This window comes from Streptococcus toyakuensis (assembly GCF_024346585.1).
Classification (GTDB): Bacteria; Bacillota; Bacilli; order Lactobacillales; family Streptococcaceae; genus Streptococcus; species Streptococcus toyakuensis.
The window spans coordinates 1,116,111-2,038,856 of the sequence record NZ_AP024523.1; the positions used below are offsets into that span (position 1 = coordinate 1,116,111).

General features: G+C 40.4%; 873 protein-coding genes, 4 tRNA genes, 2 other RNA genes, 23 pseudogenes and 6 riboswitches (2 of these 908 running past the window's edge). Of the genes and pseudogenes, 192 read left to right on the plus strand and 710 right to left on the minus strand.

All coding sequences use genetic code 11. The features are described 5' to 3' along the window. From STYK_RS05635 to STYK_RS05855, 44 genes are all read right to left on the minus strand, one after another. Positions 1 to 217, minus strand: the beginning of a protein-coding gene (locus STYK_RS05635; protein ID WP_261804654.1) for an APC family permease. It extends 1,175 nt beyond the left edge of the window; the window shows 217 of its 1,392 coding nt (coding positions 1-217); it begins with the start codon at positions 215 to 217; the stop codon falls past the left edge of the window. 121 nt (positions 218 to 338) lie between these two features. Continuing rightward, positions 339 to 905, minus strand: coding sequence for a thiol-disulfide oxidoreductase-associated lipoprotein SdbB (gene sdbB / locus STYK_RS05640; protein WP_060628266.1), 567 nt, complete (start codon positions 903 to 905; stop codon positions 339 to 341). Between the two features lie 11 nt (positions 906 to 916). Beyond that, positions 917 to 1,624 carry a thiol-disulfide oxidoreductase-associated membrane protein CcdA2 gene (gene ccdA2 / locus STYK_RS05645; RefSeq protein WP_060628265.1) on the minus strand — a complete coding sequence of 236 codons (708 nt, stop codon included), beginning with the start codon at positions 1,622 to 1,624 and terminating at the stop codon, positions 917 to 919. A 644-nt stretch (positions 1,625 to 2,268) separates the two neighbouring features. Continuing rightward, a complete protein-coding gene (locus STYK_RS10260; RefSeq protein ID WP_315972260.1) occupies positions 2,269 to 3,135 on the minus strand; it encodes an N-acetylmuramoyl-L-alanine amidase family protein in 867 nt (288 codons plus the stop codon). A gap of 2 nt (positions 3,136 to 3,137) precedes the next feature. Continuing rightward, entirely contained in the window at positions 3,138 to 3,467 is a 330-nt protein-coding gene (locus STYK_RS05660) for a phage holin (RefSeq protein WP_261804655.1), read from the minus strand. 15 nt (positions 3,468 to 3,482) lie between these two features. Further along, a complete protein-coding gene (locus STYK_RS05665; RefSeq protein ID WP_261804656.1) occupies positions 3,483 to 3,839 on the minus strand; it encodes a hypothetical protein in 357 nt (118 codons plus the stop codon). An 8-nt stretch (positions 3,840 to 3,847) separates the two neighbouring features. Beyond that, positions 3,848 to 4,630 (minus strand): phage upper tail fiber protein, encoded by a 783-nt coding sequence (locus tag STYK_RS05670; protein ID WP_261804657.1) that lies wholly within the window; start codon positions 4,628 to 4,630, stop codon positions 3,848 to 3,850. A gap of 5 nt (positions 4,631 to 4,635) precedes the next feature. After that, on the minus strand, positions 4,636 to 4,968 hold the full coding sequence (locus tag STYK_RS05675; protein WP_261804658.1) for a hypothetical protein: 333 nt from the start codon (positions 4,966 to 4,968) through the stop codon (positions 4,636 to 4,638). 5 nt (positions 4,969 to 4,973) lie between these two features. After that, positions 4,974 to 5,459, minus strand: a complete 486-nt coding sequence (locus STYK_RS05680) for a hypothetical protein (protein ID WP_173278034.1) — start codon at positions 5,457 to 5,459, stop codon at positions 4,974 to 4,976. A gap of 13 nt (positions 5,460 to 5,472) precedes the next feature. Then, positions 5,473 to 5,910 (minus strand): coiled-coil domain-containing protein, encoded by a 438-nt coding sequence (locus STYK_RS05685; RefSeq protein WP_261804659.1) that lies wholly within the window; start codon positions 5,908 to 5,910, stop codon positions 5,473 to 5,475. A 10-nt stretch (positions 5,911 to 5,920) separates the two neighbouring features. After that, a complete protein-coding gene (locus tag STYK_RS05690) occupies positions 5,921 to 6,073 on the minus strand; it encodes a hypothetical protein (RefSeq protein WP_173278030.1) in 153 nt (50 codons plus the stop codon). Next, on the minus strand, positions 6,066 to 6,641 hold the full coding sequence (locus STYK_RS05695) for a hypothetical protein (protein ID WP_261804660.1): 576 nt from the start codon (positions 6,639 to 6,641) through the stop codon (positions 6,066 to 6,068). Before STYK_RS05695 ends, STYK_RS05690 begins: the two co-directional genes overlap by 8 nt. Before the next feature lie 12 nt (positions 6,642 to 6,653). Then, positions 6,654 to 7,055, minus strand: a complete 402-nt coding sequence (locus STYK_RS05700; RefSeq protein WP_261804661.1) for a potassium-transporting ATPase subunit C — start codon at positions 7,053 to 7,055, stop codon at positions 6,654 to 6,656. Between the two features lie 8 nt (positions 7,056 to 7,063). After that, positions 7,064 to 7,552 (minus strand): phage upper tail fiber protein, encoded by a 489-nt coding sequence (locus STYK_RS05705; protein ID WP_261804662.1) that lies wholly within the window; start codon positions 7,550 to 7,552, stop codon positions 7,064 to 7,066. Positions 7,553 to 7,556: 4 nt separating this feature from the next. Beyond that, positions 7,557 to 8,108 (minus strand): hypothetical protein, encoded by a 552-nt coding sequence (locus STYK_RS05710; RefSeq protein ID WP_261804663.1) that lies wholly within the window; start codon positions 8,106 to 8,108, stop codon positions 7,557 to 7,559. Next, the gene (locus tag STYK_RS05715) at positions 8,101 to 8,376 is read right to left on the minus strand and encodes a hypothetical protein (RefSeq protein ID WP_261804664.1); all 276 of its coding nucleotides are present in this window, start codon (positions 8,374 to 8,376) and stop codon (positions 8,101 to 8,103) included. Before STYK_RS05715 ends, STYK_RS05710 begins: the two co-directional genes overlap by 8 nt. Then, a complete protein-coding gene (locus STYK_RS05720; RefSeq protein ID WP_261804665.1) occupies positions 8,369 to 8,962 on the minus strand; it encodes a YmfQ family protein in 594 nt (197 codons plus the stop codon). The genes STYK_RS05715 and STYK_RS05720 overlap by 8 nt, the downstream gene beginning before the upstream one ends. Beyond that, entirely contained in the window at positions 8,962 to 10,089 is a 1,128-nt protein-coding gene (locus STYK_RS05725) for a baseplate J/gp47 family protein (protein WP_261013859.1), read from the minus strand. Before STYK_RS05725 ends, STYK_RS05720 begins: the two co-directional genes overlap by 1 nt. Next, positions 10,079 to 10,471: a DUF2634 domain-containing protein gene (locus tag STYK_RS05730; RefSeq protein ID WP_023948079.1), complete on the minus strand. Its 393-nt coding sequence runs from the start codon at positions 10,469 to 10,471 to the stop codon at positions 10,079 to 10,081. Before STYK_RS05730 ends, STYK_RS05725 begins: the two co-directional genes overlap by 11 nt. Before the next feature lie 2 nt (positions 10,472 to 10,473). Further along, positions 10,474 to 10,776 carry a DUF2577 domain-containing protein gene (locus STYK_RS05735; protein ID WP_015973671.1) on the minus strand — a complete coding sequence of 101 codons (303 nt, stop codon included), beginning with the start codon at positions 10,774 to 10,776 and terminating at the stop codon, positions 10,474 to 10,476. Then, complete coding sequence (locus tag STYK_RS05740) at positions 10,776 to 11,741, minus strand: XkdQ/YqbQ family protein (protein ID WP_261804666.1); 966 nt, start codon at positions 11,739 to 11,741, stop codon at positions 10,776 to 10,778. The genes STYK_RS05735 and STYK_RS05740 overlap by 1 nt, the downstream gene beginning before the upstream one ends. Further along, complete coding sequence (locus STYK_RS05745; protein ID WP_061759919.1) at positions 11,741 to 12,433, minus strand: phage baseplate protein; 693 nt, start codon at positions 12,431 to 12,433, stop codon at positions 11,741 to 11,743. The genes STYK_RS05740 and STYK_RS05745 overlap by 1 nt, the downstream gene beginning before the upstream one ends. Positions 12,434 to 12,446: 13 nt before the next feature. Beyond that, a complete protein-coding gene (locus STYK_RS05750; protein WP_261804667.1) occupies positions 12,447 to 14,693 on the minus strand; it encodes a tape measure protein in 2,247 nt (748 codons plus the stop codon). A gap of 3 nt (positions 14,694 to 14,696) precedes the next feature. Next, the gene (locus STYK_RS05755; RefSeq protein WP_261070891.1) at positions 14,697 to 14,870 is read right to left on the minus strand and encodes a hypothetical protein; all 174 of its coding nucleotides are present in this window, start codon (positions 14,868 to 14,870) and stop codon (positions 14,697 to 14,699) included. A gap of 17 nt (positions 14,871 to 14,887) precedes the next feature. Continuing rightward, positions 14,888 to 15,292, minus strand: a complete 405-nt coding sequence (locus STYK_RS05760) for a phage tail assembly chaperone (RefSeq protein ID WP_261804668.1) — start codon at positions 15,290 to 15,292, stop codon at positions 14,888 to 14,890. A 15-nt stretch (positions 15,293 to 15,307) separates the two neighbouring features. Beyond that, complete coding sequence (locus STYK_RS05765; protein ID WP_173229699.1) at positions 15,308 to 15,772, minus strand: phage tail tube protein; 465 nt, start codon at positions 15,770 to 15,772, stop codon at positions 15,308 to 15,310. Between the two features lie 13 nt (positions 15,773 to 15,785). Continuing rightward, positions 15,786 to 17,099: a phage tail sheath family protein gene (locus STYK_RS05770; protein WP_033675937.1), complete on the minus strand. Its 1,314-nt coding sequence runs from the start codon at positions 17,097 to 17,099 to the stop codon at positions 15,786 to 15,788. Continuing rightward, positions 17,099 to 17,269 (minus strand): hypothetical protein, encoded by a 171-nt coding sequence (locus tag STYK_RS05775; protein ID WP_023948067.1) that lies wholly within the window; start codon positions 17,267 to 17,269, stop codon positions 17,099 to 17,101. The genes STYK_RS05770 and STYK_RS05775 overlap by 1 nt, the downstream gene beginning before the upstream one ends. Beyond that, positions 17,262 to 17,678 (minus strand): phage tail terminator family protein, encoded by a 417-nt coding sequence (locus STYK_RS05780; protein ID WP_261804669.1) that lies wholly within the window; start codon positions 17,676 to 17,678, stop codon positions 17,262 to 17,264. The genes STYK_RS05775 and STYK_RS05780 overlap by 8 nt, the downstream gene beginning before the upstream one ends. After that, positions 17,668 to 18,159, minus strand: coding sequence for an HK97 gp10 family phage protein (locus STYK_RS05785; protein WP_261804670.1), 492 nt, complete (start codon positions 18,157 to 18,159; stop codon positions 17,668 to 17,670). The genes STYK_RS05780 and STYK_RS05785 overlap by 11 nt, the downstream gene beginning before the upstream one ends. After that, on the minus strand, positions 18,156 to 18,512 hold the full coding sequence (locus tag STYK_RS05790; protein WP_061759930.1) for a hypothetical protein: 357 nt from the start codon (positions 18,510 to 18,512) through the stop codon (positions 18,156 to 18,158). Before STYK_RS05790 ends, STYK_RS05785 begins: the two co-directional genes overlap by 4 nt. Further along, positions 18,509 to 18,904 (minus strand): hypothetical protein, encoded by a 396-nt coding sequence (locus tag STYK_RS05795; RefSeq protein ID WP_261804671.1) that lies wholly within the window; start codon positions 18,902 to 18,904, stop codon positions 18,509 to 18,511. The genes STYK_RS05790 and STYK_RS05795 overlap by 4 nt, the downstream gene beginning before the upstream one ends. 15 nt (positions 18,905 to 18,919) lie before the next feature. After that, positions 18,920 to 19,912, minus strand: coding sequence for a major capsid protein (locus STYK_RS05800; RefSeq protein ID WP_261804672.1), 993 nt, complete (start codon positions 19,910 to 19,912; stop codon positions 18,920 to 18,922). Then, complete coding sequence (locus tag STYK_RS05805; RefSeq protein ID WP_261804673.1) at positions 19,912 to 20,493, minus strand: phage scaffolding protein; 582 nt, start codon at positions 20,491 to 20,493, stop codon at positions 19,912 to 19,914. The genes STYK_RS05800 and STYK_RS05805 overlap by 1 nt, the downstream gene beginning before the upstream one ends. 159 nt (positions 20,494 to 20,652) lie before the next feature. Continuing rightward, positions 20,653 to 21,411 (minus strand): phage antirepressor KilAC domain-containing protein, encoded by a 759-nt coding sequence (locus tag STYK_RS05810; RefSeq protein ID WP_261804674.1) that lies wholly within the window; start codon positions 21,409 to 21,411, stop codon positions 20,653 to 20,655. Positions 21,412 to 21,413: 2 nt separating this feature from the next. Beyond that, on the minus strand, positions 21,414 to 21,662 hold the full coding sequence (locus tag STYK_RS05815) for a hypothetical protein (RefSeq protein WP_261804675.1): 249 nt from the start codon (positions 21,660 to 21,662) through the stop codon (positions 21,414 to 21,416). Between the two features lie 120 nt (positions 21,663 to 21,782). Then, a complete protein-coding gene (locus STYK_RS05820) occupies positions 21,783 to 21,959 on the minus strand; it encodes a hypothetical protein (protein WP_261804676.1) in 177 nt (58 codons plus the stop codon). A gap of 118 nt (positions 21,960 to 22,077) precedes the next feature. Further along, positions 22,078 to 22,257 (minus strand): CPCC family cysteine-rich protein, encoded by a 180-nt coding sequence (locus tag STYK_RS05825; RefSeq protein ID WP_223335869.1) that lies wholly within the window; start codon positions 22,255 to 22,257, stop codon positions 22,078 to 22,080. Next, on the minus strand, positions 22,250 to 23,803 hold the full coding sequence (locus tag STYK_RS05830; RefSeq protein ID WP_261804677.1) for a minor capsid protein: 1,554 nt from the start codon (positions 23,801 to 23,803) through the stop codon (positions 22,250 to 22,252). Before STYK_RS05830 ends, STYK_RS05825 begins: the two co-directional genes overlap by 8 nt. Then, positions 23,784 to 25,199, minus strand: a complete 1,416-nt coding sequence (locus tag STYK_RS05835) for a phage portal protein (RefSeq protein WP_261804678.1) — start codon at positions 25,197 to 25,199, stop codon at positions 23,784 to 23,786. Before STYK_RS05835 ends, STYK_RS05830 begins: the two co-directional genes overlap by 20 nt. Beyond that, a complete protein-coding gene (locus tag STYK_RS05840) occupies positions 25,190 to 26,455 on the minus strand; it encodes a PBSX family phage terminase large subunit (RefSeq protein WP_261805383.1) in 1,266 nt (421 codons plus the stop codon). The genes STYK_RS05835 and STYK_RS05840 overlap by 10 nt, the downstream gene beginning before the upstream one ends. After that, positions 26,452 to 27,135: a phage terminase small subunit gene (terS, locus tag STYK_RS05845; RefSeq protein ID WP_261804679.1), complete on the minus strand. Its 684-nt coding sequence runs from the start codon at positions 27,133 to 27,135 to the stop codon at positions 26,452 to 26,454. The genes STYK_RS05840 and terS overlap by 4 nt, the downstream gene beginning before the upstream one ends. A gap of 90 nt (positions 27,136 to 27,225) precedes the next feature. After that, a tRNA-OTHER gene (locus tag STYK_RS05850) sits at positions 27,226 to 27,304 on the minus strand. 479 nt (positions 27,305 to 27,783) lie between these two features. Then, the gene (locus STYK_RS05855) at positions 27,784 to 28,212 is read right to left on the minus strand and encodes an ArpU family phage packaging/lysis transcriptional regulator (protein WP_001165369.1); all 429 of its coding nucleotides are present in this window, start codon (positions 28,210 to 28,212) and stop codon (positions 27,784 to 27,786) included. A gap of 130 nt (positions 28,213 to 28,342) precedes the next feature. On the opposite strand from STYK_RS05855, the gene mazE reads away from it, so the two are divergent. Next, positions 28,343 to 28,558, plus strand: a complete 216-nt coding sequence (gene mazE, locus STYK_RS05860; RefSeq protein WP_261804680.1) for a type II toxin-antitoxin system PemI/MazE family antitoxin — start codon at positions 28,343 to 28,345, stop codon at positions 28,556 to 28,558. Continuing rightward, positions 28,542 to 28,895, plus strand: a complete 354-nt coding sequence (locus STYK_RS05865; protein ID WP_261804681.1) for a type II toxin-antitoxin system PemK/MazF family toxin — start codon at positions 28,542 to 28,544, stop codon at positions 28,893 to 28,895. The genes mazE and STYK_RS05865 overlap by 17 nt, the downstream gene beginning before the upstream one ends. A 20-nt stretch (positions 28,896 to 28,915) precedes the next feature. On the opposite strand, the gene STYK_RS05870 is transcribed toward STYK_RS05865, so the two are convergent. The 24 genes from STYK_RS05870 to STYK_RS05985 form a co-directional block, all read right to left on the minus strand. Beyond that, positions 28,916 to 29,149, minus strand: coding sequence for a DUF3310 domain-containing protein (locus tag STYK_RS05870; protein ID WP_261804682.1), 234 nt, complete (start codon positions 29,147 to 29,149; stop codon positions 28,916 to 28,918). Continuing rightward, on the minus strand, positions 29,134 to 29,490 hold the full coding sequence (locus STYK_RS05875; RefSeq protein WP_261804683.1) for a hypothetical protein: 357 nt from the start codon (positions 29,488 to 29,490) through the stop codon (positions 29,134 to 29,136). The genes STYK_RS05870 and STYK_RS05875 overlap by 16 nt, the downstream gene beginning before the upstream one ends. After that, positions 29,487 to 29,882: a YopX family protein gene (locus STYK_RS05880; RefSeq protein WP_261804684.1), complete on the minus strand. Its 396-nt coding sequence runs from the start codon at positions 29,880 to 29,882 to the stop codon at positions 29,487 to 29,489. The genes STYK_RS05875 and STYK_RS05880 overlap by 4 nt, the downstream gene beginning before the upstream one ends. Beyond that, positions 29,879 to 30,370, minus strand: a complete 492-nt coding sequence (locus STYK_RS05885; protein ID WP_261804685.1) for a MazG-like family protein — start codon at positions 30,368 to 30,370, stop codon at positions 29,879 to 29,881. The genes STYK_RS05880 and STYK_RS05885 overlap by 4 nt, the downstream gene beginning before the upstream one ends. Continuing rightward, positions 30,367 to 30,627 carry a DUF1372 family protein gene (locus STYK_RS05890; RefSeq protein ID WP_261804686.1) on the minus strand — a complete coding sequence of 87 codons (261 nt, stop codon included), beginning with the start codon at positions 30,625 to 30,627 and terminating at the stop codon, positions 30,367 to 30,369. Before STYK_RS05890 ends, STYK_RS05885 begins: the two co-directional genes overlap by 4 nt. Further along, positions 30,624 to 30,812, minus strand: coding sequence for a hypothetical protein (locus tag STYK_RS05895; RefSeq protein WP_261804687.1), 189 nt, complete (start codon positions 30,810 to 30,812; stop codon positions 30,624 to 30,626). The genes STYK_RS05890 and STYK_RS05895 overlap by 4 nt, the downstream gene beginning before the upstream one ends. Next, positions 30,809 to 31,333 (minus strand): DUF1642 domain-containing protein, encoded by a 525-nt coding sequence (locus STYK_RS05900; RefSeq protein ID WP_261804688.1) that lies wholly within the window; start codon positions 31,331 to 31,333, stop codon positions 30,809 to 30,811. The genes STYK_RS05895 and STYK_RS05900 overlap by 4 nt, the downstream gene beginning before the upstream one ends. A gap of 11 nt (positions 31,334 to 31,344) precedes the next feature. Continuing rightward, complete coding sequence (locus STYK_RS05905; protein WP_261804689.1) at positions 31,345 to 31,860, minus strand: RuvC family protein; 516 nt, start codon at positions 31,858 to 31,860, stop codon at positions 31,345 to 31,347. Next, positions 31,857 to 32,189, minus strand: coding sequence for a hypothetical protein (locus STYK_RS05910; RefSeq protein WP_261804690.1), 333 nt, complete (start codon positions 32,187 to 32,189; stop codon positions 31,857 to 31,859). The genes STYK_RS05905 and STYK_RS05910 overlap by 4 nt, the downstream gene beginning before the upstream one ends. Before the next feature lie 13 nt (positions 32,190 to 32,202). Continuing rightward, on the minus strand, positions 32,203 to 32,412 hold the full coding sequence (locus tag STYK_RS05915) for a hypothetical protein (RefSeq protein WP_261127995.1): 210 nt from the start codon (positions 32,410 to 32,412) through the stop codon (positions 32,203 to 32,205). Positions 32,413 to 32,781: 369 nt separating this feature from the next. Next, positions 32,782 to 33,207 (minus strand): hypothetical protein, encoded by a 426-nt coding sequence (locus tag STYK_RS05920; RefSeq protein ID WP_261804691.1) that lies wholly within the window; start codon positions 33,205 to 33,207, stop codon positions 32,782 to 32,784. 111 nt (positions 33,208 to 33,318) lie between these two features. Next, a complete protein-coding gene (locus STYK_RS05925; protein WP_261804692.1) occupies positions 33,319 to 34,155 on the minus strand; it encodes a PD-(D/E)XK nuclease-like domain-containing protein in 837 nt (278 codons plus the stop codon). Positions 34,156 to 34,158: 3 nt separating this feature from the next. Then, positions 34,159 to 35,130: a recombinase RecT gene (locus STYK_RS05930; protein ID WP_261804693.1), complete on the minus strand. Its 972-nt coding sequence runs from the start codon at positions 35,128 to 35,130 to the stop codon at positions 34,159 to 34,161. A gap of 13 nt (positions 35,131 to 35,143) precedes the next feature. Then, the gene (locus STYK_RS05935; RefSeq protein ID WP_261804694.1) at positions 35,144 to 35,281 is read right to left on the minus strand and encodes a hypothetical protein; all 138 of its coding nucleotides are present in this window, start codon (positions 35,279 to 35,281) and stop codon (positions 35,144 to 35,146) included. Continuing rightward, complete coding sequence (locus tag STYK_RS05940) at positions 35,278 to 35,457, minus strand: hypothetical protein (RefSeq protein ID WP_261804695.1); 180 nt, start codon at positions 35,455 to 35,457, stop codon at positions 35,278 to 35,280. Before STYK_RS05940 ends, STYK_RS05935 begins: the two co-directional genes overlap by 4 nt. Before the next feature lie 105 nt (positions 35,458 to 35,562). After that, a complete protein-coding gene (locus STYK_RS05945; protein WP_173212775.1) occupies positions 35,563 to 35,706 on the minus strand; it encodes a hypothetical protein in 144 nt (47 codons plus the stop codon). A gap of 16 nt (positions 35,707 to 35,722) precedes the next feature. Beyond that, positions 35,723 to 36,070, minus strand: coding sequence for a hypothetical protein (locus STYK_RS05950; RefSeq protein ID WP_261804696.1), 348 nt, complete (start codon positions 36,068 to 36,070; stop codon positions 35,723 to 35,725). A gap of 2 nt (positions 36,071 to 36,072) precedes the next feature. After that, complete coding sequence (locus STYK_RS05955) at positions 36,073 to 36,384, minus strand: excisionase (protein WP_261804697.1); 312 nt, start codon at positions 36,382 to 36,384, stop codon at positions 36,073 to 36,075. 79 nt (positions 36,385 to 36,463) lie between these two features. Then, entirely contained in the window at positions 36,464 to 36,631 is a 168-nt protein-coding gene (locus tag STYK_RS05960) for a hypothetical protein (RefSeq protein WP_261804698.1), read from the minus strand. Then, a complete protein-coding gene (locus tag STYK_RS05965) occupies positions 36,631 to 37,443 on the minus strand; it encodes an ATP-binding protein (protein WP_261804699.1) in 813 nt (270 codons plus the stop codon). Before STYK_RS05965 ends, STYK_RS05960 begins: the two co-directional genes overlap by 1 nt. Positions 37,444 to 37,454: 11 nt before the next feature. Next, positions 37,455 to 38,303 carry a DnaD domain protein gene (locus tag STYK_RS05970; RefSeq protein ID WP_261804700.1) on the minus strand — a complete coding sequence of 283 codons (849 nt, stop codon included), beginning with the start codon at positions 38,301 to 38,303 and terminating at the stop codon, positions 37,455 to 37,457. After that, positions 38,300 to 38,527, minus strand: coding sequence for a helix-turn-helix domain-containing protein (locus STYK_RS05975; RefSeq protein WP_261804701.1), 228 nt, complete (start codon positions 38,525 to 38,527; stop codon positions 38,300 to 38,302). The genes STYK_RS05970 and STYK_RS05975 overlap by 4 nt, the downstream gene beginning before the upstream one ends. 12 nt (positions 38,528 to 38,539) lie before the next feature. Beyond that, a complete protein-coding gene (locus STYK_RS05980) occupies positions 38,540 to 38,725 on the minus strand; it encodes a helix-turn-helix domain-containing protein (protein ID WP_173212781.1) in 186 nt (61 codons plus the stop codon). Positions 38,726 to 39,080: 355 nt separating this feature from the next. After that, complete coding sequence (locus STYK_RS05985) at positions 39,081 to 39,335, minus strand: hypothetical protein (RefSeq protein WP_173212783.1); 255 nt, start codon at positions 39,333 to 39,335, stop codon at positions 39,081 to 39,083. A gap of 206 nt (positions 39,336 to 39,541) precedes the next feature. Here STYK_RS05985 and STYK_RS05990 point away from each other — a divergent pair, with 206 nt between their 5' ends. Continuing rightward, complete coding sequence (locus tag STYK_RS05990) at positions 39,542 to 40,237, plus strand: hypothetical protein (protein ID WP_173278584.1); 696 nt, start codon at positions 39,542 to 39,544, stop codon at positions 40,235 to 40,237. A gap of 282 nt (positions 40,238 to 40,519) precedes the next feature. On the opposite strand, the gene STYK_RS05995 is transcribed toward STYK_RS05990, so the two are convergent. Together STYK_RS05995 and STYK_RS06000 are read right to left on the minus strand one after the other, a co-directional pair. After that, positions 40,520 to 40,657: a hypothetical protein gene (locus tag STYK_RS05995; RefSeq protein WP_153192915.1), complete on the minus strand. Its 138-nt coding sequence runs from the start codon at positions 40,655 to 40,657 to the stop codon at positions 40,520 to 40,522. A 72-nt stretch (positions 40,658 to 40,729) separates the two neighbouring features. After that, positions 40,730 to 41,005: a hypothetical protein gene (locus tag STYK_RS06000; RefSeq protein WP_001094379.1), complete on the minus strand. Its 276-nt coding sequence runs from the start codon at positions 41,003 to 41,005 to the stop codon at positions 40,730 to 40,732. A gap of 174 nt (positions 41,006 to 41,179) precedes the next feature. On the opposite strand from STYK_RS06000, the gene STYK_RS06005 reads away from it, so the two are divergent. From STYK_RS06005 to STYK_RS06020, 4 genes are all read left to right on the plus strand, one after another. Next, positions 41,180 to 41,995: a S24 family peptidase gene (locus STYK_RS06005; RefSeq protein WP_390625123.1), complete on the plus strand. Its 816-nt coding sequence runs from the start codon at positions 41,180 to 41,182 to the stop codon at positions 41,993 to 41,995. A 185-nt stretch (positions 41,996 to 42,180) separates the two neighbouring features. Next, the gene (locus STYK_RS06010) at positions 42,181 to 42,615 is read left to right on the plus strand and encodes a type II toxin-antitoxin system PemK/MazF family toxin (protein ID WP_173229719.1); all 435 of its coding nucleotides are present in this window, start codon (positions 42,181 to 42,183) and stop codon (positions 42,613 to 42,615) included. A gap of 228 nt (positions 42,616 to 42,843) precedes the next feature. Continuing rightward, entirely contained in the window at positions 42,844 to 43,440 is a 597-nt protein-coding gene (locus tag STYK_RS06015; RefSeq protein WP_173229721.1) for a CD20-like domain-containing protein, read from the plus strand. Positions 43,441 to 43,671: 231 nt separating this feature from the next. After that, positions 43,672 to 44,814 carry a tyrosine-type recombinase/integrase gene (locus STYK_RS06020; protein WP_261804702.1) on the plus strand — a complete coding sequence of 381 codons (1,143 nt, stop codon included), beginning with the start codon at positions 43,672 to 43,674 and terminating at the stop codon, positions 44,812 to 44,814. Positions 44,815 to 44,901: 87 nt separating this feature from the next. Here the strand turns inward: STYK_RS06020 and STYK_RS06025 are convergent, their stop codons facing one another. After that, positions 44,902 to 45,177, minus strand: a complete 276-nt coding sequence (locus tag STYK_RS06025) for an HU family DNA-binding protein (RefSeq protein ID WP_001284642.1) — start codon at positions 45,175 to 45,177, stop codon at positions 44,902 to 44,904. Between the two features lie 107 nt (positions 45,178 to 45,284). Further along, complete coding sequence (locus STYK_RS06030) at positions 45,285 to 46,124, minus strand: DegV family protein (protein ID WP_060628263.1); 840 nt, start codon at positions 46,122 to 46,124, stop codon at positions 45,285 to 45,287. Between the two features lie 140 nt (positions 46,125 to 46,264). Between STYK_RS06030 and STYK_RS06035 the strand changes: the two genes are divergently transcribed. After that, the gene (locus STYK_RS06035; RefSeq protein ID WP_261049670.1) at positions 46,265 to 47,113 is read left to right on the plus strand and encodes a YitT family protein; all 849 of its coding nucleotides are present in this window, start codon (positions 46,265 to 46,267) and stop codon (positions 47,111 to 47,113) included. A gap of 87 nt (positions 47,114 to 47,200) precedes the next feature. On the opposite strand, the pseudogene STYK_RS06040 reads toward STYK_RS06035, so the two are convergent. The 6 genes and pseudogenes from STYK_RS06040 to eno form a co-directional block, all read right to left on the minus strand. Continuing rightward, positions 47,201 to 47,482: pseudogene (locus STYK_RS06040) on the minus strand (nucleotidyl transferase family protein); the annotation flags it as partial. A 257-nt stretch (positions 47,483 to 47,739) separates the two neighbouring features. Further along, positions 47,740 to 48,600 carry a methionyl aminopeptidase gene (locus tag STYK_RS06045; RefSeq protein WP_261804703.1) on the minus strand — a complete coding sequence of 287 codons (861 nt, stop codon included), beginning with the start codon at positions 48,598 to 48,600 and terminating at the stop codon, positions 47,740 to 47,742. 15 nt (positions 48,601 to 48,615) lie between these two features. Next, positions 48,616 to 49,893 carry a CBS-HotDog domain-containing transcription factor SpxR gene (gene spxR / locus STYK_RS06050; protein ID WP_261804704.1) on the minus strand — a complete coding sequence of 426 codons (1,278 nt, stop codon included), beginning with the start codon at positions 49,891 to 49,893 and terminating at the stop codon, positions 48,616 to 48,618. Beyond that, complete coding sequence (locus STYK_RS06055) at positions 49,886 to 50,437, minus strand: GNAT family N-acetyltransferase (protein WP_261804705.1); 552 nt, start codon at positions 50,435 to 50,437, stop codon at positions 49,886 to 49,888. Before STYK_RS06055 ends, spxR begins: the two co-directional genes overlap by 8 nt. 15 nt (positions 50,438 to 50,452) lie before the next feature. After that, positions 50,453 to 51,712, minus strand: coding sequence for a UDP-N-acetylglucosamine 1-carboxyvinyltransferase (locus STYK_RS06060; protein WP_261804706.1), 1,260 nt, complete (start codon positions 51,710 to 51,712; stop codon positions 50,453 to 50,455). A 269-nt stretch (positions 51,713 to 51,981) separates the two neighbouring features. Continuing rightward, positions 51,982 to 53,286, minus strand: a complete 1,305-nt coding sequence (gene eno / locus STYK_RS06065) for a surface-displayed alpha-enolase (protein ID WP_000022813.1) — start codon at positions 53,284 to 53,286, stop codon at positions 51,982 to 51,984. Between the two features lie 163 nt (positions 53,287 to 53,449). On the opposite strand from eno, the gene STYK_RS06070 reads away from it, so the two are divergent. Further along, positions 53,450 to 53,896 (plus strand): YueI family protein, encoded by a 447-nt coding sequence (locus STYK_RS06070; protein ID WP_033681759.1) that lies wholly within the window; start codon positions 53,450 to 53,452, stop codon positions 53,894 to 53,896. On the opposite strand, the gene STYK_RS06075 is transcribed toward STYK_RS06070, so the two are convergent. From STYK_RS06075 to STYK_RS06130, 12 genes are all read right to left on the minus strand, one after another. Then, positions 53,893 to 55,008, minus strand: a complete 1,116-nt coding sequence (locus tag STYK_RS06075; protein ID WP_153199068.1) for a glycerate kinase — start codon at positions 55,006 to 55,008, stop codon at positions 53,893 to 53,895. The genes STYK_RS06070 and STYK_RS06075 overlap by 4 nt on opposite strands. Next, complete coding sequence (gene serB / locus STYK_RS06080; protein ID WP_153199067.1) at positions 55,005 to 55,661, minus strand: phosphoserine phosphatase SerB; 657 nt, start codon at positions 55,659 to 55,661, stop codon at positions 55,005 to 55,007. Before serB ends, STYK_RS06075 begins: the two co-directional genes overlap by 4 nt. A 58-nt stretch (positions 55,662 to 55,719) precedes the next feature. Beyond that, the gene (gene glgA, locus STYK_RS06085) at positions 55,720 to 57,153 is read right to left on the minus strand and encodes a glycogen synthase GlgA (RefSeq protein WP_261804707.1); all 1,434 of its coding nucleotides are present in this window, start codon (positions 57,151 to 57,153) and stop codon (positions 55,720 to 55,722) included. Beyond that, positions 57,150 to 58,289: a glucose-1-phosphate adenylyltransferase subunit GlgD gene (gene glgD / locus STYK_RS06090; protein ID WP_049491441.1), complete on the minus strand. Its 1,140-nt coding sequence runs from the start codon at positions 58,287 to 58,289 to the stop codon at positions 57,150 to 57,152. Before glgD ends, glgA begins: the two co-directional genes overlap by 4 nt. Continuing rightward, a complete protein-coding gene (locus tag STYK_RS06095; RefSeq protein ID WP_049491443.1) occupies positions 58,279 to 59,421 on the minus strand; it encodes a glucose-1-phosphate adenylyltransferase in 1,143 nt (380 codons plus the stop codon). The genes glgD and STYK_RS06095 overlap by 11 nt, the downstream gene beginning before the upstream one ends. After that, the gene (gene glgB, locus STYK_RS06100; protein WP_261804708.1) at positions 59,411 to 61,339 is read right to left on the minus strand and encodes a 1,4-alpha-glucan branching protein GlgB; all 1,929 of its coding nucleotides are present in this window, start codon (positions 61,337 to 61,339) and stop codon (positions 59,411 to 59,413) included. The genes STYK_RS06095 and glgB overlap by 11 nt, the downstream gene beginning before the upstream one ends. A gap of 265 nt (positions 61,340 to 61,604) precedes the next feature. Next, positions 61,605 to 63,029: an NADP-dependent glyceraldehyde-3-phosphate dehydrogenase gene (locus tag STYK_RS06105; protein ID WP_261804709.1), complete on the minus strand. Its 1,425-nt coding sequence runs from the start codon at positions 63,027 to 63,029 to the stop codon at positions 61,605 to 61,607. 195 nt (positions 63,030 to 63,224) lie between these two features. Continuing rightward, positions 63,225 to 65,510 carry a type I pullulanase gene (gene pulA, locus STYK_RS06110; protein ID WP_000935956.1) on the minus strand — a complete coding sequence of 762 codons (2,286 nt, stop codon included), beginning with the start codon at positions 65,508 to 65,510 and terminating at the stop codon, positions 63,225 to 63,227. A 153-nt stretch (positions 65,511 to 65,663) separates the two neighbouring features. Continuing rightward, entirely contained in the window at positions 65,664 to 67,622 is a 1,959-nt protein-coding gene (ligA, locus tag STYK_RS06115; protein ID WP_001042564.1) for an NAD-dependent DNA ligase LigA, read from the minus strand. A 92-nt stretch (positions 67,623 to 67,714) separates the two neighbouring features. Further along, positions 67,715 to 68,893 (minus strand): MFS transporter, encoded by a 1,179-nt coding sequence (locus STYK_RS06120; RefSeq protein WP_261804710.1) that lies wholly within the window; start codon positions 68,891 to 68,893, stop codon positions 67,715 to 67,717. Between the two features lie 79 nt (positions 68,894 to 68,972). Then, positions 68,973 to 69,836, minus strand: a complete 864-nt coding sequence (locus STYK_RS06125; protein ID WP_261805385.1) for an Rgg family transcriptional regulator — start codon at positions 69,834 to 69,836, stop codon at positions 68,973 to 68,975. A gap of 2 nt (positions 69,837 to 69,838) precedes the next feature. Next, a complete protein-coding gene (locus tag STYK_RS06130) occupies positions 69,839 to 71,740 on the minus strand; it encodes an ABC transporter ATP-binding protein (RefSeq protein WP_261804711.1) in 1,902 nt (633 codons plus the stop codon). Positions 71,741 to 71,893: 153 nt separating this feature from the next. On the opposite strand from STYK_RS06130, the gene STYK_RS06135 reads away from it, so the two are divergent. Together STYK_RS06135 and STYK_RS06140 are read left to right on the plus strand one after the other, a co-directional pair. Continuing rightward, positions 71,894 to 73,612 carry a phospho-sugar mutase gene (locus STYK_RS06135; RefSeq protein WP_261804712.1) on the plus strand — a complete coding sequence of 573 codons (1,719 nt, stop codon included), beginning with the start codon at positions 71,894 to 71,896 and terminating at the stop codon, positions 73,610 to 73,612. A gap of 111 nt (positions 73,613 to 73,723) precedes the next feature. Beyond that, a complete protein-coding gene (locus STYK_RS06140; protein ID WP_023944304.1) occupies positions 73,724 to 74,071 on the plus strand; it encodes a thioredoxin in 348 nt (115 codons plus the stop codon). Between the two features lie 37 nt (positions 74,072 to 74,108). On the opposite strand, the gene STYK_RS06145 is transcribed toward STYK_RS06140, so the two are convergent. The 11 genes from STYK_RS06145 to yjbM all read right to left on the minus strand — a co-directional run bounded on the left by STYK_RS06145 (position 74,109) and on the right by yjbM (position 83,180). Further along, a complete protein-coding gene (locus STYK_RS06145) occupies positions 74,109 to 74,882 on the minus strand; it encodes a potassium channel family protein (RefSeq protein ID WP_261804713.1) in 774 nt (257 codons plus the stop codon). A gap of 45 nt (positions 74,883 to 74,927) precedes the next feature. Beyond that, the gene (locus tag STYK_RS06150) at positions 74,928 to 75,182 is read right to left on the minus strand and encodes a type II toxin-antitoxin system RelE family toxin (protein WP_191962389.1); all 255 of its coding nucleotides are present in this window, start codon (positions 75,180 to 75,182) and stop codon (positions 74,928 to 74,930) included. A 1-nt stretch (position 75,183) separates the two neighbouring features. Beyond that, a complete protein-coding gene (gene relB, locus STYK_RS06155) occupies positions 75,184 to 75,426 on the minus strand; it encodes a type II toxin-antitoxin system RelB family antitoxin (RefSeq protein ID WP_000208079.1) in 243 nt (80 codons plus the stop codon). 90 nt (positions 75,427 to 75,516) lie between these two features. After that, a complete protein-coding gene (locus STYK_RS06160; protein ID WP_004254224.1) occupies positions 75,517 to 76,326 on the minus strand; it encodes an MBL fold metallo-hydrolase in 810 nt (269 codons plus the stop codon). Continuing rightward, on the minus strand, positions 76,319 to 77,677 hold the full coding sequence (gene vicK, locus STYK_RS06165) for a cell wall metabolism sensor histidine kinase VicK (RefSeq protein WP_261804714.1): 1,359 nt from the start codon (positions 77,675 to 77,677) through the stop codon (positions 76,319 to 76,321). Before vicK ends, STYK_RS06160 begins: the two co-directional genes overlap by 8 nt. Continuing rightward, positions 77,670 to 78,377 (minus strand): response regulator YycF, encoded by a 708-nt coding sequence (gene yycF, locus STYK_RS06170; RefSeq protein WP_000722071.1) that lies wholly within the window; start codon positions 78,375 to 78,377, stop codon positions 77,670 to 77,672. Before yycF ends, vicK begins: the two co-directional genes overlap by 8 nt. Positions 78,378 to 78,431: 54 nt before the next feature. Beyond that, positions 78,432 to 79,607, minus strand: a complete 1,176-nt coding sequence (mutY, locus tag STYK_RS06175) for an A/G-specific adenine glycosylase (protein WP_261804715.1) — start codon at positions 79,605 to 79,607, stop codon at positions 78,432 to 78,434. 188 nt (positions 79,608 to 79,795) lie between these two features. Next, entirely contained in the window at positions 79,796 to 80,770 is a 975-nt protein-coding gene (pta, locus tag STYK_RS06180) for a phosphate acetyltransferase (RefSeq protein WP_000451571.1), read from the minus strand. A gap of 43 nt (positions 80,771 to 80,813) precedes the next feature. Continuing rightward, on the minus strand, positions 80,814 to 81,710 hold the full coding sequence (locus tag STYK_RS06185; RefSeq protein WP_261086611.1) for an RluA family pseudouridine synthase: 897 nt from the start codon (positions 81,708 to 81,710) through the stop codon (positions 80,814 to 80,816). Beyond that, positions 81,707 to 82,525 (minus strand): NAD kinase, encoded by an 819-nt coding sequence (locus STYK_RS06190; protein ID WP_033681742.1) that lies wholly within the window; start codon positions 82,523 to 82,525, stop codon positions 81,707 to 81,709. Before STYK_RS06190 ends, STYK_RS06185 begins: the two co-directional genes overlap by 4 nt. Continuing rightward, positions 82,509 to 83,180 (minus strand): GTP diphosphokinase, encoded by a 672-nt coding sequence (yjbM, locus tag STYK_RS06195; RefSeq protein ID WP_033687049.1) that lies wholly within the window; start codon positions 83,178 to 83,180, stop codon positions 82,509 to 82,511. The genes STYK_RS06190 and yjbM overlap by 17 nt, the downstream gene beginning before the upstream one ends. Positions 83,181 to 83,308: 128 nt before the next feature. Between yjbM and STYK_RS06200 the strand changes: the two genes are divergently transcribed. From STYK_RS06200 to STYK_RS06230, 7 genes are all read left to right on the plus strand, one after another. After that, positions 83,309 to 83,878 (plus strand): CYTH domain-containing protein, encoded by a 570-nt coding sequence (locus STYK_RS06200; protein ID WP_261086609.1) that lies wholly within the window; start codon positions 83,309 to 83,311, stop codon positions 83,876 to 83,878. Between the two features lie 111 nt (positions 83,879 to 83,989). Continuing rightward, positions 83,990 to 84,949, plus strand: coding sequence for a ribose-phosphate diphosphokinase (locus tag STYK_RS06205; RefSeq protein ID WP_261804716.1), 960 nt, complete (start codon positions 83,990 to 83,992; stop codon positions 84,947 to 84,949). Positions 84,950 to 84,958: 9 nt separating this feature from the next. Beyond that, on the plus strand, positions 84,959 to 86,074 hold the full coding sequence (locus STYK_RS06210; RefSeq protein ID WP_261804717.1) for a cysteine desulfurase family protein: 1,116 nt from the start codon (positions 84,959 to 84,961) through the stop codon (positions 86,072 to 86,074). A 4-nt stretch (positions 86,075 to 86,078) separates the two neighbouring features. Beyond that, positions 86,079 to 86,426, plus strand: coding sequence for a DUF1831 domain-containing protein (locus tag STYK_RS06215; protein ID WP_000863540.1), 348 nt, complete (start codon positions 86,079 to 86,081; stop codon positions 86,424 to 86,426). Between the two features lie 7 nt (positions 86,427 to 86,433). Next, positions 86,434 to 86,649 (plus strand): DUF4649 family protein, encoded by a 216-nt coding sequence (locus tag STYK_RS06220; protein WP_000462493.1) that lies wholly within the window; start codon positions 86,434 to 86,436, stop codon positions 86,647 to 86,649. An 82-nt stretch (positions 86,650 to 86,731) separates the two neighbouring features. Further along, a complete protein-coding gene (locus STYK_RS06225) occupies positions 86,732 to 87,373 on the plus strand; it encodes a redox-sensing transcriptional repressor Rex (protein ID WP_000653403.1) in 642 nt (213 codons plus the stop codon). 17 nt (positions 87,374 to 87,390) lie between these two features. Continuing rightward, a complete protein-coding gene (locus STYK_RS06230; RefSeq protein WP_138703516.1) occupies positions 87,391 to 88,080 on the plus strand; it encodes a gamma-glutamyl-gamma-aminobutyrate hydrolase family protein in 690 nt (229 codons plus the stop codon). Here the strand turns inward: STYK_RS06230 and radC are convergent. The 3 genes from radC to STYK_RS06245 form a co-directional block, all read right to left on the minus strand. After that, positions 88,077 to 88,757: a RadC family protein gene (gene radC, locus STYK_RS06235; protein ID WP_261804718.1), complete on the minus strand. Its 681-nt coding sequence runs from the start codon at positions 88,755 to 88,757 to the stop codon at positions 88,077 to 88,079. The two genes, STYK_RS06230 and radC, sit on opposite strands and share 4 nt — an antisense overlap. Positions 88,758 to 88,799: 42 nt before the next feature. Continuing rightward, positions 88,800 to 91,091, minus strand: a complete 2,292-nt coding sequence (gene pcrA / locus STYK_RS06240; protein ID WP_261804719.1) for a DNA helicase PcrA — start codon at positions 91,089 to 91,091, stop codon at positions 88,800 to 88,802. A 266-nt stretch (positions 91,092 to 91,357) separates the two neighbouring features. Further along, entirely contained in the window at positions 91,358 to 93,028 is a 1,671-nt protein-coding gene (locus STYK_RS06245; protein ID WP_261804720.1) for a formate--tetrahydrofolate ligase, read from the minus strand. A gap of 225 nt (positions 93,029 to 93,253) precedes the next feature. Between STYK_RS06245 and coaB the strand changes: the two genes are divergently transcribed. From coaB to STYK_RS06270, 5 genes are all read left to right on the plus strand, one after another. After that, positions 93,254 to 93,943: a phosphopantothenate--cysteine ligase gene (gene coaB, locus STYK_RS06250; RefSeq protein WP_261804721.1), complete on the plus strand. Its 690-nt coding sequence runs from the start codon at positions 93,254 to 93,256 to the stop codon at positions 93,941 to 93,943. An 11-nt stretch (positions 93,944 to 93,954) separates the two neighbouring features. After that, positions 93,955 to 94,506 carry a phosphopantothenoylcysteine decarboxylase gene (gene coaC, locus STYK_RS06255; protein WP_261804722.1) on the plus strand — a complete coding sequence of 184 codons (552 nt, stop codon included), beginning with the start codon at positions 93,955 to 93,957 and terminating at the stop codon, positions 94,504 to 94,506. Next, positions 94,490 to 95,053, plus strand: coding sequence for an ECF transporter S component (locus STYK_RS06260; protein ID WP_061424598.1), 564 nt, complete (start codon positions 94,490 to 94,492; stop codon positions 95,051 to 95,053). Before coaC ends, STYK_RS06260 begins: the two co-directional genes overlap by 17 nt. A gap of 290 nt (positions 95,054 to 95,343) precedes the next feature. Then, positions 95,344 to 95,871, plus strand: coding sequence for an ECF transporter S component (locus STYK_RS06265; protein WP_001097396.1), 528 nt, complete (start codon positions 95,344 to 95,346; stop codon positions 95,869 to 95,871). Positions 95,872 to 95,882: 11 nt separating this feature from the next. Beyond that, positions 95,883 to 96,398 carry a transcription repressor NadR gene (locus STYK_RS06270; protein ID WP_261804723.1) on the plus strand — a complete coding sequence of 172 codons (516 nt, stop codon included), beginning with the start codon at positions 95,883 to 95,885 and terminating at the stop codon, positions 96,396 to 96,398. Here STYK_RS06270 and STYK_RS06275 read toward each other — a convergent pair. From STYK_RS06275 to STYK_RS06305, 7 genes and pseudogenes are all read right to left on the minus strand, one after another. Further along, positions 96,395 to 96,541, minus strand: a pseudogene (locus STYK_RS06275) (DNA mismatch repair protein MutT); the annotation flags it as partial. The gene STYK_RS06270 and the pseudogene STYK_RS06275 sit on opposite strands and share 4 nt — an antisense overlap. Before the next feature lie 71 nt (positions 96,542 to 96,612). Beyond that, on the minus strand, positions 96,613 to 97,572 hold the full coding sequence (locus STYK_RS06280; protein WP_261805386.1) for a substrate-binding domain-containing protein: 960 nt from the start codon (positions 97,570 to 97,572) through the stop codon (positions 96,613 to 96,615). Between the two features lie 104 nt (positions 97,573 to 97,676). Further along, on the minus strand, positions 97,677 to 98,621 hold the full coding sequence (locus STYK_RS06285; protein ID WP_261804724.1) for an ABC transporter permease subunit: 945 nt from the start codon (positions 98,619 to 98,621) through the stop codon (positions 97,677 to 97,679). 1 nt (position 98,622) lies between these two features. Next, positions 98,623 to 100,101 carry a sugar ABC transporter ATP-binding protein gene (locus tag STYK_RS06290; protein ID WP_261804725.1) on the minus strand — a complete coding sequence of 493 codons (1,479 nt, stop codon included), beginning with the start codon at positions 100,099 to 100,101 and terminating at the stop codon, positions 98,623 to 98,625. A gap of 13 nt (positions 100,102 to 100,114) precedes the next feature. After that, positions 100,115 to 100,513, minus strand: a complete 399-nt coding sequence (gene rbsD, locus STYK_RS06295; RefSeq protein ID WP_000759835.1) for a D-ribose pyranase — start codon at positions 100,511 to 100,513, stop codon at positions 100,115 to 100,117. Next, positions 100,488 to 101,399: a ribokinase gene (rbsK, locus tag STYK_RS06300; RefSeq protein ID WP_261804726.1), complete on the minus strand. Its 912-nt coding sequence runs from the start codon at positions 101,397 to 101,399 to the stop codon at positions 100,488 to 100,490. The genes rbsD and rbsK overlap by 26 nt, the downstream gene beginning before the upstream one ends. Continuing rightward, positions 101,399 to 102,373 (minus strand): LacI family DNA-binding transcriptional regulator, encoded by a 975-nt coding sequence (locus STYK_RS06305; RefSeq protein ID WP_261804727.1) that lies wholly within the window; start codon positions 102,371 to 102,373, stop codon positions 101,399 to 101,401. Before STYK_RS06305 ends, rbsK begins: the two co-directional genes overlap by 1 nt. 144 nt (positions 102,374 to 102,517) lie before the next feature. Between STYK_RS06305 and STYK_RS06310 the strand changes: the two are divergent. Beyond that, positions 102,518 to 102,586 (plus strand): annotated as a pseudogene (locus STYK_RS06310) (DNA-binding transcriptional regulator); the annotation flags it as partial. Here STYK_RS06310 and STYK_RS06315 read toward each other — a convergent pair. The 5 genes from STYK_RS06315 to STYK_RS06335 form a co-directional block, all read right to left on the minus strand. Then, positions 102,583 to 103,050 carry an 8-oxo-dGTP diphosphatase gene (locus tag STYK_RS06315; RefSeq protein ID WP_261804728.1) on the minus strand — a complete coding sequence of 156 codons (468 nt, stop codon included), beginning with the start codon at positions 103,048 to 103,050 and terminating at the stop codon, positions 102,583 to 102,585. The pseudogene STYK_RS06310 and the gene STYK_RS06315 overlap by 4 nt on opposite strands. A gap of 72 nt (positions 103,051 to 103,122) precedes the next feature. Then, entirely contained in the window at positions 103,123 to 103,611 is a 489-nt protein-coding gene (locus STYK_RS06320) for a GNAT family N-acetyltransferase (RefSeq protein ID WP_261804729.1), read from the minus strand. A 14-nt stretch (positions 103,612 to 103,625) separates the two neighbouring features. Then, positions 103,626 to 104,252 carry an NAD(P)H-dependent oxidoreductase gene (locus STYK_RS06325; protein WP_261804730.1) on the minus strand — a complete coding sequence of 209 codons (627 nt, stop codon included), beginning with the start codon at positions 104,250 to 104,252 and terminating at the stop codon, positions 103,626 to 103,628. A gap of 9 nt (positions 104,253 to 104,261) precedes the next feature. Further along, positions 104,262 to 106,250, minus strand: coding sequence for an excinuclease ABC subunit UvrB (gene uvrB / locus STYK_RS06330; protein ID WP_261804731.1), 1,989 nt, complete (start codon positions 106,248 to 106,250; stop codon positions 104,262 to 104,264). Between the two features lie 76 nt (positions 106,251 to 106,326). Beyond that, the gene (locus tag STYK_RS06335) at positions 106,327 to 107,280 is read right to left on the minus strand and encodes a CPBP family intramembrane glutamic endopeptidase (RefSeq protein WP_261804732.1); all 954 of its coding nucleotides are present in this window, start codon (positions 107,278 to 107,280) and stop codon (positions 106,327 to 106,329) included. 172 nt (positions 107,281 to 107,452) lie between these two features. On the opposite strand from STYK_RS06335, the gene STYK_RS06340 reads away from it, so the two are divergent. The 3 genes from STYK_RS06340 (at position 107,453) to zwf (ending at position 111,996) form a co-directional block, all read left to right on the plus strand. Next, complete coding sequence (locus tag STYK_RS06340) at positions 107,453 to 109,618, plus strand: ABC transporter substrate-binding protein/permease (protein ID WP_261804733.1); 2,166 nt, start codon at positions 107,453 to 107,455, stop codon at positions 109,616 to 109,618. Next, complete coding sequence (locus STYK_RS06345; RefSeq protein WP_001096337.1) at positions 109,618 to 110,358, plus strand: amino acid ABC transporter ATP-binding protein; 741 nt, start codon at positions 109,618 to 109,620, stop codon at positions 110,356 to 110,358. The genes STYK_RS06340 and STYK_RS06345 overlap by 1 nt, the downstream gene beginning before the upstream one ends. A 150-nt stretch (positions 110,359 to 110,508) precedes the next feature. Next, positions 110,509 to 111,996 carry a glucose-6-phosphate dehydrogenase gene (gene zwf, locus STYK_RS06350; protein ID WP_084930122.1) on the plus strand — a complete coding sequence of 496 codons (1,488 nt, stop codon included), beginning with the start codon at positions 110,509 to 110,511 and terminating at the stop codon, positions 111,994 to 111,996. Positions 111,997 to 112,041: 45 nt separating this feature from the next. Here the strand turns inward: zwf and ftsY are convergent, their stop codons facing one another. From ftsY to STYK_RS06365, 3 genes are read right to left on the minus strand one after another with little or no spacing between them, the layout of a single operon-like run. After that, positions 112,042 to 113,316, minus strand: a complete 1,275-nt coding sequence (gene ftsY / locus STYK_RS06355) for a signal recognition particle-docking protein FtsY (RefSeq protein ID WP_084924296.1) — start codon at positions 113,314 to 113,316, stop codon at positions 112,042 to 112,044. A 3-nt stretch (positions 113,317 to 113,319) separates the two neighbouring features. Continuing rightward, positions 113,320 to 114,138 (minus strand): Cof-type HAD-IIB family hydrolase, encoded by an 819-nt coding sequence (locus tag STYK_RS06360; RefSeq protein ID WP_084924294.1) that lies wholly within the window; start codon positions 114,136 to 114,138, stop codon positions 113,320 to 113,322. Continuing rightward, positions 114,138 to 114,929 carry a Cof-type HAD-IIB family hydrolase gene (locus tag STYK_RS06365; RefSeq protein WP_084924293.1) on the minus strand — a complete coding sequence of 264 codons (792 nt, stop codon included), beginning with the start codon at positions 114,927 to 114,929 and terminating at the stop codon, positions 114,138 to 114,140. Before STYK_RS06365 ends, STYK_RS06360 begins: the two co-directional genes overlap by 1 nt. A gap of 228 nt (positions 114,930 to 115,157) precedes the next feature. Here STYK_RS06365 and STYK_RS06370 point away from each other — a divergent pair, with 228 nt between their 5' ends. Next, complete coding sequence (locus STYK_RS06370) at positions 115,158 to 115,853, plus strand: VIT1/CCC1 transporter family protein (RefSeq protein WP_261804734.1); 696 nt, start codon at positions 115,158 to 115,160, stop codon at positions 115,851 to 115,853. Here the strand turns inward: STYK_RS06370 and STYK_RS06375 are convergent. The 8 genes from STYK_RS06375 to STYK_RS06410 form a co-directional block, all read right to left on the minus strand. Then, positions 115,850 to 115,996, minus strand: coding sequence for a hypothetical protein (locus STYK_RS06375; RefSeq protein ID WP_084924289.1), 147 nt, complete (start codon positions 115,994 to 115,996; stop codon positions 115,850 to 115,852). The genes STYK_RS06370 and STYK_RS06375 overlap by 4 nt on opposite strands. A gap of 50 nt (positions 115,997 to 116,046) precedes the next feature. Further along, positions 116,047 to 118,035, minus strand: a complete 1,989-nt coding sequence (locus tag STYK_RS06380; RefSeq protein ID WP_084924288.1) for an ABC transporter permease — start codon at positions 118,033 to 118,035, stop codon at positions 116,047 to 116,049. 1 nt (position 118,036) lies between these two features. After that, positions 118,037 to 118,795, minus strand: a complete 759-nt coding sequence (locus STYK_RS06385) for an ABC transporter ATP-binding protein (protein ID WP_000173372.1) — start codon at positions 118,793 to 118,795, stop codon at positions 118,037 to 118,039. A 545-nt stretch (positions 118,796 to 119,340) separates the two neighbouring features. Next, complete coding sequence (locus tag STYK_RS06390) at positions 119,341 to 120,885, minus strand: hypothetical protein (RefSeq protein WP_261804735.1); 1,545 nt, start codon at positions 120,883 to 120,885, stop codon at positions 119,341 to 119,343. Positions 120,886 to 120,888: 3 nt separating this feature from the next. Then, positions 120,889 to 121,560, minus strand: a complete 672-nt coding sequence (locus STYK_RS06395) for a hypothetical protein (protein WP_084924284.1) — start codon at positions 121,558 to 121,560, stop codon at positions 120,889 to 120,891. A 196-nt stretch (positions 121,561 to 121,756) separates the two neighbouring features. Then, the gene (locus STYK_RS06400; protein ID WP_084924283.1) at positions 121,757 to 122,029 is read right to left on the minus strand and encodes a PspC domain-containing protein; all 273 of its coding nucleotides are present in this window, start codon (positions 122,027 to 122,029) and stop codon (positions 121,757 to 121,759) included. 58 nt (positions 122,030 to 122,087) lie between these two features. Next, complete coding sequence (locus STYK_RS06405; RefSeq protein ID WP_084924281.1) at positions 122,088 to 122,537, minus strand: SprT family protein; 450 nt, start codon at positions 122,535 to 122,537, stop codon at positions 122,088 to 122,090. Then, positions 122,524 to 124,653, minus strand: coding sequence for a Tex family protein (locus STYK_RS06410; RefSeq protein WP_084924280.1), 2,130 nt, complete (start codon positions 124,651 to 124,653; stop codon positions 122,524 to 122,526). The genes STYK_RS06405 and STYK_RS06410 overlap by 14 nt, the downstream gene beginning before the upstream one ends. 631 nt (positions 124,654 to 125,284) lie before the next feature. Here STYK_RS06410 and STYK_RS06415 point away from each other — a divergent pair. The 3 genes from STYK_RS06415 to STYK_RS06425 are packed head-to-tail and all read left to right on the plus strand — an operon-like array spanning position 125,285 to position 127,134. Then, positions 125,285 to 125,416, plus strand: a complete 132-nt coding sequence (locus STYK_RS06415; RefSeq protein ID WP_000268685.1) for an SPJ_0845 family protein — start codon at positions 125,285 to 125,287, stop codon at positions 125,414 to 125,416. After that, positions 125,417 to 126,322 carry a permease gene (locus STYK_RS06420; RefSeq protein ID WP_060628173.1) on the plus strand — a complete coding sequence of 302 codons (906 nt, stop codon included), beginning with the start codon at positions 125,417 to 125,419 and terminating at the stop codon, positions 126,320 to 126,322. Further along, positions 126,319 to 127,134 carry a TIGR03943 family putative permease subunit gene (locus STYK_RS06425; protein WP_261804736.1) on the plus strand — a complete coding sequence of 272 codons (816 nt, stop codon included), beginning with the start codon at positions 126,319 to 126,321 and terminating at the stop codon, positions 127,132 to 127,134. Before STYK_RS06420 ends, STYK_RS06425 begins: the two co-directional genes overlap by 4 nt. An 83-nt stretch (positions 127,135 to 127,217) precedes the next feature. Here the strand turns inward: STYK_RS06425 and STYK_RS06430 are convergent, their stop codons facing one another. The 16 genes from STYK_RS06430 to topA form a co-directional block, all read right to left on the minus strand. Continuing rightward, on the minus strand, positions 127,218 to 128,144 hold the full coding sequence (locus STYK_RS06430; protein ID WP_060628170.1) for a bifunctional riboflavin kinase/FAD synthetase: 927 nt from the start codon (positions 128,142 to 128,144) through the stop codon (positions 127,218 to 127,220). Between the two features lie 282 nt (positions 128,145 to 128,426). Beyond that, on the minus strand, positions 128,427 to 131,966 hold the full coding sequence (smc, locus tag STYK_RS06435) for a chromosome segregation protein SMC (protein WP_261804737.1): 3,540 nt from the start codon (positions 131,964 to 131,966) through the stop codon (positions 128,427 to 128,429). Continuing rightward, on the minus strand, positions 131,957 to 132,655 hold the full coding sequence (rnc, locus tag STYK_RS06440; RefSeq protein WP_000661488.1) for a ribonuclease III: 699 nt from the start codon (positions 132,653 to 132,655) through the stop codon (positions 131,957 to 131,959). Before rnc ends, smc begins: the two co-directional genes overlap by 10 nt. 182 nt (positions 132,656 to 132,837) lie before the next feature. Continuing rightward, positions 132,838 to 132,909, minus strand: a tRNA-Arg gene (locus tag STYK_RS06445). 66 nt (positions 132,910 to 132,975) lie between these two features. Next, complete coding sequence (locus STYK_RS06450; RefSeq protein ID WP_000931177.1) at positions 132,976 to 133,962, minus strand: GMP reductase; 987 nt, start codon at positions 133,960 to 133,962, stop codon at positions 132,976 to 132,978. A gap of 198 nt (positions 133,963 to 134,160) precedes the next feature. Further along, positions 134,161 to 134,940 carry an L-threonylcarbamoyladenylate synthase gene (locus tag STYK_RS06455; protein ID WP_261804738.1) on the minus strand — a complete coding sequence of 260 codons (780 nt, stop codon included), beginning with the start codon at positions 134,938 to 134,940 and terminating at the stop codon, positions 134,161 to 134,163. Between the two features lie 27 nt (positions 134,941 to 134,967). Beyond that, positions 134,968 to 135,561, minus strand: a complete 594-nt coding sequence (leuD, locus tag STYK_RS06460; protein WP_000410618.1) for a 3-isopropylmalate dehydratase small subunit — start codon at positions 135,559 to 135,561, stop codon at positions 134,968 to 134,970. A gap of 9 nt (positions 135,562 to 135,570) precedes the next feature. After that, a complete protein-coding gene (gene leuC / locus STYK_RS06465; RefSeq protein ID WP_261804739.1) occupies positions 135,571 to 136,953 on the minus strand; it encodes a 3-isopropylmalate dehydratase large subunit in 1,383 nt (460 codons plus the stop codon). 3 nt (positions 136,954 to 136,956) lie between these two features. Next, positions 136,957 to 137,226, minus strand: coding sequence for a DUF1294 domain-containing protein (locus STYK_RS06470; RefSeq protein WP_000762433.1), 270 nt, complete (start codon positions 137,224 to 137,226; stop codon positions 136,957 to 136,959). Beyond that, the gene (gene leuB, locus STYK_RS06475) at positions 137,223 to 138,260 is read right to left on the minus strand and encodes a 3-isopropylmalate dehydrogenase (RefSeq protein ID WP_000162564.1); all 1,038 of its coding nucleotides are present in this window, start codon (positions 138,258 to 138,260) and stop codon (positions 137,223 to 137,225) included. Before leuB ends, STYK_RS06470 begins: the two co-directional genes overlap by 4 nt. An 11-nt stretch (positions 138,261 to 138,271) precedes the next feature. Next, complete coding sequence (locus STYK_RS06480; protein WP_070527764.1) at positions 138,272 to 139,834, minus strand: 2-isopropylmalate synthase; 1,563 nt, start codon at positions 139,832 to 139,834, stop codon at positions 138,272 to 138,274. A 313-nt stretch (positions 139,835 to 140,147) separates the two neighbouring features. After that, a complete protein-coding gene (locus STYK_RS06485; protein ID WP_070527767.1) occupies positions 140,148 to 140,804 on the minus strand; it encodes an MmcQ/YjbR family DNA-binding protein in 657 nt (218 codons plus the stop codon). A gap of 43 nt (positions 140,805 to 140,847) precedes the next feature. Continuing rightward, on the minus strand, positions 140,848 to 141,480 hold the full coding sequence (locus STYK_RS06490) for a copper homeostasis protein CutC (RefSeq protein WP_020902796.1): 633 nt from the start codon (positions 141,478 to 141,480) through the stop codon (positions 140,848 to 140,850). 92 nt (positions 141,481 to 141,572) lie between these two features. Then, on the minus strand, positions 141,573 to 141,932 hold the full coding sequence (locus tag STYK_RS06495; protein ID WP_004258004.1) for a YbaN family protein: 360 nt from the start codon (positions 141,930 to 141,932) through the stop codon (positions 141,573 to 141,575). A gap of 34 nt (positions 141,933 to 141,966) precedes the next feature. Beyond that, positions 141,967 to 142,092, minus strand: coding sequence for a hypothetical protein (locus STYK_RS06500; RefSeq protein WP_004258001.1), 126 nt, complete (start codon positions 142,090 to 142,092; stop codon positions 141,967 to 141,969). Between the two features lie 98 nt (positions 142,093 to 142,190). Beyond that, positions 142,191 to 144,278, minus strand: a complete 2,088-nt coding sequence (gene topA, locus STYK_RS06505; RefSeq protein WP_261804740.1) for a type I DNA topoisomerase — start codon at positions 144,276 to 144,278, stop codon at positions 142,191 to 142,193. 125 nt (positions 144,279 to 144,403) lie between these two features. On the opposite strand from topA, the gene STYK_RS06510 reads away from it, so the two are divergent. Further along, positions 144,404 to 144,550 (plus strand): hypothetical protein, encoded by a 147-nt coding sequence (locus STYK_RS06510; RefSeq protein WP_000693517.1) that lies wholly within the window; start codon positions 144,404 to 144,406, stop codon positions 144,548 to 144,550. On the opposite strand, the gene dprA is transcribed toward STYK_RS06510, so the two are convergent. From dprA to STYK_RS06540, 6 genes are all read right to left on the minus strand, one after another. Continuing rightward, complete coding sequence (dprA, locus tag STYK_RS06515; RefSeq protein WP_000705318.1) at positions 144,547 to 145,395, minus strand: DNA-processing protein DprA; 849 nt, start codon at positions 145,393 to 145,395, stop codon at positions 144,547 to 144,549. The genes STYK_RS06510 and dprA overlap by 4 nt on opposite strands. A gap of 87 nt (positions 145,396 to 145,482) precedes the next feature. Next, a complete protein-coding gene (locus tag STYK_RS06520; protein ID WP_000643976.1) occupies positions 145,483 to 146,172 on the minus strand; it encodes a sugar phosphate nucleotidyltransferase in 690 nt (229 codons plus the stop codon). A gap of 11 nt (positions 146,173 to 146,183) precedes the next feature. Further along, positions 146,184 to 147,062 carry a DMT family transporter gene (locus STYK_RS06525; protein ID WP_000791849.1) on the minus strand — a complete coding sequence of 293 codons (879 nt, stop codon included), beginning with the start codon at positions 147,060 to 147,062 and terminating at the stop codon, positions 146,184 to 146,186. Further along, entirely contained in the window at positions 147,052 to 147,921 is an 870-nt protein-coding gene (gene licA / locus STYK_RS06530; RefSeq protein WP_261804741.1) for a choline kinase LicA, read from the minus strand. The genes STYK_RS06525 and licA overlap by 11 nt, the downstream gene beginning before the upstream one ends. A gap of 16 nt (positions 147,922 to 147,937) precedes the next feature. Then, on the minus strand, positions 147,938 to 148,960 hold the full coding sequence (locus STYK_RS06535) for a ribitol-5-phosphate dehydrogenase (protein WP_237446814.1): 1,023 nt from the start codon (positions 148,958 to 148,960) through the stop codon (positions 147,938 to 147,940). A gap of 4 nt (positions 148,961 to 148,964) precedes the next feature. Beyond that, a complete protein-coding gene (locus STYK_RS06540; RefSeq protein WP_000638495.1) occupies positions 148,965 to 149,672 on the minus strand; it encodes an IspD/TarI family cytidylyltransferase in 708 nt (235 codons plus the stop codon). A gap of 439 nt (positions 149,673 to 150,111) precedes the next feature. Here STYK_RS06540 and tacF point away from each other — a divergent pair, with 439 nt between their 5' ends. Genes tacF through STYK_RS06555 form a run of 3 tightly spaced genes read left to right on the plus strand, consistent with a single transcriptional unit; the run spans position 150,112 to position 153,223 of the window. After that, entirely contained in the window at positions 150,112 to 151,599 is a 1,488-nt protein-coding gene (gene tacF, locus STYK_RS06545) for a type IV teichoic acid flippase TacF (RefSeq protein WP_261020570.1), read from the plus strand. A 9-nt stretch (positions 151,600 to 151,608) separates the two neighbouring features. After that, entirely contained in the window at positions 151,609 to 152,412 is an 804-nt protein-coding gene (locus tag STYK_RS06550) for a LicD family protein (RefSeq protein WP_000811888.1), read from the plus strand. 1 nt (position 152,413) lies between these two features. Further along, positions 152,414 to 153,223: a LicD family protein gene (locus STYK_RS06555; RefSeq protein ID WP_020902789.1), complete on the plus strand. Its 810-nt coding sequence runs from the start codon at positions 152,414 to 152,416 to the stop codon at positions 153,221 to 153,223. Between the two features lie 69 nt (positions 153,224 to 153,292). Here the strand turns inward: STYK_RS06555 and carB are convergent, their stop codons facing one another. From carB to STYK_RS06585, 6 genes are all read right to left on the minus strand, one after another. Then, a complete protein-coding gene (carB, locus tag STYK_RS06560) occupies positions 153,293 to 156,469 on the minus strand; it encodes a carbamoyl-phosphate synthase large subunit (RefSeq protein ID WP_084929977.1) in 3,177 nt (1,058 codons plus the stop codon). A gap of 200 nt (positions 156,470 to 156,669) precedes the next feature. After that, on the minus strand, positions 156,670 to 157,749 hold the full coding sequence (locus STYK_RS06565) for a carbamoyl phosphate synthase small subunit (protein ID WP_000166853.1): 1,080 nt from the start codon (positions 157,747 to 157,749) through the stop codon (positions 156,670 to 156,672). Between the two features lie 49 nt (positions 157,750 to 157,798). After that, positions 157,799 to 158,722, minus strand: coding sequence for an aspartate carbamoyltransferase catalytic subunit (locus STYK_RS06570; RefSeq protein ID WP_000115770.1), 924 nt, complete (start codon positions 158,720 to 158,722; stop codon positions 157,799 to 157,801). Positions 158,723 to 158,740: 18 nt separating this feature from the next. Continuing rightward, the gene (gene pyrR / locus STYK_RS06575; RefSeq protein ID WP_000644747.1) at positions 158,741 to 159,262 is read right to left on the minus strand and encodes a bifunctional pyr operon transcriptional regulator/uracil phosphoribosyltransferase PyrR; all 522 of its coding nucleotides are present in this window, start codon (positions 159,260 to 159,262) and stop codon (positions 158,741 to 158,743) included. 221 nt (positions 159,263 to 159,483) lie between these two features. Beyond that, a complete protein-coding gene (nth, locus tag STYK_RS06580) occupies positions 159,484 to 160,113 on the minus strand; it encodes an endonuclease III (protein ID WP_000244443.1) in 630 nt (209 codons plus the stop codon). Beyond that, positions 160,113 to 160,655: a YceD family protein gene (locus STYK_RS06585; RefSeq protein ID WP_000773212.1), complete on the minus strand. Its 543-nt coding sequence runs from the start codon at positions 160,653 to 160,655 to the stop codon at positions 160,113 to 160,115. The genes nth and STYK_RS06585 overlap by 1 nt, the downstream gene beginning before the upstream one ends. A gap of 162 nt (positions 160,656 to 160,817) precedes the next feature. Between STYK_RS06585 and STYK_RS06590 the strand changes: the two genes are divergently transcribed. Beyond that, a complete protein-coding gene (locus STYK_RS06590; RefSeq protein WP_000653208.1) occupies positions 160,818 to 161,147 on the plus strand; it encodes a hypothetical protein in 330 nt (109 codons plus the stop codon). A 337-nt stretch (positions 161,148 to 161,484) separates the two neighbouring features. Continuing rightward, complete coding sequence (locus tag STYK_RS06595) at positions 161,485 to 163,044, plus strand: ATP-binding cassette domain-containing protein (RefSeq protein WP_261804742.1); 1,560 nt, start codon at positions 161,485 to 161,487, stop codon at positions 163,042 to 163,044. A gap of 151 nt (positions 163,045 to 163,195) precedes the next feature. On the opposite strand, the gene htpX is transcribed toward STYK_RS06595, so the two are convergent. Together htpX and STYK_RS06605 are read right to left on the minus strand one after the other, a co-directional pair. Beyond that, positions 163,196 to 164,095, minus strand: a complete 900-nt coding sequence (htpX, locus tag STYK_RS06600; protein ID WP_000895766.1) for a zinc metalloprotease HtpX — start codon at positions 164,093 to 164,095, stop codon at positions 163,196 to 163,198. Between the two features lies 1 nt (position 164,096). Continuing rightward, positions 164,097 to 164,657, minus strand: a complete 561-nt coding sequence (locus STYK_RS06605; RefSeq protein WP_000219833.1) for a LemA family protein — start codon at positions 164,655 to 164,657, stop codon at positions 164,097 to 164,099. 93 nt (positions 164,658 to 164,750) lie between these two features. On the opposite strand from STYK_RS06605, the gene rsmG reads away from it, so the two are divergent. Together rsmG and STYK_RS06615 are read left to right on the plus strand one after the other, a co-directional pair. Then, entirely contained in the window at positions 164,751 to 165,464 is a 714-nt protein-coding gene (rsmG, locus tag STYK_RS06610; RefSeq protein ID WP_000801943.1) for a 16S rRNA (guanine(527)-N(7))-methyltransferase RsmG, read from the plus strand. Between the two features lie 302 nt (positions 165,465 to 165,766). Beyond that, positions 165,767 to 167,050 carry a uracil-xanthine permease family protein gene (locus STYK_RS06615; protein WP_004241778.1) on the plus strand — a complete coding sequence of 428 codons (1,284 nt, stop codon included), beginning with the start codon at positions 165,767 to 165,769 and terminating at the stop codon, positions 167,048 to 167,050. A gap of 95 nt (positions 167,051 to 167,145) precedes the next feature. Here the strand turns inward: STYK_RS06615 and ffh are convergent, their stop codons facing one another. The 3 genes from ffh to STYK_RS06630 form a co-directional block, all read right to left on the minus strand. Beyond that, a complete protein-coding gene (gene ffh / locus STYK_RS06620; RefSeq protein WP_261804743.1) occupies positions 167,146 to 168,717 on the minus strand; it encodes a signal recognition particle protein in 1,572 nt (523 codons plus the stop codon). Between the two features lie 11 nt (positions 168,718 to 168,728). Beyond that, on the minus strand, positions 168,729 to 169,061 hold the full coding sequence (locus STYK_RS06625; RefSeq protein WP_000402062.1) for a putative DNA-binding protein: 333 nt from the start codon (positions 169,059 to 169,061) through the stop codon (positions 168,729 to 168,731). Between the two features lie 90 nt (positions 169,062 to 169,151). Then, entirely contained in the window at positions 169,152 to 169,529 is a 378-nt protein-coding gene (locus tag STYK_RS06630) for a YwiB family protein (protein ID WP_261011622.1), read from the minus strand. A 71-nt stretch (positions 169,530 to 169,600) separates the two neighbouring features. Here STYK_RS06630 and STYK_RS06635 point away from each other — a divergent pair, with 71 nt between their 5' ends. Both STYK_RS06635 and yidA read left to right on the plus strand, forming a co-directional pair. Continuing rightward, entirely contained in the window at positions 169,601 to 170,905 is a 1,305-nt protein-coding gene (locus STYK_RS06635) for an HD domain-containing protein (RefSeq protein ID WP_001003487.1), read from the plus strand. A 12-nt stretch (positions 170,906 to 170,917) separates the two neighbouring features. After that, positions 170,918 to 171,724, plus strand: coding sequence for a sugar-phosphatase (yidA, locus tag STYK_RS06640; RefSeq protein ID WP_000023504.1), 807 nt, complete (start codon positions 170,918 to 170,920; stop codon positions 171,722 to 171,724). A gap of 235 nt (positions 171,725 to 171,959) precedes the next feature. Here the strand turns inward: yidA and STYK_RS06645 are convergent, their stop codons facing one another. Then, positions 171,960 to 173,174 carry an MFS transporter gene (locus tag STYK_RS06645; protein WP_261804744.1) on the minus strand — a complete coding sequence of 405 codons (1,215 nt, stop codon included), beginning with the start codon at positions 173,172 to 173,174 and terminating at the stop codon, positions 171,960 to 171,962. Further along, positions 173,164 to 173,463: a hypothetical protein gene (locus STYK_RS06650; protein WP_261804745.1), complete on the minus strand. Its 300-nt coding sequence runs from the start codon at positions 173,461 to 173,463 to the stop codon at positions 173,164 to 173,166. Before STYK_RS06650 ends, STYK_RS06645 begins: the two co-directional genes overlap by 11 nt. A gap of 77 nt (positions 173,464 to 173,540) precedes the next feature. Here STYK_RS06650 and STYK_RS06655 point away from each other — a divergent pair, with 77 nt between their 5' ends. Further along, a complete protein-coding gene (locus tag STYK_RS06655; protein ID WP_261804746.1) occupies positions 173,541 to 174,389 on the plus strand; it encodes a helix-turn-helix domain-containing protein in 849 nt (282 codons plus the stop codon). A 32-nt stretch (positions 174,390 to 174,421) separates the two neighbouring features. Here STYK_RS06655 and STYK_RS06660 read toward each other — a convergent pair. The 9 genes and pseudogenes from STYK_RS06660 to STYK_RS06700 all read right to left on the minus strand — a co-directional run. Further along, positions 174,422 to 175,039: pseudogene (locus tag STYK_RS06660) on the minus strand (helical hairpin domain-containing protein); the annotation flags it as partial. A 253-nt stretch (positions 175,040 to 175,292) separates the two neighbouring features. Further along, on the minus strand, positions 175,293 to 175,850 hold the full coding sequence (locus STYK_RS06665; protein WP_261804747.1) for a CYTH domain-containing protein: 558 nt from the start codon (positions 175,848 to 175,850) through the stop codon (positions 175,293 to 175,295). A gap of 229 nt (positions 175,851 to 176,079) precedes the next feature. Then, positions 176,080 to 176,946 carry a helix-turn-helix domain-containing protein gene (locus tag STYK_RS06670; protein ID WP_125393585.1) on the minus strand — a complete coding sequence of 289 codons (867 nt, stop codon included), beginning with the start codon at positions 176,944 to 176,946 and terminating at the stop codon, positions 176,080 to 176,082. 693 nt (positions 176,947 to 177,639) lie between these two features. Next, positions 177,640 to 177,711 (minus strand) — tRNA-Arg (locus tag STYK_RS06675). 42 nt (positions 177,712 to 177,753) lie between these two features. After that, positions 177,754 to 178,101: a 50S ribosomal protein L19 gene (gene rplS / locus STYK_RS06680; protein WP_001068669.1), complete on the minus strand. Its 348-nt coding sequence runs from the start codon at positions 178,099 to 178,101 to the stop codon at positions 177,754 to 177,756. A gap of 118 nt (positions 178,102 to 178,219) precedes the next feature. Further along, on the minus strand, positions 178,220 to 178,549 hold the full coding sequence (gene crcB, locus STYK_RS06685; RefSeq protein WP_261220752.1) for a fluoride efflux transporter CrcB: 330 nt from the start codon (positions 178,547 to 178,549) through the stop codon (positions 178,220 to 178,222). Further along, positions 178,543 to 178,917 (minus strand): fluoride efflux transporter CrcB, encoded by a 375-nt coding sequence (gene crcB / locus STYK_RS06690; RefSeq protein WP_261220755.1) that lies wholly within the window; start codon positions 178,915 to 178,917, stop codon positions 178,543 to 178,545. Before crcB (STYK_RS06690) ends, crcB (STYK_RS06685) begins: the two co-directional genes overlap by 7 nt. After that, the gene (locus tag STYK_RS06695; protein WP_000362435.1) at positions 178,914 to 179,180 is read right to left on the minus strand and encodes a chorismate mutase; all 267 of its coding nucleotides are present in this window, start codon (positions 179,178 to 179,180) and stop codon (positions 178,914 to 178,916) included. The genes crcB (STYK_RS06690) and STYK_RS06695 overlap by 4 nt, the downstream gene beginning before the upstream one ends. Positions 179,181 to 179,295: 115 nt before the next feature. Next, the gene (locus tag STYK_RS06700; RefSeq protein ID WP_001162128.1) at positions 179,296 to 179,739 is read right to left on the minus strand and encodes a flavodoxin; all 444 of its coding nucleotides are present in this window, start codon (positions 179,737 to 179,739) and stop codon (positions 179,296 to 179,298) included. 103 nt (positions 179,740 to 179,842) lie between these two features. Between STYK_RS06700 and STYK_RS06705 the strand changes: the two genes are divergently transcribed. Both STYK_RS06705 and STYK_RS06710 read left to right on the plus strand, forming a co-directional pair. After that, on the plus strand, positions 179,843 to 180,778 hold the full coding sequence (locus STYK_RS06705; RefSeq protein WP_261065263.1) for a DHH family phosphoesterase: 936 nt from the start codon (positions 179,843 to 179,845) through the stop codon (positions 180,776 to 180,778). Between the two features lie 95 nt (positions 180,779 to 180,873). Beyond that, positions 180,874 to 181,116 carry a type B 50S ribosomal protein L31 gene (locus STYK_RS06710; RefSeq protein WP_000710764.1) on the plus strand — a complete coding sequence of 81 codons (243 nt, stop codon included), beginning with the start codon at positions 180,874 to 180,876 and terminating at the stop codon, positions 181,114 to 181,116. A 57-nt stretch (positions 181,117 to 181,173) separates the two neighbouring features. Here STYK_RS06710 and STYK_RS10310 read toward each other — a convergent pair whose 3' ends face one another. Further along, complete coding sequence (locus STYK_RS10310; RefSeq protein WP_420012818.1) at positions 181,174 to 181,704, minus strand: helix-turn-helix domain-containing protein; 531 nt, start codon at positions 181,702 to 181,704, stop codon at positions 181,174 to 181,176. 448 nt (positions 181,705 to 182,152) lie between these two features. On the opposite strand from STYK_RS10310, the gene STYK_RS06725 reads away from it, so the two are divergent. The 5 genes from STYK_RS06725 to STYK_RS06745 all read left to right on the plus strand — a co-directional run bounded on the left by STYK_RS06725 (position 182,153) and on the right by STYK_RS06745 (position 185,995). Then, a complete protein-coding gene (locus tag STYK_RS06725) occupies positions 182,153 to 182,740 on the plus strand; it encodes a recombinase family protein (RefSeq protein ID WP_261065267.1) in 588 nt (195 codons plus the stop codon). A gap of 201 nt (positions 182,741 to 182,941) precedes the next feature. Then, positions 182,942 to 183,925 (plus strand): N-acetylmuramoyl-L-alanine amidase family protein, encoded by a 984-nt coding sequence (locus STYK_RS06730; RefSeq protein WP_261065268.1) that lies wholly within the window; start codon positions 182,942 to 182,944, stop codon positions 183,923 to 183,925. A gap of 33 nt (positions 183,926 to 183,958) precedes the next feature. After that, positions 183,959 to 184,423 carry a hypothetical protein gene (locus STYK_RS06735; RefSeq protein WP_261056890.1) on the plus strand — a complete coding sequence of 155 codons (465 nt, stop codon included), beginning with the start codon at positions 183,959 to 183,961 and terminating at the stop codon, positions 184,421 to 184,423. 4 nt (positions 184,424 to 184,427) lie between these two features. Further along, positions 184,428 to 185,474 (plus strand): DUF6287 domain-containing protein, encoded by a 1,047-nt coding sequence (locus tag STYK_RS06740; RefSeq protein WP_261065270.1) that lies wholly within the window; start codon positions 184,428 to 184,430, stop codon positions 185,472 to 185,474. Positions 185,475 to 185,695: 221 nt separating this feature from the next. Continuing rightward, positions 185,696 to 185,995 (plus strand): YbaB/EbfC family nucleoid-associated protein, encoded by a 300-nt coding sequence (locus STYK_RS06745; protein WP_042900806.1) that lies wholly within the window; start codon positions 185,696 to 185,698, stop codon positions 185,993 to 185,995. A 69-nt stretch (positions 185,996 to 186,064) separates the two neighbouring features. On the opposite strand, the gene STYK_RS06750 is transcribed toward STYK_RS06745, so the two are convergent. The 7 genes from STYK_RS06750 to glmU all read right to left on the minus strand — a co-directional run bounded on the left by STYK_RS06750 (position 186,065) and on the right by glmU (position 192,060). Then, positions 186,065 to 187,828 carry a glycerophosphodiester phosphodiesterase gene (locus STYK_RS06750; RefSeq protein ID WP_261065271.1) on the minus strand — a complete coding sequence of 588 codons (1,764 nt, stop codon included), beginning with the start codon at positions 187,826 to 187,828 and terminating at the stop codon, positions 186,065 to 186,067. Between the two features lie 8 nt (positions 187,829 to 187,836). Beyond that, positions 187,837 to 188,427, minus strand: a complete 591-nt coding sequence (locus tag STYK_RS06755; protein ID WP_261065272.1) for a 3'-5' exonuclease — start codon at positions 188,425 to 188,427, stop codon at positions 187,837 to 187,839. 98 nt (positions 188,428 to 188,525) lie between these two features. Further along, positions 188,526 to 189,017, minus strand: coding sequence for a chromosome segregation protein RocS (rocS, locus tag STYK_RS06760; RefSeq protein WP_000021242.1), 492 nt, complete (start codon positions 189,015 to 189,017; stop codon positions 188,526 to 188,528). 76 nt (positions 189,018 to 189,093) lie between these two features. Beyond that, complete coding sequence (locus tag STYK_RS06765) at positions 189,094 to 189,786, minus strand: 5'-methylthioadenosine/adenosylhomocysteine nucleosidase (protein ID WP_049544051.1); 693 nt, start codon at positions 189,784 to 189,786, stop codon at positions 189,094 to 189,096. Between the two features lie 16 nt (positions 189,787 to 189,802). Then, on the minus strand, positions 189,803 to 190,114 hold the full coding sequence (gene macP / locus STYK_RS06770; protein WP_049544049.1) for a cell wall synthase accessory phosphoprotein MacP: 312 nt from the start codon (positions 190,112 to 190,114) through the stop codon (positions 189,803 to 189,805). 11 nt (positions 190,115 to 190,125) lie between these two features. Beyond that, entirely contained in the window at positions 190,126 to 190,671 is a 546-nt protein-coding gene (locus STYK_RS06775) for an NUDIX hydrolase (RefSeq protein ID WP_033688949.1), read from the minus strand. A 9-nt stretch (positions 190,672 to 190,680) separates the two neighbouring features. Then, entirely contained in the window at positions 190,681 to 192,060 is a 1,380-nt protein-coding gene (glmU, locus tag STYK_RS06780; RefSeq protein ID WP_261804748.1) for a bifunctional UDP-N-acetylglucosamine diphosphorylase/glucosamine-1-phosphate N-acetyltransferase GlmU, read from the minus strand. 145 nt (positions 192,061 to 192,205) lie between these two features. Here glmU and STYK_RS06785 point away from each other — a divergent pair, with 145 nt between their 5' ends. The 5 genes from STYK_RS06785 to lysS all read left to right on the plus strand — a co-directional run bounded on the left by STYK_RS06785 (position 192,206) and on the right by lysS (position 196,670). Continuing rightward, a complete protein-coding gene (locus STYK_RS06785) occupies positions 192,206 to 193,006 on the plus strand; it encodes a glycoside hydrolase family 25 protein (protein ID WP_261804749.1) in 801 nt (266 codons plus the stop codon). Positions 193,007 to 193,100: 94 nt separating this feature from the next. Then, complete coding sequence (locus tag STYK_RS06790) at positions 193,101 to 193,943, plus strand: DUF368 domain-containing protein (protein WP_112443626.1); 843 nt, start codon at positions 193,101 to 193,103, stop codon at positions 193,941 to 193,943. Then, on the plus strand, positions 193,943 to 194,425 hold the full coding sequence (locus tag STYK_RS06795) for an aminoacyl-tRNA deacylase (protein ID WP_050278930.1): 483 nt from the start codon (positions 193,943 to 193,945) through the stop codon (positions 194,423 to 194,425). The genes STYK_RS06790 and STYK_RS06795 overlap by 1 nt, the downstream gene beginning before the upstream one ends. Next, a complete protein-coding gene (locus STYK_RS06800; protein WP_261804750.1) occupies positions 194,425 to 195,042 on the plus strand; it encodes a histidine phosphatase family protein in 618 nt (205 codons plus the stop codon). The genes STYK_RS06795 and STYK_RS06800 overlap by 1 nt, the downstream gene beginning before the upstream one ends. 137 nt (positions 195,043 to 195,179) lie before the next feature. Beyond that, entirely contained in the window at positions 195,180 to 196,670 is a 1,491-nt protein-coding gene (gene lysS, locus STYK_RS06805; protein ID WP_000102448.1) for a lysine--tRNA ligase, read from the plus strand. Positions 196,671 to 196,780: 110 nt separating this feature from the next. Here lysS and STYK_RS06810 read toward each other — a convergent pair whose 3' ends face one another. The 9 genes from STYK_RS06810 to STYK_RS06850 all read right to left on the minus strand — a co-directional run bounded on the left by STYK_RS06810 (position 196,781) and on the right by STYK_RS06850 (position 212,980). Continuing rightward, positions 196,781 to 202,291 (minus strand): Rib/alpha-like domain-containing protein, encoded by a 5,511-nt coding sequence (locus STYK_RS06810; protein ID WP_261804751.1) that lies wholly within the window; start codon positions 202,289 to 202,291, stop codon positions 196,781 to 196,783. A gap of 177 nt (positions 202,292 to 202,468) precedes the next feature. Then, positions 202,469 to 204,973 carry a mucin-binding protein gene (locus tag STYK_RS06815; RefSeq protein WP_261804752.1) on the minus strand — a complete coding sequence of 835 codons (2,505 nt, stop codon included), beginning with the start codon at positions 204,971 to 204,973 and terminating at the stop codon, positions 202,469 to 202,471. Next, positions 204,954 to 205,766, minus strand: coding sequence for a YSIRK-type signal peptide-containing protein (locus STYK_RS06820; RefSeq protein ID WP_261804753.1), 813 nt, complete (start codon positions 205,764 to 205,766; stop codon positions 204,954 to 204,956). Before STYK_RS06820 ends, STYK_RS06815 begins: the two co-directional genes overlap by 20 nt. 458 nt (positions 205,767 to 206,224) lie before the next feature. Next, complete coding sequence (locus tag STYK_RS06825; RefSeq protein ID WP_261804754.1) at positions 206,225 to 207,064, minus strand: amino acid ABC transporter substrate-binding protein; 840 nt, start codon at positions 207,062 to 207,064, stop codon at positions 206,225 to 206,227. 9 nt (positions 207,065 to 207,073) lie between these two features. Next, a complete protein-coding gene (locus tag STYK_RS06830) occupies positions 207,074 to 207,703 on the minus strand; it encodes an amino acid ABC transporter ATP-binding protein (protein WP_261804755.1) in 630 nt (209 codons plus the stop codon). 9 nt (positions 207,704 to 207,712) lie between these two features. After that, the gene (locus tag STYK_RS06835; protein WP_261804756.1) at positions 207,713 to 208,354 is read right to left on the minus strand and encodes an amino acid ABC transporter permease; all 642 of its coding nucleotides are present in this window, start codon (positions 208,352 to 208,354) and stop codon (positions 207,713 to 207,715) included. A gap of 140 nt (positions 208,355 to 208,494) precedes the next feature. Further along, positions 208,495 to 209,724 (minus strand): tetratricopeptide repeat protein, encoded by a 1,230-nt coding sequence (locus STYK_RS06840; protein ID WP_261804757.1) that lies wholly within the window; start codon positions 209,722 to 209,724, stop codon positions 208,495 to 208,497. Next, on the minus strand, positions 209,714 to 210,880 hold the full coding sequence (locus STYK_RS06845; protein ID WP_261804758.1) for an AI-2E family transporter: 1,167 nt from the start codon (positions 210,878 to 210,880) through the stop codon (positions 209,714 to 209,716). Before STYK_RS06845 ends, STYK_RS06840 begins: the two co-directional genes overlap by 11 nt. 117 nt (positions 210,881 to 210,997) lie before the next feature. Further along, positions 210,998 to 212,980, minus strand: coding sequence for a peptide ABC transporter substrate-binding protein (locus STYK_RS06850; protein WP_261804759.1), 1,983 nt, complete (start codon positions 212,978 to 212,980; stop codon positions 210,998 to 211,000). Positions 212,981 to 213,151: 171 nt separating this feature from the next. On the opposite strand from STYK_RS06850, the gene STYK_RS06855 reads away from it, so the two are divergent. Beyond that, entirely contained in the window at positions 213,152 to 214,165 is a 1,014-nt protein-coding gene (locus STYK_RS06855; protein ID WP_261804760.1) for a lactonase family protein, read from the plus strand. Between the two features lie 46 nt (positions 214,166 to 214,211). Here the strand turns inward: STYK_RS06855 and STYK_RS06860 are convergent, their stop codons facing one another. The 12 genes from STYK_RS06860 to guaA form a co-directional block, all read right to left on the minus strand. Continuing rightward, positions 214,212 to 214,631 carry a F0F1 ATP synthase subunit epsilon gene (locus tag STYK_RS06860; RefSeq protein WP_000068041.1) on the minus strand — a complete coding sequence of 140 codons (420 nt, stop codon included), beginning with the start codon at positions 214,629 to 214,631 and terminating at the stop codon, positions 214,212 to 214,214. 10 nt (positions 214,632 to 214,641) lie between these two features. Then, entirely contained in the window at positions 214,642 to 216,048 is a 1,407-nt protein-coding gene (gene atpD / locus STYK_RS06865) for a F0F1 ATP synthase subunit beta (RefSeq protein WP_164226735.1), read from the minus strand. 85 nt (positions 216,049 to 216,133) lie between these two features. Continuing rightward, positions 216,134 to 217,012, minus strand: a complete 879-nt coding sequence (locus STYK_RS06870; protein ID WP_261804761.1) for a F0F1 ATP synthase subunit gamma — start codon at positions 217,010 to 217,012, stop codon at positions 216,134 to 216,136. A 15-nt stretch (positions 217,013 to 217,027) separates the two neighbouring features. Beyond that, positions 217,028 to 218,533: a F0F1 ATP synthase subunit alpha gene (gene atpA / locus STYK_RS06875; RefSeq protein WP_023942963.1), complete on the minus strand. Its 1,506-nt coding sequence runs from the start codon at positions 218,531 to 218,533 to the stop codon at positions 217,028 to 217,030. Between the two features lie 14 nt (positions 218,534 to 218,547). After that, a complete protein-coding gene (locus STYK_RS06880; RefSeq protein ID WP_261804762.1) occupies positions 218,548 to 219,084 on the minus strand; it encodes a F0F1 ATP synthase subunit delta in 537 nt (178 codons plus the stop codon). Then, positions 219,084 to 219,578, minus strand: a complete 495-nt coding sequence (gene atpF, locus STYK_RS06885) for a F0F1 ATP synthase subunit B (protein ID WP_214614710.1) — start codon at positions 219,576 to 219,578, stop codon at positions 219,084 to 219,086. Before atpF ends, STYK_RS06880 begins: the two co-directional genes overlap by 1 nt. Before the next feature lie 13 nt (positions 219,579 to 219,591). Next, entirely contained in the window at positions 219,592 to 220,302 is a 711-nt protein-coding gene (gene atpB, locus STYK_RS06890) for a F0F1 ATP synthase subunit A (protein ID WP_125416525.1), read from the minus strand. A 33-nt stretch (positions 220,303 to 220,335) separates the two neighbouring features. Continuing rightward, positions 220,336 to 220,536 (minus strand): F0F1 ATP synthase subunit C, encoded by a 201-nt coding sequence (locus STYK_RS06895; RefSeq protein ID WP_001054560.1) that lies wholly within the window; start codon positions 220,534 to 220,536, stop codon positions 220,336 to 220,338. Between the two features lie 314 nt (positions 220,537 to 220,850). Continuing rightward, positions 220,851 to 222,137 carry a peptidase U32 family protein gene (locus STYK_RS06900; protein WP_049535202.1) on the minus strand — a complete coding sequence of 429 codons (1,287 nt, stop codon included), beginning with the start codon at positions 222,135 to 222,137 and terminating at the stop codon, positions 220,851 to 220,853. Between the two features lie 187 nt (positions 222,138 to 222,324). Then, positions 222,325 to 223,431, minus strand: coding sequence for a G5 domain-containing protein (locus tag STYK_RS06905; protein WP_261804763.1), 1,107 nt, complete (start codon positions 223,429 to 223,431; stop codon positions 222,325 to 222,327). A gap of 282 nt (positions 223,432 to 223,713) precedes the next feature. Further along, positions 223,714 to 224,730: a hypothetical protein gene (locus STYK_RS06910; protein WP_261804764.1), complete on the minus strand. Its 1,017-nt coding sequence runs from the start codon at positions 224,728 to 224,730 to the stop codon at positions 223,714 to 223,716. Between the two features lie 530 nt (positions 224,731 to 225,260). Beyond that, complete coding sequence (guaA, locus tag STYK_RS06915; protein WP_023946981.1) at positions 225,261 to 226,823, minus strand: glutamine-hydrolyzing GMP synthase; 1,563 nt, start codon at positions 226,821 to 226,823, stop codon at positions 225,261 to 225,263. Positions 226,824 to 226,965: 142 nt separating this feature from the next. On the opposite strand from guaA, the gene STYK_RS06920 reads away from it, so the two are divergent. Then, positions 226,966 to 227,664 (plus strand): GntR family transcriptional regulator, encoded by a 699-nt coding sequence (locus STYK_RS06920; RefSeq protein ID WP_000936192.1) that lies wholly within the window; start codon positions 226,966 to 226,968, stop codon positions 227,662 to 227,664. A 44-nt stretch (positions 227,665 to 227,708) separates the two neighbouring features. Here STYK_RS06920 and STYK_RS06925 read toward each other — a convergent pair whose 3' ends face one another. From STYK_RS06925 to STYK_RS06965, 9 genes are all read right to left on the minus strand, one after another. Further along, positions 227,709 to 228,605: a DMT family transporter gene (locus STYK_RS06925; protein ID WP_049499452.1), complete on the minus strand. Its 897-nt coding sequence runs from the start codon at positions 228,603 to 228,605 to the stop codon at positions 227,709 to 227,711. Positions 228,606 to 228,613: 8 nt separating this feature from the next. Then, on the minus strand, positions 228,614 to 229,549 hold the full coding sequence (locus STYK_RS06930) for a serine hydrolase domain-containing protein (RefSeq protein ID WP_261099685.1): 936 nt from the start codon (positions 229,547 to 229,549) through the stop codon (positions 228,614 to 228,616). Continuing rightward, positions 229,546 to 230,271, minus strand: a complete 726-nt coding sequence (locus STYK_RS06935) for a CppA family protein (protein WP_261056338.1) — start codon at positions 230,269 to 230,271, stop codon at positions 229,546 to 229,548. Before STYK_RS06935 ends, STYK_RS06930 begins: the two co-directional genes overlap by 4 nt. A 124-nt stretch (positions 230,272 to 230,395) precedes the next feature. Next, positions 230,396 to 231,301 (minus strand): aquaglyceroporin Gla, encoded by a 906-nt coding sequence (gene gla / locus STYK_RS06940; RefSeq protein ID WP_049499457.1) that lies wholly within the window; start codon positions 231,299 to 231,301, stop codon positions 230,396 to 230,398. 159 nt (positions 231,302 to 231,460) lie between these two features. Next, complete coding sequence (locus STYK_RS06945; protein WP_261804765.1) at positions 231,461 to 232,627, minus strand: ATP-grasp domain-containing protein; 1,167 nt, start codon at positions 232,625 to 232,627, stop codon at positions 231,461 to 231,463. 12 nt (positions 232,628 to 232,639) lie between these two features. Further along, positions 232,640 to 233,380: an esterase family protein gene (locus STYK_RS06950; protein ID WP_033687156.1), complete on the minus strand. Its 741-nt coding sequence runs from the start codon at positions 233,378 to 233,380 to the stop codon at positions 232,640 to 232,642. A 20-nt stretch (positions 233,381 to 233,400) separates the two neighbouring features. Further along, positions 233,401 to 234,225 (minus strand): alpha/beta hydrolase, encoded by an 825-nt coding sequence (locus STYK_RS06955; RefSeq protein ID WP_261804766.1) that lies wholly within the window; start codon positions 234,223 to 234,225, stop codon positions 233,401 to 233,403. A 136-nt stretch (positions 234,226 to 234,361) separates the two neighbouring features. After that, on the minus strand, positions 234,362 to 235,576 hold the full coding sequence (gene thiI, locus STYK_RS06960; protein ID WP_261018000.1) for a tRNA uracil 4-sulfurtransferase ThiI: 1,215 nt from the start codon (positions 235,574 to 235,576) through the stop codon (positions 234,362 to 234,364). 8 nt (positions 235,577 to 235,584) lie between these two features. Next, complete coding sequence (locus STYK_RS06965) at positions 235,585 to 236,727, minus strand: cysteine desulfurase family protein (RefSeq protein ID WP_261804767.1); 1,143 nt, start codon at positions 236,725 to 236,727, stop codon at positions 235,585 to 235,587. A gap of 138 nt (positions 236,728 to 236,865) precedes the next feature. On the opposite strand from STYK_RS06965, the gene STYK_RS06970 reads away from it, so the two are divergent. After that, a complete protein-coding gene (locus tag STYK_RS06970) occupies positions 236,866 to 237,297 on the plus strand; it encodes a DUF6556 family protein (protein WP_033685211.1) in 432 nt (143 codons plus the stop codon). A gap of 44 nt (positions 237,298 to 237,341) precedes the next feature. Here STYK_RS06970 and STYK_RS06975 read toward each other — a convergent pair whose 3' ends face one another. The 4 genes from STYK_RS06975 to STYK_RS06990 all read right to left on the minus strand — a co-directional run bounded on the left by STYK_RS06975 (position 237,342) and on the right by STYK_RS06990 (position 243,325). Further along, a complete protein-coding gene (locus STYK_RS06975) occupies positions 237,342 to 239,642 on the minus strand; it encodes a DNA translocase FtsK (RefSeq protein WP_315972263.1) in 2,301 nt (766 codons plus the stop codon). A gap of 85 nt (positions 239,643 to 239,727) precedes the next feature. Beyond that, positions 239,728 to 241,680 (minus strand): fructose-specific PTS transporter subunit EIIC, encoded by a 1,953-nt coding sequence (locus STYK_RS06980; RefSeq protein ID WP_261804768.1) that lies wholly within the window; start codon positions 241,678 to 241,680, stop codon positions 239,728 to 239,730. Beyond that, positions 241,677 to 242,588 (minus strand): 1-phosphofructokinase, encoded by a 912-nt coding sequence (gene pfkB, locus STYK_RS06985; protein WP_261804769.1) that lies wholly within the window; start codon positions 242,586 to 242,588, stop codon positions 241,677 to 241,679. Before pfkB ends, STYK_RS06980 begins: the two co-directional genes overlap by 4 nt. Continuing rightward, positions 242,585 to 243,325, minus strand: coding sequence for a DeoR/GlpR family DNA-binding transcription regulator (locus STYK_RS06990; RefSeq protein ID WP_261804770.1), 741 nt, complete (start codon positions 243,323 to 243,325; stop codon positions 242,585 to 242,587). The genes pfkB and STYK_RS06990 overlap by 4 nt, the downstream gene beginning before the upstream one ends. A gap of 161 nt (positions 243,326 to 243,486) precedes the next feature. Here STYK_RS06990 and STYK_RS06995 point away from each other — a divergent pair. Further along, positions 243,487 to 243,574 (plus strand) — tRNA-Ser (locus STYK_RS06995). Positions 243,575 to 243,760: 186 nt separating this feature from the next. Here STYK_RS06995 and ssrA read toward each other — a convergent pair. From ssrA to STYK_RS07015, 4 genes are all read right to left on the minus strand, one after another. Beyond that, positions 243,761 to 244,108: a transfer-messenger RNA gene (ssrA, locus tag STYK_RS07000) on the minus strand. A 60-nt stretch (positions 244,109 to 244,168) separates the two neighbouring features. After that, entirely contained in the window at positions 244,169 to 244,804 is a 636-nt protein-coding gene (locus tag STYK_RS07005) for an SGNH/GDSL hydrolase family protein (RefSeq protein WP_261804771.1), read from the minus strand. A gap of 1 nt (position 244,805) precedes the next feature. Further along, positions 244,806 to 245,633 (minus strand): HAD family hydrolase, encoded by an 828-nt coding sequence (locus STYK_RS07010; protein ID WP_261804772.1) that lies wholly within the window; start codon positions 245,631 to 245,633, stop codon positions 244,806 to 244,808. Positions 245,634 to 245,654: 21 nt separating this feature from the next. Then, the gene (locus STYK_RS07015) at positions 245,655 to 246,974 is read right to left on the minus strand and encodes a CapA family protein (RefSeq protein WP_315972264.1); all 1,320 of its coding nucleotides are present in this window, start codon (positions 246,972 to 246,974) and stop codon (positions 245,655 to 245,657) included. A 174-nt stretch (positions 246,975 to 247,148) separates the two neighbouring features. Here STYK_RS07015 and def point away from each other — a divergent pair, with 174 nt between their 5' ends. The 3 genes from def to STYK_RS07030 are packed head-to-tail and all read left to right on the plus strand — an operon-like array spanning position 247,149 to position 248,728. After that, entirely contained in the window at positions 247,149 to 247,760 is a 612-nt protein-coding gene (gene def / locus STYK_RS07020) for a peptide deformylase (protein WP_261804773.1), read from the plus strand. Between the two features lie 44 nt (positions 247,761 to 247,804). Further along, positions 247,805 to 248,533, plus strand: a complete 729-nt coding sequence (gene rlmB / locus STYK_RS07025) for a 23S rRNA (guanosine(2251)-2'-O)-methyltransferase RlmB (protein WP_061759749.1) — start codon at positions 247,805 to 247,807, stop codon at positions 248,531 to 248,533. A gap of 48 nt (positions 248,534 to 248,581) precedes the next feature. Continuing rightward, a complete protein-coding gene (locus STYK_RS07030) occupies positions 248,582 to 248,728 on the plus strand; it encodes a hypothetical protein (RefSeq protein ID WP_261804774.1) in 147 nt (48 codons plus the stop codon). A gap of 51 nt (positions 248,729 to 248,779) precedes the next feature. Here the strand turns inward: STYK_RS07030 and trxB are convergent, their stop codons facing one another. The 7 genes from trxB to STYK_RS07065 form a co-directional block, all read right to left on the minus strand. After that, positions 248,780 to 249,691, minus strand: a complete 912-nt coding sequence (trxB, locus tag STYK_RS07035) for a thioredoxin-disulfide reductase (RefSeq protein WP_261804775.1) — start codon at positions 249,689 to 249,691, stop codon at positions 248,780 to 248,782. Between the two features lie 65 nt (positions 249,692 to 249,756). Continuing rightward, positions 249,757 to 249,981: a DUF4059 family protein gene (locus STYK_RS07040; protein ID WP_000926599.1), complete on the minus strand. Its 225-nt coding sequence runs from the start codon at positions 249,979 to 249,981 to the stop codon at positions 249,757 to 249,759. Positions 249,982 to 250,058: 77 nt separating this feature from the next. Continuing rightward, on the minus strand, positions 250,059 to 250,802 hold the full coding sequence (locus tag STYK_RS07045) for an amino acid ABC transporter ATP-binding protein (protein ID WP_261804776.1): 744 nt from the start codon (positions 250,800 to 250,802) through the stop codon (positions 250,059 to 250,061). After that, complete coding sequence (locus STYK_RS07050) at positions 250,802 to 251,602, minus strand: amino acid ABC transporter permease (RefSeq protein WP_049532415.1); 801 nt, start codon at positions 251,600 to 251,602, stop codon at positions 250,802 to 250,804. The genes STYK_RS07045 and STYK_RS07050 overlap by 1 nt, the downstream gene beginning before the upstream one ends. Positions 251,603 to 251,759: 157 nt before the next feature. After that, on the minus strand, positions 251,760 to 252,116 hold the full coding sequence (locus STYK_RS07055; protein ID WP_000889091.1) for an arsenate reductase family protein: 357 nt from the start codon (positions 252,114 to 252,116) through the stop codon (positions 251,760 to 251,762). A gap of 5 nt (positions 252,117 to 252,121) precedes the next feature. Beyond that, the gene (locus tag STYK_RS07060; protein ID WP_050971675.1) at positions 252,122 to 252,640 is read right to left on the minus strand and encodes a methylated-DNA--[protein]-cysteine S-methyltransferase; all 519 of its coding nucleotides are present in this window, start codon (positions 252,638 to 252,640) and stop codon (positions 252,122 to 252,124) included. Then, the gene (locus STYK_RS07065; protein WP_112444182.1) at positions 252,640 to 253,134 is read right to left on the minus strand and encodes a GNAT family N-acetyltransferase; all 495 of its coding nucleotides are present in this window, start codon (positions 253,132 to 253,134) and stop codon (positions 252,640 to 252,642) included. The genes STYK_RS07060 and STYK_RS07065 overlap by 1 nt, the downstream gene beginning before the upstream one ends. Before the next feature lie 134 nt (positions 253,135 to 253,268). Here STYK_RS07065 and STYK_RS07070 point away from each other — a divergent pair, with 134 nt between their 5' ends. Next, complete coding sequence (locus STYK_RS07070; RefSeq protein WP_112444184.1) at positions 253,269 to 253,715, plus strand: DUF1836 domain-containing protein; 447 nt, start codon at positions 253,269 to 253,271, stop codon at positions 253,713 to 253,715. Further along, a complete protein-coding gene (gene trhA / locus STYK_RS07075) occupies positions 253,712 to 254,359 on the plus strand; it encodes a PAQR family membrane homeostasis protein TrhA (RefSeq protein WP_049509562.1) in 648 nt (215 codons plus the stop codon). The genes STYK_RS07070 and trhA overlap by 4 nt, the downstream gene beginning before the upstream one ends. Before the next feature lie 20 nt (positions 254,360 to 254,379). On the opposite strand, the gene pdxT is transcribed toward trhA, so the two are convergent. The 3 genes from pdxT to nox all read right to left on the minus strand — a co-directional run bounded on the left by pdxT (position 254,380) and on the right by nox (position 257,520). Beyond that, complete coding sequence (gene pdxT / locus STYK_RS07080; RefSeq protein ID WP_261804777.1) at positions 254,380 to 254,961, minus strand: pyridoxal 5'-phosphate synthase glutaminase subunit PdxT; 582 nt, start codon at positions 254,959 to 254,961, stop codon at positions 254,380 to 254,382. Further along, positions 254,962 to 255,837 (minus strand): pyridoxal 5'-phosphate synthase lyase subunit PdxS, encoded by an 876-nt coding sequence (gene pdxS, locus STYK_RS07085; protein ID WP_000138517.1) that lies wholly within the window; start codon positions 255,835 to 255,837, stop codon positions 254,962 to 254,964. Positions 255,838 to 256,140: 303 nt separating this feature from the next. Further along, positions 256,141 to 257,520, minus strand: coding sequence for a H2O-forming NADH oxidase (gene nox, locus STYK_RS07090; protein ID WP_261804778.1), 1,380 nt, complete (start codon positions 257,518 to 257,520; stop codon positions 256,141 to 256,143). Positions 257,521 to 257,828: 308 nt separating this feature from the next. Here nox and STYK_RS07095 point away from each other — a divergent pair, with 308 nt between their 5' ends. From STYK_RS07095 to STYK_RS07105, 3 genes are read left to right on the plus strand one after another with little or no spacing between them, the layout of a single operon-like run. Continuing rightward, the gene (locus STYK_RS07095) at positions 257,829 to 258,752 is read left to right on the plus strand and encodes an FAD:protein FMN transferase (protein WP_004256850.1); all 924 of its coding nucleotides are present in this window, start codon (positions 257,829 to 257,831) and stop codon (positions 258,750 to 258,752) included. 59 nt (positions 258,753 to 258,811) lie between these two features. After that, positions 258,812 to 259,417 (plus strand): NADPH-dependent FMN reductase, encoded by a 606-nt coding sequence (locus STYK_RS07100; RefSeq protein ID WP_000915951.1) that lies wholly within the window; start codon positions 258,812 to 258,814, stop codon positions 259,415 to 259,417. Positions 259,418 to 259,435: 18 nt separating this feature from the next. Beyond that, a complete protein-coding gene (locus STYK_RS07105; protein WP_261804779.1) occupies positions 259,436 to 260,680 on the plus strand; it encodes an NAD(P)H-dependent oxidoreductase in 1,245 nt (414 codons plus the stop codon). A gap of 221 nt (positions 260,681 to 260,901) precedes the next feature. On the opposite strand, the gene STYK_RS07110 is transcribed toward STYK_RS07105, so the two are convergent. From STYK_RS07110 to STYK_RS07225, 24 genes are all read right to left on the minus strand, one after another. Further along, the gene (locus STYK_RS07110; RefSeq protein ID WP_000371299.1) at positions 260,902 to 261,159 is read right to left on the minus strand and encodes a DUF896 family protein; all 258 of its coding nucleotides are present in this window, start codon (positions 261,157 to 261,159) and stop codon (positions 260,902 to 260,904) included. Between the two features lie 42 nt (positions 261,160 to 261,201). Further along, the gene (gene glyS / locus STYK_RS07115) at positions 261,202 to 263,238 is read right to left on the minus strand and encodes a glycine--tRNA ligase subunit beta (RefSeq protein ID WP_261804780.1); all 2,037 of its coding nucleotides are present in this window, start codon (positions 263,236 to 263,238) and stop codon (positions 261,202 to 261,204) included. A gap of 211 nt (positions 263,239 to 263,449) precedes the next feature. Beyond that, positions 263,450 to 264,367, minus strand: a complete 918-nt coding sequence (gene glyQ / locus STYK_RS07120) for a glycine--tRNA ligase subunit alpha (RefSeq protein ID WP_000038733.1) — start codon at positions 264,365 to 264,367, stop codon at positions 263,450 to 263,452. A 192-nt stretch (positions 264,368 to 264,559) separates the two neighbouring features. Continuing rightward, entirely contained in the window at positions 264,560 to 265,321 is a 762-nt protein-coding gene (locus STYK_RS07125) for an elongation factor Tu (RefSeq protein ID WP_045611929.1), read from the minus strand. Positions 265,322 to 265,593: 272 nt separating this feature from the next. Beyond that, positions 265,594 to 266,436 carry an aldo/keto reductase gene (locus STYK_RS07130; protein WP_084923418.1) on the minus strand — a complete coding sequence of 281 codons (843 nt, stop codon included), beginning with the start codon at positions 266,434 to 266,436 and terminating at the stop codon, positions 265,594 to 265,596. 76 nt (positions 266,437 to 266,512) lie between these two features. Then, the gene (gene pgdA / locus STYK_RS07135) at positions 266,513 to 267,904 is read right to left on the minus strand and encodes a peptidoglycan-N-acetylglucosamine deacetylase PgdA (RefSeq protein ID WP_261804781.1); all 1,392 of its coding nucleotides are present in this window, start codon (positions 267,902 to 267,904) and stop codon (positions 266,513 to 266,515) included. A gap of 90 nt (positions 267,905 to 267,994) precedes the next feature. Continuing rightward, positions 267,995 to 269,185, minus strand: a complete 1,191-nt coding sequence (gene metK, locus STYK_RS07140) for a methionine adenosyltransferase (protein ID WP_084923416.1) — start codon at positions 269,183 to 269,185, stop codon at positions 267,995 to 267,997. Positions 269,186 to 269,552: 367 nt separating this feature from the next. Further along, on the minus strand, positions 269,553 to 270,896 hold the full coding sequence (locus STYK_RS07145; protein ID WP_084923415.1) for a DEAD/DEAH box helicase: 1,344 nt from the start codon (positions 270,894 to 270,896) through the stop codon (positions 269,553 to 269,555). Between the two features lie 141 nt (positions 270,897 to 271,037). Continuing rightward, a complete protein-coding gene (locus STYK_RS07150) occupies positions 271,038 to 271,853 on the minus strand; it encodes an endonuclease/exonuclease/phosphatase family protein (protein WP_261804782.1) in 816 nt (271 codons plus the stop codon). A gap of 51 nt (positions 271,854 to 271,904) precedes the next feature. Beyond that, on the minus strand, positions 271,905 to 274,085 hold the full coding sequence (locus tag STYK_RS07155) for a PTS transporter subunit IIBC (protein WP_261804783.1): 2,181 nt from the start codon (positions 274,083 to 274,085) through the stop codon (positions 271,905 to 271,907). Between the two features lie 179 nt (positions 274,086 to 274,264). Beyond that, positions 274,265 to 275,191 (minus strand): permease-like cell division protein FtsX, encoded by a 927-nt coding sequence (gene ftsX / locus STYK_RS07160; RefSeq protein ID WP_000625545.1) that lies wholly within the window; start codon positions 275,189 to 275,191, stop codon positions 274,265 to 274,267. Continuing rightward, positions 275,184 to 275,876 carry a cell division ATP-binding protein FtsE gene (ftsE, locus tag STYK_RS07165; RefSeq protein WP_000022260.1) on the minus strand — a complete coding sequence of 231 codons (693 nt, stop codon included), beginning with the start codon at positions 275,874 to 275,876 and terminating at the stop codon, positions 275,184 to 275,186. Before ftsE ends, ftsX begins: the two co-directional genes overlap by 8 nt. A 17-nt stretch (positions 275,877 to 275,893) precedes the next feature. Next, a protein-coding gene (gene prfB / locus STYK_RS07170; RefSeq protein ID WP_261011042.1) for a peptide chain release factor 2 occupies positions 275,894 to 276,989 on the minus strand; the annotation gives its coding sequence in 2 pieces (ribosomal slippage) (positions 275,894 to 276,916 and positions 276,918 to 276,989; 1,095 coding nt in all). Positions 276,990 to 277,096: 107 nt separating this feature from the next. Continuing rightward, positions 277,097 to 277,753, minus strand: a complete 657-nt coding sequence (locus tag STYK_RS07175) for a CBS domain-containing protein (protein WP_004256822.1) — start codon at positions 277,751 to 277,753, stop codon at positions 277,097 to 277,099. A 360-nt stretch (positions 277,754 to 278,113) separates the two neighbouring features. After that, entirely contained in the window at positions 278,114 to 278,824 is a 711-nt protein-coding gene (locus STYK_RS07180) for an ABC transporter ATP-binding protein (RefSeq protein WP_000062200.1), read from the minus strand. Next, positions 278,824 to 279,588, minus strand: coding sequence for an ABC transporter ATP-binding protein (locus STYK_RS07185; protein ID WP_001185997.1), 765 nt, complete (start codon positions 279,586 to 279,588; stop codon positions 278,824 to 278,826). The genes STYK_RS07180 and STYK_RS07185 overlap by 1 nt, the downstream gene beginning before the upstream one ends. Further along, on the minus strand, positions 279,588 to 280,544 hold the full coding sequence (locus STYK_RS07190; protein WP_000662286.1) for a branched-chain amino acid ABC transporter permease: 957 nt from the start codon (positions 280,542 to 280,544) through the stop codon (positions 279,588 to 279,590). The genes STYK_RS07185 and STYK_RS07190 overlap by 1 nt, the downstream gene beginning before the upstream one ends. 3 nt (positions 280,545 to 280,547) lie before the next feature. Next, positions 280,548 to 281,417 carry a branched-chain amino acid ABC transporter permease gene (locus STYK_RS07195; protein WP_000941427.1) on the minus strand — a complete coding sequence of 290 codons (870 nt, stop codon included), beginning with the start codon at positions 281,415 to 281,417 and terminating at the stop codon, positions 280,548 to 280,550. Between the two features lie 267 nt (positions 281,418 to 281,684). Next, on the minus strand, positions 281,685 to 282,845 hold the full coding sequence (locus tag STYK_RS07200; protein ID WP_002206202.1) for an ABC transporter substrate-binding protein: 1,161 nt from the start codon (positions 282,843 to 282,845) through the stop codon (positions 281,685 to 281,687). Between the two features lie 101 nt (positions 282,846 to 282,946). Next, on the minus strand, positions 282,947 to 283,195 hold the full coding sequence (locus STYK_RS07205; RefSeq protein WP_000462126.1) for a YlbG family protein: 249 nt from the start codon (positions 283,193 to 283,195) through the stop codon (positions 282,947 to 282,949). Positions 283,196 to 283,273: 78 nt separating this feature from the next. Continuing rightward, the gene (gene clpP, locus STYK_RS07210) at positions 283,274 to 283,864 is read right to left on the minus strand and encodes an ATP-dependent Clp protease proteolytic subunit ClpP (RefSeq protein WP_000613477.1); all 591 of its coding nucleotides are present in this window, start codon (positions 283,862 to 283,864) and stop codon (positions 283,274 to 283,276) included. Positions 283,865 to 284,037: 173 nt separating this feature from the next. Continuing rightward, a complete protein-coding gene (gene upp / locus STYK_RS07215) occupies positions 284,038 to 284,667 on the minus strand; it encodes a uracil phosphoribosyltransferase (protein WP_000515974.1) in 630 nt (209 codons plus the stop codon). A gap of 88 nt (positions 284,668 to 284,755) precedes the next feature. Continuing rightward, entirely contained in the window at positions 284,756 to 285,223 is a 468-nt protein-coding gene (locus STYK_RS07220; RefSeq protein WP_000136973.1) for a deoxycytidylate deaminase, read from the minus strand. A gap of 18 nt (positions 285,224 to 285,241) precedes the next feature. Next, positions 285,242 to 285,799 carry a TetR/AcrR family transcriptional regulator gene (locus STYK_RS07225; protein ID WP_261804784.1) on the minus strand — a complete coding sequence of 186 codons (558 nt, stop codon included), beginning with the start codon at positions 285,797 to 285,799 and terminating at the stop codon, positions 285,242 to 285,244. Between the two features lie 124 nt (positions 285,800 to 285,923). Here STYK_RS07225 and STYK_RS07230 point away from each other — a divergent pair, with 124 nt between their 5' ends. Genes STYK_RS07230 through STYK_RS07240 form a run of 3 tightly spaced genes read left to right on the plus strand, consistent with a single transcriptional unit; the run spans position 285,924 to position 288,569 of the window. Further along, positions 285,924 to 286,769 (plus strand): DegV family protein, encoded by an 846-nt coding sequence (locus STYK_RS07230; RefSeq protein ID WP_049516556.1) that lies wholly within the window; start codon positions 285,924 to 285,926, stop codon positions 286,767 to 286,769. Positions 286,770 to 286,826: 57 nt separating this feature from the next. After that, positions 286,827 to 287,999: an aminoacetone oxidase gene (gene aao / locus STYK_RS07235; protein WP_261804785.1), complete on the plus strand. Its 1,173-nt coding sequence runs from the start codon at positions 286,827 to 286,829 to the stop codon at positions 287,997 to 287,999. A gap of 48 nt (positions 288,000 to 288,047) precedes the next feature. Further along, positions 288,048 to 288,569 (plus strand): DUF1697 domain-containing protein, encoded by a 522-nt coding sequence (locus tag STYK_RS07240; RefSeq protein ID WP_261043702.1) that lies wholly within the window; start codon positions 288,048 to 288,050, stop codon positions 288,567 to 288,569. A gap of 41 nt (positions 288,570 to 288,610) precedes the next feature. Here STYK_RS07240 and STYK_RS07245 read toward each other — a convergent pair whose 3' ends face one another. After that, positions 288,611 to 289,351, minus strand: a complete 741-nt coding sequence (locus tag STYK_RS07245; protein ID WP_261804786.1) for a MerR family transcriptional regulator — start codon at positions 289,349 to 289,351, stop codon at positions 288,611 to 288,613. Positions 289,352 to 289,692: 341 nt separating this feature from the next. Between STYK_RS07245 and STYK_RS07250 the strand changes: the two genes are divergently transcribed. Further along, positions 289,693 to 291,033: a sodium-dependent transporter gene (locus STYK_RS07250; protein ID WP_023947248.1), complete on the plus strand. Its 1,341-nt coding sequence runs from the start codon at positions 289,693 to 289,695 to the stop codon at positions 291,031 to 291,033. Positions 291,034 to 291,073: 40 nt separating this feature from the next. Here STYK_RS07250 and manA read toward each other — a convergent pair whose 3' ends face one another. From manA to STYK_RS07265, 3 genes are all read right to left on the minus strand, one after another. Continuing rightward, entirely contained in the window at positions 291,074 to 292,018 is a 945-nt protein-coding gene (gene manA / locus STYK_RS07255; RefSeq protein ID WP_261804787.1) for a mannose-6-phosphate isomerase, class I, read from the minus strand. A gap of 120 nt (positions 292,019 to 292,138) precedes the next feature. Continuing rightward, complete coding sequence (locus tag STYK_RS07260; protein ID WP_000136868.1) at positions 292,139 to 293,578, minus strand: 6-phospho-beta-glucosidase; 1,440 nt, start codon at positions 293,576 to 293,578, stop codon at positions 292,139 to 292,141. A 208-nt stretch (positions 293,579 to 293,786) separates the two neighbouring features. Beyond that, positions 293,787 to 294,047 carry a SemiSWEET family transporter gene (locus STYK_RS07265; RefSeq protein ID WP_001291472.1) on the minus strand — a complete coding sequence of 87 codons (261 nt, stop codon included), beginning with the start codon at positions 294,045 to 294,047 and terminating at the stop codon, positions 293,787 to 293,789. Positions 294,048 to 294,373: 326 nt separating this feature from the next. Between STYK_RS07265 and STYK_RS07270 the strand changes: the two genes are divergently transcribed. Then, positions 294,374 to 294,718, plus strand: coding sequence for a lipopolysaccharide assembly protein LapA domain-containing protein (locus tag STYK_RS07270; protein ID WP_000913393.1), 345 nt, complete (start codon positions 294,374 to 294,376; stop codon positions 294,716 to 294,718). A 165-nt stretch (positions 294,719 to 294,883) separates the two neighbouring features. Here STYK_RS07270 and STYK_RS07275 read toward each other — a convergent pair whose 3' ends face one another. From STYK_RS07275 to STYK_RS07295, 5 genes are all read right to left on the minus strand, one after another. Further along, positions 294,884 to 295,231 carry a VOC family protein gene (locus tag STYK_RS07275; protein WP_001052644.1) on the minus strand — a complete coding sequence of 116 codons (348 nt, stop codon included), beginning with the start codon at positions 295,229 to 295,231 and terminating at the stop codon, positions 294,884 to 294,886. A gap of 154 nt (positions 295,232 to 295,385) precedes the next feature. Beyond that, the gene (spxB, locus tag STYK_RS07280) at positions 295,386 to 297,161 is read right to left on the minus strand and encodes a pyruvate oxidase (protein ID WP_261804788.1); all 1,776 of its coding nucleotides are present in this window, start codon (positions 297,159 to 297,161) and stop codon (positions 295,386 to 295,388) included. A gap of 322 nt (positions 297,162 to 297,483) precedes the next feature. Continuing rightward, positions 297,484 to 299,727 carry a heavy metal translocating P-type ATPase gene (locus tag STYK_RS07285; RefSeq protein ID WP_000136345.1) on the minus strand — a complete coding sequence of 748 codons (2,244 nt, stop codon included), beginning with the start codon at positions 299,725 to 299,727 and terminating at the stop codon, positions 297,484 to 297,486. Between the two features lie 9 nt (positions 299,728 to 299,736). After that, positions 299,737 to 300,108 carry a cupredoxin domain-containing protein gene (locus STYK_RS07290; protein WP_000932059.1) on the minus strand — a complete coding sequence of 124 codons (372 nt, stop codon included), beginning with the start codon at positions 300,106 to 300,108 and terminating at the stop codon, positions 299,737 to 299,739. 10 nt (positions 300,109 to 300,118) lie between these two features. Further along, positions 300,119 to 300,514: a CopY/TcrY family copper transport repressor gene (locus STYK_RS07295; protein ID WP_001167204.1), complete on the minus strand. Its 396-nt coding sequence runs from the start codon at positions 300,512 to 300,514 to the stop codon at positions 300,119 to 300,121. Between the two features lie 183 nt (positions 300,515 to 300,697). Then, positions 300,698 to 300,795, plus strand: a riboswitch (TPP riboswitch). 83 nt (positions 300,796 to 300,878) lie between these two features. On the opposite strand from STYK_RS07295, the gene thiD reads away from it, so the two are divergent. Further along, a complete protein-coding gene (thiD, locus tag STYK_RS07300) occupies positions 300,879 to 301,670 on the plus strand; it encodes a bifunctional hydroxymethylpyrimidine kinase/phosphomethylpyrimidine kinase (RefSeq protein WP_261043712.1) in 792 nt (263 codons plus the stop codon). A 159-nt stretch (positions 301,671 to 301,829) separates the two neighbouring features. On the opposite strand, the gene thiE (STYK_RS07305) is transcribed toward thiD, so the two are convergent. The 11 genes and pseudogenes from thiE (STYK_RS07305) to lctO all read right to left on the minus strand — a co-directional run bounded on the left by thiE (STYK_RS07305) (position 301,830) and on the right by lctO (position 311,261). Then, positions 301,830 to 302,462 carry a thiamine phosphate synthase gene (gene thiE, locus STYK_RS07305; RefSeq protein ID WP_261043713.1) on the minus strand — a complete coding sequence of 211 codons (633 nt, stop codon included), beginning with the start codon at positions 302,460 to 302,462 and terminating at the stop codon, positions 301,830 to 301,832. After that, positions 302,455 to 303,258, minus strand: coding sequence for a hydroxyethylthiazole kinase (thiM, locus tag STYK_RS07310; protein WP_261043717.1), 804 nt, complete (start codon positions 303,256 to 303,258; stop codon positions 302,455 to 302,457). Before thiM (STYK_RS07310) ends, thiE (STYK_RS07305) begins: the two co-directional genes overlap by 8 nt. Continuing rightward, positions 303,258 to 303,782: an energy coupling factor transporter S component ThiW gene (thiW, locus tag STYK_RS07315; protein ID WP_001225552.1), complete on the minus strand. Its 525-nt coding sequence runs from the start codon at positions 303,780 to 303,782 to the stop codon at positions 303,258 to 303,260. The genes thiM (STYK_RS07310) and thiW overlap by 1 nt, the downstream gene beginning before the upstream one ends. A 4-nt stretch (positions 303,783 to 303,786) precedes the next feature. Continuing rightward, complete coding sequence (gene tenA / locus STYK_RS07320) at positions 303,787 to 304,479, minus strand: thiaminase II (protein WP_261043724.1); 693 nt, start codon at positions 304,477 to 304,479, stop codon at positions 303,787 to 303,789. Between the two features lie 10 nt (positions 304,480 to 304,489). After that, the gene (locus STYK_RS07325) at positions 304,490 to 305,140 is read right to left on the minus strand and encodes an energy-coupling factor transporter transmembrane component T (protein ID WP_261043726.1); all 651 of its coding nucleotides are present in this window, start codon (positions 305,138 to 305,140) and stop codon (positions 304,490 to 304,492) included. A gap of 1 nt (position 305,141) precedes the next feature. Further along, positions 305,142 to 306,527: an ATP-binding cassette domain-containing protein gene (locus STYK_RS07330; protein ID WP_261043727.1), complete on the minus strand. Its 1,386-nt coding sequence runs from the start codon at positions 306,525 to 306,527 to the stop codon at positions 305,142 to 305,144. Continuing rightward, positions 306,528 to 307,088 (minus strand): ECF transporter S component, encoded by a 561-nt coding sequence (locus STYK_RS07335; RefSeq protein WP_261804789.1) that lies wholly within the window; start codon positions 307,086 to 307,088, stop codon positions 306,528 to 306,530. A 156-nt stretch (positions 307,089 to 307,244) separates the two neighbouring features. Beyond that, a riboswitch (TPP riboswitch) is annotated at positions 307,245 to 307,333 on the minus strand. A 115-nt stretch (positions 307,334 to 307,448) separates the two neighbouring features. Further along, a pseudogene (gene thiE, locus STYK_RS07340) lies at positions 307,449 to 308,077 on the minus strand (thiamine phosphate synthase). Position 308,078: 1 nt separating this feature from the next. Then, complete coding sequence (thiM, locus tag STYK_RS07345; RefSeq protein ID WP_045611972.1) at positions 308,079 to 308,861, minus strand: hydroxyethylthiazole kinase; 783 nt, start codon at positions 308,859 to 308,861, stop codon at positions 308,079 to 308,081. A 128-nt stretch (positions 308,862 to 308,989) separates the two neighbouring features. Then, complete coding sequence (locus tag STYK_RS07350; RefSeq protein WP_045611973.1) at positions 308,990 to 309,658, minus strand: TenA family protein; 669 nt, start codon at positions 309,656 to 309,658, stop codon at positions 308,990 to 308,992. Positions 309,659 to 309,875: 217 nt separating this feature from the next. Then, positions 309,876 to 309,964, minus strand: a riboswitch (TPP riboswitch). A gap of 161 nt (positions 309,965 to 310,125) precedes the next feature. Continuing rightward, positions 310,126 to 311,261, minus strand: a pseudogene (gene lctO, locus STYK_RS07355) (L-lactate oxidase). 215 nt (positions 311,262 to 311,476) lie between these two features. Between lctO and STYK_RS07360 the strand changes: the two are divergent. The 4 genes from STYK_RS07360 to STYK_RS07375 are packed head-to-tail and all read left to right on the plus strand — an operon-like array spanning position 311,477 to position 314,431. Beyond that, complete coding sequence (locus STYK_RS07360) at positions 311,477 to 312,157, plus strand: amino acid ABC transporter permease (RefSeq protein WP_045611974.1); 681 nt, start codon at positions 311,477 to 311,479, stop codon at positions 312,155 to 312,157. Next, complete coding sequence (locus STYK_RS07365) at positions 312,117 to 312,794, plus strand: amino acid ABC transporter permease (protein ID WP_045611976.1); 678 nt, start codon at positions 312,117 to 312,119, stop codon at positions 312,792 to 312,794. The genes STYK_RS07360 and STYK_RS07365 overlap by 41 nt, the downstream gene beginning before the upstream one ends. Continuing rightward, positions 312,795 to 313,553, plus strand: a complete 759-nt coding sequence (locus STYK_RS07370) for an amino acid ABC transporter ATP-binding protein (RefSeq protein WP_125448134.1) — start codon at positions 312,795 to 312,797, stop codon at positions 313,551 to 313,553. It begins immediately after the preceding gene. 11 nt (positions 313,554 to 313,564) lie between these two features. Continuing rightward, positions 313,565 to 314,431, plus strand: a complete 867-nt coding sequence (locus STYK_RS07375) for a cysteine ABC transporter substrate-binding protein (protein ID WP_060806258.1) — start codon at positions 313,565 to 313,567, stop codon at positions 314,429 to 314,431. A gap of 61 nt (positions 314,432 to 314,492) precedes the next feature. Here the strand turns inward: STYK_RS07375 and pyrE are convergent, their stop codons facing one another. From pyrE to typA, 7 genes are all read right to left on the minus strand, one after another. Beyond that, positions 314,493 to 315,125, minus strand: coding sequence for an orotate phosphoribosyltransferase (pyrE, locus tag STYK_RS07380; RefSeq protein WP_261102090.1), 633 nt, complete (start codon positions 315,123 to 315,125; stop codon positions 314,493 to 314,495). A 33-nt stretch (positions 315,126 to 315,158) separates the two neighbouring features. After that, entirely contained in the window at positions 315,159 to 315,860 is a 702-nt protein-coding gene (gene pyrF / locus STYK_RS07385) for an orotidine-5'-phosphate decarboxylase (RefSeq protein WP_119919979.1), read from the minus strand. A gap of 232 nt (positions 315,861 to 316,092) precedes the next feature. Then, the gene (locus STYK_RS07390) at positions 316,093 to 317,283 is read right to left on the minus strand and encodes a cell division protein FtsQ/DivIB (protein WP_261804790.1); all 1,191 of its coding nucleotides are present in this window, start codon (positions 317,281 to 317,283) and stop codon (positions 316,093 to 316,095) included. A gap of 9 nt (positions 317,284 to 317,292) precedes the next feature. Next, entirely contained in the window at positions 317,293 to 318,351 is a 1,059-nt protein-coding gene (locus tag STYK_RS07395; RefSeq protein ID WP_261804791.1) for a UDP-N-acetylglucosamine--N-acetylmuramyl-(pentapeptide) pyrophosphoryl-undecaprenol N-acetylglucosamine transferase, read from the minus strand. Between the two features lies 1 nt (position 318,352). Next, positions 318,353 to 319,705, minus strand: coding sequence for a UDP-N-acetylmuramoyl-L-alanine--D-glutamate ligase (murD, locus tag STYK_RS07400; protein ID WP_173275663.1), 1,353 nt, complete (start codon positions 319,703 to 319,705; stop codon positions 318,353 to 318,355). Positions 319,706 to 319,819: 114 nt separating this feature from the next. Further along, positions 319,820 to 320,074: a DUF3165 family protein gene (locus STYK_RS07405; protein WP_261102085.1), complete on the minus strand. Its 255-nt coding sequence runs from the start codon at positions 320,072 to 320,074 to the stop codon at positions 319,820 to 319,822. Between the two features lie 19 nt (positions 320,075 to 320,093). Continuing rightward, positions 320,094 to 321,935: a translational GTPase TypA gene (gene typA / locus STYK_RS07410; protein WP_000164111.1), complete on the minus strand. Its 1,842-nt coding sequence runs from the start codon at positions 321,933 to 321,935 to the stop codon at positions 320,094 to 320,096. A gap of 160 nt (positions 321,936 to 322,095) precedes the next feature. Between typA and STYK_RS07415 the strand changes: the two genes are divergently transcribed. Then, positions 322,096 to 322,821: a 16S rRNA pseudouridine(516) synthase gene (locus tag STYK_RS07415; protein ID WP_261804792.1), complete on the plus strand. Its 726-nt coding sequence runs from the start codon at positions 322,096 to 322,098 to the stop codon at positions 322,819 to 322,821. Between the two features lie 33 nt (positions 322,822 to 322,854). On the opposite strand, the gene STYK_RS07420 is transcribed toward STYK_RS07415, so the two are convergent. Both STYK_RS07420 and STYK_RS07425 read right to left on the minus strand, forming a co-directional pair. Then, positions 322,855 to 323,238 (minus strand): rhodanese-like domain-containing protein, encoded by a 384-nt coding sequence (locus STYK_RS07420; RefSeq protein WP_000259257.1) that lies wholly within the window; start codon positions 323,236 to 323,238, stop codon positions 322,855 to 322,857. After that, on the minus strand, positions 323,238 to 323,468 hold the full coding sequence (locus STYK_RS07425; protein ID WP_001808324.1) for a YqgQ family protein: 231 nt from the start codon (positions 323,466 to 323,468) through the stop codon (positions 323,238 to 323,240). Before STYK_RS07425 ends, STYK_RS07420 begins: the two co-directional genes overlap by 1 nt. A 101-nt stretch (positions 323,469 to 323,569) precedes the next feature. On the opposite strand from STYK_RS07425, the gene STYK_RS07430 reads away from it, so the two are divergent. Further along, a complete protein-coding gene (locus tag STYK_RS07430; protein WP_049487917.1) occupies positions 323,570 to 324,478 on the plus strand; it encodes a LysR family transcriptional regulator in 909 nt (302 codons plus the stop codon). Positions 324,479 to 324,532: 54 nt separating this feature from the next. Here the strand turns inward: STYK_RS07430 and STYK_RS07435 are convergent, their stop codons facing one another. Genes STYK_RS07435 through miaA form a run of 5 tightly spaced genes read right to left on the minus strand, consistent with a single transcriptional unit; the run spans position 324,533 to position 328,984 of the window. After that, the gene (locus STYK_RS07435; protein WP_261102082.1) at positions 324,533 to 325,288 is read right to left on the minus strand and encodes an SDR family NAD(P)-dependent oxidoreductase; all 756 of its coding nucleotides are present in this window, start codon (positions 325,286 to 325,288) and stop codon (positions 324,533 to 324,535) included. A 20-nt stretch (positions 325,289 to 325,308) separates the two neighbouring features. After that, complete coding sequence (rnz, locus tag STYK_RS07440; RefSeq protein WP_261102080.1) at positions 325,309 to 326,238, minus strand: ribonuclease Z; 930 nt, start codon at positions 326,236 to 326,238, stop codon at positions 325,309 to 325,311. Positions 326,239 to 326,252: 14 nt separating this feature from the next. Further along, positions 326,253 to 326,876, minus strand: a complete 624-nt coding sequence (locus STYK_RS07445) for a cystathionine beta-lyase (protein WP_261804793.1) — start codon at positions 326,874 to 326,876, stop codon at positions 326,253 to 326,255. After that, complete coding sequence (hflX, locus tag STYK_RS07450) at positions 326,869 to 328,107, minus strand: GTPase HflX (protein ID WP_261228777.1); 1,239 nt, start codon at positions 328,105 to 328,107, stop codon at positions 326,869 to 326,871. Before hflX ends, STYK_RS07445 begins: the two co-directional genes overlap by 8 nt. Next, positions 328,100 to 328,984, minus strand: coding sequence for a tRNA (adenosine(37)-N6)-dimethylallyltransferase MiaA (gene miaA / locus STYK_RS07455; protein ID WP_261804794.1), 885 nt, complete (start codon positions 328,982 to 328,984; stop codon positions 328,100 to 328,102). The genes hflX and miaA overlap by 8 nt, the downstream gene beginning before the upstream one ends. Before the next feature lie 120 nt (positions 328,985 to 329,104). Between miaA and STYK_RS07460 the strand changes: the two genes are divergently transcribed. Further along, the gene (locus tag STYK_RS07460; RefSeq protein WP_001051780.1) at positions 329,105 to 329,275 is read left to right on the plus strand and encodes a DUF3042 family protein; all 171 of its coding nucleotides are present in this window, start codon (positions 329,105 to 329,107) and stop codon (positions 329,273 to 329,275) included. Between the two features lie 50 nt (positions 329,276 to 329,325). On the opposite strand, the gene STYK_RS07465 is transcribed toward STYK_RS07460, so the two are convergent. The 33 genes and pseudogenes from STYK_RS07465 to STYK_RS07625 all read right to left on the minus strand — a co-directional run bounded on the left by STYK_RS07465 (position 329,326) and on the right by STYK_RS07625 (position 369,942). Then, positions 329,326 to 330,165, minus strand: a complete 840-nt coding sequence (locus tag STYK_RS07465; RefSeq protein WP_261804795.1) for a thymidylate synthase — start codon at positions 330,163 to 330,165, stop codon at positions 329,326 to 329,328. 96 nt (positions 330,166 to 330,261) lie between these two features. Next, positions 330,262 to 331,221 (minus strand): ROK family glucokinase, encoded by a 960-nt coding sequence (locus STYK_RS07470; protein WP_261804796.1) that lies wholly within the window; start codon positions 331,219 to 331,221, stop codon positions 330,262 to 330,264. A 110-nt stretch (positions 331,222 to 331,331) separates the two neighbouring features. Further along, positions 331,332 to 332,024, minus strand: a complete 693-nt coding sequence (locus STYK_RS07475; protein ID WP_261804797.1) for an excalibur calcium-binding domain-containing protein — start codon at positions 332,022 to 332,024, stop codon at positions 331,332 to 331,334. Between the two features lie 49 nt (positions 332,025 to 332,073). Beyond that, positions 332,074 to 332,691, minus strand: a complete 618-nt coding sequence (locus tag STYK_RS07480) for an alpha/beta fold hydrolase (protein WP_261228773.1) — start codon at positions 332,689 to 332,691, stop codon at positions 332,074 to 332,076. Next, positions 332,692 to 334,413: an aminodeoxychorismate synthase component I gene (gene pabB, locus STYK_RS07485; protein WP_261804798.1), complete on the minus strand. Its 1,722-nt coding sequence runs from the start codon at positions 334,411 to 334,413 to the stop codon at positions 332,692 to 332,694. Between the two features lie 79 nt (positions 334,414 to 334,492). Continuing rightward, a pseudogene (locus STYK_RS07490) lies at positions 334,493 to 340,420 on the minus strand (ZmpA/ZmpB/ZmpC family metallo-endopeptidase). Positions 340,421 to 340,422: 2 nt separating this feature from the next. Beyond that, positions 340,423 to 340,986: a TIGR01440 family protein gene (locus STYK_RS07495; RefSeq protein ID WP_261804799.1), complete on the minus strand. Its 564-nt coding sequence runs from the start codon at positions 340,984 to 340,986 to the stop codon at positions 340,423 to 340,425. Between the two features lie 114 nt (positions 340,987 to 341,100). Next, positions 341,101 to 342,792 carry a cache domain-containing sensor histidine kinase gene (locus STYK_RS07500; protein ID WP_261804800.1) on the minus strand — a complete coding sequence of 564 codons (1,692 nt, stop codon included), beginning with the start codon at positions 342,790 to 342,792 and terminating at the stop codon, positions 341,101 to 341,103. Further along, on the minus strand, positions 342,789 to 343,526 hold the full coding sequence (locus STYK_RS07505) for a response regulator transcription factor (RefSeq protein ID WP_000222622.1): 738 nt from the start codon (positions 343,524 to 343,526) through the stop codon (positions 342,789 to 342,791). Before STYK_RS07505 ends, STYK_RS07500 begins: the two co-directional genes overlap by 4 nt. A 70-nt stretch (positions 343,527 to 343,596) precedes the next feature. Next, positions 343,597 to 344,709: a peptide-methionine (R)-S-oxide reductase MsrB gene (msrB, locus tag STYK_RS07510; protein WP_261804801.1), complete on the minus strand. Its 1,113-nt coding sequence runs from the start codon at positions 344,707 to 344,709 to the stop codon at positions 343,597 to 343,599. A 9-nt stretch (positions 344,710 to 344,718) separates the two neighbouring features. Further along, on the minus strand, positions 344,719 to 345,282 hold the full coding sequence (locus tag STYK_RS07515) for a redoxin family protein (RefSeq protein WP_261804802.1): 564 nt from the start codon (positions 345,280 to 345,282) through the stop codon (positions 344,719 to 344,721). A gap of 13 nt (positions 345,283 to 345,295) precedes the next feature. Continuing rightward, on the minus strand, positions 345,296 to 346,006 hold the full coding sequence (gene ccdA2 / locus STYK_RS07520; protein ID WP_261804803.1) for a thiol-disulfide oxidoreductase-associated membrane protein CcdA2: 711 nt from the start codon (positions 346,004 to 346,006) through the stop codon (positions 345,296 to 345,298). A 166-nt stretch (positions 346,007 to 346,172) separates the two neighbouring features. Next, complete coding sequence (locus tag STYK_RS07525; RefSeq protein ID WP_390625127.1) at positions 346,173 to 346,706, minus strand: GNAT family N-acetyltransferase; 534 nt, start codon at positions 346,704 to 346,706, stop codon at positions 346,173 to 346,175. A 393-nt stretch (positions 346,707 to 347,099) separates the two neighbouring features. After that, the gene (nadE, locus tag STYK_RS07530) at positions 347,100 to 347,924 is read right to left on the minus strand and encodes an ammonia-dependent NAD(+) synthetase (RefSeq protein WP_261804804.1); all 825 of its coding nucleotides are present in this window, start codon (positions 347,922 to 347,924) and stop codon (positions 347,100 to 347,102) included. Then, positions 347,921 to 349,381 carry a nicotinate phosphoribosyltransferase gene (locus STYK_RS07535; RefSeq protein ID WP_084886934.1) on the minus strand — a complete coding sequence of 487 codons (1,461 nt, stop codon included), beginning with the start codon at positions 349,379 to 349,381 and terminating at the stop codon, positions 347,921 to 347,923. The genes nadE and STYK_RS07535 overlap by 4 nt, the downstream gene beginning before the upstream one ends. Before the next feature lie 115 nt (positions 349,382 to 349,496). Continuing rightward, a complete protein-coding gene (locus STYK_RS07540) occupies positions 349,497 to 349,985 on the minus strand; it encodes a DUF6773 family protein (RefSeq protein ID WP_261088424.1) in 489 nt (162 codons plus the stop codon). Next, positions 349,975 to 350,184 carry a helix-turn-helix transcriptional regulator gene (locus STYK_RS07545; protein WP_001107500.1) on the minus strand — a complete coding sequence of 70 codons (210 nt, stop codon included), beginning with the start codon at positions 350,182 to 350,184 and terminating at the stop codon, positions 349,975 to 349,977. The genes STYK_RS07540 and STYK_RS07545 overlap by 11 nt, the downstream gene beginning before the upstream one ends. A 379-nt stretch (positions 350,185 to 350,563) precedes the next feature. Then, positions 350,564 to 351,292 (minus strand): ABC transporter permease, encoded by a 729-nt coding sequence (locus STYK_RS07550; RefSeq protein WP_000773485.1) that lies wholly within the window; start codon positions 351,290 to 351,292, stop codon positions 350,564 to 350,566. A gap of 15 nt (positions 351,293 to 351,307) precedes the next feature. After that, positions 351,308 to 352,153, minus strand: a complete 846-nt coding sequence (locus tag STYK_RS07555) for an ABC transporter ATP-binding protein (RefSeq protein WP_000452051.1) — start codon at positions 352,151 to 352,153, stop codon at positions 351,308 to 351,310. A 379-nt stretch (positions 352,154 to 352,532) separates the two neighbouring features. Next, entirely contained in the window at positions 352,533 to 352,943 is a 411-nt protein-coding gene (locus STYK_RS07560) for a GNAT family N-acetyltransferase (protein WP_000273893.1), read from the minus strand. A gap of 100 nt (positions 352,944 to 353,043) precedes the next feature. Beyond that, positions 353,044 to 354,405 carry an amino acid permease gene (locus STYK_RS07565; RefSeq protein ID WP_218764246.1) on the minus strand — a complete coding sequence of 454 codons (1,362 nt, stop codon included), beginning with the start codon at positions 354,403 to 354,405 and terminating at the stop codon, positions 353,044 to 353,046. A gap of 79 nt (positions 354,406 to 354,484) precedes the next feature. Continuing rightward, positions 354,485 to 354,967 (minus strand): transcription elongation factor GreA, encoded by a 483-nt coding sequence (greA, locus tag STYK_RS07570; RefSeq protein WP_000818760.1) that lies wholly within the window; start codon positions 354,965 to 354,967, stop codon positions 354,485 to 354,487. A gap of 61 nt (positions 354,968 to 355,028) precedes the next feature. After that, a pseudogene (gene mltG, locus STYK_RS07575) lies at positions 355,029 to 356,546 on the minus strand (endolytic transglycosylase MltG); the annotation flags it as partial. 247 nt (positions 356,547 to 356,793) lie between these two features. Beyond that, positions 356,794 to 357,288 carry a GNAT family N-acetyltransferase gene (locus STYK_RS07580; RefSeq protein WP_049543352.1) on the minus strand — a complete coding sequence of 165 codons (495 nt, stop codon included), beginning with the start codon at positions 357,286 to 357,288 and terminating at the stop codon, positions 356,794 to 356,796. An 8-nt stretch (positions 357,289 to 357,296) separates the two neighbouring features. Continuing rightward, positions 357,297 to 357,752 (minus strand): GNAT family N-acetyltransferase, encoded by a 456-nt coding sequence (locus STYK_RS07585; protein WP_084926697.1) that lies wholly within the window; start codon positions 357,750 to 357,752, stop codon positions 357,297 to 357,299. A gap of 9 nt (positions 357,753 to 357,761) precedes the next feature. Next, a complete protein-coding gene (gene murC, locus STYK_RS07590) occupies positions 357,762 to 359,096 on the minus strand; it encodes a UDP-N-acetylmuramate--L-alanine ligase (RefSeq protein WP_125393628.1) in 1,335 nt (444 codons plus the stop codon). Between the two features lie 10 nt (positions 359,097 to 359,106). Next, on the minus strand, positions 359,107 to 359,724 hold the full coding sequence (locus tag STYK_RS07595; protein WP_261804806.1) for a divisome accessory protein ZapJ: 618 nt from the start codon (positions 359,722 to 359,724) through the stop codon (positions 359,107 to 359,109). A 47-nt stretch (positions 359,725 to 359,771) separates the two neighbouring features. Further along, positions 359,772 to 362,870: a pilus expression-regulating Snf2 family helicase gene (locus tag STYK_RS07600; protein ID WP_261804807.1), complete on the minus strand. Its 3,099-nt coding sequence runs from the start codon at positions 362,868 to 362,870 to the stop codon at positions 359,772 to 359,774. A gap of 92 nt (positions 362,871 to 362,962) precedes the next feature. Then, positions 362,963 to 364,129 carry a MalY/PatB family protein gene (locus STYK_RS07605; protein ID WP_261804808.1) on the minus strand — a complete coding sequence of 389 codons (1,167 nt, stop codon included), beginning with the start codon at positions 364,127 to 364,129 and terminating at the stop codon, positions 362,963 to 362,965. Between the two features lie 7 nt (positions 364,130 to 364,136). Next, positions 364,137 to 365,231 carry a cystathionine gamma-synthase gene (locus STYK_RS07610; protein WP_261804809.1) on the minus strand — a complete coding sequence of 365 codons (1,095 nt, stop codon included), beginning with the start codon at positions 365,229 to 365,231 and terminating at the stop codon, positions 364,137 to 364,139. Between the two features lie 164 nt (positions 365,232 to 365,395). Then, complete coding sequence (locus STYK_RS07615; protein WP_261804810.1) at positions 365,396 to 365,851, minus strand: hypothetical protein; 456 nt, start codon at positions 365,849 to 365,851, stop codon at positions 365,396 to 365,398. Positions 365,852 to 366,165: 314 nt separating this feature from the next. Next, a pseudogene (locus STYK_RS07620) lies at positions 366,166 to 368,125 on the minus strand (peptide ABC transporter substrate-binding protein). Between the two features lie 191 nt (positions 368,126 to 368,316). Beyond that, the gene (locus tag STYK_RS07625) at positions 368,317 to 369,942 is read right to left on the minus strand and encodes a putative polysaccharide biosynthesis protein (RefSeq protein ID WP_261804811.1); all 1,626 of its coding nucleotides are present in this window, start codon (positions 369,940 to 369,942) and stop codon (positions 368,317 to 368,319) included. Positions 369,943 to 370,047: 105 nt separating this feature from the next. On the opposite strand from STYK_RS07625, the gene STYK_RS07630 reads away from it, so the two are divergent. Further along, positions 370,048 to 371,493, plus strand: coding sequence for a UDP-N-acetylmuramoyl-L-alanyl-D-glutamate--L-lysine ligase (locus STYK_RS07630; RefSeq protein ID WP_261804812.1), 1,446 nt, complete (start codon positions 370,048 to 370,050; stop codon positions 371,491 to 371,493). Positions 371,494 to 371,540: 47 nt separating this feature from the next. On the opposite strand, the gene STYK_RS07635 is transcribed toward STYK_RS07630, so the two are convergent. The 18 genes from STYK_RS07635 to STYK_RS07720 all read right to left on the minus strand — a co-directional run bounded on the left by STYK_RS07635 (position 371,541) and on the right by STYK_RS07720 (position 390,585). Then, entirely contained in the window at positions 371,541 to 371,732 is a 192-nt protein-coding gene (locus tag STYK_RS07635; RefSeq protein ID WP_000051182.1) for a CsbD family protein, read from the minus strand. 101 nt (positions 371,733 to 371,833) lie between these two features. Continuing rightward, entirely contained in the window at positions 371,834 to 372,484 is a 651-nt protein-coding gene (locus tag STYK_RS07640) for a DUF1803 domain-containing protein (protein WP_261804813.1), read from the minus strand. Further along, on the minus strand, positions 372,468 to 372,980 hold the full coding sequence (locus tag STYK_RS07645) for a YiiX/YebB-like N1pC/P60 family cysteine hydrolase (protein WP_261804814.1): 513 nt from the start codon (positions 372,978 to 372,980) through the stop codon (positions 372,468 to 372,470). Before STYK_RS07645 ends, STYK_RS07640 begins: the two co-directional genes overlap by 17 nt. Before the next feature lie 86 nt (positions 372,981 to 373,066). Next, complete coding sequence (locus tag STYK_RS07650) at positions 373,067 to 374,002, minus strand: manganese-dependent inorganic pyrophosphatase (protein ID WP_049534302.1); 936 nt, start codon at positions 374,000 to 374,002, stop codon at positions 373,067 to 373,069. Between the two features lie 178 nt (positions 374,003 to 374,180). After that, positions 374,181 to 374,477: a GIY-YIG nuclease family protein gene (locus STYK_RS07655; protein ID WP_247928026.1), complete on the minus strand. Its 297-nt coding sequence runs from the start codon at positions 374,475 to 374,477 to the stop codon at positions 374,181 to 374,183. Further along, positions 374,467 to 375,216 carry a tRNA1(Val) (adenine(37)-N6)-methyltransferase gene (locus tag STYK_RS07660; protein ID WP_261804815.1) on the minus strand — a complete coding sequence of 250 codons (750 nt, stop codon included), beginning with the start codon at positions 375,214 to 375,216 and terminating at the stop codon, positions 374,467 to 374,469. The genes STYK_RS07655 and STYK_RS07660 overlap by 11 nt, the downstream gene beginning before the upstream one ends. A gap of 52 nt (positions 375,217 to 375,268) precedes the next feature. Continuing rightward, complete coding sequence (locus STYK_RS07665) at positions 375,269 to 375,631, minus strand: S1 RNA-binding domain-containing protein (protein WP_000689605.1); 363 nt, start codon at positions 375,629 to 375,631, stop codon at positions 375,269 to 375,271. 1 nt (position 375,632) lies between these two features. Then, positions 375,633 to 377,033, minus strand: a complete 1,401-nt coding sequence (locus tag STYK_RS07670; RefSeq protein ID WP_045612058.1) for a bifunctional Cof-type HAD-IIB family hydrolase/peptidylprolyl isomerase — start codon at positions 377,031 to 377,033, stop codon at positions 375,633 to 375,635. A gap of 79 nt (positions 377,034 to 377,112) precedes the next feature. Beyond that, positions 377,113 to 377,616, minus strand: a complete 504-nt coding sequence (locus STYK_RS07675; RefSeq protein WP_045612060.1) for a GNAT family N-acetyltransferase — start codon at positions 377,614 to 377,616, stop codon at positions 377,113 to 377,115. A 250-nt stretch (positions 377,617 to 377,866) separates the two neighbouring features. Further along, positions 377,867 to 378,106 carry a 30S ribosomal protein S18 gene (gene rpsR / locus STYK_RS07680; protein ID WP_000068664.1) on the minus strand — a complete coding sequence of 80 codons (240 nt, stop codon included), beginning with the start codon at positions 378,104 to 378,106 and terminating at the stop codon, positions 377,867 to 377,869. A gap of 31 nt (positions 378,107 to 378,137) precedes the next feature. After that, positions 378,138 to 378,608, minus strand: coding sequence for a single-stranded DNA-binding protein SsbA (gene ssbA, locus STYK_RS07685; RefSeq protein WP_000609606.1), 471 nt, complete (start codon positions 378,606 to 378,608; stop codon positions 378,138 to 378,140). An 11-nt stretch (positions 378,609 to 378,619) separates the two neighbouring features. Further along, positions 378,620 to 378,910: a 30S ribosomal protein S6 gene (rpsF, locus tag STYK_RS07690; RefSeq protein ID WP_001151780.1), complete on the minus strand. Its 291-nt coding sequence runs from the start codon at positions 378,908 to 378,910 to the stop codon at positions 378,620 to 378,622. A gap of 162 nt (positions 378,911 to 379,072) precedes the next feature. Then, positions 379,073 to 385,444, minus strand: a complete 6,372-nt coding sequence (locus STYK_RS07695) for a Rib/alpha-like domain-containing protein (protein ID WP_261804816.1) — start codon at positions 385,442 to 385,444, stop codon at positions 379,073 to 379,075. Between the two features lie 260 nt (positions 385,445 to 385,704). Further along, positions 385,705 to 387,048: an asparagine--tRNA ligase gene (gene asnS / locus STYK_RS07700; protein WP_000167160.1), complete on the minus strand. Its 1,344-nt coding sequence runs from the start codon at positions 387,046 to 387,048 to the stop codon at positions 385,705 to 385,707. A gap of 18 nt (positions 387,049 to 387,066) precedes the next feature. Beyond that, the gene (locus STYK_RS07705) at positions 387,067 to 387,432 is read right to left on the minus strand and encodes a VOC family protein (protein ID WP_261804817.1); all 366 of its coding nucleotides are present in this window, start codon (positions 387,430 to 387,432) and stop codon (positions 387,067 to 387,069) included. Next, positions 387,425 to 388,612 carry a pyridoxal phosphate-dependent aminotransferase gene (locus tag STYK_RS07710; RefSeq protein WP_261804818.1) on the minus strand — a complete coding sequence of 396 codons (1,188 nt, stop codon included), beginning with the start codon at positions 388,610 to 388,612 and terminating at the stop codon, positions 387,425 to 387,427. The genes STYK_RS07705 and STYK_RS07710 overlap by 8 nt, the downstream gene beginning before the upstream one ends. Beyond that, positions 388,609 to 389,097 carry a cell wall elongation regulator TseB-like domain-containing protein gene (locus STYK_RS07715; RefSeq protein ID WP_042750837.1) on the minus strand — a complete coding sequence of 163 codons (489 nt, stop codon included), beginning with the start codon at positions 389,095 to 389,097 and terminating at the stop codon, positions 388,609 to 388,611. Before STYK_RS07715 ends, STYK_RS07710 begins: the two co-directional genes overlap by 4 nt. Positions 389,098 to 389,388: 291 nt before the next feature. Then, positions 389,389 to 390,585, minus strand: a complete 1,197-nt coding sequence (locus tag STYK_RS07720) for an MFS transporter (protein WP_261804819.1) — start codon at positions 390,583 to 390,585, stop codon at positions 389,389 to 389,391. A 418-nt stretch (positions 390,586 to 391,003) separates the two neighbouring features. Here STYK_RS07720 and STYK_RS07725 point away from each other — a divergent pair, with 418 nt between their 5' ends. After that, positions 391,004 to 391,552, plus strand: coding sequence for an NADPH-dependent FMN reductase (locus STYK_RS07725; protein WP_140224320.1), 549 nt, complete (start codon positions 391,004 to 391,006; stop codon positions 391,550 to 391,552). 235 nt (positions 391,553 to 391,787) lie between these two features. On the opposite strand, the gene pclA is transcribed toward STYK_RS07725, so the two are convergent. Continuing rightward, positions 391,788 to 398,042 (minus strand): pneumococcal collagen-like adhesin PclA, encoded by a 6,255-nt coding sequence (gene pclA, locus STYK_RS07730; RefSeq protein WP_261804820.1) that lies wholly within the window; start codon positions 398,040 to 398,042, stop codon positions 391,788 to 391,790. 218 nt (positions 398,043 to 398,260) lie between these two features. Here pclA and pclR point away from each other — a divergent pair, with 218 nt between their 5' ends. Continuing rightward, positions 398,261 to 399,745, plus strand: coding sequence for a virulence transcriptional activator PclR (gene pclR, locus STYK_RS07735; RefSeq protein ID WP_261804821.1), 1,485 nt, complete (start codon positions 398,261 to 398,263; stop codon positions 399,743 to 399,745). Positions 399,746 to 399,795: 50 nt separating this feature from the next. On the opposite strand, the gene yaaA (STYK_RS07740) is transcribed toward pclR, so the two are convergent. From yaaA (STYK_RS07740) to STYK_RS07760, 5 genes are all read right to left on the minus strand, one after another. Continuing rightward, positions 399,796 to 400,524, minus strand: a complete 729-nt coding sequence (yaaA, locus tag STYK_RS07740; protein WP_261804822.1) for a peroxide stress protein YaaA — start codon at positions 400,522 to 400,524, stop codon at positions 399,796 to 399,798. Positions 400,525 to 400,710: 186 nt separating this feature from the next. Then, positions 400,711 to 402,306 (minus strand): hypothetical protein, encoded by a 1,596-nt coding sequence (locus STYK_RS07745; protein WP_261804823.1) that lies wholly within the window; start codon positions 402,304 to 402,306, stop codon positions 400,711 to 400,713. Positions 402,307 to 402,317: 11 nt separating this feature from the next. Beyond that, entirely contained in the window at positions 402,318 to 402,728 is a 411-nt protein-coding gene (locus tag STYK_RS07750; RefSeq protein ID WP_261011697.1) for a peptide deformylase, read from the minus strand. A gap of 114 nt (positions 402,729 to 402,842) precedes the next feature. Beyond that, positions 402,843 to 403,634 carry a glutathione-dependent disulfide-bond oxidoreductase gene (gene yghU, locus STYK_RS07755; RefSeq protein ID WP_261804824.1) on the minus strand — a complete coding sequence of 264 codons (792 nt, stop codon included), beginning with the start codon at positions 403,632 to 403,634 and terminating at the stop codon, positions 402,843 to 402,845. Between the two features lie 12 nt (positions 403,635 to 403,646). After that, positions 403,647 to 406,343, minus strand: a complete 2,697-nt coding sequence (locus STYK_RS07760) for a cation-translocating P-type ATPase (protein ID WP_261804825.1) — start codon at positions 406,341 to 406,343, stop codon at positions 403,647 to 403,649. A 306-nt stretch (positions 406,344 to 406,649) separates the two neighbouring features. Here STYK_RS07760 and mntE point away from each other — a divergent pair, with 306 nt between their 5' ends. Beyond that, positions 406,650 to 407,834, plus strand: coding sequence for a CDF family manganese efflux transporter MntE (gene mntE / locus STYK_RS07765; RefSeq protein ID WP_261804826.1), 1,185 nt, complete (start codon positions 406,650 to 406,652; stop codon positions 407,832 to 407,834). A 36-nt stretch (positions 407,835 to 407,870) separates the two neighbouring features. Here mntE and STYK_RS07770 read toward each other — a convergent pair whose 3' ends face one another. From STYK_RS07770 to cdaA, 8 genes are all read right to left on the minus strand, one after another. Next, a complete protein-coding gene (locus STYK_RS07770; RefSeq protein ID WP_049551631.1) occupies positions 407,871 to 409,742 on the minus strand; it encodes an ABC-F family ATP-binding cassette domain-containing protein in 1,872 nt (623 codons plus the stop codon). Beyond that, a complete protein-coding gene (locus tag STYK_RS07775) occupies positions 409,739 to 410,938 on the minus strand; it encodes a CCA tRNA nucleotidyltransferase (protein ID WP_080713145.1) in 1,200 nt (399 codons plus the stop codon). The genes STYK_RS07770 and STYK_RS07775 overlap by 4 nt, the downstream gene beginning before the upstream one ends. Beyond that, positions 410,935 to 411,702, minus strand: coding sequence for a 4-hydroxy-tetrahydrodipicolinate reductase (gene dapB, locus STYK_RS07780; RefSeq protein WP_261804827.1), 768 nt, complete (start codon positions 411,700 to 411,702; stop codon positions 410,935 to 410,937). The genes STYK_RS07775 and dapB overlap by 4 nt, the downstream gene beginning before the upstream one ends. Positions 411,703 to 411,978: 276 nt before the next feature. Then, positions 411,979 to 412,827 (minus strand): DegV family protein, encoded by an 849-nt coding sequence (locus STYK_RS07785; RefSeq protein ID WP_261804828.1) that lies wholly within the window; start codon positions 412,825 to 412,827, stop codon positions 411,979 to 411,981. 1 nt (position 412,828) lies between these two features. After that, a complete protein-coding gene (locus STYK_RS07790; RefSeq protein WP_001050087.1) occupies positions 412,829 to 413,203 on the minus strand; it encodes a DUF1149 family protein in 375 nt (124 codons plus the stop codon). Positions 413,204 to 413,276: 73 nt separating this feature from the next. After that, positions 413,277 to 414,629: a phosphoglucosamine mutase gene (glmM, locus tag STYK_RS07795; protein ID WP_261804829.1), complete on the minus strand. Its 1,353-nt coding sequence runs from the start codon at positions 414,627 to 414,629 to the stop codon at positions 413,277 to 413,279. Between the two features lie 24 nt (positions 414,630 to 414,653). After that, positions 414,654 to 415,433, minus strand: coding sequence for a CdaR family protein (locus STYK_RS07800; protein WP_261804830.1), 780 nt, complete (start codon positions 415,431 to 415,433; stop codon positions 414,654 to 414,656). Continuing rightward, positions 415,420 to 416,277 carry a diadenylate cyclase CdaA gene (gene cdaA / locus STYK_RS07805; RefSeq protein WP_261804831.1) on the minus strand — a complete coding sequence of 286 codons (858 nt, stop codon included), beginning with the start codon at positions 416,275 to 416,277 and terminating at the stop codon, positions 415,420 to 415,422. The genes STYK_RS07800 and cdaA overlap by 14 nt, the downstream gene beginning before the upstream one ends. A 137-nt stretch (positions 416,278 to 416,414) precedes the next feature. Here cdaA and STYK_RS07810 point away from each other — a divergent pair, with 137 nt between their 5' ends. Next, a complete protein-coding gene (locus tag STYK_RS07810) occupies positions 416,415 to 417,383 on the plus strand; it encodes an NAD(P)/FAD-dependent oxidoreductase (protein ID WP_261804832.1) in 969 nt (322 codons plus the stop codon). 421 nt (positions 417,384 to 417,804) lie between these two features. On the opposite strand, the gene whiA is transcribed toward STYK_RS07810, so the two are convergent. The 31 genes and pseudogenes from whiA to STYK_RS07960 form a co-directional block, all read right to left on the minus strand. After that, complete coding sequence (whiA, locus tag STYK_RS07815) at positions 417,805 to 418,716, minus strand: DNA-binding protein WhiA (protein ID WP_000011282.1); 912 nt, start codon at positions 418,714 to 418,716, stop codon at positions 417,805 to 417,807. Next, on the minus strand, positions 418,713 to 419,690 hold the full coding sequence (locus tag STYK_RS07820) for a YvcK family protein (RefSeq protein WP_261804833.1): 978 nt from the start codon (positions 419,688 to 419,690) through the stop codon (positions 418,713 to 418,715). The genes whiA and STYK_RS07820 overlap by 4 nt, the downstream gene beginning before the upstream one ends. Then, positions 419,687 to 420,577, minus strand: coding sequence for an RNase adapter RapZ (gene rapZ, locus STYK_RS07825; RefSeq protein WP_000163061.1), 891 nt, complete (start codon positions 420,575 to 420,577; stop codon positions 419,687 to 419,689). The genes STYK_RS07820 and rapZ overlap by 4 nt, the downstream gene beginning before the upstream one ends. A gap of 51 nt (positions 420,578 to 420,628) precedes the next feature. Beyond that, positions 420,629 to 421,009 carry a RidA family protein gene (locus tag STYK_RS07830; protein WP_261804834.1) on the minus strand — a complete coding sequence of 127 codons (381 nt, stop codon included), beginning with the start codon at positions 421,007 to 421,009 and terminating at the stop codon, positions 420,629 to 420,631. A gap of 10 nt (positions 421,010 to 421,019) precedes the next feature. Beyond that, a complete protein-coding gene (gene yihA, locus STYK_RS07835) occupies positions 421,020 to 421,607 on the minus strand; it encodes a ribosome biogenesis GTP-binding protein YihA/YsxC (RefSeq protein WP_000422605.1) in 588 nt (195 codons plus the stop codon). Positions 421,608 to 421,615: 8 nt separating this feature from the next. Further along, positions 421,616 to 422,848, minus strand: a complete 1,233-nt coding sequence (gene clpX / locus STYK_RS07840) for an ATP-dependent Clp protease ATP-binding subunit ClpX (protein ID WP_261804835.1) — start codon at positions 422,846 to 422,848, stop codon at positions 421,616 to 421,618. 36 nt (positions 422,849 to 422,884) lie between these two features. Continuing rightward, positions 422,885 to 423,055, minus strand: coding sequence for a hypothetical protein (locus tag STYK_RS07845; RefSeq protein WP_000442260.1), 171 nt, complete (start codon positions 423,053 to 423,055; stop codon positions 422,885 to 422,887). Then, positions 423,055 to 423,561 (minus strand): dihydrofolate reductase, encoded by a 507-nt coding sequence (locus STYK_RS07850; RefSeq protein WP_000162453.1) that lies wholly within the window; start codon positions 423,559 to 423,561, stop codon positions 423,055 to 423,057. Before STYK_RS07850 ends, STYK_RS07845 begins: the two co-directional genes overlap by 1 nt. Positions 423,562 to 423,692: 131 nt before the next feature. Next, positions 423,693 to 424,211 carry a Dps family protein gene (locus tag STYK_RS07855; RefSeq protein ID WP_261804836.1) on the minus strand — a complete coding sequence of 173 codons (519 nt, stop codon included), beginning with the start codon at positions 424,209 to 424,211 and terminating at the stop codon, positions 423,693 to 423,695. Between the two features lie 233 nt (positions 424,212 to 424,444). Further along, positions 424,445 to 426,055 (minus strand): choline binding-anchored murein hydrolase LytC, encoded by a 1,611-nt coding sequence (gene lytC / locus STYK_RS07860; protein WP_261804837.1) that lies wholly within the window; start codon positions 426,053 to 426,055, stop codon positions 424,445 to 424,447. Positions 426,056 to 426,092: 37 nt separating this feature from the next. Continuing rightward, the gene (tpiA, locus tag STYK_RS07865; protein WP_004269852.1) at positions 426,093 to 426,851 is read right to left on the minus strand and encodes a triose-phosphate isomerase; all 759 of its coding nucleotides are present in this window, start codon (positions 426,849 to 426,851) and stop codon (positions 426,093 to 426,095) included. Positions 426,852 to 426,948: 97 nt separating this feature from the next. Further along, positions 426,949 to 427,626 carry a DnaD domain-containing protein gene (locus STYK_RS07870; protein WP_024056951.1) on the minus strand — a complete coding sequence of 226 codons (678 nt, stop codon included), beginning with the start codon at positions 427,624 to 427,626 and terminating at the stop codon, positions 426,949 to 426,951. Between the two features lie 8 nt (positions 427,627 to 427,634). After that, positions 427,635 to 428,579, minus strand: a complete 945-nt coding sequence (gene metA / locus STYK_RS07875; RefSeq protein ID WP_261804838.1) for a homoserine O-acetyltransferase MetA — start codon at positions 428,577 to 428,579, stop codon at positions 427,635 to 427,637. 65 nt (positions 428,580 to 428,644) lie between these two features. Next, positions 428,645 to 428,815 (minus strand): hypothetical protein, encoded by a 171-nt coding sequence (locus STYK_RS07880; RefSeq protein WP_261804839.1) that lies wholly within the window; start codon positions 428,813 to 428,815, stop codon positions 428,645 to 428,647. Between the two features lie 144 nt (positions 428,816 to 428,959). Further along, positions 428,960 to 429,472, minus strand: a complete 513-nt coding sequence (locus STYK_RS07885; protein ID WP_001049318.1) for an adenine phosphoribosyltransferase — start codon at positions 429,470 to 429,472, stop codon at positions 428,960 to 428,962. Positions 429,473 to 429,557: 85 nt separating this feature from the next. Beyond that, positions 429,558 to 430,316: a class I SAM-dependent methyltransferase gene (locus STYK_RS07890; protein ID WP_238096607.1), complete on the minus strand. Its 759-nt coding sequence runs from the start codon at positions 430,314 to 430,316 to the stop codon at positions 429,558 to 429,560. A gap of 349 nt (positions 430,317 to 430,665) precedes the next feature. After that, positions 430,666 to 431,913 (minus strand): annotated as a pseudogene (locus STYK_RS07895) (ISL3 family transposase); the annotation flags it as partial. Between the two features lie 965 nt (positions 431,914 to 432,878). Next, a pseudogene (locus tag STYK_RS07900) lies at positions 432,879 to 438,930 on the minus strand (LPXTG cell wall anchor domain-containing protein). 138 nt (positions 438,931 to 439,068) lie between these two features. Continuing rightward, on the minus strand, positions 439,069 to 440,127 hold the full coding sequence (locus tag STYK_RS10305) for a YSIRK-type signal peptide-containing protein (RefSeq protein WP_405053809.1): 1,059 nt from the start codon (positions 440,125 to 440,127) through the stop codon (positions 439,069 to 439,071). A gap of 540 nt (positions 440,128 to 440,667) precedes the next feature. Continuing rightward, positions 440,668 to 441,357 carry a 50S ribosomal protein L1 gene (gene rplA, locus STYK_RS07905; RefSeq protein ID WP_001085675.1) on the minus strand — a complete coding sequence of 230 codons (690 nt, stop codon included), beginning with the start codon at positions 441,355 to 441,357 and terminating at the stop codon, positions 440,668 to 440,670. Between the two features lie 207 nt (positions 441,358 to 441,564). Next, a complete protein-coding gene (gene rplK, locus STYK_RS07910; RefSeq protein WP_001085809.1) occupies positions 441,565 to 441,990 on the minus strand; it encodes a 50S ribosomal protein L11 in 426 nt (141 codons plus the stop codon). Between the two features lie 123 nt (positions 441,991 to 442,113). Then, the gene (gene ldcB / locus STYK_RS07915) at positions 442,114 to 442,830 is read right to left on the minus strand and encodes an LD-carboxypeptidase LdcB/DacB (protein ID WP_261804840.1); all 717 of its coding nucleotides are present in this window, start codon (positions 442,828 to 442,830) and stop codon (positions 442,114 to 442,116) included. Between the two features lie 17 nt (positions 442,831 to 442,847). After that, positions 442,848 to 443,309 (minus strand): HIT family protein, encoded by a 462-nt coding sequence (locus tag STYK_RS07920; protein WP_045612117.1) that lies wholly within the window; start codon positions 443,307 to 443,309, stop codon positions 442,848 to 442,850. A 1-nt stretch (position 443,310) separates the two neighbouring features. Further along, a complete protein-coding gene (locus STYK_RS07925) occupies positions 443,311 to 444,348 on the minus strand; it encodes a M42 family metallopeptidase (RefSeq protein ID WP_261804841.1) in 1,038 nt (345 codons plus the stop codon). Between the two features lie 96 nt (positions 444,349 to 444,444). Further along, entirely contained in the window at positions 444,445 to 445,770 is a 1,326-nt protein-coding gene (brnQ, locus tag STYK_RS07930; protein ID WP_164227035.1) for a branched-chain amino acid transport system II carrier protein, read from the minus strand. Positions 445,771 to 445,941: 171 nt separating this feature from the next. Further along, positions 445,942 to 446,229 (minus strand): rhodanese-like domain-containing protein, encoded by a 288-nt coding sequence (locus STYK_RS07935; protein ID WP_173249919.1) that lies wholly within the window; start codon positions 446,227 to 446,229, stop codon positions 445,942 to 445,944. Between the two features lie 10 nt (positions 446,230 to 446,239). Next, positions 446,240 to 446,431 carry a hypothetical protein gene (locus tag STYK_RS07940; RefSeq protein WP_240148995.1) on the minus strand — a complete coding sequence of 64 codons (192 nt, stop codon included), beginning with the start codon at positions 446,429 to 446,431 and terminating at the stop codon, positions 446,240 to 446,242. Between the two features lie 3 nt (positions 446,432 to 446,434). Continuing rightward, positions 446,435 to 447,013, minus strand: coding sequence for a uracil-DNA glycosylase family protein (locus STYK_RS07945; protein WP_173234577.1), 579 nt, complete (start codon positions 447,011 to 447,013; stop codon positions 446,435 to 446,437). Positions 447,014 to 447,066: 53 nt separating this feature from the next. Then, positions 447,067 to 448,467, minus strand: coding sequence for a dipeptidase PepV (gene pepV, locus STYK_RS07950; RefSeq protein WP_261804842.1), 1,401 nt, complete (start codon positions 448,465 to 448,467; stop codon positions 447,067 to 447,069). A 13-nt stretch (positions 448,468 to 448,480) separates the two neighbouring features. Beyond that, positions 448,481 to 449,086: a nitroreductase family protein gene (locus STYK_RS07955; RefSeq protein ID WP_000670166.1), complete on the minus strand. Its 606-nt coding sequence runs from the start codon at positions 449,084 to 449,086 to the stop codon at positions 448,481 to 448,483. Beyond that, positions 449,073 to 449,204 carry a hypothetical protein gene (locus tag STYK_RS07960; RefSeq protein ID WP_261805392.1) on the minus strand — a complete coding sequence of 44 codons (132 nt, stop codon included), beginning with the start codon at positions 449,202 to 449,204 and terminating at the stop codon, positions 449,073 to 449,075. The genes STYK_RS07955 and STYK_RS07960 overlap by 14 nt, the downstream gene beginning before the upstream one ends. Positions 449,205 to 449,256: 52 nt before the next feature. Between STYK_RS07960 and STYK_RS07965 the strand changes: the two genes are divergently transcribed. Further along, positions 449,257 to 450,057: an amino acid ABC transporter substrate-binding protein gene (locus STYK_RS07965; RefSeq protein ID WP_261804843.1), complete on the plus strand. Its 801-nt coding sequence runs from the start codon at positions 449,257 to 449,259 to the stop codon at positions 450,055 to 450,057. Positions 450,058 to 450,122: 65 nt separating this feature from the next. Here STYK_RS07965 and STYK_RS07970 read toward each other — a convergent pair whose 3' ends face one another. The 8 genes from STYK_RS07970 to recJ all read right to left on the minus strand — a co-directional run bounded on the left by STYK_RS07970 (position 450,123) and on the right by recJ (position 461,084). Then, positions 450,123 to 450,956 carry a metallophosphoesterase family protein gene (locus STYK_RS07970; RefSeq protein WP_261804844.1) on the minus strand — a complete coding sequence of 278 codons (834 nt, stop codon included), beginning with the start codon at positions 450,954 to 450,956 and terminating at the stop codon, positions 450,123 to 450,125. After that, on the minus strand, positions 450,946 to 452,793 hold the full coding sequence (gene uvrC, locus STYK_RS07975; RefSeq protein WP_261804845.1) for an excinuclease ABC subunit UvrC: 1,848 nt from the start codon (positions 452,791 to 452,793) through the stop codon (positions 450,946 to 450,948). Before uvrC ends, STYK_RS07970 begins: the two co-directional genes overlap by 11 nt. 38 nt (positions 452,794 to 452,831) lie before the next feature. Then, positions 452,832 to 453,533: a M57 family metalloprotease gene (locus STYK_RS07980; protein ID WP_261804846.1), complete on the minus strand. Its 702-nt coding sequence runs from the start codon at positions 453,531 to 453,533 to the stop codon at positions 452,832 to 452,834. Between the two features lie 78 nt (positions 453,534 to 453,611). Further along, the gene (gene murN / locus STYK_RS07985) at positions 453,612 to 454,844 is read right to left on the minus strand and encodes a peptidoglycan bridge formation alanyltransferase MurN (RefSeq protein WP_261804847.1); all 1,233 of its coding nucleotides are present in this window, start codon (positions 454,842 to 454,844) and stop codon (positions 453,612 to 453,614) included. A 4-nt stretch (positions 454,845 to 454,848) separates the two neighbouring features. Beyond that, a complete protein-coding gene (locus STYK_RS07990; RefSeq protein WP_173229251.1) occupies positions 454,849 to 456,069 on the minus strand; it encodes a peptidoglycan bridge formation alanyltransferase MurM in 1,221 nt (406 codons plus the stop codon). Positions 456,070 to 456,180: 111 nt separating this feature from the next. Then, the gene (locus STYK_RS07995; RefSeq protein ID WP_050083937.1) at positions 456,181 to 456,960 is read right to left on the minus strand and encodes an alpha/beta hydrolase; all 780 of its coding nucleotides are present in this window, start codon (positions 456,958 to 456,960) and stop codon (positions 456,181 to 456,183) included. 66 nt (positions 456,961 to 457,026) lie between these two features. Then, entirely contained in the window at positions 457,027 to 458,688 is a 1,662-nt protein-coding gene (locus tag STYK_RS08000) for a ribonuclease J (protein ID WP_000065626.1), read from the minus strand. A 173-nt stretch (positions 458,689 to 458,861) separates the two neighbouring features. Then, positions 458,862 to 461,084 carry a single-stranded-DNA-specific exonuclease RecJ gene (gene recJ / locus STYK_RS08005; RefSeq protein ID WP_261804848.1) on the minus strand — a complete coding sequence of 741 codons (2,223 nt, stop codon included), beginning with the start codon at positions 461,082 to 461,084 and terminating at the stop codon, positions 458,862 to 458,864. A 176-nt stretch (positions 461,085 to 461,260) separates the two neighbouring features. Here recJ and STYK_RS08010 point away from each other — a divergent pair, with 176 nt between their 5' ends. The 5 genes and pseudogenes from STYK_RS08010 (at position 461,261) to STYK_RS08030 (ending at position 465,518) form a co-directional block, all read left to right on the plus strand. After that, the gene (locus tag STYK_RS08010) at positions 461,261 to 462,019 is read left to right on the plus strand and encodes an amino acid ABC transporter ATP-binding protein (protein WP_001229569.1); all 759 of its coding nucleotides are present in this window, start codon (positions 461,261 to 461,263) and stop codon (positions 462,017 to 462,019) included. A gap of 10 nt (positions 462,020 to 462,029) precedes the next feature. Further along, complete coding sequence (locus STYK_RS08015) at positions 462,030 to 462,824, plus strand: transporter substrate-binding domain-containing protein (RefSeq protein ID WP_079247635.1); 795 nt, start codon at positions 462,030 to 462,032, stop codon at positions 462,822 to 462,824. Between the two features lie 12 nt (positions 462,825 to 462,836). Beyond that, positions 462,837 to 463,514 (plus strand): amino acid ABC transporter permease, encoded by a 678-nt coding sequence (locus tag STYK_RS08020; RefSeq protein ID WP_000131137.1) that lies wholly within the window; start codon positions 462,837 to 462,839, stop codon positions 463,512 to 463,514. 9 nt (positions 463,515 to 463,523) lie between these two features. After that, a complete protein-coding gene (locus STYK_RS08025) occupies positions 463,524 to 464,183 on the plus strand; it encodes an amino acid ABC transporter permease (protein WP_000443851.1) in 660 nt (219 codons plus the stop codon). A 144-nt stretch (positions 464,184 to 464,327) separates the two neighbouring features. After that, positions 464,328 to 465,518: pseudogene (locus tag STYK_RS08030) on the plus strand (ferredoxin reductase family protein). 94 nt (positions 465,519 to 465,612) lie between these two features. Here STYK_RS08030 and STYK_RS08035 read toward each other — a convergent pair. From STYK_RS08035 to STYK_RS08125, 19 genes are all read right to left on the minus strand, one after another. Continuing rightward, entirely contained in the window at positions 465,613 to 466,743 is a 1,131-nt protein-coding gene (locus STYK_RS08035) for an ABC transporter ATP-binding protein (RefSeq protein ID WP_000229945.1), read from the minus strand. Between the two features lie 112 nt (positions 466,744 to 466,855). Beyond that, positions 466,856 to 467,725, minus strand: coding sequence for a PucR family transcriptional regulator (locus STYK_RS08040; protein ID WP_261020382.1), 870 nt, complete (start codon positions 467,723 to 467,725; stop codon positions 466,856 to 466,858). A gap of 3 nt (positions 467,726 to 467,728) precedes the next feature. Next, positions 467,729 to 468,115, minus strand: a complete 387-nt coding sequence (locus STYK_RS08045) for a Mini-ribonuclease 3 (protein WP_000567927.1) — start codon at positions 468,113 to 468,115, stop codon at positions 467,729 to 467,731. Continuing rightward, on the minus strand, positions 468,108 to 469,451 hold the full coding sequence (gene cysS, locus STYK_RS08050; RefSeq protein ID WP_261804849.1) for a cysteine--tRNA ligase: 1,344 nt from the start codon (positions 469,449 to 469,451) through the stop codon (positions 468,108 to 468,110). Before cysS ends, STYK_RS08045 begins: the two co-directional genes overlap by 8 nt. An 81-nt stretch (positions 469,452 to 469,532) precedes the next feature. Then, complete coding sequence (locus STYK_RS08055; protein ID WP_084929826.1) at positions 469,533 to 470,417, minus strand: GNAT family N-acetyltransferase; 885 nt, start codon at positions 470,415 to 470,417, stop codon at positions 469,533 to 469,535. An 11-nt stretch (positions 470,418 to 470,428) separates the two neighbouring features. Next, on the minus strand, positions 470,429 to 471,046 hold the full coding sequence (cysE, locus tag STYK_RS08060) for a serine O-acetyltransferase (protein WP_000539984.1): 618 nt from the start codon (positions 471,044 to 471,046) through the stop codon (positions 470,429 to 470,431). A 15-nt stretch (positions 471,047 to 471,061) separates the two neighbouring features. Then, entirely contained in the window at positions 471,062 to 473,275 is a 2,214-nt protein-coding gene (gene pnp / locus STYK_RS08065) for a polyribonucleotide nucleotidyltransferase (RefSeq protein ID WP_261804850.1), read from the minus strand. 493 nt (positions 473,276 to 473,768) lie between these two features. Beyond that, positions 473,769 to 474,635, minus strand: coding sequence for a methylenetetrahydrofolate reductase [NAD(P)H] (metF, locus tag STYK_RS08070; protein ID WP_045612155.1), 867 nt, complete (start codon positions 474,633 to 474,635; stop codon positions 473,769 to 473,771). A 101-nt stretch (positions 474,636 to 474,736) separates the two neighbouring features. Continuing rightward, positions 474,737 to 476,986, minus strand: coding sequence for a 5-methyltetrahydropteroyltriglutamate--homocysteine S-methyltransferase (gene metE, locus STYK_RS08075; protein WP_261804851.1), 2,250 nt, complete (start codon positions 476,984 to 476,986; stop codon positions 474,737 to 474,739). A 524-nt stretch (positions 476,987 to 477,510) separates the two neighbouring features. Further along, positions 477,511 to 477,804: a helix-turn-helix domain-containing protein gene (locus STYK_RS08080; protein WP_033686503.1), complete on the minus strand. Its 294-nt coding sequence runs from the start codon at positions 477,802 to 477,804 to the stop codon at positions 477,511 to 477,513. A 186-nt stretch (positions 477,805 to 477,990) separates the two neighbouring features. Next, complete coding sequence (locus tag STYK_RS08085; protein ID WP_060627704.1) at positions 477,991 to 478,356, minus strand: TIGR02328 family protein; 366 nt, start codon at positions 478,354 to 478,356, stop codon at positions 477,991 to 477,993. Next, complete coding sequence (locus STYK_RS08090; protein WP_261804852.1) at positions 478,340 to 478,744, minus strand: YbgA family protein; 405 nt, start codon at positions 478,742 to 478,744, stop codon at positions 478,340 to 478,342. Before STYK_RS08090 ends, STYK_RS08085 begins: the two co-directional genes overlap by 17 nt. Positions 478,745 to 478,847: 103 nt before the next feature. Further along, a complete protein-coding gene (locus tag STYK_RS08095) occupies positions 478,848 to 480,449 on the minus strand; it encodes a type I restriction-modification system subunit M (RefSeq protein ID WP_261804853.1) in 1,602 nt (533 codons plus the stop codon). A gap of 24 nt (positions 480,450 to 480,473) precedes the next feature. Further along, positions 480,474 to 482,351 (minus strand): AAA family ATPase, encoded by a 1,878-nt coding sequence (locus tag STYK_RS08100; RefSeq protein ID WP_261087864.1) that lies wholly within the window; start codon positions 482,349 to 482,351, stop codon positions 480,474 to 480,476. A 9-nt stretch (positions 482,352 to 482,360) separates the two neighbouring features. After that, the gene (locus STYK_RS08105) at positions 482,361 to 483,605 is read right to left on the minus strand and encodes a restriction endonuclease subunit S (protein WP_261087869.1); all 1,245 of its coding nucleotides are present in this window, start codon (positions 483,603 to 483,605) and stop codon (positions 482,361 to 482,363) included. Continuing rightward, entirely contained in the window at positions 483,589 to 484,224 is a 636-nt protein-coding gene (locus STYK_RS08110) for an HNH endonuclease family protein (protein ID WP_261087870.1), read from the minus strand. The genes STYK_RS08105 and STYK_RS08110 overlap by 17 nt, the downstream gene beginning before the upstream one ends. A 161-nt stretch (positions 484,225 to 484,385) precedes the next feature. Further along, a complete protein-coding gene (locus tag STYK_RS08115) occupies positions 484,386 to 485,147 on the minus strand; it encodes a DUF6261 family protein (protein WP_261804854.1) in 762 nt (253 codons plus the stop codon). 25 nt (positions 485,148 to 485,172) lie between these two features. Continuing rightward, positions 485,173 to 485,388 carry a hypothetical protein gene (locus STYK_RS08120; RefSeq protein ID WP_049516278.1) on the minus strand — a complete coding sequence of 72 codons (216 nt, stop codon included), beginning with the start codon at positions 485,386 to 485,388 and terminating at the stop codon, positions 485,173 to 485,175. 386 nt (positions 485,389 to 485,774) lie between these two features. Beyond that, positions 485,775 to 488,765: a type I restriction endonuclease subunit R gene (locus tag STYK_RS08125; protein WP_261804855.1), complete on the minus strand. Its 2,991-nt coding sequence runs from the start codon at positions 488,763 to 488,765 to the stop codon at positions 485,775 to 485,777. Between the two features lie 145 nt (positions 488,766 to 488,910). Between STYK_RS08125 and STYK_RS08130 the strand changes: the two genes are divergently transcribed. Next, positions 488,911 to 489,528, plus strand: a complete 618-nt coding sequence (locus STYK_RS08130) for a TVP38/TMEM64 family protein (RefSeq protein ID WP_261804856.1) — start codon at positions 488,911 to 488,913, stop codon at positions 489,526 to 489,528. A 42-nt stretch (positions 489,529 to 489,570) separates the two neighbouring features. Here the strand turns inward: STYK_RS08130 and scrK are convergent, their stop codons facing one another. Both scrK and STYK_RS08140 read right to left on the minus strand, forming a co-directional pair. After that, entirely contained in the window at positions 489,571 to 490,458 is an 888-nt protein-coding gene (gene scrK / locus STYK_RS08135) for a fructokinase ScrK (RefSeq protein ID WP_000164310.1), read from the minus strand. A gap of 149 nt (positions 490,459 to 490,607) precedes the next feature. Continuing rightward, positions 490,608 to 492,494, minus strand: coding sequence for a sucrose-specific PTS transporter subunit IIBC (locus tag STYK_RS08140; RefSeq protein ID WP_261804857.1), 1,887 nt, complete (start codon positions 492,492 to 492,494; stop codon positions 490,608 to 490,610). 379 nt (positions 492,495 to 492,873) lie between these two features. Between STYK_RS08140 and STYK_RS08145 the strand changes: the two genes are divergently transcribed. Both STYK_RS08145 and STYK_RS08150 read left to right on the plus strand, forming a co-directional pair. Beyond that, the gene (locus tag STYK_RS08145; RefSeq protein ID WP_261804858.1) at positions 492,874 to 494,328 is read left to right on the plus strand and encodes a glycoside hydrolase family 32 protein; all 1,455 of its coding nucleotides are present in this window, start codon (positions 492,874 to 492,876) and stop codon (positions 494,326 to 494,328) included. Continuing rightward, entirely contained in the window at positions 494,309 to 495,274 is a 966-nt protein-coding gene (locus tag STYK_RS08150; RefSeq protein WP_261804859.1) for a LacI family DNA-binding transcriptional regulator, read from the plus strand. Before STYK_RS08145 ends, STYK_RS08150 begins: the two co-directional genes overlap by 20 nt. 36 nt (positions 495,275 to 495,310) lie before the next feature. Here STYK_RS08150 and STYK_RS08155 read toward each other — a convergent pair whose 3' ends face one another. The 11 genes from STYK_RS08155 to gmk all read right to left on the minus strand — a co-directional run bounded on the left by STYK_RS08155 (position 495,311) and on the right by gmk (position 507,504). Then, on the minus strand, positions 495,311 to 496,585 hold the full coding sequence (locus STYK_RS08155; RefSeq protein ID WP_261804860.1) for a hydroxymethylglutaryl-CoA reductase, degradative: 1,275 nt from the start codon (positions 496,583 to 496,585) through the stop codon (positions 495,311 to 495,313). Continuing rightward, a complete protein-coding gene (locus STYK_RS08160; protein ID WP_045612596.1) occupies positions 496,585 to 497,757 on the minus strand; it encodes a hydroxymethylglutaryl-CoA synthase in 1,173 nt (390 codons plus the stop codon). The genes STYK_RS08155 and STYK_RS08160 overlap by 1 nt, the downstream gene beginning before the upstream one ends. Positions 497,758 to 497,870: 113 nt before the next feature. Beyond that, entirely contained in the window at positions 497,871 to 498,320 is a 450-nt protein-coding gene (locus tag STYK_RS08165) for a threonine/serine exporter family protein (RefSeq protein ID WP_033686494.1), read from the minus strand. A gap of 1 nt (position 498,321) precedes the next feature. Next, complete coding sequence (locus STYK_RS08170) at positions 498,322 to 499,080, minus strand: threonine/serine exporter family protein (protein WP_045612174.1); 759 nt, start codon at positions 499,078 to 499,080, stop codon at positions 498,322 to 498,324. An 88-nt stretch (positions 499,081 to 499,168) separates the two neighbouring features. Continuing rightward, the gene (gene pknB / locus STYK_RS08175) at positions 499,169 to 501,070 is read right to left on the minus strand and encodes a Stk1 family PASTA domain-containing Ser/Thr kinase (protein ID WP_261804861.1); all 1,902 of its coding nucleotides are present in this window, start codon (positions 501,068 to 501,070) and stop codon (positions 499,169 to 499,171) included. Next, positions 501,067 to 501,807, minus strand: a complete 741-nt coding sequence (locus STYK_RS08180; RefSeq protein WP_261804862.1) for a Stp1/IreP family PP2C-type Ser/Thr phosphatase — start codon at positions 501,805 to 501,807, stop codon at positions 501,067 to 501,069. Before STYK_RS08180 ends, pknB begins: the two co-directional genes overlap by 4 nt. A 14-nt stretch (positions 501,808 to 501,821) precedes the next feature. After that, on the minus strand, positions 501,822 to 503,135 hold the full coding sequence (rsmB, locus tag STYK_RS08185; RefSeq protein WP_261804863.1) for a 16S rRNA (cytosine(967)-C(5))-methyltransferase RsmB: 1,314 nt from the start codon (positions 503,133 to 503,135) through the stop codon (positions 501,822 to 501,824). Continuing rightward, entirely contained in the window at positions 503,128 to 504,063 is a 936-nt protein-coding gene (fmt, locus tag STYK_RS08190; protein WP_261804864.1) for a methionyl-tRNA formyltransferase, read from the minus strand. The genes rsmB and fmt overlap by 8 nt, the downstream gene beginning before the upstream one ends. A gap of 12 nt (positions 504,064 to 504,075) precedes the next feature. Beyond that, positions 504,076 to 506,472, minus strand: a complete 2,397-nt coding sequence (locus tag STYK_RS08195; RefSeq protein ID WP_261804865.1) for a primosomal protein N' — start codon at positions 506,470 to 506,472, stop codon at positions 504,076 to 504,078. 66 nt (positions 506,473 to 506,538) lie between these two features. After that, entirely contained in the window at positions 506,539 to 506,853 is a 315-nt protein-coding gene (gene rpoZ, locus STYK_RS08200) for a DNA-directed RNA polymerase subunit omega (protein WP_084923705.1), read from the minus strand. A gap of 24 nt (positions 506,854 to 506,877) precedes the next feature. Next, positions 506,878 to 507,504, minus strand: coding sequence for a guanylate kinase (gene gmk / locus STYK_RS08205; protein WP_000775041.1), 627 nt, complete (start codon positions 507,502 to 507,504; stop codon positions 506,878 to 506,880). A gap of 224 nt (positions 507,505 to 507,728) precedes the next feature. Here gmk and STYK_RS08210 point away from each other — a divergent pair, with 224 nt between their 5' ends. After that, entirely contained in the window at positions 507,729 to 508,556 is an 828-nt protein-coding gene (locus tag STYK_RS08210) for a DUF4839 domain-containing protein (protein ID WP_261034991.1), read from the plus strand. Between the two features lie 71 nt (positions 508,557 to 508,627). On the opposite strand, the gene STYK_RS08215 is transcribed toward STYK_RS08210, so the two are convergent. The 12 genes from STYK_RS08215 to STYK_RS08270 form a co-directional block, all read right to left on the minus strand. After that, a complete protein-coding gene (locus STYK_RS08215; protein ID WP_261804866.1) occupies positions 508,628 to 510,241 on the minus strand; it encodes a ribonuclease Y in 1,614 nt (537 codons plus the stop codon). A 211-nt stretch (positions 510,242 to 510,452) separates the two neighbouring features. Next, on the minus strand, positions 510,453 to 511,550 hold the full coding sequence (locus STYK_RS08220; protein WP_084923701.1) for a nucleotidyltransferase: 1,098 nt from the start codon (positions 511,548 to 511,550) through the stop codon (positions 510,453 to 510,455). A 9-nt stretch (positions 511,551 to 511,559) separates the two neighbouring features. Next, on the minus strand, positions 511,560 to 512,300 hold the full coding sequence (locus STYK_RS08225; protein WP_315972291.1) for a class I SAM-dependent DNA methyltransferase: 741 nt from the start codon (positions 512,298 to 512,300) through the stop codon (positions 511,560 to 511,562). A gap of 110 nt (positions 512,301 to 512,410) precedes the next feature. After that, positions 512,411 to 512,764, minus strand: coding sequence for a ribosome silencing factor (rsfS, locus tag STYK_RS08230; protein WP_084923699.1), 354 nt, complete (start codon positions 512,762 to 512,764; stop codon positions 512,411 to 512,413). 12 nt (positions 512,765 to 512,776) lie between these two features. After that, positions 512,777 to 513,277 carry a cysteine hydrolase family protein gene (locus tag STYK_RS08235; protein WP_084923697.1) on the minus strand — a complete coding sequence of 167 codons (501 nt, stop codon included), beginning with the start codon at positions 513,275 to 513,277 and terminating at the stop codon, positions 512,777 to 512,779. Next, positions 513,278 to 513,871, minus strand: coding sequence for a bis(5'-nucleosyl)-tetraphosphatase (symmetrical) YqeK (gene yqeK / locus STYK_RS08240; RefSeq protein ID WP_084923696.1), 594 nt, complete (start codon positions 513,869 to 513,871; stop codon positions 513,278 to 513,280). Then, positions 513,871 to 514,500, minus strand: a complete 630-nt coding sequence (locus STYK_RS08245; protein WP_084886755.1) for a nicotinate-nucleotide adenylyltransferase — start codon at positions 514,498 to 514,500, stop codon at positions 513,871 to 513,873. The genes yqeK and STYK_RS08245 overlap by 1 nt, the downstream gene beginning before the upstream one ends. A 51-nt stretch (positions 514,501 to 514,551) precedes the next feature. Then, positions 514,552 to 514,863 (minus strand): ribosome assembly RNA-binding protein YhbY, encoded by a 312-nt coding sequence (yhbY, locus tag STYK_RS08250; RefSeq protein ID WP_084886757.1) that lies wholly within the window; start codon positions 514,861 to 514,863, stop codon positions 514,552 to 514,554. A 211-nt stretch (positions 514,864 to 515,074) separates the two neighbouring features. Further along, positions 515,075 to 516,181, minus strand: coding sequence for a ribosome biogenesis GTPase YqeH (gene yqeH, locus STYK_RS08255; RefSeq protein WP_020901601.1), 1,107 nt, complete (start codon positions 516,179 to 516,181; stop codon positions 515,075 to 515,077). Positions 516,182 to 516,183: 2 nt separating this feature from the next. Then, complete coding sequence (locus STYK_RS08260; RefSeq protein ID WP_049500248.1) at positions 516,184 to 516,711, minus strand: YqeG family HAD IIIA-type phosphatase; 528 nt, start codon at positions 516,709 to 516,711, stop codon at positions 516,184 to 516,186. 16 nt (positions 516,712 to 516,727) lie between these two features. Continuing rightward, the gene (locus tag STYK_RS08265; protein ID WP_000242267.1) at positions 516,728 to 517,633 is read right to left on the minus strand and encodes a magnesium transporter CorA family protein; all 906 of its coding nucleotides are present in this window, start codon (positions 517,631 to 517,633) and stop codon (positions 516,728 to 516,730) included. Positions 517,634 to 517,684: 51 nt separating this feature from the next. After that, the gene (locus STYK_RS08270; RefSeq protein WP_045612191.1) at positions 517,685 to 518,251 is read right to left on the minus strand and encodes a mechanosensitive ion channel family protein; all 567 of its coding nucleotides are present in this window, start codon (positions 518,249 to 518,251) and stop codon (positions 517,685 to 517,687) included. Positions 518,252 to 518,402: 151 nt separating this feature from the next. On the opposite strand from STYK_RS08270, the gene sstT reads away from it, so the two are divergent. Next, the gene (gene sstT / locus STYK_RS08275; protein WP_261804867.1) at positions 518,403 to 519,608 is read left to right on the plus strand and encodes a serine/threonine transporter SstT; all 1,206 of its coding nucleotides are present in this window, start codon (positions 518,403 to 518,405) and stop codon (positions 519,606 to 519,608) included. Positions 519,609 to 519,675: 67 nt separating this feature from the next. Next, positions 519,676 to 520,629 (plus strand): aromatic acid exporter family protein, encoded by a 954-nt coding sequence (locus tag STYK_RS08280; protein ID WP_261804868.1) that lies wholly within the window; start codon positions 519,676 to 519,678, stop codon positions 520,627 to 520,629. Between the two features lie 461 nt (positions 520,630 to 521,090). On the opposite strand, the gene STYK_RS08285 is transcribed toward STYK_RS08280, so the two are convergent. Beyond that, on the minus strand, positions 521,091 to 522,635 hold the full coding sequence (locus STYK_RS08285; protein ID WP_001025437.1) for a peptide chain release factor 3: 1,545 nt from the start codon (positions 522,633 to 522,635) through the stop codon (positions 521,091 to 521,093). 298 nt (positions 522,636 to 522,933) lie between these two features. Further along, complete coding sequence (locus STYK_RS08290; protein ID WP_232610068.1) at positions 522,934 to 523,008, minus strand: hypothetical protein; 75 nt, start codon at positions 523,006 to 523,008, stop codon at positions 522,934 to 522,936. Between the two features lie 293 nt (positions 523,009 to 523,301). Between STYK_RS08290 and gatC the strand changes: the two genes are divergently transcribed. The 7 genes from gatC (at position 523,302) to nusB (ending at position 529,411) form a co-directional block, all read left to right on the plus strand. Then, a complete protein-coding gene (gene gatC, locus STYK_RS08295) occupies positions 523,302 to 523,604 on the plus strand; it encodes an Asp-tRNA(Asn)/Glu-tRNA(Gln) amidotransferase subunit GatC (protein WP_261804869.1) in 303 nt (100 codons plus the stop codon). Further along, positions 523,604 to 525,070, plus strand: coding sequence for an Asp-tRNA(Asn)/Glu-tRNA(Gln) amidotransferase subunit GatA (gatA, locus tag STYK_RS08300; RefSeq protein ID WP_261804870.1), 1,467 nt, complete (start codon positions 523,604 to 523,606; stop codon positions 525,068 to 525,070). Before gatC ends, gatA begins: the two co-directional genes overlap by 1 nt. Then, positions 525,070 to 526,512 carry an Asp-tRNA(Asn)/Glu-tRNA(Gln) amidotransferase subunit GatB gene (gatB, locus tag STYK_RS08305; protein WP_261804871.1) on the plus strand — a complete coding sequence of 481 codons (1,443 nt, stop codon included), beginning with the start codon at positions 525,070 to 525,072 and terminating at the stop codon, positions 526,510 to 526,512. The genes gatA and gatB overlap by 1 nt, the downstream gene beginning before the upstream one ends. Before the next feature lie 126 nt (positions 526,513 to 526,638). Continuing rightward, entirely contained in the window at positions 526,639 to 527,682 is a 1,044-nt protein-coding gene (locus tag STYK_RS08310) for a 2,3-butanediol dehydrogenase (RefSeq protein WP_261027997.1), read from the plus strand. 339 nt (positions 527,683 to 528,021) lie between these two features. Then, on the plus strand, positions 528,022 to 528,582 hold the full coding sequence (efp, locus tag STYK_RS08315; RefSeq protein WP_000568643.1) for an elongation factor P: 561 nt from the start codon (positions 528,022 to 528,024) through the stop codon (positions 528,580 to 528,582). Between the two features lie 21 nt (positions 528,583 to 528,603). After that, entirely contained in the window at positions 528,604 to 528,993 is a 390-nt protein-coding gene (locus STYK_RS08320) for an Asp23/Gls24 family envelope stress response protein (RefSeq protein WP_224218945.1), read from the plus strand. Next, positions 528,986 to 529,411, plus strand: a complete 426-nt coding sequence (gene nusB / locus STYK_RS08325; protein ID WP_261017313.1) for a transcription antitermination factor NusB — start codon at positions 528,986 to 528,988, stop codon at positions 529,409 to 529,411. The genes STYK_RS08320 and nusB overlap by 8 nt, the downstream gene beginning before the upstream one ends. Positions 529,412 to 529,664: 253 nt before the next feature. Here nusB and STYK_RS08330 read toward each other — a convergent pair whose 3' ends face one another. From STYK_RS08330 to STYK_RS08390, 13 genes are all read right to left on the minus strand, one after another. Then, complete coding sequence (locus tag STYK_RS08330; protein ID WP_261804872.1) at positions 529,665 to 530,432, minus strand: acetyl-CoA carboxylase carboxyl transferase subunit alpha; 768 nt, start codon at positions 530,430 to 530,432, stop codon at positions 529,665 to 529,667. Then, positions 530,429 to 531,295, minus strand: coding sequence for an acetyl-CoA carboxylase, carboxyltransferase subunit beta (gene accD, locus STYK_RS08335; protein WP_084923686.1), 867 nt, complete (start codon positions 531,293 to 531,295; stop codon positions 530,429 to 530,431). Before accD ends, STYK_RS08330 begins: the two co-directional genes overlap by 4 nt. Positions 531,296 to 531,331: 36 nt before the next feature. Further along, positions 531,332 to 532,699 carry an acetyl-CoA carboxylase biotin carboxylase subunit gene (gene accC / locus STYK_RS08340; protein ID WP_261804873.1) on the minus strand — a complete coding sequence of 456 codons (1,368 nt, stop codon included), beginning with the start codon at positions 532,697 to 532,699 and terminating at the stop codon, positions 531,332 to 531,334. A gap of 11 nt (positions 532,700 to 532,710) precedes the next feature. Next, a complete protein-coding gene (gene fabZ / locus STYK_RS08345) occupies positions 532,711 to 533,133 on the minus strand; it encodes a 3-hydroxyacyl-ACP dehydratase FabZ (RefSeq protein ID WP_000565515.1) in 423 nt (140 codons plus the stop codon). Next, positions 533,130 to 533,615 carry an acetyl-CoA carboxylase biotin carboxyl carrier protein gene (gene accB / locus STYK_RS08350; protein ID WP_261028002.1) on the minus strand — a complete coding sequence of 162 codons (486 nt, stop codon included), beginning with the start codon at positions 533,613 to 533,615 and terminating at the stop codon, positions 533,130 to 533,132. Before accB ends, fabZ begins: the two co-directional genes overlap by 4 nt. Positions 533,616 to 533,617: 2 nt before the next feature. Then, positions 533,618 to 534,853: a beta-ketoacyl-ACP synthase II gene (gene fabF / locus STYK_RS08355; RefSeq protein WP_049544789.1), complete on the minus strand. Its 1,236-nt coding sequence runs from the start codon at positions 534,851 to 534,853 to the stop codon at positions 533,618 to 533,620. Between the two features lie 21 nt (positions 534,854 to 534,874). Further along, positions 534,875 to 535,606 carry a 3-oxoacyl-[acyl-carrier-protein] reductase gene (gene fabG / locus STYK_RS08360; protein WP_001176197.1) on the minus strand — a complete coding sequence of 244 codons (732 nt, stop codon included), beginning with the start codon at positions 535,604 to 535,606 and terminating at the stop codon, positions 534,875 to 534,877. A gap of 40 nt (positions 535,607 to 535,646) precedes the next feature. After that, positions 535,647 to 536,570, minus strand: a complete 924-nt coding sequence (gene fabD, locus STYK_RS08365; protein WP_084923682.1) for an ACP S-malonyltransferase — start codon at positions 536,568 to 536,570, stop codon at positions 535,647 to 535,649. Beyond that, positions 536,563 to 537,537 carry an enoyl-[acyl-carrier-protein] reductase FabK gene (gene fabK, locus STYK_RS08370; protein ID WP_261804874.1) on the minus strand — a complete coding sequence of 325 codons (975 nt, stop codon included), beginning with the start codon at positions 537,535 to 537,537 and terminating at the stop codon, positions 536,563 to 536,565. The genes fabD and fabK overlap by 8 nt, the downstream gene beginning before the upstream one ends. Positions 537,538 to 537,759: 222 nt before the next feature. Continuing rightward, positions 537,760 to 537,984, minus strand: coding sequence for an acyl carrier protein (locus STYK_RS08375; protein WP_000257838.1), 225 nt, complete (start codon positions 537,982 to 537,984; stop codon positions 537,760 to 537,762). A 58-nt stretch (positions 537,985 to 538,042) separates the two neighbouring features. Then, the gene (locus STYK_RS08380; protein ID WP_084886600.1) at positions 538,043 to 539,017 is read right to left on the minus strand and encodes a beta-ketoacyl-ACP synthase III; all 975 of its coding nucleotides are present in this window, start codon (positions 539,015 to 539,017) and stop codon (positions 538,043 to 538,045) included. After that, a complete protein-coding gene (gene fabT / locus STYK_RS08385) occupies positions 539,017 to 539,451 on the minus strand; it encodes a fatty acid biosynthesis transcriptional regulator FabT (protein ID WP_061424384.1) in 435 nt (144 codons plus the stop codon). Before fabT ends, STYK_RS08380 begins: the two co-directional genes overlap by 1 nt. A gap of 94 nt (positions 539,452 to 539,545) precedes the next feature. Beyond that, on the minus strand, positions 539,546 to 540,331 hold the full coding sequence (locus tag STYK_RS08390; protein WP_078352531.1) for an enoyl-CoA hydratase: 786 nt from the start codon (positions 540,329 to 540,331) through the stop codon (positions 539,546 to 539,548). A 209-nt stretch (positions 540,332 to 540,540) separates the two neighbouring features. Here STYK_RS08390 and STYK_RS08395 point away from each other — a divergent pair, with 209 nt between their 5' ends. The 3 genes from STYK_RS08395 to serS all read left to right on the plus strand — a co-directional run bounded on the left by STYK_RS08395 (position 540,541) and on the right by serS (position 543,767). Beyond that, the gene (locus STYK_RS08395; protein ID WP_261804875.1) at positions 540,541 to 541,905 is read left to right on the plus strand and encodes an aspartate kinase; all 1,365 of its coding nucleotides are present in this window, start codon (positions 540,541 to 540,543) and stop codon (positions 541,903 to 541,905) included. A gap of 2 nt (positions 541,906 to 541,907) precedes the next feature. Further along, a complete protein-coding gene (locus STYK_RS08400) occupies positions 541,908 to 542,279 on the plus strand; it encodes a DUF956 family protein (RefSeq protein ID WP_000079363.1) in 372 nt (123 codons plus the stop codon). Between the two features lie 213 nt (positions 542,280 to 542,492). Next, complete coding sequence (gene serS, locus STYK_RS08405) at positions 542,493 to 543,767, plus strand: serine--tRNA ligase (protein WP_261804876.1); 1,275 nt, start codon at positions 542,493 to 542,495, stop codon at positions 543,765 to 543,767. Between the two features lie 24 nt (positions 543,768 to 543,791). On the opposite strand, the gene STYK_RS08410 is transcribed toward serS, so the two are convergent. The 8 genes from STYK_RS08410 to zapA form a co-directional block, all read right to left on the minus strand. After that, complete coding sequence (locus STYK_RS08410) at positions 543,792 to 544,691, minus strand: TDT family transporter (RefSeq protein ID WP_261804877.1); 900 nt, start codon at positions 544,689 to 544,691, stop codon at positions 543,792 to 543,794. Positions 544,692 to 544,799: 108 nt separating this feature from the next. Next, positions 544,800 to 545,348, minus strand: a complete 549-nt coding sequence (locus tag STYK_RS08415; protein WP_261804878.1) for a carboxymuconolactone decarboxylase family protein — start codon at positions 545,346 to 545,348, stop codon at positions 544,800 to 544,802. A 323-nt stretch (positions 545,349 to 545,671) separates the two neighbouring features. Beyond that, on the minus strand, positions 545,672 to 546,994 hold the full coding sequence (locus tag STYK_RS08420; protein ID WP_261804879.1) for an alanine/glycine:cation symporter family protein: 1,323 nt from the start codon (positions 546,992 to 546,994) through the stop codon (positions 545,672 to 545,674). A 90-nt stretch (positions 546,995 to 547,084) separates the two neighbouring features. Then, positions 547,085 to 547,173, minus strand: a riboswitch (glycine riboswitch). A 185-nt stretch (positions 547,174 to 547,358) separates the two neighbouring features. Beyond that, complete coding sequence (locus STYK_RS08425; protein WP_261804880.1) at positions 547,359 to 550,001, minus strand: DEAD/DEAH box helicase family protein; 2,643 nt, start codon at positions 549,999 to 550,001, stop codon at positions 547,359 to 547,361. A 3-nt stretch (positions 550,002 to 550,004) separates the two neighbouring features. Then, positions 550,005 to 551,909, minus strand: a complete 1,905-nt coding sequence (locus STYK_RS08430) for a DNA methyltransferase (RefSeq protein WP_261804881.1) — start codon at positions 551,907 to 551,909, stop codon at positions 550,005 to 550,007. 184 nt (positions 551,910 to 552,093) lie between these two features. After that, positions 552,094 to 554,430 carry an endonuclease MutS2 gene (locus STYK_RS08435; RefSeq protein WP_261804882.1) on the minus strand — a complete coding sequence of 779 codons (2,337 nt, stop codon included), beginning with the start codon at positions 554,428 to 554,430 and terminating at the stop codon, positions 552,094 to 552,096. Positions 554,431 to 554,628: 198 nt separating this feature from the next. Further along, complete coding sequence (locus STYK_RS08440) at positions 554,629 to 555,177, minus strand: CvpA family protein (RefSeq protein WP_261804883.1); 549 nt, start codon at positions 555,175 to 555,177, stop codon at positions 554,629 to 554,631. After that, a complete protein-coding gene (gene zapA / locus STYK_RS08445; protein WP_000002019.1) occupies positions 555,174 to 555,476 on the minus strand; it encodes a cell division protein ZapA in 303 nt (100 codons plus the stop codon). The genes STYK_RS08440 and zapA overlap by 4 nt, the downstream gene beginning before the upstream one ends. A gap of 86 nt (positions 555,477 to 555,562) precedes the next feature. Between zapA and rnhC the strand changes: the two genes are divergently transcribed. From rnhC to recD2, 3 genes are all read left to right on the plus strand, one after another. Continuing rightward, positions 555,563 to 556,444 (plus strand): ribonuclease HIII, encoded by an 882-nt coding sequence (rnhC, locus tag STYK_RS08450; protein WP_261804884.1) that lies wholly within the window; start codon positions 555,563 to 555,565, stop codon positions 556,442 to 556,444. A 3-nt stretch (positions 556,445 to 556,447) separates the two neighbouring features. Next, on the plus strand, positions 556,448 to 557,062 hold the full coding sequence (gene lepB, locus STYK_RS08455; protein WP_004245100.1) for a signal peptidase I: 615 nt from the start codon (positions 556,448 to 556,450) through the stop codon (positions 557,060 to 557,062). A gap of 233 nt (positions 557,063 to 557,295) precedes the next feature. Then, positions 557,296 to 559,662: an SF1B family DNA helicase RecD2 gene (gene recD2, locus STYK_RS08460; RefSeq protein WP_261804885.1), complete on the plus strand. Its 2,367-nt coding sequence runs from the start codon at positions 557,296 to 557,298 to the stop codon at positions 559,660 to 559,662. Between the two features lie 47 nt (positions 559,663 to 559,709). Here recD2 and tig read toward each other — a convergent pair whose 3' ends face one another. The 10 genes from tig to cbpF all read right to left on the minus strand — a co-directional run bounded on the left by tig (position 559,710) and on the right by cbpF (position 572,570). Continuing rightward, entirely contained in the window at positions 559,710 to 560,993 is a 1,284-nt protein-coding gene (gene tig, locus STYK_RS08465; RefSeq protein WP_261084707.1) for a trigger factor, read from the minus strand. A gap of 137 nt (positions 560,994 to 561,130) precedes the next feature. Then, positions 561,131 to 561,763 carry a response regulator transcription factor gene (locus STYK_RS08470; protein WP_049486946.1) on the minus strand — a complete coding sequence of 211 codons (633 nt, stop codon included), beginning with the start codon at positions 561,761 to 561,763 and terminating at the stop codon, positions 561,131 to 561,133. Between the two features lie 10 nt (positions 561,764 to 561,773). After that, on the minus strand, positions 561,774 to 562,772 hold the full coding sequence (locus STYK_RS08475) for an envelope stress sensor histidine kinase LiaS (RefSeq protein WP_261804886.1): 999 nt from the start codon (positions 562,770 to 562,772) through the stop codon (positions 561,774 to 561,776). Continuing rightward, positions 562,769 to 563,467, minus strand: coding sequence for a cell wall-active antibiotics response protein LiaF (gene liaF, locus STYK_RS08480; protein WP_261804887.1), 699 nt, complete (start codon positions 563,465 to 563,467; stop codon positions 562,769 to 562,771). The genes STYK_RS08475 and liaF overlap by 4 nt, the downstream gene beginning before the upstream one ends. Before the next feature lie 76 nt (positions 563,468 to 563,543). Next, a complete protein-coding gene (gene fni, locus STYK_RS08485) occupies positions 563,544 to 564,554 on the minus strand; it encodes a type 2 isopentenyl-diphosphate Delta-isomerase (protein WP_261804888.1) in 1,011 nt (336 codons plus the stop codon). Next, complete coding sequence (locus tag STYK_RS08490) at positions 564,532 to 565,545, minus strand: phosphomevalonate kinase (protein WP_261804889.1); 1,014 nt, start codon at positions 565,543 to 565,545, stop codon at positions 564,532 to 564,534. The genes fni and STYK_RS08490 overlap by 23 nt, the downstream gene beginning before the upstream one ends. Continuing rightward, positions 565,532 to 566,485, minus strand: coding sequence for a diphosphomevalonate decarboxylase (mvaD, locus tag STYK_RS08495; RefSeq protein ID WP_261804890.1), 954 nt, complete (start codon positions 566,483 to 566,485; stop codon positions 565,532 to 565,534). Before mvaD ends, STYK_RS08490 begins: the two co-directional genes overlap by 14 nt. Further along, the gene (gene mvk / locus STYK_RS08500; RefSeq protein WP_261804891.1) at positions 566,467 to 567,345 is read right to left on the minus strand and encodes a mevalonate kinase; all 879 of its coding nucleotides are present in this window, start codon (positions 567,343 to 567,345) and stop codon (positions 566,467 to 566,469) included. The genes mvaD and mvk overlap by 19 nt, the downstream gene beginning before the upstream one ends. A 175-nt stretch (positions 567,346 to 567,520) precedes the next feature. After that, positions 567,521 to 571,195, minus strand: coding sequence for an SHIRT domain-containing protein (locus STYK_RS08505; protein WP_261804892.1), 3,675 nt, complete (start codon positions 571,193 to 571,195; stop codon positions 567,521 to 567,523). Positions 571,196 to 571,574: 379 nt separating this feature from the next. Continuing rightward, positions 571,575 to 572,570, minus strand: a complete 996-nt coding sequence (cbpF, locus tag STYK_RS08510) for a choline-binding protein CbpF (RefSeq protein ID WP_261804893.1) — start codon at positions 572,568 to 572,570, stop codon at positions 571,575 to 571,577. Positions 572,571 to 572,714: 144 nt separating this feature from the next. On the opposite strand from cbpF, the gene STYK_RS08515 reads away from it, so the two are divergent. Beyond that, a protein-coding gene (locus STYK_RS08515; RefSeq protein WP_261804648.1) for an IS3 family transposase occupies positions 572,715 to 574,063 on the plus strand; the annotation gives its coding sequence in 2 pieces (ribosomal slippage) (positions 572,715 to 573,156 and positions 573,156 to 574,063; 1,350 coding nt in all). A gap of 45 nt (positions 574,064 to 574,108) precedes the next feature. Here the strand turns inward: STYK_RS08515 and STYK_RS08520 are convergent. The 7 genes from STYK_RS08520 to STYK_RS08550 all read right to left on the minus strand — a co-directional run bounded on the left by STYK_RS08520 (position 574,109) and on the right by STYK_RS08550 (position 580,301). Further along, entirely contained in the window at positions 574,109 to 574,798 is a 690-nt protein-coding gene (locus STYK_RS08520) for a response regulator transcription factor (protein WP_173274385.1), read from the minus strand. Positions 574,799 to 574,809: 11 nt separating this feature from the next. Further along, positions 574,810 to 576,234 (minus strand): NADP-dependent phosphogluconate dehydrogenase, encoded by a 1,425-nt coding sequence (gndA, locus tag STYK_RS08525; RefSeq protein WP_050219820.1) that lies wholly within the window; start codon positions 576,232 to 576,234, stop codon positions 574,810 to 574,812. A 75-nt stretch (positions 576,235 to 576,309) separates the two neighbouring features. Then, complete coding sequence (mapZ, locus tag STYK_RS08530; protein ID WP_084923660.1) at positions 576,310 to 577,716, minus strand: cell division site-positioning protein MapZ; 1,407 nt, start codon at positions 577,714 to 577,716, stop codon at positions 576,310 to 576,312. 12 nt (positions 577,717 to 577,728) lie between these two features. Continuing rightward, entirely contained in the window at positions 577,729 to 578,886 is a 1,158-nt protein-coding gene (locus STYK_RS08535) for a THUMP domain-containing class I SAM-dependent RNA methyltransferase (RefSeq protein ID WP_084923658.1), read from the minus strand. 83 nt (positions 578,887 to 578,969) lie between these two features. Continuing rightward, positions 578,970 to 579,351, minus strand: an RNA gene (gene rnpB / locus STYK_RS08540) — RNase P RNA component class B. Positions 579,352 to 579,371: 20 nt separating this feature from the next. Then, positions 579,372 to 579,701, minus strand: a complete 330-nt coding sequence (gene gpsB / locus STYK_RS08545) for a cell division regulator GpsB (RefSeq protein WP_192855371.1) — start codon at positions 579,699 to 579,701, stop codon at positions 579,372 to 579,374. Positions 579,702 to 579,773: 72 nt separating this feature from the next. Then, on the minus strand, positions 579,774 to 580,301 hold the full coding sequence (locus STYK_RS08550; protein WP_084925906.1) for an SLOG family protein: 528 nt from the start codon (positions 580,299 to 580,301) through the stop codon (positions 579,774 to 579,776). Positions 580,302 to 580,367: 66 nt separating this feature from the next. Here STYK_RS08550 and recU point away from each other — a divergent pair, with 66 nt between their 5' ends. Continuing rightward, entirely contained in the window at positions 580,368 to 580,964 is a 597-nt protein-coding gene (recU, locus tag STYK_RS08555; RefSeq protein ID WP_033685492.1) for a Holliday junction resolvase RecU, read from the plus strand. Further along, positions 580,961 to 583,114, plus strand: coding sequence for a penicillin-binding protein PBP1A (gene pbp1a / locus STYK_RS08560; RefSeq protein ID WP_261804894.1), 2,154 nt, complete (start codon positions 580,961 to 580,963; stop codon positions 583,112 to 583,114). Before recU ends, pbp1a begins: the two co-directional genes overlap by 4 nt. A 141-nt stretch (positions 583,115 to 583,255) precedes the next feature. Here the strand turns inward: pbp1a and STYK_RS08565 are convergent, their stop codons facing one another. The 6 genes from STYK_RS08565 to STYK_RS08595 form a co-directional block, all read right to left on the minus strand. Beyond that, positions 583,256 to 585,235 carry a peptide ABC transporter substrate-binding protein gene (locus STYK_RS08565; protein ID WP_261804895.1) on the minus strand — a complete coding sequence of 660 codons (1,980 nt, stop codon included), beginning with the start codon at positions 585,233 to 585,235 and terminating at the stop codon, positions 583,256 to 583,258. Positions 585,236 to 585,434: 199 nt separating this feature from the next. Next, the gene (gene glf / locus STYK_RS08570; protein WP_261020303.1) at positions 585,435 to 586,538 is read right to left on the minus strand and encodes a UDP-galactopyranose mutase; all 1,104 of its coding nucleotides are present in this window, start codon (positions 586,536 to 586,538) and stop codon (positions 585,435 to 585,437) included. Positions 586,539 to 586,744: 206 nt separating this feature from the next. Further along, on the minus strand, positions 586,745 to 588,190 hold the full coding sequence (cpsA, locus tag STYK_RS08580; protein WP_261804896.1) for an LCP family glycopolymer transferase CpsA: 1,446 nt from the start codon (positions 588,188 to 588,190) through the stop codon (positions 586,745 to 586,747). A gap of 189 nt (positions 588,191 to 588,379) precedes the next feature. Beyond that, the gene (locus tag STYK_RS08585; RefSeq protein ID WP_261804897.1) at positions 588,380 to 590,338 is read right to left on the minus strand and encodes a peptide ABC transporter substrate-binding protein; all 1,959 of its coding nucleotides are present in this window, start codon (positions 590,336 to 590,338) and stop codon (positions 588,380 to 588,382) included. Between the two features lie 226 nt (positions 590,339 to 590,564). Continuing rightward, positions 590,565 to 592,532: a peptide ABC transporter substrate-binding protein gene (locus tag STYK_RS08590; protein WP_261804898.1), complete on the minus strand. Its 1,968-nt coding sequence runs from the start codon at positions 592,530 to 592,532 to the stop codon at positions 590,565 to 590,567. 167 nt (positions 592,533 to 592,699) lie between these two features. Continuing rightward, the gene (locus STYK_RS08595; protein WP_261804899.1) at positions 592,700 to 594,310 is read right to left on the minus strand and encodes a glycoside hydrolase family 13 protein; all 1,611 of its coding nucleotides are present in this window, start codon (positions 594,308 to 594,310) and stop codon (positions 592,700 to 592,702) included. Between the two features lie 152 nt (positions 594,311 to 594,462). Between STYK_RS08595 and STYK_RS08600 the strand changes: the two genes are divergently transcribed. Together STYK_RS08600 and STYK_RS08605 are read left to right on the plus strand one after the other, a co-directional pair. Then, entirely contained in the window at positions 594,463 to 595,947 is a 1,485-nt protein-coding gene (locus tag STYK_RS08600) for a DUF1846 domain-containing protein (RefSeq protein WP_070528737.1), read from the plus strand. Between the two features lie 94 nt (positions 595,948 to 596,041). After that, positions 596,042 to 596,524, plus strand: a complete 483-nt coding sequence (locus tag STYK_RS08605; RefSeq protein WP_000032547.1) for an S-ribosylhomocysteine lyase — start codon at positions 596,042 to 596,044, stop codon at positions 596,522 to 596,524. 58 nt (positions 596,525 to 596,582) lie between these two features. On the opposite strand, the gene STYK_RS08610 is transcribed toward STYK_RS08605, so the two are convergent. The 5 genes from STYK_RS08610 to rsmH all read right to left on the minus strand — a co-directional run bounded on the left by STYK_RS08610 (position 596,583) and on the right by rsmH (position 603,655). After that, a complete protein-coding gene (locus STYK_RS08610) occupies positions 596,583 to 598,688 on the minus strand; it encodes an ATP-dependent Clp protease ATP-binding subunit (RefSeq protein ID WP_261804900.1) in 2,106 nt (701 codons plus the stop codon). Positions 598,689 to 599,135: 447 nt separating this feature from the next. Next, positions 599,136 to 600,116 carry a phospho-N-acetylmuramoyl-pentapeptide-transferase gene (gene mraY, locus STYK_RS08615; RefSeq protein ID WP_261804901.1) on the minus strand — a complete coding sequence of 327 codons (981 nt, stop codon included), beginning with the start codon at positions 600,114 to 600,116 and terminating at the stop codon, positions 599,136 to 599,138. A gap of 1 nt (position 600,117) precedes the next feature. Further along, on the minus strand, positions 600,118 to 602,373 hold the full coding sequence (pbp2x, locus tag STYK_RS08620; protein ID WP_261804902.1) for a penicillin-binding protein PBP2X: 2,256 nt from the start codon (positions 602,371 to 602,373) through the stop codon (positions 600,118 to 600,120). Positions 602,374 to 602,376: 3 nt separating this feature from the next. Beyond that, the gene (gene ftsL, locus STYK_RS08625) at positions 602,377 to 602,694 is read right to left on the minus strand and encodes a cell division protein FtsL (protein WP_000840795.1); all 318 of its coding nucleotides are present in this window, start codon (positions 602,692 to 602,694) and stop codon (positions 602,377 to 602,379) included. Between the two features lie 10 nt (positions 602,695 to 602,704). Next, entirely contained in the window at positions 602,705 to 603,655 is a 951-nt protein-coding gene (gene rsmH / locus STYK_RS08630; RefSeq protein WP_000159402.1) for a 16S rRNA (cytosine(1402)-N(4))-methyltransferase RsmH, read from the minus strand. A gap of 165 nt (positions 603,656 to 603,820) precedes the next feature. On the opposite strand from rsmH, the gene STYK_RS08635 reads away from it, so the two are divergent. The 5 genes and pseudogenes from STYK_RS08635 (at position 603,821) to STYK_RS08655 (ending at position 605,997) form a co-directional block, all read left to right on the plus strand. Further along, the gene (locus tag STYK_RS08635; RefSeq protein WP_001082471.1) at positions 603,821 to 604,015 is read left to right on the plus strand and encodes a helix-turn-helix transcriptional regulator; all 195 of its coding nucleotides are present in this window, start codon (positions 603,821 to 603,823) and stop codon (positions 604,013 to 604,015) included. A 15-nt stretch (positions 604,016 to 604,030) separates the two neighbouring features. Continuing rightward, positions 604,031 to 604,573: a DUF3278 domain-containing protein gene (locus tag STYK_RS08640; RefSeq protein WP_004256387.1), complete on the plus strand. Its 543-nt coding sequence runs from the start codon at positions 604,031 to 604,033 to the stop codon at positions 604,571 to 604,573. 10 nt (positions 604,574 to 604,583) lie between these two features. Next, a complete protein-coding gene (locus tag STYK_RS08645) occupies positions 604,584 to 604,919 on the plus strand; it encodes a hypothetical protein (protein ID WP_033685526.1) in 336 nt (111 codons plus the stop codon). A 26-nt stretch (positions 604,920 to 604,945) separates the two neighbouring features. Then, positions 604,946 to 605,524 (plus strand): DUF3278 domain-containing protein, encoded by a 579-nt coding sequence (locus STYK_RS08650; protein ID WP_261445780.1) that lies wholly within the window; start codon positions 604,946 to 604,948, stop codon positions 605,522 to 605,524. Beyond that, a pseudogene (locus tag STYK_RS08655) lies at positions 605,521 to 605,997 on the plus strand (glutathione peroxidase). Before STYK_RS08650 ends, STYK_RS08655 begins: the two are co-directional and overlap by 4 nt. A 142-nt stretch (positions 605,998 to 606,139) precedes the next feature. Here the strand turns inward: STYK_RS08655 and STYK_RS08660 are convergent. The 10 genes and pseudogenes from STYK_RS08660 to STYK_RS08705 form a co-directional block, all read right to left on the minus strand. Continuing rightward, the gene (locus tag STYK_RS08660) at positions 606,140 to 606,433 is read right to left on the minus strand and encodes a DUF5960 family protein (RefSeq protein ID WP_023946659.1); all 294 of its coding nucleotides are present in this window, start codon (positions 606,431 to 606,433) and stop codon (positions 606,140 to 606,142) included. Beyond that, the gene (locus STYK_RS08665) at positions 606,426 to 606,788 is read right to left on the minus strand and encodes a hypothetical protein (protein ID WP_023946661.1); all 363 of its coding nucleotides are present in this window, start codon (positions 606,786 to 606,788) and stop codon (positions 606,426 to 606,428) included. Before STYK_RS08665 ends, STYK_RS08660 begins: the two co-directional genes overlap by 8 nt. Beyond that, positions 606,785 to 608,200: a Y-family DNA polymerase gene (locus STYK_RS08670; protein ID WP_023946663.1), complete on the minus strand. Its 1,416-nt coding sequence runs from the start codon at positions 608,198 to 608,200 to the stop codon at positions 606,785 to 606,787. Before STYK_RS08670 ends, STYK_RS08665 begins: the two co-directional genes overlap by 4 nt. A gap of 3 nt (positions 608,201 to 608,203) precedes the next feature. Further along, a complete protein-coding gene (locus tag STYK_RS08675; RefSeq protein ID WP_023946665.1) occupies positions 608,204 to 608,890 on the minus strand; it encodes an XRE family transcriptional regulator in 687 nt (228 codons plus the stop codon). A gap of 417 nt (positions 608,891 to 609,307) precedes the next feature. Next, positions 609,308 to 609,775: pseudogene (locus STYK_RS08680) on the minus strand (POT-type proton-dependent oligopeptide transporter); the annotation flags it as partial. A 208-nt stretch (positions 609,776 to 609,983) separates the two neighbouring features. Then, entirely contained in the window at positions 609,984 to 612,197 is a 2,214-nt protein-coding gene (locus STYK_RS08685; RefSeq protein ID WP_261804903.1) for a glycoside hydrolase family 31 protein, read from the minus strand. Further along, complete coding sequence (locus STYK_RS08690; protein WP_261804904.1) at positions 612,194 to 612,838, minus strand: YesL family protein; 645 nt, start codon at positions 612,836 to 612,838, stop codon at positions 612,194 to 612,196. Before STYK_RS08690 ends, STYK_RS08685 begins: the two co-directional genes overlap by 4 nt. A gap of 204 nt (positions 612,839 to 613,042) precedes the next feature. Continuing rightward, positions 613,043 to 614,608 (minus strand): type 2 periplasmic-binding domain-containing protein, encoded by a 1,566-nt coding sequence (locus tag STYK_RS08695; RefSeq protein WP_261804905.1) that lies wholly within the window; start codon positions 614,606 to 614,608, stop codon positions 613,043 to 613,045. A gap of 9 nt (positions 614,609 to 614,617) precedes the next feature. Then, positions 614,618 to 615,514: a carbohydrate ABC transporter permease gene (locus tag STYK_RS08700; RefSeq protein WP_261804906.1), complete on the minus strand. Its 897-nt coding sequence runs from the start codon at positions 615,512 to 615,514 to the stop codon at positions 614,618 to 614,620. A 17-nt stretch (positions 615,515 to 615,531) separates the two neighbouring features. Beyond that, entirely contained in the window at positions 615,532 to 616,449 is a 918-nt protein-coding gene (locus STYK_RS08705; protein WP_033685537.1) for an ABC transporter permease, read from the minus strand. Positions 616,450 to 616,651: 202 nt separating this feature from the next. Between STYK_RS08705 and STYK_RS08710 the strand changes: the two genes are divergently transcribed. From STYK_RS08710 to STYK_RS08720, 3 genes are all read left to right on the plus strand, one after another. Continuing rightward, positions 616,652 to 618,322 (plus strand): sensor histidine kinase, encoded by a 1,671-nt coding sequence (locus STYK_RS08710; RefSeq protein WP_033685538.1) that lies wholly within the window; start codon positions 616,652 to 616,654, stop codon positions 618,320 to 618,322. After that, complete coding sequence (locus tag STYK_RS08715; RefSeq protein ID WP_261804907.1) at positions 618,303 to 619,841, plus strand: response regulator transcription factor; 1,539 nt, start codon at positions 618,303 to 618,305, stop codon at positions 619,839 to 619,841. The genes STYK_RS08710 and STYK_RS08715 overlap by 20 nt, the downstream gene beginning before the upstream one ends. Positions 619,842 to 620,236: 395 nt before the next feature. After that, the gene (locus STYK_RS08720) at positions 620,237 to 621,445 is read left to right on the plus strand and encodes an ATP-binding protein (RefSeq protein ID WP_001106639.1); all 1,209 of its coding nucleotides are present in this window, start codon (positions 620,237 to 620,239) and stop codon (positions 621,443 to 621,445) included. 349 nt (positions 621,446 to 621,794) lie between these two features. Here the strand turns inward: STYK_RS08720 and STYK_RS08725 are convergent, their stop codons facing one another. Together STYK_RS08725 and STYK_RS08730 are read right to left on the minus strand one after the other, a co-directional pair. After that, complete coding sequence (locus tag STYK_RS08725; RefSeq protein WP_261020277.1) at positions 621,795 to 623,237, minus strand: HEPN domain-containing protein; 1,443 nt, start codon at positions 623,235 to 623,237, stop codon at positions 621,795 to 621,797. Between the two features lie 82 nt (positions 623,238 to 623,319). Then, positions 623,320 to 624,435 carry a hypothetical protein gene (locus STYK_RS08730; protein ID WP_261020276.1) on the minus strand — a complete coding sequence of 372 codons (1,116 nt, stop codon included), beginning with the start codon at positions 624,433 to 624,435 and terminating at the stop codon, positions 623,320 to 623,322. Between the two features lie 221 nt (positions 624,436 to 624,656). Here STYK_RS08730 and STYK_RS08735 point away from each other — a divergent pair. Continuing rightward, positions 624,657 to 624,929, plus strand: a pseudogene (locus STYK_RS08735) (tyrosine-type recombinase/integrase); the annotation flags it as partial. 106 nt (positions 624,930 to 625,035) lie between these two features. On the opposite strand, the gene rpsI reads toward STYK_RS08735, so the two are convergent. The 15 genes from rpsI to STYK_RS08810 form a co-directional block, all read right to left on the minus strand. Further along, entirely contained in the window at positions 625,036 to 625,428 is a 393-nt protein-coding gene (gene rpsI / locus STYK_RS08740; protein WP_000075964.1) for a 30S ribosomal protein S9, read from the minus strand. An 18-nt stretch (positions 625,429 to 625,446) separates the two neighbouring features. Continuing rightward, positions 625,447 to 625,893 carry a 50S ribosomal protein L13 gene (gene rplM, locus STYK_RS08745; RefSeq protein ID WP_001044624.1) on the minus strand — a complete coding sequence of 149 codons (447 nt, stop codon included), beginning with the start codon at positions 625,891 to 625,893 and terminating at the stop codon, positions 625,447 to 625,449. A 215-nt stretch (positions 625,894 to 626,108) separates the two neighbouring features. Continuing rightward, positions 626,109 to 627,308: an ABC transporter permease gene (locus tag STYK_RS08750; protein ID WP_261804908.1), complete on the minus strand. Its 1,200-nt coding sequence runs from the start codon at positions 627,306 to 627,308 to the stop codon at positions 626,109 to 626,111. Continuing rightward, on the minus strand, positions 627,305 to 628,198 hold the full coding sequence (locus STYK_RS08755) for an ABC transporter ATP-binding protein (protein ID WP_261804909.1): 894 nt from the start codon (positions 628,196 to 628,198) through the stop codon (positions 627,305 to 627,307). Before STYK_RS08755 ends, STYK_RS08750 begins: the two co-directional genes overlap by 4 nt. A gap of 234 nt (positions 628,199 to 628,432) precedes the next feature. Beyond that, positions 628,433 to 630,838: a phenylalanine--tRNA ligase subunit beta gene (gene pheT / locus STYK_RS08760; RefSeq protein ID WP_261804910.1), complete on the minus strand. Its 2,406-nt coding sequence runs from the start codon at positions 630,836 to 630,838 to the stop codon at positions 628,433 to 628,435. Positions 630,839 to 630,958: 120 nt separating this feature from the next. Then, entirely contained in the window at positions 630,959 to 632,005 is a 1,047-nt protein-coding gene (gene pheS, locus STYK_RS08765) for a phenylalanine--tRNA ligase subunit alpha (RefSeq protein ID WP_031237702.1), read from the minus strand. A 270-nt stretch (positions 632,006 to 632,275) separates the two neighbouring features. Beyond that, complete coding sequence (locus STYK_RS08770; protein WP_025171450.1) at positions 632,276 to 632,725, minus strand: GNAT family N-acetyltransferase; 450 nt, start codon at positions 632,723 to 632,725, stop codon at positions 632,276 to 632,278. 4 nt (positions 632,726 to 632,729) lie between these two features. Beyond that, entirely contained in the window at positions 632,730 to 633,149 is a 420-nt protein-coding gene (locus STYK_RS08775; protein WP_000867300.1) for a chromosome partitioning protein ParB, read from the minus strand. A 27-nt stretch (positions 633,150 to 633,176) separates the two neighbouring features. Further along, positions 633,177 to 633,827: a phosphatase PAP2 family protein gene (locus STYK_RS08780; protein WP_261804911.1), complete on the minus strand. Its 651-nt coding sequence runs from the start codon at positions 633,825 to 633,827 to the stop codon at positions 633,177 to 633,179. Next, positions 633,817 to 634,380: an ECF transporter S component gene (locus STYK_RS08785; protein ID WP_000185834.1), complete on the minus strand. Its 564-nt coding sequence runs from the start codon at positions 634,378 to 634,380 to the stop codon at positions 633,817 to 633,819. Before STYK_RS08785 ends, STYK_RS08780 begins: the two co-directional genes overlap by 11 nt. A gap of 163 nt (positions 634,381 to 634,543) precedes the next feature. After that, a riboswitch (FMN riboswitch) is annotated at positions 634,544 to 634,762 on the minus strand. Between the two features lie 59 nt (positions 634,763 to 634,821). Further along, positions 634,822 to 635,325 (minus strand): tRNA (cytidine(34)-2'-O)-methyltransferase, encoded by a 504-nt coding sequence (locus STYK_RS08790; protein ID WP_261804912.1) that lies wholly within the window; start codon positions 635,323 to 635,325, stop codon positions 634,822 to 634,824. 192 nt (positions 635,326 to 635,517) lie between these two features. Next, positions 635,518 to 636,348, minus strand: a complete 831-nt coding sequence (locus tag STYK_RS08795) for an energy-coupling factor transporter transmembrane component T family protein (protein ID WP_261084061.1) — start codon at positions 636,346 to 636,348, stop codon at positions 635,518 to 635,520. Further along, the gene (locus STYK_RS08800) at positions 636,333 to 638,015 is read right to left on the minus strand and encodes an ABC transporter ATP-binding protein (RefSeq protein WP_261804913.1); all 1,683 of its coding nucleotides are present in this window, start codon (positions 638,013 to 638,015) and stop codon (positions 636,333 to 636,335) included. The genes STYK_RS08795 and STYK_RS08800 overlap by 16 nt, the downstream gene beginning before the upstream one ends. A 168-nt stretch (positions 638,016 to 638,183) precedes the next feature. Continuing rightward, positions 638,184 to 638,729 (minus strand): ECF-type riboflavin transporter substrate-binding protein, encoded by a 546-nt coding sequence (locus STYK_RS08805; protein WP_033689391.1) that lies wholly within the window; start codon positions 638,727 to 638,729, stop codon positions 638,184 to 638,186. Positions 638,730 to 638,744: 15 nt separating this feature from the next. Then, positions 638,745 to 639,593, minus strand: a complete 849-nt coding sequence (locus tag STYK_RS08810; RefSeq protein WP_001063590.1) for an SAM hydrolase/SAM-dependent halogenase family protein — start codon at positions 639,591 to 639,593, stop codon at positions 638,745 to 638,747. 188 nt (positions 639,594 to 639,781) lie between these two features. Here STYK_RS08810 and trkA point away from each other — a divergent pair, with 188 nt between their 5' ends. Beyond that, positions 639,782 to 641,131 (plus strand): Trk system potassium transporter TrkA, encoded by a 1,350-nt coding sequence (gene trkA, locus STYK_RS08815; protein ID WP_084950052.1) that lies wholly within the window; start codon positions 639,782 to 639,784, stop codon positions 641,129 to 641,131. Positions 641,132 to 641,134: 3 nt separating this feature from the next. Further along, positions 641,135 to 642,574, plus strand: coding sequence for a TrkH family potassium uptake protein (locus tag STYK_RS08820; RefSeq protein ID WP_261804914.1), 1,440 nt, complete (start codon positions 641,135 to 641,137; stop codon positions 642,572 to 642,574). Positions 642,575 to 642,601: 27 nt separating this feature from the next. Here the strand turns inward: STYK_RS08820 and STYK_RS08825 are convergent. Together STYK_RS08825 and STYK_RS08830 are read right to left on the minus strand one after the other, a co-directional pair. Next, positions 642,602 to 643,714, minus strand: a pseudogene (locus STYK_RS08825) (AAA family ATPase); the annotation flags it as partial. Positions 643,715 to 644,165: 451 nt separating this feature from the next. Beyond that, positions 644,166 to 647,379, minus strand: a pseudogene (locus STYK_RS08830) (Spy0128 family protein). Positions 647,380 to 647,790: 411 nt separating this feature from the next. On the opposite strand from STYK_RS08830, the gene STYK_RS08835 reads away from it, so the two are divergent. Beyond that, positions 647,791 to 652,176 carry a G5 domain-containing protein gene (locus tag STYK_RS08835; protein ID WP_261804915.1) on the plus strand — a complete coding sequence of 1,462 codons (4,386 nt, stop codon included), beginning with the start codon at positions 647,791 to 647,793 and terminating at the stop codon, positions 652,174 to 652,176. Positions 652,177 to 652,427: 251 nt separating this feature from the next. Here the strand turns inward: STYK_RS08835 and pflB are convergent, their stop codons facing one another. Further along, entirely contained in the window at positions 652,428 to 654,743 is a 2,316-nt protein-coding gene (gene pflB / locus STYK_RS08840; protein WP_096408339.1) for a formate C-acetyltransferase, read from the minus strand. A 237-nt stretch (positions 654,744 to 654,980) separates the two neighbouring features. On the opposite strand from pflB, the gene dinB reads away from it, so the two are divergent. After that, positions 654,981 to 656,042 carry a DNA polymerase IV gene (gene dinB / locus STYK_RS08845; protein ID WP_261804916.1) on the plus strand — a complete coding sequence of 354 codons (1,062 nt, stop codon included), beginning with the start codon at positions 654,981 to 654,983 and terminating at the stop codon, positions 656,040 to 656,042. Between the two features lie 34 nt (positions 656,043 to 656,076). Here dinB and STYK_RS08850 read toward each other — a convergent pair whose 3' ends face one another. Beyond that, positions 656,077 to 656,922, minus strand: coding sequence for an undecaprenyl-diphosphate phosphatase (locus tag STYK_RS08850; RefSeq protein WP_000280785.1), 846 nt, complete (start codon positions 656,920 to 656,922; stop codon positions 656,077 to 656,079). Between the two features lie 60 nt (positions 656,923 to 656,982). After that, on the minus strand, positions 656,983 to 658,872 hold the full coding sequence (locus tag STYK_RS08855) for a DUF2207 domain-containing protein (RefSeq protein WP_084947877.1): 1,890 nt from the start codon (positions 658,870 to 658,872) through the stop codon (positions 656,983 to 656,985). Positions 658,873 to 659,011: 139 nt separating this feature from the next. On the opposite strand from STYK_RS08855, the gene STYK_RS08860 reads away from it, so the two are divergent. Next, on the plus strand, positions 659,012 to 660,577 hold the full coding sequence (locus tag STYK_RS08860; RefSeq protein ID WP_261804917.1) for an ABC transporter substrate-binding protein/permease: 1,566 nt from the start codon (positions 659,012 to 659,014) through the stop codon (positions 660,575 to 660,577). Next, positions 660,577 to 661,317: an amino acid ABC transporter ATP-binding protein gene (locus tag STYK_RS08865; RefSeq protein WP_000189477.1), complete on the plus strand. Its 741-nt coding sequence runs from the start codon at positions 660,577 to 660,579 to the stop codon at positions 661,315 to 661,317. Before STYK_RS08860 ends, STYK_RS08865 begins: the two co-directional genes overlap by 1 nt. Before the next feature lie 90 nt (positions 661,318 to 661,407). On the opposite strand, the gene STYK_RS08870 is transcribed toward STYK_RS08865, so the two are convergent. The 14 genes from STYK_RS08870 to STYK_RS08935 form a co-directional block, all read right to left on the minus strand. Beyond that, positions 661,408 to 661,623, minus strand: coding sequence for a capsule biosynthesis transcriptional regulator (locus STYK_RS08870; protein ID WP_261804918.1), 216 nt, complete (start codon positions 661,621 to 661,623; stop codon positions 661,408 to 661,410). Positions 661,624 to 662,459: 836 nt separating this feature from the next. Continuing rightward, positions 662,460 to 663,710: a threonine ammonia-lyase IlvA gene (gene ilvA / locus STYK_RS08875; RefSeq protein WP_033685561.1), complete on the minus strand. Its 1,251-nt coding sequence runs from the start codon at positions 663,708 to 663,710 to the stop codon at positions 662,460 to 662,462. Positions 663,711 to 663,822: 112 nt separating this feature from the next. Then, complete coding sequence (gene ilvC, locus STYK_RS08880) at positions 663,823 to 664,845, minus strand: ketol-acid reductoisomerase (RefSeq protein ID WP_000290683.1); 1,023 nt, start codon at positions 664,843 to 664,845, stop codon at positions 663,823 to 663,825. A 168-nt stretch (positions 664,846 to 665,013) separates the two neighbouring features. After that, positions 665,014 to 665,490, minus strand: coding sequence for an acetolactate synthase small subunit (gene ilvN / locus STYK_RS08885; protein ID WP_020902727.1), 477 nt, complete (start codon positions 665,488 to 665,490; stop codon positions 665,014 to 665,016). Then, positions 665,483 to 667,183 carry an acetolactate synthase large subunit gene (locus STYK_RS08890; protein ID WP_000411747.1) on the minus strand — a complete coding sequence of 567 codons (1,701 nt, stop codon included), beginning with the start codon at positions 667,181 to 667,183 and terminating at the stop codon, positions 665,483 to 665,485. The genes ilvN and STYK_RS08890 overlap by 8 nt, the downstream gene beginning before the upstream one ends. A gap of 199 nt (positions 667,184 to 667,382) precedes the next feature. Beyond that, the gene (locus STYK_RS08895) at positions 667,383 to 669,050 is read right to left on the minus strand and encodes a DAK2 domain-containing protein (protein ID WP_020902726.1); all 1,668 of its coding nucleotides are present in this window, start codon (positions 669,048 to 669,050) and stop codon (positions 667,383 to 667,385) included. Between the two features lie 2 nt (positions 669,051 to 669,052). Beyond that, the gene (locus tag STYK_RS08900) at positions 669,053 to 669,418 is read right to left on the minus strand and encodes an Asp23/Gls24 family envelope stress response protein (RefSeq protein WP_000216437.1); all 366 of its coding nucleotides are present in this window, start codon (positions 669,416 to 669,418) and stop codon (positions 669,053 to 669,055) included. A gap of 155 nt (positions 669,419 to 669,573) precedes the next feature. Continuing rightward, positions 669,574 to 669,762 (minus strand): 50S ribosomal protein L28, encoded by a 189-nt coding sequence (gene rpmB, locus STYK_RS08905; RefSeq protein ID WP_001140948.1) that lies wholly within the window; start codon positions 669,760 to 669,762, stop codon positions 669,574 to 669,576. Between the two features lie 106 nt (positions 669,763 to 669,868). After that, positions 669,869 to 670,543, minus strand: coding sequence for a LiaF transmembrane domain-containing protein (locus STYK_RS08910; RefSeq protein ID WP_261089778.1), 675 nt, complete (start codon positions 670,541 to 670,543; stop codon positions 669,869 to 669,871). 4 nt (positions 670,544 to 670,547) lie between these two features. Next, a complete protein-coding gene (locus STYK_RS08915; RefSeq protein WP_070528641.1) occupies positions 670,548 to 670,994 on the minus strand; it encodes a LytTR family DNA-binding domain-containing protein in 447 nt (148 codons plus the stop codon). Positions 670,995 to 671,107: 113 nt separating this feature from the next. Further along, positions 671,108 to 671,611: a phosphatase PAP2 family protein gene (locus tag STYK_RS08920; protein WP_261804919.1), complete on the minus strand. Its 504-nt coding sequence runs from the start codon at positions 671,609 to 671,611 to the stop codon at positions 671,108 to 671,110. A gap of 95 nt (positions 671,612 to 671,706) precedes the next feature. After that, complete coding sequence (locus STYK_RS08925; RefSeq protein WP_261804920.1) at positions 671,707 to 673,467, minus strand: ABC transporter ATP-binding protein; 1,761 nt, start codon at positions 673,465 to 673,467, stop codon at positions 671,707 to 671,709. After that, positions 673,457 to 675,226: an ABC transporter ATP-binding protein gene (locus tag STYK_RS08930; RefSeq protein ID WP_261804921.1), complete on the minus strand. Its 1,770-nt coding sequence runs from the start codon at positions 675,224 to 675,226 to the stop codon at positions 673,457 to 673,459. Before STYK_RS08930 ends, STYK_RS08925 begins: the two co-directional genes overlap by 11 nt. Beyond that, on the minus strand, positions 675,201 to 675,671 hold the full coding sequence (locus tag STYK_RS08935; RefSeq protein WP_261804922.1) for a MarR family winged helix-turn-helix transcriptional regulator: 471 nt from the start codon (positions 675,669 to 675,671) through the stop codon (positions 675,201 to 675,203). The genes STYK_RS08930 and STYK_RS08935 overlap by 26 nt, the downstream gene beginning before the upstream one ends. A 213-nt stretch (positions 675,672 to 675,884) precedes the next feature. On the opposite strand from STYK_RS08935, the pseudogene STYK_RS08940 reads away from it, so the two are divergent. Further along, positions 675,885 to 676,530 (plus strand): annotated as a pseudogene (locus STYK_RS08940) (DUF4190 domain-containing protein). 49 nt (positions 676,531 to 676,579) lie between these two features. Here the strand turns inward: STYK_RS08940 and STYK_RS08945 are convergent. The 11 genes from STYK_RS08945 to rpoB form a co-directional block, all read right to left on the minus strand. Beyond that, positions 676,580 to 677,296, minus strand: coding sequence for a YebC/PmpR family DNA-binding transcriptional regulator (locus tag STYK_RS08945; protein WP_000532882.1), 717 nt, complete (start codon positions 677,294 to 677,296; stop codon positions 676,580 to 676,582). A gap of 96 nt (positions 677,297 to 677,392) precedes the next feature. Next, positions 677,393 to 678,763: an MATE family efflux transporter gene (locus tag STYK_RS08950; RefSeq protein ID WP_261804923.1), complete on the minus strand. Its 1,371-nt coding sequence runs from the start codon at positions 678,761 to 678,763 to the stop codon at positions 677,393 to 677,395. 101 nt (positions 678,764 to 678,864) lie between these two features. Then, positions 678,865 to 680,031, minus strand: a complete 1,167-nt coding sequence (gene recA, locus STYK_RS08955) for a recombinase RecA (protein ID WP_238095613.1) — start codon at positions 680,029 to 680,031, stop codon at positions 678,865 to 678,867. A gap of 54 nt (positions 680,032 to 680,085) precedes the next feature. Further along, positions 680,086 to 681,342 (minus strand): competence/damage-inducible protein A, encoded by a 1,257-nt coding sequence (locus STYK_RS08960; RefSeq protein WP_223340070.1) that lies wholly within the window; start codon positions 681,340 to 681,342, stop codon positions 680,086 to 680,088. 77 nt (positions 681,343 to 681,419) lie between these two features. Then, a complete protein-coding gene (gene lytR, locus STYK_RS08965) occupies positions 681,420 to 682,475 on the minus strand; it encodes a glycopolymer--peptidoglycan transferase LytR (RefSeq protein ID WP_004256717.1) in 1,056 nt (351 codons plus the stop codon). Positions 682,476 to 682,482: 7 nt separating this feature from the next. Continuing rightward, positions 682,483 to 683,001, minus strand: a complete 519-nt coding sequence (locus STYK_RS08970; RefSeq protein WP_000455549.1) for a GNAT family N-acetyltransferase — start codon at positions 682,999 to 683,001, stop codon at positions 682,483 to 682,485. Then, positions 682,991 to 683,434: a tRNA (adenosine(37)-N6)-threonylcarbamoyltransferase complex ATPase subunit type 1 TsaE gene (gene tsaE / locus STYK_RS08975; protein WP_000288249.1), complete on the minus strand. Its 444-nt coding sequence runs from the start codon at positions 683,432 to 683,434 to the stop codon at positions 682,991 to 682,993. Before tsaE ends, STYK_RS08970 begins: the two co-directional genes overlap by 11 nt. A 95-nt stretch (positions 683,435 to 683,529) precedes the next feature. Beyond that, positions 683,530 to 684,159, minus strand: coding sequence for a hypothetical protein (locus STYK_RS08980; protein ID WP_004239116.1), 630 nt, complete (start codon positions 684,157 to 684,159; stop codon positions 683,530 to 683,532). 132 nt (positions 684,160 to 684,291) lie between these two features. Continuing rightward, positions 684,292 to 684,714: a nucleoside-diphosphate kinase gene (gene ndk, locus STYK_RS08985; RefSeq protein WP_004239114.1), complete on the minus strand. Its 423-nt coding sequence runs from the start codon at positions 684,712 to 684,714 to the stop codon at positions 684,292 to 684,294. Between the two features lie 305 nt (positions 684,715 to 685,019). Further along, positions 685,020 to 688,697: a DNA-directed RNA polymerase subunit beta' gene (gene rpoC / locus STYK_RS08990; RefSeq protein ID WP_261804924.1), complete on the minus strand. Its 3,678-nt coding sequence runs from the start codon at positions 688,695 to 688,697 to the stop codon at positions 685,020 to 685,022. Positions 688,698 to 688,735: 38 nt separating this feature from the next. Next, complete coding sequence (rpoB, locus tag STYK_RS08995; RefSeq protein ID WP_120769758.1) at positions 688,736 to 692,341, minus strand: DNA-directed RNA polymerase subunit beta; 3,606 nt, start codon at positions 692,339 to 692,341, stop codon at positions 688,736 to 688,738. Positions 692,342 to 693,233: 892 nt separating this feature from the next. Between rpoB and STYK_RS09000 the strand changes: the two genes are divergently transcribed. From STYK_RS09000 to STYK_RS09080, 16 genes and pseudogenes are all read left to right on the plus strand, one after another. Next, on the plus strand, positions 693,234 to 696,278 hold the full coding sequence (locus STYK_RS09000) for an SrtB-anchored collagen-binding adhesin (RefSeq protein WP_261019936.1): 3,045 nt from the start codon (positions 693,234 to 693,236) through the stop codon (positions 696,276 to 696,278). A gap of 235 nt (positions 696,279 to 696,513) precedes the next feature. Next, positions 696,514 to 696,840, plus strand: a complete 327-nt coding sequence (locus STYK_RS09005) for a YdcP family protein (protein WP_080821326.1) — start codon at positions 696,514 to 696,516, stop codon at positions 696,838 to 696,840. Positions 696,841 to 696,855: 15 nt separating this feature from the next. Beyond that, entirely contained in the window at positions 696,856 to 697,239 is a 384-nt protein-coding gene (locus STYK_RS09010) for a YdcP family protein (protein ID WP_144209880.1), read from the plus strand. 96 nt (positions 697,240 to 697,335) lie between these two features. Further along, positions 697,336 to 697,794, plus strand: a complete 459-nt coding sequence (locus tag STYK_RS09015; protein ID WP_095905707.1) for a VOC family protein — start codon at positions 697,336 to 697,338, stop codon at positions 697,792 to 697,794. A 99-nt stretch (positions 697,795 to 697,893) separates the two neighbouring features. Further along, positions 697,894 to 699,279: an FtsK/SpoIIIE domain-containing protein gene (locus STYK_RS09020; RefSeq protein ID WP_447466035.1), complete on the plus strand. Its 1,386-nt coding sequence runs from the start codon at positions 697,894 to 697,896 to the stop codon at positions 699,277 to 699,279. 177 nt (positions 699,280 to 699,456) lie between these two features. Further along, positions 699,457 to 700,662: a MobT family relaxase gene (gene mobT / locus STYK_RS09030; RefSeq protein ID WP_000398284.1), complete on the plus strand. Its 1,206-nt coding sequence runs from the start codon at positions 699,457 to 699,459 to the stop codon at positions 700,660 to 700,662. A 42-nt stretch (positions 700,663 to 700,704) separates the two neighbouring features. Next, on the plus strand, positions 700,705 to 700,926 hold the full coding sequence (locus STYK_RS09035; protein WP_001009056.1) for a hypothetical protein: 222 nt from the start codon (positions 700,705 to 700,707) through the stop codon (positions 700,924 to 700,926). 116 nt (positions 700,927 to 701,042) lie between these two features. Beyond that, positions 701,043 to 701,540, plus strand: coding sequence for an antirestriction protein ArdA (locus STYK_RS09040; protein WP_000342539.1), 498 nt, complete (start codon positions 701,043 to 701,045; stop codon positions 701,538 to 701,540). Between the two features lie 88 nt (positions 701,541 to 701,628). Further along, the gene (locus tag STYK_RS09045) at positions 701,629 to 701,949 is read left to right on the plus strand and encodes a conjugal transfer protein (RefSeq protein WP_447466036.1); all 321 of its coding nucleotides are present in this window, start codon (positions 701,629 to 701,631) and stop codon (positions 701,947 to 701,949) included. A 54-nt stretch (positions 701,950 to 702,003) separates the two neighbouring features. Beyond that, positions 702,004 to 704,451, plus strand: a complete 2,448-nt coding sequence (gene tcpF, locus STYK_RS09050; RefSeq protein WP_000331160.1) for a conjugal transfer ATPase TcpF — start codon at positions 702,004 to 702,006, stop codon at positions 704,449 to 704,451. A gap of 2 nt (positions 704,452 to 704,453) precedes the next feature. Then, positions 704,454 to 706,631 (plus strand): CD3337/EF1877 family mobilome membrane protein, encoded by a 2,178-nt coding sequence (locus STYK_RS09055; RefSeq protein ID WP_000804748.1) that lies wholly within the window; start codon positions 704,454 to 704,456, stop codon positions 706,629 to 706,631. Further along, positions 706,628 to 707,629 carry a bifunctional lytic transglycosylase/C40 family peptidase gene (locus tag STYK_RS09060; RefSeq protein ID WP_261804925.1) on the plus strand — a complete coding sequence of 334 codons (1,002 nt, stop codon included), beginning with the start codon at positions 706,628 to 706,630 and terminating at the stop codon, positions 707,627 to 707,629. The genes STYK_RS09055 and STYK_RS09060 overlap by 4 nt, the downstream gene beginning before the upstream one ends. Next, a complete protein-coding gene (locus STYK_RS09065) occupies positions 707,626 to 708,558 on the plus strand; it encodes a conjugal transfer protein (RefSeq protein WP_001224318.1) in 933 nt (310 codons plus the stop codon). The genes STYK_RS09060 and STYK_RS09065 overlap by 4 nt, the downstream gene beginning before the upstream one ends. Before the next feature lie 313 nt (positions 708,559 to 708,871). Continuing rightward, positions 708,872 to 708,919: pseudogene (locus STYK_RS10285) on the plus strand (hypothetical protein); the annotation flags it as partial. Between the two features lie 15 nt (positions 708,920 to 708,934). Then, the gene (gene tet(M) / locus STYK_RS09075) at positions 708,935 to 710,854 is read left to right on the plus strand and encodes a tetracycline resistance ribosomal protection protein Tet(M) (protein ID WP_261804926.1); all 1,920 of its coding nucleotides are present in this window, start codon (positions 708,935 to 708,937) and stop codon (positions 710,852 to 710,854) included. 118 nt (positions 710,855 to 710,972) lie between these two features. After that, complete coding sequence (locus STYK_RS09080; protein ID WP_000336323.1) at positions 710,973 to 711,140, plus strand: cysteine-rich KTR domain-containing protein; 168 nt, start codon at positions 710,973 to 710,975, stop codon at positions 711,138 to 711,140. Between the two features lie 59 nt (positions 711,141 to 711,199). Here the strand turns inward: STYK_RS09080 and STYK_RS09085 are convergent. Then, a pseudogene (locus STYK_RS09085) lies at positions 711,200 to 711,337 on the minus strand (XRE family transcriptional regulator); the annotation flags it as partial. A 233-nt stretch (positions 711,338 to 711,570) separates the two neighbouring features. Here STYK_RS09085 and STYK_RS09090 point away from each other — a divergent pair. The 4 genes from STYK_RS09090 to STYK_RS09105 all read left to right on the plus strand — a co-directional run bounded on the left by STYK_RS09090 (position 711,571) and on the right by STYK_RS09105 (position 716,347). After that, on the plus strand, positions 711,571 to 711,654 hold the full coding sequence (locus tag STYK_RS09090) for a 23S rRNA methyltransferase attenuation leader peptide (RefSeq protein ID WP_001865637.1): 84 nt from the start codon (positions 711,571 to 711,573) through the stop codon (positions 711,652 to 711,654). Between the two features lie 124 nt (positions 711,655 to 711,778). Beyond that, positions 711,779 to 712,516, plus strand: coding sequence for a 23S rRNA (adenine(2058)-N(6))-methyltransferase Erm(B) (gene erm(B) / locus STYK_RS09095; RefSeq protein WP_001038790.1), 738 nt, complete (start codon positions 711,779 to 711,781; stop codon positions 712,514 to 712,516). Between the two features lie 354 nt (positions 712,517 to 712,870). Then, the gene (locus STYK_RS09100; protein WP_000576156.1) at positions 712,871 to 713,425 is read left to right on the plus strand and encodes a recombinase family protein; all 555 of its coding nucleotides are present in this window, start codon (positions 712,871 to 712,873) and stop codon (positions 713,423 to 713,425) included. Between the two features lie 3 nt (positions 713,426 to 713,428). Next, a complete protein-coding gene (locus STYK_RS09105) occupies positions 713,429 to 716,347 on the plus strand; it encodes a Tn3 family transposase (RefSeq protein WP_001240982.1) in 2,919 nt (972 codons plus the stop codon). Between the two features lie 73 nt (positions 716,348 to 716,420). Here the strand turns inward: STYK_RS09105 and STYK_RS09110 are convergent. Further along, positions 716,421 to 716,642: pseudogene (locus STYK_RS09110) on the minus strand (helix-turn-helix domain-containing protein); the annotation flags it as partial. Positions 716,643 to 717,146: 504 nt separating this feature from the next. On the opposite strand from STYK_RS09110, the gene STYK_RS09115 reads away from it, so the two are divergent. The 6 genes from STYK_RS09115 (at position 717,147) to STYK_RS09145 (ending at position 725,311) form a co-directional block, all read left to right on the plus strand. Then, positions 717,147 to 717,569 (plus strand): sigma-70 family RNA polymerase sigma factor, encoded by a 423-nt coding sequence (locus tag STYK_RS09115; protein ID WP_000804885.1) that lies wholly within the window; start codon positions 717,147 to 717,149, stop codon positions 717,567 to 717,569. Further along, positions 717,566 to 717,796 (plus strand): helix-turn-helix domain-containing protein, encoded by a 231-nt coding sequence (locus tag STYK_RS09120; RefSeq protein WP_000857133.1) that lies wholly within the window; start codon positions 717,566 to 717,568, stop codon positions 717,794 to 717,796. Before STYK_RS09115 ends, STYK_RS09120 begins: the two co-directional genes overlap by 4 nt. 460 nt (positions 717,797 to 718,256) lie before the next feature. Then, complete coding sequence (locus STYK_RS09130; RefSeq protein WP_061825251.1) at positions 718,257 to 718,460, plus strand: excisionase; 204 nt, start codon at positions 718,257 to 718,259, stop codon at positions 718,458 to 718,460. Between the two features lie 81 nt (positions 718,461 to 718,541). Beyond that, the gene (locus tag STYK_RS09135) at positions 718,542 to 719,759 is read left to right on the plus strand and encodes a tyrosine-type recombinase/integrase (RefSeq protein WP_001291561.1); all 1,218 of its coding nucleotides are present in this window, start codon (positions 718,542 to 718,544) and stop codon (positions 719,757 to 719,759) included. Positions 719,760 to 720,019: 260 nt separating this feature from the next. Beyond that, complete coding sequence (locus STYK_RS09140; protein WP_261019961.1) at positions 720,020 to 721,300, plus strand: AcpB/EbpR/MafR family transcriptional regulator; 1,281 nt, start codon at positions 720,020 to 720,022, stop codon at positions 721,298 to 721,300. Between the two features lie 114 nt (positions 721,301 to 721,414). Next, complete coding sequence (locus STYK_RS09145) at positions 721,415 to 725,311, plus strand: pullulanase (protein WP_261804927.1); 3,897 nt, start codon at positions 721,415 to 721,417, stop codon at positions 725,309 to 725,311. Between the two features lie 75 nt (positions 725,312 to 725,386). Here the strand turns inward: STYK_RS09145 and STYK_RS09150 are convergent, their stop codons facing one another. The 8 genes from STYK_RS09150 to STYK_RS09185 form a co-directional block, all read right to left on the minus strand. Then, a complete protein-coding gene (locus STYK_RS09150) occupies positions 725,387 to 726,151 on the minus strand; it encodes an amino acid ABC transporter ATP-binding protein (RefSeq protein WP_261804928.1) in 765 nt (254 codons plus the stop codon). Between the two features lie 9 nt (positions 726,152 to 726,160). Beyond that, the gene (locus STYK_RS09155) at positions 726,161 to 726,883 is read right to left on the minus strand and encodes an amino acid ABC transporter permease (protein ID WP_261804929.1); all 723 of its coding nucleotides are present in this window, start codon (positions 726,881 to 726,883) and stop codon (positions 726,161 to 726,163) included. 3 nt (positions 726,884 to 726,886) lie between these two features. After that, complete coding sequence (locus tag STYK_RS09160; protein ID WP_261804930.1) at positions 726,887 to 727,579, minus strand: amino acid ABC transporter permease; 693 nt, start codon at positions 727,577 to 727,579, stop codon at positions 726,887 to 726,889. Between the two features lie 33 nt (positions 727,580 to 727,612). Next, on the minus strand, positions 727,613 to 728,491 hold the full coding sequence (locus STYK_RS09165; protein WP_084947837.1) for a transporter substrate-binding domain-containing protein: 879 nt from the start codon (positions 728,489 to 728,491) through the stop codon (positions 727,613 to 727,615). Between the two features lie 11 nt (positions 728,492 to 728,502). After that, positions 728,503 to 729,501 carry a uroporphyrinogen decarboxylase family protein gene (locus tag STYK_RS09170; RefSeq protein WP_261804931.1) on the minus strand — a complete coding sequence of 333 codons (999 nt, stop codon included), beginning with the start codon at positions 729,499 to 729,501 and terminating at the stop codon, positions 728,503 to 728,505. A gap of 2 nt (positions 729,502 to 729,503) precedes the next feature. Beyond that, positions 729,504 to 729,707, minus strand: a complete 204-nt coding sequence (locus STYK_RS09175; RefSeq protein WP_049501818.1) for a hypothetical protein — start codon at positions 729,705 to 729,707, stop codon at positions 729,504 to 729,506. 9 nt (positions 729,708 to 729,716) lie between these two features. Further along, entirely contained in the window at positions 729,717 to 730,724 is a 1,008-nt protein-coding gene (locus tag STYK_RS09180; protein ID WP_080976372.1) for a uroporphyrinogen decarboxylase family protein, read from the minus strand. Between the two features lie 219 nt (positions 730,725 to 730,943). Beyond that, complete coding sequence (locus STYK_RS09185; RefSeq protein ID WP_261804932.1) at positions 730,944 to 731,993, minus strand: LLM class flavin-dependent oxidoreductase; 1,050 nt, start codon at positions 731,991 to 731,993, stop codon at positions 730,944 to 730,946. Between the two features lie 56 nt (positions 731,994 to 732,049). Between STYK_RS09185 and STYK_RS09190 the strand changes: the two genes are divergently transcribed. Then, a complete protein-coding gene (locus STYK_RS09190; RefSeq protein WP_153300023.1) occupies positions 732,050 to 732,172 on the plus strand; it encodes a chlorohydrolase in 123 nt (40 codons plus the stop codon). 28 nt (positions 732,173 to 732,200) lie between these two features. Here STYK_RS09190 and STYK_RS09195 read toward each other — a convergent pair whose 3' ends face one another. From STYK_RS09195 to ruvB, 12 genes are all read right to left on the minus strand, one after another. Beyond that, positions 732,201 to 733,337 carry a mannitol-1-phosphate 5-dehydrogenase gene (locus tag STYK_RS09195; RefSeq protein WP_000682963.1) on the minus strand — a complete coding sequence of 379 codons (1,137 nt, stop codon included), beginning with the start codon at positions 733,335 to 733,337 and terminating at the stop codon, positions 732,201 to 732,203. A 61-nt stretch (positions 733,338 to 733,398) separates the two neighbouring features. After that, positions 733,399 to 733,836: a PTS mannitol transporter subunit IIA gene (locus STYK_RS09200; protein WP_000764147.1), complete on the minus strand. Its 438-nt coding sequence runs from the start codon at positions 733,834 to 733,836 to the stop codon at positions 733,399 to 733,401. Position 733,837: 1 nt separating this feature from the next. Further along, positions 733,838 to 735,793, minus strand: a complete 1,956-nt coding sequence (locus STYK_RS09205; protein WP_014017193.1) for a BglG family transcription antiterminator — start codon at positions 735,791 to 735,793, stop codon at positions 733,838 to 733,840. 23 nt (positions 735,794 to 735,816) lie between these two features. Next, on the minus strand, positions 735,817 to 737,586 hold the full coding sequence (locus STYK_RS09210) for a PTS mannitol transporter subunit IIBC (protein WP_023939117.1): 1,770 nt from the start codon (positions 737,584 to 737,586) through the stop codon (positions 735,817 to 735,819). Between the two features lie 444 nt (positions 737,587 to 738,030). Further along, positions 738,031 to 739,839 carry a glutamine--fructose-6-phosphate transaminase (isomerizing) gene (gene glmS, locus STYK_RS09215; RefSeq protein WP_000334290.1) on the minus strand — a complete coding sequence of 603 codons (1,809 nt, stop codon included), beginning with the start codon at positions 739,837 to 739,839 and terminating at the stop codon, positions 738,031 to 738,033. Positions 739,840 to 740,030: 191 nt separating this feature from the next. Continuing rightward, on the minus strand, positions 740,031 to 741,410 hold the full coding sequence (gene bglA / locus STYK_RS09220) for a 6-phospho-beta-glucosidase (protein WP_261804933.1): 1,380 nt from the start codon (positions 741,408 to 741,410) through the stop codon (positions 740,031 to 740,033). 98 nt (positions 741,411 to 741,508) lie between these two features. Further along, positions 741,509 to 743,362, minus strand: coding sequence for a proline--tRNA ligase (locus tag STYK_RS09225; protein WP_261804934.1), 1,854 nt, complete (start codon positions 743,360 to 743,362; stop codon positions 741,509 to 741,511). A 12-nt stretch (positions 743,363 to 743,374) separates the two neighbouring features. Further along, entirely contained in the window at positions 743,375 to 744,634 is a 1,260-nt protein-coding gene (rseP, locus tag STYK_RS09230; protein ID WP_261804935.1) for an RIP metalloprotease RseP, read from the minus strand. Between the two features lie 21 nt (positions 744,635 to 744,655). Next, positions 744,656 to 745,459: a phosphatidate cytidylyltransferase gene (locus STYK_RS09235; RefSeq protein WP_000189868.1), complete on the minus strand. Its 804-nt coding sequence runs from the start codon at positions 745,457 to 745,459 to the stop codon at positions 744,656 to 744,658. A gap of 8 nt (positions 745,460 to 745,467) precedes the next feature. Continuing rightward, positions 745,468 to 746,226, minus strand: coding sequence for an isoprenyl transferase (locus tag STYK_RS09240; RefSeq protein ID WP_000467312.1), 759 nt, complete (start codon positions 746,224 to 746,226; stop codon positions 745,468 to 745,470). Positions 746,227 to 746,571: 345 nt separating this feature from the next. Beyond that, a complete protein-coding gene (locus tag STYK_RS09245; RefSeq protein ID WP_261804936.1) occupies positions 746,572 to 747,144 on the minus strand; it encodes a nucleotidyltransferase family protein in 573 nt (190 codons plus the stop codon). Further along, the gene (ruvB, locus tag STYK_RS09250; RefSeq protein WP_315972275.1) at positions 747,125 to 748,123 is read right to left on the minus strand and encodes a Holliday junction branch migration DNA helicase RuvB; all 999 of its coding nucleotides are present in this window, start codon (positions 748,121 to 748,123) and stop codon (positions 747,125 to 747,127) included. Before ruvB ends, STYK_RS09245 begins: the two co-directional genes overlap by 20 nt. 133 nt (positions 748,124 to 748,256) lie before the next feature. Between ruvB and STYK_RS09255 the strand changes: the two genes are divergently transcribed. Next, a complete protein-coding gene (locus tag STYK_RS09255; RefSeq protein WP_000970294.1) occupies positions 748,257 to 748,349 on the plus strand; it encodes a type I toxin-antitoxin system Fst family toxin in 93 nt (30 codons plus the stop codon). A gap of 835 nt (positions 748,350 to 749,184) precedes the next feature. On the opposite strand, the gene STYK_RS09260 is transcribed toward STYK_RS09255, so the two are convergent. The 9 genes from STYK_RS09260 to leuS all read right to left on the minus strand — a co-directional run bounded on the left by STYK_RS09260 (position 749,185) and on the right by leuS (position 758,109). Continuing rightward, positions 749,185 to 749,601 carry a GNAT family N-acetyltransferase gene (locus STYK_RS09260; RefSeq protein ID WP_049499492.1) on the minus strand — a complete coding sequence of 139 codons (417 nt, stop codon included), beginning with the start codon at positions 749,599 to 749,601 and terminating at the stop codon, positions 749,185 to 749,187. An 11-nt stretch (positions 749,602 to 749,612) separates the two neighbouring features. After that, positions 749,613 to 750,308, minus strand: coding sequence for a GNAT family N-acetyltransferase (locus STYK_RS09265; RefSeq protein ID WP_049499490.1), 696 nt, complete (start codon positions 750,306 to 750,308; stop codon positions 749,613 to 749,615). 94 nt (positions 750,309 to 750,402) lie between these two features. Further along, positions 750,403 to 750,822 carry a DUF3021 domain-containing protein gene (locus tag STYK_RS09270; RefSeq protein WP_020902698.1) on the minus strand — a complete coding sequence of 140 codons (420 nt, stop codon included), beginning with the start codon at positions 750,820 to 750,822 and terminating at the stop codon, positions 750,403 to 750,405. A 9-nt stretch (positions 750,823 to 750,831) separates the two neighbouring features. Next, the gene (locus STYK_RS09275) at positions 750,832 to 751,287 is read right to left on the minus strand and encodes a LytTR family DNA-binding domain-containing protein (protein ID WP_000701930.1); all 456 of its coding nucleotides are present in this window, start codon (positions 751,285 to 751,287) and stop codon (positions 750,832 to 750,834) included. A gap of 18 nt (positions 751,288 to 751,305) precedes the next feature. Next, positions 751,306 to 752,148 (minus strand): ABC transporter permease, encoded by an 843-nt coding sequence (locus tag STYK_RS09280; protein WP_261804937.1) that lies wholly within the window; start codon positions 752,146 to 752,148, stop codon positions 751,306 to 751,308. Continuing rightward, on the minus strand, positions 752,148 to 753,014 hold the full coding sequence (locus tag STYK_RS09285) for an ABC transporter ATP-binding protein (protein ID WP_247939711.1): 867 nt from the start codon (positions 753,012 to 753,014) through the stop codon (positions 752,148 to 752,150). The genes STYK_RS09280 and STYK_RS09285 overlap by 1 nt, the downstream gene beginning before the upstream one ends. Positions 753,015 to 753,684: 670 nt before the next feature. Further along, positions 753,685 to 754,917 carry an acyl-CoA thioesterase/BAAT N-terminal domain-containing protein gene (locus STYK_RS09290; RefSeq protein WP_261804938.1) on the minus strand — a complete coding sequence of 411 codons (1,233 nt, stop codon included), beginning with the start codon at positions 754,915 to 754,917 and terminating at the stop codon, positions 753,685 to 753,687. A gap of 56 nt (positions 754,918 to 754,973) precedes the next feature. Continuing rightward, complete coding sequence (locus STYK_RS09295; RefSeq protein WP_261804939.1) at positions 754,974 to 755,429, minus strand: MarR family winged helix-turn-helix transcriptional regulator; 456 nt, start codon at positions 755,427 to 755,429, stop codon at positions 754,974 to 754,976. A gap of 178 nt (positions 755,430 to 755,607) precedes the next feature. After that, complete coding sequence (gene leuS / locus STYK_RS09300) at positions 755,608 to 758,109, minus strand: leucine--tRNA ligase (protein WP_261804940.1); 2,502 nt, start codon at positions 758,107 to 758,109, stop codon at positions 755,608 to 755,610. A gap of 148 nt (positions 758,110 to 758,257) precedes the next feature. On the opposite strand from leuS, the gene STYK_RS09305 reads away from it, so the two are divergent. The 6 genes from STYK_RS09305 to STYK_RS09330 all read left to right on the plus strand — a co-directional run bounded on the left by STYK_RS09305 (position 758,258) and on the right by STYK_RS09330 (position 765,888). Continuing rightward, a complete protein-coding gene (locus tag STYK_RS09305) occupies positions 758,258 to 759,907 on the plus strand; it encodes a sensor histidine kinase (RefSeq protein ID WP_261804941.1) in 1,650 nt (549 codons plus the stop codon). Then, positions 759,900 to 760,670, plus strand: coding sequence for a response regulator transcription factor (locus STYK_RS09310; RefSeq protein WP_218764697.1), 771 nt, complete (start codon positions 759,900 to 759,902; stop codon positions 760,668 to 760,670). Before STYK_RS09305 ends, STYK_RS09310 begins: the two co-directional genes overlap by 8 nt. Before the next feature lie 216 nt (positions 760,671 to 760,886). Next, entirely contained in the window at positions 760,887 to 761,927 is a 1,041-nt protein-coding gene (locus STYK_RS09315) for an ABC transporter substrate-binding protein (protein ID WP_153198994.1), read from the plus strand. Positions 761,928 to 762,089: 162 nt separating this feature from the next. Beyond that, positions 762,090 to 763,136, plus strand: a complete 1,047-nt coding sequence (locus STYK_RS09320; protein ID WP_049531814.1) for an ABC transporter substrate-binding protein — start codon at positions 762,090 to 762,092, stop codon at positions 763,134 to 763,136. Positions 763,137 to 763,148: 12 nt separating this feature from the next. Further along, positions 763,149 to 764,240, plus strand: coding sequence for an ABC transporter ATP-binding protein (locus tag STYK_RS09325; RefSeq protein WP_001289693.1), 1,092 nt, complete (start codon positions 763,149 to 763,151; stop codon positions 764,238 to 764,240). Next, positions 764,230 to 765,888, plus strand: coding sequence for an ABC transporter permease (locus STYK_RS09330; protein WP_000440018.1), 1,659 nt, complete (start codon positions 764,230 to 764,232; stop codon positions 765,886 to 765,888). Before STYK_RS09325 ends, STYK_RS09330 begins: the two co-directional genes overlap by 11 nt. A gap of 102 nt (positions 765,889 to 765,990) precedes the next feature. Here the strand turns inward: STYK_RS09330 and STYK_RS09335 are convergent, their stop codons facing one another. From STYK_RS09335 to uvrA, 48 genes are all read right to left on the minus strand, one after another. Then, complete coding sequence (locus tag STYK_RS09335; protein ID WP_000241548.1) at positions 765,991 to 766,683, minus strand: histidine phosphatase family protein; 693 nt, start codon at positions 766,681 to 766,683, stop codon at positions 765,991 to 765,993. Between the two features lie 244 nt (positions 766,684 to 766,927). Then, on the minus strand, positions 766,928 to 768,265 hold the full coding sequence (locus STYK_RS09340) for a PFL family protein (protein ID WP_261009593.1): 1,338 nt from the start codon (positions 768,263 to 768,265) through the stop codon (positions 766,928 to 766,930). A gap of 9 nt (positions 768,266 to 768,274) precedes the next feature. Beyond that, positions 768,275 to 768,541: an ACT domain-containing protein gene (locus STYK_RS09345; RefSeq protein ID WP_000644124.1), complete on the minus strand. Its 267-nt coding sequence runs from the start codon at positions 768,539 to 768,541 to the stop codon at positions 768,275 to 768,277. A 264-nt stretch (positions 768,542 to 768,805) separates the two neighbouring features. Further along, entirely contained in the window at positions 768,806 to 769,192 is a 387-nt protein-coding gene (gene rplQ, locus STYK_RS09350; RefSeq protein ID WP_000331493.1) for a 50S ribosomal protein L17, read from the minus strand. 11 nt (positions 769,193 to 769,203) lie between these two features. Beyond that, positions 769,204 to 770,139, minus strand: a complete 936-nt coding sequence (locus STYK_RS09355; protein ID WP_132972743.1) for a DNA-directed RNA polymerase subunit alpha — start codon at positions 770,137 to 770,139, stop codon at positions 769,204 to 769,206. A 42-nt stretch (positions 770,140 to 770,181) separates the two neighbouring features. Next, positions 770,182 to 770,565, minus strand: coding sequence for a 30S ribosomal protein S11 (rpsK, locus tag STYK_RS09360; RefSeq protein WP_001118385.1), 384 nt, complete (start codon positions 770,563 to 770,565; stop codon positions 770,182 to 770,184). Between the two features lie 17 nt (positions 770,566 to 770,582). After that, complete coding sequence (rpsM, locus tag STYK_RS09365; protein ID WP_000090781.1) at positions 770,583 to 770,948, minus strand: 30S ribosomal protein S13; 366 nt, start codon at positions 770,946 to 770,948, stop codon at positions 770,583 to 770,585. Between the two features lie 17 nt (positions 770,949 to 770,965). Continuing rightward, the gene (rpmJ, locus tag STYK_RS09370; RefSeq protein ID WP_001808836.1) at positions 770,966 to 771,082 is read right to left on the minus strand and encodes a 50S ribosomal protein L36; all 117 of its coding nucleotides are present in this window, start codon (positions 771,080 to 771,082) and stop codon (positions 770,966 to 770,968) included. Positions 771,083 to 771,106: 24 nt separating this feature from the next. Then, the gene (gene infA / locus STYK_RS09375) at positions 771,107 to 771,325 is read right to left on the minus strand and encodes a translation initiation factor IF-1 (protein ID WP_001029883.1); all 219 of its coding nucleotides are present in this window, start codon (positions 771,323 to 771,325) and stop codon (positions 771,107 to 771,109) included. Positions 771,326 to 771,441: 116 nt separating this feature from the next. Then, positions 771,442 to 772,080, minus strand: coding sequence for an adenylate kinase (locus STYK_RS09380; protein ID WP_001050433.1), 639 nt, complete (start codon positions 772,078 to 772,080; stop codon positions 771,442 to 771,444). A gap of 145 nt (positions 772,081 to 772,225) precedes the next feature. Beyond that, a complete protein-coding gene (secY, locus tag STYK_RS09385; RefSeq protein ID WP_000465385.1) occupies positions 772,226 to 773,536 on the minus strand; it encodes a preprotein translocase subunit SecY in 1,311 nt (436 codons plus the stop codon). A gap of 12 nt (positions 773,537 to 773,548) precedes the next feature. After that, positions 773,549 to 773,989, minus strand: coding sequence for a 50S ribosomal protein L15 (rplO, locus tag STYK_RS09390; protein ID WP_000766089.1), 441 nt, complete (start codon positions 773,987 to 773,989; stop codon positions 773,549 to 773,551). A 144-nt stretch (positions 773,990 to 774,133) separates the two neighbouring features. Further along, positions 774,134 to 774,316, minus strand: a complete 183-nt coding sequence (rpmD, locus tag STYK_RS09395) for a 50S ribosomal protein L30 (protein WP_000057241.1) — start codon at positions 774,314 to 774,316, stop codon at positions 774,134 to 774,136. 13 nt (positions 774,317 to 774,329) lie between these two features. After that, the gene (gene rpsE / locus STYK_RS09400; protein ID WP_000874202.1) at positions 774,330 to 774,824 is read right to left on the minus strand and encodes a 30S ribosomal protein S5; all 495 of its coding nucleotides are present in this window, start codon (positions 774,822 to 774,824) and stop codon (positions 774,330 to 774,332) included. A gap of 17 nt (positions 774,825 to 774,841) precedes the next feature. Continuing rightward, positions 774,842 to 775,198 (minus strand): 50S ribosomal protein L18, encoded by a 357-nt coding sequence (rplR, locus tag STYK_RS09405; RefSeq protein WP_000624044.1) that lies wholly within the window; start codon positions 775,196 to 775,198, stop codon positions 774,842 to 774,844. 83 nt (positions 775,199 to 775,281) lie between these two features. Beyond that, positions 775,282 to 775,818: a 50S ribosomal protein L6 gene (gene rplF, locus STYK_RS09410; protein WP_000086626.1), complete on the minus strand. Its 537-nt coding sequence runs from the start codon at positions 775,816 to 775,818 to the stop codon at positions 775,282 to 775,284. Between the two features lie 191 nt (positions 775,819 to 776,009). Next, positions 776,010 to 776,408: a 30S ribosomal protein S8 gene (rpsH, locus tag STYK_RS09415; RefSeq protein ID WP_000245504.1), complete on the minus strand. Its 399-nt coding sequence runs from the start codon at positions 776,406 to 776,408 to the stop codon at positions 776,010 to 776,012. Between the two features lie 213 nt (positions 776,409 to 776,621). Continuing rightward, positions 776,622 to 776,807 (minus strand): type Z 30S ribosomal protein S14, encoded by a 186-nt coding sequence (locus tag STYK_RS09420; protein ID WP_001085697.1) that lies wholly within the window; start codon positions 776,805 to 776,807, stop codon positions 776,622 to 776,624. A gap of 17 nt (positions 776,808 to 776,824) precedes the next feature. Continuing rightward, positions 776,825 to 777,367 (minus strand): 50S ribosomal protein L5, encoded by a 543-nt coding sequence (gene rplE, locus STYK_RS09425; protein ID WP_000013542.1) that lies wholly within the window; start codon positions 777,365 to 777,367, stop codon positions 776,825 to 776,827. A gap of 23 nt (positions 777,368 to 777,390) precedes the next feature. Beyond that, on the minus strand, positions 777,391 to 777,696 hold the full coding sequence (gene rplX / locus STYK_RS09430) for a 50S ribosomal protein L24 (RefSeq protein WP_000497691.1): 306 nt from the start codon (positions 777,694 to 777,696) through the stop codon (positions 777,391 to 777,393). Between the two features lie 78 nt (positions 777,697 to 777,774). Beyond that, entirely contained in the window at positions 777,775 to 778,143 is a 369-nt protein-coding gene (gene rplN / locus STYK_RS09435; protein ID WP_000616545.1) for a 50S ribosomal protein L14, read from the minus strand. A gap of 25 nt (positions 778,144 to 778,168) precedes the next feature. Next, a complete protein-coding gene (rpsQ, locus tag STYK_RS09440; RefSeq protein WP_000440801.1) occupies positions 778,169 to 778,429 on the minus strand; it encodes a 30S ribosomal protein S17 in 261 nt (86 codons plus the stop codon). Between the two features lie 24 nt (positions 778,430 to 778,453). Continuing rightward, on the minus strand, positions 778,454 to 778,660 hold the full coding sequence (gene rpmC / locus STYK_RS09445) for a 50S ribosomal protein L29 (RefSeq protein ID WP_000772918.1): 207 nt from the start codon (positions 778,658 to 778,660) through the stop codon (positions 778,454 to 778,456). Between the two features lie 9 nt (positions 778,661 to 778,669). Beyond that, complete coding sequence (gene rplP / locus STYK_RS09450; protein WP_000960946.1) at positions 778,670 to 779,083, minus strand: 50S ribosomal protein L16; 414 nt, start codon at positions 779,081 to 779,083, stop codon at positions 778,670 to 778,672. 3 nt (positions 779,084 to 779,086) lie between these two features. Continuing rightward, the gene (gene rpsC / locus STYK_RS09455) at positions 779,087 to 779,740 is read right to left on the minus strand and encodes a 30S ribosomal protein S3 (RefSeq protein ID WP_000529936.1); all 654 of its coding nucleotides are present in this window, start codon (positions 779,738 to 779,740) and stop codon (positions 779,087 to 779,089) included. 12 nt (positions 779,741 to 779,752) lie between these two features. Beyond that, positions 779,753 to 780,097, minus strand: a complete 345-nt coding sequence (rplV, locus tag STYK_RS09460) for a 50S ribosomal protein L22 (RefSeq protein ID WP_000818137.1) — start codon at positions 780,095 to 780,097, stop codon at positions 779,753 to 779,755. Positions 780,098 to 780,108: 11 nt separating this feature from the next. Further along, on the minus strand, positions 780,109 to 780,390 hold the full coding sequence (gene rpsS / locus STYK_RS09465; protein WP_000533766.1) for a 30S ribosomal protein S19: 282 nt from the start codon (positions 780,388 to 780,390) through the stop codon (positions 780,109 to 780,111). A gap of 103 nt (positions 780,391 to 780,493) precedes the next feature. After that, a complete protein-coding gene (rplB, locus tag STYK_RS09470) occupies positions 780,494 to 781,327 on the minus strand; it encodes a 50S ribosomal protein L2 (protein ID WP_261804942.1) in 834 nt (277 codons plus the stop codon). A gap of 17 nt (positions 781,328 to 781,344) precedes the next feature. Further along, positions 781,345 to 781,641 (minus strand): 50S ribosomal protein L23, encoded by a 297-nt coding sequence (locus STYK_RS09475; RefSeq protein WP_001055347.1) that lies wholly within the window; start codon positions 781,639 to 781,641, stop codon positions 781,345 to 781,347. Beyond that, positions 781,641 to 782,264, minus strand: a complete 624-nt coding sequence (gene rplD, locus STYK_RS09480) for a 50S ribosomal protein L4 (RefSeq protein ID WP_000024537.1) — start codon at positions 782,262 to 782,264, stop codon at positions 781,641 to 781,643. Before rplD ends, STYK_RS09475 begins: the two co-directional genes overlap by 1 nt. A 24-nt stretch (positions 782,265 to 782,288) precedes the next feature. Then, the gene (gene rplC / locus STYK_RS09485; RefSeq protein WP_000160197.1) at positions 782,289 to 782,915 is read right to left on the minus strand and encodes a 50S ribosomal protein L3; all 627 of its coding nucleotides are present in this window, start codon (positions 782,913 to 782,915) and stop codon (positions 782,289 to 782,291) included. 216 nt (positions 782,916 to 783,131) lie between these two features. Continuing rightward, a complete protein-coding gene (rpsJ, locus tag STYK_RS09490; protein WP_001284513.1) occupies positions 783,132 to 783,440 on the minus strand; it encodes a 30S ribosomal protein S10 in 309 nt (102 codons plus the stop codon). A 254-nt stretch (positions 783,441 to 783,694) separates the two neighbouring features. Further along, positions 783,695 to 784,285 carry an anaerobic ribonucleoside-triphosphate reductase activating protein gene (nrdG, locus tag STYK_RS09495; protein WP_045612364.1) on the minus strand — a complete coding sequence of 197 codons (591 nt, stop codon included), beginning with the start codon at positions 784,283 to 784,285 and terminating at the stop codon, positions 783,695 to 783,697. Further along, positions 784,278 to 784,784: a GNAT family N-acetyltransferase gene (locus STYK_RS09500; protein ID WP_084923788.1), complete on the minus strand. Its 507-nt coding sequence runs from the start codon at positions 784,782 to 784,784 to the stop codon at positions 784,278 to 784,280. Before STYK_RS09500 ends, nrdG begins: the two co-directional genes overlap by 8 nt. Positions 784,785 to 784,827: 43 nt before the next feature. Continuing rightward, complete coding sequence (locus tag STYK_RS09505) at positions 784,828 to 784,968, minus strand: hypothetical protein (protein WP_000521618.1); 141 nt, start codon at positions 784,966 to 784,968, stop codon at positions 784,828 to 784,830. Between the two features lie 11 nt (positions 784,969 to 784,979). Further along, the gene (gene nrdD, locus STYK_RS09510; protein ID WP_185761571.1) at positions 784,980 to 787,187 is read right to left on the minus strand and encodes an anaerobic ribonucleoside-triphosphate reductase; all 2,208 of its coding nucleotides are present in this window, start codon (positions 787,185 to 787,187) and stop codon (positions 784,980 to 784,982) included. 120 nt (positions 787,188 to 787,307) lie between these two features. Further along, positions 787,308 to 788,861, minus strand: a complete 1,554-nt coding sequence (locus STYK_RS09515; RefSeq protein ID WP_049510973.1) for a hypothetical protein — start codon at positions 788,859 to 788,861, stop codon at positions 787,308 to 787,310. 255 nt (positions 788,862 to 789,116) lie between these two features. Next, a complete protein-coding gene (gene cls / locus STYK_RS09520) occupies positions 789,117 to 790,649 on the minus strand; it encodes a cardiolipin synthase (RefSeq protein WP_227325500.1) in 1,533 nt (510 codons plus the stop codon). Positions 790,650 to 790,903: 254 nt separating this feature from the next. Then, positions 790,904 to 791,356, minus strand: a complete 453-nt coding sequence (locus tag STYK_RS09525; protein ID WP_153208748.1) for an SP_0198 family lipoprotein — start codon at positions 791,354 to 791,356, stop codon at positions 790,904 to 790,906. A gap of 84 nt (positions 791,357 to 791,440) precedes the next feature. Next, positions 791,441 to 792,691 (minus strand): bifunctional folylpolyglutamate synthase/dihydrofolate synthase, encoded by a 1,251-nt coding sequence (locus STYK_RS09530; RefSeq protein ID WP_084923791.1) that lies wholly within the window; start codon positions 792,689 to 792,691, stop codon positions 791,441 to 791,443. Positions 792,692 to 793,043: 352 nt separating this feature from the next. Next, the gene (locus STYK_RS09535) at positions 793,044 to 793,349 is read right to left on the minus strand and encodes a DUF1292 domain-containing protein (RefSeq protein ID WP_000017620.1); all 306 of its coding nucleotides are present in this window, start codon (positions 793,347 to 793,349) and stop codon (positions 793,044 to 793,046) included. Positions 793,350 to 793,364: 15 nt separating this feature from the next. Beyond that, positions 793,365 to 793,784: a Holliday junction resolvase RuvX gene (gene ruvX, locus STYK_RS09540; protein ID WP_033628869.1), complete on the minus strand. Its 420-nt coding sequence runs from the start codon at positions 793,782 to 793,784 to the stop codon at positions 793,365 to 793,367. 3 nt (positions 793,785 to 793,787) lie between these two features. Continuing rightward, positions 793,788 to 794,054, minus strand: coding sequence for an IreB family regulatory phosphoprotein (locus tag STYK_RS09545; RefSeq protein ID WP_000507059.1), 267 nt, complete (start codon positions 794,052 to 794,054; stop codon positions 793,788 to 793,790). Between the two features lie 86 nt (positions 794,055 to 794,140). Further along, the gene (locus tag STYK_RS09550) at positions 794,141 to 794,710 is read right to left on the minus strand and encodes an SP0191 family lipoprotein (protein ID WP_084888291.1); all 570 of its coding nucleotides are present in this window, start codon (positions 794,708 to 794,710) and stop codon (positions 794,141 to 794,143) included. A 60-nt stretch (positions 794,711 to 794,770) separates the two neighbouring features. Then, on the minus strand, positions 794,771 to 795,169 hold the full coding sequence (spx, locus tag STYK_RS09555; protein WP_000591165.1) for a transcriptional regulator Spx: 399 nt from the start codon (positions 795,167 to 795,169) through the stop codon (positions 794,771 to 794,773). Between the two features lie 135 nt (positions 795,170 to 795,304). After that, on the minus strand, positions 795,305 to 797,965 hold the full coding sequence (mgtA, locus tag STYK_RS09560) for a magnesium-translocating P-type ATPase (protein ID WP_261804943.1): 2,661 nt from the start codon (positions 797,963 to 797,965) through the stop codon (positions 795,305 to 795,307). A 193-nt stretch (positions 797,966 to 798,158) separates the two neighbouring features. Next, positions 798,159 to 798,311: riboswitch (M-box (ykoK) riboswitch) on the minus strand. Positions 798,312 to 798,367: 56 nt separating this feature from the next. Beyond that, on the minus strand, positions 798,368 to 799,429 hold the full coding sequence (locus STYK_RS09565; protein WP_261804944.1) for a M24 family metallopeptidase: 1,062 nt from the start codon (positions 799,427 to 799,429) through the stop codon (positions 798,368 to 798,370). After that, positions 799,422 to 802,253, minus strand: coding sequence for an excinuclease ABC subunit UvrA (gene uvrA, locus STYK_RS09570; protein WP_227325494.1), 2,832 nt, complete (start codon positions 802,251 to 802,253; stop codon positions 799,422 to 799,424). Before uvrA ends, STYK_RS09565 begins: the two co-directional genes overlap by 8 nt. Positions 802,254 to 802,384: 131 nt before the next feature. On the opposite strand from uvrA, the gene STYK_RS09575 reads away from it, so the two are divergent. The 5 genes from STYK_RS09575 (at position 802,385) to STYK_RS09595 (ending at position 805,940) form a co-directional block, all read left to right on the plus strand. Then, positions 802,385 to 803,329: a magnesium transporter CorA family protein gene (locus STYK_RS09575; RefSeq protein ID WP_000815623.1), complete on the plus strand. Its 945-nt coding sequence runs from the start codon at positions 802,385 to 802,387 to the stop codon at positions 803,327 to 803,329. 11 nt (positions 803,330 to 803,340) lie between these two features. Next, positions 803,341 to 804,018 (plus strand): DUF1129 domain-containing protein, encoded by a 678-nt coding sequence (locus STYK_RS09580; protein ID WP_261804945.1) that lies wholly within the window; start codon positions 803,341 to 803,343, stop codon positions 804,016 to 804,018. 15 nt (positions 804,019 to 804,033) lie between these two features. Then, entirely contained in the window at positions 804,034 to 804,381 is a 348-nt protein-coding gene (locus STYK_RS09585) for a TfoX/Sxy family protein (protein ID WP_261141523.1), read from the plus strand. 155 nt (positions 804,382 to 804,536) lie between these two features. Then, on the plus strand, positions 804,537 to 805,571 hold the full coding sequence (locus STYK_RS09590) for a S66 family peptidase (protein WP_084926315.1): 1,035 nt from the start codon (positions 804,537 to 804,539) through the stop codon (positions 805,569 to 805,571). A gap of 105 nt (positions 805,572 to 805,676) precedes the next feature. Beyond that, positions 805,677 to 805,940, plus strand: a complete 264-nt coding sequence (locus tag STYK_RS09595; protein WP_000166114.1) for a SemiSWEET family transporter — start codon at positions 805,677 to 805,679, stop codon at positions 805,938 to 805,940. A gap of 84 nt (positions 805,941 to 806,024) precedes the next feature. Here STYK_RS09595 and STYK_RS09600 read toward each other — a convergent pair whose 3' ends face one another. From STYK_RS09600 to mutL, 3 genes are read right to left on the minus strand one after another with little or no spacing between them, the layout of a single operon-like run. Continuing rightward, entirely contained in the window at positions 806,025 to 806,588 is a 564-nt protein-coding gene (locus STYK_RS09600; protein ID WP_261804946.1) for a DNA-3-methyladenine glycosylase I, read from the minus strand. Between the two features lie 9 nt (positions 806,589 to 806,597). After that, positions 806,598 to 807,191: a Holliday junction branch migration protein RuvA gene (gene ruvA, locus STYK_RS09605; RefSeq protein ID WP_023946825.1), complete on the minus strand. Its 594-nt coding sequence runs from the start codon at positions 807,189 to 807,191 to the stop codon at positions 806,598 to 806,600. Positions 807,192 to 807,206: 15 nt separating this feature from the next. Next, positions 807,207 to 809,156, minus strand: a complete 1,950-nt coding sequence (mutL, locus tag STYK_RS09610; protein ID WP_261804947.1) for a DNA mismatch repair endonuclease MutL — start codon at positions 809,154 to 809,156, stop codon at positions 807,207 to 807,209. A gap of 205 nt (positions 809,157 to 809,361) precedes the next feature. Between mutL and STYK_RS09615 the strand changes: the two genes are divergently transcribed. Continuing rightward, positions 809,362 to 809,802, plus strand: coding sequence for a LytTR family DNA-binding domain-containing protein (locus STYK_RS09615; protein WP_261804948.1), 441 nt, complete (start codon positions 809,362 to 809,364; stop codon positions 809,800 to 809,802). Continuing rightward, positions 809,799 to 810,257 (plus strand): DUF3021 domain-containing protein, encoded by a 459-nt coding sequence (locus STYK_RS09620; protein ID WP_261804949.1) that lies wholly within the window; start codon positions 809,799 to 809,801, stop codon positions 810,255 to 810,257. Before STYK_RS09615 ends, STYK_RS09620 begins: the two co-directional genes overlap by 4 nt. 47 nt (positions 810,258 to 810,304) lie before the next feature. On the opposite strand, the gene nrdI is transcribed toward STYK_RS09620, so the two are convergent. From nrdI to STYK_RS09645, 5 genes and pseudogenes are all read right to left on the minus strand, one after another. Then, the gene (gene nrdI, locus STYK_RS09625) at positions 810,305 to 810,769 is read right to left on the minus strand and encodes a class Ib ribonucleoside-diphosphate reductase assembly flavoprotein NrdI (protein ID WP_261804950.1); all 465 of its coding nucleotides are present in this window, start codon (positions 810,767 to 810,769) and stop codon (positions 810,305 to 810,307) included. Between the two features lie 77 nt (positions 810,770 to 810,846). After that, a complete protein-coding gene (locus STYK_RS09630) occupies positions 810,847 to 811,380 on the minus strand; it encodes an ABC transporter permease (RefSeq protein WP_049531958.1) in 534 nt (177 codons plus the stop codon). A gap of 65 nt (positions 811,381 to 811,445) precedes the next feature. Beyond that, entirely contained in the window at positions 811,446 to 812,732 is a 1,287-nt protein-coding gene (locus STYK_RS09635) for a response regulator transcription factor (RefSeq protein WP_261804951.1), read from the minus strand. Positions 812,733 to 812,743: 11 nt separating this feature from the next. Then, positions 812,744 to 814,414: pseudogene (locus tag STYK_RS09640) on the minus strand (sensor histidine kinase). Next, on the minus strand, positions 814,392 to 815,006 hold the full coding sequence (locus STYK_RS09645) for a YesL family protein (protein ID WP_261804952.1): 615 nt from the start codon (positions 815,004 to 815,006) through the stop codon (positions 814,392 to 814,394). Before STYK_RS09645 ends, STYK_RS09640 begins: the two are co-directional and overlap by 23 nt. A 134-nt stretch (positions 815,007 to 815,140) precedes the next feature. On the opposite strand from STYK_RS09645, the gene STYK_RS09650 reads away from it, so the two are divergent. Then, positions 815,141 to 815,710, plus strand: coding sequence for an MptD family putative ECF transporter S component (locus STYK_RS09650; RefSeq protein ID WP_261804953.1), 570 nt, complete (start codon positions 815,141 to 815,143; stop codon positions 815,708 to 815,710). Between the two features lie 29 nt (positions 815,711 to 815,739). On the opposite strand, the gene STYK_RS09655 is transcribed toward STYK_RS09650, so the two are convergent. The 11 genes from STYK_RS09655 to STYK_RS09705 form a co-directional block, all read right to left on the minus strand. Further along, on the minus strand, positions 815,740 to 816,432 hold the full coding sequence (locus tag STYK_RS09655; RefSeq protein WP_125386326.1) for a methionine ABC transporter permease: 693 nt from the start codon (positions 816,430 to 816,432) through the stop codon (positions 815,740 to 815,742). 1 nt (position 816,433) lies between these two features. Next, positions 816,434 to 817,495 (minus strand): methionine ABC transporter ATP-binding protein, encoded by a 1,062-nt coding sequence (locus STYK_RS09660; RefSeq protein WP_261022562.1) that lies wholly within the window; start codon positions 817,493 to 817,495, stop codon positions 816,434 to 816,436. Further along, positions 817,488 to 818,861, minus strand: coding sequence for a M20 family metallopeptidase (locus STYK_RS09665; RefSeq protein ID WP_261022565.1), 1,374 nt, complete (start codon positions 818,859 to 818,861; stop codon positions 817,488 to 817,490). Before STYK_RS09665 ends, STYK_RS09660 begins: the two co-directional genes overlap by 8 nt. Before the next feature lie 96 nt (positions 818,862 to 818,957). Beyond that, a complete protein-coding gene (locus STYK_RS09670; RefSeq protein WP_261804954.1) occupies positions 818,958 to 819,812 on the minus strand; it encodes a MetQ/NlpA family ABC transporter substrate-binding protein in 855 nt (284 codons plus the stop codon). 153 nt (positions 819,813 to 819,965) lie between these two features. After that, positions 819,966 to 820,796: an amino acid ABC transporter substrate-binding protein gene (locus STYK_RS09675; protein ID WP_261804955.1), complete on the minus strand. Its 831-nt coding sequence runs from the start codon at positions 820,794 to 820,796 to the stop codon at positions 819,966 to 819,968. A gap of 103 nt (positions 820,797 to 820,899) precedes the next feature. Further along, entirely contained in the window at positions 820,900 to 821,223 is a 324-nt protein-coding gene (locus tag STYK_RS09680; protein WP_261804956.1) for an AzlD domain-containing protein, read from the minus strand. After that, positions 821,213 to 821,908 (minus strand): AzlC family ABC transporter permease, encoded by a 696-nt coding sequence (locus STYK_RS09685; protein WP_084887774.1) that lies wholly within the window; start codon positions 821,906 to 821,908, stop codon positions 821,213 to 821,215. The genes STYK_RS09680 and STYK_RS09685 overlap by 11 nt, the downstream gene beginning before the upstream one ends. A 119-nt stretch (positions 821,909 to 822,027) precedes the next feature. Next, on the minus strand, positions 822,028 to 823,038 hold the full coding sequence (tsaD, locus tag STYK_RS09690) for a tRNA (adenosine(37)-N6)-threonylcarbamoyltransferase complex transferase subunit TsaD (protein WP_261804957.1): 1,011 nt from the start codon (positions 823,036 to 823,038) through the stop codon (positions 822,028 to 822,030). Further along, the gene (gene rimI / locus STYK_RS09695; protein WP_261804958.1) at positions 823,028 to 823,465 is read right to left on the minus strand and encodes a ribosomal protein S18-alanine N-acetyltransferase; all 438 of its coding nucleotides are present in this window, start codon (positions 823,463 to 823,465) and stop codon (positions 823,028 to 823,030) included. The genes tsaD and rimI overlap by 11 nt, the downstream gene beginning before the upstream one ends. Beyond that, on the minus strand, positions 823,462 to 824,145 hold the full coding sequence (gene tsaB, locus STYK_RS09700; RefSeq protein ID WP_261804959.1) for a tRNA (adenosine(37)-N6)-threonylcarbamoyltransferase complex dimerization subunit type 1 TsaB: 684 nt from the start codon (positions 824,143 to 824,145) through the stop codon (positions 823,462 to 823,464). Before tsaB ends, rimI begins: the two co-directional genes overlap by 4 nt. Before the next feature lie 104 nt (positions 824,146 to 824,249). Then, positions 824,250 to 824,465, minus strand: coding sequence for a hypothetical protein (locus STYK_RS09705; RefSeq protein WP_000282478.1), 216 nt, complete (start codon positions 824,463 to 824,465; stop codon positions 824,250 to 824,252). A 280-nt stretch (positions 824,466 to 824,745) separates the two neighbouring features. Between STYK_RS09705 and STYK_RS09710 the strand changes: the two genes are divergently transcribed. Both STYK_RS09710 and rnjA read left to right on the plus strand, forming a co-directional pair. Beyond that, entirely contained in the window at positions 824,746 to 824,979 is a 234-nt protein-coding gene (locus tag STYK_RS09710; protein ID WP_000639571.1) for a DNA-dependent RNA polymerase subunit epsilon, read from the plus strand. 1 nt (position 824,980) lies between these two features. Next, positions 824,981 to 826,660 carry a ribonuclease J1 gene (gene rnjA, locus STYK_RS09715; RefSeq protein ID WP_050205233.1) on the plus strand — a complete coding sequence of 560 codons (1,680 nt, stop codon included), beginning with the start codon at positions 824,981 to 824,983 and terminating at the stop codon, positions 826,658 to 826,660. A 188-nt stretch (positions 826,661 to 826,848) separates the two neighbouring features. On the opposite strand, the gene mnmG is transcribed toward rnjA, so the two are convergent. The 9 genes from mnmG to STYK_RS09760 all read right to left on the minus strand — a co-directional run bounded on the left by mnmG (position 826,849) and on the right by STYK_RS09760 (position 836,934). Beyond that, on the minus strand, positions 826,849 to 828,762 hold the full coding sequence (gene mnmG / locus STYK_RS09720) for a tRNA uridine-5-carboxymethylaminomethyl(34) synthesis enzyme MnmG (RefSeq protein WP_000221903.1): 1,914 nt from the start codon (positions 828,760 to 828,762) through the stop codon (positions 826,849 to 826,851). After that, positions 828,752 to 829,180 carry an NUDIX hydrolase gene (locus STYK_RS09725; protein WP_261804960.1) on the minus strand — a complete coding sequence of 143 codons (429 nt, stop codon included), beginning with the start codon at positions 829,178 to 829,180 and terminating at the stop codon, positions 828,752 to 828,754. Before STYK_RS09725 ends, mnmG begins: the two co-directional genes overlap by 11 nt. Positions 829,181 to 829,191: 11 nt before the next feature. Further along, complete coding sequence (locus STYK_RS09730; RefSeq protein ID WP_261804961.1) at positions 829,192 to 829,647, minus strand: NUDIX hydrolase; 456 nt, start codon at positions 829,645 to 829,647, stop codon at positions 829,192 to 829,194. A 140-nt stretch (positions 829,648 to 829,787) separates the two neighbouring features. Next, on the minus strand, positions 829,788 to 830,909 hold the full coding sequence (gene mnmA / locus STYK_RS09735; protein ID WP_261804962.1) for a tRNA 2-thiouridine(34) synthase MnmA: 1,122 nt from the start codon (positions 830,907 to 830,909) through the stop codon (positions 829,788 to 829,790). Between the two features lie 749 nt (positions 830,910 to 831,658). Next, complete coding sequence (locus STYK_RS09740) at positions 831,659 to 832,288, minus strand: ABC transporter ATP-binding protein (protein ID WP_261804963.1); 630 nt, start codon at positions 832,286 to 832,288, stop codon at positions 831,659 to 831,661. After that, positions 832,285 to 834,393: a bacteriocin-associated integral membrane family protein gene (locus STYK_RS09745; protein WP_261804964.1), complete on the minus strand. Its 2,109-nt coding sequence runs from the start codon at positions 834,391 to 834,393 to the stop codon at positions 832,285 to 832,287. Before STYK_RS09745 ends, STYK_RS09740 begins: the two co-directional genes overlap by 4 nt. Positions 834,394 to 834,447: 54 nt before the next feature. Further along, positions 834,448 to 834,732, minus strand: a complete 285-nt coding sequence (locus tag STYK_RS09750) for a lactococcin 972 family bacteriocin (RefSeq protein ID WP_049500737.1) — start codon at positions 834,730 to 834,732, stop codon at positions 834,448 to 834,450. Between the two features lie 507 nt (positions 834,733 to 835,239). Further along, complete coding sequence (locus tag STYK_RS09755) at positions 835,240 to 836,112, minus strand: helix-turn-helix domain-containing protein (RefSeq protein ID WP_261804965.1); 873 nt, start codon at positions 836,110 to 836,112, stop codon at positions 835,240 to 835,242. Between the two features lie 234 nt (positions 836,113 to 836,346). Further along, complete coding sequence (locus STYK_RS09760) at positions 836,347 to 836,934, minus strand: hypothetical protein (protein ID WP_261804966.1); 588 nt, start codon at positions 836,932 to 836,934, stop codon at positions 836,347 to 836,349. 333 nt (positions 836,935 to 837,267) lie between these two features. Between STYK_RS09760 and STYK_RS09765 the strand changes: the two genes are divergently transcribed. Continuing rightward, entirely contained in the window at positions 837,268 to 838,131 is an 864-nt protein-coding gene (locus STYK_RS09765; RefSeq protein WP_261804967.1) for a helix-turn-helix domain-containing protein, read from the plus strand. Positions 838,132 to 838,182: 51 nt separating this feature from the next. On the opposite strand, the gene apf is transcribed toward STYK_RS09765, so the two are convergent. Continuing rightward, on the minus strand, positions 838,183 to 838,833 hold the full coding sequence (apf, locus tag STYK_RS09770) for an aggregation-promoting factor (protein ID WP_261804968.1): 651 nt from the start codon (positions 838,831 to 838,833) through the stop codon (positions 838,183 to 838,185). A 239-nt stretch (positions 838,834 to 839,072) separates the two neighbouring features. Here apf and sdaAB point away from each other — a divergent pair, with 239 nt between their 5' ends. From sdaAB to STYK_RS09785, 3 genes are read left to right on the plus strand one after another with little or no spacing between them, the layout of a single operon-like run. After that, positions 839,073 to 839,744: an L-serine ammonia-lyase, iron-sulfur-dependent subunit beta gene (gene sdaAB / locus STYK_RS09775; protein WP_000838909.1), complete on the plus strand. Its 672-nt coding sequence runs from the start codon at positions 839,073 to 839,075 to the stop codon at positions 839,742 to 839,744. An 8-nt stretch (positions 839,745 to 839,752) separates the two neighbouring features. Then, the gene (gene sdaAA / locus STYK_RS09780) at positions 839,753 to 840,625 is read left to right on the plus strand and encodes an L-serine ammonia-lyase, iron-sulfur-dependent, subunit alpha (RefSeq protein ID WP_000500050.1); all 873 of its coding nucleotides are present in this window, start codon (positions 839,753 to 839,755) and stop codon (positions 840,623 to 840,625) included. Positions 840,626 to 840,646: 21 nt separating this feature from the next. Next, positions 840,647 to 841,279 carry an HAD family hydrolase gene (locus STYK_RS09785; RefSeq protein ID WP_261804969.1) on the plus strand — a complete coding sequence of 211 codons (633 nt, stop codon included), beginning with the start codon at positions 840,647 to 840,649 and terminating at the stop codon, positions 841,277 to 841,279. A gap of 109 nt (positions 841,280 to 841,388) precedes the next feature. Here the strand turns inward: STYK_RS09785 and STYK_RS09790 are convergent, their stop codons facing one another. Next, on the minus strand, positions 841,389 to 843,239 hold the full coding sequence (locus STYK_RS09790; RefSeq protein ID WP_001035713.1) for a polysaccharide biosynthesis protein: 1,851 nt from the start codon (positions 843,237 to 843,239) through the stop codon (positions 841,389 to 841,391). Positions 843,240 to 843,324: 85 nt separating this feature from the next. Then, the gene (locus tag STYK_RS09795; RefSeq protein ID WP_261804970.1) at positions 843,325 to 844,155 is read right to left on the minus strand and encodes a glycosyltransferase; all 831 of its coding nucleotides are present in this window, start codon (positions 844,153 to 844,155) and stop codon (positions 843,325 to 843,327) included. A gap of 154 nt (positions 844,156 to 844,309) precedes the next feature. On the opposite strand from STYK_RS09795, the gene STYK_RS09800 reads away from it, so the two are divergent. The 5 genes from STYK_RS09800 (at position 844,310) to STYK_RS09820 (ending at position 848,555) form a co-directional block, all read left to right on the plus strand. Then, the gene (locus STYK_RS09800) at positions 844,310 to 845,476 is read left to right on the plus strand and encodes a CynX/NimT family MFS transporter (protein WP_261024626.1); all 1,167 of its coding nucleotides are present in this window, start codon (positions 844,310 to 844,312) and stop codon (positions 845,474 to 845,476) included. A 138-nt stretch (positions 845,477 to 845,614) separates the two neighbouring features. After that, entirely contained in the window at positions 845,615 to 845,941 is a 327-nt protein-coding gene (locus STYK_RS09805) for a PadR family transcriptional regulator (protein WP_100104776.1), read from the plus strand. After that, positions 845,928 to 846,521, plus strand: a complete 594-nt coding sequence (locus STYK_RS09810; protein ID WP_000198700.1) for a DUF1700 domain-containing protein — start codon at positions 845,928 to 845,930, stop codon at positions 846,519 to 846,521. The genes STYK_RS09805 and STYK_RS09810 overlap by 14 nt, the downstream gene beginning before the upstream one ends. After that, positions 846,514 to 847,428, plus strand: a complete 915-nt coding sequence (locus STYK_RS09815; protein ID WP_261804971.1) for a DUF4097 domain-containing protein — start codon at positions 846,514 to 846,516, stop codon at positions 847,426 to 847,428. The genes STYK_RS09810 and STYK_RS09815 overlap by 8 nt, the downstream gene beginning before the upstream one ends. A gap of 62 nt (positions 847,429 to 847,490) precedes the next feature. Then, entirely contained in the window at positions 847,491 to 848,555 is a 1,065-nt protein-coding gene (locus STYK_RS09820) for a DUF6574 domain-containing protein (protein ID WP_261804972.1), read from the plus strand. Here the strand turns inward: STYK_RS09820 and STYK_RS09825 are convergent. The 12 genes from STYK_RS09825 to STYK_RS09880 form a co-directional block, all read right to left on the minus strand. Next, positions 848,552 to 848,704, minus strand: coding sequence for a hypothetical protein (locus tag STYK_RS09825; RefSeq protein ID WP_000692984.1), 153 nt, complete (start codon positions 848,702 to 848,704; stop codon positions 848,552 to 848,554). The two genes, STYK_RS09820 and STYK_RS09825, sit on opposite strands and share 4 nt — an antisense overlap. Positions 848,705 to 848,778: 74 nt before the next feature. Continuing rightward, complete coding sequence (locus STYK_RS09830) at positions 848,779 to 849,639, minus strand: DUF4299 domain-containing protein (protein WP_261804973.1); 861 nt, start codon at positions 849,637 to 849,639, stop codon at positions 848,779 to 848,781. A 226-nt stretch (positions 849,640 to 849,865) separates the two neighbouring features. After that, positions 849,866 to 850,852 (minus strand): oxygen-dependent tRNA uridine(34) hydroxylase TrhO, encoded by a 987-nt coding sequence (gene trhO / locus STYK_RS09835; RefSeq protein ID WP_001030020.1) that lies wholly within the window; start codon positions 850,850 to 850,852, stop codon positions 849,866 to 849,868. Between the two features lie 131 nt (positions 850,853 to 850,983). Continuing rightward, complete coding sequence (locus tag STYK_RS09840) at positions 850,984 to 851,280, minus strand: bacteriocin immunity protein (RefSeq protein WP_261033919.1); 297 nt, start codon at positions 851,278 to 851,280, stop codon at positions 850,984 to 850,986. A 59-nt stretch (positions 851,281 to 851,339) separates the two neighbouring features. Continuing rightward, on the minus strand, positions 851,340 to 852,029 hold the full coding sequence (locus STYK_RS09845) for a CPBP family intramembrane glutamic endopeptidase (RefSeq protein WP_049543195.1): 690 nt from the start codon (positions 852,027 to 852,029) through the stop codon (positions 851,340 to 851,342). A gap of 235 nt (positions 852,030 to 852,264) precedes the next feature. After that, complete coding sequence (locus STYK_RS09850; protein WP_261804974.1) at positions 852,265 to 853,746, minus strand: ABC transporter substrate-binding protein; 1,482 nt, start codon at positions 853,744 to 853,746, stop codon at positions 852,265 to 852,267. Between the two features lie 103 nt (positions 853,747 to 853,849). Beyond that, positions 853,850 to 854,773 (minus strand): carbohydrate ABC transporter permease, encoded by a 924-nt coding sequence (locus STYK_RS09855; protein WP_000818353.1) that lies wholly within the window; start codon positions 854,771 to 854,773, stop codon positions 853,850 to 853,852. A gap of 13 nt (positions 854,774 to 854,786) precedes the next feature. Further along, a complete protein-coding gene (locus tag STYK_RS09860; RefSeq protein WP_049515574.1) occupies positions 854,787 to 855,716 on the minus strand; it encodes an ABC transporter permease in 930 nt (309 codons plus the stop codon). Positions 855,717 to 855,925: 209 nt separating this feature from the next. After that, positions 855,926 to 857,806 carry a beta-N-acetylhexosaminidase gene (locus STYK_RS09865; RefSeq protein WP_261804975.1) on the minus strand — a complete coding sequence of 627 codons (1,881 nt, stop codon included), beginning with the start codon at positions 857,804 to 857,806 and terminating at the stop codon, positions 855,926 to 855,928. Continuing rightward, positions 857,800 to 858,669 carry an ROK family protein gene (locus STYK_RS09870; RefSeq protein ID WP_049501978.1) on the minus strand — a complete coding sequence of 290 codons (870 nt, stop codon included), beginning with the start codon at positions 858,667 to 858,669 and terminating at the stop codon, positions 857,800 to 857,802. Before STYK_RS09870 ends, STYK_RS09865 begins: the two co-directional genes overlap by 7 nt. 83 nt (positions 858,670 to 858,752) lie before the next feature. Next, positions 858,753 to 861,398, minus strand: a complete 2,646-nt coding sequence (locus STYK_RS09875; protein ID WP_261804976.1) for an alpha-mannosidase — start codon at positions 861,396 to 861,398, stop codon at positions 858,753 to 858,755. Positions 861,399 to 861,497: 99 nt separating this feature from the next. Beyond that, on the minus strand, positions 861,498 to 862,778 hold the full coding sequence (locus STYK_RS09880; protein WP_261804977.1) for a glycoside hydrolase family 125 protein: 1,281 nt from the start codon (positions 862,776 to 862,778) through the stop codon (positions 861,498 to 861,500). A 170-nt stretch (positions 862,779 to 862,948) separates the two neighbouring features. Here STYK_RS09880 and STYK_RS09885 point away from each other — a divergent pair, with 170 nt between their 5' ends. Beyond that, a complete protein-coding gene (locus tag STYK_RS09885) occupies positions 862,949 to 865,033 on the plus strand; it encodes a GH92 family glycosyl hydrolase (RefSeq protein ID WP_153210234.1) in 2,085 nt (694 codons plus the stop codon). Positions 865,034 to 865,078: 45 nt separating this feature from the next. Here the strand turns inward: STYK_RS09885 and STYK_RS09890 are convergent, their stop codons facing one another. The 17 genes from STYK_RS09890 to STYK_RS09970 form a co-directional block, all read right to left on the minus strand. Beyond that, on the minus strand, positions 865,079 to 866,761 hold the full coding sequence (locus STYK_RS09890; RefSeq protein WP_261804978.1) for an alpha-L-fucosidase: 1,683 nt from the start codon (positions 866,759 to 866,761) through the stop codon (positions 865,079 to 865,081). A gap of 1 nt (position 866,762) precedes the next feature. After that, complete coding sequence (locus STYK_RS09895; RefSeq protein WP_261804979.1) at positions 866,763 to 870,551, minus strand: glycoside hydrolase family 2 TIM barrel-domain containing protein; 3,789 nt, start codon at positions 870,549 to 870,551, stop codon at positions 866,763 to 866,765. A 183-nt stretch (positions 870,552 to 870,734) separates the two neighbouring features. Then, positions 870,735 to 871,619, minus strand: a complete 885-nt coding sequence (locus STYK_RS09900) for an SPFH domain-containing protein (RefSeq protein ID WP_004235732.1) — start codon at positions 871,617 to 871,619, stop codon at positions 870,735 to 870,737. A 764-nt stretch (positions 871,620 to 872,383) separates the two neighbouring features. Continuing rightward, entirely contained in the window at positions 872,384 to 873,889 is a 1,506-nt protein-coding gene (gene adcA, locus STYK_RS09905) for a zinc ABC transporter substrate-binding lipoprotein AdcA (RefSeq protein ID WP_261804980.1), read from the minus strand. Positions 873,890 to 873,898: 9 nt separating this feature from the next. After that, positions 873,899 to 874,705 carry a metal ABC transporter permease gene (locus tag STYK_RS09910; protein ID WP_033685627.1) on the minus strand — a complete coding sequence of 269 codons (807 nt, stop codon included), beginning with the start codon at positions 874,703 to 874,705 and terminating at the stop codon, positions 873,899 to 873,901. After that, positions 874,698 to 875,402 (minus strand): metal ABC transporter ATP-binding protein, encoded by a 705-nt coding sequence (locus tag STYK_RS09915; RefSeq protein ID WP_261804981.1) that lies wholly within the window; start codon positions 875,400 to 875,402, stop codon positions 874,698 to 874,700. Before STYK_RS09915 ends, STYK_RS09910 begins: the two co-directional genes overlap by 8 nt. Further along, on the minus strand, positions 875,402 to 875,842 hold the full coding sequence (gene adcR / locus STYK_RS09920) for a zinc-dependent transcriptional regulator AdcR (protein WP_261804982.1): 441 nt from the start codon (positions 875,840 to 875,842) through the stop codon (positions 875,402 to 875,404). Before adcR ends, STYK_RS09915 begins: the two co-directional genes overlap by 1 nt. Before the next feature lie 154 nt (positions 875,843 to 875,996). Beyond that, positions 875,997 to 877,265: a D-alanyl-lipoteichoic acid biosynthesis protein DltD gene (dltD, locus tag STYK_RS09925; RefSeq protein ID WP_261804983.1), complete on the minus strand. Its 1,269-nt coding sequence runs from the start codon at positions 877,263 to 877,265 to the stop codon at positions 875,997 to 875,999. Next, positions 877,258 to 877,497, minus strand: coding sequence for a D-alanine--poly(phosphoribitol) ligase subunit DltC (gene dltC, locus STYK_RS09930; RefSeq protein ID WP_261804984.1), 240 nt, complete (start codon positions 877,495 to 877,497; stop codon positions 877,258 to 877,260). The genes dltD and dltC overlap by 8 nt, the downstream gene beginning before the upstream one ends. A 12-nt stretch (positions 877,498 to 877,509) precedes the next feature. Further along, entirely contained in the window at positions 877,510 to 878,754 is a 1,245-nt protein-coding gene (gene dltB / locus STYK_RS09935; RefSeq protein ID WP_261804985.1) for a D-alanyl-lipoteichoic acid biosynthesis protein DltB, read from the minus strand. Then, positions 878,751 to 880,301, minus strand: a complete 1,551-nt coding sequence (gene dltA / locus STYK_RS09940) for a D-alanine--poly(phosphoribitol) ligase subunit DltA (RefSeq protein ID WP_261804986.1) — start codon at positions 880,299 to 880,301, stop codon at positions 878,751 to 878,753. The genes dltB and dltA overlap by 4 nt, the downstream gene beginning before the upstream one ends. Positions 880,302 to 880,321: 20 nt before the next feature. Next, positions 880,322 to 880,453, minus strand: a complete 132-nt coding sequence (locus STYK_RS09945) for a teichoic acid D-Ala incorporation-associated protein DltX (protein WP_000813667.1) — start codon at positions 880,451 to 880,453, stop codon at positions 880,322 to 880,324. Between the two features lie 310 nt (positions 880,454 to 880,763). Continuing rightward, on the minus strand, positions 880,764 to 881,942 hold the full coding sequence (locus STYK_RS09950) for a ryptide export MFS transporter (RefSeq protein WP_070528375.1): 1,179 nt from the start codon (positions 881,940 to 881,942) through the stop codon (positions 880,764 to 880,766). Positions 881,943 to 882,169: 227 nt separating this feature from the next. After that, complete coding sequence (locus STYK_RS09955; RefSeq protein WP_000980817.1) at positions 882,170 to 882,874, minus strand: MIP/aquaporin family protein; 705 nt, start codon at positions 882,872 to 882,874, stop codon at positions 882,170 to 882,172. A 69-nt stretch (positions 882,875 to 882,943) separates the two neighbouring features. Beyond that, a complete protein-coding gene (gene glpO, locus STYK_RS09960) occupies positions 882,944 to 884,770 on the minus strand; it encodes a type 1 glycerol-3-phosphate oxidase (RefSeq protein WP_049546889.1) in 1,827 nt (608 codons plus the stop codon). Between the two features lie 41 nt (positions 884,771 to 884,811). Beyond that, entirely contained in the window at positions 884,812 to 886,320 is a 1,509-nt protein-coding gene (gene glpK, locus STYK_RS09965; protein ID WP_000076786.1) for a glycerol kinase GlpK, read from the minus strand. A gap of 159 nt (positions 886,321 to 886,479) precedes the next feature. Then, positions 886,480 to 887,907, minus strand: coding sequence for a helix-turn-helix domain-containing protein (locus tag STYK_RS09970; protein ID WP_261804987.1), 1,428 nt, complete (start codon positions 887,905 to 887,907; stop codon positions 886,480 to 886,482). Between the two features lie 164 nt (positions 887,908 to 888,071). Between STYK_RS09970 and hslO the strand changes: the two genes are divergently transcribed. Together hslO and dusB are read left to right on the plus strand one after the other, a co-directional pair. Continuing rightward, on the plus strand, positions 888,072 to 888,944 hold the full coding sequence (gene hslO, locus STYK_RS09975; RefSeq protein ID WP_223340174.1) for an Hsp33 family molecular chaperone HslO: 873 nt from the start codon (positions 888,072 to 888,074) through the stop codon (positions 888,942 to 888,944). Next, complete coding sequence (gene dusB / locus STYK_RS09980; RefSeq protein WP_192855501.1) at positions 888,931 to 889,911, plus strand: tRNA dihydrouridine synthase DusB; 981 nt, start codon at positions 888,931 to 888,933, stop codon at positions 889,909 to 889,911. The genes hslO and dusB overlap by 14 nt, the downstream gene beginning before the upstream one ends. Before the next feature lie 70 nt (positions 889,912 to 889,981). On the opposite strand, the gene STYK_RS09985 is transcribed toward dusB, so the two are convergent. Beyond that, positions 889,982 to 890,680 (minus strand): hypothetical protein, encoded by a 699-nt coding sequence (locus STYK_RS09985; protein ID WP_261804988.1) that lies wholly within the window; start codon positions 890,678 to 890,680, stop codon positions 889,982 to 889,984. Positions 890,681 to 890,958: 278 nt separating this feature from the next. Here STYK_RS09985 and STYK_RS09990 point away from each other — a divergent pair, with 278 nt between their 5' ends. Continuing rightward, positions 890,959 to 891,189, plus strand: a complete 231-nt coding sequence (locus STYK_RS09990; RefSeq protein ID WP_004255357.1) for a hypothetical protein — start codon at positions 890,959 to 890,961, stop codon at positions 891,187 to 891,189. A 72-nt stretch (positions 891,190 to 891,261) separates the two neighbouring features. On the opposite strand, the gene STYK_RS09995 is transcribed toward STYK_RS09990, so the two are convergent. The 17 genes from STYK_RS09995 to STYK_RS10075 all read right to left on the minus strand — a co-directional run bounded on the left by STYK_RS09995 (position 891,262) and on the right by STYK_RS10075 (position 908,095). Continuing rightward, positions 891,262 to 892,035, minus strand: coding sequence for an NUDIX hydrolase (locus STYK_RS09995; RefSeq protein WP_261804989.1), 774 nt, complete (start codon positions 892,033 to 892,035; stop codon positions 891,262 to 891,264). 1 nt (position 892,036) lies between these two features. After that, positions 892,037 to 892,816 (minus strand): nicotinamide riboside transporter PnuC, encoded by a 780-nt coding sequence (gene pnuC, locus STYK_RS10000; RefSeq protein ID WP_000736875.1) that lies wholly within the window; start codon positions 892,814 to 892,816, stop codon positions 892,037 to 892,039. A gap of 9 nt (positions 892,817 to 892,825) precedes the next feature. Then, positions 892,826 to 893,884: an AAA family ATPase gene (locus STYK_RS10005; RefSeq protein ID WP_261804990.1), complete on the minus strand. Its 1,059-nt coding sequence runs from the start codon at positions 893,882 to 893,884 to the stop codon at positions 892,826 to 892,828. 147 nt (positions 893,885 to 894,031) lie between these two features. Further along, positions 894,032 to 896,464 (minus strand): ATP-dependent Clp protease ATP-binding subunit, encoded by a 2,433-nt coding sequence (locus STYK_RS10010; protein WP_261804991.1) that lies wholly within the window; start codon positions 896,462 to 896,464, stop codon positions 894,032 to 894,034. 1 nt (position 896,465) lies between these two features. Then, complete coding sequence (locus STYK_RS10015) at positions 896,466 to 896,924, minus strand: CtsR family transcriptional regulator (protein ID WP_024057371.1); 459 nt, start codon at positions 896,922 to 896,924, stop codon at positions 896,466 to 896,468. A 118-nt stretch (positions 896,925 to 897,042) separates the two neighbouring features. After that, complete coding sequence (locus tag STYK_RS10020) at positions 897,043 to 897,771, minus strand: ABC transporter ATP-binding protein (RefSeq protein ID WP_261043618.1); 729 nt, start codon at positions 897,769 to 897,771, stop codon at positions 897,043 to 897,045. Continuing rightward, positions 897,771 to 898,778 (minus strand): ABC transporter substrate-binding protein, encoded by a 1,008-nt coding sequence (locus tag STYK_RS10025; protein WP_261043617.1) that lies wholly within the window; start codon positions 898,776 to 898,778, stop codon positions 897,771 to 897,773. Before STYK_RS10025 ends, STYK_RS10020 begins: the two co-directional genes overlap by 1 nt. A 37-nt stretch (positions 898,779 to 898,815) precedes the next feature. After that, positions 898,816 to 899,574 carry an ABC transporter permease gene (locus STYK_RS10030; RefSeq protein ID WP_186822058.1) on the minus strand — a complete coding sequence of 253 codons (759 nt, stop codon included), beginning with the start codon at positions 899,572 to 899,574 and terminating at the stop codon, positions 898,816 to 898,818. Then, positions 899,537 to 899,827: a thiamine-binding protein gene (locus tag STYK_RS10035; protein WP_045605281.1), complete on the minus strand. Its 291-nt coding sequence runs from the start codon at positions 899,825 to 899,827 to the stop codon at positions 899,537 to 899,539. Before STYK_RS10035 ends, STYK_RS10030 begins: the two co-directional genes overlap by 38 nt. Positions 899,828 to 900,080: 253 nt before the next feature. After that, a complete protein-coding gene (gene cbpD / locus STYK_RS10040; RefSeq protein WP_045605283.1) occupies positions 900,081 to 901,199 on the minus strand; it encodes a choline binding-anchored murein hydrolase CbpD in 1,119 nt (372 codons plus the stop codon). An 88-nt stretch (positions 901,200 to 901,287) separates the two neighbouring features. Then, positions 901,288 to 901,554, minus strand: coding sequence for a Veg family protein (locus STYK_RS10045; protein WP_001278169.1), 267 nt, complete (start codon positions 901,552 to 901,554; stop codon positions 901,288 to 901,290). A 1-nt stretch (position 901,555) separates the two neighbouring features. Continuing rightward, entirely contained in the window at positions 901,556 to 902,908 is a 1,353-nt protein-coding gene (dnaB, locus tag STYK_RS10050; protein ID WP_004255325.1) for a replicative DNA helicase, read from the minus strand. Positions 902,909 to 902,951: 43 nt separating this feature from the next. Continuing rightward, complete coding sequence (gene rplI / locus STYK_RS10055) at positions 902,952 to 903,404, minus strand: 50S ribosomal protein L9 (RefSeq protein WP_004255324.1); 453 nt, start codon at positions 903,402 to 903,404, stop codon at positions 902,952 to 902,954. Further along, positions 903,401 to 905,374, minus strand: a complete 1,974-nt coding sequence (locus tag STYK_RS10060) for a DHH family phosphoesterase (protein ID WP_261804992.1) — start codon at positions 905,372 to 905,374, stop codon at positions 903,401 to 903,403. Before STYK_RS10060 ends, rplI begins: the two co-directional genes overlap by 4 nt. Before the next feature lie 135 nt (positions 905,375 to 905,509). Further along, complete coding sequence (gene hpf, locus STYK_RS10065; RefSeq protein ID WP_000599100.1) at positions 905,510 to 906,058, minus strand: ribosome hibernation-promoting factor, HPF/YfiA family; 549 nt, start codon at positions 906,056 to 906,058, stop codon at positions 905,510 to 905,512. 79 nt (positions 906,059 to 906,137) lie between these two features. After that, complete coding sequence (locus STYK_RS10070; protein ID WP_261804993.1) at positions 906,138 to 906,800, minus strand: ComF family protein; 663 nt, start codon at positions 906,798 to 906,800, stop codon at positions 906,138 to 906,140. After that, positions 906,797 to 908,095 carry an ATP-dependent helicase ComFA gene (locus STYK_RS10075; protein WP_261804994.1) on the minus strand — a complete coding sequence of 433 codons (1,299 nt, stop codon included), beginning with the start codon at positions 908,093 to 908,095 and terminating at the stop codon, positions 906,797 to 906,799. Before STYK_RS10075 ends, STYK_RS10070 begins: the two co-directional genes overlap by 4 nt. A 56-nt stretch (positions 908,096 to 908,151) precedes the next feature. Between STYK_RS10075 and STYK_RS10080 the strand changes: the two genes are divergently transcribed. The 3 genes and pseudogenes from STYK_RS10080 to cysK all read left to right on the plus strand — a co-directional run bounded on the left by STYK_RS10080 (position 908,152) and on the right by cysK (position 909,999). Beyond that, positions 908,152 to 908,787, plus strand: a complete 636-nt coding sequence (locus STYK_RS10080) for a YigZ family protein (RefSeq protein WP_261804995.1) — start codon at positions 908,152 to 908,154, stop codon at positions 908,785 to 908,787. A gap of 93 nt (positions 908,788 to 908,880) precedes the next feature. Further along, a pseudogene (locus STYK_RS10290) lies at positions 908,881 to 908,976 on the plus strand (PH domain-containing protein); the annotation flags it as partial. A gap of 96 nt (positions 908,977 to 909,072) precedes the next feature. After that, entirely contained in the window at positions 909,073 to 909,999 is a 927-nt protein-coding gene (gene cysK, locus STYK_RS10085; protein WP_261804996.1) for a cysteine synthase A, read from the plus strand. 122 nt (positions 910,000 to 910,121) lie between these two features. Here the strand turns inward: cysK and tsf are convergent, their stop codons facing one another. From tsf to yfmF, 12 genes are all read right to left on the minus strand, one after another. After that, positions 910,122 to 911,162, minus strand: a complete 1,041-nt coding sequence (gene tsf / locus STYK_RS10090; RefSeq protein ID WP_084887694.1) for a translation elongation factor Ts — start codon at positions 911,160 to 911,162, stop codon at positions 910,122 to 910,124. A gap of 78 nt (positions 911,163 to 911,240) precedes the next feature. After that, positions 911,241 to 912,020, minus strand: coding sequence for a 30S ribosomal protein S2 (gene rpsB / locus STYK_RS10095; RefSeq protein WP_007556349.1), 780 nt, complete (start codon positions 912,018 to 912,020; stop codon positions 911,241 to 911,243). Between the two features lie 225 nt (positions 912,021 to 912,245). Continuing rightward, a complete protein-coding gene (pcsB, locus tag STYK_RS10100; RefSeq protein WP_084887692.1) occupies positions 912,246 to 913,439 on the minus strand; it encodes a peptidoglycan hydrolase PcsB in 1,194 nt (397 codons plus the stop codon). Between the two features lie 93 nt (positions 913,440 to 913,532). Beyond that, a complete protein-coding gene (mreD, locus tag STYK_RS10105) occupies positions 913,533 to 914,027 on the minus strand; it encodes a rod shape-determining protein MreD (RefSeq protein ID WP_084887690.1) in 495 nt (164 codons plus the stop codon). Continuing rightward, a complete protein-coding gene (gene mreC, locus STYK_RS10110) occupies positions 914,027 to 914,845 on the minus strand; it encodes a rod shape-determining protein MreC (protein ID WP_084887688.1) in 819 nt (272 codons plus the stop codon). Before mreC ends, mreD begins: the two co-directional genes overlap by 1 nt. A 59-nt stretch (positions 914,846 to 914,904) precedes the next feature. Continuing rightward, a complete protein-coding gene (locus STYK_RS10115) occupies positions 914,905 to 915,699 on the minus strand; it encodes an energy-coupling factor transporter transmembrane component T family protein (RefSeq protein WP_261804997.1) in 795 nt (264 codons plus the stop codon). Next, entirely contained in the window at positions 915,692 to 916,531 is an 840-nt protein-coding gene (locus STYK_RS10120; RefSeq protein WP_261804998.1) for an energy-coupling factor transporter ATPase, read from the minus strand. The genes STYK_RS10115 and STYK_RS10120 overlap by 8 nt, the downstream gene beginning before the upstream one ends. After that, entirely contained in the window at positions 916,516 to 917,343 is an 828-nt protein-coding gene (locus STYK_RS10125) for an energy-coupling factor ABC transporter ATP-binding protein (RefSeq protein ID WP_261804999.1), read from the minus strand. The genes STYK_RS10120 and STYK_RS10125 overlap by 16 nt, the downstream gene beginning before the upstream one ends. Then, the gene (pgsA, locus tag STYK_RS10130) at positions 917,340 to 917,885 is read right to left on the minus strand and encodes a CDP-diacylglycerol--glycerol-3-phosphate 3-phosphatidyltransferase (RefSeq protein WP_000712127.1); all 546 of its coding nucleotides are present in this window, start codon (positions 917,883 to 917,885) and stop codon (positions 917,340 to 917,342) included. The genes STYK_RS10125 and pgsA overlap by 4 nt, the downstream gene beginning before the upstream one ends. A gap of 10 nt (positions 917,886 to 917,895) precedes the next feature. Further along, on the minus strand, positions 917,896 to 918,723 hold the full coding sequence (gene rodZ, locus STYK_RS10135) for a cytoskeleton protein RodZ (RefSeq protein ID WP_261805000.1): 828 nt from the start codon (positions 918,721 to 918,723) through the stop codon (positions 917,896 to 917,898). Between the two features lie 41 nt (positions 918,724 to 918,764). Continuing rightward, positions 918,765 to 920,048: an EF-P 5-aminopentanol modification-associated protein YfmH gene (yfmH, locus tag STYK_RS10140; protein ID WP_261805001.1), complete on the minus strand. Its 1,284-nt coding sequence runs from the start codon at positions 920,046 to 920,048 to the stop codon at positions 918,765 to 918,767. Beyond that, the gene (yfmF, locus tag STYK_RS10145) at positions 920,045 to 921,295 is read right to left on the minus strand and encodes an EF-P 5-aminopentanol modification-associated protein YfmF (protein ID WP_261805002.1); all 1,251 of its coding nucleotides are present in this window, start codon (positions 921,293 to 921,295) and stop codon (positions 920,045 to 920,047) included. Before yfmF ends, yfmH begins: the two co-directional genes overlap by 4 nt. Positions 921,296 to 921,453: 158 nt before the next feature. On the opposite strand from yfmF, the gene yaaA (STYK_RS10150) reads away from it, so the two are divergent. Then, positions 921,454 to 921,822 (plus strand): S4 domain-containing protein YaaA, encoded by a 369-nt coding sequence (gene yaaA / locus STYK_RS10150; RefSeq protein ID WP_000455894.1) that lies wholly within the window; start codon positions 921,454 to 921,456, stop codon positions 921,820 to 921,822. 2 nt (positions 921,823 to 921,824) lie between these two features. Next, a protein-coding gene (gene recF / locus STYK_RS10155) for a DNA replication/repair protein RecF (protein ID WP_000266678.1) crosses the window boundary here: on the plus strand, positions 921,825 to 922,746 show its 5' portion. Its footprint extends 176 nt past the window's final position; only the first 922 of its 1,098 coding nucleotides appear in the window; it begins with the start codon at positions 921,825 to 921,827; the stop codon falls past the right edge of the window.

Consider the following 922,746-nt stretch of genomic DNA (forward strand, 5'->3'; position numbering starts at 1 on the left):
CAAAAAAGAGGGCTGATAATCCCACACACAAGGCAGAAATGACGATTGAAATCACTAGGGCTGGACCCGCTAGAGTTGCTGCTGCAGTACCTGTGATTGTAAAAACACCAGTTCCTACCATGGCTCCGATACCTAACAAAATCAAATCCCATAATTTCAAATGCCTGTGCATCTCCGTTTTATCCAAACTGACATTCTTTGTTCTAAATATATTCATCTTTGACTCCAAAATAAAATGATGATTCTATTTTACCATAAATATAGGGTATTTGTGAATATTTATAAAATGTTTTTCTAAAAAATCTGACTACTCTCTTGTAATCAGATTTTTATCTATTCTAGTTCATTTCTTTAAAGGCTGCTTCTGCATCCGCATTACTGATAGCACCCAATTGTATCTTTCCAATCTTACCTTGACTATCAATTAGATATTCTGTAGGAATGCTTCTAATTTGATAAGCTTGGAAGGTGGTTGCTTTGGTGTCATAAAGAACTGGGATATCCTTATAACCTTGATCTTGGAACCATTGTGGGAATTGCTCAACAGTTTTTTCACCTTGAATTCCTGGTGCAATAACAGTAAGAATTTCAAAATCACGATCTGGTTTCGCCGCTAATTCCATCAACTCAGGCATACTTTTTTTACATGGACCACACCATGAAGCCCAAAACTTCAAATAAACCTTTTTACCCTTATAATCAGATAACTTTACTTCTTTGCCATCCATTGATTGCAAGGTAAAATCTGGCGCCTCTTTCCCAACAGCAATTTGTTGTACAGTCGTTTGTTGCTGTTGTTTTGGGGATTGTTCTGGTGCTTTAGTCTTTTTAGTCTCTTCCTCACCACAAGCTATCAATACAACTAATGACAAGAGGCTTAAGCCAGCAAACATTACTTTTTTCATCTTTTTCTCCTTTATTCAAAAATTCCAGCTAGAACATTTACTTGTCCTAATAGTAATAAAATTCCCATTAAAATAATAAGGAAACCACCAATTTTCTTCAGTAGCATCATATGACGTTTAATTTTACTAAAATATGGCATAACTACGCCTGAAGCTAGTGCCAAAACCAAGAAAGGAATTGCCATCCCCAGAGTGTAAATCAAGGTATAGATTGCACCTTGCCAAGCACCATTACCTCCAGAAGCGGCAAGCGCTAAAACAGAACTTAAAACTGGACCAATACAAGGCGTCCAACCAAAGCTAAAAGTAATACCGAGTAAAAAGGCTGACCAATAACGATTGGCTTCTGATTTCTTAAAAGTAAAGCTTTTTTGAACCTCTAATTTCTTAAAATGAAAAATTTCCATCTGGTGAAGGCCTAAAATGATGATAATCGTTCCCATGGTATAGCGAAACCAATTGGCATAGAGAATATTACCAAGGTAACCAGCACCAAATCCTAAGATAAAGAAAATGAGAGAGATACCTGCAATAAAGCAAAGCGTTCGAATCAAACCTGACCAAGCGACTTTCCTTCCAAACAGAGAGAAGCTTTTTGCACTTTCCTGATCATCCAATAAAATTCCAGCATAGACTGGTAGAAGAGGAAAAATACAAGGAGAAAAAAAGGATAAAACACCCGCTAGAAAAACAGAGATTGAAAATACTATCGTTTCCAATAAAGAACCAACTTTCTTAATAATTCATATCCTATTTTACTATAATCAATTTCATTTGTATGATTTCTGCTACGCAATTTGAATTAGCCAATATTTGAAATATTTGTTCCGGTACTAGTTCATTCAGATTCTGGCCCCTTTTTTGCCCTCTATACACAAAAAAGCCTACTGACCAAGCTAGAAAGCTTGATACAATAGGCTTTTTAAAGGCTGATTATTTAACAGCGTCTTTTTGTAAAGGATATACTTCATAGCTATATATTGGAAGAAAGTTTCGAAAAATAAGTATAAATACGTTTAAAAATAAATTTAGTTCTAGGGGAGAAGATATATAAGTTTTAAACTTATGCCCTAAAAATGCCCCAAATCTAATTTTTAAATTTTTGGGGCATATCAAATCCCCCCTATTCTTCATGTAAACGCTTTTTTGAAGAATAGGATTGTGATTTTGGTTTCTAATCGTTCAAAATGCGTGTTTTTGCAAAATAGAAATACAAACTCTAATTTTGTTAACGTCAACAAAATTGGCAACCAAGCGCTTTATAAAGCTATTTGTTGATGTCAACAAGTCAATTTCAGACAAACAAAAAAACCGCAAGCCTGAGCCTGCGGTGAAAGAACAATTTAGAAAGTTTCCTTTCTATTTATTTAACTGTAATCAAGCCATCTGGCTCTACTGTGAATTCTGGCTTGTCTGCCATTGTTCCGTCTGGTTTAATGTAATACCAGCCTGTTCCGTCTGCGGACTGGATAAAGGCATTTGATACCATGTTTCCGTTCTTACGGTCAAGATAGTACCAAGTCAACTTGTGCTTAATCCAACCAGTGACCATCTTGCCGTCTTCATCGAAGTAATACCAAGCGTTGTTGATACGAGCCCAGCCAGTTGCCATAGATCCTGAATCCGTGAACCAGTACCAAGCGTCCTTGTAGTTCAACCAGGTACTACGTTTCATGAATCCTTTTTCGTCGAAATAGTACCAAACATCATTGATTTTCTCCCACTTGTCAGTTGGATAAGAGCCGTCTTCACGAACCCACCACCAGCCGTACTGGTTTTGTTGCCAGCCGATTTCGACTTCTTCAGGCGGCACGATATACCCAACGATTTCATCGACAGAACGCTCATTGTAGCGACAAGGGCCACCTACTTCGAGGTAGTCCCAGTTTCCATCTATGTTCTGCTCAATCGTCTTGATGGTATATCCGTCTGAGTCCTCATAGACAAGCCCTGTATGGCCGTAATTGACACCGTCGCTAGCTACGTACGATTTTACGAAAAACCAACCTGCCTTTGGATAGTCAGCGTCATACACTACTTTTAGGCCTTGTGAACGTGCTGACTCAAGTAAGTCATAAGCGTTACCCCAAAGAGTCACACCATACCAATTACGCAACCCATAACAAGGCACATCGGCACACTGGAAGCCATAAGCTCCATCATTATCTACTCCATCGCCTGCGTTAGCCTTGTCGATGAAGAATTGAATCATTTCCTGTTTTTTAGACATATTTACTCCCTCCAAGCGTCATTCATCTGCTTCACTGCTGACTCTACAAAGGTATCCAAGTCTTTGTTCGTCATGCTGATGTTATATTTGGTCAGCTCTGCACTAATTTTAGCGCGAGCCTGTGCCAGCTTTTCATCTCCCTTGTAGCCAGTTTCAGTAGCTACCTGCTCCACGGCATGAACTGCGTTCTTGGCTAGGATTTCAGCGATAATAACCGCTTTTTCTCCACCTTTTCGCAAAAGATAGTCTTTCACTGCTTTCACGATACCGCCTACTGCTACTGCTAAAAATCCTGTCGCAAAAGCGATGATAAATTCGTTAAATTGTGTCATGTGTTGTTTCCTTTCTTATTCATAATAGAATGTGATATCAAGGCTAATATACCCCGTTGTGACTCCTACGCGTTTGAAGTTTTCAATTGTTTCGCTACTCAAATGAAAAGTGTATGAATTATCAGAGATACCCACCGATTTTGTCGTGATCAACGGGAATTCGCTAGCGCCTATTCTTACTTTTGTTATTTTCTTATCTCCAAGAGTTGTTTTTATAGTCTTTTTATATACAAAAAGACTATAATTTTTAAAAAAAGAGAGAGTCACATCTTTTATGGTAACACTTTTCAAACCCTCCCACACCAACCTATCACCAATATAACGCTTGACAATCTCTCTACTTCCTAACATGATTCTTACTCTATCTTTCATAGCTTCACCTACTTAAAAATATCGTAAATCGTGTTAGGGTCTTTGGTTGGAAGAGCATCGTACTGCTCTTGCGTACCTGCCCAATAGTTGAGTGCCTGCGAGCCGTTCTGATTGACAATGTTCTGACCAGGTGCCCCCGTTGCGCCTCGTTCGCCATCGTTGATATTATCCAAATGAGTGAAAGCAGAGGCTTTTAAACCTCTATAATTCACTTCAATACGGACTTCGAACCAACCACCAGAGCGCCGGGTAGCACTCCAGGTTCCAAATTTCCCAGCTGGATCAGGAGTCTGATTTCTCAACACCCCCCAGTTGTTATTTCCAAAGCCACGGTAGTAGTAATCAAGAGTATAACCACTCGTGACTGCTTCGCCATCGTAGAATACATCCGCAAACAGATTCAATTGGCTAGTAGAGCCATTCTTATAAGAACCCTCAATACGAACGCTGGCATTCAAACTATGCCCATTTTCCCCTTTTAAGCTTTCTCTCTGGCTGGAGGTCAGATTGTCAAATGATGGACGATTTTCCAAGGCGGAAATCCTAGCCTTGATGGGGATATCATTGTACAACTCCCATTTTTGGGCATAAGTAGACAAGTCTTGGTGGGAGGTCAAGTAGCCTTTCTCTTCCAGCTCCGCTTTTGTAACGAGGGTTTCTGGATTGACTCTCGGTCTACTCTCAAGGGAGCCCAGTCTTTCCTGGACTTCCCTATCCTTTAACTCTGAATCTTCTTTGATCGCCTTGATATCCTTACCAATTGCTTTTGCTAGATTTTCAAGGTTATTCATAGGCTTCACGCTTTCGCTTGATTGTAAGTCTCAACTAAATCAAGATTAGCAATCTGGTCTACACGTCCGCTAACCTCTGTCACTTTTCCCAAAAGTGCGCCATTTTCATCTTGTCCCATACTTGTGATTTTTTCTGCGATTTCTTTGAGCGTATCCAAATTCTCAGGGGTACCTTCACCCAAGATTTCAGCCTTAACCTCGGATTTAGCTTGAGTGACTGCCTGAGAGATAGCTTGCGTCATTGCTGAAGTTTCTACTTTAGTGCTGACGCTTTGCTTCACTTCCTTGATATCTGCTCCGACTGCTTGTGCGAATGCCGTTAATTTTGTTGTGTCCATTTTTTCTATACCTTTCCTAAGTTGTAAAAAAAGAGTAGGTCTGGAAATTCCGGACATACTCCACCATCTGTTACTGTTTTTTCTGCAAGCTGTTTTTTTACTTCTTTTTCGATGTCTAACTCCTTCAAAGTGTAGACATCTTCCGTAACCAATTCTTTATCTGAGTCTTCGATTTCAATATAAGTATCTCTGTCGCTTGGGAAGATATACCCTCCGACCGAGATTTCCACTCGATATTTTCCACTTGGTAGAATACTATCTAAATTAAAATTGACAGAATGGCTAGTGACGGGAGCGGTTGTCTTCCACCTACGTGGTCCCTTTGTTAGAGTAACAACCGCATCTTGACCCTCAAACAAGGTCATAACACGGTAATTCTCGTCTAACAATTCAAACCCAAAAGTAGAAGACAAATCCCCTTGTTTAATAAGGTCACCTCCATCAATTCGAGCCAAATTGGTTGTATTAACTTTGTGGTTGTTACAACCCATTCTGCGCCCCTTTCTAATCATCTATTAAGATGCCTTCTTTGATATCCAATTTTTCAAAATCGCTGAATAAACGGTCTATGTAGCCATTGCCTCCTAGAGTTTTATAGCTTTTGTGCATACTTTCTACTAGGGAAAATTCTTCTCGGGAGGTATATCCTCTGTTAATAGCCTGTCGCATATCACGGTCAAGGCGCAACTTCATGGTATTTAGATGCGCCTCATCGTGTATTTTCAACTTCTCTTGAACTTCATCAATTTTTGAATTGCTATCTTTAGCGGTACTCTGGACATCTTCAATCTGTTTCTTGACATTGGTTAGTTCCGAGACGATTCTCTCCGTCTCTTCTTTGGCTTTTTTCGGCAATTTGTAGCTAAGCCAAGCGATGATAATCGGTGAAGCCGATGGTAGCACATTCATAAAGAAATGTTCTGTTTGTTGTAAGACATCCATAAGCACCTCGCTAGTTTGCCAGATGGCTCAAACCACGACGCTTCAATTCCTTGCGCACACGGTCTTTCCAGCGTTTATGTACCCATGAAAAGTCAACTGTTCCACGTTCCAGTAGATTGATGTACATGTCAATTTTTGCTTGGTCTAGTGTAATCTTACTCATCGCTGCTACCTCCATCGTCTTCACTAGGGCTCTCTTGGTTTGTCGTTTCAGAAATGTCATCTTCTTTCTCGCTTTCTTTTGTATCTTCTACCGCTGGGGTTGGTTGTGTAGACGCTTCTGCTACCGGTTGTTCAGTAGTTGGTTGAACTGGTGCTGGTTCATCAGCTTGGTTTTCTGTGTCTGTAGCCTGAGAGTCGTTCTCTCCTGCCTCCTCTTTCTCCCCCTGGTCAGGCTCTCCTTGAGCTTCCAGCTCTTCCAATCGCGCTAAGATATCCTCAATATCCTGAGCATTCTGGAGATTGACCTTCTGCATGCCATCCATAAGCTGATTGGCTTTCTCCAGCGCTTCCGTCGTTTTAGCCCATTGTTCTTGGTTTTTGACAATGGCGCTAGTCGGGTCAAGTTCGGTGCGTAGAATCTCTTTGATTGCTTCAATGAGCGTTTCATCCGTATCACCAAGGCGGTCACCCTCTAACTCACGGGTGAAAAAAGTTAACGGCTTGTCACATTGAATAGAGACTTCCGTCTTGCCAACTCTAAAAAATTTATTTACTAATACAAATTCCATGTTAATTTTCTCCTATCTAATATAAATATCTATTGTTCCAGAATGATAGCGTTGTTTGAAATCCGAAGCTTCTTGGTTGCTGTCGAACTCGATATGTAATTGTTTATCTGCAATGTAATTGTTTTCACCTGAGTATCTTGTGTATACATAAACTCGATTCGCATAGAAGACCTCTGTGTCATAATTACTATAATTAATAAGTTTAAGTTTTCTGTTTTCACTATCGAAACTACTTGCTAAACTTATGAAATTTCCATCTACAGCAACCGTATTAGATGAATGTGGATAAATAAATGCGCTTTTTAAATTATTAAAACGTTTTAAAAACCGCCATTTTTGCCACACTAACTTACTTCCAACATACCGTTCTATAATCTCATGTCCTCCGACATAGATTCCTTCTCTTGTAGCCATAATACCACCTACTCATACACATCATAGATTGTATTGGGATCTTTAGTTCTGACTGCTTCATATTGGGCTTTTGAGCCATACCAATACTTCATTTGCTGGTTTCCGTTTTGGTTTACAAATTTATTCGCGATCACTTCGGACGGTGTACTTGGAATTCCAAGCGCCGACCTGTTTACTCGCAAGACACCCGAACTATCGACTGTGATCGTCGAGTTATCAGGTCGCACCACACCAGTCTGCCCACTAGTTGCAGTCTTAGCTTTCAACACACCATTTGACACCTCTGTCGTCTGATTATCCGGTCTGACGATACCGTTTGAGTTTGATGTAGCAACTGATATAGCCGATTGCGGTGTTGTAAATGTTCGTTTTAAAGTGGATACAGGTACTTTTTTCAATCCTGCCCCACTATGAACTAGCACCACATCTCCGTCTGATACGTTGGATAACGTTGGCAAATCAGTAGCTTTTCTAACTTGGTTACTCATAATTACCATTCATCTATTCCTCCCTTTCTACTATTTGGTATTTCCAATCAGCTACTACTAAATTGTTGTTTTCGTCACCTAGCAATACATTAGCATTATCTTCAGCCTTGATTGGTATATAGAACGCATTCTGTAATACCATTTCTTCTAGCAATGACAATCGTTGTTCTTGCTCATTAACTTCTCTTTTAGTCGCTTCATGGTCTGTATAACTGGCTTGTCTTACGTTGTCTACGTTACCCAGACCAACTTGGGATTTCGTCACTCCATGCGGATTGTTGCGATTAGTTGTGTGATTGTTAAAATCAACTTTACTTGCTTGTTCGACGTTTGCGACATTCCCTAGTCCTACTTGTTGTTTTGTAACATTGTGTGGGTTGTTGCGGTTGTTGATGTGACCAGTAAGGTCAACCTTCTCAGCCTTGCTTCTAGTGAACTCGTCAATTTTTTCAGGCAGACCGTCTATATCTGCAACCTTGTGCCTGTGGCTTGAATCGGCTTTGTTTTCCCATCGTTGCGCATCCTCAGCGCCGATAATATCTCTTGACCTCCAGATTTTAGCCATCTGTTAGCACCTCCAGTCTATATTTGAATCGTGTCGTTGTTTCAATCGGAACGTATACATCAATGACAGACTGAGGGACATTTGAAGCGTCTAACAACTCAATCTTGTTGATTTCTCTGATTGAGTCTGGTACCAAGAAATCAATCAGGACAAAATGTTGCTCTCGTTGCTTCTGTATCGTCACAATCTGATTGTCATTCAATCTTGCTTTGTTAATTTTAGCTAGTACGGTTTCTGTAACTGTGTTTAGTAACGCTTCTTTAATCATTGAATAAAACCTCCTCTTGTGGCCCTTCATACTCAAAAGGTGTCACGCCTACAACTGCATAACCTGCTCTGGCAAAGTCTACTGACGTCTTGAATAACCGTTCTTTCAGCTTGAATTGTTCTGTTACTGTCGGGATATGTGTATACCCCATATTTGCTGGTTTGATTGCATTTACGAAAATAACCGACTCCCTGAAAAGTCCACTCGTTTCTGCTCCAGACTCAATCAGTAAGACCTGATTAGCGAAATCTACTGAAGCCTTGTACTTTCCTTTTCCGAAAAGGTCGTCTAATTTGCGAATTAAAAACCACCATGAAAATGGTGGCCTCATATTGATCCGCAACAAAACACGCTCTCTTCTCCAGTCCAACGTATCGTCGGCATGAGCAACAATACCGTAGACTTCTTCAAATTTCGTTAAGGTAGGGACATCGCAGAGCATAATAAACTGATTCTTGATGAACTGCTCTAACGATATAGTTCCGTCTTTAAACAGAGCATTTTCAACCCGAACCAGTTCTTTCATATCTTTGACGCCCTCGTAGTAATCTGGAACGTATTCAGATAAGTTTACTTCTTTTACCATTAAACCGTCCTCACTGTTCCTTTATACGGCAATTGTTGTAATTGTCCTGTAAAAACAAGTGCTAAATCAGCTTCACGGTTGTTTAATTTCATCTTATCAACGTTTGCGATACCTGTAATGGTCAGTAACTTGGCCATTAACTGCGAGCGATAGATTTTCATGCTGTAGGTGTTGACATCTGAGTATTGCGCCCAGTTCTTTCTTAAGTCTAAGAAATACTGGTCTAGAGCCTTGTCTACCAGTTCTTTTACTTGATTTAGCTGATATCCTGTCATCAACTCAAGTTTAAACTCAATATCAATCGGGAAGCGTGTCGCGGTCGTAACCGTCACACGATGATTGATAGGAGCAAGTCCAACGCCTTTTCCAGTATATTCTAGTGGATCCAGAACATTTTGCACCTTCTTGATTGTCTCGGTAGATGCCAAGTTTAAGTCGTTGTCTAAAACAACTACTTTAACCGTCCCTGAGCCATTCCAAACTGGATAAACCTGAACTGCGCCAACACCGTCAATTTCACGGACACGCTGAACGTACTCGATGAAGTTACCGCCAAACGGCTTCTCATTGACGTAAATCAAGAAACGCTTCCTCAATTCATCGTCAGTTTCTTCATCTTGGCCAGATGTAACGATTTCCCCTAAGACAGCAGTAGCTAGGTTTCTGTAGTTCTCCAAGGGCAAGATATTGCCATAGTAGCGATTTCCGACAACGCCAGTCGTCTCACACTCTACTTCATACTTGCCTACTACATCTGTTGCACGAACTACCTTGTAGATGAGTGCAGCATCGTCAATTGTCGCAAAACGAGAACCTAGAGCGATTTGTACGCCTTCTTTTCTCTCATTTTTAAACTCCGCAAAGCGTACCGCTTTTTTTGACGGATAACGATGTAGACCGAACTCTTCAACCTTGTAGTCTAGGTATTGGCCAATAGCAGTCTGTGGAAATGTATCTAGCAGTAGGTTTTTCAACTGCAAATAAAAACCAGCTAACTCGTAACAAGCAGGCGCCAATGCGTCATAGATGATAGAACCTTCCCGTGTATCAATATTTTCATTGACACGAGAAAGAGCGTCATTCATCAGATAATCAAACGTATATTTTTCTAAGAAATCACCTATCATTAATCAGCGTCACCTCCTTTTCGACTTTAAATAAACCGGATATAGTATGGACTTCAAAGACACAAAGCAAGCTGTCCTTGGTTTGCTGCTCGATGAAGAAATTTTGGACACTTTTAATTCTTGTATCAACTAACAAGGCTTGAGAAATTGTTCTCTCAAGGTCAGCTTTTACAAAATCATAAGGCTTTCCTATCAAACGCTCCAATTCTACTCCGTAGTTCGAAGAGTAAATAACCCACTCAAACCGTTCTGTAAGCAAAATCTTTTCAACTGCTTGCCTCATGGCTTCTAATCCGTCAATATATCCGTGTATTCTGCCATTTTTCACTTGATAAGTGTAGGATGGCAAAACAACTTCTTCAATGTTTCGTATATCTACCATCTTCACTCCATCCTTTGTAAAACGTAGTACAATTGCCCGTTCTGGGCTTTAATCATTAAGACTTTGTCTCCTGCTTCAAGATCACGAAAAACAATCCATCTCTTGTTGTCCCCTTCAGTATCTCCAGTGCGTAGTTCTTTAACCATCGGACTTAGAACTAAAAAAGACTCAGGGATTTCAAGTTTATTATTAACCTTGATTGTTAAAGGAGAAACAGATGTGACAGAGCCAAAAACAATGTCTGTTCTATCTGTCCCATCATCTACTCCTTGCGCCAAAAGTCGTGCTAATAACTCTCCTGCCATTATTCCAGCGTCCTCAATTCTAAATCCATTGTATGCACCTTGTCCCACTTATGGGTACATTTAGAGATAATACCAAGGCTGTTCTTCTTAATCCCTTCAGACTCTAAATCAGCAAAATCCAGTACAACACTGTTGCCTGCACTAATGCCAAGATGTCCTAAGCAAGGAACTTTAAAAGTCTTTTTAGGATGATTTTTAGCTTTCAATAAGAGTTCAGCCTTCTGTTGAATCTGACTCTCATTCATCTTTTCATCCACTTTTTCGTGGTACTGCAACTTGCCCCAAAGAGCGACATTTTTAGAGTCTTTCACGACGTACACTTCACGCTTCTTACTCTCCTTGTTGTCTTTAGTCAGTTTCACATAGTTGAAACTATCATCGATAGAGCCTTCATAGTCAAAATCTGTAGCCACGCTATCATCGCCAATCACTAAGTCAGTAATCAGCGAATTTAAGGCTATATGCTCGACTGTACCAAAGTTATCTCTAATGATGTACCACATACCACCATGAATCAACGTTAAGTCCAAAGCGTTCTGGATCATCGCAAAATAAGTTTTCTTATCTTCGATTTTCTCCGGGCACGTCCAGTTACCTTCATCAACAACTTTGTACTCAAGTTCTGATATTTCGCAAATCTTACTAAAGATTTCATGACTCTTAGAGGCTTCAAACACGATTGTGTCTGTGTTTTTCAGATACCTCATTCTGTCATAAGCAGTAACCGACCATTTCTTGGCTGATTTCCGCTTTTTCTTGAAAACTTTGCCGTAAAAAATACCCTTATCATCCACCTTGAAGCGAATGACATCCCCAAAGTTACAAGCAACCTGTGAGTCTATAATCATATCAAACTCAAGTTTTCCCGGCTGAAAATCAATACTGGTTTCCCATTTGACACCTCCGACCAACTCAGTGATATCAAAGACTTTACCGTCATTCACATCTTGAATCAGAAATTCCATCATAGGACTTGCACCGAATCAGCAGTAACCCAACCACGCCAACCGCCATCAAGCATAGTAACGTGATAAGGATGCGACCCTTTCATATTGATATAATTGACAAGTCTAGTTGCGTTTGACTCGGTTTGACCAGGCCCTTCTCCGTAGCTATCTCTATGCAACTGCCCATTGACGAGCACCTTTGCACCGATAGTCACTTCTTTCTTAGTCGAAGGGGCTTGCTCTTTCTGAGGCTGACTAGCTTTCTTCTCTTCTGATACCTTCTTTTCGATTTTTACAAACCGAGCCTTGGCCATCTTGTACTCTTTGAAAGTGATATCATAGTAAACATCCTCATGAATACCAGCTTTTCTTTGTTGCTCAAAACTCTCAACTGTCGCAAGCATATTGATACCCACGCCAGAGATAATTAAGCGACAAGGTTCTTTCCCGTCCATGATTTTCTTTAAGAGTCGGACATAGGTTTCAGGCGTTCCTGATTTATTCAGGACATAAGAGCGGAAAGTGTCTCTAGGGAAGAATGAAGTGAAAGTAACCTCAGAGAGTTTAGGAAAACTCATCTGGGTTATTTCTCCTAGCGCAATACTCGTTGTGGACTCGTTATTTGCGCTATTCTTCGTTTTCAGTTCCTCTGGATTGACAGGAAGTTGTGTGACTTGACCTTTGTACTCTACGAAAATACCAATCGCCATTTCTTTCTACCTCCTACGCAATTCCTAGGTCGCTATCGACCAAACCGACAATCTTATCTTCAATCTTACCAACTAAATCATCGATATCCTGCTCAGTAGCACTATTTTTAGACTCGTAATTTACGCTAACTTGAGGTGTTAGAACTTGGTAATCAATGATATACTTACGTTCTGCGACATCACGCATCATCTTGATATCTTCGTCTTTCAGCTTGACTTCATCTTCAATCTTACCGACGTTACCAATGTTCTTGCCTTTGCCTAGCTTGTCGCCAAGACCACCAGCACCACCAGAAGGAGCACCTGCTCCTGCTGGTGTTTGGTTCATTTGGTCAAACTTAGAAGCAAGTTCGTCTTGACCTTTCATCTTATCAGCGAAGTCTTGCATGGCATCACCAACACCTTGACCAAAAGCCTTGGTACCACTAAAAGCATTGCCAGCAGTTGAGAAAGGATTTGTCATCCCATCCCACAAACCGCCTGGAGTCATCATGTTAGCACGCATGCCATCAAAAGATTCATAATCATCAGGAGCCTCTCCCGGATTAAACATCTCTCCCATCGCACGAATACCATTGGCAAAACTACCGTCATTAGACATATAGCCCATTTCGCCAACTTTTCCTAGATTCACTCCTGGTATTTTATTTAAAGCGTCAATAATCCAGTTAATAGCCTTAATAGCCATGTTTGCACCAGCTATAAAAGCATTACCGATAGATTGTGCTACATTTACTACCCCATCAACAAACGAAGCAAAATAATCTAATACAGTTCGAACAAGATTATAAAATAACTTTCTGATGGAATATATCGGGTGCTTAAAAACATTTCTCAAAAACTCTGCAATTGCTACACCAATGTTGTAAATACCTATGAAGATGTTTACAATCGGTGCAATCATATACATAACAAGATTAATAACGAACATAATAATGTCATAAACTACCGTTCCGACAAAGACAAAGGCTGCAACAATAGCAGCTGCAACGTCTAAGAATGAAATCCCCATAGCGTTTAGAGCTGTACCGATTAATAGCGCGATTCCAATTACACCTATCAGTATCAGCATCAGCCAAGCCCAAGGTGCTCCTGCCATCAAACCCGCTACAAACATTGCAACACCTGCTATAAGAGCAACTGCCGCAAGAAGTGTTAATGCAGTCATGACTATATTGATGTTCTCAGTAACCCAGTTCCAGCCTGCAACGAAGAGATTAAAGAGCCACAGAGCTATCTGGCCAATCGCAAACATAGCGGTCTCTAAACCTGCCATGAAGTTTTGTCCAGCGGTACTATTAATAAACTCTTGCCATGCTTGAATCAAAGGCTGAAATGCGTATGAGGCAACGTTACCAACCTGAGTCATCATGTCGGCAAAGGTCATCGGCATTTTCGCAAATTCAGCGTTTGTTTCAACTGCTGAACCAAGCAAAGCGTTCTTAAGAGTATCTCCGGTTAATTGGCCATCTTTAGCCATTGCCCGTAGTTGCCCGACGCTGACACCAAGGTGTCTAGCTAGTTTTTGGGCAACAAGCGGAGCGTTCTCCATCATAGAGTTAAACTCATCACCACGAAGAACCCCTGAAGCAAGTGCCTGTGTGATTTGAAGCGTCCCTGCTTTTTGTTGCTCTAAACTAGCACCACCGATTTTATAAAGTTTATTCAACTGTTCAGCGAATGCAATAGCTTCATCATTGCTCTTAAAAGCTTCTCCAGCTTGTGAACGTAGTTTAGCCACTGAGTCTGCCATGATACCGAAGCCAGTCCTTGAGCGTTGTGCTGCTGCCATGATACTATCTTGAAGTTCTTGGCCTGTCTTAGATCCATCTTCTATCGTCTTAAGCCTTGCCATGGTCTGAATATAATCATCGCCTGACTTAATCAGACCACTCATTAAATTGGCCATTTGCCTCAAAGCTTGAATAGCAACCATGAAATTCAAAGCGCGAGAAATAGAAGTCATTCGACCAAGCATGGATGTAGCAACGCCTAAGCCACCAACAAGAGGCCCAGTTGGAGGAAGTTTAGGAGCGATAGGTGGTGCCATTTTAGGCGCTACAGGGCTAGTAGCTTTAGGTGCAGTTAAATTCTTAGGCATATCTGCTTTAACTTTAATCGTTGCAGTCTGTGTCATTTTCTTAACACGTCTGTCCAAATCTCCGAACTTAGCAATAGTCCTGTTAATCGTACTGTTAATTCGATTTAAAGGGCTTGAGAAATTATCTCTAAGCGCTAGTGTTTGCATTAATGTAGTCATCTTCTACCGTCTCCTCCTTCCTCTACTTTTTCTTTCCATTTCTTTCTGTTCCTTTTGCTCTGCTTCTACTCGGATATCGATAAAGGCAAAAATCAAGGCTTTTTCACGCTTGGATAAGCTATCCAAAAAGGACGGAGTCCAGTTGAATTGATGCAAACAGTAGTAAGCATAACTCAACTCTGCGTCCCCGTCCTCTAGTCGTTTTTTGCTTCTTCAACAAGATCATTGATGTCTTCATCAAAGCCGTTAAGTGACTGAATTTCTTGCATAAGTCGATTATATTCCCCGATCTTCAACATAGTTTTCAAAGTTGCTGCTTCATCTCCAACTGTGTGATAAGACTCTTGCAGTTGAGCATCTTTTAAGTCTGGGGTAACAACGCAGGCTACCATCAATGAGTCAATGTATCTCTCATTGTTAAACTCAGGAATAGTCACGCCTTGACGATTTTTCTTCTTGATTGTTGCACGTTTCTTCAACGTATCGTTTAAGCTTTCGTCAATACTACGAATGACAAAAGGAGATTTGAAACGTTCTAGTGTCACTTCTTTAGTTGCATCTCGTTGAACGTTTTCTAGTAAAAAGTCTGAAATTGCCATTTATCTGTCCTCTTTCTAACCTAATTTAGGCGCATTAAATTTTTCTAAGATATCCACATCTTCAAAAGTAAAGTTGACTTCTTCTTCCAAGAAATCTTCCTCAACTTTTAGTTGACCCATCACAACTTCATCAAGGTTACATTCACGCAAGATAGTTGTTTGACGACCGATTGAACTTGTCGCATCGTCATTGGTCACTTGGATATCAAAGAATGTATCCCGACCATTCTTCATGTAGTCCAACATCATTTCCTTGAATGTTGAAGTTACACCGTAGATAGTCATCTTACCTTCTCCCTTGAAACCAGTCGCTTTTACTTGCGTACCACGTTTGTTAAGGGTGCGGACTTCTTCTTTGTTTTTCTTAACTGTCGCTTCAAGTTCCTTGATATAGAACATGAACTCGTTTCTTCCGTCGATGTGAATAAAAGCGGTACCTTCCTGACCGCTGATTACGTCACGACCTTTTAAAAAAGCCATACTATCTCCTTTCCTACTCTACTGTAACTGTCATGTACAGTTTTTCCATGCTGTCCACTGGTTTCACTTTTACGTTAACCACTACAGACTCTTTCAACTCACCACGTAGCACCTCGATGTCTTCTACTTTGAAGTCTTCAATAGCACCACGAGCTTCAAGGTCTTTGAAGTAGCGAATACGGTTCGCTTTAAACGCTTGACGTCCATCTTCGTTGTTGCTTACCTTTCCAAGGAAATACTCAGAGAAAGCGTAACGAGTATCGTTCACGATATCGTCCAAGGTGCGCAAGATACGGTTCTTACGGAAGTCTTGGTTCTTTTCAATCGTGAAGCTGACGTGTGAGTTGATATCTTGTTCAACTACTGCACGGCCACGACGAGCAGTAAAGACGAATTGCCCTTTCAAAAGCGCATCTTCTGTCTCTGTATGACTCAAACGACCCACAACATCAACAGAGTCTTCGTACTTCTCATAAGTCAATGATTTCTCAACGCCAGCATTTGCGCTGGCTGCTGCAACCCATACAGTCGCTTTCGTCTTATCAATAACCGTCTTATCAGACAAGATAACGCCGTTTTTAACATTGATTACCGCTTCACTGTCTGCGTCTGAGTCAGCCACAACCAATTGAGCGCCTAGCCCTTCATCCTCACGCATACGTTTGATGAAGTTGATAGCTGCCTTTTTGATAGAAGCGTCTTCTACTGGCAAGGCCATATAGTTAAATTCAACTGTTTCAAGCGCCTTGAAGTATTCTGAATAGTCTTGAGTTGAGACTGTTCCGTCAGTACCGCCAGTCAATTTAGCACCAGCTACTGCTTGCAGTTCGCCAGTTCCTGAAAATTCAACTAGATCATTGTTTTTCAGATCAGCCAAGACTTTTACAGTTTGCGAGTCCATAACAACAGTATCAAGGAATGTGACAACATCAAATGAACTTGGGTCGTCTACGTTTGTTTTGACTGTTACTGTGATGTCATTCCCACGGACACCGCTATATTTAGCTTGAGCCGTTACGTTGTCTGAAAGGCTTACGTTTGCCTTTTCGCCCGTATTTAGACGATAAAGCAAGACTTCACTAACACGTTTGAATGCTTCATTCAGCAACAAGAGTTGTGGGCTTTCTTGCTCATAACCTAGCTTCTTAAATAGATCTTCACCACGTCGGATTTTCATCAATTTCTTTGATTGACCGAAGCTAAGTGCTAGCGGTACTGTTACGACACCGTCACCACCAAGGCGAGTCATTGCAATGTCTTTTGATTTGACGTTGATGTAAGCACCTGGTCTTACTTTATTTTGGCGTTTCCAAATTCCACCTGCCATTAGTTAATCTTCCTTCCTAGTTCGTATTCTAGTTTTGCTCGTGCTTCTTCCAAACTATAAGACTCTTCTGGATCTAGAATAGCCCCTAAGATGTCTTTTTCTCCGTTGGTAAAAGCGCTACTTTCCAAAATGTCCGCAGTAGGGAACACAATTCCGTCTACATTATCCATCTTTTACCTCTTCTTTCACTTTCAATTCACGTTGTTTGATATCTTCCTCTTCTAACTTCAAGCGTGTGCTTGCGTTAAAAATACAATGCAGAACGTTGTCAACCACTTCATACTGACGGTCAAATAAATGAATCGTCGGCAAGTGTAAGAGTTTATAACTCAATTCTTCCTGCATTGCTAAACACTCGCTACGCTTTTTCTTAGGAGGAAAATAAGACAAATCCACTTTAGAACGCACTTTCACATACTTATTGGCCTCTGGAGTGTACTTAGTATCAACCACATGGATAAAAAAACAAGGTTCTTTAAAACCTTGCTCTATTTCATCCAGATAAATCCTGATGTCAGGATATAACCCCTTGATATGACTAACTAACTCCTCGACTAACCGAAATCCTTTATTTGCCATTTCCTAACACTACCTTTCTCATAAAGCCATCATACTTATCACGGACACGCTTTTCCATATCGCTTTTAGTATCTTCAACCGTTTTATGAAGGAAAAATTGCCCTGGAACAAAGCCACCATTGACTGTCTTATGCCCGTACTCAACGTGTGGGCCATAGTAGACCTTGTTATAAACTTTCTGCTTATAAGTCCGTCCAAATACTTCAATATGGCTTTTAGACCAGCCTTTTTGCAAGGTTCCGCCTTGTTTTCCATGAGCACTTGCCCAAAATTTGACGTGTTTGCCATCTTTGGTAGTGAATTCCACCCAATGATCCGTATAAACACCGACGGGTGTTCTCTCTTTCACTTTGGAATTTAGTTCGGTACCTTCATAATTCAAAGTCTGTCTCATAAATCGGTCTACTTTCGCATGATTCGCATTCCTGTTGAAGTTGTTAGCAAACTTAGCGAAACTACGATAATCAAAACTGCCACTCATGACTTGCCCTCTAGCTTTATAGCAATTTCTTGATGTGACCAATACTGACCAATAGGCACATTAGACCGTGTAAACACTTTAACGTGCCCATTTCTATCAGTCACCTCAATCTTGCAACCTGCAGGAATATCATAGACAACGGAGCAAAAGAGTTTCATATCATAGCCGTTAGCTTGATAGTCGCTCCCGTTCGTTGAACTATTGCTCATTTGTGAAATCCTGCAAGGAATGTCCTCTAATAGCACGCTTTCTGACATACTGGTCAAACCGTCTATCTCTTGCTCTGTATAACCTTTAACCGTCATTTTACAGTCATACAAGCAATCAAAGACTGTCTTAGCATATTCGGTCATAGTAGCTTCCTAAAACGATTCAACTGACGCTTGTAGCGCTCAAGTGATGACGGCACTTGTTTCATTCGTTGAATCATTTCATAAGGACTAACCTTCTCGATTGTCGTATCACCCATTTTGATACTCTTAACCGAAAAGTCGTCTGCGTCAGCTTTTTCAGCAAGAACGCTTTGCTCCTTGACTTTGTCCAGTAAGTCGTTGGTCATGTCTATCCATACGCTCTCTAAACGTCCAGGCACACTGTCTTGGTGAATATAATTCAAAATCTCGTTTTCTGCTTGGGTCAAAGCGTAGTGAAGAACTTCCATATCTTTGAAATAATTATCCTGACGCATTTTCCGAACGCATGAGATCAAGTACATTGTGTTGTCTTGTTTCAATTCTTGAATCATATTCTGTTACCCAATCTATTTGCCAATTTTGTGTTTCAGAGCGATAATACCGATGTTCTTAGGCTCATAAACACGTTGCCAGTTTTTGAATTTAGCCAAGTCAGTGTTTGATGGAGTGATGTTTCCTTCAGTCACTTCTGCACCAGTCCATTTCACTCCGTACGGGTGCATCACAAGGGCACGACGAGTGTAAATCATGTCGTTACCTTTAGCAGCTTCACGAGAAGTTTCAAACGTAGTCAATCCTGATGGATTTCCTGTATTGAGACCGATTGAACCAGTACGGAAAAGGTATGATGTATAAACATCTCCTGTTGGCGCAATACCATCATCGATAATGACACGGTAACCAAGGTAGGTTGGAATGTTGATAGTCGCAGTTGTTGGCTGGATGTATTGAATCAAGTTGTCTTTTTGTAGTTTTGTATAAACCGCTGAGTGCATAGCAATCGCAGTAACTTGATCAGCAGAATCCCCAAGCAATTGTTTAGCGTCCAGTACCATAGCTGCACTAATTCCTTCAGCTACTTTCGTTTGGTCTGATACGTGAGTTTCTTCCAGCGCACCTTTCTCTCCACCGGTACCAGTAGCAAAGATACCATTCAAGATAGCAATCAAGGCTTTTTGGTCTTCACGCAACCAGTAAGCACCGATACGGTTCAAGATAGCACGGACTGGGTCAGAACCGGCTACAATACCAGTCAATTCGTTAGCAGCCCAACCACGTCCACGGTAAAGAACGCAGGCGATGTCTGCTCCAGCAGTAATTTTTCCAGTTTCTAGGGCTTTGTCGCCATTTCCGAGAACCTCAGAATCACCAGTAAGGTCATTCCAGAAAGGCATGTTGACCAAAAGTCCACCAGATGTAATGTTTTCAGAGACACGCTCGTCTGATACTGCGATACCGCTTTGGACGAAAGCAGATTTAGCAGCAGTGTACTGTTGCATGTATTCGTTGTACTGTTGCGGTGTAATCGCATTTAGAATTTTTGTAATTTCATTAGCCATTAGTTATTTTCTCCTTGTTGTTCTAAAAATTGAGTTAGGTTAAAGTTAGGATTGCTCATAGCAGTTTCCCAATTCCCTAAATTAGCACCTTGCCAATCGCCTTGATTTGGCGTGTATTGGGCTTGTTTCTCCCCGTTAAAAAGATATGGACTCTTAGCACGCTGAGCTTCGATTTGCTCAGTTAAGCCAATCAATTTGCCATCTTTTACAGAGATTTCGTCTTTGTTTAAGATTTTCTCAAAAATTTCTGAGTCTCGAACGCCAGCTTTTGTCAATTCAGCATCGATTAAGCGAGATTTATTCTCGTTTGCTAGTTTCATCTCAAGCGCTTCTGTATCTTGCTTGTACTTAGCTTGTAAGTCCTCTAGCTTTTGCTGAATATCTTCAACATCTGCGCCTTTTTTCTTCAAATCATTCAAGTCTTGGTCACGTTGTGTCAGCTGTCCACGCACGCTCTCCAATTCGCTTTCTTTACTTGCCACATCATCCTTAAATTTTTGGACAGAAGCACCATACAAAGCGAAGACTTGAGAAATTTGGTCTTCAGTTAAGCCGATGTTTGCCAGTTGTTCTTTTTTCATTTTGAAAATCCTTTCCTCTACGCTAGGCTTTTTAGGTGTTCTCCATCACCAGTCGCTCCGCTTTTGTTAGGACTACGGACTTGTCCAATAGTTGAACCTTTTAACGCCATGTTCAGGGCATAAGAAAACCGTACGGGATTCCATACGGTTAGAGCATAATTAGATAAATAGTAGTCTAAAGGTTTCACGTCCTTTAGGTGTAATGAGTGTCTGTGTTCCAGACCATTGTGTTTTTTCGTTGAGTGTTTCCTTGACCTCAAACAAGCCATCATTTTTATTGGCTGTTGGTTGGAGCTTACCTTTCTTATCTCGGTAGATGTATTTTTTCTCTATCAAGAAGTCAATAAACTTGCGTTCTTTGATTTTTAATTGTTTTGCCGTTTCTCTGAAGCTGGTCAGTAAGTTTCTATCTACTAGTTCATCGAAATAGTCTGCTTTCGGCTTCATTATGGTATTTTCAACGGAAAGTACAGCTTTTTCAGCTTCCAAGTTTTTAATGACTGCTTCTTTTTCTTTCAGTTGATTACCAGCCATAAGGAGCAAGTCTGCTAAGGCTTGTTTGTTGTGTGTGATATTATAGGCCACTTGGTCGGTCATATAAGCACCATGTTTACGAATAGAGGGCAGAACCTCGCTAGTGACCCAATCAGCAAATTTCTCTGCTTCTGGTTTGCGAGATTGAAAAACAAGCTTATAGAAATTCGCTTCGTTAATGAAGTTGGCTTGTTGAGTTCGTCCTAGACTGTCGATGATGTCACTAGTAGTGACGCCATCTTTATTTAATCTTTCAATCGTTTTACGAGGGTTGCTTAAATCCAGAATTTGGCAACAATCATTAAGATTAAAATAAATCTGATTATTGATAGTTGCCGTCCGCACTTCTCCGAATTGTTCATTTTTAAAAATTTGTAGTTCCATTTTTAGACCCCTTTAATATAATTATCAATAATGGTACGATGCTCATCTTTAAGACTATCCAGCCTGTACATGATAAGATTCAATACAGCGAATTGTGAGCTATGTTGAGCAATAAATTCATATAATTCACACTGACTATCCCAATCTGGCTCTTTTGCTAGCCAATTGTGAATCAAATCCATACTCTCACGGATTTCTTCAACATAGTTTAGTAAATCTTCGTAACTGTCTAAAAGTTCAATTTTTGCCATAATAAAAACACTCCTTCGTGTATCTTGAAAAGAGCGTCCCAGCATGATATAATATTTCATGCAGAAACACTTCTGTGGTGATAGCTTAGAACCATCTGATTGGCGTTAGTGGGTTCTAGGCTATTTTTTTATTTCGTTGTAGACCTTTTCTAGTCCTAGCATTAAAATTTCCGTCTTCGTCTTTCCTGTTTGTTCAGCACAATACTCTAACATTTCTACTTCTTCATCAGTCATACGAAGTCTTGTATTATTTCTGCGAGGATTTTCACTTTTCGGTCTTCCGAGTTTTGCTACCATGTTATCACCTCTTTTCTTGGTAACACAATTATTATATAACTGTGTTACCATAAAGTCAAGAGGTTTTTTGAAAAAAATTAAAAATAAGAAAAGCACTTAGATTTCTCTAGGTGCTTGTTTATCTAATCGGTAAACCTTTTGCGTAAGCTTCTTTAGCCTCCGCAAGTGTCATTTTATTAGGACCGCCATCAATATTAAATGCTCCCGTATTTTGCCAATGACAAACATCACAAATATCATAAGTTTCTACTAAATTTCCACATACGGGGCAATGCACATGTTCCCATCCGTCAATCATTATTATATTCTTTTTTATAGTCGTCATGGTAATATTCCTCTCCATCATCTGGCTTAAACATAGTTGTTATTCTCGCTTTTCCTGAGGCATTTCTTTTCCCAATCGCAATTGTCCCCGTTTCTCGATTAAATCGAACTCTTCTTTCTCCAGTATCATAACCTATAATATTTTTAGAGACAACAGAAGATAATAAATTTCTAGCCAATTGTTGATATTCTTCAGGGCTTTCCGCTCCGAACTCTTTCCCATGATTTTTGAAATGTCCATTTAAAGATTTCTCGGTAGGAAACTTGGATTTTGTCCATCTGATGCGGTCTTTTAGTTCCTTGTATCCCTCAACATCATTATACTTCAAATCATAGAAGCCTGCAAATGTTTTGGGCATATTTTGAGAGCCTAAAACCTGCCTATAAGCTATGAACTGCTCCTTGGTTCTGCGGACTCTGTCCTTTTCCAATCGTTCAGCTTGTAGCTTGTCCTTGATAGCAGTCTGGCCATACTTATCAAGTTGTTGCTTTCGCCAATCCTTGAAGGTCTGACCACTATCTACCTCGTAGCCTTTTCCTGTTTCAATATCTCTTGCATAGCGTTTCCCACCTTTTTCTAAGGCAGGAACTGTTGTACATCGACAGCGAGGGTGCATGGTCGGGTAATTTACACCTTTCTCTGCATCCTTAACAAGAAATACCTTACCATCCAACTCACCACAAATAGGGCATGTGTGAACCTCTAAGGTCGCTAGATACCTGTACTTCTTGATATTGTCGTCCTGATATTCATCCAGCGTTGCTTGAGCCTGAATGCCGTTCGTTTCCGTCTGCAAAACAGTAACCGCACGATTACGAGCACGTTCGAACTCAATTGCTAGAAGTTTACTGGACTGGTCTACGGGATAACCTCGGTTTAAATCATTGGTTACAAGCGATTCTACTCTACTAACCAATTCATCCATATTGCTACCCCAAACACGCTCGGAAAACCTCTTGCCTTTGAAGTTTTCGTTGATTGCCTTTTGAAGATACTCTTCTTCTAGACGCTCAGGCTTGAAATTCGGTTCTCTTTTGGTCTGTTTATGGTAGTTGTAAGCACGATTTAAGTAGGTTTCTTGGTAGGTTTGTTTGAGATGTGTTTCTATTCGCTTGTTGATTTTGCCAGTCATTTCAGCGATATCCATCTCAACACCAGCAAACAAGGCATCTGCATTTGTTTTGACCTTTATTGACTTTGACCACTCTGTTAAATCAGTATGTTTCTTAACAAAGCTGGCAATCTCTTGCTTGGTTTTCAATTGGTCAGTCTTAGTCAGGGATAACAGATAAAATGGTAATGAGTCACTACGATTTTTAGATACCCTCTCAAACGCCTCTAAACGCCCTGTAATGCGTTTTAGTGTTCTGTGGTATAAATTATCGATGTAGTCTATTATCTCGCCGAGGTCGTCAATCTGAGCCAGCTCATATAGCAATCTGTCTTTCTCTTCTCGGTTGAGGTCATCGAGAGATTCGATGAAAGCAATCTTCTCTTCTTTATTCAGTTTCCGACTCATGCTCTACCTCTTCCATGTCGTAGAGTTTTTCAGATTGTCCCTCTTGGTCAGCTTTCTGCAAGCGTAGTTCATCCTGCCAATCTTCTACAATTGGATTCGATTTAGCTACATTCTCTCTTGATGTGATAGTTGCAAGAGTAGAAACCACTTGAGCCATTTCTGTATCGTTATTGATTGAGTTCCGTGTCCATGTTTGCTTGATTTTGAGTTTGTCGGATAACCCTAGATGTTTCAAAATCATCTTAACAAGTGTGGCATATCCGCTTCTAAACTGAGTTTCCATGTTGCCAGCTTTTAACTCTAAAAGAGAGTAAAGGAACTTCAAAGCAACGCCTGAACTGTTCCCTAGTTTATCTGTTTCAGGGTTAACCCCTTGGCCGCTGATAAAGATTTGTTTCTTAGTCCGCTCTAAAATCATATTTCTTGCTTCGGTTGGAATGTCAATCGCAATGGTTGTAACTCCTGACTGGTCCCCCATACCGTCGTTGTCCATCTTAATCATCTTGTAGCGTTTCAAATCTTCAAGAAACTCTTGCTTGTCCTGTCCACCGTAATTTGTAAGAACAAAGATAACCTCTTGAACATCGTCTGTATCATTGACAAATCCACTAAAGACCTTGTCGTAAACATCAACTAGGTCTTTGATTGGCTTCAAGTCATTGGTCTCAATTTCGTTATTCTTGAACGGAATAAAAGGAACAAGGCCGAAATCATGCTTGAAGCTATTGTCACTTGAGCGGTCGCCATTCATGGTATCAACCAAAGAGATTGCTTGGAATGTCTCTAATTCTTCCAGTGGTTTATTTTCTTCGTGACGATAGAAAGAACACTTTTTATCATTCCAATATTCGTAAACAGTGTAATTCTTGCCATCTGTTTCATCAATGCTAGAGTATACTCGCAGTACCCCAATCAACTTCTTATCCAAAGACTTTGAGTAGATTGGTATTACTTCTTTTGAGTCCACGCAAGCATATCTAAACGAGTTATCACTAGCGTCCTTCCAAACGTGAAGCCAAGCGATGCCAGCGTTCCCAGCATTCACACAAAGCTGCTTACTGATACGTTCATAATCATCTCCTAAGACATCCACGATCATATCATTTACCTTTTTATCGTCCACATCGAATGTAGGTGGATAGGTCAACGCATAAGCCTTTTTCTGGTCAAGCAATAACTGGTGCCAATTGTGACTAATACGGTTGTCAGCATTACGAAAGGCATTATCTTCTGCTTTTGCTTCGTTCTCTGCGCCTTTCTTATCGGCAGGCTTACGCTTTCGTTTAATATCATTCTCGTTACGATAGTATTTCTCGGCTTCAGCTGCTTGTGAGACAAACTTTCCATGTTTGACCATCTGCGACGAGATTATCTTTTTAATTACTTCTATTTCCAAACAGTCATACCTCCTGACTTGAATAATACTGTATAGCAAAAATAACGTAGGGCGTCCATTGCGTGGTCGAACTGTTTGATAGGCTTGTCCTCGCCATTCGCAGAGGCTTTCTCGTCCCAGACATAAGCGTGGAACTCTTTCAGCGTATTCACACAATTCTCATGTACTGCTATTTTCTCTTGGCCTAGCATAGACCCAACAAAACGAATGCCTTCAAGGACATTATTTCTAGCTTTTTTGATTTTATATCCTCGCTTCTTCAATTCAGCAATGAATGAAGCAGCAGACGGGTCAATAATAATACGTTCGATGTTCGTATCTCCTAACCAAGCAGTTAGATCATCAGCGTACTCAGCATTGGTTTTTTGTACGTTCTCATCACGACCTGAGTAATAGTATTCCCTTGTCAAGTAATACTTGCCATTGATGTCTTTTTCCCATAAAAGAAAAACGGTCGCATTTTGCGTACCGTAGTCGACTGAAACATATTTGCCCAGCTTGCTCATTTCTGGCAAAGTTGATACAACATGCTTATCCTTACTGAACATATCGTAGACAATACCTTCTGCAACCGTCCAAAGACCTTGGATGTAGCGCTGATAGAAAACACCTTGATATTGACTTCTATAACGTTTCTTGATGTTCTCTGAAAGAGAAAGGTTATCGTCCATATCAAAATGCAGATAAAGCATATTCTTAGTTTCCGCTTTGTCTATCCAGTTGACTTTAAACCAATGATAAGGTCCGTCTGGGTTGCAGTTGAACCACCACTTGGAACCTGTAACAGAGCACCGCCCTGTGCCTTGGTTAACAAACGACTCAGGCATAAGCGCTACTTCATCGAAGAAAATACCTGCCAATGTCAAACCTTGAATAAGATCCTGTGAACTCTCGTCCTTACCACCAAAGATATAAAAATCATTCGACACATCGCCTTTTGAGATTTCTATCAGGTTATCCGTCCGATGATAGACGTAGCTAAAACCTCTTGACTGTATCATAACCAACAACAGTTTCAGAACGTTACGATTGAAAGAGCCAATTGTCTTACCACACATCGCAAAGTTCTGATGGTTGAATGATGTCATCGCCCAGATGACAAACGCTAGGCTCATAGAGACAGTCTTACCAGAACGGATAGCGCCATCTGCGATAATACCCTCCGACTTATGAACTGGAGAATTCCAAAGCCACCAACTTAGCACCTTATTCTGTTTTCTGCTAAAAGGTTGGAATTCGAATGTACTGGTCTTTATTTTTCTTCTCGCCACGTTTCTTCGACTATCCCTTCTAATGCTTTGATAAAACCATCATCATGAACGTTCTCAGGTTCATTGTCAGGCAGTTTAGATTTCAGAATCTCAATTCTCAATCTCTGCTCCTCTGTAGCAAGGTTTGAGCGAGTCAATTCATCATATGTTTTAATCATATTTCTAAGTTCTGACTGTATTCTTGCAATTGCAGCTAAAGCCTTACCCTGCTTATCCCAAGCAGTGTGAACTTCATAGCTTTCTCCGCCTTTTGCTGTGCTTGCAATAAGCATAGTGGTTGTATCATCAACGTCCTGAACGTACAGAATGCGCTGGGCATGTAAAAGATTAGCATAGGTTAGCTGAATGTTCTCCCAAAGAATATCAATTGGTTGCTTATCTGCCAGTTGCTCATATATCTCATGCACTCCTTGCGGTAGATACTTAGCAAACAGACCGTGTTTAAGGGCATTTTGCGAGCCTTTAGGCGCTCCATGACCAACTGCGTTCTTATTCCCTTTGGGTGCACCTCTTGGATTTTTGGGTGCACCCTTTTTTATACGAGTCCAATTATGCCTACGTTGCCATGATTTGACTGTGTTGATTGAGACATCATGTTTAGTAGCAATGTCTTTGTACTTCATTCCTGCCTCATAGTCTTTGCGTGCTAGTTCGCTTTTTTCCATGCCCTCCTCCCTGATTTGTTTATTTTGTAAATCAAAAAAGCCACACGATGTGCGACCTTCTTAAGACCTCTCTGCGAATTAAAATCGCAATTGGAACGACAGGACTCGAACCTGCCTACGTTTCAGACCCTTTATAGTCATATCGCTCCACCAACTGAGCTACGTTCCAACTGCAAGGCGACTACTACCTTGCGTGTTAATTAGAAATCAATTTTCTGATTTATTTTTTTGTAGTCATTTACAACCTCTGAGGGGATCAAACCCTCTAGCTTATAACTTACCTAGGATATAAGTAGCTACGCAACCATGCGAGGTTCGGTCGCTTCTGCAACCATTTTTAAGTTAATGAGTGATATATGAATGCTAAGCCTACTGCCTACCCCATTCTGGGACACAAACACTCAAATGACAGTAGCTGGAATTGAACCAGCTGGTCTAGCAGTAAAACGCACGCTTGGTAAAAATTTTAAAGGAGACCCAAACAACCTGCTAACCTGTCCTTACTGTCTAAGAGGCCGAAACCTCTATATTTTTAGGAGTCCACATGACTGTTCGTTGCCCAATCATTGGATAATACTATTTTAGCACCTTTTTCCGTTCCAATTCTCCCAAGATTTTCCCAGATTTTTCCCAAGATTTTCCCAGAAATCACTTGTAAACCAGAAGGTTGCTTGCTTGATAGGACTCCGCGAACTCTAATAGAGCTTTGTTCAATATCCGATAATACTCACTAGATGAGTAGCCTAGTTCTGAATAAATACTGTAGTCTTCCCTCCTTTTCTTCCTACAATATCGTTCGATTAGGATACGTGTGTATTCCATATCGGAAAGATTGTTGATTGCTTTAGCGATTAGTTCTAAATCCTGCTGAGCTGACACTCTACGCACGACCATGCTTTCTACCTGCTTGCTTGTCTGACCACTTGATGACCTTGGCTCCAGCGAGTAGGATATTGTTATTTTCGGAGCGTATTCTTCTCCAGCTATCCGTCTCAGACGACTGTATTTTTTTAGTACTTTGATAGCTTCCTTTCTGGTTTTCTTTTCATCGATGATATCCAATAACTCTATTTGCACACGAACTCCTCCTCATGATATAATAGTTATGCGAAACTATACTATGAGGGTCAGCCGGGTGCTGGCTTTTTTCTTGCCTTACTCCGTTTTTAGGTGTATACTGTATGTATACAAAGCAAAGGAGAAACAAATGAATACTGTTAAAACTCGTAAGGTTGGGAACTCTGTCACTGTGACCATTCCGAAAACACTCAATGTTCCAGAAGGTCAGGAAATGTTTGTCTACAAGGGTGTAGATAATGTCATTGTCCTAGCTCCAAAAATTCCAGACCCATTTAGTCGTGATGCGGATCTACGCATGGAAGATGACTTCGAGGGGGTGAAATTCCTTGACAGCGAAATATGATTACATCCCAGAAAAACAGGACATCATCTGGATTGACTTTGACCCGTCTGTTGGACGTGAGATTCAGAAACGCCGTCCTGCTATTGTCGTCTCGCGTAGAGAATATTCGGAGCGGACTGGATTTGTAGCTGTATGTCCTATTACACACGGTCAAAGCAGACTAGAAGAACAAGACCTGCTCGTTCCTGTGCGTTCCAATAAGGTAGACGGCTCTGTCAATCCACTTCAACTCTATACTTTTGACTTTAGAGAGCGCAGGGCTCAAAAAATCACAACCATGGATACAACCAGTTTTCAGAAGGTTGTCCAACTCTACAACTTCATCTTTGAAGCCTAGTCCTTATGAATTGGGCTTTTTTAGTTCTTCTCTAATTCCTCAATCAGCCAGTCAAGGTTCTTACGTGCTTTCTTCAGATCTTCAAGACCGTTCTTCTTTTGGTGTCGTAGTATATACTTCAAGCTGTTGCCTAGATAAAAGCCTTTCAGCTGTTCTGGTGTCATGAAGTTTCTTAAAACATCGATAGATTCCATACCATACCGACCTTGGTAGTGGCTTGGTTTGTTTATATTATCAATTATTTCTGGGTCCATTTGATAGCCTCCAAAAGTTCTAAGATTATTCGGTTCCATTCTTCAATTGTTGATTCTCTAAAATCAAACTGAGACATCATTTCAGCTCTTTTGAATAATGCCCTCTTAAAGAATGAAGTTTTTTTAGAAAAAACCACATCATCTGTTTTGAATTCGGTTATGATTTTCTTCCCATATCCCTCTATCTCAACATGGACTCTTGTTTTTCTATAGAGAGGTAGAGGCTCCGCCCAAACACTTCCTTTCAAGTCTGATTCATCGACTTTTTTAAGCATTAACGATATTTTCTTAGTTTCACTCTCTTTTTTAGCGCCACTGAAAGGGTATCTTTTTGGTCTCATTCCTTATCCTCCATAAGTTCAGGGTTCTCGTAGATGTTGCCTTGAAGGTATACATTGCAGTTTTCAATACAGTCAAATAGATTATCCCAGACCTCTTTTTCTGTGCGTATATCTAACAACTTAAACATACCTTTATCAAAGACAATCTTTGCGCTACCACTATCTTCAAATTCGTCCCAATAGGTCCAGAGGATAATATCTCCTTCAAAAAGTTCTTTGCCAAGCTCATCACTAAGTCCTGTTGATTGCATGAGCACTAAATCTTCCGCTGAAACCATGTAAGTAATTCCATCTCCAATACAATATAGCTCATCTTCAAGCCAACTGATGTGGTCAATTTCATTATCCATTTCTTGCCTTTTCTTTATCCACGCTCTATATCTTGGTATCATCCTAAATCCTCCTCTTTGACAAACGTACCGTCAATCCATTTACCCTTACGGTCTTTGATTTCTTGGTAAGCCAGTTCAAAACATTCCTCGAAGCTATAACCAAGTGCATTGCTGATTGATTTTAGATGACCAATCAATAGAGTCAATGATTTTATACGTAAGGTCATAAGTTTCAGATGTTGTTCTGTTTGAATGTTGCTAATACATGTATTTGCGTACGCGAATGATGTCATAATATCGTTCTTTCTAACATTCTTCGACTCTTCAAAAATACTATCCACATCCACTTTGCTCAGCAAGGCCAGACCGACAATCACGACTGTACAGTCTCCGATACTATCCTTGGTCAGTTGCTCATTCTTCTTGAGATAGCCAGCGCATAGTTCGCCGAACTCCTCACTAAGCTTAAGTGACTGCTTGTCTAGTCGTCCACCGTTTTCAAGGTCACGGTCAATAAACCATTGTTTTACGTTTTCTAGTGTGTTCATAGTAATATCTCATCCCCTACTCTAATCTTCTCAAACTGCTCTCTAGTAACTACGAAAATCCCATAATCTCTGATAGTCACTGTATACAACTTGCCATGTCGTCCTTTTTCAACGACTTTACCGAAAATCTCAGCGCCTGCGTTATCAGCCTTGTAGATAACCATCGGCTTCTTTTCTTCCAAATCTCGAATCCTGTCCATCTGCCAGATGTTTAGTCCAGCAGATAGCAAAATCCAGATTGCGATAAATCGTTTCATTCTGTGACCTCCTTGCTATCTAATTTTCGTTTTTCAGCTTCCTTCAATCGGTCAATTTTGGTGCTGACATAAGCCACAGCATGTGATAAAAGAGGGTTAGGGTATAACGGTAGCATTTTGAGTATTCGTTCGTAATACTCAAGTTCTGTCTCTTCTTTAGGAGTAGTTGTTCTGATTTTAGTCATTCCTCCACCTCCTCAATCTCAATCCCTGGGCAATCGAATACCCAGCCGAAATCCGCATCTTCTAGTTGTTTGCGAGTGTGTGCTGAACGAAATTTTTTATCTAGTTTTATATCCGCTAACGTCCAAGCGTCAAAGCGTTTAATAAAGGTTAAGTAACTATATGATGATTCAATCCATTTAAACCTTACATAGTACCGTTTCTCTTTCTCGACCTCGTATCCATCCAGCCATGCACGGGCGAAGAGATCTCTGTTGGATTTCTTTTGATACCATTCTGTAAATTCATGGCTTCCATCGCTACAAGCATAATGCAACGCATCCTCTAGTTCTGGGCTTTGTTCTCTTGCTCCTTCAATCACATCCGCCACAAACTGCGAAACTTTGACTGGTCGAGGTTCGTCTAGTTGTTTGATTAGATCAATTGCAGTTTCGGTCGGAATGCCTTTGACTACAGTTCCAAACATATTCAAACCATGAATCCCGGTTTCTTCAAATTCTTTAATCAATTCCTGCTTATTCATCTTCTAACTCCTCAACTAACCTTGTGGCTTTCCAGATTTCCAAATTCTTGGCCATGATTTACAAAATACGAACCAATCAGAATCGCATCGGCCTCGTCGTCTTTGACGTTCAGGTCGAATTCATCAGACACCTTAGCAACTGCCTGCAGCTTCATCGATTTTTTGCTACGGTCTTTGTAACTAAACTGCCAATACTTGCGCCAGGTCGAAACATTCACGAAAAATACATTGTCAGCAATCAGTCGGCCAAGGATAATGCCTGTCACAATTCCAATACTGATCATGGACTGCTGATTTGGCCCCATGACTGAGTTCTTCTCGACCACAATCGATTCAAAATAGCAGTCGTACTTATGGAGCGCTCTCGATTGAATCGCTCGCAATTCACTAGCCATGAACCGGCCACGTTCAAAGAACGACTTACTTTTATGTTTTAAGACACCACTCTGGACAAGGTCAGAGCCGTGAAATACGGCCCAGCCTGTCGCAGTAGTTGAAATGTCTAACGATAATGTCAGAGATTTCATTGTAGTTCTCCCTTGAATCCACAGAGATCAAATAGGTTTCGTTTATTACTCTCAACAAACTCAAAGAACTTCTGAAGTTCGGCTAAGTGGCGCTTTTCTCTCTTGATTCCAAGGCTCGTATGATACTCTGTCGGCATTTTCGGTGTCGCCTTAATATCTAACCAGTAGAGAGGCTCAAACACGTCGCCACTTGTATCAAGAGAAGCATCTGCATCTGTATTTCTAAAATGCATCTGCATATCATATTCAATTTTATTGGTGATCGTGATGGTCTTGTCCACGATTTCAAGTGTGATAGCTGTTCCTGGTATATCGATTTTGTTTAGCATTTATTTTCTCCTTTTAAAAAAGTGTTGTTTGCAAAGGGTACACATCTTCAAATGACACTCCGACTCTTAGACAGTCTCGTTTGATGTCCAGTGTAGAGATGACGTACTTGACACCATTATTTTTCTTGTCATAGTGTGGATAAGTGTAGCCATCATTTTCTATTTTTTCGATGATTTCAGACTTTGTTTCAGGACAGATTTCTGTCCAGTTGATCCATTCCATTTTTATCCTCCCACGATACCGTGCCAGATATTAGACACTCTTTATCCAACCTGCTAGCAAGTGTGGTTCGATTGTAAATACCGTGGCTGGTTTCGATACAGTCACTGTAAATATTTTTAATTTGTACAATTTTAAAAAATTCTCCATTTTTAAAAACTTTCACGTAATCGCCTTTTTCAAGTTTCATATTTCTGACCAAACCCCCACGCCTGCCAAATTGTGAGCAAGGCAAGCGTGAGTGAAATTCTTTGCGTCATTCGTCCAAAGTCACATAAGTGTCACTGACGCATTTTCTAGTTCGCAGTTTTACAAGAATGCCCGGCTTGTTGGTTTTTGAGTTGTTTCCAAAATGGAAATAATTGGTTTTGGTTATTTTGATTCTCTAACAGCAAACATGTCCTCGAATTCATCTGTCTGCTCCTTAAATTTCATCGGGATGTCCCCTCTGAAATAAAATCCATTTTCATCCAATTCCCCTTTAACTCCTGTCGCCCAAGATAAGAAAATTGAGCCTTGGCAGTCAGGACAATTCATGAATTTAAAGTAAGACGGGACTTTCCACCGCTTCGTGCATCCGCAAAATGGGCATTGTAAATCAACATCTACCTTCTCGCTTGGTTTCTGCGAAACCGCTGGACTTCCGCTAAATTTTGCTGACAATCTATCTGTGGCTTCTTTGATATTGACAGAATCTATTTCAGCTATTTTTTCAGCATCAATTTTAAAAACTGTCTTTGTATCCCCGGGCTCTTTCTGACTTAAATCCTCAAGAATTTCATCAGACCCTGTAACCATTTGATAGGCTTTGAATAAGGTTTAATAGTCAAGTTCCTGCGCTCTCTCAAAACTCAATTTTACGTCATCTTGTTCAATATAGATTTTCATTCTTTCCTCACTTTTCCAAACTTAATAATCACTTTCAATCAAGTCATTCAAGCTAACTACTGCATTCAGTTTTTTCAGACTCCTGCAATAATCGCAATGACCACATTTTTTAGGTTCTTTCTGACCTTGGATAACATCCCAAACTTCGACAATTTCAGACTTGATTTTGTCTAAACCTTCTTCAAGCCATTCATCATCGATTTTCAAAATGTCACGATCTGGAACGTTTTCCTTGCTGACCGCTACAATGTATGGTCTAAAATCATTCCCAGTCATTTGTTTCAGCAATTCACGATATAGACCAAGTTGTCCATGATATCCAAAGTTCAGAATATTGTTAACTGCTGCAGGAACTTTCTTTTTAAGTTCTACGCTCCGTTCTTCAGCGTAGATGGACTTCATGGTTTTCAAATCCACGAAATAGCCACGACTTAGATTCACGCTATCCAGCTTTCCTTTTACTGGTACGCCCTCGATTTCTCCATAGACAATCAACTCTTTTTGAACCTCATCTGACGGATAACCGTGATACAAATGATTAAATCCATCATCGTCCTTTAGGCTTGCAATCATCTTATCACCAATCACAAAGTCAGATTTTAGATTTCCCTTGTTCTTGCCTGTCTTAGCAAGTAGTTTGTCACCATTTTCATCCATGAACTGCTGATGTGCTTCTTCGCTTTCAAAGTAACTATGAACGTAGTTTCCGAGTAGGAGAGGGGTCTCGTCCCTCTCTTCTACCCATTGCCCACTGTCCAAAGCAAAAGCCTTAGCCTGGCATTGCTGATACCGTTTAAAGCGTGAGTTGGTCAAGTAGCTTGTATCCTGGTAGTAGTTCTCTTGTGTTAGTTCTTCCATAGCCTACTCCTTAATGTTGGTCGTGTTTCCCTCAAAGAAACTAATCTCTTCCAAAACTTCGCCTGTTTCTTCGTCAAAATCTGGAATTTCATCTGCTGGGTATTCGGTAGAAGCTAACTCTTCAGGATCTGCCGTTTTTTCAGCCGTTTTTGGGGGTGTTTTGGTGTCTGCGGTAAATTCTCCATCTAACACGTTGTCGACCTCTGTGGGCGTGCTAGGAGCTTTTAAAATATCATCTAATGTTTCAACTTCTTCTCTCACTGGTTCAGCTTCTTTCACTTGGCGCTCGTTATCATACTCATTTTCTGTAGTACGGTTCACAGCATCAATAAATAAGTCATTGTCATCACTGGTATTAAAGAACTGTTTCGCCGCACGATTGATAACTGTGCGCTTAGCCATTTCTTGAGGAAAATTATTCTGAACATTCTTTGTTTTTGCTTGTGCCCAAGACTTGTCAATTTCTTTTTTGGTCATAACGGTCAGGATTTTCTCCCCATCCTCTTTTTCGATAATGCAATAAGCTCCTGCGATTGGATTGTCTGCATTAACCCAATCCGTTTCATGGCTAACAAAAACTTTCCGACCGTTTTCGTTCTTAATTTGGAATTTGTCACCCTCATAGATAACTTCTGCATAAATATCTTTCACTTCTGGTAATTGCTTAACAACTTTCATAGTGCCAAAATATGATCTAGTCAACTTAACAGTATTTCCGTAAGGGATAAAATAGCACTGAGTCTTTGCAGGGCTAAGCCCTTGAGTTACCATGTCAAGGAGTGCATTGTAGATACTATCTTGAGTGCACATCTGGAGCAAATTCCCACTGCTGGAATTTTTTAGAGCATAATATGCTGAACTGAGTGCATTGCTAACGCTATAATTCTGTGCAATCATTAGCCCCTCGTTTTGCATTTCTCCAATGCGTGCTGCAACTGGTGATGTAATTTGTTTTTGTGTTAGTTCGTTTGTCATCTTGTTTTTCTCCTTATACTGTGTAAAGCTCTTCGCCTGTTTCATCGTCACAAATTCCTAGACCACCTAACGCTCTATAATTTTGTGCAACTTGATTCCAATAGCTCATATTTTGATAGTATGTTGATTCTGATATTTGTTCGTAACTCATTTTCTTCTTCCTTTCGTCTTCTTCAAATTCCAATTTTCACGTTTTATACGTCTATTTTCGTTTTGTAATTTCAAAATAATATTTTGTTGGTTGTTGATAATTTCTCCGAGCTCAATTCCAAGATGCATATATTCAGCTCGCCAGTTGTCGATTTCTTCGTGTAGCTCCTGGATCATATTTCATCACCCACGTATCGATACTGCCCACATCCAACATAGATGTACTGGCTTGGGTCAAGCTCTTCATGTTCTTCAGGCGGTTGAATCATATCTCTGTCATAATCAAACATGAGCATACACCTTTCCAAGTTCCAGAACTCGTTTCACATATCCGGCCTTGGACGTTAGCCCAAGATCCAGTAATTCGTTTTTTTCTTCATGATTGGCCAAAAGCCACACACGGTTTTCAAGTTCAATTCTAGTCATTAGCGTCTCCTTTGCTCTATCCCAAATACTTTGCATGGCGTGCTCTTCGTGGTTCTGGCAAGGCTAGTGGCTCAGGACGCAATCCTACAGGCGGTTCATTGTCGTATGTGAAGCCCTTGAACTCCCGACGGACATTCTTGCGGATTTCTTGACGCTGTGCCTCTCTACCACGTTCGTATGCTTGGTTGTACCCTTGGATAATCATAGACGCAAATTCTTGCTCTTCTCGTCTCTCTTCTTCCTTCTGGCGGATTTTCTCCTCTTCCTGCTTATCCAACTGATGAGCTATAAACCCTGCGATGATAAATCCTAAAATCACTGCGCCAGTTCCTAAAAGCTGGCTAACTAATGGTGGTTCAAACATTTTTATACTCCTAACATTTTTTCTTTTTTCATATTCTCAAGCATTTCAGCTAAAGTTTCTTTCTTCGTACGATAGCGATTACGACTTTTCCATTTGACGAACATGCGAAATCCTTCGTAATCGATAAATACAATCTTATGCGTCGGGTTATCGATGAACTGCTTAAAGTCAGGATGCTCACGCATTTCACCTGCCCATACTTTTGCAGTCCCCGGAGTCAACCCTTCCCACCTCTGACAAAGATGTTTGTAATCACCATGCGTGGCTTTTTCGTCCACATCAACTGGCTTATAAGTAATTTCTGTTTTAGGCATGGCAATTTCCTCTCTTTCGTGTTATAATTTAGTTAGTTTTTTTAGTATGCGCCTGATTGCCGTCAGGTGCTTTTTTGTTTCAACTCGTATAAATCCCGCCATTTCTGGCAAAGGTTCGTAGTTCATTCATCTTTCTTGTAAACTGGTAGTCGCTTGTAATCAGCAATCGCTCTTTCAGCAAGCTAGACAATCCGTAATGTTTTTCTTCAAAATCCTCTATTTGTTCTTGTCTTGTTTGTTGTTTCATCAAAATGGTAATGTCCTCCTATCTTCTGCACTGTCAGGATATTTGAAAGTCATTTCTTTCGCACCTTTGGCTACTCGACTAACTAGACTTGCATCAAATATCTTAACCATGTCCTTGCCAATTAAATTAGTTGTGACAATCGTCTTATCCCTTGAATCAAGCAAGTTATAGAGAAAGTCCTGCTTCCACTGTGACTGATCACCTTTCCCAAAGTCGTCTAGTATCAAGTAGTCGACTTTTTTTAGTAGGTCAAGCCATTCATCAGTTGTCCGAGCGTCCTTTTTATTAAATCCACTCTGGATTTTTTGAAACATAGAAGGGACATTCATAAACAGTACACTCTTGGGATTATTGTTAGCCTTGAAGTCTATATTCAACTTCTTAGCAATCGCAATAGCTAAATGAGTCTTACCTCTGCCAGCTTGTCCAACAATCACTGCATTCCCTCGCCCATCTTTGAAGTAATGCCTTGCTACTCTTAGAGCAAAGTTTTTAGCATGTTCGTCTGTCTCATTCGATACAGTGAACGTGCTGAAACTAGCGTCCTTCATATCGCTTGGCATTAAGCTATTTCTAGCTAATACTTCAAACGTGTTACTCAAGATAGACGAGATATAAGCCTGTCCGACCATTTGCAGTTGTTCTCGTTCCATATCTTCACGCTTGCACTCAGGGCAAAATGTAGGCTGATACGGTTCTTTTCGATTAGTAGCCCGAACTGGTTCTTTAAACGTCCACATGAAGCAGGAATGCTTTTGGCAAATCTCTTTCTCATTCACATAATGGAGCGGTTCAAATCCTAATCTCTGCATCTTATCCCCTCCTAGAATGGCAACTCGCCATGATATTCCTGACGCACTGCCCTAGCGCCACCAGAATAAGTAGGTTGTTTCTTAGGCTTCTGCCTATTCTCGACTAACTCAACAGTCACTAGACCTTTCTGCTTCCAATCTCTCAAGATGCTTTCAAGATATTTGAAGTAAGGTTTCCCATTGCCCACACATTCCTTGATTGCTAACTTGATAACCTCTTTACTATGGTCTTGTAAGAAGTAATTCAAATCTTCAATCTCAAACGGTGTTGGGTATCTTCCAAACTCTGAAAAAATCCAGTTATAGACAATTCCCAAATCATTTTCTGCTGGGGCGTCCTCCATACTATATAGATTATTACCACCAGCATCCTCTGGTTCAGTAAGGTTGGTTATATCAGGTTGGATATTATTAGGTTGGTTAGACTTAACATTTTTAAGTTCTTGAACTAAAGTTTCTTTAGTTATCCCCTTAACATTTTTAAGTTCTTGAACTAAAGTTTCTTTAGCCCTTAATTTCTGAGGATACAGTAAATTTGCTAGCCTAACACCTTGCCTTCTCTCTTTCAACAAACCATGTTCTATCAGTTCTCTTTTTAATTTAATTACTACTGGTTCGCTTTTTTTAATCCAATTACATATTTCAGCATTGGTAGCTATAACATACAAATGTCCATCTTTGTCAGTAAAGTGTTGTTTGTTTTTTTGAGATAATGAAACACGATCGATTAAAATACCATAAATCATAACAGCTAGCGGATCTAATCCTGAGAAATAATCATCTTCTATTAGCCGATACGGAATTTTAAAATATCTCTCGTGATTATCCATGTCTATCTCTGTAAAGTATTGGTCATTCATATCTCTCCTAAACTATGATTTAATTCGTATTTTTTACCTAAAAAAATAAAATCTTTTTTAACGTTGTATAAACGAGCTAGCTTGTCTAATAAATCAACTGGAATTTTAGAACTGTCATGCTCATATTTCAACAATGTTTGTTGATGGATTTGTAGCTTATCAGCAACCTCTTTTGCAGATAAATTGTAATTTGTTCTTATTGCTCGTAGCGTCATTTCCTGCACGCACTCACCCCCTTATCTAAATTCATCCAAGCTGACTTCCAGTGCATCAGCAATTTTGCACATATTCGTCCATGACATCTCTTTCATCCTTCCAGCCTTTAGGTTAGAAAAATTAGATGGATGGACATTTGATTCTTTGGCCAATCTGTACATCGACCAGCCTTTTATTTTTAATTGTTTTTCAATTTTATTCCACATCAGAAATACCATATGTTGTGTTTTTCAATCACATCAGATCCTTTCTTATACAATATGTTGACAATCAAATATGTTTGGTTTATAATATATCTTGACTAAGACCTCTCACGTTTTAGTCAAAATTCCAATAGAAAGGAGGTAATGTTATGACTCATTATTGGTATAACGATCGCGTTGATACTAACAATAATCACGAAGTACATAAACTTTCTTGTAAGTATCTACCTGATACAATTCATTCCACGTATCTAGGAAAATTCGACTACAATTTTCAAGCCATGGAATATGCTAGGCAAACCGAACCCTACAAGCAGTTTGACGGTTGCTACTTTTGCATGCCAACCGAACATAACGGCTAATTTGACTGAGTTGCTTCCTGCAACTCTTTTTTATGCTCTCGATTGCTAGCAATTGTTGAACGATACTCTTGAATAAAATGGTACTTCATTGTCTCAATAAAGAACTTCCGTTCATCAATCAACATTTTCCTCAAAAATTCGCATTCTTTTCTTAGTGCAATCAATTCTTGTATTCCTTCTGCTGCTGTTTGAGTTACTTCTGCTAATTTTTCCATACCAGAAATATCAACATTAACATGTGGCTGTTCCATTATCGTTCCCCCTTATTTTACTTTCCAGCGCCCTGAGTTCAATCTCATGGCTGACTTGTCTAAATAGCTTCTCACACGCTATTTTTGCTTCTCTGTACGTTGTGTTCTCGCTGATGAAGTAATCAGCAAGTTCAATGATCTTATCTTCCAATTCTAACTCGCTTTCAAATGTGGTATAATCAAAATAAAACGATTGGAGAAATCTCATGTCTAAAAAAACTTGTTTTGTAGTTTCCGCTATTGGTCAAGAAAAATCAGAAATCAGGAATCATTCAGATAGTGTTTTAAAACACATTATTAAACCAGCATTATCTGATAAGTATGATGTGACAAGAGCTGATGAATTATATCATTCTGATAAAATAGATGAAAAAATATTTAAGGCTTTATCAGATTCAGACCTAGCTATTGTTGATATAACAGGAAATAATCCAAATGTCTTTTTGGAACTTGGCTATCGTAAAGCCTTAGATTTACCAACTATATTTTTAAGACAACAAACCGATGAAGATATTCCATTTGATATTCGGACAATCAATATCATTCAGTATGATTTAAAAAATGCCAGCGGTACAAATATGCTTGATTCTGTTCAAAAAACTATTGAACGAATTCAAAAAACCGAGGAAACTTTAGATTTTTCAACATTGAAAAATAAAAATAATGATGAAAAAGACTACGTTACAACTCAAGAATTCTCGCAATTAACATCTACAATTAACAATATTTATGACGCTGTCGAAAAATTGTCACATGAAGTGAAAAATATTTCAAAGACTAATCATTCTACAACTCAAGAAGATATTATCATGATGGCCTTCCAAAATCCTGAAAAACTAGAGAAATTCTTTGAGTTGCAGAATAAATACCCTAACGTATTTTCTCCTAATAATACTAATTAGCTTGCTCTAGACGAACTAACCTTTCTTCTAATCCCTTAATGTAGCCTTTGAGGTAATTTACCATGGCTACATTTTTTTCTATCTCTTCCTTTAGAGTTTCTAATTCGTTCATTTTTCTACTCCTTATCTTTTTTATCACATCGGTACTTCACTATCTGACGGATAGTGAAAGATACAATCACAAATCCTGCTAGGATTATCAAACCAACATTTTCATCCATTGCTTTTCACGGCAAATGATGGTACACTATCAAGTAGAGGTTGGGGCTTCTGCCCCTTTCTCTACTTTTTGTTTTGAAGCTTACGTTTGTGTTCTAAGATTTGTTTGTGCCACAAACGTGCTTCTCTGACTAAGCCTAGTGCCAAGATGACGGTTGCAGTGTCCTTGGTTGCTAGGCTTTTTATGATGTGTTCCATCATTTGCCTTACCTCCTGTTTTATTTTGCTCTTAGAGCAACAACCTGCCAAGGATTCGAACCTTGGTGATACCAATCAGGCTACATTCATTTTATCAAGCATTCCTGCAAATGCTGCATCAAAACGAATGTCATCGATTTCCTCTTGAGTGAAACCAGCATCAAGAAGGTAACGCTCTTGGCGTTCAATCTCCTCTGCTAACTCTGTCCATCCAAAAGCGAATTGACGGCAGTTAGTACAGAATGTTTCAAGTTGGCTGTAGAGGAAGTTTTCCTCGTAAGTACCTTGGATTAAAGTTTCCTTAGCTACTGCTTTAAAGATGTTGATTGCTTTCTCGTTTAATGTGTTCATGGTGTTTCCCTCCGGTTTGTTTTTGTTATTTCCTTAAGCTTGATTATATTATACTACGAATTAAATCGTACGTCAATACTTTTTTAGAATTTTTTCGTATTTTTTTCGAATTTTTTATTTACAAATACGAAAATAAACGTTATTATATAGTAAAAGACAAAAGGAGAAAAAAGAATGGCCAGAGGACGAGGAAAGTTAACTCCTCAAGATAAAGAGGATATGAAAGTCTTTTCCGCAAACCTTAATGCGATTTTGTCGGATAGAAATTGTAAGCAAGTTGAATTGTCCAGAGCGACAGGTATACCTGCTAGTACTTTAACAGGCTATGTAAAAGGAACTTCTTTGCCTATACCTGGAAATGTACAAAAGATAGCTGATTATTTTGGAGTATTGAAATCGACTTTAGACCCGAGGTTTGCAAGTGAAGATCCATCTATTGAAATTACTCCTACCACTTCCCCAATCCAATCCATCTACGACCAACTAGCACCGCCTAGACAAGGCAAAGTCCTGACTTTTGCCGAAAGGCAACTAGATGAGCAAAAAAACGAAGATAAAACGAAGGTAAACGAAGTATCGGAGAAAGTTATCGACTTGTACCAAGTTGAGGTTGTATCTGAGACGGCAGCAGCTTGTGGATTCAACTATGGATTCGGATACGACGATACAGACAGAGAGACTATAGAGGTTGACGAGCGACCACCACGCTACGATATTGCGACTAAAGTTAGCGGAGACTCCATGCAACCTGACTACCAAGACGGAGACATTCTCTATTTAGTAGACAAAGGACTGACTACCTATAGTGGAGACCTAGCAGTTATCGCATACGGAGACCGTTCTTACTTTAAGAAGATATATACCGAAAACGGACGCTTACGCCTCGTATCGCTCAATGACAAGTACGAGGACATCATCCTAGACTTCCCACCAGCCGAAGACACACACATCAAGATCTATGCAGTTGTCGGGGTGTATAGAGGGGAATAGAACCAGCTGTTTTCCATTTTGGAAACAACCACTTGACAAAATTTTAAAAAAGAAGTACACTAATAATGTCAAAAGCCTTGTTCGTCAAGGATACGATACTTACTTATAAAGCCTTGTTCGTCAAGGACAAAACTGTCTGGTGTACTTCTAAGAGGTACACCTTATTTTATTATCTGGAGCATTATATGAAATTTCAACAAGGCGAAGTTTATCTAATCAACTTCCCACAAAAAGGTGGGAATGAATTTTACGGAAAACACTACGCTATCATCTTAACAACTCCTGACAAAGCCGATGGAACACTACTAGTAGCGCCTTTAACTGGTAAAAAATCAGGAAAGAAATATCGTGGTGGTATCACGATTGAAAATAATAAATATCAAAACACTCCTTCCAAGCCAAAAGCCTATGCTTATGTCCGAAAAATCCAAGAAATAGACAAACGGAAAATCGTCTATAAAACAAAGAAAAAGATTGATAGCGATGGACAAGTGATGCTAGATGCAACAGGAAAAGAGTTATATGATAAAGTCTATAAACCAGCTTACAAACTAGATACAAACGACCATAAAAAACTACTAGACAAGATAAAAGAAGTTCTTGGGCTAGATTTATATTAAATAAAAAATTGACTTTTCTTAAAATTAGGGTTAGAATAGAATCATAAGGTCGCTTGACGACAAAATAGATGATACTGTCCCAAGAGGACAATTCTAGCCCTGCTCTTATGAGTTGGGCTTTTAATTTTTTATTTAACATCTATTCCTATTTTGGAAATAGTTACGTAAAACGGAAATAAAAAAATGTGCAATAACTGATCCACATTAAAAGCTGAGAGAGGTTTCATTATGAATGAAGAACGCAAAGTTTTAGGTATTTTGGCTATTATTTTTGGAGCGATTGCTCTATTTGGGTCTTGGATGCCTATTATTAACAATCTATCTTTTGTTATTGCTATCTTAGCGCTTATATTGGGCTTGATAGGTCTAGCTATCAACAGAAAAAGGCCAAAAATGTTGGCTATCATCGGTACAGTCTTAGCAGTCGTATCAATGGTTATTGTTATCGCTACGCAATTGATGTATGCCCGTGCTTTGAATAACGCTGCTAAAAACGTTGAAGAAACTGTTAGCTCAGTAAGTTCTTCTATCGAATCATCACAAAAAGAAGAGGATGCTAAATTTAACTGGACAAAAGAACAGTTTGACGCTCTTCAGATGGGCGACATCATGAATTATGGAGCTGGTGGAACTAACTACGACGATATTGTTAGCGTTCATGGAGAACCAAATAATATAAACACTACTACTGTCAATGATCATGAAAGTAGAACAGTTTCATATTCTTCAGCAGGAACAAAAATCCGAAGCGTTACTTTGACATTTAGCAAACAAGAAAGTGGTGCTTATTTATTGACTGCTAAAGTCGGCATCGGATTGGAATAAATTTATTTTCATGATATAATTAAGTTACTTAGAGGCAAGCCCTCATAATTTTAGACTTTGAGCCTTTGCGCTCCAGGGGAAGTAACTTAACTGTTACTTCCCTTTTTAAAAACTAAAAATCCCCACGCTCTCCGACGGCCATCTTTGAGTGTGAGGATATCCTGTATAGTAAACGGCATTAAAAAGCCTGCTTTACTATACCTATTTTATCAAGAAATGAGGTGAAAATCAATGTGGGTAGAACAACATAAAAGCGGAAAAGTAAATTTTTTTGAGAGATATAAAAATCCTTACACCGAAAAATGGTCTAGAGTTTCAGTTCTCATGGAAAAAGATACTCCTCGCATCAGAAAAGAAGCTCAGAAACAACTTGAAATAAAGATAGCAAATATTCTGAGTGAACTAGAAAGCTCAGAAATGCTTTTTACGGAACTTTTCGACCAGTGGTGGTCATTCTATAAACAAGAGATTAAACGTTCTTCTATCGCTTCATTAAGCGGAAATATCAAAGAGATAAAAGATGACTTCGGAATTGGTATCAAAGTTTCTAAAATTGATCCAAAATATGTTCAATCATACCTAGATAAACTCGATTGCTCAAGGAATAAAAAAGAGCGAAATAAGTCCATGCTAAATCTTGCTTTTGATTATGCAATAGACCTTGGCATTATTAAGGATAATCCAGCTAGGAGAGCTAAGCTTCCAAGAGTTCAAAAGACATTAGAAGATTGGAAAAAGGTAGGACAGAAATATCTTGAAGAAGATGAAATCAAACTACTGCTTAAAGAGTTGTATCGTAGGCCAAGCACCTATCGAATCGGACTACTCTCTGAATTCATGAGCCTGAATGGTTGTCGTATTGGAGAAGCTGTGGGGATAGAGCCTCATAATGTTGATTATGAATCTAACACCCTGCAGCTTCACGGAACCTACGACCACACGAATGGATATCAAAAAGGTGAAAAAACTTCACCAAAAACACTAGCATCCTATCGTGAAACCGTCATGACCACCCGTGAAAAAGAGATATTAGAAGAGATGGAGTTCATGAATGAACTGGAGAAGAATACCAATCCTCGCTATAAAGATATGGGCTTCATTTTCACCACAAAAAATGGAGTTCCTTTGCAAACAAACTCTTTTAATCTAGCTCTAAAGAAAGCTAATGAAAGACTTGAAACACCAATCCAGAAAAACCTTACTAGCCACATATTCCGTCACACGCTGGTAAGTCGACTTGCTGAAAACAATGTACCTCTTAAAGCTATTATGGATCGTGTGGGGCACTCCGATGCAAAAACAACCACTCAAATATATACTCACATCACAAAACAAATGAAATCAACGGTAGCAGATGTCATGGAAAAGTATTAGTCTATGCCCCAAAAATGCCCCAAAAGCAAAAGAAAAGCCTGTCACACAAGCTCAAGTGCTTGATATGACAGGCTTTTTGAACGCCAATTATTTAACAGCGTCTTTAAGAGCTTTACCAGCTTTGAATGCTGGTACTTTAGAAGCAGCAATTGTGATTTCTTTACCAGTTTGTGGGTTGCGACCTTTACGTGCAGCACGCTCACGAACTTCAAAGTTACCAAAACCGATCAATTGAACTTTTTCACCAGCTGCAAGGTAGTCAGCTACTGCTGAGAATACAGCTTCAACTGCTGCTGCTGAGTCTTTCTTAGTCAATTCTGTAGCTTCTGCTACTTTAGCGATCAAATCTTGTTTGTTTGCCATGTTAATGATTCCTCCAATTTAATTTCTAATTAACAATTATAATCATATCCTAAAATCCCTTTTAGGTCAAGTTAAAAACGCTATTTCTTCCCATTTTATTTATTTTTTTAAGAGTAGTAACGTACTAAAATAGCCCAAGCGTTCTCACCCGTGTGAGTTTGAATAATAGAGCCCGTTTCCAAAACTGAAATTGGCTTTTCAACATAAGCTTGTAAGCTTTCTTTCATCTCTTTGGCCCAATCAGCACTGCCAGAATATGAAATTCCAATCTCTGCTACAGAACGTTCAGAGAGCGACGTTATCAACTCATCTAACCATTTTTTAAAAGTTTTAGCTCCACGACCTTTAACGATTGGCTGCAATTCATGGTCTTTCATCTGCATGACAACACGTATATTGAGAAGGGAGCTCAACAATCCAGTTACACGGCCAATTCGTCCACCTTTGACAAGATTTTCCAAAGTAGAAACACCAATATAGAGTTCTGTGTGGTTTTTTACCTCTTCTATGCGAGTTAAAATTTCCTCCATATCTTTGCCTTCTTGTGCTAACTTCGCAGCCTCAACAACTTGGAATTTCAGGGCTTGGTCAGTGAAGGAACTATCAATAACTGTCACATCGGCAGTAGATAAGCTAGCACCTTGACGTGCCGCTTCTACAGTACCAGAAAGGGCATGAGACATATGAATAGCAAGAATCTGGCTACCATCCTTGCATAGTTCTTCAAAAACTTCAGCAAAGACACCTACAGGTGGCTGACTTGTTTTCGGAAGATTCTTACTTTCTTGCATCAACTGAAGAAATTTACCTTCTTCTTTCAAATCCGCATCAGAATAAACAACATTATCAATCATTACAGATAACGGAACAACAGTGATATCTAATTGTTTTACTAGTTCAGGTTCAATAGTAACAGATGAATCGGTTACAATTTTAATTTTTGTCATAGTATCAATCTTTCTATTTTAGGATTCAGATTGGTTTTCTTACTTTTAATTATATCAAAAAAAGATTAAAAATCCTAATGGAGTCAATCAAATTTTCCTTAAAAATTTGATATAATCTACTTATAAGAAAAGAGGTCCCTATGATTAAAAAAATTTATCCCATTTTAACCATCTTACTAGGTGCTGCTATTTATGCTTTTGGGCTAACTTATTTTGTAGTTCCCCATCATCTCTTTGAAGGAGGGGCGACGGGTATTACCCTCATCACCTTTTATCTTTTTAAAATCCCTGTTTCTCTCATGAACCTGCTGATTAATATTCCCCTTTTCCTCCTAGCTTGGAAGATTTTTGGAGCAAAATCTCTCTATTCTAGTTTACTAGGAACCTTAGCTTTGTCCGCCTGGTTAGCCTTTTTTGAACGTATTCCCCTTCATATTGATCTTCAAGGTGATTTACTGATCACAGCCCTTATAGCTGGGATTCTATTGGGAATCGGTCTTGGAATTATCTTTAATGCTGGAGGTACAACTGGCGGAACTGATATTCTAGCTCGTATTCTCAACAAATACACTCATATATCTATGGGGAAACTGCTCTTTATCTTAGATTTTTGTATTCTCATGCTCATTCTCCTAATCTTCAAGGACTTGAGATTGGTTTCCTACACGCTCTTATTTGATTTTATCGTTTCTCGTGTCATTGATTTGATTGGCGAAGGTGGCTATGCAGGTAAAGGATTTATGATTATCACAAAACGTCCTGACCAACTTGCTAAGGCGATTAATGATGACCTAGGAAGAGGCGTTACTTTCATCTCAGGTCAAGGTTATTATAGTCGAGAAGATTTAAAAATCATTTACTGTATTGTCGGAAGAAATGAAATTGTGAAAATGAAGGAAATGATTCATCGAATCGATCCTCAAGCCTTTATAACCATTACAGAAGCCCATGAAATCCTTGGAGAAGGATTCACCTTTGAAAAAGAATAAAAAGAGGTAATGTACTGAATTGATTTCTTTTAGAATCTACAATAATAACGTGAAACAATGATAATTTCTCCATCAAAGTAATCCTTTAAAATCTTCTGTCGTGATAGTATCGAATTGACTACTAAAATCAAGAAGATATAATTCCTCTACACCCTCTCGTTTTAACTTTCTTTCACGTTCAGCAGAGTTCAAAATATGCAAAAACAATTCCGAATGATAAGGCTCTAAAGCAATCTTTAAAGATTCATTAAACATCATAACCACGATAGGCAACAAATCCTTCCTCGTAGCCTTGTTGGTAACACGAAATAATTCTTTATCAGATAGTTTGCCAATATCTTTGTGGTTTTTATAGAAATAGTAGTAAATATAAAATAATTATTTCATAATGATATCTATTTCTGTAACAGAAAATCTGAAACATAATTTTTACCTGAAGTTTAACATTGTAGAAAGTTCATTTTTTTGAAATGATGATAAAGTACAATATATTGAGGTAAGAATTTTAAAGCCAGAAAAACGCATTATATCAGGCACTTAAAAACTTGATACAATGCGTTTATTTAATATGAAAAGATCTACTGAATTCTTTAGAAATGAACTTCCAGCAGTCTTTTCACTTTTTATTAATAAGTTCCTTCTTCACCTTGACTAGTCAAGATAACAGGTCCATCTTTTGTAATGACAAATTGGTGTTCATATTGACAAGATAGACCACCGTCAATGGTCTTATGCGCCCAACCAGTTTTCATATCTGTATCAATTTCCCAGTCACCTGTATTGATCATTGGTTCAATAGTCAAGACCATTCCTTCACGAAGACGGAGTCCTCGACCTGCAATACCATAGTTAGGAACCATTGGATCTTCGTGCATGGTTGGGCCAACACCATGACCAACCAAATCACGCACTACACCGTATCCACGACTTTCAGCGTATTCTTGAATCGCTGCTCCAATATCACCGATACGGTTTCCAACAACAGCCTGCTCAATCCCCTTGTACATGGCTTCTTTAGTTACATCCATCAAGTTTTTCACTTCTTCGGACGGTGTACCGACAGCATAAGCCCAACAAGAGTCTGCTAGACCACCAGAATAGCTCTGAGTGTATTTCTTCATTTGATCCACATTGTTGAAGTTTAATTTTGAGACATTCAGGTCAGATTTAGCAATTGGGCCTCCCAAAACCATATCAACCTTGAGCAAATCACCATCTTTCAAAATATAGTGACGAGGGAAAGCGTGAGCTACTTCATCGTTTAAAGAGCAGCAGGTAGCATAAGGATAGTCCATCATAGCACCGTCAACTCCAATCTGAAGCGGAAGGAAATTTTCTTCTTTACAACGACGGCGAACGTATTCTTCAACTTCCCACATATCTACGCCTGGCTTAATCAAATCACGCAAGCCGATATGAATACTTGCTAGAAAATCACCGGCCTTATCCATAGCTTCGATTTCACGAGCTGATTTTAATGTTATCATTTTTTCTCCTAGTTTCTAATTAATTTTAACAGTCACATTTGCCTTTGAAACAATCTGATGACCATGATAAATATCGTAGTCAATAATAGCTGACCGTCTCGTATGATGGATAATGCGTGCTTGAATGCGCAATCTATCATCTATCTGAACCGCTTGCAAAAAATAGATTAGCATCTGCTCAATAATGAGATTTCGACCACTATTCACAACAAAATCTTGAGTCATGTGGGTCAGAATTTCTGCCAATACACCATTAGCCAAAACACCGTTCTTCTCTAGCATAAAGGGTTCCACTGTAATCACTACTTCATCATGGTGATAAGAAAGTTTTTGACCAATCTGCTCAGAAAAAGTAGGTAGAGCAGAAACTTGGGAACGACTCATCTTCTCCATGACATCTCGTCTGGTTACAACCCCAAGCAATGTTTGATTATTTCGAACAACCGGTACCATTTCAAAGTCTTCAGCAATCATCCGTTGACTCACATTGGCAATATTTGTCGATAATCCAACTAAAAATAGACTACGAGACATGACCTTGTCAATTGTGGTACTTGGTGACTTATCACCTGCGTCTCTCATGGTTACAACACCAACAACAACCTGATGTTGATTGATAACTGGAAAACGACTGCTACGATTCTTACGAACCAAATCCAAATAATCTTTGACTGTGTCGGTTTCTCTCAGAAAACCATACTCATGACTTGGGCGATAAAGTTTCTCAACTGTCAAAATATCTGTTTTGATTTGTACATTTGACAGGGCTTTATTGATCATGGTCGCGACAGTGAAAGTGTCATGTTTGCTTCTTAAAACAGGAATTCCTTTTTGATTGGCCAGTTTAAGCACATCATCATGAACCTGAAATCCACCTGTAACCAGGACTGCATTTTCATTTTCCAAGGCTAGCAACTGAATACGGGTTCGGTCTCCGACAATCAAGAGCCCCCCATCGTGAAGGTAAGACAAGATATTTTGTTCAGTCATGGCACCAATTGAAAACTTACTGAATTCTCTCTCTAAACCTTCTTGCCCAGCCAGAACCTCAGAAGAAGTCACTTCTGCAATTTCAGCAAAAGTTAATCTCTCTATAGCAACTTTCTGAGATTTAACACGGATAGTACCACTTCTTGGGCGAGTCTCTACAATTCCACGATTTTCAGCTTCTTTAATAGCCCGATAAGCCGTTCCATCACTGACTCCCAGATGATTGGAAATGCTACGAACACTGACCCTTTTACCGACAGGTAATTCCTCCAAATAGCTTAGAATTTCCTGATGCTTACTCATTGAATTCTCCTTTTACATACCGAAATTCAAAATAATCCCGCATTTTTCTTGTGTAGCGATCACTTCCTTTAAACTGACGAATCAATCGAAATCCAGACTTAAGGGCAATCCGTTGACTAGCTTCATTTTCAAGGTGGGTAATGATGGATAATTGTTTTAAGCCAAATTCTTCAAAAGAAAGTTGACAAATTTTTCTAACAACCTCTGTCATAAATCCTTGCGACCAAGCATCTTTTCTCAAAAAATAGCCAAGTTCTGCTTCTTTTTTAATTTCATCTAACTTTTCAAACTTAACAGAACCAATCATTTTTTCAGTTTTCTTGTCACAAATAGCCCATACTCCTAATGGAGATTTCATAAAATAATTGGCCAGTGCATATTGACTCTCTTCCAGACTAGCTTGACTTGGAAAAATAAATTGAAGATTTTCTGGATTCGAAGCTATCTCATAAAAATCCTGGCTATCACTAAAAAAGAAAGGACGCAAATACAAGCGATCCGTTTCAAAAAAAGAAAACATTGCTAATTTGGTCCAAATATTCATAAACACCTCTACGGTTTAATCCTCAACAAGTGTAATATCCGCTCCTAGATTACGTAATTTTTCAATAATATCAGAATAACCACGTAAGATAAACTCTATATTTGTAATTTCAGTTTTACCTTGAGCCATGAGCCCAGCAATGACTAGTGCAGCACCAGCTCGTAGGTCAGTCGCTTTAACACTGGCCCCACGCAAATTACGTCCACCCGTGTACAAAATATGACCATTTGTTGTTGATATATCTGCGTCCATTTTAGCTAATTCAAAAACATGATTTACACGTTTTTCGTAAATCGTATCAACAATTGTACCACGACCATTCGCTCTTAGTAAAAGTGGGGTAAGCGGTTGTTGCAAATCAGTTGCAAAGCCTGGGTAAGGAGCTGTCTTAATATTGATTGCTTTCAAATTAGACTGTTCCTCGACAAAAATGCTGTCTTCAGATACAGTCATTCTCACTCCCATTTCTTCCAACTTAGCAATAAATCCTTCCAGGTGTTCGTAAAGAACATTATTGATACGAATTCCTTTACCAACTGCAGCAGCTAAAGATATATATGTTCCAGCTTCAATGCGGTCTGGAATCACCTGATGACGCGTTCCATGTAATCTTTCAACACCATCAATAATGATGATATTAGTTCCTGCCCCACGGATGTGGGCACCCATATTATTCAATAGAGTAGCAACGTCAATAATCTCAGGTTCACGGGCTGCATTTTCAATAATAGTACGACCATTTGCTTTAACCGCAGCAATCATCGTATTAATCGTCGCACCCACACTAACCGTATCCATGTAGATACTTGCGCCGTGAAGTCCTGTATCTTTGGCAGATAACTTCATGTTATCTCCCTCGTAGCTAACAGTTGCTCCCATAGCTTCAAAAGCCTTAAGGTGTAAGTCAATAGGGCGAGGTCCCAAATCACATCCACCAGGTAAACCAACAGTGGCTTCACCAAAGCGACCTAAAAGACTTCCATAAAAATAATAAGATGCACGAAGACTGTTGATTTTCCCATAAGGCATTGGAATATTTTGAACACCTCGTGGATCAATCTCTAACACATCGTCATAACGCTTAACGGTAGCACCCATTAACTCCATGATTTCGACAAGACTAGCAACATCGGAAATATCTGGAACACAATCCAAAGTCACCACATCATCAGCCAAAATAATAGCTGGAATTAAGGCCACAACGCTATTTTTAGCACCGCTAATAGTGATTTCACCTTGCAAGGGTAATCCACCATTGATAACAATTTTTCTCATTCTAAATTTTTTGTGCTCCTTCAAAATTTCTAAAAAGGTCCTACATTAAAGTATATCATAAATTCACCCTTTTTTCCATCATTTTCAATTATATTAGCTGAATCGTATTTATTGGTAAATGAGATGTCTTGAAATGTTTTGCCCCTTTTTTGCCCCCTAAATACAAAAATAGCCCTTCGGATAAAATCCGAGGGGCTAGAAACGTTGTTAAATCAACGGCCGAACTTTTGAATTTCAAGGTTCGGGATAAAATAGTTCACTGAACTATTTTATTTTTTAAGGTTGTAGAATGATTTCAATCCACGGTATTCAGCTACTTCACCAAGTTGGTCTTCGATGCGAAGCAATTGGTTGTATTTAGCGATACGGTCTGTACGTGAAAGTGAACCAGTCTTGATTTGTCCTGCGTTAGTTGCAACTGCGATGTCAGCGATTGTTGAATCTTCAGTTTCACCTGAACGGTGTGATACAACGGCAGTGTAACCAGCTTCTTTAGCCATTTCGATAGCTTCAAAAGTTTCAGTAAGAGTACCGATTTGGTTAACTTTGATAAGGATTGAGTTAGCAGCACCTTCTTGGATACCACGTGCAAGGTAGTCAGTGTTTGTTACGAAGAAGTCGTCACCAACAAGTTGTACTTTCTTACCAAGACGTTCAGTAAGAGCTTTCCAACCATCCCAGTCGTTTTCATCCATACCATCTTCGATAGTGATGATTGGGTATTTGTTAACCAATTCTTCAAGGTAATCGATTTGTTCTGCAGATGTACGAACAGCAGCGCCTTCACCTTCAAATTTAGTGTAGTCGTAAACTTTACGTTCTTTATCGTAGAATTCTGATGAAGCACAGTCAAATCCGATAAATACGTCTTTACCAGGAACATATCCAGCAGCTTCGATCGCAGCAAGGATAGTTTCAACACCGTCTTCAGTTCCTTCGAAACGAGGAGCGAATCCACCTTCGTCACCTACGGCAGTTTCCAAACCACGTGATTTAAGGATTTTCTTAAGAGCGTGGAAGATTTCAGCACCGTAACGAAGAGCTTCTTTAAATGTTGGCGCACCAACTGGCAAGATCATGAACTCTTGGAAAGCGATTGGAGCGTCAGAGTGAGAACCACCGTTGATGATGTTCATCATTGGAGTTGGAAGAACTTTAGTGTTGAATCCACCAAGGTAGCTGTAAAGTGGGATTTCAAGATAGTCAGCAGCAGCACGAGCTACAGCGATAGACACACCAAGGATTGCGTTTGCACCCAATTTACCTTTGTTAGGAGTACCGTCAAGAGCGATCATAGCACGGTCGATAGCTTGTTGATCACGTACATCGTAGCCAATGATAGCTTCAGCAATGATGTTGTTTACGTTGTCAACAGCTTTTTGTGTACCAAGACCACCGTAACGAGATTTGTCACCGTCGCGAAGTTCAACTGCTTCGTGTTCACCAGTAGAAGCTCCTGATGGAACCATACCACGTCCGAAAGCACCTGATTCAGTGTAAACTTCTACTTCAAGTGTTGGGTTACCGCGTGAGTCTAGGACTTCGCGAGCGTAAACATCAGTAATAATTGACATTTTTTACTCTCCTTATGAGTTAAATTTTTTACACCTCTATAATACCTTAAAACCCCTCCTTTTTCAAGAAAAAACGTTATCTTTGTGCAAATTTTCCTTAACTTTATAAAGTAATCGCTTTCTTTTGTCTGTTTTATTCTAACTTTTATGATATACTGTTTTCATGACAGATTTATCAAAACAATTACTTGAAAAAGCTCACGGTGGGCCAAAAATTAATCCGGATGAGCAAAGACGCTATCTTGGCACTTTTGAGGAAAGAGTTCTTGGATATGCAGATATTGACACAGCAAATAGTCCTCAGTTAGAAAAAGGCTTTTTATCCATTTTAGAAAACCTTCAGGAAAAAGCCGAGCCACTATTTGTGAAGATTTCACCAACTATCGAATTTGACAAACAAGTTTTCTACTTAAAAGAAGCAAAAGAAACTGATAGTCAAGCTACCATTGTATCTGAAGAGCATACTTCTTCTCCTTTTGGCCTGATTATCCATAGCAATGCACCAGTACAAGTAGAAGAAAAGGATCTTCGACTTGCTTTTCCAAAACTTTGGGAAGTTAAAAAGGAAGAACCAGCCAAAACATCCTTATGGAAGAAATGGTTTGGCTAAATCTTGCGCATATTTAATAAATTCCCTATATTGGCAGCCGTGTGCTCCAAATAGAGACTGGCATTTTTCAAACTATCTTCTAGAGGTTCACTTTTCTCCAAAATAGAAAAGGCAGCTTGGATATTCTCAAATGGTAGGGAAGGTAAATCCTCAGCAATACTACCACAAATAGCAATGACAGGAACTCCGACAGGGGTTCTTTTTGCTACGCCTATCGGCGCTTTACCTGCTAAACTTTGACGATCTAGCCTTCCTTCTCCTACAACTACCAAGTCAGCATCTGCAACTTTCTTATCAAAGTTGATTAGATCCAAGCAGGTATCTATTCCAGATACGATTCTTGCCTGAGCAAAGGCACACAAACCGGCAGCAATGCCCCCACCAGCTCCTGTTCCTTTAATTTCTAATGTTGCAGGTGAAACTTTTTCATAAAAATCTTGGATCGCCTGATCTACGGCCTCAAACATAGTAGGATCTAGGCCTTTTTGTTTGCCAAAAATATAGGTCGCACCTTGAGGACCACATAAGGGACTCACGACATCTGCTAAAATACGAATTTGCACATCTTCAGGAATTTCATAGCGATTTTCTGTTGACATAGAAGCTAAGTTCAATAAGGATTGACCACAAGAGGGCAAGACATTTCCATTCTTATCATAAAATTGATAACCTAAACCAGCAGCAATCCCCAGTCCTCCATCATTACTGGCCGTGCCACCAACACCGATATAGATATCTTTAATCCCTTTAGCAATGAGATGGCGAATCAACTCTCCGATACCACGAGTTTGGATTTGCAGTGGATTTCGTTTCTCTATCGGAATCTTTCCAAGACCAACCAAGTCAGCTACTTCAAATAGTGCCAGTTCCCCTTTTTGAAAATAGCGCATGGCTTCTTTTGGTCCAAAAGGTCCTGTAACTTGGATCCATTTTTCTTCAAAGTCAATAGAATGTCTAATAGCATCAACGGTACCTTCTCCCCCATCACCAATAGGGCAGAGAAGACAGTCTACATCTGCTATTGATTGTTGGAAGCCTCTTTTAATAGCTTCAGCCACCTCTTCAGCGGTCAAGCTTTCCTTAAATGAATCTGGTGCAATTACAATCTTCATATTTTACCCCATTCTAACCAGTCAATCAAAGGAAGAACTTCTAAAAAATCTCTCTTATCAACATAATTCGGTATTTCTTTTTTGAGCACTTCTTTGGCACAAAAGGCGATTCCTAGTCCTGCTGACTTCAACATTAATAAGTCATTAGCCCCGTCACCGATTGCAATCGTTCTTTCTTTAGGAAGTTTTAGTTTATCTCTCCATTTTTCCAGAGTCTCTTTTTTGACCTCAGGACTTATAATTTGTCCAATCAATTTTCCAGTTAAAAGACCATCTTTGACTTCGAGTTGGTTGGCAGAGAAATGGGCAATGCCAAGTGATTTTGCTAATCGATCAACTATTGGTGTAAATCCACCGGACACCAGACCAACTAGGATGTCGTTCTTTTGGAGAATAGAGATAAATTTCTGGGCATTTGGCGTTAGATGAATAGTGTTGAAGACTTTATCAAAAACCGAAATAGGAAGACCTTCCAAGAAGGAAACTCTTTTTCTTAAACTACTTTCAAAGTTCAACTCTCCTCTCATTGCCCGACTTGTAATCTGCGAAATTTCTTCCTCACGACCTACCTCTCTTCCCAAAAAATCAATCACTTCTTCTAGGATTAAGGTTCCATCAACATCCATAACACACAATCCTCTTACTTGAGACATCAGTTCTCCTCTCTAAATAGCCCAAAAATCGTATGAAGTCATCATACGATTTTATCTATTAATTAACTAAACTATGGTACAAGTCAAGGTATGACCTGCAGGCTGTATCCCATGAGAAATCACACTCCATGGCTTGTTTTTGTAGATTTCTCCAAACATCAGGATGGTTTCTATACAAGTCCAAAGCTGTTTGGAAAGTCCAATTTAACCAATAAGGAGATAGATTGTCAAAGCTAAAACCAGTACCACTTCCTTCGATTGGATTAAAGGCTTTAACGGTATCTCGCAAGCCACCAACTTCATGGACTAATGGCAAGGTTCCGTACCGCATCGCCATCATTTGAGACAAGCCACACGGTTCAAAACGACTTGGCATGAGGAAGAGGTCACAAGCAGCATAGATTTCTTGAGCAAGTTTGACGTCAAAAGTAATATTTGCTGATAGCTTGTCTGGATAGATTTGAGCAAACCATGAGAAAGCTCCTTCAAAGGCTGGATCACCAGTTCCTAAAAGAACAATCTGAACATCTTCTTGCAAGATATGGTGCAAACTTTCCACCACCACATCAAAACCTTTTTGACGTGTCAAACGAGAAACAATTCCCACCAGTAGAACATCAGTCCTAACGGGTAAGCCAACTCTTTCTTGCAATTTTGCCTTATTCTGGGCCTTCCCAGACAAATCTTCCTGATTAAAATGATAGTCTAAAAGGGCATCCGTCTGAGGATTATAAAGGTCAGCATCAATCCCATTTACGATACCAGAGACCTTACCAGACTCCATTCGAAGAATCTGATCCAAGTTACATCCAAACTGACTAGTCATAATTTCATGAGCATAGCTAGGCGAAACGGTTGAAACACGATCCGCATAGAGAATACCAGCCTTCATCCAGTTCAGACAGTTATTCCAGCGAAGGGTACCATCAGCATAACGCTCAAAGCCAACTCCAAACAAATCCCATAACATTCCTTCTGAAAATTGTCCTTGGAATTCCAAATTATGAATGGTTAAAACAGTTTTAATGCCCTCATAGGCTTGAATCCAACGGTATTTTTCCTTCAACAAGAAAGGAATCATAGCTGTATGGTAGTCATGAACATGGAGAAGATCAGGAATAAAGTCAATCCTTTCCATAGCCTCAATGGCAGCCAGTTGGAAAAAAGCAAAGCGTTCTCCGTCATCAAAATCACCGTAAACATGACCTCGGAAGAAATAATATTGGTTGTCAATGAAGTAGAAGGTCACACCATTTAAGACTGTTTTCTTAATCCCACAGTACTGTCTGCGCCAACCAACACTAACCTCAAAATGAAGCACATCTTCAATCTGATTTCCAAATTTAGCCTCTACCATGTCATAGTAGGGTAAAATTACTGCAACTTCATGTCCCGCTTTTACCAGTGATTTAGGAAGAGCGCCAATGACGTCTCCCAAACCACCTGTTTTTGAAAAGGGTACACCCTCAGCTGCTACAAATAAAATTTTCATGAATGAATATCCTCTGTTACTTTAGCACCTTTCTTAACGACGACTGGATGTTCTGCAGTTCCACGGATCACTACTCCATCCGCAACTTCAACACCCTTGTCCAATATAGCGTATTCTACCTGAGCACCTTCTCCAATAACAACACGAGGGAATAAGATGCTATCTTTAACCAAGCTATCCTTATGGACATGAATATTACGTGATAAAACAGAATTAGCCACTTGACCTTCAACAATACTACCAGAAGCAAACTGAGAAGTACTTACCTTAGATGTATTGGCATAGTAAGTTGGCTCTTCGTTTTTGACCTTTGTATAAATCTTTTGGTTTGGTGAGAAGAGAGAATAGAACTTTTGCGATTCAAGCATATCGATATTCGCTTTATAATAAGACTCTACAGAATGAATGTTGGCTAGGTAGCCTGTGTACTCGTAGGCAAAAGCCCCTTCTTTTGCAGCCAAATCCCGTAAAACATAGCGCAACTTCTCTGGATGTTCTTTCTTAGCCTCTTCTTCTAAGCGTTCAATCAACCAAGGGGTATCAACGACAAAGATATCTGTCGACATATTGTAAACTTCATCTGATGATTTACTATCAAAGAGTTTATGAGAACGAACATGGTCTGTTTCATCCACTTCCAAGATTGCGTTTACTTCTGAAATGTCTTTCTTAGCTAGTTTTTTATAAACTACAGTGATAGGCCCTTTTGTTGTACTATGTAGATGGAAAACTTGGTTCAAATCAATATTAATCAAAACATCACAGTTGAGTGAAACTGTTTGGTTTGAGCCAGAACGTTTCAAGTAAGTAAGAAGTTGTTGGTAGTATTCTTTTCCAACTGTACTACTTTCCACACGAGTATTGTAAATACCTAGATAATAGTGGCTAAGAAGAGTTGACAAGCCCCACTCACGTCCTGAACGGATATGGTCAAAGACTGAGCTGATATTGTCTTGTTGGAAAATACCAAAAATACTACGGACACCAGCATTAGCAAGACTTGAAAGCGGGAAGTCAATCAAGCGATATTTACCACCAAATGGCAAACTAGCTACTGGACGGTGGTCTGTCAGTGTTGACATATCATGAAAACCAACTGTGTTTCCTAAAATGGCAGAATATTTATCAATCTTCATCTGTTGCTACCCCCACTACTTCATCATATCCTACAACTTGTACTTCTTCTGTTCCATCAATTTCGACACCATCAGAAATAACTGCACCTTCACCAATAATGGCACGTTTGATTTTAGCTCCCTGACCGACAATTGCACCACTCATGATAACTGAATCTACTACTTCTGCCCCTTCGCGAACTTGCGCACCTGTTGAGAGGATAGAATGTTTAACAGTTCCATCTACGAAACAGCCATCGACAACCAAGGAATCTTCCACATGAGCATTTGCCCCAAGGAAGTTTGGTGGTGAAATTAAGTTTCTTGAGTAAATCTTCCATTGACGGTTACGGCTATCCAAGGCATTTTCTGGTGAAATATATTCCATGTTAGCTTCCCAAAGTGACTCAATAGTACCAACATCTTTCCAGTAGCCATTAAACTCATATGCATAGACACTTTCACCTGACTCAAGGTAATTTGGAATGACATTCTTACCGAAGTCTGACATATCGACATTGCTCTTTTCAGCAGTAACAAGCATATTGCGCAGACGTTGCCAATCAAAAATGTAAATTCCCATAGAAGCTTTTGTAGATTTAGGTTGAGCTGGTTTTTCTTCAAATTCAACAATGCGGTTATTGGCATCTGTGTTCATAATACCAAAACGACTAGCTTCTTTAAGAGGGACGTCTAAAACCGCTACTGTCAAGCTGGCATTATTATCTTTGTGAGACTGGAGCATATCATCATAATCCATTTTGTAGATATGGTCCCCAGATAGAATCAAGACATACTCAGGATTGACACTGTCGATATAATCAATATTTTGGTAAATAGCGTGGCTAGTCCCCTCAAACCAACGATTTCCTTCACTTGCAGAATAAGGTTGAAGAATAGAGACACCAGAATTGATACCGTCTAGTCCCCAGCTTGAACCATTACCAATATGGTTGTTGAGAGCAAGTGGTTGGTACTGTGTAATGACTCCAACATTGTTGATGCCTGAGTTGGCACAGTTTGAAAGAGCAAAGTCAATGATACGGTAGCGCCCACCAAATTGCACAGCTGGTTTTGCAATGCTTTGAGTGAGTTTACCGAGACGAGTTCCTTGCCCACCAGCAAGAATCAAAGCTAACATTTCATTCTTCATTTTCTACTCCTTTTTGGTTTTTACTTGTGACGGTTTTAGTAGGTTTCAATCGACGTTTGATTTTCCAAACACTTGCTCCCATAGCCGGTAGGGTAAAGGTCAAGGTCTGCTCATAATCTTTCCATAGTCCTTCTTGCGTTTGAACAGTTTGATTATGTTCTTTCCAAACGCCTCCCCACTCTTCTAACTCAGTATTCCAGACTTCTTCGTAAATCCCTGCAACAGGAAGTCCGATTGTAAAATCTTTTCGTTCAACAGGTGCCATATTAAAGATACAGACTAACATATCATCCTTCTTACCCTTACGGATGAAGGAAAGAACACTCTGGTCTCTATTATCCGCATCGATGATTTCAATACCATCATAGCTGGTATCAATTTCCCACAGACAGCGGTGGTCTTTGTAAAACTGGTTTAGCTGAGAAGTGAAATACTTCATCTTAGCATTCATTGGATCTTCTAGGTTAGACCATTCCAACTGTTCTTCAGATTTCCATTCTAGGAATTGCCCATATTCACTACCCATGAAGAGCAATTTCTTACCAGGGTGACAAATTTGGTAGGTGTAGAGATTGCGCAAGCCTGCGAATTGATTATAGCGATCTCCCCACATCTTGTGCATCATACTCTTCTTGCCATGAACCACTTCATCGTGTGAGAATGGTAGGAGATAATTCTCTTTGAAGACATACATAAAGCTGAAAGTCACCAGGTTAAAGTCATATTTACGGTAAATAGGGTCTTCTTCGTAGAATCGGAGGATATCATTCATCCAGCCCATATTCCACTTGTAGTCAAATCCTAAACCACCAAGCTCTTTCATTCCCGTAATCTTGGTTGCTGACGAACTTTCTTCTGCGATCATCATCACATCTGGATGAACTAGTTTAATCACATCATTTAAGCGTTGAAGGAAATAATATCCCTCATAGTTGAGATTGCCACCATCTTTATTAGGTGTCCATGGAGCATCATCGTAGTCTAAATAGAGTATATTGCTGACAGCATCCACGCGAATACCATCTAAATGATAAAAATCAATCCAAAACTTAATACTAGAAATCAAGAAAGACTGGACTTCATTCTTTCCAAGGTCAAAATTGAGTGCTCCCCAACCGTAGTTATGAGCCTTATTATGGTCTTGGTACTCAAAAGTCGGTGTCCCGTCATAATAAGCTAAGGCATCATCATTAATGGTGAAATGACCAGGTACCCAGTCTACAATAATCCCAATATTGTTTAAGTGACATTCCTCAACAAAATCTTGAAACTCTTCAGGGCGACCATAGGCATGCTCTAGAGCAAAGTAACCCATAAGCTGATAGCCCCAACTCAAACCTAGTGGGTGAGACATCAAAGGCATAAACTCAATATGAGTATAGTTCATCTCAACCAAGTAAGGAATGAGTTCATCTTTCAATTGAGCAAAACTATAGGGGCTGCCATCAGGATTTCTCTTCCAAGAGCCAGCATGAGCCTCGTAAATATTAACAGGACGCTCTTCAAAGCTCAAGCGTTTTCTACGGGCTAGCCAGAGGCCATCCTTCCATTTCTTTTCTGGAATATCTGTTAAAATAGCCCCAGTACCAGGTCGTGCCTCATATCGAACAGCCAAAGGGTCAATCTTCATCAGTTGATGACCATTTGCACGCGTGATATGGTACTTATAAATTTGGCCTTCTTGAGCAAGACTGGTAAAGACTTCCCAGACTCCAAATTCATTCCGTTCCATCGGAATTTGATTTTCAACCCAATTGGTGAAATCCCCTACCAAGTGAACAGCCTGAGCATTAGGCGCCCACACACGAAAAGTATAGCCATACTCTCCATTTTTTTCTTCCCTATGAGCTCCCAGATAGTGCTGGAGGTGAAAATTTTCACCTGTCATAAAGGTTTCTAAAGCATTATTCTTATCCATACACCCTCCTATTTCTGTAAGCGTTTTCCATAGATTTATTATACTACCTTTTTAGGGAAGATTCAAGTAAATTACGGAATTTGCAAAAAAATCTTTTGAAAGTCTTCAACAAATTCACTGATGTGTTCACTTGTAAATCAAGAATTTTTCAGAAACACTTTGAAAACGAATTGTTTTTTTATAATACTATCATAAAGTTCGTTATTTAGCTAACAAAAATATAATTTTAAGTAAAAAAATAAATCAGGAAACGAATCTCCTGATTTTATCTCACATCAAAAACAATGGATTTAACATTTGTCATCGCTTCAATGCTATATTTAATTCCTTGAACACCAGCACCAGAACCTTTGACACCAAGGAAGGGGAAATTATCTGGACCACGTTGGGTTTTATTATTAATATGAACTGTGCCCACTTCAAGTTTTTCAGCAATTTCAAAGGCCTTTTTGAAATCATTTGTAAAGACTGAGGATTGAAGGCCGAATTCAGATTCGTTGGCAAAGACAATTGCTTCTTCTACATTAGCCACACTAATAATTGGTAAAACAGGGCCAAATGGCTCTTCCCATGCTACTTTCATATCTTTTGTAACTTGGTCAAAAAGCACTGGCCAGAGAAGATTGCCCTCACGTTTGATTTGTGTAAGAGCCTGAGCCCCTTTTTCTTGTGCATCCTCAATCAAGCCCCAGATGAAGTCGGCTGAAGCATTGTCAATAACAGGTGTAATATCAGCATTGTCAAATGGATCACCAACTGTTAATTTAGCAACCTCTGCTTGAAGCAAAGTAGCTAATGTATCTGCAACACTTTCGAGAACAATGACACGTTTAATGGCCGTGCAACGTTGACCTGAATAGCTAAAGGCACCCGCAACAATTTGCTTGGCAGCATGTTCCAAATCTGCATCTTCTAGTACTAGGGCTGCATCTTTCCCACCAAGCTCCAACATGATAGGACGCATACCAGCTAAACGACCAATACGTTCTCCGATAGGAGTTGAGCCTGTAAAGTTGATGAAGTTGACTTCTTTGTGCTCAATGATATAATCCCCAATTTCTGAACCACGACCCGTAATGGTGTTGAAAACACCTGCTGGAATTCCTGCTTCTTCAAATGCTTTAGCCAGCAAGAGACCAGAAATAGAACCTTGAGTTGGTGGCTTAAACATGACCACATTCCCTGCAATCAAGGCAGGTGCAATTTTAGATCCAGAAAGGTTAACTGGATAGTTAAATGGTGCGATTGCTAAAACAACCCCAACTGGCTCGCGACGAACAACAGCCAGTTTATTTTTACTCACTGCCTCAAAGCCGCCACCTTCCATTGCTTGGCCAGTGATACGAAGACCTTCCTCAGCAGCATATCGAATCAAGTCTGCGGTACGCACCGCTTCTCCAATAGCTGCTTTAATCCCTTTTGCTACCTCTTTAGCAAGGATAGTACCGATTTCTTCCTTATCACGTTCTAAAATAGCTGCTGTTTTGTGCAAATAAGCCGCACGTTCAACTGCTGATAAATCACGCCATGCAGGGAGGGCTTCTCGCGCAGCTTTCATAGCCTCATCTACTTCTGCTTGGCTCATAGCGGGTACTGTTCCTAATTCTTCTTGATTGATTGGTGAATAAATCGTAATTTCTTTTTCAGATGATTTCCATTCTCCATTTACTAAATTCTGATATCTTGTCAAATTCTCGTCCTCCTGAAAATGATTAAAATATATTTTACCAAATTTTCAGAAAATTACAACCATTTTTGCAATTTTTTTGAGATTATTTTCACAAGCTTGGTTTTTCAAACTATTTGAAACTTGATTCTAATCTTCATTGAAAACTTATAAATGATAAAAAGGATTAGACAATCTAACCCTTTTTAGTTTATGCATTTAAGAGAGTACTTTTAGCACTGCGACACTAGTATCATCAATGACATTTTCTTGTTTCGAACGACTATTGGTCACAAGCATTTCTAGATTTCCTGCATTTTCAAAGTATAAGGAAGTTCCCTTGGCATTGAATACTACCAATAGATGTTCTGGCCCCCCGTGAATCTCGTAAACAATCCATCCGCTATTTTCTGCAGCTGTGTGAACAAAGACATGACGGTAAACTTCTTCGTATGTAGGATAAGAAAAGGCGCTAGTCTGTGTTTTCAGTCGAATAATTTGACGGACAAAGTCAATGCTTTCTTGTCTTTCATTGATTAAATCCCAGTTTATTTGGTTAACACTGTCAGGAGCGTTGTAACTATTCATAGCACGTTCTCGGTCTGCCGAAGTGAGTTGTCCATGTTCACCCGTCGGAATTAATTTGGTTCGACCAAATTCTTGGCCAATTTCCATAAAGGACATTCCTTGCATGAGAAGGTTCATTACTGTCGCCGTCTCAACCTTGCGCATAATCTGGTCTGAACTTTGATCAGGATGAAGAGTCGCCAACAAATCATGAAGATTGTAATTGTCATGGGCTTCAACATAGTTGAGAACCTGGTTTGGACTGAGATAAGAACCCAATTCTCGGCTACCAAGAATGGCCTTGGCAATGATTGGTTCAGTGGCTGCACCACTTACAAATCCTGACTTGATTGCACCATAAACTTCTCCTCCTTTGACCGCATCACGCTGATTATCATTGAAGAATCCGATATTTGGCATTTGGTAGGCATTATCCTTCTTGGCCTTATCATAAGTTGCAAGACCTGTTCCCATATCCCAGCCTTCTCCATAAGTGATAATACGGGGATCAACCTCATCTAGCGCCCAACGAATCGCTTGCATGGTTTTGACATTATGAATACCCATCAAGTCAAAACGGAAGCCGTCAATATTGTATTCCTGTACCCAGTATAGAAGAGAATCAATCATGTACTTGCGGAACATTTCGTGTTCACTGGCTGTTTCATTTCCAACACCTGTTCCATTCTGGAAGGTACCGTCTGGATTCATACGATAGTAGTAATCAGGGACAGTTGTTTGGAAAGGTGCATCAACCGTTGAAAAGGTGTGATTATAAACCACGTCCATAATGACACCAATCCCCGCATCGTGATAGGCTTGAACCATGGTCTTCAAATCACGAATGACCTGCCCTGGATCATCTGGATTACTAGAAAAACTTGGTTCTGGTGCATTGTAGTTTTGAGGGTCATAACCCCAGTTATAGGTTACATTTCCATCCTCATCGTATTCCTTATGGCGATCAAAGATAGGCTGGAGTTGAACATAGTTGCAGCCAAGTTCTTTGATATAGTCAAAGGCGGTTGCTTGTCCGAATTGGTTTACAGTTCCAGTCTGGGCAGCACCAAGGAAGGTTCCACGGAGATGCTCTGCAACTCCAGAGGTCGGAGATTTGGTTAAATCTCGGATATGCATTTCACAGATAACTGCTTTACATGGATTTTCCAAACGCCAAGGCGCTTCTGTTCCATGTTTGACCACAAATCCTTCTACTTGTCTGTCTTGATGAGAAAGAATTACGGAACGTTTGCCGTCAGGACTTGTGGCAATCGTGTAAGGATCTCTCGTCACAGTCTGGTGGTGAGGAAAGTCAATCTGATACTGATAAGCCTTGCCAGCAAGATTTTCATCTAAGTCTAGACTCCAAACACCAATGGTATTGTACTTATGACTGTATGAATAGCTATTACCACGCTCTAGATTAAAGGTTTTCCAAATCGGAGCGTCGTTGCTGGTATTTTCGTAGACAACCACCTGTACAGCAGTAGCCGTAGGAGCCCAAAGTTTAAAGCTAGTCTGATAATCTGAAAGACTGTAACCTAGTTCTCCTTGGTAGCCCCAGTGGTGATCAAAACTAGCGCTATGTATTGCTCTATCAAAAGCAAATGGATTTTGATCTTTGTAGTAAGGACTAGCAATGGCTGGGTTTTCAGAATAATAAACAGTCTCGTCGCCCTCTAAAATCCAAACTTCTGTCAGAAGCGGATAGTAGTTATAACGCACGGAATATTCCTTAACTGTCCCATCAATCTCGACAGAAAACTTCAGGTTTTCTAACTTTTCTTGACTTGTAACTGTGAAGGAGAACTTTGCTCCAAAAAAGTTATTTTCATAATACAATTTTTCAACATTGTCCGCCTGTTTTCTACTAAATGAACAGGCTGCATAATCCCCGTTTTTTCGATGAAAATGGATGACTACAGGGTAATTTAACATTTCTTTTCCTAATTTCTAATTTTAATTTAATTTTTTATGTGGTGCTGATAGATTCAGCAATTTAATTTCTGACTCAAGATAGACTCAATTCATGTCAAAACACTTCAGGATAGACAGTTTCAGACTATCTAACATCTAGCCTTCTACTATTCTTTACAAACTTTCGAGCCAAGCTTCATCTCGAACTTCAATACCAAGTTCTTGTGCTTTTTGAAGTTTACTTCCAGCATCTGCACCTGCCACGACGAGGTCGGTCTTTTTAGAAACACTACCTGTCACTTTGGCACCCAGACTTTCGAGTTTACTTTTAGCTTCTGAGCGCTTGAGACGTTCCAATTTTCCAGTCAATACAACGGTCAAGCCTGACAAAGCTGCACCCGCTACTACTGTCTGACCTTTATAATCCAGATTGACCCCAGCTTCTTTCAATTCTCTTAGGAGAATTTCAGAGCCTTCTGTCGCAAAATAAGTCTGAAGACTTTTGGCAATCACACCACCCAGACTTTCAATACTAGCCACTTCCTCTGGATCTGCCTGAGCCAGATTTTCAATTGAATGAAAATGTTGAAGTAAGAGCTGACTGGCCTTGCTTCCGACATGACGAATTCCCAAACCAAACAAGAGCTTCTCGGCAGAATTTTCCTTAGATGCTTGAATGGCTTGATACAGTTTAGAAGCAGACTTTTCCTTAACCCCCTCTAAAAGGAGGAAATCTTCTTCTTGTAATCGGTAAATATCCGCCACATCCTTAACCAAATTGGCTGCGAAAAGCTTCTCAACAATAGATGGACCAAGGCCTGTAATATTCATAGCATCACGAGAAGCAAAGTGAATCAAACCTTCCATGATTTGGGCAGGGCAACGCGGATTGATACAACGAAGGGCCACTTCATCTTCAAAGTGCAACAAGTCAGAACCACAACTTGGGCAGTTTGTAGGGATATCTAGTTTCTCTTCAGAAACCCGTTTGGACTCTACCACACGTAAAACGGCAGGGATGATGTCCCCAGCCTTATAAACGATAACCGTATCGTCTTTTCGGATATCTTTTTCAGCAATATAGTCCACATTGTGTAGGGTCGCACGGCTAACAGTTGTACCAGCAAGCTGAACAGGAGTCAGGTTGGCAGTTGGGGTCACAACACCAGTACGCCCCACAGTCCAGTCAACTGATAGAAGCTGAGCTTCTTTTTCCTCAGCAGGAAACTTGTAGGCTACAGCCCACTTTGGAGCCTTAACGGTAAAGCCAAGTTCTTCTTGACCTGCTAGGTCATTGACCTTAATCACCACCCCATCGATATCATAAGGCAGATTGTCCCGTTCCTGTCCTACTTCTTGGATAAAATCCCAAATCTCATCCATGCTTTCAGCCAGAATTCGCTTAGGATTAACCACAAAACCTAGTTGTTCTAGGTGCTTCAAAACCTTTTCTTGGCTATCACGAGTTGACGGACTGGCTTCTTGATAGAGGAAAGTGGCAAGGTTACGCTTGGCTACTACTGCTGTATCCAGCTGACGCAGAGTTCCTGCTGCCGCATTACGAGGATTGGCAAATTCAGACTCTCCATTTTCTTGGCGAGCTTGGTTAACCTGGTCAAAAGAAGCGCGTGGCATGTAACATTCCCCACGAACTGTGATATCTAGTTCTTCTGGCAAGGTCAAAGGAATGTCCTTAACACGCTTGAGGTTTTCTGTGATGTTCTCCCCAACAGAACCATCTCCACGCGTTGCCCCAACAACGAAAATCCCCTTTTCATAAGTCAGCGAGATAGATAAGCCATCGATTTTCAGCTCACAAATATAGGTCGGATGAGCCACTTCCTTACGAACACGCGCATCAAAAGCTTCAAGCTCCTCACGTGAAAAAGCATCCTGCAAACTATAAAGAGGATACTGATGACTGTATTTTTCAAAACCATCTAAAACCTTGCCACCAACACGATGGGTCGGACTGTCTGCTAATACTTGATCTGGATAGGCAGCCTCCAACTCGACCAACTCACGGTAAAGGCGGTCATACTCACTATCTGAAACCGACGGATTGTCGCTGCTATAATACTCAGTCGCATAGCGATTGAGTAAGGCGACTAACTCATTCATTCTTTTATTCATAAAACCATTTTACCATAAACTAAGCCCTCCTCACAAACGAGAAGGGCGGAAAAAACACTCAGATTGGAATTATTTTTAAAACTCAAACAGTCTTATGTCTCTTTTTCAAAACGGGTTCGAACATAGCCTAGAGCTAAGAAAGATAAAACGACAACTCCAAGTCCTATAATCAAGAAAGAATAAAGATGGACACTTGGAAGAAAGGTCATTAAACCTGTTACTATAGGCATAAATAGTATAGCTAAGGTATAAATCGAACTGAGAACTCTTCCCAGATATTCACCTTCAACCTTGGTTTGTACTTGAGTAAAAAAGTGAATATTGAAAATCGTCATAAAGAGTTCACAAATGAAATTCCCTGAAAAAGTAAGATAAGATGGGAGGGTAAATCCCATTATCATTACCCCAAGTCCAGTTAGAGCCAATAAAAACAGAAGCATTCCCATACTGGCTTTAATCTTACTAGCTAGCAGCGCCCCAACAATAGACCCAATAGCACCCATTGTTAAAATAGTAGCATAGGCACCTTGTACTCCATAGAGTTGATTTGAAAAGGGAAGGAGGTAATTAAAAGCTGCAAAGAAAAAATTGACACTTGAAGCCATGACTAGTAAAAAGAAGATTTCCCTTTGCTTCACAATATAGTGAACTCCCTCCTTGATATCAGCAAAAATATCTTTACCAGTAAAAAGTTTCTTATCTTGAACCATTGGTTCTTCTTTTGGAAGTAAGGCCACTAGAACAAATGCTATAAAAAAAGTCAAAGCATCTAGTAAGAGCGTCAGATGGAGACTTGAGAATTGTAAAACAAGAAAAGAAAGTACAGGAGAACTCACGCTGACAACCTGCAAGACCAACTCCAAACGAGAATTGTAGAGGACCAGTTCATCCTTCTCTACCAATTCGGTGATAATGGCCTTATTTGCTGGTCTAGAAAAGGCAAAAGCAATAGCCTGAACAATATTGGCAAAAATCAAAGCTCCAATCATCCAGCTGTCATTCCTTATAAAAGAAATAGCCAGACAAAGAATCCCACAAACAAGGTCTGCCGCCATTAAAATCTTACGACGAGAAAAACGGTCTGAAATGACTCCGCCAAAGGGATTTACGAGAATAGATGTGACGAGTTCAGAAATCTGATAAATCCCTAGAACTGTCTGTCCTATCGTTCCCATTGATGCCAACCAAACACTGTTTCCATAATCATAGAGCATATTCCCTATCTTGTTAACAGCTCCACGGCTAATCAACTGTACGGCATAGCGATTCATATAAAAACTCCTCTCAAATTTTGAAACTATTGTATCAAAACCGAAAGGAGCTTTTTCATTTTTCCCTTATTTGGGAAAATTAATTTTTGATAAATTTTTCGTAGTGTTCCTGATAGTAGGCTACTTGCTCTGGAAGACCTAGCACGTCAAAAATATGCATGGCCTCTTGCATTTGCTTACAACCTACTTTACACTGTCCCTTTTGATACAAGGCAAAACCTTTTAAATAATGGAAAACATTACGCTCATAAAGCTTAATACCTTTACCAATAATCTTCTCTGTATAAGCTTCAAAATAGCTTGCATTGTTAAAAGAAAGATGCTCTAAACAATGCTGATAACAATTGAGGGCCAAAATCAAAACCAATCTCTTATGGCGACCAATCTCTTGGTAAAATTCCTCCCTCTCCATAACTTCTCTACCAATCCGTGTGACATAGTCTACATCGTAGAAACTATAGAGGTTACCAAACAGAATCAACTCATACATGGTCCATTCTTCTGTTTTGAAGAGATAATCTGCTACCTTATCCAAATCATCCTGCTTTATATGATAACTCGAATCTCTTTGACAAATCAGACCTTGTAGCAAAATCCAGTTCAGCTCAAAATAGAGTGGATTTGTCGAACTCTTAGCCTTTTCAAGTTGTTCTTCTTGAAGCTTTTGAAAACCTGCAATATCATTTGAGTAGTAAAGCGGAATAATTTGTCCCATCATAGCAACATGTTCATGATTATGGAAATCCCTAGCCTTATCCATGAAATTTTCGATTGTGACATGAATATTATCCAAAATCTCAAAAAAACGTGAGACTGCTAGGTCAGACTCCCCAAGCTCAAAGCGAGATAACTGAGAAGTTGAACAGGACTCCCCTGCCGCCTCCTTTAAAGAATAATTTCCACTTGTTCGAAATTCACGAAATACTTTTCCAAGATGTTCCATCTTTACACCTGCTCTGACAATTTTTCCCATTCAAGCATAGCTTCTTCCTGACGATGGCTGATTTTATCCAGTTCAGCCTGTAATTCCATCAGTTTGTCAGCATCGTTTGTTTCCAACATCTGTTCAGAAATGGCTTGACTTTGACTTTCTAACTCTTCAATTTCAGCTTCTAGACTTTCGATTTGTCGCATGAGTTTACGAACTTCTTTTTGACTTTCTTTCTGGGCCTGATAGTCATTAACTGGACTTGCTTCTTTTGCTTGATTGTTAGTTGAAACTTCCTCAGCCTGAATCATTTCTACTTCTGCTTTCTTCTCAACATAGTAATCGTAATCTCCAAGGTAGAGAGTCGAACCCTTCTCAGACAATTCCAAAACATGAGTTGCAACACGATTGATAAAGTAACGGTCGTGGCTGACGAATAGAAGAGTTCCATCAAAGTCAATCAAAGCATTTTCTAGCACTTCCTTGCTATCAATATCCAAGTGGTTGGTTGGTTCGTCCAAAATCAAGAAGTTGTTGTTCTCCATAGACAATTTAGCCAAAAGCAAACGAGCTTTTTCGCCACCAGACAGCATGCCGACTGATTTTTTAACATCATCTCCTGAGAAAAGGAAGGCACCTAGACGGTTACGAATTTCAACTTCCGGTGTCAGTTTAAAATCATTCCAGAGTTCATCCAGAACCGTATTACTTGGTGTCAGCTTGCTTTGGGTTTGGTCATAGTAACCAACTTCAACATTGGCGCCAAAGCGCTTTTCACCTTTGATAAAAGGAATCTGATCCACGATTGATTTGATAAAGGTTGACTTGCCAATACCATTGGGACCAACAATCGCAACAGCATTCATCTTACGAAGGTCTAGGTTAATCGGTTGTGACAGAACTTCCCCATCATAGCCTATAGCTGCATTTTCAACAGTCAAAACAACATTGCCCGACGTTTTCTCAGACTGGAAGGTCATGTTGGCTGCTTTCTTGCCAGCTTCAGGCTTGTCTAAACGCTCCATTTTTTCCAGTTGTTTACGACGAGATTGGGCACGTTTGGTCGTTGAAGCTCGGACTAGATTGCGATTGACAAAGTCTTCTAGAACAGCAATTTCCTTCTGTTGCTTTTCATAGTTTTTTGCCTCAGTAGCAAGTTTTTGCTCCTTCAACTCGACAAAGCGAGAGTAATTACCCACATAGCGATCCAAGGAATGCTTAGTCAAATCCAGAGTAATCGTCGCAACCTTGTCCAAGAAATAACGGTCGTGGCTGACAATAATAAGGGCACCGCTATAATTTACTAAGTAATTCTCTAGCCAGGCTATAGTTTCAATATCTAAGTGGTTGGTTGGCTCGTCCAAGACCAAGAGATTGGGCTTTTCAAGGAGCATTTTAGCAAGTGCCAAACGAGTATTTTGACCACCCGAAAGCTCAGCAATTTTCATCTGCCACATAGACTCGTCAAACTTGAATCCATTCAAAATCGCTCGAATATCAGCTTCATAAGTAAAGCCACCTGCTTGGCGAAAATTTTCAGATAAACGATCATAATCTGACATCAGTTTATTCAAATCCTCACCAGACTTTTCACCCATCTCTAACTCCATCTGACGAAGTTGTTTCTCCGTCCGACGTAAGTCATCAAAGACATGAAGCATTTCATCGTAGATGGTATTTTCAGACTCAAAACGGCTATCTTGGGCTAGGTAAGACAGAGAAATATCTTTTTTCTTATTGATTTCTCCGCTAGTTGGCTCCTCTTCTCCAACTAAAATCTTCAAAAGAGTAGACTTACCTGCACCATTTTTCCCAACAAGAGCAATTCGATCTCGTTCATCAACCTGCAGGGTGATATTATCAAAAAGAACTTCTCCTGCAAAAGAACGTTCAATTTTATTAGCTTGTAAAATAATCATACAAGTAGTATAGCATGTTTCCCTAAGGCATTCAAGACTTGATAAACCGGCACATGTCACCACTTTTATGTAAGTTATGCTAAGGTTTTACTAAAATGCTAAAAAATGCTATAATGTGAACGGTTAAAACAATTTACAAAAAGGAGAATTTTAATGTCTTACCAAGAAAATTACCAGAAATGGGTTGATTTTGCGGAGCTTCCTGACTACCTTCGTCAAGATTTGGAAAATATGGACGAAAAAACAAAGGAAGATGCCTTCTATACTAATCTTGAATTTGGTACTGCAGGTATGCGTGGCTTGATTGGCGCTGGTACAAACCGCATCAACATCTATGTTGTTCGTCAAGCTACTGAAGGATTGGCTCGTTTGATTGAGTCAAAAGGTGGAAACGAAAAAGAACGCGGTGTGGCAATCGCCTACGATAGCCGTCACTTCTCACCTGAGTTTGCCTTTGAGTCTGCAGCAGTTCTTGCTAAACACGGCATCAAATCTTACGTATTTGAAAGCCTTCGTCCAACTCCAGAACTATCATTTGCAGTTCGTCACCTCAACTGTTTCGCAGGTATCATGGTCACAGCTAGCCATAACCCTGCTCCATTTAACGGTTACAAGGTTTACGGTGAAGATGGTGGACAAATGCCTCCACACGACGCGGACGCTTTGACTACTTATATCCGTGCAATCGAAAATCCATTTGCAGTTGAAGTTGCTGATGTAGAAGCTGAAAAAGCTTCTGGCTTGATTGAAGTCATCGGCGAAGCTGTCGATGTAGAATACCTCAAAGAAGTTAAGGACGTTAACATCAACCCAGCCTTGATTGAAGAATTTGGTAAAGACATGAAGATTGTCTACACACCACTTCATGGTACTGGTGAAATGTTGGCTCGTCGTGCTCTTGCCCAAGCAGGATTTGACTCTGTTCAAGTCGTAGAAGCTCAAGCAACTGCCGACCCAGACTTCTCAACTGTAAAATCTCCAAACCCTGAAAGCCAAGCAGCCTTTGCACTTGCAGAAGAACTTGGTCGCCAAGTTGGTGCAGATGTGCTTGTTGCAACTGACCCAGACGCTGACCGTGTTGGTGTTGAAGTTCTACAAAAAGATGGTAGCTACCTCAACCTTTCAGGTAACCAAATCGGTGCTATCATGGCTAAATACATCTTGGAAGCCCACAAAAATGCTGGAACTCTTCCTGAAAATGCGGCTCTCTGCAAATCTATCGTATCAACTGACTTGGTAACAAAGATTGCTGAAAGCTACGGCGCAACCATGTTCAACGTTTTGACAGGTTTCAAATTTATCGCTGAAAAAATCCAAGAATTCGAAGAAAAACACAACCACACTTACATGATGGGATTTGAAGAAAGCTTCGGTTACTTGATTAAACCATTCGTACGTGATAAAGACGCTATCCAGGCCGTTCTTGTCGTTGCTGAACTTGCTGCCTACTACCGTTCACGTGGTTTGACTCTTGCTGACGGTATCGAAGAAATCTACAAAGAGTATGGCTACTATGCAGAAAAAACAATCTCTGTTACTCTTTCAGGTGTCGATGGTGCTGAGCAAATCAAAGCAATTATGGCTAAATTCCGCAACAATGCTCCAAAAGAATGGAATGCAACAGCTATCACTGTCGTAAAAGACTTCAAAGCCCAAACAGCTACTGCTGCTGACGGCACTGTTACAAACTTGACAACTCCTCCAAGTGATGTGTTGAAATACACACTTGCTGACGGTTCATGGATTGCCGTTCGCCCTTCAGGGACAGAACCAAAAATCAAGTTCTACATTGCAGTTGTAGGGGAAACAAACGAAGAATCACAAGCTAAGATTGCTAACATCGAAGCAGAAATCAATGCTTTTGTAAAATAAAATCCTATAAAAGATGAGACAAACCAATCTCATCTTTTTTTCGTATCAAATCTAAGCAATTTTAGAAACTTTATGGCATACTAGACTTATCAATGAAAGCGAGGTAATCTCATGGAACAATTTTTAGATAATATCAAAGACCTTGAAGTCACTACAGTTGCGCGTGCGCAAGAAGCTCTTGATAAAAAAGAAACTGCAACTTTCTTTATCGGTCGCAAAACTTGCCCTTACTGCCGTAAATTCGCAGGTACATTGGCAGGTGTCGTAGCTGAAACTAAAGCCCACATCTACTTCATCAATAGTGAAGAACCAAGCCAACTTAATGAATTGCAAGCATTCCGCTCACGCTACGGAATCCCAACTGTACCAGGCTTTGTTCACATTGCGGATGGACAAATCAATGTCCGTTGCGACTCTTCAATGTCAGCACAAGAAATCAAAGAATTTGCAGGATTGTAAAAAAGCCACTCATCGAGTGGTTTTTAAATGGTCAAAATTACCTTTTTTCAAGCAAATCTTGTATCATTCTATGTAGTTCTTCTATCTTCTCGGATTGTCTCTCTAGTAACATTCTCTGACTGGACAATTCATCTTGGAGTTTATCAAGTTTTATCTGTTCATCTGAATTATCTTTTACAAAAAAGTTCGTCAAGGCACTCGTTAACATTCCTATTGTTCCAATACCGACAAGCATCAGTAAAACTGCTAGCCATTTCCCAAAAAGTGAAATTGGAACAATATCACCATAACCAACAGTAGTTACTGTCACAAGAGCCCACCAAAGACTATCTGAGAAGGATTTCTCTTCAACTACAGATAAAATTGAACTTCCTACTAGCACAATAAAGATATTAACATACAAGATATAAATCAGGCCATTTGTCCGTAAGAGTTTGCTTACCTTCTTTTCCAGCTTGCCAGTTAATCCAACGATTCTTAAAAGACGAGTCAGTTTCAGTAATTTTGTCAGCCTTGCTAGGCGAAAGATACGTCCTAATCGAAACACTGTAAAAATAGCATTTAAAGGCAGGATAGCTAGCAGATCAAAGATATTTTCAATTATGAATCGCCATTTCTCTTTACTTAAAAAGAACCGCCAGCCATAATCTACCACAAAAACACCCCAAAGTTGTAAGTCAATAATACTGTATGGAGGACTGTCTAAATCAATCATCTCAGCAAATCCAAGTAATACCAGAATAACAGAGATTAAAGCAAGTAAAATAATTGTTGTATCATAATAATCTGCAAAAAACCATTTTTTCTTCAAATTTTACTCTCCTCACTTTCTATACTGTTATTACTCAACTTTAATTCAATAAATATCTCTCCGATGACCAACTTCTAAAGTAGCAATGACTACTTCATCATCTACAATTTGTACGATAACTCGATAATTACCAATTCTATAGCGCCATTGACCAACGCGATTACCAACCAAAGCCTTTCCGTGTCGTCTCGGGTCTTCCAAAACATTGGTTTGTAAATAGTTTGTAATTAGCTTCTGCGTATAACGATCCAATTTTTTCAATTGCTTGATGAAACGTCTTGTTGGAACTAATTTATACAAATTATTCATCCTCCAAGCCTAAATCATGCATCATTTCTTCCCAAGTAATGGGTTCAACTCCTTTTTCCAAGTCTTCTAAATACTCTTGATAGGCTAAATCTGCCACACGAGCATCGTATTCATCTTCTAGAGCTTCAAGAGTTTTGGTGCGGATAAGTTCCGACAGGGAAACTCCTTCAAACTTAGCCATTGCTTTCATAAATGTTTTATCAGCTTCAGAAACTTTTAATGTAATAGTAGTCATCTTTTGCACTCCCTTTTTTAATAGTAACACCATTGTATTACTTTTTAGGTGTTCAGTCAATATAAAAAGAACACCTTCTTAGCGTTCTCTCTATATATCTGTCAATGGTGTTGCTGTATCTGGTGAAGTATCATATACTTTAAAGTCTATTCCAACTCCCAAATCAGCTTGCGCCAGCTGATTGACCATGGTCATGTGAGCCAGTTCCTTGATATTGTTTTCCTTAGACAAGTGACCAAGATAGATTTTCTTAGTGCGATTTCCTAGCGTCCGAATCATAGCTTCAGCACCGTCCTCGTTAGAAAGGTGACCCAGATCCGATAGGATTCGTTGTTTGAGTCGCCAAGCGTAAGAACCTGCTCGCAAAATCTCTACATCATGGTTGGACTCGATAAGATAGCCATCTGCATTCTCGACAATTCCTGCCATACGGTCACTAACATAACCTGTATCTGTCAAAAGGACAAAACTCTTGTCATCCTTCATAAAGCGATAGAACTGCGGTGCGACCGCATCATGGCTAACACCAAAACTCTCAATATCAATATCTCCAAATGTTTTGGTTTTGCCCATTTCAAAAATATGCTTTTGCGAGGCATCCACCTTGCCAAGATACTTGCTATTTTCCATAGCCTGCCAGGTCTTTTCATTGGCGTACAAATCCATACCATACTTGCGAGCCAAAACACCCACTCCATGAATATGGTCAGAATGCTCATGCGTAATCAAGATGGCATCCAAGTCCTCTGGTTTGCGATTTATTTCAGCAAGTAAGCTGGTAATTTTCTTGCCCGACAAGCCTGCATCCACTAAAAGTTTCTTTTTTGGGGTTTCCAGATAAAAGGAATTTCCACTGGAACCCGACGCTAAAATACTGTATTTAAAGCCTGTTTCACTCATTCTGGTCTTCTATTTCGTCCTCCCATACTTCTTCCTTCACTGCATCCTTATCATAAGGGAGCACAATTGTGAAAGTTGATCCCTTACCGTATTCACTCTTGGCCCAAATAAAGCCATTATGCTGTTTGATAATTTCCTTAGCAATAGACAGTCCCAGACCTGTTCCACCTTGGGCACGACTTCTAGCACGATCCACACGATAAAAACGGTCAAAGATACGTGGTAAATCCTGCTTAGGAATACCCAAGCCTTGGTCTGAGATAGATAAAATCATCTGATCATCAGTTGTCTTCATTGTCACTTTAATTTTACCACCATCTGGTGAATACTTGATGGCATTGTTGAGAATATTATCAATCACCTGCGTCATCTTGTCTGTATCAATTTCAATCCAGACAGAGGTAATCGGATAATCTCTAACCAATTCATATTTCTTCTCTTCGTCTGGTCCCCTCATCTTATCAAAACGGTTAAGAATAAAGGTAATAAAGGCAGTGAAGTTAATCAGTTCCACATCCAGATGACTGGTCGCATTGTCAATTCGAGAGAGATGGAGGAGGTCAGTTACCATGCGCATCATACGATTGGTTTCGTCTAGAGATACCTTAATAAAGTCTGGTGCAACAGGTTCTGACAAGGCTCCCTCATCCAAAGCTTCAAGATAGGATTTTACACTAGTCAGTGGAGTCCGTAACTCATGACTAACGTTAGAAACAAAGAGTCTCCGTTCGCGCTCTTCCTTCTCTTGCTCCGTTGTATCATGCAGAACGGCAACCAGACCTGAGATAAAGCCAGATTCTCGACGGACCAAGGCAAAGCGTACACGAAGGCTCAGATATTCACCATTGTCATCCTGAGAATCAATCATGAGTTCAGGAATCTGCGTAATCAAATCACGAAGTTCATACTCATCTTCAATCTTAAGCAATTCTAGAATACTTTTATTGAGAACCTCTTCTTTCTGAACACCTAGCTGTTTCTTAGCCATGTCATTAATCATAGTAATCTTGCCACGACGATTGGTCGCAAGGACTCCATCCGTCATGTAAGACAGGATACTATGTAATCGTTTACTCTCTTGTTCCAGATTTTCTTGAGTCAAACGGATTACTTCTGATAAATCATTGAGATTATTGGTAATATTAGTGATTTCAGAGCTTCCCTGCATATCCAATACCTGAGAATAATCTCCTGCAATCAAATCTTTGACTTTTTGATTAATTTGCTTCAACCGAATATTATCTCGCCGATTTTCTAGCAAAAGCAAGGTAACAATCAAGATAAAACCCAATAAAATTAAAATGAAGATAAAATCACTAGTAAGAATATTTTTTCTAATCAATTCAATCATTATTTCTCATATAATAACCAACACCACGACGTGTTAGGATATACTCTGGACGACTAGGTGTATCTTCAATCTTCTCGCGCAAACGTCTGATAGTTACGTCAACTGTTCGAACATCTCCGAAATAATCATAACCCCAGACCGTTTCAAGCAAGTGTTCACGCGTAATTACTTGACCGATATGAGAAGCCAAGTGATACAAAAGCTCAAATTCACGGTGAGTTAAGTCTAGTTCTTCACCGTATTTCTTAGCAACATAGGCATCTGGAACAATCTCTAAGTCCCCAATTTGCAAGGGTTGAGTTTTATTTTCATCTGATTCTTGATTATCTACAGAAGCCAAGTCCGTGCGACGAAGGAGAGCTTTAACACGCGCCTGCAACTCACGATTTGAGAAGGGTTTTGTCACATAGTCATCCGCCCCAAGCTCTAAACCGATAACCTTATCAAATTCGCTATCCTTAGCTGACAGCATGATAATAGGCACACTACTAGTCTTCCGAATAGTCTTCGCAACTTCTAAGCCATCAATTTCTGGAAGCATCAAGTCCAAAATAATAATATCTGGTTGCTCTGCTTCAAATTGTTCTAGCGCTTCACGACCGTTAAAAGCAGTTACAACCTCGTAACCTTCCTTGGTCATATTAAACTTGATAATATCCGAGATTGGTTTTTCATCATCTACAATTAATATTTTTTTCATTTGTTCACCTTTTTCTCTACTATTATATCAAAAAATAGCAAGAAGACACAATAGCTAGTCTTTGCTACTGTCTAAGTTGGCTTGTGCATAAGACTGCCAGATTTTTTGTTGGGGTTTAGCAAGTGGAACATCCTTAAACTCTTCTGGTGAAAGCCAGCGAACTTCCCTATCTGAAAAGTCATAGTAGTCACTTACCTGGCCTGCTACAATTTGAACATGCCACTTGCGATGACTAAAGACATGCTTGACAGTCTCAAAACAAACATCAAGCCAATCAACATCTAAGTCATAGTCCTGCTGAAAACTCTCCTCTGGACTGGGGCCAAAATTCACACTTTCTTCTGCAACCTGATGAAAGAGGTCAAACTGCTCTTCTTGCGAAAAGTTATCAACTTCTATCAAGGGGAAATGCCAAAAACCTGCCAATAGCTTTTCACTTTCATTTTTTTCAAGTAAAAACTGTCCTTGAGTATTTTTGACCACCAAGGCTTTAAGATAAATTGGAACAGGCTTTTTCTTGGGAGTCTTGATTGGATAACGGTCCATTGTACCATTCTGATATGCCGCACTAAAGTCCTTAACTGGGCTTTCTTCTGGTCTGGGATTTACTGGCGCCTCAATATCTGAGCCTAAGTCCATCAAAGCTTGATTAAAGTCACCAGGTCTTTCTGGGTCAATCAGGATTTCCATCATTGCCTGAAAAATTTTTCGATTACTTGAAATCCCAATATCGTGGTTGACTTCAAATAGACGCGCCAAAACACGCATGACATTACCATCTACAGCTGGCTCAGGCAAGTTAAAAGCAATACTGGAAATGGCTCCTGCTGTATAAGGACCAATCCCTTTCAAGCTGGAAATTCCTTCATAGGTATTTGGAAATTGACCACCAACGTCAGTCATAATCTGCTGGGCTGCAGCCTGCATATTACGAACTCGAGAATAATAACCCAAACCTTCCCAAGCCTTTAACAAACGCTCTTCAGGGGCAGTTGCCAAACTTTCCACTGTTGGAAACCAGTCCAAGAATCGTTCATAATAAGGAATAACCGTATCCACCCTGGTTTGCTGGAGCATAATTTCAGACACCCAGATATGATAAGGATTTTTACTTCTCCTCCAAGGTAAATCTCTTTTGTTTTCATCATACCAGGCAAGAAGTTTCTCACGGAAAGAAATGATCTTCTCCTCCGGCCACATGACGATACCGTATTCTTTCAAATCTAACATATCTCTAGTATAACACAGAAGATTCTAACTGTCCTTTTCCTAGTATTAGTACTCTTCGAAAATCAAATTCAAACCACGTCAACGTCGCCTTGCCGTACTCAAGTACAGCCTGCGGCTAGTTTCCTAGTTTGCTCTTTGATTTTCATTGAGTATAAAAAGCCTCTTCCCAAAGGAAAGAGGACTAAATCTTATTGATGAACAGCTTGGGCTGCTGTGATAAGGGTCAACTTGTAAACATCATCTGCATTACATCCACGAGAAAGGTCGTTAACTGGCTTGTTCAAACCTTGCAAAACAGGTCCTACAGCCGCAAAGCCACCAAGGCGTTCTGCCATCTTGTAACCGATATTTCCTGCCTCGATACCTGGGAAGATGAAGACATTTGCTTGACCAGCTACTGTACTTCCAGGAGCTTTCAGAGCTGCAGTTTCTGGAACGAAGGCTGCATCAAATTGCAATTCCCCATCGATTTCAAGGTCAGGACGCAAGTCGTGAGCAATTTTAGTTGCCTCAACAACCTTATCAACGCTTTCTCCAAATCCTGAACCTTTAGTAGAATAGCTTAGCATAGCAATTTTAGGCTCGATTCCAAACATCTTAGCTGTAATTGCTGAGTTGATGGCAATTTCAGCCAAAGCTTCCGCGTCTGGATTGATATTGATGGCACAGTCCCCAAAGAGGTAACGCTCCGTACCACGAACCATGAGGAAGGCACCTGAAGTACGAGTTACATTTGGACGAGTTTTAATGATTTGCAGGGCTGGACGTACTGTTGAAGCTGTTGAGTGAATAGCTCCAGACACCATTCCATCAACCAAGCCCAAGTAAACCAACATAACACCAAAATAGTTGACATCTTCAACCAAAACCTTGCGTGCATCTTCTTCAGACATTTTGCCCTTGCGACGTTCTACCAAGGCAGCAACCATTTCTTCAAATTTATCGTAGTGTTGAGGATCAATGACTTCATAACCGTCCTCAATCCCTTCAATTTCAAGATAAATTTTAATTTTTTCAGGATTTCCAAGCAAAACAGGAATCACTTCTGTTTCTTTTACCAGGCGTTTAGTCGCTTGAAGAATACGAGGTTCTTCCCCTTCAGGGAGAACGATACGAGCATTTTTACCAACTAAGTTGGCTTTGAGACTTTCAAAAACTTCCATGAGTTTTCTCCTTTAAGATAATAATTATACTCTGAAACAATTTTTATAGAGTATTAGTTGATAACTGGGTAATAAGGTTACTGAAATCATCCGGCAAGGGACTTTCTAACTGCAAGTCTTGCTCTAGAAAAGGATGATAAAAGGATAGGTAATGGCAATGTAGGGCTTGGCGCTGAATTCCATCATCTAGACTACCACCGTACAAGTCATCTCCCAACAAAGGAAAACCAATATGAGAAAAGTGGACTCGGATTTGGTGGGTTCGCCCAGTGTGCAGGCGAATATCGACTAAGTGAATATTTCCATAAGAAGCTACAATCTTGTAAGAAGTATGAGCATACTTTCCACCTTTAGCTACACGTCTGGTAATAATGGAGTCTTCATCACGCGCAATCGGGGCAATAATTTCCCCCTCTGACTCCAAGTATCCTTCACCTTTAACCAAAGCAAAGTAGCGTTTCTCGATAGATTTTTTCTGCAACTGCTTGTCTAGTCGTGCATGGGCATAGCCGTGCTTGGCAAAGAGCATCAAGCCAGAAGTGTCCCTATCGAGCCTAGTCACAATGTGAACCTGCTGATTTTCATAGTTTTGCTTGACATAGTAACCCTTAATAAAATTGGCAATGGTATTGGAGTGATTGACACTAGGAATAGAAGCAACTCCATAGGGTTTATTCAAGACTAGAAAATGATCATCCTCAAAGAGAATATCCAGTGGGCGCTCGATAGCTTCTAGAGTTTCAAAGCCTTCCTCAGCGGGAATATCAATGATAACGCGGTCTCCAATATCCAATAGATAAGTTGCATTTTGTGGTTGATCATTAACCAGAATAGCTCCGCCTCGAAACTTAATCTTAGCTAGCAGCCCCTTAGAAACCTCGTGCTTTTTTAAAAAGGTCTTAACCTTGACATGTTCATCTGCGATAAATTCAAACCTCATTCATCCACCTCGCCGATAAATGCATCCTTAACACGATTCCAGAAACTGGTGTGGCTCGGTGACGCGACAAAGTGAATCTTATGATGGTCAATTTGATACTCAATACGCTCAATATTGCGGAAGGAATAAACGCTATTGTCAACCGAAATGGTATGGTAATCGTTTCGCGTTGGAATGAGTTCAATCTTATCCTTCTTTGGAACAATAATGGACGAACCCAGCGTTCGATAGACACGATTATTAAGGCTGGCAATTTCCGTTAATTGCAAAGCTTCAATGGTTGGGTGTAAAACAGCTCCACCAAGCGACTTGTTATAGGCTGTACTACCAGTCGGTGTCGAAACTGTTAGCCCATCTCCACGAAAACGTTCAAAGTGGACACCGTTAATCACAACGTCCGCCACCATGGTTCGATCAGACCTGCGGATACTGGCTTCATTTAGTGCTCTAAAAATCTTCACTTCACCATTTTCAAGAAAGACCTTCACATTTAGAACAGGGTATGATACCTTTGCACCAGTATCTAGCTGCAAATTAGTCACTAGCTTATCCAACTCAAAATCACGGTAGTCCGTATAGAAGCCCAAATGTCCAGTGTGAACACCAATGAAGCGGACCTTGTCAAGCTGGTTTTCGTACTTATGAAAGGCCGACAAGAGCATACCATCCCCACCAATGGAGATGACAATGTCCGGATTGGTATCATTGAGTATAAACTGGTTTCTCTTCAAACGATCTCGCAATTCATACAAAACCCTTTGACTTTGCGGTTTTCTATTAGCTATCAGGTCAATTCGTTTACCTGTATTCTTCATCTGTATCGTCACTGTTTCCTACACCGTCATTTAATTTTCTACTCAAAGGATCAAAAAGAGCCTGGGCTTCCTGGATATCATCTCGAATTTTACCCATTTCTTCATCCAACTGATGGGCAATTTTGGCAGTAATTTCCAGTCTCTTTTTAATTTCCTCTGGGAAATCCCCTTGGTACTTGTAGTTGAGAGAATGTTCTATCGTTGCCCAGAAATTCATGGCCAAAGTACGAATTTGAATTTCCGCCAAAATGGTCTTGGCTCCATTGATGGTGTCAACCATATATTCTACTACCACATGATAGGAACGGTAGCCTGAAGCCTTTCGATGAGTAATGTAATCTCGCTCTTGTACAATCCGCATATCCTGACGCTTGCGCAAAATAGCCACAACTTCTTGGACGTCATCTACAAACTGGACCATCACACGCAAACCAGCAATATCCTGTAAATCGTGTTCCAAGGTCGCATAAGTAATACCACGTCGAGCCATTTTTTCCTTGATACTTTCAATTGGCTTGACTCGACCAGTCACAAACTCAATCGGAGAATGCTTATTTTGCTTACGATATTGCTTACGAATACCACGTAGTTTAATCTTTAACTCACCAACAGCTTGAATGTAAGGATCTAGAAATTCTTCCCATTCTAAGGTCATATATTCTCCCTTGTTCCCATATTATCCTTCAAAAATATCTTTGATTTTTTCTCCAGATTCATATACAATAAATACAAAGCTATTATATCATATAATCCGCTTTCAACGATAAAGAAAAGGTAAGAAAATTGAAACATTTAGAAATTGAATTGAAAACACTCTTGAAAAAAGATGAATATGATCGTCTAAAAGACCAGTTCACAGGTGTCACTCCTGTTCTTCAAAAAAATTACTACATAGACACACCTGATTTTGAACTGCGAGAAAAGAAAGTTGCTATGCGCATTCGAACCTTTGAAGACTGGGCAGAATTGACACTCAAAGTCCCGCAAAGTGTTGGAAACATGGAATACAATCAAAAATTGCAACTAAAAGATGCTGAAAACTACCTGAGCAAGGAAGAACTTCCTCAAGGACTAGTACTGGATGAATTGGCGAAACATGGTATTAAAACTAGTGAATGGCAGATTCTTGGTTGTCTAACGACACTTCGCTATGAAATGCAATCAGCTATTGGTCTCATGGCGCTGGATGAAAGTCAGTACTTTGATATTACAGATTACGAATTAGAGCTTGAAGTTGAAAATCACGAGCAAGGGAAACAGGATTTCCAACAATTTTTAGAGGAAAATCAGATTGATTATCAAAAAGCTCCCTCAAAATTGGTCCGATTTGTCAAAAGCATGAAAAATAGCTGAAATAATCTCTATTTTTTGGTAGAATAGAAAAGATAAAATACAAAAATCCCAGTTCATATAGGCTAGGCAGATATTACTAGGATTTAAAAAGTTTACAGAGGACGGTCTATAATGTCAGATAGAAAAAACATGAAACTTTTCGCACTCAACTCTAACCAAGAGATTGCACAGAAAATTGCTCAAGCTGTTGGTGTCCCACTTGGAAAACTATCATCACGTCAATTTTCAGACGGAGAAATCCAAGTAAATATCGAAGAAAGTGTCCGTGGTTATGATGTGTACATCATCCAATCAACAAGTTTCCCTGTTAACAACCACCTAATGGAATTGTTAATCATGGTTGATGCTTGTGTGCGCGCAAGTGCCCACAGTATCAACGTTGTCCTTCCATATTTTGGCTATGCACGTCAAGACCGCATCGCTTCACCTCGTGAGCCACTTACAGCGAAACTTGTTGCTAATATGCTGGTTAAAGCTGGTGTTGATCGCATCCTTACACTTGATTTACATGCCGTTCAGGTTCAAGGCTTCTTTGATATTCCTGTTGACAACCTCTTCACAGTTCCCCTATTTGCAAAACATTATTGCGATAAGGGCTTACTTGGCTCAGATGTTGTTGTTGTTAGCCCTAAAAATTCAGGGGTAAAACGTGCCCGTAGCTTGGCTGAATATCTTGATGCTCCTATCGCCATTATCGACTACCCTCAAGACGATGCAACTCGCAACGAAGGCTATATCATCGGTGATGTTGAAGGTAAAAAAGCCATCTTGATTGATGATATTTTAAATACAGGACGTACCTTCTCTGAAGCTGCTAAAATCGTTGAACGTGAAGGGGCTACAGAAATTTATGCTGTTTCTAGCCACGGCCTCTTCGTCGAAGGAGCTGCTGAACTTCTTGACAATACTAATATTAAGGAAATTCTTGTGACTGATTCAGTAGCAACAAAAGAAAAAACTCCTAAAAACGTATGCTACATCACTGCTAGTAAGTTAATTGGTGATGCTATCGTCCGTATCCACGAAAGAAAACCAGTCAGCCCACTCTTTGCCTACAACAAAAAGAAATAAGGTGATTCTTTGATTTATTTGGACAATGCTGCAACGACTCCCATGTCAGCAGTTGCTATTTCAGCGATGACCAAGGTTATGCAAGAAACCCACGGAAACCCTTCTAGTATTCATGGGCATGGTCGTCAAGCTGGCAAACTCTTGCGAGAAGCCCGCCAGGAACTAGCTCAGTTACTGGGGACAAAACCTCAACATATCTTTTTCACTTCTGGTGGAACCGAAGGCAACAATACTGCTATCATTGGTTACTGCCTTCGTCACCAAGAACAAGGAAAACATATTATCACAACTGCTATTGAGCACCATGCTGTCCTTGAAACCATTGATTACTTGGTTCAACACTTTGGGTTTGAAGCAACCATTATCCAGCCAGAAAATCAAGAAATCACCGCCCAGCAAATTCAAGAGGCCTTACGTGACGATACGATTTTGGTTTCTACCATGTTTGCCAATAATGAGACTGGAAACCTACTGCCCATTGCTGAAATTGGCCAAATACTCAAGCAACACCCAGCCGCCTATCATGTCGATGCAGTTCAGGCTATTGGTAAAATCCCTATACACCCAGAAGAATTGGGCATTGATTTTCTCACTGCTTCTGCCCACAAGTTCCATGGTCCTAAGGGAATCGGTTTTCTCTACGCATCTAGCATGGATTTTGATTCCTATCTTCATGGCGGAGACCAAGAACAGAAAAAACGAGCCGGAACTGAAAATCTAGCTGCCATCGTGGGTATGGTTGCAGCCCTAAAAGAAGACCTAGAAAAACAGGAAGAACATTTCCAACATGTACAAAATCTAGAAACTGCCTTTCTTGCAGAGCTAGAAGGAATTCAGTATTACGTGAATAGAGGACAACATCATCTCCCTTATGTTCTCAATATTGGATTTCCTGATCAGAAAAATGACCTTTTACTCCTTCGGCTAGATTTGGCTGGAATTTCTATCTCTACTGGCTCAGCCTGTACGGCAGGCATTGTCCAATCCAGCCATGTTCTTGAAGCCATGTACAGGGCAAATTCAGAACGCTTGAAGGAATCCGTTCGTATCAGTTTGTCGCCACAAAATACTGTTGAAGACCTACAAACCCTCGCAAAAACCTTAAAAGAAATTATCGGAGGTTAGCCATATGGCATTTGAAAAAACCATTCAGTTAAAAAATTGTCGTTACGACTACACTCTTAGCCCTTCTGTTAAAAAATTCACCCTCAAAGATAACACCTTTTTTGAGACTAAGGTTGGTAACTATGAATTGACTCGCCTTTTGGAAAAAGTGCCAAACAGCGGTGAAGGCTTCCAACTCAAAATCATCATTAACAAGGAACTTACAGGGGCTAAAATCAATATCACTGACAAGTTTGGTCTTCGTCTAGTTGATATTTTCAAATCAGAAGACCACCACATTCATCAGGAAAAATTCTACTTCCTCATGGATAGCTTGGTAGAACGTGGTGTCTTTACAAAATCAGAAAGATAGGTCCCATATGTTTGAATTGACCTATAAGGACAGCTATCATGTAGAGCGTACACTCAAGTATGAGGATTATGAAGCTCTCATGCTGGCTTTGTCAGGATGTGTGACCCTGCCAGATACACTTTATGTAACTTCTCTGACTTTTAATAGCCAGAAAATTTATCAGGGTCTGGTCGGAGACCTCTACCGTTTTCTATCACATACAGACTTTTTACATCAAAACTAAGATTTTTCTTAGTTTTTTCTTGTTTTTGTTGATTTTTTCACAATGTTTCTATAAAATAGAAGAATAGAAAGGTTGTGATTTTGTGAAAGATAAACAGTTTGCTATTCCAAAAGCTACAGCGAAAAGACTCTCTCTCTACTATCGAATTTTTAAGAGATTTCATGCAGAAAAGATTGAACGTGCCAACTCTAAGCAAATTGCAGAGGCTATCGGTATTGATTCAGCGACCGTACGTCGTGATTTTTCCTATTTTGGTGAACTAGGTCGTCGTGGTTTTGGCTATGATGTCAAAAAACTCATGACGTTTTTTGCCGATTTACTCAATGATAACTCTATCACCAATGTCATGCTGGTTGGTATTGGAAATATGGGCCATGCCCTTCTCCACTATCGCTTCCACGAACGTAACAAGATGAAGATTATCATGGCCTTTGACCTAGATGACCATCCTGAAGTCGGTACCCAAACTCCTGACGGGATTCCCATTTACGGAATTTCTCAAATCAAGGATAAAATCAAGGATGCCGATGTCAAGACTGCTATCCTGACCGTTCCCAGTGTTAAGTCACAAGAGGTTGCTAATCTCTTGGTAGATGCTGGTGTGAAAGGAATTCTTAGTTTTTCACCAGTCCATCTGCATTTACCAAAAGATGTGGTCGTTCAGTATGTCGATTTGACAAGTGAACTCCAAACCCTCCTCTACTTCATGCGAAAAGAGGATTAGAAAGCGAAAATCATTTTATGAAAAAACCAGTTATTGGGATAACAGGAAACGAAAAAACTCATCCAGATGATGACATCATGATGAGCTACGCAGCAAAAGGCTTTGTGGAAGGCGTTAAAGACGCTGGAGGGATTCCCATCATCCTACCGATTGGTGATCAAGAAATGGCCTGCCACTATATCAGTATGATTGACAAGCTCATCTTGACAGGTGGGCAAAATGTTGATCCAAAATTCTATGGTGAACCAAAAACAATTGATAGCGATGACTACCACCTTCAAAGAGATATCTTCGAACTGGCCCTCATCAAGGAAGCTATTAAACAGAAAAAGCCAATTTTTTCTGTCTGCCGTGGTACCCAACTCTTTAACGTTGCCATGGGTGGAACTTTGTACCAAGATATAGAAGACCATTGGCAGGATTGTTCTGCCGAATACACAACTCAACGCTTGGTGACAGAACCTGATACTGTTCTCCGAGAAATCTATGGAGAAATTTCCCATATCAACTCCTTCCACCATCAGAGCATCAAGGATTTAGCACCAAATTTAAAGATTGCGGCTCATGATCCTAAAGATGGTATCATTGAAGCTGTCATGAGTACGGATGATGTTGCCTTTCTCGGTGTCCAATGGCACCCAGAGTTTCTTTTTGAAAATCGTCCCAAAGATAAAAACCTCTTTGACTATATCGTTAATGAACTTTAGATTAAATCTGTCTTTTCACGATAGCTAAAATAACTGGAGTGAGAGACAATCAAATGGTCCAAGAGGACAATTCCCATCAGATCGCAGGCTTCTTTAACAAGTTTAGTGACATGATCATCATTTCGGCTAGGGGCTACCGCTCCTGAGGGATGATTGTGGACCAAAATGAGTGAAGTCGCCATATGCTTAATAGCATAATGAAGAATCTCCCTAGGTTCAGCTATACTGCGAGTTGCAGAACCGATAAAAATGGTCTGTTGATGAATGATTTGATTTTGAGTATTGAGATAGAGCGCCACCAGGTGCTCTTGTTTTTTGTCCCCCAATTCCTGCTGCATCTTCTTGGCCAACTTTTGGCTACTGAGAATACTTTCCATCTCAAGGGTCTCATGTTTATGAATACGATGGCCCAGTTCAATCATAGCTTGTAATTCTATGGCCTTAACACGGCCGATACCAGACAGACTCTGCAATTCCTGCAGGGTCATTTTTTTCAAATCCGTTAGGTTTGAAAGATTGTTCAAGGCTTTCTGGGCAATTTCAAAAACACTAGCTTGACGTGTTCCTGTCCTGAGTAAAATAGCTAGTAACTCTTGATTACTGAGCGCTTCAACTCCTTCCTTGGCCAGTCTTTCTCTTGGTAATAGTGAATCTTCTTGGAATGAAATACTGTACATAAAAATCCTCCTCACTTTATTATTCGTGAGAAGGATGGAAAATTAGATTTTTTTCTCAATTGGGGCCACACTAGCCAAAAGTTTTTTCAAACCTACTTCTGGGAAATTGATTTTCAATTCCTGCCTAGCACCGCTACCTGAAACTTCCAGAACGGTTCCCTCTCCCCACTTCTTGTGGAGGGCAATGTCACCAATGGACCAATTTGCCTCGCTAGAAGCTGATTTTGCTCCAGCTGTAAATTGACCAAATGGAAGACCGCTTGATTGGATAGTTCTTGGGGCAGCACTGCGTTTACGGTCTTGAAGGGCCTGGGCTAAGCTCATGCCTTGACCAAAGGCAAGGCCGCCACTGCTATAAGATGCCTTAAAGCTTGTATTTGCTGGACGAGCCAGACCTTGATACTCAAGTAAGTCCGAGCTGATTTCGTTAATAAAACGAGTGGGACGGTTGTAGTTGGTACGACCAAAAAGCAGGCGCGAGTTGGCATTTGTTAGATAGAGGATTTTCTCTGCACGCGTGATACCTACATAGGCTAGACGGCGCTCTTCTTCCAATTCATCTGAATCCTCAGCTGCACGACTAAGTGGAAAGACATTTTCTTCCATCCCAATCAAAAAGACAACTGGAAACTCGAGACCTTTGGCAGCATGCAGGGTCATCAAGGTCACTTCTGATGTCTCCTGACTACCTGAATCTGTGTCCGCAATCAAGGCCAAGTCATTTAAAAAACGACTCAGTTTATCCAGACCAGTTTCTTCTTCTGGCCCATCAGAGGTGTCATCAAAGTTTTTCGTCACAGAGAGGAACTCCTCGATGTTTTCTACACGAGCCTTGCTTTCTAAGGTCGCTTGGGCGTTAAGAATATCGACGTAACCTGTTTTTTCTAGGACGGCCTCAACCAACTCAGTAATGCTTAACTGGTCCAGTTGCTCCCGCAAATCCAGAATCATATTGGCAAAATCCCAGATAGATTGGGCTGCTTTCCCCTTGATACCAGACAACATAATATTGGCTGAAGCATCTAGCATAGACATGTCTTGCATATTCGCAAAGTCACGAATTTTCTCGACTGTACCTGGCCCAATTCCACGCTTAGGCTCGTTGATAATACGCTCAAAACTGATATTGTCACTCAAATTGGCAATAAGATTGAGGTAAGCGATAATATCTCGGATTTCCTTACGGCTGTAGAACTTTGTTCCGCCAACCATGGTATAAGGAATATTTGACTTGAGCAAGGCTTCCTCAATAGTACGGGACTGCGCATTAGTACGATAAAGAACTGCAAAATCCTTGTGAAGGAAGTTTTTACTCCGACCAAGTTCATCGATAGTTCTGGCTACAAATACAGCCTCATCTAGCTCATCATTGGCACGATAGTAAACGATTTGTTCCCCATCAGCGTTTTGAGTCCAGAGATTCTTAGGACGGCGGTTTTTATTATTTTTAATAACCTCATTGGCCGCTTGGAGAATGGTTTTAGTTGAACGGTAATTCTCTTCCAACAAAACAACCTTGGCTTGGGGATAATCTTTCTCAAAATCCAAAATATTCTGCATATCCGCACCACGCCAACCGTAGATAGACTGGTCCGCATCCCCAACCACACAAATATTTTTAAAGCGTGAAGCCAAGAGTTTGACCAGTTGGTACTGGGCATGGTTAGTATCTTGGTACTCATCAACGTGGATGTACTGAAACTTCTGCTGATAGTAGGTCAAGACATCAGGATTTTGATCAAAGAGACGCAAGGTCAGCATAATCAAATCATCAAAGTCAACAGACTCAGACTGACGCAGTTCTTTCTGATAGGCTGTATAACACTGGGCTACGATTTGCGTATACATATCGCCAGCTTGGGCAGCATAGCCAACATCATCAATCAGATCATTCTTAGCATTGGAGATAGTCCCTAAGATGCTCCGTTCATTCCATTTTTTCGGATCCAAGTTCAACTGCTTTAGAATGCGTTTCATGAGCGTTCGCTGCTCTCCTGGATCGACAATTGTAAAATTACGATTGTAGCCAATATGGTCCGCATCGCGACGCAAAATACGAACACACATGGAGTGGAAGGTCGCAATCAGACAGTCCTGAGTCGCTGGATTGAGGCTATAGGCACGCTCCTTCATCTCACGCGCAGCCTTGTTGGTAAAGGTAATGGCCAAGATATTCCAAGGATTGACTAGCTTTTCATCAATCAGATAAGCAATACGGTGGGTTAAAACACGAGTCTTTCCAGAACCAGCCCCCGCCATGATCAACAAGGGGCCTTCTGTCGTTTGCACCGCCTCAGCCTGACGGTCATTCATTCCATTTAATAATGCGTTCATCTTCTCTTCCTTACTCTTGAAGTCAATATTTCTATTATATCAGAATTCAGGGAAAATATCTTTACCTAGACTGGTTACGTGTAGAAGGCAACTTCTTATATCTAGATAAAAAATGAGCTTGGATAGTATTTCCAAACTCATTTTTTACTCAATGAAAATCGAAGTGCAAACTAGGAAGCTAGCCGCAGGCTGTACTTGAGTACGGCAAGGTGAAGCTGACGTGGTTTGAAGAGATTTTCGAAGAGTATAAAGTCAATTACAATATACTAGAACAAACCTAGGACTGTTCCATCGCTTTCAACATCCATATTAAGAGCAGCGGGTCGTTTTGGAAGTCCAGGCATGGTCATGACATCACCAGTTAAGGCAACGATAAAGCCTGCACCTAATTTTGGTACCAATTCACGAATGGTAATTTCAAAGTTTTCAGGTGCTCCAAGTGCATTTGGATTGTCTGAGAAACTGTATTGAGTTTTAGCCATACAGATTGGCAATTTGTCCCAACCGTTTTGAACGATTTGAGCGATTTGTGTTTGAGCTTTCTTCTCAAAGTTCACTTTGCTACCACGGTAGATTTCAGTAACAATCTTTTCAATCTTTTCTTGGACAGAAAGGTCATTATCATACAAACGTTTGTAGTTAGCTGGGTTTTCAGCGATGGTCTTGACAACCGTTTCAGCAAGAGCTACTCCACCTTCTGCACCATCAGCCCAGACACTAGCCAATTCAACTGGCACATCAATTGAAGCACAAAGTTCTTTCAAGGCTGCGATTTCTGCTTCAGTATCAGAGACAAATTCATTAATAGCTACTACTGCAGGTACTCCAAATTTACGGATATTTTCAACGTGGCGTTTCAAGTTAGCAAAACCGGCACGAACTGCCTCCACATTTTCTTCTGTCAAAGCGTCTTTAGCCACACCACCATTCATCTTAAGGGCACGAAGGGTTGCGACAATGACAACTGCATCTGGAGATGTTGGCAAGTTTGGTGTCTTAATATCAAGGAATTTCTCGGCACCAAGGTCTGCACCAAAACCAGCTTCAGTAACTGTGTAATCAGCCAAGTGAAGGGCTGTTGTAGTTGCCAAGACAGAGTTACATCCGTGAGCAATATTGGCAAATGGACCACCGTGCACAAAGGCAGGTGTTCCGTAAATTGTCTGAACTAGGTTCGGCTTAATCGCATCCTTCAAAATCAAAGCTAAGGCACCTTCAACCTGCAAATCACCTACAGAAACAGGTGTACGATCATAGCGATAACCGATAACAATATTAGCCAAACGGCGTTTCAAGTCCTCGATATCCGTAGCCAAGCAAAGAATGGCCATTATCTCTGAAGCAACGGTAATATCAAAGCCATCCTCACGTGGAATTCCGTTTAGAGGACCACCAAGCCCAACTGTAACATGACGAAGTGCACGGTCGTTCAAGTCCACAACACGTTTCCAAAGGATACGACGTTGGTCAATTCCCAGCTCATTGCCTTGGTGCAAATGGTTGTCAATCAAGGCAGAAAGAGCATTGTTGGCAGTCGTAATGGCATGCATGTCCCCCGTAAAGTGGAGGTTGATGTCTTCCATTGGCAGCACTTGGGCGTAACCACCACCAGCAGCACCACCCTTAATCCCCATTACTGGACCAAGAGATGGTTCGCGGATAGCAATCATGGTTTTCTTGCCAATCTTGTTCAAGGCATCCGCAAGACCAATGGTAATGGTTGATTTTCCTTCACCTGCAGGTGTTGGGTTGATGGCAGTAACCAAGATCAATTTCCCAACTGGATTGCTCTCAACTGAACGAATTTTATCAAAGCTGAGTTTAGCCTTGTATTTTCCATACAACTCCAAATCGTCGTAAGAAATTCCAAGTTTCTCTACAACATCAACGATTGGCTTCAACTCAATACTCTGTGCGATTTCAATATCTGTTTTCATTCAAAACTCCTCTAACCTCTTATATGATAACTCATTATAACACAAAACAAGATTTTTAACATCCTAAAACTCTCTAAACGTTCGTAAATATCCCTGTTTTTAAGGTTTTTAGAGCCCTTTCTTAAATTTTATATGGCTTTATAGTTTGAAACTATATTCTTTCCTTTTACCAAATTTTTATTGCTTTCATTTTACTTACCGTTTATTTTTGTGTACAATAGTGCTATGAAAATTTTAGTTACATCGGGCGGTACCAGTGAAGCTATCGATAGCGTCCGTTCTATCACTAACCATTCTACAGGACGCTTGGGGAAAATCATCACAGAAACCTTGCTTGCTGCAGGGCATGAAGTTTGTTTGATAACAACAAAACGAGCTCTGAAGCCAGAAGCCCATCCCAACCTAAGCATTCGAGAAATTAACAATACCAAGGACCTTCTCCTTGAAATGCAAGAACGTGTCAAGGACTATCAGGTCTTGATTCACTCAATGGCTGTGTCCGATTACACTCCTGTTTATATGACAGGGTTTGAGGAAGTTCAATCTAGCTCCAATCTAGAAGAATTTTTAAGCAAGCAGAATCATCAAGCTAAGATTTCTTCAACTGACGAGGTTCAGGTTTTGTTCCTAAAAAAGACACCCAAAATCATCTCTCTAGTCAAGGAGTGGAATCCTGCTATTCATCTGATTGGTTTCAAACTGCTGGTTGATGTCTCTGAGGATTATCTCATCGAGATTGCCAGAAAAAGTCTTATCAAGAACCAAGCAGACTTGATTATCGCAAATGACCTGACTCAAATCTCAGCAAACCAGCATCGTGCAATCTTTGTTGAGAAAGATTATCTTCAAACGGTTAACACTAAAGAAGAAATTGCAAAACTCCTCCTTGAAAAAATTCAAGCCTATCATTCTTAGAAAGGAAAGCTATGGCAAACATTCTCTTGGCTGTAACGGGCTCAATTGCCTCTTACAAGTCGGCAGATTTAGTCAGTTCTCTAAAAAAACAAGGCCATCAAGTTACTGTTTTAATGACCCAGGCTGCTACAGAGTTTATTCAACCTTTGACACTACAGGTACTCTCTCAGAATCCTGTCCACTTAGATGTCATGAAGGAACCCTATCCTGATCAAGTCAATCATATCGAACTTGGAAAAAAAGAAGATTTATTTATCGTGGCCCCTGCAACAGCTAACACTATTGCAAAACTAGCCCACGGCTTTGCGGATAACATGGTGACCAGTACAGCTCTAGCTCTGCCAAGTCATATTCCCAAACTCATCGCACCAGCAATGAATACAAAAATGTATGACCAACCGGCAACTCAGGCTAATCTGAAAACATTAGAAAACTACGGCTATCAGCTGATTACTCCTAAGGAATCCCTACTAGCTTGCGGAGACCATGGACGAGGAGCTTTAGCCGACCTCACAATTATTTTAGAAAGAATAAAGGAAACTCTCGATGAAAAAACGCTCTAATATTGCACCCATTGCTATCTTTTTTGCTACCATGCTCGTGATACACTTTCTGAGCTCGCTTATCTTTAACCTTTTTCCATTTCCAATCAAACCGACCATCGTTCATATTCCTGTCATTATTGCCAGCATTATTTACGGTCCACGAGTTGGGGTTACACTTGGATTTTTGATGGGGCTTCTTAGCCTGACAGTTAATACGATTACAATTCTGCCGACAAGCTACCTCTTCTCGCCATTTGTACCAAACGGAAATATCTACTCAGCTATCATTGCCATTGTCCCACGTATTTTGATTGGTTTAACTCCTTATCTAGTCTATAAACTGATGAAAAACAAGACTGGACTAATCCTAGCTGGTGCCCTTGGTTCACTTACCAACACAGTCTTTGTCCTTGGAGGAATCTTCTTCCTATTTGGAAATGTTTATAATGGAAATATCCAACTTCTTCTGGCAACTGTTATCTCGACAAATTCGATTGCCGAATTAGTTATTTCTGCAGTTCTAACCCTAGCTATTGTCCCAAGACTGCAAACTTTGAAGAAATAAAAACAATCTCCACTTTCATACTTGAAGGTGGAGATTTTATTTGAAGTAGTTTCTTTTTAGTGAAATCTTTACCAATATTTATACTCAATGAAAATCAAAGAGTAAACTAGTAAGCTAGCTGCAGGTTCCTCAAAACACGGTTTTAAGGTTGCAAATGGAAGCTGACATTGTTTGAAGAGATTTTCGAAGAGTATTAACTTAAAAATGACCTATAAACCCAAGTAAATCCTTGCTTTATTGCCTTGTTTATTGTACTATACTAATGTATATACAGTAAAAAGGAGATTCTTATGAATACACGGAAAAAGACACAATTTATGACAATGACAGCCCTCTTAACGGCTATTGCGATTTTGATTCCAATTGTTATGCCTTTCAAGATTGTCATTCCACCTGCTTCTTACACTTTGGGGAGCCACATCGCTATTTTTATTGCCATGTTCTTGTCGCCCTTGATGGCAGTTTTTGTCATCCTAGCCTCTAGTTTTGGATTTTTGATGGCTGGCTATCCTATGGTTATCGTTTTTCGAGCTTTTTCCCATATCTTTTTTGGGACTTTGGGAGCTCTTTACCTGCAAAAATTTCCAGATACACTAGATAAACCAAAATCTTCTTGGATTTTTAACTTTGTTTTAGCGCTTATCCATGCCCTTGCTGAAGTATTGGCCTGTGTCGTTTTTTACGCAACTTCTGGTACCAATGTAGAAAATATGTTTTATGTTCTCTTTGTGCTAGTTGGATTTGGCACAATTATCCATAGTATGGTAGACTATACATTAGCACTGGCTGTCTATAAAGTGCTCCGAAAACGCCGTTAAAAGGAAAAACTATGACAAAAGATCGCAAACAAGCCCTGCTCAAACTCTTGAAAGAAGCTCCTAAAGCTCTCAATGGCCAAAGTTTGGCGGAACATTTTCATGTCACACGTCAGGTCATTGTCCAGGACATTGCAATTTTGAGAGCCGATGGCGCTCCTATCTTATCCACCAATCGTGGCTACGTCTATAAGCAAATTGATACTAATCCTTATGTTCACAAACTGTTCAAAGTGAAACATGAAGTTGAAGAAATCGGTCAAGAACTCCTTGCTATCGTCGATAATGGAGGACGTGTCCAGAATACTTTGATTGACCATCCCGTTTATGGAGAAATTGAAACCTTGCTGAAACTGTCTTGCCGCAGAGATGTGCAACATTTTCTAGAACAAGTCGAGCATTCTGATTTTAGACCTTTATCTGAATTGACAGATGGTATCCATTACCACCTAGTTGAAGCTGAAACACAACAAGACCTCCACTACATTGAGGAGGCCTTGGATCAACTTGGCTATTTAGTAAAAGACTAGAAGATTTTCTTCGCCCAGCCATCTTCTGTACGGTGGCTGTAGAAAAACTCTGACTTGTCAGGAGCTTCCATCATTTCCATCAAGGGTAACATATCATAGGCCAGATCCAAGTTTGGAATCTGGTCTTTTTGTATCCAAGAGATCAAATAGTAACAATGATATTTAAAAACTACATTGAATGAAGATGAATAAGTACCTACTTATTAAAAATATATTACCAATTATGTTGATCAACATTATCCTTAGTCACAAGATAAATTGGAGAAACTGTTTCTTTTTCTAGTTTTTTCCCTTGATAATGATCAATTGCTGATTGAATAGCGATTTCACCCATCTTAGCTGGTTGCTGAGCAATAGTGGCAGTAATATCACCTTTGGCAATAGCATCATGTGCATCTGGTTGACCATCAATACCAACAATTAATACATTGCTAAGACCAGCTGCTTTTACTGCTTGTGCAGCTCCCAATGCCATCTCATCATTCTGTGCAAAGATTGCTTGTACTTCTTTGTTTCCTTGAATCATATTTTGAGCTGTATTCAAAGCTTTTGCACGATCAAAATTAGCAGATTGACTAGAAAGAACATCTAAATTTGCCTTTGAAATTTGTTCAAATCCTTTACCTCTATCTACTGTTGCAGAAGCGCCCGGGACTCCTGATAATTCAAAAGTTTTTGCTTTTTCTCCCAATTGCTTGGTAATAAATTCAGCAGCCATTTTACCCGCTTCTACGTTATCAGAAGCAACAGTTGTCAAGACTTCACCGCCATTACTACCGCGGTCAATTAAGATTACTGGAATATTTGCATTATTAGCAGCTTTAATAGATGTAACAATTGCATCAGAATCAACTGGATTAATTAGTAAAGCATCTACATTTTGACTAATAAAATTTTGAATATCATCTGCTTGTCTAGCAGCATCATCTTGTGCATCTGCTATCTTCAAAGTTACTTCTTTTTCTCCTGCGGCTTTTTCAAGACCATCTTTCATAGCTACAAAATAGGGATTGTTAGTAGTCGAAATAGAAACTCCTAATTTTAATTCTTTTGCCGACTTTTGAGTCGTAGATTTATTATCATTTGATGAATTTCCTAAACCAGTTTTTCCACAAGCTACTAAAGCAAAAATAAATGTTACAAACAAAGCAAAAATGCTAATTTTTTTAATAATTTCATGTTATTACTCCTCTTAATATATATAGGGATAGTTTCCATCCCGACTATTGTTCGTCATCTAATAAATTGTTGCTATTTCCAAAAAAATTGAAAATGATTCTACTGTTTTACAACTTTAAAACGATCAATCAGAACAGCAATTAAAATTACAACTCCTTTTACTACTTGCTGCCAAAATGCTGAAACACCAATAATATTAAGTCCATTATTCAAAACTCCAATAATTAAAGCACCTATTAGAGTCCCCAGTATACGACCTTTACCTCCTGATAATGAGGTTCCCCCAAGAACAACAGCTGCAATAGCATCCATTTCATAACTAGCACCTGCTGTTGGTTGAGCAGAACTTAAGCGTGATGTTATAATCAATCCAGAAATTGAAGCCATCATACCTGAAATTGAATAAATGATAATTTTCACTTTATTTAGTTTCACACCTGATATATATGCTGCTTTTTCATTCCCCCCTATAGCATACACAGATTTACCAAATGCTGTTTTATGAAGTAAAACATATAAAACAATAAATACAATAAACATAATAATTACAGGAAATGGAATTCCGACTATGTAACCTTGCCCCAAAAATTGAAATAAGAATGTATCACTTAATCCTTTTGTAATAGGATTCCCATTTGTATAAACAAGTGTTGCGCCTCTAAAAATAGTCATAGTTGCTAAAGTAACGATAAATGGAGCTAATTTCCCGTAGGAAATCAATAAACCATTCATCATCCCCAGAATGCAACCCAAAATTAAAGAGATGAGAATTGCTAATGTAATAGGCATTCCAGATCCTAATAGGCCAGCTGTGAGCGCACTGGATAAGGCTAAAATTGATCCAACTGATAAATCAATTCCACCTGTTAGAATAACAAAGGTCATTCCAAAAGCGCTCAGTGCATTTGATGTTACTTGCAATAGTAAATTTAACAGATTATTTGCTGTTAAAAAATTTGAATTGATAATAGTGATGACAGCCATTAAAATTATCAATGCTATTACTGTTGTCAATTCTGACATATACTTCATAGTATTTTTCACACTATTGTCCTCCTGTAGCTAGTTGCATAACTTTTTCTTGTGTAGCTTCTCGACGTGTTAATTCCCCACTAATTCTACCTTCATGCATGACCATAATGCGATCACTGACTCCAATCACTTCTGGTAAATCTGAAGAGACCATAATAATCGGTACACCTCGTTCAGCCAATTCATTCATTAATTGGTAAATTTCACGCTTAGCACCAACATCTACCCCACGAGTTGGCTCATCTAAAATCAGTACTTTTGGTGCAATACCTATCCATTTTGCTAAAACTACTTTCTGTTGATTACCACCAGAAAGTGTTCCAACTTCCTTATCTGGATAACCTGATTTAATTCGTAGCCTATCAATTAAACGTTGTACAAATATATCACTTGTTTTATTATCAAAAATACCATTTTTAACAAAATCTCGAGTACTAGGTAAAGTTATATTATCTTTAATAGAAAAATCTAAAATCAATCCCTCATCTTTACGATCTTCTGTTAAGAAACCAATTCCATGCTTAATTGCTTCAAAAGGATTTTTAATTATCAGTTGTTCTTCGTTTATTATAATTTGACCAGATTTTAAAGAATCAATTCCAAAAATTGCTCGCATTATTTCAGTACGACCAGCACCCATCAAACCAGAAAAACCAAGAATTTCCCCTTGACGTACATAGAAAGAAATATCCGTAAAAGCATCACCAGAAAGATTCTTAGCTTGAAAAACAATATTCCCAATCTCAGCCTTTTTTTCTGGATAATAATCTTCTAATTCACGACCTACCATCTTCTGAACTAATTCATCCGCATTGGTTAACTTCGTTTTCTTGGTATCAATTACAAACCCATCCCTCATAACAGTTATAAGATCTGTAATCTTAAAGATTTCTTCCATCCGATGTGAAATATACACAATACCTACACCATCAGATTTTAATCCTTCTATCACTTTAAAAAGTGTTTCAGTTTCACGATCAGTTAAAGCTGCTGTGGGTTCATCCATAATCAACAAGGAAACTTCTGATAATAAACATTTTGCTATTTCTATCATTTGTTGTTGTCCGACTGATAATTGACCAATGATTGCATCGAGAGGAATAGATATATTAAGACGTTTAAATGCTTCTTTAGCTTTCCTTTCCATACTAGCCTTATCTAGAAATCCAATCGAATTTTTAATTTCTCTTCCTAAAAAAAGATTATCAAGTACAGTCATATCTGGCCAAGTATTCATTTCTTGATGAATAAAACTCAGTCCAAACCGTTCTGCCTCTTGAGGATTAGAAAATGTTTTTTCTTTTCCATCAATAAAAATAGTTCCTGAAGTAGCTGGAAAAAGTCCAGTTAAAATATTCATTAAGGTTGATTTGCCTGCACCATTCTCTCCCATTAAAGCATGAACTTCTCCTGAATTAAGAACCAAATCAATACTTTCTAAAACACGATTATTCCCAAAAGATTTTGAAATGTTCTTCATTTCAATTTTCATAGGCAACCCCCTTCTAAATAATAACTCCTGATTGCAAGATTATATTCGAATATGGTGTATCTTCCCCAGTGCGAATAACTGCCTTAACTTTAGTATTCATAGCTTTCAATTCTTCATGACTAATATATTCAATAATTATATTCGATCCTAAAAGATCTAGAACTGCTTGCCACTGTTCTTTGTTTTTTTCCTTAATTTCTTCTGCTAAGAAAATTTTTTCAATAAGTACATGATCTGAATATTCTTTTAAAACTTCTAAAAAACTTGGACTACCTTTTCTTAATGCTAAATCAATTTTATCAACACCTTTTGGAACTGGCAATCCTAAATCTCCGATACAAACCAAATCCATATGACCTAAATCATCAGCTAGTTTTGCTATATTACTATTTAAAATCCCATATTTCTTCATATCCTGAATGCTCCTTTATTTCTTTCAAACTCGGCATGCCTCCTTGCGCTCCAAATCTTTGAACAGAAAGATGTGAAGCAATTGTTGCAAAGGACAATGCAACATTCATCTCTTTTCCTTTTGAGATAGCATAAGCAAAAGCACCATTAAATGTATCTCCTGCTCCTGTAGTATCAACTACTTCTGCTTTTATAGCAGGAATCTTCTGAACTACTGCCCCATCATAATAAATGGAACCTTCAACTCCTAATGTCACAATCATTTTATTAGGATAAATTTTAATAATTTCTTCTAATTTCTTATCTGGAAAAAGCTCTGAACATTCATGCTCATTAGGAGTAATAAAATCACAAAAAGGAATCATCTCTATATCTGTTTCTCTAGCTGGTGCAGGATTGTAAAGCACCTTAACTTTATTTTCTTGGCAAAATTTAGCTATAGATAGATTGGCTTCATGTGGTATTTCATTCTGTAATACAACAATACTTGCATCACTAATCAATTCCCACTCATTTTTCCAATCATTTGTTTTAACTAAATTATTCGCTCCGGGATAATAAATAATCCTATTATCACCTCCATATAAAGTAATTTGTGCAACTCCCGTAAATTGTGGTACCGTTCCCACATGTTCTGTAGAAATATTATTATTTTGCAGATTACTTAGTAAATCTGCTGAAAAAATATCTTCTCCGACGTTTCCAAATATGTAAATATTATCTTCTACACCGGATAATCTACCAATAGCTACAGCTTGATTTGCACCTTTTCCACCTGGAACTATATTAAACGAATCCCCAAAAATCGTTTCACCTCCTTCTGGAATCCTTTTTGTTCTCATAACTAAGTCCATTGAAATACTTCCAACAACAACAATTTTACTCATTACTTTCTCCTTAATGTATTTCTTTCTACGTATCTAACAGGTAGTTTAATTTTAGCTTCATCTATAGAGAACTTATTTGCCATATTATAGATTAGCTTTGCAGCCTGTTCTCCCATTTTATATGATGATTGGTGAATAGTTGATAAAGAAGGGTAAATAAATTGACTAAGTACAATATCATCATAACCAATGATTTGAATATCATCTGGAATTTTTTTCCCAATTGCTAAAATTTCATGAATATAAGCTATTGCATGAATATCAGAAGGTGCTATAATACTATCAATATTTGGATTTCTTTTTAGATTCTCTTTAGCTTCTTTTTGATTTTTTTCAAAGTCAAACGTTTCACTTTCTTCAATACGAATCTCTAAAGATTTATTCCTCAAATAGTTTAAACTTGCTTCAAACCGTTCCGCGATATTCTCGGCTTTATCATCTAAAACTTTAATAATCAGAACTTGTTTAGCACCTGCATTACAGATTGCTTCAGCAGCCAAACGACCACCTGACTGATTATCAGAAAAAACACCGTAACCTGTATCTTTACTAATTCGGTCAACTACAACAACAGGTAATGATAAATCCGGATATTCTTTTGTGAAGTCATGTGTAGTAATAATGCCAGCAGCATTTGTTTTTAACAGTAAATTAACATATTCACTCAAAGATTCTTGGTCTGAAATCGTACCAACCATAATTCTATAACCTTTATCTTTCAAATATGATTCAGCGCCTCGAACCAATCTTGGGAAGAAGGGATTTGAAATATCTGGTAATAAGAGTCCTACCATTTGGTTTTTTTTAGTTTTCAAAGATTGTGCTAATACATTTGGTGTGTAATTTAATTTTTTAATCGCATTTTTTATTTTCTCTCTCGCATCATCTCCAACATAACCTTTTTTTGATATATATCTTGAAACCGTTGATTTTGATACTCCAGCTTCTTCAGCAACCTGTTTTATTGTAGTCATCATTCCTCCTTCTTACGTTGTGGAACCGTTCCCTTATTCTATAGTAAACGTTTTCTTTTGATTTGTCAATACTTTTCTAAAAATATTTTAAATTTATTTCAGAGTACATATATTTTTTCCAAATCTATTATTACTATTATACAGGAAACACAACAAGACCTCCACTATATAGAGGAGGCCTTGGATCAGCTCGGTTATTTGGTAAAGGATTAGAAAATTTTCTTTTCCCAATCGTCTTCTGTACGGCGAGGGTAGAAAAATTCAGATTTGTCCGGAGCTTCCATCATCTCCATCAAGGGTAACATATCATAGGCCAGATCCAAGTTTGGAATCTGGTCCTTTTGCACCCAAGAAACTTCTCCCTCTTCTGAAGAGCGAAGGGTACCAGAGAACTCAGTCGCCTTATAACAAACGACAATATAGCGCCCACCTGTATCTAGTGGCCAATTTTTAATGCCGACCAGTTGAGGATTTTGGATAGTCAACCCTGTTTCTTCATAGATTTCACGAATGACAGACTCCGCAAAAGCCTCACCATTTTCTACATGACCTCCAGGAAAGGCATAACCAGACCAGCGATTGGTTTCAGGAGAGCGATACTGCATAACCACGCGCTGAGTTTCAAGATCTTCAATCAGACAAATGTTTGTTAAAATCGTTAATTGGGAACGTGACATAAATTTACTCACTTTCTAATTTATTAAATTTTCAGACTTGGTACCAGAAATATTAGCTTTTACTTTTTAGAATTATTTAGAATAGAATACCATCCGTTTTTCCTTCATAGGCTTTCCAAGTTCAAGTATCTTTTCTTGTCCATCAAAAGTAAAACCCATTTTTTGATAGAAAGCAATGGCTCGTTTATTATCTTTCAATACCCATAAGAAAATTTCAGAAAAATGATCAAGAGCAGTCAAAGCTGCTCTCACTAACTTTTGTGCAATGCCTTTTCCGTAATAGTCTTTTAAAACATATAAAGCAATAATTTCACCAGCTTGAATAGTCTCATCACGAAAATTACCATAACTGATAAAACCAACCACCTTCACGCCATCCATCGCAATCAATGTATTTTCTGGATACTTTTGACTAAAGAATCGGCATCTTTCTAATGTCATTGTCTCCTGAAATTCTGCAGGCAAAAGGTTATCATAAGCCTCTCTCCACGTTTGCCAGTGAACGAGGGATTTATCTTCTATCTCTTCAGGAGTTTCCATTGATTTGATAATAACCGTCATTTGTTTTCTTCTCCTTAATCCAACATCCTAACTTCCTTTGCTACTTTTTGTAGAAATTTTTGTCTCGTTGAACTTGTATTTACTTCACGGCCTAACTCTCCCAAGATTGAAACCCTCTTTGTTTTTATGCCACAGTGATTCAATACAGCATTCTTTAATGCTGATATTCCATAACTGTCTGGAATGTTAACTGGACCTGAAAATACTTTGTACCACCAAGTTGGTGCCATAGAAGTTGCATAGATACTAGCTGTTTTTCCTTTTAATAACTTTTTGAACTGTTTACCTCTCAAGTAATTCAAAATAAAGCTTCCTCGATTATTTGCAGAGTATGCAATGCCTGGCGTAAAAACACGATCAATCCACCCCTTCAATAGACTAGGCATACTACTCCACCAAATAGGATAAACAAAAATGAAATGATCTGCCCACTGAATTAATTCTTGAGAGCGTAGAATAAACGGATTGTCCTCCATTCTTTGTCGATAACCATAACGTAAAACAGGATCAAACTCTTCCTCATTAAGATTAATCATTTCAAGTTCATGTCTCTTTGAGTCTATATTTTCTACAATCGTTTGAAAAATTGCTTGACAGTAACTTTCTTTATCAGGATGTCCATTGATAACTAAAATATTCATAAAATTCCCCTAATCCAAGGCCTTGACTTCCAGCATCATATCCCGAATCTGAGCTGCTAGTTCAAAGTCAAGCACTTCAACTGCTTCTTGCATTTGTTTTTCGAGTTTCTTAACAAGTTCTTTGCGCTCTTGTTTGTTTAGGCTATTGATATCGACTTCCTTGTCTTCTTCCTTAGCAACTGCCTTGGTCACGGCAATCAGGTCACGGATTTCTTTCTTGATTGTCTGAGGCACAATACCGTGTTCTTCATTATAAGCCATCTGGATTTTGCGACGGCGGGCAGTTTCATCGATAGCACGTTGCATAGACTGGGTAACCGTGTCCGCATACATGATAACATGACCTTCGCTATTACGTGCAGCACGTCCAATGGTCTGGATGAGTCCACGTTCGTTACGAAGAAAGCCTTCCTTGTCAGCATCGAGAATCGCTACAAGACTCACTTCAGGAACGTCAATTCCTTCACGAAGGAGGTTGATTCCGACCAAGACATCAAAGACACCCAAGCGCAGGTCACGGATAATCTCAGTCCGCTCCAATGTCTTGATATCCGAGTGCATGTACTTGACCTTGATACCCATTTCCTTGAAGTAGTCGGTCAAGTCCTCTGCCATCTTCTTGGTCAAGGTTGTGATAAAGGTACGCTCGTTCTTTTCAACACGGGCATTGATTTCACCCAAGAGGTCATCAATCTGCCCCATAGTTGGACGGACTTCCACCTCAGGATCCAAAAGCCCTGTCGGACGAATGATTTGCTCAATCACTGTCTCGGTCTGTTCATTTTCATAGTCACCAGGTGTCGCTGAAACGTAGACAATCTGATGTACATGACTTTCAAACTCTTCACGACGGAGAGGACGATTGTCCAGAGCAGACGGCAAACGGAAACCATAATTAACCAGCATTTCCTTACGCGAACGGTCTCCATTGTACATGCCTTTTATTTGTCCCATAGTCATGTGACTCTCGTCAATCATAATTAAAAAATCATCTGGGAAGAAGTCGAGAAGCGTATAAGGAGGCTCACCCTCACTCCGTCCATCCATGTGACGTGAATAGTTCTCAACCCCGTTGGTATAGCCCATCTCACGCAACATTTCGATATCATACTCTGTCCGCTGTTTCAAACGTTGAGCTTCTAGCAATTTGCCTTCCTTCTCAAAGACAGCTAGTTGCTCTTCTAATTCTGCTTGAATCTTTGCAATGGCAACTTCCATGTGGTCATCATTGGTCACAAAGTGAGTCGCAGGGAAAATCGCCAAATGATCCACTTCTCCCAATACCTGACCAGTCAAAGCTTCCACTTCACGAATACGGTCAATTTCGTCTCCAAAAAATTCTACTCGAAAAGCGTGTTCATCTCGGGAAGCTGGGAAAATCTCCACTACATCCCCACGCACACGAAATCTTCCCCGTTGGAAATCAATATCATTTCGCTCAAACTGGATGTCAACTAAGTCATTCAAGAGTTTATCACGAGAAATTTCAAGACCTGGACGGAGACTAACGACACTATCAGCGTATTCCTTGGGCGAACCCAAACCATAGATACAAGAGACTGAAGCCACGACAATAACATCATTGCGCTCCAAAAGGGCTGAAGTCGCTGAGTGTCGGAGCTTGTCAATCTCGTCATTGACAGAACTATCCTTCTCAATGTAGGTATCACTAGAAGGGACATAGGCCTCAGGTTGGTAATAATCATAGTAAGACACAAAGTACTCAACTGCATTTTCAGGGAAAAATTCCTTAAACTCCCCATAGAGCTGGCCTGCTAGAGTTTTATTGTGGGCAATAACCAGAGTTGGTTTATTGACTTTGGAAATGACCTGACTCATGGTATAGGTCTTCCCTGTTCCGGTCGCCCCCATCAGAATCTGAGCTTTTTCTCCCCCCTCGATATTATCAACCAACTGCTCGATAGCTTGGGGTTGATCTCCTGAAGGTTGATATTTTGATACTAGTTTAAATTGATTTTCTGTAATGCGGTTAATCATAAGAATCCTCTCTCCATGTGCTATTCCTATTTTAGCATACTTATAGCATTTTCACGAAGAAAAGGACGGACCGAAGTCACATCCTTTCATTTTCTTTCTTTAATTGATAAGCGAGATAAAGAATCAGCACAAACAAAATAATACTGGACACGATGGAACCCTCAATACCAAAAGACCCACCAGAAAGGCAGTCTTGATTGCCTTGTGGAGTAAATTTCATGATTGAGGTTCCTGAAGACTGACCACTAACTAATACTCCAAAGAGGTTTCCCTGTGCGAAATTCCAAGCTCCATGAATACCACCTATACCCCATATAGTATCTGTTTTAAGAAGATATAGGGACATGGCAACTCCGAATAAAAAGAGATCAATTGCAGATAAGAAAGTTATGCCTGGATTTCCTAAATGAAGTAAGGTAAAGAGACTACTAGATATGATAATAGCGACTTTAAGATTAGTTCTCTTAGCCAATTGTGGAATCAGCCAAGCACGAGTAACCAATTCTTCTGCCGTTCCTTGTAAAATCCAAAAAGGTATTGTAAATAAAGTAAAAGCTAGCGAATAAGTATCCAAGTGAATGGAGTCAAATTGATACTGCCCCAACACTACTAGTCCAGCCAAAGCAAGTATAAAGAGGGATAGACCAAGACCGTATCCTTTAAATAAGGCACTTAAAAAATTTTCTTTATAGAATCCCAAGGTTCGAATCGGTCTTTTCTCTACTTTTCTAGTCCATCTAAACACAGTTAAGATGATAAAACCAAAGGACAATAATTCAAATATTAAATGGATGTCACTTGTTTTATCAGATAAATTATGAAATAACACTTGAAGGAAATCTGCAATTCTTTGACCACCCATACCAAGATTGCCAAATAGCCCGATCAATGCTAAAAAACTAAGGCCAAAAAATAGAGAAGATATGAACTCAGATATATAGACGAAAAATAGAGCTAACAAGGGGCTTGTGTAAATGTTTAAACTCATTTTAGAAGTTTCAAAGTCTTTTAAGATTCTTTTGTCTTTCATAACTTTATCCTCTTTTACTATATGATATACCTTTATTATAGCACTTCTGTTGTGTGATTCAAGACAAAACAAGAATTATGGATGTTATATTTTCTAACACAGAAATATAAAAATTTGCCTTTTTTTACTTTTTCTGATATAATGGGAAAATATTCGGAAAAGGAGACTAAAAATGAAGAAAAAATTTCTAGCATTTTTGCTAATTTTATTCCCAATTTTCTCATTAGGTATTGCAAAAGCAGAGACGATTAAGATTGTGTCTGATACCGCCTATGCACCTTTTGAGTTTAAAGATTCAGATCAAACTTATAAAGGAATTGATGTTGACATTATTAACAAAGTCGCAGAGATTAAAGGATGGAATATTCAGATGTCCTATCCTGGATTTGATGCAGCGGTCAATGCGGTTCAAGCTGGTCAAGCTGACGCTATCATGGCAGGGATGACAAAGACGAAAGAACGTGAAAAAGTCTTCACCATGTCTGATACTTACTATGATACAAAAGTTGTCATTGCAACTACAAAGGCACACAAAATTAGCAAGTACGACCAATTAACTGGCAAAACTGTTGGTGTTAAAAACGGAACAGCCGCTCAACGTTTCCTAGAAACGATTAAAGATAAATACGGCTTTACTATTAAAACATTTGACACTAGTGATTTGATGAACAACAGCTTGAGTGCTGGTGCCATTGATGCTATGATGGATGACAAACCTGTTATCGAGTATGCTATTAACCAAGGTCAAGACCTTCATATTGAAATGGATGGGGAAGCTGTAGGAAGTTTTGCTTTCGGTGTGAAAAAAGGAAGCAAATACGAGCACCTGGTTACTGAATTTAACCAGGCATTGGCTGAAATGAAAAAAGATGGTAGTCTTGATAAAATCATCAAGAAATGGACTGCTTCATCATCTTCAGCAGTGCCAACCACAACTACTCTAGCAGGCTTAAAAGCTATTCCTGTTAAAGCTAAATATATCATTGCCAGCGATTCTTCTTTTGCACCTTTTGTTTTCCAAAATTCAAGCAACCAATACACTGGTATTGATATGGAATTGATTAAGGCAATCGCTAAAGACCAAGGTTTTGAAATTGAAATCATCAACCCTGGTTTTGATGCTGCTATCAGTGCTGTCCAAGCTGGTCAAGCAGATGGTATCATTGCTGGTATGTCTGTCACAGATGCTCGTAAGGCGACTTTTGATTTCTCAGAATCCTACTACACTGCCAATACTATCCTTGGTGTCAAAGAATCAAGTACCATTGCTTCTTATGAAGATTTGAAAGGAAAGACAGTTGGTGTTAAAAACGGAACCGCTTCTCAAACCTTCCTAACAGAAAATCAAAGCAAATACGGCTATAAAATCAAAACCTTCGCTGATGGTTCTTCAATGTATGACAGTTTAAATACTGGGGCCATTGATGCCGTTATGGATGATGAACCTGTTCTCAAATATTCTATCAGCCAGGGTCAAAAATTGAAAACTCCAATCGCTGGAACTCCAATCGGTGAAACAGCCTTTGCCGTTAAAAAAGGAGCAAATCCAGAATTGATTGAAATGTTCAACAACGGACTTGCAAACCTTAAAGCAAACGGTGAATTCCAAAAGATTCTTGACAAATACCTAGCTAGCGAATCTTCATCTGCTTCAACAAGCACTGTTGATGAGACAACTATCTGGGGCTTGCTTCAAAATAACTACAAACAACTCCTTAGCGGGCTTGGTATCACTCTTGCTCTAGCTCTTATCTCATTTGCTATTGCCATTGTCATTGGGATTATCTTCGGTATGTTTAGCGTTAGCCCCTACAAATCTCTTCGCGTAATCTCTGAGATTTTCGTAGACGTTATCCGTGGTATCCCATTGATGATTCTTGCAGCCTTCATCTTCTGGGGAATTCCAAACTTCATCGAGTCTATCACAGGCCAACAAAGCCCAATTAACGACTTTGTAGCTGGTACTATTGCCCTCTCACTCAATGCAGCTGCTTATATCGCTGAAATCGTTCGTGGTGGTATTCAGGCCGTTCCAGTTGGACAAATGGAAGCCAGCCGAAGCTTGGGTATCTCTTATGGAAAAACCATGCGTAAGATTATCTTGCCACAAGCAACTAAATTGATGTTGCCAAACTTTGTTAACCAATTCGTTATCGCTCTTAAAGATACAACTATCGTATCTGCTATCGGTTTGGTTGAACTCTTCCAAACTGGTAAGATTATCATCGCCCGTAACTACCAAAGTTTCAAGATGTATGCAATCCTTGCTATCTTCTATCTTGTAATTATCACGCTTTTGACTAGACTAGCGAAACGCTTAGAAAAGAGGATTCGTTAATGGCAAAACTAAAAATTGATGTAAATGATTTGCATAAGTATTATGGAAAAAACGAAGTTTTAAAAGGAATTACAACTAAATTCTATGAAGGAGATGTTGTCTGCATCATCGGTCCTTCTGGTTCTGGTAAATCCACTTTCCTCCGTAGCCTTAACCTTCTCGAGGAGGTAACGAGTGGCCACATCACAGTGAATGGTTATGATTTGACTGAAAAATCAACCAATGTCGACCATGTTCGCGAAAATGTAGGAATGGTCTTCCAACACTTCAACCTCTTCCCGCACATGTCCGTCCTAGAAAATATCACTTTTGCACCTATTGAACACAAACGGATGACCAAAGAAGAGGCTGAAAAATTGGGGATGGAGTTGCTTGAAAAGGTTGGACTAGCAGATAAAGCTAATGCCAACCCAGATAGCCTTTCAGGCGGTCAGAAACAGCGTGTAGCTATCGCTCGTGGACTTGCCATGAATCCTGATATCATGCTCTTTGATGAGCCAACTTCAGCCCTTGACCCTGAGATGGTCGGAGATGTACTGAATGTCATGAAGGAATTGGCGGAACAAGGTATGACCATGATTATCGTAACCCATGAGATGGGATTTGCTCGCCAGGTAGCCAACCGTGTTATCTTTACGGCTGATGGTGAATTCCTTGAAGACGGAACACCTGATCAAATCTTTGATAACCCTCAACACCCACGTCTGAAAGAGTTCTTAGACAAGGTCTTAAACGTCTAAACTTAAACTGTAAGGATTTCCTTGCAGTTTTTTTCTATCTCGTATTGGATTTTTTGATTTTTCGGAAAATTATGTTAGAATTAAGTTTATGAAATGAGATTTCCTCATACCTAGCAAGACTAGGAATAAAAATAGAAATTAGGTAGCTAGATGTCATCTAAGGTTATTGTTACAATTTTCGGTGCGAGTGGAGACCTGGCTAAACGCAAGCTCTACCCTTCCCTTTTTAGACTTTATAAATCCGGCAATCTTTCCAAGCACTTTGCAGTTATTGGAACTGCCCGTCGTCCTTGGAGCAAGGAATATTTTGAATCTGTTGTAGTCGAATCGATCCTTGATTTGGCAGATAGTACCGAACAGGCTCAAGAATTCGCTAGTCACTTCTACTATCAAAGTCATGATGTCAATGATACAGAACACTACATTGCTTTGCGTCAATTGCAGGCTGAACTAAATGACAAGTACCAAGCTGAACACAACAAGCTCTTCTTCTTGTCTATGGCACCTCAGTTCTTTGGAACTATCGCAAAACACCTCAAGTCTGAAAACATTGTGGATGGTAAAGGTTTTGAGCGCTTAATCGTTGAAAAACCATTTGGTACAGATTACGCAACTGCAAGCAAGTTGAATGACGAGCTCCTAGCAACATTTGACGAAGAACAAATTTTCCGTATTGATCATTATCTTGGTAAGGAAATGATCCAAAGTATCTTTGCAGTTCGCTTTGCCAACCTGATTTTCGAAAACGTTTGGAACAAGGAATTTATCGACAATGTTCAAATTACCTTTGCGGAGCGCTTGGGTGTAGAAGAACGTGGTGGCTACTATGACCAATCAGGTGCCCTCCGTGATATGGTACAGAACCATACACTCCAACTTCTTTCTCTCCTTGCTATGGACAAGCCAGCAAGCTTCACAAAAGACGAGATTCGTGCTGAGAAGATTAAAGTCTTTAAAAACCTCTATCATCCAACTGATGAAGAGCTTAAAGAACACTTTATCCGTGGTCAATACCGCTCTGGTAAGATTGATGGCATGAAATATATCTCTTATCGTAGCGAACCAAATGTAAATCCAGAATCAACAACTGAAACTTTTGCATCTGGTGCCTTCTTTGTAGACAGCGATCGATTCCGTGGTGTTCCTTTCTTCTTCCGTACTGGTAAACGTCTAACTGAAAAAGGAACTCATGTCAACATCGTCTTTAAACAAATGGATTCTATCTTTGGTGAGCCACTTGCTCCAAACATCTTGACCATCTATATCCAACCAACAGAAGGCTTCTCTCTTAGCCTAAATGGGAAGCAAGTAGGAGAAGAATTCAACTTGGCTCCCAACTCACTTGATTACCGTACAGATGCGACCGCAACTGGTGCTTCTCCAGAACCATACGAGAAATTGATTTATGATGTCTTAAATAACAACTCAACTAACTTTAGCCACTGGGATGAAGTTGGTGCGTCATGGAAATTGATTGACCGTATCGAAGAGCTCTGGGCTGAAAATGGTGCCCCACTTCATGACTATAAAGCTGGAAGCATGGGACCTCAAGCTAGCTTTGATCTACTTGAAAAATTCGGTGCCAAATGGACTTGGCAACCAGATATCGCCTATCGTCAAGATGGTCGTTTAGAATAACAAAAAATCCTGCAAGTTTGTACCTTGCAGGATTTTTACTTCTAATTAGATTAAGCCTTCCAAGAGACCCTTCATAAAGTTTTCTGAATTAAATTCTCCAATATCATCGATTTTTTCACCAAAACCAATCAATTTTACAGGAATATTGAGTTCTTCACGGATGGCTAGAACAACACCACCTCGAGCAGTTCCATCAATCTTAGTCAAGACAATTCCAGTTAATGGCGTGATTTTTGAAAATTCTTTGGCCTGTACCAGGGCATTTTGACCCGTTGATGCATCAAGAGCCAAGAAGGTTTCATGTGGTGCTTCTGGTACAACACGTTTGATGATACGACCAATCTTTTCCAGCTCAGCCATAAGGTTATCCTTATTTTGCAAACGACCAGCAGTATCAATCATAAGAATATCAATTCCTTCTGCTACAGCTCGTTCCATCCCATCAAAGACAACGCTAGCTGGATCAGCTTTTTCAGGCCCCGTCACAACAGGAACATCAACACGACGGCCCCATTCTGCTAGCTGGGCAACGGCTCCCGCACGGAAGGTATCTGCTGCTACTAGCATGACTTTTTTGCCAGCTTGCTTGTAACGATGAGCTAATTTCCCAATAGAAGTTGTCTTCCCAACACCGTTCACACCGACGAAGAGCATAACTGTCAAACCATCTTGGAAATGGATTTGTTCATCGTAGTTGCCATCCTTTTCGTAGAGTTCAACCAATTTCTCGATAATGACACGGCGAAGTGCATCAGGCTTCTTAGCGTTTTCGAGTTTAGCTTCATAGCGAAGCTCTTCTGTTAGGTTAGAAGCGACCTGCACACCGACGTCACTCATGATGAGCAATTCTTCCAATTCTTCGAAGAAGTCTTCATCGACAGAACGGAAGTTAGCAAAGAAGGCATTCAAGCGTGCTCCGAAGCCTGTACGAGTTTTCTTAAGACTGCGGTCATATTTTTCCTGAACAGTTTCTTCTACTTGAGACGTTTCTGGTTCAAGCACTTCAGAACTATTTTCTTCTACAGTCTCTAGGAGCTCAGTATTCTCTTCCTCTGTGACTTCTTCTGAGTTTAGCAATTCTTCGACTTTTTCTTGATGAACCTCTACATCTGGCTCTGAATCCAGACTTTCTTCAACTGTATCTTGATTTTCCTCTTCTTCGAGCAGACCTTCTTCAGAACTTTCAACTTCTGCCACTTCTTGAGAAACTTCCTCAGCTTCTGTATCTTCAGACAAATCAAGATTTTCCAGAGCTTCTTTTACAACTTCTTCGATTTTAGGTTCTTCTTTTTTTCCGAATAGACGGTCAAATAATCCCATATCTTAGTTCTCCTTTAGCACATATTCTTCGATAGCCCAGGCGACAGCCTCTTCATCATTGGTCATTGGCGTCACTACATTTGCGACTGCCTTGACTTCAGGAACAGCGTTTTGCATGGCAACACCGAGCCCTGCCCATTCAATCATAGAGAGGTCATTGGCCTCGTCACCACATGCCATGACTTGACTTTGGTTAATTCCAAGATGGCTGATCAGTTTTGCCAAACCTGTTGCTTTATGAACATTCTTTGGTGACCACTCTAGCAACATTTCACGTGACTTAAAGATTTCATATTGATCAAACAATTCTGGAGAAATCTCTTGAATGGCTGCATCCAAGGGTTCTTGAGCAAAGGCAGTCACGCATTTATTATAAGTCATTTGACTAGATAGGTCTTCAAAGTCAACTGGAACAAAAGTCAAAGCTGGATTGAATTTGGCATAAAGACTTTCTTGGTCAGATTGAATTTGATAAACAGTTCCTTCTGAGATGGCATCAAGAGGCAGTGATAATTTCTCTGTTTCCTCATACAAGCGTGCCACATCATCATATGAAAAGACTGTTTTATCAAGGATTTCACCTGTATTTTTCTGAACCAAACCACCATTAAAAGTAATCGTATACTCATCTTCCTGACCATCAGTCCCTAGCTCATGGAGAAAGAAATCCATAGCTTTTAAAGGGCGACCAGTTGTCAATACGACCTTAATACCACGATCACGCGCAGCTTTCAAGGTTGCCTTGGTGCGATCCATCAGCCTTTTATCAGTAGTCAGCAAGGTACCGTCCAAGTCCAATGCAATCAATTTTATATCTGCCATTATAAGCCCTCCATATAAGCTATAACCGACTGGTCCTTATGGTGACCAATCACTGTCTCTGCTAATTCTAAAATTTCAGGTCGTGCATTTTCAGGAGCTACAGGATGTCCCACAACCTGCATCATATGCAAGTCATTTAGATTGTCTCCAAAAGCCATAACCTGATCCATTGTGATACCAAGTTTTTTAGCTAATTCAACAATAGCCACACCCTTATCGACATAGTCCAGAACAATATCAATGGATTCAAAACCAGTTGTCATGGCCTTAACACCAGGAACGTTTTCATTGACCCAAGCTTCCCCAGCTTCTAGCGTTTCTTCTGTGAAGTTGGTTGTAAATTTGAAAATGTCATCTGTGATATCTTCCAAACTCGCTACTTTTTGGATATTTTCATTATAGTGCTGGCTCACTTTCAAATAGGTCTCATCAACCGTATCTAGAACATAAGCTCCCTTTTTTCCCGTCAAGAGCAGTTTATTGATATCTACATAAGGTGAAGTTTTCAGCATTTCAAAAGTTGATAGATAAAAGTCACGAGACATAGTCGCTTCATACAAGTCCTGACCTTGATATTCTACCAAACTGCCATTTTCCGCGATGAAAATAATGTCATCACGAACATCAGCAAATAATTTTTCTAGAGACAGAAATCCGCGCCCTGAAGCTACCGCAAAGTAAATCCCTTTTTCCTTGTAGGAAGCCAAAAGAGACTTGAGGCGGTTCATATCAAAGCGTCCATTCCCATCTAGGAAGGTTCCGTCCATATCCGTTGCTACTAGTTTAATCATAAAATCTTTCTTACTCCGATTAGTAAATCTACCTTCTATTATACCATAGATAGCTAGAAAAAGGACGAGTCTATCAGCTTTACCTATCTTTTATCCTTTCCTACTAGCTAGTACTGATTTCAACTTAAAAACTCTTAAAAAATTAAAATCGTGCAACTTTTTTCAGACAGTTTTAAAAGATTGATTTCCTTATATTTTTCCTTTATACTGGATAAAAAGGAGAATAATATGTCAGAAACAAATCACGAAATTGATTCAAATTTTGCAGGTCGTTTAAATATCCTGCGTGCGGGTGTGCTTGGTGCCAATGATGGGATTATTTCCATTGCTGGTGTGGTTATCGGGGTTGCTAGTGCCACGACCAATATCTGGATTATCTTTTTATCAGGCTTTGCAGCTATTTTGACAGGTGCCTTTTCAATGGCTGGTGGAGAATATGTATCCGTTTCAACTCAAAAAGATACCGAGGAAGCAGCCGTTGCGCGTGAGCAAGTCTTGCTAGACCAAGATATGGAACTAGCCAAAAAGTCCCTCTATGCTGCCTATATTCAAAATGGTGAGTGTGAAACATCAGCCCAACTTCTCACCAACAAAGCCTTTTTAAATAATCCGCTCAAGGCTTTGGTAGAGGAAAAATATGGGATTGAGTATGAAGTGTTTACCAATCCTTGGCATGCTGCTATCTCTAGCTTTATTTCTTTTTTCCTTGGTAGCTTACCACCAATGCTTTCAATTACCATTTTCCCAAGTGAATACCGCATCCCTGTTACTGTCCTTATCGTCGGTGTGGCCCTTCTTCTCACTGGTTACACTAGTGCCAAACTTGGAAAAGCCCCAACCAAAACAGCTATGATTCGAAACCTAGCTATTGGTCTCTTGACTATGGGAGTTACTTTCCTGCTCGGACAACTTTTCAGCATTTAATACTCTTCGAAAATCTCTTCAAACCACGTCAGCGTTGCCTTGCCGTAGATATGGTCGCTGACTTCGTCAGTCTTATCTACAACCTCAAAACTGTGTTTTGAGCAACCTGTGGCTAGCTTCCTAGTTTGCTCTTTGATTTTCATTGAGTATAAAATACAAGAAATACCTCGATTTTGAAGTCGAGGTATCTTTTTTACATTTGGACAATCTTGCGATAACTTCTTGAAGTAATCATGAAAATCAGCACATAGGCGATGAGGAAGATAGCGCAGATAGACAAGGTCACAGTCAACATCATATTCGTATCTATTACACCAATCACTTTTAAAATCAGACTAAGCATATGGTAGGCAAAGGCTAGATGTATGAAGGCAAAAAGCAAAGGAAGGAAGAAAACAGTTAAAACCTGTTTGTTAATAGTTTGCTTGATTTGCTTTTGATCTAAACCGACTTTCTGCAAGATAATAAAGCGCTCACGGTCTTCATAGCCTTCAGAAATTTGTTTGTAGTAGATGACCAGAACAGTTCCGACCATAAAGATAATGGATAGGAAAATACCGATAAAGAAGACACCACCAAAGAGGGCACTCATCTGAGAACTAGCATCTGCTAGATTGCTACCGTAAACATAGCTACCTTCCGTGTTTAATTGAGCATTAAACTGATTGAGGTATTTATCATATTCTTCAGCGACCTTGAGTTGTTCTTCTTCGTTGGCATTTACATTCATACCACCGTAAAACTGATTATAGATAGCCGAATCTGGGAATTGATCCAAAAAGGCTTGTAAATTAGGTACAACAAGGTAATTGTAATCAGCAGTCAAAATATTAAACTGATTTGGAACATGGTTTACAATGAAATCTTTAGTAAATTCTTCTTTGACAGAAAATTGATGATCATTTAGAGTTAGAGCTTTCTGTTCTTTAACTCCCTCATTCTTTGCAAAGAGTCCGACCTCATTTCCTGATAGAGACAATTTTTGGCCAGTCATATTTTCATAATCTTTTTGGTCAAATACCATGAAAACTGTTGTGGGTTGGACACGATTTTGTCCTTTTTCAAAAAGGGTTAACTTGCTACCTTCTTGGTTTGCAACACCAAAGTAAGCGTAACGAAGAACTTCTTTCTCTTTAATCTTATAACCTTTGTCACTTGCAAACTGGCTCAAGAGTTTGTCCAAGTCTTCTTTTTCAACATTTTGTCCTGAAACCCCAAAATCATGAGGATTTAGAACTTTTTTAAAGCTTTCTGAGGCATTGAAAATACTAGTCGCTGCTGACATGGTTACCAAAACCATTGTTGACAAAATAGCGATAGTTGCTAGTCCAACCGCATTTTTCTTCATACGGAAAATCAAGTTGGACACTGAGATAAGGTTATTGGGCTGGTAATAGTATTTCTTGTTTTTCTTTAAGATTTGAAGGAAAACTGTAATTCCTGCATTGAACAAAAGATAAGTACCAAAGATAACCAGCAAAACAGCTAAGAAGAAGATTGTTAGGGCTGTAAGAGGATCTTTTACAGTAAGCGCAAGATAATAACCAATACCTAAACTAATCGCACCAAGAATAGTTTGGAGAGGAAGGAAACGTCCTTTTTTCTCACCACTAGCTTTTTCACGAGAAAGCTGGAGGGCATTCATACGGGCGATTCGAAGGGCATTCAGGAACATGAGGCCTAGGAAAATCAATCCAAAGACAACAAGTACTGTAATGACAACTTTCATCTGGAAGGTGGCGACCAGTTCAACCTTCAATTTCATCAGTTTGAGCAAGAATGCAAAAATCAACTTGTCAAATAAGGCTCCAATACCGATACCTGCTCCAACAGTTAGAATTCCAAATAGCACTAACTCTTTAAAGGTCATACTGATTAGATGGCGCTTCTCCAAGCCCAACATGCCATAAATCCCTAGTTCCTTGGAACGGTTTTTCATAACAAAACTATTTGCATAAAGGACGATAATAGCTGACGCAAGGGTGACGACAAACATACCAAATCCAAGAGTAGCTTGAATGGTTGTCCCTCCACGGATTTCCGAAATCTTGGGATTGAAGGTTAGAGAGTAAAAGAGATAGGTGACGGTGACTGCCAAGAGAACAGCCAGCGCAAAAGGATAGTAGAGTTTGCGGTTTTTAATCAAGTTCGATACCGCTAACTTATTGGTTAATCGAAACATACTAATTCACCTCGCTTGCCATGACAGTCAAGGTATCAGAAATTTCTTGGAACATCTGACGTTCTGTCTTCTCTCCACGGTAGATTTGGTTGTAAAGAATGCCGTCTTTGATAAAGAGTACACGTTTAGCTCTGCTAGCTGCTGCTGTTGAGTGGGTTACCATGAGAATAGTTTGGCCACGCTCATTGATTTCATCAAAGACATCAAGTAAGGCTGCAGATGACTTGGAATCAAGGGCTCCTGTTGGCTCATCCGCAAGGAGAATTTCAGGTTCTGTGATGATGGCGCGGGCTACTGCTACACGCTGTTTCTGCCCACCTGAAATCTCGTAAGGATACTTCTCTTGCAATTGGTTGATACCAAGATTCTCAGCTGTCACCACCAATTTCTTCATCATCTCCGTAATGGGTCTTCTTGACAAGACAAGCGGAAGCAAGATATTATCCTTTACAGAGAGAGTATCTAGCAAGTTAAAGTCTTGGAAGACAAAGCCCAGCTTTTCACGACGGAAGCTAGAAGCCTGTGAATTTTTAATGGTTGCTGTATCAGTTCCATTCAGATAAACCTGACCACGAGTTGGTTTATCCAGCATAGCTAGGATATTGAGAAGAGTTGATTTACCAGAACCAGACTCACCCATGATGGCAACGTAGTCACCCTTTTCGACGGTAAAGTGAATATCCTTGAGAGCTTCTACTTGGTTGCCCTGAAAACGAGTTTTATAAATTTTTTGAACGTGTTTTACATCTAAAAGTGTCATGAGAATCTCCTTTCTTAATATCCCATCAAATGAAATGTTGCTTGCATCATAGCGCATCCCAGCTGAACGCGCTCGATATCTTTATGGCTTGGTTTTCTTGTTTTCTTCTGTAAAATTTGTTTCATGATGATACTCCTTTGTTCTTTATGAGTCTAGTTTACATCAAAAAAAGACCGCTTGCCATAACCTAACCTTACAAAAGAGACTTTAATCTTACATTTTTGTAAGATTGGAGGAAATGTAGATATTTTATTAAAAATATTTTACCATAAAAAGAAAGCAAGAAGAAAACCCTTGCGGATACAAGGGTTCAAAAATTTTAAAATAGATTAGTCGAATTCATAGACTAACAGTAAAATAACTGTTTCTACCTCACCAAAACCATCCATCATTTTCTTCAATAGCTTGGACTTCTTTGCGTTTCTTTTTCAGCATTTAATAGTTATTGACTGATTTAACTTAATAAAACTAATTTCAGATAGAAAAAAATTGTCTTTTATAATTATAAATATATTCGTACTTATAAAAGATATTCAATCCGACTATTATAAATATCCTACACAATTTACACCTATAACTCCTCTTCTTAGGAATATCGTATGAAGTTTCTCATGCTCAAATTGTTCATATTCAAATCGCTCGTATTCAAATTTCTCATATTCAAACGGTTCGTATTCAAACTTTTCATATTCAAAAACTTCAATTCCTATTTCTTTTAATACTTCTTCTGGCAACTCGTAATCTTGATCTACTAAACCAAATAGAGTAAATCCTGACTCAACACAAAATGATAGCACTGGATTGTATATTGAAGAGTAAATAACAGAGCCAGCTATTGATCCTACAAAACTACCTATCATGTATCCTAAAGGAACAACTTCATTAAGTTGAGAAAGAAATTTAGGTAACGGAATTTTGATATATGCTTTTCCTAATAATCCCATTGAAAATGCACAGGTTGTAATAAACATTTCTTTAATTAACTCGGTCACCATCTCACTTCTATTCATCTCGCCAGTAAATGCTTTATACGAGTTCTTCATCGAGTTCATTACTAGTACTGTCACTACACCTATTACTGATGGATTAGCTTTTTTAAGAGTCTTTCCAAATACCCCAGACAGACAACTTGCTGTAATTGCTGCTGAAACTGTACCTCTTACAAATCCTTCGCCTGCTCCTGTAAGTGCTGCAAAACCTATTTTTTTAAATTGTCTTTCACCGACATATCCATTCTTAATTAGATAAGCTATTGCATTCCATATTTCAGGTGCAACTTGCAAAACCATCGATATTGTTGCTGCAGTTAAGCCAGCCTTGTATGATTGTTTTAATATATGAGTGTATTTAATAAGCTCTTCAGTTGTTAAGTGTAAATCCTCAGAATTTACTCCACCCTCTTTAGCCAATTGCGCTAGATCGTGAGCTTCTTGTTTAGATAAAGGAATTGACTCATTTCCTTTATTATCTCTAACTCTATCACTCAGGTAATTTCGAGTATCCTCATACTTATTAAAACCTTTGGGGGAATTAATTGAATACTCTCGCCCTTTACTTTCTAATATTGCAATAATTTCCTCAAGTTGATCAGATGGAACAATTCTATGTTGTTCAAAATAGACTGTAGTATTCGGATCTATTTCTTTGTCCATACTTCTCTTTTCTAAATAGATGGGAAACTCATCTTTTATACCTTTAGGTTTATAATCATTATAGCAATCAATAATACTCTTTGACTGTTGTTTAGCAGTCGAAGTAGCATCTTTATAATATTTTAAACCAAACTTAGCATCGAAGTTTACTCCCGTAATATCAGCAGATCCAAAATCATGGCTACGATCAACTTGTACTCTGTTTTTTGAGGAATTAATAACTGCCTTAATATTAAAGGTTCCGCCGTGCCAAAATTCAGCAGCATCTCCCTTTAATGTTTCTACAAGTGAACCACTTGATTTAAGATTATTAATAGAGTTCATCAAATTATCTATCTCTGAATTTACAGTATCTATATACTGCTCTCCATCTACAATTCCTGCTAAATTACCAGCTCGCTTTTGAAAGAATTCATATCCCTCTCTAAAACCATCCATTCATCACCCCTCCAAGAACTCTGATAATCCATCCATGTATAATATTAAAGTCAAAGCTCGGAATTGTTGGTCAGTAATTTTTCTCTGATCATCTGTTGTTGTAATCCATTTTGTAGCTTCTGCAACCGCATTGACTGCATCCGCTGCAATAGCTGGCACAGGTCCCAAGAAAGATAATAATGTATTTCCAACATTCATCATAATATCAGGAATATCACCCATAACACCAACAGCTGCGTCTAGTGCTTGTTCATGAAGTGGTTTTTTAAACTCTATTAGTTCAAACTCAGTCTTGTAGTCACTACAGAGATTAATAAATTCATTGTAACTATCTGGGTTATCTATAGTACTTGAAACTAGCATCATACCACGCTTGCCTAACCATCCATATTTCATTCCAAGTTGGTCAAATTTTACAGTCATACTTGGTATTTCATCTTTACTAGCTTGATTTTCTCCTATAAACAAAACATGTTCATTAGACGATATTGTAGACATATTATCTAAATAATGCTTTTCTAACCAAACACTTACTTTAATTGCACCATCTTTAGTTCCTATAATTACGTCTTCTTCATCGTCATTAGCACTTACAAGTTGGCGTAAGTAATTAGCATATCCAACTGTACTCTCATCACATACAATAATTAACTTTGTTATATTTAGTTCGAACATAAAAAACTCCACATTTTATGAATATTATTTTTCGATTATGATTCCATTTAGTAACTCTCTTTATAGATTCTTGAAAAATTTTTCACTATAATAATCAAAATCGTTTTATACGCTTATTATACCATTTAGCCATAGATTCTGACAAGATGAAAAAAGCCTTGTATTATATAATACAAAGCTTATTTTCTTATTTACCTTACCAAAACCAGCCTTCAGTGTCATCAATAGCTTGGGCTTCTTTGCGTTTGCGTGGGCCTGTTCCGTACATTTCTGCTTCGATTTCTTCCTTGGTTGGCATGACAGAAGCTAGGATGATATAGATAATCACGCCAAGTCCAAAGTTTGCGACTGTAAAAATAGCAAATAGAAAACGAACAAGGGTAACATCAAAGTTCCACTTGTCTGACAGACCTGCCAGAACTCCTGAAATCATGCGATTTCGTCTCATTTTATAAAATTTACTGTTCATGATTTTTCCTCTTTCTGCTAGATTAGACATAGTATATCACGGGTAGGCTCGGCTTTCATCAGTCCTCAGGCTGATTTATTAGTAGCAATTTACCTCGACAAAGTCCACAGCGATAGCGTTTGGTATCAATCCTTCGCTTGCGCTGATACCTTTGCTGGCAGGATTGGCAACGATAAAGCTTGATTTGTTTGGTGTTACTATTGGGCAAGGATGGTACAAACCTTAATCCATCCACTGCTTTCAAAAGTTCCTTAAAATCCCTATCCTTGTGTTGATAGCCCTTCCCTTGAAAATAGAGGTGATAATGACAGAGTTCATGTCGGACAATTTTCCTAAAAACATCCAGACCGAGTTCCTGATAAACCTTGGGATTAAAATCCAAATGCCCATCTTTTGGGAAAAATCGTCCACCTGTCGAACGTAGACGACTATTCCACTGGGCATGATGGATAAAAGGTCTGCCGAAGTCTGCTAGTGAGACCTGCTTAACGTAATCAGTCAGTTTCATTTGGAGCTAGGAGCGACAGATTGACTTTTTCACGTTCAGTATCTATTTTCTTAACCCAAACTGTTACCAAATCTCCGACTGACACCACTTGGCTGGGATGTTTGATAAATTTGCGACTCATGTGGGAAATATGAATCAAACCGTCCTCGTGAATTCCAATGTCAACGAAGGCACCAAAGTCAACTACATTACGCACCACACCCTCTAGCTTCTGACCAACCACTAAATCCTTGATATCTAGGACATCTTGGCGAAGCACAGGTGCGTCAAAGGAATCACGGAAATCTCGACCTGGTTTGAGAAGATCTGCAATGATATCTTTAAGAGTTTCTGGACCAAGGTCTAGCTCTTGCGCCATTTCCTTGACTGAAAGCGACTTGAGTTTGCTTTGTGCTTCTTCATTCAAGTCCTTGATATCCAAGCGTTTGAAGAACTCCTTAACCGCAGAGTAGTTTTCTGGGTGAACTCCTGTATTATCAAGGATATTGCTACTTTCAGGGATACGTAGGAAACCAGCAGCCTGCTCAAAGGCCTTGGCTCCCAGACGAGGAACTTTCTTGATTTGAGATCGTGAAGTGATTTTTCCTTCCTCCTCACGGTATTTGACGATATTTTCAGAGATGGTTTTATTGAGTCCAGCTACGTGTGAAAGAAGAGCTGGGCTGGCCGTATTGACATTGACACCGACTTGGTTCACCACGGTATCCACGACAAAGTCCAGACTCTCAGACAGTTTCTTCTGACTGACATCATGCTGGTACTGACCAACGCCGATTGACTTAGGATCGATTTTAACCAACTCTGCAAGAGAATCTTGCAAACGACGGGCGATAGAAATGGCAGAGCGTTTTTCAACGGTCAAGTCTGGAAATTCTTGACGAGCAAGTTCGCTGGCAGAATAGACCGAAGCACCACTTTCATTGACGATAACATAGCTGACTTCTGGAAAATCTTTCAGAACTTCCGCTACAAAGGCTTCACTTTCACGACTAGCAGTACCATTTCCGATGGCAATAATTTCCACCCCGTACTGACCAATCAAGTCTGCCAAATCTTTCTTGGCTACTTCGATTTGACGAGCTGATGCTGGTTTAACGGGATAAATGACCTGAGTTGTCAGCATTTTTCCTGTAGCATCAACGACAGCTAGCTTGGCACCTGTACGAAAGGCAGGGTCAAATCCAAGAACCACGCGCCCTTTTAGAGGAGCAACCAAGAGGAGATTACGCAGGTTGTCCGAAAAGAGTTGGATAGCTCCTTCTTCCGCTTTCTCAGTCAATTCTGTCCGAATGCGACGCTCGATAGCAGGCAAGACTTTTTTCTTAACAGATTGCTGAACCACTTCATCAATATAGGCATTTTTCACCTTGAAACGAGCAGCAAAGAAGGCAAGAATACGGTCTGTCGCATGTTCAAAACCGACCTTCAAGACACCTAGCTTCTCCCCACGATTGAGAGCCAAGGTACGATAACCCTGCATATTTCCAACCGTCTCTGAAAAATCATAATAAATCTGAAAAACCTGCTTTTCATCGAGACTTTCATCCTTAACTTGAGAAGTGAGTTTAGAGTGTCTCAGCACTTCCTGATAAGTCATAGCACGTAAATTGACATCCTCCGATAAGGCTTCGACCAAGATATCAACTGCACCAGCTAAGGCTTCCTTGCCAGTCGCAAATCCTTCACAGACGAACTTTTCAGCTTCCTTCTCTAAGTCAGTTACATTCTGCAAAATCAAGCGAGCAAGAGGAAAGAGTCCAGCTTCACGGGCAATGGTTGCCTTAGTCCGACGTTTTTCTTTAAAAGGTAGATAGAGTTCTTCTACGTCTGCTAATTTTTCGGCAGCTAAGATTGCCTCTTCCAACTCCTTGGTCAACTTGCCTTGTTCTTGAATCTTAGCTAAAACAGCTTCCTTACGGTCGTTGAGATTTGTCAGACTTTTATCCAAGTCGATAATAGCCTTAATCGCCACCTCATCCAGACTACCAGTCATGTCCTTGCGATAACGCGCGATAAAGGGAATAGTTGCCCCTTCAGCTGTTAAAGACAAGACAGTATCAATTTGTTTTAAGGTCACACCCAAATCTTGGGAAATTTTTAAATATTTTTTATCCATAAACCTATTATACCATAAGCTAAACGTTTCAAATTACCTCTTACAATTTTAAAACATAAGTTGGGAAATAAATTTACTTCATTTCAATATTCTATTCATTGAGAAGGTTTCAATTTAGAATTCTACTAGATTACAAAAGGATTAGTGATTAAATTTTCACTGTTTTTATTTTTGACAATAATGCGCCACTATTCTCCCTCTCTATTCTTCAAGAAAACCCTTTTTTGAACAATAGGATTGTAATTTCTGTTTCTAATCGTCCAAAATGCGTGTTTTTGAGAAATAAAAAAATCGCAAGCCTGAGCCTGCGGAGGGGATAATCTTTTTTGAAATTTTTAAACAAAAAGGAGCATTTAAGCTCCCTCCTTTGAAATAACGGACACTTGGCTGGTCGGTGTACCCAGCATCTCAGATACCTTTTTCAAGGTGCGGCAGGAACCTTTCTGCCCTCAAATGTCTTTCGTTAATGTTATTCTAGCACTATCTACTTTTTTTGTCAAGTTTTCTCAATCTACCAGACTTAATCAGGATTTATAAAGCTCTATTATTCGTTAGATACTCAATTTTAACTTTTCCCTTTTCCTCAAAATAATAGTATAATAGAGGTAGAATTTAGAATCGAGGTACACCTATGGCTGTAAAATTTACAAAACGAGACGACTTGGACAAAATGTTTGAAGAGTTTGCTAAACTCCCAGATTTGAAGCAGGTCACTTTCCCTGATGACAAAGAGAAAAAGGCCAAAGCAGAAAAGAAAAACTAGATGACTGCTTTCCAACAACTCCCATCTAGTGTGCTTCAGACTGGAGCCATTTTTCTCTCCATTATCATTGAAGCCCTCCCTTTCGTGCTGATAGGAAGTATTGTCTCAGGGCTGATTGAAGTCTATATCACACCTGACAAGGTTTATCATCTTCTCCCTCGAAATCGTTGGGGGAGAATCTTTTTTGGGACCTTCGTTGGGATGCTTTTTCCTTCTTGTGAATGTGGAATCGTCCCCATTATCAATCGTTTTCTGGAAAAGAAAGTTCCCAGTTACACGGCTGTTCCCTTTCTTGTGACTGCACCAGTTATCAATCCCATTGTTCTATTTGCGACCTATTCTGCCTTTGGCAACTCCTTTCACGTTGCCTTGTTACGAGCTCTGGGGTCCATTCTTGTAGCTGTGATACTAGGAATTTTTCTGGGATTTTTCTGGCAAGAACCCATTCAAAAAGAAAATCGTTTTGCCTGTCATGAGCATGATTTTTCTCACTTGAGCCCTGCAAAGAAAGTTTTTCAAGTCTTTGTGCAGGCCATTGATGAATTTTTTGATACGGGGCGTTATTTGGTATTTGGCTGTCTCTTTGCCTCTATAATACAGGTCTACGTTCCGACACGCATTTTGACTTCTATCAGTGCGACCCCTCTTTTTGCCATCTTGCTGTTGATGCTTTTGGCCTTTCTTCTTTCACTTTGTAGTGAGGCAGATGCCTTTATCGGTGCTTCTCTTCTCTCGAGTTTCGGTTTGGCACCAGTTCTGGCCTTTCTCGTTATTGGCCCAATGCTAGATATCAAAAATATTCTCATGATGAAAAATTACTTGAAAGCACGATTTATCAGTCACTTCATAACGATTGTAACTCTGGTCGTTTTAGTCTATTCTCTCTTGATTGGAGTCATCCTATGATTCGATTTTTAGTTTTAGCTGGCTATTTTGAACTGACCATTTATCTCCATCTGTCGGGCAAATTAAACCAGTACATCAACATGCACTATTCCTATCTGGCCTATATTTCCATGGTGCTTTCTTTTATATTGGCTATTGTTCAATTGTATATCTGGATGAAGCAAGTCAAAACCCACAGTCATCTGAATAGCCGATTAGCGAAGGTAATAAGTATTGCTCTTCTGGCAATTCCAATTGTTGTTGGTTTAACTTTCCCAACTGTTAGCTTGGATTCTCAGACCGTATCTACCAAAGGCTATCATTTCCCCTTATCAGAAGGAACGGATCAAGCCATTCAGACCAGCGAAGGGACGACAAGCCAATATTTGAAACCAGATACCAGTTCTTATTTCTCAAAAACAGCCTATGAAAAGGAAATGAGAATGGCGGCGGATAAATACTTGTCCAAAGATAGCATTCAGGTCACCAACGAAAACTATATGGAAGTCATGGAAGCTATCTACGACTATCCAGATGAGTTTGAGGGTAAGACAGTCCAGTTCACAGGCTTTGTCTATAACGACCCCAGTCATGCCAATAGCCAATTTTTGTTCCGCTTCGGCATTATTCACTGTATCGCAGATTCGGGTGTGTATGGATTGCTGACCAAGGGAAATACCCGTCAGTATGAAAATAATACCTGGATTACAGCCAAAGGAAAACTAGTCAATCACTATCATAAAGAACTCAAACAAAACCTCCCAACCTTGGAAATCGATAGCTTTACCAAAGTCGATAAACCAGAAAATCCCTACGTGTATCGCGTGTTTTAAAAAAGTAGCCTGGAAAGGGCTACTTTTTCTATTTAGAAATAAGAATCTAAAGTATGGATAATTTTATATAAAACTCCGATTTCCTACTCAGCATCCTTCCAATTCCGAGCAATTCCTTCATCTTTCTGGAGTTGATCTACCAGTTCTTCAACAGAGTCAAATTTGACCATTTCACGGACACGGTCTAGCCAGTAGACAATGACTGTCTCACCGTAAATGTCATCTGAAAAATCAAAAATATTGACTTCAAAACGTGGTTCTTCTCCATCGAAAGTAACATTTTTCCCGACACTCGCCATTCCACGATATCTTTTACGCTGCACTTCAACATCGACTACGTAAACACCATCAGCTGGCATATAGGTTCGATCTCTTAAAACTAAGTTTGCTGTTGGGTAACCGATAGTCCGTCCACGTGCATTGCCATGAACAACCATTCCACGTGACGGTAGAGGAGTGCCAAGTAAATGACCAGCTTCTCTGACATCTCCATCAAGAATAGCTTGACGAATACGAGTAGAACTAATTTTCCCCTTTTCATCTTCAACAGGAGGAACAATGATGATTTCTCCATCAAAATAATCCTTCAAATCATCCGCAGTTTTCTTATCAGAACCAAAGGTGTAATCAAATCCTGCTACGATAATCGCTGGTTTTAATGCTCTAACATAGGTATCAAAGAACTCTTGACCCGTTAAACTAGCAAATTTACTACTAAAGTCAAGTAAGAAAAGAGCCTCTACTCCATGCCATTTCATCTTATGTTCTCGTTCTTCATGGCTGACAATATGAAGCATTAATTCTGGGTTGTAAGGTTGCAAAGCAAGCTTAGGGGACTCTGTAAAGGTCATCACGACAACTGGTATATAATCTTTCATAGAAGCCTTACTAGCTACTTCAAAAAGCTTCTGATGTCCCTTATGAATACCGTCAAAATAGCCTAATACAAGAACTGTCTTATCAGGTACTGCGATGTCTTTTGCGTTTTTTATAGGTACTGTTGTAATCATGAAACTATTATATCATAGAGAAAGCCTTTTCGCTAAAAGGAAATCCCAAATGTCATTTTTTACTCCTGAAATGACCTTAAAAACATTTCAGGATGTTAGTTTTAAGAAAATGAGTCTGGGACAAAAGTCTAGCCTTAAATATAAAAAGCGAACAAAACGAGTTATCTGAAACTCAGAATTCTGTCTTGTTCGCTTTTTTTGTCTAATCTATCGATTTTTAAAATTTATAATAAAGAATTCCTAAAATCAAAATCTTTTTGTCCCAGACTCATCGTTTGGTAACTAGTCTACTGTTTCTTCTAAATCTTTTAACTTAACCGAAACAATCTTTGAAACACCCGATTCCTGCATGGTCACTCCATAGATGGAATCAGCCGCTGCCATGGTCCCCTTACGGTGGGTTACGACAATAAATTGGCTGTCCTTGTCAAAGCGGTTAAGGTAATCCCCAAAGCGTTTGACATTGGCTTCGTCTAGCGCAGCCTCTACCTCATCCAAGATAACAAATGGAATAGTCTTGACACGGATAATGGAGAAGAGCAAAGCAAGAGCTGATAAGGCTTTTTCACCACCACTCATCAGATTAAGAGACTGAATTTTCTTACCTGGTGGTTGAACAGAAATCTCAACCCCAGCTGTCAGCAGGTCTCCTTCAGTTAAAATGAGGTCCGCCTGACCTCCACCAAACATCTGCTTGAAGGTCACTTTAAAGGACTCACGAATAGCCTCAAAGGTTGATTTAAAGCGTTCCTTGACCTCATCATTCATCTCTGTAATGGTCTCAAGGAGCAGGTTTTTCGCTGACAATATGTCATTTCGCTGGCTATTGAGGAAATCCAGACGGCTGTGAACTTCTTCGTACTGGTCAATAGCTTCTATATTGACAGGACCCAGTGAGCGAATAGCCTTCTCTAAGTCCTTCACCTCTTGCTCCGCCAGATTGAGATTTTCCAATTCATGCGCCTTTTCTAGTGCTTCAGTATAGCTAATCTGATACTGGTCTGTTAATTGACTTTGTAGATGGCGCAAGCGCTCGCTGACCTTTTCTTTCTTAGCTTCAGCACGTGTTTGCTTGCGAATCCATTCCTCATTCTGCTGGCGAGCCTGATCCAAATGACTAGCAATGTCATCCAGCTGACCCTCAATATCATCCAACTCAAACTGCTTGCGAATCAAACCTTGTTGGAGATTGGTTTTCTGATTTTTTGCTTCTTCGGCCTGCTGACTGAGCAAATCCGTATCAACTTTCTCAAGATTGTCAACCTTTTCTTGAAGAAGGCGCTGGATTTCCTCTTGCTCGATATCTAAATTGTCCAATTCCTTGCCTAAACGTTCAATATCTGCAACTTCATAACGTTTTTGTCCTTGCAGTTCTGTCTTAAGCAGGCGAACTTGCGCTACCTCTTCCTGTAAGTTTTGATAGCGTTCTTGGATTGCGTTTTTGTTAGACTTAATTTCTTCAATCTCAGCTTCCAGATTTTGCTTATCACTCGCGATAGTAGCAAGGCGATCTTGGCATTTTTCCTTATCTGCTTGCCAATCACCCTCAGTAAGACGATTTAATTCCTCTTCTTGAAGTTTCCAAAGAGTTTCTAGCTCTTCAACTTGCTGACTAGTTTGCTGATAAGCGAGAGACAAGCCTTGCTCCTGAATACGAGCCTGCTCTCCTTGAGATTTGATAGCTTCTAAACTTTCTGTCAATCCAGCCATCTCGTCTTGCAAGTTCTTCAAACTCGCTTCTTCTGAACGAAGACTTGCTTCTTCTTCAGCAATTTCTTTTTGTAATTGCTCCAGTTCTGGCTTGATAAAAATGCTGTTATTCTGGCGATTGGCACCACCTGCATAAGAACCACCTGTGCGCAACTCTGTCCCATCCAATGTCACCATACGAACCTGATAACGAACCTGGCGAGCAGCTGCACGCGCGTGTTCTACGGTATCAAAAATAGCCGTCGTAGCTAGCAAGTTCTTGAAAATAGCTTCCAACCTATTATCGAATGTCACCAACTCATCTGCCATGCCCAAAAATCCCGGACTTGCAGCGATAGCATCTTGATTCTGGCTAGAAATCGTACGAGCCTTGATCGTTGTCAAAGGAAGGAAAGTTGCACGACCTGCTCTGTTTCGTTTGAGGAAATCAATCGCCTTGGTTGCCGACTCTTCATCTTCTACGATGATATGCTGACTGCTGGCTCCAAGCGCAATCTCTAGAGCAGTTTGATAATGTACATCAAAGGTCAGGTGCTCACTAACAGCACCAATAATTCCACCAAGGCGGGCTTTTTCTTGGAGAACACTCTTAACACCTGCATAAAAGTTACTGTGATTTCTAAGGATATTTTCCAAACTTTGGGCTCTAGCCTGCTTGTTTTTGAGACTATCCAGACGGTCAAAGAGTTGACTTTGTTGAGCTTGATAGGAAGTTTTCTGTTCCTCTTGCTCCTTGGCACAGACTTGATAGTCAGCCAATAATTTCTGAACCTGCTCCTTGGCAGTTTCAAGCTCTTCTTTTTGCTGACTCGCCTTTTCTTTAGCTGTAGCCAATTGTTCTTTGAGTTTTTCTAGTTGATCTGCTTGTTTTTGAGAAAGCTGGCGACTATTTTCCAACTCATTCTCAATACGAGTCAGTTGGTTTGAGACATCCGCTTCTTCTTGTAAAAGAGCTACAAAGCGTTCACGTAGAAGCTCAATCATCTGATCAGGATCATCTGAAAAAGCTAGTAATTCAGCCTCTAATTGATTCAGTTTTTGATTATTTTGGACTAGATTTTCCTCTAACAGAGTTAAAGAGCTTTCTTTATCAGATTTTTCTTGGCTGAGTAAATTTCTCTTATCCTCCAAAGCAGCCAAACGAGCTTGTGCTTCCTGTTGATTCAGGGCTACTTGTTCAGATTCTAATTTCGATAGGGCTAATTTTCTCTCTAAATCACTAATCAGACTGGTCAAATCCATCAAACTGCCTTGGTCTTTGGCCATTTCAGCCTGTAAATCTTGGCGTTGCTTTTTAAGAGTATGATTTTCTTCCTCTAATTTTTCACGCTTTTGGTAATAACTAGTCAATAGTTCCTGAACCTGTGCCAACTCTTCTTCTGTCAAATCTAGTTCAGCCTTATTTTCCTTGATTTGAGCAGCTAAAACATCCAAGTAAATAGCTTTACGTTGGCCTTCCAAATCTAGAAACTTACGAGCATTTTCAGCTTGCTTCTCAAGAGGCTTGATTTGATTGTCCAACTCATAGATAATGTCTTCTAGACGATCCAGATTATCCTGGGTTTGCTGCAGTTTACTCTCAGTTTCTTTTCTGCGAGTCTTGTATTTTAAAACTCCAGCAGCTTCTTCAAAAATAGCTCGGCGTTCCTCAGGCTTAGAGTTGAAAATCTCCTCAACCTTCCCTTGGGAAATGATAGAGAAGGAATCTCGTCCCAATCCAGTATCCAAGAAAAGGTCATGAATATCACGCAGACGGACTTTCTTGCCGTCAATCTTGTATTCGCTATCTCCACTGCGATAGATATGACGTTCTACCCTGATTTCTTGACCTGCATCCTTGATAAATCCGTCATTATTATCCAAAGTCACAACTACAGAAGCATAATTGAGCGGTTTGCGACTTTCTGTTCCAGCAAAGATAACATCCGGCATCTTGCCACCACGGAGACTCTTGACACTAGACTCCCCCAAAGCCCAACGCAGACTTTCTGTAATATTCGACTTTCCAGATCCATTGGGCCCAACAACTGCCGTCACACCTTGGTCAAAGACTACCTTAGTCTTATCAGCAAAAGACTTGAATCCCTGAATTTCGATTTCCTTTAAATACATGAATCCAGCCCTTTCTCAACGGCATTTTTGGCAGCTTCCTGCTCTGCTAGTTTCTTAGAACGACCTTGACCTTGACCAATGCTCTTACCTTCAACAAGAACTTCTACTTCAAAAACCTTATCGTGGGCAGGACCCGTTTCAGAAATTACCTGATAACGAATAGCCACATCCCCATTGACCTGAAGCAACTCTTGGAGATGGGTTTTGTAGTCTGTAATCATCTCAAATTCGCCTGCTTCAACCTTAGGAATCATGACTTGATAGATAAATTCCTTGACTTTGGCCACATCCTTGTCCAAAAGGAGGGCACCAAGAAAGGCCTCAAAGGCATCACCAAGAATGGTATCACGATTGCGACCACCAGATTTTTCTTCCCCCTTACCCAGCTTGATAAACTGATCAAACTGACAATCACGCGCAAAACCAGCCAAACTCTCCTCACGGACAATCATAGCACGGAGTTTAGATAAGTCACCCTCAGGCTTTTTAGGATATTTTTTATACAGATATTCTGAAATCAATAGCTGTAGAACAGCGTCTCCTAAAAATTCCAAGCGTTCATTGTGTGAAATTTTTAAGAGGCGGTGCTCATTGGCATAACTCGTATGAGTAAAGGCAGTCTCCAGTAAATTTTTGTCTGCAAATTCGATTGCAAAATGGTTCTTTAGTACAGTTTGTAATTCTTTCATACCAACCTCTTTCTAACTGATAACAGTCCTTTTTATTATATCAAAAAAAGCCCCCTGAGTCACTTTAAAACGGGACTGGAGAGCATTTGGGAATTCTTTAAAAAGAGATTTTCAGTTTTAAGGGCCAATTTAGGGCTGTGTAAAGAAAAAAGCCCTATTAAAGGCTTTTTAGGATGTTTACATCCACCCTGAGGGAATCGAACCCCCATCTCAAGAACCGGAATCTTACGTGATATCCATTACACTAAGGGTGGAAACTTGTTTTATTATAACAGAAATTTGCTCTAATAACAAGTTTTTTTCTAGTGAGATAGCCCGTCTTAGTGGGAAGCATCCCCATTCCAGATGGAGTTTTTCACGATAACATAATCAACGTGTTTAAGGTCAGCAACCTGACGTCCACCTGCATAAGAAATAGCACTTTGAAGGTCTTGTTCCATCTCAGTTAAAGTGTCTTGCAGATGACCTTTAGCAGGAAGCAAGATACGTTTGCCTTCCACATTTTTGTAAGCACCTTTTTGATATTGTGAGGCTGAACCATAATATTCTTTGAACTGTTCACCATCGACTTCAATCGTTTTCCCTGGACTTTCAATATGTCCTGCAAAGAGGGAACCAATCATGACCATGCTAGCACCGAAGCGGATAGACTTGGCAATATCACCGTGAGTACGAATTCCTCCATCAGCAATAATCGGTTTACGTGCAGCCTTGGCACACCAACGAAGGGCAGCCAATTGCCAACCACCTGTACCAAAACCTGTCTTGACCTTGGTGATACAAACCTTACCTGGACCGATTCCGACCTTAGTAGCATCCGCACCAGCATTTTCCAATTCACGCACAGCTTCTGGTGTTCCCACATTTCCTGCAATGACAAAGGTATCTGGCAATTCTTTCTTGATGTGTTGAATCATAGAAATCACGCTATCCGCATGACCGTGGGCAATGTCAATCGTGATGTACTCAGGAGCATCAGATTTGAGCTGGCTAACGAAATCATACTCATAATCCTTAACACCGACAGAGATAGAAGCAATAAGCCCTTGCTCATGCATGCGCTTAATAAAAGGAATACGTCCTGCCTCATCAAAACGGTGCATAATGTAGAAGTAACCACCTTTAGCCAGTTGCTCTGCTACATTTTCATCCAAAATCGTTTGCATATTAGCTGGCACAACAGGTAGTTTAAAGGTGTGATTTCCTAAAGTGACACTTGTATCCGCTTCTGCACGGCTTTTAATGACACATTTATTTGGAATCAATTGAATATCTTCGTAATCAAAAATTGGAAATTCATTTAACATATCGATGTCTCGTTTCTTTTGTAATGACCTACCTATGCTTGCGCATCTCTACGCCTTTTCCGACGTTTCCTTAATTAATTATAAATCAAAGTACAGATTTTGTCAAATAATTTTATAAATTAAAATATAATGTTCGGATTTTTCTTGCGTAAATAGAAAAAAGAGGGGAAATTGTTTTCTCCCCACTCCTTCTCTATTCTAATAATACTCACCCTGGCGGTAGTCCCATGAGTTAAAGGTGTCTGAAAGGTGCATCATGATTTTATCAATGTCAAGTCCTTTACGAATCACAACTGGTGCTGGTGAAGTTGAGCGAGCTCCTCCTTGTTCTGGGATGAGTTTGCCGTCCTTATCGACCATAGACACCATCACACCTTGCTCATAGCGAGTTTCAATCGTTTTGTCAGGCTGGATAGAAGCAACGTAGTCATCTGCCTCGATAACAAGGTCCACTGCTCCTTCGATACGTTCTCCAATACCTTCTACTTTACCACGGTTTCCTTTTCCAGATGGGTTAGCTGATGAGGCATAAACCATCTTGCCTTCTTCCCAAAGTTTGGCAGCCAATTGTTCACCAGCTTTACCAAATTTGATAACAAAACAGCTCGTTCCATGCACGTCAGTCATCAGCTCTTCACGACCATCACCGTATGCTTTGAGTTTTTCAAAAGCTTCTGGTTTCCAAGGAAGGATACAACCAAGAAGAATATCTTCATCCCAATGTTTTTGGTAGAAGGCTTCAATTTCTGGGTTAAGTTGTGCTAAAGCACGAAGCTCATCCATGCTACCGCAGAGAACAACACCTGGTTTGTTACGGTTACGCTCTTTGGCTGCGAACTTACGCTCAAGTCCTGCCTTATCGCTGGTCATGATAATGTAACCAACTTTAGTAGGGCAAACGATACATCCGCCCTCACCTTTTAAAATGTCATAGCCTTCTTGTGAAAGTGTTCCGTTCCATTGAATGTGTTTTGTCATAGTTCTATTTCCTTTTCTAATTTTCTTCTAATCCTGCCAGTAGGCTGGTCGTTGTTTTTCATAGGCAGCAATCAAATCTTCATACTGCAAGGTAATTCCGATATCATCCAAACCATTTGAGAGCTTGTGTTTCCACTCGCTATCAATTTCAAAAGTGAACTCTCCAACCGGTGAGATGATTTTCTGTTGTTCCAAGTCCACAGTTACCTGGTCAGTCGGTTTGAGCTGGGCTAGCTTTTCTCTAACCTCTCTAGGCTGAACAATAGGCAACATGCCATTATTGAGTTCATTATTGTAATGAATATCCCCAAAAGATCCTGCAATCACGACCTTAAAACCATAGTCTGCTAAGGCCCAAGCTGCATGTTCCCTCGAAGAACCTGCCCCAAAGTTATCCCCTGAGATAAGAATACTGGCTTTACGATATTCAGGCTGATTAAAGACAAAGTCAGGATCCTCAGTATACTTGTCGTCCAGATAACGCCAAGCATACATGAGGTACTTACCAAAGCCTTTTTTATCAATCAACTTGAGAAACTGCTTGGGTAGGATTTGGTCGGTGTCGATGTTATCATTCATGAGAGGAACGGTCGTTCCTGTATAAACTGTAAATTTCTCCATATCCTCTCCTTACTGGGCTTCTGGCATTTGCCGAACATCTACGAAGCGCCCTGCGATAGCTGCTGCTGCTGCCATGGCTGGACTGCAGAGATGGGTCTTAGCACCAAAGCCTTGTCTGTCTTCAAAATTTCGATTGCTGGTTGAGGCGCAGTGAACACCATCTGGAACCTTGTCAGGATTCATCCCTAGGCACATAGAGCAACCTGGGTCTCTCCATTCAAAGCCAGCATCTAAGAAAACTTTATCCAAGCCTAATTTCTCCGCAGCTCGTTTGACAGGACGGGATCCTGGAACTACGATAGCCGTTAAGTTAGGAGCTATTTTCTTCCCTTTGACAAATCGCGCCGCCAGCTGCAAGTCACTGAGACGAGCATTAGTACATGAGCCAATAAAGATATAGCCCAGTTCAATATCCGCTGGCTTTTGACCTGGTTCCAAGTCCATGTAGTTGTAGGCTCGTTCATCATTCATATCCTTAATTTCTGGGAAACTACTGTCAAAGTCAACCCCCATAGCAGGGTTGGTTCCCCAGGTCACCATAGGAGCAAGGTCTGAGACATCCATCTGGATAACCTTATCGTAAACAGCATTATCATCACTGACAATTGTTTTCCAATCCGCCACAGCCTCTTCAAAGTCCTCTGGAACACATTCTCGTCCCTTGAGATAATCATAGGTGGTTTGATCCGGATTCATGATTCCCATCTTAGAACCAAACTCGATGGACATATTGCAGATGGTCATTCGCTCTTCCATGCTCAGTGCATCAATTGCTTGTCCACGATATTCCACCACATAGCCAACACCACAGGCAACGCCGTACTTGGCAATCAAGGCTAAAATGTAATCCTTGGAATAAACTCCTTTTTGAGGAACTCCAGTGAATTCTACCAGCATTTTCTTGGGTTTGACCTGCCAGAGGGTCTGGGTAGCGAAGACATGCTCAACCTCACTAGTCCCAATTCCAAAGGCGATCGCTCCGAAAGCTCCGTGAGTTGCCGTATGGCTGTCTCCACAGACAATGAATTTCCCCGGTTGGGTCCGTCCTGTTTCTGGACCAACCATGTGAACAATTCCTTGTTTTTCAGAACCATGGGCCGCATGTTCAATCCCAAACTCCTCAACATTTTCTGCAAGCTTATCAATTTGTACCTTAGAAATCACATCTCGAATATCGTAGATATTGACTGTCGGGACATTGTGGTCAAAGGTTCCAAATGTCAAGTCTGGTCGTCTCAATCTACGACCTGCGTCTCGTAATCCTTGAAATGCCTGAGGGCTGGTCACTTCATGAATATAGTGCTGGTCCACATACATGAGTTGGGGTTGCCCCTCTTCTCCTGTGATGACATGACGGTCCCACAATTTATCAAAAATCGATTTTCCTGCCATCCATTACCTCCAAATAAAATATAAGGCTACTAGTGTGGTCACCATCCCAAGAAACCAAACTGTTTTAAAGTACCATTTTCGAGTCTTGTGATGAAAGATGATTCCTGCTAACCAAGCACCAAAACCACCACAAGTAAAGGCTAAAATAAGTAAGATTTTCTCAGGGATGCGCCAAGCTCTTCTCCTCGCCTTGGATTTGTCAATGCCATAAATCAAGAAAATGATGACATTCCAAATCAAAAGGACTAGAGTAATTTTTTCGTCTAACTTCATAACCTTGCGATAATAGCTTCCGTCATTTCCTTGGTCGAAGCCTGTCCTCCTATATCTCTCGTTAATGTACCAGCTGCCAAACTTGCCTCAACAGCACGCTCGACACGCTCTGCATCCTCATAACGTCCAAAGCTGTCTCTCAGCATCATGGCCACTGATAAAATCATGGAAATAGGATTGGCAATTCCTTGACCTGCAATATCAGGTGCTGAACCGTGAATAGGTTCATAGAGACTTGGTCCATTTTCAGAATGACTGGCTGATGGCATAACCCCAAGTGTGCCAGATAGAACGCTTGATTCATCAGATAGAATATCTCCGAAAAGATTCTCCGTCACGATGACATCAAACTTAGCAGGATTAGTAATCATAAGCATGGAAGCTGAGTCGACTAGCTGGTGTTCCAAGGTCACATCTTGGAAATCCTTTGCGACCTTCTCAGCTACTTTCCGCCAGAGTTTTGATGTTGCCAACACGTTTTGCTTATCAATACTGGTAAGGATTTTTCTCCGACTTCTTGCGATTTCAAAGGCTTTGCGAATAATCCGCTCCACTTCCTCATAGCTATAGTCGTTGATATCACGCGCTTTTCTTTCTTCAAGAATATGATCCCCAAAATAAATCCCACCTGTCAACTCCCGTACCACAACAAAGTCTACACCAGCAATTCGTTCCGGTTTGAGTGGTGACAAATGCTTGAGACTGTCAAAGATTTTTACAGGGCGAATATTGGCATAGAGATTGAGTTCCTTACGGAGAGCTAGCAAGCCTTGTTCAGGGCGAACCGCTGCTCCATCATACTGAGGACTACCGATAGCCGCTAGGAGAATGGCATCTGTTTCTCTACATGCTTTGAGGGTTTCACTAGGTAAAGGATGGCCTGCTGCATCAATTCCTGCACCTCCAAAAGGTCGTTTGTCTATTTCATAGTCAAAGCCTGTTTTTTCAGCTAGAGCTTCCAAAACTTCTAAACCAGCCTCCATGATTTCTGGGCCGATTCCATCCCCTGCCAGAACTACTATTTTCTTTGTCATAGCTTTCTCCTTTACACACTAGGCATATCACGATAGGAAACACTGCGTCCCATCTCACCAGCATTCTCTTTTTGAACAAAGGTATTAGCATTGATGTAGGCAATAGCAGATGCTTTCAGTACATCGAAATCAAGCCCTGCTGCATTAAAGATGGTTTCTGTATCTCTGTTTTCAACAGTGACCAAAACCCGAGCTTGGGCATCAATTCCATCTGTCACAGCGTCAATAGTATAGGACACCAAGCGGACGGATTGGTTAAAGAACTTATCGATAGCGTTAAAGATTGCTTCAACAGAACCTTGCCCTGACGCATTGAAATCAACTTTCTCACCATCCATATTGGCTAGGCTAACGAGTGCTTCAATGTCATTATCTGCATGAGTTTGAAGTTGTAAATCATCAAAGTGGAAGCCTTCTGGATTTTCAACCATGGTTCCAGCTACCAGAGCACGAATATCTGCATCTGTGATTTCTTGTTTCTTGTCGGCCAATGCCTTGAACTTAGCAAAGAGTGGTTTGATATCCTCTTCTGTAAAGTCTAAGGCCAGTTCTCTTAGTTTTTCAACAAAGGCATGGCGACCTGACAATTTTCCAAGTGGGAGGCTGTTACTCTTGACACCGACCAATTCAGGGGTGATAATCTCATAAGTAAGAGGATTTTTAAGGACTCCGTCTTGGTGAATACCAGATTCATGAGAAAAGGCATTGCCACCAACAACGGCCTTGTTTTTAGGAACTGGGATACCTGAGAAGCGAGAAACCATTTCTGACGTATTGATGGTTTCATTTAAAACAATACTAGTTTCTGCTTGATAGTAATCTTGACGAATATTGAGGGCCACTGCAATTTCTTCCAAAGCAGCATTACCAGCTCGCTCCCCGATACCATTGATGGTTCCTTCGACTCGTCCTGCCCCATTCTTGACAGCAACAAGGCTATTAGCCACTGCCATTCCGAGGTCATCATGACAGTGAGGCGAATAGATAATCTGACGTTCCGTTTTGACATTCTCAATCAAGTATTTGAAGATAGCTCCATATTCCTCTGGTGTGGTAAATCCTACCGTATCAGGGATATTGATATAAGTCGCACCTGCATCAACCGCTGTTTGAACGACTTGTAAGAGGAAATCCAACTCTGTTCTGGTCGCATCCTCAGGAGAGAATTCGACAACCTCAAACTTGGAACGTGCATAAGAGACATGCTCCTTAATAGCTTCTAGAATCTCTTCCTTGCTCTTATTGAGCTTATACTTGCGGTGAATGGGACTAGTAGCGATAAAGACGTGAACCTGTGGATATTTGGCATCCTTGAGGGCTTCGTAACAAGCATCAATATCAGACTTGACAGAGCGGGCCAAACCAGTCACTGCCGTTTTCTTCAAGGTCTTAGCAATCTCCTGAACTGCCGTAAATGAGTCTGGACTAGCCGCTGGAAAACCAGCTTCGATGGCTGAAATGCCCCATTTCTCCAGCTGTCTTGCAATGGCAATTTTTTCCTTGATTGAAAAGTTAACACCCGGTGTCTGTTCTCCATCCCGAAGGCTGGTATCTAGAAATTCAACTGTTCTCATAAGATTTCCCCTTTTCCAAATGTGGTTTTAAAAAAACATCTCGCTCAGAAACCCAAGCGAGATGTTGATTCACTCCCGCTTGGTAAGCCAAACAGGACTAATGCTTTTTGCACTAGCCCGAGTACCTCAACAACAAAGCAAATTGATTAAACTTAGCTGTTTTCATGTTTGACTTTCTCCTTCGTTTGATATCTTGTTTAGTATTTTAGCATAGGCAAAAGTGCTTGTCAAGAAAAAATCCAATATTTTCTGAAAATTTCTTCAGTAGAGAATATTTTGCTAATTGAAAGTTCTTGAAAACCATTGAAATGTTTCATTTTTTAGTGGTTAAGTTCCAACTTTTTTCTATAAATTCCAATACTTCTTTATCTGATAAAGTATCATCAAGCGCCACACTAATCCAGTAACGTTTATTCATATGAAAAGCTGGATAAATGCCCTTTTTTGAAAGTAAATCGGCTACTTTGTCATGTTTGAGGTTGACTGCTTCCACTAGCTCTTCTCTGCCCTTTTCCAGCTTATCCCAAGAAATTTTCATCAAGACGGCATACCACTTTTTATTGCCTTCATGTCTTAACACTGCCGTATCAGGCGATTTCTCCCACAAATACTCCAACTGATTACCATACTTTTCCTGAACTTGAGTCATGATTCGCTTAGTCTGAGGGCAGATAAAATCCTGTACCTCAAAACAAGCCTTCCGAATCTGGTAGAGAATCTCCAGACAAGCCTCACGGACACTTGCAACAAAACTTCCTGTCATACTTTCCATATGAACTTGAGGATAGAGGTCACCAGTCTCCTGGTCAAAGACTTGAAAACTCACATTATCAGTAGTGATGGACACAGTCATGACAAAGTCATCCTGCAAAATTTGGCAACTATAGGTCCACACTCCACCATTTTCTACAAAACCATAATCATGAGCCTTTTCTTGATTAAACTGATAGGATTTAAAAATTTCAAACATAAGTGAAAACTGCTACCCAAAGCTAGCAGTTCCTTTCTATTTTTTAAAAGACAACCTTGGTTCCATGTAATTGTGTCACGCCTAGCTGATTGATAAAGGTTTGACGGTTGTCAAGGTCAATCCCCCCACCTGGTAGAATTTCAATTTTACCTTTAGCGTGCTCCAAAATTCTGTGATAGTGAGCAAAACGTTTTTCTAAGGAGTCGCCAGACACACCAGCGCGAGTTAGGATACGAGTGACTCCAGCTTGACTAAGCCAGTCAATAGCTTCCAGTTGATCTTCATCGCTCAATTCATCAAAGGCCATGTGGAAGACAATTTCCATTCCTTTTGATGCAGCAATTAACTTTTCAAGATTAGGCTTATCCAACTTCTTATCAGCTGTTAAAGTCCCAAATACAACCCCTTGACTTCCAGCATGAGCAGTCAAACGAATATCTTCCAGCATGATATCAATTTCTAGGTCATTATAGACAAAGTCGCCACCACGTGGACGAATCATAGTCATAATGATCGTATCGTAGTTAGATGCCAGTTCAACCGCTGCCTTGGTTACTCCATAGCTTGGTGTTGTTCCTCCCACTGCTAGATTATCACAGAGTTCGATTCGACGAGCTCCAGCCTGCATCGCTTTTTCAAGCAAGGTCACATTTTCAGCACAAAATTCGTAAATCATTTGATTCTCCTTGAGTATTACTTTAAATTTATTATATCATATTGTTGTGAATATACTTTCGTTTTTATCAAGGGAAATAACTACTATTTTAACTATTCTTTATCTGGAATGACCTTGAAGAGATAATAAGTGATAAAGATGGTCAAGGCTCCCAGACCGATTTTGACTGGTAAGAGAGGGGCAAAATAAATGGAAATTCCCATCAAGATGTAGATAGATACGATGATTTTTTTCTTACGTTCACGCGCAATGGACTTGGTCTCACGAAAATCAGCCACATATGCTTGATAGAGTTTGGTATGATAAAGCCAATCTTCGAAGCGCTTGGAACTTCTTGAGAAACAAGCAATAGACAACAAAAGAAAAGGCGTTGTCGGCAATAAGGGCAAAACAACCCCAATAATAGCCAAGGCCAGTGATAAGAAACCAATAATTAGATAGATAAGACGCATAACTTCTCCTAGTTAATACTCTTCGAAAATCTCTTCAAACCGCGTCAACGTCACCCTTACCGTAGGTATGGTTCCTGACTTCGTCAGTCTCTTCTGCAACCTCAAAGCAGTGCTTTGAGCAACCTGCGGTTAGTTTCCTAGTTTGCTCTTTGATTTTCATTGAGTATAAAATAATCTTCTTCTAGTTTCGCATACAATGGTGAATTTTGTCAAGTTCCAACCAAAAAGAGCCTGAAATTCACTTTCAGGACTCTCCTCTTATTTAATCTTTTCTTCTTCGTAGTCACCATTACTACATACAACCTGCTTGCCACCACCACGGACTTTTTTCTCCATGAGGAAATTGCCACATTTTGGACAGTCACGACCAACAGGCTTATCCCAAGAGGTAAATTCACATTCTGGATAGCGATTGCAACCATAGAAGAGACGGTTACGCTTGGTTTTACGCTCAATGATTTGTCCCTGATGACAACTTGGACACTCAACACCGATTTCTTTCACGATTGCTTGGGTATGACGGCAATCTGGGAAATTGCTACAAGCATAGAACTTACCAAAACGACCAAGTTTAATGACCATTGGACTGCCACACACTTCACAATCAAATCCAGCTGGTTCATCCTTAATCTGGATTTTCTCCATTTCTTCTTCAGTCTTGGCCACTTCTTTGGAGAATGGTTTGTAAAAGGCATCAATGACACGTTGCCACTGCTCTTTTCCGACTTCGACATCATCCAGTTTGCCTTCCATTTCAGCTGTAAAGGTCACGTTTACGATATCTGGGAAATATTCAACGATGAGCTTATTAACAATTTCTCCCAACTCTGTCGGTTCAAAGCGTTTGGCTGCAAGGCGAACATAATAACGTTTCTGAATGGTTTCAATTGTTGGTGCGTAGGTTGACGGACGGCCAACCCCATTTTCCTCCAAGGTCTTGATCAGTGTCGCTTCAGAATAGCGAGCAGGCGGTTGAGTGAAATGTTGCTCTGGTTTGCTATTTACCTGCTTGACTACATCTCCAACAGCCATGTCCGGTAACATCTTATTCTTGTCAGAATCATTATAAATGGCAAGATAACCATCAAACTTAACCTGACTACCATTGGCAGCAAATTGAACTCCATTTTGCGACAATTTAACAGCCATAGTATCAAAGACAGCAGCTGTCATTTGGCTAGCCACAAAACGATTCCAGATAAGGGTATAGAGCTTGAGCTGGTCCTTGTCCAGATACTTAGCAATACTTTCAGGTGTATTAAAAACGCTAGACGGGCGAATAGCCTCATGGGCATCCTGAGCACCTGAAGCATTTTTAACCTTGCTACCATGCTTAGAATACTTGCTACCAAAACGATCCGTAATGAAACTTGCAGCTTCATTTTGGGCTACAGGACTGATACGGGTCGAATCAGTACGCATATAAGTAATCAAACCTTGGACACCAGAACCAATATTAATCCCTTCATAGAGCTGTTGGGCAACCATCATGGTCTTTCGAGTACGGAAATTGATTTTATTGGCAGCATCCATCTGCATAGATGAAGTAGTATAAGGTAATGGAGCATTGCGTTTGCGCTCTTTCTTATCCACCTGATCCACTGAAAAGTCTTTACTAGTCAGACGAGACAAGACTTCCTTGACCTCATCATTGCTAGTCAGTTTCAGCTTTTTGCCATCTACTCCATAGAAGGATGCCTGAAATTGCTTGGTTCCCTTTTTAAAGACACCATCAATTGTCCAGTATTCTTCAGGCTGAAAGACATTAATTTCATTCTCACGGTCAATGATTAACTTAAGCGCAATAGATTGAACGCGCCCTGCTGATAAGCCCTTCTTGACCTTCTTCCACAAAATAGGCGAAATCGAATAGCCTACCAAACGGTCTAGGACACGACGAGCCTGTTGGGCATCGACCAAGTCCATATCAATCTTACGAGGTTCTTTAAAAGCATTTTTGACCGCATCCTTGGTGATTTCATTGAAGACCACACGGTTGGCATCATTTTCATCTAAGTTGAGAATATGGGCCAAATGCCAAGAAATCGCTTCTCCTTCACGGTCCGGGTCACTCGCCAGGAAGACTTTATTAGCTTTTTTGGCTTCTTTTTTTAAGTCATTGATGAGAGGGCCCTTTCCTCGAATATTGATATATTGCGGTTCATAATTATTTTCAATATCGACAGACATACTGGATTTCTTCAAATCACGGATATGCCCGACACTGGCTAAAACCTTGTAGTTTCTGCCTAGATATTTTTCAATCGTCTTGGCCTTAGCAGGCGACTCCACGATGACTAGATTTTTTTTAACTGTTGATTTTTTCTTTTTTGTTGCCGTAGCCACAGTATCACACCTTTTCAAAGTAATAAACTTTATAAAGTGTAAACCATTTTTTGAACCCTGTCAAGACTTAGCTACTATAATAGAAGAAAAGTTTATCTAGTAAGCGGACTTTCTTCTTATACTCAATGAAAATCAAAGAGCAAACTAGGAAACTAACCGCAGGTTGCTCAAAGCACTGCTTTGAGGTTGCAGATGAGACTGACGAAGTCAGTAACCATACCTACGGCAAGGTGATGCTGACGTGGTTTGAAGAGATTTTCGAAGAGTATTAAAATTCAAATTCCGCAAGAACATCCTGCCCGCTGGTGACCAATTTTGCCCCTTCTTGAATCAAATGATGGCAACCGTCTGATAGTCCATCTAAAATGCTACCAGGAATAGCAAAGACATCGCGCCCTTCTTCCATTGCTCTCTCACAGGTAATGAGACTACCTGAACGCATCTTAGCCTCTGCTACAATCACACCACGACAAAGTCCAGCAATGATACGATTACGGGCAGGAAAATGAAATTTCAGAGGTTGTTCACCAGGTCCGTATTCACTTAGAACCAGATGGTCATTGCCGATGTAGTCTTGCAAGCGTTTATTGGCTTTAGGATAAAACACATCCAGTCCTGTTCCAATCACTGCAATGGTTTTTCCGCCATTCTGAAGAGCTGCCATATGAGCTGCTGTGTCAATGCCCTTGGCTAAGCCACTGACGATAACCAGTTCATTTTCCAAGCCCTGAATGACTTTTTCAACTGACTTAGCTCCCTGTTTGCTACACGCACGACTGCCCACGACTGCTACCTTCGGGAATTTCAAGAGGTCAAGATTTCCCTTGTAAAATAAAAGTACAGGCGCATCATATATTTCACTCAAATCCCAAGGGTAACAGTCATCTAAAATAGAGAAAGATGGAAATTTTTGAAACTCCTTCTCCAAATGCGCATCGTCTATCTGAAAGTAACGTTCCATAAAAACAGCTGGATTTCTGCAACCTGATATTTCTGCAATATCACCCAACAAAAGTTCTTGATCGACATTTTCACCGTATTCTAGAACTGCCAAAACCTGTTGATTGGTCAAACCTGATTTTTTCAATTTATAGATTTCATAGTTTGTGATTTTCATAAATAACTCCATTTCTTTTTCTACTCATCTATTTATTCGTAAAAAAATCAAAAAACATCCGACTATTTCAGCCAGATGTTGGAATCTTTAATTTTCGTTTTTAAGAATTTCTTCTAATTTATGATAATCTTGGACACTATCGATTTCATAGATGCTATTGCCTTCTAATTCTTCAACATAGACATCCAGCTCTTTGATATTATCCTTAACCATATTATCCCAGTAGAGATCAACAAATTCACCACTTGCATAGGCCTTATCGATAAAGCTGACAATCTTTTCTGCAGTTGGAGCATCCCAGAAGGATACACCACTAAGGATGCGACCCGCCTTGCTATCAACAATAATGTCTTGAACCTTGTAGTCATCTCCATAGACCAAGAACCATTCGTTGGTACAATCTTCACGATAAACACTAAAATAAGTCGAACGTGTCAAATCATTGCGGAACATATTTTTAAAGAGATAATTATCGGCATCAATAACATAACTGTTAGCTAATTCTTCTTTTACAAGATAGAGAGAGTAAAAGTTATTGTAGTCAGCGTATTTATCATTGAAGACGAGGCGAACACCATATTTTTCTTTCAAGTAATCGAATTGTTCTTTAAGGTAACCAACAATGATGATGATTTCATTGATTCCTTTTTCTTTTAAAAACTCAATTTGGTATTCAATCAAGGGTTTTTGATTAACCTGAACCAAGGCTTTAGGGGTATTTTCAGTCATAGGACGCAAGCGAGTTCCCAATCCCGCTGCTAAGATAATGGCTTTCACACGAATCTCCTTTATTCTTTAATAATAATATAAACTCCAGCAATGACGACAAGTGACGTAATAATTGTCAGCATATCTAGCGGTGCACCCAAGAAAACAACTGCAAATAAGACTGTCCAAACTACATAACTCACGTTCAAGCCTGTAGCCTTGGCTGGTTGCAAGCGATTGATAGCGATATAATAAGCCAAATAGGAAATCATATCAAAGGCTGCAAAGACAATCATAAGACCTAGCAATTGTCCATTGGCCACTTCTGCAAATGACTGATGAGAGAAGAGCACAATCACAAGATAGGACAAGAATGAAGTTACTTGACGGATTAAGAGGGCTTCGATTTCACTCAATTCACTTTCCATAGCAAAAGAGCTTAGAACACTCTCACTTCCCCATGCAATGGCACAAACTAAAGCACAGAGAATCCCAATGTAGAAGGAATTGACCTGTTCAACCTTATAAGTTTGAGCAATAATCCCTGCAATAATCAAGACAATCCCAAATACAGTATTTTTTGAAATCTTGTGCTTCAAAAAGAAGAAAGCCAATAAAACCGAAATCGCAGGGTAAATAGCCGACACAGATGAAGCTAAGGAACTTCCGATATACTTAACCGCATAAAGATTGGCCTGCATACCGATAGGGCCTGCTAGCAAGGCCCCAATGATCACACTAACATTGCGAATATTTAAGAAAATTGAGAGACGAACTTTTCCTTCTTTTACCAAGAGAAAAGCTAGTAGAATAAAGATACTCAAGAAATCGTGAGCAGCAGCCACCACAAAGGGTGACAAATCTGTAAAAATCGAAAAGATGTAAGCGCTAATTGTTAGACCTAACCCCCAGAAAACACCTGAGAGTAGACCGAAGGAAACTCCATTTTTATTTTTCATATGAACCTCCATAATTAGCCAGACCTTTAACAGCTCTTTGGTAACGATTCACACCATAGTCACCAAAATCTGCCCCTTGCTCTTCTTTATAGACTGTCCATAGACTCCAAATAGTGTCTTGTAAAATTTTATAAATGGCAATCTTTTCACGAGTGACAGGTGTTTGGGCACTCTCGTAGTGAGATAAGAACTCTTCTTCCTCTTGGGGAGTGAATTCGGACTCTAAAAAGAGGGCAGCCAAATCCCACATTGGATCATTCATTGATGAATATTCCCAGTCAATCAGATAAAGTCTTCCTTGAGGTGATTCGATAAAGTTTTCAGGAACCAAATCGATATGACAAGATTTTCTGTCAACACCTAAGTCAGCAAGTCTTTTCTCTAAGGAGAAGACTTCTTCTCTAACTGCTTCATAGTTGGCATAGGGGATTTTTTCCTCAATCAAAGATTCGTATTTTTTGATTTCTTCAAAAGGAGCAAATTCTCCTCTTAATTCCTTGCCAGAAGCATGAATAGTTTGTAATATTGGAGCAATTTTATCAAATTTGGTCTTGATTGACGTTGAATCAAGCGTAATCGCAGATTCGATATACTCATTTACTTTGATACCAGCTTCAATATCAAAAAGATAATTTTTTACATCTAAGTCTAAATCCTTTAGTAGTTCAAGATTGTACTTTTCATCTTGACGATTGATCAGCTTTTCTGTTCCTTTACCAAAGAATTTAACAATGTATTGCTTATTTGTTGTTTTGGCCAAATAGTTTTGATTGGTCATTCCCCCCAGTTGTTCAACACTGAGGACTTCCTCTTCTTGACTAAGTAGGGATGACATTTTTTCTTTAATGATTTTCTCCACAATTAACCTCCAGCACTTATACTTCCCACTTAAACACTGTTTTAAAGGCTGTGTTTAAATCGGTCGCAAAGACACGGTGAATATCTTTAATTTCTCTTACAGGTTCTTCTAGATAAAGGATATTTTTAAGACGATTGGCAAATTTCTTGACTTCCATCATTTGGATTGCATTTTCAAAATCAATGCGACCAGAACGAGAGGACCCAACCAAGAGCAAGCCTTTTTCTAAGGCATCGCGTGTATTGAGATTGACTTTATACTCACTAACTCCCATCATAAGAATCGTTCCCTGAGGACGAATATAGCGAATCAAGTCATTAATAGCTGGTCCAGTACCATCACCACCACAACACTCAAAAGCATGGTCAAAGGCCAAATCTTCAGGAATATTATCAGTAATATAGCATTCTTTGGCAAAAGAGAAGAGTTCCAATTTTTCCCAATGACGACCAATAACCACAATCTCTGCTTCTGGCAAAGTATAGTTGATAATATTGGCAACCACAAAAGCTAAACTTCCATCTCCGATAACGGCGATTCGGTCCCGCTTGCTATGAGCAAGAGTCAATAGGCGATTCATAGCATGCATACCGACACTGACAAACTCTGTAATGGCCGCAACCGTATCTTCGATAGCATCATAAGCCACCACACGATCTTTAGGAAGAGAAACAAACTCTCTCATAAAGCCATCAAATCCACTAGACAAGAAATGAGCCCCTGTCATGTAGTTTTCATAGAATTCTTCATCACTCTGCATAGGAGGCTGATTAGGAATCATGACAACTTTTTGCCCAACCTCGTAGGTTCCTGTCGGGTCAGAAATAACGGTTCCACATGACTCGTGAATCATTGCCATTGGAAGCTTTTTGTTCAAAATCTTGGGATCACGTTTTCCTTGGTAGTAACGCTGATCCGCATGACAGACCGCCATATAATTAGGACGGATGAGGATATGATTCTCTTGGTCAATAGCCTCTTCCTGATATTTGACATTGATAAACTTAGGCTTAGTTAGTTGATAAATTTGATTAATCATTTTACTAGTCTTTCTCAATCATACTTTTTGCAATCTTCAAATCTGTTACGGTTGTAATCTTCAGATTTGAGTATTCACCTTTGGCTAAGGCCACATCTTTTCCTTTGATCACAAAGATTTTACATGCATCTGTCAAGATTTCCTTCTCTTCAGCAGAAAGAGAGCCATAAAGGTCCATGAAGTCCTTGCAACGGAATGTTTGAGGTGTTTGTCCTTGATAAAGGTGAGCACGATTTGGAATATCTGTAATGAATTGACCATTGGTACTTTCAACGATAGTATCAACCGCTTCTACCACTGTGTCCACTGCGTCATGATTTTGGGCAAGTTGGATATTGTCTTGAATCATGCGAAGTGTAATAAATGGACGAACAGAATCGTGGGTAACAACGATATCCTCTGGAGTAAGCGGACGATAAGCATCAATGGCTTCAATGATTTTCTCAATACTTGTATTGCGGTCAGCACCACCCTTTGTAATGATGATGCGTTCCTTATGAAGAGGAAGATATTTATCTACAAGATCTTCTGCATGAGAAACCCAGTCTCCATGAACCCCAACTACAATTTTTTCAATACTTGGTTCCAAGACAAATTTTTCAATTGTATGAATCAAGATAGGTCGATCACCTAGCTCTAAAAATTGTTTTGGCAAGTTACTGATTCCCATACGTGTGCCAGTTCCACCAGCAAGAATTCCTGCATAAATCATCTATTTTCTCCTTTGTCTTACTAAAAAAACTTATTCTCTCTATTATACCACAATCTAGTCCTATCATGAAAGAAATACCGGCCCTCCCGTTCTAGAATAGGAGGATTAAGCAGTTCCATTATTCAAAGAAACTAGTCCATTTCTAGTAGTGACTAGGAATTCTGTAGGCATTACTAGAAATGGCTGTGAAATTTTAGAGTTCTTCAGAATAATATAGTTTTCTTAAAGAAAACTTAAAATTAAGCTTTGAAACTTCAAAGTGATTACTTGACTTATACTCAATGAAAATCAAAAAGCAAACTAGGAAGCTAGCCGTAAGCTGTACTTGAGTACGGTAAGGCGACGCTGACGTGGTTTGAATTTGATTTTCGAAGAGTATTACTGCCCTTCATTTCTTATTAGCTGACTTTATGATATAATGAAAAACGAGGTAAATTGAATGAAAAGTATAAAATTAAATGCTCTATCTTACATGGGAATTCGTGTCTTGAATATTATTTTTCCCATCTTAACTGGTACCTACGTCGCGCGTGTCTTGGACCGAACTGACTATGGTTACTTCAACTCAGTCGACACAATTTTGTCATTTTTCTTACCCTTTGCAACTTATGGAGTCTATAACTACGGTTTACGGGCCATCAGTAATGTCAAGGATAACAAAAAAGATCTGAATAGAACCTTCTCTAGTCTTTTTTATTTGTGCATAGCTTGTACGATTTTGACCACCGCTGTCTATATCCTAGCCTATCCTCTCTTCTTTACAGATAATCCAATCGTCAAAAAGGTCTACCTTGTTATGGGGATTCAACTCATTGCCCAGATTTTTTCAATCGAGTGGGTCAATGAAGCTCTGGAAAATTACAGTTTTCTCTTTTACAAGACTGCCTTCATCCGTATCCTGATGCTGGTATCTATTTTCCTGTTTGTCAAAAATGAACACGATATTGTTGTCTATACACTTGTGATGAGTTTATCGACACTGATTAACTATCTGATTAGTTATTTTTGGATTAAAAGAGACATTAAGCTTGTTAAGATTCACATAAGTGATTTCAAACCGCTCTTTCTCCCTTTGACAGCCATGTTGGTCTTTGCCAATGCCAATATGCTCTTCACTTTTTTGGATCGTCTCTTCCTCGTTAAAACAGGGATTGATGTCAACGTTAGTTACTATACCATGGCTCAACGAATTGTGACCGTTATAGCTGGTGTTGTAACAGGAGCTATCGGAGTGAGTGTGCCTCGTCTCAGTTACTATCTAGGAAAAGGCGATAAGGAAGCCTATGTCGCACTTGTTAACAGAGGCAGTCGAATCTTTAACTTCTTTATCATTCCACTGAGTTTTGGACTCATGGTTTTAGGACCAAATGCCATCCTACTTTACGGTAGTGAAAAATATATCGGAGGTGGTATCTTAACCTCTCTCTTCGCTTTTCGTACGATTATCCTGGCCTTAGATACCATTCTTGGTTCCCAAATTCTCTTTACAAATGGCTATGAAAAACGAATCACAGTCTATACAGTCTTTGCAGGATTACTCAATTTGGGCTTAAATAGTCTCCTCTTTTTCAACCACTTCGTGGCTCCTGAATACTACTTACTGACAACTATGCTATCAGAGGCCTCTCTACTTGTTTTCTATATCATTTTCATCCATAGAAAACAACTCATCCACTTAGGACATATCTTTAGCTATACTGTTCGATACTCGCTCTTTTCACTTTCCTTTGTAGGAATTTATTTCCTGATTAATTTCTTGTATCCCGTGGATATGGTCATTAATTTGCCATTTTTGATTAATACTGGTTTGATTGTCTTGTTATCAGCCATCTCTTATATTGGTCTACTTGCCTTCACCAAAGATAGCATTTTCTATGAATTTTTAAACCATGTCCTAGCCTTAAAAAATAAATTCAAAAAATCTTAGGAGTATAGAATGAAACAACTAACCATTGAAGATGCCAAACAAATTGAATTAGAAATTTTGGATTATATTGATACTCTCTGTAAAAAGCACAATATCAACTATATTATTAACTACGGTACTCTGATTGGGGCGGTTCGACATCAGGGCTTTATTCCTTGGGACGACGATATTGATTTGTCCATGCCTCGAGAAGACTACCAACGATTTATAAACATTTTTCAAAAGGAAAAAAGCAAATATAAGCTCCTTTCCTTAGAAACTGATAAGAACTACTTTAACAACTTTGTCAAAATAACAGACAGTACGACTAAAATTATTGATACTCGGAATACAAAAACCTATGAGTCAGGTGTTTTTATCGATATTTTCCCTATGGATCGCTTTGATGACCCTAAGGTCATTGATATTTGTTATAAACTGGAAAGCTTCAAACTTCTGTCTTTCAGTAAATATAAAAATATTGTCTATAAGGATAGCCTTTTAAAAGATTGGATACGAACAGCCTTCTGGTTACTCCTTCGACCTGTTTCTCCTCGTTATTTCGCACATAAAATCGAGAAAGAAATTCAAAAATATAGTCGTAAGAATGGTCAGTATATGGCCTTTATCCCTTCTAAATTTAAGGAAAAAGAAGTCTTCCCAAGCGGTACCTTTGATAAAACAATTGATTTACCCTTTGAAAATTTAAGCCTTCCAGCACCTGAAAAATTTGATACTATTTTGACGCAATTTTATGGAGATTATATGACCCTACCACCAGAAGAAAAACGCTTCTACAGTCATGAATTTCACGCTTACAAATTGGAGGATTAGGATGCAGTATTTAGAAAAAGAAGAAATTAAAGAAATTCAACTAGCCCTGCTAGACTATATTGATGAGACTTGTAAGAAACATGATATTCCTTATTTTCTCAGTTATGGAACCATGCTTGGAGCTATCCGCCACAAAGGTATGATTCCCTGGGACGATGATATCGATATTTCCCTTTATCGTGAAGATTATGAGCGCTTATTGAAAATTATTAAGGAAGAAGACCATCCACGTTATAAGGTTCTATCCTACGACACTTCTTCTTGGTACTTCCATAATTTCGCATCGATTTTGGATACTTCTACTGTTATCGAAGACCATGTTAAGTACAAGCGTCATGACACCAGTCTCTTTATCGATGTCTTCCCAATTGATCGCTTTACAGATTTGAGCATTGTCGACAAGAGTTATAAGTATGTAGCTCTTCGTCAACTAGCTTATATCAAAAAATCACGCGCAGTTCACGGTGACAGCAAGTTAAAAGATTTTCTAAGATTATGTAGCTGGTACGCCCTCCGATTTGTCAATCCCCGTTACTTTTACAAGAAAATTGATCAGCTAGTCAAAAATGCTGCAACTAACACTCCTCAATATGAGGGAGGAATTGGTATTGGTAAAGAAGGAATGAAAGAAGTCTTCCCAGTTGATACCTTTAAAGAACTCATCTTAACTGAGTTTGAAGGCCGTATGTTGCCCGTCCCTAAAAAATATGATCAATTTTTAACCCAGATGTACGGGGATTATATGACACCACCATCAAAGGAAATGCAAGAATGGTATAGTCATAGCATTAAAGCTTATCGCAAAAGCTGATTAAGCAGTAGTTTACAAGAAAAAATATAACAAAAAAGAGAAGATCGTTATACCTTCTCTTTTTTCTATTTAAATCGCTTCTGTGACAAAACTACGGCTTTCCAATACTTTGAGCATGGCGTTAGCTGTATCTAGGGCTGTGAAGAGGGGCACCCCGTGTTCAATAGCTGAACGGCGAATCTGCTCTCCATCTTCGTCTGCAGTTCGTTTTGTTCCTACTGTGTTAATGATAGCTTGAATTCTTCCTTTACGAACAAAGCTTGGAATATCCTTATCGTCATCACCAATCTTACCAACAGGTTGGGCTTGCAATCCATGACTGGCAAAGAAGGCTGCTGTCCCTTCTGTCGCGAGGATTCCATAGCCAATATTTTGGAAACGACAAGCCAAGTCCAAGGCTTCTTCTTTGGCATCATCAGCGATGGTAAATACAACGTTACCAAAAGTTGGCAAGTGTAAGTAAGAAGCTTCAAAGGCCTTATAGAGAGCTTTTTCCAAAGTCGTATCAGAACCCATAACTTCCCCTGTTGACTTCATTTCAGGACCAAGTAAGCTGTCTACCTTAGCTAGTTTGGTAAAGGAGAAGACAGGTGCCTTGATATGAACGCGGGTACTTTCAGGGTAAAGTCCATCTTGGTAGCCAAGTTCTTCAAGTTTTTGACCAAGAATGAGCTTGGTTGCTACTTGAGCCATAGGGATATTGGTCACTTTAGAAAGGAATGGAACCGTACGGCTGGCACGTGGATTGACCTCAATAACGTAGACTTTTTCATCCTTGATAACAAACTGGATGTTCATCATTCCAAGGCAATTAAGGCCGATTGCTAGACGTTTCGTATAGTCTGCTATAGTTTCCTGAACCTTTTGCGACAAGGTTTGTGGTGGGTAAACGGCCATTGAGTCACCTGAGTGGACACCAGCACGTTCGATATGCTCCATGATACCAGGGATAAGGACATTTTCTCCGTCTGAAATGGCATCAACTTCACACTCTTGTCCAACGATATAAGAGTCTACAAGGACTGGATGGTCAGGACTAGCCTTAACCGCTGTGCGCATGTAAGAACGAAGGTCTTCTTCGTTTTCAACGATTTCCATAGCACGTCCACCAAGTACATAAGATGGACGGACAAGAACTGGGAAGCCAATCTTTCGAGCTGCAAGAACTGCTTCTTCTTCATTGGTAGCCGTTTGTCCTGGTGGCTGTGGAATATCCAAATCTTTAAGAGCTTGCTCAAAGAGGTCACGGTCCTCAGCTCGGTCTAGGTCAGCAACCTGTGTCCCAAGGATGGTCACACCTGCTTTCGCCAATGGCTCCGCAAGGTTGATGGCTGTTTGACCACCGAACTGAACGATAACACCCTTTGGTTGCTCCAAGTCGATGACGTTCATCACATCTTCAAAAGTCAATGGTTCAAAGTAGAGTTTATCAGATACCGAGAAGTCTGTAGATACGGTCTCTGGATTTGAGTTCATGATGATAGCTTCGTAGCCAGCAGCTTGGATAGCCTTAACAGAGTGAACCGTTGCATAGTCAAACTCGACCCCTTGACCGATACGGATTGGACCAGAACCTAGGACAAGTACAGATTCCTTATCAGACTTGATAGACTCGTTTTCCCAACCATAGGTTGAATAGAAGTATGGTGTTTCAGAGTCAAATTCTGCCGCACAAGTATCTACCATCTTATAAACTGGAACAATCTTGCTTTCCAAACGAAGCTGGCGAACTTGGTCAGCTGTCGTTTCCCATAGTTCAGCAATCTTACGGTCTGAGAAACCATTTAGTTTTGCTGTTTTCAAGACTTCTAGATCTTGTGGATGGGCACCTAATTCTTGCTCAATTTCAAAGATATGCAAGAGTTTATCCAGATAGAAGATATCAATCTTAGTCAATTCAGCAATTTCTTCTGGTGTGTAACCACGGCGAATAGCTTCTGACACATAGAAGAGACGGTCATCCTGGGCTTTGACAACTTTTTCAATCAAGGCATCATCCGAAACCGCTGCAAGTTCAGGCATTTCATTGTGGTGCACACCAATTTCAAGGGAGCGACAAGCTTTAAGGAGAGATTCCTCGATGTTACGACCAATCGCCATTACTTCCCCAGTCGCCTTCATCTGGGTACCAAGACGGCGCTCACCCTTTTCAAACTTGTCAAATGGGAAACGCGGAATCTTGGCAACCACATAGTCAAGGGCTGGCTCAAACATGGCATAGGTTGAACCTGTAACTGGGTTGATCACCTCATCTAAGGTCAAACCTACGGCAATCTTAGCAGCCAATTTGGCAATTGGGTAACCTGTCGCCTTTGAAGCAAGGGCTGAAGAACGCGATACACGAGGGTTTACTTCAATGACATAGTACTTGAAGCTGTGTGGGTCAAGGGCCAACTGAACGTTACATCCACCTTCAATCTTGAGGGCACGAATAATGCTCAAGCTAGCGTCACGAAGCATTTGGTTTTCATAGTCTGACATGGTTTGAGCAGGGGCAAATACAATGGAATCTCCTGTATGAATCCCAACTGGGTCAAAGTTTTCCATGTTACAAACAACCAAAGCATTGTCAGCTGAGTCACGCATAACTTCGTATTCGATTTCCTTGAAACCTGCAATCGAACGTTCAATCAAACATTGGGTCACAGGTGACAATTTCAATCCATTTTCAGCGATTTCACGCAATTCTTCCTCATTAGCACACATTCCACCACCAGTACCACCAAGTGTAAAGGCTGGACGAACGATGACTGGGTAGCCAATTGTTGCTGCAAAGGCAACAGCTTCTTCAACAGTGTTTACAATTTCAGATTCTGGAATGGGTTGTTCCAATTCTTCCATCAATTGTTTAAAGAGGTCACGATCCTCCGCTTGGTCAATAGCAGATAATTTAGTTCCCAGAAGTTCAACACCAAGCTCATCAAGGATACCATTTTTAGATAATTCCATGGCCATATTAAGACCAGTTTGCCCACCGAGTGTTGGTAGCAAGGCATCTGGACGTTCCTTGCGAAGAATTCGTGTCACAAACTCAAGTGTAATCGGTTCAATATAAACCTTATCAGCAATTTCCTTGTCCGTCATGATAGTTGCAGGATTTGAGTTAACCAAAACAACCTCATAACCTTCCTCTTTCAACGACAAGCAAGCCTGGGTCCCAGCGTAGTCAAACTCAGCAGCTTGACCAATAATAATCGGACCAGAACCAATCACCATAATTTTTTGAATATCAGTACGTTTAGGCATAGTTTATGATACAAAGCCCGTAAAGAACACAGCGAAAATAGGAAACTCGGTGCAGACGCCTTCAGCGTCAAGACGATGTTTATCTTTTTCACACAGTTCTTAGGGCGTGTTCACTTCCGCGAACAATGTATCTTCTCCTTTCTATTCGGCAACTCTCAGGTTGCCATTAAATAAATTCTCCGACGAGCTTTTACTCGTTCTTAGTTTGATTGTTTAAAAGCTTCCATCATCTCGATAAACTCATCAAATAGGTAGCTAGCGTCGTGTGGACCAGGGGCTGCGTCTGGATGGTATTGAACAGAGAAAGCAGGTTGGTATCTGTGACGCACACCTTCAACTGACTTGTCATTGATTTCTTCGTGGGTAATGATCAAATGCTCTGGCAAATCCTCACGGCTAACTGCATAACCATGGTTTTGACTTGTAAAATCCACACGTCCTGTAGCAATTTCACGTACCGCATGGTTAAATCCACGGTGACCAAACTTCATCTTGTAGGTCTTAGCACCATTTGCCATTGCAAAGAGTTGGTGCCCCATACAGATACCAAAGATTGGAATTTTTCCTTGCACACCACGAATCATATCCAGTGCCTGTGGAACATCTTCTGGGTTACCTGGACCGTTTGACAACATCACTCCGTCAGGATTGAGATGGAGAATTTCTTCAGCCGTTGTCGAATACGGAACAACCGTCACATTACAGTTGCGTTTAGAAAGTTCACGTAAAATTGAATGCTTGAGACCAAAGTCCACCAAGACAACACTCAAACCAACTCCTGGAGCTGGATAGGAAGTTTTAGTAGAAACCTGCTTGATATTGTCTGTCGGCAAGACTGTCGCTTGGAGCTGGTCCGTCACATGATCCATGCTGTCCCCAACATGGGTCAAGGTTGCACGCATAGTACCATGCTTACGGATAATCTTGGTGAGGGCACGCGTATCAATTCCTGAAATACCAGGAATTTTCTTGGCTTTCAAAAATTCATCCAAGGTCATTTGATTACGCCAGTTACTTGCTCTACGCGCTTCTTCAAAAACAACGACTCCCTTACAAGTTGGAATAATGGATTCGTAATCATCACGGTTGATTCCATAATTTCCTACCAAAGGATAAGTAAAGGTCAAGATTTGTCCATTATAAGACTGGTCTGTAATGGATTCTTGGTAGCCGGTCATGCCTGTATTAAAGACGATTTCGCCTGTAACATCAATATCTGCTCCGAAGGCTTTGCCTTCAAAAACTGTGCCATCTTCTAATACTAGAAGTCTTTTTGTCATATTTTCACCTCTCGTGGACGCTCACTGGCGTCTTTTAACGTCTTGTGTTTTAGTTGGCGTTTCTACTCGCCAGTACGGATTCTAAGATTGCCATTCGAACAAAGACACCATTGGTCATTTGTTGGACAATCCGTGATTTTGGTGCTTCAACCAAGTGGTCTGCGATTTCTACATCACGGTTGACTGGAGCTGGGTGCATGAGGATTGCTGTTTCTTTCAAACGGTCATAACGTTCTTGAGTCAAGCCATGTTGGGCATGGTAGTCTTCTTTTGAAAAGACAGCTCCACTATCATGGCGTTCATGTTGCACACGGAGAAACATCATGACATCCACCTGATCAATGATTTCATCAATGGTTACAAACTGTCCATAATCTGCAAACTCTTGACTTCTCCATTCCTCAGGTCCAGCAAAATAAAGTTCAGCTCCCAAGCGTTTCAAAATCTGCATATTGGATTTAGCAACGCGTGAGTGGTCCAAGTCACCTGCAATCGCAACCTTGAGACCCTCAAAGTGACCAAATTCCTCATAAATAGTCATCAAATCAAGCAAGCTCTGGCTAGGGTGTTGACCCGAACCATCTCCACCATTGATGATGGAAGTCGTAATCGTCGGACTTGCAATTAACTCTCTGTAGTAGTCAACCTCAGGGTGGCGAATCACACAGACATCCACTCCTAAAGCAGACAGAGTCAAAATGGTATCATAAAGTGTCTCACCCTTATTGACTGAACTAGTCTTCACATCAAAGTCAAGTCGCTCCAATCCCAGTTTAATCTCTGCCACTTCAAAGGACTTATGCGTTCGTGTAGAATCCTCAAAGAAAAGATTGGAAACAATCGGATGGTCCTCATAGGGAAGCTGAGCTCCATTTTTAAACTCAATTCCTCGCTTGATCAATTTCATCACTTGATCGACAGTGAGGTCTTCCATGGACACCACATGGTTTAATGCTTGTTGATTTACTGACATGGCTACTCCTTTAGCTTTCTAAGCTTCTTCAGTAATCAGAACTCTATCTTGGCCATCAAGTTCTGCCATCTCTACGATGATTTCTTCAGAACGACTGGTTGGGATGTTTTTTCCAACGTAATCTGGACGGATTGGCAATTCTCTATGTCCACGATCGACTAGAACTGCTAAACTCACGCGCGCAGGACGACCATGACCTACAATATTATCAATAGCAGCACGGATGGTACGACCTGTATAGAGCACATCATCCACCAAGATAACTTCGCGGTCTGTCACATCGACAGAAACCAAAGAAGTATCTTCTCCACTTTTAACATCATCACGGAAAGGTTTAGTATCCAATTCCACAACAGGAACTGAAAGATTTTCTAGCTGTTCCAAACGTTCTTGGATTCGGTGGGCGATAAAGACACCACGAGTTTTAATACCAGCCAAGACGATTTTATTCAAATCTTTGTTGCGTTCGATAATCTCATAAGTAATACGCGTAATCGCTCGTTTGACAGTCAATTCGTCTACAACTTCTTTTGCCTTCATGACAAACCTCCAAAAAGAAAAGTCTCCTTAAACAAGGAGACTTGAAATGTATAGCCAAGCGAGCCCTACTGCAAACAGTATAGACTTCACCCTACTACTTAATCGTTCTCCTTGCCTGCCTCACGGGACAGGTTTAAAGGAATATTTAGTTATCAAATACTATAGCACAAAGCATGCTTAAAATCAAGCAAAAACTTTTGAAACCCCATCTTATAAATTGCTTATAAATTGCTAAAGTCATATAACTGTGGGTACTGGTCACACTCTGGATTTTTAGGATGGCAAATGGCTCTTCCAAAATAAATCATGGCCTGATGGGCAGCTAACCACTGCTCCGGTGGCAAGATATCCATGACCCGCTTTTCCACCTCAAGCGGTGTCGCTGATTTTTTGACAATATCGTGGTGTTTGCAGATACGCTCCACATGAGTATCCACTGCAAAGGCTGGAATCCCAAAGCCCACACTCATGACAACATTGGCTGTCTTGCGACCAACTCCTGCAAGACTTTCCAATTCCTCACGTGTTTGAGGAACTTGGCCATCAAAATCATCTAGTAACTGTTGGGCACATTTTTTAAGGAATTTAGCCTTATTCCGATACAGTCCCAGGCGAGAAATGTGTGAAGCAATCTCACTCTCTGTCGCTACAGACATGGCTTGTGGCGTTGGAAAGGCAGCAAAGAGACCTGGTGTAGCCTTATTTACCGCTGCATCCGTTGTCTGAGCTGACAACATGACCGCAACTAGTAGTTCAAAATGATTGGTAAAATCAAGACTGGGCTTGGCATCTGGAAACAGAGCAATTATTTCTTCCAGCACTTTTCGTGCTCGTTTTTTTGACAAGACCATTATTCGTCTCCGTCAAATAGTCCTTGTAAGCCAGCAAAAGGACTGTTTTCTTCTTTCTTAACTGCCTGTTGAGCTTGGTATTCTTCTTCTGTCATGATTTGCCAGTCATTTCCTGAAACAAATCCTTGACCAGCCTCTTCTTCAGCCGTCAAGACCTTGATAGGAATGTTGAGAAGGATATTATCTGACACGCTCTCAGCAAGGTCAAGTTCTCCATTTTCGATAGGCAAGACCAAATCATCGTCTAAAACTTCCTGATCTAGTTGGTTAGTTGCACCTTCCATGAAAACTTCCGTTACTGGATAAGATTCAACTAACTCAACTGGTTCCATACTGCGACTTGAAGCAAGAACAATGGTATAAGATAGTTGATAATCTAAGAAATACATACGGTCTTCGTACTGTACTTTCCCAACTGCAAGGATATCTTTTACATCTAAAATTTCTTGATTGCGTGCACGCAGGTCTGCAGCTAGGTCTAACGTTTGTTCAAAATGCAAGCCTTCAGACTGCTTACGAATTTCTTGAATATTTAATTTCATACTTCCTCCATAAAGATTTACTCTCTTGATTATACCATGAAAAGCCTACAAATCAGCCCACCAAACTTTTTAATTAACATTCGATTTTTTAACATGTTTACTATGACATTTTTTAGTGCCATACTATAGGCAATAATACATCAGAGCAAGGAGGATGCTCACATGAAAGACAAAGAACTCATTACTAATGCAACCCAACTCCTATCCGAGTTAAATAAAAGTTTCCAAAGCTGCAAACAGGGTAGGGCAGATGATATTCGACTGCAAGAGCTGCTAAACACTACTCTGCAAGAGCTCAAAAAAGCGGAAAAGTTGGACAACAGTATTTTAATCGACCTTGAGAAATTTTACCAACGTACCAGTCTTCTGATTGGTCTTGGTAGCCTAAAACTGAATGATCAAGCACGCACTGCTTGGCGAAACTATGATAAATTCCATTACGAGCATATCAAACACGTACTGACTCTCTATGGACCTGTTTTCGGATTTTAGAGATTAGAATTGTCAGTTTTCTGTTGACAAAATTTCCTTAAAGGTATAGGATAAAGATACTAATACTCGGAGGTAAGGGAGACATGAACAACTAAGTCTATCAAATAAAGAAACTTTATTTAGTAGATCTTGTTTTTGTCTCTTTTTGTGTGCTCTTTTCATACTAGATTTTCTAGTATCTTATCCTCATTGAAAATCAAAAAACTAGAAGGCTAACCATCTGCTCCTCTTGAGTTGGATTAGGCAATCCTAAGCTAGTTTGACGAGCTTTTCAACGAGGATAATAGAGTTTTGACAGTGACTTTGGGCTCTACTAGATAAAGTAGAGCTTTTTGTTATGCACTATCGACATTCTAGAAAGGGCAATCATATGATAAAAATCAATCACCTGACCATCACACAAAACAAAGATTTACGAGACCTTGTCTCAGACTTAAACATGACCATCCAAGACGGGGAAAAGATAGCTATTATTGGAGAGGAAGGAAATGGCAAATCAACCTTGATTAAAACTTTAATGGGAGAAACTTTACCTGATTTCACTATCAGGGGAGACATTCAATCTGATTATCAATCAATAGCCTACATTCCTCAAAAACTCCCCGAAGAGCTGAAAAAGAAAAGTCTACACGACTACTTCTTTTTGGATTTTGCTGATTTAGACTACAGTATCCTCTATCGTTTGGCTGAGGAGTTACACTTTGATAGCAACCGTTTCGCTAGCGTTCAAGAGATTGGAAGCCTTTCGGGGGGCGAAGCTTTGAAAATTCAGCTCATCCATGAGTTAGCCAAACCCTTTGAGATTCTATTTTTAGATGAACCTTCAAATGACCTAGACCTTGAGACGGTTGATTGGCTAAAAAGTCAGATTCGAAAGATTCGGCAAACCGTTATTTTCATTTCCCATGATGAAGACTTTCTTTCTGAAACGGCTGATACTATTGTCCACTTGCGACTGGTCAAGCACCGTAAAGAAGCGGAAACGCTAGTAGAGCATTTAGACTATGATAGCTATAGCGACCAGAGAAAGGCTAATTTTATAAAACAAAGCCAACAAGCTGCTAACGACCAACGAGCCTACGATAAAACCATGGAAAAACATCGGCGAGTCAAGCAAAATGTAGAAACTGCGCTTCGAGCTACCAAAGACAGTACTGCTGGGCGCCTATTAGCTAAAAAGATGAAAAATGTTCTCTCTCAAGAAAAACGCATTGAAAAGACAGCTAAGTCCATGACCCAAAAACCACTTGAAGAAGAACACATTCAACTTTTCTTCTCAGATATACAGCCATTACCTGCTTCTAAAGTCTTAATCCAGCTGGAAAAAGAAAATTTATCCATTGACGACCGAGTTTTGGCTCGAGAACTACAACTAACTGTCCGTGGCCAAGAAAAAATCGGTATCATCGGCCAAAATGGTGTTGGTAAATCAACTCTGTTAGCCAAGTTACAGCAACTTCTTAATGATAAAAGAGAAATTTCGCTTGGTTATATGCCACAAGATTACCATAAGAAACTGCAATTAGATTTATCTCCAGTAGCCTATCTCAGCAAAGCTGGGGAAAAAGAGGAACTACAGAAAATCCAATCCTACTTAGCCAGCCTCAATTTCAGTTACCCAGAAATGCAGCATCAAATCCGCTCCTTATCTGGCGGACAACAGGGAAAACTCCTGCTTTTGGATTTAGTCTTACGCAAACCAAACTTTCTCCTACTGGATGAACCCACACGAAACTTTTCTCCAACTTCTCAACCCGAAATTAGAAAACTCTTTGCAACCTATCCAGGCGGTATCATCACTGTTTCGCATGACCGTCGTTTCTTAAAAGAGGTCTGTTCGACTATCTATCGCTTGACAGAACACGGTTTGGATGTAGTTAATTTAGACAATTTATAAATTTGCAACATAGCAGATAGGTGGGGCAAAAACACAATTTTAGGAGAAGAGAAAGTAAATCTTCCCACAATAAAACGCATAATATCAAGTTTTTTTCACACCTGATATTATGCGTTTTTCAGATTTTAAAGGCTTTTTCCCAGCCTTCATTTTACATATGTTTTAAACGTTCAATACGTTCTGAGATAGGTGGGTGGGTATAAAAGAGTTTTTGGAACCCTCCACCTTTCTTGGGATCATTGATATAAAGTGCACTGCTGGCGTCATCAACATGGTGATGCATCGGCTCGCTATTGTCCAACTTACGTAGAGCATTGATCATTCCTTGAGGATTGCGGGTCAACTCGACACTGGAAGCATCAGCTAGGAATTCCCTCTGGCGGGAAATAGCTAGTTGCACCAAGGTTGCAGCAAGAGGTGCCAGCACAATAGCTAGTAGAGAAACCACGAGCATAATGATTTCTAAGCCATTTCCGTCACGATCATCGTCATTTCGTCTGCGACCTGCCCCACCCCACCACATCATACGACCTGCCATACTAGAAAGCATGGTGATAGCACTGGCAAGGGCAACAGCAATTGTCGAAATGCGGATATCATAATTACGAATATGACTAACTTCATGCCCCATAACAGCTTCTAGTTCTTCACGATTCATGATAGCGAGGAGACCTGACGTCGCAGCAACCGCCGCATTTTGAGGATTAGAACCTGTCGCAAAGGCATTTAAAGAAGAATCCTCAATGATGAAAACACGGGGCATAGGAATCTGAGCCACCATAGCCATATCTTCCACTACATGGTAGAGGTCTGGTGCCGTTTGCTCATCAACTTCACGCGCGCCATTCATGGACATGACAATCTCTGTTGATTGAAAAATCATAGACATGGCATAGATAAATCCGATAATCAGTGCAATAACCAAACCGCCAAGCCCAGATCGCATGAAGAGGTAACCAACTGCATAGCCAACCAGAGCTAAGAGTAGGAAAAATACCAGCAACAAAATCCAGGTTCTTCGTTTATTGCTTGCAATTTGATCAAACAACATCTTAGTCACCTAAACCGCTAAAATCAACTTTAGGAACTGCCTTTTCCTCTTCTGGTGTTTGAAGGAAATCTGCTGCTTTAAATCCAAACATTCCAGCGATAATATTGCTTGGGAAAGTTTCTAATTTTACATTGTAGTTGCTGACAACACTGTTGTAGAGTTGACGAGAGTAAGAAATTTTATTTTCTGTGTTTGTCAACTCCTCTTGCAATTTAACAAAGTTTGCACTAGCTTTCAAATCTGGATAGCTTTCTGCAACTGCAAAAATACCTGAAACCTGACGAGTAAGGGCATCACTAGCTTTCATAGCTTCTGCTGGTGAAGTCGCTGCCGCCACTTGGTTACGTAGTTCTGCCACCTTTTCAAGGGTAGAACCTTCATATTTTGCATAACCTTTTACAGTTTCAATCAAGTTTGGCAAGAGGTCATTTCGACGTTTCAACTGAACATCAATCTGGCTCCAAGCCTCCTTGGTTTGCATACGATTCTTAACCAAACCGTTATAACTAACAATCACAAAAATAACAATAAGAGCTAAAACTCCAAGAATAATCCAAGTCATTATATAAGTCCTTTCTGCTTTTAGATTAGTACCAGTATATCAAATTTTTAATGATTGTGGTAAAATAAGATGATACTAAAGAAGGAAAAAACTATGAAACCAGAAACATTTTACAACTTGCTTGCCGAGCAAAATCTTTCACTTTCGGACCAGCAAAAAAAACAATTTGAACGCTATTTTGAACTCTTGGTCGAGTGGAATGAGAAGATTAATTTGACGGCTATTACAGATAAGGAAGAAGTCTATCTGAAACACTTTTACGATTCGATTGCACCCATTCTGCAAGGCTTAATTTCAAATGAAACTATCAAACTTCTTGATATTGGAGCCGGGGCAGGATTTCCTAGTCTACCTATGAAAATCCTCTATCCTCAGCTAAATGTAACTATCATTGATTCTCTCAACAAGCGCATCAACTTCCTCAAACTTTTGGCTCAGGAACTGGATTTAGACGATGTTCATTTCTACCATGGACGTGCCGAAGATTTTGCCCAAGACAAAAACTTCCGTGCTCAGTATGATTTTGTAACGGCTCGTGCGGTTGCCCGTATGCAAGTCCTATCTGAATTAACTATTCCCTACCTTAAAGTTGGCGGAAAACTATTGGCACTCAAGGCTAGCAATGCTCCTGAGGAATTATTAGAAGCTAAGAATGCCCTCAACCTCCTTTTTAGTAAAGTAGAAGACAATCTCAGCTACGCCCTACCAAATGGAGATCCACGTTACATCACAGTGGTAGAAAAGAAAAAAGAAACACCAAATAAATATCCAAGAAAGGCTGGCATGCCCAACAAACGCCCGCTTTAAATTTTTTAGTAAAAAAATATTTACAAAGTCAGCCTCGCTCTTTTATTTTCAGGCTCGGGAAAAAATGATTTACAAAATCAACCTCGCTCTTTTATTTCTAGGCTCGGGAAAAAATGATTTACAAAATCATTTTTTTCTGCTATACTATCCTAAGCAAAGGTTTTTAATGTCATCCCGTGAGGTGACGAAGACGCAGAAATACTTGAAACTCTTTAAAGTCTAAATTTTAAAGAAGTCTTACTCTGAGGGCCTATTGCTGTAAAATAATGGGCTCTTTTTTGATGCCCAAAAGTGAGGTTTATATGAAACAAGAATCAACTGTTGATTTGTTACTAGACGTTGACCAACGTCCTTCGGCTGGAAAAGGAATTCTCCTTAGTTTCCAACACGTTTTCGCCATGTTCGGTGCGACCATCTTGGTACCCTTGATTTTGGGAATGCCTGTATCTGTTGCCCTTTTTGCTTCAGGTGTCGGGACACTCATCTATATGATTTCAACTGGATTTAAAGTTCCAGTTTATCTAGGTTCTTCTTTTGCCTTTATCACAGCAATGTCACTGGCTATGAAAGAAATGGGGGGTGATGTATCTGCTGCTCAAACAGGAGTTATCTTGACTGGTTTGGTCTATGTCCTTGTGGCTGCAGGTGTTCGTTTTGCAGGTACAAAATGGATTGATAAACTCTTGCCACCAATCATCATCGGACCTATGATTATCGTTATCGGTCTGGGACTTGCAGGTTCAGCTGTTACCAATGCTGGTCTTGTAGCTGACGGGAATTGGAAAAATGCTCTTGTAGCAGTTGTTACTTTCTTGATTGCTGCCTTTATCAATACAAAAGGAAAAGGCTTCCTACGAATCATTCCATTCCTCTTTGCCATTATCGGTGGTTACCTCTTCGCACTAACACTTGGCTTGGTTGACTTTACACCAGTTCTTAAAGCCAACTGGTTCGAGATTCCTGGTTTCTACTTGCCATTTAATACAGGCGGTGCCTTTAAAGAATACAATCTTTACTTCGGTCCAGAAACCATCGCTATCTTGCCAATCGCTATCGTAACAATTTCTGAACATATCGGAGACCATACTGTTTTGGGTCAAATCTGTGGCCGTCAATTCTTGAAAGAACCAGGTCTTCACCGTACTCTTCTTGGTGACGGTATCGCAACTTCAGTTTCTGCCTTCCTTGGTGGACCAGCCAATACAACTTATGGAGAAAATACAGGGGTTATCGGTATGACTCGTATCGCTTCTGTCTCAGTTATCCGTAACGCTGCCTTCATCGCGATTGCCCTTAGCTTCCTTGGTAAATTCACTGCCTTGATTTCAACCATTCCAAATGCTGTACTTGGTGGTATGTCAATCCTTCTCTACGGAGTTATCGCAAGTAATGGTTTGAAAGTCTTGATCAAAGAACGTGTAGACTTCAGTCAAATGCGTAACCTAATCATCGCAAGTGCTATGTTGGTCCTTGGACTTGGAGGAGCTATCCTTAAACTTGGTCCAGTTACCCTTTCAGGTACTGCCCTATCAGCCATGACAGGAATCATCTTGAACTTGATCTTACCATACGAAAATAAAGATTAAGAGTCTAAACACATCAAAAAACGAGCATTTCCAATTACGGAAGTGCTCATTTTTCTTCTTTCTAAAAAAGGAAAGCCCTGCGGCCTTCCTTTGTCTTACTTACGTTTCTTCTTCGCTTTTTTCATTTTGTTAGCCATACGTTTCATTGACTGTTTCATGGCAAATTCACCGATTTTACCTTTTAGTCCGCCACCAAACATCTGGCTCATATCTGGCATTCCTGCTCCTCCGAGAGCTGACAGGTCAGGCATACCGCCTTGTCCCATCATTCCTTCAAGGGCAGACATATCTATTCCTCCCATATTTGGCATATTTTTAGGAAGGTTGTTTGGATTGATTCCCATTTGCTTCATCATTTTGTTCATATCTCCAGACATGACACCTTGCATGAGTTGTTTAGCCTGGTTAAAGTCTTTGATGAATTTATTGACTTCTACAAAAGTATTTCCAGAACCTGCAGCGATACGACGGCGACGGCTTGGATTTAACAAATCGGGATTTTCACGCTCCTCAGGAGTCATCGAAGACACAATGGCACGTTTACGAGCAATCTGGCGTTCATCTACCTTCATGTTTTGAAGGGCTGGGTTGTTGGCCATACCTGGAATCATCTTGAGCAAGTCTTCCATCGGCCCCATGTTTTGCACCTGATCCAACTGATCAATGAAATCATTGAAATCAAAGGTATTTTCACGCATCTTCTCAGCCATTTCAAGGGCTTTTTGCTCATCGTATTCTTGAGAAGCTTTCTCAATCAAAGTGAGCATATCCCCCATGCCAAGGATACGGCTAGACATGCGGTCTGGGTGGAAGGTTTCAATGTCCGTAATCTTTTCACCTGTACCAGTAAACTTGATTGGTTTTCCAGTAATGTGACGAACAGATAAAGCAGCACCACCACGAGTGTCCCCATCAATCTTGGTAAGGATGACCCCAGTCACTTCTAACTGAGCATTAAACTCACGCGCAACATTGGCCGCTTCTTGACCAATCATGGCATCAACCACGAGGAGAATTTCGTTTGGTTGAGCCAGTGCTTTCACGTCACGAAGCTCATTCATCAAAAGCTCATCAATCTGCAAACGACCTGCCGTATCAATCAAGACATAGTCATTATGATTAGCTTGGGCTTGCTCCAAACCTTGACGTACAATCTCAACAGCTGGTACTTCTGTTCCAAGTGCGAAGACAGGCACATCAATTTGTTGTCCAAGAGTTTTGAGCTGGTCAATGGCTGCTGGACGATAGATATCCGCCGCAATCATCAAAGGACGAGCATTTTCTTCCTTCTTGAGTTTGTTGGCCAATTTACCAGCAAAGGTTGTTTTACCAGCTCCTTGTAAACCAACCATCATGATGATTGTAGGAATCTTAGGTGACTTGATAATCTCAGCTGTATCAGAACCTAAAACGTCTGTCAGTTCCTCATCAACGATTTTAATAATCTGTTGCGCAGGATTAAGGGTATCAATGACCTCATGCCCGACTGCACGCTCACGAACTTTCTTGATAAAGTCCTTTACAACAGGCAAGGCAACGTCGGCCTCAAGCAAGGCCAAGCGAATTTCTTTGGTTGCCTCTTGGACATCAGATTCAGAGATTTTTCCTTTTTTACGTAGATTTTTAAAGACGTTCTGCAAACGTTCTGTTAAACTTTCAAATGCCATTTTTCTTCCTCTTATTCTCTATTATCAATACTGGTCAAAATCTCAATTTGCTCTTGCAGAAAAGCATCCTCTGGATAACGCTCTAAAATCTGGTCAAAAATTTGACTGCGAACAATGTAGTCCGAGTACATGTGCAATTTCATCTCATAATCTTCCAGAATCTTTTCTGTCCGCTTGATATTATCATAGACAGCCTGACGACTGACACCAAACTCCTCGGCAATCTCAGCAAGGCTGTAATCATCAGCGTAGTATAGCTCGATATAATTCATTTGCTTATCTGTCAAAAGCGCCGCATAAAATTCAAAGAGCGCATTCATACGATTGGTTTTTTCGATTTCCATAACTTTTATTATACCAAAAAATAGTCTAATCTACCACATTAGCAGGCTAATCCGAAAAGATAGCTAGCTAAATTTGAAAAAGACATGAGCCTAGCACCAAGTAATTTCCAATTGATAGCTGGCAAAGGGATGTCCCTCTTGATTTTGTAGTTGATAATCTAGTTCAATCTTTTGCCCATCAACTTGATAATGGCTCGTTTGGATGATAAACTCCTGCATGCCCATAGGTGTGGGAATATAGGCTAAACTATTGCTATCCTTTAGAAAGCGCATAATGGTCTTGGGATTGGAAAATCGGCTCATCACAAGTTCTTGACCATGAAATTTAATAACCACTTTTTCCTTTTCCTCATTATAGAAAAGCAGGTAGCTATAATCTCCTTTTTCATGCACTTCCACGTCATAAAGCTGGTCAATCACTTCCAACTGCTCATCAAACTGAATCGTATTTCGCATCCGAATCTTCACATCAAGTCCTCTTTCTTGTCTCTTGTCCTACTATTTTACCAAAAACTCTAGCTTTTTGCTATAATGGTCATATGAACGAAAAAGTATTCCGTGACCCAGTTCACAACTACATCCATGTCAATAATCAAATCATCTATGACTTGATTAATACAAAAGAATTTCAACGCTTGCGCCGGATCAAGCAACTGGGAACGTCCAGTTATACCTTCCACGGCGGAGAACACAGCCGCTTCTCTCACTGTCTAGGAGTCTATGAAATTGCACGACGTATCACAGAGATTTTTGAAGAAAAATATCCTGAAGAATGGAATCCTGCTGAGTCTCTCTTGACCATGACCGCTGCACTCCTTCATGACCTCGGACATGGTGCCTACTCCCATACTTTTGAACATCTCTTTGATACAGACCACGAAGCTATTACTCAGGAAATTATCCAAAGTCCTGAAACGGAGATTCACCAAGTCCTACTACAAGTAGCGCCAGATTTTCCAGAAAAGGTAGCCAGTGTCATAGACCATACCTACCCTAACAAGCAGGTCGTGCAACTCATTTCCAGTCAAATTGATGCAGACCGCATGGACTATCTCTTGCGTGACTCCTATTTTACAGGAGCATCTTATGGGGAATTTGACCTAACTCGGATCCTCCGAGTCATTCGTCCTGTCGCAAATGGTATCGCCTTTCAGCGCAATGGCATGCACGCCATCGAAGACTACGTCCTCAGTCGCTACCAGATGTACATGCAGGTTTATTTCCACCCAGCAACTCGGGCTATGGAAGTTCTCCTACAGAATCTTCTCAAGCGGGCTAAGGAACTTTATCCAGAAGACAAGGACTTCTTTGCCCGAACTTCTCCACATCTCCTGCCATTCTTTGAAAAAAATGTGACCTTGTCTGATTATCTGGCTCTGGATGATGGTGTGATGAATACCTACTTCCAACTCTGGATGACCAGTCCTGACAAGATTTTAGCAGACTTATCACAGCGCTTTGTCAACCGCAAGGTCTTTAAATCCATTACCTTTTCACAAGAGGATCAAGACCAACTCGCCAGCATGAGAAAATTAGTTGAGGATATCGGCTTTGATCCGGACTACTACACTGCTATTCATAAGAACTTCGACCTCCCTTATGATATCTATCGTCCCGAATCTGAAAATCCACGAACACAGATTGAGATTTTACAAAAAAATGGAGAACTAGCCGAACTCTCTAGCCTGTCTCCTATCGTCCAATCTCTTGCTGGCAGTCGACACGGAGATAATCGCTTTTATTTTCCAAAAGAAATGTTGGACCAAAACAGCATCTTCGCAAGCATTACCCAGCAATTTTTACACTTGATTGAGAACGATCATTTTACCCCAAATAAAAACTAGAAGAGGAATTTTATGAGTATTAAACTAATTGCCGTCGATATTGACGGAACCCTAGTCAACAGCCAAAAGGAAATCACTCCTGAAGTCTTTTCTGCCATCCAAGATGCCAAAGAAGCTGGTGTCAAAGTCGTGATTGCAACTGGCCGCCCTATCGCAGGTGTTGCCAAACTTCTCGACGACTTGCAGTTGAGAGACGAGGGTGACTATGTTGTGACTTTCAATGGTGCCCTTGTCCAAGAAACCGCTACAGGACATGAGATTATCAGCGAATCCTTGACTTATGAGGACTATCTGGATATGGAATTTCTCAGTCGTAAGCTTGGTGTTCACATGCACGCCATTACCAAGGACGGTATCTACACTGCCAATCGCAATATCGGAAAATACACAGTGCACGAATCAACCCTCGTCAGCATGCCTATCTTCTACCGCACCCCTGAAGAAATGGCCGATAAAGAAATCGTCAAGTGTATGTTCATCGATGAACCAGAAATCCTCGATACTGCTATCGAAAAGATACCAGCCGAATTTTACGAGCGCTACTCTATCAACAAATCTGCTCCTTTCTACCTCGAACTCCTTAAAAAGAATGTGGACAAAGGTTCAGCCATCACTCACCTAGCTGAAAAACTCGGATTGACCAAAGATGAAACCATGGCTATCGGTGACGAAGAAAACGACCGTGCCATGCTGGAAGTCGTTGGCAACCCTGTAGTCATGGAAAACGGAAATCCAGAAATCAAAAAAATCGCCAAATACATCACCAAAACAAATGACGAATCTGGCGTTGCCCATGCCATCCGTACATGGGTACTGTAAAATAATTTGAATATAGAAAAAGCACTCCAGAAGTTAGAGATAATGTACTGACCCCAAAAGTTAGACAGAAAAATCTTACTTTTGGGGTGCAGTTTAAGATTCAGTATTTTTGGTTTCTAGTTCTATCCCCTTAATAATTATTAAATCTGAAAAACATAGTACATTATGTAAAACCTTTTTCAATTTTTTATTTTACTACAAATTAATATTATTTTTTCTAATGATAATTGATCCACTAATCTTCCTTTATAAATATTGCAGTGCTTTTCTTAATTAGCTTTTTTTCATAACTCTTTATAAGAATAACCAATAAACTACTTAGTAATCCCAAAATAACTAGACTTAATCTCGGGTTTAAAAGCCAATTAAAATAAGCAGCCAGTATCCCTCCAAAAGGAGCAAAAATGGTAGCTATTACAAAAGAACTAGAAAGTATCTTTCCAATATTATACACAGTACTTTCTTGCTGCTGTATTGTTGTGATCGAAACAGAAGCTATTGTAATTAATCCGCTCAAAATTGAATAACAAATTCCAAAAAATATCCAATTTTCTACTATTCCGCTTGCCATAATGACAAGTGGGATAGTTGCCATTGATATATTCATTAAGATAAAGGTATTCTTCTTATTCAAAAAAGTAGAAAGAAGGGTTACTGCTATCAAACTACCAAATCCAGCAATGGAGTAAACAATCCCAACAAGACTATTTGATAATTTTAATTGATCCTGTAAATAATAAATAATCGTTGCATTGAAGCCTAGCATAGCGATATTCACAACAATAGTAAAGAGTAAAGAAATCCTCAACTTAATATTTGTAAAGTTCTCTTTAAAACCTACAAAAATTTCTTTTATATCATCATTACCATTCTCCTTGTGTTCTTGATCTGGAATATATGAAATTAGTATTGAAAGAAATAACAATAAGAAAGAAGCACTATTTATAAAAAAAATACTATTAATATTAAACTTTAACATTAATACCCCTGCTAGAGCTGGAGAAATTAATTTTGAAATAGTTCGTACACCTTGAAATTGAGAATTATATTTTTGTAATTCTTCCTTCTCAAATAAAGCAGGAGTAATGACTGAGAATCCTGTTTGAAAAAGTGTCGAAAATAAAGGTAGCAAAAATGCAATAACATAGTAAAAAAATATAGAAACTGAATATTTAGATAATATTGGTATTACACTACATAATAATGCAGGTATTAATGTAGACCATAATAGTATTTTTTTCTTATTGAAATTATCTAATAAGTAACCCATAACGAATCCCAACAAGAATTGAGGTAACAATTCAATAATCACCATTCCTCCCATTGCAAAAGACGAATGAAATTCTTGGTAAATTAAGATTGGAAAAGCAATTTTCTGAAATCTATCTCCAACATTTGATATAAACTCACCAAAAGTAATTGTATAAAACGTTTTCTTATTAATATCCAAAATGTCCCTTCTTTCTAGTTAAACCACGATGAATATCACTTTTTATGAAATCGGTAAGACTTATTCCAAACCTCTTTGCAAGAGTTGGTACCGCACTATTTTCACTTAAACCATACATAGTTACTAACTCAATGAAATATACATCCTCGCCAGATACTCTAAAATCAAGATAACAAGTACCATCTATTTCATAATAATCCAAAATAAAGGTAATATTCAACCTCCGACTATAATGATAATATCCACAATCAATAACAATATTCATGTAAATTTTAAAAGTTTTTTTCATACTGAACCTCCCTTTATTTTTTATTTATTGTATAATAAATAAAAAACCTTTGAAATTTTGTTGGGAAAATGGGAAATATGAAATCAAAACTTGGTATAACACTCAGAAAAATTCGAAAAGGAAAGAAAATAAGTTTATCTTCAATTGCTGATAGTAATTTATCTAAATCTCAAATCTCTAGATTTGAACGTGGAGAATCAGAAATCTCTTGTATTCGACTAATCAATATTTTAGATAAATTGCATATAACTTTGGATGAATTTATTATTCTTCATGAAAATAATTCTACTAAAACTGGATCATTCGCTAACTTGGTGCAATATATTCGAAAACACTACTCCATAAAAAATTTTGATATTATTATTAAATTACTATCAAACTCTTCAAGTTATAACTTGGGTCCTTATGAAAAGACAATGGTAAAATCGATTCTCTATACAACAAATAAAAATTTTCTCCCCTCGGACGAGGAGTTATTACAGCTAACAGACTATCTTTTTAAAGTTGAAAACTGGGGTTACTATGAAATTATACTATTAGGTAACTGTGTAAGAACAATTAAATATAACTCCTACTTCCTATTAACTATAGAAATGTTAAAAAATTATATCTATTCAACATTAAATAAGACAAATAAACGGCTTGTTACACAATTGGCAATCAATTGCCTAATTGTTAGTATTGATAAAGAAGAATTTCAAAATTGTAGTTTTCTAATCAAAGAAATTAAAAAATTACTAAATAATGAATTAAACTATTATGAACAAACCGTCTTCTTATATACATGTGGATACTTTGAATTTAAGTGCAATCCTGCGAACGGAATCGAAAAGATGAAACAAGCACTTCAGGTATTTGAAATTCTAGGAGAACATAATATAAAAGCACAGTACCAAGAGCACTATGACAAATATATTAATCAATAGCAAATCTTTAACCACCATAGGATTAGTTCTTGTTATTCCAATAGTATTTCTGTACTAAATTTTTTATCAAAATCCTTATCATTAAGTACTTTTAAAAACATTTCTAAATTTTTTATTATGCTCTTATACTCATAAAGATAATGATCTAGCTCCTCTTGAAACACTCTTATTTCTTCGCTTACTTGTTCTACTGTAATTGATTCTGGCAAATTTAATTTTGAAAAGTCATATCTTGCAAGCTTTCGACTGCTCACATACTCACTCTTCAAATTGATAAGCACTTCCGCCATCTTATTTAAGTTGGCGATTTTTTCATTAATTTGATTGAGTTTTATATCTATCTCTGCTATTTCTTTTACTAACTCGTCTTTAATGTCTTGGTATTTCTTATCTGCTTCAGTTAATTCAATGAAGAGGTTAATCTCAGTAATCTTTTCCTGTAGACTCTTAACTGTAGGTCTTCTGTATGGTATTACTCGACTATCATTGGTTAGCTGTCTTATCAATGTTCGTCCTTTGACATACTGATTCTTATCCGAATGTTCTTTGTTATATACAAAGTATGAAGTTGTCTCACGTATAAAGATTTTATATTTTGTTTGATTCTCTTCTTCCAGAATATCTAATTGATAATTGGGAATCATGACCACCCGTCAAACGGGTGGTTTGTCCCAGGGCTATAAGCCCAAACTACCAGCCAGCGCCTAAAGACGCTGGCTTTCACGTTGTTCAAGCCTTATTGCTCTTGACTCGTCACTTGCCTCTCAAAGAGGCTTTAGTATTACTTACCACTATCCCTAAAGGGATCCTTCTTATTCAAAAAAGTAGAAAGAAAGGTTACTGCTATCAAACTTCCAAATCCAGCAATTGAGTAAACAATCCCAACAAGACTATTTGATAATTTCAATTACGTCCATTTTTTTCTCTCATTAATTGGACATAGCCCTTTGTTTCTATTTTTGAATTTAAAAACGAGAACTCTCCGCACATTTTATCATAAAAATTATTATAATCTTCTTTTGAAAAATCTCCTAGAATCTCTATTTCAAGATAAAATCCAAGACCATCAATCTTATCTAGATTAATCGTTTTATTTTCTAATTCATCATGATAAGTCTTTCTATGTTTACTTATTGTGAAAATATTTGAAAAACCATCTTGCAAGATATTCCTTACAAATTCTAATTTTTCAGATTCTAACTCTATTTCACTTTCACTCCACATTCCTTGTTTTATCGTATCTTTTCTTGTGAAAACACATGCTTTATTATCAGCTTCTTGACGAATTCTGTAGATAAAGCTACATACCTCATCATTTTCAAATTCTCTTCCTTTTATTTTAAAATATTCATCAACTTGCTTATTTTCACTCTTAAATTTATAAGATTTTTCTAAATATGAAATAGCATTATTATAATCTTTCTCATCGTTGAGTTCAAATCTAACTTCTAATTCATTCATTAATTTTACCTCTCAATTCTTCAAAGGCTGAAGTCCCTTTACATTCACTCAGTCTATAGTAAGTTTCTGTAGATGTTTTATGGACAAAAGCCTAATATTTTCTTGCACTCATTTTAGCACTTCAATATAATACTGTCAAGAATTTTTATAATATTTTTTATTTATTTTCATTAAATACATATTTGTATCTTTTGGACTGAAAAAACGATGCTTATGAACATCGTCTTTACTATTCTGTTAGATCTGCAATGTAATGCTCAATTTTTAGAGCCATTGACATATTGCCCTCAAGCTTATATAGGAAATAAGCCGTTTCAAAGTAATCTTTTACTGCAACTTTAGAAGAAAAATTCTTACTGACATTTCCCATCAATACATACAAATCAGCCAAAAGATATGTTGTTCTATACATCTTACATTGCTTTATCGTATCTGTGATTTTAGTAATAGCCTCTTCAGTATTATTCTGCAACCATAGATAGCGACAAACATTATAATTAAATTTAATAGAAAGGTTTAATTCTTCGATTGTGTTTAACTTGAGTTGATTTACTTGACACTCTAACTTTTCTCGAATTTTATTAAAACTCTCTAAAACTTCAATATCATAATAAAAATTAAATAGAGTATTTGCAACTTGAAGGTAGATCAGGTCAGTTACATTTAACTGAGACAGTACCTTCTCCAATCTTGCCACAGCCTCTTCTTTTTGCCCATAGAAATAAAAATCTATAAGAGATTTTATCCACTCCATATAAAACTTATCTACTAGAGACAAGCGATGTACCTTTACACTCTCTAGTTCATATATATATTTCAAAGACTCATAATTTCGATTTGTGATAAAAGTCTGGGCTAACTTCTTAAACTCTAGTAGCTCATCAATCTCCTCTCCAATCTGCTCATTATAAAAATAATCTATACTAACTTTTAACTTCTTAGACAGAGCATATAAAAAGTCGGCTCCTGGAGTAAATTCTCCATTCTCTAATCGACTAATCTGTCCCTGTTTACATATCCCCTCAGCCAATTCTCGCTGAGACATTTTTAATTCTTTTCGTCTATTTTTTAATCTTGTTGCTAATAGTGTGCCCACATTTGCATTTTCCTTTTCTATTCGATTTCAATTTCAATTGTAACATGATTAAATTTTAAATACAAATTAATAAACCAAAAGATACAAATTATATATAAGCAATGACTAGATAGGTTATTTTTGAAAACCTATCCCTTCTTCTTTTGAGATTTTCTTACTCAAACGATTGATAAAACTATTAACGTTAAATGTACTAGATGTTAGACTATCACGTTTAGATTTTGCTATTGATAGATTTAACAGACCAGAAATAGTCTTTTACAACATATCAAATTCAGGAGAATAATAACGATTTTCCCCATTTTTTTACACTCTCTAGTTCATAACAATCAATTCATCTTGTCACATACCTTAGCCAGAAAAATCTACACCAAATCTTTTCGAAAGCTGTTTAAAGCTTTGTACTTGCTTTCTGAGTTCATAGTTCTGAACCTTTATCTCATTTGTCCAATTCCATAATAAAAATAAGGACATTCTAATAATGGAAGTCTTTATTTTTAAACTAATAGATATCAAAGTTACTTTGCTGATCCACTTTATTAGGCTCTATAATCATTGACCAAAATATAATTTTTGGTCATGATTTGGTCAAAAAGACAAAAAATACTAAATTATTTTTAAAAATGAACTTGTGATAATTGCCTTCAAATAAACATTTTGAATTTTCTTTGTCTTTCTTTACATTTCTAAAAATGCCCCCTGCCGGAATCGAACCAGCAACTACTCCTTAGGAGGGAGTTGTTATATCCATTGAACTAAGGGAGCTAGATAAAAACTCTGCTGAATGAGCAGAGTTTTTTAGTCGAATTAACGACGGATTTCTTTGATACGAGCTGCTTTACCTTGAAGAGCACGCAAGTAGTACAATTTCGCACGACGTACTTTACCGTAACGAACAACTTCGATCTTTTCAACACGTGGAGTGTGGATTGGGAAGATACGCTCAACACCTACACCGTTAGAGATTTTACGAACTGTGTAGTTTTCTGAGATGCCAGCACCTTTACGTGCGATAACAACACCTTCAAAAATCTGGATACGTTCACGGTTACCTTCGACAACTTTCGCGTGTACACGAACAGTGTCACCAGGACGGAATGATGGGATATCTGTACGAAGTTGACCTTCAGTCAAGCTTTGGATTAATGGATTCATTTTATTCTCCTATCTTTGTCAATCTTGAGGAATCTTCCTCAGCGGATAAACTGTATTTTTGTGCGTCCATTACACACAAGATACAGTTTACCAAATTTCCACAAAAAAGTAAAGAAATTTATAGCAGAATTCCTAAAAAAATCGCAACTAAACCACCTAAATAGGTCAAAGTCAGGTAAGAATAAAAGACCTTCTTATCACTCAACAGTCTTTGGAGTTCGTCATTCAAGGTCGAAAAAGTCGTCAAACCTCCACAAAATCCTGTTGCTAGAATAGCATAGACTTCCTTAGACTCCACATGATTGTAGAATAATCCAATCAAAAAACAACCCAAAAGATTGGCTACGAGCGTTCCAACTGGCAATTTAGAAGCTTGATTATAGAGGGAAAAGAAATACCGTACTAGGGCTCCGCAGCCACAAGCAATTGCAAGATAAATGATTACCATTTTTTCCTCCCTAGACAGTAAGCCAAAAGCAAACCTCCACCGATGCTCAAAAGCAAATACAGGACCAAACTAAGATAACGCCCTGTATCAAGCAGTTTCACAGCATCAAGCATTAGACTAGAAAAGGTTGTTAAACCTCCACAAAAACCTGTACCCAGTGCTAAAACCAAGCCCTTACTAGTCCCCTTATAGACCAGATAGCCCTTGACAAGATAGACCAAGCAGAAAATGCCCAAATAGTTGACAAAGAGAGTTCCCCAAGGAAAGTCTGGACTGGCTGGTAACCAGATGGAAACTAGATAGCGGACAAGTCCGCCCACCATGGCAGCTAAAAAAATTCCTAGCGGATAAAATTGTTCTTTTTTCATTTGATGTTTTGATCCTGATAATCACGCGAACGTTTGAGTATGTCAGAAAAAGTCGCGACGATAGTCTCCTGATATCGCTTGTCCTCTACACGACTTCTAACTTTTTCAAAAATAACTGCCTCTCTCTTGGTATCTAAAATCGGCTTACCTGATGCTTTCTTATAAGCAACTACACCCTCAACCAAATGCATTCGTTCTTCTAATAGTTTGACAATTTGGTCGTCGATTTGATCAATTTCTTGACGAATAATATCTAAATCCATACATTCTCCTCCTTTATTTGAATTATTGTATCAAAAAGCCAGCAAATAGGCTAGTAAAATCCCAACTCACGATAAGAAAAATGCACTGATTGATTGCATCAGCGCACTTTTATGCTTATCCTACTTTAGCAGCCAATTCTTCTGCGAATTGTTCCAAGCGTTCAATATCTTCTTCTTCGGCAGAAAGATCAACTTTAACACACTCTGAACCTTTTTCTGCTCCTGTTGACACAAAAACACGGTCAAAGTCATCAACAGCCTTACAGAATTCATCGTAGAAGGTATCACCTGAGCCGACAACTCCGTAGATTTTGCCATTCAAGTTGAGGTCTGCTAGGTCTTCGTAGAAGTCCATCATCTCATCTGGCAATTCTCCATCACCATAAGTATAGGTCGCAACGATAGCGATGTCTGCTTCCAAGAAGTCTGAAGCGTCAACAGTTGTACATTCATCAACATCAACATCCAAGCCCAAGTCACGTAATTTGTCTGCTACAATATCTGCAATTTCTTCGGTATTACCGGTCATACTGGCAAATACAATTTTTGCTAATGCCATATCGTCCTCCTCAATTTATCTTTCTCCATTATAACACATCTTTTTCATTTTAAAAATAAAAATTCTTGTGCTACAATGAAATGAGAAAGAATTGAGGTTATTTATGGACATTTGCCATCAAATTTTAGAAAAAATCAAAGAATACGACACGATTATCATTCACCGTCATATGAAACCAGACCCTGATGCCTTGGGAAGTCAGGTGGGATTGAAAGCCTTGCTGGAACATCATTTTCCAGAAAAAACCATCAAAGTCGTTGGTTTTAATGAACCAACTCTCACTTGGATGGCTGAAATGGATCTTGTTGAAGATAGCGCCTACCAAGGCGCTCTTGTCATCGTCTGTGATACAGCCAACACTGCTCGTATTGACGATAAGCGCTATAGTCTAGGTGATTTTCTCATTAAGATTGACCACCATCCAAATGATGATGTATATGGTGACCTATCTTGGGTGGATACTAATTCTAGCAGTGCTAGCGAGATGATTACCCTATTTGCCCAAACAACCCAACTGGCCTTGTCAGATCGTGCTGCGGAGTTGCTCTTTGCAGGAATTGTTGGTGATACAGGTCGTTTCCTCTACCCTTCTACCACTGCACGAACCCTCCGCATAGCTGCCTCTCTGAGAGAACAGAACTTTGACTTTGCGGCTCTCACTCGCAAAATGGACACTATGAGTTACAAAATTGCTAAACTTCAAGGCTACATCTACGACCATCTGGAAGTGGATGAAAACGGTGCAGCTCGCGTTATCCTGAGTCAGGAAATCTTGAAACAATTCAATGTTACCGATGCGGAAACTGCAGCCATTGTCGGTGTACCTGGGCGCATTGAAAGTGTTAGTCTTTGGGGAATTTTTGTAGAGCAGGCTGATGGCCACTACCGTGTCCGCTTACGCAGTAAAATCCATCCTATCAATGAAATTGCCAAGGAGCATGATGGTGGAGGCCACCCTCTAGCAAGCGGTGCTAATTCCTATAGCCTTGAGGAAAATGAAATCATCTACCAAAAGTTAAAAAACTTGCTTAAAAACTGATAAAATACTTGCCAAACTTTTCAGAATCTGATAGACTAGTATGGTAACAATCTATGGCTCGCAAAGAGACCATGGCAGAAAGGAAATATTGAAAAATGAAAAAAGATATCCATCCAGAATATCGCCCAGTTGTCTTCATGGACACAACTACTGGTTACCAATTCCTTAGCGGTTCAACAAAACGCTCTAACGAAACAGTTGAGTTCGAAGGCGAAACTTACCCATTGATCCGTGTGGAAATTTCATCAGACTCACACCCATTCTACACTGGACGTCAAAAGTTCACTCAAGCAGATGGACGCGTGGATCGTTTCAACAAAAAATACGGTCTCAAATAATGATAAAAAGAACAGTTTCGGCTGTTCTTTTTTGTTTCTTGAAATCAACTGCTGTTTTCATGTTCCAAACTCATACTCTTCGAAAATCAAATTCATTCGTAATCTAAAGCGTTTACGTTGATTTCGATAGGTTGTTGAAAACATTTTAAACGTTTTTACTTTGGCAAAAATATTCTCAACCTTGATTCTCTCTTTAGATAGCATATGATTATAGGATTTATCTTCAAGAGTTAGTGGCTTAAGTTTGCTTGATTTCCTCGGAGTTTGCGCTTGTGAATACATCTTCATGAGTCCTTGATAACCACTGTCAGCAAAGATTTTACCAGCTTGTCCGATATTTCTGCGACTCATTTTGAACAATTTCATATCGTAGCAATCATTACAGACAAAGGGAGCTTTATCGAGTAGAGGGCAAGGAAGATTGTTAGAAGTAGAGTCTCTAATTTGTTTATTTCGTTTGACTTCTTTAGAAACAGTAGTCGGGTCTTTTAGAATAAGTTGCCCGATAGCTTTGAAGGTTTCACCGCGCTCTAAACCTAATTGGATATCATTACGGTCTGAAAGGGTAAGGTGTTTATGTTTTGTCATAGTGGACCTCATTTCTAACTCAAATGTCTCATACTTAATTCCACCATAAAAATCCGTTTTAGACTAATTTCCACTTCGGCTAGCCAAGTGGAAGTTACTTTGAGAAGTTACCCCAAGCACAATTCTTAGATTCTCCCAGAAAAAGATTAGACTTTTGACATCAAAATTGATAAAATAGGAAAGAAAATAAGATAAAAGGAAACTGTAAATCACCATGATGAACATGCAAAAATTGAACATACTGTTTTTAATTTTTGTAAACATCAAAAAGGTTGGTTTAAAAGGATTTTAAGTCCTTAAAATTTTTTATCCAACACTACTATTCACGCATCCAAGACAAAATCTTGGCAAAAAATACAGTAGCAAAGAGTACACCAAACTACCACTCATTATGGGCGGTAGTTTTCTTTTCGTCTAAAATAGAGATAAAAAGATAGGTGGTAGCCTTATGCGTTACGGTTATGTTCGTGTATCTACAAGAGAACAAAATATCGATAGACAATTTTCAGCCTTGGTAGAAAACAAATTACCAAAAGAAAATATTTTTATTGATTATGTTTCAGGAAAGGATTTTGACAGAATAGAATATCAAAAATTATTAACTACCTTGAAGGAGAATGATGAATTAGTTATTAAATCAATTGATAGATTGGGAAGAAACTATGATGAAATTTTAGAACAGTGGCAATCAATTACTAAGAAAAAGAAAGTAAATATAACTGTTTTAGATTTCCCCTTATTAAACACAAAGAATAGCACTGATAATATCACAGGAAAGCTAATCTCCGATATCGTTTTGCAAGTTCTGTCTTATGTGGCACAGTTTGAAAGAGAACAAATCAAACAAAGACAAATGGAAGGAATACGGGAAGCAAAGAAAAAAGGGAAAAAATTCGGCAGACCAAAATTGATTGTCCCGAATAATCTCCCTGATGTGATAGCTAAATATAAGAAAAAAGAAATAACCTTACGTGAAGGTGCAGATATCTTAGGAGTATCAAAAAGTACTTTTCATAATTGGATAAAAAATTCATAGTTCCTGTCAAAAAACCTAGGATTTTTTGGACAGGAAATACACTTTATTTTAGCACCAATTTCGCTAGAAAAAAGGTTATAAAATCCCGTATTTTGACCGATTATTATTACACTACCATTCTATCAAGTTTGTCCAAAAAAGTCTAAGTTTTAGGACAAACTGATTACTTTACAACAAATAAAAATAGGGAGTATTAAATGAATGCACAAACAAACTAAAAAATTTACACTTGCAACTATATCCAGTCTAACACTCTTCGGAAGTAGCTTTATTATAATTAATCATGCTTCCACTAGTGAACACGCTCTTACAGACAGTGTTTCAAGTGAATCAGTCAACAATTCAACTACGGCGATCCATACACCTGAAAACTTTCAAAGTGAAAAACAAATAGAAGCAACAATTACAAAGGTTAAAATTCATCATTTTGGATTTAATTTTGAAGGTGTACTCTCAGAGCCACTACCTCACGGAGGAGATAATGCAGCTAGAGGAAATGTTACTCTAATTGATAAGGCTAGTGGAAAGATTGTGTACCAACATAATAATGATGTCATTTTTAGTGGCCTTACTAAAGATGTCAGTGATCAATTTTTAGAACCTTTATTTTATAGCAATCAATTTAAAGGTGATGTTTTCGATATCAGACAGTTTCCTGCTGGAATTTATATCTTGGAGATGTCTGGAGAGGCTGGTTCGCCTTACGGTGACTTAACTGATACAAGAAAACGTGTCTTTAAAGTTAGAAAAGAGGTGACTATCGGAAATCCTTCAACAAATTCAAATACGAATACAACAACTCAATCAGGTTCGAATTCTAATATCTCAGGTAGTTGGGTACAATCTGGTTCTCGTTGGTGGTATAAACACGCCGACGGTTCCTATACAACTAATGACTGGGAAAAAATCAATGGTGTTTGGTATCGTTTTGATAACTCTGGTTGGATGCAAACAGGCTGGGTAAAAGATGGTAGCTGGTACTATCTCGACGGATCAGGTGCAATGAAGACTGGCTGGCTAAAAGATAACGGTAACTGGTACTATCTTCAAAACTCAGGTGCAATGAAAACTGGTTGGATGAAGGTATCTGGTAAATGGTACTATGCTTATAGCTCTGGTGCACTAGCAATCAATACAACGACCCCTGATGGCTATCGTGTCAATTACAACGGTGAGTGGGTTTAACATACAATAGAAATAGATTAAGGAGACAATTAAATGAACAAAGTTATAAAAATTGAAGACGAAACAGTTTATGTTGGAAAAGGTGATAATGGTCAATTTACTGCAATTTCAAGAAAAAGTTTTGGTTTTGAACCACGAGTAGGTGATTATGTAGAATTTTATCAAAACGGTGACGAGTATATTGTTTCAAAAATAGATAACAGTTCTCCAGTTAACTCTACTCAACATTCAAATGGAGTGAGCGATAAATCTAAACTGGCTGCAGCCTTATTTGCACTATTTTTAGGAGAACTTGGGGGCTACGATTTTTACATTGGAAATGCTAAACAAGGATACAAGCGTATCGGCATAACTCTGTTAGCAATCATTCCTATTTTATTGCCATTTGTTTTACTGGCAAATGCTATTTGGAATATTATGATTACTATTCAAGTTTTAACGTCCAAAACTGGTAGCAAATGGCATCAAGATGCCCAAGGTTTAGAATTGCAAGATTAAATACATGAAAAAATTATTTCTATTCAGTATCAGTATTTTAGCTATCTCTATTTTAACGGCTTGCCAACATCAGAGTGAAAACACTCCCTCAGCAAGTTCTGAAGCGACTGCTTCCAGTACTAGTTCAACTACTTCCACATCGGAAGAGAAGAAAAATGATTACACCCTATATAATCCTGTCCTTAAAGAATATGCCAAAGTATTAGATGGTTCATCAGCTTCACCTAAAGAGCTCAATTCAAAAGCAAACTTAAAAAATACTTATCCTAAAGAATACTCTGGACTACAATACAGCTTGTATGATTTAGACCAAAATGGTACGGACGAACTTTTGGTTGCCCTTAAAACGGATTCTAACTATTACGATTTATTAGATATTCGAACTCTAAAAAATGGGGAAGTTATTCGACTGACCAATGCAGAAAATAATCTGGATTTTATTGGAGAGCGAGTACATTTTAATCCTTTAGAAAATGGCTATTTCCAATTATCTACCCGTGTATCTACTAATCAAATCCAAGTTAAACTATACAAGTTAAATCAGGATGGAACACGGTTAGAGTTAATTAGCGAATCAGATACAGAAGAGGGACTGGGGACAAAACCACCTTCCCTTGATATAAGATCTTTCTCTTGGAAGTCTGTCACAAGTCTCATAAATGGAGAAACTAGCCTTCCGTCAGAAAGCAAAGGGATGGATATTTCTGCAATTCAAAATGGGGATTTTTCTAGTGTCTCAGGAACTTGGAGGAATCGTTCAGGTATTGAATTTACTTTCGACAAAAATGGTTTAGTAAGTGATAAGTCTAAAATTTCAATTGAACATGCTAAAGAAATTGACCACTATCTTAAGGCAAATTCTGTTTCTAAAGATGGAGGTGCTGGTACAGCTATTGCCTTTTTACCAGCTGGAGTTTCTTTAACTATGTCTGTCACCTCTTCTACAGATAATGGCTATACCGACTCATCTGATATCACACAAGACCGCTTATGGTTTGGACACCAACTTATCAATGGTAGTACTGAGGGATTTTTCTATAAGGTAGAATAGTCTTGGTAGACTCTTAAACTAGTTCATAAAATATCTATTAACTTTTCATAAATACATATAGGATAAATATTCTTATTTTCTTAGAATATTTATCCTATATTTTTATTATCTTTACATCCCTATCAATACTTGATGAATTCACTCTGAAAAAGATTAGACTTTTAACATCAAAATTGATAAAATAAAAAGGAAAATAAGATAAAAGGAAACTATAAATCACCATGATGAATATGCAAAACATGATGCGCCAAGCACAAAAACTTCAAAAACAAATGGAACAAAGCCAAGCTGAACTTGCTGCTATGCAATTTGTTGGCAAATCTGCTCAAGACCTTGTTCAAGCGACCTTGACTGGAGATAAGAAAGTTATCAGCATTGACTTTAATCCAGCTGTTGTTGATCCAGAAGATCTTGAAACTCTTTCAGATATGACCGTTCAAGCCATCAACTCTGCTCTTGAACAAATCGATGAAACTACCAAGAAAAAACTGGGTGCTTTCGCTGGGAAATTACCATTCTAATTAAAAAAACAAGCATTCAAGAGAATACTTACCTATCGTGGGAGGAACAACTGTTCCTCTTTTTTGTTACTAAAAATTGAAGAATTCCATCGCCTGTTTAAACAGTAAATCCGTGTACTCTGGGTCTTCTTGGGCAATGGTAACTTGCTCTTGAACCATTTCCAAATCATCTGTTATCATGCCATCAGCTCCTAGCTGAACAGATTTATCAAAGGACTCTGAACTATTGATGGTCCACACGTACAATTTCTGATCCGTATTCCAAAGCTTGTTGACAAAATTTTCATCCAAGGTTGAATACTCCATAGTGTAACCTGTGGCTTTGGTTCTTGGAAAAATACTATTGTAAGGCAAAATGAAATAGACTGGAATTTGTGAATCGTAGGCCAACACCTGATCAATCACATGGTAGTCTAAGGACTGCATTTGGTGACCATTCTGCTTAATGATGGCTCCATATTTGTCCATAAAGCGTTTCATCATATCTGGACTATCTTTTCGACTTGTTTTAATTTCAATAAGAAGTTTTTGATGCAATTCATTGGCTTTGTTGAGATAAGCATCAAAACTAGACACCTTACTCTGATAGCCATTTTCAGAAATATTAAGTTTGGTTAATTCCTCCAAAGTTAAATCCTGAGGATTGGCATTAACTCCTGTCAAATGCTTGATATTAGCATCATGCATCATGACAAACTGGCCATCTTTTGTTTCCTGAACATCCGTCTCAACAAAGTCTGGTTCTAGTTGGGCTGTCTTTTCTAGCGATTGGACAGTATTTTGGACACCATTCTTATTAGATACTCCTCTGTGAGAAATAACTAAAGGTTTATGTGCAACTGGAGCTTCCAAATAAACATAACCCTCAAGAGCGAAAAAGATACCAGCACAGCCCATCACTCCCCATCTCATCCAGTGGTCTTTCTTTCTCCTTGGTGTGATTTCTAATTCTTCTCCTGTCAAGAATGAAACAAATTTAATGAGAAAGTAAGTCAAGGCCATATAGTGGAAATTCTTAATCAAGACAAAGTTGATAATTCCCAGCACAAGAGATTCCTTATGGGTCAAACCATCCATTAGTGCCTGACTTGCCAAGATTGGAATCAATAAAAGAATGAAAAATAGGTATGTTTTGACGATAATCCAAAGCAAGTTCCAAATATAAAACCAAGAGTGCTTTCTTGTCTTCTCTAGACTGTATCTGACTGCTTCTTTGACTGTTTTCTTCTCAAATAAAAGCTGAGGTAGAGCAAACATGAAACGCACTGAAATGTAAAATAGAAGTAAAGCCAAAATAGTAACCACTATACCTACTAGCCAATACTTGTCTTCCACATAATCAACGATAAAGTCTGGAATGACAATTTTATTTAGGTAGTAAATCTTTAAAATCTTTCGAATCAATGGAAAGAGCATCATGACATAAAAGAAGATAAAGGCTATCTTGGAAAGCGTCACTTGCTTCATAAACAAGAAACTTTGATGAAAGACCTTGCGACTGTACTCTAGCAAGGTTCTCTTTTCATGACATAATAAATGACGAGCACCAATAAAGAGAAGTCCTATCTGGTAATAGGCAATCAGTAAATTAACGATTACCAGAACAAATAAAGCAAGACTAACAAAGGGAGAACCCTTTATAATGGCAAAAATATTGTTGTAGGATAGAAAGAGATAACCTGTCTGACGGAGCAAAAGTCCAGCAATCCAAGAATTTGACGGTAACCATACAAACTCAATCATCATGAAAGTCAAGAAGAAAAGAAAGAGTATTTTATCTAGATTAAAGTATATCTGCTTAAAACCTAGATTTTTAGGTTTTTCAGGTTTCATAGGCACTCCTAGTCAAATAATTGAGACAAGTCCAAGCCTCCAAAAGGATTATTCGAGAGGCTACTTTCTGCCCCTAACAATTCTCTAGCTTGATCCGACTCTAGAAAGGACTCGTAAACACGCGCTGTCATACGAGCATCCTCCAAGCTATTATGGGACTGACCTTGAAATCCAAGAAACGAGGCAACGGTTTGCAATTTGAGATTGGCAATACCATGTAAATCCGAACTCCGACGTTCAAAGGCTTCATCATACAGATCCACCTTGTACTGCAGGCTGTAGTCTAAACCATGATCCGCTAAAATAGGCAAATCACTTTTAGCAGCATTGTATCCAACCATGGGTAAAGAACCCACAAACTCTTGGAAATCTTTTATGACTTCCTCCACTGGAGGAGCATCTTTTAAGGTCTCGGCTGTAATCCCAGTCAAACCATTGATAAAACTTTTTAGAGGCACACTGGTATGAACATAGGAATCATAGGCATCGATTTCCCGACCATCTCTAAAACGCACTGCCGATACTTGGATCAAGTGTGTTTGTCCTTCGTGCTGATTAAATTCTAAATCGAAAGCAATGTAATCTTCTAATCGTTCCATTTTCTACCTCTCCTATACTGTTATTTTACTTGAGCAACTATACTATTTAGAAACAAAAGAAGCCATCAGGTTAGCATTTGACCTAAACAGCTCCTTGATTATCCTCCAAATAAACGAGCAAAAAAGCCTTTCTTAGTTGATTGGACTTCTTCTTTTGCTTGGTCCAGCTCTAGCTTAAGATTTTCTTGATCCTTCATTGCTTGAAGAGTCAATTGTTGCTGCTGATCGAGTTGTTTGTCTTTCTCAGCAATCTGACGGTCTTTGATACGCATCTGCTCGTCTTTTTCTGATAACTGACGATCCTTGGCTTTTAATTGTTCATAGAGACGAAGAATTTCTGCATTCTTCTCATCAACCAGAATCTCCATCAGTTCACGTTGCTTGACATCTTCACTGACAGGCTCATCTTCAAAAATCGTTTTTTTATAGATTTCTTCTAGCTTAATCAAGCCACTTCTGGTAACGACTGTTACCCCTTTGTCATTTTTATCTGTATCTTCTTCTGGTAATTCTTTGACACGGTTATTGATTGCTTGGCGAGATAATCCTAAGACCTCTGCAATCTCACTGACGGTCATTTCAATACTCATAATATCCTCTGAAACGTTTTCTAGCTTTTCTTTACTTAAATCTTATCATAAGCTAGAAAAACTGTCAAATTTTCGCTTAATCTAAGGCCTTCAAAAAAGCTAATAAGACTTGGGCAGAGCGACGTCCAGCTTCGATAATAAACTCATCAAAAGAGATGTTTGCTTCATGGTTGGCATTATCACTCATAGCTCGGATGACTAAGACTGGAAGATTAAGGGCATGCGCTGCCTGAGCAATAGCCGCCCCCTCCATCTCAACAGCCAAAACATCTGGAAAATGGGACTTAATCGCTTCTATCTTATCATTTCCTGCGACAAAACTATCTCCTGTAGCAATCAATCCAAGATGCCAGTTCTGGTCCAATTGAGATAGACTCTCTTGAATTTTAGCAACAAAGGTTTTATCTGATTCAAAATAAAGCGGTTGTTGTGCCATTTGTCCATAAGCATAGCCAAATGCTGTGACATCCACATCATGATAGGCTAATTTGTCAGCAATCACAACATCCCCAACAGCAATACCTTCTGCTACTGCCCCAGCTGATCCCGTATTAATCACAGCATCCACTTGAAAATGATCAGCTAAAATAGCTACACTCATAGCAGACATCACCTTACCAATTCCACTTTCTACAAGAACGACTTCATGAGAAGCAATGGTTCCTGTGTGATAGGTATTGCCTAAAACAATTTGCTCCTGGGCATTGTCCAAATGCTGGACCAGATACGCCAGTTCTTCTGGCATAGCCGCAATAATTCCTATTTTCATTTCAATTCCTTTTCTATTACAAAAGTTTCATTGCTAAGACAAGCAAAATTAAGAGAAAGATGACTGCAAATAAAATCTTATTCAACTTAGAATTGAAGACATTTCTCTTGGTATTTTCAATGCGACGGCTTTTATGAATAGACGGTTCGACCTGAATCTTCAAGGTTTCCTGGCTAAAACCATGATCCTTAGGATTGGCATAACCAAAATGGGAAGAAGAGGTTGGTAAAATTTTTGTCTCCTCATCATCTAGCAAAGGAGGACCTGAAATCTTTTCGCCTCTATTAGCTCTTTCAATCATTTCATCCGTTAATAAAGGTTTACCCATACTGACCTCCTCTATTTTTTCTGCAATTCCCAATACTGAACAGCCATAATTGTCTTAGCATCACAGATATGACCTGATTGGATCAATTCCTTGGCTTCCTCTAAGCTCACTTCAAGTACCTCCAAGGTCTCATCCTCATCCTGCGGACGCGGATTTTCTACCTTTGTCAAATCGCTTGCTAGGTATAGTTTTAACTTTTCATTACAAAAGCCAATGGCTGAGTAAAAATCGTACAAGAGTTCTAATTTCCCTGTATAGGCTGTTTCTTCCTCCAGTTCACGAAGGGCTGCTGCCACAGGGTCTGTATTCTCTCCTACTTCCAACTTTCCTGCTGGAATTTCGTAAGAGACAGCCTCGATAGCTTTGCGGTACTGCTTGACCAAGATAAGTTTTTGTTCATCCGTTACTGCCAAAACGCAGACAGCTCCATTGTGGAAAATCAAATCGCGTTGGGCAGTTCCCTTGCCTTCTGGTAATTCAACCTGATCTTGAACCAGTTTAAAAATTGGTCCTTGATAGATTTCTTTTCGGCTAAGCGTTTTTTCTTCAAATTCCATGATAGGCTCCTACTGATTCTTAGGATGATGAGGAAGGCGAGTTGCATATTCATCTTTATTGACCTGACGACCACGACCAATCGCAATCGCATCTGCTGGAACATCTTTAGTAATAGTTGAACCAGCACCAACGAGGGAATTGTCACCAAGTTCTACTGGTGCAATAATGGTTGAATTTGAACCAACAAAGACATTGTTACCGATGACTGTCTTGTATTTGTTTTTACCATCATAGTTAACTGTAATAGTTCCTGCACCAAAATTAACCTTGCTACCCACTTCACAGTTGCCGATATAAGTCAAATGTCCAGCCTTGGTATTCTCTCCAATAGAAGAGCCTTTAACTTCAACAAAGTTTCCAATATGGACTTGGGAAGCTAGACTTGAACCTGGACGAATGTGGGCGTAAGGTCCGACAGTCACACCATCTGCAACACTGCTTTCCTCAATCATAGAGTTGGTAATAACAGCTCCTGCTCCGATAGTGCTATCCACTACATAAGTACCGTTTGTCAAAACAGTCTCAGCACCAATTTTCGTTTGCCCCTTCAAGGTAACATTGGCTTCGATTTGAACTTCAGGCGCAATCTCAACATCAATATCGATATAAGTTGCTTCTGGATTGACAAAGCTAACTCCATTGACCATATGCTGATGATTGATGCGACGACGCATAACCGACTCAGCAGTCGCAAGAGCCACACGGTCATTTACCCCAAGACTTTCATCAAAATCTTTCAAAGTATAAGCGCCAACTTTTTCACCAGCTTCACGGAAAATGCCAATGACATCTGTAATATAGTATTCTCCTTGAGCATTATTGGTATTGATATTTTTCAAAGCCTCAAATAAACGCTCGTTATCAAAAACGTAAGTTCCAGTGTTGATTTCCTTGATTTGTTTTTCAAAATCTGTAGCATCCTTCTGCTCAACAATGCGAAGAACTTCAGCATTGTCATTACGCACAATTCGTCCATAGCCAAAAGGATTATCTGTTTCAGCAGTCAAGATAGTAGCCACATTTTTATGATTGATGTGGAAATCAATCAAGTTTTTCAAGCTTTCACCTGTGATTAAAGGAGTATCTCCAGCAATGACCAAAGTGTGACCTGACAAATCTTCTAAGATTGGCTCCGTCATCATAACTGCATGGCCAGTACCCAACTGTTCAGATTGAGTCACAAATTCTGTCTGTCCAGCCAAGACCTCTTCAACCAATTCTGCCTTGTGTCCTACAACTGTGACTGTCTTTTCAGGTTGGATAGCTCCCACACTACGGAAAACATGTTCCAACATAGAAATACCCGCAACCTTGTGCAAAACTTTTGGCAAATCAGATTTCATGCGAGTCCCTTTACCCGCTGCTAAAATAATGGCATAATTTGACATAATCTTCTCTTTTCTCTAGAAATTCCCTTTTATTATACCATATTTCAAATCATTCCACGCCCTTGAATGAAAAAATGCTCCCAAGTCCTTTCCTTAACCCATTTTTTGAGTATTTTTTTTGATTTTTAGGGTAAAATTATGAGATATGAGAAAACAAATTCATCCACTTATTTTATTTGGTTTTTTTGGGATTATGATGTTCATTTTAATCATCAATCGCCCACTTAATGACAACCAATCTTTTAAAACAAAATCCAACATAGCGCAGATTGAAGCACAGGCTTTGAAACACTTAGACAAACCGATTATTGACCTCTCTGGCTGGCAGCGTCCTGAGGAAATCAACTACGATGCCCTCTCACAAAATATTTCAGGCGCTATTGTTCGTGTTCACAGTGGTGCTCAAACGACAAAAGAAAATGATGCTTCCTTTATCAATGGAATAGACAAGGCCTATAAGAGTCATATCACTGAACTTCAAAAGCGGAATGTCCCCGTTGGGGTCTACGCTTATGTAGCTGGAAAAAGTGTCCAAGAAATGGAAAAAGTCGCTGAAGTTTTCTACAATGCTGCCTCTCCTTACAGCCCTAGTTACTATTGGCTAGACGTAGAAGACAAAACCATGTCCAATATGAACGAGGGTGTTGAAGCCTTTCGAGCAAAACTAGCATCACTAGGTGCTAAAAACATCGGCATCTACGTTGGGGTCTACTTCATGGAAGAACATAGTATTGATACAGGCAAGTTTACCTCTGTTTGGATTCCGTCCTACGGCTCTAACTCAGGATTTTTGGAGAGCAGTCCTAAAACTGACTTAGATTATGATATTCACCAATACACATCTAAAGGAAAAATTGCCGGCTTTGACCACGATTTGGATATCAACGTCATCTCTCCCTTAAAAAACAAAGAAGAAACCTTTAGAAAACTCTTTTTAAAACCTTAAAAGCATTTGTTTATCATTTGCTTTTTCTTTTTGTGTTTGATTGTGATACAATATAGTAAGGATTTTTTGAAATAGAAATAGTTGGAGGAACTATATGCTCTCATGGTTAGCACGTATTATTAAAGGGATTGTGATTGCTCTTGGATTTATTCTACCGGGAATTTCCGGAGGGGTTCTAGCAGCAATCTTAGGCATTTACGAACGAATGATTGGCTTTCTGGCTCATCCTTTTAAAGACTTTAAAGAAAATGTTTTATACTTTATTCCAGTTGCCATCGGTATGCTTCTGGGAATTGGCCTATTTTCTTATCCGATTGAATACCTGCTTGAAAATTATCAGGTCTTTGTCTTATGGAGCTTTGCGGGGGCTATCATTGGTACTGTTCCTAGCCTACTCAAGGAATCAACTCGAGAATCTGACCGAGACAAGATTGATTTAGCTTGGTTCTGGATAACCTTTATCATTTCTGGTTTAGGACTCTATGCCTTAAATTTTGTCGTTGGAACCTTAAGTGCTAGCTTTCTTAATTTCGTCCTAGCAGGTGCACTGCTGGCTCTTGGCGTATTGGTTCCTGGCCTCAGTCCATCAAATCTACTTTTGATTTTGGGCCTCTATGCTCCTATGTTGACTGGTTTTAAAACCTTTGACCTCTTGGGAACCTTCTTTCCGATTGGAATTGGGGCAGGTGCAACTCTCATCGTTTTTTCAAAATTGATGGATTATGCCTTAAATAACCACCACTCACGAGTCTATCATTTCATCATCGGTATCGTCCTATCAAGCACCCTTTTGATCTTGATTCCAAATGTAGGAAACGCTGAGAGTATCCAATACACAGGACTTTCACTTGTCGGGTATGTCATCATCGCCTTCTTCTTTGCGTTGGGAATTTGGCTTGGTATTTGGATGAGCCAATTGGAGGATAAGTATAAATAATGGCAAAAAAAGTTAAAATCAAAAAAACATTGGTAGAACAAATCCTGTCTAAAGCAGGTATCCCACATCAGGGGATTCAAATCAATGCCCTAGAAGGAGAGCTTCCTCAAGGTTATGAACGAGATCAGATTTTCAAAACCTTGGCTCTTTTGGGAGATAAAACAGGACCGATTATCGGAATTGTGCCCATCACTCAACACTTGTCTGAAAAGAAATTAGCCAAAATTTCTGGCAATAAAAAAGTGAGCATGATTCCACAAAAGGACTTGGAAAAAACAACTGGTTACATTCATGGAGCCAATAATCCTGTCGGAATTCGTCAGAAACACAATTACCCCATTTTTATCGATAAGATCGCTCTAGACTTGGATCAAATGATTGTCTCTGCTGGAGAAGTTGGTCACAGCATTATCGTCGCACCACAAGACTTGGCTAGCTTTGTAAAAGCTGACTTTGCAGATATCTTGGAGGACAGTAAGTAATGAAACTCTACTTTGTCCGCCACGGTCGTACAGTCTGGAACCAAGAAGGACGCTTTCAAGGTGCTAGCGGAGATTCTCCCCTTCTTCCTGAATCTATTGACACCCTAAAACAACTAGGGCAGTATCTCAAGGATGTTCCTTTCGATCAGATTTATTCAAGTGATTTACCTCGAGCGGTCAAATCTGCTGAGATTATCCAAAGTCAACTCAAGACACCCTGTCCTTTAGAAAGTGTTTCTAATCTCCGTGAATGGCAGCTGGGGAAGTTAGAAGGTTTGAAAATTGCAACCTTGGAATCTATTTACCCGCAACAAATCAAAGCTTTCCGATCTAACCTTGCTCAATTTGACACTCAAATGTTTGGAGCAGAGTCCCTCTATAGCACCACGCAACGGACCATCCAATTTATCAAATCATTAAAAGATAGTCCAGCTGAGCGTATTCTAATTGTCGGACACGGCGCCAATCTTACTGCCAGTCTTCGTACTCTTCTAGGTTATAAAGAACCACTTCTTCGTAAAGATGGAGGTCTAGCAAATGCCAGCCTGACCATTCTAGAAACCCATGATTTTGAAACATTTACTCTCAATACTTGGAATGATACTTCCTATCAATAACAGAACTTGATTGTAGCGTCAAGTTCTTTTTAGTTTTGAAAGATTATTCGTGAATTTCTTGGTTATTTATGATAAAATGGGAGTATCGCAAAAAATGACTCATCGTATTCAATTTTGAGTAAAACTAGGAGGATCCCATGTCAACAGAACATATGGAAGAACTAAATGACCAGCAGATCGTTCGCCGTGAAAAAATGGCTGCGCTCCGTGAACAAGGAATCGATCCTTTCGGAAAACGTTTTGAACGTACTGCAAATTCACAAGAATTAAAAGATAAATATGCCGACCTCGATAAAGAACAATTACACGATAAAAACGAAACAGCTACTATCGCAGGACGCTTGGTAACCAAACGTGGTAAAGGTAAAGTAGGATTTGCCCACCTTCAAGACCGCGAAGGTCAAATCCAGATCTACGTTCGTAAGGATGCTGTCGGTGAAGAAAACTACGAAATCTTCAAAAAAGCAGACCTTGGTGACTTCCTTGGTGTCGAAGGTGAAGTCATGCGTACAGATATGGGAGAACTCTCTATCAAAGCAACTCACATCACACACTTATCCAAGGCTCTCCGTCCTCTACCAGAGAAATTCCACGGTTTGACAGACGTTGAAACAATTTACCGTAAACGTTACCTTGACTTGATTTCTAACCGGGAAAGCTTTGAGCGCTTTGTCACTCGTTCAAAAATCATTTCTGAAATCCGTCGTTACCTTGACCAAAAAGGTTTCCTTGAAGTGGAAACACCTGTTCTTCATAATGAAGCTGGTGGTGCTGCTGCCCGTCCATTTATCACCCACCACAATGCCCAAAACATTGACATGGTGCTTCGTATCGCGACTGAGCTTCACTTGAAACGCCTTATCGTTGGTGGTATGGAACGTGTCTATGAAATTGGTCGTATTTTCCGTAACGAAGGAATGGATGCTACTCATAACCCTGAGTTCACTTCTATCGAAGTTTACCAAGCTTATGCTGACTTCCAAGATATCATGGACTTGACGGAGGGCATTATCCAACACGCTGCTAAAGCTGTTAAAGGCGATGGCCCAGTTAACTATCAAGGTACTGAAATCAAAATCAATGAACCATTTAAACGTGTTCACATGGTGGATGCTATCAAAGAAATTACTGGTGTCGATTTCTGGCAAGACATGACTTTGGAAGAAGCTAAAGCTATCGCTGCTGAGAAGAAAGTTCCAGTTGAGAAACACTACACTGAGGTTGGTCACATCATCAATGCCTTCTTTGAAGAGTTTGTTGAAGAAACTTTAATCCAACCAACCTTTGTCTATGGACATCCAGTAGCTGTATCTCCACTCGCTAAGAAGAATCCTGAAGACCAACGCTTTACTGACCGTTTTGAACTCTTCATCATGACTAAGGAGTACGGTAATGCCTTTACTGAGTTGAACGATCCAATCGACCAGCTTAGTCGCTTTGAAGCCCAAGCTAAAGCCAAAGAACTTGGTGACGATGAAGCGACAGGTATCGACTACGACTACATCGAAGCCCTTGAATACGGTATGCCTCCAACAGGTGGTTTGGGAATCGGTATCGACCGTCTCTGCATGCTCCTCACCGACACAACTACTATACGTGATGTATTGCTCTTCCCAACAATGAAATAAGCTCTTATCCTCTGACTCTTGTCAGGGGATTTTTTCATAACCAAAAGAAATAGACTGAAGTTTTCACCTCAGTCTATTTTTCTATCGGATTTTAGAAAGACAGTTTCTTTTTAGTCTTCTTTTTTCTTACGGGCTACAAGTCCGAATGCACCCAACATTCCAAGAAATCCAAGACTAGCTAGACCAGCCTTATCTTCTGTACCAGTATTTGGTAATTCCTTCTTATCATTGGATACGGTTGTTTCAGCTACTTGTTTAGAATCTGTAGAACTTGTCTGAACTGGAGTAGCTACTGGTTTTTCTGGATTTGAAGGACGAACTGGCGAAACAGGTTGCTCAGAACGAGTTGGGATAGCTACTTTCTTATAGGTATGAATCACATTGCCATTTTTATCTGTCTTGGTGCCAGTATATTCATAACCTTCTACAGTCTTAGGTCCATGGCTACCATTCTCCTCTGGAGAAATTTCTTTACCATCACCATCTTGGTAACGTGTTACGATATGAGTAGTTGAACTACCATTGTTACCTTGATTATTACCTTGACCATCACCATGATTAGATTTAGGAGTAACTTTCACAGGAACTTCTACAGTCACTTTACGTCCGTCTGGTAACTCTAATTCTACTGTTACAGATGGTTTGTCACCAGGTGTATTTGTTTTTGGAATTTCGCCCACTTTCGTAATCTTCCATCCTTCAGGAAGGTCTACATGTTTTTTCACATCAACTTCAGTAATCGGTGTTCCAACTTCAACAACAATCGGTGTTGTTTTCGGAGTAACAATGACCGGAACTTTGACTGTAACACGTTTTCCTCCTGGTAATTCAATTACTACTGGAATACTTGGTCTTTCTCCTGGTACATCTGTAGATGGTTTATCCCCAATACTAATGATTTTTCCACCTTCTGGTATTTGAATATGTTTTTCAACATCCTCATTTGTAATTGGATCACCAAGTTTCTTAACAATATCTTTGATAGGCGTTACCTTGACAGGAACCTCTACTTCTATTTGTTTACCATTAGGAAGTTCAATTTTAACTTTGACTGTACCTTTATCTCCAGGAGTATTTACTTCTGGAATTTTGCCTACTTCAACAATTTTACCACCTTCTGGAACCTTCACATGTTTTTCAATATCTTCTTTTGTTAATGGAGTATCTGTGACAGGTGTTTCAATTCCTGTAGCTGGTGTTACATTTACAGGAACATCTACTGTTATTGTTTTTCCATTTGGTAATTCAACTGTTACCTTAACTGGATCTTTCTTACCTGGAGTTGTCAAATCTGGAATGTTTGTGACTCCCGTTACTTTTCCACCTTCTGGAATTTTAATTCCTTTGGTGTAGTCCTCTGGCATTAATGGAGTATTCGTAACTGGCGTTTCAATTTCCTTAACTGGAGTTACGTTAACTGGAACATCTACAGTTATTGTTTTTCCATTTGGTAATTCAACTGTTACCTTAACTGGATCTTTCTTACCTGGAGTTGTCAAGTCTGGAATGTTCTCAACATTTGTTACCTTGCCACCTTCTGGAATCGTGATTCCTTTTGTATAATCCTCTGGCGTTAACGGAGTATTCGTTACTGGCGTTTCAATTTCCTTAACTGGAGTTACATTAACTGGAACGTCAACAGTAATCACTTTTCCATTTGATAATTCAACCGTTACTTTAACTGGATCCTTCTTACCTGGAGTTGTCAAATCTGGAATGTTTTCAACATTTGTGACCTTGCCACCCTCTGGAATTTTAATTCCTTTGGTGTAATCCTCTGGCGTTAACGGAGTATTCGTTACTGGAGTTTCAATTTCCTTAACTGGCGTTACATTAACTGGAACGTCAACAGTAATCACTTTTCCATTTGGTAATTCAACTGTTACCTTAACTGGATCTTTCTTACCTGGAGTTGTCAAGTCTGGAATGTTCTCAACATTTGTTACCTTGCCACCTTCTGGAATCGTGATTCCTTTTGTATAATCCTCTGGCGTTAACGGAGTATTCGTAACTGGCGTTTCAATTTCCTTAACTGGAGTTACATTAACTGGAACGTCAACAGTAATCACTTTTCCATTTGGTAATTCTACAGTGACTTTAACTGGATCTTTCTCACCTGGAGTTGTCAAATCTGGAATATTTTCTACATTGGTTACTTTTCCACCTTCTGGTACTTTAACATATTTGGCAATATCCTCTTTTGTTAAAGGTGTATTTGTTACTGGTGTTTCGATTGGTTTCGGTTTAGCTTCCACCACTTTAATCGTTGCAGGAACTTCAACTAAAACTTTTCCATTCTTATCTTTTACAACTACCGTTACAGGTTTATCTCCAACAGTTGTTGCATCAAATGGTTCTTTTTGTCCTTCTGGAACTTTGTATTCAAATGTTGAATCTTCTGGATAATCACTTGGAGTAATGTTATCTCTTGCTTGTGGTTTTTCAGTTGGATTTACAGGAATTAATTGTTCTTTACCTTCCACTACTTTAACTTTAGCAGGAACTTCAACAAGTTTATCTTCCCCGTCTTTTGCTTCTACAATAACATCTTTTTCGCCTGGTGTTGTTGTATCTACTGGATTTTTATAGTTGAATTTTATTCCATCTGGATATTGTTCAGGATCAATACTCTTAGATGCATCTGGTTGTTTGTTATTTTTATCTACTGGTACGTATTGTGTTTTAGGTTCCACTACCATTACTTTTGCAGGTATTTTCGCAATGACTTTATCTCCAATTTTTGCTACTACAACAACATCTTTTTCGCCTGGTGTTGTTGTATCTACTGGAGTTTCATAAGAAAACTCTGTCTCTTTAGGGAATGCTTTAGGGTCAATACTTCCTTCAACAGCTGGTTGTTTGTTATCCTTATCTACTGGGACAAATTGTGGATAGCTTTCAACAACTCGTACAGTTGCAGGAACTTCTGCAATAGGATTACCTTCTTTATCTTTGACAATGACATTGACTGTGTAATCACCCGGTTTTGTAGTATCCACTGGAGATTTTGGATCATATTCAAATGTTGAACCTTCTGGGTATTCCGTTTTATCAATACTGTTTTCTGGATTTGGTTGTTTATTGTTTTCATCCACTGGAACAATTTGTGGAACTCCCTCTACAACAGTAACAGGAACTTTAACAATCGTTCTTTTTTCTTCTCCATCAACTGTATATTTCACAGTCACATTTACATCCGTATCATCTGACAAATCTGGACTTGCAACATTTTCATCAATACTTACATTGGTAACATTTTCAGGAAGTTTTCCTTTGAAAGTAGCATCTGCAATAGCTTCTTTCGCTTTGGCAAGAGCTTTTTCTTTTGCTTTTTCCTTATCGCTATCTTTAGCAACAATAATACCTTTCGGTGTTGGTTTTGGAAGAACTGTTACTTTAACTTTTACTGGCTCTGTTAAAGTTTCTCCATTTTGATCCGTATAAGTCACCGGCACAGTTACTTCTTTGACACCTGATTTAGCTGTAATATCTTTAGCTAAATCTTTAGGCTCACCTTTGGTTCCATTTTCCCCTGGAGTGACCGCATCTGTTATATCCTTAGCAGTCAATTCATCTCCCTCAAATACAACTTTAGATGTTGTAGTTGAACCAACTACATTTACTGGAACATCCACGTTAACTGAAATGTCATCAATAACTTTTCCAGTAGCCTTATCTCTGTATTTAACTGTAACAGTAACTGGAGTTTGTGGTCCATTTTTATCAGTTTTTGGAGTAACAATCGCATCATCTGTTACAAATGGAGTTACCCCTTCAGGAACATTTGTTAGTCCAGAAATTGCTTTATTAACATTTTCGCGAATCGCATCGATTAATTTCTCATTCGATGTACCGTTTAAGACTGTAACGCCTTTAGGAACTGGTTTTGGAAGAACTTTAACAGTCACTTCAACCGGTTCATCCCGTTTAAATTGATTTGCCCCATAAGTAACCGTTACTGGAACTTTAATTTCCTGACCTGCTTTACCATCAGTAGAAATGTTGCTAATATCAGGATTGGTGACTTTACCGTCCTTACCAGGTGTAACAGCTCCTACTACTTTTTCTGCAGATGGCTTATCCCCTTCAACTACATATACTGTTTTTGCAGTTGATACACGTGGTTGAACTTTAATTGTAAACTCTTGAGTGATGTTGTCATCATTATCTTTCTTAGTATCAAATACTGGGTCTCTATCAAATGGATTGTCGACAATATCATATCCCATAGATTTCAAAACATCGATATGAGTTTGTACATCACTTTCAGAAATGGTTTCGCCTGATTTTCCAGTTAGAGTTAAGGCATGGTCAGTCAACTCAGTTTCTGTTTGAGTTTTTGGATCTACAGAAACGAATTTAACTTTTGCTTTTTGATCGTCTTTATCATAGGTAATCTTGATATTTGCTTTTGGATCCGTAATTTTTGGTGGATGATATCCTTTATCTAAATGATCTGGATCAATTGGTGTTAACGGATTTCCGCTCCCATCTTTTGGAGTATAACCATCTTTATGAGGGATAATTTGTGTGATTTCCCCAGTTTTGGTTGGATCTTTTGGATCATTAGGGAATGGAATTGGAGCTTCTTCTAAACCTGTTGTCGGATTAATTGGAGTCCAACTTCCAATTTTCGTATAAGTCACTTTTTCAGCTTCATCAGGAATGACTTTTGTATCTTTTGTAGGGGTAGGAACTTCTTTTGCAGCAACTTCTTTCTTATCTGCAATATAGCCTGTTACTGTTTCAACTTCTACTTTATCCCATGTTTTATTTGGTGCTTCCCAATCTGTATATTCGACTGTTTTATCGACAAGATTTACTTTTGCTTTTCTTGTAAATGTAACTACTTGTTCAGTAGAATCCTTCGCTTTTTCTTCTGTAGCAGTGTCAGATTCTTTCTTCACATATGAAATTACACGTTTAGCTGTTGTTTTCAAATCAGTCTCTGTCAAGCCATCAGGCCATTTCAAATCTGGATTTTCTCCATTTGGATCTACAGGTGTATCTTTTTCATGAGGTGTTGTAACAGGTACTTCAATAATTCTAGGTTTTACAACTACTTTAAACGTTTGAGAAGGTGTCGAAGTTCCATCAGTTGGGTTCACATCTTCTTGGTCATCAAAAGTTGGATGATGATTGTCTGCTGTATGGTAGCCATCACTTTCAACTTCGTACCCTTTATTTTTCAATTCTTTAATTTTATTTTCAATGTCCGTATTGGTTGGTAATTCTTCACCAGATTTACCTGTTAATTCGTAACTTTGAACAACTTCATTTGTGCCACTATCAACCTTTTTCTCAATGACTACTGTTGCTTTCTGATTAGAAGGAGTATAAGTAATCTCTGAATTCCCAAAGTTATCTGCTGGATTAAATCCGTCTGGAACTTTGTATCCTTCCTTAGGATTATTTGGATTTTTCGGTGTTAATTCTACTCCATTATACACTGGTGTATAACCTGGTACATAAGGAATGGTAATTGTTCCAAAATCTCCTGGTTTGCTTGGATCTGTTGGATGATTTGGATAATGAATTTTTTCTGGCGCATCATTTGGTTTCTTACCATTTGGATAAGTTGGAACAAATGATCCAATTTCTTTATAAAGAACTTTCTTCACTTCTGGAGTGACAAGACCAGTTGAAGTTGGCGTAGGTGCTTCTTTTGCAGGAACGATTTTATCCTCATTATCTACTAATAAATAACTATTTACTACAGGAGAAGGGACTTCATTAAACTTACCTTTTGTGCCATCAACTGTTGCATCTGTTAATTTATCTGCACCTTCATAAACTGTTCAATCAGAATACGTTACTTCCTTCGTTTCTGGGTTAACCGTTGCAGTACGTTTATAAGTTACTTTTTGAATTTTATCGACCTTATCCGCTTCAATTGGTTGAGCATCTACTTTATCTTTATCCGCTTCTTTTAAATACTTAATTGTACGTGTTACTTCTTTTACTAAGTCTTCACGTGTTACACCAGAAGGATAAGTTCCTCGATTTGTATCTCCATCTTTAACAGGTGTTCCTTCAGTTTTTGGAGAAACTGGAGAAGTTGAACTAGGATCAGTCGGATCTGTAGTTACCGTAGGATCTACCGTAATTAAATCTAAAACATGAACATTCACAGTTGTTTCGGTAGATTTTTTACCTTCACTATCTGTTGATTGTACTTTTACTGGATACGTACCTACAACTGTTGTATTTAGGTTACCAGCATCACTGACGGCAATTCTTGGTTTAGTAGAGTCCACTCCATCACGATCATCTTCTAAGTCCGTTGCCGATGGAACAGCTTTTTCTAATACTTTTTCATTTGTCCACTTATCGGCTTCTTTTGTTTTATACACATATAAATCAGAATTCTGAACAGCAACTGTTGGAGCTTCATTTTTCACTTCTCCATATGCAGGTTCTGATTCATTTCCTGCTTTATCATAAACAGTTACTTTAATTCGTTTGTCTGGATTTGTACTATCGCTCGCTTCATCTAAGTTAACAGTTTCAGGTAATGGTAATACTAATTTTCCATCTACTTCATTTACCTTTTCAGAACCGTTATACCAACCATCTGCTTTTTTCGTTAGGGTAATCGGTGCAGTTCCATTTGGTAAAGTAACTTTTAATGATGTCACTCCTCCGATGGCATGATTAATTCTATCTACTTTCGTAGCAGCCTCTCCATCCGTCAAGGTATGCTTATTGTTGTTTTTGTCATTGGCAATTAAATCTTGTTTTTCACGAGCTTCATTTGTAACACCTGTTTCATCTTCTGGAACAGAAATCAGTAATTTTTTAGGTTGATTCGTATCCTTTCCTTCACCTTTTACACCATCTGTATGAACGGCTTCTATAGTAGGTGTAACTGGTTTTGTAGAGTCAATATAAATCGTTTTATTGTAGTAGTATTCTGGATTATCACTATTTCTAAGTCCATTAACTACTGGATGATATTTACCATCAGCATTTGAAACATCTCCAGTATTTAAAGCTTGGTTATCTTGTCCATCACTTAATCCATTTGGTAAAAATGTTCTTACTTTAAAAGTAGCCGTTCCTTTATAATTATCAGCTGTCTTAAATGGGATACTTAAATTACGAGTACCGTCATTATTACCTTTATTAGAACCAATTCCAATATACGGATTAACACCAGCATTATTCCCTGAAGTTTGATACTTAATTCTTAATTTTCTAGTGGATTCATCCCAAGAAATATTTTTTGATGCAACGGGAACTCCTCCAAACCAAACCCAGTCTGATGGTTTTTTAACAGTATCTGGTAATTCTACACCTTCTGGGATATCCACTTCTGTTTCAGCAAAACCATAGTGACGAACTCCACCAACACTTTTAACGGTAATATCTAGGGTCCCTTCTTGTTTTGCTTTATAAAGATTATCTTCCCCATATTTCCCAGATACTCGATTAGTTTTTACATCTGTCGTTAATTCAGCTCCTGATCCAACAGCTAAATTAACAGCCCCAACAAAATAACCATCTGTTACGGTACTATTTGTCTTTGTTAAATATGATTTATTAATCGCTGTACCGTCATCTAACGCTTCTATTTCAACCTTAATTTTCTTTACATCTTGAGGTATCTCGTAAATAGCACGGTATTCTGACCAACCATCTCCATTTCCTCCTGATCCAGTAGGAGTTGATATATGTTCACTTTCATATTTTGTTCCTATTCCTTGGTCATCTCTTATACTAGAAATTTTATTACCTTTTTCGTCATAAACTGTAATTTTTAATCTTTCACCGGTACCAGCAGTTCCAGCATTACCATAGGCTCCACCAGTAATGGCACTTAACATAACTCTAGAATTTCCATTTACAGAGTATTCTTTAAAAATTTTTGTCCCTTTTTTCCCGAGTTCTAGATAGTAGCCTTTAGGCAAACTGTGTGTACCTACCATACCAGAATGATTGACACCGTTAGCGTAGTTTTGATTTGTAGCATTCACTCCAAGTGGATGATCAGGTGCTGGAGTTTCATTTTCATTAGGGTGAACTTTCCCATTTAAATCATATACTTTAGAAGGTTTAGCAGCAAATTCTGCAGGTCGATTCGCTGGAGCATTTGTTGGCGCTTCAGGTTTAACTGCTACTACTTTTTCTCCACCTTCAATTTTCCAACCATTTAAGGCATTATTATTGTTTGCCTCAGTAGCAGTTATTTCCTTTTCTTTCCAATTATAAGTTACGCTTCCTAAGATTTTTGTATCTCCACCTTGAGATGCTGTGCTTCTAGACCATTGTTTATTAACTGTTTTATTTTTTTTCTGTTGCATTAGTGAAATCAATATCTCCAAATTGGTTTTTTGCACTCTCAAAAACACCATCCTTTGGATTATTTCCTGAACCTAGTTTATTATTATTCGTTGGGCCTTCTTTGGCCGGAATAATTGGATTTGTTGTAGAGGCAGCCTCTCTAAACCCACTTTCCCCTTTACCTGGGATAACTTGTCCATTCCTTGGATCTTGGTTCTTGTTTACTTTTTCTTCTTCAGTTACTTCTGATTTGATACTGTTTAAAATGACAAGGCTACTTGAAAGTTGTTTAGCAAGTGCAGCAACTTTTGCCTGTGTTTTTGTATCATCGTTCAAAAGTTCTTTTGCTTTATGAACCAAATTTTTAGCATCATCAATGACTGATTTTGTTTTCTTACCTTCAGTTAATTGACTTAATCGACTTTCAACTTTAGCCACTAAATCTTCTAACGATGTGGTATTAATATCAGCTTTTTCTGTCACTACAGTTGGAGTTTCAACTTCACTGGCTTGTTTGTCAGTAGCAGATTCTTTTACAGAAGTATTATTTTGTCCATCGGCCACTTCAGCAGTAGCAGATACTTGTTCAGCAACTTCCTTAGAGGGGTCTGGGGACTTACCATTTAGATTTTGAACTTCTGTAGACTCTGGATTAGTTACTGGTTCAGCTGCTTGGACACTTCCTCCACCAAGGAAAAACAAACCAGTAGCTACAGCCACACTAGCCGCACCAAAACTAACCTTACGGATACTGTAACGTGTGAATTTCTCCACTTGCGATTGGCGAACATGACGCACTTTGGGTTTAAACATTTTCTTACTCCTTTTTCCCGATAACTATCGGTTAATATACTTAAGGAAGCTAAATAAAAAGCCCCCCCTAAAATATTTTTGTATATTTTAAAAGATTATAACTTATTATACTCTTTTTAAAACAAGAAATCAAGCAATTTCAGGTATAGTCGCTACAGTAATTTCATAAGCTCTTATTTGTGGTAAGCCCTTACAAAAAATAAAATTTATATTACTTTAGAGATTTTCTATATTATTTGATTGTTTATATGATTTGATTATAAAAAGGAATTTTCTAATATTTTTTATTACGTCTTCATTGAGTTTTAGCTATAGATAAGGGATTACAGAATGAAGCTAGATGCACAAGATCTACCCAAAATAGCTAAAAAATTTAGAAGTTGCTATAGCTTTATAAAATAAAATCTATAAAAAAACAAAGCCCAGTTTTAAAAACAAAACTAGGATTGCTATTGATTTTATTTTCCTTCTTTTACTTCTTTTGTTGCCACATCTTCTCCAAACCATTTTTGGCTGATTTCTTGGAACTTGCCTTCTTGGTAAAGTTGAACAAAGGCTTGGTTTAAAGCTTGTAGTAATCTTTTGTCAGCAGGTCTAACTCCGACCGCAAAAGATTCACTTTCAAATCCTGCTGAAAAGACATTGTAGTCATTTAATATCCCCTCAGACTGGAGGTAGTAATTAGCATACACTCGGTCAATCAACAAGGCATCAATCCGATCATTTTTCAAGTCAATCAAGGCCTCATTAAAACTCTGGTACTGATTAGCCTTCTGATCTTTGACACGATTTTTCAGTAAATCTGGCTGGGCTTCAAAGTCTAAATAACCAGAGGAACCTGCTTGGGCTCCCAAGGTCTTATCCTTCATATCCTCTACTGAATGAATCTGCTGGCCTTTCTTCGTAACCAGAACTTGCTGATTTTCCATATAAGGAATGCTAAAGGAAACTTTCTCTCGGCGTTCATCAGTGGCAGAATAGCCATTCCAAATGGCATCTATGGTTCCATTTTGCAGTTCTGTCTCCTTCATATCCCAGTCGATTGGTTGAAATTGAACCTTAAAACCTAATTTTTCAGAGACAGCTTGTGCTAAATCAATATCAAAGCCTGTATATTGGCCATTCTTTTCTTCAAATCCCATGGGGACAAAAGTATTATCAAAACCAATAGTAATGGTATCCTGCTCTTGATACTTATCCCAGTTATCCTGCTTTGGATCACTAGCCTTCTGAGTACAAGCTGTTAAAAAGAGAGTCAGGAGCGCAACCAATACCAAAGAAATTTTCTTATTAGTCATCGGCACCTCCTACTTGGGCTCAACCTTGAGAATTTGATCCGCAATATTTTCAGCGAATTGTAAATCGTGGGTAACGACAATCTGCGTCATCCCAAGTTCCCTATTTTGCAAGATTAGTTTTTCCACTTCCAAGCGTAATTCTGGATCCAGGGCAGAAGTTGGTTCATCGTAGCCAATGATTTCTGGGTCAATCATCATAGCACGCGCCAAGGCCACCCGTTGCTTTTGCCCACCTGATAATGAGAATGGATAGGCGTCTGTGTGCCCTGCCAGTCCCAATTGCTCCAAGAGACCTCGCGCCTTCTGCTCAGCCTCTTCCTGCTTCATTCCCATGGTTTTTACGGGCGATAAGGTCAAATTGTCTAGAACTGATAAATGAGGAAACAGTTGAAAATCTTGAAATACAAATCCTAGTAGATTCCTCTTCTCCAGTTCATCCAATTCTAAAGGTTCTCCATTATAAAAGATTTGCCCTGAATCAATGGTTTCAAGACCTGCAAGCATACGCAAGAGAGTTGTCTTACCTCCACCAGAAGGTCCTACGATAGCCAGGATTTGCTTTTCAGGAATTTTTAGACTGAAATTGGACAAAATTTGCTTTTCACCAAATCCCTTATTGATATTTCGTAATTCTAACATGGTAACCTCCTATCTATAGTAACTGTACTTCTTCTCAACTTTTTTGGCAAGGATGGTCACAATACCAATCAAAATCAAGTAAATGGTTCCTGCTAAGAACATAGGAACCAGACTAGCATCACGGTTTGCAGCTGTACGACTAGCCAAGATAAGGTCTGAAATTCCTAGAGCGTAGACCAGAGAAGTATCTTTGACCAAACTCATGACTTCGTTAAATACGCTAGGAAGAACAATTTTAGTCACCTGAGGCAAAATAATATAGCGCACTGTGTCAAAATGACTGAACTTCAAGACCTTAGCAGCCTCATATTGACCTTTAGGAATGGTATCAATTCCCCCACGAAAGATTTCAGCAAAGTAAGCCGCATAATTGAGAACAAAGGCAATGATGGCCGCAGGAAGACGGTCCAAACGAATCCCAATACTTGGAAGCACATAATAAATAAAAATCAATTGCAAGAGCAAGGGTGTGCCTCGCATAATCCAGATATAAATATTAATCAGATGATGGAGGAGCTTCCAATGGACTTGCAAGGCAAAGGCAATCAAAACGCCCAAGGGAATAGAAAAAATCAAGACCAGTGCAAATACCTGCAAAGTCATGCTTGCACCGCTCAATAAACTCGGTAATATCTCAAACAAATAAGACATACTGCACCTCCTAAAAATAATTGTTCCTATTATAGCATAAATAAACAAAATAACCAAGAAATTTTGTAAAAAAATTCTCTTTAAAAAAGAAAAACTATATCTATCAAAAATGATTAGATACAGTTTTTAAAAATATATTCTTACAATCTCTCAAATAGTTCTTGCATTTGCACATCATCTGGAACCAGTTTTAAGTAAGCTTGAGCATTGACTTTTGCTTCCTCAAAGTAGCCCAATTCACGCAAGAGATAGATATAGTGTTCCAGAAATTCGGGATTGTCCTTCAAATCTCCTGCCAACTCTTGGTAAAGGTCGTAAGCAGTATCCAAATCGTCCATTTCTTGATAAGAACGAGCAATCATCCACTTGGTCAAAAGATTTTCTGGCTCCTCACTTTGTAAATCTAGAATGTCTTCATAACGCTCCTGCTCTAGATAGATAGTGGCTAGACGGAGTAAGATTTCTTCTGTATCCTCAGCGTCTTCTTTGGCAGTAAGGAGGTAGTTTTCTGCACCACTAGCATCATGTAATTCATAAGAAAATTGTGAAGCAGCCAGCAAGAGACGAGTTTCAAAGGGATTTTTCTCCAAGCCTTGCTTAGCGATACTCAGGGCTTCTTGAACTTGATGCTCCTTATGTAAGGCCTGACTATAGCCATACTCATAGCCTTCAAAGTCAGGAGAAATGGTATCAAGCTGCTTAAAGTAGAGGACGGCCTTTTGGTATTCTTCTCGGTCAAAGTAAAGACTAGCCAATTCAAAAGCTGTTAGGTCATCGTATTCTAACTCCAGGGCTTTTTCTAAAAACTCTGTAGCTGTTTCAAATTTCCCTAACTGGGCATAGGCAAAGCCAATCCGTTGATAGGTAGAAATACCCGTTTGCTCATAAATAGTACGATTATCTAACTGAGCATAGCCTTGAATAGCCTCTTGGTAATTTTCCAACTCACTATCCAACTCTGCCAAGCCCAATATCAAGAGAGGATCCTCTGAATAACTCAATGCCTCCAGCAATTTTTCACGCGCTACATCTGTCAAACCTTCCATCTGGTAAAGGTCTGCCTTAAGAGCCAAAGCTGAAACATACCAGTCACTGTCAGTTTGTATTTCCTCTAGATAGGCAAAGGCTTCTTCGATTTGACCATCTTCGCTAGCAATAGCTGCCAGATTAAGATTTACCTCTGGAAAGTCCTCTAAGATTTTCAGGTAAATGTCCTTAGCCTGAGGATAAAAACCAATCCCTTCAAGATAAGTTGCCAACTCATACAGAAGGTCACTTGGATCATTTTCTAAAGCTTTGACGAAATAATGTTCTGCCTTAACTAAATCTTGCTCTTCCAAAGCCTGTAACATCTGTTGACTATTGTTCACTCTTTACTTCCTCTCCTTCTAGTTCATATAAACCACTAACTACCTTATACCATTCGAAAATGGCTGAAATGACAACCTTAGCAGAAGCATAAACAGGAATACCGAGCAAGACTCCCCAGATACCAAACATGGATCCTGAAGTTAACAAAACAAAGAGAACATTAATAGGGTGGATGTTTAATTGACTTCCCAAAATCAATGGAGAGACAAACCGTCCTTCAATAGTTTGTTCTACGATAAAGACAATCACTACTTTCAAAAGCATGACTGGCCCAGCAATCAAGCCCAATACTAGGGCAGGAAGCATGGCTAGGAAGCTACCAAGATAAGGAACCAAATTTAAAATACCAGCAGTAACACCCAGCGTAACCGCATAACGTAGACCGATAATCTTGAAGAAGATAATAAACATTACTGCTACAATAATAGCTACTGTTACTTGCCCTCGAACATAGTTGGACAACTGTTGATTCACATCTGATAGAACTTGTCCAACAGGTTCTTTCAATTTCGTCGGCATAAATTGGGTCAAATAGTGACGCAATCCTTTCCCATCACGCAAGAGATAAAAGAGCATGAAAGGAACAATAATCAAAGCAACAATCACTTGAGATGCCCCGCTAATAAAGGCACTCACCCAGTTAACTGCCTGAGAAGAAACCTTACTTGCCCAAACTGTAGCCTGACTTGAGAAGTTTGTCAACACTTGCTCTAACTGAGGCCTGAAATCATCTGGCAAACGTTTGGTTACCAAATCATCAATAACGCGATCAGCATCTTCCAGGTAGACTGGAACATTCCTTGCAAAACTTAAAACCTGACGTTGCAGATTTGGAATAGCTACTGCCAATCCCCAAATGATAAAGAGAGCGATGATGACAAAGACAATACTGATTGCGATAACACGATTGATTTTGCGTTTTTCCATCCAATCAACAATAGGATTTAATAAATAATATAGCAAACCAGATAGAATGACTGGCAACATCACAACTGCCAAAAAGTCTAAAACAGGTGAAAATAGAAAACTAATCTTACTTAAAATAAAAAGATTCAGTCCCAATAATAAAGTTACCAAAAATACCGTAATGGCCTTGTTATCCAAAAACCACTTAAAAAACCAAGATAGGCTAAAATGTTTCTCTTTTTGCTCCATAAATACTTCCTTTCTATTGTTCTCCCATTATACCATTTTTGAAACAAAATAACTCTTTTTTAAAGTGCTTACATGAAGACCACTACATAAAAAATCTCCTCAAAAGAGGAGATTCGATTAGTCTTGAATATGACGGTCTAAGTTTTTCTGATAATCAGCATTGGATTTAGCTTTTTCATCAGCAAATTTCTTGCGGAACTCATCCATTTCTTTAGTAGTGACAATCTTATCTTGAATTTTCAGATATTTGTAGCTATTTTCACTAGTCTTGTCACCTACCCAGCCACCGGCACCACTGCCAGGAACCACTTTCGTCACTAGCATTTGAGCACCATCAGAGTATACTGGAGTAACAAGTGCACTATCTGACAACCAAGCTTGGGCCTTAGCATATTTGGTATAACGTTTTTGAAGGTCTGTTTTCTCACTATTTGCATCATCAATCAGTTCTTTGTATTTATCCAATCCAACTGTTTTAATAACTGGATTGTCTGTTCCTGGTGCCACACCAAGAGCACTTAGGAGACTTGGACCTGAAGTTGGATCAAATACATCTAGATAAGTCGATGGATCTGCAAAGTCTGGAGTCCAACCACTGACTGCATTAATATCCCAGTCAGTATTTGCATTGGAAGTAGCTAGAGTAGTCATACTTCCCAATTCGTCATTAGAAACTTGTTGAATATCAACAACTACATTTTCAGAGCCTAAGGCTTCCTCAATGGATTGTTTATAAGACTGAACCTGACGAATAAAATCTGGATTTGATGAAGAAATTGGCAAATCTAAATGAATTGGGAACTGTACTCCATCAGCTTGCAGAGTTTTCTTAGCAGATTCAAACTTAGCCTTAGCCTTGTCTACATTATGAAGTGAATCTTGGGCATCATCAAGACTAACATCTTTCCAGACGTTATCCAATTTATCCAATTCTGTCTTAGTAACTTGACCAAATGTTTGATCTCCTACTTGAACAAATGTTGGAGGAGTGAAACTTGTCCGTAACTTACGAGGTCCTACTTCATCACCAAATACTTGAGAGATCCCTGCTTTACGATCTACCGCAAAAGTCAAGGCTTGACGGAAATCTTTGTTTAACAAGGCTTTCTTAGTAGATGTTTTTTCTGCATCACTTGTTTTAGCAGTGTGATTGTAATTTACACGATCGATATTGGTTGAGATATAAAAAACTCCTCCACGCTGTTGACCATACACAATATTATCCTTGTATTTTTCTTTTAGACGTTCATAGTTAGCAGAGTTTTTAAAGAGTGGTGCAGCTGGATAGTGTCCCTCATCAAAACCGCGACCTAGAGAGTCTGCATCTTGACCATCAAAGAAGGATAACTTGATATCATCAATAAAGACATTTTGTTTATCCCAGTAGTTTTGATTTTTGGTCATTTCGATAGAAGACTTAGATGTAAGACCTTTGAGGAGATAAGGCCCATTGTATAGAATACTCGTTACATCAGTTGGTTTACCAAAGTCATCTCCTTTAGAAGCTAAAAAGTCTTCATTGACTGGTGCAAGGACTCCCATTGTTGTTTTTGAATTCCAGAAAGACTCTGGATGATTCAAAGTATAAACAACAGTATAATCGTCAGTTGCTTTTACACCAACAGTAGAAAAATCCGTTGTTTTCCCATTTACATAGTCATCCAATCCTTTGATAGAATCCTGTACGAGATAAAGAGCCTGTGATTTCTTATCTGCTGCGTGTTTCAGACCAGTTACAAAGTCTTGAGCCTTGACTTCACCATACTCTTCCCCCTCGTTGGTATACCATTTTACACCCTGACGGATTTTATAGGTATAGGTCAAACCATCTTTGGAAACAGTCCAATCTTCTGCAACTGATGGAACCAGATTTCCATATTGGTCATTTTCAAGTAAACCGTCAATAACGTTACCTGTGACCTGTTTAGTGCTGACATTTCCTGAAACTGTATAATCCAGAGTCGAAGGATCTGATGAAAATACATAGGCATAAGTAACTGGCTTATTTGCTTCTTTATTAGCATTACCAGATGAACACGCTGCTAGGACAGCAGCCGAAAGTACAGCAACTCCTGCTGCTAGGAAAACACGTTTTTTCATAAACAAACTCCTTTGCAATTTGTATAAGATTATTATAGCACTTTTCAAAAGGAAATCAATACAAAATCAAGTTTGATTTAATATTTTATTATATTTATATCTATGTTATAGAATTCCTTCAACTACATTTTTTGTGATATAATAGTCTTATCTTTATATAGAGGTAACGTTATGAAAGAAACTGTTTATTTTGGAACTTACACACGTCGTACTTCCCAAGGGATTTACAAGGCAGACTTTGATACAGAAACTGGTCAGCTTTCAAATCTAGAACTTTTTGCAGCTGAGCCAAGTCCAACCTACCTTGCCTTTGACCAGCACCAACATTTATACACCGTTGGTAGTCAAGACGATAAGGGGGGAATTGCAGCCTATCAAACTGACGGGACTTTGTTAAATCATGTTGTTGAGGAGGGAGCCCCCCACTGTTATGTTGCTGTTGATGAAAAGCGTGATTTGGTTTACGCAGCCAACTACCACAAAGGACAGGTCCTTGTTTATAAACGTCAGGAAGATGGTCGTCTTCTACTTAGTGATGTAGATCAACACAGGGGCCAAGGTCCACATGAAAATCAAGCATCTCCTCATGTTCACTATACAGATTTAACACCTGACCACTATCTAGTGACTTGTGACTTGGGAACTGACCAAGTCATCACCTATGACCTTGATCAAGAAGGGAAATTATCTAAACTCTATACCTACAATAGTATTCCTGGAGCTGGTTCTCGTCATATCGTTTTCCATAACCACTATAAAATCGCTTATCTCATTTGTGAACTCAATAGTACTATCGAGGTTTTAATCTACGATGGTGTTGGCGAATTTGAACGTATGCAAGTTATTTCAACTTTACCAGAAGCTTACAAAGGCTTTAATGGAACCGCTGCTATTCGTCTCTCTAAAGACGGTAAATACCTCTACGCTTCTAACCGTGGCCATGATTCTATCGCAGTATATACCATCCTTGCGGACGGTAGCTTAGAGTTGTTAGAAATCGTTCCGACACATGGTCAGACTCCACGAGATTTTGATTTGACACCCGACCAAAAATTTCTCATTGCTGTCCACCAAGACTCTGACAATGCAACTGTCTTTAAACGTAATTGTGACAATGGTCGTCTAGCAGAACTCTCCAACAACTTCCATGTTCCCGAAGCAGTCTGCATCCGTTTTGCCCCTTAATAAAACATATAAAAAATGAACTTGGAATTTTCAAGTTCATTTTTTCTTATAGTCTATTTCCGACATTAATACGGTTAATGGCACGTTGCAGTGCAATCTTCGCACGACGTTCTTGGTCAATCAAGTGTTTGTCTTGTGCTTCTTCAATTGCACGTTCTGCACGAAGTTTGGCACGTTCTGCACGACTGATATCGATATCACGAGCACGTTCTGCAGAGTCAGCGACGATTGTAATCATATCATTGGCAATTTCAATAACACCGCCGTTTACTGCAATCCAGTTCACGTGATCTTCGTCATCAATACGTTTCACCTTTACTTCATCAACTGCTAAAACCGCAATCATATTTTCATGTCGTGGCAAGATCCCCATCTCACCATCCAGAGTTCGAACCGATACATAGCTGGCATGGTGATCATAGACGAGGCCATCTGGTGTCACGATCTGGACAGTTAACTGAGCCATAGATCACCTCTTAAAATCCCATTTTTTCAGCTTTTGCAATCACATCTTCGATAGAACCTACACCACGGAAGGCATCTTCTGGCAAGTGGTCGTATTTACCATCAAGGATTTCCTTAAAGCCACGTACAGTTTCAGCAACTGGAACATAAGAACCTGGCTGACCAGTAAATTGTTCCGCAACGTTGAAGTTTTGTGACAAGAAGAACTGGATACGACGTGCACGAGCAACCAAGGTCTTTTCTTCATCAGAAAGCTCATCCATACCAAGGATAGCAATGATATCTTGCAATTCATGGTAACGTTGAAGGACACGTTTTACTTCTGCAGCAACTGCATAATGCTCTTCTCCAACAATTTCAGGTGCCAAGGCACGTGAGCTTGAAGCAAGTGGGTCAACGGCTGGGTAGATACCCAATTGTACCAACTTACGTTCCAAGTTTGTAGTAGAATCCAAGTGAGCGAAGGCTGTTGCTGGCGCTGGGTCAGTATAGTCATCCGCTGGCACATAGATAGCTTGGATAGAGGTTACAGAACCCTTCTTAGTTGATGTAATACGCTCTTGCAATTGACCCATTTCCGTAGCAAGGGTTGGTTGGTAACCAACGGCTGATGGCATACGACCCAAAAGGGCAGATACTTCTGAACCAGCCTGAGTGAAACGGAAGATATTATCGATAAAGAGAAGCACGTCTTGGCCTTCCACATCACGGAAGTATTCAGCGATTGTCAAACCAGTAAGGGCAACACGCATACGTGCTCCTGGTGGCTCATTCATCTGACCAAATACCATGGCTGTTTTCTCGATAACGCCTGATTCTTTCATTTCCCAGTAAAGGTCGTTCCCCTCACGAGTACGTTCCCCAACACCAGTAAATACTGAAATACCACCGTGTTCTTGGGCAATGTTGTGAATCAATTCTTGGATCAAGACGGTTTTACCAACTCCGGCACCACCGAAGAGTCCAACCTTACCACCTTTAAGGTAAGGGGCAAGAAGGTCGATAACCTTAATCCCTGTTTCAAGGATTTCAGAAGAGGTAGACAACTCATCAAAAGTTGGAGCTTTTTTATGAATTGGCTGACGCTCTGCGTCTTCTGTAAAAGGAGCTTCCAAGTCAATGGTATCTCCCAAAACATTGAAGACACGTCCCAAAGTTTCTTTACCTACTGGTACAGAGATTGGACGACCTGTGTCCAATACTTCCATTCCACGAGTCAACCCATCTGTTGATTCCATGGCGATAGTACGGATCATACCATCTCCCAACTCTAAGGCTACTTCAAGGACGATTTTTGTTTTTCTTTCGTCATTTTTGTAGACGACAAGTGCATTGTTAATCTCAGGAAGTTTTTCCCCTGCTGCAAACAAGACGTCTACAACGGGACCGATAACCTGAGCAATTTTACCTGAACTCATCTCCTTCTCCTATTCTATATAAGATACTGTCGGTTCCTAGCTCAACTAGGTCCTAAGTTCATTTTCATACGAGCTGGACTAGAGCCTATTCTAAGGCACTAGCTCCTGCTACGATTTCTGTAATTTCTTGTGTAATCGCCGCCTGTCTGGCACGGTTATACTGAATTGTCAAATCATTGATGACTTTCTTAGCATTATCTGTCGCTGTTTGCATGGCGGTCATACCTGCAGCATTTTCAGCTGTCTTGGCATCGATAATAGCCCCGTAAATCATACTTTCTGCAAACTGAGGCAACAACTGCTCCAAAATTTCTTCTCGGCTGGTTTCCAATTCAAAAGTCAAGCTGTAGTCTTCATCCGCTTCATTTGGATCCAAGTCAACAATCGGAAGCATTTGTTCCACACGCATTTGACTGGTTAGCGTATTGACATGGTGGTTATAGCAGACATAGAGTTCATCAAAAAGTTCATTTTGGTACATTTCAACAGTTTTTGAAATAATCTTACGAACTTGATCAAAGCTAGGTTGGTCTGCCAAGCCACGTAGTTCATAAAGTGGTTGAATACCACGAGCCTTAAAGAAATCAGCTCCCATTCCACCAATACAGATCATTTCAAAACCTTTACCGTCTGGATGGTATTCTTCCTTCAACTCCATAACGGCTTTTAGAATAGAGGAATTATACCCTCCAACCAAACCGCGATCTGAAGTGATGACGATATAGGCTGTCTTCTTCACGGGACGGCTAATCAACATGGGATTAGTTGAACCACCAGCTCCATTACCATGAAGAATATCTGTCAAAAGTTTGCGAACCTTCTGAGCGTAAACTTGAAAGTTGCGAGCTGCTTCTTCAGAGCGACCTAGCTTAGCAGCTGATACCATTTGCATGGCATTAGTGATTTGACTCGTATTTTTTGTTGAGGCGATTTTTGTTTTAATATCATTTAGAGATACTGCCATCTGACACCTCTATTCTTATTGGAAGCTAGATTGATTGAGAAACTCTGTAATCGCAGCATCCAAGACTGCTTCTTCTGGCAAGTCTTTTGTATCACGAATGGTTTCCAAAATCTCTGGATGTTGAGCATCAAAGAAGGCATGGAACTCTTCCTCGAAACGAACAATATCATCTACTGGAACAGTATCCAAGAAACCATGTGTCAAAGCATAAAGAATGGTTACTTGTTTCTCAACAGGTAATGGTTTGTGAACAGGTTGTTTCAAGACCTCAACGGTACGACGTCCACGGTTCAACTTAGCCTGTGTTGCTGCGTCCAAGTCAGAACCAAACTTAGTGAAGGCTTCCAACTCACGGTATGAAGCAAGGTCGATACGAAGTGTACCAGCAACCTTCTTCATAGCTTTGATTTGCGCAGAACCACCTACACGCGATACAGATGAACCCGCATCGATAGCTGGACGAATACCCGCATTGAAGAGACCATCGCCAAGGAAGATTTGTCCATCAGTGATAGAAATCACGTTGGTTGCGATATAGGCAGAGATATCTCCTGCTTGTGTCTCGATAAATGGTAGGGCTGTAATTGATCCACCACCAAGTTCATCAGAAACTTTAGCTGAGCGCTCAAGCAAACGGCTGTGAAGGTAGAAAACATCCCCTGGGAAGGCTTCACGACCTGGAGGACGACGAAGCAAGAGAGACAGTTCACGATAAGCTACCGCTTGTTTTGATAAATCATCATAAACGATCAAAACATGCTTGCCTTGGTACATAAATTCTTCCGCCATGGCAACCCCAGCATAAGGAGCTAGGAAGAGCAATGGTGATGGTTGTGAAGCAGAGGCTGTCACAACGATTGTGTAGTCCAAGGCACCGTACTGACGAAGTGTTTCTACTTGCGTACGAACTGTTGATTCTTTTTGTCCAATCGCAACATAGATACAGATCATATCTTGACCTTTTTGGTTCAAGATTGTATCAATCGCAATGGTTGTTTTCCCTGTCTGACGGTCCCCGATAATCAACTCACGTTGACCACGACCAATCGGTACAAGGGCGTCAATAGCTTTCAAACCAGTTTGCAATGGTTCTGATACAGACTTACGTTGCATAACACCAGGAGCTGGCGCTTCTACTGGACGAGTTTTATCAGTATGGATTTCTCCCAGACCGTCAACCGGACGACCAAGCGGATCCACAACACGACCAATCAGACTTTCACCTACTGGGACTTCCATGATTTTCCCTGTACGGCGGATTGTATCGCCTTCACGAATATCTGTAAAGTCACCTAGGATGATAATACCAACGTCTGTTGACTCCAAGTTTTGAGCCATACCATAAGAGCCGTTTTCAAAAATCAACAACTCTCCACTCATGGCATTTTCAAGGCCGTGAGCACGCGCGATACCGTCCCCGATATAGGTTACAACACCTGTTTCAGTCACATCAAAATTGGGTTTGAAATTTTCAATTTGTTGCTTAATTAAAGCGCTGATTTCTTGTGCGTTAATTGCCAAAAGAACACCACTTTCTATTTCAAATTTTCTTTAACAACTTTAAGTTGTTGTTTAATACTCACATCAATTGTCTTGTGATTGGCAAAAATGACAAAACCACCAATGAGACTTTCATCGATTTCTTCTTTTACACTCCTTACTTTCAGAGACATTTTTTTCTCAATCAAAGGGAGCAAGCGACTCTTTTGTTCATCTGTTAAAGGATGAGCAGCAGTAATCGTCACTTCAAATCGATTTGTTTCTTTTTCAAGTCGGTTCAAGCAATCTACAAGCACATCATAAAAAAGATTTGCTCTGTGATTATAGGCCAGAACCTGGATAAAGTTTTGTATTAAAGGTGACACAGAGTCTTGGAAAAAAGCAATTGTTTTTTCCTTATCCGACTCGTCTACTGCCACTTGTTTTAAAAAAGAAGGCAGACCTGTTTCTTCAACAACTTGCTTGATTTGAGTCAAGTCTGAAAAGATACGGTCTTCTTCTCCTTTTTCTATAACCAATTGGACAAAAGGCATGCTGTATTTTTCAATTACCTTTACTGTTTTCTTGTCCATTAAGCTTCTCCTAACTGATCGATATACTGATCAATGAGTTCTTTATGGGCATGACCGTCAAGGTTTTGTGAGATGATTTTACCAGCCAAGCTGATTGTCAAATCTGCTACCTCACCCTTAACGCTTTGTAAAGCTTCAGCTTTATTTTGAGCAATTTCTTGGTTCGCTTTTTCTTTCAAGCGTCCTGCTTCTAGCTTAGCATCTGCTAAAATATTAGCTTTACTTTTCTCAGCTGTTTCTTTCGCATTCTCAATGATTGTCTTAGCTTCTTTACGGCTACCAGCCAATTCATCTTCGCGTTTTTGAGCCAATACTTCTGCTTTTTGACGTGCTTGTTCAGCTCCGTCAATATCTGCTGCAATTTTTTCTGCTCTTTGTTCGAAAATGCTAGCCAAATTTGACCAAGCGTATTTCTTAACCAAGACTAGCAAGAGAATAAAGGAACCAGCGATTAGTATAAAATCACCAAGTAATTCACCTACTGTTACATTCATAAACTACTCCTTTCTATTCTTCATCATTAATTTTATTTCCTAGGTACATTGAAGATAACAATGTAAATACATATGCTTGTACACAAGAAATAAAAACAGAAAATGCAGTCCAGATTAGATTTGTTCCAAAAGCAATAGGATACCAATAGAAGGCCTGATGAGAAAGTAGGACTAACATACTTGCCATCACTTCTCCTGCAAAGATATTACCAAAGACCCGCAATGCAAGTGAAAGGAGATTGGTAACTTCTTCTAAGAGATTCATTGGTGTCATAAAACCTGGTGTTACAAATGCTTTTAAATACTTTTTGATTCCACGACGACGAATTCCTTCTACGTGGGTCATTAAGATAATTGTAAAAGACAAGACCAAGTCAAATGACAAATTTGCTGTTGGTGAGGTCCAAAGATTTACACCATCTGTAGTCTGAATTCTAGCCATTAAGCCAATATTATTTGCAATGGCCATAAATAGGAATAAACAGAAATAAAAGAGAGAATAATCCTTTATCATTGGACCAAGGTTTGATTTTGTAAATCCAACAACAAAATCAAATAAATACTCTAATACATTTTGTTTTCCTGTGGGTCTCAAAGTCATATTGCGACTCGCCCAATAAATAAAGCCAAAAATAAGTGCTACAGTCAACAAAGTCAAAACTACTATGGTTAAATTAAAGGTAACAGGACCAATATTGATGGTTGGATTAATACTTTCTTCCATCTAAAATCCTCCCTTTTTCAATTTATACTTCTTTTATTTGATGATAAATGAAAAGACAAGAGTAACGAAGAAAGTACCTTCAATAAAGGCAACCCCTAGGATCATCAAACTACGTAGTTCTGAGATGATATCTGGTTGGCGAGCAACTGATTTCAACAAACCGTTCATCAACATACCTTCACCAAGAGATACACCCATACAGGCAAGACATAGACCGAAAAATGTTAAATTCATGACGAATTCTCCTTTTAATTAAAATTTACTTACTTAGTTTAGTCCTAAAAATTGGATTTGTCAACTTTTTACTAACATTGAAAGCGTTTAATGAAAATTATTTACAATTTTACTATTTTTAAGTCTATTATATAGAAAATTTTGGAAAAAACTTGTAATAAATCCGTCTATTATCTAGGTCTTTCTGAAAAATAATGAAAAAATCCGAGATGAAATCTCGGATGGAAATTAATATATTTTTTTAACCTAATGTTCTTTTAGTAAATAGGATTAAAGGGAAAGCAACTAGAAAGCTTTCGTCCCCTACATATTTATTAAGCACGAACTGTGACGCTGGTTCCATCTTCCTTATAAAGATTGATGAGCCCTTCCTTGAGAGCTCGAACCATATCTCCAGCTTGAACAGGTTGTGGAACCTTGATAGTCAATAGTTCCATTGGATTTGGAGCGCGATCGATCTTATTTCCTTTAGCATCATGCAAATCTTCGATATAAGTCTCAAAATGACGGAAACCTGGGCCATAAAACTCAACTTGGTCCCCTTCGTTAATGACGTTCCGTTGGCGAATGGTTGCTGTTTGTGTCGCATCATCGTAAGAAACCACTTCAGCGACAAACTTATACTCAGGAATTTTACGACGAGCACCAAACAACTGCTCATTTTCAGATGGTGTACCATAGTAGAAACCTGTTGCTAATTCACGTTGGGCAACCTTCCACATCTCATCAATCAAGTCTTGCTTGATAGCTTCAAACTTCTCTGGACTCTCTAGATAAGCATCAACAGCCGCCTTGTAGCAGTTGGTTACAGTTGAAACATAGTGAATAGACTTCATACGTCCTTCGATTTTTAGACTGTCCACACCGTTTTCAATCATATCTGGGATATGGTCAATCATAGACATATCAACGGCAGACATCGAAAATTCTTCTGGAATTTCACCTTTAAGGCTCTTACGTTCTTGACCAAATGGCATGTCGTAAAGATCGTATTTCCAGCGACAAGACTGTGAACAACCACCACGGTTGGCATCACGCATACTCATATGGTTTGAAAGAGTACAACGACCAGAGTAAGAAATACACATGGCTCCGTGGACAAAGGCTTCAATCTCAACATCTGTACGTTTGCGAATTTCAGCTAATTCTTCCATCGAAACCTCACGCGCCAAAACGACACGAGTTAAGCCCAGTTCTTTCCAGAACTCAAGGGTTTCATAGTTAGTGGCACTTGCTTGGGTAGAGAGGTGGATTTCAAGACCTGGTGCTTCAGTCGCTGCAATCATAATCAAGGCTGGGTCAGACACGATAACTGCCGCGATTCCGATATCACGTAGTTTACGGAACCACTCACCAGCACCAGCCTCATTTCCTTCGTGCATAACCATATTGGCAGCCACATAAACCTTAGCACCATACTTGGCCGCAAACTGGACACCTTCTTCCATCTGTTCGAAAGTAAAGTTTCCGGCACGGCTACGAAGGCCATAGGCCTGACCACCGATAAAGACAGCATCTGCTCCATATTGAACAGCTACCTTTAGCTTCTCTAAAGTCCCTGCAGGTGATAAAACCTCTGGACGTTTTAATGTTTTTGTCATGTTTTCTCCTATTTGCAATATAAAAGTTTGACGTTTTTCCTTCTCATTTTATAGTAAATAAGCCATAAAATCAAGCCTAGACAGATTGTTTTGACAATTCTAATCTTTTAGATTATTAAAGCAAAAAGATTGTCAAAGAGAAAAAGCCCACAGATGTGAGCCCTTTTCTAATATAGGTTAGAAAAAACTATTTCTCCACTTCTTTTTTCTTGTGTGCAAGAAATCCAAATCCACTCAAAACTCCTAGAAGTCCTAAGACTACAAGATTAGCATGATCTTCTGTACCTGTATTAGGCAATTCCTCTCTCTTACTTGCTACAGAAGTCGGAATTTGTGAAGTTTCTTTTGTCGATTGTTCAGTTGGTGTCTTTGATTTTGGTACTTCTACCTTTGGTGTCTCAACCTTTGGTGTTTCAACTTTTGGCGTTTCAACCTTTGGTGTTTCAACCTTTGGTGTTTCAACCTTTGGTGTTTCAACCTTTGGTGTTTCAACCTTTGGTGTTTCAACTTTTGGCGTTTCAACCTTTGGTGCCTCAACCTTTGGTTTCGTACCGACTGTGATAACTTCTTCTACTGCTTCTTCAGTAATCGTGGTTGGTTCATTCGGTGTTACTGCTCCTGTATTAGGATCCAAGGTATAAGTTATTGTAGTAGTTGTTTTACCAGCTTTACCAGTTCTTGTTACTTCTCGATAGTCTTTATCTTTTGTATTATCTTCTACATAACGTGTTGTATATGGAGTAGTTGTTTCTACAACTTTAGGTTTAGTACCTACTTTAACCACTTTTGGTACCATAGGAGTTTCTTTTTCAGTCGGCTTACCGTCAGTTACAATACCATCAAGTTCATTCACAATTTTAGGTGTTGTAGTTACAATTTTACCTTCGCTACCGTTCGATTCAACAATTTCCGTACCATAGTCGATTTTTTTGTCTTCTACATAAGTTGTTGTAATTGGAATTTTTGTTTCTGTTTCTACAGGTGGTAAGTTATTCTCATACTTCTGTTTATACACATAGGTAATGACAGTTTCACCTTTCACAATCTCTGTAACATCTTGTTTGTCTTGTTCTTTAAAGGTATAACGCTTGTTCTCAAAGTCCAAATCGGTCGGATGAGTTAAAGATACCTCAGAACCTACTTCTTTAAGTTCAGATTTAACACTAGGTGCAATTTCAACACCTTGTTCGTTTACAAACTTCTGAGTCACTAAACCTTTGTTTTGAACTTCTGTATAAGTAACAGTATGGAAAGTGCGAGACACACCGTTGATTGCTTTTTCTGTATCTGTCAATTCAACTCTTTGGAGATTTGATGCATAAACAATGCGAGGTGTAAACTGATTACGTTTATTAGGAACTACTTTACTAGCAATGTACTCTTTTTGAGAAATTGTATTTTCTCCAAGTAAAGATGTTTCTTGTCTATAAGTGTAATCAGCACCAACTGAACGTAATTCAAACTCGGATAATTTAGATTTTGGAATATCAGAAGACGTTATAACCCCTTTCCCCTTAAAACCTTGGACATCTAAGAATTTCGCATATAAATCTTTAATTGGAATAATATTTCCTTGCTAATCCTTATAAGTATAAGTTCGAGTGTAACCAATGAAATCAGTATGATTTTCAGCACGTCGAGTTAAGTTTTTAATAATTACATGAGTCTCAACAGGTTTACTGCTAAATGTAGCGTAAAGTTTGGTTTCTTCAGGTAGCGTATACTCAAATTTAGCAGTTGTCTCAATACTACCGATACCGTAAATACTAGATAAAACACTATCTGAACGAGGTGTGATGGTGTAACTATACACAGTGTTTGGAGTTAGTTCCACAATACGAGCAGGATACCCGATATTCACACGATTTGTTTCATATTTATCTGTAATTCCAATTCGATCAGGTACCTTAATAAATGTTTCTGTAACTTCCTCAGTAGTTGGTTTCGATACTGCATTATACAAACCTTGAGAATCAGTTAAATCCAATTCATTCGCTTTCAAGTAATGAAGTTCCCCATTACTTGATGTAATTGGACTAACTGACGCTTCTTTCGAGACATCTTCATTAATATCTCGACTATTTACCTGAGAAACTAATCTAGCTTTTACTTTGATATAATTAGCATTAATAAAAGTATTTTTAAACTCATCAATCTTAACTCTATCCGCTTTCACTTGTTCTTGTTCAGCTTTTGCAGACTCTAAATCACGAATTTGAGCATCTACTTTTTCTTCAGCAGTTGCGCGTAAATGTGTAACCTCAGAAGAACTATTTGCAACACCTACATTTTCAGTGGGTGTTTCTGTAACCTTAACCCCTAAAGCTTTTACTTCTTCAACTTTAGCTTTTAACTCGGTTTCTTTTACCGTATGTGTTGTACTCGTTTCATACTCACTTTGAACCACAGTTTCGCTAGGAGGAGTCTGTGCTGCATTAAGAGGTGTACTTGAATTTGGTTGTTCGTCAGCGCTTACAATCCCATTTAAAAATAAACTCCCTAAAGCAGTCGTTAGGATAATGCCACTTAACAAACCTAACTTAGTTTTACGGAGATAGCCATGACCTTTTTCTTGTTTTACTGCTTTATGCAATAGAAACACCAACTTTCATTTATTTGTATTGTTAATATTATTACATAATTAACTAAAAAAGTAAAGGTATCAACTCAAGAATTAAATACAATAAATTTATAAAAACTTCCTAACTACTGTACTAGAATTTTCTAAAATTCAAAAAACAATATCAGAACGGATTGATACTGATACAAAACAAAAAAACAAAATGACTCTTTATACATCTATGGTAGGATTCAAGACAGATTATTTATTTCTTAATCGATATATAAAAGGAATCCTGATTAAACTGTCTTTAAAACTTAAGAAATCAAGGATATGATAAAAGGAATGGATATCAGTATATCTATTTTTACCATCTCAAAAGTAGATCCAGAGAATATAACTGTTCTCTTATGATGAGACTTTGGAGGCAACCATTCTGTCTTGTTTTATGAAAGAATAGCTTAACCTTTTACTTAAAATATTCAGCTAAAAAAAGAGAGAACGATTTTGTTCTCTCGAAATCCTTATTTTTCATTTACTATAAGAGTAAAGTATTTATAGATTTACTCCCACTCAACTGTTGCAGGTGGTTTACTTGTAATATCATAGACGATGCGGTTAACGTGGTCCACTTCGTTTACGATACGTACAGAAATCTTTTGAAGGACATCCCAAGGAATCTTTGCAAAGTCAGCTGTCATACCATCGATAGAGGTGATAGCACGGATTGCAATCGTGTAGTCATATGTACGACCGTCACCCATAACACCGACTGAACGAACGCCTGTGTTCACTGTGAAGTATTGCCAGATATCGCGGTCAAGACCTGCTTTAGCAATTTCCTCACGAAGGATAGCGTCTGATTCACGAACGGTTTCAAGTTTCTCTTCAGTGATTTCACCCATGACACGGATAGCAAGTCCTGGTCCTGGGAATGGTTGGCGCCATACGATATGGTCTGGCATACCAAGCTCTGTACCAAGGGCACGAACTTCGTCTTTATAGAGAGTGTTCAATGGTTCGATCAGTTCAAACTGCATGTCTTCTGGAAGACCACCCACGTTGTGGTGTGACTTGATTGTCTGAGCGGTATCCGTACCAGACTCGATAACGTCTGTATAAAGAGTTCCTTGAGCAAGGAATTTCACATCTTTGAGCTTGCTTGCTTCGTCATCGAATACATATACAAACTCATTACCGATGATTTTACGTTTTTGTTCAGGGTCAGAAACGCCAGCAAGTTTATCAAGGAAACGTTTAGCAGCGTCTGCTTTGACGATATTCAAACCAAACTTACCACCAAGCATTTCCATAACTTGATCCGCTTCTCCTTTACGAAGAAGACCGTGGTCTACGAAGATACAGATCAATTGATCGCCAATAGCCTTTTGGAGAAGAACTCCAACGACAGATGAGTCCACCCCACCTGATAGACCAAGAAGGACACGTTTATCACCGACGGTTTCACGGATTTTTTGGATTTGCATATCGATGAAGTTATCCATTGTCCAGTCGCCTTTAGCTTTACAGATGTTAAGAGCAAAGTTACGAAGGATATCATTTCCGTATACAGAATGACGAACTTCTGGGTGGAATTGGATACCGTAAATGTGTTTATCTGGGTTTTCAATGGCTGCATAAGGGCAGTCAGCTGATGTTCCAGTACGAACAAAGTCAGAAGGAATCTCAGTAACCGCATCACCATGGCTCATCAAAACAGTCTGCTCGTCTGGTGTTGATTCAAAAAGAGCTGATGGTGTGTGAGTAAGAGTTGATTGACCATATTCACGATTTCCAGCATCACCTGCAGGGACAACTTTTCCTCCAAGTTTATGGGTCAATAACTGCATACCATAACAGATTCCCAAAATTGGAATTCCGAGTTCGAAGATTTCTGGGTCAATATCAAATGAACCATCTTCGTATACAGAGTTTGGACCACCTGATAGGATAATTCCTACAGGATTGATTTCACGAACTTCAGCAGCTGAAATTTTATGGCTCTTTAGTTCTGAAAAAACACCAATCTCACGGATACGGCGTGAAATCAGCTGGTTGTATTGGCTACCATAGTCCAATACGATGATTTTTTCTACATCTTGCAAATCAGTTGAAATGTTGCTCATCTTTTTCCTTTCTCAAAAGAAATATCTTTTTTTCAATATTCTATCACAAATAAGGGCGAATTACCAACTAAACAAGGCGAAGTTTGACTTTTTCTAGTTTATTGGGGTACAATAGAGAAAAGATAGAAATGAAGTGAAAAATATGCTACCCGCTTATATGAAAATCCATGATCAGATTAAAAAGGATATTGACGAACATCGTTGGGCCATTGGTGAGAGACTTCCCAGTGAAAGAGATTTAGCAGAGCAGTTTGAGGTCAGTCGCATGACCCTCCGCCAAGCTATTTCCCTCTTGGTCGAAGAAGGAGTTTTAGAGCGCCGTGTAGGAAGTGGCACCTTTGTATCCAGTACACGTGTACAAGAAAAGATGCGAGGGACAACCAGTTTTACTGAAATTGTTAAGTCCCAAGGTAAAGTACCCTCTAGCCAACTCATTTCCTACAGAAAAACCATTCCCAATGAACAGGAAGTTGCCAAGCTAGGAATTTCTCCAACGGAGAATATTATCCGAATGGAACGGGTTCGCTATGCCGACCAAGTTCCTCTAGTTTATGAAGTTGCTTCTATTCCTGAAAAATTCATTAAGGACTTTAAAAAAGAAGAAATCACCAGTCATTTCTTTCAAACTCTGCAAAAACACGGCTACCGTATTGGTAAATCACAGCAGACTATTTATGCTCGTCTTGCTAAGGAAAAAATTGCCCACTATTTGGAAGTTGAAAAAGGACATGCTATTCTAGGTTTGACTCAGGTTTCCTACCTAGAAGATGGTACTGCATTTGAATACGTAAAAAGTCAGTATGTAGGCGAACGCTTTGAATTTTATCTTGAAAATAATTAGATTACCACGCAAAAACTCTCTGTCACGGACGACAAAGAGTCTTTTTATTTTTCTAAGACTAAATCTTTCAACGAAATCAGAGTTACAGCAAACAATATCATTGCCATGCCAAGAAAATCAATAGGATAAAATTGTTCATTCATAATTAGGAAGGCAAAGAAAACTGCCGAAATTGGCTCAATAGAAGCCAACAAGCTTGACTTGACCGGTCCAATCAGACTGGCTCCTTTTAAGAAGGCTGTATAGGCAAAGACAGTACCGATAAGGATAATGCCCTCAAATGCAAGGAGAAAATCAAGACTAGTTGGGATAGCAGTCTGTAGAACCCCTGTAAAAGGAAGGGCGACTAAACCTGCTATGACCATTCCCACACCAATGAGCAAACTGCTCCCCCACTTCTTAATCAAGGCTATGGGCAAAATGATATACAGTGCGTAAGTCAGAGCAGAAAAGAGACCCCAGAACAGGCCTGCAGGTGTCATGGATAACTGGTCCAACTGCCCATGAGTTGCAATCAGGAAGGTCCCTCCAATGGCTAATATGATGGAAACTATCTCTCCCAGTGTCGGTGCCACCTTATCCTTGATACAGCTATAAATCAAAATCCCGACAGGACAAACATACTGAAGCACCGTCGCGGTTCCTGCATTGGTCTCCTGAATAGCAGTTAGATAGGCAAATTGATTGAGGAAGAGACCAATTAGAGCAAAAATGAGAAGAGACAGTAAACTCTTTCTATCATTTAAAAAGGCCAGCATTCTATCCTTTGCAGTAGCATAAGTCAAGACCATGAGAATCCCACCAGCGATTAAAAGACGCAAGTTGGTCAAAACCAGAGCCGAAATTCCGTGTGCCATCAGGTATTGGCCACTCGTTCCTGACAAGCCCCAAGCAATCCCAGCCACAACTGTTAATAGAGTCCCTTTTAAACTGTTTGACATGTCTCTCCTTACTCTTCTTTGCGAATCAAGTCCATCACTTGATTGCGGTCTACAATCCATTGAGCCCTCTCATCCTTTTCATAGGTACGATTCGATAGGAAAATAGCCGCTTCTTGCTTCTGGCGATTCCACATGATAAAGGTACCTGTATAGCCCGTATGGTCTAGCCAATCTCCTTCCAAATTCCAGGCCAAAGAACGTTCCTTGTCATCCAAAGGAGAAAAATTTTGACTCAAATCTCTTGCAAAATCATCTGATAAATAGTGTTCTAAAAAGATTTGTAGATCCTTTACAGTCGAAAATAAACCAGCACTACCAGCATGTCTGCCCAGGAGACGAGCCTTGGGATCATGTACCACACCTGCCTCGACACCTCTAACTGTTGGAACAGCAAGCTCAACAGGCCCAAACTGGGTATCCGCCATTCCCCAAGGTTTCCAGACTTGTTCTTGTAAAATCACATCCAAGTCTTGATTAAAGATTCTTTCCAAGATAAAACCTAACAGCAAAAAATGGACATCCGAATAAAGAAAGGCTGGCTGACTTCGTCTCTTAAGATGAAACATCGCTTCCTTTAATTCAGGTGCTGTTAAAAGATCACGATTGGGAATAAAAGGATCAAGGTCTGTAGCGTGAGTCAAGAGCTGGCGAATAGTGATGTCTGGATAATCACTCTCTGGTAAAAAATCTGTTACCGGTCTGTCAATATCTAATTGACCTTTTTCCCACAAGAAGGTAAAAACAGTGCCAACTCCAACAACCTTGCTAACACTGGCTAGGTCGTAAACTAGTCCTGCCTCAGTATCCAAGCCATGTTCTGGGTCACTATGTCCTACATAGATCTCCGTCCATTGATTGTCCTTAAAATACGCAAAAGAGGCTCCGGGATAAATCCCTGCCTCGATTTGTTCTTCTATTTTTTTAATAATCTTGGTCCACTTCATACTTCTTCAAACCACAATTCAACATTATTTCTATCTTTACCAAGGAAGAATTTTTCAGACTTAGGAATAAAATATTCTGTAGACTCAAACTTCTGGCGAAGACTTGCTATATCTAGTTCATTGACCAAGAACTTGAGCATAGATAAGTCCCAAGTAGCCGTATTGTCCACAGTCAAATCTTGACCCTGAGCTGGGATAAAATCAAGTGACACCCCAATTTCAGATACTTCCAAGAAACTTTCGATATCAGTTGGAAAATGTAATTCCATAGAAATCTCAAATTTACTTAAAGAAATTGACTCCAGATCTGTTTGAAACTCAGGTTTTTCTCCTACTTCTACTAGATTTTCTCTGTCATCTTCCGCATGAATCAAAACCAAATCAGCTTCTGGAGAGTAAATTTCAAAAGCGTAGCCATTTTGACCTTTATATAATTGATGAATCGAATCCGTTTTAGATAAGAGTCCTTCAATTTCCAAGGGATTTTCCACCTTGATAATCAATCTAGCTAGCTTCTTTCTTCCCTCTACCTTACGGGTACGCATGCTGGGAGCTTCTTCTAAAACTAGCCTTTCAAGACCTGTTTGATCCCCTAGTGATAGAAAGGCTGACTCCTCTAACAAGGCCTTCATGCCAAGGGTTTCAATATAAAATGTTTCATTTAATTTTCTATTATTAACTTTTAAAGTAGGAATAATCCGTACAATTTGATTTACATTCATAAATTCCTCCATCACTTTTTATTTTATAGGATTTTAGAATTTTTTACAAGATATTATGCTCAAATTTACCGATTTTTCGTAAAATTGCATCTAAAAAACCGAGGATTTCCCCGGTTTCAATTTCTTATAGGTAAAGGAATTTGAAGATAGCTACTGCCGCAATTGCTGCTGCAATCGGTGCTACTACTGGTACCCAAGAATACCACCATTTTGAATCACCTTTGTGCTCACCAAGAACTGATTTTGGAAGGAAAGCATGAAGGAGACGTGGTCCCAAGTCACGGGCTGGGTTCAAGGCAGGCCCTGTAGGTCCACCAAGTGATGTTACCAAGGCCATAACAAGGAATCCAAGTGCCAAGTGAGCAATTCCAAGACCAGAAGTCATAAATGGCGCTACTTGTTCTTTAGCTTGGTCAAGTGCTGCTGTTACTTGTTCTTGAGGAATTGTTTGACCTTGAGTAGTTGCTTGTGCAACTTGAGCATTGATAGCAGCTTGTGCTTTTGATACTAGTTCAGCACCAAAGAAGTTTTTAGTCATACCAAGGGCTGCAAAGAAAAGAACAAATGAACCAACAAACTCATTTACAAAACCATTAATAGTTGACGCAAAATGTGATTCTTTTGTACCATTATCCAAACTTGAAATTGTTGAGAAAGTACCCAAGATGTTGTTTGGATTTTCAGTTTTCAAGTAGTATGGGCGGTGTGTTGCCACAACCAAGGCTTGACCAAAGATAGCACCCAAAACTTGTGCGATGATATAAGGCGCAACTTGTGCCCAAGGGAAGAGACCGCTGATCGCAAGTCCAAGAGTGAAGGCTGGGTTGATGTGGTTTCCAGATACGTTACCAAACATCAAGGCTGGGATCATAACCCCCATACCGTAACCAACAGCGATAACGATCCAGCCACTTTGGTGACCTTTCGTACCTTTAAGTTCAACGTTGGCAACTGCACCATTTCCAAGAATGACCAAAATAGCAGTTCCCAAAAATTCAGTGGCATATTTAATTGCCCATGTGAAATCCATTTGATAGATTCTCCTTAAAATTTTTTAGACAATCCTTATTCTATCAATTTTTATATCTTTTAGCAACAGGTTTTCTAAAAGAATATATAAGAAAGCGGTTTTATTTCTCTTGTTAAAACAAAAGGATTAAGGTGGTGCATTTCCTTAATCCGAGAGTTCTTATTCTTGACGTTGTCCGAAATCTGCAATCATCTGCTCCATTTCTTGTCGACTCAGAGTTGTCAGCATATAAAGGTAATCTCCTTGAAGTTCCGCGAAGGCTGCTGGCATGATTTTTTTAACCTTGAACTGCTGGCTATATTTGGCAAGCAAATCCTCTTCTGAATAGACATAATGAGCATTTGCACGGCGAGAAGTAGCCAAACAATACTGAGGGGCAAACTCTGATGCAGGAAACTCTTCTCCCGCAACAATAGCTGCATAACCACGATAGAGGTCCAAAGAGTGAGCAAAGTTATAAACATCAATTGTAAAACCACCTGCAGGACGGTTATTGTACTCAATGGCAATGTAATCGTCCCCTTCGCGGAAGAACTCGATATGGAAGAACCGTTCTTTCATACCAAATTCTTTGACGATAGCCTCACCATATTTACGTAATTTGGGATCCATATCCTTAAGAACATAGTAGGAATTGTCCATCTTATACATCATGAGATCAAGCGGTGTATAGGCGTAGTCAAAGGTTGTTGAAAAGACAATCTTACCATCCTTGTCCACAAGCCCATCAAAGGTACAGATTTCGCTGGAAGTGACAAATTTTTCAAAGAAATAAACAGTTGAATGATCCCATTCGGCCTTGAAGTGATTGATATCGTCTTCAGTCTCAAGTTTAAAGGTTGCGGCTGCCCCAACTCCATTATCAGGTTTGGCAATCATTGGAAGACCGATTTCTTTCACTGCTTGATCCACATCTGCTTCCGTCTTAATAACAGCTCCAGGGACTACAGGGACACCAGCTTTTTTGAAGAGTTTCTTCATTTCAGACTTATATTTTGTCTTTTTGAGATCCTCTGGTTTGGCACCAAAGACATTGAATTGTTCTCTGAGTGCTGCGTCCAGCTCAAGCCAGTATTCATTATGAGATTCGATGCGATCAATTGGGCCATGCTTATAAAAGAGAAAAGCAACTGCACGTTTGACTTCGTCTGTGTTCTCAAGATTATCAACACGGAAATATTCTGTCAGGCTATTACGTAAAGGTTCATCCAATTGCTCGTAAGGCTCTTGACCAATTCCCAAGACGGTAATACCTTTATTGGCTAGTTCGATGGTAAACTGTTGAAAGTTTTGTGGATAGTAGGGAGAAATAACAAGGTAATTCATAGGTCACTCCTTTTATAAATAGAGATTGCCGAGGAAATAAGGCATTTGTTTGCGCCACCATTCCCAGTCGTGGGCGACATCGTGTCCCCATTCAGCAAACCAGGCTGGAATTTGTTTCTGGTCAAAGGCTTCTTTAAGCTTGTAGAAAGATGGTAGACCGTCTTGTTCCCAGGCTCCAAGACCCGTACACAGCACAATCTCTGCCTGACGGTAACGGTCAATAAACCAGCCGTCATTCTGATTCCAGATATAATCTACTGGCGAGTTTTGATAAATAGCATCGTCATTGTAGTAATCGCCAACAAAGAAACGTGCGTCGTAAACACCACTAAGAGCAATCACCTTGGTAAAGACATCTGGATGTTGGAGAAAAAAGTTGACTGCATGGTAGGCGCCCATCGAGCAACCTGTCGTCATCATACCATCAAACCAACCTGTCTTATGCTTGATAAAAGGAATGGCCTCATCAATCACATAGCGCTCGTAGGCACGGTGCATCTCTGCTTGGTCGTGACCATTTTTCCAAGTGGCCAACCAGCTCTCACTGTCTACACTGGATAGGGTAAAAAACTGGACACGGCCTTCCTCGATAAAGGAAGCACAAGCATCAATCATGCCAAAATCATAGTATTCATTGTGACTACCACCTGATGAAGCAAAGACCACAACTGGAATCCCAGCATGTCCATAACGATTAAGATACATTTCACGGTTAAGATTGCCACTCCAGTGGCTAAGGTTTTCAATATGCATTTGATTTCTCCTTTTCTAACTTACCATTTCTCTGCAAAAAATCTCAGACAGTCTGGTAAATTCTCCGACCAAGGGATTTCACTATGGATGGCACCAGACTGAACTTTCAAGACAAGATTATCTAAGTGCACCCCACCTGATATCAAATCATGGTAATACCGAAGAGACGAATCGATATAGGCTTGTTTGATATTACCAGCCATCAGGGTCTTGTCCGTATCATCTGCTTCTTCAGTTCCAACATAGATAAAGATACGCTGGTCAGACGATAGTTTCTTGCGTTCAATATAGCGATTAAAGGCTTCTTGATGGAGCCAGTTGGCAGATGAAAAGGCCCCTAAACAGCCAATTTGGTCTTGGTATTCCAAACCGATAAACTGGGTAATATTGCCGCCTAGTGAGGAACCAATCATAGCCGTATGCTGGCGGTCAGATTTGGTACGGTAGGTCTCATCGATAAAAGGTTTGACCACCTCCATGACAAACTCGGCATACTCCACACCCTTACCACCAAACTGCTGCCCTGGGATAGGAGATTCTTGGAACTTCCAAGCCGCATACTCATTCATCCGCCCCATACCATCATTGTCAATGGCAACGACAATCATGCGACTGATGTCAGGATTACGCTTAATAGCTGGGATAATCTTCCATGAATGGCCAATGAAGGACTCTTTACTATAAAAAACATTTTGCCCGTCATGAAAGTAAACAACAGGATAGGAACGATCCGTGTCTTTCTCATAATCTTTAGGCAGAAGAACACGTACACGGCGTTCCTTACCTGTATAAGGAACCTTGAGTTTGTGTTCTTTCATTTTTAAATAAAAGTAGGATTGATTCATTGTCAGAAAACTCTCTATATTCAAAATTTTATTTTATTATATCACAATTATAGAAAAAAAGTTAGTTTTGCTTCCATTTTTGGAATTAAAAACTAACTTTTTCATTTATTTTTCTAAATTCTTCTGGATTTTCTGATTAGAGCAAATTATCAATCAAGTCATCCACTTCATCTTTTTCAGCCTGCGGTGTAATCTCAGTAATCATGATTCCAGCCACAGCTCGCTCTACTAATCCTTCAACATCCATACGCGCTTCGTACTGCTCCGCATTCTTAATCTTAGGATTTGTTTTCGGACGATCTGGCGCAAAAATGGTACAACAGTCTTCAAAAGGCTGGATAGAAATTTCAAAGGTGTCAATTTCCTGAGCAATGTCAATAATTTCCAACTTATCCATTGTCACAACTGGACGGATGATGGGAGTGTTGGTAACCGCATTGATAGCCTGCATGCTCTCCAAGGTTTGGCTGGCTACTTGACCTAGGCTTTCCCCATTTATGATAACTAAACCATTTCGTACCTCACGAATACGATCTGTAATCCGCATCATAAAGCGACGAGTTAGAGTCATTAAGTAAGCTTCGGGCGCTTTGGCCTTGATTTCCTCTTGAATCTCTGTAAAAGGAACTTCGATAAACTGGATATTTCCACCAAACTTGGTCAATTTACGGGTCAAATCTTGGGCTTTCTTGAGAGCGCCTGGACTAGTATAAGGTGGGCTGGCAAAGTGAACGGCCTCTATATCTACCCCTCGTTTAAGCGCTAGATAGCCAGCTACAGGGGAATCGATTCCTCCTGACAACATGAGCATGCCTTTACCTGAAGTTCCAACTGGCAAACCACCAGCCCCACGAATGGTTTCATAAGAAAGATAGGCTGCTTCTTCACGTATCTCCACCTGAAGATTGATGTCAGGACTTTTCATTTGAGCTTGCACATTTGGAATAGCTTCAAAAACAGCACCTCCAAGGGTTTGATTGAGTTCACGACTATCCAACTCAAAGTTGTGGTCGCTACGCTTGCTAGAAATTTTAAAGGTCATGCCATCCTTGTAGATGTCCTGCATAATCTCTTGGACAGAAGACTTCAGAACTTCTACAGATTTTTCAACCTTATAAACAGGGGAAAAGTTTTGAATTCCAAAAACTTGTTTAAGCGATTCTGCTACTGCTGTATAATCTGCTCCATTGAGGTAAGCGTGGGCACGGTCACGATCTGCCGTTACCTTAACTTGGGGATAGATAGACAAAACGTCTGAAATATTATTGCGAAGTTTATTGATGAAACGCATACGGTTTTTGCCCTTGGTTGACAGCTCACCGTAGCGAATCATAATTTCTGAATACTGCATGAATGCTCCTATCTTACTTTTCTAGTTTGATTGTAAATCAATTTTAACTTGGTCAAGAACTGCTCGACCTGACTCATATCATTTTCAAGGTCTAGGCTAAGACGCACAGCTGACTGAGCCTTATCTTTATCTACTCCCATGGCAATCAGGGTTCCGGCTGGTTTCCCTGCCTTGGACGAACAAGCAGAGGTCGTTGAGATAAAAATATCATAGTCTTCAAAGGCGTGAACGATGACTTCACCACGAACACCCTTGATTCCAAAAGTCAGAATATGAGGGGCAAAGTCTTCCTCATCTGAAAAGACAGAAATATCTGGATAGTCCAGAAGTGCTTGGCGAATCACTGCCTTCATCTGACCAGTCTTGCTAGTAAAGATATCTAGCTTTTCCATAGACAAGCGGAGAGCCTTGGCTGTCGCTGCAATTCCTGCCATATTTTCAGTTGTCGAACGGTAATCACGTTCCTGACCACCACCTGTTAAAAGAGGCGTAATCTTCTTGCCAGACTTGATATAGACAAATCCAACACCTCGAACTCCGTGAAACTTGTGACTAGAGAAAGTCGCAGAATCCACTCGTTCTGTCAGATACTTTTCAGTCGGAATCTTGGCAAGTGCCTGAACCGCATCAACGTGGAAGGAAATAGTTGGCTTGTCTGCCAATAGTTCTGAAATAGCTTGAATAGGTTGAATCGAGCCGATTTCATTGTTCACAGCCATGACGGAAACGAGAGTCGTATCAGGTCTTATCAAATCTGATAACGCTTCAACATCTACAAATCCTTTGTTATCAACTGGAGCAAAATCTACTTCAAATCCTTGACTTTTCAACCAAAGGGCTGACTCTTTGACTGCCGGATGTTCAATGGCTGATACAATGATGTGCTTTCCAAACTGAGCCTTTTCAAAGGCCACACCCTTGATAACCCAGTTATCTCCTTCTGTCCCACCAGAAGTAAAGAAGATTTCCTCACTTTTCTTACCGATTAAATCTGCAATTTGCTGACGAGAAGCATCTAAGATTCGTGTTGCCTGATCTCCCAAACGATGGAGACTAGATGGATTTCCTAAAATTTTTGAAGCGACCTGCATATAAGTTTCAAGGGCTTCAGGATAGGGCTTGGTCGTCGCCGAATTATCAAAGTAAATCATGTTTTCTCACGCTTTCTAAAATCACTCCTTCTATTGTATCATGAAACGGAGTCTGCGACAAGAAAGGGCAATTCCTCTTTTTTTAAGATTTTTTTAAAGAAATGCGGTATAATAAATTTTAATTAAAGGAGAGAATATATGTCTAATTATCGTAGAACTTCAAAACCAAAAACAGAACACATCAAAAAAGGCTTTACGGTCTTTCAAAAAACTGTTGCCACTATCGGTAGTATCCTTGGCTTAATTACTGCAAGTATCACTATCATGAACGCCTTGGATAATAATAAAAATACTAAAAAAGAACCTACGACAAGCCAGACGACAACAATTGTCAAAGAAATTCAAAAGGAATCCCCTCAGGAAAACACTAGTCCCAATAAGGAAAATAACACTTCTCAAGAAAAAACACAGCAAGAGGAAACACCAAAATCTAGCGTCAAGGAAGAGAAAAAAGAAGAGCAGAAAGCAGCAACTCAGGATTCTTCTACTCCTACTCCAAGTAAACCTGCCACTGATAATGAAAAACAGTCCAATAATACTCCAACTTCGGAAAATAAAACTAATCAATAATCACTAAAATAGCCTCCTTCCAAGCTTGGAAAGAAGCTATTTTTTTATTGTTGTAAAACTTTTCTTGGTTTGGTACCTTCAGCTGGGCCAATGACACCTGCCATCTCAAGTTCTTCCATAAGGCGGGTCGCACGGTTAAATCCAACTGATAAACGACGCTGAATCATAGATGCGCTGGCTTTCTGGGTCTCAATGACCAAAGCCTTGGCTTCTTCAAAGAGCGGGTCACCACCAGATTCACCATCTGAAAATTCACCTTCATTTTCAGAAACCTCACCTGGATCAAAACTCTCATCGTAGTCCGCATCAGCCTGAGCCTTGATGAAGTTTACGATACGTTCGACATCATCATCCGAGATAAAGGAGCCTTGGAGACGAACTGGATGATTTTCATCGATTGGTTTAAAGAGCATATCTCCACGTCCAAGCAGTTTCTCAGCTCCATTTTCATCTAAAATAGTACGGGAGTCTGTTCCTGATGAAACTGCGAAAGCGACACGAGATGGGACATTGGCCTTGATCAGACCAGAAATGACGTCAACGGATGGACGCTGGGTTGCAAGAATCATGTGGATACCTGCAGCACGCGCCTTCTGTCCGAGACGAATGATAGCATCTTCCACTTCCTTGCTGGCTACCATCATAAGGTCAGCCAACTCATCCACAATTACAACAATGAGTGGTAGCGGAACCTGCTTGTACTCAGACTGAGCATTAAACTCTTCTACCTTGGCATTAAAACCTGCAATATTCCGAACTCCCACCTTGGCAAAGAGTTCATAACGATTTTCCATTTCATCCACGACCTTTTGCAAAGCCTTGCTAGCCTTACGTGGATTGGTCACAACTGGAATCAAGAGGTGGGGAATATCATTGTAAACAGACAACTCAACCATCTTAGGGTCCACCATCATAAACTTGACCTGGTCGGGTCTTGCTTTCATCAGAATGCTAGCGATAATGCCGTTAACCGCTACTGACTTCCCTGAACCCGTTGAACCTGCAACTAGCAAGTGGGGCATCTTGGAAAGGTCAAAAGCTCTTGCGGTGCCATTAACTGCCTTTCCTAGAGGAATTTCTAAGAGATTTTCTGCTTTCGTTTGAGATTGTTCCCATAGTTCGCGGAAGGATACCGTCGCAATCTCAGAGTTAGGAACCTCAATCCCGACTAAGGATTTACCAGGTATTGGAGCCTCAATCCGGACATCCTTGGCTGCCAAGGCTAGAGCGAGGTCATCTGCTAGATTGGAAATGCGGTTAACCCGTACACCGACTGCTGGCTTGACTTCATACTTGGTCACTGACGGCCCAATTTCAGCCCGTTCAACCGTTACCTTAATACCAAAACTAGCAAAAGTTTCTTCTAGGATTTTGATGTTTTCACGAACGATTTTCTTCTCTTTCGACTGGTCTTTTGGTTTATCTGGGGCAAAGAGTTGTAAGCTTGGAAGTTTGTATTCAAGGGCTTCCTTTGCTGAAAAATCGACCTGAACATCTTCGACATCAGAGCCATCTCCCTGTTCAGTGAATTCAAGTTCAGCTTGAGGCAAGATGATCTCTGGTTCTACCCACTCTTCTTCTGGAACAGGTGGAACGTCAAGCACAACATCTTCTGTAAGAATTTCACCCGTTTCCATATCAACAGGAGGCATATCGAGTAAGGCTTTTTCAGCCTCTTCTTTTTCTAATCTAGCCTCTTCCTCAGCCTTTTGGCGAGCTTTTTCTTCTTGTTTGACAAAACGTTCCTCTTTTCGACGCTCATGCCCTTCCCGCCATTTGGCAAAGCCTTTACTGCAAAATTCAGCAATATCGTAAACAGACCAAGGACTGACTAGGAGGGCACCCACTAAAATCAAGATAGAACCAATAAAGTAAGTACCGATATTTGAGAAGAGAAAGGCTGTTGGCACATAGAGTCCAACACCAATCAAGCCTCCACCAGCAAAACTGGTCGTTCGAAAACCAGTCAGATCCGTCACAACCTGAGCCATAGTCCCTTTTAAAACCGACTTGTCCAAACCATATTTCCAAACTAAGTAGGCCTCAAAAATCAAGAGTAAGCCAGCAAATATGGTGAAAAAACCTGATAAGAGTCCTTCCTGTTTTCGTATCCACTTGAAGAAGAGGTAGAGCAGGATACCAAATATTGCCAGATAAGCTAGGCTACCCACCAGCAAGCGAATGAAATTGTAAAGGGTTATACCTGCAGCCCCTAATTTGAAGGCTGCGAAAATCAATAAAAGGGCGATTCCTAACGAAATCAACATTCGTTGAATCGCTTCTTTTCTTTCGAGTTCTGCTTTAGACGGTCTCCGTCTTGTTTTACTTGTATTCTTGTTTGCCATTCTTCTATTATACCATATTTCACAGGCATTTCGGAAAGAGAAAAAGACTGCACCAAACGGTCCAATCTTTTCATTTTTCTATTTTTTATGCTTGTGGTTTGCGTAGGTAACCATAGACCACACCACTTACGATTGCTCCTACCAAGACAGCAACGAGGTAAAGAAGAGCATTTGAAGTGAGGGCGATCACGAAGATTCCTCCGTGTGGCGCCATGAGTTTGATACCAGTAAGACCAACGAGGCCACCTGCTACTGCTGAACCAAGGATAAAGCTTGGGATAGCACGAGCTGGGTCAGCTGCACCAAACGGAATCGCTCCCTCAGTGATAAATGACAAGCCCATGATGATGTTTGTCAAACCAGAGTTGCGTTCTTCTTTAGTAAATTTATCTTTGAAAAGAAGCGTTGCGACAAAGATTGCAAGTGGTGGCACCATTCCTCCAGCCATAACTGCTGCCATGGCTACAGAACCACCTGAAGAAACAGTCGCTGCAAGCGTACCTGTACCGAAGACATAAGCCGCTTTATTAACTGGTCCACCCATGTCAACAGCCATCATTCCTCCAAGGACGATACCAAGAAGGACAGCTGAACCTCCTCCAAGACCGCCTAGGAAGTCATTCATAGCAGTGTTGATTGCTGCCATTGGGATGTTAACTGCTAACATGACAAATCCAGTCAAAATTGTCCCAAGAAGTGGCAAGAGAAGGATTGACTTAGCACCTTCAAGTGAACGAGGAACTTTAACGTATTTCTTGATAGCAAGAACCAAGGCACCTGCGATAAATCCACCAACAAGGGCACCTAGGAAACCAGATGAGACACCTGCAAGAGTTGAAGTTGCTTCACCACCTGCGGCATAAGGAATTTTACCAAAGGCAAAACCTTCTTTTGCTATAGCACCAGCCACGAAACCTGCTACCAAACCTGGTTTTTCAGCAATAGAGTAGGCAACATAACCTGCAAAGACTGGGAGCATCAAACCAAAGGCTGCACCACCAATTTTCATAAACATAGAAGCTAACTCATGGTAGGAACCAAGATTGCCAAGGTTTTCATTTGGAACACCCAAAGCACCATCAATCAAGAAGGCAAGGGCAATCATGATACCCCCACCGATAACGAATGGCAACATTTGAGATACACCACTCATCAAGTGTTTGTAGAAGGCACCACCAAGGCTTTGTTTTTCGTTAGAGGCTGTTGCAGCTTTGGCTCCATTAGCAGCACGGTAGACTTCAGCATCTCCTGAAAGAGCCAAGTTAATCAATTCTTCTGTTTTACGGATACCGTCAGCAACTGGACGATTAATCAATGGTTTGCCATCGAAACGATCCATTTCAACTGCCTTGTCTGCCGCGATGATAACAGCTTTAGCATTGCGGATGTCTTCAGCAGTTAGTTGGTTTCCAACACCGCTAGCACCGTTGGTTTCGACCTTGATGCCAACACCCATTTCAACAGCAACTTTTTGAAGGGCTTCTTGGGCCGTGTAAGTGTGAGCAATACCGGTCGTACAAGCTGTAACAGCTACGATAAAGTCACCAGAGTCATTGGCAGGTGCTTGAACAGGATCCTCAGCTTTTTCTGACGCTTGGTCAAAAAGTTCGATAACTTGGTCAGCTGATTGTGCTTGACGAAGTTTGTCAGCAAAACCGTCTTTCATCAAGTATTGAGACAATTCTGCCAAGGCTGCTAAGTGAGTGTCATTAGCACCTTCTGGAGCCGCAATCATAAAGAAGAGGTCAGTTGCTTGCCCATCCAAACTCTCATAATCAACACCCTTGTTTGACTTAGCAAAGAGAACAGTCGCTTCTTTGACAGCAGCATTTTTGCTATGAGGCATTGCGATTCCATCACCCAAACCTGTAGAAGTCAAAGCTTCACGCGCTAAAATTCCTTCTTTAAAGGTTTCAAAATCTGTCACATAACCGTGGTCTGTCAAACTTTTAATCATCTCTTCAATGACAGCTGTTTTTTCAGTCGCCTGTAAATCCAGCAACATGACATCTTTTCTCAATAGGTCTTGAATTTTCATCGTTTTTCTACCTCAACTTTTTCATATGTTTCTTTAATAAATTCTGCTGTTGCCAAGTCATCCGAGAAAGTAGTTGCTGTTCCACAAGCTACTCCCCATTTGAAGGCTTCTACTGCATCTTTTGATTTGACAAATTCACCAGTAAATCCAGCAACCATAGAATCACCAGCTCCAACTGAATTTTTGACTGTTCCCTTGATTGGTTTAGCAAAGTAAGCTCCCTCAGATGTTACCAGAAGGGCACCGTCGCCAGCCATAGAGATAATGACGTTTTGAGCACCTTTAGCCAGTAACTCACGAGCGTATTTCTCAATTTCATCTAAACTTTCGAGTTTAACCCCAAAAATCGCTCCAAGTTCATGATTGTTTGGTTTGACCAAAAGTGGCTGGTAGTCCAAACTATCAATCAAGGTCTGTCCTTCAAAATCGCAAACTACTTGCGCACCAGTCTGACGGGTCAAGGCAATCAAATCCTTATAGATAACATTGCCTAGATTTTTAGCACTTGAACCAGCAAACACGACCGTATCATCTGCAGTCAGATTCGATAAAATAGCTTTCAACTCTTCTAGCTGAGCTGGTTCAACAGATGGACCCGTTCCGTTGATTTCTGTTTCTTGGTCTGCTTTAATTTTAACATTGATACGAGTATCCTCTGCCACTTGGACAAAACGTGTCTCGATTTCTTCATCAGCCAAAGTATCTGTGATAAATTTACCAGTAAAGCCTCCGATAAATCCCGTCGCTGTATTTGGAATATCCAAACGTTTCAAGACACGACTGACATTGATTCCTTTCCCACCAGCAAACTTATCATCACTGTCCATACGATTGACACTACCGACTTGGACTTGGTCCAGACGGACAATATAGTCAATGGATGGATTGAGTGTGACTGTATAAATCATACTTCTATTACCTCCGTTTTCTCCTTAATAACCTGCAAGAGCTCATGCCCTTGACTTGTGATAACAATAGCGCGTTTGAGTGGTGCTACCTTAGCAAAGCAAGTTTGTCCAATTTTAGACGAATCCGCCAAGACATAGGTCTGTTTAGCATTCTCTAAAATAGCACGCTTAACAGCTCCCTCCTCCATATCGGGAGTCGTATAATAGCCATCGTCCACACCATTCATCCCGATAAAAGCACGGTCAAAGTGCAATTGGTTAATCTGGTTAAGAGCAACGCCCCCTATGCTTGCATCTGTCGCCATCTTAACACTACCTCCAACCATGACCGTTGGAATCTGCTTTTCAACCAACTGAGCGGCATGGTGAATCGAATTAGTCACAACAGTAATATTCTTATTAACCAATTCATGAATCAAAAAGGCAGTTGTTGTTCCAGCATCGATAAAGATGACATCTTGTTCCTTGATGAGAGAGGCAGCTTTCTGAGCAAGTAACTTCTTCTCTTGAAGGTTTTTGACAGATTTTTCTTGAATGGTTTCTTCTTCCTGCAAGGAGTGGGGTAATTCTGCTCCACCATGCACGCGACGAAGCTTGTTTTCCGCTTCTAACTCATCCAAATCTCTTCGAACCGTTGATTCTGATGTTTCTAGCAAACTAACTAATTTTTCTAAAGAAACTACATGATGTTGATTTAACTCCTCTAAAATCAGCTGTTTACGCTCTGTTTTTAACACTGAATCACCTCCTGTTATCGTTTACACTATTCATTCTATCACACTACATTTCAAAGTCAAGCATTTTTTGTCATTTTCTTTCAAAATCTATCATTTTTCTTATTTCCAGAATTTTTATTGCAAGATAAGAGCCTTTATGGTAGACTATTTGAGTAAGCATTGGAAGATTACTCAAGAGGCTTAAGAGGCCGTGTTGGAAACGCGGTAGGCGTGTAACAGCGTGCGTGGGTTCGAATCCCATGTCTTCCGTAGAAAAGAAAAATTATTTCTAGGATGCAACAAATGTTGTATCCTTTTTGTATCCCTTTTTTAATAATAGGGTCTGTTTTAGGGTCTGCCTTTTTCGCAAAAGAATACCAAGGAATACCAAAGACAAAAATAAAAAACGTTGATTTAACAACGTTTTACCAAGTTTTGCAAAAGAATGCAAAGGAATAATGGAGCCGGTGGGAGTCGAACCCACGTCCAAACATCTGCTAACATATTTGTCTACAACCATAGGTTATGTATTCGTTTAACAGTCCCTCGACACATAACTCAAGCCTAGAAACCGCGAGTCTATCAATCTCTTATCAAGCCGCTAGACAAGACTTGATCGTATCTCGCTAATCATAAGACCTGTCATTGAACACGAGCAATCCAAATCGGGTCACGCCTGCTGGTTTTTAGGCAGCTAGAGCGTAAGAAGTGTTATTTTTTGCAGTTATATTTAACTGAGCGTTTACGTCGCCACACGAGTCGCAAAATATGCCTCATAATGCCTGTCGAATCCGTAACGACCCCAAAAGACAATAGAACCATTATAACCTATCTTCATGAAAAATGCAAAATCAAGCCACCTCTTTAGAAAAGAACCCCTTTTAAGGCTTCCGATAAGACTTGATAACCGGCTACACTTAGATGGAGGCCATCTGTTGTATAGTCTTTTTTGAGTTGTCCTTCTGTATCTGTCAAACTATCATAAACAGGCACAAAATCTACTTGCATATAAGCGGATGCTAGAGCCTCATAGGCTTGATTCCATTCTCTAATCTTTTCATTGGTTCGGATATAAACGGTCTGCTTGTATTTCTCTCCCTCATTGACTGGCAAAATGGAAAGTAATTTAATCTCGGTCAGTGGATAATCACGAGCAATGGATTGTATGATAGCTTCGAGATTATTGAGAGCCTCATTCACAGGCACATCTTTTCCGATATCATTTGTCCCAATTAAAAGGACAATTTTATCTACTGCTCCACCGTACAGATGCGCATCAAGGTTCTCTAGTAACAGCCCTGTCTGATACCCTCGAATGCCTCGATTGACAATCGTCTTCGAAGTCCCAAATAGTTCCTGCAGAGGATAATATTCGACAATGGAATCCCCAATAAAAAGAATGTCTGGCTCTAGAACAGAAACCTGATTTAAGTGACGATACTTGGTTTGGATTTTTTCTTGTTCCTTTAGTAACCAATTTTCTAATAACTGTACTGCCACTTCATTCTCCTTTTTCTAACCAGTTTTCCAAGACTTGATAAACTCCTCCTTGGCTGTTAGCCGGTGCTAGAGCCGTCGCAACAGCTTTGGCTTTGTCATCAGCATTTTCCATCGCATAGGCAATTCCAGCTATTTCAAGCATTTCAACATCATTTTCACTATCACCAAAAGCCATAATTTGTTGGGGGTTCAAGTTCCAACGCTTGAGTAATTCTTCCAAGCCCCATGCTTTATGAATCCCAGCTTGAAGGATATCAATGCAACCATAGCCACTCGATACAGCTCGGACACGGCCATCAAAGAGAGCATTGATTTCTTCCAAAACCGAATTCAAACGTTCCTCACCAACAACCATACTCATCTTGAGCACACCACCAAAGAGGTCAGAGGTTAATTCATCCACAAACTGCATCCGTTGGTAGAATTTTTCAATCATTTCTGGAGTCATAAAACTTTCAAGGTCTGTAAAAATAGTACCTTCCTTGACGAAACCACCCTTCATCCCCGTTACAACAAACTGGTCCTGACACGCTCGACCCTTGAAATGAGCCAAAGCCTTGTCAACAATGGCATCATCCCAAGTCTGAGCCTGAATCAATTCATTGTTTTCAAAAATACGAGCACCGTTAGCAACAACCAGAACCACTCGATCGACCAAGTGCTCCAGTAGTTGCCTCATGCGGTGAATTTCATTGCCCGTCGCGATGACAAAACGAATCCCCCTTTGATCCAACTGATCTAAAATCTTTTCCAAGCGTGGAAGATCAAGCTGACCTCTAGCATCCAGCAAGGTCCCATCCATATCTGTCGCAATTACTTTAATCGTCATTTCATTTCCTCTGGATTCAAACTAATCCCACTTCAATCCCACATGTTCGTTCATTTCTTTGTAGGCTGTATCAATTCGTTCCTTAGTCGCTTCGTCTAACTGGTCACGATGACTACCACCCTCGATAAAATCTTCTAAGATATAGGTTTGGTAATGATATAAAGGATAGCCTTCTGGTGAAAAGGTTCCCTTTGGTGTTCGATTGACCCAAGTAGGATGAGCTTTAGCTGTTCCGATAGTTGTTTTTCCATCCTTCTTCTTAATGGTCACGTCCATAAGAACACCACGTTCAGTCCACTTAGCATTCTCTTCATCTCCCATAGATTCAATCCGTTGATTGGAAATGAAGTTCCCCATTGAATAGATAATGAGTTTCTTTTCTCCATCTTTTTCAACCGTTTCAGATGGTTCCACAACGTGAGGATGCCCTCCAAAGATAATATCCGCTCCCCAATCAATCATCTTGTGATAAAGAACTTTTTGTTCTTCAGTTGGTTCCAATCGATACTCAACACCCATCTGAGGCATGATAATGGTGATATCCGCTTCCTTTTCCGCTCGTTCAATTTCAGCCTTCATCTTATCTTCGTTTAAATCTGAAAGATAACGATTATAATCCTCTTGAGAAATATTTTGCTCAATTCCATTAAATCCATAAGAATAAGCCAAAAGTGCAACCTTGATACCATTCACTTCCTTAATGACCAGCGGAGCCTGATCACGTGGCTCGTGCGTATAAACTCCGATTGGAGTGATTCCAGCCTTCTCAATAATATCGGCCGTTGAAATAACCCCCTCAATTTGCGAATCCAAAATGTGATTATGAGCCAAATCTAGAACATGATAACCTGCATCCTTAATGGCATCCATAACTTCAGCAGGAGCATTAAAGAGAGGATAACCTGCTAAATAATGATCCTTATTAATGGTTCCTTCAAAGTCACCAATAGCTAAGTCTGCTTGCTTAAGCCAAGGAGTAACATACTCAAAATTCTCATGAAAATCATACGTTCCATCATCCTTTTTTGCTGAAAAGTAAAGAATATCATGATAAAGCAAATCACCATGAGCCATAATTCTAGCAGTTTTTTCGTCTTCCTGGTCCTGAGACTTTTTCTTAGTTCCTTCTTGAGAAATAGTATCTCGTTTTTGACTGGTCATAGGCATGCCTTGGAAGCTTTCAAACAACAAGACCAAACCCATTGATAAAGCAACAGCTAGCAAGAGTATCGCCACAAATCCCTTGTTGCTCCACTTACGATAACGTCTAAAAAAGTTGACTAAACCTTTCACAAAACGAAAAACTGGTCCACGTTTATGTCTATCTTGTCTTCTTTTCATCTTCATTCTCCCTACTTTCTAATGCAAGCCTTCTCTTTTTATTATATCACAGATAAGTAATTCTTTCACAATTGAATTGAACCTAGTAGGCATTTTCTATAAAAGCTCGATGCCGTAATGCTTTCAATCCTTGTCATTTTGTGATATAATGTAGAAGTAATGAAAGGAGAGAAAATGTCTGCTATAGAACGTATTACAAAAGCTGCTCACTTAATTGATATGAACGATATTATCCGCGAGGGGAATCCGACTCTTCGCGCAGTTGCTGAGGAAGTTACTTTCCCCTTGTCTGACCAGGAAATCATTCTTGGCGAAAAGATGATGCAATTCCTCAAACATTCCCAAGATCCTGTCATGGCTGAAAAGATGGGGCTCCGCGGTGGGGTTGGACTTGCTGCTCCTCAATTGGATATCTCAAAACGCATTATCGCTGTTTTGGTACCTAATATTGTTGAAGAAGGAGAAACTCCACAGGAAGCCTACGACTTACAAGCCATTATGTATAATCCAAAAATCGTCTCTCACTCTGTTCAAGACGCTGCTCTTGGCGAAGGAGAAGGTTGCCTATCTGTTGACCGTAATGTGCCTGGTTATGTAGTTCGCCATGCTCGCGTTACTGTTGACTACTTTGACAAGGATGGCGAAAAACACCGCATCAAACTTAAAGGCTATAACTCCATCGTTGTTCAGCATGAAATTGACCACATTAACGGAATCATGTTTTACGATCGTATCAATGAAAAAGTCCCATTTGCAGTTAAAGATGGTTTACTAATTCTAGAATAAAGAAAATCCCGTTGCAAGACGGGGTTTTGTGTTATAATAGAGGCATGAAAACAAATGATATTGTCTATGGCGTCCACGCCGTTACCGAAGCCCTACTTGCAAATACCGGCAACAAACTCTACCTCCAAGAAGATCTCCGAGGTAAGAATGTTGAGAAAGTCAAGGAGCTGGCTACAGAAAAGAAGGTATCCATTTCTTGGACCTCAAAAAAATCTCTCTCTGAGATGACCGAAGGTGCTGTTCACCAAGGTTTTGTTCTACGAGTGTCCGAATTTGCCTATACCGAGCTGGATCACATCCTTGCCAAAACACGCCAAGAAGAAAATCCACTTCTCTTGATTCTGGATGGGTTAACTGACCCTCATAATCTAGGTTCCATCTTGAGAACAGCTGATGCGACCAACGTTTCAGGTGTCATCATTCCCAAGCACCGTGCTGTCGGAGTTACTCCTGTCGTTGCCAAAACGGCCACAGGTGCTATTGAACACGTTCCAATTGCCCGAGTGACCAATTTAAGCCAAACTCTAGACAAACTCAAGGATGAAGGGTTCTGGACCTTTGGAACAGATATGAATGGTACTCCTTGCCACAAGTGGAATACAAAAGGGAAAATCGCCCTCATCATCGGAAATGAAGGAAAAGGTATCTCTAGCAACATCAAAAAACAGGTCGATGAGATGATTACCATTCCGATGAATGGACATGTTCAAAGTCTCAATGCCAGTGTTGCTGCAGCCATTCTCATGTACGAAGTTTTCCGAAATAGACTATAAAAAAAGTTTCCAGTCATCTGATTGGAAACTTTTTTATGATTATACTCAATGAAAATCAAAGAGCAAACTAGGAAGCTAGCCATAGACACCTCAAAGCACTGCTTTGAGGTTGTAGATAAGACTGATGAAGTCAGCTCAAAACACGGTTTTGAGGTTGTGGATAAGACTGACGAAGTCAGTTACCTATACCTATGATATATACGGCAAGGCGAAGCTGACGTGGTTTGAAGAGATTTTCGAAGTGTATTAACTATGTTCGGTGATAAACTTGTAGGCTTCTTGGCCAGCGATTGCTCCATCTCCAACTGCTGTTGTTACTTGGCGAAGGTCTTTCAAGCGAACATCTCCAACTGCAAAAATACCGTCAACTGCAGTTTTCATGTGGTTATCTGTCACAATCCAACCTGCCTGATCTTGGATATTTAATTCTTTAACAAAATCGCTAACAGGGTCCAAACCAACATAGATAAAGACACCACCAAAGGCTTGCTCTGTCACTTGACCTGTTTTCACATTTTCAAAGACGACCGATTCTACTCGGTTTTCACCCCTTATTTCCTTGACTACAGAATCCCAGATAAAGCTGATTTTCTCATTCGCAAAAGCGCGGTCTTGTAAAACCTTTTGGGCACGAAGTTGGTCACGACGGTGAACAATGGTAACAGTCTTTGCAAAGCGAGTCAAGAAGATAGCTTCTTCGACAGCCGAATCTCCACCACCAACTACCAACAAATCTTGGTCACGGAAGAAAGCACCATCACACACGGCACAGTAGGAAACACCACGACTGTTCAGTTCTTCTTCTCCAGGTACTCCCAAAGGACGGTGTTTAGAACCAGTTGCTACGATAACTGTACGTGTTTCATATGTTTGGTCATCAGTAATCACTTTCTTAAAATCACCATGGTCTTCTACATTTTCAACATAACCATAAATGTGCTCAACACCAAGATTTTCAAGTGGTTCAAACATCTTTTCAGCCAATTCTGGACCACTGATATTAGCGTACCCTGGGTAATTTTCGATATCGGAGGTATTATTCATCTGACCACCTGGTAGACCACCTTCAATCAAGCCTACTTTGAGATTGCTTCGAGCAGCATACAAGGCTGCAGTCATTCCTGCAGGACCAGCACCGATAATAATAGTATCGTACATATAGATTCCTTCTTTCTTGTTGTAACTATCTTTATTCTAACTCTTTCTTGTCAATCAAGCAAGGATTATGCCTTGAAAACAAGAATTAAACTCATAACCGCAAAGGATAATACTGGAACAACCAAGACTCCAATCATAATCATATCATAGAGATGGGCTTGGCGAGCCTTGGCTGTCTTATCAACTCCCGACATGGCTCTTAGTCCAATCCAAATCCCTAAAAAAATCAGGACGAGGATGGTGGTCAAGATCAAACTCTCGAAATATAAAGAAAATAGTTGCAGTAGCATGATTTCTCTCATTTCTATCTTTTTTAAAGAGTAAACTCAGCTAGTCCAGCTAACTGAGTTTTCCTTTATCTATTATATCAAATATAAGTCCGTTTGTAACTAGCAAAGAATTCTTTTGTCCGCTCTTCTTTAGGATGGTGGATAATCTCATCCGGTGTTCCAGACTCAATGATTTTCCCCTTATCTAAGAAGAGAATCTTATCAGCTACTTGGGCTACAAAGGACATGTCATGACTGACCAAAATCATGGTCTGACCTGACTTAGCAGCATCTGCAATAGACTTCTCTACTTCACCGACCAATTCTGGGTCAAGGGCTGAAGTTGGTTCATCTAAGAGCAAGACATCTGGTTTCATAGCAAGCGCACGCGCCAAGGCAACCCGTTGCTTCTGTCCACCTGATAAATGACGAGGATAATGGTTCTCTCGGTCAGAAAGTCCAACCTTAGCCAACTCTTCCTTGGCAATCTTGGTTGCTTCTTGGTCAGATAATTTCTTGACAACAACCAAACCTTCTTTCACATTATCAAGTGCCGTGCGGCGTTCAAACAAATTAAACTGTTGAAATACCATAGACAGCTTGCGGCGTAGGGCAAGGATTTCTTCTTGAGTGATTTTAGAAAAATCAACTGAAAAATCATCAATCTGAATAGAGCCACTGTCAGGTGTTTCAAGATAATTGAGATTGCGAAGGAAGGTTGATTTTCCAGCTCCTGAAGAACCAATCAAGGCTACGACTTCTCCTTTTTGGATATCCAAATTCAGATGATCCAAGACAGTCTGTCCTGAAAAGGATTTGCTTAAATTCGAAATCTTAATCATTAACGAAGGTCTCCTTTCACATCTGTTTGCACTGTATCCGGTGCAGAAATAGCCATTTTTCTCTCGATGAAACGACCGAGGCTTTCAATTCCGATATTGACTACCCAATAAACAAGAGCAACGGAGATGAAGCGTTCAAAATAGCGGTAGTCAGCTCCACCCAAAATCTGAGCTTGGGCAAAGACTTCCACAACACCCGCACTGAAGGCTAGAGAAGTCCCTTTGGTCAAGCCGATTAGGGAATTGATTAAAGTTGGAGTCGCCACAACAGCTGCATTTGGAATAATCACTCGACGATAAACTTGCGCTCGGGTCATCCCCAAACTACGTGCCGCCTCAATCTCACCAGGATTGACTGAGAGAATGGCTGCACGAATGGTTTCACTAGCATAAGCTGCCTCATTAAAGGCAAAGGCGACAATCGCAAAAACAGCCGCTGGAATGGCATTGATATTGAAACCAGTTCCCCATTGCTGATTGAGAGCTTTCAAAGCCAAAGGAATTCCGTAGTAGGTCAACATGAGTTGCACCAAAATCGGTGTCCCTTTTAAGAAACTAACGAAGAAGGCCTGCAAGGGATATAGAATCTTGACACGATTGATTTTCACAATGGCAAAAAGAAGCGCCAAAACCAAGCCAAAAAAGGCACCACCAATTGTCAACATAATCGTTGTTGGAAGTTGTTGGACAATTCTTGGAATCCCATCAAAGACCGAACGCAGGCTAAACAGCTTGCCATCCGGAATCAATTGCATCAAGTTTTGGTACCAATCTGATGCTAAAATCGTTGTAACATTCATAAAAACATCCTCTCCTGATAATGATTCATTCTACCATACTTCTGCCGTCAATGAAATTATTTGCTACGGTCAGATACAGACTTTGTCTACCTACTAGTTTATCATACTTTGAAACAGGGAGGTTATATATTTTATCTATCAAAGAGATAAGTAAAAACTATTTCAATCCCAATTCTTCATAAGCTTTTCGATAACCGATTTGCTTAACAGTCCCGTTTTCTACTAAAATGGGCCGTTTTAACAACATACCGTCGCTTGCTAGTAACTCAGCTGCTTCTTGGTTTGACAGGCTTCCTACCTTATCTTTCAGCCCTAATTCACGGTATTTGATCCCACTGGTGTTGAAAAATTGCTTCAACTCAAAACCTGAAGTCTCTAGCCAGTTTAAAATGACTTCTTGACTAGGTGTTTCTTCCACGATATGGACGGCTTTGTAGTCCACACCGAGTTGGTTTAATTCTTGTTTTGCTTTTTTACAAGTTGAACATTTTGGGTATTCGATAAATTCTAACATGTCTTTCACTTTCTATTATTTATATCTTTAAAATCTACGCCTTCATAATCCAAGAGCCAGGCTTTCTTTTCCACTCCTGCAGCATAACCTGTCAGACGCTTGCCTGCTCCCAGCACACGATGACAAGGTACTAGAACAGACCACGGATTGCGTCCCACCGCTCCGCCAATTGCTTGAGCAGAATCCACTTGTAGCTCTTGGGCTATTTGTCCATAGGTCACTGTATGACCATAAGGAATTTCCTGTAAATAGGACCAAACTCGCTTTTCAAAATCCGTTCCGATTGGAGCCAAGGGCAAGTCGGATAAATCCTGAGACTTGCCTTTAAAGTAAGCATCTAAGCAAGCAATAACTGGGTCTAAAATGGGATGACTAACAACTGCTTCTATCGTCTCATCTCCTAGTCCCCTCTCAAAATGCTTCTGCTCCTGCACCCAAACGCCATACAGATATTGCTCGTCGGCAACCAAAGACAAGGTTCCTATTGGCGAAAAGTAGAGCATTTTTGCGTACTTCTTTTTCATTATTTCTTCAATTTTTGATAGGCCAGGCGTTCGCCATCAACCGGCACCTTACCAACTTGTCTAAAACCAAGTTTTGCAAAAATATGTTGCATGACCTTGTTTGCAACATGCGTATCTGAGCGAAAATCTAGATAATCAAATCCTTCAATCAAGCCCTCTAAGAAGGTTTGAGCAACTCCTTGTCCCTGCACATCTGCTGCCACAGCAATACGGTGAAAGACTAGGTACTCTGACTCTCCAGCTTGCCATTTTCCTTCATAAATAGCTTCATAGGCTGCCTCTGGACTTTTGGTCACAGCTGCATAGGCTAGTAGTTCTCCCTCTTCCAAGGCTACGTAGGCTTGACCTGAGATAATATCATCGATAATAATGTCCGCATTTGGATAACCATTTTGCCACTGGTCACTACCAGCATCTGCTAAACATTTCTTGGCTTCCTCCATCACCTGCATGATGGTATCTACTTCATTTGGAAAAGCTAAACGAATCTCCATCTTTTCTCCTCATTTCTGACTAGTTTCTCCCATCATAGCATAATTCAAGCCTTTTCACAAGCAGTTAAAACTTGACTTTCTGTTTTTATTATTTTATAATCTAGTTATTAAAACTAGATTATAAGGAGTTTAAAATGAAAACTACCTTTTCCTACCCAAAATGGGCAGAAATTCCAAACATTGACCTCTATCTGGACCAGGTTTTGCTCTATGTCAATCAGGTCTGCGCTCCTGTCTCTCCAGATAAAGATAAGGGGCTAACAGCATCCATGGTCAATAACTATGTCAAACATGGTTATCTTACAAAGCCTGACAAGAAAAAATACCAACGCCAACAGATTGCCCGTCTGATTGCTATCACAACCCTCAAGTCTGTATTTTCTATTCAAGAAATAGCCCAGACACTGAATACTCTACAAAGTCAGGCTAGTTCAGAGCAACTCTACGACGCCTTTGTAGATTACATGAACCAAGAGATTGACCCAGCAAACCCTATTATCCAAAGTAGCTGCCAAACAGTTAAACTCTATCATCAAACTCTAGACTTAATCCATCATACTCAAGAGGAGGTAAGCCGATGAACACTAGTCTTAAACTCAGCAAACAACTCAGTTTTGGAGAGGAGATTGCTAATAGCGTGACCCATGCTGTGGGGGCAGTCATCATGCTCATCTTGCTCCCTATTTCATCCACCTATAGTTATGAAGCACACGGATTTTTATCCTCTATCGGCGTTTCCATTTTCGTCATCAGTCTCTTTCTCATGTTCCTATCATCCACCATTTACCACTCTATGGCCTACGGTTCAACCCACAAATACGTCTTGAGAATCATCGACCATTCGATGATTTATGTGGCTATCGCAGGCTCTTATACGCCAGTCGTCTTAACCTTGATGAATAACTGGTTTGGCTATCTAATTATTGCCATCCAATGGGGAACGACCATCTTTGGTATTCTCTATAAAATCTTTGCTAAAAAGGTCAATGAGAAATTCAGCCTTGCTCTTTACCTGATTATGGGCTGGTTGGTTCTGGCTATCATTCCTGCCATTATCAGTCAAACAACACCAATCTTTTGGAGCCTCATGGTAACTGGCGGACTTTCTTATACAGTTGGAGCTGGATTTTATGCCAAGAAAAAACCTTATTTCCACATGATTTGGCATCTCTTTATCCTAGCTGCGTCCGCACTCCAATACATCGCCATTGTTTATTACATGTAAAAAAGTTGAGAAATTCAATCTCAACTTTTTTCTTTACACATATTGATAAAGTACTGGTGCAAGCGCACATCATCAGTCAATTCTGGATGAAAAGAAGTTACAAACATATTTTTTTCTTGGGCTGCAACGATTTGATTATCAACTGTTGCTAGAATTTCTACACCCTCTCCAACACTAGTGATAATTGGACCACGAATAAAGGGCATTGGAATCTGACCGACTCCCTTACATTCTGCTTCCGTATAGAAACTTCCTAGTTGGCGTCCGTAGGCATTTCGCTCGACCACCATATCCATAGTTCCTAGATGACTCTCTTCCTGAGAAGTAATTTCTTTAGCCAGCAAAATCAAGCCTGCACAGGTTCCAAAGGCTGGTAAACCAGATAGAATGGCTTCTCGAATGGGAATCAGCATGTCCTGCTCACGTAAGAGCTTGCCCATGGTTGTAGATTCCCCACCAGGTAATATCAAACCCGACAAATCACTCTGATGTTTCTGAAAATCTTCTAAATTTCTGATTTCAACACTCTCGACACCTAATCGATCTAGCACTTTTGCATGTTCTGCAAAGGCCCCTTGCAAGGCCAATATTCCGATTTTCATCTATTTTCCTCGCTCTGCCATGAGAATTTGAATTTCATTTTCATTAATACCAACCATGGCTTCGCCTAGATCTTCAGAGATTTGAGCTAGGATTTGAGGATTACGGAAGTTAGTTACCGCTTTGACAATGGCACTCGCTCGTTTAACAGGATCTCCTGACTTAAAAATACCTGAACCGACAAAGACACCCTCTGCCCCTAATTGCATCATCAACGCAGCATCTGCTGGCGTTGCAACGCCTCCAGCCGCAAAGTTTACAACTGGCAATTTTCCATGTTCATGGACGTATTGAACCAATTCTACAGGTACCTGCAAGTCCTTAGCAGCAACATAAAGTTCGTCCTCTCGTAAGTTTTGAATACGGCGAATTTCCTGATTCATCATACGCATATGACGAACAGCTTGGACGATATCCCCCGTACCCGGTTCTCCTTTGGTACGAATCATAGAAGCACCTTCAGCGATACGACGCAAGGCTTCCCCCAAATCCTTAGCCCCACAGACAAAAGGAACTTGGAATTCTTTTTTGTCCACATGGAAACGGTCGTCTGCTGGAGATAAAACTTCACTCTCATCGATATAGTCAATCTCAATAGCCTCTAAAATCTGAGCTTCAACAAAATGCCCGATTCTGACCTTGGCCATTACTGGAATACTAACCGCTTCTTGGATTTCCTTAATCATCTTTGGATCACTCATACGGGAAACACCACCAGCTGCACGGATATCAGCTGGAATCCGCTCCAAGGCCATAACAGCAGCCGCACCAGCAGCTTCTGCAATGCGGGCCTGTTCAGGGTTTTGAACGTCCATGATAACCCCACCTTTGAGCATCTGTGCCAAGTTTTTATTTAGTTCATAACGATTTTCAGTCATTTCTTAATCCTCATCATTTGTATTGGTAGCTACCATTTCATTTTAAGCCAGATTAGAATGAAGTACAAGATAAAAAAAGGATAATTGTATGGGTACAGATTGATACTCAATGAAAATCAAAGAGCAAACTAGGAAGCTAGCCGCAGGTTGCTCAAAGCACTGCTTTGAGGTTGTAGATAGAACTGACGAAGTCAGTAACATATATACGGTAAGGCGAAGCTGACGTGGTTTGAATTTGATTTTCGAAGAGTATAACTAAAAAACTATCTGACCTTAACCTAAGGCCAGATAGCTCGTCAATTTTTATTTTTCAGCTGTAAGTGCAGCCATTGTAATGTAATTGTATGGTTTGTTAAAGTGTGGCAAGAAGAAGAGATCTGTCAAGGCCAATTTATCGATTGTTACATGCTCTTGGATAGCAAGTGAGAACATGTGGATTCCCATACTGATAGCTGCATCATGTGAAACCATTTGTGCACCAAGGATTTCGCGGCTGTCTTTATCAAAAACAATCTTGATGGCAACTTCGTGGTTGTCATGTTTGATAAATTCTGGTTTTTGAAGATCGTTAAAGCCAGTTTCAGTTGCATTATAGCCTGCAGCTTTGGCTTTTTCAAGAGTCAAACCAGTCGAAACCATGTGAAGACCGTAGATAGAAATACCGTTTGATCCTTGTACACCAATTCCTTCCAATTCATGTCCACAAGCATTGTAAGCACCAACGATACCAGTACGTACAGCGTTAGATGCAAGAGCGATGTAGCTAGTATCTTTACGAGCATTGTCATAAACAGTTGCACAGTCACCAACAGCGTATACACCTGGGATAGATGTTTCTTGTTTCTTATCTACAAGGAAGGCACCGTTACGGAAGAGTTCAATCTTTCCGTCAGCAAGAGCTGTGTTTGGACGGAAACCAACAGCAAGAACTACCATATCTACATCAAATGTTTCTTTGTCTGTTACCAAGCGTTCAACTTTTCCATCACCTTGGATGGCTTTAACTGTTTGACCAAGAGCCAAGCGGATGTTGTGGTCTTCCAAGTTCTTCGCCATCATTTGAGTAAAGTCTTTGTCATAGTAGCCGTTCAAGACAGTGTCTACAATATCTACAAGCACTACTTCTTTTCCAAGACGCTCGAAAGCTTCGGCAAGTTCTACACCGATGTAACCACCACCAACAACGGCAATGCGCTCAAGGTGCTTGCTCTTATCTTCAAGTTTTTCAATAACTTCTTCAGCGTTTTGGTACAATTTAACAAATTGTACATTTTCAAGAGTTGCTTTGAATTCGCGGTTGCCCTTAACGATTTCAACACCTTCGATTGGAGGCAAGATTGGAGTTGAACCAGTTGCAAAGATCAATTTATCATAAGACTCTTTGTGTTCTTTACCTTCAACTTCTGCTGTAACTACTTTGTTATCATAGTCGATTGAAAGAACTGGTGAATTCATGTAAACCTTAGCACCTTTAGCTTCCAATTTTTCTTTATCAGAATAGAACAAGCCTTCAGCACCGTCAATTTGTTCACCGATCCAAAGGGCCATTCCACAACCTAGGAAAGAGATGTTAGAGTTTTGGTCGAATACAACGATTTCGTTCTCATTACCAAAATTATCCAACATAGTATTAATACATGCTGTACCAGCGTGGTTAGCACCAACTACAACGATTTTACTCATAGAAAAATTCCTACCTTTAATTTAAAATTTACTCTTCTAGTATAACATTTACTGTTAGCGTTTACAAGAGTTTAGCTAATTTTCCCGTTTTTTTTGTAAAAAAATGTAAATAATCTGTATTTTATCAGTCTTTCTTACAATTACTCTTTATTTTCTGAGCATATTTCTTGACAAGTTTACAAATTTTATTTGTGAAAACGCTGACTTTATGGTATGCTAGTATCATGAAAAGAAAATGTAAGGGGTTAAATTTAATATAAATTTACTATATTTCAGTCTTCTTTTCATAAAAGAAAGGAGTTGGTAGCTTGCCTCTTAGTTCACATTCCGAACGGCTAATGGGGACTACTATCACTATTTCATTAGTAGATGAGCGAGCCGATAGCTTGATCCAGAAATCCTTTGATTTACTCAGAGAGCTCGAATACCGCTTCAATGCCAATAGCCAAGAATCTGAGTTGATGGAAATCAATCATCAAGCTGGAATAGCCCCCGTCAAGGTTCATCCAGACCTGTTCGAACTGATTTCACTTGGATTAGAGCATAGCCTAGCGCCATCTAGCCATCTCAATATCAGCATTGGTCCCTTGATTCAAACCTGGCGTATCGGTTTTTCAGATGCCAAAGTTGCCCAGCCTCAAGAAATCGAATCAATTCTCCCTTTAATCAATCCTCATTATATCGAGTTAGATTCTTCTACTTCTACTGTGTTTCTAAAACAGAAAGGAATGAAGATAGACCTAGGTTGTTTAGCCAAGGGTTATAGTGCGGATAAAGTTGCTCAATTTCTGAGAAAAGAGGGAGTGACATCTGCCTTGATCAATCTGGGAGGGAATATCCTGACTATTGGAAAAAATCAGGCAAGAGGGGATCAGCCTTGGCAAATTGGGATTCAAGACCCAGCCAATCCGAGGGGAAATCACTTAATGACCATCCCTGTTGTCAATAAATCTGTCGTGACTTCAGGCATTTATGAACGTCACCTGACTGTCGATGGAAAAGATTACCATCATATTTTTGACAGCCAAACAGGATATCCTGTTGAAACGGAACTAGCGAGTCTAACAATCATCTCTGATAAATCAGTTGATGGTGAAATCTGGACAACTCGTCTATTTGGAGAAAGACCTGCTTCTATCCTCTGGCAAGTCGAAAGTTTGGAGGGCATCGAAGCTATCCTCATCGATAAGGAAGGTCACCTAAGCTGTTCTTCAGGAATTCCTACTCTATAGAAACAAATGTTTCAATGGAGTTTTAAAATTGTATTATGTAAAAAGAGAAAGGAAATCTCATGTTAAAACTTATTGCTATTGTTGGAACAAATTCAAAACGTTCTACAAACCGCCAATTGCTTCAATACATGCAAAAACACTTTGCTGAAAAAGCTGAAATTGAACTTGTTGAAATTAAAGACATTCCTGTCTTCAACAAACCAGCTGACAAGCAAGTACCTGCTGAAATCCTAGAAATTGCTGCTAAAATTGAAGAGGCAGATGGCGTTATTATTGGTACTCCTGAGTATGACCACTCTATCCCAGCTGTTTTGATGAGCGCTCTTGCTTGGTTGTCTTATGGTATCTATCCACTTTTGAACAAACCAATCATGATTACAGGTGCCTCTTACGGTACACTTGGTTCATCACGTGCCCAATTACAACTTCGTCAAATCTTGAATGCTCCAGAAATTAAAGCAAGTGTCCTTCCAGATGAATTCTTGCTTTCACACTCTCTTCAAGCCTTCAACCCAAGTGGAGACCTAGTGGATCTTGATGTTATTAAAAAATTGGATGCCACTTTTGACGACTTCCGTATCTTTGTAAAAATCACAGAAAAATTGCGCAACGCACAAGCCCTACTTCGCAAAGATGCTGAAGACTTTGACTGGGAAAATTTGTAAGATAGGAGACCAAAAAGAATGAAATTTGTTGGACTTGTAGGATCAAACTACGATCAATCATATAACCGTAAACTCTTGGAATTCATCCGTCGTCACTTCAAACTCAAATTTGAATTAGAAGTTCTCGAAATTGATGAAGTTCCAATGTTTAACCAAGACGAAAAATGGGACGAAAGCTTCCAATTGCGTCTCTTGTATAACAGAATTACGCGTGCTGATGGTGTCATTATTGCTACTCCTGAGCACAACCACACAATCTCAGCTTCTCTTAAATCAGTTCTTGAATGGCTTTCATACGAGGTTCATCCATTTGAAAACAAACCAGTCATGATTGTGGGAGCTTCTTACTACGACCAAGGTACTTCTCGTGCCCAAGTTCACCTTCGTAAGATTCTTGATGCCCCAGGTGTCAATGCCTACACACTTCCAGGAAATGAATTCCTTCTCGGTAAAGCTAAAGAAGCCTTTGATATTAATGGGAATATCACAAATGAAGGAACTATTAATTTCCTTGAAACTTGCTTGGATAATTTTGTAAAATATGTAGGAGTTGTTTCAAAATTGAAAAAACCAAAACCAATTGAACCAGAAGATTTGGATTGTGGCAGACCAATTGCTACCACAATCACAGAAGTTGATCCCGATGATCCAGAATGGGTTGAAAAAGTTGCTGAAATTACTGGTGCGGTTTCAGGTGATACCTATGTCAAACTAGATCATGGTATCTTAACTGTTAACCAAATCGATATGTTCTTGAAAGCAATGCCATTTGAATTGACATTTGCAGATGATAACAACCAATTCTTATACTACAATAATGTTCACCAAGATCCAAACACCATGTTTGCTAAACGTGTACCATCTCAATCTGGTAACCGTCTCTCAACTGTCCATAACTCACTTCCCGGTGGACGTATGAAAAATGTTGAATGGGTTGTCGGTGTACTGCGTAATGGTGATCAAGAATATGTTCGTACAATCGTTCCTGGATCTCCTGCAGGGGTTATCAACACTCACAACTATCAAGCTATGTACTATCCTGATGGATCATACGCTGGTATCAATGAAATAGTCTTCAACTTCCAACCATGGCTTGATTGGTACCTCAATACAACTGGTCAACGTCTAGTTGGTGGAAATGCTGCAGCTCCTGCTGGCGGACATGGTCACGGTGATGCAGATGCTACATCTGGAGCTTCTGATGCAGGTGAGGCTGGAGGCCACGGTGGTGGTGCAGACGCTACATCTGGAGCAAGCAACTAATAGTAGTTTTAGGAACCAAATTGGTTCCTTTTTTAACCAAAAAAGACTAGCAGTTTGTATCTGCTAGTCTTTTGATTATTATTTCATCTATCTTTGTTAAAAGAAAGAATATTTATACTCAATGAAAATCAAAGAGCAAACTAGGAAGCTAGCCGCAGGCTGTACTTGAGTACGGCAAGGTGAAGCTGACGTGGTTTGAATTTGATTTTCGAAGAGTATTATTATGAATTTGGATCATCGAGACTACGGCCATGTAACCCTTTTTCACGTTGGACTTGACGTAGTTTCTCTGGTGTCACATCGTTGCCTTCTTCGTCCACAATTTTGATCCCTTCGATGTGGTGACGAACAGTGCGACGGTACCCTTCGATGTACTCCTCACGTAGTTTGGCTTGTTCAACTTTTTCTTCTGGTGTCAAGCCTTCTGTTTTTTTCTTTTTGGCAAGCTCGTTAATACGATCAATTTTTTTAGGATCCATGTTTCTCTCCTTTGTGATAAGATAAAGTCCGTTTATCAAATTTTATTTAGTGTTAATTTGGTTAAAACGAGCAAGCTTAGCTGCTTTTTGAGTTAAATGAGACAAGATTGCCAAACGATTTTGACGGACAGCCTGATCTTCGGCCATAACCATAGTATTTTCAAAGAAAGAATCAATAACTGGGCTAAGAGCAAAAAGTTGTTTCAATTGCTGACTGGCAGTACCTGATAAAACGAGTGATTCTACTGCTTCTGCCAATGCTTTCTCTTCTTCATTCTCAAAGAGAGCTGAATCAACTGTAGCAACTCCTTCTGCCTTCTCAGCCAAGTTAAAGGCACGAGAAAGTGATTCGACAGATGGTTTAAAGTCTTCTTCCTTGCTTGCTTCTACGAGAGCACTTGCTGCTTCCAACATATCCGCCACAACAAAGTTCGATCCTGCAAGAATGGCTTCCTTGATATCTTTTGGAGTAGAGCCCATGATCTTATCAACACGAGCCTTGATAAAGTCCATAACCTCTGCCTTATTTTCATAAGTCAAGCTGTCAAATGTTAATGCATAAAGGCTATCAATCAGCTCATCCATAGCAATGCGCCAACCAAAAGCATCCAAGATACGAACCACACCTTGGGTCGCACGACGAAGGGCATAAGGGTCATTAGAACCTGATGGAATCAAACCTACTGAGAAGAAACTCAAAATCGTATCCAATTTGTCTGCAATGGCTAGAATGGCTCCAACCTTGCTCTCTGGAAGTTCTCCTTCGGCTGATGTAGGCATGTAGTGTTCACGAATAGCAGCTGCAACTGCTGGAGTTTCACCAGAAAGAAGGGCATATTTCTCACCCATAATACCTTGGAGCTCGTCAAATTCGCCAACCATACCTGTCAACAAGTCAAACTTGTAAATGGCTGCTGCACGAGCAAGGTCAACTGTTTCATCCACTGACAAACCAGCTTTTTCTGCCAAAAGTACAGCGATTTGACCCGTACGAATCATGTGTTCACGAAGGGAACCAATTTTCTCATGGAAGGTTACATTGTTTAATTTTTCAACAAGGTCTGAAATAACCAATTTTTGGTCTTCACGCCAGAAGAATTCTCCGTCTTCCAAACGAGCTACCAAGACTTTTTCATTTCCTTTGATGACATTTTCCAAATGCTCTGCGTTTCCGTTACGGACAGAAATGAAGTTTGGCAAGAGGTTGCCATCTTGATCACGAACAACAAAGTAACGTTGGTGTCCCTTCATCGAAGTCACCAAAACTTCTTCTGGAACTTCAAGGTATTTGGCATCAAAACTTCCCATAAAGGCAGTTGGGTATTCAACCAAGTTCAAGACTTCATTAAGCAAATCAGCATCAATTTCGATGCGTACACCATGTTTCGCCTCAATTTCCTTGATTTGGTCAACAATCATTTGCTCACGTTCACGTGGATCTGCAATTACATACTGTGCACGAAGGTCTTCTTCATAGCTCAATGCTGACTGAATCTCAGTTTCTTGTCCCAAGAAACGATGACCACGGCTCACACGACCTCCCTTGATATCAAGGAAATCCAAGTCAAACTCTTCTTCATCTAAAAGAACAGTTAAAGTGTGAACAGGACGAATGTATTCAAAGCTATTTCCAGCCCAGTGCATGCTGACAGGGAAAGTCAATGACTTCAAAACATCGACAACACCAGGAACAATAGCTTCAACTGCTTGACCAACTTCTTCCTTAGTGACATAGACATATTCTTCACCCTTGATTTCACGGAATTCAATATCTTCAACCGTCAAACCTTTTCCACGGACAAATCCTTGAGCTGCTTTGGTGAAGTTTCCATCACTATCCAAGGCAATTTTCTTTGCTGGACCCTTGAAATCTTCTGTCAAATCAGATTGCTTGTCTGCAAGACCAGTCACACGAACAGCCAAACGACGTGGTGTTGAGAAGGTTTGAATGGCTTCAAAAGACAGGCGGTTTTCCTTGAGGAAGGCTGCCATTTTTTCGCCTAGTTGTTTTTCACTTGGTGTGACAACATAGGCTGGTAATTCTTCAAGACCGAGTTCTACTAATAAGTTTTTTGTCATGTTTTTTCTCCGAAAAGTATCTTTTTATTTTCCAGTTTGCCTTATGTGATTGGCACGCAAGCAACCAACTTCATTGTTTCATTGCTAAAATTGGAGCCAAAAGTCTCCAATTTTGCCTAGTATCCTTAGCTTCACTAAGGATACCTTCATCACTGCGGCACCTGGTTCAGGGCTCACACTGTTCGCCCATTTTCGTAATTTGTCACTCTCTTTATTCTGCGTCTTCTGCTAAGAGTTTAGCTCGTGTTGCTTCATCCAAAAGTGGGTAGCCTAGGCGTTTGCGCTCTGCCACAAAGGTTTTGGCTACAACACGGGCTAGGTTACGAATACGAGCGATATAGCCTGCGCGCTCTGTTACAGATACGGCACCACGCGCATCAAGAAGGTTAAAGGTATGTGAACATTTGAGAACATAGTCATAGGCAGGGTGCACCAATCCTTCTTCCAAGGCGCGTCCAGCTTCTTTTTCAAACTTATCAAAGTTTTCAAGCAACATTTCTTGATCCGAAATTTCAAATGAATATTTTGAGTGTTCGTACTCAGGCTGGATGAAGATTTCTCCGTATTTTACACCATCAGCCCATTCGATATCATAGACAGAATCCACTTCTTGAATATAAGAAGCCAAGCGTTCCAAACCATAAGTAACTTCTGCAGTCACAGGGCCAGTTGCCAATCCACCTACTTGTTGGAAGTAAGTGAACTGAGTGATTTCCATACCATCAAGCCAAACTTCCCAACCAAGACCAGCTGATCCAGTCGATGGATTTTCCCAGTTATCCTCAACGAAGCGAATATCGTGTTCCAAAGGATTGATTCCCAATTTTTCCAAAGATTCAAGGTAAAGTTCTTGGATATTTGATGGAGAAGGCTTCATAACCACTTGGAATTGATGGTGTTGGTAAAGACGGTTAGGGTTTTCCCCGTAACGACCGTCAGCAGGACGACGTGATGGCTCTACATACGCTGCATTCCATGGCTCAGGTCCGATAGCACGAAGGAAAGTGTAAGGACTCATTGTCCCCGCACCTTTTTCATTATCATAAGCCTGCATAAGCATACAACCTTGGTCATTCCAAAATTGTTGCAAAGTCAAAATAATTTCTTGAAATGTTAATTTCTTAGACATTGAATACTCCTTAATAAAAATGATTTCTTGCGACACGAGTCTGCCTCGTCGATTATACGAGGCAAGACGAGTTAGTACTGCGTCTAGCTCAGCACCCTAGTGCTGAGCGTGGGGCAGTCCGACTGTAAGGAGGTTTCTGCCACTGAGGCAGCGGAAAGTCAATTTTTTAGACATTGTTTACTCCTTTAGTTTTTATATTTCTTTTTCAATTAATTTCTGCTGAACAAACCAATTTAACAAGGGAAGAGTTTTATCTGTATTTGCCCATAAATGATAAGAATCGAAGACCGCTTGTACACTACCTAGATTTTCTACCAACTTATCTATTGTCAAAAAACTACGCCAGTATTCGTAAAAAATACTTGCATAGTTCTTATCATAAGTCGAAGAACCAAAATCATTCAATGAATGCCAACCATACTTCTTCTGAAAAAGTTCTACAAGAGATTGATTACAAATTTTTTCCGCTTGAAATTCCTCTTCTGTCAAGAAATACTTGCGACTAATATATTCAACCATCCCCTCTTCGAACCATATATAAGAGTCGTAACCATCAAAATCATCTAAAAAATACTCCGACCAATGAGCTAACTCATGTCCTACAATCTGTAAGAGGAAATTTTCAGATAAAGAATGATAGTGATTTTCTATTGCTTGAGTTTGCTGAGAACACTCGTAGTCCATCAACTGATACAAATACAACTCTTTCCAAACAGCTAAATCAGGCGTCATAACCATTCGTCTATTATTTGTATAGGCTGGAACAGCGCTTTCCCTAATAATCTGTGTAGCAGCATTAAAACTTGACCAAATAACAGCTTGCGGTAAATCACAGACTGCAAGTTCATTCTTTAAAAAAGATTGATAATCTTTCAACTTTTCAGTATTTCTTACTACAAAATTACGAAATGCAGCTAGTTGACTATCGTCTTTTACAAGATAAAGATTTTCCACGTCTCTCCTTTCTTTCACATAATAGACTGAATAAGCGAAAGAACCACGTCCGACAATCCTAGGTTGATTTAACCTAGGGGCGTCAGAAACGCGGTTCCACCCTAATTTATTACTTCATTGTTTTTGAAAATACTACAGAAAGCGCCAGTTCTTTATTTTGTTCTACTTGGCTCCCACTATCCCAAGCTCGCTTGAAGAACACCATAAGACTTTCTTTCCTGCTGACTATTATATCAAAAATTAGAACAATGTACAATTCTTTTTATGATTTTCTAGAAATCCATATCATCAACTCGTGGAGCACCAGACTGAACAGCAATTGTTTTTAAAGTTTCTCTCTCCTCATGACTCAGTTCAATTCCAAAGCAATCAAGATTAGCCTGAATACGAGACGCTGTGACAGATTTCGGAAGCGGTAAAAATCCTTCTGCCAAGCTCCATGCCAAGGCTATCTGAGCAACAGACTTTCCATGATTTGCTGCGATTTCTTGCACTTGCTTGCTATCAAACAGTTCTCCCTGACCAAAAGGGCCCCAAGCTTCCAATAAAATTCCTTTTTCTCTACAGTAAGCTACGACTTCCTCTTGATACACACCTGGCGCCAAACGAACTTGATTGACCGCTGGAAGAATTTTTGCTGTTTCAAGCAAGGCATCCAAATGATGGGGAAGGAAATTACTAACTCCAATAGCACGGATTTTTCCTTCTTGATAGAGGTCTTCCATCGCTCTCCAAACTTCTGAATTTCGGATTTTCCAGTGGTTATTTTCTCTGAGTGGTTTTGGATTTGGCCAATGAATCAAATACAAATCCAAATATTCCAAGCCCAGCTTCTCTAAAGACTCTTCAAAAGCCTGACGAGCTTGCTCATAGCTATGATTTGTATTCCAGAGTTTGCTGGTTACAAAAATTTCCTCACGCGGAACGCCACTATCTTGAATGGCACGACCAACGCTTTCTTCATTTTTATAAATAGCTGCCGTATCGATATGGCGATAGCCTGCCTTTAAAGCCTCTAGTACAGCTTGATAGGCAATCTCTCCATTTTCAGCTTTCCAGGTTCCAAATCCCAGTACTGGAATTGTAACACCATTGTTTAAAGTATAAGATTTCATTATTTTCCCTTTCTATGAGAAGAAAATCCAAAGAGCCAAATTTTCAAGGAAAACTTTTCTCTTTAGATTTTGTGTATTATTGATTGCGGTCGTAATAGAGCTGATGAGCTTTAAGACGAGAGTCTAACAAATCTGGAATTGTCACAAAGTCATAACCCTGACCTTTCAAATAGTCAATGACCTTTGGTAAAGCATTCACTGTTTCAGCATGGATATCATGCATGAGAATAATAGAACCATTCTTGACTTCACGCTGAATTTCTGTCAAAATAGATGCTTCATTTTTACTTTTCCAGTCCAGACTATCTACATCCCACATAATAAAGCTCAAATCGAGGCTATTGCGAATGTCGTCTGTAATGGCTCCATAAGGCGGACGCATAAGTTTAGAGCTAGAACCCAGCACCTTAGTTAGCGCATCCTCAGTATCAGTAATTTGTTTTTTAGCTTCATCAAGCGAAAGTTTTGAAAGAACTGGATGGCTCCAACTATGGTTTCCAATGACATGACCATCTGCTTTCATTCGTTTCAAAATCTCTTCATTGCCAGAAACATTCTTACCTAAAACAAAGAAAGTTGCCTTTATACCATACTTAGAAAGTGTATCTAATGCTTGATTTGTCGTTGTAGGATTTGGTCCATCATCAAAAGTCAAGGCTACTACTTTACGATTTTTCTTTTCATAATAAGCCTTATATAGTTCTGCGTCCTTATCTAATAAATAAGAGGACTGAATAACCTCAAAGAAACTTGATACCGGCAAGGCAATCTCATCTAGATTTTCAACTGACTGACTTGGATAAAGGATAATCTGACTATCCTTGTAATCAAAATTCCATGCAGACAAGTCTTGGTCAGAGAAGCCTTTAACAACTTGATCAATCTTTTCTTGCTCCAATTTCTTATCCTGTAAGAAATTGGTGATTTCTTTTAACAACTGCTCTTTGGCTTTACTAGGATCTGAAAATAATTGATCAAGTGTAAAAGGTTTACCATCTTCTGTCAAATGTACTTTTGCCAGACTAGTTTTTTCAGTCTCTTCAACTTTTGACGAAGTTAAATCATAGACTTGTTTCATCACACTTCGGTTGACAATCCCTTTTAAAGTCGAATCCTGTTTCTCCGTATAATAAAAAACCAGATTTTCCTTATCCTCTAGATTGTCTTTAATATCCTGTGTCATAATTCCCTTTATAGACGAAATCACTTGCTCCCCTTGGAGAGGATAATAGGCAATTACTTCGGCTTTTCCCTTACGAAAATGATCCTTCTGATTTCCCTCACTCAATTGATCATCTTTCTCTTTTTTGAGCGATTCAATCTTTTGTTCAAAACTTTGTTTTGTGTATATTTTGTATCCAATTATTGAACCAAGGACACAAATACTTACTGAGAAGATAGCTACTAGGGCTATTAGACTCATTCTTACCTTATCGTGATTCTCACGCTTTGCTCTACTTTTATCCATAGAACCATTATATCAAATTCAGGCTATAATTTCAATGATTTGGGAGGAAATAGTATATTAAAAAAGAGGGGAAGTCCCCCTCTCAAGATTTTATTTGACTGCTTCTTTCAAAGCGTCTACCTTGTCCAAACGTTCCCATGGAAGGTCAATATCTGTACGTCCCATGTGTCCATAAGCTGCTGTTTGACGGTAAATTGGACGTTTAAGATCCAACATTTGGATAATTCCTGCAGGACGAAGATCAAAGATTTGACGCGCTGCTTTTTCAAGCTTGCTTTCAGCTATTGTTCCTGTACCAAAGGTATCGATACGAACAGAAACAGGCTGCGCAACACCGATGGCATAGGCCAATTGCACTTCTGCTTTCTTAGCAAGACCTGCTGCAACGATGTTCTTGGCAATATAGCGAGCCGCATATGACGCAGAACGGTCCACCTTAGTCGCATCTTTACCAGAGAAGGCACCACCACCGTGACGAGAGTAGCCACCATAAGTATCTACGATAATCTTACGACCAGTCAAACCTGAGTCCCCTTGAGGTCCACCGATTACAAAACGACCAGTAGGATTGATGAAGAATTTTGTTTGCTCATCCAAGTAAGAGGCTGGAATAACCTCTTTGATAACCTTATTAATGACATCATTGTGAATTTGTTCGTTGCTAACTTCTGGATCGTGCTGAGTTGAAATAACAACTGTGTCCACACGTACTGGACGGTCATTTTCATCATACTCAACCGTAACTTGTGATTTAGCATCTGGGCGAAGATAGCTAATTTCCCCAGACTTACGAAGTTCTGCCAGACGACGAACCAATTTATGACTGAGTGAAATTGGCAAAGGCATGAGCTCTTCTGTTTCATCCACTGCAAAGCCAAACATGAGCCCTTGGTCTCCAGCACCAATTAAGTCCAGCGGATCTTGGTCTGCATTTCCACGAACCTCCAAGGCTTCGTTAACACCTTGGGCAATGTCAGGAGATTGTTCCACCAAAGATGGATGTACTCCTACAGTCTCAGCAGAAAAACCATATTCTGTATTAGTGTAGCCAATCTCTGCAATGGTATCACGAACCACACGGTTAATATCCACATAAGCATTTGTAGATATTTCACCAAAAACATGGACGGAACCAGTATATACAGCTGTCTCAGCAGCAACGTGCGCCTCTGGATCTTTAGCTAAAATAGCATCCAAAATCGCATCTGAAATTTGGTCTGCAATCTTATCGGGATGCCCCTCAGATACAGATTCAGACGTGAATAATTTACGTTCTGACATAAAAATGTCCCCCCTTAAAAATAGTGTTATAGAGTTACAAAGTACTGATAGGTATTTCTATAGTCTAAGAGTTACGACGCGAAAGAAATAAAAACGATAATTTTTTATTTCTGAAGCTAGTAAGGCGCATAGGGTGACCGCATTATAGCGGCAACCGTAGAATGACGAACGACTTTGGAGCCATCATTCTTTGCGAATTGCGACGCGAAAGAAAAAATAGAAATTTCTACCATCTTATCGGGACTATATAACTTTACCATTATACCATTTTTAAACGCAATTTGCAGTCTATAATGTAGTGTTTCTGTATAGATAGTTCGTTCTCATAAATAAAAAAAGTTGGAGCTCAGTACTCCAACTTTTTCTATTAAAATGTTTGGCGTTTTGCTTTACGCTCTGCACGACCGCGAGCACGATTTTCAGCGCGCTTGGTTTTGCGGCGCTTTTCATCAACCGCCCATTGAATTTTCTTCTTATAACCTGGTTTGACTTTTTTCTTTTTCTTTTTAACCAAACCAATCATTTCGATATCAAGCTTATCCTGCTTCTTTTCACGGTTTGCACGACGATCACGGTCATAGGTATCTTGGAATTCTCCATCTTTTACCATCTTCGGAGTAAATTTAATTCCTAATTTCTCCAACTCACGGATATCCGAGTCATCGCTTGGCTGATAAAGGGTAATAGCTGTACCTGGTAGGCCATTTCGTCCAGTACGACCAACACGGTGAACAAAGAAGGACAAATCTTGCGGAATAGCATCATTGATGACATGGCTGACACCTTCAATGTCAATTCCACGCGCTGCCAAATCTGTTGCGACAATATACTCAAAATCCAGATTTTTCACCTGGTTCATGATACGTTTGCGCTCACGAGGGGCAATACCCCCATGGATTTTTGCCACCTTCAAGCCTTGAGCAGTCAGATATGAATACAATTCATCAGCACGCGTTTTAGTGTTAACAAAAATCATTGCCAAATACGGTTGCATCAACTGAGTCAACTGGTAAATTTGAGCATTCTTATCTCGACCCTTGGTCGAAATCAACCAATTATCAATGGTATCAGAAATGACCGTTTTGGTCTTGATTTTCTCCATAACAGGATTAGATAAGTATTTTTTCAAGAATGGTTGCAGTTTTTGTGGAATAGTAGCTGAGAAGACCATGAATTGTAGGTCTTTTGGAAGGCTTCCAGCAATCTTATCAACAGTTGCCAAGAATCCCATATCCAAGGTCATGTCTGCTTCATCGACCACAAAGGTCTTAGCCTTGTGAATAGCTAGGTCACCAGACTTAACTAAGTCATAAATACGACCTGGCGTACCGATAACAATATGAGGCTGGTTACTTGCCAATTTGTCAATCTGGCGAGCCTTATCTGTCCCTCCCACATAATTAACCACACGAACTTCTACTTCTGAGTGAGTAGCAATCTGACGGGCTGCTTTGTAAATTTGAGTAGCTAATTCACGGCTCGGTGCAGTAATGACTGCTTGAACACTATCGCTGGCTTCATCTAATTGCTGGAAAATCGGCAATAGAAAAGTGTGAGTCTTACCCGAACCTGTTTTTGATTCACCGACTAGGTCACGACCTGCCAAAACAATAGGAATCAACTTGTCTTGCACCTCTGTTGGAGTTGTAAATTTCAACTCCTCCAAGGCTTCTCTAATATAGTTTTTAAATTGAAATTTCGTAAATGACATAATATCCTCGATTCTATCTATCTTACCAATTATACCATATTTTATTCCATTTCAGTAGTCTCACTCATAGAGCTTACTTTCAGTAGTTCATCTAATCAAAAAAAAGGCTGGAATTTGTGAATCCCAACCTCTTTTTAGTCCTTATTTCCAGTTTAAAATAGCATTCAAGCCATAGTGATCACTAACTTGCGGACTATTGTTGCCATCAAATACGACATGTAAATTTTCCACCTCTAACTCTTTGGTAGTAAAAACATAGTCGATTCGAAGGGGTTCTGTGTTCCCCTTCCAGCCATCAATTTCTGGTGGAACAGTATAGCTACCACTTTTCTCTTGAGCAACTTCAAATGCGTCTTGTAAGCCTAATGGACTAGCTAAAATAGCTTGGTAACCTTCCTGTCCAGCCGGATTGTTGAAATCTCCAGCTAGCAAAAGCGGCTTGTTCAATTCTTTCAAGACAGCCTCAAATCGTGTCCATTCTTCTTGGAAACCTTTATCCCACCAAGAAAGGTGGACACTTGCAACTGCAAGCTCCTTACCATCAACTACAGTTTCAGCCAAGGCAACACGACGAGTATGATAGTCTGTTGGATCATCCACATCTGAAACTAAAATTTCTCTGGCTTCAATAGGTGTTTTAGACAAGATAGCCACACCTTCGTGGTAGCGATCATAACCGATATGGTTATAGGCCCAAGTCCAGTAGTAATTTTTCCCTTGCTCAGATAACTTTTCAACCAAGAGTCTAACATAGTGATCTTGGTGAATAGGCTCAGCTGCTGGCAAAGCTTGATAAAGATCATTGACCTCTACCTCTGGAGATGTGATCTCCTGATTGATTTCTTGGAAACAAATCAAATCATAGTCTTTTTCAAGGATATCCTCAAGCAAAATCTGGAATTTTTCCTCAGCTTCTTTTTCCATCCAACTATGAGTATTGAGTGTTAAAAATTTCATTCTTTTCTCCCAAAATAAGAGGTTGGAATACAGCTTCCAACCTCAAGTATATTACAATTCTACTTTAGCAACTGCTGTTTTAGCTGCAAGAGAACCTGTTTTTTCTAATTTAACTGATTTAATTGCATCACCATTTGTGAAGACAACTACTGTTGAAGTTTCACGTCCTGCTGCACGGATAGCATCCAAGTCAGCTGTGACAAGGAGATCTCCTGCTGCAACTTTTTGTCCTTCAGCAACATGAACTGTAAATGGTTTACCTTCAAGACTTACTGTGTCCAAACCAATGTGAACCAATACTTCAAGACCTGCTTCAGTCACAAGACCCAGAGCATGTTTTGTAGGGAAGATGCTTGATACAGTACCTGAAACTGGAGATACAATGTTTCCATTTGCAGGTTCTACAGCAAATCCATCACCCATCATTTTTTGAGCAAATACTGGATCTTTCACTTGTTCCAAAGCAACAACTTGACCATCTGCTACTGAGTAAACTTCCTCAGTAAGACCTTTGAAGTGTACAGTGTTTTGTTGCGCTTCCGTCATTTGACTTGGAAGAGTTTCAGGAATGATTTCACCTGAATCAAGGATATCTTGGATATCAGATTTCAATACGTCTGCTTTTGGTCCGTAGATAGCTTGAACCCCTTGTCCTTTCATGACAAGACCCATAGCTCCTTCTGCTTTCCATTGTTCTGCATCACCAACTCTATCTGCATCCTTAACAGTAACACGAAGACGAGTCATACATGCATCAACATCAACGATGTTTGCACGTCCACCAAGAAGGTTGATAATATTTACAGCTTGAGAACCTGCTGCAACTTTGACTTCGCTGCTAGCTTCTTCTGAACCTTCAGCAGTTTCATAGTTACCGTTACGTCCTGGAGTTGCGTAGTTGAATTTTTGAATCATGAAGTTTGCGATAAAGTACATGATTACGGCAAAGAGAACAGTTACCCAGATAAAGTTAACAATATCCATACCGATACCAGCGCTAATCGCAATAGGTGTACGAGTCAAGAACTCGATTGAACCGAATGAGTGCATACGTAGATTTACGACGTCAGCCATAGCGAAGGCCGCACCTTGAACAAGTGAGTAAACAAGGTACATAGGTGTTGCTACAAACATGAACATGTATTCGATTGGTTCAGTAACCCCTGTCAAGAATGTTGCAAGAGCTGTTGCAATCATCATACCTTTGTATTTGTGTTTCTTGTCTGCATCAACATTACGGTAGATAGCCACAACTACACCCATCAAGATACCGAATGAACCAATCATTTGTCCAACTTTGAAACGAGCTGGGTGAACAGTATCTAACAAGTGTTGGTATTGAGTAGCATCAGTACCTTTAAGGTTTACAAGGTCTGTTACCCATGCAAGCCAAAGTGGATCTTGACCAAATACTTGGCTACCTTTTGCTGCACCAGTTAAGACCTCATAAGTACCACCAAGAGCTGTGTAGTTCATTGGGATAGTCAACATGTGGTGAAGACCAAATGGTAAGAGCAAACGTTCCAATGTACCATACAAGAATGGTGCAAGGATTGGAGCAGTTTCTTGTGAGTTAGCAATCCAGATACCAAAGCTATTGATACCTGTTTGAACTACTGGCCAGAAAGCAGCCAGTACAATTGCAGCAATTATTGAACGAAGAATAACTACAAACGGTACAAAACGTTTTCCGTTAAAGAATGAAAGCGCATCAGGAAGCTTACGGAAGTTGTAGTATTTGTTGTAAGCAGTTGCTCCAATAAAACCTGAGATAATCCCTACGAACACACCCATGTTAAGTGCTGGAGCTTCCATAACACTAATGAAGTAATCAGCAACTTTGATTGATCCACCAAAGAGAGTTGTTACCATAGCATCTGGATTTTTCAACATATCGCCTGATACGCCAAAGATTGTACCAGTGATACGGTTAATCAAGATGAAGGCAAGACCAGCGGCGAAAGCACCACCAGCACGTTCTTTAGCCCAGCTACCTCCAATGGCTAGGGCGAACAAGATATGAAGGTTAACGATAACCCCCCAACCGATTTGTTCTAGTACACCACCAGTAATAACAAGTGGTGCAAAGGTTGGGTTAATCATCACGATAGACTTACCGATTGAAATCATCAAACCAGCAGCCGGCATAACCGCGATAACCACCATCAAAGCCTTACCGAATTTTTGCCAAAATTCGAAAGACAAGACATTTTTGAATGTATCTTTCATCATTCAAATCTCCTTTATTTTTATTTAGGCAAACGTTTTACGAAAACGTTTGCACCTTCTATGATTCAATTATACCACTTTAATTTTTTTTGTAAAGGCTTTTATAAAAAAAAGTAGACTTTTTTCTAAAATTTTTGTAGTAAAAAAGGAGATATTAAAATCTCCTCAAATATACTTCTATTTTAGATTTTCAGGAATCGGCGCATTGAAATTCCTGATCCGATTGAACCGATAAAAATTCCAATCACAAATAATAAGGCAATCATCAGTGGACTGAATACCTCTGGTGAAATCATTGAAAGGTTTTGACCAACTAATGACTTATTAACCGATTGGTAAACCATTTTATAAACAATGAAGACTAGAACTGATGGAAGGGTTGCTCCAAGTAAACCAATAAAGGCACCTTCAAGCAAGAAAGGTCCGCGGATATAGCCATTCTTAGCACCTACTAAACGCATGATTTGAATTTCACGGCTACGTGAAATAATGGTAATACGTATAGTATTAGAAATCAAGAAGACCGCAATGAAAATCAAGAGACCAGCGATAACAAGCCCCCAGACACGAATAAATGAAGCTAATTTGAACAAACGTTCTGTATTGGCACCACCATCTTGAACTTCTGATACACCTTCAATTTTTTTAGCCTCTTCTGCTACCGTCTTTACATCACTTGGTGTATTGGTATCTACTATATAAGCATCATAGAGAGGGTTTGCATCACCTTCAAAGATTTTCCAGTTGTCGCCCATTGTTTCTGTCAACTTTTCATATTGTTCTTCTTTACTTGAAAACGTAACACTTTTAACAGTTGACATACCTTTCAAAGCATCATATACTTTATGGTAGTCGTTATTTGTAACAGTTTGACCTTCTTTTTCAATCGTCTCACTATTATCAGCTACGTCCTTACGAATGTATACCATTACTCGGACATTATTTTCAATATCTGTAGCTAGTTTAGCCGTATTAAAGATAACAGATGCAAATATTGCAACCAATGTCAAAGTAATCATAACTGAACTGACAGCAGCTACTGTCATCCAGCCATTTCGTTTCAAACTTTTTAATGATTCAAATAAATGGCGAAAAAATCTACTAATCATCGTATCCATATTCTCCTTTAGCTTCGTCACGAACGACACGGCCATTTTCAATGGCAATGACACGGTGGCGCAAGGTATTTACAATCTGACTGTTGTGGGTAGCCATCAAGACAGTTGTACCTTGGAGATTGATGCGTTCCAACAAATTCATGATTTCCCATGAATTATCTGGGTCCAAGTTTCCTGTTGGTTCGTCCGCAATCAATACTTTAGGATTATTTACAATAGCACGCGCAATCGCAATACGCTGTTGTTCTCCCCCTGAAAGTTCATTTGGGAAAGAACGAACCTTATGCTTCAATCCAACCAAGTCTAAAACTTCCATAACACGTTTTTTGATATTACGGCGACTTTCTCCAATTACCTCCATTGCATAAGCAATATTTTCATAAACGGTTTTCTTTGGTAACAGTTTATAATCTTGGAAGACAACCCCAACACTACGACGTAGGAGAGGGACATCTTTCTTTTTAATTTTAACCAGATTAAAACCAGCAACAGATAAGCTTCCTTTTTCGATTTTTACTTCGCGATACAAAGAACGAATAAAGGTTGATTTCCCAGCTCCTGACGGACCTACGATATAGGCAAATTCTCCTGGTTGAATGCTGACCGAAACACCACGTAGGGCAGTCGTTCCGTTGTCGTATTTTTTGACGACATCTCTCATTTCAATGATTGACATGTGAGTTCCTTTCTATCTTAGCTGATTCGCCACTTGAGGTAGGCATCGATAAAACCATCTAGGTCTCCATCCATAACCTTATCTACCTGCGCAACTTCAAAGCTAGTTCGGTGATCTTTTACCATAGTATATGGCGTGAAAACATAAGAACGGATTTGACTTCCCCATGTGATTTCCTTTTTCTCACCCTTGAGGGAATCGACTTCCGCAGCTTTCTTTTCTTGCGCCATTTGATAGAGCTTAGCCTGCAACATCTTCATGGCACGATCTCTATTTCCATACTGGGTACGATCCACTGTTGATTGGACAACAGTTCCCGTAGGAATGTGTGTCAAACGCACACCTGTTGAAACCTTGTTGACATTTTGTCCACCAGCACCACCTGAACGGAAGGTATCCATCTTGATATCATCTTCACGGATTTCCACTTCAATGGTATCATCCAATTCTGGCATCACTTCTACAGATGTGAAAGAGGTGTGGCGACGTTTAGCAGAGTCAAATGGTGAAATTCGCACCAAACGGTGTACACCCATTTCTGACTTGAGAAGGCCATAGGCATTAGGTCCTTCAAAAGATAAGGTTACTGACTTGATACCAGCTTCATCTCCTGCTTGGTAATCCAATACTTCTACTTTAAAGCCTTTAGCATTTCCATAGCGAGTGTACATACGAAGCAACATATCACCCCAGTCCTGAGCTTCAGTACCACCAGATCCTGGATGGATTTCCAAAATCGCATTATTATGGTCATAAGGTTCTGATAACAGAAGGGTCATCTCGTAACTAGTCATCATCTTATCAAGTTCGGATAACTGTGTTACCAATTCTTCATACACCGACTCATCTTCAACTAAAAAGTCTAATAAAATTTCAACTTCATCCTGCAACTCTTCCATTTTGTGGAAGGTATTGTAGGTGTTTTTTAATTCATTTAATTCTTGCGACGTTTTTTGGGCCGCGATATTATCGTTCCAAAAATCAGGTTCTGTCATCTTGTTTTCCAAGATGGCAATCTCTTCCTCTAAACCTTCGAGGTCAAAGAGACCCCCTGAAAGAAGCTAATTTTTCACGATTTGCGTCAATTTTTTGACGAATTTCTGAAATGTCCATAAATACTCCTTTTTTATATCGTTTTATTATACCATAATCTATCATTTCTTTCCATCTTTTGCTCTACTACCCTTTTCATGAAAAAAGAAGCCTTTCGGCTTCCCTTCTTACAAGACTTTTGCTGAAGTACGAGTGATTTCTTCTACTTGAATATTCTCTGATTCAAATTTTTCTTTCAAGGCTGGTAAATCAATTGATCCATCGATTTGAACTTCGATAATGACCTTACCATCCTTACGAGGGATATTTACTGTATGGGAGATATTCAAATTTTCTTCTACAATCAAAGAAACAATCTTTCCGAGTACACCAACTTCATTTTCCGTAACAAAGCGCACACGAATTCCTTCTTCACCATAACCAGCAATTTCAAGAAAGGCTTGGAAAACGTCACGATCCGTAATAACTCCGTATACTTGATGGTTATCAACGACGGGAAGAATACCAATCTTGTTTTTTAGCATTAAATAAGTAGCATCCTCTAGACTCGCATAGCCCGAAACAGTGACAACATCACGAATCATGACATCTTTTACTTTTGTCTTATTTAAAAGATAGTTCATCTCATAGATAGAAAGACTTGTTGCTTTTGATGGACTAGCTTGGGCAATCGTTCCCTCAGTCACCAAACCAACCAATTGATCATTTTCGATAACAGGCAAGCGATGTAATCCTTGCTCTCTCATCAAATCTGCTGCATGAGATACTGTTGTATCTGGACTAATATAAACTACCTTGCGGGTCATAAAATCTTTAACTGCCATGAGACTTCTCCTTTTCTATTCTCATCCCTATTATACAATCTTTTTGTAAATCTATCAAACGCTTACATTTCTTTTTCAAAATTCAGAAAAGTATGAATAAGCTAGCAAAAAGAGCTCTAAAATCGAGCTCTGTGAATGAAGGATAGACAGCTTCATTCTGTTTTGTTTCAATGATTAGAAGCTAACCTTCCAGTGCAGATGAGAATTGCTTCGCAATCTCTATCCACCGACTAAAAAGGTCCTCCGGACTATTAATGGTGATTACTTCGTAATCCTCATCTACCGACTAAAACAATCCAGTGGATTTGATAATTGCTTCGCAATCTTCATCCGCCGACTAAAAAGGTCCCCCGGACCTTTTTAGCCACCTAGATATGCTTTTCTGACTTCTTCTGATGAAGCGAGTTCTTTTCCTGTTCCTGATAGAACGATTTTCCCTGTTTCCAGTACATAACCTCGGTCAGAGATTGCGAGTGCCTTATTGGCATTTTGCTCAATCAAGAGGACGGTTGTTCCTTGCTTCTGGATATCTTGAATGATATCAAAGATCTCTTGAATAAAGATTGGGGCAAGTCCCATTGATGGTTCATCTAAAAGAAGAAGTTTTGGTGTTGACATAAGAGCACGTCCCATGGCAAGCATTTGTTGTTCCCCCCCTGAAAGAGTGGCTGCATCTTGGTTCTTCCGTTCTTCAAGACGAGGAAAGCGTGAGAAAACCTTCTTCAAGTTAGCTTGATTTTCTTCACGATTTTTCTTTAAGAAAGCTCCCATTTCAAGATTTTCCATCACAGTCAAGCCAGGAAAGACGTGGCGTCCTTCTGGTACTTGTGAAAGACCACCTGCCACGATTTTTTGAGCTGGCATTTTTTGGATTTCTTGACCTAAAAATTCAATCTTTCCAGAACTTGGTCTAACCAAACCAGACAAGGTACGGAGAATGGTTGTCTTACCTGCACCATTGGCACCGATAAGGGAAACAACTTCTCCTTCATTCACTTCAAAGCTTACATCACGGACTGCTTGGATCATGCCGTAATGCACAGAAAGATTATCAACTTTTAACATAGACATTAGGCTTCACCTCCTAGATAAGCTTCGATAACGCGTTTATTGGTCTTAATTTCGTCAGGAGTTCCTTGTGCAATCAAACGACCATATTCAAGTACGTAGATACGTTCTGTTACTTCCATAACCAAATTCATATCGTGTTCAATCAGCATGATCGTAATCTTAAATTCATCTTTGATACGACGAATTAACTCAGTCAATTCAGCTGTTTCCTGTGGGTTCATACCTGCTGCTGGTTCATCTAAGAAGAGAATTTTAGGTTCCGTAGCAAGGGCACGAACAATTTCTAAACGACGTTGTTGTCCGTAGGCAAGATTTTTAGCAAGAGTTTCTGCATCACCATCTAAATCAAAGATTTTCAGCAATTCCAAGGCTTTAGCCTTTAATTCTTTTTCACTCTTGTAAAAAGCTGGTAAACGTAAGAAACTAGCAAAAACATGTTGTTTGTGATGGTTGCCAAAAGCAATCAAAACATTATCCAAAACTGTTAAATCTTTAAAGAGACGGATATTTTGGAATGTACGTCCAAGTCCCAAAGAAGCAATCTTATAAGGTGACTTTCCATTCAAAAGGTGACCATCTAAGGTTACTGTTCCCTCACTTGGTTCATAAACACCGGTCAAAAGGTTGAAAAGAGTGGTTTTCCCAGCTCCATTTGGACCGATTAGTCCAACCAGTTCCCCTTCGTTCAATTCAAGAGTCACATCTCCAACAGCTGTTAGACCGCCAAAATGTTTGGTTAACTGTTTTACTTCAAGTAATGCCATTAGTTTTGTTCCTCCTTCTTAGATTTTTTAAAGAAACGTGATAGGCTCAATTCCCATGTTCCAAGGAGTCCACCTGGTCTGAAAATCATTACCAATACCAAGGCCAAAGCGTAAATAATCATACGCACACTAGCAACATCTTGGAGAAGCATATTCAAAATTCCCAAAACAATAGCTGAAACGATGGCACCTGTAATGGAACCAAGTCCACCAAATACAACAATAATCAAAACGTTGATTGAGTTGATGAAAGTATAATCTTTCGGTACAACAGACCCGATAAATCCTGCCTGAAGTGACCCTGCAATACTTGCAGTAATGGCACCAAAGACAAAAGCGATAATTTTAATTTTAGTCGTATTAACCCCAACTGACTCAGCAGCAATTTCATCCTCACGAACGGAGAGGGTTGAACGACCAATTGGACTACGCAAGAAGTTTAAGGTTGCAATGGTTGTGATCACGACAAAGAAGTAAACCATTTGCCAAGTTGTAAAGTTAGGAATTCCCAAGATACCTGCTGCACCATTTGTAAGGCTTCCACCATTGATGATAAAGATACGGATAATTTCAGAAACACCAAGAGTCGCTACCGCAAGATAGTCCCCCTTCAAGCGTAAGGTTGGAATTCCGACAAGCAAGGCAACTGCTCCTGAAAGCAAAGCACCTATCAGCATGGCTCCAAAGAAGGCACCGTAGGTTGGTGATTTAGAACCAATAATAGCTGCTGCATAGGCACCAATCGCCATGAAACCAGCATGCCCAAGTGAAAATTGTCCTGAAAAACCAACGATTAAGTTGAGACCAACAGCCAGAATAATATTAATTCCTATTTGTTGTAAAATCTGTACATAGAATAGATTGAGTACTCCGACTGAAACCAGTACACTAATCAAGCCATAGCCAGCTAACAAAAGGAGTAACCATAGAATATTAACTTTTAAATTTTCTTTCATCGTTTACACCTTCTCTTTCACATTTTTACCAAGGATACCAGCTGGGCGGACAATCAAGATCAACAACAAGATTCCATAAACAATGGCATCACGGAAGTCTGACATTCCAAAGGCTGTCGCAAAGGTTTCCAATAGACCAATCACAAAGCCACCAAGAGCCGCACCAGGAATAATCCCGATACCACCAAGTACTGCGGCAACGAAAGACTTAAGACCTGGAGTAACACCCATCAAAGGTTCAAGAGAGTTATAATAGAGGGCAATCAGAACACCAGCCGCACCCGCAAGAGCTGAACCCAAAGCGAAGGTAAAGCTGATAGTACGATTTACATTGATCCCCATCAATTGCGCTGCATCGCTATCTACAGATACAGCACGCATGGCTTTCCCCATCTTTGTTTTTTGGACAATGACTTGTAACAAAATCATCAAAATCAAGGAAATGGCCAAAATCATTAACTGCACATTTGTTAGGCTAACTGGTCCCAAATCATAGCGAACTGTTTGAATCGCTTGAGGGAAGGCACGGGTATTGGCACCAACCAGATAGACCATGCCATACTCCAATAGGAAAGAAACCCCAATAGCCGTAATCAAAACAGCAATACGAGTAGAGTGGCGCAAAGGTCGGTAAGCAAGAAACTCAATCACGACACCAAGAATAGCTGTCGCTAGCATAGCTACAATAAGCGCTACAAAGAAATTCATTTGGAAAGAATTGATCAAGAAATAACCGATAAAGGCTCCCATCATATAAATATCACCATGGGCGAAGTTGATGAGCTTGATAATTCCGTAAACCATGGTATATCCTAGGGCTAACAGCGCGTAAACACTACCTAGAATCAAACCATTTACGAGTTGTTGGAGCATAAGATTCACTCTTTCTATTTATAATTCCGAGGGTTTTCCCTCACTTTTTGATAGGTTCTTATACTCAATGAAAATCAAAGAGCAAACTAGGAAACTAGCCGCAGGTTGCTCAAAGCACTGCTTTGAGGTTGTAGATAAGACTGACGAAGTCAGTCACATATATAATCCAAGGCGACGTTGACGCAGTTTGAAGAGATTTTCGAAGAGTATTAAATATCGAAACAGGGAGTGAGTCAAAGGCTCATTCCCTATTTCAACATTTTTCTATTATGGTTTTACAACTTCTGCTGCTTCAACTTTACCATTGTTCATGGTCATCATGTAAGCAGTTTTGACTGTGTTGTGGTCTGCATCGAAGCTTGTTTGACCAGTTACACCTTCAAAATCTTTTGTTTTAGCAAGGTTGTCCTTGATTTCACCTGAATTTTTAGCACCTTTTGCTGCGTTTGCTACAAGGTGAACTGAATCATAAGCCAAGGCTGCAAATGTTGAAGGCTCTTCATTGTACTTAGCACGGTAAGCGTCAAGGAAGGCTTTAGCTTTAGCTGAAACTTCTACAGTAGTTGAGAAGCCTGAGATAAAGTAGATGTTTGATGCTTTTTCAGCAGTTGCTTGTTGTACAAACTCCTCACCGTTGAATCCATCACCACCAACGATTGGTTTGTCAATTCCCATGCCACGCGCTTGGTTTACAATCTTACCAGCCTCATTATAGTAACCAGGAACGATGATAGCATCAAAGTCTTTCCCTTTCATTTTTGTAAGGGCTGCTTGGAAGTCTGTGTCACCTGCTACGAAAGTTTCATCTGCAACGATTTCACCCTTGTATGACTCGCGGAAAGATTTGGCAATCCCTTTAGCATAGTCACTGGCATTGTCAGTGTAAAGAACAACTTTCTTAGCATTTAATTTTTCAGAAACATAGTTTGAGATAATTTTTCCTTGGAAGCTATCTTGGAAAGTTCCAATAAAGAGGTAATCTTGACCTTTAGTCAATCCATCTTGAGTCGCACTTGGTGAGATCAATGGAACACCTGCTTTTGTAGCGTTCGCTACCGCAGCTGCAGTCGCACCAGATGTCGCAGGTCCTACGACTGCTGATACTTTAGATTGGGTTACAAGGTTAGTTGTAACTGAAGCCGCCTCAGCTGTTTCAGACTTATTATCTTTATCGACTACTTCGATTTGTTTTCCATCGATACCACCTGCGGCATTGATTTCATCAACAGCCAATTGGGCACCTTTTTGTTCAGCTGTTCCGTATGCAGCTAAAGAACCTGATTCTTCAAAGTTAAACCCGATTTTAATTGTCTTTTCCTCTACTGAGTTACCAGCAGTGTTGACTGCTCCAGACTTCACTTCTCCACAGGCTGCAAGAAGTGCTACACTTGCAAGCGCCACAAACGATAGGGCAAATTTTTTCTTCATCTTTTTGTCTCCTTATTTCTTAAATAGTCTGTTAAGAATATACCGAATTATCAGAAAATTGTCAATGTTTTCCTTGAGCTTTTTTCGATGATAACGTTTTCCTATCGATAAAGATTGCCCACAAAGGGTGTTTCCAACTCTTGGATATGACAAACCCTAACTTTTTTAATAAATTTTTCCTTGCTCAAGCGTCCGACCAATTGCTCCACTTCTTGAGTTGGAACATAGAGTTGTAAGTAACGATGTTTCTTGGAATGATAGGTAATATCTCCATAATCCTGCAGTTTTTTGGCATCACGATTATAGTAAAGATAGATAATCAAGCCAGAGCGATTGACTTTTTCAAACATGATAAATCCTCTTTCTAAGAAATCTCTCCCTATTATACCAAAAAAAGCAAACCCAGTCGAGTTTGCCTTCTATCATCATTAGTTCAATGAATTGTTGGCCATAATTTCATCAATAAAGCCATATTCAAGTGTTTCCTGGGCGCTCATCCAGTTATCACGTTCTGCATCTGCATGGACTTTTTCCATTGACTGACCTGAATTTTCAGCCAAGATTTTTTCCAAGGTATTACGAGTTTTGAGCAAGTGTTCTGCAGCGATAGCCATATCAGTTTGTTGGGTACCACCACCTGTACCGCCCATTGGTTGGTGAATCATGTATTCAGCATTTGGAAGCATGAAACGTTTGCCTTTTGCTCCACTTGATGCGATGACAGTCCCCATAGATGCAGCCATTCCCATAACAATGGTTTGGACATCTGCCTTGATAAAGTTCATGGTATCTACGATTGCCAAACCAGCTGAAACAGAACCACCTGGTGTATTGACATAAAGGTAAATATCTTTTGTACTATCTTGGGCATCCAAGAAAAGCAATTGGGCAATAACAGAGTTAGCCATATTGTCTTCAACCGGACCTGTCAGCATAATGATGCGGTCTTTGAGAAGACGTGAGTAAATATCGTAGGAACGTTCTCCACGGCTTGTTTGTTCAATAACTACAGGAATCATTCATTTCTCCTTTTGAGTTTTAATTTTGTTGGTCAAATGACTGAAGATAAGACTATTATAATATCTTGGTCAAAAAAGGTCAAATTTTTGTTCTGCTTTCATTAGACAGAAACAAAAACCCAACCTCCTTTCGTGACTGGAAATACTTTTCCAAGTCATTCTTCTTTTCGATCTTATTTTGTACCGAACAAGCGGTCTCCAGCATCTCCAAGACCTGGAACGATATAACCGTGTTCGTTCAAACGTTCATCCAAGGCTGCTGTAAAGATTTCTACATCTGGATGAGCTTCTTGAAGGGCTTTTACACCCTCTGGAGCAGATACAAGGCAGACAAATTTGATATTTGATGCGCCACGTTTTTTAAGAGAATCAACAGCCAAGATTGCTGAGCCACCTGTTGCCAACATTGGGTCTACTACAAAAATTTGACGTTGGTCAATGTCCTCAGGCAATTTCACTAAGTACTCAACTGGTTGAAGTGTTTCTTCATCACGGTACATACCGATGTGGCCAACTTTAGCAGCTGGAACCAAGCTCAAGAGACCATCAACCATCCCGATACCTGCACGCAAGATTGGGACGATGGCCAATTTCTTACCTGCCAATTGTTTTTGAACTGTTTTTGTAATTGGTGTTTCGATTTCCACATCTTCTAGTGGAAGATCACGAAGTACTTCATACCCCATCAACATTGCAATCTCATCTACTAGCTCACGAAAAGCTTTTGTAGAAGTATCTGTACGACGCAAGATTGACAATTTGTGTTGAATCAGTGGGTGATTAATAACTTCAATTTTTCCCATTTTTGGAGTTCCTTCTTTCAATTTATTCTTCTTATTATACCAAAAAACGGTTTAAAAATCTTTCTAAACCATTTATTTTTGATAATTTTTACATTAGATCTGCCTCTTTAAGAGCTGCCTGTACTGTCTCAAGTGGTAGATGGGTCAATTCTGTCCCTTTTTCTTGATAAAGGTATTGGGCATAGTCGTCCATTCGATACTGGTTAATATAAACCACGCGCTTGCAACCGACCTGCAGCAATTGTTTTGTACAGTTCAGACAAGGAAAATGCGTTACATAGGCTGTAAAGCCTTTAGGAACACCACGTTCTGCACCTTGAAGGATAGCATTGACCTCAGCATGAAGGGTGCGAACACAGTGTCCTTCAATGACTAGACATTCGTGGTCAATACAATGCTCGGTTCCTGATACCGAACCATTGTAACCAGTGGAAATAACCTTATTATCTTTTACCAGAATCGCGCCCACTTTGGCACGTTTACAAGTGGAACGATTGGCAATTAGTAAGGCTTGGGCTGCAAAATACTCATCCCATGCTAGTCTTTTTTCAGTCATATCTCTTCTCCTTTTTCTCTATTTTTTAAAAAATGGTAAACCTAAATCTGCAATCTTTTCAGCTGGTACCTTCATGCCATCCTTGATCCATTTTAGAAGGACAGAAACGATGGCCGAGCTCCAAAAGGAATGAAGATAAGAGCTGACACCTTTTGATTTCCCATGGTATTTTTCTAAAAATTCCTGCATGGCTTGGACAAAGATTTTTTCCAGATGGTAATCCAAGGCCAATTGAATCACTCTGGCTTCCTTTCTGGCCTCCCGGAAAAGATGAACCCAGACCAGATAAAGATCTGTCTTTAAATCATAATGGTGCAGTTGTTCCATGATGTTGTGGACACTCCGTTTAAAGACACTCTCTAAAATTTCCTCTTTGGAATCATAATTACGGTAAAAGGCTGCACGAGAAACGCCTGCACGTTTGGCCAATTCAGAAATACTAATCTTGGTCAAGTCCTTTTTTTCCAAGAGTTGCAAGAGGGCTGTTTCGATGGCTTCTCTAGTTAATAAATTGGATTCTTGGTTTGATTTTCTGAGATTTTCAAGAGACTTTTCAGAGATTCTACGTTCAGACATAACATTTTCTTTCTACTTGTCACAACAGACGGATGAGGCTTTTGTTTCAAGGGCTTTCATGATATAATTGTAAAAAAAGACAGAACCTTTGTCAATGTATAACTGACAAAGATGGAGAATTTCTATGACTTGGAAGATTATTGCTGACTCTGGTTGTGATTATCGTCAGCTGGCAAGACCAGCTATTGACACGACCTTTGTAAGTGTCCCCTTAACCATTCAAGTAGCTGATCAGGTCTTTGTTGATGATGCCAGTCTTGACATTGACCAAATGATGGAAACCATGTATGCAACTGCAGAAGCTTCAAAATCAGCTTGTCCAAGCCCAGATGATTATTTGCGAGCATTTGAAGGAGCCAAAAACATTTTCCTAGTAACCATCACTGGTACTCTTTCTGGAAGCCACAATAGTGCTCAACTAGCAAAAAATATTTATCTGGAAGAACATCCTGATACTAAAATTCATATAATTGATAGTTTGTCTGCTGGTGGGGAAGTTGACTTGCTCGTAGAAAAATTGAATGACTTGATCGACCAGGGCTTATCTTTTGAAGAAGTGGTTGAATCTATCACTGCCTATCAAGAAAAAACCAAGTTACTTTTTGTCCTAGCTAAAGTCGATAACTTGGTAAAGAACGGCCGTTTGAGCAAGCTTATCGGTACGGTCGTTGGCCTTCTCAATATCCGTATGGTCGGAGAAGCTAGTGAAACTGGAACTCTCGAATTGCTACAAAAAGCACGAGGACCAAAGAAATCAGTTCAAGCTGCCTATGATGAAATCATTAAAGCTGGATATGCTGGTGGCCGTATTGTCATGGCCCAACGCAATAACGAGAAATGTTGCCAACAGCTCTCAGAGCGAATCCGCGAAAATTTCCCACAGGCGGATATTAAAATTCTCCCAACATCTGGTCTCTGCAGTTTTTATGCAGAAGATGGTGGTTTGCTGATGGGATATGAAATTGATTAATTGCATTCTTGACAAGAGGTGACTTCATCTCTTGTTTTTTTGTGGTACAATAGAGCTATGAAACATTTTGATACTATTGTCATCGGTGGAGGTCCTGCTGGTATGATGGCTACGATTTCCAGTAGCTTTTATGGACAGAAAACCCTCCTCATCGAAAAAAATCGGAAACTTGGAAAAAAATTAGCTGGTACTGGTGGGGGACGTTGCAATGTAACCAACAACGGAACTCTAGATGACCTACTAGCTGGCATCCCTGGAAATGGGCGCTTTCTCTACAGTGTCTTCTCCCAATTTGATAACCATGATATCATTAATTTTTTTACAGAAAATGGTGTTAAACTTAAGGTCGAAGACCACGGACGCGTCTTTCCTGCTAGTGACAAGTCTCGGACCATTATCGAGGCCTTGGAAAAGAAAATCACTGAACTCGGTGGTCGAGTTGCTACTAAAACGGAGATTGTTTCGGTTAAAAAGATAGACGACCAGTTTGTCCTTAAGTCCGCAGACCAAACCTTCACTTGTGAGAAACTCATTGTCACAACTGGTGGGAAATCCTATCCCTCTACTGGTTCGACTGGTTTTGGTCACGAGATTGCCCGTCATTTTAAGCATACCATTACCGATCTTGAAGCCACTGAAAGTCCTTTGTTGACAGATTTTCCACACAAGGCCTTGCAAGGAATTTCATTGGACGATGTGACCCTAAGCTATGGTAAGCATGTCATCACTCACGATTTGCTCTTTACCCACTTTGGTTTGTCAGGCCCTGCTGCTCTGCGTATGTCCAGCTTTGTCAAGGGCGGAGAGGTTCTCTCACTGGATGTTCTACCTCAACTTTCTGAGAAGGACTTGGCTGCATTTCTAGAAGAGAATCGGGAAAAATCCTTGAAAAATGCCTTAAAAACTTTGCTTCCAGAACGCTTGGCAGATTTTTTTGTGCAAGGCTATCCTGACAAAGTCAAACAGTTGAGTGAAAAGGAACAAGAACAACTTCTCCAGTCTATTAAGACCCTCAAAATCCCTGTGACTGGTAAAATGTCTCTCGCCAAATCCTTTGTTACCAAGGGTGGTGTCAGTCTTAAGGAAATCAACCCTAAAACCCTTGAAAGTAAGCTGGTACCTGGCCTTCACTTTGCTGGTGAGGTACTGGATATCAATGCCCATACGGGTGGCTTTAACATCACTTCTGCCCTCTGCACTGGTTGGGTGGCGGGATCAAATCCAATCTAAATCTAAATTATTCAATGGCTAAATCAGCCCCAAAAGAAAGGAACTACTTTGGAACATATTATCTTGTTAAGGGGAGTTACTCCTAATGGAAAAAATGCTATCCCTAAAATGTCTTATCTAGTAGATATCTTGACAGAAGCTGGTTTTCAACAAGTTCGAACCTATATTCAAAGTGGGAATATCATTCTTGAAAGCGACTTAGATTTAGAAAAAATACGAGAACATGTCCATACTCTAATAAATGAAAATATTGGTGCTGACTTAAAAATGGTAATCAAGAACAAAAGTGATTTTAAAAAAATTGTCCAAGAAAACCCGTTTGGAGAACACTATCTTTATGACCGTATACACGTGATTTTTTATCAAGAATCTATTCAAAGTCTCCCTTTAGAAAAATTGAAAATTGATTACGGTGAAGAAGAAATTTGTATCGGTGACCATTGTCTTTACCTCTACCTCCCTAGAACTGCAAAACAAAAGAAACTCCATACCAACTATCTTGAAAAGCTTTTCAATGTAGATTTGACCATGCGAAAACTAAATGTAGTAGAAAAATTATTAAGCAAGTAGTGCTTGAATTTAGTAAAAATCGGAAGAATACTCCTCCGATTTTATTTTGTCTGAGTTTGGACATAGTGAGCAATGACATCTGATGTGTACTGGGCTGTTCCAATTCCAAATTTGTCAATGTTTTCCTTAAATTCTGGGTTATAGACGTATCCTTTACCGATATGACCGAATACTTCAATAGTACAATCAAATCCATAAGTACGGATGGCTTGCAAGAGCTTGGCTGCTTGCTCTTGGTTTTCAGTTGCTGTTGCAGATAAACCAGCTTGAAGATTTTGTGACAAAGCTTGAAAAACTTGGTTGAAGGCAAGCGTAGCCTCATCTTCGTGACCTTTTTGACGATCGAGCGCTTGGTCCATGACTTCTTGTCCATATTTCTCTACCGCCTCTTGGTGGTATTTTTGATGATCTTGGTAGTTAAATCCTGCGAATTTCTCTTGAATGGTCATTTCTCTTTCTCCTTTATGTTCTTGAATGGTTTTCTGCAAGGTTGAAATCAAGGTATCCAGATGTTGTCTTTCTCGAGTCAAATAGTCCAACTGTCTGGTCAAGTGAGGCAACAAATCTGATCTATCTTCCTTTAACAGCTCTGCTATTTTTTCTAAAGAAAAGCCTAGATATTTGTAGTAAAGAATGACCTGAAGGCGTTCCAAATCCTCTTGACTGTAGGTTCGATAGCCGTTTTCCGACTTTAAGGGGACTAAGAGTCCTATCTTATCGTAGTGGTACAGGGTCTTGACAGAGACACCCGAAAGCTGCGCAGCTTCTTTTATATGGTACATGATTTCCTCCTTATACTCAATGAAAATCAAAGAGCAAACTAGGAAGCTAGCCGCAGGCTGTACTTGAGTACGGTAAGGCGACGCTGACGTGGTTTGAATTTGATTTTCGAAGAGTATTACATTGATAGTATAACCCCTCCCCCTAGGTCAGAGTCAAGCGTTTTTGCGAAATTTTTTTACTTTATCATAACATGAAAATGGTTTTCTTGACAGACCTTAGAAAACATGATAGGATAGTCAAGTCTATCAAGCAAAAGAAAAGCTCATCTTGAGTACTTATGAGGCTATTTGCCAAGGGCAGTAGCTTTTTCTTTTGGAACACTAATTTTAGGAGTTTAACTATGTCTGAAAAATCGCAATGGGGTTCTAAACTGGGCTTTATCCTAGCATCTGCTGGTTCAGCCATCGGACTTGGTGCCGTTTGGAAATTCCCCTACATGACTGCTGCTAATGGTGGAGGAGGCTTTTTACTTGTCTTTCTCATTTCCACTATTTTAATTGGTTTCCCCCTTTTGCTGGCTGAATTTGCTCTCGGCCGAAGTGCTGGTGTCTCAGCAATCAAAACCTTTGGAAAACTCGGCAAGAATAGCAAGTACAACTTTATCGGTTGGATTGGTGCCTTCGCCCTCTTTATCCTCTTATCTTTCTACAGTGTTATTGGAGGATGGATTTTAGTCTATCTAGGCATTGAGTTTGGAAAATTGTTCCAACTTAGCGGAACTGGTGATTATGCTCAATTATTTACTTCAATCATTTCAAATCCAGCCATTGCCCTAGGAGCTCAAGCGGCCTTTATCTTATTGAATATCTTTATTGTATCACGTGGGGTTCAAAAAGGGATTGAAAGAGCATCGAAAGTCATGATGCCCCTGCTCTTTATCATCTTTGTCGTCATCATCGGTCGTTCTCTCAGTTTGCCAAATGCCATGGAAGGGGTTCTTTACTTCCTCAAACCAGACTTTTCAAAACTGACCAGTGCTGGTCTCCTCTATGCTCTGGGACAATCTTTCTTTGCCCTTTCACTAGGGGTTACAGCCATGCTGACATATGCTTCTTATTTGGATCAGAAAACCAATCTAGTCCAGTCAGGAATTTCTATTGTAGCAATGAACATCTCGGTGTCCATCATGGCAGGTCTAGCCATTTTCCCTGCTATGTCAGCCTTCAATATCCAATCTGAAGGGGGACCGAGCTTGCTCTTTATCGTCTTGCCTCAACTCTTTGACAAGATGCCTTTTGGAACCATTTTCTACATCCTTTTCCTCTTGCTCTTCCTCTTTGCGACGGTCACTTCTTCTGTCGTCATGCTGGAAATCAATGTGGGAAATATCACCAATCAGAATAACAGCAAACGTGCCAAATGGAGTGCCATTTTAGGAATTTTGACCTTTGTCTTTGGAATTCCTTCAGCCCTATCTTACGGTGTCATGGCAGATGTTCACATCTTTGGGAAGACCTTCTTTGACGCTATGGACTTCTTGGTTTCCAATCTCCTTATGCCATTTGGAGCTCTCTGCCTTTCACTTTTTACAGGCTATATCTTTAAAAAGGTTCTTGCAATGGAGGAACTCCATCTCGATGAAATAGCATGGAAACAGGGACTGTTCCAAGTCTGGCTATTCCTTCTTCGTTTCATCATTCCAATCATCATCATCGTGGTCTTTATCGCCCAATTTATGTAATCAAAAAGGACTTGAGTAATGAACTCAGGCCCTTTCTTTTTTATGGATGGCTAACAATCAATTCCAAATCTTGTCCTTCCAAGGTCCAAGCTTCAACATCACTTGGTAGGATAAAGTGGAAACCTTTTTGGATTGGATAGTTTTTTCCGTCAACAGTCAGTTGACCTTGACCAGCTAAGACACTAAACAAGCTGTAGTCAGCTGTCTTTTCGAAGTCAACTTTTCCAGTAATTTCCCACTTGTAAACTGCAAAGAAATCATTGGATACAAGGAGAGTGGAACGCAAATCATCTGCTTTAACAGTTACAGGACGGCTATTTGCAGGCTCACCAATGTTCAAGACATCAATGGATTTTTCAAGGTGAAGTTCACGCAAGTTACCATTATCATCCTTACGGTCAAAGTCATAGACACGGTAGGTTGTGTCACTAGATTGTTGTGTTTCAAGGATTAAAATACCTGCACCAATAGCATGCATGGTGCCACTTGGCACATAGAAGAAATCTCCAGCTTTAACTGGTACTTTTGTCAACAAAGCATCCCAATTCTTGTCCTCGATTTGCTGGCGGAGTTCTTCTTTTGACTTGGCATTGTGACCGTAGATAATCTCTGAACCTTCGTCTGCAGCGATAATATACCAGCATTCTGTTTTTCCAAGCTCGCCTTCATGCTCTAGTCCATAGGCATCGTCTGGGTGAACTTGTACACTGAGCCAGTCGTTGGCATCCAGAATCTTGGTCAAGAGTGGAAATACAGGTTCTGGACGATTGCCAAACAATTCACGGTGTTCTGCATACAAAGTAGCTAGGTCTGTCCCCTCAAAACGACCATTGGAAACTTTAGAGACTCCATTTGGATGGGCTGAGATGGCCCAATATTCTCCGATTTTTTCACTTGGGATGTCGTAACCAAACTCATCACGTAGCTTGGTTCCACCCCAGATTTTTTCTTGCATAACTGATTGTAAAAATAATGGTTCTGACATGTCGATCTCCTGTCTGATTTTTCTCCCCTCATTATAGCAAAAAGCTCCATCTAATTGAACTCTTTTTCACATATTATAAAGTAGGGAGAAGATTTTATAAAAATAGTGAACAAATGTGCTCTACTCAATGCTTGCACCATTGCTGGCAATGACATCCTTGTACCAGTAGAAGGATTTCTTCTTGCTACGTTTGAGGCTTCCATGACCAGCATTATCTCGATCTACATAGATAAAGCCATAGCGCTTGTTCATTTCGCCTGTTCCAGCTGAAACCAGATCGATACAGCCCCAAGTCGTATAACCAAGCAAGTCAACGCCATCTTGGTAAATGGCATCTCGCATGGCCTTGATATGAGCCTCTAAGTAAGCAATCCGATAGTCATCTGCTACATGACCATTCTCATCCGGTGTATCCATAGCACCTAGACCGTTTTCCACGATGAACATTGGCTTTTGGTAACGATCCCAGATAGCATTGAGGGTGATACGAAGACCAAGTGGGTCAATCTGCCATCCCCATTCTGAGGATTCAAGATAAGGATTTTTGAGAGAGGCAAAGATATTTCCAGCAGTTAATTCTTTAACTTCTGGATCACCTGAGGCTACTAGACTTGCATAGTAAGAGAAGGAAACAAAGTCAACAGTATTGTCCTTCAACAACTCTAAATCTTCTGCAGTCATTTGAATCTCGATTCGCTCACGCTCCCACTGCTTCTTGGCATAGTTTGGGTATTCCCCACGCGCTTGAACATCAATGAAGAAGTAACTCTTGCGGTCTTCCTCCATGGCTGCCCAGTAGTCTCTTGGATGGGCTGTGTTAGGATAGTATTGCCCTGCAGCCAACATACATCCCACCTTATTTTCTGGGTCAATTTCGTGGGCAATCTTTGTCGCAAGAGCTGAAGCTACCAACTCATAGTGTGCAGCCTGATATTTAACCAGTTCTTGATTTTCTCCTTCTTCAAAACAGAGCCCAGCTCCCATAAAGGGGGCATGGAGAATCATGTTGATTTCGTTGAAGGTAAGCCAATATTTGACCAAACCCTTATAGCGGGTAAAGAGTGTGCGACAAAGTTTTTCATAGAAGTCTAACATCCGACGATTGCGCCAACCACCGTACTCTGTAATCAAGTGCATAGGACAGTCGAAATGAGTGATAGTCACCAGAGGTTGGATACCATACTTGTGGCACTCCTTAAATAAATCCTCATAAAAGGCTAGACCAGCTTCATTTGGCACTGTTTCGTCGCCCTTAGGAAAAATCCGAGTCCAAGCAATGGATAGACGATAAGTCTTAAAGCCCATTTCCGCAAAAAGGGCAATATCTTCCTTGTAATGATGGTACATATCAATAGCTTGCTTGGCTGGGTAAAAATAGCCCTCCTCAAACGAAAACATCTTTTTCTGACCTGTGATAATGGCTTCACGATCTGGACCGATGGGGACGACATCCACATTCGCCAATCCACGACCTTCTAAATTATAAGCACCCTCACACTGGTTGGCAGCTGTCGCTCCGCCCCACAAGAAACCATCCGGAAAAGTCAGTTTTTCGGTCATAACTCTACTCACTTTCTTATTTGCTTGTTCATTTACTTATATTATAACTTATTCTGTAAACCTTTTCTTATAAAATACTGTGACATACTGATACTATTCTACTATTTAAGTTTATCAGATTGTTTTTTAAAAAATTATCCTCTAGAAAAAGTAAATAGCCTCCCCTGAAACAAAAAAGAAGACTGAAAACTAGTCTCCTCTGTTCCTTTTAAATCAAAGCTGTAATAACCGTCACTAGGCCAAAAATAATACCTGGTGCATTAGCTGCTGCAAGGGGGATATCTCTTTCTTTTTTGAAAAGACCGTAGTAAACCCAGAGACTACAGTTGATGGCAGCAACCAAGGGCTGGATGAAATTTCCTTTTTGACCAGCCAGATTGTTCATGATTTGTGGGAAGTAAGACACATACATCATAACAGACATAAAGGTCGCTACCCAACCTAAAATTTTCATTTGTTTTTCAGACATTTTCAAAACCTCTTTCATTTTTACTGAATCTTATTTTAAAATATTCTTTCAAAACAATCAAGTCTTTAAAACTTTTGTTATAAAGATATAAACTATCACAATCTTGTTATAAGAAAGAGGGAACAGAAAAAAGACCGAATTGCTCCGTTCTGTTTACTCAATCAAATATTAGAAAATGAATACTCCTTTTCAATGAATCGATTGATTGATGGTAAATAAGCCGTTAGAAATTATTGACAGTATCGAAATTTTCTAGTAAAATGAATTTTGTTAATACCTAAATGGTGTGTAGTTTTCTATCAACATAGTCAGGAGAAAAGGAACTTATGCTAAAAAAATTTAATGAATTGTCACTGAAAGATAAGGCTTATCTAATTGGCGGTTTGAGCTTATTAGTCATTGTGATCTCATTTGGTCTACTCAATCGTCAAACAGTAACTGTCAGTCTTGTCTTTACACAACTATCTGCTCCCTTGATTTTGGTGATTTTTACTTGTCTAGTAATCGGGATCATTGCTGGTAGTGCTATTGGTATTAGCTATCACCATAACAAGACTCAAGATCTGAGAAGCCGCATTGCTGAAGCAGAAGCGACTATCAATATAAAAGACAGGGAGCTTGTCCAGTACGAGGAACAGGTGCAACAATTAAAACAGGAAGCCAAACAATAAGTGTAGAAATCATAACCACCCGTGAAAACGGGTGGTTTTTTGTCTCGCACCTAACGGAGCGAGACGGACTGAAAGTCGCATAAATACAAAAAAGATCGAATTGCTCCGATCTTTTTAAGTTTCACTCCAAGAATGTTTAGATAAAAAATTTGATAATAGAATTACCTACTTCATACGATAAAAATCAATCACTAGACCAGCAGGCCCTTTAACTAATAAGGACTCTGTTCCCCAATCGGTTACAGTTGGTCCGTTTAAAACCTGGATACCAAGTTCTTTCAACCGTTGGTAATTCTGGTCTACATCCTCAACCTCGATATGAAGAATGATTCCTGACTGAAAATCTTCCAAAGGAATCAAATGATTTTGGGACAACATCAGACAGTGACTGCCAATCGTAAACTGAGCAAAACTGTCATCAACATAATCGGATTTTTTATCCAAAATACGCTCCAAGTCAGCACAGACTTGTGGAACATCGGAAACGATAATATCTAATTGATTTAAATTCATTTACTATCCTCCATAAAAAGACCGGATTGCTCCGATCTTTTTAAGTTTCGCTCTAAGAAAATCAAAGAATAAACAAGGCATCGAACCGCAGGCAGTACTGAAGTACGGCAAGGTGAAGATAACACAGTTTAAATTTGATTTTCGACGAGAGGAATTATTTAATTGCGCGTGATTGCAAACCTTCTTCTTCCAAGAAGAGGCGGAATGGTATGAGTTCTTCTGCTTCGTATTTTTCCTTGAAGGCTTTGATTGCTTCTTCTGAGTGAAGTTTTGGATCCAATTCAAGTACTTCTACTGGAAGTGGACGGTGTTCAGTGATGCGAGCATCGATAACAACAGTTTTACCTTCTTTGCTCAATTTAACAGCTTCTGCAACAACTGCATCGATGTCTTCGATACGGTCAACTGTAAATCCAACAGCTCCTTGAGCTTCAGCGATTTTCGCATAGTCAGCATTAGGGAAGTCACAACCAAACAAGTGTTTGTTTGTGTCTTCGTATTTGTCCTTGATGAAGGCATATTTACCATTTGAGAAGACAAGGTTGATAACTGGAAGGTCATATTGAACGTTTGTGATAACGTCTGGGTAGCACATGTTGAATGCACCGTCACCCATGATGTTCCATACTTGGCGATCTGGATTGTCTTTCTTAGCAGCGATACCACCAGGAAGGGCAATACCCATTGTCGCAAAGAGTGGAGATGTACGCCACATGTTCTTAGGTGTCATGTGAAGGTGACGAGTAGATGTTTGAGTAGTGTCACCTACGTCGATTGAGTAGATAGCGTCTTGATCAGCATGTTTGTTGATTGCATTGTAAACTTGATACAATTGCAATTCACCCTCAGTTTTACCTTCGATTTTGTTCATGTAATCACGCCAGTTTTGGTTGTTCTTAACGTTTGCACGCCACCATGGAGTAGATTCAACTGGGTTCACTTTGTCAAGGATAGCTTTAGCTGCTTGACCTGCATCACCAAGGATTGAAGCGTCTAGGGCATGACGTTTACCAAGTTTGTAAGGGTCGATATCCACTTGGATGAATTTTTCAGTATTCTTGAATGCTTGGTAAACTTCAGCAAATGGGAAGTTTGAACCAAGGAAAAGAACTGTGTCTGCTTCAAAGACCACTTCGTTGGCTGGCTTCCAACCAACACGGTAAGCAGAACCTGTCAAACCTTCATAGTTCCATTCAAAGGCTTCAAAGTTTTTACCAGTTGTGATGATTGGTGCTTTGATTTTACGTGACAATTCAGTAATCACTTCACCAGCTTTAACACCACCGTAACCAGCATAGATAACTGGACGTTCAGCATTGTTCAAGATTTCAACAGCTTTGTCGATTTCAACTTCGTTCAAAGCAGGAGCGATGAATGAACGTTCGTATGAACCTGAACCGTAGTATGAATTTTCGTCGATTTCTTGGAAACCGAAGTTTACTGGGATTTCAACAACAGCTGGACCTTTTTTAGAAACTGCAGCACGGCAAGCTTCGTCGATTACTTTTGGCAATTGCTCAGCGTAAGCTACACGTTTGTTGTATACAGCGATACCGTTGTACATTGGGTTTTGGTTCAATTCTTGGAAAGCATCCATGTTGAGTTCGTTAACTGGACGTGATCCAAGGATTGCTAGGAATGGAGTGTTATCCATAGCTGCATCGTAAACACCGTTAATCAAGTGAGTCGCACCTGGACCACCTGAACCAACTGCAACCCCGATTGAGCCGCCGAATTTAGCTTGCATAACCGCTGCAAGAGCACCTGTTTCTTCGTGACGAACTTGCAAGAAGCGGATATCTTTGTCTTCAGCCAAAGCATCCATCAATGAGCTGAGTGTTCCTGATGGGATACCGTAGATTGTGTCTACGCCCCATGTTTTCAATACATTAAGCATTGCTGCAGATGCAGTAATTTTCCCTTGAGTCATAATGATAACTCTCCTTCAAATATTTTTAAATCTACTAAAAAAGGTTTCATATAGTTTTTGAAAACGTTTCAGTAAATTTTTACAATACTAATTTATCACATTTATTTTGACTTTACTAAGAATCTGCTCAGAAGTTTTTATTCTCTATTACAGTACAGTTTGAAAACGTTTTTAGCTTCTGTTTTATAATACTCAATGAAAATCACAGAGCAAACTAGGAAGCTCGCCACAGGTTGCTCAAAGCACAGCTTTGAGGTTGCAGACAAAGCTGACGTGGTTGGAAGAGATTTTTGAAGAGTATAAAAAGCGAGCAAGCCCGCTTTTAGTCTATTTTACTAAAGTTTAGTAAGAGTGAACTGGTCAGAACGGATACAGAACTAAAGGCCATGGCTAGTCCTGCCAGTTCTGGGTTGAGAGCCAGTCCAACACCTGAAAAGACTCCTGCTGCAATCGGAATTCCGGCGACATTGTAGATAAAGGCCCAGAAAAGATTGAGCAGAATTCGATTAAAGGTTTTCTTACTCATGTCAAAAGCACGAACCACTCCTAGGAGGTTATTAGTTGTCAACACCAAATCTGCTGACTCGATGGCAATATCTGTTCCAGCTCCCATAGCAATCCCCACATCTGCTACACTAAGGGCAGGAGCGTCATTGATACCATCCCCAACAAAGGCTACTTTGCCAGACGCTTGTAGTTTATGGATTTCATGAGCTTTTTCCTCTGGCAAGACACCTGCAATGACCTCTTCGATTCCGATCTGATCGGCAATGGCACGCGCCACACCAGCATTGTCTCCTGTCAGCATGACTGTTTTAAGACCTCGTTTTTTCAACTGACTGATGGCAAGCTTAGCATTTTCCTTAGGAATATCTTGCAGAGCAAGCAAGCCTTTGATTTCATTCTCAACAGCCAAGAACACAACTGTCTTAGCTTCTTTTTCCAGTTGTTCTAGTTTTTCCTGATAAGTGCTAGAAATATCCATGCCATCCAGCATTTTAGCATTTCCAAGCAAAACTTGTTTTCCATTGATTTGCCCTGAAACACCTTTTCCGTGCAAGGCTTGGAAATTTTCCACAGTGTGAAGCTCAAGTCCAGTTTCAGTCGCTCGCTTAACAATAGCCTCAGCCAATGGGTGTTGAGAAGCTTCTTCCAAGGAAGCTGCCAATCCAAGCACTTCTACTTCGTCGCCGATGATATCTGTGACCACAGGTTTCCCTTCCGTCAAAGTTCCTGTCTTATCAAAAACAATAGTTTGGACTTTCTGGATTTCCTGTAGAACCGTTCCATTTTTGAGGAGAACTCCCATCTTGGCACTGCGACCTGTCCCCACCATAAGGGCTGTCGGTGTTGCAAGTCCCAATGCACAAGGGCAGGCAATAATCAGAACTGCTACTCCATAGAGAAGCGAAGACACAAAGCTCGCTCCAAGCACAACTACACTATCCCTGAGCAAGACGAACCAAACCCAAAAGGTCACAATCCCTAAAATGACAACTGCTGGAACAAAAATCCCTGAAATTTTATCCGTCAAGTCCTGAATCGGCGCACGACTTGTCTGAGCTTTCTTCACAAAATCCACAATCTGAGCCAAAACAGTCTCTGAACCAACTTTTTCTGCTCTAAAAACAAGTGTTCCACTATTATTGATGGTTGAACCAATGACGGTATCTCCAACTGTCTTGTCCACAGGCAGACTCTCACCTGTCACCATAGACTCATCAATACTAGAGATACCTTCTACTACGACACCATCAACCGCAATCTTTTCACCGGGACGCACTCGAATCAGGTCACCTACCTTGACTTGCTCCAAAGGGACTTGAACATAGTTATCCTCACGCAATACTTCTGCTGTTTTAGCCTGCAAGTCAAGTAATTTCTCCACAGCTTGGGAAGTATTTTTCCGCATTTTCTCCTCAAAAACGGCTCCCATAAGAACGAAGAAGAAGATAAAGGCAGCACTTTCAAAGTAAACGGGGAGGCCAGCGAAGAGGGCAACTAAGCTATAGAAATAGGCCACTAGGGTTCCCAGAGCAACCAAGGTATCCATGTTGGCATTGTGCTTTTTAAAACTAGCCCAAGCACTTTGGATATAAGGACCACCTGCTACTAGCATAATCGGTGTTGTGGCTAAAAAGGTGCCCCAACGCATGACTTGGTGACTAATTCCTCCTGTCGACATCCCAATCATGAGGATTACAAGAGGCACAGTAAAGATACTAGTAATCCAAAAACGCTGTAAAAGTGATAGAGATTTTCGAGTCTTCTCAACAACTGTATAACTTCCCTTTTGCATCTTCATACCACAAGAAAATTCATGTTGACCTAATTCTTGAGGGGTAAAACGAATTGTCTTCTCTTCATCCACGCCGATTGGTTCCAAGAGGCCTTCTTCTTCAAACAGAATTTCCTTATAACAGTTTGAAGGTGTCAAACGGTGAAAGGTGATCTCAGCAGGAACTCCTTTTTGCAGTTGAATGTGGGCTGGATGGTAGCCTTTGTCTGCCGTGATACGGATTTTTTGAACACCATTTTCAAGACTTGCTTTTACAATTTCAGTCATATCATTCTCCTATTCTACAATCATCTTACCGTGCATCATATTCATGCCACAAGAGAAACCATACTCTCCAGCCTGCTCAGGCGTGATTTCCACTACATACTCTTCCCCCATTGGCAGATCCGCATGTACACCAAAGTCTGGAAATACGATCTGATCCAAACATGGTGAAGGATCTTTGCGGTCAAAGACAATGCGGGCTGGCACTGATTTCTTGAGGATAATCAACTCAGGCGTATAGCCCCCCATGACCTCCACTCGAATCTCTTGGTAGCCGTTTTTTTGCTGGGCCTTTTGTCCAGATTTTTCAGGCTTTTTGAAAAACCAAAACAAGATAAACGCGATAAGGGCAATACAAATAATGGTTACAATAATATTCAACATGACGTCTCCTTTACATACAATTACATTTTACTTCTGTTACAGCGCTTGATTTCTTCTCAGAAATCACAGCTTCCAAGTCTTCCAAGTCAGCCTGAGTAAAATCACATTCAGCAATCAAATCAGCCAACAAGTTCTTAATCCTACGGGAACAAACCTTGTCCTTTATATCTTGGACAAGTAAATCCCGACTTTGGTCCAAAGTTAAAAGGGCTGAATAAACAAAAGACTTGCCTTCTTTTTTCCGAGTCAAACACTCTTTCTCAACCAAACGAGCCAAAAGAGTTTGAATGGTCGACTTGGACCAGTCGAACCGCTCCGCCAGAACCCTGATCAAATCCGTACTAGTCTGCTCTCCTTGCATCCAAATAATCTTCATGACCTGCCATTCTGCATCTGAAATCTGCATAATCACACCTCCTAAATCTACATTTGTCGATTACATTTATTAGTATACTCTTAAAATCTACATTTGTCAACTATGAAATTAATTTTTTCTTTGAAAAATAGAATTTTAACCCTATGATAAAGGATTTTCAATCAAATCTTACTATATAAACTATAAAAATATGCTATACTAAAGAAAAAAGAAAACAACCACTAGGGGTGCGTAAAGCTGAGATTAACGACTGTTAGACCCTTTGACTCAATCTAGGTAATGCTAGCTGATGGAAGTGGAAATGATAATGGGGACTAGCAGTCTTCTATTGCCTTTCTAAAACAGACTAGCTTGTTCTTAAGAATACAAACTTCAGTTGGTTGGGAGGTTTTAGATGACTTATTTACCCGTTGCTTTGACCATTGCAGGGACTGACCCTAGTGGTGGTGCTGGCATTATGGCTGATTTAAAGTCGTTCCAAGCTAGAGATGTCTATGGAATGGCCGTTGTGACCAGTCTTGTCGCTCAAAATACCAGAGGTGTTCAGCTAATCGAACACGTTTCTCCTCAAATGTTGAAAACCCAATTGGAGAGTGTCTTTTCGGATATCAAGCCTCAGGCTGTAAAAACTGGGATGTTGGCAACTACCGAAATCATGGAAATCATCCAACCCTATCTTAAAATGCTGGATTGTCCATACGTCCTTGACCCTGTTATGGTCGCTACGAGCGGAGACACCCTGATTGATACCAGTGCCAGAAGCTACCTAAAAACAAATCTGCTTCCACTTGCAACCATCATCACACCCAATCTTCCTGAGGCAGAAGAGATTGTTGGTTTCTCAATCCATGATCCCGAGGACATGCAGCGTGCTGGTCTCCTGATTTTAAAAGAATTTGGTCCTCAGTCGGTGGTCATCAAAGGTGGCCATCTCGAAGGTGGTGCTAAGGATTTCCTTTTTACCAAGGATGAGCAATTTGTCTGGGAAAGTCCACGAATTCAAACCTGTCATACACATGGTACTGGATGTACCTTTGCTGCTGTGATTACGGCTGAACTAGCCAAGGGCAAAAGTCTTTATCAGGCAGTCGATAAGGCCAAGGCCTTTATCACAAAAGCCATCCAAGATGCTCCTCAACTCGGTCATGGTTCTGGCCCAGTCAACCATACAAGCTTTAAAGATTAAAAAAACTCTCTAGTTCCCACTTTAAGGGAATTAGAGAGTTTTTGTACTTCTTCAAACTAGGTCAGTTTTATCTGCAATCTCAAAGTTGTGTTTTGAGCAACCTGCAGCTAGCTTCCTAGTTTACTTTTTGATTTTCATTGAGTATTAATTGAGTATTAATTAGGAAATAATGTCATCTAGCTTTGTTAAAAAGGCTTGCGTTTTTTCCTCTATATCTTCTGCTTGCATCAGATCGCGTACGACTGCTACTCCAGCTATTCCAGTGCCAACAAGCTGGTCAATGTTCTCTGACGTCAAGCCTCCGATAGCAACTACTGGAATGACGACCCTTTGACAAATTGTTTTTAAGGTTGAAATCAGGGTGATAGGCGCATTTTCCTTGGTGGTTGTCGGGAAAATGGCTCCTGTCCCCAAGTAATTCGCCCCTCCTTCTTCTGCCTCGATGGCTCTTTTTACAGTTTTAGCTGTGACACCAAGTATTTTGTCAGGACCCAAGACTTGTCGGGCAACCGAAACTGGTAGCTCATCGTCTCCAATATGCAGACCAGCAGCATCAACCGCAAGACAGACATCCAAACGATCATCGATGATCAAGGGTACCTGATATGCATCTGTTATTTTCTTGACTTGTTTAGCCAGTTGATAGTATTGATTGGTGGTGAGATTTTTTTCTCGTAATTGGACTATGGTAACCCCTGAACGGCAGGCCGTCTCAACCTTTTCAAGAAAGCTTTCCAAGGAATCTTGGTAGCGATTGGTTACTAGATAGAGTCTAAGCGCCTCTCTATTCATAAACATCTCCTTTGATGGCATCTAGCCAATTTTCATCTCTTTTGAGGAGTGAAAGCTGATTGAGAACTTCGTATCGAAAATCTTCCAATCCCATTCCTTGAACAACTATTCTCTCAGCGGAGATATTGAGATAAGAAACCGCTAGGTAAGAAGCTTCAAATGCGGTCTTTCCTTGGCTGAGAAAAACAGCTGTCAAGGCTCCAACTAGGTCTCCTGTTCCTGTTATCCAGTCTAATTCTGCACAGCCATTTCCCAGTACAGCGACCTGATTCTTCGAAACGATGAGGTCCTTGGGGCCAGTGACTAAGAAGGACATATCAGGATAAAGCTGACACCAGTCTTTCAATACTTGAAGCAAATCCTCAGTTTCTTGATCTTTAGCACTCGCATCGACCCCAACGCCGTGGTGCTTTAAGCCAACAAGACTTCGAATTTCTGACATATTTCCTTTAAGGACTGTAGGTCTATAGTCTAAAAGGTCTTTAACTAAGCTCTTACGAATGGATGAAGCTGTTACGCCAACCGCATCTACTACCATTGGGAGAGAAACTTGAGCTGCATAAGAAGCTGCTATACGGATTGCTTTTTCCTTCTCAGCTGACAAATGCCCCAAATTGATGAAGAGTGCCTGGCTTTGCTTAGTAAAATCAAGAACCTCACGAGGGTCATCTGCCATGACAGGTTTGCATCCCAGAGCCAAAATCCCATTTGCTAGCATCTCACAAGAAATCTCATTGGTAATACAGTGAATGAGGGAAGTCGTTCCCAGAGGAAAAGGATTTGTCAATTCCTGCATCAGTCTATCCTTTCATCAAAGAAATATCCCTGCACTTTTTTAAAGAATTCCTGCTTGATTAAAAATCGAAAGGCAATAAAGGAAATCGCTGTACCAATCAAGGTTGCTCCGAAAAATCGAGGAGTGTAGATAAACCAGCTAAGCTTAGCGGCCGATCCTGTAAAAAGTACCATAACAGGATAGGAAACAATAGAACCAATAATACCTGTTCCCAAAATTTCTCCCAAGGCAGAAAAGTAAAATTTTCGACCATACTTATAAAAGAGACCTGCTAAAAGGGCTCCAAAAGTCGCTCCTGTGAGAGCTAAAGGCGGAATCCCTTGAGTCGTCATACGGATAAAGGCTGTCACTGTAGCCATAGCCAAAGCATAAACAGGTCCCATCATGATTCCTGCTAAAATATTGACTACACTGGACATCGGTGCCATTCCCTCAATCCGAAAGATAGGCGTAAGGACTACATCAAGGGCAATCATCATAGATAAAATGGTTAATTTGTGAACTTGTAATTGGTGCTTTCTCATGTTTCTATTCTTCTCCTGTTTCTAAAGACTGTAAATCGCTCTTCCATGTCTGGTGTTGGTAGGCCATTTCCCAAAACTTAGCTTCCATATGAACACTGATGTGGAAGGCATCTAGCATTTTTTTCTTGTCTGTCTCGTCACTTTCTCGATAGAGTTGATTGACCAGAGCCTCTTCCTCTCTGATCTGCTGCTCCAACTCATCCGTAATATAAGTTTCAATCCATTGTTGGTAGAGAGGATTTGGTGATGGTTTAAGATTAAGTGATTTGCCTATATCATGGTATAACCAAGGACAAGGCAGCAAACTTGCAAAGGCAATGGCTAGATTTTCTTCTTCAAATTGACGATAAATGTGAGAGATATAATGATAGCAGGTTGGAGCGATTGGATGTTGCTCCATTTCCTGGTCGCTGATTTCCAATTCCTTGAAAAATTGTTGGCGGATAAATAACTCACCCTCCACTAGACTCTGCGCATTTTGTTTCAAGAGTCTCTTCATCTCTTGGTTGGAAGTCTTTTCAGCCAAGAGGTGATAGGCTTCTGAGAAGGCCTTCAGATAGTAGGCATCCTGAATCAAGTAATAGCGAAAAATTGCAGGGTCTAAATTCCCCTCTTGCAACTGTAAAACAAAGGGGTGATGAAAGGAGGCCTGCCAAGCTTCCTTGGATAATTCCATCGCAATATCTGTAAATTCCATAATATCTCCTTTATAAAAATAGACTGGTTTGAAGCAATAAAAAGAACAGCAGGTAGATGAATATTGTCCTTTGAGGAATATAAAAAGTCCGATAGCTATTCTCCACCTGTGCATGTTCGTCATAACCATGCGCCGATAGAGCCCTCAGGTAAAGATGGTGCCATCTAAAGACTGTCATCAGAACCTTGCTGTAAATCAAGGGAGACCAAAAATGCAGTTCTTGACCGCGTAATAAGCAAGCTTCCTTGAGAGACTTGATTTCTTGCTGGATAAGAGGGAAGGAATTGAATACCACAATCAAGGCATAGGCCCAAGAACGTGATAACCCCTTTTGAGCCAAGTACAAAAGAAGCTCTTTTAGGGAAATAGAGGAAACAAAGATAAGACCAATACAAACGGTCACAAAGGCCCTCGTTCCAAGCATGACTGCCTGCGAAGCATCTCCATGTAACTGAACTGCCCAGTAGTTGGCAAAGGATGGCAAAATGGCGAGCAGAATCATCCAAGTCAATACTTTAAATCGACGGTAATAGAGCATAAAGAGAATGCAAAATGCGACTACCGAAAGATTCAGAGCAATCGAAGGAATGAAAGATGTTTCCAGCGATAAAATCAGCAAGAAGAGACTGATAATCGGTGTCTGTGTTGCTACTTTGACCATACTACTTCACCTCCCCTTGGGTATTGCTACTCTGAGATGTGAGTAGTTTGGTAATTGTCACTACTTTCACATGACTGAGACCCTGACTAGTCATCTCAATCCAATAATCAACCACAGGGATTAAGGGATCTAAACGATGTGTAATCATCAAAAAACTTCTTCCTTGATTTCTCTCCTCCAGAATCCACTGACAAAAATAATGGCAAGCTCTATCATCCAAACCTGCAAAAGGTTCATCCAGCAAGATCACAGAAGCCTTGCTAGTCAAGATAGTCAAGAGCTGAAGAATCTTTTGCTGACCACCACTTAATTGATAAGGACTCTTATCGAGTGCCTGCTCCAGATCAAAATACCGCAAAGCTTGAAGAATTCGCTGATTTCTTTCAGAATCAGCTCCATCTAATTGAAGTTCCTCTCGCAGACTGGCTCGGATAAACTGTTTTTCAGCTTCCTGAACAACACCCGTCAGGTCACGATACAAACTCTTTTTCTTTTTCAAGACTGTCCCCTTCCAGCTAATGCGCCCCTTATACTTTTGAAATTGAAGAATGGATCGAAAGAGGGTTGATTTCCCGACACCATTGTCACCCAAAATACAGGAAATCCCTTGGTAGAATGTGAAATCCGCAATTGAAAAGAGGGGGCGATTATCCAGGTCACAAGTCGTTCTATCCATATGGAATAGTTCTGGGCTAGAAGCAACTTTCTTTGAAGCAACCTGTGTCATCTCAGAGATAGGGATTTGAAACACTTCCTTTAGTCGTCCATCTCTTAGCTCCACCATATGGTCGATATAGGCTTCATAGTCCGTTAAATCATGGTCGCACAAAATAACTGTCTTCCCATCAGAGACCAACTCTTTTAGAATCTCCAATATCTCTATCCTACTCTTGCGGTCAATGGAAGCAAAAGGCTCATCCAAGAGATAGACCCTAGGATTCATAGAAAATAGAACAGCCAAGGCAGCCTTTTGCTTTTCTCCACCTGATAAGTGATGGATGGGACGGTGCAAGATCTTCTCACAGCGACATTGTCGAACCACCTCTGCTATTTTAGAATCAATTTCCTGAACGGGATGCCCAATATTTTCCAAGGTAAAAATCAGCTCCTCAAACAAGTTCTCCATGGTAAATTGATGATTGGGATTTTGAAAGAGAATACCAACCGTCTGGACACGTTCGATGATAGAAAGCTGACTAACCTCGATCCCATCTATCAGGACTTGACCACTATAGGGAAGAGAACTGACTTGGGTGATCATTTGAAAGAGGCTAGATTTTCCTGAACCACTGCTCCCAACTAACAAGGTAAAGGCTTGCGCATGAAAAGTAAAATCAAGCGGCTCAGAGAAGATTGGGGACTGAATCTCCCTTAATTCCAGGCCCATCTATGCCTTCCCTCCAGCTGCAAACTGATGATAAAGTTTGACAATGGCACGAACCAAAATGGTACAGAAGAAAAAGACAGAAATAAAACGTACTACAAACAAGGAAAGGACAAACGGAAGTGAAAAGGCGTAGTAACCTAACTTAATGTATTCATAGATAAAGCTAACAAACGTAATCCCAATACTATTAGCAGTTAGAGAGAGCCAACTTTCATAGCGATTCTTGGTTACGATAAAACCAAGTTCACTTCCCAAACCTTGAACCAAACCAGACAAAAGGGCACCTAGACCGAATTGGCTACCATAAAGGACTTCAGCAAGCGCAGCTAGCACTTCTCCAATCGTTGCACTTCCCACTCTTGGAACAAAGATGGCCGCAATGGGTGCAGCCATACACCAGAGACCAAAGAGGATTTCATTGGCAAAGGCCTGCAAACCAAGAGGGGCTAAAATCAGAGTGAGGATATCAAACAGATAGCCTGATCCCACAAAAACGCCACCAAAAAAGATAGACAAGAAAGCAAGTAAGATAACATCTTTTAACTGCCATTTTTTCAACATAAAAAAACTCCTTTTTTAAAGAAAAGTGGGGCATTCAAGGAGATTTACCTAAATGCTTTGTATCATCTTCATCCAGTTTCGTAAAAGAAAAAACTCTAATTACAGATAGAAATTAGAGTTCAGCTTACAAGATTAGATGGTTAGTTTCTATAAAAACAAAACCATTTCACATTTCCCTTCGCCAGTCTTAACTGTATCAGGTTCAATGGGTATCATCTCAGCCTAAAGCACCCCAAATGTCTTTATTATTTAATTATATAAATATTATAACAAACGATTTTTCCCATTTCAAGAAATTGAACTGGAAATACAACCTTGCACTCACAAATACAGCAGATCTTTCTTTGGTTAGATCGATACCTATTGTTCACTCATTTCTCGAACAGTTTTTTCTATATTTTTTGCATACGATATTGCTGAAATGATTGAAACACCGTCAACATTGGTCTTCATAATGTCTTTAATATGTTTCGTCTGTATCCCACCAATTGCAACTAAGGGCATTTGTGGCAATAGTGTCCGCATCAATTTAAGACCTTCATAACCTATAGCACCACCAGCATCATCCTTTGACTGGGTATCAAATACAGGACCAACACCGACATAATCTACATATTCAACTTTTGATTGTTGAAATTCTTCCTCGTTTTTATAGAAAGACCAATTATTTTATCTGGCATCAATTTTCTAATTTCATCAACTCCAAGGTCATCTTGTCCTACATGTACGCCATCAGCGTCAATTTCCATCGCCAAATCAATATCATCATTAACAACAAACGGAACATTGTATTTTTTACAAAGATCCTGTAGTTTAATTGCTAATTCGACTTTTTCTTTACCTTCCAGGGCCCCCTCACCTTTTTCACGGAATTGAAATAAGGTTATACCACCTTTTAAGGCTTCCTCAACGACTCTATATAGATCTTTTCCCTGGCAAGTAGTCGTTCCACAAATAAAATATAGTTTTAGTAATTCTTTTTGAAACATCTTACTTCACTCTTTTGAATTTCTTTACATCTTCATCTGTAATCTCGTATAAGGCATTTATAAATTCAACTTTAAATGTTCCAGGAAGATCTCCATTTGGACGTTTTTCTGCCATTTCTCCAGCGATATTGTAAACCAACATTGCTGTTTCTAATGATTTCAATTCTTGACCTTTTTCTAGTCCGATAAAGCTTGCTACCACTGCCCCTAATAAACATCCAGTTCCAATAACTTTTGGCATCATGGCACTACCATTATGAATCGTTACCACTTCTCCATTTACCGCAATAGCATCCACTTCACCTGTTACTACTATTGGAATATTGAACTTCTCATTTGCTGCTAGAGCAATTTCGTCAATATTATCTACGCCTGCACTATCTACTCCTTTAGATGCCACATTTATTCCTACTAAAGAGGCAATCTCGCCAGCATTTCCCCTAATCGCTGCCAGTTTGTAATTATTGATTAGATCATCTGCTACTTTTTTTCTATATTCTCCTGCTCCACAGGCTACAGGATCTAAAACTGCTGGGACATTATATTTCTCTGCAATTTTCAGAGCAGCTTGGTATAATTTCCAATTTTCATCTGTCAATGTTCCTATGTTTATTAATAAACCACCAGCATACTTTAACAAATCCTCTAAATCTGCTGGAAACTCACTCATGGCTGGTGATGCACCCAGTGCTACTAATCCATTTGCTGTGAAATTTTTTACTACATCGTTGGTTATGCAAATGATCAAAGGTGCTTTTTCTTTTAATAATTTTAAACTTGTCATATTGAAATCCTTCCTTTTCACTTTATACGATCTACTGATTTCGATTTATTTCTATCTTTCGTTAAGAAATTTTTTCATTTACATTGAATGATTTACCTCATCAAATTTGTAAATATCCTAAACCTTCACTAGGCGTCATAGCCAATATCAAAAAAGGCTAATTCTAAAGCGACTGCTTGGTTCCAGCGTTGCTGAAGTTCTGTCAAATCTTCTAGACCTTTCCCAACACGATTGAGTTCATCAACCAGAAATTGAACCCACTCTGCAAAGAAAGGACCTCTGTGGAGATTAATCCATTCCGAATGAATGTAGGCTTCAGGTAGAGCCAAATCTTTAGAACCCCAGTCTAAATAGAGACCTTCTGCAATGACCAGCATGACCAAAAGATGGGCATAGTTTGATGAATCCACTGCCGAATACATTAGATCCTGAAAGGCTTTTGTTACAGGATGCAAGGTCACTTCCAGATAATCATTCTCAGATACTTTTAACTCTTTGAAAGCCTTCTGGAAATAACCGTCTTCATCTGCTTCAAGAAAGCCTAGTTGCTTGGCAAAACGAAGCTTGGATTCAAGCTGGTCTGCGTGGGCTACGCAGGCACCCAGCATGGATAAGAAGGCATCAAAGAAGTGATAATCTTGAATTAGGTAGTCTTTTAAGACCTTATTCTCAATTGTCCCCGCAAAAAGTTCCTTAACAAAACGATGATTGATTGCAGCCTGCCAATCCTTCTGACTGCTTTTTAATAATTCTCCAACGGTCAAACCTGACTCAAATGCATAGTCTTGTGTTTCCATATTTATTTTTCCTTTCTTTACTCCTTAGTAATCAATAAAATATCAAGAGATACCAAGCAAAATCGTAATTCCACCTGATACTTTTAAAGAACATCGAGGGCATTTGCAGAGAGCTACCTAAACAAGCCTATCCAGTTTGTATAAACAAAAAAAACTCCAATTACAATCGAGAATTAGAGTTGACTTACAAGATTAGATCGTTCATTTCGCTATACGAAAAAAACTGTTCACATTTCCCTTCGCCAGTCTTAACTGTATCAGGTTCAATGGGTATCATCTCAGCTTAAAGCACCCCAAATGTCTTTATTATTTAATTACTGCACCAGTATAGCAAAAAATGAAAGCCCTAGCAAGATATTTGACTGAAAAATATATTTATATAGATTTTGATACGATTTCCCTTTATTAAAACAAAACGTTCAAAACACAAACAAAAACCTCCACATTCAGTGGAGGCAATCTTTTTATCAATACAATTTTAAGTCGCGTGGTCAACTGGGAAGGTTGGGTTGTATGGGTTGTGACGGAGTTTGAAGTGTTTGACATCTTCAATAGTCTGAGTTCCAGATAACTGCATAACTGTCTTCAATTCTGCATTCAAGTGTTCAAAGACTTGACGCACACCAACACTACCGCCGAGAGCCAAGCCATAGATAACCGGGCGGCCAATAGCTACCAAGTCTGCTCCTGAAGCCAAGGCTTTAAAGACGTGTTGGCCACGACGAATACCAGAGTCAAAGACAATTGGCACACGTTTATCAACTGCTTCAGCTACTTCTTGAAGTGAATCGAAGGCAGCTGGTCCACCGTCGATTTGACGGCCACCATGGTTGGTCACCCAGATACCAGAAGCACCTGCAGCAAGCGAACGTTCAACGTCCTCACGGCATTGTGGTCCCTTGACATAAACAGGAAGTCCTGAGTATTCAGCGATAAATTCTACATCACGTGGAGACAAGCGTTGTTTAGCTGATTTGTAAACAAAGTCCATTGATTTACCAGCACCTTCTGGCAGGTATTCTTCAACAATCGGCATGCCAACTGGGAAGACAAAACCATTACGTTTGTCCACCTCACGATTGCCCCCTACAGTCGCATCTGCCGTCAAGACAATCGCTTTATAACCTTCAGCCTTCACACGGTCCATGATGTGGCGGTTGATTCCATCATCTTTACTAAAGTAAAATTGGAACCAATGAGGTGTCCCTTGAAGGGCTTCCGTAATTTCTGGAAGATCTACAGTAGAGTAAGAGCTAGTTGTGTAAAGAGAACCAAACTCATGCACACCACGCGCAGTCGCCACTTCACCCTGTTCATTCGCTAATTTATGAGCCGCAACAGGCGCCATAATGATTGGTGAAGACAATTTTTCGCCTGCAAACTCAATCTCTGTACTTGGATTTTCTACATTGCAAAGTGTATGAGGAACGATGAGTTTGTGGTTAAAGGCGCGGATATTCTCTCTTAAAGTGAAAGTATCTTCCGCCCCACTAGCGATATAACCAAAGGCTGCTTTAGGGATCACTTGTTGCGCCATTGGTTCCAAATCATAGGTATTGATGAAATCTACATGACCTTCTGCATTGCTTGTTTTGTATGACATAAAATGTCCTCCTTGATAAGTAAGCGTTTACTTTGTATATTACAAAAATATCTTAACTCTTTTTTCAAAACTTTTCAAATATTTTGTTTGTAAATTTCAGAAATTTTATGTCTATGATAAAAAATCCTTATAACGGCAATAAAAAATAGATATTATCCAAAGAAGATTTTAAGTGCTACAATAACTGTATTATTTCTAGATGGGAGGTTCTATTTTTGGATTGGTCCATTGTTGAACAATATCTACCACTATATCAAAAGGCATTCTTTCTAACCTTGCATATTGCAGTTTGGGGAATTCTGGGATCCTTTCTGCTCGGTTTAATCGTTAGTATCATCCGACATTATCGAATCCCTGTTTTGGCGCAAGTAGCGACAGCCTATATTGAATTGTCACGTAATACGCCCCTTTTGATTCAACTCTTCTTTCTCTACTTCGGACTTCCCCAAATAGGGATTGTCCTATCTTCAGAAGTCTGTGCCGCTTTAGGACTGGTCTTTTTAGGAGGCTCCTATATGGCAGAATCTTTCCGAAGTGGGCTGGAAGCCGTCAGTCAAACCCAGCAGGAGATTGGATTAGCAATCGGTCTGACACCTGTGCAGGTCTTTCGCTATGTAGTTCTTCCGCAAGCAACAGCGGTGGCCCTACCGTCTTTTAGTGCCAATGTCATTTTCCTCATCAAGGAAACCTCTGTTTTCTCAGCAGTAGCTTTGGCCGACCTCATGTACGTCGCCAAGGACTTGATTGGACTCTATTATGAGACAGACATTGCGCTAACTATGTTGGTAGTTGCTTACCTTATCATGTTGCTCCCCATCTCACTGGTCTTTAGCTGGATAGAAAGGAGGCTCCGCCATGCAGGATTCGGGAATCCAAGTACTCTTTCAGGGAAATAATCTCCTGAGAATCTTACAGGGATTGAGCGTTACGATTGGGATATCCATCCTATCTGTCCTCTTATCCATGATATTCGGGACAGTCATGGGAATCATCATGACCTCCCATTCTAGAATCATACGATTTTTAACACGATTGTATCTGGAATTCATCCGTATCATGCCCCAACTGGTGCTACTCTTCATCGTTTACTTTGGCTTGGCTCGAAACTTTAATATCAATATCTCAGGTGAGACTTCTGCTATTATCGTTTTCACCCTCTGGGGAACAGCTGAAATGGGGGACTTGGTCCGTGGAGCCATCACTTCCCTCCCTAAGCATCAGTTTGAAAGTGGACAGGCACTAGGTTTGACAAACGTTCAGCTTTACTACCACATCATCATCCCACAGGTCTTGAGAAGATTGCTACCGCAGGCTATCAATCTGGTTACTCGGATGATTAAAACCACTTCCTTGGTTGTTTTGATAGGGGTTGTTGAGGTTACAAAGGTTGGACAACAAATCATCGATAGCAATCGCCTGACCATCCCAACTGCTTCCTTCTGGATTTATGGAACCATTCTAGTCTTGTATTTCGCAGTCTGTTTCCCTATTTCCAAACTATCCACTCACCTAGAAAAACATTGGAGGAACTAAATGTCTGAAACTATTTTAGAAATCAAGGAACTAAAAAAATCCTTCGGAGACAATCCTATCCTCCAAGGTCTATCTCTAGATATCAAAAAAGGGGAAGTTGTCGTCATCCTAGGGCCATCTGGTTGTGGGAAAAGTACCCTCCTTCGTTGCCTCAATGGCTTAGAAAGTATTCAAGGTGGAGATATTCTTCTGGATGGCCAGTCCATTATTGGCAATCAGAAAGACTTTCACTTAGTTCGCCAAAAGATTGGCATGGTCTTTCAAAGCTATGAACTCTTTCCCCATCTAGATGTCCTACAAAACCTCATCCTAGGTCCTATCAAGGCTCAGGGAAGAGACAAGAAGGAAGTAACGGAAGAAGCTTTGCAATTACTAGAGCGTGTTGGATTGCTTGATAAACAACATAGCTTTGCCCGTCAATTATCTGGCGGACAGAAGCAACGGGTTGCGATTGTCCGTGCCCTGCTCATGCATCCAGAAATCATCCTCTTTGATGAAGTGACCGCTTCACTGGATCCAGAAATGGTGCGTGAAGTTCTGGAACTCATCAATGATTTGGCCCAAGAAGGCCGTACCATGATTTTAGTAACTCACGAAATGCAGTTTGCCCAAGCAATTGCCGATCGGATTATCTTCCTCGACCAAGGGAAAATCGCTGAAGAAGGAACAGCTCAAGCCTTCTTTACCAATCCGCAAACCAAACGAGCCCAGGAATTTTTAAATGTCTTTGACTTTAGCCAATTTGGCTCATATCTATAAAGGAGATTTTTATGAAACTATTCAAACCACTCTTAACTGTTTTGGCACTTGCCTTTGCCCTTATCTTTGTCACAGCTTGTAGCTCAGGTGGAAATGCTGGTTCATCATCTGGCAAAACCACTGCCAAGGCTCGCACAATTGATGAAATCAAAAAAAGCGGTGAGCTACGAATCGCCGTATTTGGAGACAAAAAACCGTTTGGTTACGTTGACAATGACGGTTCTTACCAAGGTTACGATATTGAGCTTGGAAACCAACTGGCACAAGACCTTGGTGTCAAGGTTAAATACGTTTCAGTCGATGCTGCCAATCGTGCTGAATACTTGATTTCAAACAAGGTGGATATTACTCTTGCTAACTTTACAGTAACTGATGAACGTAAGAAACAAGTTGATTTTGCCCTTCCTTACATGAAAGTTTCACTTGGTGTCGTATCACCTAAGACTGGTCTCATTACAGATGTCAAACAATTGGAAGGTAAAACCTTGATTGTCACAAAAGGAACAACTGCTGAGACTTATTTTGAAAAAAATCATCCAGAAATCAAACTCCAAAAATATGACCAATACAGTGACTCTTACCAAGCACTTCTTGACGGACGCGGAGATGCCTTCTCTACTGACAATACGGAAGTCCTAGCTTGGGCGCTTGAAAATAAAGGATTTGAAGTTGGAATTACTTCCCTTGGTGACCCAGATACCATCGCAGCAGCAGTTCAAAAAGGTAACCAAGAATTGCTAGACTTCATCAATAAAGATATTGAAAAATTAGGCAAGGAAAACTTCTTCCACAAGGCCTATGAAAAAACACTTCACCCAACCTACGGTGACGCTGCTAAGGCAGATGACCTTGTTGTTGAAGGCGGAAAAGTCAACTAATACTCAATGAAATCACAAAAAGAAATCAGGTAATCCTAGTGACTACCTGATTTTCTATGTTTTAAGCATTTTGCCAATTTTCTTGGTCTTCTTTAAATCGTTTTAGAAGGTCGAGCCCTTCTGGTGTGATATAGCCTTCTTCTTGGGCTAGGTGGATGAGTTCACTGTAGTTAGAAAGCGTCACAAGTTTGACACCTGCATCTGAGAAGTTCTTATCTGCTTTTGGCAATTGGTAACTGAAAATTGCTACTACACCAAGCACATCTGCTCCTTCTCGCTTGGCTGCTGCTACTGCTTCAAGAACAGAACCACCTGTTGAAATAAGATCTTCAACCACTACCATTTTTTGACCCTGAGCTACGCGTCCTTCGATTTGGTTACCAGCTCCGTGGTCTTTTGGTTTGCTACGGATATAGGCAAATGGCAAATTCATCTTATCAGCAATAATAGCTCCGTGTGGAATCCCTGCTGTTGCAGTCCCTGCAATCACTTCTACATCTGGAAAGGCTTCTTTGATAGCTTCCACAAAGCCATTTTCAATTAAGGTACGAGTTTCTGGATAGGCTAGTGTCACACGATTATCCGTGTAAATCGGTGACTTGATACCAGATGCCCAAGTGAAAGGCTCCTCTGGTTTGAGGTAAATTGCTTGAATTTTCAAGAGGTGGCTAGCGATATCTTTAGCAAGTGTCATGGTATTCTCCTTTTATTTTTCTAATCTAATTCTTTAATTCCAGTCTTGGTTCCATTCATCTTTGATAGCATTATAAGCTGCAACAGGATCCTCAGCTTGGGTAATGGGACGTCCCACCACGATATAGTCACTACCTATTTGATAGGCATCCGCTGGCGTCATAACGCGTTTTTGGTCTCCAACTGCAGCTCCCGCTGGACGAATCCCTGGTGTCAAGCAGATAAAATCTTGATTGGTAGCCTGTTTGATGACTTGCACTTCCTGAGCCGAGCAAACGACACCATCCAAGCCCGCCTCAGCTGTCTTCTTGGCATAGTGGATCACAGACTCCTGCAGACTGGTTTGGATGTTTTGAAACTCCTGCATCTGAGCTTCTGATGTTGATGTCAGCTGAGTAACTGCAATCAACTTCGCTTGGTTTCCAAGACCTTCACGCGCCGCCTTCATCATCTCTACACCCCCAGCCGCATGAACATTAGTCATATCCACACCAAGCTGAGACAAAACCTTCATGGCTGACTTGACTGTATTGGGAATGTCATGAAGCTTGAGATCCAAAAAGACACTGTGCCCCAGATCTTTCAAGTAAGACACAGTCTCAGGCCCCGTTGCGTAATAGAGCTCCATCCCTACCTTTAGATAAAGGCTTTCTTCTGCTGGGAAAAGAGCTAAAAATTCCTTGACCGCCTCAAAACTAGGAAAATCAAGAGCAATAACTGGACGATGTTCTCGCATAGGTTTCTCCTTTTACCTTTGCTAGTGAGAGAGTCTGGCCACAAGAAGCCACGAAAAAAGGAACCAGCCAACAGCAAGGTTCCACGAAAAATGGGTAGTCTCCACCCTTTCACCGTCTAACCTTAGCTGCCTCTCTGGACTGCTTTAAAGGTTTTCTATTATTCTATTATTTCTACTAGCACTTGTCAAGTAAAAACATGGCAACTAAAGAGCTATAGGAGAAAAGCTAAAACTAGCGACGCGATGAGCGCTGATTTGTTTGATTTCGATTGCTCTCTTCCTCTTGTTTTTTCTGTTCTTCTTCCTGTTTTTTCTCTGCTTCCTTAGCCTCTTGTTTGGCTTTTTCCTCAGCTTCCATAATTAATTTATCCGCCACAGTGTAGCTGTAAATTCCAGCTTCCATATCGACCACACTTGGTTCTGACAATTGAGGTTTAATCTTGCTGTAATAAGGCAATTTCTTGCTCATTTCAGACAGGGGAACCAAGACTTCGTCCGAATCATTCATGGTCAATCGAATTAAATCGGAAGTCACCTTGCTTGGGGCTAGTTCCACCTTTTGGATAGCCGCCTTGAGTTCTGGGCTAATTTGAGCAAGTTCTGAGACAAAAGCCTTGATTTGTTCGCTGTCATTAAAGAGAACTGATATATAAGTTTCTGGCAAACTGACCAAGCTCACAGAACTAGTCTCAAGCTGACCGCTTGAAAGGATTGGATAATGATTTTCACCAGAAACATAGTAAGCAACAATATCGTATTCCTTGACCTTGATAGTGAACTTGGTTGGAAATTGATAAACAAGCTGAGCTGATTCAACCCAATAGTTAGACTTGATCTGCTCTTCATATTTTGCCTTGTCTAGCAGAAGATTAATCGTATAATCCGAATCCTGAATGCCCGAAGCCTGTCGAATATCATCAGCCGTAGTTTGCACCGTTCCCTCAACACGGATATCCTTCATGGTCGCATAAGGACTGAGTAAGTAGGCAGAGACAATCAATAAAAGCAAACTTGGAAATAAAATCGTGAAGGCTCGTAAGATATGGAGGCCAGGAATCTTTGCTTTGGCTGGTTTTTCCTTTTTAGCAAGATTTTTATCCTGTTCCTCCTTCTCTTTAGACCCTGATTCTTCTATCTCTTCTTCCTCTTTGTCAGCCTCTGAGGATTCTACTTTTTCCTCAGACTCTTCCTTAGCTGATTCTGGGGCCTTTGGGTCAGATTCACTCTCTTGGTCCTCAGTTGCATCTGACTTTTCAGATTTTGAAGCCATTCGAGCTTGTCTTTCCTTTTCCTTCTCCTCAGCTAGGGCTGCCTCTTCTTCAGCCTTCTTTTTTAGGTATTCTTGGTTTCGTTTCTGCCATTCTGATAACTCTTTAAATTCTTCGAGGATTTCTTTGCCCTCATTTTTCTTATCTTTTGACATTTACTTTCCTTATGATAAATCTTTTTTCAACAATTGATAAAAATCTGCTAGAGATTTCAATTCCTTGGAAGCCTTCATCTTAGCTTGGTAGTCTTCCTTGTGGCTTAGTAAGTGAGACAGCTTCTCTTCCAAACTATCCAAAGTCAAATCACTTTCTTGAAGCTCTTCTGCATAGCCTTTTTTTACAAAGTAGGCTGCGTTCTCAATCTGGTCACCACGACTAGCTTCACGACCAAGTGGCACAATAACATGTAATTTTGCCATGGCCAAGAGCTCAAAAATCGTATTGGCACCACCTCGTGTCACAACAATATCAGCCAATTCCATCAAGGGTTGATAGAGATTGGTCACATAGTCAACACGAAAAAGATTTTGGCTCAACTCGTTCAGGCTAGAATCTCCAGTTAGATTGATAATATTGTAGCGCTCGGTCAGCTCTTTCTTATGGTCTGTCACCAATTGGTTAAAGACACGAGCGCCTGCAGAACCACCGACAAACAATACAGTTGGCAATTGGGGATTAAAGTGGGTTTGAATATCCACCAATTCATCTGGTTCTGGAGTGTTTTTGTCCGAAACCTTGGTCACCGCTCCCACATGCTCGACCTTAGACAAACTTGAAGCTTGTTCAAAGGTTGAATACATCTTCGTCGCAAATTTATAGGCGATTTTATTGGCCAAGCCCATAGACAGGTCAGATTCGTGAATAAAGACTGGCACTCCTGAAACACGTGCTGCGATAACAGGTGGCACAGAGACAAAGCCTCCCTTTGAAAAAAGAGCCTGTGGACAAAGTCGCAACATGATAAAGAGCGATTGGACAATTCCCCATCCAACTTTAAAGACGTCCAGCATATTTTGCCAAGAGAAATAACGACGCAATTTTCCGGTCGCAATGGAATGGAAGGTGACATCTAGACCCGACTTGAGGATTTCTTGGTGTTCGATGCCACGTTTATCTCCGATATAGTGGACTTCCCAGCCATCTTCGATGAACTTGGGCATTAACAAAAGATTGAGGGTAACGTGTCCAACCGTCCCCCCACCTGTAAAGACAATTTTTTTCATATTATTCCTTTAACTCCGCTACTGTGTCGATAAAGAGGTCGCCACGTACTTCAAAGTTAGCATACATATCCCAGCTGGCATTGGCAGGACTGAGAAGAACCACATCTCCTTGAGTCGCAAGTTCATAGGCCTTGCGGGTCGCATCAGCAATATCAGTCGCATCCACATAAGACACACCAGCCTTGTCTGCTGCCCGTTTGACACGTTCGGCAGACTGACCGAGGATGACCATCTTCTTGAGTCCAGTAATGTCTGGAACCAATTCGTCAAACTCATTACCACGGTCCAAACCACCTGCAATCAAAATGACCTTGCTGTTGTCAAATCCTGACAAGGCTTTTTGAGTAGCCAAGATATTGGTTGACTTGCTATCATTATAGAATTTGACACCCTTGATTTCATCCACAAATTGGAGACGGTGTTTGACACCACCAAAGGCTGAAAGAGTTTCCTTGATGGTTTGGTTGTCTACACCACGGATCTTGGCTACAGCAATAGTCGCAAGGGCATTTTCCACATTGTGGCTACCTGGAACACCGATTTCACTAACTTCCATGACCACTTCTCCACGAAAGTAGAGCTGACCATCTTCCAGATAAGCTCCATCAACCTTTTCAAGTGTTGAGAATGGTACAACTGTAGCTTGTGTTTTAGTAGCTAATTCTTTTGCCAAGTCTTGGTTAAAGTTCAAGACAAGGAAATCAGCCACTGTCATCTTGTTCTGGATATTCCACTTGGCTGCTACATATTCCTCAAAAGAACCGTGGTAGTCGATATGAGTTGGCATGAGGTTGGTAATAACCGCAATCTCTGGATGGAATTCTTGAACTCCCATAAGTTGGAAAGAAGAAAGTTCCATAACAAGAGTGTCCTTGTCTGACGCAGTTTGAGCCACTTGACTAGCTGGATAGCCGATATTTCCTGATAAAAGACCATGTTGTCCAGCCGCAGTCAAAACTTCCCCAATCATAGTCGTTGTGGTTGTTTTACCGTTCGAACCTGTGATACCGATAATTGGCGCTTCTGAAATCAAGTAAGCCAATTCCACCTCAGTCAAGACTGGAATTCCCTTTGCCAAAGCCTTTTCAATCATAGGATTGCTATAGGGGATGCCTGGATTTTTCACCATAAGGGCAAACTCTTCATCCAAGAGTTCCAAAGGATGACCACCTGTGATAACCTTGATCCCTTCTTCCAGCAAACTTTGCGCAGCTGGATTGTCCTCGAAAGGTTTCCCATCATTTACTGTCACAATGGCACCTAGCTTGTCCAACAAACGAGCTGCAGATTCACCAGACTTGGCCAAACCTAAAACAAGGACTTTCTTATTTTTAAATTGATCTATTACTTTCATGTCTCGAACTCCATTTCTACTCTTACTATTTTACCATTTTTATGGAAATAATTCTAAACGAAAATGCTCAGATTCAGCATTCTAACAAGCAAAAAGAGAGCCAAAACTCTCTTTTTATCTTCTTTTACTTTTACTGACCGACATGAGGGTAATATCTCGCAAGCTAAAGTATGCTAGGAAGAGCATGGCAATTGCGATAAAGAATTCTGTCGGTAGCTGAAAGATTTGCAGAACTGACAACATGAGCAAAATCAAGAGTGCTACAAAAGCAAAGACGACAAGGACGATATTGACAGTCCCTTTAATGCTTTCTGGTGTCGCAAATACGTAGAGTAGTAATAAGAGGAGTCCTATGATTGAATAAACCATTTTTATCTCTTTCTAGCTCTTATTCAGCTGATTTTTTCTTCTTGTTAGCTTTCTCACGCTCTGCCTTGTTAAGGATTTGTTTACGCAAACGGATAGACTCAGGAGTTACTTCCATGTACTCATCGTCGTTCAAGAACTCAAGAGACTCTTCAAGTGTCAAGATACGAGGAGTCTTGATAACAGCCGTTTGATCCTTAGTAGCTGAACGGACGTTGGTCATTTGTTTAGCCTTAGTGATGTTAACTGTCAAGTCGTTTTCACGAGAGTTTTCACCGATAATCATTCCTTCGTAAACCTCAGTACCTGGGTTGACAAAGATCGTACCACGTTCTTCGATAGACATGATTGAGTAAGTTGTAGCCTTACCAGCATCGATAGAAACAAGGGCACCACGGTGACGACCACCAATTTCACCTGGAATCAATGGCAAGTATTGGTCGAAGGTATGGTTCATGATACCGTAACCACGAGTCATTGACAAGAACTCAGTTGAGTATCCAATCAAACCACGCGCTGGAACAAGGAAGACCAAACGAGTTTGACCATTACCAGTTGAAATCATATCCAACATTTCACCCTTACGTTCAGAAAGGCTTTGGATAACAGACCCTTGGTATTCTTCTGGAGTATCGATTTGAACACGTTCAAATGGCTCACATTTGACACCGTCGATTTCTTTTACGATAACTTCTGGACGAGATACTTGAAGTTCATATCCTTCACGACGCATAGTTTCGATAAGAATTGATAAGTGCAATTCTCCACGTCCTGAAACAGTCCATTTGTCTGGTGAATCAGTTGGGTCAACACGGAGGGAAACGTCTGTTTGCAATTCTGCCTGCAAGCGTTCTTCTACCTTACGAGAAGTTACCCATTTACCTTCTTTACCAGCAAATGGTGAGTTGTTGACCAAGAAAGTCATTTGAAGAGTTGGCTCATCGATGTGTAGGATTGGAAGAGCTTCTACTGCATCTGTCGGAGTAATGGTTTCACCGACAAAGATATCTTCCATACCTGAAACGGCAATCAAGTCACCTGCTTTAGCTTCTTGGATTTCACGACGTTCCAAACCAAAGAAACCGAAGAGTTTAGTAACACGGAAGTTTTTAGTTGTGCCATCAAGTTTAGAAAGGGTAACTTGGTCCCCAACCTTAACAGTACCACGGAAGACACGTCCAATACCGATACGTCCAACGAAGTCATTGTAGTCCAAAAGCGATACTTGGAATTGCAAAGGCTCATCTGAGTTATCTACTGGAGCTGGAATATGGTCGATAATCGTATCAAAGATTGGTGCCATAGTAGCTTCTTGGTCAGCTGGATCATCTGACAATGAAGAAGTTCCGTTAATAGCTGAAGCATACACCACTGGGAAGTCAAGTTGGTCATCATCTGCACCAAGCTCGATGAAAAGTTCCAATACTTCATCCACTACTTCTGCTGGGCGAGCTGATGGTTTGTCGATTTTGTTAACAACCACGATTGGGACAAGGTCTTGTTCCAAGGCTTTTTTCAATACGAAACGAGTTTGTGGCATGGTTCCTTCGTAGGCATCTACGACCAAGACAACACCGTCAACCATTTTCATGATACGCTCAACTTCTCCACCGAAGTCCGCGTGTCCTGGTGTATCCATGATGTTGATACGAGTTCCGTTGTAGGCAACGGCTGTATTTTTAGCAAGGATGGTAATTCCACGCTCTTTTTCAATATCGTTTGAGTCCATAGCACGCTCAGCCAATTCAGTACGTGCATCAAGCGTTTCTGATTGTTTCAATAATTCGTCAACGAGGGTTGTTTTACCGTGGTCAACGTGGGCGATAATCGCAATGTTACGGATATCTTCTCTTAATTTTGTCATGATTTCCTCTATAATATTCAAAATTTATTTTCTAACTGAACGATTATACCATAATTTCAGGTAAATAACATAACTCAAGCAAGTGTAAATGTTTTCACTCCGCTTTTCTTTTCACATCAAGCCTTTTCAAAGCAAGCGACTTATGATAAGATAGGCAGGTATGCGTTTAGATAATTTATTAGCCCAAGAAAAAATCAGCCGAAAGGCCATGAAACAAGCCTTACTTAAAGGAGAAATTCTAGTCGATGGTTGCCCAGCCCGCTCCCTAGCTCAGAATATCGATACAGGACTACAAGAACTTCTTTTTCAGGACCGTATCATTCACGGCTATGAGCATACCTACCTTATGCTTCATAAGCCTGCTGGTGTCGTTACAGCCAACAAAGACAAGGAACTTCCGACCGTCATGGACCTCCTTCCGCCTGACATCCAGTCTGACAAGCTCTATGCCGTCGGCCGACTGGACCGAGATACGACAGGACTCCTCCTCTTGACCGATAACGGTCCCTTGGGCTTTCAGCTCCTCCATCCCCAGTATCATGTCGATAAGACTTATCATGTTGAGGTTAATGGACTTCTAACACCTGACCATATCCAAGCCTTTCAAAAAGGAATTGTCTTTTTAGATGGTACTAACTGTAAACCTGCAAGCCTAGAAATTCTATCTGCAAGTCCTTCCCACAGTCAAACCTCTATTACCATTTCAGAGGGGAAATTTCATCAGGTAAAAAAAATGTTCCTCTCGGTTGGTGTCAAGGTGACTTCTCTCAAACGCACCTATTTTGGACCTTGGAGCTTGGATGATAATCTTCAAGAGGGAGACTACCGCCCCCTAAACTCAGAAGAGTTGGCAAGTATTCGTGACTTTCTCAGAAAAAGTGGTTAAAAAATGAGCTAGGAAATATCCAAGCTCGTTTTCTTATTTCTCAACTTTCACTTTCCCTTTCCAAGAATCCAAGCCATAAGAAAGGATATAAATCTCAGAAAAACCTTGTTTTTTCAAGTAAAGGGCTGCATTTGTGACACGTTGCGCACGTTGGTTTTCGTAGAGAAGAACAGGTTTATCCTTACGAAGGGCTGCAAGACTAGTCTTCAACTGACTTGAAGGAATATTGCGGGCTCCAAGGATATGTTTTCTGTGGAATTCTGCTGGGTCGCGCAAATCAATCAATTGACCCGTACGAATCAAGGCTTCAAACTCCTCATTGTCTACGATTTTAGCCGCACGGCGAATACGAAGATAGTTAAAGCCCATCCATGCTAACATTGCCAGTATAAGTGCCCACAAAATCCAAGTAACCATTAGTTCTTTTCTCCATTTTTCTCAATATAATCCAATTCTACCTTGTGCTCTCTGCGAAGAACCGCTTCTGCTTCTAGATAGTCTAGTTTATCCATCAACCCTGCATCGTAAATCCGAGAGAGTTCCAACTTCATCAGTTCAATATCATATAAGCGTTTTCCCATGTAAACAATAATACCAAATCGTTTGAGGAATTGCTGCACATCATAGAATGTTTTCATAAGACTCATTCTAGCAAAATTTTGTGTTTTTTTCAAGAAGAGACCACACAATACTCCTGATTTTCCTATCTTCCTTGGCGATTCTGTCGCAAGTATGGTACAATAAAAACATGAGAATTCAACAATTACATTATATTATCAAAATCGTCGAAACTGGCTCCATGAATGAGGCAGCCAAACAGCTCTTTATCACTCAGCCTAGTCTTTCCAACGCTGTGAGAGATTTGGAAAATGAGATGGGCATTGAAATCTTTATCCGCAATCCCAAGGGTATTACCTTAACTCGTGATGGCATGGAGTTTCTCTCCTATGCCCGTCAGGTTGTCGAGCAAACTCAGCTTCTGGAAGAACGCTATAAAAACCCTGTCGCCCACCGCGAACTTTTCAGCGTTTCCTCCCAGCACTATGCCTTTGTGGTCAATGCTTTCGTATCTCTGCTCAAGAAAAGCGATATGGAAAAATACGAGCTCTTCCTTCGTGAAACACGGACTTGGGAGATTATCGACGACGTCAAGAACTTCCGTAGTGAGGTCGGTGTCCTATTTTTGAACAGCTACAACCGTGATGTTTTAACCAAAATGCTGGATGACAACCACCTGCTGGCTCATCATCTCTTCACAGCCCAGCCCCATATCTTTGTCAGCAAGACCAATCCTCTGGCAAAGAAAGATAAAGTCAAACTAGAAGACTTGGAGAACTTTCCTTACCTCAGCTATGATCAAGGAACTCACAACTCCTTCTACTTTTCAGAAGAGATTCTCTCGCAAGAATACCACAAAAAATCTATCGTAGTCAGCGACCGTGCCACTCTCTTTAACCTCTTGATTGGTTTGGATGGATACACGATCGCAACAGGTATTTTAAACAGCAACCTCAACGGTGACAACATCGTTTCCATTCCACTGGACATTGACGATCCGATTGAACTAGTCTATATCCAGCATGAAAAAACCAGCCTATCTAAGATGGGCGAACGCTTTATCGACTATCTACTAGAAGAAGTCCAGTTTGATAGTTGACAAATGATAAGAACCAATATGTAGGCTAGCAACAACCTACGCATTGGTTCTTTTTTATTTATAATTAAAAGCCTCCCCTGCCAACTTATCAGCTAGCTTGGGAAAGAGGGTATAAAACTTATGAGCTAGGTTCAACAAGACTGGGAGATTCAGTTCCCGTTTATTTTTTCCTATAATCTTGACAATCTTTTTAGCTACTGCATCTGGTTCTAGCAGGAAGCGATCAACTGATTTAAGATAGGTGCCGTCTGGGTCGGCTTGGTCAAAAAATCCGGTGCGGATTGGTCCTGGATTGATCGTCGTTACATAAACACCGTAGGACATAAGTTCGAGGCGTAACGCATTTGAAAAACCAATGACCGCAAACTTGGTTGCTGAGTAAAGGCTGGACTTGCCAGTAGCGATCAAACCTGCCATGCTGACAATATTGATAATATGGCCTTTTCGGCTTTCCTTCATACGAGCAGCAAGGCGACGAGACAGATTCATCAGGGCAAAGGTATTGACCTCAAACATCTGGTGAATATCTTTATCAGAAATCTGGTCAAATTCCTCAAAAATCCCGTAACCAGCGTTGTTAATCAAGACATCAATCTTGCCATAACGGAAATAGAGATCAGCTACTAAAGTGTCTAGAGCCTGATCATCGGTAATGTCGATTTCAATCAATTCTGCATGGGGATGATTTCCGTAGAGTTGAGCTAATTTTTCCCTATCTCGACCAAGCAAGATGAGCTGGTCTTCTGGTAAAAGTTTGACCATTTCTTGAGCTAGACCACCGCTAGCTCCGGTAATGAGAATAGTAGGCATACTTATCCTTCCTCAATCTTTTAGATTTCCACTTCTTCCAAGTCTTTGACCACATGCACATTTTCAAAAATTGTGGCAGCGTCTTTCTTGAGCTTGCTGATATCTTTTGAGAGAAAACGGGCACTGATATGGTTGAGCAGGAGTCGTTTGGCACCTGCTTCTACTGCGACCTCTGCTGCCTGCATGTTGGTCGAGTGACCATGATTGCGAGCAATCTTTTCATCGCCCTTGCCATAAGTGGACTCGTGGACTAGGACATCAGCATTGACAGCCAGACGCACACTAGCACTAGTTTTACGAGTATCACCAAGAATAGTGATAATTTTACCTGGACGTGGCGCTGAGATATAGTCAGCTGCCTTGATTTCTCTACCATCTTCTAGAACAACATTCTGACCATTTTTGATTTTTCCAAAAAGTGGGCCAAATGGGACACCAGCTGCCTTGAGTTTTTCAGCATCCAAGGTACCTTCTAGGTCCTTTTGCATGACACGGTAACCAACACAGAAAATAGTGTGGTCCAACTCCTCTGTATACACAGTGAATTTATCGGTCTCAAGGATTTTCCCTAAAGACTCTTGGTCAAACTCATGAAAATGAATACGGTAGGGCAAACGAGAACCTGACACACGAAGGCTGGTTAAGACAAAGGACTTGATCCCTTGTGGCCCATAGATTTCCAAATCTGTCTGCTCTTCATTAGCCTGAAAGGCACGGCTAGAAAGGAATCCTGGCAGGCCAAAAATGTGGTCTCCGTGCAAGTGGGTGATAAAGATTTTGCTGACCTTACGTGGTCGAATTGTGGTTTCCAGAATGCGATTTTGCGTTCCTTCTCCACAGTCAAAGAGCCAAACTTCGTTAATCTCGTCCAAGAGTTTCAGGGCGAGACTTGAGACGTTGCGGGCTTTAGAGGGCTGACCAGCCCCCGTTCCTAAAAATTGAATATCCATTCGATACTTTCTAATTAATCAATATATAACATAGCTGTGCGGTTTTCCGATCGGAAATAGCGCTTGCCAGTAAAAGCAGTAGCTTCTTGCAGTAAATCCTCTTGGCTGTAGCCTTTGAGACGCTTACGACCATCAGCCAAACTTTCCAAATCCGTCAAAGCTGTAAGACTCTCTACGCTAACAACTTCCTCATCCCCGACAGGCTTCATGTAAATCTTTCCAGACTCCTCAAAGACTAGCTGATGGGGGAAAATTTGCGCAATTTCAAAGAGCAAGTCAGCTGTGATTGCTTCCTCAGCTTCTGAGAAAATCCGCCCCAGCCCCTCACTCTCATAGCAAAAACCAAAGGATTTACCAGACAGATTAAGACGAATAAAAGGCTTGTTTTCGAGGGTGAATCTTGGCTCAACATTGTAGAGATTCAGTTCCTGACTGACTTCTGCAAAATAATCCGTCGCAGCTTCAGGACTCTTTTTCTGGTAGAGTTCTGCAAAATAGGCATTGACCACACTTGGCGGAGGAGTAATCAGTGCCAACTGCTCCTGCTCTGTCTTGCCAGCTAGAAGCTGATCCAGATAGAGCTTATCCAGACTTGTATAACCCCCATACTTTAGAGCCAAGGTTTTAATATCAGTCATAAAATTCTTCTAACCTCCATTTATTTTTCTCGGAAATGTAGCCCGTAATGACTTCTCCGTCATCTTGATAGTCGCGCTCTTCCAGAATTGCAACACTTTCCAAATCATGAATCTTGTAAGACTTAGAAAAAGGCACGCGCAGGGTAAATCTCTCAAAAATATCCTTGATTTTCTCTAAAAACAAAGCCTGCAAGTTCTCACGACTATCCTCAGACTTGGCAGAAATGAGGGCATAAGGCGTTTGGGTCGGCGTGAAATCCTCCACTAAATCTGCCTTATTATAAAGGGTCAAGCGAGGAATATCTTCCATGTCCAAGTCTTTCATGATGGACAGAACTGTTTTTTCATGCTCCTCGTGGTAAGGATTGCTGGCATCGATAACATGAACCAGAAGGTCCACATGCTTGCTTTCTTCCAAGGTCGACTTGAAACTGGACACCAACTCTGTTGGCAAATCTTGGATAAAGCCAACCGTATCAGTTAAAGTCACTTGGAGATTGCCACCCAGATGGATACTCTTGGTTGTCGCATCTAGCGTCGCAAAGAGCTCATCCGCTTCATATTGGGTCTTACTGGTCAAGGTGTTCATAATGGTTGATTTCCCAGCATTAGTGTAACCAATCAAACCAATCTTAAAGGTGCTTGACTCCAGACGTTTTTCTCTGACTGTCGCCCGATTTTTCTCAACCACCTTGAGCTGGCGCTCGATGTCTGTAATTTGGTTGCGAACGCTACGACGGTTCAGCTCCAGCTGGCTTTCACCAGGTCCACGGGAACCAATTCCCCCTGCCTGACGGCTGAGCATAATCCCCTGACCAACCAAACGAGGCAAGAGATACTTGAGTTGAGCTAGGTGGACTTGGAGTTTGCCTTCATGACTTCGAGCTCTCATAGCAAAGATATCCAGAATCAACTGCATACGGTCAATGACCTTGACACCCAGAACTTCCTCTAGATTGACATTTTGTCGCGGAGTCAAGCGGTTGTTGACAATGACAGTGGTAATCTCTTCTGCATCCACCATGAGGGCAATTTCTTCCAACTTACCAGAGCCGACGAAGGTCTTGGAGTCATACTTTTCACGTTTTTGTCTGTAGCTATCGACAACGACTGCCCCAGCTGTCTTAGCTAGACTGGCCAATTCTTCCATAGAGAGGTCAAAATTGTCCATGCCCTGCAATTCCACACCGATAAGCAGGACGCGTTCCTCTTTTTTCTCCGTTTCAATCATCTAAAAACTCCTCTATCTGGCTAAAAATGCGGTCTTGTACACCAGATTCTCCAATCTGATAAAAGGTGACCTGCATGCGATTACGGAACCAAGTCAACTGACGCTTGGCAAAACGACGGGTAGCCTGTTTGAGACTCTCACTAGCTTCATCCAGAGTCTGCTCTCCACGGAAATAAGGAAAGAGTTCCTTATAGCCAATACCTTTAGCAGCCTGCACATCAGGGTAATGATCAAAAAGCCACTTGGCCTCATCCAAAAGCCCAGCCTCAAACATCAGATCCACTCGGTGGTTGATACGTTCATATAATTGACTGCGTTCATCATCCAAGCAGATAATCAATGGTTCATATAAGGTCTCTTGATTTTCCAAATCCTGACCAAAATGGGCGATTTCCAAGGCGCGCATAGCACGACGACGATTAAACTGAGGAATCTCAAGGCCTGCTTGCTCCACCAGATGGGCTAATTCCTCATCTGTATAAGGCTCCAAACTAGCCCGATAAGCTAAAATCTCCTCATGAGGGGTCTCTCCACCCAGATGGTAGCCTTCTAACAAGCTCTGGATATAAAGCCCAGTTCCACCAGCGATAATAGCTAGCTTGCCACGGCTGTGAATATCCTCAATCGCCATCTTAGCTTCTGAAACAAAATCAAAAGCCGAGTAAGACTCGGTTACCTCTCTAACATCGATTAAATGATGGGGAACAACTGCCTGTTCTTCTGGACTAGCCTTGGCCGTCCCAATATCTAAACCGCGGTAAACCTGCTGACTATCGCCACTCACAACTTCCCCACCAAAGCGCTTGGCGACTTCAATGGCAAGAGCCGTTTTTCCAACAGCAGTTGGCCCAACGATCACAATTATTTTTGTTTTCATCTTTTTTCCTTGAAAAATTCCCATTTTTTCGTTACTATTATTATAACACAAAAAGGTCAGTCAGAAAAATGTGACCTCTTGAGGAGGATGGCTGATTAAGAAGATAAAGGAGGAAGACTCATGGCTAAAGGATTCGCTAAAGGTCTTGTAACAGGTGTCGCAGGAACTGTCGCTGCAGTTGCAGGTGCAGTATACGCATTTAAAAAGAAAGTGATCGAACCAGAAGAACAAAAAGCAGCTTTCATCGAAGAAAATCGTAAAAAAGCAGCTCGTCGTCGCGTATCACGTTAAGAAACAAAAGAAGTTGGGATTCATTGTCTCAACTTCTTTTTTCTTTTCTTTTAAATAGCTAGGTCAAACTTCAACTGCGGCTTGACAGGGTCATAATCAACCAATTCAAAATCTTCTGCTTTGATATCAAAGAAATTAGTCCCATCAGGAACATTCAAAACCAAACGTGGTTGGCAGTCAGACGGTTCACGACGAAGCAATTCCTGAGCTTGTTCAAATTGATTGTCATAGATATGGAGATTGTTGATAAAGTAGAAGAATTTCCCAACCTTCCAGCCGAAATGCTTGGCAATCATCATCTGTAAAGCCACATACTGCATAGCATTGATGTGGTGGGCCACTAGCATATCGTTAGAACGCTGGGTCAAGGTCGCATCCAGATAGATTTCTCCATCTACTCGACGGACATCAAACATAGTTTGAAATGCACATGGAAGTAGTCCATCTGTTTCCTCAAAGGCCTGATAATCCCAAAGTGAGATGATATTTCGGCGGTTCCAAGGGTTGGCTTCTAACTGCTTGAGAAGTTTATTGATAATGTCGTGTTTCTTAACGACCGCCCCGTAACGCTCACCAATAGTTCCCGTATCTCCCACTTCCCAGTCATTCCAGTAGTGAACATTGTACTTGCTATTCAGAACCTCTAGGCTATTAGACTGGTCTTGGTAAATCCAGAGCACTTCCTTGATGGCGGATTTGATAGCAATAGGACGCAAGGTTGTGATGGGGAATTCCCCCTTAGCCAAGTCATACTCTGCAAAGGCACCCGTTACATACTTAGAGTTGGCAACTGTTCCATCCTTGTACTTAGGACGAGCCTGCTCTGAGAAAACACCTTCCTTTAGAATGCGTTCAATATTCTCTTTAAAAATCGTGTCTGCTTTTGTCATTTACTCTCACCTCATTTATTTCCTAACTAGTATAGCATAAAAAAGAAAAGAGGAACATTACTAACTCTAGGTTAGCATTTTTCCTCTTTTATTATTTTATTGCAATACAAGTGATGCTGCTCCGATAACCCCAGCGTCATTTCCTAGAGTTGCAAGAGCTAATTTAGTGGATGTGCGTACTTGTGGGAAGCTATTTTCGTCATAGACTTTTTGAACACCTTGTAGAAGGAATTCTCCTGCAGCTGATACACCACCACCGATAACGATTGTTGATGGGTTTAGGATTGATCCAATGTTAGAACAAGCGATTCCCAAGTAACGTGAGAAGTTACGGTAAACAATCAAAGCAAGGTCGTCTCCTTCTTTTGCAAGGTCAAAGACAGTCTTAGCGGTTACTTCTTCTCCATTATCAATCAAGCGTTTCAAGGCTGCATCGCCTTCGTATTCATCCGCATAACGACGAGTCAAGTTGACAATCCCTGTTGCTGAAGCAACTGTCTCAAGGCAACCTTTCTTACCGCAAGTACATGCGATTGGTTGGTCAAAGTCAACAGTGATGTGGCCAAGCTCCCCTGCTGCACCAGCAACACCGTGAAGCAATTTGCCATCTGCAACGATACCGCCACCAACACCAGTACCGAGTGTCATAAAGACAACGTCTGGTTGGTTATCACCAGCCCCCATCCAACGCTCACCAAGAGCTGCCACGTTGGCATCATTATCGATGAAGAATGGAATACCCAAGGCTTTTTCAATCTTCTCTTTGATTGGTTGAAGGGTTTTCCAGTTCAAGTTGTAGGCACCGATAACAGTCCCTTTTTCACGGTCAACCACACCTGGTGATCCCATTCCGATACCTTGGAAGTCTGCTGCTGCCAATCCAAGCAAGTCCAAACGATGTTGAATAGACTCAATCATATCATCAACGATATGACTTCCCTCATCCAAAATGTTAGTCTTGATAGACCATTTTTCTTGGATTTCTCCTGCTGTTGTCAAGATTGCAAATTTGATAGAAGTTCCACCAAGGTCAATCCCAATAATCTTTTGACTCATCATATTCTCCTTTTCCATTGTATAATAATTGAAAATGCTTACAGCACTAGTATAACAAAATTCATTTACTTATGCAAAGGTTTGCATTAACTTTCTAAATTTTATCTGATTTATGGTTTCCAGAGACCTGAAGCATCTACGTAGTAACGTCCATCATCAACTCGCTCATTCTTAGCCATTTTACCATCTGATTTCAGATAGTAATTTCCTTGCCATGTACTATAAGTATACGAACCATCTGATTTCAAGTAATACCAAGCTTGATAAGAATCATCATAAATCCATTCACCTTGTGCCATTTTACCGTTTGATTTCAAATAGTAATTTCCTTGCCATGTACTATAAGCATAAGAGCCATCTGATTTCAAATAATACCAAGCTTGATAGGAAGTATCATAAATCCATTCGCTCTGTGCCATCTTACCATCAGATTTCAGGTAATAGCTTCCCTGCCAAGCATTTTTCACTGGATTTCCATTTCCATCAAAGTAGTACCAAGAACCGTCCTGCTTAACCCATCCACTTGTTGTTGCTGAACTTGTGTTGCTTTGAGCCGTAGTTGCTTGTTTTGCTTTGAAAGCACCCTTAGGAGCATTCTTCAATTCGCAAGCCACACCATCATGATCTCGGTCTAACTTGGCAGAATAACCAGGTTCTCCCTCGTGAATATCCGAATAGCCATTCGCCCAAGCTTCCTGACAGCTAGAAAAATGAATGTCTTCTTCTGCTAACACAGGCTGTGAAAACAAGGCTAAAACTGGCAAGGTTGCCAGACTCATTTTAAAAAATAGACGTTTGTTCATTTCTTTCTCCTATAGGAATGTTATCGATTTCAATATTATTTTATCAAACTTATTTCAGCAATTCAAGGAAACTTCTGGTCTTTTCTACAAACTCCTTTGGTTTTTCCTTATTCAAGACATGAGGACCGTCAGGGATAATCTGAAATTGGGATTCTGATATTAGTTTATGAAGACTTCTCATAGAACTAAGATTCGGTTTATCTTTGCTACCACAAATTAGCAAGGTTGGATAGGGGCAAGTCTTTGCAATCTCCCTTAAATCAAGTGTTTTTAATTCTTCGGAAATACTAACCATAAGAGCCTTATCTGCCCCCTGTTTTTCAAATACCCTTTTGGGAAGCAATTTAAATATCAGCAACTGAATGTAAAAAGGGATATTGCCAGCTAGTTTCAATGGACAGCCTGACAAAACCAAGGCCTGAAGATTTGGCAAATCGTAACTTGACAGCTCTAATGCAAGTGCAGCTCCTAAGGACAAACCGATTAGGACAAAAGGTTCTGTCTCCTCTGACAAGTGCTGATAAATGCGCTCCTTAGCTTTTTGATAGCTACTAACTCCAGAAGGAAATAACTCGATAGCCTCAGAAGGATAATCTATCAGTAGATTCCGAACCTCTTTCCAACTATCTACTGACTGCCCTAAACCGTGTAAAAATACCAGTTTCATCTAGTTCTCCTCTAGGCTTAATTCATACAAGCCTCTCACTGCATTACAGCCGTAAGCAGCTTCTGCTTGGCCCAAGTCTTTTAAGGTCAAGACTTTCTCTTCTACTTGTCCTATTTCTAGTAAATGCTGACGATAAATTCCTGGTAAGATTCCCAGTCGGATAGGCGGTGTGTAGAGTTTCCCAGAAATTTTCAAGATCAAATTACCAATAGAGGTTTCAAGAAGTTCTCCAGACTTATTGTGGTAAATGATCTCTTGTTCCCCTAGGCTCAAATGTGGTCTATGAGTCGTTTTAAAATAGGTAAATACTTGCTGTAAATCCGCTTCTTGCAGACAAAGTTGAGCATGACAGAAGCTAGGACTAAGAGGTGTTAAGGTTTGGCGACTGAGTTCTATCTCTCCAGACTTGTCGAGACTGATTCGTAGACGATAATCTTGATTAGCTTCACAAGTCTGACACTCTCCCTCTATCTTTTGTTTCAAGTCTTCTGCATCAAAAGGATATGCAAAATATCGACTTGCCTTTCTCAGTCTTTCTATATGTTGCTCTTCAAACAGCAGTTGTTTTTGGCTGATTTTCCCAGTTGTAATCAGTTGGAAGCGAGCTTGTTTACGATAAAGGACTGCCGCCTTTTGATGAACCTCTCGATATTCAGATTCCCAAGTGCTATCCCAAGTAATGCCACCACCCACTCCATAGATGGCTTTCCTTTGATGCAGTTGAATGGTCCGAATGGCAACATTGAAAATCCGGCGCCCATTTGGAAGCAAGAGACCAATCGTTCCGCAGTATACTCCTCTTGGTTGTGGCTCCAAGTCCTTAATGATTTCCATAGTCGCAATTTTCGGTGCGCCCGTTATGGAACCACAAGGAAAGAGAGAACGAAAAATGGTAACCAAGTCCATATCTGGTCGCAACCGACTCTTGATAGTCGAAGTCATCTGCCAAACGGTTGAATACTGTTCTACCTGACACAGACGCTCAACATGCTCACTGCCCACTTCAGAAATACGGTTCATGTCATTGCGCAAGAGGTCCACAATCATCATATTTTCAGAGCGATTTTTAGAATCCTGCTCCAACCAACTGGCCTGTTCAAGATCTTCTTGGTCAGTTACCCCACGCTGAGTCGTTCCCTTCATTGGTCGCGTTGTCAACTCGCGGTCATTTTGCTCAAAAAAGAGCTCTGGGCTCATGGAAATCACTGCCATTTCATCATGTTCAACATAGGCATTGTAGCCCGCCTCCTGCTCTACTACCATACGATTGTAGATGGCAAAAGGATCGGCACTCAAGTTCTGTTTAAGTTGGACAGTGTAGTTGACCTGATAGATGTCACCCTGCCGCAAATGATGGTGAATCTGAGCAATCGCCTTTTCATAATCCTCTGCAGACGTCACTTCCTGCCAATTTGAAGGCAAATCAACCTCATCATAAGTCAGAGGAATAGGGGATGTTTCTACCCTATCATGAACTGTAAAATAAAGCAGGTACTCTCCCAGTAGAGGAGCCTTATGAACTGCTAATCTCTCCTCAAAAGCAGGTGCAGCCTCATAGCTGACATAGCCCACCACATAGTAGCCCTGCTCTTGGTAGCTTTCCACTTGTGCTAGCAAGTCCGCCACTTCTGCTAAATCTCTCGTTTTTAACTCTTTGATAGGCTGGGTAAAGATGTATCGCTCCCCCAAAGCCCTAAAATCAATCACTGTTTTTCTATGCATATCCTAAGTATAGCATAAAAAGGTAGATCCAATCAAGATCTACCTTTTTATCATTTTCTGGCTATTAAATTACTCTTGATTATGCTTTAGTGAATAAATCACCAGCAAATCCATCTGATTTCTGCAAGAGTTGTTTGTAAACTTTTTCTTTGAGTGCAACTGTTTGGTTTGAATTACCCGCTTTAAGGTCATTTTCAACAGCTTTGTTGAACAATTCTTGGAGTCCTGCATAAGTTGAAATTTTCTGTCCGTCGATTTCAATTTCGACAAATCCTTTTTCTCCTTTAGCTTTGACTTCCTTGAACCATTCTTTCTTCCACTCTTCTAGTGTGTGGAATTTACCACCAGACACTTTCTCAATGATAAAGTCATCACCAAGACCCGGTCTACCAGCTGCTTTAGATTCTTGTTTATACTTGTTAGAAGCATATCCGACAAATCCATTGACATATCCGAAGTAACCCCACATACGGAATGTATTATGTTTGAACGAGATAGAACCTACAGCACTTTGACTTGTATTACCACCGTAAATTCCAGCCATCATACTTACAGTTTGATATGCCGTATCAAAACCTTCAGCACGATAATGTTTATTACCAGGCATATTATGCTTAGTCACGTAATTACCATCTACAAGGTCATCAATACTTGTCAGTTTCTTCTTATTCTCATCCTCATTTAGATCACGAAGTAAATCCCATTGGTGTGGTTGTCCAACTAAACCGTTTCGATCAGCTTTTTCACGCCATTTCTTGTCCATCTTCTTGAACCACTTATTGTTATCTCCGTTATTCTTCGCAATAACCGCATCAGCTTCTAAATGGTCAAGCATCATTAAAGCTTCGTTATAGTTCTTCATGTAATGGTCAATTTTAGCTCGACTATCAAGCAAGTTCGGATTGTAGTTATACCATTGGTTTCCATCATTTTTACGCTCATACGCCATATTTAGACCCAATGCGCCATAATCACCATTAGAACTTGTTACCGCAGGCGATTGTAACATACCTTGAGCAAAGGCTTCAACGTCTGTACCTTCACGATGTCCCCAACCACCTAAATAAGCCATACGGTCATTGATATGCGTTGTTTCATGAGTAAAGGCTGATGTACCAAAATCACTAATCATACTTGACCAAATATAGTACACGGCTTCTGAGTTTTGAGGTCTATCAAAGATATATGCGTATGCACCCATGCCATTATCACCGTGCCACTTACCAGTTGGACCATAGAACTCACGAATTGGAGCATAATCACCATTCTTCGTGTGACCCATTCTATCAACCCATCCACCTGGCGCACCATGGTTATCCCAGATAGCCGATGGCACCATGTTTTCAGATTTCAACAACTGATTACGTACATTATCAGCCGCCAAGCGAGACCAGAAGTCTAAGTAGTTGATTTGTTCTTGTGCACGTAAGTCAATTTCTTTCTTGAATGCTTCACGTTCAGCTTCTGTATTCTTACCATATTTCTCAAACGCACTAAATGCTAGTGTATTGTATGTTGAAATCAAGAACATATGAGCTTTCTTTGTAGTCAGAAGTGGCAAGATATATTTGCTATGTTCGCCATTGTTTAAGTTTTCATATAAACGATATTTCTTGTCCGCAAACAATGGATTTGATGATTGTTTCTCAACGACATAGTTTGTATGTGAAACAGCTTTCTTATACCAGGTGTTAATATCAGTTTCGTTTGTGAATAAACGCATATTATAGTTTAATAAACCGTTCAACTCACCAATACCAATCGTTCCACCGATCGTTTCTCGATAAGCTTCTAATGTTCTGTTACCTTTAATGTTATTTTCTCTAGAACCGATCTTAATCAAGAAATCTAAGATATTTACATTCTTACCATAGAAGTCAGGTTTGAACATCATAAGATCTTTCATTGATTTTTCGTCGTATTTAAATCCATAGTAACGATTTAGATAAGTAAGACCCATCATAATTTTCGCTTTGTTTTCGTCTACTTTCTTAACAAGAGCTTTCATTGCAGCTTCGTCACCATTTAATTGGTGGTCTTCATTCTCAACTAAAGCTTTCACAAGTTTATCAAGGTTTCCTCGAACTTCTTCAAAGTTTTCTTCAAGGAACAAGTTACGAATGTAATTGTTCTTATGATTGTCACTATTCTCAGCTGGTTTGTTACGTTTGTCCATTAATGCACGCACTTCAGGTGAAATCAATTCGACACTTGCTAATTTTTCTTTCACATCAGCAATTAGTTTGTCACGATTCTTATCCACCATATTTGGTGTGTAAACAATGCCATCTAGACCTGTAATACTATATTCACGAACTTGTGCTACGTTTGAATCCTTAGAAGCAACCGTCATTTCTTCTTTAGTACCATCAGCGTAATGAATCATTATTTTATCAACACTTGATAAGTCAGTCACGAATTGACCATCTTTCATACCAGTTACAGATAATACTTCAGTCGTTAATAATTTAGAACCAGCAGGAATTTTATTTCCTTGATTGATAATCCATTCTTTGTTGTAGAACGGTTGAAGTTTTTCCACATTTCGGTAAGCAAGTTCACGTTCTGCATTATAATCTTGAATCTCTTTATACGTATCAGATTTTGGGAGATTATTATTTAACTTATCTACTAATAATGTTGGAGCTTCAAAATCTTTAGATGTAATATCGAAACTTTCTAATCTTTTATCAGCTTCTTCTTTAGAGATTTCTTTAAGTTTGTCCGCATTTTTTCTTGTCACATTACCAGTAGCTTCCCCAGCTACGCTGACAACTCTACTTAAATAAGGGAACCCAAAGTCATCATCTCCAATATCACCTGAACCATAAAGTTTTTCAGCGTTAGTTACTTTTACATAACTAATAACATCTTCTAAAAATCCGTATGGCCAGTTTTTAGTAATAACTCCACCTGTCTCTACATTGTTTTTCAAGTTAATTGACCCTTTTGCTACAGCTTTTTTAATATGTCCGTTAGCTCTTACATCCATTGGGTCCATACCCCTATCAAGTGTTGAAACTAAAGCTGAACCACGAGCTCTTTCACCAGTGATTTCTACATCTGTATAAACTCTTTCAATGTTTGCTTTTCTTTGATTGTTAACTAAACCAGAAATACTCCAACCTTTTTTACCTTCTGTGCGAAGTTTTCCGATAACAGAAACATTTTTCATTTTGCTTCCATTATTTAAATTATTAACAACTCCAGCTACATCATTACCACCAACAATACTACCCGTAATTTTAACATTTTCAATTGTCGTATTTGTAGCATCTTTTGCAAGTGTCGCTATTTGATCCGTACCTGGTTTATTTATATTCACGTTAGAGAAAATTAAATCTTTAATTGTAGAATTTTCAATAACATCAAATAATGGATTGCTTAAGTTATGAATAGCAAACCTATTCCCATCAGTACTAGTTAACGTACCTTTAAATTTCTTAGTAATATAAGATTTTCCATTTGGTTTAATATTAGTAGCATTTAAGCTTTGTCCAATTTTATATTCACCTTCTGGGTTATTTTGAATAGCTTCAACCAATTCAGCGAAATCATAGTAAACATTATCCACTTTTGGTTTTGGTTTAGCTATATAATAAACATACTCGTTAGCTAATTTCGAAGAATCTGTATGCTGAACTAAATCAGGCGCAGTTGCAGTAACTTTATATAAAGTTTCCCCATCTTTAACCACTTCTTCTATCTTATCAACAGCAAGTCTTGTCACTTTGTTGTCGTGAGTTGTTACACGTAAATATAATGGAGCAAGATCAGCTGGTTTCTCTGTCAGTAAACTAGTGTCTGTTTCGTTACCGTCAGCATCCACACTCATCAAGCTTGTTTCTTTGATGTTTTTGATTTCAACTTTTTTGAGGTCAATTCTTAGCGGTTCTTCTTTCAGAACTTCTTCCTCATCACCCTCACCACGGTCATAAACCATCTTAGTTTCAAGTTTATAATCCTTGTAGTACTGCAAATCTGTCAAGGTAGTTGTCAGGTCGTCTGGCGAAACATTCAAGGTTTTCACAATCTCATCACCCTTTTTCAGAGTTAGGGTGATAGATTTAATGGCTGCCTTACTTGGATTTTCTAGACTATACTTAACATCTGAAGTCCGTTTCAAATCCTTAGGTTCAACTGCAGTGATGGTCAATACTGGTTTTTCAAAGCTCTTGGTACCACGTTTCAAAATTTTGTCTTGAGGTGCCTCAAGGATTTCCTCTGTAACTTTTGGAGCGTCTTCTGTTTTAACTCCTTTGATGGTGTTAAATGTCTTGGTGATTTTTTTCTGACCTTCTTTTCCTTCTTGAGCTACAACTTCTAAGCCTTTTTTCAGTTGGTCATCTTCTTTAACAACTTCCTTAAATGGAATCTTTTCAAGACTTTCTTCTACCAGAGTTCCTTCAATTGGTTTTGTCCCACGACTTACCTGTTGGTTTACAGGCTCCTTGGTAACTTCTGTGCTAGTTGAAATAACTTGGTCAGTTTTAACACCTTCTACTGTTTTATAAGTTGTTTTAGTAACTTGACTACCTTTTTCTCCATTTCTTACGACAGTTTCTTCGTCCGTATACTTGGTTGGATCCTCAGTCGTTTCAGTTTTGTAGTCTAAATCTGTAGTCGATGTTTCAACAAGGGTTCCCTCAGTTACTTTGTACTCAGGTAACTGTTCTTGTACAAGGGCTTGACCTTCTTTGCCTTCCTCTTGGGTACCTTTTGCTTCAACTGGAGCCTCTGGAAGTTCCGGTTGTGTTAAGGCTTGACCTTCTTTGCCTTCCTCTTGGGTACCTTTTGCTTCAACTGGAGCCTCTGGCAATTCAGGTTGTGTTAAGGCTTGACCTTCTTTGCCTTCCTCTTGGGTACCTTTTGCTTCAACTGGAGCCTCTGGCAATTCAGGTTGTGTTAAGGCTTGACCTTCTTTGCCTTCCTCTTGCGTCCCTTTAGTTACTTGGTAAGTTGGTTCAGCTTGTGGGGTTGGAGTTGGGGCAGGTTGCACCTCTTTCTTCGTTCCGACTGCAATGACCTGTGAAACAGGATTTTAAACCACTTGGTCTTCAATGACTTCTCTAACTTCCTGACCATTAACGATTGATACTTTGGTTACAAGGCGACGCTGACCATTTACTCCGGCTGTGACGATACGAGTCTGTCCTTCTACTAGATTCGCATCTGGGCTTGTGACTGTTTCAAACGGAATCTCGACCAAGCTCTCTTCCTGTCTAACCTGAGGCTTCTCAGAAACTGGTTTTTCTTCAACAGCAGGAGCAACTGGATTCTCTACTACAGGTTTTTCGATGACAGTTTCTGGAGTGACAGCAGATCTTTCTTGAACTACTTCTGTTTTCTCGATTTCATTTGTATTTTGTTTTTCTACTGGCAACTGAGGCTTCTCAGCTGAAACTGGTCTTGATGGATGGAGTTCTGCTTCCTTAAAATATCCAATGTATTCATAGCCATCAATGTGGATAATCCCTTCAGCCAAGCCCTCATGTGTAGAGGCCGAAATAGTTTGATTATAAGAAAGCAATTCTTTATTTTCAAACGCAAATATTCCATAAGGTACAAAAGTGCTAGCTCCTAAAGAACCAATCAAGAGAACACCTAGGACCTCTTTGTGACCTTTTTTAGACACCAAAAAGACTGCTAGCGAAGCTGTTGCCAAACCAAGGCCTGCCAAGGCTAATTCTTTACTTCCTGTGTAAGGAAGTTGTTGACTGTTAGTTGCCTTCTTGCGATAAACTACATAAAGAATATCATCATCTTGAAATTCTGTTGGAACCTCATGGTGAATCAGGGCTTTTTCAGACTCGGTCAATTCCTGCTCCGCCAAATAACGGTAATGAACACTATGAGCACCTCCAACTTCATTGGCTTGAACCTTATCTACTGAAAGGGTAGCAGCACCAAAAAGGAAGGCCCCAATGGCTACAGGACCTACCCCAACAGTTAGCTTACGAATCGAATATTTGGTAATCTTTTCTAGTTGTTGTTTTGTTTTTCTCATTTTCACGACTTTCTAATAGAATCTTGTGGATAATGCGCACGCGCACCTCCGATTAATTTTGGACGACTTGCAAGAGCCGTTACATGGGCATGCCCAATCTCTCTCAAAAGAGGGCGAATCGGAACCTGAACATGCTTGACATGCATGCCAATTGCAGTGTCTCCGATATCCAATCCAGCATGAGCCTTGATAAATTCAACCTCAACTGGATCCTGCATAAACTTGAAGGCTGCTAATTGACCCGAACCTCCTGCATGAAGAGTAGGAAGGACACTAACTATTTCCAGACCAAACTGTTCTGCCACCTGACGTTCAACGACGAGGGCCCGATTGACATGTTCACAACCTTGAACGGCTAGATGAAGTCCATTTCCTTCTAGGATATCTAGGATGGTCTTCACAATGATTTCCCCAATTTCTTGGCTTGATTCCTTGCCAATCTGACCACCTATCACCTCACTAGAAGAAAGGCCCAAAACAAAAATGGATCCTTGCTTCAAATTGGCCTTTTCTAATACATCTTTTACAATCTGGCTTGTGTCTCTTTGAATGTCTTTTTCCTTCATACTTGATACCTCTTTTGTCATTATCTATCATATCGTTTTTTCTACGTTTTAGCAAGATAGACAACCTAGAAAGCTTGCCCAATTACGCATAAAACTCCCAGAATTGACTGGGAGTTAGCTAGTTTCTATTCTATTTATGTATATTTCAACCGTCGTTCCTTTGTCAGGTGCAGAATTGATCTTCATCTGGTAATCTTCTCCAAAATGAAGTTTGAGCCGTTGATCAACATTTTGAAGACCAACCCCCCCACGTTTGAGTTGACTTTGACTGCTATCGCTAGTAGCTTGGAAACCAACGCCATCATCCTCAATGCGGATGACAAGCCCTGTATCCTGTCTCTGAACAGAAACTTTAATATGGCCCTGACCTTCCTTCTCCTTAATACCATGGTAAAGGGCATTTTCCACAAGAGGTTGCAACACCAACTTGGGTAAGACTAGGTTACCAAAAGCAGGATCTTCAGCAATCTCATACTCCAGCTTATCTCCATAGCGTTGTTTCTGGATAAAGAGGTACTGGCGGACATGGTTGATTTCGTCAGACAGGCAAATCAAATCTTTACCCTGATTGAGCGCCAAGCGGAAGTAGGTAGCCAAGGACTTGGTCACCTGCACCACACGCTGACTATCCTGAAATTCAGCCATCCAGATGATGGTGTCCAAGGTATTATAAAGGAAATGCGGATTAATCTGGCTCGATAGGGCTTGAAGTTGGTACTGACGGGTCGTTTCTTCCTGCCTGCGAATAGCTGCCATCAGCTGATCAATCTGATCCAGCATGGCATTGAACTGACGAGACACTTCTCTCAGTTCATAGGCACCATCTTCCTTGGCACGCAGATTCTGATTACCAGAAGCAATCTCCAGCATGGTTTCTCTCAAGTCATTCAGAGGAGCAATCCAGCGTTTAAGACTAAGCCACACCAAGCAGAGACAGGCAAGAAGAGATGTGAAACTGGCTCCAAGCAAGGTCCACAAGAGTTGATTCCTAACCTTGTCTAACTTCTCCAACGAAGACACACCAAGCACCGTCCAATCAGTTCCAGCAATCCTTTCCTGACTGACGTAGGATTTGTGATCTGGAGTATAGCCCTGCCCTGTCTCAATGTAGGGTTTCATAGCCTCCATTTCGCTAGACGAACTATAAACTGTGTGTTGAGGATGATAAACAAATTCATGGTTTTCATTGATGATAAAGGCAAAGCCCTGCTGCCCCAACTGGAGTTGGTTAAGATAGGCTTCCAGAGTTTCATAGGAAATATCCAAACGAAGCACGCCCAGATTAGCTCCCTTTGCATCAACAAGTTCTTGAGTGACAGAAATGACCCACTGACTATCTAATTTACGAGCTGGTGTCAAAACTGGCTTAGCCCCCTGATGAATGGCCTTTTGATACCATTCTTCAGCCATCATATCTGAGGAGGTTTTCATTTGCACACTATCATCTGTAGAAATGAGCTGACCAGACTTGGTTACCAGCACAACAGCTTTCAAGTCCTGGTCTGACTTTAAGATGGTCAAAAACAGATCTCGAATTCCCTTGACCTTGTCTTGACTGGGATTCTCAGCATAGGATAAAACATCTGCCTGCTGGGTCAAACTAGTCGACGTGGTTTCTAATTTTTTGATATAAGACTGGATAAAGTGGCTAGTCTGACTGATAGTCGTCTGGCTATTGCCTTCAATGGTAGCCTCAATAGCTGAAGAACTAGATTGATAGTAGAAAGTCCCAACCAGAGCTAGGAGAATAAGAAAGACCAGAAAGATGGAAATAACCATTCTAACTAGGAGAGAAGAACGCTTCATCGACCTTCCCCCTTCTTAAACTGACGAGGTGTCACACCTGCAATCTGTTTAAAACGTTGGGTAAAATAGTTCATATCTTCAAAGCCAACCTTTTCGGCTATCTCGTAAATCTTCAGATCTGTAGTTAAAAGCAAGAGCTTGGCTTGTTTGACACGTTCTCTCACCAGATAATCCTGAAAAGGCAGGCCTAACTCTTTCTTAATCAAAGAACTCAGATAAGTCGGACTAAAGCCCAAGTCACTGGCCAAAGACTTTAAACTAAATTGGCTATCAGCCAGATGAGACTGGATTTTCTGGGCCATATTTCCCTCAAACTTATCGATCAATAAATCTTGTAATTGCTCTTCCTTTTCTTCCTTATCCAACTTTTGCTTGATTTTCCCCAACATTTCCTCGATATCCTGACGAGAAAAGGGCTTGAGCAGATAGTCATCCACACCTAGTTTAACAGCAGACAAAGCATAATCAAAATCATCGTAGCCTGTCAAAAAAACTAGATGCACCTGAGGATAGGTTTCTCTGACCAGACTGGCCAACTGGATGCCATTTAGCTGAGGCATATTGATATCGGTTAAAATGATATCTGGCACCTGCTTTTGTATCAATTCCCAAGCCTGTCTTCCATTTTCAGCTTGACCGATGATTTCCATATCGTAGGCTGCTACATTGACCAGTTTGGTCAAGCCTTGTCTTACCAGATATTCATCTTCTACGATTAAGATTGTATAGGTCATGCTTCTCTCCTTTGTCACTTACTAGTATCAGTATAGCAAAATTCTCCTCTAACTGCTTAGGAAAGCCCTCTTAATCAACATAATCTAGTAAATAAGCGTAGCCTTTTTCTTCCATTTGGTTTTTGGGAATAAATCGGATAGAGAGACTATTGATACAGTAGCGCAAGCCACCCTTGTCCTGTGGGCCGTCCGTAAAGACATGGCCAAGGTGAGAATCTCCAACTCGACTCCGCACTTCCATGCGCGTCATATTGTAGGATTTATCTTCCTTGTAGGTAGCAACATCTGGACTGATGGGTTGGGTAAAACTAGGCCAACCACAACCAGACTCAAACTTGTCCTTTGATGAAAAGAGGGGTTCGCCAGTTGCCACATCCACATAGATACCGGATTCAAATTTATCCCAGTAGCGGTTTGAGAAAGCTCGTTCTGTTTGATTTTTCTGGGTAACTGCATACTCCTCAGGTGACAAGGTCTTTTTCAATTCCTCATCACTTGGTTTGGGATATTTGCTGGCATCAATGACGGGATAGGCCGCCTGATTGACATTGATATGGCAGTAGCCATTTGGATTTTTCTTGAGATAGTCTTGGTGGTAATCTTCTGCCACTACAAAATTCTTCAAGGCCTCCTTTTCAACTGCCAAAGGTTGATCGTATTTCTTAGCCACCTCATCAAAGACTTGGTTAATCACCTCTAAATCCTTGTCATCTGTGTAATAAACACCAGTACGGTACTGTGTCCCCACATCATTTCCTTGTTTATTTTTGCTGGTTGGATTGATAATACGGAAATAATGAAGCAGGATTTCCTTGAGGGAAATTTGATTAGCATCATAGGTGACATGGACTGTTTCTGCATGCCCTGTTTGGTTGATCAATTCGTACTTGGTTGTTTCCCCTCTACCATTTGCATAGCCTGAAACGGCATCTGTCACTCCGGGAACGCGTGAGAAGTATTCCTCCACTCCCCAGAAACAACCTCCAGCCAGATAAATTTCGTGTAAGTCTGCATCTTTACTAACTTCTGTTTTTTTCACTGTTTTTCCTCCTTGGCTAAGTGCCGCTTTCTCAATTTGCGAGCTATCTGTCCGTCCTGCATTTCGCATCAATAGAAAATAGAAACCGGTTATGGCTAGGAAAAAAATCCCTGCCAAGACAAACAATTTTACTTTATCATTCATGACCTTTCTCTACCCCATTTCTTTCAATTCTTTTAGAATCATATCCTTGTCCATAAAACCTGGTTGCGTTTTTACTAGCTTACCTTCCTTGTCTATAAAGGCTTGAGTTGGATAAGAACGGACACCATAACTTTCCAAGAGTTTACCTGATGGATCAATTAAAACTGGAAAATTTTTATAATCTAAGCCCTTGTACCAGTTCTTAAATTCAGCTTCCGCTTGTTCTCCCTTGTGCCCAGGAGATACCACCGTCAAGACCACATAATCATCACCAGCTTCTTTAGCGATTTCGTCTGTATCTGGAAGACTGGCTAGACAGATGGAACACCAAGAAGCCCAGAATTTGAGATAGACTTTCTTGCCCTTGTAATCAGACAAGCGGTAAGTCTTGCCATCTACTCCTGTCAGTTCGAAATCAGCAACCGCCTGACCTTTAGTAGCAGTTTGTGAACTGACTTGTTCTGTTGTTGTTTGCTCCTTCATAGTAGCTTGGTCTGACATATTTTTAGCCGAACAGGCTGCCAAACAACAGATTGAGCCTACTCCAAGAAGACATGTTTGCCATTTTTTCATTTCTTTTTCCTCTCTATTCAAATAATGTAGTCAAAATGGAAGCATTTCCCAAAAGCACCAAGATTCCCATCACGATAATGAGGAAACCACCCACTTTTTTGAGGGTTCCGAGATAAGGATGGAGTTTTCGGAAATGTTTCAAAACATAGCTGGAGGCAAGAGCTAGAACCAAAAATGGTAGCGCCAAACCCAGCGTGTAAATCAACATGAGACCAGCTCCCTGCCAAGCACCTGAACCACCTGAAGCCGCCAAGGCCAAAACAGAGCCCAGAACCGGCCCCACACAAGGCGTCCAAGCAAAACTAAAGGTCAATCCCAGTAAAAATGCCTGACTATAGCCCTTACCCTTTTGCCCCTGTCCCTGTAATTGTAGCCTTCTTTCCTTGTAGAGTCCCTTCAAATGTAAGACTTCCATCTGGTGCAAGCCCAAGAGAATGATCACCGCACCCGTCACATACTGAAACCAAGAGGCATACAAAAGGTCTCCTAAAAAACCAGCACCATATCCCAGTAAGATAAAGATAAAGGAAATCCCCGCTATAAAGGCCAGAGTTCTCAATAGACTAACAAGTGAGATTGAAAATTTTTCGCTAGAAGCCTGGGTACCATCTTTGTCATCCAACAAGACCCCTGCATAGACCGGTAACAAGGGTAAAATACAAGGAGAAAAGAAGGAAAGAATTCCAGCAAGAAACACACTGATAAAAAAGATTATATTATCCATCGCCTTCCTCCATTCTTTGATTTGATAGGACTATTATAGCCCCAAAACTCAAGGAAAAACAGGGACAATGATAGGGAAAAATAGGAATTTAATCAGATTATGTAAAAAATGTTGCAAAAAAAGCCAGACAAAGCCTGACTTTGATGGAAACTGAAAGGAAAATTCACTAGTCTTCCCTACTTATCTGATAATAAATAAGGTCCGCAAGATAGCCTTTTCTCTCTACACCATTGCTAATAGTCTTTAGATAGGACATTCCAGCCTTCTCCATGACACGACCTGAAGCTGGATTGAGACTGGCATATCGAGCTCTAACTTTTTGAAAACCTGCTTGAGTAAAACAGAAGTCCAAGACAGCTTTCAATGCTTCTGTCATAAACCCATGTCCCCAGTAAACCTTGCCTAGCACATAGCCAATTTCACAAGAAGAATCATTCTCATCTATTGCAACGATGCTGATATCTCCTATTACCTGCTCCGGGTTTTCTTTGAGACAAATGGCCCATTTGTAATAGTTGGGATTAGCATAGGAAACAACCCAATTTCGGATCGAGTTTCGAGTCACCTCGACATCAGAATGAGGATCCCAGGTGACGTAGGTTAGATTCTCAGCGGATGAAGCCCAATTTTGAAACATGGCTTCCGCATCACTCTCCACAAATCTTCGCAAGATTAAACGATCTGTCTGTAATACTTGCATGATACTACCTCGCTTTCTGATAGATGATTCTCTGCCCAACCTCAATTTAAATTTACTTTGCTTTTGAATTTCAAGGCTCAATCTAAAAAGGTCCCCGGACCTCCTCGCTTATTTATTTCCGTGCTCGGGGTAAAAAAACTAAACTCAGTAACAGCTAGAAAACAAGTTTTTACTCTAGTTCCTTGATGCAGTCGCTGTCTGGTTTGAAATACGCTCTAGCAAGCTTTTTCAAACCTAGTCATCGTTGCGGGGGTGAGACGACGAAATCGAACTCTTCAAGTTACCGGACCTTCTCTCACTTTCTTATTTCAAGGTGAGAGACTGAAAACCTCCACTGGAGGTTCCTCGTTTTCCCGTTTCTAGACTCGGGCTAAAAAGGTCCCCCGGACCTTTTTACTCCCAAAAGTCATCAAAAATTGTGATTGGTAGGTGGCGTTTGTGTTGGCCTTTGTGCCACCAGTTTTCGATTCTTTCTTGGGCTTCTGAGCTGATTTTTTTGCCTTCTAGGTAGTCGTCAATCTCTTCATAAGTGACTCCGAGGGCCACTTCGTCAGCTAGACCTGGTTTATCTTCTTCTAGGTCTGCCGTTGGGATTTTTTCATAAAGGGCTGGGTCTGCACCAAGTTCCTGTAAGAGTTGTTTTCCTTGGCGTTTATTGAGGCGGTAAAGAGGGAGAATATCTGCACCCCCGTCACCAAACTTGGTAAAGAAACCTGTGATATTTTCCGCAGCATGGTCTGTTCCAATGACCGCTCCGCTATGGGAACCAGCAAGGGCATACTGAGCAATCATACGGCAACGTGCCTTGATATTCCCCTTGTTGAAGTCTGAAACAGGACTACCTGTCGCTTCAACTGCAGCTGTCATAGCATCAGCAGATTCCTTAATATTGACAACTAAACTGATATCAGGCTGGATAAAGGCTAGTGCTTTTTGAGCATCTGCTTCATCGGCTTGCACTCCATATGGCAGGCGGACAGCGATAAATTTGTAGCTGTCATCTCCCGTTTCAGCTCGCAGTTCTTCCATAGCCAGTTGAGCCAATCGTCCTGCTAAAGTTGAGTCTTGTCCTCCAGAAATTCCTAGTACAAAGGTTTTTAGGAAGGGATGTTTTTTCAGATATCTTTTTAAAAAATCAATGGAACGACGGATTTCTTCCTGGGCATCAATCACTGGTTTGACACCCAGCTCTTGGATAATCGTTTCTTGCAAACTCATTCTTCTTCTCCTTCACCAAGGGCTTCCTTGCGCATTTTGTCAATCAAGTCCATCTTGTCTTGCCATACATCACGCGCCAAATCCACTGGATAATGCTGAGGATTGAGCACGCGCTTGTACTCATCCCAAAGCTTGTCAAATTCCTTACGAGCATAATCCTGAATCTCAGTCAAGCTAGGCAAATTGTAAATCAATTTCCCATCTTTAAAAATATCCACCAAGAGAGGCACAGCGTCAAAATTACGAACGGTCTTCTTGATGTAAGTATAGGTTGGATGGAACATCTTGATTTCTGTCATGCTGGCAACATCTACGCCATCATAAGTGACATAGTCTCCTTCTGACTTGCCTTTTTCACGACTGGTAATGCGCCACACCTGCTTCTTACCTGGCGTAGACACTTTTTCAGCATTATTTGACAGCTTAATCGTATTGCGCATGTTCCCATTTTCATCTTCGATTGCAACAATCTTGTAAACTGCCCCAAGAGCTGGCTGGTCATAGGCTGTAATCAGCTTTGTACCCACTCCCCAGACATCAATCTTGGCCTTTTGCATCTTGAGGTTGAGGATGGTATTTTCATCTAGATCATTAGAAGCATAAATCTTAGCCTCGGTAAATCCAGCCTCGTCCAGTTGCTGACGAACTTTCTTGGAAATGTAAGCAATATCCCCAGAGTCAATCCGCACACCCATAAAGTTAATCTGGTCCCCCAACTCACGCGCCACCTGAATGGCAGCTGGTACACCGATGCGAAGGGTGTCATAGGTATCCACAAGAAAGACGCAATTTTTGTGGGTCGCAGCATAAGCCTTGAAAGCTTCATAATCATTGCCATAAACCTGTACCAAGGCGTGGGCATGGGTCCCCAAGACAGGAATGTCAAAGAGTTTACCAGCACGCACGTTGCTAGTTCCATTGGCACCACCAATCACCGCTGCTCGTGTTCCCCAGATAGCCGCATCCATTTCTTGCGCCCGACGTGTTCCAAACTCCATCAAAGGTTCATCTTCGATAACCGAACGAATACGAGCTGCCTTAGTAGCCACTAATGTCTGGTAGTTGACGATGTTCAAAAGGGCCGTTTCGACCAATTGACATTGGGCTAGAGGGCCTTCCACCTGTACAATCGGTTCATTAGCAAAGACCAAGTCCCCTTCTTGGGCAGAACGAACGGTCAACTCCAACTTGAAATTGCGGAGATAGTCCAAGAATGCCCCATGATAGCCTAGCGACTCCAAATAGGCAATATCACTATCTGAAAAACGCAGGTCTTCAAGATAACTCACAATCCTTTCCAAACCAGCAAAAACCGCATAGCCGTTCTTAAAAGGCTGTTGGCGGAAATACACCTCAAAGACCGCCTTCTTGTTGTGAATCCCTTGGTCAAAGTAAACCTGCATCATATTAATCTGGTACAAGTCCGTGTGCAATGTCAAACTATCATCTGGATACATACTTTTCCTACTTCCTTAGCTAGAAACACATGAAAATTTTCAAAAACTTTCATGTATTCCAATAAATTAATACTATTATATCACATTTTAGCTGGATTGAGAAAAGAGTAACAAGCTATTCTCCACTCTCCAGTTCATCCATATCTTGTTCAAACTTTTTCTGAGCCCATTCTCCATAGCTCTTAAGACCAAGATTGCCAATAAAGACCCAGGGAAGGTAAATAACATAAGTAATGACCCAAGCAGATAGGTATTTACCGTTCAAAGGATTGTGCTGATAAATTTCTATATTGAATTGATAATTCTGTAACATCAAAAGAGTCGTAATCGCCAAGGTTAGGAAAAAACAACCCAAAATCGTAAAATGAAAACGACTATAGTAGGTCACTCCCAGATAACGGGCACGATTGAAAAAGAAGAAAATTCCTACTATCAGAGTATACACTAGAAAATTCGGATTAAAAAGAGATGGAGCCAACACTGCCACCAAATAGCTTAGAAGTACAAGCCCAATAAAGAGTGAAAAAGACTCTGCCCCAGCTTTATTGATTAGTTGTTCTTCTCTTTCGTCAAGTAATTGATAATGAATGAATTTATTTACCATCTTCTTCCTCCCAAAATAATTGATCTAGGGTTTTCCCTAAACATCTGCAAATGGACTGGCAGAGCGATAGACTGGGATTGTATTTTCCCGCCTCTATCAAACCAATAGTCTGGCGCGTCACCCCAACAGCCTCTGCCAGTTGACCTTGTGTTAAATCAAGCTCAACACGAGCTAATTTTAATTTTAAATTTTTAGCCACCTGCGTCCTCCTTATAGTTTTAATACTCATCTACTCTTAAAAAATCCAAAACCAACACAAGCTGTCAGCTATTTATTATAACCTCATTAATTAGCACTCCAATATTATCTTCAGCCTAAAATCAGTATGTTGGATTGTTTGAAATAAACTTCCTAGTTTGCTATTTGATTTTTGTTTTAGTATTAGCTTTAGTAGGGTCTTTTAAACGAGTTTTGATTGCTTGTATTTCTTGTTTAGTTGATTTCATATCACTATTATATAATGCTTTTGGAAATGAGTCTAGCATAAGACAAAAACGTGTACACAACAAGAGCAGGAGCATACTAAGATGACTGATTTTTTACTGTATTTTAGGTATGCAAAATAATACTAAATGAAACTAAAATGAATACTTCTTGCTTTTATTGAGAGTGAAAAAGTACAATAAAATGATTGTAGTGATTACCACAAGATACTGACTAATAGACATCGTATTTGAATCCACAAATACAGGTAAAGAATAAAAAGGAAGAAGTTCAATTGCTTTGATAAACAAATCATTACTAGTATTCATCATAATCGTATTTAATATATTAGGGATAAAGAGTAGTAAAGCTACTAAAATACCAAATACCAAGCCACTTTTAAATTTGTATAAATAGAAAATGTAAGATAATAGAAAATAAAATAGGACTAACAAAATTGTATTGACTACAATGGCTACTATAAAATCTAATCCTAAATCACCTGGAACACCCAATTTACTTACGATGACTAGTAGCACAATGCCATTCAAAGCATAAATAATGGAAACTGAGATGGCATATAGAAAATTAGACAAGACGTAAATCATCCGATTCTTCTGTTGATTATAAAACAAACTTACCGTATTGTGGGAAAAATCTCTACTAATGACTCGGTTAGCATGTATAACAGCCATTAACATACCGAGCATAGCATAAAAGTTTGAAATATGCTTAATACCAAGCGATGTCCCTTGAGTCTTTAGAATAAAGAATGTAACCAATATCGGCGGTATAAACGAGATAATCAAACCAAGATATATTACGCCTGATGAATATAAATCCCTTATATTTTCCTTAAGAAAATTCAATTTATTTAATTTCATGATTATATCCTTCCTTTATTTTGAACGATTTAGATAAATATCTTTAAGCGTCTCTTTTTTAGTTTCAAAATCAACTACTTTAATAGAGTTTTCGTTAAAAAATTTAAAAAGCTCACTACTTTGAATATTCCCAGACATAGTAATTCTCAGTCCCTGTTCCTGAACAATATCCCCAAATTCTTGTTTGGTAATGAAAATGTCTCTATCTGTAGCTGATGAAAAAGCTATCTCAAACAAGCAATTATGACTATCTTTTCCTACTTTTTGAAATGTCAAAAGCCCGTTCTCCAAGAAAAGAACCCTCTCACAAATTTCTTCAATATCTTCTAATTTATGACTTGATATTAAAATTCCCACATTTTCATGTAAAGCTAAATTTTTTAGAACCGCTAAAACTATTTGTGATGATTCAATATCTAAACCATTAGTCGGTTCATCTAAAATTAATATATGAGGTTCCGTAACGAGAGTTAGAAGCAAAGCTAATTTTTGTTTTGTACCCAAAGAATAGGTCTTTACTTTTTTATTAATAGACTGAGTCAAATCTAACTCTTGGATCAAACTTCCAAATCTTTCTTGATTGTAGTCAACACCATATAAATTTGACAAATATTTTAAATTCTCTAAACCTGTTTTAGATAAAAATAATTTTGGTTCTTCGATTAAATACCCAACATTATCACTACTTATAATATTCCCTGAAGTCGGTTGATTATTCTGAACAAGAATTTTCATCAATGTACTCTTGCCAACTCCGTTTCTCCCTACTAGACCAACAATTTCACCCTTGTTAAGTGCAAAATTTATATCTTTGAGAATGATTGAATGACCATAATGCTTACTTACATTTATAACTTCCATTTTTTATTCCTCCATTAATATTCTTGGTTTTCTCTTTGATTCTCATTAATTTTAAAAAGTTGCGCCTCTTTTTAACAACATTATATCATATATCTAACTTAATGCAATATATAAATGTCATTTTGTAAAATTTTATTAACAAAAAACTCTCTACCATAAAAATAGAGAGTGTTAAGTTTAAATATAGGATTTCAAAATATCGACAACATCACTTCTTTTCTTAACCTTATAGACCTTGATTCACAATTCTCAGCTGCGATTGTATTGTCCTCACTATCACCTAAAAAGACACAATTTGTAGGATTTAACTGATATTTATCGAGAATCTCCTCCATACTTATGTCAAGCCCCCTCTTTGCTTTATGATTTCATATTCTCCTTACAAATCTTTTTGGTAATAATATCTTTGCCCAATGTAGGGATAGTCTTGTAACCTAAAGACTTCCTTGTAGCCATGCATTTTATAAAAATCTGGAGCTTGAAACTGGTAAGTATTGACAAAAGCAAAACGACAGTTTCGATTCTTAGCTTCAGTTTCTGCTTGCTGCAATAGTTTTGAACCGATTCCTTGTCCTCTCAGTTCCTCTTTCACAAATAAATACTCGATTTCTAGCCAATTTCCAAAAGTCTCTGCTATCAAACCTGCCAGGAGATTGCCCTTTTCATCTTCGACATAAAGATTAAGTGGCTCACTTTCAGCTTCTTCTCTTTTTGAACGGTTATAAGCACGAATCAGATTTCCTATTTCTTGTGATTTATGGGATTCCTTGTTTTCCAATCTAAAGTACATCTAAATCTCCTTAAATACTGTTACAGCTTGATTATAGTCTTATTTCCAAAGACTGTCAAACTAGCAAAAACCCACCAACCTGAGTTGATGAGTCCTTAATTTATTTTCTAAATTTCCACTGGCTATAAATCCCGAAACCGATAATCCAGATAGCTGAACCTATTGCTCCTACAAATGTAGACTCTTGTAAAAAGAGGGTTACAAAGACAAAGGCAAAGAAGAGCATGGTTAAAGGATTTAGGAAACGATAATGGGGCATGAGATAGCCATCCGCCATAAAGTCTGGTGACTTGCGGTATTTAAGGTGAGCCACCATGATCAAGATATAAATAGCGATATAGACACCAGATGACGAAGCCGTAATCAATGCAAAGGCATCCGAAACACCTGGCAAGACATTGATAAAGGCTGCTAGGGCAATCAAAACCGCTGAGGCAATGATGGCATTTTGTGGCACGTTATGACGAGAAAGAGTATCTGCCTTGATAGCCTTTAAGAATGGATTTGGCGAATCATGGGCAATCTGATACAAATGACGACCGGTTGAATAAAGGGTTGAGTTAAGAGCAGATGCTGCTGATGTCAAAACGACAAAGTTAATCAAGGCTGCCGCCCACTTGACACCGGCCAATTCAAATACCGTAACAAAGGGAGAATCAGCCGATGCAAGCTCACGCCATGGAATGATAGCCATGATGGCTAAGAGGGCACCACCGTAGAAAAAGGCGATACGCAAAGGAATTTCCTTAACGGCTTTTGGCAAGACCTGACGTGGATTTTTGGTTTCAGAAGTCGTCACCCCGATAAATTCAATCATGAGATAGGCAAAGAACACCATCTGAAAGGCCATGACAAAGTTCACTCCACCATTTGGAAAGAGAGAGAAATTGTCGGCAATATTGGCTAAACTTGCTACTCCATGGGGTGTCTTAAAGCCTGTCAAGACCATAAAGACTCCTGTTGCAATCATAGCTAAAATAGCCACAATCTTGACCATCGCAAACCAAAACTCAACTTCCCCAAAGAGCTTCACCGCAATCAGATTGACCAAGGCTAGAATGGTCAAAAATCCAATCTCAATCATCCAACTCGGCCAAGTTGGGAACCAAAATTGCACATAATGTGCGATAGCAGTGATTTCCGCCATACCGATAAAGACAACAGATAACCAGTAAGACCATACTGAGAAATAGCCCCAGCCCTTACCCAAATGGCGCGTGATAAAGTTGATAAAGGTATGTTGCTCAGGATCTTGGTAAAGCATTTCCCCAACCGCACGCATCATGAGGAACATGAAAGCCCCTGTAATCATATAAATCAGTACAATGGAAGGACCTGTTAGGCTAATTGAGCGACCCGCTCCCAAAAAGAGTCCTGTTCCGATTGTTCCCGCAATGGCCATAACCTGCACGTGACGATTGGTCAGACCACGCTCCATCTTATTTTTCTTCTTTGAACTCATATAGTCTCCAATTTCAATTCAATTTAAAATGGAAAAAGGAGTGAGTGAAGCGCACAGCCTCCCCACTCCTTTTTTGTTTTTAGGCTGTTTTTTCAACCTTTAAGATTTTTACATCATAGCTACCAACAGGTGTTTCAATGGTTGCTGTGTCACCTGTTTTCTTGCCAATCAAGGCTTGTCCAATTGGGCTTTCATTTGAAACCTTACCTGCAAAGGCATCCGCACCAGCTGAACCTACGATAATATAAACTTCTTCTTCGTCCTCACCAATTTCTTGGATGGTGACTGTTTTACCAATCGCTACTTCGTCCTGGGCAACTGCGTCGCTATTGACGATTTCAGCATAGCGGATTTTTGTTTCCAAGCTAGAGATTTGTCCTTCAACAAAGGCTTGTTCATCCTTAGCTGCTTCGTACTCACTGTTTTCTGAAAGGTCACCGTATGAACGGGCAATCTTAATGCGTTCTACCACTTCTGGTCGACGGACCAATTTCAATTCTTCTAATTCTTTTTCAAGTTTTTCCTTTTCCTCAAGGGTCATAGGATATGTTTTTTCTGCCATTTTTCTCAACTTTCTTCTGATGATATTTTCTAAAGAAAATTATGTGAAGCATCACATAATTTTAGTTTGTTTGGTTTAATTTGCTGTTGACATGTTCAGCAACATTGCGATCGTGGTCTTCTTGATTGTTAGCATAGTAGACCTTGCCATCTGTGACATCTGCTACAAAGTAGAGGTTATCGCTCTTAGTTTGATTGATGCTTGACTCAATCGCATCCAGACTTGGACTATCGACTGGACCAGGCATGAGACCTACATTTTTATAAACATTATAAGGTGAATCAATGTTGGTATCAATCGCAACATCCTCAGCTAGGCTGATATTTTGCCCCAGTTTTCCTTGGGCATACAAGATTGCAATATTACTTTGAAGTGGCATATCACGATTCAAACGATTGTAGAATACACCTGCAATCAACTTACGGTCTTCGGTCTTAGCTCCTTCTTTTTCGACCAAGGAAGCAATGGTCAACAACTCATTGACAGTCAAGTTTTTAGATTTGATCGTACTATAGTAAGGAGATAGGTTCTTATCCATAGCCGCCAACATCTCATCAATCAAGCTTTCAATAGTTGTGCTTTCCTTGATAGAGTAAGTAGCTGGGAAAAGGTATCCTTCCAAACGATAACGCGCACCGCTGTCTTTTGCAGGCAAACTTTCCAATAAAGTAGGATATTTGGCAACTTCTTGACTGATAAAGTTCTCATCTTGAACTTTTGCTAGGAAAGCCTCCGCTGTCAAAGGCTCTTTGAAGTCACCTTGCAATTGACCTACCGCTTGTGCAATTTGATCAATCGTATAACCTTCTGGAATTGTCAAAGTCGCAAGGACAGGTTCTTGTGGTTCATCTGTTCCACCTTTTTGCAACTCTTTGAGTAAGTCTTCTGTACTCATACTCTTTTGCAAATTGTAATATCCAGCCTTCAAATCTGAATAATTTTTATATTTAGCATAAAAAGCAAAAATCACTCCGTGTTTAATCACACCAGAATTTTCAAGTGCTGAGCCAATCTCTTGGACATTGGCTCCTTCTGGGATTTGAACGGTTACATACTTCTTAGAATTAGCGTCAACTGGTAATAAAGATGACTGGACATACTGATAACCGAAGTAACCACCTGCCGAAATCAAGGCAAGGAAAATCAGTAGAGAAATGAAGAAAGCCTTCAAATGTGATTTTTTCTTCTTGACAGGTTTAACAGTCTCACGACGACTACGACTCGGAGTTTCAGAAATGACTTCAACAGCTTCCGTTTCCATAACTGGTTCTGGTTTTGTTACTTCTTTCTGAGGCTCTTTTTTAGCTTCAGTCTTATAAGAAACAGCTACTCTTGTTGGAGTTACGTTGAAATCTTCTTCGACCTTTTGTGGACGATTAGTCTCTGGCCCTGGAACCGGTCTTGATGGACTTGCTTCAACTGGTGAAGCTGGAACATCTTGACTAGGGTGACGAGGAGTAATCGGAGCTTCTACTCTCGATTCATCTGCCGGTGATGCAGGCATATCCTCACTAGGATGTTTTGGAACACGTGGTGCATTCTCCATAATTTTTTCAACAGCTGATAGGGATGCAACCATAACATCTTCATCTGCGAGTTTTGTTTCAGGGACAAATAGAGCTTCTTTTTTCTCTGCAAGTTCAGTGGCCTCTTGGCGAGTCCCTTCATTACGTTTTACTTTTTCTAAATCGCGTAAAATCTGCTCTTTAAAGCTTAATTTTTCGTCTTCTCTTGGCTTTTCACTCAAAAGTTTATCCTCCTCGTTGACAATCCATAATATTATATCTTAAAAACGAAAGAAAAGCAACCTAGCATGCTTTTCTAGCTTATTTTTTAGCTTCCCAGACCATATCATACCAGGTTTCTCCTGCAAAGGTTGACTGGGACTGGCCTTCATTGACAAATCCATGTTTTTCGTAGTAAGTAATGAGATAGTCATGACAGGTTAGGTTAATGCCTTCTCTTTCGTGTTCAAGAGCTAGTTCTTTCAAAGCTGTTAGCAATTTCTGACCTAGTCCTAGTCCCTGTGCCTCCTTGGCAATAGAAAGACAGGTCACAGAGATATAGCCACCAGGCTCATGACTATAATCTTCTATCTCTTCTGTAAAGGATTGGTCTTGCAGATAGCGGTGGGGGCCAACCGGTCCCTCTATATAACCAATAATCTTACCCTCTTTTTCTGCAACCAGAAACGAGGTCTGAATTTCTCGCAAATGCGCCTCGAAAACAGAGCGAGGAATGGCTTCTTCAATCGAGAAATTTTCTAGTTCAATCTCAACAATCCGATCTAAATCTTCTAATCTTGCTTTCCTAATTTCCATTTTGCCTCCTAAAAAAAGAGATTAAACCAAATCATACTAAAACCTTGACTAGCTGCATAAAGCGAATCTGTCTCTTCTTCATCAATAAAACCGTTCATTTCAAAATAGGAAAGCAACTCATCCGGACTCTTCAAACGAATAGCTTTGTAATCCAGCTCAACTGCTACATCTTTCAAAGCCGCAAGAAGAAGCGTTCCCAAGCCCTGTCTCTGATGGTCAGCCTCGATGACTAAAGAATGTATTTCTAGACATTTCGGATTGTGTGGGTAAGGACCACCTAGAACATAGCCTAGAAGCTGATTTTCATCCCTAGCTAGAAGAAAGGTATCCGCAGACTTACGGATACTTTCTTCTAAAATATGGGAAGTAAGGTGCTTTTCAGCTGGAAAAGATGTGGCCTGAAGTGTCTCTATCTCAGCCAAATCAGACTTACTTGCCTGAATAATCTTAATTGGAATTTCCATGGGAAAATCCTATTGAACATTGCTTGTCAAGTTAGACAAGAGACGCTCAAATGAATATTCATAGGTTTGGATATCTCCTGCTCCCATAAAGACATAGACAGCATTGTCATGGTCAAGGAGTGGAGAAACATTTTCAACAGTGATCACTTGATGTTTTTTGTTGATTTTTTTGGCTAGGTCTTCTACCTTAACATCACCATGGTCTACTTCACGAGCAGATCCATAAATTTGCGCTAGGTAAACTGCATCCGCTTGGTTCAAAGCATGGGCAAATTCGTCCAACAAGGCAATGGTTCTTGTAAAGGTATGCGGTTGGAAGACTGCTACAATTTCCTTGCTTGGGTATTTCTGACGAGCCGCATCCAAGGTCGCAATAATTTCTGTTGGATGGTGGGCAAAGTCATCGATAATAACTGTATCATTAACAATTTTCTCAGTGAAACGACGCTTAACACCGGCAAATGTTTTCAAGTGTTCACGCACCAAGTTCAAATCAAATCCTGCTGTGTAAAGAAGACCAATAACGGCTGTCGCATTCATGATATTGTGACGACCAAAGGTTGGAATGTGGAATTGCCCCAAGTCTTGTCCACGGAAATGAACGGTGAAGGTTGAACCAGTTGTTGAACGAAGAAGATCACTAGCGACAAAGTCATTACCTTCTGCTTCAAAACCATAATAATAAATTAGTGCATCAGACGTAATCTTACGCAATTCAGCATCTTCTCCGTAGATAAACAAACCTTTGGTAATTTGTTTAGCATAATCGTTAAAGGCATTGAAAACATCCTCTAGACTTGTGAAATAGTCTGGATGGTCAAAGTCAATGTTGGTAATAATAGAGTATTCTGGGTGGTAAGGCATGAAGTGACGCTCATATTCGTCAGATTCAAAGACAAAATATTTGGCATTGGCTGAACCACGACCTGTCCCGTCTCCAATCAAGAAGCTAGTATCTGTGATATGAGACAAGACATGAGACAACATACCTGTCGTTGAAGTTTTTCCGTGCGCTCCAGCAACTCCCATGCTAACAAAGTCGCGCATAAAGCTACCTAGGAACTCATGGTAACGTTTGTAGCTAATGCCATTTTGGTCCGCATAGGCAATTTCGACATTGTTATCTGGACGAAAGGCATTTCCAGCGATAATTTCCATATCACCGTCTAGATTCTTTTCATCAAAAGGAAGAATGGTAATTCCTGCCTGCTCAAGACCACGTTGAGTAAAGTAGTATTTTTCAACATCTGATCCTTGAACCTTGTGCCCCATTTGGTGCAACATCAAGGCCAAGGCACTCATCCCTGATCCCTTAATTCCGATAAAATGATATGTCTTTGGCATGTTTTCTCCCCTATTCTGTAATTCTGGTCAGATTCAACTCTTGGGCAACCCGACGCTCTTGTTCTTTTTGTTGATTCTTTTTATTGTAGATTTGGCTCTTCTTCAGAAAATCATAGTTGTTTTTCTTTGGGCTTGAAGTTTCTTTTGGCTCAGCTTGAGTCGAAATATTGCTAACTTCTTCCGCCAAAATGTAATGAGACTGAGTCAATTTTTGACTATATTTAACAAATTCACCAGGATTTTCCTTTTGGAAAGGCGCGGTAGGTTGATTGCTCTGTCTATCCAAACGTTGCTGAGAAGGGCGTCTTGTAGGAGTAATATCCTTAGTCAGATAACTTGCTGAGCGTTTCTTTTTCAAGTCCGCACGCGCTTCTTCACGTGCAACCTCCGCATAGCTCTTTCCTTCTTTTTTTACTCCTAAGCCAACCTTCTTAGGTTTCTCTACTGGCTTTTCAAGCGGTTTGACTGGTTTTTCTTCAGTAATAGGGGCCCATTCCAGATAATTCTTATCACAGTATTCTCCCTTGATATTACTGATAAAGTCAGATTCATCGTAGAGGTCCATAACCGGCATCTCAGTCAGCATAACCTCATCATCTGACACCAATGGAAATCGTTCTTCTCTCATTTTCTATTTCCTTTCAACACTTCATTATAGCGTATTGTCTTGATTTTTCAAGTGCTGGCTTCAGAAATTCCCAAAATTTCTCTAATTTCTGCTAGGCTGAGACTGCCACGTGACTCTGTTCCATCCAATACTTGTGACACCAGATGTTTCTTTTGTTCTTGGAGTTCCTGAATTTTTTCTTCAATGGTTCCCCTGGTCACTAAGCGATAAACCTCAACCGTTTCTTCCTGCCCCATCCGATGGGCACGGCCAATGGCTTGCGCTTCCACCGCAGGATTCCACCAAAGGTCAACCAAAATAACCGTATCAGCACCTGTCAGATTCAGACCGACACCACCAGCCTTGAGGGAAATCAGAAAGGCATCTCTTTCCCCTTGGTTAAAGGCTTTGGTCATGTCTTGTCTTTCCTTGGCTGGGGTTGAACCCGTAATTTTAAAGGAAGTTAATCCCAAGTCTGGCAGTTCTTGTTCAATTTTCTCCAACATTCCCTTGAACTGCGAGAAAATCAAGACACGGTGTCCGCCGTCTGCCACCTGTAGTAGCAGATCTCGGAGACTATCCAGTTTGCCACTGGCTCCCTGATAATCTTCCATAAAGAGGGCAGGAGTGTCACAAATTTGACGCAAGCGCATCAGACCAGACAAGATTTCCACACGACTTCGCTGAAATTCCTGATCTGACACTTGAGCAAGACGGTCCCGTATCTGTTGCAACTGGGCTAGGTAAATAGCCTTTTGCTGGTCTTCCAGTTCATTCTTATAAACCACTTCAATCAAGTCTGGCAATTCAGTCAGCACTTCTTCTTTCTTACGTCGCATCACGAAAGGCTTGATAAACTGAGCCACACGTTCAGCTGGCAATTTCATAAATTCTTTCTTGCTTGGCAAAAGTCCTGGCATGACGATTTGGAAAATAGACCACAACTCACCCAGATGGTTTTCAATCGGAGTTCCTGACAAGGCAAAAACTGACGGCACCACAAATTGTCTCAAGGTCTGGGCAATCTTGGTCTGGGCGTTTTTCATGACCTGAGCTTCATCTAAGAAAAGGAAGTCAAAGGCCATCCCCTGATAAAGCTCACTGTCCTGACGGAAGGTAGCATAGCTCGTCACATAGATTTGATGGCTTTCAGCAAGAATCTCTTCACGACTAGCTTTCAAACCATGAACAACAGCCACATCCAACTGTGGGGCAAATTTCTGAAACTCATCTGCCCAGTTGTAAATCAAACCAGATGGAGCTAAAATCAAAACCCGACTTTCTTTTGTCACTTGACTGGTCAAAAAAGCAATGGTCTGCAGGGTTTTACCAAGTCCCATATCATCAGCTAAAATCCCACCAAAACCATAATAATGGAGCATTTGCAACCAACGAATTCCCTTTTCCTGATAATCTCGCAAGTCAGCCTGAACCTGAGTTGCTTGCAAAGGAAAGTCCTCTGGATGCGTCAAATCGTGGGCCAAATTCTGGAATTCTTGTGAAAAAGAAACACGGTCACGCCCTTCAAAGAGATGAGCTAAACTATAAGCCAAGGATTTTCGAGTCTGCAAGGCACCATCTTTTAATTCAAACTGCCCCAGTTCCTGTAGATTTTGGCGAATTTTCTTGGTTTCTTCATCGAAAAAGTAGACTTGATTAGACGAATCAATGTAAAAATCTTGATTGGCAACCAAGGCCTGCATGGCTTGGTCAATTTCCTCCTGGGCAATATCTTGAAAATCAAATTGGATTTCCAAGAGGCCTCCCTTGGAAGCAATCTGTACTTGAGGGCTTGCTAGATTATAGAGTTCTTCTAACTTGTCTGATAAATCAACATTTCCGAGTTTTTCAAAGACTGGAATGATTTCATGGAAGAAATGATAAACAGACTCTGCTTTTAAGGCCTGACGCCAAGATTGAAAATCTGCTTCAAAACCAGCTGCCAAACAGACTTGGAAAACTCTTTCTTCTAAGTCAGCATCACTCGAAAAAGGTAATTCTTCTAGCTCTTGTCGGCTAGATACCTGTCTATTTCCATAATCAAACTGAATCTCTAAACGAATCCGATTGTCCTCTTCCCTGTCAAAGTAAAAAGAGGGTGCAAAAGTTTTGACTTGTAGACGTTCTGGAGCTGAAACGGTGCCCATCTGACTAAAGAGAGTCAGACAGGAGGCCAACTTATCTCGGTCACTACTATCAAATTGCAGGTATTTCTTTCCTTGTTGATCCAAAGGCAGCGCTTTGATTTCCTTGAGAAGACGCATCTGCTGGTCTGTTAGAAAATAAACCTGACCTTTATGGAAAAGCACAGCTCCCTGATAAAAGACATTGACCCTTGGCTTCTCACTGATTTCCATTTCAAAATAATCCGAGTATTCTGTTACTGTAAAGGCAAAGAGATTGGCATCAGCATGCATATCCTGAAAAAGCAGAGCCTGGTAGCTATCCACTTGATGGTCAAATTGAAAATGGGGCAAGGCCATCAGTAAATTCACACCCTGCTCAAAAAAGGTCAGAGGAAAAAAGAGGTGCCGACCTTGGTTTTGGAAAAAAAGGTCTGGAGCCTGTCCTTCCTCCATCAGTCCGCGCAAGAAAGTCAGAAGTTCTTGGCTGGCTTCATCAAAGGCTTCCAAAGACATAGACTCCTCATAAGTTTTTCCAATCATATAAGGTTTTCTCTGCTCGACAACTCTTAAAAAGAGCGGAATATCCCGAATAACGTAGTATTTTTGGCTATTGATTTGCCCGATTCTCAAGGTCCACAAGATATGATTGGTTCCTGCTTCCACCTGACCCACTGCGGATAATTCATAAGCTCGGTCTGATTTTGGAGATAAGATTCGGTCCAAAAATTTACCACCCAAGGTCACCTTAGTTTCAACGGCCTCTTTTTCTTCATGACCTTCTTCCAGACTTTGCAAGATTTCCTGACCACGCTCATCATTTTTCAGAAAATGCTCCAGCGCTGCCAAATGCACACAGTAGCACCTCTTTTGGAAAAAATCGCAGGCACAAAAAACCAAATCATCCTCTAAACTATAGCGCAGTTCTTCTTCTGCAACGCGAGCGTAGAGCCGATTGTTCTTTTCCTTGATAATGTCAACCTTACCAGTTTCATAAAGGGCAACGCCTTCGATACGGACTTTCCCCGGAATCAATTTAGCCATATTTTTACCTTTACCTTATCTTTTTATTATACCATATTTTCGCCTATGAAAATAGCCTTCTAGGATGACTTTTCTCCTAGAAGGCTGGATTTTTAACGTTTGGCAAAAGTCGTCACAATCCGCTGACAAACTTCTTGCAGCAGGGATTTAGGCATGGCTACATTGAGGCGGGCATGAAGACTTCCTTCATCCCCATAATCCAAACCAGGATTGAGGATAACCTTGGCTTCATTTCTCAAAAGCTCTTGTAATGTTTCATCAGTCAGGTCATAGGCTGAAAAATCAAGCCAAATCAAGTAGGTTCCTTGCGGCTTCATGACCTTGATTTTAGTCTCTTTTCCAAATAAATCCACCACATAATTAATATGGTCTTCAAAGACTTGCTTGAGTTCCTCTAACCAATCCTTCCCATATCGATAGGCAGCTTCTGTCGCCAAATAACCCAAACCTGAAATTTCATGCTGGTTATTGGCCAACTGGCGTTTCTGGTAAGCCACTCGCAACTTAGGATTTTCAATAACTGCATAGGAATTTTTTGTCCCAGCGATGTTAAAGGTTTTAGTGGCACTACTCAAGACGATAGCAAATTCTTTAAAGTCAGGGTTGACAGTATTGAAAGACTGGTGTTTGTGACCAAAGAGGGCCAAATCTTGGTGAATCTCATCTGAAACCAAGAAAACACCGTGTTTTTGGCAGAGTTGGCCAATCTTCTCCAACACTTCCTTTTCCCAAACACGTCCACCAGGATTGTGAGGGTTACAAAGAATATAGAGTTTGACCTCCTCTTCCACCAAATCCTTTTCAAGTCGGTCAAAGTCAATCTCAAACAGACCATCCTTTTCCACCAAAGAATTGGTAATCAATCTACGATTGTTCAACTTGACACTGCGGGCAAAGGGGGGGTAGACAGGCGTGTTAATCAAAACTGCCTCGCCTTCTTTTGTAAAGGCTTGAATAGCTGTTGAGATGGCTGGTACCACACCCTCGATAAAGACAAGAGCCTCTTTGTCAAAGTGGTAACCGTGTTGTGTGGCTTCCCACTTTTGAACTTCCTTAATTAACTCTTCACTGGCATAGGTATAGCCATAAACCAGTTGATCAGCGTAAGTTTGCACGGCTTGGCGGATTTCAGGCAAGACTACAAAGTCCATATCCGCTATCCAAGCTGGTAGGACTTCACTATCCGTTTCTGCTTCTTTCCATTTATAGGTATGGTGCCCTAAACGATTGGGCAGGCTTGTAAAATCATATTTTCCCATCTTTGTCTTATCCTTCCAAGGCTTGGCGCAAATCTGCAATCAAATCTCTAGCATCCTCAATCCCAATAGACAAACGCAAAAGATCATCTGTCAAACCATAAGAATGGCGCACTTCTGCTGGAATATCAGCGTGAGTTTGTGTCGTTGGATAAGTAATGAGACTTTCTACCCCACCTAAACTTTCCGCAAAAGAGAAGACCTTGAGACTGTTCAAAACATGAGGAATGCGTGTTTCATCCGCTACTTTAAAGGAAATCATGCCTCCACGACCAGTGTAGAGAACTTCCTTAACTGCTGGAGAATCCTTCAAAAAGGCAACCACTTCTTGGGCGTTAGCTGTTGAGCGCTCCATACGAAGAGACAAGGTCTTGAGACCACGAATCAATTGATAACTGTCAAATGGTGACAAGACTGCCCCTGTCGTATTGAGATTGTAGAAAAGCTTCTCGTATAGTTCTAAACTATTGGTCACAACCACTCCAGCCAAGACATCATTGTGGCCTGCTAGAAACTTGGTTGCTGAATGGAGAACGATATCTGCTCCATCTTCAATCGGACGTTGGTAGATAGGGCTGTAGAAGGTATTGTCCACCACCACTTTGGCACCCTTAGCATGAGCTAATTTTGCTAGTTTTTCTATATCAAATTCCAACATCAAGGGATTGGTTGGTGTTTCGATATAGAGAACATCCACGTCCTTTTCTAACTCGGCAATCAACTCTTCTTCTGTATTGGCATAGGTAAAATGGAAACGGCCTTCCTGCTCCACTTGATTGAACCAGCGGAAAGAACCACCGTAAAGGTCACGGACAGCCAAGACCTTACTTCCTACTGGGAAGATACTAAAGGCCAGTACAATAGCTGACATCCCTGAGCTAGTCGCTAGGGCATAGTCTGCGGACTCAATAGCCGCCAAGACTTCTTCTGCCTTACTGCGAGTTGGGTTTTTTGTACGCGTATAGTCAAATCCAGTAGATTGACCAAACTCTGGATGCTGATAAGTCGTTGAAAAATGAAGCGGTGTCACCAATGCACCTGTCGCTTCATCTGACTTAATACCCGCCTGGGCCAAAATTGTGTTAATGTGTAATTCCTTGCTCATACAATTCCTCCAAATCTATAGTAACTATTGTACCACTTATTTTCATCAACTCATTTTCTTCTTTTCAAGAGCTAGCTATAGTTTCAAACTATAGACTTATCGAGTAAAGCTAAAAAGAATCCAGAAAAGCTTCCAGATTCTTTTGTGAAAATGATTGCTGGGGCTTACTTAGACTGAAAGAAATCCTGTTGGGATAAATAGTCATAATGGTCTTTGTTAAATTGATATTGGCCCACATGCTGACTAATCTGACCGACATCCACGGAAAAAATATAGGCTTCATTTTGATAGTTCCAGTTCAGCCTAACTGTATTCAAGACTGTCTTATAAGTAAAATCTTTGACTTGATTCCAGGGCATCTCTACGACGTGATTAGAACGATTTTCTGTTACATCACTGATGTCCATCAAGTAGATTCCCTTAGGTGTGAATGCCAGAGTCTTAGGCTTCACACTCGACTGAACATAGTAGGCTCCTCCTATAATGAAAAAATCAATAAAGGATTTCAGCCATGTCTTTTTCTTAAAAGCCATCAGAAAATTCCTTTGTCCTTCAATGTGGCAAGTTGAGAGAAATGATTCAATCTGTTTTTCTGTTGCAAACTCCATAATAGCGCCCATGATGTTACCTCCATAACGATTAGTAAACAGGCAGATAAGAACTCTTCACATAAAGAAGAACTTATCATTTGTTGCATTTTATCTTATTTTTTTAGTAGACAGCATCCCTCCTATAACATTACCCTAGCATGTGCATACTTCCATTAACGCTGGAAGAAACTTTCGAAAATAGTTTCTCACGTTTTTGTTATATTCATTATAACATAAATTTAATAAACCAATTAAAAAATGTAAGCACTTTTCTTCCAAATTCGCCATCATTCTATTAAAAAACGACAGTTTCCTTCGAAACCATCGTTTTTCTTGAAAAATCCTTATTTGACATGTTTTGCCAATTCTTCTTGAGCTTTTTTATTGGATTCTTCTTTTTCTTTCAGCCATTTTTCTTTAGCTTTTTCATATTCGTCTTTTGTGACTGTCTTATCTTGTACTTTGAGGTATTTATAGGATTCAACCCCTTTATTACCCGCCAATGAGAATGGGCTAGAGAAAGGAACTGTTTTTCTCAATGTTGGTGTTCCGCCTAGTGAAACATTTGGAATTGCTAGAGAGCTATCTACCAACCAAGCTTGGGCATCCGCATATTTTTCATAACGTTTAGCCGGATCTTGCTCCTTATTAGCTTCTTCCAACATTTGAGTGTAGACATCTAGTCCAACAGCCTTGGCTTTGTCATTGGCTTCACCCGGCTCTAAACCTAGATTTTGCAACACTCCACCGGAATTAATATTAAAAATATCAAGGTAGCTTGATGGATCTTGATAGTCTGGAGTCCAGCCACCGTTGTATAGATCGTAATCCTTCTGAGCTGCAGTCTGAGCCAAATAGCTTGTATTATCAAAATCTTCAGTAGAAAGTTGTTGAATATCAATTACAACATTTTCTGCACCTAAGGCTGCTTCAATAGATTGCTTCATAGAATTTGCCTCTTGGACACCCTTTTTAGCAGCTTGGTCAACTGTCATGTCCAAGTGGATAGGGAATTGGACTCCTTTAGCTTGGAGTTCTTTCTTAGCTTCAGCAAATTTAGCCTTGGCTTTTTCAGCATTGTAGTATGGATCCTGGGCATCCGCAAAGTTGATTCCTTGCCATTCCTTACCGTAGTTAACCATTTTAGACGCAACTACTTCACCAAAGTCTTTTCCATTGATACTTACGAAGTTTGGAGGAACGACCAGGTTACGTAAAATCTTAGTTGCACCATCCTCTCCTTGAGATTGAGCCCCGTACGCTGTACGGTCATAGGCAAAGTTAATGGCTTGACGGAAGTTTTTATTAAGAACCGCTTCCTGAGTCGATTTCTTTTCAGCATCACTTGTCTTGGAAGTGAATTTATAAGATTTTCTATCTAGGTTAAAGTTTAAGAAGTAAGAAGTAGCATCTTGTAAACTATAAATGATATTGTCCTTATTCTTTTCTTTAACCCCTTCAAAGCTTGCACTATTTGGATAAAGACGAGCATAACTATATGCTCCCTCAACAAAGTTACGAGCTAGTGCATCTTGGTCACTACCATCATAATAAGCCAATTTGACATCATCTACAAAGACATTTTTAGCATCCCAGTAGTTCGGATTTTTCTTGAATTCAATGACAGATTTTGAAACAAAGGATTTCATCAAGAAAGGTCCATTGTACAAAATACTAGATGGATCTACCTTGCCAAAATCATCCCCTTTTGATTTCAAGAAATCAGCGTTAACTGGGAAGAGAATGGTTGAAGTTGTTTTTTGAGTTCCAATAAGATTCTGGTCGTGTCAAGGTATATTGTACAGTTTGGTCATCAAGAGCCTTAACTCCGACAGTTGAAAAGTCGCTTGTTTTACCATTAATGTAATCATCCAAACCTGCAACGGATTCTTGAACTAAGTACAAGGCTTCTGATTTTTTATCAGCCGCATATTTCAAACCAGTTACAAAATCTTGGGCAGTTACAGGGGCATATTCTTCTCCATCTGCAGTATACCATTTAGCATCTTTACGCAATTTGTAGGTATAGGTCAAGCCGTCTTGTGAAACACTCCAATCCTCTGCCAAGGATGGGATATAGTTCCCATACTGGTCATTTTCCATAAGACCATCTACTAGATTGGTCACAATATCATTGGTTGTTGCACGGTTTTCTGCTAGATAATTCAAACTAGACGGATCACTAGTATAAACATAGTTGTATGTTTTTGACGCTGTACTAGAATTTCCACAGGCACTTAACAAAATACCTGCACTTAACACGACACCTGCAAGCGCCGCATACTTGGCCTTAGACTTTTTCATCTCCAGAACCTCCTGATTTAAATATTTGTCTTATTATACAATTCATGTTTTATTTAGTCAATAGATTTTTTAAAAAAATTAATAATTCCATCTACAAACTATAGAAATTATTCTACAAAATAATAAAAAAGAGAATAATTCAAGCATTTCATGATAGAAATGTTTAAATTATCCCTTTTATTTATAAAAAATTATTGAGAAATTCTTAATTTTGCTCGTAGGCGATCTGCTTGGGCTTTTCCAATCACCTTATCCAACAAACGGGTACGGAGACTCATAACTCCATAAACACCTCCACCCATGGCACCGACAAGGGCTACATAAAGGAAGCTCCACAAACGCCCACTTGGTTGGAATACAAATCCAAGTATCCACTGTATGGCACCTACGCCAATAAACATAACAAGCGTTAACAAACTGATTAAAATGGTTCGCTTCAAAATCACCTTGCGCTTGACACCAGTTACCTTGCAAATGTCCCGATACATCAAAACATTAGGAATAATGAGACCGATGGTTGTTGAAATCAAAGGCCCGTAACTGTGAAAGAGAGCAATGGTTGGAAGTTGCAAAACCAGCTTGGCAATGGAACCATAGATAAAATAGAGAACTGCCTTGCGGTTGCGGAACATGGCTTGAAGCATTGGAGACAAGACCATGTACAAGCCTAAAATAGTAGACTGTAAAACTGCAAAGACAAACAAGCCCATAGCCAAACTATCTGGCTTGCCATAGAAGACAGTATAGAGAGGTTCTCCTACCATGACCACTCCAACCGTTGCTGGTAGCAAGAATAAGAAAAGCATAGTGATGCTGTCCTGAACTAGACGAGAAGCCGCCTTCAAGTCCCCCTTAACATAGTTTTCAGTCAACAATGGCAATCCTACACTCCCAATCGAAACCCCAACAGAAATCAAAATCATAGTGATTTTATTAGGATTGGCAGAGAAATAAGAAAACATGACAACTAAGTCTTCTTTACTATAGTTGGTAAACCACTTCATGCTATTGATAAAGGTATTTTGGTCCAAAATCTGGAAAAGCTGGATAGCAGACCCTGTCAGGATAAAAGGAATGGCTTCCTTAATGGTGTCGACCAAAAGACGCTTGCTGTTTATCTTATCTCCTGTTTCAAGGACTCTTTTAAGTAATCCTTCTTTGGCAAGGAAATAGATCAAAACTGCAAAACTAGCTACCATGCCGACAAAGGCAGCAAAGGTGGATTGGGTAACCGCTGCTAGATAATCTCCTGAGCCCATTTTCATAATCATAAAGGTAGCTAAGAGCATCCAGATAACGCGAATGACCTGCTCAGCGATTTGGCTCATGGCATAAGGTTTCAGGTTATTCATCCCTTGGAAGAAGCCTCGGATAACACTCATAGATGGGAAAATCAAGACCGCCCAAGCCAAACTCTGCATGATTGGGATCAAGTCTTTCCCTACACCCGACAAGTCTGCTAGCCAAGGAGCAAAGACATACAAGACCAAAGCAAAGACCAGACCTAGTCCTGTCATAAAGCCTAAAAAGCTCCGAATCAAGGCAAAGCTATGCTCTTCTTCTCGCATGGTATTGTACTTGGCCACTTGCTTGGCAACCGCAACTGGAATACCCGCTGTTGAAATCAGCAAGAACCAGGCATAGATATTGTAGCCCATAGTAAAGAGACCATTTGCTGTAGCCGCATAAGAGCCCATCCAGATATACCAGGGGATAATATAAATAGCCCCGAGCAGGCGACTGATAAAGTTACTAGCCGTTAGCCAAGCAGTCCCCCGTAACATCTGGGCCTGCTGGTGATTGTTTTCGTTAGACATAGATTCCTCATTTAATTTTAATCACTAGGAAAAATTCCTCATCTTCCATTATAAACTTTTCCTTGTCACTTGTAAATTTACGACTTTCGGTTTACAATAGAAAGTATGATTAAGATTGAAACCGTATTAGATATTTTAAAGAAAGATGGTCTCTTCCGTGAGATTATCGACCAAGGACATTATCACTACAACTACAGCCATGTCGTATTTGACACCATCTGCTATGATAGTCGCAAGGCCAAAGAGAAGAGCCTCTTTTTCGTCAAGGGTGCTGCCTTTAAGAAGGAATTCCTGATTTCTGCCATCTCTCAAGGCCTCGGTTGGTATGTGGCTGAAAAAGATTATGAGGTTGGTATTCCTGCTATTATCGTCAGCGATATCAAGAAAGCCATGAGTTTGATTGCTATGGAATTTTATGGAAATCCACAGAACAAACTCAAACTCCTTGCCTTCACTGGAACCAAGGGTAAGACAACAGCAGCCTATTTTGCCTACAACATTTTATCTCAAGGACATCGACCGGCCATGCTCTCGACTATGAACACAACTCTAGATGGCAAGACTTTCTTCAAGTCTGCATTGACAACTCCTGAGAGTATTGACCTATTTGATATGATGAATCAAGCTGTGCAAAATGACCGTACCCACCTCATCATGGAAGTCTCCAGTCAGGCCTATCTGGTCAAACGTGTCTATGGTCTAACCTTTGATGTGGGAGTTTTCCTCAATATCAGCCCCGACCATATCGGCCCGATTGAACACCCTAGCTTTGAAGACTACTTCTACCACAAGCGTCTCTTGATGAAAAATAGCCGAGCAGTCATCATTAACAGTGACATGGACCACTTCTCTGTACTAAAAGAACAAGTCGCAGATCAAGACCATGATTTCTACGGTAGCCAGTCTGATAACCAAATCGAGAATTCCAAAGCCTTTAGCTTTTCAGCTAGAGGTAAACTCGCTGGAGATTATGATATTCAACTCATTGGACACTTCAACCAAGAAAATGCCGTTGCTGCTGGACTTGCTTGCCTCCGTCTCGGAGCTAGTCTTGAGGACATCAAAAAAGGAATCGCTGCAACCCGTGTTCCTGGTCGTATGGAAGTCCTCACTCAGAAAAATGGAGCAAAGGTTTTTATCGACTATGCACACAATGGTGACAGTCTCAAAAAACTAATCAATGTTGTAGAAACTCATCAAACTGGAAAGATTGCTCTGGTGTTAGGTTCGACAGGGAATAAGGGAGAAAGCCGTCGTAAGGACTTTGGCCTCCTCCTTAATCAACACCCTGAGATTCAAGTCTTTCTGACTGCTGATGACCCCAACTATGAAGACCCAATGGCCATTGCAGATGAAATTAGTAGCTATATCAATCATCCTGTTGAAAAAATTGCGGATCGCCAAGAAGCCATCAAGGCAGCTATGGCTATCACAAATCACGAATTAGATGCTGTCATTATCGCCGGTAAGGGAGCCGATTGCTACCAAATCGTCCAAGGCAAGAAAGAAGCCTATCCAGGAGATGCAGCCGTCGCAGAAAATTATTTATAAGATAGTAAAAAAATCAAGGGAAATGAAACCCTTGATTTTTTCTATTTTTATTTAAAAGCGTTTTTCAAACCTTCAACGGCACCTTCTACAGCACCTTTAGCATCTTCAACTACTTCTTTTGCCTTAGCAACTGTCTTTTCTACAGCGCCTTCTGCTTCAGTCTTGCCATCTCCAGTAACTTTACCAAATCCTTCTTTGATAGCGCCTGTTGCTTGTTCCAATTTGTTTTCAAGTGACATATGATTGTCTCCTTTAATTTTATTCCGATATGTGTTACCGGTTACATATAGTTTATACCGAATACTAAGGAAAGTCAAATAATGTGCTCAGAAACAAGAAATCAGTCCAAGTATAAAGTTAATCTTTCCTTATCCAAATCGATAGCCAACTCATACTTTCCATCTTCATTTTGGACAATATAACCTAGGACAACTAAACTGTCCACAAAGATATCACGGCGTTTCTGCATAAGCTGGTCTTTTTTGAGAAATTTCAACAAAAAAGTCGTCATATATTTGAGAGCATACTCAGGATTGACATCTCCCAAAATGTCATAGAGATCCTGCTGTTTTTCTGTCAAAGGATACTGATGTTTGACCTTGTAGAAATAATTGGAAAGGGTCATTTTTGTTCTCGCAAAGTCTGTCTTTTCAACTAAAATAGCAGCATTGGTTTGATTGCGCAATTCCGTCTCAAAACTCTGCTCTAACAAGGTTTGATAGACCGGACTATCTTCGCTGACAAAAATCTCTTGATCCAGTTCGAGACTATCGAGTGATTCAAGCATAGGAAGATTAAGGTAATAACGCTTATTTTCCCGACGAATCAAGCCAGCCTTTATATACTCTTCCATGAGTTTGTCAACTGCTACATCTGGAAACTTGGCCTTAATTTCCCGTAGAATCACATCATCATGCTGATCCAGATAGCGGATCAATTCTCTAAAAAATGGCTGTCTCGTCAAACGAGATGGATTAAAAATCTGAATCATGAAGATTCCTTTCTTTACTTTCTAACAGAGGCGATGCTGCCAATTGATTGGGATTGGTACCGGGCTGGTTCAGAGGAACGGGCAAACCTAGTTCTCTATAATACTCTCTCCAAAAATCACTAATCTCCTGCTCCCCATCTCCAAATTTCATAGGTATGGTCTCAAAAATCGGTAGGATTTCTGCCATGTACTGGGAACAGTAAAAACCTTCTCCATCTGGATAGAAAGAAGCATTATAAGGAGCTCCCAGATGTTTGCTAGCTTTTTCCTTCACAGACTGGATATCCATTTCTGGGTAAACATAGAGGTCGTAAAAATGATTGGACTCAAAGAAGTCTGCCGGTTCTTGACAGACAACACCAGCCTGTCCACTAGCGTGGTAAATCATCCCATCCAAATAAATCGCAACATGGTTATAGTTGCCTGTGGAAGTCTGGATGGCCTGTCCCATATCTGACTCATCTCTCACAAAAATCAAATCGCCATTTTCTAACATGCTTCACTCCTAGAAAAAAAGGAGCCGAAACTCCTTTCGATATAAGGCAAACTAGCCTGTTCTAATTTGAATTAACACTCAAAATCTTAAGCATTAAAGCTTTCAGTCAATTGAGGTACCACTTGTTTCTTACGTGAAACAGCACCAGCAAGGAAAGCATGGTTGTTTTCAAGTTTGAAGTTGAAAGCCGCTTCGACCTTATCCATATTGGCACCAAGAGCCAAGATTTCTGAGTTTGAGTTGACGATATCTGTAATCATCAAGACAAAGTCAGAGTAGCCGTTTGCTGTGTTGGCAGCTTGCATTGCCGCTTCAATTTCTGCTTGGCGTTCCAAAACTTCAGCGATATCAACTGTGTTTACTTGAGCAACACGGACATTATTTCCGTTCAATTCAAAAGTTTTAGCATCGATGTCAATCAATTCGTCAGCAGATTTGCTAGCCAAGTTTGTACCAGCTTTCAACATAGCTAAACCATATTCTTCCAAGTTAACACCAGCCAATTCAGCCAATTCAGGAGCAATGACTGTATCTGTTGGGTGTGTTGTTGGTGATTTCAAAAGAAGGGTATCTGAAATCAAACCTGAAAGCATCAAACCAGCAATCTCTTTAGGCACAGCCACACCATGTTCTTTGAACATACGATAAACGATTGAAGACGCTGAACCAACTGGCTCCAAACGCATGTAGAGTGGGCTTGCAGTTTCAAAGTTAGCCACACGGTGGTGGTCTACAACACCATAAACTTCTACTTCAGCGATATCTGATACAGATTGTTGGAATTCATTGTGGTCAGTCAGGATAACTTGCTCTGCGCCTTCAGCTTTAGCAGAAGTGATAACACGCGGTGCTTCCACACCAAAATAGTTCAAGACAAAGGCTGTTTCTTCATTTGGAGTTCCAAGGGCAACAGCTTCCGTATCCAAACCGTAAGCTTCTTTTGCAAGGTAGGCAAAGGCTACAGATGACCCGATGGCATCTGAGTCTGGATTTTGGTGACCAAATACTAGAATCTTAGACATGATAATACCTCATTTTGTTTATTCTCTTTATTGTAGCATTTTTTTCGATTTTTGACAAAAGTAAGAGGAGTCAAAGGGCTCCTCACGATTCTTCAAAATAACTGATACTCTTCGAAAATCTCTTCAAACCACGTCAGCTTCGCCTTGCCGTACTCAAGTACTGTCTACGGCTAGCTTCCTAGTTTGCTCCTTGATTTTCATTGAGTATGAGTAAATTTCTATCTTGATTTTCAGATAAAAATCTTTCCTTCTGTGGCCTCTTCTTACGCTTGAGAAGGGCTTCTGCCGACATGGCTTCTTCCTTACTGGAAAAACCTTGAGCATAGATGAGTTTGACTGGCAAGCGTGCTCGTGTGTATTTGGCTCCCTTCCCACTATTGTGGACAGCGAGGCGTCTTCTCACATCAGTCGTATAGCCTGTATAGTAAGATCCATCACGACACTCCAGCACGTACATATAAGCCTTATGATCCATAGTAAATCTCTTCAAGTTCAGGCGTATAAGAGCCATCATCATTGTGAACAATTAGAGGTGGTAAGACCTTAAAGCCGCTTGTTGAACCATCCTTGATAGCCTCAATCAAAAGCATATTGGCTTCCTTTTCTCTTTTTGGATAAACAAACTGCAGGCGCTTAGGAGCTAGATTATGCCGTTGTAAGCTGTCCAAGATATCTAAAAGTCGATCAGGACGATGAACCATGGCCAAGCGTCCATTAGATTTGAGAATACTCTGGGCACTACGACAGATTTCCTGCAAATTGGTCGTGATTTCGTGGCAAGCCAAGAGATAATGTTCACTCTCGTTCAGATTAGAATGAGGATCCACCTTGAAATAGGGTGGATTACACAAAATCATATCCACCTTACTTCCCTGAATGTAAACAGGCATATTTTTCAAGTCATCACAGATGACCTCCATCTGCTCTTCCAAACCATTCAAACGGACAGAGCGCTCAGCCATATCCGCCAAACGCTCCTGAATCTCAACAGCCAAAATCTGTGCTTGGGTACGAGTGCTGGCAAAAAGACCTACTGCTCCATTTCCAGCACAGAAATCCACTATCAAGCCCTTCTTAGGGAAACGTGGAAAACGTGACAAGAGAACACTATCCACTGAATAGCTGAAAACCTCTCTATTTTGAATGATTTTGATATCTGTCGAAAAGAGCTGGTTAATGCGCTCCCCTGATTTTAATAATTGTTCTTCTTCCATAGTCCTATTATAACAAATTTATATTAACATTACAAAAGATAGAAATTTCTAACTAGTGCTTCTGATTTTTCAAATGTTGAAGGGCTTCCTTGGTCCAAATTGGCATCATTCGTTTGAGAGGAGCAAAGCCGTAGTTAAAACGGTCGCTTGAAAAGCGTCTCCGTCTCGGAAACTGGTGCTTTTCTTCCTCCAAAGTGCGGATAGAAAGGCTGGCTTTCCCTGTAAATTCATCTAAATCCACTACTTGAACTTGAACCTCTTCATCAACTTTCAAGGCTTCTTGGATATTTTCAATAAAGCCTGTCCGAATCTCTGAAATGTGAATCAGCCCCGTATCACCCGTCTCTAGCTCAACAAAGGCACCGTAGGGCTGAATTCCTGTAATACGCCCCTTTAGCTTATCACCGATTTTCATCTTAGTCCTCGATTTCAATTGTTTCAATCACAACATCTTCAACTGGCTTGTCCATAGCTCCTGTCTCAACAGCAGCAATAGCATCCAAAACAGCGTAAGAAGCTTCATCAGCTAGCTGACCAAAAACAGTATGACGGCGGTCTAAGTGAGGGGTTCCACCTTGGTTGGCATAGATTTCCGCAATCGGTTCTGGCCAACCACCACGAGCAATTTCTTTCTTAGAATATGGCAGGTGTTGATTTTGGACGATAAAGAACTGGCTGCCGTTGGTATTTGGACCAGCATTGGCCATAGAAAGAGCACCACGAATATTGTAAAGTTCTTCTGAGAATTCATCCTCAAATGATTCGCCGTAGATTGACTCGCCACCCATACCAGTACCAGTTGGGTCTCCACCTTGAATCATAAAGTCCTTGATAATACGGTGGAAAATGACACCATCATAGTAGCCATCTTTTGAAAGAGCTACAAAGTTAGCTACTGTTTTAGGAGCATGTTCAGGGAAAAGCTTGATACGCAAGTCTCCGTGATTGGTCTTAATAGTCGCGATAGGACCTTCTACTGTTTCAATGTCTACTTGTGGGAAATACAATTCTTTTTCTACCATACCAAATCCTTCTAAGGCACCAAAAATGCCATCTTCTTCTAGTGTTTTTGTTATATAATCTGCTTTTTCTTTGATTTTTTCATGAGAAATTCCCATTGCAACGCTGATTCCAGCATAATCAAAGAGTTCCAAGTCATTGAGCCCATCTCCAAAGACCATGACGTTCTCTGGTTTCAAGCCAAGATGTTCCACAACCTTTTCCACACCCGTCGCTTTGGAGCCTGAAATCGGCACAATATCAGACGAATGTTGATGCCAACGAACCATTCGAAGTTTGTCTGAGAGACTATCAGGCAAGTGCAAGTCATCTCCCTTATCTTCAAAAGTCCACATTTGATAGATATCTTCTTTTTCATGAAAATCAGGATCTACATCTAAATCGGGGTAAATTGGATTGATAGCTTCACTAATCATATCGGTGCGAGTCGACAACTTGGCATCATGACTCCCAACCAAGCCATACTCAATTCCCTCTTGCTTAGCCCAAGAGATATACTCCTCAACATCTGACTTCTCAATCTGATGTTGATAAATAACCTGACCTTTTTTATCTTCAATATAGGCACCATTTAAGGTTACAAAAAAGTCAGGCTTGAGCTCACGAATCTCCGGAACGACACCAAAAATCCCTCGTCCAGAAGCAATACCTGTCAAAATTCCTTTCTCACGTAATTGCTTAAAAACAGTTGGGATTGAAGCTGGAATAAAACCTGTCTTTGAATTTCGCAATGTATCATCAATATCAAAAAAGACAATCTTGATTTTCTTTGCCTTGTATCTTAATTTGGCATCCATCTCACTACCTCTTTCAATCTAACTCTTTCCATTATACCATAAAGTAGCTAAATCCCCTATTTTCAAAAAGTTTCCCGTTTTATTGTAAGTCCTTGGATAAGTATAAAACTAAATCATTATCATTTTGACAACTTGCACCCATTTCTAGCGGTTTATTTCTATACCACACACCTGTCCCATCTGGAATGTAGCCCCGTCTGATATACAATCTCTGGGCAGGGCCATAGCCTAAGTGCAAACCTACACCAAGAGTGACCTTACTCGAAACAAACTTGACTCGTTTTTCTGCTTCTTCTAGCAGTTGATTCCCAATCCCTTGATTTCGAAAAGGCTCAAACACATTAAAATCTGATAATTCTGGATAGACTTCTGCAAAAGGACCATGTTTAGCAGAGGGCAAAATGGTAACGTAGCCCGCTACAGCACCATCAATCTCTGCAACTAAGACTTCTCTCTCCCCACTTTCCTGTTCCAGAAAATATCTAGCCAAAATTTCCTCTCTACCAGGCCAACCTTGATTCATAAATCCATGAGATAAGGATTCAATATCAGACTTAATCATATTTCTAATCGTACAATTCATCTTTGACTTACCCACCTTTACTCTTTCTATTACCACTATAGCACGCCAAAGTCAGAAAAAAACTATCTCGTGAAAAAAGACCCGTCGGGGTCTTAATTCGCTTTCTTGTTTTCAAGCTCATGAAAAAGAGGTCCACTGGACCCCAACTCGCTCTCTCATTTCAAGGCTCGTGAAAAAAAGACCCAATCGGGTCTTAATTCACTTTCTTGTTTTCAAGCTCATGAAAAAGAGGTCCACTGGACCTCTTTTTTTAATCTTCGTTTACGAAAGGCATCAAAGCCATTACGCGAGCGCGTTTGATAGCTGTTGTTACTTTACGTTGGTTTTTAGCTGAAGTTCCTGTTACACGACGAGGAAGGATTTTCCCACGTTCTGAAACGAAACGGCTAAGAAGCTCAGTATCTTTGTAATCAACATATTCAATTTTGTTTGCTGCGATGTAATCAACTTTTTTACGGCGTTTGAATCCGCCACGACGTTGTTGAGCCATGTTTTTTCTCCTTTATAATTTTAGTTGTCCATTAGAATGGTAAATCATCATCTGAAATATCCAATGGATTTGTTGCTCCAAATGGATTTTCATCACGTGAAAAGTCTGGTACTGAATTTGTAGGTGCTGAATAGTTTGCAGTTGGTGCAGAGTAAGCTCCACCTGTATGACCCTCACGCACACTACGGCTTTCCAACATTTGGAAATTCTCAGCCACGACCTCTGTCACGTAGACACGTTGTCCTTGCTGGTTATCGTAACTACGAGTCTGGATACGACCTGTCACCCCGATAAGTGAGCCTTTTTTAGCCCAATTAGCAAGGTTTTCAGCCTGTTGGCGCCACATAACGACATTGATAAAATCAGCCTCACGTTCGCCATTTTGACTCTTAAATGTACGGTTTACTGCAAGAGTAAAAGTCGCAACTGCTACATTTGATGGGGTATAACGCAACTCAGCGTCACGTGTCATACGCCCTACAAGTACAACATTGTTAATCATAGTTTACCTTCTTACGCGTCAGTTTTGACGATCATGTGACGAAGAATGTCAGCGTTGATTTTTGAAAGACGGTCAAACTCTTTAAGAGCTACGTCGTCGTTTGCTTCAACGTTAACGATGTGGTAAAGTCCTTCACGGAAATCTTTGATTTCGTATGCAAGACGGCGTTTTTCCCAAGATTTTGATTCAACAACAGTTGCACCGTTGTCAGTCAAAATAGAGTCAAAACGTGCTACCAAAGCGTTTTTAGCTTCTTCTTCAATGTTTGGACGAATGATATAAAGAATTTCGTATTTAGCCATTGATATGTTCCTCCTTTTGGTCTAATGACCCCAAGACTTTGCAAGGGGTAAGTGAGGTTCGCTCACAATAAACTATTATACTAGAAAACATTTTTTTACGCAAGTAAAAACACCGAAATAAAAAAGAAGATGACGAATCATCTTCTCAAAAACTATGAGTTTTTAGTCTTCTTTTTTCTTGCGAGCAAGAAGTCCAAATCCACCTAGGGCTCCAAGAAGTCCAAACGCTGCGAGGCTAGCATTAGCTTCTGTACCTGTGTTAGGTAATTCTTTTTGACCTTCAACATATTTAGGTGTTGCTGGTTTAGCAGTTGTATCAGTTGCTACTGTTGCATCTGCTTGAGCTGGTGCCACTGGTTGAGTTTGATTTGGTGTTGCTGGCTGTCCTGGTTCCGTAGGAGTTACAGGTTGATCAGGAGCAGTTGGTCTTGACGGAACATTTTGTGGAGTAGGAGTTGGTCTGTAGTTGTTACCACCATTTCCACCACCGTTATATCCATCTCCATTATATGGATTAGTTTCTGGAATGCGTTTAGGAATTACCGTTACTGGGACGTCTACTACTACAATTTCTCCTGTTGGTAGTTTCACCTTCACTTTAACACTTGGTTTCACTCCTGGTGTTTCAGTTGTAGGGATTTCCCCAACTTCGATAATTTCAGCATCTTTTGGTAATTTAACATGACCTTTCACATCTTCTTTAGTGATTGGCGTTCCTACTTCAACCACGATTGGTGTTGCTGTAACAGTTTCTTTTGGTGTTTGTGGCTCTTCTTTACGTTCTACCACATTTACAACTGCTGGAACTTCAACTAATAGATTACCATCTTTATCCTTAACAACTACAATTACATTCTTCTTACCTGGTGTTTTTGTATCAGGTTGTTCTTTGAATGTAAATGTTGCCCCTTCTGGGAAGTCTTTAGGATTAATATTATCTTTTGCTTCTGGAGCTTTATCTGGATTCACTGTAACTTCTTGCTCTTTACCTTGAACTACAATAACTTTCGCAGGTACTTCTACGATTGAATCTCCATCTTCATCTTTAACAACTACTGTTACATCTTTAATTCCTGGTGTTTTAGTGTCAACATCTTCTTTGTACCCAACTTTTGCTTTTGCTTCTTTAGGGAAAACAGATGGATCTACAGATTTATTCACATCTGGTTGAGTATTCTCAGGATTTGCTGCTACGTATTGAGTCTTAGGTCCTACTACAGTAACTTTCGCTGGGATTTCTGCAATTGGTTCACCATTTAGTTTTGCTACAACAACAACATCTTTATCTCCTGGTGTTGTTGTATCCACTGGAGTTTTATACTCAAATGTTGTTCCGTCTGGGAAGTCAGTTGGGACAATATTTTCTGCAGGAATTACTTTCTTAGGATCTGTATCTACTGGTACATATTGTCTATATGCATCAACTACACGTACTGTTGTTGGTACTGTTACAAGTTTATTACCATCTTTATCCTTAACGATCACGTTTACTGGGTAATCTCCAGCTTCTGAAATATTTACCGGATCTTTTCCGTCAACTTTTTCGTATTCGAAAGTTGCTCCCTCTGGATAATCACCTTTGTTAATGCTATTTTCTGCAAGTGGTTGACCTTGATCAACAGGAATAATTTGTGGATTTCCTTGTACCACTTTAACTTTCGCAGGTACTTCTACGATTGTATCTCCATCTTTATCTTTAACAACTACAGTTACATCTTTTTCACCTGGTGTTTTTGTATCTACTTTCTCTTTGTATTCGAAAGTAGCATTATCAGGGAAGCTATATTTCTCTTTATCTACAAGGCTGTCTGCTGGTTTTGGTTGAGTATTTTCAGGATTTGCTACTACATATTGAGTCTTAGGACCTACTACAGTAACTTTCGCTGGAATTTCTGCAATTGGTTCACCGTTAAGTTTTGCTACAACAACAACATCTTTATCTCCTGTTGTTTTTGTATCTACTGGTTTATTATCTTTATCCTTGTACTCAAATGTTGTTCCTTCTGGAAACTCTTCTGGATCAATATTATCTTTAGCCAAGACTGTCTCAGGTTTAGTATCAACAGGCACATACTGTCTATAAGCTCCAACTACACGTACTGTTGCTGGTACTTTTACTAATTCGTTACCATCTTTATCTGTTACGATAACCTTAACTTCTTTATCTCCAGTTGATGATGTATCAGGTTCTTTTTCATAAGTGAATTTCGCACCTTCTGGATAATCAGATGGGTCAATGCTATCTTCTGCTTTTGGAGCAGTTTTTGGATCTACTGGTACGATTTGTGGGTATCCTTGAACAACTTTCACTGGTACATTAACAGTTTCTTCACGTTTATTATCACCTGAACCGTATGTTACTGTTACTGGTGCAGTTAATGTATCATCTCCAACTTTTCCTTTTGTTTCAGGAATCTTAGTTTCATCTACAGTTTTGTCATTTCCTTCTGTAGTAACCGCATTTTTTAGTTTTTCTGCTGTTGGTTTATCACCTTCCACAACATAAACAGGAGTTGGTGTTGAAACTTTTGGAGTTAACTTAATTGTAAAGCTTTGATCTTTATCTGAATCAGAATCAAATGTTGGATCTTGATCGAATGGATTTTCTTTAACTGTGTAACCCATTGATTTTAACACATCAAGACGAGCTTGAATTTTATCTTCTGGAATTTGTGTTCCAGCTTTACCTGAAAGATCAGTAATATTAAACTTCTCATCTAATGGTGTTTCTTTACCAGCTGCATCTACAGAAACAAAGTTAACTGTAGCTTTTTGAATTCCAGGTGCATATTGAATTGGAGTCTTACCGAATTTATCAGTTGGGTCAAAGTTATCTGGAACTTTGTATCCTTTAGATGGATCTGCAGGATCAACTGGTGTTAATTCTACTCCATTATATTTTGGAACATATCCATCTACATAAGGAATAACTACCTTACTGAAATCACCAGGTTTTGTTGGGTCATTTGGATTGTTTGGATATTTAATTGTATCTGGTGCATCTTGTGGTTTCTTACCAGCTGGATACTCAGGTGTAAATGATCCAATTTCTTTATAAAGAACTTTCACTACTTCATTAGTAACTTCACCTGTTTCAGATGGTATTGGTGCTTCTTTTTCTTCGATAGTTTTATCAGCAGGCTCTACTTGTAAGTAGTTTTCAATTACTGGAGAAGTAACTTCATTAAATTTACCTTTTCCATCTTCTACTGAAGCATCTGATATTTCTGCTCCTTCATAAACAGTCCAATCAGAGTATTTTACTTCACCTGTTTCTGGGTTTACAGTTGCTGTACGTTTGTAAGTTACTTTTTGAACTCTATCTGGAGCCGTTTCTGGGTCGATAGGTTGAGCGTTTGGATTATCTTTATCATTAACATTGATAAATTTAACCGTACGTGTCACTTCTTTAACTAAGTCATCACGTGTTACACCAGCTGGGTATTTACCATAATTTTCATCTCCTGGTTTAACTGGTGTATCAGCTGTTTTTGGAGATACTGGAGCTGTTGTGCTTGGATTTGTTGGGTCAGCTGTTACTGTTGGATCTACTGTAATCAAGTCTAATACGTGAACTGTTGTAGTATCAATATTAGATTTTTTACCTTCACTATCGGTAGCCTGAACTCTTACTGTATAATCTCCTGGTTTTGTTGAATCTAACCCACCGTCATTACTTACAGCAATCGTTGGTTTAGTAGAATCAACACCATCACGATCATCTTCTAAGTCAGTTGCTGTTGCCTCTGATTTTTTAAGTACTTCATCAGCTGTTAACTTTTTATCTGCTGGAGTTTTATAAACATAGATATCTTTTTTCTTAGTTTCTACAGTTGGAGCATTATTGATAACATCTCCATAAGCTGGATCTGATTCGTTTCCTGCCTTGTCTAATACTGTAACTTTAATACGTTTATCTGGGTTAGTTGTATCACTTGCTTCTGTTAAATCAGTACCCGCAGGAACTTGTACAACTAATTTACCATCACGTACTTCTACTTTTGTTTCACCGTTATACCAACCGTCTTCTTTTTTCGTTAATGTAATCGGTGTTTTACTATTTGGTAAAGTAACTTTCATTGAAGTTAAGCCACCAATAGCTTTTTTAATATTGTCTACTTCCGTATCAGCATTACGAGCGGTTCCATTATTTTTATCGTTAGCTGCAATATCTTGTTTTTCTCTAGCTTCATCTGTTAAGTTAGGATCTTTTTCTGCAGGTACAGAAATTAATAATTCTGTTGGTTGTTTTTTATCAGTTTTTTCTCCAGTAACACTGTCTGTATGAACTGCTTCTACTGTTGGAGTTTGCGGCTTAACTGTATCAATATAAATAGTTTTATTGTAGTAGTAGTCTGGTTGATCAGTGTTTCTTACACCATTTACTACTGGATGATATTTACCATTAGCATTAGAAACATCACCAGTATTTAACAGATTATTATCTTCTGCATCTCGCAAACCATTTGGTAATGATGTTTTCACTTTAAATGTAGCTGTACCTTTATAGTTATCAGCGGTTGTAAATGGCAATCTGAATTTACGCACTCCATCATTCTTACCACCATTAGAACCTACACCGATATATGGAGCGTCGCCGTTATTAGATTTTGATGTATTATATTTTAATTTTAATTTTCTAGTTGCTGGATCCCATTGGATATTATTAGGAGCAACCGGAGTATCACCAAACCAAACCCATTCTGTTGGATTTGTAATATTATTTGGGAGCTCTACCCCTTTAGGAACTTCGATTTCTGTTTCTGCAGATCCGTATAGACGAGTTCCACCAACACTGTTTACTGTAAATTCGAATTCACCTTTTTGTTTTGATTTATACAGGTTATCTTCTCCGAACTTGTCTTCCTTCTCGTTACTTTTAACATTGGTAGTCATTTCTACACCAGTACCAACTGCCAAGTTAACAGCACCAACGAAGTAACCATCTGTAACCTTACTATTTATTCCTTTTAAATATGAATTGTTAATCGCTGTACCATCGTTTAAAGCTTCAATTTCAACTTTAATTTTTGTGACATCTTTTGGAATTTCATAGATAGCGCGATATTCAGCCCAGCCGTCACCATTTCCTCCATCTCCAGCAGGTTCAGAAACATGTGACTCTTCGAATTTTTCACCAATCGTACGGTCATCTCTAATGCTAGCAATTACATTTCCTTTGTCGTCTTTAACAGTAATTTTTACTTTTTCACCTGTACCGGCAGTTCCGGCATTACCATAAGCACCACCTGTGATAGCACTTAGCATCACTCTAGAATTTCCATTTACTGCGTACTCTTTCGAAATTTTTGTACCTTGTTTTTCTAATTCTAGATAATATCCTTTTGGTAAATTATGTGTTCCTACCATACCTGAGTAGTTCACACCATTTGCATAATTTTGGTTAGCAGCATTAACACCAAGTGGGTTTCCTGGAGCTGGATTCTCATTGTCTCTTTGAGTAACTTTTCCATCTAAATCATATACTTTCGATGGTTTAGGATCGAAACCTGCTGGACGATTAGCAGAAACATTAGTTGGTGCTTCAGGTTTAACTGCAGTTACTTTTTCTCCACTTTCAATTTTCCAACCATTCAAGGCATTATTATTGTTAGCTTCTGCTGCAGTAATTTCTTTTTCTTTCCAGTTATAAGTTAAACTACCTAAAATTTCAGTATTCCCACCTTGAGATGCAGTGGATCTTGACCATTGTTTTTTAACTTCTTTACTTTTTTCTGTAGCATTAGCAAAATCAATATCACCAAATTGATTTTTTGCACTTTCAAATACACCATCAGCTGGGTTGTTTCCTGAACCTAATTTATTGTTGTTTGTTGGTCCTTCAGTAGCAGGAATAATTGGATTAGCTGTTGCAGCTCCATCTCTAAATCCACTTTCACCTTGTCCAGGAATCGCTTGGCCGTTACGTGAATCTTGGTTTTTATTTTCTTTTTCTTCTTTCTTCTCTGCTTTTGCTTTCGGCATACTTTCTAATACGAATGCATTACCGTTTACTGCTGATGTAGCTTTTGCCACCTCTTCTTTTGTTGCAGCTTCATTTGCGGCTACAGCTTTTGCGCTTGCTAATTCTGCTTTTGCAGACTCAATTGCTGAAGCTGTTTTTTCAGTTGATGCTGCTTTTTCTAAAGCTGCTTCTAAACGAGCAATAGCTGCTTCCAACTTGCTTGTGTCAGCCTTTGAAGCTGGTGCTAGAGCTTCTTCGGCTTTTGGTGTTTCAGTCGGTGCTGTTGGTTGCGTTGCTGCAGGCGCTGGTGTTGATGGTTGCTCAGCTGTTGGTGTAGCAGTTTCAGTCGAAGCTAGAGGCATGGTTGAATCTGCTTGATTACTTGCATCTGGGACTGTTTGTGAATCAGATGCCGTCTTTGGTGTAACTTGAGCATCCGCCTGAACAGTTGCTGCTCCACCGAACATCATGTAAGCTGCTACAGCTACTGATGCTGCACCAAAACTATACTTACGGATTGAAAAGCGCTGCACTTTTTGTCCGTGATTTTTTTCCATTCTTGAATACATGGTTTCTCCTTTTTTATTTATATGTTATTAAACTGGAATAATGTTAAAACGTTTAATATTCACTTCCTTTCCTGCTTAAGAACGAAGTCTTAAACTAGTCTCAACACAATATTCGCTAGTCCGATTTTATCATATTTCCCAGAATATTGTCAATCAAAAAGAGCTTTATGCTCGTATTTTTATATATTATTTTTGTACCCAAAATTCAAAAAAAGAAGGAATCCTCCTTCTTTTTTTCATAATAACTTTTTATTTTATTTTTAAGGTTTAATACGATGCAACATACGTGGGAATGGAATAGCTTCACGGATGTGTTTTGTTCCTGCTGCGAAGGTTACCATACGCTCGATACCGATACCAAATCCTCCGTGTGGAACTGTACCGTATTTACGAAGGTCAAGGTAGAATTCATATTCTGTACGATCCATACCAAGTTCATCCATCTTAGCGACAAGGGCATCATAATCTTCCTCACGCATAGATCCACCGATGATTTCTCCATAGCCTTCTGGGGCAAGCAAGTCTGCACAAAGCACGCGCTCTGGATTTCCAGGAACTGGTTTCATGTAGAAGGCCTTGATTGCTGCTGGGTAGTTCATGACAAATGTCGGCACACCAAAGTGGTTTGAAATCCAAGTTTCGTGTGGTGAGCCAAAGTCATCACCATGCTCAAGATGCTCATAGTCGGCATCTTCATCATTTTCATGCTCTTGCAAGAGGTCAATGGCTTGATCGTAAGTGATGCGTTTGAATGGCTCTGCAATGTATCGTTTCAATAGTTCTGTATCACGTTCCAAGGTTTCCAAGGCTTGAGGCGCACGATCAAGAACACCTTGTAGAAGAGCTTTTACATAAGCTTCTTGCAAGTCAAGTGACTCATCGTGTGTCAAGTATGAGTACTCAGCATCCATCATCCAGAACTCAGTCAAGTGACGGCGCGTTTTTGATTTTTCAGCACGGAATACTGGACCAAAGTCAAAGACACGGCCAAGAGCCATAGCCCCTGCTTCTAGATAAAGCTGACCTGATTGGCTCAAGTAGGCTGGCGTTCCGAAGTAGTCAGTTTCAAAGAGTTCAGTTGAGTCTTCCGCTGCATTTCCTGAAAGAATTGGGCTATCAAACTTCATAAAGCCATTCTTATCGAAGAACTCATAAGTCGCATAGATAATAGCATTACGGATTTGCATCACGGCCACTTGCTTACGAGAACGAAGCCACAAGTGACGGTTATCCATCAAAAAGTCTGTTCCGTGTTCTTTTGGAGTGATTGGGTAGTCTTGAGATTCACCGATCACTTCGATGTCTGTAATGTCCAACTCATAACCAAACTTAGAACGTTCGTCTTCTTTGACAATCCCTGTCACATAAACAGACGTTTCTTGGCTCAAGCGTTTGATAACATCAAACTTCTCCAGTCCTACTTCTTCACCAAATTTTTCAACAAAGTTTGGTTTAAAGGCTACACCTTGAAAGAAGGCTGTTCCATCACGCAATTGCAAGAAGGCGATTTTCCCTTTTCCTGATTTGTTGGCAACCCAAGCGCCAATCGTCACTTCTTGACCAACATAGTCTTTTACATCAATAATCGTTACACGTTTTGTCATTATTTTTCCTTTTCTTTTTTATTCTTTATGGCAAACCACTTCTATATTGTTCCCATCTGGGTCAATCATAAAAGCAGCATAGTAAATCGGATGCTCACTGCGATAACTAGGAGCCCCATTGTCTAGCCCACCTGCCTCTAAACCAGCCTCATAACAAGCCTGAACCTCTTCCTTATTTTCTGCTAAGAAAGCAAAGTGAATAGGATCTCGTGTCCCCTGAGCCAGCCAAAAATCACCACCAGGATGAGGGCTGTTCGGGGCAAGAAAACTGATTAGAGAACTAGTCTTAAAAGCCAATTTATAGCCCAAAGGAGCGAGAAATTTCCTATAAAATCCTTCTGAAATTTGTAAATCCTTTACCTTAATTTCAAAATGATCAATCATTCTCACTACCCATAAATGCTTTCAAGCGTTTAACTGCTGCTTTAAGCGTGTCTAAGTCTGTCGCATAGCTGAGACGAACATTTTCTGGTGCTCCAAATCCTGCTCCTGTAATCAAGGCCAGACCAACTTCTTCAAGAATAGCCGTTGTAAATGCTGTTACATCGCTATAACCTTTCATCTCCATAGCTTTTTTGACATTTGGAAAGAGATAGAAAGCTCCTTGTGGCTTAACGACTTCAAAACCAGGGACTTCACACAAGAGTGGATAGATGGTATTGAGACGTTCTTCAAATGCTTGACGCATAACTTCCACAGAATCTTGCGGTCCAGTTAAGGCTTCGATAGTTGCATATTGTGAAACAGCAGTTAGGTTAGAAGTTGTTTGACCTGTCAATTTGCTCATAGCAGCAATGATTTCTGGATCACCCACTGCATAACCTACCCGCCAACCTGTCATGGCATAAGCTTTTGATACACCGTTAATGACAATGGTTTGCTTGCGAATGGCTTCTGATATACTAGAGATTGGTACGAACTCATTCCCGTTATAGACCAAACGACCATAGATATCATCTGCTAGGATGAGAATATCCTTTTCTACAGCCCAATTTCCGATAGCCAAGAGTTCCTCACGGGTGTAAATCATTCCTGTCGGATTGGATGGCGAATTCAACACCAAAACCTTAGTTTTATCTGTACGAGCTGCTTCTAACTGCTCTACGGTCACCTTAAAGTGATTGTCTTCCTTAGCAGGAACAAAGACTGGCACACCTTCTGCCATCTTGACCTGGTCTCCATAACTAACCCAGTATGGAGTTGGAATAATAACCTCATCTAAAGGATTGATTACAGCCATAAAGAAAGTATAGAGGGAGAACTTGGCACCTGTAGCAAAGGTAACCTCGTTACTTGCGACAGAATAGCCATAGTAGCGCTCGAAGTAGGTATTCACCGCAGCTTTTAATTCTGGTAGACCTGAAGCTACTGTATAGAAGGAAGCCTGTCCTTCTCGAATAGCTTTAACTGCTGCATCCTGAATATTTTCAGGAGTGTGAAAATCTGGTTGTCCCAAGGTCAAGAAAAGGACATCCTTACCTTGAGCTTTTAATTTTTTTGCTCTCGCATCACTAGCTAAAGTAACACTTTCTTCCATTTCTAAAACACGCTTGGATAGTTTCATAAGCCCTCCTTATTGACCAATGCTCCTGTTTCAAAATCTACTAGATAAAAATCAGATCCTGACTTAACTTCCCAGATTGGCTTGTCTTGATAACGGCCAAAGGTAATCTTGTCAATCTCGCCAGCTCCTTTTTCCTTAGAAACCGCTTCTGCTTTTTCTTGTGAAATACCCTGATTTAGCTGATAAACGTAAATCTTATGGTCATCTTTTCCGATCAGGACAGCAAGTGCTTCTTGCTGTTTATTACGACCAAGAACGCTGTAATAAGATTCCAAGCCATTGTATAAATCAACCTGATCAGCCTGCTCTAATCCTGCATACTGCTGAGCTAATTTTTCTCCTTCACTTTTAGCTGTTTGATAAGGTTTCATGCTAAGAGAAACCAGATACAGAAAGGAAGCACTGATAACCACAAACAAAATCGTCATCCCTAGACCATACTGCCACAGTAGATTATTTTTTGCTTTATTTTGTCTTGTTTTCACTCGTCTATTTTACCATCTATTGGGCTTTATTACAAGTGAATGCAAGAATACTCTTCGAAAATCAAATTCAAACCACGTCAGCTTCGCCTTGCAGTACCCAAGTACTGTCTGCGGCTAGCTTCCTAGTTTGCTCTTTGATTTTCATTGAGTATAAGAAACCAATTCTATTTCTTCCTTCAAAGTAAACCGATTTTTCTTGTTTAAAACCGAGAGAGAAAAGTATAGATACAAGCGAACTCACCGTATTAAAAAACCTGAGCTTGCACTCAAGTTTTCAGAAATTCTTTTAATCTATGGAATCATTTTATCATCTATTCTTTTAGCCATTTTTCCTAAAAAGATAGTCAGTAGAAGGCTAATCATGACTAAAAAGGATCCTAGATAAAGAAATGTTACTACAAAGCCTAAATTGTCAATCAACCAGCCTGTCAGTGGGAAGAACACAATCATACTTAGACTAAACATCATAGAGTAGACACTCAGCATGGTTGCCCTTACTTCACTTGGGAGTCGCTCTTGCAAATCATTATCAAAAATCGGCTGAAAAAGAGCATATAGAGCATTACTAATCAAATAAACCAAAATATAGATTAGAGGTGTTCCAAAGTAGGACAGCAGGTAGGTAACTCCAGTCAGCAGGACGAGAATAGGGAAAAGCTTCAAGGCGGCATATCTCTTTCCAATCTTACTCGCTAGATATACTGCGACGATATTCAAGAGACTTCCAAGTAGCATAACTGCTGAAATTTGCCAACTACTTAAATCTGGTAACTGATTTTGATAGTAAAAGTAAAACATGCACATGAGTACTCCGACAATCTGAGACAAAATCATCCAGTTGAACAGCATGGGATTTCGCTTCAACTCATCCTTAACGGTCCAAATAATCTGTTTCATGGTCACACTATCAGTTTTTTCTAGCTTGACACTGGGCTCTTTCAGCATCCAAATCAGGAAAAGAACTATGATAGAAGTGGCAATCATGATATAGTAGGTCAGGTGCAATTGACTATGGACAAAAAATCCCGCCAACACTGTCCCCAAAGAACGAGTTCCTTCTGCTACTCCTGACATGAAACTTGAAATGGATAGATAGCGCTCCTTTAGCCCAGCCTCTACAGCCGAGTCATAGACCATTGCTGCACTTGTTCCTGAATCAAAATTATAAGACAAAGCACTTATCGCCATAGCTAGCGCATAAATCCAAAAATTTCCCTGCCCAGCCAACATAAGAATAGAAGACACAATCCCTGCTATACGACTTAAATAAAGGTTGGTCTTATAGGAATAGCGGTCAGCTAACATACCAGATGGAATTTCACAGAGAAGACTGGTCGTATGAAAAATACTCTCCAGAAGTCCAATCTGCCAAAGAGACATTCCGTTTTGACTGAGAAAGAGAATCCAAAAACTGGTAATCCCTAGAAATGCAAAAAACTCAACTCCGGCCATCAGGCCAATATTTTTCCGATAATTTCTTATTAACATCTTTTCTCCTTAACAAGTGTATTATTATTTCTTTTGTCCGTCACTTGTTAATCTTTGCCTTACATGATCTCCACCCCTTTTAGAAGCATTCTTCAATGCCATTATTGTTCCTTTAATGATTTATGAAATGATACCGGAAAATAGCTGTTCTGCGGTTTCTATTGCTAGTTTTCTTGTTTATTTTAGCACTTATGTCATTATATTACAAGAGAATATTGGAATACTCCTATAAAATCAAAGAAAACTAAAATCCAAAAAACAGTTCTTACTTTTCCAGTGGCAACTGACTAGAGTTTCAGCAATTTTATAATTTTCAAATAAACTCTGAGCAAATTCCTTGCAAGTTGTCTTGTTTTGTTGTAATATATTTTATAACAACGAGAAAATTCTCGGAAATTTAAGAAAAAGGAGACACATCATGTCTAAAAAAGTATTATTTATCGTCGGTTCACTACGTCAAGGTTCTTTCAATCACCAAATGGCTCTCGAAGCTGAGAAAGCACTTGCTGGTAAAGCAGAAGTTAGCTATCTTGATTACTCAGCTGTACCTCTCTTCAGCCAAGATTTGGAAGTTCCAACTCATCCAGCTGTAGCTGCTGCTCGTGAAGCAGTTCTCGCTGCGGATGCTATCTGGATTTTCTCACCAGTTTATAATCACTCAATTCCTGGGCCAGTGAAAAACTTGCTTGACTGGCTATCTCGTGCTCTTGACTTGTCTGATACACGTGGCGCTTCTGCCCTTCAAGACAAGTTTGTTACCGTATCATCTGTAGCCAATGCAGGTCACGATCAACTCTTCGCTATTTACAAAGACCTCTTGCCATTCATCCGTACACAAGTCGTTGGTGACTTTACTGCTGCACGTGTTAACGACTCTGCCTGGGCAGATGGAAAATTAGTTCTAGAAGAAACAGTCCTAAATTCACTTGAAAAACAAGCTCAAGACTTGGTTGCAGCAGTTCAATAAAAAATAAAGAATTTTTAAAAGTCTAAATCAATTATCGCCACCTCATAGGGTGGCTTTTTTAGACTCTATCAAGATTCTCAGACAAACATCAGCCATCCAAAAAAACCTTGAGCGTTACCACTCAAGGTTTTTAGCAGTCTTTTCCATCATGGAAAATCGTTCTAAGAATATTCTTTCATTCGAGATCTATCACTTATCATCTTCTTTCGAGAAATTAGTGACTGCTTGTTGCTGATTAATCTTCTTTTCTTCGACCTACATATAGGCTCAATAGAATACCGCTACCTAAAAGAACAGAGATATAATCAGATTGGCTTCCAGTTTCTGGTAATTTGTCCCCATGTTTTTCTTTACCTGTAGTTGGTACTACTGGGTTAGAAGTTAATGGTGTTACCGGTTGAACTGGTACATTTGGATTTGGTTGTGTTGGAACTTCAGGAATGTTTGAAGTTGGTTTGTCATTGACTTCTGGCATACCAGGTACTCCGCCATTAAATTCTGGAATTTCATGAACTGGAGGTGTTGGCATTCCTGGAACTTCTGGATTAGGAAGTTCATTGACTTCTGGCATACCTGGTACTCCACCATTGAATTCTGGCAATTCATTAACCTCTGGCATTCCTGGAACACCACCGTTGAATTCTGGCAATTCATGAACTGGTGGTTCTGGCATTGCAAACGTTGGTCCTTCTGGCACATTACGTGTTGGAGGAACTGGTTTGTCATTTGATGGTGTTACTGGTTTGCCTTGGCAACCACATTTACCATCTTTTCCGTCCTTACCATCTTTGCCGTCGCGACCATCACGTCCATCTTTAACAACTGTTTTTGTCACAGTTCCATCAGAATTGATGATTGTGATTGTATGACTACCATCACCATTATCTTCAACAGAAACTTTTGGTGATTTACCATCTTTACCGTCTTTAATCACCATTTCTGTCTTACTTCCATCTGGATTAGTGATTGTAACAACGTGAGTTCCGTCGTTATTATTTTTAACAGTTACAGTTGGTGAAACGCCATCTTTACCGTCTTTACCATCTTTGATAATAGATTTGTATTGACGACCATCAGAATCTATGATTGTTAATGTGTGAGTTCCGTCTCCGTTATCAACGATGTTCGCTTTTGGTGATTTACCATCAAAGATTGTAGTTGTAGTTTCTTTACCATCAGCTCCTGTCACTTTAATAGTGTGTGAACCGTTGTTGTTATCAATCACTTCAAGTTTTGGTTCTTTACCATCACGAACTGTAGTTGTTGTAGTTGTACCGTCTGAGTTCACAACTGTGATAGTGTGAGTTCCATCTCCGTTATCCACAACCTTAGCAGTTGGTGATTTACCGTCACGAACTGTGGTTTCAGAAACAGTACCATTACCGTTTTCTACACGAATTGTGTAAGTACCATCATGGTTATCTCTAACTGTTGCTACTGGTGATTTACCATCTTTAATGATTGTTTCAGTAGTTGTTCCATCACCATTTAGAACTGAGATCTTATGTGTTCCATTCTGTTCGTCAGTTATTGTAACTTTTGGTGATTTACCATCACGAACTGTGGTTTCAGTTGTCACACCTTCTGGATTTGTAATAACGATTGTATGACTTCCGTCTCCATTATCACGAACAGATGCGGTTGGAGTACGTCCGTCAACACCGTCACGACCATTCTTAACAACAAACTCATTCTTCGTTCCGTCTGGGTTAGTGATTGTTACTCTGTGGCTTCCATCTGGATTTTCTGTTGTAGTTGCTGTTGCAGCTTTACCATCTTTACCATCTTTGATGATAGCATTCGTAACATTGCCATCTCCATCCGTAACTTTAACAGTGTGAGTTCCATCGTTGTTATCAGTCACTTCAACTTTTGGAGTCTTACCATCTTTACCATTCTTAACAACTGTTTCTTTAGTTGTTCCATCTGGATTTGTTATAGTAATTGTGTGGCTTCCATCTGGATTTTCTGTTGTAGTGATATTGGCAGTTTTACCGTCTTTACCATCTTTAACTTTAGTTGTTGATTCAGAACCATCAGGGTTTCTAACAGTAATAGAGTGTGTTCCATCTCCATTGTCCGTTACATTTACAACTGGTGATTTACCGTCTGCTCCATTAGCTCCGTTTTCACCTTTTTCACCTTTTTCGCCTTTGTCGCCTTTTTCACCGGCTACTCCTTGAGGTCCACGGATATTACCAATCTTGTTCCAAGAACCATTTTCTTTCTTGTAAACATCACCTGTATTGGCGTCGATATAAGTATCACCGTCTTTACCATCATTAGCAGTTGGGGCAGTAACTCCACTTAGTAATTCAGCACCGTTACGTCCATTTGTACCAGAAGCTCCATCTGTACCATTACGTCCATTTGTACCATTCAAGATATCACTTGTACCAATTAATTCATCCACACCTGGATCGTATTTACCGTTACCATTATTATCATAGTATGCTGTAATACGAGTACCATTTACTGGTTGTGAATCTGTTGCATCTGTAGTTGTTGGTTGTACTGTTTCTGATGACTCAGTTGCACTTCTATCTTCATCTGGTAATGCTCTTCTATTTCTTGCACTTCTTGATGTTCCAGAAGGTTGTGAATTAGAAGTTGATCCAGCACCTCTTCTAACTGCTTCCACCAATGCATTTAAGTCAATAGTTGGTGTACGGCCATCTCTACCATTCTTACCATCTTTTACAGTAAAGGTTACTGGATCTTTTCCTGGTGTTGTAATGGTTACAAGAGTGCTTTGACCATCTTGACCACGTTGAGTTGTGATTGTAGGAGTTTGACCATCTTGACCGGTTGCACCAGTTTCTCCCTTAGCACCATCTTTAACAAAGACTGTAGTTGGTTGTGAACCATCATGGTTATCCACCGTGATTTCTACACCTTTATGACCTTCTTCATCCTTACGAACAGCTGTTACTGTTGGAGAGACACCGTCCACTCCATCTTTAATAACTGCAAGAGGTTTTTCAGGGTTCAATGGTTGACCTGGATGTGCTGGATCTTCTTGGTAAACTTTAGTTTCTTTACCATCTTTGACAGTAAGCAATGATTTACCATCACGTCCGTCCGCACCTTTAGCACCATCTTTAATCATTTCAGAACCTAGAAGTTCATCAGTTCCTGGAGTGTACTTACCATCATTGTTTTCATCAGTATAGAATGTCACAATTGTATGAGATGGATTTCCGTTTTGTCCTTCGACACGAAGTAAATCAACTTTTGGAGTTTTACCGTTCAGACCATTTTCTCCGTTCTTAACATTTACTGTAACTGGATCTTTACCTGGAACAGTGAATGTAATGTCGGTACTATGACCATCTTTACCTGGAGTTACAGTTACTTCTGGAGTCTTACCATCTTCTCCACGTTCACCTTTGTCACCCTTAGGTCCCTTGATGTTGCCTTCTTTTTCCCAAGTTCCGTTTTCTTTCTTATAAACATCACCTGTAGTTGCATCGATATAAGTGTCGCCATCTTTACCATCATCTGCTGTTGGTGCTTTAGGTCCACTTAATAGTTCAGCACCATTACGTCCGGCTGCACCTGCTGCACCATTGGCACCGTCTGTACCATTATAAATTGGTTGTTTAGCAATTAATTCATCTATACCTTCATCGTATCGACCATTACCATTGTTATCAAAGTACGCTGTAATAAGAGTACCTTCTCTTGGTTTTTCTGCTGGTGCTGTAGATGGGGCGTCTGCTAAAGCTCTTCTTACTCTTCCGCTTCTTTGATTGTTTAATCTTGCTGCTGCTTCAGCTAAGGCATTTAAGTCGATGGTTGGTGTACGTCCATCTTTACCATCTTTAATGTTAGCTACAACAGGCTCTTCTCCAGGAATAGTAAATGTAATATCAGTACTACGGCCGTCTGCTCCACGAGCAGTTGTGATTTTTGGAGTTTTTCCGTCACGTCCCGCTGCTCCTGTTTCACCACGGTCACCACGGTCTCCTTTTTCACCTTGCGCTCCGGTTAGACCACGTTCGCCTTGGTCCCCTTTTTCACCTTTAGCTCCATCTGCAATGACAACTTCTTTTAGTTTTGTATCGCCTGCATCAAATTCGTTGTTATCATTTTGGTCATAATAGAAGATAACAGTCGTTGTTTTATCTGCGTCATTTCGTTGAGTCGCAACTAATGGACTTGCACCATCGAAACCATCTCTTACAACAGTACTTGTAACATTACCTCTACCGTCGTTAATCGTGATAGTATGAGTGCCGTCATCTTTATTATCTTTAACGGTTACGGTTGGAGTTACACCGTCACGACCTGCCTGACCTTGGTCTCCTTTTTCACCTTTAGCTCCAGTTAAACCGCGTTCACCTCGGTCTCCTTTTTCACCTTTAGCTCCAGTGAGACCGCGTTCACCTTGGTCTCCTTTTTCACCTTTAGCTCCAGTTAAACCGCGTTCACCTTGGTCTCCTTTTTCACCTTTAGCTCCAGTGAGACCGCGTTCACCTTGGTCTCCTTTTTCACCTTTAGCTCCTTGTGCTCCGGTTAGACCGCGTTCACCTTGGTCTCCTTTTTCACCTTTAGCTCCAGTTAGACCGCGTTCACCTTGGTCTCCTTTTTCACCTTTAGCACCTTGTGCTCCAGTCAGACCGCGTTCACCTTGGTCTCCTTTTTCACCTTTGGCACCTTGTGCTCCAGTCAGACCACGTTCACCTTGATCTCCTTTTTCACCTTTAGCACCATCTTTAATAGCAATTCTTTGAACAAGTTCGTCTACACCTTCAGTGTAAACACCGTTACCATCATTATCAAGATAGAAAGTGAGGTTATTGGTATCACCGATTTTATTTTGATCAACACGTGGTTTTACAGTTTCAATGAATTCTTTAGCAACACCGATTTGAACAATACGTGGTTTAGCTTCTTTAGTAACTCTATTACTAATTGGCAAGCCTAGGATTATTTCATTACCTAATCGATGAACTTTATAGGTAATTTGACGTTGTCCTTTTTCACCTTCTCTAACTAATCTAGTCTCACCTTCTGGCAATTTACTAGTTGGAAGATAGATAGTTTGGAATTCAAGTTCTTCTGTAACAGTCTTGTTACTAGTACCACCATTTGGATTTGCATCCAAGAGGAGTGGGTTTGCTCTATAATAATAGTTAGAGTTACTGTATGGGTCATTGCTAGTAGCGGCACCGCCACCACCTTGGTCCACGTTAAAAGTAACTGGTTTCAAACGAACAGACAAGTCACCATTTGGATTAATGATAGGCAAACTAAATCTGATTGTTTGTTCCATATTTGTTGAAGTAGCAGAGGTCATACTGTATCCTGAGTGAGATACGAAGTTGGCACCCTGGCTAATAGGTTTTGATTGCTCTCTTAATCTTGGAGTTGTGATGGTTGCATTTGAAGGATTTCCAAATCCATCCCCTTTGTCCAAGATAAAGTTATTATTAACAAATTCACCTGGACCAGAGTATCTAATTGTGAAATTCAATCTATTACCTTGACGTACTGTTGTTACATCGTAATGAATTGAATTACCACCACGTGAGTTTCCGTAGCCACGGAAACTATAACTACGACCACCTTGACTAATATCTGTAAATGCAACTGTATTTCCAGAACCTGAAACAATTGGGTTAGCTGGATTGCTAGCTGCTCTAAAGCCACTGTGCCCTTTATCCAAGTCTTCTTTACGGATAGCTGGATTTTGGCGAGCGTCAGAAAGGCTAAGAGCTGGTTTCAAAAGTTCATTTGTAGATGCAGGTCTTGACGTAGCTTCTACTTTAACAGGTGTGCTAGTTGGCAAAACAGTACTATTAACAGCTGAACGATCAGTTGTTGCAACTGGTTTAGCTTCTTCTTTGGCTTCTGCCGCGTCAGCTTTCTTCACTACAGGAGTTTCTGATACAGTTCCTTTATCAGAGTTAGAACGAAGTTCTAGACCAATAATAGACGATTGAATAGATGACTCTGCTGCTGATAATTCAACTTCAGTTGCATCTGCTTTCCCAAGCAAGCTTTGACCAGCTTGGATACTTGCTTGCAAGTTTGCAGCACTTGCTTCTGTATATAACTTACTCTCAAGTTTTTTAGCACGCGAAAGAGCCGTTAACAATTTTGACTTGTCAACAGCATCTTGATGCGTTACTTCTTCTTTTTTATCTTTTGCTTCTTCAACTTTTTCTGCTGGTCTAGTAGCTTCTTCAGTTTTAGCTGGAGTCGTTTCTACTGGGTTCGCAACAGTTGGAGCTGCATAAGTTGTTTCTTTTTTAGGTGTAGAAACTTCTGCTGGTTTAGTAGCTTCATCTACCTTATCAACAGAAACACTGTTAGTTGCTTCTGGATGTTGTTCCTCCGCTTGTACTGATTGCGCATTAGCGGCAGTTCCCAATACTAAAGCTGTACCGAGCAAGACACTAGCTGCACCAAAGTGATACTTACGAATAGAGTATCGTTGTTGCATGCTATACCAGTCAAATGATTTCTTATGTGAATGTTTCATTTTGAACTCCTAAGTAATATTTTATAATTCCCACTTTGCAACTATTTGATATATAAATCAATATTTTCTGAACAATTGATATATTCTATTTTTGCACCTAAGGGCCACTTATCTTATTCTAATTTTTCTGATTACTGACGACAATTTTCTTACTCTAAGTTTTTTGTACTTTTTAGACAAAAAATATGATATAATGAATTAAGGAGGAAATTACCTATATGCGCAACCTTTTATCCACAAAAGATCAAAGACAATTACGTTTAATGGAAACCTTAATTCAGAATCGTAATTGGATGAAATTGTATGAACTAGCCGAAAAATTAGGATGTACAGAACGAATCTTAAAAAGTGATTTAAATGAATTACGTGTTGCCTTTCCATCTATTGACATCCAATCTTCTGTTAACGGAATCATGATTGATTTAGAAGTTAACACTAGTGTAGAAGATATTTATCAATATTTTCTTGCTAATTCTCAATCTTTTCAATTACTAGAGTATCTGTTTTTTAATGAGGGGCTACCTATTTATCGAACAATAGAAAATCTTCACTCTAGTAATGCCAACCTCTATCGACTGGGCAGAAATATTACAAAAACTCTGTCAACTCAATTCCAAATTGAACTATCATTTACTCCATCCGAAATACGTGGGAATGAAATCGATATTCGCTATTTTTTTGCCCAATATTTTTCTGAGCGCTATTATTTCCTAGACTGGCCTTTTCCTGACCTTCCTGAAGAGGATTTAACAGAGTTTGCTGATTTCTTCTATAAAATCACGAATTACCCGATGCACTTTTCAATTTATAGAATGTATAAATTGATGCTGGCTATCAGTATCCACCGCATCAAAAATGGTCATTTTATCGACTTACCCAATCATTTCTATGATGAATACTATCCTATATTGGAAAGTATTCCAAACTTTGAGGAGTTACTTGCCCATTTTTCTGAAAAATTGGGACTGGAAATCACTCCAGATATCATCGCACAAATTTTTATATCCTTTATTCAAAACAATCTTTTCTTAGATCCTCAAGAATTCTTCAACTCTTTAGAAGATAACAGTGAAGCAAGATACTCTTACCAATTACTTAGTCAAATATTAGAACGCCTAGCAAAACAATATAAGATTACTTTTACTAACCACGATGAGCTTATTTGGCATTTACACAACACTGCTTTCTTTGAAAGACAGGAAATCTTTTCTACCCCAATCTTATTTGAACAAAAAGCATTGACGATTAAAAAATTTGAAGTTTACTTCCCAGACTTTATGGGAAGTGCACGTCAAGAACTGGCCCAATATCGTCAGGCAATTGGACAGCATGACCATCCTGAACAGTTGGAACACTTGATGTACACCATCTTAACCCATGCTGAAAACCTCTCTACTCAGTTGTTAGAAAATCGACCACCTATCAAGGTTTTGATTATCAGTAATTTTGACCATGCTATATCCCTTACCTTTGTTGATATGCTTTCCTACTACTGTAATAACCGCTTTACCTTCGATACTTGGGATGAATTGGAAACGAGTCCTGAGATTTTAAATCAGACAGGTTATGATATCATCGTGTCTAATTTCTATATTCCAGGAATTACCAAGAAGTTTATTTGTCAAAATCATCTGTCAATAATGGATTTGGTTAATCATCTTAATACTTTATCAAATGAGATTCATTTGTCCAATACTTTATAAGCTAGAAAAAAGTCAGCAGGGTCCTGCTGACTTTTTCTCTTACCTGATTTCTATACTTCCTTAACAAAAACCAATTCCTGTGGCTGTGACAAATCTTCTCTGTAGGTAAACCCTGCAAAGCTTAAGCGACGAGCTTCCTCCACCGTCTGTACTTGATTTTGTATCAGGGCTGTCAGGAAAGCACCACGCGCTTTCTTTGAAATAGTTGAATGAATCTTCAGCTGACCACCTCTATCCTCCATGAATTTGAAGGTCACCATCTTTTCTCTGATTTCCTTAGAAAATACTGTCTCAAACTCGGATGACAAGAGGGAGAAAATCACTTTTTCCTGCTTCACAGCCTCATCATAGACTTGCTTCCAATGGCTCTTCAAAGTCTTACCAGCGACCTTTAATTTCATCAAAAAGTCCAAACGGTGAGGGGCCATAGGTGACAAGGCTGGAACGACACCGTACAAAGCCGAAGTAATAAAGACATGATTTTCAAGATAGGCTTGTTCTGCCTCGTCCAGTTTGTCTCGCTTGATATTACGGTACATCAGCCCATCAAAAAGTTTCAAGGCTGGGTAGTGTTGAGCAGTTTGCCTTTTCAAAGCTTGGATATGTTGAAATTCTTCCGCCGCCTTCTCGGCTGATACCTTGTAAAAACTCTCCAATTGACTAGCAGAATAGCGGGCCAAGGCATCCAGCACGGCCTGGCTTTCTGGTTTTAAAGAAGTTGCTTCGATACTTGGCAAGTCTGTGTTCATTTCTTTTGCTGTAGGGATTAAAATTTTCATATTAATAGTGTAGCATATTTTTTAGCCGCTACCAAGAAATTCATCTGAAAAGAGACTGGGGAAAAAGGCATTAAAATTAAAAAATGCATAGTATCAGGAATTGAGAAATCTTGATACTATGCGTTTTATGATGGAAAGATTTACTTCATTTTTTCCTGAAATTGAGGTTTTGCCCAGCCTCTCCTCTTACTGAACTTTAAAGGTCTTGAGATAGTTGTCTTTTCCTACTTGACCTTCGAAGGTTTTACCATTTTCGAGGTAAGGCAGGTCATCTGATACAGAGGCCTTAACCTTGTAAATCTTGCCATCAACTTTAAAGAAGTAGACGGTGTCGCCCTTGATAACAGCTGATTTGAGGTCTGCTACCACACCCTTGATACTTTCTGTGGTTTCATTATCAATTTCAAGATCGTTTTTGTTGGCGTACTTGCTGAGCAGTTCTTCCACAGTGGTGGCTACGATAACATTTTGGTACTCGACTGCGTCTACCAAAGCGTACTCTTTGACCAAGCCAGCATTGTCCTTCAAGCCCATGATGTAGAGAGGCTTGTCATTGATGTTGATGAGGATTGGGAAGGTTGCCTTGTAGGATTTCTCCTGAACAGCACCTTCGGCTGATTCACGGGCTGATTCTTCGGTCGCAGAAGCCAAGCTATACTTAGTGATTTCTCCTGTTCGCATATTTTCAAGAATGAAACCAAGATTACTTTCATCTGCATTGGCCGATGTCACACCTGTGTAGAGGTAGATGTCATTACCGATAGACAAGTAATTATAGCCCTTGGTAGTTTGGGTCACGTTTTTCTTGGAAATCATGGCATTCCAGAAACCATCCTTGTACTTGCCGTTGTAGTTGATTTGCTCAATGGTTTCCTCAGCTGGATAGACCCTGTCCACCCATTCCGGAACATCTGCCAAGCTGTATTCCTTGGTTTCTCCATTTGTAGCATCCAAGATAATGACTGAAACAGGACGAGGAACCGCAAGCCCAAATTGCTTTTGGTAAACTGTAGCCACATAGAAAGGATTGCCCTCATCGTCCACCTCGAAAGATGGAGTTTTAAAGATCTTAGTTGGGTACTTCAAGCGCAGGTGACGTTTGACGTCGCGGTTAAAATACTCCGAGTCCGAATACTTGATTGGTGTCTTCAAGTCCACCAAGTCCGCATTCCCGGTTACCATGTCCACCTTGATATACTCGCCGATTCCCTTGGCCTGATTGTTAAACCATTTTATAGGATCTGCGTATTCTAGTGGTGTAACCCGATAAGGTTTCCCATCAATCGTCAATTGGGTATAGGTATCTGCCGCTACGTACTGCGATACCTTATCCGTTAGGGAACCCAAGTAGCGGTCACCAATTTTTTCAGCAGTACTTCTATCTAAGATAGGAACCTTACTGGTATCAGTCTTAGGAAAATCAGTAAAGTCTTTTTCCGTAACCGTGACTACATTGGCATAATTTTTAGCCTGAAAAATGCTGGAAGTCAGCAAGGAAACCAAGGCTGCTAAGAGAAGAATTCCTCCAATAGAAGCTAAAAGGATTTTCCCTAACCGATTGATTTTGAAACCCTCTAGATTTAAGGCAGCTTCTGCCTTGCCGTGGCGCACATGAACCGTTTTGACCAGATTGATTCCCTTGCCAAATCCAAATAAGACTGCTACAACCAGCAAATGCCCACAGAGGAAAAAGAGAAATTCCCAGCTGGTCAGGTTAAGAGGCGGTAAAAAGATATACCAGGTCGTTGCGATAAAAATAAGTTCAAAGATTATCCGCTTCATTTACTTTCCTCCTAAATGATTCGTCCTTCCAAGTGATCCAGTTCATGCTGACAAATCTGGGCTGGGAAACCGGTCAAGGTAATGGTCTGTTCTTGCCACTTGCTGTCACGATAGGCAACCCTTATGGTTTCATAACGCTTAGTAGGTCTCACGCCTGTCAAGGACAAACAACCTTCCTCTGTCTCATAAGGTCCTTCAAAGGACAGGAGCACTGGATTAAACATGACCATAGGAATCAAGCCAAGATTAAAGATAATCACGCGCTTCTGCACCCCAATCATATTGGCAGCCAGACCGATACAGGTCTCACGATTTGCTAAGAGCGTATCTTGTAAATCTCTGGCAAGATACAGATCTTCCTGACTTGCCGGCTGAGACACCTGTGATAAAAACAAAATGTCCTTTACAATTTTCTTCTCCACTTCCTCACACTCCTCTTGCTTTTTACTATATTATAGCAATTATAGCACAAAAGCTGATAACTGCAAGCCCTTTCCCTCAACTGTAGCAAAAAGCCATCCGAAGATGACTTTTTACTACTTAATTTCTTTATAAGTTACTTCCATCCCACGCTGAACAGCAGGACGATTGGCAATTTTTTCTGCCCAGTTTACTAGATTCTGATAACTTGAGGCATCCAAGAATTTTGCAGAACCTTGGTAAAGTTTTCCTTGAACTAACTGTCCATACCAAGACCAGATGGCAATATCTGCAATCGTATAGTCATTGCCTGCAATATAAGGTTTCTGAGCCAATTCCTTATCCAATAAATCCAACTGGCGTTTCACTTCCATCGTAAAACGGTTAATAGGATATTCCAATTTTTCAGGAGCATAATTGAAGAAATGTCCGAATCCCCCACCTAGAAAAGGTGCTGCACCTGCTTGCCAAAATAGCCAATTCAAAACTTCTACCTTTTCCACAGGATTGCTTGGTAAAAAGGCTCCAAATTTCTCAGCAAGGTATAAAAGAATATGAGCAGACTCAAAGACTCTTACATTTTCAGTCCCTGACTGGTCCAACAAGACTGGAATCTTTGAATTTGGATTGAGCTTTACAAAGTCTGAACCGAATTGATCCCCATCCATGATAGCAATCTTATACAAGTCGTAAGCCGCTTGCTCAAAACCAGCTTCTAGTAATTCTTCCAATAAGATAGTGACCTTCACACCATTTGGTGTTCCCAGTGAATAAAGCTGAAAAGCTTGTTCTCCTTTTGGCAAGTTTTGTTCGAAACGCGCACCTGCTGTTGGTCTATTTAATCCTGTAAAGGCTCCTTGATTACTAGCTTCATCCTGCCATACGGTCGGTAATTGATAAGCTGACATCCGAAACCTCCCTTAAATCGCATTCTTGTCAAAACCGAGTTTGCGTTGAATAAACTTAACAATTTCGACAATAATAATCATTGAGAAGCTTCCAGCCATAACAATTCCCCATTGAGACAAGTCTAGTTTGGTTACGTGGAAGATTCCTTCAAGCGGTTCTACGACAATTGTTGCCATAAGAAGGATGAAGGATACCAAGATGGACCAGTTAAATGTCTTAGACTTGAATGGACCAACTGTCAAGATGGATTGGTAAACAGACTTGACATTGTAGGCATGGAAGAGCTGAATCAAACCAAGGGTTGCAAAGGCCATAGTAAGGGCATCTGCATGAATGGCATGATTGTCACCCACATGAACTGGGTAAAGAAGGGCAAGGCCATAAACACTCATAACAAGGGCTGCTTGGAGTACACCTTGATAGATGATAGAACTGAAAACACCACCTGAGAAGAAGCTTGCCTTGCGTCCACGTGGTTTATGGTTCATGACACCAGGCTCAGCTGGCTCAACACCTAGTGCAATTGCCGGGAAGGTATCTGTTACCAAGTTGATCCACAAAAGATGAACTGGCTGCAAGACATCCCAACCAAACAAGGTTGATAGGAAGATAGTTAATACTTCAGCAGTATTGGCAGAAAGTAGGTACTGAATAGTCTTTTGAATGTTTGAGAAGACCTTACGTCCTTCTTCAACTGCAACGATGATAGTCGCAAAGTTATCATCTGCAAGAATCATATCAGAAGCCCCCTTAGAAACCTCTGTACCAGTGATTCCCATACCGATACCAATATCGGCTGTTTTCAGAGCTGGCGCGTCATTGACACCGTCACCTGTCATGGCAACGACTTTACCTTGTTTTTGCCAAGCCTTGACGATACGAACCTTGTGTTCTGGAGACACACGGGCATAAACAGAGTATTGACCAACAACTTTTTCAAATTCTTCATCTGACAGTTCATTGAGTTCAGCACCAGTTAAAACGTGACCTTCTGTATCGTTTGCGTCAATGATTCCCAAACGTTTGGCAATGGCTTCCGCTGTGTCTTGGTGGTCACCTGTAATCATAATTGGACGGATTCCCGCTTCCTTAGCCACACGAACAGCCTCAGCGGCTTCAGGACGTTCAGGGTCAATCATCCCAATCAAACCAGTAAAAATTAAATCATTTTCAAGCTCTTCAGAAGTGAGATTTTCTGGAATGCTGTCAATAATCTTATAAGCACCTGCAAGGACACGCAAGGCTTGATGAGCCATTTCAGAGTTGTTTGTATGAATGAGATTTGTAACCTTCTCATCAATCGGAGCAATATCCCCAGCCTTATCACGAAGAACACAACGTTTCAAGAGTTGGTCTGGCGCACCTTTAACAGCTACGAGGAAGCGTCCATCTGCAAGTGGATGAACTGTTGACATGAGCTTACGTTCAGAATCAAATGGCAACTCAGCCACACGTGGATATTTCTCTAAGAAACCTTTAACATCGTAGCCCTTGTCCAAGGCATACTGGATGAAGGCTGTTTCAGTAGGGTCACCAATCAGATTGCCTTCGACATCAATCTTAGTATCGTTAGCTAAGACTACTGAACGTAGAAGCGGCATTTCAAGACCCAGTTCAATGTCATCAGCTGAGTCATGTAGGACTGCATCATAGAAGACTTTTTCAACGGTCATCTTGTTCATGGTCAACGTACCAGTCTTATCAGAAGCGATGATTTCCGTTGAACCAAGTGTTTCTACTGCTGGCAACTTACGAACGATAGAGTTTCGTTTGGCCAAAACTTGAGTACCAAGGGCAAGAACGATGGTCACGATAGCTGGGAGCCCTTCTGGAATGGCTGCAACAGCAAGGGCAACAGAGGTCATCAACTCACCGAGTGGATTTTTCCCTTGAATGAAGACTCCAACTACAAAAGTAACAAGGGCAATGACCAAGATTGCATAGGTCAAGACCTTAGAAAGGTTGTTCAAGTTTTGTTTAAGTGGTGTGTCTGTCTCATCTGCATCTTGAAGCATACCAGCGATATGACCAACTTCAGTATACATACCAGTATTGACAACAACACCAAGACCACGACCATAAGTAACGTTAGAGTTTTGGAAGGCCATGTTGACACGATCACCGATACCAGCATCTGTAGCAAGTTCAACTGTCAAGTCTTTTTCGACTGGCACAGACTCACCTGTAAGAGCTGCTTCTTCGATTTTAAGAGAGTTGGCTTCAAGCAAACGTAGGTCTGCAGGTACTACATCACCTGCTTCAAGGGCAACGATATCTCCAGGTACCAATTCTTTAGAGTCAATCTCCGCCATATGCCCATCACGCAGAACGCGGGCAGCTGGACTAGACATGGATTTGAGGGCTTCGATAGCTTCTTCTGCTTTCCCTTCTTGGTAAACACCAAAGGCAGCATTGATGATTACCACGGCTAAGATGATAATGGCATCTGCGATATCTTCCCCACCAGAAGTCACGACTGACAAGATTGCTGCCGCAACTAGGATGATAATCATCAAATCCTTAAATTGCTCGATGAATTTGACCAGGATTGATCGTTTCTCGCCTTCTTCGAGTTCATTGTGGCCAAATTCTGCAAGGCGCTTTTCCGCCTCACTTGATGACAAACCTTGCTCGGTCGCATCCACAGCCTGCAAGACCTCTTCAGGACTCTGAGTGTAAAACGCTTGGCGTTTTTGTTCTTTTGACATGTGTCTCCTCCTTGACATTGTGTGCAAAACAGACTCTCTTTTCCCCATCGTATCTTTTCACGACAAACAAAAAGAGACCTGTTAATCATAACAAGTCTCGCTGTTTAAGATAGTGCCGGAAAGCATACTTTTCAGTATAAAATTCGGAATGACGACACTATCACAGGTTTCTGCCAGCTACTCCCTTGAGTAGTACTATTATACCAAATTTTGAAAAGTTTTCAAAGAGTAAAAACTGCCTTATTTGAATTTTCCCTTGAAAACCAGTATAATGGTAAAATGCTATGTGACTAGAAAGGAAGTTGAATGAAGCAATCTATCTCAAATCTCAAGTTAGCTGAGCGTGGGGCCATTATCAGCATTTCGACCTATTTGATCTTGTCTGCAGCGAAATTAGCAACTGGTCATCTTCTTCATTCATCCAGTTTGGTAGCCGATGGTTTCAACAACGTATCAGATATTATCGGAAATGTTGCCCTCTTGATTGGGATTCGAATGGCGCGCCAACCTGCAGACCGTGACCACCGTTTTGGCCACTGGAAGATTGAAGATTTGGCTAGCTTAATCACTTCCATCATCATGTTTTATGTCGGTTTCGATGTACTTCGGGATACCATTCAAAAAATTCTCAGTCATGAAGAAACGGTCATTGACCCTCTTGGTGCAACCCTAGGAATCATTTCTGCAGCGATTATGTTTGTAGTTTATCTCTACAATACTCGCCTCAGTAAGAAATCTAACTCTAAAGCACTTAAGGCCGCAGCAAAGGACAATCTTTCTGATGCTGTTACCTCACTTGGTACTACTATTGCCATCCTAGCTAGCAGTTTCAATTATCCCATTGTGGATAAACTGGTTGCCATTATCATCACTTTCTTTATCTTGAAGACTGCCTATGATATCTTTATCGAGTCTTCCTTTAGTCTTTCAGATGGCTTTGACGACCGTCTGCTTGAGGACTATCAAAAGGCCATTATGGAAATTCCCAAAATCAGCAAGGTCAAGTCGCAAAGAGGTCGCACTTACGGTAGCAATATTTACCTGGATATCACGCTGGAGATGAACCCTGACCTGTCTGTTTTTGAGAGTCACGAGATTGCGGATCAAGTCGAATCTATGCTGGAGGAACGTTTTGGCGTCTTTGATACCGATGTTCATATTGAGCCAGCACCTATCCCTGAGGATGAAATTTTAGACAATGTCTACAAAAAATTGCTTATGCGCGAACAATTGATTGATCAGAGAAATCAACTGGAAGAATTCTTGGCTGACGATTTTGTCTATATTCGTCAAGATGGAGAACAGATGGATAAAGAGACCTATAAAGCCGAAAAAGAGTTGAATTCTGCTATCAAGGACATCCAAATCACTTCTATCAGTCAGAAAACAAAACTCATCTGCTATGAGTTAGATGGTATCGTCCATACCAGTATCTGGCGTCGCCACGAAACTTGGCAAAATGTCTTTCATCAAGAAACCAAAAAAGAATAGAGAAATCCTGTCATGAGACGGGATTTTTCTATTCTTCTAGCTATCAAAGTCACTTAGATACTCATAGCGTTCGTATTTTTCAAGGAGTGCTTCGTTTTTCTCATCCAGTTCTTTTTGGAGAGTAGCCAGTTTGCCAAAGTCAGAGCCGTTGGCCTGCATCTCCTCTTCAATAGCAGCGATACGATTTTCCAAGGTTTCAATATCGCCTTCAATGCTTGCCCACTCCTGCTTTTCTTGGTAGGTCATGCGTTTCTTGTCTTCACGGACCTTGATCACTTTCTCCTTTTCGGCCTTTTGCACTTGATTGGCCATCTCTGTTTCAAAGGCTTTTTCATCAAGATAGTCGGTGTAATGACCAAAGAAAGGACGAATCTTGCGATCCTCAAAAGCCAGAATCTTGGTCGCTACCTTATCCAAGAAATAACGGTCGTGACTAACTGTCAAAACAGGTCCCGCAAATCCTTGCAAGAAATTCTCCAAAACTGTCAAGGTTGCAATATCTAAATCATTGGTTGGCTCGTCTAAAAGAAGAACATTTGGTTTTTCCAAGAGCAGTTTGAGGAGATAAAGGCGTTTTTTCTCTCCCCCAGACAATTTCTCAATCAAGGTTCCATGCGTCGAACGTGGGAAAAGGAACTGCTCCAGCAACTCTGCAATCGAAGTTGTAGAACCACCGCTGGTCTTGACCTCTTCTGCCACTTCCTGCAAGTAATTGATCACTCGCTTGCTTTCATCCAAACCCTCAATTTGCTGAGAGAAATAGGCGATGCGAACAGTTTCCCCAATCACAACTTGTCCTGCTGTCGGCTCAAGACTGCCTGCAATCAGATTAAGCAGGGTTGATTTTCCAACACCGTTGTCCCCAACGATTCCAATACGGTCTTTGGCCTGCACCAAGAGATTAAAATCTTGCAAAATAGGCTTGTTTTCATAGGCAAATGAAACATCCTGAAACTCGATGACTTTCTTCCCAATCCGACTGGTTTCAAAGTTCATAGTCAAGTCTGTCTCAGCAACGCCGCCTGAAACTTCCTTTTTCAGGTCGTGGAAACGATTGATACGAGCCTGTTGCTTGGTCGCACGCGCCTGCGGTTGTCTACGCATCCAGGCCAATTCTTGCTTATAGAGTTGTTCCTTTTTGTGGAGAAGAGCCGCATCGCGTTCATCCTGTTCCGCCTTAAGGCGAACATAGTCCTGATAATTCCCTTGATACTCTGTCAAGCCTGCGCGATCCAACTCGAAAATCCGTGTTGACAAAGCGTCTAAGAAATAACGATCGTGAGTGATAAAGAGAACTGTCTTCTTAGAATTTTTTAAAAAGAGGGTCAGCCACTCAATAGTCGCAATATCCAAATGGTTGGTCGGCTCATCCAGAAGCAAGAGGTCGTGATTGCCAAGTAAAACTTGCGCCAACTGGACTCGTCTTCTTAGGCCACCTGATAATTCCCCAACAGGAGTAGATAAGTCTTGAATACCCAGCTTGCTGAGAACGGTCTTGACCTGACTCTCAATTTCCCAAGCTTGAAGAGAATCCATCTCTGCCATAACCCGTTCCAAACGAGCCTGCTTATCCTCACTGTAGTTGAGCATGATCAACTCATACTCACGAATAAGCTGGATTTCCTTGAGGTCGCTGGATAGGACCGTATCCAAGACCGTCTTGCTATCATCAAAATCAGGATCTTGAGTCAAGTAACCAATCTGGTAATCATTTTTAGCTGAAAAAGGACTGACATCCCCATCAAAGCCAGAAACACCAGAAAGGACATCTAAAAGGGTGGTCTTGCCAGTCCCATTGACACCAATCAGACCGATTCTGTCTAGGTCATGGATGATAAAGGAAATATCCTTAAAAACGGTCTTATCACCGACGGATTTACTTAGTTTTTCAACGATAAAATCACTCATTTTTTCTCCCTCAAGTAAGCATGGATGGCTTGACGGTCATTTTCCAATTCTCCATCGACAATGGCATATTCAATCTCTGTTAAAATCTCTCCCAAGTCTGGGCCTGGTTGATAGCCATATTCCTTAATCAAAATGCCACCATTAATCTGAATTTCTTTCTTATCATGAATGGTCAAACTCTGGTAAGTTTCTGTAATTGCTTGTGGGTTGACTTCTTTTCCTTGGGCTTGACGAAGATTTTCAGCCTGTAAAAGCAAATCCAAGTCAAAGCGGTAACAATCGCGCTTGCTCAATTCTCCCTTTTCACGCAAGGTCAAAATAGTCAGTAAATCCTGAACTTGCTTAGCAAACTGACGTGAGGTCTTCCAAGCCTTCAAAAATGGCTGCGCATTTTCAATATCCAAAGCCCACAGTAGAGCAGCCCAGGCTTGCTCTGAAGATTCAAAGGTGAAATCAGTCTCCAAATCAAACAGTCTGTTAAGCTCGTCCTGGCTAGCTGCCATATCAGGGAGATAATCATAAGCTTGACTCTCAATCATGGAAGTCAAGCCCCTTCTCCAAAATGGAGCCAGCAAGAGTTTATCAAACTCAACGAAGGTACGCTCCACAGAAATTTTCTCCAAAAGTGGCGTCAAAGTCTTCATAGCTTTAAATGTTTCTGACTCAAGCTCAAAGCCAAGACTGGCCTGAAAACGGAAGCCACGCATAATCCGCAAAGCATCTTCGTTGAAACGCTCACTTGCCACTCCAACCGCCCGCAAAACTTGATTTTCTAAATCTTCTAAACCATGGAACAAGTCAATGATTTCTCCTGTATCGTCCAAGGCAAAGGCGTTGACTGTGAAATCACGGCGCTTGAGGTCTTCTTCTAGCGAGCGCACAAAGGAGACCGCACTGGGTCTGCGATAGTCCACATAGACATCCTCTGTCCGAAAAGTAGTCACCTCATACTCCTCGTCCCCATCTAAGACCAAGACAGTTCCATGCTCGATTCCGATATCGGCTGTTCGCGGAAAAATCTGCTTGGTTTCTTCTGGATAAGAAGACGTCGCAATATCCACATCATGGATAGGACGATTGAGGAGGGCATCTCGAACAGAACCTCCAACAAAATAGGCCTCAAAACCTGCTTCTTTAATTTTTTCTAATACTGGTAAAGCCTTCTGAAATTCAGAAGGCATTTGCGTTAATCTCATAATAAGTGTTCTAATCCATAGACAAGCTCATGACGCTTGACAACTTCTTTAATTCCCAAATTCACCCCTGTCATGAAGGAGCTGCGATCATAGGAGTCATGACGGAGGGTCAATCCTTCTCCCTGATTGCCAAAAATGACTTCCTGATGGGCTACCAAGCCTGGCAAACGAACTGAGTGGATGCGCATGCCATCAAAGTCAGCACCACGGGCACCTGCAATCAATTCTTCCTCATCTGCTGCACCCTGCTGGATAGACTCTCGAACTTCTGCCATTAACTCAGCTGTTTTAATAGCAGTTCCACTCGGAGCATCCTTTTTCTTGTCATGATGGAGCTCGATAATCTCCACATTTGGGAAATATTTAGCAGCCTGCCTTGCAAATTGCATGAGTAAAACAGCACCCAAGGCAAAGTTAGGAGCGATCAGGCCACCCAAATCTTGAGCACGAGAAAATTCTTTTAGCTCTGCAATTTCTTCACTCGTGAAACCAGTTGTTCCAACTACTGGAGCAAAGCCATTTTCAAGAGCAAAGCGTGTGTTTTCATAGGCAACGGCTGGTGTAGTAAAGTCTACCCAGACATCCGCTTCAAAGCCTGCTAAATCAGTCTTATCCTTGAAAACAGGAATACCCTGCCATTCTGACTCAGGCTCAAAAGGATCTAAAACTGCCACTAAGTCCAAGTCTGGATCAGCCAAGACCATCTGACAAGCAGCTTGCCCCATCTTTCCCTTAAAACCAGCAATAATTACTCGAATACTCATCTCTACTCCTGTCTAAGATACAAAGCCTGTAGGAACACAAAGTGAAAATAGGAGTTCTGATCAAGGAGTAGATACTCCTTGGAAGAACTATCTTTTTCACACAGGGTTCCAGGCGTGTTCAATTATCAAGATACAAAGGACCTTAGCTGCCCATGAAAAATAGGGAATGGCGCTGACTTTCCACGAAAGGAAAAACAGTCATCTTTTTTCAAGAGGCAGGTGGTCCGTGTTCAATCTCTAAGATACAAGATTTCTTAACTAGCTCAAAAGCGCCAACTAAATCACTGGAATATAACCTAAAGCAATGCTTCCTGCTCCTAGGTGTGTTCCAATGACACTACCAAATGTAGCAAGTGAAATATCTGTACCCACTCCAGATTCAAGTAAGTGCTGACGCAATTCTTCAGCCTTTTCAGGAGCATTTCCGTGAATGACAATGATACGGTATTTGCCTGAAGCTGTGGCTTCCTTGATAATCTCAATTAAACGCTTGGCTGCTTTCTTTTCCGTACGAACTTTTTCGTACACTTCAATCACACCTTGGTCGTTAAAATAGAGGATTGGCTTAATGCTTAGCAGATTGCCCAAAATCGCAGCTCCATTTGAAAGGCGTCCCCCTTTTACCAAATGATCCAAATCATCGACCATGATGAAAGCTGACGTACGGCTTATTTGAATGGCTAGCTTATCCTGAATGATGGCAAAATCATCTCCTTGATCTCGCCAGTTAAAAACGCTTTCAACCATGATGCCCAACGGAGCACTTGTAATCAAAGTGTCTGGAAAAGCAATGGTTAAGCCCTCATAGTCATCGACCATATACTGGATATTTTGGTAAAAACCTGAAATTCCAGAAGATAGAAAAATTCCTAAGGCATGGGTATAGCCTTGTTCTTTGAGCGAAGTTAAGATTTCATCTAACTTGGCAATGCTTGGTTGACTGGTCTTAGGCAATTCAGAAGCCTGAGCCATTTTTTGGTAAAATTCCTCAGCAGTCAGATTGACACCTTCAACATACTCCTCACCATCAATATTGACAGGAATATCCAAGACAAACAAATCTTCTCTTTGTAAGGTCTCTGCACTGAGATAAGCAGAAGAATCTGTGATAACAGCTAATTTCATATTAGAACTCCAAATTGATTCCTGGTAAGTCTAATGCAATTTCAGTTACTTCGTAAGTCAAACGATTGAGCATGTTCAAACATGGACGAGCCAAGGTTTCCACTTCTTCTTGACTCAATTCACTTGGTTCATTGACAATACGGCCATCGATATGGTTCACCTGTGAAATAGTGCCACTAATGACAAACTTATCAAATACAATCATAAAGGTCAAGATGACAATTAAAGAAGTCACTTGATTTTCTTGATCATGTTGGAGTAATTGGAAATTCACATCTACCTTGGTTTCAGGAGCTCCATTTTCATTTTCCCATTCAAAATTACGCGCATCAAAATGATACTGACTAACAAATTCTTGTTCACGTTTAAGATTCATGTCTCTCTCCCTCGGCTACAATGTTATAAGCTATTGTACCATAATTTTTTATTTTCATCTAGTTTTCTAGGATTTAGTCAATCCCGATTTCAGCTCGAACTACATCAGCGATGGTATCAACATAGTAGTCCACTTCTTCTGTTGTAGGTGCTTCTGCCATGACACGCAAAAGGGGTTCTGTCCCACTTGGGCGAACAAGGATACGGCCATTCCCTGCCATTTCAGCTTCCATCTTCTCGATAATTGCCTTGATAACTGGCACTTCCATAGCCTTTTCCTTCATGGCATTTTCCACTCGGATATTGACTAATTTTTGTGGATAGATGGTTACTTCTGCGGCCAACTCTGACAAGCTCTTACCAGTTTCCTTCATGATTTTCGTCAATTGGACTGCTGATAATTGACCATCACCAGTTGTATTGTAATCCATCAAGATGACGTGACCAGACTGTTCACCACCAAGGTTGTAGCCTGATTTTCTCATTTCTTCAACAACGTAGCGGTCGCCGACTGCAGTGACTGCCTTGTTAATACCTTCACGGTCCAAGGCCTTGTGGAAACCAAGATTAGACATAACAGTTGTCACAATTGTATTTTGGGCCAATTGTCCTTTTTCAGAAAGGTATTTCCCGATGATGTACATAATCTTATCACCATCGACGATGTCGCCATTCTCATCGACAGCAATCAAACGGTCACTGTCTCCGTCAAAGGCCAAACCGATAGCTGACCCGCTTTCTTTGACCACTTCTTGAAGGGCTTCTGGGTGTGTAGAACCAACATTGAGGTTGATGTTAAGACCGTCTGGAGTTTCCCCGATAACCATCAATTGAGCACCGAGATCAGCAAAGATTTGACGGGCACTTGTAGAAGCTGCTCCATTAGCTGTATCCAAGGCAACCTTCATTCCTTCAAGAGGAGTTCCTGTTGAAACCAGATAGCCTTCATACTTACGCAAGCCTTCTGGATAATCTACCAAAGTTCCCAAACCTTCTGCACTTGGACGAGGAAGAGTATCTTCCACAGCATCTAGCAAGGCTTCAATTTCTGCTTCTTTTTCGTCATCCAGTTTGAAACCATCACCACCAAAGAACTTGATTCCATTATCAAGGGCTGGATTGTGGCTGGCAGAAATCATGACACCGGCACTTGCACCTTCAGTTTTAACCAAGTAAGCTACTGCTGGTGTTGCCAGAACGCCTAGTTTGTATACGTGAATACCAACTGAAAGAAGACCTGCCACCAAGGCAGATTCTAGCATTTCCCCTGAAATACGTGTGTCACGTCCCACAAAGACTTTCTGTGCTTCCGTTTCATGTTGGCTGAGAACATAGCCTCCAAAACGTCCTAACTTAAAAGCCAATTCTGGTGTTAGTTCTACGTTAGCTTCCCCACGGACTCCATCAGTCCCAAAATATTTACCCATTTTTATAAAATCCTTTTTCTATTTTTAATTCGTTTTTGAACTAGTTGCTTTCGTTGACGAAGATGTCTCCGACGAACTGCTTGTAGTTGAATTTGATGCGCTTGAACTTGGTGCTACTGGTTTTGTAGTGACCTTCATTGTTGTATCAAACGGAGTGATCACTACTGGTAAGACTACCCCGTTGCGATCGATCGCCTGCAAAGGTACCGAACCACTGTAATTACCTGTAATGCGTTCGCTGGTTGGTAAAAGTGCAATAATCCGATCGATTTTAGCTAATGTTTCCTGGTCAGTTGTGACAGAAACCCGTTCATTTGACACGGTTACACTATCAAGTTGTAGCTTCGGATCAATCTGGCTTTGGTCAACTTGTGGCACAACAAGCATCCCATCTCGCTTAACCTTCTTCCCAACTTTCACTGTGATCTTTTGAGGTGTAGCCACAGCGGTCAATCCGCTAGGAAGATTTTCAATGGTCAAAGGAACTTCAATCGTTCCAACACTAGCATCTGTCAAATCCGCTGTGACCTTAAACTTACGAGTGCTTTCCTGCATTTCACTGGCCAAGGTCACACGATTGGCTCCGGTTAATATCACGGAAACCTCTGATGCAAATCCGCTAATGAAATACTGGTCATCATCATAATGAATATCGATAGGAACATTTGTTACCGTATTGGTATAAGTTTCTGATTTGACCTGCCTTACAGTATTGTTATTTTGAAAGTTGGTTGACGTTGCATAGATGAATAAGACACAAGCAAAAAAGAGAGATGAAATGATATATAGACTATTTTTTCTCATATTTCCAACCTCCTAGCAAACGGTCCTTGAAACTAGCTTTCTCTTCAACAGCTGGCAAAAGAATTGTTCTCAACTCTGCTTCAAATTCTTCAATCGTCAAATCATGCTTGAAAATCCCATTGTAGGTAATAGAAATGCCACCTGTTTCCTCTGAGACAATGAAGGTCAAGGCATCAGACACTTCTGATAAACCGATAGCCGCCCGGTGTCTGGTACCAAATTCCTTGGAAATCCCTGTACTTTCTGTCAAGGGAAGATAGGCAGAAGTCACTGCGATTCGATTTTCTCTAATAATCACAGCACCATCATGTAGGGGAGTATTGGGAATAAAAATATTGATGAGGAGTTCTGCTGAAATTTTGGCATCCAAGGGAATTCCTGTCGCAATGTATTCTTGTAAGGTCCGAACTCGTTGAATAGCAACCAGAGCACCAATCTTACGAGGACTCATATATTCAACTGACTTAACAAAGGCACGAATCATTTGCTCTTCTGCACTAATTTGAGCAGTAGAAAAGAAATCTGTCGCCCTTCCCAAGCGTTCCAAACCAGTCCGAATCTCTGGAGAGAAGATAACAACCGCAGCAATAACCCCATAGGTGATAATTTGATTAATCAACCAAGAAATCGTTGTTAAACCAAGGATATTAGCCACAACCTGGGCTAATACAAAGATCACGACCCCCCGCACCAAAATCATAATCTTGGTGCCAGCTATCGCTTTTGTAAAACGATATAAAATATAGGCCACAATCAAAATATCAAACACATTGATGGCAATACTCCAAGTACTAGAAAACAAGCTAGTCCAATATTGCAGATTGGATAATTGTTGAAAGTTCATCTGCTGTCTCCTCTCTGTCCAAACACGTTCCTTTCTATTATACCATTTTTCTGGCATTTTTTTCCCTATCCTACTTCATTTTAAATTAAGGAAAAATATGATAAAATAAATTGACTAGAAAAAACAAAGGAGAAACCATGTCTCAACTCTATGATATTACCATTGTAGGTGGTGGTCCTGTCGGGCTTTTTGCAGCCTTCTATGCCCACCTACGCCAAGCCAAGGTCCAAATCATCGACTCCCTTCCCCAACTAGGTGGCCAACCTGCTATTCTCTATCCTGAAAAGGAAATACTCGACGTCCCAGGTTTCCCAAATCTGACTGGAGAAGAGTTGACTAACCGTCTAATCGAGCAATTAAATGAATTTGATACCCCTATTCATCTCAATGAAACGGTTCTTGAGATTGAAAAACAAGAAGAAGGATTTGTCATCACAACTTCTAAAGGAAGTCACCTGACTAAAACAGTTATCATCGCTATGGGTGGCGGTGCCTTTAAACCACGTCCTCTAGGACTAGAAGGCGTTGAAGGCTATGAAAATATCCACTACCACGTTTCCAACATCCAGCAATACGCTGGTAAGAAAGTGACGATTCTTGGTGGAGGAGACTCGGCTGTGGATTGGGCTTTGGCTTTTGAAAAAATTGCACCAACTACCCTTGTTCACCGCAGAGATAATTTCCGCGCCTTGGAGCACAGTGTTCAAGCCTTACAAGAATCATCTGTATCCATCAAGACACCATTCGTTCCTAGCCAACTCCTTGGAGATGGAAAAACGCTTGACAAATTGGAAATCACAAAAGTTAAATCTGATGAAACAGAAACTATTGACATAGACCACCTCTTTGTCAACTATGGTTTCAAATCTTCTGTTGGTAATCTTAAAAACTGGGGTCTGGACCTCAACCGTCACAAGATTATCGTCAATAGCAAGCAAGAATCTAGCAAGGCAGGTATCTATGCTATCGGTGACTGCTGCTACTATGACGGAAAAATTGATCTGATTGCGACAGGCCTCGGAGAAGCACCAACCGCTGTTAACAACGCCATCAACTACATCGACCCTGAGCAAAAAGTGCAACCAAAACACTCAACCAGTTTATAAAAAATAACCACGAGTCAAATGCGATTCGTGGTTTTATAGTTCATCGGCTATCTTGTTAGCTCATATTTTCCCCGTCTTTAACAAAAATAAAAATGCCTATCAAACTGATAAAACATGTGATATAATAGGGACGGCACTAACAATACGCCTTGGAAAAGGAGGTATTACAGATGCTAGAACTTCTCAAAATAGTACTTATCGCAGTCATCGAGAGTATCATCTCATGGCTGGTGACTCGTTGGTTAGACGATCACTTCGACAAGTAACCTTCCTGGTTAGTGCTATCTAACCCAGAAAAAATCCCCTCGGTATTGCAGTACCGAGGGGATTTCTGTTAGCACTAAAATGCTAGAACTTCTCAATTCCCCTTTATTATCTCACATACTCTATTTAATTGTCAAGAAAGAGGTGTTTTATATCTTTATAACTCATCGGCTATCTTGTTAATTTTTCTGAGTCTGTGGTTAACACCACTTTTGGTCAGAGGGGTGCTGAGTCTATCTGCCAACTGTTGGATAGAGTAGTCTGGGTGCTGAATCCGCAACTGCGCTACCTCCTGCAAATCCACTGGCAGATTTTCTAAGCCCATGATATCTTTGATTTTGCTGATATTGTTGATAGTCTTCATGCTGGCAGAAACTGTCCGAGCGATATTAGCTGTCTCAGCATTATTTGCCCGATTGAGATCATTACGGGTTTCTCGTAAAATCTTAACTCGCTCAAAATCATCACGCGCCCGCATAGCACCAATGACAATCAAGAAGTCCATGATATCTTCGGCTCGCTGGAGGTAGGTCACAGCCCCCTTCTTGCGCTCAAGCACCTTGGCATCCAGTAAAAATTGCTGAAGAAGGGAGGCAATCCCTTGCGCATGGTCTAGATAAACAGAACTGATTTCCAACTGGTACTTACCCGATTCAGGGTCACGAATGCTGCCATTTGCCAAGAAAGCGCCACAAAGATAAGCACGACCTGCTTCCTCATCTGACAAAATCTCCTCATCAATACCTGTTTCCAGGCCAAAGAAGGAGTCTGCCAAGTGCAAATCACTCAACAAGTCCTGCACCTTTTCATCCGTAAAAACGGTATAGACTCGATTCTTGCGAAGATTGCTCCGTTGGTGGTGGCGAATTTCCGATTTGATTTCATAGAAATGGAGAAAGGACTCATAGAGGTGCCTAGCCAGCTTGGCATTTTCTGTCACGACGGACAAGGTTAGGCCCGAGGTCGAGAGACCGATACTACCAGACATCTTGATAATGGCTGATAATTCATGCCTGCTCAGATGGTGCTGACCCAGGATTTCTTCTTTTACTGCTACTGTGAAACTCATTTTCTCACCTGTATAATCCGCATCAACTCGTCCACAATCAAATCTCCATCGTGGAAGGCACCTCCATTTTCCAGACGAAGGAAATTAGATGAAATCACGCGCGGAACTTGCTTACAAAGACCAGCAAAATCGTGTTCCACCTGGACCAAGTATTCATCAAAACGGTTGGAATTCATGTATTCCTGAGGCACTTTTTCGATATTCACCAAGACAGTATCGATAAAAGGTCGGCCAAGGTGACCATGCAAGACCTCCACATGGTCACTATCTGTAAAGTACTCTGTCTCTCCACGTTGGGTCATGATATTGCAGACATAGGCGATTTCTGCCTTGGTTTCCAAAAGCGCCTGCCCGATTTCCTTAATCACAATATTTGGCAAAATCGAGGTAAAGAGGGAACCAGGTCCGAGGACAATCATGTCACTTTCAAGAATGGTCTGCACTACTCGACGGCTAGCCAGAGGCGTATCATCGTTGAGGGTATTGGTCACATAAACATGGTCAATCATGCCTGGATGGTCTGCAATATGGCTCTCTCCAGCTACCTCTGTCCCATCCTGAAAAACTGCGTGCAGGGTCAAAGGATGGTCACTGGAAGGATAAATCTTCCCAGTTGTATGGAAAAATTTGCTCAGTAACTGCATGGCATTATAGGTCGAGCCCTGCATTTCTGACAGGCCAGCGATAATGAGATTACCCAGTGGATGGCCCGCAAAGGCTCCAGCATCTTCAGAAAAACGGTACTGAAAGACCTTCTCATAAAACTTAGGCATATCAGACATGGCCACAAGAACATTGCGAAGATCACCTGGCGGTGTCAACTGCTGCATATTTTTTCGGAGTTCACCTGATGAACCACCATCATCCGCCACCGTTACGATAGCAACGATTTCCACATCTTTTTCACGCAGACTTTTAAGAATGACGGGGATCCCAGTCCCTCCACCAATCACCGTTATCTTTGGTTTTCTCATGAACGGTTTACCGTTTCCTTTCTCCGGTCTTTGTCGCGATGCCCTTCATTAACAGGCCAATTCTTGGATAAGTCCTGCGCCAAGCGTTTAGCAAAGGCCACACTACGGTGTTGTCCACCCGTACATCCCATGGCAATGGTCAAAACGGACTTACCTTCCTTTTGGTAACTTGGCAAAATCGGTTCAATCAAGGCCAACAAATGTTGATAAAAGTCTTCGGACTCTGGATGGTTCATGACATAGTGATACACTGGTTCATCTACACCCGTTTGGTTTCTCAGTTCTGGTAGGTAGTAGGGATTTGGCAAGAATCGGACATCAAATACCAAGTCCGCATCAATCGGGATACCATACTTAAAGCCAAAAGACATGACTTCGATACGGAAAGACTGGGCTTGTTCTTGGTCTGAAAACTGCTCTGCAATGGTTTTACGTAGCTCACGTGGAGTGAGTTCAGTCGTATCCACCACATTTTGGCTCATGTTTTTCAAAGGCGCCAAGAGCTCACGTTCCAGTTTGATACCATCTAAAATCCGACCATCTGCAGCTAGAGGGTGGCTTCGTCTGGTTTCCTTGTAACGAGCGACCAATTCCTTATCAGCTGCATCCAAAAAAAGAATTTTAAAGTCCAGTTCTTCCTTGTTTTCCAACTCATCCAAAACAGTTTGAATCTCTGAGAAGAAAGAACGGCTACGCATATCCACTACCAAGGCCAACTTATGGTCGTCTTCCTTTGTTTCCACCAACTGCAAAAACTTAGGCAAGAGAGCTGGCGGCATATTGTCAATGGTGAAATACCCCAAATCCTCGAAGGACTGAATGGCTACAGTTTTCCCAGCACCACTCATCCCTGTCACAATCACCAAGTGAAGTTGTTTCTTTGTCATCTGTTTCTCCTTATATCAAAAGAAGCTTGGCAACACCAAACTTCAACTAGCTTATCCAATCTCTGCGATGACTTCAATTTCGACTTTTACATCACGAGGAAGACGAGCTACCTCCACAGCTGAACGAGCTGGAAATTCCTCTTTAAAGGCCGTTTGGTAAACCTCGTTAAAAGGAACAAAGTCGTTCATATCGCTCAAGAAGCAAGTAGTTTTGACAACATAGGCAAAGTCAGTTCCTGCTTCTGCCAAAATAGCACCGATGTTTTTCAAGACTTGTTCTGTCTGTTCTTGGATAGTCTCTCCAACGATTTCCCCAGTTTCAGGAGAGAGAGGAACTTGACCACTAGCAAACAAAAGGTTGCCAACGATTTTTCCTTGAACATATGGTCCGATAGCCTTTGGAGCTTTGTCTGTATGAATTGTTTTTGCCATTTTCTTTTCCTCATAATTTTTCTAAAATTGCATCCCAAGCCTCATCCATCCCTGCCTTGCTGACAGATGAAAAGAGGATGAAGTCATCACTTGGGTCAAAGTTTAATTTCTTTTTGATTGCTGATTCATGCTTGTTCCACTTACCACGAGGAATCTTGTCTGCCTTAGTCGCAACGATGATGACCGGAATCTCATAGTATTTGAGAAATTCATACATCTGTACATCATCTGCTGACGGGTCGTGGCGGAGGTCCACCAAACTGACCACAGCACGGAGATTTTCCCGAGTCGTTAGGTACTCCTCAATCATGCGCCCCCACTTTTCACGTTCCTTTTTGGAAACACGGGCATAGCCATAACCAGGCACATCCACAAAGCGCATCTTGTCATCAATGTTAAAGAAGTTGAGAAGCTGGGTTTTTCCAGGTTTCCCTGACGTACGAGCCAGATTCTTACGGTTCAACATAGTGTTGATAAAGCTAGACTTGCCAACATTGGAACGCCCTGCTAGGGCAATCTCTGGTAGTTCATCCTGCGGATAGTGGGATTTATTAGCTGCACTGAGCAAGATTTCAGCATTGTGTGTATTAAGTTCCATAGTCACCTCTAGGCTGTTTCTAGGATTGGTTTATCCGTTCCATCGACAGCTTCTTTTGTGATGCGAACCAATTTCACATTTTCCTGACTCGGTACTTCAAACATGACATCTAGCATGGTTTCTTCAATAATCGAACGAAGACCACGCGCCCCTGTTTTGCGTTCGATGGCCTTATTGGCAATCTCTTGAAGAGCTTCGTCGTCAAATTCCAACTCAACATCATCATAAGACAGCAAGGTTTGGTATTGTTTGACCAAGGCATTTCTTGGCTCTTTCAAAATACGCACCAAATCATCTACTGTCAATTGTTCAAGAGCAGCAAAGACAGGCAAACGTCCAATCAACTCAGGGATAATACCAAATTTTTGAATATCTTCTGCGATGATTTCTTGCATGTAAGAGCTATTTTCATCAATCGCTTTATTGTTTTGACCAAATCCGATGACTTTTTCACCAAGACGTTGTTTGACGATTTCTTCAATGCCATCAAAGGCACCACCCACGATGAAGACGATATTTTTAGTATCCACTTGAATCATCTCTTGTCGTGGATGCTTGCGTCCACCTTGAGGCGGCACGCTAGCAACGGTTCCCTCGATAATCTTGAGGAGGGCTTGTTGCACCCCTTCACCAGAAACATCACGTGTGATCGATACATTCTCACTCTTCTTGGCAATCTTGTCAATTTCATCCACATAGATAATCCCACGCTCTGCACGTTCAATATTAAAGTCAGCAGCCTGCAGGAGTTTGAGGAGGATATTTTCCACGTCCTCACCAACATAACCAGCCTCAGTAAGAGCTGTCGCATCTGCGATCGCAAAAGGTACATTCAAGCTCTTAGCCAAGGTCTGAGCAAGGAAAGTTTTCCCTGAACCAGTTGGGCCAATCATCAAGATGTTTGACTTCTGCAAATCCACATCTTCTGACTCTTCACGCGTATCGTGGAAATTGATGCGTTTGTAGTGGTTGTATACTGCTACTGCTAAAGCACGTTTTGCACGATCTTGACCGATTACATAGTGGTTCAAGATATGGAGGAGTTCGATTGGTTTTGGAACTTCAGACAAGTCTGCCAAGACTTCTTCCGCCAACTCCTCTCGAATGATTTCCTGAGCCAACTCCACACATTCATTACAGATAAAGGCGTTGTTCCCAGCGATTATTTTTTGTACTTCTTCTTGGCTTTTGCCACAAAATGAGCAATAAACCATCATATCATTATTCCTAGTTGTAGGCATGATTTCCTTCCGTTCTATTCTATACTGTCATTCTATCTAAAATAAGGTCATGTAAAAAGCATGGATACTATTGACCAAATTGGTAAATGCATTTAACCAGAGCAGGACAGAAAGTCCATAGCGCTTTTTACGAAAAGCCTGTGCCCCTGCAAGCAAGCAGACCAAACACAGCATGGCTGTGAAAAAACCAAATATACTACGTTCCATTAGACTTCCTTTCTCTTGCGGTATTGGATGGTAAAATCATAAGGATTTTTCTCATCTTTGCTATAGAATTTGCTTGAAACTGTCTCAAAAAGAGACAAGTCAAATTCTTCAGGGAAATAGGTATCTCCTTCCACCCGAGCATGAATGTGAGTCACAATCACTTCGTCAAGGTAGGGTTCAAAAGCTTGAAAAATTTGCTTTCCACCTAAAATATAAAGATTCTTATCTTGAGCCTGATACCAGTCCAAGACAGACTGAACATCATAAAAAGTAGCAACCCCGTCTATCTTTTCTTCTGGGTTACGAGTCAAAATCAAGGTCTCCCGTTTGGGAAGCAAGCGACGCCCCATTCCATCAAAGGTCACACGCCCCATCAAGATAGCATGATTCAGAGTTGTTTCTTTGAAGTGTTGCAGTTCTGCTGGCAAATGCCAAGGCAGGCGATTGTCCTTACCAATCACACCCTCTTCATCCTGGGCCCAAATAGCTACGATTTTCTTAGTCATGCTTCCATCCTTTTCACTGATAGTACTATTTTATCAAAAAACTCAAAAAAAGACTGGTTTGGGATAGCTTACAAGATAGAAAAAAATCTGCAAGAAATTTCTTACAGATTTATATATGTTGCTATTGTTTCTTATAAACCAGGTGCTTGTCCCAATTCTGCTGCAAGCATCCAGATTGTTTTATCCGTTTCAGTCTTAGCATCTGAAAAGATACCGTTTGTCACATCATCACCCTCTTCATCAGTGACATCCAAACCTTTTTGGAAGAGTTCTGACAAGTAACGGTAGATAGCAAGGACACGTTCCAAGCTTTCTTCAACATTACGGTATTCACCAGCTTCTTCTTCGATTTCACTGTTTTGAAGGAATTCTGTCAATGTAGAGAATGGGCTTCCACCAAGTGTAATCAAGCGTTCGCTGATTTCATCTAATTGACCATCAAGAGCATCCATGTACTCATCCATTTTTGGATGCCATACAAGGAAACCACGACCACGCATATACCAGTGTACTTGGTGCAAAGCAACGTGAGCTACGTACAAATCAGCAACAGCTTGATTCAATACTTCCTTTGTTTTTGCCAATGCCACTGGCGCTGATTTTGTCAATGATGTTACGTCTTTTACTGCTTCTTTTTTCAATTCTACCATTTTATTTTACCTCATTCATTATTATTTGTAACCACTTCTCAATGTTTACTACCTTAGTATACTACTAAGGAAAACCAATAGCAAGCCAAATGACTCACATGAGAAAAGTTGCAATAGACTGATAATTTAAGAATTTTTTAGAATAAAACACAGTCCCTTTCAAACTCCCTTAACTGCGATAAAATAAAGAAAAAAGAGGATGCAAATGTACACTCTTTTCTCAGTTTTACATCTTAATACCAGACGCTAACATCCACACGTCCTCGAATCCCTTTAAGAGAGTCAGATGAAGTATATTGCCATCCTTTTTCTCCTGAATAATGAGGATTGTTCCAATCAAGCGCATCCGTATAGGCTGCTACCCAGTTAACATGTTGCAAAATATCAGGATGATTCAAACGAGTTTGCAAAAGTTGACGGTAGCTATAAACATTCACATTTTGATAACCTGCTTTTTTCATGGTTTCCATATACTTATTGATGATTTTAACCCAAGTGTCTGTATCTGATGGAGTTTTCTTAGATTTATTTTCATATTCCCAGTTTTCAACATCATAGTAAATTGGATAAGACAGGTTCATCTTGTATTTCTTCAAGAGTTCAATAGTCTGTTTAGCATCATTCTCAGCATCTGTTTCATTTTCTGCATAGGTATACAGATAGACACCATAAGGAATACCTAGTCGATTAAATTCTTGAATATTATAAGCCAATTCCTTGTCCTCAGTTCCACTATAGCCCAAACGAACAATAACACCATCTACTCCATTATCATCGATGACTTTTTTCCAGTCACTGATACGACCATTGTGCTCACTGACATCAATGACCTTTTTAACTTGATCAGTCCCAACTTGTTCTTCACGATGATTAAAGAAATAACGTTTGCCATTTCGGTGAACCCAGCCAACATTCAAGGCTTTCTTTTCTTTCAGTTCCCCTGAATCGGCAAAAGTATAACGAGTATCGTCCATAATTAACTCACCTGTTGCCATGACACCACTTTCAGTAAGATAGTAGTTTCCATGCCACTCATCTTGAGCCATGTAACCCCACTTCTTAAAATAATACCACTTTCCATCAATCTTTTGCCACTGTTCATTAGCATAAGAACCATCTGCCTTAAGATAGAACCAACTCTTATAATGATTATCATAAAGCCATTCGTTTTGCATCATGGCACCTTGACCATTCAAGAAATAATTTCCTTGCCACTGACTTTTAGCCATATAGCCCCACTTCTTGAAATAGTACCATTTGCCATTGATTTTCTGCCATTCTTGTTCTGCATAAGAACCATCTGCCTTGAGGTAGAACCAGCTCTTATAATTGTTATCGTAAACCCATTCATTTTTAGCCATGTAACCACCCGCTTTGAGGTAATAGTTTCCATGCCATTCTTTTTGAGCATAACGACCATCTGCTTTTATATAGAACCAACTATTGTAGCTAGTATCGAAAATCCATTCACTCTTAGCTTTTGAACCATCTGCTTTTACATAGAAGTCACCTTCCCAATGTGCTGATGTTGAATTTGGCTTACTTTCTTCTTTCTGACTACTAGCTCGCGTCTCTTTTACTTCTTCCTTTTTCTCTGGACGCTGACTAGAAGAAGTCTCAACCTTTTTCTCTTCTTCTTTTTGACTTGTAGTCGTTTCTGATTTCTTTTCTTCTACCTTACTAGAAGAAGCTTGAACACTGCTTTCTTCCGAAGATGCTTTCGCTTCAGCTTCATTTGCAGCCACCTGATTAACTATCAATCCAAGCAAAAAGGCACTTGCTAATCCAATTTTTCCAATCCTTGTTTTCAATCTTTCCTCCCTTATAAAAAATGGAACAGACATCTGAATGCTGTTCCACCTAGCTTTTGCTACTTACTAATTATTTTACGAAGTCAAGCAAAGCCAAGAAGCTTTCTGCTTCAAGTGACGCACCACCTACAAGGGCACCGTCAACGTCTGGGCAAGCCATGTATGAAGCAACGTTTTCAGGTTTAACAGAACCACCGTATTGAACACGAACTTTGTCCGCAACTTCTTGACCAAAGTCAGCAGCTACAACGTCACGAACAACTTTACACATTTTTTGTGCATCGTCTTGTGAAGCTGATTTACCAGTACCGATAGCCCAGATTGGCTCGTAAGCGATAACTGATACAGCAACTTGTTCAGCTGTCAAACCAGCCAATGCAGCAGATACTTGAGCACCTACAAATTCAGCAGCTTTACCAGCTTCGTAAGTTTCAAGTGACTCACCACAACAGATGATTGGAAGCATACCGTTTGCAAAGATTGCTTTTGCTTTTTTGTTGATATCTTCGTCAGTTTCATGGAAGTAGTCACGGCGTTCTGAGTGACCGATAACAACATAGTCAGTACCGATTTCTTTCAAAACTTGTGGGCTAGTTTCACCAGTGAAAGCACCTGCATTTTCAAAGTAGCAGTTTTGAGCAGCAACTTTAAGGTTTGAACCTTTTGCAGCAGCAAGAACAGTTGTCAAATCAAGAGCTGGAGCTGCGATACCTGCTTCAACAAGATCTGATGAAGGAAGTTTTGATGCAACTGCTTCAACGAATGCTTTAGCTTCTTCTGGATTTTTGTTCATTTTCCAGTTACCAGCGATAAATGGTTTACGTGACATTTCACATACCTCTTTTTTCAATTTATTTTCTATTTATTTTATCACAATTAGACACAGCTTGCAAATCTTACTCGGATTTCAAGCCTGCTTACATGGATTAATCCTTCCAGAGATCCATGGCATTTCTGAAATCTGCCGATACCTGTGTCAACTGAGAGTTGCTTGCTTCTCTCTCTGCCCGCTTGGCCTCTATTTGAGCCACACTTTTAATGCCTTCATGGCGCCAATTTCTCAAAATCGCCTGAATGTACTTCCAGTTTGATTTTCCATTCAAAACAGCTTCACGAAGAGCTTCCTTAATCAAGTCAGCACTGGTTCCATCTTCCTTAAGAGTCTTGGTCAAATCCTCAATCTCAAAAGGGGTCAATAAGCGCCCCAACTCCTGCTGAAAGGTTTCCACCAAATCCTTGAGCTGATTTTGAGGTGTCAACTGGTCTGAACTTGAATGAGCAACTCCAAGCAAGTCATCCAAACGTTCCAAAGCCAAACTAGCATCAAAAAGCAATTCAATTTCACCATTCAATTCGATGGTTCGATACTGAAGCAGTCCCCTTTCCGTCAGATTGGAAATGGCCTGATTGACATCCGAAATTTCCTTGCCAATCCTTTCAGCAATCTGGCTTGGCGACATTTCTTCTAAGCCTGTCGTATTTTGCAAATAGAAAAATTGCCAGACCAGAAAATCATCGCTAGACGGAAAGAGTTCCTTAAAATGCAAGAGCAGGGCACTCGGTAAAACCAAGTTCCCTGATTTAAAAGCGTCTAAATATGTCATAATTCCTCTTATAAATACCCAAATGCGGATGCATCATCTTCTATTTTTCTCCAGTCAAAAGGGGTTTCCTGATAGACCGCATAATTCACCCAGTTACTGAAAAAGAGGGCTGCTGATGAAGACCAACAAAGACAAGGTGTCTGGTTGACATCATCATCCTTAAAGTAATTTTCTGGAATATGAGGATCCAAACCTGCATCACGATCTCGGAAATATTCATTTGCCAAGGTATCACGGTCATATTCCAAATGCCCAAAACTATAAATTTCTCGTAAATCCCGACTGGCCAAAATCGAAACCCCAACCTGAGGACCCTCTGATAAAATCTCGAGATTAGTTTTGTTTAAGACCTCTTCCTTAGAAATCTCCGTGTGCCGTGAATGAGGGGAAACGTAGCTATCATCAAAGCCTCTAAAAAGAAGGTGACCCTCTTTTAGGGTGTCTTGAGGATAAATACCTGATAGCTTACTGTCCATCTGGTATTTTTCCACTCCATAGCGCAGATAAAGACCAGCCTGAGCACCCCAACAGATATGAAGGGTCGAATAGACATGGGTCTTGGACCACTCAAGCACCTGACTGAATTCCTCCCAATAGTCCACTTCCTCAAATGGTAAATGCTCAATCGGAGCCCCTGTGATAATCATCCCATCAAAATACTCGTCCTTGACTTCAGGAAAAGTTTTATAAAAGGTCTCCATGCGCTCTGCACGAGTCGTCTTGGAACGGTGGCTCTCCATATAGAGAAAGTCTATGTCCAATTGCAAAGGAGTATTTGCTAAATGCCGTAACAACTGGGTCTCTGTGACCACTTTTTTGGGCATTAGGTTTAAAATCAAAATCTTCAAGGGACGGATATCTTGGTGGGCTGCACGTTGATCATCCATGACAAAGATATTCTCTGTCCGTAAAATCTCAACAGCTGGTAATTTTTTATCAATTCGAATCGGCATAACCTTCTCCTAACTGTATTCTTTCAGGAATCATTGCATATGTTTGAAACTCTTCGAAAATCTCTTCAAACCGCGTTAACGTTGCCTTGCCGTATGTGTAGGATACTGACTTCGTCAGTTCTATCTGCAACCTCAAAGCTGTACTTTGAGCTGACTTCGTCAGTTCTATCTGCAACCTCAAAACAGTGTTTTGAGCAACCTGCGGCTAGTTTCCTAGTTTGCTCTTTGATTTTCATTGAGTATGAAACTAAATCTCAAACACCTAGTCCTTTTATTATACTGCAAGAAGATATAGTTTTCAATTATAGTTTTTCTCTAACTAGCTATAGTCTATTTTTATATCCTAATGTAGAGAAAACAGCCCTAGGGACTGTTTTTGATTAATAATGCATCAGAACTTTGTAATCGTAGTCACCGATTTTTTCACGGCCGTTCAATTCATCCAATTCAACAAGGAAGGCACAACCTGCTACAACACCACCAAGTTTTTCAATCATCTCGATGGTTGCCTTAACAGTTCCACCTGTTGCCAAGAGGTCATCTACGATAAGAACACGTTGACCTGGCTTAATGGCGTCAGCATGCATAGTCAAGGTATCAACTCCGTACTCTTTTTCATAGTCAGCAGAAATGACTTCACGTGGCAATTTCCCTGGCTTACGAACAGGCGCAAAACCAATTCCCAACTCAAAAGCAACTGGACAGCCCACGATAAAACCACGAGCTTCAGGCCCTACGATCATATCGATTTTCTTGTCAGTAGCATATTGAACGATTTCACGAACAGCGTAGCTATAAGCATTTCCATCAGCCATCAAAGGACTGATATCACGGAAGGTAATTCCTTCCTTTGGATAATTTTCAATTGTTGCAATGTAATCTTTTAAATTCATCTTTTTCTTTCTTTCAAAGTTTTTACTCTCTATTATAGCATATTTTTTAAGAAAGAAAAAAGGAAAAGTTAACTTCAATGATTATCTAACGATTTGACGATTTATAACTAGCCATAGCAATAAAGCCCAAGTTCTTTTTATTCTTAGCGAACATTTTATACATAGTTAAAAACTGCTTTCTATTCTCCTTTTTACAAGCATTTACACAAATTTTCAAAGTTCCTAGCCAACCTTCGTCATAAATCATACCTGATAATTTCATTAATGTCATTTCACCAGTCAATACTTTCACATCACGATAACCTGATTCTATCATCACATCTTCCCAACCATCTTGAGTTAAAGGACCTACATTTACATTAATTGCTTGTGACAATTCCTGTCTGACAGACTCTTTAGCTTCCTTAAGAAGTACATCATGTGTCAAAAGAAGACCTTCAGGTTTTAAAACCCTTAGATACTCCATTACACATTTTTTCTTAGCTTGATCGGCTTGCATAGTCAGCATAGCTTCATTTATAACAATATCAAAACTAGCATCTTCATAAGGAAGTTTCATTGCATTAGCTCTTTCAAAACTGATCAAATGACCAACACCTGCCGTTTCAGCAGATTTTTTAGCCACTTCTAAAGCTTGAGCATCCATATCAACAGCAGTTATCTTACAACCAAAACGCTGTGCCAACTCAATTGCTGTAGTTCCCCTATTACACGCAACTTCTAGTATTCTCTTTTCTTTTGAAAATCCTCCTTCTGCAATTAACCAATCTGTGGCACGTTTTCCACCTGGACGTAAGCGTTTTTTCCCCAATTTTGCTAAAAACTTATGACCTGCTTCTGACATTTGAACACCTCTGTTTTTTCTTCATTATAACATAAAATAATATTATCTAATAATTCTAATCTATTATTTGATGAACTAGAATCAAAAGCATACAAGCCACCATGACTATATCATAAATTTATTATTACCTCTCTAGTTCGAATTCATACTCAATAAAAATCAAAGAGCAAACTAGAAAGCTAGGCGCAGGCAGTACTTGAGTACGACAAGCCGACGATGACGTAGTTTGAATTTGATTTTTGAAGAGTATCAATTGCTCACGTAGTTTACTCATATAGGTTCACTAGTAGATGGTAACCACGGAGTACTTACATCTCAGATGAACGACATGGCTGTTATACTCAAAAAAAGAAAGGACAAAATTCGTCCTTTCTTTTTTGATATTGAGAGCGATAAAAATCCGTTTTTTGAAGTTTTCAAAGTTCCGAAAACCGAAGGCATTTCGTTTGATAAGTTTGATGAGATTATTAGTCGCTTCTAATTTGGCGTTGGAGTAGGGTAGTTGAAGGGCGTTGACAATCTTTTCTTTGTCCTTTAGGAAGGTTTTAAAGACAGTCTGAAAAAGAGGATGAACCTGCCTAAGATTGTCCTCAATAAGTCCGAAGAATCTGTCTGGCTCCTTGTTCTGAAAGTGAAAAAGTAAGAGTTGATAGAGATGATAGTGGTGTTTCAACTCTTCTGAATAGCTCAAAAGCTTGTCTAGAATCTCTTTATTCGTTAAGTGCATACGAAAAGTAGGGCGATAAAAACGTTTATCACTGAGTTTACGACTATCCTGCTGGATGAGCTTCCAGTAGCGCTTGATGTCCTTGTATTCATGGGATTTTCGCTCAAATTGATTCATGATTTGGACACGAACACGACTCATAGCACGGCTTAAGTGTTGTACAATGTGAAATCGATCTAGAACGATTTTAGCACATGGAAAAAGCTGTTTAGCCAAGGCATAATAAGGACTAAACATATCCATCGTAATGATTTTCACCTGACAACGAACAGCTCGCTCGTAGCGCAGAAAGTGATTTCGGATGATAGCTTGTGTTCTACCTTCAAGAACGGTGATAATGTTGAGATTATCAAAGTCTTGTGCAATGAAACTCATTTTTCCCTTTGTAAAGGCATACTCGTCCCAAGACATAATCTCTGGAAGACGAGAAAAATCATGCTTAAAACGGAAGTCATTAAGCTTGCGAATGACAGTTGAAGTTGAAATAGCCAGTTGATGAGCGATATCGGTCATAGAAGTTTTTTCAATCAATTTTTGCGCAATTTTTTGGTTGATAATACGAGGAATTTGGTGATTTTTCTCGACGAGAGAGGTCTGTGAGACCATCATTTTAGAGCAATGATAGCACTTGAAACGACGCTTTTTAAGGAGGATTCTGGTAGGCATACCAGTTGTTTCAAGGTAAGGAATTTTCGATGGTTTTTGGAAGTCATATTTCTTCATTTGACTTCCACATTCAGGACAAGATGGGGCCTCATAATCCAGTTTAGCGATGATTTCCTTGTGGGTATCTCTATTAACAACATCCATAATTTGGACATTAGGGTCTTTGATATCGAGCAGTTTTATGATAAAATGTAATGGTTCCATATGATTCTTTCTAATGAGTTGTTTCGTCGCTTTTCATTATAGGTCATATGGGACTTTTTTTCTACACAAAAATAGGCTCCATAATATTTATAGGGGATTTACCCACTACAAATATTATAGAGCCGAAAATTCGTACTTCAGATACAATTTAATGATATCACACTTCTATATTGTAAGCAAGTAATTCAATTAAAAATTTACACTATAATAAATAAATTTTAGTTTTCAAACTTATTTTTATTTTTTATAATAATAAATATATTTTATTTTTAAGTATTCGTCCTCTTTTTAGTAATATTAAAAGCAATTTTTACCATTTTTTGTCGAATATTAGCAAATCCATTTTCAGAAAAAATTGGAAATTTTTATCATTTTAGTTAGTCAATCAAAAAATAAAAATTCCTCCTTCAAAAACTCAAAAGAGGAATTTTTATTATCCACAATTAACATGCATAATTATAATATCATATTTTAAAACATTTTGCAAGTGCTTTTGTTTTGAAATATCAAACTTCTATAAAACTTTCGGTTTTTATTTTATATTTTTCAATCTTTACAATTGATTTTTACAAATTTTATACCGTTATTTAAATAAGATAATTCGTGTTTTAAAACCATGGTTTTTTGGATGTTATTTCCAAAAATAACCTATTTAAATTTTAATTAAAATTATCGTATTTTTATAATTTATATGAGTGGATAAACTGGTTTTATAGAGCTTGTTGCCACATTTATATTACCATTTTTAATCTTTCTATTTTGATCTACTAAAGATGCTGATTCATCCAAATATTTCATTATTCGGTTTTTAACTTATCAAAAAAATTTCAATAAAAAAATGCCTTAGCTTTCTCTGAAATTTTTCAGTTATTTTTCTAGTTAGCAAAAAAAACTGATGAATCATTCGATTCATCAGTTTTCCGGATAGTTTGTCCACTCTTAACAAATCATATCAATTTGAAAGCTTAGTCTTCCTTCTTCTTGCGAGCTACAAGACCAAATCCGCTCAATACTCCGAGAAGTCCAAGTGCCGCAAGGCTAGCATTGTCTTCTGTACCAGTATTTGGCAACTCTTTTTGACCTTCAACATATTTAGGTGTTGCTGGTTGTTTTGGTTGCTCAGGTACTGCTGGCATGTCTGGAGTTACTGGTTTCTCAGGGCTTGTTGGCTCTTGTGGAGAAACTGGCTGAACTGGTTGACTTGGTTCAACTGGAGTTGGCATCTCAACTTTCTTGAAGATATGTCTGATATTTCCATTTGGATCTGTCACAGTCTTCACATATTCGTAACCTGGAATTGTTCCTGGTTCTTTAGAACCTGGTTCCGTTGGTTTCAATGGATTTCCATTCTCATCAGTCCAAGTTGTTGTAATTTGTTTACCTGGATTTGGTTGAGGAATAAGTGGTGTTGAAACTTTCTCATAAACGTGTTCTATATCGCCGTTTGGAAGTTTCTTAGTTTCTACGAAGCGGTATCCTGGGATATCTTTCTTAGGTTGTTCACCATCTTCTGTTGGATAACCTGGAATTTCATTACCGTCTTTATCCTTAAATGAAGTCTTAACCTTTTCATAGATGTGTTCTGTGTCTCCGTTTGGAAGAGTCTTAGTTTCTACGAAGCGGTAACCTGGAATATCTTTCTTAGGAGTTGTACCTTCTTCAGTAGTTGTTCCTGGAATTACATTGCCATCTTTATCTTTATAAGTTGTTGTAACTTTTTCATAGATGTGTTTTGTATTTCCTTTTTCGTCTACTTCAGTTTTAACAACTTTGTATCCTGGAATTACTTCAGCTGGTTCCATCTTTAGATGGAACCAGCTCAACTTCTTTACCATCTTTTCCTACTACTACAAATTTAGTATCAGGACGAACTGTTGGTGTATATGTAGCAGTAACTGGTGTACCGTTCTTATCTACACGTTTAACTGTCACACCTTTAGCTTTTCCTACGAAGTCTTTTTCTGGAGTGAATGTTACTTTACCATCTTTGTCGATAGTGTAAGTTCCTTCTCCTGGTACAACTTTTGTAGTTGTTCCATCTTCGAATGTTGGTGGTACATCTTCATCGATTGGTACATTAGGGTTTCCTGGGGTGAAGACTGGTGTTCCAGTTTGTTGTTGGCCTTTAGGACCTTCAGATTCTGCAGGTGTTCCAACTGGTGTTACCGGAGTTACTGTTGGGGTGTATTTAGCCGTTACTGGGGTACCGTTCTTATCTACACGTTTAACTGTTACTCCTGTTCCTACTCCTGTGAATGTTTTCTCAGGTGTAAATGTTACTGTGCCATCTGGTGCCACTGTGTAAGTTCCTTCTCCTGGAATTGTCTTAGTTGTTGATCCATCTTCGAAGGTTGCTGGTACTTCATCATCCATTGGTACGTCTGGGTTACCTGGTGTAAATGTTGGTTTGCCGTTTTGTTCTTTACCTTGGATATCTGTTGTTTCAGCTGGGTCTGCAGTTGGGGTTACTGGAGTCACGTTTGGTGTATATTTAGCTGTTACTGGAGTACCATTCTTATCTACACGTTTAACTGTTACTCCTGTTCCTTTACCTGTGAATGTTTTCTCAGGTGTGAACGTTACTGTTCCATCTGGTGCTACTGTGTATGTACCTTCGCCTGGAATTGTCTTAGTTGTTGATCCATCTTCGAAGATTGCTGGTACTTCGTCATCCATTGGTACGTCTGGGTTACCTGGTGTAAATGTTGGTTTGCCGTTTTGTTCTTTACCTTGGATGTCTGTTGTTTCAGCTGGTGTTCCTTCTGGAGTTACTGGAGTTACTGTTGGGGTGTATTTAGCTGTTACTGGGGTACCATTCTTATCTACACGTTTAACTTTTACGCCTGTACCTACTCCCGTGAATGTCTTCTCAGGTGTGAACGTTACTGTGCCGTCTGGTGCTACTGTGTATGTTCCTTCGCCTGGAATTGTCTTAGTTGTTGATCCATCTTCGAAGGTTGCTGGTACTTCGTCATCCATTGGTACGTCTGGGTTACCTGGTGTAAATGTTGGTTTGCCGTTTTGTTCTTTACCTTGGATATCTGTTGTTTCAGCTGGGTCTGCAGTTGGGGTTACTGGAGTTACTGTTGGTGTATAAGTTGTTTCTACTTTTGTTCCGTTAGTATCTTTAGCAACAACTTTGGCTGGGTCTGGTGTTCCTACGAAGTCTTTGTTTGGTTGGAATGTAATCACTCCTGTTGCTGGATCAATTGTGTAGGTTCCAACTTCTTTACCATCTTTCATCGCTGGCATTGTGGTTACTTCGTTACCACTTGGGTCTACCAATTTAACAGTTGTCTTATCAATTGGTGCTACTTCATCACCTTGTTTGAACATTGACTCTGTTTCTTGAGTTTGTGGTTGACCTTGTTTTCCAGTTGTTTCTTTTGGTTCTGCTGTTGGTACTACTGGGGTTACTGTTGGGGTGTAAGTTGTTTCTACCTTAGTTCCGTTAGTATCCTTCGCTACAACCTTAGCTGGATCTGGTGTGCCTGTGAAGTCTTTGTTTGGTTGGAATGTGATTACTCCTGTTGTTGGATCAATTGTGTAGGTTCCAACTTCTTTACCATCTTTAAGAGCTGGCATTGTGGTTACTTCATTACCACTTGGGTCTACCAATTTAACAGTTGTCTTATCAATTGGTGCTACTTCGTCACCTTGTTTGAACATTGACTCTGTTTCTTGAGTTTGTGGTTGACCTTGTTTTCCAGTTGTTTCTTTTGGTTCTGCTGTTGGAACTACTGGAGTCACTGTTGGGGTGTAAGTTGCTGTTGCTGGTGTTCCATTCTTATCTTTAACTTCAACAGTTGCTGGATCTGGTGTTCCTATGAAGTCTTTATTTGGTTTAAATGTTACAACACCTGTTAATGGATCGATTACGTATTTACCAACTTCTTTTCCATCTTTTGTTGCTGAAATTTCTGTCGACTCTACTGGTTGTCCATTTACTACGAATTTAGCTGGTTGTTTTTCGTTGATTGTAATCGGTGCTGTTTCATCACCTTGTGTAAACTTAGGTGTTCCTGTTTGTTCTTGACCTTGTTTACCAGTTGAAGTTACGTCTTCTCCTGTTGGTGTAACTGGTGTTACCTCTGGAGTGTATTTCCCTTTTGATGTAACTGGAACTTGATTTCCTTCTGAGTCAGTTGCTGTTACTGATACTTGTACATTAACACCTTTAGCTTTTCCTTTAAATGTTAAAAGTGGTTCAAATGTTACTACACCTGTTGTTGGATTGATTGAATATGTTCCTTCTCCATCAACTACCACTTTACCTTCAGTATTAGCTCCTTCTAATGAATATACAGCTGTTGCCCAGTCAACATTTGTTCCATCTGGAGTATTTGTTGTTGTATTTAATCCAGAGAAACGATCTTTTCCTAATTTAAAGGTTTGATGTTGTCCTTGTTTTCCTGTAGTCTCATCTGAAGATGGTGCAATTCCGTATACAGTTGGTGTATATGCATTTTCTACCGCTACTGTTACTGGAGTTCCTGATTCATCGTTGAATGTTACATTCGCCGAAACTTTCATCGGTGTAGCTGTTCCAACAAATCCTTCAACTGGTGTAAATGATACTTCACCTGTCGTTGGATCTACAGTGTAAGTTCCTTGATCAGTTGTTACAGATTCAACTTTAGCTCCTGTGTTTGGATTTACTAGTTTGTAATCTGATACTGTAGTTCCTTCTTTTCCATCATTGAAATTATCTTCCATTGAGTCAGTTTGTTTTTGACCTTGAGCTCCTGATGATTTCTCTGGATCTGTTACTACGATGTAGTAAGTTGTTTCTGCTACTGCGTCTTCTGTTACTGCACCTGCATCTGTTCCATCTACTGTTGGAGTTGTTACAACACCGTTTGAATCTACTGCACTTACTGTTACTTTGTAGCGTCCTTTTTGAGATAATACATAAGCGTTAGCTTTAGCTAAGTTTGCTTCTGCAGCTGTTTTAAGGGCTGCACGTGCTATTTCTACTGTTTTTTCAGCTTCTAAAGCTGCAGTACGTGTTGACTCTACTTCAGTATTTTTTGCTGAAAGGTTTACTTTAGCTGTTTCTAATTGTGTTTCTACAGATGCTTTAAACTCTTTAGCATGCGCAAGTCTTCTCTCTGCTAATTCTTGAGCCGTCGGAGAAATAGAGCGTAGTTTTAAATTATCTAATGCTTTTTGAGCATCATCCGCTAATCTTGAAGCACGATCCAATAGTTCTTGAAGACGAGCTAATTCGTTTTGTGAATCTTGTTGTTCTTTGATAGCTGTTGCTGCTGCTTTTGTTTTTTCAGCAGCAGTACGTTGAGCCTGAATGTAAGCAGCTTCTTCAGTTTGCGCTGTATTAAATTCCTTTTCACTTCCATCTGGTGCAGTTACTGTTACTTTTGTTTTGATAGTATCAGAATCTGTTGCTGATGTTTTATCATCGATAGCATCAGTAAATGCTACGTTTGCTTTAGTAGATTTAATTAAGTCTACTGATGTACCTTTTGCTTCTGAATAACTTGCTGAAGTCCCTGTTGGTTTAGCATTTTGAATTGATGCTACATCTGTAGAAGTTGCTTCACGGTATGCAATATACCCTTTAAATCCAGAATCTGTAGAAATATTCCATCCTGCATTTGATTTTTCTGCAGTAACAGCCGAACCATCAGAAGCAGTCCATTTATCTGTTACTGAATCATAATTCACAGTTACAGTAACACCTGTTGTATCAGCTGTCTGAGCTTTTGGTGAAGTAGTAACTGTACGCTTTACATCACTGACCGCTTTTACTTCTCCGTTTTTGCGGATTTCTGCAACTTTTTCTATTAAAGTAGCTACATTTGAAGTTGTAGTCCATGTACGAGTAAATTCGTAAACGATGTAATCCACACTACCATCTGCTTTTGCATCTGTATAGACACGACGTTCTGTTAATGTTGTAGTTCCATCTACATTCTTTTTTAGTACATATGCATCTTCATTTGGAAGATCGTATTTACCTGTTGCACTATTGAAAGTAGCTGTATATTCTTTATCATCTTTATCTTTTACTTTAACAACTTCACGCTGTAAATTTGCACGTACTTTATCTGTAGTAGCTTTTGCTGCAATACTATCAACACCAACGTATTTTGTAGATTCTGGTGTTACAGTTAAGTTAAGAGTTGAATCTTCTGTTGTAGATGCTACTCCTAATATCGCACCTTCTTGTACAGCTGTATTAGTAGTACCTGCAGCTACTGTCCAGTTGCCATCTTTAACTACAAGTTTTGTAACTGTTCCATCTGGCATTGTAATTTCCGCTTTGTTAGCACCTTTTGAAATTGTCACAGGTACATTTGTAGCATAAGCTTCAACATTCTTAACAGTAATCTTAGGGGCTACTGCAATTGTAATATTTTCATGAGCTTCTTGACCATACATATTCCAATCCGTATTTGTTGCATTGGTTGTATTATTATAATCTTTGGCATAAGCAGTTGCTGTGAAAATACCAGCTTCATTTGCTGTTCCAGTAATATCTCCAGTTGTTGGATTATAATTTAATCCTGGTACAACATCATTTATCGAAGTTTCACTTCCTGTATAATTACCGTTTAAGCTTGTATGCGCTGTGATTGTACGCGGTGAGTTCTGAGTTCTTACTCTAGATCCATCAACTGCAGTAAAGGTTGCGCCTTTCTCTTGTTTAGGGGCAGTTTTTGAACCAGCAACAACTTTGTCTCCACCACTTGTGTATACATAACCAGCTCTTTCATCACGACTAATTCCATCATTATCTACATATTCAATGTTATGATTTACTTGATCACCTATTGTTACTAATTTTGATGTTCCTTGAATACGTGGTGCAGAGCTATCTTGCCATCCAATCCAACCAGCTTGTAGGTCACGGAAGTACACTTTTTGCTCAGTATCACCTTTTGCTACAGTTAATTCATAACGGAAGTCGTACACCCCATTCTGGATATTGGCTCCGATATAACCTTCTACAGTATCCGAATTTGCGTTATAGCCTAAACCTGGCGGCAAGTTCATTGGAGTGACTTTCTTGATAGTATAGCCTGCTGCTTTTGCCGCATCGTTTAACTCGAAACGTTTTGTTACATCTTTTAGATAAACATAGTGGTTACCTTGTTCATATGTGTATCCATAAATTTCTGTTGCTAGATATTCCTAAGCTCCACCTGATCCATATGGGTTAGTATTATTATTTTGACCACTTGCACGAAGCTTATTATTCCACATCGCTGCTTCACGTCCAAGTTTTTGTGCTTCTGTTTTTGATAACGGAAGGTCAGTACGTGCTCCAGTACCAGGTTGTGGGTTGTTTTTAGCAACTTCTTCTGTGTTTTCTGATTGGAATCCTTTTACATAAATTCTATATGCAGCATTGCTATCTAATTCTTTATACGTTTTACCAGTAGCTGTTGCAAACTCACCGTTTTCTTTTCTAAGTTCGGTAGATGCTAGTGTATACCCTTCATTAGCTGAACGTAGGTTTGAACCTTCTACTAGTTCTTTACCGTTACGCTCATCTTTTGAACCTGTGTTTTCGATAGCGTTTGATTCAGATTTTTTCTCTGTATTTTCCGCTTTCTTTCCGACAGTTTCTTTACCATTGGTAGTATCTACTGCTAGTGTTTCTTTCTTTTCTACTGGTTTATTTTTTAATTTTGAGTTAACAGTTGTAACAAGTTTGTTGTAGGCAGCCTTCAATTCATCTTGGCTTGTAGCATTTGAAAGAGCTGTTTTAGCTGCTTCCAAGTCAGCATTCAAAAGAGCCAAACTTTCGTCTGTCTTGTTTGCGTATTTACCAGCAGCAAGTTTCCCAGCTACTTCATTAACATAAGATTCAAGTTGAGACTTGTCTAGTTTAGGAGCAGCTTCTTCTTTTGTAACTTCTTCAGTTTTCTGCGCTTCTTCCTTTTTAGACTCTTCTACTTTAGGAGTCACTGCAGGAGTCGCTACTTCAGGTTTAGCTTCTTCTTTAACTTCCTTATTGTCTACTACAGGAGTTACAACTTTATCCTGATTATCTTCAGTATTAGCTGATACTACAGCTACATCAGAACCATTCCCATTAACTGCTGTTTCTGAGGCAGATACTGCTCCATTTCCAAGGAACATCAAACCAGCCGCAATCGCTACGGATGCTGCTCCAAAGCTATATTTACGAATCCCATAACGGATGTATTTTTCTACTCTAAAATCTTGTTGTTGCTTGCCTTTCATCGAGACTAACAACCTCCTTTTATTTTCATCATGTTAGTTAAAAATTTCCCAAAAAATCCCTCAACAACTTTTACATAATTGAGAGAAAATTTTATATAATTCACAATTAACATGTATATAAATAATATCACATCTTATCTCATTACACAAGATATTTGATTTATAAATTTAAAAAAAATAACAATTTTCCAAGTGAAATTTAAGTTAACATTTTACTTGATTTATCAGCATTCCATACAGTTAATAATTTTTAAAATTGTCACTTTTGTTTCTATTTTCTGAATATTCACCAATCTCTTTTTACAATTAAATTTCCTCCGTGTTTCATCAGCGTTTTTGTATATTTATTTATAAATACCCTTTTAAAACGATTTCTTTATCTCATTTTTATATATTTTCCTTTTATTGCTTAACTTTAAAAAGATGAATCCAAATCCTCCTACCATCTTTTAATATTTTCCAAGAAGGTTAGATAATGAAATAAAACGAAATACAAAAAAACGAGCACTTTCGTACTCGTTCTCTGATAGAAACTACTGATTAAAGTGAGTTTACGTCAACTTTGATACCAACACCTTGAGTAGTTGTGATAGTCAAGTTTGTTACGTAAGTTCCTTTAGCTGTAGCTGGTTTTGCTTTTTGGATTGTTTCGTTGAAAGCTTTGAAGTTTTCAACCAATTTTTCAGCTTCAAATGATACTTTACCGATGATAGCTTGAACGTTACCTGCACGGTCAGCACGGTAAGTGATTTTACCACCTTTAGACTCTTCAACTGCTTTAGCAACATCCATTGTTACAGTACCAGTTTTAGGGTTTGGCATCAAGTTACGTGGTCCAAGGACACGTCCAAGACGTCCAACAAGAGCCATCATGTCAGGTGTAGCGATAACTACGTCGAAGTCCAACCAACCGTCGTTGATTTTAGCAACAAGGTCATCTTCACCAACAAAGTCTGCACCAGCAGCTTTTGCTTCTTCAGCTTTTGCACCACGTGCGAAAACAAGAACGCGTGAAGTTTTACCAGTACCGTTTGGCAATACCATTGCTCCACGGATTTGTTGGTCAGCTTTTTTAACGTCGATGTTCAAGTTGTAAGCAACTTCTACAGTTGCGTCAAATTTTGCAAAGTTAGTTTCTTTTGCAAGTGCTACAGCTTCTTCTACGCTGTATGCTTTTGTGCTGTCGATTTTCTCAAGAGCAGCACGAAGTTGTTTGCTTTTTTTAGCCATTTTCTATTCTCCTTGTAAGTGGTTCAATCGATTTTCATCTCCCACGTCACTTCTCGAAATGATGAAGTCTTGCGGGTTTTCAGTCTATTATTTTTCTTTTCCTAGGGCCTTAAGTTCCCTTGCTGTACCCAAGTACAAGCATCAGTCACTTGCCTAGTATGAAAAGCAACTAATAGACTGCTGTGAGATTTTTTACTATGTTATTGATTAGTCAACAACAGTGAATCCCATAGAACGAGCAGTACCTTCGATCATACGCATTGCAGACTCTACGTTTGCTGCGTTCAAATCTGGCATCTTAGTTTCTGCAATTTCTTGTACTTGTGCACGAGTAACTGTAGCAACTTTAGTTTTGTTAGGTGTACCTGATCCTTTTTCAACACCTGCAGCTTTTTTCAAAAGAACAGCAGCTGGTGGTGTTTTCGTAACGAAAGTAAATGATTTATCTTCGTAAACTGAGATAACAACTGGAATGATCATGCCAGCTTGGTCAGCTGTACGAGCGTTGAACTCTTTTGTGAATCCCATAATGTTGATACCAGCTTGACCAAGAGCAGGTCCAACCGGTGGAGCTGGTGTAGCTTTACCAGCAGGGATTTGCAATTTTACAAGTTTTTCGACTTTTTTAGCCATTTTTAAATCCTCCTTTGTGGTTTTGGCGGTAATTAAAGATTTTTACCTCCCACAAGTATGCTTTACACATACCCATCTATTATACACTATTTATCTAGAATTGCAAGAGAAAATTTTATTTTTTTAATCGACGTAATCTCCGCCTTCAAAGCCGTAGTATTCTTCCAAACTGAGACCACTCTCTGCAATTTCTTTTGCTTCTTTTCCGACATAACGAAGGTGCCATTCTTCAGCCATATAACCGGTTTCTTTTTCCTTACCTTTGAGATAACGGACAACAAAGCCATAATCAGCCGCATGGTCCAAGAGCCATTGAGCCGCTTTTTCTTCTGTTACTAAATCACCATCAGTCCCAATAACATCAAAGGCCAAGCCAGTTTGGTGTTCACTGTAACCGGGACGAGCAGAGTAACGGTCAGCAGCTGCCTTCCCATCTTGGTTGACATAATCTTGGTAGAGCTTTGTCTGAGTTTCATAACTTCTAAAACCACTGTAATGGTCACTGATTGGGAAACCTGCCTCTTGCATAGCTTTGATGAGTTTGAGCAACTCTGCTTTGGCTGTTGGATTTTCCCCTGGATTGTAGTCTTTCGACAATGGATAGTGTTTATTTGCTACGATGATTTCATCGTATTTTCCTTGGATACTATAATAGTTTCCTTTATTGCTAACTTCTGCCTTTTTCTGACTAGAAGCTTGAGATTTGCTGCCTACAGTTCCTTCCGGTTGACTGCTTTGCTCCGTCTTTTGAGTATTTTCTTCAAGTTTCGTTTTTTCTTGCGAACAAGCTGCAAGAGTCAATGCTAGTAAACCAGATAAAATGACATATCTTTTTTTCATTTCTTTCTTCCTCTCTCTTAGGCCAAATGCTTCTCTAATTCATGAGATAAGATTTTAATCATCTCTTCCAGCTCTGGCGATTGTACTTGGCAATCTTCTGCTGCCATTTCTTCCCAGGGCACCCACCAGACTGGGCCACGGCCATTAAGTCCGTGCCCCTTCATATCACCTGCTCTTCGCGGAAAAAGATGCCAATGAGCGTGGGCATCGCCATTTCCTAGAAGTTCAATGTTCATCTTTTCAGCTTTAAACGTTTTGGCAACAGCTTCTTGGACTAAACTCATTTCCTCTAGAAAATGAAGTTTTACAGAAGTCTCCATATGGTGGAGTTCTGTGACATGCTCCTTTGCTAAAAATAAGGTATAGCCCTTGAAGTATTGGTGGTCTCCAATAACTACATATCCTGTTTCTAGTTCTTTGACAAAGTAGGGATTTTCTCCAGCTTTGATGAGTTCGATTCTCTGACAGATTAAGCACATTCTATGATACCTCCTCGCTCTTGAGATAGGCGTCAACCATACGCTCAGTCGCCACTACTGAATCAATGTGGGTGCGCTCATAAGAGTGACTGGACTCGATTCCCGCACCAAGGAGGGCATGCTTGACCTCTGCACCTGCTGACATGGCCGCTGAAGCGTCCGATCCATAAAATGGATAGATATCCAACTTAAATGGAATATCTTGCTCTTTCGCCAAAGCCACCAAATGTTGACGGAAGTCATAGTGATAAGGTCCAGAAGCATCCTTGACACAGATAGACACTGTATATTCGTCTGTTTGCTGGTCATCTCCCATTGCTCCCATATCCACAGCCAGATATTCGACTACCTGAGCAGGGATATTAGAGTTAGCTCCATGCCCAACTTCTTCAAAAACTGAAAAAGCAAAATGGGTTGTTACGGGCAATTCAATCTTCTCTTCCTTATAAACACGAAGCAAATTAAGCAAAATCGCTGCGCTGACCTTGTCATCCAAATGACGAGACTTGATAAAACCTGTCTCTGTCACGACAGTTCGTGGGTCAAAGCTAATAAAATCACCGACCTCAATCCCCAAGGCACGAGTTTCTTTTTCATTGGTCACTTTTGCGTCCAAACGCACTTCCATATTGTCCTGCGTGCGTTCTGCAGTTCCTGCATCCTTGTAGACATGGCAAGAAGTTTGGTGGATGAGGATGGTTCCTGATACTTTTTCACCTGTGCTAGCCACATGCACTGTACAGTTTTCACCTTCAATCATATTCCAAGGAAAACCACCGATACGATCCAGTTTGAGACGGCCATCTGGTTTGACAGCACGGACAATGGCCCCCAGCGTATCCACATGGGCAGTCACATAGCGATGCTCTCCATCATTTTGACCTTTAATGGTCACATTGACACCGCCCTTAGCTGTGCGAACCGGCTGGTAACCAAAACCTTCTAAAGTTTTGACTAAATAGTCCGCAATGTCCCGAGTGAAACCTGTTGGAGACGCAATAGCTGTCAGTTCTTTGATATATTCTACTGTTTGATTCATTTCTTCACCTCTTTTGCTACCTATTATAACACATTTATCATCGGATAAAAAAGAAAATCACCCCTGTAGACTTAGCTACAAAAGTGATTTTAATGATTATTCCATTTCAAAAACATCGCTTTCTTGCTTATTTGGTAGAACCAATGAGAGCAAGATTCCGACAACGGCTGGTACTAACCATGGGAGAGATGCCTTGGCAAAAGGAAGAGCCTTGACAAGATTTGCAAGAAACTCAACTTTAAATGAGCTTCCTAGTACGCTTGCAATGGCAATAGCTGTAACAACAGCAATTGTCAACTGCATACCTGGTTTTGAAAGAGCCACAAATTTGTTGACAATGACAATCATAACGATAGCAATCGTGATTGGGTACAAGATAACCAGTACTGGAATTGAGTACTTGATAATCGCATCAAGACCTAAATTAGCAATGGCAAATCCAATCAAGGTAAAGGCTGTCGCATAAACCTTGTAGCTGATTTGTGGGAAGCGCTCATTAAAGAACTCAGCTGTTGACACAATCAAACCAACTGTTGTTGTGAAGCAGGTTACGGTAACCATAGCTGCAAGGAAGAGTTGAGCTGTTGAGCCAAAGATTTCTTGAGTCGCTTGTGACAAGATGTAAACACCTGGTGTTCCACCCTTCATCGCCTCAGCTGGTACCGGGAAATGATTTCCAAGGAAACCTAAACCGATGTAAAGAGCGCTGAAGGCAAGGGCTACAACGATACCAACAACCCAAATAGTCGAAATGTATTCTTTCTTACTTGAAAATCCAAGTTGTTTTAAGGTTTGAACTGCGATTACACTAAAGGCAACTGAGGCAAGGGCATCCAAGGTATTGTAACCTTCTAGGAAACCTGTACCAAAGGCAGAAGCTTGATAAGCAGCTGACGCAGCTTGAGGACTTGTTCCACCATATTTGATAGCTCCTAGAACAACCAAGATAACAATCAAAATAGCAAAGACTGGTGTTAAAATACGGCCGATACGGTCTAAGATTTTTGATGGATTAAGCGAAATTAGATAGGCTGCTGCAAAGTAAAGAACCGTAAAGACAATCAAACCAAGACCTTTATTTGCATCCGACAAAAGGGGGCTAATCCCTACTTCGTAAGCTGTTGTAGCAGTACGTGGGATAGCAAAGAATGGACCGATTGACAAGTAAAGAACTGAGAGGTAAAGAGTCGCAAACCAAGGCGCTATCTTTGTTGAAATCTCGTAGATATATCCTTTAGGATTTAGCGTTCCAATAATAAGAGTCAATACGGCGATACCGACACCTGAAAAGACAAAACCTGCGATGGCAGGAAGAAAATGTTCTCCAGATAGAGCACCTAGAGAAGGCGGAAAAATCAAGTTCCCCGCACCAAAAAATATTCCAAACAGGAGTAAACCTGTTAGGGCACCTTTTTTAGCCATGAAAATCTCCTTCATATTTATAAAATACTGACCTAGTATATCATGAATAGGAGTATGAAAAAAGCTTCACGAAGTAAATATTGAATGTTTTCAAGATTCTTAAAAATGAGAATTGTCTAAAAATAAAATTCTCCTACCCAGTCCACACCAAGTAGGAGAAAATTGTACTGTTTACAGTTCTTCAAAGGCCATCATGCCACCTTGTACATTGATAACTTCATAACCTTGTTCTGATAGGAATTGGCAAGCACGCGCCGATCTCATTCCAGATTTACAAATAACATAATGTAACTGGTCCTTGTTCAACTGATCATAGGTATCAGCCAATTGACTAAGTGGCAGGTTGTGGGCGCCTTCTAAATGGAGTGCTTCAAACTCATCCACTTCTCTCACGTCCACTAGAGAAAGTTGATTGTTTTGATAAAGCTGGTAAAATGCGTCAAAGGTTATTTCTTTCATTCTTTTTCTCCTAATACTCTTCGAAAATCTCTTCAAACCACGTCAGCATCGCCTTACCGTAGGTATGGTTACTGACTTCGTCAGTTCTATCCACAACCTCAAAACAGTGTTTTGAGCTGACTTCGTCAGTTTTATCCACAACCTCAAAGCCGTACTTTGAGTAGCCTGCGGCTAGCTTCCTAGTTTGCTCTTTGATTTTCATTGACTATAAAATAGTTTTAATTCTTTTTTTCAAATCCGGCACCACTTCTGACTCAAACCAAGGATTTTTGGCCATCCAGATTTGATTTCGCGGTGAGGGGTGAACTAGTGGAAAATAGGTTGGCAAGTAGTTCTGGTAATGTTTTACCCGTTCTGTTACCTTGCCACTGATTTTCTCCTGCAAATAGTAGGCTTGGGCATATTGGCCAATCAAGAGGGTTAACTGAATATCTGGTAATTCTTGCAAGAGCTGAGGATGCCATTTTTCAGCAAAGCCAGTTCTCGGTGGCAGGTCACCCGACTTGCCATGCCCTGGAAAGTAGAAATCCATAGGCAAAACAGCAAAATAACCTGAATTGTAAAAGGTATCTTCATCCACACCTAGCCAGTCTCTCAGGCGGTCACCACTCTTATCTTTCCAGTAAAGGCCTGCCTCCTGCGTTTTAAGACCAGGCGCTTGACCGATGATATTGATGCGAGCAGTCTTTGGCGCTGCAAAGAGAGGTTCAATGCCACGCTCTGTATAGCTGACATTCTGCGGATCCGCCATAATAGCCTGCTTGATTCTTTCAATTTGAGACATCTACTTTCCCTCCAAAAAGAAGTCCAAGCATACAATCTCAGACTTCTATCGTTTTATTTGATCAATTCGTAAATTGCTTCGGCATAGATTGCTGCAGCTCGGAAGAGATCATCCAAGGCGATAAATTCATTGGCTTGGTGCATGGTGTCAATTGAGTCTGGGAACATGGCACCATAGGCAACACCTCGTTCTAGCAAGCGACCAAAGGTTCCACCACCGATAACTTGCTCGTGACCTTTAAGTCCAGTTTGTTTTTCATAGACATTCAACAAGGTTTGCACAAGTGGATCTTCCATTGGCACATAGTGAGGCGTGTGACCGTGCTCAGAAAGGCTAACAGAAGCAACTGGCAAGTTTTCAAGGATTGACTTGATTTGCTCTGGGTTGGTTCCTTTTGGATAGCGGATATTAAGGGCAATAGTATTGTCAGCACTTGTTTCATCGAAGCGGAAGACACCGGCATTCATAGAAAGGGCACCCATCTTTTCATCCACATGGGCAATCTTGAGATTTTCACCCTCATGGTCGTTCAAGAGAATTTTACCAGCGATGTCAAGGTAGTCTTTGGCTGGAGCAGCAAAGTCAAACTGGCTAAGGAAGAGGGCTAGGTAAGTCGCACCATTGACACCTGAAGCAGGCATAGCACCGTGGGCTGATTTACCAATGATCGTCACCTTGTATTGGCCAGCTTCTTCTTGGAGTTCTCCTCTAAGTTTGTGTTCTGCAACAAAGGCATCTAGTTTAGCTTGCAAGTCAGCCAAATCACCTGAAACAACCGCTGTTGCTGATTCTGGTACCATGTTTTCACGCAAACCACCTGTAAAGCTGTGAAGACGGGCAGCACCCGCATTTTCACCTGCAAAGTGGAGGTATTCCGTGATATTTCCTTTTTCACCATTGATGATAGGGAACTCAGCATCTGGGGAGAAACCAAAGTCTGGCTTGGCAAGTCCTACGTGCTCGAAGTAGTAGTCCATGTCTGCCCATCCTGATTCTTCATCTGTTCCAACGATGAAACGAACTTTCTTAGAAGTTGGAAGTCCCAATTCTTTGATGATTTTCAAACCATAGTAGCAAGCTGTTGTAGGTCCCTTGTCGTCCGAAGCTCCACGCGCATAAAGGCGACCGTCTTTGATAGTTGGTGTGTAAGGATCTGTATCCCAACCGCTACCAGCAGGCACCACATCCATATGGGCAAAGATTCCGAGAACTTCTTCTCCATCACCAAACTCAAAATGTCCTGCATAGTTATCAACATTTTTAGTTGGGTAGCCATCACGGTCTGCAATTTCAAGGAATTTCTCCAAAGCTTTTACCGGCCCAGGTCCAAATGGATGCTCAGCATCAACCTTGCTGTCATCACGTTCTGAGTTGATTTCCAAAAGGCTAAACAAGTCAGCCAAGAGGTCTTCTTTGCGTTTTTCTACTTCTGCTGTAAAATCAATTACTGTCATTTTTTTCTTCTTTCTATCTTTTCTCAATGATTTCATCTACTGGCAAGCGGTAGCTTGGTTCCAATTTTTCGTCTGTATAACCCACTGTAATCAAAAGTTCTGGGCGGAAACGGTCTTCGATTTCTAAAACCTCATTGACTTTTGATTTGTCAAATCCAAGAATCAGATTTGATCCGATTCCTTGGTCTGTAAGAGCCAGAACTAAGTTCATGGCAACCAAACCTGCATTGAGGGCTAGGTAGTCGCTGACCTGTTGTTCATTGTAGCGGGCGAATTCAGCTGGTAAATTTTTCATGAAGTATTGAAGTTGTTCTTCTGAGAAATTGTTAGCACCACCAACTCGGGCAATCTTACGAGCACGTTTAGCCAAATCTGTGTCTGTAAACAGGGCAATAGTTACAGGCGCTGATGATACCTGTTCAAAGTTCGAACCGTAAGCCAATTTTGCCAGTTCGGCATTTTTCTCACGTACTACCACAAATTTCCATGGCTGGCTGTTGTGGGCACTGGGTGCCAAGGTTGCAATTTCGATAGCCGTACGCACATCTTTTGGATCCACCGGCTTATCAGTGAAATGCTTAGTCGCATGACGTTTTTTATTTAATTCAAGAAATTTCATAATCGATTTCCTTTTCTAATTCTACTGCTTCCATTCTACCATAATTTGAAAGAGCTTGCAGGGATTTTTCATGATTAAGTTTTTTTATCACAACCATAAAAAATATATATTGGTTCATCAAGACAGTTTCTGATAAACTAGCAAGTACCTTACATTTGAATGGAGATATTATGAAAAAATTTAGCCTATTATTAGCCATCCTACCATTTTTGGTTGCCTGTGGAAATCAAGCCACACCTAAAGAGACCAGCTCTCAAAAGACAATCGTCGTTGCTACAGCTGGCGATGTGCCACCATTTGACTACGAAGACAAGGGAAATCTGACAGGCTTCGACATCGAAGTTCTAAAAGCAGTTGATGAAAAACTCAGCGACTACGAGATTCAATTCCAAAGAACTGCCTGGGAGAGTATCTTTCCAGGACTTGATTCTGGTCACTATCAGGCTGCAGCCAACAACCTGAGTTACACAAAAGAGCGTGCTGAAAAATACCTCTACTCACTTCCAATTTCGAACAACCCCCTCGTCCTCGTCAGCAACAAGAAAAATCCTTTGACTTCACTTGACCAAATTGCTGGTAAAACAACGCAAGAAGATACCGGAACTTCAAACGCTCAATTCATCAATAACTGGAATCAAAAACACACTGACAATCCCGCTACGATCGATTTTTCTGGCGAGGATATCGGTAAGCGAATCCTAGACCTTGCTAACGGAGAGTTTGATTTCCTCGTTTTTGACAAGGTATCCGTTCAAAAGATTATCAAGGACCGTGGCTTGGACCTTTCTGTGGTTGACTTGCCTTCTGCCGATAGCCCCAGCAACTATATCGTTTTCTCAAGCGACCAAAAAGAGTTTAAAGAGAAATTTGATAAAGCGCTCAAAGAACTCTATCAAGACGGAACACTCGAAAAACTCAGCAATACCTATCTAGGTGGCTCTTACCTCCCAGATCAATCTCAGTTACAATAAGATATATTAAAAACGATTGGACCAGCCAATCGTTTTTAGTTTGCATTGGTTATTTTAGGAAACTCTTACAAAAAATCAAAAAAATTCTTCACATCCTCTACATACCCATGCTTTTCTATTAAGCTGGCTAAGAGTTCCAGATTGTGCCCCTGATAGTTATCTTCTCTTCGTAGTTCTTCATACATTTCGATAAAGGGAAGACCCTGAGACTTAGCCAATTCCAACTCCGCTTCGTAGTCATAAGCAACTTTACGAAATAGGATATTTACCAATTCCCCATCTTCAACTTCTATCACGGCATACTGGGCACGGTGATTTTTTAACGCCTCCCAATTAAAATAGGGCATACCAATCGAACCTGGATTGATAATTTGTTGCCCTTGACTGCCATAACGAAGCAACTGCTTGTGAACATGACCATAGACTGCCACGTCCGTTTCCTCATCTAGTAGTTGGTCAAATTTCTCTGTATCATTCTCAACTAGCAAGTCACCACCATAGTTCTTATTTGGCAAATTATGAGAGATAGAAAAGCGCAAGCCGTCAATTTCTTTCTTTTCAAGCAAAGGCAAGTTTCGTAACCAGACAATCGTTGTAGAATCCATTCGCTCCATCAAAAACTGGGTCAATCGCATGAGCTGGACTTCCTGTGGGTCTTCTAAGCCATATTGCACATCTAAAGCCTCAAGGACACAATCATCCCAATTGCCTCGAACACTTGCCGTGATAGGAAGATCCTTTAGCAGGGTTACCAAGTCATTTGCACCGGGACCGGGAAGAAAAATATCTCCCAGAAGCCAGTATTCACTGACTCCTTGGTTTTTAGCATCTGCAATCACTGCTTCTAGGGCAGTTGTATTGCCATGAATATCTGATAAAATTGCGATTTTATGGTTCATGATGGTCTCCTTCTGTTTGATAATCTACTCTTTCTTCCGCCACTTGAGCCAATTCCTCTTCTTCCTGCGGGTTCAACTTGTTTTGCACAGCCTCTGCAACAGCTCTAGGCACACCGACTTCGACAATCTCATCCACACTTGCTTCCTTGATTTTAGTTAGAGACTTGAAATGCTTCATGAGATTTTGCTTGCGTTTAGATCCCAGGCCGTCAATGCCATCCAATTGTGATGAAAAGGAATTTTTGGAGCGCAGTTGGCGGTGGAAAGTAATGGCAAAGCGGTGGACCTCATCTTGAATACGTTGGAGCAGGAAAAATTCCTGAGAATTGCGAGACAACTCCACCACCTCAAGCGGATCTCCAAAGAGCAATTCATGGGTTTGGTGCTTATCATTCTTTTGCAAACCTGCAATGGGGATATCCAAGCCTAGCTCCTCTTGGATGACTTGCTTGGCGATATTGACTTGACCTTGTCCCCCATCAATCACAATCAAATCTGGCGGAGTCAAACCGTCACGCTGTACTCGACCATAGCGTCTGCGAATGACTTCTCTCATACTGGCATAGTCGTCTGGCCCAACGACAGTCTTGATTTTATACTTACGATAATCCTTCTTACTTGGTTTGCCGTTGACAAAGACCACCATGGCTGAAACAGGACTGGTCCCCATGATGTTGGAGTTATCGAAAGATTCGATACGAACTGGGGTTGGAATTTGAAGCAAGCGTCCTAGATTTTCAATAGCCCCTTGGGTCTTTTCGACAGATTTCTCTAGCAGATTGAACTTCTGCTCTAGACTGACTCGAGCATTCTTTATAGCCAAATTGACCAGTTGCTTTTTCTCTCCACGCTGAGGCTTAAGAATCTTGGTGTCTACCAAAGCCTTGACAGCTTCTTCGTCAATATCCTGCGGAATCAGCACCTCATTAGGAACTAGATGAGATTTTTCTTGATAAAATTGTCCTACATAGGTCAAGAAATCCTCATCCGGATCATTATAATAGGGAAAAAGATTGACATCGCGCTCAATGAGCTTGCCCTGACGGACAAAGAAAACCTGGACACACATCCATCCCTTGGCCACATAGTAGCCAAAGACATCACGGTTTTGGAGATCCTTGGCCATGACCCGTTGCTTGGTTCGAAGCGTTCCAATGGCCTGAATCAGGTCACGGTATTCCGCTGCACGTTCAAACTCCATACTTTGTGCTGCGGATGCCATCTTGCCCTTGAGGTCATCGATGATTTTGTCATCCTGTCCTTTTAAGAAGTCAGAAACCTCCTGAGCCATAGACTTGAAGTAGGCCTCATCCTTCTTACAGATAGTGTGGGCCATACATTGACCGATATGGTAGTAAAAACAAACCTTAGACGGTGGATTCGTACACTTTCTAAAAGGGAAAATTCGATCCAGCAGCCGCTTGATTTCATTGGCTGCCCCCACATCTGGGTAAGGTCCAAAGTAGAGACCGCCGTCCTTCTTGACCTGACGGGTGATAATTAAACGAGGATAGCGCTCATTGGTGATTTTGATGAAGGGATAGGACTTGTCATCCTTGAGCATGATATTGTATTTAGGCTTATTTTCCTTGATAAGATTGATTTCTAGGAGAAGTGCCTCAATATTGGACTCCGTAACGATAAATTCAAAATCTACAATTTCAGACACCAAGGCCTCTGTTTTGGTATCATGACTTCCACGGAAATAAGACCTCACGCGGTTACGCAGATTTTTAGCCTTTCCCACATAGATAATGGTGCCGTTTTTATCCTTGTGAATGTAGCAACCTGGGCTGGTCGGCAAGAGCTCTAGTTTTGATTTAATCAAGTTATTCATAGTTCCATTATAGCAAAAAAGTAGGGAAAGATTGTTCCCTACTCACTAGTCTCATATATTTTTCGAAGGTTTGCAACATCCACTTCCTGAATACCATAAAAGGAACCCGCAGGTTGCATGACAGACTTTTCATCTGTATGGTCCAAGCCAATCGCATGCCCCAACTCATGTTCTGCCGTATGGACAATGCGCTCATAGGAATAGCCATAGTCTGGATTGGACAGATAATAGTGATTCAACCGCACCGTGACAGACAAGAATTGCCCCGTCAAGAGATTGGTCTGACTTTCCGCTTCTCCTGCCACAGGAGTACCTCCGTCATTCATCTCCGTAGCCAAGATATCTGCCTTGCTGGACTCAGTCACAAGTTCAAAATGAAAGGCACCGGTTTGATTCCAGTTCTGAATTGCTTCTAAATATGCCTCTTGAAAGCGTGAATCCATCTGCGGATCCAAGTAAATACGAGCAGAAGCCTGTGGCCATCTTCCTTCAGAATGCTGGTGGTTATCTGTCTGGTTCAACTTAGGCAGTTGCCCTGTTCTTTCCCATTGGTCGATACTTTGTTGACCAATTTTTACTGACCGTTCTGCTTGCTTCAGCGCCCCTTGAAAATCCCCGTTCAGATACCAGAGAAATCCAAAAGCAAGAGTACATAAAAGCAAAACAATCCAAACCAGACGCCAAAACAAACGCCAAATAAAATAAAAGAAAGCCCCTATCAAACGAAAAAGCCAACGCATATCTCTCCACCTTTCTAGCAAATAAAGTCTATTTTACTAAAACAAGCTGAAAGAAAGCTAAATACTGGCTTTTTCATCTTAACGTCCTACTATTTTTTTGAATAACTGAATAGCTTTGTATTTTAAAGGCGATGGATGATAACGGAAAGTTCCTGCTTTACGTACAATATAGCCATTAAAATTTTGTTTAAAACGCAAAACACCATCACTACCATCAAAAATCCCTTGAATGCCTAGGAAGTTGTATTTAGGTATTCCACGTTTTATGCTTTCCAACATAACATATTTTTGAAGCAGTGCAGGGGCATAAAACTTATTAAACTCAGTGTAAGAACCACTAAAGAGATAAGTCGTTTCCTGAGGCATATAAACAAATAAACTCCCGGCTAAAACAATATCTTCTTCTCCATATTTTTCAATCAAGTCTCGCGCTTCTGCTTTTCGAACTTCAAACGTTTCAAATTGACTAGAATATTCTCTCAGTTGATTTTGTTTTTTCTCAGAATGAGGATTTTTACTCAAATCAAGTCGCAACTTGCCCAAGATTTCTTCTAGTTTACTTTGTTCACCTTGCAATTTGCTCATATAGTCCGAAAAATTTAAGCTTGCTATGAGAAACTCAGCTTGTTCTCCAAAAACATCATAAAAATGCTCATAATATTCTAAACTTTTATCACTATATTCTCTACGTTCAGAGGTTTCTTTTGTGATGTTCTTAAAAATCGATAGTTCTTCACGTTTTAACTTTTTCAACCGAATGCCAAAGGTTTCAGCCTTTTTCACCAAGGGTTTCCCTTTTTTGCTAAAACTTTTAAGCAAATTCTTTTCAGTTAATTCAGTCAAATCTTTATAGTATAACCAATCCGGCTCTCCACCTGGATAACCTGTCGTCAAGCCATCAAATTGATAACCTAAATCAGTTAAACCATGAATGATATTTTTTTTCTCAGCATCTATTGGATTACCTTGGCTATCAAAAGTTTGATAAGTTTCATAAGGTTTTACAAACAACTCTAATACACCATTTTGCTTGGCATATTCTTTTAACTCCGCATAAAAAACTGGAAGAGCATCTTGTTGGGTATAAATCGGCCCCGAATTGATCTCCATATGCAGACCACCCAGCATGGGCAAGCTATAAACCAGAGCTGCAACTTGAATCTCTCCTTCTTGTTTCAAAGCAAGATAAACAATTCGAGCCCCTCTTTTTTCTAGCAAATCCCCCATCTGGACAGATTGCATAAAGGAACGAGAAGAAACCTGATCAGAATAAGCCTGAAACTCTTCTTTCGTGAGTGTAATTAGTGCCATATACTTACTTTCTATGTTTTTTTCTTAATGTTTTACGGAAATCAAGAGCAAGTCTTAACAGAGGATAGAGAGGATGGGTAGGTATTGTAAATTCACCCAAGTATTCTTCAATCGTTGGATTAAATTTTTCCTTAAAATGATAAAGTCCACCATTGAGAGAGTTTTCAACACCACCTAAATTTTGCCAGACCATACCTCGCTCAAAGGCATAGCGAGCCGTTTCATACCAAGTTAAAATCGGAGCATTGTAACGTTTAAAAGCATCATCCATACCAGCATATAGATTGACAGAGGTAGTACCAAATTCCAAACTCAAAGTAGCCGCTAAGGGAACTCTCGCTTGACCTGCATCTATATATTCCTGCAGGAAAGTCAATTCCTCTAACAAACGTTCTTTTTCCTTCTTCTGCGCTTCTACTTTTGAAGTGCGAGTCGACTCAGTAAAGGTCTCTTCCAAGGCTCTATTTTTCGCCAACTGTTCTTCTAATTCTTGCGAACGTTTAGAGACATCCAAGGTTGCCAAGGTGATGTAGGCCTTGTCCTTAAAATTATCTAACAATTTTTTATAATAGGCTTCATTCCTCAAATGAATCTCTTTCCGCTTCTCGGTTTTTTTCATCAAAAAGGAAAAAGACTCCAATAATTCAGTTCCGCCAAATTGAATCTCTACCCCCTTATTCCGTGCTGTTCGAATAGCCTGTTTTGTTGATTTAGAAAGTTTATCTTCTTCAAAATTTTCTTTATATATTTTCGCCTGAATACGAGGCTGAATGGTGTCATCCATTTCGGTTGTCCGCCCAGACCACTTCACTCCTAATTGCCCTAAAATCTCAACAATAGAAAGTTTTTCAGGATATTCTGTTTTATCTTGATTAACCAAATGTTGAGATAGACAAATACTTGGATCGAAAGTCACAAAAACCGCTCTCTTACTGCGAGCATAAGACTTAATGGACTGAATGACAAAACTCAAAAGTTCCGTATCCCCATAATCCAATATAGGTCCTCTTGGGATGTAAAACATTTTATAGCCTAGCGGAAGAGTTCTAATCAAAATACTAGCTGTCGCCAGTAATTTTTCTTCCCTGTAAACACCAAACTTCTCATGTTCCCAGTCAGACTTCACTTCTTCCCAAGCACTACTTTGTAATACATTGCCTAATTCATGGTCTTTGACAAACTGATCATATTCTAATGCGGGAATGCCAATTTGATAACGGTACATTTCCTACTCTCTTTCCTCCAGTATCTTATTACTATTCTACTACTTTCGTTTGAAAAGTCTAGTGAAAACATATTTTATTTTAGTCCTACTCCCCCTATGCTGAAGTTCAAACTAAGTCAATCTCTCTTCTAATTTGAAATCAATCGGTAGGGTTGCTAAAAAACGTTCCAATTGTTTTTCCCAATAATACCACTCGTGAGTTCCAGCGCTATGGCTATAGGTCACATCAAAACCTAGTTTTTTGAGATTTTTCACTGCGAGATTATTGGCTTCATACAAGAAATCCTGCTCGCCACACCAAGCCCAGAGCTTGGTCTTTTTATCCGATTTTTTAGCCAGACTTTCAAGAGAATAGGGGCTAGCTGTCCAATCTTTAATCTCCCCAAACACACCTCTCCAATAAGCCGGTGTTCCCAAATCTTGGCTTTCAGGAGAAAAATCTTGAAAGCTAAGAGCACCTGAAAAACTAGCTGCATGAGAAAAACAATTTGTAGCAAGAGCCAATTTGAAACAGCCATAGCCTCCCATAGAGAGACCAGCGATAAAGGTCTTTTCACGCTTGCTAGTCATGTTAGGGAAGAAGCGTTTTAAAACCTCTGGCAATTCCTCTGCTAGAGCTGTGTAATAGTCAAAACCATATTGGGTATCGGTGTACCAACCGTTGCTGGTATTAGGCATGACAACGATGAGATTGGTTCCTCGAAGCAAGCGTTCTACATTGGTCCGCTTGAGCCAGCTATTATGGTTGCCAGACATCCCATGCAAGAGGTACAAGACGGGAATATCTTTACAATCTGGTTCTTCCACTCGATTGGCATCGGGGTAAAGAACATTCACTCCCCACTCCATATCCAAAACTTGTGAGTAATACTCGATTTTCATTACTGCCATAATTTTTCCTCTATTTTTCTATAAGAAAAAGCCGAAACTCGACTTTCTCCCTGTTTATTTCAACGATTATTTTGCTTCCATGACTACTGGTAAAATAGCTGGACGACGTTTGGTTTGGTCAAAGAGATACTTGGTAAGATTATCACGAACCTTCCCTTTAAGGTCTGCCCAGTCAAAGTCATCTCCTTGAAGATAGTCTTCTACCGTTTGATTAATCAATTCTGAACTTTCACGGAGAATATCGCGACTCTTCTTGAGATAAACAAATCCACGCGTGTGAACACGAGCCTTGGCCACAATTTTCTTCTCACGTCGGTTAACTGTAATTGCGACGATGAAAATGCCATCCTCTGACAAGACCTTACGATCACGAAGAACCACATTTCCAACATCACCGATAGCATTCCCGTCAATCAAGACATCCCCTGCTGAAACTGCGCCAGCCGGGACAAAGTCCCCATTCTCATAAGCCATGCTGGTTCCCTTTTTAGGGATGAAAATGCGTTCTGGCAACATACCTACTGCCATAGCAGCCTTAGCATGGGCATCCAACTCGCGGTATTCCCCTTGAATTGGGAAGAGATACTTAGGTTGCAAGAGATTGATCATCAACTGCAAATCACGCGCATTTCCGTGCCCTGATACATGTAAACTTTGGGTAATCAATTTGACAACCCCTCCTGCCTGATAAATCATATTTTCCACACGCGCAACGAAGGCTTCTTTAGCAATAGACGGAGCCGTAGCAATATAGACCAGGTCCCCATCCTTGATTTCTACATAACGATGGCGACCAATCGACATCTTACGAAGTCCATTGATAGGTTCACCCATACGACCTGTCTCAAGAATAATCAACTCATGGTCTTCAAAGCGAGACATATCTTTCGGCTTAATCAAGAGAATTTCGTTGGCTAAAGACAACTTCTTGAGACGAATCGCTGTGCGGACGATATTTTCAATATCAAATCCTGTCAAGACGATACGTCGACCTGTTTTATCCGCAGCGTCAAAAATCTGCTGGATACGAGAAAGGTTACTGGAAACAGCTGCAACGATGATACGACCTTCCCAGTCAGCAATGGTTTGGGTAATTTCATCTCTAACTTCACTTTCACTAGCCACCTGAATATTGCTGTCCGCATTGGCCGAATCACTGAGGAGAGCCAGGACGCCGTCACGACCGATTTCTGCCAAACGAGCGAAGTCTGTCGCATAGGATTCACTAGCTGTCTGGTCAAATTTGAAGTCACCTGTATAAACGATGCTACCTTCAGCTGTCTTCAAGACAATTCCCAGGCTCTCTGGAACGGAGTAAGTCGTAGGGAAGAAGGAAACCACTGTCCCACCAAAATCAATCTCCGTATCTTCATCAATAACATGAAAATCATTAAATTTCTTGACTGCGTCATTTCCTTTGACAAAGAGTTTGGCCAACTCAATGGTCAACTCAGAGCCAAATACAGGTACCTTGGCTTCAGCCAAGAGATAAGGCAGAGCACCAATAGCATCTGCATGTCCGTGAGTTAAAAATACCCCAGCAATTCGATCTTTATTTTCAAAAAGGTAGTCCATCTTTGGAATCACCACATCGACCCCTAATTGTTCATTTTCGGGATATTTTAACCCTGCATTCAAAACAAAAATGGACTCTCCAATTTCAGCAATGTACATATTTTTCCCATTTTCACGTACACCACCAAGTGTTGTTAAACTAATATTACTCATTTTTCCTCCAAAATCTTAGTTTATCTTGATTATAGGGTTGCTTACCCTCTTATTCTAAAAGCACTATTACTGTTAGCCGAATCTTTTCCTACCATTATACCATTTTTTTGATGATTTTCAAAATGAAGATTTGTTTTCAAAAAAGAGCTGGTTGCCCAACTCTTTCCTAACTTCTACTCTTTTTCCATCAAAAAATCATAAATTTCTTGCACGGTACCCAGGGCCATCATTTCTTGGTCTTTGACAGTTTGTTTGAGATTTTGATAAATCTGACTTTCTCCTATCTCTCGCTTTGGCGCTTCTTTATTGACTGTCATGACCCCATCTTTGATGGTCACAAAGCCTAGTTCTTCAAATACTTGAATCATCTTGACCAGCAAGATTTGTTGAATATTGAGATAAGTAGCCAAATCCTTCAGTTTATAGCGAATATCAAACTCTGGGAACTGGTAGATGGTTTTGTACAATTTTGCAAACTGCTCTCTAGTCCCATAGCCTGTTAGATAGTAGACCTTATCAATATCATTCTTGAAATAGACAGCAGAGAAATTCTGTTCCTGAAAAATGGTCTTCAGCTGAGTAATATCCTCAGGAATGGTTTTTACGACAATAGCTTCACTAGCCGCAAGATTTGGTAGTTCTACAGCAAAATCCAAGACTGGAACTCCTTCTGGCAAGACTGCATTCTTCCCACGGATGTTAAAGAGTTGAACACCCTCCACACGCGCATCCACCATCATCAACTGCAGGGCAGTTTGGCCATTCCATTGGTTGACAGACAATTTGACTGCCAGCTCTAGATTCTTGGTTTGAGAAAACTCTGTCGCCCATCTGCCTTGGCCGAAGGCCACCACTTCAAAACTCGCCTCACCTTTGGAAATTTTCAGCTTGAGATGGGCATTTCCTGCTCCCATAGTACGAGCACTTTCGACCTGAAAATCCTTGATATAAAAGATAGGTTTCTGATTGTCCATTCCAAAAGGTGCCAAGCGCTCAAAGTTCTTGACTGTTTCAAGACTCAAAGTCTCCAAATCCAACTCTTCATCTAGGTTTAACTTATTCTTGCCAGCAGCATCTGCACCTTTTTCACGGACATAGTCTTCCAAGACCTGAGATAAATCTGAGAGTTTCTCAACTTCCAGCGTCATACCCGCTGCACCAGCATGGCCACCAAAGGCGATGAAGAGGTCGCGATGGGGATCTAGGGCTTCAAAAATATCGACCGCTTCCACACTACGGGCACTACCCTTGGCACGACCGTCCTCTATATTGAGAACGATGACTGTCTGCCCTAGTTCTTCCAATAAACGACCAGCGACAATACCCAGAACCCCAGGATTCCAACCTTCCTTGGCCAAGACTTGGACCTTCTTCTCAGAATCCACCATAGTCTTAGCTTCTTCATAGATAGACTGAACGATTTCCTTGCGCTCTTCGTTTTTCTGATGAATCATGAGAGCAATCTCATGCGCTTCCTCATCATCAAACCCAGTCAACAAATCAATGGCAGGATTGGGATCATCCAAGCGACCCAAGGCATTCAAACGAGGGGCAATCTGGAAACCAACCGTTTCTTCTGTTACTTCGTCGGCGGCAATCCCAGCCATGTCTAGCATTTCTTGTAGACCAATGCGCTGAGTATGTCCCAACATTTCCAGACCATATTGAACTAGAATGCGGTTCTCATCTGTCAAACTCACCATATCAGCAATGGTACCAATAGCGACCAAATCAAGCAATTCCACTTGTACTTCTTCTAACAGGGCACAAGCCAGCTTGAAAGCCACTCCACAACCAGCCAAATATTTGAAAGGATAGTTCGCATCCGGATGTTCAGGATGGACAATGGCATAGGCATCAGGCAAGGTTTCAGGCATGGAATGGTGGTCAGTCACAATGACATCTACTCCCATAGACTGGGCCAATTCAATAGCCTCATGACCAGCAACCCCATTGTCCACCGTCACAATCAAAGAAATCCCTTCTTGCTCGATAAAGTATTTATAGACACTAGCATTTGGACCATAGCCATCAGTAAAACGATTGGGCAAGTAAACACGGCACTCAGCGCCAAGCTGTTCCAAACTTTCCTTCACAATAGAAGCCGAAGTCATTCCATCCGCATCGTAATCTCCATAAATGAGGATATTTTCCCCTTCTTCAATGGCCTGACGAATCCGTCCCACTGCCTTGTCCATATCATGGAGCAGATAAGGGTCGTGCAAGTCCTCCAAGGAAGGTTCTAAAAACTTCTTCAGACTTTCTTGGTCCTGAATCCCTCTCTCAAATAATAACCGAGCCACCTCAGGAGCCAGTCCAGCCTTCTTGGCTATCTTTGTAAAATTCGCATCTTCAACCTGCGGGGCAAACTGCCATTCATAAGTAGGTGTTATCAAAAAGACATCCACTCTTTCTAAGAATTCTATTGCTTCATTATAACATGATTTAGACGTTTTCTCTATCCAGATTGCTTTTTTATAAAATTTTAGTGAATTTTTTCAGATATGATTTGACAAGGCAATTCTTTTGGTGTAGAATCGTGTTATAAAATCTAACACAAAGGAGATTCTTTATGGCTTTAGTAGAATTTGAACACGTCGAAAAATATTACGGAGACTACCATGCACTCCGCGACATCAATCTCCGTTTTGAAAAAGGGCAAGTTGTTGTACTCCTAGGCCCTTCTGGTTCTGGGAAGTCCACTCTTATCCGCACCATCAATGGTTTGGAGGCTGTTGATAAAGGAAGCCTTCTAGTAAATGGTCACCAGGTTGCTGGTGCCAGCCAGAAAGATTTGGTACCGCTTCGCAAGGAAGTCGGCATGGTTTTTCAGCATTTTAATCTCTATCCCCACAAAACAGTGTTAGAAAACGTAACACTAGCACCCATAAAAGTTCTAGGAATTGATAAAAAAGAAGCTGAAAAAACAGCCCAAAAATATCTGGAATTTGTAAATATGTGGGACAAGAAAGATTCATATCCAGCCATGCTGTCTGGTGGACAAAAGCAACGGATTGCCATTGCACGCGGACTCGCTATGCATCCGGAACTCCTCCTCTTTGATGAGCCAACATCTGCCCTTGACCCTGAAACCATCGGCGATGTTCTGGCAGTTATGCAAAAATTAGCCCACGATGGTATGAATATGATTGTCGTTACCCATGAAATGGGCTTTGCCCGTGAAGTTGCGGATCGCATCATCTTTATGGCTGACGGAGAAGTTTTGGTGGATACGACCGATGTCGATGACTTTTTCGACAATCCAAGCGAACCTCGTGCCCAACAATTCCTCAGCAAGATCATCAACCACGAAAGTGACAAAGTCAAATAAGGAGGCACCTATGAAAAAGAAATTCTTTTTATCAGCATTACTGATTAGCCTTTTGGGCCTTGCTGCTACAAAACCAGTTCAGGCTGATACTAGTATCGCAGACATTCAAAAGAGAGGCGAGCTGGTTGTCGGTGTCAAACAAGACGTTCCCAATTTCGGCTACAAGGATCCCAAGACAGGGACCTATTCTGGTATCGAAACCGACTTGGCCAAGATGGTCGCTGATGAGCTCAAGGTCAAGGTTCGCTATGTGCCTGTTACCGCGCAAACTCGTGGCCCCCTTCTAGACAACGAACAGGTCGATATGGATATCGCGACCTTTACCATCACAGACGAACGCAAAAAACTCTATAACTTCACCAGCCCTTACTACACAGATGCTTCTGGCTTTTTGGTCAATAAGTCTGCCAAAATCAAAAAGATTGAGGACCTAAACGGCAAAACCATCGGAGTCGCCCAAGGTTCCATCACCCAACGCTTGATTACCGAACTAGGTAAAAAGAAAGGTCTGAAGTTTAAATTCGTCGAACTTGGTTCCTACCCAGAATTGATTACTTCCCTACACGCCCACCGTATTGATGCCTTTTCCGTTGACCGCTCGATTCTGTCTGGCTACATCAGCAAACGCACAGTACTACTAGATGATAGTTTCAAGCCATCTGACTACGGTATCGTTACCAAGAAATCAAATACCGAACTCAACGACTATCTCGATAACTTGGTTACTAAATGGAGCAAGGATGGCAGTTTGCAAAAACTTTATGACCGTTACAAGCTGAAACCATCCAGCCATACTGCAGATTAAGGAGGACACCCCATGACAGATTTATCATCTTGGACAGCCTATTTTCAGGATTTTGGACAATTTTTCAATGGTTTCCTCTTCACCCTTGCCCTAGCGATTGGATCCTTTATCCTCGCCATGGTTTTGGGCATCTTCTTTGGAGCCATGTCAACCAGCAAACGTCCAATTTTGCGCATTTTAGCTCGCATCTTTGTCGAGTTTTACCAAAACACTCCCCTCTTGGTGCAGTTTGTTATCGTTTTTTATGGTCTACCACTTATCAGTGACCATATCATCATGATTCCGATTTATTGGACGGCTGTTCTCTGCGTGGGACTCTATCACGGCGCCTATATCGCCGAGGTTATTCGCTCAGGCATTCAGTCTATTCCTAGCGGTCAAATGGAAGCCGCCTTGTCGCAAGGTTTTACTTATATCAGTGCTATGCGCTTGATTATCTTGCCTCAGGCCTTTCGTATCATTCTCCCTCCTTTGACCAACCAAATCGTCAACCTCATCAAAAACACCTCTACAGTCGCTATCATCTCTGGAGTGGACTTGATGTTTGTGACCAAGTCTTGGTCGGCACTTAACGGAAACTACATTCCAGCCTTTCTAGGTGCTGCCCTGCTCTACTTTTCTCTTTGCTTCCCTGTTGCCCAGTTTGGTCGCAAGATGGAGCAAGCCAACAAAAAAGCCTATTCACTTTAGGAGGTTACTATGGAATCCATTTTAGAAGTTTTGACCCCAGATAACCTAATCTTTATCTTTAAAGGATTTGGCTTGACCCTCTACATTTCTCTGATTGCCATCGTCCTCTCTACCCTTATCGGTACAGTTCTAGCGGTCATGAGAAATGGAAAAAATCCAATCTTACGCATTATTTCCAGTATTTACATCGAATTTGTACGTAATGTTCCCAACCTCCTCTGGATTTTCACTATCTTTTTGGTGTTTAAGATGAAGTCCACACCAGCTGGTATTACTGCCTTTACCCTTTTTACCTCAGCAGCCTTGGCTGAGATTATCCGAGGCGGTCTCAATGCCGTAGACAAGGGGCAGTACGAAGCAGGAATGTCGCAAGGATTTACCTCAGCCCAAATCCTCTACCACATCATTCTCCCGCAAGCCATTCGCAAAATGTTGCCAGCCATCATTTCTCAGTTTGTAACCGTAATTAAGGATACCAGTCTTCTCTACTCTGTTATCGCCCTACAAGAACTCTTTGGAGCAAGCCAAATTCTCATGGGCCGTTATTTCGAACCAGAGCAGGTCTTCAGTCTTTACATCCTGATTGCCCTCATCTACTTCAGCTTTAACCTAGCCATTTCTAGCCTGTCTCATATGCTAGCAAAACGCTGGCAACAAGCTGCAGAATAATAAATTAGCTCTCCAGTTCAATTGGAGAGTTTTTTGATGAGAGTAGATATTTATAGAACTCAATTTGACACCATACTTTTTCTATGATAAAATGTAACAATTTTATTTACAACAAATCAAAATCTAAATGAAATGGAATTTTCTATGAAATCAATCAAAGGAATACTCTTTATCATAGCTAGTTTTATCTTGACTCTTTTTGCTTGGATGAACACTTCTCCCCAATTCACTATTCCAGGACTAGCTTTAACAAGCCTATCTCTGACTTTTATCCTAGCCACTCGTCTCCCCCCTACTAGAAAGCTGGTTTCACGGTTTGGAGAAGCTCTACACTGTCCACAAATTCACAGCCTTTCTCTCCATCATCCTACTAATCTTTCATAACTTTAGTATGGGCGGTTTGTGGGGCTCTCGTTTAGCTGCTCAGTTTGGCAACCTTGCCATCTATATTTTGTCAGTATCATCCTTGTCGCCTATTTAGGCAAATACATCCAATACGAAGCTTGGAGATGGATTCACCGTCTGGTTTATCTAGCCTACATTTTCGGACTCTTTCACGTCTACATGATGATGGGCAATCGTCTCCTTACATTTAATCTTCTAAGTTTTCTTGTTGGTAACTATGCCCTTTTAGGTTTACTGGCTGGTTTTTATATCATCTTCCTTTATCAAAAGATTGGCTTCCCCTATCTAGGGAAAATTACCAATCTCAAACGATTAAATCACGATACTAGAGAAATTCAAATCCATCTCAGCAGACCTTTCGACTATCAATCAGGACAATTTGCCTTCCTAAAGATTTTCCAAGAAGGCTTTGAAAGTGCTCCGCATCCCTTTTCTATCTCAGGAGGTCATGGTCAAACCCTTTACTTTACCGTCAAAAATTCAGGTGACCCTACCAAGAATATCTATGACAATCTTCAAGTCGGTAGCAAAGTAACCGTTGACAGAGCTTACGGGCACATGATTATAGAAGAAGGACGAGAAAATCAGGTTTGGATTGCTGGAGGTATTGGGATTACCCCCTTCATCTCTTACATCCGTGAACATCCTATTTTAGATAAACGGGTTCACTTCTACTATAGCTTCCGTGGAGAGGAAAATGCAGTTTATATAGATTTGCTCCATGACTATGCTCAGAAAAATCCTAATTTTGAACTCCATCTAGTAGACAGTAGGAAAGACGCCTATCTTAATTTTGAACAAAAAGAAGTACCCGAACATGCGAGCGTCTATATGTGTGGTCCTCTTTCTATGATGAAGTCACTTGCCAAACAGATTAAGAAACAAAATCCAAAAACAGAGCTTATTTACGAAGGATTCAAGTTTAAATAACCACTCATACTCTCCTCGAATTTCCCAGGAGTTTTTCTACGCAATCTCAAAAAACACTGCCAGATTTCTAGCAGTGTTTTGAGTTTTATTTATCTTAGTAAACTGTTTTTTCAGTTTCTACATCGAAGAAGTGTGCTTTGTTCAAGTCAAATCCAAGTTCAACTGTTGCACCTGTTTGCAAGTAGTCACGAGCGTCAACTTTGGCAACAAATTCATCTTTACCAACTTGGCAGTAAAGGTGAGATTCTGAACCAAGCAATTCTGATACAGAGATAGTAGCTTTGACAACTGATTCTGGGAATGTTTCAAGGAAAGCAGGTTCTGCATTCACGTCTTCTGGACGGATACCGAAGATCAATTCTTTACCTTCGTAGCCTTTTTCACGAAGAACTTTCAATGCTCCTTCTGGAACTTTCAAACGGAAACCGTCAGAAACAATTTCGCTACCAACCAATTTCACGTTGATGAAGTTCATAGCTGGGCTTCCGATGAATCCTGCTACGAATTTGTTAACTGGGTTTTTGTATACTTCTTGAGGAGTACCGATTTGTTCTACACGTCCGATAGTACCTGTACCAGCAGGGTTCTTAGTTGCTGACATGATAACGATACGGTCTGCAAGTGTCATCGCTTCCGTTTGGTCGTGAGTTACGTAGATAGTTGTAGCTCCGATACGACGGTGGATTTTAGCGATTTCAGCACGCATTGATACACGAAGTTTGGCATCCAAGTTTGACAAAGGTTCGTCCATCAAGAATACTTTTGCATCACGGACGATAGCACGACCCATGGCAACACGTTGACGTTGACCACCTGAAAGGTCAGCTGGTTTACGATCCAAGAATTCTTTCAAACCAAGGATTGCTGCTGCTTCTTGCACACGTTTGTCGATGTCTTCTTTGCTGTATTTACGCAATTTCAAACCGAAAGCCATGTTGTCATAAACAGTCATGTGTGGGTAAAGAGCATAGTTTTGGAATACCATGGCGATGTCACGGTCTTTTGGAGCAACGTCGTTGACAACCACGCCATCGATAGATGCAGTACCTTCTGTGATGTCTTCAAGACCAGCAATCATACGAAGAGTTGTTGATTTACCACATCCTGAAGGACCTACGAAAACGATAAACTCTTTGTCTTTGATGTCCAAGTTGAAGTCTTCAACTGAATAGTGTTCGCTGTTTGGATATTTTTTGTAAATGTTTTTAAGATTCAATTCTACCATGAGGTGAACTCCTTTTGTCTTTTGATAGTTTTATTATAGATGAAAACGCTTTACATTTCTATGGCAAGATGACCAAAAAAATAAAAAAGTTCTGTGCAACTTGCACAAAACTTTAGAGAATATCTGGTAAAATCAACTGATAGCACAAGGTCAGGTCAGTCAATTCCTTCAATTGAAGCCCTGTCAACTCTTCCCATTTATCAATCTTGTATTGGAGAGAATTGCGGTGCAGATAGAGTTGCTGGGCTGTTTTTGTTAGGACAGCACTATTTTCCCAAAGGGAGAGAATGATTTCCTGAATCTGGTCTTGATCCAAGATCATCTGGTGCAAGCATTCCTTGATTGCCTTCAAGTCCACAAGTCTTTCTCCCATACTCCAAAGATAGAGCTGAGAAAAAGTATGAACACCTTGGTGACCCTGACGCCACCAAGTCTTGAACAACTCGCGCTCAGCTTTGATTAAGTCTGATAGGGCTTGATTTCTCGTCTGAGACCAAACCTGGCCCAACATGATAGACAGACGAAGTCCAAAGTCATACTCTACCGCTTCAATCGTATCACTTAAAATAGCTCGTACAGAGGTGTATTTATCTTGCTGAAGCACGAAAACATAATCCTGAGCTCCGACCTGAAGCACTGTCTGACAGTTAGGAAATAGAGTCCGCATCATATCCAGCCAAGAAGCTAGATTTTCCTGCTGAAAATAGGAAAGATGACAATAGGCCAACTGAATCTTTTTAAAAGTTTGTGGTGTCTGTCCCTTCCCCTCAATCAAAAAAGAATACCAAGGATTGAGCGAACGAGCCTGCTCCTGCTGGGTCAAAAGTGAAATCAACTGCTTTTCACGCTCGCTGAGCCCAGCTTCCTCCAGCAAAATCCACTGTTGAGAAGCTAAAGGAAGAGTGAGATAACCCTCTTTCTCTACTGGTTGGTCTGAAATCTGAGCTTCAGGAAACCATTCTTGTAATTCTTTTGCCATCATGTCCTAGCCCTCCACTTTTTGGATGCACCACGAAATCAAGCTCTCAAGACGTTCCAGATTTTCAGTCATATGGAGATAACCCATGACTGCTTCAAAACCTGTGGACATACGGTAGGTCACCACATCGGCATTTTTAGCCTTGGTGTGGCTATTGGTATTGCGACCACGTTTGTAGATTTCTTCTTCTTTTTCCGTCAGGACTTGCTCCTCTAACATAAGGGAAATCAGGCGAGCCTGAGCTTTGGCTGAGACATACTTGGTCGCTTCTTGATGGAGTTTATTGGGTTTGGTCATACCTTTTAAAATGAGGTGACGACGAATATACATAGAATACACCGCGTCCCCCTCAAAAGCTAACGCAATCCCATTAATGAGATTGACATCAATCACGTGTCCACCTCACTCCATCTTTGGTGTCAAGGAGCTTAATCCCTTGAGCAGCTAATTGGTCACGGATCTGGTCCGCTGTCGCAAAGTCACGATTAGCACGCGCTTCTTGGCGCTTTTGGATCAAGTCTTCAATCTCTGCATCCAAAACTTCCTCAATAAAGACAATTCCAAAGACCTCTAACATAGCCGCAAGAGCTTCCTTAACACTTTCATCATAGTTGCCAGAATTAATCCACTTGGCCATTTCAAAAACAACTGTGATACCGTTGGCAGCGTTAAAATCTTCATCCATAGCTGCTACAAACTTATCTTTAAAGGCTTGTAACTCTTGAGCATCTACAGTTCCAGTAAATGGTTGCTCATAAGTGTTCTTCATATACTTGAGATTGGTCTCCGCATCCCGCACTGCCTTTTCCGTAAAGTTGATAGGCTTGCGGTAGTGTTGAGTCGCAAAGAAGAAACGAAGCACTTGCCCATCGAGGTTTTTAAGGGCATCGTGCACTGTGATAAAGTTCCCCAAAGACTTAGACATCTTGACATTATCGATATTGACAAAGCCATTGTGCATCCAGTAGTTGGCAAAGGTCTTGCCTGTTTTGGCTTCTGACTGGGCAATTTCATTGGTATGGTGAGGAAACTCTAGGTCAGCTCCACCACCGTGAATATCAATGGTGTCGCCCAAAATCTCTGTCGACATGACTGAACACTCGATGTGCCAGCCCGGGCGACCAGGTCCCCAAGGACTGTCCCAAGAAATCTCGCCTGATTTGGCAGATTTCCAGAGGGCAAAGTCTACAGGATTTTCCTTACGAGCCGTTTCTTCATCGGTTCGACCTGAAGCACCTAGCTCCAAATCTTCCAAGGTTTTATTTGCTAATTTAGCATAGTTGTGGGATTTTTCCACACGGAAATAGACATCTCCTTGACTCTCGTAGGCAAAGCCTTTTTCAATCAAATCTTCCACAAAGCGGATGATGTCAGCCATAAACTCCACCACACGCGGATGGCGGGTCGCAGGTTTGACGCCCAAGGCCGTCACATCCTCACGAAAGGCAGCGATGTACTTGTCCGCAACCTCCTGAGGCGTAATACCTTCTTCCTTGGCACGGTTGATAATCTTATCATCCACATCCGTAAAATTGGAAATATAGGCAACCTCATACCCACGGTACTCAAAATAACGACGAATGGTATCAAAAGCCACCGTCGAACGGGCATTCCCCACGTGGATATAGTTATACACGGTTGGCCCACAAACATACATCTTGACTTTGCCGTCCTCAATCGGGACAAATTCTCGCAAATCACGAGACATAGTGTCATAGATTTTAATCATAAATCATAGTCAGGAAATCCAAAATCCAAGAACAATTAGTTTCATCACTAAGAGTTCAATTGAATTTCAGTCCGAATGTCTCTACACTTCGGAATCCCTTGCTCCTTTCGCATTCAGATAAACCACTTGGGTTTGTTTGACAAAGCCAATCTTTTCATATAAGCGCTTGGCACCTACATTGCTATCTTCCACTGCAATCTGAAATTCCTTATCATTTTGCTCAATTAGTTGGTTGACAAGGGATTTTGCTAAGTAGCTTCCATAGCCTTTCCCACGTTCAGGTTCAGATATTGCTAAACCGTAGAAGTAATTCGTATTAGTCGATAAATCTACCGTGCAAGTTCCAATAACCTGACCGTCTTTTAACAAAATATATAAGCGACTTTCTGGATCCTTCAGAGCTTCAGCGACATATCTATCAACAATCTCTCTAGACTCATGTTCCTCTGAGAATGCCTGAAATTTTAACTGACTAATTTGCTCCTGATACGAACTATCTGCTAACAAAACTTCAAGATTAGAAAAATTTGCTAACTGATAAGGTTTTCTATCCTTACCTAACCAAGTTTCTGTATCCTCGTCCTCGACCAATCCCCAGTTGCTGGCAAAATCAGGATGACGTTCTAGAAAAATACGTTCTGTCTGAAAAGTCACTGAACGAATAGAGAAAGAAGCCGTTTCTTTCTCAAAACTAGTAAACAATGCACGCGCAATTCCCTGATGGCGATGATCTGGATGAACCAGTATCGTCACTTCCACATCTTGGTCATCAGCATAGACAGTTAAGAGACCAACAAGTTCGCCTTTTTCATAATAAAGGAAAAAGGCGGGCATGTTTGGGTCAAAATTAAGCATGTTAGAAAGATAGGGATCACGATAGGTACCGTCATAGTTTTGGCAATAGTTAATTAGTTTTTTCGCCTCAGATAGCTCCTCTTGGCTTAACTTGTTTCTTGCTTGAATCATATAGGTACCCTCTACAAACCAGACGATCTGTGACTGGCATCTTTAGATTGCTCGAGTTTATTGACGTAGTACTCTCGTTTTTCTTCGACTTCGTGGATCGTCGGTTCATCCTTCTGTCCATGAACTCGGACAATCTTAGCCGGAATACCGACAACCGTCACATCACTAGGTACGTCTGCCACGACAACTGCTGCTGCACCGACCTTGGCATTTTCACCAATTTCCACTGGTCCAATGACTTGGGCATGAGCGGATATTAAAGCTCCTTTTCGCACGGTTGGATGGCGTTTGCCACAGTCTTTTCCTGTCCCACCAAGAGTTACTCCGTGGTAAAGCATAACACCTTTTTCAACAATCGCAGTCTCTCCGATAACCAGGCCTGAACCATGGTCAATAAAGACTCCAGAGTCGATTTGAGCACCTGGATGAATCTCAATCTGAGTCCAAAAGCGCCAAAACTGACTGTGCATACGAGCCAAGAGTTTGAAGCCATGCTTCCAGAGAAAATGCGAAAGACGGTGGGCCGCCAAGGCCTTGACACCTGGATAAGTCAGTAAAACCTCCAAAGTGGTGCGGGCCGCTGGATCATTTTCTTTTACGATATCAATGGTTTCGCGCCACCATCCCATACATTTCTCCTTTTCTTATTCTGAATCTTTTGGTGTTTCTGTAAATTCTTTCTTAGGTTTGTGGTCCTTGTGATGACGTGGGCGGTGAGGTCTCTCAGACTTTTCGCCTTTTTCATCACGTTCAGGTTTTGGAGGACGAGGAAGAAGGGCTTTCATAGAAGCATCCACACGTCCTTTTTCATCAATCTTGATAACCTTAACATCAACTTCATCCCCGATTGCTACCAAGTCTTCGACATTATTGGTACGCGTCCAAGCCATCTCAGAGATATGAACAAGGGCATCTGTCTTATCAAAGAGGTTAACAAAGGCACCAAATTTCTCGATACGAACGACTTTAGCACGGTAAACTTCATCCACTTTGGCTTCACGGACCAAACCAGCAATAATTTCTTTAGCACGATTGATGGCATCTTGGTCGCTAGAGTAGATAGATACATTTCCTTCTTCATCGATATCAATCTTAACGCCTGTTTCAGCGATAATCTTGTCGATGGTTTCTCCACCCTTACCGATGACAATCTTAATCTTGTCCACATCAATCTTGATGGTATCAATTTTCGGAGCAGTTGGAGCCAATTCTGGACGAACTTCTGGAATGGTTGCTTCAATCACATCAAGGATTTCAAAACGGGCTTTCTTGGCTTGAGCAAGAGCCTCAGTCAAGATTTCTGCAGTAATCCCTTGAATCTTGATATCCATTTGAAGGGCTGTAATCCCGTCACGAGTACCCGCAACCTTGAAGTCCATGTCTCCAAAGTGGTCTTCCAAACCTTGGATATCTGTCAAGACAGTGTAGTTGTTTCCATCTGAGATAAGTCCCATGGCAATACCAGCTACTGGCGCCTTGATTGGCACACCACCAGCCATAAGGGCAAGAGTTCCAGCACAGATAGAAGCCTGAGAAGAAGAACCGTTTGATTCCAAGACTTCTGCTACCAAACGGATAGCATATGGGAATTCTTCCAAACTTGGCAAGACTTGAGCAAGAGCACGCTCACCAAGAGCACCGTGACCGATTTCACGACGACCTGGTGCACCGTAACGACCAGTTTCCCCAACAGAGTATTGTGGGAAGTTATAGTGGTGCATAAAGCGTTTCTTGTACTCTGGATCCAAACCATCAATGATTTGAGTTTCACCCATCGGAGCCAAGGTCAAGACTGAAAGAGCCTGAGTTTGCCCACGAGTAAAGAGACCAGAGCCGTGCACACGAGGAAGGAAGTCAACAACCGCATCCAAAGGACGGATTTCATCGACCTTACGACCGTCAGGACGCACCTTGTCTTCTGTAATCAAACGGCGCACTTCAGCGTGTTCCATTTGTTCCAAGATTTCAGCCACATCACGCATGATGCGGTCAAATTCTTCGTGATCTGCATATTTTTCTTCATAAACAGCAGTGACTTGGTCTTTGACTGCTTGAGTTGCAGCTTCACGAGCCAATTTTTCTTCTACTTGAACTGCCTTTTGAAGGTCACTATTGTAGGCTGCGATGATTTCAGTCTGTAATTCAGCGTCTACATGAAGCAACTCTACTTCTGCTTTTTCCTTACCAACTGCGGCAACGATTTCTTCTTGGAAGGCAATCAATTCTTTAACAGCTTCATGCCCTTTAAGAAGGGCTTCCAGCATGATTTCTTCTGACAATTCTTTAGCACCAGACTCTACCATGTTGATGGCGTGCTTGGTACCAGCTACTGTCAATTCAAGGAGAGATTGTTCTGCTTGTTCTTGACTAGGGTTGATGATGATTTGGCCATCTACATAGCCCACCTGTACCCCAGCAATTGGGCCGTCAAATGGGATATCTGAAATAGAGAGTGCCAAGGATGAACCAAACATAGCAGCCATTGGTGCAGATGCATTTTCATCATAAGAAAGCACGGTGTTGATGACTTGTACTTCATTACGGAAACCTTCCGCAAACATTGGTCGGATTGGACGGTCAATCAAACGCGCTGTCAATGTCGCATCTGTTGAAGGACGTCCTTCACGTTTCATAAAGCCACCAGGAAACTTCCCAGCCGCATACATTTTTTCTTCATAGTTGACTTGAAGGGGGAAGAAATCCCCAGTTGCCATTTTCTTAGACATAACGGCAGCAGTCAAGACAGTTGACTCACCGTAACGCACGACAACAGAGCCATTTGCTTGCTTAGCAACCTGACCAGTCTCTACAATTAACTCACGACCCGCAAAAGTCGTTTGAAACACTTGTTTTGTCATTTTAATCCCCTTTGGATTGATGAAATTATACGCCTTGCCTACAAAAATCAAGATACTAAGCCGTCAAGCAACTCAAAGGAAAATAGGAAATCGAACGACGGAGCAACTGCTCCTAGGCAGATTTATCTTTTTCCATAGAGTTGTAGGCGTGTTCAATTCTCAAGATACAAATCATTAGAAAGGTTTGATGCTAAAGCATCTAATCCTTTCACGCTACTCGCTATCAGGCGATTAGCTAAATGCTTTACTAACTCTCTCGTCAAATAACATCGATTTGACTCGTTCGTGTCGCTCTTTCCTACCGTTAGTCATCAGAAAGTTTTGATGCTAAAACATCTAAGACTCTCAGTTTAAATGCATTATTTTTTTAATACCCTCATCTTTGTATCAAGTACGTACAGAGTCTATTTTATCATATTTTTCTTAAAAAGTGCGGCCTTTACCATTAAAAAGGAACCATTCCCCTCAACTGAGAAGAATGGTTTGCTTTTTATTATCCTAGAGACTGGTGATTAAACAAAGCATGAGTTGCTTGGTGGATGTATTTTGCTGTATCCGCATTGTTCATAGTGTAGAGATGCACACCGGCAACATCCTGAGTTACCAAGTCCACGATTTGGTCCACTGCATAGGCAAGTCCTGCTGCTCTGAGCGACTCAGGGTCATGCTCATACTTGTCTAAGATGGCTTTAAATTTGCGTGGAAGATGGATATTCTCACAAGTCTTCAAGAGGCGGAGAGCTTGATTTCGATTTAGAATTGGCATAATCCCTGCATGAATAGGAACATCAATCCCAGCCAAGATGCACTTGTCTTGGAAATCATAGAAGCGCTCATTGTCAAAGAAAAGCTGAGTTACAAGACTCGAACAGCCTGCATCTACTTTCTTCTTGAGATTTTGGATATCTGAAATCTGATTTGGTGAATCTGGATGCCCTTCTGGGTAGCAAGCTCCGACAATATCAAAGTGAGGGGCTTGTTCCTTGATGAACTTGATCAAGTCCGTTGCATATCGGAAATCCTTTTGTGGCTCCACATCTGGAATAATATCCCCACGAAGAGCCAAAATTTTCTGCACCCCAACCTTATCCAAGTCAGCAATGGTTTCAGCCACCTTGTCCTTGGTCAAATAGATGGCTGGCAAGTGAGCAATAGTCGGAATCGCCAAGTCATTTTGGATAAAGTCAGCCAAACGAACAGTTGTTTCCTTGATATTAAATTTATTATTGCTGGCAGTTACACTGATAAAGTGAGGGGCCAACTCCTGCATATTTTGAAGAGCTGCAATAATCTTATCGTTGCCTACTGCTGGGTTTGGAGGAAACACTTCAAATGAGAGTGACGGTGTTTGGCGTGACATAGTCCTTATCCTTTTCTAGTTGATTTTTTTCCTTAGCTGGACTCTTAGAACCCAAGTGAAACAGGCAGATTGCCAAACAGCGCTTCTTGGGAAATCCTATCTTACAATTTCTCACGCGCAGCTTTAGCTGCTTCAACAAGGCGAATCAAGCTTTCTTTTGTTTCTGGAATACCACGTGTTTTCAAACCACAGTCAGGGTTGATCCAAACTTTCTTGCTTGGCACTTTAGCAAGGATGGCTTCGATTGTGTGGTCGATTTCGCCTTCATTTGGCACACGAGGTGAGTGGATATCGTAAACCCCAGGTCCCACTTCTGTTTGGAAGTTTTTCGCTTTGAGTTCGTCCAAGATTTCAAGGTTTGAACGGCTAGCCTCAAATGAGATAACGTCTGCATCCATGTTGTCGATAGCTGGGATGATATCTGTAAATTCTGAGTAACACATGTGAGTGTGGATTTGAGTATCTGGCGCTACTGTTGAGTGTACCAAGCGGAAGGCAGGAATTGCCCAGTCAAGGTAGTCTTCGTACCAGTCGCTACGACGGAGCGGCAATTTTTCACGAAGAGCAGCCTCATCGATTTGGATGATTTTCACACCAGCAGCTTCAAGGTCAAGCACTTCATCCTTGATAGCAAGGGCGATTTGAAGAGTAGAATCCTTGATAGAGATGTCTTCACGTGGGAATGACCAGTTGAGGATGGTAACAGGTCCAGTCAACATACCTTTAACAGGTTTGTTTGTACGGCTTTGTGCATAGCTAGACCATTTAACAGTGATAGGGTTAAGACGAGTTACATCACCCCAGATGATTGGTGGTTTAACCCCACGCATACCGTATGACTGTACCCAACCATTTTTAGAGAAGAGGTAACCTGACAAGTTTTGACCGAAGTACTCAACCATGTCATTACGCTCAAATTCACCGTGAACAAGGACATCAAAGTCGATATCTTCTTGCCATTTGATCCATTCATCAATCGTTTCAGCAAGGAAAGCATCGTACTCTTCTTGAGACAATTCACCTTTACGGTAAGCCAAACGTTTAGCACGAACTTCTTTTGTTTGAGGGAATGAACCGATAGTTGTTGTTGGAAGAGCTGGAAGTTTGAAAGCTTCTTCTTGGATAGCTTCACGTTCTGCAAAGGCTGGCAAACGAGTGTAGTCTGCGTCCGTCAATCCAGCGATACGAGCACGAAGTTCCGCATTTTCACCCACACGCTCAGTCGCAAAGAGTTCTTTGTTAGCAGCAAGTGCTTCTGCACCTTGACCATTGCGGATAGCGTCCAAATCACGAATCTCATCCAATTTTTCAACTGCAAAGGCAAAGTGGTTCAAGATAGCTGGTTCAAATTCTTCATTAGCAGTTGTAAATGGCACATGAAGAAGTGAGCATGAGCTTGTCAAGACAATGTTTTCAGCTGGGATTTGCTCAAGAATGGCCAAGCTCTTTTCGTAGTTGTTACGCCAGATGTTTTTACCATTGACGATACCTGCGTAGAGAGTTTTGTCAGCTGGGAAGCCACCTTTAACGAGTTCAAGAGTTTTCTTACCTTCAACGAAATCAAGACCGATAGCATCTACTGGCAATTTCACAAGGTCAGCGTAGACGTCACGAACATCACCGAAGTAAGTTTGAAGCAAGACTTCAAGACCTTTTTTGTCAGCCAAGAGTTTGTTGTAAAGGTTCAAGAAGAGAGCTTTTTCTTCGGCTGTCAAGTCTTTGACAAGAGCCGCTTCATCCAATTGGATACGAGTCGCACCAAGTTCTGCCAATTTAGCAAAAACTTCTTGGTAAGCAGCCACTAAGCTGTCTACGAAGTCTTCTGCTTTCACGCCTTCTTCAAAGTCTGACAATTGAAGGAAAGTGAATGGACCTACAAGAACAGGACGAGTGTTGAGACCAAGTTCTTTTGCTTCTTGGAACTCATCAAAGATTTTGTGACCTGCAAGTTTGACTTGAGTGTCTTTTTCAAATTTAGGAACGATGTAGTGGTAGTTGGTATTGAACCATTTCTTCATTGGAAGGGCGCGAACGTCCCCTTTTTCTCCTTGGTAACCACGACCCAAAGCGAAGTAGCGCTCAAGGTCAGACAATTCCAAGTTTTGAACTGAAGCAGGTACCACGTTGAAAAGGAAAGCTGCATCTAGGAAGTTGTCATAGTGAGAAAAGTCATTTGATGGAATTTCAGTGATGCCTTTTTCTTTGACGATATTCCAGTGTTTAGCACGCAAGTCTTTTGCGGCTGCAAGGAGTTCTTCTTCTGAGATTTCTTTTCTAAAGTATTTTTCAGTTGTAAATTTTAATTCGCGGAATTCGCCCAAACGAGGGAAACCGATGATTGTAGTTGACATGATGTGTCCTCCAAAATTTGTTGTTGAAACTATCTTAACAGAAAAGAAATCATCTGTATAATTGTAAAAAATTAGGCTTTGATATAGTTTGAAACTATATCTCCATTTTAGACAAAAGAAAAAGACTTGAAACAAATGCCTCAAATCCTTTGTGTAGCTTGTTTCAAAGCCGTATTCCAGTTAGAATACTCAAACGCGTTATTAGTAATTCTTATAAGCGACTATGGCTTGTTATTAGAAAAGACTATAGGTTGATTTTTCTTTTGTAATTCTGATATTTCCCTGAAAAGTGCGGACGGGAGCAACTTACTTCGTAATTTCATCCCTAATTTTTGAGCCAGAATGTCTCAAAAATTCCGTTCTAGATAATAATAAATTATTATCTAGAATACCACTATAGCGGGAAATATCTGCTAAAAGCTCACTTCGTTCGCACTTGATATAAATAAAGCATAATTTTTCTATATTATACACTTGAGGCACTATAACTGTTAAATTTGTTAAAGTTTTCCAACCCCTTCCTATCAACTTTTCCCCTGTTCAAGTGGGACGACTGCTAGTGTCTTTCCTAAACTGGCTAGGACTTTTAAGACTGTGTCCAACTGAGGGCTAGTCTTACCTGTTTCCATCCTAGCTATAACCGGCTGGCTTACTCCACTGAGTTCTTCTAGCTTTTTCTGACTGATTCCTTGCTCATGTCTAGCCTCAATCAACTCACTCATGATAGCTACTCGCATATCACTTTCAAGTATTTCCTCCTTGGTAAAGAGTTCTGACCGGACATCCTTCCAGTTACTCCCAATAGCACTATTCTTCATCACTTAACCCTCTTTCTTTTAAGTCCTTTAGTTCACGCTTGGTTTTTTTAAAATTATAACTCAAAAGTTATTAAAAGTAAATCTGAACACTCATAAAAAGACGACCTTAGAAAAACTCTAAAGGTCTCATCTTTATTATTCGAAAAAATTACGAGAAGAGGTATAAAGTGCTGGTAATCCTTACGTTTACTCCAGCTCAATTCCCTTCTCTCGAAGATTAGCCAGACACTCCTCATAGTAGGCATCGTCATGTTCGCTGTATATAGGACTAGTCAATTTTTCCTCTGCTAAATCTTCATAAGGAGGGCAGGTCTTACCGCGGTAGTTCTTGTCCAGCCACTCTGGACTAACCTTGTAGCCACGACGAGCCATCTCCTTCATGATCAAATCATGGTAGGCAAATAGCTGGTAAGGCGAGTGAGTAAAGACATAGTCCACCGTCGCATGCTTTCTACCCCAGCCATTGCCACGTAGAGCGCAACACTCTCGATGCTGCCCCAAGAGTTGAGGACGGGGAAGTTGTGAAATCAAAGCCTCATGCCAAAGTCTCATGGGAGTCTCCTTTCAGTAAAGTCGAATGTTGCAAGTATGTATTTGGGTAACGTTCAAGTAAATCTCTCGTCTTAGCAATTAAGTCTTCTTTGGTGGCATGACCAGAGTGATAACGCTCCAGTAAAAACATATAATCCTTGCGTTCATTCTCCGTTGCTTTCTTCTTGAAATATCCCCAAATATGCTGAAAGGCATTGCAAACCTGACCCCTGTGTTCTGGGATTTGACAGGCATGGTCAATCATCTCTTGAACCTGACTCACTTCCACCACTTCTTGCTTGAGATATTGACGAATCTCATTGTAAATATTGCTAGAATGGCTCAAGACAAGGTATTTGTTTCTAGCCCAGAGTTGTTGGCAAAGGGCACGTTGGTTGTTGTTTCCCATATTTCTCCTAACTTTCTACTAGTTCCCAGGAAATATGGAAACAAAGTTGTATCTTAAAAACGAGCGAATTATGAGCGGAATATGAGCGAATCAATTACTCTCATCACCCTTTAAACTCTTTCAAAAACTCTTTAAGCTCAGCATCGGCTTCTGGTGTGGTTCCGTGTAGTTGACCGAGCATTTCGAGTAGGGAAGCGGTTTGGTTTTGGATTGCTTGATTGGTTGTGTTAATCTTTCCAACGATATCTGTCAGAGGCTCGACTTCTTCTTCCTCAAAGGTATCTACATAGCGAGGGATATTGAGGTTGTAGTCATTTTCAACGATTTCTTCATAACTTGCCAGATGGGCAAACTTGTCAATCTCCTCACGTGACTTGTAGGCTTCCAGAATCTTCTCGATATGCGCATCCGTCATGATATTCTGGTTTTTCCCCTTATCAAACTCCTTAGAAGCATCGATAAAGTAGACATCACGATTGGTACGGTTCTTTTTGAGAATGATGACCGTGGTCGGAATGCTGGTATTAAAGAAGATATTAGCAGGTAGACCGATAACCGTGTCAATGGCTCCTTCTTCTAACAAGGCCTTACGAATGGTTCCTTCCGCATTGCCACGGAAAAGAACCCCGTGAGGAAGGACGATAGCCATAACCCCATTATCCTGCTTGAGATGGTAGTAACCATGCAAAAGAAAGGCAAAGTCAGCCTTGGACTGGGGTGCCAGTTTCCCAAATGGAGAGAAACGAGGATCCGCCATAAAGCCAGAGCTTGCTGACCACTTGGCAGAGTAGGGCGGGTTCATGAGAACACCATCAAAGTTAGTCGGTTCTTGAGTCGGCCAGTCTTCATCTAGTGTATCGGCATTGTGGAGAAATTGATTTTCAACAGGAACACCGTGTAGAATCATGTTCATCCGAGCCAAATTATAGGTTGAGGTATTGAGCTCCTGACCAAAGTAGACCACCGTCTGCGGTTTATGAGAGTATTTCTTGGCATTGAGCAAGAGAGAGCCAGACCCCATAGTCGCATCATAGATGGTAAAGCCTAGCTGATCCTCACGACCCAAAAAGGCAATCTGAGTCATGAGTTTGGCAACAGGCTGAGGTGTATAGAACTCACCAGCCTTCTTACCCGAGTCAGTCGCAAACTGACCAATCAGATACTCATAAGCATCTCCCAGCATATCACCAGCATGACCAGCCACATCTAGCACAGCCAACTCTTTCATGACCGCCGCCACCGTTTGGTTTTGCTTTTGCGGAGTTGCCCCTAGCTTTTTGGAATAGAGATCAATATCTTCAAAGAGATTTTCATAGAGTTCATCACTCTGCTCAATATCTCGAAAACCCTGAGCCAAATCTTCCAACTGGAAAGTTCCCTCATTGACACGTGCTACAAGAGCCGTAAAGGTCAACTCAGGCTTGATACTATAGTTGAGTTCGTCCTTCATCACTGCAAGAAGATCCTCGTGGGTGTCCGCATCCTCATAGTAGTTGCGATAGACCTCAAGGGCAGTCTCTAGACTCTCACTCCCCTCCTCCATAGTCTCCGCCACGAAAAAGAGCATCTTATCTGACAGGTACTTATAAAAGACCATGCCCAAGAGATAGGACTTGTAGTCATTAGCATCCATCTTAGAGCGGAGAACATCCGCTGAGTTCCACAGGGCTTGGTAGAGCGACTGGGACGTTTGTGTTGTTTCCATAGTGTTTCTTTCTTTTTTATAAATTCAAAAATCTAACGATTTGTCCAATAGTTTCATTTCTAATTCTTCAAAATATTTATGACGTAATGTAATCTGTAAATCATTATTCATTGCAATACTATTTAAAGCTTTTTCTTTAAAGTTAGAAACTATTTCTTTAATTTCTTTGGAAGAAATTATTTCATTTTTCAAGTTACAAATCTTTAAAATTTTCGAAAAATCTGAAGAAGCTATGCTATCTTCCACCATTTTAGTTATATTTTCTAATGTTACAGTTATATCAAATTTTTCTGATAAATTTTCTAAAAATGTCCGTGCTTCATCCTCGGTTGGTTCTCTTGTTTCTATCAAATTCCCTTCCATAAATTCATCAAGTTTCTTTTTCAAGGCAATTCGTATTATCTTATCTTTATTTGTTGTACATAAACCAATAACAGTGTCTCGAAGCTTATTAATTTTTTGTTTTTTATCTTCCTCATCATCAGATAGAACAGAATTCACCATTTCTTCATCTACCAAAAGCATCTCTATCTCATTAAAAGGGAGCACAAAAATATTTTTCTTTTTATAGCTTTCAATTCTTGCCTCATCCATCCAGTCATAATCAATAATGCCGTATGCTTTATTACCATATGTTTCCTCTAATTTATTGTAAGCTTTTGTGTATTGAATAACTTGTTTATGCCCTTGAACTGGTTTGACAAAACAAAATTCACTGAATAATTTGGAATATATTTGATAGTCCAGACTATTTTTAGTTCCTTCGCAAAACAAAATTGGCTTTTTTGCACCAGATACTTCAGTTAATAATGGTAATGGTATTTCTTGTGATTCTTCCAACACCTGATAATCCAAATCATAAGGTGCTTCAAAATTCTTACACCATATATAGGTTGCATTTGTTCTAGATTGAACAAAGTCCATGTTATGTGAAGCAAAAATAAATTGACAATCAGGTCGCTCTGATATGAGCAAATCCCATAATTCATTATAGACGGCAGCATTTAGAAATGTTTCTGGTTCGTCAACGACAATATAGCTATTCTCTGGAGCTAGAAGAACACTGCCTATATAAAATAAAATACAACGTTCTCCATCACTAAGACCATTTATACTATATTTAGAGTGATTTTTTTCAACGTTTACAATTATCTTTATAGGATCAATTTCAAAACTAATTTCTGGTTTAATTTTATTCCATATTTTTTCTAATTTTTGCCACAAAGATAATGACGAATCGTTTTGTCCTCTGAATTTATAAGTAGCCACAACCATAACATCTTTTACTAATAGTGTTATTAAGTTAGTAAAAGTATTTGAAAAATTCTCTTCAATATTTGATGGATACAAATTAATGGTATCGTATTTAATATTTGTCTTTTTCAAATCGAGAATGTAATTCTCTTGTTCAATATTATTACGATTATGAATATTAGACACAAAATATAATAGTTTCTGAGCAGGTAAAACATACATCTCATCAATACTATTCTTCCTTAATTCATTAATAAGACTTGATTTTCCCGCTCCATTAGCTCCTATTATAACAGTTGTAGAATCAACTTTCGAAATAAATGAGAAAAGTTTAATTACTTTAAAATTCTCTAAAATTTGAGGTAAATTTGTTTCATACATATAAACATCACTACCATGACAACTAAATATATTTCCTAACCAATTCTCACGTAGTTTTTTATACTTTTCTGTCACATAACCAGATAAAAACTCATCATCTAGTTCGTTATTAACCAAATCAATAAGGGTAGAAAACCAATCATCTACTTGTTGGTAGCTAGTCTTATATGATTCTTGTTCATAATCAGCTAATTCACTAAAGATATCTTGAAGTCTTTTCTTTTCAAATTTTAAATTTTCAATTAAATCTTTAATAGAGCTATACATAATTCCTCCTTAAATAAACATATCCTGCAAGAGTTTCTTTTTCAGTGTTTCTAACTGAGAAATTTTTTCGTGGTGAGAATTGATAAGGTTATCGAGTGTGGAAAAATAGGCACCGATGGCTTGTTGTTCAGGGAGAGATGGGATAAGTACTTTTTTCGATAGTAATTCCACTTTAGTAATACCCTTTATTGATGTCCCTTGAAGTTGGTTAACTTCCTTTTGAAGTAATCTATATAGCAAATATGCTGTGAATTCTATATTGGATTTAAGATTTGAGAGTGATAAAAAATCCTGACTTGTTGCGTATTCATGACGCATCACCGCTAACTTCCCAACTCCAACTCTCGTAACAACCGCAATTGAATCTTTTGGTATTATTTTGGCTGATGAACTTTCCAAACCTTTCTCAGAAATACTTTTTTGAACTTTAATCTCAAATAGACAATTTATCCCTAAGTCAGATGACTGAATCCAAGGAATATCCCCATCCCAATATTCCTGAACATTTGTTTTTGGAGTGCCACCACTTTGAAAGTCATCAGCTAAATCATTAATTTCACAAAGCTCCCACTCACCTTCGAATCCATCCAAACGAATCTCAGGGACTGTCTGTCCAGCTTTTGGAAACATCTTGGAGAGCATGGTCGCTTTAAGAGATTGGTAGTTGGTAAGATTATCTTTGTAGCTAGACAGAAGGTCGTCGAGGGTACGGAAAAGGGTACCGATGGCGGATTGTTCAGAGTAAGATGCGATTCCAATCTTCCAATCTCCATATTCTTTCCCATTAACGCCAGGTTGACCTGACCGTTGTGAAGTGATATCAATAAATTGCTTATACTTATCAGTAAGAGTCTGCTGAAAAACAAAATTTCCATCATATGAATCATGTAATCTCGCTCTAATTAAGAATCCAGCATAATAAACTTCACCATCTGATTCTCTGTAAAGATAGGTTTTCCCAACACTCGCACCAGTACGTGCGAATAGGAGATCGTTCTTCTGCAATTTATAGTTTTCATAATTTTCTTCAGAAAAATCAACATCTGGAGAGCTAAGTTTCGCAGTTAAAAACAATCTAGAAGTATCGTCTATATCTGTGATTCTAAGATACTTATGAATACCATCAAAGTTCTTCGCAGGAGCATTTATACCATATTCGATAGCATTTGATATTTCATCAAGTGTTTTATAGTTCCACTTATCATTAAAATTAACAAATCTAATTTTTGGAATTCTTCTATTCTGATTTTTCATAATCACTTCTTTCTGACTGTTTTAACACGTTAGTTTCATTCTTTATTTTCAACACTTTTTCACAATAAGCATCAAAATGATTATTAATAATATCAACTAAATCATTTTTTAAATCACTTGATCTCTTATCAATATCAGATTTCTTAAAATTATTTCTTCTAAAAACTTCATTAATGTAAAACTTTGACTCATCTTCTTCATGTAAGACTTTCTTTTTTTCTTCAAAATTTTCGTTTGAAATTTCTACATTTGTATCTCTATGTAATAAAGTTAAATTCCCTAATTTATTCTTGTCAGAATCACCCAGTTCAAAATCACTTTGAGGTATAATATGTTCCAACTGCCAAATCAATTTACCTTTATGATCTAACTCTGTAAAATCGATTGTTCTATCATTATTTTTAAACTTCTCAATACTAACAAGCAGAAAACGAGTGAAGTGAACGTGAGTCCCACGATAGTAATTTTCTCGTCTCCTATTCTCGTCATTCATAAAACTCAAGATTACTTCTTGGTAGTTCCCTGTTTGCAGATACCTATGCTTTTTATCCTGTTTCTCAAAATAATCTAAAAATTTAGTTCCAAATACTTTTTTAAAACTACTTCGTAACTCCTGCATGTATTTCCTCTTTCTTAACTTCTGAATCAACCTATCATCGTGTCAAATGAAAATATAGTCTTTTGACATTTTTCTATGAGATACTCTTGTTAAACTATACTAAAATTATACCACGAAACCACAAAAATCCCCCTTAGAAATCCGCTTCTAAGGGGTTGTCTTTATCCTGCTGCTTGGGCTGGTTCTGCTGGTTTGGTCTTTTTATCTTTCTTGCTACTAGTGATGAGACGGCGTTTGCTATCTCGGATGCCATTAAGTTCCTTGAGGAGTTGAGTCAGGTGTTCCTTTTCAGGATAGGCTTCTGCACTGGCTGCGGTATAGCGCATAAAGAGGTCGTAGCTGGTTGAAAGTTCGATACGGAGTTGTCTGGTCTTGCCAACTTCCTTGGCAGACTTAGAAGCACGCGCCTTACTTTCCACTTGGTCATATTCCTCTTGAGCATTGACCACCGCCGTCAGCATAGGGGTCAGTCCTAGACTGGTAACTGCCTCATGATAGGGTGTTTCACTAAGCGTTTTGAGCAGGCTCTTGATTTCTGCCGTCTCTACATCATTGCTGTGCTTAGTGATGTCCTTGTACTTGGCAAAGACTGGTTTCAGAGTTTCATGAGCTTCTTTGAGCTTAACATCCTTAATCTTAGCAAATCCTCTATGAAGGGTAAAGAGACCGACCAAGGCACTATCACGATTGCGATCAACTTCTGTCAGATTACTAGACTCTTTCGTTTCCACCACTGCAAGTTGAGCTTGAAAATCATCCAGCTTGGTTTTGAAGGGTTCCAAATGTTTGGCATACATAGCTTCATCCTTGTTTGTCTTAGAGAAAGTGAGCAAAATTTGATGAGTATCCATCATCAGGCTTTCAAACTCACGGTTGGTAAAGTTGCTGTAACTAAGAGGGCGAATAGCGTATGTTTTTGTCATGATGATATCCTTTCTATTTAACGAATCATTTATTATCTTCTCTATCAAACCAAGACTGGATTAGTTCTGGAAGATAGACCTGTTTTTGATCTGTTTTTACAATGCTTCCTTGTCTAGGAGGTTGAACCAAAGGTCTATCCTTAAATACAAAGACTTGAAACAATGCACAGACCAAAAATAGAAGCCCCCATAAAGGAAGTGTCGATAGCATACTCTCCTCATCATCTTTAACTTTCTTCATCAATTTTTCTCCTTTAAGTTGATACATTCATTCTAACAGTTTCCAAAACATTTTAACCCCCATCCGCTCAACTGTCATTATTTCCATTCAAAATGTACTTTTCAGGACAAATCAGACAGTTCCAAATTAAAAAATCTCTATCTGACTAGACAAACATTCCGTCTGTTAGATAGAGACTCTTACTATTTTTGGAGTTTAACTTTTCTAGCTTTAGAATACATATAAACTTTAGGGAAGACGACTATTCGAAAGTTCGAAGACCTCAAAACTTTCGTAGATAAGCTATTCGAAACGAAGAATACTTTTAAATTTATGGAATAACAATTGTTCTAAACATAGAATACATTTAAACTTTAGGATAGAGACCTATTCTAAGTCTAGAAGGACTATCTCCCAACCCTCAACGGCTCAATGACTTCCTCTACTAGCTGGGTATAGGCTTCCTTGATTTGTTTTTTATAGAGGAGAGGATTGAGGGCATCTGCCACCTCTAGCTTATAGTCCTGATAGCGCTGGCTCTTAGTCAGTTGGCTTTCTCCTAGTTGTTTTTTAGCTCCCTTACGGTAATGTTCGGCATAGTAACGGAGTTCATCCTCGCCGACATACCAGCGCTTGCTAAAGACTTGGATATGTTGCTGGATGACAGCCTCTATCATCTGATCCAAGATATTGGCAATGGACTGACCACGATAGCTTTCTGGATGTTCTTGAACTTCTCTCCAAAGTTCAGTGATAATCTGAGCAAGATTGGGATTGGTCTTCTCAAGACTCTGAATATAGTTATCCACGGCTTCCTTATCTTGAGAGCTTAGGTGCTTTTCTTGACTTTGACCTTGTTCAATCAGGCTTTGGATCAAGGTTAGGATATAGGCATAGTTGATTTCGTCCACTTGGATAGACTCCAGTTCATAGTGGATATCAAGTGGCTCTCCATCGTCATCATCCTCTACTCGACTTTTTAATTCTGCAAGGACATTTCGATAAAGGCCCAGATACCTTTCCAACTTCTCTCCATCAAGTCCCGTCTGACTGTAAACTTCTTCCTCATCATACTCTTTATACACTCGGATAGAGGCTAGGTACTTATCAAGAGCTTGATAGGTTTTAGCTAGTTTCCTCAACTCAGGCGTAGAGACTTGCTCGAAATCTAGACCATTCACATAGTCATCAGTAGCAAGATTTTTGAAATCACTGCAACTCCGTAAAAAGTTCCTCTTTTCCTCTTCCCAGCTTGGAGCTAGAACCTCGTTTTCACCACCATTTGAGTAGAGCTTGAGGGCATTATCTACTGCTTCCTTAAAGGCTAGAGGCTTTTGGAAGGTGATGATATGACCGTAGGTCTTACTGCTGTCAAAAATACGGTTGGTTCGGCTAAAAGCCTGAATCAAGTCCTGCGGTTGCATGGGCTTGCGGTCGATAAAGAGAGTTGACAGACAAGGGGCATCAAACCCCGTTAGGAGACGATTGACTACGATGACTAAGTCCAACTGCTCATTGCGATAGAGGTATTTGTCCTGCTTTCGAGCTAGGCGGTTATTGACATCCGTATTAAAGCCACGCAGATCCGCCATGGTAAAATGGGTATCAAACTCTTGGTTATAGTCTTCTAAAACCTGCTTCATGTGGTCTTGATTGGCTCTTGAGTCTTCTTCATTTTCTGTGACCGAGTAAGTGATAGTCGCCTTTGGAAAGTCAGGAAGGACCTGCTTGACCCTCTCCGATACCTTGACTCTCGTCTCCCCAGCCTTGACTCGTTTGAGGAGATCATAGCAGGCTTGAGCTTGAGGGATTGACTTGACGGTCAGGATAGCATTATAGGTCTTACCCACTCCTTTTTGGAAGCCTAGCTGTTGACGAGATTTATTGATAATGGCATCCAAGACTTCCAGCATATGCTCCTCATCCTCGTAGACAGTATCTGGTATGTCATTTTCAGATTTATCCGTGATGAGGGTATTGCGATAATCTACCTTAAAGCCTAAAACTGCTCCATCATGGATGGCTTCCTTGACTGTATACTCATGGAGACGGTCTCCGTACTGTTGCTGGGTGGTTTGAGCTAGATCGCCGACTTGCTGGCGTTTATTTTCCTTAAAGATAGGTGTGCCTGTAAAGCCATACCAGAGAGACTGTGGGAAAAAGGTCTGAATGTCTTTTTGTGTTTGAGGTGTTACGGCACGGTGGCATTCATCCACGACAAAGGCCACTCGAAGGCCCCTGATTTTGTCCGCATCACGCTGGTAAAGTCCTTGCTCAAACTTACGCATCATGGTGGTGATTTTCTGGATAGTAGTTACCACCACACGCTTATCGTTACTTCCTAGTCGCTTGACCAAATCATGAGTATTATCCGTCTCATCGATATCAATGACATCATTGGTCGCATAGGAGAGAAATGACGAAGTGGTCTGTTGATCCAAGTCCCTTCGGTCAACGACAAAAATCGTCTTTTGGATGGAAGGAATATGGAGGAGATTCCGAGCTACCTTATAAGAAGTCAGGGTCTTACCTGAACCTGTCGTGTGCCAGACATATCCTGATGCTTGCTGGCGAGAGGCTTCTTGCACTGCTTCGATTGCATGGATCTGGTAGGGACGCAGGAGGATAAGAGCCTTCTTGCTATCATCAAGGACAGAATACTGCATAACCATCTGGTGGGCACGAGGGATGGAAAGGACTTCGTGGGCAAAACTGGTCAAGCTCGTTATGGGTTGGTTGTCTTTATCCACCCACTTAGTTAGAAATTGCTTGTTGAGTTTATTTTCCCTAGCCGCAGCGATATAGCGTGTGTCTACTTTATTGGTCACAACAAACATCTGTAAGCTAGAGTAGATGCCACGGAACTTTCCTTCTCTATCATACTTCTTAATTTGATGAAAGGCATCTAGAAAAGCAACCCGGGGACTTTTAAGCTCGATCTGAATCATTGGAAGGCCATTGATCAAGAGGGTCACATCTAGCCTGCGGTCTTGATCCTGAGGATTTATCTTATCTCTCTCGACTTGGTTGACAACCTCATAACTAGACTTACCAGCCGCGATATTATCTCGCCAAATGACAGATAAACGGATAGTCCCCAAACTAGCATCTTCTCTCTGGACCTCAACCTTGGCAATGCCATTTTCTCCGACCAACCACTTGGCCGCATCATAGTAGCTAACAAAGTTCAGTTGATTCTTTATCTGGCGTTTTTCCTGTTCTGTCAGGGGATGATCTGCCAATAGAGCCACATTGTTCTGGGCTAGCTTTTCAAAGAAATTTTCCCATAATTGCTCTTCTGTTTTGAGGTCTTCTCTGTAAGTCCATTGACTTTCCCCAGTCACCAGTTGGTTGATCAGTTGTTTTTCCATCTCCAGTTCTGGTTTTACCTGTATCATACTCTCTCCTTTGCTACTTGCCTGCTCCCTTTATTATAGCATGTTTAGCCTCAAAATCCATCACTCTTCCCATTGCAAAAGCAATCTTCCCCTTTCTCCTCCAAAATATGGTATAGTAGAACTATACTATCTATGAGGAGTTTACATGTCACAGGATAAACAAATGAAAGCTGTTTCTCCCCTTCTGCAGCAGGTTATCAATATCTCATCTATCGTCGGGGGAGTCGGCACCTTGATTTTCTGTATTTGGGCTTATCAGGCTGGGATTTTACAGTCTAAGGAAACTCTCTCTGCCTTTATCCAGCAGGCAGGTATCTGGGGGCCACCTCTCTTTATCTTTTTACAGATTTTACAGACGGTCGTCCCTATCATTCCTGGGGCTTTGACCTCGGTGGCTGGGGTCTTTATCTACGGTCACATCATCGGGACTATCTACAACTATATCGGCATCGTGATTGGCTGTGCCATTATCTTTTATCTGGTGCGCCTCTATGGGGCTGCCTTTGTCCAGTCCGTCGTCAGCAAGCGCACCTATGACAAGTATATCGGTTGGTTGGATAAGGGCAATCGTTTTGACCGTTTCTTTATTATTATGATGATTTGGCCCATTAGTCCAGCTGACTTTCTCTGTATGCTGGCTGCCCTGACCAAGATGAGCTTCAAGCGCTACATGATCATCATCATTCTGACCAAGCCCTTTACCCTCGTGGTTTATACCTACGGTCTGACCTATATTATCGACTTTTTCTGGCAAATGCTTTGACATGTAAAAAATCCGTTTGGTTTCCCAAGCGGATTTTATGCTTTATTTTGATACTTCTTTTGCAAGGACAAAGTTCCCAAGAGTGGCAGAACCATTTCCTGCGACTGCTGGCGTCACGATGTAATCACGCACATCTGGTACTGGTAGGTAACCATTGAGAAGAGATGTAAATTTCTCACGGACACGGTCCAACATGTGTTGTTGAGCCATGACCCCTCCACCAAAGACAATCACGTCTGGACGGAAAGTCACTGTCGCATTAACCGCAGCTTGAGCGATATAGTAGGCTTGGACATCCCAGACAGGGTTGTTAAGTTCAATGTTTTCCCCACGAACACCTGTACGAGCTTCCAAACTTGGACCAGCTGCATAGCCTTCCAGACATCCCTTATGGAAAGGACAAACACCCTTAAACTCTTTTTCAATATCCATTGGGTGTCTAGCCACATAATAATGGCCCATCTCAGGGTGACCCACACCGCCGATAAACTCTCCACGTTGGATGACACCTGCACCGATACCTGTACCGATTGTGTAGTAAACCAAGTTTTCGATACGACCACCAGCATTGTTACGGGCAACCACTTCACCATAAGCAGAGCTGTTTACGTCTGTCGTGAAGTACATTGGCACGTTGAGGGCACGACGAAGGGCACCAAGCAAGTCCACATTTGCCCAGTTTGGTTTTGGAGTCGTCGTGATAAAGCCATAAGTTTTTGAGTTTTTATCAATATCAATCGGACCAAATGAACCAACTGCAAGACCAGCAAGGTTGTCGAATTTTGAGAAGAACTCAATGGTTTTATCGATTGTTTCGATTGGAGTTGTTGTTGGAAATTGTGTTTTTTCTACAACGTTAAAGTTTTCATCACCGACAGCACAGACAAACTTTGTACCGCCCGCTTCCAAGCTTCCATATAATTTTGTCATGACAAACCTCTTGTTTTTATTTTCTTTATTATAGCATATTTCGAAAGTCTAAATTTCTCTATTTTTTAGATTTTCCTCTGTAAATCTTACCATTCAAGCAAAAACGAACAAACATGTCATTTGTTCGTTTTCACATTAGAGAGGATTGATTAGATTTTCACTTCGATCACAGCATCCCCCTTCGCAACTGAACCTGTTGCGACTGGAGCTACTGAAGCGTAGTCAGCTGTATTTGTAACGATAACCATTGTTGTATCATCAAGACCAGCTGCAGCGATTTTGTTTGAATCAAATGTTCCAAGAACATCGCCAGCTTTCACCTTGTCACCTTGAGCAACTTTTGCTTCAAAACCTTCACCGTTCATTGTTACAGTGTCGATACCAACGTGGATCAAAACTTCAGCACCATCAGTTGTTTTCAAGCCAAAAGCGTGTCCTGTTGCAAAGGCAATTGAAACTTCAGCATCAGCTGGTGCATATACCACACCTTGACTTGGTTTCACAGCGATACCTTGTCCCATAGCTCCACTTGAGAAGACTGGGTCATTAACATCAGCAAGAGCGACAACATCACCGACGATAGGAGTTACAAGTGTTTCATTTTGAAGAGTTGCTGGAATGTTACCAGTTGTTTCTTCTTGGACCAAACGTTCTGTCTCTACTTCAGTAGCAACTTCTTTTTCATCCTCGTAACCAAACATGTAAGTGAGGGCAAAACCAAGAACGAATGATACAGCTACCATAAGAAGGTATTGTGCAAGTTGTCCGTTACCGATGTAAAGCATTGTACCAGGGATGATGGTGATACCATTACCAGTACCTGCAAGTCCAAGGATAGAAGCCAATCCACCACCGATTGCACCAGCAATCAATGAAAGGAAGAATGGTTTACGGAAGCGCAAGTTAACCCCGAAAATAGCAGGCTCTGTAATACCTAGGAAGGCAGAAAGAGCAGCTGGGAAAGCAAGTGTTTTTAGTTTTGGATTTTTAGTTTTAACACCAACCGCAACAGTCGCAGCACCTTGAGCTGTCATAGCAGCTGTGATGATCGCGTTGAATGGGTTAGCATGGTCAGCAGCAAGCAATTGAACTTCAAGCAAGTTGAAGATGTGGTGCACACCTGACACGACGATCAATTGGTGAACCCCACCAATCAAGAAACCACCAAGACCAAATGGCAAGCCAAGAATTGCTTTTGTACCAATAAGGATGTAGTTTTCAACAACGTGGAAAACTGGTCCGATAACAAAGAGTCCAAGGATAGACATGATCAAAAGTGTCACGAATGGCGTTACCAAAAGATCAATGACATCTGGAACAACCTTGCGGACAGCTTTTTCAAATTTAGCTCCGACAACCCCAATGATGAAGGCTGGAAGAACGGAACCTTGCAACCCAACAACTGGGATGAAACCAAAGAAGTTCATAGCTGTTACTTCACCACCTGAAGCAACTGCCCAAGCGTTTGGAAGTGAGCCAGAAACAAGCATCATACCAAGAACGATACCAACGGCAGGATTTCCACCAAATACACGGAAGGTTGACCACACAACCAAACCTGGCAAGATGATGAAGGCTGTATCTGTCAAGATTTGAGTGTAAGTTGTCACGTCAGCTGGAAGTGTCATTCCAAGAGCAGTTAAGAGACCACGCACACCCATGAAGAGACCTGTCGCTACGATAACTGGGATGATTGGAACGAAAACATCACCGAAAGTACGGATAGCACGTTGGAACCAGTTCCCTTGTTTAGCAGCTTCTGCTTTCATGTCATCTTTAGATGATGTTGGCAAGCCAAGTGCAACAACTTCATCGTACATTTTGTTTACTGTACCAGTACCAAAGATGATTTGGTATTGACCTGAGTTAAAGAAAGCACCTTGAACTTTTTCCAAGTTCTCAATCACTTCTTTATTGATTTTTCCTTCATCTTTGACCATTACACGAAGACGAGTCGCACAGTGAGCTACACTGTTGACATTTTCACGTCCGCCCAAGGCATCGATGACTTTTTTTGCAATTTCCTGATTGTTCATTTGCAAAAATCTCCTTATATAAAATTTTGTTCTTGTTTGAAAGCGATTTTATTCGCCCTACGATTTTTATTTTATCATGTTTCAAAAATATGTCAAGCGTTTTGCAGAAAAAATCTTTGTTTCTTAGAGCAAGGTCTTTTGTTTTGATAGATTGTGAGAGTTTTATGAAAGTATTCTTTAAAAAAATAGTTTAAAATCTGAGTTAAAAAGGATTTTGTTTCACTTTCTTTCAATTTTCTGTAGATAGATGATTGATTTCCTGCTTTTATTTTATGATAAACGTTTGACAGTTTTTTCTCTTTTTTAACATAAAAAGCTTGCATTTTTTACCGAAAACGGTTACTATTAAAAGTGATAAGATTTTCGGAGGAATAAATGAATGGAATGGACAACTGAGCGTCGTTACAGACTTTATCAAGATTGGACGCAAGAAGAAATTCAACATATAAAAGAAAATATGGCACAATCTCCATGGCATACTCATTACCATGTTGAGCCAAAAACAGGACTTCTCAACGACCCAAATGGCTTTTCTTATTTTGATGGCAAGTGGATTGTTTTTTATCAAAACTTCCCTTTTGGTGCAGCCCACGGCTTAAAATCTTGGGTGCAGCTTGAAAGTGATGATTTGGTTCACTTTAGAGAAACTGGAGTCAAAGTTTTGCCTGATACTCCATTAGATAGCCACGGTGCCTACTCTGGTTCTGCCATGCAGTTTGGCGATAACTTGTTCCTATTTTATACAGGAAATGTCCGTGATGAAAACTGGATTCGTCACCCTTACCAGATTGGAGCTTTAATGGATAAAGATGGCAAGATTAGCAAGATTGACAAGATCTTGATTGACCAGCCAGCAGACTCTACTGATCACTTCCGCGATCCGCAAATTTTTAATTTCAAAGGTCAATACTATGCTATCGTAGGTGGACAGGACTTGGAGAAAAAAGGCTTCGTCCGTCTTTATAAGGCTGTAGACAACGACTACACAAACTGGCAAGAGGTTGGCGACCTTGACTTTGCTAACGACCGCACTGCCTACATGATGGAATGCCCAAATCTGGTCTTTGTCGGGGAGCAACCTGTTCTTCTCTACTGCCCACAAGGATTGGATAAGGATGTTCTAGACTACGATAATATCTATCCAAATATGTATAAGATTGGGGCTTCCTTTGACCCTGAAAATGCCAAAATGGTAGATATATCTCAACTTCAAAATATGGATTATGGTTTCGAAGCATATGCAACTCAAGCCTTCAACGCTCCTGATGGGCGTGCTCTAGCAGTTAGCTGGCTTGGTTTACCAGATGTTTCTTACCCATCTGACCGTTTTGACCATCAAGGAACCTTCTCTTTGGTCAAAGAACTCACTATCAAAGACAGCAAACTCTACCAGTACCCAGTTGCAGCTATCAAGAACCTTCGTGCTTCTGAAGAGGCCTTCTCAAATCGTGCTCAAACCAAGAACACGTACGAACTCGAACTCAACTTGGAAGCTAATAGCCAGAGCGAGATTGTCTTACTTGCTGATAAAGAAGGCAAGGGACTTTCCATCAACTTTGACCTTGTAAATGGTCAAGTGACAGTGGATCGTAGCCAAGCTGGTGAACAGTACGCCCAAGAATTTGGGACAACTCGCTCTTGCCCTATCGACAATCAAGCTACTACTGCTACGATTTTCATCGATAACTCTGTCTTTGAAATTTTCATCAATAAAGGAGAAAAAGTATTTTCTGGTCGTGTTTTCCCACATGCGGACCAAAATGGTATCCTGATTAAATCTGGAAACCCAACTGGAACTTACTATGAATTAGATTATGGTCGCAAAACTAACTGATGTCGCCAAACTTGCAGGCGTCAGCCCTACTACCGTTTCTCGGGTTATCAACAAAAAAGGTTATCTCTCTGAAAAAACCATTCAAAAGGTTAATGAAGCCATGCGGGAATTGGGCTATAAGCCCAACAACCTAGCTCGTAGTCTGCAAGGAAAATCAGCTAAGTTAATCGGCTTGATTTTCCCAAATATTTCCAACGTTTTCTATGCAGAATTGATTGATAAGCTAGAACACCAACTCTTCAAAAATGGTTATAAGACCATCATCTGCAACAGTGAGCACGATTCTGAAAAGGAACGTGAATACATCGAAATGTTAGAAGCCAATCAGGTGGACGGCATCATTTCGGGTAGTCACAACTTGGGAATAGAAGACTACAATCGTGTGACAGCACCGATTATTTCCTTTGACCGAAACCTGTCTCCAGATATTCCCGTCGTCTCCTCTGACAACTATGCTGGCGGGGTCCTTGCTGCCCAGACCTTGCTTAAGACAGGCGCCCAGTCTATCATCATGATTACTGGGAATGACAATTCTAACTCACCAACCGGACTACGCCACGCTGGTTTTGCATCTGTACTCCCAAAAGCTCCTATTATCAATGTTTCCAGTGACTTTTCTCCTGTCAGAAAAGAAATGGAAATCAAGAATATCTTGACCCATCAAAAACCAGATGCCATCTTTGCTTCGGATGATTTGACCGCTATTCTAGTCATTAAAATTGCTCAGGAACTGGGAATTTCTGTACCAGAAGAGCTTAAAATCATCGGCTATGATGGGACCTACTTTATCGAGAATTACTACCCTCAACTGGCTACTATTAAGCAACCCTTGGAAGAGATTGCCTGCCTCACTGTTGACCTCCTCTTACAAAAGATTGAAGGCAAGGAAGTCGCAACAACTGGTTACTTTTTACCAGTTACACTATTACCAGGAAAAAGTATTTAAGCACAAGAAAACTCAAACCGATTCGTCTGAGTTTTTTTATGATCTTAAGTTTTCTAGATAACGCTGGGCAGTCTCTAAGTTAAAGGTTTTATCTGCGATGAGGCGCTCGACTAGGGGAGCTACCTCGGATTCACTAGCACCTGCGAAAAGTGCCAAGGATTTGGCCTGCAATTTCATGTGGCCTTGCTGAATCCCTGTACTCACCAAGGCTTTGAGGGCCGCAAAGTTTTGGGCAAGTCCGATAGACACGATAAGCTGGGCTAATTCTTTGGCAGAAGGATTTCCCAGCAGCTCATGACTGAGGGCTACACGAGGGTTAAGGCCGATAGAGCCACCCTTGGTCGCTACAGGCATGGGCAGGGTCATCTCACCGACCAATTCTTCTCTTTCAAGGTCCAGCGTCCATTGACTAAGACCTTGGTAATGTCCATCTCGACTGGCAAAGGCATGGGCCCCGGCTTCGATGGCACGCCAGTCATTACCAGTGGCAATCAAAATTGCATCAATTCCATTAAAAATCCCTTTATTGTGGGTAGTGGCTCGATAAGGATCAGCTTGCGCAAATTGGCTAGCCAACGCAATTTTCTCCGCAATGTCTCGTCCTTGATCCTTTTGGCGGCTCAAGTAGCGAAAAGCGATGCGACAACTTGCCGTCACCAGAGAATCAGTTGCGTAGTTGGACAGAATACCCATGAGACTCTGTCCCTGACTGAGTTCTTCTAAGACTGGTTTCAAGGCTTCCAGCATGGTGTTGAGCATATTGGCTCCCATGGCTTCCTGGGTATCGACATGGAGATAAACAACGAGAAAGTCTGTTTCACCTTTGATCTGCTCTACATGCAAATCACGCGCCCCACCTCCACGTTTAACGATAGAAGGATAGGCTTGATTAGCAAGCTCCAAGAGTTCAGCCTTCTTGCTGGCAATCTTAGCTTGCGCTTGTTCAGGATCATCAACTTGATAAAGGGCTACCTGACCAATCATCCGGCGCTCATGAACCTGAGCAGCAAAGCCACCTGCACGCTTGATGATTTTACTGGCATAGCTGGCCGCAGCAACCACGGACGGTTCTTCTGTCACATAGGGAACTGTGTATTCCTGACCGTTAACGAGAACCTCTGGGACCAGCGAATAAGGCAGAGAAAAAGTTCCCACTACATTCTCACTCAGCTGGTCTGCCACAGTCACACTCATCTGTTCATCCTGCTCCAGACTCGCTTGTCTCTCAGGACTAAGGAGCGCCTGAGCTTTTAACAGCTCGAGGCGCTCTTGGTATGATTTTTTAGAAAATCCATTCCAACTTATCTTCATTATTTTTCAACCTTGCTATAACTGCGTTGGTGGTCAACAATTTCAACCAAGGCAAAATCTTGATTTTCATAGCCAGCAAACTGGGCAGAATTTGTTTCATCTAAGTCTACTTCCTCAAAGAAGACTTTTTCATAGTCTGCAACAGACAGGGCAGTTCGTTGGTTGAGCTTGTTCAAACGGTCTTTATCCAGATAAGCTTCATATCCTTCAACCAATTCACCACTGAAGAACTCAGCCACAGCACCACTTCCGTAACTATAAAGGGCAATTTTATCTCCAGCCTTCAGGCTATCTGTATTTTCTAAGAGAGACAAAAGTCCAAGGAAAAGTGAACCTGTATAGATATTCCCCACCTTTTGACTGTAGAGAATAGACTGGTCAAAATGCTTTTGCAAGAGGTCTTTTTTCTCTTGAGACAGGCTCTTATCCATGATTTTTTTCAAGCCTTTTAAGGCTAATTTAGGGTAAGGCAAATGGAAACAAACAGCTGCAAAATCATCCAAAGTAAGCTGGTAGCGTTTTTGATATTCGAGCCAAGTCGTTTTCAAACTATCTAGATATTGTTGGGTAGAATAAACACCATTTACATAAGGAGTTGTCGAGTAATTTGGACGCCAGAAATCCATGATGTCACGGGTCTGAGCTACATTGTCATTATTAAAGGCCATAATGCGTGGATTTTGTGTAATCAACATAGCTACACTTCCAGCACCCTGAGTTGGTTCTCCTGGAGTTTCAATACCATATTTGGCAATATCGCTTGCGATGACCAAGACCTTGGACTCTGGAGAATTTTCCACATGCAATTTGGCATAATGAAGGGCCGCTGTCGCTCCATAGCAGGCTTCTTTAATCTCGAAACTACGAGCAAAAGGCTGGATGCCCAGCAAACCATGCACAAAGACGGCCGCAGCTTTACTCTGGTCAATTCCTGACTCGGTAGCAACAATGACCATGTCAATTTCTTCTCTTTCTTGCTCAGTTAAAATAGAATCACTTGCACTGGCCGCCAAGGTCACGATATCCTCAGTTAGGGGCGCAATACTCAATTCCTTGAGTAAGAGTCCTTTGCTTAATTTTTCAGGGTCAATTCCCCTCGCTTCTGCTAAGTCTTGTAATTTCAAGACATATTGACTGGTCGCAAAACCAATCTTATCAATACCGATTGTCATATTTACCTCTGTTTTATCATTCATTGTAAAAAATCGTTCTATACTATTTTATCACAAATAGCAGTAAAAGAGAGAAAAAAGACTTGATTCACCAAATCAAGTCCCTTATTATTCTAACCATTATGCTGTTTTCTTAAGTAAGAATAAAGTCTAAGAATCACGGTTCCACTAGCCATTCCAATGGAAATCACCAAAGCCAGCATAACAACCAAGGTTGCACTAGCAATGGCATGACTGTAATCTCCCGTCACAAAAAAGGCAGTTGTCCGATAAGAAAGGTATCCCGGAACCAGTGGTGCCAAGATGGCCAAGATAAAGACCACAGCAGGAGTCTTATAAAGAATACTTAAAATCTGGCTGACACAAGAACCAATAATAGCCGCAATAAAGGTAGCCACAATAACATTGGTCGGTTCCTTGAGCAAGAGATAGATTAGCCAGACAGCCATGCCCAAAATCCCTCCTGGTAAGAGCATAGAACGTTGAACATTGAGTACGATTAAAAAAGTGATAATGGCAAGAAGACTTGCTACTGCTTGTAATAAAAAGGTTGTTAGTGTCATATTAATTCATCAATACCAAGGCGACAGAAGTTCCCGCCCCTAAAGCAAGGGTAATGAGCAGGGATTCAAACATCTTACTCATACCAGAGTTTATGTGGTTGGTCATAATATCACGAACCGCATTGGTCAAGGCAATCCCTGGTACAAACGGCATGACCGCACCAGCTATAATCAAATCTGCCGTTGAAGGAAAGCCTGTGTAGCGAGCCCAAAACTGGGCTATCATCCCAAAAACAAAGGCTCCAGCAAAGGATGTCACAAAGGGAATTCGGATAAACTTCTCTACATAGAGGGAAAAGGCAAAACCAAATAAGGTAGCCACTCCTGCCCCAAGTGCGTCGTAGATATTTCCACTAAACATAATCGAAAAGAAAGGAGCACTAAAGGTTGCAGCCAAAGTTACCTGCAACTTAGTATAAGGAAGGGGTTGGGCTTGCAAGGCCTTCAATTGCTTGAAGGCTGTCTTTAAATCAAGATTTCCTCCTACCAACTGACGAGAAATTTGGTTCACATCACAGACTTTTTCGATGTTATAAGAAGATGAGGTCACGCGTTTCATTCGCGAAATATTGGTATTTTCAATGGAGAAAAAGATGGCAGCAGGCATGGCAAGAACATTGCAATCCACAATCCCCTGCGAATGCGCAATCCGAATCATGGTATCTTCTACACGATGAATCTCTGAGCCACTTTTGAGAAGAATGGTTCCAGCTAACATAATCAGATCGATGACGGCATTTAATTCTCTTGATTCTTCCATACTTTCCTCCTTTTATCAACTTCCTCTATTCTATCACAAATCTGGAGTCAAAAAAAATCTTTGCCATGAAATCATGACAAAGATTCATTTAATTACGTGAATTTTCGTGGCTTCCCTCACTACTTGATTGATTAGTAGAATGAGTATCTCCTCGTTGATTTCCTTGCTGGTTCCCCTGACTTGGTGTTGTAGTAGAACCTTGGTTTCCACGTTGGGCTGGTGCTGATGATGATGTTGACGGCGGTGTTTTCGGTTTGTAAATTGAAATCTTGATGCGTGTCTTATTCAAATCTACCTTTTCACCCGCTCTTGGACTCTGTTCAACAACGGTACCTTCAGCAGTTCCGGAAGGAGCTGTGGTAACTTCTACAACTTCAATGTTGGCTTCTTTAATACCGACAATTTGAACGAGATTATTTTTAGTAAATTCAAGACTAGATCCTATATAACTTGGCATAGCAACGCTGGTTACTTTCTTAGCAATAGTTAAAGTGATTGTTGAGGCCTTACTCAAATCATAAGTTGTTCCAGCTGACGGGCTCTGTCTAAGAACTGTTCCTTCTTCACTCTCGCTTGATTCTTCTTCCTCTATCTTGATGAGATTTTCAGGTACCTTCTTCTGCTTGAGTTCTGCGATAACATCGGTCGATTTACGGCCGATATAATTGCTCAATTGGAAAGATTGCTTACCTGATGAGACAACCAAATTGATTTTCGTTCCTTCTTTTCGACCAGTTCCAGCGTCAGGATCTGTACGGATAATCCGCCCTTCTTCCACCTTTTCACTAGCCTCTGATTTCTCATCGCCAATCTCAAAATTGGCTTTCTTGAGGGTTTCCTTGGCTTCCGCCACTGTCTGACCTGCCACATTTGGAATGGCAATGGTTGCAGGAGTTCTGGATAGTATCCAAATAAGAGAAGCTGCCACCAATACAATGCTGGCCAACAAAATCATATAGCGAACTCTAAATTTCCGTTTCTTAACAGGCTTGGTTGCGTAATTGTCCTCTGAAGCCTGTTGACTCGGCTTCGCAGTCTGTGGCTTTGGACTTTGTGTTTGCACCTTAGGAATCGAAGTCAAGGTACTTTGTGGAACTTTAGGAAGAGTCTTGGTGTCAGCCTTAGTGGTATCATTAAACACCAATTTAGGCTCATTGCGACGATTATAAGACAAACTACTAGACAAGTCCACATACATCTCTGCAACTGACTGATAACGATCTGTCAATTTCTTGGCAGTTGCCTTGATGACAACATTCTCTAAAGCCTGAGGCACAGATGGATTCTCAGCTATAACCGATGGCAATGGTTTTTGGAAATGCTGGAGGGCGATGGTCACTGCACTATCCCCATCGTAAGGGATATGTCCTGTCAACATCTCATAAAAGATGATCCCCATGGCATAGATATCACTCTGTACAGTCGCTTTAGAACCACGCGCCTGCTCTGGTGACAAGTAATGAACCGAGCCCAGCATAGAGTTGGTCTGAGTCAGACTCGTCTCAGCAAAGGCTACCGCAATCCCAAAATCTGTGACTTTGGCAGTCCCATCTGGTGTCAAGAGGATATTTTGAGGTTTCAAATCGCGGTGAACAATGCCTCTAGTATGGGCTAAGCGCATAGCCAAGAGGATTTGTCCCATGATTCGGACCGCTTCTTCATTTGAAAGAGGATGGTGTTCCTTGATATAGCGTTTGAGGTCAAGTCCTGCTACGTACTCCATAGCTAAGTACTGTTGACCGTCTTCCTCACCAATATCTGTAATCCGAACGATATGAGGATGGTCCAGATCTGCCATGGCTCTCGCTTCACGCTGAAAACGAGCCACTGCAATGGGATCTGTTTGGTAGTTGGTCCTCAGGACCTTTACTGCCACTTCTTCCCCGTCTAGAATCAAATCCTTGGCCAAGTATACATCTGCCATGCCTCCTCGACCAATTTGTTTGATAATCCGATACCGCCCGGCAAAAATCTTGCCGATTTGGATCATTCTTCATCCTCCTCGTTCATAGAAACAAGGGCAACCGTAATATTGTCTAAACCTCCTGCATTGTTAGCAAAACGCACGAGCGTCGCTGTTTTATCTGCCAAAGGAATATCACTGGTTACAATATCACAAATCTCACTGCCTGAAATCATGTTGGTCAAACCATCACTATTGAGCAAGAGATAGTCACCTAGCTCAAGGGTAATCATTCCGAAATCAGGCTGAACTTCATCTTTTTGACCAATTGACTGGGTAATAATATTTTTCTGTGGGTGGCTAGCTGCTTCTTCAGGTGTCAATTGACCAGCCTTGAGCAATTCATTGACCAAAGAATGGTCGCTTGTTAACTGGTGGTATTCTTCTCCACGAATCAAACCGATACGAGAATCCCCAATGTGGGCATAGATAGCCTGATTGCCAATAATAGCAACAGCCTCGAGAGTTGTTCCCATTCCTTTATAGGCTTCATCTTGTCCCAATTGGTTAATCTTTTGATTTTCAATCTCAAGGTTGTTAGCAAACCATTCACGCACTTCATTAACCGTATCGATTTGAGTATCTACCCAAGCTACACCTAGGTCTGTTACCGCCATTTCACTAGCGATATTCCCCGCGCGATGACCTCCCATCCCATCAGCTAGGATAATCATTGGACGTCCTGCACGATTAATAAAATGGTTGACATAGTCTTGGTTATTTGTTCGTTTCTGACCAACATCTGTTAATAATGAAATTTCCATGTGTTAGTTCCTTCCTAATCCGATATCTTGCGAAATTGACTGATGAAGAATCCATCACTTCCATACAATTCAGGTGTAATGAGGATACAGCCATCTTTCATGATATCCTTACATTCATGTTCTAGTGTTACCTGCTCAAATTCAGGATGACTTTCTAAAAATGCCTGTACGACTTGAAAGTTCTCCTCTGAGACAATAGTACAGGTACTATAAGTTATTATACCACCTTTGCGTAGTGTTTGACAAACACTACCTAATATTTCTAGCTGAATTTCCTGCAAGGACGCGAAATCTGCCGTTTCTTTATTGTATTTGATGTCTGGTTTTCGGCGCAGAAGACCGATTCCTGAACAGGGAGCATCCACCAAAATCTTATCAAAAGAATCCTGACCAAAAAACTCATGTACCTTTCTGGCATCCAATTTTTGCCTTTGAATCCGATCTGCAACCCCTAGACGTTGGGCGTTTTCTTGAATTAAGTCCAACTTATGGTCGTACAAGTCCAGAGCAGTAACCTGACCTGTCGTGAGATAAGAGGCTATATGGGCTGTTTTCCCACCCGGAGCCGCACAGGCATCTAGAACCTGCTCATGCCCTTTTAAATCAAGCGTCGGAGCAACCAGCTGACTAGACTCGTCTTGGATAGTAATAGCCCCCTCTGAAAATAGGTCATGTCCCGCAAAGTGGCCTTGCTCCTTAACCAGACCAGAAACAGACAAAGGTGAAGCACTGGCCTCCAACAAGGCTTGGATTTCCTCTTTTCGTCCTAAGTCTGTTACACGAATGCTGGCTTTGTTACGCACCAAAAGACTTTCAAAAATAGCTTGCGCTCGCTCCTCTCCGTATTCTTCCTTGAGCTTGGCAACTAGCCAAACTGGGAGAGAATAGGCAATGGAATCACGCTTGTTTTTTCGTTTGATGCTAGCAATATCTGGCCAGCCTTCACGCAAGATACGGCGAAGGACGGCGTTGACTAATTTTTCACTGCCCTTTTTACGGACTTTGGCCAGTTCCACTGCTTCATTAACCACAGCATGGTCTGGAATCTTGTTCAAATAGCGGAGCTGGTAGGCACTCATGAGAAGAAGGACATAAAGCCAACTATCTAACTGGTCTCTGTCTTCGATAAAGTGGGATAGGTACCATTCCAGAGTCAGTTTACGGGCTACCGTTCCATAGACCAGCTCTGTCACCAAGCCCTTGTCTGCTGCCGAAAGTTGACTCCCTTTGAGATGCTTATTTAAGGCGATATTTGAGTATGCTTGATTGATAAAAACATCCACTAATACCGCTAGAGCTAAACTTCTAGCCGTTTCTACTTTAGTCACCAAATCGTTCTCCTACAGTCAATGTACGTCCAACTCCGTTGAGGAAGGAAGCGATGTCCATCTTAGGTTTACCAGCTGGCTGCACTTGTTGGAGGGATAGAGCCCCTTCTGCCGTTGCGACAATCAATTCTTTCTTACCGATAGAGAGAATCTCACCTGGATTTCCCTGACCTTCTACAGCTAGAGCTTTATAAATCTTAAAGCGGTCGCCCTTAAGGAAAGTATGGGCAACAGGCCAGGGGTTCATCCCACGGATCTGGTTAAAGAGTTGACGATTGCTTTTAGTCCAATCTAGTTTTTCTTCTTCTGGCTTGATATTTGGCGAGAAAGTAACCTGACTTGGATCCTGTGGCTCAGGTTTGATGTCACCAGCAATGTAGGCAGGCAAAGTATCCAAAAGCAAATCACGACCAACTAGCGCCAATTTCTCAAACAAGGTGCCGACATTGTCCTCATCTGTGATCGGAATACTGCGACGAGAAATCATATCTCCTGCATCCATTTCCTTCACCATTTCCATGATGGTCACACCAGCTTCCTCATCCCCTTGAATCAAGGCATAATGGATAGGCGCACCACCACGGTGTTTGGGAAGAAGGGAAGCGTGAACATTGACCGCAAAGTCCATGCTATCAAGGAGTTTACTTGGCAGAAACTGCCCAAAAGCAGCAGTCACAATTCCATCTGCTCCTAGCTTCATAATAGCTTCCATCTCAGGACTTCCAGATAATTTTTCAGGTTGATAAATAGGAAGCCCTGCTTCCTTGGCAGCCTGCTTGACTGGGGTTTCTTGAATCACTTTTTTTCGCCCAACAGCACGGTCCGGCTGGGTCACAACGGCTAGAATCTCATAGCGGTCATCTGTCAAAAGCCCTTTTAAGACTGTTGCTGAAAAGTCGGGTGTTCCCATAAAGATTAATTTTGTCATATCTTCTCCTTCTTATAAAAATTGCTGTGGCTCATGGTCAATGCTGAGACGGAGCTCACTATTTTCCCGTTCTTGTGTCAAGGCCAAGACCTGGTTAAGGGTTGGACCCAACTCATCTTCTAAACGGTATTTAATTAAAATCTGATAATGATAGAGGTTATGAGTCCGAGCGATAGGTTTTGGAGTCGGCCCAAGGATGTTACTGGTTTCAGACAAACCTGATCGCAAAATATTCATAACTTCATAGGCACGTTTGACCACCTCTTCTTCCTTCTTGTGAGAAAGGGTAATGCCAATAGTGAAATAGTAAGGTGGATAACCAAGTTGTCGTCTGATTCCCATTTCATAGGCATAAAAACCTTCGTAGTCCTGATCCTTGGCAAATCGAATAGCATAATGCTGCGGATTGTAGGACTGTATCAAGACCTGACCTGCTTTTTCAGCACGTCCTGCCCGACCTGCCACCTGAGTCAAAAGTTGGAAGGTTCTCTCAGAAGAACGGAAATCTGGTAGATTCAAGGCCGTATCCGCATTGAGAACTCCGACCAAAGTCACATTGGGAAAATCCAAACCCTTAGCAATCATCTGAGTACCCAGTAAAATATCTGCTTTTCCTCTTCCAAACTGGTCAAGTAAAGCTTGGTGACTGCCTTTCTTGCGGGTCGTATCCACATCCATCCGCAGAATACGTGCCTGAGGAAAGAGTTCTGCCAGCTCGTCATAAGCCTTCTGTGTCCCCGTCCCGTAGTAACGAATACTGCGACTCTTACAGTTGGGGCAAACATGAGGAATGTCCTTTGAAAAACCACAATAATGGCAATTCATGGTCTTGGTATCCATGTGCAGGGTCAAAGAAATATCACAGTTGGGACACGTATCCACCGTCCCACACTCCCGACACATGACAAAGCTAGAATAGCCACGGCGATTGAGCATGAGAACTACCTGCTCTTTTTTAGCAAGACGATCTTGGATAGCATCTAGCAAAGGAGGCGTAAAGTTTGACGTCTCATTTTGTCCGATATAGTCTCGAAAGTCTATCAATTGAACCTCGGGAATCGTAGCTAAAGGATTGGCACGTTGGGTCAGACGTAAGTGTTGATAGACGCCTTTTCCAGCTCGCGCACGGCTCTCTAAGCTCGGCGTTGCAGACCCAAGCACCAGAGCCGCTTGATTATACTGGGCCCGTAAAATGGCCACCTCTCTGGCATGGTAACGGGGATTGCTGTCCTGCTTATAAGTCGCTTCATGCTCTTCATCGATAATCATGACACCCAGATTTTTTAGCGGAGCAAAGATGGCCGATCTGGCGCCAACCACAACTTGGGCATCTCCACGCTCAACCTTGCGCCATTCATCATACTTTTCACCATTGGACAGGCCTGAGTGAAGAATGGCCACTTTCTCACCAAAACGAGCGATAAAACGCTCCGTCATCTGAGGAGTCAAGGAAATTTCAGGCACTAGCAAAATAGCTGTCTTGCCCTTGTCCAAAGCACCTTGTATAATCTGCAAGTAAACCTCGGTCTTCCCACTTCCTGTAATCCCTTGAAGGAGGAAGGGAGCCTGATGACTGCCAATCGCACTCACAACCGCATCACGCGCCTGTCTTTGCTCTGGATTCAATTCCAAAGGCTGACTTGCTTCAATCCCTTCAAAATAAGCAGCCGAGCGTTGCACTTCCTTTTGGACTATGGAAACAGCACCTTGTTCCACAAAGAAGTTGACTTGCTCCCGCGAATAGAACTCTAGCAAACTAGCCAAGGAAGCACTCTCAGGATGAGAAAGCAAATAGTCTCTCAGTTCTAACTTTTTCTTGGCGCGTGTAGAAATCTCTACATTTTCTAATTGAGCAAGGTCTACCTCATACCAAGACTGGGTCTTGACCTTCTTTTGATCGACTGCCTGATACTCCAGACCAAGCAGGCCTTTTCTAGTCAAACGCATCATTTCAGCTTGCTTAGCAAGGTCTAGAGAAGAAAAGGCAAGCGAATCCTCTGAACCAAACAAGCGCTCTCGATCTTCCTGACTCAGACCTGCCAGAGGATAGAGAATCTTGTCATAGCTGGAGTTCAGAAATCCTGGTAGCATAGCCTTGAGGATGGAAATTTTGTAGGAGAAGACGGACTTGCGTAACTCCTCAGCAAGCCAGAGTTGTTCTTGCGTAAGAACAGGAGAAAAATCCAACACCTCGACAATATCTTTTAAATCTTGCTCTATCTCTTCTTCAGCTGATTGAGAATCTAAATCAAGAACAATCCCTTGAATCAGACGATTACCCTTACCAAAGGGCACATGTACCCGCATTCCAACTTCCAACATTCCCTCAAATTCCTCAGGAATTCTGTAACTATAGGGCTGGTCCGTCTGCATCAAGGGCACATCTACGATAATCTTAGCTAGGGTCATCTTCTCACCTCCTCCTTGTCAGTACATTCTTTCAAATAGAAAAAATAAGATTGAGTCCCCCCAACCTTAAATTTTTTCACCATCTTCTTTTTCTTTAGCGATTTGCTCTTTGATTTTCTTTTCTTCTTCTTCTTTGCGGCGTTTTTCTTCTTCGATACGGAGACGCACTGCTTCACGTTTACCTTCTGGATCTGGGTGAATTGTAACGTTTCCTGATTCGATTTCTTCTAAAGCGCGAAGAGTTGATTTTTCAGATTTGAAACCTTGAGTTGCTGGCGCACCTGCTTCCAATTCGTGAGCACGTTTTGCTTCCAAGATTACGAGTGAATATTTTGAAGGAACCTTGTCGAGCAAGGTATCAATAGAGGGTTTTAACATCATTTGCTTGTACCTATTTTCTAAATTTTATCGGGTAGTTGGAGATTTCGGTAACATCTCCTGATAGTGACCAATGACACGATCCACACGGAAATGCTCTGCTTCGATCACACGTTTGACACGCTCAGCAGCTAGGGGCACCTGATCGTTGACAATCGCATAATCATACTCACGCATAAGCGCAATTTCTTCCTTGGCTTTTTCGATTCGTTGGGCAATCACTTCTGCACTATCTGTTCCACGACCTACCAAGCGGTCTTGTAATTCATCCAAATCTGGTGGTGTCAGGAAGATAAAGACAGCATCTGGAACCTTTTTCTTGACTTGAAGAGCTCCTTGAACTTCAATTTCAAGGAAAACATCGATCCCCTTGTCCAAGGTTTCATTGACATAGGTCAGAGGAGTGCCATAGTAGTTGCCGACATATTCTGCGTATTCCAACATCTGTCCTTGACGAATCAGCTCTTCAAACTCTTCGCGAGTACGGAAGAAATAGTCAACACCGTCCACTTCTCCAGGACGTTGTGCGCGTGTCGTCATCGATACAGAGTATTGAAATTGGTTTTCAGAACTCTCAAAAATCTCTCTTCTAACCGTTCCTTTGCCAACCCCTGAAGGACCAGAAAAAACGATTAGTAAGCCTCGGTCTGCCATTGTGTCTCCTTTAGTCAGTCTGTGAGATAACATTTCTCTAGAATAATGGCAAAAAGCCAGATTATCCTTTACAGTCTTTCTATCTAGTGTAACAAAAAAGCAGTAATTTTTCAACTGCTCTTTCTTATTTATTTAGATTTATACAAGGTATCCCCTTAAAATATACTTGCCTTTTTATTCTATTTAAGAGATAATAAAACTACTAATATAAAAAGGAGAAGTTTATGGGAAATTATAAAGGAAAAAATGTTGATGAAGCGATTGAAAATGGCTTATCTGAACTTAATCTCAAAAAAAGTGAAGTCAAAATCAATATTATTGATCATGGAAATGCTGGAATTTTTGGTTTTTTTGAAAAAGAAGCTGAGGTTGAAATCACACCATTAAGCCCACTGGAATTGAAGGTAAAAAAATTAATTCCATATTTAATCGGTGCTGTTGCAATATTTATGATTCTTATATCAGTTATAATTGGAGTATACTCAGATAAGTCAACTACTGTTTCTCACCCTTCATCTACAGAAACTAGTAGCGTTATTGAAAAATCTGTCGAGAAAACTAGTGAATCATCCTCTACATCATCAAGTTCGACGCCTGCTTCCTCTAGTTCAACTAACACCACATCAAGCTCGACCGAAACCTCGTCAACAAGTCCATCCCAATCAGCTGTCATCACAACTGAAAACAATGAGGAATTTAAAGCACTATTGCAAACTGATGACTCAAGCACCATAACAAATTTTATTCAAAAATATAAAGGTCAAGTCATCGAATTTGATGGACACATAGCAGATATTGCACACTATAAAAATTACAAAACAAAATTCGATATGCTTATTTATGGCGGAAATTACTTAGGAGCAGAACAAGCACCTTCGGGACCAAACTTTAAATTTGTAAATATAACAACAGTTTCTAACGCCGCTTTCAACTCTTTTAATGGCGAAAATATTTCTAAAGGCCAAAATGTACATATAAAGGCACAAATTGGAAACTATAACTCCACTCAAGATTTAGTCTACCTATCTCCAATTGAGGTTTCGCCTCGATAATATAACGAATTATTTCAAATAATTTATTCAAAAAACTGAAGTCAGATTCTCTTCTGACCTCAGTTTTTTTATTATTTAGCATAATCTACTGCTCGAAGCTCGCGAATCACGGTTACCTTGATATTTCCTGGGTAATCGAGATTATTTTCAATTTTCTCACGAACTTTGTGAGCCAAGATTGTGACTTTGTCGTCCTTGATTTGTCCTGGATTGACCATGATGCGGATTTCACGTCCTGCTTGAAGGGCAAAGCTATTTTGTACCCCTTCAAAGCCGTTCGCAATTTCTTCCAAATCATGAAGACGCTTGATATAGCTTTCAAGAGACTCACTACGAGCACCTGGACGGGCCGCACTCAAGGCATCTGCTGCAGCGACGATCACTGCAATGACGCTCTCAGCTTCGACATCGCCGTGGTGGCTAGCAATCGTATTGACCACAACTGGATGTTCCTTGTACTTACGAGCCAATTCCATACCGATTTCAACGTGACTACCTTCAACCTCGCGGTCAATAGCTTTCCCGATATCGTGAAGGAATCCAGCACGACGGGCAAGAGCCGCATTTTCACCAAGTTCGCTCGCCATGATACCAGCCAACTTAGCAACCTCAATCGAATGACGCAAGACATTTTGTCCATAAGAAGTACGGAACTGCAGACGTCCCATAATCTTCATCAAGTCTGGATGAAGGTTTGGCGCACCAATCTCATAGGCTGCTGCCTCACCGTATTCACGGATCTTATTATCAATCTCTTGACGGTTTTTCTCAACCAACTCTTCGATACGAGCTGGGTGGATGCGACCATCTTTGAGCAACATTTCCATAGTCATACGGGCAATCTCACGACGAACCGGGTCAAAACCTGACAAGGTCACCACTTCTGGCGTATCGTTGATAATCACATCAACACCTGTCAAACTTTCAAAGGTACGAATGTTACGACCTTCACGACCAATAATGCGTCCCTTCATAGTATCATCTGGCAGATGAACTGTTGAGTTTGTTGACTCCGCTACATATTCACCAGCGATACGTTGCATAGCTTGAACCAGGATGTCCTTGGCCATTTTATCAGAACGTTCCTTGACCTCTTGCTCAGCTTCACGAATGCGGCTAGCAATCTCCTTGGTCAAGTTTTCCTCTGTCTGAGCCAAGATAATATCTCGTGCTTCTGCCTGAGACAGGGCACCAATACGCTCTAGCTCTGCTTCTTTTTGTCTTTCGACTTCCTCTAATTGCTCTTCACGCGCATCAAGGTTTTTCGCTCTATCAGAAATACTTTGTTCTTTTTGTTCAAGTGTTTGTTCTTTACTCGTCAAATTGTCGTCTTTACGGTCAAGACTAGTAGCTCTCTCTGTCAAACGACTTTCGATTTGTTTGAGTTCTTGACGTTCTGATTTGAATTCAGCGTCCACTTCTTCACGGTATTTTCTGGCTTCTTCTTTGGCCTCCAATAGTGCTTCTTTTTTAAGAGACTTGCTTTCACGTTTAGCTTCATTAACAAGTAAATCCGCTTCACGCTCAGCTTGTCCACGTAAATTAGTTGCTTCTTGTTCAGCATTTAAAAGCATCAACTCCGCAGCTTCCTGAGATGATTTCATCTTAGCTGAGATGCTGACATATCCAATGACTAAACCAATGATGACGGCAAAAACAGCAATCGCAAGCGACATGATCTCCATGTTTTTACCTCATTTTATTGTTATTCCGAATGACATACATTCTTTTACATTCTACCATAAAAAAGTGATTTTCACAAACCTAAAATAGAATATGTTTTGGGGAATTTAGCGTCAATTTGGAGTTTAGCTCCCTGAATTTATCTGGATAACCTTTATTACTTAGAATCCGTAACATCAGCAAAAATTTAAAAAAGCCTACATTTCAGTAGACTTAGTTTCTTTCTATTCTAATCGGCACTCTTCCAAAATTCTGCTCAGCTATACTTGGATTCCCCAGTTGATAAATCTGGTCTGCCTTTTGAGTCATGGGATCCCAAGGTTCTTTGCCAATTCGGCTGACTAGATTGACCTGTCCCTTCAAGGACTTGAGGTGTTGCCTGCCTTTTTCAGTAAATCCAAGGACATGAATGGCTTCTGGCAAGTCACTTTCTCTAGCCTGCACCAAGATATAGGTCAAGAGGCGTCTGACACGCGCCTTGGTGTAACGCTTGGTCGCAACCACCTCGACCAAGTCTTCCACAGACTGGGCTGTCTTGATGGCTTCCTTGATGCGCACTGCCATTTCTTGATTGACCTGATAGATAGTGGTTAGGTCTGGATTGGACAAGATTTGATAGCGGAGCATAGGAAAATAGTCTTCCCAGCTCACCTTACTAGCCTGCTCAAAGAGAGCAATAGAAGGCATAAAGCGTTCTAAGAAATCTTTGTCCCTCTGGTGCTGACGGAGGGCTGTTGCCGAAGCAAAGTCCACATCCTTGTCCACAGAATGGTAGCCTGCCCCCTGACGCTGAATTGGCTCAAGTTTGATGTCTCGTCCTGCAAGTGCCTTGACATAGGCCAGAGCAAGGACATGATTGGGTGTATTACCTGAAAAATCAAGACCTGCAAATTCCTTCCACATGGCCTGGGTTTTCTGGGGATAGGAAAGGGAATCAGGCAGATTTTCCACAAATTGCTCCATCTCAGCACCCTGCTCTGTGTATAAGTCAGCGATTTTCTGGTAATCCAGAACTTCCTCCGTCCCAAAGGCTAAGTTATCAATCCCTAACTGAGCTAAGATATCCACAGACCCTTGGCCAAAGAAATCTGCTGCCTGAACACTGACCAAAAAGGGCAATTCTACTACCAGATCCGCGCCATTTTCCAGTGCCATCTGGGCCCGTGTCCACTTATCCACAATAGCAGGCTCGCCTCTCTGCATGAAATTCCCAGACATGGCAACAATTTTCAGCCCCTCTGCCTGATCCAGCAGGTATTTATGGCCATTATGAAAAGGATTGAACTCCGCGATAATACCTGTGATGGTCATGCTAATCTCCTACTTCTGCGCCACAAAAAACCAACGGGTACTGGTTTCTGTTGGCTCCTTGTCTTCAAAGTCTGCATAGAGTTTGAAAGATTTAAAACCAGCCAGTTCCAGCAAGATATCATAGGTCAGAACCTCATAAGTCCGCTCCTCATGCACTTCATCGTGGCGACTAAAGGAACCGTCCGCCTCCTTGATAAAAAAGGTCAACTCATGCACGATGGAGTGAGGAGCCGCGTCCTCGTAGGTATCCCATAGCATGGCAAAATCTTCCGCATTTTCATGGTAGGAATAGCCTGGAAAAACTTCATCTGTCTGGTAGGTCGAATGCACATCAAAGATGAAGATGCCATCTTCGTTGAGAGCATTATAGACTTCCTTAAAGACGTCCCCTACTTCCACCTCATCCTGCATATAGCAGATAGAGTCCGAATAACACGTGACAAAATCATATTGACCTACCTTGGACAAATCCAGCATATTGCCTTCAATAAATTCAATCTTTTGCTTGGCTGAAGCCGCTCTCTTTTCGGCAATCTTCAACATATCCGCACTCAAATCAAGACCAGTCACATCAAAACCAGCCTGAGAGAAGCGTACAGATTGAATTCCTGTCCCACAAGCCAGTTCCAAGAGTTTCTTTCTCTCCTTGGTCTTAGGCAAATGACGAAGCGAAAAATCCGTCCATCTATCGTATAAACTGTCGTCCATGACCGCATCGTAAACAGCCGCAAAAGTTTCATAAGTTGCCATAATCATGATACCAAGAGCGTCAATGGCAAACACCACTCGCCCTTTACCTTTCTATCAATTTTTCTAAAATAAGCAAATAAAACCCAGTTGACTACAACTGAGTTCATCTTCTAAGCAAGAGCTTCTGAAATATCTACTGAATTTGCCTCATGCCATAGCTTTTCTAGGTTATAGTGGGCACGCATTTCTTCTGAAAAGACATGCACAACGACAGCGCCGAGGTCTAGTAAGACCCAACCTCCAGCTGCATCGCCTTCGATATGGCTACCTTTAAAGCCTGCTTGGGCTACTTTTTCACGGATGTTATCAGCGATAGCGTCCAACTGACGGCTATTCATTGAACTAGTAATAACAAAGTAATCCGTCACGCTAGTCAAATCTTGTACGTCAAGTGCGAGGATATCCTCCGCACGTTTCTCATCAGCCGCTTTCACGACTAGTTCTAGTAATTCTTTTTCGTTCATTTAGTCCTCTTTCTAGAAAATATGTTTGTAATCTAGGACATCTGCAAAGCGCCCCTCCCAAATGCCCTCATAAAATTCATTAATCGTTTCTGCTGGAATGTCATCTCCATCAAAGGTTGTGACAGCACCTTCTGGAATAATCAGCTTATAGCCATATTCAAAGGCAACCTTGACAGAGGTATCCACACAATATTCTGTCTGCATACCACATAAAACTAATTTTTCAATCCCCTGTTTATCCAAGTATTCTTTTAAACCAGTTTCTTTGAAAATACTGTTATACTTCTTCTGAAAGACCTTTTCATTAGGTTTTCGATTTAAAAGTCCAGATATCTGCCAATCTTCTGATGTTTGAGCTTCAAAATCCTCAATATGTTGAACATAGATAATTTCGATATTCTTGCTTCTAGCCTGGTTTTGTAAATAAGAAATTTTTTCCAATAGACTATTTGTCTGAAAACCGGTTTCCACTAAAATATTCTGAACATCAATGATTATAAAAGCCGTCTTCATTTAGTCCTCTTTCAAATAGTGCACAAAGGCGTTATAGGTTTCAAGGGTTTGGGGATAGATAGGGAATCCCTGATGAGCTAGATGCTCCACGGTACGAGCTGTTTCGTAGGCCACCGCCTTATTAAGCGATAGACTCGCAATTTCACGCGCCACATCCACTCCTGGAAAGGCACGGTTATGCTCGATATAGTCTGCAACGTAGATGACTTTATCTAGATCTGTCATCTGACCAGCACCGACTGTATGAATTTCAATAGCTCGTAAGATTTCTAGATCATGCAAATCCAAATCTTCTTGAATCTTGTAGATGCCAACCATACCATGCCAGACATTATTGCCCCAGTTTTTGAGGTCAGGGTCTAGCTGGTAACGGTCAATCAAGTCTAGAAATTCCTGATCTGACAACTTCTTAGCATAGTCATGAAGAAGACCTGCTAGACCAGCTTTCTCAGCATCAACTCCGAATCGTTCTGCTAGCTCTATGGCTGCACGCTCCACACCCAAGCAATGGGTTAAGCGTTTTTCAGGTAGAAGCTCTGCCATTTTTTCCAACAAAGCCTCACGGGAACAGTTGATATAGTCTTGATAGGCCATCAGTAGAGCCCCTCCTTCTCGATGTAGTCTAGCACCGGCTGAGGTAGGAGAAAGTTGGGTTTTCGTCCTTGGGCAAGGAAGTCACGCACCATACTAGACGAGATATCCATGAGAGGCACATCCACCCAGATAACGGGATAGGAAGTCCCTGCCTTGTAGCGTGGGCGCTGAACCCCTACAAACTGAACCATGTCAACCAATTCATCAATTCGGTACCACTTGGGCAGATAGTCTACCATGTCGGCACCGATGATAAAGTAATAATCTGTATCTGGATTCTTCTCAGTTAGAAGCTTCATGGTGTCGTAGGTATAAGAAATGCCCTTGCGCTCTAGCTCGATTGTTTCAATGTCCAGACCTTCAATCCCCTCAATCGCCAATTCAAGCATCTTGAGACGATGGTGTTCAGGGATGGTTTCCTTTTTATCTACGTGAGGAGGTTGGTACTCAGGCATGAGCAAAACTTGATCCAGTCCTAACTGCTGGCGTACTTGGTCCGCAACGATGAGATGGGCATTGTGAACAGGGTTAAAATTCCCCCCTAAAATCCCGACTTGTTTGCGTTTTTTCTCCTTGATTTCTGGCTCCAACTCTACCTTGGTAAAGGGAGTCAATAGTTCGATTGCCATAGGCTAGTCTCCTTTATTTCTCTGTAAAAACAGTTGTTTGGAGTATGGGGGTCAAATTTCTTTGACTTTCTTAGAAATCTTGCAATTTTCTTTCTTGCTGGATTGTTTAAACAAGATTAAGATGCGTCCAATCTTTTGGACAGTATCCACACCGATTTCTTCTTCCAAGATTTCAGCTACTTCGTGGATATTTTCATCTGTGTTTTGCAAGAGCGTTACTTTAATCAATTCGCGGGCGTCAAGAGCCTGACGGACACTGGTTTTGATTTGGTCGTTAAGTCCATTTTTCCCGATTTGGATGATGGGTTTGAGGGTGTGTGCCTGACTGTTGAGGAAGGCACGTTGTTTTGATGTTAATGACATAATTTCTTCCTTATTTTTTGATAGTTATTTTAGGTAGTGAGGGACGGTCGGAACTAATTTTCCAAAGATCTCATCTTTGAAAAATGGATTTCCTGGCCTCACAATTGAGCCTTGGTCTCAATTGTGCCCCTTGCCAATCTAATGATTGGCAAGACACCACGGCAATAACTATCTCTTTATGAGCTCACTTTGTTCGCTCAGTGATTTCATTTTAAATAATTGCTTTTCGTGTGACAACTGCGACGCCTTCTGGTGCCCAGACGGCGACTTTGGCGGTGCCTGTTACGCGAATCCAGCCTAGGCCTGAGATAACTAGGTCTGTCTTGTCCTTGATGGTAAATACATGTTGGACTAGTTTTGGAAAATCTTCTTTTTCCTTGCTATTTGGTGGTGTCAGAAGGGTTCCTACATGCTTGTCATAGAAAGCACTAGCTCCTTCAAGCTTGGTTCGGTGGAGTTTGAGTTCATTATCAAAGAAGGCTGTGAATCCTTGCTTTTCACCCGCAATGAAGTCAAAGCGTCCGAGACCGCCTAGAAACAGTGTTTGTTCAGGATTGAGCTGATAGGTTTTGGGTTTAATTTCCTTTTTAGGGCTGACATACTTGAGGTTTTTAGCCGTCAAGTAGTGAGCCATCTGGTGGCGGTGGATAATTCCCGGCGTATCGTAGATATAAGAACCGTCGTCAAGCGGAATCTCAATTTTGTCCAAGGTTGTCCCTGGGAAGCGCGAAGTCGTGATGACATTCTGATCACCCGTGATTTCTTGAATGATGGCATTGATGAGGGTTGATTTTCCAACGTTTGTCACGCCAACAACATAGACATCACGGCCCTTACGGTAGTGTTCGATTTTGTCAATGACTTCCTTAATAGCATGTTTATTTTGTGCCGAAGTTAGGACGACATCGACTGGACGAAGACCTTCTTCGTGGGCACGTTCCATGAGCCACTGGCTAATCTTGCCTGGTTTAACTGACTTGGGCAGGATATCTTTTTTATTTCCCACCAAAAGGACATCATTGCCCGATACAAAGCGTGGCAAGCCTGGAATGACAGAGCCATTAAAATCAAAGATATCAATGACATTGACCACTAAGGCATCACTGTCTCCCACCTCGTGCAAGAGCTTGAGGAAATCATCGTCCGTCAACTGGACATCCGTGATTTCATTATAGTGGCGGAGACGGAAACAGCGTTGGCAATAGACTTCGCCAGTTTCCAAACCTTTTTCAAGTGCCGACTGGGGGGTAAAACCAAGACCAGCCTTATCTGTCGTCTGAATGGTTGCTCCACAACCAATACAGAGAATTTCTTCCATAGTTAAATTCCTTTTTTATATGTAATCGGTCCGTACGTTTCAGTGATTTTTCGCTTCACACGGCGCTCACGAGCTCGGTTGATCTGTGTTTTGATCGAGTCATGTTGGACCAAGGGTTTGACTAAAATCGAGCGAATGCCTGCACGGTGGGCTGCTCGTATATCTGTCATGAGCTGGTCGCCGACCATGACCACTTCGCTTTTCTCATAGTGGAATTCCTTCATGGCACGGTCAATCCCAAATGTGAAGGGCTTCAGAGCCCAATAAACGTAATCAATCCCAAACTTCTCAACTGCTCGTTGGACGCGTTTTTTAGTGTTATTTGATACCACAATAATGCGAATGCCCGCGTCCCGAAGATCATGTAGCCATTGCTTCATCTCTGGCGTCCCGTCAGGGTTGTTCCAAGCAATGAGGGTATTGTCCAAATCGACCAAAACAGCCTTGATTCCATGCGCCTGCAGGCTTGGGACTGTCAGATCATAGACTGCTTCCACAGCAAAGTCTGGCATGTAGTTTTCAATCACCATTTTGGCTCCTTTTCTTTTATTTTCTAGTAATTTTCTTCAGCCATTGAGATAAGGCCACCCATAAAATCAAGCTAGTCATTAAGATATAAATCCAAGCATTTGGCTCTTCTGTAAATGGTAGAGGAACATTCATTCCGAAGAAACCTGTAATAACCGCAAGTACTGCTAGTAAGACGGAGATAATAGTCAAAATTGACAAACTATCATTCAAGTTATTGTTTAGGATGTTGTTGTAAGAAGCTGAGAGTTGTTGCAAGACTTGAGAAATCAAGTCTGTCATAGACACCAACTGATGGGCTTCAATCATGGCATCATCAAACTGCTCTCGTTCGACATCATTAAATCTCCGATAAAGAGCATGGCCCTGGATATGTTCCAAGAGGAGTCGATTTTGTTTTGCTGCTGCTGTCAAGTAAACCATACCAGTCTCCAAGTCAGAGAGGGCGAAGAGATTTTTCTTTGTTGTAGTTTGACGTAGCAAGGCACTAATTTCGTCCTTACTTTTATCCATCTCTTCAATGACAGGATAATAAGCGTTACTGATAATCTCTAAACCAGCAAAGAGAAACTTGTAAATAGAAAGCGACTCATGGCTATCCAGATAAGCTGACATCTGATCAATGACATAAGCATTCTTATGGTTGCTGATGGTAATCATTCGTTGTCTTTCGACGATAAAGGTCATGGGAATCGCTTCATAATATTCTTTGTCTTTTTCTAAATCAAGAACATTATAAATAAAGGTTACCGTCTCCGTTTCACGGTTATAATCCATATGAGCTCGTTCATTTCTATCCAGAGCATACTCAATGGTTTCCTTGTCCAATCCATAGATGTCAGAAAGATCTTCCATATTTTTAATCTTATCCACATCAAGGTCTATCCAGGTACAACCATTGCCCAACTGCTTTTCTAAAACCATCTTTTCTCCTTTATTAAACTCTTTCTATTGTACCATAAATCTGCTAAAATTTCAGGCCTGGTCTGTACGAGAGAAATTGCTGACGACGGTGATATTCCGATTGGGAACGAAGTGCAGAACCTGGTCTTCTCCTCTGAGTTGCGTTGTTCGAATGCCGACACTGACAACCTTGCCCGAGACAGTAATAGGACCATTTGTCAAAACGACCTCATCTCCCACATCCAGTTGACGTTCAAAGAGGATGAAAAAACCATTGATGACATCAGACAGAAAACCTTGGGCTCCCATACCAATAGCCACCCCAGCTATCCCAGCACCTGCTAGTAAACTAGAAACTGGCAAACCCAAAATAGACAAGATACAGTAAAGCAAAAAGAAATAAAGGGTATAATTAAACACATTCTCTAATAAACGTGAAATGGTTTTCTGACGCCCGACATCATGACGAGACATTTTTAGAGAAGGTTTAACAATTCTCTGCACCATGGTATGGAGCAATTTCTTAGCTATATAAAAGAGTAAAAATAAGAATAACAGAGAAATTAACTTGGTTAAGATATTTTCAATAATCGTTGTTATATCAAGCTTATTGAGGTAGGTTTGAATAAATTCTTTCATAGAAAACTCCTTTCATTTATTATACCATACTTTTACAAGTGATGAATCTCCATAAATATTCAAAAATAACAGCCAAAATAGACAGAAAATTCTTGATTTTAGCTCATATTTATACTATAATCATAAACATTACACAACAAAGGAGATTGTTATGAAAAAAATCATTCATGCTTGGAATAAGGCAAGCCTGATCAAACGAATTTTGATTGGTATGCTTTGTGGAGGTATCCTAGGACTGACACTTCCTAACATTTCAGGAATTGGCCTGCTCGGAGATCTCTTTGTTGGTGGCCTCAAAGCCATCGCACCGATTCTGGTCTTTGCCCTCGTTGCCAATGCCCTTTCCCAACATAAAAAGGGGCAAGATAGCAATATGAAAACTGTTATCTTCCTTTATCTAGTGGGGACATTTGCAGCTGCTCTTGTAGCGGTTTTTGCTAGTTTCATCGTACCTGTTGAAATTACCCTAAATAGTGCCAATACAGAAATTGCACCACCAGATGGGATTGGCCAGGTCCTCAGCAACCTCTTGCTCAAATTGGTTGACAATCCAGTCAATGCCCTTGTCACAGCCAACTACATCGGTATCCTATCATGGGCAGTTGTTTTCGGGATTGCTATGAGAGAAGCCAGCAAAAATAGTAAAGAATTGTTGAATACTATTGCTGATGTGACTTCTAAAATTGTCGAGTGGATCATCAACCTAGCTCCATTTGGAATCCTTGGCCTTGTCTTCAAAACCATCTCCGATAAGGGAATCGGCAGTTTAGCTAACTATGGAATCTTGCTTGGCCTCTTGGTGACAACTATGTTCTTTGTTGCTCTAGTAGTCAATCCATTGATTGCATTTCTCTTTATGAAGAGGAATCCTTATCCCCTCGTTTTGAAATGTTTGCGTGTCAGTGGTGTGACAGCCTTCTTCACTCGTAGTTCTGCGGCCAACATCCCTGTCAATATGAAACTTTGCCACGACCTCGGACTAGATCCAGATACCTATTCAGTTTCTATCCCACTTGGTTCTACTATCAACATGGCCGGAGCAGCAATTACCATTAACGTTCTAACCCTTGCTGCAGTAAATACTCTTGGCATCCCTGTTGACTTTGCAACAGCCTTTGTCCTTAGTGTAGTAGCAGCCATCTCAGCCTGTGGAGCTTCTGGTATTGCCGGAGGATCCCTCCTTCTTATCCCAGTTGCTTGTAGCCTCTTCGGTATTTCTAACGATATTGCTATGCAAGTTGTTGGGGTTGGATTTGTGATTGGAGTTATCCAAGACTCATGTGAAACAGCCCTCAACTCTTCTACAGACGTCCTCTTTACCGCCGTTGCCGAATACGCAGCAGCCCGTAAAAAATAACTCATAAAGGCAAGCCTTCTCAGGTCTTGTCTTTTACGCTTTTATTCTAACTTATTAAGAAATTCTTATGTCTATTAGCCAACGTACGACCAAACTCATCTTAGCCACCTGTCTTGCCTGCTTTCTTGCTTATTTTCTCAATCTCTCCTCAGCTGTCTCGGCTGGAATTATTGCCCTCTTGAGCCTATCTGATACGCGTAGAAGTACCTTAAAACTGGCTCGCAATCGCCTCTTTTCCATGCTTCTAGCTCTGGCTATTGGTGTTTTAGCTTTTCACTTGAGTGGATTTCATATCTGGAGCCTTGGACTCTATCTTGCCCTATACGTTCCTCTGGCCTACAAGATGGGCTGGGAAATTGGCATCACTCCAAGCACTGTTTTGGTTAGCCATCTCTTGGTGCAAGAGTCAACTTCTCCAGACCTTCTACTCAATGAATTCCTTCTCTTTGTAATTGGTACAGGATTTGCCTTACTTGTAAATCTCTACATGCCTTCACGACAAGAGGAAATCCAGCACTACCACACGCTGGTGGAAGAAAAGTTAAAAGATATCCTCCATCGCTTCAAATACTACTTATCCAAAGGAGATGGACGCAATCGAGCACAGCTGGTAGAAGAATTAGACACCCTTTTGGAAGAAGCCCTCAGACTAGTCTATCTAGATCACTCAGACCACCTCTTTCACCAGACCGATTACCATATCCACTATTTTGAGATGAGACAGCGACAAAGTCGCATACTACGAAACATGGCCCAACAAATCAACACCTGTCACCTAGCTGCCAGTGAAAGCCTGATTTTGGCCCAACTCTTTTCAAAAATTGCTGGACAACTGAGCCAGACCAATCCTGCTTCTGATTTGCTAGATGAAATCGAACGCTATCTGGAAGTCTTCCGTAACCGCAGTCTGCCCAAGACAAGAGAAGAATTTGAAACCCGTGCCACGCTCCTCCAACTCCTACGCGAAGCCAAAACCTTCATCCAAGTAAAAGTTGACTTTTACAAAAAATATGGACAGTAAAAAAGAAAACTTCAGACCAATCACAAAAAGTGAAAATCTGGAGTTTTCTTTTATTTGTAAGTTATCACCATAAAGGTTAATAGTAAAACGAATAAGTTCTAATATTCAACATCTTTTTATAGAAAGCTAAGATAAAACCCTACATACTTTGCTGTCTTATTAGCCACGACACTGAGTTTTACAAATCGATTACATTTACAAAACATAGTTAGTAAGGCAGTTAGCTAGGCTACTTCCTACCAGTTACGACAGAAAAATCCACGAATCCATAATATTCGTGGATTTTTCCTAGTGAAGCGTTTAGGTAAGCCGCAATAGCGGTTACCTATTATTAGATTACGACACTGAGTTTTACAAATCGATTCCATTTGTAAAACTCAGTTAGTGAAGCAGTTAGGCAAGTCTAATAGGACTTGCCGTAGCCTACTTAGATTGCTTTGCAATCAAGTAGGCTTACTGAATCACATCTTCTCTTCCAACTCTACATCTGGATACTTGTCCGCAAACCAGCGGAGGGCAAAGTCATTTTCAAAGAGAAAGACTGGTTGGTCAAAACGGTCTTTAGCCAAGATATTTCGACTTGACGACATCCGTTCATCCAAGTCCTCAGGCTTAATCCAACGAACGGTCTTTTTACCCATCGGGCTCATAACCACTTCTGCATTGTACTCGCCTTCCATACGGTGTTTAAAGACTTCAAACTGGAGTTGACCAACAGCGCCTAGCATGTACTCGCCAGTTTGATAATTCTTATAAAGCTGAATGGCACCTTCTTGCACCAATTGCTCAATCCCCTTGTGGAAGGATTTTTGCTTCATAACGTTCTTGGCAGAAACTTTCATAAAAATTTCAGGTGTAAAGGTTGGCAGCGGTTCAAACTCAAACTTATTTTTTCCAACTGTCAAAGTGTCCCCAACCTGATAAGTACCTGTATCGTAAACCCCGATGATATCACCTGCCACGGCATTGGTTACATTCTCACGACTTTCCGCCATAAACTGGGTAACATTAGACAGCTTGGCGCCCTTACCAGTACGAGGTAGGTTGACACTCATACCACGCTCAAACTCACCTGATACGATACGGACAAAGGCGATACGGTCACGGTGACGAGGGTCCATGTTGGCTTGGATCTTAAAGACAAATCCTGAGAAATCCTTGTCATAAGGATCCACAATTTCACCGTCTGTTTTCTTGTGACCATGTGGTTCTGGAGCAAACTTAAGGAAGGTTTCAAGGAAGGTCTGCACACCAAAGTTTGTGAGGGCCGAACCGAAGAAGACAGGTGTCAATTCTCCAGCCAGAATAGCTTCCTCTGAAAACTCATTCCCAGCTTCATTTAAAAGTTCAATATCATCCTTGACTTGCTCGTAGAAAGGATTGCTGCCAAAAAGCTTGTCCCCATCTTCAAGACTAGCAAAACGCTCATCCCCTTTATAGAGCTCCAAGCGTTGGTTATAGAGGTCATATAAGCCCTCAAAGGCTTTCCCCATCCCGATTGGCCAGTTCATCGGATAACTTGCAATGCCCAAGACTTCTTCCAACTCTTGCAAGAGGTCTAGTGGCTCACGTCCGTCACGGTCCAGCTTGTTCATAAAGGTAAAGACGGGAATGCCACGGTGTTTCACAACTTCAAACAATTTCTTAGTTTGGGCCTCGATACCCTTGGCAGAGTCCACAACCATGACCGCAGCATCCACCGCCATCAAGGTACGATAGGTATCTTCTGAGAAATCCTCGTGTCCTGGTGTGTCTAGGATATTCACACGCTTGCCATCGTAGTCAAACTGCATCACAGATGAAGTAACCGAAATCCCACGTTGCTTCTCGATATCCATCCAGTCAGACTTGGCAAAAGTCCCTGTTTTCTTTCCTTTAACCGTACCAGCCTCACGAATCTCGCCCCCAAAGTAGAGCAACTGCTCAGTGATGGTTGTTTTCCCCGCGTCCGGGTGGGAGATGATGGCAAAGGTACGACGTTTCTTAATTTCTTCTTGAATATTCATAAGTTCTCTTTCTTTGATTCTCTATTTTTCTTGTTTCAATAATTCAGAATGATTTTTACATTGGATTTTACCATTCCTTTCAACACTCCATTATATCGGATTTTAGCATTTTTTTCAATTTCTATTTTATGTCAGACACTGCTAAAGTAGAACAATTCCACTTGCAATTTTTAAAATAAATGTTACAATGAATATAGAAAAAGGTGTTGCGTCAACAACACCCTACAGAGCCGTTTAAGACGGTGGCTGTAATTACATAACTAAAAAATAGCTCGTTAACTCGCCAAAGTTAGGACGGCTATTTTTTTGTCTCTTTTACCAATTCAAGGATGAACTTCAGGAGCGTGATAACAAAGTTACCAGCTACAAACATGAGTGTCAAAGCCTCAAAGGGTGACAAATCTGGTTACTCCTTTCTACTAAGATTTTACAGGTTCTGCACATAAGCATCACCATCCTTTCGATTTCGTAACCACCGTCTTCACTTCTCTGTTACACCATTGTACCATATAATTCCTCCGTTGAAATCCTCTTTTCAAATTAATAATCATTAAAACACATTCTCTAGCCTCCACCTGTCTTTTTTCAGCTTTACCTCCCTTATTTATAGGAAAATATGGTAAAATAGAACAGACTAAAAATCATCATTTCACGAAAGGATGCAAGATGAAAATTACGCAAGAAGAGGTAACACACGTTGCCAATCTTTCAAAATTAAGATTCTCTGAAGAAGAAACTGCTACCTTTGCGACGACTTTGTCTAAGATTGTTGACATGGTTGAATTGCTGGGCGAAGTCGACACAACCGGTGTCGCACCTACTACAACTATGGCTGACCGTAAGACCGTATTCCGCCCTGATGTGGCCGAAGAAGGAACAGACCGTGATCGCTTGTTTAAAAACGTACCTGAAAAAGACAACTACTATATCAAGGTACCAGCTATCCTAGACGATGGAGGAGATGCCTAATGACTTTTAATAACAAAACTATTGAAGACTTGCACAATCTCCTTGTGTCTAAGGAAATTTCTGCAACTGAATTGACCCAAGCAACGCTTGAAGATATCAAGTCTCGCGAGACATCTATCAACGCTTTTGTCACAATTGCTGAGGAGCAAGCCCTTGCGCAAGCTAAAGCTATTGATGAAGCTGGAATTGACGCTGATAATGTCCTTTCAGGAATTCCGCTCGCTGTTAAGGATAATATCTCTACTGACGGTATTCTCACAACCGCTGCCTCAAAAATGCTCTACAACTACGAGCCAATCTTTGATGCGACAGCCGTTTCCAATGCCAAAGCCAAAGGCATGATTGTCGTTGGGAAAACCAACATGGACGAATTTGCCATGGGTGGTTCAGGTGAGACTTCCCACTACGGTGCCACTAAAAACGCTTGGGACCACAGCAAGGTTCCTGGTGGATCATCAAGTGGTTCTGCCGCAGCGGTAGCTTCAGGACAAGTTCGCTTGTCACTTGGTTCTGATACTGGTGGTTCTATCCGCCAACCTGCTGCCTTCAACGGAATCGTTGGTCTCAAACCAACCTACGGAACTGTTTCACGTTTCGGTCTCATTGCCTTCGGTAGCTCATTAGACCAAATCGGACCTTTTGCACCAACTGTTAAGGAAAACGCCCTCTTACTCAACGCTATTGCTAGCGAAGATGCTAAAGACTCTACTTCTGCTCCTGTCCGCATTGCCGACTTTACTTCAAAAATCGGTCAAGACATCAAGGGCATGAAAATCGCTTTGCCTAAGGAATACCTTGGTGAAGGGATTGACCCAGAGGTTAAGGAAACTATTCTAAATGCTGCTAAGCACTTTGAAAAACTTGGCGCTATCGTCGAAGAAGTCAGCCTTCCTCACTCTAAATACGGTGTTGCGGTCTACTACATCATCGCTTCATCTGAAGCTTCATCAAACTTGCAACGCTTTGACGGTATTCGTTACGGCTACCGCGCAGAAGATGCGACTAATCTTGATGAAATCTATGTAAACAGCCGTAGCCAAGGTTTCGGTGAAGAGGTAAAACGTCGTATCATGCTAGGTACTTTCAGCCTTTCATCAGGTTACTATGATGCTTACTACAAAAAGGCTGGTCAAGTTCGTACACTCATCATTCAAGATTTCGAAAAAGTCTTTGCGGATTACGACTTGATTTTGGGCCCAACTGCACCAAGCGTTGCCTATGACTTGGATTCTCTCAACCACGACCCAGTTGCCATGTACTTGGCTGACCTTTTGACCATCCCAGTCAACTTAGCTGGTCTCCCAGGAATTTCGATTCCTGCTGGATTCTCTCAAGGTCTACCTGTCGGTCTGCAATTGATTGGTCCTAAATACTCAGAGGAAACCATTTACCAAGCTGCTGCTGCCTTTGAAGCAACAACAGACTACCACAAACAACAACCCGTGATTTTTGGAGGTGACAACTAATGAACTTTGAAACAGTCATTGGGCTTGAAGTCCACGTAGAGCTTAACACCAATTCAAAAATCTTCTCGCCTACTTCTGCCCACTTTGGAAATGACCAAAATGCCAACACCAACGTGATTGACTGGTCTTTCCCTGGTGTACTACCCGTTCTCAATAAAGGTGTTGTCGATGCCGGTATCAAGGCTGCTCTTGCCCTCAACATGGACATCCACAAAAAGATGCACTTTGACCGCAAGAACTACTTCTATCCTGATAATCCCAAAGCCTACCAAATTTCTCAGTTTGATGAGCCAATCGGCTACAACGGCTGGATTGAAGTCGAGCTAGAAGACGGTACAACTAAAAAAATCGGTATTGAACGTGCTCACCTAGAGGAAGACGCTGGTAAAAACACCCACGGTACAGATGGCTACTCTTATGTTGACCTCAACCGCCAAGGGGTGCCATTGATTGAGATTGTATCTGAAGCGGACATGCGCTCGCCAGAAGAAGCCTATGCTTATCTGACTGCTCTCAAGGAAGTCATCCAGTACGCTGGCATTTCTGACGTTAAGATGGAAGAAGGTTCGATGCGTGTGGATGCCAACATTTCTCTTCGCCCTTATGGTCAAGAAAAATTCGGTACCAAGACTGAATTGAAAAACCTTAACTCCTTCTCAAACGTTCGCAAGGGTCTTGAATACGAAGTCCAACGTCAAACTGAAATCCTTCGCTCAGGTGGTCAAATTCGTCAAGAAACACGCCGTTACGATGAAGCCAACAAAGCAACCATCCTCATGCGTGTTAAAGAAGGTGCCGCAGACTACCGCTACTTCCCAGAACCAGACCTACCCCTCTTTGAAATTTCCGACGAGTGGATTGAGGAAATGCGTACTGAATTGCCAGAGTTTCCAAAAGAACGCCGTGCGCGCTACGTATCTGACCTTGGCTTGTCAGACTACGATGCTAGTCAGTTGACTGCAAACAAGATCACTTCTGATTTCTTTGAAAAAGCTGTCGCCCTAGGTGGTGATGCCAAACAAGTCTCTAACTGGCTCCAAGGAGAAGTTGCTCAATTCTTGAACGCTGAAGGCAAAACACTAGAACAAATCGAATTGACACCAGAAAACTTGGTAGAAATGATTGCCATCATCGAAGACGGCACGATCTCGTCTAAGATTGCCAAGAAAGTCTTTGTCCACCTGGCTAAAAATGGCGGTGGTGCGCGTGAATACGTAGAAAAAGCAGGTATGGTTCAAATCTCAGATCCAGCTGTCTTGATTCCAATCATCCACCAAGTATTCGCCGATAACGAAGCTGCTGTTGCCGACTTCAAGTCAGGGAAACGTAACGCAGACAAGGCCTTCACAGGATTCCTTATGAAAGCAACCAAAGGCCAAGCCAACCCACAAGTTGCCCTTAAACTCCTTGCTCAGGAATTGGCGAAGTTGAAAGAAGATTAATATGTAAAGGAAACCAGCCCTGAGGTTGGTTTTTTTCTTGACAAATAAAAGGAAAGCGTTTACAATATTACATGTAAAGTTTCCTAAAAGGAAAACTAAAAATCGCAACAATAAGGAGTTATTTATATGGCTACAATGAAAGCAGCTCGCTGGCATGCAGCAAAAGATGTTCGTATTCAAGAAGTAAAAATCCCTGAGGTACTTCCGCACCAAGTAAAAGTTGCTGTTAAATTCACAGGAATTTGTGGTACTGACCTCCACGAATTTTTAGATGGCCCTATCTTCATCCCAACAGAAGAACATGTCTATTCTGGTCAAAAAGCACCAGTAACACTGGGACATGAATTTTCTGGTGAAATTGTAGAAGTCGGAAGCGATGTTACTCGTGTTAAAGTTGGTGATCGTGTTGCTGTAGAACCAATTCTAGCTAAGAATAACTTAGTTGGTAATTATAATTTGGATCCAAACCTTAATTTTGTCGGTTTAGCTGCAGACGGTGGATTTGCCAAATATTGTGTTTTAGACGGTGACTTAGTACATGTCATTCCAGATAGCTTAAGCTATGAGCAAGCTGCTCTCACTGAGCCAGCTGCTGTTGCAGTTTATGCAGTTCGTCAATCAGCACTAAAAGCTGGTGATACTGCTGCTGTCTTTGGCTTAGGTCCGATTGGTCTCTTAATTGTAGAAGCCCTTCGTGCAGCGGGTGCTTCTAAGATTTATGCTGTTGAACTATCACCTGAACGTCAAGCAAAAGCTGAAGAGTTAGGAGCTATCGTTGTCCGTCCGGAAGAAGGTGAAACAGCTGTTGAAGCTATTCATCGTTTAACAAACGGTGGTGTAGATGTTTCTTATGAAGTAACGGGTGTGCCAGTAGTTTTAGGACAAGCCTTAGCTGCCGTACATAAAGCAGGTGAGTGCATGGTGGTCTCTATCTGGGAACGAGAAGCAAATATTAATCCGAATGAATTTGCAATCCAAGAAAAGACACTAAAAGGAATCATTGCTTATCGTCATATCTTCCCTAAAGTATTAGAATTGATGGAACAAGGCTACTTCTCTGCTGAAAAATTAGTTACTAAGAAAATTAAATTGGAAAATATCGTCGAAGAAGGCTTTATCGAATTAACTCAAGATAAGTCACAAATTAAAATTTTGGTAGAACCAGAATAAAAATCAATCTTTTTAAGACAATACTAACAGGTCGGAGTAAGCTTACTTCGGCCTTTTGAAATATAATACTCTTCGAAAATCTCTTCAAACCACGTCAGCTTCCATCTGCAACCTCAAAACAGTGTTTTGAGCAACCTGCGACTTGCTTCCTAGTTTGCTCTTTGATTTCCATTGAGTATGAGAAAAAATATAGTGGATACTCTTTAACATTAACCACCCCACCTGACTAGGCAATATTCTTTTTCTCCCCTACCAAATCCCAATAACTATTTTGGCTTTATTTCCAGAAGATTTTATGGTAAAATGAAGAGTAATAATATTTATTAAAGAGGTAAAAACATGATTGAAGCAAGCAAATTGAAAGCTGGTATGACATTTGAAACTGCAGACGGAAAATTAATCCGCGTTTTGGAAGCTAGCCACCACAAACCAGGTAAAGGGAATACGATCATGCGTATGAAATTGCGTGATGTCCGTACTGGTTCTACTTTTGACACAAGCTACCGTCCAGAAGAAAAATTCGAACAAGCTATTATCGAAACTGTTCCAGCTCAATACTTGTACAAAATGGATGAAACTGCCTACTTCATGAACACTGAAACTTACGACCAATACGAAATTCCAGTCGTAAACGTTGAAAATGAATTGCTTTACATCCTTGAAAACTCTGATGTGAAAATCCAATTCTACGGAACTGAAGTAATCGGTGTAACTGTACCAACTACTGTTGAATTGACAGTTGCTGAAACACAACCATCTATCAAAGGTGCTACTGTTACAGGTTCTGGTAAACCAGCGACTATGGAAACTGGACTTGTTGTCAACGTTCCTGACTTCATCGAAGCTGGACAAAAATTGATCATCAACACTGCAGAAGGAACTTACGTTTCTCGTGCCTAATCTCTAGAAAGAGGTCATTCTATGGGAATTGAAGAACAATTTGGCGAAATCGTTATCGCTCCACGTGTACTTGAAAAAATCATTGCCATCGCAACTGCTAAAGTTGATGGTGTCCACTCATTTTCAAATAAATCCGTATCTGATACCCTATCAAAACTCTCTCTTGGTCGTGGCGTCTACTTAAAAGAAAGCAACGAAGAACTAACTGCTGACATCTACCTCTACCTTGAGTACGGTGTGAAAGTACCAAAAGTAGCTCTTGCGATTCAAAAAGCGGTCAAAGATGCTGTCCATGATATGGCTGATGTGGAACTTGCTGCTGTCAATATCCATGTTACAGGAATTGTTCCAGACAAAACACCTAAACCAGAGTTGAAAGATCTATTTAACGAGGACTTCCTCAATGACTAGTCCATTATTAGAATCTAGACGCGAACTTCGTAAGTGCGCTTTTCAAGCTCTTATGAGCCTTGAATTCGACACAGATATGGAAACAGCTTGTCGCTTTGCCTACACACATGACCGTGAAGATGAAGATGTGCAAATTCCAGCCTTTCTTCTAAACTTGGTTTCTGGTGTTCAAGCTCAAAAAGACGAGTTGGATACACAAATCAACCAGCACCTCAAGTCAGGCTGGACAGTTGAGCGCTTGACCTTGGTCGAAAAAAACTTACTACGCTTGGGAATCTTTGAAATCACATCATTTGATACACCTCAGCTGGTAGCAGTCAATGAAGCCATTGAACTCGCTAAGAATTTTTCAGATCAAAAATCAGCCCGCTTTATCAACGGACTGCTTAGTCAATTTGTAACTGAAGAAAATGAATAATCGAAAAGGTGTTTGGTCTCCCAAGCACTTTTTTACTTTCTCCTCTGCACAGAGTAATACTCTTCGAAAATCTCTTCAAACCGCGTCAACGTCGCCTTGCCGTATAGATGTTACTGACTTCGTCAGTTCTATCTGCAACCTCAAAACAGTGTTTTGAGCAGCCTGCGGCTAGTTTCCTAGTTTGTTCTTTGATTTTCATTGAGTATAAGAAGCACATAAAAACTAGAACTGACTGCCAGTTCTAGTTTTTGTATTAGTATTTTCTAAATCGTTGATAACGCTCTTCCAACAACTCTTCTAACGATTTTTGTGAAAGTCTAGCTAGCTCAGCTTGGAGTTCTTTTTTAACATTCTTAATCAGTTCTTTACTAGAAAGTCCTGCTTCAGAAATCACCTTGTCCACCACGTCCATTTCTAACAGTTCGTGTGAAGTGATTTTCATCAGTTCTGCTGCTTCCATGGCACGACTGCCATCTTTCCATAGAATGGAAGCAAAACCTTCTGGACTGAGAATGGCATAGATAGAATTTTCCAGCATCCAAACACGGTCTGCGACTGCTAGAGCCAGAGCCCCACCAGAACCACCTTCACCGATAATGATAGCAATAATAGGAACTTTCAAATCACTCATTTCCATGAGATTGCGAGCAATAGCTTCTCCCTGTCCACGTTCTTCCGCTCCCACACCAGGATAGGCACCTGCAGTATTGATAAAGGTCACAACTGGACGACCAAACTTTTCAGCCTGTTTCATCAAACGTAGGGCCTTGCGGTAGCCTTCTGGATGCGGTTGACCAAAATTCCGCTTGAGGTTATCTTGTAAACTCTTGCCTTTTTGGATACCAACCACTGTTACCGCTTGTTCCCCAAGCCAGCCAATACCACCAACAACTGCACCATCATCACGAAAAGAACGGTCACCGTGTAATTGGATAAATTCATCAAAAATGCCTGCAGCAAAGTCCAAAGTTGTCAAGCGACTCTGCTCACGCGCTTCTCTGACTATTTTTGCAATATTCATCTAGGACCCCCTCCGTGCAATCTGACTAGGCTAGCAATCGTATCTGGCAAATCTCTTCTTTTGACAATAGCATCCACAAAACCATGTTCCAATAGGAATTCTGCCTTTTGGAAATCCTCAGGCAAGCTTTCACGAACCGTATTTTCAATGACACGACGCCCAGCAAAACCAACTAAACTCTGTGGTTCAGCCAGAATGATATCGCCTTCCATAGCGAAAGAAGCTGTCACACCACCTGTCGTTGGATCTGTCAAAATGGTCAGGTAAAAGAGACCAGCATTTGAATGGCGTTTAACTGCTGCAGAAATCTTGGCCATCTGCATGAGACTCATGATTCCTTCCTGCATACGGGCTCCACCAGAGGCTGTGAAGAGAACAACTGGTAATTGTTCGACAGTCGCATACTCAAACAAGCGAGTAATTTTTTCCCCTACAACCGTACCCATAGATGCCATGATAAAGTTGGAATCCATAATCCCAAGAGCCACAGTCTGACCTTTTATAAGAGCTGTTCCTGTCACAACAGCTTCATCCAGACCTGTTTTTTCACGCATGGTTACTAGTTTCTTTTGATAACCAGGGAAATGCAAGGGGTCCTTGCTTTCAATCCCTGTAAACAATTCCTTGAAGGTTCCCATATCAATCGTCAAAGCCAAGCGTTCTTGGGCAGAAATACGAAAGGTATAGCTACAGTGTGGACAGATACGCTCACTTCCCAGATCCTTCTGATAGATGGTATGCTTACAGCCTGGACACTGGGAAAATAATTCATCTGGAACCTCTGGCTTGGCTTGAGGTTTTTCCCTAACCGAACGATTGGGATTGATTCGAATATACTTATCTTTTTTACTAAATAGAGCCATTGATTCCCCTTTTCGGTTTAAACTCTTGAAGTCATTTTATTCTTTTTCTTGATATTTGGGTAAGAAGGTTTCCATCAAGAAGGAAGTATCATAATCTCCAGCAATGACATTGCGATCTGAAATGAGGTCAAGCTGGAAATCTGCATTGGTCTGCACCCCTTCTATCTCTAATTCATAGAGGGCACGTTGCATTTTCATCAAGGCGTCAAAACGATTTTCGCCGTGTACGATGATTTTGGCAATCATACTATCATAATAAGGCGGAATGGTATAACCTGGATAAACTGCTGAATCCACGCGCAAGCCAACTCCACCACTTGGCAGATAGAGATTGGTAATCTTACCTGGACTTGGAGCAAAGTTAAAGGCTGGATTTTCTGCATTGATACGACACTCGATGGCATGACCGCGTAGAACAATATCTTCTTGCTTAACAGACAGAGGCTGACCTGCCGCAATGCGAATCTGTTCCTTAACGATATCCACACCTGAAACAAACTCTGTTACTGGATGCTCTACCTGAACACGTGTATTCATTTCCATGAAATAGAAGTTTCCACTGGCTTCATCAAGAAGAAACTCAATGGTCCCTGCATTCTCATAACCAACAGACTCTGCAGCTCGAACAGCAGCAGCACCAATTTCATTGCGTAGCGTTTTGCCAATTGCAATCGAAGGACTTTCTTCTAAAACCTTTTGGTTATTCCGTTGAAGAGAACAATCCCGTTCCCCCAAGTGAATCACATGTCCATGCTCATCTCCTAGGATTTGAACCTCAATGTGACGAGCGGGATAGATAACTCGTTCTATGTACATGGCACCATTGCCATAATTGGCCTTGGCTTCGCTAGAGGCAGTTTCAAAGGCGGAAACGAGGTCTTCTGGTTTTTCAACCTTACGAATCCCTTTACCACCTCCACCTGCTGAAGCCTTGAGCATAACAGGATAGCCAATTTTTTCAGCAACAATCAAAGCTTCCTCAGAGTTATGCACTTCTCCATCTGAACCTGGAATGACAGGCACGCCTGCTTTAATCATCTGAGCACGCGCATTGATTTTGTCTCCCATCATATCCATGACATGACCAGATGGGCCGATAAACTTAATCCCCACCTCTTCACACATAGTTGCAAATTTGGAATTTTCACTGAGAAATCCAAAACCTGGGTGAATGGCTTCTGCCTCAGTCAAGACTGCAGCTGATAGAACCGCATTGATATTGAGATAAGACTCAGTTGACTTACCAGGACCGATACAAACCGCTTCATCTGCCAAAAGCGTATGAAGGGCTTCCTTATCAGCAGTTGAATAAACCGCCACCGTTGCGATCCCCAGTTCACGCGCCGCACGGATAATACGGACCGCAATTTCACCACGATTGGCAATTAAAATTTTTCGAAACATGGAGAACCTCCTTAGTTCCCAATTGCAAAGGTAAGAGTACCACTAGCTGCAAGCTTGCCATCCACTTCAGCCTTTGCTTCAACCACGGCAATGGTGCCACGACGTTTTACAAACGTTGCCGTCATAACTAATTGGTCACCTGGTACAACTTGCTTCTTAAACTTGACCTTGTCCATACCAGCGTAAAAGACTAGTTTCCCTTTATTTTCAGGTTTTGATAACTCCAAGACACCAGCTGTTTGCGCCAAGGCTTCCATAATCAGAACACCTGGCATGACAGGGTATTGAGGAAAATGACCGTTAAAGAAGGGCTCATTGATAGTCACATTTTTGATGGCAACAATGGTGTCCTCGCTCACTTCCAAGACACGGTCCACTAGGAGCATAGGATAACGGTGAGGAAGGGCTTCTTTGATTCCTTGAATATCAATCATTTGATTCGTACCAATCCTTTACCAAATTCAACCATTTCTTCGTTAGAAACGAGAATTTCTGTTACCACACCATCCTTAGGAGCTGGGATTTCATTCATGACTTTCATGGCTTCAATAATTACCAATGTTTGGCCTTTTTTAACACTATCACCAACTGTTACAAAGGCAGGTTTATCTGGACCAGCAGCCAAGTAAGCCACCCCAACAAGTGGGCTCTCTACAACATCTCCCTCAGCAGCCACACTGACTTCAGCTGGAGCTGGAACTTCTTCTGCTACAGTTTCTGCTGAAGCAGATATAGGAGCTACTGGACTCGGTGTTGCTAGAACGGGTGCTGGAGCAACTTGAGGTGCAACTTCAGATACCAGTCTAGCTTCATTCTTGCTAAACTGTAACTCATCCGTCCCATTTTTATAAGAAAATTCTCTCAAACTTGACTGGTCAAATTGGGCCATCAAGTCTTTAATATCGTTTAAATTCATACTTATTTATTCTCCCAACGTTTGAAAGCAAGAACTGCATTGTGGCCACCAAAACCAAAAGTATTTGAAATAGCGTATGGAATTTCTTGCTCCAAGCCTTGTCCATAAACGACATTGGCTTCGATATAATCTGATACTTCGCTTGTCCCAGCTGTCATTGGTACAAAGTTATGACGCATAGCCTCGATTGTTACGATAGCTTCTACTGCACCTGCAGCACCCAGCAAATGGCCCGTGAATGATTTGGTTGATGACACAGGCACTTCCTTACCAAGAACAGCTACAATAGCTCCACTTTCTCCTTTTTCATTAGCAGGAGTTGACGTTCCGTGAGCATTGACATAGGCTACTTGCTCTGGAGAAATCTCAGCTTCTTCCAAGGCTAGTTTAATGGCCTTGATAGCTCCCTGACCTTCTGGATGAGGAGAAGTCATATGGTAGGCATCACAAGTATTTCCGTAACCAACTACTTCAGCAAGGATGGTTGCCCCACGTTTTTCAGCGTGTTCAAGACTTTCAAGAACCAACATCCCTGAACCTTCACCCATAACAAACCCATTGCGGTCCTTATCAAATGGAATAGAAGCACGAGTTGGATCCTCTGTAGTAGAGAGAGCTGTTAGGGCTTGGAAACCAGCAATAGCAAAAGGTGTGATAGAGGCTTCTGAACCACCTACCAACATAACGTCTTGGAAACCAAATTTAATTGAACGGAAGGCATCACCAATCGCGTCATTTGATGAAGCGCAGGCAGTATTGATAGATTTACAAACACCGTTTGCTCCAAAACGCATAGCAACATTTCCTGAAGCCATATTTGGCAAGGCTTTTGGAAGGGTCAATGGTTTCAAACGTTTTGGTCCTTTGTCATTTAGGCGAAGCACTTGATCTTCAATTTCCTTGATTCCACCAATACCAGAGGCCACAATAACACCAAAACGATCTTTATCAAGAGCCTCTACATCTAAATTGGCATGATTGACAGCTTCTTGAGCCGCATACAAGGCATATAAAGAATAGTTATCAAAACGATTGGTATCTTTCTTTACAAAGTATTTATCAAAAGGAAAATCTTGGATTTCTGCTGCATTATGAACATCAAAGTCGCTATGATCAAATTTCGTAATTTGACCAATTCCGATTTTTCCAGTTGTCAAACTATTCCAAAATTCTTCTGGTGTATTTCCGATTGGAGATGTTACTCCATAACCTGTTACTACTACGCGATTTAGTTTCATCTTTTTCACCTCTAGCTTCTGCTACATACTTAAGCCACCATCAATGGCAACCACTTGACCAGTTAGATAATCTTGGCCTGCTAAAAATACTGTCAAATCTGCAACCTGCTCCGCTTGTCCAAATTCTTTCATAGGAATTTGAGCCAGCATAGCATCTTTTACCTTGTCTGATAGAACAGCTGTCATATCGGACTCAATCATTCCAGGTGCAATAGCGTTAACCCTGATATTGCGATTGGCCACTTCACGAGCCACAGACTTGGTAAAACCAATCAAACCAGCCTTAGAAGCTGCATAGTTAGCTTGACCGATATTTCCCATCAAACCAACAACACTAGACATATTAATGATAGCACCTTCTCTGGCTTTCATCATCGGTTTCAAGACTGATTGTGTCATGTTAAAGGCACCAGTCAGGTTAACCTTGAGCACTTTTTCAAAATCCGCCTCTGTCATCTTGAGCATAAGGGTATCTTGGGTAATCCCTGCATTATTGACCAAAACATCTACTGAACCCAGCTCTGCAATAGCTTGATCAACCATACGCTTAGCGTCTGCAAAATCTGACACGTCTCCTGATATAGGAACCACCTTGACACCATAGTTTGAAAACTCAGCGAGCAATTCTTCTGAGATTGCCCCACGACTGTTTAAAACAATATTGGCTCCTGCTTGAGCAAACTTGTGGGCGATGGCAAGACCAATTCCACGACTCGAACCTGTAATAAAGATATTTTTATTTTTTAGTTGCATTCTTTTCTCCTGTTTCCTCTTGTATTTATGGGAGAAGGGATTACTTGTTTTCTAGCAAAGTTTCCAAACTAGCCTGATCTTCAACATTGGCTAGTTTAGCGGTCTTATCAATTTTTTTGACAAAGCCTGACAAGACTTTCCCCGGGCCAATCTCGATAAAGTTGGTTACGCCTGCTTCTTGCATAACCGCAATACTTTCATAGAAACGAACCGGTTCCTTGATCTGACGCGTCAAAAGTTGAGCAATGTCTTCTTTTTTCATGACCGTAGCTTCTGTATTGCCGACTAGGGGACAAGTAAAATCTGAAAAACTTACCTGAGCTAGAGTTTCAGCTAGTTTCTGGCTAGCAGGCTCAAGGAGAGCGGTATGAAAAGGTCCTGAAACCTTGAGAGGAATCAAGCGTTTAGCTCCTGCTTCCTGCAAGAGTTCAACAGCTCGGTCAACTGCAGTCACTTCTCCACCAATCACAATTTGTGCAGGTGTATTATAGTTGGCTGGGGTAACTACTCCAAGTTCAGAAGCTTTTCGACAGACTTCTTCAATAACCTCTACTGGCGTATTGAGAACTGCTACCATCTTGCCAGAACCAGCAGGGGCCGCTTCTTCCATATAGGCTCCACGCTTAGCTACCAAGGCTACCGCATCTTCAAAATCTAAGGCACCACTGGCCACCAAGGCAGAATATTCTCCAAGGGACAAACCAGCAACCATATCAGGCTGATAGCCCTTTTCTTGCAATAAACGGTAGATAGCAACTGAAGTTGCTAAAATAGCTGGTTGCGTATAGCGGGTCTGATTGAGTTTTTCTTCTTCTGTATCAATAAGATAACGCAAATCATAACCGAGTACCTGACTCGCTTGATCAATCGTTTCTTTGACAATCGGATACTGATTATAGAGTTCCCGTCCCATACCTAGATACTGGGCACCTTGACCAGCAAATAAAAAGGCTGTTTTAGTCATTTCTTACAACTCCTGCCCAACGAGAGGCTTCTTCTTGAATTTTCTTAGCTGCTCCGTAATACAAATCTTTTAGGATTTCTTCAACGGTTTCTTCTTTGGAAACAAGGCCTGCAATTTGACCTGCCATGACAGAGCCTCCATCCACATCTCCGTGAACAACAGCTTTGGCTAGAGCACCTGCTCCCATTTGTTCAAAGATTTCCAAATCTGGATTTTCTTGTTTAAAGGCATCTTTTTCAGCTTGTTCAAAATCACGAGTCAACTGATTTTTAATCGCACGAACAGCATGTCCAAAGTGTTGAACTGAAACCGTAGTATCAATATCTCGAGCTTTTAAAATTTTCGCCTTATAATTTGGATGGGCATTAGACTCTTTTGCAACGACAAAACGAGTTCCAACCTGAACAGCCTCTGCACCTAGCATAAAGCCAGCCGCAGCACCTTCACCATCCGCAATCCCTCCTGCAGCAATAACAGGAACAGATACAGCAGCAGCAACCTGACGCACCAAGGTCATAGTTGTTAATTTACCGATATGCCCCCCGGCCTCCATTCCTTCTGCAATAACAGCGTCCGCACCGATTTTTTCCATGCGTTTAGCTAAAGCAACACTAGGCACAACTGGAATAACCGTGATACCAGCAGCATGGAAGCGTTCCATGTACTTGCTTGGATTTCCTGCGCCTGTTGTAACAACCTTAACCCCTTCCTCGATAACGAGGTCTACAATATCTTCCACAAAGGGAGACAAGAGCATAATGTTGACACCAAAGGGTTTATCAGTCAATGATTTGATTTTATCAATATTTGCCTTGACAACTTCTTTAGGGGCATTCCCCCCACCGATAATCCCTAGTCCTCCAGCCTTGGAAACAGCTCCTGCCAAATCACCATCAGCAACCCAAGCCATTCCTCCTTGAAAGATAGGATAATCAATGTTCAATAATTCTGTAATACGCGTTTTCATAGTGCCTCCATCGTTTCTTGCTTACGTAATAGTTCGATATCGTCATAATTTGAAAATCAAACTATTGCCTAAACAAGAGGGAGCGGGTTTCCCTACTCCTTCTATCTATATTCTGCTTATACTCTTCGAAAATCAAATTCAAACCACGTCAGCGTCACCTTGCCGTACTCAAGTACAGCCTGCGGCTAGCTTCCTAGTTTGCTCTTTGATTTTCATTGAGTATTATTTTGTTTGCTCTTCAACGTAGGCAACCAAGTCACCAACTGTTTTCAAGTCATCTTCTGCTTCGATTTGGATATCAAAAGCATCTTCAATTTCTGAGATTACTTGGAACAAGTCCAATGAATCTGCGTCCAAGTCATCAAAAGTTGATTCAAGTGTTACTTCTGATGCGTCTTTTCCAAGTTCTTCAACGATAATTTCTTGTACTTTTTCAAATACTGCCATAATAGGACTCCTTTAAAATAAATAGTTTTTTATAACAATGTGTTCACCACATGATTACCTAAATTGTAAGAATGAGTGTGCCCCAGGTCAAGCCTCCACCGAAGCCTGATAGAAGAACAGTCTGGCTACCGTCTAAACGGATGAGGCCTTGTTCTACACACTCTGAAAGTAAAATCGGGATACTTGCTGCACTAGTATTGCCATATTCCATCATATTGGCTGGAAGTTTAGCTCGGTCGACACCGATTTTTCTAGCCATTTTATCCAAAATACGGTCATTAGCCTGATGAAGTAGCAGATAATCCAAGTTTGTCGCCTCTATAGGAGACTCATCAATAGTCTGTTTGATTGACTTGGCCACATCTCGAATGGCAAAATCAAAGACCGCGCGCCCATCCATCTTCAAAAATGAATCTGCATTTTCTTGATCTGAAAATGGAGAATGTAAGCCTGACTGTCCATAAGTTAGACACTCGCTGCGACTCCCATCACTATTGAGACTCTCAGCTAAGAAATGCTCTTGCTCGCTAGCTTCTAGCAAGACTCCACCAGCACCATCTCCAAACAACACAGCTGTTGATCGGTCCGACCAATCAACTGCCTTAGAGAGGGTTTCACTACCAATCACCAAGCCTTTTTGAAAGCGACCAGAAGCGATAAACTTTTCAGCAGTTGATAAGGCAAATACAAATCCACTGCAAGCTGCTGTTAGGTCAAAAGCAAAGGCCTTATTAGCACCAATATTGGCTTGGACACGAGCAGCTGTAGAGGGCATCATAGAATCTGGAGTAATAGTAGCTAGAATGATAAAATCCAGCTCTTCTCCTGTGATTTCAGCTTTTGCCATCAGTTTCTGAGCAACCTCTGTAGCCAAATCACTGGTAGATTCTGTTCTTGAAATATGCCTTTGTCGTATTCCCGTCCGACTTGAAATCCACTCATCATTGGTATCCATAATCTGAGCCAAATCATGATTTGTAACCACTTGCTCTGGTACATAATGAGCAACCTGGCTTATTTTTGCAAAAGCCATTATTTCAAATCCTCCAAAAATTGATAAAGATTGGTCAAACCTTTGCTCATAACATCAATTTCTTCCTTACTCATACCATCGATGATTTTTTCAACCATGGCCTTGTGGAAGCGTTTATGTAGCCTATGAACCAAGCGACCTTTCTTTGTCAAATGCAGATGCACCACACGTCTATCATGTTCTGAACGAATGCGTTCAATGTAACCCTTGCGTTCGAGATTATTCAAACTAGTCGTAACTGTCCCAAGAGTCACCATCAACTCTTTTGACACTTGACTTGGTGTCACATCTGGGAATTTCCCAATCACATCAATCGTATGCATTTCTTTGATGGAGATATCCTTGAAACGACTACCCCTCAAGCTAACTTCCTCAATAACGAGGACATTGTTAAATATAGACGTTAAATATTCATTAATTCGTTGGTAGTCCAATCTTTCCTTCCCTCCTTTTCAAAAAAAACTTTTAGAATCAAAACATTTGACAAAAGAATTATATCAAAGTTCAAAGAATGGTGCAAGTATTTTTTTATTTTCCTGTAAATTTAGGTCGTCTTCTTTCCGAATGAGCCCGAACTCCCTCTTTGAAATCCTCTGTTTTCGCTAGTGACTCCTGAAGGTTCAGTTCTAAAGTAGCGTAACTCTGCCAGTCTTTAAATTGGCTCTCCCAAACCAACTTCTTGATGGCTGTATAGGAATTAGCTGACCCGCGTCTCAATTTTTTAAGGAGCTGTTCTCTCGTCTTTTCAAGTTTATCAGCTTCACAGACACGGTAAACCAGGCCCCACTCTAGAGCTTTTTCTGCATTCAAAGCCTCACCTGTCATAGCTAATTGAGCAGCACGCGTCACACCAATACTTCGGCTCAAGAGATGAATCCCACCTGCATCTGGAGCTAGGCCAACTCCAACAAAAGCTTGGATAAATTTAGCCTTATCCGTTGCCAGACAGAAATCTGCAGCAACAGCCATATTCGCTGCGGCACCTGCAACAGCCCCATCAACCTCCATCAAGACAGGCTTTGCAATTTGCTTGATTTTATAAGAAATAGTATTGACTAATTCTGCGATTTTCGTCAATGATGGAATATCATCCTCATCTACTGCTCGCTTCATCTCTACTAAATCTCCCCCAACAGAGAAGACTTTGCCATTCGCGTTGATTAAGACAAAATGCACAGCCGGATCCTCTTCTGCCAAAGTCAGAGCTTCTAAAATCTCCTCGCACATAGGGATATGAAAACCATTTGCGACCTCAGGACGGTTCAAGGTAAGGATTGCCAAATCCTCTTCAAGCTGATAAATAATGTGTTCCATCCGGACTCCTTTTTATTTTATAAGCGATTTAAATTATTTCGTTTTCAAAGTATATCTTTTTTAGGAATAGAAAGCAAGAAAAAATCGACTGAAAGTGTCTCAGCCGATTGGCAAGAATCGCTTTATACTAGAAGTCATCTTATTTTCTTCATTGAAAAAAGCCTTTCTTTCTGCTATAATCGTATAAAATACTTACTTTAGGAGTTCTTATGAAGGTTGTTAAATTTGGAGGTAGTTCTCTTGCCTCTGCTAGTCAATTAGAAAAAGTTTTAAACATCGTAAAAAGCGATTCAGAGCGTCGTTTTGTAGTTGTTTCTGCACCAGGAAAACGCAATGCTGAAGATACTAAGGTTACGGATGCCTTGATTAAATACTACCGCGACTATGTTGCTGGTAACGATATTAGCAAGAGCCAAAGCTGGATTATTGACCGCTATGCTGCTATGGTGAGTGAATTGGGACTAAAACCTGCGGTTTTAGAAAAAATCTCTAAAAGCATTCGCGCCTTAGCCACTCTTCCTATTGATGAAAATGAATTTCTCTACGATACTTTCCTAGCAGCTGGTGAAAATAACAATGCTAAGTTAATCGCTGCCTACTTTAACCAAAACGGGATCGATGCACGCTATGTGCACCCTAGAGAAGCTGGTATTGTGGTCACAAGTGAGCCTGGTCACGCTCGCATCATTCCATCAAGTTATGATAAGATTGAAGAATTGACAAATACAAATGAAGTTCTTGTCATTCCTGGTTTCTTTGGAGTTACCAAGGAAAATCAAATCTGTACCTTCTCACGTGGAGGATCAGACATTACAGGTTCTATCATTGCGGCCGGTGTTAAGGCAGACCTCTATGAAAACTTTACAGACGTTGATGGTATCTTTGCAGCCCACCCAGGCATTATCCACCAACCACACTCAATCCCTGAGTTGACCTACCGTGAAATGCGTGAGTTGGCTTATGCAGGATTCTCAGTTCTTCATGACGAAGCTCTTCTTCCTGCCTACCGAGGAAAAATTCCTCTGGTTATCAAGAATACCAACAATCCTGACCATCCAGGTACTCGTATCGTTCTAAAACACAGTAGTGATGAATTCCCAGTTGTGGGAATTGCTGGTGACTCTGGCTTTGTCAGCATCAACATGTCTAAATACCTCATGAACCGTGAGGTTGGATTTGGACGCAAGGTTCTTCAAATCCTTGAAGACCTTAACATCGGTTGGGAACATATGCCAACAGGTATCGACGATCTTTCAATCATCCTCCGTTCTCGCGAACTAACTCCTATCAAGGAAGAAGAAATCCTGCGTCAGTTGGGTCAAAAGGCTGAAGTAGACCATGCAGAAATCGAACACGACCTTTCTATCATTATGATTGTTGGAGAAAAGATGAAGAGTCATATCGGAGTAACTGCTACTGCAACTCGCGCTCTATCTGAAAATAAGATCAATATCCAGATGATGTCTCAAGGTTCTAGTGAAGTTTCTATCATGTTTGTTGTCAATAAAGACCAAGAAAAAGCAGCAATCAAAGCCCTCTACAATGCCTTTTTTGGAGAAAGTAAGGAAGACTAAGCATGGCCCAATCACTTAATAAAACAGTGCTTCTCAGCACGACAGGCACTTCCTACCTCTCTATCGCTGGAAAAGTTGGGAAATTCCTTGTCGGAGATCAGGCCTTAGAATTTTACCCAGACGTCAATGTCGAGCAATTTATCCAGATTCCTTGGAGCCATATCAATCAGATTGGAGCCAATGTCACTGGACGAAAAATCAGTCGCCACTTCGAAGTCTTTACAGACAGAGGAAAATTCCTCTTTGCTTCAAAAGATTCAGGTGCCATTCTTAAAATTGCTCGCGAAAAACTGGGCAATGACAAGGTCGTCAAACTTCCTACCCTGATTCAGACAATTAGTCAAAAATTTAAAAATCTATTTGCAAAAAAGTAGAAACTTTAGTATAATCATAACAACGGATAAGTAGGTTATCTTCTTCTTTCAGAAAGTCTGCGGGTGCTGCGAGCAGATAGGAGGGATAGGTGAAATTCTACCGTTAGTAACAATTACATACACAATCAAGTGCACACCCGTGAAGTTGGATGGAACCGTGGCCCTGCCACTCCAACGCTTTGCTAGGTGTGCTTTTTTCATAAAGGAGTTCTTATGTTAGATATCAAACGTATTCGTACAGACTTTGATGCTGTCGCAGAAAAATTGGCTACACGTGGTGTAGATGCTGCTATCTTGAATGAAATGAAAGAAATCGACGCTAAACGTCGTGACATCTTGGTCAAGGTTGAAACTCTCAAAGCAGAACGTAACACAGTTTCTGCTGAGATTGCCCAAGCTAAGCGCAACAAGGAAAATGCAGATGATAAGATTGCTGCCATGCAAACTCTATCTGCTGAAGTCAAAGCCTTGGATGCTGAATTGGCAGAAATCGATGCTAAATTGACAGAATTTACCACTACTCTTCCAAATATTCCAGCTGACAGTGTTCCTGTTGGGGCTGATGAAGATGACAATGTGGAAGTTCGCCGTTGGGGTACTCCACGCGAGTTTGACTTCGAACCGAAAGCTCACTGGGATCTTGGTGAAGACCTTGGTATCCTTGACTGGGAACGCGGGGGTAAGGTAACGGGTGCTCGCTTCCTCTTCTATAAAGGTCTCGGTGCTCGTTTGGAACGTGCTATCTACAACTTTATGTTGGATGAGCATGGTAAAGAAGGCTATACTGAAGTCATCACGCCTTACATGGTTAACCACGACTCTATGTTCGGTACTGGTCAATATCCAAAATTCAAGGAAGATACTTTTGAACTCAGCGACAGCAATTACGTCCTTATTCCTACAGCTGAAGTTCCTCTAACAAACTACTACCGTGATGAAATCCTTGACGGTAAAGACCTCCCAATCTACTTCACTGCTATGAGTCCTTCATTCCGTTCTGAGGCTGGTTCTGCTGGTCGTGATACACGTGGCTTGATTCGTCTGCACCAATTCCACAAGGTTGAAATGGTTAAATTTGCCAAACCAGAGGAATCTTACGAAGAATTGGAAAAAATGACTGCCAACGCTGAAAACATCCTTCAAAAACTCAACCTTCCATACCGTGTCGTTGCCCTCTCTACTGGAGATATGGGATTCTCAGCTGCTAAAACTTACGACTTGGAAGTTTGGATTCCAGCGCAAAATACTTACCGCGAAATCTCAAGCTGTTCAAACACAGAAGATTTCCAAGCCCGTCGTGCCCAAATCCGTTATCGTGATGAAGCAGATGGCAAGGTGAAACTTCTTCACACCTTGAACGGTTCTGGACTTGCAGTTGGACGTACAGTGGCTGCTATTCTTGAAAACTACCAAAACGCAGATGGTTCTGTAACCATTCCTGAAGTTCTTCGTCCATACATGGGTGGCGCTGAAGTTATCAAACCATAAAAAATAAGGTTTAGCTATTTCTAGCTAGACCTTTTTTCGTAACCAATTCAGATATGCGCCTAATACAAAGAATAAAATAATTAAGCAAATAGCGGTTTCAGCCACAACCAAATAATCTAAAAATGGAAGTTTCAAGATTCCCTGAGCCATCTTGAGCGAAGTAGCTGTGATAATGGTTGGGAAGGTGAGGGCTGAGAAAGCTGGTTGAAAGCCTTGTTTTAAAATATTGGGCAGGCGAGTCAAAACAAAGAAAAAGAAGGATTGAGAAGCCAAAATCATGACGATTAAGACCCAAGTTGGCAGGCTGGCTCCTCCAACTCGAACCAGAGAAGCCAAGAGTAGAGAGAAAGGAGCACAGTAGATCCCTTCTTGTCCAAGCATGGCTAGTGGGAGTGGATGTTCCTTTAAATCGCTATAAATAAGCGGATAGAGATAGAAGGTTAGGAGAAAACCAAAACTCAAGGTCGCATAGGCAATTTCGATGATGCCTACAAGAGGATAGGTTAAGGCAGCCACTGCTATCCCCACATAGAGAACCGTCCAGCTAGGAGTCGCATGAACCCTCCGACCAGGACAGGCAAATTTGATGGTGAAACCAGCAATCAAGGCCAAATCCAAGAGAAATGAAAACCACCAGAGCCCTTGCGCTACCAAAGGAAGATGAGGAAAGACGCGAAAAACATAGGTCGATAAAATCATCCCAGCCATGGGAAAGGTGGCCATTCCTGACAAAAGAGGGGGGGTGGTCAATTCTTGCTTGGTTTCTTTCCAATTAAAGAGATGAAGAATCAGAAAGAATATCCACAAAATCAAACCTGTCAGACTCAACAGATGGGACAGAACCGGCAACGTATCTAAAATAAGATTTCCAGCTCCTGCCAAACCTAGCAAACAACCAGAAAATACTAAGGGGAGTTTTTTCATCCTAACCTCCAATAATCATGTTAGTTTCAGTATAGCATAAAAGCGCTTAAATGAGGACTTAAAAAATGAAGTCCGATTATTTCAGACTTCATTTTACTCAGATATGAATTAAGCATAAGGTTGCAATTCTGGGTTAATTGGTGTATTGGCTAGGTTGTTGGCATAGTTACAGAGGCTTGCTAGGCTGACACCAAGAACCACATCCAAGGCATTTTGTTGGGTGTAGCCAACTTCTAAAAACTCACCCAAGGCTTCATCTCCTACACGACCCTTGGTATTGATAACTGCCAAGGTAAACTTAGCTAGGGTGTCCAATTTAGGATCTGTTTCGATTGGAGTACGATTGCGAAGGGCTTGCAGAAGATCATCGTTCATCTGGATTTGTTTGATTGAAAAGGCTGTGTGACCTGCGACGCAGAAGGCACAGCCATTGGTCACGGCTGCCGTGATTTGCACCACTTCACGCTCAACAGCTGTCAGGCTGTTGCGACGGTTGATAGCTCCGACAGTACGGTAAGCCTCTAAAGCAGTCGGTGCATTGGCCAAGAGACCGATTAGGTTGGGAATATATCCATTGTTATCTTTTTCTACTGTTTCAAGAACTTCTTTCACTTCTGCTGGTGCTGATTCCACTGTATGGATTGTAAATGTTGTCATAAGATACCTCTTTTCTTGTTATTGACACTAATATTATTGGAAAATCTTATAAAATCCTGATTCCTAAGTTTATTTAAGATAAAGCTTTATTCCTCTCATAAGATTTTCGTTGTATATTATACTCTTCGAAAATCAAATTCAAGCCGCGTCAGCGTCGCCTTACCGTACTCAAGTACAGCTTGCAGCTAGCTTCCTAGTTTGCTCTTTGATTTTCATTGAGTATTAGTTTATCACACTTCCAATCACTTGCATAATATATATTATATATCAGCTTGATAAAAATCATTTATAGGCAAAAAAATCACACGAGCTGTGTGATTTCATTATTTGTCAAAATACTTTTTAGTCTCAGCAATAACGACTGGTGACAAAATCAAGAGGGCAATCAAGTTTGGTAGAGCCATCAAGGCGTTGACAATATCTGCGATAATCCAAACCATATCCAACTCGATAAATCCTCCCAACAAGACCATGAGCACAAAGACCACACGGTAAAGCCAGATAAAACGAACTCCAAAGAGAAACTCGAAACAGCGTTCTCCATAATAGTTCCAACCTAGAATCGTCGTAAAGGCAAAGAGAACAAGGAAGATGGTCAAGAGGGCAGGTCCAAAATGTGAAAAGACTGTTGAGAAAGCAGACTGCGTCAAGGCAACCCCATTTAAGTCGCCACTCCAAACACCAGTTACCAAGATGGTCAAACCAGTCAAGGTACAGATAATGAGTGTATCAATAAAGGTTCCTGTCATGGAAATCAAACCTTGCTCTACTGGTTCATTTGTCTTAGCCGCAGCTGCTGCAATGGGAGCAGAACCCAGACCAGATTCGTTTGAGAACACACCACGCGCAACACCATTTTGAATAGCCATCCGAATGCTAGCACCGGCAAATCCACCTACCGCAGCAACCGGACTAAAAGCGGATGTCAAAATTAGAGTGATTGTAGCAGGGATTTTCCCGATATTAAAGAAAATAACTGTAAGAGTTCCAAAAATATAAATGATAGCCATAAAAGGAACAACAGTAGTTGAAACCTTAGAAATAGACTTTAGTCCACCCAAGACTGCAATCGCTACAAATACAGACAAAACAAGAGCAGTGATAGCTGGCGAAATCGCCGTTGTATTTTGGATAGATTCTGTAATCGAGTTGACTTGGGTGAAGGTTCCGATTCCCAAGAGAGCAACCAGTACTCCTGCTACTGCAAACAAAACAGCCAGGGGACGCCACTTTTCTCCCATTCCTAGAAGGATATAGTGCATGGGACCTCCCGCTACTGCACCATGGTCGTCCTTGGTGCGGTATTTGATGGCTAAGAGTCCTTCCGCATACTTGGTAGCCATTCCAAAGAAAGCCGCCATCCACATCCAAAAGAGGGCTCCTGGTCCCCCAACCTTGATAGCCGTCGCAACCCCTATGATATTTCCTGTTCCAACGGTTGATGCCAAGGCTGTACACAGAGCTGCAAAACTAGATACATCCCCATGTCCCTTATCCTGAATAAAAATAAGCTGAAAGGCCTTGGGCAGACGCAAAACCTGCAAGAGTCCTAGCCGAATAGTTAGGTAAATCCCTGTTCCAACCAATAAAATCAAGAGGGGCGGTCCCCAAGCAAAAGCATCGATTGATTTAAGCAATTCTAACATTTCCTTCTCCTATCTTTTCAACCCCAAAAGAAAGAGCACATGCAAGATACATGTACTCTGGAATGCTTAGATAAATGCTAAAAAGCGGTCTATCCTAGCTCTGTCCTTTTACCTGAGAGTTTGAGCAGTTGCCTGCCTTGCCCCTTCGGTGCCTTTACGGTCTCTCCAGAGTTCCGTCCATTTACAGTCATGGAAAATCAAACGATTCCCCACTTCTATTAAACTTCATTCGGTGTTGGTATTTAATTGATTCTTATTTTACAAAAAATGTTGGATTTTGTCAATGGATTTTGGGAAAATCTTATTTGACTCAATTAACTAAACTTGGTAATCATTTTCGAAATCATAAACTCCCCAATTTACGCTATAAATCTTTTAAATTACTATTTACAACTTCTCTGCTCATCTCATTATTAAAGAAAGGAAGACCGACGATACGATAACGTTCATCGTCCAACAAAGTTCTTGCCTCATCTCTTTCAGTAATTTGCAGTAAGAATTTCTCTTTCCAGCCTTCTTTACTATTTTTGAAGGTATTATTACTATCTAAAAATTGACTTCCTTTTGGCTCAATGAAAATCTGCCAAGAAGTATTTCCAACTTTTTTATCATTTGCAAGCAAGATAAAGTCAGGCTCAAAAGCACGCCCTTCATCAAAACTATAGATTTTCACTGCTTTCTCATTTCGCAAAAGATAAATATCAGACCACTTTTCCTGCAAATCATTCATCAATTCACGGATAGCACGCACCAGATATTTCTCCTCACTTGTTCCAAAGTTATCATCATAGGCATACCAATCTAGCTGATCGATATTTTCAAAAATCTCTGTTTCAGACTTGGTTTTTTGTGACCGTCCAAACTCTGCATTCCCATTTACATTAACAGTATACTTTCTCAAAATATTCTCTTCAAAAACTTCACGTACAAGAACTGACTCAAAGTTAGCTGAACCATAAAAGCGTTCTTCAGTTGGAACGATATCTTTTTCAATGCTGTATAAAAGCTGTTCTGCAATATAGAGTTTCTGGTCTGCAGTTAACTCACTTATTTGTGATAAAGAAGATTCTACAATAATATTAACTTTCGAAAGCATTTCGATGAAGGCAGATATACCACTCAAGCCAAAGAAAGCTTTCTGTAAGTTTTTAAAGGTATACTGTTTATTGCGATTGATAGCTGCTCGAACAATATTGGAAGTAATTTCTTTTCCAAACTCGAAATTTAAGGTGTTTATCGAATCAGTAGCAAAAACATCATCTTCTGAGAAAGCTTCAAAATCTCTTGTACTGGAAGTCGGTAAACGTACCTCAAAGGAACTCGGAATGAAAGAGGTATCCAACAAACTTTCTTGTCGTTGTTCAACATATTCTTGATAAGAAAGACGTTTATTCATCCAAACAAGACCATCTGTATAGGTTCGTGTTTGTTTGAAAGACTCTTTTAGCTTTAATTCACGCTCTTCTAAATTGACATCATCAAAAATTCCAGACTCACGTAAGACTTGCTTTAATTCAGAAATATAACGAGGATTATTGGCAGAATGATAATGAAGCTGTTCTATGACACGTAGCTCATTGTTTTCATTTTCATCAAATTTCCGAGTAAACTTCTCCTCAATTTGATTATCAAGCACAAAGGGATAATAACGTGCACCACGACCGATGAGTTGCTTTTCTGCATTGGTAGTGTTCCCTGCGACAAAACCGTTCTTTGTTGTCTTACCATCACGAATATCGTAAAGACGAACAATATCAAAAAGATTCAAAACATCCCAGCCTTCGTTGAGCATATCAACTGCAAAAATAGCCCGAATTTCATTTGAAGGGAGTTCCAGAGTATTCAACTCTACTAAATTGTTGCTAGTCTTGTTTTTCCCATCAATCACGAGTAAGCGTTCACGGCGAAAATCTTCCTGCAATTCCTCAATTAAATCTTGAAAAGAAAGTCCAGACTCCTCAAAAAAAGCAAATGCTTTTTCCAAGATGTTTTTTTGCTCCTCATCATTTGCAGTTAAGTTTTTTTGAGACTGTACTTGTTCTACTGACAGATTGGCTAACATATCCAAAAAAGCCTCTAAGTTTCCTTTATTTTCAGCAATTTTTTGCGATTTAAACAATACCAAAGGTTTGAGGTTGATGCCATGTTTCAAGGCAATTTTCTTGCGGTATTGGCTGATAATGATTGCCTGCAACATACGAGTTGGAAGTTCATTATCTACTAAGTGGAAAAGAACATCTTTAGAGTACTTATCCAAGCGGAACTCTTTCAAGTCATACTTGAAAATCAAAGATTTTTCATATTTTTTGGCAATATCTGGATTTGCTAAGTCAATGGTTGCTGTAAATTCAAATAAAGAAGATTTACGTGCTGTACTTTGAATATTTTCAATCGTCGCCGTCCAGCTGTCGTTCTCATCTTTTTCTTTCTTACCGAGTCCAGCATTCAAGTGATGAGCCTCATCTGCCAATAACACAAGCGACAAATCTTCAAATTGCTCATAAGTTAGGCGATTTTCCCTTGGGGTATTTAAATCTTGGTGAAGTTTTTGAATGGTTGTAAAAACAATATTGATACTATCAGGCTGACTATCGGAAAAATCTGTCACTTCACGTACTCCCACCACTTGATTATCAATCGTTATTTTATCCGCAAACAAGTATTTTCCCATCTCATTAGGCAAGAAGTTTGCCCTTGTCTTGGTAAGGATATTGTCGTTATTCACAAAAAAAATAAAATTCCGTTCACCCTGTTTAAATTTTTCAAGGATAATCGCTGCCATCAGCAAAGTTTTTCCTGAACCTGTCGCCATATTGTAAAGGACCTGTTCTGGTTTTTTTCGATTTTTCTCATCCCTTTTGTAGTAGAGATACCTCCCTACCGCCTCTTTCTGGTAAGGACGCAGTGGGAATTTCAGATTTTGCGTGATGTAGTCTGGAATGCTTTCCTTAAAGTCAATAAAGCCATTTTCACTAGCTTGCTTATAAATTTCATACACAAAAGCCATCACTTACTCCTCTCCGTAAAAAGCACGATTGAGCTTTTTCTCGTTTTCTGAGATGTCGTAGTCGCTATCTTCTATCTCGGAATAGTTGACGTATAGGTTATTATTATCCACCAACTCCAGCAAGACTTGTTTTTGTTCAGCTAGTGAAAGTTTTTCGAACTCTGACTTTTTCAACTTTTTAGGGTCGACACGATAAGATAGGAACGAAGACTTTTTAGCCTGTTCAAATAGTTGAGATAGAGTTTCAGGCTCTCTTGCCTCTAAGACTGTATTTTTAAAATCCTGGGCATCATTTTTCAGTTCACAGTAAACAAATGAAGCACCACCAGTCCAGTTGACGTCTTTAGAAATGCCACCCTGTTCACCGTCAATTACTTTTTTCAATCGCTCAACTGAAACCGTCTCAATGTAATCCATCTGTTCAATACCAATATATTGACGGTTCATTTTGTGAGCGACAGCAGCTGTTGTACCGCTCCCCATGAAGAAATCAAGAACGATATCATTTTCGATTGTAGAAATTTGTAAAATATCCTTTATCAGTCTTTCGGGTTTGGCATACGAAAAAGCATCACGATTAGACAAGTTAGTCATTTCATCGTTTCCATCTTTATTTTTTGTTTTAGCTAATAAATCCGTAATAAATTCTTTTAACAAGGTATCACTACTTGAATAAACTGGTTTTGACTTAGACATATCTTCATCTTTAAAAACACGTCTAAAAGGTCTATCACCTTTCATAAAGTCATAGTCATCTGGAAATCCAATTCCTCCATTTTGATACCACTCATAGAATGTATCTTTTGTAACAGCCCACGAACGGTTAGGATTAACGGGGTATTCTTTACCTGTTTTGGGATTCACCATTGTAAAATTAGAATTTGGTCGTTCAATTACTGTTCTTTGACTTGTTAAATCAGCTGTACGCCAAGGACGGTTAGGAAAATCTGAAGTTTCATAATATTTTCGTTCTACTTCACGACCAACGATTGCATCGCCTTCGTTTCCTTTTGTGTATACTAAAATCCAATCAAAATCCTGAGAAAAGTTAAAAGGAACATCCGATTTTCCATCACGAGTTTTTCTTGGTAGTGTCCCAATAAACTTATCTTGTCCAAAAATAGAATCACTTAATACTTTTAGATAGTGCATACCATCTTCACCCGTATGAATCCAGATAGAACCTTTATCACTAAGTAACTCTTTAGCTATTTCTAATCGATTTTTCAAAAACACCAACCACGTTGACATTTTAAAATTGGAATTGTATTGAAAAGCATCTCCAATATTTTTTCGAAAATAGTATGGAACGTCAATATAAATCAACTTGACCTTCCCAGCAAAGCGTTTCTTGAGGCTATGCAGTGTAAGCAGATTGTTCCCTTTGATAATAAGATTATCCGTGTCTTTCAATTCCTCAACTGCATGTTCACCGTCTTTATCATAACGTTTGAAATTGCTCAACACCTTCTCGTCCAGCAAGCGATTGATTTCCGCTGGAGCAAGCGTCTCGTTAAAGAAAACCTCTTGACGTTTCACATCGTCCTTGGTTTGCCCTCCCTCAAGCACACAATCTTTATAAGGAAAATTCAGCACAACTTCTTTAGTTTCAGAAAGATAGTTTCTGTCTGGCATCCCAAGACCTATTTTTGTTTTGTAGGCTGTAAAGCTGTCAGGCAAGAACTCCTTGTTATTTAGAAATTGCAAAAAGATATCTTTTTTAAAAACTAAAACCCCATCTTGCAGTTTTGAAAAGAAGTGATTAGCGATTGTTTCATTACTCATCAACTGATTGAGCAACTCAGGACTGTACTGCCGTGCCAGCTCTGCTAGTTTATTTTTATTTAGTACGCCGTCCACTAAAAACTTAGGATTTTTAGCGAGGACTTGCTCCAATTCTTGTTTCATATATGGAATTTCCTTCTCACTTAAAATTTGTGAAGAGCTGATAGTATTCCTTTATATGTATATATAAAGGAAGGGTATACCCTTCGGTTTTATTCAATTTTCTAGTTCTATTATAGCATATTTGAACATGTTTAAAAGAAATGATAAAAAAGCTTGAGGAACCACATATTTCCTCAGGCTTTTCTTATCCTTTAAAAGTGACAATAGTCGCACCACTGCCTCCAGCATTTTGTGGGGCATAGCCAAAACTCTTGACATGTTTGTTTCTTTGTAGATATTTGCTGACACCTTCACGGATAACACCTGTTCCGATACCATGGATGATATCCACTTGAGCCATATTATTAAGCAAGGCTTGGTCGATAAAGGCATCTAGCTCATTCATAGCCTCTTCATAACGTTTGCCTCGAAGATCCAGTCTGGCTTGTGGACCACGACCAGAAGTTCGTTTCACAACATTGACCTGTTTCTTCTTGACTGGTTTTTCTTGCTGAGCTTGAACAAGGTCAAATTCTTTTTCTTCCAAGGTCATCTTGATCAAGCCAACTTGAGCTTCCCAGCGGCCATCCTTGAGTTGACTGGTCAAGGTACCACGCTGTCCATAACTGAGAACCACGATATCATCTCCCACCTTTGGAGCTCGTTTTTTCTTGGCCTTTTGAAGAACCTTATTTTTAGACAAATCTACTTTTTCAGGAGCCAATTTTTTCAACTTGGCCTTGGCTTCAATGATTTCATGAGGTTTGAGTTGAGATTTACTATGGAGATTTTTAAGAATCTGGTCACTCTCACTGAGGGCCATGTCCACAATCTCAGCAGCCTGTTCACGCGCCTTGTTAAGCTCTGTTTCCTTTTCACGATTAAGCTCGTTGTAAAGTTTTTTGAGAGCACGGTTCATCTTGAGATTTTCTTGCTCCACCTCACGAATATTATCCAAACGTTTACGGCTTTCCAGCGTCTGATCTTCCAGCTGCTCAATAATCCGATTGACATCATTGTCCTGATCGACCTGCTGACTGGCATCTCCTACGATAACTTCAGATAGGCCTAGACGTTTGGCAATCTCAAAGGCATTGCTTCGGCCAGGAACACCCTGCATAAAGCGATAGGTTGGGCGAAGAGTCGCAGTATCAAACTCCATACTGGCATTTTGCACAAAGGCTGTCTCAATACCGTAGGCCTTGAGTTCGGGATAGTGGGTGGTCGCCATAGTCTTGACTTGACGCAGGCGAAGGTCCTCCAGAATAGCCATGGCGAGGGCTGCTCCCTCTTGAGGATCTGTACCAGCCCCCAACTCATCCAAGAGTAAGAGTGAATGTTGATTGACCTTGCCAAGAATATCCACGATATTGGTCATGTGGCTAGAGAAGGTAGACAAGCTCTGTTCAATAGACTGCTCATCGCCAATATCGGCAAAGATTTCTTCAAAAATACCAACACGACTTCCCTTATCTGCTAAAATCGGCAAACCAGACTGAGCCATCACCTGTGTCAAACCCAGAGTTTTAAGCATGATGGTCTTCCCACCTGTATTGGGACCTGTAATAACAATGGCTATTAAATCTTGACCAAAATGGACATCATTTGCGACGGCATTTTTGACCAGAGGATGGCAGACATGGAGCAGTTGAATTTCTTGATTTTCTGACAGCTGAGGCACGACTGCTTGTCTTTCTTGGATAAATCGAACCTTGGCACGAATCAAGTCCAGATGACCGATAATCCAAGCGTCATTAGCAATCTCAGCCGCATGAGGGCGGACACGCTCAGAAATTTCTTGAAGAATTCGAAGCATTTCATAACGCTCATCTGCTCGCAAACTGGCGATTTCTTCGCTCAGTTTGACCACCTCACGAGGTTCGATATAGACGGTATTTCCACTAGCAGAAATATCATGGACGACACCTGCAATCTTATTGCGGTAGGTGTTTTTGACTGGTAAAACCTGACGGCCATTTCTGCTGGCAATAATCCCTTCTGTCAACATCTGCGCTTTTTGCTTAAGCAAATCTTGCAAGACATCGCGGACCTGACTCTCGCTATCATGGATTTTTCTGCGGATTCGCGCTAATTCTTCACTGGCAAAATTTTCAATGAAACCTGCATCATTAAAGGCTTGGAGATTTCCTTGTAATTGCGGAAAATCATGTAATTTCTCAAACCAAAGGGCTAATTCTTCCAAGCTGACATTTTCCAGATTAGCATAAAAACTTTGCAGTTCTCGGCTGGCAAGAAGTACGCGCTTCAAGAGTAGGAACTCCTCGATATTGAGGTCCGCTCCCATCTCCAACTTCTTGCAGACTCCTGCGATTTCCTTAGTTGCGAGAATAGTAAAATGCGGTTGCTCGACAAAGAGAGCCTGCATTTCCTTCATCTCAGCAAAAGCCTGTTTGATTTTATCTGCTTTGGCAGTCGGAGCCAGCTGTCTCAATTGCTCCAAGCCCTGCTCGGTCAACAAATGGGGTTCAAACAAAGCCTTGACCTTATTGAACTCTAATGTTTCTAATATTTTCTTATTCATCGTTATTTCCTTGTCTTTGAATGTCTATACTCTTCGAAAATCAAATTCAAACCACGTCAGCGTCGCCTTACCGTACTCAAGTACAGCCTGCGGCTAGCTTCCTAGTTTGCTCTTTGATTTTCATTGAGTATTATGTGTAGTAACTTTTTACATTCAGTCAAATCTGTAAACAAAGGGCTAGGAAAACTCCTGCCCTTTTTATCCGATTAAATTTGTCACCCAGATTTGTTTGAGCCAACTGGTTGTTACCGGTATGCTCTGGATGATGTGTTTTGCGACGATACTCTTTTCAAGAGGATTTTGTATAGCTGCCATGGGGATGGTCGCCAAGATTGTCAAGGCCATTTGCAAGACAAATAAGGTCACCAACATGGACAAGACACCTGCTGAAACTTGGAACAACTTACCACCCAGTTTTTTACTAGGAAGTAAGTGTAAGAGGAGACCAAGCAAACGACCGATACTATAGACAATCCCAAATACAAGCAAGTAACCGATCCCTGCGTAAAAGACCTTATCCAGCTGAAAGAGTTGATCCGATGGGAAAAAGAAAGTTCCCTGACCTTCCTGCGGATTTGCATAAGGAAGTAATAAATGGAACTGCTCTCCAAGTCCCTTATAAAACTGGCCAGCCATAAAAGCCGATGCCATAGCTGAAATCAGGTAATAAATCTGTAAGAGCAGGCCTCTCCGATAGCCGATATAAAATCCCCAAGCCAAGACCAATAGAAGAAGGAGTGAAATCATAAGGAATCCTCAATCTTGCTCTGTTCTTGCTTGCAAGTCACAAGCTTGTGACGGAGTTCTTCTAGCTCTTGTTCCTTATCGTCAAATTCAATCTCACGGCTGAGCTGAGTTGATAAACAGTTGACTGCCAACAAAAGAGCGATTGTTTCATCATCTGCGCTAGGCATTTGTTCTTTAATTGCTTGGTATTTTTCTGTCGCAACCTTGGCGATTTCCTCCATAAAGAGATTATCATGCTCGCTTGTCAAGGTTAATGATTTTTTTCCGAATGTAAATTTGAATCGATTTAGATTTGCCATAAAATTCACCTCACGATATTATACCAAAATTCGCTAACTTTGTCAGTTTTTACAAATTTGCCTGCTTTTGTGGTACAATAGAAACTATGGCAAGTATAACACTCACACCAACTGAAAAGGAGATTCAGGCTTTTCTTGAACACTATCAAACCAGTCTGGCTCCCAGCAAGAATCCCTATATCCGCTACTTTTTGCGACTACCTCAAGCAACGGTTTCTATCTATACTTCTGGAAAGGTCTTGCTTCAGGGTGAAGGAGCTGAGAAGTACGCTCGTTTCTTTGGCTATCAAGTTCTAGAGGAAAACAGCGGACAAAATCTTCCTTTGATTGGGACGGATGAGGTTGGAAATGGTTCCTACTTTGGTGGGCTTGCAGTTGTGGCTTCCTTTGTCACACCTGACCAGCATGCCTTCTTGCGAAAACTCGGTGTGGGAGATTCTAAAACTCTGACCGACCAAAAGATTCGTCAGATTGCTCCTATTCTCAAAGAAAAAATCCAGCACCAGGCACTGCTTCTCTCACCAAGCAAATACAACGAGGTCATCGGAGACCGCTACAATGCTGTTTCGGTTAAGGTTGCCCTCCATAATCAGGCTATCTATCTCCTCCTTCAAAAAGGCGTTCAGCCTGAGAAAATTGTGATTGATGCCTTTACCAGTGCTAAAAATTATGATAAGTACTTGGCACAAGAGGCCAATCGTTTCAGCAATCCTATCAGCTTAGAAGAAAAGGCTGAGGGCAAATACTTGGCTGTCGCAGTTTCTTCTATCATTGCGCGTGATCTCTTTCTGGAAAATCTTGAAAATTTAGGACGAGAACTGGGTTATCAACTTCCAAGTGGAGCTGGAACGGCTTCTGATAAGGTGGCTAGCCAGATTTTACAAGCCTATGGCATGAAGGGACTCAATTTCTGCGCCAAACTGCACTTTAAAAATACTGAAAAAGCGAAAAAACGCTTAGAAAGGTAAATTATGAATTCATTTAAAAATTTCCTAAAAGAGTGGGGATTGTTCCTCCTGATTCTGTCATTACTAGCTTTGAGCCGTATCTTTTTTTGGAGTAATGTCCGCGTAGAAGGACATTCCATGGATCCGACCCTAGCGGATGGCGAAATCCTCTTTGTTGTCAAACACCTCCCTATTGACCGTTTTGATATCGTAGTGGCCCATGAGGAAGATGGCAATAAGGACATCGTCAAGCGAGTAATCGGAATGCCTGGCGATACCATCCGTTACGAAAATGATAAACTTTATATCAATGACAAAGAAACAGATGAACCTTACCTAGCTGACTATATCAAACGCTTCAAGGATGACAAACTCCAAAGCACCTACTCAGGCAAGGGATTTGAAGGAAATAAAGGTACTTTCTTTAGAAGTATCGCTGAAAAAGCTCAAGCCTTCACAGTTGATGTCAACTACAACACCAACTTTAGCTTTACTGTCCCAGAAGGAGAATACCTTCTCCTTGGAGATGACCGCTTGGTTTCGAGCGACAGCCGCCACGTAGGTACCTTCAAAGCAAAAGATATCACAGGGGAAGCTAAATTCCGCTTCTGGCCAATCACCCGTATCGGAACATTTTAAGAAATCGAAGAGGCCGAGAATCAACACTCTCAGCCTCTTCTTCTATCGTGAGACGATAATTATTCACTACCCAGTTTGATTAAGATAGAAACAAAGTTATACTCAATGAAAATCAAAGAGCAAACTAGGAAGCTAGCCGCAGGCTGTACTTGAGTACGGCAAGGCGAAGCTGACGTGGTTTGAAGATATTTTCGAAGAGTATTAACTCTCACCTATTTATGCAAAGGAATCTTATGGAAGTTTATTTTTCAGGAACCATTGAACGGATTATTTTTGAAAATCCCAGCAATTTTTATCGCATCCTCCTCCTAGAAATTGACGATACGGACGCAGAAAACTTTGATGATTTTGAAATCATTGTCACGGGCACCATGGCTGATGTGATTGAGGGAGAAGACTATACTTTTTGGGGACAAATTGTCCAGCACTCCAAGTATGGGGAGCAACTGCAAATCAGCCGGTATGAACGCGCAAAACCAACTAGCAAGGGTTTGGTTAAGTACTTTTCAAGTAGCCATTTCAAGGGAATTGGTCTCAAGACAGCTCAGAAAATCGTGGATACCTATGGCGACAATACCATTGACGAAATTTTGCAACACCCGGAAAAGCTAGAAGGCATCGCAGGACTATCTGCCAAAAATCGCGAGGCTTTCGTCTCCACTCTCCGTCTCAACTACGGAACGGAGATGGTTTTAGCCAAACTCGCCAACTACGGCATTCCCAATAAATTAGCCTTTCAGATTCAAGACTTTTACAAGGAAGAAACCCTTGATGTGGTTGAAAATTATCCCTACCAGCTGGTTGAGGATATTAAGGGTTTGGGATTTACCATTGCTGACCAATTAGCGGAAGAACTAGGCATCGAAAGTCAGGCTCCTGAACGCTTCCGTGCTGGTCTAGTTCACAGTCTTTTTCAGGCCTGTATGGAAACAGGGGACACCTATGTTGAAGCACGGAATTTGCTAGAACAAACCCTTACTCTCCTTGAGTCTTCCCGCCCCGTGGAACTGGACCCCAGCCAAGTGGCCCAAGAGCTCTCCTACCTGATCGAAGAAGACAAGGTTCAGCAGATTGATACCAAAATCTTTGATAATAGTCTCTTTTTCGCTGAGGAAGGCATCCGCAGTCACTTGGTTCGTATCCTTGAAAAAGGAAAACAGAAGAGCCAAGATTTAGAAACCATTCAAAAACATATCACTACTGTCGAGGAAGAGCTGGGAATTGAGTATGATAGCATTCAAAAACAAGCTATCTGTGATGCTATCCAGAATAAGGTCTTTATCCTGACAGGTGGACCTGGCACTGGTAAGACAACTGTTATCAATGGGATCATCGCTGTTTACGCCCTTTTAGAAGGACTTGACCTCAGGAAAAAAAGCAATCTGCCCATTCTTCTTGCTGCTCCAACTGGTCGAGCTGCTCGCCGCATGAATGAATTAACAGGCTTGCCAAGTGCGACCATACATCGTCACTTGGGAATGACAGGTGACGATGATACCAGTCATCTGGAAGATTATCTGGATGCCGACTTTATCATCGTAGATGAATTTTCTATGGTGGATACTTGGCTGGCAAATCAACTCTTCTCCAACATCTCTTCTAACAGTAAAATTCTCATCGTAGGTGACAGCGACCAGTTGCCTTCTGTCAGTCCTGGACAGGTTCTAGCGGATCTGCTTCATATTCCTTTGATTCCTCAGACTCGCTTGGAAAAAATTTACCGGCAAAGCGAAGAATCAACTATCGTCACCCTAGCTAGTCAGATTCGACAGGGCATCTTGCCAGCTGATTTCACCCAGAAAAAAGCTGACCGTTCCTACTTTGAAATTGCTAGTGGCCATATTCCAGCTACGATTGAAAAAATCTTAGGCGCTGCTCTCAGAAGTGGTATCCCTGCCCGTGATATCCAAGTTCTGGCTCCCATGTACCGAGGGACTGCAGGGATTGATGCCATCAATCAACTCATGCAAGACCTCCTGAACCCACCACAAAAAGATCAACTCAGTTTTGAAGCTCCCCAGTGTCACTATCGTAAGGGAGATAAGGTCATTCACTTAGTCAACGATGCTGAAATCAATGTCTTTAATGGAGATTTAGGAGCCATCACAGACCTGATTCCTGGTAAATACACCGAGTCGAAACAAGACGAGATTGTCATTGATTTTGACGGTAATGAAGTCTCTTACCCCCGTAACGAATGGTATAAGATTCGCCTAGCCTATGCCATGAGTATTCATAAGTCTCAGGGAAGTGAGTTCCCTGTTGTCATCCTGCCTATCACTAGTGCTAGTAGGCGTATGCTGGAGCGCAATCTCATCTATACAGCCATTACACGCGCCAAAAGCAAGCTTATCTTACTAGGCGAATTACAGGCCTTCGACTATGCTACCCAGCACATCGGAACTGCCCGAAAAACCTATCTGATTGAACGTTTCAGTGATCTACTAGAGAATGTTGAAGAAAAGCAACCAGCTGTCTCTGAAACAGCCACATCAAGCACTTCTGAACAATCCTACATCCTGACCGAAGAAAACTGGGACAGCATCCCAGCAATGATTGGGATTACAGACGCAGACCTCAAAGAGATTTTTGGAAAATAGTGCATAAGAAAACCCACCTAGTCAGGTGGGATTTTTGTTTATTAAGATTATTTTACTGTTGCTGTGCTTGTGATCAATTCAACAGCTTTTTTGATTGTGATATCGTGTTTCAACATATCAGCTGAAAGCAAGCTTTGTACTTGTGCAACTTCCATGTTGTAGTCTGCTGCCAATTGCTCAACTTCTTTTTGGATTTCTTCTTCTGAAGCGTCAAACCCTTCAGCTTTGGCAACTGCTTCTATAACAAGGTTAGTCTTAGTACGTGACTCAGCTTCTGCTTGGTATTGATTGTGAAGGTCTTCTTGAGTAGTTCCAGTGATTTGGAAGTACATGTCAGGGTTGATACCTTGACGTTGCAAGTTTCCAAGGAATTCGTTTACTGAGCGGTGAACTTCTTCGTGGATCATTTCTTCTGGAAGTTCTACGATTTCAGCGTTTTCTACAGCTTTATCAATTGCTGCACCTTCTACTGCATCTTTGTAAGCTTCTTCTTTAGCAGCAGCCAATTCGTTGCGGTATTTTTCTTTCAATTCAGCAAGTGTTTCAACTTCTTCGTCGATGTCTTTTGCAAGTTCATCATCAAGAGCTGGAACTTCTTTAGCTTTAACTTCGTGGATAGTTGTCACGAATTTAGCTTCTTTACCTGCAAGGTCTTCTGCTTGATAGTCTTCTGGGAATGTTACGATAACATCAACAGTTTCGCCAGCTGAGTGACCTACCAATTGGTCTTCAAAGCCAGGGATGAATTGACCTGAACCAAGTCCAAGTGAGAAGTTTTCACCTTTTCCACCATCAAATTCAACACCGTCGATAGAACCAACGAAGTCGATGACAACAGTGTCACCGTTTTCAGCAGCAGCTTCTTTGATAACCAATTCAGCCAAGTTATTGCGTTCGCGTTCGATACGCTCTTCAACGTCAGCGTCAGTTACTTCTTTTTCTAGATCAACTGATACTTCAAGGTTTTTGTAGTCACCCAATTTTACTTCAGGTTTTGTAACGACTTCAGCAGTGATAACCCAGTCTTGACCTTTTTCCATTGAAGTTACGTCAATTTTTGGTTGAGCAACCACTTCAAGACCAGCTTCTTTTACAGCTGCTTCATAAGCGTTTGGCAAAAGAGCGTTCATAACGTCTTGGTAAAGTGACTCTTCACCAAATTTTTTGTCGAAGATAGGACGTGGAAGGTGACCTTTACGGAAACCTGGGACATTAAGAGATTTCTTCACTGAGTTGAAGACACGGTCCAATTCTGGTTTGATTTGGTCTTGAGAGATAGTGAAAGTCAAGACACCACGGTTTGTTTCTTTGTTTTCAAATGATACAGACATTCTGTCATTTCTCCTTAAAATTTTTTAAATACAGTCTATTATAACATAAATGGACGACTTTTTTCAAGTAATGACTGCGCTTTTCAATGATGGGAGAGGTACTTGCTCACTTCTCCAATATTATTTTTACATAACTATTAAAAGTCTTCATGACCCACCAAGTGGTGCTGAAAGGCATAGACAGCCGCCTGGGTACGATCGCTGACTTCAAGTTTGGCTAGGATATTGGACACATGGGTCTTGACCGTCTTGAGAGAGATAAACAGTTCGTCTGCGATGCGCTGATTTTCGTAGCCCTTGGCGATGAGTTGAAGCACATCTCGCTCACGCGCAGTTAAGTCCTCATGTAGTTCTATATGATTGCGGTGGTATTCGACCTTCTTACTGACCTCTTGCTCAATGGCCAGCTCCCCAGTAGCTACCTTACGAACAGCGTGCAGCAATTCATCCGCACTTGAAGTCTTGAGCATATAGCCCCTAGCACCAGCATTTAAGACAGGCATGATTTTTTCATTGTCTAAGTAAGAGGTCACAATCAAAATCTTGGCTTCAGGCCATTCTTTGAGGATGGCCAAGGTCGCGTCAATTCCATTCATCTCAGGCATGACGATATCCATGACAATGACATCTGGACGCAGTTCCAAGGCCAAGTCAATGCCTTGAGATCCGTTGGCAGCCTCACCTACAACTTCTACATCATCTTGGAGGTCAAAGTAGCTTTTCAAGCCCAATCGGACCATTTCATGGTCATCTACTAGTAAAATTTTCATCTCTACTCCTTTATAACTCATTATCTAACAGGGGAATACGGATATCAACCGCCATCCCTTGCTTGGGAGCTGTCAATAACTGAACCGTCCCTGCCATATCTTCGACCCGCTCCTTAATATTACGGAGTCCATAATTCAGCTCATCTAAGCTCCCTAACTGGAAACCAATTCCATTGTCCACTACCTTCAGTTGCAATTCAACATCTGTCTGATAGAGATAGACATCCAAACAAGATGCCTGGGCATGGCGGAGGGTATTGCTAATCAACTCTTGCAGGATACGGAAGATATGCTCCTCGATTTTCTTAGGCAATTTCGTCACATTTTGCTTAAGACTAACTCTGAGATCACTCTTATCCTCAAGCTCTTTTAAGAGAATTTGGATTCCCTCAACCAGACTCTTCTGCTCCAGCTCAACTGGTCTCAAATGCAAGAGCAAGACCCGCAAATCCTTCTGGGCAGTTTCTACAATAGCTGTGACACTCTGCAACTGGGTCTGCATCTTTTCTCTATCCAATTTCAAAGACTGCTGGCTAACACCTGACAAAATCATGTGAGCCGCAAACAACTCCTGACTGACTGTATCGTGCAAATCCCTAGCAATCCGCTTCCGTTCCTTCTCGATGATTTCCTCTTCCTGAGCAAGACTCTGATTTTCAGCCTTTTGAAGAGCCTCTGTCAAGAGGTTAAGTTTACCTGACAAGGACTTGAAACTGGCATCCAAATCTGGTTCGACAACCTGAACTACTTCTTGCCCTGCCAACAAACGCTTGAGATTAGCCTGCATTTTTCTTAGAGAAATCTCTTCAATACCTCGCCAAAATAAGGCTAAGAGACAGGTCATGGACATGCTAAACACCAACAACAAAAAGACAAATTTTTCTGTTTTTTCGACATCCCGCAAGAAAATAGACCAGTCAAAGTCAAGGATGTCCAGCAAGCTGTGGGACAGAAATAAGACAAACAGTATGGAGGTGAGAGCAATGATTATATAAGCTTGTTTTTTCATCCTCTGACCACCTCCACATCCCCAATCATAGTGGTCAAGAAAATCTTGACACTCTTGTTACTCTTGAGATAGTCTCTTGTTTCTTGATGATAGTGTTCATTGCGGAGGGCTCGCTTGGGCTGGTTGAAAAAAGTCAAATCACCATAGAGACAATTAACGCTGAGACTGACTTCCACATCAACAGGTACAATGATTTTAGTCGTTCCTAACATCTTTCTGAGGATAATGACATTGTCATGATTGGTTAGGATGACCCTCTCCAGATGAATGGTATCCTTGCCCATGAGACGAAAGAGATTGATATCATCAAACTTGCAAGTCTGGTAGCTTGAAAAATGATGGAGATTTCCAAACCAACGATTTTTCTCCTTCTTAACCGTTACCACCTCTTCAAAAACCAAATTGGTTTGCTCTTTTTCCTGGTTCATCATCGGATAAAGAAGAAAGAGGCTGTATATGACCGCAACAAAAATAGCTAAAATCACAAAAGGATTGAGCATGACGATGAAAAAGAAGAGAATGGTTGCCACTACTAAGAGAAGATTATTGCCCTCTTTACCAGTGTAATAGCGAATCAAAAGCAAAAAGAGGAATAAAATCAGCAGAAAACGCGAAAAATGCTCTGAAACCATCAAAATCAGAGCTCCCGTCAACAGACAGGCTTCGATAAATAAAAAGATTTTAAATTTTCTCATAGGTTCATCCTCTCCCTTCTATTTTATCACACTTCAAAAAAGTCACCTCGGTCTGAAGATGGAAAAAAGGCGATGGTTACGCCTTTTTCATCTGATCCTTTGCTTCTTTTAATTTTCCATAAAGAATGTAATCTACGCTTTGCAAATCTGCTATGGTGGCACAATTAAGGGCACACATAATTAAACGCAGATCGTCTTTCCAACCTTGGACAATGCCAATCACTTCTTCAACTGTATAGGTTTCAACCAATTCTAGAACTGTTCGAGACAGTCCTACAGCCTTGGCTCCAAAAACCAAACACTTAATCATATCCAGCGGATTGCGAACGCCTCCACTGACCAAGAGTTCAACCTTATCTTTCCATTCTTGGGCATTGAGAAGGGCCTGCATGGTGGACTGCCCCCATTGATTGAGGTAATCACGTTGACCACTGCGACGGTTTTCGATATAAGCAAAGCTGGTACCGCCACGACCCGATAGGTCCACTGTACGAACACCCAGTTCATAGGCTCTCTCGATGGTCTTGGCATCCATTCCAAAGCCCACTTCCTTGAGGACAATCGGAACAGGGATTTGCTTGCTATAGTCTGCCAGATGCGATTGCCAGTTTCGAAACGTTCTTTCTCCCTCAGGCATGAGCAATTCCTGCATGACATTGACATGCACTTGTAGGAGAAGAGGATTCATTTCTTCTACAGTCTGAAGACCTAACTTGACAGGCTTGTCCAATCCAATATTGGTTCCAAGAAGGAGATTTGGATGGCTAGACTTGACAGAAAAAGAGTCATCTGCTGGATCTTTGAGGGCTGCGCTATAAGAACCCGTCACAAATAAAATCCCACAGGCTTCCGCCACCTGAGCCAGCTTTTGATTGATTTCTCTTCCCTTATCACTCCCACCCGTCATGGCATTGATATAAAAAGGAAAGTCCCACTTTCGACCAGCAAACTCTGTCGACAGATTGATTTCATCCAGATCGTAAAGAGGCAAGGAAGAATGAATCAACTCCACCTCATCAAAGCTATTATAGGAACTTTTCTGCTCAAGGGCATAGCGGATATGCTCATCCTTGCGATTTGTCGTCATGTCCTATCCTTTCTTGATATAAGAGCTCAATCCCCAGATCGGCCCAACGGTTTTTTAGAGTTTCAGTTGATTGCTCATCAAAACTCAAGGCAATACCACAATCACCACCACCAGCGCCGCTACTCTTGGCAACAACCTGCAAATCTTGACTGACTTCTTTCAACTGTCTAAGCGAAGGCGTGTAAATATCTGCGCTCAAGCTTTCTAAGAGCTTACTGGCTACTTCTACTTGCTCGATAATTTTTTCTGATTCTCCCTGCTCCAAGGCTTCTACCAAAGTAGCCACTGTTTCTTTTGAGGAACTTAAAAAATTCTGATTGATATTTTGCTTGATTTGCTGGACCATGTGACTCGATACAGCCACTTCCTTGGTCCATCCCACTAGGAAATCACATTCTAAAGTTGGTTTCACTTGCGAAATTAAAAAGCCCCAATCACGCTCTAAAACTGTCGCCAAATTTTCTTCTTCCAACCAAGCAGCCACCTTCTGGCGATCAAATGACTGGTAAAGAACCAATTCCTCTGCCACAATACAGGCAATGTCTCCCATAGAACCATTGTCTCCTCGCTTGAGCAAGACCGCACTGGCCAGCTTGAACAAGAGATTCTGATCAACCGAAAGATTATACAGAGCCAGCAAAGCCTTGACAACCAAGACAACGACGCTACCGCTAGAACCCAAGCCAAACTTTTTCCCTTCTCTTTCCATTTTTCCTAGAATCTCCAAAGAAAATGGTCGCAAGGTCTGCCCACGATCAGCGAGGAAGTCATTCATCAAAGCAATCGTTTCTTGAATCAAGCTATAGTCAGGATTTGGCGTCAAATCTACTGCGAAATCAAACATATCCGAGTAGATACGGTATCTCTCAGAAAAAGCAATCTCGCCCTTCATATAGATGGGAATGGCCTTTATCAAGGCCAACTGCCCTGGCTCTAAAATAGCATATTCACCTGCCCAATAGAGTTTTCCGCAAGTTTTAACAGCAATCATCTTGGCTCAAATCCTTTGTTTTTGACACAATCAAGCGATAACGTTGACTGAAGATTTCAGATAAATGCTCCAAGTCTTTCTCCTGACAGAGGACCTTGACATTGGGACCAGCATCCATAGTAAAGTAGCAGGCCTCTCCTTGCTCACGGAGCTGGCGAACAAAGTCCATGGCCTCATAGCTTGCATCGGTTAGATAGGAAAAGGCTGGTGATGCTGTTTTCGTCGTAGCGTGCATAGCAAGGGCATTTTCCTCCGTTAACTCCCCAACCTTGGCAAAGTCATTTTCCTTGAGATAAACCAGCATATCCTGATAATCCTTCTCAGACTGCCGCACCCAGTCGTCAAAAGTCGTCGAAGTTTCCACACAAAGTTTCATCCCATCACGGCTAGAGATTGGTTTTTTCTTGTCTTCTAGCACCAACATAATCATAGCTAGTTTCAGGTCTGTCTCTACAGGGTAAATCTCTCCGCTATCCTTGTCCCAGGCACCTAGCGGTCCATAAAAACTCCGAGAAGAAGAGCCTGAGGCAAACTTAGCCTCCTGCGCCAACTGACTCCGATTCAAACCAAGCTTGAAATAAGCGTTGCAAGCCTTGACCAAGGCGGACAAACCACTAGAACTTGAGGACAGGCCCGCTGCGGTAGGCATATTGTTTTGAGTATCGATACGGACAAAGTCCTCACCTTCTGGACGGTAACGGTCGATAATCTTACTCATCTTGGCATGCTCCGCTTCATTTTGTAGCTGACCATTGATATAAAATGCATCAGCTGTCGCATGGGCTGGTAAAGGCGACAAGGTCGTCTCCGTATACATATTCTCCAAAGTCAGAGAAATACTGCTAGTAGCAGGTACCATCTCTTTTTCTCTTTTCTTTCCCCAATATTTAATAATAGCAACATTTGCGTAGGAACGTACTGTTACAGGCTCTCTATCCATGTCTGAACAGCTCCTTTCTCTTCTAATCTTTCTGCTAGTTCTTGTGCGTGTGTCAAATTGTCTGCCAAGGCTATGATACAGCCTCCAAGCCCACCACCACTCATCTTGGCACCCAGAGCACCATGACTAAGTGCCGTTTCAACCAAAGAGTCTGCTTCAGGGCTACTGACACCAATTTCTTTTAAATGTAAATGTGCTTGACTGAGGATTTGTCCCAGTCCTTCAGCATCTTTTTGTGAAATCGCAACTTCTGCCTGCCGGGTCAATTCTCCCAAGGCATGCAAAAACGGTAGGGCATCCTTGCCCTTACTTTGAACCACTTGGATGGCTTCACGAGTGTGACCATAAACGCCCGTATCTGCAATCACCAAATAGGCAGATAAATTCATCTCAAGCTCTGTAAATCCTACATTCTTAATAAAGCGAATAGGTTGGTCACTGAGACAGGTCTTAGCATCCAAACCACTTGGATTCATATGGGCAATCATCTCAGCCCGATTGACCAAGATTTCTAGTACATCATGAGGTAGTTCTGCCTGATAGTAGTCAAATACCGCACGAATGGCCGCTATGCTAATAGCAGCTGACGAACCCATTCCCCGTTTTTCAGGGATAGCCGAGTCAATCTCACAGCGAATGCAGGCTTCTTTGATATCCAAATACTCAAGCGAAGCATAAACTGCCATGGACATGGTATCCTCCTCATAGAGACGCCAAGGTCTCACTGCAGGAACTACCTTACAAGTCACCTCCACCTCCAAAAGAGGCAGGGAAATGGCAGGATAACCGTAAACGACAGCATGCTCCCCTATTAAAATTATCTTACTATGTGCCTGACCGACACCAACTTTTTTTGTCATATTTTCCTTTTATTAGACGAAAAAGCCGTCTCATTTTTTCATACAAGTATTGCTTCTCTCCTATCTATTTTATTATATTTTCACAAAAAAAGCGATTGTTTCCATTCACAATCGCTTTTCCCATTATAGGGATATATTTCCATCATTTCATTATTTAAACGATTTCTAGCATATCCTATTCTTCTCGTTTTTTAGAAAATACCGTAAAGGCACCTAGGATAGATAAGCCACCTAGAGCTACCAACCATTCATCTTGTTGACTACCTGTCTGAGGTAATTCATCCTTCTTGTGCACTTCAGTACTTCCTTGATTCCAATCTTCTGAAGAAATTGAGGTCGGAGTTGGTGTTGGTTGCGGTTCTGGTTTCGGTTCTGGCTTAGGCTCCGGCTTAGGCTCTGGTTTCGATTCTGGCTTAGGCTCTGGTTTCGGTTCTGGCTTAGGCTCTGGCTTTGGTTCAGGCTTAGGCTCTGGTTTTGGCTCCGGCTTAGGCTCCGGTTTTGGTTCAGGCTTAGGCTCTGGTTTCGGTTCTGGCTTAGGAGTCGGTGCGTTAGCCACGAATACCCATGTTCCTACAAACTCTACATCTGCTTTATTTACTTGTTTATTTTCAGCATCGTAGCTCTTGAATACCCATGTTCCATCATTTTCTGTATCAACATACTCTGTTTTTGTTGGTTGAATTGTTGTTACATTTGATTTATCTACATAACGGTTTTGGTCGGTTGGTTTATAGTTTTCGATTGCTTCTGGCAATGTCTTACCTGGTGTCCCACTTTCAAATTTGTAGATTACACCGTATTTATTAGCCTCGAATACCCATGTTCCTATAAACTCTACATCTGCTTTATTTACTGCTTTATTTTCAGTATCGTAGCTCTTGAAAACCCATTTACCATCGTTTTCCGCATCTACGTACTCTGTTTTTGTCGGTTGAGTCGCAACTACATTTGCTTTATCTGCATAACGATTTTGGTCGGTTGGTTTATAGCCTTCTATCGCTTCTGGCAATGTCTTACCTGGTGTCCCACTTACAAATTTGTAGGTTACACCGTATTTTTTAGCCTCGAATACCCATGTTCCTACAAACTCTACATCTGCTTTATTTACCTGTTTATTTTCAGCATCGTAACTCTTAAATACCCATTTTCCATCTTCTTCTGCAACTGGGTACTCTTTTGTAGTTGGTTGAATCGCATCTACATTTGATTTATCTACATAACGGTTTTGGTCTGTTGGTTTATAGCCTTCTATTGCTGCTGGCAATGTCTTACCTGGTGTCCCACTTTCAAATTTATAGGTTACACCGTATTTATTAGCTTCGAATACCCATGTTCCTATAAACTCTACATCTGCTTTATTTACTTGTTTATTTTCAGCATCGTAGCTCTTGAATACCCATTTACCATCATTTTCTGTATCAACGTACTCTGTTTTTGTTGGTTGAATTGTTGTTACATTTGATTTATCTACATAACGGTTTTGGTCTATTGGTTTATAGTTTTCGATTGCTGCTGGTAATGTCTTACCTGGTGTCCCACTTTGGAATTTGTATGTTACACCGTATTTATTAGCCACGAATACCCATGTTCCTACAAACTCTACATCTGCTTTATTTACCTGTTTATTTTCAGCATCGTAGCTCTTGAATACCCATTTCCCATCGTTTTCTGCATCAACATACTCTGTTTTTGTTGGTTGAATTGTTGTTACATTTGATTTATCTACATAACGGTTTTGGTCTGTTGGTTTATAGCCTTCTATTGCTGCTGGCAATGTCTTACCTGGTGTCCCACTTTCAAATTTATATGTTACACCATATTTATTAGATTCGAATACCCATGTTCCTATAAATTCTACATCTGCTTTATTTACTTGTTTATTTTCAGCATCGTAACTTTTGAATACCCATTTCCCATCGTTTTCTGCATCTATATACTCTGTAGTTGTCGGTTGTGTTGGTGTTACATTCGCTTCATTTTCGTAAGTAGCTGTATCTTTTGGCTTATAGTTTTCGATTACTGCTGGTAATACTTTTCCCTCTGTTCCACTTTGGAATCGGTAGGATACATTATAAAATGTAACATAACCTAGTTCTAAAACGTTAGCTTCTACTTTGTTAATAGGTAAATTTGTAGCTGAATCCAGGCTTAACCAGCCACTACCGATTCTACCTGCACTTGGATGAACATTACCCTCAACAGAACCTGTTACTTTTAGTACTGTATTTCCATTTGTATCTGCTAACTCTTTGGCTTTATCTTGATTAATACGAACAACCATCTGATTGATTTCTTCATCACTCTTATTAGGGAATAAAGCTTTAAGTTCTGTTGATGTAAGAGATCGAAGTGTCATATTGCGCAGAATTGTTTCAGCAATAGACTTACCTTCATCCGGTTTTACTACACTCTCAGCTATACTCTCATTTCGTTCATTTTCCGGTCTATTACTATCATATCCGTTTAAAGATCTAAGAATCATTCTAAATGTTATATTATGGTTACCTTTAGTTTCAACACCAAATGTGACTCTAGGGTCCGTATTACTAACGATTGAATTAAAGCTATCTTTTGTATTTCCTAAGGCTGTCCCTTCTTTTGAATACACATTTAGGATTTCCTTCGTTCCATCTTCCTTAATTCCAAGAGCATACAATGGTCTCCATGAGTAACCATTAAACTCTGCATATAATTTTTCCGGAACAACTAAATCTTTGTCTAAATTCACATTTAAGTCTACATAGGTGTAAGTTTTTTTCTTTTCATCTAATTTAAAATTATTATCCTTGTATGTGTTGGATAAAACCGGACCAACATATCCTACATGAGGATTTCTATACACAGTCATCGCTGTAGTTTTATCCATTTCAAACTCAGCTTTTAAAACCACTTCATTCACTTTTGTAGTATCATTATTGTCCGGTTTATACTCATCAATGATACGGCGGGTATTTTTTTCTTTGTCTTTTATTTCTTTATTTAAATTAGTATTAGGTAATACTTCTTCTGATTCTACATTCGTATCAATATGAACCTTATTATCATTAATGGCAAATTTATTCATTCCACCTATAATCGCAAATCCCATAGAAAATTTATCAGCAGGGAAAGGTGTATCTTGGTCATTTAGACTGGCATAAACACCATATAGCTTAGAATCAGCTGACAAGCCATTCGGAAAGGCTGTAGCTATAGTGTCTTCTGCCGAGAACAGTCTTGCACCATCTGCAATTTTCCCATTTACTGGCGGCATATCAGACCAACCAAGAAAAGTTTTTGCAGCGCCACGGAAAAGACCTGGATTAGATAAGGGACTCCCTAATTTATCTGTAGCATTCTTATATGTATTTTCAGTATCTTTTTTTTCGTGTGATTCACTTGTCCATTGACCAATAAGACTTACTTTACCATCATAATTTGCTGGTTCTGTTGCTCTTTCAAGCCCTCTAGGTTTCTCATTATTATTTCTTGCTTCAACATTATCTTCTGGCTTAATAGGCCCATTTTCTGTTAATGCAGCTCTATTATTTCCATTACTCTCAGTTGATGCAGCTGTATCTGTATCTGTATTTGTATTTTCTATTTCTGTGTCACCAGTATTAGCACCAGAAGTGCCTAGTGTGCTTGTTGTACTTGCTGAACTTGCTGAACCTGGTGTACTTGGTGGGGCTGGTGTGCCTGATACTGGTTCGCCTACTCCTGGTCCATCCGCTTGAACAGTCGCCACACCAGTTGCAAAAAACAACACCGAAGCTACTGCTACACTAGCTACTCCCAAATGATGTTTTCTAATAGAATAGCGTAAAACTTTTTCCCCGTTTTCTTCACATTTTCTTGACTTAAAGTTCATTTTCAACCTCATTTCTTTTTTACAAATGGGTACTTATACCCCCCCCCTTAAATATTTAAGCATTTAAAGAAGGTTCGATTTTTAAGCCTAAAATTGTAATTGTTATGGTGCTTTCAAAAAAACACTTGATATTACACTAACATTATATACCTTTTTCTAAAACATGTCATGTAAAACTGGGCAAAAACTCAATTTTGTTAAAAATAAGTAAATAAGTAAATCTTTCCACAATAAACCGCATATTATCAAGTTTTTGCCAATTTTTTTGACGCCTGATAATATGCGGTTTTCTGATTTTAAAAACTTTTTATCCAGTATCACTTCGTGAAGCTGCACTCTTACTTAAAATTTATCTCAAATTACAAAATACTATCATTATTTATCGAACCCATTCGCCATTATAGTTGACGGAGTAGCCATCTACAGTGGTATTCACTGCCAAAGCACCTGAACTGTAAGCATAGTACCATTTGCCATTGACCTGGAACCAGCCTGTCGTCATATCACCATTTTTATTATCTAAGTAATACCATGTTGATCCATCTTGATACCAACCAGTTGTCATAGCTCCTGATGAACGAAGGTAGTACCAACGGTTACCAACATATACCCAACCTGTTTTCATATCACCATTTTGCTGGTCTAAGTAGTACCAAGTTGAGCCTTCCTGATACCAACCCGTCGCCATGGCCCCCGATGAACGGAGATAGTACCACTTGTTACCAAGATATTGCCAACCTGTTTGCATTGCAGCACTTGTTGAATCCAGATAGTACCAAGTTGAATTATCATTGATCCAGCCACGCACTAGCTCCCCAACCGTCAAACTGTCGATACGAGCATCGAAGCTACCATCCTCCTGTAAATAATACCAATGCCCTTCGTCAGAAATCCAACCAGTTTTTAAAGTGTGATAGCTACGCTGATCTTCAAAATAATAGACTCGTTTCTCTGCTGGACTATCATATTGTTCCCCATGATGTTTGTTGGTATTTGTAGCAGTTTTTGCTTCTAAAACTTGCTTACCAACAAATTCTTGTAGTACCCCATCTTGACCAAAGTAAAACCAATCTGGTCTAAAAGCAATATCTTGCCTTAGAGAAGAACCAATCGTAACCCCTTCGTGTGGAGCAGGTATATATTGCCAGCCGACAACCATCTCTCCAGATAAAGAATCAAAATAATAGTATTTTCCATCAATCACTCGCCAGTAGGTTTCTTTGAGGTTCCCCTTCTTATAGTAGGTTCTACCATTTTCTTGGATAAATTGCCAGCCTTCTGAATCAGCATCATCCGCCAATACTGCACTTGTCGCTAGCAAACCAAAGAAAAAGACTGCTAATGCGATTTGCATCAATTTTTTTATTATTTTCATTAGACCTATCCTCCATAACTGATTGTAGCAAAGACCCGACTGCATGTCAATATATAGAAATCTTTCAAAAAAAGCAGTTACATAACTGTGAACTGCACCCCAAAAGTTAGACAGAAAAAATCTAACTTTTGGGGTATTTTTATTATGAAATTAACTTATGATGATAAAGTTCAGATCTATGAACTTAGAAAACAAGGATATAGCTTAGAGAAGCTTTCAAATAAATTTGGGATAAACAATTCTAATATTAGGTACATGATTAAATTGATTGATCGTTATGGAATAGAGTTCGTCAAAAAAGAAAAAAATCGTTACTATTCTCCTGAATTAAAACAAGAAATGATTGATAAAGTTCTACATGAAAACTGGTCTCAAGATAGAGTTTCTCTCGAATATGCTCTCCCAAATCGTGGTATGCTTCCAAATTGGATGGCACAATACAAGAAAAACGGGTATACTATTGTTGAGAAAACAAAAGGGAGACCATCTAAAATGGGACGTAAACCAAAGAAGAAACCCGAAGAGATGACAGAGTTAGAACGACTTCAAGCAGAAAACGAGTATCTGAGAGCGGAGAATGCTGTCCTAAAAAAGTTGAGAGAACTCCGCTTGAAGGAGGAAAAAGAGAAAGAAGAAAGACAGAAATTGTTCAAGAATTAATCACTGATTTTTCGTTAGATATTCTTCTAAAAACCATTAAACTCGCTCGTTCGACCTACTACTATCATTTGAAACAGCTAGACAAACCAGATAAGGATCAAAAGCTTAAAGCTGAAATTCAAGCTATTTTTACCGAACAAAAAGGAAATTACGGATATCGTCGAATCCATTTAGAATTAAGAAATCGTGGTTATGTGGTCAATCATAAAAGAGTTCAACGCTTGATGAAAGTGCTCAATTTACAAGCTAGAATCCGCAAGAAACGCAAGTATTCTTCTCATAAAGGAGATGTTGGCAAGAAAGCAGACAACCTTATTCAACGCCAATTTGAAGCAGCTAAACCAATGGAAAAGTGTTATACGGACGTGACAGAATTTGCCATTCCAGCAAGCGCTCAAAAGCTTTACTTATCACCAGTTTTAGATGGCTTTAATAGCGAAATTATCGCCTATAATCTTTCAACTTCACCCAACTTAGAACAAGTAAAAACAATGTTGGAACAAGCATTCACAGAGAAGCGCTACGAGAATACGATTCTCCATAGTGACCAAGGCTGGCAATATCAACACGATTCTTATCATCAGTTTCTAGAGGGTAAGGGAATTCAAGCATCCATGTCACGTAAAGGTAACAGCCCAGACAACGGCATGATGGAATCTTTCTTTGGCATTCTGAAATCGGAGATGTTTTATGGTTATGAGAAGTCATTTCAGTCGCTTAAGCAATTGGAACAAGCCATTGTAGACTATATTGATTACTACAACAATAAACGAATTAAGGTAAAACTAAAAGGACTTAGCCCTGTGCAATACAGAACTAAATCCTTTGGATAAATTAATTGTCTAACTTTTTGGGGTCAGTACACTGCAACTGCTTTTCTATTCTTGCATGGTGTAACCAACACCACGAACGGTTTTAATGTAGCTTTTCTGACCTTTTACATCAAGCTTGCTACGTAGATAACGGATATAGACATCCACGATATTGGTTTCGGTCGCACTTTCATACTTCCAGACACTTTCCAACAACTGCTCACGAGTCAGAACTTTCTTGCTTCCCATAAGAGTAGCCAAAAGGTCATACTCACGGCGCGTCAGAGCAATCATCTCCTCGCCACGATAAACGGTATGATGCTCTACATCCATACGCAGATTGCGATAAGACGTTGGAACCTTCATCTGACTACAGTGTTGATCTATAAAGTCCCGACCTCGGAAAATCGCTGAAATACGAGCTACCAGATTCTCAATAAGGACTGGCTTATAGATGTAAGAAACAGCAAAGCGTTGGATTGTCTCAATATGGTCTTGCAATTCTTCGCGATGATCCAAGACCATGATGACTGAAGCTGGCTTAGTCCGACTCAGCTTGTCTGCAAAATCCTGGGCCGTCATATCCCCCAGATGAGCATTCAATAAAATCAAGTCATAGTCTGTTTGAAGAGCCATGGAGAGGGCTTTTTGCCCCTCCTCAACCTGATCAACTCGGTATTGCTCTTTTTGGAGTTCCAAACTTAAAAAGTGAGCTAGATTTCGTTCTTTCTCAAGTAATAAAATCCGTTTCCCCATGGCAGACCTACTTATTTTTCGTCATACCAAGAGTAGTGGAAGGTTCCTTCTTTGTCTTTACGTTGGTAAGTGTGGGCACCAAAGTAGTCACGTTGCGCTTGGATCAAGTTAGCTGGAAGGTCAGCTGAACGGTAGCTATCAAAGTAAGTAATAGCTGCTGAGAAAGTTGGCACTGGTACACCAGCTTGAACAGCAAGAGCTACAATATCACGCACTGCTTGTTGGTACTTAGCAGTAACATCCAAGAAGTACTCATCCAAAAGAAGGTTGGCAAGGTCTGCATCACGGTTGTAAGCATCTGTAATCTTTTGCAAGAAACGAGAACGGATGATACAGCCATCACGCCAGATAGATGCGATGTCTGCAAATGGCAAGTTCCAGTTGTTTTCTTTAGAAGCTACACGCAATTGCGCAAAACCTTGTGCATATGAAATGATTTTTGAGAAGTAAAGGGCTTGACGAATCTTTTCAATCAACTCAGCCTTGTCTCCTTCAAATTTGAAGGTAGCTGGTTTTGGAAGAACCTTGCTAGCATGCACACGTTCTTCTTTGTAAGTAGAGATGTAACGTGCAAATACTGACTCAGTGATGAGTGACAATGGCACACCAAGGTCAAGTGATGATTGGCTAGTCCATTTACCAGTTCCCTTGTTACCTGCAGCATCAAGGATGTAGTCTACGATTGGTCCATCTTGACCTTCATCGTCTTTACGGCTCAAGATATCAGCTGTGATTTCGATCAAGTAGCTGTCCAATTCACCCTTGTTCCACTCAGTAAAGATTTCAGCCATATCTTCTGCTGAAAGACCTAGCAAGTGTTGCATCAAGTCATAGCTTTCTGCGATCAATTGCATATCACCATACTCGATACCATTGTGAACCATTTTCACATAGTGACCAGCTCCATCAGGACCGATGTAAGTCACACATGGTTTGCCATCTTCTGGTGCTTTAGCTGAGATTTCTTCAAGAACATCCGCAACCAATTCGTAGGCCTCTTTTTGTCCACCAGGCATGATAGAAGGACCTTCAAGGGCACCTTTTTCACCACCAGAAACTCCAGTACCGATAAAGTTGATACCTGAGTTTGCCAATTCTTCATTACGACGGATTGTATCTTTGTAGAAAGTGTTTCCACCGTCAATCAAGATATCACCCTTGTCAAGGTGTGGAAGAAGGGCTTGAATTGTAGCATCTGTACCAGGTCCAGCTTGAACCATGAGCATGATACGACGAGGTTTTTCGATTGAGTTTACAAAACTTTCAACATCATAGCTTGGTACAAAGTTCTTTTCAGGATGGCAAGCAATTACATCTTCAGTTTTTTCTTTACTACGGTTGTAAATAGCAACTGTGTAACCACGAGATTCAATATTAAGGGCAAGGTTACGACCCATTACGGCCATACCTACGACACCAAAGTTAGCTTTTGTCATTTGACACTCCTCTTGTTTAATTTGTTTTATTTTATCATTTTTACTTTTGAAAAGAAAGAATTTTGTAACGACTGCTTAGTAGTCCAAAGCATCCGCATGTCCAGAACCATTTCCAACAAAGTATCCTGTCTTACAGTTAAGGGTAAAGAGATAGGTTCCATCTGGCTTGTAGAGGTTGTAATAACCATTGCCATTAACGATATTGACACGTTCAAGGATGTATTGGTTACCAGTGATATAACCACGTGAGCGTGAAGTCGCTAAAATTTGTTCCAAAACACCATCCGCGAAATCCCAGGCAGAGTTATTGCTATCATCAATAGCTGATTGGTTATAAGAAACACGACTCGCACTTCTTTGAACAGCAACTCCTGCACTTGATACACCCATATTGACTTCACTGCGGGTACTTCTAGTTTCAGTTGATGCCGTATTTGAACTACTTGGGCTTGTTTCACTAGCAGTATTTTCACTTGCTTGACGAGAACTTGAGCTGCTAGTTTCACTTGAACTTGAGCTTGAAGCACTTGTTTGCTGGCTCTTACCAAGACTGATAGCCTTATCTAGAACTTTATCAAGCTCCGTATTTCCAGTTTTAATATCTGTAAATTTAGCATCCGATTTGACTTTAGCATTGGTATCCAAGACACCATCCACAATAGCTGGTTTTTCAAATTGTGCATTGACATCTTGAATGGCCTTGATTTGCGTTGCTAGACTATCATACTTAGATTTGGCAAGGGTATGTTCACGACTACCTTCCAGCTTATCAAGCAAGGTCTTAAGTTGACTCAGTTTATCAAACTGACTATTTTTCAAAGCAGTTTTATTGCTATCTGTATAGAAGCCATCATATAAATTATTGAATTCTTCTACATCTGACTGCGTATTTGTAGTTGATTGAGAAGTCTGGATTTCCTTGGTCGAACGGGTCACTTGACGATAGACATAATAAGCACTGACACAGATAACCACTGATACGAGCGCCAAAGCGGTCAAAACAAAACCTTTTTTACTTTTCTTTTCTGGGTCCTCTTGATCCAGACGAGAAAGTTTTTTCTCCTCTTCCACTTCCCCAGTCATTTCTGCTGAATTTTCATCCTCTAGTACTATAGGATCCCAGTCTTTATCCTCATCGTCCAGAGGCAGTGGAGGTAAGATAGCTTCAGACGATAGAACTTCCTCTGAATAGGCTTCTGACTCCTCTACAGCTTCACGCACTTCTTGGATTAAATCGTCCAGACTTTGAGTTTCGATTAACTCCTCTTTTTTGTATTGGCGAGTCGCAAACTTATCTGCTTCGATTTCATCTTTGTGTTGCTTGACATACTTGTCCAAAATGGAATCTTCAGGCAAGACTCCTGCTTCCACTTCTTCATTTTTACGAATAGCTTGACCAACTGTTAACTCTTTTGCTTCATCAAAATCAAATCGCGGTTCTTGGTTTTCTTTTTTATGACGATTCCGTCTTTTCTTACTCATGAGTTTTCCTTCCTACTTTACTTCCTGACGTTTAACACGCTGACCAAAATATTGATACAAATCAACTTTTAAAGTTCCGTTGTACAACTTACGTTTCTTATCCGCCTGACTACCGTACTTGGTCTCAAAGGCTTCATCACTGGTTAAGATAAACTTGCTCCACGTTTTCAGAGGAGCAAATACTTGACCCATCTCAGCATAAAGCTTGGTAACCCCTGCATCATCTGACAAGCGTTCACCATAAGGTGGGTTAGAGATAATCACTCCATTGATTTTATCAGAACGCAAATCCTGCACGCGCATCTGCTTAAAGGTAATATCTCCTACAACACCTGCTGCCTGAGCATTAGCCTTAGCAATTTCCACCATACGTGCATCGATATCACATCCCATGATATCCAGTTCCAGCTCACGATCCACTTTCTTAGCCGCCTCTGTGCGCACTTCTTGGATCAAGCGATCGCTAATCCAGTTCCACTCCTCAAAGGCAAAGGAGCGACGAAGACCAGGCGCCATCTTTCTAGCAATCATAACTGCCTCGATACAGAAAGTTCCCGAACCACAGGTAGGATCAATCAAAGGCTTGTCTGGATACCAGTTAGAAAGTTGCAAAATGGCTGCTGCCATGTTTTCCTTGATAGGAGCGCCACCTTTTTCTGTACGATAACCACGTTTAAAGAGGCTAGTCCCTGTCGTATCAATCATGACAGTTGCTATGTCTTTCAGAATAGAGACCTCAATTTTAAACTCTGGACCAGTTTCCATCAGAGGAACTCCTTCTGGACGAGCATAATGTTTCTGCAATTTCTTGACAACGGCCTTCTTTGAAATAGCCTGAACACTGGGTTCATTGTGTAATTTAGATTTCACACATTTAGCTTTTGAAATTGGGAACCGAGCTCCAAGCGGTAAATAATTTTCCCAATCTAAGGCGAAAACTCCTTGAAAGAGCTCCTCAAAAGTCTTAGCTGGGAACGTTCCTACGATAATTTTGATACGGTCTGCTGCCCGAAGCCAGAGGTTGGTTTCGATAATGGCTCTCACATCTCCTTGAAAACGAACACGTCCATTTTCAACCTGACAATCGTAGCCAAGCTCTCGCACTTCACGTCCCACAACAGCCTCAAGACCCGCCGCAGCAGTCGCGATTAAATTAAATTCTTTTTTCATTTTCAGTCTTATAAGACCTTTCTATATGTCCACTTTAAAAAATGAGGTTGAGAAAATTTCTCAGCCCCAACCTATATGCAATTTTCTATAAGCCATGTTTTGTTCCAGAAGTGACTAGGACCACTTCCTTTGATAATCATCTGTCTACCACTAACAGCCTATAGCTGATAGCAGTCAGAGTACTACGTTCGTTTCCGTGCACTCCATGCCCCGACCGAAATTTGGGTTGCTAGCTTGAGGGGTTTACCGCGTTCCACTCTCTCCGTTTCCAGAAAGACTCCGTCACTGTGGCACTTTCAAGCCTACTCTGACCTATCCGAAGACTTAGCCATTTCAACTGCCGTAACGATTTCTCGTCCCTAGGCTTATGGTTTCGCCTAGCACAAACACTACAGGCATCACAGCCTGTGCTAGCATGGACTTTCCTCATGAAAAGAAATTCTCCTCACGCGATTATCCAAAAATTGCACTTTTCAAATAAGCTCTTATAAATCAGAGTTATCCAAAATTTGTTTCCCAAATACTTCTTTCTCAAGACGATTCAAACGTTTCAAAATATCAAAATTCGTCATAGAGCTTGTAGTTGCCGCTTCAAGAGATTCTGCTTGAACTGGTGAAGCCTTCGGTTTACGAGACAATTCTTCCTTCAACTCTGCAATTTCTTGACGGAGAGACTTGACTAAGGCAGCATAAGTTTCATAGTCCTTGATGACATCGTCCAAAAATTCATCAACTTCAACCTTACTATATCCACGAACTTCACGTCCAAACTCTTGCTCAAAAATATCTTTTGCTGAAAAAATAATACTTGCCATCTCTCTCTCCATTCTCGGTTTCTAATAGTATTATTATATAAAAAAAGGCAAACAAAAATCAAGGTCAAAGCCTTACTTTTCAGAAAAATTTTCTGCTAGCTCATTTAAGTCTTCAAACGTTAACCTTTTTATGCGATAACCTTCCTGATTTTTCATCAAATTGTCTATAAATTTTAATTTGGTCTCATTTTCTGAGTCATAGAAAAAATAAGCTAAGTCAGTATTTTCCAGCAAAAATCGTTGGTAGTCTCGTAGTTGCCCCATATGTTCATATTTAGGATAGGCATATTTGACAAAATCGACCTGCTTAAATTGGCTCAGTTTCATCTGATTGCCTTCATTCCAATTTTCCCCATGGGTTTCAAAAGCAAAAATGGTGGCCAACTGGAAACCGTATTCGGTCTTCATTTCCTGAGCAACCTCTAAAACCCAATATTCAAAGCCCAAAGTCCCTGTAAATACAAGCCAAGTCACCCCATCTTCTGCCATAGCTTCTAAATCCCTACGTATCGCTTTTTTAATCAATTTAAGACGAGGATCCTTGTCAGAAAACAAACCCAAGTCAAAATTAGAATATCCCATAATTAAAGCTGTAGTCATTTTTACACCTTTCTTTCTATTTTTATGGTATAATAGAGTGATGTTATTGTACCAATAAGGAGAAATATGGTCAACTATCCTCATAAAATTTCATCAAAAAAAAGCCAAACATCCATTTCTCAACCAAAAAATTTCGCAAATCGAGGAATGACTTTTGAAAAGATGATTAACGCTACAAACGACTACTATCTGACGCATGGTATGGCAGTTATCCATAAAAAGCCAACGCCTGTTCAGATTGTTCGAGTAGACTATCCTCAACGTAGTCGAGCCAAAATTGTAGAAGCCTACTTTAGACAAGCTTCCACAACAGATTACTCTGGCGTATATAGAGGACATTACATTGACTTTGAAGCCAAGGAAACGCGGCAAAAAAATGCTATCCCAATGAAGAACTTCCATCTTCACCAGATTCAACATATGGAACAAGTTCTAGAACAGCAGGGCATTTGCTTCGTACTACTTCATTTTTCTTCTCGACAAGAAACTTATTTGTTGCCAGCACTTGATTTGATTCGCTTTTATCATCAAGATAAGGGCCAAAAATCAATGCCACTTGGATATATTCAAGAATACGGATATTTAATAAAGCAAGGAGCTTTCCCTCAAATTCCCTATCTCGATATTATCAAAGAACGTTTACTAGGTGGTAAAACAAGATGAATAAACAAACTATTCTGCGATTCTTAAAGTATATTGGAATTACATTTCTTACCTTATTTATCGCATTATTTCTATTAGGTGGAGGTGTCTTCCTCTACTTTGTTAGCAAGGCTCCAGCCTTATCTGAAAGTAAATTAGTTGCGACAACCTCTAGCAAGATTTATGACAACAAAAACGAACTGATTGCTGACCTTGGATCTGAACGTCGCGTAAATGCCCAAGCAAATGAAATTCCTACTGACTTAGTCAAGGCAATTGTGTCTATCGAAGACCACCGTTTTTTTGATCATAGAGGTGTTGATACTATTCGTATCATGGGAGCAGCATTGAGAAATCTACAAGGAGGAGGTCTACAAGGTGCCTCAACCTTGACACAACAATTAATTAAGTTGACCTATTTCTCAACTTCCACTTCTGATCAGACCATTTCACGTAAAGCCCAGGAAGCTTGGTTGGCTGTTCAATTAGAACAAAAAGCCACAAAACAAGAAATCCTGACCTACTATGTGAATAAAGTTTACATGTCTAACGGAAACTATGGAATGCAGACGGCTGCCCAAAACTATTACGGCAAAGATTTGCGAGAACTATCATTACCTCAACTTGCCCTACTAGCAGGAATGCCACAGGCTCCGAATCAATACGATCCCTATTCTCATCCAGAAGCTGCCCTTGACCGTCGTAACTTGGTACTTTCAGAGATGAAAGGTCAAGGCTACATTTCTGCCGAACAGTATGAGAAGGCTATTAATACCCCTATTACTGATGGACTCCAAAGTTTGAAATCGGTCAATAGCTATCCAGCATATATGGACAATTATCTCAAAGAGGTTATCGACCAAGTAGAACAAGAAACTGGCTATAACCTTCTAACTACTGGGATGGATGTTTACACAAATGTAGACCAAGAAGCTCAAAAACATCTGTGGGATATCTACAACTCCGATCAATACGTCTCTTACCCTGACGATGATTTGCAAGTCGCATCTACGGTCGTAGATGTTTCAAATGGTAAAGTCATCGCACAACTTGGTGCTCGTCATCAAGCAAGTAATGTTTCATTCGGTACCAACCAGGCCGTAGAAACCAATCGTGACTGGGGATCATCAATGAAACCAATCACTGACTATGCTCCCGCTTTAGAATATGGAGTCTATGACTCTACTGCTTCTATTGTACATGATGTCCCTTATAACTATCCTGGCACTGATACTCCACTCTACAACTGGGATCATGTCTACTTTGGAAACATTACAATCCAGTATGCTCTTCAACAATCACGAAATGTCACAGCCGTTGAGACTTTGAATAAGGTCGGTCTAGATAGAGCTAAAACCTTCCTTAATGGTCTTGGTATCGACTATCCAAGCATGTATTATGCAAACGCCATTTCAAGTAATACAACTGAATCCAACAAAAAATATGGTGCTAGCAGTGAAAAAATGGCCGTTGCCTATGCTGCTTTTGCCAATGGTGGTATCTACCACAAACCAATGTATATCAATAAAGTTATCTTTAGTGATGGTAGTTCAAAAGAATTTTCTGATCCTGGATCACGCGCCATGAAGGAAACAACTGCCTACATGATGACAGAAATGATGAAAACAGTATTATACTCTGGTATAGGTCGAGATGCTTATATTTCATGGCTTCCACAAGCAGGTAAGACGGGTACTTCTAACTATACTGATGAAGAAATCGAAAAATATGTCAAAAACACTGGCTACGTAGCTCCAGATGAATCGTTTGTAGGATATACTCCTAAGTATTCTATGGCTGTATGGACTGGATACTCAAACCGTTTTACTCCAATAGTTGGAGATGATTTCCTAGTTGCTGCCAAAGTTTATCGCTCAATGATATCGTATTTATCAGAAGATGAGCAACCTGAAGATTGGACGATGCCAGATGGCCTGTTCCGAAATGGCGAATTTGTATTCAAAAATGGAGCTCGCCCAATATGGACTGAACCCTCTACTCAACAATCCTCAACAGCTGAAAGTTCAACTACACAGGCAAGTACTACGATTGGTCAACAACCCAATAATGCTCCAGCAACCGATCCTAATCAAGGACAAGCTGTTCAACCGACACAACCAGTACAACCAACGCCACAAAATCCACAAGTTCAACAGCAACCACAACAGTAAGATAAAAGAAAATTCTGAGAATAAAGGCTCAGGATTTTTTCTTCAACAAAATAGGATCTATCATATCTAAAAGCGATGATCGGCACCAATTCATTTTCGATAAACCAAAAGAAGTTAGCGAATAACTAACTTCTTTTTATCTTATTTCACATGTTTTGCGAGCTCTTCTTGCGCTTTTTTATTGGATTCTTCTTTTTCTTTCATCCATTTATCTTGAGCTTTTTGGTATTCATCTGCTGTGACTGCCTTGTCTTGAAGTTCAAGGTATTTATACAAGAGTGGCTCACTTGTACCTTTATTTCCTGACAATGCAAATGGTATTGTAAATGGTACCATCTTAGACAAGATTGGACGCCCTGTACGAGATGTAGTTGGAATAATCAAAGCACTATCTGTCAACCAAGCTTGGGCCGCAGCGTATTTATCATATCGTTTAGAAACATCTGTAGCCTCATCACCAGCTTCTGTAACCAATTTTTCGTAGTCATATAGACCTACTTTTTTAGCAGCTACATTATCTTTCCCTGAGTCAAACCCTAAATATGTTTTAGTACTTTCTCCTACAGATGGTTTGATAATATCAAGGTAGGTTGATGGATCGGCAAAGTCAGGACTCCAACCGACATTATCTGATAAATCCCAGTCTTCGCCAGCAGCATTTTCAGCAAAATATGTAATATTGTTTACTTCGTCTTTTTGTAGTTGTTGAATATCAATAATAACATTATCAGTTCCTAAAGTTGCTTCCAAGGATTGTTTCATAGATTGGACGCGCTGAACTTTTGTAGTTGCTGTTTGGTCAACAGGCATATCTAGATGAATTGGGAATTGTACTCCCTCAGCTTGTAGGGCTGATTTGGCTTTAGCAAATTCTGCCTTGGCTTTCTCAGGATTGTAAAGGCCATCCTGAGAATCTGCAAGATTAACATCCTTCCATTCATCCCCATAAGTGACCAATTTCTCTTTGACCATATCGCCAAAGTTTTTACCATCTGCTTGGACAAATGTTGGTGGAACAAAGAGATTACGTAAGATTTTGCTTGCTCCAGTTTGTCCATTCAACTGAGAGGCATAGGCTGTACGGTCAAATCCGAAAGCAATAGCCTGACGGAAATCCTTATTTAAGAGAGCCTTTTTAGTAGATGTCTTTTGTTCTTCGCTGGTCTTAGATGTGTACTTATAAGATTGGCGATCAATATTTGTACCAACTATATAAGTCGTAGAGTCTTGTTGGGTATATACAATATTGTCTTTCATCTCTTTCTCAAGCTCTGTAAAACTTGCATTTGTTGGAAAGAGACGAGCTGCCGTAAAGCTTCCATCTTTAAAGTTTTCTGCTGGTTTGCTGGTATCTTGACCATCCCAGAATGACAATTTGACCTTATCAATATGTACATTATCCTTATCCCAGTAGTTCGGATTCTTCACAAATTCAACAGAGGATTTAGTCACAAGAGATTTCAACAAATAAGGACCATTATACAAGAGACTACTTGGATCTGTTGCTTTGGCAAAATCATCCCCTTTTGAGTTCAAAAACTCTTCATTAACTGGCGCAAGCACACCCATGGTTATTTTAGAATTCCAAAAACTTTCTGGTTTGTTCAACGTGTATTGAATCGTTTGATCGTCAAGGGCTTTAATTCCAACTTGAGAGAAATCTTTATTTTCCCCTTTAGCATAAGCATCCAGACCTTTGATCGAATCTTGTACCAAGTAAAGAGCTTCTGATTTCTTATCCGTTGCATATTTAAGTCCTGTCACAAAGTCCTGAGCCTTAACAGGAGCATACTCTTCTCCTTCGGATGTGTACCATTTTGCGTCCTTACGAATAGTGTAGGTGTAAGTCAAACCATCTTTAGATACTGACCAGTCTTCTGCCAATGAAGGAATAAGGTTCCCGTATTTATCATTTTCAAGCAATCCGTCAATCACATTACTAGTAATATCAGATGTTGAAGCTTTACCAGTTGTTAAATAATTAAGATTATCAGGATCTTTCTCGTATGTAAATGCAAAAGTCTGCTCACCTTTAGCACCAGAACCACCAGAACAAGCAGCTAAAACACCCGCTGCTAATAAAGTCACTCCCACAAGAGCCAATACTTTTCTTGTTTTCATAGTCTTCTCCTTTGTTTTTTTATTCATTATAGACCCTTTTTCTAATCCTGTCAATACAATTTTCAGAATTTTTGAAAATTATTTTTTAAACAATAAGGTTGTAAAAATATGAATACTATCAAAAAACCTCGACTACACTAGGTAGTCAAGGAATGATCAATCATATTACTAAATAGCTACTGTAAACAGTTTTAGTTGTTTAATCTAACTCATTTCTTACACACTGCAAGGCAGCTCCGATTACCTGGTGCATATCGTAATAACGATAATGTCCTAAGCGGCCACCAAAGATAACATTGCCTTGCTCATCAGCCAATTTTTTATATGATTTATACAAATGATTATTACGATCATTATTAACTGGATAATAAGGCTCATCACCTTTTTCCCATGTTTTAGAATGTTCTTTAGTAATGATCGTCTTTGCTTGATTCCCAAACTCAAAATGTTTGTGTTCAATAATGCGAGTATATGGGGTATCTGAATCTGTATAGTTCACAACTGCATTTCCTTGGTAATTCTCCATATCCAAGGTCTCGTTTTCAAAACGAAGACTACGGTACTCTAGTTCACCCAACTTATAGTCGAAGAATTCATCAATCATACCAGTAAAGACAATCTTAGGGAAATCCTTCATATATTGCTCTTTATTCGCAAAGAAATCAACATTTGTTTCTACATCAATGTTTTCATGATCCAACATTTTTTCAACTATTTGAGTGTAACCACCAATTGGAATCCCTTGATAGGTATCATTAAAATAGTTGTTATCATAGGTCAGACGTACTGGCAAACGGCGAATGATAAAGGCTGGAAGTTCCGTAGTTGGCTTGCCCCACTGTTTCTCTGTATAATCTTTGATTAATTTTTCGTAGATGTCTGTACCTACAAGAGAAATAGCCTGTTCTTCCAAATTTTCAGGAGTTTTGCCATTTAAAACAGCACGTTGCTCATCAATCTTAGCCTGTGCTTCTGCTGGCGTTACAACTCCCCAAAGTTTATTGAAGGTATTCATATTAAAAGGAAGGTTATAAATCTCACCCTTATAATTAGCAACAGGGGAGTTTGTGTAACGGTTAAATTCTGCAAACTGATTTACATAATCCCAAATCTCCTTATCAGAAGTATGAAAAATATGAGCACCATACTGATGAACTTGAATTCCTTCCTCTTCACGAGTATAGATATTACCCGCGATATGATTTCGTTTTTCAATGACTTTTACTTTTTTTCCTTTTAGGGCTGCTTCATGGGCAAAGACTGCACCAAAAAGACCAGCACCAACGACAAGATAATCGTACATAACTCCCTCCTTTTATTTTTAACAAACTGTTGTAGCAATTGTACAAGATGGATAACTTTAATCGATGTTACAATTGCATGTTTTACATCTCAAGTCCGTACTTCTTGTCCATAAGCTTCTGTCAAAAGGACCTTGCTTTCTTGCTTAGATTTTAAAACATCATCCACACCAAATACGATATACGAATGAATATCAATCATTGTGTCTTATTTTCCTTCCATCACATCATTGATTGCAGCCTTGACTGACTCTAAACTGCTATCACTTATCTCCATCATGTAAAGGTTGCTATCAGGCATGGCATAGGATGGCAAATCCATACGCCCTGTTCCTTTAAGATCTTGCGAATTAATCTTATAAGTTCCACCACTCTCAAGTTGGGCATTGGCCAGGTTCATCATGGTTTCAAGTGGCATATTGGTTTGCACGGAATCTTGTAGACCCTTTATAATACTGTCATAATTTTTCAAAGCTTCTGTCGAAGTTAACTTTTGCAAAATAGCGACAATAACTTTTTGCTGGTTACGACCACGATCTCGGTCTCCATCTGCCAATGAATAACGCTCACGTACAAAGCTAAGAGCTTGCTCCGAGTCAAGATGAACATTCCCTACAGGATAGAACTTCCCATTTGTATGAGCAGTAAATTCTTGATCATTATGAACATCAACTCCACCGAGAAGATCTATTAATTTCAAGAAAGAAGTGAAATTCAAACGAGCGTAATAGTTCAAGTCAATACCGTAGAGATTTTCCAGTGTATGAATGGAAGCATCTACTCCATAAATCCCCGCATGGGTCAACTTATCTTTTTGGTTGTTACCACCATCTGCAATTGGAACATAGGAATCACGAGGTGTCGTTGTCAAGAGAATCTTTTTAGTTTCGCGATTAACTGTCATAATGATATTGACATCAGACCGAGAAACCGAACTGATTGGACCGTAAGTATCAATTCCACTGATATAAACGTTGAAACTGTCACCTTTGACATCTTTTGGAGTTTCAACCGTCTTGGTTAACTCTTTGGTGTAGATTTTCTTAATCTTTGAAGCATAGTCAGGATATTCCGATTCGATAATGTTTTCAAAGACACTGTTTAGAATGATTGCCTTTGTATCACCGGCTAGCAAGCTCTTATAGGCCGCAAGATAGGAGCTACTTTCTTCGACTGTCAATTCCTTATTTTGATTAGCCTTAAGATCATTCATCAACTGTTGGATATTATCCTTATCCGTCCCAGTAGGTCCCATCACACTAGTTACCTGACTGATATTCTCAATTGGACTATCTGCTAGCACAGCAATACTCATCGAATAATTTGAGTAATTCGATGTTGCATTCAGGCGACTGGTAAATCCAATGAACTGCCCTACAGCAAAGAGAGAAGTACCATTGATTAACACACCAAGTAGTAATAAAATCAACGTTAGATTTTGAACTTTCTTTGACCGAATTAAAAAGAAGCACAAGATAGCTAAGGCTACAATTAAGACAGTGACCACTATATTGAGATATCGGAAGGCTAGCATATTATACTTGAAAATCAAAAACAACAAAAAGACTGCTAGTAATGCATAGATAGCTAGCAACCCCCAACTAATCAATATTTTTGTTTTACCCTGACGAGCTCGCTTAGAAGATCTACTCACGATATACCTCTATTATCAATTTTTATTTCATTTTATTATATCATAAAAAAATACACTTGTGAGATAAATCCGCTTAGGTAAGGCGTTTTCATCTTCTTTCCGAAACATTCTTTTTGATTTGCAAACAATTACATCAATAAATTTACTATATAAACATCAAAAAGGTCCCTTACGGAACCTCATTCATCTTTATTTAACATGATTTTCTGCTTCTTTTTGAGCTTTTTCGATTGCTTTTTTACTTTCTTGCTCCCATTTAGTCTTAGCTTCTTCATACTGTTTGGTTGTCACAGTATCTTTTTGCAGTTTCATGTACTTGTAGTTATTGCCATCACCCTTGATGCCGACCAGTGAATAGCCTCTTGTAAATGGCGTTACTTTGGTTACAGATGCTGTACCACCACTTGACATTGCTGACATAATCAGAGAATTGTCAATCATCCAAGCCTGTGCTTCAGCATATTTTTCATAGCGTTTGGCTACATCTTTATTTTCGCTATCTGCATCTTTGAGCATCTTGGTGTAAGTATCAAGTCCCAAGCTAGCAATCTTAGCTTTATCTTCTTGAGCATCTAGACCAAAAATCTTGAGATAGAATCCATCCTCTGTATTGAAAGGATTGAGGTAAGTTGATGGATCTTGGTAGTCACCTACCCAACCATCAAAGTTCAAATCATAGTCACGATCAGCTGGCGTTGGTGCTAAGAAGGCTACGTTATTAAAATCATCTGTTGAAAGTTGCTGAACATCAATGACAATGTTATCAGCACCTAAAACTGACTCAAGGGTCTGCTTAACTGAGTTCATGCCTGTCACAGCATTTTTACTTGTTTGATCAACAGCTACATCCAAGTGAATAGGGAAAGTCACACCTTGACTTGCCAATTCTTTTTTAGCTTCCGCAAATTTTGCTTGGGCTTTTTCTTTGTTAAAATAGGCATCCTGAGCATCTGCCAAGTTAATACCTGACCATTCTGTGCCATAGTTGACCAATTTAGAAGCGACTACTTCTCCAAAAGTCTTGTCTCCAACTTGGACAAATGTAGGAGGTACTAGGGTGTTACGAAGGGTCTTGCTAGCCGCTTCTTCCCCATTTGACTGAGCAGAATAGGCTGTGCGGTCCAAGGCAAAGTTCACCGCTTGGCGGAAGTTCTTGTTCAAAACAGCTGTCTCAGTTGACTTCTTCTGCTCATCTGTTGTCTTAGCAGTGTGATTGTAGGCCTTACGGTTGACGTTAAAATTGAAATACCAAGAAGTCTTGTCCTGCAAGCTATAGACGATATTATCCTTATATTTCTCCTTGGTCTTAGCAAAGTTAGAACTATTTGGATAAACACCTGCGATTGAATAAGCTCCACTTTCAAAGTTACGGATGGTCAATTCTTGGTCTGAACCATCAAAATAGGCCAATTTTACGTGTTCAATCGATACTTTGTCATGATCATAATAATGCGGATTTTTCACATACTCGATCGATGATTTTGATGTGAAATCTTTTAACAAATAAGGTCCGCTGTAGAGAATGCTATCTGGAGATAGGGTACCAAAATCTTTCCCTTTTGAGTTTAGAAACTCTTCATTCACTGGGAAAAGAATACTGTTGGTTGTTTTTGAGTTCCAGTAAGGTTCTGGGCGCGCCAAAGTATACTCAACAGTCTGGTCGTCAATGGCCTTCACCCCAACCTTAGAAAAGTCAGAATCCGCTCCTGTAATATAATCATTCAAGCCCTTGATTGAGTTTTGAATCAAGTCAATGGCCTGGGATTTATTATCCACTGCGTATTTGATACCTGTCACAAAATCTTGTGCCTTGACTGGGGCATACTCTTCACCGTCAGCCGTAAACCATTTGGCATCTTTTCTCAGTTTATAGGTATAAGTCAGACCGTCGCTTGAAACAGACCAGTCCTCTGCCAAAGATGGAACTAGGTTTCCGTGGTTGTCATTTTCAAGCAAACCATCAACTAGGTTAGTAATAATAGCTGTATTATCAGCGTAGTAGTCTAATAAGTAGTTAAATGTAGTTGGGTTTCCACTAAAGGTTGATGAGTAAGTTTTTGTATCTGAACCTGATTGTCCGCAAGCAGTTAACAGCAAGGCAGCTGCAACAGTCAGACCTGCACTAAGGATACGCTTTTTTGTAGTCATCTTCTTTCTCCTTTATGTTAGTTTTTATAACATAGGTTTATTTTACCAAAATAGTGGGAATTTGTAAAGTTAATTGAATTTCTAGAATGAAAGTTTATAAACTTTAGTCATAAAAAAACAAAGGATTTCTGTCTTTCATACAGTCCTCCCTTGTTTTTATGCGATTTATCATTTAAATATCAATGAATTAACTGATAACCTAACGAAAGCAAGAATCTCATTCACGTTATTTTATGTGCTTTTCTAAATCCTTTTGATACTGAGCATTCGATTCCAGTTTTTCCTTTTGCCACTTTTTGAAGGCCGCATCATACTCTTTAGTTGTCACAATATCATTTTGAAGTTCCATTCCTTTAAAAATAAATGGATCCCCCTTAATACCGACCTGTGAATAAGCTTTGGTAAATGGAACAGTACGACTAACCATAGGAGAGCCCCCTGAAGAAGCAACTGGAATAAGAAGTGAACTATCAGTAACCCAAGCCTGTGCTTTAGCATACTTTTTGTATCGTTTATCAAGATTACTTGTCTCAGAAGCCGCATCATCCAAGAGCTTCTTGTATTCATCCAAGCCAACTTTTGCCACAACTTCAGGATCCTTGCCCTTTGTTATACCTAGATGTTTCAAGGCAGAACCCTTCTTAGCATCTAAAATATTGAGATAGGTTGCTGGATCTTGGTAATCTGGTCCCCAACCTGTTCCGTTCAAATCATAATCTTTTTGGGTTGGAACTTTAGCTTGAGAAGTAATACTTTCCTTCTCATTATCTGTCATTTGAAGAACATCTATAATCACATTCTCCGTTCCAAGCGTTTCTTCAATTGATTGTTTTAGCGAATTGGTTTGTTGCACCGCAACTACATCTGTCTGTTCTACTGGCACATCTAGATGAATCGGGAAAGTCACTCCCTTAGCTTGCAATTCTGACTTCGCTTTTTCAAATGCAGACTTGGCCTTTGTTGGATTGTAAATTGTATCCTTACCATCTGTGAGAGTCACATCTTTCCACTGTTCTCCATATTTCAGTAGTTCATCCTGAGCCAACTGTCCGAAGGTCTTCCCAGCTACTTGAACGTAATTATCTGGCACTAGACTATTACGAATAATCTTATCCGCACCCTCTTCACCGTTTAATTGAGCTGTATAGGCGTGGCGATTGAAGGCAAAATTAATTGCTTGACGGAAGTTCTTATTGAGAAGAGCTTCTTTTGTTGATGTTTTTTGTGACTCATCTGTTTTAGCTGTTTTATTGTAAGACTGGCGGTTTACGTTCACAGTGAGGTAGTAGCTTGTTGCCTCTTGTGGACTATAGACAATCTTATCTCCGTACTCTTTCTTAGTTGACTCAAAGTTTGAGCTTGCTGGAAAAAGACGTGCAGTGGTATAGGCACCTTGTGTAAAGCTACGAATTAAGGATTCTTGATCTGAACCATCATAGAATGTCAATTTAACATTATCAATTTTGACATTGTCCTTATCCCAATAGTTAGGATTTTTTTCATATTCAATCACAGATTTAGAAATCAAAGATTTCAAAAAATATGGGCCATTGTAAAGAATACTTGATGGAGTTGGCGCTCCGTAATCCTTGCCTGTTGCATTCAAAAATTCTTCATTTACAGGAAGCATGGTTGCTGTGGTTACTTTAGAGTTCCAAAAACTTTCCGGTTTATTAAGGGTATATTCTACCGTATAATCATCAAGAGCCTTCACACCTACAGTTGAGAAGTCGTTTGTCTCACCACTAACATAAGCCTCCAATCCTTTGATGGATTTCTCAACCAAAGAAAGACCATCGGATTTTCCGTCTGCTGCATGCTTTAATCCGGTGACAAAATCCTGAGCTTTAACTTCCGCATACTCTTCTCCTTCTGAAGTATACCACTTCACACCTTTACGTAGTTTGTAAGTATAAGTCAAGCCATCTTTAGAAACTGACCAATCCTCTGCTAGAGAAGGAATGAGATTCCCATATTTATCATTCTCTAAAAGACCGTCGACGACATTACCTATTACGTCAGAAGTTGAACTTTTACTTGTAACGCTATAATCCAAGGATGATGGATCAACAGCATAAACATAAGAGAATGTTTTGGGAGCATCTGCATTCTTTTCACTTTTCCCACAAGCTGTTAAAAGAATGGCTGTACTCAAGGTCACTCCTGCTCCTAAGAGCCACTTTTTCGATTTCATAGGTAATCTCCTTTAAGAAAGTATTTTCACTATTATACCTTATTTTTTTATAAATACAAGAATTTTAGTGCGATTTGTTAGAAAATTCTAACAAATATTTTTAAAAGAGTTTTTTACACAACTTTTAGCAAAAAACCTCAAACTCTAAGGCTCAAGGTTCTCACTTTTTAGTTAGTCATTTCCACACAGAAAGCATCCCATGGAGCTAAGCTTTGTTTTTCAAAAACTTCCTGAGCCACGGTGTTTTCAATCAAAACCGATTTGACGTTTCCTTCTACGGTCAAGTCTTGCTCTTCATTGGACAAGTTAGCCAAAACTAGGAAGCGACGGTCACCGTCCTTACGGATATAGGCAAAGACCTTATCAACCGTATCAAGCAATTCAAAATCAGCTTGAATCAGCCAGCTATTTTCCTTACGGATTTGAACCAGTTTCTGATAGGTATAGAAAATAGAATCTGGATTTGCCAGTGCTTCTTGAACGTTGATTGCTTGATAGTTTGGGGTGACTGCCAACCAAGGTTGACCTGTTGAGAAACCAGCGTTTTTGCTCTCGTCCCATTGCATAGGGGTACGGGCATTGTCACGTCCAATGACACGGATACTTTCCATGATTTCGTCCATCGGCACACCTTTTTCAAGAGCTTCACGCGCATAGTTGAGGGATTCAATATCTTCTACTTGGTCCAGTGTTTCAAACGGATAGTTGGTCATCCCAATCTCCTCACCTTGGTAGATATAAGGAGTTCCTCTCATGAGATGAAGCAAGATGGCAAAGGCTTTGGCAGATTTTTCGCGGTATTCTTGGTCATTTCCCCAGATTGAGACGATACGAGGAAGGTCATGATTGTTCCAGAAGAGCGAATTCCAACCGTCCTCAACTCCTAATTCTGTCTGCCATTTGTTAAAAATTTCTTTTAACTTAGCGATATTCAGCTCTTTTTGATAATGCCATTTAGGCTGACCTTCCTGATACTGAAGACCGATATGTTCAAAATGGAAGACCATAGACAATTCTTGCCCCTTTGGATCCGAGTAGAGCTTGGCAATCTCTGGCGTTGCTCCCCATGTTTCCCCTACTGTCAAGAGATCCTGATCTCCAAAGGTCGCCTGATTCATCTCCTTGAGATAAGGGTGGAGCATAGGACCATTATTGACTACTTTCTCATCAGGAATTTTCCCAATCATGTCGATAACATCCATACGGAAACCGCCAATGCCTTTATCAATCCAGAAGTTCATCATCTCATAAATTTTCTGGCGAAGTTTTTCATTTTCCCAGTTGAGATCAGGCTGTTTCTTACTGAAAAAGTGGAGATAGTATTGACCTGACTTTTCATCGTATTCCCAAGCAGAACCACTAAAGATAGAATCCAAATCATTGGGTTCATCCCGCCAAATATAGTAGTCACGTTCAGGGCTGTTAGGATTTTCACAGGCCTCGACAAACCAAGCATGTTCATCTGAGGTATGATTGACCACCAAGTCCATGATGATACGAATATCACGTTTCTTAGCTTCTGCGATCAGTTGGTCCATATCCTCCATGGTCCCGAAAATAGCCGCAATCGCTTGATAATCAGCAATATCATAGCCATTATCATCCATAGGACTGTCATAAACTGGAGAAAGCCAAATCGCTGTAATTCCTAACTTGGCTAGATAGTCTAACTTACTGGTAATTCCTGGCAAATCGCCAATTCCATCTCCGTTGCTATCCATAAAGCTCTTAGGATAAACTTGATAGACTACGGCATTGTGCCACCATTTTTCTTGCATCTTCTTACCTCATTATTTTAATAATCTACAGTCTATGATAGCGCTTTTCAGATTTTTATGCAAGCGTTTGCCTAATCTTTTTGATTCCTTTTTTAACTCCATAGTTTCCTAACTTCCATTTTTTTATTATAATAGAGGTCAGAGGTAAAAAAATGAAAAAACAAGCTTTTAGTTCTGAACAATATTTGAATCTACAGCGCGACCACATTTTGGAGCGTATTAACCAATTTGACGGCAAACTCTACTTGGAGTTTGGTGGCAAAATGTTAGAAGATTTCCACGCCGCTCGTGTCCTTCCTGGTTATGAGCCTGACAACAAAATCAAGCTCTTACAAGAATTGAAAGAGCAGGTTGAGGTTGTGATTGCTATTAATGCTAGCAATATCGAGCATTCCAAAGCACGTGGTGACTTGGGTATTTCTTATGACCAAGAAGTTCTTCGTTTGATTGACAAATTCAATGAATTAGGAATTTTTGTTGGCTCCGTTGTCATCACACAGTACGCTGGTCAACCAGCTGCAGATGCCTTCCGCAACCAACTTGAGAAAAACGGAATTGATTCTTATCTTCACTATCCAATCAAAGGATATCCGACAGATATGGATCATATCATTTCTCCAGAAGGAATGGGAAAAAATGACTACATCAAAACTAGTCGCAACTTGATTGTCGTAACTGCTCCTGGACCTGGTTCTGGAAAATTGGCAACTTGTATGTCAAATATGTACCATGACCAAATCAATGGTATCAAGTCTGGCTACGCTAAATTTGAAACCTTCCCAGTTTGGAATCTTCCCCTTCATCACCCAGTCAATTTGGCCTACGAGGCTGCTACAGCTGACCTTGATGATGTCAACATGATTGACCCTTTCCATCTCCAAACCTATGGAGAAACCACTGTCAACTACAACCGTGATATCGAAATTTTCCCAGTGCTCAAGCGCATGTTAGAACGCATTCTAGGTGAATCTCCATACTCTTCACCGACAGATATGGGGGTCAACATGGTTGGTTTCGCTATTACAGATAATGAGGCTGCTATCGAAGCTTCTAAACAAGAAATCATCCGCCGCTACTATCAAACGGTCCTTGATTTTAAAGCCGAAAAAATTGGCGAAGCTGCTGTCAAGAAAATTGAGTTACTTATGAATGACCTCGGTATCACACCAGCAGACCGTAAGGTTGCTGTTGCTGCACGCCAAAAAGCTGAAGAAACTGGCGGACCAGCCCTATCCCTTGAATTGCCAAATGGGGAAATCGTCACAGGTAAGAACTCAGAGCTCTTTGGCCCTACAGCCGCTGCTCTTATCAACGCCATCAAGAAATCAGCTGACATCGCTAAAGAAGTAAAACTAATCGAACCTGAAGTTGTCAAACCGATTCAAGGTCTTAAAATCGATCATCTGGGTAGCCGCAATCCACGCCTTCATTCAAATGAAATCCTGATTGCACTTGCTATCACAGCTACAGAAAATCCTGATGCTGCTCGTGCTATGGAAGAACTTGGCAACCTCAAAGGAAGCGAAGCCCACTCAACCATCATCTTAACCGATGAAGACAAGAATGTCCTTCGTAAACTAGGGATCAACGTAACCTTTGATCCTTACTACCAATACGACCGCTTGTATCGTAAATAAAGATTTGAACCTCTCCACCCTCGGAGAGGTTTTCTCTCTGTCTCAAGAGCTGGCTTTATGTTATAATGAAAGAAGAAAACTGAAAGGATTTACCATGTCAAAAGAAGTTATTGTTGAAAGTTTTGAACTTGACCACACCATTGTTAAAGCACCCTATGTTCGCTTGATTGGGGAAGAAACAGGACCAAAGGGAGACATCATCTCCAATTATGACATTCGCTTAGTACAACCCAATGAAGACTCAATCCCTACCGCTGGTCTGCACACTATCGAGCACCTCTTAGCCAAACTCATCCGTACCCGCATTGACGGTATGATTGACTGTTCACCATTTGGTTGCCGCACAGGTTTCCACATGATTATGTGGGGGCGTCACACCAGTGCTGAAATCGCGGCCGTCATCAAGGATTCGCTCAAGGAAATCGCTGAGACTACTACTTGGGAAGATGTCCCTGGAACAACCATCGAATCTTGCGGAAACTACAAGGACCACAGCCTCTTTTCTGCTAAAGAATGGGCTAAACTCATTCTAGAACAAGGAATCTCTGACGATGCCTTTGAACGTCATGTCATCTAATAATAAAAAAGAAACCAGCTTTTGAACTGGTTCCTTTTTTTATTTTCAAAATCTTGATTTAGGCTTTTTCACGAATAACTAAACCACCATCTTCCATATCTGCTTCCAGATGTTTAGCATCTAGGTGATCCAAGTGGAAGTCTGTCACCTTATCCCGAATTTCTTGTTCAACCACGCGACGGAGTGGACGAACACCCATGACTTCGTCATAACCTTCTTCTGTGATATAGTCCTTAGCTGCTTGACTGACTACCAAGTCAATGTCTTTCTTAGAAAGCGTCTTGTTAACTTCAACCAACATAAGGTCTACAATCTTAGAAAGATCTTCTTTGCTCAAGTGTGAGAATTCGATGACAGCATTGAAACGGTTAAGGAATTCTGGACGGAAGTAAGGTTTCAAACGATCCATCAATTCTGGTTTATCAGCATCTTCTGTCAAGTTAGCTTCGTAACCAAAGCCTGCGTTTGAAGTTGCGATTATCACCGTATTCTTGAAGTTGACAGTGTTACCTTGACCATCTGTCAAACGACCATCATCCAAAACTTGAAGGAGAAGGGTGATGACTTGAGGGTCAGCCTTTTCAATTTCGTCGAGAAGGACGATTGAGTATGGATTGCGACGGACGCGTTCTGTCAAGGTATTGTTGTTGTCATCGTAACCAACATAACCTGCAGTTGTACCAATCAATTTAGATACGGCTGTGCGGTCGCTGTATTCTGACATGTCCAAACGGATGATAGCATCTTTCGTTCCGAACATATCAAGAGCCAATTGTTTAGCCAACTCAGTCTTACCGACACCAGTAGGACCTACAAAGAGGAAGCTACCGATTGGACGGTTACCTTCATCAAAACCAGCACGGTTACGACGGATAGCTTTTGCTACTGCTTCAACGGCCTTATCTTGACCAATAACTTTCGTCTGCAAACGATGACCCATATCTTTCAAACGTTCGATGTCCGTAGCCCCCATTTGAGATACTGGAATACCCGTCATACGTTCTACAGATTCAGCCACATCGTTGACACTTGCAGTCACTTTCATATCTTCTGTATGGTTTTCGATTTTCTTTTCCAATTCTGCAATGCGTGTTTTATAGTTTAGAGCTGCTTCAAAATCTTCTGCCTCAACTGCTTTTTCTTGCTTGTCTTTTTCTACCTCAATTTCACGTTCAACAGCATGAACATCTGTTACTGGATGCTGAGCTGCCAAGTGAGCCGCCGTAACATCGACAAGGTCGATAGCCTTATCTGGCAAGCTACGTTGAGGAATATACTGAACAGAATAATCAACGGCAGCTTTTAAGACTTCATCTGGCAAAATAACATTGTGGTGTTGTTGATAGAGATCACGAATTCCTTGAAGGATTTTAAAAGTATCCTCTGCTGATGGAGCATTAACCTTCACTTCGTTGAAACGACGAGCAAGGGCTGCATTTTTCAAGATAGTATTACGGTATTCATCTTGAGTAGTTGCGCCAATCACTGTCAATTCTCCACGTGAAAGAGCTGGTTTCAAGATATCAGCAAGACCTTTAGACCCTTGACCATCACCTGTGCTACCAGCACCGAGAATTTGGTGAATTTCGTCGAAGAAGAGGATAATATTTCCAGCTTCTTTGACTTCGTTTACCAAGTTTTGAATGTTTTCTTCAAAGCTACCACGGTATTGAGTACCAGCTTCAAGTCCAGAAATATCAATAGAAATGATCTCTTTGTTCTTGATTGCTGCAGGAACGTCGCCGTTCACGATAGCTTGGGCCAATCCTTCTACTACTGCAGTTTTACCAACACCAGCATCACCGACGAGAACTGGATTATTCTTTGTGCGACGAGAAAGAATTTCAGAAGTTTCTTGGATTTCTTTATTACGTCCAATAACCGGATCTAACTTACCTTCACGTGCTTCTGCAGTCAAGTTTCGACCTAGTTTTGCAAGGACACCGTCTTGTTTCATACCTGAAGACTGTTGTTTCATTTGTCCATCAGCTTCTGCATTTCCTGGCAATTGACCCGTTGCACGATAGTGAGCGAACTCTTCAGGCGTTACTTCACGGCCGTTAATCAAGTAACGACGGTTTTCTGAACTATATCCACGCATACCACCCATCAATTGGTTAAATAAATCATCCATGTTGTTAAAATTATTAAAGTTGTTGTTCATATTCTTTACCTCTTTTTGTTATTTATTATTACTGATATTGACTATCTTTGACTTTTTCTTTAAAAAATTTAGACTAGCTAAATCGCTACTCTACGTACTATTTCTGGTTTTTCTTTTTCAAGCAGGAGTAGACTATCTTTACTTCTAAAGATTTCTAGATTAAACATAGACCCCACCTCTTTCTATTTTACTTTAAATAATACTCTTCGAAAATCTCTTCAAACAACGTCAGCTCTATCTGCAACCTCAGAACAGTGTTTTGAGCAACCTGCGCTAGCTTCCTAGTTTACTCTTTGATTTTCATTAAGTATAAGTGTTCTAGCAAGGCTTTCATTTACCTTACGTTCATAATATACTACATTAGTCAGAAAAGGTCAAGAGATTTGACTTTAATTGACCAATATTTTTTAGAATGCAAAAACACCCTGAAATATCAGGGTGCTATTCTTACATCAAATACAAAATTGCTAGGGTCAGGAGACTTGCTAGAAGTCCCACTCCCCAAAAGAAGAAGTCAACCTTCCACTCGCTCCAAGGATTTCCTTTACCAGACAATCCTCCAAGCTCAAAATGGTGATGCACAGGCGTCATGCGGAAAATACGTTTGCCACCAGTCATTTTGAAATAACTGACTTGCATCATGACTGAAGTTGTTTCAAAAACATAAACAATTCCGATAATCAAGAGAGTCCATTCTTGGTGGAGGGCCATAGAGATAGCTGCCAGCATTCCACCGAGAGCTAAACTTCCCACATCCCCCATAAAGACCTTAGCAGGCTTATGGTTAAAGACAAAGAAACCAAGCAAACCACCAATCATGGCAAGAATCACTAGAAGAATATCCATCTGACCTTGCACATAGGCAATAACTCCATAGGCAGACAAACTAATCACGACTGAAATACTAGCCAGACCGTCAATGCCGTCAGTCAAGTTGACTGCGTTTGAAAAACCAACTAGCCAGAAAAGGGCGAAGACAATATAGAAAATCCCTAGATGCACTTGGTAACCAAAGACTGAAAGCATATCGCCACCGCGCTCATAGAAAAGGTAGAAAACGACCCCACCTAGGAGCTGAAGAGCCAATTTCTGCTTGGGATTTAGCCCCTCATTGATTTTGCGGAAGACCTTGAGGAAGTCATCTAAAAATCCGATTAAACCATAAAGAACCAAGATGAACAAAATCATTCCCACATTATTGCTGAGTTGGTTACTAAATAGGGCAAGAAAGAAGGCAACTAAAACAGAAGCAATTAAGAAAACCAAACCTCCCATTGTAGGAGTCCCAGCTTTTGCCTGGTGCTGTTTAACATCCTCATGCATCTGCTGGCCTGTAATTTGCGCCTTTCTATAAAATTGGATAAAGGCCGGAATTCCTACTAAAGTTAGTAAAAATGTCACAATTCCAGCACTAATAGAAATAAACATATTAGTCTCCTAAAGTTAATTTAATTTTTTTAATGTTTTTGATAGCTGTATTAGTCCGAACATCTTGCTTCTGAACAACGGAACCTGAACCTTCAAATTCCAGTTCAATATCCAACCATTTAGCAAAGGTCTCGGCAGTCTCTTTTTTCCAGCCATACATGTCTGGAATTTCTTCTACCTTATCCGATAAAAGGAGAACTTGTTGGTTTGGTGCAAGATTGGTCCCTTCTTCTACAGAAGTCTCTTTAATCTTTGTTCCAGTACCTACAACGATTGGTTGCACAATATTTCGGCGTAAGGCTTCCGCCAACTCACCAGGTGAAATATCCTTGATGCTAGGCATTGCATAAGAAGATTCTGTCGTAACTTTATCTAAATTTTTGGCTGGAGATTGAAGATTGAGAGATTCTTTCATAGCTGAAGCCCGCTCCAAGATTGGGGTGGCAAATTCTCCCAACTGGATACCTGAATAATGCTCAGGCTGTTGAACCGTTACATACAAGATAAAATCAGGATTTTCAGCAGGATTCATAGTCACAACTGAGAAAATATAATTGGTAGAACCAACCAAGTATCCTCCATTTTTCTCATCAGCGATTTGAGCCGTACCGGATTTAACTGCTACATTTTGTCCAGGAACTGTTATAATTGGCTTTCCTGTGTAGTGATTATACATAGTTCCATATAGAGGGTCCGTCCCAACTAAGATCATGTGATTTCGAGTTGTGCTTGCTGTCTCTTTGGAAACAGGATTTCCTACTATTTCTTTTTGTGACTTACGTACAGACTGATTGTTAGTATCATAAATAGCACTTATAAATTTTGGCTCCAGCATAACTCCATCATTAGCAATAGCTGTAAAGGCACGAAGCATTTGTGTTTGTGTCACTGAAATTCCTTGCCCAAATGAGCTTTGAGCAATACTAACAATATTATCAGCTGGAAGTTGACCAGCGTATTCATCTGTCAAGCCAAAGCGAGTTGGAACCCCAAATTTAAAGCGTTTTAGATAATCCAACCAAGTAGCATCTCCCATTTTTTGTTCAAGTAGACTCATTCCAACATTACTGGAGTGAGCGAAACCTTGTAAGAAAGTCATCATCCCACCAGTAGTCAAACCTTCATTAACATCCCAATCTCGAGTCGTCACATCCGCCATTTTAAATTTACTGCTATTGAAGTATTCTCCACTTGGGAAGGTATTATTATCAATAGAAGAAGCTAACGTCATAACCTTCATGCCTGATCCTGGTTCATAGTTACTTTGATAAAGAATATCACGCCAAACAAAGTCCTCAGTGATTCCTTCTTTAGTATCTGCATTAAAGGTAGGTCGTTGGGTGGTAGCGAGGATTTCACCGGTCTTTGCACTGACCAAGGTCGCGGTCATATACTTACCTTTTAATTTTTCTAGAAAGGCATCCATCTGAGTTTCCATGAAAGATTGTAGCGGACTAGACAATGTTGTATAAACATCCTTGCCATCCACAGTTTGTTGCGATACCAGTTCTGTACCTGGTACGATATTTCCTACACGGTCTTTTTCATAGGTAATAATACCGTCTGTCCCTGCAAGAATACTGTTCAAGGAACTCTCCATTCCAGAGGTTCCCAGCAAACTCTTGCTGCCATCTTCATTTTCATGGAGCTGAGCTAGTCCGATAAAACTAGAAGCAAATTGTCCATTTGGATAACTTCTGTTAGGGCTAGTTGTAAAGTCAATCCCTTCCACACTAGCATCTTTCAAATCTTTTTTAATCGCCATCATATTGGCATAGGTAATCCCATTTCCTTTTGCACCAAAGGAAACTTGGGTCAGATTTGGTTGAGCTAATTGCTCTTTCACATAAGCTTCATCCATGTCTAAATACTTATGGAAGACTTCAGCTACCTTATTAAACTGCGAATCCTCTACATAAAGAATTTTCCCCGTTGCTGACTTGTATTTTTTATCAATAACAGCATACACGTTATAAGAGGTCGCATCTTCAGCGATAGGCACTCCATTTCGGTCATAGATAGTTCCACGCTTGGCAGGAACTGTTCGGGTTGTTTGGTGAACCTTTTTAGCTTCTTTTACTAAGTCAGTACCAAATATATTACCTTTCGCGATAATATAAGCAAAATTGGCCAAAAAGAGACCAAAAAGGGCAACCGCTACAAAGCTGAGGTACTTACCAACTATCCTACGGTTTTTTGCTGGAGATTTACGATTTTTGATCGCAAATCGGGTTATTTTTTCTTTCCACTGTTTCATTTCTTACTCCGCTGCTCGGATATTTTCGTTATTTAGCTGCAAATCCTTGGAATTTGCAATCTCTTTCAAACGTTCTGAACGAATCAATTCATTGACCTCTTGCTTGGCATCGTCTAGCTCTGTTTTCTTTTCTTCGATTTGAGCATTGACCTTGGTCAATTCATTCTGAACTTGTAATAGCTTGGTCTGCATAAACACAACGCTAATTGCCAGGATAATCATTGTTGCAGCAATCGAAACATAGAAGGCCTTTTCCACACGTGAAAAACCTTTAAACTTCGTTTGCAATAACTGGCTTGTTTTTTCGATTCTTTCTGCCATGTTTTTCCTCTTACTTGTGAATTTTTCTGGCCACGCGCAACTTGGCAGAGTGCGAGCGGTTATTGGCTTCTAATTCTTCTGCACTTGGCAAGATTGGCTTACGGGATACCAATTCCATCTTGGGCTTGAGATCATCTGGGATGAAAGGCAAACCTTTGGGAACTTCCACTGTTGAAGCTTCCTTGAACAATTGCTTGGTCAAGCGGTCTTCTAGCGAATGGAAGGTAATCACTGAAATTCTACCATCTAGAGCCAACATCTCCATGGCCTGCTGGATGGACTCATCTGCCGCTCCCAGTTCATCATTGACTTCAATTCGAATAGCCTGGAAAATCTGCTTGGCAGGATGGCCCTTCTTCTTGAGCTCCTTGGCAGGTTTGGCAGACTTGATAATTTCTGCTAACTCAGTCGTTGTCTCGATTGGCTTGACTTCACGTGCTTGTTCGATCTTACGCGCAATCTGTTTAGAGAATTTATCCTCACCATACTTGAAGAAAATTCGAACCAAGTCATGATAGTCATAGTGGTTCACTACCTCATAGGCTGTCAGACTAGCATCCTGATTCATGCGCATGTCCAGTGGCGCATCCTTTTTATAAGAAAAACCACGCTCACGCTGGTCCAATTGAGGACTAGACACTCCCAAGTCATAACAAATTCCATCAATTTCCTGAACACCAGCTTCGCGCAAACGTGCCTGTAAATGACGGAAGTTATCCTTGATAAAAGTCACCATCCCTTTTTCGATATAGGGTGCCAAGCGTTTTTGCGCATTATCAATGGCATTCTGGTCTTGGTCAAAGGCATAGAGATGGCCTTTTTCACTTAATTTACTTAATAAATATTCGCTATGGCCCGCTCCACCCAAAGTCGCATCAACGTAGATACCGTCAGGCTTTACGTCGAGCATATCAATCGTTTCGTGGAGTAAGACCGTTACATGATGAAATTCTTTTGTCATATCTTATCTATTTTACCACAAATCTGACTAGCTTGCACTAGTCAGACAAATAGGCCAAAAAAAGTAAGATTTCTTTAAGAAATATGTCAAATATGCTTGACATTCTCTCTATAGAAGAATATAATGTAGTCAAATATATACGACATGAATCAGAAAGGAGAACAGATGAATCGTGTGAAAGAATTTCGCAAGGAACTGGGCATTTCCCAGCTCGAGCTCGCCAAGGATATCGGTGTCTCGAGACAAACCATCAACATGATTGAGAACGACAAGTACAATCCAACTCTGGAACTCTGTCTCAATCTCGCCCGTAGCCTCCAAACTGACCTCAACAGTCTCTTTTGGGAGGATAATTTTTAAAAAAGGAGCCAACTCATGAAAAAAGAAACCTTCACTGAAAAACTGATCAAACGCACATACGGTATCTCTGGTCCCCTTGACGAATACAAACGGCGTGAGGCCGATCGTATTGGGAACCAAGTCTTTATCATCCTCTTTTATCTGATGATTTTCGGAAATCTTATTCCACTCCTTCTGGCCTATAAATACCCTCAAGAAGTGGCTCTAATCTATCCTCCTCTGATTCTAGTGATTGCCCTCATCGCTGCTGGCTATGTCACCTACCAAATGAAAAAAACAGGGATTACAGCTATTGATCCAGATATGCTGAATGAGAAAGAAAGCAAGCAACTATACTACCCAGGTCTTAAAGCAGGTTTGTTCTTTGGTCTATGGATGTTTTTTATAACTCCTCTTCTCAGTATACTCATAGGTGAAGGTCAGGACTATTTTCATTCTCTCCTAACTATAAGAAATGGTGTATCAAGCATTCTCGGTTCTATCTTCTTCGGAGCGAGCATACAGTTCCTCATCTCCCGTCGCATTGCAAAAACTAAAAAAGAGCAAGATGAGGATTAGGAGGTGCCCTATGAAATCACTAGTAACTTTACTTACCTATCATCTTTTGTTTGCTTCTCTACTCACCTTCATCATCGTTTCAGGGAACTTGCCAATCTACGATATAGTCCTCCTTCCAGTCTTTGTTCCAGCACTCAACAAAGGATTGACTTATCTAAAGATAGATTCCCAAAAAACGCGCATACTCAACCTAGCACTATGCTTTACGATTCTATCCTTTCTATCCTTACCACAGCTGACGCTCATTTCAAGCAATTGGAAATATTATATACTGCTAACTATCGCCATCCTTTCTTCTATTACTTATCTTTATTATCTCTATCAATTCGTAAAAGAAACAAAATAGCATCGTTCATTTAGGAGAAATCACCCATGAAAAAAGAAGACTTAACAACTCGCCTACTTCGAAATTTCTTTCATATCCAAGGGCCTTTTGATGAATGCCGTCAAGAGGTTATCTACAAGGCTTGCGCCCGTTCCATGATCCAAATCTTTTACTCTTCCTTCATTCTCTTCCTGTTCTATATTTTGTTCGGAAGCTTTATAGAAATTGTTCGAAATGTTATGCCCTACATCTATTTTGGACTCATTTTGTTCATGAGTATAAAAGCTCAAAAAGCCGTCCAAGAGCTTCATCTTGAAAAGGATGACAAATCAGAAATCATTCTCAAAACCTACAGCAAAGCCCAAATCAAATTCCGAAGCTGGATTGTGTTTATCGGTATTCAGATTGGCCTCTTTACCTTACTCATCTTTCATAAAGTCTTCGTTCAGCAGATGTCCCTTTCAGATTTTGTGAAGTTGCTCATGCAATTCGATAAAAGTGGTCCTTTCCTAATGTACGGTCTGATTATCGGTAGCATTTTTGGAACCCTGACCTACGGCTTTCTATCCCTACAGGAGGAGAAAACTCCTAAAAATACCAAACAGAAGGAGAAAAGCAAGCAGTGACTTCACTATACGATTTTTCAGTCTTGAATCAAGACCATCAATAAACTCCACTAGAGACCTATCGTGGTAAGGTTCTCTTGGTTGTCAACACTGCTACTGGATGTGGTTTAACGCCCCAGTACCAAGGACTTCAAGAACTCTATGATCGCTATCAAGAACAAGGTTTTGAGATTTTAGACTTCCCTTGCAATCAGTTTATGGGACAAGCACCAGGCAGCGCAGAGGAAATCAACGCCTTCTGTAGCCTACATTACCAGACCACCTTCCCACGTTTTGCCAAAATCAAGGTCAACGGTAAGGAAGCAGATCCTCTCTATGTTTGGTTGAAAGAACAAAAATCTGGCCCGCTGGGAAAACGAGTCGAATGGAATTTCGCTAAGTTTCTCATCGGTCGAGATGGGCAGGTTTTTGAACGCTTCTCTTCAAAAACAGACCCAAAACAAATTGAAGAGGCGATACAAAAACTACTATAATTTCACAATCTCACTATTATTAGTTCTCCTTTAGCCTAAGAATAGTGGGATTTTTTGATGGGCTTTGACTTAAATAGAAAAACACCCCATGATATGAACCATGAAGTGTTGTAAAAATGATACATTCATAGCAGACAAGGCACTACTGACTGCTATTCTTGACTCCTGAATATGTATAGGTCCTATTTCTGGGACACGCTTTTTCCGTTACCACCCTAAAATAAAAGCTATGCTCCCGCCCATCCTTGGCATTTTCCTTGTTTAAGACAAAGTAATTTTTCTGATTCAAGGCCATGGTGCGTAGGATGTCATCAATCAAGAAAGTCAGAGGTACATTCATGGCAGAGTATTTTTGAAAATCCTCTTCAAAACGAATATAGTCATCTGAAAAATAATCCATCTGCAGTTTGTTTTCATACAGCTCTTTTCTAGTCATAAACTCCCTCCTCCCACAGCCGAATTTCTAGGATATCTGCAACCTCTATCAACCTATATCCCTCGTTTGTCCTAATAGATAGAGTCTGAGGTGATAACTCTTTCACCACACCGATGATAGTCGCCTTCTGCCTCTTTTCCTTAACCACAAAGAATCCCTTTAGCTGGCTAATATAAAGCTGAGAAAGCAAGTGCAACTTCTCATCTGGAGTCAAATCCGTCGAAAAATCAACACGGCTTTTTTCTTCACTGAGCGAACTGGTGTGTTCTGAAAGGTAAAATCCCATCCACTTCTGCATACCTGGATCTTGATAATATCGCGCAGATTGAAAGGGTAAATAAGAACGATCAATCATTTTAATCCATCTAATCCTCCAGCAGAATGTCCCCCAATCAGCTTGCTTCTAGCAAGACTCCTAGAGGCTTCTTCCAGTGCATTGGCTCTTAAAAGGGAAGTGAAACCAAATTGTTCCCGAATGGAGTCAATGGCCGTCTGGAGCCTTTCTTCTTTTTCTAACTTGTCAACATCATCAAAGAGAGATATCAAACCAAAGTACTCATCCACAAATCCTGAATAGTTAACTCCGACACTTCTGACCGCTCCAGAAGTGTATTTGTTATGAAATAACTTCAAAACATAATTCGTTAAGACAGCTGTATTATTGGTCGGTTCGACCTTCATTTGTGTGTGAATAGACGACCTGACCTCCTGTTTAGAGAAACCGACATAGATAGAGACAAGGGTTGTTTTCTTGCCAGACCTTCTCAATCTAATAGCCACCTGCTCCGCCATTTCTCGAAGAATAATTTCAATATCCCGTAGCTTCACGTAGTCTCTCGGCAAGATTTGAGAATTCCCCAAGCCCTTGGATTTGGCTTTATAGGGCTTATGAACATTGCTCTCATCAATCCCGTTGGCATGAAACCACAAACGCAGACCAGCCTGACCCAGAACTTTCTTTAGCTGGTCGGGATTGCTGGTTGCCAATTCCTTGATGGAAAAAATCCCCAGAGCATGCAAGCGTTTCTCCATCCGCCTGCCAATTCCCCAAAAGTCGGTCATCTTGGGAATGGACCAGACCTTCTCTTCCACATCCTGGTAAGACCAGTTGGCCCTCATGGTCGGAGTGTGCTTGGCCTCATTATCCAGAGCCAACTTGGCCAGTAAAGGATTGGCATTTGACATGCCCACTGTAGAGTAGATTCCTGTCTGCCTCCAAATATCCCTCTGAATACGGGCAGAAAGCATATCCAGCTTGTTTTTGCGAGAGAGACTCTTATCTGGGATGAAATAGTTGAGCGAACTAGTCAGGTCAATAAAGCCCTCATCGATAGAGTAAGGATAAATATCATCTGGACTGCCATAGTTTTGAAAGATTCTCTGGATTTCCATATTGACTGCGATGTACTCATCCATCCTGGGTGGCACAATCAAGGTCACTTGAGCCCAATCTTCGATGTAGCGAACATAGTCTGAGTTGGTAGGTAGCCCTTGCTTTCGAGCATTGTAATAGGAAAATTTTCGCGTTTTGATATCAAAAGGCAAATCATAGGCCCGACCAACATTTGACTGGCCAAAAATCTTCTTAAACATGGGAGAGGAGGCTAGGATAAGACCAGTTGAGTTATCCGCGCGACTCATGACACAAAGCGAGGTTTTCAGCGGATGTAAGCCCCTTTTCACGCACTCAACACTGGCATAAAAGGATTTCATATCGACAAAGGCAATGTCACTTTTGGGCTCTCTGGAATAATCAAAGTAGCCCATTGGCTAGCCCTCCATCGGCACAAAGTTCCCAACGATAATCCCCACAATCCGAGGATCTTCCTCATAGGAGATGAAAATATCCTTGTATTTAGGATTGATAGAGACCAGACGCAATCCATTCTCCTCTCGATAGACCCGTTTGATATAGGTCTGGTTGTTGCAAACCACTGCATAAACCGCCCCGTCATAGTCAAATCCTGTCTCTCGAATCAGAGCCACTGAACCATTTTGGTATTTAGGTTCCATGGAGTCCCCAGACACCCATGACGCAAAATCATGAGCCAACTCCTCATTAAAGTAAACCGTATCAAAATTCTGATCATCGTAGACCGAAGCCCCAATCCCTGCTGACATGCGTTCATAAACACGGTACTCGTAGAGGCGCTCTGGCATAGCTGTCACTTTCTGGGCTTGCTCCTCTTGAGATAGGTTGCGAGCATAGTGAACAACCTTCTCCTGCCCTTGCTTGGAGAGGCTATGGTAGAGACGGACAATCTCGATCTGAGTAAAATATCCTTTTGGTACTTTTAAAATATTCTCTAGCTGAAACACCTTCTCCTTGGACGGTTCCTTGACTCCACGTTCCCAAGCTGAGTAAGCCTGAAAGCTAATCCCAAGTTGCTCTGCAATTTCCTTCTGTGTCAGTTTTAACTCTTTCCTCCGAGCCTTTAATTTTTCTGGCTGATACATACTTCACCTCCTATTATGATGATTTAATGGACATTATCTCCCTTAGAAAGACTAATCGATGCTTGAATCCATATTTTTAAAACTCAACCAATTTGGTTTAGTTTTATTATATAAAAAAAGTAGACAAATGTCCACTAGGAAAAGCAGAAACATCGTGAGTTTTATACTCAATGAAAATCAAAGAGCAAACTAGGAAACTAGCCGCAGTTTGCTCAGAACACTGTTTTGAGGTTGTAGATAAGACTGACGAAGTCAGTCACATATATACGGCAAGGCGACGTTGACGCGGTTTGAATTTGATTTTCGAAGAGTATTAATCAAACTAAAAGGACCTAGCCCTATACAATACAGAACTAAATCCTTTGAATAAATAATTGATCTAGCTTTTAAAATCCCTACAGAAATTCCAGTTTTTCTCTATTTGATACCGGACATTAGTTTTTCAATACGTGGAACGTAGAAGAGTAAGATAATACCGAATACAATCGTAATTCCTCCAACAATTCCATAGTAAGCTACTTCAGTTTCGCTTGTATAAAATTTTACAATTTGAGCATTGATAGCTTGGGAAGCTGCATTACTCAAGAACCAGATAGACATCATTTGTGCTTGGAAGGATTTTGGTGCCAGCTTATTAGTAACTGATAGACCAATAGGCGAAATCAACATTTCCCCCACAATCACAATAGCCCAACTCATAATCAACCAGAAAGGACTGACCTTAACATCTGTCCCAAAGATCATCCCTGGTAACATCATCCACAAGAAGGATAAACCTGCTGCAAATAAACCGTAAGCAAATTTCTTAGAAGAGGACGGTTGCTTTTTACCCATTTTCCCCCACAACCATGCAAAAATCGGCACATAAATCATAATGAAAAGTGGAAGTTACTTTGAAAAATCACCTTTAAAAATTTGCTCTTGTTTAGTTTAAAAAATATTTCAAACCTTGAAACATACTTATCCTTTCCTCTTCAGTAAACAAAAAACATCCCTATGCCAAACTTGTAATTACTAAAATACAAGCCAATAAGCATAGAGATGTAAAACCATTACACATTAAATAATAGAAATTGTGTACGAAATGTCTCAATTAGTTTTCATTAGTAAATATCATTTCCAACAAACGCCCTCTCAATTCCTTATCCTGATGATGCAAGATATTCATTAACTCATGAGAATTTTTGGCATTGATGAATTGATTTAACAATCTATCTTTTAATTCATATGGAAGAGAAGCCGTCTTTAGTAGTCTAAAAACTTCATCATTTAGGGATAGCCTTTTATTATCTTTACATTCAAATCTAGCTGTATCATTCTTATTTGGCAATTCAATCATAGACACATTCGTTCCTTTAAAATGAATTCTATGCCTTCTATTACTTGGAACGATACTAGAATCTCCTTGTAATGTTAACTCTACCATCCCCATTTCCCAGTTGATTGATAATCTTGTTTTATATCTTTGACCATTTTGATCTTCAATCATTTCAAAAGAATGTTGTTTGCCTGGGAATACATACCAATCTACAATTTCAGGTAAATCAACACCCATATCTATCTCGGAACCAACCAAAGGAATGATTGCACCACTTTTTGCAAACACAGGTATCGTCGAAATGTCTCTATAAACACTTAACTTCACACCACCTGTGTACTTTTTCTCTGAAAAGAAGTCATACCATTCACCTTCAGGGAACCATACATCCACTTTTGCAGATTGGAATGCCAAATCCATCTTTTCTACAATGGGAGCCACCATCAGTTCTGTTCCAAAAAAGTATTGATTTGGAACATTATAGCTCTCATCATTCTCTGGGTAGAAATAATACATTGGGCTGATTAATGGGGCACCTTCCTCGTGTGTCTTTACATTCATAGTATATAGATAGGGAATCATCTGATGTCTCAAACGAAGGTATTTCTTCATAATCTTAGATGTTGTTTCTGAAAAAAACCAAGGTTCTTTACTATTAAAGGGACTTCTAGAACTATGTAAGCGAGTAATCGGACTAAAAACGCCAAACTGTAGCCATCTGGTTTGTAGCTCTTCGTCATAATCCCCTAGCATGTGTCCACCGATATCATGACTCCACCAACTATAACCGATATTAGATGCTGTCGCTGTAAAATAAGGTTGAAATCTTAAGGAATTCCAACTAATAATAGTATCTCCTGAAAAACCAACAGGGTAGCGGTGACTACCCGGCCCTGCATATCTTGATAAAATCAAACCACCTTCTGCATTTTTACAACTATCCTGATAATGATAATGGTTTAAAAGCCATAGTGGATCCAACATGCCTTGTGTCCCTTGTTGCCAGTCAATCCACCAAAAATCTACTCCCTGCTTTTCTAGCTCATAATGAACATCTTTAAAGTAAGCTTCCCTAAAAGAAGGATTAAAAAAATCAAAAATAGCAGGTTCTTCTAGTTCTACATTTAACCCCAATCGTTTGGCGACTCGAGGATAAGCTTCTTCATAAGCCCGTATACCATCAGCAGGATGGACATTTAAGGAGAGTTTTAACTTTCTATCATGAAGTTGTTGCAATAACTGTTCTGGATTAGGTATTAAGTTTTTATTCCAACTATATCCTGTCCAGCCACTTCCAAAACGGGCTGGAATGTCAGTTATATGCCAATCCATATCTAACACACCGATAGATAATGGAATTTTCTCTGTTTTAAATCTGTCTATTAAATCCAAGTATTCATCCGACGTATAAGGCCAATATCTACTCCACCAATTGCCTAAAGCATATCGTGGCAACAAGGGTGTTGAACCAGTCAAATGGTAAAAGTCTCTGATTGCTCCTCTATAATCATGCCCATAGGCAAAGAAATAGAGGTCAATTTGATTTTCTCTCTCAATATAACCAGACTGTTCATCCCAAATAAATCCTTGAGAATCATCCAATAAGGCTATACCATTTCGGCTAATAATTCCATCTTCTAACGAGATTGCTCCATCTGCCTTATCCAGAGTCCGAGCTGTTCCTTTTAACGTTTCAATAGATTCACCAAAATACCAGCGACTACCATATACGGCAAAATTTCCTTTTAATTCTATAAATAAATTTTCGGGGTTAAATTCTCCTTTATTAAAGTGCAGATGAAAATAGTCCGTCATAATATCTAGTACGTTTGATGTCTCGATACAATCTAACGAAACTTGGCCAAAATCTCTATTATAGATAAGTTGTGTCGTTCTATCCTCAAAACTTCCAGTTTGAGAGTATTCTAACCTTACTAACTTGTCTGTTAATACAGAGATTCGATAAAACTCTCCCTTAAAAATTTTCAATTTGTTGTCCTCCTTTTAGTAAATTTCTTTACCTTATCAAACATTTTATTTGTTATCGTTACATTCATCAATCCGCAAAAAGCAAATCCCCCAAATGTAAATACGTAAATAGCTGTTAAAACTCGTTCTGGACTACTAAAACTCATATACAGTATAGAAATATTAAATAAAACCAACATGATAGCTTGTATTGGATTTAAAATACAAATTAATACGCTATTTACAATACTATTTTTTAGATTATCTTTAAATAGACCAATATAGGGAAAAACAACACTCATAAAAAGTATTATAACAAATAAAAAGGGCAACACTAACAATAAACTATACTCTGAAAGTAAACTTGAATAGCCCCAAAGACAATAGTTCACATATAAAAGTAATTCTATTAGGAGGATAAACAACCAAATAAAAGTTGATTGTTTAAAATTTTGTCTAAAGATCCGAAAATAATGATAAGCAATATCGGTATCTTTACCTTTTAAAATACGATACCACATTGTCGTAAGAGAAGTTAGTGATGCCCCAATTGTAACTATTGGAATACAACTAACAATAAATAGAGTATTTAAAATAATTAAATCTGTCAAAAAAGTTAAAATTCTAACCACTTTTCCATCTAATGAAAATAATTTTTGCATAATATATTCTCCATAAAATCAATCGTCTTAACTCTATATTTTAGAATGTCAGTTGTACAAAAATATTACCTAAATTATTTAAAAAACATTTCCAAATTTCTTTAAAAATTAGAATAAAGGAAGCGAGATAATCTGATGTCATCAGTCTCGCTTCCTGTAATTAGCTAGTCCCTTGTTCATACAACCAAGAGTTCATATAAAGTATTACTCTTTTACTTCTTTTTGGTAACGATTATATGCTTCCTGTTGAATCTTCATAAATTCGTCCAATCCCATATTCTTAAGAGTTTCTTTGTATGAGTCCCATTCTTTTTCTATGCCACCTTCAACTACCCATTTAGATGCTTGTTGTTTGACATAAGATTCAATGCTAACATAGATTGATGATAATTTGTTAAGCTCTTCTTGTGAATAAATCACATTAGGGTAAGCTGGCAACGCAAATTGTTTCAAATCTTGGTCCATCTTCAATTTCAATCCATCACCTTGTGTTTGATCGATTTCTACGCGACTATTGATATCATCGCTTACGTATTTAGGACCAAAATCTCGAAGTGAATTAATCCATGCCCATTCATCAGCTGATTTACCATCTTTAGGAGGTAACACTTTAAACTTATCACCATTCTTTTCAGTAGCTATTCCAAATGATCCATAGAAATTCTGAATACTTGCTTCATCTGTATATAATTTATCCAACCATTTCAATAATTTAGCAGGGTTTTTGCTCTTATTTGTAATCAAAATTTCATTGCGACCGTAGTTGTAATGATCTGGATCAGAAAAGACATATTGTTTTCCATCCATACCTTTTAAAGCAGGTAGAGCAATATATTCACTTGAATGTAATCCAAACGTTGCATCTGCTGTCCAACCACTAGAAACACCTACTCTAGATACTCCCTTATCCATACGTTTTGCTACACTCATAGAGGTATCTTCTGTAAAGATTTCCGGATCAATCAAACCTTTTTTATAAGATTCGTGCATTGCTGCAATCCCTTGTTTATAACTTTCTTCTGTACGAAGGTAGACTGGTTTTCCATCTTTTACAGACATTTCATATGTATTATCTGCCCCTAAACGATTATTGAACGGAAGAATATATGAGAATGTTGGATCAAAATTTCCTGCTCCGAATGGAATTTCATCAGAAGTGTCTCCATTTCCGTTCGCATCTTTATCCTTAAATTCTTGTAATACTTTTACTAAATCATCATAAGTTTCTGGAACCTTTAATCCTAAATTATCTAGCCACTTTTTATTAATAAATAGCTGATTAGCTACTGTAGGACGCATCGGTAATTTTTTAGGCAGGCTATAGATATGGCCATCTGGTGAAGTAATCATAGCTTTAATCTTAGGTTCTTTCTCCATAGCCTTAGTTAAATTGGGCATATTTTCCTTGATTAAATCTTCCAATGGAATAAATAGAGATTGGTTCTGAGCAATTTCTGAATCTGTAAAAGCATTTGAACCTAAAAATGCATCTGGTAAATCTCCACTAGCAACCAACACAGATTTCTTATCTGCCCAATCTGCAGCTACAAGTGTATCCCATTTAACATCAATACCTGCTTCCTTGGCAGAATCTGTTAGAAAACCTTTATGATAATCTTCTCCCCAGTCAGACCAACGAACAGTTGTGATTTTATAAGAATCTTCTCCAGACTTATCGTCCTTATTCGCATTATTGGAATTTGCACAGGCTGTTAAGCCAGCAAGTGTAACTGTTCCTAAGAACAAATATGTAAATGATTTATTTTTCATGTTTTTCTCCTATTCTTTCAAGGCGCCAATCATTACGCCTTGATTAAAATGTTTTTGAACAAAGGGATATAGCAACATTATCGGAGCGGTTGAAATAACAATTGCTGCATATTTCATCATATCAGCTTTGATACGAAGATCTGATGCCACTTCTCCTGTTGCTTGCGATTGTAACATTTGATTACTAATTAGTAAACGTCGTAAAATTAATTGCAATGGCTGTAAATTTTCATTCGTTAAATAAATTAAAGCATTAAACCACGAATTCCAAATACCAACTGCAGTCCAAAGTCCAATAACTGCTATAATAGCTTTTGATAAAGGAACGACTATCTTAATAAAATAACGAATTGTACCACATCCATCAATTTGCGCAGCCTCCCACATCCCGTCTGGAATACTATTATTAAAGAAAGTTCTAGCAACAATAATATTGTATGATGAAACCGCAAAAGGTATTACCATTACCCAAAATGTATCAATTAGGCCAACATTCTTTACTGTTAAGTAGGTAGGAATCAAGCCACCTGATACGAACATAGGGATTATGTATAGAATACTCATCCATTTTCTACCAACTAATTCTTTTCTAGATAAAGCATAACCAGCTGGAATATTGACTACTAAAGCAACTAAGGTACCAACAACAGTATATAAAATGGTATTTAGATAGCTACGTAAGAATAAAGGTTGTTGAATAAGACGTAAATATCCATCTAATTTCCATTCTCTAGGAATAAACCATACCTTTCCATTTGCAACATCTGAAGGATTACTAAAAGATGCAATCACTACAAACCATAACGGATAAACAATTAACAGGATAAGGAAAATTGCTAAACCATAGGTAACTATATCAAATAATAATTCAGAGTTTGTTTTTCTTGATTTATGAAACCATCTCACTTGAAGCACTCCTTCCTTTAAAAAAGACCCGTTCTAGTATATCTTTTCGAGAACCAGTTGACAGATAACAAAATTATTAGATTGACTACGGTGTTAAATAACCCAATAGCTGTCGAATAACTATACTGAAAGTTCACCATACCAACTTTATAAACATAGGTCGAAATTATCTCACTTCCTGCTAAATTAAGAGGATTCTGTAATAGTAACACTTTCTCAAACCCTACACTTAATAAACTACCTGCTCTTAATATTAATAAGATCATAGCAGTCGGCAAAAGTAATGGTAATTCTATATGCCTAATTTTTTGTAATCTAGAGGCACCATCCATAGTTGCAGCCTCATAATATGTAGGATCAATTGCAGAAAGCGCTGCTAGATAAATAATACTATCCCAACCAATATGTTGCCATACATCACTCCAAACATAAACACCTGCAAAATTACTAGGTTTTGATAAAAAATCTGGAATAGTGATTCCAACAGACTTAAATACATTCGCTAACAAACCACTGGTAGGAGATAAAAATAAGATGATCATCCCACACATAACCATTGTAGAGATAAAATGAGGTAAGTAAGTTGTCACTTGAAATATTTTTCTAAATTTCCCAACTCTTAACTGATTGCTAATTATAGCTAGTATAATAGGCAAGGGGAATCCTACTACAATACTATAAAGTGAAATTTTTAATGTATTGAACATAGTTGTCCCGAATTGGAATGATGAGAAAAATTGAGTAAAGTACTTAAATCCTACCCACTGACTAGCAAAGATACCATTGGCTGGTGAATAGTCTTTAAATGCAATAATTAGTCCCAACATGGGAATATAGGAAAATAAAATTAATAGCATTATTGAAGGAAAAAGTAATATATATAACGGAATACTATGCTTTAATTTTATTTTATGAAGTTGAGATGCTACTTTCATGTTTTTCCTCCCATCTGATTTTCTACGATTATTTTACACCATATAGAATTCCCTTAATAGAACTTTTTGGACTAGGTTTATCAATTTTTCAGTTTTTTAATTTTAAAAACTATTACTTTTCCGACATCTTGATAAAACATATCTGTTTTGTTACATGATATCGTATTTTCAAAGTGCTATAATTTTAAGAGGAGAATAGTATATGAAATTAAATCACGACTTATCAAAAAAACATTCCATTCATTTTTTCTTTAAACTCCTACTTGTACTACTATTGATAAATATTTTAATCAATATTGCTATGAGTAACATAACCAGAAATTTTATTAAAAACCAAAATATAGTACACCTACGTAGTTCAATTGAAATTTATGCTGATTCTGTTAATGAGAAATTGCATTCTGTAGAACGCTTTATGTACTCAACAATAACGCATAATGAATCTTTAGAGAACTTAAATCATGTACAAACGTTTCTTGAGTATCAAGAAACTCTTAAAAAAGTTCAAACTAGCTTTACAGAGTTTGAATATCAAAATGAAACTCATATGACATTCTTATTAGAAACCGATAGTACTGATCATTTTATAAATGTCTCCAATCTTTATATTCCATATGAAGATTATCTACTGTTAAAATCAAATCTAAAATCATTGCGTAGTGATATAAGTGACCGTAAATGGAAAAATGTAACTACTAAAAACAGCGAATACTTAGTTAAATCTGTTCATTACGAAGGAAAAATCATTTATGCCGTCATATCTTCAGAAGATATCCTAAAACCTCTAAGAAAACTCAATATTGGAAATAATGGTAAACTTTCCCTAAAAGAGCCTAACAATATACCCTCCGAAAACTACCTGATTCATGCTCAAAATGAAAAAACGCATTTACCTTTCGATATTTATGTTTTAGTCGATTATGCCGAAGTCTTTAGAAATATCACACTCTTAGAAGTATTTTTATCAGCCGTTCCTATCATTATCACCATTTTATCAATCATCATTATCCTGTATATTCGTCAGTGGATGATTAAACCAATAACAAGACTCACTGAACGACTCTCTCAACTTGGGGACTCCATCCCCCCTTCTGAATTTTTTATATCTGAAGGTATACTAGAAATTGATAAGGCAAATGATAAACTTAATAAAGTAATATTTGACATGCAAGAATTAAAAATACGGGAATACCATTCACAACTAGAACTTAAGAAGATAGAACTTAATTATCTTAAGAACCAAATTCGTCCGCATTTCTACTTAAATATGTTATCAATGATTCATAGTATGCTTCAAACAAAAAACTATAAGGAAATTGAAGAGTTAACTATCCTAACTTCAAATTATCTCCGTCATTTATTTATGGCTAATCAAGATTTTTCAGAACTTAAAGATGAAGTTCAGCATATTAGAGATTATTTAGAAATACAACGAATTCGATATGGAAATAGCATCTACTTTTCACTAGACTACAATGATGACCTACAAAATACTCTTGTTCCATCGTTACTGTTACAAACATTTATTGAAAACACAATCAAACACGGTTTTTCATTTCAGGATTTATTTACAATTTTGCTATCGATAAAAAAAGTAAAAACTGAGAACTCAGATTATATTCAGATTTGTATCGAGGATAATGGTCCAGGTTTCTCTGAAGAAATTTTATCAAAACTAAATCAGAAACAGTCTCTAATAACAGAAGATGGACATCATATCGGGATCACAAACACCATCGAACGTTTAAATCTTCTCTATCCCAACGACTATACTATTACATTTAAAAATAATGAAGAAGGTGGAGCTAAAATTCTTTTACTCATTCCATACAAGATTATAGACGGAGGTTATAATGAACATCTTATTAGTTGATGACGATCGTTTTATCATTGAAGCTTTACGAGAGAAAATAAATTGGGCTAAACTACACATTGACATTGTTTATGTTGCCTATAGCCTCACTCAAGCTCAAAATATTATTAGAGAGCATCCTATTGATCTCATGATAAGCGATATAGAAATGCCTCAAGGCAGCGGCCTCGAACTCTTATCTTGGATTAGAAATGAAAAATATGATATAAAAACAATTTTTTTAACTAATTACGCCGACTTCAACTATGCTCAAAAAGCAATTGAATTGCAAAGCTTTGAATACTATCTAAAACCCATTAACTTTGAAAAATTAGAATTTATTATTCAAAAAGCCATTAGTAAAATTGAGAATCATAACTTAAATGGAAAAAATGATTCACTTTTACAAATAGAAGATAATTTCTGGTATGATTACCTTAGAAAACCTCAAATTTCTCGCATTGATGAACTAGAAAACATAGCGAGCAAACAAGATTTTATTCTTAAACAACACCAGTATTTTTTCCTCGCAGTTTTAACCATTAATCTTAATGAAGAAGATTATTCTGTAGAAACTCCATCATGGACTTCTCAACTAAAAAGAGAACTTCAAATAATTTCACAACCTTCTTATAATCTGATAAGTCTATTCAAAATGGAAAGCCAGGTCGATCAATATGTTTGTCTCTTTAGAGTAGACTCTTCCAAACGTAGTGACAAACTGGCATATGAAATTCATTCTCAAATTTCCAATAACTTTAGTAAATACTCAAACATTATATATAAGAGTTGCCATAAAATATCCGATATTTTATTTCATACCAAAGAACTCTACACTTATAATGAACAATATGTTTCTTATTGGAATACTATTACATGTGTTCCACATAGTTTCCCAACTTCCTTTAAAACAGAAACTCTTTCAATTACTTTTTTAGACACCTTAAGTGAATACGAATTAAGAGAAAAAATTAATTCACTTGCCTATAATTCTCAAATTCCTACTTTCACACTACAACAAATTTTACTAGATTGGATTCAACAAATAGGGATATATCTAGATCAAAATGGAATTTCAGCACATAAATTATTCCAAAATAGCACTCATGATTTCCTATTCCAACGACGTTTTCATTCAATTGAATCATTTCAAGATTACTTTGATTATTACTGGTCACATGCTAAGAAATTTGCAACAAACATTGAAAACCAAAAAAATAGTATTCAACGCATCGTCGAATACATAGATCATCACTACTATGAAGATATAAATCGTTCTATCTTAGCAGATGTTGTTTATCTCAGTGCAGATCATTTAGCTAGAATTTTTAAAAAAGAAACTGGAGAAACTCTTGTTAAATATATAACGGATAAGCGCATTAATGCTGCTAAATCTCTCCTATCTCAAACAAATATCTCGATATCACAAGTATCTTGTCAAGTAGGGTATGATAATTATTCTTACTTTACTAAAATTTTTAAACAAAGGACTGGACTTTCTCCTGGAGATTACCGTAAAACTTATCAAAACAAAATGTAAGCAATCTAAATCATTGAAATGATAAGTAAAATTCAAGGTCTGTAGTAATTTTTGAAATTCTACAGTTTTTCCAAAGATAGCTCCATAAACTTATTTGAAATTGCTGATAAGGTAACTTCTTAAAAAGTCAGTTTGAGAAAAACAGCCAGCAAATATTTCTAGGATAAAACGTATACTATCAAGTTTTTTATTCCTGATAGTATGCGCTTTTTATTTGAATACTTGCTACAAAACCTCACAAGATTTACTATCATGCCATACCAAAATGGACTATTTTTTGATTATAGAAAAAGATTATTTTTAAATGTTTAGAAATAATAAAATAAATTCCAATTTATTTCTAAATATTTGAAAATAATGTCTATTTGTATTATACTATCTTTGAGGTATCTATTATGAACTATATTAAAAGACCACATTATTTAGATTTTTTAAGAAGACATCGTGACCGACAAATCATCAAAGTTGTGAGTGGAGTTAGACGAGCTGGTAAATCTGTTCTCTTTCAACTCTATAAAGAGGAGTTACTAGCAACTGGGGTAGACGAGGATCAAATCATATCCATCAATTTTGAGGATCTGAGTTACTATGACCTCCGACATTTTCAAACATTATACGCTTATATAAAAGATCAATTAGTTAGCGAGAAAACATACTATATCTTTTTAGATGAAATTCAACATGTTGAGAAATTTGAACTGGTAGCAGATAGTCTATTCATCCTACCAAATGTTGACCTCTATTTGACTGGATCAAACGCCTACTTTATGAGCAGCCAATTAGCAACAAACTTGACTGGTCGGTATGTTGAGATAGAGGTTCTTCCTTTGTCATTTGAAGAATATCTATCAGGTCAATCTCTCACAGAAAATCTGAATACAACAGAAATTTTTAACAATTATCTCTTTAGTGCTTTCCCTTACTTATTGCAAACATCATCTTACGCTGAAAAAATTGATTATCTAAGAGGAATATATAACTCAATACTGTTAAATGATATTGTAACTAGATTAGGAAATCCAAATCCTACTATTATTGAACGCATTGTCCGAACCCTTCTCAGTAGTACAGGTAGCTTAATATCAACAAATAAGATTCGCAATACCCTGGTCAGCCAAAACGTTTCAATCTCCCATAATACTTTGGAAAATTATTTGACGACTTTGACAGATAGTTTGCTTTTTTATTCCGTTCCACGTTTTGATGTAAAAGGTAGAGCATTATTGCAACGCTTAGAAAAATATTATCCCGTTGATTTAGGTTTACGACATCTCTTATTACCAGACCACAAAGAAGACATTGGGCATATCTTGGAAAATATGGTATATTTAGAATTGAGACGTAGATATTCACAAGTATATGTTGGTAATTTAGATAAATATGAGGTTGATTTTGTTGTTGTAACTGATCTTGGTCACTACACTTATTATCAAGTCAGTGAAACAACACTTGCTCCAGAAACACTAGAAAGAGAACTTAGACCACTAGAAGCCATTAAAGATCAATTCCCAAAATATCTATTAACAATGGATACGATTCAGCCAACAGCCAATTACAATGGTATTGAGAAGAAAAATATCATAGATTGGTTACTAGAAAAGTAGATAGGCACTGAACACATAAATTGAGACAAAAGAATAATGCTCCTGTTGACATTTAGTGAAACTATAAACAGGAGTGTTTTATTATGACCTAAAAAGATTATTCAGTAGAAACTAATATTAGACTAAAAATCAATGGTGGAAACTCTTGATTTTTAGACAAAAAAAGACATCCAAGAGAAAATTCTTGAATGTCTGTAAACGTTGATATAATCGTATTGATTAACGTTTTGAGGCAACTGACCTTGTCAGGTTGCAGCCACATTTGTAAGCGACTAAAGTCGCAACAACTGTGTCAATTGTTCCAATTTCCATGAAAACATCCTAAATCATTGAGCTAATGGCTTGAGGTTTAGAATTTTTTATATTTATATTTCATATCCAATTCTTGATAAATATAATATCTCAGCACTTCTTGAAGAAGCAATTTTGTTTCATACATCTCCCTGATATCTGTTATCATTTCTGGATAGTTATCTTTCGAATCACCATGAGTATAGTAATTTCGTGTTTGAATTAATTTTATTATTAGTAATTCTCTCTCACTATTCGAAAAAATTTTAGACAGATTAAGCTCATCAATTGAATCGAATAAATTTTTTAAACGTTCGGCAAGGTTAGGCTCTTTTTGATTAAATTTCAATTTATTTCTAAATTTTCTTCTTACCTCTTCTAAAAGATGTGTGTTTATAAAGTCAAACAAAGATTGTCTAGCTTTTTCTTCAACATCAGATAAACATTTCGGATTTTTAAAATTCTTAAAATTTCTAGAGTAAACTTCCAAATTCCTAATAGCATCAACCAACTGATCTTCCAAATATAAATCACCATGAAGATTTTTTGAAAATTGTCTCACTATAAATTCAAGTTCCTCAGATTTATCAAACCAATGATTTAAAATATGTTCAAAACTATCTTCTAATGCCCTCAAAGAAATATCTTGCTGAGAATACGATTTCCATTTTTGGGATTTTCTAGAATGCTGAACAAAGAATTTGCCTTTTATAAGTGGCATACGCTTACCATCTATCATTTTATAAAGAACAAGAAATTCAATACTAGTAAAAGACAATGGTATATTTGATAAAATCTCAATAAATTCCTTAAACTTATGTGAAGCTTGATAAAATTCATCAAAATATCTTATATTTAAATCAGCTGAAATAAGTTTAATAAAATAATCACTGGTAAATGACGTAGTTGTATATGAAGAATGGAGTATTGCCACATCTTCAAAGTTCATTCCTAGTGATCTTATTAACACTTTTGTTGGTTGATATTCACTTACTGCACTTTCAAAAATAGTTTGATTGTCTCTATATTTAACAGTTACCAATGATTTTTCAATCCATTCCTCAATATGTTCAAAGCTAAAATTATATTCCTTGATTTTTTCAGAATCTAATTCATTAATTAAATCTTTAAAGGCCTCAGAACTATAATCAAAATTTCCAAGCTCATTATAAAATACACTGTAAATTTTAAAATTTTTTACTCTATATCTAGTTATCGGAAATCCAGGAGATGAGGAATGTACCATTGGTTCACCATAAGTATTTAAAATTAAAATATTACCATTACTGGAGAAACCATATATCTTTTCCAAACACTTACCAAAACCGAATGAAATGCCTGATTCCTCTTCAAATCCACCAAATAATTCTAATACAATTTCACTAGGAGAATAATGTAAAATACCGCTCAAGTTATCCTTACTAACTATATCGTCGGAACGTTCTGAAAAATACCCTTTTATTTCAAACTCTTTATTCCAAGTGTAATCTTTAAATTTCATATTATCCATTCTGATTGCTTTTCAAAAATCTTCACAACTTTCTAAACTATGATTTTTATGTCGGTACTACCTTTTAATTGTATTAGACCAGCTTCCAATTCTCATCATTCGAGTTATCAATCAGAATATTTCTTTTATTACTCAGTAATTCATCACTCACAAAATATTGCCCTAGTCTCTCTACAAAACCACAATTCTGACAAGTATATAGATAATCTTCTTTTATTTCCCTCACTAAATTGATATTGAACTTATATATCCTCCCGCATTCTTCACATGTCATGCTAAGATTATCACCATTAAATATGAAATCAAAAATACTTTCTAATTCTTTATTTTCTTCTCCAGATAAAGCTAAAATTATCTTGAAATTTCTAATATACCGGTTAAGGGTAACTATTTCTAAATCAATATCAAAATATTTCTCAAATATAGCAATAGCTACTTCTACTAAATAAATTAGAATGTAGGGTGTTTTCTCATAGAACAAATGCCAAAAATCATCCCAAATCTTATCATCAGAAAATATAAAATTAAGATTTCGCTTTTCCGTAGGATAATTTTTATTCTTTGTCACCAAATGAATAGATTGATCAAATACACTTGTTAAACTATTTTCTGCCTTTCGATTATATATAATGTCATATAGTAATTCAGGATCAAGTAATTCTCTACTAAAATCCAAAAAACCATTTTCATACTGAATCGATTCTTTTGCTTTTAAAAGTAGGTCAATAACAAATTCTTTTTTACCCTTCAAATCACTTACGTCATATTCCCTAAGCTCTCCATATTGTATTTTTTCTAAGAAATCATGTGGTTGAACCAATATCCAACTTAAATAAAATAAATTATCTTGAAAAGGTTTCCTAGCAAGAGAAAATGCAACAGTAACTTTTCCCCTCTCTATACAACTCAGAGATTCAAATAGATAGTAATTTAAATCACGTAAAATTGAAAAAAAGATGTGAGGTATATATACATATTCAGAAATATCTAAATCTTTTTGTCTATCTAGTTCATCAAACAAGTCAATTTCATCATTTATCTCATTAGTAAATCTAAAAGATAGACTGGATAATTGATATTTATCAGCTTTAACCAAAATATCAACTAGTATATCGTACAAATATAGCATTAATTGATGACGTTTTCTATACTTAGTTGGTAATAATTCTGAGATGTGAGATTTAGCCAATATTACTTTCCTCAATTCTTTTTAACTCTACATAACTATATTATACTCTAAAAGTACTCAGTCTTTATCTAGAAGGTTCCTATATAACTTAACAATTATTTTAAGTGTAAACCTAGAAAAGCACTTTGCAAATAGCTTTGAAATATTGATATAATCGTATCAATTAACGCTTTAAAGCAACTGACTTTGCCAGCTCCCAGTCATATTATAGTGTCGTTATAGCAAAAGGAAACATCAACAAGCCTTTACACTCTGACTATCTCAATAATAAGATGAAAACTATCAGAAAGCGACACCCAGAGCTTACACACGCTACACCACATAAACTACGTCATACGGGAGCAACGCTCGCTAAACAGGCTGGAATGAGCTTAGAAGCCATTTCCGAAGCTCTAACACATAGCGACACAGGTACAACACAGATTTATGTCAATACTTCTAATGTAGTCCCTATGGCAGTCGGTGAATTTGCCTTAAGGTCTCTAAAACAATAAGGTGAAAATAAGGTAAACTTTGAGGTGAACTTTTTCAAAAAACATAAAAAAAGCACCCATGAGGTAAACTCTTGAGTGCTTTGAAACGTTGATAGTATCGTATTGATTAACGTTTTGAGAATTGTGAAGCTTTACGAGCTTTCTTAAGACCTGGTTTCTTACGTTCAACTTTACGTGAGTCACGTGTAAGAAGTCCTGCGCGTTTCAATGAATCGCGGAAGTCTGGGTCTACTTGAAGAAGGGCACGAGCGATACCGTGACGGATAGCTCCTGATTGACCAGCGTATCCACCACCTACAACGTTAACGAAAACGTCGTATGAACCTGCAGTTGAAGTAACTGCGAATGGTTGGTTGATAACAAGACGAAGGTCAGCGTGTGGGATGTACTCTTCAACATCTTTTTTGTTAACAGTGATTTTACCAGTTCCTGGAACAAGGCGAACGCGTGCAACAGCGTTTTTACGACGTCCAGTACCTGCATATTGTGCTTGTGACATACTTTATTGTTCCTTTCCTTAGATAAGTCCTGAAATATCAAGAACTTCTGGTTGTTGTGCAGCGTGAGTGTGCTCAGCTCCAACAAATACTTTCAACTTCATACCTTGAGCGCGTCCAAGAGTATTGTGTGGAAGCATACCTTTAACTGATTTCTCGATCAAACGTACTGCATTTTTAGAACGAAGTTCACCTGCAGAGATTTGTTTCAATCCACCTGGGTGGTTTGAGTGAGTGTAGTAGATTTTATCAGTTGCTTTTTTACCAGTCAATTTAACTTTTTCAGCATTGATAACAATCACAAAGTCACCTGTATCAGTGTGTGGTGTAAATGTTGGTTTGTTTTTTCCGCGAAGTACGCTAGCAACTACTGCAGAAAGACGTCCAAGTGGTACATCAGTTGCGTCAACTACGTACCATTTACGTTCAACTTGGCCTGGTTTAGCCATAAATGTTGTTTTGTTCATGATTTCTCCTATATATAGTTCGATTTTTGTTTACGGTGATGGGTGTTCCTTCCCATCGAAAAGTATTTGGAAGGTTCCGGGGCCTTTCAAATGGGGTAAACAATACCGCCTACTATCATACCAAATTTCACCCCTAAAAGTCAATAGATATGAAAAATATTTTTCTAAATTCCACTCTTTTTATCTCTAAAAAACCTCGCTTTCGCGAGGCTCTTCTATTTATAAGATAAGGCACGTCTAAAGGTTTTCCAAGGACCTAAATCATCTGTTTGCAGAACGAGACTAGCATACATACGTCCGATAAAGACTGTTGCAGTTACTGCAAAAGCAATCGTAATCGCAAGCGAAATCCAAGCTTCTAACCCATTTGCATAGCCATTAATGGCTCTAAATGGCATGAAGAAGGACGAAATAAAGGGAATATATGAACCAATCTTCAAGATGAGATTGTCACCAGCTGCACCTAGAGCTGTCACTCCAAAAAAACCACCTATAATCAAAATCATCAAAGGCGACAAGGCTTTTCCTGAATCCTCAGGACGAGAAACCATAGAACCTAGGAAGGCTGCTAAAACAACGTACATAAAGAGGCTAACCAAGACAAACAATAAGGTGTTGAGCGAGAAAGCCTCTCCTATATGGTTTAAAATACCAGATTGTGCCAAGATTGGTAGGTCTTTAAAGAGAAGAATGGCAGCAAGTCCACCCACGACGTAAATGCCAATATGGGTCAAAATCACAAGAAGCAGAGCCAGCATGCGAGCGTAGAAATAATGACTAGCTCGGATACTAGAGAAGACCACCTCCATAATTTTGGTTCCTTTCTCGCTAGCCACTTCCTGAGCAGTGACACTAGCATAGGTAATCAAAATCATATAAAGGAAGAAACCAAGCCCTGCGGCCGCAAAGGTTTGAATCATTTTTTTATTTTCCTTGGATTCATCAATTTTCTCCGTAAAGTTAACTGTTTGTTCCAAGCGTTTTTCCTGTTCTTGTGACAAATTGGCTGCCGAACGATTGAGTTGATCTTGAAGCTCATTTAACTTGCTCGTTACTCCTAGCTTAATAGCAATCTCAAGGGAAGTTTCACCGTGATAAACTGCCTTCAAGACACTATCCTCTTGGTCAATGGTCAGATAGCCTTTTAATTTTTCATCCTTGATAGCAGCTTGAGCACTTGCTTCATCCTGATAATCAAAGTTGATACCATTGGTACCCTTAAGCCCATCTTCCACAGATGGCACTGTTGTCACTACTGCCACTTTATCATTTTTAGCCATTGAAGAGCCTTGGAGATAGGCAATTCCTACAGAGATTCCTAAAAAGAGGAACGGCGAAATCACCATAAAGAAGAAACTCCACGATTTGACATGTCGAAGATAGGTTTCCTTGATTACAACCCACATATTTCTCATACTTCCACCCCTGATTCTAGTTTAAAGATTTCATCGATTGTTGGCGCTTGCTGGTCAAAAGTTGCGATATATTGACCTTGAGTCAAGATTGGGAAAAGTTCCCTTCCAGCGCTCTCATCCTCCAAGATCAATTTCCAACTGCCTTGCTTGGTCAAGCTCACCTGTTTGACATGAGGAAGATTTTCCAATTCTTCCTTGCTTCGTTCACTTGAAACAAAGAGACGCGTTTTCCCGTATTGATTACGGACATCCTGGACTGGCCCATGCAAGACTACACGGCCATCTCGGATCATGAGAATATCGTCACAAAGCTCCTCGACGTTGGTCATGACATGGTCAGAAAAGATAATGGTTGCTCCGCGCTCTTTTTCCTGAAAAATGACTTGCTTTAGCAATTCAGTATTGACTGGGTCCAATCCACTGAAAGGCTCATCCAAGATAATCAAGTCTGGCTCATGAATCAGAGTAATAATGAGCTGAATCTTCTGCTGATTCCCTTTTGACAGACTCTTGATCTTATCAGTCAGTTTCCCTTTCACTTCCAACTTCTTCATCCATTGAGGGAGTTTTTCCTTGATTTCCTTGGCATCCATACCTTTTAGAGTCGCCAAGTAACGAACTTGTTCAAGGACAGTCAATTTAGGCATAAGACTGCGTTCTTCAGGCAGATAGCCAATCCGAGCGTAGGTTTCCTGACGAATATTCTGACCATCTAGACTAATTTCTCCTTGATATTCTAAAAACTTCAAAATACTGTGGAAAATTGTTGTCTTCCCAGCACCGTTTTTCCCGACTAATCCCAAAATACGACCTGGTCGCGCTTGAAAGTCAATACCAAACAAAACTTGCTTGGATCCAAAACTTTTCTCTAGACTTCTTACCTCTAGCATCTTTCACCTCCGAAATGTCTTGCACTCATTATACTCCTTTTTGATAGCCTTTACAATGATTTCTGTCCATTTTATCATCCTCATTTTAGTAAAAAATCTTAGGGTACTTTGAGTTATGAGTACATTATACACTGGTAAACTCCAATTTATCTTCACTGTTCCTCAACTGTCTATTTTTGATCCTGAATTGTTATTTGAAAAGCAAAAATCCACCCCGAAGGATGGATTGATAAGTTAACGCACTTCTGCATTGACTTTTTCTTCAAGCGATGCTTGGATTTTTTCCATGTAGCGTGCGACTTCTTCGTCAGTCAAGCTATCTTCTGGATTTTGGAAGGTCAAGCTATAAGCCATTGACTTCATACCAAGTCCCAATTTTTCGCCTGAGAAGACGTCAAAGAGTTTGATATCTGTCAAACGTTTCACACCGGCATCTTGGATAGCGTCCACAACTTCTTGATGAGTCACTTCTGCCTTGAGGAGAAGAGCAACATCACGGCTGACTGCTGGGAATTTGGTGATTTCCACAAATGGAGCAACAGGTTGAAGGGCAGCTTCGATGGCTGAAAGGTCAAGCTCAGCTACATACGTTTCTGGAATATCGTAAGCCTTAGCAGTGACTGGATGCACTTGCCCAAGGAAACCAAGAACTTGGTCACCGAGTGAAATCACGGCTGTACGTCCTGGGTGGAGGCTTGCAATCTCAGCTGTTGCTGTATAGGTCACTGCAAGCCCCAAGCGAGTAAAGAGCGCTTCTAGGATTCCCTTAGCATAGAAGAAATCAACTGGAACTGCTGCTGTTTGGAAATCTTTTTCAGCAACCAATCCTGTTAAGGCAAAGGCAAAGCTGTTGATCTCATTTGGAAGTTCTTCTTTTGGATTGCCTGTTTGTTCAAAGACTTTTCCAATCTCGTAAAGGGCCAAGTTTTTATTCTTACGAGCCACATTGTAGGCAACAGTATCAAGGATACCTGAAATCATATTTTGACGGAGGACAGAACGGTCCACTGTCATTGGCCACATAAGTTCAGTAAGGTTACTTGGTTGAGCTGTAAACTCGACTGCTTTTTCAGGAGTTGTTAGAGCGTAGGTGATAATTTCTGTCAAACCTGCTCCTTCAGCAATGGTACGAACTTGACGGCGGAGTTTTTGTGTCGCAGTCAATTCACCAGCTGTACCATCGTCTTTTGGAAGGCTGGTTGGCAAGCGGTCATAACCATAGATACGAGCGATTTCTTCAAAGAGGTCTGCCTCGATAGTGATATCCCAACGACGACGTGGGACGCTGACTGTAAAGCTATCTGCATTGCCAGAAAGACCAAAGCCAAGACGACGGAAGACGTCTTCTACATCAGCATAAGAAAGTTCAGTTCCGAGGACACGATTAACATCAGCAAGAGTTGAAGAAACTTCCACATCAGAGGTATCAAGTTCACCCGCTGAAACGATACCCTTACGCACAGTCGCACCTGCAAGCTCTGCAATCATGCTAGCTGCCGCATCAAGAGCTTCGTTAACAGTTGCCACATTGATCCCTTTTTCAAAGCGAGAAGATGACTCAGAACGAAGGTTGAGGCGACCACTAGTCTTGCGGATAGATTTGCCATTGAAAACAGCCGCTTCAAGGACAACACGACTAGATTTTTCAGAGATTTCTGTTACTTGACCACCCATAACACCTGCAAGAGCCACTGGCTTGTCAGCCACAGTGATGACTAAGTCATTCACGTCCAACTCACGTTCTTCACCGTCCAAGGTCACCAATTTTTCACCAGCACGTGCTTCACGCACACGGATGTCATTTCCTTCAAAGGTATCCAAGTCAAAGGCATGCATCGGTTGACCAAAGTAGAGCAAGATATAGTTGGTCACATCCACAACGTTGTTGATTGGACGAATGCCTTCGTTCATGAGAAGGTTTTGCAACCATTGTGGACTTGGTGCGATAGTCACATTGTCCAAAATGCGGGTTGCATAGTAAGGCGCCTTGTCTGTTTCAATGCCTACAGAAAGGGCATCTGCTGCACTTCCATTTGTTTCTGTTAAACTGAATTCTTTAAAGTTGACCGCCTTGTCATAGATAGCTGCCACTTCGTGAGCCACTCCACGCATAGAAAGGGCATCTGCACGGTTTGGTGTGATAGACAGTTCGATGATTTCATCATCCAAGTCTAGATATGAGAAGACTTCATCCCCAGGAACGGCATTTTCTGGCAAGATTTGGATGCCATCTGCGAATTCCTTAGGCACAACTGAGTCAGAAATTCCCAATTCACCAAGGGAACAAATCATCCCAAGTGACTCAAGACCGCGGATTTTCCCTTTTTTGATCTTGTAATTGTCAGCGATGCGAGCTCCTGGAAGAGCCACCATAACCTTGATACCAGCACGCACATTCGGTGCACCACAGACGATTTGACGGGCTTCTTCTTCGCCAACGTTAACCTGACAAACATGGAGGTGAGTTTCTGGCACATCTTCGCAAGACAAGACCTCACCGACGACAATTTTTGAGAGACCAGCAGCCGGTGATTCCACACTTTCTACCTCGATCCCTGTAGTTGACATTTTTTCAGCCAACTCTTGTGATGGCACATCAATGTCCACCAATTCTTTTAACCATTTATAAGATACAAGCATAATTCTGATTGTAAGATCCCACCAAGTAAGACCTTTTCAATTCCTTTCTTTTTCTTCGAGTCAGTCCTCACCATTTCTCGTCAAGAGTAGCTGACTAGGACTGTGTTTCAGGTTTCAATCTTATTTAAACTGTTCTGAGAAGCGGACATCTCCTTGGTAGAATCCACGGATATCGTTGATTCCGTAACGAAGCATAGCTACACGTTCTTGTCCAAGACCAAAGGCAAATCCAGAGTAGACCGTTGCATCAATTCCACTCATTTCGAGAACACGTGGGTGAACCATACCAGCACCCATGATTTCAATCCAACCAGTTTTCTTACATACGTTACATCCTTCACCACCACATTTGAAGCACGAAACATCCACCTCAACAGATGGTTCTGTGAATGGGAAGTAAGAGGGGCGCAAACGAATTTGACGCTCTTCGCCAAACATTTTTTGCACAATCAACTGAAGGGTTCCTTGAAGGTCTGCCATAGAAATGTTCTTCCCAACAACCAAACCTTCGATTTGGTGGAATTGGTGACTGTGGGTCGCATCGTCTGTGTCACGACGGAAGACACGCCCTGGTGAGATCATTTTCAAAGGGCCTTTAGAGAAATCATGAGCATCCATAGCACGCGCCTGCACAGGAGATGTATGAGTACGGAGCAAGATTTCTTCAGTGATATAGAATGTGTCCTGCATATCGCGGGCTGGATGATCTTTCGGAAGGTTCATACGTTCAAAGTTATAGTAGTCTTGCTCCACTTCAAAACCATCCACGACTTGGTAACCCATACCAATGAAAATATCTTCGATTTCTTCACTGGTTTGTGTCAAAACGTGGCGGTGACCCGTCGCAACAGGGCGACCTGGAAGTGTCACATCGATACTCTCGCTAGCCAGTTGAGCTGCGACTTTCTTTTCTTCCAATAGTTTAGCTGTTTCTTCAAAGGCTGCTGTCAAGACATCACGAGCTTCATTGACGTGTTTCCCGATAATCGGACGCATCTCAGCAGAGACATCTTTCATCCCTTTGAGGATTTCAGTAAGTGAACCCTTTTTCCCAAGGACAGAAACACGCAAATCTTGCATCTCTTTTTTATTTTCAGCAGTAATCTGCTTCAAGCTAGCCAGCGTTTCTTCACGAAGCGCTTTTAATTGTTCTTCAATAGTTGACATAATTCCTCCATCAGTCTCTCGTAGATAAAAAGAAAACCACATGCCAAAAACTCCACTCGGAGCGTTGACACGCGGTACCATCCGTTTTTATCTGACAAGTCAGACCTTCATTTCTAAATCCATGCACAAGTGAATTCACCCAGCTTTCATATAGAGAGCTTGCAGTCACGGCTCTCCTCCCTGATATACTTCCCTTGAGTTACTAGTCTTGCAGATTTCTATTCAATTACTACATAGTTTATCAGATTTTGAGTTAAAAAACAAGTTAGATTAGATTAATTTCAATACAAAACTCATTCCTTTTTCTGTTGCTCCATTTTCCACAAATCCAAGCGACTTGAAACACCTCCTAGAAGCATGATTGTAGGTGTAGATTTCCTTGACTCTCAATTCTTTCCATCCTTTTACTCGAGCCAATTCAATCAAAGCACTTAGAATCTTTTTTCCAAGTCCTCGATGTTGGTAAGCGGAATTCCCAATCACAATGGGGAGATTATCCTGAGATAGTGTAACATCCCCAATTGGAAACCATTCTCCCTTCTCCTTGACTTCAATCCAAAAAAGTTCACCATGCTGATCCAAATGGGAATACATAGCTTCCAAAGTTTCTTGACTATAAGGTTTCTTCACACCATCTACGAGGTGAACTAAGTTCACATCCTGATACCAAGCAAAAGCTTCTTCACAATGATTGACCTTATAATAAGGAACAAGACGCAGTGCATTATCTATTTGTAAAATCCGTTTCATCTGCTTTCCTTTTCCACAAAATAGTTGCTGCTTGATTAAAACCATCACACCAGTTATACCATTTTGCTTCATACTCATCTTGAGCTAAGATATGATTTTTTAAATCCAGAACAGAGTAAATCATTCTTTCCTCACAAGCTTGCGCATAGAGATGATATAGTTCATCACCACCATCTCTATCCCACTCAGCAGAAATCGTATCCCGACCTGCCAATAAAGCCTGATAAGCCCTGTGATGTCCATCTGTAATCAACAAGCAATTTCCAAAGGCAAGAATACTGATTGGATCGACTTGGATTGTTTCTGCCGACTGGTAAAGCATCTGAATATCTTGCAACTTCTTTTCTGATAAGTATAGTTGAGTCGGATGAAGATCTGCTATATTGACTTTCATTTCTTTCTCCTCAAAGGAATTTGATACTCACTTCTGCTTGCCTTTAAATCGCCATTGGAATCGGAGCTTGTCATAGAAGGGAAACTCGATAAACAGGACTCCCAAGCCCACACAGAGACTGGCAAGGACATCTGATGGATAGTGAACTCCCAGATAGACCCTTGATACCAGCACACTGACTAGGTAGAGACCAAGGACGATTTGTACGATTTTTCTCCAGACTGGATTTTTCATCCGTTGACTGAGAATGATAATCAGAGAACCGACCATCAAGGTTACAGCCAGAGAATGGCCACTTGGAAAGGAAAATCCCTTCTCCTCAACCAAGTGTAAAATAGCTGGTCGTGGGCGCTGGTAAATATTTTTAAAGGTCACGATTAAAAGACCTGTCAAAGCCAGATTTCCCAGCATGAAGAAACTTTCTACCTTCCACCGCTTACGATAAAAGACAAAAGCTGTAATGACAACCCAAGTGATAATCACTGGAATATCAATCAAGCGTGTGATGGCCCTAAAAAGAATAGTCAAGTAATCTGGCAAGTCTCCTCGAACGGCAGTCTGTATCGGTTGGTCAAAACCGACCAGCGTTTCAGGGTAAAATTTGACCATGTAGCCAAGAATAACGAAAAGTAAAAGGGCAAAACTGCCCTTCATTAAAAATGTTTGTTTATCTCTCATAATGTTTTAAGGTTGGTTTCAAGAGAACATACAACAACCAGAATGAAACGGAAAAGATTACACCCTCAATCAAGTTAAAAGGTAATACCATGGTCATTAGGTAGTTGGAAAGTCCCAAAATTTTTCCAATATCAAAGTTAGCAAACTTAGCGTACAAAGGAACAGCATAAACATAATTGAGAACCAACATAGCCACGGTTAAACCAATAGTCCCAGCTAGAGAGCCTAGTAGGAAACGAAGGGTTGTCCGTTCCTTTTTCCAAATCAAAGCAAATACGATGACAAAAACTCCCAAAGCTACGATATTCATTGGCAAACCAATGTAAGTATTCACTCCCTGACTGTTAAGAAGCAGTTTCAAGAGTGAGCGAAGCAAGAGAACTCCTAGAGCAGCAGGCAAATCCATGACCACTAAGCCCACAAGGACTGGCAAGATACTAAATTCGATCTTGAGGAAGGACGCCGCTGGTAAAAGCGGAAAGTCAAAGTACATCAGCACAAATGAGATGGCTGATAAAATCGCAATGGTCGAAAGTCGACGTGTGTTTGTCATAACAGGTTCCTCCAATTTTCTATAAAATCAGAAGAAGTTAGAAAGGATTCCTCTATCTATTCTCACTTTTTATATCCCAAAAGTCCCCTCTCACTCTATTAAGGAAATTCAAGCAAGCGGTTACAGTTTAGCTATAAATCTATCAGAACAGACAAAGCTATTCTTTCGTCTTCTCCCATCCAGACTATACTGTCGGTTGTGGAATCTCACCACATCAGCTTGCGCTCGCGGACTTATTTAACTAAGATATTTTAGATTTATCTAGGCGTCGCAGTCGAAGATAATACTTAAAGTATATCGAGACAAGACAACGACGAGAAAGCTAAAATAGCTAGTCAAATTTACCGCCGGTCGGGAATTTCACCCTGCCCTGAAGACTCTTTTATCATAACAAAAAACGCTTGCAAGCGCAAGCATTTTGTTCATTTTCATTTTCATTTTTTATTTCAATTTATCCACTTCATAGGTATGAACAAGCTCAAGACCTGCAAAGTTCTGCTGGCGGAGAGCCTCATAGACAATCATGCAGACGGTATTAGACACATTGAGACTGCGGACATGTTCATCATTCATAGGAATACGGAGAGCTTTCTCAGGATGTTCTCGCATAAAGTCCTCCGGCAAGCCCTTGTCTTCACGTCCAAAAAGAAAATAATGGTCTTCGTCAGTCGATAAATCCACCTCAGAATACACTTTCTCAGCGAATTTAGAAATCAGATAGAGTTTGCCCTTCATCTGAGACATGAAATCCTCCAAACTCTCGTAAAAATAAATCTCTAGTTTATCCCAATAATCCAATCCAGCTCGCTTCATCTTGCGGTCGTCAATAGGAAAGCCCATTGGCTTGATGATGTGGAGGGGAGAATTGGTCGCAGCGCAAGTACGCGCGATATTGCCTGTATTTTGTGGAATTCGAGGCTCAAATAATACAATGTGATTTGTCATGACTTGCTTCCTTTCACCATTGCAAAAAAATAGCCACACTGCCCGGAGTCAAGCTCAGCAAACAGCGTGGTTAAGGCATCGTTAACTTACCTCACAACAGGTTTGAAGTAAATCAGCGAAACTACTTTCTTAGTATAACACTTTCAGAATCATTGTCAATAGAAACGACTTGATTTTTTTGATTTTTTCAAGCTATTTCCAAGGGTTGTAAAATCGTCCCTGATTCTGCAAGATAAGTAACAAACTAGCTACTAAAAACAAGGCTGCCAAGAGCAAGGTAAGATAGTCTCCTTTTTTCAAGGTCTGATAACTATACCAAGTGCGTTTTTTCTCTTTCCCAAAGCGTCGAAGCTCCATGGCAGTCGCGATGGTATCAATGCGTTCTAGCGAGCTAAAAATCAAGGGAGTGATAATGCGCAGATTGCCTTTGATTCGTTGCATAAGAGAAGCTTTCTTGGATAATTCCATCCCACGCGCCTCCTGAGACATCTTGATAGTAAAGAATTCTTCCTGCAAATCTGGAATATAGCGCAAAGTCAGGCTGACTGAATAGGCAATCTTGTAAGGCACACCAATTTGATTTAAACTGGAAGCAAACTGACTAGGATGGGTTGTCATCAAAAAGATAATAGCCAGAGGAATGGTGCAAAGGTACTTAATGGCCAGATTTAGCAGATAAAAGAGCTCTTGACTGGTCAGAGTGTAGGCACCGATTCCCTGCCAAATCACACTTCTCTCTCCGTAAAGTCCAACCCCATACTCGGGAGAAAAGAGATAGACCATCAAAACGTTTAAAACGGCAAATATCGTCGCAAAAACTGCTACAAAGGAAACATCTTTAAAACGGATTTCTGACAAATAGAGGAGAAATACCGAAAAGATGGCAATCAGAACAAGCAGTCTGGTATCATAGCTAATCATGGCCGCCAATGATACAAGGATGAAAAAGAGGAGTTTACCAGCTCCTGACAAGCGATGAATCACAGTATCTCTATGCTGGTAACCAATTAATTTAGCTTGCATCCTTCTCTCCTTTCTGTGTAAAATGCCGTTAAAGCAAGTGGATCCACGTCGAGTTTCTTAGCCAAGTTGAAGATAGAAGTTTCCTTTAGGTTGGCTTTTACTAACAGCTCAGGATTGCTTAACAGACTAGCCGGATCAGTATCAGCAATCAATTCCCCATCCACCATGACAAGAGCTCGGTCTGAATAATCCAGCATCAATTGCATATCATGCGTAATCATGACAATGGTATGACCTTTTTGATGCAACTCTTCGAGAAATTCCATAATCTCAGTATAATTCTTCTGGTCTTGACCTGCTGTCGGTTCATCTAAGAGGATAATTTCAGCCCCCAAGACCAAAATCGATGCAATAGTGACACGTTTTTTCTGACCAAATGACAGGGCAGAAATGGGCCAATTACGGAATTCATAGAGACCACAAATTCTCAAGGTTTCATAGACTCTCGTTTCAATTTCCTGCTCGTCCACACCTCGCAAACGAAGTCCCAGAGCCACCTCATCAAAAATCATGTTGGTCGAAATCATTTGATTAGGATTTTGCAACACATAGCCTACTCGTTCCGCCCGTTCTGCAACAGAATCTCCTTTTATATCCTGCCCTTCCCAAAGATAGCGACCTTCAGTCTGAATAAAACTACTCAAAGCCTTGGCTAGAGTTGACTTCCCTGCTCCATTTTTCCCGACAATGGCAATCTTTTCACCCTTTTTAATATCTAAATGAATGGATTTTAAAATCGGTCTATCATCATAAGAAAACGACACGTCCTCTAGTCTAAAGAGTGACTGCAATTCTGGGGGTTCTTTTACCAGTTCCGTCCGCAACTGAATCTGGCCTTTTGAGGTAGACAAGTTATCTAGATTTGCTAACTGTTCTTCATTGACTAAATCCACACCCAATTGACGGAGAGTGGTGAGATAAAGGGGTTCCCGGATTCCATTTTGTGTCAATAAATCAGTCGCCAGTAACTGATCAGGGCTCCCATTAAAGAGGATACGACCATCATTTATCAAGACAATCCGATCGACAGGGCGATGCAGAACATCCTCCAAACGGTGCTCGATAATAAGAGTCGTCGTCCCCTCCTCCTTATGAATCTGATCAATCAATTCGATAATATCCTGACCTGACTTGGGATCCAGATTGGCAAGTGGCTCATCAAACAAAAGAATCGGACTCTCATCAATCAAGACACCAGCCAGACTGACCCGCTGCTTTTGTCCACCTGACAAATCCTGAGGACGCTGAGACAGTAAAGAAAGAAGGTCCAGCTTTTCAGCCCATTTATGAACACGACTTTTCATCTCTTCTAGACTTGTTACATCATTTTCTAGCGCAAAAGCCAAGTCCTCTGCCACGGACAAGCCGATAAACTGCCCATCTGTATCCTGCAAAACTGTACTGACCAGATGAGATTTATCGTAGATGCTCATATCAAATGCTGCTTGCCCCCTGATCAAAAATTCTCCAGATGTCTGACCCTTGTAAATATTGGGAATAATCCCATTCAAACATTGACCCAAGGTCGACTTACCTGACCCAGATGGCCCAACAATTAAGACTTTCTCTCCCTTGTAAATGGTTAAGTCTACTCCTTGCAAGGTCGGTTCTTGTTGTGTTTCATACTGGAAAGAGAAATCCTTCCACTCAATTATAGCTTCTTTCATCTTACTCTCTTCATTCGCTTCTTAGACTTCTATTTTATCATAAATCAAGCCCTTCTTGCAGTCTCTTCTCGTAAAATCTTAGCGTCAAAAAGAGTCCTATCATAGCTTGCTTGCCTAACTAATCAATAAACATCGAAAAAGACTGGTTGTCCAGCCTTTTCTCTTATGTTAATCCTTTTTCAAACTTCCTGAACGAGTCTGCGTACGTGAATAAGCTAGCAAGAGAAGGGTACCTGCGATAGCTACAGTTACAGCATTTGCAATTCCCGCAACAATCCCTTGGGCAAATACTTTTTCTGCCGCTTCTTGATAAATCACAACATCTCCAAGTGGTGCCAAGACACCCCAAACAAGAGCATTTGCAACAATCTGAATGAGGTTAAAGAAGACAATATCCTTCAACTCAAAAACACCCTGTGTTACTCGAATGTATTTTCTAAAGAGACCTACAGCTAGACCAAAGAGACCACTAGCAATAATCCAAGTCCACCATAGACCGTAGCCAGCAAGAGAGTCCTTCACTGCATGCCCAATTAAACCAACAAGTAGTCCCACTAGAGGGCCAAAAATAATAGACAAGAGGCTCTGTACCGCATACTGAAGCTGGATGCTTGTATTTGGAACAGGCGTTGGAATACTGATCATCCCGATGACAACAAAGAGCGCAGCTCCAACACCGATAGCAACAACTTGTTTAATTGATTGATTTTTCATCTATATTCTCCTATTTTATGATTCTATTTTCTTTATTTCAATGGTCCAAGATGAACCGACACCCACATTATAGGCCTTGGCAAAGGAACCTTGGTTGATAGCCAGACCTAAACGATAGAGAGAGTTGATGTAAAGGATGGGTTGCCCAATTCTCACATCTGCAAATGATTTGCCATAAACAACCTGATTTTGATAGACCAGCATATCAGCGTGATAGATAGTCACTTCAAAACGGTCACCGAATGCTGGTTCCAGCTTGTAAAATTCTTCTCGCGTGATAGAGGTCCAAAGCGAACCAAAACGCACATCCAGAATATCAATAGCTCCCTTCACCAGATGATCTTCTATGATTGTCTCTACGACTGGAAGCTCTACAATCTGATCCACACTGAGCTCTGGCCCCACTTCCTCAAAACTAATGTGACCACTGGCTAATTTAGCACCAGTATAAGCATAAACATCACGACCGTGGAAGGTATAAGAATGCTCTGTGTTTTGACGCCTATTAGCTACCTCAGAAATTTCACGAATGGCTACAATACCAACGTGTTTCTTGATAAAAGAAAGAGTCCCATTATCTGGCGTGACAATGTATTGATTTTTTGCAGTCTTGGCAACCACACTCTTACGTTTCGAGCCGACACCTGGATCGACCACCGATACAAATGTCGTTCCCTCAGGCCAGTAATCCACAGTCTGAAAGAGACGGTAACTTCCCTCAAAAATATTATAAGGCGTAATATCGTGCGTCAAGTGATGAATTTTTAAGGTTGGAGATTCTTCTAAAGCCACTCCAATCATAGCCGATACCGCACCATCAACCAGACCAAAGTCTGATTGTAATACCAGTAAATTATTATTCATTTTATCTCCTTATATATCCTTTATCATACCATATTTCAGAGAAAGTCGCTAATAGCTATTTCAATTGGTTAGGGTATAGTTTTACCTTATAGCAAATTTCCTACTAAAAACTCTGGTGATTAGCTAGTAGGTGCATTTTTTCTTGAAAAAAGGTATGATAGTTACATAATGAAGAAGTAGGTTTTATTATGAAAATTATCCTTGTCGGAGGGGGAAAAGTTGGTTCTGCCCTCTGTCGCTCCTTGGTTGCAGAAAAGCATGATGTTTTGCTGATTGAGCAAGACGAAGCTGTTCTCAATCATATTGTCAATCGCTTTGATATCATGGGTATCCTTGGTAACGGGGCCGATTTTACCATCCTTGAGCAAGCCAGTGTCCAGGATTGTGATATCTTTATCGCCCTGACTGAATACGATGAAGTGAACATGATTGCAGCCGTTCTAGCCAAAAAAATGGGAGCTAAAGAGACCATCGTTCGGGTGCGGAACCCTGAATATTCTAACTCTTATTTCAAGGAAAAGAATATTCTCGGTTTTTCTCTTATCGTTAACCCTGAGCTCTTGGCTGCCCGCGCTATCGCGAATATCATTGACTTCCCCAACGCCCTCTCTGTCGAACGTTTCTTTGGTGGACGCGTTAGCCTCATGGAATTCACTGTTAAATCCTCCAGCGGTCTTTGCCAAATGCCCATTTCTGATTTTCGGAAAAAATTTGGCAATGTCATTGTCTGCGCGATAGAAAGAGATCATCAAATTATCATCCCAAGTGGTGACATGACCATACAGGATAAAGATAGAATCTTTGTCACTGGTAACCGTGTTGATATGATGCTCTTCCATAATTATTTTAAATCACGTGCCGTGAAGAGCCTTCTTATTGTTGGAGCAGGTAGAATTGCCTATTATCTACTAGGTATTCTCAAAGACAGTCGTATCGATACCAAGGTTATTGAAATCAATCCTGAGATCGCCAGCTTCTTTAGCGAGAAATTCCCAAATCTTTACATCGTTCAAGGAGATGGGACCGCAAAAGATATCCTGCTGGAAGAAAGTGCTCAAAACTATGATGCCGTTGCGACTCTAACAGGAGTCGATGAGGAAAATCTGATTACTTCTATGTTCCTTGACAGCGTAGGTGTGCAGAAAAATATTACCAAGGTCAATCGTACCAGTCTCCTCGAGATTATCAATGCGCCTGATTTTTCAAGTATCATCACACCTAAAAGTATCGCTGTAGATACGATTATGCATTTTATTCGTGGTCGTGTTAATGCCCAGTATTCAGACCTTCAAGCCATGCACCATCTAGCCAATGGCCAAATCGAAACCCTGCAATTCCATATCAAGGAAGCCAATAAAATGACTGCCAAACCTCTTTCTCAACTGAAACTGAAAAAAGGGGTTCTTATTGCAGCCATCATTCGAAAGGGCAAGACTATTTTCCCAACTGGGGAGGATATGTTGGAAGTCGGAGACAAGCTCCTAGTAACAACCTTGTTGCCAAACATCACCAAGATTTATGACTTAATTGCGAGGTAAGAAATGAATAAAAGTATGATTCGTTACCTCCTTTCAAAGTTACTTTTGATTGAAGCTATTCTCCTCTTGGTTCCTGTGTCTGTTGCTATCTATTACCGTGAATCGAGCCAAGTCTTTACAGCCCTCTTTACAACGATTGGGATTCTCGTATTACTAGGCGGTTCAGGAATTTTACAAAAGCCAAAAAATCAACGGATTTATGCCAAGGAGGGAATCTTGATTGTGGCCCTCTGTTGGATCCTTTGGTCTTTCTTTGGCGGTCTCCCCTTTGTTTTTACTGGGCAAATTCCCAGCGTTATTGATGCCTTTTTTGAAATCAGTTCTGGCTTTACAACTACTGGGGCAACTATTCTGAACGACGTTTCGGTTCTCAGTCGTTCCCTCCTCTTCTGGCGAAGTTTTACCCACTTGATTGGAGGGATGGGAGTGCTTGTTTTTGCACTTGCTATTATGGACAATGCCAAAAATAGTCACCTAGAAGTGATGAAGGCTGAGGTTCCTGGCCCTGTTTTTGGCAAGGTTGTATCCAAACTCAAAAATACTGCCCAGATTCTCTATCTTCTTTATCTAGCTCTCTTTTCCCTCTTTGTCATCATCTATTATTTAGCTGGTATGCCCCTATTTGATAGTTTTGTCATTGCCATGGGAACAGCAGGTACAGGAGGCTTTACCGTCTATAACGACGGAATTGCCCACTATGGTAGCTCACTGATTACCTATCTGGTTAGTATCGGAGTTTTGGTTTTTGGGGTAAATTTCAATCTCTACTACTACCTTATGCTCCGTCGTGTCAAAGCCTTCTTTGGAGATGAAGAACTTCGAGCTTACTTGGTCATTGTACTGCTTTCTACAGGCTTGATTAGCCTCAACACCCTCTACCTCTACCCAGAGTTTTCAAAGAGCTTTGAAATGGCCTTCTTCCAGGTTTCCAACATCATTACAACAACTGGTTTTGGTTACGGAGATATTACCAACTGGCCCCTCTTCTCCCAGTTTATCCTCCTCTTCCTCATGGCAATCGGTGGTTCTGCTGGTTCAACTGCAGGTGGACTCAAGGTTATTCGAGGCCTTATCCTTTCAAAAATTGCCAAAAATCAAATTTTGTCAATCCTATCGCCCCACCGTGTTTTGACCCTCCATGTGAATAAAACGGTGATTGACAAGGATACCCAGCATAAAATTCTCAAGTACTTTGTCATCTATGCTATGATTTTGCTAGCGCTTATCTTTATTGTCAGCCTAGATAGCAATGATTTCCTAGTCGTTACCAGTGCTGTCTTTAGCTGCTTCAATAATATCGGTCCTATTCTAGGAACGACATCTAGTTTCTCAATCTTTAGTCCTATCTCAAAAATTCTCCTCTCCTTTGCAATGATTGCAGGCCGATTGGAGATATACCCAATCCTACTTCTCTTTATGAAGAGAACTTGGTCTAAGAGATAAAATACAACCACACCTTGTTTCTTGCAAAGTGTGGTTTTCGACTTTTTTCTCTAATTCTGCAATACGTGTTTTAGCATTGAGAGCTGCTTCAAAATCTTCTGCCTCAACTGCTTTTTCTTGCTTGTCTTTTTCTGCCTCAATTTCCCGTTCAACAGCATGCACATCTGTTACAGGATGTTGAGCTGCCAAGTGAGCTGCCGTTACATCGACAAGGTCGATAGCCTTATCTGGCAAGCTGCGTTGTGGAATGTATTGAATCGAATAATCCACTGCTGCTTTCAAGACTTCGTCTGGCAAGATAACATTGTGGTGTTGTTGATAGAGGTCACGAATTCCTTGAAGGATTTTAAAGGTATCCTCTGCTGAAGGAGCATTGACCTTCACTTCGTTGAAACGACGAGCAAGAGCTGCATTTTTCAAGATGGTGTTACGGTATTCGTCTTGAGTCGTTGCCCCAATCACTGTCAACTCACCTCGAGAGAGAGCTGGTTTGAGAATATCCGCAAGACCTTTAGATCCACTGTCTCCACCAGTACTACCAGCACCGAGGATTTGGTGAATTTCATCAAAGAAGAGGATAATATTTCCTGCTTCTTTCACTTCATTGACTAGATTTTGAACGTTTTCTTCAAAGCTACCACGGTATTGAGTACCAGCCTCAAGACCTGAGATATCAATAGAAATAATTTCCTTGTTCTTAATGGCAGCCGGAACATCTCCATTCACAATCGCTTGTGCTAGACCTTCGACAACGGCTGTCTTACCAACACCTGCATCTCCGACTAGAACAGGATTATTTTTAGTACGACGTGAGAGGATTTCAGATGTTTCTTGAATTTCCTTGTTTCGTCCGATAACAGGATCCAACTTGCCCTCGCGAGCTTCTGCTGTCAAGTTACGACCTAGTTTAGCAAGGACACCGTCTTGTTTCATACCTGAAGCCTGTTGTTGCATTTGTCCATCAACTTCTGCATTTCCTGGCAATTGACCAGTTGCACGATAGTGAGCAAATTCCTCAGGTGTCACTTCTCGTCCATTAATCAAGTAGCGACGGTTTTCAGAACTGTATCCTCGCATACCACCCATCAATTGGTTAAATAAATCATCCATGTTGTTAAAGTTATTAAAGTTGTTGTTCATATTCTTTACCTCGTTTATTCTTAATTATATGCGATCTCTGATATTGACTATCTTTGACCTTTGTTTTAAAAATTTTAGACTAGCTAACTAGCTACCCTACGTATAATTTCTGGTTTTTCTTTCTTAAATAAGCCTTTTATCATCTTCTTTTCAAAATCTGTTAGATTTAACATAGGCCTCACCCCTTTCTAGGGTATCTATCGTACATTTTCAAGAAATAGAATCATTGAAAATGAAGTTTTCTAAGGAATTCATTTTCCTTATGCTCCTACTATATCACATTGGTCAGTAAAAGTCAATAGTTTTTTGACCAAATTTGACTATTTTTAAAAAAATTTTTTGAAGTACAAAAAAGCCCCTAGAAAACGAATTTTCTAGAGACTTTCTCTATAAAGTTTAAGAGAGAAGAAATATTCTCACTTACCAAGTTTCATGTTTCTTCTACAAAAGCTTAAGCTTTACGTTTTACGAAGAATACCAATCCACTCAATGCCAATACTACAAATCCAATTACTGAGAAGATAGATGTTGCTTCACCTGTGTTTGGAAGTTCAGCTTGACCTTTTTCCTCAGTTACTGGAGGTGTTGGTTGTGTATCTGGCGTTGGCGCTGGATCTGGCGTTGGCGCTGGATCTGGCGTTGGTGCTGGATCTGGCGTTGGTGCTGGATCTGGCGTTGGTTTTGGATCTGGCGTTGGTGCTGGATCTGGCGTTGGTTTTGGATCTGGCGTTGGTTTTGGATCTGGCGTTGGTTTTGGATCTGGCGTTGGTTTTGGATCTGGCGTTGGTTTTGGATCTGGCGTTGGCGCTGGATCTGGCGTTGGCGCTGGATCTGGCGTTGGTGCTGGATCTGGCGTTGGTGCTGGATCTGGCGTTGGTGCTGGATCTGGCGTGTAGATGTTTTTGAAGACACGTTCTGCATCTGCATTTTCTACAGTCGCAACCAATTGACCTTGACCGTTATCTGCTACAGTTACTTTAACTGTGTAAGATTCAGTTGAGTATGTCACACCTGCTTCTGTTCCTGATTTCTCAGTAATAGTGTAAGTGTGCTCGCCTGCTTCTGTGTAGTTGACGTTGAAGACAACTTCGCCTGAAGCAGCGTTCTTAGCTTCTGCTACAACTGCATCTTTTTCTTTCAATTCGAAAGTATAAGCATCAGCCACAAGCTCTTTACCATTCAAGACTTTCTTAGCTTTGATTGTCGCGCTTGTTGAAGCTGCTTTATAAGTGTTAGTGAAGACACGTTCTGCTTCCGCATTTTCTACAGTCGCAACCAATTGACCTTGACCGTTATCTACTACAGTCACTTTAACTGTGTGAGATTCTGTTGAGTATGTCACACCTGCTTCTGTTCCTGATTTCTCAGTAATAGTGTAAGTGTGCTCTCCTGCTTCTGTGTAGTTGACGTTGAAGACAACTTCGCCTGAAGCAGCGTTCTTAGCTTCTGCTACAACTGCATCTTTTTCTTTCAATTCGAAAGTATAAGCATCAGCCGCAAGCTCTTTACCATTCAAGACTTTCTTAGCTTTGATTGTCGCGCTTGTTGAAGCTGCTTTATAAGTGTTAGTGAAGACACGTTCTGCTTCCGCATTTTCTACAGTCGCAACCAATTGACCTTGACCGTTATCTGCTACAGTTACTTTAACTGTGTAAGATTCAGTTGAGTATGTCACACCTGCTTCTGTTCCTGATTTCTCAGTAATAGTGTAAGTGTGCTCGCCTGCTTCTGTGTAGTTGACGTTGAAGACAACTTCGCCTGAAGCAGCGTTCTTAGCTTCTGCTACAACTGCATCTTTTTCTTTCAATTCGAAAGTATAAGCATCAGCCACAAGCTCTTTACCATTCAAGACTTTCTTAGCTTTGATTGTCGCGCTTGTTGAAGCTGCTTTATAAGTGTTAGTGAAAGTTGGTTCTGCTGAAGTAATAGAAGCTTTCAATACTCCACCTTGGAATGCTGCAGTTACAGTAACTTCCTTACCTTCTTCATCAAAAGTGATACCATTGATTGCTGCTGAAGTATCTTCTTTGATGATGTAGCGATAAGTTCCCGCACCTTTTACTTCAATGTTCTCGAAGGTAATCGTTCCATCAGCTTTTGATTTCACTGTGGCTACTGGAGTCTTCAAGTTCTCTGCTGTATATAGGTTAAAGGTAAACTCATCCGCTTTTGGAAGTTTATCTGTACGACCTTCTACCACTTTCTTAGCAGTCACATTGAATACAGCTGGAACTGGTTCATCTTTAAGATTAATAGTAGAACCGGCTGCTCCGAGTTTAACTGTATACTCTTTCTCATCTAGCTTATAGCCAGCTGGAGCTGTCTTCTCTTTAATCTTGAAAGTTTTACCTTCCCATTTCTGATCATAAGTTTTAGTCAGTGCTACTCCTTTTTCATTCGTAGTCACTTCTGTTGTTTCGCTCGCATCATCTGCTGCAGTTACAGTATAAACTGCTCCTTGAACAGGTGAAAGAGTGAAGGCATCTGTCTTATTAATCTTAATTTGGTAAGCTGTAGAAGCCACGATAGTTCCTGAAATCAAGGAAGTTGCTTCCGCTTTCATGCTAAGCGCACCTGGGCGACTTGTATTTTGTGCAAGTTTTGTTCCGTCTGCAAGAGACAAAGCTACGATATTTGCTACTTTCGTACCATCATTTGGAGTGGTAGTACTAATATGTAACGAAGTAAGATGCTGTTCCATCCTTAAGCGTAACATCAAATGATGTATAGTTTGAGTTCCAAGCAACTGTATAGTCAGTGCCTTCTACCATGAGTTCTGCTCCTGGAGGAACAGCAGAAGTACCGCCTGTAATATCAGCCTTGTAAATCTTCAAGCTTTCTGGAATGTATTGAGCTGGTGTGTAGGATGTATCATCATTTGGAATTGTGTCATGAAGCACAATGTTTTGTCCAAAATCTTGTTTTTCTGTGTTCACACGTACACGCCAGTTTGACATCTCATTACCTGAGCTCACTGATCCGATCGCTGCTAGTTTTGGAGAGTTCCAGCTTTCACGAGAAGCTTGTCCACCAGCTTTCGCATAGTTTTCAGTACCAACTTTAGGACCTGAGATTGTCTTAGAGGTATATGTCTGAGTTACCTCTTGCTTCATAGAAGAAGAATTAAAGCTAATTGGTGTCTTAGTCTGGTCTTTTAGGAATCGGAATGATGCCGCAAAGTTACCAGATACATCCTTAACTTTATCTCCACCAGTTGCAGCTAGGTACTTGTCCAAGTTTTTCAAGGTAATTTTTGCTTTACCACCCTTGTCATTACCACTTGATGTTACAACTGCTTCCCCAATCGTTACTTGCGTAGCTGGGTCAACCAACTGTTGAGTGCCGTTGTAGACTGTCATTGGTGCTGGAATGTCGAAAGTGAAATAATCACCATTGTTCAAGTTTTCATTGTATTGTTTGAGATCAAACGTTACACGAAGCTTGTAGGCATTCCCTGTACGAACTGCATAATCTCCCTCAGATGTTACATTCTGTTTCGTATCTGAAGCATCCAACAACTCAACACCTGTAATAACTTGCGTTAATTCCTTTGGCGTCGGGTCATCAGCTTTAACAGTATTTGTCGAAACAGATGTAAATGTCAAGACAGAAAGAGCTGCAGCTGAAAGTTTTGAAAGCAATTTCAGCATTTTGCTTTTTGCCATGTTTTCCCCTCTTTTCTATATTTTGTTTTCAATGTTCTTAATCCCTCTCCTGAGAAATGAAGAAGAAATCACAGATTATTTGATATTTACTAGTTAAAGCCCTCCAAACACTTTAAATATTAAACATAAATAACCACCTACATTCTAGCATGATACGTGCCACTCTGTCAAGTAAAAGAAAATCAATTTTAACTATTTTACGAATAAAATAATTTGTGTTAAAAAATAATTTTAATTTTCTAGTTTGATTTCTTGACTCAAACTACTTGATTTGTTAAAATAGATTGTCTACATTATATTTGTATATGTTATTATGGTTATTTTCTACGGATTATTACATAAATTCATTATTGATACAGGTATAGTTGTAGGTCAAATATAGAATATTTTTTTAAAGGGAATTGTAATTTTATGAAAAAATTGCGAAAAGTTAAGAAGCACTGGGTTGCTGTTTCAATTGGAATTGTCACTTCAGCCTTATTAGTCAATAACGTAGCTGCTAATGAGGTCGGAGGAGAGACCTCAGATGTTTTAAAATCCACTACAGTATCATCTTCAACGATTGAAAAATCCAATGAAGCGGGTGAAACTCCAAGGCCTACTGTGAATGATACAGATGCCAGTTTAGCGCCAAATCAACCCTCTACCCCTTCTTCCAATATATCTGATAGTGCTAATACTGTAGTTGAAACTCCTACAAAGCCTGAAGATAATAAACAAACAGGAAGAAGTGGTTTTCGAAGTGTAAGCGCATCCACCCCTGTAGAAGCAAATAAAAGTCAATCTACAGAATCTGTATCTACTGTCCCTGCTGAATCTATCGAACCTGCTCTAAAACCAGAAGTAAAAGCTGATGAGGAAGCAATCAAAGCAAAAGCCATTCCTGAAATACCAAAAGAAAACCAATCAAAAAAAATTCAGGATGCCATCACAGAAGATGTAAGAACCGTTGTTTCAAAACCAACTGTTGAAGGCGTTGAGTATGATGTTCACTATGATCATAAAAACAAATGGTACTATGTCAATGCTACTGATTTTGGCTTGAATGTAGCTGATAACCAAGATGATACTCTCGCTGTTAATAAAGCACTAAAAGCTGCAAATGAAATCGTAATGGCTGATCCAGATGGCACACAACATACTGGTGTCGCCGTTAAACTTTCTGGAATTGTCAATGTGGCTCGTGATAAAGGTGAAATCGATCACTATAAGATTTTAACATACGGTTCAGGTGTCCCAATGCCTATACAAAAAGGACGAATCGATGGGGTCCAGAATCTTTCGCATGTTACAAAAGAAGAATACGAAAATCTTCGTGTAGACTCGGATGGACTTGTTCGTTATGTTAGTTCTAACGGACAAAACCTTACAGGAATAGCACTGCCTATCTATCGCAAGAGCGAGAATGGCTCCTTTAATCAAATTAAAATCGGTTCTGAGCATTCAAATGTAACTGGTCTCTTTGGGGATGGGCCGGGAACAACCGTATTAAAAACAAATTTAGTTCAGCTAGGAAACCCTTGGGATAGCAACGAGAATGATACTGACAATCGCGACCATGCTGTTTTGCTAGTTGAAAATCAAAATGGATTCCTTGTGAAAGATTTATCTGTTTCTATCCAAAACTTAAAAGAAGCTTTTGGAGAACAACACGATGGCTTCTACGTCAAAGGAATGCCTTACTATGGAAAAGTCGACGGCGTCTTCGTCAATGACTCTGATAATGTAACTGTTGAAGGTGTTGAAGCAAGTGGAGCTAACAAAGCTGGAATTCGTTTTGGTTCCACTCATAATAGTGTTTCAAATATTTCTCTACCTGGTTGGGGTCGCCCTCGCTCTGTGAGTAATTTGATTGCTGGAAAAGCTCCTGGTTATACTTTCAGTAGTCTAAACTTAGGTGAAAACAATAAAGTATTAAACAGTAATACTCACAATAACCGAGTGGCTGGAGTTCAATTCTCTTACCAAACCAATATTCTTACTGAAGGAACAACCACTTCTGAAAATGGACACAAATTAAACGGAAGTACAGGTTATGGTTTCGCTTCAGAGGCTGGATCCTACAATAATGGAATTGTTTTCCGAAACAATACGAGTACCTACAACTACCGTAAAGGGTTAGATATTCACGACGGTGACCGAATTTTAATCGAAAATAACGTTTCATACGGAGATCGCTTGTTAGGTATCTCTGTCTACAATCGAAACTTTAAAATGGAAAATGTTGTCATTCGAAACAACGTTGTCACACAAGATAAAACGAATCGTCTAGTACGAGATGACTTGAAATTGGATGGGACATTCACACACGGTCACGACTATCTCCAGTATGAAGCGATTCATTTGCAAACGAATGAAAAATCTCAGGACTTGAGTGCAGACGGATCGGTAGGTTATTTTGAAATTAGTAATAACCGCATTCAAGATTTGGATTCATCAGGTAGAACCGCTACAAACCAAGACTACAATACAAATGCTATTCTTGTTCGTATGCAAGAACCTTACCTAAACTATGTACTTAATATTAAAAACAACCAAATCACAGGACACTCAGCCAACGATTTGATCAAAATGATTAACTCTTCTAATGACAATATTAGGGGAACAGCTACATTATCTGACACAAGTAAATTTGCAAACGGATTGGGATATGGTTCTGGTTCTATCAACATTAGTAATAATAAAGTCGAGCTTGAAGAACTTTACGGTGATCCAAATAAAGATTTATCTGCTATTACAATCGCTGAATCGACTAGTAATTTTAATGTCGCAGATAAAAATATTCGAGCTAACCAAGATAAGTTCCGCGGATCTGTTGTTTTCCAAAACAATGACATTAAAGTCAAAAAAACTTTCATGAGTACTAGACCTGGCATCATCGGAAAACAAAAGACAATGCCTATTATTTCTATTACAACAAATGCGGAGGGCGTTCTTTTTAAAGACAATAATCTTGACTTTGGGGAAATCACACAATCTTTAGCTAAAAATGCTGCAACACAAACACCATTAATTAGCTTAAACGGAAATAACGGAACTTTAGTGCAACCAGGATTAGGATTTGGTATTAATACAACTCGTACTCCAAGTAACCTCCCAAATACACTGAGTCGAACTCAACCTCTAGCTTTTATTGGTAATGATATTAAAATTTCTAATATTAGTTATGCTAACAATGTCGATTTACCAATTCGTGTATTAGAAACGAACAATCTCGTCCGATATACTGAAAATAATACCTTCACTTCTGACTCAGAAATTACAGTTTCTACTACCGATACAAAAACCGATCCACTTGGCAATGCGATCTATAAGCCTACAACCGAACGCCTCACTCCAAACAAGGAAAAGAATAACGCTCAATTCAATATGGGAGTCAGCCGTTTTTCAACAAGTTCTCCTAGCTTAGTCAATAGTTCAGAAGAGACTGTTCCATATGAAACAATCTACGTTAATGACAAGACCATCGCTGCTGGAACAAGTATTGAAAAAACTCCTGGGGTAACTGGGAAGAAAATTGTAAATACCTATGCAACTAGCGTTGATAACTCTGCTTATGAGAAAACAAGTGGAACCAATATCATGAACTACGGTCTCAGAAATTACTACGAGACAACAAATATTCGGGAAGCGACTGATAATGATCGCATTCCGGGATTGCTTCGAGCAGACTATACAACGACAGATGGCAAAATTATGACAGCCACTAAAACTTATAGTTACACTGATACTAAAAAACAAACTCAAACAACTGAGATGACTTATCGCTACGAAAACCTTCCAATTGGTTTGAAGAACGATACGCAGTATACATTTACTGATGAAAATGTAACTACGGCACCGCAAAATCGTGTTGTCCATGTAGGTACACGAACTTCCAAAGCTATTGGAGCATTTGATCAGTTTGATGTCGATTTCGAAACAGAATATGTAAACGATGATACTATTCTAGTCGGTGATACTGTCATCAAAACTCCTGGTGTCAAAGGAATCCGTACTGTTTCTTATCGAGAAACCCGTGATAATGATACAAATGATCTAATTTCAAGAGAACAAGTTTCTGATAGTATCACTACTAAACCTATTAAGCAAGTCGTACTTGTGGGAACAAAACCACTTACTAGAACTGCTCAAAGAACTGAGAAACAGGATATTGATTTTGAGATCGTTAAAGTTCCTTCTGACAAGCTATTTGTTGGTGAAGAAGAGATTCAAACCCCTGGTGTTAAAGGTACTAGAACTATTGTTCATGAAGATACTATTGACAACCGAAACAATACTGTGATCTCGTCTCGTGTTATCTCTGACGAACAAACCGAACCTGTTAAACAGATCGTACTTGTGGGAACAAAACCACTCAATCGAACAGTTCAGAGAACTATTGAACTTTCTATCCCTTATGGTATTCAATCTATTTATGATGATACATTAGCCAATGGAACAAAAATGATTGTAGCCCCAGGAAAAGCTGGTCTTCGTACAATCATTATCGAAGAAGTTTTTGATGATAAAGGACAGATTATTTCTAGCAACATTCTCTCTTCTACAGTTACAATTACACCTACTGATGAAATTGTAAGAGTAGGAACAGCTGCTACTACTCCAAATAATACTGACAAATTAAGTCAAGATAGTCAACAAAACCATGCAAATACTGGACAATCTACTGTTGATAATTCCAAAGTATTACCAAATACAGGAACAGAAAACAATCACTCTGTAGCAGTAACTGGTGCGTTAGCTCTATTTGCAGCCTTAGGTCTTACACTATTCAAACGTAAAGAAGATAACGACTAAAGTATATGTCATTTACTCTTCAAGCTAGATAGTATATTTAAAAAAAGGATTGAAGTCTATATTTTGTAGAATTCAATCCTTTTTAGTCAATTCTATGACACCAGCAGTAAGGCAGAAAAAGCCATACTTTATATAGAAGTAATTTGTCTCTTCTCTCTGAGAATAAAAACTATAATATTCCTTGTTTTAAAATTATCAAAACCTCAGTAACAAAAAAAACTAGCCCTATGGCTAGTTTTTTTTATACTATCTTAGAGCAATGCATCATCCATTGAAAGAACTTCGTGGAAGACACGTTGTGTCAATTCAGTTTTTTGTTCTGGAGTGAGGTATTTAGTGTTTACACAGTATCCAGAGATACGTACGATAACGTCTTCACCTGACATGATTTTTTCGTAAACATCGTTCAAGTCCATAACGTTCAAGTTAACGTGTTGTCCACCGTTTTCGAAGTAACCATCAAGGATTGTTACCAAGTTATCCACTTGTTCGTCACGAGTCTTACCAAGAGCACGAGGTGAAACTTGAGTTGTCAATGAAATACCGTCAGCTGCGTAACCAAAGTCAAGGCTAGCAAGTGAGTTCAAGTTTTGCAACCATCCACCTTTAGCTTTGTTAGATGGGTTAGCACCTGGTGAGAAGAATTCAAGTTTAGACAAGTTCACAGAACCATCTTCGTTGAGGTATACACCTTTGTGGACTGGTGAGTTACCAGTTTGTTTAGAGTAAGCAACGTTAGATGTGATAGTCAAGAGTGATACTGTAGCTTCAGCGTCTTTGTATAGCTTGTGGCTACGTAGACGAGTTGTGTAAGCTTCGATCAACCATTCTGCCAATTCGTTTGAACGTGGGTCATCTTCACCCCAACGTGGGTATTCACCGATTGTTTCATAATCGTAGATGTAGCCATTTTCGTCACGGATTGGTTTAACTGTAGCGTACTTAATAGCTGACAATGTATCAACTGTGTTAGCAAATCCACAGATACCGAATCCCATGTTAGCACGTTGTTTAGTTGGCAAGAAGGCCATTTGAACAGCTTCGTAGTTGTACTTATCAGTCATGTAGTGGATGATGTTCAAAGCATCTACGTAAGTGTCAGTCAACCAGTCAAGAGATTTTTCGAAGTTGGCTTTAACTGATTCGAATTCAAGAACTTCGTCACGGATAGGATCGATGTCAAATACTTTGTAGTCTTTGTGAACATCGTCGTAACCACCGTTCAAACCAGTAAGAAGGGCTTTAAGAACGTTTACACGAGCACCGAAGTACTGGATGTTATGGCGTTGATCTTCATTTTCTGGGTCAAGTGGAGATACACAACATGAGATACAGCTCATTTCACCGTATCCGTCTTTAGCCATTGTTGTTACACCTTCGTATTGGATAGAAGAGTGTTTGTGGCTCATGTGCATACAGTAGCGACGGAAGTTGTAAGGCAATTTGTCAGTCCAAAGAACTGTCAAGTTTGGTTCTGGTGAGTTACCGATGTTGTCAAGAGTGTTCAAGAAACGGTAGTCCATCTTAGTAACACGGTGACGACCGTCGTTACCCATACCAGCCATAGAAGTTGTGATGAAGGTTGGGTCACCTGAGTACAATTGGTCATAAGCTTTTGTACGAGCAAATTTAACTGTACGAAGTTTCATAACGAAATCATCAACGAACTCTTGGATTTCTGATTCAGTAAATGTACCACGAGCAAGGTCACGTTCTGCAAAGATGTCCAATACGATTGGCACACGACCTAGAGATGTAGCGGCACCATTAATCACACGGCAGACAGCCATGAAAGCGATATTAACCCATTGGATTGCTTCTTTCACGTTCATCGCTGGTTTGCGAACATCAACCCCGTAAAGGTCACCCAAGCGAACAACTTGTTGCAATGCTTGGTATTGAAGGTTGATTTCTTCACGAAGACGGATTGTTTCTTCATCGATTTCTTCGATTGAGTTCCAATCGTTTACTTTTTCTTGCATCAAGTAGTCTGCACCATAAAGAGCAAGACGTGCGTAAACACCGATGATACGTCCACGTGAGTATGCATCTGGAAGTCCCGTTACAGTGTGAGCGTGGCGAGCACGACGGATGTTTGAAGTGTAGGCACGGAAGATACCGTCGTTAACTGTTGTTACATATTTAGTGAAGATTTCGTGAACAGCTGGATCTGGTTCGTATCCATTTTCTTTCAAAGTAGTTTCAGCCATACGGATACCACCTCTTGGCATGAAGTTCAATTTGAAGAGTTCATCGTTTTGGATACCGAAGATAACTTCGTTTTCTTTGTCGATAAATCCAGCAGGAATATCAGCAATAGATGTTGGACGAGTGTCCATTGGGAAACGAGTTTCTTCGTAGTGAGCCTTAGTTTCTTCTACAATCTTTTTGATGTGAAGTGAACGTTCTGTTGGTCCAGCAAGGAAGCTTTCATCACCATCATAAGGTGTGTAGTTAGCTTGAACGAAGCGAGAAACGCTTGCTTTTTCTTTCCAATCTACGCCTTTGAAGCCTTCCCAAGCTTTATCAAAAATGTCTTGTGCTTCAACAACTGTCTTAACAACCATGTTAATGTCCTCATTTATCTTTCTAGTAACAGCCATCTGTTACATTCATGAGACAAGTATACCACACAGTAACCGATTTCAACAAGTGGAAAAACCCTATTTTTACACTTTCTTTTCTAAAACAGTCTATATTTTTCCCTAAACTGTATTATATTTTTGAAAAAATAAAGTCCTTTTTTCTTTTTTTCAGAAAAAAAGGTATAATAAAAGAAAATAAGCAGTAAAAAGGTGCTAGGCATGTTGATTTTTCCCTTATTAAATGATTTGTCAAGAAAAATCATCCATATTGACATGGATGCCTTTTTTGCTGCGGTAGAAATCAGGGATAATCCTAAGCTCAGAGGAAAACCTGTCATTATCGGAAACGACCCTCGGCAAACAGGTGGGCGGGGAGTCGTTTCTACCTGTAGCTATGAGGCGCGAGCTTTTGGTGTCCATTCAGCCATGAGCTCTAAGGAAGCTTATGAGCGCTGCCCCCAGGCTGTCTTTATCTCAGGGAATTATGAGAAATACAAATCTGTGGGACTCCAAATTCGAACTATTTTTAAGCGCTATACAGATTTGATTGAACCTATGAGTATTGACGAAGCCTATTTGGATGTGACAGAGAATAAACTCGGTATCAAGTCAGCGGTCAAAATCGCTCGCCTCATTCAAGAGGATATCTGGCAAGAACTCCATCTAACTGCTTCTGCTGGCGTTTCTTATAACAAATTCTTAGCTAAAATGGCCAGTGATTATCAAAAACCACATGGTCTGACAGTGATTCTACCTGAGCAAGCTGAGAGCTTTCTCAAACAAATGGATATTTCCAAGTTTCATGGAGTAGGAAAGAAGACAGTAGAACGTCTTCATCAAATGGGGATTTTTACTGGCGCTGATCTACTTGAAGTTCCTGAGGTGACCCTAATAGACCGCTTTGGCAGACTGGGCTATGACCTTTATCGAAAGGCTCGTGGCATTCACAATTCCCCCGTCAAATCCAATCGTATCCGTAAATCAATCGGGAAGGAGAAAACCTATGGGAAGATTCTCCGTGCTGAGGAAGACATCAAAAAAGAGCTGACTCTCCTATCAGAAAGAGTCGCTCTCAATCTCAGTCAACAAGAAAAAGCTGGAAAAATTGTCATTCTGAAAATCCGCTACGAAGACTTTTCAACTCTGACTAAACGAAAAAGTCTGGATCAAAAAACGCAGGATGCTAGTCAGATCAGCCAAATAGCCCTGCAACTCTATGAAGAGTTGGACGAGAAAGAAAAAGGCGTCCGCCTGCTGGGGATTACCCTGACTGGATTTTAAAACCTTGAAGAGTCTGAACCCTTCAAGGTTTTTCTTATACAAATAAACGCACAAAACTATAGAGCAACAAGACACTACCGAGTACGATACGGTATTTACCAAAAAGGGTAAAGTCGTGTTTTTTTACATAGCTTGTCAAGAAGCGAATAGCCACCATGCTAACTGCAAAAGCTACTCCCATAGCGACCAAGAGCAAAAACAATTGCCCAAAACTCAAGAGCTGTCCTGCTTTTATAAATTTAAAAATCTTTAAGGCACTGGCTCCAAACATAACAGGAATTCCAAGATAGAAGGTAAATTCTGTCACAACAGAACGACTAGTTCCATTCAACAAACCACCGACAATCGTTGCTCCAGAACGGCTTGTCCCTGGTAAAAGGGCAAGAACTTGGAAGAGTCCGATATAGAAAGCTGTCGTATAAGGAAGCTTGTCCAACTCTGTCACACTTGGCTCTATAGCACGCGCTTTATTGCGCTTTTCCAAATAGATAAAGGCAATCCCATAGATAATCAACATGAGAGCAACTGAAACCATATTATGGAAGTGAGTATCAAACCAATCATCAAATTTAAAGACGGCAAGTAAAGGCAAAGTGGCAACCAAGACCTTCAACCACAGTCTCCAAGTCTTACGAACTTCCTGCTTGTCTTTACCCGGTTTAAAGGGATTGAGCTTATTAAAGTAAATCACCATAACCGCCAAAATCGCACCAAGCTGAATCACGACATTAAACATGGACATAAAGACTTCATTTTGATTTTGGTATTGGATAAATTCCTCTGCTAAAATCAAGTGACCTGTACTTGAAATCGGCAACCATTCCGTAATTCCTTCAACAATCCCGAAGAAGATAGATTTTAAAATTTCAATAAGATACATAGATTACTCCTTTTTCTATCTTCCATTATAGCATACTTTTTCAGTATATGGCAGTTCTCTTTAAAAGGCACCGATACTGCCACCGCCTCCTCCTCCAGAGAAGCCACCGCCAGAACTTCCACTTCCAGAAGATACGGAATAGGTACTTGCTGTGTTTGCGACGCTGGCATAATGGCTCATTTGCGCACTTGAATGATAAAACATACTATGCCAACCATAAGCTACATAGAGGTTGATATCTGGATTTTCCACTTGGATATGATGAACCTTCATCAAATGACTGACCTTGTCTGCATAGCCAAATAAAGTCGCATAAACCAAGAGGCGATTCCAGACCACAATACTTTCCAATTCAGCCTGATCCAATCGTGCAATCTCACGCAACATATTTTCAAAACTGGTCCAGAGATAGTATACTTCTGCTCCTGCTTCATTTAGGACACCATCACGATTATCTAATCGAAGCTTCCAATAATAGAAAACAGCCAAAACCAAACCTAGAAAACCAAGTATTGGCAAGAGGAGGTAAAGATAGCCATAAACATCCAAACTGTACAAGAACAAACCAAATCCGATAAATAGGGGCAAGATAGTCAAGACCCCCATACCCACTTGCAAGGCCTTTTCCCCACCAGTTAAAGGACGGTAGTAATCCGGAAGCCCCCAGAAGGTAACTCTATTTCTCACTCCTTCTTGCATCTCTTTCAATACTTCTTCAAAAGAAGATTTGAGCTGACGCCCCTTTGCTTGAATCCGTTTTTCATCAGAAACTTTTGCTCTACGATAAAGACTATCAGATACCTTGTAATCCGCAAACAAATTGGAAAGAGTTTCTTCTTTTTTGCCTGAAAAAGCCAGATTTAGACAGTCTTTCTCAAAACTTGACAAACCATCTTCTTTTACTAGCTTCAAACCAACTGCATCTCCTTCTGAAATGATAGAAACATTCCCACGGTCTATCACATCTAGCAAGGTAGCTTGAATAAGTTGGTCAAAGGTAAATTTACCTGCTCCTTTTGTTAGAGGACTCACTTCTTCCAAGGAGGTCGAGTAGACTGCTTCTGATAAAACCATAGGCTCTAATTCCATTGGTGGTTCATAGATACGATGATTTTTGGCATATTTGACGGAAGGAGTGGTCTTTCTTCTATAGATGAAATAGAAGCAAATACTCAATAACAAGGAGATAGAAAGTATCGAAGGGAAGACCCAAGTAACGAGTTGTTTACTTTGCTCTTTTTCTTTAAAAATCGAGTCTTCTATCTTATTAAACTCTTCTAAACGATTTCCTTTCAATCCCTGATCCCTAGCGCTAGCAAAATCAGTTCGAGGCCAGTAGGCATGCAATTCAACTCCCCGCTTAGGCGGAAGATTGTCTAAACGGATAGTATAATCAAGGTTACTCTTTTCAACCGTTCCCTCTCTAAAAAGTTTCCCTGTATGGAAAAAGAGTTTTTCAGCCCCCTTGTCTCCCCTTACATGAAATTCAAACTTTCCAATAGCTCCTGAACTATCTGTCAGAGGTTGCCAATTTAATTCAGCGATGTCATCATAAAGGAAAAGTAAATTCTTTAAGTTCCAAACGAGGTCAACTTCAACTGTGTCGCCTTCTTGACCTGAATTGTAGACTTTCACAGTATAACCATTCGCCTCTTCTGTCACTTCGCTAGTAACGTCTGTCAGTTCAGCACCGTTTTTCGAGGCCTGAACCTTTGGTTGAGGATCTATCTCAAATCCGCTAGGCATCTTGCCAGCACGTCCAAGTCCCACGATTTGCCCCTTAAAGTCCTCCTCAAACTGGTAAACTATCTTCTGTCTAAATTCTGCCGTATTGTCTGCATGAATATACAAATCTCCTTGATAAGAGTTTATCTTAAAATCAATGGCAAAAACCGAGAGTGGAAACATACAAAACAAACAAAATAACAGCAAGAAAAAAGTTTTTTTCATCAACTAAGTCCCCTTTTTTATCTTTGCTATCATTATATCATTTTTTCATAAGTAAGGGCTTACCTATGTTGAAAAATAGAGTTTTTTTCGATAAAATAGGAGGCAGTTATTTTTTAATAGATTAGAAATAGGAGAAATCATGAGAAAAATATACTTATCTATTTTCACAAGTCTCTTGCTGATGCTGGGACTTGTCAATGTTGCTCAAGCTGATGAATATTTACGCATCGGGATGGAAGCAGCATATGCTCCCTTTAACTGGACCCAGGATGATGATAGCAACGGAGCTGTCAAAATCGATGGAACCAACCAGTATGCCAATGGATACGATGTCCAAATTGCCAAGAAAATCGCTAAGGACTTAGGTAAAGAACCTTTGGTTGTTAAAACCAAGTGGGAAGGTTTAGTTCCTGCCCTTACTTCTGGTAAGATTGACATGATTATCGCAGGTATGAGTCCAACCGCTGAACGCAAACAAGAAATCGCCTTTTCAAGCAGCTACTACACTAGCGAGCCTGTCCTACTTGTCAAAAAAGATTCTGCCTATGCAAATGCCAAATCTTTGGATGACTTTAATGGAGCGAAAATCACTTCTCAACAAGGTGTTTACCTTTATGACTTGATTTCCCAAATCTCAGGCGCTAAAAAAGAAACTGCCATGGGAGACTTCGCTCAAATGCGCCAAGCACTTGAGGCTGGTGTCATTGATGCCTATGTTTCTGAACGTCCAGAAGCTCTGACTGCCGAAGCTGCTAACTCTAAGTTCAAGATGGTTCAAGTAGAACCAGGTTTCAAAACGGGGGAAGAAGATACAGCTATTGCCATTGGACTTCGTAAAGATGACACTCGTATTAGCCAAATCAATGCCAGCATTGAAACCATTTCAAAAGATGAGCAAGTTGCCCTAATGGATCGTATGATCAAGGAGCAACCTGCCGAAGCAACAACAACTGAAGAGACTAGCAGTAGTTTCTTTAACCAAGTCGCTAAAATTCTTTCTGAAAACTGGCAACAACTCTTGCGTGGTGCGGGTATCACTCTTTTAATCTCTATCGTCGGAACCATCATAGGTCTCATTATCGGTCTTGCTATTGGTGTTTTCCGTACTGCTCCTCTCTCTGAAAACAAAGCTATTTACAGCCTACAAAAACTAGTCGGATGGGGTCTCAATGTCTATATCGAAATTTTCCGTGGAACGCCAATGATCGTTCAATCGATGGTTATCTACTACGGAACTGCTCAAGCTTTCGGTATCAACCTTGACCGCACACTGGCTGCTATCTTCATCGTTTCGATCAACACCGGTGCCTACATGACTGAAATCGTCCGTGGTGGTATCCTAGCAGTTGATAAGGGACAATTTGAAGCAGCGACTGCTCTTGGTATGACCCATAACCAAACCATGCGTAAGATTGTCCTACCTCAAGTAGTCCGTAACATCCTACCAGCAACTGGTAATGAATTTGTCATCAATATCAAAGATACATCTGTATTGAACGTTATCTCTGTTGTTGAACTTTATTTCTCAGGAAATACCGTGGCAACGCAAACCTATCAATACTTCCAAACATTTACAATCATCGCCGTGATTTACTTTGTCCTCACCTTCACCGTAACACGTATCCTACGCTTTATCGAACGCCGAATGGATATGGATACCTATACTACAGGTGCTAACCAAATGCAAACGGAGGATTTGAAATAATGACACAAGCAATCCTTGAAATTAAACACCTCAAAAAATCCTATGGACAAAACGAAGTGCTAAAAGACATTTCACTCACTGTCCACAAGGGAGAGGTAATCTCTATCATCGGAAGCTCTGGAAGCGGAAAATCAACCTTCCTACGCTCCATTAACCTCCTTGAAACGCCAACTGATGGACAAATCCTTTATCATGGACAAAACGTCCTTGAAAAAGGCTATGACCTCACGCAATACCGTGAAAAGTTGGGGATGGTGTTCCAATCCTTTAACCTCTTTGAAAATCTCAACGTTCTTGAAAACACAATTGTCGCTCAGACAACTGTCCTTAAACGCGAACGTACAGAAGCTGAAAAGATTGCCAAAGAAAACCTGGAAAAGGTCGGCATGGGAGAACGCTACTGGCAAGCCAAACCAAAACAACTCTCAGGTGGTCAAAAACAACGTGTGGCCATCGCTCGTGCCCTCTCCATGAATCCGGATGCTATTCTCTTTGATGAACCAACATCAGCTCTTGATCCAGAAATGGTTGGAGAAGTCCTCAAAATCATGCAGGACCTGGCTCAAGAAGGCTTGACTATGATTGTCGTAACCCACGAAATGGAATTCGCCCGTGATGTCTCTCACCGTGTTATCTTTATGGATAAGGGTGTGATTGCTGAAGAAGGCAAACCAGAAGACCTCTTCACCAATCCTAAAGAAGACCGTACAAAAGAATTCCTTCAACGCTATCTCAAATAAAAAGAAAAGGCTGCATCAACCGTGCAGTCTTTTTACTAGCCAAAAAATGAAAAGGCAGACCCTATTCAAGAATCCACCATTATCCAAAGATTAATCTTCAAATTTTTCATGATTTTTATCATAGAAATCAATTAAACCTAGAGCCATTTCAAACGAAATATTTTTAACTTTTGCACGCCCCTGAGCTAGAGCAATGATAGACATTTCACGCGCATTCGTTTCTTTAGAGATACGGTAGCCTGTGATTTTCTTATCACGAACCCAGCCAACAACTGATTCTACTTTTTCAAAGTTTGACTTAGCCATGTCTTTCTCCTATTTTCTTATTTACGATATCTAATTGTATACGCTTTTATGCTTTTTGTCAATAAAAAAACATATATTCAATAAAATAAACGCCCTTATTTTTACTTACTATCTTATTAAAGCTGATAATATGTAGGTTTTTCATTGTCGAAAACAATTTTTATAGTTCTTTAAAATAACTGTATTATTAAATCTTATTTATGTAATAATATTCGTATTTGACAGATGCTGATTCTCGATAATCTAGACATATTCTAATCTTATTTCATATTATTTATTCCACTGTAAAACAAAAAAAATTGACAAAATAATCTTCTGCTCTAAACCATTTCTAACGAGTATTTTTCTCCTTTTAGACTTTTTCATGTCTGCACCAGCATTCAATCATTTGGTCAACTGTACCAGTTATTTACTTTATCAAGTTTACTTTTTATTTCTCCTACCCATTAAAATACAAATAGCTAGGAAACCGTAGTATTCTATGCTTCATTTTTTTACTGTTTTCATCTTACGAATATTCCATCACTCTTCTCAGTAATCTCAGTATAATAAGGCATCTCATTAGTATTGATTATTTTTCTAATCCCTATTATATTTAGCTAAATTTCAGATTAGCTATATATAAAATAGTAGATTTCAAAAAACTCCTAACATATAACAAGTAATTTTACTCCCTTACTATAAACTGAATCAAAAAAACATAGGTACTATAATGAGTTATGATAGAAATAGCGTAATCGATTTCCTAAGTCCATAGGAATCGCCCCCTTTCTTCATCTTCATTATAGCACCTATACATCAATTGTGCAAATAATATGATATTTTTTTATTAGTCCTCAGACAAGCATATTATAGAGCGTTTCGTTACCATTTAAGTTAATATAAGCTGGATCAAAACCTTCCATTCGACGAATCAAGCCTGCATAATCATGCTTATCTGCCAAGGCAATCCCAATCAATACTGGGCCTGTCCCCTTGCTAGCTCGTTTGATATACTCAAAACGTGTGATATCATCATTTGGCCCCAAGATATCATTTACAAACTCACGCAAAGCCCCCGGACGCTGTGGAAAATTAACCACAAAGTAATGCTTGATCCCATCATAAATCAAGGCACGCTCTTCCATTTCCGGCATACGGTTGATATCATTATTTCCTCCAGAAATGATACAACAAATGGTTTTCCCCTTGATATATTCAGCCAAAACCTCTAAAGAAGCGATACTAGCAGCTCCAGCAGGTTCTGCGACAATCCCTTGCTTAGAGTAGAGGTCAATCAAGGTTTCAGAAATCAATCCCTCATCGACACCTACTAAGGTTTGAACATGTTGACGAGTTGCTTCATAGGTCAACTGACCTACCTTTTGCACAGCAATCCCATCCGCAAATTTGTCAATTTCTGTGAGTTTGACAGGCCCACCAGCTTCAAAGGCTGCCTTCATGGAACGTGCCCCATTAGCCTCTACTCCGATGACTTCAATTTCTGGACTTGTTTCCTTGATATAGGTAGAAACCCCAGCAATGAGACCACCACCTCCAACAGGAACTAAGACAGCATCAAAATCAATTGATTCTTTTCGAGCTTCTTCTAAAATCTCATAAGCAACTGTCCCTTGACCCGCTTGAACATGGGCATCATCAAAGGGATCAATAAAGGTACGATTTTCAGAAACTGTAAATTCTTGAGCTGCTTTGGCTGAGGCATCAAAGGTATCCCCAACTAGTTTAATGGTTACAAAATCCCCACCAAAAAAGCGAACTTGTCCAATTTTTTGTTGCGGAGTAGTAATGGGCATAAAAATAGTAGCAGGAATTTTCATTTCATTACAAGTATAGGCTACTCCCTGCGCATGATTTCCCGCAGAGGCACAGACTACCCCACGCTCACGCTCTTCCTTGCTGAGCTGCGAAATGGCATAATAGGCACCACGGATCTTAAAAGAACGAACACGTTGAGCATTTTCCTTTTTCAAATAAATCTTAGCACCATACTTCTCCGATAAATAATGGTCGTAATCCAGTGGGGTATTCACAACCACACCGTTCAAGACTTTATGAGCCTTGATGATATCTTTTGAACTTAACATCAATTTCTCCTAGACTATTTCAAACTTATCGTAATCCATCTTTTAAAAAGAGATGAATTGATTATAAAAGCGAGTTAGTCCCCCAACTCGCCTTCACCTTAATTTCTATCAATTAGTTATAGATTTTGAATGCATCATCGTCGTTTTTACCAACGAATGGCATTGCTTTACGCAATTCTGCACCAACTTTTTCAATTTCAAGGTTAGCTGCTTGTTCACGGTAAGCAGTCAATTTTGGACGTCCAGCTTTATAGTCATTTACAAAGTCATTTGCAAATTTACCATTTTGGATGTCTGCCAAGACAGCTTTCATGTTTTCTTTAACTTGCTCAGTAATCACACGTGGGCCTGATACATAGTCACCGTATTCAGCAGTGTTTGAAATAGATTGACGCATTTTCTTGAATCCACCTTCGTAGATCAAGTCAACGATCAATTTCATTTCGTGAAGAACTTCAAAGTAAGCCAATTCTGGAGCGTATCCTGCTTCTGTCAAGACTTCAAAACCTGCTTCGATAAGGGCAGTCAAACCACCACAAAGTACAGCTTGTTCACCAAACAAATCTTCTTCAGTTTCTTCTTTGTATGTTGTTTCAAGAAGACCTACACGTGCAGCTCCAACACCTTTACACCAGTCCATAGCAATGTTTTTAGCATTTCCTGTTGCATCTTGGTAAACTGCGTAAAGAGCTGGCACACCAAATCCTTCTTCGTAAGTACGACGTACCAAGTGTCCTGGTCCTTTAGGAGCACACATGAAGACATCTACATCTGCAGGAACTTTGATAAATTCAAAGTGAATATTGAAACCATGAGCAAATCCAACTGCATTTCCAGCTTCCAAGTTTGGAGCGATTTCTGCTTCGTACAATTCTTGTTGGATTTCGTCTGGTGCCAAGATCATGATAACGTCAGCCAATTTAGTTGCTTCTGCTACTGTGTAAGTGTCAAATCCATCTTCTTTTGCTTTGTCAAAAGATTTACCTGGACGCACACCGATGATGACATCACGACCTGAATCACGCAAGTTTTGCGCATGCGCATGTCCTTGTGAACCATAACCGATTACGGCGATTTTTTTACCGTCAAGTGCTGCTACTTTAACATCTTTTTCATATTCCATTTGAACTGCCATAGTTTTTCTCTCTTTTCTATTATTTATTGCCTTTTAGGCTGGTTTAACAAATTTAAAATATTTTTATACTCAATGAAAATCAAAGAGCAAATTAGGAAGCTAGCCGCAGGCTGTACTTGAGTACGGCAAGGCAAAGCTGACGTGATTTGAAGAGATTTTCGAAGAGTATTAATCGCGGGTAAATCCAGTTGCACCAGTTCGAGCAATATTGCGAATACCGTATGGTCGAATGACTCGCAACAGAGCTTCACTCTTTTCAGCATTTCCTGTCATCTGAATGGTAATCGAGCTTGGTGCTACGTCTACAACTGTTGCACGGAAAGGTTGAATAATCGCTAGAATCTCAGCTCGCTTCTCAGCTGGCGCTGACATCTTAACCAAAATTACCTCGCGCTCCAAATGAGGCTTGTCTGTAATATCTCGAATGCGAATCACATCAATTTGACGATTGAGCTGTTTGATAATTTGCTCCACCTCATCATGTGAAGCTACATCAATAATAACGGTGATACGAGATACATTCGGATCTTCTGTTGCTCCAACAGAGATGCTTTCGATATTAACCTGACGACGAGATAGGACACCTGTAAAGCGATTGAGGACTCCTGATCGATTCTGTAGTTTTGCTGTTAACATTCTACGCATGGAACTTCACCCCCAACATCTCATGATTACTCTTACCAGCTGGTACCATTGGTAACACCTGTTCCTTACGAGAAATATCTACCTCGATTAGCATAGGAACATCCTCAGTGATGACTTCAAGGTCTTGGGCCAAGGTCTCAGGATTGTCAAACTTATAGTTTTTAATTCCATAAGCTTGTGCCATCAATTGAAAATCAGGAAGAGTATCAAAGACCGACTCAGATGTTCTACCTTCATAGAAGGATTCCTGCCACTGGCGAACCATTCCAAGCGAGTGGTTGTTCAGCATAACCACCTTGATTGGCACCTTGTAAATGTTCAAAATAGCCAATTCCTGGTTAGTCATTTGGAAACCGCCATCCCCAACAAACAAGACTACTTCCTTATCTGGATTAGCAATTTTAGCTCCGATTGCTGCTGGAATTCCAAATCCCATCGTTCCCAAACCACCTGAAGTCACTAACTGACGTTCATTTTGGTAGGGATAATACTGAGCTGTCCACATTTGGTGTTGACCAACGTCTGTTACCACAATAGCATCTCCGTTAGTTAATTCACCAATTCGTTCAATAACAGCTTGCGGTTGAACTACACGCTCTTTCTTATCGTAAGAACGAACGCGGTTCTTGTCTTTAGTGACTTTCTCAATCCATTTCTCAGTATTGTTATGAACTGTCGGTTCAGCCAGCAACATTTGCAAAGCTTTCTTAGCATCTCCAACTACAGGAATATCTGCACTGATAATCTTGCCAATCTCGGCTGGGTCAATATCAATATGAGCAACCTTAGCATTCTTAGCGAAGGTCTTAGGATTCCCCGTCAAGCGGTCATCGAAACGACAACCAATACTAATCATAAAGTCCGCTTCCGTCATGGCAATATTAGCTGCAAATGACCCGTGCATGCCTCCCATTCCAAGGAAGAGTGGATGACTCGTTGCAATCGTTCCTTGTCCCAAAAGACTGGTTACCACCGGGATTTGATAGCGTTCTGCAAATTCATTTAATTCTGCAGCTGCTTCAGCATAACTAATCCCCCCACCAGCTAACAAGACTGGTTTTTTAGCCTTGGACAATTGCTTCAAAATTTTCTTGATTTGCATATCATTCGGCTCAAGAGTCGGTTGATAGCTTGGTAGGTTCACTTCTGGTGAATAGATGAAGTCGGTTTCTAAAGCAGATACGTCTTTAGGTAGGTCAATAACAACTGGCCCTGGTCGACCTGTAGTTGCGATATGGACAGCTTCCGTAATGATTCGAGGGATATCAGCTGTCTCCCGAACTTGGTAATTGTACTTAGTGATTGGCATGGTAATTCCCACAATGTCTGCCTCCTGGAAGGCATCCTTCCCAATCCCTGCTCGCGCCACCTGACCTGTAAAGACCAAAAGGGGAACACTGTCGCTCATGGCATCCGCAATCCCTGTAATAGCATTTGTTGCTCCCGGTCCGCTAGTGACGACGGCAACACCCAACTTTCCAGTTGATTTGGCATAACCTTCAGCTTCATGCAAACAACCTTGCTCATGGCGTCCTAGAATGTGGCGAATGCCTTTAAAATTATATATCGCATCATACAAAGGCAAGACCGCACCACCAGGATAACCAAAGATGGTATCAATTCCTAAATCACGAAGTGTTTCCAAAACTAGATCCGACCCCGTCTTAGGAGATTCTAAACTGATTTTCTCCATTGTTCCCCTTTCTCTTCTCTTAAAAATAACTTGTTACTATCATACCATTTTTTCAAAATTTTTCAAGAGAAAAGAAGAAATTTTCTGAATTTTCTATTTTAAAGTTTATTTATGAATGTTATTTTTGTTTTTATAAAAAAGATACCGATTTCATTTACTAAAAAAGAAAAAGAACTGATTTCTCAGTCCTTCATTAATCTTATTCTACACTAAATAGGTATGGGTAAACAGGTTGTTGACCTTGGTGAATCTCGACTTCAACGTCTTCGAATTCTTCTGCGATTTCTTGAGCAATTTCATTAGCAAGTTCTTCGCTTCCATCTTCACCAACATAGAAGGTTACGATTTCACTATCTTCATCCAACATATGTTTCAATGTTTCTGTCAAGGTTTGGTGCATGTCAGGGTTTGACACGAGGATTTTTCCATCCACCATACCAAGATTATCGTTTTCATGGATTTCTAAGCCATCAATGGTTGTATCACGAACAGCTGTTGTAACGCTTCCGCTAACGACATCGCTAAGAGCAGCTGTCATACGCTCTTGGTTTTCTTCGATGGACTTGCTTGGATCAAAGGCAAGAAGACTTGTCAAACCTTGAGGAAGAGTACGAGCTTCTACCACTACTGCTGGTTGCTCCAAAACTTCTGCTGCAGATTGAGCTGCCATGAAGATATTCTTGTTATTTGGCAGGAAGATAATGTTACGAGCGTTGACCTGTTCAACAGCCTTGATAAAGTCTTCAGTTGAAGGGTTCATAGTTTGACCGCCTTCAATAACATAATCCACACCTTGAGAACGGAAGATATCTGCTAGACCTTTACCAGCCACCACAGCAATCAAAGCATATTCTTTTTCTTCAGCTGGTTTGCTAACTTGAGCAACTTCTTTCTCAACCTGTGCTTCGTGTTGGTTACGCATATTGTCAACTTTTACCTTGACCAAGCTACCATATTTGAGACCTTCTTGCATAACAAGTCCTGGATCTTCTGTATGGACATGGACTTTAACAATTTCATCATCGTTAACAACGAGGAGAGAGTCTCCAAGCTCATTCAAGTAGTTACGGAATTCGTCGTAGTCAAAATCTTTGGCATAGGTTGGACCTTGCTTAAGAGCTACCATGATTTCAGTACAATAACCAAAGGTAATGTCCTCAGTCGCTACATGACCAGCTACAGACTTGTGGTGTTCTGCATTGATCATTTCACTCATGTTGGCCGGAGTCGCTACAAAGTCCTCAGATGCGATATATTCGCCAGTAAGGGCTGAAAGGAAACCTTCGTAGATAAAGACCAGTCCTTGACCACCTGAATCCACAACGCCAACTTCCTTCAAGACTGGAAGCATATCTGGCGTTTTAGCTAGAGCGGTTTTAGCACCTTCTAAGGCTGCACGCATGACTTCAACAGCGTCATCTGTCTGCTCAGCTTTTTTCTTAGCACCGATAGCAGCCCCACGAGAAACTGTCAAAATCGTTCCTTCAACTGGTTTCATCACTGCCTTATAGGCAACTTCTACACCTGATTGGAAGGCAAGGGCCAAGTCTTGACCTGTTAACTCGTCTTTATCCTTGATAGCTTGTGAAAATCCACGGAAAAGCTGAGACGTAATAACGCCTGAGTTTCCACGCGCACCCATCAAAAGACCTTTGGCAAGAATGCTCGCTACCTCGCCAACTGTAGAAGCTGGCTTGTCTGCAACTTCTTTAGCTCCATTTTCAATGGTCATTCCCATGTTTGTTCCAGTATCTCCATCTGGAACTGGAAAGACGTTTAATGAATTGACATATTCAGCTTGCTTATTCAAGCGAGTTGATGCAGCCTGCACCATTTCTTGAAATAAGCTAGTAGTAATTTTTGACACGGTTATTCTCCTACAACTTTGATATTTTGAATGTAGACATTTACAGTCTGAGCAGTAATTCCAAGTTGGTTTTCCAAACTAAAACGAACACGCTCTTGAATGTTTTTTGACACTTCGCTAATCTTTGTTCCGTAGCTCAACACGGTATATACATCAACTGCAATACTGCCATCTTCGGCCGCCTTTACGACGACACCTTTAGAATAATTTTCCTTACCTAGAAGGGCTTGGAAATTATCTTTGAGGGCATTTTTACTAGCCATACCGACCACACCAAAAATTTCAGTTGCTGCTCCACCTACGACGGTTGCAATCACTTCATCTGTTAGTTCGATTTGACCATCTTTTGTATTAATTTTTACAGTCATCCTTTTTACCTCAACTAGTTGATACTCTATTTTATCATATTTCAGCCCAAGTGTAAAAGCAGAATACTGTATCAGCGGATATTTACTCTATTTTTCAAATGATTTTATATCTACAGTAAAAGAAAAAAGACCCTAAGGTCTCCTTACTTTTATTATTAAACGCGTTCAACTTTACCTGATTTCAAAGCACGAGCTGAAGCCCAAACTTTTTTAGGTTTACCATCGATAAGAACAGTAACTTTTTGAAGGTTTGGTTTTACGGCACGTTTTGTTTGGTTCATCGCGTGTGAACGGTTGTTTCCTGATACAGTCTTACGACCTGTAAAGTAACATACTTTAGCCATTTGTGTTTTCCTCCTATTAGATCTAATATAGCGGATGTGCTAGCACCACATACTGTACTATGTTATCACACTTTCTTCATTTTTGCAAGGGAATTGGAAGATTTTTTTATTTAACGTAGACAATTCCCAACTTCCCAAAGGCCACATCTCCACGTATAATCAAAGTTTTGCTGGTTGGCGCTAGAGGAGTATCTGCCTTGGCTACGCCACAGAAAGTTTCTACCTTTAAATCAACTCCCCAATGTTTAGGAACATAGATAACTGCATTCCCAAAACCGACTTCCACTTTCAGAGTTGCGCTATCTCCTAAAATCTCTGCATTGTCATAATATATCTTGGCATTTCCAAAACCAACTTCTACTTGGTCGTCTACCAATTCTTGATTTTGCTTGTAGAAAGTCCCAGTCCCAAAAGCAACTTCCTTATCTGTAAGAATGGTCTTTTTACCATCATACCACCATTTTTTCCCATTCCAAGTTCTGTTAGAATGAGTGAGTGCGCTGACACCCATTACGATTAAAATACTTGCCCAGAACAATGACTGATTGGGAATTGGTAAAATGCCATAAAAGTGGTTAGCAATCATTAAGGCTACTAGAGCTGTAAAAGAGGCTGAAGTTAAGTGACGACGCAACAAAGCTCCAACTGATTGATAGGCAAAAAATGCAATACCAAGCAAGGGCCAAATTTGCCCACCGAATGAAGGGATTCCAAAATTTCCTTGTAATAATATTAAAGCCGCCAAAATAAGCAACACAATACCAAATGCTTTCTTTTTCATGTTCTTACCTCATGTTTCTTAGATTTTCTTTTAGGAGGGATTGGTAATGTCGTGAGACATGAACCTCCTTGTGGGTCTGATAAAAGGAAATGGTGCCCGTTCCTGAAAAGGACTTGTCCACCGAATAGATTTGCCGAATATTAGCGATAGTTGACTTGGATACCCGACTAAAGTAACGAGGAAGGATAGCCTCTAACTCATAGAGTTTAAGCCGAACCTCGTAGGCATCTTTCTGGGTATGGGCGTAAATCTTGTTAACTTCCGTCTCAAAGAAGAGAATTTCCGATAGGTCCAGATAATATTCACCCGTCCCCTTGTAAAAAATCAACCTAGGAGACTTGGATTCTTGCAAGAGCCGCTGTAAATCCGCAATCTCATCTGTCAAAGCCGCTGCCTTGATGATAATTTCAGTTTCCTCTAAATTGCTGTCAATTTCGATTCGTAACTTCATTCCATCTCCTTTCTGACTCTACTATATCAAAGGGAAAATAAGAAAACAAGAGCAAAAAAGCAAGTGGTTACTTTAGACTCGTAAGTGGTTGTGGGACCACCTTAACTTACAGGTCAACATAGAAAGAAAATCACACCCCACACAAGACCACAAATATAGCCAACCACTACATCCTTGGGAAAATGCACTCCACCTAAGACTCTCACGAGACCGAGGAGGGCTGACAAGACCAACAAGATAACCCCTACAGATAAACTAGCATGCAAGCAAGCCATGGAGATAATGGTTGCTGAAAAGACATGACGACTGGGCATAGACTGACCAGGGCTATCTCTGTCAAGCAAAGGTTTAATATCCCATTCCTCATAAGGCCTAGGGGCATTGATTTTCTTACGAAGAAAGGATAAAATCACAAAACCTGATGCAGGGATAAACAAATAGATTCCGACCTGTTTCCCAAGTCCTTGTTGGAGATAGGTAGTTGCTAACAAGGTTAGATAAATCATAGGCATAACTGCCGTCATGAACCGATTGAAAGTTCTTAACAAGCTCAGAAGAAAGGGCCTATTTTCAATGTTACCAGCAATGTGGTCATACCATTCTTGATAATTTTTCATATATTTTCTCATCACTTACTCAAATTTTACTTATAGGGAAGCACTTGTCTTCTAGTATAGTGCAGAAAAAGAAGGCCGTCAAGCCTTCTTTGGGTTTATTCTTCTGCTTCGTCTTCTGTAAATTGACTGTTGTAGAGGTCAGCGTAGAAACCACCTTGCGCCATCAGCTCATCATGATTTCCTTGCTCGATGATATTACCATTCTTCATAACAAGAATCAAATCAGCATTTCGGACGGTAGACAAGCGGTGAGCGATGACAAAGGAAGTTCTTCCCTCCATCAAACGATCCATGGCTTTCTGAATCAATTCCTCTGTACGGGTATCAACAGAAGAAGTCGCCTCATCTAGGATTAGGAGTGGCGCATCTTTCAGCAAAGCACGAGCGATAGTCAAGAGTTGTTTTTGTCCGACAGACAAGGTCACTGTATCATCCAAGACGGTATCGTAACCATCTGGTAGTGTCATGATAAAGTGGTGAATCCCTACAGCCTTGCTGGCTTCAATCACGCGCTCATCACTAATATCCTTTTGGTTATAGATGAGATTGTCTCGGATAGTGCCTTCAAATAGCCAAGTGTCCTGCAAGACCATTGAAAAGGCATCGTGTACTTCCGAACGCTTCATCTCCTTGGTGTCCACACCATCGATACGGATACTTCCCTTATCAAGCTCATAGAACTTCATCAAAAGATTGACAATGGTTGTCTTACCAGCTCCGGTCGGTCCAACAATGGCAACCTTTTGACCTGCATGAGCGGTCGCAGAAAAGTCATGGATGATAGTTCGCTCTGGTGTATAACCAAAGGAGACTCGTTCAAAGGCTACTTGACCTTTCATATCGCTCAATTGTCTTTCTTTATGGGATTCGTCTTCCATTTCCTCTTCAGCTAGGAATTCGAAGACGCGTCCCATGGCTGCACTAGCCTGCTGCAAACTAGTAATTCCTTGGGCAATTTGTGAAAGAGGCTGAGAAAAGATACGAACGTAGGCCATAAAGGCAACGATAATTCCAATACTAATCTGCCCATTCAGAGCCAAAGCTGCACCAACAATAATCACCAAGGCATAGCTAAAGTTCCCAATAAACATCATAATCGGCATCATAATCCCTGAAATAAACTGAGATTTCCAGATACTATCATACAGGCGATGGTTTAATCTCGAAAACTCTTCTTTCGTGCTCTCGATAGCATTGTAGCTGGTCACTACATTATGGCCAGAGTACATTTCTTCCACATAACCATTTACAGCTGCCAAATCCTGTTGCTGACTCTTAAAGAAGCTCTGGGATTTGCCCATAAAGACAGACACGAAAGCAAATCCAACAAAAGTTGAAACAACCGTCACCAAGGCTAAAATCCAGTTCATCCCAAACATGGTTACCAAGACTGCCACGACCAGTAAAGTGGATGAAAGAACTGTTCCCAGACTTTGATTAAGGGACTGGGCTGCAGTATCAACATCATTGGTCACACGAGACAAGGTATCTCCTTGAGAATGTCCATCAAAATATCCCAATGGTAGGTGATTGATTTTCTCTGCAACCGCTCTTCTCAAACGCTCTGAAAAACGTTGAATAGCTGTTGTAAACAGAAAGGCCTGCAAATAATTTGATAGGAGTCCAATCACATAAATCACGGCCAAAAAACCACCAATAGCTGCAACCGCCGCGACATCCACACTTGTTTCCAGGCCACTTGCAATGATATTGGTCATTTCCTTGATACGAGTTGGACCATAAACAGTAATGATATTGGATACGATTGTTGCTAGAAAGGCGATCAGAAGGGCAAACTGGAGACCTGCAAGATAGGGTTTACTTTGTTTCCAAAGAGACATTTTCTTATTTTCCATGTTCCAATTCCTCCTTCGATAGTTGTGAATAGGCAATTTCTTGGTACACTTCGTTATTAGCTAGAAGTTCCTTGTGGGTGCCTTGTCCCACGACTTTCCCTTGATCCAAGACCAAAATCAAATCTGCATCCATAATGGTTGAAATACGCTGTGCAACGATAAGCTTGGTCATAGATTTAGTTTTTTCTGCTAGCTCTTGGCGTAGAACACGGTCTGTCTTGTAGTCCAAGGCTGAGAAGGAGTCATCAAAGATGAGGATTTCTGGCTTCCGAGCCAAGGCACGCGCAATTGCCAGACGCTGTCTTTGACCACCTGAGAAGTTGGTTCCTCCTTGGGCCACTTCTGACTCTAAGCCAGATTCCTTGTCTTCGATAAAGTTCTTAGACTGGGCCAATTCCAGAGCCTGCCACATAGCCTGCTCACTAAGCGGTGTTTCTTGACTCTGTCCAAAGTCTAGATTACCCTTGACATCACCTGAAAAGAGAACTGCTTTCTGAGGAATATAACCAACCTTGTTGCGCAAATCTTCTAAGGCATAGTCTTGAACATTGACACCGTCCACCAGAATTTGCCCTGCTGATACATCGTAGAAACGTGGAATCAGATTGACCAGAGTTGATTTACCAGAACCTGTTGACCCAATAAAGGCTACTGTTTGACCAGCGTCTGCTTTAAAGCTGACATGCTCAATAACCGCCTCCGAATTTGCCGCATAGCGGAAGGTCACATCCTTAAATTCGACCTGACCTTTGAGGTTTTCATCAGCCAGCTGCACGTGAACAGGATTTTGGATAGAAGAATGCAAATCTAAAACCTGATTGATCCGCTTAGCAGAAACCATGGTTCGGGGAAGAACGATGAAGAGTGCTCCCATGAGAAGGAAGCCCATGACAACCTGCATGGCATAAGACATGAAAACAACCATGTCACTAAAGAGAGGCAGACGCGCTGATGGAGCAGCATCGTTGATTACATAGGCTCCAATCCAATAAATCGCCACACTCAAACCACTTGAAATCCCCATCATGATAGGGTTCAAAATAGCCATAAGACGGTTGACAAACAAATTCAAGCGTGTCAATTCATCATTTGCTGCTGCAAATTTTTCATTTTGGTATTCTTCAGCATTGTAGGCGCGAACGACACGAATACCTGTTAAACTCTCACGAGTGATACTGTTCAGTTTATCAGTCAGCCCCTGAATCAAGGACTGTTTTGGAAAGGCTAGCGTCATCAAAACAGTCGTCATCAGAACGTTGACAATCACTGCCACAAGTACGGCCCAGAGCCAGTATTCTGAATGACCTAAAATCTTCCCGATAGCCCAGATAGCCATAATCGGACCACGCGTCACCACTTGCAAGCCCATGGTAATCAACACCTGAACCTGAGTAATGTCATTGGTGGTACGAGTTAGGAGACTGGGAATAGAGAATTTCTTAATCTCTGTCTGCGAGTAGTCTAAAACTCTGTTAAAAATATCACTTCTCAGCCTACTAGTATAAGAAGCAGCCACTCTGGAGGCAAAAAATCCAACTGCAACTGCGGACAAGAAAGCCAGAAAGGACATTCCCACCATCATGCTTGCCGGCTGCCACAACTCATCTAAATTAGTTCCTTGACTACCTAGCAAATCCGTGATTTTAGAGATATAGGTCGGCACTTCCAACTCCAGATAGACCGAAAAGCAAGTAAAGAGAATGGCAAGTAAAATCATCCCCCATTCTTTTCTACTAATTCGTTTTGCTAATTTCTTCATTATCTCCTCCTATTCTCTTGATATTTTCCTGTAGTTGACCGAGAACTTTCTCGAAAATCAGTAATTCATCTTCATCAATGTCTTCCATCAACTGCTTATCAATTCGTTCAAAAAAGGCCTTAACCTGCTTCATTTGAGAACGTGCTTTGTCCGTCAAACGAACAAATTTTGCCCGCTTATCGCTAGGACTCGCCTCCAATTCCACCAAACCATTTTGCACCATACGCTTGACCAAGTTACTCGCCACAGACTTGGTAATATTTAGTTCCTGCTCGATATCTTTAATCAAGACCAGTTTCTCTTTTTGTTCACACTGATCTAAAAAACGCAGAACCTGACCTTGTGGTCCACCCATAAATTCAATACCACAACGTTTGGCTTCCTTTTGCACCATCAAATGAATCTGGTGACCAAAACGCTTAAAAACTAACATCGGTTTGTCCATACTAACTCCTTTCTAACCATTGCATTTGGTTCTCCTGAGAACTAAATAAGTTTTCATGAGAACTATTTTACCACTTTAAAAAGAGATGTCAAGAAAAAGTTTCCATGAGAACTATCTTAGTTTAAATTGACATTAGGCAAGATTTTTTATATAATAAGCGCTCACTACTGTGGGTAGAAATCCATTCACTTAATGAGGAGAGAAAACTTTCAAATGAAACCAGAAGAACAAAGAGTTTTAGGAATCTTAGCAACTATTTTTGGAGCCATCGCACTTTTAGGATCCTGGATCCCGTTTATTAACTATCCATCGTTGTTCATCGGCATCGTCGCATTTATCTTGGGGATTATCGGCCTTATCGTCAACCTCAAAAAACGGAAAACAATGACTATTATCGGAACATCCCTGGCAGTTGCCTCTGTTGTACTTTTCTTTACGACTCAGGTACTATACGCTGATGTCTACAAAGAGTATGCCAAGGAGTTTAACCGTTCCTACATGGATACGAGTGCCTCAATGGAACGCGAAGAAAAAAGCGGCTTGACAGACGATACCTTCTCCTGGACCCAAGAACAGTTCGACGCCTTAATCGAAGGTGACCTTGACAACAAAGGAAAAGGTGGTACCACCTACGAGGATATTATCAACAAACACGGAAAGCCAGATTCCGAGTTTGACTTCACTCTTGGGGGTTACAATACGAAAAAAATCACCTATATCTCTATTGGAGACAAGATCAAGACTGTTACCTTAACTTTTGCAAAACAGGACAATGGAGAGCTCTTGCTCGTCCAAAAACATCAGTCGGTCTAGGTCTAGAAAAAGCAATCAACAAAACGATTCTGAAACCAGATTCTAAGTTCAAATATCAAAAAAACGAACAGCTAGTAAAACTGTTCGTTTTTCTATTAGAATCCATCTACGTTTGTGTAGATCTTTTGTACGTCTTCGTCGTCTTCAAGAACGCTGTAAAGTTTTTCAAAGGTTTCAAGATCATCGCCTGACAATTCCACTTCTGACTGAGGAATCATTTCCAATTCAGTCACTTGGAATTCTTCGATACCTGACTCACGAAGGGCAACGATAGCCTTATGAAGGTCAGTTGGAGCTGTGTAAACTGTGATTGTCCCTTCTTCTGCTTCTACATCATCCACATCCACATCTGCTTCTAGCAATTGCTCAAAGACCGCGTCCGCATCTTCACCTGCAAATACGATAACTCCCTTGTTGTCAAAGAGGTATGAAACTGAACCTGAAGCGCCCATGTTTCCGCCATTTTTACCAAAGGCTGCACGGACATTAGCCGCTGTACGGTTGACATTTGAAGTCAAAGTATCAACAATCAGCATAGAACCATTTGGTCCAAAACCTTCGTAACGTCCTTCTGTAAAGGTTTCGTCTGTGTTTCCTTTAGCCTTGTCCAAAGCTTTATCGATAACGTGTTTTGGCACTTGGGCTTGTTTAGCACGGTCGATAACGAATTTCAAGGCTGAGTTTGATTCTGGATCTGGATCACCTTTTTTAGCTGCTACATAGATTTCTACACCAAATTTTGCATATACTTTAGAGTTAGCTCCATCTTTAGCCGTTTTCTTGGCTACGATATTGGCCCATTTACGTCCCATTAGGAATCTCCTTTTTTCACATTTTAATCTTTCTTATTATAACACAAGTTTTTTCGATTTTCACTAGAGGAAATGGATTTTATTCAGTAAATACAACTAGGATAGCACTTTAGTTGCTAAAATTTCCTTGCCTTCTTTTATCAAGGGGTGACGAAACAGTGAGAAATACAGTTGAATGGTCATGGCAACCCAGATTAGGGGTTCACAAAGGATAACTCCCTTATAGCCTGCCCAAGGGATAATCAAGACCACAAAAGCGATTTTCCCGATTAGTTCGATAAAGCTAGATACCAGAGGAAGAATTTTTTGCCCCAAGCCCTGCAAGCAATTGCGATAAATCAATAAGAGACTCAAAATAGGATAAAAAGCTGAACTGATTTGCAAGTACAGACTACCATTTTCTACCAAGCAATCATCCGTCGAACTAGCCAAGAAGGAAACCAAGGCTGGACTGGCAAAAAAGAGGAAGACACAAACAAAAACTGCCCAGGATATACTTAAACGACTGCCGATTCGAAGTCCTTGAACAATGCGGTCTGGACGCTTAGCTCCTAGATTCTGAGAAGCAAAGGTCGTCATCGAGGCAGAAATAGCGGTCATAGGAAGAAGGGCAAAGGCCATAATGCGTCGAGCTGCCGTCTGGGCACTAATAATTACGGCACCAAAGGTATTAACAGAAGACTGTAAAATCACACTGCCGATGGACACAATTGAACTCATCAAACCCATAGCCAAACCTTGCTCCAAGAGATCCGCGTACAAGGCCTTGTCCCATTTGAAATGCTTGATTTGAGGCAAAAGTTCTGGCACACTCTTACGAATATAATAAAAGCAGAGAACCGCTGATAAGCCTTGCGAAATGATGGTAGCAAGGCCCGCAGATTGAACCCCCAGTTGCAGTTGCGTAATAAAATAGAGATCCAGAACCACATTAACCAAGGCAGAGAAAATCAGAAAACCAAGGGCTGCTAGACTGTCCCCAATGGACCGCAACAAACCTGCAAAGAGATTATAGGCAAAGCTGACACCGACACAGGTCACAATCATAGAAATATATTGATAGGACTGGTGAAGAATTTCTGCAGGAGTATCTAAATATTGCAAGAGTGGATACAGACCGACAAACCCCAGCAGCATAACTACAATACTCAAAAGAGCACCTAAAATCCAGGTGGCTGCTACTGCCTCCTTGATTTTAGTGAAATTCCGAGCTCCATAATAACGGGCAATGACAATTCCCATGCCATTGCCAACACCAAGAGTAAAACCTACAATCAAATCAAAAATAGCAGTTGTTGCCCCAACCGCAGCCAAGGAATCTTGACCAAGAAAACGTCCAACAATCAAGACATCAGCAGTATTATAGAGCTGTTGGAAAATATTGGACAGCAAGATTGGAAAGGCAAAACTCAAAAGCGAAGGAAGAATAGGACCATGAATCAGGTCCACTGTTCGTTTTTTATTCATAAGGCTATTATATCAGCTTTCTAAAGGAGCGACAAGAAACAGCAAACTATGCCAGAACTAGGCAATGAAAAAGCAGTGAATTTCTCCACTACTTTAACAGCTTATTCTTCAATTTCGATTTCAAGCTCGTCGCCTAGGTCAAGTGTCACTTCTTCATTCACAGAATCTGCTTGAACTACGTCATCTTTTTTAGTTTCAACACCTTCTACAGAAGCTTCTTCTCCATCAATCAAACCAAATTGAACACGGACTTGATGATCAATCTCATCAAAGACTTCTGGGTTATCTGCCAAGTATTTCTTAGCATTTTCAGAACCTTGCCCGATTTTCTCATCCTTGTAAGAGTACCAAGCTCCTGCTTTTTTGATGATATCCAAATCGCTTGCGATCTTCAAAAGCTCACCAGTCTTAGAAATCCCTTCTCCGTACATGATTTCAACGAAGGCTTCCTTAAATGGTGGAGCCACCTTGTTTTTCACAACCTTGATTTTAGTTTCTTTACCGACATTGGTATCTTTTTGGTCACCAGTTCCCTTGATTTGTGTGCTTCCACGAACATCCAAACGGACTGATGCGTAAAATTTCAGAGCACGTCCACCAGGAGTTGTTTCTGGATTTCCAAACATGACCCCAACTTTTTCACGCAATTGGTTGATAAAGATGGCAATTGTTTTGGTTTTATTGATAGAAGCACCGAGCTTACGCATAGCCTGGCTCATCATACGAGCCTGCAAACCAACGTGGCTATCTCCGATATCGCCATCAATTTCCGCACGAGGGACAAGGGCAGCAACTGAATCGACCACGACAAGATCCACAGCTCCTGAGTCAATCAATTTTCCTGCAATCTCAAGACCTTGCTCTCCTGAGTCTGGTTGTGACAAGAGCAATTCGTCAATATTGACACCAAGGGCTGCAGCATAAGCTGGATCGAGGGCATGTTCCGCATCGATAAAGGCAGCAATACCACCTTCTTTTTGCGCTTGTGCAACTGCATGAAGGGCAACTGTTGTCTTACCAGATGACTCTGGTCCGTAGATTTCAATGATACGTCCCTTAGGATAACCACCTGAACCAAGGGCAATGTCAAGAGCCAAAGAACCTGAACTCATCACTTGCACCTTTTGCTCCGCACGTTCACCCAAACGCATGATTGAACCCTTGCCAAAGTCTTTCTCAATCAGTTTAAGAGCGTCATTCAAGGCTTTTTCACGTTCAGCCCCGAATTTTTTTGAAATTTCATCTAATTTTTTTGGTTTTTTCGCCATTCTATTCTCCTACATTCTAATGGTCCTCAGACCTATCTACTATTATATCAAAAGTTAGTCACTTAATAAAGCCTTGCGAACTAGGTTAAAGGCATGCATAACCGCAATGTGACGTACATCTGCTCGACTTCTGCCTCCAATATTGATCTTGATGACCTCAGTTCCACGCTCTTGAGCCAAGCCTATGAAGACTGTCCCGGCTGGGTGTCCTTCTAGACTATCTGGTCCTGCCACTCCAGTCAAACTAAGGCCAAAATCAGACTGGGTCTTGCTTCGTGCCTGCTCAGCCATCTTCTGAGCTGTAAATTCAGACACCACACCGTGCTCTTCCAAATCCTTGACAGGAATATCCAACATTTTTGATTTTTCCTCCAAGCTATAGGTCACAAAACCACCCTTAAATATACTTGAAGCACCCGAAAAATCCGCTACCCTAGCTTGGAAAAGACCAGCCGTCAAACTCTCTGCAGCCGTGATAGTTTTCCCTTGCCTTTTCAGTTCTTCTACCACAATGCTAGCTAAACTAGTTTCTTCCCCATAACCATAACAAAGTTTTCGTAAAGAAAGGCCTTCAAAAGTTTGACGATTCAAGATTTGATTTTCTAAGATATCCAGCGCTTGATTCGCCTCTTCTTGACTGCTAACCTTTGTTGACAGACGCAGAGTGACTTCTCCTGTCTTGGCATAAGGCGCTAAGGTCGGATCTGTTTGATTGTCAATCAAATCAGCCAAAATGGTCACCAACTGACTTTCGCCAATTCCAAAGAAACGAAGAACTCGGGAATACAGCTTGCTTCCTGTCATCAACTTGGGTAGAAGTTGGTTTAAAACCATGGGTTTCAATTCACTTGGCGGACCAGGAAGGACAACGTAGGTCACTCCTTCGACTTCTAATATTCCTCCCACAGCCAGTCCTGTTTCATTTGGCAGCGGAGTCGCCCCTTCTACAAGTTGAGCTTGTCTTTCATTATTCGGTGTTCGGGCATAGTCTGGTCTCTGGGCAAAAAAGACATCCAACTTCGCCTGTGCCTGAGGATCGAAGACTAATTTTTTCCCTAAGAATTTAGCCAGGGTTTGTTTGGTCAAATCGTCCTCAGTTGGCCCCAAACCGCCTGTCAAAATCAGCAGGCTGCTACGTTGACTGGCAATCTCAAGCAGGGATAAGAGACGAGCTTCATTGTCTCCTACAGCCGTCTGAAAATATACATCTACCCCAATCTCTGCTAGTTTTTCCGACAAAAACTGAGCATTGGTATTGACAATCTGTCCTGTCAAAATCTCTGTTCCAACAGCAATGATTTCTGCTTTCATGTTTCCTCCTACCTATCTATTCGTATTTTTTTGAAAAAATCGCAGGAAATTTCCCACGATTTTAACTATAAAATAGATTATTCTACATCTTCTTGATTTATTGTATTATTAATCGTACCTGTTCCCAAACCGGTATTATTTCGATTTCCGAAAATATCTTCATATAAGACAGCATTTGTCTCTAACTCTGTCACCTTCGGTTTATCAAGTGAGGTTCTCAAAAGATTCTGGATTTCTAACAAATGGTTAGCAGTTACAATTTGATAAGATGTCCCTTGCAATTCGGCATCTTCTCCTCGTAATTGTTGAGTTTCAATCGTTTTAAACGAGTCCTGGTAACCTAACAAGCTTGGAATACTTTTCGCAGATAGATCAATATTAGTCTGCATATTGGTACTTAAGGCTTTTAGGATAGATTGATAGTGACTAACACTATTCAAGCTAAGAACTTTTTCAACAACCTTTTGAATGACTTCACGCTGACGCTTCTGACGTCCGTAGTCCCCTTCTGGATCCTGGTAGCGCATGCGAGAATAAACAAGCGCTTCTTCTCCATTTATTGTCTGCTCTCCAACACCGATAGAAATGGTGTTAAATTCCTCTTGGTCACTGATAGAAATCGGGAAACCTAGTGTATTATTAACCGTAATCCCGCCCACTGCATCTACCAATTGTTGCAAACCTTGCATATTGACCATAATATAGCGGTCAATATGGATATTCATCATCCTTTGAATCGTTGAGATAGCTAATTCTGCACCTCCTCCAGCATAAGCTGCGTTCAGTTTCGCTTCTTCGATTTGACCATCTTTATGCTGAATTTTCGTCAAAATATCTCTCTCTAAACTCAACATCATAGTCTTTTTCGTATGCGGATTAACCGTCAAGAGAATCATAGAATCACTATTCCCCTCCCAAGGGTCAGTTCGTTCAACGTTTCCAGTATCAACCCCCATTAAAAGGATCGTTAAGGGTTCAGTCGCCTCAATAACATTGGTTTCTTCCCCAATCTTTTTATAGGTTTTTGATAAGGTTTGTGTACCTTGCTGATAAATGGTATAAGCAAAGACACCCACACCCAAAACTGTCACAGCTAGAAAAGCTAGCACCATTCCAATAATTTTTTTAACCATATTTCTATCAATCTATCAGTCTACCCATCAGGTAAACATCTATAAATTTCCCTTCTTCTATGTACGCACCGCGCTCTTGTCTACCTTCAATTACAAAGCCATGCTGTTGATATAAATGAACTGCACCCTGATTGCGAGTTTGGACAGTTAGTTGAAGTCGACGAAGAATGCCACTAGCCTGTGCCCATTCTACGACTTCTTCAAGTAACAAACTCCCCAGTCCATTATTCCAATACTTCTGACCAATCACAATAAAGAGATCTCCAATATGACGAACTCTCTTGCGTTGATCAGCTGTGATATTCACAAGACCAGCAATTTCATCATTCAGCAAGGCCAGTAAAGTGATTTGATTTTCAGAGTGAGCCTGTTTATCCAAAAACAACTCCATCTCAGTATCTGTCATCAAAATGCCATTCCTGTCCAGACTGGTAAAATCTGTTTCTACACTGACACGATTTAAAAATGATACTAATTCAGCCGCATCTTCAACTTCTGCTTCCCTAATGAGCAACTCATACTCCATGTTGAAGCTCCTCTAAAAGCTTTTCTGCACGCAAACCTTTTGCTTGAAAATTCAGTCTGCGACCCTCTTCTTCTTTTAGAATTTCCAATTCTAAATAAGTATCTGGCAAGGCATCACCTAAAAGATGCCCCCACTCGATGACAGTTACCCCACCACCAAAGAGAAACTCATCTAAATCAATAGAATCAGCATCCCCCTCTATACGATAAACATCTAGGTGGTAAAGTGGAAGACGACCTTCATACTCTCTTACGATAGTGTAGGTTGGACTCTTAATCATCTGAGAAATATGTAATCCTTTAGCAAGACCTTTTGTAAAGGTCGTTTTGCCTGCTCCAAGTTCACCAGTTAGAATTAAGACGTCATTCTTTTCTAATAAATAGCCCAAACGTTCACCTAAGGACTGTAACTCTTCTTCGTTTTTAGTGTACATGTTTCTATTATACCAAAAAGTTGTCCTTTGTCTAGGTATTATCTATGAATTCCATATTATAAATTGTAAAACTAGAACTATCTCTTTTTTTATTCTTAAAATAGAAACAGCAAGAAGACAACTAACAAGATATCTCTCATCAAATGACTGTAAAATGAAACTTCCCAGCGAATGACTTTTGGCACCAACAGTCCTAGAAATAGCATCCCCAAGGCAATATAAAAGGTCATGGACAATAGCATCCAAGGATTTCTGAGAAAGATTAGAATAGCTAGTCCACTAATAAAACAGATTTCCTTCTTTCCCAAAAACTTTTTCACTCCATTTACATACTTCTGAATCGGCAGAAAAACTAACAAATCAATCCCAAATAAGAAAAAGAAACTCGGTAGAAAGGCTTCCACAAATCCTTCTACGGATGTATTTCCTGCAAGGATATGTTCTATGACAATTAAAGCTAAACCCAAAATATTTACTAAGAGCAAGAGACTATACAAGAATTGTTGCTTATCTTCCTTAAAAACTGAATAATGTTGATTTCCCTGCCCTCTATAATAGTTTAGCCCTGCACCAATACTGGCAAGAAGCAACATGCCAACTAAATAATAGAAGCAGTTTTGATTTAACATCAAGGCCCAAGTAGATAAACTTAAACAAGAACAGCTGCTAAGACCAAAAACTGTCAGCAATAACAAAACTCGAATTTGCTTTTTCATTTTTTCCATCATTCTTCCTCCATACTTGCTCTTATTATATGCTAGAAAGCCTCACCATTGCTAGAATATTTCTCAACTGTCAGTTTTCTACTCTAAAATGCAAAAAAGTTTGACGCAAGTATCCCTTACATCAAACTTTTACTATTTCTCTTCAAACCAAAGAGCAATTTCTCGCTTAGCTGACTCTTCTGAATCTGAACCATGCACAACATTTTGGATAACCTCATTTTCTCCAGCAGCTTTTGCAAAATCACCTCGAATAGTTCCTGGTAAAGCTTCTTCTGGACGAGTTGCACCCATCATAGTCCGCCAAGTTTCAATTACTTTGGGACCAGAAATGATACCTACAAGAACCGGTCCTGAAGTCATAAATTCACGAATCGGTGGGTAAAAACTTTGACCAACCAAGTCCTGATAGTGCTGATCAATTAACCCTTCTGAAACCTTTGTACGCAACTCCAATTTTTCGATTGTAAATCCACGTTGTTCGATGCGTTTCAACACCTCACCCACTAATCCTCTTTTTACACCGTCTGGTTTAATGATAAAAAATGTTTGTTCCATACCTGTCTCCTTTGTCAGCTTCTTTCTTTTATACTCTTCGAAAATCTCTTCAAACCACGTCAACGTCGCCTTACCGTAGGTATGGTTACTGACTTCGTCAGTTCTATCCACAACCTCAAAACAGTGTTTTGAGCTGACTTCGTCAGTTCTATCTACAACCTCAAAGCAGTGCTTTGAGCAACCTACGGCTAGTTTCCTAGTTTGCTCTTTGATTTTCATTGAGTATTATTTTACCACATTTCATGGAAAAATGGAGAAAGTTTTCAGAAAAGAGAAAGAGAACCCGAAGGCTCTCTCATTCTCTTTTATTCTACTGTTTCTTCCACAGTTTCAACGGCAGTATCCACAACTACTTCTGTTATTTCTTCATCCCCTTCTTCCTCTACTGGAGGATTAAGATATTCTGCTTCATTGATAGCTTGTGGTTCAAGGTTACGGTAGCGAGCCATACCAGTACCAGCTGGGATGATCTTACCGATGATAACATTTTCCTTGAGTCCAAGGAGATGATCTTTCTTACCACGGATGGCTGCATCTGTAAGGACACGAGTTGTTTCCTGGAAGGAAGCCGCTGACAAGAAACTATTTGTTTCAAGTGAGGCTTTGGTGATTCCCATAAGAACTGGACGACCAGTCGCTGGAACTCCACCTGCGATAAGAACATCCTTGTTGGCATCTGTAAAGTCGTTGATGTCCATGAGAGTACCCATAAGAAGATCTGTGTCACCTGGATCCATGACACGAACTTTACGGATCATTTGACGAACCATTACCTCGATGTGTTTGTCACCGATTTCTACCCCTTGGCTACGGTAAACTTTTTGTACTTCACCGAGGAGGTAGGTTTCAACTGACAAGACATCACGAACAGCAAGGAGACGTTTTGGTTGGATAGAACCTTCTGTCAATGCTGCACCGCGAGAGACTTGGTCTCCAACTTCGACACGCATACGTGCTGTAAATGGAACCACGTACTCACCTTCGCCAGTTTCACCCTTAACAAAGACTTTCTTGGTACGAGTTGACGCGTCTTCTTCGATAGCTGTAACTTGTCCTTTGACCTCTGTGATGACCGCTTCCCCTTTAGGATTGCGGGCTTCAAAGATTTCTTGGACACGAGGAAGACCCTGAGTGATATCGGTATTTGAGGCAACCCCACCCGTGTGGAAGGTACGCATTGTAAGCTGTGTACCAGGTTCCCCGATAGATTGGGCAGCGATTGTACCGACTGCTTCACCAACTTCAACCGCATCACCAGTCGCCAAGTTGATACCGTAACAGTGACGGCAGACGCCATGACGAGTGTTACATGTAAATACAGAGCGGATAGTCACTTCTTCCACACCAGCATTGACAATTTCACGCGCCTTGTCTTCCGTAATCAACTCATTTGGACCGATGATCACTGCACCAGTTTCTGGATGTTTAACAGTTTTCTTAGTATAACGACCATTGAGACGTTCTTCGAGAGACTCGATCATCTCTTTTCCTTCTGCGATAGAGCGGATCAAGAGACCACGGTCTGTTCCACAATCGTCCTCACGGATGATCACATCTTGGGCAACGTCAACCAAACGACGAGTCAAGTAACCTGAGTCGGCTGTCTTAAGGGCCGTATCGGTCATACCTTTACGGGCACCGTGAGTTGAGAAGAACATTTCGAGTACTGACAAACCTTCGCGGAAGTTTGAAAGGATTGGCAATTCCATGATACGTCCGTTCGGAGCGGCCATCAGACCACGCATACCGGCAAGCTGTGAGAAGTTTGAAATGTTACCACGAGCTCCAGAGTCCATCATCATAACGATTGGGTTCTTAGGATCTTGGTTGGCAACCAAACGTTTCTCCAATTTTTCACGGGCTGCACGCCATTCAGCTGTAACAGCGTTGTAGCGCTCGTCGTCTGTGATCATACCACGACGGAATTGTTTGGTGATTTGTTCTACACGTTTGTGTGATTCTTCGATGATTTCAGCCTTGTCTTCAACGACTGGGATATCGGCAATACCCACTGTCAAACCTGCAAGAGTTGAGTGGTGGTATCCGAGGTTCTTCATGCGGTCAAGTAGGGCAGAAGTTTCTGTCGTACGGAAACGTTTGAAGATTTCAGCGATGATATTTCCAAGATTTTTCTTCTTGAATGGAGGGTTGAGTTCAAGATTACTGATTGCTTCCTTGATATCTCCACCTAGTGGCAAGAAGTATTTAGCTGGAACACCTTCTGTTAAGTTGGCATTTGTTGGTTCTTGCAAGTAAGGCAGACCCTCTGGCATGATGTCGTTGAAGAGGATTTTACCAACTGTTGTAAGCAAGACCTTATGTTTTTGCTCTTCTGTCCATGGTTTGTTAAGGCTGTCTGTTGCAATACCAACACGTGAGTGGAGGTGAACATAACCATTACGGTAAGCCATAACCGCTTCGTCACGGTCTTTGAAGACCATTCCTTCCCCTTCACGACCAGCTTCTTCCATGGTCAAGTAGTAGTTACCCAAAACCATGTCCTGAGATGGAGTAACAACTGGTTTACCATCTTTCGGGTTCAAGATATGCTCAGCAGCCAACATCAAGATACGAGCTTCTGCTTGAGCTTCTTCTGAAAGCGGTACGTGGATGGCCATTTGGTCCCCGTCAAAGTCGGCATTATAGGCTTCACAGACAAGTGGGTGCAAGCGAAGAGCCTTACCATCAATCAAGACTGGCTCGAAGGCTTGGATCCCCAAACGGTGAAGGGTCGGTGCGCGGTTCAAAAGTACTGGGTGTTCTTTGATTACTTCTTCAAGAATATCCCAGATACGTTCGTCTCCGCGTTCCACCAAGCGTTTAGCCGCTTTGACGTTCTGCACGATGTCACGGGCAACGATTTCACGCATCACAAATGGTTTAAAGAGCTCAATCGCCATTTCACGTGGCACACCACATTGGTACATCTTAAGAGTTGGACCAACGGCGATAACGGAACGTCCTGAGAAGTCAACACGTTTTCCGAGCAAGTTTTGACGGAAGCGCCCTTGTTTCCCTTTAAGCATGTGGCTCAATGATTTGAGTGGACGGCTACCTGGTCCTGTGATTGGACGACCACGACGACCGTTGTCAATCAAAGCGTCAACCGCTTCTTGAAGCATACGCTTCTCATTTTGAACGATGATACCTGGTGCGTTCAACTCAAGCAAACGAGCCAAACGGTTATTACGGTTGATAACACGGCGGTAAAGGTCATTCAAGTCAGATGAGGCAAAACGGCCACCATCCAACTGCAACATTGGACGAAGATCTGGTGGAATAACTGGAAGGATGTTGAGAATCATCCATTCAGGTTTGTTTCCAGACTTGTAAAAGGCATCCAAAACATCCAAACGACGGATAGCTTTGACACGTTTTTGTCCAGTAGCTGTTTTCAACTCTTCTTTGAGTTCAGCAATTTCTTTTTCAAGATCTACTTGTTTTAGAAGGTCTTGGATAGCTTCGGCACCCATCTTGGCAACGAATGATCCATAACCATACTCACGCAAGCGCTCACGGTATTCGCGCTCTGTCATGATAGACTTGTGCTCAAGTGGTGTATCCTTAGGATCAATCACCACATAAGCTGCAAAGTAGATAACTTCCTCGAGGGCACGAGGGCTCATATCAAGGGTCAAGCCCATACGGCTTGGAATCCCCTTGAAGTACCAGATGTGAGATACAGGAGCTTTCAACTCAATGTGCCCCATACGCTCACGACGAACTTTTGTACGCGTTACTTCAACCCCACAACGGTCACAAACAATTCCTCTGTAACGAATGCGTTTGTACTTACCACAAGCACATTCCCAGTCTTTTGTAGGACCAAAGATAACTTCATCAAAGAGCCCTTCACGTTCTGGTTTTAAGGTACGGTAATTGATTGTTTCAGGTTTTTTGACTTCTCCATAAGACCATGAACGGACTTTACTTGGAGAAGCTAGGGTGATTTGCATACTTTTAAAACGATTTACATCAACCACTATTTCTTCCCTTTCTATTCTAAGTGAACTGCTTTTTCTTACTCAGCAGCTTCTTCTGTTGCTTCCGCTTTTGTTGCTTTCTCAGCTTCTTCAGCTTCAAAGGCTGCTTTAGCCTCTTGTGCTGCTTTTTCGCGGGCTTTTTCAAGGTCATCTACGTGGATGACATCTTCGTCCATTCCTTCATCCAAGTCACGAAGTTCCACTTCTTGGTCATCTTCGTCTAGGACACGCATGTCAAGACCAAGAGATTGCAATTCTTTGACAAGAACTCGGAAGGATTCTGGAACACCTGGTTTTGGAATTGGTTTTCCTTTTGTAATGGCTTCATAAGCTTTCAGACGTCCGTTGATATCGTCAGACTTGTAAGTCAAGATTTCTTGAAGGACATTTGACGCACCGTAGGCTTCAAGAGCCCAAACCTCCATCTCACCGAAACGTTGTCCACCAAACTGAGCTTTACCTCCGAGTGGTTGTTGAGTAACGGTTGAGTAAGGTCCGACTGAACGCGCGTGCAATTTATCATCAACCATGTGGTGGAGTTTGATCATGTACATGACTCCGACAGAAACACGGTTATCAAATGGTTCACCAGTACGTCCATCGTAAAGGATCGTTTTGGCATCGCTATCCATACCAGCTTCTTTAACAGTTGACCAAAGGTCTTCAGAACTTGCTCCGTCAAAGACTGGTGTTGCGATATGAATACCAAGAGTACGAGCAGCCATACCAAGGTGGAGCTCCATAACCTGACCTATATTCATACGTGATGGCACCCCAAGTGGGTTCAACATGATATCGACTGGAGTTCCATCTGGAAGGTAAGGCATGTCTTCTACAGGAACGATACGAGAGACAACCCCTTTATTTCCGTGACGTCCGGCCATCTTATCTCCGACCTTGATCTTACGTTTTTGAGCGATGTAGACGCGAACCAGCATATTAACACCTGATTGCAATTCATCTCCATTTGCACGTGTAAAGATCTTAACATCACGAACGACACCATCGGCACCGTGTGGTACACGAAGAGAAGTATCACGCACTTCACGAGATTTATCTCCGAAGATAGCGTGCAAGAGACGTTCTTCAGCTGAAAGGTCTTTCTCACCCTTAGGTGTTACTTTACCTACAAGGATATCACCTTCTTTAACCTCAGCACCGATACGGATAATACCCATTTCGTCAAGGTCTTTAAGGGCATCTTCACCAACGTTTGGAATTTCGCGAGTGATTTCTTCAGGCCCAAGCTTTGTATCGCGCGTTTCTGATTCGTATTCTTCAAGGTGAACAGATGTGTAGACATCGTCTTTCACCAAGCGTTCGCTCATGATAACAGCATCCTCGAAGTTGTATCCTTCCCAAGTCATGTAGGCAACGATTGGGTTTTGTCCAAGCGCCATTTCTCCATTTTCCATAGAAGGTCCGTCAGCGATGAAATCGCCTTTTTCAACGACATCGCCAACTTTTACAAGAGTGCGTTGGTTGTAAGCAGTACCTGAATTTGAACGACGGAATTTTTGGATGTGGTAAACGTCCAATGAACCATCTTCACGACGAACTTCTACCTTGTCAGCATCTGCATAGGTAACTTTACCGTCATACTGAGCAATCACAGCAGCTCCTGAATCGTGGGCTGCTTGGTATTCCATACCAGTACCAACGTAAGGTGCTTTAGGATTAATCAATGGTACAGCCTGACGTTGCATGTTGGCTCCCATAAGGGCACGGTTGGAGTCATCGTTTTCCAAGAAAGGAATACATGCTGTCGCAACGGCAACTACCTGTTTTGGTGATACGTCCATATAGTCAACAACATTAGCTGGATACTCTTGGTTGACCCCTTGGTGACGTCCCATGACCACTTTCTCAGCAAATGTTCCATCTTCATTCAGACGAGAATTAGCCTGTGCTACAGTAAATTCATCTTCTTCATCGGCTGTCAACCAAACGATTTCGTTCGTGACAACACCTGTTTCACGGTCAACCTTACGGTATGGTGTTTGAACAAAACCATACTTGTTCAAATGTCCGTAAGATGACAAGTTATTGATCAAACCGATGTTAGGTCCTTCAGGTGTCTCGATTGGACACATACGACCGTAGTGAGTGTAGTGCACGTCACGTACTTCATATCCAGCACGGTCACGTGTCAAACCACCAGGTCCTAAGGCTGACAAACGGCGTTTGTGAGACAACTCAGAAAGTGGGTTGTGTTGGTCCATGAACTGTGACAACTGTGATGAACCAAAGAATTCTTTAACCGCAGCTGTTACAGGACGGATATTGATAATTTGTTGTGGTGTCAAGACTTCGTTGTCCTGGACAGACATACGTTCACGGACATTACGTTCCATACGAGAAAGTCCAAGACGTACTTGGTTAGCAAGCAATTCACCAACCGCACGGATACGACGGTTTCCAAGGTGGTCGATATCATCTACACGGCCAAGTCCTTCCGCCAAATTGAGGAAGTAGCTCATCTCAGCAAGGATATCTGCAGGAGTGACGATACGAACCTTGTCATCTGGATTAGCATTACCGATGATCGTTACAACACGGTCTGGATCAGTTGGTGCAACAACCTTGAATTTTTGAAGAACAACTGGCTCAGTCACAACGGCTGCATCATTTGGAATGTAAACAATCTTGTTCAAATCACCATCCAAATGGCTTTCAATACTTTCAATCACGCTACGAGTCATGATTGTACCAGCTTCTACCAAGATTTCTCCTGTTTCAGGGTCTACCAATGGCTCTGCAATAGTTTGGTTGAGCAAACGTGTTTTAACATTGAGTTTTTTATTGATTTTGTAACGACCAACTGCTGCTAGATCATAGCGACGTGGATCAAAGAAACGAGCCACAAGCAAGCTACGTGAGCTTTCAGCAGTCTTAGGCTCACCTGGACGAAGACGTTCGTAAATTTCTTTCAAAGCTTCGTCTGTACGAGAGTCCATTGGGTTCTTATGGATATCTTTTTCAACAGTGTTGCGAACCAATTCGCTGTCACCAAAGATATCAAAGATTTCATCATCACCTGAGAAACCAAGAGCACGAACCAAGGTTGTAAATGGAATCTTACGAGTACGGTCGATACGAGTGTAGGCGATATCTTTTGAGTCGCTTTCAAGTTCCAACCAAGCTCCACGGTTAGGGATAACAGTTGAACCATAGCCCACTTTACCGTTTTTATCAACTTTGTCGTTAAAGTAAACACCTGGTGAACGGACCAACTGAGAAACGATAATACGTTCACCACCATTGATGATGAAAGTACCCATTTCTGTCATGATTGGGAAATCACCAAAGAAAACTTCTTGGGTCTTGATTTCGCCTGTTTCTTTATTGATCAAGCGGAAGGTTACAAAAATTGGTGCTGAGTAGCTAGCATCGTGGATACGAGCTTCTTCTAGTGTGTATTTTGGTTCCTTGATTTCATATCCAACAAATTCCAACTCCATTGTGTCTGTGAAGTTTGAAATTGGCAATACATCTTCAAATACTTCCTTCAGACCATGGTCTAGGAAATCTTTGAATGAGTCAGTTTGAATTTCAATCAAATTTGGTAAGTCAAGAACTTCTTTGATTCTTGAAAAACTACGACGGGTACGATGTTTCCCGTATTGAACGTCATGTCCTGCCAAGATGATTCTCCTTTGTAAATAAGTTCCAAGCCTTGTCAATCAGGCTTTTCTAATCGTCATATGGTTTTAAAAACCCCTATCACCGTGTCCTCTTGATAAATTTTCAGAATCTTTAAGTCTTTGTTACAAACACTCAAAATCCTGAAAAAAGCACAAAAAGAGCAGCTAAATCTGACTTTTTCAGAAGATTTAACTGCTGTGAGCCTTGTCTGGACAATATTTCAGACAAAACCTACGACAAATGATTATTCATATTATACCCTATTTAGCTAGATTTTTCAAGGGGATTGACGAATTTTTGACAAAATCTTTTCCTATAAAAGTAAAAAAATTAAATTCAATAATCGCTTTGCAAATTTCATTTTCAGTTTAATAATCCAAGAAAAATATAGTAAATTCAGATTTTCCTATTTTATCATAGGCTGTTTTCTTGACTTTACTAGGCTTTTCTTTTAATATATATGTATAAATATATAGGGAGGTTTATGATGAATATCTTGCTATCTAAAACTGAACAAGACTTGCTATTCTTATTGGAAGAATTAACCAAACGCCATGATTGGATAGAATTGTCCGTCTTGGCTGAGAAGCTGAATTTTTAAATTATAAAAACACAATAAAAATCTGATTATCCGCTAAAACACAGTATCTATCAGCATTTTCAAGGAAACAAACACATCAATTTACTACTTATTTACTACTAACGAATGAGGCTTGATACGCAAGTTTTCCTAGATATGCAAAGATATGGTACAGCACATCAGTATTGAAACAAGAAAAAATTGAATAACTTATAGACTATGGAACGCCTAAAATGACGTTCCTTTTCTATTTCCAGCCGTTCTTATTGGACGGCTATTTTATTACTCAAAATGAAAGGAGCATTAGATTTATGAAAAAGACATGGAAACGATTGTGTACGGGCTTCTTAGCTCTTGCGACTGTCGTTACTGCTTTACCGACTACACCCGTTCATGCAGAAAGTAAGCAATACTGGACGGAGTCAAAAGAGCGTGTCGGTATCGTTGAAAAAGTAATGAATGACGGTTCGATTGGTTCTACCTTTAATGAGGGACATTTGACCGTTGAGGGCGAGGACGCTTACTGTATTGACATCAACACAGACTTTAAGAATGGTTACAAGACCAGAGCTGACGCAAGCTCACGCATGAGTACCGACCAGATAAGCGACGTTGCCTTATCTATCGAATATGTAAAACAGTACACAGACAGCCACAGCGGAATAAGCAAAAATCACGCTTACCTTTTAAGACAGATTGTAGTCTGGCAGAGATTAAGCGTACATCTTGGCTGGCAATGTGATAACGTGCGAGCTTCTTATGATGAAATTCCAAAGGCTACGCAGGACGAAGTTTTCTCTGGTGCAAAAGCCTTTGTCAAAGAGAATAAAGGACGCTATGAATGTGGCGGTTATATCTACTCTGGCGAGGGGCAGGAATTAGGGCAATTCTGGGCGAAACTGAATGTTGGAAATACGAAACTGCAAAAGGTTTCCAGTAATACCAGCATTACAGACGGTAACGGGAATTACTCTATTGCAGGTGCGACCTATGGTGTCTTTTCTGATAAGGACTGCACGAAACAGCTTGCCACCCTTACGACTGATGAAAACGGAGATACAGATATTGCAGAGGTAAAAGCAGGGACAGTTTATATCAAGGAATTATCCGCACCAGCAGGATATAAAGTGGATAAAACAGTCTATCCATTGACAATCAAAGCTGGCGAAACAGCAACCTTGAACGTATCAGATACACCGAAAGTAACGGACACTTTGATTGAGCTTTTCAAGATTGATATGGAAACACAGAAAGACAATCCGCAAGGGAACGCTTCTTTAGCAGGTGCGGAATTTACATGGAAGTATTATGCAGGCTTCTATAATAAAGACAATCTCCCTGCCGAAGCTACTCGTACATGGGTTACAAAGACAATCGCTGAAACAGACAGCGACGGGACAACTCACTACATCACAAAATTAGCGGACGCATACAAGGTATCTGGCGACAGCTTCTATATGCAGGACGGCAAGTCGGTTCTTCCACTTGGAACGCTAACCGTAGAAGAAACAAAAGCTCCAAACGGTTACTTGTTAGACGGTGCGTATATGCAGGCTGGCGATAAGTCCGAACAGATTAAGGACTTATATGTAACACAGATTACCGAGGACGGCGACCTTGCCGTATTGACGGGAAGTAACCATTTTTCCGTATCAGATAAAGTTATCCGTGGCGGTGTGAAAATTCAGAAACGAGATTTAGAAACGGGCGATACCAAACCACAAGGAAGTGCCACTTTGAAAGATACTGCCTTTGACATCATTTCCTTAAATGATCATTCTGTATTGGTTGAGGGCAAGCTCTATAAGAAAAATGAAGTCGTAAAAACTATTCGTACAGACATTGAGGGTATCGCTTCTACTTCTGCCGACCTTTTACCTTATGGAAAATTCCGTATTGTTGAGAGTGAAGCTCCCGACGGTTACTTAACTGACGGTGCAAAACCGATTGACTTTGCAATCACAGAAAATGGAAAAATCGTGGACTTAACCGACGAAGCTCATTCTATCTACAATCAGATTAAGCGTGGAGATATTGAGGGTGTAAAAATCGGTGCAGGCACACATAAGCGTCTTGCTGATGTTCCCTTTAGGATCACAAGCAAGACGACGGGAGAAAATCATATTGTTGTAACTGATGATAACGGGCAGTTCTCCACTTCTGCCGACTGGGCTTCTCACAAGCATAATACTAACGCAGGCAAGACCAGTGAGGACGGTGTGTGGTTTGGGACTTCTGAACCAGACGACAGCAAGGGTGCATTACCTTATGATACCTACATCATTGAAGAATTACGCTCTGAAAGCAACAAAGGTTTTGAACTTATCCCACCTTTTGAAATCGTGGTATCAAGAAATAATCTTGTGATTGATTTAGGAACGCTGACTGATGAATACGAAAAAGAAATCTCTATTCATACCACAGCGACCAGCAAAGACGGCGAAAAGACTATCCTTGCAGGAAAAGAGGTTACAATCGTTGATACTGTCAAATTGGACGGACTTACAAAAGGCACAAAATACCAGTTAAAAGGCTGGCAGATGTTAAAGGAAGAAAACGCTGAGCTTATCATTGACGGAAAGCGTGTAGAAAATGACTATACTTTTATCGCTGATGATGAGGAAATGAAAATAGAAATTACATATACATTCAATGCGTCCGAGCTTGGCGGTAAAAATCTGGTAACATTCGAGGAATTATACGATTTGAGCAATCCAGACGAACCCGTGAAAGTTGCGGAACATAAGGACATTGAGGACGACGGGCAGACGGTACTTATCACAGAGCGTATCATCAAGATACATACAACCGCTACCGATAAGGACGGCAACAAAGAGATTGAAGCAGGAAAAGACGTTACAATCATTGATACCGTAACCTTAGAGGGCTTAGAAGTCGGTACACAGTACAAACTTGTGGGCTGGCAGATGTTGAAAGAAGAAAATGCAGAGCTTCTTATCAATGGAAAGCGTGTAGAAAGTGATTATACGTTTACCGCTGACAGCGAAACTATGAAAGTGGAAGTTGCCTTTACCTTTGACGCTACTTCTCTTGACGGCAAACAGCTTGTAACTTTTGAAGAATTGTACGATTTAAGCAATCCAGACGAGCCGAAGAAAGTTACCGAGCATAAGGATATTGAGGATAAGGGACAGACGATTGCCTTTAAGGAAAAACCAGAAGAACCAGAGAAACCCGAAACACCACAGACACCAGAAAAGCCTAGCAGACCGAGCGACAGTCCCAAAACGGGCGATAACACCAACCTTTACGGACTGCTTGCACTTCTTATGACTTCTGGTGCTGGACTGGCAGGTATCTTCTTCTATAAACGCCGTAAAATGAAGAAATCATAAGGCGGTAACAGTATGAGAAAAGGAAAATCACGCTCTCCGCTGATAACGTATCGGAAGACTTCCGCTTATTCTGGCTTGTCTGCCAACAACCTGCAAGAACACGGATAGTCAAGGGTGCGAAGCATTGATTTTACCCTTTACTATCTGTGGGATTGCTGGTACTTTCCAAACCGCCAGAATAAGAAATCACAATCAAAAAACTTATCAAATATAGAAAGAAACGAGGTAAAACAATATGGAAATGAAATATGTCGTGCCAAATATGGCACAGTCTTTTGGAACTCTTGAATTTGCAGGCGAAAGCGAGCCTATCTTTGAAAGGGATAAAAACAACCGCAAGGTTATAGCCAGACGAAGCTATAACCTTTATTCTGACATACAGAAAGGCGAAAATGTTGTGGTGGAAATTCCCGTGCAGGCTGGCGAAAAGCATTTCAAGTATGAGCAGAAAGTAAAACTTGTCAATCCGAAGTTATACGGCAGAGGTTACGCAATCGGGGATATGGGACATACCGATTATGTGTTAGTTGCTGATGATATTGTAGCAGTTGAAGAAAAGTAAAGGAGTGAAGAATTTATGAGATTATCAAACGGGTTTGTTATTGACAAAGAGAAAACATTTGGAGAATTAAAATTTACAGCGGTGCGTGATGTGTTCTTGCAGAACGAGGACGGAACACCGAGTACACAGCTTAAAAAGCGTATCTATGATTTGAAGTGCAGTCTGCATGGTGGAATTATCCCCGTGTCTGTACCGCCAGAAGTACCGTTAAGGGAATTTCCGTACAATGCAGTCGTGGAACTTGTCAATCCCGTAGCCGATACTGTATCACGAAAAACCTATACGGGTGCAGATGTGGACTGGTATGTAAAGGCAGAGGATATTGTATTGAAGAATAAAGTCAACCAGAACGCAGGCAGTTCACAAAACTCTACACCGCAGGGACAGCCGAAAAAATAGGATTGCTGAATAGATTTTCATTGTAGCGGATATATGGAACTGTTATAATATGGATATGAAGAAATGAACAAATTGAAACTTATGGAGGTAACGGAAATGAAATTAAAAAATCCTATGCTGGTGGTAACAGATATAGACAAATCAGTTGAGTTTTATAAAAAGGTTTTCGGGCTTCATGTGATTATGGATTTTGGAGCAAATAAAACTTTAACGGGCGGTTTGGCTTTGCAGACAGTTGAAACATATAAAGATTTTATCGGGAAAAGCGATATTTCTTTTGGTGGCAATAACTTTGAAATTTACTTTGAAGAAGATAATTTTGATGAATTTGCGGATAAGCTGAAAGAATGTGATGTTGAATATGTCCACCCTATTGTAGAACATTCATGGGGACAGCGTGTTGTTCGTTTCTATGACCCAGATAAACATATTATCGAAGTTGGCGAGAACATGAAAATAGTATGCAAGCGTTTCTTAAACAGTGGAATGACACCAGAACAAGTAGCAGAACGCATGGACGTACCTATGAAATTTGTCAATGCCTGTATGCGTTAAATCCCAGTTTGACAATTTCATATCCTCACACAAAGCAGTTAGTCTTAGGATTGACTGCTTTTTTCGTACCCAGAAAGGAGTGATTGATTTATGCGTATGATTTGGAACAAAGGACACCGTATCAGAGCCAGCGACAAGCACCTTGTCTATCACTTTTCCATAGGGACGCTTCTGTTTGTATTCGTAGCGGTTCTCCTGCTACTGAATATCAAACAGCTCATACGTACCGATTGGGAGCATTTCAGCTTGTTAGAGAATGGCTTGACGCTTTCCCCTTACAACTTCATAACCATACTGGTAGCGATTGGTGTTTGTGCATTGGTCGCTTTTCTGTATTACCGTTTCTGTTACGACGATTTCAAGAAGCTCCTGCACCGTCAAAAGCTGGCAAGAATGATACTGGAAAATAAGTGGTATGAAGCCGATACTGTACAAGACAGCGGTTTTTTTACTGACCTGCAAAGCAGATCAAGGGAAAAAATCGTCTGGTTTCCAAAGATTTATTATCAAATGGAAAAAGGACTGCTTCATATCCGCTGTGAAATTACGCTGGGGAAATATCAAGACCAGCTTTTACGGTTAGAGGATAAATTGGAAAGTGGCTTGTATTGTGAGCTGACCGACAAGACCCTGCATGACGGCTATATCGAATATACTCTGCTTTATGATATGATAGCGAACCGCATTACCATTGATGAAGTACGGGCAGAAAATGGCTGTCTAAAGCTGATGAAAAATCTTGTCTGGGAATATGACGCACTCCCCCACGCTCTGATTGCTGGTGGGACTGGTGGCGGTAAAACCTATTTTCTGCTGACGCTCATTGAAGCCTTACTGCATACCAACGCTGTCCTTTATATCTTAGACCCGAAAAACGGTGACCTTGCAGACTTAGGGACAGTTATGGGAAATGTGTATCATACCAAAGAAGAAATGATAGATTGCGTCCATGCCTTTTATGAGGGCATGGTACAGCGAAGTGAGGAAATGAAACGACACCCGAACTATAAGACTGGCGAAAACTATGCCTATCTGGGACTGCCACCCTGCTTTCTTATCTTTGATGAATATGTAGCATTTTTTGAAATGCTGGGGACGAAAGAAAGCGTAAGCCTGCTTAGCCAGTTAAAGAAAATCGTTATGTTAGGGCGACAAGCAGGATATTTCCTTATCGTTGCCTGCCAGCGTCCAGACGCAAAGTATTTCTCGGACGGTATCAGAGATAACTTCAATTTCCGTGTGGGACTTGGGCGTATCAGTGAATTAGGTTACGGTATGCTGTTCGGTTCAGATGTGAAAAAGCAGTTTTTTCAGAAGCGTATCAAGGGGCGTGGCTATTGTGATGTGGGAACAAGCGTCATAAGTGAATTTTACACGCCTTTAGTCCCAAAAGGACATGATTTTTTGCAGACTATCGGCTCTCTTGCACAAGCAAGGCAGGACGGGACGGCGACGTGCGAAGCGAAAGGCGACGGCACGGACTAGCCGTTGCTGGTGTGGCGTTAGCCACGCCAGCAGGTAAAACCCCTCGGTATCTAACAGGGGGGTACAAATCGACAGGAAACAGTCAAAAAAACATTAGAAAATCCTTTGGTTACAAGGGATTTACAAAATTTCAGCGTATGTCAAATGGGCTTTAAAAGTTGACATACGCCTTTTTGATTGGAGGGATTTTTACTGAATGAACAAACTTGGTTACAGCATTTAAAAGAAAAACGCTTGGCTTATGGACTATCTCAAAACCGTTTAGCTGTTGCGACTGGTATTACAAGGCAGTATCTAAGCGATATTGAAACAGGAAAAGTCAAGCCATCAGAGGATTTACAGCAGTCCCTTTGGGAAGCTCTGGAACGCTTCAATCCCGACGCTCCCCTTGAAATGCTGTTTGATTATGTAAGGATTCGCTTTCCGACAACAGACGTACAGCAGGTGGTCGAAAACATCTTACAACTGAAACTGTCCTATTTTCTTCATGAGGACTATGGTTTCTATTCTTATTCAGAGCATTATGCTTTAGGCGACATATTCGTCCTTTGCTCCCATGAACTGGACAAAGGAGTTCTGGTGGAATTGAAAGGTCGTGGGTGCAGACAATTTGAAAGCTATCTTCTGGCACAACAAAGAAGCTGGTATGAGTTCTTTATGGACGTTTTGGTGGCTGGCGGTGTGATGAAACGCCTTGACCTTGCCATTAACGATAAGACAGGGATTTTGAATATCCCTGTACTCACTGAAAAGTGCCAACAGGAAGAATGTATCTCCGTCTTCCGCAGTTTTAAAAGCTATCGCAGTGGCGAACTGGTACGCAAAGAGGAAAAGGAATGTATGGGAAACACCCTCTATATCGGTTCATTACAAAGTGAAGTTTATTTCTGTATCTATGAAAAGGACTACGAGCAGTACAAGAAAAATGATATTCCCATTGAAGACGCAGAAGTAAAAAACCGTTTTGAGATTCGATTGAAAAATGAGCGTGCCTATTATGCAGTCCGTGATTTACTCGTCTATGACAATCCAGAGCATACCGCCTTTAAAATTATCAATCGGTATATCCGTTTTGTAGATAAAGACGATTCCAAACCTCGTTCTGATTGGAAACTGAATGAAGAATGGGCTTGGTTTATTGGGAACAATCGTGAACGATTAAAACTAACCACAAAACCAGAGCCTTACTCCTTCCAAAGGACGCTGAACTGGCTATCTCATCAAGTTGCCCCGACCTTAAAGGTTGCGATTAAACTTGATGAAATCAACCAGACGCAGGTTGTAAAAGACATTCTCGACCATGCGAAACTGACAGACCGACACAAGCAGATTTTGAAGCAACAGTCAGTAAAAGAACAGGACGTGATAACAACAAAAAAATAACTCAAATACAAATTCATTGAATATAGAGAGGAGAACATTTTTATGAATTTTGGACAAAACCTTTATAACTGGTTTCTATCAAACGCTCAATCACTGGTGCTTTTAGCAATCGTTGTGATTGGCTTGTATCTTGGCTTCAAGCGTGAGTTTAGCAAACTGATTGGCTTTTTAATTATTGCGATTATTGCGGTTGGCTTAGTCTTCAACGCTGCTGGAGTAAAAGACATTTTACTAGAGCTATTCAATCGCATTATTGGTGCTTAAATAAAACCGTTCTTTTGTGGAATATAAGTGGTTTTCTTATGTTCCGCAAAGGAATGGTACACCAAACGAAGTGCGGTAGGGATTTTTGAATCTCTACAAAGAAAGGACGTGAATATATGGACGATATGCAAGTCTATATTGCGAATTTAGGCAAATACAATGAGGGCGAATTGGTCGGTGCGTGGTTTACCTTTCCCATTGACTTTGAGGAAGTCAAAGAGAAAATCGGCTTGAATGATGAATATGAGGAATACGCCATTCATGACTACGAGTTACCCTTTACGGTTGACGAATACACTTCCATTGGCGAACTCAATCGACTATGGGAAATGGTATCGGAATTACCCGAAGAATTACAATCGGAGCTATCTGCTCTGCTCACTCATTTTTCAAGCATTGAAGAACTAAGCGAACATCAAGAGGATATTATCATTCATTCCGATTGTGATGATATGTATGACGTGGCACGCTACTACATTGAAGAAACGGGTGCTTTAGGCGAAGTACCAGCTAGTCTTCAAAACTATATTGATTATCAAGCCTATGGTCGGGATTTAGACCTTTCAGGAACGTTTATCTCAACCAATCATGGGATTTTTGAAATCGTCTATTAAATCTGTCGGTACATTACTACTGGCAGATTTTCTATTTTACGGGGTGGCTCAATCAGCTACCCCTATTTTTTATGAAAGGATTGATTACATGAAGAAAATACGAAGCTATACCAGTATCTGGTCTGTGGAAAAGGTACTGTATTCTATCAATGATTTTAGACTTCCGTTTCCCATAACCTTTACGCAAATGACATGGTTTGTCGTGTCACCCTTTGCAGTGATGATACTTGGCAACTTGCCCCCTCTTTCCATGATAGAGGGAGCATTTCTCAAATACTTTGGGATTCCTGTGGCTTTCACATGGTTTATGTCTACAAAAACTTTTGATGGTAAAAAGCCTTATGGATTTTTGAAGTCTGTCATTGCTTATGCACTGCGACCAAAGCTGACCTATGCAGGAAAAAAGTAACGCTTGGCAGAAACCAGCCACAAGAAGCCATTACAGCAGTTAGGAGTGAATTTTATGGCATATCCAATTAAATACATTGAAAACAATCTCGTCTGGAATAAAGACGGGGAATGTTATGCTTACTATGAGCTTGTTCCTTACAATTACTCATTTCTAAGTCCAGAACAGAAAATACAAGTGCATGATTCTTTCAGACAGCTTATCGCACAAAATCGTGATGGCAAAATTCATGCTTTACAAATCAGTACAGAATCCAGCATACGTTCTGCACAAGAGCGTTCCAAAAATGAAGTCACTGGCAAGCTCAAAGCGGTTGCCTATGACAAAATCGACCAACAGACAGACGCTTTAATATCCATGATTGGCGAAAATCAAGTGAACTACCGTTTCTTTATCGGCTTTAAGTTGCTTCTCAACGATCAGGAGTTTTCTATGAAAAGTCTTACCGTTGAAGCAAAAAATGCTTTGTCTGATTTTGTCTATGATGTGAACCATAAGCTGATGGGCGATTTTGTTAGTATGAGTAATGATGAAATCCTGCGTTTTCAGAAGATGGAAAAGCTCTTAGAAAATAAAATCTCTCGTCGTTTCAAAATCCGCAGGTTAGATAAGGACGACTTCGGCTATCTGATTGAACACCTTTACGGACAGACAGGCACTGCCTATGAAGAGTATGAGTACCATCTATCAAAGAAAAAGCTGGATAATGAAACGCTGATTAAATACTATGACTTGATTAAGCCTACTCGCTGTTTGGTGGAAGAAAAACAGCGATATTTGAAAATCCAGCAGGAAGATGAAACCGTCTATGTAGCTTACTTTACCATTAACAGCATTGTCGGAGAACTGGACTTCCCGTCCTCTGAAATCTTCTACTACCAGCAACAGCAATTTACATTCCCGATTGATACGTCAATGAATGTGGAAATTGTAGCGAATCGTAAAGCCCTATCTACTGTCCGCAATAAAAAGAAAGAACTGAAAGACTTGGATAACCACGCTTGGCAAAGTGATAATGAAACCAGCTCCAATGTGGCGGAAGCTCTGGAAAGTGTGAATGAGCTGGAAACCAATTTAGACCAAAGCAAGGAATCTATGTACAAGCTGTCTTATGTGGTAAGGGTATCAGCAAATGATCTTGACGAACTCAAACGTCGTTGTAATGAAGTGAAAGATTTTTATGACGATTTAAGCGTAAAACTGGTACGACCATTTGGGGATATGCTCGGCTTACATGAAGAATTTTTACCTGCCAGCAAGCGTTATATGAATGATTATATTCAATACGTGACCTCTGATTTCCTCGCTGGTTTAGGTTTTGGTGCTACTCAAATGCTGGGGGAAAATGAGGGGATTTATGTTGGCTACAGCTTAGATACTGGACGCAATGTCTATCTGAAACCTGCTCTTGCCAGTCAAGGGGTTAAGGGTTCAGTAACCAATGCGTTAGCGTCGGCTTTTGTTGGTTCGCTGGGTGGTGGTAAATCCTTTGCGAATAACCTTATCGTCTATTATGCGGTGCTTTATGGGGCACAAGCAGTGATTGTAGACCCAAAAGCAGAACGTGGCAGATGGAAAGAAACCTTGCCAGAGATTTCCCATGAAATCAATATCGTCACTCTGACTTCTGATGAGAAAAACAAAGGCTTACTTGACCCTTATGTGATTATGAAAAATCCCAAAGATTCTGAATCACTGGCTATTGATATTCTGACATTCCTTACGGGGATTTCCTCTCGTGATGGGGAACGCTTCCCAATCCTTAGAAAAGCCATTCGTGCAGTAACCAATAGTGAAGTACGAGGGTTGATGAAAGTGATTGAGGAATTACGGGTTGAGAATACGCCACTAAGTACCAGTATAGCCGACCATATCGAAAGTTTTACAGACTATGACTTTGCACATTTATTATTCAGTAATGGTTATGTGGAGCAGTCTATCAGCTTAGAAAAACAACTGAACATTATACAGGTTGCGGACTTGGTACTTCCCGACAAGGAAACTTCCTTTGAGGAATATACCACTATGGAGCTTTTATCCGTTGCTATGCTGATTGTCATTAGTACCTTTGCTTTAGACTTTATCCATACAGACCGAAGCATTTTCAAGATTGTAGATTTAGACGAAGCATGGAGCTTTTTACAGGTAGCACAAGGAAAAACACTATCTATGAAGCTGGTTCGGGCTGGTCGTGCTATGAACGCTGGGGTATATTTCGTGACCCAAAATACAGACGACCTCTTAGATGAAAAACTGAAAAATAACCTCGGCTTAAAATTTGCATTTCGTTCCACTGACCTTAACGAGATTAAAAAGACCTTAGCCTTTTTTGGTGTAGACCCAGAGGACGAAAACAATCAGAAGCGATTGCGTGATTTGGAAAACGGGCAATGCCTTATCAGTGATTTATATGGTCGTGTCGGTGTGATACAGTTCCACCCTGTATTTGAAGAACTGCTCCATGCCTTTGATACCAGACCACCTGTGCGAAAAGAGGTGTAAATGTGAAACCATCAATAGTAAACAGAATAAAATCAAACTGGACGCTGAAACGTCTAGGTAAAGTGGCAATGACAGTGGCTTTCACACTTGTGATTGCCATTTTTCTTTTAGCCATGCTGGGAACGGTGGTTCAAGCTGCGGGCTTGGTAGATGATACGGTCAATGTGGCAAATGAATACAGCCGATACCCACTTGAAAACTATCAACTGGATTTTTATGTGGATAATAGCTGGGGCTGGCTTCCGTGGAACTGGTCGGACGGGATTGGAAAACAGGTCATGTATGGACTATATGCCATTACCAATTTTATTTGGACAATCAGTTTGTATGTTTCCAATGCGACAGGTTACTTAGTACAGGAAGCCTATTCCTTAGACTTCATTTCCGCTACAGCAGATTCCATTGGTAAGAATATGCAGACCTTAGCTGGTGTGAGTGCAAACGGATTTTCAACAGAGGGTTTCTATGTTGGATTCCTCTTACTCTTGATTTTGGTTCTTGGGGTTTATGTTGCCTATACGGGACTGATAAAGAGAGAAACCACAAAGGCAATTCATGCCATTATGAATTTTGTGCTGGTGTTTATCCTATCGGCTTCCTTTATTGCCTACGCTCCCGACTACATTAAAAAAATCAATGACTTTTCATCAGACATCAGTAATGCCAGTTTATCACTTGGCACGAAGATTGTCATGCCCCATTCCGATAGTCAAGGCAAGGACAGCGTGGACTTAATCAGAGATAGCCTGTTTTCCATACAGGTTCAGCAACCGTGGCTACTGCTTCAATACAACAGTTCAGACATTGAAAGTATCGGTATTGACCGTGTGGAAAGCCTGCTCTCCACCAGCCCAGATTCCAACAATGGCGAAGACAGAGAAAAAATTGTTGCGGAAGAAATTGAAGACAGAAGCAATACCAATCTAACCATTACAAAGACCATTAACCGTTTAGGTACAGTCTTCTTCCTATTTGTCTTCAATATTGGGATTTCCATATTTGTATTCCTATTAACAGGAATCATGATTTTCTCGCAGGTACTTTTTATCATCTATGCTATGTTTCTGCCTGTGAGCTTTATTTTAAGCATGATTCCATCATTTGATGGTATGTCAAAACGAGCCATAACAAAGCTCTTTAATACCATTTTGACACGAGCTGGAATCACATTGATTATTACGACAGCATTTAGTATTTCAACCATGCTCTATACCTTATCGGCTGGTTATCCGTTCTTTTTGATTGCTTTTCTACAGATTGTGACCTTTGCAGGAATCTACTTCAAGCTGGGCGATTTAATGAGTATGTTTTCTCTACAGAGTAACGATTCTCAAAGTGTGGGAAGTCGTGTGATGAGAAAACCTCGTATGCTTATGCACGCTCACATGCACCGTCTACAGCGGAAACTTGGACGTTCCATGACTACTCTAGGGGCTGGGTCTGCCATTGTTACAGGTAAAAAAGGACAGTCGGGTTCGGGGAGTTCTGCAAGGACACAAGCAGATCACTCCCGACCAGACGGAAAGGAAAAATCAACACTTGGAAAACGTATCGGTCAAACCATCGGTACAGTAGCTGATACCAAAGACAGAATGGTAGACACTGCTAGTGGTTTGAAAGAACAGGTTAAAGATTTGCCGACCAATGCAAGATATGCAGTATATCAAGGAAAATCCAAAGTAAAAGAGAATGTCCGTGATTTAACCAGTAGTATTTCTCAAACCAAAGCGGACAGAGCCAGTGGACGCAAGGAACAGCAGGAACAAAGGCGAAAAACCATTGCGAAGCGTCGCTCTGAAATGGAACAGGTCAAACAGAAAAAACAGCCTGCTTCTTCTGTTCATGAAAGACCGACTACAAGACAAGAACAATATCATGATGAACAGACCTCAAAACAGTCTAATATTCAGACTTCATATAAGGAATCTCAACAAGCCAAACAAGAGCGTCCAGCAGTTAAGTCCGATTTTTCAAGTCCAAAAGTGGAACGCCAAGGCAATACCGTTCAAGAAAAAACCGTTCAAAAGCCAGCAACTTCAACCACTACAGCAGATAGAACTTCACAACGTCCAATCACAAAAGAACGTCCGTCTACTGTTCAAAGAGTACCACTACAAAATACAAGAAGTAGACCACCAATCAAAACCGCCACCATTAAGAAAGTCGGTAAGAAACCATGAAGTTGAAAACTTTAGTGATTGGTGGTTCTGGATTATTCTTGATGGTCTTCTCACTGCTTCTGTTTGTTGCCATTTTATTTTCAGATGAACAGGACAGCGGAATTTCCAATATTCATTATGGAGGTGTGAATGTTTCCGCAGAAGTGCTGGCTCATAAGCCTATGGTAGAAAAATATGCCAAAGAATATGGCGTTGAAGAATATGTCAACATACTTCTTGCGATTATACAGGTGGAATCGGGCGATACTGCGGAAGATGTTATGCAGTCCTCGGAATCCCTCGGTCTTCCACCTAATTCATTGAGTACAGAAGAATCCATTAAGCAAGGTGTGAAGTATTTCAGTGAATTATTAGCCAGTAGCGAAAGGCTCAGTGTAGATTTAGAATCGGTTATCCAGTCCTACAATTATGGTGGTGGTTTCTTAGGGTATGTGGCTAATCGTGGAAATAAATATACCTTTGAACTGGCTCAAAGTTTCTCAAAAGAGTATTCAGGTGGCGAAAAAGTGTCTTACCCCAATCCCATAGCCATACCTATCAATGGGGGCTGGCGATACAACTATGGCAATATGTTTTATGTGCAACTGGTAACGCAGTATCTTGTCACAACAGAGTTTGATGATGATACGGTACAAGCCATCATGGACGAAGCACTGAAATATGAGGGCTGGCGATACGTTTACGGTGGAGCTTCCCCGACTACTTCTTTTGATTGTAGCGGACTGACACAATGGACGTATGGAAAAGCTGGAATTAACTTACCACGAACCGCACAACAGCAATATGATGTGACCCAGCATATCCCACTATCGGAAGCACAAGCTGGCGATTTGGTTTTCTTTCATTCTACCTATAACGCTGGCTCTTATATTACTCATGTTGGGATATACCTTGGCAATAACCGTATGTTTCATGCAGGCGACCCAATCGGTTATGCCGACTTAACAAGCCCCTACTGGCAACAGCATTTAGTGGGAGCAGGACGAATCAAACAATGAGAAAGGAAGATTTAATGATGAAATTTAGAAAAAATCAGAATAAAGAAAAACAGATACCAAAGGAAAAGAAACCTCGTGTCTATAAGGTCAATCCTCATAAAAAGGTTGTGATTGCCTTGTGGGTACTTTTAGGGCTTAGTTTCAGCTTTGCGATATTCAAGCACTTTACAGCTATAGATACTCATACTATTCACGAAACAACTATCATAGAAAAGGAATACGTTGATACTCATCATGTAGAAAATTTTGTAGAGAACTTTGCGAAAGTCTACTATTCATGGGAGCAATCCGATAAGTCCATTGATAATCGAATGGAAAGTCTAAAAGGCTATCTGACAGATGAACTTCAAGCTCTCAATGTTGATACAGTACGCAAAGATATTCCTGTATCGTCTTCTGTAAGAGGATTTCAGATATGGACGGTAGAGCCAACTGGCGACAATGAGTTTAATGTAACCTACAGTGTAGACCAGCTCATTACAGAGGGAGAAAATACAAAGACCGTCCACTCTGCTTATATAGTGAGTGTCTATGTAGATGGTTCTGGAAATATGGTACTGGTTAAGAATCCGACCATTACCAACATACCTAAGAAATCAAGTTATAAACCAAAAGCCATTGAAAGTGAGGGGACGGTTGATTCCATTACAACCAATGAAATCAATGAGTTTTTAACGACGTTCTTCAAGCTCTATCCTACAGCGACAGCCAGTGAACTTTCCTACTATGTGAATGACGGGATATTAAAACCAATCGGAAAAGAGTACATCTTTCAAGAACTGGTAAATCCTATTCACAATCGTAAGGATAATCAAGTCACGGTATCGCTGACAGTGGAGTATATCGACCAGCAGACCAAAGCAACGCAGGTATCTCAATTTGATTTGGTACTTGAAAAGAACGGGAGTAATTGGAAGATTATAGAATAACAAATATTGGTACATTATTACAGCTATTTTGTAATCACGTACTCTCTTTGATAAAAAATTGGAGATTCCTTTACAAATATGCTCTTATGTGCTATTATTTAAGTATCTATTTAAAAGGAGTTAATAAATATGCGGCAAGGTATTCTTAAATAAACTGTCAATTTGATAGTGGGAACAAATAATTGGATGTCCTTTTTTAGGAGGGCTTAGTTTTTTGTACCCAGTTTAAGAATACCTTTATCATGTGATTCTAAAGTATCCGGAGAATATCTGTATGCTTTGTATGCCTATGGTTATGCATAAAAATCCCAGTGATAAAAGTATTTATCACTGGGATTTTTATGCCCTTTTGGGTTTTTGAATGGAGGAAAATCACATGAAAATTATTAATATTGGAGTTTTAGCTCATGTTGATGCAGGAAAAACTACCTTAACAGAAAGCTTATTATATAACAGTGGAGCGATTACAGAATTAGGAAGCGTGGACAAAGGTACAACGAGGACGGATAATACGCTTTTAGAACGTCAGAGAGGAATTACAATTCAGACAGGAATAACCTCTTTTCAGTGGGAAAATACGAAGGTGAACATCATAGACACGCCAGGACATATGGATTTCTTAGCAGAAGTATATCGTTCATTATCAGTTTTAGATGGGGCAATTCTACTGATTTCTGCAAAAGATGGCGTACAAGCACAAACTCGTATATTATTTCATGCACTTAGGAAAATGGGGATTCCCACAATCTTTTTTATCAATAAGATTGACCAAAATGGAATTGATTTATCAACGGTTTATCAGGATATTAAAGAGAAACTTTCTGCCGAAATTGTAATCAAACAGAAGGTAGAACTGTATCCTAATATGTGTGTGACGAACTTTACCGAATCTGAACAATGGGATACGGTAATAGAGGGAAACGATGACCTTTTAGAGAAATATATGTCCGGTAAATCATTAGAAGCATTGGAACTCGAACAAGAGGAAAGCATAAGATTTCAGAATTGTTCTCTGTTCCCTCTTTATCATGGAAGTGCAAAAAGTAATATAGGGATTGATAACCTTATAGAAGTTATTACTAATAAATTTTATTCATCAACACATCGAGGTCAGTCTGAACTTTGCGGAAAAGTTTTCAAAATTGAGTATTCGGAAAAAAGACAGCGTCTTGCATATATACGTCTTTATAGTGGCGTACTGCATTTGCGAGATTCGGTTAGAATATCGGAAAAGGAAAAAATAAAAATTACAGAAATGTATACTTCAATAAATGGTGAATTATGTAAAATCGATAAGGCTTATTCCGGGGAAATTGTTATTTTGCAGAATGAGTTTTTGAAGTTAAATAGTGTTCTTGGAGATACAAAGCTATTGCCACAGAGAAAAAAGATTGAAAATCCGCACCCTCTACTACAAACAACTGTTGAACCGAGTAAACCTGAACAGAGAGAAATGTTGCTTGATGCCCTTTTGGAAATCTCAGATAGTGATCCGCTTCTACGATATTACGTGGATTCTACGACACATGAAATCATACTTTCTTTCTTAGGGAAAGTACAAATGGAAGTGACTTGTGCTCTGCTGCAAGAAAAGTATCATGTGGAGATAGAAATAAAAGAGCCTACAGTCATTTATATGGAAAGACCGTTAAAAAAAGCAGAGTATACCATTCACATCGAAGTGCCGCCAAATCCTTTCTGGGCTTCCATTGGTTTATCTGTATCACCGCTTCCGTTGGGAAGTGGAATGCAGTATGAGAGCTCGGTTTCTCTTGGATACTTAAATCAATCATTTCAAAATGCAGTTATGGAAGGGATACGCTATGGTTGCGAACAAGGATTATATGGTTGGAATGTGACGGACTGTAAAATCTGTTTTAAGTATGGCTTATACTATAGCCCTGTTAGTACCCCAGCAGATTTTCGGATGCTTGCTCCTATTGTATTGGAACAAGTCTTAAAAAAAGCTGGAACAGAATTGTTAGAGCCATATCTTAGTTTTAAAATTTATGCGCCACAGGAATATCTTTCACGAGCATACAACGATGCTCCTAAATATTGTGCGAACATCGTAGACACTCAATTGAAAAATAATGAGGTCATTCTTAGTGGAGAAATCCCTGCTCGGTGTATTCAAGAATATCGTAGTGATTTAACTTTCTTTACAAATGGACGTAGTGTTTGTTTAACAGAGTTAAAAGGGTACCATGTTACTACCGGTGAACCTGTTTGCCAGCCCCGTCGTCCAAATAGTCGGATAGATAAAGTACGATATATGTTCAATAAAATAACTTAGTGTATTTTATGTTGTTATATAAATATGGTTTCTTGTTAAATAAGATGAAATATTTTTTAATAAAGATTTGAATTAAAGTGTAAAGGAGGAGATAGTTATTATAAACTACAAGTGGATATTGTGTCCTGTATGTGGAAATAAAACACGATTAAAGATAAGGGAAGATACTGAATTAAAAAAATTCCCCCTCTATTGTCCGAAATGCAGACAAGAAAATTTAATTGAAATAAAGCAGTTCAAAGTAACTGTGATTACAGAGCCAGACGCAAAGACGCAGAGCCGATAAAATGAGATTAATACAATCTCATTTTATCGGCTCTTTCCGTTATGTATGGATTCTTTTAATTAGTCTTCGATGTTTCTTGCTTCGTTGATACCGCTGGCTAAAGATTCCATTAAGGATAGTTCTTTGTCTGTAAAGCTATCCATGTATTTCTCTATCTGTAATCGTCGGGTGCTTTTTACCAAGTTATTAGCAGGTAGGGGTCCCGAGCGCCTACGAGGAATTTGTATCGATAAGAAATAGATTTAAAAATTTCGCTGTTATTTTGTACATTTAACTTGACGGTGACATCTCTCTATTGTGAGTTATTAGTGGTACAGTTTTCAACCGTTTTAATTATAAAAAAGTGGTGCATTATCTTAAAATTTTGTATAATAGGAATTGAAGTTAAATTAGATGCTAAAAATTTGTAATTAAGAAGGAGGGATTCGTCATGTTGGTATTCCAAATGCGTAATGTAGATAAAACATCTACTGTTTTGAAACAGACTAAAAACAGTGATTACACAGATAAATAAATACGTTAGATTAATTCCTACCAGTGACTAATCTTATGACTTTTTAAACAGATAACTAAAATTACAAACAAATCGTTTAACTTCTGTATTTATTTATAGATGTAATCACTTCAGGAGTGATTACATGAACAAAAATATAAAATATTCTCAAAACTTTTTAACGAGTGAAAAAGTACTCAACCAAATAATAAAACAATTGAATTTAAAAGAAACCGATACCGTTTACGAAATTGGAACAGGTAAAGGGCATTTAACGACGAAACTGGCTAAAATAAGTAAACAGGTAACGTCTATTGAATTAGACAGTCATCTATTCAACTTATCGTCAGAAAAATTAAAACTGAACATTCGTGTCACTTTAATTCACCAAGATATTCTACAGTTTCAATTCCCTAACAAACAGAGGTATAAAATTGTTGGGAATATTCCTTACCATTTAAGCACACAAATTATTAAAAAAGTGGTTTTTGAAAGCCATGCGTCTGACATCTATCTGATTGTTGAAGAAGGATTCTACAAGCGTACCTTGGATATTCACCGAACACTAGGGTTGCTCTTGCACACTCAAGTCTCGATTCAGCAATTGCTTAAGCTGCCAGCGGAATGCTTTCATCCTAAACCAAAAGTAAACAGTGTCTTAATAAAACTTACCCGCCATACCACAGATGTTCCAGATAAATATTGGAAGCTATATACGTACTTTGTTTCAAAATGGGTCAATCGAGAATATCGTCAACTGTTTACTAAAAATCAGTTTCATCAAGCAATGAAACACGCCAAAGTAAACAATTTAAGTACCGTTACTTATGAGCAAGTATTGTCTATTTTTAATAGTTATCTATTATTTAACGGGAGGAAATAATTCTATGAGTCGCTTTTGTAAATTTGGAAAGTTACACGTTACTAAAGGGAATGTAGATAAATTATTAGGTATACTACTGACAGCTTCCAAGGAGCTAAAGAGGTCCCTAGCGCCTACGGGGAATTTGTATCGATAAGGAATAGATTTAAAAATTTCGCTGTTATTTTGTACAATAAGGATAAATTTGAATGGTACCATAAACGACCGTTTATGGTACCTTTTCATTTTCCTGCTTTTTCTAAATGTTTTTTAAGTAAATCAAGTACCAAAATCCGTTCCTTTTTCATAGTTCCTATATAGTTATACTTAATGAGTTATGGTACATTTAAATTATAAAATTAAGGAGGTTTTTTTATGATTTTTGGCTATGCTCGAGTGAGTACGGATGATCAAAATCTTAGTTTACAAATTGATGCACTTACTCATTATGGAATTGATAAATTATTTCAAGAAAAAGTAACTGGTGCGAAAAAAGACCGACCGCAATTAGAAGAAATGATCAACCTACTACGTGAAGGAGATTCTGTTGTCATTTACAAGTTAGATCGAATTTCACGATCAACTAAACATTTGATTGAACTTTCTGAATTATTTGAAGAACTTAGTGTCAATTTTATATCTATTCAAGATAACGTAGATACTTCAACGTCTATGGGAAGATTCTTTTTCCGAGTTATGGCTAGTTTAGCAGAACTGGAACGGGATATTATTATTGAACGAACTAACTCTGGTCTTAAGGCAGCCAGAGTCCGAGGAAAAAAAGGGGGCCGTCCAAGTAAAGGTAAGCTATCAATTGATTTAGCTTTAAAAATGTATGACAGCAAAGAGTATTCTATTCGTCAAATTCTTGATGCCTCTAAATTAAGCAAAACAACCTTTTACCGTTACCTCAATAAAAGGAATGCTTAAGATATGGCTATGAAAAGAATTTTAACTACTTCACAGCGTGAACAACTTCTTTCTGTAGACCACTTATCAGAAGAGGATTTTAAAGCGTATTTTAGTTTTTCTGATTATGATCTGGAGGTTATTAATCAACACCGTGGAAAGGTCAATAAACTAGGATTTGCGATACAACTTTGTTTGGCCCGGTATCCTGGGTGTTCTTTAAGTAATTGGCCGATTAAATCAACCAGACTAACTTCTTATGTGAGTCGACAGCTCCATCTTGATGCAATTGATTTAAATTCATATGATCATAGAAATACACGTGCAAATCACTTCAACGAGATCTTAGAAGTATTCAACTATCATCGATTCGGTAGTGCTAATACACAAAAACAGTTAATAGAATATTTAATTGAACTAGCTTTAGAAAATGATGACTCTATCTATCTAATGAAAAAAACAATTGATTTCTTAACTCGAAAAAGAATTATTTTTCCATCTATAGCTACACTTGAAGACATTATAAGCCGCTGTCGAGATAAAGCAGAAAACAACTTATTTTCAATATTACTCTGTTCATTAACAGATATACAAATTGAAAAACTAGAGAGTTTGTTTCAAATTTATGAAGAGACGAAAATAACTAAACTCGCTTGGCTAAAAGACATTCCAGGTAAGGCAAATCCAGAAAGCTTTATGAGTATTTGTAAAAAAGTGGAAGTGATTGCTTCCATGGGACTCGGGACAATTAATGTCTCCCATATTAATCGGAACAGGTTTCTTCAGCTAGCTAGACTAGGGGAAAATTATGATGCATATGACTTCTCCCGTTTTGAGCTTGAAAAAAGATACTCTTTACTTATTGCTTTTTTAGTCAATCATCATCAATATCTGATCGATCAACTGATTGAGATTAATGACCGCATTTTAGCAAGTATTAAACGCAAAGGGACACGTGATTCACAAGAACAGTTAAAAGAAAAAGGAAAATTGGCTACTAAAAAATTGGAACATTATGCTTCTTTAATTGATGCTCTTCACTTTGCAAAAGATAATGATAGTAATCCTTTTGACGAAATTGAACGAATCATGCCTTGGGAAGATTTAGTACAAGATGGAGAAGAAGCTAAAAAAATTACAGGTAATAAAAATCATGGCTATTTAGAAATGGTTCGAAATAAAGCTAATTACCTCCGAAGATACACGCCAATGTTATTGAGGACCCTTTCGTTCAAAGCAACTCCGGCAGCAAATCCAGTCCTCATGGCCCTAACTCAACTAACTGATTTACACAATAGTGGTAAAAGAAAAATACCGGCAGATACTTCTACTGATTTTGTGAGTAAAAAATGGAAAAGCCTTGTTCGGCCAGAAGAGGGGAAAATAGATCGGTCTTACTATGAGTTAGTAGCTTTCACCGAGCTAAAGAACAATATTCGATCAGGAGATATTTCAGTTGAAGGAAGTATGATCCATCGAAATATTGATGATTACTTAGTTGATTTATCTGCTTGTATTGATTCAGAAACTATTCCAGACACGTTTGAGGACTATTTAAAGGATCGGGAAATAATTTTAGATTTACAGCTTCAATTTTATTCGACAGTTGATAAGAGAATTTCAAGAGCAAACCTTAAAAAGTTGGAAAAAGTTACACCTAGCGAAGCAGAAATATATAGAAAAAAACTTTATTCAATAATTCCTAAGATAAGGCTTAGTGATCTTTTAATTGAGGTGGACAGTTGGACCAACTTTTCACAAGAATTTAGTCATGATTCTACAGGGAAACCGCCGAGTGAACAAGAAAGAAAAATTATTTTTGCTGCTTTGCTGGGTTTAGGGATGAATATTGGTCTTGAAAAAATGGCCCAATCAACTCCTGGAATTTCTTATTCTCAGTTAGCCAATGCCAAACAATGGCGCTTTTATAAAGAAGCTCTGACTCGTGCTCAATCTGTTTTGGTTAATTATCAGTTAAAGCTTCCTGTTGCAGACTTTTGGGGTGAAGGAAAAACCACTGCTTCAGACGGAATGCGCGTCCCAGTGGGCGTCTCAGCTCTAAAATCCGATGTTAATCCACATTACAAAAGTATGGAAAAAGGAGCTACAATGATTCGATCAATAAATGATAGGCATACGACTCATCATATCGAGGTTGCTTCAACTAATACAAGGGAAGCTACTCATACCCTTGATGGCCTACTTTATCATGAAACAGATCTAGATATTGAGGAACATTTTACTGATACAAATGGGTATTCTGATCAGGTGTTTGGAATGACCGCATTACTAGGCTTTGATTTTGAACCTCGCATCAGAAATATAAAAAAATCACAATTATTTTCTATCAAATCACCTTCCTACTACCCTAACTTATCAGAAGATATAAGCGGAAAAATCAATGTAAAAATTATTGAAGAAAACTATGATGAAATTAAACGAATCGCCTATTCGATTCAAACAGGAAAAGTATCTAGTTCTTTACTATTAGGAAAGCTAGGCTCATACGCACGTAAGAATAGAGTAGCTCTTGCACTGAGAGAACTAGGTCGCATTGAAAAGAGCATTTTTATGATAGATTATATTACAGATAGTGAGCTACGGCGAAGGATCACTCATGGACTAAATAAGACAGAAGCGATTAATGCTTTAGCTAGAGAACTATTTTTTGGGCGACGCGGAAAATTTATGGAGCGCGATATTCGCCGACAACTTCAAAGTGCTAGTGCGCTTAATGTGTTAATAAATGCAATAAGTATATGGAACGCCGTCTACTTACAAGCAGCTTATAATTATCTCGTCAAAATAGATCCCGAAGTAACTAAGTATATGAAGCATGTATCTCCTATTAATTGGGAGCATATCACTTTTCTTGGAGAGTATAAATTTGACTTGTTATCTATTCCTAAACACTTAAGAGAATTGAATATAAAAAATAAATAGGCCTTGAAACATTGGTTTAGTGGGAATTTGTACCCCTTATCGATACAAATTCCCACTAAGCGCTCGGGACCCCAGGTAAGAAAAATTCATCAACGGAAACATGAAGTAACGATACAAGGTCATAAAGAACTTGTATGCTGGGGTGTTGCCCTTTATTTTCAATATTAGTTAAGTACCGTGGGTCAATTTCAATCAATGCTCCCACTTGTTCACGAGTTAAACCTCGTTTCAATCGAGCTTCTTTAATGGCTAAACCAAAGGCTCTAAAATCATATTTATCTTCTTTTTTACGCATAGTAGACCACCTCTATACATTTTATTGTTCCTACTGAATTAAAAACAGGTATAGAAAAACGTGTTATATGGTTTATAGGTTTATATTTAATAAAAAGCACTACTAAACGCCAATAAAAAAAACCGTTATATGGTAGTGCTATTTACACTGTTAAAATATTGTATATTACTTCCAAATGGCGGTTTGTTGGAGGTCAACGTCGCCATGAAGTACATCATATACAATAAATTTCCTTACATTGGGTTCTTGTCAAAAAAAGTCGTCTATCTGCAATAGATAAGTACGTCCACCAATGTGGTTTTATAAATCATATAGATAGAATAACAGAAGCATGTAAACAGAGAAATAAATCTGTTTATATGCTTTTTTGGCTATTCAGAACTTTTTTACAAAGTTTATTTATCAGTAATGCAACAAATCCCCCTTTCACATTGGGACTAAGAGTGAAAGGAGATAAACGAGCAAGGCTCACTTCCTTTCCTAGACAGAAAGGGGGTGAGAAACATGAAACCATCTTCTTTTCAGACCACAATAGAAAATCAGTTTGACTATATCTGTAAACGTGCTATGGAAGACGAGCGAAAGAATTATATGCTTTATCTTTCAAGGATTGCAAAGCGTGAGGTGTCCTTTTCGGATGTTGGCGATTATCTTGTTAGCCAGTTTGCGACAACAGATAACTATTCAACTGACTTTCAGATTTTTACACTCAATGGGTTATCAGTAGGCGTTGAAAATGATTTGTTGAGTGAAGCATTACGTGAGTTGCCAGACAAGAAACGTGAAATTCTACTGCTGTTTTACTTTATGGACATGAGCGATTCAGAAATTGCAGACCTGTTGAAATTGAACCGTTCTACTGTCTATCGGCATAGAACCAGTGGACTAGCCTTAATTAAAAAGTTTATGGAGGAATTTGAAGAATGAAAACACAATATCCTATGATTCCCTTTCCTCTCATTGTAAAGGCAACAGATGGCGATACCGAAGCGATTAACCAGATTCTACATCATTACAGAGGGTACATAACGAAGCGTTCCCTACGACTTATGAAAGATGAATATGGCAATCAAAGTATGGTCGTTGATGAAGTCTTACGTGGAAGAATGGAAACCAGACTGATTACAAAGATTTTGTCATTTGAAATTAAGTAATATCCTCTCTCCTTTCGTGGAAGCGTGCTAAACCATTCCACGCTTCCCGAACAGGGAGGTTTGTTATTCCACCAAAGCATATTGAGCTTTCAATGTGTTTTGATAGGCTAACGAGCCATTGTTCTTTGAAAACTGAATAAAAGTAATCGAATACGTTTCGATAAGAAAAGAGCCAACGGAACTAACCGCCATGACCTATCTTATAAAGATAGCGAGCGATTCATGTTAGTGATCCGAGAAGCAATCTTTAGCAGGATTGCCTGCAACGACATTCTTATCGTGATAATGATACTCCCATACAGTCAATAGTCCGAGCGTGATAAAACCGTCGCAGGCAATGAGTATGGCTACATGAGAACCATGCAGGGGTGGAACTCCCGTGAGCTTTGCTAAAGCTGTTCGATTGCTGGTAAAACAACTTTTATGAAATCCAAATAAGTGATTTGGAAAGGAGGATTTTATGAAGCAGACTGACATTCCGATTTGGGAGCGTTATACCCTAACTATTGAAGAAGCGTCAAAATATTTTCGTATTGGCGAAAACAAGCTGCGTCGTTTGGCAGAAGAAAATAAAAATGCAAACTGGCTGATTATGAATGGCAATCGTATTCAGGTTAAACGAAAACAATTTGAAAAAATTATAGATACATTGGACGCAATCTAGCGTCGCCAAAGGGTCTTGTATATGATAAAATAGTATTAAGTCGTATCAAGGCTCTTTCCATAAAGGAAAGGAGCAAATGCCATGTCAGAAAAAAGACGTGACAATAAAGGTCGAATCTTAAAGACTGGAGAGAGCCAACGAAAAGACGGAAGATACTTATACAAATATATAGATTCATTTGGAGAACCGCAATTTGTTTACTCGTGGAAACTTGTGGCTACAGACCGAGTACCAGCAGGAAAGCGTGATTGTATCTCACTTAGAGAGAAAATCGCAGAGTTACAGAAAGACATTCATGATGGTATTGATGTTGTAGGAAAGAAAATGACACTCTGCCAGCTTTACGCAAAACAGAACGCTCAAAGACCAAAGGTTAGAAAAAACACTGAAACTGGACGCAAATATCTTATGGATATTTTGAAGAAAGACAAGTTAGGTGTAAGAAGTATTGACAGTATTAAGCCATCAGACGCTAAAGAATGGGCTATTAGAATGAGTGAAAATGGTTATGCTTATCAAACCATCAATAACTACAAACGTTCTTTAAAGGCTTCATTCTATATTGCTATACAAGATGATTGTGTTCGGAAGAATCCATTTGACTTTCAACTGAAAGCAGTTCTTGATGATGATACTGTCCCTAAGACCGTACTAACAGAAGAACAGGAAGAAAAACTGTTAGCCTTTGCAAAAGCTGATAAAACCTACAGCAAAAATTATGATGAAATTCTGATACTCTTAAAAACAGGTCTTCGTATTTCAGAGTTTGGTGGTTTGACACTTCCAGATTTAGATTTTGAGAATCGTCTTGTCAATATAGACCATCAGCTATTGAGAGATACTGAAATTGGGTACTACATTGAAACACCAAAGACCAAAAGTGGCGAACGTCAAGTTCCTATGGTTGAAGAAGCCTATCAAGCATTTAAGCGAGTGTTAGCGAATCGAAAGAATGATAAGCGTGTTGAGATTGATGGATATAGTGATTTCCTCTTTCTTAATAGAAAGAACTATCCAAAAGTGGCAAGTGATTACAACGGCATGATGAAAGGTCTTGTTAAGAAATACAATAAGTATAACGAGGATAAATTGCCACACATCACTCCACATAGTTTGCGACATACATTCTGTACCAACTATGCAAATGCAGGAATGAATCCAAAGGCATTACAGTACATTATGGGACATGCTAATATAGCCATGACGCTGAACTATTACGCACATGCAACATTCGATTCTGCAATGGCAGAAATGAAACGCTTGAATAAAGAGAAGCAACAGGAGCGTCTTGTTGCTTAGTAGTACAAATGAATTTACTACTTATTTACCACTTCTGACAGCTAAGACATGAGGAAATATGCAAAGAAACGTGAAGTATCTTCCTACAGTAAAAATACTCGAAAGCACATAGAATAAGGCTTTACGAGCATTTAAGAAAATATAAAAAGATAATTAGAAATTTATACTTTGTTTCAATAGAAAAATTGCAAGAACACCTTTTTAAGCTTGAGCAATTGTTTCCTAACCTCCTGCTTCAATCAAGAAAAAAAGGCATTCAATTGCAGTTTGACTTCCAAAACACCTTAGATCCCAGGATTGCGATTCTTAAACAATCTGAAACCTATTCTTTTTTGAACCAGTTATTTTTCAAAGAGGGGCAATCGCTTGAGCAAATATGTCAGGTACTTTCCACTAATCAAGAGCATATTGAGGAAATCATTCATCGTATCAACACTAAACTTCCACAACACTATAGCGTCAACATCCAACTTTCTCCTTTAGTCTTGAAGGGAGCAGAAGAGGATATTCGTGCCTTTTATCTAGACTACTTTAGCCAAAGTTACAGTTTTCTGGATTGGCCCTTTCCTTCTATTTCTGAAGAATCACTCACTCACCTGATTCAGCTATTTTTAAAGGCCCAACAAGTTTCACCCAACCTCAGTAGTTTACGGCAAATCAAATATACCCTGGCTATCAATCTGGAGCGTTTTAACAAGAGTCATTTCATTGAAAATCCTAGTCCGCTCTTAACCAGTCATTACAGCTCCCTCATGCAGATTCCCCAGTTTGAACAAGATATCAAAAAGCTGGCTAAAAAGCTCCATTTTGAAGCTACAAAGGAGACGCTAGAACAGCTATTTTCAAATCCAGTAAAGTCTCCTCAAATCATAAACAATCCTAGCAATGGAGCACTGGGTAATATTCATCATATCCAAAAATCTTACCGTTTATTGAGCCAAATACTAGAAGAACTAGCTAAAGAATTTCACCTACAGATTGAAAATCGCGAGGAATTGATTTGGCTCCTCCACTACACTGCCCAATCTGATTTCTTTCATTTACTCAGTAACCAGTCTCTCGACAGACAGAAATCCCAAATTTTAAGCAGTTATCAAGTAGAATTTCCAAAACTATTTGAAGTAAGTCAACACAAATTCCAATCTTACCTTACTGAAATGGGGCTAGAAAATCACCCAAGTAAGCTACAAGAACTTGTCTACACCTTTTCTATCCAAGGGCAACGAATTTTAGTCCAATTACTTCAAAAACTTCCCAAAATACGTGTTTTAGTCATTAGTCATTTGGATAGTCATCACGCACAAAACCTTATCGACACCCTTGCTCACTACGGCAATAATCTCTATCTCTTTGATTCTTGGGAAGAATCTGCGATTTCTTTCTCAATTCTCAATCAAATTCCTCACGATATTATTATCACTACCTTTCCTGTCACCAACTCTCCTAAACCACTTATCTACAATCGTAACTTCTCTACTTCAGAATTATTTCATCACCTTCACCTTCTTGCTTCTCAAATTCATAAAGAAAGACTGGCTTAATCGTAACAAAATTTGTTGCGATTTTTTCTTTTATTTTAATTTCAGGAAAACGCTTGCATCTTATTTTACTAAGTGCTATACTGATGATAGAAATTTATTGATTGGAGAATCATTATGAGAAAAATACCATCTCAAACTGAGAAAAAAATGGTTTACAGCATCCGTTCCCTCAAAAATGGAACTGGTTCTGTCCTTATTGGAGCAAGCCTTGTCCTGCTTGCCATGGCTACACCAACTATCTCAGCAAACGAAAATACACCAACCACTAACGAACCCAGCAACAGAAATACGACCTCCCTTACTCAACCTCTTACTGATGCAACAAACATCGCTGGCAAGAACGAAAGCGATTTTTCTTCACCTGATAGTGCAAACGCTTCCCTAGAGAAAAAAGAAGAAAAAGCTGCAACAGAGGTACCCACTCCTGCTACAACACCAGCCGATTCAGCCCCACAAACCGGACAAGATCGTTCAAGTGAACCAACTACTTCTACGAGTCCAGTAACGACTGAAACTAAGGCAGAAGAACCAATAGAAGACAACTACTTCCGTATCCATGTCAAAAAGCTTCCTGAAGAAAACAAGGATGCTCAAGGACTATGGACTTGGGACGATGTTGAAAAACCATCTGAAAACTGGCCTAACGGAGCCTTGTCCTTTAAGGATGCCAAAAAAGATGACTATGGCTACTACCTAGATGTCAAATTAAAGGGAGAACAAGCCAAGAAAATTAGCTTCCTCATCAATAATACAGCTGGGAAAAATCTAACCGGCGATAAATCGATAGAAAAACTGGCACCAAATATGAATGAGGCTTGGTTGGACCAAGAACACAAGGTTTTCTCTTACGAGCCACAACCTGCAGGAACTATTCGCGTCAACTACTACCGTACAGATGGCAACTATGACAAGAAATCTCTCTGGTACTGGGGAGATGTGAAAAATCCAAGTAGTGGTGAATGGCCTAACGGAACAGATTTTACGGCTACAGGCAAATATGGTCGCTATATCGATATTCCACTCAAAGATGCAGCTAAAGACCTTGGATTTTTATTACTAGACAGAAACAAACAAGGAGACGATGTGAAAATCCGTAAAGAAGATTATAAGTTCACAGATTTAAAAAATCATAGCCAAATTTTCCTAAAAGACGATGATGAATCGATTTACACAAATCCATACTATGTCCATGATATCCGTATGACAGGAGCCCAACACGTAGGTACTTCTAGCATTGAGAGTAGTTTTTCAACACTTGTCGGTGCTAAAAAAGAGGATATCCTCAAACACTCTAACATCACTAATCACCTAGGAAACAAAGTAGCTATTACTGATGTTGCAATAGATGAAGCTGGTAAGAAAGTGACCTACAGCGGAGATTTCTCGGACACAAAACATCCATATACTGTTAGCTACAATTCCGACCAATTCACTACCAAAACAAGCTGGCGACTTAAAGATGAGACATACAGTTATGATGGCAAACTTGGAGCTGACTTAAAAGAAGAAGGAAAACAGGTTGATTTAACCCTTTGGTCACCAAGTGCTGATAAGGTTTCTGTCGTTGTCTACGACAAGAATGACCCTGAAAAAGTGGTTGGAACTGTCGCTCTTGAAAAAGGGGAAAGAGGAACTTGGAAACAAACTCTAGATAGCACAAATAAATTAGGAATCACAGATTTCACTGGCTACTATTATCAATACCAAATTGAACGTCAAGGTAAAACTGTTCTTGCACTCGATCCTTACGCTAAGTCCCTCGCTGCTTGGAATAGTGATCTTGCAAAAACAGACGCTTCCCATAAAGTGGCTAAAGCCGCCTTTGTAGATCCAGCCAAACTAGGACCTCAAGACTTGACTTATGGTAAGATTCACAACTTCAAGACTCGTGAAGATGCCGTTATCTACGAAGCTCATGTGCGTGACTTCACTTCAGATCCCGCTATCGCAAAAGACTTGACCAAACCATTTGGTACCTTTGAAGCCTTTATTGAAAAACTAGACTACCTCAAAGACTTGGGTGTAACCCACATCCAGCTCCTTCCCGTCTTGTCTTACTACTTTGTCAATGAATTGAAAAACCATGAACGCTTGTCTGACTACGCTTCAAGCAACAGCAACTATAACTGGGGATATGATCCTCAAAACTACTTCTCCTTGACTGGTATGTATTCAAGCGATCCTAAAAATCCAGAAAAACGAATCGCAGAATTTAAAAACCTCATCAACGAGATCCACAAACGTGGTATGGGAGCTATCCTAGATGTAGTGTATAACCATACAGCCAAGGTCGATATCTTTGAAGATTTAGAGCCAAACTACTACCACTTTATGGATGCTGATGGGACACCTCGCACTAGCTTTGGTGGTGGACGCTTGGGGACAACCCACCATATGACCAAACGACTCCTAGTTGACTCTATCAAATATCTAGTTGATACCTACAAAGTGGATGGATTCCGCTTCGATATGATGGGAGACCATGATGCAGCTTCTATTGAAGAAGCGTACAAGGCCGCACGCGCCCTCAATCCACACTTAATCATGCTTGGTGAAGGTTGGAGAACCTATGCTGGTGATGAGAACATGCCTACTAAAGCTGCTGACCAAGATTGGATGAAACATACCGATACTGTCGCTGTCTTCTCAGATGACATCCGTAACAACCTCAAGTCTGGTTATCCAAACGAAGGTCAACCTGCCTTTATCACAGGTGGCAAGCGTGATATCAACACTATTTTTAAAAATCTCATTGCTCAGCCAACCAACTTTGAAGCTGATAGTCCTGGAGATGTTATCCAGTATATCGCAGCCCATGATAACTTGACCCTCTTTGACATCATTGCCCAGTCTATCAAAAAAGACCCAAGCAAGGCTGAAAACTATGCTGAAATTCATCGTCGTTTGCGACTTGGAAATCTCATGGTTTTGACAGCTCAAGGAACTCCATTTATTCACTCTGGTCAGGAATATGGTCGCACCAAACAATTCCGTGACCCAGCCTACAAGACTCCAGTAGCGGAGGATAAGGTTCCAAACAAATCTCACTTGTTGCGTGATAAGGATGGCAATCCATTTGACTATCCTTACTTCATCCATGACTCTTACGATTCGAGTGATGCTATTAACAAGTTTGACTGGACTAAGGCTACAGATGGTAAAGCTTATCCTGAAAATGTCAAGAGCCGTGACTATATGAAAGGTTTGATTGCCCTTCGTCAATCTACAGATGCCTTCCGACTTAAGAGTCTCCAAGATATCAAAGACCGTGTCCACCTCATCACTGTTCCAGGCCAAAATGGTGTGGCAAAAGAGGACGTGGTAATTGGCTACCAAATCACTGCTCCAAACGGTGATATCTACGCAGTCTTTGTCAATGCGGATGAAAAAGCTCGCGAATTTAATTTGGGGACTGCCTTTGCCCACCTCAGAAATGCTGAAGTTTTGGCAGATGAAAACCAAGCAGGACCAGTAGGAATTGCCAACCCTAAAGGACTTGAGTGGACTGAAAAAGGCTTGAAATTAAATGCCCTTACAGCTACTGTTCTTCGAGTCTCTCAAGGTGGTGCCATCGTTGCCCCAGCTGTGGAAGAAAAACCAGAATTTGACCTTTCTAGCTTAAAACAAGAACAAGGGCAATATAATATCCAAGACAATATTCCAAACCGAGTAGTCAAACCGGAACAGCAAACTCCAGCTCCACAGGCTAAACCTGATTCTGCAAAACCAGATGCAAAAGTAGCCGATGCGGAAAATAAACCTAGCCAAGCTACAACTGATTCACAAACTTCACAACCAACACAAGAAGCACAAGCATCATCTGTAAAAGAGGCGGTTCAAAACGAATCGGTAGAAAACTCTAGCAAGGAAAATAAACCTGCCCCCCTAGCTAAACAAGCTGAACTTCCAAATACAGGAACCAAAAACGATCACAAACTCCTGTTTGCAGGAATTAGTCTCCTCACCCTTCTAGGTCTCGGTTTCTTACTAAAAAACAAAAAAGAGAACTAAACTAGCCCTCCTATAGAACAATCCCCCAAGCCTTAACGCTCGGGGGATTGATTTTTGCCCTGATAAGCCTATCTATCAAATCATATATTCTACACTATAGGTCGCATCCGAAAGAATTCGTGCCAAAAATTGCTTGGTTCGTTCTTCCTGTGGGCGACTAAAGAAATCATGGGCATTATTTTCTTCAACAATTTTCCCGCCATCCATAAAAATGACATGATTGGCTACATCTCTAGCAAAACCCATCTTATGTGTCACTACTACCATAGTAACTCCTTCTTTAGCTAACTGTTTTAAAACATCTAAAACATCCCCTACCAACTCTGGATCCAAGGCCGATGTCGGCTCATCTAATAAAATGACCTCTGGTTTCACAGCGATGGCACGGGCAATACCGATTCGTTGTTGCTGACCTCCAGAAAGCTGAGAAGGATAATAATCTTTATAAGCTAGTAAACCAACCTTTTCTAAGGCAACTTCCGCACGTTTAGTTGCTTCTTCCTTAGGAATTTTCCGAGCAATCACCAGGCCCTCCAAAATATTTTCCAAGGCCGTTTTATTAGCAAATAAATTATAATGTTGAAAAACAAAGGCGGTCTTCTGGCGAATTTCTAAAATATCTTTTTTGGTCAATTTGCCAAGATCGTAGTCTTTGTCAGCAAGCTTCAAAGAGCCACTATCGGCTTTTTCTAAATGATTGAGACATCTGAGAAAAGTCGTTTTACCTGATCCAGATGGCCCCAATATTACAACCACATCCCCTTGGTTGACCTTGAGATTAACATCTTCTAAGACTTGTCTGTCTCCAAATTTTTTTGCAACATGTTCTACTTGTAACATTGTCTCCTCCTATGCTAAACCTGTACGGGGCACTACTTGTCCCTGTTCTCTTCGAATATAGCGTTTCTCTAAGAGTGAAAAACCCCATTGAATCAAACCGCAAATAAGAATGTACTGTAAAAAGATAACAAAGTATGATTCAAAATACTGATAACCATAAGACGCTTCAACACGGGCAATAGCTGTAATATCCTTAATGGTCATCACAAAGACCAAAGAGGTTCCTTTTACAATATTTATGACTAGATTCGCAAGATTAGGCAGGGCTGAACGCAAGGCCTGTGGAAAAAGAATCCTCACATAGGCCTGACTATTACTCAATCCAATCGCTTGTGCAGCTTCTAATTGTCCCTTATCCACAGTCAAAATAGCCGAACGTAAGATTTCTGATAAACTACCCGTTGTCATTAAGCTATAGATAATAAAGGCATAATAGATCGGATTGAGTTTAAAGATATCAACATTACTTCCTATGCTTTTAAGAAATTGATTGAGCAAACTCGGAAACAAACTATAAAAGAAAAGAATCAGCAAAATCGGAGGTGTTGCTCTTATAAAAGCTAGATACACGAGAGAGAAAGTTCGAACACCTTTGACTTTATATATTTGTCCCAGAGCTAAAAACAAGGCTGGTAGAAAACTTAAGACCATGGCTACAATCATGATAATCAAGGTGGTCGGTACCCCTTTTAAGGTCTCTAAAAAGGTTTTTGCAATATAGTCTAAATCCATATCCTATCTCCCTTTCGTTTCCAAAGATTTTTCTAACAAGCGACTCAAGAAGGAAACAGCCAAAGCTAACCCCCAATAAAGAATGGCAACCGCTGTATAGGTTTCAAGAGAGTAATTCCCCAAGTTGCGACTGATTAAGAGATTCCCAGCCCCCATGACATCCACAAAACCAATCGTATAGGCTAGGGCAGCGTCCCGCATCAAATTTAGAATAGCGGTCGTCACATTTGGAAGGGATACTTGAAAAGCCTGAGGAAAAATGATTCTCCAAAATGTCTGACTAGGTGTCAGACCAATACTGACTCCAGCTTCCATCTGACCTTTGGGAATTGCCTGATAGGACGCCTTAAATACTTCTGCAATGATAGCCGCAAATAGCAAGACCATAGTGAATAAGACAAAGACCGTCTTAGACCAGTTGTTGATATCTAAATTCAACCACCATTTTAAAAATTCAGGTAAACCATAAAAGACTAAAAACAGTAAGACAATGGGGGGAGTACAGCGAAGAGTGAAAATATAGCCCTTGGAAAGACCTGCAAAAGTCTTGTCTTCTCCCACTTGAGCCCAAGCCAATAAGCCACCGAAAAGGGAACCAAGGATTGTAGTAAAAAAGAGAATGGACAAGGTCATAGGAAGAGCCTGCCATAAGGTGGGTAAAAATTGGAACACTCTTGAAAAATCATATGAAACCATGTAAACCTCTTTCTAACATGCCTGCTTGCTTATCTAATCTTTATCAACGTAACTAAAGACATCTTCTTTAAAGTATTTTTGAGAAAGTTTAGCTAGAGTGCCGTCTTCTTTTAATTCTTTAATCGCTTTTTCATACTCTTTAGCAAACTTCTCGCCCTTTTCATCACGGTGAATCAATGGATAGGTTGGGATTCCTTTATAAGGGAACCAGCTAAGTTTGTCCGCATATTGGTGGTAAGAACCATCCTCTGCTGTCACTGCTTTTTCAAAAGACAACTTGATATCAAAGAAGGCATCGTATCGTCCTTCTAAAACCCAAGCATAAGCATCTGCCACCTTGAATGATTCAGCAGCTGTCAACTCAATTGGTGTATCCTTATGCTTGTCATTATAGCTATTGATGACATTCCACTGGGCATTTTGAGGAGAGATGGGTACTAATTTTCCTTTATTTTTGGCGAAATCATCAATATTCTTATATTTGGCTTCATCTTCTTTTCTAACAGTAAAACCAATAATGCTGGCTCCTACTGGCTCAGATGGAATAATGAATTTCTTAGCCCGTTCATCTGTATACCAAGCACCTTTAGTTCCAATATCGTACTTGCCAGACTCAAGTCCAATCAAGAGATCATCATCACTAGTTCCAGTATACTCAAATTTATAATCTGCTAATTTCTCATCAACCGCCTTTAAAACAGCGACTTCATAACCATCTGATCCCCCTTTTTCGTCAATAAAATCATAAGGGACATAGTTTTGAGTATGGGCAACTTTTAAAGTTGTTACTTGTCCAGACGAAGCTGCATCTGCACCTTTAGCAGATGCTCCCGCCAAAGTTCTACCAACAATCGTTGCTCCAAGAACTGCCACAACTGCAACTCCACCAATAATCCATGTTTTCTTACTCATATTCTTCTCCTTTATTTAGCTAATGCTTCTCTCACCCACTGGATACGCTCAACTGCAATATCGCTCGGAATGGTACAATCTGCCCCAAGTATGAGGCCATCTTTACCTGTTTCTTCTATCAAGCGTTTGGTTTCAGCTTGAATTTCTTCCTTACTGCCTCGATAAAGAAGGCCATCTTCACCGTTTTCAAATCCTCCCAGAACAGCACGACCCTTGAAAATCTCACGACCTTCTTTTAGGCTAATTCCTTCTGGACCAACTGCCCAGTTAAAAACATGAGCTGGATAGTCGGCAAAGATATGAATATCATTTCGAGCTCCTTCATAGCCACAGATATGAAGGATATTTACCCCACCAACCGACTTAGCCGCTTTTAAAACAGTCAGTTCACTCGGCGCAATAATCTCCTGATAGGCTTCAGCAGAAACACGCGCATCCTGAATACTTTGCACACTGAGATAAATACCGTCTGCTCCTGCATCTTTAATAATAGCTTGACTCAAGCTAGCGATATCTTGCGCAATCACATCAAGGACTTTTTTCAATTTCTGAGAATCTTGAACTAAGAAATCTGCAATGAGATCATCTCCACCAGACACTTCTCCAAGTAACCATTTGAGGTAGGTCACAGGCGCAAAAATATTGTAAATAGCAACAATATCTTCCGTAAACTCCTGCTTAATCTTCTTCACTAATTCTACCTGCTCTCTAATCCACGGATGATCTTCACCCAGAGGTTCAATCTCTGCCAACTCTTGGAGTGATTTCCCTTTACCTATAACTGGATTTGGATAAGCAAAATAGCCATCACTCATCAACTTGATAAAGTCTGGATGTAGGTCACGGATAAAACGTTTGTGACCTTGTATGTTCTTTTCAATAATCACAGGATTGGAAAATCCCTTTAACCATTCCTCTTCTGATGTAAAGTGGTGCCAAAAACCTACAGGTACACGGTCAACTACTTCTCCTCTAAATGCTTTTAAAACCCATTCTCTTTTTTCTGACATCCCTATTCTCCATTTCTTTCTTTTTCAACTAATAAAACACTGGCAATATCATTGGTTTGAATAAAGTGAAGACTTCCTTTCTGAAAATCCTGAACTCCATGACATCTTGGCCCTTCCTTACAAGTAAGTCCCTTTGTAAGACTGATCGCAAGTAAGATGACAAAGCCGAGGGCCGTCCCTACCAATAGCCACTTTTTTCTTTTCATAAGGCCCTCCTATTCTAAAATAGCAGCCTGACGAATCCAGTCTAATCTTTCTAATTCAAAGTCATCTGGAACTGTGCAATCTGCTCCAAGAAGAACTCCTCTACGTCCAGCCTCATCTAACAAGCGTTTGGTTTCCTCTTGTAGTTTAGCCTTGCTACCTCCATAAAGCAGGCTCTGCTTCCCATTTTCAAAACCACCCAAGACCGCTTTGCCATGAAATAGCTCCTGACCTTGAGGTAAACTGACTGCTTCATGGTGGGTTGCCCAATTGAAAACCTGGGCTGGATAATCTTTGAAAATAGTCACATTGTTACTGGCACCTTGGAAACCGCAGATATGCAGGATATTTACCCCACCTACCTGATTGGCAGCTTCTAAAACCTTTATGTTGCTTGGCTCGATATAGGTCTGATACAATTCTGCTGTGATGCGCTCATCCTGAATTTCTTGTGTACTGAGATAGATTCCATCTGCTCCACCATCCTGAATGATTGCCTTGGTTAGGATTGCGATATCCTCAGCTATTACATCTAAAATCTCCCTGAATAGCTCTGGATTTTCGAGTAATAGATTAGCAACCTCCTTATCACCTCTAGAAGTCTCTGTACGAAACCAACGTTTCAGGTAGGAAATCGGAGAAAAGATATTGTAGAATGAAGCAATGTCCTCAGTGAAGGTTGCTCGAATAGCTTCTACCACTTCTACTTGTTGCTGAATCCAAGGATGGTTTTCACCAATCGACTCAATAGAAGCCAGCTCCTGAATACTTGAAACCAAAGGACTGTAGACATTACTTGGATAAATGAAAAATCCGTCACTCATCATTTTGACAAAATCAGGATGAATTCTTTCAACGTACTTCCGATGTCCCTCTACACTTTTTTGAAAGATACGTGGGTTATTTAAACCTTGCCCTTTTTCCTCCAGTGTTACAAAATGAAACCAAAAGCCTACAGGAACTCGTTCCACCTCTTCTCCTCGGATGGCTTTAAAAACCAGCTCTCTTTTACTTGTCATACTTTTCTCCTTCCATTTGGATTGAAACCATCTTACCACTCCTTTTGACCTTTTCCCAATATATATTGACTATCGACTTGATTGATATTGTTTATATCAATAACGAAAAAATCTCTGGAAAGCTTGATTTTACTAGCTTTTCAGAGATTCTTTTCTGTTTATTGCTTTTTTAAAATAGTTGTTATATAGATTTTTTATCAGCCTGATTAGGATTTTTTATTAAGCCTCTTTCATGGCAAAGTATTCCCGTACTTTGGGTGCCACTTGCATTCCGAATAGTTCAATAGCTCTCAGAACCTGGTCATGGGTCATGGAACCAAGCGGTAGATGGAGCATGAAGCGGTCCAAACCTAAGTCTTCAATCATACGAATCAATTTTTCGGCCACCTGATCTGGATTGCCCACAAACATAGCACCATTTGGCCCAACTTGCTCCAAATATTGCTCATAACGCAATTCCTGCCAGTGCGGACGGTCTTTGGAAATAGCATCCACCACTTGCTTAGTCGGATGGAAATAATCTTTTACAGCCTGCTCACCATCTTCAGCAATCCAACCCCAAGAATGAGCTCCAACCTTTAGTTCCTGACTGGCATAACCCGCTTCGCTTCCAATCTCACGATAAGCCTGAATCAACTTTTTAAAATAACGAGGGTTACCACCAATAATGGCATAGACAATCGGTAGGCCTGTCTGAGCAATCTTCACTGTTGATTCTACATGACCACCTGTCGCTATCCACAAGGGCAATTTGTCCTGAACTGGACGAGGATAAACTTCTTTGCCAGAGATTGTTTGGGTCAATCGACCTTGCCAATCTAGTTTTATCTTTTCATTGACTAATTGAAGCAAGTCTAATTTCTCATCAAAAAGAGCTTCGTAGTCTTTCAAATCATAGCCAAACAAGGGAAAAGATTCCGTGAAAGAACCCCTTCCGGCCATAATCTCCGCACGTCCATTTGACAAAGCATCGATAGTGGCATATTGTTGGAACAATCGAATCGGATCCATACTTGAGAGAATGCTGACTGCACTGGTCAAACGGATTTTTTTGGTATTGACTGCCCCAGCTGCCAGGACAATCTCTGGGGCTGATACTGCAAAATCTGCTCGATGATGCTCACCAATCCCATACACATCCAAACCAACCTTGTCAGCCAGCTCAATCTCCGCCACCAACTGACGAATGCGTTCAGCATGACTGTAAGTTTGCCCAATCCCTTCAAGCTCCGTTGTTTCCCCAAATGTTGAAATTCCCAATTCTACCATTGTGATTCTCCCTGTCTATTTCTGTCCTTCAATTTGAAAAATTATTCTAATACTCAATGAAAATCAAAGAGCAAACTAGGAAGCTAGCCGCAGGCTGCTCAAAGCACTGCTTTGAGGTGGTAGATAGAACTGATGAAGTCAGCTCAAAATACTGTTTTGAGGTTGCAGATGGATGCTAACCTGATTTGAAGAGATTTTCGAAAAAGATTAAATATACTCTACAATTTGCTCAATCAATTCTGGGTCGTCTAAACCTGTAACTTGTATAACAACATCTTTGACTGATTGTTTAGCCAACAATTCACCTAATCGAATACTTTCTTCATCATTTACATCGCGATAGTCAAAGGCATAGCCAACTGTTTTAAGTAGGTTTTTATATGACAAACTGAGTTCTTTCAATTCACGTATCGGCCGGATGAATCGTTCATTATAGCCTAATTTTCGGATTGGAGTACGAGCTACGCGACTAACTTCGTCCACTATGAAAGGATTTTCAAACCGTTCTATAATGACTTTGTGATAATTCTCCAATTCTTTTTTATCAAAGTTCCATTTGGCAATCAAGAGACTCCGAATTTCAGCTAATACAGATTCAATCCGAGATTTGATATTAGGATTTTGAAGAGCTTCCAAAATTGTCTTGGCACCATAATGCGCACCAATGTAAGCTGAAGTTGCATGTCCAGAATTGACTGAAAAAAGTTTTCGCTCAATAAAGGGTTCTAAATCTTCTTCATAATGCACATCTTTTAGACGTAAATCTGGATTTTTAAGACGCTTGGTTTCCACGACCCATTCATTAAAGGGTTCGACCACAACAAAAAGGGAATCTTCGTGACTTTGTGCTGGAACAATCCTGTCTACTGCAGCATTTGGAAAACCGATGTAGTTATCAGCAAATGTCAAACCTTCCGGACTTAAATATTTCTTGACTTCTTGATAAAGAAATTGAGACCCGCCAATCATATTTTCACAGGCCATAACATCCAATGCCTGTGTATTTCCTGCAACTCGGCGAGCTTCGATTCCTTTGGCTAGAAGTTCAGCGATAAAAGGGAGTATATTAGGTCCGATTGCAGTAGTAATAATATCCGTCTTTTGAATCGCTTCAATGACTTGCTCAGGGTCTTCTTTGCTATTAATGCCAGCCACATTAGTTACTTCTATACGAGACTGTCCTTTCTGTGCAATTTCAATTTCATACTTGCCCTTTTCATTTAGAGCATGAATTATCTGATTATTGACATCCACAAAATCAATATGGAAACCATTTTTAAATAGAATTTCACCTATAAAACCACGACCGATATTACCGGCACCAAAATGAACAGAATGTTTCATTCAATTTCTCCTTTTCCTATTTGAGGGACATATATACTAGATGACAAATGACGAAATTCAATTATTCAACAGCATCAAATAAGCGCAACACTTCCTCTTTTGACTGAGCATCTGCTAGTTTAAGAACATTATCTACATCTGCACAGAAGATAGAAATTTTCTGAATAATTTCTAAGTGTTCATTACCAATACCAGCAATACCAAAAAGAACCGTTGCCACTTGAGGGTTAGATACATTCCCAAAATCAACCCCTCTAGGGACTTGAACGACTGTAATACCAGACTTGAGGACATCCTTTTTTGCTGCATCTGTTCCATGCGGTATGGCGATAAAGTTACCCATGTAAACAGATAGCTCTTTATCTCGCTCAATCATGGCTTCAATATAGTCTTCATTAACATATCCACCCTCATAAAGAACTTGCCCACAATAACAAATAGCTTCCTCCTTGTTAGAAAATTGTTTATTAAGCTTAATCAAATGTTTTTCAAGTTTCATATTAGTTCTCCAATTTCTTAATTTTTTCTTTAAAAATAGTATTTAGCATCTGATAAATAATGGATTGATTTCCCGTCTTGTAAATCTCTGTATAAAGATGATTTTCAATAATCGACTGACTAATAGCTGTCATTAAATCTCTAGCTTCCTCGCTAGCTTCTTTAGACATTAGCATTAGCAGACACCTTTTGACCTCTTCTTCCTCTCGTTTCATTGACAATGCGGAGATAGGTAGTTTGAGTTCAAACATAGTAAAACTATTTGTTGTTACTTTGCTAGACTGACTATGTAAAAGCACCAGACCAGTATTAGGAATAGCCATAGGACTATTCTGGAAGTGAGATAACAATTTTCTTGTTAGGTAATCTCTGTCACTCACATTCTTCTGATATTGGATGATTTGTTCTACCGTGTGCTCAAATGATTGATTATTCTCCAATTGAACCAACTCGAATTGACTCAAAAGCTGACTACTAGATATTAAATAATCTTGCAAGTCATAACTTTTCTCTGGAGCGATAGCATCACGCGCGACAATTGTACGATGTGCCTGTACATACTGAAGTCGTTCCTGTAATTCAAGCAGTTCTTTGACGGTTGGAAAACTAGAAATTACATCGATTTCCTGATTAGTCAGCGGCTTGGTAGATAAAATATAATCATACTGACTGAGATCAATACTGTGGTAATCTACTAGAGACTGAATATCTATCAACTCTACAAAAGGAGCAACACTCTTAATTTTACTGACTAATAAATCTCTAGTGACCCGACGTTCATCCGTTAAAAGCAAAACACGGACTGGATAAATCTCTGGACTACGGCCTAAGCTAGAGATAAAATGTAGGGCAATCATGCCATACTCATACTCTGTATGAAGATATTTCGGAAAAATATCATTCACTAAAAGACTGATGACTGTATAAAGAAATTTATTCCTTTCAACTAAAATCTGGACAGATTCTGGCAAATTTTCACCCTGAAAAAGGATAGGGACACCTAAACTGAGCCGAATATGATGGAAAAGAAAATTGAATAAAACCTTGTCCTTAAAAAAGTCAATCTTGGTATACATGGAAACCGTATCAATCAGATTTGAAATATTGTAGAAAAATTCACCATCAAATTTCTCCGTAAAGAGCGGATTGTCCTGACGTTTAATGATTAATTCATCTAAGATGCTCGCAAAATAGATAATTTCCTGAATACTATAAAATTGTGCAGTCTGCTTAGAGTAAGCTTGAAAAATTTTTTGAGAAATTTCCAAAGCCTGCTTACTAGTATTAGGTGAATTTTCAATGTTTTGCTCCTGACCTATAAGAGATAACAAGATCGCAAAAAACATCTTCATCCTAGCATCCATATCTGGAAAACCTGACAGTTGCTTATTAACAATCTGACTGGCCAGCCTAGTTCTATCTGCTTCTAAAATATCAAAGCTCCCAAAATTACCGGTTGAAAAATCTGCTACTGAGATACAGTTTGTCAGTAAAATAGCCAAAAATCTTCTCTTACCAACTGAATCACCAGAAATACGATAACCTTTTTGTCGTTCAATTTTCAGATCAAAGTCTAAAAGACGCTTATCAATATCTGAAATATCCTGAATAATAGTTACATTACTGACTTTCATGCACTCTTGCAATGCTTCATTGGTGACAAAACCACTCTCAGTCAGAAGGCGATAGGTAATCAACTCTTGTCTTTCTTGGGGACTATACTCAACTAACACTTCAAGTTCTGTCGGCAAATCATCCAACTCTCCAGTCAAAATATAGTATTTCCCATGCTTCGTTATTTCGATTCCATATTGCTCCATGCTATCTGTCAAATCTGATAAAGTTCGATAAATTGTTCTAGATGAAACCTGTAAGATTTCAGTCATGTCTTGCATTGAAAGCTTCCCTACATGTAGGAAAGCCTTCAATAATTGTTCTTCTCGTTTGGTTAATAGCATTCGTAATTTAGAAACCTCTAGTTCTATTTGTACATTCTAACAGCCATTTTGTCATATTCTGGTGTTGTTACTAAACTATCCACAATAAGAAATTGAGAATTCGGTGCTGTTTGCTGCACTTCTGCCTGTAAAGAAATAGTTGTTACAATCATTATGTTTTTAGAATTAAATTCACCTAATTCTGAAATTTTGGCAGTAGAAACTGGAATACGAATATTCTTGTTTCTAAAGATAGCCCGAATCGTTTCACAGCCCATAGTTGCAGATCCCTGTGCTTTACCATAAGCAACTACTACAGCATCAATATGGTTAAGGTCAATTTCCTGACTATCTACTGGTGCTGAAGTTGATATATCTCCTTCAATTTCTGCTATTGGAGAAGCTCCTGTTAATGAAGCTACAATTTCATCATAACGAGGGGACGCTAAGAAATTATCAACAGAAACATGAATAGCACTTGGACTCTTGTCTTTAGCTCTTGGTGTCAGTTCTTCCTGAGTAACAATTAATGTTTTTGGTGTATCAAGCAAATTTGAGATTGCCTGATTAGATACTGGAATCTCTAGACCTGCTTTTTTAACCTTATCTCGAAGAATACTAGCTCCCATAGCAGAGCTTCCCATACCAGCATCGCAGGCGAAAATGATTTTTTCCACTGAGTCTGTCGAAACAACTGCATCAACAGAAGTTGATACTAACTGACCTTTAGACTGAGCCTTAGCTGCTTGGGTAGCCGCCTGAGCAGCTTCGAGCGAATCCTCAGTTGACTTGTCTGCATGAAGAATAAGGGCTGCTACAAGGAAAGAAACAACTGCTGCCACTAAAACACCTAGAAGAACATTTAGATGGGGCCAAACGCCTTTTGGCGCCGTAGCCATAATCGCAATAATAGAACCTGGTGAAGCTGGAGATTTAAGACCAGCGTCTAAGAGTTGAAAAGTAAAAGTTCCAGAGATACCTCCTGCCATAGCAGCTAAAAATAGAGTAGGCTTCATCATAACATAAGGAAAGTAAATTTCATGAATCCCTCCGAAGAAATGAATAAGCATTGCCCCCCAAGAAGAAGATTTAGCAGAACCTTTACCGAATACAGCATAAGCTAATAGAATTCCCAGGCCTGGTCCAGGATTAGCTTCCAATAGGAAGAGAATTGACTTACCAGCTTGAGCTACCTGTTCTACTCCCAGAGGAGTAAAAATGCCATGATTGAGGGCATTATTGAGGAAAAGGACTTTAGCCGGTTCGATGATAATATTAGCTATAGGAAGGAGGCGAGCATTAACAATAGCCTCAACACCATTCCCAACAGCTCCAGTAAGAGTCGATACGACTGGACCGATTGCGTAGAAAGCCAAAAGCAATAATGCAAAACCAACGAGACCAGCTGAGAAATTATTAACTAACATTTCAAATCCGGGACGAATTTTTTCCTGGAACTTTTCATCAAATTTCTTGATAGTCCATCCTCCCAGTGAGCCCATTACCATAGCTCCGATAAACATAGGAACACTAGAACCTGTGATTGCACCAACAGTAGCAATAGCTCCTACAACGGCACCACGTTGACCATGGATCATATATCCACCTGTGTAACCAATCAGGATTGGCAATAAATACGTTAACATAGGACCAACAACAGTAGCTAACTGTTCATTTGGCAGATAGCCATCAGCGATAAAGAGGGCAGTCAACACTCCCCAAGCAATAAATGCTCCAATATTGGGCATAACCATATTTGAAAGCGATGTCCCTAGTTTTTGAACTCTGACTTTCAATGATACTTTTTCTTCCATTAGAATCATCCTCCTTTTCTTAAAACTAGTATATACAAAGTTAAAAACCTTTAAAACTAAAGTTTTGTCACAGATTTTGTGCCAAAACTTTACTTTTGACGAGGCTGGGCAAAAAGGCTTAAAAATGATAAAACGCATCATATCAGGTGTACAAAACCTTAATATGATGCGTTTTATCATGGAAAGATTTACTGAATTTTCTCTTCAAATTGAGTTTTTGCCCAGCTTCCTCTTTTTATAGTAGTTTGAAATAAGATACGAACAAATCAATTGGAAAATTCAAATTAATTTCTAGAAATATTTTAGTATTCCTGTGTACTGTTCTAAATTCAATCTGCTATAATTATTGAAAAGTAAACCCCTATCATCATTTGTAACATAAAAAATAGGCTGTAAAACCTTATAGGATAAACCTATGGCTTTACGCCCGTATATTCATAGATTCTATTCTACCGTTACTGATTTAGCAAGGTTACGTGGTTTGTCCACATCAAGACCACGGTGGAGGGTTGCAAAGTAAGCGACCAATTGTGTTGGTACGACCATTGAAATTGGTGAGAGGTAAGGGTGTACAGTCGTAAGGACGATATCGTCTGTCTCTTTAGCAACATTTTCTTCTGCGATAGTGAGGACTTTTGCACCACGGGCTGCCACCTCTTGGATATTTCCACGAGTGTGGTTGGCAAGGACTGGATCTGACAAGAGAGTCAAAACAGGTGTTCCTTCTTCAATCAAGGCAATAGTTCCGTGCTTGAGTTCTCCTGCCGCAAAGCCTTCACACTGGATGTAAGAAATCTCTTTAAGTTTGAGACTTGCTTCCATGGCTACGTAGTAATCTTGACCACGTCCGATGTAAAAGGCGTTACGAGTTGTTTCAAGTAGCTCACGAACCTTGACTTCAATGGTTTCTTTCTCTGAAAGAGTTGATTCGATAGACTGAGCTACGATTGACAACTCATGAACTAAATCAAAGGCTTGCGCTTTGGCATTGCCATTTGCTTCTCCGACTGCTTTTGCAAGGAAGGCAAGGGCTGCAATTTGCGCTGTATAGGCCTTGGTTGAGGCTACGGCAATTTCAGGACCTGCGTGAAGGAGCATGGTATGGTTAGCTTCACGTGAAAGGGTTGAACCTGGGACATTTGTCACTGTCAAGCTTGGGATTCCCATTTCATTAGCCTTGACCAAAACCTGACGGCTATCCGCTGTTTCACCAGACTGGCTGATAAAGATGAAAAGTGGTTTCTTGCTGAGAAGTGGCATACCGTAGCCCCACTCAGATGAGATTCCAAGTTCAACTGGCGTATCTGTCAATTCTTCCAACATTTTCTTAGAAGCAAATCCTGCGTGGTAAGATGTTCCAGCTGCAAGGATGTAGATACGGTCTGCGTCTTGAACAGCCTTGATAATAGCTGGGGCTACGACAACTTGACCAGCCTCATCTGTGTAGGCTTGGATAAGTTTCCGCATAACCGTTGGTTGCTCGTCAATTTCCTTGAGCATGTAGTAAGGATAAGTTCCCTTACCGATATCTGACAAGTCAAGTTCTGCAGTATAGCTAGCACGTTCACGACGATTGCCATCATAGTCTTGAACTTCTACGCTATCTGCCTTGACGATTACCAACTCTTGGTCATGAATTTCCATATATTGATTAGTCTCACGAATCATAGCCATAGCATCTGAACAGACCATGTTATAGCCTTCTCCAAGACCAATCAAAAGTGGTGATTTATTCTTAGCTACGTAGATAACTTCAGGATCTTGTGAGTCAACCAAGGCAAAAGCATAAGAACCACGGATGATGTGAAGAGCTTTTTTGAAAGCTTCAAGAACTGACAAGCCATCTTCTTCCGCAAATTTTCCGATCAAGTGAACGGCGATTTCCGTATCTGTTTGCCCTTTGAAGTTGTGCCCCGCAAGGTATTCTTCCTTGATTTCAAGATAGTTCTCAATCACCCCGTTATGCACCAAGACAAAACGTTCAGTCTCAGAGCGGTGTGGGTGAGCATTGTCTTCCGTTGGTTTTCCGTGAGTCGCCCAACGAGTATGTCCAATACCAGTTGTTCCCTCCACACCAGCTGTCTTAGCAGACAATTCTGCAATACGGCCAACCGCCTTGACCAGATGATTTTCAGCACCACCTAGGACAAAAATTCCCGCAGAATCATAGCCACGGTATTCAAGCTTTTCAAGCCCTTGAATCAAAATATCAGTTGCATTTGTGTTTCCAACAACACCAACAATTCCACACATAGTATATACGACACAGACAAGCTGTGCTTTCTCCTTAAAATTGGTATAGTCTAATTCTTCTTTTATAGAATCAGCAAAAACAGTATATACTTGTTTCTTTAACTTGTCAAGAGTAAAAATTGGTATAGTTCACATTAACTTCTTGTAAACAAAAAACTCTGACCAATTAGGATAATCAGTCAGAGTCCTTTTTAAAATCCATTATTATCGCTTAATTCCTTGAACCAGTGCCCTGATTTCTTCAGACGGCGTTCTTGCGTTTTCAAGTCTAATTCGACCAAACCATAGCGATTTTTATAGCTGTTGAGCCATGACCAGCAATCGATAAAGGTCCAAATCAAGTAGCCCTTGCAATTGGCTCCGTCTTCAATGGCACGGTGAAGTTCCCGAAGATGACCTTTTACAAAGTCAATACGGTAATCATCTTGAATCATTCCATCTTGACGGAATTTTTCTTCCCCTTCAACACCCATGCCATTCTCTGTCAACATCCACTCGATATTACCATAATTTTCCTTGATATTTTGGGCAATGTCATAAATCCCTTGCTCATAAATTTCCCAGCCACGATGAGGATTGATTTTACGTCCAGGCATCACATAAGGCTCGTAAAAATGTTCTGGTAAGAGTGGACTCTCTGGATGCTTCGCAAATCGAGGAGCCATAACACGCAAAGGTTGATAGTAGTTGACACCAAGGAAGTCCACCGTATTGTCACGAATGAGCTCCAACTCCTCCTCTGTAGCATCAGGCAAGAGACCGTATTCATGTAAGATTTCTACCAACTCCTGTGGATAAGTCCCCAAAACAGACGGATCTAAGAAAGATTGGGCTTGAAAAAGGTCCGCAATACGAGCCGCCTTGACATCAGCAGGATGCTGGCTACGTGGATGAGCGGGTGTCAAGTTTAAGACAATCCCAATCTTAGCATCAGGCAAGAGTTCATGACAGGCCTTGACCGCCCGACTGCTGGCCAATTGTGTATGATAGGCTACTTTAACGGCTGCCTCTGCATCCACCTTATGTGGATAATGGGCATCGTAAAAATAGCCAAATTCTACAGGAACGATGGGCTCGTTAAAGGTAATCCATTGATCCACTAAATCTCCATAAGTCTCAAAACAAAAACGAGCATAGTCTTCATAGGCTGAGACAGTCGCCTTATTTTCCCAACCATCACCATCTTCTTGAAGGGCAAAAGGCAAATCAAAATGATAAAGATTGACTAAAAGACGAATCCCTTTGGCCTTAATAGCCTCAAAAACCTTACGGTAAAAGTCTACACCTTGAGGATTGACTTCCCCACGCCCTTGTGGAAAAATCCGTGACCACTGAATAGAAGTCCGAAAGGCCGTGTGACCAGTTTCTAACAGTAGCTCAATATCCTTTTCCCAATTTTCATAAAAGGTCGATGTCTTATCTGGACCAATCCCATTATAGTAACGGTTTGGCTCCACTTGGTACCAATAATCCCAGAGATTATCTCCCTTACCGTCACCAGCTACACGTCCTTCTGTTTGTGGTCCAGAAGTAGAGGATCCCCAGACAAAATCCTTTGGAAATCTTAGCATACATTTACCTCTTTATCTAGTCATTTTTCCCATTATACAGAAAAAACAAGGTAAAAACTAGTTACATTTTTTCCTTGTTTTTCTTCTGATTATAGTTTTTATTTCTTGCTGAGAATTTCAAGCGTTTCAAGCAAGTTATCTGCATGAACCTCGATGGTGTCACCAGTCGCTTTAATCTTGACTTCTACGATGCCATCAGTCGCTTTTTTACCAACAGTAATACGGATTGGCAATCCAATCAAGTCGCTATCGCTGAATTTCACTCCGACACGTTCATTACGGTCGTCTGTTAAGACTTCGTAACCAGCTCCCATCAAGTTTGCTTCAAGTTTTTCTGTCAAGGCTTGCGCTTCTTCATCCTTGACATTGACAGTAATCAAGTGCACATCAAATGGTGCCAATTCTTTAGGGAAATTGATTCCCCAAGCGTAACGGTATTCACCTTTTGGTGTTTTGTTAACAAAGAGGCGAGCGTGTTGCTCCATCACTGCTGAAAGGAGACGGCTGACACCGATACCGTAGCATCCCATGATGATTGGCACAGCACGGCCATTTTCATCCAAAACATCTGCTCCCATGCTTGCTGAATAGCGAGTGCCGAGTTTGAAGATGTGACCAATTTCGATACCACGCGCAAAGTTAAGGACACCTTGTCCGTCTGGAGAAATCTCACCCTCACGAACTTCACGGATATCCACATATTCTGCAGTAAAATCACGACCTGGGTTCACACCAGTCAAGTGATAGCCATCTTCGTTAGCACCGACAACTGCATTGCGAACATCTTGCACCTTACGATCTGCAATAATTTTAACATTCTCTGGCAAACCAACTGGTCCAAGTGAACCAAATCCTGCTTGAACAACATTTGTCACTTCTTCTTCGCTAGCAACGTCAAAGAAATCTGCTCCCAAATGGTTTTTCAACTTGACTTCGTTGAGTTGGTCATTTCCAACTAGAAGGGCTGCAACAAGCTCACCATCTGCCATGTAGAAGAGGGTTTTAATTGTTTGTTCTTCTGGGACGTTTAGGAAGGCTGCAACTTCATCGATTGATTTAACATCTGGTGTTGCAACACGAGTCACTTCTTCTTCAGCGACAACACGGTTGCTTGGTTTGTACTCGTTTGTTGCCATTTCCAAGTTAGCCGCATAGCTAGACTCACTTGAGTAAGCAATGGTATCCTCACCAGAAACCATCCATTTGAGCAATTCTGCCTTGATTTCTTCTTGCACCTCTGCAGGAATCTCATCAAATGAGGCAACTGACTTGTCCAAGACAACCCAGCGGTCAAGGTCTGTACGAGCAGGTGTAATGGCCATAAATTCTTGGCTGTCCTTACCACCCATGGCTCCACCGTCACCGATGATAGCCTTGAAATCTAAGCCACTACGAGTGAAAATACGCTCATAAGCAGCCTTGTACTCATCATAAACACTGTCCAAGCTATCATAGTTAGCGTGAAAGCTGTAAGCATCCTTCATGATAAACTCACGTGTACGGAGAAGTCCATTACGTGGGCGTTTTTCATCACGATACTTAGGCTGGATTTGGTAAAGGTTAAGTGGCAATTGCTTGTAAGACTTAACAGAATCACGGACAATAGCTGTAAAGGTTTCTTCGTGAGTTGGACCTAGGATAAAGTCTGATTTTTCACGGTTTTTTAGTTTGTAAAGGTCCTCACCATAAGTTTCGTAACGACCTGATTCGCGCCACAATTCTGCACTAAGAAGGGCTGGAGCCAACATCTCAACGGCACCAATCTTGTCGAATTCTTGGCGCATGATATTTTTAGCTTTTTCAATCACACGGTTGGCAAGTGGTAGGTAAGAATAAACACCTGCTGAAACTTGACGAACATAACCAGCTCGCAACATAAGAGCGTGGCTGATAACTTGAGCATCGCTTGGCATTTCGCGAAGCGTTGGGATAGGCATTTTACTTTGTTTCATAATATTCCTCGATTATCTAAAAAAGAGTCGCATGATGTCATTCCAAGTCACAGCAATCATCAAGACAACCATGATGACCACTCCGGCCAAGGTGACATAGGTTTCAATTTCTTGTTTCAATGGTTTGCGGCGAATGGCTTCCAGGATATTGAGCACAATCTTACCACCATCCAGGGCTGGAATCGGAATAAGATTAAAAATCCCAATATTGATGGAAATCATTGCCAAGAAGTACAAGACATTCTCAATTCCATTTTTAGCAGCATCACTACTTGCCTTAAAGATAGCAACAGGTCCACCTAGCTTGTTCAAATCCGGTTGGAAAATCAGATTTTTCAGAGCTGATAGAATTCGGAGGGCCGAGTCAGCAGCAGTTGTAAAACCACCTACAAACATAGATACAAAATCTGACTTAATCCCCGGTTGAACACCTAGAAGGTAACGGCCTTGACTTTCTTCCGGAGTAACAGTGACTTGTTTGTCACTCCCCTTTTCAGAAATAGTCACATCCAAGGTCGGGGCCGTCTTATCTTTGGTTTCTGATTCCACAGCCTGAATCAAACTTTCCCAGTTGCTAATCTCATGTGAGCCGATCTTGGTAATTTGTGCCGTTTCTGGTACTCCCACCTTAGCCAAGGCCCCTTGAGGCATGACATGGAACTGATTGGTATCAACATCTCTGACACCACCCTGCATGAAGATTAAAATCCAGAAAACAACGACACCTAAGATAAAGTTGTTCATGGGGCCTGCAAAATTAGTAATGAGTTTACCCCAGATAGTTGCATTTTGATATTGAACATCCAAGGGTGCAATCCGAACCTCAGTTCCATCTGCTTCCACAACCGTTGCATCGTGATCCACTGCAAATGTTTTTTCTTCTTCCAGAACCAATCCTTTGATAAAGAGCTTGTCTTCAAAATCAAACTGGGTCACCTGCATAGGGAGGGCTGTTTGATCCAATTTTTTACCTGAGAGATTGATGCGTTTAACCTTACCATCATCAGCAAGTGTCAAACTAACAGGCGTTCCTGTCTTGATTTCAGTTGTATCATCACCCCAACCAGCCATGCGGACATAGCCACCCAGAGGCAAGATTCGAATGGTATAGGCCGTTCCATCCTTGCCAATGTGAGCAAAGATTTTGGGTCCCATACCGATGGCAAATTCACGTACTAAAATCCCTGATTTCTTGGCAAAGTAGAAGTGCCCGAACTCGTGCACCACTACAATAATCCCAAAAACCAGAATAAAGGTTAAAATTCCGAGCATAGTGTTTCCTCCGTCTTTTGATTAAAAGAGTCCAAATAAGTGCATGATTGGAAATACAAGCAACATACTATCGAAACGATCCAAAACACCACCATGTCCAGGGATAAATTTCCCAGAATCCTTAACACCAAAATGACGTTTGATCGAACTTTCTAGTAAATCACCAAATTGTCCAGCAATACTAAAGAAAATAGCAAAGACTGACATCTTGTAAATTCCATATGGAAGAGCAACTGTACTGTCAACTATCATAAAGATAATGGTTACTAAAATCGCTCCTAAAATACCACCCAAGGCACCCTCAAGGGTTTTATTAGGCGATACCCTTGGTGCTAACTTTCGTTTCCCATAGTTCATCCCAACAAGATAGGCACCACTGTCTGTCGCCCAGACGATACACAAGGCCAAAAGCGCCTTATCTAAACCTGCAACACGAGCATCTAGTAAAGCATTAAATCCAAAGCCCACGTAGAAGCTCATAGCAAGAGGGAAAACCGCATCCTCAATCGTATAAGACTTGCTAAACACAGTCGTTCCTAACATGATTGAAATCAACACACTATAGGCAACCACATTCCCATCAACTGGCAAAAAAGTCAGGTAATTCTCCAAGGGAATGGTCAAGGCAAAGGTTGCAAAGAGGGTCAAGAGGCCCTCCATAGTCATGGTCTCTAGACCTCTCATCCTCAAAAGTTCATGCATGGCTAGCATGGCTATGATTCCGATTGCTATCTGAAGCAAGAGTCCCCCAATCATCAAAATCGGTAGGAAAATAGCCAGGGCAATCCCTGCAAACAAGGTTCTTTTCTGTAAATCCTGTGTCATATTTCCTCCTAAACTCCTCCAAATCGGCGGTGACGACGATTATAGGCAAGAATGGCTTCCTGCAAGGCCGCCTCGTCAAAATCAGGCCACAAGGTATCTGTAAAATAGAGTTCACTATAGGCCCCCTGCCATGGTAGGAAATTACTCAAACGCAATTCTCCACTGGTACGGATAATCAAGTCTGGGTCTCGTAAGTCCTTAGGTAAATGCTGGGTGAAGAGATAGTTGCCAATCAATTCCTCTGTGATGTCACCTGGGTTGATTTTGGCATCTAAAACATCCTGGGAAATCAACTTAAGAGCCTGTGTAATCTCAGCACGTCCACCATAGTTGAGGGCAAAATTAAGAATTAATCCTGTGTTGTTCTTAGTTAATTCCTCAGCCTTGGTCAGAGCTTCAAAGGTTTGCTTAGGCAGGCGGTCCGTTTCTCCGATCATTTGAATCTTAACATTATTCGCATGCAGTTCCGGGACATAATTATCATAAAACTCTACTGGCAAGTTCATGATAAACTTGACTTCCTGATCTGGACGGGTCCAGTTTTCTGTAGAAAAAGCATAGACCGTAATAACCTTAACGCCTAGTTTGTTAGCTGCCTTGGTCACAGTTTGCAATGCTTCCATGCCCGCCTTATGTCCAAAAACTCGCGGTTGCATACGTTTTTTAGCCCAACGGCCATTGCCATCCATGATGATGCCGATATGAGCAGGAACCTGTGTCGGAACCTCTACTTCCACAGCCTTATCTTTCTTAAACAATCCAAACATGATCTTATTCCTATTCAAAAATCTATCGTTTCATTATACCATATTTCCCTATTTTCTTCTATCACTAAGCTATTTATACTCTTCGAAAATCTCTTCAAACCACGTCAGCTCTATCTGCAACCTCAAAACAGTGTTTTGAGCAACCTGCGGTTAGCTTCCTAGTTTACACTTTGATTTTCATTGAGTATTATTCTCAGGCACCAAGCCCATTTTTCAAAAAAATAAGCCGCCTGATTGGGCGACTTTATTTTTTATAGGGAGATTATTATGAAAAAGTTTTAGGAGTTTAAGTTAAGGTCTTCTTAACTTATGAACTTAGTATACACTCCCTAGCTTAAAGTTTCCTTAAGAAGTTTTAAAAATCAAATTTTTCCATTTCTCCTGACAATTTTTCTTGGATAAACGTGTTTGATAAAGCTCCATTCGGTCTTCATTTTCTAAGAAATGAGGAGTTGGACGAACTTGAAAATTCAAAATATCCTCGAGTCCGTAAGGAGTAAAGAGTTCTAAAGTAGAATCTTCATTCAAGCGCAGTCCAACAGCCGTACATCGTTCTGGATACTTACTCATGGCATCACGGGAACTGGTATAGGGAGCAGTATGAGGGCTGTGCTGGTGCATATAGACCTGATTTTTCAATTCCCACTGATACTGAGGAAAATCCGCTCTCAACTTTTTCTCTAGGAACAAGGTTTCCTCATAAGAAATATCCGGATCAAAGAAAATCACATCTACATCTGTTTCAAGATCAAATGCTGGTCTCTCTGACAAGAGATTCCAGATAAAATTTCTGACAGAACCTGCTGCCAACCAAGAATCTTTCAGACCAAGGTTTCGGATGATAGTCAAAATAGCCATCATATCCGGATTTTCTCTGAAAGAGTCTAAAATTTCAGCCTTATTTTTCAATATATTCATACCCTAAATGCTCATATGCCTTAGCAGTCGCCACCCGTCCAGAACGTGTCCGCATGATAAAACCTTTTTGAATCAAGTAGGGCTCATACATGTCTTCAACTGTCTCACGCTCTTCTGCTATGTTAACAGAAAGAGTTCCTAGACCAACAGGACCACCACCGTACATCTCAATCATGGTGCGAAGGATTTTTTGGTCCACATAGTCCAAACCTTCATGGTCAACATCCAGCATGGTCAAAGCCTTATCAGTAATAAGATTATCGATAACCCCATTCCCCATAATCTGGGCAAAATCGCGCACGCGCTTGAGGAGGCGATTGGCAATACGAGGAGTACCTCGACTACGTAGGGCCAGCTCAGAAGCTGCCTCATGAGTAATTTCCATCTCAAAAATATCTGCCGTCCGCTCAACAATTTCTGTCAAGTCAGCATGGGCATAGTATTCCATATGCCCCGTAATCCCAAAACGTGCCCGTAGAGGATTTGACAGCATACCAGCCCGAGTCGTCGCACCAATCAAGGTAAAAGGTGGCAACTCCAAATGAACACTGCGACTGCCTTCACCAGCTCCAATCATGATGTCAATGTAGAAGTCCTCCATAGCACTATAAAGCACCTCTTCCACCGACATGGGCAAGCGATGAATCTCATCAATAAAAAGGACATCCCCAGGCTCTAAGTCATTCAAAATCGCTACCAAATCACCAGCTTTTTCGATAACAGGACCCGACGTCTGCTTGAGATTGACACCCAGTTCGTTTGCAATAACAAAGGCCATGGTCGTCTTCCCCAAACCTGGAGGCCCGAAAAGGAGCACATGATCCAGCGCTTCATCCCGCATTTTAGCGGCTTCGATAAAGATTTGAAGCTGGTCCTTAACCTTATCCTGCCCGATATATTCACGTAAATACTGAGGACGGAGCGTGCGTTCTACTAACTCCTCATCCCCCATTATCTCATTATCTAAAATTCTGCTCATGGCTCTATTATATCAAAAAACCAAGCCACAAACAAAAACTCCACCCGATTGGGTGACTCCCGACTTTAGCACTTATGTGGTATAATATTGTTTGGCACTGCTACACCGCCTACGAAAGGAGGTGAGATAGCCCATGATGGAACTAATCCTTAAAACTATCATCGGACCAATTGTGGTCGGTGTTATTCTTCGCTTAGTCGATAAATGGCTAAACAAAGATAGATAGTGTCAAAAAAGACCCTAAGCTTAATGTGGAAGTTAGCTTGGGGTCTTTTCTAGTCCATGATATAGAACTAATCCTTAATTCCTCTCCATTATCCCACAGTTCACAAAATTTGTCAAAGGTTTATATCCTCAGCTTCTCAAGCTTTAACCGTTTTACAACAAGACTTTCAAGTTTAAGAGAAAGTTAGGTATTCTATCAATTTCATATTCATAGAAATTTTGATTTAGTAAACGAAGAGACAATCTTACATGTCACTCCTCATTTAATACGCCACTACTGGACAAGCAAAATCATTATTACAGCAGTTCCAGTCCTTCACTTAACAGTCACTTACAATCAAATTGAGTTTGAAGTAGCTGAAGCGACAACAGACCTATTTCTTAGTCATATTTTCTAAAAAAGTCTCCGCCAATTCCCCGACCAAAATCCGAAAAATACCGGAAAACATCGGAAAATTATTTTTAGAATAGTCCCCAAAAGCCTGAAATAGAGCCAAAAAACTCCACCTGATTGGGTGGAGTTAAGGGAGATTATTATGAAAAAGAAAAGTTTAGGATTTTATTAAATAAAGTTAGGAGGTCTTTATTTAATAACTATATGATACAAGACGAAGCTTAAAACTAGCTTAACTTTTCTCAAATTCTACCATTTTGCCAAAAATTTCTATCAGCATCTATCCACCCCACAAAAAAAGCCACCTGATTGGGTGACTTCATTAGGAGATTATGATGAAAAAAAGTTTTAGGATTTCATTAAATAAAGTTAGGAGGTCTTTATTTAATGGTTATATAATACTAGACCATCCTTAAACTTTGCTTAAGAAAAACAAGTTTTGTTATTTTTCTCTATTCACCCAAGTCATCCCTATACAATTATAGGTGGATAAGATTTCAAAGCCCATAGAACGATAGAATCTCAAGGTTCTTTCTGTCTGTTCTGTCACCAGCTGGACTTGATAGACATCTTTGTAAGCCTCTAAAGCCTCTTTCATTAGGGCACTACCAATCCCTTGACGCTGATAGATAGGTAAAACGATTAAATCTTGAACCAATACTGATGAGAATCCATCTCCAACCAAACGAATCAAGCCCACCACAGTATCATCATCAAGCGCCACATAAATCGCTAATGAATGAGATAAGGCCTGCTCCAGCATCTCTGGTTGATGGGTATAATTTGTCCAACCGACAGCCTGATAGAGATGCAAAACATCCTCTAACTTGACAATTTCTTGCTTTTTAATAGTGATCATGTCAACACCTATTAAAGCTCTCTTAAGCTCTTGTACTGTCGTCCATTTTTATCAAAATTTTCAGGAGCCAACCATGCTTCCAATCGAGCTTTGACTTTGGGCCAGTCCTTATCAATCATAGACAACCAATCCGTATCACGAGTACGCCCCTTATATACGACTGCCTGGCGGAAGGTCCCTTCATAGACAAATCCCAAACGCTCCGCAGCTCGTCTGGATGGCAGATTAAGAGAATCACATTTCCATTCGTAGCGACGATAGTTAAGCTCCTCAAAAACATAGCGCGCCAAGAGATAGTGAGCTTCTGTCCCTATTCGTGTTCCCCTGAGCTCTGGAGAAAAAGTGACCGCTCCCACTTCTATCACTCGGTTATTTTGGTCAATGCGCATGAGAGAAAAAGTTCCCAAAGCCTTACCAGTTGCCTTGTCTATGATTGCATAGTAAAAACGGTCCTTACGAGCCAACATCTGATTTAAAAGGCTAACCAACTCCTCCATATCTGCTACTGGCTCCTGAAAAAGGTAGGTCCACATCTCCCGAGGAGTATCCAGGCCATAAACAGCTAGCAAATCCTCCGCATGTTTTTCTACCGAGAGAGCCTCTATCCGAGCATAACGCCCTTCTAAGAAATCAATAGAAGGCAATTCACCTGGTGTATAACCTTCCATTGACTCCCCAACCATTTGACCATATTCGTTTACTGGCATCTTTCTTCTCCTTGTTTTACGCTGAAAATACTATATCACAAATTGTTCTCTTTGGAAACTGGCACTGTCTTCAAACTTCATCCTCAACACTATATTAGTGACCCGTTTTCTGTCTTTTATCCTCTAAGGCTTGATTAATTCGTTGGGTGAGTTTGTGATTTTTCCAGATTTGATACAACCATATCAATCCATAAATTAACAAGAAAAAGAACCAAAGCAAGGGACTCCACAAGGCTGAACCCCAGCCCAAAAATAGAGAGGTCAATACTAAAATAGTAGCTGTCACTAATAAATGAACTCCTACACGTATACTAAAAGCAAGAAACTCTAGCTTTTCAAGTATTAAAGTCAATACCCCCATAATTCCACCCATTAAAAACAGAGCTAGAATATTTTTTATCATTGGTTCAGGATAGGTAATACCTGGATAACACTGAGCTAATAACATCATACTCAAATAAAAGAAGGAAGCCGTACGCATTCCCGATACAAAATAATCAATTAATCGTTTCATGATTTTCTCCTATAAACCTAGATAATTCATTAAGGACTTAACGTATTTCCGACTCACACTAGATTTGATGCCCCGAGTCATTTTAGCCATCATGTTCCCTGAAAAACTATCTGATAACGATTCTAAGTGGTCAATGTTTATAATTGAATGGCGTGATATCTGTATAAAGTTCCGTCGGTTAATCCTATTCTGAAAGTTTGTCAATGTTTCCTTAGTTTTATAAATCCCGTCTACCGTATAAATGGTCAACAAGTTCTTATCGATATCTGCTAAAATAAGATCCTCAATTTTCACCATAACCAGATGATCATCCGTTCGAATAGGAATGACCACCTGATTGGTTGTTGAAAATTGTTCTAAATACTCCATGACTTCCCTCGCTTGGTCGGTTAACTGAGCTGCCTGAATTACAATATGTGGGTCCTTTTCTGAAAACTCTGCCTTCATTTCAAAACGAATCTTCATTTTCTCTCCAATATACTTTTATTTTCTCTTGCTAAACACTTTAACAAATAAAATCCAAAGAAAAATAGCGACAAGACTGATAATAACCACTATAAAGTATGTCTCTTCCTTTGTCAATAGTTCTTGCCAGTTGATTTGGATTCCCATTTTTTCTTGAAATTCCTTTAACAATCTGCTATTTCCTGTAAATGCAGTTTCTAACCGCTCTTTCATTAAAATTTGTCGATAGAGAGAAGCAATATAAGTTGCAGGGGTACACTTCATGATAATTTGTGCAAAATCAGGTAATACTCCAATGGGGATATAAGTTCCTACCAAAAATCCAGAAGCAGTCCCCACTATAGTTGCCAGTTTGCCAAGACTATCTACAGATTGAAAACGGTAAATCAAAAGAATATTTACCACACTTGAAAGCAGACTGCTTAACAGCATAATCAAAGTAATTTCCGGTAAATAACTGATAACTGGACTTTCTCTAAAATAAAGGCTCATAACAGCAAACATAAACACCTGCATGATAAAAGAGATGGCAATACTACTGATTAGATAGGACACCTGTAAACCCCAGCTACCTAAATCTGTCAAGAAGAGATCTTGATCCACTTGATTTTCACGATCCTGTACCATTTGTGTAAGAGCCGTAAAACTGGTTGTAATCCCAGTCACAGCCAAGGTCCCACCCATCAGCCAGTTATTTAAAAGGTTCTTATTATCAGGGAGTTGGGACCAAGCATCCGTCAAGTTCTTCTGCAAAAAAATGATATAAAGGAAGAAGGAAATCAATGCCCCCAATAATGAGAAAAATACTCCTGAACGATTACGAAAATATAAGATAAAATTCCGTTTCAATAAAGCTAACATTAGCGAACCTCTCTTCCTGTAAGTGCAATAAAGGCATCATCCATAGTACCTGGACGAAACTCAAAAGAATCAATTTCTTCTCGAACTTTTTCCAAATATTCAATGGCTTCCTGTGACGTCCTTGGATAAAAAAGATATTCCATCTCATTTTCTTCCTTTACTGTCATTCCAGTCTGTAATAACTTTTCTAAATCCTTCATTTCTTTAAAACGAATTTTTAGGATATTGGATGCATACTGACTTTTAATAGCCGTCGCAGAACCTTTCGCAATCACTTTCCCATGATCAACGATATAAATCTGATCCGCTTCATCCGCTTCATCCAGATAATGAGTCGTTAAGATAATAGTCATCCCTTCATCCTTTTGTAGTCGAGACAGTAAATCCCAAATGGCTTTGCGAGTCTGAATATCTAGACCTGTCGTTGGTTCATCTAAGAAAAGAATATCTGGCTGTGAAAGAAGAGCACGCGCAATATCAACCCGACGTTTTTGTCCACCTGACAAAGTCCCATATAGTTGTTTCTGGAAAGCAGTCAAGCCCAGTTGATGGATCAAATCATCCACACGACTTGCTACAATCTCCTTATACTGTTGAGCACGAATCGTGAGATTTTCCCTAACCGTTAACATCTCATCTAGTACACTAGCTTGAAAAACAACTCCGATTTTCGTATTTGGCGCATAGCGAATCTGACCTTGTGTCGGCTTTTTCAAGCCGATTAACATGGAAATAGTGGTTGATTTACCTGCACCATTGGGACCCAAAATAGCATTGAAACTTCCTTTTTCAAACTCTAACTGAATATCGTCAACAGCCATATGAGTACCGTACCGTTTAATCAAATGTTTAGCTTGTAAAATCATATTTATTTCCTCCTCTTTACCTCACCAGTTTAACAAAAATAATGAAAGAAAAATCGACTTTTGAGATAAGTGGTTAAAATGAGAGGTTAAGTGGTGAGATGATTAGGGTTAAGTTAAAGTAGAGAAGGCTACAGCCATTTTTCTCCTACCGAATTGCTAAATGAAGCTTAAAAACACTTACAAAAACACATTATATTTTTAAATATGCGCTATAAAAGAGATGTTTTACCGCATCTGGCCGAAAAATTCAAGAATCGGTAGTATTATTCTCGCCAAATCAAACAATAAAAAATTAACTAGAAATCATGACACACAATCCCTTCTATCAAAATGAAACTGCTGAATATGATATGATTGAATTTGAAGCAAGTAAGTATTGTCCTGAATTTGAAACTTCCATTAGCCAAATTTTTGACGACAAGTAAATCCATTAGGAAATAATATATGAAAAGAATTTTCAATACAAGCAAAAAACAGCTCTTTTTATCCGAGAAGAACTGTTCTATTTTATGAAAGAGAAAGTCACTAGTAACTCTTGTACTTCTCTCTACGTTTTTACTGTTTGAGTTCAAATTTCTCTTATTTTAGTGTTTGCTTTTGTAGACTGAACTACCAACCAGAACTGTGTTTTTATCTTAGTTGGAACTATTATAGTACGGTTCAGCACTATCTACAAATTTTTCAGATGTGTATCAAAATAATTTATCGTGGCAAACCAAGAGTCTACACTTTCTTTCATTAATAAGCGCCAATCTTTTCGATAACGATGATTCGCTTGATAAGCAACCGTCAACATATGCCCTGTTTCATGGTATTTTTTAAACAAAATGGATTCCCCTTTATAATGTGAAATGATATCATCTATCGCGGATGATGCATTCCATATTTCATCAACATCGCTTCCTAGTAATAATAAGGGAGAGGAAATTTTACTCACATCAATCTGGGCCCTACTATCTTCAGGAATATGTTTTCCAAAAAACTTGTTTAACAAGTAATTTCCTAACTGAAATTTTTGATACGGAAGTTCTTTTTGCAAATATGTCCAAGAAGATGAATGAGAGTTGAGTTTTCCCTTTATTCCCTCAAATATTACATTTGAGGGGGAATTGAGTACCAAACATTGCACATCATCCAAAATACTTTGTCCAGCCAGAACAAGCTCTGCTCCTTTAGAGCGACCATATATTCCTATTTTTGTATTATCAACTTGAGGATGATGGTATAGAAAATCTTTCGCCTCCTCCAGACATTCTATCGGAATTCGTTCTAAATTTTGAGATAATCCCTCTAAACCAAAATAAGCTATCGCAAGACAAATATAGCCTCTTGAAGATAAAAGTTGGGCAATATTCTGAGCTTTTTCAATTCTTCCCTCACTACCGCTAACAATAATCACGGCTGGCGCCCTTCTTAACTTTTCATCATAGAATAATCGACCTTGAAAATGCTTGTCATAGATATCTTGATATCTTACTCCTAGATTCATATAACGCCTTACGAAACTTTGCTCCGCGACCACATCTTTCCCCAGCTTGATTTTAATTTCAACACCAAAACAATCTCGTAATGGAATTCTATCAAGAGAACTCGGTAATCTCCTTTTCCTATTCTTCAACGGTTTCGCATTAAAGAATAATCCCATTTCTGAAACCCCTTTATAAGATCCCGAAATAGATGCTGTCTGAGAGGTATCAATCATACCGTCCTGATCAGATAAAAAAATTGCGGTTGATTTCCATATAACATCATGATCTAAAAGCAAGGGAGCATTTATACAGTAATAATCAGACAGGTACATTTCTACACAATACATTGCCCTTGGTTCTAAACCATTAATAGCAATATAAAAAGATTCATCCGCTAAATCTGTTTGTGAAATCAGTTCTATGTTTACAGTCATATCTTCTCCTTTTTGTTAATTTACTTAACAATTGTATTTAAAATTTACCGTGACTTTTACCACGGTAATTCTATCCACACCTTTTCAATATCATCCATCAATTTCACAACTGTTTGAAGTTCCACCTCGCTATAGTTGTTTAAAACTGAAAAGATTGATTTTTCAATATATGCTTGTTGCTCCTTATGGATTTTAAAAATTTCGATGCCTTTTTCAGATAATCTCAAATATTTATTTTTCCCATTATTCAGATCAAAATCAAAAACAACTAAATTTTTTTGAATCAATCTCCTAACACTTTGAGTTATTGCACTTCTTGAAACTTCTAATAATTCAGATAATTTTACTAGATTTAAGGGCTGATTTTCCCCAATCACAACAATCAAATGTACCTCATTCAACGTAATGGATTTGTCAACACCACTTTTATGTTGATTTTTTTTTAACTCTTCAAACGCTAAAATAAACCTATTGAAACGATTATTAAATGCAATAAATTCTTTTTTATCCATAATCTCTCTTTCTTTTGTTAATTATATTAACAAAAGAGAAACTTCCTGTCAAATAAAAAATCCTCCAGAGTTCAGCTCTGGAGGATTCCTATCTTATTTCACAACAATATTAACCAATTTAGTTGGCTTCAATAGTCCAGTGGACTATTGAAGGTGGCAGATAGAGATAATAAACTCGTTATTTAACGACGATATTAACGAGTTTGTTAGGTACCGCAATCACTTTCACGATTTCCTTGCCGTCAATTTCTGCTCTAACTTTTTCATCAGCCAGAGCGATTTCTTGCAATTCTTCACGTGATAGGTCTTTAGCGACCATGAGTTTGGCACGGACTTTTCCTTTGATTTGGATGACGATTTCGATTTCGTCTTCAACCAATTTGCTTTCGTCCCAAGTTGGCCAAGCTACATAAGAGATGGACTCACCTGTTGCAGCAACAGTTTGCCAGAGTTCTTCTGCCAAATGAGGTGCAAATGGGGCAATCAATTGAATAAAGCCTTTGGCGTAGTCCACATAGAGTTTGTCTTCCTTATTAGCAGCGTTGACAAAGACCATAAGTTGGGCAATAGCTGTGTTGAATTTGAGGGACTCGATTTGCTCAGTGACAGCTTTAACAGTTTCGTTGTAGACCTTGTCAAGAGCGCCATTGTTTTCTGCAACGATTTCCTTGCTTGTAATCAAACGGTAAACACGGTCAAGGAATTTACGGCTTCCTTCCAGACCTTCTTCTGACCAAGCAATCGAAGCATCAAGTGGGCCCATGAACATTTCATAAACACGAAGGGTGTCAGCACCATATTGTTCCACAACATCATCTGGGTTAACAACGTTCTTGAGCGATTTAGACATTTTGGCTGGTGCTTGCTCCAACTCTTCCCCTGTTTCTACATGGAAGAAGGAACCGTCACGTTTTTCAACCTTATCGGTTGCCACAAGAGCCCCACGATGGTCACGGTAGCTGGTTCCCAAAATCATTCCTTGGTTAAAGAGTTTTTGGAATGGTTCTTTAGTTGGAACGACACCGAGATCATAGAGGAATTTGTGCCAGAAACGAGCATAAAGCAAGTGAAGAACGGCATGCTCTGCACCACCCACATAGATATCTACTGGCAACCATTGTTTGAGGAGCTCCTCATCAGCCAATTTCTCAGTATTGTGTGGGTCAATGTAGCGGAGGTAGTACCAGCTTGAACCTGCCCATTGTGGCATTGTGTTGGTCTCGCGACGACCTTTGACACCATCTTCACGAGTCACTTCAAGCCAATCTGTCAAATTAGCTAGTGGACTTTCACCAGTACCTGAAGGACGGATATCCTTGGTTACTGGCAAGACAAGTGGCAATTCATTTTCAGGAACAGCTGTTGAAGTTCCGTCTTCCCAATGAATGATAGGAATTGGCTCACCCCAGTAACGTTGACGGCTAAAGAGCCAGTCGCGGAGACGGTAGGTCACCTTCTCTTGACCACAGCCTTTTTCTTCCAACCAAGCCACAATCTTAGCAATTGCGTCTTCTTTGTTGAGTCCATCTAGGAAGTCTGAATTAACGTGAAGGCCATCTTCTGTGTAGGCAGCTTCTGCTACATTTCCACCTTCAAGTACTTCTACGATTGGAAGGTCAAATTGTTTGGCAAATTCCCAGTCACGTTGATCGTGGGCAGGCACAGCCATAACGGCACCTGTTCCGTAACTAGCAAGAACATAGTCGGCAATCCAGATTGGAATTTCCTTACCATTGACAGGGTTGATGGCATAAGCACCAGTCCAAACACCAGTTTTTTCTTTGGCAAGGTCTGTACGAGCCAAGTCTGACTTGAGACTGGCTTGGTGTTTATAGTCAGCTACTGCCTCTGCTTGCTCTGAACTTGTGATAGCATCAACTAGATCATGTTCAGGAGCCAAGACTGTGAAAGTCGCACCGAAAAGGGTATCAGGACGAGTTGTAAAGACTGTGAATTCCTTGTCTGTTCCCCTAACTTTAAAAGTTACATTAGCACCTGTTGATTTACCAATCCAGTTGCGTTGCATATCCTTGATAGACTCTGGCCAATCTAGTTCATCTAAGTCATTGAGCAAACGCTCCGCATAGGCCGTGATTTTGAGCATCCATTGGCGCATTGGTTTGCGGACAACTGGATAGCCTCCACGCTCAGAAGTTCCGTCCGGAAGAACTTCTTCATTGGCAATGGCAGTTCCCAATTCCTCAACCCAGTTTACTGGCACTTCCGCTTCATAGGCCAAACCTTTTTCGTAAAGCTTGGTGAAAATCCACTGAGTCCACTTGTAGTAGTTTGGATCTGTCGTATTGACTTCACGATCCCAGTCATAAGAAAATCCAAGAGCATTGATTTGGCGTTTGAAGTTGGCAATGTTTTCCGCTGTAAATTCTGCTGGGTCATTCCCTGTATCCATAGCGTATTGCTCTGCAGGCAAACCAAAAGCATCCCAACCCATTGGATGAAGGACATTGTAGCCTTGCGCACGTTTGTAACGACTGAGGATATCCGTTGCGGTATAACCTTCTGGGTGTCCTACGTGCAGACCCGCTCCAGAAGGATAAGGGAACATATCAAGAGCATAAAACTTCGGTTTTGATGCATCTGTTCCTGTTTTAAATGTATGATGTTCTGCCCAGTAGCCCTGCCACTTAGGCTCAATTTCTTTATGATTGTAAAAACTCATGGTCTCTCTCCAATTTTGTGATGTTACTATTATACCATTTTTGAGGGAATTTGGTCTCGTTCTATTCTATACTTTTCTATTTTACCTTGCTCTAGAATTTTTAAACTGCTATACTTATAGCAGAAAAAACCTTCCAAGGAGGTAGCAGATGTCTCATTCCTTTAAAAAATCTCTCCAAAAAGAAATTCTCCATAGAAGCTCTATCGCAGCCTTTGTGACCTCTCTTTTACTACTCATTTTACTTTTTGGTTTTTCCTATTTTTTACAAAAGCAACAACTCTCCAAAGACACGAGACAGATTGTCAAACAAGTTCAAGAGATGAAAGATGCAAATAATGAGCTCCTGACCACTATGAACTATAAAATGATTCCTGGATTTTTGGACGGCAAACACACAGAGCGAGAAGTCTTTAGCTTATTTTACGAGACAAAAGCTAAATTAAAACTTAGTTCTGACCTCATTATCCTAAATGATACAGGTGAATTACTATTTAGCACTAATCGAAATCATCAAGAAAGTATTTTATCACCCTACTATCTAAAACTGCTCATCCAAAATCCTTCTCAAGATAAAGTTACAGAAAAAATTGCGCTCTCTTCAGACAAGCAACACTACACACTCTTTATCAAACCACTACTTCAAAACCAACGAGTTAAAGCCTATACTATTGCTTTCGTAAATGAGAATGATTTCATCTCAAGTTTCCCAATGATAAATTCTAAATACATCATTACCGATAGCTTTGGAAATATGTTTTCCAACAATACAAATCAATTTACTCGTTCCACTCTTGAAAAATTTGATGAGAAACTCCTACACTCTCGCACCCACTGGTATGCGAATGAACCGCTTATTGTTCAAAAAGAAAAAGTCGGTGCTATTTTTTCAATCTATACTTTTCAATCCTTCTTTCCTATTCCTAGCCTACTCGGCCTAGCCTCCATTCTCACCTTATGTATATTCTTCCTCTACTTCTGGCAAGCAAGACGAATTGCTCATAAGATTGCTACACACAACGCTGTTCCTATTGAAAGTTTAGTTTACCAACTTCAAGAAATTCCCAAACAAGCAGAAAAAATGCTTTATCTACAAACAGGTGATGAGTTTGAGTTTATGGCCGAAAAAATTAATAATATGTTGTATGAATTAGATCAGCTTCATCAGAAAATGTTGACCATCGAAAAAGAAAAGTGGATTTTTGAAAGAAAAATGCTGGAAGCTCAGTTCAATCCTCATTTTCTCTACAATACACTTGAAACGATTAAAATCACTTCTTTAATGGATGCAAGTCTCACACAAGACCTGATTCAAAAACTCACGCGCATTCTTCGCTACAGTATCACCGATTTAGAAAAAGAAACAAGCATTTGTCAGGATTTAAAGATTATAGAGGACTACCTTATTATTCACAAGATTCGTTTCGAGCACTTTTCCTATGAAATTGTTTGTCCAGAAAGTGTCGATAATCAGCCTATCCCTAAACTTTTCTTGCTTCCTCTTGTAGAAAATGCTATAAAATATGGGATGCAATACCGTATTGATCTTCATATTGATATCCAAATTACCTTGGAAGCAGATTCTCTGACTTTTTTGGTCAAGGATAATGCTGGAGGACTCACAAAGCAAGAGCGACTCGCTATTTTAGACTCTTTAGATAGCCCTCATACCCAGCATGGCATTGTTAACAGCTACAAACGATTGAGCAATTTCTTTCCTGATGTTCAGCTAGATTTAGGAGTCAATCGTCAAGGAGAAACTTGGGTCAAATTTGTAACGAAAGGACTAACTCATGTTTAAGCTCATTATCGTAGAAGATGAACACCTCATTCGAAAATGGCTAGAGATTGCCGTAGACTACTCTGCCTTAGGCATCCAAGTTGTAGGAACTGCCAGTCACGGTCAAGAGGGAATGAAACTCATCCAAGAAAAAGAACCTCATATTGTCTTAACAGACATCACAATGCCAATTATGGATGCTTTTATGATGTTCGAAGCCACTCGTACCCTTTCCTATGAAAAAGTTATCTTATCTGGTTATAACGATTTTCAAAATGCAAAAAAAGCCATGCAATATGGGGCAGTTGATTTCTTATCCAAACCAATTGACACAAAGGAATTGACAGAATGTCTTCAAAACATTGTTTTGCGATTACAAGTTAGCACCTATCAAGAAACTCCTTTTTTAGAAGAATATCAAACTTTACTCTCTTCTATCCAACAAGTTGATACACAAAATCAAATCATTCAGCAAATTATTTCCTTTGTCCACAACCACTATGCAGAACATTTTACTATTAGTAAGCTAGCAGAATCGCTGGGATATAGTGAAAGTTATCTATATAAGGTTATCAAAGAAGACTTCCCCATGACACTAAACGAATATATCTTACGCTACCGCCTGAAACAAGCTATAGATAAAATGGCCGAGTCCCCCAATGCCCCCTTAAGCGATATCTCTGACCAAGTTGGATTTTCAGACTATAAATACTTTGCCAAAGTCTTTAAAAAGTATCTCCATATTTCTCCAAAAGAATTAAAACTTATGGATAAAAATCATTGATGTAAAAGGATTGCTCAACTCTATTGTAGCAATCTTTTTATTTTATACCTACCATCAAAATCCTATTCACAGTTCACGCATCCTTACTCTAGGAGCTTAATTCCTATTTTCTATTTTAGGTTTCTTTAAGGTTTTTATTATATTCTATAGGACTCTACAAATTATAAACATTATAAAAGTTGTGGAGTAAAAATGTTCGTAAAAAAGGAGACTCTTATGAAAAAACTACTATTCTTTCTCTCTTGTGGTTGGATATTACTTACTTTATCAGGATGTTCTTCAGCTATAGGAGCGGAAACTAACACTGAAACAGATTCGAATAACACTTTGGTTATTTACTCACCTAACCCCGAAGACCTTATCGAAGAAACAATCCCAGCCTTCGAAGAAAAATATGGTATTAAGGTTGATTTAGTACAAGCCAGCACTGGTGAATTGTTCAAAAAAGCTGAGGCCGAAAAAGAATCCCCAGTAGCTGATGTCATTTTCGGAGGCTCCTATGCCCTCTTCTCTTCTAACGAAAAACTTTTTGAACCTTATATTTCTCAAGAAAACGACCAGATAATCCCTGAATATCAAAATAAAACAGGATTCTACACACCTTATACACTGGATGTCAGTGTTATCATTGCCAATTCAGCTCTTACAAAAGATATTAAAATCGAAGGCTACAATGATCTACTCAATCCTAAATTAAAAGGAAAAATCGCTACTGCTGATCCAAGTAATGCTTCTAGTGCCTTTGCTCAATTAACAAACATGCTTGTCGACCAAGGTGGATACGAAAATGAACAAGCTTGGACCTATGTGAAAAATCTATTTACCCTAGTAGATGGAAAGATTGCATCTAGCTCTTCAAATGTTTACAAAGCTGTCGCCGATGGAGAAATGGCTGTGGGACTCACCTATGAAGATCCTGCCTTAAAACTCTTAAACGACGGAGTTGATGTAAAAGTTATTTATCCAAAAGAAGGTACCGTCTTTTTACCTGGTAACGCTGCTATCGTCAAAAACGCCAAACACATGGACAATGCTAAGAAATTTATCGATTTCCTCCTTTCTCAAGAAATCCAAGATAAGCTAGGAACTGAAACAACAATCAGACCTATTCGTAAAAATGCTAAAACCAATAGAAATATGAAGGCTATGACAGAAATCAATGTTGCTACTGAAGATTCAGATTATGTCATCAAGAACAAATCCACTATTCTTAAAAAGTACAATGATATTTTTACAGATATCCAATCTAAAAAATAAAATTTGACTTTTCAATTATTAATTGTCGAACCCTACTATAAAATCAAAAAGATTACTTCCATTTTTGTAGAGAATTTTACTCTAATAGAATAGAATTATCAGTTTTAAAAACGCTTACATTATTTTAAAATAAACTTAAATAACATAACGGAGGTATCCATCATGAAAAAGAAATGGATGTATTATGCCGCTTGCGGACTAGCTCTTTTTGGTCTTGCTGCTTGTTCTTCTAATGAATCTGCCGATGACAGTTCATCTGATAAAGGAGACGGTGGTTCGCTAGTCGTTTATTCACCAAACTCAGAGGGCTTAATTGGAGCAACTATTCCTGCCTTTGAAGAAAAATATGGTATCAAAGTAGAACTGATTCAAGCTGGTACTGGAGAACTTTTCAAAAAACTAGAGTCTGAAAAAGAAGCTCCTGTAGCCGATGTCATCTTTGGTGGTTCTTATACACAATATGCTACCCACGGAGAACTCTTTGAAAACTATACTTCAAAAGAAAATGATAATGTTATCAAAGAATATCAAAACACAACTGGCTACTCTACTCCTTACACATTAGATGGTAGTGTTTTAATCGTCAATCCTGATTTAACTAAAGGCATGAATATCGAAGGATATAGCGACCTTCTTAAACCTGAATTAAAAGGAAAAATCGCAACTGCTGACCCAGCAAACTCTTCTAGTGCCTTTGCCCAATTAACAAACATGCTACAAGCTCAAGGTGGCTACAAAGATGATAAAGCTTGGTCTTATGTAAAAGATCTCTTCACACTTATTGATGGTAAAATCGGTTCAAGCTCATCTGGTGTCTATAAAGCAGTAGCTGATGGAGAAATGGCTGTTGGTCTCTCTTACGAAGATCCAGCAGTTAAACTCTTAAATGACGGAGCTAACATCAAGGTAGTCTATCCAAAAGAAGGGACAGTCTTCCTACCTGCTAGTGCTGCTATCGTTAAAAAAGCTAAAAACATGGAAAATGCCAAGAAATTTATCGATTTCATCATCTCTCAAGAAGTACAAGATACACTTGGTACAACCACTACTAACCGTCCTGTTCGTAAAAATGCTAAAACAAGCGAAAATATGAAACCAATTGACAAAATCAAAACACTCACTGAAGATTATGATTATGTCATCAAGAATAAATCAGATATCGTTAAAAAATACAACGAAGTATTTACAGATATCCAATCTAAACAGTAAAAGAGGTTCACTATGAGTGAGATCAAAATTATTAACGCCAAAAAAATCTACCACGATGTCCCTGTTATTGAGAATTTGAACATTACGATTCCAAAAGGAAGTCTCTTTACCCTTCTTGGACCTTCAGGATGTGGAAAAACGACTCTTCTTCGTATGATTGCAGGATTCAACAGTATCGAAGGCGGAGAATTTTACTTCGATGATACAAAAATCAATAATATGGAACCCAGCAAACGCAATATCGGGATGGTTTTCCAAAACTACGCTATTTTCCCACATTTGACTGTCCGAGACAATGTTGCTTTTGGTCTTAAGCAAAAGAAGGTTCCAAAAGAAGAATTGATTCAACAGACCAACAAGTATCTTGAACTCATGCAAATTGCTCAATATGCGGATCGAAAACCTGATAAACTCAGTGGTGGACAACAACAACGTGTCGCCTTGGCACGTGCCTTAGCAGTTAATCCAAGTGTTCTCCTCATGGACGAGCCCCTTAGTAATCTGGATGCCAAACTTCGCTTGGATATGCGTCAAGCCATTCGAGAAATCCAACACGAAGTGGGAATTACAACTGTTTATGTGACCCACGACCAAGAAGAAGCTATGGCTATTTCAGACCAAATTGCTGTTATGAAAGATGGGGTTATCCAACAAATCGGCCGACCAAAAGAACTCTATCATAAACCAGCTAATGAGTTTGTAGCAACCTTTATCGGACGCACAAATATTATCCCTGCCAATCTAGAAAAACGGAGCGACGGCGCTTATATCGTCTTTTCAGATGGCTATGCCCTTCGAATGCCAGCTCTTGATCAGGCTGAGGAGCAAGCTATTCATGTAAGCATTCGTCCTGAAGAGTTTATCAAAGATGAATCTGGAGATATTGAAGGAACGATTAGCGATAGCGTCTATCTTGGACTAAATACGGAGTATTTCATCGAGACAGGATTTGCCTCAAAAATTCAAGTTAGCGAAGAATCAACTTTTGAAGAAGATCTACAAAAAGGCGATCGTATTCGTCTACGAATCAATACTCAAAAATTAAACGTCTTTTCTGCAGATGGTTCCCAAAACCTGATAAAAGGAGTCAACCATGGAACGTAAAAAACTAAATATTTGGACAGCCTCCTCTTTCTTCATCTTTCTTACCTATCTTGTCTTTCTCGTTTATCCTATCGTTACCGTGCTCAAGCAAGCACTCATACATGAAGGACAATTCTCACTAGCTAATTTTGTCACTTTCTTTAGTAAAGCCTACTACTCTGAGACACTTGTCAACAGTTTCAAGGTTTCCATTACCGCTACTGTCACTTCCTTAGTTGTAGGAACCCTATTAGCTTATCTTTTTTCCATGTATGACTTCAAGGGAAAGAAATTTCTACAAATATTGATTATCATTGCTTCCATGTCAGCTCCTTTCGTGGGAGCCTACTCCTGGATTCTCTTGCTGGGACGAAATGGGGTCATCACAAAATTCATGACAAATACTCTTCATCTTCCAGCTATTGATATTTATGGATTCAAAGGAATTGTACTTGTCTTTACACTACAACTATTTCCACTGGTATTTCTATACGTTGCTGGGACAATGAAAAGTATTGACAATTCTCTACTTGAAGCAGCTGAAAGCATGGGGTCCTTCGGATTTAAGCGTATCGTAACGGTTGTTTTACCTCTCCTAGTTCCAACCTTACTAGCAGCTGCCCTACTTGTATTTATGAGAGCATTCTCAGACTTTGGAACACCGATGTTAATTGGTGAAGGATATCGGACTTTCCCAGTCTTGATTTATACCCAATTTATTAGCGAGGTTGGAGGAAATTCTGCTTTTGCATCTGCTTTAGCAATTATGGCGATTATCATTGCCTTGGCGATTTTCCTTATCCAAAAATACATCTCAAACCGCTACAGTTTCAGCATGAATTCGCTCCATCCAATTGAGCCTAAAAAAACTACAAAAGGAAAAATGGCTGCCATTTATGCAACAGTCTACGGAATTATCTTGTTCTCTGTTCTACCTCAAGTCTACTTGATTTATACTTCTTTCCTAAAAACATCAGGTATGGTATTTGTCAAAGGTTATTCTCTAAACAGTTACAAGGTAGCTTTCAATCGTATGGGATCTGCTATTTTCAATACCATTCGTATCCCTTTGATTGCCTTAGTTCTAGTTGTACTATTCGCAACATTTATCTCCTACCTAGCCGTTAGAAAACGGAATTTGTTTACAAACTTAATTGACAGCCTCAGTATGGTCCCTTATATTGTACCCGGAACTGTTCTAGGGATTGCCTTCATTTCTTCCTTCAATACCGGTCTATTTGGAAGTGGATTTCTTATGATTACAGGGACAGCTTTCATCTTAATTATGTCCCTATCTGTCAGAAGATTACCGTATACTATTCGCTCATCTGTTGCTAGCTTGCAACAAATAGCACCAAGTATTGAAGAAGCCGCTGAAAGCTTAGGAAGTAGTCGTCTCAATACCTTTGCCAAGATTACAACTCCAATGATGCTATCTGGTATTATTTCTGGAGCCATCCTATCTTGGGTCACAATGATTTCAGAACTCTCTACTTCTATCCTCCTCTACAATGTCAAAACAAGAACAATGACTGTAGCCATTTATACAGAGGTTCTCAGAGGGAATTACGGTGTAGCCGCAGCCTTGTCAACTATCCTGACTGTTCTAACAGTAGGTTCCTTGCTCTTGTTTATGAAAATCTCTAAAAGCAACAGCATTACACTTTAGTTTCCCCCATCAAAAACAGCCGAAAGGATTACCCTCGGCTGTTTTTTCTTATCTTGATATTCTTATCAAATCCCTAGTTCATAACAAGCAAGTCTAGACTGATTAAATAGAGGCTTCTTCCATCTTCTCACGTCCTAGTTCTCGGTAACTACGGTCGCCGACAACTTCTACGCTAAACTGGCCGTCCTCATATTCAAGGATCGTCACGCTACCATTATCTAGACCATGCGGATGCATGCCATTAATCAAATAAACAATGGTTCCAATGGTCATTCCGTGGCTGACGACAAGGGCATTGCCCCCACCTTGTTCTTCCATTTCTTTGGCAATCGCTTCAAAACCTTCCTTGATTCGGCCACTGAGTTTTTCCCAGCCTTCAGCCCAACCAGCTGTATCGACCTCTACCAAACCCTCAGCCAGTTCAGCATAAGACAATTGATGAACATGGTCCACATTAAAGATACGAGGAATAATGCCCATGAAAAGATCACCATCATAAGCTCCGTCAAAGCTACCAAAACACCATTCTCTAATACGCTTGTCCATGCGATAAGGGATTTTTCCCTGCAAGCCAAGTTCGTCAAGGATGATTCCCATAGTCTGAATGGTACGACCAGAATCACTTGAATAAGCTCGCTCAAACTGCAGACCAGACTCTCGCAAACCGATTCCTAATTCTTGAATCCCTCGTTCACCTTCAGCTGTTAAGGGAGTATCGCTCCAACCTTGCGCGCGACCAATCGTGTTAAACATGGTCTTGCCATGACGTACCAAATACAATCGTACTTTTACCATTTTCCGTCCTCCGTTTGCTTCTATTATATCATGGATGATAAAACAAAAGCCACCCATACAGGCGACTTTTGCAGGAGATTATTATGAAAAAGTTTAGGAGTTCTATTAAATAAAGATATTAGATGAAAATCAAATTCAAACTAAATCAGTGTTATCTGTTTCAAATAATATTAGGAGGTCTTTATTTAATGATTATAGTATACACATCCAACCTTAAATAGAACTTAAAATTTCTCTTATTTTCTTAATTTTTAAAACTATGAATTGGTGCTGGGATTTGTCCTCCGCGAGAGATGAAATCGACAGACGAAGCCCCATTGACTTTCATAACAGGCGCAGTTCCTAATAGGCCACCAAACTCAATCATATCGCCTTCTTTTCCTTTTGGAATGATACGAACAGCCGTTGTTTTCATGTTAATAACACCAATTGCAGCTTCATCTGCAATCATGGCCGCAATGGTTTCAGCAGGCGTATCTTCTGGGATGGCAATCATATCCAAACCGACAGAACAGATAGCCGTCATGGCTTCTAGTTTTTCTAAATTTAGAGAGCCATTTTGCACTGCAGCAATCATCCCCTCATCCTCAGAGACGGGGATAAAGGCACCAGACAAACCACCGACTTGGTTCCAGGCCATCACTCCGCCCTTCTTAACCTGGTCATTCAAGAGAGCTAAGGCAGCCGTCGTTCCATGCGTTCCAACTGTTTCTAGTCCCATTTCCTCAAGGACACGTGCCACAGAGTCTCCAACCGCAGGGGTTGGCGCCAAGCTCAAGTCTACAATACCAAACTCCACACCCAATCTCTCGCTGGCCATTTGACCAACCAATTGACCAATACGAGTGATTTTAAAGGCAGTTTTCTTGACCGTTTCGGCTACTACATCAAAACTCTCTCCACGAACTTTTTCCAAGGCACGCTTCACCACACCAGGACCAGAAACCCCGACATTGATGATAACATCAGCTTCTCCAACACCGTGGAAGGCACCTGCCATAAACGGATTGTCCTCAACAGCATTAGCGAATACAACCAACTTAGCTGCACCCATATCAGATGAAGTAGCCGTTTCCTTGATAATACGTCCCATATCTGCTACAGCCGTCATATTAATACCAGACTTGGTTGAGCCGATATTGACTGACGAGCAGACCTTGTCCGTTTCAGCCAAAGCGCGAGGAATAGAATTGATGAGAATCTCATCTCCCTTTTGATAACCCTTTTGTACCAAGGCAGAAAAACCACCGATAAAATCCACACCAATCTCTTTCGCAGCCTTATCAAGCGCTTTTGCCAGAACCACATAGTCTGTTGCATCTGTCGCCGCCCCAATCAGAGAAATAGGAGTTACCGATACACGCTTATTAACGATTGGAATTCCCAACTCCGCTGCAATTTCATCACCAACAGCTACTAAATTTGCTGCCTTAGTCGTAATCTTTTGATAAATTTTCTCCGCAGCACGATTGATATCTGGATCGATACAGTCCAAAAGAGAAATTCCCATGGTAATGGTTCTGATATCGAAGTTTTGCTCCTCAATCATGGCAATGGTTTCAGTAACTTGTCTAATATCCATGTGCACCTCCTAGATATTATACATAGCTTCGAAAATCGCTGCACTCTGAATATTAATTTTCACGTTCAAAGTTTGTCCAAAAGCTTCAAATTCATTACGAAGATAAGTGAAATCTTGCTTTTCATCACTAGAGACGACAGCCATCATCGTGAAATATTCATCCAAGACAGTTTGAGAGATATCATCAATATTCAAACCCAATTCTGCAATTTTACCAGAAACACCTGCAACAATTCCAGATTTATCTTTACCAACAACAGTTATAATCGCTTTCATAAGCAAACTCCAATTCTTCTTTTAATAGGAAACCTGAACATTAAACAGGATTCTTTTCAAATAGTATAGCATAATTCTAACAAAAATACTCAAAAACGCCTGCTTACGAAGTTGTTCTTAAGCAAAAAACAATTTCGTAAACAAGCGTCTACTATCCCAACTTATGATGAGTGTTCCCGCTAGGACCGAAATCCTAGCGGTAGACCAGAGCTAGACTAAGAGCACAAGACTCCATCATCATAACACTCAACAAAATTGATGATTTTATACTAATTCGATGATCGCCATTGGCGCTGCATCACCACGACGTGGTTCAGTTTTAAGGATACGAGTGTATCCACCGTTACGTTCAGCATAACGAGGTGCAATTTCTGAGAACAATTTTTGAAGTGCTGTAGTAGAAGTGTACTTATCAGTTGCTTCATCATAGTTTTCAGATGCGATTTCATTACGTACGAAAGCAGCTGCTTGACGACGTGCATGCAAATCACCACGTTTACCTAGAGTAATCATTTTTTCAACAGTTTTACGGATTTCTTTAGCACGAGCTTCAGTTGTCACGATTGATTCGTTGATCAAAAGGTCAGTTGTCAAATCGCGAAGCATTGCTTTACGTTGTGAGCTAGTGCGTCCTAGTTTACGGTAAGCCATTTATTCCTCCTTTATTTATCTTTTAATCCAAGACCCAAATCAATGAGTTTGAGTTTCACTTCTTCCAAACTCTTGCGTCCAAGATTTCGTACTTTCATCATCTCTGCTTCAGATTTTTCTGTCAAATCATGCACAGTATTGATACCGGCACGTTTCAAACAGTTGTATGAACGCACAGACAAGTCCAGTTCCTCAATCGTACGATCCAAAATACGGTCGTCAGATTCAGTATCAGCTTCTTTCATCACTTCAGTTGACTTAGCAATCTCAGTAAGATTTGTAAACAAATCAAGATGTTCTGTCAAAATACGTGCTGAAAGCCCTAAAGCATCTTCTGGAATAATTGTTCCATTTGTCAAGATTTCAAGGGTTAATTTGTCAAATCCATCATTGCTACCTACACGAGCAGGCTCTACTTGATAGTTGACTTTTGTAACTGGTGTATAAATAGAATCTACAGCAAGTGTTCCAACTGGTGCATTATCTTTTTTGTTTTCATCAGCAGGTACATATCCACGACCACTGTTAACAGTCATTGTCGCTTTTAGAGAAGAACCTTCACCGATTGTAAAGAGATAATGATCTGGATTTACAATTTCAATATCGCTATCTGTCAAAATGTCTCCAGCTGTAATTTCAGCAGGACCTTCAACGTCAAGTTCAATGATTTTTTCGTCTTCAACGTATGATTTCACTGCAATCCCTTTAATGTTCAGAATGATTTGCATCACGTCTTCACGAACACCTGGAACTGTGTCGAACTCATGCAAGACACCTTCAATGTTGATAGATGTCACTGCTACTCCTGGTAGAGAAGCTAGTAGTACACGACGAAGAGAGTTACCAAGAGTTGTACCGTAGCCACGTTCAAGTGGTTCGATTACAAACTTGCCATAATCTTTATTTTCATCAATTTTTGTTATATTTGGTTTTTCAAACTCAATCATTTAGTTACTCCCTCTTAAACGAAAAGCAGTGTAATGCGATGATTATACACGGCGACGTTTTGGAGGACGAGCACCATTGTGTGGCACTGGAGTCACATCACGAATTGCTGTTACTTCAAGACCAGCGGCAGCAAGCGCACGAATAGCTGACTCACGACCAGAACCTGGACCTTTTACAGTAACTTCAACTGATTTAAGACCGTGTTCTTGTGCAGATTTAGCAGCAGCTTCAGAAGCCATTTGAGCAGCGAATGGTGTAGATTTACGAGAACCTTTGAAACCAAGAGCACCAGCTGATGACCAAGCAATTGCATTACCATGCACATCAGTAATCATAACAATAGTGTTATTAAATGTAGCGTGAATATGAGCAATACCAGATTCGATATTCTTTTTCACACGACGTTTACGTGTTGGTTTAGCCAAGACTTTTACCTCCTATATTATTTTTTCTTACCAGCAATCGCAACAGCTTTACCTTTACGAGTGCGAGCGTTGTTTTTAGTGTTTTGTCCACGGACAGGAAGTCCACGACGGTGACGAATACCACGGTATGAACCGATTTCCATCAAACGTTTGATGTTCAAGTTTACTTCACGACGAAGGTCACCTTCAACTTTGATTGCATCCACTTCACGACGGATAGCATCTTCTTGATCTGATGTAAGGTCACGTACACGAACATCTTCTGAGATTCCAGCAGCAGCCAAAATTTTCTTAGATGTTGCAAGTCCGATACCATAAACGTAAGTCAATGAGATTACTACGCGTTTGTCATTTGGAATGTCAACTCCAGCAATACGAGCCATGTTTTCTCCTTTCTATCTTATCCTTGACGTTGTTTGTGTTTTGGATTTGCTGGGCAAATTACCATAACACGACCATTACGACGAATTACTTTACAGTATTCGCAAATTGGTTTGACCGATGGTCTTACTTTCATTTCTTATCCCTCCAAGTTTTTCGATTATTTAAAGCGGTAAGTGATACGTCCACGTGTCAAGTCATATGGACTCATCTCGACAGTAACACGATCTCCCGCTAAAATACGAATATAGTTTTTACGAATTTTACCAGAAACTGTTGCTAAAATCTGATGTCCATTTTCAAGTTCAACCGTAAACATTGCGTTAGGCATTGTATCAACTACTTTGCCTTCAACTTCAATCACATCGTCTTTTGCCACGCAAAAGCACCTCCATAAATTTCGATTCGATGCCTCTGAAAACAGAGACAACAATTATAAGTCAGACTATCTCAGTATAACATTTGTAGCGATTTTTTGCAAGTGTGAAAAACGCTTTATTTCAAATTTGTCAATACTTTTTCGATGTCTTTGAACACATCATTGATATCTTGATTTCCTTCGATATCGTGGACTAATCCTTTGGCACGGTAGTGAGCAATGATTGGTTCACCTTGTGCAATATTCACATCCAAACGACGCTTCACTGTCTCAGGTTTATCATCTTCACGTTGGTAGTAATCTTCCTCTTTATAGTCAACTGGTGGGTTGAAAACTTTGTGGAAGGTTTCACCTGTTTCGCGGTGGATGATACGGCCACTCAAACGTTCCAAGAGACAATCTGGGTTCACTTCGATATTGATCACACCTTCCAGTTCGATACCGAGTTCCGCCAACGTTTTGTCCAAGGCATGAGCTTGTTCAATCGTACGTGGGTAACCATCCAACAAGAAACCTGTTTCCTTGATGTCGTCCTGTGAAAGGCGTTCTTTAACAATTCCATTTGTAACTTCATCTGGAACCAACTCACCTTTGTCAATATATGACTTCGCAAGTACACCCATTTCAGTTTGATTTGCCATAGCAGCACGGAACATATCTCCAGTTGAAATGTGTGCCACGTGGAATTGCTCCACAATTTTAGCTGCTTGCGTTCCCTTACCTGCTCCAGGTAAGCCCATAATCAAAAGATTCATGATAGGATCTCCTTATTTTGTATTTAAATAGAAGCAGAAATCTCATTCAACCCCTATTTAAAAACAAAATAGAAGAGGGGAGACGAAAATCTCTCTGATAGATAGACCTTCATACTCCACTCTCTAAGCAAAAGTAATTTTGCTTTTATTCTGTTTTGTCCATGAAACCAACATACTTACGTTTCAATAGGTAACCTTCAAGTTGTTTGATTCCTTCGATACCGGTTGAGATAATGATCAAAAGACTCGTTCCCCCAAAAGCAACAGCTTCTGAAAGACCAAAGACATCTTTTGCCACAATCGGCAAGATTGAAATCACACCAAGGAAGATTGATCCGACAGTCGCAAGGCGACGAAGAAGTTTCGACATGAACTCTTCAGTACCCTTACCAGGACGGACACCATGAATGTAGGCTCCACTCTTTTGCAAGTTTTCTGCTGCTTTCTCTGGATTGATCTGTACAAATGTATAGAAGAATGTAAAGAGAATGATTAACAAGGCATACATAGCAACACCTGTCGGAGATGTTGTAGATAACATTTCCTGTGCTGTACGTACCCAAGCCCAATCATGACCTGTAGCACTCAAAAATTGAAGAATGGCTGCAGGTGCTGCTGTGATGGAACTTGCAAAGATAACTGGGATAACCCCCGCTGGGTTTACCTTCAATGGAAGGTATGAGCTTGATGGGGCTCCTTGAGCAACTTTTGTATATTGGATTGGAATTTTATATTCTGCCTGTTGAACAAAGGTTGTAAAGTATACAATCAACAAGACAGCGATAATCAAAATAACGACAAAGATAATAGATGAAGTCAAACGGCTACTTGGAATATTGACGAAGTAGTCAACATAGATGCCTTTAATCATCTCAGGAATTGAAGCAACAATACCTGCAAAGATGATCATAGAAACACCATTTCCGTATCCCTTATCTGTAATTTGTTCCCCGAGCCAAGTTACAATCATACTACCTGCTGTGAGGATAATACCAATGGTAACAAAGACTTGTGGAGTTAAAGCTGTCGTTAATAATTTCGCCCCAGATAGAGTATTAAATCCTGCTGTAATCCCGATAGATTGAACAAATGCAAGCACAAGTGCAATGTAACGAGTAGCCTGGTTTAGTTTTCTCCGTCCTACTTCCCCTTGTTTGCCCCATTCTACAAACTTCGGTAAAATATCCATTTGTAGCAATTGAACAACGATGGAAGCAGTGATATACGGACTTACTCCGAGTGCAAAAACGGAGAAGTTCTTCATGGCATTCCCTGAAACAAGACTAAGCATGTTCAAGAAAGATAAACCACTGAGAGCTTCCAAACTTTTTGCATTCACACCTGGAACAGTGATACTTGTCCCAATACGGAAAACAAGAATGATAAAAATCGTAAAGAGAATTTTTGATCGAACTTGTTTAACCTTGAGCGCTTCTTTTAGTAATTTAAAAAACATGGGTCACCTCTCTTAGATGACTTCTACAGAACCACCTTTAGCAGTGATAGCTTCCTCAGCTGATTTAGAGAATTTAGCTGCTTTCACAGTCAATTTCTTAGTCAACTCACCGTTACCAAGAATTTTAACTCCTGATTTTTCAGCTTTCACAATTCCTGCTTCGATAAGTACAACTGGAGTTACTTCTGCACCGTCTTCAAAGACGTTCAATTGGTCAAGGTTTACAATTGCGTATTCTTTAGCGTTGATGTTAGTGAATCCACGTTTTGGAAGACGACGGAACAATGGAGTTTGTCCACCTTCAAAACCAAGGCGAACTCCGCCACCGCTACGAGCTTTTTGACCTTTTTGACCACGACCAGATGTTTTACCGTTACCTGATGAAGTACCACGACCAACGCGGTTACGTACTTTACGAGAACCTTCTGCAGGTTTCAATTCATGAAGTTTCATTTTTATTTTCTCCTCTTTTGTAAAATGCTAGCGCCGATAAGGGAGAAAAGGTTGTCTCCCCCATCAACTCGCCTATACGACGTCATCATAGATGACTATATCTAGTTTTAGGGGATGGTATAGTGCACATCCCCTAAAAATTCATTAGTTTACTTCTTCAACTGTTACCAAGTGAGATACTGCAGTGATCATACCACGGATAGCAGCGTTATCTTCTTTAATAACAGAGCTGTTCAATTTGCCAAGTCCAAGTGCTACAACAGTTTTACGTTGTGATGGAATGCGTCCGATTGGAGACTTAGTCAAAGTAATTTTAATTTGAGCCATTTTATCCCCTTTCTTATGCCAAATCAGAAACTGAAATACCACGAAGGGCAGCAACTTCTTCAGCGCGTTTCAATTGTTTCAAACCTTCAACAGTTGCACGAACAATGTTGATTGGAGTGTTAGAACCAAGTGATTTAGATGTAATATCTGCCACACCTGCCAATTCCACAACGGCACGAACTGCACCACCAGCGGCAACTCCAGAACCTTCTACAGCAGGTTTCAACAATACTTTAGCTCCACCGAATTCTGAAAGAACTTCGTGTGGGATTGTTGTTCCAACCATAGGAACTTCGATCAAGTTTTTCTTAGCATCATCTACTGCTTTACGGATTGCTTCTGGAACTTCTTGAGCTTTACCAGTACCAAATCCTACGCGACCGTTGTGGTCACCAACAACAACAAGAGCTGCGAAACGAAGACGACGTCCACCTTTAACAACTTTTGTAACACGGTTGACAGCAACTACGCGTTCTTCTAATTCAACTGCATTGTCTTTAAATGCCATTTTCTAGTGTCCTCCTATTAGAATTTCAATCCGTTTTCACGAGCTGCATCAGCCAAAGCTTTCACACGTCCGTGATATAGATATCCACCGCGGTCGAACACCACTTCTGAAATACCTTTAGCGTTTGCACGTTCTGCAACGAGTTTACCGACAGCAACGGCTTGTTCAGTTTTAGTTCCTTTTGAAACTTCTTTGTCAAGAGTTGAAGCACTTGCGAGCGTTACACCCGCTACGTCATCAATCACTTGAGCGTAGATGCCTGTATTAGAACGGAATACGTTCAAACGTGGGCGATCAGCAGTTCCAGAGAGTTTTCCGCGAACGCGACGGTGGCGTTTTTGGCGGAGTTTGTTTTTATCTGGTTTTGAAATCACAGTTTTCACCTCTTTAGTTTTAAATCGTGTGCTATGCACAAAGTTGGAAAATAGGTTGGTGGTTGAGACTCAACCACTCAACATTATTTACCTGTTTTACCTTCTTTACGGCGAACGAATTCACCAACGTAACGGATACCTTTACCTTTATATGGTTCTGGTGAACGAAGGCTACGTACGTAAGCAGCTGTTTGTCCAACTACTTCTTTTGAAATTCCGCTAACAACGATTGTTGTTGGGTTTGGAAGTTCAAAAGTAATTCCTTCTGGAGCTTCAACTTCGTCTGGATGAGATTTACCAACAGCCAAAACAAGTTTAGATCCTTGAAGTTGTGCACGGTAACCAACCCCGCGCATTTCAAGTTCTTTCTTGAATCCTTCTGATACACCAACAACCATGTTGTTCAAAAGGGCACGAGTAGTTCCGTGAATAGTTTTCATTTCTTTTGAATCGTTTGGACGGTGAAGAGTTACTTCAGTACCTTCCACACGGATTTCAATATCTTTTGAGAACTCACGAGTAAGTTCTCCTTTAGGTCCTTTTACAGTTACAACGTTGTCATTGTTAGTGATTTCAACACCAGCAGGCAACACGATAACTTTATTACCAATACGTGACATGTTTATTTTCTCCTGTTAAATTGTCAGGCCAGAATGGCCAGTTTTCACGGGGTTCAGATACTTATTTAGTTCAAGAGCTGAACTGAACACGCTCTAAGAACTGTGCAAAATAGATAAGTTGGCTTGTTTGTAAACAAACTTCTCCAACTTTCTAATTTTGCTTTGTTCTTTACGAGCTTTGTATCTTGATTTTACCAAACGTAAGCGATAACTTCTCCACCAACATTCTTTTGGCGTGCTTCTTTATCAGTAAGCAAACCTTCAGAAGTTGAAAGGATAGCAATTCCAAGTCCGTTAAGAACTTTTGGAAGGTCTTCACGTTTTTTGTAGACACGAAGTCCTGGTTTAGAAACACGTTTCAAGTTAGTGATAACTTTTTCACCATTTGGTCCGTATTTAAGGAATACACGGATGATGCCTTGTTTGTCATCTTCGATGATTTCAACGTTTTTTACAAAACCTTCGCGTTTAAGGATTTCAGCAATCCCTTTTTTGATGTTTGATGCAGGTACTTCAAGTACTTCGTGTTTAGCTTGGTTAGCATTACGAATACGAGTTAGGAAGTCTGCGATTGGGTCAGTCATAACCATTTTGTTTTTCTCCTCTTACTAGTAGTTTGCAAGTTGCACTTGCTAGTTAATGATTGAGCTAGGCTCAGATAGTATTGATACATTCAAATGAGAAAACTCTTATTTGAACACGAGCTACAACCTGTGCAAAAAAGATAAATTTGTTTTGGAGCATCGCTCCTACACCAAATTTCCTATTTTTGCTGTGGTTGTTACGCTCTTCGTATCATGATATTACCAAGATGCTTTGGTAACGCCTGGGATTTGTCCTTTGTAAGCTAATTCACGGAAGCAAACACGGCAAAGTTTAAATTTGCGGTAAACTGAATGTGGACGACCACATTTTTCACAACGAGTATAAGCTTGAGTAGAGAACTTCGCTGGACGTTTGTTCTTAGCAATCATTGATTTTTTAGCCATTAGATTTACCTCCTATATTATTTTGCAAAAGGCATTCCAAGGCCTGTAAGCAATGCACGTGACTCTTCGTCAGTGTTAGCAGTTGTTACGATAACGATGTCAAGACCACGAGTTTTGTCAACGTCATCGAAGTTGATTTCTGGGAAAATCAATTGTTCTTTCACACCAAGTGTGTAGTTTCCGCGTCCATCAAATGATTTTGTTGGAACACCGTGGAAGTCACGTACACGTGGAAGTGAAACTGAAACCAATTTATCCAAGAATTCGTACATACGTTCACCACGAAGGGTAACTTTTGCACCGATCGCAACACCTTCACGAAGACGGAAGCCGGCGATTGATTTTTTAGCTTTAGTGATAAGTGGTTTTTGACCTGAGATAAGTGCCAATTCTTCAGCAGCTTTTTCAAGGCTTTTAGCGTTTGATACAGCTTCACCAACACCCATGTTCAAAACGATCTTATCTACTTTAGGCACAGCCATCACTGATGAGTAGTTGAATTGTTCTGTCAAAGCAGGAACTACTTCATTAAGATATTTTTCTTTTAAACGATTTGCCATTATACTTCTCCTTTCCTTCGTGATTAATCAAGCACTTCGCCTGATTTTTTGTTGTAGCGAACTTTTTTACCGTCTACAAATTTGTAACCAACACGACCAGCTACACCATTTTTGTCCAAAACTTGAACGTTTGATACGTGGATAGCTGCTTCTTTCTCGATGATACCACCTTGAGGAAGTTCGTTAGTTGGACGTTGGTGTTTCTTAACGATGTTAACACCTTCAACGATAACTTTGTTTACTTTTGGAAGGGCAGTAAGGACAACAGCTTCTGTTCCCTTATCTTTACCAGCGATTACGCGAACTTTGTCGCCTTTTTTTACAAACATTAGGTTTCTCCTTGATTTTTCTTACGCCCATAAGGGCACCCTGGAGGTAAATCCAGGGGACTAGTTTGTTTCTAAAAATTAAAGTACTTCTGGAGCAAGTGACACGATCTTCATGAAGCCACCTTCACGCAATTCACGTGCAACTGGGCCAAAGATACGTGTTCCGCGAGGAGTTTTGTCTTCACGGATGATAACTGCTGCGTTTTCGTCAAATTTGATGTATGAACCATCAGCACGACGAGCACCTGATTTAGTACGAACGATAACTGCTTTAACAACGTCACCTTTTTTAACCGCACCACCAGGAGTAGCTTGTTTTACAGATGCCACGATAACATCACCGATGTTTGCAAATTTACGTCCTGAACCACCAAGAACTTTGATAGTCAAGATTTCGCGAGCACCGCTGTTGTCTGCGACTTTCAAACGAGTTTCTGTTTGAATCATTTCAGTTTTCTCCTTTCAGGTTTGATTAGATGATGACCGCTTCTTCAACAACTTCTACAAGACGGAAACGTTTTGTAGCTGAAAGCGGGCGAGTTTCCATGATACGTACGATATCGCCTTCTTTGGCAACATTGTTTTCATCATGAGCTTTGTATTTTTTAGAGTAGTTAATACGTTTACCATAGACTGGGTGGTTACGTTTTGTTTCAACTACAACTGTGATTGTCTTGTCCATTTTGTCAGATACAACACGTCCAACAAGAACTTTACGATTATTGCGTTCCATTGAAATTTCTCCTTCCCTAGTCTATTATTTCGCTTCAGATTGAACTGTTTTGATACGAGCGATTTGTTTTTTAACTTCTTTCAAGCGAGCTGTTTGTTCCAATTGACCAGTAGCAGCTTGGAAACGAAGTTCAAACAATTCTTTTTTCAATTCGTTTTCGCGCTTCGCGAGTTCTTCTTGAGAAAGACCACGAAGTTCTTTAACAAATTCTTTTACTTCATTAAGTTTCATGCCTTCTCCTTATTCTGCTTCACGTTTTACGAATTTACATTTAACTGGCAATTTGTGGCTAGCAAGACGAAGCGCTTCGCGAGCGATCTCTTCAGATACACCAGCGATTTCGAACATCACTTTACCACGTTTAACTGGTGCTACCCAACCTTCAGGTGCCCCTTTACCAGATCCCATACGCACACCGATAGCTTTAGCAGTGTATGATTTGTGTGGGAAGATTTTAATCCAAACTTTACCACCACGTTTCATGTAACGAGTCATGGCGATACGAGCAGCTTCGATTTGGCGGTTAGTGATCCAGTGGCTAGTTGTAGCTTGAAGACCGTATTCACCGAATGCTACTTCTTTTCCACCTTTTGCTTCACCGCGCATTTTTCCACGGAATTCACGACGGTGTTTAACACGTTTAGGTACTAACATTGGTTATTTACCTCCTTTAGTGTTTTTGCGAGCTGGAAGAACTTCACCACGGTAGATCCATACTTTAACACCAAGTTTACCGTATGTAGTATCTGCTTCTTCCCAAGCGTAATCGATATCTGCACGAAGTGTGTGAAGTGGAACAGTTCCTTCAGAGTATCCTTCAGCACGGGCGATATCTGCACCGTTCAAACGACCTGATACTTGAGTTTTGATTCCTTTAGCTCCAGCACGCATTGCACGTTGGATTGCTTGTTTTTGTGCACGACGGAAAGCAACACGTTGCTCCAATTGACGAGCAATTCCTTCACCTACAAGGTGAGCATCCAAATCAGGTTGTTTGATTTCGATGATGTTGATGTGTACTTGTTTTCCAGTCAATTTGTTAAGTTTCGCACGGAGTGCATCAACGTTAGCACCACCTTTACCGATAACCATACCTGGTTTAGCAGTGTGAAGTGAAACGTTAACTTTGTTTACTGCGCGTTCGATTTCGATAGTTGAAACTGCTGCGTCAGCAAGTTCTTTTTGAACGAATTTACGGATTGCAAGATCTTCATGAAGGTAATCCGCGTATTCTTTTTCAGCATACCATTTGGCATCCCAATCACGGATGATGCCGACACGCATACCAATTGGATGTACTTTTTGACCCACGATGTTACCTCCTTATTTTTCTGCAACAGCTACAGTGATGTGAGCTGTACGTTTGTTGATTGGTGAAGCTGAACCTTTCGCACGTGGACGGAAACGTTTCATAGTTGGTCCTTCGTTTGCGAATGCTTCAGATACTACCAAGTTAGCTTTATCCAAACCAAAGTTGTTTTCAGCGTTAGCTACAGCTGAGTTCAAAACTTTCAAGATGATTTCAGCAGCTTTGTTTGGAGTGAATGTCAAGATTGCGATTGCATCGGCTACGCTTTTACCACGGATGTTATCAAGAACAAGACGTGATTTACGAGGTGAAACACGTACTGTACGAGCCATTGCTTTAGCTGAAGTAATTTCTGCCATTTATGTTCTCCTTATTTTCTACGTGTTTTCTTGTCGTCTGCAGCGTGACCTTTGTAAGTACGAGTTGGTGCAAATTCACCAAGTTTGTGACCTACCATGTCTTCTTGGATGTAAACAGGTACGTGTTTACGTCCGTCATAAACTGCGATAGTGTAACCAATGAAACTTGGGAAGATCGTTGAACGACGTGACCAAGTTTTAATAACTTTTTTCTTTTCGTCGTTAGCTTGAGCTTCAACTTTTTTCATCAAATGCTCATCGACGAAAGGTCCTTTTTTAAGACTGCGTCCCATTTTTATATTTTCTCCTTTAAATGTTGTACCACAGCGGCTTGCGCTCTTATGGAGCGCTACCGAGCTGGCGGATTTACTAGTTGCTTAAGCGACTAGTTTAATATTATTTCTCGTTGCGACGACGAACGATAAGTTTGTCAGATTTCGCTTTCTTGTTACGAGTTTTAAGACCAAGAGCAGGTTTGCCCCATGGAGTAGATGGTGCTTTACGACCAACTGGTGCTTTACCTTCACCACCACCGTGTGGGTGATCGTTAGGGTTCATTACAGAACCACGAACTGTTGGGCGGATACCTTTCCAACGGCTACGTCCTGCTTTACCAAGGTTTACAAGTCCATGTTGTTCGTTTCCGACAACACCAACTGTAGCACGGCAAGTTCCAAGAATCATACGAACTTCACCTGATTGAAGACGAACAAGAACGTATTTACCTTCAGACCCCAATACTTGAGCAGATGCACCAGCAGCACGTACCAATTCACCACCACGACCAGGTTTCAACTCGATGTTGTGGATCAAAGTACCAACTGGGATGTTAGCAAGTGGAAGAGCGTTTCCGACTTTGATATCTGCTTCTGGACCTGAAACGATACGTTGACCTACTTCAAGACCTTTTGGAGCGATGATGTATGCTTTCACACCGTCAGTGTAGTGTACAAGAGCGATGTTTGCAGAACGGTTTGGATCGTACTCGATTGTTTTAACAACTGCTTCAACATTGTCTTTGTTACGTTTGAAGTCAACCAAACGGTAGAAACGTTTGTGTCCACCACCTTGGTGACGAACTGTGATACGACCGTTGTTGTTACGACCAGCCTTGCTCTTCAATGCAACAAGCAATGATTTTTCAGGAGTGCTTGTTGTGATTTCAGCGAAATCCAAAGAAGTCATATTACGGTGACCGTTTGTTGTTGGTTTATAAACACGAATTCCCACGATATTTCCTCCTTAGATTATTCAGCTTCAGCAGCAAACAACTCGATTGCTTTAGAATCAGCTGTAAGTGTGATGATAGCTTTTTTAGTTTTGTTAGTAAAACCAGTGTAACGTCCAACACGTTTTGCTTTTGGTTTTACGTTGATTGTGTTAACGTTGGCAACTTTAACACCTTCGAAAGCAGCTTCAACAGCTTGCTTGATCAAAAGTTTGTGTGCACGAGTGTCAACTTCAAATACATATTTTCCTGCTTCAAGTTGAGCCATTGAGCTTTCAGTGATAACAGGTTTTTTGATAACATCATACAAATTCATTATGCAAGAACCTCCTCGATTTTAGAGATAGCTGCTTGTGTGACAAGAAGTTTGTCGCTATTTGCGATGTCAAGAACACTTGCAGTTGTAGCAGTTGCAACTTTCACGTTTGGAAGGTTACGAGCTGAAAGAGCTGCGAATTCATTTCCTTCTTCAAGGATAACAAGAACTTTAGAATCGATGCTCAATGCTGCAAGAACTTTTGCAAATTCAGCAGTTTTTGGAGCTGTAAATGAAAGAGCGTCTACAGCTACGAATTTGTTTTCAGCAACTTTTTCAGAGTAAACTGATTTAAGAGCTAGGCGACGAACTTTTTGTGGAAGTTTGTAGCCGTATGAACGTGGAGTTGGTCCGAAGACAACACCACCACCACGCCATTGTGGTGAGCGGATAGAACCTTGACGAGCACGTCCAGTTCCTTTTTGACGCCATGGTTTGCGTCCACCACCTGATACTGCAGAGCGGTTTTTAACAGCGTGTGTTCCTTGACGAAGGCTTGCGCGTTGGCTGATGATCACATCAAACACAACTGATTCATTTGGTTCGATACCAAATACTGCATCGTTAAGAACAACTTGGCCAGCTTCTTTACCAGTTTGGTCAAATAATGTTACGTTTGCCATTGTGACTGATTTCCCCTTTCTTTATTATTTACCAGCTTTAACTGCTGATTTGATAGTGATAAGAGATTTCTTAGCACCTGGTACGTTACCTTTGATAAGGATAACGTTCTTTTCTGGAACAACTTGTACAACTTCAAGGTTTTGAATTGTTACGCGGTCGCCACCCATGCGTCCTGCAAGGTTTTTACCTTTGAATACGCGGTTAGGTGCAACAGGTCCCATAGAACCTGGACGACGGTGGTAACGAGAACCGTGAGCCATTGGTCCACGTGATTGTCCGTGGCGTTTGATGACACCTTGGAAACCTTTACCTTTAGAAGTACCAGTTACGTCAACAACGTCTCCAGCTGCGAATGTTTCAACTGTAATTTCAGCACCAACTTCCAAGCCTTCAACGTTTTTGAATTCACGAATGAAGCGCTTAGGAGCCGTGTTAGCTTTCGCTACATGTCCTTTAGCAGGTTTGTTGCTCAATACTTCGCGTTTGTCATCGAAACCAACTTGGATAGCGTTGTATCCGTCTGTTTCAACAGTTTTAACTTGAAGAACAACGTTTGGAGTTGCTTCAATAACTGTTACAGGGATCAATTCGCCAGCTTCAGTGAAGATTTGAGTCATTCCCACTTTTTTCCCTAAGATTCCTTTTGTCATGAGAAAATAGTTCCTTTTCTATATTTTTTATTCAAAAAGTTTTTAACGAGCGTTTTTCATGCTCAAGTCTAAGATACAAAGGGCGTCAAACTCAAAGTGAAAATAGGAAACTGACGCAGTGTCTAACAGACACTAGGAAGTTTATCTTTTTCACACCGAGTTTAGCCCGTGTTCAATTAAATTGAAACACCAGCCTCTGCTCTTTTATATTTTAGATTAAAGTTTGATTTCTACGTTTACACCACTTGGAAGATCCAATTTCATCAAAGCATCAACTGTTTTTTGAGTTGGGTTAACGATATCGATCAAACGTTTGTGTGTACGCATTTCAAATTGTTCGCGAGAGTCTTTGTATTTGTGAGTCGCACGAATAATTGTGTAGAGGCTACGCTCAGTTGGAAGTGGGATTGGACCCGCAACTTGTGCACCTGTACGAGTAGCTGATTCTACGATTTTTGCAGCCGCTGTGTCAAGCGTACGGTGTTCGTAAGCTTTCAAACGGATACGGATTTTTTTGTTTGCCATCTTTTTCTCCTTTTCGTCTATTTAAGATAATAGGCTAGCTCCACAAGAAAACCGACGCGGTGTTGCGTGGCAATGCAACCGAGCGTGTCGCAACCTCTTGCATCAAAGCTAAGGCTGTAATTTACAGCACCATAATAGAATAACACAAAGCCCCTGCGATTGCAAGGGATTTGTTGCTGTTTTTTTAAAATTTTTAACATGAAAATGTTTTCTTTTTTGGTGGGTCATTTATTTAAGTATTTTATGGAAGAAAGTTACTCTCTCTTCACCTGTTCATAGCTTTCTTTTCCGTCATTAAGCTTGTCCCAAATCACTACTTGCCCACTTTTGAGAGATTTTTGCACATCGATAATTCGTTGATTGGAAGAACCTCGAAACTGGAGCATGAGATTTCTCTTAGTTCGATCGTATCGTCCATCGACAAGAATGTCAATCAATGATAAGAGTTCCAGTTTATCTGGAGTTTCCAACAACATTTCTTCCCATGTATAGCCCGTCCAGGACCAGATGTCTTTGTCTGGCAATTCCTTCCGGATACGTTTCACGAGTGGCAAAAGGATTCCTGTATTAAGGAAGGGTTCTCCTCCTAATAAAGTCAAGCCTTGAACATAAGGTTGAGCGAGATCTTCCATGATCTGTTCTTCTAATTCTGCTGTATAAGGAATGCCAGCATTAAAAGACCAAGTCGCAACATTATAACATCCCTCGCAGTGAAACATGCAACCTGATACATAGAGGGAGTTACGCACACCCTCTCCATCTACAAAGTTGAAGGCCTTGTAATCAATAATCCGCCCTTGACTGAGTTCTTCGCTTTTCCATTCTTGTGGTTTTGGATTATTCATTCGCTACCTCTATCCAATAACGCTCGACTCCATTACGAACATCCTCAAGGAGCCCACCATTTGCTAAAATGACTGCTCTGCTAGCAGGATTATTCACGCTACAGGTCACAAGCGTTCTCTTGATGTTCTTTTCCTTAGCAACTTGCAAGCCCTGACGGAGAGTTTCCTTAGCATAACCCTTGACTCTTTCTGATGGACGAATGGAGTAGCCAATGTGACCAGCATAATTCAATAAACCCTCATTCAGTCTCAATCGCAGATTCAAAAATCCTAGAGCACGGCCTACATCATCAAATGATACAAATTGAATAGAAGGAACACGATTTTCAGGCAAGTTTATTCCCATCTCTTTTTGCATATTTGTTTCCAACCACTCTTCATACACAAAGTTCTCTGTATCCCAGAAACCACCGTCGTGAAGCGACTGATATTTTTCAAATTCCTCCATCATGTCTATAACAGCCTTCTTATCTACTATTGTCGGTCTGCGTAATTCCATCCTTACCTCCCACTAAGAGAAAAGCGAGAGCTGACTCTCACTTTTATTTTTTCTTATTCTTGTTTAAAAATTGTTCTCTGAGGTTGAGCAAGCGTTCTTTCTTACCAGCTCCACCTTTAGAGTGTTTCTCGTGATAACGGGTCACTTGTGCGCGCCCCTTATCATCTAATTGATATTTTCCCATTTCATTTCTTTCTAATTTGTTACTTGATGTCCAGCTATTTTAATCGTTGAGCCATTCATATGTTTGACACGCGCAGCGATTTCCTTGTGACGGCCGTTGACCATAGGTCTTGCTTGAGGATTACCTAGATAGCCACAAGTTCGTTTGACCACATCTACTGTTTTAGGGTCGCTATTGCCACAGTTTGGACAAGCAAATCCTCTTTCAGTTGGTTCAAAATCCCCTTCAAAGTCACACTTGTAGCAACGGTCAATCGGAGTATTAGTGCCTAGATAACCTACACGGTCGTAGGCATAGTCCCAAACAGCTTCCAGAGCCTTAGGATTTTGCTGAAGGACTGGATACTCACAATAATGGATAAAACCACCTGACGCACCTGCTTCTGGATAGACTTTCTCAAAGTCTAATTTTTCAAACGGTGTTGGATTTTTACGAACATCATAATGGAAAGAATTGGTGTAGTATTCCTTGTCTGTGATGTCAGGAATAGAGCCAAACTTCTCTGTATCTAGTCGGCAGAAACGATCTGTCAAACTTTCAGATGGTGTTGAGTAGATAGAGAAATGATAGCCATATTGGTCAGACCACTCTTCTACACGGCGTTTCATATCGCGAATGATGTCTAGCGTGAATTCCTTAGCATCTGGATTGCTTTCCCAGCTGTTACCAAAGAAAACAGTCGCTACTTCATACAAACCGATATAGCCCAGCGAAACTGTTGCCCGACGATTCTTAAAGAGCTGGTCAACACTTTCTTCTTTACCTAGACGATGGCCAAAAGCACCGTACTGATAAAGGATAGGAGCATTGGCTGGTGTCGCCTCTTTAGTGCGTTCGACACGGTAAACAAGAGCATCTTCAGCGATATTCATACGCTCGTTGAAGATTTCCCAGAACTTATTCATGTCACCATCAGACTCGAGGGCGATGCGAGGAAGATTGACCGTCACAACGCCTAGATTCATCCGACCTGAATTGACTTCTACGCCATTCTCGTCTTTCCATCCTTGAAGGAAAGAACGACAACCCATAGGAACTTTGAAAGAACCTGTCAAGTCAACAATCTTATCATAAGACAAGACGTCTGGATACATCCGCTTGGTTGCGCACTCTAGAGCCAACTGCTTGATGTCGTAGTTGGGTGTCCCTTCCTCTAAGTTGAGTCCTCTTTTAAGCGTGAAGATAAGTTTAGGGAAGATAGCTGTTCGATGTTCTGAACCAAGGCCCTTGATTCGGATGTTCAAGATAGCTTTTTGAATTTCACGCTCAAAACGATTGGTTCCCAGACCAAAACCGAGCGAAGTAAAAGGTGTTTGCCCATTTGAAGTGAAGAGAGTATTGATTTCATACTCAAGAGATTGCATGGCATCATAGATGTCTTTTTGCGTTTTCTTCCAAGCGTAATCTTCCCGTTTTTCAGGCAAGACCCATTCTTCTGCATCTTTGAGGTGTTTTTGGTAATTCTTCTCTGCGTAAGGAGCCAAGACTTCATCGATACGGTCAGCTGAACAGCCACCGTACTGGCTAGAAGCAACGTTGGCGATGATTTGGGAAATCTGAGCTGTCGCAGTCTGGATAGACTTGGGACTTTCTACCTCTGCATTTCCAATCTTAAAACCATTTTCCAACATACCTTTAAAATCAATCAAACAGCAGTTGGTCATAGGGGTATAAGGACTGTAGTCCAAATCGTGATAGTGGATATCCCCCTTTTGGTGGGCATTGGCTACGTGCTTAGGAAGCATTTGCAGTCCGATTGATTTCCCAACAATCCCTGCTGTCAAATCACGCTGGGTATTAAAGACATCACTGTCCTTATTAGCATTTTCATTGACAACTGCCTGATCTTTATTGAGAAGCTTATGGATACTAAAGTTAATATCTGTCGCTTTTGAGCGCTCAAAATCCCTCTGTGTCCGATAAGTGATATACTCCTCAGCTAGCGCATATTCTTTGGCTTCAAGGAGTTCATGTTCTACGATATTTTGAATTTCGTAAATCTTAACCCCCTGTGGAAAGCGACTATGAATTTCTGTGACAATTCGCTCGGTCAAAGCATTTAGGCGTTTTTCGACCAAGGGTGTCACATCCATAACCTTGTCTGCCGCCTTGTGGATAGCCTTGTCAATCTTGTCCACATCAAATGCAACACGTCTCCCATCTCGTTTTTCAACGAAGAGGGTTGCTAAAGTTGTAATTTTTTCTTCTAGTGCAATCATATACATCCTCGTTTCTAAAATGTTCTTTCTAAAAAGTATTATACCCCTCTAAAAAATAAAAATCAATATCTTGTGTTAAAAATCCTAAAATTTTTAAAAATACACAAGATATTGATTTGGCTATTTGATTTTATAGACTTTAAACTCTGAATAATCAGTCTTTACTTGTTGATAATTTTCTTTTAAGAGTGTCTCCGCCTCAGACCAGAGAGCCACCTTGTCGTTTACCACAATCACCTTAGGTTGGTTTTCTTTCAAGTCATGAATCAAGGTAGTTTTATTTTCTTCTGTATTCGTATAAAGAAGAGGTGATGGGAACATGGATCCAGCCAAACGCTGACTTTCTTTATACATTTGAACATGAGAATCCCAAATATAGATTTGGTCACCATCACTCGTCTCTTGTTTGACTCTGTCTACTACTTGATGTTGTTCTCTATAAGAAGCTGGATGCAAAACAAAACGAGCCACAAAAGGAATTGCAATCAGATAAACCACCACTAGGATAGGTAAGTAGAGATTCCCCTTCATAAATTTTTTCCATAAAGTAGGAGCTTCTTCTCTTCTCCGACGACGATCTCCTCTAGCTGAATGTTTCCCACGAATACTGGTCATCAAAAGAAGGAGTAAAAATGGAAGGATTAGAATCAAACACGAACCGTGAAGAGGTTCTTGAGAAAAAAGCAACAAGGCTAATACAAATATGAAAGCAAAACTAGCTGGTACTGAAATAACATATAATCTTGATGCCTTTGATTGGAACAAACCTAGAAAAACAAGGAAGAGAGCTCCTAAACCAAAGGTCAACAAACCATAGAATAGAACATTATCCATTAGTTGGGGATTGATAAAGACCTGAAGGGAATCAATCGGATATAAAAGACTTCCTAGAGCTTCTCCAAAGCCACCTGAAGCAAGAACATAATATCCTACTGGGTAAAAAATGAGAGAAAAGCCAAGTGCTGCTGCAAAAAACTGATAAACTCCATGAGCAAGGCGACCATGCCCAACATTAAAGACAAACAAACCAATTGTTACTACTGCAATAAAGAGAAGACTTGTAAGAGGCTCTATGAAAAATGATAGGGCCAAGAAAATCCCCAGACGTAGAAATCCCTTGTCATGGTTAGGAGTTGATAGATAAGCTGCTATGAACGAAAATCCTGCAAACAGAAATGGCAAAGCTAAAATCGTAGCATATCCTCCGCCAAAACCGAGACCGGATACCAAAATATAAAATATGGTTAGGAGTTGCTTGGCTTGTTCCCTTTGTCCCGTCAGATAGTCAGTTGAAGAAAAGAGGAAGTAACCTCCTCCTAAGAGGGCTAGCCATTCTACCAAGGCAAAAAGGATGCCTCCTTGGGTGATGTAAAGTAGCAAGTAATAAATAAGACCGTGACTTGCATAATAGCTACTGTAAAGCTGTCCTCCCTGATGTAAAGCCCACCCTATATACAAATCCTGCGCCTGAGAGGGACTTACCATATCTAAAAGTAAAGGTAGCACCACAGAAAAAACCGTTGCAATCGTACTTCCAATGATGAGTCTGAAAAACGGGAAAGCTACCTGTTCTTCTTTTTCTACATGAGATTCAAGGTTCCTATCCAATCTATTTTCAATCTCATTACTCTGTATCGTTTTGGATACTTCTTCTATTCTGCCATATACAGCCATGTCGTTTCTCCTATTCAATTTATCTGTCTTAGTATATCAAAAAGACCTAAAATTGTCAGCTTGCGATGGCTGTTTGAGCGATTTTTTGCATAGTTTCACAAAGGTTTCAATTTCCCGAAATCGGTGTAAATGCGTCTGTTTAAATGACATGATATAATCCAATTCTTTCTGAGTCAGCATCGTCCCTCCCTATATCTTTCTATTCGTAAAAAGCAAGAAAAAGAGGACTGGTTTGTGTCCTCAGTCCTAGATTTCTTATAAGATAGGGGCGAATAACTGGGCAATTTCCTTAATCAATTTTTGATACCAGCTATTTTTTATCGTATGAGGGAAAATTTCTTGCGATGATGAAAAAATCTCCCGAAAATCTTTTTGAATCTCAGCAATTGATTCTGTTTTATATAGCAAGACTGCATTTTCATAGTGGTGAAGCAAACTTCTATAATCTAAGTTAATGGTTCCAACTGCAGCAAAATCCTTATCCACTAAAATTTGTTTACTATGGATAAAGCCTGGACTATACTCAAAAATCCTGACTCCTGCTGACAAAAGATCCGGATAGGCCCCTCTTGTGATGAGTTGGATCAATTTTTTATCCGGAATGAAAGGAGTCACGATGCGGACATCAACACCCCTCATGGCCGCGTTTTTAATACTCTCAGTTAAATCATAGTCAATAATCAAATAGGGCGTTGTGATATAGACTGAATCAGTAGCCTGATTAATCAAACTTTGATAGACTTTTTTCCCTACCTGGGTACGGAATATGGGCTTGGGTCCACTACCGTAAGGAATGCAGATCCCTTGGCCAGAACGAGGTTGATTTTCCAGGTGATACTGGTCAAAATCGCTGATTTCCCCACGATTGATGTACCAAGTCATCAAAAAGAGACGGGTTAGAGCCTTGACACCAGGGCCATCTATGCGAATCCCACTGTCCTTCCAGTAGCCAAAGCGTTCTACATGATTGATGTACTCATCGGCTAAGTTAATCCCTCCTGTATAGGCTACCTGACCATCTATGACAAGGATTTTCCGATGGTCCCGATTGTTGTAAGCCACCGTCAAGCGAGGAATCACCTTGTTAAATTTATGGGCTTCAATTCCTCGACTACGAAGCTGAATAGTATAATCTCCAGGCAAAGTCGCCATACAGCCGATATCATCATAGAGCATCTTGATCTCTACACCCTGAGCTGCCTTTTGCTCTAGTATATCTAGTATGCTATTCCACATCAGACCTTCTTCGACAATATAGTACTCTAGAAAGATAAATTTCTCAGCTTTCTTGAGGTCTTCCAACATATGTTGCCACATGCTTTCACCCGAAGAAAAGAATTGTGAGTCTGTTCGATTATAGACATCGGCGTTACTATCCATACTTAACAAAGATTTGATAACTCCGTAAGCAGCCTTATCCTCTTCCTTCAATTTCTGGCGGAGAGCTTTACTGTTATCCTCCCGAAAATGCATAGAACCAAGTTTGTCCAACTGCTTGATTTCTTTTTTGGATAATCGTCTTTCACCAAACATCAGATAGAGCAAGGGGCCGATGACAGGAACAAAAGTTACCACTAACCACATTACTTTACTTTCAGGCGCCATTGAGCGATTGACAATTGCGACAATAGTCGCCATACTCATAAAAATTAAGACAATTACCCATAGAATAGGGGCCATGCGCCCTAAATAAAGAAAGAGACCAAAAACAAGACAAAGTTCAAGTAGCATAATCGAAAGACTAAAACCATACTTGGACATCAATAATTGAAATTTTCTATATTTCATATCCCCTCCTTGATATTTTGATACTCAATGAAAAGCAAAGAGCAAACTAGGAAGCTAGTCGCAGGTTACTCAAAACACTGTTTTGAGGTTGCAGATGGAAGCTGACGTTGTTTGAAGAGATTTTCGAAGAGTATGAATGCTAAAAACAGGTAATTAATACTAGTATAACGCAGGTATTCGGTAGAAGGCAAGTATTTATAATCATTTTTCTGAGTAAAAGCAAAAGAGACTGACAAAACCAGTCTCCTTCTAGTCTATTTTGATAAAACAATGCGATCAGACGCGTCTCTATCCATATCGTCAATAATCATCTGATTGCCATTGATTGCATAAATCTTGGCATCATCACCAATAATCATGCGTTGATTAGCAGCGTCGAAGCTAACCTGCTTGATTTCTTGTTCCCCATCAGTTTCTACCTGTGTCCAGGTGCCAGTTGTTCCAGTTACCACTAAAGTGATACGGTCTCCTTCGTCCTGACCAGTATAAGTCCCATCAATATTAGTTGGTTGAGCCTCAGGCGCATTTTGTGAAGAACTTGTCGCTGCCTGATTTGTATTTTCTGTAGAAGATAAAGCAGCTTGTGATTGTTGAGTTTGTTGTGTTTGCGATTGAACTACTGGTTGTTGAACTCTTTGTGAACAAGCTACTAAGAGACTAAGACTTGCTAAAGAAGCAAGAGAAAGTGTGAATCTTTTTAATTTCATGATGAATTTCCTTTCTGCTACCAATGTAGAGAATGTTTCTTCTAACTGATAGTTCCCCTAGTATAACAAGTTCCAAAAAGGAGGTCAATTTATCTGCTCATGGGTCAGTAGGTGGCTCCGTACTTCTGAGATAAAATAGAGAGATCCTGTAACAAACAACAAATCCTGGGTATCGGCTCTTTCTTCGAAACTGCTGATAAATTCGCGATAAGAAGGAATTACATCGTAACCTGTTATATCTGTCTCATCTAAAGAACCCTGATAGTCAAAGCCGGTCACCTTGAGTTCCACCTGAGGCAAATTTTCAGTTAGATAAGCCAACATCCCTTGATAATCCTTCCGTTTCAAGGCTCCAAATAGGATTTGAGGACGATATCCTTCCTGCTCTTTTTCTTTGATAAACTCAACCAAGCGAGTCAAGGCAGGGAGATTATGGGCACCGTCCAAGTAGATATGAGAACGAATACGCTCCAAACGTCCAGCCCAATGGGTCTTCTCCAAAGCTCGTCTTACAGCCTGCTCATCAACAACTTCCTTTCTTTCTCCCATAAAAAGAAGAAAAGTTTGCAACGCCAAGGCCGCATTCTCCTGCTGATAAGCTCCTTCTAAACCTATTTTCAGCCGCGAAATATTTAGTAAAGAACTTGAAAAATCGCCATTCAGCATTGAAAAATCTTGGCCTGCCTGATAAAGGTCAACAGCTAAAGATTCGGCTTTTTTCTGACAAACAAGACTAGCTTCTGAAGGCAATTTTGCAATCACTGCCTTCTTACCAGTCTTGAAAATACCAGCTTTCTGCTCTGCGATTGCTTCTAGACTATCGCCCAAGGTCTCCTGGTGGTCAAGCCCAATGGAGGTGATGACAGCAAGCTCTCCAGTTACCACATTGGTCGTGTCAAGTAAGCCACCAATTCCCACTTCTAGTAAAACCAAATCCACCTCTTGCTCCCTAAAATAGAGGAAAGCAATCAAGGTCAGCAATTCAAAAAAGAACAACTGGTCATGAGTCTGCAGAAGCGTCTTTTCCATCTCCTTGACCTGCTCAGCTAAACGGATAAAGTCTGCGTCTGCTATAGGTTGTCCATTAATGCAGATTCGGTCATTGACGGAGACAATATGAGGGGAGGTAAAGGTCGCAACTTTCTTTCCATGCCCCATAAATATTCCCCTCATAAAAGCAATGGTAGAACCTTTCCCATTAGTCCCTGTCACATGGATAATAGGATAAGACTTCTCAGGATTTCCTAACAAATCCACCGCTTCTTGCATTCGGCCCAAACCTGATCGAAAATTCAAACCAATCCGACTATGAAGCCATTCTTCTACTTCAAACATATACCTCTCCTCGACAAAAGTATAATCAATTACCTAGCAAAATTCCATAGATAATAAAAACGAGGTCAGGATTTTCGTCCCAACCTCTTACCTGGTTAGCTAATCACTAGCTACTATAAATTTTAATGTGGGGTAAAACATCCACTGAACATTCCAACTCTTCTAATTTCTAGGAGTTGGGGTGATACAGTCTCCCAGACTTACTGACGGTTTTTATTTTTAGCGTCAGGCTAAAAACGTCCCCCGGACGTTCCAACTCTTCCAATTTCTGGGAGTTGGGCTGATACAGTCTCCCAGACTTACTGACGGTTTTTATTTTTAGCGTCAGGCTAAAAACGTCCCCCGGACGTTTTTACTCCTCCATAAAACTATTGAAGACTTCTTCAATCATGTTCCATTCGTCTTCTGAGTCTTCTGGGATTGGTTGCAATTCGCCTTCTGTTCCATCTTCGTTTTCGATGAATGAGTATGCTTGGATTTCAACTTGTCCGTCTTCGTCTTCTTCTGCGTTAACTGGTACTAGAAGAACATAGTTTTTACCAAATTCTTCTTTTCCATCAATGGTCAAAAGGATTTCAAACAAGGTTTCATTTCCCTGCTCATCTACTAGTGTAATTAATTCACGTTCTTCGTGGTCGTGGTTATGATCGTGTGACATAGCCTCTCCTTTGTATTAAAATTTTCTATCTAAATAATTTTGTAAAATCAGCTGAGCTGCTAACTTATCAATGACTTTCTTGCGCTTGTTACGGCTAATATCTGCTTGCTCAATCAACATGCGCTCTGCGGCGACTGTTGTCAAGCGTTCATCTTGATAGTCTACTGGTAAATCAAAAAGCTCTTCTAACTTTGCTCCGTAGGCTTGACTAGCTTCCACACGCGGTCCACTTGTATTGTTCATGTTTTTAGGCAAGCCCACTACAAATCGTTCCACCTTGTAAGTATCAACCAACTCTTTAACGCGGTCAAAACCAAATTGACCTTGCTCCTCATTGATTTGGATGATTTCAAGTCCTTGAGCTGTAAAACCAAGCGGATCGCTAATAGCCACCCCTACCGTTTTTGAACCGACGTCCAATCCCATAATTCTCATAGGTTATAGATCGACTCCTTGTCCTTTAAGGTAGTAGCGGACCAATTCCTCAACGATTTCATCACGCTCATACTTACGGATTTGATTTCGTGCATTATTATAACGAGGAACGTAGGCAGGGTCTCCACTCAATACGTAACCTACGATTTGGTTGATTGGGTTGTAGCCCTTATCGTTCAACGAAGCATAAACATCAGTCAGAGTTTCGCTAATTTCTTTTTTATTGGAATCGTCCAATTTAAAACGTACTGTTTCTTCAGTAAATCCCATTCTAACACCCTCTTTCCTTAGAATAGTACCATTATAGCATAATTCCTTACGTTCTACAATTCAGGTAGTCTATTTATTTGGATTTTCTATTGTTCTGTCGCGCCATTTGCCAATCTGTCTGAAATATATTTGCTTGGTTCATTCTTCAAGAGACTTTCTAAACCAATGTTCTTCAAATATTCTAACTGAGAAGCCTTCTTGACATCCAAAACTTGAAAATCAAAACTAGTCGTTGTTTGAAGTTCGGTTGCACTCAATAGTTTAGTTTCAAGCTTAAATCCTGCTAATTTACGAGCTTCTATGATGGCCTCATCCTTCTCCTCTGCCTCGAGAAGAGCTTTTTGAGTTTCTTCCACTCCATGTTGGTCAATATAAGTTTTCAACTCATCAGAGACTGGACGCTTTTGTTGAATGCTTAAGCTCAAAAAAGTCTTGTCTTTGTAAGTAATGGTTTGGGTTTGCTGGCTACCATCATCTGACTTTGGCAAGACCAAAGTCTTGGTCACAACTGTATTCTTCTCGGCATTTTCAATAACTGGCAATGCCGACTGAAGCGTATCATTTTCTGTTTTTGTAGCTGGTCCAGTTTCTTTTTTCTGTCCGCAACCAACCAGGACAAAAAGGAAAGCCAGACTAACAAGAACTATTTTTTTCATTTCTTTCTTCTTTCTTTTTGAAATTAAAATAAGACTGGGAGTTGCTCCCAGCCTTGATGTTTATAGAGCTGCACGCAAACGTGCTTCTGCATTTTCTACATTACGGACAGAGCGTGGTAGGAAGGCACGAATATCATCTTCCTTATAGCCAACTTGCAGGCGTTTTTCATCTACAAGGATTGGGCTCTTTAAAATTCTCGGTGTTTCCATAATCAGATTGAGGACTTCGTTGACACTCAAATCTTCAATATCCACTCCAAGGGCTTTGGCATAGCGATTTTTAGATGAAACGATGCTGGCTATTCCGTTATCTGTTTTGGTTAGAATATCCAGTAATTCTTCTCTCGTAATTCCTTCTTTACCAAGGTTTTGTTCTTTATAACTTAACTGGTGGGCATTGAGCCAGGTTTTTGCTTTTTTACAGCTAGTACAACTTGAGACTGTATAAATTTTAATCATGTACCTACCCCTTTCGCTACATGTTACTATCAGTTTAGTCTATTATACCATAAAAAACATCCGACTTGCGACCTATTTTTAAATTTTTTTAACTTTTTTCGTCATTTTCGTACTTTTTTCTTGACAAAATGAAATTTACAGCCATTCTTGATATTTTTTGATATAGATTTTTTTCACAATTGTCACGCTAATCATATACAAAATAATGATGAAAAGTAAAAAGATGAAATAAATCGGTTTTAAAGGAGTTAGATGAAGTAGGATTGCGAGTGGACTATAGGGAAGGAAGGTCACAAAGGCTGCAGCCAATAAGGTTGTCACAAGGACTAGCCAAGCTGGACGACTTTGTAAAAAGGGAATTTTGGCTGAACGCAGCATATGGATAACCATGGTCTGTGACCACATGGACTCGATAAACCAACCTGTCTGAAACAAGACAATAAATCCTACGGCAGACTCCGCTCCATGAACATAAGCTTGACCTGTTGTCATGGGTACAATGATAAAATAAAGCAAACTGAAGGTCAAAATATCAAAGGCAGAAGAGATAGGCCCCATCCAAACCATGAAACGTGTGATGGACTTAGCTTCCCAGGTATGCGGATTTCTCAAAAAATCTTTATCCACCTTGTCAAAAGGCAAGGCAATACAAGACAAATCATAGACTAGATTTAGGATAATCAAATGAACTGGTGCCATTGGTAAAAATGGCAAAAAGATTCCAGAGACCAATAGGGATAAGATATTTCCAAAATTAGAACTCACTGTCATTTTGATATATTTAGTCATATTGGCATAGACCTTACGACCTTCAACAAGTCCTTTTTCCAGCACCATGAGATCCTTATCAAGTAGGATAACATCAGCTGTTTCTTTGGCAATATCTACTGCTGTATCAACAGAAATCCCCACATCTGCAACCTTCATAGAAGGAGCATCATTGATCCCATCTCCCATATAGCCAACAGCATGACCATTAGCCTTAAATTGCAAAATAATCCTCGCTTTTTGGTCAGGAGAAAGTTTGGCAAAGACTGTTACCTCCTCCACGGCTTGAGCCAATTCTTGATTACTCATCTGATCAATTTCAGATCCTAACAGCATCTGATTGATATCCAAACCAACCTTTTCACAGACTGATTGGGTAACTTTCTCGTTGTCTCCCGTCAAAATCTTTGTTTGAACCCCATGTTCTAACAGAGCCTTAATTGCTGGTGCTGCAGATGGTTTAGGAGGATCTAGGAAGGCTAAATAACCAGTTAGAATCATATCCCCTTCATCATCAACTGTATAGGCATGTCCTTCCCTTAAACCTGACTTATAGGCTACTCCCAAGACACGCAAACCTTGTTGATTTAGTTGTCTGACTTCTGCTAAAATTTCTTCTCTAATAACATCTGTCAAGGGAGTAATCACTCCTTGGTATTCCGCATGACTGGAAATCGTCAACATTTCCTCTAGGGCACCCTTGGTTACCAAACTAACAACTTCGTGTTCATCCTTAACGATAACACTCATCCGTCTACGTTCAAAATCAAAGGGAAGCTCATCTATTTTTTGAAAAGTTTGAGCCAGATTTTGCAAGAGGGTGTGTTCTTTTGCTTCCTTTTCAGTCCGTTTGATGATGGCTCTATCCATCAAATTTTTCAAGCCCGTTTGAAAATAAGAATTGAGATAAGCTCGTCTCAAGACGGTCAAATCCAAGCGTCCGTGGATGTCCAAGGGATATTCAAGGACAATTTCGTCTTGGGTTAGAGTTCCTGTCTTATCTGTACACAAAATATCAATCGCCCCTAAGTCCTGTATGGCATTGAGTTTCTTGATAACCACTTTTTCCTTGGCCATAATGATGGAGCCTTTTGCTAGACTGGCCGTGATAATCATAGGAAGCATCTCAGGTGTCAATCCAACACCAACACTCAAAGCAAATACGCCAGCTTCCAGCCAGTCACCATCTGTTAAACCATTGGACAAGAAAACGATGGGCACCATGACCAGCATCAAACGAATCAAGAGCCACGAAATACTATTCATCTCCCTTTCAAACGAAGTAGGCTCATCATAGGTGTTCAAAGTCTGCTCAATGGCCCCCATCATGGTATCATCACCAACTGCTAAAACCACGGCCTTGGCACTACCAGATAAGACATTGGTTCCCATAAAGGCGAGCGCTTCTGCTTCTAGCAGACTATCAGATTGTTGAACTGTTGCCTTGGTCAAGGCCAATTTTTCAACAGAATCACTTTCGCCTGTCAAGCCCGACTGTTGGACAAAGAAATCGCGCGACTCAAATAAAAGAAGATCTGCTGGAATCATGTCTCCAGCGCTTAATTTAACCACGTCACCCACTACCAAATCATCGATAGGTACTTCTTGGATTTCTCCTTGACGAATGACAGTCGCTGTGTTGACAATCATTTTTGATAGATTGGTCGCAGCCTTATCACTACGGAGTTCTTGGACAAAGCGTATGCCACCAGAAATGAGGACTAGGACAACGATGATAATAGAAGTCGTCGGATCCTCTTGACCTGGTTTTGCCAACCAGACATTGGTCACCAAGGAAATCACGGCGATGACCAGTAAGATGATCGTAAAAGGATTGATAATGGATTCGTAAATCTTTTTGAGGATACTGTCTTCTTGACCCTTTGTGATGGTATTTTCGCCATATAGGTCACGATTTTTCTCCACCTGCTCCTCAGTCAATCCTGTTAGACTTGTCTTATAAAAAGATAGAGTTTCGTTTAAAGATGTATGAATAGCTATTGCTAATCTTTCTTTTGTAGTTTTCATTGGTTTCTCCTATCTGTATGAATGATGTGTTTCATACACAGAGACCAATCACTTTATAAGGGCAGAACGACACAAATCAGCGATTGGCTGTGTATGTGCGGTTCCGGATGATCGTCAATTTGCATCGTTTATCTCCTTTCTTTGATTTAAACAGTAGAAAATCCCACCATAAAATGGCAGGATTAAAAAACTAACTATCTGTTTTTCGTTCAAGCTTTAACTCCATAGGGCAATGTAATGAGCTTAGTCTTGGCCTTCGCGACCAGGACTGTTGACCAACGAGTAGTGTCTCCACTGCTTTGCGGTAGTCATCCGTATCCCTATGGTAGCCTCACCTACCGTTTTCGTCTTTCAGTATAAACCTTTAAAATTTAAAAGTCAATCATCTGAGTTGTTTAATTCTTAGATAACTATCAACTCTTTTGGAGCTAGGGTCAACAATTCACAACCTGTCTCTGTAATCAGGATATCATCCTCAATACGAACGCCATATTTGCCTTCGATGTAGATACCTGGTTCATCGGTCAAGGCCATACCTGCCTTAATAGTTTCTGTAGAAGTTTGGCTAAAGTAAGGCTCTTCATGAATATCCAGCCCAATACCGTGTCCGATACCGTGGGTAAAGTAGTCGCCATAGCCTGCTTCAATGATAATATCACGAGGAATTTTGTCAAAGTCACGGAAACCTAAGCCAGCCTTAGCTTGGTCAATCAAGGCTTGGTTGGCTTTGAGAACCGTATTGTAAATCTCTGCCTGCTCATCACTGACGTGTCCCAAGTAGATAGTCCGGGTCATATCACTGACATAGTGGTCATAAAGGCAACCGAAGTCCATAGTAACGGCTTCTCCTAGTTCCACTGGTTTGTGCATAGGATGAGCATGAGGTTTGGAAGAGTTGATACCACTAGCTAGAATAGTGTCAAAAGATAAGCCAGATGCTCCCAACTCACGCATACGGAAGTCAAGGAAGTTGGCAATTTCAATTTCAGTTTTTCCTGGCTTAATAAAGTCAAGCGCATCGCGGAAAGCTTGGTCTGAGATAGAACAAGCCTTGCGAATCGCTGCAATCTCTGCCTCATCCTTAATCATTCGAAGACCTTCAACAAACTGAGTTTGTGGAAGCAAGTCAATTCCTTCAAAGGCTACCTGCATACGGTGGTAATAAGATACTGAAATCTCATCCTCAAAACCGATTCGAGACAAGCCCATATCCTTAACAATGCCTGCAATGACAGCCAATTCATCACGATCAGCCACAATCTCAAACCCACTGGTTTCTTGCTTAGCTGCAATGATATAGCGAGAGTCTGTCGCCAAGACCTGACGGTCACGGCTGATGAAGACTGTTCCGTTTGAGCCCCAAAAACCAGTCAAATAATAGACGTTTTTAAGGTTATTGATGATGATGCCATCTAGTTCTTTTTCTTGCATTTTAGCTAGAAATGCTTGTACACGTTTATTCATGATGTAACTTTCCTTTCAAATAGTGTCCTGTGTAGCTGGCTTCATTGGCCGCTACTTCTTCTGGAGTTCCTGTTGCGATGATGGTTCCACCACCGACACCGCCCTCAGGTCCCAAGTCAATAATATGGTCTGCAGTCTTAATAACGTCTAGATTGTGCTCAATGACGAGGACTGTATTGCCATCGTCTACAAAGCGAGCTAAAACCTTAAGCAAGCGAGCGATATCCTCGGTATGAAGACCTGTCGTCGGCTCATCGAGAATGTAGAAAGATTTTCCTGTCGAGCGTTTGTGGAGTTCACTAGCCAGCTTCATACGCTGAGCTTCTCCCCCAGAAAGGGTGGTAGCTGGTTGCCCTAGCGTCACATAGCCTAGCCCTACATCCTTGATGGTCTGAAGTTTGCGTTGAATTTTCGGAATGTGTTGGAAGAATTCCACCGCATCGTTGACGGTCATATCCAAGACCTGCGAGATATTCTTTTCTTTGTAGTGAACTTCTAGGGTTTCACTGTTGTAGCGAGTCCCGTGGCATACTTCACAAGCCACATAAACATCTGGCAGGAAGTGCATCTCAATCTTGATAATCCCGTCACCTGAGCAGGCTTCACAGCGACCACCCTTGACGTTGAAACTGAAACGCCCCTTCTTGTAACCTCGAATCTTGGCCTCGTTTGTCTGGGCAAAGAGGTCACGTATATCGTCAAAAACTCCTGTATAGGTAGCAGGGTTGGACCTCGGCGTTCGTCCGATTGGACTCTGGTCGATGTCAATCAAACGATCAACATGCTCAATCCCTGTGATGGTTTTGAACCTACCAGGTTTGTCTGAATTGCGGTTGAGCTTTTGAGCAATGGCTTTTTTGAGGATGCTATTGATTAAGGTCGATTTCCCTGAACCTGACACACCTGTCACCGCGATGAATTTTCCTAGAGGAAAGCGAGCCGTGACATTTTGCAAGTTGTTCTCACGCGCTCCTGTCACCTCGATAAAACGACCATTTCCCACACGGCGCTCTGCTGGTACTGGAATAGCTCGTTTGCCTGATAAATACTGACCTGTGATAGACTTGCTGTTGCGAGCCACCTGTTTAGGCGTACCTGCGGCAACAATTTCCCCACCAAAAACACCGGCACCGGGACCAACGTCAATCAGGTAATCCGCCTCGCGCATGGTATCTTCGTCGTGTTCCACTACAATGAGAGTATTGCCCAAATCACGCATCTTTTTCAGACTAGCAATCAGGCGGTCATTGTCCCTCTGGTGGAGTCCGATAGATGGCTCGTCTAGGATATAGAGGACGCCTGATAGGTTAGATCCAATCTGGGTTGCCAAGCGAATACGCTGACTTTCCCCACCTGAAAGGGTACCTGCTGATCGAGATAGGGTCAGATAGTTTAGACCCACGTTGTTGAGGAAGGTCAAACGGTCCTTAATTTCCTTGAGAATAGGCCTAGCAATGATGGCTTCATTTTCAGACAAGGTTAGCTGACTCACCAAGTCCAAGTGGTCAGCGATAGACAGATCCGAGATTTCTCCGATATGTGGCCCTTGCTGACCACCCACACGGACAGACAGGGCCTGGTCATTAAGACGATAGCCGTGACAGGTTCCGCAGGTCAGCTCATTCATGTAGAGACGCATCTGGGTGCGGGTGTAGTCACTATTGGTTTCACGGTAGCGACGTTTGATATTACCAATAACTCCCTCAAAAGGAATATCGATATCACGCACGCCACCAAATTCATTCTCATAGTGGAAATGGAATTCCTTGCCATCAGAACCATATAGAATCAAGTTTTTAGCTTCTTCTGACAAGTCCTCAAAAGGCTTATCCATATCCACCCCAAAGGCTGTCATGGCTTGTTCCAGCATGTTTGGATAGTAGTTGGATGAGATAGGATTCCAAGGCGCTAACGCCCCTTCACGTAGCGTTTTGCTGGCATCTGGCACTACCAAATCAGTATCCACCTCCAGCTTGATGCCCAAGCCGTCACACTCACTACATGAACCAAAAGGAGCATTGAAGGAGAAGAGACGAGGCTCTAACTCTGGTACGGTAAAACCACAAACTGGACAGGCATAATGCTCAGAGAAGAGCAACTCCGAATCGTCCATCGTGTCGATAATGACATAACCTTCTGCAATACGGAGGGCAGCCTCAATGGAATCAAAGAGACGACTACGAATGCCCTCCTTGATGACAATACGGTCAACCACGACATCAATATTGTGTTGCTTGCTCTTGGACAACTCTGGCACTTCGGTCACATCATAGACTTCCCCATCCACACGGACACGAACATAACCGTCTTTCTGAACCTTCTCAATAACACTCTTATGTTGGCCTTTTTTCTTACGGATAACAGGAGCTAATATTTGCAGACGTTGGCGTTCTGGCAATTCCAAAACCTTATCCACAATTTGCTCCACAGAAGAAGCCTTGATAGCTCCATGCCCGTTGATACAGTAAGGCGTCCCCACACGCGCATAGAGGAGACGCAGATAGTCATTGATTTCTGTCGTTGTTCCCACTGTCGAACGAGGGTTTTTGCTAGTCGTTTTTTGGTCGATGGAAATAGCAGGGCTGAGACCATCAATAGCATCCACATCAGGCTTCTCCATATTCCCCAAGAATTGACGAGCATAGGCTGACAAACTCTCCACATAGCGACGTTGACCCTCCGCATAGAGGGTATCAAAGGCCAGACTGGATTTCCCTGAACCTGACAAGCCGGTTACGACAACCAACTTGTCTCGTGGAATCTCCACATCAATATTTTTTAAATTATGGGCACGCGCCCCATGAATGACAATTTTATCTTGCATCTTTGTTCTTTCTAGTCCATTATTGCTTACCATTATACCAAAAAAAGTGAGATTCTATTACCCAAAAGGCCGATTTTGTAGTATAATAGTACGGTGTGAAAAAATCTGAAAAATGAGAAAGGATAAGGGATATGAAACAAGTTTTTCTCTCTACAACAACTGAATTTAAAGAGATCGATACACTTGAACCGGGTACTTGGATCAATCTCGTCAATCCGACTCAAAATGAATCACTCGAAATCGCTAACGCCTTCGACATTGATATTGCTGACCTTCGAGCACCGCTCGATGCAGAAGAAATGTCTCGTATTACCATCGAAGACGAGTATACCCTGATTATCGTAGACGTGCCGGTCACAGAGGAAAGAAATAACCGCACCTACTACGTAACTATTCCGCTTGGTATTATCATCACCGAGGAAACCATTATCACTACGTGTTTGGAACCACTACCTGTCCTCGATGTCTTTATCAACCGTCGCTTGCGTAATTTCTACACTTTCATGCGTTCGCGTTTTATCTTTCAGATTCTTTATCGCAATGCAGAGCTTTATCTAACAGCCCTTCGTTCGATTGACCGTAAGAGTGAACAAATCGAAAGTCAACTGCATCAATCAACTCGTAATGAAGAATTGATTGAGCTCATGGAATTGGAAAAAACCATCGTCTATTTCAAGGCCTCCCTCAAAACAAATGAGCGCGTGATTAAGAAATTGACCAGCTCAACCAGCAATATCAAGAAATACCTTGAGGACGAAGACCTACTCGAGGATACCCTGATTGAAACCCAACAGGCCATCGAGATGGCAGACATTTATGGAAACGTCTTGCACTCTATGACAGAGACCTTTGCCTCTATCATTTCCAACAACCAGAACAACATTATGAAGACCTTGGCCCTTGTGACCATCGTCATGTCCATCCCAACCATGGTCTTTTCTGCCTACGGGATGAACTTTAAGGATAATGAAATCCCCCTAAACGGCGAGCCAAATGCCTTCTGGTTAATCGTCTTTATCGCCTTTGCTATGAGTGTCTCGCTCACTCTCTATCTCATCCATAAAAAATGGTTCTAAGAGGAGTTCCTATGTCTCAGATTGATCTACAAAAATTAACCAAGAAAAACCAAGAGTTTGTCCACATCGCTACCCAACAATTCATCAAAGATGGGAAAACAGACGCTGAAATCAAGGCTATTTTTGAAGAAGTTATTCCCCAAATCCTTGAGGAGCAATCTAAAGGTACAACTGCTCGTTCTCTTTATGGTGCACCAACTCATTGGGCTCATAGTTTCACTATCAAAGAACAATATGAAAAAGAGCATCCCAAAGAAAATGATGATCCAAAACTGATGATTATGGACTCAGCCCTTTTCATCACTAGCCTCTTTGCCCTCGTCAGCGCCCTCACTACTTTCTTTGCGGCAGATCAGGCTTTCGGCTATGGATTTGTCACTCTCCTTTTAGTTGGACTTGTTGGTGGATTTGCCTTCTACTTGATGTACTACTTTGTTTACCAATATTATGGACCAGATATGGACCGCAGTCAACGTCCGCCTTTCTGGAAATCTGTACTAGTTATCCTAGCTTCTATGTTCCTTTGGTTGCTTGTTTTCTTTGCAACAAGCTTCCTACCAACTAGCCTTAACCCAGTACTTGCTCCATTGCCACTAGCTATTATCGGAGCAGCCCTCCTAGCCCTTCGCTTCTATCTCAAGAAACGCTTGAACATCCGAAGTGCAAGCGCGGGCCCATCACGTTATTAAGAAAAGTGAAAAGCTATGGCATATAGTCAATCCTTAGCTCAGCAGATTCGAAAAATTCTAGCACTCAAACTTCCTCCACAAATTTTCGAAGAAGAGTTAGAAGAAAAGAAACTGTTTGGTGGCCTGGCCTTTATGATTCGTGGGAAAATGGTCCTTACAGTCAGTTCCAGAAAGGACGAGCTGGTTATGGTGAGAATTGGAAAAGAAACGGAAAAGCAAGTTCTACCCCGAATAGGAGCTCATACTACATTGATGAGAGGGCGACCTTATCATGGCTATATAGACCTAGATATCGAAGGTCAAAAAGAACTGCCTTACTGGATTGATTTAGCCCTCTCCTATAATCAAGAGTTGACCAAGTAACTCATATCCAGCGAGATTAGAAAAACGAAAAGCAACTGCATAGGCGGTTGCTTTTTCACTTGCTTGCCTACAAGCTTCCCTCTACCCTTTTCCCTATAGTTTTCTCCCATCTTTTATGATAAAATAGGCTCAATCTATTTCTAGGAGGATGAGATATGGTTTCTACTATTGGTATTGTTAGTTTATCTAGTGGCATTATCGGTGAAGACTTTGTCAAACACGAAGTGGACTTGGGTGTCCAACGTCTCAAGGATTTGGGACTCAATCCTATCTTTTTGCCCCATTCGTTAAAAGGATTAGACTTTATCAAGGACCATCCTGAAGCCCGTGCGGAGGATTTGATGCAGGCCTTTTCGGACGATAGCATCGACATGATCCTATGCGCCATCGGTGGAGACGATACCTATCGCTTACTACCTTATCTTTTTGAAAATGACCAACTCCAAAAGGTTATCAAACAAAAAATATTTCTTGGTTTCTCAGATACAACCATGAACCATCTCATGTTGCATAAACTAGGTGTTAAAACTTTTTATGGTCAATCCTTTTTAGCAGACATTTGTGAATTGGACAAGGAGATGTTGCCCTATAGCTTTCACTACTTTAAAGAATTGATTGAGACTGGAAGAATCTCAGAAATCCGCCCTAGTCACGTTTGGTATGAGGAACGAACTGATTTTAGTCCCAAGGCTCTGGGGACAGCTCGTGTCAGTCATGCAAACACTGGTTTTGACTTGTTGCAAGGAAATGCCCAGTTCGAGGGAGAAATCCTCGGTGGTTGCCTTGAATCCCTCTACGATATCTTTGACAACTCTCGATACACAGACAGCACGGAGCTCTGTCAAAAGTACAAACTTTTCCCTGACTTGTCAGACTGGGAAGGTAAGATCCTCTTGCTAGAGACAAGCGAAGAAAAGCCTGAGCCGGAAGACTTCAAAAAGATGTTGCGGGCTTTAAAGAACGCTGGTATATTCGAGGTCATCAGTGGACTCCTGGTCGGAAAACCTATGGATGAAACTTTCTATGACAACTATAAAGAGGCACTATTGAATATTATTGACAGCAATATCCCGATTATCTATAATCTAAATGTCGGCCACGCAACTCCAAGAGCCATTGTACCCTTTGGGGTCCATGCTCATGTAGATGCACAGGAACAAGTCATTCGCTTTGACTATAACAAAAAATAAATAGTTTCTCTATTTTTGTGCTTTTGTATTCGTTTTCGTTACAATTTGTATCTGAATTTATTGCATTTCGCTAATTTCTATGATATCCTTTTGAAGGAGGTGTATATGACAAAACAAAAAATTAATCGAATCGTAGGTTCTATTGGTGCCTTTATTGGAATTATAGTATTTATTGCCTACATACCTCAAATTATCGCTAATTTACAAGGAAATAAAGCTCAACCATTTCAACCTTTATCAGCTGCTATATCTTGCTTAATCTGGGTTATTTATGGATGGACAAAAGAACCTAAGAAGGATTGGATACTAATCATTCCAAATTCAGCCGGTGTTATTTTAGGTGGAATCACTTTTTTGACTTCACTCTAACAAATCTAATAGTATATATAAAAAGCTGGGAAAAGTTTCTCAGCTTTTTTCTATATTCTCAGATATGCTAGTTACCTGTACATACTAATGACCGCTTTTCCACTCACAATCATTCTCGTGGTCGTCAATCAGGCCTGCTGCTTGTAGAAAAGACAAGACAGCGACTGGTCCTGTGAACTTGAAATCTCGTTTTTTGAGATCTTTGGCTAATTTCTCAGACAAAGGTGTTTTAGCTGGGGCTTGGCGATAATCGGAAACATCGTTAACGATCGTTTTCCCCTCAACAAAAGACCAAAGATAGGCATCAAAAGAGCCGTACTCTGCCTGTAATCGTAGAAAGGCTTGGGCGTTAGCGCGTGTAGCAAAAATCTTGGCTCTATTTCGGATGATGGCTGGATTATCCAGCAAGGCTTCCAATTCGGTGTCGGTCATCTCTGCGACCGCTTGAATTTGATAGCCATGAAATACTTTTCGGAAAGCCTGGCGTTTGTTTAGTACCGTTTCCCAAGACAGGCCCGCTTGATAGGTTTCCATACACAATAACTCAAACAATGCTTGGTCATCATGGAGGGGATGACCCCATTCCTCATCATGATAGGCAATGTAGAGTTGATTGGTCATCTTGACCCACGAACAACGTTTTGTCATGCTCTGCTCCTATTTGACCAACATTTTAAGGGCCGACTTGATGTAGTTCTCAGCTGTATCTGTCGTTCCTTCAAAGAATTTCTTGATTTTCTTGAGCTCTGTTGCCTTGTAGCCCAGTGCCAACATGGCTTCCATAGCTTCTTCCAGTTCTTTGTTTTCAGCGCTAGCTTGCACTGGCACCTTGGCAGGAAGATCATCTCCTGCAACTACTACCTTGCCTTCCAAGTCCAGCACCATCTGCTGGGCTGTTTTCTTGCCAATTTTAGGGAACTTAGTCAAGTAGGTGATATTCTTGGTTTCAATGGCTTGAACCAAGCCAGCATTGTCATCAGCAGCGATAATAGCAAGAGCTGATACAGGCCCAATCCCAGACACCGAAATTAGACTAAGAAAGAGCTTTTTCTCATCTTCTGAGCGAAATCCATAAAGCAGATGGGCATCCTCACGCACGACCTGATGCACATAAATTTGAGCCTCTTGATTGATCTGTCCCGAGTAAGCATAGGGGTTAGCTACATGCAGGATATAACCTATACCATTGGTTTCAAGAACAATGTATTTAGCAGTGATTTTGGTAATGATTCCTTTTAAATATTCGTACATAGTTTTCCTTTTAGTTTAATATTTCCCCAACTCACGGAGACTGGTGTGATTTTCCTGAATACGTCGGAACATCTTTTCCATATCTGACTTGGTAAAATGCACTAAAACAGGACGTCCGTGGGGACAGTTATAGGGATTGTCACATTGAGAAAGTTGATAAAGCAACTGTCTGGCCGAATGGTCGTCAATACGATGGTTGGCCTTGATAGACCGCTTGCAGGACATCATGATAGCCAGCTCTGCTCGATATTTCTTGATAGAAACTTCCTTGGTCAAAAGGAGCATGTCGCACATCTCATAGATACCTGATTCAATCTCTTCTTCTGCCATCCAAATAGGATGTTCACGTAAGATGAATTGATTTTCTCCGTACTCTGCTAGAAAGACGCCCACTTCCTCCAAAAGAGGCATTCTTTCCTTGAGATGAAGAGCATCATCCGCTGGAAATTCAAATATATAGGGCACTAGGAGTTGCTGCTGGCTCTGGTCAACATTGCCAATGCTTTCACGGTACTCCTCGTACTTAACCCGTTCCTGCGCCGCATGCTGGTCTATGATGTAGAGCCCATCTCGCCCTTGGGCAAAGAGATAAGTCCCGTGCATTTGCCCGAAAAATTCCAACTCTGGGAAGCTGGATGATTCTTCTCGCTCCAGCTTGTCATAAGCCTTATCAAGACTCGCAATGTCTAACTCTGGGTGATCTAGCTGGTCGTAGTTAGCAGGTTTTCTCTCTGCAAAATGCAGTTTTGCTGGCTTAGTCAATTGGTCCAAGGTTTCCTTGGCAAACAAGGTTAAGTCCTGCCCTTCCTCATTTAATTCTACCTGATAATCAGCCACCTCAGCTTGACTGGATCTAGTCGGCTCTGTTTTCTCATAGTAGAGCGTATTTTCTTTGAGTGGGAGAATGGTCTGCTCCACCTTCTCACGATTGCGCACGGTCGATTTGGCAAGATTTTCCAAGGCATCTGGAATCAAGGTTTGCTCCTTAAGACTCTTAGAAATAGCTTCTGAAACCAAGGCCATCAATTCTTTTTCCTTGGAAATCCGCACCTCTTGCTTGGTTGGGTGCACATTGACATCCGCTAGATAAGGGTCGATATGAATGTGAATGACAGCCAGTGGAAAACGGCCTACCATAAGCTTACTGCCATAGCCGTCTAGAATTGCACGATTGAGTAAAAAATTCTTGATATAACGGCCATTGATGAAGAGACTGATATAATTGCGATTGGCTCTAGTCAACTCAGGCAGGGAAACAAAGCCTGAAATTTCGAAATCAAGATCAGAGTTCTCAATTTCAATCATCTTCTTGGCACTCGCCAAACCGTAAATCCCTGCGATTGCTTGGCGCAGTTGTCCAGTCCCTGCTGTCCGCGTCATTTCCTTGCCATCACTAATCAAGCTAAAAGAAATCTCAGGATGGGCCAAGCCCAGACGGTTGACAATATCAATGATATGAGACAACTCTGCTTGCTGGCTCTTCATATACTTGAGGCGGGCAGGCGTGTTGAAGAAGAGGTCCTCCACACAAACCTTGGTCCCCACAGGACTAGTCGCTGGGACGACTTCTTCAACTTCTCCTCCACGCGCGACGAGCTTGGTTCCATGACTTGCACCATCCATCGCCGTCAACAGAGTCAGTACACTGACAGACGCGATAGAGGGCAGAGCTTCACCACGAAAACCAAGCGTCCGAATCCGAAAAAGATCTGCTTGATTTTTTATCTTACTGGTTGCATGGCGACGCAGGGCTAATTCTACTTCATCGTGGGCAATTCCATGGCCATTATCTGTGATTTGGATTTTCTTGAGACCAGCTTCCTCAATCTCAACGATAATCTGACTAGAACCCGCGTCAATAGCATTTTCTACCAACTCTTTAACCACACTTGCAGGACGTTCGATAACCTCTCCTGCCGCAATCTGGTTTGCCAGCACCTCTGGCAATTCAATAATATGAGACATCTTTCAGCCCCTTTCTATATCTATTTTCCTAGAAATTGATTAGTGCTATTATACCATATTTCAGATAGGACAGAAAAGCTCCACCACATAGAAGCCAAATCCCTCCACATAGACAAAGTCCCTTGCAAGAGGGCATAAAATAGTGTTTAATAAGGATATACAGGAAGTGATCACAACCTTGTATAACTGAAAAGGAGAGAAATTTATGAAAGTAGAACTACAGATTAGTGAAACTTACGAAGAGGAAAAGCTGATTGTTCAAGCACCTCAGCCGACAGATAAAATCCAGAAAGTCATCGAGTTCGCAGAAAATCTTGACCAAAAAGAAACAATCAAAGGAAAGATTGATGATCAGGTCTATCTAGTTAAGATTGGTAAGATACAACGCTTCTATATCGAAAATCGGAAGGTTCTAGCAGAAACAGCAAGTCAGACCTACAATATTGATTTACGGCTCTATCAGGTCCTTGAAATTCTGCCAACCAATTTTATCCAAATTTCCCAATCAGAAATCATCAATATCGATTCCATCTCTCATCTCAAGCTCACCCCCAACGGCCTAGTAGAAATTTTCTTGAAAAACGAAAGCTTCACCTACTCTTCACGCCGTTATCTAAAAACCATCAAGGAGAAATTAGAACTATGAAAAAACAAATCTTCCACGACGCAGCTACTGGTGTCCTCATCGGCCTCATCCTCTCTATCATCTTTTCACTCATTTATGCACCAAATACCTACGCACCACTAAATCCCTACTCTCTCATCGGCCAAGTGATGGCTCAACATCAGATTCACGGTGCCCTGGTCTTGCTCTACTGCACACTGATTTGGGCAGCTATCGGTATGCTCTTCAACTTTGGCAACCGCTTATTCAGCCGTGACTGGAGCATGCTTCGTGCCACTCTGACTCATTTCTTCCTTATGCTGGCTGGCTTTGTCCCACTGGCAACTCTTGCTGGTTGGTTCCCTTTCCACTGGATTTTCTACCTCCAGCTCATTATCGAGTTTGCGATTGTCTATCTCATCATCTGGGCTATTCTCTATAAAAGAGAGGCTAAAAAAGTAGATCACATCAATCAACTCTTGGAGCATAAAAAGTAAGAGTGCTGATAAAACCACTTGGAATAATAAAAAAGTCAAGCCTAAGCTCAACTTTCCAAATCATACAAATCTGAGATAATAGCTGCGACATGTTTGATATCTTCCAGCATGCCTCGCATTTCAAAGTCAGCCAATACAGGAAAGCCAAAGCGTTGACTGTATTGCTTGGCTGTTAGGCAGTATTGGTTATTAAAGTTACGATTTCCTGACCCAACCACACCAAAACACTTACTAGCATTGTTACCATAGGCAATAAAATCTCCCACCGGTGTCGTCAAAATCTCAACATCTCCGTTATCCACGCCATTCCCACCTTCGAGATAGGTCGGCAAAAAAGCGACATAGGGATGGTCCATTTCATAGAAATTTTTGCCTTCCTTGACCAAATCCTTGATATGAATCTTTTGGACCTCAATCCCCTCGTACTGGGACAAGAGATAGTCTTTCAGGCGGGTCACAAAACTCTCAGTGTTGCCGCTCAGACTGATATAAACTAAAGAAATTGTCTTCATATTTACCTCCATGATTTTATCTATAATCGAAAAATAACTACCAAGATTGTATCTTGATAGTTATTTTTTGTCAATACTTAGACAAGATCTTCTGTTTCCTCTTCTTCTGCCAAAGCTTTTTGTTGACGCCACATCTTATAGAAGACAAGGGCTAGGAAAAGAACATTGATGACGATATAGAAAATGCTAACAGCTTTTGAACCAATACTCATCCCTAAACGCATAGTCTCATCTTGAACCAATTGCACAGCGTCTTGCAAAGTCACATAGCTATAAATTGAACCAATAATAGCTAACAAAACATAGCCAACATAAGTATAATTTGCATATTGCAAATTCTTACGAACAAGGAAGACAATTGCTACTACCACTAAAATAGCAGATAGCACAATCAAGGCACTGTTAAAAATAGAATGAGATGCTTCTGCTACTCTATAGGTGTAATTAAGCTGGTCTTCTAATTGCTGAGCACTAATCCCTTCAATAGTTTTTTGAGCAGCACGAAGGGCTTCTTTGCTAGGTAAGGGGCTCAACATTCCAAACAGAGACGTAGCTGAAATAAGAGCAGACAAGATTAGCAAGACCCATAGATAAATTGGTTTCTTTTTCATGATAGAACCTCCTGATATTATTATTTATTTTATATTATAGCACCTTTTGTAAGGGAATACAAATCTTATAGTATAGTTTCTACCTGTTTTCGGTAGGCTTTTGGCGATTTTCCGCACAATTTTCGGAACACTTTATAGAAATATCCCACGTTACTGTAACCAACAGCATAACAAATATCTTCGATACTGTCACTAGTCGAAAGCAAGAGCTGTTGGGCAGCCTTAATGCGTTGTTTGTTTAGTAATTCTGCGAAGGTCGAATTGGTTTCTCGCTTAATCAACTGCCCCAGATAAACAGGATTGATAAAGAGATCCTTACTGATATCCTTGAGCGAAAGTTCTTTCTGATAATCACGCCCAATGACTTCTAGCACACTAACCACATTTTCATTCATTCGATATTGCCCAAAAAAGCGGGTCAGAGTTTCCTTAATATAAGGAACCAATTCATCAAAGGATTGAATAGCATGAATCGTTTTGACAATATCCGTTAAATCATCAGCTTTTAGATGTTCAAACAAGTGAAAGACATCCATGACAAATTGGATAAAAAGCTGCTTGGTAATCGGAACACGAGGTGTATTTTCAAGAACTACCTTCTCCAAGAGGTTCAACTCTTCTACGATTTGGTTGAGATCCCCCTGAATGATAACCCTATAAATCGGTTCGTAATAGGCAAAGAGACTCTCAGACTGTTTTAAATTTACAGAACCGTAAAAGAGGGCCTTCTCAGCATTCAGCTTCCAGCGTTCAAAGTATTCTTGATAAGGGGCTTCAAAGGGAGTAACGACTAAACCATCTAGGGGTTGATCAGAAATGAAAATCTGCCAATCTTGTCCTAACACATAGTAGGGAATGGTGAAAGAGCCTTGTTTTTCCTTGGATAGGCCTATCCACCAATTCTCCTTACCTCCTAGATAACTAACAAATCCAGCCTCATCTAAATCTTGACTGAGGGTCTGACTTTTCTTTCCTCTCTCGCCGAGCTGACCTGCAATCTTCTCCAGCAGATTTCCCAACTCTACCTTATCAACAGGCTTGACCAAATAGTCCACCACACTAAGGTTCATTGCTCTTTTTACATAATCAAACTCCTGATAACCTGAGAGTAGGATATAGGCTGCATCTGGTAAGATTTCTTTCATCTCCCGAATCATATCAAGCCCTGTTTTATCGGGCATATTGACATCGGAAATGACCACATCGACAGGATTTTCCTGAACATATTCTAGGGCTTCATCGGCATGACTGGCTGTTGCGACGACCTCCATATCCCACTTATCAAAGGGAATCAAACGTTTCAGACCTTCTGTCACCATGTACTCATCATCTACTAATAATACTTTATACATTTTCTCCCTTTCTACTCATCTTGAATTGTAATACGATACTGAACACCTGCTTGCTCCGCAGACTCTATAGTAATGGCATAGCGGTCCCCAAAATAGAGCACAAAACGCTCATGTACATTGACAATCCCGATAGACTGCTTTTGATCACTGTAACTGGCTTGGTGTTCAAAATGTCTCTGCCTTAATTTTTCTCGGATATTTGCCAGTTTTTCAGCCGACATACCACGGCCATTATCGACCACTAAAATTTCCACAAAACCATCCTGTTTAAGAGCCTTGATACTAATCACATTATCTGTCCGTCTATGGTCAACACCATGCGCGAAATAGTTTTCTACCAGCGGTTGCAAGGTAAACTTAGGAATTTTCATATTCTCTAGCTCTGGGTCTATCTTGAAACCATAGGCAATGGACTTGGGATAGCGAACCATGCAGAGATAGCTGTATTTACGACAAAATTCTAATTCCTGTTTGAGAAGGGTCTCTCTTTCGTCGGAAATATTGTTACGCAAGAGACTACTGAATTCATAAATGATATCTGCCAACTCATCTTGACTTTGCATAACTGCATACATACGCAAAAACTCCAGCGTATTATACATAAAATGAGGATTGATTTGAGCCTGTAAGGCTCGCATATTGGCATCCTTTTGACTAAGCTCTAACTGATAAATATCATGGATATTCTTTTCTAATCGATCCAACATATCATTGGTCGTCTCCGCGATTAGGAGCAATTCCTGATCCTTTTCAAGCGTATCAATGCGAAGACCTTCTTGCCCTTGGGCAATAGCTTGGATGGAATCCACCAAATCCACTACCTGCTTTTGATAATTAGCAAAAGTCTGCCTCAAAGTCAGATAGAGAATGACAATAAAGAGAAGGCTCAAACCCACAATCAAAGCAGAGCTAGCCACTGTTCCTTGTAAAACAAAGTTTTTAGGAACTGCCACCTGAACCTGATATCCATGAGAAGTCATACCAACAAACCAGTTCTCATGTTCCCTATTGACCCTCTCACCAATATGAAAAATCTCCGTATCAAATGGTGATGTCACAGTAACAGCCATCGGAATATGACCTCAGGTATTGTCAATAGCATGGTATAAAACTTCTGGATCCAAGGAGATGTAAATCACTCCTATAGATTGATCCGTTGCTGGGTCCAGAACTGGAATTCCAAAACTATTGACCTCTGGTTTAAAGGCCTCAGCAGGCAAGATATGACCACTTCTTTTATCCCTTGTTGACACATAAACTTCTTTAAAATCCTGCAAGACGATTGCAACACCCGTTATAGAGTCATTTTGGACATAAAGATCATCAATGTTTTCATACAGAGAAATAGAAGTTGACGAAGCCGCTTGATGCTCCAACAGCCAATAAAAATACTCAGAAGTTGACAAGCTAAAGTACTTATAAACCCCTTGTATCCGTTCTTGATTAGCTACTAAATCTTGCGCCAGTTGGGCTGATTCCCGATAATAATACTCCACCTCATCGACTGTTCGAGTGGTTACACGCTGGGCTACTCTTTGAGCTTCCTTTTCCCGTGAATCCCAGTCAGCGTAAGAGAGTAAGATTGCAAAACTCGCAATAATAATCATCATAACTGAACTGTAGGTTCTTAGAAGCGTATGTAGCCAAAACTGCTTCATTCTATTTTGTCGCCAATTTTTCATGGATACTTTCATAGACCGGTTCCAACATATCACTGATAAAGAAATGCCACATCCCAATTCCTACAAAGAAAAGTAGGGCAGGCATATAGTAACCAATTGTCACAAGTAGCACTGTCCCAAGGAGAACCTTGGCCACAGCCGCTAAGCTCATAAAGATGCCAATAAAGGATAGTTTGAGACTATTTCGATAGGACAAATCAAAATAAACTTGTAATTTCAAAGATACTGTATAAGCCAAAAACAGCAGGGCAACTACTAGAACATTCAAAAAGGTCGCAATCAAATGAATAATAGTCTGATGAGGCAATTGCACCAAGAGATACAGGCCATAGACCAAAACTAGATCCACCCCTAAAAAGCTATAGAAAATCAGGTTGCTGGAGACAAAATTTTGCTTATAAAGAGACCAAGCCTCCTTCAAACTGTATTCCCGAAAGCTATAACCATGTTCTGCATATAGGCTCATCAAGGTGGCACTAGCCGGCGCTAGACCAAGGATAATCCCTCCTGCCAATGTTAATAGCCAAAAGAAGGCTGTCGCAATCATCCCTAAAAAGAAACGATTAAAGACAAAGTCTAAAAATCTCCCCATGATATCCTCCTAAAAATAACTATGAAACTATTATATCATATTTCAAGCGTTTTCAAAAACTTCTAGTATCCATTTACAATCCCATCAAACCATGGTAAAATGAGAATTATGAAAAAATTATCAGGAGACAATTCATGAAAAAATCTATCTTAACTACACTGCTTTTTGCAGTTCTTTACTTCCTCTGCATGGGGGTTGGTGTCCTTTTGGGCAATCTCTTTGACCAAACTGGAAACATGTTTTATGCGCCTGCCTTTACTGCCCTTGTCGGCGGTAGCGTCTATATGATCCTAGTCGCAAAAGTTCCGCGCTTTGGAGCCATTACCACTATCGGCCTTGTCATGGCCCTCTTTTTCTTGGGGACTAAACACGGTGCCGGTGCCTTCCTTCCTGGAATTATCTGTGGTCTCCTAGCAGATGGAGTAGCTAACCTCGGAAAATACAAGGACCAAACAAAGAACCTCCTTTCTTTCCTTATTTTTGCCTTTAGCTCAACTGGCCCAATCTTGCTTATGTGGATTACACCCAAAGCCTATATGGCAACCCTTCTAGCAAGAGGAAAATCGCAAGAATATATCGACCGTATCATGGTCGCACCAAACCTTAGAACCGTCCTACTATTTATCGCAAGTATTGTCATCGGAGCCCTAGTGGGTGCTTTGATTGGACAAGCCTTGAGTAAAAAATTGGCACAGAAAATCTGATTACTAAAAAAGAGCCCGGCGGCTCTTTTTTATTTATGGCTCAATTTCTTAGTCAAGAAATCTCCCAAGAATTGGATTGCAAAGATAATCAAAATGATAACGATGGTTGCCAAGATGGTCACATCGTGATTGTAGCGGTTAAATCCATAAGCGATAGCCACGTTACCAATACCACCAGCTCCAACCGCACCAGCCATAGCTGTTTCTCCAACAAGAGAAATCAAGGTCACAGTTGTCACACGGATCAAATCTGGAAGGCCTTCTGATAGGTAAACACCTACGATATCCCAGAATGTCGCTCCGCTAGCTTGAGCCGCCTCAATAACACCACCATCTAGCTCAGCCAATACCACCTGCACCTGACGGGCAAAGAAGGCAAAGACTGCAAAAGATAGCGGTACGATAGCCGCATTTGGACCAATGCTTGTTCCTACGATTAGATGAGAGAAGGGTGACAAGACTGCCAAGAGAATGATAAATGGAACCGCACGGAAAATTGAGGTAATCTTGTCTAAAATCCAGAAGACGACCTTATTTTCCAAAACACCACCTGGCGCTGTCAAGACAAGGAAAAGACCTGCCACTAGCCCCAAGAAACCTCCGATGATGAAAGAAAGAACTGTCATATAAAGAGTTAGATAGATGGCTGTTCCCCAGCCTGCCTGACCAGCCCAGCCCATTTTATAGACATTTGGCAAATAGGTTTGAATCAATGATTCCATCTTACTGTCCTCCCTTCAATACTTTTAGTTGTACGCCTGCTTGACGAATGGCTTCTTGGGCGCCTGCCAACGCTGCTTTTTCACCTGACAAAACCACCACCAATTCTCCAACAGGAGTTCCATCGAGAATTTCGATATTTCCATAAAGGATATTAGCCGTTACTTGATAATGCTTGTACAATTCATTCAAAAGTGGCTCGTCTGTTGAAGCTCCAGCATACTTGAGTTGCACCAAGAGACTGTTTTCAGACAAGTGTTCCACGATTTCTTGCTTCTCAATCTTGACCATGGCTTCGTCAATACCTGTCGCTGTTGAGATAAAGTCTTGGGTCAAAGGTTGTTTAGGGTCTGAGAAGATTTCAAGGACACTGCCCTCTTCAATCAAATGCCCATCCTGCATAACTGCCACACGATTGGCAATATCTTTGACAATCTGCATTTCATGCGTAATCAAGACAACAGTCAAGCCTAATTTTTGGTTCAAATCTTGCAACAAGGCCAAAATCTGCTTGGTTGTCTTAGGGTCAAGGGCAGAAGTTGACTCATCTGAAATCAAGATTTTTGGATCATTTGCCAAGGCACGCGCAATGGCCACACGCTGTTTTTGCCCTCCAGATAGTTGTGAAGGGTAGTTTTCAGCACGGTCTGCTAAGCCAACCAAGTCCAACAACTTAGCTACTTTAGCCTTCTTTTCTTCCTTGCTGAGTCTAGAGTGTTTGAGGGCAAAGGCTACATTCTCCTCTGCAGTCTTCTGACTCATGAGGTTAAAATGCTGGAAAATCATTCCAATATCTTGACGTTTACGACGCAACTGCTCGGCCGTCAAAGTAACCTTACCATCAAAAATCACATCGTCGTCAATAGTAATTTTCCCTGCAGATGGTTTTTGCAAGAGGTTAATCACCCGTACAAGGGTTGATTTCCCTGCTCCAGAATATCCAACGATTCCGTAGATATCCCCTTCTTGGATGTGAATGGTCACATCCTTGACCGCTGTGATGGTTCTCTTCTTCTGATGAAAAGTCACATCGATCTGATTTAACTTGATAATATCTCTACTCATAGCTTCTAATCAGCTCCTCTACTAATTCAATATGGGTGTAGTAATCGGCGATTCGCACGTTCTCATCTCCACCGTGGTCTCGACTGTTGGCATTTCCTAGACCGAAGGCCACCATTGGCACCTCTAGGGCATCAAAGACCGTATGCATAGGCCCTGTACCCGCTGTCGTCGGCAAGACTGAAACGCCCTGTGGATAGAATTTCTTGGCCAACTCAATCACATTGAGAATGGCTGGTGCGCTCATATCGCTTCGATAGCTCATCTCTCCCAAGGTATAGTATAATTCTACCTTATCAAAGCCATTTTTGTCTAGCTGTTCCCGAATTTTTTCCAGAACATCATGCGGTTCTAGACCAGGAACCAAACGAACCTCTAGCTTAGCACTGGCTTCTGCTGGCAAAATCGTTTTGACTCCTTGTCCTTGATAACCTGACTGAATCCCTTCGATATTAAGAGCTGGCTCAAAAAAGAAACGTTTTAGAAAGGCTGCACGGTCCTCTTGTAAGAGAGGCAATTCCAAACCATAAATCTGGCTGATTTCCCCTGGATTTCGTTGAGCGTAGGTATCCACCAAAGCCAATTCACGTTCATTTGGTTTTTGAACTTCTTCGTACAAACCTTCAACCAAGATACGACCATCTGCAGCGCGAAGAGACTGTAAGGCTTGGAGGAGATACCAAGGAGCTGATTCCACAACCCCACCATAACTAGAGTGGATATCGACATCAGCGCTTTTCACCTTGGCATCAAAGGTCACAATCCCCTTATTTCCACCAGAAATTTCCAGCTGTTCCAAAGCATTTTTGGTTCCTTGTTCCCATACCAACAAATCCGCACCACGGAGTTTATCCGCATGTTTTTCCAGATACTTATCTAGGTCTGTCGAAGCCGATTCCTCCGCTCCCTCCATGATAAAACTGATATTGACAGGCAGGTCATCATGGTGCTGCATATATTTTCTCAAAGCACTCAAGCGAGCCGTGATATGACCCTTATCGTCATCAACCCCACGTCCATACATGAAACCATTGCGCACCGAAAGAGTAAAAGGATCTTCTGTCCAGACCTGATCCCCATCCGCTGGCACAGTGTCATAGTGGTTATAGAAAATCAAGGTCTTGGCATCTGGACGCGAACTCTTGAAATGCGCCATAACAAAGGGCGCCGTATAAGTCTCATCAATCTCCACTTCAGCCCCAACACGCTTGAAAATCTCACCCAGATAATTTGCGACTTCTTTGAGACCCACCTGCTGGGCAAAGACTGATTTCTTAGAAATCAAGGTACGCAAAACCTCAAAATAATGCTGGGCTACATGATCCTTTTCAAATTTTTCAATTTGTTCTTGTTCGCTAGGAAAAACCATATTCTCTCTACCTTTCTATGAACTACTTTTTCTGACAATCCCTGCTCTATACAAAAGCAAGAGGTGGAATTCTCTCTCCCACCTCCCTGTTTCTTATTACCAAACTGGTTGATCCAAACCGTCTGATGTTTCTTCGATAACTTTTTTCACTTCATCTGTATGGTAAGCTGCAACAACTTTCTTGATAGCATCAGCCTTTGGTGATGATTCCCAATCTTTTTTCGCAACAATGATGTTGTACCATTGTTTTGAGTTTTCATCAGCTTGTTCTTTGAAGAGTGCTTTCTTGTAGTCCAATTTTGCTTCTGTAACGAAGGTATTGTTTACAACGGCAGCGTCAACTGATGACAATGAACGAGCTGTTTGGCTAGCATCCAATTCAGTGATTTTCAAGTTCTTTGGATTTTCTTTGATATTAGCAACTGTTGCAAGGGCAGTTCCAGAGACATCCAATTTAATCAAGCCAGCTGATTGAAGCAAGTAAAGCGCACGGCTTTCGTTTGTAGCGTCATTCGGTACAGCGATTTCTCCGTTTGCTGGGATGTCTTCTACTTTAGTGTACTTGTTGTCACTTCCATTCAAACCTGAGTAAAGACGGATTGGAGAGATATAAGTATCTGCAATCGCTACAAGGTCTTTCCCGTTTTCTTTGTTCCAGTTGTTCAAGAAGTTATAGTGTTGGAAAGCGTTCAAGTCTACTTCGCCATCAGCAGTTGCCTTGTTTGGTTGTGAGTAATCTGTGAACTCTGTAAATTCCAAAGTGATACCGTCTTTTTTAACCAATTCTTGGATTTTGTCCCAACGTTTTTCTTCAGAACCGCTACGGTTAACAGTTGCGATTTTGATAGTTGTTGCATTGTCTGCTTTCTTTTGTGAGTTTCCGCAAGCGGTAAGAGCCAAACCTGCGACTGTAGCAAGGGCTGCTACACCAAGCCATTTTTTGATTTTCATGATTCTTTCTCCTTAAAAATAATACCGTACTAGTATCTCACAATTTGTTTGATTTCACAAATTGTTATTAGATAATCAGATATATAGTTTAAAACTATATACTTAAAAATTGAGAAATCACCCACCTGATTCAGAATGGATGATTTCAAAAAATTATTTAATATCAGCTTCTGCTGGTAGGTAAGTGTCTCCAAAGAATTGTTTAGACAACTTTTCAAGAGTTCCATCTTTGTAGAGTTCTTGGATACGTTTGTCTACAAATGTTTTCAACTCATCTTGACCTTTGGCAAGAAGTGGGTAAACGTAAGGTTGTTGGTCGCTTGGAAGTTCAATAACTTTCAAGTTGTCCAAACCTTGGTTCTTGATCACTGTTTCAACACCGATTTTATCAAAAATCTTGTAGTCAAATTGGCCATCGCTCAAACGTACCATGATTTGTTGGAAGTCTGCCTTAGTATAGTTAAGGATAGTTGGGTTGTCTGCGTGTTGTTTGTTATATTCCTCCAACTGTTTAGCTGATGTAGTAGCTTGAACGATCTCTGTCGATTTTCCACCGATATCAGCGAGAGACTTGATGCTAGAGTCGTCTTTCTTCACTACAAGGACATTAGGATTTTGTGCAATTGGGGCTGCATAGAGGTATTTCTCCGCACGTTCTTTAGTGTAACTAAGATTATTGACAGCCATATTGTAGCGGTCAGCATCAAGACCTGCAAAGACACCTGACCACTCTGTCTTTTCAAACTTGACATCATACTTGTCAGAGTCTTTAAAGATAGCGCGAACAACTTCAATCTCGTAACCAGTCAATTCGCCATTTTCTTCATAGATAAATGGTTTTGGTGAGCCATTGGTTGCAACGATAATTTCTTTCTTGCTAGCTGCTTCTCCTTCTTTCTTAGCACCACCTGAGCAAGCTGCTAGCACACCTGCAGCAACAAGCCCCAGGGCAGCAAGAGATGAGTATTTAACGATTTTTTTCATGTCATTTCCTCCAAAATAGAATACCTTATAATCTTAACAGAAAAAGAGCATTTACGCCATTATATGATATCTATCTCTGTGATAAGTTTTCTTTATGACTGATTTAAAAGACCAAACGCAAGACGGCAATCAAGACCACTCCGAAGAGAACCGTTCCGACTAGATTGCGATAACGAAAGGCCACCCAAGCTGTTGGAAAGACGGCTAAGAAGTCTAGCCATTTAATTTGAGATAAGTTACCAACCTTGCCTGTCACTACGCTTGAAAGAATCAAGGCAAAGATAATAGAAACGGGCAAGAACTTCAAAAAACGCTCAACGATCGCAGGCAAACCCTTATACTTGACTAAAATGAAGGGAATCATACGGGGAATCCAGGTCACCAAGCCAGAGAAAATAACTGCTAATAAAAGATACTTACTGACCATCTAAAACCACCCCCATTGTACAACCAAGTAACGTCGCAAACAGAACAGCTAGCGACTGAGACACCACTGTCAAGAGCAAAAAGAAGGATACCGCAACAACCGCTAGGATAATGAGCAGATTGCGGACAGGAATCCGTCTTTGCATAATCTGGAATTGCGAAGCAAAAATTCCGATGAACATCCCAACAAGAGCAAAATCCAAGCCAACGATTTCTGGATTTGGCAGTAGGCCACCCAGAGCCGTTCCGACAACTGTCCCAACAAACCAAGCCACATAGCTGTTGAGATTGTTTCCGTGCATCCACATAGGATTGACCTTGTCTGTATGGGCCAATTCGCCCATCAAAACGCCATAAGTCTCATCCGTCAAGAGACTAGACATACCGATATTTTGCCAGAGACTGGTATGACGGAAATAGGTCGACGCATGCAAACTCAACAAAAAAAGACGCAAATTGATTAGAAAAACCGTCATGGCAATGGCTGCCACAGGTGCTTGAACCGCAATCAGTGCCAGCATAGCAAACTGGGCACTCCCAGCATAAACAAAGAGACTCATCAAGCCCATCTCAACAGGTGTCACATAGGGCGCACCGATAATCCCACAGGCAAGGCCAATACTGACATAACCAAGGGCTGTTGGCATAGCTGCCTGCGCCCCCTCCCAAAATCCTTTTTCTTTCATCTTTCTCCTCATATTGTCTTAATAAATAAGCTGAATCAATTCCAGCAACAGCATGGACTATTATAACACATTCAGGAAAGAGAAAAAAGTCTGCTGATTGTAATCAGACAGACTCCATTTTATTCCATCGTATCAAAAGCAAGACTTGGTTTGGCATTGAGGTCCAGGCCTGCGAAGTTTTCTTTGTTCCACTCGCTGACGCTGGCATAGGCAATCATACCTGCATTATCTCCGCAGAGGCGCAGAGGTGGGATGATAACCTTGACATCTGTGATTTCGGTCGCTAGGCGTTCTCTGAGGCCTTTATTTGCTGCCACACCACCTGCTACGACTAAGGTTTTAACAGGGTATTTCTCCAAAGCTTTCTTAGTTTTTGCCATGAGAATATCCAAGACAGCTGCTTGGAAGGAAGCACACAAATCCTCTGTGGACAAGCTTTCTCCCTTTTGCTCGGCATTGTGATGAAGATTGATAAAGGCAGACTTCAAACCTGAGAATGAAAACTCCAGATTATCTTCCTTAATCATGGCACGAGGGAAATCATAAATATCCTGCCCCTGATGAGCTAGCTCGTCAATCTCACGACCGGCAGGATAGGTCAAGCCCATGACACGGCCGACCTTATCATAGGCCTCACCAACCGCGTCATCTCGCGTTTCTCCAACAATCTTGTAGTCACCAGCCTCGGAAACATAGACCAACTCCGTATGTCCACCGCTAACCAAGAGGGCTAGCAAGGGAAACTCCAAAGGGTCCACGCTCTGAGCCGCCATGAGGTGACCAGCCATGTGGTTAACAGGGATCAGCGGAAGTCCGTGAGCCCAAGCAAAGGCCTTAGCAGCTGACAAACCAACTAGTAAGGCTCCGACCAAGCCCGGTCCATAGGTAACCGCCACAGCTGTCACGTCCTCCTCGGTAATCCCTGCTTCTGCTAATGCCTCCTCGATACAGGCTGTAATGATCTCGACATGGTGACGACTGGCTACTTCTGGCACTACGCCCCCGAAACGTTTGTGGCTCTCGATTTGACTGGCAATGACATTGGACAAGAGCTCATCGTCGTTTTTCAAGACGGCGACACTAGTCTCATCACAGGATGTCTCAAATGCTAAAATATATCTATCCTTCATCTACTTCTCTCTTCATGATGATAGCGTCCTCGACTGGATCATGGTAGTAGGCCTTTCTCTCAGCGATGACAGCCATCTTTTCTTTCTTGTAAAATGCTTGCGCTCGATGATTTGAACTTCTGACTTCAAGAAAAATCTCTTTATCTGTCGGCAATTGAGCAAATAAAGCAGAGGCTATCCCCTGGCCTCGATAGGCTTCTTTGACAGCTATTTGCAGGACTTCTGCCTCAAAGATATTTTCCTGTACAGCTAGAAAACCAATCACTTCTGCCCCATCATAAGCTAGAGCATACCAAGTCTGGTCTTGAGCCAGGTCTGCTTGGATTTGTTCCAGCGTCCAAGGACTGACTGGGTAAATAGCTGCCATAACAGCATAGATGGCTTTAGCTAGATCAGGCTGTTGTTGGATTCGTTTGATTTCTATCATAGGCGTTTAATGTAAGACTCGCCAGACTCAGTGTGATTCTTGAGCCAGTTTTCCTCGGCTTCGACACGCTTGAGGTAGTTCGGCACAAAATCATGCAAGGAGTCTGCTTCCTTGTCCCAAGCCAAAAGAGCAAGATTGGCTGCATTAGGCAAGGTTTCTTTGTAATTAGTCCTTGGCAAGTGTTCTTGAATTTGCTCCACAAAGGGGGCAACTTCTCCGACAAAGGTAACCTGACTAGCACCCTTGATTAGCTCAATCACTCGCTCAAAGGGCAGGTGTGCTTCTGGCATGACAGGTTTAGCATTTTCATAAAATCCTGCATAAACATTATTGCGACGCGCATCCATCAAGGGGACGAACAAGCCTTCTTGTTGGTAGGGCACCAGAGCCAAGAGGCTAGACATACCAACCAACTCGATGTTCAGAGTGTGAGCTAAGATTTTGGCAGTTGCTACCGCAATTCGCAAACCTGTGTAGCTACCTGGCCCTTCCGCCACCACGATTCGGTCCAAATCCTTGGGTGTCCAATCCAAACTTGCCATCAAAAAATCGATGGCAGGCATAAGGGTAATACTGTGATTTTTCTTGATATTAATCGTCGTCTCGGCAAGAACCTGCTTGTCCTCTAAAATAGCGAGAGAAAGAGCCTTGCTGGACGTATCAAAAGCTAATACTTTCATAACACATTCCTATCTTTTTGTCTGCTTACTATTATACTACAAAAGCTGGCACATGGGAATTTTCTTTATCCCCAAACAAAAATGCCCCAGCATGAGCAGGGCATCTAAGCATTTAATCCAAAGTAAAATACAAACCAAACGACATAGGTTACAAGGAGGAGAAAAAGCGAGTAGAGAGTCACAAAGGTAATTTTCCACAAGAACTTGGTTTGTCGTCGTTCCAGTTTGGCAAATAGAAGATTCCCCGCATAAACGCAAGCAACAAAAACAATAAAAGCTACCAAGCGAGCTCCGATAGCAAAAGCAAATAAGTTATACATAGGGCAACCTCCTTTACTTAAAATCTATAGTGAATTAAGACAAACGATAAATTCCACTTCCATTTTCAAAATAACATATTTTCTTTATTTTTGCAAACGCTTACTAAATAAATCGTCCCATGACTTTCTCGTTTCCGTCTTTTACTAATTTTTCATTTTGTGGTATAATTGAAATAATTGTAACGAATCAAGGTCAATCTAGACACAAAATGGAATGAAATCAAGCAAATCTATGCTAAAAGTTTGGAATAAGCTGACCTGTAAAATAGAAAGGAACTATATGATTTACAAAGTTTTTTATCAAGAAACAAAAGAACGTAGCCCACGTCGTGAAACAACACGCGCACTATACCTAGACATCGATGCTAACTCAGAACTTGAGGGCCGTATCGCTGCTCGCCAACTTGTCGAAGAAAATCGCCCAGAGTACAATATCGAGTATATCGAACTCTTGTCTGACAAATTGCTAGATTACGAAAAAGAAACTGGCGCCTTCGAAATTACGGAGTTCTAATATGGCCTACACTCTTAAACCTGAAGAAGTCGGCGTTTTTGCCATCGGTGGTCTGGGAGAAATCGGGAAAAACACATACGGAATTGAATACCAAGACGAGATTATCATCGTCGATGCTGGGATTAAATTCCCAGAAGATGACTTGCTTGGTATCGACTATGTTATCCCTGACTACTCTTACATAGTCGACAATATCGACCGCGTCAAGGCTGTTTTGATTACCCACGGACACGAGGACCACATCGGTGGGATTCCTTTCCTACTCAAGCAAGCAAATGTCCCTATCTATGCTGGACCGCTTGCCTTGGCTTTGATCCGTGGAAAACTCGAAGAACACGGCCTCTTGCGCAACGCCAAACTTTACGAAATCAACCACAATACTGAGTTGACCTTTAAAAATCTCAAGGCAACTTTCTTTAGAACGACTCACTCTATTCCAGAACCTTTGGGGATTGTCATTCATACTCCTCAAGGGAAAATTGTCTGTACGGGTGACTTCAAGTTTGACTTAACACCAGTTGGTGAACCAGCAGATTTGCACCGTATGGCAGCTCTTGGTGAAGACGGTGTACTCTGTCTCCTGTCTGACTCGACAAATGCAGAAATTCCAACCTTTACCAACTCTGAAAAAGTCGTTGGCCAGTCCATCATGAAGATTATCCAAGGCATAGAGGGACGTATCATCTTTGCATCCTTTGCCTCAAATATCTTCCGTCTCCAACAAGCAACAGAAGCCGCTGTTAAGACTGGACGCAAGATTGCGGTCTTTGGTCGTTCTATGGAAAAGGCCATTGTCAACGGAATCGACCTTGGCTACATCAAAGCTCCTAAGGGAACCTTTATCGAGCCAAATGAAATAAAAGACTACCCTGCAGGCGAGATTCTTATCCTCTGTACAGGTAGTCAAGGCGAGCCGATGGCAGCCCTCTCTCGTATCGCCAACGGAACCCACCGTCAGGTGCAACTCCAACCAGGTGATACGGTTATCTTCTCTTCTAGCCCAATCCCTGGAAACACTACTAGCGTCAACAAGCTGATTAACATCATTTCAGAAGCTGGTGTCGAAGTTATCCACGGTAAAGTGAACAATATCCATACATCTGGACACGGTGGTCAGCAAGAGCAAAAACTCATGCTCCGCTTGATTAAGCCAAAATACTTCATGCCTGTCCACGGTGAATACCGCATGCAAAAGGTCCACGCTGGACTAGCAGTAGATACTGGTGTTGAGAAGGACAATATCTTTATCATGAGCAATGGTGATGTGCTTGCCCTTACTGCTGACTCAGCTCGTATCGCAGGTCATTTCAACGCCCAAGATATCTATGTCGATGGAAATCGTATCGGTGAAATCGGCGCAGCTGTCCTCAAAGATCGTCGTGATCTATCTGAAGACGGTGTCGTTCTGGCAGTCGCAACTGTTGACTTCAAATCGCAGATGATTCTGTCTGGTCCAGACATCCTCAGCCGAGGCTTTGTCTACATGAGAGAGTCTGGCGATTTGATTCGCCAAAGCCAGCGTATCCTCTTCAATGCAATCCGTATCGCACTGAAAAACAAGGACGCTAGCGTTCAATCTGTCAATGGTGCCATTGTCAACGCTATTCGCCCCTTCCTCTATGAAAATACAGAACGTGAACCGATCATCATCCCTATGATCCTCACACCAGATGAAGAATAATACTCTTCGAAAATCTCTTCAAACCACGTCAGCTTCGCCTTGCCGTATATATGTTACTGACTTCGTCAGTTCTATCTACAACCTCAAAGCAGTGCTTTGAGCAACCTACGGCTAGCTTCCTAGTTTGCTCTTTGATTTTCATTGAGTACAAGTCAACAAAACAGCCCCGTCTTCGGAGCTGTTTTTCTCTATGCTTTCTTTTCTTGATTTTTAGAAATACTACGATTTTTACCTTCCAGATACACCATCAAAATAGAAATATCTGCCGGGTTTACTCCCGAAATACGGCTGGCTTGGCCGATGGTTTCTGGATTGATAAGTTTGAACTTCTGACGGGCTTCGGTTGCGATAGAATCAATGTCATCCCAGTCAATATTGGCTGGAATGCGTTTTTCTTCCATGCGTTTCATCTTAGCTACCTGATCCATAGCTTTGGAAATATAGCCTTCGTACTTGATTTCTGTTTCAATCAATTCGATAATCTTGTCATCCAAGTCCTCTGCAGCTGGTCCGATGAAAGCCACCACATCTTGATAAGAAACTTCTGGACGGCGAAGAAATTCCTTGGCTGTCACTGCATCGGTTAACGGCTTGAAGCCCATCTCCTCAACCTTGGCATTGGTTTCCTTGACTGGCTTGAGTTTGATGCTGTCTAGGCGTTTCATCTCATTATCAAATTGGTTTTTCTTAATCTCAAATCGAGCCCAACGTTCATCATCCACAAGTCCAATCTCGCGTCCCATCTCTGTCAAACGCATATCAGCATTGTCATGACGGAGGATGAGACGGTACTCAGCACGACTGGTCAATAGACGGTAGGGTTCAATCGTTCCCTTGGTCACCAAGTCATCAATCATCACCCCGATATAACCGTCACTGCGTTTTAGAATCAACTCAGGTTTGCCTTGGATTTTCAGAGCCGCATTGATACCTGCGATAATCCCTTGCCCAGCAGCTTCTTCGTAACCTGACGTTCCATTGGTCTGACCAGCAGTGAAAAGTCCAGAGATTTTCTTGGTTTCCAGAGTCGCACGCAACTGGTGTGGCAAGACCATGTCATACTCAATGGCATAACCTGTTCGCATCATCTCTGCATTTTCCAAACCTTTGATGGAATGAACCAAGTCACGCTGGACATCCTCAGGTAGACTGGTTGAGAGGCCTTGGACATAGACTTCCTCTGTATTGCGCCCTTCTGGCTCAAGGAAGAGTTGGTGACGTTCCTTGTCCGCAAAGCGCACAATCTTGTCTTCAATCGACGGACAGTAACGAGGTCCCACTCCCTTGACCACACCTGTAAACATAGGCGCACGGTGGAGGTTATTTTGGATAATTTCATGACTGGTACCATTGGTATAGGTCAACCAGCATGGCACCTGATCCTTGACATAATCCTCATCACGTGAAGTATAAGAGAAGTGATTAGGCGCTTCGTCTCCTGGCTGAATCTCTGTCACATCATAGTTGATAGAAGAAGCCTTGACACGTGGAGGAGTCCCTGTCTTGAAACGACCGATTTCGAGGCCCAGTTCCTTGAGATTGTCAGCAAGGTTAATAGAAGCCAAGCTGTGGTTAGGACCTGATGAGTACTTGAGGTCTCCGATGATAATTTCCCCACGGAGAGCAGTCCCTGTGGTCACGATAACAGCCTTAGCAGCATACTCTTGATGGGTCGCTGTACGAACACCGACAACCTTGCCGTCTTCCACCAAAATCTCATCAATCATGGTCTGACGAAGGGTCAGATTTTCTTGATTTTCAACCGTCTTGCGCATCTCCTTAGAATAAAGTTCCTTATCAGCCTGCGCACGAAGGGCACGGACAGCTGGCCCCTTCCCTGTGTTGAGCATCTTCATCTGGATGTAAGTCTTGTCAATGGTTTTGGCCATCTCGCCACCGAGGGCATCAACTTCACGCACAACGATTCCCTTGGCAGAACCACCGATAGAGGGGTTACAAGGCATGAAAGCCAGCATTTCAATGTTGATGGTCGCAAGCAAGACCTTACAGCCCATACGGCTAGCAGCTAAGGAAGCCTCGACCCCAGCGTGTCCCGCACCAATTACAATAATATCGTATTCTTCTGTAAAATTATAAGTCATTTCTTAACCTTTCAAAAATTTCTCGCAAATAAGGAACTAACTTCTCCTCCTCTAGAGCTTGATCCATAGTAACCCATTTAAAGTGTGTATGCTCTTCAGGATCTAATCTGATAATCGGCTTCTCCCCAACCCACTCTGCTTTATAAACTAAGCGAGTAAAGACAATATCCTTAGAGGTATCCAGTTGACTATCTTCGTGAAGAAGTTTGAGCGAACTGCTATCTAGCCTAACTCCCGCTTCTTCAACACATTCTCTAAGAGCTCCATCTCGCGGAAGTTCACCCTTTTCAACCCCACCACCAGGAATATCCCAATAAGTTGGATAAACATTGGGTTGTCCTCTTTTAATTTCCGAACGCTGAATGAGCAAATAATCATCACCACTATGAACAAGTACATGGGCAATAAGCTTAACCATTCTTTTCTCTCCTATTCCTCAAGATGGATGTGTCTTAGTTGGCCGTCCCAATCTGGCAGGGCTGTTTTTAAAAAGGCTGGAACTAGATTGATACCCTCAAGCTTGTCTATGTCAATCCACTCACAAGGCTGCCTTTTCTCATCTTCCTGCATGGTCAATGGGGCATCCTCAAGCAAGTCCACCAGATAATGAAACTCGATGTTGTGCCAATAGACACCATCTTCTTCAAAACGATTTTCAACAACAAAAGCTAGTTGCCCAGCTTGAGCTTCGACACCCAGTTCTTCCCTCACTTCACGGACTACCGCTTCTTCCGTGCTTTCATTGACTTGAATCGCACCGCCGATAGTGTAATGCTTGCCCTTATCTTTGGTAACTAAGAGCTTGCCATTTTGGATAATCAAGGCTGTCGCCCGAACGCCAAAAACTGTATTTTCCACTTTTGTCCGAAAGTCTTGTTGAGTCATTCTTGTCCTTTCCCTTAAACGACACAAAAACAGTCAAAACTCCAAAGAAGTGCAGGACAAAAAAGCCTGCAACATCCATGAGCTTTGACCATCATTTCTATTGCTTTTATTATTGTAGCAAATTGAGAAAATTTGTCAATCTAAATGTACTGACAAACTTGTCCATCGCGGTAGGCATTGTCAATCAAACCACCACCTAGACACTCTTCCCCGTCGTAAAAGACAACTGCCTGACCTGGTGTGATGGCGCGTTGCGGTTCTGCAAAGATAACCTCTGCCTTGTCTCCTTTGACATGGACGGTCACCTTCGAATCAGGCTGACGATAGCGGAATTTAGCCGTACATTCGAGCGTAAACTCCTCTGGCATGTCACGAGTAAAGTGAACTTGACTAGCCTCAAGGCTGGTTGACATGAGCGAATCATGGTAGAAACCTTGTCCGACATAGAGAATATTCTTGCTTAGATCTTTTCCGACAACGAACCAAGGTGCATTGTCACCACCGTGTTGACCACCGATACCGAGACCTCCACGCTGACCGATTGTATAATACATAAGTCCTGCATGCTCGCCCATATCGCGACTATCTACAGTCATCATGCGACCAGGCTGAGCTGGCAGGTAGTTGCTGAGGAAATTTTTAAAGTTCTTTTCTCCAATAAAGCAAATCCCTGTTGAGTCTTTCTTCTTAGCAGTCGCAAGGCCTGCTTCTTCTGCTAGTTTTCGAACTTCAGGCTTTTCCAAATGTCCTAGTGGGAACATGGTTTTTTGGAGTTGTTCTTGCGACAGTTGGCTGAGGAAATAGGTCTGATCCTTGCCATTATCCACACCGCGAAGCATGTGAACAGTGCCATCCTCATCACGCGCCACTCGGGCATAATGCCCAGTCGCTACATAGTCTGCCCCCAAGGTCATGGCATAGTCCAAAAAGGCCTTGAACTTGATTTCCTTGTTGCACATAACATCTGGATTTGGCGTGCGTCCTGCACGGTATTCCGCTAGGAAATACTCAAAAACGCTGTCCCAGTACTCTTTTTCAAAATTGACAGAGTAGTAGGGAATGCCGATCTGGTCTGCTACCGCAGCCACATCCTTGTAATCTTCGGTCGCCGTACAGACGCCGTTTTCATCTGTGTCGTCCCAGTTCTTCATGAAGATGCCAATCACATCGTAACCCTGCTCCTTGAGAAGAAGAGCCGTCACCGACGAATCAACACCACCACTCATCCCCACAACAACACGTGTTTTAGAGTTATCACTCATGGTAAGTCTCCCATCTATTCGTTTATTTATACCCCTCAAAATTCTATTTACTATGACTTTCAATAGAATTTCTTCGAGTATAGTCTTTTCGTTTGCTTTTAGGACTAGGCAACGAGTCGCAGGCATAACTTGAGTTAGGCAAGACGAGTTAACGACGTAATAAAAGATAAACGAAATGACTAGTTCACGATTGAAGGTCGTGTGTGCTTAACGATTGAAGGTCGCTTGAGCAGTATTCATTATAACATGCTTGGTTGGAGAAGACAAGAAAGAGGCTGTCAATCGACCAACCTCTTTCATAAAATAATCAATCCTTCAACAAAATCCATTGTTGAAATGCTGTTCTAAACCATTGATAGCTCAGATTTCCCAGAATAGAGCTGTCCTAACTATCGAACAGATTAAATCCATACATATCCACGCAATTCTATGTTTAGAATTGCCATAAAATAAATGTTTTAGGGATATTCTAAGTCTTTGACTGCTTAAAATTTTACGTTCTGAAGGATTTTAAAGCTAGAATAGCATAAAAATCATGAAAACTGAACTATTCGAAGCTTCAGAGTCATACGATTTCCATAGGAAGTATCTTTTTAGTACGTGTGGTTAGGAGGTAATTTTAGGGAATCTCCCAAAAACAACCGATTTCCTATTTTTATCAATCAAAAATGTTGATAAATGAGTGTTTTAAAATTAAATTTTAAAGGTATCCTTAAATTTAAAGATTTTTGATAAGATTTCTGTATTTTTTACAATTCAATGATACGATGACATTGTTGGGCTACATAAGCATCGTGGGTCACAATAATGACTGTTTTCCCCTCGCGATTCATCTCTAAGAGAAACTTCAAGACCAAATCTCTATTTTCAGGATCCAGAGAACCTGTTGGTTCATCGGCTAAAATCAGCTGGCTGGGTTTTAAGATGGCTCTAGCAACTGCAATTCGTTGTTGCTCCCCACCAGATAACTCGGAGACCTTTTGATGTAAAGTAGCTGGCAAACCTACTCTCTCTAAAATCTCTTCCACCTTTTTGAGCTTGTCTTTCTTGGACAATTTCACATATTTCAGCGCCAGCATGAGATTGTACTCGACCGTTTCATCATCAATCAGGGCAAAATTTTGAAACAGATAAGAGATATGTTCACGGATTATTGTTTGTGACTTGGCAGAATTAACCGCTAGGTTTGTCTGGCCAAAAATCTCATACCGTCCGCTATAATCACCATCTATCAAACCTAATAAATTTAACAAGGTCGACTTACCACTACCACTTTTTCCAACGATGGCAACCAAATCTCCCTGATCAATCCTGAGAGACAAGTGATCCAAAATCACTTTTCCTCCAATGGTTTTGGTAATATTTTCTAACTCAATCATAAGATGCCCCCTTTCAATAATTCTACTAGACTTCTTTTCTCCATCCTAGAAGCCAAGACTAGCACAAATAGTATATCCAGACATGTAAAGCCTGCAAACAGCAGGAGTGGCAAGAGCGCATGGGCAAAGAAAATCAATACTAGAAGAGGGAGACTATAGCCCAACAAGAGCAGAACGAGGAGAGGGCGGTAGCGATCGACCAGTTTCCACCCCATAAATTTCTTGGTAATGATGTCCCTGCGCTTCAATAAGAAAGTTGTTACTAGTAAGAAGTAGGAAATCATCATGCTAAGGAGACCAAACAAAGCAAAGAGTATATTAAGATTTCGAACTGCATCTCGATAAGAATCTACTTTCTCTTGTTGAATGGCTTGAAGCGATGAAAATTTTAAATAATTCCCATCTGATAATTTCTCAACTAACTCCGTAATCACTTTTTGATTTTGTTCTGTATTTTCAACTTTCATAGGATTGTTTAAACCTGTCGTTGACAAGCGAGTCTTTTCTTCCCACATCATGTCTTGATCATTTACCAGACTAATAATTGGATTGTGGAGGTTTTCCTTTCGCTCATTATTATAAGGGAAGAATGACCAATCTCCTTCATAGTAGGCAATTTCTACATCCATATCTTCTATCCTTTGCTTTTGCTGATCTTCATACCTCAGAGAAAGATAGGCTATGGATTTTCCCAAGAACTGATTCTTACCTTCTTGTCCTTTATCACTGGCTGGCATCAAAATAACTTTTTTAGTGCTGGTATCTGGTAACTTGAATCCCTTGCTCTTTAGAAAATTGCTATTAGCATAGTAAACATCTACCTTATCAGGCAGTTGGTACTGCTGTACTTGTTCAGCTTTGATGACTGGTTTGATAGGAAGACTCGCACTTCGCACATAATTTACTTGTATTTTTGCTAGCAAATCTTGATAAAATTGGTAGAAATAATCTGTAGATTTCCCTGACCCTGCTAGCTCTTCTTGCCACAGGTTATCATTGAGTTGGAAGGTTTCTAAGGTCAAGTAATTCCCTTGGCTTATCCACTGTTTCTGATAAGCAAGTTCTTTGTTTTCTTGTTCTAGACTTCTGCCTACCCCAATCAGTAAGGCCGTCAGTAAAATAGTTGTCCCTATTTTCATCACATAATTGAAGATGAGACCAAGTTTGACAGATGAAAAACCTTTCAACATGGAACTAACTGTCATTTTCTGAATCATCAGGTAGGTCAGCCAACTGATGAACAAATACAACTGTAAAAGCAGAAATTGAGATAAGAGTAAACTTGGGAACAGAAGTTTTGGCCTGTAGTCCAGCACTAAAAGTAGTCCCAAGTCAATGACAAGACTTCCACCCAAGAGAAGATAAAAATTAGTCTTTACAAAACCAGCTAAAATCGCCCCGCTTTGAAAACCAAGTAATTTTTGTACCCCAACTCTTTTCATCTCCATCATTGGCTGATACACTGTTACTAACACAAGAAGTAAAATAGCCAAGACAAAAACAATGGCAGATAAAAGCAAATCTCGATTTATGACTTCCACTGCACTTTTGTAGGTCGGCTCTAACAAGGTAGCCTGGTCTATCTTGAAAAAATCGCTCCATTTCTGTACAATCCTATCCTTGTCCATCTCTTGTGTAGAAGTTATCGTATAGCGACCATTTAAACTACGAGATGTATCCTTGATATAGGTTTGAAAAGTTATAAGCTGAATAGGCTTGGCTTTTAGAAAGGTCGGTATCGTACCAAGTTTATTAGAAATTTCTTTATTACTGTAGACTCCTTCACCATCTGTGGTAAAATCAAGAGAAGAAATCCCAAACTCTTGGTAGGGGAAGGTATCTTTATCAAAAACACCAGACTTGATTACCTCATCACCACTGTCTGTTTTGATGATGGAGACTTTGTACTCCTTTGATACATCCTCAAAAAATCGAAGAACAGACGCTGCAGGTTCGTTAATATCTTTCAAATACAAATCCAAAGAATCTACAGTCTTTCCCATTTCCCGAATCCGAACCGCTTCACGTGTGTAGTTTACATTAAAAACAAAAAAAGTGGTACACAGCAACAGCAGAAACATACAAAGATGACTGATTTTTTTCATAAAAGTACCTCCACTAAAGTTTTCCCTCTCCTAATAGGAGAGGGAAAATTTCACTTAAAATCCATAGAAATATTCTAATCCTGTTGGCGGAATTTTATTAAGGGAAGCTTGAGCCCAAACCTCGGGATCTTCACGATCCTTAGAGATTCTACCTCCATGCTTGACAGTTGCTGTATGAGATCGAGTAGAATGTAAATAATCAGAATATCCAAAAGTTCCTGTCCAACCTACTCCATAGTTCCATTGACCACCATCAACCCATACTGCTAAAGCATTTGTAGTAGCAAGTATACCACATACCATTAAAGATGCAACACCAATTCTAACTAATTTTCTCATGATTTATTTCTCCTATTATCGAGAGCTGTTCCGTAAAAACAGCTATAGTAATTTATCAACAAGTATCGTAGTCCATTGGACTCACCTTCATTCTATCTCATTCTTTAACAACGAACTTATTTTTAACCGGGAGAATAGTACGCTCCTGTATCAATACCTTGAGTAACTAGAGTAGTACTAATAAAACTTCGACTATTACTCAGTAGAAGTAGCACAACAAGCAATATAGATAGCGCTTTCAAATATTCGAATTTTAATTTTCCCATCTTGCCACCTTCTTTCACCTATATTATAAATCAACATATATAAACTGTCAAGCAATTAAAGTAAAAAATCATATATTTTTTTAAAAAAGAATTATAGTTATGTTTTGTGTATGAAGAGGATGGTCAAAACTCAATTTCAGGATAAAATGAAGTAAATATCCCCATAATAAAACGCATAATATCAGTTTTTTCAAAACCTGATATTATGCGTTTCTTTATTTTAAAGACTTTTTTCCCAGCCTCATACGTTCTCTGACTGCTTATCCATCAGATATTGTTCTACCTTGAGTGCCATGACTTCATTATTTTCAATTAGATAAAGCACCTTAGCTTTCATATAATAGTCCTTAGCAACAGAGAGATCAAGATCTTCTGTTACATTTCCCAACAAACAATATAAATCTGCTAACCTAAAGCTACTATGATATTTGTTACAAAATTCAATTATCTCCAATAATAGCGCTCTGGACTTGTCCATCTCCTCCTGTTTCCAAAGGTGGTAACAATAATTGTATTTTATTTTGATATACAACTCAATTTGTTCACGCACACTGGTATCGATTTTTGAAAGGGCTACGGAAACCTGATCATATAGTTGCTCAAATTTCTCCTTATCCTCATCATAGCCTAAGAAAATCAGCAGGGTATTCAAAATATATAAGTAGTCCACTTTATCAATACTAATCCTACTGAGGATGTCCTCTATTTTTGAAATAGCTAGTTTTAATTGATGTTCACATTGATAGGTTAGAATGGCATCTATCCAGTCCAGATAAATCTTTTCATCAAAAGATAAGGAAATCTGTTGCTTTCTTTCTCCCTCAAAGGCATATTTCAAAGAGGCATAATCTTGATTTTCCAATAATGTTTTAGACAATCTCTTGAAAGCAGACAAGCCTAGAAACTCTTTCGAAATTTCTCCTGAAAAGAAATAGTCCATATTTAAGCCCATTTTTTCAGATAATTTATATAACAAATCTGCTCCTGGCATATATTTGCCTTGTTCCATACGACTTATCTGAGTTTGTTGGCAAATTCCTTCTGCCAATTCTTTTTGCGACCACCCCAGCTCTTTGCGCTTATTTTTTAATCTTGTTGCTAATAATGCATGCATGCTATCCACCACTATTTATATTCTATAAAAACATTATACTACTTTTTGAGAAGATTATATCAAATTGGCTACAAAGAGTGAACAGATTTCCCTACATGTAAGCAAAAAGAGGCTGGGAAAAACTAACTTTCCAATAAAACCACACAGTGATTCTCTCAGCTTAATTGTGTTCAAGGCTGAAAACACTGTGTGGTTTTTGAATGTTTAGAGGTTAGTTTTTTGAGCAAGCGTCTATCAAAATGTCCGTTTATCTGTCAATAACCCGAGAAAATCTTGTCGTTTCAAGTCGGAGAAGTGTTTGGTAGAAAGACTTCCTTTTTGAAGTCCATCATCTCTAACCTGCAAATAATAGCTATGTTGGCTTGTTTTAATTGTCAAAAAATCGCCAAATATAAAAACTCTTTTCCAGTTGCGAATCTCAAATTCTTTCATCTCTGATTTTGGAATGCGGATAAGTCCTTGTCGCAAATCACGATGGTGCTCACTTGTGAAAGTCATCCCATTCCCAAGATTTCTTATCAGTAGTTCATCTGGAGTCACCATCACCAGCGCTATTTTAGTTAAGAAAATTTCAACTGTTGGTGGTAAAATCGCCAAATTAAACCAGGAATGTAGGTAGCGATAGGCTAAGAAATAATGAGGCTCCTCACCCAATCCTAGTTGTTTATATAATGTCTTAACCTCACTGTCTAATCTCGCTTCAAAAGACACATCCGAATGCTCTTCTTCCTTCTTCTGATTAAAATAACGCATCCAGACTAGAAAACCTATAAAGACTATAATAAATATTCCTGATAAGAGATATTTTACATTGTAGTTCATCACTTAACCTCCTGATTCACGACTCTACCTAAAGCAGAGTCGTATTTATTTTGAAAATAGTTCCATAACAACTTTAAATAAGACGGGTGTCATTAAAATTAGGATAGTTCCTATCACAAATATCATGACTACTCGAAAAAGCTCCTTATTTTTAAACATTTTTCCACCCCTTTTCTAACTACATCATAGTACTGTTAAGCCCATTTTAAAATTACACCAAGCTTTTCCACAAACTTATTTTAGTTTTATTTTCTACTTTTTATATTACTATGATACAATATTTTTAATAGGATTTTATTGTTTGTTAACTTTTTTCACGAAAAGGAGTAAATCATGCGTTATGATTTTGGAAAGGTCTATAAAGAAATACGAGAGTCAAAAGGATTGACCCAAGAAGAGGTCTGTGGAAATGTTCTTTCAAGAACTAGCCTATCAAAGATTGAAAGTGGTAAGGCAACTCCTAAATATGAAAATATGGATTTTCTTCTCCGGCAAATGAATATGAGTTTTGAAGAGTTTGACTACATCTGCCATCTCTATCAGCCGAGCCAACGGACAGAAATCATGCAAACTTATCTCAATATGAATTCCATCATTGGTGGCAGTGGTCTAGTTCATTTTTTTGAAACATGCCAAAACTATCTCAAGACCCATCACGACCTGCCTATAGAAGAAATCAGGGATATGCTTGAAGTTGTCATTCATATCCGTCAACATGGTACAGAGAAACTGTCAGACCAAGTGAAACAAACTGTCACAAAACTTTGGGAAAAAATTGAAAAACAAGATACATGGTATGAAAGTGACCTAAAAATCCTCAATACCATCCTTTTCAGCTTTCCAATTAAACACCTCCATCTCATCACTGGAAAAATCTTGCAACGCTTGGAAGTCTATAAAAACTACCAACATTTATATGACTTGCGAATGGCAATCCTACTCAACCTTTCCACCATTTACTTATACCATCAAGACAAAAACATGTGTCAACAAATCTGCTATACTTTACTAGAGGATGCCAAGAACAAGAAAAGCTGCGATATGCTTGCTATCTGCTATGTCCGTATTGGGATTTGTAGGGATGATGCTAAACTTATCCAAAAAGGGTTCTCCCTTCTGGAGCTGACCGATGAAACTTCCATTCTAGCCTTTCTCAAAAAAGAAGTGGAGACCTATTATCAACCGAAGGAAAGATAAAAAAGTCGAGGGATTTCCTCGACCTTTTCATATTATTCTGTTCGTTATTTCTTAATACCAGCCGTTGTTAAGCCAGAAGTTTTTAGCGGCTGACCATGAACCGTAACGTCCTGCAACGTAAGCATCTGCTACACGCTCTTGGTTTTCAGCTGAGTAGTCACCGTTCAAGTATGAATCTGTCAATTGGTAACGTCCAATGTATTGGCCGTTTGTAGCTGTATAGCTACCACCTGATTCTTTTTGTGCAATCCATTCTTTAGCTTCTGCTTCAGATCCACTTACAGTTGCAACTGGTGCTGAAGTTTCTGCTGCAGCAACAGTTTCTTCTGCTACAGGAGCGCTTGCAGCTGGTGCTGCTTCTTCTACTACTTCTGTAGTTTCTGCTACTGGAGCTGAAACAGTTTCATCTTGAGCAGCTGGTGCCGCATAAGTAGCTGGCGATGGTGTTGCAACAGGTGCTACAGGACCATCGATAACCAACTCTTGACCAACATAAATCAAATGAACGTTGTCGATGTGGTTGTTTTCTGCCAATTTCTCAACAGTTGTGTTGTGAGTTTCAGCGATTTCTGAAAGTGTATCACCTTCTTTAACAGTGTAAGTTGATGATTCTTGAGCAGATACAAATGATGGAGCAAATACTGCAAACAAGGCAGCTACTCCTGCAAGAGTTGTTTTAATCTTTTTAGTTGTTGATTTCATATTCGAAAATTCTCCTTCTTTCTATAGTACTATCATACCCTTTAAATATTACTGTTTCTTGACACTTTTATGTAGAAATATTACAAAATTATTTTTTATTTCCCTAAATAAGCTATTTTTTGTTACAAAAGATGCTTTTTTATGCTATTTGTAGTGTAAAAAGGTTTTTATCCACAATTAAAGCCAAGACCTTCATTCTTTGATATAATAGAGATAAGAATTTTTATAAGGGGAAACTGATGAAATCACTTCGTTTTCAATCTGTCTTTGATATCATCGGACCAGTTATGATTGGCCCATCTAGTAGTCATACCGCTGGTGCTGTTCGTATTGGGAAGATTGTCTCTTCCATTTTTGATGATACTCCGACAGAAGTCGAATTCCAACTATTTAACTCATTTGCCAAAACCTATCGTGGTCACGGAACAGACCTAGCCCTTGTTGCAGGTATTTTGGGCATGGATACAGATGATCCTGAAATCCCAAACAGCCTGGAAATTGCCCACAAGCGTGGCATCAAGATTGTCTGGACCATTCAGAAAGACAGTAATGCTCCTCATCCAAACACCACTAAAATTACCGTCAAAAATGCTCACAAGACCATCAGCGTGACTGGTATTTCTATCGGTGGAGGGAATATTCAGGTCACCGAACTCAATGGCTTTGCCGTCTCTCTCAATATGAATACACCGACTATCATCATTGTTCATCAAGATATTCCAGGTATGATTGCCCTCGTAACAGAGGCCCTTTCCCGCTATGATATCAATATCGCCCAGATGAATGTTACTCGTGAAAAAGCTGGTGAAAAAGCTATTATGATTATCGAAGTTGACAGTCGCAACTGTGATGAGGCTATCGAAGAAATTCGAAAAATCCCTCATCTCCACAATGTCAATTTCTTTAAATAGGAGGAAGCATGTTTTATTCTATCAAAGAATTGGTCGAGCAGGCAGAACTGGACTTTCAAGGAAATGTCGCAGAACTCATGATTACAACAGAGTTTGAATTGACTGGTCGCGAACGTGAAGAAGTCTTCCTTCTCATGGAACGCAATCTAGAAGTCATGAAAGCCTCTGTCCAACTTGGCCTCAATGAAAATAAATCTCGTAGTGGCCTGACAGGTGGAGATGCTGCCAAATTGGATCACTACATCAAAAACGGAAAAACTCTGTCAGATTACACGATTCTCTCTGCTGCCCGAAATGCCATTGCAGTCAATGAACACAATGCCAAAATGGGCTTGGTTTGTGCCACTCCGACCGCAGGAAGTGCTGGCTGTCTGCCCTCAGTTCTAACAGCTGCTATTGAAAAATTAGACCTCAGCCACGAGCAACAGCTGGATTTCCTCTTTGCTGCTGGTGCCTTTGGACTAGTCATCGCAAACAATGCCTCTATCTCAGGGGCTGAAGGTGGCTGTCAGGCCGAGGTTGGTTCGGCCTCTGCTATGAGTGCTGCAGCCTTGACTCTAGCTGCCGGTGGAACACCTTATCAGGCTAGTCAGGCCATTGCCTTTGTCATTAAAAATATGCTAGGCCTCATCTGTGACCCTGTTGCCGGCTTGGTCGAAGTTCCCTGTGTCAAACGCAATGCCATGGGAGCTAGCTTTGCCTTCATCGCAGCAGACATGGCCCTGGCAGGTATCGAATCTAAAATCCCTGTGGATGAGGTTATCGATGCCATGTACCAAGTAGGAGCAAGCATGCCAACTGCCTTTCGTGAAACAGCTGAAGGTGGACTCGCTGCCACTCCTACTGGTCGTCGCCTCCAAAAAGAAATTTTCGGAGAATAACTTATCAAAATAGGAGAAACCATGACCTCTATCACAGCGATTTTTTTCGATCTGGATGGAACCCTCGTTGACAGTTCTATCGGGATTCACAATGCCTTTACTCATACTTTTAAGGAGCTCGGGGTGCCTAGCCCTGATGCCAAAACTATTCGTGGTTTTATGGGACCGCCCCTTGAAAGTAGTTTTGCAACCTGCCTGCCCAAAGAACGAATTTCTGAAGCCGTGCAGATATACCGTTCTTACTATAAGGAGAAAGGCATCCATGAAGCTCAACTCTTTCCTCAGATTGTAGACTTGCTTCAAGAACTATCTAAGAATTACCCTCTTTATATCACCACTACAAAGAATACCCCTACCGCTCAAGATATGACTAAAAACTTGGGAATCCATCATTTCTTTGATGGCATTTATGGTTCCAGCCCTAAAGCACCCCATAAGGCAGATGTCATTCGCCAAGCCTTACAGACACATCAACTAGCACCAGAACAAGCCATCATCATCGGAGATACCAAGTTTGATATGATGGGAGCTCAAGAAACAGGCATTCAGAAATTGGCCGTCACTTGGGGATTTGGAGAGCAAGCAGACTTGCTAAACTATCATCCTGATTTTATCGCTCACAAACCCATAGAAGTTTTGGAGTATTTTCAATAACATAGACTGGGCGACAACCCCATTTCAGAAGAAAATAAAGTAAGTCTCTACATAACAAAACGCATATTACCAAGATTCTTCAGAACTGATAATATGCGTTTTTCTGTTTTTATTCAACGTGGGTAGTTTGATTGGCAAAGGCGATAATAGCTTGCTTCAACTCATCTCCACTGAGAGTGCGGAACTCTTCAATCTTTTGATCGATGGCTTCTAAAGGCATAACATTGACCTTACCAACGAAAATCTTATCCATAACTTGGTTATCAACAAGTTCGGTTGATACCAAGAGTTCTTCGTAAAGTTTTTCACCTGGGCGGATTCCAACTTCAACGATTGGAATTTCACTTTCGGTGTGTCCACTTAGAAGGACCATTTTCTTGGCCAAGTCATAAATCTTGACTGGTTTGCCCATATCAAGGATAAAGACTTCCCCATCCTTGGCATAAGCACCAGCATGGATAACCAAACGGCTAGCTTCTGGAATAGTCATAAAGTAACGGGTCATGCGGAAGTCTGTCACCGTTACAGGACCGCCTTCAGCAATCTGACGTTCAAAGACTGGAATGACACTACCACGGCTACCAAGAACATTCCCAAAACGAACCGCACAGTAGGTCGATTGGCTACGTTGGTTAAAGCCAGTGACAATCAACTCAGCCACGCGCTTGGTTGCTCCCATAACATTTGGTGGATTAACCGCCTTATCTGTCGAAATCATAACCATCTTAGGTACTTTGGCTTCATCAACAGCCTTAGCAACGTTGTAAGTTCCACGGATATTGTTTTTGAAGGCTTCTTTTGGATTGCGCTCCATCATAGGAACGTGCTTGTGAGCAGCCGCATGATAAACAATAGCTGGCTTGTACTGTTCAAAGACTTGCAAGAGACGGTCATAGTCTTGAATATCGGCAATAACCGGTACATAATCAATCCCTTGGAACTTGCGAATCAATTCATGATAAACAAGGTAGATTGAGTTTTCCCCATGACCGAGCAAGACGATGCGTTCAGGATTGAAGCGACTAACTTGGCGACAGATTTCAGAACCGATTGAGCCACCAGCACCTGTAACCAAGATTGTCTTACCTGTCAGTTCTGCGCCCAGACGCGATTCATCAAGACGAATTTCCTGACGTCCCAAAAGGTCCGTAATATCAATTTTTTGGAAGCCAGTACCTGCTTGGTGAAGTCCTTGAACAACCGTTTCAACCTTAGGCATCTTGTAACACTTGACACCCAGCTTATTACACATCTGCAAGATACGTTCATATTCTGACGGGTCAAGCGACGGAATCGCAACGATAACACGCTCGATTTGATGGCGTTTGGCTAATTCAGGCAGATCATCATATGAACCCAAAACAGGGATTCCACCAAGTTTTTGGCCCTTTTTCTTAGAATCCTTGTCCAAAATACCGACAAGTTCTAATTCACTAGTTGGATGTTGGTAACTATCCATAAAGAGGGCTCCACCATCACCGGCACCAATCAAGAAGGTCCGACGGTGTTCTCCATCACCACTTCCCTTTTTGCGTTTAGAGTAGATTAACTGCCAAGTAATCCGTGGCAATAAAATCAAGAAAGTACTCAACAAGATAAAGAGAATGATGAAACGGATTGAAAAAAGTGGCAAGAAGGCATAGCAGATACTATATGACAAGATACTGCTAGCAGTCACACCAAAAAAGATTTTCATGAAATCCGTAATCTTGCTGTAACGACTAATACTAGCGTTCAGCCCCCAAAATCCAATCATCAATTGATAGAACAGGAAGGCCAAACTCGTATAGATAATGTAGTCAACAGGTGCTGGATTAATCAAGCCATAGAATAAGATATAAGATACAATAATGGAAACCACCATACTCAAAATATCAAATATTCCCCAGAAAACCTGTTTTTGTTGTTTATTTAAAATTTCCACCAGATCAATCACATAATCTGTGAGTTTTTTATTCATAGAAATTTACTCCTCCTTAAAAGAGCTGGATAGTTATATTGTTATTATAACACTTTTTCTAAAGTTTACGATTTGCTACAATCTTTTACTTGCTTTTTCGTAACAGTTTCATAAAAATAAACTGTCGGACAAATCCTGGACAAAGGGCAACCACCATCTGAATGGCAACACTCTTGGCATACTCCATGTAAGAAATTTGTCCTCGCTTCAGCATGCGTTGACGAGCTTGACGATAGAGTTTGAGGTAACGCAGTCCCCCACGACGCTCAAACATTCCTGCTCCAACACGAACCTTACACAAGATTTGATCCAGATTTCCAGTCTTAGCTCCTGCAGCAATCATGTTGAGCCAGAGGAGGTCATCCTCCATATAAAGGCCATCCTCATAGTTGCCTGCCTTGAGAACCGTATCCTTCTTGAACATGACAGTCATGTGGTTAAAGGCACTTCTCATCCTTTGATAAGCTACAATATCTGCATGCTGGGTTGGAACACGACGGTAAGAAACGATCTCATCAGGATTGTCAATAAATTCTGCAATATGTCCACCTAATAGGTCGAGCTTGTCCTTCTCCATTAGCTGAACCTGTTTCTCAAAACGGTCTGGAACAGCTATATCATCCGTATCCATACGGGCAATAATATCATACTGACACTGCAAAACACCCTGTCGAAGAGCCAGACCCAAACCTTGATTCTGCTCAAGAGGATAGCGTTTCACTGGAATATCAGACTCAACTTCAAGCTGGTCTAATACCTGATAGAGCTCAGGTGTCAAAGGCCCATCCTCAACCAGAACCAATTCGCTCGGTTTCAGGGTCTGATTTTGAACACTATCAATAGCATCCTTTAAAAATGTCGGATTTTCCTTGATATAGACCGACATCAATACGCTGATTTTTTGCTTTTCAGACACAGTTTTTCTCCAATGTATAGATTTCCTTCCACTATTTTATCATAATTTTCAAGACTTTCCCATTTTTATCTTGAAAGCCCAAAACCTTACTTGACATTATAGGGAAAAAGCCTTAAAATAAGCTGTTATTAAAATCAGCTAGAAGAGGTATTATATGAAAAAGCAATCACTCTTTTTTGTTCCAGGTATTATCCTGATTGGTGTTTCCTTGCGGACTCCTTTTACTGTTTTACCCATTATATTGGGAGATATTTCGCAAGGGCTGGGAGTAGAAGTTAGTTCGCTTGGTGTCTTGACCAGCCTTCCCCTCCTCATGTTTACTCTCTTCTCGCTATTTTCTACCCGACTGGCTCAAAAAATCGGCTTGGAGCATCTCTTCACCTACAGCCTTTTCTTCTTGACCATCGGTTCTCTCATTAGACTAATCAATCTGCCTCTGCTCTATCTAGGAACCTTGATGGTTGGGGCAAGTATCGCAGTCATCAATGTTCTGCTTCCTAGTCTTATCCAAGCCAATCAACCAAAGAAAATTGGTTTTCTGACCACCTTATATGTAACCTCTATGGGGATTGCAACGGCTCTGGCCTCCTATCTGGCTGTGCCTATTACACAAGCCAGTTCTTGGAAAGGACTTATCATCCTCCTCACCCTGCTCTGTCTAGCAACTTTTTTGGTCTGGCTGCCTAATCACCGCTATAATCACAGACTGGCTCCACAAACCAAACAAAAAAGCAAAACAAAGGTCATGCATAATAAACAGGTCTGGGCAGTTATTGTCTTTGCAGGTTTTCAATCCTTGCTCTTTTACACTGCTATGACTTGGCTACCGACCATGGCTATCCACGCAGGCCTATCCAGTCACGAAGCTGGCTTGCTGACCTCTATCTTCTCTCTGATTAGCATTCCTTTTTCAATGACTATCCCAAGCCTGACAACCAGTTTATCTACTCGCAACCGTCAGCTCATGCTCACTCTGGTTTCACTAGCTGGTGTTGTCGGCATTTCCATGCTCTTTTTCCCAATCGGTAATTTCTTTTACTGGCTTGCCATCCATCTCCTCATCGGAACCGCGACCAGCGCCCTCTTCCCTTATCTCATGGTCAACTTTTCACTCAAGACAAGCGCTCCTGAAAAGACAGCCCAATTGTCTGGTTTATCTCAAACAGGAGGCTATATCCTAGCAGCCTTTGGGCCAACTCTCTTCGGTTACAGTTTTGACCTTTTCCACTCTTGGGTACCAGCTGTAGCTGCCCTCTTACTGGTGGATATCCTGATGACTGTAGCCCTCTTTACAGTGGACAGAGCCGATAAAATCCTCTAAACTTCTAGTTTTGCCTAGAAGTTTTTTATATATAAAAATTTTACACATTTCTCTTGACAGGGCTTTCTTTTAGATGTACAATGTATGTGTAGAAAAATTATATATAAAAATCTTACACATTAGAAAAGGAGGTTTCCCATGTACTTTCCAACATCCTCTGCCTTGATTGAATTTCTCATCTTGGCCGTACTGGAAAAAGGGGATTCTTATGGTTATGAGATTAGCCAAACCATTAAGCTGATCGCTAATATCAAAGAATCCACACTCTATCCTATCCTAAAAAAATTGGAAGGCAATAGCTTTCTGACAACCTATTCTAGAGAGTTCCAAGGTCGCATGCGCAAATACTACTCCTTGACAAATGGTGGTATAGAACAGCTCGTGACCCTAAAAGATGAATGGACACTCTATACAGACACCATCAATGGCATCATAGAAGGGAGTATCCGCCATGACAAGAACTGAATACCTGACTCAGCTAGAACTTTATCTCAAAAAACTGCCTCAGGCTGACCAAATTGAAGCCATGGACTATTTCAGGGAACTCTTTGACGATGCTGGAGTCGAAGGAGAGGAAGAACTCATCGCTAGCTTAGGAACTCCTAAGGAAGCAGCTCACGAAGTCCTCTCCAATCTTCTCGATAAAAAAATCAATGAGGCACCCGCTCAAAAAAATAACCGACAAATTTTGCATATCGCCTTGTTAGCCCTCCTTGCAGCCCCCATCGGTATTCCTCTGGGAATCGCCATCCTCGTGTCTCTGTTCGCAATCCTTGTGGCAGCCTTGACTGTCATCTTGGCTTTCTTTGCGGTCTCCATACTTGGTATCATCGGCGGATTCCTATTTTTAGTTGAAAGTTTCACTGTCCTCGCCCAAGCCAAATCAGCCTTTATCTTGATTTTTGGTTCTGGTTTACTGGCTATCGGTGCTTCTTCACTAGTCTTACTAGGTATTTCCTATGTAGCCCGCTTCTTCGGCCTACTCATTGTTCGCCTGGTGCAATTTGTTCTCAAAAAAGGAAAGAGAGGTGACCAGCATGCGTAAATGGACAAAAGGATTTCTCATTTTTGGTGTGGTGACTACCATTATCGGCTTTATCCTGCTCTTTGTAGGAATCCAATCTGACGGGATTAAGAGTCTGCTTGCCATGTCCAAGGAGCCTGTCTATGATAGTCGGATGGAAGAGTTGACCTTTGGCAAGGAAGTCGAAAACCTAGAGATTACTCTCCATCAACACGCACTGACCATCACAGACTCTTTCGATGATCAAATCCACATTTCTTACCATCCATCTCTTTCTGCTCACCATGATCTTATCACAAATCAGAACGATAAAACGCTGACCCTCACTGATAAGAAACTGTCTGAAACTCCATTTCTCTCTTCTGGAATTGGCGGGATTCTCCATATCGCAAGCAGCTACTCTCGTCGTTTTGAAGAAGTTATTCTCCAATTGCCAAAAGGGAGAACTCTAAAAGGAATCAACATCTCAGCAAATCGCGGTCAAACCAGTATCACCAATGCCAGCCTTGAAAATGCGACCCTCAATACCAATAATGGCTATCTCCTCCGAATTGAAGGAAGTCGTATCAAAAACAGTAAACTCACAACCCCTAATATCATTAATATCTTTGATACAGACCTTACAGATAGTCAGCTAGAGTCAACAGAACATCACTTCCACGCTGAAAATATCCAAGTCCATGGTAGGGTTGAACTGACTGCCAAATATTATCTCAGAATCATCCTAGACCAGAAAGAGAGCCAACGAATTAACTGGGACATCTCAAGCAACTATGGTTCTATCCACCAATTCACAAGAGAAAAGCCTGAATCAAGAGGCACGGAATTAAGCAACCCTTACAAAACTGAAAAAACCGATGTCAAGGATCAACTCATTGCGAAATCTGATGATGATATTGAACTAATATCCACACCAAGCAGACGTTGACAAAAACGCTTACATTCGCTACTATGGAAGCATATTTATCTAACTAAAAAGGAGGTTCTACCATGAAACAAGAATGGTTTGAAAGTAATGATTTTGTAAAAACAACAAGCAAGAACAAACCTGAAGAGCAAGCTCAAGAGGTTGCAGACAAGGCTGAAGAAACGATAGCTAATCTCGATACGCCAATTGAAAAAAATACTCAAGTAGAGGAGGAAGTCTCTCAAGCTGCAGTCAAACTGGAAAGCCAGCAAGAAGAGAAAATTGAAGCTCCTGAAGACAGTGAAGCGAGAACAGAAATAGAAGAAAAGAAAGCGTCTAATTCTACTGAAGAAGAGCCAGACCTTTCTAAAGAAACAGAAAAAGTCACTATAGCTGAAGAGAGTCAAGAAGCACTTCCGCAGCAAAAAACAACTACGAAAGAGCCACTTCTTATCAGCAAATCCTTAGAAAGTCCCTATATCCCCGACCAAGCTCCAAAATCTACGGATAAATGGAAAGAGCAAGTGCTTGATTTTTGGTCTTGGCTAGTGGAAGCGATCAAATCTCCTACAAGCAAGCTTGAAACAAGTAGCACACACAGTTACACAGCCTTTCTCTTGCTCATTCTGTTTTCTGCATCTTCCTTTTTCTTTAGTATCTATCACATCAAACAAGCCTACTATGGACATATAGCAACTATAAACAGCCACTTCCCTGAACAACTAGCTCCTTTAACTCTCTTTTCAATCATCTCTATCCTAGTAGCAACCACACTCTTCTTCTTTTCATTCCTCTTGGGTAGTTTCGTTGTGAGACGATTTATCTACCAAGAAAAGGACTGGACGCTAGAAAAGGTTCTCCAACAATATAGTCAACTCTTGGCAATTCCAATCTTCCTCACTGCTATTGCTAGTTTCTTTGCCTTCTTTGATAGCCTGCGATTTACAGCCCTCTTGTGTGTGATTAGCATTGGAATCATTCTGCTTGCTAGTCTCCATATCATTACAAGGCCAAGTCAAGCAAGTGAAACCGACTCCTTCTATCAGTTATTCTTGTCTGTCCTTGTGAACGGAGTCATTATCCTCCTCTTCTTTGTAGCTGAAGTGGCACTGATTGGAGATTATCTTCGTATCTTGGCCTTTCTTTAAACTTCATACTCTTCGAAAATCTCTTCAAACCACGTCAGCTTCGCCTTACCGTATGTATGGTTACTGACTTCGTCAGTTTCATCTACAACCTCAAAACAGTGTTTTGAGCAGCCTGCGGCTAGCTTCCTAGTTTGCTCTTTGATTTTCATTGAGTAGCAATCCTGTCTTTCATGGCAGGATTTTTTCTATGTCAAAAAAGCAAGTCGATTGACCTGCTTCTGATTTACTCTTCTTGTGCTAATGCTTTAAAATCTTGTCCTAGGATGGGTTGTATTTCTAATTGATTGGCATCTAATTGGTGGTAAGATGCTGATGGTAATGACTCTAGGAATTTTGCATAGTCCAAGCGGGCAATGGCTTCATAGTCTTCTGGTTTAGAGCCGTCTCCTGTAATTTGAACCAAGTCAATCTCCCACTGAACTTCCTTATCTAGCAATTGCTCAATATAGGTAGCAGGAACAAATGGTTCTCTCGGTAATACTGTCTTGACTCCTTGAGCCAGATGGTAAACACCGTGAACTTGTCCTTCTCCATCCTGATAGAAGGAAACTCTTGCAAAGTAAGCATCTGTCTCTTGAACTGCACGTACACGTGCTTCAAACTGTGCCAAACCATCTGCCTCTAAAAAGCTTTTCAAGTCCTCATGACTAAAGAAAACAGGATTAAAAATTCCTTGGCAAATCGTAAAACGAGCTGCAGTATCTGCTAGATGGGCTTGGATACTTGCTTGGAAATAAGCTTCAAAATCAAAACCATCTAGTCCTTCAATCTCAGTTCCTGTATAAGCAAGCAGGGCTTCTAAAAATGCTTTGATAATCTGCCAGTCTGTCTTCGTGAGTAGGTCAGGAAGATCGACACGATATGCCTTTTGATCATCAGCATAACTGACCTTAAAGAGAAATTGTGATTGCCCCACTATCGCACACTCAATATATTCAAGACGGCTAAGAGGCTGACGAAGATAGACAGCATCATAGCTATGTGACTCCAAACCATCTACCAAGGCCAAGATGGACTTGGCAGTCAAAATCTCTTGTTCTCCTAAAATGCTCTGTTTATTTGGAATAAAAAATGTTTTCGTCATAACTGGACTCCTTTGAAATCGTTTACATATAGTATACCTTATTTTTCTGAAAGATACAAAAACAAACTTTATACTCTTCAAAAATCAAATTCAAACCGCGTCAGCTTCGCCTTGCCGTACTCAAGTACAGCCTGCGGCTAGCTTCCTAGTTTGCTCTTTGATTTTCATTGAGTATTAATTTTTGAGTAAAAAGCATAGAAAAACAGCCCCTAAGGACTGTTTAATCTTATACAGTAGCTGCTTGATCCAAGCTTTCACCGATAGCGGCTAGGCGCTCGACAACTTCAGCTTGTGTCAATTCATGTTCTGAAACATAGCGGTTACGTGGGTGAACACGGCACTCGTGTGAACATCCACGAAGGTACTTGTCTTCATTTTCTTCTGATGTCAAGATACGACGGTTACAGAATGGATTTCCACAGTTGACATAACGTTCACATGGTGTTCCATCAAACCAGTCTTTCCCTACGATAGTTGGGTTGACATGGTTGACATCTACGGCGATACGCTCGTCAAAGACGTACATTTTCCCATCCCAAAGCTCACCTTGGACTTCTGGATCTTTACCGTAAGTTGCAATTCCTCCGTGCAATTGGCCGACATCTTTGTAGCCTTCACGGACCATCCAGCCTGAGAATTTCTCACAGCGAACCCCACCTGTACAGTAAACCACGACACGCTTGTCCATGAATTTTTCTTTGTTATCACGAACCCATTGTGGCAACTCACGGAAGTTGCGGATATCTGGGCGGATAGCCCCACGGAAGTGTCCTAGGTCGTACTCATAATCGTTACGTGTGTCAAGGACAACTGTATCTTCGTCAAGAAGAGCTTCTTTGAACTCTTTTGGAGACAAGTAAGCACCTGTTGTTTCAAGTGGGTTGATGTCATTGTCAAAGTCGTTGTCTTCCAAACCAAGGTGGACAATTTCTTTCTTATAGCGAACAAACATCTTCTTGAAAGCTTGTTCACTTTCTTCGTCAATCTTGAACCAGAGGTCTTCCATTCCTGGGAGACTGTGAACGTAGTCCATGTATTTTTGAGTTGTTTCGTAGTCACCTGAAACTGTTCCGTTAATCCCCTCGTCAGCAACTAGGATACGGCCTTTAAGACCGATTGATTTACAGAAAGCCAAGTGGTCTGCAGCAAATTGCTCTGCATTTTCAATTGGAGTATAAAGGTAGTAAAGTAAGACACGAATATCTTTTGCCATAAGATTTGTTCTCTTTTCTATTCTTAAATTTTCAGAATTTTTCATCTAACTATACTAGTATACCTGCTTGAGAAAACGAATGCAATTTATTTGACTGGAAATTGTAGAAAGGGATTTATCCCTGCACTCCATCAGTAACCATAACGAATCGCCGACAGTTCTCTTAATTTCTTTATCTGCTCGGCTTGACTTTCTGACAAACTCAGCTTGTTATCAATCAACACACGTGAGATATCAACATTCATTTGACTCAGAATAAACGGAGTAGAGGTCCCATCGTTCTTTAATCTTCTTTTATAAATCACTAACTGATTTTTCAGGGGAGCAAGTTGAGGCGCAGCCTTTATATCTTCCAATAGATAATCAACGACCGTCATGGCTTCACTACGTCTTTCGCTTCCTCCGGCAAACCATTTTAATGGTGTCATACTCATTTTCCTCCTGAAATATTTGAAAAACTATCATTCCTAGCTCTCATGCTAGTATTTTACCCAAACACCCTATGTAAAAAAGTCAGCAAAAATGGTAATGTCGCGAAAATATTATTAATCACATGCACCGCATAGGATGGATAAATACTCTTGGTATAGCGGGTCAAACTAGCAAAGATGATGCCAGATGTTGCAAAGACGAAGATATCTAACAAACTAGGTAGGCTTGAAAAATGAGGAAGAGCAAATAAAATTGACGGAAGAAGCAAATCAAGGCCAAATCTCGAATGCTTAAAAAAGGCATGTTGCAGTAATCCTCTATAGATTAGCTCTTCCATAAGTGGAGTCAGAAAGAACAAAGTTATATAGATACCTAGCTCAGCAAAGTTGGTCCCACTATAACCGATCAATACAGCCCAACCTTCAGCAGTTGATTGAACATGTTTAGCTGTCTGAACGTTAAAAGAGATCTGGAGCACTACCACTAATACTGTCAAAATCGAATACCAAAGCCATTTTTTTCTCGGAATGCGAAAAAGATAGCCGTGCCCTGTCTTAAACAGAATCCAAATCATGACTCCACTAAATAGCAAACTCAAAAGATTTTGAATCCAGACGAAATTGCCAATCTGGGAAGAAAATTGCCAATAATTTTGAACAATAAGCGTCAGATGAGAAAGACCAAATACGAAAAATAAGTAAGAGAAAACTGCACTTATTTTGAATAGAAGTTGATACTTTTTCATGTGAACCCTCCGTTGTAAACTTGGAACATCTCTAATATAAGCGATATTTTCCTAAATCCTTACTCCAAATCCTAAATGGTGCTTAAGATTTCCTGAATGGTTAAATAGTGATAAGAAAACACGGATATCTATGCTCTCGTTTCAAAAAATCACTGCCTTCCCCAGACCAACCTGAGGAAAGCAGTGATTCTTATTTTAGGAGTTAGGAATGAATACACGAAATCAATTTAGCTGATTATTTTTTGTTTTTCAAGAATTCATCGTATTGTTTTTGCATTTCGTTCAATACTTTTTCGTAGGCACCTTCAGATTTCAATTTTTCCATCAATTCTGGAATAGCTTTATCTGGGTCTACAGTACCAGTGTTGATAGCTGTATCAAATTGTTGCATTGTGTTAGAAATAGCTGAGATTTCAGATTTCACATTGTCAGTATTGAAGATAAATCCAAGCGCTGGAGATTCTTTAGCTTCTGCCAATTCTTTCTTAGAATTTTCGATTTGTTGGTCTGTAACGTTTTCGTTGATGTAAAGGATCCAGTTGTTACCAGTGTTCCATCCACCCATGTGAGTGTTTCCTTTGTAGCCATCAAGAACGCGAACACGGTTTTCTTTACCTTCAATTTTTTCCCAGTTCTTACCTTCTGGACCGTAAACAAGACCGTTCAAGAGTTCTGGGTTCGTATTCAAGAGGTTCAACACTTCCATTGATTTTTCTTTGTTCTTAGAGTTGTTTGAGATGACAAAGTTAGCAACTTGTGTTGTTTGGTTTTTCTTAATGAAGTTAGTGAATGATTTGATTTGGATATCTTTGTTAGCAACACGTGAAAGCAAGCTGTTACCGTAGTCAGCTGGTCCTACTGTTTCTTCACGAACGAACCAAGTATCTTGTTGAAGGTCAAATGAAGTATCGCTTGTTGCTACGTCTTTTGGAATGTATCCAGCTTCATAGAATTTGTGAAGAGTCTTCAAGTGTTCTTTAAAGCGAGGCACTTCGTAACGGTTTACGATCTTAGTAGTGTCCCCTTCAAGGTCGATAACGAATGGAAGTCCGTTTGGAACTGGGTAGTCAAAGTTATCAGATGGGATGAAGTTCTTAGTAACCGCAAATGGCACTACATCTGGAGCTTTTTCTTTGATTTGTTTCAAGACTGGTTCAAGTGTTTCATATGAAGTGACACCTGAAATATCGATACCGTATTTAGCAAGAAGAGTTCCGTTGAAAGCGAAGTTTTGAGATGATGCAACGTTGGCTGCAACTGGAACTGCGTAAATTTTACCGTTAATGCTGTTACCTTTGATGTAAGCTGGGTCAAGTGCTTTATAAAGCTCTGCCCCTTCTTTCTTATACAAGTCAGTCAAGTCAGCATAGGCACCTTTTTGAGCATTTACAACATAGTTAGATGCAAAGGCGATATCGTAGTTTTCACCAGATGATGTGATAACTGACATTTTCTTATCATAGTCACCCCATCCAAGATATTGGATATCCAATTTAGCACCAACTTTTTCACCGATGATTTTGTTAGCATTTTCTAGCAATTCATCTAAGTTATCTGGTTTGTCACCGATTTGGTACATTTTGATAACAGTTTTTTCACCTGAAGCTGAGTCAGCAGCTTTTTTACTGTTACCTGAAAGGTTTCCACAAGCAGCGAGACCAGCAGCCAAAGCGACTACGCTAGCAGATGCAAAAGCATATTTTTTCCAGTTTTTCATGACAAAAACTCCTTTTTTTATTTTTAAACTTATAAACAATATAATGATCTTAACTTCACGCAAGGGAAGTTTGGAAATGAGAAATGATTTTTCTCGACAAGTACTATTCTTTCACACCACCGATAGTCAAACCTTTTACAAAGTAGCGTTGGAAGAATGGATACAAAATCGCGATTGGAAGGGTTGCGACCACAACCATGGCCATACGACCTGTTTCTTTTGGAAGAGCAACTCCCAGTTGACCAGATAGGCCGACTGCTTTGGCGATGTAATCCATATTTTGTTGGATTTGCATGAGCAAATATTGCAATGGATACAAGTTGTCACTCTTGATGTAAAGAAGGGCATTGAACCAGTCATTCCAGAAACCAAGAGCTGTCAAGAGCGTGATGGTTGCAATACCTGGTAGTGACAATGGCAAACAGATTTGGAAGAAGATCCGGGCCTCACTAGCACCATCAATACGAGCGGATTCTAGAATAGCTTCTGGAATGGTCTTCTTGAAGAAGGAACGCATCAAGATGATGTTAAATGGTGAGAGAAGCATTGGAACAATCAAAGCCCAAACTGTATCACCAAGTTGAAGTAAACGAGTTACCACGATATAGCCCGGTACCAAACCAGCGTTGAACAACATACTAAGAAGGGCAAAAATCGTAAAGAATCTGCGATACTTAAAGGTTGTCCGTGAAATAGCGTAGGCATAAGTTGTTGTGATAAAAACGTTTGTGATAGTCCCCACCACTGTTACAAAGACTGAGATGAAGAGGGCTTGGAGGATTTTATCCTTAAACTGTGCCAAAAACTCAAAACCGTCTAAGCCAAATTGAGATGGGAAGAAGCTATATCCATTTTGGAGGATACTCTTTTCATCTGTCACCGAAATAACGATAACGAATACAAAGGGTAGGATACAAGAGAGGGCAACCAAACCAGAAATGGTACTAAAGAAGATATCTGCTTTCTTACTGAAGGAGTGAATGCCGACATTATCAATTTTTTCTTTTTTAATTTTCTTTTCTGCCATATTCTCCTCCTTTCTAGAACAAGGCTGAGTTTGGATCAACTCGTCTTGCCAGTAAGTTTGATAGGATAACCAGAATCAAACCGACTACTGATTGATAGAGACCTGCCGCTGAAGCCATCCCGATATCTGCTGTCTGAGTCAAACCATTATAAACATATACGTCCAAGACGTTGGTTACGTTATAAAGCTGACCAGCATTGTGGGGGATTTGGTAGAAAAGACCGAAGTCTGCACGAAAGATATTTCCGACTGCAAGGATGGTCAATACAGTTACCAATGGTGTCAACTGCGGAATGGTTACATTGCGAATTCGTTGCCATTTGCTGGCTCCGTCCACTGTCGCTGCTTCGTAGTAGGTTGGATCAATTCCCATGATTGTCGCATAGTACATGACACTGCTATATCCAAAACCTTTCCAAATACCTAGGAAAAGTAGGAGATATGGCCAGATGCCCAAGTCAGCGTAGAAATTGACTTCCTTCATTCCGATAGATTCTAGGAAATGGTTGAATACCCCTTTATCAATGTTTAGGAAGGCATCTGTAAAGAAACTGATGATAACCCAAGACAAGAAGTAAGGGAACAACATAGAAGTTTGGAAAATCTTAACCATTCTCTTAGAACGGAGTTCACTGAGGATGATAGCAATCCCTACAGATACAATCAAACCGATAAAGATAAAGCCGAGATTGTAGAGGACAGTATTTCGTGTGATAATAAAGGCATCTTTTGAACTAAACAAGAATCTGAAATTATCGAGTCCGACCCATTTACTATTCACGATACTATCTATAAATCCATTACTGGTCATGTGGTAGTCTTTAAAGGCAACCACGTTCCCAAATACTGGAATGTAGAAGAATAGAGTCAACCAGAGTGCCCCTGGCAAAACCATTAAGAGAAAGATCCAGTTGTCTCTCAAGGTTTTTGAAAACTTATTCATAATTTCCTCCCTTTTTTATTTTGATATCCATCTAAAAATTCCTTTTTAGACTTTTGATAACGATTACATTATTAGTATACTCCTATTTGAAGGTTAGGTTAAACTACTAATTATAGAAAAAAACTCCACAAATTATTTTATGTGGAGTACTTTTTTAAGAAAGGGATGTTTCACGAGAAACACTCTTCATAAGACACAATGTTCTTGTTTTAGGTCGTGTAGATGGTTGAAGCTGTCGCAATGGTATGCCATTGGTTGGCTGTTGTGGCTGCGAAGTCCTTGTCTGCGTAAAAGTCAGTAAATGGCAGGATTTCCACTTCTAACTCATCGATGCGGTCAATCTGACCAGCCAGATAAGCCTCAATACGACTTTCTGCGCGTTTGATGCGTTGCAAGAGTCCGCCCATACGGATATCGACCGTATCCAAACCAAAGACCTTGTTTTCTTTCAGCCATTGGTGGCTAAAGAGGGCATGGAAGTGTTCGATTTGGCTTCTGAGTTCTGGTAATTCTTGTCTGGCGATTTCTTGTAGACTTTCCTTATCATCCACTTGATAGGCTTGACGAATGCGTCGTCCCACATCCACTTTGCTACTTAAAATCTGGTTCAACTGGGCCTGAGTTTCAAAGAGGTAGGCATAGTTGCCAGCTTTTTCTTTAATGTTAGCAAGCGTCTCAGCAGCCTGAGCGAAGTGCGGTTTGTCCTGTTCAGGTGTCATGTGTCGGTCAAGGATCGGACAGAGAACATCCTGATAAAAGACATAGCGGTTAGGATTGATCCCGCTGAGATTACCTGGTAGGTCTGGCAAGAGATTAGCTAGGTCAATCTGCATAAAGTCCTCAACCGATAGACCAGTATTAGTCTGGAAATGAGCAGACAAATGGTCTAGGTCATTGCGATAGCTGAGTTCAGCCCAGATTTGCAAGCTTGGGAGAATAGAAAACTGGGCTGTTTCCCCACCATTGTCCCCCCAACCCGTCACGATGACTTCTTTGATATCATTGGCACGGCAGGCTTTATTAGCTTCGACTGCGATGAGACGGCTGAAATGGTTGTTGGGTGTGAAACCAATCCACTTCCAAGCACCCCCCGCAAAGGCAAGGTCATGACTAATCTTGTGGTGGTTACTAAAGTTACGGTTGTATTTTTCCTCGCTATCCTGATAATAGTCCCAGTAAACCAAGGTCACACGATCTTTGAGACGGTCTAGGTAGACACGAGTTTCTTCTGGAATTTCCACATCACGGTCGTACTGCCCATCTACTGACATAAGTTTAAAGAACATATCGCTCCACATCTGGCAGTGGAAACCATATTTGTCTGCAATATCCAGCACGCGCTCCAAGTGTTGGCACATGAGGAGACTACGATCCACAACACCGTTCAGAATCAAGTAGCGTCCCAAACCAACCAAGTGGGCTTCGTCCATCCCGATATTGACCTTGCGAGTTTGTAGTTTAGACAGAGTAGCAAACATACCATCAATCAGGTCATAAACCTTTTCTTCGCCGATAAGAAGGATATCCTCCACATCACGGAGCTCCTGGACTTCTTTGACACCCCATTTGACGAAGGCTGACAAGTGAGCCAAGGTCTGGATACATGGCACAAAGATCATGTCAAACTGCTGGGCATAGGTTTCAATTTCCTGCAATTCCTCAGCTGAGTAAGCTCCACGGAAATAGCCAAAGTAAGGCTGCCCCTCAATCTGGTAAGTGTCTTCCATGTAGAGCTCAAAAGTTGAGTAGCCCATGAGAGCTAAGACCTCAATCATCTGCTTGGCAGAAGCCACATTCAGCACCGCATTTCGAGAACAGTCAGCCATGTAGGCTAAATCTTCATAAGCCGCCTTCTCCTTAATCTCTACTTTATCACCTTCTGCTAGAGCTGTTACCAACAAGGACAAGGCGCGATAGAGTTGGTGAGGTTTGCGATAGGTTAGTTGATAGTGTCCACCCTCACCCTTGATAGAGATAGAGGCTTGGTCAGATTGGGCGACAGCTACTTCGACATCTGGTAGAGAAATGTGCTTTTGAAGCAACTCTATAGCTTGATGTTGTTTACTGCTAATTCCTGTAAATCTTACCATTGATTTTCCTCCTGTAACCAGTTGACAAGGGCACCGTAGAGATTGGCATCTGCATGATAGGTGCAGGCTTGGATGACGGGTGTGACCGTGTATTCTTCGTAGGTATCAACAAAGTCATCTACAGCTTTTTTGACCCCTTGAATAAAATCTGGATTTTGACTGATAGAGCCTCCCAGACTGATGACATCTGGATCGATGAGATACTGGATATTGAGCAAGCCTTGCGCCAAATTACGATTCATCCGCTCAATGGCTTCTTGACAAAGGGCATTTCCTGCTTCGGCTTCTTGGTAAATTTTGCGACCGTCCCAGTCAGTCTGACCAGATTTTTCAATCACGTAGCGTACCATATTCCCAGTTGACGCTAATTGCGACCAGTTGTTGAGCTTTTCAGCAGGGGCAAGAGTTGTCATGTAGCCAAATTCTCCACCCAGACCGTGGCGACCTCGATGAAGTCTACCATTGATAATCATGGCTCCGCCAATCCCTGTCCCAATCACGACACAGGCTGCATTTTCAAGTTCTGGATGAGCCAGTAATTCACTGAGTCCAACGCAGTTGGCATCATTTTCCAGATGGACAGGAATCTGATAAGAGCTAAGCGCCTCATACCAAGAAAATCCGTGAATGTAGGGTACTGCACTGAAGCCATCAATCACACCTGTCTCTTGATTGACCGCGCCTGGAACGCTCATAGCAATCCCGCTATAATCCTGCTCTGACAAACGTTGATCTAGCCAAGCTAGTAAGTCCTCCAAACTTTCTGGCGTTGGAATGCTTGTCTTATCCAGTATTTTCCCATCAGGAGTCAGACTGGCAAACTTAATTCCAGTCCCTCCGATATCAATCGTTGCAATGGTCATTGTTTTTACCATAAAAAGGGGCGAATCAGCAGTTAGTCCTTACTTTTTCGCCCCTCCTTTCTTTTTATGTTTACTTTTTGAAATTAAATTTCTTCTTTTTTGAGGAATTCTGTACGAATCTCTTGTGGTGAAATGAGTCCTCTATGAACTGGGTATGGTCGTTCAAGTAGGTCAAGGAATAGATGTTGACTTTCCGGTACACGTACATTTTCACTACACATATTGTAGTAACGAAGAACATAGCCTTCTTCATTTTCAGCTACCTTAAAGGCTGTTGGACAGATTTGCGGTATGCTAAGAACAGAATGGCTCAAGAGGCTACCAGTCGCAGCCACGCTTCCTTCTTGTCTAGCAAGCTGAAGGCTGGTAAACGGTGTCTGCAAGGCTTTAGCTCGACGATAAGCTGAGAAGCGTTCTTGGGCTTGGTGGCACTCAAGCGCAAACTCGACTTCAAATTCACGCAAGCATTGTGCTTCTGGTGTTGGGAAGTAGCCCCAGTCACCTAGCTCACCTGATGCACGCAAAATAGTCACTGCAATGGTGTCGTCTCCAAGGATTTCGTATTCATTCAATCCCTTGTTGGATACGGTCACACCTTTTTCATCGTCATACAGACTAACAAAGGCTTGTTGGTGTTGAGGATTTTCAGGATTTTCCCATGAAGCAGCTGGTTTGTTTGGTCGTGTCACCACCTCATAGATGCTTTCAGAATCATTGCTTGGACGCGTGTTGTGAGTCTTAACCAAAAGACGGATACGGTGATCTTTGGCAGTGTTAGTAAAGCGAGTCTTGCAACGGATTTGTGGATTATCAACGAAGACAGTCAACTCAGTTTCCAGAGGAATGCTTGTCAACTCTTCTGAACGTCCCGCCTCACGCTTCATAAACTCGATGATGCCTTTTTGCTCTTCTTCTAGCTTTTCATCCGCGCTGACAGGCACGGCCAATTCATGTTTGAGCAAAATCTTAGCATAGCGAGCTGTGTTTTCCAAGACCTCATAGCCTTTCAGCTCTGCAAAGATTGGCTCTGTTCCTTTTGGTTGGAAATAGATATACTCGTTTCCGATATCCCCACGGTCTTCGAAGCGGATAAAATCTTCATAGGCTTCGTGAGTTGTCTTATCATAAACTGTGATATTGTCATCCACACTAACCGTTACAAATGGCGTATCAATCACTCCGTTTTGGTAAATACCGTCGCGGTGTTCTTGTTCTCCTTCCAGCAATTGGAAGGTTGTCCAAGAAAGTGGCGCTAGGTGAACTGGAATGGTCACGCGCACTTGACGAGCAATACGAGCTTGGCGGAACTTATCTTTTGGTAAATCGTACTCAAAATTAGCTCCGAGATCTTCGATTTTAGCCTCTACAAGACGCCCATCCAAGTCCTCCACACGGTAGCTTGGCAAGATAAGAGCAGCCATCTTCTTGTAACCTTCTGTTGGGTGCAATTCCTTAAAATCACAAGTCGCAACATCAATCACTGTGCTGACAGTATCGACCTTATCATGCAAACCTGTGTTAATGACAGTAAAGAGATAATCACTTTGAGCCTTAGACGTAGCGATTTTACCCTTCCATTCGTTAAGAAGATTGCTCTTAACAAAGTTTCCGACTTGATTGACCTTGGCAAAACGTGTCTCCATCTCACGGTGAACTTCGTCCACGCTACAGCCACAGATACTATCATGCGGCGCATTTTGCAAAAGTGTTTTCCAAGCATAGGTCAACTGATCCTTGTGATTGTGGCCCCCAGTGATAATCGTCAAGGGTTCTACAACTTGCTCTAGGAGGTTGCTATTTTCTTGGAAGGCTTGTTTGAGATAAATACGAGATGAAGAAGTGTTGGCAAGTGTGTACCAGCCATCTGTTTCCTGACTGGTCAACTCACCTGTAACCGTTGATAACTGCTCTGGTAGGGCACTTTCCACGGCTTGGACATACTCATCAAAAGAACTGTGAACAAAAGTCACATCTGGGAAGAGTTCATTTGCCACACGAATGGCTTCACTCAAATTTTTCTGGACAGGCTGATGGTCACAGCCGTTCATCATCAACCACTGATTGGTCGAAGCATAGTCACGTACGTCTGCCAGTTTTTGTTTCCAGAAGGTCAAGGCCTCGTCTTTATCAACTGGAATTTCATTCCCATTACTGTACCAGTTGGCAAAGAGGATCCCGAGGACACGACTTCCGTCCGCACCCTGCCAGTACATTTCTGAAAACTGAGAAGTAAACTGCTCATCTTCGAGGACTTGGTTATCAAATCCAATCGGCTTCACACCACGACCAAAAGCGGCCACGTGAATGCCTGATTTTTGAAGGATTTGAGGCGCTTGCCCCATATTTCCAAAGGTATCTGGGAAGTAACCAATCTGAGTAGATTTGCCCCATTTTTCACATTCTGCTTGACCAATCAATGTATTGCGGACATTGGCTTCACTTGAAATCAAGTAATCATCCTGCAAGATGTAAAAAGGACCAATTTTAAGTTTGCCTTCGTCGATGTATCGTTGGACTTTGTCGCGATTTTCAGGGCGAATCTCCAAGTAGTCATCAAGGACAATAGTTTGACCATCCAAGTGGAAGCTCTTGAACTCAGGGTCATTTTCAAAGAGATCAAAGAGATTGTCAAATAATTCCACCAACTGCATACGGTGGCTTTCAAAAGGCAAGTACCACTCACGATCCCAGTGACTATGTGAGATAATATGTACGACAACATTTTCCATGAAGTAAAACCTCATTCTAAATTTAAATTTTTATTGTTAACGTTTTTGGATGTAAATTTATGATTCTTTCCAAGAATCAGTTGCGCTAAAGCATGTTCCTTAGCGGATATCCAAGTAATCCAAGACCAATTCACAGAACATCATGTTAGCCCAAGAGAACCATTCACGAGAGTAGAGAGTTGGGTCGTCCACGTGGAAGCTTTCGTGCATGACACCTGTACCACCATCGCAAGCAACCAGCTGATCCAACAAGAATTTCTTCTCTGCCTTATCTCTTGTTGTCAAACCTTGGATAGAAAGGGCAATTGGCCAGATATAGCGATAGAAGGTATGAGAACTTCCGAGACCGCTAGCGTATTCTCCTTGGTAGAAGTATGGATTTTCAGGGCTCAGAATGGTGCGACGAGTTGCTTGATAAACTTCATCATCGACCGAACAGTAACCCAGATAAGGTGCAGCCAGCAGACTTGGTACGTTTGGATCATCCATAATGCTGGCATTTCCTAGGCCATCCACTTCAAAGGCATAAATCTTTTCGCCCTTACTGTTGGTGGTGTAAGCATAGTTTTCAATTCCTTCTTGGATCTCATCCTGAAGACGCTTAGCGTCTGTGATAACACTCTCGCTATCAGCTAGATTCAATTCTGTAAAGATCTCTTGCACATAACCCAAGACTACTACAGCAAACATATTTGACGGAATCAAGTAACTATACTGACAGCAGTCATCACTCGGACGAAAGGCTGACCAAGTCATACCTGTCACTGCAAAATCAGGTCCAAAGCCATCATTTACCAAGGTGTCTTCCTTACGATCGGTATCACGAACAAAACGATAAGGAGAGTTCTTGTGGTCTTGTTCTACCTTCCACAGATGAAGAATTTCCTTTGTCGCTGCGACAAAAGTCTCATCAAACTGGCTAGTCTCGCCAGTCTCTTTCCAGAGGAGATAAGCCAACTGCAAAGGATAGCAAAGCGAGTCCACCTCATACTTGCGTTCCCAAATCCAGCCGTTAAGGTCTGTGTGGTCAGTCTCATGGTGACCCTTCCAGTTTTCCTCAATGTTGAAGGAGTTAGCATAGGGATCCTTAAGTACCAAGGTCATCTGACGTTTGACCAAACCTGCAATGGTCTGACACAGGAGGGCATCTCTTTTAGCCACATGAAGGTAGGGTCTGAGTTGAGCTGTTGAATCCCGAAGCCACATAGCAGGAATATCACCAGTGAGTACAAAGGTTGAACCATCTTCTAGGATTGCAACCGTATTGTCCAAGGTGTCTGTATAGCAACGCTCGAAAACATCCACCCACTCTGGATGGTCCTTAGCCCGCTCTGCCACTTCATCTAGCCATTCTCGAACAATTTCTTTTGAATAAATCATCGTGCAGTGTCCTCTTTCAAACAAGTTTCATTTTCAGTATATAGCTTTTGAGACAGAAAATACATACACAAATGATAGTCATTTTTCTACAAAATAGTTATCTTTGAAGCTCCTTTTCTAAAGGCCCTCTTTTTCTGATATAATGTAGAAAAACAGCTAAAGGAAAGACTATGAAACTACTACTTGAAACCATCGATACCCGCTTTGGAACTGCCAGCAAGCATGCCTTCTCTCGGGGAAATACCCTGCCATACACAGGCGTGCCTTTTGGGATGAATTACTTTGTACCCCAGACCAGTGACCAGGAGGGCTCTTGGTTTTTCGATCCGCATCTGCCTATCTTTCAGGGGATTCGATTAACCCACCAGCCCAGCCCTTGGATTGGCGACTACTCTTGGCTCCTTCTGACACCTGTCACAGGCCAACTGGGTGGAGACAGCCTCTTCCATCGCCAGTCTTCCTATGATATGGATAAGGCCTCTTTCCAACCTCATTATCTGAAAATTTTCTCCCTGCGCTATCAGATTGAAAGCCAGCTTACACCGACTTGCTACGGTGCTTCTATTCGTTTGGAACAAAAGCAAGGCAAAGCCCTCTCCCTCTATCTTCACGCAGCAGATGAACTGACAGTGGAGCAAGTAGATGAGCGGACTCTTACCCTACGACAAGAAGGTAAAACTGAAACCAACAAAAATCCACTGATACTGTTCACATCCCTGAAAATGAATACGGATATCCTTGCTATCAGCCAAGAAGGCGAAGACTGGCTAATTGACTTAGCAAGTAGCCATGCTGAAATTCAGCTAGCGACTTCTTTCATCTCTCACTCTCAGGCTCTGCTTAATCTACCTCAAAAAGATTTTGATAACTGTAAAGCAAATGCACAAGCGGACTGGGAAAATCTCCTCCATCGTTTTGATATCATGGAAACAGGAGAGGCTGACCGAACCTTCTTTGATCACTGCCTTTACAGACTCTTCCTCTTCCCACAGACTTTTTATGAGGTTGATGAATCAGGGCAAGCCATCCATATGGATCTGGCTACTGGAACTGTCAAGCCTGGTGTCCTCTTCAGCAACAATGGTTTCTGGGATACCTTCCGCACCACCTTCCCCCTCTTTGCTCTTATCATACCAGAACACTACCACCGCTTCTTAGAAGGATTTCTCAATAACTACCGCGATACTGGTTTCCTTCCAAAATGGCTGGCTCCAGATGAACGTGGCATGATGCCAGGTACCCTGCTAGATGGCATTATCGCAGATAGCGCCTGCAAGGACATGGCCCCCGACCTAGAAGAAGAACTCCTCCAAGCCATGCTTGAAACAGCCACCAAGTCCGACCCTCTCGGCATCAATGGTCGTCACGGATTAGCCCAATACCAAGAACTAGGCTACCTCTCTACCGACCACCACGAAAGCGTCAGCCACACCCTAGACTATGCCTATAGTGACTTTTGTATCTCTAGCTGTGCTGAAAAACTAGGGAAAATAGAAATCGCTGAAACCTACAAGGCCGCATCACAAAATTACCGCCATCTATTTGACGCTGAGACAGGTTACATGCGAGCGCGTGATGGTCAAGGCAACTTCCGTCCTGATTTCTCTCCTTATAGTTGGGGACGTGATTATGCCGAATGTTCAGCCATCCAAGCAACTTTAGGCGTCCTCCACGATATCCCAGGCTTGATCCAGCTTATGGGTGGAAAAGAAGCCTTTAGCAACTATCTTTTAAAAGCCTGTCAGGAGGCTCCCCTCTTTGAGACAACAGGCTATGGCTACGAGATTCACGAAATGAGCGAGATGGCTACTGCTCCTTTTGGACAACTCGCCATTTCCAACCAGCCAAGCTTCCACATTCCTTATCTCTTCCGTTACTGCGATTACCCTGACTACACTGCTCTTCTCATCAAGACGCTCCGTCAGAAAGCTTTTCACCCAAGTTGGGAAGCCTATCCTGGCGATGAAGACAATGGCAGTCTCTCAGCCTGGTACATCTGGTCAACTCTCGGTTTTTATCCGACCTGTCCAGGAAAACCAAGCTATGACCTCGGAATCCCTCTCTTTGACCACCTCCGAGTCTACCTTGCCAAAGAAGATAAATGGCTAGATATTCATGCTGAGCAAAACCACAGCCATTTTAACTTTGTAAAAGAATGCCGACTGGACACAACTCTAGTATCAACTATTCAACACCAAGATCTCCTAAAAGCTGAACAACTAACCTTCACCCTCAGCTGGTTACCAAGTCACTAGCTAGTAGACAAAAGAACCTTTGTATCGTGCAAAGGTTCTTTTATTTTATGAAACTTGTACTTGAGCTTGATCAACCAGCTGTCCATCAACAGTCAGATTCAGATAGAAATCCAAGGTCTTGTCGGCAGCAAAATACAGGGTTGGTATGGTCAGGTCTTTTTTGCTTTCCCCAGCTTGGAATTGAAGGACTTGAATTTCGTCCTGATAGGCGACACCATGGACACCTGTCCCCGGTTGGATCGAAATCTTAGTCTCTAAAGGAGTACTACTTTCGCTACGTTCAATCCTAAAATGAAGAGTCTCTCCCTTTGTCACAGCTAGACTTTTTTCTACAAATGCTAGCCCCTGAACAACTACTTTTTGTGATAACCTCGGAGTTTTATAGAGTGAAATCTTGGTCAATACAGGCTTAGATTGCGCCTCGGTAATCATCACGCGCACCTTCTGTGCCTCTACTAGCGGACCTCGCAGGAGACGCTTATGACCAACTGTAAAGCCTGTACCAAATTCTTGCCAGACGCCATCCATCTCTACTTGCACATGAAAAGCAGCGATTCGTTGCCCTAGCTTCAAATCTTCTCTTAACTCAATTACATCAAAAGTTTTAGGAGAACCTAAGTCGAGTTCTAACTGGATGGGCAAGCCTACATCACTTGCCCAAGAGCTGGTCTCAAGACCATCTGTCAGATGGTGACAAGCGAAGTCTGCGGAAAGAGCTGGACCAAATACCTCAGCTCCCAGAGCCAAATCTTCTTTATAGAGCTCATTGCGATAGGCAGCAAATTCATAAAGTCGTTCAATATACTTTGCATCAAATAGCCCATCTTGATTCGGCGGAATATTAAGCAAGAGAGGAGTTCCCCGACCCACCGAGTGAAAATAAATCTCTACCAACTCCTCAAGAGACTTAGGATCCTGGTCCTCATGGTAAAACCAACCTGGCCGGATGGAAACATCTGCCTCACCGATTGAAAAAATAGTGCCTGAAGAATCTCCATGCTGAAGATAATCCAGCGCTGCTTCTGTTCCTAGTTTGTCAGGATTCACCTTTTGCCACAGGGGATCACCTGCATACCCTCGTTCATTGCCAATCCAGCGTATACTGGTGCCTTCTGTTGAAAAAATTAAGCAATCGCCCTGCAGGTCACGAATGGTTTCAAACCATTTCTCAAATTCATAATTGACCTTTTGAGCACCCTCTCCTCTGGCACCATCCATCCAGACCTCAGCAAATTTTCCTGCATTGCCATAGGCAGGATTTGATAAGATTTCCTTCAACTGTGCCAGATAATAGGCATTATAGTCCGCTTCTCGCTCCACATGATAGAGAGGACTATGGGCATCCCACGGCGATAGGTAGACCCCCATGTCCATATCAAACTCTGTGGCAGCTTGGGATACTTCAAGGAGCAAATCTCCCTCTCCATTCCTCCAAGGACTGGCCTTGACCGAATAATCTGTGTGAGCTGTCGGATAAAGGACAAAACCATCGTGGTGCTTGACCACCAAAATCAACTTCTTAAAACCCGTTTCCTTGAGCACGCGAACCCACTCCCGCGCATCTAACCTTGTCGGATTAAATCGTTCAGGATCCTCCTGACCTGTCCCCCATTCCTGGTCATAAAAGGTATTGGGCCCAAAATGGATAAAGGCTGCTAGTTCATCCCCTAAATACGCTAGCTGGTCCTGACTAGGCAAGGGGCCATGCGGTTTTATTTCTCTTACCATACTACTTCCTATCTACATTTTTCTTTACTTTTTTGTCATGCACTTGCAATTCTGTTAACGCTAGAGGGCTTGCCAAGCCTTCAAATCGAAGACGAAGGGCATAGGTCTCCACCTTGTCAAATTCAAAACGAAGCTCTTCATCCTTATCACTTGACACTTTTCGGATAGCTGATACAGGGCGCCAATTCTCCTCTTGTTTGAGCAGAGAATCTTTGTCCAAATGATTTGGAGTCCGAGGCAAGGTAGGCTCATTTCCCACATAATAATCAATAAAGGTCGGCTCCACCGCCACGTAATCTTGATTTTCAACATAATACAAGGTCACATTATCCACAAATCGCGGTTTTAAAATCCCTGCATCTCCAAACAGAATACCGACGCTAGCTTGCTCTGACTTGGCAATCCAAGTATTGGCTGTCGATTTCTTCCGAGCAATGACCTTATCATTGAGGTAAGATGCTGAATGATTAGGCTCTGAGTGAGAAGCAAAGACCAGAGGCAGATTGGACCCTGTCCACTGATTGGAAATGACTTCACCATCTACACTAGCATCTGTCACATGAATGGTGACTGTTGCTGGCAACTCACAGCCCGCTACCTTCCCTGTGAGAACGCATTCTCCTACCTGAGTATAGATTTGAGGCTTGAGTTCATCCCAAGTAACCTTGGCTGTATCTCGTCTGCCATCTGATAAGACTAGCTTGACTCGGTCTGGTAAATGTGGGACTTCCTTGACAAGCGTCCAAACCCTTTCAGGTTCAATAGCGGAAATCCCTTGGACACAAACCTGAGCAGAAGCCTTTAAATCCAAACCCTCTAGCTGACCAGATACCGTAAACTCATGAAAGCTTGCCATATCTTCTTCGGATATTGCCTCCCAAACAACCTTGACTCGTTTTGCACCCCCGAGCTCATAGTCCACCAAAACTGAAGATGGCAGCTGTGGATAAGTTCCCTTAGCTGTATACAAGCGAAGTGGTCGTGCAGAAACTGCCTGCCCTAGTGAGGTATTTTCTGCGACCTGCAAATGAGTTTGATAGGTTTTGCCTTGATACATGGCTCGGATAGCCAAGTCGCCAGCAGACAAACAATGAAGCACTCCCTGATTTATAATGGCCTGGGCACTACCACTCGTCTCCCAAATCACTTCACTATTCCCCACCTTGTTCACAGGGTTATCCACAATTTGTGGATAAAGTCCAATAGCTGGGGAATCCCCTTCTTGTAATCCTAGCTGCTTGTCCACTCGAATCTCAAATAAGCGCTGATTTTTCACTGGCTGGCAATCAAAAGCCTCTCCCACTAGGAAATCAAAACTTGCTAGCTCTAGCCCTCTGGCACTGGCCTTTACTCTCACTTGACCTACCTGCTCCAAACTCTGAACTAAGAGGACACCTCTGCCATGAAAGGCTTTCCTCTTAAACCGACCATTTTTTTGAGCCTTGTAACGTTCACGACTGGCCTGCCTGCCATTATCCACACCCACAATGCGAGCAGGGCCTTCAATTTTAAAATGAAGCTGATTGGAAGCAGTCGGCACCCAATTTCCATCCTTGTCCAATACATCAAAATAAAGATAAAGGAGGTCTTGTCCATCTGGCTTAAGTTGTGTTTTTTCGGCATGAAGCCCAATCGTAACAGGCTTACCTGCAGTCACCACCCTATCTTCTGCCACAAGCTGACCTTGATGGTCATAGGCCACAGCAAGCAATTCTCCTAGTTGATAAGCCAAGCGCCATTCGAGATAGAGTTGGTCAGAACCTTGTCCCTCTTGGTATTTTCTGCCATCTGAAGTCCATTTTTCCTGAAAAGTCTTCCTACCTTGAGATTTTCCATTGAGAAATAGCTCTACAGAACGGGCATTTGAATACACCCGGACAGGGATATCCCCATACTTATCCACAACTTGTTGATAACTCTTGTGGATTTCCCAATTCCAGTGGGGCAGTATATGAACCATGGGATGCTGATCTAGGTCCAACCACTGACTTTGATAGAGATAATAGTCATTTTTAGGAATCCCTGCCGTATCCACGATCCCAAAATAGGAACTCTTTACAGGCGTGTCATTTTGATTGTGCCAAGGAGTCGGCTCACCGATATAGTCCACTCCTGTCCAGATAAACTGACCCGCATAGTCTAACCGATTTCTATCTGCTGTCCAAGAAGCCGTCGCCGTCTTCCCCCAAGGAACTCGATCATTTCCATAGTCTGACTGTTCAAAATTCCGCACGCGGCGATTATCCCCAACCCATTCCTTAGCTGGGCGAAAATAGCTATCACGCGTCCTTGTAGCCGATGAGGTTTCAGATCCGTAAAGTCGCCACTTGGGATGTCTTTTGCGAATCGCGTCAATATTATCTTCTGAGTAATTCAAGCCCACCACATCCAGCAAATCAGCAATCTTTTCATGACCTCCAGACCCATCGCCAAAGCGGAATTGATCCATTCCCATGGTCACAAAACGACTACCATCAACCTCCTTAACCCTTTCTAGCAAGCGTTTGATAGTCTTCAATGAATGAGCATCGCCATTTGCTTCGCTGACTTCATTTCCTAAGGACCACATAAAAATCGCTGGATTGTTCTTACCACGTTCAATCATAGTGCGCAAATCATAATCTGACCAGAAATCGCCTGCTTTCGCTTCTGGATGAGTCGCTTCTTCCTCAAAAAAGCGACCATAATCATATTCTTTCTTGCCTCCATACCAGGTATCAAAGGCTTCTTCTTGGATAAGTAAGCCCATTTTGGCAGCTACATCCAGCAAAATACTACTAGCTGGATTATGGGTGATTCGAATCGCATTGACGCCCATTTCCTTCATCTGGCGCAAGCGTCTCTCTGCAGCTGACCTGTTTTCCACAGCTCCCAGCGCTCCGTAGTCATGGTGCAGACAAACTCCATGAATCTTCAACCAGCGACCATTTAGAAAGAAGCCCTTATCCGCTTGCCAATCCATATAGCGGTAACCAAAGGTCTCCTCTTCTTCATCAACTAAAATTCCATTTTTGTAAAGGCGAGTCTTCAATTGGTAAAGGTGAGGATGATCAATATCCCAAAGCAAAGGTTGGAAAATTGATATGGCTTGTTGGAAAGAATATTTGTCCCCAGCTTCAATCACTAGAGAGTCTGTCGCCTGCCAGTCTGACAGCTGTTGTCCATCATACCAGATACTCTGCTCCAAATACACCGACACGGACTGAGGCCCATCATTTGAAATCTTACTTGTAAGCTGAGTTTCCACCCATTCATCTCTTTGTTCCTTTAGCTTGGGACTTTCTATCTTAATCCCATATAAATCCAGATGCACCGAATCTGTAATCAATAATTTTACTTCTCGGTAAATGCCGCTACCAGAGTACCAACGACTGCTAGGTTGCTGATTTTCCACAAAAACCGCAAGCTGGTTGGCCGTCCCATCATTTCTTAGATAAGGCGTGATATCATAAGAAAAGGGCGTATAGCCACTGGGATAATAGCCCAGCACTTGCCCGTTGATATAGACTTGGGCATTCATGTAAACTCCATCAAACAACAAACGCACCGATACAAGACTGGCATCTTCTTCCAAGTAAAACTGTGTCCGATACCAGGCTTGACCACCATTTAACTGACCACCCTCATTTTGCGCTGGCGAATACTGGTCAAAATCATTGTGAATACTCCAGTCATGTGGCACTTGAATAGCCTGCCAATTTTCTCTATGAAAATCCGGCGCCAAGGCCTCTTCTTTCCCCACCTCTTGGCTAAAAAACCAGTGATTTCGTAAAACTTCTTCTCTTCTCATACAGGCATTCCTCTTTAAACAACTCGATTTACTTGACTATAGCACAAAACAAAAGCGCTTTCAAGACTTCCTCCATCACTCCCTAAATCCTCAGAAAAGATTCTATAATTTGTGGAGGAGGATTTAGTTCTCAAAGATACAAGGGTGATACAAAAAGAGCCTGACTCCAGGCTCTTTAGTCTATTATTTCTTCTCAGCACGGAGGGCTGACAAGATTTGTGTACGGATATCATCCACACCATTTGGCGTATTTGGTAAAAAGATGGTTTGATTTCCTTTAGAAGCAAAAGTGTTCAAGGTATCCAAATACTGGTTGGTCAAGAGGATGGACATGATTTGTTCTTCTGTCATGCCAACATTGGCTTCCTTGAGTTCTGTGATAGACTCTGCTAATCCATCCACAATCGCCTTACGTTGTTGGGCAATTCCCACACCATGAAGGCGGTCTTTTTCTGCTTCGGCTTCAGCTGCAGTGACGATTTTAATCTTGTCGGCTTCCGCTAATTCTTGCGCTGCGACCCGCTTGCGTTGCGCCGCATTGATTTCATTCATGGATTGCTTGACTTCTGCATCTGGTTCGACCTTAGTAATCAAGGTTTTCACAATAATATAACCGTAAGTAGTCATTTCTTCTGCTACTTGATGCTGAACTTCAAGGGCAATTTCGTCTTTTTTCTCAAACAATTCATCCAAGGTTAATTTTGGAACAGAAGAGCGAAGGGCATCTTCGATATAAGATTTAATTTGAGATTCTGGACGCATGAGTTTATAGTAGGCATCTGTCACGCTCTGCTCATTGACACGGTACTGAGTCGCCACATTCATCATAACGAACACATTATCCTTGGTCTTGGTCTCAACCACAATATCGCTTTGCAACAAGCGCAACTGAATCCGTGCTGCAATCGAGTCAATTCCAAAAGGCAAGCGAATATGAATACCGCTATTGGCAACCTTTTGGTATTTCCCAAAGCGTTCAATAATCGCCACCGACTGTTGACGAACCACATAAACTGTACTCAGTGTGACTATCACCAATAGGAGCACACAAACCACCACAAAAATCATCAAAAATGTTGCCATTATCGTGACCTCCATCATTATTTTTCCTGTATTATAGCACATTTAAAGAAGGCTGTGCAGTTTTTACTGCGATTTTTCCTGAAATGTCAATAATTAGAGGTGAATTGTCACATTGTCGTCTAATCTCTTGCTAAAACAACTGGTAAGGAATTAGGTGCACCATGCTAGTTCTCTCTAACTCAGTTGATTATCAACATACTATCTGAGTTTTACAAGTCGTGGACAAAGAAACGAAACAAGTAACGGTTAATCCCTTTAAAAAACTCACAAAAAACATCATTAAAGTGAACCGCACTCCAATAGTCCAAGCATTAAGTGAGGTTGATGATCTAAATTTGATGTGTATACTATTTTTGTCATCGGTTACTGATTACGTTCCTTACGGTTCGTGAGAGGAGGTGAAGCTAATGAGCCTTATCCCAGAGCTCGCTCTTACTATTATAGCGGATGTCATCGCAGGAATTATCTTGTATTTCATTTGCAAATGGCTAGATGGTAAGAAATAGACCGAGTGACTAGCCTATCAACACCCGTTTAATCACTAAGATACGTCAAAAAAGCCCTTAACTACTGCAATAGTTAGGGGCTTTGATGTTCTAATGAACCTTATCCATGAAAATCATTCTAACATACAGACCCCGATATTTCAAGAGTTTTATTTATTTTTTAAAGTTCTGAAAGGTCTATAATGAAGCTAGCTATCTAGTACCCAAAAACCGACTAGCTCCTATGAACTAGTCGGTTTCTCATCAATGCGCCAACATTTCTTGAGCGATTTCTTGGCCAGATAGGTTATCTGGGTAGTAGGTTGGCCAGTTATCCATTTCTTCAAAGAGGGCTTCTTGGCTTGTGCCTCCAAAGAAGATATGGAAATGTTCTGCCTTAACTGGGGCGATATTGTGGTCACTAAACTGAACATACTTGAACTGTCCAGCGTCTGCATCTGTGGCTTCAAAGAGGAAGCGCACGCCACGATTGCCTTTCTTGTAAGTCAAGATTTTCTTACCAACATACTTGTAGGTGAATTTCTTACTTTGTCCACCTTGAACAAATTCCATAGTGTTATCAGTGATATTAATCTTAGTCACATCTGTCTGATAGCCTTTTGTATAGTAGGCCTTGTACTCAGCCTGAGTCATCTTACCAGTCAACTTAGCCTTGTAGTCAAAGACTTGATCAAACGTACCATCTTCAAGGAAAGGATAAACTGATTGCCAGTTACCTGCATAGTCACTCAAGGTGCGGTCCTTGACAGCAGCATCTTCAAAGTAACCATTTTGGACTGTCTTAGTATCCTCTGCCTTTTCAGGCTCAATTGCTGGGCCTTCTTGGTCCGTTGTTTGTTTCAGAGCCTTGAGGTTTTTCTCCATAACGGAGATGTAGTTTTCGCCAGCCTTGGTATCCTCTTCTGTCAGACTTTCTAAAGGATTGAGGACATCTGTTTTGACACCTGCTTCTTTTGAAAGTGTGTTAGCAAGTGCTTGTGAAGCATTTTCTTCAAAGTAGATATAGGCAATTTTATTTTTCTTGACGTACTCTGTCAATTCTGCCAGACGAGCAGCTGATGGTTCTGCATCTGGAGAGAGACCTGAGATTGCGACTTGTTTGAGTCCATAGTCCAAGGCAAGATAGTTAAAGGCTGCGTGTTGAGTCACAAAGCTCTTTTGTTTGGCTTGAGACAAACCTTCTGCATAAGCCTTATCCAAGGCTTGCAATTTTTCGATATAGGCAGCAGCATTCTTCTCAAAGGTCTCTTTTTTATCTGGATAATCTGCTGATAAGCTGTCACGGATGTGCTCTACTAGTTTAATGGCACGAACTGGTGACAACCAAACATGGGGATCGTACTCATGGTGATGTCCTTCTTCTCCATGGTCATGGTCTCCCTCTTCTTCCTCGCCACCTGGCAAGAGCAACATATCGCCTGTCGCCTTGATGGTTTTGACCTTTTTCTTATCCAAGGTATCTAGCAATTTAGGTACCCATGTTTCCATGTTTTCATTTTCATAAACGAAAGTGTCTGCGTCTTGGATTTTGGCAACTGCCTTGGCAGACGGTTCATATTCATGGGGTTCTGTACCAGCACCGATTAGGAGTTCTACATTAGCAGTATCTCCTGCGACTTGCTTGGTAAATTCATAGACAGGGTAAAAGGTTGTCACGATATTTAGTTTGCCATCTGCCTGTTTTTGATTGGAACAAGCCACTAAAAACAAGGCACATAGACTGACTAGCAATAAGCTAATTTTTTTCACGTTAGTCTCCTATTTGATAAAACGTCTTACTAAACTAATGAGTAAAAAGACAGTTACAAAAATAATGGTAATACTTGCACTTGCAGGTGTTTCTGCATAGTAGGAAATGTAAAGTCCTGCTACCATTCCCAAAAATCCAATAGCACTGGCAAGCAGCATAACCGATTTAAAGTTTTTCCCTAGACGAAGGGCAATACTGGCTGGCAAGACCATAATGGTCGATACCAGAAGAGCTCCCGCAGCTGGAATCATAAGGGCAATGGCCACCCCCGTCACCATGTTAAAAAGAATGGACATGGTACGAACTGGCAAGCCATCCACAAAGGCCGTATCTTCATCAAAGGTCAAAATGTACATCGGACGAAGGAAGAGGAAGGTCAAAATCAAAACAATCGCCGCAATGACAAAGAGGGAAATAACCTGCTCTTCACTGATAGTCACGATTGAACCAAAAAGATACTGGTCCAAACTCATTGAGCTAGAGCTTTTACCCTTGCTCATGACAATCAGAGAAACAGCCAGACCCGTTGACATGAGGATAGCTGTCCCGATTTCCATAAAGCTCTTGTAAACCGTACGGAGATACTCCAGGAAGACTGCCGCAATCAAGACAATAGCAATAGTGGAAATAGTTGGCGAAATCCCCAGTACCAGACCAAAGGCTACACCTGAAAGCGAGACGTGGCTGAGGGTATCACTCATCAAACTCTGACGACGCAAGATAAGGAAGGTTCCAAGAACTGGCGAGAAAAGACTCATGGCAATAACGGCCAGAAAGGCACGTTGCATAAAGTCATAAGATAACAAACTAAGCATGGCCCACCTCCTGATTATTCTCATGAACATTGAAACAACGCCATGGCGAGTCTTGGTTACGGACTAGATGGATATTGCGATCCGCATAGTCCTTAACTTCTTCAGGGTCATGGGTAATCATCAAAACAGCCTTACCATGATGATGGGCGCTGTGGTGCATGAGTTCGTAAAATTCGTTTTTACTTCCTGCATCCATCCCCGTTGTCGGCTCATCTAGGATAAACACATCTGGATCCGAAGCAAACATGCGCGCAATCACCGCTCGCTGCTTTTGCCCTCCAGAAAGAGACCCCAAGCGTTTGTCTCGGTGTTCCCACATGCCAACTGAATCCAGACTAGCCTTGATATGCTCCTCATCATGAGCATTCAAGCGACGGAACCAGCCTTTTCGTGGATAACGACCCGACTTGACAAATTCGTAAACCGTACTTGGAAAACCCGCATTAAAACTGGCAATCTGTTGAGGAAGGTAGGCTATTCTCAATTTCTTACCCTGTGTATTTGTCTTTGAAATAGTCACCTTGCCAATGCGTGGTTGGAGGATACCAAGACTAGCCTTGATCAGTGTCGTCTTAGCTGCCCCATTCTCCCCCGTCAAGGTAACAAATTCCCCACTATCAACACTATAATTGATATGTTCAAGAACGGGCTCCTTATCATAATAGAAGGATAAATCCTCTACCGTAATATATCTCATTATTTGATTTCTCCTACTAAAGCAGTCAAAAACCGCTGAATAACTTTTTGTTCATTTGGAGTAAACTGAGTCGCCACTTGTTCATAGGTTAAAAGTGTATGCTCATGGTGATGATGGTGCTCCTCAGCGATTGGACGAGCCAAATCAGTCAACTGATAAAAAATCACACGCGCATCCTTAGGATCTTTAGATGTTTCCAACATTCCTTCCTTGACCAAAGACTTAATGGCCTTGGTAACTGCCGCCTGACTGACATTGAGGCGACGGGCCAACTCTGAATTTGTTAAAGATTCCTCTGACAAGAACATGAGAATGTGCTCCTGAGTATTGGTCAGGGCCACCTCGCTAGTACAATGACCTATTAGGATTTCATGCTGATTTTCCGCCTGCAAAATCACCTCATTTAAAAAGGCATCGATATCCTTCGCTAGCTGTCTCATATCTGACTCCTTTCCTTTTGGACTTCTCTTTATTTTAAGAGAAAAATACTATTCTTTGAAAAATTATTTACTGGTTAATTATATCACAACCAAAAAAAGAGTCAAGAAAAAACGTGAAAACTAGTTTCATCCTTGAACTCTTCTATATTATGATCTATTGAAATTCCTTGACATCTCCATCATAAGTCGCCCAGTCTTTACTGAAAAAGCGCTCATTCAGATGATAAGTCGGAGCTGGTGTGGGATTGGATAGGAAAGGATCAACGGCCTTATCAAATGCCAACCAACCTAACCAACCAAGGTGAATGGTATCCTTCATAAAGAAAGCTTCCCCACCGTCCTTAGAAAAATCTGCTATATTGGTAAAACCTTGACTTTCTAACTGGTAGCGAATCTTCTGCACCGTTTGTTGGTACATATCCTCTCGTAAACCAGCATAGTCCATCCATTTTTTATTAACAGGTGGAATGATAAAAATCGGGTTTACCTTGGATTTAGAAAACTGTGTCAACACTAACTGCAAGTCATTATATTCTGGCGACTTGAGATAGGTAAAATTTTTCTGAGAATCCTTTAATTTATTCAAATCCTTCTTAATCTGTGTATTATAGAAATAATTCTCCATTCCCAGATCATTATTAGAAGTATTCTTTTCTGCATCTGCTTTGACAACATCTTCTATAGCTTGATAAGAAAACTGATCTGGCAAGGTCTTTAAATACTTAGCTACATGCTTATCGTATTTGAAATAGCCTCTAACCGAAAACTGACCAAAAAAGGAAGCTTGACGTTCATTAAAACGAGCCAATAATTCAATCATTTCATTGTCTGCCGTCGACAATTCTTCTTTACTTGCCAACTTCTGAACCAGGTCCTTCATAGCTACATTTGGAAACTGCTGTAGTAAGCGGGTCGCTGCATATTGACTAGCCTGATCTCCAGATTGATGTTCCAGAAAACTCGTCAACTGATCCCCATTAAAATACTGCTGGAAGGCTGCTGGCTCATAGCCATTTTTACTAAACCACTGGGGCGAGATGACATATACAACTTGTTTATTCTCCAGTTGTGGCAGCATCTGTTGCATCCCAAAATACTGATTGAGTGAAGCAGCTCCCCTCTGTCCTAAAAGATAGGGGCGATAAGAGCGATTGTATTTCTCAGCCAATACCGCAGGATGGGCACCGTCAAAACGAAGCCATTCACTGGAGCCAAAGAAGGGAACAAAACGCATATTTGGATCAGATAAGGCTCTGACCTTTTGACTCCTCTCCTTAAAACTATCGATAGTAGTAGCCACCGCCGAACGCTTCTCAGCTCCCAAATCATGGCGCATCTCAGCAGGATAGAAAAAGATAAGCAGACAAACCAACAAACCAGCTATCAAGACCGGTCCGAAGATCATCCATAAGCGTTTAAGCATTTTGTAGCTCCACAATACCAGCTATGATTTTATTGGCTGTATTCCAGTCGTCGCGACCAAACTCTGTTACAGGGACACGAATGTCAAAACGGTTTTCAATCTCCACAATCAACTCAACCGTTCCCATACTATCCAAGACACCTGCATCAAAAAGATCTTCATCCATCATCTCAGAAACATCTTCCATAAACAACTCATCAATAATTTCGATAACTTCTGATTTGATATCCATATTTTATTTCCTTTATTTTTTAAACCATAGATCATTCAAAAATCCAGAAAAGATCAAGAATGACAGCATGACGACATGGAAGGTGACAACCATGCCAAGCAACTGAATCCAGCGATTCTCAGGTAGAGCAGGCTTCCCTGCTTTTTTCCGTTCCTTATTGAGCGTTTTTTTCTTGCGAATCCAAGCGTCATTGATAACCAGTCCAATCCCATGAAAGAGTCCATAGGCGATGTAGTACCAGGTCACACCATGCCAAAATCCCATAATCAGCATATTTACAATGTAAGCCACGCTTGAGGTTACATTGCGATTTTTAAAGATCTTCTTTCTGGTCAATACCATGACCATTCGCATAAAGACAAAGTCACGGAACCAGAAAGAAAGACTCATGTGCCAACGATTCCAAAATTCCTTTAAATCCCTTGATAAAAAGGGCTTGTTAAAGTTGATGGGACTACGGATTCCCATTAAATTTGAAATGGCTAAGGCAAACATAGAATAACCTGCAAAGTCAAAGAAGAGTTCCAGACCAAAGGTATACATGACTGCCAAGGCATAGTGGTTAAAGAAGCCACCAGACTGCAGGGCTAGATTCTTCAGAGGAGGTAGTAAAGTCTCTCCTAAAACATGAGCTAGGATAAACTTATACAAAAAGCCCCACATGATATAGCGAACAGATTCATCCAACATATCCAGCAACTCATCCCGCTCAGGAATGGTCTGATAATTTTCATTAAAACGCTTAAAGCGATCGATTGGGCCACTTGAAAAGGTCGGCATGAAGAGAAGAAAACGGAGGAATTCCCAGAGGGTAAAATCCTTAATCACTCCATCTCTCAGCTCGATGATAATCCCAACCGAACGAAAGGTCAGGTAAGAAATTCCCAAAAACCCAAGCAAAGACTGCGTTCCATTGATAGCCGGCTGCACCTTGACAAAGATAATCGGAAGGAGGGACAGAAAACTAACTAGGTAGAAGACCCACTTGCCATCCTTGCTTTTTCGATAATGCTTGTAGAAGAGTACGAGCAATATTTCCCAGCAAAGGTAAATACCCAAGGCAGCCAACTGATTAGTCTTCCCACCTACCAACATGGTGACGATAAAGAAGAGACTAACCAGCACTTCATACCAGGCAAAGCGTTTCTTGAAAAAGAGGCCAATAAAGATGGGCAAGGTTGCAGCAATCACATAGACAAAATACTGAGGATTACCATATGGCTCTAAATGAGGAAGCTGTTGAAAGAACTCCATCATCTGCTATTCACCTCGTTAATCAATCCTTTGATGTCAATCTTTCCATTTGGAGTCAGTGGCAGACTGTCTCGATAAAGGAATTTAGACGGCATCATGTAGGACATCATGATATCTGTTAAATCTTCCTTGATAGCCTTGGTAATATCAATATCTCGCTCAAACTGCTCACGAACACCGTCTTTTAAGATGACATAGGCTAACAGATTTTGTACCTTGTGGTCCTTGTTATAGCGCGGTACTGCGACAGCAGACTCGATAAAGCGAGACTTATTGAGATTTTGAGAGACATCTTCTAACTCAATGCGGTAACCGTTGAACTTAATCTGGAAGTCCATGCGTCCACCGTAAAGAAGCAAGCCCTCATCTGTCATAGTTCCCACATCTCCTGTATGGTAGGCTGGTAGACCTTCAAACTCAAAGAAGGCTTCTGCCGTTTTTTCAGGATTGTTCATATAACCTTTTGAAACGGCTGGTCCAGAAACAATGATTTCTCCCTGTTCGCCATTTGGCAATTTATTGCCGTCCTCGTCAATGATAAAGGTTGGAGAATCAGCCTTGGTATAGCCGATTGGGAGGCGTTTGAGAGTCGCTAGCATCTCGTTTGTCACGGCAACAGCTGATAGAGCTACTGTAGCTTCTGTTGGACCGTAGGCATTGATAATACGGGCATGTGGGAAACGTTCGCGCAATTTTTGAGCCGTTTTGACCGTCAATTCTTCCCCATCAAAGTAGAAATGCGTGATTCCAGGCATTTTCTCGCTATTAAAGTCTTCTGACAACATGGCCATATCCGCAAAAGAAGGAGTTGATGTCCAGATAGCGATTGGCAATGAAAAGATGGTCGCAAAGAGTTGCTTAAAGTCCTGAGTAATAGCTGAAGGAAGAGCGAAGAGCGTACCACCCAGTGCCAAGGTAGGCGCCCAGTACATGACGGACAGGTCAAATGAATAAGGGGGCTGAGCCAACATTTGCGGACGACTTGGCGTCGCAAATTCCTTATCCGTAATCATCCAGTTGGTAAAGCTGAGGAGGTTATCATGGGAAATCTGCACTCCTTTAGGCTTACCAGTCGTACCAGAAGTAAAGATAATGTAGTAGTTATCATCACTCTTGACTGGATGCGTGATCTCATAGTTATTCCCCTGAGCAAAGGCTTCTTGAACCTGAGCTAGAGTCATCATCGGTGTAGAAACCTGCTCCAATGGGAAGTCTGAAATGGCAATAATCAAACTTGGCTCCGCTACTTCTAAAATAGCTGAAACTCGCTCCAAGGCCGAATGGCTGTCAATAGGAATATAGGCATGACCTGACTTAGTCAGCGCTACAAAAGTTGCCAACATTTCATATTCTTGGCCACCAAAAACAACCACAGGAGACTTCTCAGGCAAATCCAGTTGATCAATGGCTGCAGCCAAACTATCCGAATCAGCCTTTAAATCTCCATAAGTGTGTTCCTGCCCCAAAACATTGTAAACAGGATAGCTAGGCTGTGTCTGAGCAAAATGCTCAATGGTTTCAATCATATCTACTATTGGTTTATTTGACACAATAGGAATTCTCCTTCAAGTTAAAATTCATTATAGATAAAGCTTCCTTGACCCTGACCAAGATAGCTAAAGAAGTAAAGCAGCCCTAGAAAGATAAGAAAATACAAGGCTGTTCGACCAAGAAAGAGGTACAATTCTTTTCTCTGTTTCATCAAGAAAAACCATTCATTTCTGTAATTTTTGCTAAATAAGATAGACTCTTACTATAGTATTTTTCTACCATTGTACCACTTTATAGGCTAGTTTTTCAATTGTTTACCGTACATTTTCACTAGATTTCAGCTTATTTTAAGGGTTATGCGCTTTTTCTATGTATATTTCAAGTAGAGTGATACTGTTTCAAAACTCCATTTTATGAGAAAATGAAGGAAATCTTCCCATAATAAAACGCACGATATCAAGTTTTTTCAACACCTGATACTATGCGATTTGCTGATTTTTAAAGACTTTTTAACTAGTCTCTCATTTAAAATAATCTCGTCTGATATAAATTAAAATAGCTTCTATCACCAGACAAATGGCCGATATCCAAAAACTGATACTAATACCAAAACTCTCAGTAATATAGCTCATTAGCAAAACAAATACTGAAAATGCTAGTGTCGAAATCACTTCAAGAACGGAATAGACATTAACCAAGTTATTTTCCTCTACTGTTTCCTGAAGAAATACACTTTCAGGAACTTCTTTTAGTTGCGATAACATACCAACTAAAGCTGAAAATACTAAAAACATCTGTGCATTTGGAAAAAATAGAATAGTCAGTGTCACTATTGCCATGGCTACAAGAGGAAAAAGAATACTTTCCCATTTAGCAGCAAGAAACTTTTCAGATAGCCGAAAAGCAATTAAGCCACTAATTATAATCCCGATAGAATATGCTGTATTAGAATATCCCCAGTAACTTTCCGTTTCATTTAATAACTCAGTTACAAAGACAAGTATGATAGACGAAACCCAAATCGTATTTGAGAAAATTTCAAATAAATTTGCTGATACAAAAAGTCTTAATCTAGGATCTCTAGCAACTAACTTCCAACCTTTGAGCAAAATTTCAAGATTCGTCTCTGACTCTAGTACCTCCACTTCAGCGTTAGGCAGAAATAACATCAGAAAGCTAGAAATGATATACAAGATTAAAATGATAAACGTGGTAGGCAACAGACCAATTGTTGCAAACAAGAGTCCACCCAACCCCCACCCTACCAATTGAACAGCTTCACCAGTCATTGACAAGGCTGAGTTAGCCTTGCCCAAATCGGTCGCATAGCGCGGCACAATAGCATAGGAAACGGGTGCTGCAAAACCATCTAATATGGAAATTGCAACAACAAATAGATAGATCACCAAAGGCGCTACTGATTGCATTACGGTAAACATTCCTACCAGTATCGCCAATAATATAGTCTTTCCAAATTGGGATAAAGATAAAACCCTATTTAGCGCTATCCTTTTAGTAACTAAAGGAACTAAAAGACTTGCAACAAAAGAGGATATCCCTATTAAAATGGGAACTAGTGATGTGGCAATTACTGATTTTGAAATAATGTATATGTTAGCAATGATTGTTACTCTAAAGAAAATATCTGCTAAATTTGCAAACAATTGAGAGACTAACAATTTGATAAATGAATTAGACATATAGCTCTCCTATCTTAGTTGCCAACTTTGGAATTAAAATTTGATTTTTAATATTTTAGCATAAAATAGCAGAAAACAAAAGTGAGGTTTTTTACATGAGAAAGCAAAAGCTAGTGCCTTTATTCTTCCTATTTTTTGAAGGAATTATTATCGTTGGAGGCTAGCTCTAAGAAGTTATACTCAATGAAAAAAGCCTGAGATACTCATCTCAAGCTCTATTTTCTAAATTAGAAAAGTGAGAATACGAGAACGGCCAAGGCTGCTCCGATAACAGGTCCCACAACAGGAATCCAGGCATAAGACCAGTCTCCGTCTCCCTTGTTTGAAATTGGCAAAATGCTATGCATGATACGAGGTCCAAGGTCACGCGCAGGGTTCAAGGCATAACCTGTTGTCCCACCTAGTGATAGACCGATACCGACAATCAAAGTCCCCACTGCAAAGGTTCCGATTCCTGCTTGAAGGTCATAAAGTCCCAAAGCAAAGATTGTCAATACCAATACAAAGGTGCCAAGGATTTCGCTGATCAAGTTTGATACAGTATCTTTGATGGCTGGTCCAGTACTGAAGGTTGCCAGGATATTTCCTGCATTTTCTTCTGCCTCATAGTGAGGTTTGAATTGCAACCAAACCAAAATCTGACCGAGCATAGCCCCTGCGAACTGGGCTAGGATATAAGGGAATACTGATGCCCAAGGCAAGTCACCTTTTAAAGCCACACCAATTGTCACAGCTGGATTCAAATGAGCTGGACTGAGTTTTCCAGATACAAAGACTGCAACTGCAACTGCAATCCCCCAACCCATCGTAATCACAATCCAACCTGAGCTGTTGCTCTTGGTTTTTGGAAGAACAACACCAGCAACAACACCATTTCCTAGAAGAATTAGGATTAAAGTCCCTAGAAATTCTCCAAATAATTCATTCATCATCTTTCTGTCTCCATTAAAAAGAAGGGGCGGGCGACAAGGAAGCCTGCCCTCCACCTCTTTGATTTTTTCTTAATTTTTTAATTCTGCTAAATCATTGTTAGCGAGAGCCGCTTCGACATCCGCACGGTAAGTTGCTTTCTCATCTTCTGTCCAGTCATAGAATCGTCCCATTTCATCCAAAACTGGCTCAACGATGCTATCCAAGCTATCACGCATAAAGAGCATATGGTTGGTACGACGAAGAAGGAAGTCAACTGGGCTAAGTGCCAACTCATTGCGCATTGCATAGTGAAGGGACAAGGTTTCCGCCAAGCTGAGTCCTGGTGCTTGTTCCAAACTATGAGCAAGGGCAAAGACCTTCGGTGCATTTGAACCGTAAAGATTTGCTAGGTAATGAGCTTCCTTGCTATCCAAACCACGTGACACTCCAAGTTGCGCAAAGGCTTCGATTTCTGAGTCTACATTTGCTGGGTTCAATTCTCCACCTGAAACAGGATATGTCTTAGAGTTGATGAGTTTAAAGCTGCGATCAAATTCTGCTTTGAGGATGTCAACCACACGCTCCATAGCTCCTTCAGCCATCTTACGGTAGTCTGTGATTTTACCACCAGCAAGAGTCAAGAGACCATTGTCATCACGGTCCAAGCTCGAACCACGTGAAACTGCAGATGGGTCCAAATGTTTCTCAGAGGTACTGCTTTCAAGCTTGCTGACAGCAGACTCAACATCTTCACGCGTTTTTTCTTTAGAGAGATAAGATTCAACAGTAGCAATCAAGTTGTTAAAGCTTTCATCACTGATGGTTCCGTTATTTCCTCCATTGTAGTCAGAAGCGCTATTGCCTGCGATCAATGGACGAAGACCTGCCCAGCTACTTTCGATATCATCAATGGTGATGTTGGCTTCTGGGAAGCGGTTGTTGACAATGCCAAGTAGGTAATCTACATCTTCCTGAGTTACTTTTGGATGTTCCAAATCACCTGTGTAGTCTGTATCAGTTGTACCAAAGTAAGTCTTGTTTTCACGTGGGAGAACAAAGACCATACGGCCATCACCCAAACCTGTATCAAAGTAAACTGGCTGTGAAACCTTGATCTTGCTTGAGTCCACTACCAAGTGAACTCCCTTAGTTGGACGCATTTGTGAGAATTGTGTTCCCTTATTAGACAAATTGCGCACCTTGTCGCTCCAAGGACCTGTTGTGTTAATCACCAGACGGGCCTTGATTTCAAAGACTTGGTCTGTCAAGAGATCACGAGCTACAACACCTGTAATCTTGCCACTTTCGTCAAATAAGAAACCTTCTGCTTTAACGTGGTTGGCAATGAGGGCACCGTCTTGGTTGGCACGTTTGATGTTTTCAATCACGAGACGTGCATCGTTGTTACGGAAGTCAAGGTAAACCCCACCTCCTACCAAACCTTCTTTCTTCAAGTTTGGCTGGCGTTCCAAGACTTCTTCCTTACTCAAGACCTTGTTAGCAGCTGGTGTGTTGTTAACTCCTGCCAAAAGGTCGTACAAATCCATAGCTACTTTAAGACGGAAGAGGCTAAAGGTTGCTCCATCTTCATCGTAAACTGGCAAGAGCATTGGGTCCGGTTTTGGAATGTGTGGTGCGATTTGTTGAACCACTGCACGTTCAGAAACTGTATCTGATACTACTTCTACATCAAATTGCTTAAGGTAACGTAGTCCTCCGTGAACCAATTTTGTTGAACGACTGGATGTTCCTTCTGCGAAGTCCTGCATTTCAATCAAACCAGTATCTAGACCACTAGCTGCTGCCTGCAAGGCTACACCAGCCCCTGTAATTCCTCCACCGATAATCAAGAGGTCCAAGGTACGTTCCTGCATTTTTTGAATTGATAATTCACGTGTTTTCTTTGAAAATTCCATATTTACACACTTTCTAACTGAGTCGCTTTATTCTTCCAGTATTAGTCGTCTACTTCCGCAAAGACTTGGGTTGCTTTCACAGCTTTCTTCCAGCCCTTGTAGAGTTGTTCCTTGCGAGATTCGTTCATAGATGGCTCGAAGAGCTCTCCTGTCTCGTTCAAGAGTTTCAACTCATCCAAGTCTTTCCAATAGCCCACAGACAAACCTGCTAGGAAGGCTGCCCCTAGAGCTGTTGTTTCCAAGTTTTTGGCGCGTGCGATATCGATTCCCAAAATATCAGCTTGGAATTGCATGAGGAAATTGTTCATAGCTGCACCACCGTCTACTTTCAAGACTTGGATAGCTGTCTGCGCATCTACTTGCATGGTATCGATGATATCACGCACTTGATAAGCGATAGATTGCAAAGTCGCCTTGATAAAGTCTTCTTTAGTTGTTCCACGAGTTAAGCCAAAGACAGAACCACGAGCGTTTTGGTTCCAGTATGGAGCACCTAAACCTGTAAAGGCTGGAACGACATAAACTTCATCATTGTTGTGAGAATCACGAGCGTATTTTTCAGATTCTGGTGAATTTTCGACCATGCGAAGTCCGTCACGAAGCCATTGAATGGCACTTCCTGCGATGAAGATAGAACCTTCCAAGGCATAGTAAACCTTGCCGTTAATTCCGTAACCAATGGTTGTCAAGAGGTTGTTTTCAGACAGCTGCATCTCTTCACCAGTATTCATGATGATGAAAGAACCTGTTCCATAAGTATTCTTGACCATACCTGGTTCAAAGGCCAACTGTCCAAAGAGGGCTGCCTGTTGGTCCCCAGCCATACCTGAGATTGGAACTTCTCCACCATAGAAGTGGAATGGCGCTGTCTTACCGTAGATTTCAGAGTTAGAACGAACTTCAGGCAACATTGCTTTAGGAATATTGAGGATTTCCAAAATCTCATCATCCCATTTGAGTTCTTTAATGTTATAAAGCATGGTACGAGCTGCATTTGAGTAGTCAGTCACGTGAGCTGCACCGTCAGTCAATTTCCAAACCAACCAAGTATCGATGGTACCAAAGAGCAATTCCCCTTTTTCTGCTCGCTCTTGAGCGCCTTCTACATGATCCAAAATCCAACGAACCTTAGTCGCTGAGAAGTAAGCATCAATTATCAAACCAGTCTTTTCATGGAATTTTTCCACATAACCTTGGCTTTTTAGTTGCTCAGCCAGAGGAGCAGTTTGGCGTGATTGCCAAACGATAGCGTTGTAGATAGGGAGCCCTGTTTTCTTATCCCAGACGACAGTTGTTTCACGCTGGTTGGTAATCCCGATTGCTTCGATTTGATTTGGCTTGACACCACTTTCGATGAAAGCACCCGCAATAACTGACTGAACAGAGTTCCAAATTTCATTGGCATTGTGCTCTACCCAACCTGCCTGAGGGAAAATCTGGGTAAACTCTTTTTGACTCGAGCTGACCTTTTCTCCTTTTTTGTTGAAAATAATGGCACGAGAGCTTGTAGTCCCCTGGTCAATGGCCATGATGTATTTTTCTTGTGACATGTGCTGTCCTCCTGATAAAGATCTTGAGGATGTTTCCTCTTTACACTTACTAGTATACAAAATAAAGCGCTTTCTTGTTTATCAACTTTTTTTAATTTTTTAAAAAATGTGAGGAGATTGTATGAATTTCACAAAAAAGACCTGGAACGACCAAGCCTTTTAAGTGAATAATAACTGACGAATCCCTGCCAAATCTTCCAAATCCAAGTCGTTTTTTAAATAATAAACTGGGGTCTGTTCCTTCTTATGAATCGGGTTATTTGTAACCAGCAAATCATAATGCCGAGTTCGGTCATAGGCTTCAATGGTAATAAAACGATTGTATTCCAAATACCGTTTCAAAATGGCTGCCATCCTTGAAAAGACAAGAAAACCAGATGTCAAATCCAGACCAATCCGCATATGCTGACCACCATTTTCAGCCATATATTCGATTAACTGCAGCCATTCCCAGAGAATTTTCTTATCCAAATCCGTCCCCTGCTGAAAGGCAGGCATGGCATGAAAAATCTCCTCTGCCGTCCCCCTAAAATCATGTTCCATCAGCAAATAAGGATGACGATTCTCTAACTGGTACTTATAGCGGTCCTGTAAAATATAGCCCTTATAGAGATAGACTTGAGCACAAAGCTGACTGAGTTCATAGGTAATATGATCCTCTGTATAACCACCCAGCAACTCCTCCTTCTTCATTTCTTGAATCAATTGCGTCAGCAAATCTGCCAACTGCCCTCCAAAACCAAGGATATACTCCATAGTATGAAGAGGAAGAATGCGATGAGATAGGAGGAAAGAGAAGAATATCATCATCTCCCCATCCTCAGTTCCTAGTGGAATATGTTGCCCAGCGAAAAATGACGGAGCCTTTCGATGCAAACGAAGATAGAAAATATTGTCAAAATACCCTCGCATTTTTTCTTCTATCACTTGGAACTGACAGGCATTGACCCGAAGACGTTGCTGACTGATATGAGCCCAGAGAATCAAGTCCAATTTCTGACCCGAAGACAAACTTGCACCGCAGATTTCTTCTAAACTGGCAATCTCCTGTTTTCTCTCTGGTTTCTGCATATGGCATTCCCATTCCTGACTCGACCAGACCTTGCGGAAAAGACAGAAATAGAAATAGCGAATCTGATGCTCTGGACCTCGCCAACGTCCATTCTGGATGGATAAATCAAATTCTGACAAAATCTGATTTAAGCTAGCTAAGTGGCGACCAAGTGTAGCCTCGCTAATCATCAATTCTTGAGCCAGCTGATGGGCTAAAAACTGTTGGTGGTAGAGAAGATAGACCAAAATCTGGTATTTAACAGCATTCTCCAAAAACAGGCTCCGAATATCTCTCCCCTTGGTAGCTGCACCGATCGACAGGCGCAGATTTTCATCTTCTAAGGAGATATTCAGCTCTAAGCCACTGTCCAAAGCCTTGTCATTGAGTAAGGTGACATATTTAGTTAGGGTTGCTTTTGAAAATCCTGTTTCCTCCATTACAGCCTTGACAGTCGTCTGAGACTCTTGTAATAGAAAGGAAAGGATTGAAAATTGGCCAGATTCAGCCTTTTCCATCAAATCTCCTAAATACATTTGTTACCCCTTTCATTTTCTACCTTAAGCATAGCATAAATCTTACAAATGCTGAAATAATCTGTTTCTCTTTTTATTTTCATGCTGATTTCCTGGTCCATTATCCTGAAAATCAGCAAACACACGGCTCCCCCTTTGGGCATTTTTATGCTAAAATAGTAGCTATGGATAAAATTATTAAAACTATATCAGAAAGCGGAGCCTTTCGTGCTTTTGTCCTTGATAGCACAGAAACCGTCCGCACTGCTCAAGAAAAACACCAAACCCAAGCTAGCTCAACTGTAGCGCTTGGTCGAACTCTTATCGCTAGCCAGATTCTCGCAGCCAATGAAAAAGGAAATACTAAACTAACAGTTAAGGTGCTGGGATCTAGCTCTCTAGGTGCTATTATCACCGTTGCTGATACCAAGGGGAACGTTAAAGGCTATGTTCAAAATCCTGGTGTTGACATCAAAAAGACTGCAACTGGTGAAGTCCTAGTTGGACCTTTTGTTGGAAATGGTCAATTCCTCGTTATCACAGACTACGGTACTGGAAATCCTTACAACTCTATGACTCCTCTTATCTCTGGAGAAATTGGTGAAGACCTGGCCTTTTACCTGACTGAAAGCCAACAAACACCTTCAGCAGTCGGCCTCAATGTCCTTTTGGACGAAGAAGACAAGGTCAAGGTTGCAGGTGGTTTCCTAGTCCAAGTCTTGCCAGGAGCCAAGGAAGAAGAGATTGCTCGCTTTGAAAAACGCGTCCAAGAAATGCCAGCTATCTCAACACTTCTGGAAAGCGACGACCATATCGAAGCCCTCCTCAAGGCAATCTACGGTGACGAGACCTACAAGCGTCTTTCTGAAGAAGAAATCCGTTTCCAATGTGACTGTAGCCATGGGCGCTTTATGAACGCTCTTGCCAGCCTTCCAATCTCAGACTTGCAGGAAATGAAAGAGGAGGATCACGGGGCAGAAATCACTTGTCAATTCTGCCAAACTACTTACAACTTTGATGAAAACGACCTGGAGGAACTCATTCGTGACAAATCTTAATACACCCTTTATGATTGGCAATGTTGAGATTCCCAATCGTACCGTTTTAGCACCCATGGCTGGTGTGACTAACTCAGCCTTTCGTACTATCGCAAAAGAGCTCGGAGCTGGACTCGTTGTCATGGAAATGGTCTCTGACAAGGGAATCCAGTACAACAATGAAAAAACCCTGCACATGCTTCATATTGATGAAGGCGAAAACCCTGTCTCTATCCAACTTTTTGGTAGTGATGAAGACAGCCTAGCACGCGCAGCAGAATTCATCCAAGAAAACACTAAGACCGATATCGTGGATATCAACATGGGCTGCCCAGTTAACAAAATCGTGAAGAACGAAGCTGGCGCTATGTGGCTCAAGGACCCAGACAAGATTTACTCTATCATCAACAAGGTCCAGTCTGTCCTTGATATTCCCCTTACTGTCAAAATGCGTACCGGCTGGGCTGACCCATCTCTTGCAGTAGAAAATGCCCTCGCTGCTGAGGCAGCAGGTGTTTCTGCCCTCGCTATGCATGGCCGTACCCGTGAGCAAATGTATACAGGTCACGCAGACCTTGAGACCCTTCACAAGGTCGCTCAAGCTTTGACCAAGATTCCATTTATCGCTAATGGTGACATCCGTACGGTCCAAGAAGCCAAACAACGCATCGAAGAAATCGGTGCTGACGCAGTCATGATTGGCCGCGCTGCCATGGGCAATCCCTACCTCTTCAACCAAATCAACCATTACTTTGAAACAGGAGAAATCCTCCCTGATTTGACCTTTGAAGACAAGATGAAAATCGCCTACGAACACTTGAAACGTTTGATTAACCTCAAAGGGGAAAATGTAGCAGTTCGTGAATTCCGCGGCCTCGCTCCTCACTACCTCCGTGGAACATCTGGCGCAGCCAAACTCCGTGGAGCCATTTCACAAGCTAGCACTCTGGCAGAGATTGAAGCCCTCTTGCAGTTGGATAAGGCTTAATAGTTTAAAACCCGTAACTATCTTAAAGTTTACGGGTTTTTGACTGTAAAAATTCAAATACTGAAGGTTATTATTGATTCAAAGCAACACTGGAAACCTTACCATCCGCTCCTGTTGTAATTTGGATGACTTTTCCTCCACCAATTTTGGCATTATACTTGCCATCATCAAGAGTATAAGAGTAGCCTTTGATAGAGTAGTTTTCTTTCTTTCCATCAGAAGATTCTACTGTGAATTGACCTCCTGATGAAACTGTGATAGTTTCGCCATTGGCTCCCTTCCAATTGCCCGCTGCAGCTGAGAAATCACCATCAACCATGGTTAAGACACCCTTATAGCGTTTATTTTGCTCTGCCTGTTTATCTTGAAGTTTGCGGTCAGTTGTAGGATCATAGCTTGATTGATTAGACTGAGCTTGAGAAGCCTGTTGAGTTGAAGGAGTCTGAGCAGGAGTTTGTTGACTAGCTGCCTGTTGATTAGCCACTTCTTGACCTTGTCTTTGCTCTGGTGCAGGTGTCGCTTGTGATGGTGTTGCACTTACTGAAGACTGGTCGGTAGATGCCTTGGCCTTTTCAGATGAAGCTGAACTTGAGGACTTCTGAGTCTTGCTTTCTTTGCTAGCAGAAGCTGCTTTAGAACTTGATGATTGGCTTGTCTTAGCAGAACTGCTTGCTTGAGTTGTTTCCTTTTTATTTCCACAAGCTCCTAATAGCAAGGTAGAAGCCAATACAGTTGCTGCCATCAATTTGATATAGGTTTTCTTTTTCATTTTTCTACTCCTTTGTAATATTTTAGAAATATAAAGAAATCTTTTTGTAATATAATTGTAACATTAGGATTTAAATATGTCAACAATTTATCTAAACTATTTTAAAAATCTTAAATACTTTAGATACATTTACTCCTCCTACTCTTCTATTCGTAATAAAACAGAAAAACAGGAGATTTTCCTGTTAAAAATTTGAATTTGTTTTTGTGAAATCGCTTGCACCTTTAAGTACAAAGGAATATAATAACATTGAAATAGAATATAGGAGGTGCACTCTTATGCTAAATAAGTATTATAAGTATCTTCCTTGGTTGATTTTGGGAGCAATTGGCTCTTATCAATCAGCCGCTTACTATGCGAGAACTGCATTTGATGTGTTTTATCTGACTACAATCTTTTTGATTGTTTATATCGCTTTGTTATTTTTACATGAGAACTATCTCAAGTATCGATACAAAGACTTTTTTACTCACCTGTTGAGCAATTCTAAGAGAGATAGCCATCCCTAAAACAGTCGCAACAGCAAATCAAACTAATAAAGGCAAATAAAGAGGTCGGGAACTTTTTCCCGGCCTCGCTTTTTATTTCAATCGATAGGTTTTTCTTGGTTTCTTTTTAGGTACTCGTTTGAGTCCGACTTCTTCTACATATTCTCCGTATTTTACGAGAAAGTTATTGCTGACGATTGGACGACCGGGATTGATAAGATTGACCAGTTCAGTTCCTTCGTAGACAGTGAACTCCTCCTCCAGCAGATAGAGGAAGGTCGGATTCCAGTCGAGACGGCCTTGGATTCGTTTGATGGATTCTTGGATAATGGCATAATGATCAAAAGCGAAGGCTTGCTCCTCCAACTCTACTCCCTCTAGGTAGCATTTTCCTGTCTGAAAATCGACATCTAAAAAAACCACATCCTTGGCATCGTCTCCTGCTTGAACAAGTTCTAATGCACGACTAGGCAAATAAACCAAGTGGGCAATGGTCACTGTCCAGCCCCGTGGGTCACGGCCGGGAGTCGATACGGTCATCAATTGCTCGATTTTTTCCAAAGGAAGATCGAGATTGACTTCTTCTCTCACCTCACGCTGACAGGCATGCGCAGCATCTTCGCCCTTGTCCATAAATCCTCCAACTAAGGCCAAACAGTTCTGATAAGGGTGAGCCTTGCGGCGAATTAATAAGAGCTTGATCTTTCCTTCGACAAAGCAGTAGGCTACCATATCCACCGTCACACTTGGTTTTTCGTATTGAGGAAGTTCCTGCTTGTAGTACCAATCCAAAAACTCCTCCTGACTGGCATGAATTTCAAAATATTCTTTTTCCGTCATCCCTGCTGGAATCATCGTGTCCGTCATTTTATGCCTCCTTACGAACTGCCTTGGTCCATTGGTACCAACCTACTAGACTATTGAGTGTGTAAACCCAGTACATCCCTTGAATATGGATATTTTCACCCCACCAGAGGTAGATACTAAAGAGATTGGTTGCAATCCAGAAAATCCATTGCTCACGATAGAGACGTGTCATCAAGAGCTGGCCGACACCATTGGTCGCATCGGTAACACTATCACGGAAAGGGCGAGCACTATGGATACTTTGGTAAGCTAAGCCCATACCAATCCAGATGATAGCAGTCAAGGCTAAGTACTTGAGCCAGTCAAAAACAGATAATTTCTTAGATTCAAAGTGAGATTCTTCTACTTTTCCTTGGTCATTGATACGGTTGGACAGCCAAGCATAGAGACCAATCGGCTGCATGACAAAGAAGTAAACAGTCGTCAAAACTTCACCATAAAAAGTCGCATTCATAGCCAAAACCAAATAGATAGCAGAGTTAATGGCCCCAAAGAGATAATTGCTTGCACGTCCTTCTGCTACCAAGATAACACAGACAATCCCAGTCCAAGATGCAAACAAGCTCATCCAGTCATGACTTTCTGTATTTTGCGTGAATTCTAAAATCAAGGGAACACTTGACAGGACGGTGAGATACAACCACTGGAAGAGACTACGTCCCATAAAGAGATCCTTCCAGAGCAGGCGCATGATTCCTGCAAAACCGATCTTACGAGCTTCTGCATGAACATTTTTAAAGTTTTCGATAAATTGTGTGATTTTTTCAGTTAGTTTTTTCATAATTTTCTCCTAATCTGCTTGGTAAATGGCATCAATAGCCACTTTGGCTGCTTCATAATTGCCTAGGTAATCCTCAGCTAGATAAACTAGTGGAATGGTGGTTAAATATCGCTCTCTCATATGGTCCAAATGCTGGGAAAAACTATGACGAATATGGTCTTCTGCCATAGTCATATCTCTAAATCCGTCATTGACATAGGAGCCGACCGGTTGCACAAAGAGAATCAAGTCCCATTTTTCCTTAGCCAAGATCGAAACAAAGAGATTATCAAAGGTTTCTCCTGATAAGTCCCCTTGGTCCTCGGTCTCCATGTAATAATCATAGTAGCCCTTGGTTACTAAGGAGTTGGTATCAGCTATCACCAGTCCCCTATTGGCATTACTGTCAATTAACTTAGAGGTCTGGTCATACTGCCCCAACAGGAGATAATAATAATCCTTTGGAGTCAATTCATCGTCGCGGACATTGTTTTTGATCTGGTACTCACGTGCGTATTCCAAGCTGACTGGTGCATCGTAATACCTAGCCAAATCCTTGGCTAGAGTGGTCTTCCCATTGCTGGCACTTCCCATAATCAACACTTTCTTTGTAAACTGACGACGGAAGGGTTGAGCGATATATTTCCAATATTTGCTTGGATTTTCTCGAATCATGGTCGCTGAGATACCAAATTTTCTTTCTTGCAAAACAGTCTCAAAACCACGATTTGATAATTCTTTCTGGTAGTCTGCTTCTCCCACAAAGAAAATTAGTTCTTGCTGGATTTCATCATAGGAAATCTCCACTAACATTTGGTCCAACCACTCCTGCCAGCCCATAGGGTAACGGGGAAGATTGGTCTCATCTAACTTGCAAACGGAGGTCAACTCGTCATCACAAAAGGCCTCTCGGATATAGCGAAATCTTTTTTGAAGCGTTAAGCCTATCTGCTCCCCTCTATCTCCCTCATAGCCTGAAACGACAATCCAGACCCGGTCACACTGCCGCTTCGCTCGCTGAATCAGATCGATATGACCTTGATGAAGCGGAGCAAAGGTTCCAAATACCACTGCTGTTTTCTTTTTCATAAACGCATTACCTTTTTATATTTTTTGATATTTTCGTTGCCTATGTTTTTATTATAAACTATATTTTTGTTTTGTCAATAGTTTTTTATTATTTTTTATAAAAAAGTAGCAAAAAAGAGAATCAAGACTGCTCCTGATTCTCCATTTTTATGCAATATCAAATTTTAACTGGCCTGCTTTGACACCAATCTTAAGTGTGCTGCCTGCCTCTAATTCTCCCTTGAGAAGAAGTTCTGCCAACTTGTCTTCCACTTCTGTTTGTAGGGTTCTACGAAGTGGACGAGCTCCCATCTCTGGGTCATATCCTTGATTTGCCAACAATTTCAGGGCTGAAGCTTGTAATTTCAAGTCAATACCTTTTTCAGCCAAACTTGCCACTAAAGGTTTGACCATAATCTTCACCACTTCCTGCATATGGTCGCTAGACAGGCTATGGAAGACCACCTTTTCATCAATACGGTTAATAAACTCAGGTCTATAAGCCTTTTTTAGCTCTTCAAACATGCGTTTTTCCATATTTTCCTGGTCAAAACGAATGTCCTTTGCCCCAAATCCGACAGTCTTGTCATCACGAAGGGCTGTCGCACCAAGGTTTGACGTCATGATGATAATGGTATTTGAAAAGTCAACCTTGCGTCCCTTACTATCGGTCAAGACACCGTCATCCAAGACCTGCAAGAGAACATTAAAGATGTCTGGGTGGGCTTTTTCTACCTCATCAAATAGGAGAACAGAGTATGGTTTGTTGCGAACCTTCTCGGTCAACTCCCCACCTTCTTCGTAGCCCACATAACCCGGAGGAGCTCCGTTGAGACGACTGGCTGCGAATTTCTCCATATACTCACTCATATCAAAGCGGATAAGGGCTGATTCGTCGTCAAAAAGAACTTCCGCCAAAGCCTTGGCCAATTCAGTCTTCCCGACACCTGTAGGCCCTAAGAACATAAAGGAACCAATCGGACGCTTATGACTACGAATCCCTGACTGGTTGCGGCGAATCGCACGGCTAATGCTTGAAACAGCTTGATCTTGACCGATGACACGTTTGTGCAGTTCAGCTTCCAAGTTTAAGTATTTCTTAGCATCAGTCTGAGTCAGTTTTTGGACTGGAATACCTGACAAGCGACTCAAGGTGGTCAAAATATCAGACTCTGTCACCAAGTCTTTATAGACAGGCACTTCCTCTTCTTTTGCGATTAGCTGGGCTGCCTGTTTCCACTTACCATCTATCAAGGCCTTGTCAGCTAGACTCAAACCTGAATCGTCTGCTTTTACATGCTTAGCCTTATTTTGCACTGTTGTTGCTGCTTCATCCAAGAGATCAATAGCAGAGTCTGGCAAGTGACGACTAGTCAAATAACGATGAGCCATCTTGACAGCTGTTTCAACTGCTTCATCTGTGATTTGCACACGGTGATGTTTCTCATAAGTCGCCTTCAAACCTTGCAAAATGGTCATGCTGTCTGCAACACTTGGCTCTTCAATCGTAACTTTGGCGAAACGACGAGAAAGAGCTGCGTCTTTTTCGATGTGTTTTTGATATTCTTCCTGAGTGGTCGCACCAACTGTTCTCAAAGTTCCACGCGCTAAGGCTGGCTTCAAGATGTTGGCCGCATCCAGAGTCGAATCAATTCCACTCCCAGAACCCATGATGGTATGAAGTTCATCGATAAAGAGGATGACTTGGCCATCTTCTTCAATATCCTTGATGATATTGTTCATGCGTTCTTCAAAGTCACCACGGAAGCGTGTCCCTGCAACGACATTCATCAAATCAAGCTCTAACACGCGCATCTTAGCCATTTCCGAAGGTACATCACCACTAGCAATACGCTGAGCGAGCCCAAGCGCCAAGGCTGTTTTCCCGACACCAGCATCCCCAACCAAGACAGGATTGTTCTTGGTCTTTCGACTCAAGATTTGAATCATACGTGAGATTTCCTTGTCCCGACCGATGACTGGTTCTAACTTGCCAGAACGCGCTTGCTCTGTCAAATCATGCGTATAGTCCTCGAGACCACCACTCGGAGTCTGGGGCATGCCCATCATATTAGCCATAGAATTTTGCTTGTCAGCTACTGTACGATGACGTTGGCGTAAAGCCTTGAGGTCTTCACGAGTCCAACCTGCACGTTCTTCTAGATTTCGACGTAGGGCAGCAATCTTGACCTGATCTTTCTTGTCTTCATAAGAAAAGCCAGCCCTCTCCAAGATACGAGTTGCCAAGGCATTTCCATCATGCAAAATCGCATAAAGGACGTGCTCCGTCCCTAGCACCTTAGCATGGACCACTGACGCCACATATTCCGCCTCATCAAAGAGGACCTGCAAACGATGAGAAAACGGCAATTCCGTAAAGGTTTCATCCTGGCTATAGTCCGTTTCAGTCAGTTCCAACGCGACCTCTTCTAAACGGTCCATCTCATATGGATAATCGTTTAATGTCGCCCCTGCTACACTGTAACTATGATTGGACATAGCAATCAACAAGTGCCAAGACTCTAGGTAACGAGCTCCAAAATGGCCAGCAACCATATAGGCACTTTCGATACATTCATTCAATGCTTTTGAATAGTTCATCTTACTTCCCTTTTCTATCTACCTCTTGTATGACCTGTCGTAACATATTAGCACGAACAACTGGAGCTTCTTCCCCTAGAACGCGATCCAAAGCTACTGATACTAGCAAATTCATCTCCTGCTTGGTCATCAATTCCTGCTCAACCAAAAGCTGCAGAATATCCTCATAAATTTCTTGACTAACTCGCTCACCAATTGAGTAAAGCAAATCGCGGAGCATTTCATGATGACTGGAAAACTCAATCCGTCCTATACGAATGTAGCCTCCGCCACCACGCTTACTTTCAACCAAGTAGCCTCTACTTTCCGTAAAGCGTGTCTTGATCACATAGTTAATCTGACTAGGAACAACCTGAAAAGTATCTGCCAACTGACTCCGTTGCAACTCCACAATTCCAGATTGATCTAAAATCGCCTTGATGTAGGCCTCAATATGATCCGATGTATTTTTAAATCTCATTACAAACCCACCTCTCTCTTTAAACCTTGACTATCTTTGACTATTATACCGAAATTTTCTCATTTTTAAAAGAAAAAGGGCGCTGGTAAAGGATAATCTTCACCAACTCCCTATTTTTCTACTTATCTAAGCCTAATTCTACCAAGATTTGACGTTTGTAGGCAATCTTTTGAACCTCTTTGTCCTCATCTTCAGACCAATCTGGTTTAATTTCTGAAACAATCTGCCCAGGGCGATTTTTCAAGATATAGATGCGGTCGCTGAGACTGAGAGCCTCCTCGATACTATGCGTGATAATCAATGTTGTCAGTTGCAACTGCTTGTGAATCTCCAGATACCAAGCGTGGAGTTCCATCTTGGTCATCTCATCCAAGGCGCTAAAGGCCTCATCCAAGAGAAAGAGCTTGTGCCCGAAAAGGTAGGTTCGGAGCAAGGCTACACGCTGGCGCATCCCGCCGCTGAGTTCATGAGGATACTTGTCCCGTACAGCTATCAACTGAAAGGTCGCAAGAATTTCATCTGCGCGAGCAATAGCTTCTGCCTTACCCACTTTTTGAATCAAGAGGGGCAGAATGATATTACCAAGCACCGTCTTGTGCTCCAAGAGCAAGTCCTTTTGCAACATATAACTCACGCGCCCCTTAGGATTTTCTTCACCATCAAGGACAATTCTCCCTGACTGAACTTCTAAAATCCCAGCTATTAGATTAAAGAGGGTGGTCTTTCCTACACCACTTGGGCCTAGGATAGAAACCACTTCACCTGAAGTCACCTGCAGGTTGATATCCTCTAAAATTTTCTCCTGACCATAAGCATAACTGACGTGTTCTAGTCTAATCTCTGTCATTATTTCACAAATTCGTTAGTGAAGCCTTTGTCTGTCAAGTCTTCTTTAAGGATACCATTTTCTTTATCCCATTTGTAGAAGGCATTCCAGCGAGCTGCGTCAAATTGACCCCATTTTCCCTTGTCGCTTGCGTATTCTTTTGACAAGTATTTTTGAGATTCGATGACAAAGTCACGTTTTTCCTTGAGTTCAGGCGCATTCTTGATGAGGATATCTGCAGCTTCTTCTGGATGTTCCATAGCGTATTGGTAGCCTTTTTTGATAGCTTGGATGACTTTACGTGCTTCTTCTTTGTTGTCTTTGAGGTAGTCGTTGTTGGCGATGATAACTGGTGAGTAGTAGTCAAATTCCTTAACGTAGTCTTTCAAATACATGAAGTTAGCATCTACACCTTGAGATTTTGCAAGGATACCATCCCAACCGTAGTAGATCCAAGCAGTATCAAAGACACCATTAGCGATTGGTGTGATAGAGTTTGAGTCATTATTTGGTACTTTTTCTACCTTCTCAAAGTCTCCACCTTGTGATTCTACTAAGGTTTTCAACATAGCAAGTTCCGTTGGGTCATTCCAAGTTCCGTATTTCTTACCAACCAAGTCTTTTGGACTAGCTACATTGTCAGATTTACGAGAAATGATTCCTGATGTATTGTGCTCTACGATAGCTGCAACGGCAGTAATTCCTGCCCCTTTTTCTAACTTCTTAGCCATGTAATCTTGGAAATACACTGCAAATGGCGCCTTACCATTGATCACCAAGTCAGAAGAACTTTCTTCTGGTGGCAATTTCAAATCAACATCCACTCCAGCTTCTTTGAAATAGCCTTTTTCCTTGGCAACATAAAGCCCTGTGTGGTTAGTATTTGGTGTCCAGTCTAGGATAAAGTCAATTTTCTTGAGTTCTGCTTCTTTGTTGTCCTTAGAAGCAGTTCCTTGGCCACAAGCCACAAGTACGACAGCTACAAAAGTCGTTACAAGCGTTAAAAACACTTTCCATGTTTTCTTCATTTTGATTTCCTCTTTTCTTTTTTGAAACATTCTACTTCTACGAACGTTTCCATTTAATAACATATTTTTCACTAATATCGACCAACTTCATACCGAGAAGGCTGATAATCGATACCAGAATAATAATAGCAAACATGGTATCATACTGAAACAGTTTCTTGGACTGAATCATGTAAACACCTAGTCCTTCAAAGCCTCCCAACCACTCAGATACTACTGTTGTGATAAAGGCGTAGGAGACACTGACCCTCAGACCTGCATAAAAGTAAGGCAGGCTGACTGGGATTTTAAAATGCCACAGAATTTGCCAAGGCTTGGCCCGCATCAGACTAAACAAGGTCAGCATATCCTTGTCACAATGCCTAAAACCGTCCAAAATGCTGACGATAATAGGAAAAGTTGTCGTCAAGATAATCAAGACAATCTTGGGCAAAATCCCATAACCTAGCCACAAGACCAAGATAGGAGCTATGGCAATAGTCGGAATGGTCTGAACAACCACCATCATAGGGTAAATCAGGTCATTGAGCCAAGTCAAACTATCCATGAGCACAGCCATGAGACAGGCAATCAAGACTCCCAAAATTAGACCTAGCAAAGCCACTCTCAAGGTGGCCCAGCTATGGTGCCAGAGAAATTCTCTGTCACGAACAAAGGCCTGGAGAATTTCAAGAGGGGTCGGCAGGATAAACTTAGGAAGAAGTTTAAGCAACCCTGCTAGCTGCCAGATTGACAAGACCCCTAGAAAGCCCAACAGACTAATGTGTCGTCTCAGTATACTTTTCAAGTTTCTCATCAATACTTAAAATCTCTCCTACATTTATTTTGACATTGGCAAAAACATTATCTGCCTCCTGCCCTGCCACTTCTAGCACTTCTTTGAGAATGCGCATGAGCTCATCAAACTCCCCTTCCAAGACCGTTTCAAATGGTGTCACCACCATGGTCACTTCTTGAGCTTGCAGATAAGCAATGACCTGATCGATAACAGCTATCCGATCAATCCCCTGTGATAGGGGTAAAACTTGCAAGGCAATGCTTGCTTTCATAACAACCTCCTCTTCTCGTTTTCCTTTTTATAAAAAGAAAAACCTTTACCATATATGGAAAAGGTCAAGAATAGACTAAGTATCGTTCCCTACGCTGGCATTACCCAGATCAGGTGCGGTCGAAGCTTAACGCTCCCTCTCAGACTGTACACAGACTCCCATATATTATATGGACATATGATAGCGCAAAACAAAAAAAATGTCAAGGAAACTGCTTACAGAAAAAGTAGGAAAAATTTCCTACTTCCATTTTCTATACTCGTTCTCCATCACTGTTTACTCTGTAGCCATCCACCGTCGTATTCACAGCTAAGGCGCCTGAAGAGTAAGAATAATACCACTTACCTGAGACTTGATACCAACCTGTTTTCATTGCCCCTGAACTATCCAAATAATACCACAAACCATTTTCCTTTAACCAGCCTGTCTGCATTTCACCAGATGATTTCAAATAATACCAACTAGATCCGTCTTTCAGCCAACCCGTTGATTTAGACCCATTTGATTTAAAATGATACCAACTACCATTTATTTTCTTCCAACCGACAGTTGAACTGTTATTGGATCCATAGTTAGAGCTATTTCCTGATTGATTCTGATAATTCTGTGAAGAGGTTACTCCCTCTAGCTGGATATAGCGACGACTTCCGTTATAAGCCGTATAACTCAACCACTTGTACCCATCTTTTTCGAGAATTTGATCATAATGAACATTCTCCCCAGGATAATAGTAATCAATCGCAGTTGCGCTAGCTAGAGGCTGATTTTTGATAGCAGCCTTAGTCTTAAAATAATGTGTTCCTCCTATTGAAACTGAGGATTGACTATTCCCAACACTGCCACCAGCTAAATCTTTAAAATGAATAAAACCAGTCATAGTATTCGCCTTCACGACGCGCTTATTGTAAGATTCCCTTATTCCATAGTTGTATTCTTCAATCTCAATCTCATCTCCTATTACATTTGACACCCAAGCAACATGACCATAAGTTCCTGCAGTAGACCAAGCAATGGAGCCAATCGCTGGTCTATTATCGACACGATAGCCTTCACGACGAGCACGATAGCCCCATTCATTCGCATTCCCATAAGCAGCCGGAATCTCAAAACCATTGACATTACTCAAACGAAAAGCTGCAAAAGAAGTACATTGACGAGAATACATGCGCCACTTATCAATCTCCTGACTCCCATTTTTATAATGAGCAGGATAATCATCCCCACGCGCAATCGATCCATTTCCTCCGGAATAGGCATATACACTATTACCCGCTGCTAACATCAGCCCTACTACTAAAAAAGGAACAACCTTTTTAACTGACTTTCTAATAGAAAGCCTTGTCTCTGCTACTTTAAATGGTGAAATTTTCATTCTTCCTCCTTGAAAAATAATATAAATCGAAGATTACCTTCACTTAAACTATTCGGAGAAAAAAGAAAAAGTGAGAAAATTTCTCACTTTAGTCAAGATAATGAATCAAATTCTTTTCTGTAAGGATATCTGAGTAAGTAAAGGATTCAACATAAACATTAGCTTGTTTATCTCCTTCAACGTTTCCAAATTCAACGATAAATAGGGATGGATAAACCTCAATTAGCTTCCCCAATCTATTTTTTTGGCGCTTACGACCATTCTCCAAGGTCATTTCTACGACTTGTCCCTCATGTGCCTTGATTTCTTCTTTTATTTTTTTCATCTTGGCTACATCTGTAAATGCATCTGACATCTTATGCCTCCCTCTTTGAGATACTTGAAAATTTATTGTATTCTTTTTGGAAAATTAATTCCACCGTTCCACGAGCTCCACTACGGTTTTTCTCTATAATAACTTCTACCTTATTGTTTGGTATGCCTTCCTCTTCTTCACCACCACGCTCATAGTAGTCGTCGCGATAAAGAAAGGCTACGATATCAGCGTCCTGCTCAATAGAACCAGATTCACGAATATCAGACAAGACCGGTCTCTTATCCTGGCGTTGTTCTACACCACGAGAAAGCTGACTTAGAGCGATTACTGGAACCTTCAGTTCCTTAGCTAAAATTTTCAACTGACGTGAAATTTCTGAAACCTCTTGTTGACGATTTTCCCGACCAGTTCCCGTGATAAGCTGCAAATAGTCTATCAAAATCAATCCAAGATTTCCAGTTTCTTGAGCCAGTTTACGAGAACGAGAACGAATCTCTGTAATTCGAATTCCTGGCGTATCATCGATATAGATACTTGCATTAGCTAGATTCCCTTGAGCAATGGTATATTTTTGCCACTCCTCATCAGTCAATTGACCTGTACGAATAGAATGTGACTCCACCAAGCCTTCTGCCGCCAACATACGGTCCACTAGACTTTCCGCACCCATTTCGAGTGAAAAAATAGCAACCGTTTTGTCCAACTTAGTCCCAATATTCTGAGCAATATTCAATGCAAAGGCTGTCTTACCAACCGCTGGACGTGCTGCTAGGATAATCAACTCCTCCTCATGAAGTCCAGTCGTCATATGATCCAAGTCACGATAGCCTGTCGCAATACCTGTAATATCGGTCGTTTGTTGCGAGCGAGTTTCCAGATTTCCAAAGTTGATATTCAACACATCTCGAATGTTCTTAAATCCACTTCGATTAGCATTTTCGCTGACATCAATCAGGCCTTTTTCTGCCTGAGCAATGATTTCATCAGCTGGTTGCGAAGCCTCGTAAGCTTGATTGACAGACTCTGTCAACTTGGAGATTAATCGACGTAGCATGGCCTTCTCTGCAACAATCTTAGCATAATACTCCGCATTAGCAGAAGTTGGCACAGAATTGACAATCTCAACCAGGTAAGACAAGCCACCAATATTCTGTAAATCACCTTGATTATCAAGAATGGTACGAACCGTTGTTGCATCTATAGCATCGCCACGATCGGATAAATCGACCATAGCTTGGAAAATCAAACGATGGGCATACTTAAAAAAGTCCCGAGACTCAATATATTCTCGCACAAAAACAAGCTTACTCTCGTCAATAAAGATAGCCCCTAAAACGGATTGCTCAGCTAAGATATCTTGAGGTTGTACTCGTAACTCTTCTACTTCTGCCATCAGACTTCCCTTCCTTTTACAATCTTGTCAAGAAAGTGTAAATTTACCCTTCTTTCACACGAAGATTGATCACACCTGTGATATCTTGATAGATTTTCACTGGTACATCGATCAAACCAACTGCTCGAATCGGAGCTTGTACTTGAATATGACGCTTATCAATCTTAATTCCAAATTGCTTTTGCAATTCTTCTGCAATTTTCTTATTGGTAATGGAACCAAAGGTACGACCATCTGGACCAACTTTTTCAACAAATTCTACAACCGTTTCTTCTGCTTCTAGTTGGTCTTTAATTGCTTTTGCTTCTGCAATCATCTCAGCGTGAGCTTTCTCTTCTGATTTTTGTTTACCACGAAGTTCACCTACAGCTTGAGCAGTTGCTTCTTTTGCTAGATTCTTTTTGATAAGAAAGTTTTGCGCATACCCTGTTGGTACTTCCTTAATTTCGCCTTTTTTACCTTTTCCTTTGACATCTGCTAAAAAGATTACTTTCATTCTTCTTTCTCCTTTTCCTTTATTTCATTTAATACAATTTCTGTCAGTTTTTCCCCTGCTTCTGACAAGGTTGAATCCTTAATTTGAGCTGCTGCCAAATTAAAGTGGCCTCCACCTCCCAGCTCTTCCATAATCCGTTGTACATTCAGCTTACTACGACTGCGAGCTGAGATAGAGATAAATCCTTGTGTATTCTTCGCAAGAACAAAACTCGCTTCAATACCTGACATAGCTAACATGGCATCTGCTGCCTTACTAATAACAACTGTATCATAGCATTTCGAGTCCTTAGCCTCTGCTATTAGTACATCTGAACCTAATTTACGCCCCTGTAAAATCAGTTCATTGACCTCACGATATTCTTCAAAATCTGTCGCAGCAATTTCTTGGATAGCAATACTATCACTTCCTCTCGTTCTGAGATAGCTAGCAACATCAAATGTCCGACTAGTCACTCGTGAGGTGAAATTTTTAGTATCCAACATCATACCAGCCATCAAGACACTTGCTTGCATACGACTCAAACGATTTTTCTTAGAATTCTGGAACTGAATCAATTCCGTTACCAACTCACTGGCACTACTTGCACCACTTTCGATATAAGTAATAACCGCATTATCTGGAAAATCCTGATCCCGTCTGTGGTGGTCGATGACGATGGTTTGGGTAAATAAATCATAAAAAGCTTTTGATAAAGTTAAGGCTGTCTTTGAATGGTCTACAAGAATCAACAAAGAACGATTGGTCACCATCCCCATTGCATCCTTAACAGACAACAACTTCGTAACTCCTTCTTTTTCTAAGAATGAAACAGCTCGTTCAATATCCGGAGACATCTGATTTTCATCATAAAGAGCATAACTATTTTCTGTTACATTACTAGCGAATAACTGCATACCTACAGCAGAACCCAAAGCATCCATATCAAGATTTTTGTGACCAACTACAAAAACCTGATCTACACTTCTAATTTTATCTGAAATAGCTGTCATCATAGCGCGCGTACGTGTCCTTGTACGCTTGATTGACGCCGCAGATCCACCACCAAAATAAACGGGATTTTTCGTTTCGTCATTCTCCTTGACAACCACCTGGTCGCCACCACGCACTTCAGCCAAGTTCAAGTTGAGCAATGCAACTTTCCCTATTTCATCATGATTTCCATCACCATAAGAAAATCCCATACTTAAGGTCAAAGGCAACTGTCTCTGTTTCGACTCTTCTCTGAAAGCATTGATAACAGAAAATTTATCATTCATCAATCCCTCAAGTACCGTGTAGTCCGTAAATAGATAAAAGCGATCCATACTTACTCGACGGGAGAACATGGCATGTTTACCAGCAAATTCTGAAACAAAATTGGCTACAAAACTATTGATATGACTGATATCAGACTCCGATGTTTCATCTTCTAAGTCATCATAGTTGTCAACGGAGACAATCCCAATAACAGGTCTACTCGTAACTAACTCAACAGTCGCTTCGTATTCTCCAGATACATCAAAGAAGTAAAGAACTCCAGATACCTTGTCCATATGAACCGAATAGCGAGTCTCACCCAAGGTAGCATAAGAACCTGGATTCCCCACAGACGCCTTTATAATTGTTTGAATTAATGTAACATCAATCTCGCCCACTTCATTAGTTAAAATCAATTCAGCGTAAGGATTGAACCATTCAACTTCACCTGACGATAAGTCTAGTTTAATAACTCCGACAGGCATCTGTTCTAACAAGGTTGTCAAACTATCTTCAGCTTGGTGGTTTACATACTGGATTTGTTCTACTTCACTCTTTGAGTAGTAGTCTCTCTGATGGATGAATAGTAAAATATATGAACCCAAAATAAGTAGCAAAAGAAATAGCGTTACCAGTGTATTCGTTACAAAAACAAGTTGCACAGATAGCACTCCGAACGCCACTATTCCTAATATTAAGGGGAAAATAGGACTTACATAAAATTTTTTCATTCCAAACCTCTTGGCACCCATTATACCATAATAACCACCAAAAAGCGACTTTTTAAAAGTGTAATCAGTAATTCTATCAATTATAAGAAAAAGGAGGTTTACAATTCAGTAAACCTTCCTTTACACATATTGAAATTAAGACTCTTTAACTTCTAACAAGCCAATCTCGCCATCCTCACGACGATAAATCACATTGGTTGTCTGATCTTCAACATCCACATAGATAAAGAAATCATGTCCCAACAAATCCATCTGTAGAATAGCTTCTTCCAAATCCATTGGTTTTAAATCAATTTGTTTTGAACGAACAACTCTAGACTGGACAACATTTGGATCTTCCACCAAAGCATCTGTAAATAATTGACTAGTTGCTACCTTGTTTTTATTTTTACGCTCGATTTTTGTTTTATTTTTACGAATCTGACGTTCAATTTTATCGGTTACAAGGTCAATTGAACCATACATATCTTGAGACACATCTTCTGCACGAAGAGTAATTGAGCCAAGCGGAATCGTCACCTCCACTTTAGCAGTTTTTTCACGATACACCTTCAAGTTAACTCGAGCATCCAACTCTTGTTCAGCTTGAAAATACTTTTCGATCTTTTCGAGTTTAGAAACTACATAATCACGAATTGCTTCTGTTACTTCTAGGTTTTCACCACGGATACTATATTTAATCATATGAGTACCTTCTTTCTAAACATTTTTGTTTTTCTGATTTCATTATAACGCTTTCATTTTGTTTTTGCAAATTTTTTCCTCATCTTACAAGGGAAAATGTTTTTACATCCTCAACACCAGATTCTTCCAACAGTTTCTTCACACGATTTATAGTTGTTCCAGTAGTGTAAATGTCATCTATGAGTAGGACTTTTTTAGGAATAGTGACTCCCCTTTTAATAAAGAAAGGAAGTTCTGTTGCCAAGCGTTCTGAACGATTTTTGGAAGAACTGGCCCGCTCTTCTCTCTTCTCTAGTAAGTCTTGAAAAGAGAACCCTGCTGCTTCAACTAAACCTTCAACCTGGTTAAATCCCCTCTCGAGCAATCTTTCAGGACTTAGGGGAATTACAACAAATTGATACTCTTTGTACTTTTTTAACTCCTCACTTAAAACTGAAGCAAAAACTTTTCTTAAAAGGAAGTCTCCATCAAACTTATACCGACTGAAAAAATCCTTCATAGCTTGATTGTAAGTAAAAATCGCTCTATGACTGACTTCAACTTCTTCTTTACACCAAAATTGACAATCTTGACACTTTGTTGACAAACCTGTTTTCATACAGTTTGGGCAGTTTTCTTCTCCAATCCTCTCAAAAGTAGAGTCACAGTCTGAACAAAGACAAGAGTCATCATTCTTCAGAAGTAAGAGACTCCTAAAAGTTAAAACAGCCTTCATAGTCTGCCCACATAATAAGCACTTCATAGCCCCGCCTCCTTATTCATCTGCTGAATTTCCTTAATTGCCTTTTTGATTGAAGCATTTAACCCGTCATGGAAGAAAAGCAAATCTCCTGTCGGTCTGTCCATACTCCGACCGACACGTCCTCCAATCTGTATTAAACTAGACTTGGTAAACAGACGATGATTGGCCTCTACTACGAAAACGTCAACACAAGGGAAGGTAACTCCACGCTCCAATATCGTCGTACTGATAAGTATTGTCAGTTCTCTATCTCGAAAAGCTTGTACCTGCTCTAATCGATTTTCTGTGATAGAAGATACAAAGCCAATTTTCTCATTTGGAAATTGCTCCTGTATGATTTCTTTTAACTGTTCCCCTTTCTTAATCTCTGAAGCAAAAATGAGTAACGGATAACCTGTCTTTCTCTGCTTCTCAATATAAGACTTTAGCTTTGGTGACAACCGACTTTTCTCTAAACAGTGATTAAAATCGGATAACCAGACAGGTTTAGGAATAATCAAAGGATTTCCATGAAATCGTCTTGGCAAACTCAATCGTTTTAATTCTCCGATGCGAACCTTCCTATCTAACTCATCGGTAGAAGTTGCTGTTAAAAAGATTCTCAAGCCATTCTCCTTTACACTATTCTTGACAGCATGGTAAAGCATAGGATTGTCAACATAAGGAAAGGCATCTACTTCATCCACTATCAGTAAATCAAAAGCTTGATAAAACTTCAATAACTGATGGGTCGTCGCAACAACTAGTGGTGTTCGAAAATACGGCTCTGATTCTCCATGTAGGAGGGCTATCTCACAAGCAAAATCCTTTTGCAGGCGCTTATACAGCTCCAAACAAACGTCTATGCGAGGACTGGCCAAACACACTGCACCACCCGCATTGATCACTTTAGCTACTACTTGATAAATCATTTCTGTCTTTCCAGCTCCTGTTACAGCGTGAACCAAGCTTGGCTCTTGCTTGTCTACCGCTTGAAGCAGTCCCTGTGATACCTTATCTTGAAAAGGAGTTAATTGACCACGCCATTTAAGAATATCTTGCTTCGCAAAATCCTCCTGCGGAAAATAGTATAAAACTTGATCACTCCTGACTCGCTTCATTAGCAAACACTCCCTACAATAGTAAGCACCGATGGGCAAATACCATTCATCTAAAATAGCACTATCACAACGTTGACAGAAAAGTTTCCCTTTCTCCTTTCTCATTGCTGGAAGTTTCTCCGCCAACTGACGTTCCTCTTTAGTTAATTCATTCTCCGTAAACAACCGACCGAGATAATTTGGATTTACTTTCATACTTCTTTATTCGTAAAAACCTAGCGCTTTAAATGATTTTTTAGTACAATTAAATCATGGAATTTAGAACAATTAAAGAGAACGGACAAGTCCAAGAAGAAATCAAAAAATCACGCTTTATCTGTCATGCCAAGCGTGTTTATAGCGAAGAAGAGGCTCGTAACTTCATTACTGCCATCAAGAAAGAGCACTACAAAGCTACTCATAACTGCTCTGCCTTCATTATTGGGGAACGTAGCGAAATCAAACGGACAAGTGATGATGGTGAGCCCAGTGGGACTGCTGGCGTTCCCATGCTTGGGGTTCTAGAAAATCACAATCTTACTAATGTCTGTGTGGTAGTGACACGCTACTTTGGTGGCATTAAACTAGGCGCTGGAGGATTGATTCGTGCTTACGCTGGCAGTGTTGCCTTAGCTGTCAAAGAAATTGGCATCATTGAAATAAAGGAACAGGCTGGCATTGCTATTCAAATGTCTTACGCTCAGTATCAAGAGTACAGTAACTTCCTTAAGGAACATAATCTTATGGAACTTGAGACAAACTTTACAGATCAAGTCGATACGATGATTTATGTTAATAAAGAAGAAAAAGAAACTATTAAAGCTTCACTTGTAGAGTTTTTTAATGGAAAAGTCACTTTAACTGATCAAGGTTTACGAGAAGTTGAAGTTCCTGTAAATTTAGTGTAAATAATAGATAATACAGTGTTTCACTGATATCTTCACCGCTACTTTAATTAACAACATAAAAAGGTGCTTGCCAAGACCTACTAGAAAATGAAGAAATTCAAAAAGAAAACAGATATCGTTCCACTTTACACCTATTTACTAGAATTAGCTTATCACAATCGCTTGAAAATTAATGGCTTAGACCTGTGATATAAAAAAATCCTATCACTTTGATAGGATTTCTATATTTTACAAATGGTATAGTTAGCGTTATACTAGAAATATCTTATACAAAGAGGTATTCATATGTCTATTTATAACAACATTACTGAATTAATCGGACAAACACCGATTGTTAAACTTAACAACATCGTGCCAGAAGGGGCTGCGGACGTCTATGTAAAGCTTGAAGCATTCAACCCTGGTTCTTCTGTAAAAGATCGTATTGCTCTTAGCATGATTGAAAAAGCTGAACAAGACGGTACTCTGAAACCAGGTTCTACAATTGTTGAAGCAACAAGTGGAAACACTGGTATTGGACTTTCATGGGTAGGTGCTGCTAAAGGGTATAAAGTTGTCATTGTTATGCCTGAAACTATGAGTGTAGAACGCCGTAAGATTATCCAAGCCTATGGCGCTGAACTCATCCTCACTCCTGGTAGCGAAGGAATGAAAGGTGCTATTGCTAAGGCTCAAGAAATCGCTGCTGAACGTGATGGTTTCCTTCCTCTTCAATTTGACAATCCAGCTAATCCAGAAGTACACGAAAGAACAACAGGAGCTGAGATATTAGCTACTTTCGGTAAAGATGGATTAGATGCCTTTGTTACTGGAGTTGGTACCGGTGGAACAATTTCTGGTGTTTCTCATGCCCTCAAAACAGCAAATTCAAGTATTCAAGTTTATGCAGTAGAGGCAGATGAATCTGCTATTCTATCTGGTGAAAAACCTGGCCCTCACAAAATTCAAGGTATCTCAGCTGGATTTATTCCTGATACACTTGATACAAATGCCTATGATGGTATTGTTCGTGTAACATCAGACGATGCACTAGCACTCGGCCGTGAGATTGGTGGAAAAGAAGGATTCCTTGTAGGGATTTCTTCAGCTGCAGCTATCTACGGAGCCATCGAGGTTGCCAAGAAATTAGGTACAGGTAAAAAAGTTCTTGCTCTAGCACCAGATAACGGTGAACGTTATCTCTCTACAGCACTTTATGAATTTGAAGTGTAGTCTCCTAAATGCACTTAGCCCTTTTTATAGGGCTTTTTATTTATATCTTGAAAAGTAGAATTCTTTCCCTATAGGAATCTACTGCATAGAAAAAAGGAAGCTAAAGTGCTTCCTTTTTATTATTAGTTATTCAAGGCTGCTGCCATTGTAGCTGCAACTTCAGCTTCGAAGTCGTTTGCAGCTTTTTCGATACCTTCACCAACTTCAAAGCGAGCAAACTCAACTACTGAAGCGTTAACTGATTCAAGGTATGCTTCAACTGTCTTGCTGTCATCCATGATATATACTTGCGCAAGAAGTGTATAAGCTTGGTCAACTTTAGTGTTGTCAAGCATGAAGCGATCCATTTTACCTGGGATGATTTTGTCCCAGATTTTTTCTGGTTTGCCTTCTGCAGCCAATTCAGCTTTGATGTCAGCTTCAGCTTGAGCAATAACATCATCAGTCAATTGAGCTTTTGATCCATACTTCAAGTGTGGAAGAGCTGGTTTGTTAACCATTGCACGACTTTCATTGTCTTGGTCGATTACGTGGTTCAATTGTGCCAACTCATCTTTAACGAATTGCTCATCCAATTCTTTATAAGAAAGAACTGTTGGTTTCATCGCTGCGATATGCATTGACAATTGTTTAGCAAGTGCTTCGTCTCCACCTTCAATAACTGAAATAACACCGATACGTCCACCGTTATGTTGGTAAGCTCCGAAGTGTTGTGCGTCTGTTTTTTCAATCAAAGCAAAGCGACGGAATGAGATTTTTTCTCCGATAGTTGCTGTTGCAGATACATATGCAGCTTCAAGAGTTTCACCTGAAGGCATTGTCAAAGCAAGTGCTTCTTCATTATTAGCAGGTTTTCCTTCAGCAATAACTTTAGCTGTAGTATTTACCAATTCAACGAATTGAGCGTTTTTCGCAACGAAGTCAGTTTCAGCATTTACTTCAATAACTGCTGCAACATTACCGTTAACATAAACACCAGTCAAACCTTCTGCAGCAACACGGTCAGCCTTCTTAGCTGCCTTAGCCATACCTTTTTCACGAAGCAATTCAATCGCTTTTTCGATGTCACCGTCTGTTTCTACAAGCGCTTTTTTAGCGTCCATAACTCCGGCACCAGATTTTTCACGCAACTCTTTTACAAGTTTAGCTGTAATTTCTGCCATTTTGATTCTCCTATATTTTTTAAAAATAGGAGAGCTGGGCTAAGCCCCGCCCTCCTAGGTAATTACTATTTATATGAATTAAGCGTTGTCGCCTTCTACAACTTCAACGATTTCTTCAATTGAATCGGCTTGAGCTTCAGAAGCTGCAAATTCTGCTTCAACTGCTACTGCATCTTCACCTTGACGTCCTTCGATGATAGCGTCAGCCAATTTAGCTGTAATCAATTTAACAGCGCGGATAGCGTCATCGTTAGCTGGGATGATTACATCGATATCATCTGGATCAGTATTTGTGTCAACCATCGCTACAACTGGGATTCCCAATTTCTTAGCTTCTTTAACAGCGATTTGCTCTTTATGTGGGTCAACTACGTACATAACATCTGGGATACGAGGCATATCTTCGATACCACCCAAGAATTTTTCAAGACGTGCACGTTGTTTGTTAAGAAGTGCAACTTCTTTCTTAGGAAGAACTTCGAAAGTTCCATCTTCTTCCATACGTTTGATTTCTTTCAAACGAGCGATACGTTTTTGGATTGTTCCCCAGTTTGTAAGAGTTCCACCCAACCAACGGTGGTTGATGAAGTATTGACCTGAACGTACTGCTTCTTCAGCAACTGCATCAGCCGCTTGTTTCTTAGTACCAACGAACAATACAACTGCATCGTTAGCTGCTGCATCACGCATGAAGTCGTATGCTTGGTCAGCGTATTTTACAGTTTGTTGCAAGTCGATAACGTGGATTCCGTTACGCTCAGTGAAGATGTACTTAGCCATCTTAGGGTTCCAGCGACGAGTTTGGTGACCAAAGTGTACACCAGCCTCAAGAAGTTGTTTCATTGAAATTACTGCCATGAGTATTTCTCCTTTTTGTTTTTTTCCTCTTCTTGACTTCAACTCGCAAAACGACCCAAAGGCAACTGTTTCACAATTCATCAAGAATGAGTATTATCGTTCACACGACAGTTTTCATTTTACCATACTTTTTCAATATTTTCAAGCGATTTTAGTAGATTTTTAAAGTAAGTTAACTATATAAATCATAAAAGAGACTCAAATCGAGCCTCTTCGTTTTATTCATTAGTTTGGATAGATATATGTTACAAAACCTTCTGAAGTTGTAGTAGGATTGAACCAACCACGTTTATTTCCGATTGTACGATTTCCACCATAGTTTGATTCAGATACTTGGATACTTGTTGATGATGAAACAGCTGTAACCACGGCTACGTGTCCATATCCACCATCATTCCAACATGCAATAGCACCAACTTGAGGTGTAGATCCTGTACGGAATCCTGCTGCAGCTGCACTTGTAGCCCACTGTGCCCCATTACCCCAGTAATCTCCAGCCCAAGGTGCCAATGTTTTAGCTCCCCATGTACACTCACCAGTTGGATAACTTGAAGCGTTTGTACTGTATGTTGGACGATGTTTTACTGGTGCAGGAGTGTAGCTTGAAGATGATTCAGATGAACTAGATACTGCTTGAACTTCTGCTGTAAAAGTTGTATTTCCAGAAGCAACTACTGTTTGTTGTTGACTTGCTTGTTTAGCTTTGTAGGCTGCTTCTGCTTCTGCAGCTGCTTTAGCTTCTGCTTCCGCTGCAGCTTTTTTCTCAAGTAAACTTGCTTTTTCATCCTCTGCAGTAGCCTTTTCAGCAGCAAGATTCAATTCTGCAGCTTTCAACTCAGCTTGTTTTGTAGTTAATGATTGAGCATCATCAGCTAGTTTTTGCTGATTTGCAATAACTGTATTAATCGCATCATTGTTTGCTACTTGTTTTTCAGAAATAGCTTTTTTATCTGCTTTTTGTTGTTCCAACATTTTGTTGTTTGCAGATACGATTTCACTCATTGCAGCAACACGTGAAATAGCTTCTGTAATTGATTTTGAGTTTACAATTGTATTGATGTAATTTGTTGCAGCTCCATTTGTTTGAGCACTACGAGCTTGTTTTTGCAATGAATCATTGCGAGATACAATATTCTTAGAAAGTTCTGTAATTTCACCCTCAAGCTTTTTAGATTCTGCTTGTAGTCTATCATTTTCAGATTGCAAGTTTGATTGCTCTGTTTGAATAGCAGATACTTGCTCCTGAATTTGATCAACTTGTTTTTGGGCTTCTTGTTGTTGTGCTGTTAAGTTACTAATTTTATTATCTTGAGCAGCAATTTTGTCATCAGTCGTTTCTGCATGCGCAGTTGTTAAAACAGCTACTTGAGAAACCATTACTGTACTTAGTAAAAGTGACGCTAAGATTTTTTTCTTCATATTTCGTAGATACTCCTTCTTTTAAAGACACTACTAGTATACCAAAAAAAGGCCTAATGAATATTACGCCTTTGTTACATTTTTATTTCTTTCTTATAGGTAAATCTTTTCAAAAATAAACTGAAAAATAATCATCCACACAAGATTTAAAATCATGGATGGTACTAAACTATAGACTATAAATAAAGACATACCATCCACAGTTAAACCTACCACTAATGCAAGTATATAAGCTCCCATCTCAAATAGAAAAGTCATGACAATAATTGCCAACATTCTCGTCCAACGATTCAATAAAATAACACTATTAAATTTATGGAGAAATACTCCCAACAAGACGAACAACAAAGTTGCAATCCCTATCAAGTGGAAAAAGTAAATGTCATAAACCAAACCCACTACAAAACAATAAGCTAAATAGAAATACTCTGATACTTCAATCGTCTCAAATAAGAGAAACAGAAATAGAAAATGACTAGCCAACTGAACGTGGGGGAAAAATGAGCCCAGAAGCTGGCTAATATGGGCATCAATTAGAACAAAGAAAGGAAGCAATAAAAATACTCCAACTCGCTTCAACTGTCTCATTATGAATTCCCCACTAATTCTATCACATTCACATTATGAGTATCTGCACTCAATTTAACAGTTACTTCTCGTGTCAAGTAGTCCGTACTATGCGTTGTAGCAACCACTTCACCAACAGGAATATCAGCAACGTTAAAGTTTCCTAGTCCACCAGTGGTCACCTTATCTCCTGCACTAATATCGCTACTACCATTTAATTGACTAATTTTGAGAACTTCATTTTCCTTGTCATAGCCAACAATAATCCCATAAATTGTAGTAGAACCATGTTGAATTTTAACAGAAATCTTATCAGCATTTTCCGTATTTGTCAGAAGGTTGACCATAGTAGAATTCTCCTCTACTTTTGAGACACTCCCAATCAAACCACCATTTGCAATGGCTAACATGTTTTCAGAAGCCCCTTTTGATTTGCCTGCATCCAGGGTCAATTCCTGCTTCCAAGATACCGGAGAACGCATAATTACATCTGCTGATAAAGTCTTTGTGGCTTGTAACTTGGACTTCATATCAAGCAATTGACGCAGTTGTTCATTTTCCGTCTTTAAACTTTCCGCCTCATTTGATTTCACTTCTAATTGGTAAATCTGTTTCTTCAAACTCTCATTTTCATTATAAGTTCGTGTCAAATGAGCCAAATCTGATTTGACAGAATCAAACCACTGAAAAGGTTTTTGTACAACCCTATCAACCAATGAGATTCCATCGCCTAATTTTGTCACAATTGTACTTGAATAAGTCGTCGCTAAGAGAGCTGACACAAGCAGAACAGTGACAAAAACAATAATGACATATTTTGATTTTTTAAAACGGTTCATATCCCTACCTTTATATCAAAAACTGTTACAGTAACTTTTTATCAATTCTTTAAAAGATACTAAGATTTTAAGAAAAATAAGCAACAACCAAGTACGATAATAACAAGAATAGTCAGCGTATCCTTTCGAGTCCATTTCAATTGTCTGTATTGACTTCTGCCTTTTCCACCCTGATAACCACGCGCTTCCATAGCGATAGCCAAGGAATCTGCACGTTTTAAACTTGTTGCAAAAAGAGGAATCAAAATGGGAATCATAGCTTTCACCTTTTGAACAATGCTTCCTTCTCCAAAATCCACTCCACGCGCTTTCTGCGCATTCATAATCCGCGTCGTATCATCCATCAAGGTCGGGACAAAACGCAAACTCATGGACAGCATTAAGCCAATTTCATGAACCGGAACTTTCACACGCTTTAAAGGTGCTAACAAAGCTTCGACAGCTGATGCCAAACTTAAGGGCATGGTCGTTAAGGTTAACAAAGTTGAAAAGAAAATAATCAATACAAAGCGACAAAAAATAATTCCAGCTTGTTGCAAAGCATAATCCGTGATTCTCACAAACGAAAACTCAAATAAAACATTCCCATTAGAAATGAAAAACAGTTGGAAAATAGTTGTGAAGGCAATCAAGAAAAACATAGATTTCAAGCCCTGAATAAAAAATGAAAGAGATACTCCTGACAAGGCAATAAATATCCCTGTCGCTACAAAAAGAATCAGATTTGTCAAAGGGTTATTAGCCCAAAACACAATCAAAATCAGTAGCATCATAGCCAGTAATTTGCTACGTGGATCCAATCGGTGAACAATCGAATCCCCTGGGATATAACGCCCCAAAATCATACTATCCATTTAGCGACTCCTTGAACTCCTCTATCTTAATCGGTAATCGTTTAAATGACACGCCTCTATCAGCCAATCGTTTACAAAAGGCTGTAATTTTAGGTACTCCCAACTGCACTTCTTCCATAAAGACAACATCTTGAAAGACATCACTTGGTTTACCACCCTTAACTAAACGTCCCTTTTCCATCACATAGACTTGATTTGCATATTCAGCAACATCATCCATCAAATGCGTTACCAAGACAATGGTCATCCCTGACTGGTGGAGTTTTTTGAACAAATTCATCAGCTCTTTTCTTCCCAGGGGATCTAGGACTGCTGTGGGCTCATCTAAGACTAATATGGCTGGTTCCATGGCAAGTATGCCTGCAATGGCGACACGTCTCATTTGTCCACCTGATAGCTCAAACGGACTACGATTAAAAAGTGATTCATCAATTCCAACTAGAGCCAGTTTCTCACGCGCAATCTTCTCCGCATCTTCTTCAGAAACTCCAAAATTTTGCGGTCCAAAAGCAACGTCTTTCAAAACCGTTTCTTCAAAAATCTGATTTTCAGCAAACTGAAATACCAAACCAACCTGTTTTCTAATTTGACGAATGTCTTTATTTTTAGAAGTCGAAGTGATTAAGGTATCAAAAACTCGCACACTCCCTTGACTTGGCACCAATAAACCATTTAATAGTTGTAAAATAGTTGATTTACCACTACCTGTGTGGCCAATTAAAGCCGTATAAGAACCATCTTCAATCGTCAAAGAAACATCTGACAAAGCTGTTGAAGCTAAGGGAGTTCCTTCTTGATACGTAAAACTCACATTTTCTAGAGCAATTCCCATAGTTTATCCTCTAGCTCACTTTCTGTCAAATAATTTTCAGGCAAATCATAGCCATTCTGGCTTAAAGAATGTTTTAATTGATTAGCAAAAGGATCGTCTAATCCAATTTGATCCAAATCATTTCGAGAGAAAAGTTCTCTTGGACTGCTGGTTGATTCAATTTCCCCTTTTTTCATGACCAATACACGATCACTCATGGCGACTTCTTCCAAATCATGGGTAATGGAAATGACCGTCATATCATAGTCTTTTCGAATTCCTTTTACTGTATCAATCAGTTCTCTACGCCCCTCAGGATCCAACATACTCGTTGCTTCATCTAGGATTAAAATAGCTGGTCTAAGGGCTACAACACCTGCAATGGCCACACGTTGCTTTTGGCCACCCGATAGACGCGCTGGCTCTCTCTTTTTAAAGTCCAACATGCCAACCAAAGCCAGAGCTTCTTCCACTCTCTTTTTCATTTCTTGACGAGAACGGCCCTGATTTTCCAAACCAAAGGCAACATCATCTTCAACAGTCGCTCCAACAAATTGATTATCTGGATTTTGAAAAACCATACCGATTTGACGACGTATATTCCAAACATTTTCCTCAGTCAGCCGTTGGCCATCAATTACAATATCTCCGGATTCTGCTTCCAGTAAGCCATCAATTAAGCGAACCGTTGTTGATTTACCACTACCATTATGCCCTACAATCGAAAGCCATTCTCCACGTTTCACGTGAAACGTAATATCCTTCACATCATAGTATTCCTGACTTTCCTTATAGCGAAAAGAAAGATTTTTTACATCAATTATTGATTTCATTTCGAACCAAATGTCCCTTTAAATACATAGGCACTACCCTTGAAATAATCATAGCCAGAGTAGATAGTGAAAAACAAGGCTACATAAAGTAGAACTTGACCAAGCAAAGTCCAATGTAATAACAAGAAAATAATGGCAAACATCTGACTAAAAGTTTTAATTTTTCCAGGCATTGCTGCTGCTAAAACTGTTCCACCAGTTTCAACTAATAAAAGTCTTAAACCTGTCACAGCCAACTCACGACAGATAATCACTGCAACAATCCAAGCTGGAGCCATACCTAACTCAATCAGCATAATAAAAGCCGACATAACTAGTAGTTTATCCGCCATAGGATCTGCAAATTTACCAAAATTACTAACCACATTCCATTTACGAGCTAAATATCCATCTAAATAATCTGTAATACTGGCAATAGCAAAGATAATAGCTGCCACTATATGACTCTCTATCGAATTTCCTATCGTTAAAATAAAGATAAAAATAGGTATAAAAAGAATTCGACCTATTGTTAAGAGATTTGGAATTTGTTCTTTTTTCATTCGTTTTTCCTTAATTTTTAGTAAAGGTTACAGTGATTTTTCCAGTCTGAGCTGTTAATTTTGATAAGTCAACGGTCTGATTATCTACTGTTAAAGCTACACCTTTGACAACACCTAAAGTAATGGTCACAGAATTTTTAGTTGAAACTGTTGTTTCCGCACTTTTATTATCTGGTGATAAGGTTACTCCACCCTCAAGATCACTTTCTGAAACACTAACCCAACTTCTAGCATCTGAGACTGATAATTGTAATTTTGCAGTTTCCTTGCTCGTTTTATAAGCAACTTCTACTCGATTTCCTTCACCTGATACACTTATAGCAGGTTCCATATTCGAAGAGCTACTTGATGAACTACTACTTGAAGATGAATTTACAGAACTAGTTGAGATTGTTGCTTGGACTACACTATAACTAGACGCAGATGAACGCTCCGGTTGAGTCTGGAGATAATTCCAAACATAATAAGTCACAAAAATGACAATCGATAGGGCAAAGAGTATAAAGTAAAATAAAGGTAAAAATGATGCCTTATTTTTCTTACTTGAACGTCTCCTGCCTGTCAACTCCTCTTCATCAACATCTACTTCCTCATAAGTAATCATGCTCCCAGAATCATAAGCATCTAAGACAATTCGCTCATCAAGTTCAACTGCCCACGCATACTTTCTCAAAAAAGAACGAGTATAAAATGGACTAGGAAGTTGATCAAAATCATCAGCTTCCATTGCCTCCAACATATCCAACTGAATTTCTGTTTTTTTGTGTAATTCTTCTAAAGTCAACCCTTGGTTGGTTCTAGCTAAACGTAAAACCTCACCAATTGTTTTTTTCCTCATACTTGTCATTCCTTCTTTCTAGTATCGATTATGATAGGTTGCTACGATGGGAATATTGTAAAATCAACTATGTCACCATCATCTATTAAATGGTGTCCAGCATCAAGGACATCCTCTAAAGTAATTTCCTGTAAAATTTTCGGCAAATCAAAGATTGTCTCACCTTGTCCAAAAGCATCATATTGCGTTGCAATAAATTCAAGAGAGTTCATGCTACTGAAAAATTCTCCAAACATCTCTCTTTTGATAATGTCTAAATGATCCTCTGTAATATCTAAATCCTTTGTGAAATTACGAATAGCCTTTTTAAACTGATGGGATAAAGCAACTGGCTCTTTTGTATCCATTGTCAACATAACAAAATGAAAGCGACTTGTTACTTCAACTTCCAGAGATAAGGACGCATCAATTTTACCTGATTCATATAATTTTTGAAAACGATCCGAAGTCCAACCAAACATCATTGCAAACAATAATTTTAATAAAATATGATGTCGATAGCAATCCGCCTCATCAACTTCTCGATTACCTCTAATCCCAATCGCTAGTTTAGGAGAAGACACTTCCATTCTCATACTGTCTGTTTGCTTTACAGCTTGTAAAACAAACTTTTCCCTTGCTACTTCATGAACATCTAAATCTTCCAGTTCTTTTCTTTCAAAATAGTTCTGTACTTGATCCACATCAAAATTACCAACTAAAAACAGAGACATGTTTACAGGTTTGTAAAATCTTGTAAAATTTTCTTGCAAATTAGTTAGATTTATTTGGGAAATGGACTCCTCACTGCCAACTATATCAGTTGCTAAAGGTGTGCCAGGATATAAATTCGCTAAAGTTGAAAAGAATAAACACGAATCTGGATCATCTTGATACATTTCTCGTTCTTGCTGGATAATATCCTGCTCTCTTAAAATGGAAGCTTCAGTAAAGTGTGCTGATGTTACCAATTCATCAAGTAAATCTAAATTTTCTAAAAAATGATCCGTTGCCGAAAAAAGATAGTTTGTTTTTGTAAAGCTTGTAAAGGCATTGCTATCCGCACCTAGACTCATAAAAGCTGACATCAAATCACTAGAATCTTCTCTCTCAAATAATTTATGTTCAAGAAAATGAGCAATTCCCGCAGAATATTCTTTTACATCTCCGTCAACTTCAGTGACAAGCATATCTACCGAACCAAACTGAACAGTGACACTCCCGTAAACCTCTTTAAATTCCTTTTTAGGCAAAAGAGCAACTGTCAATCCGTTGGCAAAACGAGTTCGATAAACCATTTCTTTTACAGCTGGGTAGTATTTTTCTTCAAAAACAATCTTTGTCATTCTGTTCCTTCCATAAAGTAAATCGCTTGTAGTTTCACATTATTAGCTGCTCTACAAATATCATCTTTGTCAACTTGCTCGAGTTTTGCAATCCAACTTTTAAAGTCTGCTGAAGATTTTCCAAGTAAGGCATTTTGATAAGCACGTTCAATCAATGAAGATTGATTATCTTGAGAAAGTAACAGAGACCGACGAATCATTTCCTTTGTTTGCTCTAACTCAAGCTCTGTAAAATAACCTTTTTTTAAATCAAGCAGTTGATTATTCATCATTTTACGAGCATGGTTCCGATTTTCTCGATTGATACCAGCGTACATCCTCAAGAATCCACTAAACAAATCGAGCTGACTTGAAATAGTATAAGCCAATCCAGCATTTTCACGGACATTTGTAAATAGTTTAGAGTGAGCAAATCCACCAAGTAAACCATTCATTACAATCATGGGTAAATGTTGCTCATCACCGTATTCAGAAGGACAATGATAACCTAATTCCAAAATGGATTGTCCCACATTTTTCCGAACCATACCTTCCTGCAGGATATTGGAATAAGGTTGACAATACTGAACCTTCACATCTCCTTCTCGACCTTTAAAACCAAATGATTCTAATACATTTTGAATTTCAATCTCATTAAAATCACCTAAGAAAAAGAAATCTATTCGATCATTGGCCAAAAATTCTTGGAAACAAGAATAAGAACTCTGTGGAGTTTCAGCTAAAATACGATTTCGTAAATCACTATATTCCAATTGGAGACGTTCGTCATGAAAAAATATTTTGTCTAATTCTTTATGTGCAAAATAAAAAGAATCATCCATATCAGCTGCTAAACTTGCTAGCAATTGCTTTTTCTCAATTTCAAATAAGGCTGGATCAAATCCATTATCAACTACCACGGGTGAGAAAAGAGTCTCTTTTACTAGTTCCAAAACCTGAGAAGTTAGCACATTTTTCCTACTTAAAAACTCATCACGAACATAGTTAAATGTCAAGTCTACAATATGACTTTGCCCTCTTCTAAAACAATTGGTTGACATATCTGTACCGTATAGACTGGCTAAATGTCTTCTCAAATCTTGAGAAGTGGGATACATCTGATTAGCAGTCTCTAGCATACTCGCACTCAACATGCGACCTGCAATTGTATCGAGGGATAATGGAGCGGTAAAACGCACGGCGATTTTGTTCGTTTTAAACTTTTTTGATTGGATAAAATGTGTTGAAATTCCATGCACTAACTCCATGATTTACCTCCTTATATACAGACTTCTATTATATCACGAAAACCTGAAATTTTCTTGTTCTCTGTAACACTTTTGAAATAAAAATCGCTTACATTACTCCTTATTTCTCTCACTATTTTTAGGAAAATATGGTATAATACCAAAGATTGAGGTGAATTATGGAATACAAATTATTTGAAGAATTTATTACCCTCCAAGCACTACTCAAAGAACTTGGAATTACACATAGCGGAGGAGCTATCAAATCATTTCTCTCTGAACACTCTGTTTACTTTAATGGGGAATTAGAGAGTCGTCGTGGTAAAAAACTTCATATTGGTGATAAAGTTGACATCCCTGACATGAATATTGACATCTTGTTGACACAACCTACTTCTGAGGAGCAAGAGGAATATCAGGCTGATAAAGTTGAAAAAGAACGAATCGCTAAACTTGTTAAGGAGATGAATAAGGGAGTAAAAAAAGATAAATCAAAACCTACTTCATCACCCAAAAACAAACAAACTCCGCGATTCCCTGGTAGATAATCATGTGGCTACAACACCTATCTCTCAAGACTTTTCGTAACTATAAAGAGACGAAAATAGACTTTAATCCTAAATTAAATGTCTTTTTAGGACGCAATGCGCAAGGTAAAACAAATATGTTAGAGGCTATCTATTTTTTAGCCTTAACACGTAGTCATCGGACTCGGACAGATAAAAATCTTATTCATTTTGACGAGGAACAACTTCATCTTTCAGGTCTTGTTCAGAAACAAACGGGATCCATTCCTCTCGAAATCGAACTAACACAAAAAGGGCGTGTGACAAAAGTTAATCACTTAAAACAGGCACGACTTTCAGATTACGTAGGACACATGAATGTTGTCTTATTTGCTCCGGAAGATTTACAACTAATTAAAGGAGCACCTTCAGTTCGACGAAAATTCATTGATATGGAGCTTGGACAAATTAAGCCCATCTATCTATCAGATTTAACCAATTATAACCATATCCTTAAGCAAAGAAATACCTATCTAAAATCAGCTCAAAAAATAGATGAAACCTTCCTTTCAGTTTTAGATGATCAGCTAATTGATTATGGATGTCGTGTAATGAATCACCGCTTAGATTTCATAAAAAAACTAGAATCATTTGGTCGTAAGAAACATTTTGAACTCTCTAATCAGATTGAAGAGTTGTCAATATCCTATCAATCTTCTGTCAATATAACTGACAAAGAAGACTTATCAGAATCTTTCAAAATTGCTTTAGAAAAAAGTAGGTCCAGAGATTTATTTAAAAAGAACACTGGTGTTGGTCCTCATCGGGATGACATTTCTTTTTATATAAATGGGATGGATGCTAGTTTCGGAAGTCAAGGCCAACATCGTAGTCTCGTCCTTTCTATAAAATTAGCAGAAATCGAGTTAATGGAAAGTATTACTACAGAATCTCCGATATTATTGC

What these genes read in the sequence shown, in the direction of transcription:
- STYK_RS08105 (WP_261087869.1), bottom strand. Translation starts at nt 483,605, where the DNA reads ATGAAAAATCAGAATAGAAGAATTCCAAAAATTAGATTTGTTAATTTT.
- STYK_RS07810 (WP_261804832.1), top strand. Translation starts at nt 416,415, where the DNA reads ATGTCTCAACTCTATGATATTACCATTGTAGGTGGTGGTCCTGTCGGG.
- gndA (WP_050219820.1), bottom strand. Translation starts at nt 576,234, where the DNA reads ATGACAAAAGCTAACTTTGGTGTCGTAGGTATGGCCGTAATGGGTCGT.
- STYK_RS09800 (WP_261024626.1), top strand. Translation starts at nt 844,310, where the DNA reads ATGAAAAAGCAATCACTCTTTTTTGTTCCAGGTATTATCCTGATTGGT.
- STYK_RS07535 (WP_084886934.1), bottom strand. Translation starts at nt 349,381, where the DNA reads ATGTATCCAGATGATAGTTTGACATTGCACACGGACTTGTACCAGATT.
- STYK_RS09245 (WP_261804936.1), bottom strand. Translation starts at nt 747,144, where the DNA reads ATGAATATATTGAAAAATAAGGCTGAAATTTTAGACTCTTTCAGAGAA.
- STYK_RS05950 (WP_261804696.1), bottom strand. Translation starts at nt 36,070, where the DNA reads ATGTTTGAACCACCATTAGTTAGCCAGCTTTTAGGAACTGGCGCAGTG.
- manA (WP_261804787.1), bottom strand. Translation starts at nt 292,018, where the DNA reads ATGTCAGAACCATTATTTTTACAATCAGTTATGCAAGAAAAAATCTGG.
- STYK_RS07180 (WP_000062200.1), bottom strand. Translation starts at nt 278,824, where the DNA reads ATGTCTATGTTAAAAGTTGATAATCTTTCTGTGCATTACGGCATGATC.
- STYK_RS06450 (WP_000931177.1), bottom strand. Translation starts at nt 133,962, where the DNA reads ATGTTAAATGAATTTCCAATTTTTGATTACGAAGATATTCAATTGATT.
- STYK_RS09180 (WP_080976372.1), bottom strand. Translation starts at nt 730,724, where the DNA reads ATGACAAGTAAAAGAGAGCTGGTTTTTAAAGCCATCCGAGGAGAAGAG.
- STYK_RS06430 (WP_060628170.1), bottom strand. Translation starts at nt 128,144, where the DNA reads ATGATTACAACAGTACCTATAAAAAACGCAAAAGACATCGCAGTACCT.
- STYK_RS06135 (WP_261804712.1), top strand. Translation starts at nt 71,894, where the DNA reads ATGTCTTACCAAGAAAATTACCAGAAATGGGTTGATTTTGCGGAGCTT.
- STYK_RS08265 (WP_000242267.1), bottom strand. Translation starts at nt 517,633, where the DNA reads ATGGTTTTAGAAAAGCAGTTGGGCAATGGTTGTACCTGGATAGACCTT.
- secY (WP_000465385.1), bottom strand. Translation starts at nt 773,536, where the DNA reads ATGTTTTTTAAATTACTAAAAGAAGCGCTCAAGGTTAAACAAGTTCGA.
- STYK_RS09345 (WP_000644124.1), bottom strand. Translation starts at nt 768,541, where the DNA reads ATGAAAGCGATTATAACTGTTGTTGGTAAAGATAAATCTGGAATTGTT.
- carB (WP_084929977.1), bottom strand. Translation starts at nt 156,469, where the DNA reads ATGCCTAAACGTACTGATATTCAAAAAATTATGGTGATTGGTTCTGGT.
- rplP (WP_000960946.1), bottom strand. Translation starts at nt 779,083, where the DNA reads ATGTTAGTACCTAAACGTGTTAAACACCGTCGTGAATTCCGTGGAAAA.
- STYK_RS07925 (WP_261804841.1), bottom strand. Translation starts at nt 444,348, where the DNA reads ATGAATCAAACAGTAGAATATATCAAAGAACTGACAGCTATTGCGTCT.
- STYK_RS06870 (WP_261804761.1), bottom strand. Translation starts at nt 217,012, where the DNA reads ATGGCAGTATCTCTAAATGATATTAAAACAAAAATCGCCTCAACAAAA.
- STYK_RS07645 (WP_261804814.1), bottom strand. Translation starts at nt 372,980, where the DNA reads ATGTTAGAAAATGGCGATTTGATTTTTGTGAGAGATGAGTCAGATATG.
- STYK_RS06120 (WP_261804710.1), bottom strand. Translation starts at nt 68,893, where the DNA reads ATGAATCGCTATGCCGTACAGTTGATTAGCCGTGGAGCTGTTAACAAG.
- STYK_RS06655 (WP_261804746.1), top strand. Translation starts at nt 173,541, where the DNA reads ATGAAATCAAAACTTGGTATAACACTCAGAAAAATTCGAAAAGGAAAG.
- STYK_RS06070 (WP_033681759.1), top strand. Translation starts at nt 53,450, where the DNA reads ATGACAGATTTATCAAAACAATTACTTGAAAAAGCTCACGGTGGGCCA.
- STYK_RS07885 (WP_001049318.1), bottom strand. Translation starts at nt 429,472, where the DNA reads ATGAATTTAAAAGATTACATTGCAACAATTGAAAATTATCCAAAGGAA.
- STYK_RS06470 (WP_000762433.1), bottom strand. Translation starts at nt 137,226, where the DNA reads ATGAAGTTAGACGAAAAAATTACTCTAGTCCTTTTGATTTGGAATGTC.
- pgdA (WP_261804781.1), bottom strand. Translation starts at nt 267,904, where the DNA reads ATGGATAAAAGTAGAGCAAAGCGTGAGAATCACGATAAGGTAAGAATG.
- STYK_RS06695 (WP_000362435.1), bottom strand. Translation starts at nt 179,180, where the DNA reads ATGGATTTAGATATTATTCGTCAAGAAATTGATCAAATCGACGACCAA.
- STYK_RS07130 (WP_084923418.1), bottom strand. Translation starts at nt 266,436, where the DNA reads ATGAAATCTTATACTTTAAACAATGGTGTTACAATTCCAGTACTGGGA.
- STYK_RS07045 (WP_261804776.1), bottom strand. Translation starts at nt 250,802, where the DNA reads ATGATTAAGATTTCGAATTTAAGCAAATCCTTTTCAGGACAGACTGTC.
- tenA (WP_261043724.1), bottom strand. Translation starts at nt 304,479, where the DNA reads ATGGAATTTACAGATATTGCGATGGAATTATCCAAGGAAGCTTGGCAG.
- STYK_RS05830 (WP_261804677.1), bottom strand. Translation starts at nt 23,803, where the DNA reads ATGAGTCGGAAACTGAATAAAGAAGAGAAGATTGCTTTCATCGAATCT.
- glpO (WP_049546889.1), bottom strand. Translation starts at nt 884,770, where the DNA reads ATGGAATTTTCAAAGAAAACACGTGAATTATCAATTCAAAAAATGCAG.
- STYK_RS07055 (WP_000889091.1), bottom strand. Translation starts at nt 252,116, where the DNA reads ATGTTAGAATTTATCGAATACCCAAAATGTTCAACTTGTAAAAAAGCA.
- mapZ (WP_084923660.1), bottom strand. Translation starts at nt 577,716, where the DNA reads ATGAGTAAGAAAAGACGGAATCGTCATAAAAAAGAAAACCAAGAACCG.
- STYK_RS08605 (WP_000032547.1), top strand. Translation starts at nt 596,042, where the DNA reads ATGTCAAAAGAAGTTATTGTTGAAAGTTTTGAACTTGACCACACCATT.
- STYK_RS07110 (WP_000371299.1), bottom strand. Translation starts at nt 261,159, where the DNA reads ATGGATCCTAAAAAAATTGATCGTATTAACGAGCTTGCCAAAAAGAAA.
- STYK_RS09210 (WP_023939117.1), bottom strand. Translation starts at nt 737,586, where the DNA reads ATGGAAGAAAAAGTATCATTGAAAGTCAGAGTTCAAAAACTAGGGACA.
- aao (WP_261804785.1), top strand. Translation starts at nt 286,827, where the DNA reads ATGAAACATTTTGATACTATTGTCATCGGTGGAGGTCCTGCTGGTATG.
- STYK_RS05900 (WP_261804688.1), bottom strand. Translation starts at nt 31,333, where the DNA reads ATGAATAAGCAGGAATTGATTAAAGAATTTGAAGAAACCGGGATTCAT.
- STYK_RS05995 (WP_153192915.1), bottom strand. Translation starts at nt 40,657, where the DNA reads ATGATGGAACACATCATAAAAAGCCTAGCAACCAAGGACACTGCAACC.
- STYK_RS07465 (WP_261804795.1), bottom strand. Translation starts at nt 330,165, where the DNA reads ATGACAAAAGCAGACACGATTTTTAAAGAGAATATTGAACGCATTCTA.
- STYK_RS08535 (WP_084923658.1), bottom strand. Translation starts at nt 578,886, where the DNA reads ATGAAAAAAGAATTTAATTTAATCGCGACTGCTGCGGCGGGTCTTGAG.
- rpoZ (WP_084923705.1), bottom strand. Translation starts at nt 506,853, where the DNA reads ATGATGTTAAAACCCTCTATTGATACCTTGCTCGACAAGGTTCCTTCA.
- STYK_RS06755 (WP_261065272.1), bottom strand. Translation starts at nt 188,427, where the DNA reads ATGGAACGATTAGAAGATTACATTGCTTTCGATTTAGAATTTAATCAG.
- STYK_RS10045 (WP_001278169.1), bottom strand. Translation starts at nt 901,554, where the DNA reads ATGTCAGATGCATTTACAGATGTAGCCAAGATGAAAAAAATAAAAGAA.
- spxR (WP_261804704.1), bottom strand. Translation starts at nt 49,893, where the DNA reads ATGAGTAAGCATCAGGAAATTCTAAGCTATTTGGAGGAATTACCTGTC.
- STYK_RS08150 (WP_261804859.1), top strand. Translation starts at nt 494,309, where the DNA reads ATGGTCGCAAAACTAACTGATGTCGCCAAACTTGCAGGCGTCAGCCCT.
- STYK_RS08440 (WP_261804883.1), bottom strand. Translation starts at nt 555,177, where the DNA reads ATGATTTCACTCCTTCTTCTATTGGTCTTGGCTTGGGGATTTTATATC.
- STYK_RS09340 (WP_261009593.1), bottom strand. Translation starts at nt 768,265, where the DNA reads ATGGATATTAGACAAGTTACTGAAACCATTGCCATGATTGAGGAGCAA.
- sdaAB (WP_000838909.1), top strand. Translation starts at nt 839,073, where the DNA reads ATGAAATCACTTCGTTTTCAATCTGTCTTTGATATCATCGGACCAGTT.
- STYK_RS08710 (WP_033685538.1), top strand. Translation starts at nt 616,652, where the DNA reads ATGAAATTAAATCACGACTTATCAAAAAAACATTCCATTCATTTTTTC.
- STYK_RS06325 (WP_261804730.1), bottom strand. Translation starts at nt 104,252, where the DNA reads ATGAATATTTTAGTTATCAATGGACATCCTGATAAAGAAAGTTACTGT.
- STYK_RS08375 (WP_000257838.1), bottom strand. Translation starts at nt 537,984, where the DNA reads ATGGCAGTATTTGAAAAAGTACAAGAAATTATCGTTGAAGAACTTGGA.
- pdxT (WP_261804777.1), bottom strand. Translation starts at nt 254,961, where the DNA reads ATGAAAATCGGAATATTGGCCTTGCAAGGGGCCTTTGCAGAACATGCA.
- STYK_RS07650 (WP_049534302.1), bottom strand. Translation starts at nt 374,002, where the DNA reads ATGTCTAAGATTCTAGTATTTGGTCACCAAAATCCAGACTCAGATGCC.
- rpmB (WP_001140948.1), bottom strand. Translation starts at nt 669,762, where the DNA reads ATGGCTAAAGTATGTTACTTTACAGGTCGTAAGACTGTATCAGGAAAC.
- STYK_RS09745 (WP_261804964.1), bottom strand. Translation starts at nt 834,393, where the DNA reads ATGAAAAAAATCAGTCATCTTTGTATGTTTCTGCTGTTGCTGTGTACC.
- STYK_RS06020 (WP_261804702.1), top strand. Translation starts at nt 43,672, where the DNA reads ATGTGGGTAGAACAACATAAAAGCGGAAAAGTAAATTTTTTTGAGAGA.
- STYK_RS08260 (WP_049500248.1), bottom strand. Translation starts at nt 516,711, where the DNA reads ATGGTGATTGAAAACTACATGCCAGACTTTGCTGTGGAAGCAGTCTAT.
- STYK_RS05905 (WP_261804689.1), bottom strand. Translation starts at nt 31,860, where the DNA reads ATGAAATCTCTGACATTATCGTTAGACATTTCAACTACTGCGACAGGC.
- STYK_RS09890 (WP_261804978.1), bottom strand. Translation starts at nt 866,761, where the DNA reads ATGGTAAGAGAAATAAAACCGCATGGCCCCTTGCCTAGTCAGGACCAG.
- scrK (WP_000164310.1), bottom strand. Translation starts at nt 490,458, where the DNA reads ATGACAAAATTATATGGAAGCTTGGAAGCGGGCGGTACAAAGTTTGTC.
- STYK_RS07205 (WP_000462126.1), bottom strand. Translation starts at nt 283,195, where the DNA reads ATGTTTGAAAAAGTCAATCGCTCTGGCTTGATTATCTATCTTTACTAT.
- STYK_RS06405 (WP_084924281.1), bottom strand. Translation starts at nt 122,537, where the DNA reads ATGAAACTGACTGATTACGTTAAGCAGGTCTCACTAGCAGACTTCGGC.
- STYK_RS07270 (WP_000913393.1), top strand. Translation starts at nt 294,374, where the DNA reads ATGCTAAAAAAATTTAATGAATTGTCACTGAAAGATAAGGCTTATCTA.
- eno (WP_000022813.1), bottom strand. Translation starts at nt 53,286, where the DNA reads ATGTCAATTATTACTGATGTTTACGCTCGCGAAGTCCTAGACTCACGC.
- STYK_RS09955 (WP_000980817.1), bottom strand. Translation starts at nt 882,874, where the DNA reads ATGATGAATGAATTATTTGGAGAATTTCTAGGGACTTTAATCCTAATT.
- STYK_RS09865 (WP_261804975.1), bottom strand. Translation starts at nt 857,806, where the DNA reads ATGGTAAGATTTACAGGAATTAGCAGTAAACAACATCAAGCTATAGAG.
- STYK_RS08725 (WP_261020277.1), bottom strand. Translation starts at nt 623,237, where the DNA reads ATGAAATTTAAAGATTACACTTGGAATAAAGAGTTTGAAATAAAAGGG.
- trxB (WP_261804775.1), bottom strand. Translation starts at nt 249,691, where the DNA reads ATGTACGATACTATTATTATCGGTGCTGGTCCTGCAGGAATGACTGCA.
- STYK_RS07770 (WP_049551631.1), bottom strand. Translation starts at nt 409,742, where the DNA reads ATGAGTGATTTTATCGTTGAAAAACTAAGTAAATCCGTCGGTGATAAG.
- STYK_RS07040 (WP_000926599.1), bottom strand. Translation starts at nt 249,981, where the DNA reads ATGCTACTGCAACTATTTTCTTTATATTTCGAGAGTTTGATCTTGACC.
- STYK_RS07670 (WP_045612058.1), bottom strand. Translation starts at nt 377,033, where the DNA reads ATGGATGCCAAATTAAGATACAAGGCAAAGAAAATCAAGATTGTCTTT.
- STYK_RS09665 (WP_261022565.1), bottom strand. Translation starts at nt 818,861, where the DNA reads ATGGTTTTTCCTAGCGAACAAGAACAAATTGAAAAATTTGAAAAGGAT.
- STYK_RS06190 (WP_033681742.1), bottom strand. Translation starts at nt 82,525, where the DNA reads ATGAAGAATACAGGTAAACGAATTGACCTGATAGCTAATAGAAAACCG.
- rimI (WP_261804958.1), bottom strand. Translation starts at nt 823,465, where the DNA reads ATGATAGAAATCAAACGAATCCAACAACAGCCTGATCTAGCTAAAGCC.
- STYK_RS05795 (WP_261804671.1), bottom strand. Translation starts at nt 18,904, where the DNA reads ATGATTCAAGAATTGAAACAAGACAACACAATGTACTTGATCTCATGC.
- mvk (WP_261804891.1), bottom strand. Translation starts at nt 567,345, where the DNA reads ATGACAAAAAAAGTTGGTGTCGGTCAGGCACATAGTAAGATAATTTTA.
- tcpF (WP_000331160.1), top strand. Translation starts at nt 702,004, where the DNA reads ATGGCATATCCAATTAAATACATTGAAAACAATCTCGTCTGGAATAAA.
- STYK_RS07285 (WP_000136345.1), bottom strand. Translation starts at nt 299,727, where the DNA reads ATGACTGAAATTGTAAAAGCAAGTCTTGAAAATGGTGTTCAAAAAATC.
- STYK_RS06895 (WP_001054560.1), bottom strand. Translation starts at nt 220,536, where the DNA reads ATGAATTTAACATTTTTCGGTCTATGTCTTGCCTGTATGGGTGTATCT.
- whiA (WP_000011282.1), bottom strand. Translation starts at nt 418,716, where the DNA reads ATGAGTTTCACAGTAGCAGTAAAAGAAGAAATCCTGGGTCAGCACCAT.
- tpiA (WP_004269852.1), bottom strand. Translation starts at nt 426,851, where the DNA reads ATGTCACGTAAACCATTTATCGCTGGTAACTGGAAAATGAACAAAAAT.
- STYK_RS07560 (WP_000273893.1), bottom strand. Translation starts at nt 352,943, where the DNA reads ATGTACTTTAGATTGGAAAACAAGGAATCCCATAAATCACAAGAAATA.
- STYK_RS08130 (WP_261804856.1), top strand. Translation starts at nt 488,911, where the DNA reads ATGTCACAGGATAAACAAATGAAAGCTGTTTCTCCCCTTCTGCAGCAG.
- STYK_RS06220 (WP_000462493.1), top strand. Translation starts at nt 86,434, where the DNA reads ATGTTTGAATTGACCTATAAGGACAGCTATCATGTAGAGCGTACACTC.
- STYK_RS05780 (WP_261804669.1), bottom strand. Translation starts at nt 17,678, where the DNA reads ATGGCAAATAAAGGATTTCGGTTAGTCGAGGAGTTAGTTAGTCATATC.
- STYK_RS08330 (WP_261804872.1), bottom strand. Translation starts at nt 530,432, where the DNA reads ATGAATATTGCAAAAATAGTCAGAGAAGCGCGTGAGCAGAGTCGCTTG.
- STYK_RS07675 (WP_045612060.1), bottom strand. Translation starts at nt 377,616, where the DNA reads ATGAATTGTACGATTAGAAATATGATTAAGTCTGATATTGAATCCTTA.
- STYK_RS09680 (WP_261804956.1), bottom strand. Translation starts at nt 821,223, where the DNA reads ATGGTCAGTAAGTATCTTTTATTAGCAGTTATTTTCTCTGGCTTGGTG.
- pta (WP_000451571.1), bottom strand. Translation starts at nt 80,770, where the DNA reads ATGGAAGTTTTTGAAAGTCTCAAAGCCAACTTAGTTGGTAAAAATGCT.
- STYK_RS08210 (WP_261034991.1), top strand. Translation starts at nt 507,729, where the DNA reads ATGGGAAATTATAAAGGAAAAAATGTTGATGAAGCGATTGAAAATGGC.
- STYK_RS10120 (WP_261804998.1), bottom strand. Translation starts at nt 916,531, where the DNA reads ATGGGAATTGCTCTAGAAAATGTGAGTTTTACGTATCAAGAAGGAACT.
- lytR (WP_004256717.1), bottom strand. Translation starts at nt 682,475, where the DNA reads ATGGTTAAAAAAATTATTGGAATGGTGCTAGCTTTTCTAGCTGTGACA.
- STYK_RS07200 (WP_002206202.1), bottom strand. Translation starts at nt 282,845, where the DNA reads ATGAAGAAAAAATTTGCCCTATCGTTTGTGGCGCTTGCAAGTGTAGCA.
- STYK_RS05735 (WP_015973671.1), bottom strand. Translation starts at nt 10,776, where the DNA reads ATGGCAGGAGAGTTATTAGCACGACTTTTGGCGCAAGGAGTAGATGAT.
- STYK_RS08780 (WP_261804911.1), bottom strand. Translation starts at nt 633,827, where the DNA reads ATGAGAGATAAACAAACATTTTTAATGAAGGGCAGTTTTGCCCTTTTA.
- STYK_RS05870 (WP_261804682.1), bottom strand. Translation starts at nt 29,149, where the DNA reads ATGGACCCAGAAATAATTGATAATATAAACAAACCAAGCCACTACCAA.
- STYK_RS06845 (WP_261804758.1), bottom strand. Translation starts at nt 210,880, where the DNA reads ATGGAGCAAAAAGAGAAACATTTTAGCCTATCTTGGTTTTTTAAGTGG.
- STYK_RS07630 (WP_261804812.1), top strand. Translation starts at nt 370,048, where the DNA reads ATGATTAAGATTGAAACCGTATTAGATATTTTAAAGAAAGATGGTCTC.
- STYK_RS09990 (WP_004255357.1), top strand. Translation starts at nt 890,959, where the DNA reads ATGCTAAATAAGTATTATAAGTATCTTCCTTGGTTGATTTTGGGAGCA.
- STYK_RS06935 (WP_261056338.1), bottom strand. Translation starts at nt 230,271, where the DNA reads ATGAATGTAAATCAAATTGTACGGATTATTCCTACTTTAAAAGTTAAT.
- STYK_RS06205 (WP_261804716.1), top strand. Translation starts at nt 83,990, where the DNA reads ATGTCAGATAGAAAAAACATGAAACTTTTCGCACTCAACTCTAACCAA.
- def (WP_261804773.1), top strand. Translation starts at nt 247,149, where the DNA reads ATGTCTGCTATAGAACGTATTACAAAAGCTGCTCACTTAATTGATATG.
- STYK_RS08225 (WP_315972291.1), bottom strand. Translation starts at nt 512,300, where the DNA reads ATGGCAACTTATGAAACTTTTGCGGCTGTTTACGATGCGGTCATGGAC.
- rnhC (WP_261804884.1), top strand. Translation starts at nt 555,563, where the DNA reads ATGGCAAGTATAACACTCACACCAACTGAAAAGGAGATTCAGGCTTTT.
- STYK_RS08285 (WP_001025437.1), bottom strand. Translation starts at nt 522,635, where the DNA reads ATGAATATTCAAGAAGAAATTAAGAAACGTCGTACCTTTGCCATCATC.
- STYK_RS06305 (WP_261804727.1), bottom strand. Translation starts at nt 102,373, where the DNA reads ATGACTACAATAAAACAGGTTGCTGAAGAAGCTGGAGTATCAAAATCA.
- STYK_RS06835 (WP_261804756.1), bottom strand. Translation starts at nt 208,354, where the DNA reads ATGTCTTATTTGTTTGAGATATTACCGAGTTTATTGAGCGGTGCAAGC.
- STYK_RS07920 (WP_045612117.1), bottom strand. Translation starts at nt 443,309, where the DNA reads ATGTGCTTAATCTGTCAGAGAATCGAACTCATCAAAGCTGGAGAAAAT.
- STYK_RS09565 (WP_261804944.1), bottom strand. Translation starts at nt 799,429, where the DNA reads ATGAATAAACGTGTACAAGCATTTCTAGCTAAAATGCAAGAAAAAGAA.
- STYK_RS09985 (WP_261804988.1), bottom strand. Translation starts at nt 890,680, where the DNA reads ATGAAAAAGAAAACCTATATCAAATTGATGGCAGCAACTGTATTGGCT.
- metK (WP_084923416.1), bottom strand. Translation starts at nt 269,185, where the DNA reads ATGTCAGAACGTAAATTATTCACGTCTGAATCTGTATCTGAGGGGCAT.
- STYK_RS08195 (WP_261804865.1), bottom strand. Translation starts at nt 506,472, where the DNA reads ATGACCCTAGCTAAGATTATCGTAGATGTGCCCTTGATGCAGACGGAC.
- STYK_RS08080 (WP_033686503.1), bottom strand. Translation starts at nt 477,804, where the DNA reads ATGAAGAATAGTGCTATTGGGAGTAACTGGAAGGATGTCCGGTCAGAA.
- STYK_RS07370 (WP_125448134.1), top strand. Translation starts at nt 312,795, where the DNA reads ATGTCTGAAACTATTTTAGAAATCAAGGAACTAAAAAAATCCTTCGGA.
- fabF (WP_049544789.1), bottom strand. Translation starts at nt 534,853, where the DNA reads ATGAAACTAAATCGCGTAGTAGTAACAGGTTATGGAGTAACATCTCCA.
- STYK_RS08565 (WP_261804895.1), bottom strand. Translation starts at nt 585,235, where the DNA reads ATGAAAACAAGAAAAGTATTGGCTCTTGTGGGAGTGACTTTATTAGCA.
- nox (WP_261804778.1), bottom strand. Translation starts at nt 257,520, where the DNA reads ATGAGTAAAATCGTTGTAGTTGGTGCTAACCACGCTGGTACAGCATGT.
- STYK_RS07430 (WP_049487917.1), top strand. Translation starts at nt 323,570, where the DNA reads ATGAGAATTCAACAATTACATTATATTATCAAAATCGTCGAAACTGGC.
- STYK_RS08585 (WP_261804897.1), bottom strand. Translation starts at nt 590,338, where the DNA reads ATGACTACAAAAAAGCGTATCCTTAGTGCAGGTCTGACTGTTGCAGCT.
- yaaA (WP_000455894.1), top strand. Translation starts at nt 921,454, where the DNA reads ATGGAATACAAATTATTTGAAGAATTTATTACCCTCCAAGCACTACTC.
- STYK_RS09885 (WP_153210234.1), top strand. Translation starts at nt 862,949, where the DNA reads ATGAAACTACTACTTGAAACCATCGATACCCGCTTTGGAACTGCCAGC.
- STYK_RS06825 (WP_261804754.1), bottom strand. Translation starts at nt 207,064, where the DNA reads ATGACTAATAAGAAAATTTCTTTGGTATTGGTTGCGCTCCTGACTCTC.
- STYK_RS08720 (WP_001106639.1), top strand. Translation starts at nt 620,237, where the DNA reads ATGAACTATATTAAAAGACCACATTATTTAGATTTTTTAAGAAGACAT.
- STYK_RS09170 (WP_261804931.1), bottom strand. Translation starts at nt 729,501, where the DNA reads ATGTCAGAAAAAAGAGAATGGGTTTTAAAAGCATTTAGAGGAGAAGTA.
- STYK_RS09910 (WP_033685627.1), bottom strand. Translation starts at nt 874,705, where the DNA reads ATGCTTAGTTTGTTATCTTATGACTTTATGCAACGTGCCTTTCTGGCC.
- metE (WP_261804851.1), bottom strand. Translation starts at nt 476,986, where the DNA reads ATGTCAACTACAATCATCGGTTTCCCTCGTTTGGGCGAATTCCGCGAA.
- STYK_RS06775 (WP_033688949.1), bottom strand. Translation starts at nt 190,671, where the DNA reads ATGGAATTTGAAGAAAAAACGCTTAGCCGAAAAGAAATCTATCAAGGA.
- hslO (WP_223340174.1), top strand. Translation starts at nt 888,072, where the DNA reads ATGGATAAAATTATTAAAACTATATCAGAAAGCGGAGCCTTTCGTGCT.
- STYK_RS10025 (WP_261043617.1), bottom strand. Translation starts at nt 898,778, where the DNA reads ATGAAGAAAACATGGAAAGTGTTTTTAACGCTTGTAACGACTTTTGTA.
- STYK_RS06625 (WP_000402062.1), bottom strand. Translation starts at nt 169,061, where the DNA reads ATGGAAATCGAAAAAACCAATCGTATGAATGCGCTCTTTGAATTTTAT.
- STYK_RS08920 (WP_261804919.1), bottom strand. Translation starts at nt 671,611, where the DNA reads ATGAAAAATTATCAAGAATGGTATGACCACATTGCTGGTAACATTGAA.
- guaA (WP_023946981.1), bottom strand. Translation starts at nt 226,823, where the DNA reads ATGAGCAACATTTCAACTGATTTGCAAGATGTAGAAAAAATCATCGTA.
- STYK_RS07640 (WP_261804813.1), bottom strand. Translation starts at nt 372,484, where the DNA reads ATGATTCAGATTTTTAATCCATCTCGTTTGACGAGACAGCCATTTTTT.
- STYK_RS09165 (WP_084947837.1), bottom strand. Translation starts at nt 728,491, where the DNA reads ATGAGTAAGAAAACATGGATTATTGGTGGAGTTGCAGTTGTGGCAGTT.
- STYK_RS09650 (WP_261804953.1), top strand. Translation starts at nt 815,141, where the DNA reads ATGAAAAAATCTATCTTAACTACACTGCTTTTTGCAGTTCTTTACTTC.
- rplA (WP_001085675.1), bottom strand. Translation starts at nt 441,357, where the DNA reads ATGGCTAAAAAAAGCAAACAACTTCGTGCTGCTCTTGAGAAAATCGAC.
- STYK_RS09090 (WP_001865637.1), top strand. Translation starts at nt 711,571, where the DNA reads ATGTTGGTATTCCAAATGCGTAATGTAGATAAAACATCTACTGTTTTG.
- yqeK (WP_084923696.1), bottom strand. Translation starts at nt 513,871, where the DNA reads ATGGCCTATCAAGACTATATCAACTGTTCCCGTGAGGCTTTGTTGGAA.
- STYK_RS07230 (WP_049516556.1), top strand. Translation starts at nt 285,924, where the DNA reads ATGACTTGGAAGATTATTGCTGACTCTGGTTGTGATTATCGTCAGCTG.
- STYK_RS09995 (WP_261804989.1), bottom strand. Translation starts at nt 892,035, where the DNA reads ATGACGGACACGATGATTCCAGCAGGGATGACGGAAAAAGAATATTTT.
- pyrR (WP_000644747.1), bottom strand. Translation starts at nt 159,262, where the DNA reads ATGAAGGCAAAAGAAGTTGTAGACGAATTGACTGTCAAACGAGCGATT.
- STYK_RS07820 (WP_261804833.1), bottom strand. Translation starts at nt 419,690, where the DNA reads ATGAGAAAACCAAAGATAACGGTGATTGGTGGAGGGACTGGGATCCCC.
- mutL (WP_261804947.1), bottom strand. Translation starts at nt 809,156, where the DNA reads ATGTCTCATATTATTGAATTGCCAGAGGTGCTGGCAAACCAGATTGCG.
- trkA (WP_084950052.1), top strand. Translation starts at nt 639,782, where the DNA reads ATGAAAATTATCCTTGTCGGAGGGGGAAAAGTTGGTTCTGCCCTCTGT.
- STYK_RS07705 (WP_261804817.1), bottom strand. Translation starts at nt 387,432, where the DNA reads ATGATTGATCATTTTGAAATTAAGGTAAAGGATTTACAAATTTCAGAA.
- murC (WP_125393628.1), bottom strand. Translation starts at nt 359,096, where the DNA reads ATGCCAAAGACATATCATTTTATCGGAATTAAGGGATCAGGGATGAGT.
- STYK_RS08980 (WP_004239116.1), bottom strand. Translation starts at nt 684,159, where the DNA reads ATGGAAAAAATGAAAAAGCAAATTCGAGTTTTGTTATTGCTGACAGTT.
- rplQ (WP_000331493.1), bottom strand. Translation starts at nt 769,192, where the DNA reads ATGGCTTACCGTAAACTAGGACGCACTAGCTCACAACGTAAAGCAATG.
- mgtA (WP_261804943.1), bottom strand. Translation starts at nt 797,965, where the DNA reads ATGAAAACTACAAAAGAAAGATTAGCAATAGCTATTCATACATCTTTA.
- mazE (WP_261804680.1), top strand. Translation starts at nt 28,343, where the DNA reads ATGAATACTGTTAAAACTCGTAAGGTTGGGAACTCTGTCACTGTGACC.
- STYK_RS10015 (WP_024057371.1), bottom strand. Translation starts at nt 896,924, where the DNA reads ATGAGATTTAAAAATACATCGGATCATATTGAGGCCTACATCAAGGCG.
- STYK_RS09060 (WP_261804925.1), top strand. Translation starts at nt 706,628, where the DNA reads ATGAAGTTGAAAACTTTAGTGATTGGTGGTTCTGGATTATTCTTGATG.
- glgA (WP_261804707.1), bottom strand. Translation starts at nt 57,153, where the DNA reads ATGAAAATTTTATTTGTAGCAGCTGAGGGTGTACCCTTTTCAAAAACA.
- pknB (WP_261804861.1), bottom strand. Translation starts at nt 501,070, where the DNA reads ATGATCCAAATCGGCAAGATTTTTGCCGGGCGGTATCGGATTATCAAA.
- dltD (WP_261804983.1), bottom strand. Translation starts at nt 877,265, where the DNA reads ATGCTTAAACGCTTATGGATGATCTTCGGACCGGTCTTGATAGCTGGT.
- STYK_RS08785 (WP_000185834.1), bottom strand. Translation starts at nt 634,380, where the DNA reads ATGACAAACACACGTCGACTTTCGACCATTGCGATTTTATCAGCCATC.
- pdxS (WP_000138517.1), bottom strand. Translation starts at nt 255,837, where the DNA reads ATGACTGAAAATCGTTATGAACTAAATAAAAACTTGGCACAGATGCTC.
- STYK_RS07145 (WP_084923415.1), bottom strand. Translation starts at nt 270,896, where the DNA reads ATGTCATTTACGAAATTTCAATTTAAAAACTATATTAGAGAAGCCTTG.
- STYK_RS08850 (WP_000280785.1), bottom strand. Translation starts at nt 656,922, where the DNA reads ATGTATCTTATTGAAATTTTAAAATCTATCTTCTTCGGGATTGTTGAA.
- STYK_RS08855 (WP_084947877.1), bottom strand. Translation starts at nt 658,872, where the DNA reads ATGAAAAAAACTTTTTTCTTGCTGTTATTTTGTTTGTTTTGTATGTTT.
- pyrF (WP_119919979.1), bottom strand. Translation starts at nt 315,860, where the DNA reads ATGCGAGAACATCGTCCAGTTATTGCTCTTGATTTTCCTAGTTTTGAG.
- STYK_RS08430 (WP_261804881.1), bottom strand. Translation starts at nt 551,909, where the DNA reads ATGAAACAAGAATTGGAGCAAGTCCTCGCTAAAAATCCTAAGTTTTTA.
- STYK_RS08115 (WP_261804854.1), bottom strand. Translation starts at nt 485,147, where the DNA reads ATGACAAAAACATACGCTATTCGCCCTCTTAGTTACAGCAACTTTACC.
- STYK_RS07330 (WP_261043727.1), bottom strand. Translation starts at nt 306,527, where the DNA reads ATGGGCCTGGAATTAAGGGAGATTCAGTCCCCAATCTTCTCTGAGCCG.
- rlmB (WP_061759749.1), top strand. Translation starts at nt 247,805, where the DNA reads ATGAAAACAAATGATATTGTCTATGGCGTCCACGCCGTTACCGAAGCC.
- STYK_RS07610 (WP_261804809.1), bottom strand. Translation starts at nt 365,231, where the DNA reads ATGAGCAAGGAATTACACATTAACACAATTTTGGCCCAGGCGGGTATT.
- cdaA (WP_261804831.1), bottom strand. Translation starts at nt 416,277, where the DNA reads ATGAACTTTCAACAATTATCCAATCTGCAATATTGGACTAGCTTGTTT.
- STYK_RS10010 (WP_261804991.1), bottom strand. Translation starts at nt 896,464, where the DNA reads ATGAACTATTCAAAAGCATTGAATGAATGTATCGAAAGTGCCTATATG.
- rpsB (WP_007556349.1), bottom strand. Translation starts at nt 912,020, where the DNA reads ATGGCAGTAATTTCAATGAAACAACTTCTTGAGGCTGGTGTACACTTT.
- STYK_RS05745 (WP_061759919.1), bottom strand. Translation starts at nt 12,433, where the DNA reads ATGGCGATTGGTATTTTCGTAGAGTACAAAGGTCAAGTCACACAACTT.
- nusB (WP_261017313.1), top strand. Translation starts at nt 528,986, where the DNA reads ATGACTAGTCCATTATTAGAATCTAGACGCGAACTTCGTAAGTGCGCT.
- fni (WP_261804888.1), bottom strand. Translation starts at nt 564,554, where the DNA reads ATGACGACAAATCGCAAGGATGAGCATATCCGCTATGCCCTTGAGCAG.
- STYK_RS07105 (WP_261804779.1), top strand. Translation starts at nt 259,436, where the DNA reads ATGAAATTTGTTGGACTTGTAGGATCAAACTACGATCAATCATATAAC.
- STYK_RS06335 (WP_261804732.1), bottom strand. Translation starts at nt 107,280, where the DNA reads ATGAAAGACAAAAGAATCTTAAAAGACTTTGAAACTTCTAAAATGAGT.
- STYK_RS09895 (WP_261804979.1), bottom strand. Translation starts at nt 870,551, where the DNA reads ATGAGAAGAGAAGAAGTTTTACGAAATCACTGGTTTTTTAGCCAAGAG.
- STYK_RS08280 (WP_261804868.1), top strand. Translation starts at nt 519,676, where the DNA reads ATGTCTATTAGCCAACGTACGACCAAACTCATCTTAGCCACCTGTCTT.
- STYK_RS08670 (WP_023946663.1), bottom strand. Translation starts at nt 608,200, where the DNA reads ATGGGCTACTTTGATTATTCCAGAGAGCCCAAAAGTGACATTGCCTTT.
- STYK_RS10260 (WP_315972260.1), bottom strand. Translation starts at nt 3,135, where the DNA reads ATGTCTAAAAAACAGGAAATGATTCAATTCTTCATCGACAAGGCTAAC.
- STYK_RS08310 (WP_261027997.1), top strand. Translation starts at nt 526,639, where the DNA reads ATGGCTACAATGAAAGCAGCTCGCTGGCATGCAGCAAAAGATGTTCGT.
- asnS (WP_000167160.1), bottom strand. Translation starts at nt 387,048, where the DNA reads ATGACAAAACGTGTAACGATTATTGATGTAAAAGACTATGTTGGTCAA.
- mreC (WP_084887688.1), bottom strand. Translation starts at nt 914,845, where the DNA reads ATGAACCGTTTTAAAAAATCAAAATATGTCATTATTGTTTTTGTCACT.
- ftsE (WP_000022260.1), bottom strand. Translation starts at nt 275,876, where the DNA reads ATGTCAATCATTGAAATGAGAGATGTCGTCAAAAAATACGACAACGGA.
- STYK_RS08035 (WP_000229945.1), bottom strand. Translation starts at nt 466,743, where the DNA reads ATGGTAGAATTGAATCTTAAAAACATTTACAAAAAATATCCAAACAGC.
- STYK_RS08660 (WP_023946659.1), bottom strand. Translation starts at nt 606,433, where the DNA reads ATGACTAGAAAAGAGCTGTATGAAAACAAACTGCAGATGGATTATTTT.
- uvrC (WP_261804845.1), bottom strand. Translation starts at nt 452,793, where the DNA reads ATGAATAACTTGATTAAATCAAAACTAGAGCTCTTGCCGACCAGCCCA.
- STYK_RS07070 (WP_112444184.1), top strand. Translation starts at nt 253,269, where the DNA reads ATGAAAACTACCTTTTCCTACCCAAAATGGGCAGAAATTCCAAACATT.
- STYK_RS09750 (WP_049500737.1), bottom strand. Translation starts at nt 834,732, where the DNA reads ATGAGAAAATTAGTTAGAATTGGTGTTGCATCTTTAATGGTATGTGGT.
- STYK_RS05945 (WP_173212775.1), bottom strand. Translation starts at nt 35,706, where the DNA reads ATGACTAGAATTGAACTTGAAAACCGTGTGTGGCTTTTGGCCAATCAT.
- STYK_RS06925 (WP_049499452.1), bottom strand. Translation starts at nt 228,605, where the DNA reads ATGTCAAACAGTTTAAAAGGGACTCTATTAACAGTTGTGGCTGGGATT.
- STYK_RS05690 (WP_173278030.1), bottom strand. Translation starts at nt 6,073, where the DNA reads ATGAGTAAGATTACACTAGACCAAGCAAAAATTGACATGTACATCAAT.
- nrdI (WP_261804950.1), bottom strand. Translation starts at nt 810,769, where the DNA reads ATGAAGACAATTTCTTTAGTTTATATCAGTCTGAGCGGCAACACTGAG.
- STYK_RS07050 (WP_049532415.1), bottom strand. Translation starts at nt 251,602, where the DNA reads ATGAATGTTACAACGATTTTAGCATCAGATTGGTACCAAAACTTGATG.
- fabG (WP_001176197.1), bottom strand. Translation starts at nt 535,606, where the DNA reads ATGCAACTAAAAAATAAAAATATCTTTATTACAGGTTCGAGTCGTGGA.
- yihA (WP_000422605.1), bottom strand. Translation starts at nt 421,607, where the DNA reads ATGGAACTTAATACACACAATGCTGAAATCTTGCTCAGTGCAGCTAAT.
- STYK_RS09000 (WP_261019936.1), top strand. Translation starts at nt 693,234, where the DNA reads ATGAAAAAGACATGGAAACGATTGTGTACGGGCTTCTTAGCTCTTGCG.
- rpsS (WP_000533766.1), bottom strand. Translation starts at nt 780,390, where the DNA reads ATGGGACGCAGTCTTAAAAAAGGACCTTTCGTCGATGAGCATTTGATG.
- STYK_RS07595 (WP_261804806.1), bottom strand. Translation starts at nt 359,724, where the DNA reads ATGAGAGAAGAACGATTTCCATTGGTGTCAGATGATGAGGTTATGCTG.
- STYK_RS09580 (WP_261804945.1), top strand. Translation starts at nt 803,341, where the DNA reads ATGTCTCAGATTGATCTACAAAAATTAACCAAGAAAAACCAAGAGTTT.
- ffh (WP_261804743.1), bottom strand. Translation starts at nt 168,717, where the DNA reads ATGGCATTTGAAAGTTTAACAGAACGTTTGCAGAACGTCTTTAAAAAT.
- STYK_RS07030 (WP_261804774.1), top strand. Translation starts at nt 248,582, where the DNA reads ATGAAAATCAAAGAGCAAACTAGGAAGCTAGCCATAGACACCTCAAAG.
- STYK_RS09160 (WP_261804930.1), bottom strand. Translation starts at nt 727,579, where the DNA reads ATGGTTTCATATGATTTTTCAAGAGTGTTCCAATTTTTACCCACCTTA.
- mntE (WP_261804826.1), top strand. Translation starts at nt 406,650, where the DNA reads ATGAAGCAATCTATCTCAAATCTCAAGTTAGCTGAGCGTGGGGCCATT.
- crcB (WP_261220752.1), bottom strand. Translation starts at nt 178,549, where the DNA reads ATGGTAATCATTTATCTTGCAATTGCTTGTGGCTGCGGAGCCCTAGTA.
- STYK_RS08945 (WP_000532882.1), bottom strand. Translation starts at nt 677,296, where the DNA reads ATGGGACGTAAATGGGCCAATATCGTAGCCAAGAAAACGGCTAAAGAT.
- STYK_RS05965 (WP_261804699.1), bottom strand. Translation starts at nt 37,443, where the DNA reads ATGCAGAGATTAGGATTTGAACCGCTCCATTATGTGAATGAGAAAGAG.
- STYK_RS09620 (WP_261804949.1), top strand. Translation starts at nt 809,799, where the DNA reads ATGAAAAAACAAATCTTCCACGACGCAGCTACTGGTGTCCTCATCGGC.
- rnz (WP_261102080.1), bottom strand. Translation starts at nt 326,238, where the DNA reads ATGGATATTCAATTTTTAGGAACGGGGGCTGGTCAGCCCTCTAAAGCC.
- STYK_RS09310 (WP_218764697.1), top strand. Translation starts at nt 759,900, where the DNA reads ATGTTTAAGCTCATTATCGTAGAAGATGAACACCTCATTCGAAAATGG.
- nth (WP_000244443.1), bottom strand. Translation starts at nt 160,113, where the DNA reads ATGGTCTTGTCAAAAAAACGAGCACGAAAAGTGCTGGAAGAAATAATT.
- STYK_RS09010 (WP_144209880.1), top strand. Translation starts at nt 696,856, where the DNA reads ATGAGATTATCAAACGGGTTTGTTATTGACAAAGAGAAAACATTTGGA.
- mreD (WP_084887690.1), bottom strand. Translation starts at nt 914,027, where the DNA reads ATGAGACAGTTGAAGCGAGTTGGAGTATTTTTATTGCTTCCTTTCTTT.
- STYK_RS06930 (WP_261099685.1), bottom strand. Translation starts at nt 229,549, where the DNA reads ATGAAGTGGACCAAGATTATTAAAAAAATAGAAGAACAAATCGAGGCA.
- STYK_RS09190 (WP_153300023.1), top strand. Translation starts at nt 732,050, where the DNA reads ATGAAAATCAAAGAGCAAACTAGGAAGCTAGCCGCAGGCTGCTCAAAG.
- STYK_RS07175 (WP_004256822.1), bottom strand. Translation starts at nt 277,753, where the DNA reads ATGGCAGTTAAAGATTTTATGACCCGCAAGGTAGTTTATATTAGTCCA.
- STYK_RS09845 (WP_049543195.1), bottom strand. Translation starts at nt 852,029, where the DNA reads ATGAAAAAGTATCAACTTCTATTCAAAATAAGTGCAGTTTTCTCTTAC.
- STYK_RS05750 (WP_261804667.1), bottom strand. Translation starts at nt 14,693, where the DNA reads ATGACTACATTAATGCAAACACTAGCGCTTAGAGATAATTTCTCAAGC.
- lysS (WP_000102448.1), top strand. Translation starts at nt 195,180, where the DNA reads ATGTCAACAGAACATATGGAAGAACTAAATGACCAGCAGATCGTTCGC.
- pnp (WP_261804850.1), bottom strand. Translation starts at nt 473,275, where the DNA reads ATGACAAAACAAGTGTTTCAAACGACTTTTGCGGGTCGTGAGTTAATT.
- liaF (WP_261804887.1), bottom strand. Translation starts at nt 563,467, where the DNA reads ATGAGAAAATTTAAAATCTTTTTATTTATCGAAGCCTGTCTGTTGACG.
- STYK_RS09820 (WP_261804972.1), top strand. Translation starts at nt 847,491, where the DNA reads ATGAAACAAGAATGGTTTGAAAGTAATGATTTTGTAAAAACAACAAGC.
- STYK_RS09420 (WP_001085697.1), bottom strand. Translation starts at nt 776,807, where the DNA reads ATGGCTAAAAAATCAATGATTGCTAAGAACAAACGTCCAGCGAAGTTC.
- STYK_RS08100 (WP_261087864.1), bottom strand. Translation starts at nt 482,351, where the DNA reads ATGTATAGCTCTATTAAAGATTTAATTGAAAATTTAAAATTTGAAAAG.
- STYK_RS07460 (WP_001051780.1), top strand. Translation starts at nt 329,105, where the DNA reads ATGGCTAAAGGATTCGCTAAAGGTCTTGTAACAGGTGTCGCAGGAACT.
- STYK_RS09515 (WP_049510973.1), bottom strand. Translation starts at nt 788,861, where the DNA reads ATGGCTGTATATGGCAGAATAGAAGAAGTATCCAAAACGATACAGAGT.
- STYK_RS06290 (WP_261804725.1), bottom strand. Translation starts at nt 100,101, where the DNA reads ATGAAAATTGAAATGAAGAACATTTCAAAATCTTTTGGGAATAATCGT.
- fabK (WP_261804874.1), bottom strand. Translation starts at nt 537,537, where the DNA reads ATGAAAACGCGTATTACAGAATTATTGAACATTGATTATCCTATCTTT.
- STYK_RS09850 (WP_261804974.1), bottom strand. Translation starts at nt 853,746, where the DNA reads ATGAAAAACTGGAAAAAATATGCTTTTGCATCTGCTAGCGTAGTCGCT.
- STYK_RS07710 (WP_261804818.1), bottom strand. Translation starts at nt 388,612, where the DNA reads ATGAAACTATCCAAGCGTGTTTTAGAAATGGAAGAAAGTGTTACTTTA.
- dinB (WP_261804916.1), top strand. Translation starts at nt 654,981, where the DNA reads ATGTTGATTTTTCCCTTATTAAATGATTTGTCAAGAAAAATCATCCAT.
- STYK_RS08960 (WP_223340070.1), bottom strand. Translation starts at nt 681,342, where the DNA reads ATGAAAGCAGAAATCATTGCTGTTGGAACAGAGATTTTGACAGGACAG.
- STYK_RS08490 (WP_261804889.1), bottom strand. Translation starts at nt 565,545, where the DNA reads ATGATTGCTGTTAAAACTTGCGGAAAACTCTATTGGGCAGGTGAATAT.
- STYK_RS06140 (WP_023944304.1), top strand. Translation starts at nt 73,724, where the DNA reads ATGGAACAATTTTTAGATAATATCAAAGACCTTGAAGTCACTACAGTT.
- fabD (WP_084923682.1), bottom strand. Translation starts at nt 536,570, where the DNA reads ATGACTAAAACAGCCTTTTTATTTGCTGGTCAAGGTGCCCAGTATCTA.
- STYK_RS08410 (WP_261804877.1), bottom strand. Translation starts at nt 544,691, where the DNA reads ATGAAAAAACTCCCCTTAGTATTTTCTGGTTGTTTGCTAGGTTTGGCA.
- STYK_RS08165 (WP_033686494.1), bottom strand. Translation starts at nt 498,320, where the DNA reads ATGACACTAACAACCTTTTTATTACAAGCAGTAGCAAGTCTTCTTGCC.
- STYK_RS09585 (WP_261141523.1), top strand. Translation starts at nt 804,034, where the DNA reads ATGGCATATAGTCAATCCTTAGCTCAGCAGATTCGAAAAATTCTAGCA.
- STYK_RS05715 (WP_261804664.1), bottom strand. Translation starts at nt 8,376, where the DNA reads ATGATTAAAGAAGCGTTACTAAACACAGTTACAGAAACCGTACTAGCT.
- STYK_RS09550 (WP_084888291.1), bottom strand. Translation starts at nt 794,710, where the DNA reads ATGAAAAAAATAGTTCTTGTTAGTCTGGCTTTCCTTTTTGTCCTGGTT.
- STYK_RS07425 (WP_001808324.1), bottom strand. Translation starts at nt 323,468, where the DNA reads ATGAGTCTTATGAAAACATTCTATGATGTGCAGCAATTCCTCAAACGA.
- hpf (WP_000599100.1), bottom strand. Translation starts at nt 906,058, where the DNA reads ATGATTAAATATAGTATCCGTGGTGAAAACCTAGAAGTAACAGAAGCA.
- STYK_RS07495 (WP_261804799.1), bottom strand. Translation starts at nt 340,986, where the DNA reads ATGAAGGAAAAAGACATTCAAAGAGACACAAGCCAGATTGTAAAAGAT.
- STYK_RS06570 (WP_000115770.1), bottom strand. Translation starts at nt 158,722, where the DNA reads ATGTCAGTAAATCAACAAGCATTAAACCATGTGGTGTCCATGGAAGAC.
- STYK_RS07945 (WP_173234577.1), bottom strand. Translation starts at nt 447,013, where the DNA reads ATGTCTCAAATTGAAAGAATCAAGCAGGCTATTATGGCGGATCCGCAG.
- STYK_RS06260 (WP_061424598.1), top strand. Translation starts at nt 94,490, where the DNA reads ATGAAAAAACGCTCTAATATTGCACCCATTGCTATCTTTTTTGCTACC.
- STYK_RS10060 (WP_261804992.1), bottom strand. Translation starts at nt 905,374, where the DNA reads ATGAAAAAATTTTATGTAAGTCCTATTTTCCCCTTAATATTAGGAATA.
- STYK_RS07155 (WP_261804783.1), bottom strand. Translation starts at nt 274,085, where the DNA reads ATGATGAAAGATACATTCAAAAATGTCTTGTCTTTCGAATTTTGGCAA.
- STYK_RS08835 (WP_261804915.1), top strand. Translation starts at nt 647,791, where the DNA reads ATGAAAAAATTGCGAAAAGTTAAGAAGCACTGGGTTGCTGTTTCAATT.
- macP (WP_049544049.1), bottom strand. Translation starts at nt 190,114, where the DNA reads ATGGGTAAACCTTTATTAACGGATGAAATGATTGAAAGAGCTAATAGA.
- ftsL (WP_000840795.1), bottom strand. Translation starts at nt 602,694, where the DNA reads ATGGCAGAAAGAATCGAAAAAACAAGCCAGTTATTGCAAACGAAGTTT.
- atpD (WP_164226735.1), bottom strand. Translation starts at nt 216,048, where the DNA reads ATGAGTTCAGGTAAAATTGCTCAGGTTATCGGTCCCGTTGTAGACGTC.
- STYK_RS09200 (WP_000764147.1), bottom strand. Translation starts at nt 733,836, where the DNA reads ATGAAACTTGAAAAACATTTGATTAAGCTTAATAAACAATTTTCTAAC.
- coaB (WP_261804721.1), top strand. Translation starts at nt 93,254, where the DNA reads ATGAAAATTTTAGTTACATCGGGCGGTACCAGTGAAGCTATCGATAGC.
- STYK_RS09305 (WP_261804941.1), top strand. Translation starts at nt 758,258, where the DNA reads ATGTCTCATTCCTTTAAAAAATCTCTCCAAAAAGAAATTCTCCATAGA.
- STYK_RS06490 (WP_020902796.1), bottom strand. Translation starts at nt 141,480, where the DNA reads ATGATTTACGAATTTTGTGCTGAAAATGTGACCTTGCTTGAAAAAGCG.
- dltB (WP_261804985.1), bottom strand. Translation starts at nt 878,754, where the DNA reads ATGATGGAGTTCTTTCAACAGCTTCCTCATTTAGAGCCATATGGTAAT.
- STYK_RS07935 (WP_173249919.1), bottom strand. Translation starts at nt 446,229, where the DNA reads ATGAAAGAAATAACCTTTGACGCATTTTACCAGCTTTATCAAAACAAT.
- STYK_RS06035 (WP_261049670.1), top strand. Translation starts at nt 46,265, where the DNA reads ATGATTAAAAAAATTTATCCCATTTTAACCATCTTACTAGGTGCTGCT.
- STYK_RS05890 (WP_261804686.1), bottom strand. Translation starts at nt 30,627, where the DNA reads ATGAAACGATTTATCGCAATCTGGATTTTGCTATCTGCTGGACTAAAC.
- STYK_RS08795 (WP_261084061.1), bottom strand. Translation starts at nt 636,348, where the DNA reads ATGCAAGCTAAATTAATTGGTTACCAGCATAGAGATACTGTGATTCAT.
- STYK_RS05805 (WP_261804673.1), bottom strand. Translation starts at nt 20,493, where the DNA reads ATGAAAAAAGAACAACTGGCAAACATCGGCTTAACTGAAGACCAAATT.
- gpsB (WP_192855371.1), bottom strand. Translation starts at nt 579,701, where the DNA reads ATGGCAAGTATTATTTTTTCAGCAAAAGATATTTTTGAGCAAGAGTTT.
- STYK_RS06850 (WP_261804759.1), bottom strand. Translation starts at nt 212,980, where the DNA reads ATGAAAAAACGTGTTTTCCTAGCAGCAGGAGTTGCTGTACTTTCGGCT.
- ccdA2 (WP_261804803.1), bottom strand. Translation starts at nt 346,006, where the DNA reads ATGGATAATATAATCTTTTTTATCAGTGTGTTTCTTGCTGGAATTCTT.
- STYK_RS07790 (WP_001050087.1), bottom strand. Translation starts at nt 413,203, where the DNA reads ATGAATCTTAAACGTGAACAAGAATTTGTTAGTCAGTATCATTTTGAT.
- STYK_RS08090 (WP_261804852.1), bottom strand. Translation starts at nt 478,744, where the DNA reads ATGGGAAACAACAACCAACGTGCCCTTTGCCAACAACTCTGGGCTAGA.
- STYK_RS07760 (WP_261804825.1), bottom strand. Translation starts at nt 406,343, where the DNA reads ATGTCAAAAGAACAAAAACGCCAAGCGTTTTACACTCAGAGTCCTGAA.
- ilvC (WP_000290683.1), bottom strand. Translation starts at nt 664,845, where the DNA reads ATGGCAGTTCAAATGGAATATGAAAAAGATGTTAAAGTAGCAGCACTT.
- pheS (WP_031237702.1), bottom strand. Translation starts at nt 632,005, where the DNA reads ATGTCAACTATTGAAGAACAATTAAAAGCGCTTCGTGAAGAAACGCTG.
- STYK_RS06750 (WP_261065271.1), bottom strand. Translation starts at nt 187,828, where the DNA reads ATGAAACCTGAAAAACCTAAAAATCTAGGTTTTAAGCAGATATACTTT.
- lepB (WP_004245100.1), top strand. Translation starts at nt 556,448, where the DNA reads ATGAATTCATTTAAAAATTTCCTAAAAGAGTGGGGATTGTTCCTCCTG.
- STYK_RS09035 (WP_001009056.1), top strand. Translation starts at nt 700,705, where the DNA reads ATGAATTTTGGACAAAACCTTTATAACTGGTTTCTATCAAACGCTCAA.
- STYK_RS09205 (WP_014017193.1), bottom strand. Translation starts at nt 735,793, where the DNA reads ATGCTATTAACCAAACGAGAAGAACAATTATTGAAGGCTTTCCTACAT.
- STYK_RS07725 (WP_140224320.1), top strand. Translation starts at nt 391,004, where the DNA reads ATGTCTAAAAAAGTATTATTTATCGTCGGTTCACTACGTCAAGGTTCT.
- mvaD (WP_261804890.1), bottom strand. Translation starts at nt 566,485, where the DNA reads ATGGATAGAGAGCCTGTAACAGTACGTTCCTACGCAAATGTTGCTATT.
- rodZ (WP_261805000.1), bottom strand. Translation starts at nt 918,723, where the DNA reads ATGAGGAAAAAAACAATTGGTGAGGTTTTACGTTTAGCTAGAACCAAC.
- yaaA (WP_261804822.1), bottom strand. Translation starts at nt 400,524, where the DNA reads ATGAAAATTTTAATCCCTACAGCAAAAGAAATGAACACAGACTTGCCA.
- STYK_RS06000 (WP_001094379.1), bottom strand. Translation starts at nt 41,005, where the DNA reads ATGAACACATTAAACGAGAAAGCAATCAACATCTTTAAAGCAGTAGCT.
- STYK_RS05775 (WP_023948067.1), bottom strand. Translation starts at nt 17,269, where the DNA reads ATGGATAATGTAGACGGAATTGTGTTCCCTACTGCGGACATTTTGGAA.
- STYK_RS06525 (WP_000791849.1), bottom strand. Translation starts at nt 147,062, where the DNA reads ATGAAAAATAAAAATGGAGTTTCCTTCGGTCTACTCTCAGGTGTTTTC.
- apf (WP_261804968.1), bottom strand. Translation starts at nt 838,833, where the DNA reads ATGAAATCAACAACTAAAAAGATTAAAACAACTCTTGCAGGAGTAGCT.
- STYK_RS06360 (WP_084924294.1), bottom strand. Translation starts at nt 114,138, where the DNA reads ATGGCAGATATAAAATTGATTGCATTGGACTTGGACGGTACCTTGCTG.
- ftsX (WP_000625545.1), bottom strand. Translation starts at nt 275,191, where the DNA reads ATGATTAGTAGATTTTTTCGCCATTTATTTGAATCATTAAAAAGTTTG.
- leuC (WP_261804739.1), bottom strand. Translation starts at nt 136,953, where the DNA reads ATGGCAGGAAAATCGATTTTTGATAAATTGTGGGACCGTCATGTCATC.
- STYK_RS09225 (WP_261804934.1), bottom strand. Translation starts at nt 743,362, where the DNA reads ATGAAACAAAGTAAAATGCCTATCCCAACGCTTCGCGAAATGCCAAGC.
- STYK_RS06060 (WP_261804706.1), bottom strand. Translation starts at nt 51,712, where the DNA reads ATGAGAAAAATTGTTATCAATGGTGGATTACCCTTGCAAGGTGAAATC.
- STYK_RS06345 (WP_001096337.1), top strand. Translation starts at nt 109,618, where the DNA reads ATGGCAAAACTAAAAATTGATGTAAATGATTTGCATAAGTATTATGGA.
- rplN (WP_000616545.1), bottom strand. Translation starts at nt 778,143, where the DNA reads ATGATTCAAACAGAAACTCGTTTGAAAGTCGCAGACAACAGCGGTGCT.
- STYK_RS06765 (WP_049544051.1), bottom strand. Translation starts at nt 189,786, where the DNA reads ATGAAAATAGGAATTATTGCGGCTATGCCAGAAGAACTGGCGTATCTG.
- rplC (WP_000160197.1), bottom strand. Translation starts at nt 782,915, where the DNA reads ATGACAAAAGGAATCTTAGGGAAAAAAGTGGGAATGACTCAAATCTTC.
- STYK_RS05935 (WP_261804694.1), bottom strand. Translation starts at nt 35,281, where the DNA reads ATGAGTTACGAACAAATATCAGAATCAACATACTATCAAAATATGAGC.
- ilvA (WP_033685561.1), bottom strand. Translation starts at nt 663,710, where the DNA reads ATGTTAAGTTCAAAAGATATCATCAAGGCTCATAAAGTCTTGAACGGT.
- STYK_RS07325 (WP_261043726.1), bottom strand. Translation starts at nt 305,140, where the DNA reads ATGGTCAAAGTAGCAACACAGACACCGATTATCAGTCTCTTCTTGCTG.
- ruvB (WP_315972275.1), bottom strand. Translation starts at nt 748,123, where the DNA reads ATGAGCAGAATTTTAGATAATGAGATAATGGGGGATGAGGAGTTAGTA.
- STYK_RS07220 (WP_000136973.1), bottom strand. Translation starts at nt 285,223, where the DNA reads ATGACTGAAAAAAGACTAGCATGGGATGAGTATTTTGCAGCCCAAGCC.
- STYK_RS08950 (WP_261804923.1), bottom strand. Translation starts at nt 678,763, where the DNA reads ATGAATAAAAAACGAACAGTGGACCTGATTCATGGTCCTATTCTTCCT.
- STYK_RS05930 (WP_261804693.1), bottom strand. Translation starts at nt 35,130, where the DNA reads ATGACAAACGAACTAACACAAAAACAAATTACATCACCAGTTGCAGCA.
- STYK_RS10035 (WP_045605281.1), bottom strand. Translation starts at nt 899,827, where the DNA reads ATGAAAGCAAGCATTGCCTTGCAAGTTTTACCCCTATCACAGGGGATT.
- STYK_RS06075 (WP_153199068.1), bottom strand. Translation starts at nt 55,008, where the DNA reads ATGAAGATTGTAATTGCACCAGATTCATTTAAGGAAAGCTTGACCGCT.
- STYK_RS08395 (WP_261804875.1), top strand. Translation starts at nt 540,541, where the DNA reads ATGAAGGTTGTTAAATTTGGAGGTAGTTCTCTTGCCTCTGCTAGTCAA.
- bglA (WP_261804933.1), bottom strand. Translation starts at nt 741,410, where the DNA reads ATGCTAAGATTTCCAAAGGATTTTGTCTGGGGATCCTCTACTTCTGGA.
- STYK_RS08550 (WP_084925906.1), bottom strand. Translation starts at nt 580,301, where the DNA reads ATGACTACAGCTTTAATTATGGGATATTCTAATTTTGACTTGGGTTTG.
- STYK_RS05910 (WP_261804690.1), bottom strand. Translation starts at nt 32,189, where the DNA reads ATGCTAAACAAAATCGATATACCAGGAACAGCTATCACACTTGAAATC.
- nrdD (WP_185761571.1), bottom strand. Translation starts at nt 787,187, where the DNA reads ATGATTGCACTAGAAGAAAAAATTACAACTTTAGCAACCCTCTTCGTT.
- STYK_RS07995 (WP_050083937.1), bottom strand. Translation starts at nt 456,960, where the DNA reads ATGGCAGTAATGAAAATCGAGTATTACTCACAAGTTTTGGATATGGAG.
- rbsD (WP_000759835.1), bottom strand. Translation starts at nt 100,513, where the DNA reads ATGAAGAAATATGGGATTTTAAATAGTAATATAGCAAAACTAGCTGAT.
- STYK_RS05820 (WP_261804676.1), bottom strand. Translation starts at nt 21,959, where the DNA reads ATGGTAGCAAAACTCGGAAGACCGAAAAGTGAAAATCCTCGCAGAAAT.
- STYK_RS08635 (WP_001082471.1), top strand. Translation starts at nt 603,821, where the DNA reads ATGAATCGTGTGAAAGAATTTCGCAAGGAACTGGGCATTTCCCAGCTC.
- gatA (WP_261804870.1), top strand. Translation starts at nt 523,604, where the DNA reads ATGACTTTTAATAACAAAACTATTGAAGACTTGCACAATCTCCTTGTG.
- rpsR (WP_000068664.1), bottom strand. Translation starts at nt 378,106, where the DNA reads ATGGCTCAACAACGTCGTGGCGGATTCAAACGCCGTAAAAAAGTTGAT.
- STYK_RS08890 (WP_000411747.1), bottom strand. Translation starts at nt 667,183, where the DNA reads ATGGAGAAAATCAGTTTAGAATCTCCTAAGACGGGGTCGGATCTAGTT.
- STYK_RS10305 (WP_405053809.1), bottom strand. Translation starts at nt 440,127, where the DNA reads ATGAAAGGCAAGCAACAACAAGATTTTAGAGTAGAAAAATACATCCGT.
- rsmG (WP_000801943.1), top strand. Translation starts at nt 164,751, where the DNA reads ATGAAACCAGAAACATTTTACAACTTGCTTGCCGAGCAAAATCTTTCA.
- miaA (WP_261804794.1), bottom strand. Translation starts at nt 328,984, where the DNA reads ATGAAAACAAAAATAATTGTGATCGTTGGGCCAACTGCTGTTGGAAAA.
- STYK_RS06735 (WP_261056890.1), top strand. Translation starts at nt 183,959, where the DNA reads ATGAACAAAGTTATAAAAATTGAAGACGAAACAGTTTATGTTGGAAAA.
- gmk (WP_000775041.1), bottom strand. Translation starts at nt 507,504, where the DNA reads ATGGCAGACCGAGGCTTACTAATCGTTTTTTCTGGTCCTTCAGGGGTT.
- pclA (WP_261804820.1), bottom strand. Translation starts at nt 398,042, where the DNA reads ATGAAACATTCACATAAGAAATCATTTGACTGGTATAGCATGCAACAA.
- STYK_RS05980 (WP_173212781.1), bottom strand. Translation starts at nt 38,725, where the DNA reads ATGTGGAATAAAATTGAAAAACAATTAAAAATAAAAGGCTGGTCGATG.
- STYK_RS07585 (WP_084926697.1), bottom strand. Translation starts at nt 357,752, where the DNA reads ATGGAAATTCCAATTAAGATTATTCAGGCAAGTAAGTCTGATTTGGCT.
- rplX (WP_000497691.1), bottom strand. Translation starts at nt 777,696, where the DNA reads ATGTTTGTAAAAAAAGGCGACAAAGTTCGCGTAATCGCTGGTAAAGAT.
- STYK_RS10310 (WP_420012818.1), bottom strand. Translation starts at nt 181,704, where the DNA reads ATGACAAAACATAAACACCTTACCCTTTCAGACCGTAATGATATCCAA.
- STYK_RS09135 (WP_001291561.1), top strand. Translation starts at nt 718,542, where the DNA reads ATGTCAGAAAAAAGACGTGACAATAAAGGTCGAATCTTAAAGACTGGA.
- tsaB (WP_261804959.1), bottom strand. Translation starts at nt 824,145, where the DNA reads ATGAAAGTATTAGCTTTTGATACGTCCAGCAAGGCTCTTTCTCTCGCT.
- STYK_RS06635 (WP_001003487.1), top strand. Translation starts at nt 169,601, where the DNA reads ATGAACGAAAAAGTATTCCGTGACCCAGTTCACAACTACATCCATGTC.
- pepV (WP_261804842.1), bottom strand. Translation starts at nt 448,467, where the DNA reads ATGACAGTAATTGATTTTACAGCAGAAGTAGAAAAACGCAAAGAAGAC.
- glgD (WP_049491441.1), bottom strand. Translation starts at nt 58,289, where the DNA reads ATGAAGATTGATAAATATTCTGCCATTTTAGGAAACACAGTTGGTTTT.
- STYK_RS06215 (WP_000863540.1), top strand. Translation starts at nt 86,079, where the DNA reads ATGGCATTTGAAAAAACCATTCAGTTAAAAAATTGTCGTTACGACTAC.
- STYK_RS08705 (WP_033685537.1), bottom strand. Translation starts at nt 616,449, where the DNA reads ATGAAAGTAGCATCTCAACTTCATAAAATAAAATTAAAGCATAGTATT.
- STYK_RS07540 (WP_261088424.1), bottom strand. Translation starts at nt 349,985, where the DNA reads ATGGTAAATAAATTCATTCATTATCAATTACTTGACGAAAGAGAAGAA.
- STYK_RS07960 (WP_261805392.1), bottom strand. Translation starts at nt 449,204, where the DNA reads ATGAACCAATATATATTTTTTATGGTTGTGATAAAAAAACTTAATCAT.
- STYK_RS09290 (WP_261804938.1), bottom strand. Translation starts at nt 754,917, where the DNA reads ATGACTGTAAACATAGAACTGATTTCACAAACAGATTTAGCGGATGAA.
- STYK_RS05660 (WP_261804655.1), bottom strand. Translation starts at nt 3,467, where the DNA reads ATGACACAATTTAACGAATTTATCATCGCTTTTGCGACAGGATTTTTA.
- STYK_RS07265 (WP_001291472.1), bottom strand. Translation starts at nt 294,047, where the DNA reads ATGTCTGAAAAACAAATGAAAATTTTAGGTTGGGTAGCGACCTTTATG.
- zapA (WP_000002019.1), bottom strand. Translation starts at nt 555,476, where the DNA reads ATGGCAAATCTAAATCGATTCAAATTTACATTCGGAAAAAAATCATTA.
- rplM (WP_001044624.1), bottom strand. Translation starts at nt 625,893, where the DNA reads ATGAACAAAACAACATTTATGGCTAAACCAGGCCAAGTTGAACGTAAA.
- cysK (WP_261804996.1), top strand. Translation starts at nt 909,073, where the DNA reads ATGTCTATTTATAACAACATTACTGAATTAATCGGACAAACACCGATT.
- STYK_RS07940 (WP_240148995.1), bottom strand. Translation starts at nt 446,431, where the DNA reads ATGAAAATCAAAGAGCAAACTAGGAAGCTAGCCGCAGGCTACTCAAAG.
- rplV (WP_000818137.1), bottom strand. Translation starts at nt 780,097, where the DNA reads ATGGCAGAAATTACTTCAGCTAAAGCAATGGCTCGTACAGTACGTGTT.
- STYK_RS09545 (WP_000507059.1), bottom strand. Translation starts at nt 794,054, where the DNA reads ATGGGATTTACTGAAGAAACAGTACGTTTTAAATTGGACGATTCCAAT.
- STYK_RS07480 (WP_261228773.1), bottom strand. Translation starts at nt 332,691, where the DNA reads ATGAAACTGGTATTTTTACACGGTTTAGGGCAGTCAGTAGATAGTTGG.
- STYK_RS06375 (WP_084924289.1), bottom strand. Translation starts at nt 115,996, where the DNA reads ATGAAAATCAAAGAGCAAACTAGGAAGCTAGCCACAGGTTGCTCAAAA.
- STYK_RS07775 (WP_080713145.1), bottom strand. Translation starts at nt 410,938, where the DNA reads ATGAGATTAACGCAAATGCCTTCTGAATTTCAGAAGGCTTTACCAGTA.
- yqeH (WP_020901601.1), bottom strand. Translation starts at nt 516,181, where the DNA reads ATGGAAGAAATTCTCTGTATTGGTTGTGGAGCAACCATTCAGACGACA.
- STYK_RS07015 (WP_315972264.1), bottom strand. Translation starts at nt 246,974, where the DNA reads ATGAAAAGAAGACAAGATAGACATAAACGTGGACCAGTTTTTCGTTTT.
- STYK_RS05675 (WP_261804658.1), bottom strand. Translation starts at nt 4,968, where the DNA reads ATGGACACAACAAAATTAACGGCATTCGCACAAGCAGTCGGAGCAGAT.
- atpF (WP_214614710.1), bottom strand. Translation starts at nt 219,578, where the DNA reads ATGAATGTAACAGTAGGTGAATTACTTGGTGATTTTATACTAATCGCT.
- rocS (WP_000021242.1), bottom strand. Translation starts at nt 189,017, where the DNA reads ATGAGTATTGAAATGACCGTCAGTGAGATTGCAGAGGTCTTAGGATTA.
- spxB (WP_261804788.1), bottom strand. Translation starts at nt 297,161, where the DNA reads ATGACTCAAGGGAAAATTACTGCATCTGCAGCAATGCTTAATGTATTG.
- STYK_RS05895 (WP_261804687.1), bottom strand. Translation starts at nt 30,812, where the DNA reads ATGACTAAAATCAGAACAACTACTCCTAAAGAAGAGACAGAACTTGAG.
- leuB (WP_000162564.1), bottom strand. Translation starts at nt 138,260, where the DNA reads ATGACAAAGAAAATAGTAGTTCTGGCAGGGGATGGAATCGGCCCAGAA.
- STYK_RS09705 (WP_000282478.1), bottom strand. Translation starts at nt 824,465, where the DNA reads ATGTATAACTTATTTGCTTTTGCTATCGGAGCTCGCTTGGTAGCTTTT.
- STYK_RS06315 (WP_261804728.1), bottom strand. Translation starts at nt 103,050, where the DNA reads ATGTCACGTTCCCAATTAACGATTTTAACAAACATTTGTCTGATTGAA.
- STYK_RS08505 (WP_261804892.1), bottom strand. Translation starts at nt 571,195, where the DNA reads ATGAACTTTAAGTCAAGAAAATGTGAAGAAAACGGGGAAAAAGTTTTA.
- STYK_RS06730 (WP_261065268.1), top strand. Translation starts at nt 182,942, where the DNA reads ATGCACAAACAAACTAAAAAATTTACACTTGCAACTATATCCAGTCTA.
- STYK_RS10070 (WP_261804993.1), bottom strand. Translation starts at nt 906,800, where the DNA reads ATGAAGTGCTTATTATGTGGGCAGACTATGAAGGCTGTTTTAACTTTT.
- STYK_RS09380 (WP_001050433.1), bottom strand. Translation starts at nt 772,080, where the DNA reads ATGAATCTTTTGATTATGGGCTTACCTGGAGCAGGTAAGGGAACGCAA.
- STYK_RS07625 (WP_261804811.1), bottom strand. Translation starts at nt 369,942, where the DNA reads ATGTCTAACGAAAACAATCACCAGCAGGCCCAGATGTTACGGGGGACT.
- STYK_RS05710 (WP_261804663.1), bottom strand. Translation starts at nt 8,108, where the DNA reads ATGGCTAAAATCTGGAGGTCAAGAGATATTATCGGCGCTGAGGATGCG.
- STYK_RS09100 (WP_000576156.1), top strand. Translation starts at nt 712,871, where the DNA reads ATGATTTTTGGCTATGCTCGAGTGAGTACGGATGATCAAAATCTTAGT.
- sstT (WP_261804867.1), top strand. Translation starts at nt 518,403, where the DNA reads ATGAAAAAAATCATTCATGCTTGGAATAAGGCAAGCCTGATCAAACGA.
- STYK_RS09635 (WP_261804951.1), bottom strand. Translation starts at nt 812,732, where the DNA reads ATGTATAAAGTATTATTAGTAGATGATGAGTACATGGTGACAGAAGGT.
- coaC (WP_261804722.1), top strand. Translation starts at nt 93,955, where the DNA reads ATGGCAAACATTCTCTTGGCTGTAACGGGCTCAATTGCCTCTTACAAG.
- rpsI (WP_000075964.1), bottom strand. Translation starts at nt 625,428, where the DNA reads ATGTCACAAGCACAATATGCAGGTACTGGACGTCGTAAAAACGCTGTT.
- STYK_RS06425 (WP_261804736.1), top strand. Translation starts at nt 126,319, where the DNA reads ATGATTCGATTTTTAGTTTTAGCTGGCTATTTTGAACTGACCATTTAT.
- STYK_RS07475 (WP_261804797.1), bottom strand. Translation starts at nt 332,024, where the DNA reads ATGAACAAACGTCTATTTTTTAAAATGAGTCTGGCAACCTTGCCAGTT.
- yycF (WP_000722071.1), bottom strand. Translation starts at nt 78,377, where the DNA reads ATGAAAAAAATATTAATTGTAGATGATGAAAAACCAATCTCGGATATT.
- STYK_RS08665 (WP_023946661.1), bottom strand. Translation starts at nt 606,788, where the DNA reads ATGATTGATCGTTCTTATTTACCCTTTCAATCTGCGCGATATTATCAA.
- STYK_RS08805 (WP_033689391.1), bottom strand. Translation starts at nt 638,729, where the DNA reads ATGAAAAATCAATCAATTAAACAAGTTGTTGCTATCGGTGTTGGAGCT.
- STYK_RS10005 (WP_261804990.1), bottom strand. Translation starts at nt 893,884, where the DNA reads ATGAAAAAGAAAACAGCAGTGGTATTTGGAACCTTTGCTCCGCTTCAT.
- STYK_RS09685 (WP_084887774.1), bottom strand. Translation starts at nt 821,908, where the DNA reads ATGAAAGAAAAAGGATTTTGGGAGGGGGCGCAGGCAGCTATGCCAACA.
- STYK_RS09900 (WP_004235732.1), bottom strand. Translation starts at nt 871,619, where the DNA reads ATGATTTTTGTGGTGGTTTGTGTGCTCCTATTGGTGATAGTCACACTG.
- STYK_RS07965 (WP_261804843.1), top strand. Translation starts at nt 449,257, where the DNA reads ATGAAAAAATTTAGCCTATTATTAGCCATCCTACCATTTTTGGTTGCC.
- STYK_RS08600 (WP_070528737.1), top strand. Translation starts at nt 594,463, where the DNA reads ATGAAAAAACAAGCTTTTAGTTCTGAACAATATTTGAATCTACAGCGC.
- vicK (WP_261804714.1), bottom strand. Translation starts at nt 77,677, where the DNA reads ATGATTGAATTGATTAGAAAAAATATTCTTACTAGTGATTTTATCTTC.
- STYK_RS09505 (WP_000521618.1), bottom strand. Translation starts at nt 784,968, where the DNA reads ATGGGAAAATATCAATTAGATGATAAGGGGCGCGCACAAGTGACCCGT.
- STYK_RS06230 (WP_138703516.1), top strand. Translation starts at nt 87,391, where the DNA reads ATGAAAAAACCAGTTATTGGGATAACAGGAAACGAAAAAACTCATCCA.
- tsaD (WP_261804957.1), bottom strand. Translation starts at nt 823,038, where the DNA reads ATGAAGGATAGATATATTTTAGCATTTGAGACATCCTGTGATGAGACT.
- STYK_RS07855 (WP_261804836.1), bottom strand. Translation starts at nt 424,211, where the DNA reads ATGGTAGAATTGAAAAAAGAAGCAGTAAAAGACGTAACATCATTGACA.
- STYK_RS07745 (WP_261804823.1), bottom strand. Translation starts at nt 402,306, where the DNA reads ATGAAGCGGATAATCTTTGAACTTATTTTTATCGCAACGACCTGGTAT.
- STYK_RS09875 (WP_261804976.1), bottom strand. Translation starts at nt 861,398, where the DNA reads ATGGAAAATGTTGTCGTACATATTATCTCACATAGTCACTGGGATCGT.
- STYK_RS05915 (WP_261127995.1), bottom strand. Translation starts at nt 32,412, where the DNA reads ATGGAATGGATCAACTGGACAGAAATCTGTCCTGAAACAAAGTCTGAA.
- STYK_RS06010 (WP_173229719.1), top strand. Translation starts at nt 42,181, where the DNA reads ATGAAATTTCAACAAGGCGAAGTTTATCTAATCAACTTCCCACAAAAA.
- STYK_RS09860 (WP_049515574.1), bottom strand. Translation starts at nt 855,716, where the DNA reads ATGAATAAGTTTTCAAAAACCTTGAGAGACAACTGGATCTTTCTCTTA.
- STYK_RS07955 (WP_000670166.1), bottom strand. Translation starts at nt 449,086, where the DNA reads ATGAAATTTCTTGAATTAAATAAAAAACGTCATGCGACTAAGCATTTC.
- ilvN (WP_020902727.1), bottom strand. Translation starts at nt 665,490, where the DNA reads ATGCGTAGAATGTTAACAGCAAAACTACAGAATCGATCAGGAGTCCTC.
- STYK_RS07990 (WP_173229251.1), bottom strand. Translation starts at nt 456,069, where the DNA reads ATGTACCGTTATCAAATTGGCATTCCCGCATTAGAATATGATCAGTTT.
- STYK_RS06160 (WP_004254224.1), bottom strand. Translation starts at nt 76,326, where the DNA reads ATGAGTGAAACAGGCTTTAAATACAGTATTTTAGCGTCGGGTTCCAGT.
- efp (WP_000568643.1), top strand. Translation starts at nt 528,022, where the DNA reads ATGATTGAAGCAAGCAAATTGAAAGCTGGTATGACATTTGAAACTGCA.
- cbpD (WP_045605283.1), bottom strand. Translation starts at nt 901,199, where the DNA reads ATGAAAATTTCACCATTTAAAGTAGCAGAGACAAGGCTTTCTATTAGA.
- STYK_RS09760 (WP_261804966.1), bottom strand. Translation starts at nt 836,934, where the DNA reads ATGAACTACAATGTAAAATATCTCTTATCAGGAATATTTATTATAGTC.
- STYK_RS08420 (WP_261804879.1), bottom strand. Translation starts at nt 546,994, where the DNA reads ATGTTAGAATTGCTTAAATCAATCGATGCTTTTGCTTGGGGACCGCCC.
- STYK_RS05815 (WP_261804675.1), bottom strand. Translation starts at nt 21,662, where the DNA reads ATGGCAAAAATTGAACTTTTAGACAGTTACGAAGATTTACTAAACTAT.
- pgsA (WP_000712127.1), bottom strand. Translation starts at nt 917,885, where the DNA reads ATGAAAAAAGAACAAATTCCAAATCTCTTAACAATAGGTCGAATTCTT.
- STYK_RS10020 (WP_261043618.1), bottom strand. Translation starts at nt 897,771, where the DNA reads ATGACAGAGATTAGACTAGAACACGTCAGTTATGCTTATGGTCAGGAG.
- ruvX (WP_033628869.1), bottom strand. Translation starts at nt 793,784, where the DNA reads ATGAGAATTATGGGATTGGACGTCGGTTCAAAAACGGTAGGGGTGGCT.
- serS (WP_261804876.1), top strand. Translation starts at nt 542,493, where the DNA reads ATGTTAGATATCAAACGTATTCGTACAGACTTTGATGCTGTCGCAGAA.
- STYK_RS06495 (WP_004258004.1), bottom strand. Translation starts at nt 141,932, where the DNA reads ATGCGTCTTATCTATCTAATTATTGGTTTCTTATCACTGGCCTTGGCT.
- STYK_RS07405 (WP_261102085.1), bottom strand. Translation starts at nt 320,074, where the DNA reads ATGGTTTATTCAATCATAGGACTCCTCTTATTACTACTCTACGTATTT.
- atpB (WP_125416525.1), bottom strand. Translation starts at nt 220,302, where the DNA reads ATGGAAGAAAGTATTAATCCAACCATCAATATTGGTCCTGTTACCTTT.
- STYK_RS09175 (WP_049501818.1), bottom strand. Translation starts at nt 729,707, where the DNA reads ATGAAAAGAAAAAAGTGGCTATTGGTAGGGACGGCCCTCGGCTTTGTC.
- leuD (WP_000410618.1), bottom strand. Translation starts at nt 135,561, where the DNA reads ATGGAGAAATTTACAGTTTATACAGGAACGACCGTTCCTCTCATGAAT.
- fmt (WP_261804864.1), bottom strand. Translation starts at nt 504,063, where the DNA reads ATGACAAAATTAATCTTTATGGGAACACCCGACTTTTCAGCAACAGTC.
- STYK_RS09040 (WP_000342539.1), top strand. Translation starts at nt 701,043, where the DNA reads ATGGACGATATGCAAGTCTATATTGCGAATTTAGGCAAATACAATGAG.
- recD2 (WP_261804885.1), top strand. Translation starts at nt 557,296, where the DNA reads ATGGAAGTTTATTTTTCAGGAACCATTGAACGGATTATTTTTGAAAAT.
- yidA (WP_000023504.1), top strand. Translation starts at nt 170,918, where the DNA reads ATGAGTATTAAACTAATTGCCGTCGATATTGACGGAACCCTAGTCAAC.
- glmM (WP_261804829.1), bottom strand. Translation starts at nt 414,629, where the DNA reads ATGGGTAAATATTTTGGGACTGATGGAGTCCGTGGGGAAGCTAACGTA.
- rpsH (WP_000245504.1), bottom strand. Translation starts at nt 776,408, where the DNA reads ATGGTTATGACTGACCCAATCGCAGACTTCCTAACTCGTATTCGTAAT.
- STYK_RS09660 (WP_261022562.1), bottom strand. Translation starts at nt 817,495, where the DNA reads ATGAGTAGAGATATTATCAAGTTAAATCAGATCGATGTGACTTTTCAT.
- STYK_RS07800 (WP_261804830.1), bottom strand. Translation starts at nt 415,433, where the DNA reads ATGAGAAAAAATAGTCTATATATCATTTCATCTCTCTTTTTTGCTTGT.
- STYK_RS09840 (WP_261033919.1), bottom strand. Translation starts at nt 851,280, where the DNA reads ATGACACCATTAAAATGGTTTGCCGGAGGAAGCGAAAGACGTAGTGAA.
- trhA (WP_049509562.1), top strand. Translation starts at nt 253,712, where the DNA reads ATGAACACTAGTCTTAAACTCAGCAAACAACTCAGTTTTGGAGAGGAG.
- STYK_RS09870 (WP_049501978.1), bottom strand. Translation starts at nt 858,669, where the DNA reads ATGACCATTGCAACGATTGATATCGGAGGGACTGGAATTAAGTTTGCC.
- STYK_RS07555 (WP_000452051.1), bottom strand. Translation starts at nt 352,153, where the DNA reads ATGGAAGTTATAAATGTAAGTAAGCATTATGGTCATTCAATCATTCTC.
- STYK_RS10125 (WP_261804999.1), bottom strand. Translation starts at nt 917,343, where the DNA reads ATGAAATCAATAATTGATGTAAAAAATCTTTCTTTTCGCTATAAGGAA.
- STYK_RS09710 (WP_000639571.1), top strand. Translation starts at nt 824,746, where the DNA reads ATGATTTACAAAGTTTTTTATCAAGAAACAAAAGAACGTAGCCCACGT.
- STYK_RS09335 (WP_000241548.1), bottom strand. Translation starts at nt 766,683, where the DNA reads ATGGTAAAAGTACGATTGTATTTGGTACGTCATGGCAAGACCATGTTT.
- STYK_RS06880 (WP_261804762.1), bottom strand. Translation starts at nt 219,084, where the DNA reads ATGGACAAGAAAACAGTAAAGGTAATTGAAAAATACAGCATGCCTTTT.
- STYK_RS05730 (WP_023948079.1), bottom strand. Translation starts at nt 10,471, where the DNA reads ATGGTAGATATACGAAACATTGAAGAAGTTGTTTTGCCATCCTACACT.
- STYK_RS06340 (WP_261804733.1), top strand. Translation starts at nt 107,453, where the DNA reads ATGAAGAAAAAATTTCTAGCATTTTTGCTAATTTTATTCCCAATTTTC.
- STYK_RS09855 (WP_000818353.1), bottom strand. Translation starts at nt 854,773, where the DNA reads ATGGCAGAAAAGAAAATTAAAAAAGAAAAAATTGATAATGTCGGCATT.
- STYK_RS05885 (WP_261804685.1), bottom strand. Translation starts at nt 30,370, where the DNA reads ATGAACACACTAGAAAACGTAAAACAATGGTTTATTGACCGTGACCTT.
- STYK_RS07250 (WP_023947248.1), top strand. Translation starts at nt 289,693, where the DNA reads ATGTCTGAAAAATCGCAATGGGGTTCTAAACTGGGCTTTATCCTAGCA.
- rplI (WP_004255324.1), bottom strand. Translation starts at nt 903,404, where the DNA reads ATGAAAGTAATCTTTTTAGCAGATGTCAAAGGAAAAGGTAAAAAAGGC.
- STYK_RS09185 (WP_261804932.1), bottom strand. Translation starts at nt 731,993, where the DNA reads ATGGTAGAATTGGGAATTTCAACATTTGGGGAAACAACGGAGCTTGAA.
- STYK_RS08750 (WP_261804908.1), bottom strand. Translation starts at nt 627,308, where the DNA reads ATGAGAAATATGTGGGTTGTAATCAAGGAAACCTATCTTCGACATGTC.
- STYK_RS09810 (WP_000198700.1), top strand. Translation starts at nt 845,928, where the DNA reads ATGACAAGAACTGAATACCTGACTCAGCTAGAACTTTATCTCAAAAAA.
- STYK_RS08645 (WP_033685526.1), top strand. Translation starts at nt 604,584, where the DNA reads ATGAAATCACTAGTAACTTTACTTACCTATCATCTTTTGTTTGCTTCT.
- STYK_RS08790 (WP_261804912.1), bottom strand. Translation starts at nt 635,325, where the DNA reads ATGACAAATCACATTGTATTATTTGAGCCTCGAATTCCACAAAATACA.
- STYK_RS05760 (WP_261804668.1), bottom strand. Translation starts at nt 15,292, where the DNA reads ATGGCAATTTCAGACTTTTTACTAGAAAACGTTCAACGAGATGCAACT.
- rpmJ (WP_001808836.1), bottom strand. Translation starts at nt 771,082, where the DNA reads ATGAAAGTAAGACCATCGGTCAAACCAATTTGCGAATACTGTAAAGTA.
- STYK_RS06535 (WP_237446814.1), bottom strand. Translation starts at nt 148,960, where the DNA reads ATGATTAATCAAATTTATCAACTAACTAAGCCTAAGTTTATCAATGTC.
- STYK_RS07150 (WP_261804782.1), bottom strand. Translation starts at nt 271,853, where the DNA reads ATGAAATTTTTAACACTCAATACTCATAGTTGGATGGAAAAAGAAGCT.
- yhbY (WP_084886757.1), bottom strand. Translation starts at nt 514,863, where the DNA reads ATGTCATTAACATCAAAACAACGTGCCTTCCTCAACAGTCAGGCACAC.
- STYK_RS08270 (WP_045612191.1), bottom strand. Translation starts at nt 518,251, where the DNA reads ATGAAAGAATTTATTCAAACCTACCTCAATAAGCTTGATATAACAACG.
- STYK_RS08425 (WP_261804880.1), bottom strand. Translation starts at nt 550,001, where the DNA reads ATGGCTTTTGTGTATGAAATTTATAAGCAAGCTAGTGAAAATGGCTTT.
- STYK_RS09265 (WP_049499490.1), bottom strand. Translation starts at nt 750,308, where the DNA reads ATGCCAGTAAACGAATATGGTCAAATGGTTGGGGAGTCAATGGAAGGT.
- STYK_RS08925 (WP_261804920.1), bottom strand. Translation starts at nt 673,467, where the DNA reads ATGGAAAATAAGAAAATGTCTCTTTGGAAACAAAGTAAACCCTATCTT.
- STYK_RS09755 (WP_261804965.1), bottom strand. Translation starts at nt 836,112, where the DNA reads ATGCATGCATTATTAGCAACAAGATTAAAAAATAAGCGCAAAGAGCTG.
- yfmF (WP_261805002.1), bottom strand. Translation starts at nt 921,295, where the DNA reads ATGGAGTTAGTGCATGGAATTTCAACACATTTTATCCAATCAAAAAAG.
- STYK_RS09150 (WP_261804928.1), bottom strand. Translation starts at nt 726,151, where the DNA reads ATGTTACAAGTAGAACATGTTGCAAAAAAATTTGGAGACAGACAAGTC.
- STYK_RS08125 (WP_261804855.1), bottom strand. Translation starts at nt 488,765, where the DNA reads ATGATACAGGTAAAACCAGAACTGGAGATGGAAAAACAACTGATCAAC.
- STYK_RS08015 (WP_079247635.1), top strand. Translation starts at nt 462,030, where the DNA reads ATGAAAAAGAAATTCTTTTTATCAGCATTACTGATTAGCCTTTTGGGC.
- STYK_RS06785 (WP_261804749.1), top strand. Translation starts at nt 192,206, where the DNA reads ATGAGAAAACAAATTCATCCACTTATTTTATTTGGTTTTTTTGGGATT.
- STYK_RS06125 (WP_261805385.1), bottom strand. Translation starts at nt 69,836, where the DNA reads ATGGAACATCTTGGAAAAGTATTTCGTGAATTTCGAACAAGTGGAAAT.
- STYK_RS06710 (WP_000710764.1), top strand. Translation starts at nt 180,874, where the DNA reads ATGAAAAAAGATATCCATCCAGAATATCGCCCAGTTGTCTTCATGGAC.
- STYK_RS06820 (WP_261804753.1), bottom strand. Translation starts at nt 205,766, where the DNA reads ATGTTTAAACCCAAAGTGCGTCATGTTCGCCAATCGCAAGTGGAGAAA.
- mutY (WP_261804715.1), bottom strand. Translation starts at nt 79,607, where the DNA reads ATGTTAGATTTGAAAGAATACGGTATCGTCATGTGGCCGGAGGAGAAG.
- STYK_RS08800 (WP_261804913.1), bottom strand. Translation starts at nt 638,015, where the DNA reads ATGAAAGAAGCTATAATTGAGTGGAAGGATTTCTCTTTCCAGTATGAA.
- STYK_RS09945 (WP_000813667.1), bottom strand. Translation starts at nt 880,453, where the DNA reads ATGAAACAGAGAAAAGAATTGTACCTCTTTCTTGGTCGAACAGCCTTG.
- yjbM (WP_033687049.1), bottom strand. Translation starts at nt 83,180, where the DNA reads ATGACCTTAGAATGGGAAGAATTTCTAGATCCTTACATTCAAGCTGTT.
- STYK_RS06410 (WP_084924280.1), bottom strand. Translation starts at nt 124,653, where the DNA reads ATGGATAAAAAATATTTAAAAATTTCCCAAGATTTGGGTGTGACCTTA.
- STYK_RS08020 (WP_000131137.1), top strand. Translation starts at nt 462,837, where the DNA reads ATGACAGATTTATCATCTTGGACAGCCTATTTTCAGGATTTTGGACAA.
- STYK_RS08775 (WP_000867300.1), bottom strand. Translation starts at nt 633,149, where the DNA reads ATGAAAGTCAATATAGCAGATCTTCATCCGACTCAACTATACTTATCA.
- STYK_RS05670 (WP_261804657.1), bottom strand. Translation starts at nt 4,630, where the DNA reads ATGAATAACCTTGAAAATCTAGCAAAAGCAATTGGTAAGGATATCAAG.
- STYK_RS06265 (WP_001097396.1), top strand. Translation starts at nt 95,344, where the DNA reads ATGAATACACGGAAAAAGACACAATTTATGACAATGACAGCCCTCTTA.
- fabZ (WP_000565515.1), bottom strand. Translation starts at nt 533,133, where the DNA reads ATGATTGATATTCAAGGAATCAAAGAAGCCCTTCCTCACCGTTATCCT.
- STYK_RS09275 (WP_000701930.1), bottom strand. Translation starts at nt 751,287, where the DNA reads ATGAAGATTCGTTTTGAAATGAAGGCAGAGTTTTCAGAAAAGGACCCA.
- rsfS (WP_084923699.1), bottom strand. Translation starts at nt 512,764, where the DNA reads ATGAACGAAAAAGAATTACTAGAACTAGTCGTGAAAGCGGCTGATGAG.
- STYK_RS08650 (WP_261445780.1), top strand. Translation starts at nt 604,946, where the DNA reads ATGAAAAAAGAAGACTTAACAACTCGCCTACTTCGAAATTTCTTTCAT.
- STYK_RS06970 (WP_033685211.1), top strand. Translation starts at nt 236,866, where the DNA reads ATGTCTAATTATCGTAGAACTTCAAAACCAAAAACAGAACACATCAAA.
- STYK_RS09355 (WP_132972743.1), bottom strand. Translation starts at nt 770,139, where the DNA reads ATGATTGAGTTTGAAAAACCAAATATAACAAAAATTGATGAAAATAAA.
- STYK_RS08715 (WP_261804907.1), top strand. Translation starts at nt 618,303, where the DNA reads ATGAACATCTTATTAGTTGATGACGATCGTTTTATCATTGAAGCTTTA.
- rpsQ (WP_000440801.1), bottom strand. Translation starts at nt 778,429, where the DNA reads ATGGAACGCAATAATCGTAAAGTTCTTGTTGGACGTGTTGTATCTGAC.
- STYK_RS05810 (WP_261804674.1), bottom strand. Translation starts at nt 21,411, where the DNA reads ATGGAACTACAAATTTTTAAAAATGAACAATTCGGAGAAGTGCGGACG.
- STYK_RS06965 (WP_261804767.1), bottom strand. Translation starts at nt 236,727, where the DNA reads ATGATTTACTTTGATAATTCGGCGACGACCAAGCCCTATCCTGAAGCC.
- radC (WP_261804718.1), bottom strand. Translation starts at nt 88,757, where the DNA reads ATGTACAGTATTTCATTCCAAGAAGATTCACTATTACCAAGAGAAAGA.
- STYK_RS07295 (WP_001167204.1), bottom strand. Translation starts at nt 300,514, where the DNA reads ATGCAGATTTCAGATGCAGAATGGCAGGTCATGAAGATTATTTGGATG.
- STYK_RS08810 (WP_001063590.1), bottom strand. Translation starts at nt 639,593, where the DNA reads ATGAATAATAATTTACTGGTATTACAATCAGACTTTGGTCTGGTTGAT.
- murD (WP_173275663.1), bottom strand. Translation starts at nt 319,705, where the DNA reads ATGAAAGTAATAGATCAATTTAAAAATAAGAAAGTCCTTGTTTTAGGT.
- STYK_RS05970 (WP_261804700.1), bottom strand. Translation starts at nt 38,303, where the DNA reads ATGAATGACCAATACTTTACAGAGATAGACATGGATAATCACGAGAGA.
- greA (WP_000818760.1), bottom strand. Translation starts at nt 354,967, where the DNA reads ATGGCAGAAAAAACATATCCTATGACCCTTGAGGAAAAGGAAAAACTT.
- STYK_RS09130 (WP_061825251.1), top strand. Translation starts at nt 718,257, where the DNA reads ATGAAGCAGACTGACATTCCGATTTGGGAGCGTTATACCCTAACTATT.
- STYK_RS09525 (WP_153208748.1), bottom strand. Translation starts at nt 791,356, where the DNA reads ATGAAATTAAAAAGATTCACACTTTCTCTTGCTTCTTTAGCAAGTCTT.
- STYK_RS06590 (WP_000653208.1), top strand. Translation starts at nt 160,818, where the DNA reads ATGAAAGACAAAGAACTCATTACTAATGCAACCCAACTCCTATCCGAG.
- typA (WP_000164111.1), bottom strand. Translation starts at nt 321,935, where the DNA reads ATGACAAAATTAAGAGAAGATATCCGTAACATTGCGATTATCGCCCAC.
- STYK_RS07845 (WP_000442260.1), bottom strand. Translation starts at nt 423,055, where the DNA reads ATGGAACGTAGTATATTTGGTTTTTTCACAGCCATGCTGTGTTTGGTC.
- STYK_RS06245 (WP_261804720.1), bottom strand. Translation starts at nt 93,028, where the DNA reads ATGAAAACAGATATTGAAATCGCACAGAGTATTGAGTTGAAGCCAATC.
- STYK_RS06860 (WP_000068041.1), bottom strand. Translation starts at nt 214,631, where the DNA reads ATGGCTCAGTTAACTGTCCAGATCGTGACACCAGATGGCCTCGTCTAT.
- STYK_RS10080 (WP_261804995.1), top strand. Translation starts at nt 908,152, where the DNA reads ATGGAATTTAGAACAATTAAAGAGAACGGACAAGTCCAAGAAGAAATC.
- uvrB (WP_261804731.1), bottom strand. Translation starts at nt 106,250, where the DNA reads ATGATTAACCGCATTACAGAAAATCAATTTAAACTAGTATCAAAATAT.
- accC (WP_261804873.1), bottom strand. Translation starts at nt 532,699, where the DNA reads ATGTTTCGAAAAATTTTAATTGCCAATCGTGGTGAAATTGCGGTCCGT.
- STYK_RS08025 (WP_000443851.1), top strand. Translation starts at nt 463,524, where the DNA reads ATGGAATCCATTTTAGAAGTTTTGACCCCAGATAACCTAATCTTTATC.
- STYK_RS08915 (WP_070528641.1), bottom strand. Translation starts at nt 670,994, where the DNA reads ATGAAGTTACGAATCGAAATTGACAGCAATTTAGAGGAAACTGAAATT.
- rplK (WP_001085809.1), bottom strand. Translation starts at nt 441,990, where the DNA reads ATGGCTAAAAAAGTCGAAAAACTTGTAAAATTGCAAATCCCTGCTGGT.
- STYK_RS08755 (WP_261804909.1), bottom strand. Translation starts at nt 628,198, where the DNA reads ATGCTAGAGGTAAGAAGTCTAGAGAAAAGTTTTGGATCCAAGCAAGTT.
- STYK_RS06980 (WP_261804768.1), bottom strand. Translation starts at nt 241,680, where the DNA reads ATGAAAATTCAAGACCTATTGAGAAAAGATGTCATGTTGCTGGATTTA.
- STYK_RS06975 (WP_315972263.1), bottom strand. Translation starts at nt 239,642, where the DNA reads ATGGCAAACAAGAATACAAGTAAAACAAGACGGAGACCGTCTAAAGCA.
- STYK_RS07395 (WP_261804791.1), bottom strand. Translation starts at nt 318,351, where the DNA reads ATGAAAAAAATTGTCTTTACAGGTGGGGGGACGGTTGGACACGTTACC.
- rnjA (WP_050205233.1), top strand. Translation starts at nt 824,981, where the DNA reads ATGGCCTACACTCTTAAACCTGAAGAAGTCGGCGTTTTTGCCATCGGT.
- STYK_RS08170 (WP_045612174.1), bottom strand. Translation starts at nt 499,080, where the DNA reads ATGGAAGAATCAAGAGAATTAAATGCCGTCATCGATCTGATTATGTTA.
- glgB (WP_261804708.1), bottom strand. Translation starts at nt 61,339, where the DNA reads ATGGATAAGAATAATGCTTTAGAAACCTTTATGACAGGTGAAAATTTT.
- STYK_RS09675 (WP_261804955.1), bottom strand. Translation starts at nt 820,796, where the DNA reads ATGAAAAAAATCGTTAAATACTCATCTCTTGCTGCCCTGGGGCTTGTT.
- STYK_RS05960 (WP_261804698.1), bottom strand. Translation starts at nt 36,631, where the DNA reads ATGAAACAACAAACAAGACAAGAACAAATAGAGGATTTTGAAGAAAAA.
- STYK_RS07060 (WP_050971675.1), bottom strand. Translation starts at nt 252,640, where the DNA reads ATGAAAAAGAAGTACGCAAAAATGCTCTACTTTTCGCCAATAGGAACC.
- STYK_RS09115 (WP_000804885.1), top strand. Translation starts at nt 717,147, where the DNA reads ATGAAACCATCTTCTTTTCAGACCACAATAGAAAATCAGTTTGACTAT.
- sdbB (WP_060628266.1), bottom strand. Translation starts at nt 905, where the DNA reads ATGAAAAAAGTAATGTTTGCTGGCTTAAGCCTCTTGTCATTAGTTGTA.
- tsf (WP_084887694.1), bottom strand. Translation starts at nt 911,162, where the DNA reads ATGGCAGAAATTACAGCTAAACTTGTAAAAGAGTTGCGTGAAAAATCT.
- glyQ (WP_000038733.1), bottom strand. Translation starts at nt 264,367, where the DNA reads ATGTCTAAGAAATTAACATTTCAAGAAATTATTTTGACTTTGCAACAA.
- STYK_RS06395 (WP_084924284.1), bottom strand. Translation starts at nt 121,560, where the DNA reads ATGTTCGAACTAAATATAACAAAGTTAATTATTGTATGTGATGAGAGT.
- STYK_RS08640 (WP_004256387.1), top strand. Translation starts at nt 604,031, where the DNA reads ATGAAAAAAGAAACCTTCACTGAAAAACTGATCAAACGCACATACGGT.
- STYK_RS06055 (WP_261804705.1), bottom strand. Translation starts at nt 50,437, where the DNA reads ATGAATATTTGGACCAAATTAGCAATGTTTTCTTTTTTTGAAACGGAT.
- STYK_RS08380 (WP_084886600.1), bottom strand. Translation starts at nt 539,017, where the DNA reads ATGGCTTTTGCAAAAATAAGCCAGGTTGCTCATTATGTACCAGAGCAA.
- STYK_RS06740 (WP_261065270.1), top strand. Translation starts at nt 184,428, where the DNA reads ATGAAAAAATTATTTCTATTCAGTATCAGTATTTTAGCTATCTCTATT.
- STYK_RS07695 (WP_261804816.1), bottom strand. Translation starts at nt 385,444, where the DNA reads ATGTATTCAAGAATGGAAAAAAATCACGGACAAAAAGTGCAGCGCTTT.
- STYK_RS08010 (WP_001229569.1), top strand. Translation starts at nt 461,261, where the DNA reads ATGGCTTTAGTAGAATTTGAACACGTCGAAAAATATTACGGAGACTAC.
- thiI (WP_261018000.1), bottom strand. Translation starts at nt 235,576, where the DNA reads ATGCAGTATTCAGAAATTATGATTCGCTACGGTGAGCTGTCAACCAAG.
- STYK_RS05740 (WP_261804666.1), bottom strand. Translation starts at nt 11,741, where the DNA reads ATGGAATTTCTGATTCAAGATGTGAATGACGGTAAAGTCTTTGATATC.
- STYK_RS08590 (WP_261804898.1), bottom strand. Translation starts at nt 592,532, where the DNA reads ATGAAATCGAAAAAGTGGCTCTTAGGAGCAGGAGTGACCTTGAGTACA.
- STYK_RS08870 (WP_261804918.1), bottom strand. Translation starts at nt 661,623, where the DNA reads ATGGCTAAGTCAAACTTTGAAAAAGTAGAATCAGTTGTTGGCTGGGTT.
- STYK_RS06725 (WP_261065267.1), top strand. Translation starts at nt 182,153, where the DNA reads ATGCGTTACGGTTATGTTCGTGTATCTACAAGAGAACAAAATATCGAT.
- STYK_RS08935 (WP_261804922.1), bottom strand. Translation starts at nt 675,671, where the DNA reads ATGGACAAACCGATGTTAGTTTTTAAGCGTTTTGGTCACCAGATTCAT.
- STYK_RS08415 (WP_261804878.1), bottom strand. Translation starts at nt 545,348, where the DNA reads ATGACAACATTTACAATCCATACAGTGGAATCAGCACCAGCAGAAGTG.
- STYK_RS07445 (WP_261804793.1), bottom strand. Translation starts at nt 326,876, where the DNA reads ATGACTGATATTAAAACCTTGGCTCTAAAGTATGGGGGTTATACAAGT.
- STYK_RS06380 (WP_084924288.1), bottom strand. Translation starts at nt 118,035, where the DNA reads ATGTTTCGATTAACCAATAAGTTAGCGGTATCGAACTTGATTAAAAAC.
- STYK_RS05700 (WP_261804661.1), bottom strand. Translation starts at nt 7,055, where the DNA reads ATGGCTACAAGAGAAGGAATCTATGTCGGAGGACATGAGATTATAGAA.
- STYK_RS06745 (WP_042900806.1), top strand. Translation starts at nt 185,696, where the DNA reads ATGATGAATATGCAAAACATGATGCGCCAAGCACAAAAACTTCAAAAA.
- STYK_RS07880 (WP_261804839.1), bottom strand. Translation starts at nt 428,815, where the DNA reads ATGAAAATCAAAGAGCAAACTAGGAAACTAGCCGCAGGTTGCTCAAAA.
- hflX (WP_261228777.1), bottom strand. Translation starts at nt 328,107, where the DNA reads ATGATTGAAACGGAGAAAAAAGAGGAACGCGTCCTGCTTATCGGTGTG.
- STYK_RS09615 (WP_261804948.1), top strand. Translation starts at nt 809,362, where the DNA reads ATGAAAGTAGAACTACAGATTAGTGAAACTTACGAAGAGGAAAAGCTG.
- rseP (WP_261804935.1), bottom strand. Translation starts at nt 744,634, where the DNA reads ATGCTCGGAATTTTAACCTTTATTCTGGTTTTTGGGATTATTGTAGTG.
- STYK_RS07635 (WP_000051182.1), bottom strand. Translation starts at nt 371,732, where the DNA reads ATGTCACTTGAAAACAAATTGGAACAAGCAACAGGCGCTATCAAAGAA.
- STYK_RS09235 (WP_000189868.1), bottom strand. Translation starts at nt 745,459, where the DNA reads ATGACACAGGATTTACAGAAAAGAACCTTGTTTGCAGGGATTGCCCTG.
- STYK_RS09270 (WP_020902698.1), bottom strand. Translation starts at nt 750,822, where the DNA reads ATGAAACGATTAATTGATTATTTTGTATCGGGAATGCGTACGGCTTCC.
- STYK_RS09255 (WP_000970294.1), top strand. Translation starts at nt 748,257, where the DNA reads ATGATGGAACTAATCCTTAAAACTATCATCGGACCAATTGTGGTCGGT.
- STYK_RS07470 (WP_261804796.1), bottom strand. Translation starts at nt 331,221, where the DNA reads ATGAGTCAAAAGATTATTGGGATTGACCTTGGTGGAACTTCTATCAAA.
- STYK_RS06510 (WP_000693517.1), top strand. Translation starts at nt 144,404, where the DNA reads ATGAAAATCAAAGAGCAAACTAGGAAACTAACCGCAGGTTGCTCAAAG.
- ruvA (WP_023946825.1), bottom strand. Translation starts at nt 807,191, where the DNA reads ATGTACGAATATTTAAAAGGAATCATTACCAAAATCACTGCTAAATAC.
- STYK_RS07350 (WP_045611973.1), bottom strand. Translation starts at nt 309,658, where the DNA reads ATGGAAACACAAGACTATGCATTTGAGTCAGGTTTGACCGTTGGAGAA.
- STYK_RS06615 (WP_004241778.1), top strand. Translation starts at nt 165,767, where the DNA reads ATGAAACAAGAATCAACTGTTGATTTGTTACTAGACGTTGACCAACGT.
- rplE (WP_000013542.1), bottom strand. Translation starts at nt 777,367, where the DNA reads ATGGCAAATCGTTTAAAAGAAAAATATCTTAATGAAGTAGTTCCTGCT.
- STYK_RS09740 (WP_261804963.1), bottom strand. Translation starts at nt 832,288, where the DNA reads ATGATTGAGTTAGAAAATATTACCAAAACCATTGGAGGAAAAGTGATT.
- rpmD (WP_000057241.1), bottom strand. Translation starts at nt 774,316, where the DNA reads ATGGCTCAAATTAAAATTACTTTGACTAAGTCTCCAATCGGACGCATT.
- STYK_RS07980 (WP_261804846.1), bottom strand. Translation starts at nt 453,533, where the DNA reads ATGCGTTGGCTTTTTCGTTTGATAGGGGCTTTCTTTTATTTTATTTGG.
- STYK_RS07830 (WP_261804834.1), bottom strand. Translation starts at nt 421,009, where the DNA reads ATGGCAAAAACAATTCATACAGACAAAGCTCCAAAGGCTATCGGACCA.
- STYK_RS09120 (WP_000857133.1), top strand. Translation starts at nt 717,566, where the DNA reads ATGAAAACACAATATCCTATGATTCCCTTTCCTCTCATTGTAAAGGCA.
- STYK_RS09325 (WP_001289693.1), top strand. Translation starts at nt 763,149, where the DNA reads ATGAGTGAGATCAAAATTATTAACGCCAAAAAAATCTACCACGATGTC.
- STYK_RS08155 (WP_261804860.1), bottom strand. Translation starts at nt 496,585, where the DNA reads ATGAAGATAAGTTGGAATGGATTTTCTAAAAAATCATACCAAGAGCGC.
- STYK_RS07655 (WP_247928026.1), bottom strand. Translation starts at nt 374,477, where the DNA reads ATGGATCATAAGGCTTATATGTACGTGCTGGAGTGTCGTGATGGATCT.
- STYK_RS09575 (WP_000815623.1), top strand. Translation starts at nt 802,385, where the DNA reads ATGAAACAAGTTTTTCTCTCTACAACAACTGAATTTAAAGAGATCGAT.
- STYK_RS06420 (WP_060628173.1), top strand. Translation starts at nt 125,417, where the DNA reads ATGACTGCTTTCCAACAACTCCCATCTAGTGTGCTTCAGACTGGAGCC.
- STYK_RS09260 (WP_049499492.1), bottom strand. Translation starts at nt 749,601, where the DNA reads ATGATCACTATTAAAAAGCAAGAAATTGTCAAGTTAGAGGATGTTTTG.
- STYK_RS09105 (WP_001240982.1), top strand. Translation starts at nt 713,429, where the DNA reads ATGGCTATGAAAAGAATTTTAACTACTTCACAGCGTGAACAACTTCTT.
- STYK_RS08245 (WP_084886755.1), bottom strand. Translation starts at nt 514,500, where the DNA reads ATGGCAATCGAACTATTGACTCCCTTTACCAAGGTAGAGTTGGAGCCA.
- STYK_RS07225 (WP_261804784.1), bottom strand. Translation starts at nt 285,799, where the DNA reads ATGTCTGAACGTAGAATCTCTGAAAAGTCTCTTGAAAATCTCAGAAAA.
- STYK_RS09600 (WP_261804946.1), bottom strand. Translation starts at nt 806,588, where the DNA reads ATGACAAAACGTTGTTCGTGGGTCAAGATGACCAATCAACTCTACATT.
- STYK_RS07245 (WP_261804786.1), bottom strand. Translation starts at nt 289,351, where the DNA reads ATGTACCATATAAAAGAAGCTGCGCAGCTTTCGGGTGTCTCTGTCAAG.
- STYK_RS09145 (WP_261804927.1), top strand. Translation starts at nt 721,415, where the DNA reads ATGAGAAAAATACCATCTCAAACTGAGAAAAAAATGGTTTACAGCATC.
- STYK_RS06385 (WP_000173372.1), bottom strand. Translation starts at nt 118,795, where the DNA reads ATGACACTTTTAGATGTAAAACACGTTCAAAAAATTTATAAAACTCGT.
- STYK_RS09590 (WP_084926315.1), top strand. Translation starts at nt 804,537, where the DNA reads ATGGTTTCTACTATTGGTATTGTTAGTTTATCTAGTGGCATTATCGGT.
- rapZ (WP_000163061.1), bottom strand. Translation starts at nt 420,577, where the DNA reads ATGACAAAGAAACAACTTCACTTGGTGATTGTGACAGGGATGAGTGGT.
- STYK_RS08860 (WP_261804917.1), top strand. Translation starts at nt 659,012, where the DNA reads ATGAGAAAAATATACTTATCTATTTTCACAAGTCTCTTGCTGATGCTG.
- STYK_RS06015 (WP_173229721.1), top strand. Translation starts at nt 42,844, where the DNA reads ATGAATGAAGAACGCAAAGTTTTAGGTATTTTGGCTATTATTTTTGGA.
- STYK_RS07970 (WP_261804844.1), bottom strand. Translation starts at nt 450,956, where the DNA reads ATGAACCATAAAATCGCAATTTTATCAGATATTCATGGCAATACAACT.
- STYK_RS06025 (WP_001284642.1), bottom strand. Translation starts at nt 45,177, where the DNA reads ATGGCAAACAAACAAGATTTGATCGCTAAAGTAGCAGAAGCTACAGAA.
- relB (WP_000208079.1), bottom strand. Translation starts at nt 75,426, where the DNA reads ATGACTACTATTACATTAAAAGTTTCTGAAGCTGATAAAACATTTATG.
- STYK_RS06540 (WP_000638495.1), bottom strand. Translation starts at nt 149,672, where the DNA reads ATGATTTATGCAGGAATTCTTGCTGGTGGAACTGGCACACGTATGGGA.
- STYK_RS09645 (WP_261804952.1), bottom strand. Translation starts at nt 815,006, where the DNA reads ATGGGGAGATTTTTAGACTTTGTCTTTAATCGTTTCTTTTTAGGGATG.
- metA (WP_261804838.1), bottom strand. Translation starts at nt 428,579, where the DNA reads ATGCCGATTCGAATTGATAAAAAATTACCAGCTGTTGAGATTTTACGG.
- rplF (WP_000086626.1), bottom strand. Translation starts at nt 775,818, where the DNA reads ATGTCACGTATTGGTAATAAAGTTATCGTGTTGCCTGCTGGTGTTGAA.
- STYK_RS10030 (WP_186822058.1), bottom strand. Translation starts at nt 899,574, where the DNA reads ATGAGAAACTTGAAAAGTATACTGAGACGACACATTAGTCTGTTGGGC.
- STYK_RS06650 (WP_261804745.1), bottom strand. Translation starts at nt 173,463, where the DNA reads ATGAAAAAAACTTTTAAAATTTACATGAATATTGTTATTGATTGTGGA.
- yfmH (WP_261805001.1), bottom strand. Translation starts at nt 920,048, where the DNA reads ATGACAAAGATTGTTTTTGAAGAAAAATACTACCCAGCTGTAAAAGAA.
- STYK_RS09280 (WP_261804937.1), bottom strand. Translation starts at nt 752,148, where the DNA reads ATGTTAGCTTTATTGAAACGGAATTTTATCTTATATTTTCGTAATCGT.
- STYK_RS08400 (WP_000079363.1), top strand. Translation starts at nt 541,908, where the DNA reads ATGGCCCAATCACTTAATAAAACAGTGCTTCTCAGCACGACAGGCACT.
- STYK_RS06815 (WP_261804752.1), bottom strand. Translation starts at nt 204,973, where the DNA reads ATGCAACAGAAAAAAAATAAAACAGTTAATAAACAATGGTCTAGAAGC.
- STYK_RS05705 (WP_261804662.1), bottom strand. Translation starts at nt 7,552, where the DNA reads ATGGTAATTATGAGTAACCAAGTTAGAAAAGCTACTGATTTGCCAACG.
- STYK_RS05665 (WP_261804656.1), bottom strand. Translation starts at nt 3,839, where the DNA reads ATGAAAGATAGAGTAAGAATCATGTTAGGAAGTAGAGAGATTGTCAAG.
- STYK_RS08900 (WP_000216437.1), bottom strand. Translation starts at nt 669,418, where the DNA reads ATGACTGTAAAAATTAATACAAAAGATGGTCAAATCGAACTAACAGAT.
- pabB (WP_261804798.1), bottom strand. Translation starts at nt 334,413, where the DNA reads ATGCATAGAAAAACAGTGATTGATTTTAGGGCTTTGGGGGAGCGATAC.
- cbpF (WP_261804893.1), bottom strand. Translation starts at nt 572,570, where the DNA reads ATGAAAATAATAAAAAAATTGATGCAAATCGCATTAGCAGTCTTTTTC.
- STYK_RS09765 (WP_261804967.1), top strand. Translation starts at nt 837,268, where the DNA reads ATGCGTTATGATTTTGGAAAGGTCTATAAAGAAATACGAGAGTCAAAA.
- cysE (WP_000539984.1), bottom strand. Translation starts at nt 471,046, where the DNA reads ATGGGATGGTGGCGCGAAACCATTGATATCGTAAAAGAAAATGATCCA.
- STYK_RS07515 (WP_261804802.1), bottom strand. Translation starts at nt 345,282, where the DNA reads ATGAAAAAATGGCAAACATGTCTTCTTGGAGTAGGCTCAATCTGTTGT.
- STYK_RS09950 (WP_070528375.1), bottom strand. Translation starts at nt 881,942, where the DNA reads ATGTCTAATTCATTTATCAAATTGTTAGTCTCTCAATTGTTTGCAAAT.
- STYK_RS05985 (WP_173212783.1), bottom strand. Translation starts at nt 39,335, where the DNA reads ATGGAACAGCCACATGTTAATGTTGATATTTCTGGTATGGAAAAATTA.
- STYK_RS09725 (WP_261804960.1), bottom strand. Translation starts at nt 829,180, where the DNA reads ATGGTTAAGCTTATTGCCCATGTACTTGTTCATAGTGGTGATGATTAT.
- ssbA (WP_000609606.1), bottom strand. Translation starts at nt 378,608, where the DNA reads ATGATTAACAATGTTGTACTTGTAGGGCGTATGACACGTGACGCTGAG.
- gatB (WP_261804871.1), top strand. Translation starts at nt 525,070, where the DNA reads ATGAACTTTGAAACAGTCATTGGGCTTGAAGTCCACGTAGAGCTTAAC.
- STYK_RS06095 (WP_049491443.1), bottom strand. Translation starts at nt 59,421, where the DNA reads ATGAAGAATGAAATGTTAGCTTTGATTCTTGCTGGTGGGCAAGGAACT.
- glyS (WP_261804780.1), bottom strand. Translation starts at nt 263,238, where the DNA reads ATGACAAAAAACTTATTAGTAGAACTCGGTCTTGAAGAATTACCAGCC.
- STYK_RS05920 (WP_261804691.1), bottom strand. Translation starts at nt 33,207, where the DNA reads ATGGTTACAGGGTCTGATGAAATTCTTGAGGATTTAAGTCAGAAAGAG.
- STYK_RS08390 (WP_078352531.1), bottom strand. Translation starts at nt 540,331, where the DNA reads ATGGAACACATTATTTATCAGCTTGAAGAGGATTTGGCAATCCTTACC.
- STYK_RS05940 (WP_261804695.1), bottom strand. Translation starts at nt 35,457, where the DNA reads ATGATCCAGGAGCTACACGAAGAAATCGACAACTGGCGAGCTGAATAT.
- STYK_RS06565 (WP_000166853.1), bottom strand. Translation starts at nt 157,749, where the DNA reads ATGACAAAAAGACTTCTAGTATTAGAAGATGGCACAGTTTTTGAAGGC.
- STYK_RS06185 (WP_261086611.1), bottom strand. Translation starts at nt 81,710, where the DNA reads ATGAGGTTTGAATTTATCGCAGATGAACATGTCAAGGTTAAGACCTTT.
- STYK_RS06800 (WP_261804750.1), top strand. Translation starts at nt 194,425, where the DNA reads ATGAAACTCTACTTTGTCCGCCACGGTCGTACAGTCTGGAACCAAGAA.
- STYK_RS06795 (WP_050278930.1), top strand. Translation starts at nt 193,943, where the DNA reads ATGGCAAAAAAAGTTAAAATCAAAAAAACATTGGTAGAACAAATCCTG.
- spx (WP_000591165.1), bottom strand. Translation starts at nt 795,169, where the DNA reads ATGATTAAAATTTATACAGTCTCAAGTTGTACTAGCTGTAAAAAAGCA.
- STYK_RS08970 (WP_000455549.1), bottom strand. Translation starts at nt 683,001, where the DNA reads ATGGAGTATGAGTTGCTCATTAGGGAAGCAGAAGTTGAAGATGCGGCT.
- STYK_RS09815 (WP_261804971.1), top strand. Translation starts at nt 846,514, where the DNA reads ATGCGTAAATGGACAAAAGGATTTCTCATTTTTGGTGTGGTGACTACC.
- STYK_RS08110 (WP_261087870.1), bottom strand. Translation starts at nt 484,224, where the DNA reads ATGCAGGAGTTACGAAGTAGTTTTAAAAAAGTATTTGGAACTAAATTT.
- STYK_RS06370 (WP_261804734.1), top strand. Translation starts at nt 115,158, where the DNA reads ATGTCAGAAACAAATCACGAAATTGATTCAAATTTTGCAGGTCGTTTA.
- recA (WP_238095613.1), bottom strand. Translation starts at nt 680,031, where the DNA reads ATGGCGAAAAAACCAAAAAAATTAGATGAAATTTCAAAAAAATTCGGG.
- STYK_RS09970 (WP_261804987.1), bottom strand. Translation starts at nt 887,907, where the DNA reads ATGTATTTAGGAGATTTGATGGAAAAGGCTGAATCTGGCCAATTTTCA.
- STYK_RS07435 (WP_261102082.1), bottom strand. Translation starts at nt 325,288, where the DNA reads ATGCCTACTATTCTCATTACCGGAGCTAGCGGTGGTCTAGCTCAAGAA.
- pfkB (WP_261804769.1), bottom strand. Translation starts at nt 242,588, where the DNA reads ATGATTTATACAGTCACACTCAATCCATCCATTGACTATATTGTCCGT.
- STYK_RS06480 (WP_070527764.1), bottom strand. Translation starts at nt 139,834, where the DNA reads ATGAGAACAGTTGAATTTCTAGATACCAGCCTTCGGGATGGAGAACAG.
- cysS (WP_261804849.1), bottom strand. Translation starts at nt 469,451, where the DNA reads ATGATTAAAATCTATGACACTATGTCTCGTGATTTGCGAGAATTTGTC.
- STYK_RS07415 (WP_261804792.1), top strand. Translation starts at nt 322,096, where the DNA reads ATGCGTTTAGATAATTTATTAGCCCAAGAAAAAATCAGCCGAAAGGCC.
- STYK_RS09825 (WP_000692984.1), bottom strand. Translation starts at nt 848,704, where the DNA reads ATGAAAATCAAAGAGCAAACTAGGAAGCTAGCCGCAGGCTGCTCAAAA.
- thiW (WP_001225552.1), bottom strand. Translation starts at nt 303,782, where the DNA reads ATGAGAAAGCACCAATTACAAGTTCACAAATTAACCATTTTATCTATG.
- pclR (WP_261804821.1), top strand. Translation starts at nt 398,261, where the DNA reads ATGCGCAACCTTTTATCCACAAAAGATCAAAGACAATTACGTTTAATG.
- pcsB (WP_084887692.1), bottom strand. Translation starts at nt 913,439, where the DNA reads ATGAAGAAAAAAATCTTAGCGTCACTTTTACTAAGTACAGTAATGGTT.
- STYK_RS05955 (WP_261804697.1), bottom strand. Translation starts at nt 36,384, where the DNA reads ATGCCTAAAACAGAAATTACTTATAAGCCAGTTGATGTGGACGAAAAA.
- serB (WP_153199067.1), bottom strand. Translation starts at nt 55,661, where the DNA reads ATGTCTCAAGTAAGAGGATTGTGTGTTATGGATGTTGATGGAACCTTA.
- STYK_RS08220 (WP_084923701.1), bottom strand. Translation starts at nt 511,550, where the DNA reads ATGACCATCACAGGTATTATCGCGGAGTTCAATCCTTTTCATAATGGC.
- STYK_RS06855 (WP_261804760.1), top strand. Translation starts at nt 213,152, where the DNA reads ATGAAAGAAACTGTTTATTTTGGAACTTACACACGTCGTACTTCCCAA.
- crcB (WP_261220755.1), bottom strand. Translation starts at nt 178,917, where the DNA reads ATGAAAAAAGAACAATTTTATCCGCTAGGAATTTTTTTAGCTGCCATG.
- rpmC (WP_000772918.1), bottom strand. Translation starts at nt 778,660, where the DNA reads ATGAAACTTAATGAAGTAAAAGAATTTGTTAAAGAACTTCGTGGTCTT.
- STYK_RS07565 (WP_218764246.1), bottom strand. Translation starts at nt 354,405, where the DNA reads ATGAGTTCAAAGAAGAAAAATAAGATGGAGCGTGGTCTGACCAATCGT.
- STYK_RS08320 (WP_224218945.1), top strand. Translation starts at nt 528,604, where the DNA reads ATGGGAATTGAAGAACAATTTGGCGAAATCGTTATCGCTCCACGTGTA.
- STYK_RS06945 (WP_261804765.1), bottom strand. Translation starts at nt 232,627, where the DNA reads ATGAATTACCTTGTTATTTCTCCCTACTATCCACAAAACTTTCAACAG.
- STYK_RS06555 (WP_020902789.1), top strand. Translation starts at nt 152,414, where the DNA reads ATGCAGTATTTAGAAAAAGAAGAAATTAAAGAAATTCAACTAGCCCTG.
- STYK_RS09065 (WP_001224318.1), top strand. Translation starts at nt 707,626, where the DNA reads ATGAGAAAGGAAGATTTAATGATGAAATTTAGAAAAAATCAGAATAAA.
- STYK_RS09500 (WP_084923788.1), bottom strand. Translation starts at nt 784,784, where the DNA reads ATGGAATTACGCAGACCGACAATAGTAGATAAGAAGGCTGTTATAGAC.
- accB (WP_261028002.1), bottom strand. Translation starts at nt 533,615, where the DNA reads ATGAATTTAAACGATATTAAAGACTTGATGGCCCAATTTGACCAGTCA.
- sdaAA (WP_000500050.1), top strand. Translation starts at nt 839,753, where the DNA reads ATGTTTTATTCTATCAAAGAATTGGTCGAGCAGGCAGAACTGGACTTT.
- STYK_RS07195 (WP_000941427.1), bottom strand. Translation starts at nt 281,417, where the DNA reads ATGCTCCAACAACTCGTAAATGGTTTGATTCTAGGTAGTGTTTACGCG.
- nrdG (WP_045612364.1), bottom strand. Translation starts at nt 784,285, where the DNA reads ATGAATAATCCAAAACCACAAGAATGGAAAAGCGAAGAACTCAGTCAA.
- STYK_RS09880 (WP_261804977.1), bottom strand. Translation starts at nt 862,778, where the DNA reads ATGATTTATTCAAAAGAAATTGTTCGAGAATGGCTAGATGAAGTGGCA.
- STYK_RS08235 (WP_084923697.1), bottom strand. Translation starts at nt 513,277, where the DNA reads ATGAAGACGGCTTTTATAATCATTGATGTTCAGAATATTTTAGTGGAA.
- STYK_RS07785 (WP_261804828.1), bottom strand. Translation starts at nt 412,827, where the DNA reads ATGAAATTAGCTGTTATCACAGATTCTTCTGCTTATCTCAGTGCAGAG.
- pbp2x (WP_261804902.1), bottom strand. Translation starts at nt 602,373, where the DNA reads ATGAAACAGTGGAAAGAAAAAATAACCCGATTTGCGATCAAAAATCGT.
- STYK_RS06920 (WP_000936192.1), top strand. Translation starts at nt 226,966, where the DNA reads ATGCTACCCGCTTATATGAAAATCCATGATCAGATTAAAAAGGATATT.
- STYK_RS06790 (WP_112443626.1), top strand. Translation starts at nt 193,101, where the DNA reads ATGCTCTCATGGTTAGCACGTATTATTAAAGGGATTGTGATTGCTCTT.
- STYK_RS05685 (WP_261804659.1), bottom strand. Translation starts at nt 5,910, where the DNA reads ATGGATGTCTTACAACAAACAGAACATTTCTTTATGAATGTGCTACCA.
- STYK_RS05880 (WP_261804684.1), bottom strand. Translation starts at nt 29,882, where the DNA reads ATGATACCAAGATATAGAGCGTGGATAAAGAAAAGGCAAGAAATGGAT.
- clpP (WP_000613477.1), bottom strand. Translation starts at nt 283,864, where the DNA reads ATGATTCCTGTAGTTATTGAACAAACAAGCCGTGGAGAACGTTCCTAC.
- STYK_RS10115 (WP_261804997.1), bottom strand. Translation starts at nt 915,699, where the DNA reads ATGGATAGTATGATTTTGGGGCGTTATATCCCAGGGGATTCGATTGTT.
- rpsJ (WP_001284513.1), bottom strand. Translation starts at nt 783,440, where the DNA reads ATGGCAAACAAAAAAATCCGTATCCGTTTGAAAGCTTACGAACACCGT.
- murN (WP_261804847.1), bottom strand. Translation starts at nt 454,844, where the DNA reads ATGGCACTAATTACACTCACGAAAGAAGAGTTTCAGGCTTATTCTGAT.
- STYK_RS07390 (WP_261804790.1), bottom strand. Translation starts at nt 317,283, where the DNA reads ATGTCAAAAGATAAGAAAAATGAGGGCAAAGAAATCCTCGAAGAATTT.
- STYK_RS06665 (WP_261804747.1), bottom strand. Translation starts at nt 175,850, where the DNA reads ATGAATGAATTAGAAGTTAGATTTGAACTCAACGATGAGAAAGATTAT.
- STYK_RS05875 (WP_261804683.1), bottom strand. Translation starts at nt 29,490, where the DNA reads ATGAGACCAAAAAGATACCCTTTCAGTGGCGCTAAAAAAGAGAGTGAA.
- STYK_RS08085 (WP_060627704.1), bottom strand. Translation starts at nt 478,356, where the DNA reads ATGAGACTTTGGCATGAGGCTTTGATTTCACAACTTCCCCGTCCTCAA.
- STYK_RS08140 (WP_261804857.1), bottom strand. Translation starts at nt 492,494, where the DNA reads ATGAACAATCAGGAAATTGCAAAAAAAGTCATCGATGCCTTGGGCGGA.
- rpsE (WP_000874202.1), bottom strand. Translation starts at nt 774,824, where the DNA reads ATGGCATTTAAAGACAATGCAGTTGAATTAGAAGAACGCGTAGTTGCT.
- rbsK (WP_261804726.1), bottom strand. Translation starts at nt 101,399, where the DNA reads ATGAGTAAAATTGTTGTTGTTGGAAGTATTTCAATGGACTTAGTTATG.
- rpsF (WP_001151780.1), bottom strand. Translation starts at nt 378,910, where the DNA reads ATGGCTAAATACGAAATTCTTTATATCATTCGTCCAAACATTGAAGAA.
- STYK_RS09330 (WP_000440018.1), top strand. Translation starts at nt 764,230, where the DNA reads ATGGAACGTAAAAAACTAAATATTTGGACAGCCTCCTCTTTCTTCATC.
- STYK_RS06270 (WP_261804723.1), top strand. Translation starts at nt 95,883, where the DNA reads ATGACAAAAGATCGCAAACAAGCCCTGCTCAAACTCTTGAAAGAAGCT.
- pulA (WP_000935956.1), bottom strand. Translation starts at nt 65,510, where the DNA reads ATGTTAAATTACCCTGTAGTCATCCATTTTCATCGAAAAAACGGGGAT.
- STYK_RS06700 (WP_001162128.1), bottom strand. Translation starts at nt 179,739, where the DNA reads ATGGCATTAGCAAAAATTGTATTTGCCAGTATGACCGGTAATACCGAA.
- STYK_RS05800 (WP_261804672.1), bottom strand. Translation starts at nt 19,912, where the DNA reads ATGGCTAATGAAATTACAAAAATTCTAAATGCGATTACACCGCAACAG.
- rnc (WP_000661488.1), bottom strand. Translation starts at nt 132,655, where the DNA reads ATGAAAGAATTACAAACTGTACTAAAGAACCATTTTGCAATCGAATTT.
- STYK_RS08910 (WP_261089778.1), bottom strand. Translation starts at nt 670,543, where the DNA reads ATGAAAAAGAAAGCATTTGGTATTGTGTTGCTTATTTTGGCGGCTTTA.
- thiM (WP_261043717.1), bottom strand. Translation starts at nt 303,258, where the DNA reads ATGCAGGAATTGACAAATCCTTTTCCTCTGGGAACGACTTCCCTCATT.
- STYK_RS06005 (WP_390625123.1), top strand. Translation starts at nt 41,180, where the DNA reads ATGGCCAGAGGACGAGGAAAGTTAACTCCTCAAGATAAAGAGGATATG.
- rplD (WP_000024537.1), bottom strand. Translation starts at nt 782,264, where the DNA reads ATGGCAAACGTAACATTATTTGACCAAACTGGTAAAGAAGCTGGCCAA.
- STYK_RS05790 (WP_061759930.1), bottom strand. Translation starts at nt 18,512, where the DNA reads ATGACCGAATATGCTAAGACAGTCTTTGATTGCTTGTATGACTGTAAA.
- STYK_RS07600 (WP_261804807.1), bottom strand. Translation starts at nt 362,870, where the DNA reads ATGGCTAAATTGATTCCGGGGAAAGTCCGTATCGAAGGCGTTGCCCTT.
- STYK_RS07605 (WP_261804808.1), bottom strand. Translation starts at nt 364,129, where the DNA reads ATGGGAAAATATGATTTTACAAGCCTGCCCAATCGTTTAGGGCACCAT.
- STYK_RS05990 (WP_173278584.1), top strand. Translation starts at nt 39,542, where the DNA reads ATGTCTAAAAAAACTTGTTTTGTAGTTTCCGCTATTGGTCAAGAAAAA.
- STYK_RS08595 (WP_261804899.1), bottom strand. Translation starts at nt 594,310, where the DNA reads ATGCAAGAAAAATGGTGGCACAATGCCGTAGTCTATCAAGTTTATCCT.
- STYK_RS05785 (WP_261804670.1), bottom strand. Translation starts at nt 18,159, where the DNA reads ATGAGTGGCAGTTTTGATTATCGTAGTTTCGCTAAGTTTGCTAACAAC.
- STYK_RS09240 (WP_000467312.1), bottom strand. Translation starts at nt 746,226, where the DNA reads ATGTTTGGATTGTTTAAGAAAGATAAGGCTGTGGAAGTAGAGGTTCCG.
- STYK_RS09655 (WP_125386326.1), bottom strand. Translation starts at nt 816,432, where the DNA reads ATGGAATCATTGATTCAAACCTATTTGCCAAATGTCTATAAAATGGGC.
- smc (WP_261804737.1), bottom strand. Translation starts at nt 131,966, where the DNA reads ATGTATTTAAAGGAAATCGAAATTCAGGGATTCAAGTCTTTTGCTGAT.
- STYK_RS09530 (WP_084923791.1), bottom strand. Translation starts at nt 792,691, where the DNA reads ATGTTTGAAGTAGAAGAATGGCTTCATAGTCGGATTGGTTTGAATTTT.
- STYK_RS07185 (WP_001185997.1), bottom strand. Translation starts at nt 279,588, where the DNA reads ATGGCATTACTTGAAGTAAAACAGTTAACCAAACATTTTGGCGGTCTA.
- uvrA (WP_227325494.1), bottom strand. Translation starts at nt 802,253, where the DNA reads ATGCAAGATAAAATTGTCATTCATGGGGCGCGTGCCCATAATTTAAAA.
- STYK_RS05695 (WP_261804660.1), bottom strand. Translation starts at nt 6,641, where the DNA reads ATGGAATTTGTATTAGTAAATAAATTTTTTAGAGTTGGCAAGACGGAA.
- dltC (WP_261804984.1), bottom strand. Translation starts at nt 877,497, where the DNA reads ATGGATATCAAATCAGAAGTTATCGAAATTATTGATGAGTTGTTTATG.
- STYK_RS06030 (WP_060628263.1), bottom strand. Translation starts at nt 46,124, where the DNA reads ATGACAAAAATTAAAATTGTAACCGATTCATCTGTTACTATTGAACCT.
- STYK_RS07500 (WP_261804800.1), bottom strand. Translation starts at nt 342,792, where the DNA reads ATGAAGCGTTCTTCTCTCCTAGTTAGAATGGTTATTTCCATCTTTCTG.
- STYK_RS07890 (WP_238096607.1), bottom strand. Translation starts at nt 430,316, where the DNA reads ATGTCAGAAGCAGGTCATAAGTTTTTAGCAAAATTGGGGAAAAAACGC.
- brnQ (WP_164227035.1), bottom strand. Translation starts at nt 445,770, where the DNA reads ATGGCTAAAAAAGGTGCCCTAACAGGTTTACTCCTGTTTGGAATATTT.
- STYK_RS07850 (WP_000162453.1), bottom strand. Translation starts at nt 423,561, where the DNA reads ATGACTAAGAAAATCGTAGCTATTTGGGCCCAGGATGAAGAGGGTGTG.
- rpsM (WP_000090781.1), bottom strand. Translation starts at nt 770,948, where the DNA reads ATGGCTCGTATTGCTGGAGTTGACATTCCAAATGACAAACGCGTAGTA.
- yghU (WP_261804824.1), bottom strand. Translation starts at nt 403,634, where the DNA reads ATGTCAGCTTATCAATTACCGACCGTATGGCAGGATGAAGCTAGTAAT.
- STYK_RS05725 (WP_261013859.1), bottom strand. Translation starts at nt 10,089, where the DNA reads ATGATAGGTGATTTCTTAGAAAAATATACGTTTGATTATCTGATGAAT.
- STYK_RS06390 (WP_261804735.1), bottom strand. Translation starts at nt 120,885, where the DNA reads ATGGATGGTTTTAGAGAGGGATATGAATTCTTTCAAAAGCGAGCTGGT.
- STYK_RS07580 (WP_049543352.1), bottom strand. Translation starts at nt 357,288, where the DNA reads ATGGAAATTAGGAAAGCAAGATTAGAAGATTTAGATCGGATTGTTGAG.
- STYK_RS05925 (WP_261804692.1), bottom strand. Translation starts at nt 34,155, where the DNA reads ATGGAAGAACTAACACAAGAGAACTACTACCAGGATACAAGCTACTTG.
- STYK_RS08215 (WP_261804866.1), bottom strand. Translation starts at nt 510,241, where the DNA reads ATGGAGATCATGTCGCTTGCGATTGCTGTTTTTGCCGTCATCATTGGT.
- STYK_RS08160 (WP_045612596.1), bottom strand. Translation starts at nt 497,757, where the DNA reads ATGACAATCGGTATTGATAAGATTGGTTTTGCGACCAGTCAATATGTC.
- htpX (WP_000895766.1), bottom strand. Translation starts at nt 164,095, where the DNA reads ATGTTGTTTGATCAAATTGCAAGCAATAAACGAAGAACCTGGATTTTG.
- STYK_RS06400 (WP_084924283.1), bottom strand. Translation starts at nt 122,029, where the DNA reads ATGAACAGTAAATTTTATAAAATGAGACGAAATCGCATGATTTCAGGA.
- STYK_RS09155 (WP_261804929.1), bottom strand. Translation starts at nt 726,883, where the DNA reads ATGGATTTAGACTATATTGCAAAAACCTTTTTAGAGACCTTAAAAGGG.
- mraY (WP_261804901.1), bottom strand. Translation starts at nt 600,116, where the DNA reads ATGTTTATTTCTATTAGTGCTGGAATTGTGACATTTTTACTAACTTTA.
- STYK_RS09195 (WP_000682963.1), bottom strand. Translation starts at nt 733,337, where the DNA reads ATGAAACATTCTGTTCATTTTGGTGCCGGTAATATCGGTCGTGGTTTT.
- rplO (WP_000766089.1), bottom strand. Translation starts at nt 773,989, where the DNA reads ATGAAACTTCATGAATTGAAACCTGCAGAAGGTTCTCGTAAAGTACGT.
- STYK_RS06130 (WP_261804711.1), bottom strand. Translation starts at nt 71,740, where the DNA reads ATGATTATTTTACAAGCTAATAAAATTGAACGTTCTTTTGCAGGAGAA.
- accD (WP_084923686.1), bottom strand. Translation starts at nt 531,295, where the DNA reads ATGGCTCTATTTAGTAAAAAAGATAAGTATATTCGAATCAATCCCAAT.
- rsmH (WP_000159402.1), bottom strand. Translation starts at nt 603,655, where the DNA reads ATGACAAAAGAATTTCATCATGTAACGGTCTTACTCCACGAAACGATT.
- STYK_RS07290 (WP_000932059.1), bottom strand. Translation starts at nt 300,108, where the DNA reads ATGTTGAATATTATTGTAACCATTATTTGTATTGCCCTTATCGCGTTT.
- STYK_RS09630 (WP_049531958.1), bottom strand. Translation starts at nt 811,380, where the DNA reads ATGAAAAAGAAACCAATTTATCTATGGGTCTTGCTAATCTTGTCTGCT.
- STYK_RS08120 (WP_049516278.1), bottom strand. Translation starts at nt 485,388, where the DNA reads ATGAAGAAAGTTAAAGATGATGAGGAGAGTATGCTATCGACACTTCCT.
- trhO (WP_001030020.1), bottom strand. Translation starts at nt 850,852, where the DNA reads ATGGCAAAAGATATTCGTGTCTTACTTTACTACCTTTATACTCCAATT.
- thiD (WP_261043712.1), top strand. Translation starts at nt 300,879, where the DNA reads ATGACTTATTTACCCGTTGCTTTGACCATTGCAGGGACTGACCCTAGT.
- STYK_RS06550 (WP_000811888.1), top strand. Translation starts at nt 151,609, where the DNA reads ATGAAACAACTAACCATTGAAGATGCCAAACAAATTGAATTAGAAATT.
- STYK_RS09295 (WP_261804939.1), bottom strand. Translation starts at nt 755,429, where the DNA reads ATGGATAAAAAAGAATTTATTGCATTTAATAATCGTTTCAATAGGTTT.
- pbp1a (WP_261804894.1), top strand. Translation starts at nt 580,961, where the DNA reads ATGAATAAACAAACTATTCTGCGATTCTTAAAGTATATTGGAATTACA.
- STYK_RS09315 (WP_153198994.1), top strand. Translation starts at nt 760,887, where the DNA reads ATGAAAAAACTACTATTCTTTCTCTCTTGTGGTTGGATATTACTTACT.
- STYK_RS06705 (WP_261065263.1), top strand. Translation starts at nt 179,843, where the DNA reads ATGGACATTTGCCATCAAATTTTAGAAAAAATCAAAGAATACGACACG.
- thiM (WP_045611972.1), bottom strand. Translation starts at nt 308,861, where the DNA reads ATGACAAGTTTAAAATTATTAAAAGAAAAAGCACCTTTGATCATTTGC.
- STYK_RS09785 (WP_261804969.1), top strand. Translation starts at nt 840,647, where the DNA reads ATGACCTCTATCACAGCGATTTTTTTCGATCTGGATGGAACCCTCGTT.
- STYK_RS08145 (WP_261804858.1), top strand. Translation starts at nt 492,874, where the DNA reads ATGGAATGGACAACTGAGCGTCGTTACAGACTTTATCAAGATTGGACG.
- pcrA (WP_261804719.1), bottom strand. Translation starts at nt 91,091, where the DNA reads ATGAACGCATTATTAAATGGAATGAATGACCGTCAGGCTGAGGCGGTG.
- STYK_RS08475 (WP_261804886.1), bottom strand. Translation starts at nt 562,772, where the DNA reads ATGAAAAAACAAGCTTATATAATCATTGCTCTCACCTCCATACTGTTT.
- STYK_RS06605 (WP_000219833.1), bottom strand. Translation starts at nt 164,657, where the DNA reads ATGACTTGGATTATTCTTGGAGTTTTAGCTCTTATTGTTATTTTTGTG.
- STYK_RS09005 (WP_080821326.1), top strand. Translation starts at nt 696,514, where the DNA reads ATGGAAATGAAATATGTCGTGCCAAATATGGCACAGTCTTTTGGAACT.
- STYK_RS08470 (WP_049486946.1), bottom strand. Translation starts at nt 561,763, where the DNA reads ATGAAAATTTTACTAGTAGATGACCATGAAATGGTCCGATTGGGCTTG.
- STYK_RS07550 (WP_000773485.1), bottom strand. Translation starts at nt 351,292, where the DNA reads ATGAAATTAAATAAATTGAATTTTCTTAAGGAAAATATAAGGGATTTA.
- STYK_RS06595 (WP_261804742.1), top strand. Translation starts at nt 161,485, where the DNA reads ATGCACTATCGACATTCTAGAAAGGGCAATCATATGATAAAAATCAAT.
- STYK_RS07365 (WP_045611976.1), top strand. Translation starts at nt 312,117, where the DNA reads ATGCAGGATTCGGGAATCCAAGTACTCTTTCAGGGAAATAATCTCCTG.
- ligA (WP_001042564.1), bottom strand. Translation starts at nt 67,622, where the DNA reads ATGAATAAAAGAATGAATGAGTTAGTCGCCTTACTCAATCGCTATGCG.
- pnuC (WP_000736875.1), bottom strand. Translation starts at nt 892,816, where the DNA reads ATGAAAAAACTAACTGAAAAAATCACACAATTTATCGAAAACTTTAAA.
- glmU (WP_261804748.1), bottom strand. Translation starts at nt 192,060, where the DNA reads ATGTCAAATTATGCCATTATTTTAGCAGCGGGTAAAGGGACTCGCATG.
- STYK_RS05765 (WP_173229699.1), bottom strand. Translation starts at nt 15,772, where the DNA reads ATGGCTTTTTTAAAAGGTCGTGACGTAATCAGCGGTCAGGAAGGTACC.
- STYK_RS07720 (WP_261804819.1), bottom strand. Translation starts at nt 390,585, where the DNA reads ATGTTAATAAGAAATTATCGGAAAAATATTGGCCTGATGGCCGGAGTT.
- STYK_RS08930 (WP_261804921.1), bottom strand. Translation starts at nt 675,226, where the DNA reads ATGAAGAAATTAGCAAAACGAATTAGTAGAAAAGAATGGGGGATGATT.
- STYK_RS06585 (WP_000773212.1), bottom strand. Translation starts at nt 160,655, where the DNA reads ATGAAATTAAATATTCAAGAAATTCGTAAGCAGTCTGAAGGCTTGCAT.
- STYK_RS08690 (WP_261804904.1), bottom strand. Translation starts at nt 612,838, where the DNA reads ATGCAAAAATTATTTTCATTAGATGGAAAAGTGGTTAGAATTTTAACT.
- STYK_RS09915 (WP_261804981.1), bottom strand. Translation starts at nt 875,402, where the DNA reads ATGAGATATATTACGGTAGAGGATTTATCCTTCTATTATGATAAGGAG.
- STYK_RS07505 (WP_000222622.1), bottom strand. Translation starts at nt 343,526, where the DNA reads ATGACCTATACAATCTTAATCGTAGAAGATGAATATCTGGTAAGACAA.
- nadE (WP_261804804.1), bottom strand. Translation starts at nt 347,924, where the DNA reads ATGAGTTTGCAAGAAACGATTATCCAAGAGCTGGGTGTCAAACCAGTG.
- STYK_RS10075 (WP_261804994.1), bottom strand. Translation starts at nt 908,095, where the DNA reads ATGAAAGTAAATCCAAATTATCTCGGTCGGTTGTTTACGGAGAATGAA.
- STYK_RS06455 (WP_261804738.1), bottom strand. Translation starts at nt 134,940, where the DNA reads ATGACAAAACACATTCAATGGAACGGAACACTTTCACAAGAAGGCTAT.
- STYK_RS07100 (WP_000915951.1), top strand. Translation starts at nt 258,812, where the DNA reads ATGTTAAAACTTATTGCTATTGTTGGAACAAATTCAAAACGTTCTACA.
- STYK_RS06900 (WP_049535202.1), bottom strand. Translation starts at nt 222,137, where the DNA reads ATGACAAAAACATTAAAACGTCCAGAGGTTTTATCACCTGCAGGGACT.
- STYK_RS08095 (WP_261804853.1), bottom strand. Translation starts at nt 480,449, where the DNA reads ATGGAAACAACACAAACGTCCCAGTCGCTCTACCAAGCCCTGTGGAAC.
- ndk (WP_004239114.1), bottom strand. Translation starts at nt 684,714, where the DNA reads ATGGAACAAACATTTTTTATCATTAAACCAGACGGTGTAAAAAGAGGA.
- STYK_RS07870 (WP_024056951.1), bottom strand. Translation starts at nt 427,626, where the DNA reads ATGACATATTTAGACGCTTTTAAATCAGGGAACTTGGTTTTACCGAGT.
- rplS (WP_001068669.1), bottom strand. Translation starts at nt 178,101, where the DNA reads ATGAATCCATTAATCCAAAGCTTGACTGAAGGTCAACTTCGTACAGAT.
- metF (WP_045612155.1), bottom strand. Translation starts at nt 474,635, where the DNA reads ATGTCACGCCAAACACCGTCACTCTCATTTGAAGTGTTTCCTCCAAAC.
- tacF (WP_261020570.1), top strand. Translation starts at nt 150,112, where the DNA reads ATGAAAAGTATAAAATTAAATGCTCTATCTTACATGGGAATTCGTGTC.
- STYK_RS05770 (WP_033675937.1), bottom strand. Translation starts at nt 17,099, where the DNA reads ATGGCAGGTGGAATTTGGAAACGCCAAAATAAAGTAAGACCAGGTGCT.
- STYK_RS09790 (WP_001035713.1), bottom strand. Translation starts at nt 843,239, where the DNA reads ATGAATAAAAAACTCACAGATTATGTGATTGATCTGGTGGAAATTTTA.
- terS (WP_261804679.1), bottom strand. Translation starts at nt 27,135, where the DNA reads ATGGAAAAAAGCGAACTAGCACGCAAAGACTATGAGGCAGGAATGAAG.
- STYK_RS07525 (WP_390625127.1), bottom strand. Translation starts at nt 346,706, where the DNA reads ATGCAAGTATTACAGACAGATCGTTTAATCTTGCGAAGATTTGTGGAG.
- STYK_RS07190 (WP_000662286.1), bottom strand. Translation starts at nt 280,544, where the DNA reads ATGAAAGAAAATTTAAAAGTTAATATTCTATGGTTACTCCTTTTGTTA.
- glpK (WP_000076786.1), bottom strand. Translation starts at nt 886,320, where the DNA reads ATGTCACAAGAAAAATACATCATGGCCATTGACCAGGGGACTACAAGC.
- recU (WP_033685492.1), top strand. Translation starts at nt 580,368, where the DNA reads ATGGTCAACTATCCTCATAAAATTTCATCAAAAAAAAGCCAAACATCC.
- STYK_RS07010 (WP_261804772.1), bottom strand. Translation starts at nt 245,633, where the DNA reads ATGACGATTAAAGTAATTGCGACAGATATGGATGGGACCTTGCTGGAT.
- STYK_RS06950 (WP_033687156.1), bottom strand. Translation starts at nt 233,380, where the DNA reads ATGCATATTGAAAACCTTAGCCACTGGAGTGGCAATCTTAACCGTGAA.
- STYK_RS07665 (WP_000689605.1), bottom strand. Translation starts at nt 375,631, where the DNA reads ATGAAAATCGGTGATAAGCTAAAGGGGCGTATTACAGGAATTCAGCCC.
- gatC (WP_261804869.1), top strand. Translation starts at nt 523,302, where the DNA reads ATGAAAATTACGCAAGAAGAGGTAACACACGTTGCCAATCTTTCAAAA.
- STYK_RS08055 (WP_084929826.1), bottom strand. Translation starts at nt 470,417, where the DNA reads ATGATTCAAGCAAGAAACAAGTTAAGCCAAGAGGAGCTATCTGAGGCG.
- STYK_RS07065 (WP_112444182.1), bottom strand. Translation starts at nt 253,134, where the DNA reads ATGGAGATTCGTTTAGCTTTTCCAAATGAAGTAGATACCATCATGCAG.
- dnaB (WP_004255325.1), bottom strand. Translation starts at nt 902,908, where the DNA reads ATGGCAGAAGTAGAAGAGTTACGAGTACAACCTCAAGATATCTTAGCT.
- STYK_RS09320 (WP_049531814.1), top strand. Translation starts at nt 762,090, where the DNA reads ATGAAAAAGAAATGGATGTATTATGCCGCTTGCGGACTAGCTCTTTTT.
- msrB (WP_261804801.1), bottom strand. Translation starts at nt 344,709, where the DNA reads ATGAATGATAAAGTAAAATTGTTTGTCTTGGCAGGGATTTTTTTCCTA.
- tig (WP_261084707.1), bottom strand. Translation starts at nt 560,993, where the DNA reads ATGTCTGTATCATTTGAAAACAAAGAAACAAACCGTGGTGTCTTGACT.
- STYK_RS06320 (WP_261804729.1), bottom strand. Translation starts at nt 103,611, where the DNA reads ATGACGGTTATTATCAAATCAATGGAAACTCCTGAAGAGATAGAAGAT.
- STYK_RS08000 (WP_000065626.1), bottom strand. Translation starts at nt 458,688, where the DNA reads ATGAGTAATATTAGTTTAACAACACTTGGTGGTGTACGTGAAAATGGG.
- ldcB (WP_261804840.1), bottom strand. Translation starts at nt 442,830, where the DNA reads ATGAAAAAAAGATATGTCATTTTATCTGGTTTACTAGCATTGACTCTT.
- STYK_RS09535 (WP_000017620.1), bottom strand. Translation starts at nt 793,349, where the DNA reads ATGTCACACGATCATAACCACGACCACGAAGAACGTGAATTAATTACA.
- STYK_RS08040 (WP_261020382.1), bottom strand. Translation starts at nt 467,725, where the DNA reads ATGATGGCAAAAGAATTACAAGAATGGTTTCCTGAAGCTCAGATTTCA.
- STYK_RS09015 (WP_095905707.1), top strand. Translation starts at nt 697,336, where the DNA reads ATGAAATTAAAAAATCCTATGCTGGTGGTAACAGATATAGACAAATCA.
- STYK_RS09475 (WP_001055347.1), bottom strand. Translation starts at nt 781,641, where the DNA reads ATGAATTTGTATGATGTTATCAAAAAACCTGTTATCACTGAAAGCTCA.
- STYK_RS09805 (WP_100104776.1), top strand. Translation starts at nt 845,615, where the DNA reads ATGTACTTTCCAACATCCTCTGCCTTGATTGAATTTCTCATCTTGGCC.
- STYK_RS06415 (WP_000268685.1), top strand. Translation starts at nt 125,285, where the DNA reads ATGGCTGTAAAATTTACAAAACGAGACGACTTGGACAAAATGTTTGAA.
- upp (WP_000515974.1), bottom strand. Translation starts at nt 284,667, where the DNA reads ATGGGAAAAATTGAAGTTATTAATCACCCACTGATTCAACACAAATTG.
- pyrE (WP_261102090.1), bottom strand. Translation starts at nt 315,125, where the DNA reads ATGACACTTGCTAAAGATATCGCTAGCCACCTCTTGAAAATTCAAGCA.
- ftsY (WP_084924296.1), bottom strand. Translation starts at nt 113,316, where the DNA reads ATGGGATTATTTGACCGTCTATTCGGAAAAAAAGAAGAACCTAAAATC.
- STYK_RS07660 (WP_261804815.1), bottom strand. Translation starts at nt 375,216, where the DNA reads ATGGAAGAAGAACAATTATTAAAATCAGGGGAGCGCATTAACCAGCTC.
- STYK_RS08695 (WP_261804905.1), bottom strand. Translation starts at nt 614,608, where the DNA reads ATGAAAAATAAATCATTTACATATTTGTTCTTAGGAACAGTTACACTT.
- zwf (WP_084930122.1), top strand. Translation starts at nt 110,509, where the DNA reads ATGTCATCTAAGGTTATTGTTACAATTTTCGGTGCGAGTGGAGACCTG.
- STYK_RS06045 (WP_261804703.1), bottom strand. Translation starts at nt 48,600, where the DNA reads ATGATAACATTAAAATCAGCTCGTGAAATCGAAGCTATGGATAAGGCC.
- cls (WP_227325500.1), bottom strand. Translation starts at nt 790,649, where the DNA reads ATGAAATATAGAAAATTTCAATTATTGATGTCCAAGTATGGTTTTAGT.
- thiE (WP_261043713.1), bottom strand. Translation starts at nt 302,462, where the DNA reads ATGAATAGAGAGGCGCTTAGACTCTATCTAGTAACCAATCGCTACCAA.
- STYK_RS06955 (WP_261804766.1), bottom strand. Translation starts at nt 234,225, where the DNA reads ATGAATCAATCCTACTTTTATTTAAAAATGAAAGAACACAAACTCAAG.
- STYK_RS08435 (WP_261804882.1), bottom strand. Translation starts at nt 554,430, where the DNA reads ATGAATAAGAAAATATTAGAAACATTAGAGTTCAATAAGGTCAAGGCT.
- STYK_RS08610 (WP_261804900.1), bottom strand. Translation starts at nt 598,688, where the DNA reads ATGAACAACAACTTTAATAATTTTAACAACATGGATGATTTATTTAAC.
- adcR (WP_261804982.1), bottom strand. Translation starts at nt 875,842, where the DNA reads ATGAGACAGCTAGCGAAGGATATCGATGCCTTTTTAAATGAGGTGATT.
- STYK_RS08675 (WP_023946665.1), bottom strand. Translation starts at nt 608,890, where the DNA reads ATGTATCAGCCAGAAAAATTAAAGGCTCGGAGGAAAGAGTTAAAACTG.
- dprA (WP_000705318.1), bottom strand. Translation starts at nt 145,395, where the DNA reads ATGAAAATCACAAACTATGAAATCTATAAATTGAAAAAATCAGGTTTG.
- STYK_RS09595 (WP_000166114.1), top strand. Translation starts at nt 805,677, where the DNA reads ATGACAAAACAAAAAATTAATCGAATCGTAGGTTCTATTGGTGCCTTT.
- STYK_RS06500 (WP_004258001.1), bottom strand. Translation starts at nt 142,092, where the DNA reads ATGAAAATCAAAGAGCAAACTAGGAAACTAACCGCAGGTTGCTCAAAG.
- glf (WP_261020303.1), bottom strand. Translation starts at nt 586,538, where the DNA reads ATGTACGATTATCTTGTCGTTGGTGCTGGTCTTTTTGGTGCAGTCTTT.
- mnmG (WP_000221903.1), bottom strand. Translation starts at nt 828,762, where the DNA reads ATGACTTATAATTTTACAGAAGAATACGATATTATTGTAATTGGTGCG.
- lytC (WP_261804837.1), bottom strand. Translation starts at nt 426,055, where the DNA reads ATGTCTGTTCCATTTTTTATAAGGGAGGAAAGATTGAAAACAAGGATT.
- STYK_RS07275 (WP_001052644.1), bottom strand. Translation starts at nt 295,231, where the DNA reads ATGAATTTAAATCAATTAGATATTATCGTTTCCGATGTTCCACAAGTC.
- STYK_RS07420 (WP_000259257.1), bottom strand. Translation starts at nt 323,238, where the DNA reads ATGGTTACTTGGATTTTGTGGGCACTTATACTGGCAATGTTAGCATGG.
- STYK_RS07375 (WP_060806258.1), top strand. Translation starts at nt 313,565, where the DNA reads ATGAAACTATTCAAACCACTCTTAACTGTTTTGGCACTTGCCTTTGCC.
- STYK_RS06485 (WP_070527767.1), bottom strand. Translation starts at nt 140,804, where the DNA reads ATGTTTGAAATTTTTAAATCCTATCAGTTTAATCAAGAAAAGGCTCAT.
- pflB (WP_096408339.1), bottom strand. Translation starts at nt 654,743, where the DNA reads ATGGTTGTTAAGACAGTTGTTGAAGCACAAGACATTTTTGATAAAGCT.
- STYK_RS08820 (WP_261804914.1), top strand. Translation starts at nt 641,135, where the DNA reads ATGAATAAAAGTATGATTCGTTACCTCCTTTCAAAGTTACTTTTGATT.
- dapB (WP_261804827.1), bottom strand. Translation starts at nt 411,702, where the DNA reads ATGAGTATTCGAGTAATTATTGCTGGTTTTAAGGGAAAGATGGGGCAA.
- STYK_RS09285 (WP_247939711.1), bottom strand. Translation starts at nt 753,014, where the DNA reads ATGATTTTACAAGCTAAACATTTGATTAAACGGTACGGTACTCATATG.
- STYK_RS05680 (WP_173278034.1), bottom strand. Translation starts at nt 5,459, where the DNA reads ATGGGTTGTAACAACCACAAAGTTAATACAACCAATTTGGCTCGAATT.
- STYK_RS09830 (WP_261804973.1), bottom strand. Translation starts at nt 849,639, where the DNA reads ATGACGAAAACATTTTTTATTCCAAATAAACAGAGCATTTTAGGAGAA.
- STYK_RS07260 (WP_000136868.1), bottom strand. Translation starts at nt 293,578, where the DNA reads ATGACCGAAAAACTGACTTTTCCGGATGGTTTCTTGTGGGGCGGAGCG.
- STYK_RS09670 (WP_261804954.1), bottom strand. Translation starts at nt 819,812, where the DNA reads ATGAAAATCAAAAAATGGCTTGGTGTAGCAGCCCTTGCTACAGTCGCA.
- STYK_RS06365 (WP_084924293.1), bottom strand. Translation starts at nt 114,929, where the DNA reads ATGATTAAACTAGTAGCAACGGATATGGACGGAACCTTCCTAGATGGG.
- STYK_RS08180 (WP_261804862.1), bottom strand. Translation starts at nt 501,807, where the DNA reads ATGGAAATTTCATTATTAACAGATGTTGGTCAGAAACGAACAAATAAC.
- STYK_RS06830 (WP_261804755.1), bottom strand. Translation starts at nt 207,703, where the DNA reads ATGTTAGAATTACGAAATATCAATAAGGGATTTGGTGAAAAGCAAATT.
- STYK_RS07335 (WP_261804789.1), bottom strand. Translation starts at nt 307,088, where the DNA reads ATGTTGAAAAAATGGCAGTTAAAAGATGTTATCTTACTTGCTTTCTTG.
- STYK_RS09730 (WP_261804961.1), bottom strand. Translation starts at nt 829,647, where the DNA reads ATGACTCAACAAGACTTTCGGACAAAAGTGGAAAATACAGTTTTTGGC.
- tsaE (WP_000288249.1), bottom strand. Translation starts at nt 683,434, where the DNA reads ATGTACACTAAAAACGAAGAAGAGTTACAGTCCTTAGGTGAACGTTTG.
- STYK_RS08865 (WP_000189477.1), top strand. Translation starts at nt 660,577, where the DNA reads ATGACACAAGCAATCCTTGAAATTAAACACCTCAAAAAATCCTATGGA.
- STYK_RS09045 (WP_447466036.1), top strand. Translation starts at nt 701,629, where the DNA reads ATGAAGAAAATACGAAGCTATACCAGTATCTGGTCTGTGGAAAAGGTA.
- pheT (WP_261804910.1), bottom strand. Translation starts at nt 630,838, where the DNA reads ATGCTTGTATCTTATAAATGGTTAAAAGAATTGGTGGACATTGATGTG.
- STYK_RS05720 (WP_261804665.1), bottom strand. Translation starts at nt 8,962, where the DNA reads ATGGTAAAAGAAGTAAACTTATCTGAATACGTTCCAGATTACTACGAG.
- glmS (WP_000334290.1), bottom strand. Translation starts at nt 739,839, where the DNA reads ATGTGTGGAATTGTTGGTGTTGTTGGAAACACAAATGCAACTGATATT.
- clpX (WP_261804835.1), bottom strand. Translation starts at nt 422,848, where the DNA reads ATGCCTACAACTAGGAATAATGATATGATGGTTTATTGCTCATTTTGT.
- STYK_RS05825 (WP_223335869.1), bottom strand. Translation starts at nt 22,257, where the DNA reads ATGATTGACGGATGGGAACATGTGCATTGCCCCGTATGTGGAAATTTA.
- mnmA (WP_261804962.1), bottom strand. Translation starts at nt 830,909, where the DNA reads ATGAGTGATAACTCTAAAACACGTGTTGTTGTGGGGATGAGTGGTGGT.
- STYK_RS08520 (WP_173274385.1), bottom strand. Translation starts at nt 574,798, where the DNA reads ATGGGGAAACGGATTTTATTACTTGAGAAAGAACGAAATCTAGCTCAC.
- gla (WP_049499457.1), bottom strand. Translation starts at nt 231,301, where the DNA reads ATGGATTTCACATGGGCAATTAAATATGCCACTGAATTTTTGGGAACT.
- leuS (WP_261804940.1), bottom strand. Translation starts at nt 758,109, where the DNA reads ATGAGTTTTTACAATCATAAAGAAATTGAGCCTAAGTGGCAGGGCTAC.
- STYK_RS07615 (WP_261804810.1), bottom strand. Translation starts at nt 365,851, where the DNA reads ATGGGCGCTATTATGGAGTTTGCAACAGAAAAACAGATTGAATCATTT.